823 protein-coding genes, 1 tRNA gene, 20 pseudogenes and 1 riboswitch (2 of these 845 cut by a window edge) are annotated in these 922,746 nt (G+C 61.7%); of the genes and pseudogenes, 407 read left to right on the top strand and 437 right to left on the bottom strand.

Features of this window, described 5'->3' with window-relative positions; translation table 11 throughout:
• On the bottom strand, window positions 1-729 hold the 5' portion of the coding sequence (locus PZN02_RS28445; RefSeq protein ID WP_280662283.1) for a glutathione S-transferase. The gene continues 6 nt to the left of window position 1, outside the view; 729 of the gene's 735 nt are visible here — the first part of the coding sequence; its start codon is at window positions 727-729; its stop codon lies off the left edge, out of view.
• Window positions 730-740: 11 nt separating this feature from the next.
• Window positions 741-1,034, bottom strand: a complete 294-nt coding sequence (locus PZN02_RS28440; protein WP_280662282.1) for a DUF3175 domain-containing protein — start codon at window positions 1,032-1,034, stop codon at window positions 741-743.
• A gap of 65 nt (window positions 1,035-1,099) precedes the next feature.
• Between PZN02_RS28440 and PZN02_RS28435 the strand changes: the two genes are divergently transcribed.
• Window positions 1,100-1,606: a cupin domain-containing protein gene (locus PZN02_RS28435; protein ID WP_280662281.1), complete on the top strand. Its 507-nt coding sequence runs from the start codon at window positions 1,100-1,102 to the stop codon at window positions 1,604-1,606.
• Window positions 1,607-1,612: 6 nt separating this feature from the next.
• Here the strand turns inward: PZN02_RS28435 and PZN02_RS28430 are convergent, their stop codons facing one another.
• Both PZN02_RS28430 and PZN02_RS28425 read right to left on the bottom strand, forming a co-directional pair.
• On the bottom strand, window positions 1,613-2,050 hold the full coding sequence (locus tag PZN02_RS28430; protein WP_280662280.1) for a PPC domain-containing DNA-binding protein: 438 nt from the start codon (window positions 2,048-2,050) through the stop codon (window positions 1,613-1,615).
• A gap of 23 nt (window positions 2,051-2,073) precedes the next feature.
• Entirely contained in the window at window positions 2,074-2,289 is a 216-nt protein-coding gene (locus tag PZN02_RS28425; RefSeq protein ID WP_280662279.1) for a hypothetical protein, read from the bottom strand.
• A 143-nt stretch (window positions 2,290-2,432) separates the two neighbouring features.
• On the opposite strand from PZN02_RS28425, the gene PZN02_RS28420 reads away from it, so the two are divergent.
• Complete coding sequence (locus tag PZN02_RS28420) at window positions 2,433-2,765, top strand: hypothetical protein (protein WP_280662278.1); 333 nt, start codon at window positions 2,433-2,435, stop codon at window positions 2,763-2,765.
• An 86-nt stretch (window positions 2,766-2,851) separates the two neighbouring features.
• Here PZN02_RS28420 and PZN02_RS28415 read toward each other — a convergent pair whose 3' ends face one another.
• The 3 genes from PZN02_RS28415 to PZN02_RS28405 all read right to left on the bottom strand — a co-directional run bounded on the left by PZN02_RS28415 (window position 2,852) and on the right by PZN02_RS28405 (window position 3,971).
• Window positions 2,852-3,034: a hypothetical protein gene (locus tag PZN02_RS28415; RefSeq protein WP_280662277.1), complete on the bottom strand. Its 183-nt coding sequence runs from the start codon at window positions 3,032-3,034 to the stop codon at window positions 2,852-2,854.
• Between the two features lie 108 nt (window positions 3,035-3,142).
• Entirely contained in the window at window positions 3,143-3,406 is a 264-nt protein-coding gene (locus PZN02_RS28410; protein WP_280662276.1) for a hypothetical protein, read from the bottom strand.
• Window positions 3,407-3,509: 103 nt separating this feature from the next.
• Window positions 3,510-3,971 carry a YbhB/YbcL family Raf kinase inhibitor-like protein gene (locus PZN02_RS28405; protein ID WP_280662275.1) on the bottom strand — a complete coding sequence of 154 codons (462 nt, stop codon included), beginning with the start codon at window positions 3,969-3,971 and terminating at the stop codon, window positions 3,510-3,512.
• Window positions 3,972-4,364: 393 nt separating this feature from the next.
• Between PZN02_RS28405 and glgA the strand changes: the two genes are divergently transcribed.
• Together glgA and PZN02_RS28395 are read left to right on the top strand one after the other, a co-directional pair.
• Window positions 4,365-5,819: a glycogen synthase GlgA gene (gene glgA / locus PZN02_RS28400; protein ID WP_280662274.1), complete on the top strand. Its 1,455-nt coding sequence runs from the start codon at window positions 4,365-4,367 to the stop codon at window positions 5,817-5,819.
• Window positions 5,820-5,987: 168 nt separating this feature from the next.
• Window positions 5,988-6,899 carry a DMT family transporter gene (locus PZN02_RS28395; RefSeq protein WP_280662273.1) on the top strand — a complete coding sequence of 304 codons (912 nt, stop codon included), beginning with the start codon at window positions 5,988-5,990 and terminating at the stop codon, window positions 6,897-6,899.
• 428 nt (window positions 6,900-7,327) lie between these two features.
• Here PZN02_RS28395 and PZN02_RS28390 read toward each other — a convergent pair whose 3' ends face one another.
• Window positions 7,328-8,167 (bottom strand): fumarylacetoacetate hydrolase family protein, encoded by an 840-nt coding sequence (locus PZN02_RS28390; RefSeq protein WP_280662272.1) that lies wholly within the window; start codon window positions 8,165-8,167, stop codon window positions 7,328-7,330.
• Window positions 8,168-8,442: 275 nt separating this feature from the next.
• Between PZN02_RS28390 and PZN02_RS28385 the strand changes: the two genes are divergently transcribed.
• Window positions 8,443-9,222 (top strand): ABC transporter substrate-binding protein, encoded by a 780-nt coding sequence (locus PZN02_RS28385; RefSeq protein WP_280662271.1) that lies wholly within the window; start codon window positions 8,443-8,445, stop codon window positions 9,220-9,222.
• Window positions 9,223-9,491: 269 nt separating this feature from the next.
• Window positions 9,492-10,241 carry an SDR family oxidoreductase gene (locus tag PZN02_RS28380; RefSeq protein WP_280662270.1) on the top strand — a complete coding sequence of 250 codons (750 nt, stop codon included), beginning with the start codon at window positions 9,492-9,494 and terminating at the stop codon, window positions 10,239-10,241.
• A 278-nt stretch (window positions 10,242-10,519) separates the two neighbouring features.
• Here PZN02_RS28380 and mmsB read toward each other — a convergent pair whose 3' ends face one another.
• The 4 genes from mmsB to PZN02_RS28360 form a co-directional block, all read right to left on the bottom strand.
• Window positions 10,520-11,416 carry a 3-hydroxyisobutyrate dehydrogenase gene (gene mmsB, locus PZN02_RS28375; RefSeq protein ID WP_280662269.1) on the bottom strand — a complete coding sequence of 299 codons (897 nt, stop codon included), beginning with the start codon at window positions 11,414-11,416 and terminating at the stop codon, window positions 10,520-10,522.
• Window positions 11,417-11,460: 44 nt separating this feature from the next.
• Window positions 11,461-12,513: an enoyl-CoA hydratase/isomerase family protein gene (locus tag PZN02_RS28370; RefSeq protein ID WP_280662268.1), complete on the bottom strand. Its 1,053-nt coding sequence runs from the start codon at window positions 12,511-12,513 to the stop codon at window positions 11,461-11,463.
• 12 nt (window positions 12,514-12,525) lie between these two features.
• Window positions 12,526-13,668, bottom strand: a complete 1,143-nt coding sequence (locus PZN02_RS28365) for an isobutyryl-CoA dehydrogenase (protein WP_280662267.1) — start codon at window positions 13,666-13,668, stop codon at window positions 12,526-12,528.
• Window positions 13,669-13,794: 126 nt separating this feature from the next.
• On the bottom strand, window positions 13,795-15,213 hold the full coding sequence (locus PZN02_RS28360) for a helix-turn-helix domain-containing protein (RefSeq protein ID WP_280662266.1): 1,419 nt from the start codon (window positions 15,211-15,213) through the stop codon (window positions 13,795-13,797).
• Window positions 15,214-15,373: 160 nt separating this feature from the next.
• Here PZN02_RS28360 and PZN02_RS28355 point away from each other — a divergent pair, with 160 nt between their 5' ends.
• The 4 genes from PZN02_RS28355 to scpA all read left to right on the top strand — a co-directional run bounded on the left by PZN02_RS28355 (window position 15,374) and on the right by scpA (window position 21,634).
• Window positions 15,374-16,906, top strand: a complete 1,533-nt coding sequence (locus tag PZN02_RS28355; RefSeq protein ID WP_280662265.1) for an acyl-CoA carboxylase subunit beta — start codon at window positions 15,374-15,376, stop codon at window positions 16,904-16,906.
• Between the two features lie 12 nt (window positions 16,907-16,918).
• Entirely contained in the window at window positions 16,919-17,209 is a 291-nt protein-coding gene (locus PZN02_RS28350; RefSeq protein ID WP_280662264.1) for a hypothetical protein, read from the top strand.
• Window positions 17,210-17,239: 30 nt separating this feature from the next.
• Entirely contained in the window at window positions 17,240-19,243 is a 2,004-nt protein-coding gene (locus PZN02_RS28345) for an acetyl-CoA carboxylase biotin carboxylase subunit (protein ID WP_280662263.1), read from the top strand.
• 252 nt (window positions 19,244-19,495) lie between these two features.
• A complete protein-coding gene (gene scpA, locus PZN02_RS28340) occupies window positions 19,496-21,634 on the top strand; it encodes a methylmalonyl-CoA mutase (protein WP_280662262.1) in 2,139 nt (712 codons plus the stop codon).
• Between the two features lie 59 nt (window positions 21,635-21,693).
• Here scpA and PZN02_RS28335 read toward each other — a convergent pair whose 3' ends face one another.
• On the bottom strand, window positions 21,694-22,320 hold the full coding sequence (locus PZN02_RS28335; protein ID WP_280663309.1) for a hypothetical protein: 627 nt from the start codon (window positions 22,318-22,320) through the stop codon (window positions 21,694-21,696).
• Window positions 22,321-22,350: 30 nt separating this feature from the next.
• On the bottom strand, window positions 22,351-23,745 hold the full coding sequence (locus tag PZN02_RS28330) for a selenium-binding family protein (protein WP_280662261.1): 1,395 nt from the start codon (window positions 23,743-23,745) through the stop codon (window positions 22,351-22,353).
• Between the two features lie 180 nt (window positions 23,746-23,925).
• Between PZN02_RS28330 and PZN02_RS28325 the strand changes: the two genes are divergently transcribed.
• The gene (locus PZN02_RS28325; protein ID WP_280662260.1) at window positions 23,926-24,225 is read left to right on the top strand and encodes a DUF1905 domain-containing protein; all 300 of its coding nucleotides are present in this window, start codon (window positions 23,926-23,928) and stop codon (window positions 24,223-24,225) included.
• A 163-nt stretch (window positions 24,226-24,388) separates the two neighbouring features.
• Here the strand turns inward: PZN02_RS28325 and phnF are convergent, their stop codons facing one another.
• Window positions 24,389-25,126, bottom strand: coding sequence for a phosphonate metabolism transcriptional regulator PhnF (gene phnF, locus PZN02_RS28320; protein WP_280662259.1), 738 nt, complete (start codon window positions 25,124-25,126; stop codon window positions 24,389-24,391).
• Window positions 25,127-25,267: 141 nt separating this feature from the next.
• Here phnF and phnG point away from each other — a divergent pair, with 141 nt between their 5' ends.
• From phnG to PZN02_RS28285, 7 genes and pseudogenes are all read left to right on the top strand, one after another.
• A complete protein-coding gene (phnG, locus tag PZN02_RS28315) occupies window positions 25,268-25,738 on the top strand; it encodes a phosphonate C-P lyase system protein PhnG (RefSeq protein ID WP_280662258.1) in 471 nt (156 codons plus the stop codon).
• Window positions 25,738-26,346 carry a phosphonate C-P lyase system protein PhnH gene (gene phnH / locus PZN02_RS28310; protein WP_280662257.1) on the top strand — a complete coding sequence of 203 codons (609 nt, stop codon included), beginning with the start codon at window positions 25,738-25,740 and terminating at the stop codon, window positions 26,344-26,346. The genes phnG and phnH overlap by 1 nt, the downstream gene beginning before the upstream one ends.
• Before the next feature lie 2 nt (window positions 26,347-26,348).
• Window positions 26,349-27,454 (top strand): annotated as a pseudogene (locus PZN02_RS28305) (carbon-phosphorus lyase complex subunit).
• Window positions 27,451-28,344: an alpha-D-ribose 1-methylphosphonate 5-phosphate C-P-lyase PhnJ gene (locus PZN02_RS28300; RefSeq protein ID WP_280662256.1), complete on the top strand. Its 894-nt coding sequence runs from the start codon at window positions 27,451-27,453 to the stop codon at window positions 28,342-28,344. Before PZN02_RS28305 ends, PZN02_RS28300 begins: the two are co-directional and overlap by 4 nt.
• The gene (gene phnK, locus PZN02_RS28295; protein WP_280662255.1) at window positions 28,341-29,117 is read left to right on the top strand and encodes a phosphonate C-P lyase system protein PhnK; all 777 of its coding nucleotides are present in this window, start codon (window positions 28,341-28,343) and stop codon (window positions 29,115-29,117) included. The genes PZN02_RS28300 and phnK overlap by 4 nt, the downstream gene beginning before the upstream one ends.
• A 65-nt stretch (window positions 29,118-29,182) precedes the next feature.
• Window positions 29,183-29,890, top strand: coding sequence for a phosphonate C-P lyase system protein PhnL (gene phnL, locus PZN02_RS28290; protein WP_280662254.1), 708 nt, complete (start codon window positions 29,183-29,185; stop codon window positions 29,888-29,890).
• Entirely contained in the window at window positions 29,887-30,501 is a 615-nt protein-coding gene (locus PZN02_RS28285) for a DapH/DapD/GlmU-related protein (protein ID WP_280662253.1), read from the top strand. The genes phnL and PZN02_RS28285 overlap by 4 nt, the downstream gene beginning before the upstream one ends.
• A gap of 112 nt (window positions 30,502-30,613) precedes the next feature.
• On the opposite strand, the gene PZN02_RS28280 is transcribed toward PZN02_RS28285, so the two are convergent.
• From PZN02_RS28280 to PZN02_RS28270, 3 genes are all read right to left on the bottom strand, one after another.
• Window positions 30,614-31,210, bottom strand: coding sequence for a DUF922 domain-containing Zn-dependent protease (locus tag PZN02_RS28280; protein WP_280662252.1), 597 nt, complete (start codon window positions 31,208-31,210; stop codon window positions 30,614-30,616).
• Between the two features lie 163 nt (window positions 31,211-31,373).
• Entirely contained in the window at window positions 31,374-31,913 is a 540-nt protein-coding gene (locus PZN02_RS28275; protein ID WP_280662251.1) for a DUF992 domain-containing protein, read from the bottom strand.
• Window positions 31,914-32,170: 257 nt separating this feature from the next.
• Window positions 32,171-32,716 (bottom strand): Pycsar system effector family protein, encoded by a 546-nt coding sequence (locus tag PZN02_RS28270; RefSeq protein ID WP_280662250.1) that lies wholly within the window; start codon window positions 32,714-32,716, stop codon window positions 32,171-32,173.
• 134 nt (window positions 32,717-32,850) lie between these two features.
• On the opposite strand from PZN02_RS28270, the gene PZN02_RS28265 reads away from it, so the two are divergent.
• From PZN02_RS28265 to PZN02_RS28255, 3 genes are all read left to right on the top strand, one after another.
• Window positions 32,851-36,471, top strand: coding sequence for a FecR domain-containing protein (locus PZN02_RS28265; protein WP_280662249.1), 3,621 nt, complete (start codon window positions 32,851-32,853; stop codon window positions 36,469-36,471).
• Window positions 36,471-38,459, top strand: a complete 1,989-nt coding sequence (locus tag PZN02_RS28260; protein ID WP_280662248.1) for a CHASE2 domain-containing protein — start codon at window positions 36,471-36,473, stop codon at window positions 38,457-38,459. Before PZN02_RS28265 ends, PZN02_RS28260 begins: the two co-directional genes overlap by 1 nt.
• A 391-nt stretch (window positions 38,460-38,850) precedes the next feature.
• Window positions 38,851-40,086 carry an MFS transporter gene (locus tag PZN02_RS28255; protein WP_280662247.1) on the top strand — a complete coding sequence of 412 codons (1,236 nt, stop codon included), beginning with the start codon at window positions 38,851-38,853 and terminating at the stop codon, window positions 40,084-40,086.
• A gap of 20 nt (window positions 40,087-40,106) precedes the next feature.
• On the opposite strand, the gene PZN02_RS28250 is transcribed toward PZN02_RS28255, so the two are convergent.
• The 6 genes from PZN02_RS28250 to pcaD form a co-directional block, all read right to left on the bottom strand.
• Entirely contained in the window at window positions 40,107-41,471 is a 1,365-nt protein-coding gene (locus PZN02_RS28250; RefSeq protein WP_280662246.1) for an FAD/NAD(P)-binding protein, read from the bottom strand.
• A 561-nt stretch (window positions 41,472-42,032) separates the two neighbouring features.
• Entirely contained in the window at window positions 42,033-43,088 is a 1,056-nt protein-coding gene (locus tag PZN02_RS28245) for a 3-carboxy-cis,cis-muconate cycloisomerase (protein WP_280662245.1), read from the bottom strand.
• A gap of 90 nt (window positions 43,089-43,178) precedes the next feature.
• Window positions 43,179-43,793: a protocatechuate 3,4-dioxygenase subunit alpha gene (gene pcaG / locus PZN02_RS28240; RefSeq protein ID WP_280662244.1), complete on the bottom strand. Its 615-nt coding sequence runs from the start codon at window positions 43,791-43,793 to the stop codon at window positions 43,179-43,181.
• A gap of 10 nt (window positions 43,794-43,803) precedes the next feature.
• On the bottom strand, window positions 43,804-44,553 hold the full coding sequence (gene pcaH, locus PZN02_RS28235) for a protocatechuate 3,4-dioxygenase subunit beta (protein ID WP_280662243.1): 750 nt from the start codon (window positions 44,551-44,553) through the stop codon (window positions 43,804-43,806).
• Between the two features lie 14 nt (window positions 44,554-44,567).
• The gene (gene pcaC, locus PZN02_RS28230) at window positions 44,568-44,972 is read right to left on the bottom strand and encodes a 4-carboxymuconolactone decarboxylase (protein ID WP_280662242.1); all 405 of its coding nucleotides are present in this window, start codon (window positions 44,970-44,972) and stop codon (window positions 44,568-44,570) included.
• Window positions 44,965-45,774, bottom strand: coding sequence for a 3-oxoadipate enol-lactonase (gene pcaD, locus PZN02_RS28225; protein ID WP_280662241.1), 810 nt, complete (start codon window positions 45,772-45,774; stop codon window positions 44,965-44,967). Before pcaD ends, pcaC begins: the two co-directional genes overlap by 8 nt.
• A 93-nt stretch (window positions 45,775-45,867) precedes the next feature.
• Between pcaD and pcaQ the strand changes: the two genes are divergently transcribed.
• Both pcaQ and PZN02_RS28215 read left to right on the top strand, forming a co-directional pair.
• Entirely contained in the window at window positions 45,868-46,794 is a 927-nt protein-coding gene (pcaQ, locus tag PZN02_RS28220; protein ID WP_280662240.1) for a pca operon transcription factor PcaQ, read from the top strand.
• Window positions 46,795-46,914: 120 nt separating this feature from the next.
• A complete protein-coding gene (locus PZN02_RS28215; RefSeq protein WP_425336326.1) occupies window positions 46,915-47,397 on the top strand; it encodes a GNAT family N-acetyltransferase in 483 nt (160 codons plus the stop codon).
• Window positions 47,398-47,442: 45 nt separating this feature from the next.
• Here the strand turns inward: PZN02_RS28215 and ggt are convergent, their stop codons facing one another.
• Both ggt and PZN02_RS28205 read right to left on the bottom strand, forming a co-directional pair.
• Window positions 47,443-49,188 carry a gamma-glutamyltransferase gene (gene ggt, locus PZN02_RS28210; RefSeq protein ID WP_280662238.1) on the bottom strand — a complete coding sequence of 582 codons (1,746 nt, stop codon included), beginning with the start codon at window positions 49,186-49,188 and terminating at the stop codon, window positions 47,443-47,445.
• 101 nt (window positions 49,189-49,289) lie between these two features.
• Window positions 49,290-49,952: a sulfite oxidase-like oxidoreductase gene (locus PZN02_RS28205; RefSeq protein WP_280662237.1), complete on the bottom strand. Its 663-nt coding sequence runs from the start codon at window positions 49,950-49,952 to the stop codon at window positions 49,290-49,292.
• A 545-nt stretch (window positions 49,953-50,497) separates the two neighbouring features.
• On the opposite strand from PZN02_RS28205, the gene PZN02_RS28200 reads away from it, so the two are divergent.
• The 3 genes from PZN02_RS28200 (at window position 50,498) to PZN02_RS28190 (ending at window position 54,389) form a co-directional block, all read left to right on the top strand.
• Window positions 50,498-51,583, top strand: coding sequence for a glycosyltransferase (locus tag PZN02_RS28200; protein WP_280662236.1), 1,086 nt, complete (start codon window positions 50,498-50,500; stop codon window positions 51,581-51,583).
• An 11-nt stretch (window positions 51,584-51,594) separates the two neighbouring features.
• Window positions 51,595-52,797, top strand: coding sequence for a glycosyltransferase (locus PZN02_RS28195; protein WP_280662235.1), 1,203 nt, complete (start codon window positions 51,595-51,597; stop codon window positions 52,795-52,797).
• Between the two features lie 128 nt (window positions 52,798-52,925).
• Window positions 52,926-54,389 carry a lipopolysaccharide biosynthesis protein gene (locus tag PZN02_RS28190; RefSeq protein WP_280662234.1) on the top strand — a complete coding sequence of 488 codons (1,464 nt, stop codon included), beginning with the start codon at window positions 52,926-52,928 and terminating at the stop codon, window positions 54,387-54,389.
• Here PZN02_RS28190 and PZN02_RS28185 read toward each other — a convergent pair.
• The 8 genes from PZN02_RS28185 to PZN02_RS28150 form a co-directional block, all read right to left on the bottom strand.
• On the bottom strand, window positions 54,324-55,667 hold the full coding sequence (locus tag PZN02_RS28185) for a polysaccharide pyruvyl transferase family protein (RefSeq protein WP_280662233.1): 1,344 nt from the start codon (window positions 55,665-55,667) through the stop codon (window positions 54,324-54,326). The genes PZN02_RS28190 and PZN02_RS28185 overlap by 66 nt on opposite strands.
• Before the next feature lie 310 nt (window positions 55,668-55,977).
• Window positions 55,978-56,670, bottom strand: coding sequence for an SCO family protein (locus PZN02_RS28180; RefSeq protein WP_280662232.1), 693 nt, complete (start codon window positions 56,668-56,670; stop codon window positions 55,978-55,980).
• A gap of 45 nt (window positions 56,671-56,715) precedes the next feature.
• The gene (locus tag PZN02_RS28175) at window positions 56,716-57,189 is read right to left on the bottom strand and encodes a c-type cytochrome (protein ID WP_280662231.1); all 474 of its coding nucleotides are present in this window, start codon (window positions 57,187-57,189) and stop codon (window positions 56,716-56,718) included.
• Window positions 57,186-57,311, bottom strand: coding sequence for a hypothetical protein (locus PZN02_RS28170; protein ID WP_280662230.1), 126 nt, complete (start codon window positions 57,309-57,311; stop codon window positions 57,186-57,188). The genes PZN02_RS28175 and PZN02_RS28170 overlap by 4 nt, the downstream gene beginning before the upstream one ends.
• 10 nt (window positions 57,312-57,321) lie before the next feature.
• Window positions 57,322-57,759, bottom strand: a complete 438-nt coding sequence (locus PZN02_RS28165; protein WP_280662229.1) for a DUF411 domain-containing protein — start codon at window positions 57,757-57,759, stop codon at window positions 57,322-57,324.
• Window positions 57,760-57,776: 17 nt separating this feature from the next.
• Window positions 57,777-59,261, bottom strand: coding sequence for a multicopper oxidase family protein (locus tag PZN02_RS28160; protein WP_280662228.1), 1,485 nt, complete (start codon window positions 59,259-59,261; stop codon window positions 57,777-57,779).
• Between the two features lie 140 nt (window positions 59,262-59,401).
• The gene (locus PZN02_RS28155) at window positions 59,402-59,740 is read right to left on the bottom strand and encodes a hypothetical protein (RefSeq protein WP_280662227.1); all 339 of its coding nucleotides are present in this window, start codon (window positions 59,738-59,740) and stop codon (window positions 59,402-59,404) included.
• Window positions 59,741-59,832: 92 nt separating this feature from the next.
• A complete protein-coding gene (locus tag PZN02_RS28150) occupies window positions 59,833-60,588 on the bottom strand; it encodes an IclR family transcriptional regulator (RefSeq protein ID WP_280662226.1) in 756 nt (251 codons plus the stop codon).
• Window positions 60,589-60,774: 186 nt separating this feature from the next.
• On the opposite strand from PZN02_RS28150, the gene PZN02_RS28145 reads away from it, so the two are divergent.
• Genes PZN02_RS28145 through pcaF form a run of 3 tightly spaced genes read left to right on the top strand, consistent with a single transcriptional unit; the run spans window position 60,775 to window position 63,636 of the window.
• Complete coding sequence (locus PZN02_RS28145; RefSeq protein WP_280662225.1) at window positions 60,775-61,632, top strand: CoA transferase subunit A; 858 nt, start codon at window positions 60,775-60,777, stop codon at window positions 61,630-61,632.
• Window positions 61,633-61,642: 10 nt separating this feature from the next.
• The gene (locus PZN02_RS28140) at window positions 61,643-62,434 is read left to right on the top strand and encodes a CoA-transferase subunit beta (protein WP_280662224.1); all 792 of its coding nucleotides are present in this window, start codon (window positions 61,643-61,645) and stop codon (window positions 62,432-62,434) included.
• A complete protein-coding gene (gene pcaF / locus PZN02_RS28135) occupies window positions 62,434-63,636 on the top strand; it encodes a 3-oxoadipyl-CoA thiolase (RefSeq protein ID WP_280662223.1) in 1,203 nt (400 codons plus the stop codon). The genes PZN02_RS28140 and pcaF overlap by 1 nt, the downstream gene beginning before the upstream one ends.
• Before the next feature lie 23 nt (window positions 63,637-63,659).
• Here pcaF and PZN02_RS28130 read toward each other — a convergent pair whose 3' ends face one another.
• On the bottom strand, window positions 63,660-63,944 hold the full coding sequence (locus PZN02_RS28130; protein WP_280662222.1) for an acylphosphatase: 285 nt from the start codon (window positions 63,942-63,944) through the stop codon (window positions 63,660-63,662).
• Window positions 63,945-64,457: 513 nt separating this feature from the next.
• On the opposite strand from PZN02_RS28130, the gene PZN02_RS28125 reads away from it, so the two are divergent.
• The 3 genes from PZN02_RS28125 (at window position 64,458) to PZN02_RS28115 (ending at window position 66,123) form a co-directional block, all read left to right on the top strand.
• Window positions 64,458-65,135 (top strand): RNA polymerase sigma factor, encoded by a 678-nt coding sequence (locus PZN02_RS28125; RefSeq protein WP_280662221.1) that lies wholly within the window; start codon window positions 64,458-64,460, stop codon window positions 65,133-65,135.
• Between the two features lie 137 nt (window positions 65,136-65,272).
• On the top strand, window positions 65,273-65,797 hold the full coding sequence (locus PZN02_RS28120) for a DUF4142 domain-containing protein (RefSeq protein ID WP_280662220.1): 525 nt from the start codon (window positions 65,273-65,275) through the stop codon (window positions 65,795-65,797).
• Window positions 65,794-66,123 (top strand): cupredoxin domain-containing protein, encoded by a 330-nt coding sequence (locus tag PZN02_RS28115; RefSeq protein WP_425336325.1) that lies wholly within the window; start codon window positions 65,794-65,796, stop codon window positions 66,121-66,123. The genes PZN02_RS28120 and PZN02_RS28115 overlap by 4 nt, the downstream gene beginning before the upstream one ends.
• Before the next feature lie 49 nt (window positions 66,124-66,172).
• Here the strand turns inward: PZN02_RS28115 and PZN02_RS28110 are convergent, their stop codons facing one another.
• The 7 genes from PZN02_RS28110 to PZN02_RS28080 all read right to left on the bottom strand — a co-directional run bounded on the left by PZN02_RS28110 (window position 66,173) and on the right by PZN02_RS28080 (window position 70,910).
• Window positions 66,173-66,898 (bottom strand): amino acid ABC transporter ATP-binding protein, encoded by a 726-nt coding sequence (locus PZN02_RS28110; protein ID WP_280662219.1) that lies wholly within the window; start codon window positions 66,896-66,898, stop codon window positions 66,173-66,175.
• Window positions 66,876-67,535: an amino acid ABC transporter permease gene (locus tag PZN02_RS28105; protein WP_280662218.1), complete on the bottom strand. Its 660-nt coding sequence runs from the start codon at window positions 67,533-67,535 to the stop codon at window positions 66,876-66,878. The genes PZN02_RS28110 and PZN02_RS28105 overlap by 23 nt, the downstream gene beginning before the upstream one ends.
• On the bottom strand, window positions 67,532-68,203 hold the full coding sequence (locus PZN02_RS28100) for an amino acid ABC transporter permease (RefSeq protein ID WP_280662217.1): 672 nt from the start codon (window positions 68,201-68,203) through the stop codon (window positions 67,532-67,534). The genes PZN02_RS28105 and PZN02_RS28100 overlap by 4 nt, the downstream gene beginning before the upstream one ends.
• 75 nt (window positions 68,204-68,278) lie before the next feature.
• Window positions 68,279-69,064, bottom strand: coding sequence for a transporter substrate-binding domain-containing protein (locus tag PZN02_RS28095; RefSeq protein WP_280662216.1), 786 nt, complete (start codon window positions 69,062-69,064; stop codon window positions 68,279-68,281).
• A 19-nt stretch (window positions 69,065-69,083) separates the two neighbouring features.
• Window positions 69,084-69,818: a GntR family transcriptional regulator gene (locus tag PZN02_RS28090; RefSeq protein WP_280662215.1), complete on the bottom strand. Its 735-nt coding sequence runs from the start codon at window positions 69,816-69,818 to the stop codon at window positions 69,084-69,086.
• 73 nt (window positions 69,819-69,891) lie between these two features.
• Window positions 69,892-70,044, bottom strand: coding sequence for a hypothetical protein (locus PZN02_RS28085; RefSeq protein WP_280662214.1), 153 nt, complete (start codon window positions 70,042-70,044; stop codon window positions 69,892-69,894).
• A gap of 110 nt (window positions 70,045-70,154) precedes the next feature.
• A complete protein-coding gene (locus PZN02_RS28080) occupies window positions 70,155-70,910 on the bottom strand; it encodes an SDR family NAD(P)-dependent oxidoreductase (protein ID WP_280662213.1) in 756 nt (251 codons plus the stop codon).
• Window positions 70,911-71,352: 442 nt separating this feature from the next.
• On the opposite strand from PZN02_RS28080, the gene PZN02_RS28075 reads away from it, so the two are divergent.
• The 8 genes from PZN02_RS28075 to PZN02_RS28040 all read left to right on the top strand — a co-directional run bounded on the left by PZN02_RS28075 (window position 71,353) and on the right by PZN02_RS28040 (window position 76,066).
• Entirely contained in the window at window positions 71,353-71,949 is a 597-nt protein-coding gene (locus tag PZN02_RS28075; RefSeq protein ID WP_280662212.1) for a L,D-transpeptidase, read from the top strand.
• A 190-nt stretch (window positions 71,950-72,139) separates the two neighbouring features.
• Window positions 72,140-72,277, top strand: coding sequence for an ABC transporter (locus PZN02_RS28070; RefSeq protein ID WP_280663307.1), 138 nt, complete (start codon window positions 72,140-72,142; stop codon window positions 72,275-72,277).
• 153 nt (window positions 72,278-72,430) lie between these two features.
• Window positions 72,431-73,021, top strand: a complete 591-nt coding sequence (locus PZN02_RS28065) for a hypothetical protein (RefSeq protein WP_280662211.1) — start codon at window positions 72,431-72,433, stop codon at window positions 73,019-73,021.
• 150 nt (window positions 73,022-73,171) lie between these two features.
• On the top strand, window positions 73,172-73,759 hold the full coding sequence (locus PZN02_RS28060) for a protein-S-isoprenylcysteine O-methyltransferase (protein ID WP_280663306.1): 588 nt from the start codon (window positions 73,172-73,174) through the stop codon (window positions 73,757-73,759).
• Window positions 73,760-73,769: 10 nt separating this feature from the next.
• Window positions 73,770-74,555, top strand: coding sequence for a hypothetical protein (locus tag PZN02_RS28055; protein WP_280662210.1), 786 nt, complete (start codon window positions 73,770-73,772; stop codon window positions 74,553-74,555).
• The gene (locus PZN02_RS28050) at window positions 74,552-75,439 is read left to right on the top strand and encodes an SDR family NAD(P)-dependent oxidoreductase (RefSeq protein ID WP_280662209.1); all 888 of its coding nucleotides are present in this window, start codon (window positions 74,552-74,554) and stop codon (window positions 75,437-75,439) included. The genes PZN02_RS28055 and PZN02_RS28050 overlap by 4 nt, the downstream gene beginning before the upstream one ends.
• Window positions 75,440-75,530: 91 nt before the next feature.
• Complete coding sequence (locus PZN02_RS28045; RefSeq protein ID WP_280662208.1) at window positions 75,531-75,791, top strand: CopG family ribbon-helix-helix protein; 261 nt, start codon at window positions 75,531-75,533, stop codon at window positions 75,789-75,791.
• Window positions 75,791-76,066, top strand: a complete 276-nt coding sequence (locus tag PZN02_RS28040) for a type II toxin-antitoxin system RelE/ParE family toxin (RefSeq protein ID WP_280662207.1) — start codon at window positions 75,791-75,793, stop codon at window positions 76,064-76,066. The genes PZN02_RS28045 and PZN02_RS28040 overlap by 1 nt, the downstream gene beginning before the upstream one ends.
• Before the next feature lie 228 nt (window positions 76,067-76,294).
• On the opposite strand, the gene PZN02_RS28035 is transcribed toward PZN02_RS28040, so the two are convergent.
• The 3 genes from PZN02_RS28035 to PZN02_RS28025 form a co-directional block, all read right to left on the bottom strand.
• The gene (locus PZN02_RS28035) at window positions 76,295-76,699 is read right to left on the bottom strand and encodes a type II toxin-antitoxin system VapC family toxin (protein ID WP_280662206.1); all 405 of its coding nucleotides are present in this window, start codon (window positions 76,697-76,699) and stop codon (window positions 76,295-76,297) included.
• The gene (locus PZN02_RS28030) at window positions 76,696-76,929 is read right to left on the bottom strand and encodes an AbrB/MazE/SpoVT family DNA-binding domain-containing protein (protein WP_280662205.1); all 234 of its coding nucleotides are present in this window, start codon (window positions 76,927-76,929) and stop codon (window positions 76,696-76,698) included. The genes PZN02_RS28035 and PZN02_RS28030 overlap by 4 nt, the downstream gene beginning before the upstream one ends.
• Before the next feature lie 154 nt (window positions 76,930-77,083).
• Window positions 77,084-79,921 carry a DNA translocase FtsK gene (locus PZN02_RS28025; RefSeq protein ID WP_280662204.1) on the bottom strand — a complete coding sequence of 946 codons (2,838 nt, stop codon included), beginning with the start codon at window positions 79,919-79,921 and terminating at the stop codon, window positions 77,084-77,086.
• Window positions 79,922-80,341: 420 nt separating this feature from the next.
• Here PZN02_RS28025 and PZN02_RS28020 point away from each other — a divergent pair, with 420 nt between their 5' ends.
• On the top strand, window positions 80,342-80,746 hold the full coding sequence (locus PZN02_RS28020; protein ID WP_280662203.1) for a DoxX family protein: 405 nt from the start codon (window positions 80,342-80,344) through the stop codon (window positions 80,744-80,746).
• A gap of 229 nt (window positions 80,747-80,975) precedes the next feature.
• Window positions 80,976-82,130 carry an acyltransferase family protein gene (locus tag PZN02_RS28015; protein ID WP_280662202.1) on the top strand — a complete coding sequence of 385 codons (1,155 nt, stop codon included), beginning with the start codon at window positions 80,976-80,978 and terminating at the stop codon, window positions 82,128-82,130.
• Window positions 82,131-82,385: 255 nt separating this feature from the next.
• Here the strand turns inward: PZN02_RS28015 and repB (PZN02_RS28010) are convergent, their stop codons facing one another.
• The 13 genes from repB (PZN02_RS28010) to urtA form a co-directional block, all read right to left on the bottom strand.
• On the bottom strand, window positions 82,386-83,438 hold the full coding sequence (gene repB, locus PZN02_RS28010) for a plasmid partitioning protein RepB (RefSeq protein WP_280662201.1): 1,053 nt from the start codon (window positions 83,436-83,438) through the stop codon (window positions 82,386-82,388).
• Window positions 83,439-83,441: 3 nt separating this feature from the next.
• Entirely contained in the window at window positions 83,442-84,713 is a 1,272-nt protein-coding gene (gene repA / locus PZN02_RS28005) for a plasmid partitioning protein RepA (RefSeq protein WP_425336324.1), read from the bottom strand.
• A 203-nt stretch (window positions 84,714-84,916) separates the two neighbouring features.
• Window positions 84,917-85,909, bottom strand: a complete 993-nt coding sequence (locus tag PZN02_RS28000) for an ABC transporter permease (RefSeq protein ID WP_280662200.1) — start codon at window positions 85,907-85,909, stop codon at window positions 84,917-84,919.
• Window positions 85,906-86,886, bottom strand: coding sequence for an ABC transporter permease (locus PZN02_RS27995; protein WP_280662199.1), 981 nt, complete (start codon window positions 86,884-86,886; stop codon window positions 85,906-85,908). The genes PZN02_RS28000 and PZN02_RS27995 overlap by 4 nt, the downstream gene beginning before the upstream one ends.
• Window positions 86,883-88,436, bottom strand: coding sequence for a sugar ABC transporter ATP-binding protein (locus PZN02_RS27990; RefSeq protein ID WP_280662198.1), 1,554 nt, complete (start codon window positions 88,434-88,436; stop codon window positions 86,883-86,885). Before PZN02_RS27990 ends, PZN02_RS27995 begins: the two co-directional genes overlap by 4 nt.
• Before the next feature lie 70 nt (window positions 88,437-88,506).
• Entirely contained in the window at window positions 88,507-89,631 is a 1,125-nt protein-coding gene (locus PZN02_RS27985; RefSeq protein ID WP_280662197.1) for a sugar ABC transporter substrate-binding protein, read from the bottom strand.
• A gap of 296 nt (window positions 89,632-89,927) precedes the next feature.
• Window positions 89,928-90,995, bottom strand: a complete 1,068-nt coding sequence (gene gntR / locus PZN02_RS27980) for an HTH-type transcriptional regulator GntR (protein WP_280662196.1) — start codon at window positions 90,993-90,995, stop codon at window positions 89,928-89,930.
• A 343-nt stretch (window positions 90,996-91,338) separates the two neighbouring features.
• Window positions 91,339-91,722 carry a BRA0787 family protein gene (locus tag PZN02_RS27975; protein ID WP_280662195.1) on the bottom strand — a complete coding sequence of 128 codons (384 nt, stop codon included), beginning with the start codon at window positions 91,720-91,722 and terminating at the stop codon, window positions 91,339-91,341.
• Window positions 91,723-91,957: 235 nt separating this feature from the next.
• The gene (gene urtE, locus PZN02_RS27970; RefSeq protein ID WP_280662194.1) at window positions 91,958-92,653 is read right to left on the bottom strand and encodes an urea ABC transporter ATP-binding subunit UrtE; all 696 of its coding nucleotides are present in this window, start codon (window positions 92,651-92,653) and stop codon (window positions 91,958-91,960) included.
• A 24-nt stretch (window positions 92,654-92,677) separates the two neighbouring features.
• On the bottom strand, window positions 92,678-93,430 hold the full coding sequence (gene urtD, locus PZN02_RS27965) for an urea ABC transporter ATP-binding protein UrtD (protein ID WP_280662193.1): 753 nt from the start codon (window positions 93,428-93,430) through the stop codon (window positions 92,678-92,680).
• Between the two features lie 5 nt (window positions 93,431-93,435).
• Entirely contained in the window at window positions 93,436-94,611 is a 1,176-nt protein-coding gene (gene urtC / locus PZN02_RS27960) for an urea ABC transporter permease subunit UrtC (protein WP_280662192.1), read from the bottom strand.
• Window positions 94,608-96,224 carry an urea ABC transporter permease subunit UrtB gene (gene urtB, locus PZN02_RS27955; RefSeq protein WP_280662191.1) on the bottom strand — a complete coding sequence of 539 codons (1,617 nt, stop codon included), beginning with the start codon at window positions 96,222-96,224 and terminating at the stop codon, window positions 94,608-94,610. The genes urtC and urtB overlap by 4 nt, the downstream gene beginning before the upstream one ends.
• A gap of 175 nt (window positions 96,225-96,399) precedes the next feature.
• Window positions 96,400-97,692: an urea ABC transporter substrate-binding protein gene (gene urtA / locus PZN02_RS27950; protein ID WP_280662190.1), complete on the bottom strand. Its 1,293-nt coding sequence runs from the start codon at window positions 97,690-97,692 to the stop codon at window positions 96,400-96,402.
• A 421-nt stretch (window positions 97,693-98,113) separates the two neighbouring features.
• Between urtA and PZN02_RS27945 the strand changes: the two genes are divergently transcribed.
• Both PZN02_RS27945 and PZN02_RS27940 read left to right on the top strand, forming a co-directional pair.
• The gene (locus tag PZN02_RS27945) at window positions 98,114-99,112 is read left to right on the top strand and encodes a PQQ-dependent sugar dehydrogenase (RefSeq protein ID WP_280662189.1); all 999 of its coding nucleotides are present in this window, start codon (window positions 98,114-98,116) and stop codon (window positions 99,110-99,112) included.
• Window positions 99,113-99,344: 232 nt separating this feature from the next.
• Window positions 99,345-99,779 carry an OsmC family protein gene (locus tag PZN02_RS27940; RefSeq protein ID WP_280662188.1) on the top strand — a complete coding sequence of 145 codons (435 nt, stop codon included), beginning with the start codon at window positions 99,345-99,347 and terminating at the stop codon, window positions 99,777-99,779.
• 55 nt (window positions 99,780-99,834) lie between these two features.
• Here PZN02_RS27940 and PZN02_RS27935 read toward each other — a convergent pair whose 3' ends face one another.
• The gene (locus PZN02_RS27935; RefSeq protein ID WP_280663304.1) at window positions 99,835-100,233 is read right to left on the bottom strand and encodes a RidA family protein; all 399 of its coding nucleotides are present in this window, start codon (window positions 100,231-100,233) and stop codon (window positions 99,835-99,837) included.
• Window positions 100,234-100,365: 132 nt separating this feature from the next.
• Between PZN02_RS27935 and PZN02_RS27930 the strand changes: the two genes are divergently transcribed.
• The 3 genes from PZN02_RS27930 to PZN02_RS27920 all read left to right on the top strand — a co-directional run bounded on the left by PZN02_RS27930 (window position 100,366) and on the right by PZN02_RS27920 (window position 105,539).
• Complete coding sequence (locus PZN02_RS27930) at window positions 100,366-100,959, top strand: TetR/AcrR family transcriptional regulator (protein ID WP_280662187.1); 594 nt, start codon at window positions 100,366-100,368, stop codon at window positions 100,957-100,959.
• A gap of 289 nt (window positions 100,960-101,248) precedes the next feature.
• The gene (locus PZN02_RS27925; RefSeq protein WP_280662186.1) at window positions 101,249-104,626 is read left to right on the top strand and encodes a hybrid sensor histidine kinase/response regulator; all 3,378 of its coding nucleotides are present in this window, start codon (window positions 101,249-101,251) and stop codon (window positions 104,624-104,626) included.
• On the top strand, window positions 104,619-105,539 hold the full coding sequence (locus tag PZN02_RS27920; protein ID WP_280662185.1) for a response regulator: 921 nt from the start codon (window positions 104,619-104,621) through the stop codon (window positions 105,537-105,539). The genes PZN02_RS27925 and PZN02_RS27920 overlap by 8 nt, the downstream gene beginning before the upstream one ends.
• A 158-nt stretch (window positions 105,540-105,697) precedes the next feature.
• Here the strand turns inward: PZN02_RS27920 and PZN02_RS27915 are convergent, their stop codons facing one another.
• Entirely contained in the window at window positions 105,698-107,023 is a 1,326-nt protein-coding gene (locus tag PZN02_RS27915; RefSeq protein WP_280662184.1) for a dicarboxylate/amino acid:cation symporter, read from the bottom strand.
• A 226-nt stretch (window positions 107,024-107,249) separates the two neighbouring features.
• Here PZN02_RS27915 and PZN02_RS27910 point away from each other — a divergent pair, with 226 nt between their 5' ends.
• From PZN02_RS27910 to PZN02_RS27890, 5 genes are all read left to right on the top strand, one after another.
• A complete protein-coding gene (locus tag PZN02_RS27910) occupies window positions 107,250-109,118 on the top strand; it encodes a sensor histidine kinase (RefSeq protein WP_280663303.1) in 1,869 nt (622 codons plus the stop codon).
• Window positions 109,115-110,485 (top strand): sigma-54-dependent transcriptional regulator, encoded by a 1,371-nt coding sequence (locus PZN02_RS27905; protein ID WP_280662183.1) that lies wholly within the window; start codon window positions 109,115-109,117, stop codon window positions 110,483-110,485. Before PZN02_RS27910 ends, PZN02_RS27905 begins: the two co-directional genes overlap by 4 nt.
• A gap of 155 nt (window positions 110,486-110,640) precedes the next feature.
• Entirely contained in the window at window positions 110,641-111,582 is a 942-nt protein-coding gene (locus tag PZN02_RS27900) for an AraC family transcriptional regulator (RefSeq protein ID WP_280662182.1), read from the top strand.
• Between the two features lie 229 nt (window positions 111,583-111,811).
• Complete coding sequence (locus PZN02_RS27895; RefSeq protein WP_280662181.1) at window positions 111,812-112,270, top strand: (2Fe-2S)-binding protein; 459 nt, start codon at window positions 111,812-111,814, stop codon at window positions 112,268-112,270.
• Window positions 112,271-112,273: 3 nt separating this feature from the next.
• On the top strand, window positions 112,274-114,490 hold the full coding sequence (locus PZN02_RS27890) for a xanthine dehydrogenase family protein molybdopterin-binding subunit (RefSeq protein WP_280662180.1): 2,217 nt from the start codon (window positions 112,274-112,276) through the stop codon (window positions 114,488-114,490).
• Between the two features lie 50 nt (window positions 114,491-114,540).
• Here the strand turns inward: PZN02_RS27890 and PZN02_RS27885 are convergent, their stop codons facing one another.
• Entirely contained in the window at window positions 114,541-115,452 is a 912-nt protein-coding gene (locus PZN02_RS27885) for a hydrogen peroxide-inducible genes activator (protein WP_280662179.1), read from the bottom strand.
• Window positions 115,453-115,737: 285 nt separating this feature from the next.
• Here PZN02_RS27885 and katG point away from each other — a divergent pair, with 285 nt between their 5' ends.
• The 3 genes from katG to PZN02_RS27865 all read left to right on the top strand — a co-directional run bounded on the left by katG (window position 115,738) and on the right by PZN02_RS27865 (window position 121,152).
• Entirely contained in the window at window positions 115,738-117,918 is a 2,181-nt protein-coding gene (gene katG, locus PZN02_RS27880) for a catalase/peroxidase HPI (RefSeq protein WP_280662178.1), read from the top strand.
• A 251-nt stretch (window positions 117,919-118,169) separates the two neighbouring features.
• On the top strand, window positions 118,170-118,346 hold the full coding sequence (locus PZN02_RS27875) for a hypothetical protein (protein ID WP_280662177.1): 177 nt from the start codon (window positions 118,170-118,172) through the stop codon (window positions 118,344-118,346).
• Between the two features lie 745 nt (window positions 118,347-119,091).
• Window positions 119,092-121,152 (top strand): ATP-dependent helicase, encoded by a 2,061-nt coding sequence (locus tag PZN02_RS27865; RefSeq protein WP_280662176.1) that lies wholly within the window; start codon window positions 119,092-119,094, stop codon window positions 121,150-121,152.
• 351 nt (window positions 121,153-121,503) lie between these two features.
• Here the strand turns inward: PZN02_RS27865 and PZN02_RS27860 are convergent, their stop codons facing one another.
• On the bottom strand, window positions 121,504-121,920 hold the full coding sequence (locus PZN02_RS27860; RefSeq protein ID WP_280662175.1) for an EF-hand domain-containing protein: 417 nt from the start codon (window positions 121,918-121,920) through the stop codon (window positions 121,504-121,506).
• Between the two features lie 443 nt (window positions 121,921-122,363).
• Between PZN02_RS27860 and nuoH the strand changes: the two genes are divergently transcribed.
• The 3 genes from nuoH (at window position 122,364) to PZN02_RS27845 (ending at window position 124,614) form a co-directional block, all read left to right on the top strand.
• Complete coding sequence (gene nuoH, locus PZN02_RS27855; protein ID WP_280662174.1) at window positions 122,364-123,350, top strand: NADH-quinone oxidoreductase subunit NuoH; 987 nt, start codon at window positions 122,364-122,366, stop codon at window positions 123,348-123,350.
• Between the two features lie 116 nt (window positions 123,351-123,466).
• Window positions 123,467-124,033 carry an NADH-quinone oxidoreductase subunit I gene (locus PZN02_RS27850; RefSeq protein ID WP_280662173.1) on the top strand — a complete coding sequence of 189 codons (567 nt, stop codon included), beginning with the start codon at window positions 123,467-123,469 and terminating at the stop codon, window positions 124,031-124,033.
• Window positions 124,034-124,173: 140 nt separating this feature from the next.
• Window positions 124,174-124,614: a CBS domain-containing protein gene (locus tag PZN02_RS27845; RefSeq protein WP_280662172.1), complete on the top strand. Its 441-nt coding sequence runs from the start codon at window positions 124,174-124,176 to the stop codon at window positions 124,612-124,614.
• A gap of 130 nt (window positions 124,615-124,744) precedes the next feature.
• Here PZN02_RS27845 and nuoG read toward each other — a convergent pair whose 3' ends face one another.
• The 14 genes from nuoG to PZN02_RS27775 form a co-directional block, all read right to left on the bottom strand.
• On the bottom strand, window positions 124,745-127,333 hold the full coding sequence (nuoG, locus tag PZN02_RS27840) for an NADH-quinone oxidoreductase subunit NuoG (RefSeq protein WP_280662171.1): 2,589 nt from the start codon (window positions 127,331-127,333) through the stop codon (window positions 124,745-124,747).
• A 78-nt stretch (window positions 127,334-127,411) separates the two neighbouring features.
• Window positions 127,412-128,677 (bottom strand): NADH-quinone oxidoreductase subunit NuoF, encoded by a 1,266-nt coding sequence (gene nuoF / locus PZN02_RS27835; RefSeq protein WP_280662170.1) that lies wholly within the window; start codon window positions 128,675-128,677, stop codon window positions 127,412-127,414.
• 4 nt (window positions 128,678-128,681) lie between these two features.
• A complete protein-coding gene (nuoE, locus tag PZN02_RS27830) occupies window positions 128,682-129,194 on the bottom strand; it encodes an NADH-quinone oxidoreductase subunit NuoE (protein WP_280662169.1) in 513 nt (170 codons plus the stop codon).
• A 14-nt stretch (window positions 129,195-129,208) separates the two neighbouring features.
• Complete coding sequence (nuoD, locus tag PZN02_RS27825; RefSeq protein WP_280662168.1) at window positions 129,209-130,423, bottom strand: NADH dehydrogenase (quinone) subunit D; 1,215 nt, start codon at window positions 130,421-130,423, stop codon at window positions 129,209-129,211.
• 78 nt (window positions 130,424-130,501) lie between these two features.
• On the bottom strand, window positions 130,502-131,038 hold the full coding sequence (locus tag PZN02_RS27820) for an NADH-quinone oxidoreductase subunit C (protein ID WP_280662167.1): 537 nt from the start codon (window positions 131,036-131,038) through the stop codon (window positions 130,502-130,504).
• On the bottom strand, window positions 131,035-131,538 hold the full coding sequence (locus tag PZN02_RS27815; protein ID WP_280662166.1) for a NuoB/complex I 20 kDa subunit family protein: 504 nt from the start codon (window positions 131,536-131,538) through the stop codon (window positions 131,035-131,037). The genes PZN02_RS27820 and PZN02_RS27815 overlap by 4 nt, the downstream gene beginning before the upstream one ends.
• On the bottom strand, window positions 131,526-131,891 hold the full coding sequence (locus PZN02_RS27810) for an NADH-quinone oxidoreductase subunit A (RefSeq protein ID WP_280662165.1): 366 nt from the start codon (window positions 131,889-131,891) through the stop codon (window positions 131,526-131,528). The genes PZN02_RS27815 and PZN02_RS27810 overlap by 13 nt, the downstream gene beginning before the upstream one ends.
• Before the next feature lie 194 nt (window positions 131,892-132,085).
• A complete protein-coding gene (locus tag PZN02_RS27805; RefSeq protein WP_280662164.1) occupies window positions 132,086-133,525 on the bottom strand; it encodes an NADH-quinone oxidoreductase subunit N in 1,440 nt (479 codons plus the stop codon).
• The gene (locus tag PZN02_RS27800) at window positions 133,522-134,997 is read right to left on the bottom strand and encodes an NADH-quinone oxidoreductase subunit M (RefSeq protein ID WP_280662163.1); all 1,476 of its coding nucleotides are present in this window, start codon (window positions 134,995-134,997) and stop codon (window positions 133,522-133,524) included. Before PZN02_RS27800 ends, PZN02_RS27805 begins: the two co-directional genes overlap by 4 nt.
• A gap of 8 nt (window positions 134,998-135,005) precedes the next feature.
• Entirely contained in the window at window positions 135,006-136,781 is a 1,776-nt protein-coding gene (locus PZN02_RS27795) for a Na(+)/H(+) antiporter subunit D (protein WP_280662162.1), read from the bottom strand.
• Complete coding sequence (locus PZN02_RS27790) at window positions 136,774-137,028, bottom strand: hypothetical protein (RefSeq protein WP_280662161.1); 255 nt, start codon at window positions 137,026-137,028, stop codon at window positions 136,774-136,776. The genes PZN02_RS27795 and PZN02_RS27790 overlap by 8 nt, the downstream gene beginning before the upstream one ends.
• The gene (locus tag PZN02_RS27785) at window positions 137,025-138,488 is read right to left on the bottom strand and encodes a monovalent cation/H+ antiporter subunit D family protein (protein WP_280662160.1); all 1,464 of its coding nucleotides are present in this window, start codon (window positions 138,486-138,488) and stop codon (window positions 137,025-137,027) included. Before PZN02_RS27785 ends, PZN02_RS27790 begins: the two co-directional genes overlap by 4 nt.
• 4 nt (window positions 138,489-138,492) lie before the next feature.
• A complete protein-coding gene (nuoK, locus tag PZN02_RS27780; RefSeq protein WP_136504789.1) occupies window positions 138,493-138,795 on the bottom strand; it encodes an NADH-quinone oxidoreductase subunit NuoK in 303 nt (100 codons plus the stop codon).
• On the bottom strand, window positions 138,795-139,295 hold the full coding sequence (locus tag PZN02_RS27775; RefSeq protein ID WP_280662159.1) for an NADH-quinone oxidoreductase subunit J: 501 nt from the start codon (window positions 139,293-139,295) through the stop codon (window positions 138,795-138,797). The genes nuoK and PZN02_RS27775 overlap by 1 nt, the downstream gene beginning before the upstream one ends.
• Window positions 139,296-139,766: 471 nt before the next feature.
• Between PZN02_RS27775 and PZN02_RS27770 the strand changes: the two genes are divergently transcribed.
• Window positions 139,767-142,022: a PBP1A family penicillin-binding protein gene (locus PZN02_RS27770; RefSeq protein WP_280662158.1), complete on the top strand. Its 2,256-nt coding sequence runs from the start codon at window positions 139,767-139,769 to the stop codon at window positions 142,020-142,022.
• A 194-nt stretch (window positions 142,023-142,216) separates the two neighbouring features.
• On the opposite strand, the gene PZN02_RS27765 is transcribed toward PZN02_RS27770, so the two are convergent.
• The 10 genes from PZN02_RS27765 to PZN02_RS27720 all read right to left on the bottom strand — a co-directional run bounded on the left by PZN02_RS27765 (window position 142,217) and on the right by PZN02_RS27720 (window position 152,423).
• Entirely contained in the window at window positions 142,217-142,432 is a 216-nt protein-coding gene (locus PZN02_RS27765; RefSeq protein WP_280662157.1) for a hypothetical protein, read from the bottom strand.
• A gap of 196 nt (window positions 142,433-142,628) precedes the next feature.
• A complete protein-coding gene (locus tag PZN02_RS27760; protein WP_280662156.1) occupies window positions 142,629-143,396 on the bottom strand; it encodes an SDR family NAD(P)-dependent oxidoreductase in 768 nt (255 codons plus the stop codon).
• A 9-nt stretch (window positions 143,397-143,405) separates the two neighbouring features.
• Window positions 143,406-145,115 (bottom strand): SMP-30/gluconolactonase/LRE family protein, encoded by a 1,710-nt coding sequence (locus PZN02_RS27755; protein WP_280662155.1) that lies wholly within the window; start codon window positions 145,113-145,115, stop codon window positions 143,406-143,408.
• Window positions 145,094-146,074, bottom strand: a complete 981-nt coding sequence (locus tag PZN02_RS27750) for an NAD-dependent epimerase/dehydratase family protein (RefSeq protein WP_280662154.1) — start codon at window positions 146,072-146,074, stop codon at window positions 145,094-145,096. The genes PZN02_RS27755 and PZN02_RS27750 overlap by 22 nt, the downstream gene beginning before the upstream one ends.
• Window position 146,075: 1 nt before the next feature.
• Window positions 146,076-147,164: an ABC transporter ATP-binding protein gene (locus tag PZN02_RS27745; RefSeq protein WP_280662153.1), complete on the bottom strand. Its 1,089-nt coding sequence runs from the start codon at window positions 147,162-147,164 to the stop codon at window positions 146,076-146,078.
• Between the two features lies 1 nt (window position 147,165).
• Window positions 147,166-147,996, bottom strand: a complete 831-nt coding sequence (locus PZN02_RS27740; RefSeq protein WP_280662152.1) for a carbohydrate ABC transporter permease — start codon at window positions 147,994-147,996, stop codon at window positions 147,166-147,168.
• A gap of 12 nt (window positions 147,997-148,008) precedes the next feature.
• On the bottom strand, window positions 148,009-148,914 hold the full coding sequence (locus PZN02_RS27735) for a carbohydrate ABC transporter permease (RefSeq protein ID WP_280662151.1): 906 nt from the start codon (window positions 148,912-148,914) through the stop codon (window positions 148,009-148,011).
• A gap of 108 nt (window positions 148,915-149,022) precedes the next feature.
• Entirely contained in the window at window positions 149,023-150,288 is a 1,266-nt protein-coding gene (locus PZN02_RS27730) for an ABC transporter substrate-binding protein (protein WP_280662150.1), read from the bottom strand.
• Between the two features lie 33 nt (window positions 150,289-150,321).
• Window positions 150,322-151,491, bottom strand: a complete 1,170-nt coding sequence (locus PZN02_RS27725; protein WP_280662149.1) for a mandelate racemase/muconate lactonizing enzyme family protein — start codon at window positions 151,489-151,491, stop codon at window positions 150,322-150,324.
• Window positions 151,488-152,423, bottom strand: coding sequence for a dihydrodipicolinate synthase family protein (locus tag PZN02_RS27720; RefSeq protein ID WP_280662148.1), 936 nt, complete (start codon window positions 152,421-152,423; stop codon window positions 151,488-151,490). The genes PZN02_RS27725 and PZN02_RS27720 overlap by 4 nt, the downstream gene beginning before the upstream one ends.
• 87 nt (window positions 152,424-152,510) lie before the next feature.
• Here PZN02_RS27720 and PZN02_RS27715 point away from each other — a divergent pair, with 87 nt between their 5' ends.
• Together PZN02_RS27715 and PZN02_RS27710 are read left to right on the top strand one after the other, a co-directional pair.
• Complete coding sequence (locus PZN02_RS27715; protein WP_280662147.1) at window positions 152,511-153,443, top strand: 2-dehydro-3-deoxygalactonokinase; 933 nt, start codon at window positions 152,511-152,513, stop codon at window positions 153,441-153,443.
• Window positions 153,444-154,042: 599 nt separating this feature from the next.
• Window positions 154,043-154,450 (top strand): DUF1236 domain-containing protein, encoded by a 408-nt coding sequence (locus PZN02_RS27710; protein WP_280662146.1) that lies wholly within the window; start codon window positions 154,043-154,045, stop codon window positions 154,448-154,450.
• Window positions 154,451-154,624: 174 nt separating this feature from the next.
• On the opposite strand, the gene PZN02_RS27705 is transcribed toward PZN02_RS27710, so the two are convergent.
• Window positions 154,625-156,568 carry a DUF5054 domain-containing protein gene (locus PZN02_RS27705; RefSeq protein ID WP_280662145.1) on the bottom strand — a complete coding sequence of 648 codons (1,944 nt, stop codon included), beginning with the start codon at window positions 156,566-156,568 and terminating at the stop codon, window positions 154,625-154,627.
• A 110-nt stretch (window positions 156,569-156,678) separates the two neighbouring features.
• Window positions 156,679-157,731, bottom strand: coding sequence for a LacI family DNA-binding transcriptional regulator (locus PZN02_RS27700; RefSeq protein WP_280662144.1), 1,053 nt, complete (start codon window positions 157,729-157,731; stop codon window positions 156,679-156,681).
• Window positions 157,732-158,028: 297 nt separating this feature from the next.
• Here PZN02_RS27700 and PZN02_RS27695 point away from each other — a divergent pair, with 297 nt between their 5' ends.
• The 11 genes from PZN02_RS27695 to PZN02_RS27645 all read left to right on the top strand — a co-directional run bounded on the left by PZN02_RS27695 (window position 158,029) and on the right by PZN02_RS27645 (window position 171,474).
• A complete protein-coding gene (locus PZN02_RS27695) occupies window positions 158,029-159,381 on the top strand; it encodes an extracellular solute-binding protein (RefSeq protein WP_280662143.1) in 1,353 nt (450 codons plus the stop codon).
• Window positions 159,382-159,472: 91 nt separating this feature from the next.
• Window positions 159,473-160,384: a carbohydrate ABC transporter permease gene (locus PZN02_RS27690; RefSeq protein ID WP_280662142.1), complete on the top strand. Its 912-nt coding sequence runs from the start codon at window positions 159,473-159,475 to the stop codon at window positions 160,382-160,384.
• Window positions 160,381-161,211, top strand: a complete 831-nt coding sequence (locus PZN02_RS27685; protein ID WP_280662141.1) for a carbohydrate ABC transporter permease — start codon at window positions 160,381-160,383, stop codon at window positions 161,209-161,211. Before PZN02_RS27690 ends, PZN02_RS27685 begins: the two co-directional genes overlap by 4 nt.
• A gap of 6 nt (window positions 161,212-161,217) precedes the next feature.
• Window positions 161,218-162,339 (top strand): ABC transporter ATP-binding protein, encoded by a 1,122-nt coding sequence (locus tag PZN02_RS27680; RefSeq protein ID WP_280662140.1) that lies wholly within the window; start codon window positions 161,218-161,220, stop codon window positions 162,337-162,339.
• Between the two features lies 1 nt (window position 162,340).
• Window positions 162,341-163,738: a CehA/McbA family metallohydrolase gene (locus tag PZN02_RS27675; RefSeq protein WP_280662139.1), complete on the top strand. Its 1,398-nt coding sequence runs from the start codon at window positions 162,341-162,343 to the stop codon at window positions 163,736-163,738.
• Between the two features lie 9 nt (window positions 163,739-163,747).
• Window positions 163,748-164,599 (top strand): sugar phosphate isomerase/epimerase family protein, encoded by an 852-nt coding sequence (locus PZN02_RS27670; protein WP_280662138.1) that lies wholly within the window; start codon window positions 163,748-163,750, stop codon window positions 164,597-164,599.
• Window positions 164,600-164,611: 12 nt separating this feature from the next.
• A complete protein-coding gene (locus PZN02_RS27665; protein ID WP_280662137.1) occupies window positions 164,612-165,670 on the top strand; it encodes a Gfo/Idh/MocA family protein in 1,059 nt (352 codons plus the stop codon).
• 248 nt (window positions 165,671-165,918) lie between these two features.
• A complete protein-coding gene (locus PZN02_RS27660) occupies window positions 165,919-166,677 on the top strand; it encodes a Tll0287-like domain-containing protein (protein ID WP_280662136.1) in 759 nt (252 codons plus the stop codon).
• Complete coding sequence (locus PZN02_RS27655; protein ID WP_280662135.1) at window positions 166,674-169,430, top strand: response regulator; 2,757 nt, start codon at window positions 166,674-166,676, stop codon at window positions 169,428-169,430. Before PZN02_RS27660 ends, PZN02_RS27655 begins: the two co-directional genes overlap by 4 nt.
• 100 nt (window positions 169,431-169,530) lie before the next feature.
• Window positions 169,531-169,896, top strand: coding sequence for a response regulator (locus PZN02_RS27650; RefSeq protein ID WP_280662134.1), 366 nt, complete (start codon window positions 169,531-169,533; stop codon window positions 169,894-169,896).
• Window positions 169,897-169,911: 15 nt separating this feature from the next.
• The gene (locus tag PZN02_RS27645; RefSeq protein ID WP_280662133.1) at window positions 169,912-171,474 is read left to right on the top strand and encodes an adenylate/guanylate cyclase domain-containing protein; all 1,563 of its coding nucleotides are present in this window, start codon (window positions 169,912-169,914) and stop codon (window positions 171,472-171,474) included.
• Between the two features lie 140 nt (window positions 171,475-171,614).
• On the opposite strand, the gene PZN02_RS27640 is transcribed toward PZN02_RS27645, so the two are convergent.
• The 13 genes from PZN02_RS27640 to pobA all read right to left on the bottom strand — a co-directional run bounded on the left by PZN02_RS27640 (window position 171,615) and on the right by pobA (window position 183,147).
• A complete protein-coding gene (locus tag PZN02_RS27640) occupies window positions 171,615-171,953 on the bottom strand; it encodes an EthD family reductase (protein WP_280662132.1) in 339 nt (112 codons plus the stop codon).
• A 16-nt stretch (window positions 171,954-171,969) separates the two neighbouring features.
• Window positions 171,970-172,878 (bottom strand): 2-hydroxyacid dehydrogenase, encoded by a 909-nt coding sequence (locus PZN02_RS27635; RefSeq protein WP_425336368.1) that lies wholly within the window; start codon window positions 172,876-172,878, stop codon window positions 171,970-171,972.
• A gap of 85 nt (window positions 172,879-172,963) precedes the next feature.
• Complete coding sequence (locus tag PZN02_RS27630) at window positions 172,964-173,743, bottom strand: amino acid ABC transporter ATP-binding protein (RefSeq protein WP_280662130.1); 780 nt, start codon at window positions 173,741-173,743, stop codon at window positions 172,964-172,966.
• Between the two features lie 20 nt (window positions 173,744-173,763).
• Entirely contained in the window at window positions 173,764-174,561 is a 798-nt protein-coding gene (locus PZN02_RS27625; RefSeq protein WP_280662129.1) for a transporter substrate-binding domain-containing protein, read from the bottom strand.
• A 45-nt stretch (window positions 174,562-174,606) separates the two neighbouring features.
• Entirely contained in the window at window positions 174,607-175,263 is a 657-nt protein-coding gene (locus tag PZN02_RS27620; RefSeq protein WP_280662128.1) for an amino acid ABC transporter permease, read from the bottom strand.
• A gap of 10 nt (window positions 175,264-175,273) precedes the next feature.
• The gene (locus tag PZN02_RS27615; RefSeq protein ID WP_280662127.1) at window positions 175,274-175,942 is read right to left on the bottom strand and encodes an amino acid ABC transporter permease; all 669 of its coding nucleotides are present in this window, start codon (window positions 175,940-175,942) and stop codon (window positions 175,274-175,276) included.
• Window positions 175,943-176,059: 117 nt separating this feature from the next.
• A complete protein-coding gene (locus tag PZN02_RS27610) occupies window positions 176,060-177,082 on the bottom strand; it encodes a LacI family DNA-binding transcriptional regulator (protein ID WP_280662126.1) in 1,023 nt (340 codons plus the stop codon).
• A 105-nt stretch (window positions 177,083-177,187) separates the two neighbouring features.
• Window positions 177,188-177,904 (bottom strand): ABC transporter ATP-binding protein, encoded by a 717-nt coding sequence (locus PZN02_RS27605; RefSeq protein WP_280662125.1) that lies wholly within the window; start codon window positions 177,902-177,904, stop codon window positions 177,188-177,190.
• Window positions 177,885-178,649 (bottom strand): ABC transporter ATP-binding protein, encoded by a 765-nt coding sequence (locus PZN02_RS27600; RefSeq protein ID WP_280662124.1) that lies wholly within the window; start codon window positions 178,647-178,649, stop codon window positions 177,885-177,887. Before PZN02_RS27600 ends, PZN02_RS27605 begins: the two co-directional genes overlap by 20 nt.
• Window positions 178,646-179,647, bottom strand: a complete 1,002-nt coding sequence (locus PZN02_RS27595) for a branched-chain amino acid ABC transporter permease (RefSeq protein WP_280662123.1) — start codon at window positions 179,645-179,647, stop codon at window positions 178,646-178,648. The genes PZN02_RS27600 and PZN02_RS27595 overlap by 4 nt, the downstream gene beginning before the upstream one ends.
• Window positions 179,648-179,652: 5 nt before the next feature.
• Window positions 179,653-180,516, bottom strand: coding sequence for a branched-chain amino acid ABC transporter permease (locus PZN02_RS27590; RefSeq protein ID WP_280662122.1), 864 nt, complete (start codon window positions 180,514-180,516; stop codon window positions 179,653-179,655).
• Between the two features lie 65 nt (window positions 180,517-180,581).
• On the bottom strand, window positions 180,582-181,754 hold the full coding sequence (locus PZN02_RS27585; protein WP_280662121.1) for an ABC transporter substrate-binding protein: 1,173 nt from the start codon (window positions 181,752-181,754) through the stop codon (window positions 180,582-180,584).
• A gap of 220 nt (window positions 181,755-181,974) precedes the next feature.
• Window positions 181,975-183,147 (bottom strand): 4-hydroxybenzoate 3-monooxygenase, encoded by a 1,173-nt coding sequence (pobA, locus tag PZN02_RS27580; protein WP_280662120.1) that lies wholly within the window; start codon window positions 183,145-183,147, stop codon window positions 181,975-181,977.
• Between the two features lie 139 nt (window positions 183,148-183,286).
• On the opposite strand from pobA, the gene PZN02_RS27575 reads away from it, so the two are divergent.
• On the top strand, window positions 183,287-184,174 hold the full coding sequence (locus tag PZN02_RS27575) for a helix-turn-helix domain-containing protein (protein ID WP_280662119.1): 888 nt from the start codon (window positions 183,287-183,289) through the stop codon (window positions 184,172-184,174).
• A gap of 39 nt (window positions 184,175-184,213) precedes the next feature.
• Here the strand turns inward: PZN02_RS27575 and PZN02_RS27570 are convergent, their stop codons facing one another.
• Entirely contained in the window at window positions 184,214-184,597 is a 384-nt protein-coding gene (locus PZN02_RS27570) for a DUF427 domain-containing protein (protein WP_280662118.1), read from the bottom strand.
• A 144-nt stretch (window positions 184,598-184,741) separates the two neighbouring features.
• A riboswitch (TPP riboswitch) is annotated at window positions 184,742-184,853 on the top strand.
• A 98-nt stretch (window positions 184,854-184,951) separates the two neighbouring features.
• Between PZN02_RS27570 and thiC the strand changes: the two genes are divergently transcribed.
• Genes thiC through PZN02_RS27545 form a run of 5 tightly spaced genes read left to right on the top strand, consistent with a single transcriptional unit; the run spans window position 184,952 to window position 189,339 of the window.
• A complete protein-coding gene (gene thiC, locus PZN02_RS27565) occupies window positions 184,952-186,793 on the top strand; it encodes a phosphomethylpyrimidine synthase ThiC (protein WP_280662117.1) in 1,842 nt (613 codons plus the stop codon).
• A gap of 2 nt (window positions 186,794-186,795) precedes the next feature.
• Entirely contained in the window at window positions 186,796-187,767 is a 972-nt protein-coding gene (gene thiO, locus PZN02_RS27560) for a glycine oxidase ThiO (protein WP_280663301.1), read from the top strand.
• Window positions 187,764-187,961 carry a sulfur carrier protein ThiS gene (gene thiS / locus PZN02_RS27555; protein ID WP_280662116.1) on the top strand — a complete coding sequence of 66 codons (198 nt, stop codon included), beginning with the start codon at window positions 187,764-187,766 and terminating at the stop codon, window positions 187,959-187,961. Before thiO ends, thiS begins: the two co-directional genes overlap by 4 nt.
• Window positions 187,962-187,963: 2 nt before the next feature.
• The gene (locus tag PZN02_RS27550; protein WP_280662115.1) at window positions 187,964-188,737 is read left to right on the top strand and encodes a thiazole synthase; all 774 of its coding nucleotides are present in this window, start codon (window positions 187,964-187,966) and stop codon (window positions 188,735-188,737) included.
• On the top strand, window positions 188,734-189,339 hold the full coding sequence (locus PZN02_RS27545) for a thiamine phosphate synthase (RefSeq protein ID WP_280662114.1): 606 nt from the start codon (window positions 188,734-188,736) through the stop codon (window positions 189,337-189,339). The genes PZN02_RS27550 and PZN02_RS27545 overlap by 4 nt, the downstream gene beginning before the upstream one ends.
• Before the next feature lie 118 nt (window positions 189,340-189,457).
• On the opposite strand, the gene PZN02_RS27540 is transcribed toward PZN02_RS27545, so the two are convergent.
• From PZN02_RS27540 to melA (PZN02_RS27505), 8 genes are all read right to left on the bottom strand, one after another.
• The gene (locus PZN02_RS27540) at window positions 189,458-189,766 is read right to left on the bottom strand and encodes a hypothetical protein (protein ID WP_280662113.1); all 309 of its coding nucleotides are present in this window, start codon (window positions 189,764-189,766) and stop codon (window positions 189,458-189,460) included.
• 344 nt (window positions 189,767-190,110) lie between these two features.
• The gene (locus PZN02_RS27535; protein ID WP_425336318.1) at window positions 190,111-191,367 is read right to left on the bottom strand and encodes an adenylate/guanylate cyclase domain-containing protein; all 1,257 of its coding nucleotides are present in this window, start codon (window positions 191,365-191,367) and stop codon (window positions 190,111-190,113) included.
• 237 nt (window positions 191,368-191,604) lie between these two features.
• Window positions 191,605-192,978 carry an alpha-glucosidase/alpha-galactosidase gene (gene melA, locus PZN02_RS27530; protein ID WP_280662112.1) on the bottom strand — a complete coding sequence of 458 codons (1,374 nt, stop codon included), beginning with the start codon at window positions 192,976-192,978 and terminating at the stop codon, window positions 191,605-191,607.
• Between the two features lie 20 nt (window positions 192,979-192,998).
• Window positions 192,999-194,669 (bottom strand): ABC transporter ATP-binding protein, encoded by a 1,671-nt coding sequence (locus PZN02_RS27525; RefSeq protein ID WP_280662111.1) that lies wholly within the window; start codon window positions 194,667-194,669, stop codon window positions 192,999-193,001.
• An 11-nt stretch (window positions 194,670-194,680) separates the two neighbouring features.
• A complete protein-coding gene (locus PZN02_RS27520) occupies window positions 194,681-195,820 on the bottom strand; it encodes an ABC transporter permease (RefSeq protein ID WP_280662110.1) in 1,140 nt (379 codons plus the stop codon).
• Entirely contained in the window at window positions 195,817-196,830 is a 1,014-nt protein-coding gene (locus tag PZN02_RS27515; protein ID WP_280662109.1) for an ABC transporter permease, read from the bottom strand. Before PZN02_RS27515 ends, PZN02_RS27520 begins: the two co-directional genes overlap by 4 nt.
• Before the next feature lie 117 nt (window positions 196,831-196,947).
• Window positions 196,948-199,029, bottom strand: a complete 2,082-nt coding sequence (locus PZN02_RS27510) for an ABC transporter substrate-binding protein (RefSeq protein WP_280662108.1) — start codon at window positions 199,027-199,029, stop codon at window positions 196,948-196,950.
• Between the two features lie 125 nt (window positions 199,030-199,154).
• Window positions 199,155-200,621 (bottom strand): alpha-glucosidase/alpha-galactosidase, encoded by a 1,467-nt coding sequence (gene melA, locus PZN02_RS27505; protein WP_280662107.1) that lies wholly within the window; start codon window positions 200,619-200,621, stop codon window positions 199,155-199,157.
• Between the two features lie 194 nt (window positions 200,622-200,815).
• Here melA (PZN02_RS27505) and PZN02_RS27500 point away from each other — a divergent pair, with 194 nt between their 5' ends.
• From PZN02_RS27500 to PZN02_RS27470, 7 genes are all read left to right on the top strand, one after another.
• Window positions 200,816-201,745 (top strand): AraC family transcriptional regulator, encoded by a 930-nt coding sequence (locus PZN02_RS27500; protein WP_280662106.1) that lies wholly within the window; start codon window positions 200,816-200,818, stop codon window positions 201,743-201,745.
• Window positions 201,746-201,822: 77 nt separating this feature from the next.
• On the top strand, window positions 201,823-202,857 hold the full coding sequence (locus PZN02_RS27495; protein WP_280662105.1) for a LacI family DNA-binding transcriptional regulator: 1,035 nt from the start codon (window positions 201,823-201,825) through the stop codon (window positions 202,855-202,857).
• 113 nt (window positions 202,858-202,970) lie between these two features.
• Complete coding sequence (locus PZN02_RS27490; RefSeq protein ID WP_280662104.1) at window positions 202,971-204,245, top strand: ABC transporter substrate-binding protein; 1,275 nt, start codon at window positions 202,971-202,973, stop codon at window positions 204,243-204,245.
• A gap of 83 nt (window positions 204,246-204,328) precedes the next feature.
• Entirely contained in the window at window positions 204,329-205,228 is a 900-nt protein-coding gene (locus PZN02_RS27485; RefSeq protein WP_280662103.1) for a carbohydrate ABC transporter permease, read from the top strand.
• Window positions 205,225-206,046 carry a carbohydrate ABC transporter permease gene (locus tag PZN02_RS27480; RefSeq protein WP_280662102.1) on the top strand — a complete coding sequence of 274 codons (822 nt, stop codon included), beginning with the start codon at window positions 205,225-205,227 and terminating at the stop codon, window positions 206,044-206,046. Before PZN02_RS27485 ends, PZN02_RS27480 begins: the two co-directional genes overlap by 4 nt.
• 8 nt (window positions 206,047-206,054) lie before the next feature.
• Complete coding sequence (locus PZN02_RS27475; RefSeq protein ID WP_280663299.1) at window positions 206,055-208,307, top strand: glycoside hydrolase family 2 protein; 2,253 nt, start codon at window positions 206,055-206,057, stop codon at window positions 208,305-208,307.
• Window positions 208,304-209,380 carry an ABC transporter ATP-binding protein gene (locus tag PZN02_RS27470; protein WP_280662101.1) on the top strand — a complete coding sequence of 359 codons (1,077 nt, stop codon included), beginning with the start codon at window positions 208,304-208,306 and terminating at the stop codon, window positions 209,378-209,380. The genes PZN02_RS27475 and PZN02_RS27470 overlap by 4 nt, the downstream gene beginning before the upstream one ends.
• A gap of 216 nt (window positions 209,381-209,596) precedes the next feature.
• On the opposite strand, the gene PZN02_RS27465 is transcribed toward PZN02_RS27470, so the two are convergent.
• Window positions 209,597-209,929: a hypothetical protein gene (locus tag PZN02_RS27465; protein ID WP_280662100.1), complete on the bottom strand. Its 333-nt coding sequence runs from the start codon at window positions 209,927-209,929 to the stop codon at window positions 209,597-209,599.
• A gap of 194 nt (window positions 209,930-210,123) precedes the next feature.
• Here PZN02_RS27465 and PZN02_RS27460 point away from each other — a divergent pair, with 194 nt between their 5' ends.
• The 4 genes and pseudogenes from PZN02_RS27460 to PZN02_RS27445 all read left to right on the top strand — a co-directional run.
• Window positions 210,124-211,269: a CBS domain-containing protein gene (locus PZN02_RS27460; protein ID WP_280662099.1), complete on the top strand. Its 1,146-nt coding sequence runs from the start codon at window positions 210,124-210,126 to the stop codon at window positions 211,267-211,269.
• Window positions 211,270-211,579: 310 nt separating this feature from the next.
• Window positions 211,580-211,834 (top strand): type II toxin-antitoxin system VapB family antitoxin, encoded by a 255-nt coding sequence (locus PZN02_RS27455; protein ID WP_280662098.1) that lies wholly within the window; start codon window positions 211,580-211,582, stop codon window positions 211,832-211,834.
• Window positions 211,834-212,220 (top strand): type II toxin-antitoxin system VapC family toxin, encoded by a 387-nt coding sequence (locus PZN02_RS27450; RefSeq protein WP_280662097.1) that lies wholly within the window; start codon window positions 211,834-211,836, stop codon window positions 212,218-212,220. The genes PZN02_RS27455 and PZN02_RS27450 overlap by 1 nt, the downstream gene beginning before the upstream one ends.
• A gap of 43 nt (window positions 212,221-212,263) precedes the next feature.
• Window positions 212,264-212,475 (top strand): annotated as a pseudogene (locus PZN02_RS27445) (site-specific integrase); the annotation flags it as partial.
• A 127-nt stretch (window positions 212,476-212,602) separates the two neighbouring features.
• Here the strand turns inward: PZN02_RS27445 and PZN02_RS27440 are convergent.
• On the bottom strand, window positions 212,603-212,896 hold the full coding sequence (locus PZN02_RS27440; RefSeq protein WP_280662096.1) for a DUF2934 domain-containing protein: 294 nt from the start codon (window positions 212,894-212,896) through the stop codon (window positions 212,603-212,605).
• Between the two features lie 242 nt (window positions 212,897-213,138).
• Between PZN02_RS27440 and PZN02_RS27435 the strand changes: the two genes are divergently transcribed.
• The gene (locus tag PZN02_RS27435) at window positions 213,139-213,531 is read left to right on the top strand and encodes a GFA family protein (protein WP_280662095.1); all 393 of its coding nucleotides are present in this window, start codon (window positions 213,139-213,141) and stop codon (window positions 213,529-213,531) included.
• A gap of 140 nt (window positions 213,532-213,671) precedes the next feature.
• On the opposite strand, the gene PZN02_RS27430 is transcribed toward PZN02_RS27435, so the two are convergent.
• Window positions 213,672-215,180 carry a winged helix-turn-helix domain-containing tetratricopeptide repeat protein gene (locus tag PZN02_RS27430; protein WP_280662094.1) on the bottom strand — a complete coding sequence of 503 codons (1,509 nt, stop codon included), beginning with the start codon at window positions 215,178-215,180 and terminating at the stop codon, window positions 213,672-213,674.
• Window positions 215,181-215,291: 111 nt separating this feature from the next.
• On the opposite strand from PZN02_RS27430, the gene PZN02_RS27425 reads away from it, so the two are divergent.
• Complete coding sequence (locus tag PZN02_RS27425; protein ID WP_280662093.1) at window positions 215,292-215,549, top strand: DUF1127 domain-containing protein; 258 nt, start codon at window positions 215,292-215,294, stop codon at window positions 215,547-215,549.
• Window positions 215,550-215,641: 92 nt separating this feature from the next.
• On the opposite strand, the gene PZN02_RS27420 is transcribed toward PZN02_RS27425, so the two are convergent.
• The 10 genes from PZN02_RS27420 to uxaC form a co-directional block, all read right to left on the bottom strand.
• Window positions 215,642-216,409: a 3-hydroxyacyl-CoA dehydrogenase gene (locus PZN02_RS27420; protein WP_280662092.1), complete on the bottom strand. Its 768-nt coding sequence runs from the start codon at window positions 216,407-216,409 to the stop codon at window positions 215,642-215,644.
• Window positions 216,410-216,656: 247 nt separating this feature from the next.
• Window positions 216,657-217,901, bottom strand: coding sequence for a Gfo/Idh/MocA family protein (locus tag PZN02_RS27415; RefSeq protein ID WP_280662091.1), 1,245 nt, complete (start codon window positions 217,899-217,901; stop codon window positions 216,657-216,659).
• Window positions 217,902-217,958: 57 nt separating this feature from the next.
• On the bottom strand, window positions 217,959-218,978 hold the full coding sequence (locus PZN02_RS27410) for a LacI family DNA-binding transcriptional regulator (RefSeq protein WP_280662090.1): 1,020 nt from the start codon (window positions 218,976-218,978) through the stop codon (window positions 217,959-217,961).
• Window positions 218,975-219,931, bottom strand: coding sequence for an ABC transporter permease (locus tag PZN02_RS27405; protein WP_280662089.1), 957 nt, complete (start codon window positions 219,929-219,931; stop codon window positions 218,975-218,977). Before PZN02_RS27405 ends, PZN02_RS27410 begins: the two co-directional genes overlap by 4 nt.
• Window positions 219,928-220,917, bottom strand: a complete 990-nt coding sequence (locus PZN02_RS27400; protein ID WP_280662088.1) for an ABC transporter permease — start codon at window positions 220,915-220,917, stop codon at window positions 219,928-219,930. The genes PZN02_RS27405 and PZN02_RS27400 overlap by 4 nt, the downstream gene beginning before the upstream one ends.
• Entirely contained in the window at window positions 220,917-222,422 is a 1,506-nt protein-coding gene (locus PZN02_RS27395; protein ID WP_280662087.1) for a sugar ABC transporter ATP-binding protein, read from the bottom strand. Before PZN02_RS27395 ends, PZN02_RS27400 begins: the two co-directional genes overlap by 1 nt.
• A 70-nt stretch (window positions 222,423-222,492) precedes the next feature.
• Entirely contained in the window at window positions 222,493-223,518 is a 1,026-nt protein-coding gene (locus PZN02_RS27390; protein WP_280662086.1) for an ABC transporter substrate-binding protein, read from the bottom strand.
• A 268-nt stretch (window positions 223,519-223,786) separates the two neighbouring features.
• Window positions 223,787-225,034, bottom strand: a complete 1,248-nt coding sequence (locus tag PZN02_RS27385) for a glycosyltransferase family 2 protein (RefSeq protein ID WP_280662085.1) — start codon at window positions 225,032-225,034, stop codon at window positions 223,787-223,789.
• Window positions 225,035-225,319: 285 nt separating this feature from the next.
• Window positions 225,320-226,780, bottom strand: coding sequence for a mannitol dehydrogenase family protein (locus PZN02_RS27380; RefSeq protein WP_280663298.1), 1,461 nt, complete (start codon window positions 226,778-226,780; stop codon window positions 225,320-225,322).
• Between the two features lie 83 nt (window positions 226,781-226,863).
• Window positions 226,864-228,264, bottom strand: coding sequence for a glucuronate isomerase (gene uxaC / locus PZN02_RS27375; RefSeq protein ID WP_280662084.1), 1,401 nt, complete (start codon window positions 228,262-228,264; stop codon window positions 226,864-226,866).
• Window positions 228,265-228,355: 91 nt separating this feature from the next.
• On the opposite strand from uxaC, the gene PZN02_RS27370 reads away from it, so the two are divergent.
• A complete protein-coding gene (locus tag PZN02_RS27370) occupies window positions 228,356-229,078 on the top strand; it encodes a GntR family transcriptional regulator (protein WP_280662083.1) in 723 nt (240 codons plus the stop codon).
• A gap of 75 nt (window positions 229,079-229,153) precedes the next feature.
• The gene (gene uxuA / locus PZN02_RS27365; RefSeq protein ID WP_280662082.1) at window positions 229,154-230,341 is read left to right on the top strand and encodes a mannonate dehydratase; all 1,188 of its coding nucleotides are present in this window, start codon (window positions 229,154-229,156) and stop codon (window positions 230,339-230,341) included.
• Window positions 230,342-230,420: 79 nt separating this feature from the next.
• On the opposite strand, the gene PZN02_RS27360 is transcribed toward uxuA, so the two are convergent.
• From PZN02_RS27360 to fdnG, 8 genes and pseudogenes are all read right to left on the bottom strand, one after another.
• Window positions 230,421-230,516, bottom strand: a tRNA-Sec gene (locus PZN02_RS27360).
• Between the two features lie 123 nt (window positions 230,517-230,639).
• Window positions 230,640-232,475: pseudogene (selB, locus tag PZN02_RS27355) on the bottom strand (selenocysteine-specific translation elongation factor); the annotation flags it as partial.
• Window positions 232,472-233,236, bottom strand: coding sequence for a tetratricopeptide repeat protein (locus PZN02_RS27350; RefSeq protein WP_280663297.1), 765 nt, complete (start codon window positions 233,234-233,236; stop codon window positions 232,472-232,474). The gene PZN02_RS27350 and the pseudogene selB, both read right to left, overlap by 4 nt.
• Window positions 233,237-233,295: 59 nt before the next feature.
• Entirely contained in the window at window positions 233,296-234,708 is a 1,413-nt protein-coding gene (gene selA / locus PZN02_RS27345) for an L-seryl-tRNA(Sec) selenium transferase (protein ID WP_280662081.1), read from the bottom strand.
• Window positions 234,709-234,728: 20 nt separating this feature from the next.
• Window positions 234,729-235,643, bottom strand: a complete 915-nt coding sequence (fdhE, locus tag PZN02_RS27340; RefSeq protein WP_280662080.1) for a formate dehydrogenase accessory protein FdhE — start codon at window positions 235,641-235,643, stop codon at window positions 234,729-234,731.
• 100 nt (window positions 235,644-235,743) lie between these two features.
• The gene (locus tag PZN02_RS27335; RefSeq protein ID WP_280662079.1) at window positions 235,744-236,454 is read right to left on the bottom strand and encodes a formate dehydrogenase subunit gamma; all 711 of its coding nucleotides are present in this window, start codon (window positions 236,452-236,454) and stop codon (window positions 235,744-235,746) included.
• Window positions 236,451-237,392: a formate dehydrogenase subunit beta gene (fdxH, locus tag PZN02_RS27330; RefSeq protein WP_280662078.1), complete on the bottom strand. Its 942-nt coding sequence runs from the start codon at window positions 237,390-237,392 to the stop codon at window positions 236,451-236,453. Before fdxH ends, PZN02_RS27335 begins: the two co-directional genes overlap by 4 nt.
• Before the next feature lie 12 nt (window positions 237,393-237,404).
• Window positions 237,405-240,491: a formate dehydrogenase-N subunit alpha gene (fdnG, locus tag PZN02_RS27325; RefSeq protein ID WP_280662077.1), complete on the bottom strand. Its 3,087-nt coding sequence runs from the start codon at window positions 240,489-240,491 to the stop codon at window positions 237,405-237,407.
• 610 nt (window positions 240,492-241,101) lie between these two features.
• Here fdnG and selD point away from each other — a divergent pair.
• Window positions 241,102-242,154 (top strand): selenide, water dikinase SelD, encoded by a 1,053-nt coding sequence (gene selD, locus PZN02_RS27320; RefSeq protein WP_280662076.1) that lies wholly within the window; start codon window positions 241,102-241,104, stop codon window positions 242,152-242,154.
• A gap of 71 nt (window positions 242,155-242,225) precedes the next feature.
• On the opposite strand, the gene PZN02_RS27315 is transcribed toward selD, so the two are convergent.
• Both PZN02_RS27315 and PZN02_RS27310 read right to left on the bottom strand, forming a co-directional pair.
• Window positions 242,226-243,173, bottom strand: coding sequence for a pyridoxamine 5'-phosphate oxidase family protein (locus tag PZN02_RS27315; protein WP_280662075.1), 948 nt, complete (start codon window positions 243,171-243,173; stop codon window positions 242,226-242,228).
• 125 nt (window positions 243,174-243,298) lie between these two features.
• Window positions 243,299-243,910 carry a glutathione S-transferase family protein gene (locus PZN02_RS27310; protein ID WP_280662074.1) on the bottom strand — a complete coding sequence of 204 codons (612 nt, stop codon included), beginning with the start codon at window positions 243,908-243,910 and terminating at the stop codon, window positions 243,299-243,301.
• Between the two features lie 120 nt (window positions 243,911-244,030).
• On the opposite strand from PZN02_RS27310, the gene PZN02_RS27305 reads away from it, so the two are divergent.
• Entirely contained in the window at window positions 244,031-244,936 is a 906-nt protein-coding gene (locus PZN02_RS27305) for a LysR family transcriptional regulator (RefSeq protein ID WP_280662073.1), read from the top strand.
• 51 nt (window positions 244,937-244,987) lie between these two features.
• Here the strand turns inward: PZN02_RS27305 and PZN02_RS27300 are convergent, their stop codons facing one another.
• Both PZN02_RS27300 and PZN02_RS27295 read right to left on the bottom strand, forming a co-directional pair.
• Complete coding sequence (locus tag PZN02_RS27300; RefSeq protein WP_280662072.1) at window positions 244,988-248,602, bottom strand: hydantoinase B/oxoprolinase family protein; 3,615 nt, start codon at window positions 248,600-248,602, stop codon at window positions 244,988-244,990.
• A 664-nt stretch (window positions 248,603-249,266) separates the two neighbouring features.
• A pseudogene (locus PZN02_RS27295) lies at window positions 249,267-250,121 on the bottom strand (LysR family transcriptional regulator); the annotation flags it as partial.
• 138 nt (window positions 250,122-250,259) lie between these two features.
• Between PZN02_RS27295 and PZN02_RS32300 the strand changes: the two are divergent.
• A pseudogene (locus PZN02_RS32300) lies at window positions 250,260-250,406 on the top strand (hydrolase); the annotation flags it as partial.
• A 15-nt stretch (window positions 250,407-250,421) separates the two neighbouring features.
• Window positions 250,422-250,583: a helix-turn-helix domain-containing protein gene (locus tag PZN02_RS32295; protein WP_425336367.1), complete on the top strand. Its 162-nt coding sequence runs from the start codon at window positions 250,422-250,424 to the stop codon at window positions 250,581-250,583.
• A 383-nt stretch (window positions 250,584-250,966) separates the two neighbouring features.
• On the opposite strand, the gene PZN02_RS27285 is transcribed toward PZN02_RS32295, so the two are convergent.
• Both PZN02_RS27285 and PZN02_RS27280 read right to left on the bottom strand, forming a co-directional pair.
• A complete protein-coding gene (locus PZN02_RS27285; RefSeq protein ID WP_280663296.1) occupies window positions 250,967-251,455 on the bottom strand; it encodes an SRPBCC family protein in 489 nt (162 codons plus the stop codon).
• Entirely contained in the window at window positions 251,455-251,787 is a 333-nt protein-coding gene (locus PZN02_RS27280; protein ID WP_280662070.1) for an ArsR/SmtB family transcription factor, read from the bottom strand. Before PZN02_RS27280 ends, PZN02_RS27285 begins: the two co-directional genes overlap by 1 nt.
• Window positions 251,788-251,919: 132 nt before the next feature.
• Here PZN02_RS27280 and PZN02_RS27275 point away from each other — a divergent pair, with 132 nt between their 5' ends.
• Window positions 251,920-252,561, top strand: coding sequence for a dihydrofolate reductase family protein (locus tag PZN02_RS27275; RefSeq protein WP_280662069.1), 642 nt, complete (start codon window positions 251,920-251,922; stop codon window positions 252,559-252,561).
• Window positions 252,562-252,653: 92 nt separating this feature from the next.
• On the opposite strand, the gene PZN02_RS27270 is transcribed toward PZN02_RS27275, so the two are convergent.
• A complete protein-coding gene (locus PZN02_RS27270) occupies window positions 252,654-252,872 on the bottom strand; it encodes a hypothetical protein (RefSeq protein ID WP_280662068.1) in 219 nt (72 codons plus the stop codon).
• 277 nt (window positions 252,873-253,149) lie between these two features.
• The gene (locus PZN02_RS27265; protein WP_280662067.1) at window positions 253,150-254,175 is read right to left on the bottom strand and encodes an IS110 family RNA-guided transposase; all 1,026 of its coding nucleotides are present in this window, start codon (window positions 254,173-254,175) and stop codon (window positions 253,150-253,152) included.
• A gap of 196 nt (window positions 254,176-254,371) precedes the next feature.
• On the opposite strand from PZN02_RS27265, the pseudogene PZN02_RS27260 reads away from it, so the two are divergent.
• Window positions 254,372-255,407: pseudogene (locus tag PZN02_RS27260) on the top strand (IS110 family RNA-guided transposase).
• An 83-nt stretch (window positions 255,408-255,490) separates the two neighbouring features.
• Here PZN02_RS27260 and PZN02_RS27255 read toward each other — a convergent pair.
• From PZN02_RS27255 to aztA, 10 genes are all read right to left on the bottom strand, one after another.
• Window positions 255,491-255,913 carry a type II toxin-antitoxin system VapC family toxin gene (locus PZN02_RS27255; RefSeq protein ID WP_280662066.1) on the bottom strand — a complete coding sequence of 141 codons (423 nt, stop codon included), beginning with the start codon at window positions 255,911-255,913 and terminating at the stop codon, window positions 255,491-255,493.
• Window positions 255,910-256,164: a type II toxin-antitoxin system Phd/YefM family antitoxin gene (locus PZN02_RS27250; RefSeq protein ID WP_280662065.1), complete on the bottom strand. Its 255-nt coding sequence runs from the start codon at window positions 256,162-256,164 to the stop codon at window positions 255,910-255,912. Before PZN02_RS27250 ends, PZN02_RS27255 begins: the two co-directional genes overlap by 4 nt.
• A 289-nt stretch (window positions 256,165-256,453) precedes the next feature.
• On the bottom strand, window positions 256,454-256,741 hold the full coding sequence (locus PZN02_RS27245; RefSeq protein WP_280662064.1) for a hypothetical protein: 288 nt from the start codon (window positions 256,739-256,741) through the stop codon (window positions 256,454-256,456).
• Entirely contained in the window at window positions 256,738-257,061 is a 324-nt protein-coding gene (locus PZN02_RS27240) for a sunset domain-containing protein (protein WP_280662063.1), read from the bottom strand. Before PZN02_RS27240 ends, PZN02_RS27245 begins: the two co-directional genes overlap by 4 nt.
• Before the next feature lie 75 nt (window positions 257,062-257,136).
• A complete protein-coding gene (locus PZN02_RS27235; RefSeq protein WP_280662062.1) occupies window positions 257,137-257,346 on the bottom strand; it encodes a hypothetical protein in 210 nt (69 codons plus the stop codon).
• Between the two features lie 38 nt (window positions 257,347-257,384).
• Window positions 257,385-257,672 carry a hypothetical protein gene (locus PZN02_RS27230; protein WP_280662061.1) on the bottom strand — a complete coding sequence of 96 codons (288 nt, stop codon included), beginning with the start codon at window positions 257,670-257,672 and terminating at the stop codon, window positions 257,385-257,387.
• Window positions 257,669-258,739, bottom strand: a complete 1,071-nt coding sequence (locus PZN02_RS27225; protein ID WP_280662060.1) for a CobW family GTP-binding protein — start codon at window positions 258,737-258,739, stop codon at window positions 257,669-257,671. The genes PZN02_RS27230 and PZN02_RS27225 overlap by 4 nt, the downstream gene beginning before the upstream one ends.
• A gap of 139 nt (window positions 258,740-258,878) precedes the next feature.
• Window positions 258,879-259,886 carry a zinc ABC transporter substrate-binding protein AztC gene (gene aztC, locus PZN02_RS27220; protein WP_280662059.1) on the bottom strand — a complete coding sequence of 336 codons (1,008 nt, stop codon included), beginning with the start codon at window positions 259,884-259,886 and terminating at the stop codon, window positions 258,879-258,881.
• Between the two features lie 19 nt (window positions 259,887-259,905).
• Window positions 259,906-260,820, bottom strand: coding sequence for a zinc ABC transporter permease AztB (gene aztB, locus PZN02_RS27215; protein ID WP_425336317.1), 915 nt, complete (start codon window positions 260,818-260,820; stop codon window positions 259,906-259,908).
• On the bottom strand, window positions 260,765-261,571 hold the full coding sequence (aztA, locus tag PZN02_RS27210) for a zinc ABC transporter ATP-binding protein AztA (protein ID WP_280662057.1): 807 nt from the start codon (window positions 261,569-261,571) through the stop codon (window positions 260,765-260,767). The genes aztB and aztA overlap by 56 nt, the downstream gene beginning before the upstream one ends.
• 120 nt (window positions 261,572-261,691) lie before the next feature.
• Between aztA and PZN02_RS27205 the strand changes: the two genes are divergently transcribed.
• The 7 genes from PZN02_RS27205 to PZN02_RS27175 all read left to right on the top strand — a co-directional run bounded on the left by PZN02_RS27205 (window position 261,692) and on the right by PZN02_RS27175 (window position 267,005).
• Window positions 261,692-262,681 (top strand): CobW family GTP-binding protein, encoded by a 990-nt coding sequence (locus PZN02_RS27205; RefSeq protein ID WP_280662056.1) that lies wholly within the window; start codon window positions 261,692-261,694, stop codon window positions 262,679-262,681.
• A gap of 50 nt (window positions 262,682-262,731) precedes the next feature.
• On the top strand, window positions 262,732-263,967 hold the full coding sequence (aztD, locus tag PZN02_RS27200) for a zinc metallochaperone AztD (RefSeq protein WP_280662055.1): 1,236 nt from the start codon (window positions 262,732-262,734) through the stop codon (window positions 263,965-263,967).
• A 608-nt stretch (window positions 263,968-264,575) separates the two neighbouring features.
• Complete coding sequence (locus PZN02_RS27195; RefSeq protein ID WP_280662054.1) at window positions 264,576-265,031, top strand: DUF302 domain-containing protein; 456 nt, start codon at window positions 264,576-264,578, stop codon at window positions 265,029-265,031.
• 432 nt (window positions 265,032-265,463) lie between these two features.
• The gene (locus tag PZN02_RS27190) at window positions 265,464-265,766 is read left to right on the top strand and encodes a hypothetical protein (RefSeq protein ID WP_280662053.1); all 303 of its coding nucleotides are present in this window, start codon (window positions 265,464-265,466) and stop codon (window positions 265,764-265,766) included.
• Window positions 265,767-265,770: 4 nt separating this feature from the next.
• The gene (gene crcB, locus PZN02_RS27185; protein WP_280662052.1) at window positions 265,771-266,172 is read left to right on the top strand and encodes a fluoride efflux transporter CrcB; all 402 of its coding nucleotides are present in this window, start codon (window positions 265,771-265,773) and stop codon (window positions 266,170-266,172) included.
• Entirely contained in the window at window positions 266,169-266,663 is a 495-nt protein-coding gene (crcB, locus tag PZN02_RS27180; protein WP_342394723.1) for a fluoride efflux transporter CrcB, read from the top strand. The genes crcB (PZN02_RS27185) and crcB (PZN02_RS27180) overlap by 4 nt, the downstream gene beginning before the upstream one ends.
• A gap of 3 nt (window positions 266,664-266,666) precedes the next feature.
• Window positions 266,667-267,005: a DUF190 domain-containing protein gene (locus tag PZN02_RS27175; RefSeq protein ID WP_280662051.1), complete on the top strand. Its 339-nt coding sequence runs from the start codon at window positions 266,667-266,669 to the stop codon at window positions 267,003-267,005.
• Window positions 267,006-267,528: 523 nt separating this feature from the next.
• Here PZN02_RS27175 and nhaA read toward each other — a convergent pair.
• Window positions 267,529-268,725 carry a Na+/H+ antiporter NhaA gene (nhaA, locus tag PZN02_RS27170; protein ID WP_280662050.1) on the bottom strand — a complete coding sequence of 399 codons (1,197 nt, stop codon included), beginning with the start codon at window positions 268,723-268,725 and terminating at the stop codon, window positions 267,529-267,531.
• A gap of 44 nt (window positions 268,726-268,769) precedes the next feature.
• On the opposite strand from nhaA, the gene PZN02_RS27165 reads away from it, so the two are divergent.
• A complete protein-coding gene (locus tag PZN02_RS27165) occupies window positions 268,770-268,976 on the top strand; it encodes a hypothetical protein (RefSeq protein ID WP_280662049.1) in 207 nt (68 codons plus the stop codon).
• Between the two features lie 141 nt (window positions 268,977-269,117).
• Here the strand turns inward: PZN02_RS27165 and PZN02_RS27160 are convergent, their stop codons facing one another.
• Window positions 269,118-270,629: an amino acid permease gene (locus tag PZN02_RS27160; protein WP_280662048.1), complete on the bottom strand. Its 1,512-nt coding sequence runs from the start codon at window positions 270,627-270,629 to the stop codon at window positions 269,118-269,120.
• A gap of 757 nt (window positions 270,630-271,386) precedes the next feature.
• Window positions 271,387-272,841 (bottom strand): TrkH family potassium uptake protein, encoded by a 1,455-nt coding sequence (locus tag PZN02_RS27155; protein WP_280662047.1) that lies wholly within the window; start codon window positions 272,839-272,841, stop codon window positions 271,387-271,389.
• 146 nt (window positions 272,842-272,987) lie between these two features.
• Between PZN02_RS27155 and PZN02_RS27150 the strand changes: the two genes are divergently transcribed.
• A complete protein-coding gene (locus tag PZN02_RS27150; protein WP_280662046.1) occupies window positions 272,988-273,143 on the top strand; it encodes a hypothetical protein in 156 nt (51 codons plus the stop codon).
• A 286-nt stretch (window positions 273,144-273,429) separates the two neighbouring features.
• Entirely contained in the window at window positions 273,430-273,900 is a 471-nt protein-coding gene (locus tag PZN02_RS27145) for a hypothetical protein (RefSeq protein WP_280662045.1), read from the top strand.
• A 273-nt stretch (window positions 273,901-274,173) separates the two neighbouring features.
• Here PZN02_RS27145 and PZN02_RS27140 read toward each other — a convergent pair.
• The 4 genes and pseudogenes from PZN02_RS27140 to PZN02_RS27125 all read right to left on the bottom strand — a co-directional run.
• Window positions 274,174-274,300, bottom strand: a pseudogene (locus tag PZN02_RS27140) (IS481 family transposase); the annotation flags it as partial.
• 371 nt (window positions 274,301-274,671) lie between these two features.
• The gene (locus PZN02_RS27135) at window positions 274,672-276,363 is read right to left on the bottom strand and encodes a flotillin family protein (protein ID WP_280662044.1); all 1,692 of its coding nucleotides are present in this window, start codon (window positions 276,361-276,363) and stop codon (window positions 274,672-274,674) included.
• Window positions 276,360-277,007 carry an OB-fold-containig protein gene (locus PZN02_RS27130; RefSeq protein WP_280662043.1) on the bottom strand — a complete coding sequence of 216 codons (648 nt, stop codon included), beginning with the start codon at window positions 277,005-277,007 and terminating at the stop codon, window positions 276,360-276,362. The genes PZN02_RS27135 and PZN02_RS27130 overlap by 4 nt, the downstream gene beginning before the upstream one ends.
• A 5-nt stretch (window positions 277,008-277,012) precedes the next feature.
• On the bottom strand, window positions 277,013-278,149 hold the full coding sequence (locus tag PZN02_RS27125) for a PspA/IM30 family protein (protein WP_280662042.1): 1,137 nt from the start codon (window positions 278,147-278,149) through the stop codon (window positions 277,013-277,015).
• A gap of 440 nt (window positions 278,150-278,589) precedes the next feature.
• On the opposite strand from PZN02_RS27125, the gene PZN02_RS27120 reads away from it, so the two are divergent.
• Complete coding sequence (locus tag PZN02_RS27120; RefSeq protein ID WP_425336316.1) at window positions 278,590-279,021, top strand: GNAT family N-acetyltransferase; 432 nt, start codon at window positions 278,590-278,592, stop codon at window positions 279,019-279,021.
• A gap of 32 nt (window positions 279,022-279,053) precedes the next feature.
• Here PZN02_RS27120 and PZN02_RS27115 read toward each other — a convergent pair whose 3' ends face one another.
• Window positions 279,054-279,956 carry a LysR substrate-binding domain-containing protein gene (locus PZN02_RS27115; RefSeq protein WP_280662040.1) on the bottom strand — a complete coding sequence of 301 codons (903 nt, stop codon included), beginning with the start codon at window positions 279,954-279,956 and terminating at the stop codon, window positions 279,054-279,056.
• Window positions 279,957-280,147: 191 nt separating this feature from the next.
• On the opposite strand from PZN02_RS27115, the gene argH reads away from it, so the two are divergent.
• From argH to PZN02_RS27085, 6 genes are all read left to right on the top strand, one after another.
• Window positions 280,148-281,614, top strand: a complete 1,467-nt coding sequence (gene argH / locus PZN02_RS27110; RefSeq protein ID WP_280662039.1) for an argininosuccinate lyase — start codon at window positions 280,148-280,150, stop codon at window positions 281,612-281,614.
• The gene (locus PZN02_RS27105; protein ID WP_280662038.1) at window positions 281,611-282,492 is read left to right on the top strand and encodes an amino acid ABC transporter permease; all 882 of its coding nucleotides are present in this window, start codon (window positions 281,611-281,613) and stop codon (window positions 282,490-282,492) included. Before argH ends, PZN02_RS27105 begins: the two co-directional genes overlap by 4 nt.
• Before the next feature lie 8 nt (window positions 282,493-282,500).
• On the top strand, window positions 282,501-283,265 hold the full coding sequence (locus PZN02_RS27100) for an amino acid ABC transporter ATP-binding protein (RefSeq protein ID WP_280662037.1): 765 nt from the start codon (window positions 282,501-282,503) through the stop codon (window positions 283,263-283,265).
• Between the two features lie 44 nt (window positions 283,266-283,309).
• Window positions 283,310-284,152 carry an ABC transporter substrate-binding protein gene (locus PZN02_RS27095; protein WP_280662036.1) on the top strand — a complete coding sequence of 281 codons (843 nt, stop codon included), beginning with the start codon at window positions 283,310-283,312 and terminating at the stop codon, window positions 284,150-284,152.
• A gap of 103 nt (window positions 284,153-284,255) precedes the next feature.
• Window positions 284,256-285,647 (top strand): MmgE/PrpD family protein, encoded by a 1,392-nt coding sequence (locus PZN02_RS27090; protein WP_280662035.1) that lies wholly within the window; start codon window positions 284,256-284,258, stop codon window positions 285,645-285,647.
• A gap of 9 nt (window positions 285,648-285,656) precedes the next feature.
• Window positions 285,657-286,535, top strand: a complete 879-nt coding sequence (locus tag PZN02_RS27085) for a polysaccharide deacetylase family protein (protein WP_280662034.1) — start codon at window positions 285,657-285,659, stop codon at window positions 286,533-286,535.
• Between the two features lie 362 nt (window positions 286,536-286,897).
• Here PZN02_RS27085 and PZN02_RS27080 read toward each other — a convergent pair.
• Window positions 286,898-287,938: pseudogene (locus PZN02_RS27080) on the bottom strand (IS110 family RNA-guided transposase).
• Between the two features lie 266 nt (window positions 287,939-288,204).
• On the opposite strand from PZN02_RS27080, the pseudogene PZN02_RS27075 reads away from it, so the two are divergent.
• Window positions 288,205-289,225, top strand: a pseudogene (locus PZN02_RS27075) (IS110 family RNA-guided transposase).
• A 97-nt stretch (window positions 289,226-289,322) separates the two neighbouring features.
• On the top strand, window positions 289,323-289,772 hold the full coding sequence (locus PZN02_RS27070; protein ID WP_280662033.1) for a hypothetical protein: 450 nt from the start codon (window positions 289,323-289,325) through the stop codon (window positions 289,770-289,772).
• A gap of 221 nt (window positions 289,773-289,993) precedes the next feature.
• Here PZN02_RS27070 and PZN02_RS27065 read toward each other — a convergent pair whose 3' ends face one another.
• Genes PZN02_RS27065 through PZN02_RS27050 form a run of 4 tightly spaced genes read right to left on the bottom strand, consistent with a single transcriptional unit; the run spans window position 289,994 to window position 295,242 of the window.
• Window positions 289,994-292,588: an adenylate/guanylate cyclase domain-containing protein gene (locus PZN02_RS27065; protein ID WP_280662032.1), complete on the bottom strand. Its 2,595-nt coding sequence runs from the start codon at window positions 292,586-292,588 to the stop codon at window positions 289,994-289,996.
• Between the two features lie 35 nt (window positions 292,589-292,623).
• On the bottom strand, window positions 292,624-293,796 hold the full coding sequence (locus PZN02_RS27060) for a TfuA-like protein (protein WP_280663294.1): 1,173 nt from the start codon (window positions 293,794-293,796) through the stop codon (window positions 292,624-292,626).
• A 17-nt stretch (window positions 293,797-293,813) separates the two neighbouring features.
• A complete protein-coding gene (locus PZN02_RS27055; protein WP_280662031.1) occupies window positions 293,814-295,034 on the bottom strand; it encodes a YcaO-like family protein in 1,221 nt (406 codons plus the stop codon).
• A 4-nt stretch (window positions 295,035-295,038) separates the two neighbouring features.
• Window positions 295,039-295,242, bottom strand: a complete 204-nt coding sequence (locus PZN02_RS27050; protein WP_280662030.1) for a hypothetical protein — start codon at window positions 295,240-295,242, stop codon at window positions 295,039-295,041.
• 351 nt (window positions 295,243-295,593) lie between these two features.
• On the opposite strand from PZN02_RS27050, the gene PZN02_RS27045 reads away from it, so the two are divergent.
• On the top strand, window positions 295,594-296,181 hold the full coding sequence (locus PZN02_RS27045; protein ID WP_280662029.1) for an iron-containing redox enzyme family protein: 588 nt from the start codon (window positions 295,594-295,596) through the stop codon (window positions 296,179-296,181).
• A gap of 114 nt (window positions 296,182-296,295) precedes the next feature.
• On the opposite strand, the gene PZN02_RS27040 is transcribed toward PZN02_RS27045, so the two are convergent.
• Entirely contained in the window at window positions 296,296-296,832 is a 537-nt protein-coding gene (locus PZN02_RS27040) for a hypothetical protein (protein WP_280662028.1), read from the bottom strand.
• Window positions 296,833-297,031: 199 nt separating this feature from the next.
• Here PZN02_RS27040 and PZN02_RS27035 point away from each other — a divergent pair, with 199 nt between their 5' ends.
• Both PZN02_RS27035 and PZN02_RS27030 read left to right on the top strand, forming a co-directional pair.
• A complete protein-coding gene (locus PZN02_RS27035; protein WP_280662027.1) occupies window positions 297,032-298,795 on the top strand; it encodes an adenylate/guanylate cyclase domain-containing protein in 1,764 nt (587 codons plus the stop codon).
• Between the two features lie 56 nt (window positions 298,796-298,851).
• The gene (locus tag PZN02_RS27030) at window positions 298,852-299,685 is read left to right on the top strand and encodes an SHOCT domain-containing protein (protein ID WP_280662026.1); all 834 of its coding nucleotides are present in this window, start codon (window positions 298,852-298,854) and stop codon (window positions 299,683-299,685) included.
• Between the two features lie 621 nt (window positions 299,686-300,306).
• Here the strand turns inward: PZN02_RS27030 and PZN02_RS27025 are convergent.
• Window positions 300,307-300,564, bottom strand: a pseudogene (locus PZN02_RS27025) (substrate-binding domain-containing protein); the annotation flags it as partial.
• Window positions 300,565-301,101: 537 nt separating this feature from the next.
• On the opposite strand from PZN02_RS27025, the gene PZN02_RS27020 reads away from it, so the two are divergent.
• Window positions 301,102-301,782 (top strand): SDR family NAD(P)-dependent oxidoreductase, encoded by a 681-nt coding sequence (locus PZN02_RS27020; RefSeq protein WP_280663293.1) that lies wholly within the window; start codon window positions 301,102-301,104, stop codon window positions 301,780-301,782.
• Between the two features lie 546 nt (window positions 301,783-302,328).
• On the opposite strand, the gene PZN02_RS27015 is transcribed toward PZN02_RS27020, so the two are convergent.
• From PZN02_RS27015 to PZN02_RS26995, 5 genes are all read right to left on the bottom strand, one after another.
• The gene (locus PZN02_RS27015) at window positions 302,329-303,408 is read right to left on the bottom strand and encodes an ABC transporter ATP-binding protein (RefSeq protein WP_280662025.1); all 1,080 of its coding nucleotides are present in this window, start codon (window positions 303,406-303,408) and stop codon (window positions 302,329-302,331) included.
• A gap of 4 nt (window positions 303,409-303,412) precedes the next feature.
• Complete coding sequence (locus tag PZN02_RS27010; protein ID WP_280662024.1) at window positions 303,413-303,589, bottom strand: hypothetical protein; 177 nt, start codon at window positions 303,587-303,589, stop codon at window positions 303,413-303,415.
• A 4-nt stretch (window positions 303,590-303,593) separates the two neighbouring features.
• Complete coding sequence (locus PZN02_RS27005) at window positions 303,594-304,481, bottom strand: carbohydrate ABC transporter permease (protein WP_280662023.1); 888 nt, start codon at window positions 304,479-304,481, stop codon at window positions 303,594-303,596.
• Window position 304,482: 1 nt separating this feature from the next.
• The gene (locus PZN02_RS27000) at window positions 304,483-305,361 is read right to left on the bottom strand and encodes a carbohydrate ABC transporter permease (RefSeq protein WP_280662022.1); all 879 of its coding nucleotides are present in this window, start codon (window positions 305,359-305,361) and stop codon (window positions 304,483-304,485) included.
• Between the two features lie 80 nt (window positions 305,362-305,441).
• Window positions 305,442-306,719: an extracellular solute-binding protein gene (locus PZN02_RS26995; protein ID WP_280662021.1), complete on the bottom strand. Its 1,278-nt coding sequence runs from the start codon at window positions 306,717-306,719 to the stop codon at window positions 305,442-305,444.
• A gap of 159 nt (window positions 306,720-306,878) precedes the next feature.
• On the opposite strand from PZN02_RS26995, the gene PZN02_RS26990 reads away from it, so the two are divergent.
• From PZN02_RS26990 to PZN02_RS26965, 6 genes are all read left to right on the top strand, one after another.
• Window positions 306,879-308,324 (top strand): aldehyde dehydrogenase family protein, encoded by a 1,446-nt coding sequence (locus PZN02_RS26990; RefSeq protein ID WP_280662020.1) that lies wholly within the window; start codon window positions 306,879-306,881, stop codon window positions 308,322-308,324.
• A gap of 14 nt (window positions 308,325-308,338) precedes the next feature.
• On the top strand, window positions 308,339-309,103 hold the full coding sequence (locus PZN02_RS26985) for a creatininase family protein (RefSeq protein ID WP_280662019.1): 765 nt from the start codon (window positions 308,339-308,341) through the stop codon (window positions 309,101-309,103).
• A complete protein-coding gene (locus PZN02_RS26980) occupies window positions 309,100-309,243 on the top strand; it encodes a hypothetical protein (RefSeq protein WP_280662018.1) in 144 nt (47 codons plus the stop codon). The genes PZN02_RS26985 and PZN02_RS26980 overlap by 4 nt, the downstream gene beginning before the upstream one ends.
• Window positions 309,240-309,491, top strand: coding sequence for a hypothetical protein (locus PZN02_RS26975; RefSeq protein ID WP_280662017.1), 252 nt, complete (start codon window positions 309,240-309,242; stop codon window positions 309,489-309,491). Before PZN02_RS26980 ends, PZN02_RS26975 begins: the two co-directional genes overlap by 4 nt.
• Window positions 309,492-309,570: 79 nt before the next feature.
• A complete protein-coding gene (locus tag PZN02_RS26970; RefSeq protein WP_280662016.1) occupies window positions 309,571-310,308 on the top strand; it encodes a FadR/GntR family transcriptional regulator in 738 nt (245 codons plus the stop codon).
• A 144-nt stretch (window positions 310,309-310,452) separates the two neighbouring features.
• Window positions 310,453-310,587: a hypothetical protein gene (locus PZN02_RS26965; protein WP_280662015.1), complete on the top strand. Its 135-nt coding sequence runs from the start codon at window positions 310,453-310,455 to the stop codon at window positions 310,585-310,587.
• Between the two features lie 23 nt (window positions 310,588-310,610).
• On the opposite strand, the pseudogene PZN02_RS32185 reads toward PZN02_RS26965, so the two are convergent.
• The 5 genes and pseudogenes from PZN02_RS32185 to PZN02_RS26940 all read right to left on the bottom strand — a co-directional run.
• Window positions 310,611-310,664: pseudogene (locus PZN02_RS32185) on the bottom strand (hypothetical protein); the annotation flags it as partial.
• 20 nt (window positions 310,665-310,684) lie between these two features.
• Window positions 310,685-311,677: a substrate-binding domain-containing protein gene (locus tag PZN02_RS26955; RefSeq protein ID WP_280662014.1), complete on the bottom strand. Its 993-nt coding sequence runs from the start codon at window positions 311,675-311,677 to the stop codon at window positions 310,685-310,687.
• 37 nt (window positions 311,678-311,714) lie between these two features.
• A pseudogene (locus PZN02_RS26950) lies at window positions 311,715-312,488 on the bottom strand (ABC transporter permease).
• A 212-nt stretch (window positions 312,489-312,700) separates the two neighbouring features.
• Complete coding sequence (locus PZN02_RS26945; RefSeq protein ID WP_280662013.1) at window positions 312,701-314,212, bottom strand: sugar ABC transporter ATP-binding protein; 1,512 nt, start codon at window positions 314,210-314,212, stop codon at window positions 312,701-312,703.
• Window positions 314,212-314,937: a GntR family transcriptional regulator gene (locus PZN02_RS26940; RefSeq protein ID WP_280662012.1), complete on the bottom strand. Its 726-nt coding sequence runs from the start codon at window positions 314,935-314,937 to the stop codon at window positions 314,212-314,214. Before PZN02_RS26940 ends, PZN02_RS26945 begins: the two co-directional genes overlap by 1 nt.
• Window positions 314,938-315,026: 89 nt before the next feature.
• Between PZN02_RS26940 and PZN02_RS26935 the strand changes: the two genes are divergently transcribed.
• From PZN02_RS26935 to PZN02_RS26895, 9 genes are all read left to right on the top strand, one after another.
• Window positions 315,027-315,899 (top strand): SMP-30/gluconolactonase/LRE family protein, encoded by an 873-nt coding sequence (locus tag PZN02_RS26935; RefSeq protein ID WP_280662011.1) that lies wholly within the window; start codon window positions 315,027-315,029, stop codon window positions 315,897-315,899.
• A gap of 62 nt (window positions 315,900-315,961) precedes the next feature.
• On the top strand, window positions 315,962-316,990 hold the full coding sequence (locus PZN02_RS26930; protein ID WP_280662010.1) for a sugar ABC transporter substrate-binding protein: 1,029 nt from the start codon (window positions 315,962-315,964) through the stop codon (window positions 316,988-316,990).
• Between the two features lie 45 nt (window positions 316,991-317,035).
• Window positions 317,036-318,556, top strand: a complete 1,521-nt coding sequence (locus PZN02_RS26925) for a sugar ABC transporter ATP-binding protein (protein ID WP_280662009.1) — start codon at window positions 317,036-317,038, stop codon at window positions 318,554-318,556.
• Window positions 318,553-319,560: an ABC transporter permease gene (locus tag PZN02_RS26920; RefSeq protein WP_280662008.1), complete on the top strand. Its 1,008-nt coding sequence runs from the start codon at window positions 318,553-318,555 to the stop codon at window positions 319,558-319,560. The genes PZN02_RS26925 and PZN02_RS26920 overlap by 4 nt, the downstream gene beginning before the upstream one ends.
• Window positions 319,557-320,051 carry a lactoylglutathione lyase family protein gene (locus tag PZN02_RS26915; RefSeq protein ID WP_280662007.1) on the top strand — a complete coding sequence of 165 codons (495 nt, stop codon included), beginning with the start codon at window positions 319,557-319,559 and terminating at the stop codon, window positions 320,049-320,051. The genes PZN02_RS26920 and PZN02_RS26915 overlap by 4 nt, the downstream gene beginning before the upstream one ends.
• 12 nt (window positions 320,052-320,063) lie before the next feature.
• Entirely contained in the window at window positions 320,064-321,083 is a 1,020-nt protein-coding gene (locus PZN02_RS26910; RefSeq protein WP_280662006.1) for a C-terminal binding protein, read from the top strand.
• Window positions 321,084-321,094: 11 nt separating this feature from the next.
• Window positions 321,095-321,766 (top strand): RraA family protein, encoded by a 672-nt coding sequence (locus PZN02_RS26905; protein ID WP_280662005.1) that lies wholly within the window; start codon window positions 321,095-321,097, stop codon window positions 321,764-321,766.
• Window positions 321,767-322,219: 453 nt separating this feature from the next.
• Window positions 322,220-322,681 (top strand): mobile mystery protein A, encoded by a 462-nt coding sequence (locus PZN02_RS26900; RefSeq protein WP_280662004.1) that lies wholly within the window; start codon window positions 322,220-322,222, stop codon window positions 322,679-322,681.
• The gene (locus tag PZN02_RS26895; protein WP_280662003.1) at window positions 322,678-323,274 is read left to right on the top strand and encodes a mobile mystery protein B; all 597 of its coding nucleotides are present in this window, start codon (window positions 322,678-322,680) and stop codon (window positions 323,272-323,274) included. The genes PZN02_RS26900 and PZN02_RS26895 overlap by 4 nt, the downstream gene beginning before the upstream one ends.
• A 615-nt stretch (window positions 323,275-323,889) precedes the next feature.
• On the opposite strand, the gene PZN02_RS26890 is transcribed toward PZN02_RS26895, so the two are convergent.
• Window positions 323,890-324,993: a GntR family transcriptional regulator gene (locus PZN02_RS26890; protein WP_280662002.1), complete on the bottom strand. Its 1,104-nt coding sequence runs from the start codon at window positions 324,991-324,993 to the stop codon at window positions 323,890-323,892.
• A gap of 86 nt (window positions 324,994-325,079) precedes the next feature.
• On the opposite strand from PZN02_RS26890, the gene PZN02_RS26885 reads away from it, so the two are divergent.
• From PZN02_RS26885 to PZN02_RS26865, 5 genes are all read left to right on the top strand, one after another.
• The gene (locus PZN02_RS26885) at window positions 325,080-325,823 is read left to right on the top strand and encodes an SDR family oxidoreductase (RefSeq protein WP_280662001.1); all 744 of its coding nucleotides are present in this window, start codon (window positions 325,080-325,082) and stop codon (window positions 325,821-325,823) included.
• Window positions 325,824-325,861: 38 nt separating this feature from the next.
• Window positions 325,862-326,902 carry an Ldh family oxidoreductase gene (locus tag PZN02_RS26880; RefSeq protein WP_280663292.1) on the top strand — a complete coding sequence of 347 codons (1,041 nt, stop codon included), beginning with the start codon at window positions 325,862-325,864 and terminating at the stop codon, window positions 326,900-326,902.
• Window positions 326,903-327,016: 114 nt separating this feature from the next.
• Window positions 327,017-328,009 carry a C4-dicarboxylate TRAP transporter substrate-binding protein gene (locus tag PZN02_RS26875; protein ID WP_280662000.1) on the top strand — a complete coding sequence of 331 codons (993 nt, stop codon included), beginning with the start codon at window positions 327,017-327,019 and terminating at the stop codon, window positions 328,007-328,009.
• Window positions 328,010-328,043: 34 nt separating this feature from the next.
• Window positions 328,044-328,502 (top strand): TRAP transporter small permease, encoded by a 459-nt coding sequence (locus tag PZN02_RS26870; protein ID WP_280661999.1) that lies wholly within the window; start codon window positions 328,044-328,046, stop codon window positions 328,500-328,502.
• A complete protein-coding gene (locus PZN02_RS26865) occupies window positions 328,492-329,814 on the top strand; it encodes a TRAP transporter large permease (RefSeq protein ID WP_280661998.1) in 1,323 nt (440 codons plus the stop codon). Before PZN02_RS26870 ends, PZN02_RS26865 begins: the two co-directional genes overlap by 11 nt.
• 834 nt (window positions 329,815-330,648) lie before the next feature.
• Here the strand turns inward: PZN02_RS26865 and PZN02_RS26860 are convergent.
• From PZN02_RS26860 to PZN02_RS26850, 3 genes are all read right to left on the bottom strand, one after another.
• On the bottom strand, window positions 330,649-330,987 hold the full coding sequence (locus PZN02_RS26860) for a ProQ/FINO family protein (RefSeq protein ID WP_425336315.1): 339 nt from the start codon (window positions 330,985-330,987) through the stop codon (window positions 330,649-330,651).
• A gap of 622 nt (window positions 330,988-331,609) precedes the next feature.
• Window positions 331,610-331,963: a phasin family protein gene (locus PZN02_RS26855; protein ID WP_280661997.1), complete on the bottom strand. Its 354-nt coding sequence runs from the start codon at window positions 331,961-331,963 to the stop codon at window positions 331,610-331,612.
• Between the two features lie 636 nt (window positions 331,964-332,599).
• Window positions 332,600-333,091 carry a DUF2165 family protein gene (locus PZN02_RS26850; protein ID WP_280661996.1) on the bottom strand — a complete coding sequence of 164 codons (492 nt, stop codon included), beginning with the start codon at window positions 333,089-333,091 and terminating at the stop codon, window positions 332,600-332,602.
• An 85-nt stretch (window positions 333,092-333,176) separates the two neighbouring features.
• Between PZN02_RS26850 and PZN02_RS26845 the strand changes: the two genes are divergently transcribed.
• The 6 genes from PZN02_RS26845 (at window position 333,177) to PZN02_RS26825 (ending at window position 336,847) form a co-directional block, all read left to right on the top strand.
• Window positions 333,177-334,097, top strand: a complete 921-nt coding sequence (locus tag PZN02_RS26845) for a LysR family transcriptional regulator (protein ID WP_280661995.1) — start codon at window positions 333,177-333,179, stop codon at window positions 334,095-334,097.
• 144 nt (window positions 334,098-334,241) lie between these two features.
• Window positions 334,242-334,850 (top strand): NAD(P)H:quinone oxidoreductase, encoded by a 609-nt coding sequence (gene wrbA, locus PZN02_RS26840; protein WP_280661994.1) that lies wholly within the window; start codon window positions 334,242-334,244, stop codon window positions 334,848-334,850.
• A 21-nt stretch (window positions 334,851-334,871) separates the two neighbouring features.
• Window positions 334,872-335,432 (top strand): glutathione S-transferase family protein, encoded by a 561-nt coding sequence (locus tag PZN02_RS26835; RefSeq protein ID WP_280661993.1) that lies wholly within the window; start codon window positions 334,872-334,874, stop codon window positions 335,430-335,432.
• Complete coding sequence (locus tag PZN02_RS32290; protein WP_425336314.1) at window positions 335,365-335,757, top strand: glutathione S-transferase family protein; 393 nt, start codon at window positions 335,365-335,367, stop codon at window positions 335,755-335,757. Before PZN02_RS26835 ends, PZN02_RS32290 begins: the two co-directional genes overlap by 68 nt.
• Before the next feature lie 210 nt (window positions 335,758-335,967).
• The gene (locus PZN02_RS26830; protein ID WP_280661992.1) at window positions 335,968-336,618 is read left to right on the top strand and encodes an MBL fold metallo-hydrolase; all 651 of its coding nucleotides are present in this window, start codon (window positions 335,968-335,970) and stop codon (window positions 336,616-336,618) included.
• 70 nt (window positions 336,619-336,688) lie between these two features.
• Entirely contained in the window at window positions 336,689-336,847 is a 159-nt protein-coding gene (locus PZN02_RS26825) for a hypothetical protein (protein WP_280661991.1), read from the top strand.
• Window positions 336,848-337,549: 702 nt separating this feature from the next.
• Here the strand turns inward: PZN02_RS26825 and PZN02_RS26820 are convergent.
• A complete protein-coding gene (locus PZN02_RS26820) occupies window positions 337,550-337,738 on the bottom strand; it encodes a hypothetical protein (RefSeq protein WP_037456582.1) in 189 nt (62 codons plus the stop codon).
• A gap of 445 nt (window positions 337,739-338,183) precedes the next feature.
• Window positions 338,184-339,755, bottom strand: a complete 1,572-nt coding sequence (locus PZN02_RS26815; protein ID WP_280661990.1) for an ABC transporter transmembrane domain-containing protein — start codon at window positions 339,753-339,755, stop codon at window positions 338,184-338,186.
• 256 nt (window positions 339,756-340,011) lie between these two features.
• On the opposite strand from PZN02_RS26815, the gene PZN02_RS32180 reads away from it, so the two are divergent.
• Together PZN02_RS32180 and PZN02_RS26805 are read left to right on the top strand one after the other, a co-directional pair.
• The gene (locus PZN02_RS32180; RefSeq protein ID WP_342394722.1) at window positions 340,012-340,527 is read left to right on the top strand and encodes a hypothetical protein; all 516 of its coding nucleotides are present in this window, start codon (window positions 340,012-340,014) and stop codon (window positions 340,525-340,527) included.
• A gap of 484 nt (window positions 340,528-341,011) precedes the next feature.
• A complete protein-coding gene (locus tag PZN02_RS26805) occupies window positions 341,012-341,428 on the top strand; it encodes a TPR end-of-group domain-containing protein (protein ID WP_280661989.1) in 417 nt (138 codons plus the stop codon).
• 147 nt (window positions 341,429-341,575) lie between these two features.
• Here PZN02_RS26805 and PZN02_RS26800 read toward each other — a convergent pair whose 3' ends face one another.
• Window positions 341,576-341,776, bottom strand: a complete 201-nt coding sequence (locus PZN02_RS26800) for a hypothetical protein (protein WP_280661988.1) — start codon at window positions 341,774-341,776, stop codon at window positions 341,576-341,578.
• Between the two features lie 797 nt (window positions 341,777-342,573).
• Entirely contained in the window at window positions 342,574-343,734 is a 1,161-nt protein-coding gene (locus PZN02_RS26795; RefSeq protein ID WP_280661987.1) for a hypothetical protein, read from the bottom strand.
• A gap of 353 nt (window positions 343,735-344,087) precedes the next feature.
• Between PZN02_RS26795 and PZN02_RS26790 the strand changes: the two genes are divergently transcribed.
• The 7 genes from PZN02_RS26790 to PZN02_RS26760 all read left to right on the top strand — a co-directional run bounded on the left by PZN02_RS26790 (window position 344,088) and on the right by PZN02_RS26760 (window position 351,665).
• On the top strand, window positions 344,088-344,411 hold the full coding sequence (locus PZN02_RS26790) for a hypothetical protein (protein ID WP_280661986.1): 324 nt from the start codon (window positions 344,088-344,090) through the stop codon (window positions 344,409-344,411).
• Window positions 344,412-344,497: 86 nt separating this feature from the next.
• A complete protein-coding gene (locus PZN02_RS26785; RefSeq protein ID WP_280661985.1) occupies window positions 344,498-344,818 on the top strand; it encodes a DUF1476 domain-containing protein in 321 nt (106 codons plus the stop codon).
• Between the two features lie 339 nt (window positions 344,819-345,157).
• Window positions 345,158-347,998 carry an AMP-binding protein gene (locus PZN02_RS26780; protein WP_280661984.1) on the top strand — a complete coding sequence of 947 codons (2,841 nt, stop codon included), beginning with the start codon at window positions 345,158-345,160 and terminating at the stop codon, window positions 347,996-347,998.
• 107 nt (window positions 347,999-348,105) lie between these two features.
• Window positions 348,106-348,441, top strand: a complete 336-nt coding sequence (locus PZN02_RS26775; RefSeq protein WP_280661983.1) for a hypothetical protein — start codon at window positions 348,106-348,108, stop codon at window positions 348,439-348,441.
• A gap of 547 nt (window positions 348,442-348,988) precedes the next feature.
• Window positions 348,989-349,822, top strand: a complete 834-nt coding sequence (locus tag PZN02_RS26770) for a universal stress protein (RefSeq protein ID WP_280661982.1) — start codon at window positions 348,989-348,991, stop codon at window positions 349,820-349,822.
• 439 nt (window positions 349,823-350,261) lie between these two features.
• Window positions 350,262-351,296, top strand: a complete 1,035-nt coding sequence (locus tag PZN02_RS26765) for a TerC family protein (RefSeq protein WP_280661981.1) — start codon at window positions 350,262-350,264, stop codon at window positions 351,294-351,296.
• Window positions 351,297-351,527: 231 nt separating this feature from the next.
• Entirely contained in the window at window positions 351,528-351,665 is a 138-nt protein-coding gene (locus PZN02_RS26760; protein ID WP_280661980.1) for a hypothetical protein, read from the top strand.
• Between the two features lie 326 nt (window positions 351,666-351,991).
• Here PZN02_RS26760 and PZN02_RS26755 read toward each other — a convergent pair whose 3' ends face one another.
• The 3 genes from PZN02_RS26755 to PZN02_RS26745 all read right to left on the bottom strand — a co-directional run bounded on the left by PZN02_RS26755 (window position 351,992) and on the right by PZN02_RS26745 (window position 355,526).
• Window positions 351,992-352,768: a transporter substrate-binding domain-containing protein gene (locus PZN02_RS26755; protein WP_280661979.1), complete on the bottom strand. Its 777-nt coding sequence runs from the start codon at window positions 352,766-352,768 to the stop codon at window positions 351,992-351,994.
• A gap of 410 nt (window positions 352,769-353,178) precedes the next feature.
• A complete protein-coding gene (gene groL, locus PZN02_RS26750) occupies window positions 353,179-354,819 on the bottom strand; it encodes a chaperonin GroEL (protein ID WP_280661978.1) in 1,641 nt (546 codons plus the stop codon).
• Between the two features lie 104 nt (window positions 354,820-354,923).
• Window positions 354,924-355,526: an SCO family protein gene (locus tag PZN02_RS26745; RefSeq protein ID WP_280661977.1), complete on the bottom strand. Its 603-nt coding sequence runs from the start codon at window positions 355,524-355,526 to the stop codon at window positions 354,924-354,926.
• 238 nt (window positions 355,527-355,764) lie between these two features.
• Here PZN02_RS26745 and PZN02_RS26740 point away from each other — a divergent pair, with 238 nt between their 5' ends.
• The 10 genes from PZN02_RS26740 (at window position 355,765) to PZN02_RS26695 (ending at window position 365,083) form a co-directional block, all read left to right on the top strand.
• Entirely contained in the window at window positions 355,765-356,481 is a 717-nt protein-coding gene (locus PZN02_RS26740) for a carboxypeptidase regulatory-like domain-containing protein (protein ID WP_280661976.1), read from the top strand.
• A 99-nt stretch (window positions 356,482-356,580) separates the two neighbouring features.
• On the top strand, window positions 356,581-357,717 hold the full coding sequence (locus tag PZN02_RS26735; RefSeq protein WP_280661975.1) for a metallophosphoesterase family protein: 1,137 nt from the start codon (window positions 356,581-356,583) through the stop codon (window positions 357,715-357,717).
• Between the two features lie 134 nt (window positions 357,718-357,851).
• Complete coding sequence (locus PZN02_RS26730; protein ID WP_280661974.1) at window positions 357,852-358,322, top strand: c-type cytochrome; 471 nt, start codon at window positions 357,852-357,854, stop codon at window positions 358,320-358,322.
• Window positions 358,323-358,457: 135 nt separating this feature from the next.
• Window positions 358,458-359,903, top strand: a complete 1,446-nt coding sequence (locus PZN02_RS26725; RefSeq protein WP_280661973.1) for a cbb3-type cytochrome c oxidase subunit I — start codon at window positions 358,458-358,460, stop codon at window positions 359,901-359,903.
• Window positions 359,900-361,567, top strand: coding sequence for a cbb3-type cytochrome c oxidase subunit II (locus PZN02_RS26720; protein ID WP_280661972.1), 1,668 nt, complete (start codon window positions 359,900-359,902; stop codon window positions 361,565-361,567). Before PZN02_RS26725 ends, PZN02_RS26720 begins: the two co-directional genes overlap by 4 nt.
• A 2-nt stretch (window positions 361,568-361,569) precedes the next feature.
• A complete protein-coding gene (locus tag PZN02_RS26715) occupies window positions 361,570-361,764 on the top strand; it encodes a hypothetical protein (RefSeq protein WP_280661971.1) in 195 nt (64 codons plus the stop codon).
• Window positions 361,718-361,924: a hypothetical protein gene (locus PZN02_RS26710; RefSeq protein WP_280661970.1), complete on the top strand. Its 207-nt coding sequence runs from the start codon at window positions 361,718-361,720 to the stop codon at window positions 361,922-361,924. The genes PZN02_RS26715 and PZN02_RS26710 overlap by 47 nt, the downstream gene beginning before the upstream one ends.
• Before the next feature lie 131 nt (window positions 361,925-362,055).
• Window positions 362,056-362,178 carry a hypothetical protein gene (locus tag PZN02_RS26705; RefSeq protein WP_280661969.1) on the top strand — a complete coding sequence of 41 codons (123 nt, stop codon included), beginning with the start codon at window positions 362,056-362,058 and terminating at the stop codon, window positions 362,176-362,178.
• Window positions 362,179-362,201: 23 nt separating this feature from the next.
• Entirely contained in the window at window positions 362,202-362,912 is a 711-nt protein-coding gene (locus PZN02_RS26700) for a sulfite exporter TauE/SafE family protein (RefSeq protein WP_280661968.1), read from the top strand.
• A complete protein-coding gene (locus PZN02_RS26695) occupies window positions 362,909-365,083 on the top strand; it encodes a heavy metal translocating P-type ATPase (RefSeq protein WP_280661967.1) in 2,175 nt (724 codons plus the stop codon). Before PZN02_RS26700 ends, PZN02_RS26695 begins: the two co-directional genes overlap by 4 nt.
• On the opposite strand, the gene PZN02_RS26690 is transcribed toward PZN02_RS26695, so the two are convergent.
• From PZN02_RS26690 to PZN02_RS26675, 4 genes are read right to left on the bottom strand one after another with little or no spacing between them, the layout of a single operon-like run.
• A complete protein-coding gene (locus PZN02_RS26690) occupies window positions 365,026-366,300 on the bottom strand; it encodes an NAD(P)/FAD-dependent oxidoreductase (protein WP_280661966.1) in 1,275 nt (424 codons plus the stop codon). The two genes, PZN02_RS26695 and PZN02_RS26690, sit on opposite strands and share 58 nt — an antisense overlap.
• Entirely contained in the window at window positions 366,297-366,668 is a 372-nt protein-coding gene (locus tag PZN02_RS26685) for a c-type cytochrome (RefSeq protein ID WP_280661965.1), read from the bottom strand. The genes PZN02_RS26690 and PZN02_RS26685 overlap by 4 nt, the downstream gene beginning before the upstream one ends.
• A 1-nt stretch (window position 366,669) precedes the next feature.
• On the bottom strand, window positions 366,670-366,996 hold the full coding sequence (soxZ, locus tag PZN02_RS26680; protein WP_280661964.1) for a thiosulfate oxidation carrier complex protein SoxZ: 327 nt from the start codon (window positions 366,994-366,996) through the stop codon (window positions 366,670-366,672).
• Window positions 366,997-367,016: 20 nt separating this feature from the next.
• Complete coding sequence (locus tag PZN02_RS26675) at window positions 367,017-367,463, bottom strand: thiosulfate oxidation carrier protein SoxY (protein ID WP_280661963.1); 447 nt, start codon at window positions 367,461-367,463, stop codon at window positions 367,017-367,019.
• A 509-nt stretch (window positions 367,464-367,972) separates the two neighbouring features.
• Between PZN02_RS26675 and PZN02_RS26670 the strand changes: the two genes are divergently transcribed.
• Both PZN02_RS26670 and PZN02_RS26665 read left to right on the top strand, forming a co-directional pair.
• Complete coding sequence (locus PZN02_RS26670; protein WP_280661962.1) at window positions 367,973-368,122, top strand: hypothetical protein; 150 nt, start codon at window positions 367,973-367,975, stop codon at window positions 368,120-368,122.
• A 161-nt stretch (window positions 368,123-368,283) separates the two neighbouring features.
• Window positions 368,284-368,679, top strand: coding sequence for a hypothetical protein (locus tag PZN02_RS26665; RefSeq protein ID WP_280661961.1), 396 nt, complete (start codon window positions 368,284-368,286; stop codon window positions 368,677-368,679).
• A 181-nt stretch (window positions 368,680-368,860) separates the two neighbouring features.
• On the opposite strand, the gene PZN02_RS26660 is transcribed toward PZN02_RS26665, so the two are convergent.
• Window positions 368,861-369,022 (bottom strand): Thivi_2564 family membrane protein, encoded by a 162-nt coding sequence (locus PZN02_RS26660; protein WP_280661960.1) that lies wholly within the window; start codon window positions 369,020-369,022, stop codon window positions 368,861-368,863.
• Window positions 369,023-369,565: 543 nt separating this feature from the next.
• Here PZN02_RS26660 and PZN02_RS32285 point away from each other — a divergent pair.
• The 7 genes and pseudogenes from PZN02_RS32285 to PZN02_RS26630 all read left to right on the top strand — a co-directional run.
• Window positions 369,566-369,676: pseudogene (locus PZN02_RS32285) on the top strand (phage holin family protein); the annotation flags it as partial.
• A 1,478-nt stretch (window positions 369,677-371,154) separates the two neighbouring features.
• Window positions 371,155-371,382: a co-chaperone GroES gene (locus tag PZN02_RS26655; RefSeq protein WP_425336313.1), complete on the top strand. Its 228-nt coding sequence runs from the start codon at window positions 371,155-371,157 to the stop codon at window positions 371,380-371,382.
• A 132-nt stretch (window positions 371,383-371,514) separates the two neighbouring features.
• Complete coding sequence (gene groL, locus PZN02_RS26650) at window positions 371,515-373,149, top strand: chaperonin GroEL (protein ID WP_280661959.1); 1,635 nt, start codon at window positions 371,515-371,517, stop codon at window positions 373,147-373,149.
• Window positions 373,150-373,589: 440 nt separating this feature from the next.
• The gene (locus PZN02_RS26645; RefSeq protein ID WP_280661958.1) at window positions 373,590-373,940 is read left to right on the top strand and encodes a hypothetical protein; all 351 of its coding nucleotides are present in this window, start codon (window positions 373,590-373,592) and stop codon (window positions 373,938-373,940) included.
• 36 nt (window positions 373,941-373,976) lie between these two features.
• Window positions 373,977-374,234, top strand: coding sequence for a hypothetical protein (locus tag PZN02_RS26640; protein ID WP_280661957.1), 258 nt, complete (start codon window positions 373,977-373,979; stop codon window positions 374,232-374,234).
• Window positions 374,235-374,486: 252 nt separating this feature from the next.
• Window positions 374,487-374,762, top strand: coding sequence for a DUF1488 family protein (locus PZN02_RS26635; RefSeq protein WP_280661956.1), 276 nt, complete (start codon window positions 374,487-374,489; stop codon window positions 374,760-374,762).
• 11 nt (window positions 374,763-374,773) lie between these two features.
• The gene (locus PZN02_RS26630) at window positions 374,774-375,586 is read left to right on the top strand and encodes a transglutaminase-like domain-containing protein (RefSeq protein ID WP_280661955.1); all 813 of its coding nucleotides are present in this window, start codon (window positions 374,774-374,776) and stop codon (window positions 375,584-375,586) included.
• 405 nt (window positions 375,587-375,991) lie between these two features.
• On the opposite strand, the gene PZN02_RS26625 is transcribed toward PZN02_RS26630, so the two are convergent.
• From PZN02_RS26625 to PZN02_RS26610, 4 genes are all read right to left on the bottom strand, one after another.
• Complete coding sequence (locus PZN02_RS26625) at window positions 375,992-376,186, bottom strand: SLC13 family permease (protein WP_280661954.1); 195 nt, start codon at window positions 376,184-376,186, stop codon at window positions 375,992-375,994.
• A gap of 40 nt (window positions 376,187-376,226) precedes the next feature.
• On the bottom strand, window positions 376,227-376,415 hold the full coding sequence (locus PZN02_RS26620; protein WP_280661953.1) for an SLC13 family permease: 189 nt from the start codon (window positions 376,413-376,415) through the stop codon (window positions 376,227-376,229).
• A 224-nt stretch (window positions 376,416-376,639) separates the two neighbouring features.
• The gene (locus PZN02_RS26615; protein WP_280661952.1) at window positions 376,640-376,762 is read right to left on the bottom strand and encodes a hypothetical protein; all 123 of its coding nucleotides are present in this window, start codon (window positions 376,760-376,762) and stop codon (window positions 376,640-376,642) included.
• Window positions 376,763-376,820: 58 nt separating this feature from the next.
• Window positions 376,821-377,162 carry a hypothetical protein gene (locus PZN02_RS26610; RefSeq protein ID WP_280661951.1) on the bottom strand — a complete coding sequence of 114 codons (342 nt, stop codon included), beginning with the start codon at window positions 377,160-377,162 and terminating at the stop codon, window positions 376,821-376,823.
• 515 nt (window positions 377,163-377,677) lie between these two features.
• Here PZN02_RS26610 and PZN02_RS26605 point away from each other — a divergent pair.
• From PZN02_RS26605 to PZN02_RS26590, 4 genes are all read left to right on the top strand, one after another.
• On the top strand, window positions 377,678-377,959 hold the full coding sequence (locus tag PZN02_RS26605; protein ID WP_280661950.1) for a hypothetical protein: 282 nt from the start codon (window positions 377,678-377,680) through the stop codon (window positions 377,957-377,959).
• 17 nt (window positions 377,960-377,976) lie between these two features.
• On the top strand, window positions 377,977-378,195 hold the full coding sequence (locus PZN02_RS26600; RefSeq protein ID WP_280661949.1) for a hypothetical protein: 219 nt from the start codon (window positions 377,977-377,979) through the stop codon (window positions 378,193-378,195).
• A 48-nt stretch (window positions 378,196-378,243) separates the two neighbouring features.
• Window positions 378,244-378,504, top strand: a complete 261-nt coding sequence (locus PZN02_RS26595) for a hypothetical protein (protein ID WP_280661948.1) — start codon at window positions 378,244-378,246, stop codon at window positions 378,502-378,504.
• Window positions 378,505-380,140: 1,636 nt separating this feature from the next.
• On the top strand, window positions 380,141-381,127 hold the full coding sequence (locus PZN02_RS26590) for a tetratricopeptide repeat protein (RefSeq protein WP_280661947.1): 987 nt from the start codon (window positions 380,141-380,143) through the stop codon (window positions 381,125-381,127).
• 612 nt (window positions 381,128-381,739) lie between these two features.
• On the opposite strand, the gene PZN02_RS26585 is transcribed toward PZN02_RS26590, so the two are convergent.
• From PZN02_RS26585 to PZN02_RS26535, 11 genes are all read right to left on the bottom strand, one after another.
• Window positions 381,740-382,453 (bottom strand): GntR family transcriptional regulator, encoded by a 714-nt coding sequence (locus PZN02_RS26585; protein ID WP_280663291.1) that lies wholly within the window; start codon window positions 382,451-382,453, stop codon window positions 381,740-381,742.
• A 175-nt stretch (window positions 382,454-382,628) separates the two neighbouring features.
• A complete protein-coding gene (locus tag PZN02_RS26580; RefSeq protein WP_280661946.1) occupies window positions 382,629-383,363 on the bottom strand; it encodes an aspartate/glutamate racemase family protein in 735 nt (244 codons plus the stop codon).
• Between the two features lie 10 nt (window positions 383,364-383,373).
• Window positions 383,374-384,096 (bottom strand): ABC transporter ATP-binding protein, encoded by a 723-nt coding sequence (locus PZN02_RS26575; RefSeq protein WP_280661945.1) that lies wholly within the window; start codon window positions 384,094-384,096, stop codon window positions 383,374-383,376.
• Between the two features lie 3 nt (window positions 384,097-384,099).
• Window positions 384,100-384,879 carry an ABC transporter ATP-binding protein gene (locus PZN02_RS26570; protein WP_280661944.1) on the bottom strand — a complete coding sequence of 260 codons (780 nt, stop codon included), beginning with the start codon at window positions 384,877-384,879 and terminating at the stop codon, window positions 384,100-384,102.
• Between the two features lie 4 nt (window positions 384,880-384,883).
• Window positions 384,884-385,870, bottom strand: a complete 987-nt coding sequence (locus PZN02_RS26565) for a branched-chain amino acid ABC transporter permease (protein WP_280661943.1) — start codon at window positions 385,868-385,870, stop codon at window positions 384,884-384,886.
• A gap of 4 nt (window positions 385,871-385,874) precedes the next feature.
• Entirely contained in the window at window positions 385,875-386,741 is an 867-nt protein-coding gene (locus tag PZN02_RS26560; protein WP_280661942.1) for a branched-chain amino acid ABC transporter permease, read from the bottom strand.
• Between the two features lie 121 nt (window positions 386,742-386,862).
• Window positions 386,863-388,062, bottom strand: a complete 1,200-nt coding sequence (locus tag PZN02_RS26555; protein ID WP_280661941.1) for an ABC transporter substrate-binding protein — start codon at window positions 388,060-388,062, stop codon at window positions 386,863-386,865.
• Window positions 388,063-388,292: 230 nt separating this feature from the next.
• Window positions 388,293-388,652, bottom strand: coding sequence for a low affinity iron permease family protein (locus PZN02_RS26550; protein WP_280661940.1), 360 nt, complete (start codon window positions 388,650-388,652; stop codon window positions 388,293-388,295).
• Between the two features lie 94 nt (window positions 388,653-388,746).
• Entirely contained in the window at window positions 388,747-390,339 is a 1,593-nt protein-coding gene (tnpC, locus tag PZN02_RS26545) for an IS66 family transposase (protein ID WP_280661939.1), read from the bottom strand.
• A gap of 74 nt (window positions 390,340-390,413) precedes the next feature.
• Complete coding sequence (tnpB, locus tag PZN02_RS26540; RefSeq protein WP_280661938.1) at window positions 390,414-390,758, bottom strand: IS66 family insertion sequence element accessory protein TnpB; 345 nt, start codon at window positions 390,756-390,758, stop codon at window positions 390,414-390,416.
• Window positions 390,755-391,102 (bottom strand): transposase, encoded by a 348-nt coding sequence (locus PZN02_RS26535; protein WP_280661937.1) that lies wholly within the window; start codon window positions 391,100-391,102, stop codon window positions 390,755-390,757. The genes tnpB (PZN02_RS26540) and PZN02_RS26535 overlap by 4 nt, the downstream gene beginning before the upstream one ends.
• Before the next feature lie 1,391 nt (window positions 391,103-392,493).
• Here PZN02_RS26535 and PZN02_RS26530 point away from each other — a divergent pair.
• Window positions 392,494-392,700, top strand: a complete 207-nt coding sequence (locus PZN02_RS26530) for a CsbD family protein (protein WP_280661936.1) — start codon at window positions 392,494-392,496, stop codon at window positions 392,698-392,700.
• Between the two features lie 406 nt (window positions 392,701-393,106).
• On the opposite strand, the gene PZN02_RS26525 is transcribed toward PZN02_RS26530, so the two are convergent.
• A complete protein-coding gene (locus PZN02_RS26525) occupies window positions 393,107-393,385 on the bottom strand; it encodes a hypothetical protein (protein WP_280661935.1) in 279 nt (92 codons plus the stop codon).
• A gap of 919 nt (window positions 393,386-394,304) precedes the next feature.
• On the opposite strand from PZN02_RS26525, the gene PZN02_RS26520 reads away from it, so the two are divergent.
• The 6 genes from PZN02_RS26520 to PZN02_RS26490 all read left to right on the top strand — a co-directional run bounded on the left by PZN02_RS26520 (window position 394,305) and on the right by PZN02_RS26490 (window position 401,917).
• Complete coding sequence (locus PZN02_RS26520; RefSeq protein ID WP_280661934.1) at window positions 394,305-395,732, top strand: PAS domain S-box protein; 1,428 nt, start codon at window positions 394,305-394,307, stop codon at window positions 395,730-395,732.
• A 334-nt stretch (window positions 395,733-396,066) separates the two neighbouring features.
• Entirely contained in the window at window positions 396,067-396,360 is a 294-nt protein-coding gene (locus PZN02_RS26515) for a hypothetical protein (protein WP_280661933.1), read from the top strand.
• Window positions 396,327-396,692: a type 2 periplasmic-binding domain-containing protein gene (locus tag PZN02_RS26510; protein ID WP_280661932.1), complete on the top strand. Its 366-nt coding sequence runs from the start codon at window positions 396,327-396,329 to the stop codon at window positions 396,690-396,692. The genes PZN02_RS26515 and PZN02_RS26510 overlap by 34 nt, the downstream gene beginning before the upstream one ends.
• Before the next feature lie 485 nt (window positions 396,693-397,177).
• Window positions 397,178-398,923 (top strand): adenylate/guanylate cyclase domain-containing protein, encoded by a 1,746-nt coding sequence (locus PZN02_RS26505; RefSeq protein WP_280661931.1) that lies wholly within the window; start codon window positions 397,178-397,180, stop codon window positions 398,921-398,923.
• 254 nt (window positions 398,924-399,177) lie between these two features.
• A complete protein-coding gene (locus PZN02_RS26500) occupies window positions 399,178-400,998 on the top strand; it encodes a cation:proton antiporter domain-containing protein (RefSeq protein WP_280661930.1) in 1,821 nt (606 codons plus the stop codon).
• Window positions 400,999-401,596: 598 nt separating this feature from the next.
• On the top strand, window positions 401,597-401,917 hold the full coding sequence (locus tag PZN02_RS26490; protein WP_280661929.1) for a hypothetical protein: 321 nt from the start codon (window positions 401,597-401,599) through the stop codon (window positions 401,915-401,917).
• A gap of 808 nt (window positions 401,918-402,725) precedes the next feature.
• On the opposite strand, the gene PZN02_RS26485 is transcribed toward PZN02_RS26490, so the two are convergent.
• Complete coding sequence (locus PZN02_RS26485; protein ID WP_280661928.1) at window positions 402,726-403,361, bottom strand: response regulator transcription factor; 636 nt, start codon at window positions 403,359-403,361, stop codon at window positions 402,726-402,728.
• Between the two features lie 547 nt (window positions 403,362-403,908).
• On the opposite strand from PZN02_RS26485, the gene PZN02_RS26480 reads away from it, so the two are divergent.
• On the top strand, window positions 403,909-404,304 hold the full coding sequence (locus tag PZN02_RS26480; protein WP_280661927.1) for a response regulator transcription factor: 396 nt from the start codon (window positions 403,909-403,911) through the stop codon (window positions 404,302-404,304).
• Between the two features lie 122 nt (window positions 404,305-404,426).
• Here the strand turns inward: PZN02_RS26480 and PZN02_RS26475 are convergent, their stop codons facing one another.
• Entirely contained in the window at window positions 404,427-407,390 is a 2,964-nt protein-coding gene (locus PZN02_RS26475; protein ID WP_280663290.1) for a PAS domain S-box protein, read from the bottom strand.
• An 869-nt stretch (window positions 407,391-408,259) separates the two neighbouring features.
• Between PZN02_RS26475 and PZN02_RS26470 the strand changes: the two genes are divergently transcribed.
• Together PZN02_RS26470 and PZN02_RS26465 are read left to right on the top strand one after the other, a co-directional pair.
• Window positions 408,260-410,548, top strand: a complete 2,289-nt coding sequence (locus PZN02_RS26470; protein WP_280661926.1) for an ATP-dependent nuclease — start codon at window positions 408,260-408,262, stop codon at window positions 410,546-410,548.
• A 79-nt stretch (window positions 410,549-410,627) separates the two neighbouring features.
• A complete protein-coding gene (locus tag PZN02_RS26465; protein WP_280661925.1) occupies window positions 410,628-412,475 on the top strand; it encodes a UvrD-helicase domain-containing protein in 1,848 nt (615 codons plus the stop codon).
• Window positions 412,476-412,546: 71 nt separating this feature from the next.
• Here PZN02_RS26465 and PZN02_RS26460 read toward each other — a convergent pair whose 3' ends face one another.
• Window positions 412,547-414,142 carry a hypothetical protein gene (locus tag PZN02_RS26460; protein WP_280661924.1) on the bottom strand — a complete coding sequence of 532 codons (1,596 nt, stop codon included), beginning with the start codon at window positions 414,140-414,142 and terminating at the stop codon, window positions 412,547-412,549.
• A gap of 642 nt (window positions 414,143-414,784) precedes the next feature.
• Between PZN02_RS26460 and PZN02_RS26455 the strand changes: the two genes are divergently transcribed.
• From PZN02_RS26455 to PZN02_RS26445, 3 genes are all read left to right on the top strand, one after another.
• Window positions 414,785-416,179, top strand: coding sequence for a nucleotidyl transferase AbiEii/AbiGii toxin family protein (locus tag PZN02_RS26455; RefSeq protein WP_280661923.1), 1,395 nt, complete (start codon window positions 414,785-414,787; stop codon window positions 416,177-416,179).
• 14 nt (window positions 416,180-416,193) lie between these two features.
• On the top strand, window positions 416,194-416,952 hold the full coding sequence (locus PZN02_RS26450; protein WP_280661922.1) for a hypothetical protein: 759 nt from the start codon (window positions 416,194-416,196) through the stop codon (window positions 416,950-416,952).
• Window positions 416,953-417,021: 69 nt separating this feature from the next.
• Window positions 417,022-417,420, top strand: coding sequence for a hypothetical protein (locus tag PZN02_RS26445; RefSeq protein ID WP_280661921.1), 399 nt, complete (start codon window positions 417,022-417,024; stop codon window positions 417,418-417,420).
• Between the two features lie 9 nt (window positions 417,421-417,429).
• Here the strand turns inward: PZN02_RS26445 and tnpC (PZN02_RS26440) are convergent.
• From tnpC (PZN02_RS26440) to PZN02_RS26415, 6 genes and pseudogenes are all read right to left on the bottom strand, one after another.
• Window positions 417,430-419,006 (bottom strand): annotated as a pseudogene (tnpC, locus tag PZN02_RS26440) (IS66 family transposase).
• 71 nt (window positions 419,007-419,077) lie between these two features.
• On the bottom strand, window positions 419,078-419,434 hold the full coding sequence (gene tnpB / locus PZN02_RS26435; protein WP_280661920.1) for an IS66 family insertion sequence element accessory protein TnpB: 357 nt from the start codon (window positions 419,432-419,434) through the stop codon (window positions 419,078-419,080).
• Window positions 419,431-419,913: an IS66-like element accessory protein TnpA gene (gene tnpA, locus PZN02_RS26430; RefSeq protein WP_223843413.1), complete on the bottom strand. Its 483-nt coding sequence runs from the start codon at window positions 419,911-419,913 to the stop codon at window positions 419,431-419,433. The genes tnpB (PZN02_RS26435) and tnpA overlap by 4 nt, the downstream gene beginning before the upstream one ends.
• Before the next feature lie 495 nt (window positions 419,914-420,408).
• Window positions 420,409-420,690, bottom strand: a complete 282-nt coding sequence (locus tag PZN02_RS26425; protein ID WP_280661919.1) for a hypothetical protein — start codon at window positions 420,688-420,690, stop codon at window positions 420,409-420,411.
• Between the two features lie 455 nt (window positions 420,691-421,145).
• Window positions 421,146-422,057, bottom strand: a complete 912-nt coding sequence (locus PZN02_RS26420) for an HNH endonuclease (protein ID WP_280661918.1) — start codon at window positions 422,055-422,057, stop codon at window positions 421,146-421,148.
• 75 nt (window positions 422,058-422,132) lie between these two features.
• The gene (locus PZN02_RS26415; RefSeq protein ID WP_280661917.1) at window positions 422,133-422,444 is read right to left on the bottom strand and encodes a hypothetical protein; all 312 of its coding nucleotides are present in this window, start codon (window positions 422,442-422,444) and stop codon (window positions 422,133-422,135) included.
• 711 nt (window positions 422,445-423,155) lie between these two features.
• Between PZN02_RS26415 and PZN02_RS26410 the strand changes: the two genes are divergently transcribed.
• A complete protein-coding gene (locus PZN02_RS26410; RefSeq protein WP_280661916.1) occupies window positions 423,156-423,344 on the top strand; it encodes a hypothetical protein in 189 nt (62 codons plus the stop codon).
• A 17-nt stretch (window positions 423,345-423,361) separates the two neighbouring features.
• On the opposite strand, the gene PZN02_RS26405 is transcribed toward PZN02_RS26410, so the two are convergent.
• The 5 genes from PZN02_RS26405 to PZN02_RS26385 form a co-directional block, all read right to left on the bottom strand.
• Window positions 423,362-424,789, bottom strand: a complete 1,428-nt coding sequence (locus PZN02_RS26405; protein WP_280661915.1) for a hypothetical protein — start codon at window positions 424,787-424,789, stop codon at window positions 423,362-423,364.
• Window positions 424,790-424,822: 33 nt separating this feature from the next.
• The gene (locus tag PZN02_RS26400; RefSeq protein ID WP_280661914.1) at window positions 424,823-425,353 is read right to left on the bottom strand and encodes a DUF6650 family protein; all 531 of its coding nucleotides are present in this window, start codon (window positions 425,351-425,353) and stop codon (window positions 424,823-424,825) included.
• Complete coding sequence (locus PZN02_RS26395; protein ID WP_280661913.1) at window positions 425,343-425,711, bottom strand: DUF2513 domain-containing protein; 369 nt, start codon at window positions 425,709-425,711, stop codon at window positions 425,343-425,345. The genes PZN02_RS26400 and PZN02_RS26395 overlap by 11 nt, the downstream gene beginning before the upstream one ends.
• 8 nt (window positions 425,712-425,719) lie before the next feature.
• Window positions 425,720-426,010: a hypothetical protein gene (locus tag PZN02_RS26390; protein ID WP_280661912.1), complete on the bottom strand. Its 291-nt coding sequence runs from the start codon at window positions 426,008-426,010 to the stop codon at window positions 425,720-425,722.
• A 126-nt stretch (window positions 426,011-426,136) separates the two neighbouring features.
• Window positions 426,137-426,400 (bottom strand): hypothetical protein, encoded by a 264-nt coding sequence (locus tag PZN02_RS26385; RefSeq protein ID WP_280661911.1) that lies wholly within the window; start codon window positions 426,398-426,400, stop codon window positions 426,137-426,139.
• 500 nt (window positions 426,401-426,900) lie between these two features.
• On the opposite strand from PZN02_RS26385, the gene PZN02_RS26380 reads away from it, so the two are divergent.
• The 3 genes from PZN02_RS26380 to PZN02_RS26370 all read left to right on the top strand — a co-directional run bounded on the left by PZN02_RS26380 (window position 426,901) and on the right by PZN02_RS26370 (window position 428,851).
• The gene (locus PZN02_RS26380) at window positions 426,901-427,149 is read left to right on the top strand and encodes a FitA-like ribbon-helix-helix domain-containing protein (RefSeq protein WP_280661910.1); all 249 of its coding nucleotides are present in this window, start codon (window positions 426,901-426,903) and stop codon (window positions 427,147-427,149) included.
• Window positions 427,146-427,574 (top strand): type II toxin-antitoxin system VapC family toxin, encoded by a 429-nt coding sequence (locus PZN02_RS26375; protein ID WP_280661909.1) that lies wholly within the window; start codon window positions 427,146-427,148, stop codon window positions 427,572-427,574. The genes PZN02_RS26380 and PZN02_RS26375 overlap by 4 nt, the downstream gene beginning before the upstream one ends.
• Before the next feature lie 272 nt (window positions 427,575-427,846).
• Window positions 427,847-428,851, top strand: a complete 1,005-nt coding sequence (locus tag PZN02_RS26370) for a site-specific integrase (protein ID WP_280661908.1) — start codon at window positions 427,847-427,849, stop codon at window positions 428,849-428,851.
• Between the two features lie 6 nt (window positions 428,852-428,857).
• Here PZN02_RS26370 and PZN02_RS26365 read toward each other — a convergent pair whose 3' ends face one another.
• The 3 genes from PZN02_RS26365 to PZN02_RS26355 all read right to left on the bottom strand — a co-directional run bounded on the left by PZN02_RS26365 (window position 428,858) and on the right by PZN02_RS26355 (window position 430,305).
• Window positions 428,858-429,199: a hypothetical protein gene (locus PZN02_RS26365; protein ID WP_280661907.1), complete on the bottom strand. Its 342-nt coding sequence runs from the start codon at window positions 429,197-429,199 to the stop codon at window positions 428,858-428,860.
• 195 nt (window positions 429,200-429,394) lie between these two features.
• On the bottom strand, window positions 429,395-429,877 hold the full coding sequence (locus PZN02_RS26360; protein ID WP_280661906.1) for an RES family NAD+ phosphorylase: 483 nt from the start codon (window positions 429,875-429,877) through the stop codon (window positions 429,395-429,397).
• Window positions 429,874-430,305: an antitoxin Xre-like helix-turn-helix domain-containing protein gene (locus tag PZN02_RS26355; protein WP_102763043.1), complete on the bottom strand. Its 432-nt coding sequence runs from the start codon at window positions 430,303-430,305 to the stop codon at window positions 429,874-429,876. The genes PZN02_RS26360 and PZN02_RS26355 overlap by 4 nt, the downstream gene beginning before the upstream one ends.
• A 223-nt stretch (window positions 430,306-430,528) precedes the next feature.
• Here PZN02_RS26355 and PZN02_RS26350 point away from each other — a divergent pair.
• Window positions 430,529-430,691: pseudogene (locus tag PZN02_RS26350) on the top strand (recombinase family protein); the annotation flags it as partial.
• Window positions 430,642-430,854 (top strand): DUF7673 family protein, encoded by a 213-nt coding sequence (locus PZN02_RS26345; RefSeq protein ID WP_280663333.1) that lies wholly within the window; start codon window positions 430,642-430,644, stop codon window positions 430,852-430,854. The pseudogene PZN02_RS26350 and the gene PZN02_RS26345, both read left to right, overlap by 50 nt.
• Window positions 430,855-430,875: 21 nt before the next feature.
• Here PZN02_RS26345 and PZN02_RS26340 read toward each other — a convergent pair whose 3' ends face one another.
• Entirely contained in the window at window positions 430,876-431,154 is a 279-nt protein-coding gene (locus tag PZN02_RS26340; RefSeq protein WP_280661905.1) for a type II toxin-antitoxin system Phd/YefM family antitoxin, read from the bottom strand.
• A 71-nt stretch (window positions 431,155-431,225) separates the two neighbouring features.
• Here PZN02_RS26340 and PZN02_RS26335 point away from each other — a divergent pair.
• Window positions 431,226-431,588 (top strand): annotated as a pseudogene (locus tag PZN02_RS26335) (integrase); the annotation flags it as partial.
• Window positions 431,589-431,703: 115 nt separating this feature from the next.
• Here the strand turns inward: PZN02_RS26335 and PZN02_RS26330 are convergent.
• The gene (locus PZN02_RS26330; protein WP_280663289.1) at window positions 431,704-432,615 is read right to left on the bottom strand and encodes a nucleotidyltransferase and HEPN domain-containing protein; all 912 of its coding nucleotides are present in this window, start codon (window positions 432,613-432,615) and stop codon (window positions 431,704-431,706) included.
• A gap of 295 nt (window positions 432,616-432,910) precedes the next feature.
• Here PZN02_RS26330 and PZN02_RS26325 point away from each other — a divergent pair, with 295 nt between their 5' ends.
• Window positions 432,911-433,405: a helix-turn-helix domain-containing protein gene (locus PZN02_RS26325; protein ID WP_280661904.1), complete on the top strand. Its 495-nt coding sequence runs from the start codon at window positions 432,911-432,913 to the stop codon at window positions 433,403-433,405.
• Between the two features lie 596 nt (window positions 433,406-434,001).
• Here PZN02_RS26325 and PZN02_RS26320 read toward each other — a convergent pair.
• The 3 genes from PZN02_RS26320 to PZN02_RS26310 all read right to left on the bottom strand — a co-directional run bounded on the left by PZN02_RS26320 (window position 434,002) and on the right by PZN02_RS26310 (window position 438,195).
• Complete coding sequence (locus PZN02_RS26320) at window positions 434,002-435,276, bottom strand: alpha/beta hydrolase (RefSeq protein WP_280661903.1); 1,275 nt, start codon at window positions 435,274-435,276, stop codon at window positions 434,002-434,004.
• Window positions 435,277-435,883: 607 nt separating this feature from the next.
• Entirely contained in the window at window positions 435,884-436,828 is a 945-nt protein-coding gene (locus PZN02_RS26315) for a DUF2950 domain-containing protein (protein ID WP_280661902.1), read from the bottom strand.
• A 20-nt stretch (window positions 436,829-436,848) separates the two neighbouring features.
• Window positions 436,849-438,195: a DUF3300 domain-containing protein gene (locus tag PZN02_RS26310; RefSeq protein WP_280661901.1), complete on the bottom strand. Its 1,347-nt coding sequence runs from the start codon at window positions 438,193-438,195 to the stop codon at window positions 436,849-436,851.
• A 179-nt stretch (window positions 438,196-438,374) separates the two neighbouring features.
• Here PZN02_RS26310 and PZN02_RS26305 point away from each other — a divergent pair, with 179 nt between their 5' ends.
• From PZN02_RS26305 to PZN02_RS26285, 5 genes are all read left to right on the top strand, one after another.
• Complete coding sequence (locus tag PZN02_RS26305; RefSeq protein ID WP_425336312.1) at window positions 438,375-439,199, top strand: pseudouridine synthase; 825 nt, start codon at window positions 438,375-438,377, stop codon at window positions 439,197-439,199.
• A 203-nt stretch (window positions 439,200-439,402) separates the two neighbouring features.
• Window positions 439,403-440,380 carry a tripartite tricarboxylate transporter substrate-binding protein gene (locus PZN02_RS26300; RefSeq protein WP_280661899.1) on the top strand — a complete coding sequence of 326 codons (978 nt, stop codon included), beginning with the start codon at window positions 439,403-439,405 and terminating at the stop codon, window positions 440,378-440,380.
• 388 nt (window positions 440,381-440,768) lie between these two features.
• A complete protein-coding gene (locus PZN02_RS26295; RefSeq protein ID WP_280661898.1) occupies window positions 440,769-441,230 on the top strand; it encodes a tripartite tricarboxylate transporter TctB family protein in 462 nt (153 codons plus the stop codon).
• A gap of 9 nt (window positions 441,231-441,239) precedes the next feature.
• On the top strand, window positions 441,240-442,745 hold the full coding sequence (locus tag PZN02_RS26290; RefSeq protein ID WP_280663288.1) for a tripartite tricarboxylate transporter permease: 1,506 nt from the start codon (window positions 441,240-441,242) through the stop codon (window positions 442,743-442,745).
• Between the two features lie 135 nt (window positions 442,746-442,880).
• Window positions 442,881-443,381 carry a hypothetical protein gene (locus PZN02_RS26285; RefSeq protein ID WP_280661897.1) on the top strand — a complete coding sequence of 167 codons (501 nt, stop codon included), beginning with the start codon at window positions 442,881-442,883 and terminating at the stop codon, window positions 443,379-443,381.
• A gap of 67 nt (window positions 443,382-443,448) precedes the next feature.
• Here the strand turns inward: PZN02_RS26285 and PZN02_RS26280 are convergent, their stop codons facing one another.
• On the bottom strand, window positions 443,449-444,603 hold the full coding sequence (locus PZN02_RS26280; RefSeq protein WP_280661896.1) for an RHE_PE00001 family protein: 1,155 nt from the start codon (window positions 444,601-444,603) through the stop codon (window positions 443,449-443,451).
• Window positions 444,604-445,245: 642 nt separating this feature from the next.
• Here PZN02_RS26280 and PZN02_RS26275 point away from each other — a divergent pair.
• Window positions 445,246-446,082: a glycosyl transferase gene (locus tag PZN02_RS26275; protein WP_280661895.1), complete on the top strand. Its 837-nt coding sequence runs from the start codon at window positions 445,246-445,248 to the stop codon at window positions 446,080-446,082.
• 693 nt (window positions 446,083-446,775) lie between these two features.
• Here the strand turns inward: PZN02_RS26275 and repC are convergent.
• From repC to repA (PZN02_RS26260), 3 genes are all read right to left on the bottom strand, one after another.
• Window positions 446,776-448,083: a plasmid replication protein RepC gene (gene repC / locus PZN02_RS26270; RefSeq protein WP_280661894.1), complete on the bottom strand. Its 1,308-nt coding sequence runs from the start codon at window positions 448,081-448,083 to the stop codon at window positions 446,776-446,778.
• Between the two features lie 156 nt (window positions 448,084-448,239).
• On the bottom strand, window positions 448,240-449,244 hold the full coding sequence (gene repB / locus PZN02_RS26265; RefSeq protein WP_280661893.1) for a plasmid partitioning protein RepB: 1,005 nt from the start codon (window positions 449,242-449,244) through the stop codon (window positions 448,240-448,242).
• A gap of 3 nt (window positions 449,245-449,247) precedes the next feature.
• A complete protein-coding gene (gene repA / locus PZN02_RS26260) occupies window positions 449,248-450,441 on the bottom strand; it encodes a plasmid partitioning protein RepA (protein WP_425336366.1) in 1,194 nt (397 codons plus the stop codon).
• Between the two features lie 913 nt (window positions 450,442-451,354).
• Between repA (PZN02_RS26260) and PZN02_RS26255 the strand changes: the two genes are divergently transcribed.
• The 3 genes from PZN02_RS26255 to PZN02_RS26245 all read left to right on the top strand — a co-directional run bounded on the left by PZN02_RS26255 (window position 451,355) and on the right by PZN02_RS26245 (window position 454,948).
• Complete coding sequence (locus tag PZN02_RS26255; RefSeq protein WP_280661891.1) at window positions 451,355-451,534, top strand: hypothetical protein; 180 nt, start codon at window positions 451,355-451,357, stop codon at window positions 451,532-451,534.
• 326 nt (window positions 451,535-451,860) lie between these two features.
• Window positions 451,861-452,526, top strand: a complete 666-nt coding sequence (gene hutC / locus PZN02_RS26250) for a histidine utilization transcriptional repressor HutC (RefSeq protein ID WP_425336365.1) — start codon at window positions 451,861-451,863, stop codon at window positions 452,524-452,526.
• Window positions 452,527-452,986: 460 nt separating this feature from the next.
• Window positions 452,987-454,948, top strand: coding sequence for an elongation factor G (locus PZN02_RS26245; RefSeq protein WP_280661889.1), 1,962 nt, complete (start codon window positions 452,987-452,989; stop codon window positions 454,946-454,948).
• A gap of 158 nt (window positions 454,949-455,106) precedes the next feature.
• Here the strand turns inward: PZN02_RS26245 and PZN02_RS26240 are convergent, their stop codons facing one another.
• Together PZN02_RS26240 and PZN02_RS26235 are read right to left on the bottom strand one after the other, a co-directional pair.
• A complete protein-coding gene (locus PZN02_RS26240; protein WP_280661888.1) occupies window positions 455,107-455,685 on the bottom strand; it encodes a dioxygenase family protein in 579 nt (192 codons plus the stop codon).
• A gap of 257 nt (window positions 455,686-455,942) precedes the next feature.
• The gene (locus PZN02_RS26235; protein ID WP_280661887.1) at window positions 455,943-457,142 is read right to left on the bottom strand and encodes a multidrug effflux MFS transporter; all 1,200 of its coding nucleotides are present in this window, start codon (window positions 457,140-457,142) and stop codon (window positions 455,943-455,945) included.
• A 217-nt stretch (window positions 457,143-457,359) separates the two neighbouring features.
• Here PZN02_RS26235 and PZN02_RS26230 point away from each other — a divergent pair, with 217 nt between their 5' ends.
• The gene (locus PZN02_RS26230; RefSeq protein WP_280661886.1) at window positions 457,360-458,064 is read left to right on the top strand and encodes a TetR/AcrR family transcriptional regulator; all 705 of its coding nucleotides are present in this window, start codon (window positions 457,360-457,362) and stop codon (window positions 458,062-458,064) included.
• A 10-nt stretch (window positions 458,065-458,074) separates the two neighbouring features.
• Here PZN02_RS26230 and PZN02_RS26225 read toward each other — a convergent pair whose 3' ends face one another.
• Together PZN02_RS26225 and PZN02_RS26220 are read right to left on the bottom strand one after the other, a co-directional pair.
• Entirely contained in the window at window positions 458,075-459,283 is a 1,209-nt protein-coding gene (locus tag PZN02_RS26225) for a TIGR03862 family flavoprotein (protein WP_280661885.1), read from the bottom strand.
• 102 nt (window positions 459,284-459,385) lie between these two features.
• The gene (locus tag PZN02_RS26220; protein ID WP_280661884.1) at window positions 459,386-460,429 is read right to left on the bottom strand and encodes a substrate-binding domain-containing protein; all 1,044 of its coding nucleotides are present in this window, start codon (window positions 460,427-460,429) and stop codon (window positions 459,386-459,388) included.
• 481 nt (window positions 460,430-460,910) lie between these two features.
• Here PZN02_RS26220 and PZN02_RS26215 point away from each other — a divergent pair, with 481 nt between their 5' ends.
• The 6 genes from PZN02_RS26215 (at window position 460,911) to PZN02_RS26190 (ending at window position 467,246) form a co-directional block, all read left to right on the top strand.
• On the top strand, window positions 460,911-462,176 hold the full coding sequence (locus PZN02_RS26215; protein ID WP_280661883.1) for an ABC transporter substrate-binding protein: 1,266 nt from the start codon (window positions 460,911-460,913) through the stop codon (window positions 462,174-462,176).
• 240 nt (window positions 462,177-462,416) lie between these two features.
• Window positions 462,417-463,397 carry a carbohydrate ABC transporter permease gene (locus PZN02_RS26210; protein WP_280661882.1) on the top strand — a complete coding sequence of 327 codons (981 nt, stop codon included), beginning with the start codon at window positions 462,417-462,419 and terminating at the stop codon, window positions 463,395-463,397.
• Window positions 463,397-464,227: a carbohydrate ABC transporter permease gene (locus PZN02_RS26205; protein WP_280661881.1), complete on the top strand. Its 831-nt coding sequence runs from the start codon at window positions 463,397-463,399 to the stop codon at window positions 464,225-464,227. The genes PZN02_RS26210 and PZN02_RS26205 overlap by 1 nt, the downstream gene beginning before the upstream one ends.
• Window positions 464,228-464,265: 38 nt before the next feature.
• Complete coding sequence (locus PZN02_RS26200; RefSeq protein ID WP_280661880.1) at window positions 464,266-465,294, top strand: ABC transporter ATP-binding protein; 1,029 nt, start codon at window positions 464,266-464,268, stop codon at window positions 465,292-465,294.
• Window positions 465,295-465,363: 69 nt separating this feature from the next.
• Window positions 465,364-466,149, top strand: coding sequence for a ThuA domain-containing protein (locus tag PZN02_RS26195; RefSeq protein WP_280661879.1), 786 nt, complete (start codon window positions 465,364-465,366; stop codon window positions 466,147-466,149).
• 8 nt (window positions 466,150-466,157) lie between these two features.
• A complete protein-coding gene (locus PZN02_RS26190; RefSeq protein ID WP_280661878.1) occupies window positions 466,158-467,246 on the top strand; it encodes a Gfo/Idh/MocA family protein in 1,089 nt (362 codons plus the stop codon).
• Window positions 467,247-467,543: 297 nt separating this feature from the next.
• Here PZN02_RS26190 and PZN02_RS26185 read toward each other — a convergent pair whose 3' ends face one another.
• Both PZN02_RS26185 and PZN02_RS26180 read right to left on the bottom strand, forming a co-directional pair.
• Window positions 467,544-467,903 (bottom strand): SPW repeat protein, encoded by a 360-nt coding sequence (locus tag PZN02_RS26185; protein WP_280661877.1) that lies wholly within the window; start codon window positions 467,901-467,903, stop codon window positions 467,544-467,546.
• Between the two features lie 171 nt (window positions 467,904-468,074).
• Window positions 468,075-469,031, bottom strand: coding sequence for a LysR family transcriptional regulator (locus PZN02_RS26180; RefSeq protein ID WP_280661876.1), 957 nt, complete (start codon window positions 469,029-469,031; stop codon window positions 468,075-468,077).
• 97 nt (window positions 469,032-469,128) lie between these two features.
• Between PZN02_RS26180 and PZN02_RS26175 the strand changes: the two genes are divergently transcribed.
• Together PZN02_RS26175 and PZN02_RS26170 are read left to right on the top strand one after the other, a co-directional pair.
• The gene (locus tag PZN02_RS26175) at window positions 469,129-469,680 is read left to right on the top strand and encodes a GNAT family N-acetyltransferase (RefSeq protein ID WP_280661875.1); all 552 of its coding nucleotides are present in this window, start codon (window positions 469,129-469,131) and stop codon (window positions 469,678-469,680) included.
• Window positions 469,677-470,849: an MFS transporter gene (locus PZN02_RS26170; RefSeq protein WP_280661874.1), complete on the top strand. Its 1,173-nt coding sequence runs from the start codon at window positions 469,677-469,679 to the stop codon at window positions 470,847-470,849. Before PZN02_RS26175 ends, PZN02_RS26170 begins: the two co-directional genes overlap by 4 nt.
• A gap of 39 nt (window positions 470,850-470,888) precedes the next feature.
• On the opposite strand, the gene PZN02_RS26165 is transcribed toward PZN02_RS26170, so the two are convergent.
• Entirely contained in the window at window positions 470,889-471,689 is an 801-nt protein-coding gene (locus PZN02_RS26165) for an inositol monophosphatase family protein (protein WP_280661873.1), read from the bottom strand.
• 467 nt (window positions 471,690-472,156) lie between these two features.
• On the opposite strand from PZN02_RS26165, the gene PZN02_RS26160 reads away from it, so the two are divergent.
• Both PZN02_RS26160 and PZN02_RS26155 read left to right on the top strand, forming a co-directional pair.
• Entirely contained in the window at window positions 472,157-472,432 is a 276-nt protein-coding gene (locus PZN02_RS26160) for a DUF5132 domain-containing protein (RefSeq protein ID WP_280661872.1), read from the top strand.
• Window positions 472,433-472,541: 109 nt separating this feature from the next.
• Window positions 472,542-475,703, top strand: a complete 3,162-nt coding sequence (locus PZN02_RS26155) for a cation-translocating P-type ATPase (RefSeq protein WP_280661871.1) — start codon at window positions 472,542-472,544, stop codon at window positions 475,701-475,703.
• 30 nt (window positions 475,704-475,733) lie between these two features.
• Here PZN02_RS26155 and PZN02_RS26150 read toward each other — a convergent pair whose 3' ends face one another.
• Together PZN02_RS26150 and PZN02_RS26145 are read right to left on the bottom strand one after the other, a co-directional pair.
• Complete coding sequence (locus tag PZN02_RS26150) at window positions 475,734-476,255, bottom strand: HMA2 domain-containing protein (protein WP_280661870.1); 522 nt, start codon at window positions 476,253-476,255, stop codon at window positions 475,734-475,736.
• A 231-nt stretch (window positions 476,256-476,486) separates the two neighbouring features.
• Entirely contained in the window at window positions 476,487-477,785 is a 1,299-nt protein-coding gene (locus PZN02_RS26145) for a DUF445 domain-containing protein (RefSeq protein WP_280661869.1), read from the bottom strand.
• A gap of 275 nt (window positions 477,786-478,060) precedes the next feature.
• Here PZN02_RS26145 and PZN02_RS26140 point away from each other — a divergent pair, with 275 nt between their 5' ends.
• The 5 genes from PZN02_RS26140 to PZN02_RS26120 all read left to right on the top strand — a co-directional run bounded on the left by PZN02_RS26140 (window position 478,061) and on the right by PZN02_RS26120 (window position 484,488).
• Complete coding sequence (locus tag PZN02_RS26140; RefSeq protein WP_280661868.1) at window positions 478,061-478,639, top strand: hypothetical protein; 579 nt, start codon at window positions 478,061-478,063, stop codon at window positions 478,637-478,639.
• A gap of 336 nt (window positions 478,640-478,975) precedes the next feature.
• Complete coding sequence (locus tag PZN02_RS26135; protein ID WP_136506368.1) at window positions 478,976-479,185, top strand: dodecin; 210 nt, start codon at window positions 478,976-478,978, stop codon at window positions 479,183-479,185.
• Between the two features lie 296 nt (window positions 479,186-479,481).
• Entirely contained in the window at window positions 479,482-481,368 is a 1,887-nt protein-coding gene (locus tag PZN02_RS26130) for a sigma-54-dependent Fis family transcriptional regulator (RefSeq protein WP_280661867.1), read from the top strand.
• Window positions 481,369-481,541: 173 nt separating this feature from the next.
• Entirely contained in the window at window positions 481,542-482,615 is a 1,074-nt protein-coding gene (locus PZN02_RS26125; protein ID WP_280661866.1) for a 2,3-butanediol dehydrogenase, read from the top strand.
• Window positions 482,616-482,685: 70 nt separating this feature from the next.
• Window positions 482,686-484,488, top strand: a complete 1,803-nt coding sequence (locus PZN02_RS26120; RefSeq protein WP_280661865.1) for an NAD(P)/FAD-dependent oxidoreductase — start codon at window positions 482,686-482,688, stop codon at window positions 484,486-484,488.
• A 67-nt stretch (window positions 484,489-484,555) separates the two neighbouring features.
• Here PZN02_RS26120 and PZN02_RS26115 read toward each other — a convergent pair whose 3' ends face one another.
• The 3 genes from PZN02_RS26115 to PZN02_RS26105 are packed head-to-tail and all read right to left on the bottom strand — an operon-like array spanning window position 484,556 to window position 489,544.
• Window positions 484,556-487,702 carry an efflux RND transporter permease subunit gene (locus PZN02_RS26115; RefSeq protein WP_280661864.1) on the bottom strand — a complete coding sequence of 1,049 codons (3,147 nt, stop codon included), beginning with the start codon at window positions 487,700-487,702 and terminating at the stop codon, window positions 484,556-484,558.
• Window positions 487,703-487,734: 32 nt separating this feature from the next.
• A complete protein-coding gene (locus PZN02_RS26110) occupies window positions 487,735-488,880 on the bottom strand; it encodes an efflux RND transporter periplasmic adaptor subunit (RefSeq protein ID WP_280661863.1) in 1,146 nt (381 codons plus the stop codon).
• A gap of 55 nt (window positions 488,881-488,935) precedes the next feature.
• Entirely contained in the window at window positions 488,936-489,544 is a 609-nt protein-coding gene (locus PZN02_RS26105) for a TetR/AcrR family transcriptional regulator (protein WP_280661862.1), read from the bottom strand.
• Window positions 489,545-489,911: 367 nt separating this feature from the next.
• On the opposite strand from PZN02_RS26105, the pseudogene PZN02_RS26100 reads away from it, so the two are divergent.
• The 7 genes and pseudogenes from PZN02_RS26100 to PZN02_RS26070 all read left to right on the top strand — a co-directional run bounded on the left by PZN02_RS26100 (window position 489,912) and on the right by PZN02_RS26070 (window position 495,299).
• A pseudogene (locus PZN02_RS26100) lies at window positions 489,912-490,336 on the top strand (pseudoazurin).
• A 324-nt stretch (window positions 490,337-490,660) separates the two neighbouring features.
• On the top strand, window positions 490,661-490,855 hold the full coding sequence (gene napE, locus PZN02_RS26095) for a periplasmic nitrate reductase, NapE protein (RefSeq protein WP_280661861.1): 195 nt from the start codon (window positions 490,661-490,663) through the stop codon (window positions 490,853-490,855).
• 8 nt (window positions 490,856-490,863) lie between these two features.
• Entirely contained in the window at window positions 490,864-491,364 is a 501-nt protein-coding gene (locus PZN02_RS26090; RefSeq protein WP_280661860.1) for a ferredoxin-type protein NapF, read from the top strand.
• Complete coding sequence (locus PZN02_RS26085) at window positions 491,357-491,644, top strand: chaperone NapD (protein ID WP_280661859.1); 288 nt, start codon at window positions 491,357-491,359, stop codon at window positions 491,642-491,644. The genes PZN02_RS26090 and PZN02_RS26085 overlap by 8 nt, the downstream gene beginning before the upstream one ends.
• Complete coding sequence (napA, locus tag PZN02_RS26080) at window positions 491,619-494,123, top strand: periplasmic nitrate reductase subunit alpha (protein WP_280661858.1); 2,505 nt, start codon at window positions 491,619-491,621, stop codon at window positions 494,121-494,123. Before PZN02_RS26085 ends, napA begins: the two co-directional genes overlap by 26 nt.
• The gene (locus PZN02_RS26075) at window positions 494,093-494,599 is read left to right on the top strand and encodes a nitrate reductase cytochrome c-type subunit (protein ID WP_280661857.1); all 507 of its coding nucleotides are present in this window, start codon (window positions 494,093-494,095) and stop codon (window positions 494,597-494,599) included. The genes napA and PZN02_RS26075 overlap by 31 nt, the downstream gene beginning before the upstream one ends.
• Before the next feature lie 4 nt (window positions 494,600-494,603).
• Complete coding sequence (locus tag PZN02_RS26070; RefSeq protein ID WP_280661856.1) at window positions 494,604-495,299, top strand: NapC/NirT family cytochrome c; 696 nt, start codon at window positions 494,604-494,606, stop codon at window positions 495,297-495,299.
• A 15-nt stretch (window positions 495,300-495,314) separates the two neighbouring features.
• On the opposite strand, the gene PZN02_RS26065 is transcribed toward PZN02_RS26070, so the two are convergent.
• Window positions 495,315-495,680, bottom strand: a complete 366-nt coding sequence (locus PZN02_RS26065) for a YbaN family protein (RefSeq protein ID WP_280661855.1) — start codon at window positions 495,678-495,680, stop codon at window positions 495,315-495,317.
• A 549-nt stretch (window positions 495,681-496,229) separates the two neighbouring features.
• Here PZN02_RS26065 and PZN02_RS26060 point away from each other — a divergent pair.
• Together PZN02_RS26060 and PZN02_RS26055 are read left to right on the top strand one after the other, a co-directional pair.
• The gene (locus PZN02_RS26060) at window positions 496,230-496,871 is read left to right on the top strand and encodes a VOC family protein (RefSeq protein WP_280661854.1); all 642 of its coding nucleotides are present in this window, start codon (window positions 496,230-496,232) and stop codon (window positions 496,869-496,871) included.
• 354 nt (window positions 496,872-497,225) lie between these two features.
• Complete coding sequence (locus tag PZN02_RS26055; protein ID WP_280661853.1) at window positions 497,226-498,293, top strand: alpha/beta hydrolase family protein; 1,068 nt, start codon at window positions 497,226-497,228, stop codon at window positions 498,291-498,293.
• 55 nt (window positions 498,294-498,348) lie between these two features.
• Here the strand turns inward: PZN02_RS26055 and PZN02_RS26050 are convergent.
• Together PZN02_RS26050 and PZN02_RS26045 are read right to left on the bottom strand one after the other, a co-directional pair.
• Window positions 498,349-498,618, bottom strand: a pseudogene (locus tag PZN02_RS26050) (coproporphyrinogen III oxidase); the annotation flags it as partial.
• Between the two features lie 31 nt (window positions 498,619-498,649).
• Complete coding sequence (locus tag PZN02_RS26045) at window positions 498,650-500,131, bottom strand: M10 family metallopeptidase (protein ID WP_280661851.1); 1,482 nt, start codon at window positions 500,129-500,131, stop codon at window positions 498,650-498,652.
• On the opposite strand from PZN02_RS26045, the gene PZN02_RS26040 reads away from it, so the two are divergent.
• Window positions 500,034-500,504 (top strand): hypothetical protein, encoded by a 471-nt coding sequence (locus PZN02_RS26040; RefSeq protein WP_280663332.1) that lies wholly within the window; start codon window positions 500,034-500,036, stop codon window positions 500,502-500,504. The two genes, PZN02_RS26045 and PZN02_RS26040, sit on opposite strands and share 98 nt — an antisense overlap.
• Before the next feature lie 126 nt (window positions 500,505-500,630).
• Here PZN02_RS26040 and PZN02_RS26035 read toward each other — a convergent pair whose 3' ends face one another.
• Window positions 500,631-501,440, bottom strand: a complete 810-nt coding sequence (locus tag PZN02_RS26035; protein WP_280661850.1) for a class I SAM-dependent methyltransferase — start codon at window positions 501,438-501,440, stop codon at window positions 500,631-500,633.
• 198 nt (window positions 501,441-501,638) lie between these two features.
• On the opposite strand from PZN02_RS26035, the gene PZN02_RS26030 reads away from it, so the two are divergent.
• From PZN02_RS26030 to PZN02_RS26010, 5 genes are all read left to right on the top strand, one after another.
• Complete coding sequence (locus PZN02_RS26030; protein WP_280661849.1) at window positions 501,639-502,772, top strand: ABC transporter substrate-binding protein; 1,134 nt, start codon at window positions 501,639-501,641, stop codon at window positions 502,770-502,772.
• A 64-nt stretch (window positions 502,773-502,836) separates the two neighbouring features.
• On the top strand, window positions 502,837-503,976 hold the full coding sequence (locus tag PZN02_RS26025) for an ABC transporter substrate-binding protein (protein ID WP_280661848.1): 1,140 nt from the start codon (window positions 502,837-502,839) through the stop codon (window positions 503,974-503,976).
• Window positions 503,973-505,043 carry a FecCD family ABC transporter permease gene (locus PZN02_RS26020; protein WP_280661847.1) on the top strand — a complete coding sequence of 357 codons (1,071 nt, stop codon included), beginning with the start codon at window positions 503,973-503,975 and terminating at the stop codon, window positions 505,041-505,043. Before PZN02_RS26025 ends, PZN02_RS26020 begins: the two co-directional genes overlap by 4 nt.
• Window positions 505,037-505,798: an ABC transporter ATP-binding protein gene (locus PZN02_RS26015; protein WP_280661846.1), complete on the top strand. Its 762-nt coding sequence runs from the start codon at window positions 505,037-505,039 to the stop codon at window positions 505,796-505,798. The genes PZN02_RS26020 and PZN02_RS26015 overlap by 7 nt, the downstream gene beginning before the upstream one ends.
• Window positions 505,799-506,364: 566 nt before the next feature.
• Window positions 506,365-506,850 carry an RrF2 family transcriptional regulator gene (locus PZN02_RS26010; protein ID WP_280663287.1) on the top strand — a complete coding sequence of 162 codons (486 nt, stop codon included), beginning with the start codon at window positions 506,365-506,367 and terminating at the stop codon, window positions 506,848-506,850.
• Window positions 506,851-507,003: 153 nt separating this feature from the next.
• On the opposite strand, the gene PZN02_RS26005 is transcribed toward PZN02_RS26010, so the two are convergent.
• Window positions 507,004-508,221 carry an SfnB family sulfur acquisition oxidoreductase gene (locus PZN02_RS26005; protein ID WP_280661845.1) on the bottom strand — a complete coding sequence of 406 codons (1,218 nt, stop codon included), beginning with the start codon at window positions 508,219-508,221 and terminating at the stop codon, window positions 507,004-507,006.
• Window positions 508,222-508,879: 658 nt separating this feature from the next.
• Between PZN02_RS26005 and PZN02_RS26000 the strand changes: the two genes are divergently transcribed.
• The 6 genes from PZN02_RS26000 to PZN02_RS25975 all read left to right on the top strand — a co-directional run bounded on the left by PZN02_RS26000 (window position 508,880) and on the right by PZN02_RS25975 (window position 516,832).
• Window positions 508,880-510,286 (top strand): FAD/NAD(P)-binding protein, encoded by a 1,407-nt coding sequence (locus tag PZN02_RS26000; protein ID WP_280661844.1) that lies wholly within the window; start codon window positions 508,880-508,882, stop codon window positions 510,284-510,286.
• Window positions 510,287-510,476: 190 nt separating this feature from the next.
• Window positions 510,477-511,493 (top strand): aldo/keto reductase, encoded by a 1,017-nt coding sequence (locus PZN02_RS25995; RefSeq protein WP_280661843.1) that lies wholly within the window; start codon window positions 510,477-510,479, stop codon window positions 511,491-511,493.
• Between the two features lie 506 nt (window positions 511,494-511,999).
• Window positions 512,000-512,236, top strand: coding sequence for a YjiS-like domain-containing protein (locus PZN02_RS25990; RefSeq protein ID WP_280661842.1), 237 nt, complete (start codon window positions 512,000-512,002; stop codon window positions 512,234-512,236).
• A gap of 455 nt (window positions 512,237-512,691) precedes the next feature.
• Window positions 512,692-514,080, top strand: a complete 1,389-nt coding sequence (locus PZN02_RS25985) for a cytochrome c (RefSeq protein ID WP_280661841.1) — start codon at window positions 512,692-512,694, stop codon at window positions 514,078-514,080.
• Window positions 514,080-514,580: a (2Fe-2S)-binding protein gene (locus PZN02_RS25980; RefSeq protein ID WP_280663286.1), complete on the top strand. Its 501-nt coding sequence runs from the start codon at window positions 514,080-514,082 to the stop codon at window positions 514,578-514,580. The genes PZN02_RS25985 and PZN02_RS25980 overlap by 1 nt, the downstream gene beginning before the upstream one ends.
• The gene (locus PZN02_RS25975; RefSeq protein ID WP_280661840.1) at window positions 514,580-516,832 is read left to right on the top strand and encodes a xanthine dehydrogenase family protein molybdopterin-binding subunit; all 2,253 of its coding nucleotides are present in this window, start codon (window positions 514,580-514,582) and stop codon (window positions 516,830-516,832) included. Before PZN02_RS25980 ends, PZN02_RS25975 begins: the two co-directional genes overlap by 1 nt.
• 27 nt (window positions 516,833-516,859) lie before the next feature.
• On the opposite strand, the gene gcvA is transcribed toward PZN02_RS25975, so the two are convergent.
• The gene (gcvA, locus tag PZN02_RS25970; RefSeq protein ID WP_280661839.1) at window positions 516,860-517,759 is read right to left on the bottom strand and encodes a transcriptional regulator GcvA; all 900 of its coding nucleotides are present in this window, start codon (window positions 517,757-517,759) and stop codon (window positions 516,860-516,862) included.
• 107 nt (window positions 517,760-517,866) lie between these two features.
• On the opposite strand from gcvA, the gene PZN02_RS25965 reads away from it, so the two are divergent.
• Window positions 517,867-518,571, top strand: a complete 705-nt coding sequence (locus PZN02_RS25965) for an SDR family oxidoreductase (RefSeq protein ID WP_280661838.1) — start codon at window positions 517,867-517,869, stop codon at window positions 518,569-518,571.
• Window positions 518,572-518,946: 375 nt separating this feature from the next.
• On the opposite strand, the gene PZN02_RS25960 is transcribed toward PZN02_RS25965, so the two are convergent.
• The gene (locus PZN02_RS25960; RefSeq protein ID WP_280661837.1) at window positions 518,947-519,111 is read right to left on the bottom strand and encodes a hypothetical protein; all 165 of its coding nucleotides are present in this window, start codon (window positions 519,109-519,111) and stop codon (window positions 518,947-518,949) included.
• Between the two features lie 263 nt (window positions 519,112-519,374).
• Here PZN02_RS25960 and PZN02_RS25955 point away from each other — a divergent pair, with 263 nt between their 5' ends.
• On the top strand, window positions 519,375-520,901 hold the full coding sequence (locus PZN02_RS25955) for an FAD/NAD(P)-binding protein (RefSeq protein ID WP_280661836.1): 1,527 nt from the start codon (window positions 519,375-519,377) through the stop codon (window positions 520,899-520,901).
• Here the strand turns inward: PZN02_RS25955 and PZN02_RS25950 are convergent.
• The 8 genes from PZN02_RS25950 to PZN02_RS25915 all read right to left on the bottom strand — a co-directional run bounded on the left by PZN02_RS25950 (window position 520,875) and on the right by PZN02_RS25915 (window position 530,178).
• A complete protein-coding gene (locus tag PZN02_RS25950; RefSeq protein WP_280661835.1) occupies window positions 520,875-521,921 on the bottom strand; it encodes an ABC transporter ATP-binding protein in 1,047 nt (348 codons plus the stop codon). The genes PZN02_RS25955 and PZN02_RS25950 overlap by 27 nt on opposite strands.
• Before the next feature lie 18 nt (window positions 521,922-521,939).
• Window positions 521,940-523,664, bottom strand: a complete 1,725-nt coding sequence (locus PZN02_RS25945) for a GH32 C-terminal domain-containing protein (RefSeq protein ID WP_280661834.1) — start codon at window positions 523,662-523,664, stop codon at window positions 521,940-521,942.
• A 3-nt stretch (window positions 523,665-523,667) separates the two neighbouring features.
• A complete protein-coding gene (locus tag PZN02_RS25940) occupies window positions 523,668-524,561 on the bottom strand; it encodes a carbohydrate ABC transporter permease (RefSeq protein WP_280661833.1) in 894 nt (297 codons plus the stop codon).
• Window positions 524,554-525,489, bottom strand: coding sequence for a carbohydrate ABC transporter permease (locus PZN02_RS25935; protein ID WP_280661832.1), 936 nt, complete (start codon window positions 525,487-525,489; stop codon window positions 524,554-524,556). The genes PZN02_RS25940 and PZN02_RS25935 overlap by 8 nt, the downstream gene beginning before the upstream one ends.
• Window positions 525,490-525,596: 107 nt before the next feature.
• Window positions 525,597-526,880 carry an ABC transporter substrate-binding protein gene (locus tag PZN02_RS25930; RefSeq protein ID WP_280663285.1) on the bottom strand — a complete coding sequence of 428 codons (1,284 nt, stop codon included), beginning with the start codon at window positions 526,878-526,880 and terminating at the stop codon, window positions 525,597-525,599.
• A gap of 39 nt (window positions 526,881-526,919) precedes the next feature.
• Window positions 526,920-527,924 (bottom strand): LacI family DNA-binding transcriptional regulator, encoded by a 1,005-nt coding sequence (locus tag PZN02_RS25925; protein ID WP_280661831.1) that lies wholly within the window; start codon window positions 527,922-527,924, stop codon window positions 526,920-526,922.
• Window positions 527,925-528,028: 104 nt separating this feature from the next.
• Complete coding sequence (locus PZN02_RS25920; RefSeq protein ID WP_280661830.1) at window positions 528,029-528,973, bottom strand: sugar phosphate isomerase/epimerase family protein; 945 nt, start codon at window positions 528,971-528,973, stop codon at window positions 528,029-528,031.
• 29 nt (window positions 528,974-529,002) lie between these two features.
• The gene (locus PZN02_RS25915) at window positions 529,003-530,178 is read right to left on the bottom strand and encodes a Gfo/Idh/MocA family protein (RefSeq protein ID WP_280661829.1); all 1,176 of its coding nucleotides are present in this window, start codon (window positions 530,176-530,178) and stop codon (window positions 529,003-529,005) included.
• 452 nt (window positions 530,179-530,630) lie between these two features.
• Between PZN02_RS25915 and PZN02_RS25910 the strand changes: the two genes are divergently transcribed.
• The 3 genes from PZN02_RS25910 to PZN02_RS25900 all read left to right on the top strand — a co-directional run bounded on the left by PZN02_RS25910 (window position 530,631) and on the right by PZN02_RS25900 (window position 534,066).
• Window positions 530,631-531,560, top strand: a complete 930-nt coding sequence (locus tag PZN02_RS25910; protein ID WP_280663284.1) for a formylglycine-generating enzyme family protein — start codon at window positions 530,631-530,633, stop codon at window positions 531,558-531,560.
• 288 nt (window positions 531,561-531,848) lie between these two features.
• Window positions 531,849-533,216: an NfeD family protein gene (locus PZN02_RS25905; RefSeq protein WP_280661828.1), complete on the top strand. Its 1,368-nt coding sequence runs from the start codon at window positions 531,849-531,851 to the stop codon at window positions 533,214-533,216.
• Between the two features lie 76 nt (window positions 533,217-533,292).
• A complete protein-coding gene (locus PZN02_RS25900) occupies window positions 533,293-534,066 on the top strand; it encodes a slipin family protein (protein WP_280661827.1) in 774 nt (257 codons plus the stop codon).
• A 77-nt stretch (window positions 534,067-534,143) separates the two neighbouring features.
• Here PZN02_RS25900 and PZN02_RS25895 read toward each other — a convergent pair whose 3' ends face one another.
• From PZN02_RS25895 to PZN02_RS25875, 5 genes are all read right to left on the bottom strand, one after another.
• A complete protein-coding gene (locus tag PZN02_RS25895; protein ID WP_280663283.1) occupies window positions 534,144-536,033 on the bottom strand; it encodes a bifunctional sugar phosphate isomerase/epimerase/4-hydroxyphenylpyruvate dioxygenase family protein in 1,890 nt (629 codons plus the stop codon).
• 94 nt (window positions 536,034-536,127) lie between these two features.
• Window positions 536,128-536,988, bottom strand: coding sequence for a shikimate dehydrogenase (locus PZN02_RS25890; protein WP_280661826.1), 861 nt, complete (start codon window positions 536,986-536,988; stop codon window positions 536,128-536,130).
• Window positions 536,989-537,084: 96 nt separating this feature from the next.
• Complete coding sequence (locus PZN02_RS25885) at window positions 537,085-538,101, bottom strand: TRAP transporter substrate-binding protein (RefSeq protein WP_280661825.1); 1,017 nt, start codon at window positions 538,099-538,101, stop codon at window positions 537,085-537,087.
• Window positions 538,102-538,163: 62 nt separating this feature from the next.
• On the bottom strand, window positions 538,164-539,444 hold the full coding sequence (locus PZN02_RS25880) for a TRAP transporter large permease (RefSeq protein WP_280661824.1): 1,281 nt from the start codon (window positions 539,442-539,444) through the stop codon (window positions 538,164-538,166).
• Between the two features lie 10 nt (window positions 539,445-539,454).
• A complete protein-coding gene (locus PZN02_RS25875; protein ID WP_280661823.1) occupies window positions 539,455-540,018 on the bottom strand; it encodes a TRAP transporter small permease in 564 nt (187 codons plus the stop codon).
• Window positions 540,019-540,402: 384 nt separating this feature from the next.
• Here PZN02_RS25875 and PZN02_RS25870 point away from each other — a divergent pair, with 384 nt between their 5' ends.
• Complete coding sequence (locus PZN02_RS25870; RefSeq protein ID WP_280661822.1) at window positions 540,403-541,065, top strand: TetR/AcrR family transcriptional regulator; 663 nt, start codon at window positions 540,403-540,405, stop codon at window positions 541,063-541,065.
• Window positions 541,066-541,085: 20 nt separating this feature from the next.
• On the opposite strand, the gene PZN02_RS25865 is transcribed toward PZN02_RS25870, so the two are convergent.
• Window positions 541,086-542,069, bottom strand: a complete 984-nt coding sequence (locus tag PZN02_RS25865) for a zinc-dependent alcohol dehydrogenase family protein (RefSeq protein ID WP_280661821.1) — start codon at window positions 542,067-542,069, stop codon at window positions 541,086-541,088.
• Window positions 542,070-542,238: 169 nt separating this feature from the next.
• Between PZN02_RS25865 and PZN02_RS25860 the strand changes: the two genes are divergently transcribed.
• Window positions 542,239-542,718 carry an NUDIX hydrolase gene (locus PZN02_RS25860; RefSeq protein WP_280661820.1) on the top strand — a complete coding sequence of 160 codons (480 nt, stop codon included), beginning with the start codon at window positions 542,239-542,241 and terminating at the stop codon, window positions 542,716-542,718.
• Between the two features lie 32 nt (window positions 542,719-542,750).
• Here the strand turns inward: PZN02_RS25860 and PZN02_RS25855 are convergent, their stop codons facing one another.
• From PZN02_RS25855 to PZN02_RS25815, 9 genes are all read right to left on the bottom strand, one after another.
• Window positions 542,751-543,950 (bottom strand): siroheme synthase family protein, encoded by a 1,200-nt coding sequence (locus PZN02_RS25855; protein WP_280661819.1) that lies wholly within the window; start codon window positions 543,948-543,950, stop codon window positions 542,751-542,753.
• The gene (locus tag PZN02_RS25850; RefSeq protein WP_280661818.1) at window positions 543,922-546,579 is read right to left on the bottom strand and encodes a nitrate reductase; all 2,658 of its coding nucleotides are present in this window, start codon (window positions 546,577-546,579) and stop codon (window positions 543,922-543,924) included. Before PZN02_RS25850 ends, PZN02_RS25855 begins: the two co-directional genes overlap by 29 nt.
• A 2-nt stretch (window positions 546,580-546,581) precedes the next feature.
• Window positions 546,582-546,920 (bottom strand): nitrite reductase small subunit NirD, encoded by a 339-nt coding sequence (gene nirD, locus PZN02_RS25845; RefSeq protein ID WP_280661817.1) that lies wholly within the window; start codon window positions 546,918-546,920, stop codon window positions 546,582-546,584.
• Window positions 546,921-546,924: 4 nt separating this feature from the next.
• Window positions 546,925-549,375, bottom strand: a complete 2,451-nt coding sequence (nirB, locus tag PZN02_RS25840; protein ID WP_280661816.1) for a nitrite reductase large subunit NirB — start codon at window positions 549,373-549,375, stop codon at window positions 546,925-546,927.
• A 4-nt stretch (window positions 549,376-549,379) separates the two neighbouring features.
• Window positions 549,380-551,143 (bottom strand): ABC transporter ATP-binding protein, encoded by a 1,764-nt coding sequence (locus tag PZN02_RS25835; protein ID WP_280661815.1) that lies wholly within the window; start codon window positions 551,141-551,143, stop codon window positions 549,380-549,382.
• A gap of 9 nt (window positions 551,144-551,152) precedes the next feature.
• Complete coding sequence (locus PZN02_RS25830; RefSeq protein ID WP_280661814.1) at window positions 551,153-552,226, bottom strand: ABC transporter permease; 1,074 nt, start codon at window positions 552,224-552,226, stop codon at window positions 551,153-551,155.
• 71 nt (window positions 552,227-552,297) lie between these two features.
• A complete protein-coding gene (locus tag PZN02_RS25825; RefSeq protein ID WP_280661813.1) occupies window positions 552,298-553,698 on the bottom strand; it encodes a CmpA/NrtA family ABC transporter substrate-binding protein in 1,401 nt (466 codons plus the stop codon).
• A 352-nt stretch (window positions 553,699-554,050) separates the two neighbouring features.
• A complete protein-coding gene (locus PZN02_RS25820) occupies window positions 554,051-555,271 on the bottom strand; it encodes a CmpA/NrtA family ABC transporter substrate-binding protein (protein ID WP_280661812.1) in 1,221 nt (406 codons plus the stop codon).
• 1 nt (window position 555,272) lies between these two features.
• On the bottom strand, window positions 555,273-555,866 hold the full coding sequence (locus PZN02_RS25815; RefSeq protein ID WP_280661811.1) for an ANTAR domain-containing response regulator: 594 nt from the start codon (window positions 555,864-555,866) through the stop codon (window positions 555,273-555,275).
• Window positions 555,867-556,194: 328 nt separating this feature from the next.
• Here PZN02_RS25815 and PZN02_RS25810 point away from each other — a divergent pair, with 328 nt between their 5' ends.
• A complete protein-coding gene (locus PZN02_RS25810; protein ID WP_280661810.1) occupies window positions 556,195-557,151 on the top strand; it encodes a S1C family serine protease in 957 nt (318 codons plus the stop codon).
• Between the two features lie 178 nt (window positions 557,152-557,329).
• Here PZN02_RS25810 and PZN02_RS25805 read toward each other — a convergent pair whose 3' ends face one another.
• The 8 genes from PZN02_RS25805 to PZN02_RS25770 all read right to left on the bottom strand — a co-directional run bounded on the left by PZN02_RS25805 (window position 557,330) and on the right by PZN02_RS25770 (window position 563,566).
• Entirely contained in the window at window positions 557,330-557,566 is a 237-nt protein-coding gene (locus PZN02_RS25805; RefSeq protein ID WP_280661809.1) for a hypothetical protein, read from the bottom strand.
• 121 nt (window positions 557,567-557,687) lie between these two features.
• Complete coding sequence (locus PZN02_RS25800; protein ID WP_280661808.1) at window positions 557,688-558,407, bottom strand: TfuA-like protein; 720 nt, start codon at window positions 558,405-558,407, stop codon at window positions 557,688-557,690.
• The gene (locus PZN02_RS25795; protein ID WP_280661807.1) at window positions 558,404-559,630 is read right to left on the bottom strand and encodes a YcaO-like family protein; all 1,227 of its coding nucleotides are present in this window, start codon (window positions 559,628-559,630) and stop codon (window positions 558,404-558,406) included. The genes PZN02_RS25800 and PZN02_RS25795 overlap by 4 nt, the downstream gene beginning before the upstream one ends.
• A 33-nt stretch (window positions 559,631-559,663) precedes the next feature.
• Complete coding sequence (locus tag PZN02_RS25790) at window positions 559,664-559,882, bottom strand: hypothetical protein (protein ID WP_280661806.1); 219 nt, start codon at window positions 559,880-559,882, stop codon at window positions 559,664-559,666.
• 35 nt (window positions 559,883-559,917) lie between these two features.
• Complete coding sequence (locus PZN02_RS25785; protein ID WP_280661805.1) at window positions 559,918-561,786, bottom strand: SARP family transcriptional regulator; 1,869 nt, start codon at window positions 561,784-561,786, stop codon at window positions 559,918-559,920.
• Between the two features lie 111 nt (window positions 561,787-561,897).
• On the bottom strand, window positions 561,898-562,356 hold the full coding sequence (locus PZN02_RS25780) for a helix-turn-helix domain-containing protein (RefSeq protein ID WP_280661804.1): 459 nt from the start codon (window positions 562,354-562,356) through the stop codon (window positions 561,898-561,900).
• A gap of 131 nt (window positions 562,357-562,487) precedes the next feature.
• Entirely contained in the window at window positions 562,488-563,111 is a 624-nt protein-coding gene (locus PZN02_RS25775; protein WP_280661803.1) for a LysE family translocator, read from the bottom strand.
• A gap of 2 nt (window positions 563,112-563,113) precedes the next feature.
• Entirely contained in the window at window positions 563,114-563,566 is a 453-nt protein-coding gene (locus PZN02_RS25770; RefSeq protein WP_280661802.1) for an Lrp/AsnC family transcriptional regulator, read from the bottom strand.
• A gap of 188 nt (window positions 563,567-563,754) precedes the next feature.
• Between PZN02_RS25770 and PZN02_RS25765 the strand changes: the two genes are divergently transcribed.
• The 9 genes from PZN02_RS25765 (at window position 563,755) to PZN02_RS25725 (ending at window position 572,538) form a co-directional block, all read left to right on the top strand.
• Window positions 563,755-564,294, top strand: a complete 540-nt coding sequence (locus PZN02_RS25765) for a gluconokinase (protein WP_280663282.1) — start codon at window positions 563,755-563,757, stop codon at window positions 564,292-564,294.
• Window positions 564,295-564,650: 356 nt separating this feature from the next.
• Window positions 564,651-565,814: an isovaleryl-CoA dehydrogenase gene (locus PZN02_RS25760; RefSeq protein ID WP_280661801.1), complete on the top strand. Its 1,164-nt coding sequence runs from the start codon at window positions 564,651-564,653 to the stop codon at window positions 565,812-565,814.
• A gap of 58 nt (window positions 565,815-565,872) precedes the next feature.
• The gene (locus PZN02_RS25755) at window positions 565,873-567,480 is read left to right on the top strand and encodes a carboxyl transferase domain-containing protein (RefSeq protein ID WP_280661800.1); all 1,608 of its coding nucleotides are present in this window, start codon (window positions 565,873-565,875) and stop codon (window positions 567,478-567,480) included.
• 11 nt (window positions 567,481-567,491) lie between these two features.
• Window positions 567,492-567,875: a RidA family protein gene (locus PZN02_RS25750; protein WP_280661799.1), complete on the top strand. Its 384-nt coding sequence runs from the start codon at window positions 567,492-567,494 to the stop codon at window positions 567,873-567,875.
• A gap of 17 nt (window positions 567,876-567,892) precedes the next feature.
• Window positions 567,893-569,881, top strand: a complete 1,989-nt coding sequence (locus PZN02_RS25745) for an acetyl/propionyl/methylcrotonyl-CoA carboxylase subunit alpha (RefSeq protein WP_280661798.1) — start codon at window positions 567,893-567,895, stop codon at window positions 569,879-569,881.
• A complete protein-coding gene (locus tag PZN02_RS25740) occupies window positions 569,878-570,747 on the top strand; it encodes a hydroxymethylglutaryl-CoA lyase (protein ID WP_280661797.1) in 870 nt (289 codons plus the stop codon). Before PZN02_RS25745 ends, PZN02_RS25740 begins: the two co-directional genes overlap by 4 nt.
• Window positions 570,744-571,526, top strand: coding sequence for a crotonase/enoyl-CoA hydratase family protein (locus tag PZN02_RS25735; protein ID WP_280661796.1), 783 nt, complete (start codon window positions 570,744-570,746; stop codon window positions 571,524-571,526). The genes PZN02_RS25740 and PZN02_RS25735 overlap by 4 nt, the downstream gene beginning before the upstream one ends.
• 81 nt (window positions 571,527-571,607) lie before the next feature.
• Entirely contained in the window at window positions 571,608-571,979 is a 372-nt protein-coding gene (locus PZN02_RS25730) for a DUF2384 domain-containing protein (RefSeq protein ID WP_280661795.1), read from the top strand.
• Window positions 571,980-571,983: 4 nt separating this feature from the next.
• On the top strand, window positions 571,984-572,538 hold the full coding sequence (locus tag PZN02_RS25725; protein WP_425336311.1) for an RES family NAD+ phosphorylase: 555 nt from the start codon (window positions 571,984-571,986) through the stop codon (window positions 572,536-572,538).
• A 29-nt stretch (window positions 572,539-572,567) separates the two neighbouring features.
• Here PZN02_RS25725 and PZN02_RS25720 read toward each other — a convergent pair whose 3' ends face one another.
• The 7 genes from PZN02_RS25720 to PZN02_RS25690 form a co-directional block, all read right to left on the bottom strand.
• Entirely contained in the window at window positions 572,568-572,933 is a 366-nt protein-coding gene (locus PZN02_RS25720; protein ID WP_280661794.1) for an SMI1/KNR4 family protein, read from the bottom strand.
• 54 nt (window positions 572,934-572,987) lie between these two features.
• A complete protein-coding gene (locus tag PZN02_RS25715; protein ID WP_280661793.1) occupies window positions 572,988-574,370 on the bottom strand; it encodes an FAD-binding oxidoreductase in 1,383 nt (460 codons plus the stop codon).
• A gap of 120 nt (window positions 574,371-574,490) precedes the next feature.
• A complete protein-coding gene (locus tag PZN02_RS25710) occupies window positions 574,491-575,600 on the bottom strand; it encodes a sulfate/molybdate ABC transporter ATP-binding protein (RefSeq protein ID WP_280661792.1) in 1,110 nt (369 codons plus the stop codon).
• Between the two features lie 15 nt (window positions 575,601-575,615).
• Entirely contained in the window at window positions 575,616-576,503 is an 888-nt protein-coding gene (gene cysW, locus PZN02_RS25705; RefSeq protein WP_280661791.1) for a sulfate ABC transporter permease subunit CysW, read from the bottom strand.
• A complete protein-coding gene (gene cysT, locus PZN02_RS25700) occupies window positions 576,493-577,353 on the bottom strand; it encodes a sulfate ABC transporter permease subunit CysT (RefSeq protein WP_280661790.1) in 861 nt (286 codons plus the stop codon). The genes cysW and cysT overlap by 11 nt, the downstream gene beginning before the upstream one ends.
• A 6-nt stretch (window positions 577,354-577,359) precedes the next feature.
• Entirely contained in the window at window positions 577,360-578,385 is a 1,026-nt protein-coding gene (locus tag PZN02_RS25695; RefSeq protein ID WP_280661789.1) for a sulfate ABC transporter substrate-binding protein, read from the bottom strand.
• A gap of 229 nt (window positions 578,386-578,614) precedes the next feature.
• Window positions 578,615-579,538, bottom strand: coding sequence for a sugar kinase (locus tag PZN02_RS25690; protein WP_280661788.1), 924 nt, complete (start codon window positions 579,536-579,538; stop codon window positions 578,615-578,617).
• Window positions 579,539-580,103: 565 nt separating this feature from the next.
• On the opposite strand from PZN02_RS25690, the gene PZN02_RS25685 reads away from it, so the two are divergent.
• The 7 genes from PZN02_RS25685 (at window position 580,104) to PZN02_RS25655 (ending at window position 588,493) form a co-directional block, all read left to right on the top strand.
• Entirely contained in the window at window positions 580,104-581,420 is a 1,317-nt protein-coding gene (locus PZN02_RS25685) for a hemolysin family protein (RefSeq protein WP_280661787.1), read from the top strand.
• A gap of 140 nt (window positions 581,421-581,560) precedes the next feature.
• Window positions 581,561-583,081, top strand: a complete 1,521-nt coding sequence (gene arfA, locus PZN02_RS25680; RefSeq protein ID WP_280661786.1) for an arabinosylfuranosidase ArfA — start codon at window positions 581,561-581,563, stop codon at window positions 583,079-583,081.
• A gap of 80 nt (window positions 583,082-583,161) precedes the next feature.
• Window positions 583,162-584,250, top strand: a complete 1,089-nt coding sequence (locus tag PZN02_RS25675) for an ABC transporter ATP-binding protein (protein WP_280661785.1) — start codon at window positions 583,162-583,164, stop codon at window positions 584,248-584,250.
• A 156-nt stretch (window positions 584,251-584,406) separates the two neighbouring features.
• The gene (locus PZN02_RS25670; protein ID WP_280661784.1) at window positions 584,407-585,675 is read left to right on the top strand and encodes an ABC transporter substrate-binding protein; all 1,269 of its coding nucleotides are present in this window, start codon (window positions 584,407-584,409) and stop codon (window positions 585,673-585,675) included.
• Window positions 585,676-585,748: 73 nt separating this feature from the next.
• Window positions 585,749-586,624, top strand: a complete 876-nt coding sequence (locus tag PZN02_RS25665; RefSeq protein WP_280663280.1) for a carbohydrate ABC transporter permease — start codon at window positions 585,749-585,751, stop codon at window positions 586,622-586,624.
• Window positions 586,625-586,627: 3 nt separating this feature from the next.
• A complete protein-coding gene (locus PZN02_RS25660; protein WP_280661783.1) occupies window positions 586,628-587,452 on the top strand; it encodes a carbohydrate ABC transporter permease in 825 nt (274 codons plus the stop codon).
• A gap of 120 nt (window positions 587,453-587,572) precedes the next feature.
• Window positions 587,573-588,493, top strand: a complete 921-nt coding sequence (locus tag PZN02_RS25655; protein WP_280661782.1) for an ArsR/SmtB family transcription factor — start codon at window positions 587,573-587,575, stop codon at window positions 588,491-588,493.
• 55 nt (window positions 588,494-588,548) lie between these two features.
• Here PZN02_RS25655 and PZN02_RS25650 read toward each other — a convergent pair whose 3' ends face one another.
• From PZN02_RS25650 to PZN02_RS25620, 7 genes are all read right to left on the bottom strand, one after another.
• Window positions 588,549-589,607 carry a D-TA family PLP-dependent enzyme gene (locus PZN02_RS25650; protein WP_280661781.1) on the bottom strand — a complete coding sequence of 353 codons (1,059 nt, stop codon included), beginning with the start codon at window positions 589,605-589,607 and terminating at the stop codon, window positions 588,549-588,551.
• Window positions 589,608-589,734: 127 nt separating this feature from the next.
• The gene (locus tag PZN02_RS25645) at window positions 589,735-590,820 is read right to left on the bottom strand and encodes an ABC transporter ATP-binding protein (RefSeq protein WP_280661780.1); all 1,086 of its coding nucleotides are present in this window, start codon (window positions 590,818-590,820) and stop codon (window positions 589,735-589,737) included.
• Window positions 590,817-591,752, bottom strand: coding sequence for a PfkB family carbohydrate kinase (locus tag PZN02_RS25640; RefSeq protein WP_280661779.1), 936 nt, complete (start codon window positions 591,750-591,752; stop codon window positions 590,817-590,819). The genes PZN02_RS25645 and PZN02_RS25640 overlap by 4 nt, the downstream gene beginning before the upstream one ends.
• A 4-nt stretch (window positions 591,753-591,756) precedes the next feature.
• Complete coding sequence (locus PZN02_RS25635) at window positions 591,757-592,782, bottom strand: SIS domain-containing protein (protein WP_280661778.1); 1,026 nt, start codon at window positions 592,780-592,782, stop codon at window positions 591,757-591,759.
• Window positions 592,779-593,624 carry a carbohydrate ABC transporter permease gene (locus PZN02_RS25630; protein WP_280663279.1) on the bottom strand — a complete coding sequence of 282 codons (846 nt, stop codon included), beginning with the start codon at window positions 593,622-593,624 and terminating at the stop codon, window positions 592,779-592,781. The genes PZN02_RS25635 and PZN02_RS25630 overlap by 4 nt, the downstream gene beginning before the upstream one ends.
• Complete coding sequence (locus PZN02_RS25625; RefSeq protein ID WP_280661777.1) at window positions 593,624-594,505, bottom strand: carbohydrate ABC transporter permease; 882 nt, start codon at window positions 594,503-594,505, stop codon at window positions 593,624-593,626. The genes PZN02_RS25630 and PZN02_RS25625 overlap by 1 nt, the downstream gene beginning before the upstream one ends.
• A 136-nt stretch (window positions 594,506-594,641) precedes the next feature.
• Entirely contained in the window at window positions 594,642-595,880 is a 1,239-nt protein-coding gene (locus PZN02_RS25620; protein ID WP_280661776.1) for an extracellular solute-binding protein, read from the bottom strand.
• A gap of 231 nt (window positions 595,881-596,111) precedes the next feature.
• Here PZN02_RS25620 and PZN02_RS25615 point away from each other — a divergent pair, with 231 nt between their 5' ends.
• From PZN02_RS25615 to cysQ, 4 genes are all read left to right on the top strand, one after another.
• Window positions 596,112-597,341, top strand: coding sequence for an ROK family transcriptional regulator (locus PZN02_RS25615; RefSeq protein ID WP_280661775.1), 1,230 nt, complete (start codon window positions 596,112-596,114; stop codon window positions 597,339-597,341).
• Window positions 597,342-597,679: 338 nt separating this feature from the next.
• Window positions 597,680-598,579 (top strand): sulfate adenylyltransferase subunit CysD, encoded by a 900-nt coding sequence (cysD, locus tag PZN02_RS25610; protein ID WP_280661774.1) that lies wholly within the window; start codon window positions 597,680-597,682, stop codon window positions 598,577-598,579.
• A complete protein-coding gene (nodQ, locus tag PZN02_RS25605) occupies window positions 598,579-600,480 on the top strand; it encodes a bifunctional sulfate adenylyltransferase/adenylyl-sulfate kinase NodQ (protein WP_280661773.1) in 1,902 nt (633 codons plus the stop codon). Before cysD ends, nodQ begins: the two co-directional genes overlap by 1 nt.
• Window positions 600,477-601,274 carry a 3'(2'),5'-bisphosphate nucleotidase CysQ gene (cysQ, locus tag PZN02_RS25600; protein WP_280661772.1) on the top strand — a complete coding sequence of 266 codons (798 nt, stop codon included), beginning with the start codon at window positions 600,477-600,479 and terminating at the stop codon, window positions 601,272-601,274. The genes nodQ and cysQ overlap by 4 nt, the downstream gene beginning before the upstream one ends.
• A gap of 223 nt (window positions 601,275-601,497) precedes the next feature.
• Here cysQ and PZN02_RS25595 read toward each other — a convergent pair whose 3' ends face one another.
• On the bottom strand, window positions 601,498-601,884 hold the full coding sequence (locus tag PZN02_RS25595) for a hypothetical protein (protein ID WP_280663331.1): 387 nt from the start codon (window positions 601,882-601,884) through the stop codon (window positions 601,498-601,500).
• On the opposite strand from PZN02_RS25595, the gene asnB reads away from it, so the two are divergent.
• Window positions 601,783-603,693 (top strand): asparagine synthase (glutamine-hydrolyzing), encoded by a 1,911-nt coding sequence (gene asnB / locus PZN02_RS25590; protein ID WP_280663278.1) that lies wholly within the window; start codon window positions 601,783-601,785, stop codon window positions 603,691-603,693. The genes PZN02_RS25595 and asnB overlap by 102 nt on opposite strands.
• A gap of 177 nt (window positions 603,694-603,870) precedes the next feature.
• On the opposite strand, the gene PZN02_RS25585 is transcribed toward asnB, so the two are convergent.
• The 14 genes from PZN02_RS25585 to rfbF all read right to left on the bottom strand — a co-directional run bounded on the left by PZN02_RS25585 (window position 603,871) and on the right by rfbF (window position 620,408).
• Window positions 603,871-605,058, bottom strand: a complete 1,188-nt coding sequence (locus PZN02_RS25585; protein ID WP_280661771.1) for a calcium-binding protein — start codon at window positions 605,056-605,058, stop codon at window positions 603,871-603,873.
• A 246-nt stretch (window positions 605,059-605,304) separates the two neighbouring features.
• Window positions 605,305-606,393, bottom strand: a complete 1,089-nt coding sequence (locus PZN02_RS25580; RefSeq protein ID WP_280661770.1) for a glycosyltransferase — start codon at window positions 606,391-606,393, stop codon at window positions 605,305-605,307.
• Between the two features lie 146 nt (window positions 606,394-606,539).
• Window positions 606,540-607,865 carry a glycosyltransferase family 4 protein gene (locus PZN02_RS25575; protein ID WP_280661769.1) on the bottom strand — a complete coding sequence of 442 codons (1,326 nt, stop codon included), beginning with the start codon at window positions 607,863-607,865 and terminating at the stop codon, window positions 606,540-606,542.
• Window positions 607,866-608,012: 147 nt separating this feature from the next.
• Window positions 608,013-610,118 (bottom strand): polysaccharide biosynthesis protein, encoded by a 2,106-nt coding sequence (locus PZN02_RS25570; protein WP_280663277.1) that lies wholly within the window; start codon window positions 610,116-610,118, stop codon window positions 608,013-608,015.
• A gap of 484 nt (window positions 610,119-610,602) precedes the next feature.
• Window positions 610,603-611,295, bottom strand: coding sequence for an HAD family hydrolase (locus PZN02_RS25565; protein WP_280661768.1), 693 nt, complete (start codon window positions 611,293-611,295; stop codon window positions 610,603-610,605).
• Between the two features lie 4 nt (window positions 611,296-611,299).
• On the bottom strand, window positions 611,300-612,271 hold the full coding sequence (locus tag PZN02_RS25560) for an ATP-grasp domain-containing protein (RefSeq protein ID WP_280661767.1): 972 nt from the start codon (window positions 612,269-612,271) through the stop codon (window positions 611,300-611,302).
• Window positions 612,272-613,183: a formyltransferase family protein gene (locus PZN02_RS25555; protein WP_280661766.1), complete on the bottom strand. Its 912-nt coding sequence runs from the start codon at window positions 613,181-613,183 to the stop codon at window positions 612,272-612,274.
• A gap of 172 nt (window positions 613,184-613,355) precedes the next feature.
• Window positions 613,356-613,676, bottom strand: coding sequence for a GtrA family protein (locus PZN02_RS25550; RefSeq protein ID WP_425336310.1), 321 nt, complete (start codon window positions 613,674-613,676; stop codon window positions 613,356-613,358).
• Between the two features lie 80 nt (window positions 613,677-613,756).
• Complete coding sequence (locus PZN02_RS25545) at window positions 613,757-614,737, bottom strand: glycosyltransferase family 2 protein (RefSeq protein WP_280663276.1); 981 nt, start codon at window positions 614,735-614,737, stop codon at window positions 613,757-613,759.
• Between the two features lie 30 nt (window positions 614,738-614,767).
• On the bottom strand, window positions 614,768-615,745 hold the full coding sequence (locus tag PZN02_RS25540) for an NAD-dependent epimerase/dehydratase family protein (RefSeq protein ID WP_280661764.1): 978 nt from the start codon (window positions 615,743-615,745) through the stop codon (window positions 614,768-614,770).
• A 217-nt stretch (window positions 615,746-615,962) separates the two neighbouring features.
• Window positions 615,963-617,189, bottom strand: coding sequence for a class I SAM-dependent methyltransferase (locus tag PZN02_RS25535; RefSeq protein WP_280661763.1), 1,227 nt, complete (start codon window positions 617,187-617,189; stop codon window positions 615,963-615,965).
• A gap of 2 nt (window positions 617,190-617,191) precedes the next feature.
• On the bottom strand, window positions 617,192-618,445 hold the full coding sequence (locus tag PZN02_RS25530) for a DegT/DnrJ/EryC1/StrS family aminotransferase (RefSeq protein WP_280661762.1): 1,254 nt from the start codon (window positions 618,443-618,445) through the stop codon (window positions 617,192-617,194).
• A 37-nt stretch (window positions 618,446-618,482) separates the two neighbouring features.
• Window positions 618,483-619,571 carry a CDP-glucose 4,6-dehydratase gene (rfbG, locus tag PZN02_RS25525; protein ID WP_280661761.1) on the bottom strand — a complete coding sequence of 363 codons (1,089 nt, stop codon included), beginning with the start codon at window positions 619,569-619,571 and terminating at the stop codon, window positions 618,483-618,485.
• Between the two features lie 15 nt (window positions 619,572-619,586).
• Window positions 619,587-620,408 carry a glucose-1-phosphate cytidylyltransferase gene (gene rfbF / locus PZN02_RS25520; RefSeq protein ID WP_280661760.1) on the bottom strand — a complete coding sequence of 274 codons (822 nt, stop codon included), beginning with the start codon at window positions 620,406-620,408 and terminating at the stop codon, window positions 619,587-619,589.
• Window positions 620,409-620,801: 393 nt separating this feature from the next.
• Here rfbF and PZN02_RS25515 point away from each other — a divergent pair, with 393 nt between their 5' ends.
• Window positions 620,802-622,418 (top strand): ArnT family glycosyltransferase, encoded by a 1,617-nt coding sequence (locus PZN02_RS25515; RefSeq protein ID WP_280661759.1) that lies wholly within the window; start codon window positions 620,802-620,804, stop codon window positions 622,416-622,418.
• Between the two features lie 19 nt (window positions 622,419-622,437).
• On the opposite strand, the gene PZN02_RS25510 is transcribed toward PZN02_RS25515, so the two are convergent.
• The 5 genes from PZN02_RS25510 to PZN02_RS25490 all read right to left on the bottom strand — a co-directional run bounded on the left by PZN02_RS25510 (window position 622,438) and on the right by PZN02_RS25490 (window position 627,763).
• A complete protein-coding gene (locus PZN02_RS25510; protein WP_280661758.1) occupies window positions 622,438-623,580 on the bottom strand; it encodes a glycosyltransferase family 4 protein in 1,143 nt (380 codons plus the stop codon).
• Between the two features lie 260 nt (window positions 623,581-623,840).
• Complete coding sequence (locus PZN02_RS25505; protein WP_280661757.1) at window positions 623,841-624,500, bottom strand: response regulator; 660 nt, start codon at window positions 624,498-624,500, stop codon at window positions 623,841-623,843.
• Window positions 624,497-625,222: a sensor histidine kinase gene (locus PZN02_RS25500; protein ID WP_280661756.1), complete on the bottom strand. Its 726-nt coding sequence runs from the start codon at window positions 625,220-625,222 to the stop codon at window positions 624,497-624,499. Before PZN02_RS25500 ends, PZN02_RS25505 begins: the two co-directional genes overlap by 4 nt.
• Before the next feature lie 284 nt (window positions 625,223-625,506).
• A complete protein-coding gene (locus PZN02_RS25495; RefSeq protein ID WP_280661755.1) occupies window positions 625,507-626,382 on the bottom strand; it encodes a sulfotransferase family protein in 876 nt (291 codons plus the stop codon).
• Between the two features lie 70 nt (window positions 626,383-626,452).
• The gene (locus tag PZN02_RS25490; RefSeq protein WP_280661754.1) at window positions 626,453-627,763 is read right to left on the bottom strand and encodes a glycosyltransferase; all 1,311 of its coding nucleotides are present in this window, start codon (window positions 627,761-627,763) and stop codon (window positions 626,453-626,455) included.
• Between the two features lie 369 nt (window positions 627,764-628,132).
• Between PZN02_RS25490 and PZN02_RS25485 the strand changes: the two genes are divergently transcribed.
• The gene (locus tag PZN02_RS25485; RefSeq protein WP_280661753.1) at window positions 628,133-629,347 is read left to right on the top strand and encodes a hypothetical protein; all 1,215 of its coding nucleotides are present in this window, start codon (window positions 628,133-628,135) and stop codon (window positions 629,345-629,347) included.
• Window positions 629,348-629,396: 49 nt separating this feature from the next.
• Here PZN02_RS25485 and PZN02_RS25480 read toward each other — a convergent pair whose 3' ends face one another.
• The gene (locus PZN02_RS25480; protein WP_280661752.1) at window positions 629,397-630,743 is read right to left on the bottom strand and encodes a lipopolysaccharide biosynthesis protein; all 1,347 of its coding nucleotides are present in this window, start codon (window positions 630,741-630,743) and stop codon (window positions 629,397-629,399) included.
• Between the two features lie 400 nt (window positions 630,744-631,143).
• Between PZN02_RS25480 and PZN02_RS25475 the strand changes: the two genes are divergently transcribed.
• The 4 genes from PZN02_RS25475 (at window position 631,144) to PZN02_RS25460 (ending at window position 635,121) form a co-directional block, all read left to right on the top strand.
• Window positions 631,144-632,310, top strand: coding sequence for a polysaccharide biosynthesis/export family protein (locus PZN02_RS25475; RefSeq protein WP_425336364.1), 1,167 nt, complete (start codon window positions 631,144-631,146; stop codon window positions 632,308-632,310).
• Window positions 632,311-632,426: 116 nt separating this feature from the next.
• The gene (locus PZN02_RS25470; RefSeq protein WP_280663275.1) at window positions 632,427-633,050 is read left to right on the top strand and encodes a sugar transferase; all 624 of its coding nucleotides are present in this window, start codon (window positions 632,427-632,429) and stop codon (window positions 633,048-633,050) included.
• Between the two features lie 101 nt (window positions 633,051-633,151).
• Complete coding sequence (locus PZN02_RS25465; RefSeq protein ID WP_280661750.1) at window positions 633,152-633,838, top strand: PIG-L deacetylase family protein; 687 nt, start codon at window positions 633,152-633,154, stop codon at window positions 633,836-633,838.
• 95 nt (window positions 633,839-633,933) lie between these two features.
• Window positions 633,934-635,121 carry a DegT/DnrJ/EryC1/StrS aminotransferase family protein gene (locus PZN02_RS25460; protein ID WP_280661749.1) on the top strand — a complete coding sequence of 396 codons (1,188 nt, stop codon included), beginning with the start codon at window positions 633,934-633,936 and terminating at the stop codon, window positions 635,119-635,121.
• A 46-nt stretch (window positions 635,122-635,167) separates the two neighbouring features.
• Here the strand turns inward: PZN02_RS25460 and PZN02_RS25455 are convergent, their stop codons facing one another.
• Complete coding sequence (locus tag PZN02_RS25455; RefSeq protein ID WP_280661748.1) at window positions 635,168-636,421, bottom strand: O-antigen ligase family protein; 1,254 nt, start codon at window positions 636,419-636,421, stop codon at window positions 635,168-635,170.
• Between the two features lie 324 nt (window positions 636,422-636,745).
• On the opposite strand from PZN02_RS25455, the gene PZN02_RS25450 reads away from it, so the two are divergent.
• Entirely contained in the window at window positions 636,746-639,055 is a 2,310-nt protein-coding gene (locus PZN02_RS25450) for a GumC family protein (RefSeq protein WP_280661747.1), read from the top strand.
• Window positions 639,056-639,202: 147 nt separating this feature from the next.
• Here PZN02_RS25450 and PZN02_RS25445 read toward each other — a convergent pair whose 3' ends face one another.
• Window positions 639,203-639,895, bottom strand: coding sequence for a hypothetical protein (locus PZN02_RS25445; RefSeq protein ID WP_280661746.1), 693 nt, complete (start codon window positions 639,893-639,895; stop codon window positions 639,203-639,205).
• 387 nt (window positions 639,896-640,282) lie between these two features.
• Between PZN02_RS25445 and PZN02_RS25440 the strand changes: the two genes are divergently transcribed.
• From PZN02_RS25440 to PZN02_RS25430, 3 genes are all read left to right on the top strand, one after another.
• Window positions 640,283-642,394 (top strand): mechanosensitive ion channel family protein, encoded by a 2,112-nt coding sequence (locus PZN02_RS25440; RefSeq protein ID WP_280661745.1) that lies wholly within the window; start codon window positions 640,283-640,285, stop codon window positions 642,392-642,394.
• 127 nt (window positions 642,395-642,521) lie between these two features.
• On the top strand, window positions 642,522-643,619 hold the full coding sequence (locus PZN02_RS25435) for a glycosyltransferase family 4 protein (protein WP_280661744.1): 1,098 nt from the start codon (window positions 642,522-642,524) through the stop codon (window positions 643,617-643,619).
• Window positions 643,616-644,419: a polysaccharide deacetylase family protein gene (locus PZN02_RS25430; protein ID WP_280663274.1), complete on the top strand. Its 804-nt coding sequence runs from the start codon at window positions 643,616-643,618 to the stop codon at window positions 644,417-644,419. The genes PZN02_RS25435 and PZN02_RS25430 overlap by 4 nt, the downstream gene beginning before the upstream one ends.
• On the opposite strand, the gene PZN02_RS25425 is transcribed toward PZN02_RS25430, so the two are convergent.
• Window positions 644,406-645,236 (bottom strand): MBL fold metallo-hydrolase, encoded by an 831-nt coding sequence (locus PZN02_RS25425; protein ID WP_280661743.1) that lies wholly within the window; start codon window positions 645,234-645,236, stop codon window positions 644,406-644,408. The two genes, PZN02_RS25430 and PZN02_RS25425, sit on opposite strands and share 14 nt — an antisense overlap.
• Before the next feature lie 255 nt (window positions 645,237-645,491).
• On the opposite strand from PZN02_RS25425, the gene PZN02_RS25420 reads away from it, so the two are divergent.
• Window positions 645,492-646,655: a DUF3095 domain-containing protein gene (locus PZN02_RS25420; protein ID WP_280661742.1), complete on the top strand. Its 1,164-nt coding sequence runs from the start codon at window positions 645,492-645,494 to the stop codon at window positions 646,653-646,655.
• A gap of 19 nt (window positions 646,656-646,674) precedes the next feature.
• Here PZN02_RS25420 and PZN02_RS25415 read toward each other — a convergent pair whose 3' ends face one another.
• A complete protein-coding gene (locus tag PZN02_RS25415; RefSeq protein WP_280661741.1) occupies window positions 646,675-648,012 on the bottom strand; it encodes a nucleotide sugar dehydrogenase in 1,338 nt (445 codons plus the stop codon).
• 181 nt (window positions 648,013-648,193) lie between these two features.
• Window positions 648,194-648,403, bottom strand: a complete 210-nt coding sequence (locus tag PZN02_RS25410; protein ID WP_280661740.1) for a hypothetical protein — start codon at window positions 648,401-648,403, stop codon at window positions 648,194-648,196.
• Between PZN02_RS25410 and PZN02_RS25405 the strand changes: the two genes are divergently transcribed.
• From PZN02_RS25405 to PZN02_RS25365, 9 genes are all read left to right on the top strand, one after another.
• A complete protein-coding gene (locus tag PZN02_RS25405) occupies window positions 648,402-649,751 on the top strand; it encodes an adenylate/guanylate cyclase domain-containing protein (protein WP_280661739.1) in 1,350 nt (449 codons plus the stop codon). The genes PZN02_RS25410 and PZN02_RS25405 overlap by 2 nt on opposite strands.
• 31 nt (window positions 649,752-649,782) lie before the next feature.
• A complete protein-coding gene (locus tag PZN02_RS25400) occupies window positions 649,783-650,751 on the top strand; it encodes a polysaccharide lyase family 20 protein (RefSeq protein WP_280661738.1) in 969 nt (322 codons plus the stop codon).
• 221 nt (window positions 650,752-650,972) lie between these two features.
• Window positions 650,973-652,865 carry an ABC transporter ATP-binding protein gene (locus tag PZN02_RS25395; RefSeq protein WP_280661737.1) on the top strand — a complete coding sequence of 631 codons (1,893 nt, stop codon included), beginning with the start codon at window positions 650,973-650,975 and terminating at the stop codon, window positions 652,863-652,865.
• On the top strand, window positions 652,862-654,763 hold the full coding sequence (locus tag PZN02_RS25390; protein ID WP_280661736.1) for an ABC transporter substrate-binding protein: 1,902 nt from the start codon (window positions 652,862-652,864) through the stop codon (window positions 654,761-654,763). The genes PZN02_RS25395 and PZN02_RS25390 overlap by 4 nt, the downstream gene beginning before the upstream one ends.
• A gap of 1 nt (window position 654,764) precedes the next feature.
• Window positions 654,765-655,763 (top strand): ABC transporter permease, encoded by a 999-nt coding sequence (locus PZN02_RS25385; RefSeq protein WP_280661735.1) that lies wholly within the window; start codon window positions 654,765-654,767, stop codon window positions 655,761-655,763.
• On the top strand, window positions 655,760-656,935 hold the full coding sequence (locus PZN02_RS25380) for an ABC transporter permease (RefSeq protein ID WP_280661734.1): 1,176 nt from the start codon (window positions 655,760-655,762) through the stop codon (window positions 656,933-656,935). Before PZN02_RS25385 ends, PZN02_RS25380 begins: the two co-directional genes overlap by 4 nt.
• Window positions 656,936-657,013: 78 nt before the next feature.
• On the top strand, window positions 657,014-658,228 hold the full coding sequence (locus PZN02_RS25375) for a glycosyltransferase family protein (protein WP_280661733.1): 1,215 nt from the start codon (window positions 657,014-657,016) through the stop codon (window positions 658,226-658,228).
• 4 nt (window positions 658,229-658,232) lie between these two features.
• Window positions 658,233-659,480: a glycosyltransferase family 4 protein gene (locus PZN02_RS25370; RefSeq protein ID WP_280661732.1), complete on the top strand. Its 1,248-nt coding sequence runs from the start codon at window positions 658,233-658,235 to the stop codon at window positions 659,478-659,480.
• On the top strand, window positions 659,477-660,640 hold the full coding sequence (locus tag PZN02_RS25365) for a glycosyltransferase family protein (RefSeq protein WP_280661731.1): 1,164 nt from the start codon (window positions 659,477-659,479) through the stop codon (window positions 660,638-660,640). The genes PZN02_RS25370 and PZN02_RS25365 overlap by 4 nt, the downstream gene beginning before the upstream one ends.
• Here the strand turns inward: PZN02_RS25365 and PZN02_RS25360 are convergent.
• Complete coding sequence (locus PZN02_RS25360) at window positions 660,618-661,286, bottom strand: class I SAM-dependent methyltransferase (RefSeq protein WP_280661730.1); 669 nt, start codon at window positions 661,284-661,286, stop codon at window positions 660,618-660,620. The two genes, PZN02_RS25365 and PZN02_RS25360, sit on opposite strands and share 23 nt — an antisense overlap.
• Window positions 661,287-661,350: 64 nt before the next feature.
• Here PZN02_RS25360 and PZN02_RS25355 point away from each other — a divergent pair, with 64 nt between their 5' ends.
• The 4 genes from PZN02_RS25355 (at window position 661,351) to PZN02_RS25340 (ending at window position 665,733) form a co-directional block, all read left to right on the top strand.
• On the top strand, window positions 661,351-661,581 hold the full coding sequence (locus PZN02_RS25355; RefSeq protein ID WP_280661729.1) for a hypothetical protein: 231 nt from the start codon (window positions 661,351-661,353) through the stop codon (window positions 661,579-661,581).
• A 16-nt stretch (window positions 661,582-661,597) separates the two neighbouring features.
• On the top strand, window positions 661,598-664,309 hold the full coding sequence (locus PZN02_RS25350; protein WP_280661728.1) for an ABC transporter ATP-binding protein: 2,712 nt from the start codon (window positions 661,598-661,600) through the stop codon (window positions 664,307-664,309).
• 93 nt (window positions 664,310-664,402) lie between these two features.
• Window positions 664,403-664,867 (top strand): cyclic nucleotide-binding domain-containing protein, encoded by a 465-nt coding sequence (locus PZN02_RS25345; protein WP_280661727.1) that lies wholly within the window; start codon window positions 664,403-664,405, stop codon window positions 664,865-664,867.
• 116 nt (window positions 664,868-664,983) lie between these two features.
• Entirely contained in the window at window positions 664,984-665,733 is a 750-nt protein-coding gene (locus PZN02_RS25340; protein ID WP_280661726.1) for an FkbM family methyltransferase, read from the top strand.
• A gap of 74 nt (window positions 665,734-665,807) precedes the next feature.
• Here PZN02_RS25340 and cueR read toward each other — a convergent pair whose 3' ends face one another.
• The 6 genes from cueR to PZN02_RS25310 form a co-directional block, all read right to left on the bottom strand.
• Window positions 665,808-666,275: a Cu(I)-responsive transcriptional regulator gene (cueR, locus tag PZN02_RS25335; RefSeq protein WP_280661725.1), complete on the bottom strand. Its 468-nt coding sequence runs from the start codon at window positions 666,273-666,275 to the stop codon at window positions 665,808-665,810.
• A 77-nt stretch (window positions 666,276-666,352) separates the two neighbouring features.
• Window positions 666,353-668,860 carry a heavy metal translocating P-type ATPase gene (locus PZN02_RS25330; protein WP_280661724.1) on the bottom strand — a complete coding sequence of 836 codons (2,508 nt, stop codon included), beginning with the start codon at window positions 668,858-668,860 and terminating at the stop codon, window positions 666,353-666,355.
• 229 nt (window positions 668,861-669,089) lie between these two features.
• Entirely contained in the window at window positions 669,090-669,287 is a 198-nt protein-coding gene (locus tag PZN02_RS25325; RefSeq protein WP_280661723.1) for a heavy-metal-associated domain-containing protein, read from the bottom strand.
• 311 nt (window positions 669,288-669,598) lie between these two features.
• The gene (locus PZN02_RS25320) at window positions 669,599-671,269 is read right to left on the bottom strand and encodes a GMC oxidoreductase (RefSeq protein ID WP_280661722.1); all 1,671 of its coding nucleotides are present in this window, start codon (window positions 671,267-671,269) and stop codon (window positions 669,599-669,601) included.
• Entirely contained in the window at window positions 671,269-672,366 is a 1,098-nt protein-coding gene (locus PZN02_RS25315; RefSeq protein WP_280661721.1) for a glycosyltransferase family 2 protein, read from the bottom strand. The genes PZN02_RS25320 and PZN02_RS25315 overlap by 1 nt, the downstream gene beginning before the upstream one ends.
• A 117-nt stretch (window positions 672,367-672,483) precedes the next feature.
• Complete coding sequence (locus PZN02_RS25310) at window positions 672,484-673,395, bottom strand: glycosyltransferase family 8 protein (RefSeq protein ID WP_280661720.1); 912 nt, start codon at window positions 673,393-673,395, stop codon at window positions 672,484-672,486.
• A 253-nt stretch (window positions 673,396-673,648) separates the two neighbouring features.
• On the opposite strand from PZN02_RS25310, the gene PZN02_RS25305 reads away from it, so the two are divergent.
• Complete coding sequence (locus PZN02_RS25305) at window positions 673,649-673,939, top strand: hypothetical protein (protein WP_280661719.1); 291 nt, start codon at window positions 673,649-673,651, stop codon at window positions 673,937-673,939.
• 113 nt (window positions 673,940-674,052) lie between these two features.
• On the opposite strand, the gene PZN02_RS25300 is transcribed toward PZN02_RS25305, so the two are convergent.
• The 5 genes from PZN02_RS25300 to PZN02_RS25280 all read right to left on the bottom strand — a co-directional run bounded on the left by PZN02_RS25300 (window position 674,053) and on the right by PZN02_RS25280 (window position 680,425).
• Window positions 674,053-675,525, bottom strand: coding sequence for a hypothetical protein (locus PZN02_RS25300; protein ID WP_280661718.1), 1,473 nt, complete (start codon window positions 675,523-675,525; stop codon window positions 674,053-674,055).
• Window positions 675,522-676,892 (bottom strand): polysaccharide biosynthesis/export family protein, encoded by a 1,371-nt coding sequence (locus PZN02_RS25295; RefSeq protein ID WP_280661717.1) that lies wholly within the window; start codon window positions 676,890-676,892, stop codon window positions 675,522-675,524. Before PZN02_RS25295 ends, PZN02_RS25300 begins: the two co-directional genes overlap by 4 nt.
• Window positions 676,889-677,869 (bottom strand): glycosyltransferase family 2 protein, encoded by a 981-nt coding sequence (locus PZN02_RS25290; RefSeq protein ID WP_280663273.1) that lies wholly within the window; start codon window positions 677,867-677,869, stop codon window positions 676,889-676,891. The genes PZN02_RS25295 and PZN02_RS25290 overlap by 4 nt, the downstream gene beginning before the upstream one ends.
• A gap of 41 nt (window positions 677,870-677,910) precedes the next feature.
• On the bottom strand, window positions 677,911-679,635 hold the full coding sequence (locus PZN02_RS25285; RefSeq protein WP_280661716.1) for a tyrosine-protein kinase domain-containing protein: 1,725 nt from the start codon (window positions 679,633-679,635) through the stop codon (window positions 677,911-677,913).
• Window positions 679,636-679,714: 79 nt separating this feature from the next.
• Window positions 679,715-680,425: a sugar transferase gene (locus PZN02_RS25280; RefSeq protein ID WP_280661715.1), complete on the bottom strand. Its 711-nt coding sequence runs from the start codon at window positions 680,423-680,425 to the stop codon at window positions 679,715-679,717.
• A gap of 391 nt (window positions 680,426-680,816) precedes the next feature.
• On the opposite strand from PZN02_RS25280, the gene PZN02_RS25275 reads away from it, so the two are divergent.
• The 7 genes from PZN02_RS25275 to PZN02_RS25245 all read left to right on the top strand — a co-directional run bounded on the left by PZN02_RS25275 (window position 680,817) and on the right by PZN02_RS25245 (window position 688,958).
• Window positions 680,817-681,539, top strand: a complete 723-nt coding sequence (locus tag PZN02_RS25275; RefSeq protein WP_280661714.1) for a Crp/Fnr family transcriptional regulator — start codon at window positions 680,817-680,819, stop codon at window positions 681,537-681,539.
• Between the two features lie 7 nt (window positions 681,540-681,546).
• Window positions 681,547-682,917, top strand: a complete 1,371-nt coding sequence (locus PZN02_RS25270) for a glycosyltransferase family 4 protein (RefSeq protein ID WP_280661713.1) — start codon at window positions 681,547-681,549, stop codon at window positions 682,915-682,917.
• Window positions 682,914-684,176 carry a glycosyltransferase family 4 protein gene (locus PZN02_RS25265; protein ID WP_425336309.1) on the top strand — a complete coding sequence of 421 codons (1,263 nt, stop codon included), beginning with the start codon at window positions 682,914-682,916 and terminating at the stop codon, window positions 684,174-684,176. Before PZN02_RS25270 ends, PZN02_RS25265 begins: the two co-directional genes overlap by 4 nt.
• A gap of 50 nt (window positions 684,177-684,226) precedes the next feature.
• A complete protein-coding gene (locus tag PZN02_RS25260; protein WP_342394732.1) occupies window positions 684,227-685,051 on the top strand; it encodes a glycoside hydrolase family 16 protein in 825 nt (274 codons plus the stop codon).
• Between the two features lie 155 nt (window positions 685,052-685,206).
• Complete coding sequence (locus tag PZN02_RS25255) at window positions 685,207-685,509, top strand: exopolysaccharide production repressor protein (RefSeq protein ID WP_280661711.1); 303 nt, start codon at window positions 685,207-685,209, stop codon at window positions 685,507-685,509.
• A gap of 563 nt (window positions 685,510-686,072) precedes the next feature.
• A complete protein-coding gene (locus PZN02_RS25250; protein ID WP_280661710.1) occupies window positions 686,073-687,509 on the top strand; it encodes a phosphomannomutase in 1,437 nt (478 codons plus the stop codon).
• A gap of 21 nt (window positions 687,510-687,530) precedes the next feature.
• Window positions 687,531-688,958 (top strand): mannose-1-phosphate guanylyltransferase/mannose-6-phosphate isomerase, encoded by a 1,428-nt coding sequence (locus PZN02_RS25245; RefSeq protein ID WP_280661709.1) that lies wholly within the window; start codon window positions 687,531-687,533, stop codon window positions 688,956-688,958.
• A 38-nt stretch (window positions 688,959-688,996) separates the two neighbouring features.
• Here PZN02_RS25245 and PZN02_RS25240 read toward each other — a convergent pair whose 3' ends face one another.
• Window positions 688,997-690,436 (bottom strand): oligosaccharide flippase family protein, encoded by a 1,440-nt coding sequence (locus PZN02_RS25240; protein WP_280661708.1) that lies wholly within the window; start codon window positions 690,434-690,436, stop codon window positions 688,997-688,999.
• Here PZN02_RS25240 and PZN02_RS25235 point away from each other — a divergent pair.
• The 7 genes from PZN02_RS25235 to galE all read left to right on the top strand — a co-directional run bounded on the left by PZN02_RS25235 (window position 690,414) and on the right by galE (window position 696,784).
• A complete protein-coding gene (locus tag PZN02_RS25235) occupies window positions 690,414-690,728 on the top strand; it encodes a hypothetical protein (RefSeq protein ID WP_280661707.1) in 315 nt (104 codons plus the stop codon). The genes PZN02_RS25240 and PZN02_RS25235 overlap by 23 nt on opposite strands.
• A gap of 234 nt (window positions 690,729-690,962) precedes the next feature.
• Entirely contained in the window at window positions 690,963-691,634 is a 672-nt protein-coding gene (locus PZN02_RS25230; RefSeq protein ID WP_280661706.1) for a PI-PLC domain-containing protein, read from the top strand.
• A complete protein-coding gene (locus tag PZN02_RS25225) occupies window positions 691,631-692,260 on the top strand; it encodes an HAD family hydrolase (RefSeq protein WP_280661705.1) in 630 nt (209 codons plus the stop codon). The genes PZN02_RS25230 and PZN02_RS25225 overlap by 4 nt, the downstream gene beginning before the upstream one ends.
• The gene (locus tag PZN02_RS25220; RefSeq protein ID WP_280661704.1) at window positions 692,257-693,750 is read left to right on the top strand and encodes a glycosyltransferase family 2 protein; all 1,494 of its coding nucleotides are present in this window, start codon (window positions 692,257-692,259) and stop codon (window positions 693,748-693,750) included. The genes PZN02_RS25225 and PZN02_RS25220 overlap by 4 nt, the downstream gene beginning before the upstream one ends.
• The gene (locus PZN02_RS25215; RefSeq protein WP_280661703.1) at window positions 693,743-694,531 is read left to right on the top strand and encodes a glycosyltransferase family protein; all 789 of its coding nucleotides are present in this window, start codon (window positions 693,743-693,745) and stop codon (window positions 694,529-694,531) included. The genes PZN02_RS25220 and PZN02_RS25215 overlap by 8 nt, the downstream gene beginning before the upstream one ends.
• 21 nt (window positions 694,532-694,552) lie before the next feature.
• Entirely contained in the window at window positions 694,553-695,545 is a 993-nt protein-coding gene (locus PZN02_RS25210) for a glycosyltransferase (RefSeq protein ID WP_280661702.1), read from the top strand.
• Window positions 695,546-695,788: 243 nt separating this feature from the next.
• Entirely contained in the window at window positions 695,789-696,784 is a 996-nt protein-coding gene (gene galE / locus PZN02_RS25205; protein ID WP_280661701.1) for a UDP-glucose 4-epimerase GalE, read from the top strand.
• Window positions 696,785-696,994: 210 nt separating this feature from the next.
• On the opposite strand, the gene PZN02_RS25200 is transcribed toward galE, so the two are convergent.
• Genes PZN02_RS25200 through gvpJ form a run of 7 tightly spaced genes read right to left on the bottom strand, consistent with a single transcriptional unit; the run spans window position 696,995 to window position 699,911 of the window.
• A complete protein-coding gene (locus PZN02_RS25200) occupies window positions 696,995-697,300 on the bottom strand; it encodes a gas vesicle protein K (RefSeq protein WP_280661700.1) in 306 nt (101 codons plus the stop codon).
• Complete coding sequence (locus tag PZN02_RS25195) at window positions 697,297-697,494, bottom strand: gas vesicle protein (RefSeq protein WP_280661699.1); 198 nt, start codon at window positions 697,492-697,494, stop codon at window positions 697,297-697,299. Before PZN02_RS25195 ends, PZN02_RS25200 begins: the two co-directional genes overlap by 4 nt.
• Window positions 697,491-698,270 (bottom strand): GvpL/GvpF family gas vesicle protein, encoded by a 780-nt coding sequence (locus tag PZN02_RS25190; protein ID WP_280661698.1) that lies wholly within the window; start codon window positions 698,268-698,270, stop codon window positions 697,491-697,493. The genes PZN02_RS25195 and PZN02_RS25190 overlap by 4 nt, the downstream gene beginning before the upstream one ends.
• A gap of 2 nt (window positions 698,271-698,272) precedes the next feature.
• Window positions 698,273-698,605, bottom strand: a complete 333-nt coding sequence (locus PZN02_RS25185) for a gas vesicle protein (protein ID WP_280661697.1) — start codon at window positions 698,603-698,605, stop codon at window positions 698,273-698,275.
• On the bottom strand, window positions 698,602-698,853 hold the full coding sequence (locus PZN02_RS25180) for a gas vesicle protein GvpG (protein WP_280661696.1): 252 nt from the start codon (window positions 698,851-698,853) through the stop codon (window positions 698,602-698,604). The genes PZN02_RS25185 and PZN02_RS25180 overlap by 4 nt, the downstream gene beginning before the upstream one ends.
• Window positions 698,854-698,858: 5 nt before the next feature.
• The gene (locus tag PZN02_RS25175) at window positions 698,859-699,590 is read right to left on the bottom strand and encodes a GvpL/GvpF family gas vesicle protein (protein WP_280661695.1); all 732 of its coding nucleotides are present in this window, start codon (window positions 699,588-699,590) and stop codon (window positions 698,859-698,861) included.
• A gap of 3 nt (window positions 699,591-699,593) precedes the next feature.
• Entirely contained in the window at window positions 699,594-699,911 is a 318-nt protein-coding gene (gene gvpJ, locus PZN02_RS32280; protein ID WP_425336308.1) for a gas vesicle protein GvpJ, read from the bottom strand.
• Window positions 699,912-700,600: 689 nt separating this feature from the next.
• Between gvpJ and PZN02_RS25165 the strand changes: the two genes are divergently transcribed.
• Together PZN02_RS25165 and PZN02_RS25160 are read left to right on the top strand one after the other, a co-directional pair.
• Window positions 700,601-702,127, top strand: coding sequence for a DUF1800 domain-containing protein (locus tag PZN02_RS25165; protein ID WP_280661694.1), 1,527 nt, complete (start codon window positions 700,601-700,603; stop codon window positions 702,125-702,127).
• 11 nt (window positions 702,128-702,138) lie between these two features.
• Window positions 702,139-703,311, top strand: a complete 1,173-nt coding sequence (locus PZN02_RS25160; protein ID WP_280661693.1) for a DUF1501 domain-containing protein — start codon at window positions 702,139-702,141, stop codon at window positions 703,309-703,311.
• 177 nt (window positions 703,312-703,488) lie between these two features.
• Here the strand turns inward: PZN02_RS25160 and PZN02_RS25155 are convergent, their stop codons facing one another.
• Genes PZN02_RS25155 through PZN02_RS25145 form a run of 3 tightly spaced genes read right to left on the bottom strand, consistent with a single transcriptional unit; the run spans window position 703,489 to window position 705,494 of the window.
• Window positions 703,489-704,715 (bottom strand): RNA polymerase sigma factor, encoded by a 1,227-nt coding sequence (locus tag PZN02_RS25155; RefSeq protein WP_280661692.1) that lies wholly within the window; start codon window positions 704,713-704,715, stop codon window positions 703,489-703,491.
• Between the two features lie 53 nt (window positions 704,716-704,768).
• A complete protein-coding gene (locus PZN02_RS25150) occupies window positions 704,769-705,125 on the bottom strand; it encodes a YciI family protein (RefSeq protein ID WP_280661691.1) in 357 nt (118 codons plus the stop codon).
• Between the two features lie 18 nt (window positions 705,126-705,143).
• On the bottom strand, window positions 705,144-705,494 hold the full coding sequence (locus PZN02_RS25145) for a YciI family protein (RefSeq protein ID WP_280661690.1): 351 nt from the start codon (window positions 705,492-705,494) through the stop codon (window positions 705,144-705,146).
• A gap of 154 nt (window positions 705,495-705,648) precedes the next feature.
• Between PZN02_RS25145 and PZN02_RS25140 the strand changes: the two genes are divergently transcribed.
• The 5 genes from PZN02_RS25140 (at window position 705,649) to PZN02_RS25120 (ending at window position 712,452) form a co-directional block, all read left to right on the top strand.
• On the top strand, window positions 705,649-705,876 hold the full coding sequence (locus PZN02_RS25140; RefSeq protein ID WP_280661689.1) for a hypothetical protein: 228 nt from the start codon (window positions 705,649-705,651) through the stop codon (window positions 705,874-705,876).
• A gap of 163 nt (window positions 705,877-706,039) precedes the next feature.
• On the top strand, window positions 706,040-706,267 hold the full coding sequence (locus PZN02_RS25135; protein WP_280661688.1) for a hypothetical protein: 228 nt from the start codon (window positions 706,040-706,042) through the stop codon (window positions 706,265-706,267).
• Between the two features lie 793 nt (window positions 706,268-707,060).
• Window positions 707,061-708,470, top strand: coding sequence for an acetyl-CoA C-acetyltransferase (locus PZN02_RS25130; protein ID WP_280661687.1), 1,410 nt, complete (start codon window positions 707,061-707,063; stop codon window positions 708,468-708,470).
• On the top strand, window positions 708,467-710,575 hold the full coding sequence (locus PZN02_RS25125) for a 3-hydroxyacyl-CoA dehydrogenase NAD-binding domain-containing protein (RefSeq protein WP_280661686.1): 2,109 nt from the start codon (window positions 708,467-708,469) through the stop codon (window positions 710,573-710,575). The genes PZN02_RS25130 and PZN02_RS25125 overlap by 4 nt, the downstream gene beginning before the upstream one ends.
• Window positions 710,572-712,452 carry an acetyl-CoA hydrolase/transferase C-terminal domain-containing protein gene (locus PZN02_RS25120; RefSeq protein WP_280661685.1) on the top strand — a complete coding sequence of 627 codons (1,881 nt, stop codon included), beginning with the start codon at window positions 710,572-710,574 and terminating at the stop codon, window positions 712,450-712,452. The genes PZN02_RS25125 and PZN02_RS25120 overlap by 4 nt, the downstream gene beginning before the upstream one ends.
• 53 nt (window positions 712,453-712,505) lie before the next feature.
• Here the strand turns inward: PZN02_RS25120 and PZN02_RS25115 are convergent, their stop codons facing one another.
• From PZN02_RS25115 to PZN02_RS25070, 10 genes are all read right to left on the bottom strand, one after another.
• Entirely contained in the window at window positions 712,506-714,791 is a 2,286-nt protein-coding gene (locus PZN02_RS25115) for an acyl-CoA dehydrogenase (protein WP_280661684.1), read from the bottom strand.
• Window positions 714,792-714,936: 145 nt separating this feature from the next.
• Entirely contained in the window at window positions 714,937-715,317 is a 381-nt protein-coding gene (locus PZN02_RS25110) for a hypothetical protein (RefSeq protein WP_280661683.1), read from the bottom strand.
• A gap of 7 nt (window positions 715,318-715,324) precedes the next feature.
• Window positions 715,325-717,847, bottom strand: a complete 2,523-nt coding sequence (gene ctaD, locus PZN02_RS25105; RefSeq protein WP_280663271.1) for a cytochrome c oxidase subunit I — start codon at window positions 717,845-717,847, stop codon at window positions 715,325-715,327.
• Entirely contained in the window at window positions 717,847-718,029 is a 183-nt protein-coding gene (locus tag PZN02_RS25100; protein ID WP_280661682.1) for a hypothetical protein, read from the bottom strand. The genes ctaD and PZN02_RS25100 overlap by 1 nt, the downstream gene beginning before the upstream one ends.
• 6 nt (window positions 718,030-718,035) lie before the next feature.
• Entirely contained in the window at window positions 718,036-719,025 is a 990-nt protein-coding gene (locus tag PZN02_RS25095; RefSeq protein ID WP_280661681.1) for a cytochrome c oxidase subunit II, read from the bottom strand.
• Entirely contained in the window at window positions 719,022-720,152 is a 1,131-nt protein-coding gene (locus tag PZN02_RS25090; RefSeq protein ID WP_280661680.1) for a c-type cytochrome, read from the bottom strand. The genes PZN02_RS25095 and PZN02_RS25090 overlap by 4 nt, the downstream gene beginning before the upstream one ends.
• Complete coding sequence (locus tag PZN02_RS25085) at window positions 720,143-720,700, bottom strand: cytochrome c oxidase assembly protein (protein WP_425336307.1); 558 nt, start codon at window positions 720,698-720,700, stop codon at window positions 720,143-720,145. The genes PZN02_RS25090 and PZN02_RS25085 overlap by 10 nt, the downstream gene beginning before the upstream one ends.
• 337 nt (window positions 720,701-721,037) lie before the next feature.
• Entirely contained in the window at window positions 721,038-721,211 is a 174-nt protein-coding gene (locus tag PZN02_RS25080) for a hypothetical protein (RefSeq protein WP_280661678.1), read from the bottom strand.
• Between the two features lie 50 nt (window positions 721,212-721,261).
• Window positions 721,262-721,549: a hypothetical protein gene (locus PZN02_RS25075; protein WP_280661677.1), complete on the bottom strand. Its 288-nt coding sequence runs from the start codon at window positions 721,547-721,549 to the stop codon at window positions 721,262-721,264.
• A gap of 551 nt (window positions 721,550-722,100) precedes the next feature.
• On the bottom strand, window positions 722,101-723,054 hold the full coding sequence (locus PZN02_RS25070; RefSeq protein WP_280661676.1) for an STAS domain-containing protein: 954 nt from the start codon (window positions 723,052-723,054) through the stop codon (window positions 722,101-722,103).
• Between the two features lie 148 nt (window positions 723,055-723,202).
• Here PZN02_RS25070 and PZN02_RS25065 point away from each other — a divergent pair, with 148 nt between their 5' ends.
• Both PZN02_RS25065 and PZN02_RS25060 read left to right on the top strand, forming a co-directional pair.
• Window positions 723,203-724,570 carry a sulfite exporter TauE/SafE family protein gene (locus PZN02_RS25065; protein WP_280661675.1) on the top strand — a complete coding sequence of 456 codons (1,368 nt, stop codon included), beginning with the start codon at window positions 723,203-723,205 and terminating at the stop codon, window positions 724,568-724,570.
• A 340-nt stretch (window positions 724,571-724,910) separates the two neighbouring features.
• A complete protein-coding gene (locus tag PZN02_RS25060) occupies window positions 724,911-726,191 on the top strand; it encodes a GGDEF domain-containing protein (RefSeq protein WP_280661674.1) in 1,281 nt (426 codons plus the stop codon).
• A gap of 284 nt (window positions 726,192-726,475) precedes the next feature.
• Here the strand turns inward: PZN02_RS25060 and PZN02_RS25055 are convergent, their stop codons facing one another.
• Complete coding sequence (locus tag PZN02_RS25055; protein WP_280661673.1) at window positions 726,476-727,801, bottom strand: NAD(P)/FAD-dependent oxidoreductase; 1,326 nt, start codon at window positions 727,799-727,801, stop codon at window positions 726,476-726,478.
• Window positions 727,802-728,027: 226 nt separating this feature from the next.
• Between PZN02_RS25055 and PZN02_RS25050 the strand changes: the two genes are divergently transcribed.
• Complete coding sequence (locus PZN02_RS25050) at window positions 728,028-728,504, top strand: Lrp/AsnC family transcriptional regulator (protein WP_280661672.1); 477 nt, start codon at window positions 728,028-728,030, stop codon at window positions 728,502-728,504.
• 181 nt (window positions 728,505-728,685) lie between these two features.
• Here the strand turns inward: PZN02_RS25050 and PZN02_RS25045 are convergent, their stop codons facing one another.
• From PZN02_RS25045 to PZN02_RS25015, 7 genes are all read right to left on the bottom strand, one after another.
• Entirely contained in the window at window positions 728,686-730,341 is a 1,656-nt protein-coding gene (locus tag PZN02_RS25045; protein WP_280663270.1) for an ABC transporter ATP-binding protein, read from the bottom strand.
• Complete coding sequence (locus PZN02_RS25040; RefSeq protein ID WP_280661671.1) at window positions 730,341-731,210, bottom strand: ABC transporter permease; 870 nt, start codon at window positions 731,208-731,210, stop codon at window positions 730,341-730,343. Before PZN02_RS25040 ends, PZN02_RS25045 begins: the two co-directional genes overlap by 1 nt.
• On the bottom strand, window positions 731,207-732,157 hold the full coding sequence (locus PZN02_RS25035) for an ABC transporter permease (RefSeq protein ID WP_280661670.1): 951 nt from the start codon (window positions 732,155-732,157) through the stop codon (window positions 731,207-731,209). The genes PZN02_RS25040 and PZN02_RS25035 overlap by 4 nt, the downstream gene beginning before the upstream one ends.
• A gap of 92 nt (window positions 732,158-732,249) precedes the next feature.
• Window positions 732,250-733,860, bottom strand: coding sequence for an ABC transporter substrate-binding protein (locus tag PZN02_RS25030; protein ID WP_280661669.1), 1,611 nt, complete (start codon window positions 733,858-733,860; stop codon window positions 732,250-732,252).
• A 70-nt stretch (window positions 733,861-733,930) separates the two neighbouring features.
• Window positions 733,931-734,644 carry an HAD-IA family hydrolase gene (locus tag PZN02_RS25025; RefSeq protein WP_280661668.1) on the bottom strand — a complete coding sequence of 238 codons (714 nt, stop codon included), beginning with the start codon at window positions 734,642-734,644 and terminating at the stop codon, window positions 733,931-733,933.
• Window positions 734,645-734,886: 242 nt separating this feature from the next.
• Window positions 734,887-736,263, bottom strand: coding sequence for an aspartate aminotransferase family protein (locus PZN02_RS25020; protein WP_280661667.1), 1,377 nt, complete (start codon window positions 736,261-736,263; stop codon window positions 734,887-734,889).
• 13 nt (window positions 736,264-736,276) lie between these two features.
• Window positions 736,277-737,110 (bottom strand): GNAT family N-acetyltransferase, encoded by an 834-nt coding sequence (locus PZN02_RS25015; RefSeq protein WP_280661666.1) that lies wholly within the window; start codon window positions 737,108-737,110, stop codon window positions 736,277-736,279.
• A 317-nt stretch (window positions 737,111-737,427) separates the two neighbouring features.
• Between PZN02_RS25015 and PZN02_RS25010 the strand changes: the two genes are divergently transcribed.
• A complete protein-coding gene (locus PZN02_RS25010; RefSeq protein ID WP_280661665.1) occupies window positions 737,428-738,096 on the top strand; it encodes a haloacid dehalogenase type II in 669 nt (222 codons plus the stop codon).
• Between the two features lie 17 nt (window positions 738,097-738,113).
• Complete coding sequence (locus PZN02_RS25005) at window positions 738,114-739,388, top strand: NAD(P)/FAD-dependent oxidoreductase (RefSeq protein ID WP_280661664.1); 1,275 nt, start codon at window positions 738,114-738,116, stop codon at window positions 739,386-739,388.
• A 180-nt stretch (window positions 739,389-739,568) separates the two neighbouring features.
• Here PZN02_RS25005 and PZN02_RS25000 read toward each other — a convergent pair.
• From PZN02_RS25000 to argE, 7 genes and pseudogenes are all read right to left on the bottom strand, one after another.
• Window positions 739,569-739,673, bottom strand: a pseudogene (locus PZN02_RS25000) (IS5/IS1182 family transposase); the annotation flags it as partial.
• A 582-nt stretch (window positions 739,674-740,255) separates the two neighbouring features.
• Window positions 740,256-741,710, bottom strand: coding sequence for an NAD-dependent succinate-semialdehyde dehydrogenase (locus PZN02_RS24995; RefSeq protein WP_280661663.1), 1,455 nt, complete (start codon window positions 741,708-741,710; stop codon window positions 740,256-740,258).
• Between the two features lie 19 nt (window positions 741,711-741,729).
• Window positions 741,730-742,773, bottom strand: coding sequence for a tartrate dehydrogenase (locus PZN02_RS24990; protein ID WP_280661662.1), 1,044 nt, complete (start codon window positions 742,771-742,773; stop codon window positions 741,730-741,732).
• 8 nt (window positions 742,774-742,781) lie between these two features.
• Window positions 742,782-744,245 (bottom strand): aldehyde dehydrogenase family protein, encoded by a 1,464-nt coding sequence (locus PZN02_RS24985; protein WP_280661661.1) that lies wholly within the window; start codon window positions 744,243-744,245, stop codon window positions 742,782-742,784.
• Window positions 744,246-744,388: 143 nt separating this feature from the next.
• Window positions 744,389-744,745: a cupin domain-containing protein gene (locus tag PZN02_RS24980; protein WP_280661660.1), complete on the bottom strand. Its 357-nt coding sequence runs from the start codon at window positions 744,743-744,745 to the stop codon at window positions 744,389-744,391.
• A 25-nt stretch (window positions 744,746-744,770) separates the two neighbouring features.
• Window positions 744,771-745,694, bottom strand: a complete 924-nt coding sequence (locus PZN02_RS24975; RefSeq protein WP_280661659.1) for a 2-hydroxyacid dehydrogenase — start codon at window positions 745,692-745,694, stop codon at window positions 744,771-744,773.
• A 22-nt stretch (window positions 745,695-745,716) separates the two neighbouring features.
• Entirely contained in the window at window positions 745,717-746,841 is a 1,125-nt protein-coding gene (argE, locus tag PZN02_RS24970) for an acetylornithine deacetylase (protein WP_280661658.1), read from the bottom strand.
• 332 nt (window positions 746,842-747,173) lie between these two features.
• Here argE and PZN02_RS24965 point away from each other — a divergent pair, with 332 nt between their 5' ends.
• Window positions 747,174-748,067, top strand: a complete 894-nt coding sequence (locus PZN02_RS24965) for a GNAT family N-acetyltransferase (protein ID WP_280661657.1) — start codon at window positions 747,174-747,176, stop codon at window positions 748,065-748,067.
• A gap of 251 nt (window positions 748,068-748,318) precedes the next feature.
• On the opposite strand, the gene PZN02_RS24960 is transcribed toward PZN02_RS24965, so the two are convergent.
• The 3 genes from PZN02_RS24960 to PZN02_RS24950 are packed head-to-tail and all read right to left on the bottom strand — an operon-like array spanning window position 748,319 to window position 751,334.
• A complete protein-coding gene (locus tag PZN02_RS24960; protein ID WP_280661656.1) occupies window positions 748,319-748,960 on the bottom strand; it encodes a ThuA domain-containing protein in 642 nt (213 codons plus the stop codon).
• Window positions 748,961-748,982: 22 nt separating this feature from the next.
• On the bottom strand, window positions 748,983-750,083 hold the full coding sequence (locus PZN02_RS24955; protein WP_280661655.1) for a Gfo/Idh/MocA family protein: 1,101 nt from the start codon (window positions 750,081-750,083) through the stop codon (window positions 748,983-748,985).
• 45 nt (window positions 750,084-750,128) lie between these two features.
• Window positions 750,129-751,334: an ROK family transcriptional regulator gene (locus PZN02_RS24950; RefSeq protein ID WP_280661654.1), complete on the bottom strand. Its 1,206-nt coding sequence runs from the start codon at window positions 751,332-751,334 to the stop codon at window positions 750,129-750,131.
• A 218-nt stretch (window positions 751,335-751,552) separates the two neighbouring features.
• Between PZN02_RS24950 and PZN02_RS24945 the strand changes: the two genes are divergently transcribed.
• The 4 genes from PZN02_RS24945 (at window position 751,553) to PZN02_RS24930 (ending at window position 755,813) form a co-directional block, all read left to right on the top strand.
• Window positions 751,553-752,857 carry an ABC transporter substrate-binding protein gene (locus PZN02_RS24945; protein ID WP_280661653.1) on the top strand — a complete coding sequence of 435 codons (1,305 nt, stop codon included), beginning with the start codon at window positions 751,553-751,555 and terminating at the stop codon, window positions 752,855-752,857.
• A gap of 80 nt (window positions 752,858-752,937) precedes the next feature.
• Window positions 752,938-753,876, top strand: coding sequence for a carbohydrate ABC transporter permease (locus tag PZN02_RS24940; protein WP_280661652.1), 939 nt, complete (start codon window positions 752,938-752,940; stop codon window positions 753,874-753,876).
• Window positions 753,869-754,717, top strand: coding sequence for a carbohydrate ABC transporter permease (locus tag PZN02_RS24935; protein WP_280661651.1), 849 nt, complete (start codon window positions 753,869-753,871; stop codon window positions 754,715-754,717). Before PZN02_RS24940 ends, PZN02_RS24935 begins: the two co-directional genes overlap by 8 nt.
• Window positions 754,718-754,742: 25 nt before the next feature.
• Window positions 754,743-755,813 (top strand): ABC transporter ATP-binding protein, encoded by a 1,071-nt coding sequence (locus PZN02_RS24930; protein WP_280661650.1) that lies wholly within the window; start codon window positions 754,743-754,745, stop codon window positions 755,811-755,813.
• Between the two features lie 410 nt (window positions 755,814-756,223).
• On the opposite strand, the gene PZN02_RS24925 is transcribed toward PZN02_RS24930, so the two are convergent.
• From PZN02_RS24925 to denD, 3 genes are read right to left on the bottom strand one after another with little or no spacing between them, the layout of a single operon-like run.
• A complete protein-coding gene (locus tag PZN02_RS24925; protein WP_280661649.1) occupies window positions 756,224-758,008 on the bottom strand; it encodes an IlvD/Edd family dehydratase in 1,785 nt (594 codons plus the stop codon).
• Complete coding sequence (locus PZN02_RS24920; RefSeq protein WP_280661648.1) at window positions 758,005-758,916, bottom strand: NAD(P)-dependent oxidoreductase; 912 nt, start codon at window positions 758,914-758,916, stop codon at window positions 758,005-758,007. Before PZN02_RS24920 ends, PZN02_RS24925 begins: the two co-directional genes overlap by 4 nt.
• On the bottom strand, window positions 758,916-759,899 hold the full coding sequence (gene denD, locus PZN02_RS24915) for a D-erythronate dehydrogenase (protein WP_280661647.1): 984 nt from the start codon (window positions 759,897-759,899) through the stop codon (window positions 758,916-758,918). Before denD ends, PZN02_RS24920 begins: the two co-directional genes overlap by 1 nt.
• Before the next feature lie 165 nt (window positions 759,900-760,064).
• Between denD and PZN02_RS24910 the strand changes: the two genes are divergently transcribed.
• From PZN02_RS24910 to PZN02_RS24885, 6 genes are all read left to right on the top strand, one after another.
• Window positions 760,065-761,492 (top strand): FAD-binding oxidoreductase, encoded by a 1,428-nt coding sequence (locus PZN02_RS24910; RefSeq protein WP_425336306.1) that lies wholly within the window; start codon window positions 760,065-760,067, stop codon window positions 761,490-761,492.
• 45 nt (window positions 761,493-761,537) lie between these two features.
• Window positions 761,538-762,245 carry a FadR/GntR family transcriptional regulator gene (locus PZN02_RS24905; RefSeq protein ID WP_280661646.1) on the top strand — a complete coding sequence of 236 codons (708 nt, stop codon included), beginning with the start codon at window positions 761,538-761,540 and terminating at the stop codon, window positions 762,243-762,245.
• Between the two features lie 163 nt (window positions 762,246-762,408).
• Window positions 762,409-763,569, top strand: coding sequence for a fumarylacetoacetate hydrolase family protein (locus tag PZN02_RS24900; protein ID WP_280661645.1), 1,161 nt, complete (start codon window positions 762,409-762,411; stop codon window positions 763,567-763,569).
• A 22-nt stretch (window positions 763,570-763,591) separates the two neighbouring features.
• Complete coding sequence (locus PZN02_RS24895) at window positions 763,592-764,125, top strand: TRAP transporter small permease (RefSeq protein ID WP_280661644.1); 534 nt, start codon at window positions 763,592-763,594, stop codon at window positions 764,123-764,125.
• Window positions 764,125-765,402, top strand: coding sequence for a TRAP transporter large permease (locus PZN02_RS24890; RefSeq protein ID WP_280661643.1), 1,278 nt, complete (start codon window positions 764,125-764,127; stop codon window positions 765,400-765,402). Before PZN02_RS24895 ends, PZN02_RS24890 begins: the two co-directional genes overlap by 1 nt.
• Window positions 765,403-765,449: 47 nt before the next feature.
• A complete protein-coding gene (locus PZN02_RS24885) occupies window positions 765,450-766,454 on the top strand; it encodes a TRAP transporter substrate-binding protein (RefSeq protein WP_280661642.1) in 1,005 nt (334 codons plus the stop codon).
• A 375-nt stretch (window positions 766,455-766,829) separates the two neighbouring features.
• Here PZN02_RS24885 and PZN02_RS24880 read toward each other — a convergent pair whose 3' ends face one another.
• Window positions 766,830-768,032 (bottom strand): mandelate racemase/muconate lactonizing enzyme family protein, encoded by a 1,203-nt coding sequence (locus PZN02_RS24880; protein ID WP_280661641.1) that lies wholly within the window; start codon window positions 768,030-768,032, stop codon window positions 766,830-766,832.
• Between the two features lie 20 nt (window positions 768,033-768,052).
• On the bottom strand, window positions 768,053-768,769 hold the full coding sequence (locus tag PZN02_RS24875) for a FadR/GntR family transcriptional regulator (RefSeq protein WP_280661640.1): 717 nt from the start codon (window positions 768,767-768,769) through the stop codon (window positions 768,053-768,055).
• A gap of 244 nt (window positions 768,770-769,013) precedes the next feature.
• On the opposite strand from PZN02_RS24875, the gene PZN02_RS24870 reads away from it, so the two are divergent.
• Complete coding sequence (locus PZN02_RS24870) at window positions 769,014-769,364, top strand: hypothetical protein (protein ID WP_280663330.1); 351 nt, start codon at window positions 769,014-769,016, stop codon at window positions 769,362-769,364.
• A gap of 947 nt (window positions 769,365-770,311) precedes the next feature.
• Complete coding sequence (locus PZN02_RS24865; protein WP_280661639.1) at window positions 770,312-770,482, top strand: hypothetical protein; 171 nt, start codon at window positions 770,312-770,314, stop codon at window positions 770,480-770,482.
• Window positions 770,483-770,871: 389 nt separating this feature from the next.
• Here PZN02_RS24865 and PZN02_RS24860 read toward each other — a convergent pair whose 3' ends face one another.
• The 3 genes from PZN02_RS24860 to PZN02_RS24850 form a co-directional block, all read right to left on the bottom strand.
• Window positions 770,872-772,716: a peroxidase family protein gene (locus tag PZN02_RS24860; RefSeq protein WP_280661638.1), complete on the bottom strand. Its 1,845-nt coding sequence runs from the start codon at window positions 772,714-772,716 to the stop codon at window positions 770,872-770,874.
• Between the two features lie 557 nt (window positions 772,717-773,273).
• Complete coding sequence (locus PZN02_RS24855; RefSeq protein ID WP_280661637.1) at window positions 773,274-773,651, bottom strand: hypothetical protein; 378 nt, start codon at window positions 773,649-773,651, stop codon at window positions 773,274-773,276.
• Between the two features lie 65 nt (window positions 773,652-773,716).
• Window positions 773,717-776,848 (bottom strand): ATP-binding protein, encoded by a 3,132-nt coding sequence (locus PZN02_RS24850; protein WP_280661636.1) that lies wholly within the window; start codon window positions 776,846-776,848, stop codon window positions 773,717-773,719.
• A gap of 486 nt (window positions 776,849-777,334) precedes the next feature.
• Here PZN02_RS24850 and PZN02_RS24845 point away from each other — a divergent pair, with 486 nt between their 5' ends.
• The 4 genes from PZN02_RS24845 to PZN02_RS24830 all read left to right on the top strand — a co-directional run bounded on the left by PZN02_RS24845 (window position 777,335) and on the right by PZN02_RS24830 (window position 782,889).
• The gene (locus tag PZN02_RS24845) at window positions 777,335-778,939 is read left to right on the top strand and encodes an ABC transporter substrate-binding protein (protein ID WP_280661635.1); all 1,605 of its coding nucleotides are present in this window, start codon (window positions 777,335-777,337) and stop codon (window positions 778,937-778,939) included.
• A 250-nt stretch (window positions 778,940-779,189) separates the two neighbouring features.
• Complete coding sequence (locus PZN02_RS24840) at window positions 779,190-780,206, top strand: ABC transporter permease (RefSeq protein WP_280661634.1); 1,017 nt, start codon at window positions 779,190-779,192, stop codon at window positions 780,204-780,206.
• Window positions 780,203-781,045, top strand: a complete 843-nt coding sequence (locus PZN02_RS24835) for an ABC transporter permease (RefSeq protein ID WP_280661633.1) — start codon at window positions 780,203-780,205, stop codon at window positions 781,043-781,045. The genes PZN02_RS24840 and PZN02_RS24835 overlap by 4 nt, the downstream gene beginning before the upstream one ends.
• Window positions 781,042-782,889 carry a dipeptide ABC transporter ATP-binding protein gene (locus PZN02_RS24830; protein WP_280661632.1) on the top strand — a complete coding sequence of 616 codons (1,848 nt, stop codon included), beginning with the start codon at window positions 781,042-781,044 and terminating at the stop codon, window positions 782,887-782,889. Before PZN02_RS24835 ends, PZN02_RS24830 begins: the two co-directional genes overlap by 4 nt.
• Before the next feature lie 80 nt (window positions 782,890-782,969).
• Here PZN02_RS24830 and PZN02_RS24825 read toward each other — a convergent pair whose 3' ends face one another.
• The 7 genes from PZN02_RS24825 to PZN02_RS24795 all read right to left on the bottom strand — a co-directional run bounded on the left by PZN02_RS24825 (window position 782,970) and on the right by PZN02_RS24795 (window position 789,712).
• Window positions 782,970-784,028: an L-idonate 5-dehydrogenase gene (locus tag PZN02_RS24825; protein WP_280663268.1), complete on the bottom strand. Its 1,059-nt coding sequence runs from the start codon at window positions 784,026-784,028 to the stop codon at window positions 782,970-782,972.
• Complete coding sequence (locus tag PZN02_RS24820; protein WP_280661631.1) at window positions 784,028-785,434, bottom strand: TRAP transporter large permease; 1,407 nt, start codon at window positions 785,432-785,434, stop codon at window positions 784,028-784,030. Before PZN02_RS24820 ends, PZN02_RS24825 begins: the two co-directional genes overlap by 1 nt.
• Before the next feature lie 3 nt (window positions 785,435-785,437).
• Window positions 785,438-786,013 carry a TRAP transporter small permease gene (locus PZN02_RS24815; protein ID WP_280661630.1) on the bottom strand — a complete coding sequence of 192 codons (576 nt, stop codon included), beginning with the start codon at window positions 786,011-786,013 and terminating at the stop codon, window positions 785,438-785,440.
• A gap of 61 nt (window positions 786,014-786,074) precedes the next feature.
• Window positions 786,075-787,049, bottom strand: a complete 975-nt coding sequence (locus PZN02_RS24810; protein WP_280661629.1) for a sialic acid TRAP transporter substrate-binding protein SiaP — start codon at window positions 787,047-787,049, stop codon at window positions 786,075-786,077.
• 40 nt (window positions 787,050-787,089) lie between these two features.
• Window positions 787,090-787,833 (bottom strand): FadR/GntR family transcriptional regulator, encoded by a 744-nt coding sequence (locus PZN02_RS24805; protein ID WP_280663267.1) that lies wholly within the window; start codon window positions 787,831-787,833, stop codon window positions 787,090-787,092.
• Window positions 787,834-788,252: 419 nt separating this feature from the next.
• On the bottom strand, window positions 788,253-788,627 hold the full coding sequence (locus tag PZN02_RS24800; RefSeq protein WP_280661628.1) for a VOC family protein: 375 nt from the start codon (window positions 788,625-788,627) through the stop codon (window positions 788,253-788,255).
• A gap of 377 nt (window positions 788,628-789,004) precedes the next feature.
• Window positions 789,005-789,712: a response regulator gene (locus PZN02_RS24795; protein ID WP_280663266.1), complete on the bottom strand. Its 708-nt coding sequence runs from the start codon at window positions 789,710-789,712 to the stop codon at window positions 789,005-789,007.
• 182 nt (window positions 789,713-789,894) lie between these two features.
• On the opposite strand from PZN02_RS24795, the gene PZN02_RS24790 reads away from it, so the two are divergent.
• From PZN02_RS24790 to PZN02_RS24740, 11 genes are all read left to right on the top strand, one after another.
• A complete protein-coding gene (locus PZN02_RS24790) occupies window positions 789,895-790,908 on the top strand; it encodes a cytochrome-c peroxidase (RefSeq protein WP_280661627.1) in 1,014 nt (337 codons plus the stop codon).
• Window positions 790,905-793,421 (top strand): two-component system VirA-like sensor kinase, encoded by a 2,517-nt coding sequence (locus tag PZN02_RS24785; RefSeq protein ID WP_280661626.1) that lies wholly within the window; start codon window positions 790,905-790,907, stop codon window positions 793,419-793,421. The genes PZN02_RS24790 and PZN02_RS24785 overlap by 4 nt, the downstream gene beginning before the upstream one ends.
• Window positions 793,422-793,566: 145 nt before the next feature.
• Window positions 793,567-794,064, top strand: a complete 498-nt coding sequence (locus PZN02_RS24780) for a hypothetical protein (protein ID WP_280661625.1) — start codon at window positions 793,567-793,569, stop codon at window positions 794,062-794,064.
• Window positions 794,065-794,404: 340 nt separating this feature from the next.
• Window positions 794,405-794,632, top strand: a complete 228-nt coding sequence (locus tag PZN02_RS24775) for a hypothetical protein (protein WP_280661624.1) — start codon at window positions 794,405-794,407, stop codon at window positions 794,630-794,632.
• A 277-nt stretch (window positions 794,633-794,909) separates the two neighbouring features.
• Complete coding sequence (locus PZN02_RS24770) at window positions 794,910-795,662, top strand: FadR/GntR family transcriptional regulator (protein ID WP_280661623.1); 753 nt, start codon at window positions 794,910-794,912, stop codon at window positions 795,660-795,662.
• 64 nt (window positions 795,663-795,726) lie between these two features.
• On the top strand, window positions 795,727-796,632 hold the full coding sequence (gene kdgD, locus PZN02_RS24765; RefSeq protein ID WP_280661622.1) for a 5-dehydro-4-deoxyglucarate dehydratase: 906 nt from the start codon (window positions 795,727-795,729) through the stop codon (window positions 796,630-796,632).
• Between the two features lie 81 nt (window positions 796,633-796,713).
• The gene (locus PZN02_RS24760) at window positions 796,714-798,222 is read left to right on the top strand and encodes an ABC transporter substrate-binding protein (RefSeq protein WP_280661621.1); all 1,509 of its coding nucleotides are present in this window, start codon (window positions 796,714-796,716) and stop codon (window positions 798,220-798,222) included.
• A gap of 81 nt (window positions 798,223-798,303) precedes the next feature.
• The gene (locus PZN02_RS24755) at window positions 798,304-799,218 is read left to right on the top strand and encodes an ABC transporter permease (RefSeq protein ID WP_280661620.1); all 915 of its coding nucleotides are present in this window, start codon (window positions 798,304-798,306) and stop codon (window positions 799,216-799,218) included.
• A gap of 3 nt (window positions 799,219-799,221) precedes the next feature.
• Window positions 799,222-800,145, top strand: a complete 924-nt coding sequence (locus PZN02_RS24750; RefSeq protein WP_280661619.1) for an ABC transporter permease — start codon at window positions 799,222-799,224, stop codon at window positions 800,143-800,145.
• Window positions 800,142-801,872: an ABC transporter ATP-binding protein gene (locus PZN02_RS24745; RefSeq protein WP_280661618.1), complete on the top strand. Its 1,731-nt coding sequence runs from the start codon at window positions 800,142-800,144 to the stop codon at window positions 801,870-801,872. Before PZN02_RS24750 ends, PZN02_RS24745 begins: the two co-directional genes overlap by 4 nt.
• Window positions 801,869-803,302, top strand: coding sequence for an aldehyde dehydrogenase family protein (locus tag PZN02_RS24740; RefSeq protein WP_280658083.1), 1,434 nt, complete (start codon window positions 801,869-801,871; stop codon window positions 803,300-803,302). The genes PZN02_RS24745 and PZN02_RS24740 overlap by 4 nt, the downstream gene beginning before the upstream one ends.
• A 72-nt stretch (window positions 803,303-803,374) precedes the next feature.
• Here the strand turns inward: PZN02_RS24740 and PZN02_RS24735 are convergent, their stop codons facing one another.
• From PZN02_RS24735 to PZN02_RS24715, 5 genes are all read right to left on the bottom strand, one after another.
• The gene (locus PZN02_RS24735) at window positions 803,375-805,171 is read right to left on the bottom strand and encodes a B12-binding domain-containing radical SAM protein (protein ID WP_280661617.1); all 1,797 of its coding nucleotides are present in this window, start codon (window positions 805,169-805,171) and stop codon (window positions 803,375-803,377) included.
• Between the two features lie 370 nt (window positions 805,172-805,541).
• Window positions 805,542-806,471: an electron transfer flavoprotein subunit alpha/FixB family protein gene (locus PZN02_RS24730; RefSeq protein ID WP_280661616.1), complete on the bottom strand. Its 930-nt coding sequence runs from the start codon at window positions 806,469-806,471 to the stop codon at window positions 805,542-805,544.
• Window positions 806,472-806,495: 24 nt separating this feature from the next.
• Window positions 806,496-807,245 carry an electron transfer flavoprotein subunit beta/FixA family protein gene (locus tag PZN02_RS24725; protein WP_280661615.1) on the bottom strand — a complete coding sequence of 250 codons (750 nt, stop codon included), beginning with the start codon at window positions 807,243-807,245 and terminating at the stop codon, window positions 806,496-806,498.
• Window positions 807,246-807,283: 38 nt separating this feature from the next.
• Complete coding sequence (locus PZN02_RS24720) at window positions 807,284-807,886, bottom strand: dimethylsulfoniopropionate lyase (RefSeq protein ID WP_280661614.1); 603 nt, start codon at window positions 807,884-807,886, stop codon at window positions 807,284-807,286.
• A 48-nt stretch (window positions 807,887-807,934) separates the two neighbouring features.
• Window positions 807,935-809,971, bottom strand: coding sequence for an NADH:flavin oxidoreductase (locus PZN02_RS24715; protein WP_280661613.1), 2,037 nt, complete (start codon window positions 809,969-809,971; stop codon window positions 807,935-807,937).
• A 146-nt stretch (window positions 809,972-810,117) separates the two neighbouring features.
• On the opposite strand from PZN02_RS24715, the gene PZN02_RS24710 reads away from it, so the two are divergent.
• From PZN02_RS24710 to PZN02_RS24680, 7 genes are all read left to right on the top strand, one after another.
• Entirely contained in the window at window positions 810,118-810,756 is a 639-nt protein-coding gene (locus PZN02_RS24710) for a TetR/AcrR family transcriptional regulator (RefSeq protein WP_280661612.1), read from the top strand.
• A gap of 6 nt (window positions 810,757-810,762) precedes the next feature.
• Window positions 810,763-811,557 (top strand): pyrroline-5-carboxylate reductase family protein, encoded by a 795-nt coding sequence (locus PZN02_RS24705; protein WP_280661611.1) that lies wholly within the window; start codon window positions 810,763-810,765, stop codon window positions 811,555-811,557.
• Window positions 811,558-811,629: 72 nt separating this feature from the next.
• Window positions 811,630-812,631 (top strand): ABC transporter substrate-binding protein, encoded by a 1,002-nt coding sequence (locus PZN02_RS24700; protein ID WP_280661610.1) that lies wholly within the window; start codon window positions 811,630-811,632, stop codon window positions 812,629-812,631.
• Between the two features lie 96 nt (window positions 812,632-812,727).
• Entirely contained in the window at window positions 812,728-813,615 is an 888-nt protein-coding gene (locus PZN02_RS24695; protein ID WP_280661609.1) for an ABC transporter permease, read from the top strand.
• Window positions 813,608-814,687, top strand: coding sequence for a quaternary amine ABC transporter ATP-binding protein (locus PZN02_RS24690; protein ID WP_280661608.1), 1,080 nt, complete (start codon window positions 813,608-813,610; stop codon window positions 814,685-814,687). Before PZN02_RS24695 ends, PZN02_RS24690 begins: the two co-directional genes overlap by 8 nt.
• A 66-nt stretch (window positions 814,688-814,753) precedes the next feature.
• A complete protein-coding gene (locus tag PZN02_RS24685) occupies window positions 814,754-816,739 on the top strand; it encodes an oxidoreductase (protein ID WP_280661607.1) in 1,986 nt (661 codons plus the stop codon).
• Window positions 816,739-817,740 carry an Ldh family oxidoreductase gene (locus tag PZN02_RS24680; RefSeq protein ID WP_280661606.1) on the top strand — a complete coding sequence of 334 codons (1,002 nt, stop codon included), beginning with the start codon at window positions 816,739-816,741 and terminating at the stop codon, window positions 817,738-817,740. The genes PZN02_RS24685 and PZN02_RS24680 overlap by 1 nt, the downstream gene beginning before the upstream one ends.
• A gap of 81 nt (window positions 817,741-817,821) precedes the next feature.
• Here PZN02_RS24680 and PZN02_RS24675 read toward each other — a convergent pair whose 3' ends face one another.
• A complete protein-coding gene (locus tag PZN02_RS24675; RefSeq protein ID WP_280661605.1) occupies window positions 817,822-818,883 on the bottom strand; it encodes an FAD-binding oxidoreductase in 1,062 nt (353 codons plus the stop codon).
• Between the two features lie 4 nt (window positions 818,884-818,887).
• Window positions 818,888-820,126, bottom strand: a complete 1,239-nt coding sequence (locus PZN02_RS24670) for an aromatic ring-hydroxylating oxygenase subunit alpha (RefSeq protein ID WP_280661604.1) — start codon at window positions 820,124-820,126, stop codon at window positions 818,888-818,890.
• Window positions 820,127-820,284: 158 nt separating this feature from the next.
• Between PZN02_RS24670 and PZN02_RS24665 the strand changes: the two genes are divergently transcribed.
• On the top strand, window positions 820,285-821,163 hold the full coding sequence (locus PZN02_RS24665) for a LysR substrate-binding domain-containing protein (protein ID WP_280661603.1): 879 nt from the start codon (window positions 820,285-820,287) through the stop codon (window positions 821,161-821,163).
• A gap of 40 nt (window positions 821,164-821,203) precedes the next feature.
• On the opposite strand, the gene PZN02_RS24660 is transcribed toward PZN02_RS24665, so the two are convergent.
• The 8 genes from PZN02_RS24660 to PZN02_RS24625 form a co-directional block, all read right to left on the bottom strand.
• Window positions 821,204-821,542, bottom strand: coding sequence for a cupin domain-containing protein (locus PZN02_RS24660; protein WP_280661602.1), 339 nt, complete (start codon window positions 821,540-821,542; stop codon window positions 821,204-821,206).
• A 7-nt stretch (window positions 821,543-821,549) separates the two neighbouring features.
• Entirely contained in the window at window positions 821,550-822,314 is a 765-nt protein-coding gene (kduD, locus tag PZN02_RS24655) for a 2-dehydro-3-deoxy-D-gluconate 5-dehydrogenase KduD (protein ID WP_280661601.1), read from the bottom strand.
• Entirely contained in the window at window positions 822,311-823,159 is an 849-nt protein-coding gene (kduI, locus tag PZN02_RS24650) for a 5-dehydro-4-deoxy-D-glucuronate isomerase (protein WP_280661600.1), read from the bottom strand. The genes kduD and kduI overlap by 4 nt, the downstream gene beginning before the upstream one ends.
• 28 nt (window positions 823,160-823,187) lie before the next feature.
• Window positions 823,188-823,949: a FadR/GntR family transcriptional regulator gene (locus tag PZN02_RS24645; RefSeq protein WP_280661599.1), complete on the bottom strand. Its 762-nt coding sequence runs from the start codon at window positions 823,947-823,949 to the stop codon at window positions 823,188-823,190.
• Between the two features lie 7 nt (window positions 823,950-823,956).
• Window positions 823,957-825,240: a TRAP transporter large permease gene (locus PZN02_RS24640; RefSeq protein WP_280661598.1), complete on the bottom strand. Its 1,284-nt coding sequence runs from the start codon at window positions 825,238-825,240 to the stop codon at window positions 823,957-823,959.
• 5 nt (window positions 825,241-825,245) lie between these two features.
• Window positions 825,246-825,815, bottom strand: coding sequence for a TRAP transporter small permease (locus tag PZN02_RS24635; protein WP_280663265.1), 570 nt, complete (start codon window positions 825,813-825,815; stop codon window positions 825,246-825,248).
• A 144-nt stretch (window positions 825,816-825,959) separates the two neighbouring features.
• On the bottom strand, window positions 825,960-826,937 hold the full coding sequence (locus PZN02_RS24630) for a TRAP transporter substrate-binding protein (RefSeq protein ID WP_280661597.1): 978 nt from the start codon (window positions 826,935-826,937) through the stop codon (window positions 825,960-825,962).
• Window positions 826,938-826,968: 31 nt separating this feature from the next.
• Entirely contained in the window at window positions 826,969-827,268 is a 300-nt protein-coding gene (locus PZN02_RS24625) for a hypothetical protein (RefSeq protein ID WP_280663329.1), read from the bottom strand.
• A 193-nt stretch (window positions 827,269-827,461) separates the two neighbouring features.
• On the opposite strand from PZN02_RS24625, the gene PZN02_RS24620 reads away from it, so the two are divergent.
• Window positions 827,462-828,481 carry a Gfo/Idh/MocA family protein gene (locus tag PZN02_RS24620; protein WP_280661596.1) on the top strand — a complete coding sequence of 340 codons (1,020 nt, stop codon included), beginning with the start codon at window positions 827,462-827,464 and terminating at the stop codon, window positions 828,479-828,481.
• A gap of 465 nt (window positions 828,482-828,946) precedes the next feature.
• Here the strand turns inward: PZN02_RS24620 and PZN02_RS24615 are convergent, their stop codons facing one another.
• The gene (locus PZN02_RS24615; RefSeq protein WP_425336305.1) at window positions 828,947-829,804 is read right to left on the bottom strand and encodes a complex I NDUFA9 subunit family protein; all 858 of its coding nucleotides are present in this window, start codon (window positions 829,802-829,804) and stop codon (window positions 828,947-828,949) included.
• 412 nt (window positions 829,805-830,216) lie between these two features.
• Between PZN02_RS24615 and PZN02_RS24610 the strand changes: the two genes are divergently transcribed.
• Together PZN02_RS24610 and PZN02_RS24605 are read left to right on the top strand one after the other, a co-directional pair.
• Window positions 830,217-831,185, top strand: coding sequence for a virginiamycin B lyase family protein (locus PZN02_RS24610; RefSeq protein WP_280661595.1), 969 nt, complete (start codon window positions 830,217-830,219; stop codon window positions 831,183-831,185).
• Window positions 831,182-831,562: a c-type cytochrome gene (locus tag PZN02_RS24605; RefSeq protein WP_280661594.1), complete on the top strand. Its 381-nt coding sequence runs from the start codon at window positions 831,182-831,184 to the stop codon at window positions 831,560-831,562. The genes PZN02_RS24610 and PZN02_RS24605 overlap by 4 nt, the downstream gene beginning before the upstream one ends.
• 65 nt (window positions 831,563-831,627) lie before the next feature.
• Here the strand turns inward: PZN02_RS24605 and PZN02_RS24600 are convergent, their stop codons facing one another.
• Complete coding sequence (locus tag PZN02_RS24600) at window positions 831,628-832,020, bottom strand: VOC family protein (protein ID WP_280661593.1); 393 nt, start codon at window positions 832,018-832,020, stop codon at window positions 831,628-831,630.
• A 181-nt stretch (window positions 832,021-832,201) separates the two neighbouring features.
• On the bottom strand, window positions 832,202-833,098 hold the full coding sequence (locus PZN02_RS24595) for a LysR family transcriptional regulator (RefSeq protein ID WP_280661592.1): 897 nt from the start codon (window positions 833,096-833,098) through the stop codon (window positions 832,202-832,204).
• Window positions 833,099-833,265: 167 nt separating this feature from the next.
• On the opposite strand from PZN02_RS24595, the gene PZN02_RS24590 reads away from it, so the two are divergent.
• From PZN02_RS24590 to PZN02_RS24570, 5 genes are all read left to right on the top strand, one after another.
• Window positions 833,266-833,712, top strand: a complete 447-nt coding sequence (locus tag PZN02_RS24590; protein WP_280661591.1) for a (2Fe-2S)-binding protein — start codon at window positions 833,266-833,268, stop codon at window positions 833,710-833,712.
• Between the two features lie 14 nt (window positions 833,713-833,726).
• Window positions 833,727-835,967, top strand: a complete 2,241-nt coding sequence (locus PZN02_RS24585) for a xanthine dehydrogenase family protein molybdopterin-binding subunit (protein ID WP_280661590.1) — start codon at window positions 833,727-833,729, stop codon at window positions 835,965-835,967.
• The gene (locus PZN02_RS24580) at window positions 835,964-836,332 is read left to right on the top strand and encodes a c-type cytochrome (protein WP_280661589.1); all 369 of its coding nucleotides are present in this window, start codon (window positions 835,964-835,966) and stop codon (window positions 836,330-836,332) included. The genes PZN02_RS24585 and PZN02_RS24580 overlap by 4 nt, the downstream gene beginning before the upstream one ends.
• A 217-nt stretch (window positions 836,333-836,549) precedes the next feature.
• Window positions 836,550-837,740 carry an MFS transporter gene (locus PZN02_RS24575; RefSeq protein ID WP_280661588.1) on the top strand — a complete coding sequence of 397 codons (1,191 nt, stop codon included), beginning with the start codon at window positions 836,550-836,552 and terminating at the stop codon, window positions 837,738-837,740.
• Window positions 837,737-838,189: a cyclophilin-like fold protein gene (locus tag PZN02_RS24570; RefSeq protein ID WP_280661587.1), complete on the top strand. Its 453-nt coding sequence runs from the start codon at window positions 837,737-837,739 to the stop codon at window positions 838,187-838,189. The genes PZN02_RS24575 and PZN02_RS24570 overlap by 4 nt, the downstream gene beginning before the upstream one ends.
• Window positions 838,190-838,352: 163 nt before the next feature.
• Here PZN02_RS24570 and PZN02_RS24565 read toward each other — a convergent pair whose 3' ends face one another.
• Together PZN02_RS24565 and PZN02_RS24555 are read right to left on the bottom strand one after the other, a co-directional pair.
• Window positions 838,353-838,481, bottom strand: a complete 129-nt coding sequence (locus tag PZN02_RS24565) for a hypothetical protein (protein WP_280661586.1) — start codon at window positions 838,479-838,481, stop codon at window positions 838,353-838,355.
• A 325-nt stretch (window positions 838,482-838,806) separates the two neighbouring features.
• Window positions 838,807-839,961, bottom strand: a complete 1,155-nt coding sequence (locus PZN02_RS24555) for an ROK family protein (RefSeq protein ID WP_280661585.1) — start codon at window positions 839,959-839,961, stop codon at window positions 838,807-838,809.
• Between the two features lie 202 nt (window positions 839,962-840,163).
• On the opposite strand from PZN02_RS24555, the gene PZN02_RS24550 reads away from it, so the two are divergent.
• The 5 genes from PZN02_RS24550 to PZN02_RS24530 all read left to right on the top strand — a co-directional run bounded on the left by PZN02_RS24550 (window position 840,164) and on the right by PZN02_RS24530 (window position 846,613).
• Window positions 840,164-841,444: an ABC transporter substrate-binding protein gene (locus PZN02_RS24550; protein ID WP_280661584.1), complete on the top strand. Its 1,281-nt coding sequence runs from the start codon at window positions 840,164-840,166 to the stop codon at window positions 841,442-841,444.
• A 126-nt stretch (window positions 841,445-841,570) separates the two neighbouring features.
• Window positions 841,571-842,455 carry a carbohydrate ABC transporter permease gene (locus tag PZN02_RS24545; protein ID WP_280661583.1) on the top strand — a complete coding sequence of 295 codons (885 nt, stop codon included), beginning with the start codon at window positions 841,571-841,573 and terminating at the stop codon, window positions 842,453-842,455.
• Window positions 842,455-843,306, top strand: a complete 852-nt coding sequence (locus tag PZN02_RS24540; protein ID WP_280661582.1) for a carbohydrate ABC transporter permease — start codon at window positions 842,455-842,457, stop codon at window positions 843,304-843,306. Before PZN02_RS24545 ends, PZN02_RS24540 begins: the two co-directional genes overlap by 1 nt.
• 23 nt (window positions 843,307-843,329) lie before the next feature.
• Window positions 843,330-844,466, top strand: a complete 1,137-nt coding sequence (locus PZN02_RS24535) for an ABC transporter ATP-binding protein (RefSeq protein ID WP_280661581.1) — start codon at window positions 843,330-843,332, stop codon at window positions 844,464-844,466.
• 14 nt (window positions 844,467-844,480) lie between these two features.
• Window positions 844,481-846,613 (top strand): beta-galactosidase, encoded by a 2,133-nt coding sequence (locus PZN02_RS24530; RefSeq protein WP_280663228.1) that lies wholly within the window; start codon window positions 844,481-844,483, stop codon window positions 846,611-846,613.
• A gap of 111 nt (window positions 846,614-846,724) precedes the next feature.
• Here PZN02_RS24530 and PZN02_RS32170 read toward each other — a convergent pair.
• From PZN02_RS32170 to PZN02_RS24505, 6 genes and pseudogenes are all read right to left on the bottom strand, one after another.
• Window positions 846,725-847,033: pseudogene (locus PZN02_RS32170) on the bottom strand (SLC13 family permease); the annotation flags it as partial.
• Between the two features lie 485 nt (window positions 847,034-847,518).
• A complete protein-coding gene (locus PZN02_RS24525) occupies window positions 847,519-847,755 on the bottom strand; it encodes an Lrp/AsnC family transcriptional regulator (protein WP_280663227.1) in 237 nt (78 codons plus the stop codon).
• A gap of 182 nt (window positions 847,756-847,937) precedes the next feature.
• Window positions 847,938-848,600: a hypothetical protein gene (locus tag PZN02_RS24520; protein ID WP_280663226.1), complete on the bottom strand. Its 663-nt coding sequence runs from the start codon at window positions 848,598-848,600 to the stop codon at window positions 847,938-847,940.
• A gap of 231 nt (window positions 848,601-848,831) precedes the next feature.
• Entirely contained in the window at window positions 848,832-849,890 is a 1,059-nt protein-coding gene (locus tag PZN02_RS24515; RefSeq protein WP_280663225.1) for an alpha/beta hydrolase family protein, read from the bottom strand.
• Window positions 849,891-850,077: 187 nt separating this feature from the next.
• Window positions 850,078-851,151: a helix-turn-helix domain-containing protein gene (locus PZN02_RS24510; protein WP_280663224.1), complete on the bottom strand. Its 1,074-nt coding sequence runs from the start codon at window positions 851,149-851,151 to the stop codon at window positions 850,078-850,080.
• Between the two features lie 282 nt (window positions 851,152-851,433).
• Window positions 851,434-852,711, bottom strand: a complete 1,278-nt coding sequence (locus tag PZN02_RS24505; protein WP_280663223.1) for an ABC transporter substrate-binding protein — start codon at window positions 852,709-852,711, stop codon at window positions 851,434-851,436.
• 194 nt (window positions 852,712-852,905) lie between these two features.
• On the opposite strand from PZN02_RS24505, the gene PZN02_RS24500 reads away from it, so the two are divergent.
• From PZN02_RS24500 to PZN02_RS24475, 6 genes are read left to right on the top strand one after another with little or no spacing between them, the layout of a single operon-like run.
• Complete coding sequence (locus PZN02_RS24500; RefSeq protein ID WP_280663222.1) at window positions 852,906-855,428, top strand: hypothetical protein; 2,523 nt, start codon at window positions 852,906-852,908, stop codon at window positions 855,426-855,428.
• A gap of 7 nt (window positions 855,429-855,435) precedes the next feature.
• On the top strand, window positions 855,436-856,536 hold the full coding sequence (bglB, locus tag PZN02_RS24495) for a beta-galactosidase BglB (RefSeq protein ID WP_425336354.1): 1,101 nt from the start codon (window positions 855,436-855,438) through the stop codon (window positions 856,534-856,536).
• Entirely contained in the window at window positions 856,533-857,867 is a 1,335-nt protein-coding gene (pglB, locus tag PZN02_RS24490) for a polygalacturonase PglB (RefSeq protein WP_280663220.1), read from the top strand. The genes bglB and pglB overlap by 4 nt, the downstream gene beginning before the upstream one ends.
• A gap of 13 nt (window positions 857,868-857,880) precedes the next feature.
• Window positions 857,881-858,987: an ABC transporter ATP-binding protein gene (locus PZN02_RS24485; protein WP_280663219.1), complete on the top strand. Its 1,107-nt coding sequence runs from the start codon at window positions 857,881-857,883 to the stop codon at window positions 858,985-858,987.
• Entirely contained in the window at window positions 858,984-859,973 is a 990-nt protein-coding gene (locus tag PZN02_RS24480; protein WP_280663218.1) for a carbohydrate ABC transporter permease, read from the top strand. The genes PZN02_RS24485 and PZN02_RS24480 overlap by 4 nt, the downstream gene beginning before the upstream one ends.
• Window positions 859,974-859,975: 2 nt before the next feature.
• Window positions 859,976-861,034, top strand: a complete 1,059-nt coding sequence (locus PZN02_RS24475) for a carbohydrate ABC transporter permease (protein ID WP_280663217.1) — start codon at window positions 859,976-859,978, stop codon at window positions 861,032-861,034.
• 7 nt (window positions 861,035-861,041) lie between these two features.
• On the opposite strand, the gene PZN02_RS24470 is transcribed toward PZN02_RS24475, so the two are convergent.
• Window positions 861,042-862,082 (bottom strand): LacI family DNA-binding transcriptional regulator, encoded by a 1,041-nt coding sequence (locus PZN02_RS24470; RefSeq protein WP_280663216.1) that lies wholly within the window; start codon window positions 862,080-862,082, stop codon window positions 861,042-861,044.
• 590 nt (window positions 862,083-862,672) lie between these two features.
• On the opposite strand from PZN02_RS24470, the gene PZN02_RS24465 reads away from it, so the two are divergent.
• From PZN02_RS24465 to PZN02_RS24455, 3 genes are all read left to right on the top strand, one after another.
• Window positions 862,673-862,906, top strand: a complete 234-nt coding sequence (locus PZN02_RS24465) for a type II toxin-antitoxin system Phd/YefM family antitoxin (protein WP_280663215.1) — start codon at window positions 862,673-862,675, stop codon at window positions 862,904-862,906.
• Window positions 862,903-863,292 (top strand): type II toxin-antitoxin system VapC family toxin, encoded by a 390-nt coding sequence (locus PZN02_RS24460; RefSeq protein WP_342394729.1) that lies wholly within the window; start codon window positions 862,903-862,905, stop codon window positions 863,290-863,292. Before PZN02_RS24465 ends, PZN02_RS24460 begins: the two co-directional genes overlap by 4 nt.
• 480 nt (window positions 863,293-863,772) lie before the next feature.
• Complete coding sequence (locus PZN02_RS24455) at window positions 863,773-865,686, top strand: adenylate/guanylate cyclase domain-containing protein (RefSeq protein ID WP_280663213.1); 1,914 nt, start codon at window positions 863,773-863,775, stop codon at window positions 865,684-865,686.
• 171 nt (window positions 865,687-865,857) lie between these two features.
• Here PZN02_RS24455 and PZN02_RS24450 read toward each other — a convergent pair whose 3' ends face one another.
• From PZN02_RS24450 to PZN02_RS24420, 7 genes are all read right to left on the bottom strand, one after another.
• The gene (locus PZN02_RS24450) at window positions 865,858-867,249 is read right to left on the bottom strand and encodes an HlyD family type I secretion periplasmic adaptor subunit (protein WP_425336353.1); all 1,392 of its coding nucleotides are present in this window, start codon (window positions 867,247-867,249) and stop codon (window positions 865,858-865,860) included.
• Complete coding sequence (locus PZN02_RS24445) at window positions 867,246-869,390, bottom strand: peptidase domain-containing ABC transporter (RefSeq protein WP_280663212.1); 2,145 nt, start codon at window positions 869,388-869,390, stop codon at window positions 867,246-867,248. Before PZN02_RS24445 ends, PZN02_RS24450 begins: the two co-directional genes overlap by 4 nt.
• 30 nt (window positions 869,391-869,420) lie before the next feature.
• The gene (locus PZN02_RS24440) at window positions 869,421-869,726 is read right to left on the bottom strand and encodes a hypothetical protein (protein ID WP_280663211.1); all 306 of its coding nucleotides are present in this window, start codon (window positions 869,724-869,726) and stop codon (window positions 869,421-869,423) included.
• A gap of 25 nt (window positions 869,727-869,751) precedes the next feature.
• The gene (locus PZN02_RS24435; protein ID WP_280663262.1) at window positions 869,752-870,978 is read right to left on the bottom strand and encodes a GTP-binding protein; all 1,227 of its coding nucleotides are present in this window, start codon (window positions 870,976-870,978) and stop codon (window positions 869,752-869,754) included.
• Window positions 870,979-870,984: 6 nt separating this feature from the next.
• Window positions 870,985-876,381 carry a DUF4082 domain-containing protein gene (locus PZN02_RS24430; RefSeq protein WP_280663210.1) on the bottom strand — a complete coding sequence of 1,799 codons (5,397 nt, stop codon included), beginning with the start codon at window positions 876,379-876,381 and terminating at the stop codon, window positions 870,985-870,987.
• Between the two features lie 503 nt (window positions 876,382-876,884).
• The gene (locus tag PZN02_RS24425) at window positions 876,885-877,763 is read right to left on the bottom strand and encodes a glycosyltransferase (protein WP_280663209.1); all 879 of its coding nucleotides are present in this window, start codon (window positions 877,761-877,763) and stop codon (window positions 876,885-876,887) included.
• A gap of 28 nt (window positions 877,764-877,791) precedes the next feature.
• Window positions 877,792-878,667 (bottom strand): hypothetical protein, encoded by an 876-nt coding sequence (locus PZN02_RS24420; RefSeq protein WP_280663208.1) that lies wholly within the window; start codon window positions 878,665-878,667, stop codon window positions 877,792-877,794.
• A 610-nt stretch (window positions 878,668-879,277) separates the two neighbouring features.
• Between PZN02_RS24420 and PZN02_RS24415 the strand changes: the two genes are divergently transcribed.
• The 4 genes from PZN02_RS24415 to PZN02_RS24400 all read left to right on the top strand — a co-directional run bounded on the left by PZN02_RS24415 (window position 879,278) and on the right by PZN02_RS24400 (window position 884,396).
• Window positions 879,278-880,600 (top strand): O-antigen ligase family protein, encoded by a 1,323-nt coding sequence (locus PZN02_RS24415; protein WP_280663206.1) that lies wholly within the window; start codon window positions 879,278-879,280, stop codon window positions 880,598-880,600.
• A 261-nt stretch (window positions 880,601-880,861) separates the two neighbouring features.
• The gene (locus PZN02_RS24410; protein ID WP_280663205.1) at window positions 880,862-882,421 is read left to right on the top strand and encodes a GumC family protein; all 1,560 of its coding nucleotides are present in this window, start codon (window positions 880,862-880,864) and stop codon (window positions 882,419-882,421) included.
• 54 nt (window positions 882,422-882,475) lie between these two features.
• Complete coding sequence (locus PZN02_RS24405; protein WP_280663204.1) at window positions 882,476-883,243, top strand: CpsD/CapB family tyrosine-protein kinase; 768 nt, start codon at window positions 882,476-882,478, stop codon at window positions 883,241-883,243.
• A 52-nt stretch (window positions 883,244-883,295) separates the two neighbouring features.
• Complete coding sequence (locus PZN02_RS24400) at window positions 883,296-884,396, top strand: lipid II:glycine glycyltransferase FemX (protein WP_280663203.1); 1,101 nt, start codon at window positions 883,296-883,298, stop codon at window positions 884,394-884,396.
• Between the two features lie 285 nt (window positions 884,397-884,681).
• Here the strand turns inward: PZN02_RS24400 and PZN02_RS24395 are convergent, their stop codons facing one another.
• Both PZN02_RS24395 and PZN02_RS24390 read right to left on the bottom strand, forming a co-directional pair.
• Entirely contained in the window at window positions 884,682-885,317 is a 636-nt protein-coding gene (locus tag PZN02_RS24395; protein ID WP_280663202.1) for a polysaccharide deacetylase family protein, read from the bottom strand.
• Between the two features lie 71 nt (window positions 885,318-885,388).
• A complete protein-coding gene (locus tag PZN02_RS24390; protein ID WP_280663261.1) occupies window positions 885,389-886,327 on the bottom strand; it encodes a glycosyltransferase family 2 protein in 939 nt (312 codons plus the stop codon).
• 401 nt (window positions 886,328-886,728) lie between these two features.
• Here PZN02_RS24390 and PZN02_RS24385 point away from each other — a divergent pair, with 401 nt between their 5' ends.
• The 3 genes from PZN02_RS24385 (at window position 886,729) to PZN02_RS24375 (ending at window position 890,411) form a co-directional block, all read left to right on the top strand.
• Entirely contained in the window at window positions 886,729-887,958 is a 1,230-nt protein-coding gene (locus tag PZN02_RS24385) for a glycosyltransferase family 4 protein (protein WP_280663201.1), read from the top strand.
• Entirely contained in the window at window positions 887,930-888,862 is a 933-nt protein-coding gene (locus tag PZN02_RS24380; protein WP_280663199.1) for a glycosyltransferase family 2 protein, read from the top strand. Before PZN02_RS24385 ends, PZN02_RS24380 begins: the two co-directional genes overlap by 29 nt.
• Before the next feature lie 994 nt (window positions 888,863-889,856).
• Window positions 889,857-890,411 (top strand): sugar transferase, encoded by a 555-nt coding sequence (locus PZN02_RS24375; RefSeq protein WP_425336352.1) that lies wholly within the window; start codon window positions 889,857-889,859, stop codon window positions 890,409-890,411.
• A gap of 95 nt (window positions 890,412-890,506) precedes the next feature.
• Here the strand turns inward: PZN02_RS24375 and PZN02_RS24370 are convergent, their stop codons facing one another.
• From PZN02_RS24370 to PZN02_RS24360, 3 genes are all read right to left on the bottom strand, one after another.
• Entirely contained in the window at window positions 890,507-891,289 is a 783-nt protein-coding gene (locus tag PZN02_RS24370; protein ID WP_280663197.1) for a LuxR C-terminal-related transcriptional regulator, read from the bottom strand.
• Between the two features lie 824 nt (window positions 891,290-892,113).
• Window positions 892,114-893,208, bottom strand: a complete 1,095-nt coding sequence (locus PZN02_RS24365) for a glycosyltransferase family 2 protein (protein ID WP_280663260.1) — start codon at window positions 893,206-893,208, stop codon at window positions 892,114-892,116.
• A 151-nt stretch (window positions 893,209-893,359) separates the two neighbouring features.
• Window positions 893,360-894,433: a glycosyltransferase gene (locus PZN02_RS24360; protein WP_280663259.1), complete on the bottom strand. Its 1,074-nt coding sequence runs from the start codon at window positions 894,431-894,433 to the stop codon at window positions 893,360-893,362.
• 553 nt (window positions 894,434-894,986) lie between these two features.
• On the opposite strand from PZN02_RS24360, the gene PZN02_RS24355 reads away from it, so the two are divergent.
• From PZN02_RS24355 to PZN02_RS24330, 6 genes are read left to right on the top strand one after another with little or no spacing between them, the layout of a single operon-like run.
• Window positions 894,987-895,481 carry an acyltransferase gene (locus PZN02_RS24355; protein WP_280663196.1) on the top strand — a complete coding sequence of 165 codons (495 nt, stop codon included), beginning with the start codon at window positions 894,987-894,989 and terminating at the stop codon, window positions 895,479-895,481.
• A 1-nt stretch (window position 895,482) separates the two neighbouring features.
• Window positions 895,483-896,520: a Gfo/Idh/MocA family protein gene (locus PZN02_RS24350; RefSeq protein WP_280663195.1), complete on the top strand. Its 1,038-nt coding sequence runs from the start codon at window positions 895,483-895,485 to the stop codon at window positions 896,518-896,520.
• Complete coding sequence (locus PZN02_RS24345; RefSeq protein WP_280663194.1) at window positions 896,517-897,623, top strand: DegT/DnrJ/EryC1/StrS family aminotransferase; 1,107 nt, start codon at window positions 896,517-896,519, stop codon at window positions 897,621-897,623. Before PZN02_RS24350 ends, PZN02_RS24345 begins: the two co-directional genes overlap by 4 nt.
• Window positions 897,613-898,317, top strand: a complete 705-nt coding sequence (locus PZN02_RS24340) for an acyltransferase (RefSeq protein WP_280663193.1) — start codon at window positions 897,613-897,615, stop codon at window positions 898,315-898,317. The genes PZN02_RS24345 and PZN02_RS24340 overlap by 11 nt, the downstream gene beginning before the upstream one ends.
• A gap of 15 nt (window positions 898,318-898,332) precedes the next feature.
• A complete protein-coding gene (locus PZN02_RS24335; protein WP_280663192.1) occupies window positions 898,333-899,307 on the top strand; it encodes an SDR family NAD(P)-dependent oxidoreductase in 975 nt (324 codons plus the stop codon).
• Window positions 899,304-900,497: a DegT/DnrJ/EryC1/StrS family aminotransferase gene (locus PZN02_RS24330; RefSeq protein WP_280663191.1), complete on the top strand. Its 1,194-nt coding sequence runs from the start codon at window positions 899,304-899,306 to the stop codon at window positions 900,495-900,497. Before PZN02_RS24335 ends, PZN02_RS24330 begins: the two co-directional genes overlap by 4 nt.
• Window positions 900,498-900,528: 31 nt before the next feature.
• Here PZN02_RS24330 and PZN02_RS24325 read toward each other — a convergent pair whose 3' ends face one another.
• The 6 genes from PZN02_RS24325 to PZN02_RS24300 form a co-directional block, all read right to left on the bottom strand.
• Entirely contained in the window at window positions 900,529-902,037 is a 1,509-nt protein-coding gene (locus tag PZN02_RS24325) for an O-antigen translocase (protein WP_280663190.1), read from the bottom strand.
• A 5-nt stretch (window positions 902,038-902,042) separates the two neighbouring features.
• Complete coding sequence (rfbD, locus tag PZN02_RS24320; RefSeq protein WP_280663189.1) at window positions 902,043-902,963, bottom strand: dTDP-4-dehydrorhamnose reductase; 921 nt, start codon at window positions 902,961-902,963, stop codon at window positions 902,043-902,045.
• Window positions 902,960-904,027 (bottom strand): dTDP-glucose 4,6-dehydratase, encoded by a 1,068-nt coding sequence (rfbB, locus tag PZN02_RS24315; RefSeq protein ID WP_280663188.1) that lies wholly within the window; start codon window positions 904,025-904,027, stop codon window positions 902,960-902,962. Before rfbB ends, rfbD begins: the two co-directional genes overlap by 4 nt.
• Complete coding sequence (gene rfbC / locus PZN02_RS24310) at window positions 904,024-904,605, bottom strand: dTDP-4-dehydrorhamnose 3,5-epimerase (RefSeq protein ID WP_280663187.1); 582 nt, start codon at window positions 904,603-904,605, stop codon at window positions 904,024-904,026. The genes rfbB and rfbC overlap by 4 nt, the downstream gene beginning before the upstream one ends.
• Entirely contained in the window at window positions 904,602-905,480 is an 879-nt protein-coding gene (rfbA, locus tag PZN02_RS24305) for a glucose-1-phosphate thymidylyltransferase RfbA (RefSeq protein WP_280663186.1), read from the bottom strand. The genes rfbC and rfbA overlap by 4 nt, the downstream gene beginning before the upstream one ends.
• A gap of 88 nt (window positions 905,481-905,568) precedes the next feature.
• Window positions 905,569-906,879, bottom strand: a complete 1,311-nt coding sequence (locus tag PZN02_RS24300) for a polysaccharide biosynthesis/export family protein (RefSeq protein WP_280663185.1) — start codon at window positions 906,877-906,879, stop codon at window positions 905,569-905,571.
• A 503-nt stretch (window positions 906,880-907,382) separates the two neighbouring features.
• Between PZN02_RS24300 and PZN02_RS24295 the strand changes: the two genes are divergently transcribed.
• The 4 genes from PZN02_RS24295 to PZN02_RS24280 all read left to right on the top strand — a co-directional run bounded on the left by PZN02_RS24295 (window position 907,383) and on the right by PZN02_RS24280 (window position 912,009).
• Entirely contained in the window at window positions 907,383-908,129 is a 747-nt protein-coding gene (locus PZN02_RS24295; protein ID WP_280663184.1) for a helix-turn-helix domain-containing protein, read from the top strand.
• A gap of 501 nt (window positions 908,130-908,630) precedes the next feature.
• Complete coding sequence (locus PZN02_RS24290) at window positions 908,631-909,923, top strand: NCS2 family permease (RefSeq protein ID WP_280663183.1); 1,293 nt, start codon at window positions 908,631-908,633, stop codon at window positions 909,921-909,923.
• A 317-nt stretch (window positions 909,924-910,240) separates the two neighbouring features.
• The gene (locus PZN02_RS24285; RefSeq protein ID WP_280663182.1) at window positions 910,241-911,293 is read left to right on the top strand and encodes a four-carbon acid sugar kinase family protein; all 1,053 of its coding nucleotides are present in this window, start codon (window positions 910,241-910,243) and stop codon (window positions 911,291-911,293) included.
• On the top strand, window positions 911,293-912,009 hold the full coding sequence (locus PZN02_RS24280; protein WP_280663181.1) for a FadR/GntR family transcriptional regulator: 717 nt from the start codon (window positions 911,293-911,295) through the stop codon (window positions 912,007-912,009). Before PZN02_RS24285 ends, PZN02_RS24280 begins: the two co-directional genes overlap by 1 nt.
• 245 nt (window positions 912,010-912,254) lie before the next feature.
• On the opposite strand, the gene PZN02_RS24275 is transcribed toward PZN02_RS24280, so the two are convergent.
• The 4 genes from PZN02_RS24275 to PZN02_RS24260 are packed head-to-tail and all read right to left on the bottom strand — an operon-like array spanning window position 912,255 to window position 916,419.
• Window positions 912,255-913,379, bottom strand: a complete 1,125-nt coding sequence (locus PZN02_RS24275; RefSeq protein ID WP_280663180.1) for an iron-containing alcohol dehydrogenase — start codon at window positions 913,377-913,379, stop codon at window positions 912,255-912,257.
• A gap of 10 nt (window positions 913,380-913,389) precedes the next feature.
• Window positions 913,390-914,301 (bottom strand): dihydrodipicolinate synthase family protein, encoded by a 912-nt coding sequence (locus PZN02_RS24270; RefSeq protein ID WP_280663179.1) that lies wholly within the window; start codon window positions 914,299-914,301, stop codon window positions 913,390-913,392.
• Window positions 914,294-915,250 (bottom strand): 4-hydroxythreonine-4-phosphate dehydrogenase PdxA, encoded by a 957-nt coding sequence (gene pdxA / locus PZN02_RS24265; RefSeq protein WP_280663178.1) that lies wholly within the window; start codon window positions 915,248-915,250, stop codon window positions 914,294-914,296. The genes PZN02_RS24270 and pdxA overlap by 8 nt, the downstream gene beginning before the upstream one ends.
• Window positions 915,247-916,419 (bottom strand): sialidase family protein, encoded by a 1,173-nt coding sequence (locus PZN02_RS24260; protein ID WP_425336351.1) that lies wholly within the window; start codon window positions 916,417-916,419, stop codon window positions 915,247-915,249. The genes pdxA and PZN02_RS24260 overlap by 4 nt, the downstream gene beginning before the upstream one ends.
• A gap of 240 nt (window positions 916,420-916,659) precedes the next feature.
• Between PZN02_RS24260 and PZN02_RS24255 the strand changes: the two genes are divergently transcribed.
• The 5 genes from PZN02_RS24255 to PZN02_RS24235 all read left to right on the top strand — a co-directional run.
• On the top strand, window positions 916,660-917,553 hold the full coding sequence (locus PZN02_RS24255) for a DMT family transporter (protein ID WP_280663176.1): 894 nt from the start codon (window positions 916,660-916,662) through the stop codon (window positions 917,551-917,553).
• Between the two features lie 97 nt (window positions 917,554-917,650).
• Window positions 917,651-919,156, top strand: a complete 1,506-nt coding sequence (locus tag PZN02_RS24250) for an ABC transporter substrate-binding protein (protein ID WP_280663175.1) — start codon at window positions 917,651-917,653, stop codon at window positions 919,154-919,156.
• A gap of 180 nt (window positions 919,157-919,336) precedes the next feature.
• Window positions 919,337-920,239 (top strand): ABC transporter permease, encoded by a 903-nt coding sequence (locus PZN02_RS24245; protein ID WP_425336350.1) that lies wholly within the window; start codon window positions 919,337-919,339, stop codon window positions 920,237-920,239.
• 11 nt (window positions 920,240-920,250) lie between these two features.
• Window positions 920,251-921,177: an ABC transporter permease gene (locus tag PZN02_RS24240; protein ID WP_425336349.1), complete on the top strand. Its 927-nt coding sequence runs from the start codon at window positions 920,251-920,253 to the stop codon at window positions 921,175-921,177.
• Window positions 921,170-922,746: the 5' portion of an ABC transporter ATP-binding protein gene (locus PZN02_RS24235; RefSeq protein ID WP_280663173.1), read on the top strand. It continues 52 nt past the right edge of the window; the window shows 1,577 of its 1,629 coding nt (coding positions 1-1,577); the start codon lies at window positions 921,170-921,172; its stop codon lies off the right edge, out of view. Before PZN02_RS24240 ends, PZN02_RS24235 begins: the two co-directional genes overlap by 8 nt.

Genomic DNA, 922,746 nt, shown 5'->3' with positions numbered 1-922,746 from the left:
AGGCTGGTCAAGCTCCGGATAGTGCCGGAATATCCCTGCCTCGTTGAAGGAGAGCCTCCGATCGGAGGCGAGGTATTTGCGGATATTCGGCCGCTTGGCGACCGCATCGTGCAGGGCGATCAAACCGGGGATGTTTTCTTCGTAGCTGTGCATCGCCTTCGGAAAGGCGTAGCGAAGCCCTTCGACGATCTGGAAGAGCGAAAGATCGACATAGCTCAACCGGTCGCCGACGATATGTCCTGCTCCCTTCGGATTCTGGCGCAAGACCCGCTCGAAATAGCTGAGGAACTTCGGCAGGCGCTCCGACAGGAAGTCGGACGATCGCCTCAACGCCTCCGGCTTCTGGTCCTCATAGTAGAGTGATACGCCGATCGGATGGTGCGTGTCGTGGATCTCGGCGACGAAATCGGTGATCGTCAGTTGCAGCCCGTTGGCGACGAAACGGAGGCCTTCCTCCTCTGGCGCCAGGCCGAGCTTAGGGCCGAGATAGAACAGGATATTGGCGACGTGGGAAATGAGAAGGTCGCCGTCTTTCAGAAACGGCGGCGCAAAGGGGATCGTCGCTCCCTCGCCGTCTCTCAGCAGCTTCAACATCGCCTTTGTGCCCCGCCCTTGCCCATCGGGCTCGCGTGCGACATCCACATAATCCGCTCCGGCCTCCTCAAGGGCGAGGCGAACGAATTCGCCGCGCCCGGGGATCCCGTCCCAGTAGTAGAGCATATAAGGCATTGAACGATCCCTTACTTGGGCTGGCGCCCGAAATCTTTCCGCAATTCGACCTTCGCCTCTTCGAGCACGTGCTTCTGCTGTTTGCTCAGGCCCGCACCCGCCCTGTTAATATAGAACGTCAGCATCGACATGGCAGAGCGAAACGGACTCGACTTGCGCCGATCGCTCGCCTCGGCCGACCGCTTCAGCGAATGGGCAATCTTCGCCGGGTTGTCCAACTTGAAGACGCCCTCCTCGAGATCGAGCGCGTCGCTCTTCTCGGTCACGTCCTGCGACCATTTCTTCTTCTTGCTCTTTTTGCTCATAGCCGTTTCTCCTTGGTGACCTATCTCCAACCGAAGCGGACGGAAATCGTTCCGGGAGAGAGCCGATGCACGTCGATGACCTGATGTTTGCCGAAAACGAGGGCATACCGAACAATCCGCACCTGCCGGTCCTCATCTATCACGCCGCAGTCGACGTCAGCGGGGACGGTGCGACGCGCATCGAAGACAGGTTCCACGCCAATGGCTGGAGGGGCGTGTGGCGGGACGGCGTTTTCGACTTCCAGCACTATCATACGCGCGCCCACGAGGTTCTGGCCGTTGCGAGAGGCAAGGCGCGCCTCCTGATCGGAGGACCGGCAGGCAAGGAACTGGAGGTTATGGCGGGAGATGTGCTCCTGCTCCCGGCCGGCACTGGTCACTGTCGGATCGCCGCAAGCGCCGACTTCCTGGTCATTGGCGGCTATCCTCCCGGACAACACGCCGACATTCAGCGCGGGCCGGCCACCAATGCGGATCGCCAGGCGATCGCTTCCGTGCCGCTGCCCCAGTTCGATCCGGTCTTCGGCACAGATGGTCCGGCGGTGACACTCTGGCAGCGCGCGACGCGTTGAACGGGATCAAATATCGATCAAGGCGATACCGAGATCGGGATGGTGCTTGCGCCGGAGATGCGCGGGCGTTTCGGACAATGTGACTTCGAGGGTCGGCTTGACGATCCCTTCAAGAAAATGCCCGCCGCGCGTCGTCCCGTCGCTGAGCCCAAGCACCGCGTGGGCATGCAGGCTGCGTTTGCCGTCCTCGCCGAGCGCGATGTCGCCGATGAGGCTCAACACTTCGCATTGCTCGTCGATCGGGATGCGGCGATAGTCTCGTTTTTCAAGATCGTACCACCCGACCACTGCCTTCTCGAACGCTCCGATCGCCATCAGCGAAGCTGCGGTAACCTTCTGTGCTGCGGCGAACTCAGAAATGGCGGTGAAGGCTTCCTCCCCGGGGTCGAGAACGAGGAGGTATATCTCCTCTGATGTCTCTCTTGAAAGAAGTCTCCACCTCATCGGCTGATCCATATCCAAAGCGTTTAGCGCAGCCAGACCGGCAGATCCGAAGCCTGGGCGCAGTCGCGGGCACGGTCTTTTAGCCCGAGCGTTTCCCATGCGAATTTCTGCGCGGCGATTTGGGCCATTTCCTTGGTCGGATAGCAGTCCGGCAGCACGTAGTCGTGGTCGCCGCACGAGAGCAACGCCCGGTGGCTCACGAGATCGAAATGAAGCTGCAGGTTTTCCTCCGATTGCATCGAACCCTCCCTCATTCGGCTTCAGCAAAAACGGTCATTGCGGGCAGAAGTTCCAGTCACTCAGCGAAAAGTCCACGGTCTCGAAAATCCCTGCGGAACATACGCCGCGATGAGGAGTTTTGTGCCCTACGGGAGATCAGCCAATGACTAAACGCGGAAATCAAGGATCGCGTGCGATCCATGCCCGCCCGCTCGACCATCCCGGCGTCGACGAACCGATCGATGCCTTGGGCGCGGGTTCTCGTAACAATCCCGATCGAAGCGTGCGGCGCCAACTTGATGAGTTGCGCGGGCGCATTGCCAAGCTCGAAACCGAGATCGATGCGATCGTGACAGAGGCCCACACGGCAGTCGGAACAGTTCCGGGTGCCGACAGGCTGGAGACGGCGAAAGACGTGGTGGCGGAGAAAAGGGACGAAATCCAGCGTCTGAAATCGCGTCTGCAGGAAATTGAGCGATTGCTGGCTGTCGAGTAGGGCAAACGGTTGCATGCCGGTGCGGCGCACGGATCACTGACACGATCCGGCGGATCACTGACACGATCCGGCGGGGGCTTACGCGCCTAAAACACGGCCATCCAAATACCACGCCAAAAAAGCGACTCCCGAGCTCGCAGGTTTTCCTCGTCGCGGCGTACCCATTGCGTCTCGCGCGTTTCGTCGGGCTTGTCCTCTCGGTCTGCAATTGGCTTTTGACGCCGCTCGGTCCTCAACTTGTCAGCATCCGTCGCCTTGCTGATAGGCATCGGCAATTCCTTCCTTGCGATCAAGGAGAAACTGTCTGACAGCGCGACGGTTCCATGGTGATGCGCCTGCGGGCTCGGTATCGGCCGGGACCGACTGACGCTGCGGCTTCAATGGCGATGGATGAACTTGCAGAAGCGACTGGTCTGACCGTCTTCGGTCAGATCCTGGTGGAGAAAGGCCAGGTTGTTCTTCTCGAAAATCTCGAAGAACTCATCCCACGAGATTTTCTCCAGCGTGTCTTCCGGTGTGCCGAAATCAATCCGCAGCAGACCACCGTCAGCGCCGCCTTTGACGCGTGCCGGCTGGCCGTTACGGGCCTCGGCCCAGTTGCGGATGGTGTCGTGGTCGATCGTGGTGCTTGAAGCGCTCATTGGAAGTTCTCCCGCTGTGGCTTGTTTGCACCTCTAATCGATCGCGCCCGCGATTGTTCCGAACGGCCGCCGCGCGGGTTGCCGACGCTGGGCCGCGAACGAGCTACTGCCCGAACGTGCCGACGATTGCGGCTTCTTCGATAAGGTGCTTGCGCACCCTCTTCCAGGCTTCCTCTGCCCCGACGTCTTCCGGAATCGAAAGATTGGGGACATCAAGTGCGGCAAGCCTGAACCAGTAGTGGTGAACTCCGGTACCGGCCGGCGGCTGCGGTCCGTCGTAGCGGGCATTGCCGAAGTCGTTCTTGATGAACTTGATGCTGTGTTCCGGTCCGGTATCGACGGCTTGCGGCAGCTCCGTCCAACTGCCAGGAATGTTTATGATCGCGCAGTGACGAAACATTCCTCGCGGCGCGTCCGGATCCTCGACGATGAGGGCGAAGCTCTGCGTTCCCTCGGGCGTGCCTGTCCACTTCAGCGGCGGGAAGAGGTTCTCGCCCAGTCGAGTATATTTCTGCGGGATGAGTTGCCCATCGACGAATGCGGGGCTGATCAAGCTGAAGGTCATCCACGTGTTCCTTTCTTGCTTCGCACCGAAAGGCTATGGCGCCACTCCACCTCTGACACTGTCGAAAAAAGGAGCCTCGTCGAGACGAGGCTCATAAGACGAACCAGCATAGGAGAGACCGCCGAGGAGCCTCCAGAGTTTGGGTCGGAGAACGCGCTCCGTGCGATCCACTTCATCAAACATTATTCCCGAAAAAATGTTCCACGGCAGCGAATATATTTCGCGCCATCCGCCCCGTGCGGTGGCTTCGCCGCACCTCGTTCGGACCCACGCATCGCCACGACGAAAATCTCAACAAGTGAGCGGAACTTTGATGGCCCGATTGTGTTGAAAGGGAGCAGACTGCGGCTGCGCTTCACTCCCGGCAATGACATGATCTCCGGAAAAAACGCGATGAACATTCTGTCCGTCACGGCTGAGATTTTCCCGCTCGTAAAGACCGGCGGCCTAGCCGATGTCGCCGGCTCGCTACCAAAGGCGCTGACGGCCCATGGCATTCATACGCGCTCCCTGATACCCGGATATCCGTGCGTCATGCGGGCACTCACGGGGGCCTCACCGATCACACAATATGATGGCCTGTTCGGCGAGCGCGCGACCCTTGTCGCAGGACAGACCGACGGTCTGGATCTCCTCGTGCTCGACGCGCCCGGCTTCTTTGACCGGCAGGGCGGTCCATACACCGACAATCACGGCAAAGACTACCCGGACAACTGGAAGCGTTTCGCGGCCTTTTCTTTCGTCGCCGCACAAGTCGCCGAGCACGGCGTGGCGGACTGGCGGCCAGACATCATTCACGCCCACGACTGGCATCCGGCGCTGAGTCTGGTCTACCTCAAATTTTCCTCTCACGTCGAGATTCCGCGCGTCTTGACCGTTCACAACCTCGCCTTCCAGGGACAGTTTCCCGCCCGTCGTTTCACCGAACTGGGACTGCCGGACGAAGCCTACTCGATCGAGGGCCTCGAATATTACGGCGACCTCGGCTATCTGAAGGGTGGACTGCAGGCGGCCGACGCTATCACCGTGGTCAGTCCCACATACGCGCGCGAGATCATGTCACCGAAGTTCGGAATGGGCCTCGAGGGCGTGATGAATGCGCGTCACGATGACGTTATCGGCATCGTCAACGGCATCGACATGGAGGTATGGGACCCCTCCTCGGACCCGTATATCGAAAATCACTTCTCCGCCCGCGCGCCGTTACGCCGTCTGCCGAACAGGCATAAGTTGCTCGATCGTTTCGGCCTGCCGGACACAGCCGGACCGGTTTTTGCAACGGTCAACAGGCTGACTTGGCAGAAAGGCATGGATCTCCTGGCGGGTGTGGTCGACGAGATCGTCAAAGGCGGTGGCAAGCTGATCGTGCATGGACAAGGCGATGCCGCGATCGAGGACGCATTCATCGAGGCCGCGCGGCGTTTCCCGCACAGCGTCAGCGTCGAGATCGGCTACGATGAGCCACTCGCCCATCAGATTCACGCCGGAGCGGACGCGATGCTCGTACCCTCGCGCTTCGAGCCTTGCGGTCTCACACAGCTCTACGCTTTGCGCTATGGCTGCGTGCCCATCGTCGCCCGTACGGGTGGATTGTCGGAGACGATCATCGACGCCAACGACGCCGCGCTGCATGCGCAAGTGGCGACCGGCATACAGTTTTCGCCCGTCGACGCGAACGGATTGAGGCTCGCCCTGCGCCGAGCCTTCAGGCTTTTCAGACGCCGGCGCGTCTGGGAAAATCTGCGCAGGCAGGGGATGAGGACGGATTGCTCCTGGCACCGCAGCGCCGCCCAATATGCGGAGCTCTACGGCACGATGCTGACCCCCGACATACGCTTAGCCGGATAGAGCAATTCCAAGAAACCTGCGCAACGGCTTTTCAATCCGGAATTGCAGTAATCGGCCGCCGTGATCCACGGCTCCCATTCGCAATGCTGATGAGTTGATCAGAAAGGGAGCATGGATCGCGCCGCAGGAATGTGCCAATGGCAGAGGCCGAAGACAAAGGCCCAAGCCATGACCGCAGCTGCTACTCCTTCCTCCCTTTCTCACGCCTCCGGCACCGCCCGCGCTGGCGTTCTGTTCATGCTTCTCGGCATGCTGATGTTCTCGCTGAACGACGTCATGGGCAAATGGCTGGTCGCGACCTATTCGGTCGGCCAGGTGGTTCTGATCCGCAGCCTGGCCGCCGCCGTCCTGCTCGCGCCCTTCCTCTGGGTTGGCGGATTGCAGAAGCTTGTCGCGATCGAACGCCCGTGGCTTCAGCTTGCCCGCGTCGTGGCCTCGACGGCGGAGGTCGTCGCCTTCTATTTTGCCGTGGTCTATCTGCCGCTCGCCGACGTCATGACCTACTGGTTGGCGGCGCCGATCTACGTCGCGGCCGTCTCGCCGCTGGTCCTCAAGGAACATGTCGGCTGGCGGCGCTGGACCGCGATCGCCATCGGCTTCGTCGGTGTCATCATCGCGCTCGAGCCATCCTCGCAGGCCTTCACCCTGCCGGCGCTGATCTCGATCCTCGGCAGCATGTTCTTTGCCTTCATGATGATTTCCGGACGCTCGCTGCGCGGGACCCCGGATACGATACTGGCCTTTTGGCAGATCGTCGGGGCGGCGCTCGCCGGCCTCGTCTGGGCACCCCTGGACTGGACACCGCTGAACCCGCTCGACACGGCGCTGCTGGGCCTGCTTGGGGTCGTCGCCATGCTCGCGCACGTACTCGTCAACAGGGCGTTGAAGCTCGCCGAAACCGCGACGGTCGCGCCGTTGCAATACACGCTGCTCTTCTGGGCGATTGTCTTCGGCTGGCTGATCTTCGGCGACGCGCCACGCCTGTCGATGATCCTCGGCGCCGGCCTTATCGTCGCCTCCGGCCTCTTCATCTTCTTCCGCGAGCAGCAACTCAAGCGGCAAGGGCGGCTGAAGGGCTAAAGCCGGTCGGAGCGCCCCCTGCTAGGCTCTACTGCATGTCTCCTTAGATCGACCTCGATTTAAGGACGGAGACATGCAGCAATTCAAAGCACTACAGCGACCTAGAGCCCTTCAGGGTTAAATGGAAACAGTTCTGTTGGCTCAAACGGAGTCGGATGGTCGACCGGCCGGCACGCGGCGTAGCCAAAGCATACGTCCAAGCCGGCCGGCCGATCAGGCGGCCCGTTTCAGCCAACCCGAAGGGCCGGGCATCTTTCCGCCAGGCTCAGAGGCGATCGGCTCGGACGTACATCCGGGTACGCCCCTTCGCCAATCGCCTCTGCCCTGACGAAAACCTGCTCCGGCAGAACTGCTTCCATTTAACCCTGAAGGGCTCTAGCGCGCCTGATGAGACGCGCGGCGCTGTAGGAGGCACTCCGCGATCCGGTTCAGTCGTCCGCGACGACCTTCTGCCTCTGCGTGCCGAGCCCCTCGATGCCGAGCTCGATCACGTCGCCGGCCTTCAGATATTGCGGCGGCTTGAAGCCCATGCCGACGCCGGGAGGGGTGCCGGTCGAGATGACATCGCCCGGATGCAGTGTCATGAACTGCGAGAGGTAGCTCACGAGATAGGCGACGCCGTAGACCATGGTCTCGCTCGTGCCGTTCTGCTTCGTCTCGCCGTTGACGGTCAGCCACATCTTCAGGTTTTGCGGATTGGCAATCTCATCGCGAGTCACCAGCCATGGACCGATGGGGCCGAAGGAATCGCAGGATTTTCCCTTGGTCCACTGGCCGGAGCGCTTCGTCTGGAAATCGCGCTCAGAGACGTCGTTGACGACGCAATAGCCGGCGACGTGATCGAGCGCTTCGGCTTCTGACACGTGTTTCGCCTTCTTGCCGATAACCACGCCGAGCTCGACTTCCCAGTCGGTGGCAACGGAGCCGCGCGGCATGATCACATTGTCGTTTGGCCCGACGATCGCCGAGGTGGCCTTCATAAATACGACCGGCTCCGGCGGAACCTCCAGACCGGATTCTGCGGCATGATCCGCATAGTTGAGGCCGATGCAGATGAACTTGCCGGTTCCGGCGACACAGGCGCCAAGCCGTGGCGCGCCCTCGACGACTGGCAGGCTTTCGAGGTCCAGCCCGCTCGCCCAGCCAAAATCCACGATCGCGGCGCCGCCGATGTCGGCGATGACTCCGGAGAGATCGCGAATCCTGCCCGCGCTATCAAGCACGCCCGGTTTCTCGGCCCCTTCCGGTCCATAACGCAACAGCTTCATCCTGCTCCTCCCAAACCATCGAAAAAATCACTGCGACTGACAAATCAAACAGCGTCGCGGATGTAAAGCCGTTTCCGCCGGCTTGGCACGAAAACCGGCCAACTGCCGGTGGCGGTGGTCAGCCCTTCTGCTGCTCCCTCCGCCGGAACAGTTCGCCGGTCCGATAAATTGAAATGATATCGATTATCGCGCCTATCTATTTCGCTTATGCTGCATATGACCATAGAGTTCGGATGAAGCCCTGACAAAGGGGCAAATTGCAAGGGGAACGAACAATGAAAAACCGGATTGTGGCATTGGCGCTCGTTTGCGCCGGACTGCTCTCGTCGACGGCGCAGGCAGGCGAGAAACTGAAGATTGGCACGGAGGGTGCCTATCCGCCCTTCAATTTTGTCGACTCCACCGGAAAGGTCGGCGGCTTCGACGTCGAGATCGGCCTTGCGCTTTGCGAACGCATGAAGGTCGAATGCGAGGTCGTCGCCCAGGATTGGGATGGCATCATTCCGGGCCTGCTCGCCAAGAAATACGACATGATCATCGCCTCGATGTTCATCACCGAGGAACGCAAGAAGCAGGTGGCGTTCACCAGCCCGTATTATCTTGCTGCAATGACCCATGTGGCCCCGAAGGGCGCGGCGCTCACCGAGTTCAGCAATGAGGCGTTCAAGGGCAAGGTGATCGGCGCCCAGTCCGGCACGACCCAGGCCGACTATATTGCCGCTGTCTATCCGGATGCGGAGATCAAGCTCTATCCGACCCAGGACGAGGCCAATCTCGACATGGTCAACGGCCGTCTCGACCTGCAGGTCGGCGACATGTTGCCCATGCTCGATTGGGTCACCAAGAATGACGATGGCAAAGGCTGCTGCGAGCTTATCGGCGAGCCGATCACCGACAAGAAGTTCGTCGGCGACGGCGTCGGCATCGCTGTCCGGCAGGAAGACAACGACCTGCGCGAGAAGCTCAACAAGGCGCTCGAAGAAATCCGCGCCGACGGCACCTATCAGAAGATCAACGACAAGTACTTCACCGTCGACGTCTATACGATGAAGTGACCAGCCGGCAGGCTGCCCCCAGTTACTAGGCCGGTCGCCGCAGCCGCGGTGGCCGGCTTTCCATTCCGGCGAGGCTGGGAACGGCAGGCGCCGCGATCACCGATCGCTTGCCGATAGCCGACATTGCGGTAAATCTCTGCGAACGGTCTACAGCGCCGCGCGTCTTAAGACGCGCAACGGACGCTGTAGTACTTTGAATTGCTGCATGTTTTTATCCTTAAATCGGCTACGATTTAAGGAAACAGGCAGTAGCGACGAACGAGGAAGCCATGTTTGATCTCAACGGCAAGACCGCGCTGGTGACCGGCGGCGGGCGCGGACTCGGCCTTGAAATGGCGAAGGCTCTCGCACGAGCCGGCGCCTGGACCGTGATCAACGGCCGCAATCTCGACAGCCTCGAGGAGACAAGAGCCCGTCTTGCCGATGACGGCATCACCGTCGCGGTGGCGCCGGGCGATATTACGCGCGACGTAGAAGCTATACTCGTCGATGCCACAGCGAAGACCGGGGCTCTCGATATCCTGATCCACGCCGTCGGCGAGCGGGATCGCCGCAGCACGGAGGCGATGGAACCGTACGAGTTCGCAGCGCTCCTCAATACCGATCTCACCGCAGCTTACGCCATGGCGAAGGCGGCACTTCCCTATCTTCAACAGTCCGCCGCCGGCCGGCTGATTTTCGTCACCTCGATCGCAGCTTTCGCGGCACGTCCCGGCGATCCCGCCTACACGGCCGCCAAAGGCGGGCTTTCAGCGCTGACGCGGTCGCTCGCCGTCGAATTCGGCGCCGACAACCTGACCGTGAACGCCATTGCACCGGGCTGGTTTGCAACCGAGACCAATGCACATCTTGCAGCCGATCCGGCACTCAAGGCATTCGTGGACGTGCGCATACCCTTGAAACGCTGGGGGCGACCGGAAGAGATCGCGCCGGCCGCCGTCTTCCTCGCCTCGCCAGCGGCGAGCTTCGTCAACGGCATCACGCTCACCGTCGATGGCGGCATGACCGTGCAGATGTGAGGCCGGCAAGAGCGCGACTGGATCTGTCTAGAACGTTGCGGCGGCGCATCTTTGAGTGCGGAAGGAGGCACCCCCCTCTGCCCTGCTTGCCAATCTCCCCCACAAGGGGGGAGATTGGCAAGCAGCAACCTTTCGTTCAAGCAATTACCCTTCAATGCGCTGCCAAACTTTGTGACTTCGGCATTCACGAGTTCACTGTCGGCGAAGGCTTTGCTTCTGGCCGATCTCCCCCCTTGTGGGGGAGATGCCCGGCAGGGCAGAGGGGGGTATTAACAACCCTACCCGGCCGTCGTCTCCTCTGTGCCGCGCAGCATGCGGATCAGCCCGGAGAAATCCTCGCCGCCGTGGCCGAGCTTCTCGAACAGGGCGTAGAGCTGTGCAGCCTGCGCGCCCATCGGCGTCGCGGCACCGCTCGCGCTTGCGGCCTGCTGCGACAGCTTCAGGTCTTTCAGCATCAGGCTTGCGGTGAAGCCCGGCTTGTAGTCGTTATTGGCGGGCGAGGTCGGAACCGGGCCAGGGACCGGGCAATAGGTGGTGAGAGACCAGCATTGGCCGGAAGAGGTCGAGGCGACATCGAAGAGCGCCTGATGCGACAGGCCCAGCCGCTCGGCGAGCACGAAAGCCTCGCAAACGCCCGCCATCGAGATGCCAAGAATCATGTTGTTGCAGATCTTCGCCGCCTGGCCGGCGCCGGCATCGCCACAATGGACGATCTTTTTGCCCATCGCCTCGAGCAGATGCTTGCCGCGGGAAAACGCCCCGTCACTGCCGCCGACCATGAAGGTCAGCGTGCCGGCAGCGGCTCCAGCCGTGCCGCCGGAAACCGGCGCGTCGAGCGAGGGGCAGGCAGCCTTTTCGGCGTAGCCGTGCACCTTGCGCGCGCTTTCGACATCGATCGTGGAGCTGTCGATGATGAGCGTGCCCGGATCGACGAAACCGAGCAATTCGTCCCAGACATAAAGAACATGCGCGCTTGCCGGCAGCATGGTGATGACACATTGCGCCTCGCGCACGGCCTGCGCGATCGAGCCGGCGACCGAAACGCCGGTCTTCGCCGCAGCATTGCGAGACGCTTCCGACAGGTCGAAGCCGGTGACGGCGTGCCCCGCCTTCACCAGATTTGCGGCCATCGGGCCGCCCATGTTGCCAAGCCCGATAAAGGCGATCTTCGTCATGTGCCTCTCCTCTGCACCTGCATGTTTTCGTTTGACGGCTGCCTTCACCCGAAAAGCGGCGCGCCGTCGTGCTTCTCAAACCACGCCAGAACCTGTGGCGTCACCTCAGCGAGCCCGACCGACCATTTCGGATTGCGATCCTTGTCGATCACCGCGGCCCGCACGCCTTCGTAGAAATCCGGATTGGAGAGCATGCCGATTGTCGCGGCATATTCCCGCTCCAGGCATTCGTTGAGCGTGGCGCTCGCACGTCCCGCCCGCAACAGCGAGAGCGTCAATTTCAGGCTGATCGCAGAGCGCGTGCGCAGCATTTGCAGTGTCTCGCGAGCAAAATCCGAGCCGTCGCGTTCCAGCGCATCCAAGATTCCTTCAATTTTGTCGAAGGCAAAGCAGCGGTCGATCAGCGAAAACTCGTCGTGTAACGGCGACGCGGGCGGCTCGCCGGAAACACTGCGGATTGCGGCAGAGATATCCTCCGCCGTCGCCGAAGCTGCAAGCGCGGTGATCAGGTCGCCGAGCCTGTCCGTCGGAACAAAGCTGTCGGCAAGTCGCGCGTGGATCGCATTGGCCGCGCCGATATCGCGGCCGGTGAGCCCGATATAGGTGCCGAACTCGCCGGGCGCGCGCGGCAGAAGCCAGGTCGCGCCGACATCAGTGAAATAGCCGATTCCCGTCTCCGGCATGGCGAGCCGCGTCCTCTCCGTGACGATCCGATGACTGCCGTGGGCGGAAACACCGACACCGCCGCCCATGACGATGCCGTCCATGATGGCAATATAGGGTTTGGAATAGGCGGAAATTCGACTGTTGACGATGAATTCCTCGCGCCAGAATTGCGCGCCTTCCTCGGGTCGTTCCCGTCCGCTCTCGTAGATCATGCGTATGTCGCCGCCGGCGCAAAGCCCACGTTCGCCTTCGCCGGTGACAAGCACGGCGGCGACCGCCGGGTCGCGCTCGAAATCGGTCAGCGCCGCATCGATCATCCGGATCATCGGCAGGTTGAGGCTGTTCAGCGCACGCGGCCGGTTGAGCCGGAGCCTGCCGATCGCGCCGTGGCGCTCGACGATGACCTCCGGCAGAGCGGTCTGCATCTCCATGAAATATCCTTCCTATTTCCGTCCCATGATCGCGCGGGAGACGATCAGCCGCATGATCTCGTTGGTGCCCTCGAGTATCTGGTGCACCCGCAAGTCACGGACAATCTTCTCGACGCCGTAGTCGGCGAGATAACCGTAGCCGCCGTGGAGTTGCAGCGCGTCGTTGGCGACCGCGAAGCAGCGGTCGGTGACGAAGCGTTTGGCCATGGCGCAGAGCTTGGTTGCTTCGGGATCCCCCGCGTCGAGCGCGGCGGCCGCCCGCCAGAGGAAGGTGCGGGCAATCTCGAGATCGGTCGCCATGTCGGCCAGGCGAAACTGCAGCGCTTGGAATTCGCCGATCGCCTTTCCGAAGGCGCGTCGTTCCTGGACATAGGCAAGCGCCTTGTCGAAAGCGGCCTGCGCTCCGCCGAGCGAGGCGGCGGCGATGTTCAGCCGCCCGCCGTCAAGGCCGGCCATCGCGATCCGAAAACCCTCGCCTTCCGCGCCCAGCCGGTCTGCAGCCGGAACACGGACATTGTCGAGCATCACCGCGCGGGTCGGCTGGGCATGCCAGCCCATCTTCTTCTCGTTGGCGCCGAAGGTTAGCCCCGGCGCTTCCTTGTCGACGACAAATGCCGAAATGCCCTTCGGCCCCTCGTCGCCGGTGCGAGCCATGACGATATAGAGACCGGACTCGCCGGCACCGGAGATGAACTGCTTCTGACCGGTCAGCACATAGCCGTCGCCGTCGCGCACCGCCTTGGTTTTGAGCGCCGCCGCGTCCGAACCGGAGCCGGGTTCGGTCAGGCAATAGCTCGCCAGCGTTTCCATGGTGAGCAGCGGCGGCAGCAGCCGCTGACGCTGCTCATCCGTGCCATAGCGGTCGATCATGCCGGCGCACATGTTGTGGATCGAGACGAAGGAGGCGACTGCCGGGCAGCCGGTCGCCAGCGCCTCGATGATCATCGCCGCGTCGAGACGGGTGAGCCCCGTGCCACCGACGTCGTCGCGAACATAGATGCCGGCCATGCCGAGTGCCGCCGCAGCGCGCAGCTTGTCGACCGGAAAATGTTTTTGCTGGTCCCAGTCGATGGCGTTGGGCGCGAGTTCATCCCGGGCAAAATCGAGCGCCATCGCGCGGATGGCTTCCTGCTCCTCCGACAGGCGAAAATCCATATGCATGTCCTCCCTGACCCGCATACTGACGATGTGGCGCTGTAGTTACACCAAATTTCGCACAGGCACAGACGCAAATTCTCACAGAGTCTGTTCAAAAACGAACAGGGCCGATGAAACCCACGCTCAACTCTCGCTTAGACGATACGGCAGAGAGCCGCGCATGTCATGGTCAACGATCAACTTGCGTTTCAGCGGTGGCACGGCGCGGCTGGCGCATTTGGTGCGCTCGCAGATGCGGCAGGAGATGCCGATCGGGTCGAAGGCAGCGCGGTTGCCGAGGTCCATGTCGTCGGCATAAACGAAAGCGTCGGCGTAGGAGATTTCGCAGCCGAGCGCCAAGGCGTAGCGCGGATGGTTGGCACGGTAACCACCGCCGCCCTTGGTGATCTGGGTGGCGAGGCAGAGATAGCGCACCCCGTCCGGCGTTTCGGCGAGCTGGCGGATAATCCGCCCCGGCGTCTCGAATGCCTGATGCACGTTCCAGAGCGGACAGGCCGCGCCGAAGCGGGCGAATTGCAGCTTGGCGGCGCTGTGGCGCTTGGTGATGTTGCCGGCCCGGTCGATGCGCGCAAAGAAGATCGGAATCCCCTTCTGCCCGGGGCGCTGCAGGGTCGAGAGCCGATGGCAGACCTGCTCCAGCGAGGCTCCGAAACGGGCAGCGAGCAGTTCGATATCGTGCCGCAATTCGCGCGCCGCCTTGAGGAAAGACTGGTACGGCAGGATCAGGGCGCCGGCGAAATAATTCTGCAAGCCGAGCCGGCAGATTTCGTGGGCCTCCTCGGTGCGGAACCCAGCGCTGCCGACAATCCGGTCGATCTCCTCGCGGGCATGGAACTGGGCGATCTGCAGCGCCAGTTGAAAATCACGCGTGGGCGCCGGCGCGTATGGGTTCAGCGTCAGGATGCGGGCACGCGGATCGAAGCGGCGGATTGCCTCGTCGCCCGCGACGCCGCGCACGACGCGAACGCCATGGCGCTGCTCGAGGTGCGCCGCGAGCGCCGTATGATTGTCCCCCTCGCCAAGGCCGAGATCCGCGGCGAGCGTTTCGGCGAGCGTGTCGATCTCGTGGATGTAGTTGTCGACGAAGTGGAAGAAGTCGCGCACCTCTTCGTAAGGCGTCGTCTCGACGAAGGAGGCGCCGCGGCCGATCGTGTCGTCGATGCTCGCAAGCTGTTCGCTGTTGCGCCTGTAAGCCTGATGACAGGTGATCAGCGCATGCGCGAGGCCCGGCGCGTTCTGGGCGACGAGCTTCAGCTCCTGCAAACTCGGCGAATAGGTTTCGAACAGCGGATCGTTCAACGCCTCCGACAGCGCCGACAGGAGCCGGTCACCCTCGCCTGTCGAGAGTTCCGCAATATCGATCTGGAATTTCTCAGCAAGTGCGAGCAGCACCGCCGCCGAAACCGGCCGCTGGTTGTTTTCGATCTGGTTCAGGTAGCTCGTCGAGATGCCGATGCGCTCGGCGAACTGTCCTTGCGTCGCCCTGTTTGCTTCCCTGAGTTCCCGGACTTTGCGGCCGATATAGAGTTTGCCGATCGCCATGTTCGCAACTTTGCAATTTACGTTTCACATATTTCTATATTCCACATTCGCACATGATCGGCCGTTTTGCCATCCGATCTTCGACGCTATTGCGAAGCTTCAAACGCCTCTGCACAATCGAGAAAAATTCTCGGCGAGAAAGAATTTCGGGAGGAAAACAATGCGCGCCATATTGGAACAGGTGGAGGCCCGCCGCGCGCAGGCACGGGCGGGCGGCGGCGAGCGCCGCGTCGATGCGCAGCACGGTAAGGGCAAGCTGACGGCGCGAGAGCGCATCGAGGTGCTGCTCGACGAAGACTCCTTCGAAGAATACGACATGTATGTCACGCATCGCTGCGTCGACTTCGGCATGGCCGAGCAAAAGATTGCCGGCGATGGTGTCGTCACCGGCTGGGGCACCATCAATGGCCGGCAGGTCTATGTGTTCAGCCAGGACTTCACCGTGCTCGGCGGCTCGCTCTCCGAGACCCATGCGGAAAAGATCTGCAAGATCATGGATATGGCAGCGAAGAACGGCGCGCCGGTGATCGGTCTCAACGATTCCGGCGGTGCCCGTATCCAGGAGGGCGTGGCGTCGCTTGCCGGCTATGCGGAAGTCTTCCGCCGCAATGCGGAAGTCTCGGGCGTCATTCCGCAGATCTCGGTGATCATGGGGCCGTGTGCCGGCGGCGCGGTCTATTCGCCGGCGATGACCGACTTCATCTTCATGGTGCGCGACAGTTCCTACATGTTCGTGACCGGCCCTGATGTGGTGAAGACGGTGACGAACGAGATCGTCACTGCTGAGGAACTCGGCGGCGCTCGCACCCACACGATGAAATCCTCGGTCGCCGACGGCGCCTACGAAAACGACGTCGAGGCGCTGGAACATGTGCGCCTGCTCTTCGACTTCCTGCCGCTCAACAACCGCGAAAAGCCGCCGGTCCGGCCGTTCTACGACGACCCGGCGCGCGTCGAGATGCGTCTCGACAGTCTGATCCCCGACAGCGCCGCCAAGCCCTACGACATGAAGGAACTGATATTGGCGCTTGCCGACGAAGGCGACTTCTTCGAACTCCAGGCGAGCTTTGCCCGCAACATTGTCACCGGCTTCATACGTCTCGAAGGGCAGACCGTCGGCGTTGTCGCCAACCAGCCGATGGTGCTCGCCGGCTGCCTCGACATCGATTCCTCCCGCAAGGCCGCCCGCTTCGTTCGCTTCTGCGACGCATTCTCGATCCCTATCCTGACGCTCGTCGACGTGCCGGGATTTCTGCCGGGCACGAGCCAGGAATATGGCGGCGTCATCAAGCATGGCGCCAAGCTGCTCTTTGCCTATAGCCAGGCGACGGTGCCGATGGTGACCCTTATCACCCGCAAGGCCTATGGCGGTGCCTACGACGTCATGGCTTCGAAGCACATCGGCGCCGACGTCAACTATGCCTGGCCGACGGCCGAGATCGCCGTCATGGGCGCCAAGGGCGCGACCGAAATCCTCTACCGGTCGGAACTCGGCGATCCAGAAAAGATCGCCGCTCGCACGAAGGAATACGAGGAACGCTTCGCCAACCCCTTCGTCGCCGCCGAACGCGGCTTCATCGACGAGGTGATCATGCCGCACTCGTCGCGCCGCCGCGTCGCGCGCGCCTTCGCGTCGCTGCGCAACAAGCAGGTGGAAACGCGCTGGCGCAAGCACGACACGATACCGCTCTAAACGAGGCACGCGATGAAACCGGAGCCGGAACCCGAGATGACGCCCGAAGCCGCGCGCAACGACCACTGGCAGATGCTGCGCCATCTGGCAGTGAACGCGCTTTACGGCGCACTCGTCGGCGCCGCGGTCGCGGGCGCGCTGATCTCGCTCAACATCGGCGCGGTCGGCACCCACATCGCACGCTCGTCGAGCCCCTTCCTTGCAGCGGCGATGGTGGTTGCCCCCTTCGCCTTGCTCTTCGGCGGCGCGGTCGCGGCCTCCTCCATCGCGCTTCTACCCTACCGGCGAAAGTTCAGGCGCTGACGCGAAAGAAAGGATTTGAAAGAGAAACGCATGTTCAAGAAAATCCTCATCGCCAATCGTGGTGAAATCGCCTGCCGCGTCATCCGCACCGCCAAGCGGCTCGGTATTGCTACAGTCGCCGTCTATTCCGATGCCGATCGCGATGCCATGCATGTGCGCATGGCGGACGAAGCGGTGCATATCGGCGCCTCGCCCTCCAGCCAGTCCTATATCGTCATCGACAAGATCCTCGACGCGATCCGCAAGACCGGCGCCGATGCGGTGCATCCCGGCTACGGCTTCCTTTCGGAAAACGCCGCCTTTGCCGAAGCGCTGGAGAAGGAGGGCGTCGTCTTTATCGGGCCGCCGGTCGGCGCGATAAAGGCGATGGGTGACAAGATCACCTCGAAGAAGATCGCCGCCGAAGCGGATGTCTCGACCGTTCCCGGCCATATGGGGCTGATCGAGGACGCCGAGGAAGCTGTCCGGATCGCCTCTGCCATCGGCTATCCGGTGATGATCAAGGCGTCGGCCGGCGGCGGCGGCAAGGGCATGCGCATCGCCTGGAACGACATCGAGGCGCGCGAAGGCTTCCAGTCGTCGAAGAACGAGGCGAAAAGCTCCTTCGGCGACGACCGCATCTTCATCGAAAAATTCGTGACCGAGCCCCGCCACATCGAAATCCAGGTGCTCGGCGACAAGCACGGCAACACGCTTTATCTCGGCGAGCGCGAATGCTCGATCCAGCGGCGCAACCAGAAGGTCATCGAAGAGGCCCCATCTCCGTTCCTTGACAAGAAGACGCGGCGCGCCATGGGCGAGCAGGCGGTCGCGCTCGCCAAAGCCGTCGGCTACCACTCCGCCGGTACGGTCGAATTCATCGTCGACGGCGAGCGCAATTTCTACTTCCTCGAGATGAATACGCGTTTGCAGGTGGAGCACCCGGTGACCGAGCTCATCACCGGGCTCGATCTGGTCGAGCAGATGATCCGCGTCGCGGCCGGCGAAAAGCTGTCCTTCGGCCAGGAGGACGTGAAGCTCGACGGCTGGGCGATCGAAAGCCGGCTCTACGCAGAAGACCCCTTCCGCAACTTCCTGCCCTCGATCGGCCGGCTGACGCGCTACCGCCCGCCCAAGGAAGGCAGGCAGGACGACGGCACCGTCATCCGCAACGACACCGGCGTCTTCGAGGGCGGCGAAATCTCGATGTATTACGATCCGATGATCGCCAAGCTCTGCACCTGGGGGCCGGACCGCGCCACCGCCGTCGAGGCGATGGCGAACGCACTCGACGAATTCGAGGTCGAAGGCATCGGGCACAACCTGCCCTTCCTTTCCGCCGTCATGCAGCAGCAGCGCTTCCGCGAGGGGCGTCTGACCACCGCCTATATCGCCGAGGAGTTCGCCGCCGGCTTCCAGGGCGTCGTGCCGGACGAGGCAGACGCACGCAAGCTCGCGGCCGTCGCGGTCACGATCAACCAGGCGCTGCAGGAGCGCGCGAGCCAGATCTCGGGCACCATCGGCAACCACCGTCGCATCGTCGGCCATGACTGGGTGGCGAGCCTTGGCGATCGCAACTTTCGGGTGACGGCCGGCGCCTCGGCCGATGGCGCCTTTGTTTGCTTTGCCGACGAGAGATCGGTGATCGTGGCCACCGACTGGACACCCGGCCGTACGCTTGCCACCTTCAACATCGACAATCGGCCGATGGCCGTGAAGGTCGATCTCGTCGGCACGGGTATCCGGTTGCGCTGGCGCGGTATCGACGTGATCGCGCGCGTCAGAAGCCCGCGGGTCGCCGAACTCGCGAGGCTGATGCCGAAGAAGCTGCCGCCGGACACGTCGAAGATGCTGCTCTGCCCGATGCCGGGGGTCGTGACCCTGATCGCGGTCAAGGAGGGCGACACGGTCGAGGCCGGACAAGCAATCGCCATCGTCGAGGCGATGAAGATGGAAAACATCCTCAGGGCGGAAAAGCGCGCCACCGTCAAACGTGTGGCGATCGCGGCCGGTGCCAGCCTTGCCGTGGACGAGTTGATCATGGAGTTCGAGTGATGGTGGCGAAACACTCAGACGGGGTGTTGATACCCCCCTCTGCCCTGCCGGGCATCTCCCCCACAAGGAGGGAGATCGGCAAGACGCGGGCTCCGCGCTCCCTCTCTTCGACAACATTAACCTCGTTGCATAAGGTAGGAGTGGCGCAGGACGGCACCCCTGGCGAATCTCCCCCCTTGTGGGGGAGATGCCCGGCAGGGCAGAGGGGGGTGCCCCGCACGACGAGCCGATGCGCTTTGAATGGAGCGGCCGATGACTGACAAAACCATCAAAGACTGGGAAGCCCTCGCCGAGAAGGAGCTGAAAGCCTCGCCTGAAAGCCTCACCTGGCACACGCCGGAAGGCATCGACGTCAAGCCGCTCTATACGCGCGATGACCTCGCCGGCATCGGCCACCTCGATTCGCTGCCCGGCTTCGAGCCCTTCGTGCGCGGTCCCCGCGCCACCATGTATGCCGGCCGGCCTTGGACCATCCGGCAATATGCCGGTTTCTCGACGGCGGAAGCCTCGAACGCCTTCTACCGCAGAAACCTCGCCGCCGGGCAAAAAGGCCTGTCGGTCGCCTTCGATCTCGCCACCCATCGCGGCTATGACAGCGACCATCCGCGCGTCGAGGGCGATGTCGGCAAGGCGGGCGTGGCGATCGACTCGGTCGAGGACATGAAGATCCTGTTCGACGGCATCCCGCTCGATCAGATGTCGGTGTCAATGACCATGAACGGCGCAGTGATCCCGGTTCTCGCCTCTTTCATCGTCGCCGGCGAGGAGCAGGGTGTTGCGCGCGCCGATCTGTCGGGCACGATCCAGAACGACATCCTGAAGGAGTTCATGGTCCGCAACACCTACATCTACCCGCCGGAACCCTCGATGCGGATCGTCGCCGACATCATCGAATATACGGCAAAGGAGATGCCGAACTTCAATTCGATCTCGATCTCTGGCTACCACATGCAGGAGGCGGGCGCGACGCTCGTGCAGGAGCTTGCCTTTACCCTTGCCGACGGCCGCGAATATGTGCGCGCGGCGCTCGCCAAGGGCCTCAATGTGGATGACTTCGCCGGCCGGCTCTCCTTCTTCTTCGCGATCGGCATGAACTTCTTCATGGAAGCGGCGAAGCTCCGCGCGGCGCGGCTCCTGTGGACGCGGATCATGAAGGAGTTCGAGCCGAAGAAGGCGTCCTCGCTGATGCTGAGGACCCATTGCCAGACGTCCGGCGTCTCGCTTGCCGAACAGGATCCCTACAACAACATCATCCGCACGGCCTTCGAGGCGATGTCGGCGGCGCTCGGCGGCACGCAATCGCTGCACACGAATTCCTTCGACGAGGCGATGGCGCTGCCGACGGACATTTCCGCCCGCATCGCGCGCAACACGCAACTGATCCTGCAGCACGAGACCGGGGTCACCAAGGTCGTCGATCCGCTCGCCGGCTCCTACTACGTGGAAAGCCTGACCAACGAGCTTGCGGAAAAGGCCTGGGCGCTGATCGAGGAAGTCGAGGCACTCGGCGGCATGACCAAGGCGGTCAATGCCGGCCTGCCGAAGCGGCAGATCGAGGAGGCGGCGACACGTCGCCAGGCGGCGGTCGACCGCGGTGAGGAAGTGATTGTCGGCGTCAACAAGTACCGGCTCGAAAACGAACACCCGATCGACATCCTCCAGATCGACAATGCCGCCGTTCGCACGGCCCAGATCAAGCGGATCGAGGAGACCAAACGCCGTCGCGATTCGCGGAAGGTCAAGGAAACGCTTGCAGCACTTGCCGAGGTGGCGCGGAGCGGCAAGGGCAATCTGCTTGGCGCCGCGATCGAAGCCGCGCGGGCGCGTGCCACCGTCGGTGAGATCTCCGAGGCAATGCGGCAGGCCTTCGGCGACTACACCGCAGTGCCGGAAGTCGTCACCGACATCTATGGCAAGGCCTATGAAAGCGACCCCGAACTCGGCGTGCTCGCCGGGCGTCTCGGCGATGTCACCAAGCGGCTTGGCCACAAGCCGAAGATCCTGGTGGCAAAGCTCGGCCAGGATGGGCACGACCGCGGCGCCAAGGTGATCGCGTCTGCGTTCGGCGACATCGGCTTCCACGTCGTCGCCGGGCCGCTGTTCCAGACGCCGGAAGAAGCCGCCGACCTGGCGCTCGCTGAAGAAGTCACCGTCGTCGGCGTCTCCTCGCTCGCCGCCGGCCACAAGACCCTGATGCCGCAGTTGGCTGAGGCGCTGAAGAAGCGCGGCGGCGAGGACATCATCGTCGTTTGCGGTGGCGTTATTCCACGACAGGACTATCAATACCTGATGGACAACGGCGTCGCCGCCGTCTTCGGTCCCGGCACACACGTGCTCGACGCCGCACGCGCGGTGCTCGACCTGATCGAGGGCAAGCGACGGAACATATGAGCGGTGACTACAGCGCCGCGCGTCTTATCAGACGCGCAAAGGACGCTGTAGCAGGCGCTTCAAAGCACGACGAGAATGACGCCGGTCGCGACCAGCGCCAGCGTCCAGATGAGATCGAAGTTGATCCACGCCGAACGCAGGACCGCAAGACCGACCCACTCTATGATGACGAAGGCGACCGCGGCGGTAACCGCGAGCGTTGCCGCGGTATGGAGCGCGACGGCCGCCAGCGAAATTGGCAGCGAGCTGCCGAGGGGGATGGTGGCTGATTGGTCCACGAGGCAGAGGCCCAGCACCGCAGGCACCAGCATAAGCCCCGCGCCGTGCCCCGTCGCCATCAGGAAAGACCAGACGGCGAGACCGGCCATTCCGGTCCGCATACCGACCCGGACCCGGTGTCGGTGTCCATAGAAAGCATAGTAGCCGGCAAGGCCGAGAATAAGCGCGGCCGCGAAAAGCTTGAGGCTCCGCAGGTCGACGACCGCGCCGAAGGCCATAAAAGCCACCAGCACGACCGCAATGGCGGCGGCATGGCCGGCTGCGATCGGCAGGAGCGACAGCCAAACGATCCGCGAACTTTGTCGATGAAGCCCCAGCGCCACGGCGAAAAGCCAACCCATCGCCGGGTTGACACCGTGGAAGGCACCGAGGCCAGCGAGCGAGAGCCACGGCCAGAAATCAGTCATCCGCAACGGTGGGGCACGATCCCACACCCCTCAGGGATAGCAATAGGAATCGGAGGAACAGTCGCCGCCTTCGAGCCGAACCTGATGCGGGCGGTGACCCTTCGGCCAATCGACGAAGAAGTTCTCGTCGAAGGAAATTCCGCCATTGTCGCCGACATCCAGTTTCACCATCCATCCGTCAATACCGTCCGGATAGAATTGCGGGTCGATCGCGCCGTAGAGCGAGTTGGTGAAATAAACGCGTTTGCCGTCGCGGCTGATTTCCACCATCTGCGGCCCGCCATTGAGCGCGCCGTTCGACGCCTTCGGATGCGTCGCGCGGGAAACGATCCCGCCGATCCTGACGCGGCCGGTCTCCTTCGGTGCGAGCGGATCGGAAACATCATATTGGATCATGTCGCCGGTGCCCCAGCAAGAGACGTAAAGGAACCGGTCGTCCATCGAGAGGTCGATGTCGGTCACGAGCGGCGCGACTGCGTTGAAGCCCTTGAGCACGGGCGGCAAGAGGTCCGGGTCGGCGGGCTCGGCCGGAATCTCGATGACTTTCTTCACAGCCCATTGATCGCCGTCGCGATACCAGGTCCAGATCGATGCGGAGAGATCCTTGAGACTGATGACGCAGCCGACGAAGCCATAGGCCTTGGTCGGATCATGGGCGGGACGCAATTCGAAGACGAGCTGGTGCTCCTCGCCGAAATCGATCTCCTGCAGGTGTTTGCGCTTGTGGAGATCCCAGAAATGCAGCTTGCGGCCGTATTTCGAGCCGAGCAGCACGTCCGGAACCAGGCCGTTTTCAAACGTATCCGGCGTACCCCACTCGCTGGTGATCATCGTGTCGTGACCGAGATGCCACCAGAAATCATAGGCGAGCTTCTGCGGTCCGCGATCCATCTCCCATTGCCCGAGCACATCGAAGCTGTCGTGGTCGAGCAGGAAGATGCCGCCTGGCGCATTGCCGTCGCGGTCGGCAAGCGCGTTGACATAGATGCCCTCCGGTCCGCAATGGATGGTGTGCAGCCGGGAATAGTTTGCCTTCTCGGCAATTTCCGCCGGATCGATCACGCGGACGATCTGCGGATTTTTGGGATCCGGCTTGGTGTCGATAATATGAAGCCGCGACGACCTTAGCCCCGGCACGACCAGATAGCGGCGCTCGACATGGGGATGCGGCGCATTGGGGCAAAGGCAGGACGAGCAGGCATTCCAGCCGAAATGATGCAGTTCGTCGCCGACATTCGGCATGTCGACCTGCCCGACGATCTGCGAATAGCTCGTGGAGGTCGGATCGACATCGACCACCGCGATCGCATCCGGTCGCTGTCGATCCGGATCGAAGGCCGCCACATAGGCGATGGTTTCCCTGGGCGCCTTTGCGGCCATGCGCGGTGATGGATAGAAGGAAGGATCGGGTCGCCACGTCGCCATTTCGTTTTCTCCCCCAGAGAAGACAATGCGTGGATCCTGATGCAAAGCTTATGCATGTCGCCCAAAAGTGTGCAGCGGTTTTGGGACAATGACATGCATAAAAGCAGTTTAGTAGATGCGGCAAAAACGCGTCGGAAATGCGGCGTCATCGCCTTATTCCGGCGGCAAAGCGAGGGACACGTGACGGCTTTTGAGTTTGAAGCAGAACTATGGCTCTATCCTGGAAAGGGCGGCTGGCATTTCGTCACCCTGCCGGCGGAGGTCGCACAGCAAATCAAGTTCCTGACCGAACCGAAAAAACGCGGATGGGGCAGCGAAGCGGTGATTGCGCGCACCGGCAAGACCGAATGGACGACCTCGATCTTCCCGGACAAGGCCTCGGATTCGTTTCTCCTGCCTGTAAAGGCGGAGGTTCGGCGACGGGAGAAGCTCGCCACCGGGCAAGCGATCCGGATCGCGTTGATGCTGGATCGTGCCTAGATCACGCGATCTTGGGCAGAATATCTGCCCCTCACCCTAACCCCGCGCGCGGGGGGAGGGGACCTGGGCGGCGGAGCATCGCGGCGTGTCCCCTTCGCCCCGCTTGCGGGGAGAAGGCGGCCCGCAGGCCGGATGAGGGGCATTTACGGGCAGGAAGCCGCTCCTAAGTCTCGATCCTGAGCTTCATCCGGTCGGCCGCAAAGCGCGTGCGCGAAAATTCGACCGGCTTGCCATCGAGATCGGCGTTCACCGATTGCGCTTCCATCACGATCGCACCAGGCGACAGCTTCAATAGCGAAAGCTCGTCCGCATCGGCATGCCGCGCGACGAGTTCCGTCGAAACGCGGACATAGTCGTCGAGCCCATGCGCGGCAAAAGCCTTCGTAACGGAGCCGAGACGGGAATATTCCTCGGCCATCCTCAGAAAGCGGTCGGCAGGGTAATAGCTGACCGACGTGGAGAGCGGCCGGCCGTCGCCGCTGCTCACCGTCCTGAGTTCTATGAGCCAGGAGCCAGGCGAAACGGCAAGGGCCGCCGCGATCTCGCCGCTCGCCTGCACTTCCGCATGGCCAAGCAGTCGCGTGCCGATCTCCTTGACCTGCCGGCCAAGCCCTTGCGAAAAGCGGGTGCGTCGCGAGATAGGATAGCTGACCCGATCCTTGCGTTCGATCATGGTGCCTCGCCCCTGGACGGCGCGGACGAGCCCCTCCTCCGCAAGTGCGGCGAGCGCGCTGCGCACCGTGTGTCGGTTGACGCCGAACTCCTGCGCCAGCACCGTTTCCGGCGGCACCATGCCGGTCGCGTCATAATCGCCGTTGCTGATCGAAAGCCGGATGCGGTCGGCGATCTGCCGCCAGAGCGCCACGCCGGTCTGCCGTTCGACGATTTTCTTCAACGCCATCGTCTTCGCCCCATTTTCTCTGCCCCCAATTTTCTCCGGCCCGATTTCCCCGCCCAATGTCACAAGCCTGTCATTTGCGGAGGCTAAGGAAAGGTATAAGCTGTATAGTTGTCTAGATCAATAGACATTTTGGAGTGAACGATGGACGCAATCCAAGAACAGGCGCTGTCGGAGGCCGCCATCCAACGCCGAGAAGGCATGCGGCTTCTCGCCCGCGCCACGCTCGCAGAGCTTGTCAGCGCCTGGGAGGCAATCGCCGACAGGCCGGACGTCGCACCGGTCCGCGGCCCGGAAACGGGTCTCGTCATGGTGCGGGGCCGGATCGGCGGCGGGGGCGACGCCTTCAATCTCGGCGAGGCAACCGTGTCGCGTGCGACGGTCAGGCTCGCCAGCGGTGAGATCGGCCATGGCCAGATGCTCGGCACCGACAGGGAACGCGCCCGCTTCGCCGCGATCTTCGATGCGCTCTTCCAGACCGAGAGGCATCGCCCGGCGGTCGAGGCGCTGCACCGGCTGATCGCCGCGCGCATCAATGCGGAAGACCGCCGCAAGGCGGAAGAGACCGCGGCGACTCGCGTCGACTTCTTCACCATGGTCCGGGGAGACGACTGATGGCCGCACAATCGCAAATCTACGCCGGCGCTTTCGTCGATCCGGTATTCCAGGCGCAATCCGTGTTTCGCGCTCTGATGGATAGCTTCGCTCGTCCAGGCACGGTGACCAGCCTCGCGGCGGTAGCCTCGCCGCCCTCGCCCCTCGGCAAGGCAAGCGGCGCCGTCGCGCTGACGCTCTGCGACCACGATACCCCCGTCTGGCTTTCCCCTGCGCTCATCAAGTCCGCCGTGCCGCGATGGATCGCCTTCCACACCGGTGCGCCGCTGACCGAAACGAAGGATGACGCCCGCTTCGCATTCATCGAGAAAGGCGGCGCCGTGCCGAGTTTCGACCAGTTTGCGCTCGGCACGCAGGAATATCCCGACCGCTCGACGACGCTGGTGATCGAGGTCGAGGCGCTGACCGGAGGCTCGCCGCTTACCGCGAAAGGCCCGGGAATTAAGGACGAAACGATCGTCGCGCCCCAAGGCCTTCCTGATCTCTTCCTCGATTTCTGGACTGACAACAGGGCGATCTTCCCGCGCGGCATCGACCTGATCCTGACGGCGGGCGACGCGGTGCTCTGCCTGCCGCGCACGACCAAACTCTCCGCCAGGGAGGCATAATCATGTACGTAGCCGTCAAGGGCGGGGAAGCCGCCATTGCCAATGCCCACAGCCTGCTGGCCGACCGCCGCCGCGGCGACCGTTCGCTGCCCTCGATCTCCATCGAGCAGGTCGTCGAGCAGCTCGGGCTCGCCGTCGATCGCGTGATGGCCGAGGCCTCGCTTTATGACCGCTCGCTTGCAGCGCTCGCCGTGCGCCAGGCGCGCGGCGACATGATCGAGGCGATCTTCATCCTGCGGGCCTACCGCACGACACTGCCGCGCTTCGGCTATTCCGAGCCGATCGACACGGCGAACATGAAGGTCGAGCGCCGTGTCTCGGCAACCTACAAGGACTTGCCGGGCGGCCAGCTCCTTGGTCCAACCTTCGACTACACCCACCGTCTACTCGACCCTTCGCTGATCGCGGACGAGATGGTCGCTGAGCCGGCGGTCAAGGAGCCAGGCGAGCATGTCATGCGTGTTTCCGACATTCTCGATGGCGAAGGCCTCATCGAGGGCGACGGCCAGATGCCGGAAGGCCACGTGATGGGCGATCTCACGCGGGAGCCGATGGAATTCCCGATGGCGCGGGACCTTCGCCTGCAGGCACTCGCCCGCGGCGACGAAGGCTTTCTGCTGGCGCTCGCCTATTCCACCCAGCGCGGCTACGGCCGCACCCACCCCTTCGTCGGCGAGGTCCGGATCGGCGAGGTCGAGGTCGAGCTTGACCTGCCGGAGCTTGGCTTTGCCGTTTCGCTCGGTGTGATCCGCGTCACCGAATGCCAGATGGTCAACCAGTTCAAGGGCTCGGCCAAGCAACCGCCGCAGTTCACGCGCGGCTATGGCCTCGTCTTCGGACAGAGCGAGCGCAAGGCCATGTCGATGTCGCTCGTCGATCGGGCGCTTCGCACCGACGAGTTCAGCAAGGACATCGTCGCCCCCGCCCAGGATCAGGAATTCGTCATCTCGCACGCCGATAACGTCCAGGCGACCGGCTTCGTCGAACATCTGAAGCTGCCGCACTACGTCGACTTCCAGGCGGAGCTCGACCTCGTGCGGCGCATGCGCCGGGAATACGAGGCCGCCCGCACAGGGGCGAGGACGGCATGAAGGAGGCCGCCGAATGAACGACCTTGCCACCTACAATTTCGCCTATCTCGATGAACAGACGAAGCGGATGATCCGCCGGGCGATCCTGAAAGCCATCGCCATTCCCGGCTACCAGGTGCCTTTCGCCTCGCGCGAAATGCCGATGCCCTATGGCTGGGGCACCGGCGGCGTGCAGGTGACCGCCTCGATCCTTGGCCCCGACGACGTTTTGAAGGTCATCGACCAGGGCGCCGACGATACGACCAATGCCGTTTCGATCCGCGCCTTCTTCCAGAAAGTCGCCAACGTCGCCGTCACCACGACGACGAAGGAAGCGACCATCATCCAGACCCGCCACCGCATTCCGGAGGAGACCCTGAAGGAAGGCCAGACGCTCGTCTATCAGGTGCCGATCCCCGAGCCCTTGCGCTTCCTCGAGCCGCGCGAGACCGAGACGCGCAAGATGCATGCGCTTGAGGAATATGGCCTCATGCATGTGAAGCTCTACGAGGATATCGCCCGCAACGGCCATATCGCCACGACCTATGCCTATCCGGTCAAGGTCGAGGGCCGTTACGTCATGGACCCGTCGCCGACGCCGAAATTCGACAATCCGAAGATGCATATGTCGGGAGCGCTCCAGCTCTTCGGCGCCGGCCGTGAGAAGCGCATCTATGCGGTGCCGCCCTATACCGAAGTGGTCAGCCTCGATTTCGAGGATCACCCCTTCGAGATCCAGAAATTCGACAAGCCCTGCGCGCTCTGCGGCGCCGAGAACGTCTATCTCGACGAAGTGGTGCTCGACGACAAGGGCGGGCGCATGTTCGTCTGCTCCGATACCGACCATTGCGAAGACCGGCGCGCGCACGGCCATGCCGGGCACATGCTGGCCCGCCCAACGCCAGAAAGCCAGGAGGCCGCAGAATGAGCGCCGTTCCGCTTCTAAAAGTCAACGACGTCTCGAAGTTCTACGGCAGCCGCATCGGGTGCCGCAACGTCTCCTTTGAGCTCTATCCGGGTGAAGTGCTGGCGATTGTTGGCGAATCCGGTTCCGGAAAAACGACGCTCCTGTCGTGCCTCTCGACCCGGCTGATGCCGACCTCGGGCATCGTCGAATATCATATGCGCGACGGGCAGTACCGCGATCTCGCCCGCATGGGCGAAGCCGAGCGGCGCTTCCTGATGCGCACCGACTGGGGCTTCGTTCACCAGAACCCGGCCGATGGCCTCAGGATGACGGTGTCGGCCGGCGCCAATGTCGGCGAGCGGCTGATGGCTATCGGCGACCGGCACTACGGCAATATCCGCGCCGCCGCCTGCGACTGGCTCACCCGCGTCGAGATCGACGAGGACCGGATCGACGACCAGCCGCGCGCCTTTTCCGGCGGCATGCGCCAGCGGCTGCAGATCGCCCGCAACCTCGTGACCTCCCCTCGCCTCGTCTTCATGGACGAGCCGACCGGCGGCCTCGACGTCTCGGTGCAGGCCCGCCTGCTCGACCTCGTGCGTGGTCTCGTCCACGACCTCGGGCTTGCGGCGATCATCGTTACCCATGACCTCGCCGTGGCGCGGCTCCTTTCGCACCGGATGATGGTGATGAAGGACGGCGCCGTCATCGAGCAGGGATTGACTGACCGGGTGCTCGACGACCCGCGCGAGCCCTACACCCAGCTTCTCGTTTCCTCGATTTTGCAGGTCTGACGCATGATCCCGAAAAGTGAAACTCGGTCTTCGGACAAGATCATGCGCAAAGGAAAGTAAAAGTCATGGCTACTCCACTCGTTGTTTCAGAAGTCGCCAAAAGCTTCACCATGCACTTGCGCGACGGCGTGCGCCTGTCGGTGGTCGCCAATGTCTCCTTCTCGGTGAAGGCCGGCGAATGCGTCGTGCTCGGCGGCCCCTCGGGCGTCGGCAAGAGCTCGATCCTCAAGATGCTTTACGGTAATTACGGCGTCGACGAAGGCCAGATCCTGATGGAGCATGACGGCCGATTGGTAAATCTTGCGACGGCAGAGCCGCGCATGGTGCTCGAGGTGCGGCGCACGACGCTCGGCTATGTCAGCCAGTTCCTGCGGGTCGTGCCGCGGGTCTCCGCGCTCGACATCATCGCGGAACCGTTGCAGGCGCGCGGTGTCTCAGTCGAAGAGGCACGGGAACGGGCGGCGGATTTGCTCGCGAAACTCAACCTGCCGAAGGAACTCTGGACCTTACCGCCGGCCACCTTCTCCGGCGGCGAGCAGCAGCGGGTCAACATCGCCCGCGGCTTCATCACCGACCACAAGATCCTGCTGCTCGATGAACCGACCGCCTCGCTCGATGCGAAGAACCGCGCCGTGGTCGTCGAGATGATTGCTGCGAAGAAGGCGGAAGGTGCAGCTCTGGTCGGCATTTTCCACGACGAGGAAGTGCGTGACGCGGTCGCCGACCGCATCATCGACGTATCCGAATTCTCGCCAAGGAAGCAGGCGGCATGAGCCAGAAACTCGGGATCGAACCTTTCATTCACCCAACCGCCCGCGTGGTGAATTCGACGCTCGGCCGCTACACCGAAGTTCAGGAGCGCTCGCGTCTCGACGAGGTGGAGTTCGGCGACTACTCCTACGTCATGCAGGATGGCTCGATCTGGTGCGCGACGATCGGCAAGTTCGTCAACATCGCCGCATCGGTGCGCATCAATGCCACCAACCATCCGACCTGGCGCGCGACGCTGCACCATTTCACCTATCGTGCGCCGAACTATTGGGACGATGCCGACCTCGATCACGATCTCTTTGCCTGGCGGCGCCAGAACCGGGTAACGATCGGCCATGATGTCTGGATCGGTCACGGCGCGACGATCCTGCCAGGCGTTACCGTCGGCAACGGCGCGGTAATCGGCGCTGGCGCCGTGGTCTCCAGGGACGTCGCCCCCTATACGATCGTCGGCGGCGTTCCGGCAAAGCTCATCCGCGAGCGGTTTACGGCCGAGATCGGCAGGGGCATGGATCGGCTCGCCTGGTGGGATTGGGAGCATGCCAAGCTGCGGCGCGCGCTCGACGATTTCCGTCATCTGACCGCCGAGGAATTCCTCGTCCGGTACGGTTGAGTTGTGATCCAAAGCGCGTCGCATTCAATCGGACTCATGCGACGCGCTTTAGGTCCTTGTTTTTATGCATGTCGTTGTCCCAAAACCGCTGCACACTTTTGGGCGACATGCATTAATGCCCGTTCACCAGCTTCAGGATAAGCTGGTGAACATTGCCGCCGTCGCTCATCTCGACCCGGTCGTAATCCCGGCTGCGCTGCCGCTGCGCGAGCGAAAGCGCGCCGAGGCGCTTGGTCAGTTCGGTCCTGATTTTGCGGCAGGCCGGATCATCGGGTACCGTCAGACCCACGGACGTGCTTTCGATCTGGCGCACCATGTCCTTGATGAAATCGCCATGCACGCGTTCATGCTTGTGAACGCCGGCGATGAACGTCTCCCAATTCTCGCGCACACCCGCCGGCAATGCTTTTGCCGGCTTGGGCAGCATATAGGTGATCGTAAGCTTTGGACGCGCCGTCGAGAGAACGCAGGCATCACCCTGCGGCTCGTATTTCCGGGTCCAGGTCAGCTTGAAATCCGTATGCGCGATCGCGCGAACCGGGCCCAGCTTCGGCCCCCGCTCGCCGATCGATGCATAGAGCTCGGCACCGGTTTCTCCCGAAATGGCGTAGGATCGCACCTTCTCAACTGCCTGCCATTCGGCGTGCGCAACGGCAGGCAATGCCACGACGCAAGCCGCCAACAGACAAGAACGAACGGCTGCCCCCACGCAATTCCCCCTGCAAACCGATACGACACTTCTATACGTTCGTCGCTGCCGGACGATACCGGCAACAACAAGGTTTGGAGCAATTCCGGGAAAGTGCGTAGCGGTTTCCCCCAGGAATTGCGTAGTTCCAGAGAGTTAGATCATTTCACCGGTTCAATGAAGCCTAGTTGACGGCGTTGAGCGTCATCGACGTGCCGGCAGCAGCGATATTGAGCCCGAGCTGACCGGTTACGCTGATCGCCTGCAGATGGATCGAGCCGGCCGTGCCGCCGATGAGCACATTTGCACCGACGCCGGCGCCGACGGTCGCTTTGGCTGACGCACCCTGGTAGATGCCGCCGAGCGATCCGCGATGATAGCCGGCGGTCGGCGCCAGCACGGCCCAGATCAGCCGGCTGCGGGTGGTGAAACCGACATCGACACCGAGTTTCCTGATCTCGCCCGCATAGTGATCCGAAGCCTCGCCTGCGAGGGTGGACCGGAAGACGCAATCGACTTCCTTGGCAGAACCCAGAACATAGCCGGCGCCGCCGCCGATGTTGCAGTCGAGATAGCCGATCTTCACGCCCCCATGCAGATCCGGCTCGAGCGCCGGCGCCGGTGCCGGAGCCGGGTAGCTTGGGACGTCGGCGGCATTGGCGGCAACAGTCCCCGCGAAAACCAGCGCCGCGACGGACGCCTTCACGGCAAAACTCTTCTTCATTCATGGTCTCCTTTTCGGACGGCAACGGGGGCTGGCGCTCGATCGTTCAGCAAACAAAGCGCAGGAAGGGTTGGCAGACGGTAGGGAGCGCAACGTTAGTTGCCGATTGGGCTTTTCCAAGGCAAGCCGAACCCGGAACGCACTTCTGGGCGGCAGTCACGTCGCGAACAACCGAAAAGACACGATCGACTCAAGCGCGTTTTCCACAACGCGATATGAGCTTAAGAAGCGCTCGCCGCCGCCCATCGGGCCTGATGTCAGCCCGTCGCCAGGATCGCCACGTAGGCAAGCACCGTTACAATCAATCCTCGAAAAGCAAAATTGACGAAGCGGTATTTGCTACACGCGATCGACGCGAGGGCATCGGCATTCTCGATATATTGCTGAAACAGATAGGCCGTTTCGCCGCCTGCTGCCGCTGTGCGAAACGTCTCGCGATGCGACAGCCAGCCACCCCAGAAGAGTGTTGTCGACGTCGCGCTCTTTCGCGGCAGAACGACGAAGATCGCCGAAATGATCGAAAAGATTGAAGCAAGCGCCAGCGATGCCGACAAAATCATCGCCAATGGATCATCGCCTAGATAGCGTTGCCAAGTGAACACGTTTCTTCCCTCAGCCGAACTGATCAGGAAGGCAAACATGAAGGTAAAGATATAGGCCGCCTTCTGGTCGGACATCTTTATTTGGTCATAAAAGACGTCGTTGATCTTCCGGATGTGATCGTAATAGGCGCTTGGCCCGAGCTGCAGCGGCAATACTTCATCCGAAAGGTCAATGCTGTATACGTTTTCGCTAATCCCCATTTAAACCAGCCCCCTCGCACTGTTTCCCTATTAATACACCGTGGCGATAAAAAAAGCCGTCGCACCACAGAGAACTTGACTTTTTTCTCCTAAAAATCCACTGGATTCTCAAGAATGAGGGTGGGGACTCGGCAATGAGGGGACGGTTATCGGGGGTCGTGGTTGCCGCCACGGTGCTGCTTGCGCCGTGGTCGACGTTTGCCGAGCCGACTCCGCGCCAAGCGCCCGCAGCCGGTTCCGTTATCGCCCGCAAATCCGGCGAGGAGGTGCGCTTTGTCGACGTCTCCAACTGGCGGGTCGTTGACCTCGCCCAGGACCTGCTCCCGGGCGACGTCTTGCGCACCAACGCGGTGGGCGCGCTCGCCGTAGTCTTCAGAGACCACACGCAGATCCGGCTCGGACGCAACACCGCCTTGCGCGTCAAACAGATCGGCGCGGGAGATTCCAACCTGGAATTGCAATCTGGCACGATCTGGGCCCGCGCCGAGCGGGGCGGCGAAGGCCTGGTGATCGACACGCCCGCCGCAACAGCGGCCATCCGCGGGACGGACTGGACGCTGACCGTCGGCGGCGACGGCAAGACCTCGCTGGTCGTTCTCGAAGGTGTCGTCGAGCTCAGCAACGCCTATGGCAGCGTGACGGTGAAGCAGGGCGAAGGCGCGGTGGCCTCGATCGGCAGCGCGCCAACCAAGATCGTGATCGTCACGCCAAAAGACCGCGAGCAGATGCTCTTCCATCTGTCGTTGCGCGATGCTTTCGTCTGGATGCCGTCGACGCCGCTCAGGGTTGCCGATATGCGGCGCGAACGGGCGCGGATCGAGTCGCTGCCCGAGGGGGGCCGATCAGCGGAAGACTGGCTGATGCTCGCGGAGATCTACCTTCCGCTCGACGGACGGGAGAAGGCTCAGGCGGCCCTTTCGCAGGCGCGGCGCCGCGGTCTCTCGCCCTCGCAATCGGCGCGCGGGGATCTTATTGAGGGTCTCATTGCCGGTTCAGAAAACCGTTACGAAGACGCCGCAAGGCTCTTCGCACGGGCGGCTCCCGGGCTTGATGCCAAACGACGCTCCATTGCCTCCTATGGTGGCTATTTCGCCCGCGCTCTTGCAAATCCCGAGCGCGTCGAAGAGCCGCCGCATCAGGCCACTGGTTCCTACGGCGCGTTGGCCGAGGCGTGGACTGCCGGGTTCCGCACCGACATCCGCGCCGCGATCGAGACGATCAAGAAGGCGGAAAGTCGGTATCCCGATGATCCCATGCTGCCGGCTGCGCGCGCTTTGTTCGCAACGTTGCTTTACGATCGGGAGGAAATGCGAAGCGGCATTGAGAGGGCACTGTCGATCGATCCGGAAGATCCGACCGCGCTTGAAGCGCGCTCCAATTACCGTTTCTATGTCGAAAATGATAGCGAAGGCGCACGGGCGGACCTCGAACGCGCCCTGGATGTAGCACCAGGCTATGCGCGTATCTGGAATTCGCTCGGTCTTATCCAAGGGAGCCGCGGCGACAATCGTGCGGCAGAGAGTGCCTTCAAAAAGGCTATCGCCCTCGACCCTGGTGACCCGCTCTATCATGCGAACCTCGCGATCCAGTATCTGGACGAATTCCGGATGGAGGAGGCCAAGCGCGAGATCGACGCGGCACTGGCTGCCGATCCGTCCTTCGATCTAACGCTTATCGCGCGCGGCCGTTACCATCTGCAAAACGGCGATCTCGACAAGGCGGTCAACGACCTGCTCGCGGGCTCGACGGCTAATCCTTCCTACTCCAACGCCCAACTCCTGCTCGCCGCTGCACATTATGAGAAGGGTGATCGCATCCCGGCGGCCCAGGCACTCGACAACGCCGACAGGCTCGATCCGAACGATCCGGTCGTGGCCACCGCGCGGACAGCGATCGCCATCGACGCCTATGACGCGGACGCCGCAATCCGCAACGCCCAGGAAGCGATGCGCCGCACCCGCGCGCGCGGCGGCGATACGGCGGCGCTCGGCGCCAACCAGGAGCAAGGTTCGACGCTCAACGACGCCTTCCGCCTGCAGGGGCTCGATGCCTGGGGCCAATATTACGGCGACGCCGTCTTCGATCCCTTCACCGGCGCAAGCTATGTCGACCAGGCGGTCCGCGGCAGCGTCAATCCGCTCTTCAACACGTTCGATTTCGCCGCGAATGCGATCACGAACTCGGTCAACCCCACCAGTTTCTCGGCTCTGATCCAAGGGCTGCTGATCGAGCCGCACATGCTCGCCAGCCGCGAACGGACGGTCAATTTGCTGCATTCGCCGTTCTTTGAAGTGGAGCTTGGTGGCGGGTTCATCGCCAACGAGAATCATACCGGATGGATAGGAGAAGCGGCGGTTCGCGGATTTACGGTCTCCCCGTTCCCGATCAGCGTCTTAGGTACCTTCCAGTGGGAGGAGCTGAAGGACACAATTGATCTAGATGACGGCCTCAAGATGGAGCGTGAGTTGCGCTTGATCGGCGGAAACGGGTACGTCACCGCGACGCCATCGCCCGATGACAGAATCGTCGCGTTTCTGAACATGGCGGAGGCAGACGACAGCCGCGATGTATTCGACATTCCCGATCTCAGCTTGTTCCCGTTCAGCGCTCGTGACTCGCTCGATGATGACAGCTCCTCGAGTCTAATCTCCGGTGTCGCGTGGAGCCACACGTTCGGATATGAAAATGTCGCCAACGCTGCCTTCTTCTTTAGCGACAGGGAGATCGTCAACACCTCCCGCGCGGTTCTCTCCGACATCCCGCTCCCTGATCTTGTACACCTCAGGAGCGAGCAGAATGAAACAAGTTATATCGGAGCTCTGAGCCATCTTTACGGTGACGGCGATCTGACCTGGCGATACGGCATCGAGGCCGGTGCCGTAAGATCCTCAAACGAGATCGATCTCTTCGGCCTACTTGTGCCTTCGACGTCCACGTCTTCTTCATCCACCCAGGCGCTGATGAAGGCCTATGTCGATGGCCTTTATGAAATCACGCCCGATCTGAAGGTCGAAGGTGCGCTGTTTGCCCGCTATATAGAGGACGTGAACAACGACGAGATCCGGCTCGAACCGAAGGTCGGTGTCGCCTGGGCGCCGTTCGAGGGGCATTGGCTGCGCGCAGCCATCCAACGCGAAGGCTACAATTTCGGCACGGCCACGCTGGCGCCCGTCGGAATCGTCGGGCTGCAGCCCAATCAGTTCCTGATCGGCACCGAAGGCTATGCCGACACATTGGCTCTCCGCTGGGACGCCGAGTGGAACGACTGGCTCTTCACCGCAGTCGACTACCAGCATCAGGAAATCCGCGACGGCTCGATCGATCTCCCGTTCTCGATAGCGGACTTCGACTTCGAAAAGGGCAGAGTCGACCGTGTGTCTTTGACCGCTAACCTTGCGCTCAGCCACGGCTTCGGCCTGTCGGCGACCGTCGCCCGCACAGAGAGCGATGACCTCTCGACGGGCGGCGAACTCCCGTTCCTGCCGGAAAACTCGGGCCAGGTGGCGCTGACGTGGGTCAGCACCGCGAACATCAAGACGACGATGGCGGCAAATTATGTCGGCGAACGCGTCGACGGCGCGACGACCTTGGACGATTTCTGGACGCTCGATGCCTCGCTCCTATGGGAGCCCTTCGACAAGCGGTTCGAGGTGGAACTCGCCGGCTTCAACCTGCTCGACGAGGAATTCGAGGTGCGAGACGGCCTTCCGGGCTGGGGGCCCACGGTCAAGGGCACCGTTAAAGTGCGGTTCTGATGAACACGCCTGCTCCAGCGCTCGTCCCGCAACGCTTTTCCGCGGCAATCGGTCGGATTCGCCGCTCCGCGCGGCGGATGAAGCTTGCCGTCTTGACCGCCTTCGTCGCCGCCCTCGTCTCGCTTGTGTCGCTGACGGGCAGCTGGACGCTCGTCGATCTGCGCGCCTATGACTATCTCTCGATCATCGGCCGGCCTCCGCTCCCGGAAAACGGGCCTATCGTTGTCGCCATCGATGAGCCGTCGATGGCGGAGATCGGCAGCCAATGGCCCTGGCCGCGCGCTCTGCACGCCCGCCTGATCGAGTCGCTGAGGCGCGCCGGCGCGCGGGCGATTGCCCTCGATGTCATCTTTGCCGAGCCGGCCGCCGCCGCGGAAAACGATGCGGCACTGGCCGCGGTCCTCGGGCCCGACATCGTGCTTGCCGGCGACCAGTCAGTAATCGAAACGCCACAGGCCGACCAATTCGTCCGCACCGAACCCCTGCCGCTTTTCACGAGCAAGGGAGCGAAAGTGGGCATCGCCTCCGTCAATTTGAGCGGCGATGGCACGCTCAGGCAGATGCCGCCCTATACGGACGGCTTCGCGGTGACGCTCGCAACCGTCGCTGGACGAGACCCAGCGGCGCCGCCGACGAGGTCCCTGATCCAGACCTTCGGCCCGGCGCGCACCTATCCGACCGTTTCCTATTACCAGGCGCTCGATCCGGAAAATTTCTTGCCGGCGGACATCTTTCGTGATCGCGTCGTCATCGTGGGCCTGAGCCTGCAGAATGCACCGTCGCTCGCGGCTGGAGGAGTCGATGCCTTTGCCATCTCCGACACGGTCTTTTCGCGCAACCTCGTCGCCGGCGCCGAAATCCAGGCGACGATCTACGACAATCTCGTGCATCGGCTGTTCGTCAAGCGGGCGGGGACGCCGATCGCCATACCGGCGATCATCCTCGCCGCCTTGGCCGCGGCCCTGGCAGTCTCCGAATCGACGAGCTGGAGGACACTCGGCTACGGCGCTGCTGCCCTCGCGCTGGTCTTCCTGGCAAGCTATGCCTTGATGCGTCTCGGCCACGTCTTCGTCTCGCCGATCGGTCCGGGATTGGCTTTCTTTGGCGTTGCGGTCGGACAGGCGGGTCTCGACTATGCCGAAGAGCGCAAGCAGCGACGCGAGATCACGCGCGCCTTTTCGCAATATCTGTCGCCCGCGCTCGTCGAACGGCTGGCCCAGGATCCTTCGCAACTGAAGCTCGGCGGCGAGAGGCGCGTGCTGTCGATCCTCTTTTGTGACGTTCGCGGCTTTACGACGATTTCGGAGGACATGAAGGACGATCCGGAGGGGCTGACGACGCTTATCAACCGGCTGCTGACGCCGCTTTCGGAGGCCGTGCTCAACCGAGGGGGCACGATCGACAAATATATCGGCGACTGCCTGATGGCCTTCTGGAACGCCCCGCTCGACGATCCAGATCACGCCGTCCACGCCGTTCAGGCGGCGCGCGACATGCTCATCGCCCTTGCAAGCCTCAACGCAGAACTGGAAGCCGAGGCAAGAGCCGCAGGCCGCCCGCCGAAGACATTGCGCATCGGAATCGGCATCAACACCGGCGAATGCATCGTCGGCAACATGGGCTCGGCCCGCCGCTTCGACTATTCGGCGCTTGGCGACGCGGTCAATCTCGCGTCACGCCTCGAGGGAGCGTCGAAGGACTATGGCATCTCGCTGCTTATCGGAGAGCGCACGGCGAAGCTCGCGGCGGCGAGATTTCCGATCGCCGAAGTCGACCGGATCACCGTGAAAGGCCGAAGCGAGGTCTCGCCGGTATTCACGGTCGCTGACGGCGCCAACAGGGCCGCGCTCGAACATCATCACCGCTTTCTCGAAGCGAAGTATCAGGGCGCGGTTACCGCCGATGATGCGTCATTCGATCAGCTCAAGACGGAACTGCCGTCGCTTGAACGCTACTATGAACGCGAGCGGGAACGGCTTTCGCGTTAGCGCAATCCCGCCGACGCCGACCAGGCACGCTTCAGCCACGACGTTCAACGCCCGACGTAAACGGGCTTTCTCTTCTCACGGAACGCGATACGCCCCTCGCGCCGACCCTCGCTGTCCCGAAGTATCACCCAGACCTGTTCCGAGAGCCGGTAGGCCTGGGCCGTCGTAAACGAATACGGCGGCTATGGACGCGAGCAAGGAATCGACGCGCTTTGACACTACACTCAGCTCAAATCCGTGATCATTCGCCTTTGAAACCTACCGCATGTTTCCTAAGTCGTAGCCGATTCAACGATAAAAACATGCAGTAATTCAAAGCACTACAGCGTCCTGCGCGTCTGACAAGACGCGCAGAGCTATGGGCGGCGACAGCCCGGACAGAGTATGAGCAATGGAAAACGATGACCTCATTCTGATCGGAACGGTGGAGTACCGGCGCCTCGCCACCGCGATGGTCATGGCTGGTTTCGCCACCTTCTCGCTTTTGTACAGCGTCCAGCCGCTTCTGCCGGAGTTTTCCACGACGTTCGGGATCTCGCCCGAGAACTCGAGCCTCGCTGTCTCGCTGGCGACCGGCCCGATGGCAGTCGGGATTCTGGCTGCCGGCTGGCTCTCGGACCGGATAGGGCGTCGCACATTGATGATATACTCGCTGATCTCCGCGGCGCTCTTCGGGATCATGGCGGCAATTGCGCCAACGTGGGAGAGCTTGCTCGTGCTGCGCTGTCTGTCCGGCATAGCGCTCGCAGGCGTCCCTGCCGTCGCGATGACCTACATTGCCGAAGAGGTAGAACCGCCCGCTATCGGTCCCGCCATGGGCCTTTACATCGCAGGTTCGGCGTTCGGCGGGATGATCGGGCGGCTTGGCGCCGCGGTGGCCACCGAGTGGCTCGGATGGCGGTGGGCGATTGCCTCGATGGGCCTCTTCAGCGCGGCAGCCGGGATCGTCTTTTGTGCCAGCGCCCCGGCATCGCGCGCATTCCGGCCGCAACGCCATTCCCTTCGGTCCTTCCTCAGCGGTTATGCAAGCGTGCTCCGCGACCGAGTTCTGCTGATGCTCTATGGCACCGGGTTTCTCATGATGGGAGCCTTCGTCACGATCTACAACTACGTGCCGTATCGGCTGGCCGTCGAACCCTACGCCCTTGGTCATGCCGAGATCGGCGCAATCTTCCTGCTCTATATGCTCGGATCGGCAAGCTCGGCCTCGTTCGGGAAGCTGGCGGGTCGGATCGGCGTGCGCCCGACGTTCTGGCGACCTGTCGTCGTTCTCCTGATCGGCCTACTGCTGACTGCGCCCTCTCCACTCTGGGTCATCGTTTCAGCGATAGGGATCGTCACGATGGGTTTTTTCGGCGCACATACCGTCGCCTCGAGTTGGGTCAGCAGAAGAGCCTTCGACAATCGCGGCTATGCGAGCGCTCTTTATCTCTTCGGCTATTACGCCGGCTCGAGTCTGCTTGGTTCTGCCGGTGGGGTGATGTGGAGCAAGTGGGGCTGGGCGGGGGTCACCGCGTTTACCGCCGGGCTTTGCATCGCGGTCCTGGCGATTGCGTTCATCATCGCCCGCGCGCCGCCGCTCGCCAATCCCCGACAGCCTAAGACTGGTCAGCAACTGCCGGGTTAGCGCCGGGCCAATGGCAGATATCAAGCCCGCAAAGCCGAAGCGATCGCGCTTGCCACGTTTTGCGCCTGCACGCGGATATCCGGAACCGCGGTGATTTCCCAGAACTGGCCTGCCGTCAAAGCACCGACCGCGTAAAGTCCTGGCTGCGGCTCTTTCTGCAGATCGAGCACACGGGAGTCCTTGTCGACAGAGAGGCCGAGTCCAAGCTCGTCGGGGCTGATCAGCCCCTGTCGCTGCATTTCCCGAAGCAGCGGCGAATGCGCAACGCCGGCCCGCTCCATGCCGGTGCAGTTGACGATCCAATCCGCATCAAAAGATCGGGGCCGGTGGCTTTGCCTTTCCCGATACGTGACCAATGCGCAGCGGCGCCCTTCTTCGATCGTCTCCAGAAAGCCGGCATGAACCGTGACGATGCCATCTCGTCTCAAGGCCTCGAAACGTGAAGCGATCTCAGGGGCGATCCGATGGCGATGCACGTTCCACCACGCCAGGCCGTGGCGCAGGAACCGCGCACGCTGCTCTTTCGTCAGATCCTGCCACAGCTTTTGCGTCACTGGTCTGAGGCCGTCCATCAGCCCGCGCCAGTCGGCCCCGTTGCGAACCTGCCTGCGAAAGCGCGCGAGCAGCGCGCTGATTTCTCGCGAGCCTCCAAGCTGCGGCTCGACGGCCCGCGCTCGACGGTCGGCCGGCGGATGCGCATGCGGAAGCAGGCCGCGGCGCGACAGAACGCGGAAACGCCCTCGATGGCCGTGCACCCGCAAGGCAAGCACCTGATCGATCATCGTTAATCCGGATCCGAGGATGCAGATCGTGTCGCTCGGGCCGACCTTCCGGAGCCAGCTCAGCCGCCATGGATTGCGCACGATGCGACCTTCGACGCCGGCGTCGATTTTCCCCGCCGCGAGCGGCAGATCGGCGTTGCCGATGCCAAGGCAGAGCACAACGTTTCGCGCGCTAAGTTCAGCGGCGTTGTCGAGATGAAAGACAAGCCCCGCCTCGCTGCAATGAACGCAGTCCGTCGCCTTGGCCTTGACGAAATCAACCTTCGCCCGCCGCTCGTGGTCACGCAACAATGATGCCAGCCGGTCGCGCAAGTAAAGGCCATAGTCTCCCCGTGACGCGAAGCCGTCCGCGGAAACCTGCCGCATGTGCTCTCCAAGCCATTCGACAAAATCGTCGGGCTTCTCGGGAAAGAGGCTCATCCGTCCGGCAGGGACGTTCAAACGATGGACAAAAAACTCCGTGCGATAGGCAGTGCCCCTTCCAAACCCCGGGTCATCGCTGACGATCGCAATCGAAGTGGAGGCTGGCAGCAGCCGGAGCAGGTTGATCGTCACCGCGATCGCTGAAAAGCCCGAGCCAACAACAGCGACATCGTAAAGCAAACGCGTCTCCCTGATCCGTTGTCCCTTGCAAGTACCGGAATGCGTAGGGCGTCCGCCAAGACCGACCTGAAGGCCCTGCACAAAACGTTCATCACGGACAATGGTTGCGCAGATTAACGATTATTTCTACAGAAATTATCAATCTCGAGGAAAGGCTGTTAGCTGATGCTGCCTCTGGCGCACGACTGCGCCAGAGCGACAGGTGCCAAGCCGATGGCCGCTACTATGATCGCTTGAGAGAGGCTCCCCGGCGCGCGAACACGTGCGGTTCGCCGCTGTCCATCCGGTTGCGCCGAAGTTCCATAAATTCAAGCAAATAGATGTCGTCCGAGCCCGGGCCGCGAGGATTAGAGAGGAGTTCGGCAATGGGCGCTGCATCTTCACAGCCCATGCGGCGGTCGCGATCGTTTGTGCCCAATTGACGGTCTCCAGTTCTCTGGCGACCGTGTTATGCCGACGCGTCCAGATCCTCTTTGCGCCGCAGCAAGCACTGCGGCGAGCATCGGCGACTGAACGAAATACGTGATGAGTCTGAAATCGCCGCGTGTGCCGGAATGCGGTTCACGCCCCGCCCAGGCGCCTGATATTGCCCGCCAGTTCCGCCGCAAGCCTGGTGGCGGCCGCCGTCGCGCCGGCCATCTGCGGCAGGATCAACCATTCGAGCGTCCAGGCAGAACCGGAGCGTTCCTGCTCGTGGATGAGCGCCTGATGCACCCCCGCGAGCAGGGTGGCATTGAACCGCGCCAAGGTGACCAGCACTTCCGCCGCAACCGGATTCTGCTTGTGCGGCATGGCGGAGGAGCCGCCGCCGCCGGCAAGCACGATCTCCTCGCTGGTTTGCGCCATCATCGCCACATCCTGGCCGAACTTGCCGAGGCTGCCCGTGATCAGCGACAGCAGATTGGCGAAGTCCGCCACCGCCGAGCGCTGGCTGTGCCATTGCGGACAATCGACCAGCGCTAGCTCCTCGGCGAGCGTCTCGCGAACGGCCTCCGCCATGTCCCCGAGTTTATCGAGCGTGCCGGCGGCGCCGCCGAACTGTACGGCGAACAGGTCCCGGTCCATGGCCTCGAGGCGGTCCTGATGGTCGAGAAGCGGCTCGATCCAGGCACGCAGGCGATCCGAAACCGTGATCGGGATCGCCGCCTGCATGCGCGTACGCCCCATCAGGGGACGAAACCCCCATTGCCGGTCGCATTCTTCAAGCACCGCCACGACATCGCGGAGACGGCAGCCGAAGAGTTCGGCGATCGCCTTCAGCCGCAGCATCAGGCTGGTGTCGATGACGTCCTGGCTGGTGGCTCCGAAATGCACGTGGCTTGCAGCGTCGGCGCCGACTGCCGCGCGCAACTGCCGGACCAGTTCCGGAACGACGACGCCGTCTGCCGCCGTCGCGCGGCGCAGCGCCACGACATCAGGTGAAAAGCCACGACAGGCTTCGTTGATGCGATCGGCCGCAGAACGCGGAATGATCCCGTGCTCCGCTTCGGCCCGCGCGAGCGCTGCCTCGAAAGCAAGCATGGCGCGGATATCGGCCACGGCGGAAAATTCCGCCGCCACGGCCTCGTCGCCAAGAAGACCGGAAAGATAGGGATGATCAAAGGCCGAGTAGGTCATTCCACATCTCCAGGATCCCGCCTTCCCGCGCGAGGCCGGAACGGCGACGTCAAAGACACGAAGCAACGCGGGCAGGCCGCCACGCGATGATCATATATCCAGGAAGACCGTTTCGTTCTCGCCCTGGAGATGAATGTCGAATGTATAACTAGGCGCCGTGCCCGCGGCGACAAGCGTCTCGGCCCGATGACGATGCTCGATCCGGCCAAGCAGCGGATCTTCGGCGTTCGCCGCCGCCTCGTCCGGGAAATACATCCGTGTGTGAAGACCGATATTGATGCCGCGCGCAACGATCCAGAGGGTGATGTGCGGTGCCATCAGGCGACCATCCTTGAACGGCACCCGGCCCGGCTTGACGGTCTCGAAGGTGAAGACGCCGTCCTCGGCGCTCGTCGGGCACCTGCCCCATCCAGTAAAATTCGGGTCAGCCGTTCCGCGCATTTCTGCGGGCGAATTGTAGAGGCCGCTTGCATCCGCCTGCCAGATCTCGACGAGCGCGTCCTTGAGCGGCATTCCCGCCCCGTCGATAACGCGACCCCTGACGGTAATGCGCTGCCCGAGCGTCTTGTCGTTGACCATCGAGGCGCCGAGATCGGTCTTGTAGACGCCCGGAATACCGCAGAAGTTCGGTGTCAGGCCGATATGGACGTAAGGCCCGGCGGTCTGCGAGGCGGTTTCCTTGAGGTAGCCAAGTTCCTGAACCATCGGTTGCCCCTCAGTTGCCTTCCGGCCGGTTTTCGAAGAACGTCGAGCGGCGGCCGCGCAGCACGATGTCGAACTTATAGGCCCTGGCCTCCATCGGGATCGTATTGGCCCAGTCAAGCGGCGCGATCAGTTGCTCGATGGCCCGGCGGTCGGGGATCGTGTTGACAATCGGACATTTGCAGATCATCGGATCGCCCTCGAAATACATCTGGGTTATCAGCCGCTGGGCGAAGCCGTGCCCGAAGATCGAGAAGTGGATATGCGCCGGCCGCCAGTCGTTGACGCCGTTCGGCCAGGGATAGGCTCCGGGCTTGATCGTCCGGAAGAAATAGTAACCCTCGTCGTCGGTGATCGTCCGGCCGCAGCCGCCGAAATTCGGATCCAGCGCCGCGAGATAGGTTTCCTTCTTGTGCCGGTAGCGCCCGCCGGCATTCGCCTGCCAGAATTCGAGCAAAGCACCCCGCACGGGACGGCCGCGCTCGTCGAGCACCCGGCCATGCACGATAATGCGCTCGCCGATCGCGCTCTCGCCGGGTTTGGCGAAGTTGTGGATCAGGTCATTGTCGAGCTCGCCCAGTATCGAATGGCCGAAGACAGGCCCTGTGATCTCGGAGATCGTGTTATCGAGCGAAAGCAGCGCCTTTTGCGGCGAGCGCAGTACGGAGGTCTTGTAGCCGGGGGTGAAGGCCGGCGCGTGCCAGTCACGGTCGCGCTGAAAAAACGCGCCCGTTTCGGGCTTATGGTTCTGGCTGTCCGACATTGTCATTGCTCCCCTCAGGCCGCCTTGCCGGCATCCATGTCAGCCAAGACCTGCCTGGCGATCTTGATCGCGTGGTTCGCCGCCGGCACGCCCGCATAGATCGCCACGTGCAGCAGCGCCTCGCAGATATCCTCGCGGCTCGCCCCGGTGTTGGCCGTGGCGCGGACATGCATCGCCACCTCTTCATCCTGGCCGAGGGCTGCAAGCAACGCGATGGTGACGATCGAGCGCTCCCGTTTCGTCCAGTTCGGGCGCGACCAGACATGGCCCCAGGCGGCTTCGGTGATCAGGTCCTGGAAAGGACGATCGAAATCGGTCGTGGCCGATTGCGCACGGTCGACATGATTGTCGCCGAGAACGGCGCGGCGCGTCGCCATGCCCTGGCGATAGCGCTCGGAGGGCGCAGAGGCGTCACTCATTTTTGTCTCCATGCATGACGAGTTCGAAGAATGGCCGGAGAATCGCGGTCAGGATTTCCGGCTGTTCGACGCAGGGGATATGACCGGCTTCGCGGATCACCTCGTAGCGTGCATCGGGGATAAGCTTGGCCATCGAGAGCACGAGGTCCGGCGGCGTCGAACCGTCGTCCTCCCCGACCACGCACAGCACGGGAACGGCAATTTTCTTGGCCGCCTCCGTGTAATCGGCGTCGCGAACTGCAGCACAGGTGCCGATGTAGCCTGCCACCGGCTGCCGGATCAGCATGTTGCGATAGCCGGTGAAAGCGACATTCTCCGGCCGCCGGAAAGCTGGCGTGAACCAGCGCTCAAGTACAGCGTCGGCGACCGCCTCGATGCCGCCGGCCTCGATCGCGGCGATGCGCGCGTCCCACATCTCCGCCGTGCCGATCTTGGGCGCCGTGTCCGAAAGCACGAGCGCGCGCACCAGATCCGGGCGGCGCTGATAGAGCGACTGCGCGATCAGGCCGCCGACGGAAAGCCCGCAGACGATCGCCTGGCGGACGGCAAGCAGGTCGAGCAGGGCGGCAAGGTCGGTCGCATGATCCTCGATCGAATAGGGAACCTGGCCGACATCGGAAAGGCCGTGGCCCCGCTTGTCGTAAAGAACGATCGCGAACTCGCCGGCAAGGCGGACCACGACATCGCGCCAGATGCGGAAATCCGTGCCGAGCGAATTGGCGAAGACAAGGACAGGCTTTTCCCCCGTCGCACCAATCACCTGATAATGAATCGTGATGTCGTTGATACGGGCGAATTGCACGGCAGATCTCCTCCGTCACCAAATTGGATGTTTGATCTGGTTAGGTAAAATGATATTTCATAGCTTTCCAATAACTCGCAGGTTATGGATTTCATGATCGATACTCGTGTCAAGTTTCGCCATCTACAGACATTTGTCGAGGTCGCGCGCCAGAAGAGCGTGATGAAGGCGGCCGAACTCTTACATGTCAGCCAGCCGGCCGTTACCAAGACGATCCGCGAACTGGAGGAGGTGCTGGGCGTCTCCGTGTTCGAGCGCGAGGGACGCGGCATCAGGATCACCCGCTACGGCGAGGTCTTTCTCCGCCACGCGGGTGCTGCGCTGACGGCGCTCCGGCAAGGGCTCGATTCGGTCTCGCAGGAACGCTCGGGCGATGGTCCGCCGATCCGGATCGGCGCACTTCCGACGGTTTCCACCCGCATCATGCCTCGCGCCATGGCGCTCTTTCTCAAGGAGGAAACCGGCGCCCGCATCAAGATCGTTACCGGCGAAAATGCGGTGCTCCTGGAGCAGTTGCGGGTCGGTGACCTGGATCTCGTCGTCGGCAGGCTGGCCGCGCCTGACAAGATGACCGGGTTTTCCTTCGAGCACCTCTATTCCGAACAGGTGGTGTTTGCCGTGCGCGTCGGCCACCCGCTCATCGCCGGCAGACAATCGATCTTCGCCCATCTCGGCGACTTTCCAGTTCTGATGCCCACCCGCGCCTCGATCATTCGGCCCTTCGTCGAACGCTTCCTGATCGCCAACGGCATAGCCGGCCTGCCGAACCAGATCGAGACCGTCTCCGATTCCTTCGGCCGCGCCTTCGTGCGTTCGAGCGATGCGATCTGGATCATCTCGACAGGCGTCGTCGCGACGGATATCGACGACGGCCTCCTGGCGACGCTGCCGATCGACACCAGCGAGACCAAGGGGCCGGTCGGCCTCACCATGCGCGCCGACGCAATCCCGTCCTTGCCGCTTTCGATCCTGATGCAGACCATCCGCGAGGCGGCCGGGGTGACGATGCCGAAGGCCTGAACGCGGGCCTTTACATTCGCGGCTCGATACCGAGAATGCAGAACCAACATTTTCACGCCGAATGTCATGCCCCAAGCAGCGTTGCAGCTCCAAAATTTTGCCAAGGAACATGCTCGGGAGTTGCCTGCCTGGTTCCCGACGCTGCAATCGCTCATTCAATGGGGCGGTCCGGATGTCCGCTTTCCGCTCGACAACGGTCAGATCGAGGCGATGGTCGCCGAGACGGCCGGGTTGCAGCCGAAGCGCTGGATCTTTTCCGGTCTTGTGCGAGGAGGCGTTGCTGGCCATGCGCAGGTAGCCCTCGACTGGCAAAACGGCGTCGCCCGGCTCAGCCGCGTCGCCGTCAATCCCGTGTTTCGCGGCCAAGGGCTCGCCCGTCCCTTCTTGACGCTTGTCATTCAGCGTGTCTTTGCCGTTCCTGCTTTCGAGCGGCTGGAGCTCAACGTCTACACCTTTAACCGGGCGGCAATCCGCATCTATCTTAGCCTCGGCTTTATCGACGAAGGCGTGCGGCGCTCGTCCGTAAAAGTCGGCGACGAGCGTTGGGACACCGCAATTTACGGCCTGCTGCGGAGCGATCTTCCCAATGGCCACGGTCAGTAACCAGTAAAAAGCCGAGCGGGAAAAGCTCGAGGAATGATGCGAGCGCTAATACCCTCTCGCCGCACCTGCCCCGATACGGCTGTCAACGGCGCCGTTGTAGCGGGCACCGCCGCCGGCCTCGATCTCCTCCAGGTTTTCGCCGCCGACGAGAATGCCGGTGGCCTGTCCCCAGATCTTCCAGCTTTCGTCGATCTCGACGTCATGGCCCATGGCGGCGAGAAGCTTGCGGGTGTCCGGCGACAGCGCATAGGGTTCCATGAACACCTTGTCCGGCAGCCATTGATGGTGAAGGCGCGGCGCGTCGACCGCCTCCTGGATGTTCATGCCGTGGTCGATGACATTGATGATCGCTTCCAGCGTGATCGTGATGATGCGCGCGCCGCCGGGGCTGCCGATCACCATGAAGGGCTTGCCGTCCTTGGAGACGATCGTCGGGCTCATCGACGAAAGCGGCGTCTTGCCGGGCGCGATCGCGTTCGCCTCGCCCTGGACGAGACCGTAGAGATTGGGCGCGCCGGGCTTGGCGGTGAAATCGTCCATCTCGTTGTTGAGCAGGATCCCGGTTCCAGGCGCCACCACGCCCGCGCCGAACGAGCCGTTCAGCGTATAAGTGACGGCGACGGCATTGCCCTCGTCGTCGATGATCGAATAGTGGGTCGTCTCCTTGCTCTCCGTGAAGCCTGCCGGCATCAGCGCCTGCGACACGCCCGCCCTGAACGGTTCGATCTTCGCGCGGATTTCCTTCGCATAGGCCTTGTCGGTGAGTTTGCTGACCGGATTTTCGACGAAGTCCGGATCGCCGAGCGCGGTGTTGCGGTCGACATAGGCGTGCCGCATCGCCTCGATCATCGCGTGCACCGTCTCGGCCGAACCGTAGCCAAGATAGGAAAGCGGATAGCCCTCGAGCACGTTGAGGATCTCGCAGATGATGACACCGCCCGACGATGGCGGCGGCGAGGACACAATGTCATAGCCGCGGTAGTTGCATTTGACCGGTTCCAGCTCGCGAACTGCATATTGCTCGAAATCCTTCTTGGCGAGGATGCCGCCCTTCTCCGCGCTCGCCTTGACGATCGCGTCGGCGATCGCACCCTTGTAGAAGGCGTCCGGCCCCTTCTCCGCGATGCTTGACAGCGAGGCGGCAAGATCGGCCTGGACGAGCTTCTCGCCGACCGCGAAGGGTTTGCCGTCGGGTTTCAGAAAGATCGCAGCCGCCGCAGGATCCTTCGCCAGCCTCTCCGTTTCACCGTCGAAAGACTCGATATCGCCCTGCTCCAGCACAAAGCCTTCCTTGGCGAGCTTGATCGCCGGTGCGATCAAGTCCTTGAGCGGGCGCGTGCCGTAGCGGCTGCGCGCGTACTCGAAACCCATCACCGGCCCTGGCACCCCGACGGCGAGATAGCCATTGGTGCTCAAGCCTTTGACGAGGTTGCCCTTGTCATCGAGATACATCGATTTGGTGGCGGCGAGCGGCGCGCGTTCGCGGAAATCGAGAAAGGTGGTCTTACCGTCCTTGAAGCGGATGGTCATGAAACCGCCGCCGCCGATATTGCCGGCGGTCGGATAGGTGACGGCGAGCGCATAGCCGACGGCGACCGCCGCATCGATGGCGTTGCCGCCCTTCTTCAGAACTTCCACGCCGATATCGGAGGCGAGATGCTGGGCGGTGACGACCATGCCGTGCTCGGCCTTGACCGGCTCCGGCGACGCCGCCTGCGCCGTCGACGGCGATGCCGCCCCAAGCGCGAATATCAAAGCAAAGGACAGGCTCTTCAAGCTCGGACTGCGCATGCTTTCCTCCCGGAACTCAAAATGATTGCCCGCTAGATAACGCCCTCAACCGACGACTGTAGCATCAAAATTCGCCGGTTGCATTTCCGAAGGCGGCCGCTTCAATCGCCGGAATAGCGCTCCTCAAGCCACGGATCGCCGCGCATATGATAGCCGTTCCGCTCCCAGAAGCCGGCCCTGTCGGCGGCACGGAAATCGATCCGCGTCAGCCATTTGGCGCTTTTCCAGAGATAGAGGTGCGGCACGACGAGGCGCATCGGACCGCCGTGGGCACGGCTGATCGGGGCGCCTTCCCAACGCGTCGCGAGGATCGCGTTCTCTGCGGCAAAATCGATGAGCGGAAGATTGGTCGTATAGCCGTCAAAGCTGGTCAGCAGGACATATTCTGCCTCGGGCTTCGGCATCACCTGGTCGATGAGGTCACGCGTCAGCACGCCTTGCCAGCGATTGTCGTAGCGCGACCAGGTCGTGACGCAATGTATGTCGGAGAGACTGTCGCTCTGCGGCAACGACTGGAACGCCTTCCAGTCGAGTGACAACGGCTCCTCGACGAGGCCCGTCACGTCAAGCCGCCAGGTCTCCAGCGCAATATGAGGCTGCTGTCCAAGATCCAGAACCGGCCAGTCTTTGACGAGATGCTGGCCGGGCGGCAGTCGGTCCGTCTCCGGGCGCGCGACGCGCCCCGTCAGGAACTTGCCACCCGCGGCCCATTGCCGCTTGGTGGACGTCAGTTTCGTCTCCGGTACCGGTTCGTCATCGCCCATGCTGCACCGCCGTCGTTCGTCTCAAATTGTGGCACCGATTTGAGGCTCGAAAGGTCGCGGCGTCAAGCGAGTGGTTCGGGCGCGTAGCGATACCCCATTCGAGCTAGATCGAGTGGGTGACTCTCGATTGACTATCTGCGCCCACCGTGACAGTCTCTGCTGCAGTGCAGCAATGCTGCGCGCCTGTCTCGCACGGTCACCCTGCTCGGTGGAGGACTGTTTATCTTGCGGCTGGATCGACACGTTTTCGGAAATTCGCGCATCTCCGCGCCTGCCCCGTGGGTTCTGCCTAGGTGCGTCCTGGTATCGCAGGTTGCGCCGACCAAAGGGCGACCGACCCAACAATTGCCGTCATTCTGGAGTTGATGCCTTTCTCCTCGCCCGTTCGGGTGAGGTGCCAGCCTACTGCATGTTCCTTAAATCGCAGCCGCTTTAAGGACAAAAACATGCAGCAATTCAAAGTGCTACGGCGTCCTTCGCGTGTCTTGTCAGACGCGTCGCGCTGTAGCGGTCACGGCGAAATGCCTGTATGAAGGAGAAGCGGTATGAAGGTTCTGTTTGCCGGCGGAAACGGTTATTATCCGGAGTTCAGCGGCGGCGTTCAGTCGAGCACGCACCACCTCGTCCAGCAGTTGCGTGACCGCGGTCACGAGGCCGGCGTATTGGCCGCATTGTTTGGCGACGGCATGTTCGGCTTCAAGGCGCGCCTCAGGCTTAAGTTGTCCGGCGAGCGTGGCGTCATGGACAGCTTTCCCGGCTATCCCGTCGTTCGGGCCTGGCATCCCTGGGAGGCGGCAAGTTTCGCCGTCAACAAGCTCCGCCCCGACGTTGCCGTTGTGCAGTGCCACAAATCGGTCCCGATCGGAAAGGCGCTGCAGGTGCACAATGTGCCGCTGGTCATCTATCTTAGAAACGTCGAGTTTCACGAACTCGCCGGCGATCTCAGGGAACTGACCGCCGCCCTTTACATCGCGAATTCGGAATTCACCGCCCGGACCTACAAGCAGAAATACGGCATCGACTCGGTGGTGATCCCGCCTACGATCAACCCCGAAACCTACAAGACGCCGACGACGCGGGAATATGTGACCTTCATCAATCCGTATAAGGAGAAGGGATTCGAGCTGGCGGTCCGCATTGCCCAACAATGCCCCGACATTCCCTTCCTGTTCGTCGAAAGCTGGAAGCTCGCCGACGATCACCGGGCGGAAATCGAGAAGATCATCGCGCCGTTGAAGAACGTGCGCCTCGAAAACCGCACCAGCGACATGAAGACCGTTTATGGACGGACAAAAGTCCTCCTTGCGCCGAGCAAATGGGAAGAGGCCTGGGGGCGGGTGGCGTCCGAAGCGCATTGCAGCGGCATTCCGGTGGTCGGATCGACGCGCGGCGGGTTGCCGGAAGCAATCGGCGAAGGCGGCATCCTTCTCGACCATGATGGACCGCTCGAAGAATGGACCGGCGCAATCCGTCGTCTGTGGAGCGACGATGCCGAATATCAACGGCTGTCAACAGCGGCCTCGAAATTTGCCGAGCGCCCACTGATGCGGCCCGACCGCCAGTTTGCGGCATTCCTCGATGTTCTGGATCGCGCTGCCGCGAGCCGCGCCTCTGCGCTCAAGGCCTCTTGAGACCGGCAAGCATGCGCGTCGGTTTCATAGTCGGTCAGTTTCCGTCGCTTTCGGAAACCTTCGTCATCGGCCAGATGGCCGGCCTCTTGCGTCGCGGCTTCGAGGTCGATGTCGTCTGCAACGGGATATCGGATTACAATTTCGCGGATCGGCGGCAGGAGCCGCTCGCCACCCTTCTGGCTCGAACCCGTGACTGGTGGGGCGCGGCGGCGCGCACGCGTCCGGCCATCGAGCGGCTGCCGGCGAAACTTCGCGACAAGGTCTCCACCGCGCTCGACATGTCGTCGGTCGCCCGCCTGAATGAATGCGATGTCCTCGTCGCCCATTTCGGGCACAACGGCGCCCGCGCCGCGCGGCTGAAGAAATGGAAGCGGCTGAAGCCGCCGATCGTCACGATCTTCCACGGCTACGACGTTGGCGTGCCGCTCCATGAGCGGGGGCTCGGCCGTTACAACGACCTGTTCGAATACGGCGCGCTCAACCTCACCGTGAACGACTATTTTCGCCGTGTGTTGATGGAGGCCGGAGCGCCGGAAACCAAGGTCGGCGTCCACCATATGGGGATCGATCTCAAGAAGATTCCCTATGAATGGAAGTCCTGGCGCGGCGTGCCGCTGCAATTGATTTCCGTGTGCCGGCTTGCAGAGAAAAAGGGCGTGGAATACGCGCTCCGCGCGCTCGCCCGACTGCACGCCGACGCGCCGGAACTCGCCTGGCACTACAGGATCATCGGCGACGGTCCGCTGCGGCGAAGCCACGAGGCGCTTGCATCCGAGCTCGGCATCGCCAGGCAGGTCTCCTTCCTCGGCAGCCTCGCCCACCAGGACGTCAAGGAGTGGCTGCGGCGCTCGCACGCCTTCGTGCTGCCGAGCGTTACCGCCAAGAACGGCGATGTCGAAGGCATCCCCGTGGCGCTGATGGAGGCCATGGCCGCCGGTCTGACGGTGGTGAGTTCCAACCATTCCGGCATTCCCGAGCTGATCGAGGATCAGAAGACGGGCTTCCTCGCTGACGAAAGAGACGTCGAGACGCTTGCGAGCCGGCTACGCTTCGTCGCGGAGCATCCCGAGCAATGCGAGGGCGCAGCGCTCCAAGCAAGAAAGAAGGTCGAGGCCGAATTCGACATGGAGGCGCTCGACAACGATTTCGCTGAAATCGTCAGCCGTTTCGCCACGGCGCCGCGCGTCTCATCAGACGCGCAAAGGGCGCTATAGCATTTTGAAAGGCCGCGGGATGGGGAGTGCGCGCGATTTCCACCCGCCTCCCGCTCCAACTCTTTGAAAGACGCAATTCCGGATGGAGGCACACGTTTCCCGGAATTGCCCCAGTCGAGGCAAGTCGCTTGAACGCAGAAAAAATCCAATTCGGTCGGCTCGCACTTCGTGGCGGGCTGGTGACAGGTGGCGCCCAGGCCATTCGCATGGTCATCCAGTTCGTCTCCGTCGTCGTGCTCGCACGTTTGCTGGCCCCGGAGGACTTCGGCCTCGTCGCATCGGTCAGCCCGGTTGTCGCCTTCGTCGGGCTTTTTCAGAACCTTGGGCTTCAACAGGCGGTCATCCAGCGCAAGGAGATCGGCGAGAGAGAGCTTAATAAGGTCTTCTGGATCAGTACCCTCGTTGGCCTTATCTGCACCCTCGTCGTTATCGCGCTTTCGCCCGCCATTGCCATTTTCTATGGCGACCAGCGCATGACGGCCATTGCGATTGCCGCAGCACTGCCGCTGTTGCTCGGCAGCTTGGCGGCGTTGCCGCTCGCTTTGATGAACCGACACCTGAAATTCGGGCAGTTGGCATTGAACGACGTTTATGCCGCGGTCGTGGGCCTTCTCGTCACTGCCGGGGCCGCCTATGTCGGCCTCGGCTATTGGTCGCTTGTCATCGGGCCCGCGGCGTCCGCGGCAGTCGCGCTCATGGCGGCGTGGTGGGCCACGCGCTGGATGCCAGGGCGGCCGGCGTTTGCAATCGACCGCGAGATCATCTCGTTCGGCGCCAATCTCACCGGCTTCAACCTGGTCAACTTCTTCTCGCGCAATCTCGACAACGTCCTGATCGGCAAGTTTTCCGGGCCGATCCAACTCGGCTATTACGACCGCGCCTACAAGCTTCTCCTGTTCCCGCTGCAGAACATCACACAGCCTCTGTCGCGCGTGATGGTCCCCCTGATGAGCCGCATCCAGGAGGACAAGCCCCGGTTTCGCGATATCTACATGCGCACCAACTGGCTGCTTGCCGCGGTCACCATGCCCGGCATTGCGGCGTTGACCTCAGCCGCTGAACCGACCGTCAGCATCCTTTTCGGTGAGCAATGGCTGCCGGTCGCACCGATCTTCGCATGGCTTGGGGTCGCGAGCCTGATGCAGCCGGTTTCGAGCACAACGGGCTGGATCTTCATCTGCCAGGGCGAAACGAAGACGATGTTCCGCTGGGGCATCTATTCGTCGCTGACGACGGTGCTCTCCTTCATCGTCGGCCTGCAATGGGGCGCGATTGGTGTCGCGGCCGCCTATGCGATAAGCGGCTACGTCTTGCGTATCCCGGTGCTCGCCTGGCTTCTGCAGCGGGTGGGACCGGTCTCGGCGATGGATTTCCTTTACGTCCAGGGCCTCTTTCTCGTGTCGGCCCTGGCCGCCTGGATCTGCTACCGGCTGCTGCCGGAAGTCCTGACCGGAAGCTCGGACCTTCTGGCCCTTGCTTCCGCGATCTGCCTCAACTATGGACTGGCGCTCGTCTTTGCCCTTGCGTTACGCCAACCGCGCAAAGTCCTGCTCGAAACCCTTTCGAAGGCCATCAGTGCCATTCGCCGATAAGCCTTCGATTACGGGGCGGAGGAGATCCGCCGCCGACATCGCCGAGGCATGCTCCTCGAGGACCGCCTTGAGGCTGACTTCGCGATAAAGATCGAGATCGCCGACGAAACGGTCGAGCTTGCCGCTCGCCTCTTCCGGCGTCACCGTATCGATATCGAGCAGGACATCTTCAACGCCGACGCGCTTGGCGACTTCCTTGGTCTTGAACTCGTAGGCGATCGGCAGCACCGGCGTGCCGGTGCAAAGCGACATGATCATCATGTGCATGCGCGTCGCCACGACGAAATCGAGGTCTTTGGCGATTGCCATCAATTGCTCCGGCGTGTGGAACGAGGCATCGACGTTCACGTGCTCGGCAATCTCCGGCGCCAGTCCCGAGACGATAAGGGTCGCCGTCTTCGAGTCATCATGCGCATATTCCGGCACACCCTGGCAGGTTGAAATGAACGTGACCTTCTTGCCGTGGTCGCGCACGAGCTTCGTCGCCATCTCGCGAACCGAATCGACGTATCGGCCCATGCCGCCATCGCCGCCCTTGACGTAATGCCAGTGCCGCACGGAGATACCGACGCGGCCGCTCGGTGCCGGGCGGCCGATCATCAGCAGCGCCTTGATCCGCTCCACGTCTGCAAGCGCGAAGACGGAATCGGCGACCACATGGCATTTCGACGGATCGTCGACGAGACCGAGGATATGGTCTCGCGAGCGAACGTCGCGCAGGAGGATCAACGGACTGCGGGCGAAAATCGGTGGCAACATCCGGAGGTTATAAGGTTTCGCGAACGGGCCGAGAGACTGGGTGAAGAAGATCGTCCTCTTGCCAAGCATCTCGCCAAGCTTGAACTGGTTGATGCGCCGCTCAAGCGAATAGTTTTCGACGAGATAGGTGCCGCCGGTGGTGATCACCAGATCGGCGTCCTTGTAGAGTGCAAGGCTATTCCGGTCCTCGTCGCTGAAGAAGCGCCTGTCGAGATAGTTGCCGCTGCCGAGATGGCGGAGCGCCTGGAAGGCTGCCTGGTTGTAGACCTGCTTCAGCGCATTCTTGACGGTGTTGTCGTCGTATTTGTACTTGAAGATCGATTCCGACGGGAGTTTACGAAGCTCGATGTCGGGATACTGCTCCTTTGGATACAGTCGCGCGGCGACTTCCGGCTGGCTGTCGAACACCAGGAATTCGACCTTCTCGCCCAGTATCGATCTCAGGATATGCCTGATCGCGAAAAGAATGGCCGCGTCGCCCGTGTTCAAGCAGACGGTATTTTCGACTACAACTTTCATGTTCCGTCATCCCCGTGTGAAAGTCTCGCCAGACATGGGAGGGCAGTGCCGGCCGACTTGCCGCTTGCGAGCGGTATCCGTGCCCGACGGACAACCCGCAATAGCGTTCTGTCGCGAAGTTTTGGTGAATTCATGGCCGATGGAGCGATTTTTGCCGCGGTGCAGCATAAGGGCGGCATTCCCCTGGCGGGCAACGGAGGTGCGCTACAGCGCCGTGCGTCTTTCAGACGCACAAAGGTCGCTGTATCACTTTGAATTGCTGCATGATTTTCCGATTTAAGGAATCATGCAATAGCGGTGAGACCTTTGCTTACTCGAGAATTGTCTTCAGCCGATCCCACCAACCAGGTTGTTCGCGTCCCGGCTTTTGGACGTTGTTACTGAGGCCGTTGATATAGAGCACCAGGTTGAGCGGATCGAATCTTAGCCCATGGAACTTGGCCGCAAAGCGTCCGCCGCGGTCAATGACGTGCGTGACGGCTCCATGCATCTGCTGGTCGTCTTCCAGCGGTTCGAAGCGGACCTTGTAAGCCTCCGAGAGCTTCCGGGTTGTGTCCTCCGGCTGACCTTGCCGTGTCGTCAGAAACATCCAATTGCTCGGCTCCAATCCGTGCGCAGGACCATAGGCCTTGAGTACTTCAGGCGTGTCCTTTGATGGGTCGGTCGTGATCGCCAGAAACTGCACCATGTCCTTCATCGGCGTAATGTTGATCTTGCGCTGAACGTCGGCGATCACCTCGGAATGAATCGGACACAGATCCGTACAACTCGCAAAGATGAAGTAGAGCACCACGATCTTGTTGGAAAAATCGGAAAGGCGAACCACCTTCCCGTTTGCGTCGGCCAGTTCGAATGGCGGCGCGACCGCCTCATCTATGACCTGGAAGAATTTCTCCGAGCTGCCCATCATCTTGTCGAGATCGGCTCCCGGATGATGCGCCAGCGTGACCGACGCGTTGGCCAGCAACAGCGACAGTGTAGCGATCAGGATTCTCAATTTCATAACCATGCTTTCCAGTTGAGGAGATCTGGCTCGCGGGCGGCACATTTACTGCGCCTCCTCTTGCTCCCGGTGGCTCATCTCCGCCTGATATTGTCTTTCCTGGTCCGGCCAGGTGCTCTTGATGAAGGAAAGGACGGCGCGGATCTCGTCGTCGTCCATCACATGGCCGAAGCCCGGCATATCGCTCCGGTAGCCCCCGCCAACGACCGCCGCCGGCCCATCCCTCGTGATGCGGAGGAGCACGCCGTCCGCGTGATGCCAGGTGTGGCCGGATGCATCGTGGGGTGGCGCCGGCATGCGTCCGGAAGGCAGGGGGCTTTTCCAGTCCCGCTGCCCTTCGAGGTTCCTACCGTGGCAGGCGGCACAGTGTTTGCCATAGAGTGTCTTGCCGAGCGCGATTGTCGCGGCAGGGACATCGCCGCTCGTCATCTTGGCGGCAATCCAAGGCCATGCCCATGCGAGCCCAAAACCCGCCGCGACAAACCCGAGCATCGGGAGGAGAACAAGGGTTCTCCTCATTTACCGCCCCGGAAGAACAAATACTTGAGGAGAGCCGCAGCCCCTAGAACGAGCACGATGACGACGAGCAGCCACACGAGACCCATGCCGTACATCATCATGTCGTTCATGCCTTCCATCATCGGGCTGCTCCTATTCCCTGGCGTAAACGCCGCCGACGCCGCCGGATTTGTTGATCTCCAGCATCTCGAAGGGGCCTTCCTTCGTGCCGCTCATGCCGGGCGAACCCATGGGCATGCCGGGCAATGTCACACCCTTGATGTCCGGCCGCTCGGTCAAGAGCTTTTTGACCGTGCCGATCGGCACGTGACCGCTTACGGCATAGCCGTCGATCATCGAGAGGTGGCAACCCTGGGCCTCGTCCGGAATGCCGGCCTCGCGGCTCATCGCAGCGAGATCATGCGTCGCTTTGACGGTCACGTTGAACCCGTTTTGGCGCAGATAGTCGGCATAGCCCTCGCAGCAGCCGCATTGCGGGTTCTTGTAAAGCATCACGTCCTTTTCGCCGGCGAGCGCGGGGGCACCCGACAGGATGGAGGCAAGGACGACTGCTTTCAGAATCTTGGACATTTGTTTCTCCTTTCGGGTCAGGCGACTCGGAAGACGGCCATCATGCCGCCAGCCTGGTGTTCGAGAACGTGGCAATGGAACATCCAATCGCCGGGATTATCGGCAACGAAGGCGATCTCGACCTTCTCGCGCGGCGAAACCAGCACGGTATCCTGCCATTCCTGATGACGGGTGGGTTGGCCGTTACGGGAAATCACCCGGAACGAATGACCATGCAAGTGGATCGGATGATGCCACGCAGTGGCGTTGGTCATGGCGATGACGTGGCTCCTGTCCTTTGCAAGCGCCAGCATCGGCTTCATGTCGTGGCTGGCCTCGTCGGCGGCGACACCGTTGATGAACCAGGCGGCGCTGGAGGTCATCATCCGCATCATCCCTCCCATCATCGAATTGGTGTGGCCCATCTTGCCGCCCGACGCGCCTCGGCCCATGCTTTCCCCCATATCCCGCGCAACCATCTCGCCCATCATGCCGCCGGTGAAGACGACCTCGTTGCGGGGTGCGCCCTTGACATCCGGTTCCGGCAAAGGATTTGCAGGCAGGGCGAGCGGCCAGTCGGGCGCGCGCTCCCTCAGCGGCGTCGCGTCATAGACAAGATCGACGAGCCGGAACTCCAGACCTTCATAAAACCGATCCGTAACCGCGGCTCGGCTGCCGGCACTGCCGTTCATGTCGATAATCAGGTCGACACGCATCGCCGGCCCAAGCACCACCAGCCCATTGTCCGGCGCATGTGGCGCGACCGGTTGGCCGTCCAGCGCGATCACGACCGGCTCGTGCCCGGCGAAGTCGAGCCCGAAGATGCGGGCGGTGGCGGCGTTGATCAGCCGCAGGCGGATGCGCTCCCCCTTCCTGACGGCAAAACCGTCCGGTACGCGGCCGTTGATAGTCACCGTGTTGCCGACGCGCCCATTGTGGTGGATGTCGTGCCGGTTGCCGAAATCCTCGCTGATCGCCCCCGATTTCGTCAACCGCCAGTCGCCGAGCATCCAGGTCACGTCGCGATCGACGCGCACCGGTTCCAGCTCTTCGATGATCAGCGGGCCGTAAAGCCCGCGCGCGACCTGCTCGAAGCTCTTGTGGTGCGGGTGATACCAGAAGGTGCCGGCGTCAGTCGCGTCGAACTCGTAGACGAAGCTCTCGCCAGCTCCGATGGGCTTCTGGGTTAGGTTCGGCACGCCGTCCATCGCATTTGGTACGCGCACCCCATGCCAGTGGATCGTTGTTTCCTCGGGAAGCGCGTTGTCGACCGCCACGCGCAGCCGCTCGCCCTGGCGGAGGCGGATCTCCGGGCCGGGAACGGTGCCGTTGTACAACCAGGCGGCCATCTCGCCGGGCGGCACGAGGCGAACACGCCCAATGGCGGCCCGCAACGAGATCTCATGCTGGGCGGCAGTGGCCGGCGAGGCCGGCAAAAAAGGAAACATTGCACCGGTCGCGCTTGCGGCCGCCGATGCGATAAAGGCTCGACGCGTCAGCGCCGGCGCAGGGTATCGGGACATGGTTCAACCATCCTGAAGAGCCGATAATGTTTCGCATCGCGCCGGAAGGCGTCTCATGCGAACAGCGATCACAGGCAGCGGAAGGGTCCGCCACGTATGGCCGTTGGCGCCGGCAACCGGGCATGCCCGGCCGATGCCGGCTAAAGGACGATGGTTCGTGGTGGTGGAAGATCGGGCGGGCCGGTGCGGCCGGTTATCTCTTCTGCTGGCAGCGTTGCAAGATCGACCGCCAAAACGGGGAGTTCAAGCTCCGCGGCAGTCGGAACCGCGATGAAGGTTGCAAGACAGAATTGGGCGCAGAGCGAGGTTTTGCCGTCGTCACCTGGCGGACAGCCATCGCAATCGCCCATGTCTCCGTCGGCCATCGCGGCGGGAGACATGGTAAAGGACATGCTGGTCGCATTCGCCGCATGCGCAACGGTGCCCGTGGCAAATACTACGAGCAAGACAATCGCGACGATGCGGGCGAGTCTATCCATAAGCTCATGCTAGCCTGTTTCCGGTTCATGTCCAGTTACAGACTGTCGCAGCCGGCGGTGCCGGCAAAGCTCGTTTTCACCACTTCGACGCATTATTGCACAAGCGGCCGCAGCGCGATTTGCGTCTCCTTGAGCAGGGGCAGGTAGCGTTCCGCGAGTTCGGAGGCCGCGACATGGGCGGCCGGGGCACCGATATTGAGCGCCGCGACCACCTGGCCGCGCGCGTTCATCAACGGCGCCGCGATTGAGCAAAGCCCGAGCTCCAGCTCCTGGTCGATGACCGCATAGCCCTGTTCGCGAACCCGGCGCAGTTCCTGTATCAGTTCTTCCGGATCGGTTTTCGTGCGTGGCGTGTTGGCCTTGAGCTCGGTGCGCTTCAGGATCTCGCGCGCCTCCGCTTCAGGAAGTGCGGCGAGCAGCACGCGGCCCATCGAGGCGCAATAGGCGGGAAGGCGCGATCCTGGCATCAGGTTGATCGACATCACCCGCCGCTGCGAGGCACGCGCCACATAGACGACCTCCGTGCCGTCGAGCACCGAGGCCGAGGCGCTCTGGCCCGCCTTTTCCGAAAGCTGGTCCAGATAGGGCTGGACGAGCGCAGGCAGAGGCGTCGCCGACAGATAGGCATGGCCGAGCCGCAGGATTTTCGGCGTCAGCGTGAAGAACTTGCCGTCGTAGTCGGCATAGCCGAGCTCGGAAAGTGTGAGCAGCGAGCGCCGCACCGTGGCACGGTCGAGATCTGTGATCTTCGCAGCCTCTGCAATCGTCAGGCGGGGCCGCGCCTCCCCGAAGGCCTCGATAACCTTCAGCCCGCGCGCAAAGCCGCTGACGAAATCCGTTTCCCGCATGATTCGCTCATCTCGTTTGTTTGCTCATTTTGTGCGATATATGAACAAATGTCAAATAACGCACAAAAATGTTTGACGAGTGACCCGAAACGAGCGCTTATTTCAGCCATGGCCGATGACGAGAGTCAGGCGGGACCGCGGGTCCCCTGCAGGAAAATTCGGCAACATCAACGGAGGAGGGCCAGGATGGCTCGCATATTGTCGCTCGCCGAGGCGGTCGCCGAAAACGTGAAAGATGGCGACACCGTTGCCATGGAAGGATTCACGCATCTCATTCCCTATGCCGCCGGCCATGAGGTGATCCGCCAGGGCAGGAAGGATCTCTTCCTCGTCCGCATGACGCCCGACATTCTCTATGACCAGCTGATAGGCGTCGGCGCCGCACGGGGCATGAAATTCTCCTGGGGCGGCAATCCCGGCGTAGGCTCGCTGCACCGCTTCCGCGATGCGGTCGAAAATCAATGGCCGCGGCCGCTGGAAATCGAGGAGCACTCCCACGCCGCGATGGCGAATGCTTATGAGGCCGGTGCGGCAAACCTGCCCTTCGCGATGCTCAGGGGCTATATCGGCGCCGACCTGCCGAAGGTGAACCCGAACATCAGACAGGTTACCTGCCCCTTTACCGGCGAAGTGCTCGCTGCCGTGCCGGCGATCCGTCCGGACGTGACGATCATCCACGCCCAGCGCGCCGATCGGAAGGGCAATGTCCTCCTCGAAGGCATCGTCGGGGTGCAGAAGGAGGCCGTGCTTGCTGCCAAGCGCTCGATCGTGACCGTCGAGGAGATCGTCGACGAACTCAACCCGCCCTCCCCCAATTCGGTCGTGCTGCCGACCTGGGCGGTGACGGCAGTCGCCCATGTGCCGGGCGGCGCCTTCCCCTCCTATGCGCATGGTTATTATCCGCGCTCCAACGCCTTCTACATCGCCTGGGACGAGATCGCCCGCAACCGGGAAACGTTCACCGCCTGGATCAAGGAAAACGTGCTCGAGGCGAAGCCCGAGGACTTCGCCAGACATGCAGCAAAGTCGGCAAAGGCCGCGTGAGGAGGCGACGATGACGGATTTCACCCCCACGGAAATGATGACGATTGCCGCATCGCGCGAACTTTCCAGCGACGATGTCTGCTTCGTCGGCATCGGCGCGCCGTCGGCCGCCTGCAACGTCGCCCGGCTGACGCATGCGCCGGACATCACGCTGATCTACGAGAGCGGCACCGTCGGCACCAAGCCGGACGTGCTGCCGCTGTCGATCGGCGACGGCGAGCTTTGCGACACCGCGCTCTTCACTGTCTCGGTCCCGGAAATGTTCCGCTACTGGCTGCAGGGCGGGCGCATCACCACCGGCTTTCTCGGCGGCGCGCAGATCGACCGCTTCGCCAACCTCAACACCACCGTCGTCGGCCCCTATGACCACCCGAAGGTCCGCCTGCCGGGCGGCGGCGGCGCGCCGGAGATCGCCTCCAATTGCGGCCGCATCTTCATCACCATGGCGCTCTCGAAGCGCGGCTTCGTCGAGAAGCTGCCCTTCATCACTTCGATGGGCCATGGCGAAGGCGGAAACCACCGCGAACGGCTCGGCATGAGGACGAAAGGCCCGACCCGCGTCATCACCGATCTTTGCATCCTAGAGCCCGATCCCGAGACGAAGGAACTGACCGTCGTCTCGATCCATCACGGCGTCACCCGCGATGAGATCGTCGGAAACTGCGGCTGGGCGATCAAGTTCGCCGACACCGTCATCGAGACGCCGGTGCCGACGGAAACGGAACTTGCAGTGTTGCGCGACATCAACGCCCGCACCAAGAAGGCCCATCAGGGCGCCGACAAGGGTAAGGAGGCCGCCTGATGCGCGACGTTTTCATTTGCGACTACATCCGCACGCCCATCGGCCGCTTCGGCGGCTCGTTGTCCTCGGTGCGCGCCGACGATCTCGGCGCGATCCCGCTCAAGAGTCTCCTGGAGCGCAACGCCTCGGTCGACTGGGAAGCGGTCGACGACGTGATCTTCGGCTGCGCCAACCAGGCGGGCGAGGACAACCGCAACGTTGCGCGCATGTCGCTGCTGCTCGCCGGATTTCCGCTTTCCGTTCCCGGCACGACTATCAACCGGCTTTGCGGCTCGGGAATGGACGCTGTCATTACCGCCGCGCGCGCGGTCAAGTCGGGCGAAGCCGAACTAATGATCGCCGGGGGCGTCGAGTCGATGTCGCGCGCGCCCTTCGTGCTGCCGAAGGCCGAAAGCGCCTTCTCGCGGCATGCCGAGATCCACGACACCACCATCGGCTGGCGTTTCATCAACCCCTTGATGAAGAGGCAATACGGCGTCGATTCCATGCCGGAGACGGGCGAGAACGTCGCCGAGGACTATCGCGTTTCCCGTGAAGACCAGGATGCCTTTGCCGTGCGCAGCCAGGCCAAAGCCGCGGCGGCACAGGCGAACGGCCGCCTTGCCAAGGAGATCGTCTCGGTCACCATTCCGCAAAAGAAGGGCGAGCCCGTCGTTGTCGACAGGGACGAGCACCCCCGGGCGACGACGATGGAGGCGCTTGCCAAGCTGAAGGCACCGTTCCGCGAAGGCGGCACGGTTACCGCCGGAAACGCCTCGGGCCTCAACGACGGCGCAGCGGCGCTCATCATCGCCTCGGACGAAGCGGCGAGAAAACACGGATTGACCCCGATCGCCCGCATCCTCGGCGGCGCGTCGGCGGCCGTGCCGCCACGCGTGATGGGCATCGGCCCGATCCCCGCCTCCCGCAAGCTGATGACGCGGCTTGGCATGAGGCAGGAGCAGTTCGACGTGATCGAACTCAACGAGGCTTTCGCGAGCCAGGGACTGGCGGTGCTGCGCGAGCTCGGCATCGCCGACGATGACGCCCGTGTCAACCGCAACGGCGGTGCGATCGCGCTTGGCCATCCGCTCGGCATGTCGGGCGCGCGCATCACCGGAACGGCAGCATTGGAACTCGCCGAAACCGGAGGGCGCTATTCGCTCTCGACCATGTGCATCGGCGTCGGCCAGGGTATCGCGGTCGCGTTGGAGCGGGTATGACCCGCGCCAGGTGGGCCGTCGAGTCAATCGGTGATGTGAAACCCCAAGGGGGCATGCACGGACGAGGCATCTTCGCTCTCGACGTTTGACACCCGTGCCGCGGGCGGGCCCTTCCAGAACCGGCTCAGCATCGTCGAAATCGCCGCCTCCGGCCCGGCAATGAGGGCCGTGACGGAGCCATCGCGCTCGTTGCGAACCCAGCCCGCCAGGCCGAGCTGTACCGCTTCGTCGCGGGTCCAGATGCGGAAGGCGACGCCCTGCACCCTTCCAGTGATCCGGACCAGAGCCGCTTTGCGATCCTCCGCCATGACCGCCTCCTTCCTGTTCGGTCCTCTGAATCTGGCGCAGACTGCGCCGAATGCAAGCGCATCGGTCTGGTAAACGGTGGCCCGCATCAGGCCATGCGTACGAGGCACCGCGCCGGCACCGTTTCCGTTCAGAAAATCTGCCTCCCGGCCTTGAAGGCGCTGCATCGCAACACCATTGTATGATTAATCGATAGAGCTTCCTCCTCCCTGCTCTATCGTGGATCGGCAACCCTCCTCCTCCCAGTTGCCGATCAGAATCGAAAGCCCGGCGCCCCTCCTCCCGCGTCGGGCTTTCTCTTTTGAGGGCGCTGCATGTTTCCTCAAATCGTAGCCGATCTATGGATAAAAACATGCAGCAATTCAAAGCGCTACAGCGTCCTTTGCGCATTTGAAAAGACGCGCGGCGCTGTAGGGGTCGAAGCGCGTAGGCGATCGCGATAAAATGACCCAACCTGCACATTTGGGAACGTTTCAGCGGGTCCGGCATCCAATGTGCGACAAGGAGCCTCGACCATGCCCATCGCTGAGAAAATCCCCTCCCGAAAACGCGAGACCTCGCCGCAAGACATCGACGCCTTCCGCGTGATCATGCAGACGCACAATCGCAAGCTCTACCGGCTTGCCCGAAGCATCGTGCAGAACAACAGCGATGCGGAGGATGTCCTCCAGGACGCCTATTTCCGCGCTTTCACGCATTTTTCCGAATTCCGCGGCGACTCGGCAGTCGCCACTTGGCTGTCGCGCATCGTGATCAACGAGGCCTTGGGCCGGCTGCGCCAGGGGCGGCGCAGGAGGCGGCTCACCGAAGATATGTTGCAAACGCACCAGGCGGAGATCATCGCCTTCCCGCGCAGCGCAGACACGGATGATCCGGAAAAAACAATGGCACAGCGACAGATTCTCGACCTTGTCGAAAAGGCGACCGATCAGCTTCCGGACATCTACCGCACCGTCTTCGTCATGCGGGTGATCGAGGGCCTCAGCAACGAAGAGACTGCCGATCTGCTGGCACTTCGCCCCGAGACCGTCCGGACGCGGCTCTTCCGCGCGCGACACCTCATCAAAGAGCAACTAGAGAGACAGATCGGTCCGCTTCTGCTCGACGCCTTTCCCTTCGCGGGAAAACGTTGCGAGCGCCTGACGGAAGCCGTCCTCGCTCGTATCCAAGTGCCAGGAGGCGGCGACAGATAATCGGGAACGTTTCGGCCCGCGAAGCATCCAAAGCACGTCAATTGCACATCACGCTTTGAACTTCTACAGCGCCGCACGTCTTATCAGACGCGCAAAAGGACGCTGTAGCAGTCTGGATTGCTGGAAAGGAACATCCGATGACCATACGCTTAACCACCGCAGCCGCTGCAATCGCCCTGTTGCTCGGGGGCAATTGGGCGCTCGCAGGCGACAAGCCGACGGATCCGCAGATCGCGCATATCGCCTACACCGCAGGTGTGATCGATGTCGAAGCGGCGAAACAGGCCATTGCAACGTCGAAAAACAAGACCGTCGTCGAATTCGCCGAAAGCATGGTGCGCGACCACGAGTCGGTGAACAAGCAGGCGCTCGATCTCGTCAAGAAGCTCAATGTTACGCCCGAGGACAACGACACCAGCAAAGCTCTGTCGCAGGCGGCCGAAACCAAGCGTTCGGAACTGGCGAAGCTGACGGGGGCGGACTTCGACAAGGCCTATGTCGAGAACGAGGTCGCCTACCATAAGCAGGTCAATGGTGCGCTGGAAACCCTACTGATCCCGTCTGCGCAAAATGCCGAGCTCAAGTCTCTGCTCGAGACCGGGCTGAAGCTGTTCCAGGGGCACCAGCAGCACGCCGAACATGTCGCGACGGAACTGAAATGACCGCGGCAGTGAACCCGCTAAGATCGGCCATTCTCGCCCTGTTGTTGGGAACGGCGGCCATCGTCGTTCCCGCCCGGGCAGAAACCATTGAGGTAACGATCGACCGCCTCGCCTACGCGCCCGTGGAGATCGAGGCGAAGGTGGGCGACGAAATCGAGTGGATCAACAAGGATGCGCTCGTTCACACCGCCACGGTGAAGGGAGGGGCGGACGTGCTCCTCCCCGCGAAGAAATCAGCTCGCCTCCTGCTGCAGGAGCCGGGCAGCTTCGACTATATCTGCCGCTACCATCCCAACATGAAAGGCCACATCACCGTGCGCCCTTGACGCCACGGGGAGAGAGCGACCGGCCGGGTGTCCGCCGGCCGGTCGCCTCTCAATGCACGCCTAGAAACTGCCTCAACTCCGGCGTCTGAGGATTGGCGAAGACGTCCTCCGGCCGTCCGATCTCGTGCACGCGGCCCTGATGCATAAAGACGACACGCGAGCAGACGTCGCGGGCAAACTTCATCTCGTGCGTCACCATCAGCAGCGTCATGCCTTCGGCGGCAAGCTCGCGCACGACCGCCAGCACTTCGGCGACCAGTTCCGGATCAAGCGCCGAGGTGATCTCGTCGCAAAGCAGCGCCGTCGGCTGCATCGCAAGCGCCCGAGCGATCGCCACGCGCTGCTGCTGCCCGCCGGAGAGTTCGTCCGGATAGGCGTCGAATTTTTGCTCCAGGCCAACGCGCTCCAGCATCTTGCGGGCCATGGCTTGCGCCTCTGGTTTCGGCGTCTTCTTCACCACCATCTGCGATAGCATGACGTTGCCGCCGACCGTCAGGTGCGGGAAGAGATTGAACTGCTGAAAGATCATGCCGATCTTCAAGCGAAGCGCCTTCAGGTGCACTTCATCGTCGAGAAGCTGGGCGCCTGCGACGGAGATCGAGCCCTTGCTGATTGTCTCGAGCCCATTGATGCAGCGAAGCAGCGTCGACTTGCCCGAACCGCTCTTCCCGATGATCGCGATCACCTCGCCCGGCTCGACATCGAGATTAATGCCCTTCAGGACCTCGTTCTCGCCGTAGCTTTTGCGAACTTCAGTGATTTCGATGAGCGACATTGAGCTTCCTTTCGAGGATCTGGCTGCTTTGGGAGAGCGGCCAGCAAAGCGCGAAATAGATGAGGGCGACGAGGCCGTAGACGGTGAAGGGCTGGAAAGTGGCGTTGGTGACGACAGTGCCGGCCTTCGACAGTTCGACGAAGCCGATGATCGAGGTCAGCGCAGTGCCCTTGACGACCTGAACGGAAAAGCCGACCGTTGGTGGAACAGCGATCTTCATTGCCTGGGGCAGGATGACGTAGCGCATCTGCTGCAAGCGGCCCATGCCGAGGCTGGCGGACGCTTCCCATTGCCCTTTGGCAATCGCCTCGACGCAGCCGCGCCAGATTTCTCCGAGAAAAGCGGCGGACCAGAGGATCAGCGCCAGTCCGGCGGCGAGCCAGGCGGGGACGTCGATGCCGAAAAGGCCAAGCCCAAAAAAGGCAATGAAGAGTTGCATCAGGAGCGGCGTGCCTTGGAAAAGCTCGATATAGTATTTCGCCAGCGACTGCAGCCACGCGCGCTTGCTAATGCGCAGGAAAAGCAGGCCCAACCCGACGATGCCGCCGCCAACAAAAGAGACGAGTGACAGAACGATCGTCCAACGGGTGGCAAGCAGCAGGTTCCGCAAAATGTCCCAGATCGTGAACTCGATCATCGCGCCGCCCTCCTCGGAAAGATGAGCCCGCCAACCATCGCCAGCACCTGGCGAAGCAGCACCGCAAGCGCCAGATAGACGGCGGTCGAGACGATATAGGCTTCGAAGGCGCGGAAGGTCCTCGACTGGATAAAGTTCGCCGCGAAGGTCAGGTCTTCCGCGGCGATCTGGGAAACGACGGCCGAGCCGAGCATGACGATGACGACCTGCGAGGAGAGCGCCGGCCAGATCCGCTGAAGCGACGGCACGAGAACCACGTGGCGAAAAGTTTCGAAACGCGTCATGGCAAGGCTGGCGCCCGCCTCGAACTGCCCCTTCGGCGTCGCCTGGATGCCGGCCCTGATGATTTCGCAGCTATAGGCACCGAGGTTGACGACCATGGCGATATTGGCCGCCTGCAGTTCACTGAGCTTAAGGCCGAGCGACGGGAGCCCGAAGAAGATGAAGAAGAGCTGGATGAGGAACGGGGTGTTGCGGATCAGTTCGACGTAAAGCGCAACGATCGGCTTCAACCAGGCGGGGCCGAGCGCCCTGACCCAGGCGCAGAAGATGCCAAGCGAAATGCCGGCAACGGCGCCGACCGCGATCAGTTCGACCGTGATCCCGATCCCCTTGACGATCTGCGGATAGTATTCGGCGAGCCAGCCGAATTCGAATTGATAATTCAAGGCGCACCCCTGTTTGGCAAACATTCGGCGCCGCCATCCCGTCTGGTAACCCCGCGCGGGATGGCGGCCGGCTGATCAGAGATCGGTGGGCAAATCGCTTCCGAGCCATTTCTGCGAAATGGCGTTCAACGAACCATCGGCCTTGGCGGCGGCAATGATACCGTTGACCTTTTCGAGGAGCGCGGGCTGTTCCTTGCTGAGCCCGATGTAGCAGGGCGAATTCTTGATGAGGAACTTGAGTTCCGGCCGCTTCGGCGGGTTCTTGGCGAGAATGGCCGCGGCGACGACGTTGCCGGTCGCGACCGCTTCCACTTGCCCGGAAAGGAAGGCGGAGATCGTGCCGTTGTTGTCCTCATAGCGCTTAATGACCGTGTCGGTCGGCGCGACCTTCGTCAGTTCCAGATCTTCGACAGCGCCGCGAGTGACGCCGATCACCTTGCCGGCGAGTTCCTCGGGCTTCGCGGCGGCGAATTCGGCAGGTCCGAAAACGCCATTGAAGAACGGCGCGTAGGCGGTCGAGAAATCGATCACCTTCTCGCGCTCGGGGTTCTTGCCGAGGCTTGAAATCACCAGGTCGACCTTGTTGGTCTGGAGGTAGGGAATACGGTTGGCGCTGGTGACCGGTACGAGCTCAACCTTCACGCCCAATTTCTCGGCAATCAGATTGGCCATGTCGATGTCGTAGCCCACCGGCGCCATGTCCGTCCCGACGCTGCCGAATGGCGGAAAGTCCTGGGGAACTGCGACGCGCAGCGCGCCGCGCTCGGTGATGTCGCCGAGAGCATCGGCGTGGGAAACGGAACCGAAGCCGACGGCTGCGGCGAGCGCCGCCATGGCGACGAAAAGTCTTCTTTTCAGCATTGAGGTCATTCTCCTTTGTTTACGGTTTGGTTTTGCGCGACGCCTTTGAAGACGAAACTACGGTCTGGGGAGGAAGCGAAAGCGAACGCCTGAGATCGGCGAGCGGATCCGGGCGCCTTGTGAGGTCCAGCCCCGTCTCGACCTCGTCGAGGTGCTCGACGGAAAGTGCTGCTGCCTTCAGGAAGTCGCCTTCCTCCATTGCCGCGACGATGCGGCAATGGCCGAGATGGGACTGCATGGCGTGAAAATCGGACTGGTAGAGCATCGAAATCAGGATCGTGCGCGCAGTCAAATCGCGCAGGATGTCGACGAGAATGGCATTGCCGGCGAGTTCCGCGATGCGGATGTGGAAATCGCCCATCAGGCAGGTCAGGCGCTGCCGATCACCGGCGGCAATCGCCGACTTCTCCTCGGCGAGATGGGCATTGAGGCTTGTGAGGCCGGTTTCCGTCAGGCGGTCCATGGTGCGCAGTAGCCCGGCCTCGATGACGCGGCGCGCCTCGTAGACCGTCATCGCCTCCTCGGCGGAAGGCTCCACCACGAACCAGCCGCGCCGCGGGCTGACATTGACGATGCCGCGCGCCTCCAGCCGCATCATCGCCTCGCGCACGCGGGTGCGCGAAACCTCGAAAAGCGCGGCGAGCTGGTTTTCGCTCAGCCGCGTGCCGGGACGGATGCGGGCGGAGAGAATGGAAGAGACGATGGCCTCGTCGATGCCATTCTGTGCTGACTGCTGTGGCGACAAATCTTGCATACAAGGCGAGCAAGCAAGCGTCGTGCCAATTTCAGATCGTTATGTTTTCAGCAACTTGCCGGCTAGGCCTTGCCTATTTGGTGATCAGCAATGCTTTCCGGATGATTATTTGTGCGCCTTCTCTGCCGCCGGAAGCTCCGCCGACGTCTTGCCGAAAATCGAAGGCAAAGCAGAGCATTCGGCGGCGTGTAACGCGCAGATCGCCGAAATCGGTGAGGCTTTCCATTCCGGCCCAACCGAGCGCGGTGCCGATCCTTCCGAAGAAAGGCGCCGCGCGCGATGGTCGCGAGCTAGCGCGTTATCGTTGCCGTGAAGGAACCACTTGAAGCGCGCGGCTCAGTGGGCCGTATAGGCGCCATCCACGAGATGGACGCTTCCCGTGATGAAGCTCGCCTGCTCGGATAGGAGGAAGCACACGAGGGACGCCACTTCTTCCGGCTTGCCGCGCCTTCCCATCGGCTGCAGCGACATCATGCGCCGGGTGCTCGCGATGTCGGCATGCTCCGATAAGAGCGGCGTTTCGATCCAACCGGGACCGACGGCATTGATGCGGATGCCCATCCGCGCATATTCGATCGCAGCGACCTTCGTCAGCCCGACAATCCCGTGCTTGGCCGCGGTATAGGCGGCTGCGGTCGGCAGGCCGACCGAGCCGAGAATGGAAGACATGTTGACGATCGCGCCGCCGCCCACAGCCAGCATGGCGGCGATCTCGTGCTTCATGCAGTAAAAGACGCCATTCAGATTGACGTTCATCACCTTGTGCCACTCGTCGAGTGGATAGTCGGCCGTTGCTTTGCGGATGCCGTCGATGCCGGCGTTGTTGACCGCCAGATGAAGGCCGCCGCATCTCTCGACGGCGAACTTCACCAGCTTTTCCACAGCTTCGGCATCGGCCACGTCGACGACGAAGTCATGAGCCTTGCCGCCATGCGAACGAATCTCGGCGGTGATTCGGCGCGCGGCATCAGCGTCCAGGTCGGCAACGATGACCTCGGCCCCCTCGCTACCGAGTTGCAGGGAAACAGCCGCGCCAATTCCGGAACCCGCACCGGTCACGATCGCAACCTTCCCCTCGAAGCCAAGTTTCATTTTGCCTATCCTTGTTGTCGTGCCTCGACCTAATCGAGCGGGCACAGCGCCGCAAGACGTTTCACAAGCCGTGAAGAGCGGCATCCACTTCAACGACCCGAAAAAGCTGGCAAGCTCGCGAGAAACGCCTGTTGATCCCGCTCCTGTTCATTCGCCTGACGACAGCGCCCCGCGTCTTATCAGACGCGCAAAGGACGCTGTAGCACTTTGAATTGCTGCATGTTTATCCTCAAATCGGCCAGGATTTAAGGAAACATGCAGTGGGCGCTGTTACAGATATACCACGCTTGCCCCACATATGCTTTGGCCCGCAAGCAAAGATGTAGTCCAATCCAACTTTCTATGCTCTCCAGTCGTCTTAATCGATGCGCAAGACTTGGCCGCCGCGCGCCGCGGTGTTAAAGACGAATCGGGGGCGCACCGATTTGCTCAGCAGGTAAAGATGGACAATGACCAAATTACGCGCCGGATGCTCGTTTTGAGCGGTCTGGCTCTGTTGACCTCTGGATGCAGTTCAAGCTGGCAAGGAATGGGGGTGCCCGTTCCATCCCTGTTCGGGAACTCTTCCGGCGTCGATCCACGCTACCGTAGGCGGCATGTCCGCTACGAGGGATACGAAGCGCCCGGAACGCTCGTCGTCGACACGAATCAGCGTTACCTCTATGCGGTCGAAGAGGGCGGCTGGGCGACGCGCTACGGGATCGGCGTCGGGGAAGAAGGCCTCACGATGAAAGGCAAGGCGGTCGTCGGCCGCAAGGCGGAATGGCCCTCATGGACGCCGACCGCCAGCATGATCAAGCGCAAGCCGCACCTGGCGCAATACGCAGGCGGCGTCTCCGGCGGACCGCACAATCCACTTGGCGCATCTGCCCTTTATCTCTACCGCGGCGGGCAAGACACCATGTTCCGCGTGCACGGAACGAACGAGCCGTGGACGATAGGCCACGCGGTTTCGAACGGTTGCATCCGCTTGACGAACGAGGATATCGTCGACCTCTACAGCCGCACGCCCGTAGGCACGGAGGTATTGATCATCTGATGGTGTTTCCCCTCAATTTTCGGTATAAATGATGAAGCTGTGTGTTTTTGGGACACCGTTGAAAGTCCGGCAACGACAAACCGGATGGCAACTGTGTCCTTTCTGCACTAGGCCGAGTCGCAATTCGCCACTATTACTTCAAATGTTGCCTTCGATAACCCATTCCGACTATTGAGGAAAGGACTTCTTGATGAGCAGAATTCTAATCGTGATGATTGCGTTGTTTTCGGTCGCCAGCCTGAGCGCTTGCGGGACGATTGGCAAAGGCAAGGGGAAGGCCCCGCCACCGGCTGCGCCGGTTGAACAGGCACCACCAGTCTTTAAGTAAATTATGATCTTTGCGTGGGGAGGGTCTCGCGACCCTTCCCACGTTTTTTAATTCATGGCCAAGCCGGCTTAAGATCTACAGCGCCGAAGCCACAGGTTCACAGGAGTTGGCTTCAACTTGCGCTCATCAGAGCTCGGGAGATAAAGCGTAATAATGACGCTTATACGAGGTCGTATATCGCTTGTGGTTCTGCTCGCAATGGCGACCACAGCATGTCAAACGGAAGACAAGGCTCCCCAACCGCGTTTTGTTTCGAGCATCGACGCTACCGCGGCGCGAACTGCCGGAAAGTCTCAGCGGAGAGACTACGGCTATTTTATCGAATTCCGCTCCCGCTACGCGCTCAGCTATGGTCACTCCTACGTGATTTTCGGGCGCACGAACAAGTCCGGAGCAATGATCAACCCAGAGGTCGCAGGACTTGCACCGGCTACGAACGATACCGCACCGTACGTCATGGGCCATTTCCTGCCGGTTCCGGCCGAGACCGGAGCGAGCGACGGCGACCTGGAAGAAGAATACAGGTCGGCAAGCTGGCGCGTTCTGCTGACGGAAGCCGAGTACCAGGAAGTTGCCGCGAACATTCGCAAGCTCAAAGCGGAGGCCCGCTTCTGGCACGCGTCGCTCTATAACTGCAACGCCTTCGTGGCGGAGATTGCGCGTTCCATGGGGTATAAGACACCCGGCATCTGGCTCAGGCCGCAAGAATTCATTACAAAGCTTCGGGAGATGAACGGCGGGTGAGCGCAATCGGTGCTTGCCCCCGCTTGTCCGACGGTCGGATCGTCCGACCGTCGCACTTTTATTGGTCGGAGCGGAGCGTAATGGCCACATCCTTGACAGCTGTTGCGATGGCCGCGGATCGCAGCGAAGCTTTGGTGAGCTAGCGTGAACATAACAGTCGCTTCCGTCGGCGAAATCATCTGGGTGCTCGGCATCGTCGCCTGGTACTTCATTCGGCGTCCTTATGAACGTCGGGCAAAGCGCGTGCGGGTCGTCAGCAACCGCCGCTCGCGTTCCGAGATCGTCGGGCTCGCAGCGGCCCTGCTGGGTCTTGCGATCATTCCCGGCTTTTACGTCGCGACCGGCATACCAGAGGCCGCCGATTACCCGGCGCATGCATGGGCGGTCGTCCTCGGCGCCTTGATCTTTGCCATGGCGATGTGGGTCTTCCGCAGAACTCACAAGGAACTCGGCCGCAACTGGTCCATTTCGCTGGAGATTCGCGACAAGCACGAGCTGATTTGCCGCGGCCCCTATGCCTTCGTCCGTCACCCGATGTACACTTCCTTCCTGCTGATGGGCGTCGGCCAGGCCTTTCTGCTGTCGAACTGGGTGGCCGGCCTTGCGGGTCTGGCGGGCTTTGCCGTCCTCTTTTTCCTCAGAGTGGACAAGGAGGAGCGCATGATGCTGGAAATATTCGGCCCGCAGTATCGCGCCTATATGGACAGGACCAAGCGTATTATCCCCTATCTTTACTAGAGGTGGCACGATGCGAGGCCGAGCCCTCAAGCTTTCGGCGGCACGACGCCTTGTCGGGGATCTCATGAGATTTTCGATCGGCGTGCCACGGGTCACGGTGCAGCGCCAAATGAACCTTGGCGCCCTGCAAAAAGCCAGATTGGCACAGCCAAGCCGGCCGTCCTGGACAGTGCTCTTCCTGAAAGGATATGCACTCCTCTCCAAGGAGACGCCGGAGTTTCGCCGCGCCTACGTCAAATTCCCAAGACCCCAGCTCTACGAATATCCGGGAAGCGTCGCCTCGATCGCGCACGAGCGCGAACATGAAGGCGAACGGGTCGTGCTCCTGAGCACGATCAAGACCCCCGAGCAGCGATCGATCGCCGAATTGGGGGCGCTGATCCAGTCGGCGCGATCACGTCCGGTACTGGAGATCAAGCAGTTCCGCCGCGCCTTGAAGCTCGCCCGCGCACCCGCGCCGATCCGGTGGCTGCTCATGTGGCTTGGCCTCAATATCGGCCGCCAGCGCGGGCGCCATTTCGGCACCTTCCAGCTGTCGGTCTATTCCGGCCTCGGCGCGGAGTCCCTCAATCCCCTGACACCGCTCACGACGATCTTCAATTACGGTCCGATCAGCGAGGATGGATTGGTGACCGTCCGCATCCACTATGATCACCGGGTTATGGACGGCGCCAATGTCGCGCGCGCGCTGGAGCGATTCGAAAGGATCCTGAACGGCGAAGTCGCCGATGAAGTGGCAGGCCTTTCCGAGAACGGAGCCGCCCGGAATGCTGCGGCATCGGGATCAGCAGCATGACGTCAAGGCAAGAGCTTCGGCCAGCCGTCGTGGTGGTCGGCGCCTCGCGCGGCATCGGCAAGGCGATCGCCGAGGCTGCCGCAAGGGACGGCGCCACCGTCGTCCTGGTCGCGCGTTCGGCAGAAGGCCTGGAGGCGGTCGCGGCCGCCGTGCGGAAGGCGGGCGGCAAGCCGTTCACACTTGCTCTGGATCTCACGGCCGGCGATGCGGCGGCGCACCTCGAAGACTTCCTGTGCAATGAGGGGTTGATGTGCGATGTTCTCGTCAACAGCGCCGGTTACGGCCTGCGCGGCGGGGCCGCGACGCTGCCGCTCGACGAGCAAATCGGGATGGTCGACCTCAATATCCGCGTCTTGACCGAGCTCACGCTGCGTTTCCTGCCGGGGATGGTCGCGCGCGGCAGGGGCGGCGTGATCAATCTCGGCTCCGTCGCGAGCTTCACGCCCGGCCCCTTCATGGCCTTGTACTATGCAAGCAAGGGCTTCGTCCGTTCCTTTTCGGAGGCACTGCATCAGGAGGTGCGCCCGGCCGGCGTGACCGTCACCTGCGTCGCCCCGGGGCCGGTGTCGACGGAGTTCCTCGAAAAATCGGGCGCCAACAGGGCGGCGCTGTTCAAGATCCTGCCCAAAGTGGATTCGGAATACGTGGCCGAACGCGCCTGGCGCGGATTCAAGGCGGGCCGACGTCTCGTGATCCCAGGCATCTCCGCCAGGCTGGCGATCCTTCTCGCCGGTCTCTTGCCGTCCGCGGCCCTCCTGCCCCTGATCGCCCGGTTGCAACTGCGCGGCAATGATCCCTGCCCTTGCGGTTCGGGCAAGACGTTCAAAACCTGTTGCCGCACCGGCCGATCGCAACGGCATTCGCCGTCCGGAACGAAGGCCTGATCTCGTCGCCGCGAGGCGGTTTTGTCAAAAGGCTCTGGATGCAATCAGGTTTAATCACTATGATTAAACCTGATTAAAAAGGAATGGAGCCATGGAAACGAAGGTGCTGACAGCACATGTGCCGCTGCCGCTCGCAGAAAAGGTCGATCAGATTGCGGCACGGCTCGAACGTTCGCGCGGCTGGATCGTCAAGCAGGCGCTGACCGCCTGGATCGATCAGGAAGAGGAGCGCCGGCGCTTGACGCTGGAGGCGCTCGCCAATGTCGACGGGGGCCATGTCGTCAGCCACCAGTCCGTGCAAGCTTGGGCCGACAGCCTCGATAGTGACAAGCCGCTGCCGCTGCCACTTTGATGAAGCTCCATTGGACGACCAAGTCGGTTTCTGACCTCGGACGCCTCTATGATTTTCTAGCACCGGTCAATCGACAAGCAGAAGCCCGCACGGTGCAGGCACTGGCGAGCGCCCCAAGGCGCCTGCTCGAACAGCCACGGATCGGCGAACGGCTGGAAGAGTTCGATCCCCGCGCGGTCCGTCGTATTCTCGTTAGCCATTACGAAATGCGCTATGAGATCACGCAGTCGACAATCTACGTGCTGAGGCTTTGGCACACGCGCGAGGATCGCTAGACCGCGGTGATCAAGAAGTCATTCTCGTGGTCACGCCCGCACATCCGCGATGACACACGAAGCTTCGCATCACTCCATATCATCGCTTTCGGGCGCACCGGAATGGTCGGGCAAGACGTTCAGGAGCTGCTGTCGCGCCGGCCGATCGCAACGGGATGCGCCGTCCCGTACGAAGGCCTGACCGTCACCGGTGCGAGGCCAGTTGCTCTGCGGGTTCCTTGTTCTCGCCTACGCGGGTGGTGTGATCAGCGCGAGCGACGGGAAATAGGTTCGGTACCGGCCGATATCACGTGTCAGCAATGGGATCTGACTGACCGCAGCGTGCGCGCCGATGAAGAAATCGGGCAAAACGCCGATCCTTGATCCTCCCGCCCGTCGATACTGCGTGAAGACCTTGGCTGCGAGAAAAAGAGCCGCTCGAGGCATCGGCGTCATATCGAGCCCAGCCTCGTCGAGAAATGCATCAAGGTCTTCGATCCGACCGTATCGGACCGACAACTCCGCATAAATCGTATCGTTGATCAGCAGTGGTGCTGCGAGGCTTGCCGCTTCAAGCTGCGCAATCGACCAATCTGCCCACTTGGCGTCATCCGTGACAAGGTCCAACAAGACATTGGTGTCGACGAGCGTCATCCCTCACCGCGGGTCAACGCCATGATGGCGTCCGTGTCGAACCCCCTGCCTGCATGACCGCGCAACTTTGCAAAGCGGCTCGCCGGTTGCTTCTTGTCGGCACGCGTCAGAACGATGCTCCCATCGGCGGCGCGGCGAAAGTCGACCTTGCTGCCGGGGCCGATCCCCAACAGGTCGCGGACAGGCTTCGGAATCGTCACTTGGCCTTTTGCTGTAACCGTCGTGGTCATCTGGGCATCTCGGTAATACTCCTTGTCGCAACAGTATTACTCCGGTGAACAGATTTCAAGCAATCGCGTACGCGCCGCTTCGAGGCTATGCGCCGGCGAGACAGCAATTCGGAAACGACTTCAGATCGCCACGTGCTCTAGGCGAGGCTTCCAATCACTCCATGTCGTCGCTTTCGGACGCACCGGAATGGTCGCGTTGGCCGTAGACGATCTCGCGCTTGCCCACATGGTTGGCGGGACCGACAAGGCCCTCCTTCTCCATGCGTTCGACGAGCGACGCGGCACGGTTGTAGCCGATACCGAGGCGGCGCTGGATGTAGGATGTGGAGCATTTCTTGTCGCGCAGCACGACCTTGACCGCCTGGTCGTAGAGCTCGTTGCCGTCCTCGGAAGCGATCGCGCTCTTGTCGAACACGGCGCCCTGATCCTCGTCGGCCTCCTCTTCCTCTTCGTCAGCGGTCACCGTCTCCAGATATTCCGGGCGTCCCTGCGTCTTCAGGTGCGCCACGACGTGCTCCACCTCGAGGTCAGAGACGAACGGCCCGTGCACGCGGGCGATGCGGCCGCCGCCGGCCATGTGCAGCATGTCGCCCTGGCCGAGGAGTTGTTCGGCGCCCTGCTCGCCGAGGATCGTGCGGCTGTCGATCTTGGAGGTGACCTGGAAGGAGATGCGCGTCGGGAAGTTTGCCTTGATCGTGCCGGTGATGACATCGACCGACGGACGCTGCGTTGCCATGATCAGGTGAATGCCGGCGGCGCGCGCCATCTGCGCCAACCGCTGGATCGCGCCTTCGATCTCCTTGCCGGCGACCATCATCAGGTCGGCCATCTCGTCGACGATGACGACGATATAGGGCATCGGCGCCAGGTCCATTTCCTGCTGTTCGAAAAGCGGCTCGCCGGTACCCTTTTCGAAACCGGTCTGGACCGTCGCGAGGATTGGTTCGCCCTTCTCGCGCGCCGCAGCCGCCCGCTGGTTGTAGCCGTCGATATTGCGGACCCCGAGGCGCGACATCTTGCGATAACGGTCCTCCATCTCGCGAACCGCCCATTTGAGCGCCATCACGGCTTTCTTCGGATCGGTGACGACCGGGGTCAGCAGATGCGGGATGCCGTCGTAAACGGAGAGCTCCAGCATCTTCGGATCGACCATGATCAGCCGGCATTCCTCCGGCCTCAGCCGGTAGAGCAGCGACAGGATCATCGTGTTGATCGCCACGGACTTGCCCGAACCGGTGGTGCCGGCGACCAGCAGGTGCGGCATCTTGGCTAGCTCGGCAATCACCGCCTCGCCGCCGATGGTCTTGCCGAGGCAGAGCGCCAGCTTGTAGCCGGTCTTGCGGAAATCGGCGGACTCGATCAGTTCGCGGAAATAGACCGTCTCGCGGGTGGCGTTCGGCAGTTCGATGCCGATGACGTTGCGGCCGGGCACGACCGCGACGCGGGCCGAGAGCGCCGACATCGAGCGGGCGATATCATCGGCGAGGTTGATCACGCGGGACGATTTGACACCCGGTGCCGGCTCGAATTCGTAGAGCGTGACGACGGGACCCGGCCGCACGTGGATGATTTCGCCCTTGACGCCGAAATCTTCGAGCACGCTTTCGAGGAGCCCGGCATTCTGCTCAAGCTGTTCCTGCGTCATGAAGAAGCCCCGGCCTTCCGGCGGCTCCTGTAGGAGTTCCGCGGACGGAAACTCGTATGCGTCGGCGGCCTGGACCCGGTCGATTGCGCCAATCGGCGGCAGCGACGGGGAGGAGCGCTGCACGACCGCTGGCATGGTGACCATCGCCTTCGTCACCGGCGCCTCGGAAACCGGCTCGTTCTCTGGCACCGCGGCCAACATGATCGGCTCGGCCGGCGCTGGGCCAGGCTCTTGCACGGCCACTGTGGCTGCTGCCGCAGCGGGTTCCTCGGCCAACGGCCCGCTGATCACGTCAAGCGCTGGAGCGGAAGCGGGCAGTTCAGCAGCCGGCGCCGGACGCCGGCATTCGACGACCCGGAAAAGCGAGGTGATCGCACTCGTCGGCAGCGCGGGGATTTCCGCCGGCCGGGCGGCCACGGGCTTCGGTTCTACTGCGACCTCACGCGAGGTTGCCACGGCGCGGGCAACGGTCGGGGGCGCGGCGACGGCAGCGGGGGCCACGACCTCGGGCTGCATGAATTCGAAGAAGGCGTGATCGGAAAGATAGGCCAGGCGCGTGTCGGGGTGAACACCGATCTCCGCATCCGCACAGGAGGTGATTGCGGGAGCCTCCGGAACCATGTCCCCGACCTTCACGTCGGCCGCTTCCTGCGTGGATCCCGGTTGCATTGCCACCGGCCCTTGCGCTGCGACCGGCTCCGAAGCCAACGGTGATTCGGCCGTGCCGGTGTCGTTGGCGTGCTGAGCTCCCCAGGAGGGAAGCTGCTGCACCAGTACGCGCAGGAGTTCGGATGGACTGTGCTTGGCCGTCTCTGGCACGGTTGCTGGCACATCATTCGCCGGGGCCGCTTCAACCGCCACCTCCCCGACATCCTCCGCAGCCGCGACATCCGTCTCGGCGACCTCGGCCGCCATCTCTGTTTCCGATTCGCCCTCCTCGATCGCCGGGGCACGGCGCTTCATGAATTCGCGCTCGGGCGTGCGGGTAAAACGGACATTGGGCGACAGGAAGAAATGGCTTTCCCAGGTGGTATCGCCGTCATGGCCGGTGATTTCGGCGAGCGTCGGCAGCGGATCGCGCGTCGAGGCCGTGACCTGCGCCGGAGCATAAGCCGAGCCCTGCCCGTAGAGCCGCGCTGCGCGCCCGGCATAGCCTGTGTCGTGGGCTTCCTGGCCAACTGCGCGCCGCGGCGCTACCGGCGCCTCGAACAGGTGATCGTGTTCGCTGGTGCCTGCTGGATGGCCATGAGTGCTGCCCGGGGCACCCGGATGCGGAGCCTCGAAATCGTCCGCCTGGTTTGCATCATACAAAGCTGCCGTCGAGAAATTTGTCCGGGGAATACGCATGGCCTGAAAACTCGAAATTCATTATCGAAGGGGCTGCCTTAAGCGAATAGGAAATGAAGGTTAACAACTCCCTTCCAGGCACACCGCCGGAAACTCCGCATGCCCCTCCGAAGGGCTTCGCCGAGCCCCTCCCGGCCGACCGCATCCAAGGCTTTTCAGGGCTTCGGCGGCGGTTTTTGCCGCCGTTCAAATTCTGTTTCAGACCGGGAAGATTTTCGAAGCGTGAGCGCTATGTTTGCAAACACAGATTGCTATCGCCATCCCTCCTCGCGGGCACCGGGGGGAAAAGCTCAATAGCGCCGGTGATGCGCGGCAGTTGGAAATCTTCTGACGCCACACCGCCGATAGAGCGGGATGAGGAAAAGTGTGCGCGGTTTTCCGCCCGCATCCCGCTCTCGTGATCTCAGAAAGGCACTCGACATGAGCGAAAACCTTGCACTTCAGAGCGTCCTGGCCTTCATCGGCCGTCTGCTTCTCGTCGCCATTTTCCTCTCGTCCGGCTTCGAAAAGTTAGCCGATCCCGCAGGAACGATCGAGTATATAAGGGCGGCCAATCTGCCCCTGCCCACGGTAGCCTTTGCAGTCGCTCTCGTCGTGGAACTCGCCGGCAGCATCCTTCTCGTCCTTGGCTATCAAGCCCGCTTGGCGGGGCTCGCACTAGCGGTCTTCACCCTGGCATCGGCTCTCGGATTTCACACAGATTTTGCAGACCAAAACCAGATGATCCATTTCATGAAGAATCTCGCCATCACGGGCGGATTCCTCCAGATCGCCGCCTTCGGCGCGGGTACCTTCAGCCTGGATGGACGCGCCGGCCGCGTCTGAGCGGAAGCAGCGCTAGGCGGCTTGCGGCAATCTTTCAAAGCTCGCCGATTACTTACTCTCGCCTTAGTCAGCCTCTAGGCAGTCCCTTGTGCGTCGCAACATAGCACGCAGGCAGTAACCTTTGCTGCATGTTTCCAAAAACATGCAGCGCTTCAAAGTTGCTACAGCGTCCTTTGCGCGTCTCATAAGACGCGCGCGCTGTGGTCGCCAACAAGGACGAAGATTGCTGATGGCTGACTATGATCCCCGCAAAATCCGAATCGATTGCCTGGATGGACTTCGAGGGCTGGCATCTCTCTGGGTGATGATCGGCCATGCGCTGCTGCTGACAGGTTGGCGCTTGCCGGTTCTGTCGGAACCCGATCTCGGTGTTGATCTCTTCATCATGCTTTCCGGCTTTCTGATGGTATTTCACTATCAGCTGCGTGCCGCCAAGGAGCCGTGGGAACTGACCTCGACCTGGGCAAGCTTCTGGATCCGGCGTTTCCTCAGAATCGCGCCGCTCTATTATGTCCTTCTCGCCGTTGCCTTCGCGCTCGGCACCTGGCTGTTCGAATCGAGAATGGTCATCGACGCCTTCCTCGGAAGAACGCCGCAATCGCCGCAACGCTATCTCGACAACGGATTGACCAACGGGCTGATGCACGCGAGCTTTCTCTTCGGCCTCTCTCCCGACTATGCCTACCGCACACCGCTGCCGGACTGGAGCATAGGGCTCGAAATGCAGTTCTACGCGGCCTTTCCCTTCATCATGCTCTTGCTCAAGAAAGGCGGATGGCTGAAGGGCGCGCTCTTTACCGCCATTATTGCCCTCGCGATCGTGTCGACGTCGAGCGTGCTGGGAGTCCACTTTCCAATGCCGGCGTTCCTGCCGCTGAAGATGCATATCTTTCTTTGCGGAATGCTGTTGGCGCTTGGTCTTCACGCGGACGGGTCGAAAGCTGTTCTGCACGGCGGAGCGGCAATCGCGCTCGCTCTTCTGCCGATCGGTGGCGATATGACCGCTACGAAAATGCTGATGCGCGTCGCGCTCGTCGGCTTCTTCTTCGCACTCCTCTATCATCGCCTGATCGGCAACACGGTGGGCCTCAGGCTTCGCGCCCTTTCTTCGTCGCTCGGAAACAGGTTCTTTCATTGGCTCGGTGAACTTTCATTCGGGGCCTATCTCTGGCACCTCATCTTCCTGCAGCCGATCGCCGCCTATTTCATTGCCACTTTCGGCGACACGATCACGCCGCCCGTGCGCTTCGCCGCAGTCACCGCCATTCTCGTGCCTTTGGTCTACGCGGCTGCCTGCATGACTTTCTTCGCGGTCGAAAGACCTGGTCAGAGGCTCGCAAAGCGTTTGATCAACAGGCAAAAACCTCAGCCGGTTCGGGCGTGAGTGAGGTTGGAGCGGAATTCGCTCTGCGAGCAGATTTGCGGCTGGTGCCGTATCTCGACCCCCCTCTGCCCTACCGGGCATCTCCCCCACAAGTGGGGAGATCGGCAAGGCGCGAGCCCCAGTTTCGTCTCCACGACAGGGTCAAACTCACTGTGGCAAGTGAAAGGGACGCAGCGGTGCCTCTTCAAATCTTCCCCCTTGTGGGGGAGACGCCCGGCAGGCAGAGGTGGGTGCCGCCGCAAGCCGAAAGAGAATCTACGACTTCTGGTTCTTCACAAATGTCGCGTGCCATTTTGCCAGCATCGACACCGCTTCCTTGAGGAAGGCCGGGTGGGTGCCGGGCAGGAACTCGATTCTTGGGGCCTTTCCGTCGAGCTTCAGCCGCGCGAAGACACGGCCGGCCTCGTCTCTCAGTTCCTCCGGCTTCTCCGGCTCCGGCTTGTCCCTCTCAGACAGGCGATTGAAGACGAGCTGGAAGCGCTGGTCGGTGTCTGCGGCGCGGAACCGCGGCGAACCGATTTCCTCGTCCGCCAGTTCACGCGCCTCTTCCCTTTCGAGCAGCGTGGCGATCGCCATCCACCGCTCTCGCCCGGCCTTCGGCGCCGGGCCGACCGCCCTGGCGAGATGATGCGGCACGCTGTCGGCCACCTGGAGGAGGCGCGACAGCTCGCTCTTCTGCACGGCGAGCGCGTCACCGATCACCTTGCGATCGAATCCGCGCGCGGCGAGCGCCGCGGCAAAAAGCGCCCGCTCGATGAAGGAAAGGTTGCGCCGTTCTGCATTTTCCTTGCCTTGGGCGAGCACCAGCTCGTCGTCGGAAAGCGGCCGGACGATCGCCTTCACCTGCAGTTCAAGCCGGCGCACCGCCTTCAGCCGGCGATGGCCGTAGGCGGTCTGGTAGTGACCCGGCTTTTCCGGGTGCGGACGCACGAGGATCGGCGATTGCTGGCCGTTCTCGCGAATGCTTTCGACGAGCGCCAGGAAATCGGGATCGTCGACCTCGCCGTCGGTCAGCCGGTCCTCGACGAAGGAGCCCTCGACCAGGACAGGATCGAGTGCCACGACGCGCTCGCCCTGGGTGAGAGCTTCCCGCAACACGCGCGCCTCCTCCGCCTCGCGCGTGATGTTGCCAAGCGAAAGCCCCATCGCCCGGACCGCTCCTGACGCGGCGCGTGGGGCATCCGGGGTGGAGGCGGGCCGCCCGTTGACAGGTGTCAACTCGCTCTCGGCCTTCTGTTCCGCCGGTGCCGTGGGAGCACCGCCCGCAAACAGCGCCCGCAATTCGTTTTTCCGGTTGTTGCCAGCCATGTCTTAACGCCCCCAGGCCGCATGAATGAGAGCCTCGACTTCGCCGTTGACGGCGTTCAGCGACTCGATCGCCCGGTCATAGGTCGCGCGGGTGAAATTCTCCCGGCCGACCTCGTAGAGCGTCTGCTTCGTCAGGCCGGCGTCCGAGATCGCCGTCGATTTCACCATCGCCGAGGTCAGCACGCGATCGCCGAACAGCGAGCGCATGAAGCCGACGATCTGCGCCTGCGGCCCGTCATTGGGCTCGAAGCGGGTGACGAGATAGCGCAGGAAATCGAAATTGAGTTCGCCGCCGGCGTCGCGCACGACGCCAAGCAGGTCCGAAGTCATGAAGAGGAACTGGTTCATCGAGGCGACGTCGAGCATCTGCGGATGCACCGTCACGATGACAGAGGTCGAGGCGCAGAGCGCCGAAAGCGTGAGGTAGCCGAGCTGTGGCGGGCAGTCGATGACGACGACGTCATAGTCGTCGGCGACACTCGCAAGCGCCGTCTGGACGCGGGCGAAGAACAGCGGGCCGGCATCCGCGCCGCTCTGGCGGGCACTTAGCGCCTGCGGCGTAGTATGCTCGAACTCCTGCAGTTCGAGATTGCCCGGCACCAGATCGAGCCCGTCGAAATAGGTCTTGCGGATGATGTCCTTCAGCGGCCGCGCCTCGGCGTCGTAGCGGATGGCGCCGTAAAGCGTGTCATTGCCGGTCAGGTCCAGTTCCGGCTGATAGCCGAACAGAGCCGAAAGCGAGGCCTGCGGATCGAGATCGACCGCGAGCACACGATGGCCGGTCATGGCGAGATATTGGGCCAGATGGACCGACGATGTCGTCTTGCCGGACCCGCCCTTGAAGTTGGTGACGGAGATGACCTGCAGGTGCTCGCCCTTCACGGCATCGCGCCATTTCAGGTAGCTGCGCGCCTTGGCGACATTGCCCTTGGCCAGTGCCTGGTCGGCGAAATGCCGGCGAAGCGCATTGATGTCGGAGAGCGAATAGGAGCGCCGCCCGCCAGACCCGGTGTCGGGCTGCGGACCCTCGCCGGCCAGCGACAGCTGCCGAAGATAACCGTCCGAGACGCCGATCAGTCGGGCCGCTTCGCCCGAGGTGAAGCTTCGGAGAGTCTTCATCGCCGTCGGCGGGAACAGGCGCTCACGCATTGCCTTGAGCTGCTCGGACAGTGCCCGCGCGTCCGCAGCGATCGCCTCGTCCGCGGGGCGCCGATAGCCCGTCCCGCTCAAGCTCCCCGCTTCTCCGACCGCCGCCGTCGATCCCGCCATGTCCATTCCCAAATTCCCTCTCGCGTTTCGCATCGCATTCGCGGCGAGATCAACAGTGTCCGTATCGCGGGCTGCGCAAATGCGCCCGCAACATCTTCTTACAGACCCGTCGCTGAACTACGCTGAAATGCGGAATATGCGATCTATACCGTTAGAGGGTGATTCATCCTCTGATTCGCGTCAAGCCATTTCGGGAGCCGGCGGCAGCTCTATCGGTTCGGCGGCGCGCGGCCGTAGAGAAGCAGCATGACGATGATGACGATGCCGTAGACGATCTGGCGGCCCGCTTCCGGCATCTGCATCACCGAGAGGATCGATTGCAGGAGCGTGATCAGGATGACGCCGGCGACTGTGCCCAGATAAGAGCCTCGACCGCCAAGGATCGAGGTGCCGCCGAGCACGACGGCAGCGATCGCCGGCAGCAGATAGGCGTCGCCCATCGCCTGCGCCGCCTTCGAGGAATAACCGGCGAGCAGCACGCCGCCGAAGGCGCTGAGCGCGCCCGAGATCGCAAAGGCGATCATGACGACGCGCCGCGTGTCTATCCCCGAAAGGTAGGCCGCCCGTTCGCTGTTGCCGATGCCGTAAACCGCCCGGCCGAAGGAGGTGCGCGTAAACAGGAATACCATCATGGCGCTGATCGCGACCCAGACGAGGATGGCGTTCGGCAGACCCGGAATGACGAACCCGGTCGCGAGCCAGCGCACCGCCGGCGGCGCGGAGTCCTGCGGCGAGAAGCCGCCGGTATAGACGACCATCAGGCCCTGGGCGACGACATTGGTCGCAAGCGTCACGATCATCGACGGGATGCGCAGATAGGCGACACCAAAGCCGTTCAGCAGGCCGAAGGCCGTGCCGCAGAGGATCCCGAAAGGAATGGCGATTACCGGTCCCACGCTTCCGAAGCTGGCGGCGGCACAGGCCATCATCGCGCCGGTCGTCATCACCCAAGGGACGGAAAGATCGATGTGGCCGAGAAGAATTACCACCATGACGCCGGCGGCCACGACTCCGAGGAACGAAGCGACCTTGAGCTGTTGCAGCAGGTAGTTGAGCGACAGGAAATTGCTGGAATAGAGACTGCTCAGAAAAAGCAGTAGGAGGATGCAGCCGAAGGCGGTGAGAACGGCCGGATCGGCGCGCCGGAGAAATGCCGGCAGGCGGGCCCTGATCGAGACGCGATTGTCGGACGTCTCACTCATTGGAACCAGTCCAGACGGTTGCGCACCCGCAGCAAGGCCAGAGAACCGATGCTGACCGCGATCATCAGGACGACACCCTGGAGAAGCGGCTGCCACAGCGGATCGACGTCGAAGACGAAGAGCATATCACCGGTCGTGCGCGCGGCGAATGCGCCGAAGATGGCACCGACGGCGCTACCGCGCCCGCCATAGAGCGAGACGCCGCCGAGCACGACCGCCGCGATCGACCAGAGTGTGTAACCGCTGCCGCTGGCATAGGCCGCCTCGCCGGTATAGGTGAAGAAGGTCAGGAACAGTCCGCCCATGGCAGCGAGCAATCCGGCAAGCGTATAGGCTGCAAACTTGCCGCGCCGGATCGGCACGCCAGACATGAAGGCCGCCTGCTCAGACGAGCCGGCCGCATAGGCGGCCCTGCCAAGCCGCGATCGCCGGAAGGGCAGCCAGACCAGCACAACGGCCGCCGCCAGCGCCACCAGGCTCGATGGAATCACGCCGAAGAGGCGGCCGGTCAGCGCATCCGCGAGATCCTCGTTGACGGAGCCGCCGGGAAAGGGTCTCAGCAGCAGCGCCAGGCCGAAATAGACTGCCCCCGTCGCGATCGTCGCGACGATCGGCTGCAGTCGTCCATAGATCACCAGAAGCCCGTTGATGGCGCCGCAGACCATGCCGGCCGCAAGGACGGCAACGACGCCCAATGCGGTCGGCAGCGGCTCACCGACGACGATCCAGGATGCCAGGCAATTGGTCAGGATGAAAATCATGCCGACCGACAGATCGATGCCCGCCGTGATCACCACCAGCGTCTGGGCCATGGCGACGAAGGCGAACAGCACGCCCTTGTTGGCGGCGGTCTGGGCCACGTTGGCCGTCAGCCCGGCCGGGTGGTTGGCGATGTAGACGGCAAACATCAGGAGAAAGATCGCGAGCCCCATGAGCGTCCCGCGTTGCTCGTTCAGCCAGTAGCGCCACTCGCTCATGCCGCCGTTCCCTCCCGGTCGCCGCCGTCGACGTTGAGAGCGCTCGCGATCAGCGCATGCTCGGTGATGTCCCGGCCTTCAAGCTCGCGAACGATGCGGCCGTCATAGAGAACGAGAACGCGGTCGCAGCAGCCGATCAACTCGTCGTAATCGGTCGAATAGAAGAGAATCGCCGCGCCGGCATCGGCCAGCCGGCGCAGAAGCTGGTACATCTCCTGCTTGGTGCCGACGTCGATACCGCGTGTCGGATCATTAAGCAGAACGATCCGCGGCTTGCGCATCAGCCACTTGGCGATGACTACCTTCTGCTGGTTGCCGCCCGACAGCGCGCCCACTGGAATGTCGAGCCCGGCTGTCTTGATCGCGAGCAGCTGCACCATCTCGTCGATCAGTTGTTCTTCCGCGGCGCGGTCGATGATCCCGCCGCGCGCAACATGGTCGAGTGCCGCGAAGGACAGGTTTTCCCGCACGGTCATCGGCAGCATCAGCCCCTCGGTCTTGCGGTCTTCCGGAATGAGCGCCATGGCACTGCGCGAGGCGCGGGCGGCCGCAGGGCTTGCGATCGTCATCGGCGCGCCGTCAATGAGCACCGAGCCCGTGGTTCCGCGCAATACGCCGAAGAGAGCGAGCAGCAGGTCGCGCTGGCCCTGGCCGTCGAGCCCGCCCAGGCCCACCACCTCCCCCTCGGCGACCGAGAGCGAAACGTCGCGGAGCCGGTCGCCCCAGCCGAGGTTCCGGCATTCGATGCGGGGAGGCTTGGCGATGGCCGCACGCTGAGGCTTCGGCGGAAAGACATTGCTGTATTCGCGCCCGATCATCATTTCGACGACTTCGCTGTTGCTGCGGGTGCCGGCGCGGAAGCTTGCGACATTGCGGCCGTTGCGGAACACGGTGCAGGTGTCGGCCAGTTCGGCGATCTCATGCATGCGGTGCGAGATATAGAGCAGGGCCAGACCTTCGGAACGCAGGCGCTTCAGCACCGCAAACACCTTGGCGACATCGCCGGCCGTCAGCGCCGAAGTCGCTTCGTCGAGGATCAGGATGCGTGGCTTTGATGCCAGCGCCTTGGCGATCTCGACCATTTGCCGGCGGGATAGCGGCAGGTCCTTCACCGCCGCACGCGGGTGAATGTCCTCGGCGCCGGCCCGCGCCAGCGCCTCTTCCGCGATCGCGCGCTGGGCCCGCCGGTCGATCAGGCCGAAGCGACGCGGCGGATTGGCAATGGCGATATTGTCGGCGACGCTAAGGTCGGGGATCAGCGACAGTTCCTGGAAGACGCAGGCGATGCCCGCGGCGGAGGCGGCGGCCGGCGAACGGAAGGTGATGTCGTGGCCATCGAGCAGCATACGACCCTCGTCCGCTGCCACCACACCTGCCATGATCTTGATCAGCGTCGACTTGCCGGCGCCGTTCTCGCCGAGGATCGCGTGGATATGGCCGGCTTCGACGTCGAGCTTGGCATTCTCGAGGGCGCGCACGCCGCCATAACGCTTGGACACACCTTCCATCCGGAAGAGCGGGGACGTCGCCTGTATCTCTGCCGTTGTCATCCGTCGCCTCGGCTGCCGCAATTTTCGCGCATGCCGCGCCGTAGCGCGACATGCGGATCGGGAAGACCCCCTACTGGTTTTCCTTCGACTGCCCCATAATTTCCTGGGCGGTGAAGTTGATGCCGCAAGTCGGGAAGGCATTGCCGACGAAGAAGTTGTCGGACTGGTCGGGGTAGTAGTCTTGGCCTTCCTTGAAGTTCGGATCCTCGACGATCGCCAGCGGCAGCTTGATCGACTGCGGTACCACCTGCCCCTCGAGTGCTGCGATCGCCGTCTTGATGGCAACGGCCACCTGAGCCGGGCCGGTGCCGGCGGACGAGCACTTCAGTCCCTCGCTGGCATGTTTGGCGCAGAACTTGCGGAAACCGTTCTCCGTCTCACCGCCGAAGGGCACGAAGGGATGGCCGGCGTCGATCATCGCCTGCACGACGCCGGTGTCGCCGCCCTGTGCGGTGATTCCGTCAAAAGTCTTGTGCACGGCGATTGCATCGGCGGTCGCCTTTTGCGCCGTCGGGTCGTCCCACTTGCCGATCACCTCGACGACGTCCCATTTCTTGCCGGTCGCAGCAAAGGTCTCATGAATGCCGTTGTGGCGATCAGTATCGACCGATGTGCCGGCGACGCCGCGCACCTCAAGGATCTTGCCGCCCTCCGGAAGGTGCTTGGCGAGCCAGTTCGCCCAGAGCACGCCGAGACCTTTCTGGTCGACGTTGACGTTGATCGCGTCCTCGGTGTCGAGAATATTGTCGAAGGCGACCAGGACCACGCCCGCCTCCTTGGCGCGCTTGATGACCGGCCCGAAGGCTGTCGGGTTCTGGGCGTTGACGACGATCGCGTCATAGCCGGAGTCGATGAAGTTGTTGATCGCCGATATCTGCGCCGGCACGTCCTCGCCGGTGGAAACGACCTTGAACTCCTTGAGCTTCGCCGCGACGTCCGGTTGCGCGGCATAGGCCTTGGCCGTCTGGATCATCTGGATGCGCCATGTATTGGCGATGAAGCCGTTGGCGAGCGCGATCCGATACGGACCGTCCTTTTTCGGGAACTTGAAGAATTTGGTTTCAGCCGCCCAGGGCGCGAAGCATTCCGGTTCGGCCGCCGGCCCGCTGACGATTTCGGGTTCGGCATATGCTGTCGTCGATAGAAGCGTGAGCGCAGCGGCCGTGAGAATGCCGCTGACGAATGTTCTGGTCATCGAATTCCCTCCCATTTGTGGTTATGCGGGACAGGGCATCGAAACAGGGGGCCGTTAGAGCATCCCGCTTTGGGTGGAATCACGAAAAGCGTCCTTGTGCGCTCACTCGAACGCACAATGCTCTAGACATCGAGCATTCGCCGCAGACAGCGCCTGCGCTCGTTGCCAGTCCGGCACGACATGTCGATACGCGAGTCCGGTGACGTCAGACAGGTCTCCTCCCGAAACGCCACAGCCAGGGATGGTAGCGCTACCAACCAGCGTTGTAAAGCGGCGCATTCTGGCCGCATTGCGGGTTAGAACGCAGGTACAGCCGCGCGCATAGTGCTCTCGCGAATCTTCAACTCAAAGCCGAGGTCCACGACCGTCCGCTGTGGTCGCTCGCCGGCAATGGCGGCCCGCACCATGGCGATGGCGCGTCGTCCGATCTCGTATCGGGGGGTGCGCACGCTGGTGACAGAAGGTGACGCCACCTCCATCATTTCCAGATCGTTGAAGCCGGCTATGCTGATTTGAGCCGGAACCTTCAAACCTGCGCGATGGCAGGCGAAAAGGACGCCGAGCGCCACGTCGTCATTGTTGCAGATGACCGCGTCGAGATCCGGGGTCCTTTCGAGCGCCTTGTGAAACAGGCTTACGCCCATCGACACGCTCGAGGGCGAAATGGTTGTCGTCACGAGTGCTGCATCGAAGCGGCCGGCTTCGCGCATCACCGCCTCATAACCCGCGAGACGCCGCCGCGAACGCGGGTCCATGCGGGCGCCAAGAAATCCTATGCGCTTGCAGCCGACATCGATCAGGTGCCGCGCCACCGCCTTGCCGGCCTCCAGGTGGGAAAAGCCGATCATCATGTCGACCGGATCCGGCCCGATCTCCATGATCTGCACGACTGGACAGCCTGCCTCTTCCAGCATCTGCCGCGTCGTCGGCCCTTGATCTATGCCGGAAACGATCAGCGCGGAGGGACGCTGGCCGAGGAAGACCCTCAGCAGCCGCTCCTCCTCCTCATCGGAATAATGCGTGTTGGCGAACTGGATCTGCAGCGGGCAATCCCCCAGACCATCGTGGATCCCGCGCAAGACTTCGGCAAAGACATTGTTCGTCAGCGACGGAACGAGCACGCCGATGACATCGGCGCGCGCCGAGGCCAGCGCACGCGCGCTCGGGTTCGGCACGTAACCCAGCTCATTGACAGCCGCGGCGATGCGCTGGCGCAACTCCGGCGATACGCGCTCGGGGTCGCGCAGCGCGCGGGAAACCGTGATGCTGCCGACGCCGGCGAGACCCGCAACATCCGCGAGCGTCGGTCGGCCACTGCCGCGGCGCGATCGGTTCCTGACTTCGCTATCGTTTGACGACGCCACACCCCGCCTCAATCTGGCCCATCGGCTATGCTCGCCGCTGTTTCTTCTCACCGACTGCATGTTTCCTTAAATCTGAACCGGTTTAAGGATAAAAACATGCAGCAATTCAAAGTGCCACAATGTCCTTTGCGCGTCTGATAAGACGCGCGGTGCTGTGGTCGGCGCGGGGAGAATTGCGCATGGCCTGGCGCTCCCCCATCCGACTATCTTACGGCATGGCAGGAAAGGAAAGAACTCTGTCGCGCGGCAACGGCCCTGCGGGTCGGCATGGATCAAATATTGATCGCCAGACAACGAAACAGCGCGGCAGGACGGCCGCGCTGTTTCGCGAGCCTCTACTCTGTTACTCAGCGTGAAGCGGCTGATTGAAGCGGTCGGCAAAAGCTTCGATCGAGCCGCGGCCGAAGCGCCTTAGCCGACGCCGTACCAGAACGGACATGACGCGGGCTGCGGTGGAAAAGGTCATCTCGTCAAGCGGTCCGCGGCCGCTCCATGGTTTGCTCAGCCGATCGGTGACGATACCGATCATGTTGGCGGGCATGATATCGGTGCAAGGTTTCATCCAGTCGAAAACCTCGCTGATCGGCAGCACGTTGCCTTCGTAGGAAACGATCGGTTCAGGCATCCCCTCATCCCAGTCGTCATAGGCCTCGAGTGCGTCTCGAAACAGATTCTGCAGGGTGATCGGGGCGTGCCCTTCGTAAAGGGCGGGCAGGAAATTCGTCATTAGGGTCTCCTCCGATTGGGTAGGCCGGAAACGCGAAATGGCCAATTCCGTCAGCGGTAACGGATTGTGATGCTCCTTCATAAAAAGTGCAGCGGCAGTATGGTTCAAAGCAACGGGCAGCGCAACACAATCGATTAAAACACTGTATTTTTTACCGCGCTCCGAAGGCAAGGCATCCTTCAGTAAGCGGGCAAGCGGCTGAATTTCTGGAATAATTTACCCCTGTGGAAAACAACTACACGGTTAGATGCCGCCGCGCCTCCGGCGTATCGAGCGTCTCGGCCGGCCCCTCATGCACGAAAGCACCGCGGTCCATGATGTAGACGTGATCAGCAAGCTCGCGGCAGAAGTCGAGATATTGCTCGACGAGCAGGATCGCCATGCCGGTCGAATCCCGCAAATATTTGATCGCACGGCCGATGTCCTTGATGATCGATGGCTGGATACCCTCGGTCGGCTCGTCGAGCACCAGGATCTTGGGGCGTGTTACGAGCGCCCGGCCGATGGCAAGCTGCTGTTGCTGGCCACCGGAAAGATCGCCGCCGCGCCGACCGAGCATCGTCTTCAACACCGGAAACAAGCTGAAGATGTCGTCGGGAATGGAGCGGTCGGCCCGTTTCAGCGGCGCATAGCCGGTTTCGAGGTTTTCCCTGACCGTGAGCAAGGGGAAAATCTCGCGGCCCTGCGGCACGTAGCCGACGCCGAGCTTTGCCCGGCGAAAGGGCGCCATGCCGTCGAGCGGGGCGCCGTTGAACGAGATCGCGCCGCTCGTCACCGGATGCTGGCCGGTGATCGCCCTGAGTAGGCTCGACTTGCCGACACCGTTGCGCCCGAGCACGCAGGTGATCTTTCCCATCTCCGCCTTGATCGAGACGTTGCGCAGAGCCTGCGCGGCGCCGTAGTGAAGGCTGACGTTTTCGACGGTCAACATGGGTTCAGAACTCCTTCCGTTCGCTCATCGGCCGAGATAGTTTTCGATCACCTTCGGATCACTGCTGACGAAATCGATCGAGCCCTCCGCCAGAACCGAGCCCTCGGCAAGGCAGGTCACCTTGACGCCGAGATCGCGGATGAAGCCCATGTCGTGTTCGACGACGACGACCGAGCGCGTCCTGGCGATCTCCTTAAGCAGCACAGCCGTCTCGGCCGTCTCCGCATCGGTCATGCCGGCGACCGGCTCGTCGACGAGCAGGAGCTCAGGTTCCTGCGCAAGGAGCATGCCGATCTCCAGCCATTGCTTCTGGCCGTGCGAGAGGTTGGCTGCCAGGTCGTCGCGGCGCGCCGTCAGGCGAACGGTCGAAAGGATTTCCTCGATACGGGCCTTGTCCTCCGTCGTCAGACGATAGAACAGCGTCGCGAAGACGCCGCGGCTGCGGTTCAGCGCCAGCTCCAGATTGTCCCAGACGGTGTGATTTTCGAACACGGTCGGCTTCTGGAACTTGCGCCCGATGCCGAGCTGGGCGATCTCCGCCTCGTCTCTCCGGGTCAGATCGATATCGCCCTTGAAGAAGACTTCGCCCTCGTCGGGTCGGGTCTTGCCGGTGATGATGTCCATCATCGTCGTCTTGCCGGCGCCGTTCGGGCCGATGATCGCCCGCAATTCCCCAGGTTCGACGATAAAGGAGAGCGAATTCAACGCCTTGAAGCCATCGAAGGAGACGGAGACGCCGTCGAGATAGAGCAGGCTCTTGGGTTTCTTCTCTTGCATGACAATCACTCCGCGGCCATCGGTTCGGCAGCCGGCAGGCCTGCCTCTTTGTCGCTCATTCTTTCCTTCCGGGCGGCCTCGCGATAGGAGCGGCGCCGGGCAAGATGGTGCTGTGCCGTGCCGACAATGCCCTTCGGCATGAGCAGCGTGACGAGCACGAAGAGCCCGCCCAGCGCAAAGAGCCAGAATTCCGGGAAGGCGGCGGTAAAGATACTCTTTCCGCCATTGACGAGGATGGCGCCGATGATCGGACCGATCAGCGTGCCGCGGCCGCCGACCGCCGTCCAGATCACCACCTCGATCGAATTGCCGGGCTCGAACTCGCCGGGATTGATGATGCCGACCTGCGGCACGTAGAGGGCACCGGCGACACCGGCCATCATCGCAGAGACGGTGAAGGCGAAGAGCTTCATGTGCTCGACGCGATAACCCAGGAAGCGGGTGCGGCTTTCGGCATCGCGCAGCGCCACCAGCACCTTGCCGAATTTCGAGCGCACGATTCCCGAGGTGATGACGAGCGAAACGGCAAGCGCCAGCGCGGAAGCGGCAAAGAGCGCGGCGCGGGTTCCATCCGCCTGGATGTTGAAGCCGAGAATGTCCTTGAAGTCCGTCAGCCCGTTGTTGCCGCCGAAGCCCATGTCGTTCCTAAAGAAGGCGAGCAGCAGCGCATAGGTCATCGCCTGGGTGATGATCGACAGATAGACGCCGTTGACGCGTGAGCGGAAGGCGAACCAGCCGAAGACGAAGGCGATGAGGCCCGGTACGAGGACGACCATCAGCGCCGCGAACCAGAACATGTCGAAGCCATGCCAGAACCAGGGCAGTTCCCTCCAGTTCAGGAACACCATGAAATCCGGCAGCAGCGGATTGCCGTAGGAGCCGCGGGCGCCGATCTGGCGCATCAGGTACATGCCCATGGCATAGCCGCCGAGCGCAAAGAAGGCGGCGTGGCCGAGCGAGAGAATGCCGCAGAAGCCCCAGACGAGATCGAGCGCCAGCGCCAGCAGCGCATAGGTCAGGTATTTGCCGAAGAGCGAAACGAGATAGGTCGGCACGTGCAGCGGATGGTCGGGCGCCGTCAGGAGATTGAGCGCTGGAATAAGGACGGCGAGTGCTAGCAGGATCGCCACGGGTACGAGAATGGTGCGATCCAGCGACTTGATGAGGAACGAGGTAATCATGCTTCCACCGCCCGGCCCTTGAGTGCGAACAGCCCGCGCGGCCGCTTCTGGATGAAGAGAATGATCAGCACGAGCACGAGGATCTTGCCGAGCACGGCGCCGGCATAGGGCTCGAGGAACTTGTTGAGGATGCCGAGCGAGAAGGCGCCGACGAGCGTGCCCCAGAGATTGCCGACGCCGCCGAAGACCACGACCATGAAGCTGTCGATGATGTAGCCCTGGCCGAGGTTCGGCGAGACGTTGTCGATCTGCGAGAGCGCCACGCCCGCCATGCCGGCAATCCCGGAGCCGAGCGCGAAGGTGAGCGCATCGACCACGGGCGTGCGGATGCCCATGGAGGAGGCCATCCGCCGGTTCTGCGTCACCGCGCGCATCTGCAGGCCCATCGGCGTCTTCTTCAACAGGAAGAGAAGGCCTGCAAAGACGGTGAGCGCGAAAAGAATGATCCAGAGACGGTTCCAGGTGACCGTCAACCCGCCGAGGTCGAAGGCGCCGGACATCCATGACGGATTGCCGACCTCCCGGTTGGTCGGACCGAAGATCGAACGCACCGCCTGCTGCAGGATCAGCGATATGCCCCAGGTGGCAAGCAGCGTTTCAAGCGGCCGGCCATAGAGGAAGCGGATGACGCCGCGCTCGATCGCCAGCCCGACAGCGCCGGTAACCAGGAAGGCGAGCGGCAGTGCGATCGCCAGCGACCAGTCGAAGAGGCCCGGAAAGGACGTGCGGATGATCTCCTGCACGAGAAAGGTGGTATAGGCGCCGAGCATCACCATCTCGCCATGCGCCATGTTGATGATGCCCATGACGCCGAAGGTGATGGCAAGGCCGATTGCGGCAAGCAGCAGCACCGAGCCGAGCGAGAGCCCGTACCAGATATTCTGGCCGGCGGCCCAGAGCGCCTGGCTTTGCTCGATGCTCGCGAGCGCCGCTTCGATGTCCCGCTTCAACGTCTCGTCCGCCGTGCCGAGGGCGGTCGTGAGAATGGAAAGCGCCTCGCGGCTGCCGCCTTGCTTCAGGGTTTGAACGGCCTGTCGCTTCTCCTCGCCGGGACGGTCGGAGGTGAGGATCGCCGTTGCGCGCGCCTGTTCGAGCAATATGCGGATGGCCGCATCTTTCTCGGCGGCGAGCGCGTTTTCGATTGTCGGGAGCGCACCCGCGTTGGGTGCCTGCAGGATGGACTGCGCGGCCCTGAAGCGTTGATTGCGATCGGGGCTCAGCAGCGTCAAGCCGCCGAGCGCGGCGCGCACGGCACGGCGCACGCTGTTGTTGACCTTGATCTTCTGCAGTGCGCTCTTCGGCGCCTCGCCGACGCTCTCGCCGGAAAGCGGATCGGTCAGCGTCAGGTTCGCGCCCTCCTCACGCGTGAGGAACACTTGGCCATCAGCTTTGCGGGCATAGAGGTTGCCGTCGCCGAGCGTTTCGAGGACCGGCACGATCTTGGGATCGCCGCTCTTTGCCAGCGCCGCGATATGTTCGTCCATGTTGGACAGCTTCGCCGTGCCGAGCGCGTTCACGAGGTCGCGCAACGGCTCCTGCGCCCTCAGCCCCGCGGTCGGGATCGCGGTGAAAAGGACCAGGGCCACAAGCACGGTTTGTAAGATGCGATACATTCGCCCCTCGCACGGTTTCCGCGTCGGTTTGCGGCGCGACATCGGTGAAAATGCCCCTCCGTCCGAATGGACGCTTTCGGACGGAGGGTATTTCGATCTATCGGTTCGTCATGAAACGAGATTGTCGAACAAGGCCTAAGCGGTCTTTTTCGAGAACAAGTGCTTCGTCATGAAATCAGGAACCCTTGCCGCCGCATTTTCCCGTGGCGACGTTGAAGTTGCCGCAGGACATAGGGGCCCGCCAGTCGGCGATCAGGTCCTTCGAATCCGGCAGGTAATCCGACCACTCGTCGCCGACCACGAGGCCGGGCGTTTCCCAGACCGTCTCGAACTGGCCGTCCGCCTGGATCTCGCCGATCAATACCGGCTTGGTGATGTGGTGGTTCGGCATCATGGTGGAATAGCCGCCGGAAAGGTTCGGCACGGAGATGCCGACCATGGCGTCGAGCACGGCGTCGGTGTCGGTGGTGCCGGCCTTTTCGACCGCCTTCAGCCACATGTTGAAGCCGATATAGTGGGCTTCCATCGGGTCATTGGACACCCGCTTGTCGTTCTTGGTATAGGCCTTCCAGGTCTTGATGAATTCGGCATTGGCCGGATTGTCGACCGAATGGAAGTAGTTCCAGGCAGCCAGATGCCCGACCAGCGGACCGGTGTCGAGGCCGGCGAGTTCTTCCTCGCCGACGGAGAAGGCGACGACCGGGATGTCCTCGGCCTTGATGCCCTGGTTGGCGAGCTCCTTGTAGAACGGCACGTTGGCGTCGCCGTTGATCGTCGAGACGACGGCGGTCTTCTTGCCGGCCGAGCCGAACTTCTTGATGTCGGAAACGATCGTCTGCCAGTCGGAATGGCCGAAGGGCGTGTAGTTGATCATGATGTCTTCGGGCTTCACGCCCTTGGAGATCAGGTAGGCTTCAAGGATCTTGTTGGTAGTGCGCGGATAGACGTAGTCGGTGCCGGCGAGCACCCAGCGCTCGACCTCTTCGTTTTCCATCAGATAATCGACGGCGGGGATCGCCTGCTGGTTCGGCGCGGCGCCGGTGTAAAAGACGTTACGCTGGCTTTCCTCGCCCTCGTACTGGACAGGATAGAAGAGGATCGAATTCAGTTCCTCGAAGACCGGCAGCACCGATTTGCGCGACACGGAGGTCCAGCAGCCGAAGACGGCCGAAACCTTGTCGACCGAGATCAGCTCGCGCGCCTTTTCGGCAAAGAGCGGCCAGTCGGAAGCCGGGTCGACGACGACTGCCTCCAGCTTCTTGCCGAGAATGCCGCCCTTCTTGTTCTGCTCATCGATCAGCATGAGCATGGCGTCCTTGAGCGTCGTCTCGGAGATCGCCATGGTGCCGGAAAGCGAATGAAGAATGCCGACCTTGATCGTGTCCTCGGCGGCAAACGCGCCGTTGAACGCAGTGGTTGAAAGGGCGGCAGCGAGGAATGCGCCGCAAACGCGTGCCCTGATAGTCATCGGATTGAACCCCTCTAGTTCTGGTCGCCGCAACGGGGCGATGATTATTCTTTGGCCGTTGCTTGACCGATCATCCGACGTTCGTGCTGCGCTGCACATACGTCATTCTACGTAGGTGGCGGGGGGAAGAAGGAAGTTCTCAAGCCGATCGGGACGCGTCATTCGCGATCTCATGCGAGGTCGACCTGGTTACGGGCCTCCGAGGAACCTGTATCGGTCTGAAGATCACTTCGCCGTGAGGCCTACTGGCGCCGCGCGCCTAATCAGATGTGCAAAGGACGCCGTAACCTTTTGAATTACCGCATGTTTCTGTCCTTGGATCGGCTACGATTGAAGGAAAAATGCAGTATGCTCCGGGTTGAAACGAGAGCAAGCCGCTCCAATTCCCTCCAGCAAGTTCAGCTTGCATTCGGAGGCGCCGATGGAGGTCTTTTCCTCAAAAGCCGGGTTCGCTCGAATGGGTTTTCTCGCGCTGGCGGCGATCGCCTCCGGCGTGGCTCTCGGGCCGGCGCGGGCCGACCTGCTCGCTCGCGTTCCTGCCGCGCGCGAAATGGCGGTCTGCGGCGATATAGTGTTCGTCGGAACCAAGGGTTCCTCGGTCTATGCCGTGCCGTTGTCTGGCGGCGGCGCCCGGCGGGCCGCGTCCGGGTTCTCCGCTGCAAATGGAGTCGCATGCTCTGGCGGTCGGTTGTTCGTCGCTTCGAGGGACAGCGTAACCGCGTTCGACATCGGGCGCGGGGGCGCTCTGAGCGGCAGGCGCGATATTCGCCGAGGCCTGCCGAATTCGGGAGCCCATAGCTATCGCTATATCGCCGTCGGCCCCGATTCCCGGCTCTATGTCTCGTTTGGATCGCCTTGCAACATTTGCCGGCCGCGCGGGCTGCAGGGCACGATCGTCAGCATGAACCAGGACGGGTCCGATCTTCGCCGGGTCGCCTGGGGCGTGCGCAACTCGGTCGGCTTCGACTGGCGCGGCGGCACCATGTACTTTACCGACAACGGTGCCGACGGAATGGGCGACGATATCCCGCCCGACGAGCTCAACGCGCTTCGGCCGGGCGGCTTTTACGGCTTTCCGTATTTTGGAGGCCAGACCCGGCTCGAAGGGTTTGAGGACGCGGCGCCGCCCGAGCGGCAGATTCCGCCCGTCCTCGACTTTCAGGCGCATGTTGCGGCCCTCGGCATCCATTTCTTCCGCAGCCTCGGCGGCGACGCTTTGGTCGCCCAGCACGGCAGTTGGGACAGGTCGGTTCCCGTCGGGTATCAGGTCGTGCGGGTGCGCTTCCGGGGCGGCCGACCGGTTTCGGCGACGACGTTCCTCAGAGATGTCGGCCGGCCGGTGGACGTCAAGGAAGCGCCCGACGGTTCTATTCTCGTATCAGACGATGCCGGAGGAGCGGTTTACGTCTTCAGGCGATGACACCGGAGCTGTCAGCCTGCGGACAGATCCGCAGGCAGTCAAGGCGCTCGCCAAGTTCCCGAGAAGCGCAAACGTCTGAACCGCGAGGGCGGCGAGCGCTTCAGCGCGCCGAATGGTGGAAACGCGATCGTCGACGAAATCGAGGTGCCTGTCTGGCCGCAGCATGACGTTTCCGGTTATTGGAAATCTCAGCGCCGTCCGGCTGTTGCACCTGAGCACAAGGGGAAAGGTCATGAAAGCACGAATCAAATGGGTTGAAGAGCGAACGTTTGTCGGCGAGTCCGGGAGCGGTCACAAACTCGTATTCGGAACGGCCTCTGGGCCGGAGGGGCGAACGCCCGGGCCGAGCCCGATGGAACTGGTGCTGATCGGGGCCGGCGGCTGCTCGGCCTATGACGTCGTTCACATCCTCGAAAAGGGCCGCGAGGCGGTCGAGGACTGCACCGTCGAGCTCGACGCTGAGCGAGCCGAACAGGACCCGAGGGTCTTTACCCGCATCCATATGCACTTTGTGGTGAAGGGGCGCGGCCTCGCGGCGAAAAAGGTGGAGCGTGCGATCGCTCTGTCCCTGGAAAAATACTGCTCGGCGTCGGCGATGCTGGCGAAGACCGCCACCATCACCCATGACTTCGCCGTCATCGACACCGCCGTGACGAGTGCGCGCTAATCACCGATTACACCACTGGATGCCGGAGTGCCGGAATCGCTCCGGCCGAGCAGACCTATGCGTTTTCAGGAATGCGCGCGATGACCTTGATCTCGAAATCGAAACCCGCAAGCCAGTTCACCCCGATTGCGGTCCAGTTCGGGTACGGCGGTTTATCGAATATGTGATTCTTGACCGCCATGATGGTTTCAAACTGGTTCTCGGGATCCGTATGGAACGTGGTCACATCGACGATATCGTCGAAAGTGCAGCCTGCCGCGTCTAATGTAGCCCGCAGGTTTTCAAAGGCCAATTGTACCTGGCGTTTGAAGTCAGGCTCGGGAGTTCCATCGGAGCGGCTGCCGACCTGCCCCGAAACAAACAGAAGGCCCCCGGAGCGGATCGCAGCCGAATAGCCGTGGGCTTCGTAGAGGGCATGCCGATTGGCAGGGAATACTGCGTCGCGCTGTGTCATCATTTAATTCCTTCACCTTGAGGGCTTCACACGCCGCTGCATAATTTGATATACGGCGCGTATACAGAACAAACACACATACGCACCGTATGTCAATCCACATACGGTGCGTATATGAATGAGCAGTGACTGATGGCCGCGAAACGAGCTGAGACGATGGAAGCGAACCGCGCAAAGCTGATCGCGGCCGCGCGAAAGGCCTTTGCCGAAAAGGGTTACGCCGCGGCTTCAATGGACGATCTGACCGCTGAGGTGGGGTTGACCCGGGGGGCGCTCTACCACAATTTCGGGGACAAGCGCGGGCTTCTGGCGGCCGTTGTCAATCAGATCGACGCAGAGATGGCAACGCGGGCGCAGGAGATGGGCGCCCACTCAGAAGACGAGTGGGAAGGACTGATGGCCGAAGGGGTGGCCTACATCGAAATGGCGCTCGATCCTGAAGTGCAGCGTATCGTTCTGCTGGACGGGCCGGCGGTCCTTGGTGATCCATCGCAATGGCCCACTCAGAACAGCTGCCTGCAGGCGACAAGGCGGACAGTTGAACGCCTGATGGAACAAGGAATCATGAAGCCGATGGATGCTGAGGCTGCAGCCCGGCTACTGAACGGCGCAGCGCTCAATGCGGCTCTCTGGATCGCTGCGAGCGACGATCCCAAAGATGTCCTGCCGAAAGCTATCGAGGCCTTCCGCTCCCTGGCGACTGGTTTGCTGGCGAAGTCGATGTGAACCTGGGAGAAGGAACCGGACGGTATCGTTTGGCACCGAGCGCGTTGAACTAACTTTCCGCTTCCCACCCTTCCCATCACACTGAACGCCTCCGTCTACGGCGGCCTTACGTCGATGCCATAACGACTTACGAGATTCATCCTGCCGTCGGCGCCACGAAAGACATCGGACCCAGATCAGGCCGGTTTGCCGGAAACATTCCCGCAATGCAGCAATTTCATGCATCGTCCCTCTGTGTTACGAAAGGAAAACTGGCGTCTGCCGGCAGCGCAAGAGATGACGAGGGACCATGGCGGCACGCCAGCGCATCATTCCCGTTCGACGAGAATACAATCGCTGGGTCGCCAACCAGACGCTTGAGGATTATGCGCTGCGGTTTACCGCCAAAAGTGCGCGGCGTTTTTCCTCCGAGCGCATCTCGCAGACGGCGATCGGCGCGATCTCCTTCCTGGCGCTTGAAGCCATCGGCGGCGCCATCACGATGTCCTACGGCACGACGAATGCGATCGTCGCGATCCTCGTCGCCAGCATCATGATCCTGCTCGTCGGCCTGCCGATCAGCCGCTACGCGATCCGCCATGGCGTCGACATCGACCTTCTGACGCGCGGCGCAAGCTTCGGCTATATCGGCTCGACGATCACCTCGCTGATCTATGCAAGCTTCACCTTCATTCTCTTTGCGATCGAGGCGTCGATCATGTCCGGGGCGCTGGAGCTTGCCCTCGGCGTACCGCTCTGGATCGGCTACATCGTCAGCGCAGTCGTGGTGATCCCGCTCGTGACCCACGGCGTCCGGCTGATCAGCAAGTTCCAGCTGATGACGCAACCTTTCTGGATCGTGCTCAACATCCTGCCCTTCGCCTTCATCGCGTTCGCCGATTGGGAAAAGGTAGGGCTTTGGCTTGCTTATTCCGGCATCCACCATGCCTCCGGCCCTTCCGGCACCGTCGCGCCCTTCGATCTCGTCGAGTTCGGCGCCGCCTCGGCGGTGATCTTCGCGCTGATGGCGCAGATCGGCGAACAGGTCGACTTCCTCCGCTTCCTGCCGCCGGACGGCCAGAGGAAGCTGCACCACCGCATCGCGATCTTTCTCGCCGGCTCCGGCTGGGTGATCGTCGGCGCGCCGAAGCTGCTGGCCGGTTCGTTTCTCGTCGTACTGGCGCTCAGCGACGGCGTGCCCTCGACCCGGGCCGCCGACCCGTCGCAGATGTACTACACCGCCTTCGGCTACATCTTCCCATCGGACACTGCAGCGCTTCTTTTGATGGTCGCCTTTGTCGTCGTCTCGCAGCTGAAGATCAATGTGATGAACGCCTATGCCGGCTCGCTTGCCTGGTCGAACTTCTTCTCGCGGCTCACTCACAGCCATCCCGGCCGCGTCATCTGGCTGGTCTTCAACGTGGCGATCGCGCTCCTCCTGATGGAGCTCGGCATCTACCGGCTGCTCGAGGAGACGCTCGGCATCTTCTCGATCATCGCCATGGCCTGGCTCTGCGCCATCTCGGCCGATCTCTTCGTCAACAAACCGCTGGCCTTGTCACCACCCGGCATCGAGTTCAAGCGCGCGCACCTCTACGACATCAATCCCGTCGGGCTCGGTACCATGGGGATCTCGGCGGTCCTTGCGCTCGCGGCGCATTTCGGCGCCTTCGGCGATATCGCCGCCTCGCTCGCCCCCTATATCGCCCTCGTCACGGCCTTCATCGCCTCGCCGCTGATCGCCTGGTGGACCGAGGGTAAATTCTATCTCGCGCGCAAGCCGCGCAAGAGCTGGTTCCGGGAGAGCGAGATCGCCTGCTCGATCTGCGAACATCCCTTCGAGCCGGAAGACATGGCCTGGTGCCCGGCCTATGCCGCACCGATCTGCTCGCTCTGCTGCTCGCTCGACAGCCGCTGCCACGACATGTGCAAGCCGAAAGCGCGGCTGAACACCCAGATCGCGACGGTCGCAAAGGCGATCCTGCCCGAGGCGGTAACCGCAAAGCTCGCCACGAGGCTCGGCCGCTACGCGATCTCCGCCGTCCTCTCGATCAGCGGCATCGGCCTCATTCTCGCGATGATCGCGCATCAGACGACCGCCGCCTCGCCCGAGACTGCGGCCGTCGTCGAGCGTACCGTCGCGATCGTCTTCTTCGTCTTCGCAATCGTCACCGGCGTCGTCTGCTGGTTCTACGTGCTCGCCCATGACAGCCGCGTCGTGGCGGAGGAAGAGTCCTCACGCCAGAACACGCTGCTCCTGAAAGAGATCGCCGCGCACAAGAAGACCGACGCCGCCTTGCAGAACGCCAAGGAAGCTGCGGAAGCGGCGAACCGGGCGAAGAGCCGCTATGTCGTGGGCTTGAGCCACGAGCTGCGCACGCCGCTCAACGCCGTGCTCGGCTATGCGCAAATCCTCGAGCGCGATGAGACCATACCGCCAACAAGGCAGGGGGCGATCAAGGTGATCAAGCGCAGCGCCGATCACCTCTCGGGCCTCATCGACGGCCTGCTCGATATATCCAAGATCGAAGCCGGCAAGCTGCAGGTCTATTCCAACGAAATCAACATTCACGATTTCCTCGATCAAATCGTCGACATGTTCCGCCCGCAAGCCCAGGCCAAGGGCATCGCCTTCGAACACGACCGTGCAGCGTCGCTGCCGCAATATGTACGAACGGACGAGAAGCGGCTGAGACAGATCCTCGTCAATCTGCTGTCGAATGCGCTGAAGTTCACCGAACGCGGCCGCATCCGCTTCGGCGTCGGCTATCGCAACCAGGTTGCCACCTTCACGATCGAGGACAGCGGCCGCGGCATCAGCGACAAGGACCTGCCGCGGATCTTCGATCCGTTCCAGCGCGGCGAGGCGGAACATCGCATGCCCGGGCTCGGGCTTGGCCTGACCATCACGCGCCTCCTCACCCAGACGCTCGGTGGCGAGATTTCCGTCACCAGCGAAAGGGACAAGGGCACGGTCTTCCGCGTCCGCCTGATGCTCTCCGCCGTCGACCGGCCGGCCGCACTCAAGGACCCGGTGCGCCGGATCCGCTCCTACAAGGGCACCCGCCGCACCGTCGTTGTCGTCGACGACAACGAGGATCACCGCGATCTGATGCGCGAGGTGCTGGCCCCGCTCGATTTCACCGTGCTGACGGCGGCGAGCGGACGGGACTGCCTGACGCTCATCGGGGACATCAAGCCCGACCTGTTCCTGATCGACATCTCCATGCCCGGCATGAATGGCTGGGAACTGGTGACGCGACTGCGTGAGAGCGGCCAGACCGCGCCGGCGATCATGCTGTCGGCCAATATCGGCGACGGATCGACGGCCGGCACCGCAGGCGGTCACAACGACACGCTCGCCAAACCCTTCGGGGTTCGCCAGCTCGTCGACAAGCTGGCGATCCATCTCGGCCTCGAATGGATCCATGAGGACGATAATAAGCACGCCAATGGCAAGGCCGATCCTGTGACCAGTCCCGGACACCACCATGTGGAGGAATTGATCCGGCTTGGGGAAATCGGCTACGTCAGGGGCATCGACGCGAAGCTGACGGAGATTGCCCTGAACCCTGAGAACCAGGCTTTTGCGGAGGCGGTGCGCGCCTATGTCCGTGCCTTCGACCTTTCCGGCTACGACGCTTTCCTGAAGCAGTTGACGGCAGGGGAGGCCGAGACACGTGGCTGACCCTGCCAATCCGCGCGACATCGTGCTTCTGGTCGACGATTCGCCAGAGGCGCTGGGCTTCCTGACTGAAGCGCTGGAACAATCCGGCTTTTCGGTGTTGATCGCCACCTCCGGCAACGCCGCCCTGAATATTGCCGACCGCATCACTCCCGACATCATCCTGCTCGACGCCGTGATGCCCGGGATGGACGGTTTCGATACCTGCATCCGACTGAAGGCAAACGCCTCCGTCACCCAGGTTCCAGTGGTTTTCATGACCGGGCTCACCGAGACGGAGCACGTGGTACGCGCGCTGGAAGCCGGCGGCGTCGACTATCTCACGAAGCCTATCAACATCGACGAACTGCGGGCCCGCATTCGCGTCCATCTCTCCAACGCGCGTTCCGCCCAGAGCGCCCGGGTTGCGCTCGATGCGGCCGGGCGGCACCTGCTTGCCGTGCGCGGCGACGGCGGCGTCCGCTGGTCGACGCCGCAGGCGACGCGCCTCGTCAATGCTGCAACGGGAAGCGACGACGGGCTTGCGGTGGTGACCGCCCGCATCGCCGAATGGATGCGGCAGCGTGAAAAGCATGGCTCCGGTCAGGCCAGCTTTACCCTGCAGCAGGCGGGGCAGACGGGCTTGCAGATTTCCTATCTCGGCGCCATCGGCTCCAACGAATACCTCTTCCGCCTGACCGCCGAGAACGGCATGAGCGACGACGAGATGCTGCGCCAGCATTTCCTGCTGACGCAGCGCGAATCCGAGGTACTGCTGTGGATCGCCAAGGGCAAATCCAACCGCGATATCGGCGAGATCCTCGGCTTAAGCGCCCGCACGGTCACCAAGCATCTGGAACAGATCTACGTGAAGCTCGGCGTCGAAAACCGGGCATCGGCCGCCGTCAAGGCGACGCAGGTCCTGCACGGGATTTGACTTGGTCGTGTCGTGGACCCATCGCCACGAACCTTCTCAAGAAGAACGCTCAGGGGATTGCCAATGCTTTACCCCCTCTGAGGCGGCAAAAAAGCGCGGTCTGGAAAACCAGACCGCGCCAAACTGCACTTGCGTGCAGGCTTGCCCTGGGAGGCAAGTTATTCGGCCGGTTGGACGACCGCCGGAATGGTGTCGATCGACGTCTCCCCGCCGAGTGCGGCGGAGAGTTGCGCCTGATCCAGTTCGCCTTCCCATTTCGCCACAACGACCGTCGCGACCGCGTTGCCGACGAAATTGGTGAGCGCGCGGCATTCCGACATGAAGCGGTCGATGCCGAGGATCAGCGCCATACCCGCGACCGGTACGGAGGGGACGACCGAGAGCGTCGCGGCCAGCGTGATGAAGCCCGCGCCGGTGATTCCGGCAGCGCCCTTCGAGCTCAGCATGGCGACGAGCAACAGCAGGATCTGGTCACCGAAGGAGAGCGGGATGTCGGTCGCCTGCGCGATGAAGAGCGCGGCGAGCGTCATGTAGATGTTGGTGCCATCGAGGTTGAAGGAATAGCCGGTCGGGATGACGAGGCCCACCACCGAGCGCTTGCAGCCTGCCTTCTCCATCTTGTTCATCAGGCCCGGCAGCGCCGCCTCCGAGGAGGACGTTCCGAGCACCAGCAGCAGTTCTTCCTTGATGTAGCGGATGAGCGCGACGATCGAGAAGCCGTTATAGCGCGCCACGGCGCCAAGAACGATGAAGACAAAGAGGAGGGAGGTGAGATAGAAGGTGCCGATCAGCATGGCGAGGTTGGCAATCGACGCCACGCCGTACTTGCCGATGGTGAAGGCCATCGCACCGAAGGCGCCGATCGGAGCGGCCTTCATCAGGATCGCCACCAGACGGAAAATCGGCAGCGTCAGCGCATGCAGGAAATCGACCACCGGCTGGCCTTTTTCGCCGACCATCGCAAGTGCGACGCCGAACAGAACCGAGATGAACAGCACCTGCAGGATGTCGCCCTCGGCGAAAGCACTGATCAGCGTCGTCGGAATGATATTCATGAGAAAGCCGGTGACCGACTGCTCATGCGCCTTCTCGGTATAGGTCGTGACCGCCTTCACATCGAGCGAGGCCGGATCGATATGCATGCCGGAGCCAGGCTGGACCACATTCGCGACCACGAGACCGACGATGAGCGCGAGCGTGGAGAAGGTCAGGAAGTAGATCATTGCCTTGCCGGCGACGCGCCCGACCTTGGCGAGATCGGTCATGCCGGCAATACCGGTCGCGACCGTTAGGAAGATGACCGGCGCGATGATCATCTTGACGAGCCTGATGAAGGCGTCGCCCAGCGGCTTGAGCTCGGTGCCGACATCCGGATAGAAATGGCCGAGCAAGATGCCCGCAGCGATCGCCGCGAGGACCTGGACATAGAGATGCCGATAAAGGGGTGTCTTGCCGCGGATCTCCGCGGAATGTTCTGCGATCATGATAATCCTCCACGAGCCTAGTCCGGCAAGGGGCCGGGCCTCCCAGGCCACTTTTCCGAAGAACGACAGCACCCGCTGCCATGCGGAAGGAGTTGCAACGGGCGTGCCAGATTGGACGCGCATGAACAACCTATTGATTCCTAAGCTCTTTAATTTTAAGCGTCCGTGGATCTGCGCTGGAGTGGGCGGAAATCCGCACAGACGAATTGGCATGCTGGGCGAAAAGATGCACAATGCCGCCATGACCATTCCCCTCAAAAATGATCTCGGCGATCTCCAGCGCCGCGCCCGGCGGCTTTGGCTGGTTTTCACCCTGGTCGCACTCGCGCTCATCGCGTTGGGCTTGGTCGTCGCCGGGGAATATGGCCGGACAAATGCGCTCAGCGCGCTCGCTGAACAAAGCCGCATCGACGCCAGCCTCAAGGCGTCGCTGTTGCGCGCCGTCGTCGAAAAACAGCGCGCGCTGCCGCTGGTGCTCGCCGACGACACGGCGATCCGCCAGTCGCTTCTGACGCCGGATGCCCGCTCGCTCGACCAGATCAACCGCAAGCTCGAGGAGCTTGCCGCAAGTGCCGGCGCCGCGGTCGTCTATCTGATCGGAGTGGACGGCGTCGCCATCGCCGCGAGCAATTGGCGAGAGCCGACAAGTTTCGTCGGCAGCAATTATGGTTTTCGCGACTATTTCCGCCTGGCGATCCGTGATGGTCAGGCGGAGCATTTTGCCATGGGGTCGGTCAGCAAACGCCCGGGCCTCTACATTTCCCGGCGGATCGACGGACCTGCGGGGCGGATCGGAGTCATCGTCGCCAAGCTCGAGTTCGACGGCGTCGAAGCCGATTGGGCGAGCACGGGCAAGCCCGTCTATGTCACCGACCGACGAGGCATCGTCCTCATCACCAGCATCCCCTCCTGGCGCTTCATGACGACGAAGCAAATTCCCGAGGACCGTCTGGCGTCGATCCGCGAAAGCCTGCAATTCGGCGACGCGCCCTTATTGCCGCTGCCCTTCAGCCAAATCGAAGCAAAGGCCGATGGCTCCTCCACCCTCAATGGCCTGCTCCCGGGCAGCCGCCCCGAGATGTTCCTGCGCGTCGAAACGATGGTGCCGTCGACGAACTGGCGGTTGGAACAATTGTCGCCGCTGACCGCCGCGCTGTCGGCAGGCGCACGCAATGCAAGGCTGCAGATGCTCGCGATCCTGGTTCCCCTGCTCGCGCTTGCCGCCTTTCTCATGCGCCGGCGCCAGACGGTCGCCTTGCGTTCGGCGGCGGAACGCGCGGCACGCATCGAGCTCGAGGCGCGCGTCGAGGAGCGGACGCGTGACCTCACCATGGCCCGCGACCGCCTCGAAACGGAAATCGCCGACCATCGCCAGACGACCGAAAAACTGCAGGCCGTTCAGCAGGATCTCGTGCAGGCCAACCGGCTGGCGATCCTCGGGCAGGTCGCCGCCGGCGTCGCGCACGAAATAAACCAGCCCGTCGCCACGATCCGCGCCTATGCGGACAACGCCCGCACCTTCCTCGATCGCGGCCAAAGCGCGACCGCAGCGGAAAACCTTACCAGCATCGCCGAGCTTACCGAACGCGTCGGGACAATCACCGACGAATTGCGCCGGTTCGCCCGCAAGGGAAATTTCGTCGCCGAACCGACCGAGATGCGGGACGTGATCGAAGGGGCGATGCTCTTGCTTCGCAGCCGCTTTGCCGGCCGCATGGATACGATCCGGATCTCCCTTCCTCCCAACGGCCTGAAGGTCATGGGCAACCGCATTCGCCTGGAACAGGTGCTGATCAATCTTCTCCAGAACGCACTGGAAGCGCTCGGCGACGCCGAGAACGGCGAGATCAGGGTGCGGTGCGCGGAAACGGAGCGCGGCATTGAGCTGACGGTCGCCGACAATGGTCCCGGCATTCCGGAGGGTGTTCGCGATGAGCTTTTCACGCCCTTCAATACGTCGAAGGACGACGGGCTCGGTCTCGGGCTAGCGATCTCCAAGGAGATCGTCGTCGACTACGGCGGCGACATCGCGGTTGAGACTGGCGCCTCCGGAACCACATTCACAGTCCATTTGAAAAAGGCTCAAACGCAATGAGCGACGCCGCATCCGTTTTCCTGATCGACGACGACCGCGACTTGCGCAAGGCGATGCAGCAGACCCTTGAGCTTGCCGGCTTTACGGTCTCGCCCTTCGCCAGCGCGGTCGAAGCTCTTGGAGCCCTGAGCCCCGAATTCGACGGGGTCGTCATCAGCGACATCCGCATGCCGGGTCTCGATGGGCTTGCTTTCTTCCAGAAGGTGGCCGCCCTCGACCCGGACCTTCCCGTCATTCTGGTCACCGGACATGGCGATATCCCGATGGCGGTCCAGGCCATTCAGGATGGGGTCTATGATTTCATTGCCAAGCCCTTTGCCGCCGATCGGCTCGTCCAGAGCGCGCGGCGCGCCGTGGAGAAGCGTCGCCTGGTGATGGAAAACCGTGCGCTCCGACGCGCCGCGGAAGCCGCCTCCGACAGCCTGCCGCTGATCGGCCAGACGCCGGTGATGGAACGGCTGCGGCAGACGTTGAAACACATCGCTGACACCGACGTCGATGTGCTGGTCGCCGGCGAGACCGGCAGCGGCAAGGAGGTCGTTGCGACCCTCCTGCACCAGTGGAGCCGGCGCAGCAATGGCAATTTCGTGGCGCTCAACTGCGGCGCCCTCCCCGAAACGGTGATCGAGAGCGAGCTCTTCGGCCACGAGCCGGGCGCCTTCACCGGAGCCGTGAAAAAGCGGATCGGCCGGATCGAGCATGCAAGCGGCGGCACGCTGTTTCTCGACGAGATCGAGGCGATGCCGCCGGCAACCCAGGTCAAGATGCTGCGTGTACTTGAAGCGCGCGAGATCACCCCGCTCGGCACCAACGAGACACGGCCGGTCGACATCCGGGTCGTTGCCGCTGCCAAGGTCGACCTCGGCGATCCGGCGGAGCGCGGCGACTTTCGTGAGGACCTCTACTACCGGCTGAATGTCGTGACGCTTTCGATCCCGCCGTTGCGCGAGCGGCGCGAGGACATCCCGCTGCTCTTCTCGCATTTCCTGAGCCGGGCGGCGGAACGTTTCGAGCGTGACGTTCCATCGGTTTCTCCGGCTGTCCAGCAACACCTGATGTCGCATTCCTGGCCCGGCAATGTGCGCGAACTGTCGCATTTTGCCGAGCGTGTGGCGCTTGGCGTTGAAGGAAACCTCGGCAACCCGCTCCCGCCAGCGGCCGACGCCGGGGCATCGCTTCCGGAGCGGCTGGAGCGCTACGAGGCCGAGATCTTGAAGGAAGCCCTGACGGCGCATCGGGGCGACGTCAAGGAAACGCTGGAAGCGCTCGGCATTCCCCGCAAGACCTTTTATGACAAGCTGCAACGTCACGGCATCAACCGGGCGGACTATGTCGAGCGGGCTGCGCCGCCAGACAATCGCGCCTGAAACCTTGAGGAAGCGGGTTGGTCGCCCAGTTTGCTTCCCGGAGCGATGCGGTAGTGTAGATCGTTGGCGGTTGCCTAATCGTGCCGAGATCAAAATATTGTGATAAGCTTAGTGGTTGAAGTCCAATGAAGAGACGGCAATGGAGCGAGGCAAGCATGCAGAAGCGCGACCTGCGCGAAGAAACGGCGCCCCTTCGGGCGCAAATTCTCGACAAGCTCTCGCAACTGCCGTGGGACGGTGTACGCTGCAGCCACCCGATCCCAGGGCTCGTCCTCTACCGCATCATCGAGCCGGCCGGCCCGTTTTCCAGTGTCTCGGAACCGAGCCTGTCGCTGATCGTCAAGGGAAGCAAGCGCATCAAGGTCGGCAACGAAACGCTCGTCTACGACGAGTCCTGCTTCTTCGTGACCGCCATCGGCTTGCCGATGACTGGACAGATCTGCGAGGCGACCAAGAGCGAACCCTATGTGGCCGCGACGCTGCGGCTCGATCTGGAGAAACTGCGCAGGATCATCACCGACTACGACATACAGCCGGGGGATATGCCCGAGCGCGACCTCGGTGTCGTCGTCGGCGCCGCGACACCGGAATTGTATGACGCCCTGTTGCGGCTGATTTTGCTCATAAACTCGCCGGCGGACATCCCTTTCCTCGCCAGTCATATTCACAATGAGATCCTCTACCGGCTGCTTACCGGCGAGCAAGGGGCACGGCTTCGGCGCTTCGCGCTCGTCGGCACCAACAGCAACCGCGTGGCAAAGGCGGTGGCCTGGCTGAAGGAAAATTATGCCCGGCCGCTGCGCATCGAGGAGCTGGCGGAAGTTGCGAACATGGGCGTATCGACGCTCCATCACCATTTTCGCGCCATGACCGCAATGAGTCCGCTGCAGTTCCAGAAGCACCTGCGGCTGCACCACGCGCGGGACCTGATGCTTTCGCAGTCGCTCGATGCAGCGACGGCCGCCGCACGTGTCGGTTATGAGAGCCCGACGCAATTCAGCCGGGAATATCGACGTGCTTTCGGTCATCCGCCGATAAGGGATATCAGGTCAATCCTGAGCTCCAGCGAGCCGAACAGACGCGACTCGATCGACTAGAAAACGGCGCGGTGCGGCGCCTAAATCGATTCGCTGGGCACGACACCGCGGCGTCACCATGATCACAATCGCGTCATGTCGACAGAAATAGGCAATAATGCGACAGGATCGACTCTACCGGGCTGCGGAATGGTCTTCTAAGCTTTGACCGCAGCCTGGCGAATGGCTGCGGCGCATGAAGCGGCATCTCCCAAATGCCGAGAGCTGCGCCTAACGCGAGGAGACCACCATGGCAATTGTGACGATCAACGGCGTCAAGCACTCGGTCGAAGCCGAGGCGGATATGCCGCTTCTTTGGGTGATCCGCGATCTTGTGGGGCTAAAAGGCACGAAGTTCGGGTGCGGCATGGCACAATGCGGCGCCTGCACCGTCTATGTCGACGGCGCGCCGGTCCGGTCCTGTCAGACGCTCATCGGCGACATCGAAGGGGCTGAGGTGACCACCATCGAGGGGCTCAAGGGCAAGGTCGCGGAAACGGTGCAGGCGGTTTGGGCCGACCTCGACGTTCCGCAATGCGGCTACTGTCAGTCGGGACAGATCATGTCGGCGACGGAACTCTTGACCAGCAATCCAAAACCCAGCGACACGGACATCGACGCGGCAATGTCGGGCAATCTCTGTCGTTGCGCCACCTATCACCGGATCCGTGCCGGCATCCACGAAGCCGCAAAGCGTTTGGAGGCTTGAGTCATGATCCCGAAACTGATGCAATCGCTCACCCTCTCCGCCCCGCGGATCGAGACATCTCGGCGGCAGTTCCTCATCGGCGCGCTTGCGGCCGGCACAGGCATCGCCGTCGGTTTTCGCCTGCTCACCGCCTCGCCGGCGGCCGCGGCCGAGACCGCGGCGGACGACGGGGCACATGCCTTTTCCCCCTATGTGACGATCGACGGTGATGGAAAGGTGACCGTCCTTTCGTCGCAGTTCGAGATGGGCCAGGGCTCCTATAACGGCATCGCCACGCTCGTGGCGGAAGAGCTCGATGCCGATTGGTCGACGATCGAAGTCAAGGGCGCCGCCGGCAATGTGCAGGCCTATGGCAATATCGCCTTTGGCGGCGCTATCCAGGGGACGGGCGGTTCGACCTCGATGGCCTCGTCCTGGGAGCGCTACCGCAAGGCGGGTGCTGCCGCCCGGGCGATGCTCGTCGCCGCCGCCGCCGCCGAATGGGGCGTCGACGCGGCGGAGATCACGGTCGACAACGGTCGCCTCGCCCATGCCTCCGGCAAGAGCGGCGGCTTCGGCGAGTTTGCCGCCAAGGCCGCGACCATGCCGGTGCCCGCGGACGTAACGCTGAAACAGCCGGGCGACTGGAAGCTCATCGGCAATGGCAAGCTGAAACGCTTCGACAGCGCCCGCAAGGCGAACGGCACGGAGCAATACACAATCGATGTCAAGCTGCCGGGCATGCTGACCGCGGTGATGATCCATCCGCCGGTTTTCGGGGCGAAGGTGAAGTCCTTCGATGCTTCGGCCGCAAAGGCTATCAAGGGCGTGGTCGACGTCGTCGAAACGCCGCGCGGCATTGCCGTGATCGGCGAGCACATGTGGGTGGCGATCAAGGGCCGTGACGCCGTCACCGTCGAATGGGACGAGACGGCGGCGGAAAAGCGCGGCACGGATGAGCTCATGTCCATGTACCGCGATCTGGCGGAGAACCCGCCAGCGGCGGTCGCCCGCAAGGACGGCGACGCCGAGGCCGCCTTCGCGAGCGCGGCAAAGGTCATCGAGGGAAGCTTCGAATTCCCCTATCTCGCTCATGCGGCGATGGAGCCCTTGAACGCGGTCGCGCGCATGAACGAGGACGGCACGCTCGAGATCTGGGGCGGGCATCAGTTCCCGGACGTCTATCAGCGCCTTTCCGCCGAGATTGCTGGCATTGCTCCGGAAAAGGTGCGCCTCAACGTCATGAAGTCCGGCGGCAGCTTCGGCCGGCGGGCGGTGTTCGACGGCGATGTCGTCGTTGAGTCCGTCTATGCGGCCAAGGCCATCGGGTTCCGCGCGCCTGTAAAGGTGCAATGGACCCGCGAGGACGACATGCACGCCGGCCGCTATCGGCCCGCCTACGTGCACAGCCTCAAAGCCGGGCTAGACGAGAACGGAAAGCTCGTGGCTTGGGACGATCATATCGTCGGCCAGTCCATCGTGGCGAAGACCGCCTTCCAGGGCATGATCCAGAATGGCGTCGACCCGACCTCGGTCGAAGGCGCCCACAACCTGCCCTACGCCATTCCGAACCAGACGGTCGGGCTTACGACTACCGACGTCGGCGTTCCGGTCCTGTGGTGGCGCTCCGTCGGCTCGACCCACACCGCCTTCGCGGCAGAAACGTTCCTCGACGAGGCCGCCGAGGCGGCGGGAAGCGATCCGGTCGAGTTCCGCCTCTCCATGCTCGAACCGGACTCGCGTCACGCGAAGGTCCTGAAGCTCGCGGCGGAAAAGGCGGAATGGCAGAAGCCGCTCGCCGAAGGTCGCTTCCGCGGTGTCGCCCTCGCCGAAAGTTTCGGCTCCGTGGTGGCCGAGATCGCCGAGGTTTCGACCGATGGGAATGGCGGCATCAAGGTCGAGCGCGTGGTCGCTGCCGTCGATTGCGGTCTCGCGATCAACCCCGACCAGGTCCGCGCCCAAGTGGAAGGCGGCATCGGCTTCGGGCTCGGGGCCATATTGGGCGAGGAAATCACGCTGACGGATGGCAAGGTCGATCAGGGCAATTTCGACATGTATACGCCGCTCAGGATCGACGCCATGCCAAAGGTCGAGGTCCACATCGTGCCCTCGGCCAATCCGCCCTCCGGCATCGGCGAACCCGGCGTTCCGCCGATCGGCCCGGCCGTTGCCAACGCCGCCTACAAGGCGCTCGGCAAGCGGATCCGCGTCATGCCGTTCTCAAAAACGCTCAACGCGTAATCTCCTATGCCCGGCCGCTAATTCCGGCCGGGCATTCCGCCGCAAAGAGATCAGATTTCGCTGCTCGCCTGCATCGTGCCCGCGGACTGACGAACGACTTCCGAAATCTGCAGGAGCTGTTTGGCCAAGGGGCTCGTCTTGCGCCAGATCATGCCGATTGTGCGCGAGGGCTGGGGATTCTCGAAGCGGGCAACAGACACGGACGCCGAGCGCGTTTCCACCGGCACGGCCATTTCCGGGATCAGAGTAACACCGATGCCGGCGCTGACCATTTGAACCAGCGTGGATAGAGAGCTACCGTCCAGCAATTCCCGCGGCAGCGCCGAGCGCATATTGCAGAACGACAGGGCCTGATCGCGAAAGCAATGCCCCTCCTCCAGGAGAAGCAGCCGCATTTCACGCAATCTTTCGCGACCGGGCACCGGCTTTCCCTCATCCTCATCCGACCGAACCAGCACGAAATTCTCCTCGAACAGCGCAACCTCGGTCAAGGACGGTTCGGATATCGGCAGCGCCACAATGGCCGTGTCGAGCCGACCCTCCAACAGGTCCTGAACCAGCTTCGACGTCAGCGTCTCGCGCACGTTGATATCGAGCCCTTCATACACGCGGGTGAGATTGCCTATTATCCGAGGCAGCAGGTAGGGTGCGACCGTCGGGATGACGCCGATCCGCAGCCGTCCCGCCAGACGGTCCTGCGAGGCGCGCGCCAGGTCTCCGATTTCATCGACGGAACGCAGGATGTCGCGCACGCGCTGGGCAAGCACTTCTCCGAAGCTGCTGAGCCGCACCTGACGCGCGCCTCTTTCAAACAGCTCCGTGCCCAGCGCTTGCTCCAGTTCCTTGATCTGCACCGACAATGCGGGCTGAGAGATCGCGCAGGCATCCGCCGCGCGCCCGAAATGGCCGTATCGTGCCAATGCCTCGAAATAGCGAAGCTGCTTGAGTGTGAAATTGATCATAACCGCATGTTATCGCAGCGATCAGGAAATCCAACTTAAATTAATGAAACCCATTTGCTAGAGTGATTAAGCTGCAGAGAAGACAGCCAACGTCACCGCCTCGAACTCCGACGGTGGAAAGGTCATCGATGTCCTGGCCACTCAGCGTTGGCACTCAAGGCTGTTTGTTTCAGGGGTCTTTTCCCGGGAGGACCTCAAGCAAAAGGATATCCATGTGCCTGGCGCGCTTGCGCTGGCCATGAAACCGAACCAGCGAAATTCGCGCAATCACAATGGGAGACCGAAATGGACGCAAAAGCCGAAAAAACGGGCCGCTGCCCGGTCGTGCACGGCACGTCGAGCCGCGACTGGTGGCCTAACCAGTTGAACCTGAAAGTTCTTCACCAGAATTCGCCACTCTCCAATCCGATGGGCGAGGCGTTCGATTACGCCGAGGAGTTCAAGAAGCTCGACCTGAATGCCGTCAAGCAGGATCTCTACGCGCTGATGAAGGACAGCCAAGACTGGTGGCCGGCCGACTTCGGCCATTATGGCCCGCTTCTCATCCGCATGGCCTGGCATAGCGCGGGCACCTACCGCACCGGCGATGGCCGCGGCGGCGCATCTTCCGGCACGCAGCGTTTTGCGCCGCTGAACAGCTGGCCGGACAATGCCAACCTCGACAAGGCGCGCCGGCTGCTCTGGCCGATCAAGCAGAAACACGGCAAGAGCATCTCCTGGGCCGACCTGATGATCCTCGCCGGAAACTGTGCGCTGGAGTCGATGGGCTTCAAGACCTTCGGCTTCGGCGGCGGCCGTGCCGACGTCTGGGAGCCGGAGGAAGACATCTATTGGGGCATGGAGACCGAGTGGCTCGGCGACAAGCGCTACACGGGTGACCGGGAGCTCGAGAACCCCCTTGCCGCCGTGCAGATGGGTCTGATCTACGTCAATCCGGAAGGACCGAACGGTAACCCCGATCCGGTCGCGGCCGCCCGCGACATCCGCGAGACGTTCTCCCGCATGGCCATGAACGACGAGGAGACCGTCGCCCTCATCGCCGGCGGCCATACCTTCGGCAAGACCCACGGCGCGGGCGATGCCGCGCTTGTCGGCCCGGAGCCCGAGGGCGCCGGCATCGAGGAGCAGGGCCTCGGCTGGAAGAGCAGTTACGGCAGCGGCAAGGGCGGCGATACCATCACCAGCGGCCTTGAAGTCACATGGACTTCGACGCCGACGAAGTGGAGCAACAACTTCTTCTGGAACCTGTTCGGCTATGAGTGGGAGCTGACCAAGAGCCCGGCCGGCGCGCACCAGTGGAAACCGAAGAATGGTGCGGGCGCCAATTCCATACCGGATGCACACGACCCGTCGAAGCGTCACGCGCCGTCCATGTTGACCACCGACCTCGCGCTCAGGGTCGACCCAGTCTACGAGAAGATCGCAAGGCGCTTCTACGAGAATCCGGATCAGTTCGCGGACGCCTTTGCCCGGGCATGGTTCAAGCTGACGCACCGCGACATGGGTCCGCGCGCGCGCTATCTCGGCCCAGAGGTCCCGGCAGAGGAGCTGATCTGGCAGGATCCGGTCCCGGCCGTCGATCATCCCCTGGTCGACGCAGCTGACATTGCCGACCTCAAGGCCAAGATCCTCGCATCGGGTCTCTCTGTCTCCGATCTGGTCTCGACCGCCTGGGCGTCGGCTTCGACCTTCCGCGGCTCCGACAAGCGTGGCGGGGCGAACGGCGCGCGCATCCGCCTCAGCCCCCAGAAGGATTGGGAAGTCAACCAGCCCGCCCAGCTTGCAAAAGTGCTGGAAACCCTTGAAGGCATCCAGAAGGCCTTCAACGAGGCGCAGTCCGGCGGCAAGAAGGTTTCCCTCGCCGACCTGATCGTGCTTGGCGGCGCCGCCGCGATCGAGGAGGCCGCAAAGGCCGCCGGGCACGATGTGGAGGTTCCCTTCGCGCCGGGCCGCACGGATGCATCGCAGGAGCAGACCGATGCGGAATCCTTTGCCGTCCTCGAGCCGATCGCCGACGGCTTCCGCAACTACCAGAAGGCCCGATATGCCGTTTCGGCAGAGGAGCTGCTGGTCGACAAGGCGCAACTCCTGACGCTGACGGCGCCGGAGATGACCGTCCTCGTCGGCGGCTTGCGCGTGCTGAACGCGAATGTCGGAGAGTCCCAGCACGGCGTCTTCACCAAGCGTCCCGGGGCGCTCACCAACGACTTCTTCGTGAACCTGCTCGACATGGGCACGGAGTGGAAGGCTTCGGCGGAAGCTCAGGATGTGTTCGAGGGACGCGACCGCAAGAGCGGCGAAGTCAAGTGGACCGGCACCCGCGTCGACCTCGTCTTTGGTTCGAACTCCGTGCTCCGTGCGATCGCGGAAGTCTACGCGCAGGAGGATGCGCCCAAGAAGTTCGTGCGCGATTTCGTGGCAGCCTGGAACAAGGTGATGAACGCCGATCGCTTCGATCTCGTCTGATCCTGGCCGAAGCCGCCGTTTCCGCACGTAAGGGGTCGGTACGCAAATACGGGTCCCGGCAATTCGCCGGGACCACGCTTCGGGTTGAGCACGCCACCAACCCAGCTGAGAAAATCCGAACCACAATTCCATTGAATCGGCAACCTGAGGTGCCCGGTTCGCCATCACGAAGCACTCACGAGGCCTTTTAGACGGAGCTTGACAACGCGGTGCCCGAATGAGAACATAACGTGAACATTCGGAGGATTATCATGACCCATACCGAAGAAGTCATAAACCGCGCCATGGCCGTCGTCGCTGCGTCTCGCGTCCGGCGAGAGCGCGAGGAAGAACGGCGGAGACAGATTTTCGGGCGGATTCAACTGACCCCGCCCCTGCCCGCGCTGAAGCGCGGCGGCGTGCAGCTTTCGCTCAATCTGGACAGTTAAGCTCGTGTATCCGGGAAGCCGAAGAAGCAGTTGTCGCGGACAGCAGGTCGAAGCGATCCCGGCAGGCACGATGAGGATGCAAAGGCCGCGGTCGCAACTTTCCTTGCAGATTGCAGACACCTGCGCCGCCGGCGGCTTACTCGCGCAGCAGCCGCGGATTGCCGCGCGGATGGCGGCCAAGCCTTGATGAATGACGATGCGGCATCGGCGGGGAATCGACCTGGCACCGCGCGGGGATACCGCAGAATCCGCCTCCACCTTGGAGACGCTGCCCGAATGGTATGTGCTCGTTGCCAGGTGCGGGAAGTGTCGGCATCAGGCTCCAGTTGACCGTCGTCAGATTGCCAGAACGCGCGGTGGTGGCACATCCTTGATGGCCATTGCAGGCATGCTGAAATGTCGGCGATGCGGAAATGGCGAGGGAAATGAGCTGTTGCTCGGCAGGCTCCCGCGCGATTGAGGTCGGGAGCGGCAACGTGCGTGCGCATCGTTATCCGCCGAATGTGGCCCAATGTGGTGAGGGAGCCGAGCCGGCCGTTCTAACAATGGCCGCTGCATGTTTGCCGCAATTCGGGGTGTGCCCGCGACCTTTGTGCGTCTTAAAAAGCCGCGCACCGCCGTAGAAATGTTCATTTGCTGGGGGCTTTTGCCACGCTTGTCCTTTTTCAGCTTGACGTCACCCACTGCCGACGGCGATCAGCTATGTGCTGAGCCGGACTCATTGCGGAACGAACATGGCAGGCGAATGAGCGCAGCTTACCTTGAAAAACTGAACGACAGGCAGCGCCGCGCCGTCGAACATGGTATCGGACCGGACCACGGCATTGTCGGCGGACCATTGCTGATTATCGCCGGAGCGGGATCGGGGAAGACCAACACGCTGGCTCACCGGGTCGCTCACCTGATCGTCAATGGAGCAGATCCCCGCCGCATCCTTCTCATGACCTTTTCGCGCAGGGCCGCGGCTGAAATGTCGCGCCGTGTCGAGCGCATCTGTGCCCAGGTACTTGGTGCCGGCTCCGGCGTGATGACGGACGCCCTCGCCTGGGCCGGCACATTTCACGGCATCGGGGCGCGCCTGCTGAGAATCTATGCCGAACAGATCGGCCTGAACGTTGATTTCACCGTCCACGACCGGGAGGACAGCGCCGACCTGATGAACCTCGTCCGCCACGAGCTCGGATTCTCGAAGACCGAAAGCAGGTTTCCGACGAAGGGCACGTGCCTGGCGATCTACTCGCGGACGGTGAATTCGCAGCTGCCGCTGAACGACGTGCTCCGGAATTGGTATCCATGGGTTTCCGGCTGGGAGGACCAGTTGAAGGCGCTGTTCGCCGGATACGTCGAAGCCAAGCAGGCGCAGAACGTTCTCGACTACGACGACCTGCTTCTCTATTGGGAGCAGATGGTGACCGACCCATCACTCGCCATCGATATCGGCGGCCGGTTCGACCATGTGCTTGTGGACGAATACCAGGACACCAACAAGCTGCAGTCTTCGGTCCTGATGGCGCTGAAGCCCGGCGGGCGCGGCCTGACGGTCGTCGGCGACGACGCGCAGTCCATCTATTCCTTTCGGGCGGCGACCGTTCGCAACATCCTCGATTTTCCGAAGGAGTTCTCCCCGCCTGCCGACGTCATCACGCTCGATCGGAACTACCGTTCGACGCAAACGATCCTTGCGGCCGCCAATGGCGTCATCGAGCTTGCACGCGAGCGGTTCACCAAGAATCTCTGGACGGACAGACAGTCGGCGGAGCGTCCGAAGCTGCTGACGGTCAAGGATGAGAGCGATCAGGCGAACTATATCGTCGAGCAGGTCCTCGCCAACCGTGAGACTGGAATGCGTTTGAAGCAGCAGGCCGTTCTGTTTCGCGCCTCGAACCACAGCGGTCCTCTCGAGGTGGAGCTCACCCGCCGCAACATCCCCTTCGTGAAGTTCGGTGGTCTCAAATTCCTCGACTCGGCCCATGTGAAGGACATGCTCGCGGTGCTGCGTTTCGCACAGAACCCACGTGACCGCGTCGCCGGATTTCGGCTGCTTCAGATGCTCCCCGGAATCGGGCCACAAACCGCCGGCAAGATCCTGGACGCGATCGCGGCCGACCCCGAGCCGCTGATGGCGCTCGGCGAGGTCCCTTCTCCGCCCAAGAGCGGGGACGACTGGGCGCGTCTCGTAGAACTGCTTCAGGGCCTCCGCCGGTCCGGGTGGCCCGCGGAAATCGCCATGGTGCGCACCTGGTACGAGCCGCATCTCGATCGCATCCACGAGGACGGCGAGACACGGAAGGCCGATCTTCTGCAACTTGAGCAGATCGCTTCCGGCTATCCGAGCCGCGAACGTTTTCTGACGGAACTGACGCTCGATCCACCGGATGCGACCAGCGACCAGGCGGGCGTGCCGCTTCTCGACGAGGACTATCTGATCCTGTCGACCATTCATTCAGCCAAAGGACAGGAATGGCGCGCCGTCTTCATGCTCAACGTGGTCGACGGCTGCATTCCGTCTGACCTCGCAACTGGGACGACGCATGATCTCGAAGAAGAGCGGCGGCTGCTCTATGTCGGGATGACCCGCGCCAAGGACAGCCTGACGCTGGTGGTCCCGCAGCGCTTCTTCACCGGTGGCCAGCACGCCCAGGGCGATCGCCATGTCTATGCGAGCCGGACGCGCTTTATTCCTGCGACGCTCCTGCAATTCTTCGAGACCGCAACATGGCCCCTGGCCAGCCCGACGACCGGTGAGCGCAACGCTCTGCAGATCCGGCTCGACGTCGCCGCGCGCATGCGCGGCATGTGGAAATAGAGGCCAATCGCAATTCCGCCACGCGTAAAAGGAATCGGCGGGCGGAATGCATGCCGCCTTTCAAGCGTCAATTGGCAGCGACGGTCACCAAGGAGGACAAAGCTCCATCCGCAAGAGATGCCTTGCCAAGACCGAACATCCTTCCGGTCCGCGCGCTATGAGGAAAGCGCGAGCGGTTTTCACCCGCGCTAACTCTTCAGACTCGATCACGTTCAGGATTTTGGGTCGCTTCGACCCAAATCATCGTGACCTGCATGTCGCCCAAAAGTGTGCAGCGGTTTTGGGACAACGACATGCATAAAAACAAGGACCTAAAGCGCGTCGCATGAGTCCGATTGAACGCGACGCGCTTTAGGACCGCATGAATGCCTGAATCTCTTCGGTAGAAACCTTGCCGTCCTTGTTGGTATCTACGTTGTCGAAGATTCGTTTGTGGATAGCCGTCACCTCATCGAAAGAGAGGCTGCCGTCTCCATCCGCATCGGCGATGGCGAACATTATCTTCATCATGTGCCCGCGCATGGCCATCATCGGCATGCGCCCCATCATGCCCCTACCCATCATATCCTGGCCCATCATGTCCCGCTCGCGCGGCTGATCGCCTTCCCTCATCCTGCCTTCGGGGCTGGAGGACTGCGCCTCCGCTTCGGGTGACGCCTCGGGCCGACGCTCTTCGCTCTCGGTGGTTTGCGCACTAGCGCCAGCAGTTGCGCCAAGGGCGATGAGACCGGCAACAGCGGCCGAACGCAGTAATCCAGTCGGTATCATGGACTCCTCCTTCCCGTCAGGGCCTTCAGAACCGTTCGAAGCCACCGGCGTTCGTCGCCGATGGCCGATGACCCGCGGTATTATATCCTAGATCGGCGACAGCCTCGCGACCTTGCACCGGATCAAATTGTCGGGAAAAGTCGCCTATGGGATCGTTGACTCTCGCGCGCTGGTGACGCCCGGAGCCGACATGCCGCAGGCCGCCGCGGCAGAACTGTCGTGGCATTGTGTGTCGTGCCCCGCCGTTGTACCCTGCAGCTACAGCGCCGTGCGTCCTTTCAGACGCACAATGGCCGCTGTAGCCCTTTGAATTACTGCATGTTTTTATCCCGAAATCGGCTATGATTTAAGGAAACATGCAATAGACAAGCGCGCAGATTGCCAGTGCATGGCCGGCGCCAAAATCCGGCCACGTGTTTCAACCGTTGGATAAAGCCGCGGACATGGAACTTATCGTCGCCCTTGGCGTGATCGTCTTCAAGATCGCATTGCTGATCGCGATGCTGCTGCTCTTGCCCTTGCCGCTGACCTGGCTGGAACGCAAGATCGCCGGGCACATGCAGCAACGGATGGGGCCGATGCGCGTCGGGTGGCACGGACTGTTGCAACCGTTGGCGGACGGCATCAAGCTCCTGACCAAAGAGGACCACATCCCGGCCGAAGCCGACCGCTTCCTGTTTAAGCTGGCGCCGATCCTCGCGCTCGCCCCGCCCTTTGTGGTGTTCGTCGCGATCCCCTTCGGCGAGACCGTCTCGGTGCTCGGCAACGAGATCTCGCTTTACGTTTCCAATATGAACGTGGCGTTGCTTTTCGTCTTCGCGGTGATCGGGCTCGAGGTTTATGGCGTCATCTTCGGCGGCTGGGCCGCGAACAGCAAATATGCGGTGCTGGGCAGCCTCAGGACCTGCGCGCAGATGATCAGCTACGAGATCCCGATGGGGTTCGCTGTCATCGGCGTGGTGATGCTGGCGCAATCCATGAGCCTTCTGGATATCGTCCGGGCTCAGGCCGATGTTTGGAACATCGTTTACCAACCAGTCGGGTTCTTCGTGTTCTTCGTTGCGGGGCTGGCTGAAGCGCAGCGCATTCCCTTCGACCTGGCGGAAGCGGAAGGCGATCTGGGGGCCGGATTCCACACCGAATACAGCGGCATCCGATTCGCATTCTTCATGATCAGCGAATACGTCATCATGCTGCTCGTGTCGGTCCTTTCGGTCATCCTGTTCTTTGGAGGCTGGAACGGTGTGCTGATCCCATTGCCGCCGCTCCTCTGGTTCATGCTCAAGGTGGCGTTCTTCGTCTATCTGTTCATGTGGTTTCGCTTCACCTTCCCGCGCTATCGCTACGACCAGCTGATGGCGATCGGGTGGAAGGTCTTGCTTCCTCTGTCGATGGCGAACATAATTATTACAGGTATTGTATTCTCCTAGGGGCCGGGAGCGGCTCCCTGCAGCGTCTCCGACGAACCAAGGTCGCTGTAGCACTTTGAAAGGCCGCATATCTTCTCCTCGGTCGGATCCAGGAGACATGCGGCAGCGGGGCGGCGATGTCGCGCGCACGGGACAGAACTGGAACATGGATTGGCTGGGCGTTCTTCTCCGATCTGTCGAGCGCCCTGGCGCTGACACTTGGCTACATGTTCTCCAGAACCGTGACCATGCAGTACCCGGACAAGGAGAAATGGCTGCCCTATTCGCGTTATCGCGGGCATCACTTCCTCAAGCGTGACGAAGAGGGCGAGATCAAGTGCGTGGCCTGCGAACTCTGCGCGCGGATCTGTCCCTGCGACTGCATCGAAGTCGTTCCCTATGAGGACGAGAAGGGCAACCGGCGACCGGCCAAATTCGAGATCGACACGGCCCGATGCCTGTTCTGCGGGTTGTGCGAGGACGCCTGTCCGGCGGATGCGATCGCTCTTGGCCAACAATATGAATTCTCGAGTTTTTCCTCGCGCGACCTGGTGATCGGGCGTGACGACCTGCTCGCCAAGCCCGGCAAGGCGGCGACCGGTGGCGGCGTGGTTGCCGCTCGCCTTGACACGAAGAAGGACGTTCTGGTGGAGTCGAGCGAGGCGCAGGGTTACAACTGGTGGCGAAATATCCGCCGAACGTGAGCACGCCAGCTGTCAACCCCGGGGCGACCGCACGACTCCTTAAATCGCAGGCGATTTAGGAGTAAAATCGTGCGCCAGTTCAAAGTGCTACGGCGACTTTTGTGCGTCTGACGCACCGCGCTGCAGGGCAGGAGGCTTAAATGTTTGTCGGCGATATCGTGAAGAACAAGGGCGTCGGGGTCATTGCGGTCACCCCTTCTCACACTATGGTGGAAGTGCTGCGGCTGTTTCGCGAAAGCAATATCGGCTTCGTAGTCGTCAGCCGCGCCCCCGGAGAATACCTGGGTACGCTTTCGGAACGGGATTGCTGCAACGCATTGGCGGAATACGGGGCCGAGGCGGCGACGATGCGGGCTGTTGACATCATGAACCGCAGTGTCGCGACCTGTTCGACACAGGATTTGCTGCCCTACGTGATGGCGATGATGACCCAACGGCGTACACGCCACGTGCTCGTGCTCGAAGGCGACAGCGTTGTCGGCGTGGTCAGCATCGGCGACGTGGTCAAGCACAGGCTCGACGAAGCGTTGCGCACGGAGCAGGACCTGCAGGATTACATTTGCGGGAACCGCTATCACTGACGAGAGCAGGTGCGGCACGCCTCCTTCGAGAGGAATCACATCGACACTCGGGAGAGCGGGGGGTGCTCTGCTCGGCAACTCCAAGATGCTACCCCACGCGGCGTCCCCGGGTGGTCGCGCAACGATCCGATCAAATCCGATCTTGCTCAATGGCGGAGCCCGTGGAAGCAGCGCTCTCGAAGACCGGTGCGGCCTCGCGCACTTCCACAGGACATGGATATTCATCCCGCCGCATCAGGCTGTTGAGACGCAGCGCGCTGTAGTTCTCGGGCACAAACACGAGGCCGCTCGGAAAGCGCCGGTTGACCTTGAGCTTTGCCGTCAGTTCACCCTGAGCGGAACGCGCCACCACCGGGGCGCCATCCGAAAGGCCAAGCTTAGCGGCATCCTCAGCGCTCATTTCGACATAGGGATCGTCCGCAACGGTATTCAGGATTTCCGAGCGTTCGGAAAGATATCCGTTGTGGAACAGGCAGTTGCCTGTCACCAGCACGAGCCCGTCGGTTGATGTCGGGGCAGGCGGCGGCGGGAAGAATTTGCCAGCCGCTGGCATCGGCACCGCCTTGGTGAAGGCGCCGTCGGCGCCGAGCCCACCCTCAGTCAACCCCTGATAGGCTGGAACCAGCCGGGCAATCTCGTCGAAAATCTCGCCTTGCGTCGAAGGCTGAAGCAGTTCCTTGCGGAGCGCCGCGACGAAATCGAAGATCGCCAGATTGCCTCGCGCCTCGAAGGCTGGTTCGCGGAATTTGCGAACCGTCTGAAGCCGGCCCTCGTTGTTGGTGAACGTGCCGGCTTCCTCGCCGAAACCCGCCGCGGGCAGGACGACCTCCGCCAGGCCCGCAGTCTCCGTCAGGAAGGTGTCCTGCACGATCAGGAGATCGGCGGCGCTAAGCGCACGCGTCACGAAATCCCGGTCGGGAAAGGCGATCAGAGGGTCGGTTCCGGCGACGTAGAGCGCGCCCATCCGCCCGTCGACGCAGAGCTCCAGCATCGCGTCGAGACCGGCGCCCGGTTCGGACGGAAGCTCGGTGCCCCAGGCCCGTTCGAGAGTTGCGCGCGCCGCATCGTCGGTGACCGCGCCCGGCCCCGGCAGCGCCGCCGGCAGAACCCCCATGTCCCAGGCGCCCATCTGGTTGGCGCGGTCGAAGAGAAACTGCATCGCCGGGCCCTTGCCGAGCAGGTGGAGGACCTTGAGCAGGTTGTTGAGCTGTTGCAGTGTCGCGCGTGCTTCGGGTGATCTCAGAAGGTCGATGCTGACAAGAACGCTGACACTGCGGCTCTCCTTGAGTGCGGAGGCCAGACGATCCAGCGCGTCGCTGCCGCTGCTCGCCGCTGGACTACGGATTGTCGCGCCGATATCGGCAGAAACGTCGCCCGGCAATGCCTGACCGTCCGCCGCCACGAGCCCGGCCACCACCGCCGCAAGGCTCGCCGCTTCTTCGCCCGGCCGCACGCGAACCACCGTACGGGCATCGGCGTCGAGACGCGACGGCCGCGCCGAGAGCATGAGCAATCCGGTCTGCCGCTGTCGCGCGGCATCCCTGAGCAGGTATTCGGTAACGGGGTTTTCCTCCGTCACATTGCCGCCGATCACCAGCACACAGTCGTTCGCGATCACCTCTTCCAACGGCGCGCGGCTATGGAACCCCGCCACCAGCGGGCCGAGCGCATCGTAGGGCGTAGACCAGCGCGACGAACAGTCGATGTTGTTTGTGCGGAACACCGTCCGCATCAGCTTCTGGAACTGATAGAGCACCTCGTTGGGCAGGCGCGCGGACGCGAGCCCGCCGGCGGCCTTGCTCTCGACGGCCGAGAGGCGCCGGCGCAGGTAGTCGCCGGCCTCATCCCAGGAAACCGGAGTGAGCACGCCATCGCGACGGATCATCGGTCGCTTGATCCGGTCCCGGCTCTCGATGAAGTCGAGGCCGAAGCGCCCGCGCACGCAGAGCGTTTCTCGATTGACCCCGTGCTCCCAGTCCGAGCGGACCCGCATGAACTCGCCCTTGCGTGCTCCGACAGTCAGTTGGCAGCCGGTGCCGCAATGCGGGCAGATGGTGTCGGTCTCGGCGAGATCCCAGGGCCGTGCCTTGTAGCGATAGGGGAAGCTCATCAGCGCGCCGACGGGGCAGACCTCGACGCAGTTGCCGCACTGGTCGCAACTCGCGAGACTGCCCTCGAAACCGGTTACGGCGGTGTCCATCCCCTTTTCGACCGTCCCCAAAGCGACCGCGCCGACGACCTCTTCACACATCCTGACGCAGCGCTGGCACTGGATGCAGCGGTTGACATTCATGATGATGACCGGGCTCAGGCGGATGTCCTTCGAGTGGAACACACGTTTGGGATCGCGGAACTCGCTTTTGCGGGGACCGTAGGCCATCACCATGTCCTGCAGCTCGCACTCTCCGCCCTTGTCGCAGATCGGGCAGTCGAGCGGGTGGTTGGCGAGCAGCATGTCGAGCATGGACGAGCGCGTTTCCTCGATCAGGGGCGTGTTCGTCCTGACCACCATGCCATCGGTGACCGCGGTCGCGCAGGACGGTTGCAACCGCCTGAGACCCTCGATCTCCACCAGGCACATGCGGCACGAGGCAAGTGCCGGCAACCGCTTCCAGTAGCAGAAGGTCGGGATGTCGATGCCCAAACGCTCGGCCGCATTGAGCACCGTGGAGCCAGACTCAACTTCCACCGTTTGACCGTCGATCGTGATACTAACCATACTTCCTCTCAGCCCTGTCCGCGCAGGTCTTGTTTTCATGCATGTCGTTGTCCCAAAAACACTTTTGGGCGACATGCATTAGTGGAACGGGCACCTCCCCTCCTCGATATGGGCGACAAACTCCTCACGAAAATGCTTCAGTGCTGCCCGCAATCCCATCGCCGCGCCGTCGCCCAAGGCACAGAACGTATTGCCGAAAATGCCCTTGCAGAGCATGTCCAGCTGCTCCAGGTCGCCGGGTGCGCCCTCCCCGGCCTCGATCCGACGCAGCACCTTGACGACCCAGTTCAAGCCCTCCCGGCATGGCGTGCACTTGCCGCAGGACTCATGGTGGAAGAATTCGATGATCCGGGTCGCGACCTTGACCATGCAGGTGGAGTCGTCGACCACGATCACGCCGGCCGAACCGAGCATCGATCCGGCGGCAGAGAGCGAGTCGAAATCCATCCCCACTTCGAGCGCGTGCTCCGGGATCACCGGCGCCGAAACTCCGCCCGGGATCACCGCCTTGATCTTTCGTCCCGGCAGCGGCCCGCCGGCGTGCTCCTCGACCAGTTCCTTGAGCGGGATGCCCATCGGCAGCTCGTAGAGGCCGGGTTTGCGCACCTGCCCGCTCACGCAATAGAGCTTCGGACCGGGGCTCTTGTCCGGGCCGATGCCGCGAAACCAGGCAGCGCCGCGTGTCACGATATGCGGCACGCAGGCGAGCGTCTCGACATTGTTGATCACTGTCGGGCTGGCGTAGAGCCCGGCCACGGCCGGAAACGGCGGTTTCAATCGCGGCTGCGCCCGCTTGCCCTCGAGCGACTCGAGCATCGCGGTCTCCTCGCCGCAGATATAGGCGCCGGCGCCACAGTGGATGTGGACAGTGAAATTGAAATCCGTGCCCAGAACGCTCCTTCCCAGGTATCCCTTTTCGTGAGCCTCGGCGATCGCCTGCTCCAGGCGACGGATCGCCGCCACATATTCTCCGCGGATGTAGACATAGGCGGTTTCCGCCCCGATCGCGTAGCCGCTCACCGCCAGCGCCTCGATGAGCTGGTGGGGGTCGCGCTCCATGATGATCCGGTCCTTGAAGGTGCCGGGCTCCCCCTCGTCCGCGTTGCAGCACAGATATTTCGGCTTGTCGGCCCCTTTCGGCACAAAGCTCCACTTCATTCCCGTCGGGAATCCGGCACCGCCGCGACCGCGCAGGTTGGACTGTTTGACGAGCTCGACGACCTCGTCAGGCGTGTATTCGCTGAGCACTTTCCTAAGCGCCTGATAGCCGCCGCCGGCCTCATAGGTCGAAAGCAGATGGCCGTTCGCGACCTCGACATTTTTGAGAAGAACCGGCTCGAACAAGGCGCTACCCTCCCGGCAATGGCTGAGGAGCGTGCTCGATGCCCGCTGCCCGCCCCGCCGCAGCCCGAAGGCTGTCCAGCAGTGCGTCAAGCCGCGCGACATCAAGGTTGCCATGGTAGTCGTCGCCGACCTGCATTACCGGAGCCATCTCGCAGGCACCAAGGCACTCGACGGTCGAAAGGGTGAACAAGCCGTCCGCCGTGGTGTCGCCCTTCTTGATCTTGAGCACCGTTTCCAGATGCGTCAGCAGGTCTTCGGATCCGCACAGCATGCAGGAGACATTGTCGCAGAGCTGCAAGTGGAACCTGCCCACCGGCTCGGTGTGGAAGAGCGTGTAGAAGGTCGCCAGCTCGTAGACCCAGATCCGCTCGACTCCGAGGATGTCGGCGACCTCCTCCAGCACGGGACCGGGCAGATGGCCGTGTTCCTTCTGTGCGATCACAAGCGCGGGCATGATCGCCGAGCGCTGGTCTGGATACGCCGCCGCTGCCTGTTCGATTTTTTCGCGCATGCTCATCGCGTCCAAATCTCCTACTTGTCCACCTCCGCCATGACAGGGTCGAGACTGCCGAGCACGGCGATCATGTCCGCCAGGTAGCGGGCGTTGGTGACCCCGAAGAGCGCCTGAAGATTGACGAACGAGGGTGCCCGCACCTTCATGCGGAACGGTTTTGGCGACCCGTCGCTGATGATGTAGAAGCCGAGCTCGCCCTTCGGCGCCTCGATCGCCGAATAAACCTCGCCGGCCGGCACGTCGAAGCCATAGGCCGACAGGTCGAAATGCTGGATCAACGCCTCCATCGAGCAGTGCACGCGCTCCTTGTCCACCGGGAAGGCGATCGTCGGCATGTCGATCTGGAACGGTCCATCGGGCATCTGGTCGATGCATTGTTCGATGATCCGCATGCTCTCGCGCATCTCTTCGACCCGGCACCACCAGCGCGCATAGCAATCGCCCTCTTCGCGGGTAATGACGTTGAAATCGAGCCGGTCGTAAATTTCATAAGGTTCGTCGCGGCGGATGTCCCAGTCGACACCGGAAGCACGCAGATTCGGACCGCTTAAGCCCAGGTCGATGGCGTCCTCGGGGGAGATCACGCCGATCCCCCGGGTGCGGTTCAGGAACACCCGGTTGTTCTCGAGCAGCCGCTCGTAGTCGCGGATCCGGCTCGGGAAGATGTCGCAGAACTCCCTGATCTTCGGAAGGAAACCGTCGGGCAGGTCTTCGCGCACCCCGCCAACCCTGCAGAAGGAAGTGTGCATGCGCGCGCCGGTGATCATTTCCAGGAGGTCCATGATCATTTCGCGCTCGCGCATCACGTAGAGAAGCGCCGTCATGGCGCCGAGGTCCATAGGCAGCGCGCCGGTGATCAGGAGATGGCCGGAGATCCGCGCCAGTTCGGCCATCAGCACGCGGATATATTGCGCCCGGATCGGCGCCTCTATGCCGAGGAGCTTCTCCACCGCCAATGCGAAGGCCAGGTTGTTCGAAGGCGGACAGAGATAGTCGAGCCGGTCCGTCAGCGGGAAAATCTGGGTATAGGTGAAGCTCTCCGCCAGTTTTTCGGTGCCGCGGTGGAGATAGCCGATATGGGGATCCACGCGCTCGACATACTCGCCATCGAGCTCAAGCACGAGCCGCAGCACCCCATGGGTGCTGGGGTGCTGTGGACCGAGGTTGAGCAGCACTTCCTTGGTATTGAGCGCTTCGCCTTCCGGTCTCATGAGCTCGGTGACTTCGGTCATCTCATCTCTCCGGCGTCAAACGGCCTCCTTCAAATCAGTTCGAGCGGGTTGCGGGCGGACACACTTTCCCCATCCGGCTCAAGGAATCTCCCTGGTGGCAAGGTCGGGCTGCGTCGGCGGCGGGCCTTCGGCGCCAAACGGGTTCAGCTTGTCCTTGTAGCCCCGGAGCGGAAAATCCTTGCGCTGCGGAAAGCCCTCGAAGCCTTCCCACATGTAGATGCGGCGCAGGTCGGGATGCCCCGTAAACCGGATGCCGTACATGTCCCAGGCCTCGCGCTCGTGCCAGTTGGCGGTGCGCCAGACTCCCGTGACCGAGGGAACCTCAGGGGGATCGCCAAGCCGGCACTTGATGCGGATCCGCCATTTGTTCGGCAGCGAATAGAGGTGGTAGACCGCCTCGTAACGCGGCGTCTCGGGATAATGATCGACCCCGCAAATGTCCGAGAGGAAATTGAACTTGAGCGCCGGATCTTCTTTCAGAAACCGGCAGAACTCGACGATCTTGTCCGGAGGAACAGCAAAGACTTCAATGCCGTGCGCGGTGCCTAGATCCTCGATTGCTTCTCCGAAGCGCTCCATGATCGGAGCGCGGTTGAGAGACGGTTCCACCCTCATGACGCTGCAACCCGATCGAGAGGTGTGCCGGTCAACGCGCGGGACTTCTTGATCTTCTCCTGCAACAGGAGGAAGCCGTGCATCAACGCCTCGGGCCGCGGCGGACAGCCGGGCACATGCACATCGACGGGCACGAAGGTTTCCGACCCCTGCACCACGGCGTAGGTGTTATAGACGCCGCCCGAAATGGCGCAGGTACCCATGGCGATCACCCAGCGCGGCTCCGGCATTTGGTCATAGAGCCGCCTGACGACCGGCGCGAATTTCCGAGTGACCGTACCGGCGATGATCATCACGTCGGACTGGCGTGGCGACGGGCGGAACACCACGCCGAACCGGTCGAGATCATAGCGGGCGCAACCGGCCGAGATCATCTCGATGGCGCAGCAGGCGATGCCGAAGGTCTCCGGCCACAATGCCGACCTCCGGCTCCAGCTGATGACGCTGTCGGCCGTGGTGAACAGGACACTGTCGCGGATCGCGTTGTTTACTCCTCCCATTCAAGCGCTCCCTTCAGCCACGCGTAGGCGAAGCCTACGAGAAGCAGCACGATGAAAACGAACATCTCGACAAAACCGACCAGCCCGATCTCCTTCAGGACGACGGCCCAGGGAAAGAGGAACATCGTCTCGACATCGAAGACGACCAGCAGGATCGCGAGGATATAGAACTGGACCCGGAAGCGGCCCCCCGCGGCCTCGCCCGCAGGGTCCATGCCGCATTCGTAGGGCATGTTCTTTGCCGGATAGGGGTTGGAGGGGCGCAGCAGCGAGGAAACAAACAGCGTTGCCCCCGCCACCAGAACAATTCCGGCGACCATGAAAAGAACCGGCAGGAATTCCATTGCCGTCATATCATTACGCCCCGCTCAACGAGGGCTTTGCTCAGTCGCGATATGGGGCCGGTACTGTCGTCGCCCCGAGAAGCAACCTGGGCAATCCTTCGGAGAGTCTATTCTGTCGGGCGGATCATTGCAAATCCAATCGATTTTAAACATTTAGAGCGGGATGCGAGCGGAAAACCGCGCACACTTTTCCTCATCCCTCTCTACCCCCCAGACGCCGACTGTTGAGCAAGCCCAAGGAACCACGCCGGAAATAGCCCGATGCCGATGGTGCCGAGGGCGGTGAAGGCAAGCGTGGCGCGCACCATGGGCGTCAGCGCGGGCTCGAACGCCCTCTCCGGCTCGCGCATGTAGATCACCATGACGATGCGGATGTAGAAGTAGGCGGCGACGGCGCTCAAGAGTACGGCAATCACCGCAAGCATGACGAAACCTCGCTCGACGAGTGCGACCAGCACGTAGAACTTGGCGAAGAAGCCGGCCGTCGGCGGGATGCCAGCGAGCGAGAAGAGATAGAGCAGCATCAGAAGCGCGAGTCCCGGATGCGACTTGGCGAAACCCGCGTAGTCGTCGATGACCTCGCCCGAGAAATCGCCGTTCCGCATCATGATGACGGCGCCGAAAATGCCGAGGTTCATGAAGGCGTAGATCAGCATGTAGAGCATCACGCTGGCGATCCCGTCCTGACCGCCGGCCACCACGCCGAAAATGGCGAAGCCGGCATGGGCGATGCTGGAGTAGGCGAGCAGCCGCTTGAAATTATCCTGCACCAGCGCCACGAAACTGCCGAGCGCCATGGTCACCACCGCGATGACTGCGACGATGATCCATGCGTCCGAGGCGGCGACCAGGGGATTGAGGAATACCCTGAGGATAACCGCGAAGCCCGCCGCCTTCGGCCCCACCGACATGAAGGCTGTGATCGTCGTCGGCGCGCCTTCGTATACGTCCGGCAGCCACATATGGAACGGCACCGCGCCGACCTTGAAGACCAGCCCCGCAACAATGAAGACCACCGCCAGCAGCAATCCGGGATCGAGCGGAGCCCCAGTCACCGCCTGAGCCATCGCATCGAGTTGCGTCGTGCCGGTCAACCCGTAGACCAGCGAGACGCCGTACAGGAAAATCCCGGTCGAGACCGCGCCAAGGATCACGTATTTCAACGCGGCTTCGTTCGAGCGCTGCTCGCGTCGCATGAAGCCCGTCAGCACATAGGTGCAGAGCACCATCAGTTCGAGGCCCACATAGATCGACAGAAGATCTGTCGCCGAGGCCATGATCATCATTCCGAAAAGCGCGAAGAGCAGCAGGACATAGTATTCGCTGCTCGCGATCCCTTCGATATCGGCATATTTTCGCGACAGGAGGAATGTCAGGACGGTCGCCAGGTAGAACACGAGCTTGAAGAAGACCGCGAAGCGGTCGGCGATGAACATGCCGGAGTAGGCCGGCCGCACCTCGTTCGCCAGCAGGAGCGTCGCCAAGGCGGCGATCAGCACGATCGCGACGGAGGCCGAAACAAAGAAATGCTCCTGCCCCTTGCGCACAAGCTGCCCCAGGATCAACAGGATGCAGGCCCCGGTGACCACCACGATCTCGGGCAGGCTTGCAATGATCGATTGGAGAAGCGCGGCGTCGGTCATTGGCCGCTCTCCCTGCCGTGAACTTCAGTCAGCAGATGTGTCACAGAGGCGTCGATGATGGCGAGAAAGGGTTTTGGATAGAGCCCGACCCAGAGCACGAAGACGGCGAGCGGCAGGATCGCCACCATCTCGCGGGCGTTCACGTCGCGGATCTTGGACCGGGCGCCGACGCTGGCCGGACCGAGCGCGACCCTTCTATACATGCCGAGCAGATAGGCGGCGCCCAGCGTCGCACCCAAAACGGCGGCCGCACCGACGGCGAGGTTGGCCGCAAACCCGCCCGATAGCACCAGCAACTCACCCACGAACGAATTCGTTCCCGGCAGCGCCATCGACGACAGGGTGAAGAGGGCAAGAAAGACGGTATAGACCGGCGCCACCTTCATCAGCCCGCCATAGTCGGCGATGCTGCGGGTATGGGTCCGCTCGTAGATCAGGCCGACGAACAGGAACAGAGCGCCCGTCGTCACGCCGTGATTGAACATCTGCAGGATGCCGCCCTCGAGCCCGCGGATGTTCAGCGCGAAAATTCCCATCGTCACGAAGCCCATGTGGCTGATGCTGGAATAGGCCACCAACTTCTTCAGGTCATCCTGCGCGAGCGCAAGCAACCCGCCATAGACGATGGCGAGAGCCGACAGCGCCAGCATCAGCGGCGAAAAATATACCGAGGCCTCCGGCAGCATCGGCAGCGAGAAGCGCAGGAATCCGTAGGCGCCCATCTTCAGGAGCACGCCGGCAAGGATGATGCTGCCCGCCGTCGGCGCCTGCACATGGGCGTCCGGGAGCCAAGTGTGGACCGGGACCATCGGCACCTTGACGGCGAAGGCGATCAGGAAGGCGAAGAACAGCCAGGACTGGATCCGGAACGGCAAGTCCTGCGCCGTCAAAGCGAGGATGTCGAAGGTCTCGCCGCCCTGGAAATAGAGCACGATGACGCCGACGAGGAACAGGAGGCTGCCCGCCAGCGTGTAAAGGAAGAACTTGAACGCGGCATAGACCCGGCCCTCGCCACCCCAGACGCCGATGATCAGGTACATGGGGATCAGCATCGCCTCCCAGAAGACATAGAAGAGAAACAGGTCCAGGCTTAAGAACACCCCGAGCATCAGGGCCTGCATGGCAAGCAGGCTCGCCATGAACGCCGTGACCTTGCGCTCGATCGCGACCCACGAGGCGAGCACCGAGACCGCGCCCAGCAGCGCGGTCAGGAACACGAAGAGCGCGCTGATCCCGTCGACGCCGAGCGCATAGGTGATCCCGAGCGCGGGCACCCACGGCACCTTCTCGGTGAACTGCATCTCGTGGGTGGTCGTGTCGAACCCGGCCAGCAGCACGATCGAGAGCGCGAGATCGAGGACCGTGACAATGAGCGCTGTCCACCGCACCGCATCGTCGCTGCGGAGAAACATCAGAACCGCCGCCCCGGCGACCGGGGTGAATATGATGAGACTGAGCAGCGGAATTCCCATCGCGCCCCCTACCGCCACACCACGGCGAAAACGACGATAGTCGCGATCACACCGGCGATCATCGCCAGCGCGTAGTGAGTGACGACGCCGGTCTGCAGCCGCCTCAGCACCCCGCCGCCGGTAAGGATCGAACGGGCGACGCCGTTTACGACACCATCCACACCATTGAGGTCGAGCCGCAGCCCGGCCCGCGCCGAACCGTGCAGGAAGGGCAGCACCGCAGTCTCCGAAACGTCGCTCGCCGCCTTCTCGTAGCGCGCCAGCGGTTTTTCGGCGAGCCACATGAAGCCTTGTGCGCCCTTGCGGTAGAACCAGTCCGTGTCGAGGCTGATCGTGTTCTCCGGATCGAGCGCCCGCAAGAAAATGACGAAGCCCAATGCCGTGAACATCAGGATACCGAGGCTCTCGGTGACATGGGCGCCCGTATAGGGCTCGAAGTCGACCGGATAAGGCAGAAGCGTATAAAGCGGCCCCGGAAACACGCCGATCGCAATGCAGAGCGCCGCCGCCATGCCCATCGCAACGAGCATGTTGCGGGGCGGCTCCCGCGCCTCGAGCTTTCGGTCCGTGCCGAAAAACATGTAATAGGGCAGCTTGAGCCCGGTATGCAGGAACGTCCCCGACGATGCCATCGTGAGTGCCAGCATCACCAGCGCGCGGTGATCCTGGCCTGCGGCTGCCACCACCATCGACTTGGTGACGAAGCCCGAGAAGAACGGAAAGGCCGAGATCGCGAAGGCGCCGATCATGTAGAGCGCCACGGTCAACGGCATGGTTTTATAAAGTCCGCCAAGCTCGGTGAGCTTGCGCCGCCCGGTGACGTGGATCACTGCCCCGGCCCCCATGAACAGGAGCGCCTTGTAGAGGATATGGGCGAAGGCATGGCTGGTGGCTCCGTTCACCGCCATCTCGGTCCCGATGCCGACGCCCGCCACCATGTAGCCCACCTGGCTGACGATGTGATAGGCGAGCAGCCGCCGACTATCATTCTCCAAGACCGCGTAGACGACACCGTAAAGCGCCATCACCGCGCCGAGCCAGACCAGAAGCTCTGTCCCGGGAAAGGCTCGCGCCAGCACATAGACGGCGGTTTTGGTGGTAAACGCGCTCATGAACACCGCCCCGGTGACGGTCGCTTCCGGATAGGCGTCGGTGAGCCAGGCGTTGAGCGGCGGCACGGCGGCATTGAGCAGGAACCCGGCAAGGATCAGATAGGCGCCAGCACCCATCCCTGCCTCTATCGAGCCCCCCTCCATCGGCCCGAAGAGCAGCGATCCGGCGGCAGCCCCATGGAGAAGGATGCCGCCGAGCAGGACAATGCCGCCGGTGACATGGACCATGAGGTATCGGAATGCGGCGCGGACCGCCTTCTCGCCACCTTGAGCGAAAACCAAGTAGGCCGAGGCGAACGCCATGCCCTCCCAGAAGAGGTAGAGCGTCAGGTAATCGCCGGCGAAGACCACGCCGAGCGCGCTGCCGACATAGACGAACGCCGCCACATGTTGGCCGGCGCGTGTGAGATGCAGCGCGTAGACCATGCCGATCAGTGCCATGATGGTGAAAACCGTGGCAAAGACGATGCTGAGCCTGTCGACTTTCGCGATCAGGATTTCCTGCCCGATGAACGTCGCCGCGCCGTAACTCCCCGGCTCAATGGTGAGCACGGCGAAGAACGCCAGGAGCGGGACCAGCACCAGATAGGCCTTCCGGATTGTCCCGTTCAGGAACGGGATCGGCACAGCGCCAAGAATGAACAGGAGGGCGGGATGGACAAAGTCAGTCATAATAGTCCTCGCGCCGCATGAGCCCGCCCTGATGGCCGAGAAACTTGGAAACGAAAATCAAAAGCACGCAGGAGCCGAAGCCGTAAACGGCCGACCAGCCCGGCAGGCGCTCCCATAGGTATTCGGCATGTTCGCGGGAGACCAGAAAATCGGCGACGACAATCAGAACGAGCACGAGATAGAACAGCCGGCGGCGGCGACTTGCATAGGTCTCGTCGCCAAAGAAATCGACGATGCTTTCGATCATCTGACCACTCCTTCCGCCAGAGCGAGGAAATAGCCGGGGAAGACTCCCATCAACACCGACAGGATGGCGGTCGCGACCAGCGGGATCGTCACCAGCGGAATCTCGCGAATGGCCGCTGGGCTCTCCTGTGCCTCCGCGCCGAAAAAGGCGACATAGCTGACCGGCAGGAAATAGGCGGCATTCAGCACCGAGCTTGCCAGGAGAACGATCAGGAACGCCACCTCCCCAGCCTGGACCGACCCCAGCGTCAGATACCACTTGCTGACGAAGCCCGCGGTCGGCGGCACCCCGATCATGCTGAGCGAGGCGACGAAGAACGCCCCCATCGTCCAGGGCAGCCTGCGGCCGATACCGGCCATGTCGCTGATGTTGCGCTTGCCGGACGCGCAATAGATCGACCCGGCGCAGAAGAAGAGCGTGATCTTGGAGAAGGCGTGCGCCGCGATATGGATGATCCCGCCGACCATGGCGACCGGCGACAATAGAACCGCGCCCAGCACGACGTATGAGAGCTGGCTGACCGTCGAATAGGCGAGCCGCGCCTTCAGGTCGTCCCGCGTCAGCGCATAGACGGACGCCATCAGGATCGTGAACGAAACGAGATAGGCCGTGGCGATACCCAGTCCCAACCCGCCCACCAGCCCCGCGCCGAAGACATGGAACACCACCCTCAGCACGCAGAAGACACCCATCTTGACCACGGCCACTGCATGCAGGAGCGCGCTGACCGGTGTCGGCGCCACCATCGCGGCGGGCAGCCAGGCGTGCATCGGCATCACCGCGGCCTTGGCGAAGCCGAAGAGATAGCAGAAATAAACGACAGTCAGCAGCGCCGCCGGGGCGTTGGCGCCCGCGAGCAGTCCCCCGGGCACGAAGTCAAGCGACCCCGCAATGGCATAGGTCAGCGCCAGCGCGGCAAGAAGCACGCTTTTCGATGCGCCCATCAGATAGACGAGGTATTTGCGGCTGCCCTTCCACCCCTCTTCGTCCTCGTGGTGGTAAACGAGCGGATAGGTGACGAGGCTGAGTACCTCGTAGAAGATCACCAGCGTGAAGAGATTGGCGGCAAAGGCGCCCCCGACAGCCGCCGCGAGGCTCAACGCGAAGCATGCGAAGAATCGGGTCTGCGCGTGCTCGTGGAGGTGCCGCATGTAGCCGATCGAATAGACCGCCGCCACGATCCACAACAGCGACGAGACGGTGGCAAACACCATGCCGAGCGCATCGACCCGGAAGGCGAAGTCGATGCCCGGCAGGATCTCGAAGAGGCGCAGCTCGACAGTTCCGCCCGAAAGCACCGTGGTTGCCATCGAGGCGACGATCGCGAACATGGCGACCGCGGCCAGCGGCGAGACGAGATCGCGGAGTTTTTCGCGCTTGTGCAACAGGAGAACTGAAAGGGCCGCCAGCCCGGCAATGGCGACGGCAAGCAGCGGCCGGATCGAGATCACCGGTTCCAAGCCGCTATCCTTTCATCACGGTCACATCGTCGACCTTGAGGGTAGCCTTGTTCCTCACGAGGGCGACCAGGATGCCAAGGGCGACGGCTACCTCCGCAGCGGTGGTTGCGATGACGAAGATCGCGAAGATCTGTCCGCGGAAATCAGCGTAGTAACGCCCGAAAGCGATGAAATTGATGTTGACCGAGTTGAGCAACAACTCCAGCGACATCAGCACGACCAGAATATTGCGCCTGAGCAGCACGCCCGCCGCCCCGATCACAAACAGGACCACTCCCAGCAAAATGTACCATGAGAGGGGAACCATCAGCCCGGCTCCTTCCGCGCCAGCACGATCGCACCGACAAGGGCGGCCAGGAGGATGACGGAGGCGATTTCGAACGGCAGGAGATAGTCGGCGAAAAGCGCCGTGCTAAGCGCTCTGACCTCATCGCCGCCACGGATGGCGACGGGCTCCGCGACCGAAAAGCGGTCGCTCCAGAGCACCAGCGCGAGCATCTCGACCCCGAGCAGGACAAGCAACACCAGAGCCGGCAGGTTGCCGCCCGGCAAGAAACGCTGCAACACCGCTTCGCGCACGTCGATCATCATGATCACGAAGAGGAACAGGACCATGATCGCGCCGACATAGACGAAGATCTGGATGACCGCGAGCAATGGCGCCCCGAGCAGGACGAAGATCGCGGAGACCTGCAGGAAACACGCCATCAGTGCCAATGCGCTGTGAACGGGATTACGCGCCAGGACCACAGTCAGGGCCGTGATCACGGACACCGCAGCGAACAGAAGAAAGAACCCCTGATCCATCGACGCCGACCCCTCCCACGCGAACTGTCACTCGGCGCGAGGCGGCCGGACTGCGATAGCTCCGCACTTCGGGTGCATTCACAAATTGTGCCCTAGTATCGGATTTTTCACAAGATTATTGACATCGGCCGAGCAAAACCACGGCAGTCAGGAGGTGTCGCAAGCATCGCTCCTCGAACGGGCGCTGCGAGCCGATGGACGATATCTTCGTTCGAATGCCGCCTCTGGATGCCGGAAAGCATTAGTCGACAGGCGGTCCGCAATTTCTGCCATAGAGCTCCAATAGAGTGCTGTTGTACTCGCCAGCGGCGCAACAGCTGTCATTCTTTGTACCTGTCGTTGGCAACCTCTTGCCCGGCCAATGCGTTCTGCGCAACAAGCAAGGCGATCCGAACCGAAGTAAGATGTCGGGAGGGTCGCGTCGCGCGCTACATGGCGGCGTTGGCGCAGTCGTTGGAAAAGAGTTCACGCATGGCGGACAATAACGCCGCTCCGGCTGGAGGCGCGGAAAAACAGGGGCCATCCGGGCCCAGCATTGAAGGGGCAGAAAGCCCCGATGGCGCAGCATTTGCGCGTACGGGGAGCGCTCTTGCAGAAATAGGCCGGGCATTACTGAGACTTGGACAGGCAGTGCGTCACGATGCGGTTGGAGCGACCTCTCAACTCGCTGAAAAGCTTGATAGGCTCCGGCAGCAACGGCAAGGGACGGAGGCCCCGGACGTAAGGCACAAGCTTACCGGGTTGGCTGGAACCATTTGGACAGGCCTCCGGCGCCGGCGTTCGAGAAACGTGCCTGCTGGCCCAGGGGGTGCACGCAGCGGGCGCACCATCCTCGCGCGGAGCGCGGCCATTGCAGGCGCGGTGTTGCTTGTCTCGCTGATCGCTCTTTTCTCGTGGGCGTTGAAGGATGTGCCGTGGGAAGAGATTGCCGATGGCTCGCTGAAGCCGGTGGTGGTGCTCGAAACGGCTGCCGGCAAGCCGCTGGTAACCCAAGGACCGCTTCAGGGCCCCTATGCGGCCCGAGCAGATTTCCCTCCGCATCTCATCGATGCCGTGCTGACCAGGGAGGACCGGCGCTTCTATGAGCACTTCGGTATCGATCTGAGGGGCATTCTTCGTGCGCTTTACACGAATGTCGGTGCAGGCGAAGTCGTGCAAGGCGGCAGCACGATCACGCAGCAACTGGTCAAGATCCTCTATCTGGAGCGAGACCGCACCTGGAAGCGGAAGATCCAGGAAGCAGTCATCGCCTTCTGGCTGGAGCAGAAGCTTGGCAAGGACGAGATCCTCACGCGATACCTGAACAACATCTATCTTGGTGCCGGCGCAACGGGCGTCCCGGCGGCCGCCCGTATTTTCTTCGACAAGGACATGCACGAACTCAATGTGAGTGAATCGGCGATGCTTGCGGGCATTATCCGCGCGCCCTCGCAGCTCAATCCCATAAGCAACCCGGACGGCGCGCGCCGGCAGGCGGAGTTCGTGCTCGATGCCATGATCAAGAGCGGCAAGGTAACCGCAGAGCAGGCCAAGACCGCGACCGCGGAACTTCGTCCGGTAAAGCCGGCAACACGCTCAGGCAGTTGGTTTGCCGACTGGGTGATGCAGGAGGCGCGTGAGCTTGCGGGTCCTTACCGTGGCACGATCAAGGTCAGAACGACGATGGTGCCGCGGCTGCAAGCGATCGGCGAAAAGGTGGTTGCCGAAGCACTTGAGCAGGAAGGCACAGAAGCGGGAGTACAGCAGGCCGCGTTGGTGGCAATGACGCCAGAGGGCGCTGTGGTCGCCATGGTCGGCGGGCGTGATTACTCGAAAAGCACGTTTAACCGCGCAGTTTCAGCGATGCGCCAACCAGGCTCTGCCTTCAAGCTCTTTGTCTACTATGCCGCATTGAAGGCCGGCCTCACTCCCTTCGACTGGGTTGACGATGCGCCGATGGAGATCGACGGCTGGTCTCCGGGAAACTACGATGGCGGCTATCGCGGACCAGTCAGTATAGCGGAGGCGTTCGCGCGATCGCTGAACGCCGCGACGGTGGCTCTGGCGATGGAGGTTGGCATCGACAAGGTTATCGCCGCCGCTCACGAATTGGGGATCGATGCCAAACTTTCCGAAACGCCGAGTCTCGCCCTCGGCACGTCGGAGGTGAACCTGCTTGATCTTACCGGCGCCTACGCCTCGGTTCGGGCGGGCGCGGCCCCGGTCGAGCCATGGGGCATCGTATCCTTCCGAGCCGATGGCGAGCCCCGCGCGTTCCGCTTGGGCGCTCCAAAGCAACCCACGACCGATCTTCGCCAATACCAGCCGGATCTGGTCGGTTTGTTGCGGCTGGTCGTCGAGCGAGGGACCGGCCGAGAGGCCGATCTTGGGATGTTTGCAGCGGGCAAGACGGGCACCAGCCAGAACCATCGCGATGCCTGGTTCATCGGATTCAACGAACGGCTGGTCGTTGGCGTTTGGGTCGGCAATGACGACGAAAAGCCCATGAACGAGGTAACAGGCGGCAAGCTGCCGGCGCGGATCTGGCGCAACTTCATGACGGCAGCGTTGGCCAACGGTGGCGAAAGTCAACCAAGCGAATCCGATGCGACTATGAGTTCCGCAGGTGACGGCGGGGCGCCTGCTTCCTGCAATGTTCACGCCTGCGCGCGCGCCTATCGTTCGTTCCGTCCGTATGACTGCACGTTTCAGCCATATGCAGGGCCTCGTCGGCTTTGCGAAAAATAGGCCCGCCCCGCAACCTCGCAACAGGCTGCAGGAAATGAGTGGAGGTCTCGAAATCAGCGACCAAGCGACGCTCGCGGCCTTCGCGGGCGGTATGCCGGGGTTCAAGTAATTCCAGGAAAACCGTGTAACGGTTTTCCGTCCGGAATCGCGTCATTTCAAAGAGTTAGATCATTTCACCGTTTCAATGAAATGATCTAGGACTTCCGCCTGGCGATGGCTTGCATGTCTTCCAGTTTGAGGTCATCGATCGCCGATAAAGCCTCCTCGGCGGACCAGCCGGCGCGCATGGCCGCTGCCACGAGCTTGGCCTCTGCTTCCTGCTCAAGGTGCAGATATAGCAGTTCCAAGGCCTCGCGGGCCGTCACGACGTGCCCGTCGGGAGTGGCGACGGAGTGAGTCTGCTGTGACATCGCACTTCTCCCATGGTGGTTCATTGTCCTGGTAATGCAATGCATGCGCGGCTCTTCGGTTCCCTCGCCCGCCGCGGAGCGTCGGATGTTGTCCGAAAGGTCGCCAGCTAAAGCAACTCCAGGAGAGTATGCAGCGGAATTGCCTCGTTTCAAAGAGTTAGTTCATTTCACTGGTTCAACGGTCTAGGCTCAGGGCCTAATAGCCGCCCGACATGATCACTGCCTCGCCGGTCATGAAGCTGCAAGCGTCGGAGGCGAGGAAAAGCGCTGCACCGACCATTTCGTCAGGGCTGCCGGCGCGGCCCATCCAGTTGAGTGTGCGGACATAATGCGCCCAGCCCTCAGGATCACTGTCACGACGGGCGGCGTTGCGGTCGGTGTCGACGAGGCCGGGAGCGAGGGTGTTGAGCAGCACGCCGCGCGGCGCGTAATCGCGCGCAAGGCTCTGGATGAGATTGTGCTGCGCCGCCTTCGTCGCCGCGTAAATCGACACGATCGACTTCGGTCTCAACTGATTGATGCTGCCGATATTGACGACGCGGCCCCAGCCGCGCTCGGCCATGCCGGGCAGAACGGCCTGCAGCATCTCGACCGTCGCGCGGAGATTGACCTCGATCTGCGTGGCGAAGTCTTCGCTGTTAACGTCCTCGAACGCGCCGTTGATCTGCGCCGATGCGTTGACGACCAGTATGTCCAAAGGACCGGCAGCCGTCTCGGCTGCTGCAACGATCTCCCGGCCGGCACCGGCTTGCGAAAGTTCACCGTGGATCGAAACGGCGGCGCCGCCGGCGGCGCGTATCGCCCGCTCGACCTCATCCGTCGCGCCAGGTCTTTGTCCGTGTAACACCACACGCGCGCCATAGGCGGCAAACCCACGCGCGATCGAAGCGCCGATGCCGCGGCTCGAGCCCGTCACCAGAGCCGTACGGCCCTTCAGCGAGAAGATGTCCAGATATTTCGTCACAAGACCTCCTCATCCGGCAAACAGATTGGTGGGCAGGCCGCGCTCGCCGGGTTCGCAGGCGAAAATGCCACCCGAAAGGGGGGCTTCGGCCAAGGTCGAGGCGGGCAGTCGCGTGCGGGCGCTGGTGATGAACAGGGTCGCGAGATCGGCGCCGCCGAAGGCCACGCTGGTCGGGCGCGGGATGGGCAGGTCGATCGCCCGATCGAGCCGGCCGTTGGGCAGATAGCGGTTCACACGCCACCCATCCCAGATGGCGCACCAGACGCCACCATCGGCGTCGACGGCAAGGCCGTCCGGGCGGCCCTCGGCTTCCGGCACCGTCACGAAGACGCGGCGGTTCGAAATGGTGCCCTCGCGTGCATCGAAGTCATAGGCATAGATCCTGCCCGGGACGGTATCGACAAAATAGAACGTGCCGCCGTCGGGACTCCAGGCGAGCCCGTTGGCGACCGTGAAGCCGCTATCGGCGCGGACCGCCTCGCCCGCACCCGTCAGCCGGTAAAGACTGCCGCTCGGGCGGCTCACATCGAGTCGCATCGAACCGACCCAAAGGCGGCCGCCCGGATCGACCTTCGCATCGTTCAGGCGGTTTTCCGGCAGGCCCGGCTCCGGCTCTGCAAACGCGGTGAAGAGACCACGGTCGAAATCGAAGCGCTCGACTCCGTCCTGCGATACCGCGAGCAGTCCAGTTTCACGTGTCGGCAGGACTGCACTGACGAGCTTGGAGACATTGCAGCTCTCGTTCTTGCCGGTGAGCGGGTCGAAGCGATGGATGGCCGGATGCAGGATGTCGACCCAATAGAGCCGCTTTTCGCTCTCGACCCATACCGGCGCTTCGCCGAGCTGCGCACCCCACGGCAATGCACAGTGGACGTCGCTCAGGCCGCTTGCCCGCACGCGCGGCCGCGGACCGGAGCTGATGGCCACAGCGCCGACCGAGCCGGTGATGCGCCGCGCCGCCGCCATCAGCTCGCGGCCAACCGGATGGATGGCGGAATTGTCGAGGCGGGACGCTGGTCCGAGCACCACGAGCACACCAAGTGGAACCCCGTCACGTCCGGCGATCGGCGCCGCGACCGAATTGACACCAGCCAGGTGCTCCTCGTAGGAAACGGCATAGCCACGGGCCCGCGTCAGGAGCAGATCGGCCTCCAGCGCATGCGGGTCGGTGATCGTTTGCGGTGTAAAGCGATCGTAGACGATCTGGCCGGTCAATGCGCGGGCGAAGGACGGTTCCTGAAAGGCGAGCAGAGCCTTGCCGGCGGCGGTGCAGTGTATCGGTACGCGGCGGCCGACGTCGATCAGCACGCCGAGCCCGTCGCTCGACCGCTCTTCCAGATAGACGACACGCTGACCGTCCAGCCGGCAAAGGGCCACTGTCTCGCCGAGTTCGACCGAGAGGCGTTCGAGTTCCGGGATGGCAGCGCTCACAAGATCGAATTTGTCCCAGACCCGATGTGACAGCTCGAGAAAGCGATGCCCAAGCAGATAGGCGCCGCTTGCTTCGTCCTGGCGGACCAGGCGGTAGACCATCAGCGTCTTGAGCATGCGCGCCAGCGTCGGCTTTGGTACGCCGCTCTGCTTCTGTAAGTCAGCGAAGCGCAGCGGCTTCGCCGATTCTGCGATGAGGTCGAGGAGAGCGAGGCCCTTGGCAAGCGCTGCCGCGCCGGCGGGGGCTCCACGATCTTCGAGCCCGCCTACACCTGCCTTCTCTTCCATGCCTCTACTGCCTCGTCTAGCATGCGCATGATCGGCCATTCCGGCTCGAAGCCGAGCGTTTCGCGCATGCGCTGGTTGGACGTGTGATACCACACACCGGCGCCGGGAAGATCTACAGTCACAAGCGGCAGCCCGGTCTTGTCGGCCATTACGGGCAGGACGTCTGCGAAGTCAACAGGATCAGTTGCCCCCAGATTGAAGACGCCGCCAGCCGCCTTCGGATGGGTGAGTGCGATGACCACGCCGCTCGACATGTCGCGAGTGTCGGTGATGTGCATCCGGAGCGGCCGGCCGTTTTCGTTGCGGGCGAGAACCAGCGCCGCCTGCCCGGGATCGGCCGCTCTCAGGAGGTCGGCCGCGGTCTGGTTGCCGAAGCCTTCCTGCTGCGTGATTTTCGGACGCAGGAAGAAGCGCGGACCGGAGAAGAAGCTGTCCGGATCGAGCAACTCGCCGGCATTCTGCGTGTGCGAGAAACGCAGGATCACCGTCTCCATCGGCGATGCACGGCCCTGGAACTTCACCAGTTCCTCGCCGATAAGCTTGGTCACGCCATAGGGCGAAAGCGGCTTCGTCGGGTGGTCCTCGGTGATTGGTTGGAACTGCGGCTTGTTCTCGGGATAGACCTCGCCCGAACTTGCGAAGACGAAGCGCCCGACCTTCGCGACGGCTGCCGCCTCGAGCACGATCCGCGTTCCCTCGACATTGGCGCGGAAGAGCTTGTCACGGTCACCTGCGAGCCACGACATGAAGGCACCGAGATGGAGGACGGCGTCGACGCCCTCGCAGGCGCGGCTTGCTGCCTCGCGATCGTCGAAGGCGCCGACGACCTCCTCGAAGGCTGCGTCTTCCAGATCGGCCGCGCGCAGGTCGAAGCCCCGCACCTGGTGTCCTGAGGCGAGCAGTTGCCGTGCGACAAAGGAGCCGACCCTGCCGGCGGAACCGGTTACAAGCACCTTCATGTCAGTTCATTGCCTTTTCTGTCTCTGCGTCGAAGAGATGGATCTCGGAGGCCTCGAAGGAGAGCGTGAGCTCCTCGCCCTCGCGAATGGGGCCGGAATGCGCGATGCGAGCGATCAGGCCCTTGCCGCGCTCTTCGTCGCGCGAAGCCGCACTGTGGGCATGCTCGCCGGGCTCGAAGTAGACATATTTCTCCGATCCCAGGCTCTCGACTAGCGTCGGCTTTACGGTGAATGTGACCTTGCCCTGACCGAGCGCAAGGTGTTCGGGCCGGATGCCGACGATGACTTCCCCGTCGCCACCGCCCGCGGGCGCATCGAAGGTCTGGCCGAAGAGGGTCAGCCTGCCACCTTCCACCCTGGCACGCAGGAAGTTCATGCCCGGCGAGCCGATGAAACCGGCAACAAAGAGGTTTGTCGGTCTGGCAAACAACGTATCCGGATCAGCGATTTGCTGAATGACGCCGTCGCGCATGATGACGACACGGTCGGCCATGGTCATCGCCTCGATCTGGTCATGGGTGACGTAGACCGTGGTGACGCCGATTCGCTTGTGCAGCGCGCTGATCTCGGCGCGGGTATGGACACGCAGCTTGGCGTCGAGATTGGAGAGCGGCTCGTCCATCAGGAAGGCGCGCGGCTCGCGCACGATGGCGCGGCCAAGCGCGACGCGCTGGCGCTGTCCGCCCGACAGTGCCTTCGGGCGGCGCTCAAGCAGATGGTCGACAGCCAGGATCTTCGCCACCTCGCGAACCCGCTTGTCGATCTCCGCCTTCGGGGTGCCGCGCATCTTCAGGCCAAAGCCGATGTTCTGCCCGACCGTCAGGTGCGGATAAAGCGCATAGTTCTGGAAGACCATGGCAATGTCGCGATCACCCGGGGCGAGGTCGGTGACGTCCCTGTCGCCGATCAGGATCTTGCCGCCGCTTGCCGGTTCAAGCCCGGCAAGGATTTTCAGCATCGTCGATTTCCCGCAGCCCGAGGGGCCGACGAGGACCACGAACTCACCGTCTGCGATCTCGAGTGAAAACTCCTTGAGGACGTTCAGCGCGCCGTAGTTCTTGTAGACGTTTTGAATGCTTATGCCGGCCATTTCACTTCTCCGCGCCGGCTGTGAGGCCGCCGACCAAATAACGTTCGAGGAACAGGTAGATGAGGAGGATCGGAAGCGCGATGAACACGGCAGCGGCCGAGATCTCGTTCCAGTCGGTGACGTACTCGCCCTTCATCGTGGTGATGCCGAGATTGGCCGTCCAACTGCCCTGTGCGTTGGTGAGGAAGGTGCGGGCATAGGCATAGTCCGCCCAGGAGAGCACGAAGGCATAGAGAGCCGTCGCCGCGAGCCCCGGGGTTGCGACCGGCAGTACGACCCGGAACATGGCGCCGAGCGGAGAGCAGCCATCGACCATCGCGGCCTGCTCGAGCTCGCGCGGGATCGTGTCGAAATAGCCCTTCAGCATCCAGGTGGTGAAGGGGATGATCAGCGTCGCATGGGCGAGCACCAGCGACCAGAGGCTGCCGATCAGCCCGATCGAGCGGAAGATGCCGAAGAGTGGGATGACCAGCAGCGTTGCCGGCAGCATCTTGGCCGTGAGGATGAACAGGCCGAGCGATCGCCCGCCTCTGAGGCTGAAGCGCGAGAGGCTGTAGCCGGCGAAGACCGAAACGATCATCGACAGGCCGACCGAACCGATCGCAGCAAGGCTCGAGTTCCACAGCCACAGCAGGATTGGTCGCTCGAAGGCGACCTTGGTAAAGGTGCTCCATTGCGGCTCGGCCGGCCAGAAGGACGGCGGCAGCTGACGGATCTCGGCGAGCGTCGAGAGTGCAGTGACGAACAGCCAATAGATCGGAAAGAGCAGGATGCCGCAGACGACTGCGAGAACGGCATAGAGCGCGAAGGATTGAAAACGAGTGCGTTCCATTGCGTGGACTCCCTAGTACATCGCCTGGGACTTGCGGCCGAGCATCAGAAGGCTGGCGACGACGCACAGGATGAGCGTCACGATGCCGATCGCGGAGGCGTAACCCATGTTGAAGAAGCCGAAAGCCTGATCGTAGGTCATGATGGAGAGCGTCTGGGTCGCCTTCAGCGGGCCGCCGTCGGTCAGCACCTTGATGATCGAGAAATCGCGGAACACCCAAAGAATGACGAGCACCAGTGTCACGCCGAGCACGGGCATCAGCACGGGAATGGTGATGTACCGGAATCGCTGCAACGCACTGGCACCATCGACCTTGGCGGCGTTGTAGAAGTCCTCCGGGATAGACTGCAGACCCGCAAGCGTCATGATCGAAACAAAGGGATAGCCCTTCCAGATCATGGTTATTGCGACCACCCAGAAGGCGGCGGTCGGCTCGGAGAACCAGTTGATCATCTGGCTCGTGACGCCGAGCTTGATGAAGAGCCAGTTCATCAAGCCGAAGGAAGAATCGAAAATCCAGGCGAAAATGACGACCGCAATCACCTCGGGAACGGCCCAGGGCAGGGCGACGAAGAGCCGCGCCAGCGTCCGCCCTTTGAAGCGGTTGTTGACCAGGAGCGCCGTGCCAAGGCCCACGACAAAGCAGGCGGCACTGACGACCACCACGAGTTTGATGGTCACCCAACAGGCGTTCCAGAAATCCGGTGACGTGAAAAGCTTGTGGTAGTTGTCGAGCGTAAACGGCTTGCGCGGCGCGTTGAGCGTGGCCATGCCGATCTTTTGAAACGACAGGTCAAGCGAAACGAAAAGCGGATAGACGATGATCAGCGCCACCAGCGCGACGGCCGGCAGCAGCAGCAGATAGCCCAGCCAGTGCTGTCGGCTTGGGCGTGCCAGATCGAGGAAGCGTAGGCTCATGGCTTTGCCTTCAAATTTGCAAGGGCGGGCGCTCCCATGCGAGCGCCCGGAATTCTTCAGTGGCCAGCGGCGGCCGCCACGGGCGGACAAGACCCCTGGACAAGGCCCCTATTGAAGTGCCGCCGCCTTCTCCTGCATCGTCTTGGCGACGGCGGCGGGATCAAGATCCTCGATTATCATCCGCTGCGCTTCCTCCTGGATCATTTTCGAGAATTCGTTGAACTGAACCTCGAGGCCCACCGGAATGCGGTCGATCTTGTGCTCTGCCGCCGCCTTTTGCGATTCCACCATCAGGTTGAAATGGGGAATCTGCGCCTTCGCTTCGGTCAGGTCCGCGCGCGGGCTCGGAGGCGTGGACGCGGCGAGCGTTGCAAAACTTGTCTGGAATTTGTCCGAGGTTGCGATCGCGATGAAATCCCAGACCAGTTGCTTCTTCTCGTCCGGGATCTCGCTCGGCATCGCCAGAACGTTCGACGAGCCGCCGAGCGGCGGGTCGAAGGGGACGCTTGCCAGCTTCAGTTTGTCCTTGGCTGCCCCCTGCTGCATGATCGAATAGATCCACGGACCGTCGACCTTCAGCGCGATCTTGCCATCGGCGAAGAGCTTGCGCACTTCGCCCGCCGAAAGGTCGCGCGGCGTCAGGTTTTCCTTGACGATCGTCTTCCAGCGCGTCAGGCCTTCGACCATCTCGGGCGTGTCGATCGTTACCTCGCCTTCAGCATTTGTGAAGCGTGCGCCGGCATCGAATAGATAGCTCGCCATTTCCGCGATGTATTGGCCGCCGCCGCCCTTGGTTTCGTGCCCGGTTCCGAACTGGTCGACAATGCCGTCGCCGTTCAGATCCTTCGTGGTCGCTTTGGCGGCTGCGAGGAACTCCGCATAGGTCTTGGGAACGGCGACACCTGCTTGCTTCAGGATCTCTTCGTTGTAGCCGAAGATCGTCCCGTAATAGAGCATCATGATGCAGACGGTCGTGTCCTGGAACTTGCAGATCTCCTGGCCGCTCCAGCCATCGAGATTGAGCCCCGCCTTTTCGACCCAGGGGCCAAGATCCTCCAGCCAGCCGTTATTGGCAAAGGCCTGGAACTCGAACGAGGCAAGATGCACGATGTCCGGCGGCGTGCCGCCGGCAAACAGCGTCGTCATGGTGTCGGCATAGGCGCTGCGTTCGACCTTGGTCCATTCGATGGTGCTGCCGGGATGCTTTGCTTCCCACTCCTTGATCACCGAGGCCCACCAGTCGCCGACGCCCTTCTCGTCCTTCTGCCAGGAGACGAATTTGAGCACTTCCGCGCTGGCCGCGGTGGGCAGGGCGGCCCCGACGAGCATCGCGGCAACCGCAGACGCGGCGATCCGTTTTCCTATGGTTTTCATGTTCTCCTCCACTCCTCCGCAAACTATCCATGTTCAGTGCTTCTTGAGCAGTTCCAGAGCCTCCCTGGACGGCTCGACGCCGAGGCCGGGTCCTGTCGGCAGGACGTACTCGCCCGCGGCGCAATCCATGTCGCCGTCGAGAAGCCGGCGGTTGGGCTCGAAAATTGAATGCTGGAACTCGTGACAGTCGACATTGGCGAGCGCCGCACTCGCCTGCAGGCTTGCCGCCAGGAAAATGCCGGAGCCGATCGTTGCATGCGGGATGATCTTGATGTGGTGCGCCTGGGCATATTCGCCGATGCGCATGAATTGGGTGATGCCCTTGTGTCCCATTTCCGGCTGCACGATCGCAACCGCATTGCGGGCGACGCGGGGCACCATGTCGTAGACCGTGCGCCATTCCTCCCCGACAGCAATCGCGGTCGACACGCCGGCCGCCACCCGCGCCAAGCCGTCGAGATCCTCGGTGCGCACCGGCGCCTCGGCGAACCACAGCCCATGCGGCTCCATCGCCTTGATGAGCGCGATCGCCTCGCTTGCGGTTTGCGTCCAGTGCATGTCGCAGGCGATGCGTGCTTCGGGACCCAGTCTTTGGCGCAGCGCTTCGATCTCCTTCGCGACGCCGTCGTCGGCAACCGGAGAGGCAAATTTGAAGGATGAAAAGCCTTTGGCCTTCCAGTGCGCGGCGAGTTCGGCGCGCTTGGCGCGCGTGTCTTCCGGCAAGCCGGAGACATAGGCGGCTATCTTGTCGCGACGCTGTCCGCCAAGCAGCTTGCAGATGGGCAGACCGGCGAGCTTGCCGGCGAGATCCCACAGCGCAATGTCGATCGCGGCCAGGGCATCGAGGTAGAAACCGCCGGTGTAGCCCCGCACGCGCATCAGGTCGTAGAGATCGTCGTGTATCGCCGAAGCATCGAACGGATCGCGACCGATGGTGAAATCGGCAAGAAGATCGTCGATGATCTCCATCGTGGCCGCGGGAGCAGCCAGTCCGTAGGTCTCGCCCCAGCCAAGCGCGCCGTTCGTTGTCTCGATCCGGACGAGCACGCTGCGATCGAAGGTCGGATAGACCGTGCAATTGCCCTTGCGCACCAGATAACCGCGCGGGCTCGGTTCCTCGCCCGGACGCGGCTTCCCGAGATAGGGCCTGTCGCGCGGCAGGGTCAGCGTGAATGTCTCGATCTTTCTGACGCGGTCACTCATGCGCCAACTCCCCCTGCGATCGGTGCCGATACCAGAGATTGTAGCCCACATTCGGCGAAGCAGCTTTCGATGTCCCGCACCGCCAGTGCATCGAGCTCGGGCGTCGGCGCGCGCACGGCGCGATTGTCCAAGACGCCGCGGAGCCCGAGCACATGCTTGGTGAGGCGCATGCGGTAGACGGCCTGCAAAACCAACAAAGGCAATGATTTAACGTAGAGCGCCCTCGCTTCGCGTCTACGTCCGGCACGGTAATCCCGGTCGAGGGCAACATGCAGATCGGCTATCTCGAGCGCCGGCATCGCGGCACATGCTCCGCGATCGTACTCGTCCAGGATGTAGCGGGCGCCGCCGCCGCCGATCACACCCAGCAGATGTTCCGGCGCATCGGCGAGGATCGCCGTGATCGCCGGGCCTGCGGGCAGCGTCTCCTCTTTCACGTAGCGGACCGCTGCGACCTGACGGACGACCTCCAGCACAGCCTCAGGCGACAGATCGGAGCCGCGCGGCGCAGGCGCATTTTGAAGAATGATTTCGGCGCCCGGCAACTCGGCCGCCACTGCGGCGAGAAAGGAAGCCACCGCACCCGCGCCGGCGCCGATCGACTTCGGCGGCTGCACCATCAGGCGCGTGACCCCCAAGGCAAGCGCCTGCCTGCCGTAATGGACGACCTCTTCCACGCTTGGCGCGCTCGCGCCCGCTACGATCGCCACGCGTCCGTCGACCTCGGCGACAACGAGGTCAAGCAACGCTGCACGCTCGTCGACGCTCAGCGTTTCCACTTCGCTGGCAAATCCAGGGAATACGACTCCGTCGACCCCGGCAGCGAGCGCGAAGCGGACGACCCGACGCATCGCGTCGAGATCGACGCCAGCATCCGCAAACGGCGTCGGAAGCACCGGAAGTATTCCCGTCAGAAGCATCAATAGGTCCATATCATGAGACTTATGTTTTATGTTGTGGACCATAAGCGAGAATGGTAGGTGATGTCAATCACACCCGCGATGTGAAGGAGACCTGACTTGTCCAGCGCTTCCCGAGATTCAGTCACAGTCGTGCTCGATTGGGGCACCACCAGCTTCCGCGCCTTTCTGGTGGATCGAGAGGGTTCGATCGTTGAGGCGAAGGAAAGCGCGCAGGGTATCCAGTCCGTGCCGAAGGGCGAGCATGCGCGCGTGCTTTCGCACGCTCTCGCAGCCTGGCGCAATGAACATGGCCCACTCGCGATCGTCGCGGCAGGAATGATCGGCAGCCGCAATGGCTGGCTGGAGATGCCTTATGTGCCAACGCCGGCGAAGGCCGCCGATTTCGCCGCGGCCAGCCGCATGATCGACCTCCCGGAAGGAGACCGGGTGATGTTCCTACCGGGACTGACCGACCCGACCGCCTTTCCCTTCCCCGACGTGATGCGCGGCGAGGAGACCCAGCTTGTCGGCTTCGGTCTGGAAGAGAACATTGTCGTCGTTCTGCCCGGCACCCATTCGAAATGGGCCGAGATCCGCAACGGCCGCATCGAGCGATTCCGCACCTTCGTCACCGGCGAGATATTCGCCACACTGGCCAACCATTCATTCCTGTCGAAGGTCGCGACGGCGAAGGCCAACCACGCCACCGACGCTTTTGCCGAGGGAGTTGCGCTAGCGCGGGATGACAGTGGGAAGGCCGGCGGCCTGTTGACTCGCCTTTTTGCCGTGCGCACCGGCTGGCTCGCCGGAAAAATTGCGCCCGAGGAAATGAAAAGCCGGCTTTCGGGGCTCATCGTTGGATGGGAATTCGCCGAGGCGCGGGCGGGCGGCTGGTTCAAGGATGGCGACACCATCGCGGTTGTAGGCGACGACGACATGGTCGAGGTCTACGAGGCCGTGGCCAGGGCCTTCGGCGTGAGACTTGCCGCCGCCCCCGCCGACGCAGCGATCCGCGGCGCGCTCGCCATTTCGGGACGAGGCCGCCGGTAGCCTGCGTGGCCCTTGCCGGCCGCAAAGTTGTCGCCGGTCAAAAAAGGAATAGGGCGCTCGACCCTGTGAGGGGAGCGCCCTATTCGACCCGGAGATGCTTTCCGGCCAGACCAAGCGTCGGCTCGAAGCGCCTCGATACGGGCAGTGTGCGATAGATGGGTCTTGACCAACTGGTTTCAAGGCCTGATCGACCAAATTGCTTCCCAATACCCCCAGCCCGCACGTCCTTGAGGGTCGAGACAGTCCCGCTGATTGCCTCTTTCCGGGACCGGCCTTGGGATCCGGTCCACATCAAACGCGATGGGCTCCGCCGATATCCAGGCCAAACACGTCAAGTGCGTAGCCGCAAGAAACGTATCGTCTTGAGGCCTGTTGGTTTCTTGCGCGCCATCGATCGTCAAAACCACGCGATACAGGCGTTGCATTATGTAATACTCGAGGATATTCGCGTTACCATGCGCGACATGGCGAATATATTTCGCGATATTTTTTCAAAATATAGTCTTCACGTTTTATTTTAAACTTTAACATTCCGCAAATATGCGGAACCAATCCACATGCCCCGCGTTTAATCTTCCACAGAAGAAGGAGGATTGATCATGATTGCGAAAATTCTTCTGGTTCCCGCCCTTGCAGCCGGGCTTATGGCAGCGCCTGCAATGGCAAATGACAATAATGACGCCGCCGTGACCGGTGCGGCCGGTGGCGCCGTGACGGGCGCGATTGTCGGAGGCCCTGTAGGCGCTGCTGTCGGCGGCGCGGTTGGTCTCATCGCCGGTGCCGTCATCTCGCCGCCGCCGCAGCAGGTGGTTACCTATGTGCAGCAGCAGCCGATGCCGGCGGATACGGTTGTTGTTCGAGAGCGTATCGCAGTAGGTCGTCCGCTTCCACGGACCATTGCTCTAACGCCGATACCCGAGAATCCGACCTATGCCTACGCTATCGTGAACAATCAGCGCGTCATCGTTGATCCAAGAACCTATACGGTAGTACAGGTCATCCGGTAGGTTACCAGTGCTCCCCGCGCGCTCAGCAGCGGGGAGCACCTTCGTTTCCGTCTTTCCCTGCCATTCCGCCGTGCCTTTTCGGTAAACACTAAACAAAGGCAGCTTGGCTCTCCGAGGGCACGCTTCGCGTCGTGCCGGTCCATCCAGATCAACCGCAACGACGTCGAAGCGGCTTCAGCCGTCAATGTGAATGTGGAAGCGGCTTATGAAGTCGCCCTCCCACCACATCGGGAAATTGGTGCCCCATTTGTTGTTGTGGAGATTGAACGCGAGCCCTGTCTCGTAGGCGGGCGGCCTGTCGGGGAACTGCATGAAGGGCTGTCCGAGCGGTCCCGCGAGCGGCGACTCGAGCGGTTCGATCGTCATTTCCCTACCGCCGGCAAGTGCGGCACGCGCCGCGAAGATCGCCTGCAACGCTCCGCCACCCCGCCGGACGGTCCGCGCCGCCTCTTGCCAGAGCCCGGTCTTCAAAAATTCCCAATCGTGGGCACCCTTCGGCGCAACATCGAGAAAACCGGCCTCCGGCATCCGGTTGGCGGGCTTGCCGCGCAGCACCACGGCGAGTTCCACACCGTCGCCTGTCGGCCGCACGACATAATCCACCCGGGCGGGGGCGCCTAGCTGCTCCTGCGCTGCGCCGGAAAACCGGCAGGCGATCACTAGCCCGCCGTCATCCCTTGCAACGCCAATCAGTTGCGGCCTGAAGGAGGCGGACCGCGCCGTCTGCGCTTCGCCAAGCCCCGGCTTGCCATGATCGAGGATCGCCCATTCCGGCCGGTCGGTGAGATAGCTGTCCATGAACCGGGCCACATCGTCCGCGTCGTAGCTCTCGTAACGGTAGCTGAACAGCCGTCCGTCCCCTTCGAGCCGCCAGTTGCCGACGGCAAGCGCCAGGATGTCGCCGGTCTCGGGATCGAGTTCCACCTCCATGCCGTCGATCGCGACCTTGCCCGTCGGCGCCAACGGCTGGACGTCGACCGCCGCCGGCACCTCCGTCTCCCGAAGTGCCGCCTCCGCTCGCGTGCGGTCCTCCGGCGAAAGCACCTCGACCGCCTGGCCAAGATAGGTGCGCTGCTCGCCCCAGGACGCTTCGGTATAGCGGAAGCGGTAGTCGCCTTTCCGCGCCACCTCGAAGGCCGGCCGGTCCCAGGCCGTTTCGTCGCGCAGGAACGTCTTGATATCGACGCCACAGGTGTGTTCGGCGACCAGCGTCAGCTTGCGCCCGAAGTCGCGCCGCGCCGGCGACAGCCCCTCCGCCTCGAAGGTGTCATAGAGCCGCTGCAAGGCCCGGAACCGCGCAATCTTTACCGGATCGCTGGCGCCGCCGTGGATCCAGCTGTCGCCGAGTTCCATGTCCACCACGGGGAAGCGCTCCCGATGCTCCCACAGGAACGCGCCGTAATCCTCAAGCGTGGCCGCGCGGATCTCTGCATCCGGATGGCGGTGGCCCATTTCCCGCAGGACCTCCACCACCTGATGGATCTGCTGCGGGCCGATATTGTCGTTGGTGTGAGCAAAGCTCAGGCCTTCAGAAAGCCCTTCGGGCAGGTGCGTGGCGCCGTAGCTTTGCTGGTACATGACGACGATCTCCTCGCCGCCGGGGGCCCGCCATCGGAAGATCTCCGGGACGTCGGGAGGAGGACAGGCGGTGTTGACGCCGATATGCAGGAATTTCAGTCCGGCTTCCGCCATCAAAGGCACAATTCCGCGCGTATGGCCGGGCACGTCAGTCATCTTGGCGGCGATCGTCTTCTTTCCAAAGCGGCGGTCTAGCTCGGCCGCATAGGAGAGCCCAGCTCGGAAAAGCGCGGGACTCATCAGTTCCGAGTGGGTCGTGAACGGCAGGCCGTGCCAGCGGATCACCCCTTTCCCGATCGCCTTTTCCAGCCGCGCCACCTCTTGCGGCGAACGCGTGTTGAGATGGTCCCAGATCAGCCAGGCGCCCGTCGTCCAGATGAACTTCGGGTTTTGCGGATCCTCGGCATAAAAATGCTCGCCCGTCGCGATCGCCTGCGGGATGAAACGCTCGTGATAGAGCCGCCGCACGTTTTCCGCATGCTCCGTGAAGCCGATATCGAGGTGGGTCTTGAAGACCACGTGAATGCGTCGAGCGGTCATTCCATGCCTTTTGTTTGGATCAGTTCACTGTGAAGCGGTGAACTGATCCAACTCCTTGAAATTACGCAATTCCGGACGGAAAACCGTTTCACACTTTTCCTGGAATTGCTCTAACCCACCGTGCCGCGCACCACGAGCCGCGTGCGTACGGTTTCAGAAAGGGCTGGCGCTGCCGGATCCTTCAGGCGACGAAGGATCAATCGGACGAGCGCGCGGGTGCGCGCCTCGAGATCCACTTTCACGGTCGTCAGGTTGTAGCTGCGCCAGTGCGACTGGGAGATGTCGTCGAAGCCGACCACCTTCACGTCTTCCGGCACGCGCCGCTTTAATTCGTAGCGCAGTGCGTCGAGCGCGCCGAAGGCGCTCTCGTCGTTGGCGGCGAAGATGGCGTCCGCCCCCTCGCCGACCCGGAAGAGATCGAGCGTGCCGGCATGGCCCGCATCGTAGCTGAAATCACCAGGGATGATGGTCGGCGGGTTCAAGCCTCGCCGCGCCAACAGCGCTTCCAGGGTCCTGCGGCGCGCCTGCTCGGCAAGAGAATCGCGCTTGCCGGAAAGATAGGCGATGCGCCGGCAGCCGTAGCCGGCAAGAAGCGCCACCGCCTGCTCCATGCCCTCCCACTGATCGACATCGATCCGGTCATAGAGCGCCTCCGGCTCGCGTGCGGGCAATCCGTCCGCCGGTTCCTCGTCCATCAGGTAGTTGATGTAGATCGGCACTGCCCGGTCGAGGAAGCGGGTGAGGATGTGTGGACGCACGTTCTCCGTGAAGGCGATCACCGAATCCGGATTGAAGCCGCGCATGTAAGCGAGCAGCGTCTCGTCCATGCTGAAATCCGTGCGTGTCTTGAAGAGCAGCGTGGCGAAGCCCTCGGCCTGGAGGGCCGTGGTGAGCGCATCGATCTCCTGGCTTTCCCAAGGGCTGCAGACATCGGGCACAATCATGCCGACGAGGTGGGTGCGCCGGGTCACGAGCGCGCGCGCCGCACGATCGGGGACATAGCCCAGTTCCTCGGCGATCCTCAGGATGCTTGCCCGCTTTTCCGGCTTCAGCGGCGCGTCCGGATTGAATGCGCGCGAAACGGCGGCTCTGGAGACTTTTGCCACCTCGGCCACCGTCTCCGCCGTGATGCGCTGCGGCGTCTCGTTAGGTTTGTTGGTCAAGCGATCGACCTGATTTTTCTCGCAAACTGAAATCGTGTTCACCATTATCCTTCCGCACAAGGCTCGGACGGTCAAGCCCCGTACGGGGAATTCCGCGAAAGTGCCGTGGTTTTTCAAGTATTTCAGCGGGATACATCTGCCGGGTTCCGCGCCAGCAAATGAATTGCTCCCGCTTCGGGTTGACGCGAAAGTGAAAACGTGTTCACTTTTCGACGTGAGGGGACGACGGCCATTGCCGCGCGGCCCCTCGTGGCCGCGGGAGCCGGCCGAACCAATCGCGAAGGGAGGAAAATCGCGATGCGCATTCACCTGCATGCATTTTGGCTGAGTCTTGCCGCGGCAACGACGTTCGCCTCGCCGACAATCTCCGCCGATCTTTCGATCACCTGCCGCTGCGTCGAGGGTGGCGTGAACTCCGAACTCGCCGCATGGGTCAAGAAAAGCGTCATTCCCGGCTTTACCAAGATGAAGGGTGACGGGGTCAAGGTCACCCTGACCGAATTCGCCGGTTCCGACGAGCAGTTGACCCAGCAGCTCGCGCTCGACTTTTCGACAGGCGCCGGCCCTGATGTCGCCGGCTTCGACGGCTTCCTGATTCCCAGTTTCGTCGAAGGCGGGCTCTTGAAGCCACTCGACGAACTGGCAGGCGATGCCGTGACGAAGTGGGACGGCTGGAGCCATATTACCGAGGGGGCCAAGGCGCTGATGTCCTATCAGGGCAAACCCTACGGCCTTTCACTCGGCACCGATGTGCGCGTGATCTTCGTGCGCGCCGATCTCTTGAAGGAGGCCGGCATCGACCCCGCATCCTGGCAGCCCACCTCCTGGGCGGATCTGCTCGATACGGCCCGCAAGCTCAAGGCGAAGAAGCCCGACTCCTTCCCGCTGCAGATCAACGCCGGCGTGCCGATGGGCGAGGCGACGACCATGCAGGGCTACTGGATGGCGCTACTCGGCACCGGAGAGCAGGTCACCGACGACAAGGGCCGCTACATCGTCTCGAGCCAGGGCATTCTCGATACGCTCAATCTCTACAAGACCATTTACGTGGACGAGAAGCTCGGTGACCAGCGGGCCCAGCTGCTGGGCGACGGGCGCAACCGCACGTTTGCGAACTTCCGCGATGGCAAGACCGCGATGCTTCTCGAGAGCGACTGGTTCTATCGCTCGGTCACCGCACCCGGCTCCGAATTCGCCGTCGAAAATCGCGACCAGGTGGTGACCTGGGCAAAGATGCCTGCCAAGGAGCCCGGCAAGGGCATTCGTGGCCAGGACTTCGTGACGATCTCCGGCGGCACGGGCTTCGTCCTCAATCCTAATACGGATGAAAAGGAACTGGCCTGGGAACTGCTCGCCTTCATGAACAGCAAGGAACAGCTCGCCGAGTTCCAGAAGTACGAGCCGCGCATCCGCATTCGCGACGACGTGGAAATCGCGGACGCCCCCTTCCTTGCGGAAACTTCGCAGGCGCTGATGCCGCTCACCACCGCGCGGCCGAACGACGCCAAATACAATGCCGTTTCGGCCGAGGTCCAGCGCATGACCGAGGCGGTCGTCTCGGGCGAGCTGTCGCCGGAAGACGCGATGAGCCGCTATCGCGACGCCGTGATCCGGATCGTGGGCGAAGAAAACACCGTGAGCCTGCTCTAACGATTACGGTCGCCCGCATCTTACACAGCAGTCATGACAACCCTCCGCGCATATGGGTCGACGCCCCATATGCGCGGAAGCAGGAGGTCGGATGAAATCCTTTTCCCTTCTATCCCGCGGCACCGGGGTCGCCTTCCTCGCCCCGGCGGGGTTGCTGATCGGCGCGTTCGTCATCGCGCCGTTCTTCTGGGTCATCTATGTTTCCTTCACCAACCGCTCGCTGCTGGGCCGCACGGCGCTGGACCCGGATTTCGTGGGGCTCGCCAATTATTTCTCGCTCTTCGACGCGGCGACCTTTTTTACGCGCGCCGAATTCGGCTCCTCACTGATCCTTACCATCCAGTTCGTTCTCCTCTCGGCGGTCGTCGGCCAGGCCGCACTCGGCATGCTGCTGGCGTGGATGCTGCAATCGGTGCCCAAATCGCTGAAGCACGTGACCGAGACGGTGGCGATCGGTGCGTGGATCCTTCCCGAGGTGGTGATCGCCTTCGCATGGTTCGCCTTTCTCGACTACGAGAACGGCACGCTCAACATGATCATGGAAGCGTTGGGCTTCCCGCCGGGTGACTGGCTCCTGTCCTTTCCATTCTGGGCGATCGTCGTCTTCAACACCTGGCGCGGAACCGCCTTCTCGATGATGTTGTTCAACTCCGCCTTCTCCTCGATTCCGCCGAGCTATTTTCAGGCGGCGGACGTCGCCGGTGCTTCGAGCTGGCAGAAATTCCGTGATATCGGCCTGCCGCTTATACGCGGCCATGTGGTGACCGATCTGATCCTCATCACGATGTGGAGCTTCAATGTCTTCACGCCGTTCCTGCTGACGAGCGGCGGGCCGTCCTATCGCACCGAGATCCTGCCGATCTACACCTACCGCATCGCCTTCCGCGATTTCGACTTCGGCAAGGGTGCGGCGGTCGGCGTGGTCGTCATGCTGATCAACCTCGTCTTCGCCCTCTTCTATCTCTGGGTGATGCGCCGTCGCGCGAAGGGAGTCGTCGCATGACACGTTACCTCGGCCTCTACTTCACCCGCATCGGCTTCTCAGTGGCAACGGCGCTGATCGGGGTCTTCTTCGCGCTGCCGCTCGTCTGGTTCATCTTCGCGCCGTTCAACCCGCGCGCGGAGCTCGGCCTTTCCATTCCGGAGCCGTTCTCGCTTGCCAATTTCGAGACCGTCTTCCAAAACAGCTTCGCGATGCGGGGCCTCTGGAACTCCCTCGTCCAGAGCGTCGGCGGCGTCATCCTCGTCGGTGCAGGTGCCACGCTTGCCTCCTATGCGCTGTCGCGCTCACCGATCCCCGGCAAGAGCGTCATCGCCTACATCCTGCTGCTTTTTTCCTCCGTGGTATCGGGATCGGCGGCGATGGTGCCGATCTTTCTCATCATCAATGGCATCGGCCTCATCGACACGCAGGTCGCGGTGATCCTAGTCTTCGCCGGCGGGCTTCTGCCGACCGCCATGTTCATCCTGCGCGATTTCATCGACAGCATCCCGAAGAGCTATGAGGAGAGCGCCATGGTGGCCGGGGCCTCGCCCGTCCAGGCCTTCTTCGACGTGGCGCTGCCGGTCATCCGCCCGGGCATCGTGGTCGTTGTCGTATGGGCATTCGTCAGCATCTGGGGAAGCTTCCTGATCCCCTTCATCCTGCTGCGCTCCAGCGAAAAGATGCCCGCTTCGGTGGCGATCTATTCCTTCTATTCGGAGGCGGGAACCCCGATCGTCACGCTGCTCGCCGCCTATTCCCTGCTCTACTCGCTTCCCGTCGTCATTCTCTACCTGTTCGTGAGCTGGAAGTTCGGTTTCCGGTTCTTCGGCGGTATCAAGGCTTAAGGTTCCATGGCTTCCATACGCTTCAAAGGCATCACCAAGAAGTTCGGCGAGTTTGTCGCCGTGTCGGATCTCAACCTCGAAATGAATGACGGCGAATTTGTATGCCTGCTCGGTCCCTCGGGCTGCGGCAAGACGACGACCTTGCGCATGATCGCCGGCCTGGAGACGCCGACCTCCGGCCAGATGCTGATCGGAGACCGCGATGTCACCTTCCTGCATCCGAAGGACCGCAAGATCTCCATGGTCTTCCAGGATTATGCGCTCTATCCGCACATGAACCTCGCCGACAACATCGCCTACCCGCTGAAGGTGCGCGGAGAAGCGGAAGCCAAGCGCCATGCACGGGCCCGCGAAGTGGCGGATGTGCTGAAGATCGGCCACCTCATGGAACGCATGCCCTCGCAGATTTCCGGCGGGCAGCAGCAGCGTACCTCGCTTGCGCGCGCGCTGGTCTATCCGTCCGAGGTCTACCTCTTCGACGAGCCGCTCTCCAATCTCGACGCAAAGCTCAGGCTGGAGGCGCGCGGCTTCCTGAACCACCTGCAGCGCGACATGGGCATGACGGCGGTCTATGTCACCCACGACCAGGCCGAAGCCATGGCGCTCGCCACCCGGGTTGCAGTGATGGACGCGGGCAAGGTGGTGCAATACGCGCCGCCGATGGAGGTCTACCGCCGGCCCGCCACGACGTTCGTCGCCAGTTTCGTCGGCAGCCCGCCGATGAACCTGCTGCCCGTCGAGGCGATGATCGCCGATGGCGCGCTCCACCTGAAAGCGGAGAGGGTTTCCGTCGCGCCGTTGCCGGTCGCACGCTCAGTCGCCGCGGCATTGAAAGGCAACAGCAAGCTGACCCTCGGCGTTCGCCCCGAGCATCTATCGATCGCGCACGGCGGAGAAGCAAACGCGATCTCAAACACGATCTCGGGCCAGCTCTTCGCCAACGAAAACATGGGTCCGGAGAAGCTGGTCACGCTCGAGCGGGACGATGCCGCGCGCTTTACCGCCCGCATCTTCACCGACGATGTGATCGCGCTCGACGCGACCGTGACGCTCGGCTTTTCCTCCGAACACATCCACCTCTTCGATCCGGCTGGGGCCCGGCTTCCGATGGATGGGGAACCGGTCTGAGATGCTCAAGTATAACCTGCATCTGACATTGGCCGACAAGGCGCGCTCGCCCTATTTCTACGTGCCTTTCGACGTGCCCGTGGGCACGACGCGGCTCGACGTGACGATGCGTTACGAGGGGGCCAGCGACTGCATCATCGATCTCGGTTGCGCCGATCCGCGGCTTGGCGATTTCCCGAGCGAACAGGGCTTTCGCGGCTGGAGCGGCGGCGCGCGCGACCGCTTCTTCGTGGCAACCGACGACGCCACGCCCGGCTATGTCCATGGCGAGATGCCGGCCGGCACCTGGCGCGTGATACTGGGGCTCTACAGGGTTCCCGAGCACGGCGTCGATGTGGAATTGATCTTCACCTTCGATGACGCGCCGCGCCTGCACACGCCGCAGCCGCAACGCCCGCACCCCGTTCGTCAAGGGGCTGGCTGGTACAAGGGCGACCTCCACTGCCACACCTTCCACTCCGATGCGAAGGGCAGCCCGGAACTCTTGCATGCCGCAGCCAGGCAGGCAGGGCTCGATTTTCTCGCCGTGGCCGACCACAACACCACCACCCAGCGGCGCTATTTCCACGCCCATTCCTCGCCGGAGCTCGTCTTCGTGCGTGCCATGGAACTGACCACCGCCGAAGGCCACGCCAACGTCTTCGGCGTCGATGACTGGATCGACTTCCGCATGACCAGGCGCGAGGACGCGCACAGGTTGTCGCAGATCGTGCACGAGAAGGGCGGATTGCTCTCGATAAACCACGACAAGCCGACCATCCCCTGGGATTACGAGTTGCCGCGGATCGACTGTATGGAGGTCTGGCAGCAGGCTTGGTTTGCCCGCAACTGGATATCGCTTCGGCGCTACCAGGAGCGGCTCGTTTCGGGCTGGAAACTGTCGGCGATCGGCGGCAGCGACTATCACCAGCCGGCCCGATTGCCGCCGGAAGGGCCGTTGGTGCTCGCCCGTCCGACGACCGTTCTGTGGCTGCCGGAGCTGTCGGAGGACGCCGTGCTCGCGGCGATGAAGGCAGGGCAAGGCTATGTCACCGAGAGCCCTCGCGGCCCGCATCTCGCGCTGACCGTCGACGGCGCACCGATGGGATCGACCGTTTCTGGCGGGCACGCCGAGGCGCATGTCACGGGCGCGCCCGGCGACCTCCTGGCCTGGTACGACGCCAGCGGCGAGATCGCGCGCATGCCGATCGACGGGGACGACCAGAGGCTCGTTCTCGAAGCCGCCCCGCAAAAGTTCCTGCGTTGCGAAATCTTGGCAAATGCCAGCCACGCCGCGCTCGTCGAGGAGTTTCGCGCGGCGCTTGGTGATGGTCCCCTTCCCTGGGGCCTGACCGAAGCGGAGCTCGAGGCCGAACCGCTGCGCCGCGCAATTTCCAATCCCGTCTATTTCGCGCCATAGGAGAGCCGAATGCTCCTATCCAACGCCCCGTGTTCCTGGGGCATTTTCTATCCCGACAATCCGCGCGCGAGCGCCGAGCAATATCTCGACGAGGTCGCAGCAGCCGGCTACCGGGGTACCGAACTCGGCCCCTACGGTTTCCTGCCCACCGACCCGGCAGCGTTGCAGGATGCACTTGCCGCTCGGGGCCTTGCACTCGTCGGCACGGTGCACGTGCATACCTTCTCGGATCCCCTGAGCGGCCCGCAACTGTTTGCGGATGCCGAGAAGATCGGCCAGCTGCTTCATGCCATCGGCGCCCGCTCCTTTACGCTCATGGACGAGGGCAACGTCTATCCGCCACAGGCGGTCGGCCGGCTCACCGACGCACAGTGGCGGGCGATGACGGCGATGCTGCGGGACGTCCAGGTGATGCTCCTTGAAAGGTTCAACATCACTCTCGCCTTCCATCCACATGTGGCAACGGCGGTGGAGTTCGAAGAGCAGATCGACCGCCTGCTGCAGGATACGGAAATCGACCTCTGCTTCGATACCGGCCATCACGCCTTCTGGGATCAGGACCCGCTCGCCTACATGGAAACGGTCTGGGACCGCATCGGCTGCATGCACCTGAAGAATGTCGACGCAAGCGTGCGCCGGCGCATGCTCGCCGGAGACCTGACCGTGCGCGAAGCCTTCGAGGCGGGCGCCATGTGCCCGCTTCCGGACGGCGTTGTCGATATCGCCGCGGTGCTCCGGATGCTGAAAGACCGCTGCTTCGCCGGCCCCGTGGTTGTCGAGCAGGACTATTTCGAGATCATGAGCGAAGGCCCTGCCCAGCTTGCAAAGCGCAACGCCGAATTCCTGAAACCCCTTATCTAGGAGCAGTCGCCGATGCAGATTTCTGTCGGCCTGATCGGTCTGGGCGAGGTCGCCCAGCTCATGCATCTTCCCCTCCTCGCGGATAACCCCGGCTTCCGGATCGCCGGCGTCTGCGACGTTTCGCCGATGCTGGTCGAGGCGATGGGCGCGCGCTATGGCGCCCGTCTTCGCACCACCCGCGTCGAGGAAATGTTCGCGGCACCGGATATCGATGCGGTGTTCATCCTCGCGCCGGACTACCTGCACTCGGAGCTTCTCGGCAAAGCGATCGAAGCGAACAAGCACGTCTTCATCGAGAAGCCGGTATGCCTCACGCGGCGCGAGCTTCTGCCGCTCGTAGAGCGCAACAGAAACAACCCGAAGACCGTCTTTGTCGGCTACATGCGCCGCTACGCCCGCCCGTTTTTGGAACTCAAAAAGCGGATGCCTCCCGCCGAGGAGATCTGCCATGTCCGCATCCGCGACCTGATCCGCGAATCGCGCTTCTTCGTCGACCAGACACGCCATATCGTTCGTGCGACCGATGTTTCGGCGGCCGTCATCGCCGACGGTCGCGCTCGGACGCAGGCGCTTCTGCGGGAAGTGATGGGCGAGGATCGCCCCGATCATGCGGTGCGCGCCTATCAGGTGCTGACCGGACTGTCCTCGCACAGCTTTTCCGCCATGCGCGAGCTCCTGGGCCAGCCGAAGGGCGTTGCGGCGGCGCGGCAATCGGGCGGGGAATCACTGGTGGTGCTCTTCGACTACGGTCACTTCACCGCGGTCTACGAGGCGGTGATCCACGACGTCGCCCGCTTCGATTCCGGCATCGAAGTGCTGACCCAGAACCGGCAATACAAGATCAATTACGACACACCCTATATCCGCAACCTGCCGACCCGGCTCGAAATCACCAGCTCCACCGACACCGAGACCGGCACCGAGATCATCGGGCCATTCTACGAGGATGCCTTCCGGGTGGAGCTCGGCGCCTTCCATGACTGCGTGACGCAAGGGACACGCCCAAAAACCGATCTCGAGGACTCACTTGCCGACCTCGACCTCTTCGCCGAAGTCGGGCGGCATTTCTGAGGCCGTCGCGCCCGCCCGAGACCATTTCCGTGTTTCTTGAGGCCGCTACTGCATGTTTCCTTAAATCGTATCCGATTTAAGAATAAAAACATGCAGCAATTCAAAGTGCGACAGCGTCCTTTGAGCGTCTGATAAGACGCGCGGCGCTGTAGGGAACGATTGCCAAGCCCTGTTCCAGAGATGACTCCTTCCAACGGTCCTGCTGTGGTATCTTTCCCGCTTGCGCTTTCTCTCGGGGGGGAAAGAAAATGGAAGCCCTTGTAGCTTTGGCGCGAAACCGGGTTTTCACGATTTTGTGCGGGTGTATGCTCCTGTCGTCTTCGGTGGCTGCTGAAGAGGCCGCCGATGTGGCGACCGGGGAGCGGCTCGCCGAAGTGCTGAGGGCCGCCCGAAGCGTCCTTTCGAATTATCAATCGCTCATCAATGATCCGGCCGTCGGCGACAAACATCTCGATGGCGAGCGTTTCACGGCAGAGGCGATTGCTCTTTATACCAAACGCACCGGTCATCCGTTGATCACCGATGATCTGGCAGAGCGCGATCGCAAACTGCTGCAGGCGCAGGTCGAGGCCATGCGCGAGGTCGTTGACGAAGAGCAGGACGATATCAACCGCCCCGGCATCGGGTTCAAGGGCTTTGTGCCGGCCGTTTTCGCGCGCCTGATGAACGAGAAATTCGCCGCCAAAGTGGGAAACGAGGCATTGGTTCGCGTCACCGCGCCGGAAGTCCTGGTGCGTAACCGCAAGTCGCTTCCCGATGCCTGGGAGACCCAGGTCATCACTGAATTCTTGTCAAATCCGCAGAAGCCCAAGGGTGAGGCCCATACGGAAGTGACGAAGGTAAACGGACGCCCTGCCTTCCGGATGCTGCTGCCGGAATACTACACGGAGTCCTGTCTTTCCTGTCACGGTTCGCCCAAGGGCGAGATCGACGTCACCGGCTACCCGAAGGAAGGGGGGAAAGCAGGTGATCTGGGCGGTGCTATCAGCATCGTCTTGTTCAAATGAGCGCGTTAGGGCAGCGGCGGTCGATCGAGGCTGCCCCGGCGCCGGCCAGGAGCCTCGCCAGCCGGCTTGCCAATCTCCCGATCTCCGCCCGCGTGGCGGCGCTGACCGCCGCTGGCCTGATCAGCCTGATTCTCTCTTCGGTTTTCCTCACCCAGGCGCTCTATCGCAGTGCCGAGCGGACGGCGGAGACCAGGGAACTGTTCGATCGCGCGGCTTCGGCGGCCGCGGCGCATGTCGCCTTCGGAGACCTCAGATACTGGCTGACCGATCTCTCCGTCAGCCTGCTGATGAATTCACAGCGCAACGCCGACGAGGCCCGTGAACGCCTGCAGGTTCAACTGCAGCGTCTTGCAGAGCACTCGCCCGACGCGGTCGAGAAAATCCGCACCGAGGTCGACGCCTATGTCGAGACGGCGCTCCAGGCAACGGACAGCTATACTCAGGACAATCGCATCGTCGGCAACGCCTTCCTGGCAAAGGCGCGCACCCACAGCGGCAACGTCGACGCAGACCTCAACAGACTCGTCGAGCAGGTAAGAGCCGATGCGGATGCCGCCCGCAACGAGGTCGTTGCGCAAACACAGAAAACCGCCACAGCGGCCGCCATCCTCGTGGGCGTCTTGGTTCTGGTCGGCTCGTTCCTTACTCTTCTTGTCCTGCGGTCGATCGTCGGCCCACTTCGGCGCCTCAGTCGTGTGGTCGGTGAGCTGACGGAAGGACGCTATGACGTCGAGATACCCCAGGAGGGCGGCGACGATTTTGGAGTGATGGCGAAGGCGCTTTCGCTTTTCCGAGAAAGCGCGATCGAAAAGAAAAGGCTCGAGGACGAGGCAGAGCGGCAGAGGCGGACGATCGCGGCGGCGCTCGAAGTGATCTCCGACGGATTTGTTCTCTACGATCCGGACGACCGAATCCTGATCGCCAACAGCAAATATTGCGAAATCTTCCCCAGCCACAAGCCGTCAACGCTTCGTGGCAAGAGCTTCCGCGAAATCGTGGAGCAGAACCTGGAAAGAGGGCAAGTAGACCTTGAAGGCAAATCGCCGGAGGAGTGGGTCGAGGAACGGCTGCGCCTCCACAGGGATCCCGCTGGCCTGGCCGACGAGAAGCGGTTCGGCGACAAGTGGGTTCGGATCAGTAAGCGCAAGATCCCCGACGGCGGGACCGTCGCCGTCTATACCGACATCACCGAACTCAAGCAGAGGCAAGTCGAGCTCGAGCGCGCAAAGATCCATGCGGAGTCGGCAAGCGAGGCCAAGAGCCGTTTTCTCGCCTCCATGAGCCACGAGCTGCGCACACCGCTGAACGCGATCATCGGCTATAGCGAAATGCTGATCGAAGAGGCACGCGACCACGAGGACAACGAGCTTGTCCCGGACCTCGAGAAAATAGCGTCCGCCGGTCGGCATCTCCTCTCGCTCATCAATGACATCCTCGACCTGTCGAAGATCGAGGCGAACAAGATGGAGGTTTTTCTCGAGGTTTTCGACGTCGCCGAATTGCTCCGCGACGTGGCCGCCACCGTCGCACCGCTGATGGCGAGGAACCGGAACGAATTTATAGAAGACCTCGGGGCCGATCTTGGGCAGATGCACTCCGACCAGACCAAGCTGCGCCAGAATCTTTTCAACCTGCTCAGCAACGCGGCCAAGTTCACCAATGGTGGCCGGGTCACGCTCTCGGCCCGGCGCGAAGGGCGCGCCGACGGCGATTGGCTTGTGTTCAAGGTATCCGATACGGGGATCGGCATGACCCCGGAGCAACGGGAACGACTCTTCCACGCCTTCACGCAGGCGGACGCTTCCACCACTCGCAACTACGGCGGCACGGGACTGGGCCTGAGTATCACTCGCAGCTTCAGCCATATGATCGGCGGCGGCGTCACCGTCGAAAGCGAAGTTGGGAAAGGCTCTGTCTTCACAATGGAAGTGCCGGCGCAGTGCAGGCGAGAAGCCGAGGAGCCTCAAAGCGCCGCGCCGGCGCCGAATTTGCAGCCGGGTCGCACGGCCCTCATCATTGACGACGAACCGGCTGCCCGAACCCTGATCGCCAAGGCACTCGCCGAGGCGGGGCTCGCCTCGATCGAGGCTGCAAGCGGGGCGGAAGGAATAGCCGCCGCCCGGCAGCATCGGCCAGCCGCGATCATCCTCGACATCATCATGCCCCATCAGGACGGCTGGTCGGTGTTGCGCACGCTGAAGAGCGATCCCGAACTCTGCACGATCCCCGTGATCCTGGCGACGATCCTGGCGGACCGCGAACTCGGCCTCTCGCTCGGCGCCGTCGAATATCTGACCAAACCCATCGACACCGACAAGCTGATCCGGACGATAGAGGCTCACGGCGGCGGCAACCGCGACGTACTGGTCATCGACGACGACCAGGCTTCACGCGACTTTCTCCGGCGCATTCTGGTGAAGAGAAATTGGACCGTCCACGAGGCAGGTGACGGTATTCGCGGGCTGGAAATGATGAAGCGGCTTCTGCCGCGCCTCGTCCTGCTCGATCTTCTGATGCCGGAGATGGACGGATTCCAAACGCTCAGCGAGATGCAGAAGAATCCGGAACTGCAGAACATCCCAGTCGTGGTGGTCACGTCGAAGGACCTCTCTTCAAACGAACTGATATGGCTACGCGATCGAGCGGTCGCGGTCGTAAACAAGGGCGCAAATAGCAGGTCCCAATTAGTCAAAGCACTCGAGCGCCAGATAGCAATGCAGGAAACAGTCGGTAAGGCCGTTGCCGATGGCTGAAGCCTACAGCGCTGCGCGTCATTTCCGACGCGCGGCGCTGTCGCACCTAGAATCGCTGCATGTTTTTAAGGAAACATGCGGCAGGCCGGAGGAACCGGAAATGACGAGAATCCTTCTGGTGGAAGACAATGAAATGAACCGCGACATGCTTTCGCGACGATTGTCTCGTCGCGGCTTCGACGTGCTGATCGCCGAAAATGGCAAAGCCGGTGTCGAGCTTGCCGCAGCGGAAAAGCCCGACCTGATTCTCATGGACATGAGCCTACCCGTGATGGACGGCTGGGAGGCGACCCGGCAGATCAAGGCCAATCCAGTGACGTCGGGAATACCGGTCATCGCGCTCACTGCGCACGCAATGGCGAGCGACCGGGACATGGCGCTCGAGGCTGGCTGCGACGACTATGACAGCAAGCCCGTCGATCTGCCGCAGCTCGTCCGGAAGATTGAGCAGTTGCTCGCGACCTAGAAGGGCATCTGCAAGATGAGTATCAGGAACGAATTCCAGCGCCAGGCGATCGCCGCGCATGTGGCCCAGCGGTTGGCCGGCCCCGCTCGCGCGATTTTGGGTTTTCAGGAGCTGCTTATCGAGCAGGCGCGGGATCTCGGCTTGCCCCACATGCAGCCCGACCTGGAGCGGATCGGCACCGCCGCCAGGCAACTGAACGGTCTCATCGATCACCTGCTCGACGGCACGGCCTGCTCCCCGGAGGTCCCGTTGGCGGAGGCGGAGGCAAGGCTCCGCCATGATCTGCGCACACCGCTCAATGCCATCATTGGCTATTCCGAAATGCTCCTTGAAGACGCAAGGGATGCGCACGAGCACCCGCTCAAGGAGGATCTCGGCGTCATACTTGCGGCGGCGGGCGAGCTCTTGAAGCAGGTCGACGCCATTGCGGGCCTTTCGCGCGGGCCAGCGATCGAGATGCTCCAGTCGGGGGAGCAAAGCGAAATCGACGCGGCGGGGCTTGAACGGCTGCTGTTCACGACCAAGCACGATGCATGGCCGGATCAGGGCGGCAGAATTCTCGTCGTCGACGACGTCGCCAGCAATCGTGATCTTCTGTCCCGCCGGCTGCGGCGCGAAGGTCATCGCGTCGTCGCCGCCGAATCCGGACTGTCAGCGCTCGCGAGACTGGCGGAGGACGAGTTCGATCTTATCCTGCTCGATATACTGATGCCCGACATGAACGGCATAGAGATGCTCTCGCGACTGAAGTCGGAGGACCGATGGCGGCATGTCCCGGTGATCATGATATCAGGCTTGAGCGACGTCGCGGCGGTGGCGAAATGCATCGAGGCTGGAGCCGACGACTACCTGACGAAGCCGTTCAATCCGGTCTTGCTGCGCGCGCGCATCAACTCCACGCTCGAGAAGAAGCGCTGGCTCGACCGCGAGCATCGCTATCTTCAGCGAATAGAAACAGAGAAGCGACGTGCCGATACGCTCATTCATGCGATCCTCCCCGACCAGATCGTTAACCGATTGCAGGATGGCGAAGAGATCATCGCAGACCGCTTTGAAGAGGTTTCCATTCTTTTTGCAGATATCGTCGGCTTCTCCGCCATCGCGAAAAGGCTGCCGCCGTCCGATCTCGTCAGCCGGCTGGACGGGATGTTCAGCCGGTTCGACCTCCTGACGGAACAGCACCGGGTGGAAAAGATCAAGACCATCGGCGATGCCTATATGGCCGCTTGCGGGATCCCCGAACCCGCAGCGGACCACGCCGACAGGATCGTGGCTCTCGCGAAATCCATGCTTGAATCTTTACGGGATTTGCCTCCCGAACGGGATCGCTTTCGGGTTCGGATCGGAATCCATTCGGGACCGGTTGTGGCCGGACTGATCGGCCGGCTTCGTTTTGTCTACGACGTGTGGGGAGAAACGGTAAACATTGCAAGCCGCCTCGAGTCTCAGGGAGTTGCCGATGGCATACAGATCTCCGAGGCGACCAGGCGATCACTTCGTGGCCAGTGGACGCTCGAGCCGCGTTGCGCCTTGGATCTGCGCGGCATCGGTCCGATCGAAACCTACCTTGTGCAATAGATTTCCAAAGGCGATCAGCAACTCCTCAGTTCCACCCGCGCCAACTTGCTGTGCCTTACAGCGCCGCGCGTCCATTGGACGCGCAAAGGTCGCTGTCACTTTGAATTGCTGCATGATTTTGTCCTTAAATCGCTTCCGATTTAAGGAATCATGCAGTAGCGACCGTGAAGCTCGAACACGTGATGGTGGATCTGCCCTTCGAACATTTCGAGCAGGCCCTTCGTCAATTCGCGGCTTTCGTAGCGCACGGGTGATTGAAGGGCCTGCGCCAGGGCCTCGCGGTCGTCATAGGCGGTGGAAAGAACCATCGCGAAAGGCGTCGCTCCTTCATCGTGCTCCACAGCATGGAGAACCCGGACTTCCCGGACGCCCGGAAAGGCCTGCCAAAGCGGCATCAGCTTCTCGGCGACATAGGCACGGAATGCTTCTTCCCGCCCGGGATGGATCACGCCCTCGAACAGGGCCTGTCGAACGATCATGCTGTCTTCTCCCGCTTCAGTTGGCGATGTTCGGCGATTTTTGGCCGGCGAAATGGGCGGCGAGATTGGCGAGCACAAGTCTCCCCATGGCCAGCCGCGTCTCGACCGTCGCACTGCCCTGATGCGGCATGAGCACGGTATTCGGCGTCGAATGGAATTCGCTGCGGATCTTGGGCTCGTTGACAAAGACGTCGAGCCCCGCGCCGGCGATCGCTCCGGACCTCAGCGCCTCGATCAAGGCGTCCTCGTCGACGACGCTGCCGCGCGCGACGTTTATGACGATGCCCTTCGGGCCGAGCGCTTCAAGCACGGAGGCGTCGACGATGTTGTGGGTTGCGGCACTCGCCGCCACGCAGACGGCGAGCACATCGCTGTCGCGGGCGAGATCTGCTGGGCTTTCATGGGCAACCCACTTGACGTCGGTCAGCCTGGACCGGTTCCAGTATCGCACCGACATGCCGAAGGCCTCGCCGCGGAGCGCCAATGCACGCCCGATCTGACCGAGGCCGAGCACGCCGATCCTCTTGCCCTTCGGGCTATGGCCGAGCGGCAATTGTTCGCCCGCCGCCCAGCGGCCTTCGCGCACCAGCCTGTCACCCTCGCCGAGCCGGCGCAGGACCGCAAGCATGAGCGCGATACCGAGATCCGCCACGTCGTCCGTGAGCACGCCCGGCGTCGTCGTCACGTCGATGTTGCGGCTACGCGCAAAGGCAAGATCCACCTTGTCCGTGCCGACCCCGTTGATCGCGATAATCCCAAGCGAAGGAAGCTTCTCGATCCAGTCATTGGACAGGCCCGTGCCGCCGCCGGTCGCAACCGCACGGATCGACGGGAGTGCCGCCTCGAGCGCCGGCCGGTCGGCCGCCTCGTAGAGCCTGTGAACTGTGTAGTCCCGGTGAAGCTCCTCCATGACGAGCGGCATCATTGGCTCTACGAGCAACAGATCTGGTTTCACGTCTAAACTCCAATTGCTGAGATGTTGCCCAAAAGTGTGCAGCGATTGCCGGCCATCAGGAAATCTGGCCGAGGAAGAATCGCGTCCGTTCGTGCTGCGGAGCGTCGAAGAAAGTATCGGGCGTCGCGACTTCGAGGATCTCGCCACGGTCCATGAATACGACACGGTCGGCCACACTTCGCGCGAAGCCCATCTCGTGCGTCACGCACAGCATGGTCATGCCTTCATTCGCGAGATCGACCATGGTGTCCAGCACCTCCTTGACCATTTCCGGATCGAGCGCCGAGGTTGGCTCGTCGAAAAGCATGATCTTCGGATTCATGCACAGCGCACGCGCGATCGCCACGCGCTGCTGCTGTCCGCCTGAAAGCTGCGCCGGGTATTTCGCCGCCTGCTCGGGGATACGCACACGCCGAAGAAACTTCATGGCGATCTCCTCGGCTTCGGCTTTCGTGATGCCGCGCACCTTCATCGGAGCGAGCGTGCAGTTCTCGAGCACCGTCATGTGGGGGAACAGGTTGAACTGCTGGAAGACCATGCCGGTCTCCTGACGGATCAGGTCGACATTCTTTCCACCGGCGGTCAGGTCGTGACCATCGACGATGATCCTGCCCGAATGAATGGTCTCGAGCTGATTGATGCAGCGGATCATGGTCGACTTGCCGGAGCCCGAAGGCCCGCAAATGACGATCCGTTCGCCGCGGCCAACGGTCAGGTTGATGTTCTTGAGAGCATGAAAGGACCCATACCACTTGTTGACGTCCTCCATGCGCACGGCCGGATCAGAAGCCCCGCGCGACCCGGGGGCGGAGGCGATTTCGCTTACCATGTTCATCGCGAGGGGCTCCCGTTTTCTTATTTCGCTTTGGTCACGAATTCCGGCAGCGGAGAACCGAGCCATTTCTCGTGGATGGCATTGAGCTGCCCGTCCGCCTTGACCTTGTCGAGGAAGCTGTTGACGAAGGTGAGCATCTCGCTCGATCCCTTGCGGACGGCGATGCCCTGAACCTGCTGGTTCAGCACGAGCTTCTGATTGAACCGCCCGGGAGCGGCCGCCTCGATCTGCTGGGCGACGACGTTGGACACGCCGATCAACTCGACCTGGCCGGAAAGCAACGCCTGCACCGCACTGGCGTCGTCGTCAAAACGCTGGATGTTGGCGTCCGGCGGCGCGATCTTGGTGACCGCCGTGTCCTGCGTGCTGGCGCGCGCCACGCCGATCGTCTTGCCGGCCAGATCTTCCGGTTTTGCGACAGCCAGATCCTGGGCACCGAACACGCCGATCGAGATGCCGGCGTAAGGCTGAGAGAAATCGACGTTCTTGGCGCGCTCTTCGGTGATGCCCAGCGAAGCGACGAGCAGGTCGACCTGGTTGCTCTGCAGATAGGGGATGCGGTTCGGCCCCGTCACAGGCACGATCGCCACCTCGACGCCGAGTTCCTTGGCAAGCAATTTCGCGACGTCCGCGTCATAGCCGTCCGGATTGTTGCTCGCATCCATGATCCCGAACGGCGGAAAATCGACCAGCATTCCAACCTTGACGGTCCCGGCCGATTTGATCGCCTCCACCGTCTGGGCTGCGGCGGGGGACACGAAGCCGGCAAGAAGTGCGGCGCCAAGAACTGACATGGCCATGCGTCTCGATATATTCATTCTTCCTTCCCTTTCAGATGCCGGCCCTCCCGCCGGCGGGGCCCGTCAACGTGCCGTTGCGCGGGAGAAACGGGTTTCCATTCGACGTGCGACCAGCGACAGCGGCCAGCACAGCAGGAAATAGATGGCGGCCACCGTGCCGAAGACGAGGAATGGGCTGAACGTCGCATTGTTGATAATCTGCCCTTGTCGGGTCAGTTCGGTGAAACCGATGATCGACGCAAGCGACGTGCCCTTTATCAGTTGGACCAGGAAGCCGACCGTCGGCGCGACCGCGATGCGGGTCGCCTGGGGCAGGATCACGTGGCGCATGGAATGATAATAGCGCAGGCCAAGCGCGGTGGCGGCCTCGCGCTGCCCCTTCGGCACGGCCTCGATGCAGCCGCGCCAGATCTCGCCGAGAAAGGCGCTGGCGTGGAGCGCAAGCGCAATGGTTGCTGCAACCCACGGGTTGATCGCAAAGCCGAAGATGTTCATGCCAAAGAACACCAGGAAAAGCTGCATCAGCAGTGGCGTTCCCTGGAAGACGCGGATGAAACCGGTGGCGAACAGGCGGAAAGCCCGCACTTGGGACACGCGCATCAAAGCAATCAACAGTCCGCCGATGCTGCCACCGGCAAAGGCGATTGCCGAAAGCGCGATCGTCCACTGCGCCGCCACCACAATGACAAGGAATTCGTTCCAGCCGAAGACTCTGATCATGGACGTGCTCCTAGCGGCTGAGCGGATATTTGAAGGCCATTTTCTCGACCGCGTAGAACAGCGCGGAGAAGCCGACCGACAAAGCGAGATAGATCAGGGTGACGGTGATATAGACCTCGAAGCTCGCAAAGGTCGCGGACTGGAGGTCGTTTCCGGCGGCAGCCAGGTCATCCGCAGAGATCACCGACACGACGCTGGTATTCAGCATCAGGTAGATGAACTGGCTGGTGAGCGCGGGATAGACGGTGCGGAGCGCCGGCTTCATGACGATGTAGCGAAAGATCTGCACCCTCGACAGGCCAAGTGCCCACCCCGCCTCCACCTGGCCCTTATGGATCGACTCGATGCCGGCACGGATGATTTCCGTCCCGTAGGCGCCGAAATTGACAACGAGTGCCAGCAGCGCGGCACTGTTCGGCGAGAGCTTGGGACCAAACGAAGGCATGGCGAAGTAGATGAAGAAGATCTGCACGAGGAAGGGCGTGTTGCGGATGATCTCGATGTAGCCATCGATCACGGCACGCAGCATCGCAGGCCCGGACGTCTTTCCCCAGGCGCAGGTGATGGAGACGACAAGGCCGATCAGCATGGCGGCGCAGGACAGGCGAACGGTCAGCCAGGCGCCGACCAGCAACTGGTCCAAGGACGCCAACACCGGCGTAAAATTGAACTCGTACATGCAGGGACCTCCTCCCAAAACGTCGAGACCGGACGCCGCGCCTCCTCGCGTCCTCCTTACTTAGATCGATCTAAAATGTTTCCCAGCAAGCGTCAACCGCAAAATGACCGTCAAATTTCACAGGGGTCGGCCGCAGGACTGCCGAATGTGCAAGGTGGTGTCGTTCACCACGCGGCGCGGCGGTAGGTCGGGCTTAGCGATGCGTTCGAGGAGAAGCCGCGCCGCCATTTCGCCGATCGTCACCGGCCCGGTCGAGACCGACGTGAGTTTGGGCCGGATGGCTTCTTCATCCGCCACATCGTCGAAGCCGATCAGCGAGAGGTCGCGACCGATCGTCAGTCCGCAGTCGTGAAGCCCTGCGGAGAGCCCGAGGGCCACAAGATGATTGAAGCAGATCGCCGCAGTTGGCCGCGTCGCCTGTTCGAACAGAAGATGCGTCGCGCTGGCGATTTCTCCGAGCGGCGTCGGAAAGTGGATCAGGATCCCGGGATCAAGCCCCTTAGAAAGCATGGCGTCACGGAATCCATCGACGCGCTCCTGATAGGCCGATTGGACCGGGCCATGGGCGGCAAAGGCGATCTTCTCGTGGCCGAGCGAAGCGAGATAGTCCACCGCCTGGCGCATCCCGGCGGCATAATCGGCTCCGACATAGTCGATGTCGAAGGAGATATGGCGCAACACCTGTACGACCGGCATGCCCCAATCCGCGATCTCTTCAGACAGGGCCGGCGCCGTGCCTGCGGCGGGGCAGAGAATGACCCCATCCACACCGTGTTCGCGCATGCGCTGCAGAAGCGTAGCCTGCCGCTCGACCTTGTCCCCGCTATTGGCAAGGAGGACCACCTTGCCGGTCTCACCGATCACCTCCTCGATGCCCGACAGGAGTTCTGCAAAGAAAGGGTTGGTGAGGTTTGGGACAATGGCGCCGATGATCTGGCTGCGTTCGACGCGCAGGCGGGCCGCGCCGATATTGTAGACATAGCCGAGGTCTCGCATCGCCTGCTCGACGCGCGAGCGCGTCTCGCTGCCAACCAGCGGGCTCTTGCGAAGAACAAGGGATGCTGTCGCGCGGGAGACGTTTGCATGTCGCGCAACATCGAGAAGCGTAACGCGGCTCTTTTTTCGTTCGTCAAAGGACATTGAATACCAATGGGAAAAGAATGGGGGTGGGAAGAACTATAGTCAACAACGAGAGTCGGGCAAACGCTGCCGCGTATCTGGCGCCGCCACCCAAAGGTTCCGTTGCTAATGCAGGCTACCAACACCCAGCAGCCGTTCGACCGCCGTATGATCCTGCGAAAGCTTCTCCGGCGTTCCGGTCCAGGCGAGCCGTCCCCGCTCCAACACGATGACGTGGTCGGCAAAATCCAGCGCGCTCTGTATCCGCTGTTCGACGAGCACTATCGTCATGTCGCCGGTTCTGGCAAGCTCGGCAAAGACCTTCATGAGCTCTTCGCAGATGACCGGTGCCAGGCCTTCGAGCGGCTCGTCCAGCAGCAGCACGGACGGCCGTCCGAGGATCGAGCGGGCGGTCGACAGCATCTGTTGCTCTCCGCCGGAAAGTTGCGAGCCCAGATTCCTGCGCCGCTCATGGAGGCGCGGAAACATGTCATAGGCTTCCTGGAGCGCACTCTTCGGCCGGCCCTTGAGCCCAACGAAGAGGTTTTCCTCGACAGTCAGGGTCGGAAAGATGCAGCGCGCCTGCGGCACGAAGCCGAGACCACTCAAGGCCCGCGACGCGCTCGGCAGCGCGGTGACATCGGTCTCGCCGATGCGGATGCGCCCTTCGTAGCGGCGCGTCTGGCCAGCGAGCGTCGCAAGCAGCGTCGTCTTCCCCATGCCGTTGCGTCCGAGCACGGCGAGACGCGCGCCGGCCGGCACCGAAAAAGAAATGCCTTCAAGCACCCGCGTCGGCCCGTAGCCCGCGGACAGGTTCTCGACCTCAAGCGGCGTGGCCGGCATTGGCATAACTCCCGAGATAGGCTTCGCGTACCCGCGGATCTTTGGTCACATCCGACGGCGAACCGTCGAAAATGATCGTGCCGGCGGCCAACACGATCACCCGCCTGGCGAAGCGAAACACAAGGTCCATGTCATGCTCGATCATCAGCACGGCAAGGTCGGGCGGAAGATCGGCCAGCGCCTGCTCGATACGGCCCGTGTCGCTTTGCGGCACGCCGGCGGCCGGTTCGTCAAGGAGCAGCACCCGCGGCTTCAGCGCCAGTGCCACGGCGATCTCCAGAAGCCGCTGCTGGCCATAGGCGATCTCGCGGACACGCCGGTGCATCTGGTCGCGCAGCCCGAGCTTGCCGATGAGATCGCCAACCTCCGCCATGACCTCGGGCATTGCGAGGTAGTTCCCGAAGAAGCGCCCTGCCCGGCCGTCGCGCTGCAGGACCGCAAGCGCTACATGTTCCGCCGGAGTCATGTCCTGGAAGAGACGCGTCACTTGGAACGACCGCACGAGGCCACGCCGAACGCGTCCGATGGCTTTGACTCGGGTGATATCTTCGCCGCCGATCCGGACCTCGCCGGAATCGGGCGTCAGGTTCCCGGTGACGAGGTTGACGAAGGTCGTCTTTCCGGCGCCGTTCGGGCCGATCAGTGCCACGCGGTCGCCCGGCGCCATGGCGAGGCTGACATCGTTGGTGACGGCGAGGCCGCCGAAGGATCGCTTCAGATTCCGAACCTCGAAGATGGCACTCATCGCCGCGCCTCCCGCCACCGGGTCGCAACGGCGGCGATCGTGCCGTAGAGGCCTTTGGGCGCAAACAGCACGACGGCGATCAGCAGGGCACCGACCATCGTCAGCCAATGGAAGGGATTGGCGGCCGAAACGATATCCTCGAAGAACATGAAAACGATCGTGCCGGTAAGCGCGCCGAACAGCGAGCCGGTGCCGCCGAGCACGAGCATGACCAGGCTTTCGGCTGAGAGAGTGAAGGAGAGGCTGTCGAGACCGACCACCTGCGTCGAGATGGCGTTGAGCGCACCGCCGGCCCCGGCCACCGCACCGGAAATCATGTACATCTTGACCAAGGCAACCTTGGGCGAAGCGCCCATCGCACGAATGCGGATCGGATCCTCCTTGATGCCGCGGCAGAGCATGCCGAAGGGCGAGCGCACGACAACGCGCAGAATCGTGAACACGACCGCAAGAAGGACGATGCCGAAGACGTAAGCCGTGCGGCCCCAAAGGTCGAACGCGAAGAGCCCGAGCAGTGGCTCGGGCGCAATGCCAGCGAGCCCGTCGCTGCCGCCCGTCCAGGATGAGGCCTTGTTGGCGAACTCGTGAAACAGATGGATGAGTGCGATCGACAGAACGAGCTGCGGAAGGCCGTGGGCTCTGAGGATGACCACGCCACAGAGAAGCCCCGCAACAACACCGCCGAAAATGCCGCAGACGAGCATGAGCAGCGGATCCGTGATGCCGAAGCGGACGGCGGCGATTCCGGCCGCATAGGCGCCTGTCCCGAACAGAGCCGCATGACCAAGTGTCGCCACCCCGCAATAGCCGGTCACGAGATCGAGAGACAGCACCAGCAGCGCGATCGCCGTCATGCGCGTGAGCAGCGCCAGGTTGTTTGGAAACAAAAGATAGCCGACGACGGCCAGTGCGAGAATCGCGGAAAGGCCGGCAAGGTCGCGGCCGAGTTTTCGCCGATTGCCACGTGCTGCCGCCAGTGTCTCGTTCATCGTCGCCATGGTCACTATCTCGTCCTCCCGGCAAGGCCGCGCGGGAAGACGCAGACGATTGCGATGACGGCGAGATAGAAGAAGAACTCTCCGAATTCTGGCACCAGGTAGCGGCCGGCGGTATCGATACCGCCGAGCAACAGGCAGGCAACAAGGGCGCCCGGTATCGAGCCCGCCCCACCGACAGAAACGACGACCAGGAAGGTCACCATGTACCGCAGGGCGTAGTAGGGTTCGACCGGAAGCAGTTCGGCGCCCACCACGCCACCCAGCGCAGCGAGCCCCACGGCAACGGCAAAGCTCACCGCATAGACGACTTCGGTGCGCACCCCGAGAGCTGCCGCCATGGCCGCGTCGTCGACGGCCGCCCTCAGTTTCACGCCGAAAGCGGTCTTCTCGATCAGGTACCAAAGAGCGGCGGCGACAGCGAGACCGCAAAGGATCGCGAAAATGCGGTGGGTGGCGATCGAACGGAAGCCGAGATCGACGGAGCCCTGGAGCTCCGGCGGCAGGGGGATCGTCTTCAGCGTCGGACCGAAGACATAGTTGGCGATGCCGATGATGCAGAAGGTGATACCGATCGTCATCAAGACCTGCGTCAGCTCCGGCGCCCCGTAGATGCGGCGATAAAGCAGCCGCTCGATTGGGATGGCTATGAGGATCGTGCCGAAGACCGCAATCATCAGGGCGATCCCATAGCCGAGCCCCATGTCGCGTGCCGCGTAGGAGGCTATGTAGCCGCCGATCATGGCGAAGGCGCCATGAGCGAGATTGACCACCCGCATAAGCCCCATGGTGACGGAAAGACCGATCGAGATCACGAACAGCACCATGCCGTAAGCGAGCGCGTCGACCGCTATGCTGAAGACGGTTTGCATGTGTCCATCCTGTTTCCCGATGACGCGGGGCCGATCCGCCACCGCATCCGAGTCGCTGGCCGTTGCTATTTCAGCGCCGCAAGGCCGGGATCGCCCTGCTTCTCGAAAGTCTGGATCTCCTTGTTGTAATAGGATCCGTCATCGGCTTTGGCGACCTCACGCAGATAGATGTTCTGGATGATGTGGCGCGATTCCGGGTCGATCGAAACAGGCCCGCGTGGGCTCGTCCAGGAAAGCCCCTTGACCGCGTCGACTGCCTTTTGCGCGTCCTGCTCGCCGCCGGTCGCCTCGATCATCTTGTAGATGACATGCATGCCGTCATAGGCGCCGACTGCAGGGAAGGAAAGTTCGGCGGGATTGCCGATGGCCTTGCCGGCCGCCTCGACAAAGGCCTTGTTTTCGGGCGAGTCGTGCGAGACGGCATAGTGGAACGTCGTCTGAAGGCCGAGCGCGGCTTCACCCAGCGCCGGAAGGTCGGACTCCTGCGTCAGGTCGCCCGGCGCAAAGAGCTTGATGCCTGCGTCCTTGAGCCTGTTTTCGTTATAGGCCTTGACGAAACCGAGCGTCGTCGGGCCGGACGGCAGGAAGGCGAAGACACCCTCCGCGCCCGAATCCTTGATGCGCTGCATGATCGGCGAGAAATCATTGGTGGCGAGCGGCATGCGGACAGCCTCGACGATCTCGCCGCCCACCGCTTCGTACGCTTTCTTGAAGGCGTTCTCGGCATCGACGCCAGGGCCGTAATCACTGACGACCGAAATGACCTTCGAGACGCCGGCATCCTTCGCGACCTTGGCGATCGGCGTGGAGGTCTGCCAGAGCGTGAACGAAGTGCGCACGGCCAGCGGGCTTTTGGTGACGATCGCCGAGGTCGCGGCATTCATGATCACCAGCGGCACATTCCCCTGCTCGAGCAGCGGCGTCACCGCCATCGCGTCGGGGGTGAAATAGAAGCCGGCGAGATACTGAACACCCTCCTTGACGACGAGCTCCTGCGCCAACGCCTTGGACTGGGCTGGATCCGCCTGCGGCACATCCCGGTAAATGACCTCGACGTCGTCGTCGCCGACCTTGCTGCCGTTCAAAGCCATATAGGCGTCGATGCCCGCCTTGAAATTCTTGCCCTGCAGTGCAAACGGGCCTGAAAAAGGCCCGATCACGCCGACCTTGATCGTGTCGGCCTCGGCTGCCCCGCTCATTGCCAGTGCCGCCAGCGCGGCGAGAATCGTCCGTTTCATTTTTCCTCCCCGCGATACCCGGCTCACTCCCGTCCGGCATCGCCTAGATATCAGCGTCAAACTACATCAGTCTGTCATGTCCAACAGCGATAAATAATGAAATGTCAGCGCGTGTTCCATAACTGATGGGTTATGTTACCGTGACGAAGCTTGCGTGTAGGTTCTCCTGCTAAAGGTCGGGCGTAGGCGCGCAGGCTCCAGCACCATGTCGAAGTCGTGATCAAAACGGCAGACCCACATAGTTTTCCGCGAGCGCTGTGGCGGCCGCTCGAGAATGGGTGAGATAGTCGAGTTCGGCCTCCTGGATCTTCTGGTCGAAGTCGCTGGTATCCGGGAAACGGTGCATCATCGTCGTCATCCACCAGGAGAAACGCACCGCTTTCCAGACGCGCGAAAGCGCTCGCGCCGAATAGGCGTCGAGGCCGGCATTGGAGCGATCCTCGTAATGCTCGATCAGCCCCTCGTAGAGATAATGCACGTCGCTTGCGGCGAGGTTCAGCCCCTTGGCCCCGGTCGGTGGCACGATATGGGCAGCATCGCCGACGAGAAACAGCCGGTGAAACCGCATCGGTTCGGCGACGAAGGATCGAAGCGGTGCGATCGATTTTTCGAAGGACGGCCCGGTCACCACCCGGTCGGCATGGTGGGCCGGCAGGCGGCGGCGCAGTTCGTCCCAGAAGCGTTGGTCGTTCCATTCCTCGAGCTTTTCGTCGAGCGAGCACTGGATGTAGTAGCGGCTGCGGGTCATTGATCGCATCGAACAGAGCGCGAAACCGCGCGGGTGGTTGGCGTAGACCAGTTCGGGACTGACCGGCGGCACATCAGCGAGAATGCCGAGCCAGCCGAAGGGATATACTTTTTCGAAGGTGCGGATGGACTTTTCCGGTACCGACCTGCGACTGACCCCGTGCGACCCATCGCAACCAGCGATGAAATCGCACGCGATGCGGCGGGTGCTCCCGCCCTTCTCGTAGGTGACGTAGGGCGCGTCTCCGTCGAGATCATACGGCGTTACATTCGCCGCCTCGTAGACCGTCGATGCGCCGGTTGCTTCCCGACGATCCATGAGATCGCGGGTAAGTTCCGTCTGGCCGTAGATCAGCACGCGCTTGCCATTGGTCAAGCCGAAAAGATCGATGCGATGATCGCGACCGTCGAAGGCGAGCGAGAACCCGTCATGCGGCAGCCCTTCGGCATGCATGCGGGTGCCGGACCGCGCCTCATCCATCAGCCGCACCGTCCCCTCCTCCAGCACGCCGGCCCGCACCCGCCCGAGGATGTGGTCCTTGCTGGCACGATCGAGGATGACATTGTCGATCCCCGCAAGGGTCAGCAATTGCCCGAGCAGGAGACCGGACGGTCCCGAGCCGATAATGACGACCTGGGTTCGCATGGACCTCCTCCCCTCGAGCACGTCGCGCCCGCACCGAACTTGTCTTTTGTCAGGAAGTTTGCGCGCCGCCCGCGTCTGTCTCAATGGACATTTCAGCCAAGAAATTGCACTTATTGAACATTGACGCCGGGTGAGAACAATGAAGCGGGCGGTGCCGACATATGAGCTTTACGGCGAGGAGTCCGGAGAACGTCCGGATTTCTGGCTGCATTGCGAGACGATCCCCTCGCGCAGCCGCCTGCACCACTGGGAGATCGGCCTCCACCGCCATCAGAGCTTCTTTCAGATCCTGTACATCGCCGGGGGTTCGGGTGACGCCCTGTTCGGCGAGACGTCGCAAGCGATCTCTCCCCCGGCCGTAATCACCATTCCGCCCACCGTCAGCCATGGCTTCCGCTTTTCCCGCGACATCGACGGTTTTGTTTTCACAGTCCTTGCATCACACCTGCCGGCTGCCCCGGGCGGCCGCAGCAGGCTGGGCAAATGGCTGTCAATGGCTTGCCTGACGCCGCTCGGCGAAAGCGAAGACGGTCGCTACATCGCCGAGACCTTGCAGCGCCTGGCAGAGGAATGGCAAGCGCGGCGCAGCCACCGCACGGGCCTGCTCGACGCCTATCTCTCGACGGTACTGACGCTGACGGCGCGTCTCGCAGAAGCGCCGCGCATTGACGCAGCTGCCGCGGAAAGCGAGAACGAGCGCCGGATGGAGCGCTTCGACGCGCTGCTTCGACAGCACGTTCTTGCGCACCGGCCGGCCGCGTTTTACGCGCGAGAGCTCGGTCTGTCGCAAACCCATTTGAACCGCGTGGTCCGGGCGATGACCGGGCAGAGCGTACACGAGGTCATTGCTGAAAGGCTGTTGAACGCCGCGCGGCGCGAGCTCGTCTTCACGCGTGCGAGCGTCCAGGAGATCAGCTTCCGCCTCGGCTTTTCAGACGCGGCGTATTTCTCACGTTTCTTCGTGCGCCACATCGGGACCACGCCGCGGGCGTGGCGCATGGCGGAGCGGCAAAAGCTCGGCGTGTGACGGTACGCGCTGTCTCGTCGGGACGGTTGAGCAGGCAGCCTAAGACGCCGGCAATTCCTCGATCGAATCCACCCGATCCGGATAGAAGGCCATGTGGTCCTTGATTTCACGCACCGCCGCATGCGGGTTTTCATAGGTCCAGATGGCGTTTTTCGAGCGCTCGCCTCCTGGGGTAATGCTGTAATAGGACGCGTCGCCCTTGTAAGGGCAATGCGTCGAATGCTCGGTGCGTGCAAGCAGCGACATGTCGACGTCCTTGCGGGGAATATACTGCACCGGCGGATAGGACGCCTCGCGGAGCGTCAGTGCATCGCGCGTATCGGCAACGACGCGGCCGTCGAGCTTGACGACGACGCGCGCTGGGTTGTGGTCAATGGTGATCGGATGATCGGGCCCGGGAATTTTGAACGGCTTGTCTGACATGAGCGAACACCTTTCGATTTCATCCTTCCTACATAGGGTCAGGCCTCCCGCTTCCCAAGGGCGGCAGTGGGCCGCGCGGGCTTCACCCGGCCAAACGTCGAAAAAACAGGGTTGACGCAGCGGCGATATCGGTGACTATTTGCATCCATTCACCAGGGGGGTCCCGGCAAGGGGCTGAGATACTGCTAAAGCGCGCAGTGACCCGTTGAACCTGATCCAGTTCATACTGGCGTAGGGACGGTGCGGACGTGCGAAGGCCAGGATTCCGATTCTCCGTGATCCATCGGCGTAGCGTCTTTTCATCCTTCCGGCTTCAGAACTGGGTCTCCAACGCGAAAACTTTGGAGCCTCAAGATGAATGTTTTCAAGCCTCTCGCAGCGCCCTCGGTCACGCAGGGCCCTCTTCCGGCCTCGCAGAAAGTCTACAAGCCCGGCGAGATCCATCCAGATATCCGCGTGCCGATGCGCGAGATCGCGCTGCATCCGACCTCGGGCGAGCCGCCGGTCACCGTCTATGATTCCTCCGGCCCCTATACGGTGGAGGGCGCGAACATTCGCATCGAGGCGGGCCTGCCGCCGCTTCGCCGCGACTGGATCCTTGGACGCGGCGACGTCGACGTCTATCAGGGCCGCAGCGTCAAGGCGGAAGACAACGGCTTTGCGACCGGCGAGAAACTGACGCCCGAATTTCCCGTTCGCCATGAGCCGCTGCGCGCCAAGAGCGGACAGGCCGTTACCCAGCTTGCCTATGCCCGCGCGGGCATCATCACGCCGGAAATGGAATTCATCGCCATCCGCGAAAATCTCGGCCGCAAGGCGGCGAGGGAGGCGCTTCAGCGCGACGGTGAAAGCTTCGGTGCATCGGTTCCCGATTTCGTCACGCCGGAATTCGTTCGCCAGGAAGTCGCCGCCGGCAGGGCCATCATTCCGGCCAACATCAACCATCCGGAATCCGAGCCGATGATCATCGGCCGCAATTTCCTGGTAAAGATCAACGCCAACATCGGCAATTCCGCCGTCACCTCGTCGATGGCCGAGGAAGTCGAGAAGATGGTCTGGGCGACCCGCTGGGGCGCCGACACGGTGATGGACCTTTCGACCGGCCGCAACATCCACAACATTCGCGAATGGATCATCCGCAATTCGCCGGTGCCGATCGGCACGGTTCCGCTCTATCAGGCGCTCGAGAAGGTGAACGGCATCGCCGAGGATCTCACCTGGGAGGTCTATCGCGACACGCTGATCGAGCAGGCCGAGCAGGGAGTCGACTATTTCACCATCCATGCCGGCGTGCGGCTGCCCTACATCCCGCTGACGGTCGACCGCGTCACCGGCATCGTCTCGCGCGGCGGCTCGATCATGGCCAAGTGGTGCCTGCATCACCACCGCGAGAGCTTCCTCTACGAGCATTTCGAGGAGATCTGCGACATCTGCCGCGCCTATGACGTCTCCTTCTCGCTCGGCGATGGCCTGCGTCCCGGCTCGATCGCGGATGCCAACGATGCCGCGCAGTTCGCGGAGCTCGAAACGCTCGGGGGGCTCACGAAGATCGCCTGGGCGAAGGATTGCCAGGTGATGATCGAAGGGCCCGGCCACGTGCCGATGCACAAGATCAAGGAGAACATGGACAAACAGCTTTCCGTCTGCGGCGAGGCGCCCTTCTACACGCTCGGGCCGCTGACGACCGACATCGCGCCCGGTTACGACCACATCACGTCGGGCATCGGCGCGGCGATGATCGGCTGGTTCGGCACCGCCATGCTCTGCTACGTGACGCCGAAGGAGCATCTGGGGCTGCCCGACCGCGACGACGTCAAGACCGGTGTCATCACCTACAAGATCGCGGCCCACGCAGCTGACCTCGCCAAAGGGCATCCGGCCGCCCGCGTTCGCGACGATGCACTTTCCCGCGCGCGTTTCGAATTCCGCTGGGAAGACCAGTTCAATCTCTCGCTGGACCCCGAGACCGCCCGTAGCTTCCACGACGAGACCCTGCCGAAGGAAGCGCACAAGGTCGCGCATTTCTGCTCCATGTGCGGCCCGAAATTCTGTTCGATGCGGATCTCCCACGATATCCGCGCCGAGGCGCAGAAGGAGGGGCTCGCGGCCATGGCCGAGAAATATCGCGAGGGCGGCGACCTCTATATACCGGTTGACGAGGCAGAGCGGCTGGCCCGGCGGACACCGGCCGAATGACCATGCGGGTGCTCGTCAAAGGAGCCGGCGTTGCCGGCCTCACCGTCGCGCGCGAACTCGTCGCGCGCGGGGCCGACGTCACGGTCGCGGAGCCAGAGCCGGGCTTCGCGGCAGCCGCATCCTGGTACGCCGGCGGCATGCTCGCCCCCTGGTGCGAGCGGGAAAGCGCCGACGAAGCCGTGCTCACGCGCGGCCGCGGCGCCGTCGACTGGTGGGACCGCGCGCTTCCCGGCGAAGTCCGCCGCAATGGAACGCTGGTGGCCGCCCTGCCGCGCGACGTCGGCGAGTTGAAGCGCTTTGCTTCCAAGACCTCCGGCTTCGAATGGCTCGAAACCGACGGCGTCGCGGCGCTGGAGCCGGCGCTCGCTGGACGGTTCCGGCAGGCGCTGTTCTTTCCCGAGGAAGCGCATCTCGATCCGCGCCGGGCGCTTTCGCTTCTCGGCGAAAATCTGGCGGGACAAGGCGTCGCTTTCGTTCGCGACGAAGACGACGGCCACTTCGACCTCGTCGTCGATTGCACCGGCACGTCGAAGATCGGCAGCCTCGACGGACTGCGCGGCGTTCGCGGCGAAATGCTGTATCTCGAGAGCGATGAACTGGAACTGTCGCGGCCGGTGCGCCTGCTGCATCCGCGCATTCCGCTCTACATCGTGCCGCGAGGCGACGGGCTCTTCATGTGCGGCGCAACGATGATCGAGCGCGACGATGCCGGCCCGATCACCGCCCGCTCGCTCATGGAGCTCCTGAACGCTGCCTACGCTCTTCATCCGGCCTTCGGCGAGGCGCGTGTCGTCGAGACCGGAACCGGCGTGCGCCCCGCCTTCCCCGACAACCTGCCGCGCGTCATCCGCGCGGGAAATACCATCATCGTCAACGGCCTTTACCGCCACGGCTTCCTCCTCTCGCCGGCACTGGCAATCGAAGCGGCTGGATTGGTCCTGGGCGAACAAGACCGAAGGGAGATTTCTCGATGAGACTGATCGTCAATGGCGAAGAACAGGACGTCTTCGCCGCCACACTTTCCGAGCTGCTGGCGCAGCTCGACTTCGAAGGGGACTGGCTCGCAACCGCCGTCAACGGCGAACTCGTTCACCGGACCGATAGGGCAAACCATCGGCTCAATGATCGCGACCGGATCGAAATTCTCTCGCCGATGAAGGGAGGCTGAAGATGCTGACACTGTACGGACAGGAACTTGGCTCGCGCATGCTGCTCGGCACGGCGCGCTACCCCTCCCCCGCCATCCTCGCCGATGCTGTCCGACAGGCGGGCACCGAGGTCGTCACCGTATCGCTCCGCCGTGAGACGGCCGGCGGCCGACAGGGCGGCGCTTTCTTCGAACTCATCCGCGAACTCGGCGCGCGCGTTCTGCCGAACACCGCCGGCTGCTACTCGGTGTCGGAGGCGGTGCTGACGGCGAAGATGGCGCGCGAGGTCTTCGGCACGAGCTGGATCAAGCTCGAGGTCATCGGCCATCACGATACGCTTCAGCCGGACGTCTTCGGGCTTGTCGAGGCGGCGCGCATCCTTGCCGGCGAAGGTTTCGAGGTCTTCCCCTATACGACCGACGATCTGGTCGTCGCCGAACGGCTGGTCGAGGCGGGCTGCAAGGTGCTGATGCCCTGGTGCGCACCGATCGGCAGCGCCATGGGGCCGCAGAACATCGCGGCGCTTCGAAGCATGCGCGCGCATTTTCCCGATGTGCCACTCATCGTCGACGCCGGCATCGGCCGGCCGTCGCATGCGACGACCGTGATGGAGCTCGGATACGACGCGGTGCTTCTCAACACCGCCGTTGCCGGCGCCGGCAATCCGGCGCTGATGGCCGCAGCCTTTGCCAAGGCGATCGAGGCAGGGCGTGCCGCCTTCGAAGCGGGCATGCTCGAACCGCGTGACATGGCCGTCCCCTCGACCCCCGTCATCGGAAAGGCAGTCTTCTCGTGAAGCTCGACCCGTTCTACCTCATCGTCGACAGCGCCGACTGGATCGAGCGCCTCGTGCCGCTCGGTGTGAAGCTGGTGCAGCTTCGGATCAAGGACCGCCCCGACTCGGAGATCAGGAGCGAGATCCGCCGCGCCGGAACAGTCTGCGCCGATCACGACTGCCAGATGATCGTCAACGACTATTGGCAAGTCGCGATCGAGGAAGGCTGCGATTTCGTTCATCTCGGTCAGGAGGATCTTGCCGCGGCCGATGTCGCGGCGATCCGCGCCGCCGGGCTGAAGCTCGGCCTCAGCACCCATGACGAGACGGAGCTCGAGACCGCGCTCGCCGCCAAGCCCGACTACGTGGCGCTCGGACCGATCTTCCCAACGATCCTCAAGAAGATGAAATGGGAGCCGCAGGGGCTTGCCCGCATTTCCGCCTGGCGCGAGCGCGTGCGGCCGCTTCCGCTGGTCGCGATCGGCGGGTTGAACACTGACCGGCTCGAAGGCGTCTTCGCCCACGGCGCAAACAGCGCTGCCGTCGTCACCGACATAACGCTGAATGCCGACCCGGAAGGCCGGACGCGGGAATGGATCGAAAAGACCGCGCGCTGGCGCTGAACCCGACTACTGCATGATCCCTTAGATCGGGATTGATTTAAGGACAAAATCCTGCAGCAATTCAAAGCGCTACAGCGACCTTTGCGCGTCCGATTGGACGCGCGGCGCTGTAAGGAGGTCACGCCGCGCGATCTGCGCCTTCGCTGGAAGTCAGCTGCGGATTCTGAGCGTAAACCAGTCCAGGCTGGACGATCCATTCCCCCGCCTGGAGCGACTGGACATCGAACCGGCCTCTCTCGTCGCGCGGCGCGACACCCACGAACCGATAACGAAGCCCGTCATTGTCGACGACGGTCTCGCGGATCGGGCGGCCGGCGAGATGGCCGATGACTCTTCCTTCGAACTGCACATTCGCCAGGATGAAATACTCGATTGGCAGATTTCGGCTGGTCTTCCAGGTGATCCTGAAGCCATTCTTGATCTTCATCGTCTCTTACTCACTGCTCGGCGGTCACGCCGCCGATACTCGTCTCCAGGTCGGGCCCGCTTGACGCAACAACTATGGAATTCTGAAGGCAACGCTGCGCGAAAACGGTGTCCCGTTCCATGTCACGCTGACCCGAAGTCGCATGGGAAATCGACACGGAACTCATGCCAAAAGACATAAGGAACGCATAAGTTCCCGGCGGGCCCTGTTCTGGTCACCATGCCTTTGCTTGCCTATTGGGTATTCCCAACCGTCGACCACGCCGCCACGCGCCATTCTGGCGCGCTGACAGTCCCCTGTAGCCATGGATCTACCGAGATAATTCTCGTTTAATCGGCCCCCTATTAGGAGCCTGCGGTCAAATCCGCCGACGCGGAATTGCCGGAAAACGCAAAGACATCGATCGGCTCGTCGAGCCCCCTTACCGAATGGGAGCCGAGATTTTCCAACTCGCCCTGGCATTTCGCCATTTCGACGAACGCCCTGGAGAGCAGAACCGGCCGCTTGATCACCTTTGTCAGGCTTTCGAGACGGGAAGCGATGTTCACCGCCGGCCCGATCACCGTGAAGTCGAGGCGCTTGCGCGAGCCGATGTTGCCATACATCACGTCGCCCACATGGACGCCGATGCCGTAGCCGAGCGGTTCATGGCCCTTTTTCAGGTTCTCCTCGTTCAGCCTGGCAAACGCCGCCTGTGCTTCGCCGATTGCGCTGAGAAGATTGTTGCAGGCCATGGGGTCGCTGAGCGGGAAAATCGCCAGAAGGCCATCGCCCATGAACTTGAGTATCTCGCCGCCGTGCCGCTCGATCGGCTCGCACATCGCGTCGAAATAGCCGTTCAACAGCTCGATCACGTCGTCCCGCGGCCACAGGTCGGACAGCTTCGTGAAGTCGCGAAGATCGCAGATCAGGATCGCGGCACCGACCGTCACTCCGCTGCCGCGCGTCGTTGCACCGGCCAGGATCTGTTCGCTCGCATGCGGCCCGACATAGGTCTCCAGCAGCGTCCGGGCGAAGCGGTTCTTCAGCCTGATCTCGCTGACGAGCGCCAGCGCTGGCAGGAGATCGGCGAAGACCGCCATGTCGTCCTCGCTGAAACCGCCCGGCCTGTCGCTTGCGAAGGTCACCGCATGCCGCTTGCCGAGCGTGTGCTCGAGCGGCCAGATGAAATAGTCTGTGAGACCGCTGGCGCTGAGCTCGTCATAAAGGGGGTATTGCGGACCGTCCGCCGCGGGGTCATCGAGGTGCCGCCGAACCTCTGCTGCTCCGTTGTTGAACTCGTGCAGCGGGCTGTTCAGATATTGCTCGGTGTCCTCGATGCCGTATTCATAGGTCTGGAGTTCCGCCTCCGACAGCCCTTTGCGCCAGAGAATGCGCGCGCCGATCCATTGCGGATGGTGAATTCGGAAATGAAGCGTCGCCCGCGCGACCGGCACGCCGGCCGCCACCAGCCGTTCGCACATTTCAACGAAGATGTTGTCGATGAAACGCTCGCCGCGCGTCTCGTTGATCAACCAGTCGAGGATTTTCCGGCTCCGCATCGGCCGGGTTTGGTCTTCGTGGCGTGCCTCGGCAAGGCTCGGATTCAATAGCGACTGCATTGCGACACTCCGTCATCGCCGACAGCGCCCTTGCGTCCTTTCGGACGCACGCAGGCCGCTGTGGCACTTTGAATCACTGCACGTCCTTAGCCTTAATCGACACCGATTTGAGCAAACATGCAGGATATACGTTCAGGTAATGTGGCGCACCGGCGCGCAATTTTTAAGAGGCCGCTCACGGAAAAGCCCCGGAACTGCCGTTCCGGGGCTTTCTTGCCGCCTGACCGGGAGAAAAAATCAGGCGGCCTGAACCTTTTTCGAAACACGCGCCCATTCGGGGATCCAATCGCGATGGGCGGCGAGCAGGTCGTCGACGAGCGACCAGATCTGGTCGAGGTCGAGTTCGGCGGCCGTATGCGGATCCATCATCGCGGCGTGATAGAGATGCTCGCGGTTCTCGGTGATAAGCGCCTGAACCGTCAGTTCCTGGACGTTGATGTTGGTGCGGATCAGCGCGGTGAGCTGCGGCGGCAGCGCACCGATATAAGTCGGCTGGATGCCCGACGCATCGACCAGGCACGGCACTTCCGCAGCGCAGTTCTCCGGCAGCGAGGTGATGCAGCCGCTGTTCCTGACGTTGCCGTAGATGACCGAAGGCTCGCCCGTCCAGACCGAGTTCATGATCGAGGAGGCGTATTCATGGCTTTCCGCCACCTCGATCGTCTCGGCTTCCTTATAGGCGGCCGCCTGCCCCTTCCATCGCTCGATCTGCTCGATGCAGCGCTTCGGATATTCGTCGAGCGGAATGCCGAACTTCTCGATGAGATCCGGACGCCCGTCCTTGATGAAATAGGGCGTGTACTCGGCGAAATGCTCGGAACTTTCGGTGACGAAGTAACCGAGCCGCGTCAGCATCTCATAGCGCACCTTGTTCGGGCAGCGCGGGTTCCAATGGCTGGGCTTCGGGAAACGGCCTTCGCGGTAGCCACGGATCAGATCCGGATAGAGGTCGCGATAGCTTCCGTTGTTCTGACGGTGCTCGAACTTCAGATAAAAGGCCATGTGGTTGATGCCGGCCGCACGGTAGCGGATTTCCTCGACAGGGATGTCGAGGTCGCGGGCAAGCTCGAAGGCCGTGCCCTGAACCGAATGGCAGAGGCCCACCTGCCGGATCGTCGGGTATTTCTCCGCGATCGCCCAGGTGTTGATCGCCATCGGGTTGACGTATTGCAGCAGGATCGCTTCGGGGCAGGCCTCCAGCATATCCTCGCAGATCTTCCAGAGATGCGGCACGGTGCGTAAGCCCCGCATGATGCCGCCGACGCCGAGCGTGTCGGCGATCGTCTGGCGCAGACCGTATTTCTTCGGCACTTCGAAGTCGGTGACCGTGCAGGGCTCGTAACCGCCGATCTGGAAGGCGACGACGACGAAATCCGCCCCTTCCAGCGCCTTCAGCTGATTCGAGTGCGTTTCGATCTTTGCCTTGACGCCGAGCGTGCGCACGAGCTTGCCGGCGACGATCTCGCTTTCGGCGAGACGTTCGGGGTTCACGTCCATCAGCGCGATGGTGGCGGCAGAAAGCGCCGGGCGCTGCAAGACGTCGCCGATGATGTTCTTCATGAAGACGGTGGAGCCGGCGCCGATGAAGGTGATCTTGGGTTGCCTGGTCATGGATACCTCTGTTTTGAAGGTCATGCGGCTACATCGAAGGCGGCCCTGACGAGCCGTTCGGTGTAGGCGGTCTTGGGATTGGAAAGGATTTCGCTCACCGGCCCCTCTTCGACGATCTTGCCGTGCTGCATCACCACCACGCGGTGGCAGAGCGCGCGCACGACCTTAAGATCATGGGAGATGAAGAGGTAGCTCAGGCCCCGCTCGTCCTGGAGCTTGCGCAAGAGCTCGATGATCTGCGCCTGCACCGAAAGGTCGAGCGCCGAGGTCGGCTCGTCGAGCAGGATGAACTCCGGCTCGAGCGCAATGGCGCGGGCGATTGCTATGCGCTGGCGCTGGCCGCCGGAAAACTCGTGCGGAAAGCGCGACAGGATGTTGGCCGGCATGCCGGCGCTGACGAGCGCGTCCTCGACGCGCGCCAACCGGTCCTGGCGGTTCTCGCCGATGCCGTTGACGACCAGGCCTTCCTCAATGATCTGGCCCACCGACATGCGCGGGTTGAGCGAGGCGAACGGGTCCTGGAAGACGACCTGGATCCGCGAGCGAAGCGGCCGCATCGCCTTGCGGTCCTTGCCGTGGATCGGCTGACCGTCGAAGTAGATCTCGCCGCCGTCGGTGTTGATGAGCCGGATCAGCGCCTGGCCGAAAGTGGTCTTGCCGGAGCCGGACTCGCCGACGAGGCCGAGCGTTTCGTGCCGCCGCAGGTGAAGGTTCAAGCTGTCGACGGCGACGAGTTCCTTCAGCTCCGGTTTGAAGAAGCCGCCCTTCTTCAGCATGAAGGAAACCCTGACGTCCCGGCCGTCGAGCATGATCGGCGCATTGTCCGGCAGCGAATTGGCCGCGCCCGAGGGTTCGGAGGCCAGCAGCCGGCGCGTATAGGCGTGAAGCGGGTTGGCGAAGAGTGCAGCCGTCGTGTTGTGTTCCTTCACCTCGCCGTATTGCATCACGTAGACATAGTCCGAGAACTGCCGGACGACCGTCAGGTCGTGGGTGATCAGGATCACGGCCATGCCGAGTTCCTTTTGCAGCTTGCGGATCAGATTCAAAATCTGCGCCTGCACGGTGACGTCGAGCGCCGTCGTCGGTTCGTCGGCGATCAGTACGTCCGGGTCGTTGGCGAGCGCCATGGCGATCATCACCCGCTGCCGCTGGCCGCCGGAAAGCTGATGCGGATACTGGTTGAGCCGCGCCTCCGGATCCGGTATCTGCACGTGGCGCAGGAGTTCCAGCGCCCGTTCGTTCGCCGCGCGACGGCTCATCCGCCGATGGGCGCGGATTGCCTCGACGATCTGGCTGCCGATCGTATAGACGGGATTGAGCGAACTCATCGGCTCCTGGAAGATCATCGAGATCCGATCGCCGCGCAGCGCCCGGCGCTGCTTCTTCGAAAACTTCAAGACGTCGCGGCCGTCATATTCGATGCGCGCCTGCGGAGCGATCGTCGCACGCTTGGACAAAAGCCCCATGACAGTCCGCGCCGTCACCGACTTGCCGGAGCCGGACTCGCCGACGATCGCGACCGTCTCACCGCGGTAGAGCTGGAAGGAAACGTCCTTTACCGCTTCGACGGTTCCATGCTCGACCTTGAAGGTGACCGCCACCTTGCGTGCGTCGATGACCGGCCGCGTATCCTTGGTATGGCGGTCGCGCCTTTCTTCAGGAGCCGGGGCAATAGTTTCTGTCGTCTCCATCGGCGTGCTCCTCAATAGGGGTCGATTGCGTCGCGCAGGCCGTCACCAAGCGCGTTGAAGGCGAAGACGGTGACGAGCACGAAGGCGACGGGCGAGAGAATCCAGGGATAGGACCCGATCGCCGAGTAATTCGCCGTATCCTGCAACATCAGCCCCCAAGAAATGAGCGGCGGTTTCACCGCGAATCCGAGGAAGCCGAGGAAGGATTCGAGCAGCACGACCTGCGGGATCGACAGCGTCACCGCAACGATGACGTGGCTCATCACATTCGGGAAGATGTGCTGGAAAATGATGCGCCGGTCCGTCGCGCCGATCGCGATCGCTGCACGGACATAGTCGATCCGGGCCAGCGCCAGCGTCTTGCCACGGACCTCGCGCGACATCTGCGCCCAGCCGAGCGCCGACATCACGATGATGACGAAGGCGAGGAACACGCTGGTCGGCGCCGTCACCGGGATCAGCGAGGCGAGCGCCAGATAGAGCGGCAGTTGCGGAAAGGCGAGCACGAGCTCGACGAAGCGCTGCACCCAAGCATCGAAGCGGCCGCCGAAATAGCCGGACACCATACCGACGGTCGTGCCGACCACGGTGACGATGAAGACGACGATGAGCGCGATCATCAGCGAGATGCGCGAGCCATGGAGGATGCGGGAGAGCACGTCGCGGCCGAACTTGTCGGTGCCGAGGAAATGGACTGCCGTTCCATCAACAGCGCCGAAAAGGTGCCGCTCCGCTGGGATCAGGCCCAGCAGCCGGTAGGGCGCACCCTTGACGAAGAAGCCGAGGATCTGCGGATTGTCGTAATCCGGGCCGACCACCGGCTGGAAGGTGATCGGGTCGAGTTCCTCCGTTTCGCGCACCGGATAGCTGCGCGGCGGGAAGACGAAATTGCCGTCCTTGTCGTAAAAGCTGACCGCCTGCGGTGGTACGAAGCCGACCCCGGTCGCCTTCGGGTCGACGGGCGACAGGAAATCGGCGAAGAGCGCCATCAGGACCAGCAAGCTGACGAGGATCAGGCCGAGAAGGCCGGTCCAAGACCGTTTGAGACGCCGCCAGACGAGAGCCGAATAGCTTTCATTGTGGTGCTTTTCCTTCGGTTGCTCCTTCGGCTGCGTGGCAACCGGAATGGTGCTTTGCGCTTCCATGGTCATGCGTAAGCCCCCCCTCCCATGCGAACCCTCGGATCGAGGGCGGCAAGCAGCAGGTCGGCGATGATGTTGCCGACGATCAGGGTTGCCGACAGGACGAGCATGAAGGTCGCGGTCACATAGACGTCGCCTACCCACATGGAGCCGACGATCGCCGGGCCGACGGTCGGCAGCGCGAAGATGATCGCCGTTTCGATCTCGCCGGTCAGCATGTAGGGAAGCACGACACCCTGGTACATGATCAGCGGATGCAGCGCGTTGGGGACGGCGTGCCGCATGACCACCGCGCCTTCGCTGAGCCCCTTGGCGCGCGCCGTCTCGACATATTGCGCGTTCAGCGTGTCGAGCAGATTGCCGCGCATGACGCGCATATTGTAGGCGAGGCCGCCGAAGGTGGCGATCGCGACGACCGGCCAGACATGCTTCACCAGATCGACGAACTTGTCCCACGACCAGGGCGCGCCGCCGTAGCGGGCGGAATGGAAGCTGTTGATCTCGCTGACATTGAAATGGAAGACGAGGACATAGACGATGATCAGCGCCATCAGGAAGCGCGGCACCGTCATGCCGAGAAACGACACGGTCGAAAGCAGGCTATCGACCCAGGAATATTGCCGCGTCGCGGCAAGGACGCCGAAGGATATGCCGATGACCGATGCCAGAAGGTGGCACACCAGCGCCAACGCCAGGGTTCGTGGCAGGCGCTCGCCGACGACGTCGGCAACCGGCTTGTTGTAATAGAGGCTGTGGCCGAAATCGCCGCGCGTGATAATCCCGGTCATCCAGTTGACGTATTGGATCGGCAGCGGCTTATCGAGGCCGTGCTCCTTGCTATAGGCCTTTGCCTGCGCGTCGGCTTCCTCGAAGGAGGCTCCGCCCTGATTGATGAGCTGCGAGCGGATGTAGTCGCTGTAGTCGCCGGGCGGCGCCTGGATGATGGCAAAGGTCGCCACGCTGAGCACAAGCAGTACCGGAATGGCAGAGGCGATGCGGACAAGCAGAAACCTGAACATGCCGTTTCCTTCTGTCGTTCTTCGCGCGGGACGCCGGTGTTTCCGGCCTCCCGGGCGCATTGAGAGGACGCTCACCCTTCCGGCTTCACTACGGAAGCCGGAAGGGTGGTTCGGGGCTCAGTTGCTCGGGCCGCTATCGCCGGGCTTGCCGGGAAGCTGCTGCGGATAAAGCTCGTAATCGCCCTGCTTGTCGGCCGCGACGAAGACCCGCTCGCGGATGATCGTATCTTCGGCCCAGTTGAACATGAAGATCGGTGCACCGGTCGGAATGTTCGAGAAGCGCTTGTTGATGATCAGCGCACCCGGGTATTCCGTCAGACCGACCGTATCGACATTGGTCGTCGCGGTCTTCTGATACTGCTTCATCAGCGCCGCCCGCTCGTCATTGTCGTTGCTGGCGATGAACTTGTTGACGAGATCGACGAGTTCCTGCTCGTAGGGCATCAGATCGACGGCGCCGCTTTCAGGAGCCCGGTGGTGCCAGCTGGTGCGAGGACCGGTCGGCGCAAGCTGCGTCGTGTTCTGCACCACCGACGTCAACTCCTGGTCGTTGCGGCGGATGAGCCAGTCGAACTTGCCGGCATATTGCGTCGCGTCGCGCTTGGTGCCGTCGACGGCATTGATAACGACCTTGAGGCCGAGCTGCTCCATCTGGCCGATCAGGCCCTCGGCGAGGTTGCGGTCGGTACCGTAGTCGGAGTTGACGAGCATGACGATTTGCACATCCCCACCGCCGGCGGTTCCTTCGGGGAAGTTGACGAAGCCGTTGCCGTCCGTGTCCTTGAGCCCGGCCTTTTCGAGCAGCGCCTTGGCGCCGTCGAGGTCGAAGGGATAGTAGATCGTCGACTGGCGGTCGTAGAAGCTCGTGCCGGAGGAAAGTCCGCCCGGATAGATCGCCGTGAACGGCCCCTTGACCAGAGCTTCGCCGAGCCTCTTGCGGTCGATCGCCATGGTGACGGCCTTGCGGAAGTCGAGATTGCGGTTGAGCTCGCGCACCGCCTGGGCCCGCGCATCCGGTTCGCCCCAGCCATTGGCCGAGAAGTTCATGCGCAGATTGTAGCCGATGACACGGGGACCGAAGGCGAGCCGCGCAGGCGCCGCTTCATCGGCCGCACGTTTCAGCGACTCGACGAAATTCTCCGGTTGTTCCAGGTTCGAGAAATCGCCCGAACCGGCAATCGCCTGCACGTCGCGGTCGGCCCAGGTCGACAGCTTGTAGTGTAGCTCGTTGAGGTAAGGCAGCTGGTTGCCGGCTTCATCCACCTTCCAGTAGTAGGGATTGCGGCGCAGCACGATGATGTCGTCCGCCCGGTAGGCGACCGGAACCCAGGCGCCCATCACCGGAATATTCAGGTATTCCGCCGGAAAGCCGTTCTTGTACTGGTCATAGGTCGTGCCGGCGTATTTCGGATGCTTGGTCTTCAGGATATGCGACGGACCGGGGCAGAAGGTGCCGTAGGCCATGGCATAGAGATGCTGGCGCGGAAAAGCCTCCTTGAAGGTCCATTCGACCGTGTATTTGTCGATCTGCTTGAGCGTGGTTCCAACACCGAAGGTCTCGGGAGTCGCGCCGTTCAGCGGCGAAACGTTGGGATCGACGACGTTGTCGTTCCAGTAGAACATCACGTCCTCCGCGTCGAAGGGATCGCCATCCGACCACTTCGCGCCCTCGACAAGATGCATGGTGAGCTTGTGGCCGTCCTCGGACCACTCCCAACTTCTCGCAAGGTTCGGCAGGGGCTCCACGTCGGCAGCTTCGACCTGGTAGAGCGGTGCCGTGCGCGTCAGGCACTCGGACATGCCGATGTCGATGCCGCCCCAGCCCTGAGTCTGGCCGGCGCTGTAGTTCCAGCCTTCCGGCCGGCCGCCGATGACGTGGCGGAGTACGTCGCCATAAACGCCGACGCCGTCGGGCATGTTGCCGGTCTTGAAGACCATCGGCTCCTTCGGCAGCCGCTCGGCAACCGGCGGCAGCTTGCCGGCCTTGACGAATTTCTCCGTGACCCAGTCCGGCTCGTGATATTCCGGCAGCGCCTTGAATTCGATAAGCGCGTCGCGCGGCACATAGGTGATCTTGCCCTGCGCCGGAAACGGCGGCTGCTCGGGCACGACAGTCGGCTCGGATGCGACGGCCTGCACGGCAAATGCGGATATGCCGACCAGCAGGGCGGTCGTTGTTTTCAGTCGGTACGTTTTCATTGCCTCTGGTTCTCCCTCCACTGATCGCCACGCCGGGACGGGTGGCGCTCCTCCTAACTCTCACCGGCGGCGAACGCCGGGCGGCTGCCGCGTCTCCTCACGCAGATGCCGGACGCGACCGCCGATCAGCCGGCGGCGCGCATCGCTTCCTTCTCCTGACGGATCTCCTCGATCGAACGCACCTCGCGGCGCGCCGCACCCTTCCAGTCGCGGGTCTTGACGGTCGCGCGGGCGAGTCTTTCCTTCGCCGCATCAATCGCGTGGGCGTATTGCGGCAGCCATTCGGCCTGGGCAACCACCATCTCGTCGACCATCTGCCACACCTCCTCCGGCGTGCAGATGGCGCCGACCAGCGGATCGTGCAGCACCGCGAGCTTCAGAAGCTCAATGTCGCCGGAAATCGCCGCATGGACGGACATGCGCTGGACATTGATCGACGAGATGCAGGTCGCCGCGCAAGCCTCCGGCAGCGTGATGCCCGAAACCATGTTGATGCCGAAGCGATCGACGAAGCCGGGCGATTCGATGATCGCATCCGCCGGCAGGTTGGTGATGACGCCGTTGTTCTTGACGTTGAAGTGACCGCGATAGACCCGGCCCGTCTCGAGCGCTTCGAGGATATGGCTCGCATGCTCGTTCGAACGTTTCGCCGGATCGATCGGCTTGCCGGCAGCCGCCAGGAGCTGCGGATACTCCGTTTCGAACCAGTTGCGGGTCTCGGTCGAATAACGCAGATAACCGCCTGTCTCGCCATGGATCCAGTCCGACATGTCGATCCATTTGGTGATCTCGTCCGGACGCTTGCGGTACCAGGGCAGATATTCGGAGAGATGACCGTTGCTTTCCGTCGAATAGACGCCGAAACGCTTCAGCACGTCGATCCGCAGCTTTTCCTGCTTCGAGAAGACCGGATGGGCCTCGAAAGCGGCGACGAGCTCGTCCTTGCCCACCTTGCGGCCGTTGAGGCGCACGTCGATGAACCAGGTCTGATGGTTGATGCCCGAGCAGATATAGTCGAGCTCGCCCTCCTTGGCACCAAGGATCTCGGCAATCTGTTCGGCCCCGTGCTGGACGCCGTGGCATAGGCCGACCGTGTCGACCTTGCCGTATTCGATCGCGGCCCAGGTGTTCATCGCCATCGGGTTGGCATAGTTCAGGAATTTGGCGCCCGGCTCGGCCACCTCGCGGATATCCTTGCAGAAGTCGAGGATGACAGGAATGTTGCGCTGGCCGTAGAGAATACCGCCGGCGCAGATGGTATCGCCGACGCACTGGTCGACGCCGTATTTCAGCGGAATGCGAATGTCGTCGGCATAGGCGCCGAGCCCGCCCACCCGAACGCAGCTGATGATGTAGCGCGCGCCCTCGAGCGCCTTGCGGCGATCGGTGGTGGCGGTCACCCGCGTCGGCAGGCTGTTCGCCTCGACGATCCGGTCGAGGATCGTCTTGATCATGCCGAGGTTGTGTTCGCTGAGATCGGTCAGCGCGAATTCGACGTCCTGGAGCTCCGGCACGGAAAGAATGTCGGTGAAAAGCTTCTTCGTGAAGCCGATGCTGCCGGCACCGATAATGGCGATCTTGAAGCGGCTCATGGTCGTCTCGTTCCTCCTCGTCCTGCGGCATTCGCGCTATAAGGGTAAAATCAATTCATCGAATTGACGCTGATCGCAAAGCGCGACCCCTCCTCTCGCAGGCCCTTTCCCGCTACAGAAAAGTGGCCGTCTTGCGCGGTCTGCGGTCATTATGTGTATAATCGACCGCGCGACTAGAGAGGTATTGTGCTTTCATGGGTAATTCTGTGCTGCAAGATTTGATCGACCGCGGCCCGGTGATGCGGACCGTTTCGCTGCCGCGGGGAAGACAGAGCCTGCACACCATGCCGACCAGCACCGGCTATGAGATCCGGACCGACGCGACCTACAATTGGGACGGACGCAAGCGCGGCCAGACGCCGTTCACCGTGCTGCAGCACACGATCGGCGGCGCCGGCAACCTGCGCTACGAAAACCGCACCTATCGTTTGCGCGAAGGCGAGACGCTGCTCCTGCTCGTGCCGCACAATCACCGCTACTGGCTGGAGGACGGCGGCCGCTGGGAGTTCTTCTGGATATCGATGAACGGCGAGGAGGCGCTGCGCATCCATCGCGCCATCCTGGCGGTGACGGGCCCGGTGTTGAAGCTGCAGCCCAAAACGATCGAGCATCTCGCCGATTGCAGCCTGCGGCTCATTAGCGGCGGCGAGACGCCGGGCCGCGCCTCGGCGATCGCCTACGAGGCGGCGATGGCGCTCTATGACGACGTTTTCGGGTCGCACCCGGTCTTCAGTCAGGAATACCGGACGATGCATCATGTCATCGATCACATCATGGCGAACCTCGAAAAGCCGCTGCCGGTCGAGGAACTGGCAAGAGTCTCGGGCCTCAGCCGGGCGCATTTCTCGCGCGTCTTCGCGGCGAGCGAGGGCATGCCACCGGCCGAATTCGTACTGCAGAAGCGGCTGCAGCGGGCGGTGAAGCTGCTCACCAAGACCGCGGACCTGCCGGTCAAGGAGGTCGCGATCCTGTCGGGCTTCGAGGACCCCAATTATTTCGCCAAGGTGTTCCGCCGCGTCTTCGGCGCAAGTCCGACTGAGTTCCGCACCACCGGCATGTATGCGAGCGTGCCCGCAAGGAAGGTAAGTGAGTCTGTGACCACGCTCGCTGCTGCTTGCGATTGAAAAAGCAGCGATAAAAATTTACTAAACGGATGAGCAAAGCAAAAGCAGCGCGCGGCTGACAGGCGGGACGTAAGAGAATGGTGACAATCAAGGAAATCGCATCGGCCGTCGGCGTCTCGTCGGCGACCGTCTCGCGCGTCTTGAACTACGATCCGACGCTATCGATCTCCACGAAGAAGCGCCAGGCAATCATCGAGACGGCCGAGGCCCTCAACTATGCTACACCGCGCAACCGCATCCGCGCTGCGGCTCAAGCCGTCGGCGCCGGGCTGAAGATCGCGCTCGTGCATTTCCTCGACCCTGCCCAGGAACTCGCCGATCCCTATTATGTCGGCGTCAGGCTCGGCATCGAAAGCCGCTGTCAGGCGCTGAAAAGCGAGGTCGTCAAGGTCTTCCTGACCGGGAGCGCGCCCGAAGCGGCAATGCTGGAGGGAGCCTCGGGCGTGGTGGCAGTTGGCCACTACTATGGCGACGAGCTCGAATGGCTGCGCCGCCATAGCCGGCACCTGGTGTTCGCCGATTATGCGCCTGCCGGAGACGTGGACGACGCCGTGCTGAGCGACGTTTCCCTCGCCATGAGCCGGCTGCTGGCAGCCATCCACGGCATGGGCTATCGCCGCATCGGCTTTATCGGCTGGATCGACGCCTTCTACGGCCCCGACAACATCCATGCGGAACGTCGCTGCCGCACCTACATCGATTGGATGACCAAGGCCGGGCTCTATGATCCGGAATTGTGCATGGTCGAGCGAATGACACCGGACAGCGGCTATACGCTCGCCAAGGCGATGCTGACGAAGCCCAATCCGCCGACAATCCTGATCACATGCAACGACAACATGGCCCTTGGCGCCTACAGGGCGATCCACGAGATGGGCCTCAGGATCCCGCAGGACATAGCCGTAGCGAGTTTCAACGACATTCCCGTCGCCCAGTTCCTGGGTCCTCCGCTGTCCACCGTGAAGATCCCGGCGGAATTGATCGGCGAGACGGCGGTCGACCTGCTTCTTGAGCGCCTTTCGGGGCGCGAGATCGCCAAAAAGGTGGTTCTCGGAACCGAGATCATCTGGCGCGGCAGCACGCCGGCACCAGCCGCCGCGGCGGCGGAGTGAAAAACCGAAGTAAAAATTTACTGAAAATATTGCGTCGTTCCCGATTTTGAGAAATACTCCGCGCCGAGACAGGGAGGACTGTCTCGGGGAACACAAGATTCCGGGAGGAAACAATGGACAATCTGGCGCGTGCCTATCTGCCACGCATTGCCGGCCTTGCACTGGCGAGCGTGAGCTTCCTGGCGGTGACTGCCGCGGAGGCAAAGGAAATCACCATCTGGTGCTGGGATCCGAACTTCAACGTCGCGATCATGAAGGAGGCCGGCGCCCGCTACACGAAGACTCATCCGGACGTCACTTTCAACGTCGTCGATTTCGCCAAGGCCGACGTCGAGCAGAAGCTTCAGACGGGCCTTGCCTCCGGCACTGCGGACGCCCTGCCCGACATCGTTCTGATCGAGGACTACGGAGCGCAGAAATATCTCCAATCCTTCCCCGGCGCCTTCGCGCCCCTTTCCGGCACCGTCGATTATTCCGGCTTCGCCCCCTACAAGGTCGAAGTGATGACCCTCGACGGCCAGGTCTACGGCATGCCCTTCGATTCCGGCGTCGCCGGGCTCTACTACCGCAAGGATTACCTTGAGCAGTCCGGCTTCAAGCCGGAAGACATGCAGAACCTCACCTGGGACCGCTTCATCGAGATCGGCCAGCAGGTCGAGGCGAAGACCGGCAAGAAGATGATTGGCCTCGACCCGAACGATGGCGGCCTTGTCCGCGTCATCATGCAGTCGGCCGGGCAATGGTATTTCGACAAGGAAGGCAAGCCGAACATCACCGGCAATGCGGCGCTGAAGGCGACGCTCGAGACCGTCGGTAAGATCATGTCCGCCAACATCTACAAGCCGGCCAACGGTTGGTCCGACTGGGTAGGAACCTTCACTTCCGGCGACGTCGCCACCGTCGTCGCCGGCGTCTGGATCACCGGCACCGTCAAGGCCCAACCGGACCAGGCCGGCAAATGGGGCGTCGTCCCGATTCCGGCGCTTTCGATCGAGGGCGCGACTCATGCCTCGAACCTCGGCGGATCGAGCTGGTACGTACTCGAAAGTTCCGCAGAGAAGGCCGAAGCGATCGACTTCCTGAACGAGATCTACGGCAAGGACATCGATTTCTACCAGAAGATCCTGCAGGACCGCGGCGCGGTTGGCTCGCTGCTCGCCGCCCGCCGCGGCGCAGCCTACGAAGCAGCCGACTCGTTCTTCGGCGGCGAGAAGGTCTGGCAGAACTTCTCCGACTGGCTCGCCAAGGTGCCGTCAGTGAACTACGGCGTCTTCACCAACGAGGCGGATCTCGCGGTCACCGCACAATTGCCGGCGCTGACGCAGGGCACGCCGACCGATGAGATCCTGAAAGCGATCGACGCCGAGATCAGCGGACAGATCCAATAAGACGAGGCGGTCAATCCTTCACCGCTCCTGGCCGTGGCGGCTTGAGCCACGGCCAACGCGCCTTCCTGTCCATGAGGTAGACGATGATTCTCGCACGCCGCGGCGGCATCGGCCGATATTATGACATCAATGGCTGGCTCTTCGTCGCGCCGGCGCTCGGGCTGATCGCCCTTTTCATGGTCTATCCGATCCTCTGGTCGCTCTGGATGTCCTTCCAGTCCGGCCGCGGCATGATGATGAAGTTCGCCGGCTTCGCAAATATCGTCCGTCTCTGGAACGATCCGGTCTTCCTCAAGGCGCTCACCAACACGATGACCTATTTCGTCGTGCAGGTGCCAATCATGATCCTGCTGGCGTTGATCCTCGCGTCGCTCCTCAACAATCCGCGGCTCGTCGGCCGGGGCTTCTTCCGCACCGCGATCTTCCTGCCGTGCGTGACTTCGCTTGTCGCCTATTCGGTGCTCTTCAAGGGCATGTTCGCGCCCGACGGCATCGTCAACTCGACGCTCCAGGCGATCGGCATCGTCTCCTCGCCGATTCCGTGGCTGACGCATCCCTTCTGGGCGAAGACGCTCGTCATCATTGCGATCACCTGGCGCTGGACCGGCTACAACATGATCTTCTATCTCGCGGCGCTGCAGAACATCGACAAATCGATCTACGAGGTGGCGCGCATCGACGGCGTTCCGGCCTGGGCGCGCTTCACCCACATCACCATTCCGCTCCTGAAACCGGTCATCCTCTTTACGACTGTGATTTCGACAATCGGCACGCTGCAGCTCTTCGACGAGGTCTACAACTTGACCGAAGGCAAGGGCGGCCCCTCCAACGCAACGCTGACGCTGTCGCTCTACATCTACAACCTCACCTTCCGCTTCATGCCGAATTTCGGCTATGCGGCGACGGTCTCCTACGTCATCGTCGTGCTCGTCGCATTGCTCGCCGTCCTCCAGTTCTACCTGGCAAGGGAGCGCGACCGATGAGAAGGAAACCCACGAACATTCTCCCCGCAGTGCTCACCTATGGTTTCGTCGGGCTGATGGCCTTCCTCTCCGTCTTCCCCTTCGTCTGGATGGTGCTCGGCGCCACCAATTCGTCGATCGACATCATCAAAGGCAAGATGCTGCCGGGTGAAGCGTTGGCGACGAATGTGGCCAACTTCTTCACCCAGGTGAATGCGCCGCTCGTCTTCTGGAATTCAGCCAAGGTCACGATTCTTGCGACGGTGCTGACGCTCGCCGTCTCGTCGCTTGCCGGTTACGGCTTCGAGATATTCCGCTCGCGCCGGCGCGAGGGCCTCTACCGCGCCATGCTGCTGACGCTGATGATCCCCTTTGCGGCGCTGATGATCCCGCTCTTCATCATGATGGGCAAGGCGGGCCTCATCAACACGCATATCGCCGTCGTGCTGCCGACGATCGGCTCGGCCTTCATTGTCTTCTATTTCCGCCAGAGCACCAAGGCGTTCCCGTCCGAATTGCGCGATGCGGCGAAGGTCGACGGCCTCAAGGAATGGCAGATCTTTCTCTACATCTATGTACCGGTGATGCGCTCGACCTATGCGGCGGCCTTCATCATCGTCTTTATGACGGCGTGGAACAATTACCTCTGGCCGCTGATCGTCTTACAATCCAACGAAACCAAGACGATCACGCTGGTCATCTCCTCGCTCGCCTCCGCCTACTACCCCGACTACGGCGTGGTGATGGTCGGCACGATCCTCGCGACACTCCCCACCCTCGCCGTTTTCTTCTTCATGCAACGCCAGTTCGTCCAGGGCATGCTGGGCTCAGTCAAATAGGAACGATGATGCGCTCTGTTACTTCCTTCAACGATTCATGGGTCTTCTCCGAGGGCTTCGCCGATGCCGGCACACTTAGGAACGGCCAGGCCGTCAGCTTGCCGCACAACGCCGTCGAGCTGCCCTTCAATTATTTCGACGAGACGTGCTACCAGCGCGCCTTCACCTACCAAAAGGTTCTTGCCTGGCGTCCGGACTTCGAACGCCGCGAAGTTTCGCTCGTCTTCGATGCGGCGATGGCGGATGCCGTCGTCTACCTGAACGGCGAGGAGATCATCGCCCACAAGGACGGCTACACGCCGTTCGAGGCGCGGCTGACCGGCAAGCTCGGGCAGGGCGACAACCTGATCACGGTCAAGATCGACGGCAGCGAGAACCCGGAGATCCCGCCCTTCGGCGGCCGGATCGATTACCTGACCTATGCCGGCATCTATCGCGATGTCTGGCTGAAGATCACCGACGCGGTCTCGATCGCCAATATCAAGATCGAGACCCAAGACGCACTTGCCGAGACGAAGTCGGTCACCGTCCGCTGCGATCTTTCTAATCCGCAAGGTCTCAGCTTCTCCGGAACGGTGACGGCGCTCTTGAGAGACGCGGAAGGCGAACTCCTGGCTGAGGCGGTCGGCGAGACCCGCGGGGAAAGCATCACGCTCGAGATGAGCGGCCACACAGGCCTTTCGCTCTGGGATATCGACAATCCGGTGCTTTACCAGATCGACGTGCAGCTCAGGACCGATCACGGCCGCGACCTGCTTTCCTCGCATTTCGGCTTCCGCACGGCGGAGTTCACGACGGAAGGCTTCCGGCTGAACGGCCGGCCGCTCAAGATCCGCGGCCTTAACCGCCATCAGTCCTTCCCTTATGTCGGCTATGCCATGGGCCGCAGCGCACAGGAGCGCGACGCGGAAATCCTGAAGCACACGCTTCACTGCAACCTCGCGCGCACCTCGCATTATCCGCAGTCGAAATGGTTCCTCGACCATTGCGACCGGATCGGCCTGCTCGTCTTCGAGGAGATCCCGGGCTGGCAGCACATCGGCGGCGAGGCGTGGAAAGACGAGGCGATCCTGAACGTCCGCCGCATGATCGAGCGCGATTGGAACCACCCGTCAATCATCATGTGGGGCGTACGCATCAACGAGTCGCAGGATTCGCACGACTTCTACGTCGAGACGAACCGGCTGGCACACGCGCTCGACCCGACGCGACAGACCGGCGGCGTGCGCTACATCACCGACAGCGAATTTTTGGAAGACGTCTACACGATGAACGACTTCATCCTCGGCAACGAGGAGCTGCCGGGCGCGAACCGGCCGCGCACGGCGCTCCGCCCGCAGCAGGAATGCACAGGGCTTTCCCGCCAGGTGCCCTATCTCATCACCGAGTTCGGCGGCCACATGTATCCGACGAAGATCTACGATCAGGAACAACGACAGGCGGAGCATGTCCGCCGGCATCTCGAAGTGCTGAACGCCGCCCATGGCGACCCGAGCATCTCCGGCGCGATCGGCTGGTGCATGTTCGATTACAACACCCACAAGGATTTCGGTTCCGGCGACCGCATCTGCTATCACGGCGTCATGGACATGTTCCGCGAGCCGAAGTTCGCGGCTTACGTCTATGCAAGCCAATGCGATCCTTCGGAAGAAGTCGTGATGAAGCCCGTCACTTTCTGGGCGCGCGGCGAGCGCAACATTGGCGGTGTGCTGCCGCTGATCGTGCTGACGAACTGCGACGAGATCGAGCTGAAATACGGCTCGCTCACAAAACGCGTCGGACCCGATCGCCAGAACTTCCCCCATCTGCCGCACCCTCCGGTTGTCATCGACCACCGCCACTTTACCAAGGACGAGCTCGGCGTCTGGGGCATGAAATGGGATGGCGCGGAATTCACCGGCTTCATCGCCGGCAAGCCCGTAGCTAGTCTGCACATGGTCGCCGATCCTGTTCCGACGACCTTGCAGGTCGAGGCCGATAGCAGCACGCTCCATGCCGAAGGCCGCGACAGCGTGCGGGTGATCGTCCGCGCGCTGGACCAGGTCGGCAACGTCCTCCCCTTCCTGAACGACGCCGTCGACATCGCAGTTCAAGGTCCGGTACGGCTCATCGGACCGAGCCGGATTGTCTTCCAGGGAGGTTCGACCGGCTTCTGGCTGGAATCGACTGGGAAGGCGGGCGACGTTGTCGCCACCGTCACTTCGTCGCGGCTCGGCTCGGCAACGCTTGAGCTCTCCGTCGAAGGAGCAGCGAGCGCATGAGCGACCTGCAACTGAGCGACATCTGCAAATCCTATGGCAGCATGGAAGTCATCAAGGGCGTCGATCTCGACATAAAATCCGGCGAGTTCGTCGTCTTTGTCGGACCGTCCGGCTGCGGCAAGTCGACCCTTCTGCGCATGATCGCCGGTCTCGAGGAGATCACCGCCGGCGATCTCCTGATCGACGGCGAGCGAATGAACGATGTCGATCCGTCGAAGCGCGGCATCGCCATGGTGTTCCAGTCCTATGCGCTCTATCCGCATATGACCGTGCGCGAGAACATGGGCTTTGCGCTGCGCTTTGCCGGCGTCGCCAAGGCTGAGATCGAACGCCGCGTCGGCGAGGCGGCGAAGATCCTCGAACTCGATCCATTGCTCGACCGGAAGCCGAAGCAGCTTTCCGGCGGGCAGCGCCAGCGCGTGGCGATCGGGCGTGCCATCGTCAGGCATCCGAAGATCTTCCTTTTCGACGAACCGCTTTCCAATCTCGATGCCGAGCTGCGCGTGCACATGCGCATCGAGATCGCGCGGCTCCACAAGACGCTCGCCGCCACCATCGTCTACGTCACCCACGATCAGGTCGAGGCGATGACGCTTGCCGACAAGATCGTCGTCATGCGCGGCGGCGTTGTCGAGCAGGTCGGCACGCCGCTCGTTCTCTACGACGATCCCGCCAATCTGTTCGTCGCCGGCTTCATCGGTTCGCCGAAGATGAATTTCCTGAAGGGTGCAATCGAGCCCGGCGACGGCGGGCAGCTCTGTGTGCGCCTGCCGGACTACGCAGACACGAAAATCCCGATCACGGTGAAGGAGGCGGCACCGGGAATCCCGGTAACCGTCGGCATCCGCCCGGAGCACTTCAACGAGACCGGGCCGGCGGCGCTCGATCTCAAGATTGACATGCTGGAGCATCTCGGCGGCGAGACCTTTGCCTATGCCCGCCACGGCAATGGCGATCTCGTCGTCATCGAAACGAAAAACGGCCGCGGGCTGAAGTCCGGCGACTGCATCGCCGCCCGCTTCGATCCCGCCTGCGCGCTCCTCTTCGACGTCAATGGCAGGCGGCTGAGGTAGCGCGATTTTCAGGGAGCGAGCGCGATCGACACCCCTTGATTGTCTGCATCGATCCCGCGGCCTTCGGCAGCGGCACCCTCGAACGCTTCGCGGCCATGGCCGACATGGTCTCGGATGCACCAGGCGCACGGCTTCCCGGCCGCTGTCGCCAAGCCCTGAGGCAGACCCTCCTCAGGCAAAGAATTCCCGTCGACGAGCCTGATAGCGGAAATTGAATCAATTGGCCGCTAACTGTGCCACCACATAAGAGGAAGAACCCACATAGAAACCCAGGCAGAGAATCGAGACGGCCAACATAGGCAACCGCTGGCTCTTCCCGCGAAACGTAGCCGCGGCCGCGAGTGCGGCAAGACAAGCAATCGCGGCGGCAAGAATGGCTCCGGCAGAGAGATATAGGCCCAACGCTCCGACAAAAACCGTGGTTCCGACCGTCGTTTCGACGGCGGATTTCCAGTTATAAGGCCTATCGCCAAAAGCCGTCAGAAACGCGGGGCCGCTCAATCCCAGAGCAAGCCAAATCAGCGCGGAGGAGAAGTCGAAGAAGTCCAAGCTGCACCCATACCGACTGTTGTCGTGTAAGGAGGAGCAATTTGCGTGCCAATTTCTAAGCCCGGCGGAATGTATTGCGACAGCGAACGATAATGACGCGGTGCCTACATAGAATTCCGTCCGCGCTATTGCCTCGCCCTTTTTATAGGCACATAAGCCTCGAAAAATAAGCAAACGCAATTTGACGCCCCGAAATGACTATCCAGCCTCCGCCTCACCAAAAATCAGGCTATTCGCCCAAATTTAAGCTGTTCTCGCCGATCCTGGCGGGCGCAACGCTAAAAGAGCGCCTGATCGGCTGCCTCGGGGCGTTGATCGGGATCTGTTTGACCGGCCTGGTCTGCGGGTTTGTATTCGGCGACGATCCCCAGCTGCCGTTGATCGTTGCACCGATCGGCGCCTCGGCTGTCCTGCTCTTTGCCGTTCCGGCCAGTCCGCTTGCGCAGCCCTGGTCAATCGTTGGCGGAAACACGATTTCCGCCCTGATCGGCGTCACTGTGAGCTATTTTGTGAAGGACCAGATGCTCGCCATCGGCCTCGCAGTCGCTCTGGCGATCCTTGCAATGTCGCTCACGCGCTCACTTCATCCGCCAGGCGGCGCCTCGGCCCTAACGGCCGTAATCGGTGGAGCCGCGGTCGCACGCGCAGGCTTTTGGTTCCCATTCATACCGGTCGCTATCAACTCTTTGATCCTCGTCGGATTGGGCATGCTGTTTCATCGGTTGGCTCGCCGCCAATACCCTCATCGACCGGCAGCCGCGCCGGTAAATACGCATAAGACCGCCGATCCTCCTCCTGCGCTTCGCGTCGGCTTCAACTCCGAGGATATAGATGAAGCAATCGCACGCTTGAATGAAACACTTGATATCAGCCGGGAGGACATCGACGCCCTGCTGAGGGAAGTCGAACTGCAGGCGCTTGTCAGGCAGAGGGGAGAGTTGACTTGTGCTGACATCATGTCGCGCGACGTGGTTACAGTCCCAAGCGACACGACGCCGGAGCACGCACGATACCTGTTGTTGCAGCACGACATTCGTACACTTCCGGTGCTTGACGAGAATGAGAAGCTGCAGGGTACAGTGGGGCTGCGAGAGCTCGCCGGCAAAGAAGTCGACAGCAAACTTCCGATAGCGTTGGCAGCTACCGCCAAACCGTGCGAGCCGGCGATTGGCCTGCTTCCCCGCCTGACGGATGGCAAAACACATGCCGTTGTCATAGTTGATGGCGACGGCAAGGTCGTGGGCATCATATCCCAAACCGACCTGCTCGCGACTTTGGCCAAAAGTCTCTCGCAAAATGGTCCGTCCGAAATCATGCACGGCAACGGGCAAGGCATCTGACCCAGGCTAGGGACACCGTCTGCACTGTCGCCACGCCCAGGAAGCGTCGACGGAACCGCCAGCCCGTCAGGGACAACCCGGGCATGCAGGTTCTTGCACCAAATCCAGGAAGAGTGTGCAACGGTTTTCCGTTCAGAATTGCGTAGTTTCAAAGGGTTAGATCATTTGGTGTGTCAACGAAACAGTAAAATGAACTAGTCGTTGAAGAGTCGGCCCTCAAGCGTCACCGAAAACCTCATCCTGTCGTTACCCTTGCGCCTGGTCGCCAAGAAGGTAGAATATAGATAGTTAGGAACCTAGGAACCAGAAAATGGCGCTCAGCATCAAAGATCTAGAGACGGAACGCCTTGCAAAGGCACTGGCCGAGAAAACCGGTGAAACCATTACCATGGCGACGCGGCGCGCACTGGAAGAGCGGCTGCGGCGTCTCGCAAACGCGGGAAATCGCGATGTTCTCCTCGAGGAGCTTGCCGCCAGTCGTGGACGCTGGGGCAAGCTGCCGGTACTGGACAACCGCTCTGCTGACGAGATTTTGGAGTATGACGAAAACGGGGCTCCCAACTGATGGTCATCGATACGTCGGCCATCGTCGCGCTCGCATTCAATGAGCCGGAAGCGGAAACCTACGAACGGAAAGTCGTCGATGCTCCACGGCGCTTCATCTCCGCAGCGACAGTCCTTGAACTCGCAATCGTTATCGAAGCCCGCCTCGGCGAGGCAGGTGCCGCAGAGCTCGACCTATGGCTCTACAAGGCGGGTGTCGAAATCGTCGCCGTCGACGCAGAACAGATCGCCGTAGCAAGGCGGGCCTGGCGCAGCTACGGCAAAGGCCGACATCCGGCAGGTCTGAACTATGGGGACTGTTTCTCCTATGCGCTGGCCAAAACGCGCAACGAACCGCTGCTTTTCAAAGGCGATGATTTTTCGCGCACCGACATAGAGGCTGCATGACAATGCAGCCGGCAGCCGTCGCGCAACATCGACCGACGAGCACCAGTCGGTCAACTTGATCGTGAAACGCCGCTGCCAGCACGGTGGTCTCGATCCCCGGCACTGCGTTCCACACACGGACTCCGCCGCGGCCATCTCACCGAGACCGCAAACCGTGGCATTCCGCTGCCCGAAGCGATGCAGCAGCTTAAGGCGGCGAGCTACTACCCCAACGCCGAGCGCAAGCAGGGACGAGCAGCAAGGCTGCTCATCTGACTGTTCTACAGCGTCGCGCGTCGTTTGAGACGCGCAAAAGGTCGCTGCAGCACTTTGAATCACCGCATGATTTTATCCTCAAATCGATTCCGATTTGAGGAATCATGCAGTGGCGGCTCTCAATCCATTAGCCCTTCTTGGTGCGAGCTTTGGAAGCAGGGCTCCTCTTCGGCTTCGCATCGTCTTGCTTCTTCGTCGTTGCGGATTTCCTCGGTTTGTTCCCTTCGGACGGATCTGCAGATGCAATGGCGTCGCCGGAAAGCGCGGCATTCTCCGGCTCGCCGCCCGGATTGCTCCTCGCGGATTGAATCTCTTCCGCCGCCTCGAGCCAGTGCTTCAGACCGTCGCCCTCCGGCCGTCCTGCTTTCTCCCACAGTTCGTAGGCCCGCTTCCTGACCAGTTCTTCGCCGTCCGTCTTCATGGCAAACGCTCCTTATAAGCTGAGGTGGAAAATGGCCGGTGGGTGGCCGTGAAGCCTGATGATCGAAGGAGAGTTTAGGCAGAATGCTGCATGCTCGCAATCGCAACACGTTTGCACTTGGTCACTTGTTGCAACTCATGAGACGGGACCAGGTGGAAGCTCGCCGGCTGCAGTGCGCAATTTGCGATGATCTTGCTGTTCGTTGTAAACATTCCGCCGCTTGATTTTAAAGGAGACGCAGCATGGACCGATTCACCGGCGGTTGCCTGTGCGGCAACGTCCGAATTGTGGCGTCGGGACGACCATACCGGGTCGGCCTTTGTCACTGTCTCGACTGCCGCAAGCATCATGGGGCCCTTTTTCATGCTTCCGCGATATTCCCTCAGGATGCGGTGACGATCGATGGCGAAACACGCGACTATGCCGGGCGGTTTTTCTGTCCTCGCTGCGGCTCGCCCGTTTTCGCGCGCACCGCAGACGAAATCGAAGTGAACCTGGGATCCCTGGATGCGCCCGACCAACTGACGCCCACCTACGAACTGTGGACCGTCCGTCGCGAGTCCTGGTTGCCGCCATTTCCGCTCACGAGACGATACGAGCGCGATCGTGACCCCACGAGTCGCATTGAGGAGTAGGTCGCACGGTGCGAAAGCGCCGTTACTACAGCGCCGCGCGTCTTATCAGACGCGCAAAAGGACGCTTGTAGCACTTTGAATTGCTGCATGTTTTTATCCTTATATCGGCTACGATTTAAGGAAACATGCAGTAGGTCGCGTCACTCCGGAAGACCGGCCTTGCGAAAGCCTTCAAGGAAATGCTCAAGCGTCGCAGCGTCACGGAATGGCTCCGTCGCGGCCCAGTGGCGGGTTGTGAAATTCGGGTTGCCGACGAGGAACAGTTCGGCCTCTGCGCGCGCCTCGTCGAGCCGGTCCAGTTGGGCAAGGCTTGCCGCTAGGAAACGGCGTGAGCTTGTACGATAAGTCTCGTCCCTGCGCAGTGTCTCGACAGCGGCTTCGTATTCGCCGGCCGCATATTGCGCCTGGCCCAGCGCCAGATAGTACCAACTTGCCGGAAACGGGTTCAGCCGAAACGCCTTGCGAATGTGCTCAAGGCCCTCCTCGACCCGGCCGGCCAGGACCGCGATGTCAGATAACGCCGCCCAAGCGTCGGCCTCGTTCGGGTCGAGCTCGATCGCCTTGGCGAATTCCGCATCCGCCTCGGCGAAACTGCGCTCATAGGCAAGCAGGTATGCCAGCACCCAGTGGCAGCCAGCATCATTGGGATCGAGCGCGACAGCTTTGCGCGCCAGTTCCAAAGCAATGCTCCGGTCAGCTTCGGTTGGTCCGCCCGAATGCACCCATCCCATCCAGTGGTTCATGGCAAGCCAGCGATAGGGCTCGGCATATCCCGGATCGAGCGAAACCGCGCGCGTGAGCATCAGATGCGCTTCCTGCGCCGACTGCGGCGAATCATCCATCAGCTTACGCGCCCGCACGCAGAGATCGTAAGCGTCGAGATTTTTAGGCCGATTGCGCGGCGGCGCTGCGCGCAGCCGGCCGAGTAACGCCTCCACGATCTTGCCGGTGACCTCGTCCTGAACGGCAAAGATGTCTTCCAGGCTGCGATCGAAGCGTTCCGCCCAAAGATGATCGCCACTCACCGCGTCGACCAGCTGAGCGTTGATGCGCACGCGCCCCGCGGCGCGTCTTGCTCCGCCCTCCAGCAGGTAGCGCACGCCAAGGTCCTCAGCGATCGTGCGCACGTCCATCGCCTTTCCCTTGTAGGCAAAGGCCGAGTTGCGTGCAATGACGAACAGGTCGGAGATCCTGGACAGGTCGGTGATCAGGTCTTCGGTCAACCCATCCACGAAGGATTCCTGCTCGGGGTCGTTGCTGACATTCACGAAGGGCAGCACGGCTATCGATGGTTTGCTGGGCAGCGGCAAAGGTTTTCGCTTGGCGCTACCGAGCTGTTCGACGGCCCCGGTGAAGCGATAGCCGACGCGCGGAACCGTCGAGATCCATTCACCGCCGTCGGCGGCCGGACCAAGCAGCTTCCGCAGCTGCGCGATCTGGACGGTGAGGTTGCCTTCCTCGACTGCGGTGCCCGGCCAGGCCGCATCCATCAACTCGGCCTTGCTCAGGATTTCGCCCGGCCGTCCGACGAGCGCCGCAAGCAGCTTTAGCCCGCGGTAGCCAACGGCAACGGGATCGCCGTTCCGAAGGAGCGTTCCCGCACCCGGATCAAGCACGAACGGACCAAAGGCAACGCGCGATCCCTGCATGAGACGCTTCTATAGTCGGTTTGGAAGTTTTTGCGAACTATTTGGGAGGCCTTAATTACGAGGCTGTTCGTATCCTGCAGAGTTCAACCTCCAAACCAGATGGAGGTTGCCATGAACCATACTTCCACCCTTGCGCCGGCCCCGCATCAGACAGCGCGGCCGGGAACGCCCATCGAGCTGGCCCACGTGTCGCGCCGGCACTACAGCCTGGCGACGCTGCGAAGCCTTATCGCGACCTGGAACCAGCGGATACGCTTCCGCTGGGATCTTGAGCAAAAGTCGAAGGACAATCCCCATTTGATCGACGATATCGGCCTGACGAGGCAGCAGGTCGAGGCAGAGATCGCCAAGCCCTTCTGGCAGCAATGAGGCGAATTGCTGCAATGACACCGGATCGCCAGTTTCCGCGTGCCGCAGTGGATCTCCGGCACGTGCCCTTCATCCCTCTCTCATGGGCTTGCCTAACGCGCACCCATCCGCAACGCGCCGTCGAGGCGGATGACCTCGCCGTTCAGCATGTCGTTCTCGCAGATATGCCGGACGAGCGCGGCATATTCCGCCGGGCGGCCGAGGCGAGGTGGGAAGGGCACGCTTTTGCCGAGCGAATCCTGCACCTCCTGCGGCATGCCGGCCATCATCGGCGTCTCGAAGATGCCCGGTGCGATCGAGACGACGCGGATGCCGAAGCGTGCGAGCTCGCGCGCGATCGGCAGTGTCATCGCGACGATCCCGCCCTTCGAGGCCGAATAGGCCGCCTGGCCGATCTGCCCGTCGAAGGCGGCAACCGAAGCGGTGTTGATGATGACGCCGCGGGCGCCGTCGCCATCCGGTTCCTCCTTCGCGATCGCCGCCGCGGCAAGGCGGATCATGTTGAAGGTGCCGACGAGATTGATGCCGATCGCCCGCGTGAAGCTTTCGAGGCGATGCGGTCCGTCGCGCCCCAGCACTTTTTCGCCGGGCGCGATGCCGGCGCAGTTCACCAGCCCATGGAGATGTCCGAAGCTCTCAAGCGCGACGGCGACCGCCGCCTCGCCCTCGGCCTCGCTGGTCACGTCGGTCGGCACGAAGCGCGCCTTTGCGCCGAGCTCGGAGGCGATCGCCGAGCCCGCGTCGGAATTGATATCGGCGATCACGACGGAGGCGCCATCGGCGACCAGTGCGCGTGCAACGGCGGCTCCGAGCCCCGACCCGCCTCCGGTCACCAGAAAGACCTTGTCCCGGATCAGCATGGGAATGCTCCCCTAACGCGGCTGGCCGTGTTCCTCTGCATCATATATTCCTCCCGTCCGTATCTACTGCATGTCTCCTTGAATCGACCTCGATTCAAGGGCAAAGACATGCAGCATTTCAAAATGCTACAGCGACCCTTGCGCGTCTGATAAGACGCGCGGCGCTGTAGGATCACGTCTCAGCCCCACGGCGCGGACTATAGCCAGACGTGCCGTCGGAGGCGATACCGAAAGGACGCGCGATCGGTCACGCGCTGGTGCGCGCGACGACCGGAACGTAGTCTTCGAGCTCCGGCGCCGGAAACGTGAGCGTCGCGCCGATCTCGGCCGACCGATAAAGACCCATCAGAATCTCGACCACGGCGAGGCCGTCCTCGAAGGTTTCGAGCGGCTTCACGCCCTTGCGGAAACACTCGACCATGTGCCGGTTTTCGTCCGTGTAGCCATAGACGGCCGCCTCATCATCTAGAATCGGCATCAGCCCCTGCTCGGCATTCTGCTTTTCGACGAGATCCTCGCCCTCGGACCCTTTGACCTCGCGCGACAGAAAGATCTTCAGGCCCGTCCCGAGCGAGTTGTATTCCAGTGCATATTCCGGTCCCAGGAGTTCGAGCTGGATGCGTAAGCCGGCGCCGACATAGGCCCAGGAGGTCGTCGCCTCGATCATCAGCTCGTTGCCGTCCTCGTCCTCAAGCGTAACGGTCGCGCGGGCGAAATCCTCCGCCGGGCGCCTGCGGTAATCGACCGCCTTTCCGAAACGCTCTGTGAGCTGCTCGGCATAGCCCGGACGGGTCCACTTGAGGTTCGCAACCGTTCCATTGACCGCCTTCACCTTCAGCGAGTTGCGCGGCGCGCCCGGCGCAGTCAGGAGATGACGCGCCACCTCGACGCTATGGCACATCATGTCCGAGAGTACCCCCCCGCCCTGTTTGTCGCCCTGCCAGAACCAGGGTTCGTGCGGGCCGGAATGCTCTTCCGCCGCGCGTGCCAGATAGGGGCGGCCGGTGCTGGACGCTGCGCGGCGCCAGATGATCTCCTTGCCGCGCAACACCGGCGTGCAGAAAACCTGATTCTCGAGATAGCCGTGGTTGAGACCGGCATCCTCGGCAAGCCGCAGCATTTCGCGGGCTTCGGCAACCGTGCGCGCGAGCGGCTTTTCGCAAGCGACGGCGAAGATCTTGCTGCGCCCGGCCTTGATCGCTGCGGTGAGTATCCGCATCACCTCGATCCGCGTATAGTTCGGCGAGAGAATCCAGATCGCGTCGACATCGTCGGCGGTAACGAGCGATTCAAGACTGTCATGCGCCCGGCAGTTCCCGAGATCGAGAGCCACTACCTCTCTGGCAAACCGCGCGCGGTGTTCGGCTGTAGGGCTGAAGGCACCCGTCACCTCGACATTGCGCACGCCGACCAGCGATTTCAGGTGGAAATGGGCGATGAAGCCGGTTCCGACGAATCCGACGCGCAATGTCTGCCTTGGCAGTTCAGTCATTCTCTCCTCCCGAATGTGTGTGCCGATGCGAGCGCACCACAGTCCCGCACGTGTTTGTCATTCCCGCGGCGGAGCCGTACTTCCCCGAATGTGCAAGACAGTCGGAAGGACGATCGGTTCGTCGCAATCGATCTCGGCGCCGGACAGGATCTTGAGAAGCAGTTCCATGGCGACATGTCCGATCTCGGCGCGCGGCTGGCTGACGGTGGTCAGCGGCGGGTAGAAGGCCTTGCTCAGGTAGAGATCGTCGAAACCGACCACCGACACGTCGCCCGGCACATCGTGCCCCATGCGGCGCAGTTCGTATGCGGCGCCATAGGCCATTTCGTCGTTGGCAACGAAAAGCGCGGTCGGCGGCTCCGGCAGGGTGAAAAGCTTGCGGCAGCACTCCTGCCCGCTTTCGAGCAGATAGTCGCCGCGAACTTCATAGGCTTCCGGCACGTCGAGCCCGGCATTGCGCATGGCCTCGCGATAGCCTTCGCGCCTATGAAGGCTCATCAGTTCCGGCAATGGTCCGCTGATATGAGCGATGCGCCGATGGCCGATCGAGATGAGGTGCTCCACCGCTTCCCGCGCGGCGCCGACATTGTCCACCTGCACATGTGGCAGGCCTGCGCCCTCGATGATCTCGAGCGCCACCACCACCGGCAGGCGGCTCGGTGCGCCGGTCCAGTTTCCGCCAGCCGGCGGTAGCTTGCCGGTCATCAGGATCATGCCGTCGGCGTGGCCGTCGCGCAGCATGTTGAAATACTCGATTTCTCGGGCCGGATCGCTTTCGGTGTTGCCCATCAGCACCGAATAGCCGGCCTCCCGCGCCGTCGCCTCCACCCCTTTCAGGATATCGAGATAGAAAGGATTGCCGACATCGCGCACGACGAGCAGCACCGACATGGACTTGCGGGTGCGCAGGCTGCGCGCGCTGACATTGGGGCGGTAGTTGAGCTCGCGCGCCAGATCAAGAATGCGCTGGCGCGTCTCGGCCGTCACCAGCGCCGAGTCGCTGAGCGCGCGCGATACCGTCGCGACCGACACGCCCGCCCGTTTGGCGATATCCTTGATCTTCGGCCGCTCTCTCATGCGCGCATCGCCCGGCCCCGACCATAGAACATCATGAGCAGGAGCAGCGTCGCCCCGAACACCATCTGGCGCCCGGATTCATCGATGTTCACCGTGGTCAGGATGCTCTGGAGAATGACGAGCAGGATCGCGCCGGCCATGGTGCCGGTATAGCCGCCCTTGCCGCCGGCAAGCGACGTGCCGCCGAAGACGACCGCGATGATCGATGCGAGCGTGTACTGCTCGCCGACATTGGCGAAGGACGACCCGGAATAGCCGAGCAAGCAAAGGCCGGCGATCGCGGCGAACATGCCGGAAATCATGAAGAGGGCGATACGCATCAGCCTGACCGGAACACCTGCCATGTAGGCCGCATGCTCGTTCGAGCCAATGGCATAGATGCGGTGGCCGAAAACCGTGCGGTGGAGCATGAAGGCCATGAGCACGCCAATCATGATCCACAGCCAGATGATGCCGGGAATGCCGGCGGCGAGCGGTTGCGTGACGAAGCTCGACAGGCCCGGCGCCGCACGGCCGGAGGGTATCCCCATGCGGATGACGACGAGCAGGCCCTGGAGCACGCCGAGCATGCCGAGGGTCATGACAAGGGGCGGGATGCGCAGGAGCGTCACGCCCAGTCCGTTCAGGAGACCGAAGAAGGCGCCGGCGGCGAGGCAGGCGAGGATCGCCGGCACAATACCGCTGTCTGCGCCGTTCATGACGTTGCCGGCGATGATCGCCGAAAGCGAAACGACGCCGCCGACCGAAAGGTCGATGCCCTCGCGCCCGCCGAGAATGACGACGTTCTGGCCCGCCGCGACGATGCCGAGCAGCGAGGCGACGATCAAGAGCCGCAGAACCTGTCCGCCGGAGGCAAAGCCCGGCGACAGCGTTTGGCCGAGGTAAAGCAACAGCGCGATCAGCACGAGCGCGACGACGAGCGGCTGACGCACGAAAGAGAGGATCCGGCTCATGCGCGCGCCCTCCTGCCCGCCAGTACGCCTGCCATCAGCACGACGAGAATGGCGAAACCCTGGACGAAATTCTGCCATTCTGACGGCGTGCCCATGAAGAAGACGACCGAGTTGATGAGGCCGATCGTCAGCGCCCCGAGCAGCGAGCCGACCACCGTTCCCCAGCCGCCAGAAAGCGCGCTGCCGCCGAGCACCACGGCGGCGACGCTGTAGAGCGTCATCTTGCCGCCGACCAGGGGGTCGCCGCTCGCCGTATCGCCGGTGATGCAGAAGGCGGCGAGCGCGGAGAAAAGCCCGCAGAGCAGATAGCCCTTGATCCGCACGGGCACGACCGGCAGGCCGGTCTGGAAGGCCGCCTGCTGATCGTCGCCGACGGCGAGCAATTGCGTGACGAGGCGCGTGCGGCTCAGCACCAGAAGCAACACGACCAGCACCGCCAGGATATAGAAGACGAAGGGCACGCCGAGCAGCCGGCCGCCATAGGTCCGCCAGAACAGCGCCGGCGCCGGCGTGCCGGCAACGGGAAGGATGTAGAGGGCGAACCCGGTGAAGAAAATGCTCGTCGCGAAGGTCGCAACGATCGCCTGCAGCCGCAGTGCGGCGACGACGATACCGTTCAAGAGCCCGCAGCCGAGCCCTAACAGAAGGCCGAGGGCGAGCGCAAGCAGCACGGCGCCGGCCCCGCCGCCCCACCGCTCCATCAGGACGACGATTGCGACATTGACGAGCGACAGGATCGATCCGGCGGAGAGGTCGATGTCGCCGGCGTAGACGACATAGGTCTGGGCGATCGCGAGCAGGATCAGCGCCATATAGGTGCTGAGCAGCCCCGTCAGCGACCGGTAGCTGAGGCTGTTGGGCGAAAAGATGCCATTGAGCAACAGCAGCGCCACGACGATCACGAGCGCCGGCAGAAAGGGATAGCGCTCCAGAAGCTTGCGGATGCCAACCCCGCGCGCCCTCGGGGTGATTGTGATCTCTGCCATCACGCGGCCTCGTAAGCGGCTTGATAAAGATTGTAGCGCGTGCGGTCGGCCCCCGTCAGTTCGCGGCTGACCGAACCGCCGTTGAAGACGAGGATGCGGTTGGCGTTCCCGAGCAATTCGGCGTCCTCGGATGAATAGAGCAGGATGCCGAGGCCCTCGGCCGCCAGCTGGCGGATCAGAGCGAAGAGGTCGGCCTTCGCCGAAAGGTCGATGCCCTTGGTCGGGTCGTCGAGCAGCAGCACATCGGGGCGGTCGATCAGCCAGCGGGCGATGATCACCTTCTGCTGGTTGCCGCCGGAAAGCGAATTGATCGGGTGGAACAGGCTCTCAAACTTGGTATGCATGCTTTGAAGCGCCGGCGCCACCTTGTCGCGCAGCTTGGAGGGCCGGGCTATCATCAGGCGATCGCGCAGATAATGGATCGGCGTGACGTTCTCGATGATCGGCCTGCCGCTGATGACGCCGTCGCGGCCGCGATCGCCGGAAACATAGGCGCAGCCCCGCCGGATGGCGTCGCGCGGGCTCGACGCGTCAAAGCGGCCATCGCCGATCAACACTTCGCCGGACGAGAAGAAGCCGGCGCCGAAGATCGCCCGGAGCAGCGCCGATTGGCCCTGCCCGTGAAGGCCGCCGAAGCCTAAGATTTCGCCTTTGGCGACTTCGAAACTGACATTGCGGAAACCGCGGCCGGAGAGATTGCGGACGGTCATCGCCGCGCCGTCCTTGCCGTCGACAACGGCGGGGGCCGAGGACTGTGAAGCCGGCATGTCGCCGGAGCCGCCGACCATCAGCCGGATAACCGAGGCCGCGTCCGTCTCGGCAAGATTGAGCGTCGTGATCGTCTCGCCGTCGCGAATGATCGTCACCCGGTCGCCGATCGCCTTGATCTCGTCCATGCGGTGGGAAATGAAGATGATGCCGCGGTCCTGCCACGTCAGATCACGCAGGATCTCGAAGAAGCAATCGACCTGCGCACGGTCGAGCGCGGAGGTCGGTTCGTCGAAGATCAGAATCGGCGCCTCGCTTGCGAGCGCCTTCATGATCTCCACGAGTTGCCGCTGGTCGGGGCGCAGGTTGCCGACGAGGGTGTCGGCGGAAAATCCTTCTCCGGCTACTTTCTCGAAGAGCCTGATGTAGCGGGCAGCGCGCTGCTTGAGCGAGGCCCGGTCGACGAACAGGTGGGACTTGATCGGCAATGCGGCAAGGCAGATGTTTTCCTCGACCGAGCGATGAGCCGCAAGGCTGAGCTCCTGATAGAAGATGCCGATCCCCTGTGCGCGTGCCGAACGCGGCCCGGTGATCGTGACCGGCCTGTTGTCGATAAGGATTCTCCCTGCATCCGGCCGCACGCTGCCAGCGATGATCTTGCAAAGCGTGCTCTTGCCCGATCCGTTCGAGCCCATGAGCACATGGACTTCGCCGGCCAGCACCTCCAGATCGCCGCGACGTAATGCCAATGTGGCGCCGTAAGCCTTGCTTACGCCGCTCAGTTTCAGTTTCGACATCGAACTTCGTCCGTTGCAGTGCGAAGGCAAGCACGGGCCGAGACTCGGCCCGTGCAACCATTGGAAACACTCACTTGAAGAGAGCTTCCGCGTCTTCGATCGAAAGCGAGCTGGTATAGGAATAGTAGCCGGGTTTGCCTTCGAGCTGCTTTGCGGCATCGCCCACGTTCTTGCTGTCGATGAACGGGATCGGCAGGTAGAGAGCGTTACCGTATTGGCCGGCCTTGGCGGGCTCCTTCAACTCCTTGCCCTGCAGCATCAGCACCGCGACATTCAGCGCGCTCGCCATCACGCCCGGCGGGTTGACGGTCGCGCCGGAGTTCAGCTTGTCCTTGACCCAGAGGTCGATGAAGTCCTTGCGGATCTCGCCCGTTGCGGCGATCTGGTCCGTCTTGCCGGCGTCCATGATCGATTTCCAGGCGCCGGCGGCCATGCCGTCCTGCACCACGACGCCGTTCACGTCGGGATAGGTGGCAAGGATGTTCTGCATCGCCTGCTGGCCCTGCGCCTGATCCCAGTTGGCGCTGACTTCGTTGACGATCTGGATGTCCGGATAGTCCTTGAAGACCTGCTTGTAGCCTGCCACGCGCATCTCGTTGGCCGGGTGACCGGCAACGCCGTTTATCGCGACCACCTTGCCCTTGCCGCCCAGCGTTTCGGCAAGCCATTTCGCCCCGGCGGCACCCCAGGCGGTCTGGTCAATGCCGACATAGAGCGCATCCGGAGACGAGACTTCCGCGTCCGTGGCGATCACCAGGATGCCGGCTTCCTTCGCCTGGGCGAAGATCGGGTCGAAGGCGGTGGGGCTGTTCGGGTTAACGATGATGGCGTTCACGCCTTCGGCGATGAAGTTGCGGATATGGGCGATCTGTCCGGGTACGTCGACATTCGCGCTCTGGACCGAGACTTCGACGTCGACGCCCTTTTCCTTCCACTTCTCCGCGGCGGCCTTGGCCTCGTCGATCATCTGGGTGCGCCACTCGCTGCCGACCCAGCCGTTCGAGAGACCGATCTTGAAGGTCTCCGCGTTGACTGCCGATGCCGAGATGACGATGGACGCGACTGTGCTGAGCGCTGCTGCGATAAGCCTTCTCATAAGATCCTCCCAAATCTTGAGGAGGACATGAAGCCAGAAAATGTAATCGATTTCAATGGCGTTCTGGCGGCCGCACCGTCGCGGTGGCGCCGATGGAAGGGCGGCAAAGACGTCCAGAGGACGCCACGCGCGGCGCCAGCGGACCATTCCAGCGCGCGACTTGCGGGAGCCGCGCGCGGGGTCTTGGAGCGGGATGAGGAAAAGCGTGCGCGGTTTTCCGCCCGCATCCCGCGTCTCAATTCATCGTGATCTCGTGCGTGCCGCGAACTCAGACCACGACATTGCCGACGATGTCGCTTTCGCAGAGAACGAGGTTCGGCGAATAGCCTTGCGCGAGGAACTGCTGGCGATCGTTTTCGGCAACGACGAAGACGGCCGTGCGCGCGATTTCCGTTGGCTCAAGCTCCGGCGCTGGGGCAACGACGGCGATGTCCTGGCGCAGGCCCAGTTCGCGCAGCAGACCTTCAAGCGATGACGGACTGTCGACGCCATGCAGGATCACGCGGTTGACCTCGGCAGCCGCATTGACCTGCCAGGCAAGCGTTTGCACGGCCACCATCAGCGGCAGGGAATCCTTCAGTTGCCGCGCCGTCGGATGGTGCTCGAATCCGGCGAGCGCCATGCGGGTATAGATTTCATAGGCCTTGACGTAGTCTTTCTTGGCCGCCCACATGCGCATGGCGACGGCCATGCGCATGGAGGTGAAGTGCCTGATCTGCGCGTCCCGCGCGGTACGACGGTCGGGTGTCATGCGCAAGGCTCCACGCTTGGCTCCGACGTGGAGGAAATATTCCAGGCCGCCCCGGTAGCGGTCCCAGGCGGTCAGCAGTTCGTCATGGCCGGCCTGGGGCCGATCCCGGCCCAACTTCGATTGGATGACCTGCCGGTAGAAGGGTTTCTTCAGAAACGCGACGCCGCCGCTTTCGAGAAAATGCGCGAGGTTGGAAAAAGCCCAGTAGGCAAAATGGCGCGGCAGCCACGACGTGCGCAGCGCCCCGGTCCGATAGATTCCGATTTCGGGAAAGATGTGCCGCTCGACGATAAAAGCGAAAAGCCGCTCGAATTCATCCTTGTCGAATTTGGTGTCGGCATCGATCTGGTAGAAAAGTTCGGTGTCCCGGCCTTCGACCTCGTTGTGGACATGCCACGGCGCATAACAGGCGGAGAGCGCCGGGTTCCTGTCGAGGTAGGCAATGGCCTCGACGAGACCATCGACCGCCAGCATGTCGTCGTCTGCGAGATAGATCGCATACGCGCCCGCCGCATGGCGGAAGGCGCTGCCGAGATTCGCGTCGACGCCACGATTTTCCAGCTGGCGGAAATAGCGGATCGGCAATCCTTTGCCGGCGAACGTCTCGACAATCTCCCGCGTGTTGTCCGTGGACGCGTTGTCGGAGATGACGATCTCGAAGCTGAACGGGATCTGATAGCTTTCGATAAAGCGGCCGAGCGCATTCTCCAGGAACCGCGCTCGGTTGTAGGTCGGGATGCAGATGCTGAGCTTGACGGGATCCACCGCGTAATCCTGCTAGAGCAATTCCAGGAAAAGTGTGTAACGGTTTTCCGTCCGGAATTGCGTAGTTTCAAAGAGTTAAATCATCTCGAATGACGCTTGCTCGTCACCGAGACGCCGCCGCTCCCGCGGGGCAGAGAACCGATGGCAATACTTATTCCGGTGCGATCTTGTGTGAGGCTTGCTGCTGCATGTTTCCCTACAGCGCCGCGCGTCTAATTAGACGCGCAAAGGGCGCTGTAGCACTTTGAATTGTCGTCGCCGATTTGAGGAATCATGCAGCAGGCTTCACGCGTAGGATTTGACCGTCGCGGCAGCGCCTTCCGACATCAACCTGGCGAGCGTGCGGACGAGCGTGTCCCGGAATGCTCCGTCCGACGACAGATCGTCGCCGAACACCTCTGTGATGCGCAGAAGCGCGGCCACGATCTCTTCGGGCCGTTGCAACGGTTGCGCCACGCCGGCGATCCGGCCGGCAAGCGGGTCGCGGACGTCGATGGCGTTGCCTTTTTCGTCGATGCCGCGCGCATATCGCATCCAGGCGGCGACGCCGAGGGCCAGGCGGTCATAGGACGACTTCGCAGCGATGCGGTCCCGGATGGTTCCGAGCAGTCGCTGCGGCAGCTTCTGCGATCCGTCCATGGCGATCTGCCATGTCCGGTGGCGCAGCGCCGGATTGCGGAACCGCTGAAGCAGCGCCAGGCGATAGGCGGAAAGATCGAAACCCGGCAGTGCTGGCAAGGTCGGCGAGACTTCCTCGACCATCAATCCCTCGATCAGCGCCTCCATGCCCGGCAGCGCCATGGCTTCGGCGACCGTTTCCGCCCCGGCGAGGTAGCCGAGATAGGCGAGCGTCGAATGGCTGCCGTTGAGCAACCGCAGTTTCATCATCTCGAAGACGGCGACGTCGTCGACGAACACGACTCCCGCCTTCTCCCAGGCCGGACGGCCAAGCGGAAAATCGTTTTCCACCACCCACTGCCGGAACGGTTCTGTCACGATCGGCCAGGCATCGACGACGCCGATCGCCGTGGAAATGTCCGACCGGTCCTTTTCCGTCGTCGCCGGGACGATCCGGTCCACCATGGTCGACGGCGAGGCAACCTGCTGGACAATGCGGCCAAGGGCCGGATCGCGCAGTTCCGCGAAGCGCGTGACGACGTTTTTCAGCACATGGCCGTTCGACGGAAGATTGTCGCAGGAGAGCAGCGTGAACGCGGGCACCCCGGCGCTCGCCCGCCGCGCAAGCGCTTCCACGATGAAGCCGACCGCCGACTTCGGCCGCGCCGGATTCTGGAGGTCATGGACGACGTCGGGATGAGCTTCATCAAGCTTCCCCGTCGCCGGATTGTGGCAATAGCCCTTCTCGGTGATCGTCAGCGAAACGATCCGCGTCGCCGGGTCGGCCATGCGTGCGAGCACGGCCTCCGGGTCCTCCGGCGCGCAGAGAAGCTCGACGACGCTGCCGATGACCTGTAGCTGCTCGCCCTCGCCATCCTGGACCTTGAGCGTGTAGAGCCCGTCCTGCGGCGCGAGCGCATCGCGCGTCTCTGGGCTGCGCAGCGAGACGCCGCAAATCCCCCAGGCAGGATCCTCAGCGAGCACCGCGTCGGTAAAGACCGCCTGGTGCGCCCGGTGGAACGCGCCGATGCCGAGGTGGACGATGCCGACGGCAAGCCCGGCGGGATCGTATTCCGGCCGTTTGACGGTAGCCGGCAACCGGTCGAGTGTCTGTCGTGAGAGCCGCATCATGAAGCCTGCTGTTGTTTGGCCCGCGCGACGATCTGCGTCGGGCTGACGAATTGTACCGCGAGGACCGACACAGTCGCGACTCACAAGCGATACGCCCGCTTGGCGAGCCCGTAGGCAAGTTCGCGCGCAAGGTCGTGCGCCTCCTCCTCGTCGAGGCGGTGGTCGGCGACGAGGCGGGCGAGATAGGCGCAATCGACCCGGCGTGCCATGTCGTGGCGAGCCGGAATCGACAGATAGGCGCGGGTATCGTCGTTGAAGCCGACGGTGTTGTAGAAGCCGCACGTCTCCGTGGTGGTCTCGCGGAAACGGCGCATGCCTTCCGGGCTGTCGAAGAACCACCAGGCGGGACCGAGCCGCAGCGCCGGATAGTGGCCGGCGAGCGGTGCCAGCTCGCGCGAATAGGCGGTTTCGTCCAGCGTGAAGAGAATGATCGTCAGCGAAGGGTCGTTCCCGACTGCATCGAGCAGCGGCTTCAACGCATGCACATAGTCGGTCGCCTTCGGGATATCGGCGCCTTTGTCCGGTCCGAAGTTCGCAAACAGCGACGGATTGTGGTTGCGGTAAGAGCCGGGATGGATCTGCATGACGAGGCCATCGTCCTGGCTCATGCGCGCCATTTCCGTCAGCATCTGGCCGCGGAAGGCTTCAGCCTCCGCTGGTCCCGCCTTGCCGGACAGGACCTTCTCGAACAGGCTTGCAGCGTCGGCGGGCGAAAGGTTCTCCGTCCGGGCGGTTGCGTGGCCGTGATCAGTCGCCGTCGCGCCGCGTGCCTTGAAGAAGGCGCGGCGGGCACGATGCGCGTTGAGATAGCCGGTCCAGGTCGCGGGTTCGCCGGTCAGTGCAAGGAGCTTCCCGACATTCTCGACAAAGCCCAGCGCCTCGGCATCCACGACAGCGTCCGGCCGATAGGTCGGCACGACCCGGCCATGCCATCCCGAGCTACGGACTGCGTCGTGATGGACGAGGTCGTCGAGCGCACCATCGGTCGTCGCGATCACCTCGATTCCGAATTTGTCGTAGAGAGCACGCGGCCGCAGTTGAGGTGTCGCAATCGCCTCGGCGATGCGATCGTAAAGGGCGTCGGCATTGGCCGGCCCCAGCCGCTCGGTAATGCCGAAGACGGCCTCCAGCGAATGTTCGAACCAGAGCCTCGTCGGCGTGCCGGCAAAGAGATGGAAATGCTGCGCGAAAAGCCGCCAGATCGCGCGGCCTTCCGGGGCAGTACCTGACCCGTCGCGCCTCCTGACCCCAAGGTCCTCCAGCCTAACGCCCTGCGAATAGAGCATGCGCGTCGCATAATGGTCCGGCGTGATGAAGAGCGCCGCCGGATCGGGAAAAGCCCGATCCTCGGCATACCAGGCCGGTTCCGTATGGCCGTGCGGGGAAATGATCTTCAAGCCTGCGACAGCATCGTAAAGGCGCCGGGCGATGGCCCGCGCTTCCGGCTCCACCGGAAACAACCGTTCGGGATGCAATGCCATTTCCGGGCCTCCCTTCCCTATCCATATTGGCAATCTGGTCGAATTGATATACTAGTATCCAAAACCGAGTCAACCGATGGAATTCGCCTCCATGTCGCAACGCCAACGCCCGGATGTGTCGTCGCCCATTTTCCCAATGTCGGGCGGCGCCAGGATTCGCCGGGTCACGACGGCGTCGGCGATCTATCAGCAGCTTCACGCGGCGATCCTCTCGCTGCAGATGAAGCCCGGCGTCGCCTTGCAGGAGAAGCGCATTTCCGAGGAATTTGGCGTCAGCCGCACGCCGGTGCGCGAGGCGCTTCTGCGGCTGGCGGAAGCCGGGCTCGTCGAAATCTTCCCGCAATCGGGGACCTTCGTGTCGCGTATTCCGGTCTCCGCCATTCCCGAAGCCGTCGTCATCCGCAAATCACTGGAGCGCGCGACGGTCGAACACGCCGCCGAAATCGCAACCGCCGACGATATCGCCAGGCTCGACGCAATCATCGCCCGCCAGCGTGTGCACGCCGCGCTCAACGAACCATCGCAGTTCCACGAACAGGATGAGGCCTTCCACGAAGCCATTTCGGCAATCGCCGGCTATCCCGGCATCTGGACGATCCTCAAAACCGTGAAGCTGCAGATCGACCGCGCCCGCCGTCTCACCCTGCCGGTGCTCGGCCGCATGGACAGCGTTATCGAGGAGCACATGACGATCCGCGACGCCATTGCGGCGCATGATGTCGACCGAGCGCGCGGCGCGATGATGCATCACCTGAGCGCCGTCATTCTCGACATCGACGAACTGCGGCTACTCTATCCGGGCTATTTCAGCTGAACGGCGAGCGCCCCCTGGACAATCTCAAGAGACGATCTCAAGAAAAGAATCAGGACTCACAGGAGGAATACCAATATGCGGCAAGGCTGGAGATGGTTTGGACCGGATGCGCCGGTCACGCTGGACGATGTGCGTCAGGCGGGCGCGACCAATGTCGTCTCAGCGCTGCATCAGGTGCCGATCGGCGAGGCCTGGACGGAAAAAGCCGTGCGCGAGCGCCAGTCGCTCATCGAGACCACGCCGGCCGGCCGCACGCCGCTTAAATGGTCGGTAGTCGAGAGCATACCGATCCCCGATCTGGTGAAGCGCAAGGGCGGAAACGCGAAGGCCGAGATCGAAGCTTGGATTGCCAGTCTCGAGGCTGTCGCCGCCTGCGGCATCAAGATCATCTGCTACAATTTCATGCCGGTCGTCGATTGGACCCGTACCGAGCTCGACTTCGTCACGCCGACGGGCGCGACCGCCATGCGCTTCGACCACGAGCGTTTCGCGGCCTTCGAGCTTTTCGTCCTGAAACGGCCCGGCGCGGAAAAAGAATACTCGCAGGAGGATCGCGAGCGGGCCGAGGCGGTTTTCCGCTCGATGTCAGAGGAGGAGATCGCCGAGATCACCCGCATCATCACCTCTGCCCTGCCCGGCTCCACCACCGAACCGCTGACGATCCCCGCCTTTCGCGAGCGGCTTGCGGCCTATCAGGGCATAGACGCCGCACGCCTGCGCCAGCACCTGATCGAATTTCTCGAGGCTGTAACGCCGGCGGCGGAAGCACGGGGCGTCAAGCTGACGCTCCACCCGGATGATCCGCCGCGACCCCTCTTCGGCCTGCCGCGCATCGCCTCGACGGAGGCCGATTACGCCGCGCTGTTCGATGCCGTACCTTCAGAAGCGAACGGCATGTGCTACTGCACCGGAAGCCTCGGCGTCAGGGCCGACAACGACCTGCCGAAGATCGCCCAGCGCTTTGCGTCGCGCATTCATTTCGCCCATCTTCGCGCCACCAGCCGCGAAGGCGACGGCCGGAGCTTCCATGAAAGTGCGCATCTCGAGGGCGACGTCTCGATGGTCGATGTCCTGAAGGAGCTTGTCGCCGAGGATCGGCGCCGGGGAGCTGAAGACACCATCGTGTTCCGCTCGGACCATGGCCACCGGATGCTCGACGATTTGCAGAAGACGGTCACGCCCGGCTATCCGGCGATCGGCCGCCTGCGCGGCCTCGCGGAACTGCGCGGCATCCTGCACGCGCTGGGCGCGCCGCCGACCTGATCGGTCCGCGGCGCGAAAGCGCTGCTGCCACAGCGTCCTTTGCACGTCTGATCACCGACTATTTCCGGATTTCGCGCGATGGCGGAAGAGAGTGGGAGTCGAACCCACCAAAGGCCGTCTCTCGACCCCTCCCGGATTTGAAGTCCGGACGCCCCACCGGGGACGAATCTCCTCCTGAAACACCCGCCCTGTCACTCGCACCATTCGACAAATTGCCGAAAAGGTCCAGACGGTTGCGATTGAGGCGGCGCATGTCGCCGCGCCTGAGCGTCACGCTGTGACGATCGAAGAAGTCGAGGATCTGGATCGCAACCTTGCGGCCGTTTTCGAGACGATCGCGGAACTGCATCGCCGTGAACCAGCCCTTGTCGGCGGCCGCGCTGATCTCGGCGATGACCGCGACCATCTCCGCCACCACCTCGCGCAGGAAGAAATGATCGTGCGCCACCTCATGCACCTTGCCCATGCGGCTGCCGAGCTTCATGAGCCGGCGGACCTGCGCCTCGGGCACCGCCAGCAACCCGGCAATGTCGCGCACGCGCGGCGGGCGGAACCGCTCGGCTCCATCGAGCAGGGGCGCGATATCATGCCAGAGCCGTTCGTCGGCCAAGGTCATCGTCACCCGATGGTCGGCAAGCCGGACCCAGGCTCCGTCGAGTGCGATCTCTCCCGGTCGAGCGAGCGCCTGCAATGCCGCCCGAAAGGCCGGCACCGGCAAGCGAAATTCCGCCTGTGTGCGCAGCCGCTCGACGCCCATTCCCAAGAGGTCCGGGTTGTCGGCATGGAAGGCCTTGAGCCGGGCAAGGATATCGTTGCGGAAATTTTCCCAGCTCGTCTGAGACATGGCGAGCGTCGTCGCCTCCAACGGCAGCTGCACGACGCCCAGCGCTTGCGCCAACGCGGGCACGTCCGTTGTTGCGATCGCCCGATCGCGAGCGAAGGCACCGAGTTCGAGATAAAACGGCGGCGCGGCAAGCAGCGCCTCGATCGCCTGCTTCGGCTCGGTCAGCGCGTGGGCTTCGAGTTGCGCCATCCGCTCCGGGGTGCGGCGCTTGCGTGCCGGCGCGCGCAGGTCCAGGAACCGACCGCCGCCGATCGTGCGACGCGCGGAGGTGTCGCGAACGACGTAGCGGTCTCCCGCCGCCGCCGCGATCGGCCGCTCCAGCACGAGCTGGACCAGCGTGCGGGCTCCCGGCTCAACCGGCTCTTCAGCCAAAAGGACGATCCGGGCTCCGACTTCCACCGAGGCATGATGAAGGCGCACGGGGAACCAATGGCCGATCGGCTTGGGTTCCGAGCCAAGCACACGCAATGTCGCATCGATCCGGCTCGTCGGCGTATGCAGGCCTGAGTCGCAGACCATGTCGCCGCGCCCGACCGCCGTTTTCGTAATGCCGGGACCGGCGAGGTTGAGCGCGCAACGGTCACCCGCGCGGCCGGTTTCGCTCGGTCTGTTTTGCGCATGGATCGATCGTATCCGGACGTTAAGGCCGGAAGGACTGATGATGACATGGTCCTCCACCGAAACCTTGCCCGAAAGCACGGTTCCGGTGACCACCGTGCCGACGCCTTGAATGGTGAAGGAGCGATCGACGGCCAGCCGAAAGCGCCCGCTCGCCTGCCGTCGCGCGAAGCGGCGTGCCGCACCGACGATTTCGTCGCGAAGCGGCGCCACCCCCCTGCCCGACACGGTCGAAACCGGGATCATCGAAATACCGGCAAGCGCCGTGCCGGCAAGCTCGTCTCGCATCTGCCGCTCGACTTCTTGAAGACGTTCTTCCGCCACGAGATCAGCCTTGGTGATGGCGACGATGCCATGTTCGATGCCGAGAAGATCGACGATCGCCAGATGCTCGCGCGTCTGCGGCATGACGCCGTCGTCGGCCGCCACCACCAGGAGCACGAAGTCGATGCCACCGGCGCCCGCCAGCATGGTGTGGATGAATTTCTCGTGGCCCGGGACGTCGACAAAGCCGAGTGTCTCCGCGCCCTCGACGGGCATGTAGGCAAAGCCGAGGTCGATCGAAATGCCGCGATCCTTTTCCTCCTTCAGCCGGTCGGTGTCGACACCGGTCAGCGCGCCAATGAGCGACGTCTTGCCATGATCGATATGACCGGCTGTGCCGACGATCACTTTTCTTCCCTCCCGCTTGCCGGCTGGGACGGATCCGTTGTTTCGGACAGCGGCAGCGCAGCGCGGCGCTCGGCCTCCGTCAACTCCTCCGCATCGAGCGCGTCACGCACGACGTCGAAGAACGGCGTCGCCAGCGCGCTGCCGCCTTCACGCGCCCGCAAGAGCCAGGAGAAGGCTTCGATGGGATCTCGCGCGATGCCACGTCCGAGATGATAGGCTGCGCCAAGCATCGCCTGGCCGTCTGCGTCGCCGGCGCGCGCGCCAAGTCCCCACCAGTAGACCGCCTCGATCGGATCGCGCGCGACGCCGATGGCATTGTGATAGAGCATCCCGAGCCGTGTCATCGACGCAGCGGAACCGTTCTTCGCGGCGGCCAGCGCCCACCGGTGCGCTTCCGCGAAGTCGGGCTCGATGAGATCGCCCTCCAAAAGCATCCAGCTCAGCATGTCCTGAGCCTCGACGTCATCCTGTTCGGCAGCCTTGCGGTAGAGCGCCGCCGCTCTTTGGTAATCCGGTGTGATCCCCTCGCCCTTGAAGAGCAGTGAGGCGAGGTTGCGCTGGCCGACCGGATCGCCGGCCTCGGCGGCGAGACTGAGCCAGCGATAGGCAAGGTCGGCATCGCAGGCGACGCCCAGTCCACCGGCAAAACATGCGCCGATATTGTTCTGCGCCCGCGGATTTCCCGCCCGCGCCAAGGGCATCCAGGTCGCAAGTGCCGTCTCGTAGTCGCCGTTGCGGGCGGCGGCGAGTGCTTTCTCCATCGGCGCCTCGACGGACGCATCGCTCTCGGTCGATCTTCGCAGGAAGCGGCTGAAAAGACTCACGACGACGATCCTTCGCTCGGCGGATCGAGATGCGCCAGATTGGCGAGGAAACCCTCCTCGTCCTCAAGGCAGCGCAAATCGAGGATGAGTGACCCGCGTTCGATGCGGCCGATGACCGGCATCGGCAGACGCCTCATGGCCGCGGCCAGTTCGGCAAGCGTGCGGCCGCCACCCGAATGCGGCGTCAAGGCGAGCCCAACGCTTGGCACCGTGGAAAGCGGCAAGGCGCCGGAGCCGATCTGGCTTTCGCAATCCACGACCGAAATGCGAAATGCGCCCTTCACCGCACGCTCCACCAAGGGTGCCAGCCGCGCCGCCTGATCACCGATGTCCGTCTTCGGACGGGAAAGCAGCCGCATCGTCGGAAGCCGCTCGCCGAGCCGATCCGGGTCGCGATAGAGCCTGAGCGTCGCTTCCAGCGCCGCAAGGCGGATCTTGTCGACCCGCAGCGCGCGTTTCATCGGGTTGCAGTTGATCTTTTCGATGAAGGCGCTGCGTCCGACGATGAAGCCGGCCTGCGGTCCGCCAAGCAGCTTGTCGCCGGAAAAGGTGACGATGTCGGCGCCGTCGGCGACCGCTTCTCCGACGGTCGGCTCATGCGCGAGCCCGAAGCGATCGAGATCGGCAAGTGTGCCCGAACCGAGGTCGTTGACGAGCGGCAATCCGCGCTCGTGCGCGATGCCGGCAAGTTCCCGTGCCCCAACCTCCTTGGTAAAACCTTCGATGCGATAGTTGGAGGTGTGGACCTTCATGATGAGGCCCGTCTCGGGTCCTATCGCGTCGCGATAATCCCTCGCATGGGTGCGGTTCGTGGTGCCGACTTCGACGAGGCGGACGCCGGAGCGCAGCATGATGTCCGGCATGCGGAACGCGCCGCCGATTTCGATCAGTTCGCCGCGCGAGACGATCGCCTCCCTGCCCGCCGCGAGACTGTTCAGCACCAGAAGCACAGCCGCCGCGTTGTTGTTGACGACGGTCGCGTCCTCCGCACCAGTCAGCTCGCATATAAGTGCGCGCAGGTGATCGTCTCTTTCGCCGCGTTTACCGCTCCCAAGGTCGAATTCGAGCGCCACCGCCTCGCGCATCGCCGCCGTCGCGGCATCGATCGCCGCCTCCGCCAGCAAGGCGCGGCCGAGATTGGTGTGGAGCACGGTCCCCGTCAGGTTGAACAGGGGGCGGAGCGTCGACCGATCATTCTCCTCGAGCGCCGCGACAGCGGTCGCGATAATGGCGCCCGGAGGGGGAACCTCTGCACCTTTCAGCACCTCGTCCCGGGTCGTGGCGAGCACGTGCCGCAAGACTTCGGTAACGGCAGGCCGCCCGAAGCATTCGACCGCTTCGAGGACGGTGGCCGATCTCAGAAGCTCGTCGACCGACGGGATGTCACGCAGCCGGACATTGGCATCCATTCCGGTCCCTCCCCGGTGCATCAGAACCCGGCCAGAAGCGGCGCGAATCCGCCCCGGCGATAGGGGCCTTCGCGCATCAGGAGATCGAGGCCGAGGCTTGCAACGTCGTCGGCAACCGGTTCTGCCGCCGGCTCCTTGTTCTGGTAGAAAATCTTCGTCCAGCCATGGCATTCGTCGCAGATTTCGGCCTTGACCGTGCCGCCGTGATTCTCGATCTCCCGGTAGGAGATCCCCTTGGTGGAGCCGCAAAGCACGCATTTGATCCGGACATAGTGCCAGTAGGTGCAGCAAAGCGAGCAGGAACAGAACCGCGCACCGTGCGAACCCGGCCAGCCGACGACCATGGACGATACCGGCCTGCCGCCGCATGATGGGCAGACACCGTCCGCGACCGGCGTAAGCTTCTTCGCGTCGAGAAGCGAGGCGAGGCGGGAGAAATGCACCTGAAGCGCGGCCCAAACGAAAATATGTTCCGCAATCGCATCGGCGGGCAACGAACCGGAGAGCACGGTATCGGCCATGAGAAGACGCGCTTGCCGATCGGCGGCGGCGACACGTGCCAGCGCGGCGGCGGCCGGCGCCGGTTTCTCCATTGCGTCAGCGGCTGCGAACAGACGGTCGAATATCGTGTTGATCGCCTCGTCCTCCATCCCATGGCGATGGAGCGGCGGCATTTCGAACTCTCGTGCGCGCGTGAGCGCGGCGGCGTCCGGGCCTTCAGCCGGCTGAAGGCCGTCCTGGATATCGTGTTGAGCCGCCGAAAGCCCGGCTACGAAGTTGAGGTAGGGCGCCAGGTCGCTCGCTTCGGCCAATTGCCGAAGGCGCAGCGATCGGGCGGAGAAAAGCGAAGCGGGATCAGGCAGGCGCGCAAACGGCGGCGACGAGACATCTCCTATGGCGGTGGGATCCGGCGCTGCGGCGTCTTTGCGTGTCATCACACTCCCTCACGAACCCGACGGGCCACGTGATATAACCCTGAAACTTGGTTTCGAGCGGGACGCGGGCGGAAAACCGCACACACTTTCCTCATCCCGCCTATTCGGCTGCGGTCCTCTTCTCGTCCTTCGCAGGCGGCGGCTTGGCGACCAGTTCGCGCAGCCATTTGCGGTGGTACCGCCACGCCCAGCCGCCGGTGACGGAGCCACGTACCATCCCGCGTATCGTACCCTTTACCCAGATCGCTGCATAGACATGGGTGATCCAGACGCTGATCGCGAGGATGGCGGCGATCGAGTGCACGAGAACGGCCCATCGCTTCTGCTCGATGGTGGTGTACGGCGCAAAATATTCATCCCATATGACGATGCCGGACGTGATCAGCACGATGATCAAAACCGACATCGACCAGAAGACGAGCTTCTGCCCGGCATTGTACTTGCCGATTTCGGGCAGGCGTTCGTCGTGAGCGGTGAGTACATCGCGCACCCGCGCAAGCCAGGTTCCGTCCTCGCGCTTCCAGAGATTGAGCTTCCAGAAACGCAGGAACAGCCCGAGGAAGCTGAAGAACAGGACGACGCCGATCCACGGGTGGATGGCGCGTACCAGCTGGCCCCCGCCGAACAGCGCCGACAGGAAGAAAAGCCGCGGGTGGAACAGAGAGAGGCCCGAAAGCGCGAGCAGCACCAGACTGCCGGCCGTAATCCAGTGATTGATCCGCGCCCCTCCGGTGTAACGATCGACCATGACTGGCTTGCCGGGGTGCACGCTATTGCCCTTGCCGACGTCAGATTCCGTGTTGGTACTCATGAGGAACGATCTCCCGTGAGCCTCTCAGCGGCCTCCTCGTCCTCTTCGGTAACGCGGTTGGGGCCGTTGACCATGTAATGCAGGAAGCCGGTGACCGCCGCGACGCCCATGACGGCGAGGCCGGCATATTTGGTCATCCCCTTCCAGGCCTCGACGATCGGGCTGATCGTCGGGTTGTTGGGAAGGCCGGCGTAAATCTCCGGCTTGTCGGCATGGTGCAGCACATACATGACATGCGTGCCGCCGACGCCCGGCGGATCGTAAAGACCGGCATTGGCAAAGCCGCGGGATTTCAGGTCGGTGATGCGCCCTTCCGCATGCTTCTTCATCTCCTCCTTGGTGCCGTAAACGATCGCTTGCGTCGGGCAGGCCTTGGCGCAGGCCGGGCCCTGGCCGACGGCGATGCGGTCGGAGCAGAGCGTGCATTTGTAAGCGGTGTGGTCGACCTGCGAGATCCGCGGAATATTGAACGGGCATCCCTTGATGCAATAACCGCAGCCGATGCAGTTCTCATGGACAAAATCGACGATGCCATTCGAATACTGCACGATCGCGCCGGGTGCGGGGCACGCCTTGAGACAGCCCGGATCCTCGCAATGCATGCAGCCGTCCTTGCGGATCAGCCATTCGAGATTGTTCGTCTCCGGGTTCTCCCATTCGGTGAACCGCATCAGCGTGAACATGTCCGGCGTCAGGTCGTGCGGGTTTTCGAAGACGCCCACATTCTCCTCGATCTCGGGATGGGTGTCGTTCCACTCGATGCAGGCCGCCTGGCAGGCCTTGCAGCCGATGCATTTGGAGACGTCGATAAGCTTGGCGACTTCGGTCTGGCGCTCGGCGGGCGGCGTCACGTTCGACGCCGAGCGCCGCATCAGGTCCTGTTCGCCGAACTTCGGGCTTTGAGGTCCGGTGCTGGGATTTGGGACGGGCGGGAACATGGCTCTAGCTCCTCAGGCCACCGGCCCTGCAATGGGCTCGATATTGACCAGAAACGCCTTGTATTCCGGCGTCTCGATGTTGGCGTCCCCGACAAACGGCGTCAGCGAGTTCGGGCCGAAGCCCTTCCTGGCCACGCCGGTAAAGCCCCAATGCAACGGTATACCGACGACGTGGATGGGTTTGCCGTCGCAGATCAGAGGCTTGATCCGCTTGGTAACCATGGCCTTGGCCTCGATCGAACCGCGCTTGGACCAGACGTGCACCCAGCCGCCCTTGGTGATGCCCTTCTCCGCCGCCAGTTCCTCCGAGATCTCGACGAAGAACTCCGGCTGCAGCACGGCGTTCGTGTGGACATGCTTCGTCCAGTAGTGGAAGTGCTCCGTCAGGCGATAGGACGTCGCCGCATAGGGGAACTCTTCCGAGGCGGTCTCGGCAAACTGCTCGAAATCCCCTTTGAATACCCGCGCCGCGGGATTGCCGCGCACATTCGGGGCGACGAGATTGCCAAGCGGGGATTCAAACGGCTCGTAGTGCGCCGGGAACGGACCGTCTCGCATCATGCCCCTTGTGAAGAGGCGCGAGACGCCTTCCGGGTTCATGATGAACGGCCCGACTTCGCCGGGCTTCGCCGTCGGCGCGATATCGGGCACGTCGTAACCCGCCCATTTCGCGCCGTCCCATTCGATCACCTTGCGGCTCGGATCCCATGGCTTGCCGTTAAGGTCCGCCGAGGCCCTGTTGTAGAGGATGCGGCGGTTGGCCGGCCAGGAGAAGGTCCATTTCGAATAGGCGCCGGTCTCGTCCGGGTCCGACGTGTCGCGCCGGGCCATGTTGTTGCCGTTCTCGTTGAAGCAGCCGGAATAGACCCAGCAGCCGCACGTGGTCGAGCCGTCGTCGCGCAGCGCCGCGAAGCCGGGCAGGAGCTTGCCGGCTTCCGCCAGCACCTTCGTCGGATCGGCGGTGTCGTAGACGGTTGAAAGCGCCTTGCCGTTGATCTCCTTGGCGAGCTCCTCGGCGGTCGGCTCGTTCGGATCGGCATAGGCCCATTCGAGATTGACGATCGGGTCGGGGAATTTCCCGCCCTCCTTGCGGTAGAGCTCCTTCAGCCGCACATGGATCTGCGCCATGATCCAGTTGTCGGTCTTTGCCTCGCCGGGAGGCGTGCCGCCCGGCCAGTGCCATTGAAGCCAACGGCTGGAATTGGTGAGCGAGCCTTCGTCTTCGGCGAAGCAGGTGGAGGGCAGTTGGATGACCTCCGTCTGGATCTGCGAGGGATCGACATCGTTGTACTCGCCGTGGTTCTCCCAGAAACGCGCCGTCTCGGTGTCGAGCGGATCCATGGTGACGAGGAACTTGAGCTTCGACAGCGAATCCGTCACCTTCTTGCGGTTCGGGGCGGCAAGCAGCGGGTTGAAGCCCTGGCAGAAGTACCCCGTCATCTTGCCCTGGCCCATGAGCTCGAGGGCGCGCAGGATGTCATAGCCCGAGACGTCGAGCTTCGGCAGCCAGTCATAGGCGAAGTCGTTCTGCGGCGTCGCTGCCGTGCCCCACATCGCCTTTTGGAAGCTGACGAAGAACTTCCTGTAGTTCTGCCAGTAGCTCATCTGGTTGGGTCTGAGCGGCTTGAAGCCGCGCGTCGACATGTAGGTCTCGAGATCGACCTCCTTCTCGTTCGGTATCGTCAGATAGCCGGGGAGCAGGTTCGACATCAGCCCGACATCGGTGAGCCCCTGGATGTTCGAGTGGCCGCGCAGGGCATTCATGCCGCCGCCGCGCACCCCGATATTACCGAGGATCAGCTGCAGCATTGCCATGGCGCGGATATTCTGCGAGCCCTTCGAATGCTGCGTCCAGCCGAGCGCATACATCGAGGTCATCGCCTTGGTCGGCGACGAGCATTCGGAGACCATTTCGGCCACTTTCAGGAACTTGTCCTTCGGCGTGCCGCAGATGCGCTCGACCATTTCGGGGGTGTAGACGGAAACGTGCTCCTTGAGCAGGTTCCATACGCAGCGCGGATTCGCCAGCGTGTCGTCCACCATCGCATAGCCGTCGGGGCCGATGACATAGTCCCAGGTCGATTTGTCGTAATCGCGCTTGGCCTCGTCATAGCCGGTGAACAGCCCGTCCTTGTAGGCGAAGCCGTCCTTGACGATGTAGCTGGCATTGGTGAACGCCTTGACATAATCCCACTGCACCTTGTCGTTCTGCATGCAGTAGTTGATCACGCCGAGCAGGAAGGCGATGTCCGTGCCCTGGCGGATCGGCGCATAGAAATCGGCGACCGATGCGGAGCGGGTGAAGCGGGGATCGACGACGATCAGCTTCGCACCGCGATTGGCCTTCGCCTCGGTCACCCATTTGAAGCCGCACGGATGCGCTTCTGCGGCATTGCCGCCCATGATGATCACGAGGTCGGTGTTCTTGATGTCCGTCCAGGAGTTGGTCATTGCGCCGCGGCCGAATGTTGGAGCCAAACTGGCTACCGTAGGGCCGTGTCAGACACGCGCTTGGTTGTCGAAGACCAGCATCCCGGCACTGCGGACGACCTTGTAGGTCTCCCATGCCGTTTCGTTCGTTGTCGCGGAGGCCGCAAGGAAGCCGGTCGTTATCCACCGGTTCACCGGCACGCCCGCCTCGTTTCTCTCGACGAAATTGGCGTCGCGGTCGTCCTTCATCAGCCGGACGATCCGATCGAGAGCCTCATCCCAGCTGACCCGTTCGAACTTGTCCGACCCGGGTTTGCGGATCATCGGATATTTCAGCCGGGTTTCGGACTTGACGAAATCGAGCAGCGCCGCGCCCTTCGGACAGAGCGTGCCGCGATTGGTCGGATGATCGGTGTCACCCTCGATATGGATGATTTCCGCCTGCTCGCCCTTCGTCCGGTCGCCCTTCGAATACATGATCACGCCGCAAGCGACGGAACAATAGGGACAGGTGTTGCGGGTTTCGGTCGTGCCCACGAGCTTGAAGGCGCGGATCGCTTCGGCATGCGCGGCTTCGATTTCACCGAAGCCCAGAGATCCGAGCGCCGTAGCCGCCGCCCCGGCACCGACGGCACCCAGGAATTGGCGCCGCGAGAGTTCCATGTTCATAGCATGACACCTCCCTGAAACCGGCCTTGCCGACGAGGGCATGCCGGAAAAATTGGTCCCGCCTCTGACAAGAAAGACGTAAAACCGGCACTGCAAGTTTAAATCTTAGTCCTCCCTATCCTATTGTCAAATCGATAAGAACTACAAATCACGAGCATGATATTCCACTTACATCTAAATTGACTCGCGCGTGTATAAAGCGCCGAGAACACAATCGGACCGCACCGGTGTTTCAGCGTTTTCTCTCACATCTCCGTGAACCCCACTTGATCGTTGCTGGCGAGTGCTCCCCCGCAAATTGACGCGCTCACCAGGATCAACCATAGTAACATTATGGGCTTGCACGCCGCTCCCGAGGTTCGGGGCATTGCGCACTGGCTGTCACCACAGGACGCCGCCGAAGCGGTGGGCCCTTCCGGCCCGCGCCCGACGCATTTCCGGTTTTCCGCGAAATTTTCATCCGGCCTGCTGCACCGCGCGTCTCATCAGACGCGCAAAGGTCGCCGTAGCACTTTGATTTGCTGCATGATTTCCCCCTGTTCGACTCCGATTCAATTCACGCAATCGCGCGGCGTCACGCGCGGTCCATACGAAACATTGGGAGGCAACCATGGATACCGCGACTTTGCCGCGCCTGACGGCGCTTGCCCATGGCGGCGGCTGCGGCTGCAAGCTGGCGCCATCCGTCCTGCAGCAGCTGCTTGCCGATCAGCCGGCGGGCGGGCCTTTTTCCCGGCTCATCGTCGGCACCGAGACAGGGGACGACGCCGCCGTCTGGCGGCTCGACGATGAGACCTGCGTGATCGCCACCACCGATTTCTTCATGCCGATGGTCGACGATCCCTTCGATTTCGGCCGGATCGCCGCGACCAACGCCATCTCCGACGTCTATGCCATGGGCGGAAAGCCGATCATGGCGCTCGCCATTCTCGGCATGCCGATCGACAAGATGCCGGCAGAAATGGTGCGCGAGATCCTGAGGGGCGGCAGCGCGATCTGCGCCGAGGCCGGCATTCCGGTCGCCGGCGGCCACTCGATCGACTCGCCGGAGCCGATCTACGGTCTCGCGGTGATCGGTACGGGCTCCTCGTCCAGCATTCGGCGCAACAGCGGCGCGCGCGCCGGCGATGCGCTGATTCTAACGAAGGCGCTCGGTGTGGGGATCTATTCGGCGGCGTTCAAGAAGGGCGCGCTGCCAACGGATGCCTATGCCGAACTCCTCCAGTCGACGACGCTCCTGAATCGTGTCGGCGCCGAGCTCGCCAAACATTCTCACGTCCATGCCGTCACCGATGTCACCGGCTTCGGCATTCTCGGCCACGCGCTCGAGATGGCGCGCGGATCGAACAAGCGGATAGCGATCGACGCGGACGCCATTGCGCTCTTTACCCGTTGCGCCGAACTCGCAGAGCAGGGCTTCGTCACCGGCGCATCGCACCGGAACTGGGCAAGCTACGGCGCGGCCGTCGTTCTGCCGGACGATCTCCCGGCATGGCGGCGCCACATCCTCACCGATCCCCAGACCTCCGGCGGTCTTCTCGTATCATGCCGCGCCGATCAGGCGGACGCACTGCTCGAAGAGATCTTGGCCGCAGGCTATCCCGCAGCCCGGACCATCGGGGTCGTCGAGGAAGGCGAGCCGGGCCTGCGCGTCACGGCCTGACCCGCGATTGTCGACAAAAGCGAAAGCGCGTCTGCGAGCTGAGCCGAACGAAAGCCATGCGAAGGCGCACGCTACCACGTGCCGGTGGCGAGCGCGAAGGGTGACCATTCGGCAAAATCGTAGCGGATCGGCAGCGCGTCCGGCCGCCAGACGATACGGCGCGGACGGAAACGCCAGTAGCGCTCTGCCCCTTCGAGAGGCTTGCCGTCGGGGTGATCGAACATGAGCTCGGCCGCGCCGGTCATCTGCAGCAGGCCGCCCGTCGAGAAGTCCGGGAAGACGAGTCCGGCGCGCGGATTAAGAGCGATATTGCCGAGCGTGTTGAAGAAGCGGTTGCCGATAAAATCCGGGATCGTCAGCCAGCCGTCTTCGCCAACATCGACGAACCCCGCGCGGCCGCCGCGATGGGAAACGTCCACCTGCCGACCGCCGGGAAGGTCCGCATAGGTGGCGACGAAGAAGGTGTCCGCTTGCCGGATCAGGGCGCGGGCGGGTGCATCGAGCTCTGAGCTCCAGGTGGGAGCCGCCGCCGGCGGCTCCCACGGATCGCGGACGAACTGCACCTGGCGGAGCTGGATGTATTTCGGGCAGTTGCCGAAGCTCTGGCCGACGCTCAAATCGAACCCTCGCGGATGCCGGCTGAGGATGCCGTTCAGCCGGTTGCGGCGGCGCGTGGCGAGATCGATGCCGAGGAGGGCGAGCGAGGCGCCATCCTCCATGCCTGCCTCGGTCGGGTCCGCCGGCTCTCTGGCGAGATCGACGGTGAGCCGGTGAGCGTCCGGCGCATGGAGGAAGTCGGGGCGCCCCGCCCGGAGCGTCGCCCACACGTCGCCGTCCTGGTCGACCGCCCCCAGCACCACCATTGGCAGGAGGGGATAGAATTCGCGGTGCTGGTCGATCAGATGGTCGCGCAGGACCCGGCGGCCGACCTCGTCCATGCGCGCTTCCACGCCGAACCGCGTCTGCAGCGCAAGCTCGCCCGCATGCCAGGGCGAAGGATCGACGAGGGGACTGTCCATGACTTGTGCCTCCCTAGATCACGATAATTTTCGTCGTATCGACCCAGAATCATAAACGTGATCGATTCTAATAAGTTAGAGCGGGATGCGGGCGGAAAACCGCGCACACTATTCCTCATCCCGCTCTATGCTGCCAGACCGACAGGCGTCTTCTGGAAATCGACAAAGCCCGGCAGCGCCTCGATGCGGCTCAGCCAGGCGCCGATGTTGGGATAGGGCTGAAGATCCACGTCACCTTCCGGCGCGCTTGCCACGTAGCTGTAAAGCGCGACATCGGCGATGGTCGGACGGTCGGCAGCAATCCAGCTCCGGCCCGCAAGCGCCGCCTCGATCAGCGTCAGGATCGCATGGGCGCGGGGAATGACCTCTTCCGGCCGATAGGGCGCCTTGAACACGTTGATGAGGCGCGCCTGCGCCGGGCCGTGGGCGATCTGGCCGGCGGCGACCGAAAGCCAACGCTGAACGGCGGCCGCGCCCTCGGGGTCTTCGGGCAGCCAGTCCGTGCGTCCCGTCTTCTTCGCGAGATAAACGAGGATGGCGTTGGAATCCGAGATGATCGTACCGCTGTCATCAAGAACCGGAACCTGGCCGAAGGGGTTGAGAGCGAGGAACTGCGGCTCCTTGTGCTCCTTCCTGGCGAGATCGACGAGCACGAGTTCGTGTTCGATTCCGATCAGCGAGAGAAAGAGCCGGGCGCGATGCGCATGGCCGGACAGCGGATGATGATAGAGCTTCATGCTTGCCTCCTGGAAAGATAAGAACGACACCACGATGATTGTTAAACGCAAAGTTGATAAGCGCCCAGAAAAACACTAGACCATTTCACTGAACGCAATAATGCGCGACGCGGAAAACTCATGGATCGCTGGCAGGCAATGCGGATCTTCGTGCAGGTGGTGGAAAGCGGCGGGTTTGCGCCCGCCGCCAAGATGCTGCACATAAGCCCGCCATCGGTGACGCGGGCGATTGCGAGACTGGAGGAGATGATCGGCACGCGGCTGCTCGTCCGCACGACCCGTTCGCTGAAGCTGACGGCGGCGGGCGAAGGCTACGCGGCCGATTGCCGGCGTATTCTGGCGGAGATTGCCGAGGCGGAGGCCAATGCGGCGGGCAGCTTCACGCATCCGGCGGGGTTGCTTACGGTGACGGCGCCCGCCCTTTTCGGGCGCATCCACGTGCTCCCCGTCGTTCTCGATTTTCTCGATCGCTACCCCGCCTTGCAGGTGAAAACCATCTTCGTCGACCGGGTGACCAACCTGGTCGAGGAAGGGTTGGATGTCGCCGTGCGCATCGCGGCGCTTCCCGCCTCGGGCCTCATCGCTCGCCGCGTCGGCTCGGTCAGGCAGGTGCTCTGCGGGTCGCCGGATTATTTCGCCCGCTTCGGCGAGCCGTTGGCGCCGCAGGATCTTGTTCATCACCGGATCATCGGCCGGGAAGGTCTTTTCGGCCATTCGGAATGGCTGTTCGGCCGTGACAGCAGCATTCGCGTTCCGATCAGCGCCCGCCTCATCGTCAACACCAATGACGCAGCCATCTCTGCCGCGGTCGCCGGTTGGGGAGTGTCGCGCTTTCAGTCGTACCAGGTGGCGCCGGAGATAGAGGCCGGCCGGCTCAAGGCGGTGCTTGCCGACTACGAGCGCGCGCCGGTGCCGATCCACATCGTGCACGCGGAGGGGCGCATGGTTTCCGCCCGGGTGCGTGCGTTCGTGGATTTCGCGGCCGAGCGCCTTCGGCGCCGCGCGGGCGTGAATGCCGCTCCTTGAAGAAGAGTAGAGGCGGGCAAGGCAAGCCGCGCCTCCGGCCGGCAGTCCGCCTCACGCTTTTCCATAGCCGCCGCCGGTCGGCGTCACGACGGTGAAGGCCTCGCCCGCCTCCAGGACCGTGTGGGCGCAACCCGGCAGTTCCTCGATACGGCCGTCATTGCGCCGAACGCTGTTGCGGCCGAGTTCGCCCGGCTCCCCGCCCTTCAACCCGAAGGGCGCGACACGGCGGTGGCCGGAGAGGATAGCGAAGTCCAGCCGCTCGCGGGCGCGAATAGTGCGCTTGGTGCCATTGCCGGCCGACCATTTTCCGCGGCCGCCGGAACCTTCGCGAATATGGAAATCCTCCAGCACCACTGGGAACCGGGTTTCGAGAATTTCGGGATCCGTGAGCCGCGAATTGGTCATGTGGGTGTGGACCGCGTCGGCGCCGTTATAGCCGGGACCGGCCGGGGCGCCCGAGCAGATCGTTTCGTAATACTGGTAGTTCGCATTGCCGAAGGTCAGGTTGTTCATCGTCCCTTGCGCGGCGGCCTGCGCCTCGACGGCGCCGAACAGGCAATTGGTCACCGCCTGGCTGACCTCGACATTGCCGGCGACGACGGCCGCCGGATAGCGTGGCGTCAGCATCGTGCCTTCCGGGATAATGATACGGATCGGGCGCAAGCAGCCGGCATTCATCGGAATATCGGCTTCGACCAGCACCCGGAAGACATAGAGCACCGCGGCGCGCGTCACCGGCGCCGGCGCGTTGAAATTGTCCGAACGCTGCGCGGAAGTGCCGGTGAAATCGACCGTAGCCTCTCGGCTTTCGCGATCGACGGAGATCTTCACGACGATCCGGCAGCCCTGGTCCATCTCGTAGGAGAATTCGCCGTCGCGCAACTGGTCGAGCACGCGCCGCACGCTTTCGGCGGCGTTGTCTTGAACGTGGCCCATATAGGCCTCGACCACGTCCTCACCGAACTGGGCGATCATCTTCTTCAGTTCCGCCACACCCTTCTCATTGGCAGCGACCTGCGCCTTCAGGTCGTTGACGTTCTGCAGGATGTTGCGCACCGGATAGCGCGCGCCGCTCAGAAGCTTCTCCAGTTCCTCCTCGCAGAAGCGGCCGCGGTCGATGAGCTTGAAGTTGTCGATATAGACGCCCTCCTCCTCGATATTGGTCGCAAGCGGCGACATCGACCCCGGCGAAATGCCGCCGATGTCCGCGTGATGGCCGCGGCTTGCGACCCAGAAGCGGATCTCGCGGCCGGCATCATCGAAGACCGGCGTGCAGACCGTCAGGTCCGGCAGGTGCGTGCCGCCGTTATAGGGCGCGTTGATCAGGAACACGTCGCCCGGATGGATGAGCGGGTTTTCGCGGATCGCGGTCGCAACGGAAGCATCCATGGATCCCAGGTGCACCGGCATATGCGGCGCATTGGCGACGAGGTTGCCGTTGTTGTCGAAAACCGCGCAGGAGAAATCGAGCCGCTCCTTGATGTTGACCGAATAGGCGGTGTTCTGCAGCGTGACGCCCATCTGTTCGGCGATCGACATGAAGAGGTTGTTGAAGATCTCCAGCATCACCGGATCGGCCTTGGTGCCGATGGCTGTGCGTTCCGGCAGCGGCTTGATGCGCGTGAGAACGATGTGGTCCTTTGCCGTGAGCTCCGCCTGCCAGCCATCCTCCACGACGATCGTCTGGTTGGCTTCGATGATGATCGCCGGACCCGCCAGCCTCTGGCCGGGCGAGATTTCCGAGCGCAGCGCCACCGGCGCATCATGGAATTCGCCTTGCGAATAGAAGCGGGTTCGCCGGCTAAGGACGGGCTCGCCAGCCGTCACCGTCAGCCCCTCCGTTTCCATCTGCGCGGCTCCTCCCCCGACGGCCTCGACTTCGACGGCGTCGATTACCAGCGGCTTGTTCTCAGCGATGAAGCCAAAGCGGCGCTTGTGCAGGAGCTCGAATTCGGAGCGCAGCCGCGTCGCATCGTCCTGCTCCGGGAAGCTCGCTTCGACGGCGAGAACCGTGTCCGTGCCGGCATAGCGGATGTGGGCGCGCAGATGAGTGCGCGTGCGCTCGCGGCCGATACCCTGCGCCTGGAGTTCGGCAAGGCACTCGGATTGCAGTTCAGCGCCGAGAGCGGCGAGCGCAGCCGGCGCCGCATCGTCGAGGGCGACGCCAAGCGCTTTCTGCCGGGTGGCGCGGATATCGGCGAGGCCCATGCCGTAGGCAGACAAAAGGCCCGACATCGGATGCAGGAGAATGCTTGTCATGCCGAGCGCGTCCGCCACCAGGCAGGCGTGCTGACCGCCGGCGCCGCCGAAGCAGCTCAGCGCATAGCGGGTCACGTCATAGCCGCGCTGGACGGAAATCTTCTTGATGGCCTCGACCATGTTGGCGACGGCAATACGGATGAAGCCGTCGGCGACCTCTTCCGCGCTCCGCCCGTCGCCGATCTCCTTCGCCAGCGCCGCGAAGCGCGTCCGCACAGTCTCGACGTCGAGGCGCTCGTTCTGCTCCGGTCCGAACAGCGCCGGAAAGAATTCCGGCATCAGCTTGCCGAGCATCACATTGGCATCGGTGACGGCAAGCGGGCCGCCATTGCGGTAGCAGGCCGGGCCCGGATTGGCGCCGGCCGAATCCGGCCCGACGCGAAAACGCTCGCCGTCGAAATGGAGGATCGAGCCGCCGCCGGCGGCGACCGTATGGATCAGCATCATCGGCGCGCGCACGCGCACGCCGGCGACCTCGGTCTCGAAGGCGCGCTCATATTCGCCGTCGAAATGGGCGACGTCGGTCGAGGTTCCACCCATGTCGAAACCGATGATGCGGTCGAATCCCGCCGCCTCTCCGGTCTTCGCAAGGCCGACGACACCGCCGGCCGGTCCGGAAAGGATCGCATCCTTGCCCTGGAACATGCCCGCCGCCGTCAGGCCGCCGGACGACATCATGAACATGATGCGCGCCCCGGAGCGCTTGACGTCGAGTTCGTCGGAGACCTGCGCCACGTAGCGGCCGAGCACCGGCGAAAGATAGGCGTCGATGACGGTGGTGTCGCCGCGGCCCACATATTTGACCAGCGGCGAGACCTCGTGGCTGACCGAGACCTGCTCGAAACCCATCGCGCGAGCCAGCCGCGCTACCAGCGCCTCGTGGTCGGGAAATTTGTAGGCGTGCATGAAGACGATGGCGATCGCCCGATAGCCCTTTGCCTTCAGGTCTTCGAGCGCGCGTCGTGCCGCATCTTCACTCAAAGGCTGCTCGATCGTACCGTCGGCGAGCACGCGCTCGTCGAGTTCAACGATATCCTGGTAGAGCGCCTCCGGCTTGATGATTTCGGTCGCAAAAATCTTCTTGCGCTCCTGGTAGCCGATCCTCAGCGCATCGCGGAACCCGCGCGTAGTAATCAGCGCGAGCCGCTCGCCCTTCCGCTCGAGAAGCGCGTTGGTGGCGACGGTCGTTCCCATCCGCACCTCGTCGATCAGGCCGGCCTGTATAGGTTCGCCCGCCGGAAGCTTGAGAAGCTGCCGGACGCCGTGCACCGCCGCATCGCGGTAAGCCTCGGGATTTTCGGAGAGAACTTTCAGCGCATGGAGCGCGCCCGCAGGGTCGCGGCCGATGACGTCGGTGAAGGTGCCGCCGCGATCGACCCAAAAATCCCAGGTCCCGGTTCCGCTCATCTTCACTCCCTTTATTTGCCGTATCCGCTTCGACAGCGCCGCGCGTCTAGTCAGACGCGCAAAGGACGCTGTCGCACTTTGAATAGCTGCATGTTTCCCTAAATCGGCTACGACTTGAGGAAACATGCAGTGGCCCACTGAAACCGGATAAGATGCTCAAGATCAATCCGAAATCGTCGCGGTCAGAGTCGCGATAACGCGAGGGAGCGCTTTGCATCCGTCATTCAGCGGCGGCGAAGCGGTAAGCGCCGTTCCTACGGTCCCAAGAAGACGAAATTGCTGGTCGCCGCGCCGCCGTCAAGGCAGCGTAGGGCGCTTCGGAGCGAGCAACGCTGGTACATCAAGTTCAAATGTCAGGTCACTTCCGACCTAGAGGCTGTCGCCGCATTCGAATTTTGGCTGGGAGCCTAAATTCCGGCAAACGAATGGGAAATGTACTCGCTACCGACTGGCAGCCGCGCATTCGACTGAGTGATCATAACGTTGAAATTGCCGTTGACCTCAACTTAGTTTGAGCGTCTGTCCAACTAGTCCTGCGATACATTAAGCTGTGTCGCAGTAAGTGGAACGCACCGGCGATGTCGTCGCGTTCAGCGGCCGAGTAGAGCGACCTTCGAACTCCTGCCTTTGGATTAGGCTTCGCGCTGATCGTGTTCAGCGGCGATCCCCAACGGTGTGGATTCAGTTCGAAGCTCTTGATCAGCATCTCGGTGAGAACCCGTACTTTCCGCGCGGGATGCTGACCAGGCGGGCCGATGACATACGCGCCTGCCGAAGGTGGTGGATAGCGTGTCATAATCGGAACGAGCGATCCGGAGGTCACATAGTCATACGTGATGCAATCGGGGAGCCAAGCGATGCCGAGCCCTGCCACTGCGGCGGCGGCAAGCGCTGTAGCGTTGTCGGCCTTGAACCTGCCCTGCGGCTGAACCGTGACGATCTTGTCGCCATCCATGAACTGCCAGGCTTCCGTCCCCTGCATGAGTGCCTGATGGGTGGCGAGCTCATCTGGCGTCTGAGCTGAACCGCGTTTTGATGTAACCCGGACTTGCGACGAGCTTTCCATAGATCGGTCCAATGCGCTTCGCGATCAGGTTTGAATCCTGATGGTATCCGACCCGGATCGCGCAGTCGAAACCCTCTGCGATGAGATCAACGAAGCGATCGCTGTAGGAGGTCTGGATCGGGAGCTGTGGGGGCAGATGCGCCATTTCCGCGAGCACGGGGGCGAAGTGGCAACTCTCAGGCGGCCGCGCAGATCACCGGTGGGGAGGATAGTTTCCCTGGCCGCGTCGATCTCGGCGCTGGCTCGGGCCGCATGATCCCTGAACGTGATCCCCGCTTCAGTAAGCGCGGCCCCGCGGGTCGTTCGCGCAAGAAGCTGAACGCCGAGTTCTGCTTCGATCCGGAAGAGTCGCCGACCGACGATTGACTTGGAGACGCCGAGCCGGCGCGCGGCGGCCGATACGCCCCCTGCATCGGCCACTGCGACGAATGTCTGTAGATCTTCGATGTCCAATTCGGCGTTCCTCTTTTTGCGACACAGCTCGCCTGACTATGGCACTACCCCATCACCTAAAGGAACGGCAAATTGCGTCCAGGCGACCTCGCCCGCTGGCGCATGTCTCCCGTGAACCCATTGAGAAAGGAAGTCTTGATGACCCATCGCAACGGCCTTGATTCGCTTCCTCGTCCCGAAGATTCGGTACTCGTTCTGATCGACCACCAGCCTTACCAACTCGCGAACCTGAATAGCCACGAGCCGCAGATGGTGGTCAATAATGCGACGGCTCTGGCGCCGGCCGACTACGTGGAAAGCATGAGGCTCGAGGCCGGTCGGCGACTGGCTGAGGACACCAGCATACCACTCAAGAAGATCGCCACTGATATCGGCTTCAACGACGATGTAGCCTTTCGGCGGTCCTTTGCTCGCAGGTTCGGCACGTCTCCGGCTGCTTATAGAAAAAGCTTCGGATCGTAGCGGATGCTAGTGAGTGTTCCGCCGGACAGTGGCTAAACTCCACTCGGAACGCGAGGAATCGACCCTTTGCGGCCAAAGGCGATAGAGGCGATGAACGGCTCGCTTGAGCCTTTTGGCGACAGTCGACTAGGGGCCCAGCGGGGGGCATTTCGTAGACGCAGCAACGTGCCAGGCCCTAAGCCGCCAATCGGCCGTTTCCGTATGGATGGCCGCTTCGTGCCTCATGCTGTCGTCCAGATCAAGATAGCGGGCACCCGAAAGCAGCCATCGTATGTGGTCCTCCTCCTTCGTCAAGCTCTGACCTGCGCGATCAAGCGCACGTCGATCGGCACGCCGCCTCGGCCATCGCCAGTCGGCGCGCGCGGCACCGAGCGGTCGAGCGCTCAGCTGTCCAGCCAGGCGGCGAGGCCGTCCAGCGTCTGCAGCCCGTATTCCACAGCGCCGAAGCTGATGACCGCCTGACGCCGCGCGCGACTGGGGTGGAGCTGACGCATGGTCAGCACCGTCTTGCCGACGGCCTGTTCATCGAACGTCACTACCATGTGGAAACGATCGGGATCGTCGGGGTCGGGCGTGCCATAGTCCATCACGATCCGCTCGTTTGGCGCGATCTCCACAAAGCGCATCAGGTTCTCGAAGCGCTGCTCCTGGCCCTCGAACATGCCCACCATGTCGAACCGCCAGACCCCGCCCTCGCGGATGTCGGCTTCGCGGGTCTCGATGCTGAGGCCCGCCGGCCCGTACCACTCGGCCAGCGCTTTGGGGTCCATCCAGGCGGCAAAGACCTTGTCGCGTGGGTGGTTGAACACCTTCACCAGAACGATTTCGCGATCGGGCGACCAGGTCTCAAACAGTTTTGCTGTATCCGTCATCATTTGTCGTCCGCATTGTCCAAATAGACTTCCAACCGATCCAGCCGCTCGGTCCAGCGCCGGCGTTCCGTTTCCATCCAGTCCGCCGCCTCTTCGAAGCGAGCCGGCACCAGCCGACACCAGCGACTGCGCCCGCGCTTCTCGCTTTCGATCAGTCCGCAATCCTCCAGCACTCTCAAATGCTGTGAAAATGAGGGGAGCGCCATATCGAAAGGCTCCGCCAAGGCGCTAACGGGCAATTCCCCCTCCACAAGTCGCGAAACCACAGCTCGGCGAGTCGGGTCGCTGAGAGCATGAAAGGCCAAGTCAAGCGGCGCTGAATGGTAAGGCATGTGGATTAGTAATTCGGTCCGCGATCCTCGTCAAGGATAAAAAGGTACTTGCCTTTGTATCGCCTTCGGAATACAAAGGTACATGCCTTAGTGTTTTATCCTGAGGTTCAACCACAACAAAGGAGGACTTCAGTGGCAATTCGTGTTGATCTTCTCATCTCACTCGATGGCTTCGCGACAGCGACGGACCAGACACCCGATAACCCATTCAGCGAGGACTGGTCGCGTCTCGTTGATGCTTATGTGGCTACAAAGACTTTTCAGGAGCGGGTTTTCAAGGACACCAGTGGCAAAGGCACGACTGGCATCGACAATAAGTATGCGAAGGATTATTTCGAGAATATCGGTGCGGAAATTATGGGTGCTGGCAAATTCGGCTTCCACGACCACCCCGATGACCCGAACTGGCGTGGCTGGTGGGGTGAAGAACCCCCGTTTCATTACCCGGTTTTCGTCCTCACCCATAATCCACGGCCTTCCATGAAAATGGCAGGTGGCACCATATTCCATTTTATCAACACCTCGATTGACGACGCGCTCCAACAAGCCACGGACGTTGCCGGGCAAGAAGATGTGCGGATCGGAGGTGGTCCGACCGTCGTTCGTGAATATCTCAAAGCTGGTCTGGTTGACCGTCTTCATGTGGCCGTTGCGCCGATCCTACTCGGACGAGGGATCAGGCTGTGGGATGACCTGCGCGGCCTTGAAAAAGACTACACCGTGAAGTCGGAAACGGCAGAAAGCGGCACCATCCACCTTACATTCCAACGCTAGCCAATGACGCAGCATAATCACGGACTGTCCGCAGGTGGTCAATGATGTCGGCTTCTCGAGCTACCGGTTAAGTGCTGATCGTCTGCTTTCAGCTAAATCCAACCATGCGGCCACACGGCATATAGCGACCGTTCTCCACCCTCCATGTCGGTCTTGCCGCAATAGTAAACAGAAATTGAGAAGCCGCAGCCAACGGCAGGAAAGTCCGCTTTCTTCGCGTTCAGATCGACGGTGGCGATGAGAACTTTCCACCCACCTGAGACGATCGATGGCAGGCGCTTGCGCTCACCGACTTGGGAGTCGACGTGCATCTGTCGCCTTGAGATCCCCATCAGGGGTGATGGGGATGTCTAATCGCTGCGTTGCGGTCAATAGCCTATTCATCGCTAAGACGACGCTGCCGGTGCATGGTTGTCTTCGCGGTCGACAGCAGTCGCCGCATGATGGAGCTTCGCGGGAAGAGCCTTCAATGTGGACGACGACGCACTCTGCTGGATCAGCGGTGCAACCCCATCAGCGGAATGGCTCGGCCCACGTCCCGGCAGGGACGTTTCAGGCGTTGAGATGCTGTAGGCTATTCGTAAGATCTCACGCTGCGGCTCCTACATTTGGATCAAAGAACTCGCCTGCCTTAAGCATGGCATGCATGATCACCGCCAATTTCCGCGCCAAAGCGACGGCGGCCCGTTTGAAGCCAATCCTGTCCCGGAGCCGGAGGCCCCACGTGCGCAGGCTGCTGCCGGCTGAGCTGCGCGTCAGAATGACTGACGCCGCCTCGTAGAGCAGGCTCCGCAAATGGCCGTCGCCCCGCCGGGATATATGGCCGTCATAGTCGACTTCCCCGGATTGGTAGCGCCGGGTGGTCAGGCCGACCCAAGCGCCAACGGACCGGGACTTCCTGAAGTTGTCGGGGTCCTCAATAGCTGTGGTGAAGGAGGTTGCGGTGATCGCTCCGACACCCGGAATCGACATGAGGATACGGCAGGCCTGGCTCTGGCGCGCCTCTCGGACGAGCTGGCGGCCAAGTTCGGCGGCGCGGATGCGAATACCGCGCCAGGCTTCCAGCATCGGCAGCACGATCGATGCAAGCCCATCCTGATCAACAAGAAGGCGTCGGACGTTCTTCTCGAAGGTGCTTCCCTTTCCGGCCGGAACGACGAGACCGAAGGTCTTCATGATGCCGCGGATCTGGTTGGAAAGCTCGGTGGTGATCCGAACCAGCCGGGTTCGCGTCGCGACCAGCGTGCGGGTCAACATGCTGTCGAATCCTTTCACCCGCACCTCCCGAAAGAACCCGACCTCCGCGAGATGCGCCAAACCATCGGCGTCGTTCGCGTCGGTTTTGTTCGGCGCCATATCGAGCGCAGCTTTGGCATGGCGGGCATCGATGCAAATCGCCGGCACTCCCTCCGCACAGAGCGCGTGATAGAACCACACGGACAGGGGGCCGGTCTCGAACACCACGCGTCTCACCGCCGGTGCCCGCTTGCGGATGAGCTCGGCAATGAGCTTGGGATCCGAGGCGCACTTCCCGCGCCAGATACGTTTGCCGTCGCGGCGGATCGACACCGCCGTCTCTTTCATCGACACGTCGAGACCGATATATTCTTCCATGGCTGTTCTCCATTCGATGCTTGGGCCCGGCGTCCAGTCGTGAGCCCGTATTTCCATCCTATCGGGGAACAGCCACCCTCCAAGGCTATGATTGATTTTCAGGGCGACGCGCTCCCGCGATTACCCCATGTGGACGCCCCCCGACGGCATCGCTGTGCCAGAATGGCGGTGTTGCAACCATTGGAGGGAGGCGTCCGTGCCCGAGGTTACCACGATCGGTCTGGATATCGCGAAGAATGTTTTCCATGCACACGGTGCAGACGAGCGCGGCCGCGCGCTTTTCAGCAAGAAGCTCAGCCGGGGAAAGGTGTTGGAGTTTTTTGCTGCCCAGCCTGCCTGCACCGTCGCCCTGGAAGCTTGCGGCGGTGCCCATCACTGGGGTCGCGAGCTGATGGACATGGGCCATACGGTCCGATTGATCCCGCCGGCCCACGTGAAGCCCTTCGTGAAGCGAAACAAGAACGATGCCGTCGATGCTGAGGCGATCTGCGAGGCGGCGCGGCGCCCAAACATGCGGTTCGTCGCCGTGAAGAGCGAGGAACAGCAAGCAGCGGATGCTGGGTGTTCCGGACTCGCGATCTTCTGGTTCGCCAGCGCACCCAACTGATCAACGCGATCCGCGGCCACCTGACGGAATATGGCTGGGTCGCGCCCAAGGGACCGTCCTATGTGGGGATGCTGGCCGACCTGCTCGATGAGGAGGAGATGGGCTCCTCGTTGCCGCCAGCCGCCCTTGCGATGATCAGGCTAATGTTGGACCTCCTGGCCGACCTGGACGGCAGGATCGCCGAACTCGACGGCGATCGCGCGGCGCGCCCGCGAGGACGCGGTGTCGCGGCGGTTGATGACGATTCCCGGCGTGGGCCCGATCACTGCAACTGCAATCGCGGCCCTCGCTCCGCCGGTCGAGACCTTCGCAAAGGGGCGCGACTTCGCCGCTTGGCTCGGGCTTGCCCCGCTGCAGAAGTCGACGGGCGGCAAGCACAAGCTCGGCGCGATCTCAAAAATGGGCGACCGCACGCTCAGGCGTCTGCTCATCATCGGCGGCATGGCGGTGATAAAACAGGCGGCAAGGCGCGGCGCACCGAAGGTGCTCTTGGCTGGAACAGATGCTGGCGCGCAAACCGCGGATGCTGGTGGCGGTCGCGCTCGCCAACAAGATGGCGCGGATCGTTTGGGCGCTTCTCATGAAGCAGGAGAGTTACAAGGCTCCGGCCGCGGTCACGGCGTAAGCCGGACGGGCCTGAGGCCGTCGGAGACGTGGCGGCCCTGCAAACGAGGTCGCCCGAAGGCACCCGAGTGGAAGTGATGCGGGTCAGCCTTGCCAAGGATCAACAACAACGACGCCAGTGCCCTCGAAGTCTCTAATGTTTCGCGTCACGACGATCATATCGTGGACGAGAGCGGTCGCCGCAATCAGCGCGTCGGCCTCGTTGCGCCGGTCGGGGATGTGCAGGTGCGCGCAACGTGTCGCAACCGCATCGTCAACCGGCAGGATACGGCCGGTGAATTCCGGGCGCACATGACTGTCAAGCCAAGAACGCAGCCGAGCGCCTTGTGCGGCGTCCCGGCGCTGCACCCCGAGTACGCCGCGCTCCAGTTCAAGAATCGTGATCGCTGAAAGGAAGAAGCGCGTCGCATCTTCCGCTCCGACCCACGCTGCCACGTTGCTGTCGGCCTTGCCGTCGCCGACCTTGCGCAGTTCAGAAACGACGTTCGTATCCAGTAGATATCTCAAGACAAGTCCACTTCGCGCGGCCGGATTTCAACGCGGTGCGGCTCGAAATCGATCGCCGAGAGGCCAGGCATGGCGAGAGCTTCGACAAGACTGCGGTGCTTGCCCGTCAAGCGCTCAAATTCGTCATAGGTCATTAGGACATGGGAAGGCTTGCCGCGGTCCGTGATGATGACCGGACCGCCTTTTGCCGCCTTCTTAGCGCTACTCACGTCATGGTTCAGCTCTCGGCTTGAAAGGGTCGTGATGCCCATTGCCACCTCCGTGTAGGTAATTACCTACATATAGCATCAAAGGAAAAAATAACAAGTCAACGGGACCCGAGCGGGTGCACCAGCTCCAATGGAGGTATCCGCCGCATACGACTTGAAGAGCACGGAAGTGATCTGAGCGCTAAGCGCGCTTTGCGCTTTCACGTCAGCGCCGTAGTTCGCTTCGACCGTTCACCGTAGCGTAGCGACCGTTCGCGAGGCCTGATCTCCTTGCGCTTGCAGGACGCTCGATTTGGAATCGGACGGCGCCCGGCTCTGCAGGGCGCGGCGCTCACCACCTGTTGGAATCGCGAGCTCGCTCGTCTACGGCACGATGCATCGCCTCTTCTCGGCCACACTCATGCTTTTCCATGTAGTAGCGGATCAGAGACTGCCGTCGACCTTCATCCATGATGGAAAAGACGTTCCCGAATTGTCGCTCGGTTACCGATTTGTCCTTGGATGGTCTACCGCGCCCAACGAGCTGTGCCAGCGCAACATACGCCAGCAGTCCGACAAAAATTCCAACCAACAGCGCGAGAACTGTTTCCTCATTGAGGAAATCTCCAGCGCCGGTCATCTGTACGCCTTCCGCCAACCTGCGGCCCACGCCTCTTCCTCGGAGCAGAACCAGCGCTCCCCATATTCCGGTCGTATCCGGGTCTGCGAGTAATATTTCTGGCCTGGCACATGAAATATCCGCTCGCCTGAATCGATGCTGACGTTGCCCTTGACGTTGCAGGAGGCCCCGATGCTGCCCAGACTATCCCACTTGGCAATCAGGTCGGTTGCGGTCATGCCGCCGGCCGCACCCACCGCGACGGCCGCAATCACTAGCCCAGGCGCCGTGCGGAGCACCGAACGCTGCTGTGGACTCCTATCCCTTTGACGATAGCTCATGCCCCTTCCCCGGCGAATTCGCGCGAAGATGGTAATTCAAGGCATGAATTAGCAAAAGCTGCACAAATGGATTAGTCACCGCCAACGTGGCCCCGCGGCGCGGCTACGAACGCTGGCTGTCGTTTCGGCGACCTGCAGCCGGCTGAAGACATAGCCGGTCTGCGCAGGCTCGATACCGGTGATCTCCCATGGACCGGCCACTTTGAGGGCCTCGGCGTAGGCGCAGCCGAACGGCATGGACGCTCCGAGCGCCAGCGTGAGGAAAAGCGCCTTCATGATGCGCATCGTGTTCTCCTTGTCTGATTGAATATTCTGTCCAATTGTCACTTCGACCCCGCTTCGGAGGCCGCAAAGGCATATTCGACGTCGTCCTTGGTGACCTCGGACATAGCCTTATGGATCGATACCTGCCTGGTCTCGCCCTGCTGCATCACCAGGATTGCGGTTTCCTTCGGGGGGCAGCCCGGCAAATGGCAGGAGAGCTCGTTCACCGACACGACGCCCTCATCGGTCAGGCTCAGCGCATTCCGGGTCCAGTCCTTGATCTGACGTGCCTTGCGGACCACACCGGGCATGCCGCGCGCCAGGGGATTGACAAAAGCGCCACTCATGCCGATCTCCGCGTCTTTCCGACCGAGCTTGGCACAAGCACCTCGAAGAGATCACGAATCGGCTTTTCCGGCATGTCCTGACCGATCAGGACGACGCGGCTGCGCCGATCGCCGTCCGGCCATGTTTCGAGACGCTGGAGGGGATAGAGCCGGTTCTGCACCGCATGGGCGATCAGCGGCCGCTCCGGATCGTCCGCAAGGGCGAACAGGCCCTTGAGCCGAAGAAGGCCCGAATCGATATTGCTGGTGACGATGTGCAGAAAGGTCTCGACCGACTGCGGCTGGAGCGGCACGTCATGCGTAAGACTGAAAGCCTCGATCTCGTCGCCATGGCGGTTCAGATCGCGCGCATGATCCGGATGCTGGCCGATCCTCTCCATTGCCAGCCAGCCCGACACGTCCTCGGCCTTGCCGGATATGGAATAGGCGCCCTCGCCGAACAGGGCATGGAGATCGAAGCCTGCCCCGTGCCGATCGTGAAATCGGGCCGCAGGGTTGAGTGCTTTGAGCTCCGCAGCCCAATCATGCGAGCCATCTGCAAGATCGGCCTTCGTGACAACCACGTGATCGGCGAAGGCAAGCTGCTTCCAGCCTTCAAGGAAGCCGTCGAGCGTGGCGCGACCGTTCAAGACGTCGAAGGCGGTAACAACGCCGGCGAGACGAAAATGACGTGCGACGACATGGTCGCGCAGGCCCATGGCTGGCGCGCCGCCTGGAATGAGACTGTTAATGATCGGCGCGGGGTCGGCGAGGCCGGTGGTCTCTATGGCCACGCGCGACACCGGAGGAACCTCGCCTCGCATGCGCGCCTCGTGCAGTTCGTAGAGGGAGATGCGGATATCGCTGGTCGCCGTGCAGCAGATGCAGCCCGTCGTCGTCTGGAAATAGGCTTCGGATCCGGTGCGCACGAGGCTGTGATCGATCGCGACCGTGCCGAATTCGTTGACGATGGCCGCAGTGCCCACCATCCGGGGGTCGGCGAGCACATCGTTGAGAAGCGTCGTCTTTCCGGAACCGAGAAAGCCTGTCAGCAGCGTAACAGGCACGGGATCATACAATCCTCTCATGTCATTCTCCGGGGCGCTTCGCATCGCCTGGCGCCGTTTGAACAGACCACCGATCATGTTCCGATCACACCCGCTTTCGCTTTCATGGAATGAGGCAAGCAGGCCTGCCTGCCCGGTGCTCCTCGGGCAGGCGCCGCAATCAGCTGCCGAGAATGGCCGACTTAATCGTCTCCACATTGCTGCGGAACATGTCTAGGTATGTGGATGCTGGACCGTCCGGGCCGGAGAGCGCGTCGGAATAAAGCGTGCCGCCGACTGTAAGCCCGGTCTCGCTGGCAATTTGCTCGACGAGCCGTGGGTTGGTGATGTTCTCGACGAAGATTGCCGATGCCTTGTCTTCCTTCACCTGGTCGACGAGCTTGGCGACATCGGCCGCGGAGGCTTCCGCTTCCGTGGAAACGCCTTCCGGCGCAATAAACTTAAGGCCGTAATCACGCTCGAAATAGCCAAAGGCGTCATGCGAGGTGATGATGGTGCGCTTACCTTCTGGAATGGTGGCGATCACCGCCTTCATTTCGGTCTCCAGCTCGCCGAGTTTTGCCACATAGGCTTCGGAATTGGCCGTGTAGGTGGCGCAGCCAGCCGCGTCCGCCACGCAGAAGGCATCGGCGATGTTCTTCACATAGATTTGGGCATTGTGGATCGACTGCCAGGCATGCGGATCGAACTCGCCGTGATGATCGTGTCCTTCGTGGCCATGATCGTGACCGGTTTCGGCTTTCTCCTCAGCATCGTGATCGTGGTCGTGACCCGCCTCGACCTTTTCTTCACCTTCGTGGTGATGGTGCTCTTCTTCCGCCGACTTCAGCGGCTCGATGCCCTTGCTCACCTCGACGACCGGCGCCTTGGCACCGCTCGTCTCGATCAGGCGCGACATGAAGCCTTCAAATTGCAATCCATTGACGAGAACGACACTCGCCTGCTCAAGGGCCGCGACGTCGGCGGGACGCGGTTCATAGACATGCGCATCACCATCGGCCGGAACCAGCGTCGAGATATCAACCCGGTCGCCACCGACGTTTCTGGCGAAATCGGCGATGATCGAAAAACTGGCGACGACCTTCAACTCGGCGGCCGATGCGGTGGAGGCAAACCCGCCCAGCGTGATGAGGCTGGCATAGGTTGCAAAACGCAAGGTCCTGAACATGGGAATCTCCTTCTGTTGATCAGGCGGTCTTATGGCGGCGAGAGGGAAGCGCGCTGGCGAGCATGCCCCTTCGGCCGAAAAGCGCGGAAAGGATGTAGGCGACGCCGGCGACCATGATGATCGCCGGGCCGGACGGCATGGATGCGTGATAGGAGAGCAGGAGGCCGCATAGCGACGAGACGACGGCAATAGCGATGGCGATCAGGCAGAGTCCGCGCACGTCGTTCGACCAGAAGCGGGCGGCGACCGCAGGAAGCATCATCAGACCGACCGAAAGCAGCGTACCCAACGCCTGGAACCCGCCGACCAGATTGAGCACGACCAGCACGAGGAACAGCAGATGCACTGGGCCGCCCATCCGGCTGACCGAACGCAGGAACAGAGGATCAAGGCACTCGGCCACCAGCGCTCGCCAGAAGACGATGAGGGCGACGAAGGTAAGGACGGCAATGCCGACGATGAGGCCCAGTGCCTCGTTGTTGAGGGCAAGCACGGAACCGAACAGCACGTGCATCAGATCGACGCTGGAACCGCGCCAGGACACGAGCAGCACCCCGACCGCGAGCGAGATCAAGTAGAAGGCCGCCATCGATGCGTCTTCCTTCTGCACCGTGAAGCGGGACACGAAGCCTGAACCGAGCGCGACCAGCAGGCCGACAAGAAGCCCGCCGATCGTCATCGGCAGGATATCGAGCCCGAAAAGCAGGAAGCCGAGCGCAGCACCAGGCAGGATCGCATGCGACATCGCATCGCCCGTCAGGCTCATGCGTCTCAGCATCAGGAACACGCCGACCGGGGCGCAACTCACCGAGAGCACGATCGAACCGAAGAGCGCCCGCTGCATGAAACCGTATTGCAGGAAGGGAGAGATCAGCCAGTCAAACACGCGCGACGGTCCTTTGCGTTTCCCCGTCGTGACCGCCCCCGCGGCCATGGGTGTGATGCAGCGCGACCGGAGATTCTGCGCACCAGCCGGCGGTCTCGTCCCAGGCCTCCTGGAAATTGCGGGCGCGCAAAAGTTTGTCCGGCGTCAGGATCTCCGGCGTCGGCCCCCACCCGACCAGCTTGCGGGCGATCAGCAGCGTCTGCGGAAAATGCGCGCGTACGAGGACATGGTCGTGAAGGACGCAGAGGACCGTCCGGCCTTCGGCGGCCCACTGCCTCACCAGGAGAACAAGATCGCGGATCGTCCGCTCGTCCACCGCAGTGAACGGCTCGTCCAGCAGGATCAGATCCGCATCCTGCAGCATGGTACGGGCGAAGAGGGCCCGCTGCATCTGTCCGCCGGAGAGACTGTCGAGGGAGCGCTTCTCGAAACCCGAGAGCCCAACGGCTTCGAGACACGCCGCGAGTTTCGCCTTGTCGTCTTCCGTGACTCGGCCGAGCAGGCCCCTGTCCTGCAGGAAACCTAACGCTACCAGGTCGACCACCCGCGCCGGAAAGCTACGGTCCAGTTCGGATTGCTGCGGAAGATAGGCGAGCCGCTTGAACTTCGATGCACAGCCGCCGCTGATCGGCTTCAGGATGCCGGCGATTCCCTTCATCAGCGTCGACTTGCCCGAACCGTTGGCACCCACGATCGCCGTCAGCGAACCGCACTCGACAGTGCCGGTAAGGTGATGGACTGCCGCGTGGCCCTGATAGCCGAGCGTCAGATTTTGGAATTCCAGGCAGATGTCGCTCATCGCGTCCTCGGGGATTGACAGCGACTGCATAGGTAATGTTATTACGTTCGTCAAACGAAATGTTACGTAATAACATAATCTATCGTTGCCCCCCGGGCGCGTCACTCCAGGAGATCAATCATGTCGAAGCAGAGCGAACCGACACCCGTGACAGTGCTGACCGGCTACCTTGGCGCCGGTAAAACCACGCTTCTCAACCGCATCCTGACGGAGCCGCACGGCAAGAAGTTCGCGGTGATCGTCAACGAGTTCGGCGAGGTCGGCATCGACAACGATCTCATCGTCGAATCCGACGAGGACGTATTCGAGATGAACAACGGCTGCATCTGCTGCACCGTGCGCGGCGATCTCATCCGTATCATCGAAGGGCTGATGCGCCGCCGCGACCGCTTCGACGGCATCCTGATCGAAACGACCGGCCTTGCCGACCCGGCGCCGGTGGCGCAGACCTTCTTCGTCGATGAAGACGTCCGCTCGAAGACCCGGCTCGATTCGATCATCACCGTCGTGGATGCCAAGCATCTTCTGGGGGAAATCGACCAGGCTCATGAGGCGCAGGAGCAACTGGCGTTTGCCGACACGATCATCCTCAACAAGACCGATCTGGTGAATGAGGACGAACGCGCGGCTGTGGAAGAGCGCATCCGCCGGATCAATCCGACCGCGAGCATCCTGACATCAGAGCGCTGCAACGTGGATATCGCCACCCTCCTGGATCGAAAGGCGTTCGGCCTCGACCGGATCCTCGAGGTCGAGCCCGATTTTCTGGACGAGGAACATGACCATGAGCACGACGATCACGTGACGAGCTTCTCGCTCGTCGAGCGTGAGCCCATGGATCCGGGCAAGTTCCTGAACTGGCTGCAGATGACCGTGCAGGCGTTCGGCATCGATATGTTGCGAATGAAGGGGATTATCGCCTTTGCCGGCGATGATGATCGCTTTGTCGTCCAAGCCGTCCACATGCTGCTGGAAGGCGATCACCAACGGCCGTGGAAGGACAGTGAGGAACGTGTCACACGCCTTGTCTTCATCGGCCGAAACCTCCCGAGGGACATCATCAGCGACGGCTTTGCGAAATGCCGAGCGGTGCGGCAGGCGGCCGAATGATCGCTCCATATCGCTGAGAAAGAACGTTTCAAAACGAAGGAAGGAACATAATGGGACTGTCTCTCACCCGAAACCGGCTCTTGGCTGCTGTGGCGGCTACTGTGCTATTTGTCGCGCCGGGCGCGATGGCAGATGACCACGAGACGATGGAGGCCTGGCGCCTCTTCGTCGCAGATCACACGCAGCCCGTCGTACGGGCCATTGATTTTGCAAGCGGCAAGGAGCTCGGTCGCTACGACCTCAAAGGTTACGCTGCTTTGACGGCAAGCGCCTCGGGTCAGATAGTGTTTGCCGCCCAAACGGAAGCTGATCTCATTCACGCCATCAAGACTGGCATCAATTTTTCAGACCATGGGGAACACCGCGATCTGGACGTTTCCGATCCGGCACTCTTGCCTATCACCCTCAAAGGCAAGCGCCCCGGTCACGTCGTGCCGCACGACGATCATGTGATCCTCTTCTACGATCGGGGCGACAAGGCCGAAATCGTCGATGAAGCGGACATTCTCGAGGGTAAAGCGGAAAAACGTACGGTCGATACGATCAAGCCGCACCATGGAGTGGCCGTCACGATGGGCCGGTACATCCTCGTCTCCGTGCCGAATACGGAGATCGAAACAAAACCGGACGAGCTGCCGCCCCGCGTCGGACTGCGGGTCGTGGATGAAAAGGGCGAGCAGGTCGGCGACCTCGCCAAGTGCACCGACCTCCATGGTGAAGCAACGTCGGCGCGCCTGGTGGCTCTCGGCTGCAAGGAGGGTGTCCTTATCGCACGGCCGGGCGGGGTCGATGGTCCGAAGCTGGAGATGCTGCGCTACCCTGCTGATTTTCCGAAGGCGTACACGGGAACGCTCCTCGGCGGCAAGGCGATGCAGTTCTTCCTGGGTAACTACGGCGAGGACAAGGTCGTCCTCATCGATCCGGATAGCGAGCAGCCATACCGCCTGGTCGAATTGCCGACGCGGCGAGTGGATTTCGTGCTGGATCCGGCAACGCCGCGCAGCGCCTACATCCTGACAGAGGACGGCGACATTCATGTACTCGATGTCATCAAGGGCGAGATTACGCGCAAGGCCAAGGTCACGGAGCCGTACAGCAAGGACGGCCATTGGCGTGACCCACGCCCGCGGCTTGCAGTGGCGGATGGCCAGATTGCGATCACCGATCCGCGCCATTCGCTGGTCCGGGTGATTGATGCCAAAACGCTGAACGAAACGCGCACGATCGCGGTCGAAGGCCAACCCTTCTCGATCGTCGCTGTCGGCGGCTCCGGCGCGTCCCATTGAGCGATGACGCGACAGGCGGGAGTTGCTGGCGCAATTCCCGCCCATCCAACAAAGAGCCATTCCGGAGAGCAACGATACCGCAGGCGGTCCATGTCGACGATCTCAAGTTGACGAAGAACCAGAGCCTGGTGCTCTCCGTGCTGCAATCATCCGATCAGCCGCTCAGTGCCTACAGCATCTTTGGATTGTTGAAGCTTTGCTGGCGGGATTCGGCTGATTTTCAGGAAGGACCGACGGAATGTCTTCCGGTTCTCGCGTGTACTTGGATACGGCGATCCGGAAAGGGCACCGGGTCGTCGCTGCGCTCGGTCGATGCTTCTCATCGGGCACTTGATCGCACGAGGACAGACGATGAGCGGCGTGCCGGATCGGCGACAAACTCCGCCTCGATTCCGTAGACGGCCCGCAGGCTCTGCGGTGTGACGGCCGTCTCGAAGGCACCCAGTCCGGCGACCTTGCCCGCGTTGAGCAGGAGCACCGTGTCGCTATGCGACGGAACCCCGACGATCAGTCAAGCGAGCACTGGCACTCTCGAGGAAAGAAGCTCATCCTGAGGGAATGGGCGGACGGTACCAAGCGCTCTGTATAATGTGACGCAGGAGGAGACGATGTTTCGAATGCTTGTTTTCGCCGCTGCTGTGATTGTTGCGATGGACTCCGCCAGTGCCGAAGACCTGAATTTGATCGTGAAGGAGAGCCCCGCCGAGTTTGCGACGACCGTACAGCGCCTTCAGGCAGAGATCGAAAAGCGGGGCGCGACGATCGTAGCGACCGTCGACCATGCGGCAGCAGCTAAAAAGAACGGTCTCGAACTGCGCCCGACGACGGTGATCATTTTCGGGAACCCGGCGCTTGGCACCCCGCTAATGCAGGGCCAGCAAACCGCCGGGCTCGACCTGCCTCTGCGGGTACTGATCTGGGAAGATGCAAGCGGCAAGGTCCAGATCGGCTATTGGCCGCCGTCGCGGATTACCGATGCGCATCGGATTGCAAAAGCCGATGAGGTGACGAATAAGATGACGGCTGCCCTGAGCGCGATAACGGACGCGGCCGCAACCCGCTGAATATTAGGCGGTGGCCAGGCCCGTCCGGCTGCGGCGAGCGGGTGTCGGGTAGGCCCTTGTCGGGCTCTCGCCATCCTAATCTTTATGGCGCAGCTTCCGGAACTCATCGGCGTGCCGCATGCGACTTATGTGATGATCGCGGCGGGACCCGTGATCATCTATCTCTTCCCATATGCCACAAAGGCCATTGCTATTGGGGAGATAGAGGGCGTTGCTCTCTCCCCCCAAGCAGCAACCGGCGTTCCAAGGTTCGGCCTTTGCCCAGTAACACCGGCCGGGTATCGGCCTCATCGTTCCGTCGTTCTTGCTCAAGGTTACCGTTGATGCGAAGGGCTTTATGATGTCTCGCTAACGATTGGGTCGCCGGCGGCCGGCAATGACCTGACTGACGCAGCGCGATAATGACCGAGACAATAGCCGGAGAGGAAAAGCATGGACGCAGAAACAGACCAGCTCCGCATTATACGGCTGCACAAGCGGTGGGCCGATAGATATACGCTGCTCTCACAGGCGCTTATCCTCATACTCTTCGCTGCCATCTATTTTCTGTTCGACCGAGCGGGGCTCGGAGCGGCTGAGCGAGTTGGGGCGTTTGTCCTATTGGGGACAATAATTCTGGCGACGATCATATGGCAGGCATTGGGCTTGGCGATCGCCCGACTCCACATGCTACATGACGGCTTGGATCTGGAAAGACTGCCGCCGGCACTCGATCCGGCTGACAAGGTCAACTGAAGACATGCAGGACATTCTTCATGCCATCCTCTGGGTGGCGTTGGGCAGCGTGATTGGCGGTCCGACCCGTTATTTCATTTCGGGGCTGATCGGGCGGGTGATCGGCGAGACGTTTCCCTGGGGGACGATGGTCGTTAATGTCACCGGCGCATTTGCGATCGGTCTGGCCGCAGCGGCAAACGTCAGTGGCGTCCTGCCGATGCCCGTGGCGTGGCAGTTCATCGTCACAGGTTTTCTGGGCAGCTACACGACGGTTTCCTCTTTCACCCTGCAGACGATGGCGCTTGCCCGCGATGGTCAACTCCTCCAAGCCGGCGGAAACGCGGCTCTGTCTGTGGCTCTCTGTCTGGTGTCTGTCGCGGTCGGATACGGCATCGGGGCAATTATTTTTGGAGCCAGCCTGTGAAAACCGAGCTTCAGCAATCTGTGAAGCGAAAGATACCTTTGGCACCGCATCTGAAGCCAGATGAGCAGGCGAGATCGCGAAAGGTGCGAGAGACTGCCTTGCTCTACTTGTGCGTCTCCATCGGCTCTGTCATTGGCAGCGTCTTGCGCGCGTTGGCCTCGCTTGCGGCGCTTGCGTGGTTCGGCCCCGCATTTCCTTGGGGCACGCTCCTCGTGAATATAGTCGGCTCATTTGTCATCGGATTCTATGCGACGTTTGCGGGGCCGAACGGCCGGCTCTTCTCGGGAACATATCAGCGCCAGTTCGTAATGACTGGGATTTGCGGCGGCTTCACCACCTTCTCGGCGTTCAGCTTGGAGGCGTTTCAGCTCATGCAGCGCAGCGAGCTGGTCCTGGCCGGACTATATATCGGAGCCTCAGTCGTTACATGGCTCGCCGCGGTCTGGTGCGGTCATGCACTGGCTTCGCGGCTTAATCGTTTGGGAGGGTAGACCATGCAGATACCGAGACAGGCTTTGCTTTTGAGGATATTCATCGGCGAGAATGACCGGGATGACGGCCACCCGCTCTATGAGTCGATTGTGCTCAAGGCGCGCGAAATGCAACTTGCCGGCGCAACGGTGCTACGGGGGGGAATGGGTTTCGGGCACTCTAGCCGGTTGCACACGACAAAGATTCTCCGTCTTTCGGAAGACCTGCCGCTGATTGTCGAGATTGTCGACAGCGAGGAAAAGATTAATGCCTTCCTGCCGGTGCTTGAAGGGATCATGTCGAGCGGGCTGGTCACCTTGGAGAGGGTACAGGTGCTCCAATATGGTTTGAGCGGCAAATAGCACTCTTGTGTCTGTCGTCGCCACGTCACGTGGATCCTGTTTAGCGGATAGCGTCGGATTGAACGTAAGCATTCACCGGTGCTCGTGGCGACAGAATAACGTAACCCGATGGCGAGGCAGATTTGTCTGTGCCGGCTGCGTTAGTTGGTTATGCGGCGTCGATTATGGAAGCCCTGACCCGAAAATGGTCAGGGCTCATTCGTTCTCCTAGGAGTGTTGCACAATATAAAGCACAGACACGGCAATACGACCTCAAGTCGCTCCATGCTAAATCGCTCTAATACTTGTGGCTGTGCCCGCACGCCCAAAAGTATTACACCCAAGCGTGTATGAAGCAATTCATTTTAAGGGACTTTTGGTCAAGATCGACGTAAACCATTGTAAGCCAGTCGAATTAAATACTTCGAATTGGCCATCAAGCTGCTACAGGAAGGGTTTCGCGCTCCATTCACCCTTGGCGCAAGGTTCCGCCCCTCCCGCGATCGCCCTCGTAACCGCCCACAAGGGCGTGCATTCTGCATGACTATGCACGCGCGGCCTTCGACGTTCTAGCACCGAGCTTGAGGACGGCATAGCCAGCCGTTCCGGACACCAGGGATCCTGCAATAATGCCGAACTTGACGCGCTCTTGCATAGCTGGATCGTCGAACGCTAGCAGACCGATAAAGAGACTCATCGTGAAACCGATGCCACAGAGAAATGAAAGGCCAAGCGTCTGTGCCCAGTTGGCCCCGGTGGGAAGGTCGGCCAGTCCGCTTCGCACCATCAGTGCGACCGTACCGAAAACGCCAATCAGTTTCCCCGCGACTAGACCGACGACCACGCCGAGCGTAAGCGGCTCAACAAGCACGGAGAGCGTCACTCCTGCCAGCGAAACGCCCGCATTTGCAAAGCCGAAGAGCGGCACGACGAGAAAAGCAACCGGCTTTTGCAGCATGTGCTCGAGCTTGTGGAGCGGCGAAACGGACGGCGACGCCTCCGGCGCGCCGCGCGTCCGGCGGACCGGGATCGTCAACGCCAAGATCACGCCGGCGATCGTCGCGTGAACGCCCGATTGGAGAAGCAGAATCCACAACGCAGAGCCGATCATAAGATAGAGCCAGAGACGCGTGACGCCAATTCGATTGAAAGCGACGAGGTTTGCAGCGACGATCACGGCGCCGCCCAGTGCGACAAGGTTCAGATCGGTCGCATAAAACAGCGCGATAACGATCACCGCGCCAAGATCATCGATGATGGCGAGCGCGGTGAGAAATATCTTCAGCGACGCCGGCACGCATGGCCCGAGCAGCGACAGCACCCCCAGAGAGAAGGCGATGTCGGTTGCGGAAGGAATCGCCCAGCCTCTCAACGCGTCGGCATTGCCGGCATTGAAGACGACGTAAATCAAGGCGGGAACGAGCATGCCGCCCGCGGCCGCGGTACCCGGAAGCAGCCGGCGGCTCCAGCTTGAGAGCTGGCCGTCCAACAGCTCGCGCTTGATTTCGAGGCCGACCAACAGAAAGAACAACGCCATCAGTGCGTCATTGATCCAGTGTTGGAGGCTGAGCGGCCCGAGATGAATGTGAAGCGCAGCAAAATAGATGGCCGAGACCGGTGAGTTGGCCGTTATGATGGCGAGCACGGCCGCGGCCATAAGAACGAAGCCGCCTGACGCTTCATTGTTGAGAAACTGGCGCAGAGTGGAGCTGATGCGGCCCTCGGGCCGAACTGAAAGCATGCGTCTGCGTCCCTGTAACAACGGGATTTAGTTATCCCCGGGGTTTGGAGGAGCCCAAGACGGACGCGGCAAGTGCCTTTATAGCTCTGCGGATCGAGGATAGCTATGCGCGTGCGGCAAAATCAAAACGCGATCAAGAACAAAGAGAACAGGTGAAGAAGCGAACTGTCATTTTTGCTGCCATCACCATCGCGCTGGCGCTCGCGCAGTTGATTGCCACCAGCGCGATCCCGTTCGGCTGGCGACCATAGTATCCGCACATTCGAAGTTAATGCCACACATGCCAGATCCTCATACGAGAGTGGGACAGTTCCGCCACTAGGCCTGCACAGGTGCCAGTGCGTCGCTCTCCACGGCAACCGCACGAACACGCATAGCAAACTCGTTCCGGCTCAGATGGATGCCGCGCCTTCGCGCTGCCTGACCGCAAAGTCCTCCTCCGGCGAATACACGAGCGTCTTGCGGCCGTAAGCGCCAAAGTAGACGATCGCCAGCGCGTACCAGATCGCCACGCCGATGATGCCTTTCTGATAGAGCGGGTCGGTGAGCTGGAAGAAGATCGTCACCAGCGCAATGATGACGGTGAGCACCGCACCGGGGACGCCGAACGGGCTGCGGTAGGGCCGCTCGATATTCGGAAAAGCGCGCCGCAGCTGGATGAAGGTCAGCCCCTGCAGCAGGTAGGAGAACATCGCGCCGAACACCGCCATGTTCAGAAGCACGCCGCCGATGAAGGAGCCGGCCTCCGCGCGGCCTTGGGTGAACCAGACCACCAGCATGACACCGAAGCCGACGAGTGCGCCGGCAATCAACGCGGTGTTGGGGGTCTTGTGCGCGCCATGGGTCACCGAGAGAAAATGCGGGAAGTAACCGGCCCGCGACAAGGAGTAGATCTGCCGGCCGAAGGCGAAGATGATGGCGTGGAAACTGGCGATCAGTCCGGCGACTGCAAATAGCGAGAGGATCTTTGCCCAGCCTGTTCCATAGATGGCCCGGAAACCGTCGAGGATCGGTTCGCCCGAAGAACCGAGCCTAAAGGCGCCGTTCGGGATGGCCGGATTGATGATAAGCACCAGGAAGCCGGTTGCAATCAGCGTGAACATGCCGAGCATGATGCCCTTCGGCATGTCGCGTTGCGGGTCGACCGATTCCTCGGCAGCGAGCGGCAGCTGCTCGATCGCCAGAAACAGCCAGACGGCGAAGGGCATCGAGGCCAGCACGCCATAGACGCCGAGCGGCAGGAACGGCCCGCCGCCGTCCGGAAGCTCGACTGCCGCACCCGTCGCCGGATCGACGCCGACGTTCATCGCATATTTGCCGAAGTCGATGAACGGAATGGCGCTAACAAAGAAAAAGGCGAGAACCGCCAGGGCGATCAGCGTGACGATCACCGTCACGGTGAACGAGAGTTCGACACCCCGGACGTTGAGGCCGACGAAGACGATATAACCTATCAGCCACCAGACGGGTTGGAAGTACTGTGGTGTCTCGAAGATTCCGGTCAGGTAGGTCCCGATGAAGAACACCACGACCGCGGGGGTGAGCACATATTCGATGTTCTCCGCCACGCCGGTGATGAAGCCGCCCCACGGTCCGAATGCCGTCCGCGCGAAGGAATAGGCGCCGCCCGTATGCGGCAAGGCCGGGCTCATTTCGGCGATCGAATAGGTGAGACCGAGATACATGATGGTGATCAGGATGGTGCCGATGAACATGCCACCCCAGCCGCCGACGGCAAAACCGAGGTTCCAGCCGGAGAAGTCGCCGGAGATGACCGCGCCGACCCCAAGAGCCCAGAGCGAGAAGACGCCGGCGTGGCGTCGCAGTCCGCGTATATCGAAATACTCCTGGCCGGGTATATGGTAGATCACTCCGCCTTCATGCTGCTTGCTATCGTTGGCCATGGCAGTCGCCTTTCGATCACATCTCACTGCGGCATGCGGCCATCGTGCAGGAAGGTCGCGCGGAGGCGCCGCTCACGCCTCGCTCGCCGCGTTGTGAATGAACAGGGCTTCCCATCCCAGACCCTTGGAGGACACTGCGCCCCGATCAAGGGCTTCGCCGGCCACCGCATAATCGACCGGGTGGCGTAGCGGGAGGGTTCCTGGTGTTGCGGCCGCTAGTGCCAGGCCGCACAGTTTCCCTTGCCCCGTCATCCAGTGAGGCACGGCATGCAAAGTTGCGCATTTCGCCGTGCCTCAAGTAATGACTTCACGCTCAATTGCGGACATTGTCAAACGTTCTTTGCACCGGACCAGTGCAAACTTGAAAAACACTCGACGCGATCGGGGCTCTATAGAGAGGGAGGGCCGTAACACTTACTCGGTTCAGTGTTGCTGAAATAATTCCGACAGACTTGACACCGCGCCAACCGGCAGAAGGCGATATCAATGCGAAGGGCAAAAAGTAAATACTGACGGCGATGCGTTGGCCGTTACGATGGCGAGCAAGGCCGAGGCCCCCTGCTGCTTCATTGTCAAGAAACAGACTTAGAGCCGAGTTGATGAGGCCCGCCTTAGACGGAGTTGAAAACCGTCGGCTTACTGTATTGCAAGGGATGTCGTTATCTCCGGAATTGGGGGCGTTTTGCGCGAGAGGGGCGATTTGCTGCCCAAAGCCTGTCCACCGTCGCTGTCCCGTAACGCCTTTTGCGCGTTGCCGTCAGCGCCGCCAGAACCACGGCTGCAGCACGACAAAGAATGTTACCAGTTCCAACCGGCCGAGGATCATGGCCAATGCGATTAGCCACTTGGCCGCATCGGGTATGCCGGAGAAATTCGTTGCCGGGCCGACGAGGGGACCAAGACCGGGCCCCGCATTCGCCATCGCTTGAGCCACCGAGGAAGTGGCCGAGAGGAAATCGAGGCCCGTTGCCGTCACCAGGAGTGAAAGAACAAGCAGGGTCATGATGTAGAGAAAAAAGAAGTTGCGGACATTACCGATGGCCATGTCGTCGACGGACCTTCCTTGAAAGCGCACCGGCACGACAGCGTTCGGATAAAGCATGTGTCTAAGCGCCCTTCCGGTGCCCTCAAACAGAATCTGCCAGCGGAAGATCTTGATGGCGCCTGCGGTCGAGCCGGCACAGCCGCCGACGAGATACAACATGAAGAAAAGCCCGATCGCAAAACTTCCCCATGTGGAAAAATCGGCGGTCGCAAAACCCGTATCTGTGATCACGGAGGTGACATTGAAGGCAGACAGCCTCAGCGCGACAGGTGGCGACATGCCCTGTGCGATGTTCCAGGCCGTGCACACCAGGATCGCCGTTGCGAGGATCAGGAGGAAGGGCTTGATCTGTCCTTCGATTGCACTGCGCTTGCCGCGGCTCATGAGGAATACGGCGTAGAAGGCGAGCGGCAGCGCACCCGAAATCATGAATATTATGGTCACGATCTCGATCGCCAGGGAATTGTAAAAGCCAATCGATGCATCCTTTGTCGAGAGGCCGCCCGTCGCGATGGTGGTCATTGCATGATTGACCGCATCGAAGGTCGACATTCCGGCGATGTCGAGGGCTATGACGCAAGCCAGGGTGAGCGACACATAGACGATCAGGATGTTGCGGGCGATCTGCCGCACCTTGGGAAACGGCTTTTCGGAAATGTCCGAGGACTCGGAGCGAAAGAGCTGCATGCCGCCGACCCGCAATGCTGGGAGCACGCTGAGCGCCATCACGATGATGCCAATTCCTCCGAGCCACTGAAGCAGCGAACGCCACAGGAGCAGCCCTTGCGGCATATCATCCAAGCCTACCAGGATCGTGGAACCAGTCGTCGTCAAGGCCGATGCCGATTCAAAGACCGCATCCGTCCAGCTCAGATCCAGCGCACTGTAGAGTGGCACCGCTCCGATCATGCAGACCGAGAGCCAGGCACTGACGGTGATCAAAAGTCCAGTCCGGCGGTCCTTGAGGTCAACCTCGTCCTGGTTGAAGGCGGTAACGAGCAGTGACCCGAAGGCAGCGGCAACGGCAGCGCAACTCAAGAAGGTGAGTGCGTCCTGGCTGTTATCGACGGCGAAGTCGACGACGGCCGGTAAAAGCATGGCCACCGCCAGGGCCAGGATGAACAAACCGTTGAGGAAGAGGACAAAACGAAGTCGATCGGCGGTCATCTTTTGTCCTACTATTGGATTCGTCCAAGGACGGTACTAGCCCCTCAATGAAAATAAATAAATCACCCAAGTGGTTCTGGTTGACGGCAATGGCAATCACTACGCATCGGCCGGCAACCTGTACCAGTGCCGAGCATGAGAAGGTCATGACCTTCGAAATCCACAATATTTCGCAGGCGGTCGATTTCAACAAGGGATTGGGCTCATTGCTCGATACAGTCGGTGACGACCGGCCTCCGGTGATTACTGTAGTGTCACTATTTTTCTGCGACGAAAACTCGAGCAACCCCCTCCGCCCTTAGGGAGCGCGGCGACGCCGACAACGACCTCGCCGTCGACCAGAAAACCGGTCGGGCGGCATTACGGAAACGCTCCTGCCGATACAGTTCCAAGCTCGTCGCAGAATGCGATTCAAAGCGTGATTGCAAAATCGCAACGAGCAGACCGAACCGTCGTCTCCGGTTAAACTTGAATGCCAGGCTCGTTCCGCCGGGCAGCCGAACTTTCAAGGCCCTCCTATTGCAACACTTGCCGGAGTTCCACAGCGCCATACCTCTTAAAGCAAACTCTAATGGTGAGGAGGCGACGATGAAGTACCAGCCACGCGAACGACTGCAGGCAGTTGCCGGTGTTCATGCAGACATGCAGCGCCGCGCACTGACGCGGGGAGAACGCCTTGCTCGATGGACAGAGCTGTTGGAGCAGACGCCTGACCGATGCCTCAATACACTTTCGGAGACCGAATATCAGCCGGCAGTGGCGCGCGATGCAATGCGGATCGCAGGGTCTCCGATCACAGTCGCATTTGAGGATTCTGTGCTTCGTGCCGACGGCCTTAACGACGACACCTACGGCGAGGCGAAACGGTTCTTCGAATTGAGTGATTGGGATTTGCACCAGCTTGTGTGCAGCTGTCATTCCGGTGCAACGGTGCAAGCCGATGCCGTTGCCCAATGTGTTCGCGAGGTGGCAGAGCCCAGCCCCGGTCTGTTCTCCATGCTATTGAATGCGTTGCACGTCTTTCGATCGTCGCGACCCCGTACCGCGCATTGGATTTGACGCCCTTCTAACCAACCGTTTCTAGTCTTCACACCTAAAGGGCCGCGGTTTTCCGACGGCCCCTACTTTCATCTGAACTCAGGTGCGGCGGCATCTTTGCAGGACATTCCTGACCGAGATGGTCCGTCCGCGCAGCGCGCCACTGGTTGGATGATCGGGGCAAGGCTGGCGCGCCGAATCGAGCTGGACTGTCGCGAAGGCCTTATGGGGCGATCTCGAACGAACGCGGCGGTTCCGACGGCCTACGGCGTATCTTGCGCCGCTGCTTCAGACCTAGATGTTTAGTCCCGGCATCTGGTGGAGCGAATTGAGGGTGAAGCGTTCGGGGTTGCGACACCCATGCCTTGCAGATGAATTTGTAAGGGGTGAGGTCCTTGAGCGTCTTGAACCAACGGCCGAAGCCCATCCTCCGGGACCGACACGAACGTCCGCAGTGGGCTTCGGCTCGCGACGAGCGCTACATCCAGCGCAAATGTCGGGACCTGGCGCGACGCTGCTGTCCGGCACCTCCGCATTGGACTTCCCTTCCCCACCCGTCTTTCGGCGGTGGTGAACGCGAAAAAGACCCATTGCGGTCGCTGGCGGCAGGCCAAATAGCGGTCATCCCTTTGGACGCGGAGCCAGGGGTGAGGACCGGCGCAGTATTGAAGGAAATTGCCTTCAACGGAACCGGCGCCGCCGATCAATGCGCGTCGTCTTTGATTGGCGACGCGCTTCAGAACTTTATTTCGTACATGTCGCCCAAACGCTATGCGCTTTTGGGCGACCGCGTCAGTCTTCTTCCACGGCCGTATTGTTGATCTTGCTGTCGCTGACTTTGCTATTGCCACTGCCCTGCACATTCGCGAGCAGCGATGAGATGGCGTTGTCGCCTTCGAAACCGGCTTCCTTCAGGAGTTGGTCGAGAATCGGCTTGTTTGCCTGGTAGGCGAGAAGCTGCCCGGCCAGGCCGTCGCCGATTCCGATACCGTTCGCGCCGCCGGTGCCGCGGCCGATCATGCCGCCGGTATCGAAGATGCGGATGTCGGAGATCTTTTCGATCGGCTTGACGGCCTCGGCGAGCGCCTGCGGAATGATGCGGATGCGTTCACGGAGGACTTCGAACTCGATGATGGCGGGGCTGAGCTTGTTGCGCGCGTCGTTGAGGAGCGCCTCGCTCTCGGCTTCGGCCTTGCCGGTTTCCAGAATGCCCTTGGCTTTGATGACCGCGGCCTCGGCCTCCGCCGTTGCCAGCGTCTTGATCGCTTCCGCCTGGTCGAGTGCCGCCTGTTTCTCGGCCTCCGCGCTGACGGTTACGGCCGTCGCCTCGGTTTCGGCGTCCTTGCGCGCGTCGATCACCGCGATCTGACGCTCGCGTTCGGCGATTTCGACGGCTCGCGCCGTTTCCACCTTTTCTTCTGCGGCGATTGCCAGCGCTCTTGCGGTCTCGGCCTTCGCCTTGGCCTCGGATTCCTCGCGACTCTTGTTCGCGACGGCAATGGCGCTTTCCTGTGCCACGATCTGAAGGTCGCGGCGCGCCTCGGTGTCGCGCTGCTGGACGGCACGCGTGGCATCGATATTGGCGCTCTCGCGCACCTGCTTCGCCATTGCCTCTCGCTCGGCGATCGCCTGTTGTGAGGCGATGCGGGCCTCTTCCTCAGCGCGCTTGGCAGCCTGTTCCTGCTGGGCGGTTTCTGCACGCGTGGCAGCGGACTTGTTGGCGATATCGCGTTCCTGGCTGAGTTCCGCCTCGCGCTTCGTCCGTTCGATCGTCAGCGATTGCTGGCGTGCCTCGAGGTCCTTCTGGGCAATAGCCACTTCCGTGTCGCGAACGATTTCGTTGCGCTCCTTCTTGCGGCTCTCGGTGATCCGCGTCAGCGCCGCGAGGCCTTGGGCGTCGAAGAAGTTATTGGCGTTGAAGTGCTTGATATCGGTCTGGTCGAGACGGGTCAGGGAGACGGATTCCAGTTCCAGGCCGTTCGATTGCAGGTCGGCGCCGACGGCCTCCTGGACCGCCTTGACGAAGTCCATCCGCTGCTCCTGCAGCGCGTCGAGGTTCATCGTCGCCGCGACGGAACGCAGGCCGTCGACGAATTTGGCTTCGATCAGCACGCGCAACTGCTCCGCGTCATTCGTTCGGTCGCCGAGCGTCTGTGCCGCAAGCGCGATCGAGGACGCGTCCGGTTTCACGCGGACATAGAACTCGGCGCCAATATCGACGCGCATCCTGTCCTTGGTGATCAGGGCGTCGCTTTCGCCGCGCCTGACCTCAAGACGCAGGGTCTTGAGATTGACGCGCGCGATCGAGTGGAAGATCGGCAGCACGATCGAACCGCCATCCAGCACGACCTTCTGCCCGCCGAGGCCGGTGCGCACATAGGCCTCATCGCGGCTCGAGCGGGTGTAGAGCGAGGCGAGAACGAAGCCGATGCCGAATATGAGAATGATGCCGATGCCGACCGGCAGAAGTAGATCAACGATCATGGTGTCTCCATTGAAGAGGACTGTGGCGAAGAGAGAATGTCGGAAGGGGCGGGGATGGCGACGAAGACGTTCGAGATGCGATCGACAATGAGGATCTCGGTCCCGATCGCGATCGGGGCTTCCCCTCTCGCCGCTTTCGCCCGGAGGCTATGCCAATTGCCATGCCGGTCCTTCGCGCGGACGCGTCCAGGCAGGCCCTGGTCGAGCGGACCGACGGTCACTTCGGCGCGCGCGCCGACGAACTCGAAAAGATCAACGGCGTAGGTTTCGTCGCGCGGAACGATGTGGGCGACCAGCCGGCCAGAGCCTCGCACTGCCGGCAAAGAGAGAACGAAGGCGGGTAATGCCGCAGCGGCTGCGGGCAGGTACGCCCAGAGCGCGAATGCGACGCTTTGCAGGACGAATCCGATTATCGCGAAGAAGCCGAGCAGCAGCATCAACAAGACCAGGATCGGCACGCCGCCGACATTGATCCACGACAGGAGGCCCGAAAGCGCGCTATGGTCGTCGAAGCCCGATTTGTCGATGGCTTCGCCCAGCGAAAAGCCAAGCAGCAGGCAGAGCACCTCGATTACGGTCAATGCTGCCAGCAAGGCTGCCGCGATCGCGAAGGGGAAGCATTCCGGAGCGAGGAGGAGGTCCATGGGCGTCAGTTTCTGTCAGCCTTGAACTGCGCGAGCCGCGCGGCGATCGCCTGTTCGCGATGAAGCCGGTCTAGCTCATCCAGTTCCGCGCCTGCCGCCGGGGTGTCGCCCGGCACGCCCGTCACCCTAGAAATCACGGCGGCAGCACGGGCCGCTTCGTTGACGGCCGATGCCTGTGTGCGCCGGGCAGCCGGTTCCTCCGTATGCCGTGCCACACTCTTTTTCAGATCGGCAAGCCGCGCCTCCGCCTCGCGTCGCGCCGCGAGCACCGCATGAAGCGCCTGCTGGCCCTCGCTTAGGCGCTCTCTCGCATCGGCCAGTGCCTTGTCGAGTGCGGCGACCTGCGCCTCGAGGTCGATCTGCCGTCCCACGCCGGCCTTGGCGAGATCGTCGCGCTCAGCGGCAATTGCCGTACGGATCTTCTCGTCCAGTGCGCGCAGGCTCTCAAGGATTTCCTCGCGCCGGCTTTCGATGCGATATTCTTCCGCGCGCGACCGTCCGATATCGGAGCGCGCCTCCTCCGCGGCGGCGTCGATCTCCCTGATCGCCTGCTCGACGATGACGATCTTGTTTGCCCCCTCCGCCTTGTCGACCGCCGCGTTGGCGATCCCGGCAATTAGGCGGCCCATGCGCGAAAGAATGCCTTCGTTCATGATCATGTTCTCCTTGGTTCGATCCGAGTGCACGGTCACCTCTAAGCGGATCTCGTAATTGTCATCTTCGGCGACGAGCTCGGCTGCGAAGACGTCCAGCGCGCCGGGTGAGTAGCCGGCGACGTCAAACGGCACGGCGACCCGGCCACGCACCGTCGCGACCGTCACGTCGGACGGCCCCTTGATCGCGAATAACTTGTTGTCGAGCGGCAGCCGGACCGGGTCGATCTGCTGTCCGCGATTGGCGGCAAAGTCCCGCAGGCCGAGCGTTACCAATCGCGCCGGAAGGCCGGTCCTCTCCCGGATCGTCTCATAGGCCAACTCGTGCAAGGTCACGAGATTCGCGCCGCCACCCTTGCCGGCCGTCAGCTCGCCGAGCAGGGCATGCATTTCAGCATAGGCGGAAAATGTCTCCTCGAGCGCCCGCCGGGCTTTGAGATCCGGTACCAGACGATAGCGCAGTATCGATTTCTGTCCCGCTTGGCTCATGCAAGGAACATAAAGCACCGTATCGGTACTTTCAAGCGGAATCAACAACCATCCCTTGTTAATTTTCCGGGTACACGTCGATCGGCCCGGCCGGCTCTGCGTAAGGTCCGCTTTGCGGAGACGAGGAACACCGGCGGGGCACTTTTCTGCGCATTGAGCTGGCCGCGCCATCCTGGCGCTAGGAATCGCTGACCAACGCCCGCTTCCTGGCGATACCTGCTCATTCGAATAGATCCAACGAAGGGCAAAGTTCCACCCTTTGCGGCCGCCGAGGGTGAGTTTTCGATCCCTCGCCTTGAAGGGAACCGAACTGCTGACGCCAGCGGCGAATATCGACATCGGAATGGGAAAGGTCTTATACACAAGCAATGGTTACATGCGTCAACCTGGAGTGAGCTTTGAGACTCAATATTCGCACGCTGGCAAGGCAAGATGCCGCTATGCCCGCCCTAGCCACTTTGATGCAGGAAATGCAAGCGCACTACCGCGTCCCCTGTCCGCCGCTCAGCGAGATCATCGCGGGCCTGAATAGCATGCCGGCGTGTGCCGAAATCCTGGTCTGCGAGGACGCAGGCTCCGTCCTCGGCTTTGTAGCCTTTTCCGGGATCTACCCCGGGCCGGGTCTGAAACCCGGTATATTTTTGAAGGAACTTTACGTCACTCAATCGCAGCGCGGCCAAGGGCTCGGTCGGGCTCTGATGCAGGCCCTCGCCGCGTTGGCAAAGCAGCGTGGACTCGCACGCATCGACTGGACCGCCGACCCGGAGAACTCAAGGCTTCTCGCCTTCTATGACGGGGTTGGCGGTACACGCAATCCGGACAAACTCTTCTTCAGGCTCGACGGAGACGCCCTGGAAAAACTCGCGACTTGAAACAGTGCAGGCGCTGCCGAGGTGAGCTTCCGTCAGTCGCGCATGCCCTCGGCTTCCGCCATCAACCATCTCTCGAAGGTCTGCATGGAGGCGCTCGGCGCGATATCTTGCGGTTTCGCAAACCAGTAACTGTAATCGCTGCGATATCCGAAGCCGCGAGGATTGACGAGCCTCCCGGCGGCCAAGTCGTCGAGAATTAGACCGCGCGGGATCAATGCCATTCCTTGTCCTGCAAGCGCGGCGCGGATCACCATTGTATAGTATCCGAAACGGGTCGTATGCCGCACAGCGAGTTCCCGCCTGCCGTGGCTATCTGCGAAATAACGCCAATGCAGCGGCGTCTGCGGATGCTCCAACATGACCCCGTCGGCCAAATCTTCAATGGTCTCCGGAAGCCCGCTTTTCTCCCAGTAGGACGGCGCGCTAACAATCAGGACCTCGCGCCCGAAGAGGTACTGCGTTTCCTCTCCCTGAAGCGGTTCGGCGAGAAAGCGGAATATGGCATCGGGCATCTCGGACTGGGTCGGAGACACGAAGGTCGTAAACTGCACGTCTATCTCCGGATGCCGTTCGGTAAATTGCAGAAATCTCGGCAGCAGCCATCGATCGCCAAAGATCGGAGGAACCTGCAGGCGCAAGACACGCGGCCCCGGCCGCAGCCGGGCGACGCGAAGAGCCGCATCCTCCATCGCTTTCAGGGCCGTGCGCGCCTGTTCGATGTAGATCGTGCCGACCTCTGTCGGAATCATGCCCCGCGGCGTCCGGATGAAGGCTGGGCTGCCGATCAGTTCCTCCAGCGCCAGCAACTGCTTGCTTACAGCGCTCTGCGACAGCGACGTGCTTTCAGCGGCGGCACTGGTCGATCCCCGCTCAGCCACGGCCAGCAGAATCTGTAAAGCGGTCGTCGAGGGCAACCGCTGCCGTCCCGATACCATGCAAGCCCCCAGTTGTTGGGCGAGCCCCGGTCAAATGCCGCCGCGCGAGCCCGCCATTTTCACTAGATCCTAAATAAGCGGCCAGGGCGGAGCTAGTCGTTTTTGTCATAGGGCAGTGAAATAACTTCGCTTGCCGCGAAAAGCGGCACATGGGAGCCTCGCCGAAAGATTAAACAAGCAAGGGAACGAAAATGGCTGAACCGACGCAGCTTTGGGGTGGGCGATTCAAATCCGGACCGTCTGAAGCTCTCGCCAACCTGTCACGCTCACCAGGATCCTATTTCCGGTTATATCGTGAGGATATTGCGGGGTCGCGCGCCCATGCTGCCGAGTTGAAACGCGCGGGTGTGCTCGACGAAAACGAATTCACAACGGTCCGATCCGCCCTTGACAGCATCGAAATCGATGTCCGCAGCGGTCGTGAACAACCCATTCCGGCGGACGAAGATGTCCATACCTTCCTCGAGCGTCTGCTGATGGCGCGGCTCGGTGTTCTCGGCGGTAAGCTTCGCGCCGGGCGTTCGCGCAATGATCAGACAGCGAACAACACCCGCCTCTACCTCAGGCGCATGGCACGCGAGCTCTCCATGGGCATCATTGCCATCGAAGAAGCGCTTGTAAGCCAGGCAGCCCGACATACCGAAACCGTGATGCCCGGCTTCACCCATATGCAGCCCGCCCAGCCCATCGTCCTTGGACATCACCTGATGGCGCATGCTCAATCGCTGCTGCGCGACCTGCAGCGCTTCTCGGACTGGGACCGCCGTTTCGACCGTTCGCCGCTCGGCGCCGCCGCCCTGGCCGGCTCGGGCATTGCACGCCGCCCCGACCAGTCCGCCATCGAACTTGGCTATTCCGCCGCCTGCGAGAACTCTATCGATGCCGTGGCGGCACGTGACCACGTCGCAGAATTCCTGTTCATCTGCTCGCTGGTGGCGGTCAATCTTTCTCGGCTGGCGGAAGAAATCTGCATCTGGAGCTCCAAACAGTTCAGCTGGGTGCGGCTGCACGATTCCTATTCCACCGGCTCCTCGATCATGCCGCAGAAGAAGAACCCCGATATCGCCGAATTGACGCGCGGCATGTCCGGCACTCTGATCGGCAACATCGCCGGCTTCCTCGCGACAATGAAGGCGATGCCGCTTGCCTACAACCGGGATCTCGCCGAAGACAAGCGCTGCCTGTTCGAGACGATCGATATTCTCGAACTGGTTCTCCCCGCCTTTGCCGGCATGGTCGCGACCCTTGAATTCGACACCGAAAAGCTGCGTGATGAGGCCCCGAAGGGCTTTACGCTCGCGACCGAGATCGCCGACTGGCTTGTTGCCCAGAACATACCCTTTGCCGAGGCGCACGAAATCACCGGCGCCGTCGTTCGCCATTGCGAGGAGCGGGGTCATGACCTGTCTGGACTGAAGGCGGAGGACCTGCCGAAGATCGATCCTCGCCTGAGCGCGGACATGCTGGAGGCGCTGACGCTCGACAAGGCGCTTGCGAGCCGAACCGGCTACGGGGCGACAGCACCGGCACAGGTCCGTGAGCAGATCGCACGCTTTGAGACGGCGCTTTGGGTGTGTCGCGCTTTTGCCGGCACGCCGCTCGACCAGGCAGCTTCCGCCATGGCGAAGAACGATGCGCAGGAGTTGAAAAGCCAATGACGACCGCAAGCCTCACTTCCTCCGCGTCCTCCAAGGCGGAGACCAAATACGAGATCACCCATCTCAGACTGGTGCCCAAGCGCCATCTCGGCAGGATGGTCGCCGCCGCCGCCGTCCTTGTCCTGCTTGCCGCCCTCGTCCGGGCGTTCAGTGTCGGGCAGATCGAGTGGAGCTATGTGCGCGATTTTCTCTTCGCGCCAGCCATTCTCGATGGTCTTGCCAATACGCTTCTCATGACCGTGGCCGCCATGTGCCTCGGCATCGTTCTCGGCGTCCTCATCGCGATCATGCGTATCTCGGGCAATCCGGTGCTGTCGTCGATCGCCATCGGCTATGTCTGGATTTTTCGTGGCGCCCCGGCGCTTTTGCAACTGATGCTGTGGTTTAATCTGGCACTCATTTTTCCGACGCTCGGCATTCCGGGACTGTTCGAGATGAGGACGGTCGATGTCATGACGCCCTTCGTGGCGGCCGTGCTTGGGCTTGGTATCTCCCAGGGCGCCTATACGTCCGAAGTCGTTCGAAGCGGCCTTCTCTCCGTAGACAGCGGGCAATACGAGGCGGCACGCACCATCGGCATGACGCAGATGATGATGCTGCGCCGGATCGTCCTGCCGCAAGCCATGCGCGTGATGGTGCCGCCGGTGGGCAATGAGGTGATCGGCATGGTGAAGCTGACATCGCTCGCGAGCGTGATCCAGTATTCCGAGATCCTGCACAATGCGCAGATCATCTATTTCGCCAACACCCGCGTTCTCGAACTGCTGCTGGTCGCGAGCTTCTGGTACCTCGCCGTCGTCTCGGTCCTGTCGATCGGCCAGCACTATATCGAGCGCTATTTCGGCCGCGGTTCGAAATCGATCCGCTCGTCCATGTGAGGTCGGTCATGAACGTTCTCGTCAAGGCCATCGACGTTACCAAGAACTACGGCCATTTCCGCGCGCTCGACAAGGTCGGCCTGGAGGTCGCCCGTGGAGAGGTCAGCTGCATCATCGGCCCCTCGGGCTCCGGGAAGAGCACCCTTCTGCGTTGCATCAACCTTCTGGAGCGGATGGATGGCGGCGCCATTTGGGTCAACGATGAGTTGATCGGCTACCGCCGCGACGGCAACAATCTCCACGAGATCAGCGACGCGGAGATTTCGCGCCAGCGCCGAAGGATCGGCATGGTCTTCCAGCGCTTCAATCTGTTCCCGCACAAGACCGCCCTTGAAAACATCATCGAGGGTCCGGTGCAGGTGCTTGGCGAAGCTGTGATTGAAGCGCGCGAGCGAGCAATGGCGCTCCTGGAGCGCGTGGGACTGGCGGACAAGACCAACCACTACCCCTCGGAGCTCTCGGGCGGCCAACAACAGCGGGTCGCAATCGCGCGGGCCATGGGCATGCGGCCCGATCTCATCCTCTTCGACGAACCGACGTCGGCGCTCGATCCGGAACTGGTGTCGGAAGTGCTCGACGTCATGAGGGATCTCGCCGCCTCAGGCATGACGATGATCGTCGTCACCCACGAACTGGGCTTTGCCCGAAACGTGGCCAACACCGTCACCTTCATGGAGGCCGGCAAGGTGGTCGAAACAGGCTTGGCATCGGAGGTCCTCAGCGCCCCGAGAAGTGCCAGAACGGCGGAGTTCATCAAAGCCGTGCACAGCTGAGAACAACGAGGCCGGCGGACCGTCGGCTCAAACCGGGACCACACATGGGGAACAACATGAACAAGCATCTCGCAGCGCTCGCAATCGCATGCCTTGCCGCAACCTCTGCCGGCGCCGAAGGTTTGCCCGAACGGGTCAAGTCGGCCGGCAAGGTCGTCGTCGCTAACCAGCCGAACTATCCGCCAATGGAATACCGCGATCCGGCCACCAATGAACTCAAGGGGGTCGACATCGATCTCGCTGTGGCGCTCGCCAAGCAGCTCGACACCACCGTCGAATGGTCCGACATCGGCTTCGAGCAGATGATCTCGTCGCTGACGACCGGGCGCGTCGACCTCATCCACAGCGGCATGAGCGATCTTCCGAAGCGCCGCGACACGCTTGATTTCCTCGACTACATGAAATCCGGCGCGCAGTTCTACACGTCCTTTGCTCGCAGGGACGAGTTCAAGACGCTTACCGATTTTTGTGGCAAGACCGTCGGCATGAGCCGCCGCACCTCCTTCCCGGACGAGACGGCGAAGTGGAGCGCCGCCAACTGCGAGGCCAAAGGCCTGCCGGCCATCGCGGTCGTCGGGACAGAAGGTTCGGCCGACGCGCGCGCCCAACTCAAGCAGGGTCGCCTCGATGCGGCCGTCCAGGGTTCCGAGACGTTGCCCTATCTGATGAACCTCGAGAAGGACACCTATGCCGTCGTCGGCGAGCCCTTCACGGCCGTTTACCAGGGCATCGGCTTTGCCAAGAAAGATGCCGAACTGCGCGACGCCTATGCAGCAGCGTTGAAGGCGCTGATGGCCTCCGGAGAATACAAGGCGATTTTCGTCAAGCATGGCCTGGAAGGCACCATGCTTGACGGCATCTACGTTAACGGCGCGGCGGTGAAGTAAGCCCGCCCTCGGGTGGCTCCGGCACGGAAATACCGGAGCCGCCACTCAACGTTTCGACCAAGGGCTCCCTGGCCGATCGATCCAAGGCAAATGAGCAAAATCCATGTCCCGCGTTCTTGACGACGCGCCGGTCGATAGGCTGGCGTCCTTCATTTCGAGGCTTCGGTTCGAAGTACTCCCCGTCGATGTCGTCGAAAAGACGAAGATTCACCTCGCCGACACGCTTGCGGCGGCGCTGGCGGGCGTCCGTTCGGTCGAATCCCGCGTCGCCCGCAAGGCAGCTTCCTCCCCGGGCGGCGTCCGGATCTGGGGTACCGGCGATCTCGCCTCCGCCCGCGATGCCGCCCTCGTCAACGGCGTCGCGGCCCACGCCTTCGAACTAGATGACGCCGGAGGCTGCGATCATTCGGGCGCCGTCGTGATCCCCGCGCTTCTCGCGGCGATCGCTGAAGAGAGGCGCCCCATTACAGGCAGGGAACTGATTGCGAGCATCGTCGCCGGCTACGATGTCGGCCGGCGCATTCTGGAGGCGACCGGTGGATACGACAGTCACAACGGGCTCGGATGGCACTCCACCGGCACGTGCGGCACGCTCGCTGCCGCGGCGGCGGTCGCCAATCTGTCGGGTTTCGACGCTCTCGCGACGCGCGATGCGATCACGCTCGCGACCAGCTTTTCCTCCGGCCTCTGGGCCTTCATCCACGACGGTTCGCAGGCGAAAAAGATCCACGCAGGACGCGCCGCCGAAGGCGGCCTGCTCGCTGCACGGCTGGCGGGTGACGGCTTCGCCGGACCTTCCAAGGTCTTCAATGATGTCTGGGGCGGCTTCTTCCGATCCTTCAACAAGGCGACCTGCGAGCCTGAATCGCTTTCCGAGGACCTCGGGAAAGACTGGAAGGTACGGCGCGCCGTCTTGAAACCTTATGCCTCTTGCCGGGGGGCTCATTCGGCTGTGGATGCACTGGGCGACATTCTTGCCGAAACCGGCAGGGGCGCTACCGAGATCGACAGGATCGAATTGCGCCTGAGCGCGATGCTGATGGGCATGTGCGGCGCCAAGGAAAGCGGCGCCATGGCACCCACCCAGATGAGCCTGCCCTATGCGCTTGCCGCCCGCTGCGTCTTCGGCACGGCCGGGCTTCAGGCCTATGCGGTCGAACGCCGCGCCGATCCGCGCGTGCTAAGCATGATGGATGGCATCCATCTTGCCGTAGACGACGCAATGGAGCCGCTGGACGAACCGGTCGTCACGCTTGTCTTCAAGGACGGCATCTCCCTGTCACGGATGGTTCCGCGGGCCACCGGCTCCGCCGAACGGCCGATGCAGCCCGCCGCCGTCGCCGCCAAGTTCCGGGAACTCGCGACGATGAGCACAGCGGCGGGGCAGGCGGATCAGCTCTGGACGATGCTCGCCGGCCTCGACAACCTGGACGACTGCCGCAGTCTGGAGGCGTTGCTGGCCGGCGACGCCGACAGCCGCCCCGTCTTTCGCTGAGGATATGCCATGAACCACGATCTCACGCCGCGACCGCTCAACCCGGCTCCACAAGCGCCGCTGATCACCTGGCCGAACGGCGCCAAGAGCGCCGTTTTCATCGGCTTTGACGTCGACGCGGAGACCGCATGGATCGGCAACAACCCGTCGAATGTCGATCGCATGGTCACCACTTCCCATGGCGGCTACGACGCCCGCGTCGGCATCGCCAAGATCCTCGAGCTGATGGACGAGCTGGCGCTAAAGGCGACGTTCTTCACGCCGGGGTGGACTGCCCTTGCGCACCGAAACGCCTGTGAAAGAATTCTCAGGGCAGGACACGAGATCGGCCACCACGGTTACCTGCACAAGATGCCGGATCGCGATCGCCTCGACGAGACATTCGAGGAAGTCGACCGCGGTTTTGAAGCGCTGCAGCAGGCGCTCGGTGTAAGGCCCGTAGGCTATCGCGCGCCATCGGGCGAGAATTTCCCGGAGCTCCTCGCCTATCTCGCGAAATCCGGGATCCGCTATTCGAGCTCGTTCCGAGACGATATCCGGCCCTACCGCCACGCGTGCAGCAACGGCTCTCCGGGACCGGTGGAGATCCCGGTCAACTTCGCTTTCGACGACTGGAATTTCGGTATGTCCAGTCGTTCCAGCCCGCGTCCGCTCTTCGGACACAATGCCGTTCTTTCGCTCTGGATCGACGAATTCGAGGCGACCCATGCCTGGGGCGGCGTGACGACGCTTGTTCTTCATCCCCAGGTATCCGGCCGCCCCATGCGTTGGCATGTGCTTCGCGACTTCCTGCGCCATGTCCAGGCAAAAGGCGACGTTTGGATCGCCACCGGCCAAGAAATATCGGACCATTTCGAGAAAGTTGAACGACAGCTTATCGCCCAATGAGGTGATAGTAGGCTGCGGAATGGTCCATCGTCGGCTGCAGCGAGCTGCCTTACAAATGCGGCACCCCAACGTTCCCAACGATACATTATGCGATCTTCTGTAACGGGCTTCTGTAACGGGCTTTGCGTCAATCCCTTGTGCGCTTAATCCCTCGCCGAGTGCTTGCTTCTGTCCGCAGGCGGAGCTTTGCCGCTGCTCTATGGGGTCTGCTGAGGACCGGTTGGCCAAGCTTTAGAGGCGCAGTCACCTCGTGCTGCTGATCGCATAGCGGCCTAACCCATCCCTCGTCCCGGCGAAGGGACCTTGCTGCGGAGGGCGGATGGCTGTGCCCGTCCGAAAGCCTGTCTTGTCGTCTCCTCCCATCAAGCCGCCAGGGCTGGCGCTCCCTTATGAGCAATGAAGTCGGTTCCGTCCCTGAGCAGGCAATGCAACACCACCGCCAGCTTGCGGGCCAGCGCGACACGCGCCTTTCTGGGACCGGCACGTCTTGCGACCGCCAACGCCCAGCCCTTCAGATCGGAACCTTTGACCGGTCGCGTCAGGATGACATTGGCCGCCTCGTAGAGCGCGGTGCGCACGCTCCCATCGCCGATCTTCGCGATGCGACCGCTATGATCGGTCTCGCCCGATTGATATTTCTTCGGCGTCAATCCGAAGTGCGGCCCCACCGCGCGTGAGGAGCGGAATCTCTCCGGCGCATATCGACGGCCGCCACAAACGTCAGCGCCACCAGGACGCCAACGCCTGGCGTCGTCATCAACCGCTGTGCGTTGTCGTCCTGACGGGCGATGGCACGCAGCCTGCGCGCAAAACCTGCAAATGCATGCACAAGCGCGTCGCACAGCTTCAGCAGTGCCGTCGCGATCGCTTCCAGGGTCGAATGGCCTGCAATCAGCGCGCGGATGCGCGCCCCACGTAACTGCGCCGCGTCGTCGGCCCGACCTTGAGGCCGAAGCCGCGCAGGATGCCCCGGAGGCTCATCTCGATGTCGTGAAGCTTGCCCTGAATGAGCTTGCGGGCGGTCAGCAGAGCACGCACCTCCTGGGCGGCAAGAGATTTGCAGTGGACCGGTCTGAACCAGCCAAGCCGCATCAACTGCGCAATGCCCCGTGCGTCCTTCTTGTCGGTTTTCACCGGCATCGTCTTAAAGGCTGCACGCACGTGGCGCGTCTCGATCAGCTCGACGCAAAGACCTGCTTTCACCATCCCGGCATGGAGCCATTGCGACAAGGGTCGGCCTCCAGACCAATTCGCTCCATCGCCACGCCGTGCGCGCCGAACCAGGCGATCAGCGCATCGGGTTCGCTGAGGATCTTTGCTTCCCGCACAATGCCGCCATCCGCATCCACCACGCACACACTTGCGTATTCCAGTGATACGTCGATGCCGGCATACTGCTTCATGGTCGTCTCTCCGTGCTGCTATGGAGCAGGCCACTCCTGACTCCGCGACACCATCATTGTGAGGGACGGCCACCAGCCCTTCAAACCTGCCGGGCCGGGTTCCGCCCGTTACATGGGGTAATCGCGGGAGCGAGCCGCCCCGGGCGCCAGATTGGTCACGGTAGTGAATAGCAAGGTGGTTGCTCCCCGATAAGATGGGAATACGGGCTCACGACTGGATGCCGGGCCCAAACATCAATTGGAGAACAACCATGAGCGAATAATATATAGGCCTCGACGTATCATTGAAAGAGACGACGATTTCTGTTCGGCGTCATGGCGAGAGGATTTGGCGCGGCAAATGCCCATCCGATCCGAAGCTGCTCGCAGAGGTGATCCGCCATCGCGCACCGGCAGCAAAGCGGGTGGTGTTCGAGACCGGTGCTTTGTCGGTGTGGTTCTATCATGCTCTGAGTGCAGAAGGGCTTCCGGCAATCTGTATCGACGCCCGCCATGCCAAGGCCGCGCTCGACATGGCCCCGAACAAAACAGACGCCAACGACGCCGACGGCTTGGCACAGTTGGCTGAGGTCGGCTTCTACCGCGAGGTACGCGTGAAGGGCTATGACAGCATGCTTATCCGCACATTGGTGACCGCGCGCACCAAGCTGATCAGGATCATGACGGAGCTATCCAATCAGATCCGTGGGCTTATGAAGACGTTTGGGCTGGTCGTGTCCAAAGGTAGTGGCTTGGTATTTGCCACGAATGTACGCAATCTGTCGGGTAGCAATGCTGGCTTGGAACAGATCATCCTGCCCCTTCTCGAGGCTTGGCGTAGTATCCGAGGCCGCGCTGCGCAACTTCATCGTCAGCTCGTCGCAATGGCACGGCAGAGCGACGCATGTCAGGTACTGAAGTCCATTCCCGGGGTCGGTGCGGTGACTTCCGCCTCCTTTGTTGCGGCGATAGAGGATCCGAAAAACTTCCGAATCTCCCGGTCTGTGGGAGCATGGCTGGGACTGACAACAAGGCGGTATCAGTCCGGGGAAGTTGACTATGACGGCCACATCTCTCGGCGGGGAGATAGTCATCTGCGTGGCCTCCTTTATGAGGCCGCTACGGTGATCCTGACCCGAGCCCATGCTGACAGTTCACTTCGTGCCTGGGGGATGAAGTATGAAGCTCAGAGAGAAGGTCGGCTTCAAACGAGCAGCAGTTGCTGTGGCGCGCAAGCTATCCGTGATAATGCACAGAATGCTGACAACCGGCGAGTTTTTTGACCGATCCGCCGGCATGACTGCCTGAGTTCACCAGGCATTCTGAATTGAGTCCGCCTTATCGGATGCGTTGAAACGTCCCTGCCGGGACGTAGGTCGGGTCATTCCGCAGATGGTGTTGGCAGGTGAACCTGTACCACGTCCATACTGCGTCCGTTACATTGAAAGATCCCTCCGGCGAAAACCCTTCATGCGGCGATCAGGTATCGACCGCGCAGACAACCGTGCTCGCGGCAAACGTCATCAACAACGCAACACGAAACAGCGGTCCGCACATCCACAGTTTGACACTCGTCCGGTCGAACGATGCTCGGCCGGCCGTTGTTGAGCATGTCAAAAAGAGCTTGATCTATGCCGAGCGATTAGACAACACCATCTTTTTACTAGCACAGAACGAGAACGACTTTGGCCTATCGGTGCACGACCTGGGATCGACGGTTTTCTCGTGGTTACGCGGCTTACCATTTGCCAGGCCTGCGGTAAGGCAAATTTACCACGACAGCCAGCGTCTAAATTCCCCCTGCTCGGTGCCGCGTTTTGCGCACATTCACCTCACCAAAATGCGGTATGGATAGAACGGGAATGGCCTTTCTGGCCCTCATTAGCATCCTTATCGCTGTTGTGATGAGCATCCTGGCGTTTAATCCAGCAGATGAGCCGCCACCCACTAGACCGGCAATAGTGCCGACCAACTACTAGGCTGTAAAGCATGCGCCGTCGTCGCCAGCTGGCGCGGTCGTCACGCCCGTCATCTCAGGGCCCTGAACAGGTCCGAAGCCGTGTTTTAATCTATACCCTAACTTGCAACGGCAGCCCGGCATGACGAAAGTATCTCGTCCCAGTGGCGCCTAGCTCCGTTGTCGGTACTGCGGGTGAATCGCTTGTTTCCTAATATCTTGCGGACCGCTGACACGATTTTTTGAAAATCGGCATCGTCTGTGGGCTCAAACCGGACCCCCAGGCGAGCGAGACGGCCGTTGACTGCCCCGATGATCTCTGCAGCACCATCCCAATCCCCTTTGGCTGCGAGCACTCCGCTTATCGCTGCGATCGCGAGGTTCACTACCATTGGATAATCATATCTCTCGCCGATGGCCAAGGCCTGCCCCGCGAGGACTGCAGCGTTCCTCCAGTCACCACTATGCAGTCGGAAATGGGCAAGGTTTTGCAACAGGTGCCCGGGCCAATAGGTGTCACCCAGCTTGTCGAGCAGTTTGAGGGCATCATGGTAGTGGGCTTCGGCTGCAGTCTCGTCCCCTTCAGCGCGTGTCCCTTCGCCAATTGCAATAAGGGCAAGCGCGGTTCCATAGTCATCGCCGATGAGCCTCGACAGTTCTAGTGACTCCCCGATCAGCATGCCACCTGCCTCGGGATCGCCAGCAGTGGCTTTCGCGATGCCGGCAATAATCCCGGCACCTGCGATTCCAGCCTTATTCCCCAGCTCGGAGTAGATTCGGTAACTTTCAACGCCATATTCACGCGCTGTTTCAGGATCACCAGACATGTATTGGATCAAAGCAGCTGAGTTCAAAATCCGCGCCAGCGGCTCCGGCTCGCCCGTAGTCCGCGCATGCTTCAAAGCCTTATCCGACCATGTTCTCGCTTCCGAAAACTGGCCTCTTGATATCCAAAACCACCTCAGCGCCTCGATGAGCTTGACGGATTCCAGTGCGTTGGATTGCTTCATCCGCCATGCAAGTGCCATCCGAATGTTTCCAGATTCCTGCATCAGGTCCTCGACAAAGTCGCGCTGATTGAATCTCATCACATTTGGCGCGGCTGACAGAACAAGCTCGGTAAAATGGTCCGCTTGACGGATACGCATAGTTTCGTAGTCGCCTGACTCTCGCAGCTTATCGAGTGCAAAATCGCGAACCGTATCCAGCATGTTGAGGCGCGGGCGACCTAGCGCCGTCGTCCTGAACAACAAGCTCTTGTCCAGAAGAGCCTCCACTTGGTCAACTACTTCAACATCGCCCTCGAATAAGGATTCGACGGCTCGGAGATCGAACCCACCATTGAAGACAGCCGACGCATAAAAAACCCCGCGCTGGCTTTCCGTCAGGAGATGGTCGCTCCATCCGATCATCAGACGAAGGGTGCGGTGACGGGGATCAATATCCCGCGCCTTGCTCGGAAGGTCCTGCATTCTGGTCTGAAGCCGGTCCTCCAACTCCGCCACACTCAGGAGCCCAACATGCGAGGCTGCCAGTTCAAGTGCCAACGGTAGCCCGTCGAGTCTCCGGCATATTCTGGAGATCAAAGCCAATGTGTCGTTTCCCAATCTGTAGTCTGGCCGTTCGCGGTGCACGAAATTTTCAAAGAGCTGCACAGATGGGTTCTCTCGAATTTGATCGACGTTCGCCCCTTCATCGGGAGGAGTGAGGGGGGGTACAACGAATTCGGTTTCCGAGCGCAACTTGAGGGGTTCACGACTGGTGGCCACAATGGTCACAGCCGGACATCTCCTGAGGATGGTGTTTATAATTGGTGCACCTTGGACGAGGTGCTCGAAGGTGTCGAGTATTAGCAACGCCTCAGCGCCGCCCAGCGAGTTGCATACCGTTTCTACGGCGGAGATTCCGGGTACCTCCTGCAGGCCAACAGCCTTGCAGATCTCCGAAGCGATTAGATCCGGATTGTCGATTTCTTCCAACTGTACGAAGAACACTCCCCGTGAAAAGGAGCTCAGTGCTGATCTACCAGCGTGGATCGCCAAGCTGGTCTTGCCCACACCGCCGGCGCCCGTCAGCGTAACAATTCGGCTCTGCTTATTTGCTATGATTCGATTCAGCCGGGCTAGTTCTGACGTTCGACCGTAGAGAACTGACACATCGGACGGGAGGTTGGTGCGATTGGTGCCGATAGATGAGAGCGGTGCAAAATCGCTTTTCAGTCCCGGGATCACTAGATCGAACAGCGCTTCAGGATATCGAAGGTCCTTGAGGCGGTGGAAACCGAGATCGCGTATTTCTACATTCGGCCCGATAGGGTCTTCTGCTATCTCATCGCGGACAACATTCGAAATGACGATCTGACCTCCATGTGCCACCGATGCGATACGAGCTGCACGATGCACCTCTATTCCGGTTATGGCGGCATCGTATCTTCTCACCTTTCCGGAATGCAGCCCCATCCGAACCAGTGGCTTGCATCCTTGAGCCCATTCCTCCTTCGTCAAAGCAAATTGTGCATCAATCGCTGCCTGAACCCCTTGGGCCGAGGCGGGAAAGAGTGCGAATACAGAGTCTCCAGCAACGTTTATTTCTTCGCCACCATAAGAGTGGATGGCGCTCCGCAAAAGTTCATTGTGCCGAAGGAGCATCTGATCGTAGAGGTCAGGATAAGAATCCACCAGGTTTGTTGACCCCTCAATGTCAGTGAAGAGCATGCAAACGCTGTCGCCTGACAATTGAGGCCGACTTGCTATTTGGGGTGCCATAACAACACCTCTCTCGGCTTTGTCGACTGACCCGGTCCGAACAAAAATGTCCGTCGAAGGCACTTGGTCAGAGCAAGTTGGGTGCGATGTATGCTTAGCCGTTCTGAGTACGACGAGTCGTTTCCTATGCTTATGAGGAGCTCATTCCATGAATCGACACCATGAGCATTCACCAACTGACGTTCGGCCTGCCGGTGGTCCTCGATACTGGGGCGAAGGCCACATCGCCGAGCCTCGGAGATGGCCCTCTTAAAGACGTTGAACCTCATCAGCTCAGTCTCTAGCTCGCCCGAGCCGTCAAGAATATTCCAAACTGATGAGATCGGCGCCACCAATTCTCCGTTGAGCCTGGTAATTTCACTGTGCAACCATCTGTATGCCTTGCCGGAGCAGCAAAGCCATTCGATGAATTCAGGTCCAATTTGTTGGCGACCCGGACCACTCAACGCGTCTGCGGGTCGTTCCCTGCCGTTGCCTAAGAGCCCAAACAGCTGAGATGAGTTGGATCGGCGGAGCGGCGCTTTACTGGCCTCTCGCATTTTCGAGACCCGCTTTGCGGCCAGAATGGCGTCGGCGCGCTTTGTGTCTATGGCCTTCAAAAGGTCGAGCATCTCGCTAGGGAGGTGCCGTCCAGCCTTCTGATACGCGCCGGGCCAGGTCCGCATAGTATAATGAAGCGATTGAGCCGCCGAGATAATTTCCTCGGCTTCGGATGCTCCCACGAGACCCTTCCTGGTAGCCCGTCGCAAAGCGATCCGCATGTTGATCAGTGGTTCTGTAAGCGGCGGAAAAGGCATTTCCTCGCGGTAAAGGACCGCCACTTCGTCCTCGGCGGATATTGCCTGATGCTTGAATAGTCGAAATATGATCCCCACGCCATGCGCACCTGCCGGAAGGCAATCCGCGGCTCGTAGGGCGCCCATGCTGGAGGCGCCAACCACAACCGCCCCGTCCTGGACAACATCAACGACTTCCCGTGGCGAAATGGCAAGGACGTTGCCAAATGCGCCATCCAGGATCAAAAAGAACTCGTGCTTCAGGATGCGATAAGCATAAAGGTCCCCTCGCCTCGCTGGAGGTCTTATGATCGCGTCAGGCAAAATGGACGAGATATCCGAAGCGGGGGCGCTCGGGCCCAAAAATACGACCGGCGGCATCCGCATCGTGGCCGTCATTACAACAGGTGCCTTGCACTTCGCCAGCCAACGCGACAGTGGTCTATCGTAAAGAGCGAAAGACCGGGGACGCGTACCCTTACAACAGGCAGGCCCAAGGATCTCCGGCTCATGTCGATTACTATGGCCTGCGTAAGTCCGGCGGACTTTAGCCTCTCCAAGATAAATTGGAGTTCTGTCTCGAGGTCCGGCAAGTTTGTATCAGGAATAGTGGAAAAGTCATGCTCGGCTCCAGAATCCCAAGACTTGCGTTCGGTATCCCGCCGCGATACTGGAACCTGGTTGTAAGAGTCACGGGCACCGTGAATTACCCCGAGCCGTGATTGGAATGATTCTAGGATAGCATGTGTAACGGCGGCTCCGGCCAGAACGTCGGCGCCCCAACCTACAACGACAAGCGGCATAGGCCCAGCGGCACCACAAAAGAATGGGTCTATCAGCGTGCTCGAGATGACTGGAATCTCAAGGTCAGTCGTCAGATCTTCCAGTATGAGTTTTAGGTTTGCTTTTTTGGCGCGCTCCGCGAGCGCCTTGGGTATGGGAGGAAGTGAATCCAGATCAATCCTGCGTCTACTAGGTCCAGTGTGCCCCTCATATCCATACTGTTGGAAGAAATGATGCTGACTGACAGCGTCCCGTTCGACAACCTCCAGAATTGCGCTGCGCACCGCCCGGCCACGAGTGAACCCGGCAGCCAAGCCATTGGTATCGACCTGATCCAGTATACCTTCCTTTGCAGGGGACCTCGCCAGGTCGGCCAGAACCCAGATCGGAAGCGCGCTGACCAGTTCCCAACCCTCGACCCATTCAAACGGCGAATCTGGACGATAGCTAGTCAGCGGTGGAAGATCGAAGGACAGTGGATCCGCTACCTTGGCACCCGCGGACGTAAGCTCAAGATAAGTGGCATGCCGAGACTCGCTCTCTAGCTCCTCTGCGGACACCCTCTCGACAGCCTCCATAACGGCACTGACGCGAGCCGTTTCCTCGTTCAGCCCCTTGCCTAGATGAGTGGTCAAGTCTGTTGCCAGGGGAGTGACCGCCGCAAACACAGGCGTGCCCAAGACGTCGAGCGATGTGACATCGGCTATGCGCGTTACCGGGACTTGATCGATTGTTGATTTGAGGAACAGCCTGTGTTTGGCCTCTTCTAAGGCGCTACGCCCCTCATTGCGGCGGTCGTACAGCGGCCAGCGGTCCAGCAAGCTGGGCGACGCCACGACTTCAGAATCCACAGATGACCGAGTGGTCCTTGTTGAGATAAATGTGTGACCCGGTTTTTTTACTGATGTTTTCGAGAACCGCGATTTCTTCGTCGGTGAGGTTTTCGATCGCGTCATGTACCGCCTGCGGGAGCATATTCTCCTCCACGTCGGGAATGACATTCGAGTTCTTTAGACGGTCGAAATTTGGCTGGAAGCCCGGCATTGTCACCTCCTCAGGCTCTGAACAGTTTTTCGATGCGTGCTAGATTGCTGTCAGCGATCTTTGAATCGTGAGCCGCTGGCTATCAGTAATAATAGGATGCCGGCTCCATAGTTGTCCAGTACTACCCTCTAATACTAATGGGCTACGTGCGTGCGATCAGGGTCGAACTTGAACCGTATCTGGAATGAGTTAAGATTTCCCGGCTTTGTTTGCTGTTCACCGAATGGTGTCGTTATGGATATGCTTGAAACACGAGCGAATAGTGACTTTGTGAGGGGTAGAATTGAGCTCTGTTTGCCCGCTCTTAAGGCGGCTTTCAGCAACCTTTGGCGGACCGAGCCCCAACGGGAAATGACGATTGCTTTCCTGGTCTTGCTTCATCAAATCATGCGGGCGTCGGTTCCCCTCATGCAGTGGGCAGCGGAACGATGCGACCAATTGGCAGAAACGGATAGGCTTGTCCCTTCGCTAGGAAAATATTACCGACATCATATTTCCGAGGAACTACACCATGACACTTGGGCACTTGAGGACCTGGAGACCGCAGGATGCAATCCTGAGGGGATTCTATCAATCGCCCCTTCTGTCGAAGTAGCACGGCTGGTCGGCACTCAGTATTATTGGGTTCAGCACCATCACCCTCTCATGCTTCTCGGATACATTGCGGTGCTTGAGGCTTTTCCTCCTGCGGACAGTAAAATTGATGAGATTCGAGATCGATCGGGACTGCCGGAGCCAACGTTCAGGACTTTGAGAATTCATGGAGACCTTGATCCAACACATAGCGCTGAGATCGATCAGACGTTTAATACGCTGCCGTTGGATCACAAACACTTGGCAATGGTCGGTTTGAGCGTGCTCCATACCTGCGATGCACTCGCGGCAAGCGTGCGAGCTCTGCGGCCCCTCTACCTGCTTAGCCGATCGACATCCGGCTGACTCCACCATTTGCCATCGTTTCTGACACTCGCTTTCATAGACGTCGCTGTCGTTAAACGTCAGCAGCGACCACTTATTTGCGACGGATCCCCCTCGTATTCCTACCGCAGGGCGTCAATCGGCGGTAGCCGAAACGCCTTTCAAGGTGCCAACCAAAGCTGCGATCCATCTTGCCAGCCTCGTACCTTTAGCGAGCACAGGCCGGCGACGGTTGCGCCGGCTGGCTGTTCTTTCGGTTAGGCATGTCGTATGCTCTTTCTGCCAGGTGGTTGGCGAGCCGGGTTGCCTCTTCCGCAGCTCCAGGTATGGTGCCCGACTTTCGCGTCGATGCGAAATCAAGGCCGGTGAAATAGAGGCGGTGATGATCCCGATCCCGTCTTTTTGGACCGGTTGGCCGACTGCGTCGAGCGCACCGTTGAGATGCACCCATCGAAAATTACCTTTGAAGCCAGTGCACCATATCACCGATCGAATGCCGATCGTCGCCCAGTCGATTGAGCGGATCGGTGGATCAGGTAGTCTTGCGGCAATCGTCTCGGCAGGGTCTTCCTCTGGTGGTGGGGCGTCAAGACCGGCACGCGCGATGTACCGATCAAGAAAGCGCTTGACCTCTGCTGAGCTGTCATCGGCAGAGCGAATGTGCTCGGTCATCCGCTTAGTGGTCCGGAAATGCCGCAAACGCTGGAGAGCGGAAGTTCCCGTCCGTGCCTTCAACGGGGATAGCAGCCGCACAAGTGAACGTTGCGTACTGACGTTGGTTGTCGACCAAGGCCAGCCTCAAGCCAAATAGACATGACAGCGATACGGCAGTAAGATTTGGCCAATGGGTGCTAGGAAGGCGCCATTGCATATGGCCAACGAATCCATCAGACGCCGGCTTGCCGCCATTTTGGCCGCCGACGTGGTCGGTTACAGCCGGCTTATGGAGCGGGACGAGAAAAGTACCCACACGCTGCTGATGGCGCGGTGGAAAGAGGTGCTGGAGCCGCTCGTCGCAATCCATCAGGGCCGCGTCTTCAAGCGGACCGGCGACGGCGTGTTTGTCGAGTTCGGCAGCGCCGTCAACGCCGTCGAGTGCGCCGCGACCCTTCAGCAGGCCATGGCGGCCGCGAACAGAGACATGCCGGAAGACCGGGCTATCGTTCTCCGCGTCGGTGTTAACCTGGGCGACATCATGGTCGAGGACAGCGACCTTTACGGCGATGGGGTCAACGTGGCTGCCCGTCTCGAGACGCTCGCCAATCCCGGCGGCGTCGCGATTTCGGACGGCGTCCACGAATACGTCCATGGCCGCGTCGGCATCGATTTCGTCGACAGCGGCTATCACGAGGTCAAGAACATCGAGCGCCCGGTGCATGTCTGGAGCTGGTCGCCGAACGACCGCACGAACAATCCCATCAAGACTGCTGCCGAAACCCCGCCGCAGCTTCCAAAGAAGCCATCGATAGCCGTCCTGCCATTTGACAACATGTCCGGCGACCCGGAGCAGGGTTATTTCGCCGATGGCATCACCGAGGACATCATCACGGATCTTTCCAAGGTTTCCGGCCTCTTCGTCATCGCCCGGAATTCCTCCTTCGCCTACAAAGGCAAGACGCCGGACATCCGCAAGGTGAGCCGGGAACTCGGCGTCCGCTACATCCTTGAAGGCAGCGTGCGCCGGGCCACCGACCGCATTCGCATCAACGCCCAGATGATCGACGGTATGACCGGCGGTCATCTTTGGGCCGAACGCTACGATCGCGGACTTGAGGATATCTTTGCTGTTCAGGACGAGGTGACCCGCACTATCGTCAACGCGCTCAAGGTGAAGCTGACAGCCGGCGAAGAGGAGCGGCGCGAGAGCCGCGGCAAGGTCGACCCGGAAGCCTATGACCTGCTCGTCCGCGCCCGTCAGTCCATTCTGCACTTCAACTCCGTTTCGTCCTTGGAGGCGCGCAGCATGCTGGAGCGCGCCGTCGCCATCGATCAGGGGCTGGCGGCTGCCTATGCTTCGCTCTCGATCGTCGCCTTGACCGAATTCATCAACCAGTGGAACGGCGCGACGCCTGACAATCTCACACAGGCGTTCGAGCTGGCACAGAAGGCAATCGACACGGACGATAGCGAGCCGCAAGGCCATCACGCACTCGCGCTTGCCCTTGCCTTTATGCGGCGTCTGGATGAGGCGGAGCGCGCTGCAGAGCGGGCGATCGAACTCGACCCCAATTCGGCCAATGCCTATACGGCACTTGGCGGCATAAGGGATTTCCAGGGTCGGCACGAAGACGCCCTGGCGCTCTATACACGGGCTCACCGGCTTGACCCGCAATTCGACCTGTCGCTGCATTTCCTGGGGAGGGCGCTATTGAGCCTCGGGCGCTTTAGCGAGGCCGAGATCGCCTTCAAGCGTCGGCTAACGCTTGCGCCGCGATCAGACATGACGCGCTTTTATCTCGCCTGTCTCTATGGTCGAACCGGACGCCACGAAGAAGCGCGGCGCTATTGGCGTGAGGTACTGGAGGTCAACCCGAACTTTTCTGTCGATCACCTCAAGCGGGCTTTACCCTACCGGGATCCCAATCTGCTCGATCGACTGATGGACGGACTCCGCGATGCTGGAGTCTCCATCTAAATACGAAACGGGACAGGCATGCGTCCTCAGCGGAGAGGAGCAAGAAAGCGATTGCGATGAGACAACTCAATGAAGAGGGCCGACGGACCCTGGGAGGGATTGCAGAGCGGTACGGGGTCAGCTTCGGCGCGGTGGAGCACCTTCTGATGGCGATTATCGCCGGGCACGCGACACAGGCCCAGTTCAACCATCCCGATCTGGGTGGGATGGGACAATGGTCGCAGGGCGGCATGATCATGGTCGGCGACATGTTCAACAACGCGCTTAAGGCGAAGGTGGCCGGGATTTGTTCCGAGCTTGCGGCCTTGGTGCGCGGCATGGATTTGCTAGGCCCGCAGACGTCGCGCCAGTCCCAATATCAGGGTCAGGGCGGCGTCAGCCTGTTCGTGCCTGGCGCGCCGTCGGCTGGGGCCTGGTGGCCCGAGGAGTTAGGGCATCCTGCCTCGACTGGGGCGCAGAATGACCTGCGCTATGCCTTTTTTCCGACAACCCGACGGCTGGCGATCGATATCGGCGGCCGGGTTACGGTCTATGACACGAAGGACCATCGCATTAGCGGGTTCTCGCAGCAACAAAGCGGCGACCAGTCGCTGAGCTTTACTTCTCAGCATGGGCTGGTGAAGATTTCGGAACTGGATGTGGTACGGCAGGGCGGCAAGGAACCGGCGGACACGCCGGGTACCGGAACATCCGCTGCGACGGCTGCGCCGTCGGTACTCGCATCGGAATCCGCCGAGCCACAACAAGGGGCACATCCAGCGCCGGAGGCGGTTCGGTCGGATGAGGACATCTTCGACAAGATCGAACGCCTCGCGGCACTTCATGCGAAAGGCATCCTCACGGATCAGGAATTCGAGGCCAAGAAGTCGGAGTTGCTCAGCCGACTATAGCATCCGATGAACGGGGCTTGCCACACGGAGGCGAATGGAAGGCTTTCCATCGAGCGGCGCCGGGCGATGACGACCCTCAATGACCTCCGACAAAACCACAATCCGATTGAGTTCGCGCTCGCTCATCAAAACCCATCCCATCCTGTTGCCGATCGCCTAACAAGCGGGGCGTGTGACAATCCGGATCCGACCCTTCTGCATAGCGTCCGCATCTGTCCCGTTGCAGTCATTGGTGTCCGGCACGATGAATGGCTCGGGAGCCCCATCCAATCATTCGTTCGACCAACACTCAAAAATGCCGCGCGCGGTCCATTCCGACGCGTTCATGAAGAACCTGTAGGACAGGACTCCCGGTTGACCTTCGGCTTCGACCCGCTTTGCCAGCGCGCCTACCGCACTCTCGAAGTCTTCCGGCGGGCATCAAGCTCCGGGTCGTCGAGGATCGGTCGTGACTGGGTGAAGGCTGTCACGTGCAAGACGCGCTGGGAACGCCCCCTTCGATACGCCGGTCTCGGAGCAGTCGCTTGGACAGATGAGCCATTTGACGATGGAAGCGAGAATGACGACTGCGAGGTCGTGTCGGGCGGACCAGCGAGGTTCAGAGGGCCTTCACACCCGCTATTAGCTTGCCGGCGCCTTTCCCGTCGATGCTCGCTCGACCAAATGACAGGCGAGTTCCACGCGGCGCGGCGGCATGGGCAGACCGGAAAGCTTGTCGCGCAGGAGATCGAGTGCGACCGACCCGATCTCGCGCATCGGAATATGCATCGTCGTCAGCGGAGGATTGAGGAAGGCCGCCTGCGGCAGGTCGTCCATCCCGATCACCGAGACATCGCCAGGTACGGAAAAGCCCATCTGTTGAACGCCGATCATCGCGCCTCGGATGCTTGCGCCAGTAGTAGAGCGCCGTGGCCTCTTCGACTTCAAAGTCGACCGGCGCGGCGGGCGGTTCGCGAAGAGTGCAGGCGTACATGTCGAGTCCCATGATTTTCTCCTTTCGTTGCTCGGTCCCGAAGGACGCGGCGTGAAAGGCCGGGCGGCATCGGCCGCCGTCGTCATGGCCAACACGGGCCTTCGCCGGGGCGTCCGCCCCCGATGGCTGGCGCGGGCAGGGCATTGACGGCAAGGTGCCGTCCGGCAGAAGCGCGAGAACCGAAGGGACGACAACGCGAAGGAGCCTGGGACCGACCTCGTGTTGCGCCGACGGATCCGGTGAGGAGGATAAGCGGCCCAAGCGGTCCCGAGCGACGGTTCCACCCGCCGCCCGAATGGATCCATGCCACGGCCGCGGCGGTTATCATTTCGAGCGACTTACTCAGCCGAAGGTTCGCGATGCCGTCTTGTGAAGCTAAATTCAGAGAGGCGTTCGCATAGCTGTCATCGCTCCGTCACGCGCTTGCGATCGGGGCCTTGGGCATGAAGAGGACGGTGCTAATTACCGGGGCGGGACGCGGAATCGGGCGTGCGGTTGCTGCCTTCGCGTTGGAACAAGGGGCTGACGTCGTCGCGTTGGTGCGCACACACGTCAATGGCGTGTTGCCCTGCGAAGTTATCAACGGCGTCGATGTCACCAACAAAGAGGCGCTTGACCGTGTCGCCGCCATTCTCAGGGACCGGCCGGTCGATCTTCTAGTTAACAATGCTGGGATTATTGGTCCAGAGCGCCAATCCACCCTCGACATGGACTTCGACGGTTTTCGTCGCGCACTCGAAGTGAATACGCTGGCCCCGTTGCGCGTCGTGCAGACCTTTCTTCCCAACCTGCGTGCTGCGCGAGATCGTGCTGGCATCGCCCGGATCGTCACGATCTCCAGCCAGATGGGGCGGATGAACTATGCGAAGTCCGATCGGATCGCCTATCGCGCATCCAAGACGGCGGTAAACAAGGTGATGCAAGGTTTGGCAACTGACCTCGCCGCCGAGTCGATCGCAGTCAGGGTCGTTGATCCCGGATGGGCGCGAACGGAAATGGGCGGACCCGACGCCACGGCCAGGGTCGCGGACGCCGTCGCAGGCATCCATGCACGGGCGTGGGAGACTAACATGGAATTGACCGGGACCTTCGTGGATTATCGCGGCACTGCCGTGTCCTGGTAAGGGATACGCCCGGATCTCGCTCCCCTCACCTGCTTGGCCCCGCGAGCGACCGCGCAATATCGATGATGCCAACTTGGGAGGTGCGATGGTCGCCTTCCACGGGGAAATATGAGGCAGGGATGATCCGGAGAGCGGCGGTGACTATCGGCGAACTGCTGCTGTAGATTCCGCCTCATCGCCCGAGGTGGTCTGGGCCGCCGCGTCTGTTTGGCGCGTGGATATTGGGACAACGCCTTCGATTTGCCGATGCTACGAGAGCGCTGACGCCGATTGTCCATCCAACCGAAAAAGGCAATGGCACCAATCATCAGACCTGCAATGACGGCGCCGGTGTGAGAGTACCGGACGCTCTTCAGACCACCACCTGCGCCACGGCGTCGACGCGCGGCCGACGCTACCGGAGCCAGGAAAAGCAGCGAGGCGAGCAGCAGCACCCGACGACTGGATTGCAAGTTGTCTCGCGCACGCCACGCCCCCAAGAATAATCCGCGCCTACCGAGATCGTTGCCATTCAGAGACTCGTGCGGCTGATCATATCCAACCCCCTCATCCAATCGTCCGGCCGGAGGCGTCGAAGGCGTGGACGCGATCCGCTGCAATGCCGAGCCGCACAGTGCTGCCCGCTTCCGCTTGGTATGTACCCGGCAGTTCCACGGTCAGGAGATCGCGCAGGCCCGGGACGCGCGCGTGCAGCAGGCTCGACCCGCCCAAGCGCTCGACCAAAACGACGCCCGCCGCCAAGCCCCCGCTGTCGACGAGCGAAATGGCGTCGGGCCGGATTCCGAGTTCGACGCGGTCGCCCGCAGCGATGGCCCCCGAGGCCGGCCGGGAGACGATCACCGGTCCGTCCGCACCGAGCCGGAAGTCGATCCATCCATTGCCCGGCGCGGCGATCGCGAGAAGGAAGTTCATCTTGGGCTGCCCAAGGAAGCCGGCGACGAACCGGTTCGCCGGCTTCTCGTAGAGTTCCAGCGGCGGCCCTTCCTGCTCCACCTGCCCATTGTTGAGAATAACGATCCGGTCGGCCAACGTCATCGCCTCGACCTGGTCGTGGGTCACGTAGATCATCGTCGTCCTGAGCTCGTCGTGGAGCCGGGCGATCTCGACGCGCATCTGGGCGCGGAGGTCAGCGTCAAGGTTCGAGAGCGGCTCGTCGAACAGGAAGACGTCCGGCGATCGCGTAATGGCGCGGCCGATGGCGACGCGCTGGCGCTGTCCACCGGACAGTTGACGCGGCTTGCGCTCGAGCAGTTCGCCGATCTGCAGGATGTTCGCCGCAGCACGCACCTTACGCTCGACCTCGGCCTTGCTCACCCCGATCATCTTGAGTGCAAAGCCCATGTTCTCGGCGACGCTCATATGCGGGTAGAGCGCATAGGACTGGAACACCATGGCGATGCCGCGGTCGGCGGCCGCCACCCTGCTCATCGGCCTGCCGCCGATCAGCAATTCTCCCGACGTGATACTCTCGAGCCCGGCGATGACGCGCAGCAGCGTGGACTTGCCGCAGCCGGAGGGGCCGACGAAGACGACGAATTCCTTGTCGGCGATCGAAAGCGAGACATCGCGCACAGCCTCGACCTTGCCGAAGCTCTTGGAGATATTCCTGAGGTCTACGGATGCCACGCGCCTAACCCTTCGCCCTGACGGCCCACATTTCGATCTCGACCAGATACCCCCGCAAGAGGATCGCCTGCATGACGACGAGGCACCGGACCTCGAGCACCGGTGAGCGGGGGCCGGCGGTCACATGCTGGCGCGCGCCCTTGAGGCAGCGATGGATCTCGTCACCGGCGAAGTCGGTCATTGCGCTATTCCTTGACGGCGCCGCTGAGCAGGCCCTCGACGACAAAGCGCCAGACGAGGACGACCAGCACCAGCGTCGGCACGATGGCGATGAAGATACCGGTGTTGAGCAGGCTCCAACTCACATCGGTGTTGCGTGCCAGCGCCGCCATTACGACCGAGACCGGCCGAGTCCGGGTGTCGCCGGAAAGGATCATCGCGAACATGTATTCCGAGTAGGAGAGCATGAAGGCAAACAACCCCGTGGCGCCGACCGACGGCAGCGCCAACGGCAGCGCGACGCGCCAGAAGGTCTGGAAGCGGCTGCAGTGATCGAGAACGGCAGCCTCGAAGATCTCTGCCGGGATCTTGCGGAAGAACACCGACAGGATCAGCACGGTAAACGGCAGCGCTTTGGCGGTGTGGACCAGGATGATGCCGAACTGCGTGCCGACGAGCCCCAAAAACTGCAGCATCATGTAGATCGGTGTCACCAGCGCCACGGCCGGCACCAAAGGCGACAGGATCAGGTACATGAAGCTGATCTTCTTACCGGGGAAGACGTAACGGGCAAAGACGAAGGCCGCCGGCGCGCCGAGGATGAGGTTCAGCGCCATCGCGGCAAGCGCATTGATGGAGGAATTGACCAGCGCCTGTGGCACCTGCCGCGCGGCGTCCGAGATCATCGCACGGTTGGCGCTTTCCTGCTGGTAGCTATCCGGCAACTGCCCGGTAAAGACGTAGCGGTAGGTCTCGAAGTTCGGGCCTTCGGTGAGGATCGTTTTGTCGGGGCTGAGTAGCACGCGATCGGGCACCAGGCTGCCATAGAGGGAGAGCAATACCGGCCCGCCGGTGAACAGCAGGATCAACGCGGCGAAGGCTAAGGTGAGGATGGGGTGCAGCCGACCAGCCATCTCAATCCCCCGCGAACAGGTCTGACGGAAGCGCCCGGGTGATGGCGACGATCAGCGCCGCGGAGATGACGACGACGATGAAAGCGACCGCCGAGCCTGCGCCGAAGTCGTACATCGAAAAACTCTCGCGCCAGATCTGGAAGCTTAAAAGCGTCGTCGCCGTCCCCGGGCCGCCGCCGGTCATGGCGTAGACCAGGTCGTAGCTGGTGAACGCGATCAGCGCGTTATAGACGAGCAGCACCACGATCATCGCCTTGATCTCGGGGAAGATGATGTAGCGGAACCGCTTGAGCGGATTGCGGCAGTCGATGGCCGCCGCTTCGAGCGTCTCGGAATTGATAGTCGAGAGCGCCGCCATCATCAAAACGACGGCGAATGGGATTTGCGTCCATACGTGGGCGAAGGTCACCGCCATCAGCGCGGTACGCGGGTTAGTGAGCCAGAGGATCGAGTCCTCGATCAGGCCGAGATCACGCATGATGCCGTTGAGGATGCCGAAGCTCGGGTGGAACACCCAGACCCACAGCACCGCCGAGATCGCGCCCGGCAGCACCCAGGGCAGCAGTACGATGGAGCGAACCACGTGCGAGCCGAAGAAGCGCCGCTGCAGGAAGAGTGCGATCAGCGTGCCGAGGATCACCACAGACGGCGCGGCGAAGAGCGTAAAGACCAGCGAGTTCCGCAGCGCATCCTGAAAATAATTGCTGGCAACGACGCGCCCGTAATTCCTCAGACCGACGAAGGGCTCGCCGGGGAACAGGATCATCACCTCGTGCAGCGACGTCCAGAGCGCGTGGCCGATCGGGTAGACCGTCATCAGGATGACGGGCAACAACGCCGGCAGCAGCCACAGGCCTGGAAAACGATTGATGGTCCACATGGATCGCCGTCCCGCGAGGCTTCGGGTGACTATGATGGCGGATGGCGACTAGTCGCCATCCGCCAGCTTCGGAAGGAAGCTTACCTGCTCGCGAACTTCTCCTTGAGTTCGGTCCAGCGCCGCGCGCCGTCCTTCATCACCTGATCGACCGGGGCCTCGCCGACCATCGCCTTGGCCAGCAGCGGCCGGAAGTAGGCGGACCAGACCGAGGAGAACTCGGTATAGGTGCCGGCTTTGGCGATCGAAGCCTGCTTACCGAGCGCGCCGACGTCGGCCCATTTGCCCCAGGCGGTGATCACATCCTGGTCTTTGAAGAGCGGCAGCTGCCCGAAGCCGAGACCTTTTTCGACCGCCCAACGCTTAGCGACCGTATAGGGCTTGCCGGCCATGAAGTTGATGAACTTCCACGCCGCCTCGGCGCGGACCGGATCGGCCGCGGCGGTGGAGGTGACAACATAGGACTTGGCAAAGCCGAGGGTCGAATGCGTCTCGCCCGGCATCGGCGCCAGCGCGAACTGGCCGGCGAGCGGCTGCGTCGCGGCGTCGTTGAGGGCGGCGAGCACGTAGGTAAAGACGATCGTGAAGGCGTGCTTGCCCGTGTTCATCGCCGTGATAATCGTCGACTCGTGGTTATCCGACTGCACCAGCCCCTTGGCATAGGCGTCGGCGATCCACTCGAGCTGCTTGTAGGCCCCGTTCTCGGGATCGGCGAACAGCGGGTTCAGCTCGGCGTCGAATAGTTTGGCGCCGCGGCCATAGGACTGTGCGACGAAGGCATCGTAGAAGTTCGGCAGCTCCTGATTGTATTCGTAGATGATCGGCTTATCCATGCCGCCGGCCTTGAGCCGCTCGGCCGCGGCTGTCACCTCTTCCCAGGTCGCGGGCACGGCAATGCCGGCATCCTCGAGGATCTTCCTGTTGTAGATGAAGCTGATAGTGTCCGAGTAGTACGGCAAGCCGTAGACCTTGCCGTCATAGGTCACGTCGGTGAGCGCGAAGCCGGCGATGTCGGCGGAAAGCTCCTCGACCGCCCCGGCGGGCGCGATCGAGTCAAGCGGCGCGATGAATCCGGCGGCGCCCCATGCCGGCAACCAATCCTGACCACCATAGACAACATCGGTCGGCGTATTGCTGCGGATGCGCAGGATTAGGCTGTCATGATAGTCGGGCCAGGCATAGTCGGTGAGGTTGACCTTGATCCCGGGATTGGCCTCCTCAAAAAGACGGATATTGTCCTGGATAGTCTCGAGCGAATAGTTCCAGACGACGAATTCGAGCGTGAGATCCTGCGCCAGCGCGGGCTGCGTGGCGAGGCCTGAAGCCACGGCCGCGGCGGCCATGAGTTTCCTGATTTGCATTTTGGGTCCATCCTCCCTGTCTCTTGGCGGCCGGTGCGTTGACTGACCGTGCCGACCGGGCGGGGGTGTCCCAATTCTCGTTGACACTCCTGCTCGCTAGTTGAATTATACGAACCACTTGAGATCAATTGCAACCAGCATCGTAGAGCAGGTCGCGGGATGGCGCATAACGGCGAAACCAATTTCATCGGTGGGCACTGGCGCGGCGATCCGCAGGGCGAGACCAGGCCGCAGCATTCCCCGATCGACGAAAGTGCCATCGGGCTGCTGTGCTGGAGTTCGCGGCAGGCGGCGATCGATGCCATCGCCGCAGCGCGTGCGGCCCAGCCGGGCTGGCGCAAGGTCTCGACCTGGGATCGCGCCAGGACGATGCGCCGGATCGGCGACGCCATCACAGCAAAGCGCCAGGAACTGGCGCGGCTGCTGACGCTCGAGCAGGGCAAGCCCTATGCCGAGGCATATTTCGAGGTCGGCAAGTCGGCCGACGGCTTCAAACTCGCGGCTGACCTGGTGAAATATCTCGAGGGCACCACCATCCCGACCGAGGATCCGACCAAGAGGGTGATGACCTTCTACCAGCCGCGCGGCGTCTACGCCGTGGTGACGCCGTGGAATTTTCCGGTCAACATTCCGGTCGAATACATCGCCCCCGGACTCGCGGCGGGCAATAGCATCGTTTGGACGCCGGCACCGACCACCTCGCTCGTCGCCATGGCGCTGGTGGAAGCCATCCAGGACGCCGACCTTCCGCCCGGGATCCTCAACCTGGTGACCGGCGCCGGCAATGTCGTCGGCGACGAGATCGTCTCCAATCCCGGCACCGATGCCGTGGGCTTTACCGGCAGCGTGGCGACCGGCAAGATCATCAGTCAGCGCGCCGCAGGCAAGCCGCAGATCATGGAGCTCGGCGGCAACGGCCCGGTGGTGATCCTCGACGATGCCGACCTCGATCGCGCCGCCGCGGCGACCGCATCGGGTTCGTTCGTCAATGCCGGTCAGGTCTGCTCCTCGTCCGAGCGCATCCTGGTCCACCGCAAGGTCTATGATGCCTTTGCCGGGCGCATGGCCGCGGCGGCGCGCGCGGTCGTCCTCGGCGATCCGCGCAAGGAAGGCGTGACCATGGGCCCGCTCAACAATGAGGGCGTCGCACGGAAAGTGGCTGAGCATGTCGGCGATGCCGTCTCCCGCGGCGCCACCGCGATCGCCGGCGGCAAGTTCCCGAAGGGCGCCCTGAGCCCGCTCTACTTCGAGCCCACCGTACTGACCGGCGTCACCCGCGATGCGATCATCAACAGCGAAGAGACTTTTGGACCGGTGGCGCCACTGCTCGTCTTCGACAGCGATGAGGAGGCGTTCGAGATCGCCCGCGACAACCGCTACGGCCTAGTGTCCTCGGTTTTCACCCAGGATATCGACCGCGCCTTCCGCTATGTCGAGGAAATGCCGACCGGGATCGTCAACATCAACGACACCTCGAACTATTGGGAGCTGCACATCCCGTTCGGTGGCGTTTCGGGCAAGGACAGCGGCACTGGGCGCGTCGGCGGCAGACACGCGCTGACCGCCATGTGCGACCTCAAAACCGCAACCTTCACGGTGCGATGATGCGCTGGGAGGAAATGACCTCGCCCGAAATCGGCGCGCTGGACCGCGCCGCGACGGTGGTCATTCTGCCGCTCGGCTCCGTCGAGCAGCACGGCAACCACATGCCGCTCGGCACAGATACCCTGCTGGCCCAGGCGGTGTCTCTGGCGGCGGCGGAAACGGCGGGCGACACAATCGTCATGCCGCCACCCTGGTATGGATTCTCAGCCCACCACATGCGCTTCCCCGGCTCGATAACGCTGCGCCCCGAAACGCTGATCGCCGTGGTCGAGGACGTGGTCGCCTCGGTGGTAACACACGGCTTCCGCCGCATCCTCATCGTCAATGGGCACGGCGGCAATAACGGCGTGATCGACGTGCTGGCCTCAACGCTCGGCCACACCCATTACGGTGCCGCCCGGATCGCTGCGCTCACCTACTTTGCCCTCGCGCGCGAGGCGATCGCAAAACTGCGCAAGTCGGAAAGCGGCGGCATGGGCCACGCCTGCGAGTTCGAGACTTCGATGGTCCAGCACCTCCGGCCCGAGCTGGTGAAGATCGCCCTTGCCGAGACCACCTACCCCGACCCGGGCTCGCGCTACCTCACCACCGACCTGCTTGGAGCACAGGCCATCCGCCTCTACCACGACTTCGGCGACCTTTCGCCCACCGGCACCCTTGGCGACCCGGCGCTCGCCAGTCCAGAAGCGGGAAAGGCCTTCTTCGACGCCGTCACAAGCGAACTCGCCACGTTCATTGCCAACTTCCGCTTCTGGACCATTCCGGAGCGGCGGCCGTGATCGAACCGCTGAGAGTCGGCGTCATCGGCCTCGGCTTTTTCGGCGGCCGGCACGCCCGGGTCCATGCGGATCATCCCGCCGCCGGGCTGATCGGCGTCGCCGACCTCGATCCGGTGCGGGTCGCCGGGTGGCCGGCATGACCGGCGCGCTGGGTTTGCCGAATACCACAAGTTGCTCGCGCATACCGCCGCGGCGAAACCCAACTCTGGTCCGAGATCAACGGCAGGATCGCCGGCGGCTGGCCGACGAAATCGACCATGCCGTCAAGGCGATGCTGGCCGGCACGCCCTATTTGCAGCGCTACCGCGAGGCCTACAACGCCATTCCCGTGCTCGACGTGCTGGCGGAATCGGCGCGTAGCGGCCGGCCTGTTGCGCTGCGACGATGAACGCACCAGATTGGGCGCGAATCGTTGACAATGGTGGGCCGATTCGGCTCATTGCCGACCACCTCGAGGATCTGCATTGATGACCATGACTACTGCATTGCCGCAACTGACCGCCATCAGCACCAAAGACCGGGCGACCCCGTCGCTGGTTTACCGGTCGCTGCTGCGCAGCATCAAGGACGGGCTGATGGTGCCGGGTGCCAAGCTCCCCAACGAGCGCGAGCTCGCCCAGCAGCTCAACGCCAGCCGCACGGCGGTGCGCAGCGCGCTGGCGATGATGGAGCGGCAGGGCCTGGTGCGCCGCCGCGTCGGCAGCGGCACCTTCCTCACTGACGATGCACACGACATATTCGGGCGCATGGACCAAACCAACGCCGCAAGCCACGAGGCCGTGCCGTCCTTCGCCGAGATCGTCGAGGGGCGTCTCTTGTTCGAGCCGGCAATGATGCACCTCGTCGTCAGCCGGGTGCAGGAGCACGAGATCGTCGAAATGCGCCGCATCCTCGAAGTGATCCTTGGCGCCCCCACTTGGGAAGATTTCAAGGAAAGCATCTACGCGCTGCACCGGCAGATGTTCGCCTCGACCAAGAACAAGTTCCTCGAGCAGATCATGGTCTCGATCCTGGACGACCGCCGCGCCGTGCTGTTTGACGGTCACGACACCGACAAGCCAGCGCCTAGCCCGGTGAAACAGCAGTCCTACAAGGACCTCAAGTCGATTGTCGACGCAATTGCCGACCGCAACGGCAAGCGCGCCGAGGAGCTGGTTTCCAACCACCTGATGCGGACGCTTGCGACGATCACCATTTGGCAATAGGTACGCTTGGCCCAGAACTGGCCGACCGAGGGCCCCATTGAATGGCAGCTTCGCTTCTAGGCGAGCCGTGAATTCGAGCATGCCGGTTGGGAAACTGTCAGTAAAGGATACGAGCGGCATTTTGCGCGTCTCACCACGCAGACCGTGCCAGCTATTTTGGCTGCCGCACGTGTTGCCAAGGGAATGCACGTGCTCGACGTCTACACCGGCCGCTCGCGCGAGCCGCCCTGGAGCGAGGGGCGCAAGTCCTTCAGGACCTTCGCCCACGAGGCGATATAAGCGGAGTGATCGTCGCGCGGCTCGATCGCGAGACCGAGGTCGGTGGCAAGAAAAACGCTGCCTAATTCGGCACCCAATTCCAGCCTAGCTTAGCTAGCTAGTGCTTGAACTGCGCCACGTTTGCCTTGGTGAGCTGCATGACGCCAGTCTCCACCTTCTCCGGCAGTGGGTTGATGCCTGCGGCTTTATAGTCCGGCACCACTTTCATGGCGCCTGTGTTGAGCCAGTGCAGCAGATATACACCGAGAAAGGCCTCGACATAGGATTTCTGCACGACCGATCCGACGATCGTCCCATCCTCGATATAGGGCAGCATGTCGTCGTTCCGGTCCATGGCGACGATCTTCACCTTGCCCTGGAGGCCGGCTTCGGTGACCGCAATCGCAGCCCCCTTGCCGCTGTCGCCATCGGTGCCGCCGACGCCGATCACATCGGGATGGGCAAGCAGAGCCTGGCTGTAGGCGGTCGGCGCGTAAGAGGGGTCGGCCTTGTCGTTGACGACATCGACAACCTCGATTCCCGGCGCGTTCTCCTTGAAATAGGTCTTGTAGCCTTCCACACGCTCCAGAACGGAGGGGGCCGGGAACGAGCCGAGCAGCACCTTCCCTTTTCCGCCGATCGCGTCGGCAAGCATCTTGCCGCCGACCTTGCCTGCCGCGAGGTTGGAAATGCCGAGATAGATCTGGCGCTTCGAGCCGGGCGCGTCGCCGATGATCATGGCGACGGGAATGCCAGCCTCCACTGCCCTGTCGATGCCTGGCGTGAGCGCGGCGGCATCGGCGGGGAAGATGAGCAGGCCCGCGGGTTTCTTGGCGATGAGCTCATCGAGCTGGCGCGCCTGCGCGGCGGTGTCGAAATCGAGCGGCCCTGTGAAGGCTGTCTTGACGCCCAGAAGCTTCGCGCAATCTTCGAGCGCCTTGCGATGGTCGACCCAGAACGGAACCTGGGTGACGCAGGATAAGAAGACATATTCCATCCCGGCTCCCTGCGCCAACGCCTCCGCGCTGAAGCCAGGCAGCAGGCTGAGGCCCGCCAGGCCCAGTCCTCCAAACTTGAGAAGATCGCGGCGATCCATGTCGAGTGTGGTCATTTTTTCCTCCCTTGCCTTTAACCGTCGAGACGACGGTTCATTCGTTGCCGCGGCGCACGAGCATGTCGAGTGCGACCGCGGCCACCAGCACGGTACCGGTGACGATCATCTGCCAGTAGATCGATACTGCCAGCATGGTCATGGCGTTGTTGATGAGGGCGACGAAGATCACCCCGAGGAAGGCGCCGAGAACCGTCCCTTCGCCGCCGCGCAGACTGGCGCCGCCGATCACTGCGGCTGCGAGAACCTGCAGCTCAAGCCCGGCGCCAGCGGTAGGGGTGCCGCTCATCAGCCTGGAGGCAAGCAGCACGCCGGCGAGCGCGGCAAGCAGGCCCGAGAGCATATAGGCGACGATGCGGACGCGCTCGACAGGCAGGCCCGACAGGCGCGCCGCCCTTTCATTCGATCCGATGTAATAGATTTGGCGGAAGAAACGTACATGCCGCATGGCCAGATCGAACAGGACGACCAGCCCGAGCGTCGTCTAAACCAGGAAAGGGATGCCAATAAACTGCGCCTTGCCGGCCCAGGCGAAGGCGGCCGGCAGGTTTGACAAAGAAAAACCTTCTGTGAGCACCAGTGCTATCCCTCGCGCGATCGACATCGAGCCTAGGGTTGCGACAAGCGGGTTGACGTTGATCTTGGTGACGACCAGCCCGTTCGCCAATCCGATCGCGGCGCCGAGCGCGAGCGCGGCCAGGACCGCGAGCGGGATCGGCCAGCCGTCGATGATTAGCAGCGCCACGATCGTGCTTGCGAGCGCGAGAACGGAGCCGACGGACAGGTCGAAACCGCCCGAGGCGAGCAGCATTGTCATGCCGATGGCGATGATGGCGGTCGGCGCCATACCGACGGTGATCGCCCGGAAATTAGCCATGGAGAAGAAGAAGGGAGAGGCCAGCCAGGTGGCGATGATGAGTGCCACGATGAGAAGGGCGAGCGTCAATTCGCGCGTCTCGATGATGAGACGCAGGAACTGCCTGCAGACCAGCTGAACTGTAAGGCGGCGCATGTTCTCGGCTCTCATGCCACCGCTCCACTTTTATGGCCTCGTGTTCCCGCAGCGAAGGCCATGACGAGTTCTTCGGTTGCGCTTGCGGTCTCGAGCTCTGCCGCGATCCGGCCCTGCTGCATTACGATGATGCGGTTGGTGAGCGCAAACAGTTCGGGCAGGTCGGATGAGACGAACAGGACCGCCTTGCCTTGGGAGGCGAGGCGGTGGATTTCCTGATGGATGTCCTGTTTGGCGCCGATGTCGACGCCCCTGGTCGGCTCATCGATTATGATGATCTCGGGCCTCCTTTCCAGCCACTTCGCGATCATCAGTTTCTGCTGATTGCCACCGCTGAGCTTGGCGGCCGCCGCGCAAAGCCCGGGGACCCGAATGTGAAAGCGCTCGACGGCTTTTTTCGTCGCCTCGCGGCCCGCGGCCGCGTTGAGCAGTCCGTTCCGGCTGAACCGGCCAAGCGCTGTCACGATGATGTTGTCTACGACCGATTTCGTTACAAAGAGCCCTTCCTCCTTCCGGTCTGCAGGCACATAGGCGACGCCGAGCCGCATCGCGTGACGGGCATCATGGAAGCGCACCGGATGTCCGCGAACTTCAATCGTGCCGCAATGAACCGGAACGATTCCCGCCAAAGTCCGCGCAAGCTCGTCCCGGCGTGCACCCATCAGGCCCGCCAACCCCACCACTTCGCCGAAGCGCAGGGTGAGGTCGACGCCTGAAAACTCGCCCCGTCGTCCCAAGTTTCGCGCCTTCAGCGCGACCCCACCGCCGGCCTGAGCCGAAGGAGCCGTCAGCGCCGCGAAGTGGCGGCCGACCATGTCCTGCACCACCAGATCGGGTGATATTGCGTCCGTATGATTTGTGCTCACCAGCCGCCCATCGCGCAAGACCGTGATCCGGTCGGCAATGCGGAAGACCTCGGGTATGCGATGACTGACATAGACAATGCCGATTCCGCGCTCCTTGAGGCCGCGCAAGACCTGAAAGAGCGCCTCCACCTCGACCGCATCGAGCGCGGAGGTCGGCTCGTCGAGGAGCAGGATCCGCGAGCTGAGCGACAGCGCCTTGGCGATCTCCACCAGTTGACGCATGCCGACCGGCAACCGCTCCATGGGCCGGTCGACGTCCACTTCGACACCGAATTCAGCCAGAATGTCCCGCGTCCTCCGCCGAAGCTCGCGCCATTGAACAAGGCCGAAATGGGTGGGTGCGCGGCCGGCAAAGACATTCTCCGCGACCGTCAGCGAGTGAGCGAGACTGAGCTCCTGAAAAACCGTCCCGATGCCAAGCGCCTGCGCCTTTGCGGGCGTATCGATTGTGACCTGTCGAGCGTCTATCTCGATCGAGCCTGCGTCGGGCGCGACGACCCCTGACAATACGCCGAGCAGTGTAGATTTCCCGGCACCGTTCTCGCCCAAAAGCGCGTGAATTTCGCCGGCTAGCAATTCGAAATGGATGCCTTGGAGCGCCCGGGTCATTCCGAACGAGCGTGAAATGCCGCTTAATCGAAGGAGCGGCTCGGCCATCACATCGCCTCCGGAACCTCCTTGTCGGCAGCCGCTATGTCCTCGATCTCGGCCGAATAGGTTTCCCGCGTCCGCCCGATATGGACATCCAGGATGGCGAGCGTTGCGGCGAGGTCGCGCTGCCGCACCGTCTCCAGCATCTGGCGGTGCTCGCGGAACGACATCTTGGTGTGGAGCGGCTTGGTCGCGAGATGGGTCCTGAGAGCGGCGATCTTGCCGACATTGCGTTCGTAGGCGTCGCGCAGATAGCTGTTGCCGCAATGCTCAAGGAAGGTGGCGTGAAAGCGGGTGTCGAGCTCTAGATAGGCTCGCTGATCACCGCGCTGTTGGGCGGCCGTCATCTCCGTGACGACCGCCCCCAGATCGGCCGCGAAGGTCTCAGGATTGCGCGAGATCGCGAGCTTCAGCGCTGCCGCTTCGACCGCGCTCCGAAACTCGCAGATCTCGTGGACTTCGCGGGCACTGAGCGTGAACACGAATGCGCCGCGCTGAGGATAGATCAGCACCAGGCCTTCATTGCGCAATTGAGCGAGCGCTTCCCGCACCGGGGTCTTCGAGACGCCGAGATCATCTGCGAGCTGCCGCTCCGAGAGCGGCTGCCCGAGTTCGAGGTCGCCGTGAATGATCGACGAACGCAGGTGTGAAAGAACCGTCTGCGCCAGCGATTTGGGGCGCTCAATGCGCCGAACGCCGGAATTGCGGTATATTTTCGGTTTGTCTGCCATCTGGAATGTGATATACCAGACAGCAGCACATGGGACAAGCGGTTTGATGCGGCGCGCCACGCTTTAAGAGCGCTCCGGGATAGGATCGCATGGACAGGGCTGAGCTTCTCCTTGATTGCCACAACCAGCACGGCGAGGGTGTGCTGTGGAACCCTAAGGACGGCCGCGTCTGGTGGACGGATATCCATGGCTGGCATCTCTGGTGGTACGAGCCTGAGTCCGGCAGGTCCGGTTCTGTTACCATGCCCGACCGGGCGTGCTGCTTCGCGCCCCGGCGGAGCGGAGGGTTCATCGTCGCCTTCGCCAAGCAAATTGCGTTCTTCGATCTGGAAAGCGGCGCTGTGTCCTCCATCCATCGCTTCGAGCCCGACAATCCGGACACGCGCCTCAACGACGGCCGCACCGATCGCCAAGGCCGCTTCATAGTCGGCGGCATGAACGAGGGTTCCTCGGAGCCGGTTTCCACCGTCGTGCGTGTCGATCCCGACGGATCGGTGTCCACCATCATCAGCGGGGTCGGGTGCGCCAATAGCACCTGCTTTTCGCCGGACGGGCGGACGATGTATTTCGCCGACTCCTTCGCCGGCACGATCTGGGCCTTTGACTACGATCCTCGCACAGCCCTCCCCTCCAACCGCCGCGTGCTGAAGGATTTTCAAGGCGAAGCCGGCATTCCGGATGGCTCGTGCGTAGATGCCGAGGGTGCTGTGTGGAACGCGGTCTGGGAAGGCCAGCGGATCGTCCGCATCCTTCCCGACGGCAGGGCCGACCGGACGATCGAGGTGCCGGTCTTGAAACCAACATGCTGCGCCTTCGGCGGAGCGGAACTGGATACGCTCTACATCACCACGTCACGGCTGGCCATGACCCCGGAGCAGCTCGCAGCGGAGCCGACGGCCGGGGCGCTTTTTGCATTCCGGCCCGGCGTGCGCGGCCTCGCAGACCAGCCTTTCGCCGGATGAGAAACAACAGGAGGAAGCGCGCAACGCTCGGGGAGAACAGGATGAACGTCATGAGAAGCACAATGAAAATTCTCGCTACCGGCCTGGCGCTTGCCATAGGGGTGGCCGTTGGAGCCGCGTGGGCACAGGACCCTTACCCGGCGCCGAAACCGCTACAGGCGTCGGCCCAGGCTCCCATCAAGAGCTTCAAGGGATCGAAGGAAGCCCATATCGCCTACATGCCGCCGGCGACCGAGTTCAACTACTACATCGCGATCGGCGAAGGCATAAAGAAGGAGGCCGCCAAGCGCGGCATCGACACCTTCCTACTCGCGCCGCAAAGCGGAGCCGACATCAACGGCCAGATGGGCATGCTGCAGGACGTGATCACGCGCGGCGTCGATGCGATCATCCTCTCGACGCATGACGAGCACGCGGCGGCTCCCCTTGTGAAGCGCGCGGTGGATGCCGGAATTGCAGTGGTGATCGTCAATTCCGACATTCCAGACTTTCCTGCCCCTGTCCACGCGGTGGTCGGCTATTCGCAGCGCAAGGGCACGCACAAACTCGGCGAATATGCCCTGAAATTGACTGGCGGAAAGCCGATGATCGTCGGGATTCTGGAGGGGCAGCCCGGCTATCATTCGACCGAGCGGGTGGGCGGATTCCTCGACGCCATCAAGGGCTCGAATTTCAAGGTCGTCGCCAGCCTAGACGGCAAATGGAACGTCGAGGGCGGTAACGCCGCCGCGATGGACATGCTGCAGGCGCATCCCGATATCCAGTTGATCTTCGCTGCCAACGATTACGAGATCATGGGCGCCGCGCAGGCTGCGAAAGCGCTCGGCCGCACCGACCTTCTATTGTTCGGCAATGACGGGGATACCGGCGCCGGCCTGGAGCAGATCGCCGCCGGCAACGTCACCGCAACGGTCGACACAACGCCCTTTGTCATGGGCCAGATCGCGCTCGCCATCACCGCCGACATCCTCGACAACAAATATCCGGGCGGCTGGGTCGAGACCCCGACGCAGATCGTCGACAAGAACAACGTGATCGAGATCCTGCGCCATCCCGAAACGCTCTATCCGATGCCCTCCAAGGCATATTGATGCGCAGGAGCATGGCAGATCGCTGGATCCCGCCGGGAGCAACACGTGACACATGGTGAAGTTATGAGCGTGGACAGCGATACCGTCTGGGAGTTGCGGGGCATCAGCAAGGCATTCGGCGTGGTGCTGGCGAATGACGATGTTTCGCTCGCGCTTCGCCGGCACCAGATCCATGGGCTCGTCGGCGAGAATGGCAGCGGCAAGACCACTCTTATCCGGACGCTTTCAGGCGCGCACCAGCCGGACGGGGGCATGATCCTGCACGAGAGTGCGCCCGTCACGCTCGACAGCACGCTCACGGCCCGCTCGCTCGGCATTGCCACGGTGTTTCAGGAGTTTTCTCTCGTTCCTGAACTGACTGTCGCGGAGAATGTGTTCCTGGGGCGATGGCCCGGCAGCTACTTCAGCATCGATTGGCGCTCCATGCACGAGGCGGCGCACAGAACCCTGATGGAGCTCGAGCTCGACATCCCTCCGGACGCTGTGGTCGGCGAGTTGCCGGTCGCGCAGCAGCAGCTTGTGGAAATCGCCAAGGCGATGGCGGCGAGGGCGAGCCTGATCGTGCTCGACGAGCCGACCACGGCGCTCGGGGTGACGGAGATCGAGCATCTGCACGAGCTCCTGAGGCGGGCACGAAAAAACGGCGCGGCGATCCTCTATATTTCCCATCGGCTCGACGAGGTTGTCGATCTCTGCGACGTGGTCAGCGTCATGCGCAACGGCCGCATTGTCAGCGGAGCCGACCACACGCCGCTCGATGTAGGCGCCATCATCTCGCTTATGATCGGCAAGGAGATGGAGGAGCAGTACCCGAAGATCCATTGCAGGCAGGGCGAGGTGCTTCTGGAAGCGCTCGGCATCTCCGCCGATCCCACGCTCCATGACGTGAGCTTCACTCTCCATCGCGGCGAAGTGCTCGGATTTGGCGGGCCGCTCGGCTCCGGCCGAAGCGCTATCGCGCGCGCCCTGTTCGGCGTGGTGCCGCTGGCCGGCGGAGAAATTCGGCTGCATGGAAAGGCGCAAGTGATTCGCAGCCCGGCGGACGCAATCGCCGCCGGCATCGCGCTCCTCACCGAAAACCGCAATATCGACGGCCTGTTCTTCAACTTCACCGGCCCGCAGAACATCACTGCCGCAAGCCTCGCCGATCTCGACCGTGGTCTCTGGCTCGATCTTGCGCGCGAGCGCAAGGTGGCGGGCGATCTCATCCGCAGCCTGCGAGTAAGCCGTGCCGCCGAAACCGAGCTGGTCGGCCGGCTGTCAGGAGGCAATCAGCAGAAGATCCTGCTCGCGCGATGGCTGAACGCCAATGCGGAGGTCTTCATTCTCGATGAGCCGACCAAAGGCATCGATGTCGGTGCCAAGGTCGCCATCTACCGGCTGATCAACGAGCTGACCGCAGCGGGGGAAGGCGTCATACTGATCAGCTCCGACGACAAGGAGCTGCTCGCCATGTCTGATCGCATCGCGATTGTGCGGCGGGGCCGCATCATGCGCATCGCCGAGGCGAAGACGCTGACCAAGGCCGAGCTCATGGGCGCCGGAGAAAGGCGGGATGCGGCATGAAGCGTCTGTTTTTCCTTCCCGTCACCGGCCCGGCGATCGCCACGATCGTCGTTGCGCTTCTCGTCATGTCCACGACGGACCGTTTCCTTACCCCAGGCAACCTAAACAATCTCGCTCTTCAGGTCAGCATCGTCGCTCTCGTGGCGATCGGTTCCACGGCGGTAATCATCGTCGGCGGCATCGATCTGAGCCCCGGATCCATGATCGCGCTTCTGACAATGCTGCTCGCCATGATGCTGAAATTCTGGGGCTTCGGATTTTGGCCTGCCGTTGTGCTCGCTCTTGCCACCGGCGCTGCGATCGGCGCCCTCAACGGAGCGATCACCGCCTATCTCCGCATTCCGGCCTTCATCACCACTCTCGCCGGCCTGAGCGCCTATCGCGGCCTAGCATTCATGTTCAACAACGGCTCGCCCGTCTTCGAGGCGTCGGATCGTCTCGAGCCGCTGTTCTACGGCAGGCTGGCCGGCATCCCGCTTCCCCTGATCTATATTGTTCTGTTCTTCGCGGTCGCCCATTGGCTTATGCGGCGCACCCGCCTCGGACGCTCGATCTATGCGGTGGGTGGCAATGCCGAGGCGGCGCGGCTATCCGGCATCAAGGTGCGGCGTATCCAGCTTTGCGCGTTCACGTTGGCTGGCCTGATGGCGGCGATCGGGGCGGTTCTGATGGCGGCGCGATTGAATTCGGGCTCGCCCAACTACGGCGCCGGCCTCGAATTACAGGCGATTGCCGCAGCCGTGATCGGTGGCGCTAGCCTCGCGGGCGGGCGCGGTGACATGGTGGCCACTCTCTTCGGTGCGCTGACGGTAACGATCGTTCAGAACGGACTGAACCTCAATGCTGTGGCGACATCCACGCAGAATGTCGTGATCGGCGCGATCATCGTTCTGGCCGTGGCGATCGACATGTGGCGCGGCGAGCTCAGCCGCGGATTCGTCTGGGCCCTCGGTCTGCTGCACTCGGCGCGAGGCGCACGGCGGGAAAGGAGGAAAGCGCAATGACAGCCATCACGTTTTCCCATATCGGCGTCACCGTCCCAGATCTCGAGAAGGCGGTCGCGTTCTACGCGAAGGCCTTCGGCTTCTACGTGATAATGCCGCCGACCGAAATCCGGCACGACGACAGCGCTATTGGACAGATGTGCGACGATGTGTTCGGTCCCGGGTGGGGAAGCTTCCGCATCGCCCATCTCTCGACAGGCGACGGCATCGGTATCGAGCTCTTCGAATTCCCCAGAACGGCGCCGGAGGAAAAGCCATTCGAATATTGGCGGCCTGGCCTTTTCCATTTCTGCCTGCAGGACGAAAATCTCGAGGAGCGGGTCAAGATCATCGAATCGCTCGGCGGCCGGCAGCGGATGAAGCAGGTGCGGTTCTATTATCCGGGGCAAAAGCCCTACCGGATGGTCTATTGCGAGGACCCGTTCGGCAACGTCATCGAGCTCTACAGCCATTCCTACGAGCTCACCTATTCCGCCGGCGCCTACGTCTGAAAGGAAGCGAGCATGGCGCGCAAACCCAAGGTCGTCATCACCGACTACGACTATGGCAATCTCGACATTGAGCTGCCGATCCTTGAAGCGGCGGGAGCCCGGGTTGTCGCCCTGCAGGCCAAGTCGGAGGAGGAGCTGTTCGAAGAAGCGCGCGACTGCGATGCGATCATGAATCAATATGCGCGTGTGGGTTCGGCGACCATCGATCGCATGGAGCGCTGCCGGGTGATTGCGCGCTACGGCGTCGGCGTGGACATTGTCGACGTCGAGGCCGCGACCCGGAAGGGGATCCTCGTCACCAATGTCCGCGATTACTGCACCGACGAGGTGGCCGACCACGCCATCGCGCTCTGGCTGGCGCTCGCCCGCAAGCTCATTCGCTATGACGCGGCGATCCGCAACGGCATCTGGCGTTGGCAGACGGGCAAACCCGTTTGTCGTCTCAAAGGCCGCACCATGGGAATCGTCTCTTTCGGCAAGATCGGCCAGGCGATAGCTGAGCGCGCCAAGGCGTTCGGCGTCACGATCATCGCCTATGATCCCTACCTAGCCGAAGGCATCGCCGAAGCGAAGGGGGTCGCGCTTGTCGGGAAGGACGAGATCCTTGCCCGCTCGGACTATCTGATGATGCAGGTGCCGATGACGGCCGAGTCGCATCATTTTCTGGGCGAGGCCGAGCTTGCGAAGATGAGGAAGGACGCCATCATCGTGAATACCGGCCGCGGCCCGACGATCGACAACTGTGCTCTCGCCAAAGCCCTGGCTGAGGGGCGCATTGCCGGTGCCGGCCTCGACGATCTCGAGGAAGAGCCGGCAAAGCTCAGGAACTGGAACCCCTCCAGCAATCCTTTATTCTCGCTCGAAAATCTGATCGTCACCTCCCATGTCGCTTATTATTCCGAGGAATCGATCCGGCTCGCCCGCGAGACGGCCGCCTCGGAGGTCGCTCGCGTGCTGAAGGGCGAGCGCCCGCTCAATCCGGTGAACGAAGTGTCGCTGGGCGGGCAAGACGGTGACCTCCGGCGGAATTGAAAGAGGTTAAAATGCTGAAGCTGTTCAACGATTTCGAGCGCAATCCTGCGCTCGCCGCGAAATTCGATGCGGTGGCCCAGTGCTACAGCGCCTCCTGCGTTTTTGCAGATTCCCAATACCGCCAGGGGGTGATGGATTCCGAGATCAAGCCGGCCTTCCCGGCCAAGATCGTCGGACAGGCGGTGACGGTCCAGCTCTCGCCCGGCGATCTCGTGGACCCGCTGCGGGCAATCGAGATGAGCGGTGTCGGAGACGTGATCGTGGTCGATGCCGGAGGCGATCGCCAGACTTCGGTTTGCGGCGGGCTGATGGGCGGCCTTGCGCTCAATCGTGGCATCCGGGGCATGATCATCGACGGCGCCGGTCGGGACATTGATGAGCTGCGCGACATAGGATGGCCAATCTGGACCCGCGCCATCACCGCGCGCGGCACCCACACCATGTATTCCGGACGCAAGGAGGAGCTTTCCGTCAATGTGCCGATCCAGTGCGGAGGGGTGACGGTCAATCCGGGTGATTTCGTCGTGGCCGACACGATCGGCGTGACGGTCGTCCCATTGCCGATGGCGGAAGTGGTCCTCGAAGCGGCACGCGAACAGGCCGAACGCGAGCAGAAGACTCGGGAGCGGGTCGCTCAGGGGAAAACGCTCGAGGATCTGCTCGATGAATTCGGCCGGCTTTAGAGACCGATCGAGGGTACCTCTCCCACTCCGCCAACTGAGGGTTGGTCGACCGCATGCATAATCATTGTCGCTAATCTATTGCCGCTGTGGACCGCAGAAGGCATTCGAAGCGGAGGCGCTAGATCGCAGCACGACCGCCTCGACAATCGGATACATCCGCCTTGAGGCGATTCGAACCAGAGAACCTTCAATTTAGTGCGTTGCGAACTCGAGAACGCAGGGCGTGACAATAGCTATGACAGTGTCTCACGGGTCATCTCCATCGGAATTTTTCTCTAGTTTTAGGAACACCCGGAGGCTACAGACTGATTTTATCGCCTGTGTCTCAGGCTGCAGGCTGATTTTATGTCTCGTGTTGCCAGCCTATAGACTGACCAATTGATCTTGTTCGTCAGGCTCTGAGCTGATAAAGTAGCGTCCAAGATCAGCTTGCAGGCTGGTGATAGGAGCACGATGAAGAGCAATACTCGCAAGAGAGCACGGCTCCGCCTCGACGAGCGACTTCAGTCGCTCCAGCCGATTGATCGGTTCAGGGCGCCGCCGAGGGGATGGGTGCGCGCGCTACGCGATGCCCTCGGCATGACGGGCGTGCAGCTCGGCGCGCGCATCGGCATCCGACCCCAGACTGTCGAAACGATCGAGAAGTCGGAAGCGGCAGGAACCATCCAGCTCAACACGCTGCGGCGCGCCGCCGAGGCGCTGGATTGCACGCTCGTCTACGCCCTCGTTCCCAACAGCTCGCTTGAGGCAGTCATTGAGGCTCGGGCACGCAAGATCGCAATACGCGAGCTGCAGCGTGTCGCGCATACGATGCGGCTGGAAGCGCAAGGCACGGACAATGCCGATTTCGAATCTCGCATCCAGGCATATATCCGCGACAAGCTCTCTGAGCGCGATCTCTGGAACGAGATATGACGGATCTCTTCCAGGAGCCTGAGGACGCGACACCGCTTGAACCGCAGGAGCGAGAGGGGCTGCTCCAGACCTGGATCACTCACCGCAACGACCTCAACGAGGCAGAACAGGAAAACATCGTGGAGGGTGCGGCCTGGGCGCGCGCGCGGCGGCGCGTGCCGCTCGAGCGGATGCTCAGCGAAGACTTCATGCGGACACTGCACAAGCAGATGTTTGGGGAAGTCTGGCAGTGGGCCGGTACGTTCCGGACGACCGAGCGCAACATCGGCATTCAAGCCTATCGCATAGGGATGGACCTGGCGAGCCTGATGGACGACATCCGATACTGGATCGAGCATGAGACCTTTCCGCCGGATGAGATCGCGATCAGGTTCCATCATCGCCTCGTCGCGATTCACCCGTTTCCGAACGGAAATGGCCGTCACGCGCGCCTGGCGGCTGACCTTCTGATTGAGCGGCTCGGCGGCGAGCCTTTCAGTTGGAGTGGTGGCAGCTTGGCCAACGTGGGCGAATTGCGCGCGCGTTACGTCGCCGCGCTACGCGCAGCGGACAATCATGATATCGGTCCGCTGCTGGAATTCGCGCGCAGCTGAGTGCAGAGATTGTCGTTCCAGTTTACTTAACCCGGCGCCAGCCCCTCGAACCGGCAACCGATCGCCGGTGCCGGCACGCTTCGTCCGATGACGCGAGGGCTGCCTATCAGGCTGTCGCCGGGCTTCTAGTGGTTGCGCTTGATGGTGAGTGGCCGCCGTTGTTCGATCTTAACCTCGGCGATCATGCGCTAGTCGATCCCTTTGCGCCGCCGCCAAAACTCCGTGGCGAGCCGACGCTTTGGATGGCGATCCCCAAGCTGCCAGGCGAAGAAGAGCTGGAACGGGCGGAGGCGTGCTTGGAAAGCCTAAATCGCTCATGAGAGGGTGTCATTTCGCCCCCAGCCGGAACCGACCCCCGGCACGGCGGCTGGACAGCCCGTCTCGAGTAGAAAATGAAACATCCCGGTTCTCCATTTGAATGACGTGGGAGAAACGGAAGGGAGCGAGTTCTATTCCGCCCGACCGGGCGCAAGGAAGTGGCCGTGAGTGAATACGCCGAATGGAGCTGGCGCTTTTCGTCGCTGCAACTTTTGCCGCGAGCTATGCTGGTCTGCCTTTGCGCCATCGCACTGCTCGCGACAACCAGCCCCCTCTGATAGAGCTCACCGATGCGCCTCACTCGGTCCCGATGCGATGGAGATATGGCAGGTCTTCGGCCGTGAACTCACGGGCAATGACATCGATGCGCGCAATTGCGCGCTCGCGAGAGACACGAAGATGGTGCTCAAGCGCCTTGGCGGCATCTTTGATCTTGCCGCTTTCAAGCCGCCGAACGATTTCAAGGTGCTCAGGCAGGAAGGGCTCGGTCTCGAAAAGCCGCGGCGTCCATCTGTAGAGAAAATGGTGGGCGATCAGCAGCGACTGGTGAAGCGTGATCGCCTGCATAAGCGTGCCGTTGCCACAATAGCCGAGCAGCGCGACATGCATCTCCTCTTCAAGACTGTCGAGGGTATCCCCTCCGATCTGGTGGCCATTGGCGATGGCACTCTCGAGGTGCTCACGCATTCCGGCAAGGAAGCCTGGCGGCAAATTCGGCGCCGCTTTCACCAGTGCCAGCGGCTCCAGCACCCAGCGGAGTTCATAAAGTTCACCCACATGGGCAGGCGTGAGCGCCGGCGCATACCAGCGTGACCGATCATCCTTGCGAATGACGCCGCGCTGTTGCAGCCGTCCGACCACATCGCGGGCAACGGTGCGGCTCACGCCATAGTGACGGGCGAGCACCGCCTCGTTCACGCGCCAGCTGGCAAATGAAATGCGGGCAACGATCTCGCCCTCCACTTCGCCATAGATGCGTTCCCAACTCGACGAAGAGACAAGGCGCATATCTCCTGTAAGAGGGATCCTGGGCTTTCGGTCGGAAGGCCTTCCCGCAAGCATCCCGACGACATAGCCACGGCCGCTCGCTTTCGAGACCAGCCCGCCTCGCTTGAGCTCAATCAGCGCCTGGCGCGCCGGCGTCCGGCTGATACCGAACTGGGCGGCGATATCCGATTCGTGCAAACGCGCGCCCTGCGGCAATATCCCTTCCTCGATCTGCTTTGCCAATATCTCGAAAGCGCGTCGGTAAAGACGGGGAACCGCGCCCGATGCTGCCAAGCCGGCTTGCCTCCTTTCGTGCTCGAACGATCTTTCCGGCACTGTCTTCTCCGTCACCGCAGCCGCCGCGTAGGACCGGCGGAAGCCTTCGGCATAGGCGCCACACATCGTTTCCGACAATTGCGGTTGTTATAGCATCCCGTTTTGTTTAGTGTACACAAAAGACGTTTTGACCGTCTCCTCCATCCGGAGGCTTAGGAAAAAACATGTCCGGGCGGCTTTCGGGCAAGCGCGCATTCGTGACAGGCGCGGGACAGGGCATCGGGCGCGCGATTGCACTTGCTTTCGCCAAGGAGGGTGCCGAGGTCGTCGCGGCAAGCCGGACGCTTTCGAAAATGCTGGACCTTCCTGCCCTCTCGCCCGCGATTGCCCCAATCGCCCTCGATGTCACGGACGCAAAGGCTGTCGAGCAATCGATCGCCGATGCGGGCCGTATCGACATCCTCGTCAACTGTGCCGGATGGGTTCACAACGGCACCTTACTCGATTGCAGCGACGCCGACTGGGCCAGAAGCCTTGATCTTAATGTGACCTCCGCTTTTCGAATCACCCGCGCAGTGCTGCCGCAGATGATCAGCCGAGGCAGCGGCTCTATCGTCAATATCGCCTCCGTCGCCTCCAGCATCTCGGGTGTGCCGGGCCGTGCCGCCTACGGCGCGAGTAAGGCTGCCCTGATCGGCCTCACCAAGGCCGTCGCCCGTGACATCATCAAGAGCGGCGTGCGATGCAACGCCCTATGCCCCGGAACCACGCATACACCATCCCTGGAGGAGAGGATCCAGGCGACGGATGACCCGGAGGAGACGCGCCGCCAGTTCATTGCCCGGCAGCCAATGGGCCGGCTCGGGACAGTGGGGGAGATGGCGGCAGCAGCAGTTTATCTCGCTAGCGACGAATCCGCTTTCATGACCGGTCAGCTTCTCGTGGTCGATGGAGGACAGACATTGTGAATGCGGTGACCGCACATGATGCCACACCCAAGAAAGCCATGATCGCGGCGCTGGAAGACTTCTGCCGAGCCGTGCTGTCGGCGGCCGGCGCCGATGCGGCGACAACCGATGCCGCTACCCGCGCAATGCTGCACGGATCGCGCCTCGGCATCGACAGCCATGGCGTGCGGCTGCTCCATCATTATGTGACCGTCCTGACCAAGGGCCGGGTCAATCCTCGCCCGCAGATGCGATTCGCCTCGGCGTTCGGTGCCGTTGCCTCGCTCGACGCAAATGACGGCCATGGCGCACTTGCCAGCTACCGCGCCATGGAGCACGCCGTGCAACTCGCCGCATGTTTTGGCATTGGTGCTGTCGCAATCCGCAACTCGTCGCATTTCGGACCGGCGGGCGCATACGCCATGGCGGCTGCCGATGCGGGTTATATCGGTCTTGCCGTCTGTAATTCCGACAGCTTCGTGCGGCTGCACGATGGCGCGCGACGCTTTCACGGGACCAATCCGATCGCCTGCGCCGTACCCGTTCCGGAAAACCGCCCCTGGCTTCTCGACATGGCGACGAGTGCGATCCCTTACAACCGCGTTCAACTCTATAAAAGCACCGGGCAGAAGCTGCCCGCCGACGTCGCCTCCGCGGCAGGCGGAGAGGAGACGGACGACCCCCAACGCGTGGAAATGCTCGCGCCCTTGGGTGGCGCCTTCGGTTTCAAGGGCGCGGGGCTTGCCGGTCTCGTCGAAATCCTCAGCGCCGTCCTTACCGGCATGAAGTTGAGCTTCGATCTCGCGCCGATGGCCGGCCCCGATCTCAGCACGCCGCGCGGCTTGGGCGCTTTCATGCTTGCGATCCGCCCCGACGCGTTCATCGACCTACGGACATTCCAGGACGGCATGCGGCGCTATGTCGAAACATTGCGCAACTCGCCCGCGCGGGCGGGCGCAAGGGTGCTTGCGCCCGGCGATCGCGAATGGGTCGCGGCCGATCGCCGCGAGGCCGACGGGATTCCGATCGATCCGGAAACGGAACGGGCCTTCCGTGAACTGGCGCTGCGGTTTGGCGTCAATCTGTGTTTAGCCGGGTAGAAGGCCGGATGACAGCTCACACCGCCGATCATGAGGGGCGGGCATTTCAAGAATGTTGGATAGCGTGTCCCTGAAAGGTTGAGGGAGGTTTCAGGCAAGCACAGAAGGAGGAGCATGATGATAACGAACAAGCGATCGGCCGCGATCTTCACGGCTTTGGGCGCGGTCATTCTTGCCTGCGGGATGGCCCAGGCACAGGATAGCTATACTTTGCGCTTCAACCATGTCCTCGGACCTGGCGAGCCTTATCATCAAGGCTTCCTGAACTGGGCTAAGCGCGTTGAAGAGCGCACCAAGGGTGGGCTCAAAATCGAGGTATTCCACAGCGCCCAGCTCGGCGTCGAGGAAGACATTATCGAGCAGATCCGTCAGGGCGCCAATATCGGGCAGAATACCGATGCGGCACGGCTCGGCAACTACGTCCCGGGCATTGCCGTCGTGAACGGCCCTTATTTCGTCGAGTCGCTCAAGGACGCTTTTGCGCTCGGAAAAGCACCCACAATGGCCGCATGGCAGAACGAGTTGGCCGAGAAGCATGGCCTCAAGGTCGTCTGTTTCGACTGGGTGCAGGGGTTCCGAAACTTCTTCACCAATAAGGAAATCCGCACGCCGGAAGACCTAGCCGGCCAGCGCATCCGCACGCCGCCCGCGCCGATCTGGCAGGAGTCGATCCGCGCACTCGGCGCGGAGCCGGTGGCGATGAATTTCGGCGACATCTATCCCGGCCTGCAGCAGCAGGCGATCGACGGCGCGGAACTGGTCTATCCCAATATCACGGCAGCCAATCTGAACGAGGTGCTGAAGTTCGCGAACGAGACCCGGCACATTCTCCTGGTCAATTTCCAGGTCGTCAGTTCCCAATGGTTCAACAATCTGCCTGAAGAATATCAGACGGCGCTGGTCGAGGAATGCCACAGTGCCGGCCAGGAAACCTCAAAAGCGGTCGAGGCGGCGGAGGCGAAAGCCAAAGCCACCCTTCAGGAGCGGGGCATGACCGTTGTCGAGGACGTCGATCGCGAGGCGTTTCGGCGGGCCGGAGAAAAAGCCTATGAAGCCCTCGGCGTGGTCGAAGCCAAGAACAAGGTGCAAGCAGAGATCGGCAAATAAGCCGATTTGAGGCTGGACATCGGGAGGATCGCTCATGCGCGCGCTCTATTCCTATCTCCTGAAGCTGGAAGCCATCATCGCCGGCACTTTTCTTGTGCTGATGGTCGTCCTGATTTTCGCCGGAGGTGTCGCCCGCCTCCTGCATCACCCGCTGAACTGGACGATCGACCTTGCGACTTGCTTCTTCGCCTGGGCGGCGTTTCTCTGCGCCGATATCGCCTGGCGTAATGATACCCTGATGTCGATTGACGTCGCGGTTGCCCGCGCACCTGAGCGGCTGCGGCGCGCTCTGCTCTATTGCAACTACCTGATCATCTCCGCCTTCCTGATCTATGTCATCTATGCGGGCGTCTGGCTTTCCTGGATCAGCCGGGCACGCAGTTTCCAGGGTATTCCCGGGTTGAGCTATTCCTGGGTGACGATGAGCATGCCTGTCGGCGCGGCGCTTCTATTGCTGACAACGGCCCTGAAATGGCGCGCGGATGAGGGATGACGCAATCCATAACGACACGGTAGGCGCTATGCTGCTCGTAACACTCGCCTTCATCATTCTCCTCCTCATGGGGATGCCGGTCGCTTTCGCAATCGGCATTTCGGGCGCGCTGTTCTTCCTGCAGCATCCGGAGCTACCCTTCACGATTCCGGTCCAGGTGACGGTGTCTCAGACACAGAACTTTGCGCTTCTAGCCATCCCACTCTTCATCCTTGCCGGCAATTTCATGAATAAATCGGGCATTACCGAGCGTCTTCTCGATCTTGCCTCGGTTCTCACCGGCCGCCTGCAAGGAGGATTGGCTCAGATCTCGATCGCACTTTCAGCACTGATGGGCGGTGTCTCGGGCTCTGCTATCGCCGATGCAGCGATGCAGTCGCGCATGCTGGGCGATGAGATGATCAAGCGGGGTTTCACGAAGGGCTTTGCCGCCGGCGTCCTCTCCTTCGGCGCAGTGCTGACGCCGATCATTCCGCCCGGCATTGGAATGATCCTCTATGGTACGATCGGCCAGGTTTCCATCGGCCGGCTCTTCGCTGCCGGTTTCGTGCCGGCCATGCTGCTCTGGATCGGTCTGTCGGCCGCCATCTGGTTAACCGCCAGACGGCGCGGCTACCAGCCGGAGCGACAGACGAGGCCGACCGCACGCGAGTTTGCCACCGCATTGGGCGGCGGCATTTGGGCGCTGCTCTTTCCCGTCATCCTGCTACTCGGCTTGAGGATGGGCGTTTTCACACCGTCCGAAATCGGTTCCTTTGCTGTTCTCTATGCCATCTTCATCGGCGTCCTGGCCTACCGGAAGATGAAGCGGAAGAGCTTTCTGGAGGCGCTTGAAGGAAGCCTCGCCGATGTCGGCTCCATCATGTTCCTGATCGCATTGTCGGCGATTTTCAGTTACGGCATCGTGCTTGAGCGCGTGCCGGAGGTCGTGTCTGGCTGGATTCTCGGTATCACCGACAATCTCTACGGTGTGATGGTGCTCGTGGTGCTCTTCATCCTCGCCATCGGCTTCTTTGTCGATGCAACGGTTCTCATCATCATGCTGACGCCGATCTTCCTGCCGCTGGTACGGCAGCTCGGCGGCGATCCTGTTCATTTCGGCCTTGTCTTCATTATCGCCGCCACCATCGGCAATTTCACGCCACCCGTCGGCGCGGCGATGTATGCCGTCTGCTCGATCCTGCGATGTCCGATCGGAGATTATGCGCGGGAATCAATACCCCTCTTCGGGGCGGTGGCAGCGGTCACGCTGGTGTTGATCTTTGTTCCGCAATTGGTGCTGATCGTGCCCGACATCATATTCGGGGGCTAATGCATGTCGCCCGAAAGCGTGCAGCGGTTTCGGGGCAACGACATGCACGAAAAAGAGATGGAAGGCGCGTCGCGGACATACCAGAATCCAAGGACGAGCCCTCACCGGAATGTTCCGTCGTACATCCGCCAGGTCGTTGATGCCGCTGCCCGGCCCGATCGCGACGATCGGCGCCGCCGATCTCTGAACTTGGCCAGTCTTCGCGGAGGGTCGACGAATATCACCAGCAGGAACCGGACGGACATAAAGATGTATGCCGGGATACCTGTCCTTGCGCTCGCGAGAAAGGCGATCAACATGGCTGCTGCGATCTATATTCCGATCGTGAAGGGGCTGTCGCTTTGCAGCTAATCGTGAGAATCGCATCCCAACGATATCAATTGGTTAGCATTGCAATTAATTTGAGAACGGGCATTTAAGTTGAGAACTGCGCCGAGCCTTTTCCAGTTAAACTGAGATTCGGCTGCGGTGTGCATCATGGTCAAGCATTTTTGGGAGTTGGACTACATCTTCAGAGAAAACAGGACCTTACCCCTTCGCGATTGCATCGAAGCACGGAGATTTGCGTTTACGATTCTCATATTTAAGTGCCAAGCTTTACCGGAACGGCCGCATTCTTACGATTAGCTGCCAAGCGACAGCGGCATTGCTTGCCGGCGCGAATTGCTCTCCCATCTCTCACGGCCTCGCTGGAAAGGGACCACAAGCTTGCCATCGTTTATGACAGTTTTGTGACGTCTGGTCTTGCAATGAAAGAGTGAAAACAAAGTGAGTTCCGGAGGCCCGGGCCCAATTTCTCCGACTCGACAGTAAATTGATCCGCCGGAAAGCCCCTCATCGATGATCGCGGCGGCCGAGCGATCGACGCCGCTTCGTCTCAACGACAAGACCCGCAGGCCGGTCGGCCGAAAGCTTGGCCTTGTTCTCTGCTCGTTTAGGATCTGGCTTCGCTGATGACTCCGGCTCTGGTTTTGGCTCTGGCGATTGCTCGGCTCCTCCCTTCGCAAAACGCGCAAGCAGCCAAGCCTGGGCTGTCGCCGCCTCTGCTTCTGTCACTTCACCGGCGGCTTTGCCGTCGAGATCAATGCGTGTCGCACCGGGGAGCAGTTGCGCCAGGTATTTGCCCGTTCTGGTATAGGCGTGCAGTGCTCTGCTCAAGTCCTCGTCCGACAATTCGCTATCAAGCGTGCGAATGTCTGCACGAATGCCAACCTTAAGCGGCCTCGGCGAAACGCCGCTCGCCGCGGACCAGCGGGCGCGTCGGGCCGGGTGGCTGACGGCAGTCCAGCGCCGTTCTTGCGTTTTCTATCCCCGACAGGCTCTTTGACACACATTCATGTTAACGAGGCGCCCAATTGCGCGACTAACGAAGGTGACAGGGCTTGACCATGCCGACCGAAAAGCAATGGAAATCACCTTCGGTGCTCTTTGCCTATCTATCGGAAAAATGGCCTGACGCTTTCAACGCGAAGGCGGAAGTGACGCACAGTGCTCCGCAGGTGGGGTCCTCATGAGCGCTTGCAGCATCACGCCCCCGGACGATGGCCTCATCCGCAAAGGCGCAGCCCCGAAGGTGCAGATGAACTGATCCGCCCCTTGGGATTCATAAGGAGACAGCCAAAGGGGAGAACCGGGATGTTTCATTTCCTGCACAAAGAGCCGCGTCCGATCCGCTTTCTCTGCCGTCCGGAGGATCGTGACGTGATTACGCCAGCGGCTCCGGCAAAGCGGTGCTACCGGAAGGCCGGCCGCGGCAACCGCGACCGGCCATGAACGATGGTGATGGTCCTGATCGTCAGGCGGCACCGGCGCTCTTCACTGCAGCGGTCGCCTTGGCAACCGGTGCCTCATAGGGCTTGTACGCATCCTTGGCAAGATCCGCGTACATCTCGCCGATCTTCGTTGCTTCGGCGAAGAAACCTTCGTAGCTCGACTTCAGATAGTTGGTCTGAAGCTCGAATGCCGCCTCCAGGCTCTTGGCGTTGGCAAGCTTCTCGAAATGGGCGATGCTCTCCTCAAAGCTCTTCTTCGAGTAGCCTGCCGCTTCAGTCGCAATGGCCTGGAAACCTTTGGTCAGGGCGGAATAGCTCTTCACGGCCACGTCCATGGCTTCCTTGCTCTTCTTGTTCGCATCTTCGAAGTTCAACATCGGGGTGTCTCCTTTTCATCGGAAGGGACCGAATACAACTCTAGGTACGCCGCACAAAACTGCGATTGCACCATGCATCGCAACGGAGCACGTTTTTGCAACGATTTGATGGAACTTCGGTACACTTTCAAAGAAGGACGGAGGCGCGCGTTTGGCGCTGCCAGATCTCGTGGTGGCAATCGCCTTCGTCACATCGTCAGAGGGTTCGCCCTTGCAACTTTTCCACGGCCCAGGCTCGGAAGCGATGCATCACGCACCCTGGTCGTTCGTTCCGACGGTGCTGGTCCCGATCTGGCTGATCGTGCACGCGATTAACGCCCTGCAGCTCCGGAGCGCCAAACTGCGAGCATGGGATATGGTGTGGACGAAACGATCGCACAGGAAATCATGCCCTTGAGAAGGCATTGGTCGCCGATGCTGCCGGCGTCCCACCGCGACAGGAAACGACTTTAGATGTCCGCACAACTCGTTGTTCGCTAGCGTGGCCACAGAGATCGGCCGTCGAGGATTGCGTTCCAATCTGCAGGGCCTTCAACCCGCCGAAAGCTACCCAGCTCAGCAACCGACAATGCGCACCTCAAGGACGGTCCAAGGAGAGATCAGGCACTGCGGAGGGCAGGATGTGGTTGCGAACCGCTACCGCGCCATGTTGAAGACCAGAAAGCTGAGCAGCCCCCAACTTGCAAGGAGAAGCTGGGTAAGCAGAAGCCCCTCCTGCTTGATCCAGAACCCGAACCAAAGTCCAGCGATGAACATGAAGCACCAGCATAGCACGAAGGCGCTCAGGCCCATGTTGAGCACGCCGATAGCCTGCTCCGATGCATATTGGAAAGGTTGGACAGCAATCAGGCCTGTTCCTACCGAAAGAGCAAGCGCACTAGCGACCTGAATCACGAGGACGCCAATCAGAGCCACTCTATGAGCAGCGACGTTATTCACTGCACGATTATGGAACGGCAGCTTATCGAGCGGTGCCTCCTTTAGGAGTGTCATGCTCATCGTGACGCCCACGGCCCCAACTGAAGCCCGGAAGCCTTGAACGTTATTTACGACGGCCACGATCATCCACAGGGCCAAGCAGGCCGCTGCGGTGAGTTGGAAAAGCCAGAACGTCGCTTCAGGTGACATGGACAATACCCTCATTGTGCTGCACATATTCTAGCTGTTGCGTTCGAAGGGGGTACCGGCGGGTGATGACACATGGTGTTGCCGCATGAGCAACAAGATCGATCAGAGCCGACGTCCGGGGCTAGAAGAGCTGGAAGCCTTTCTCCAGGTGGCTGACCTCGGGAGCTTTACGAAGGCGGCCGAGCGCCTAGGTCTCTCCAAGTCAATCGTGAGTCGGCGCGTCAGGGCGCTCGAGCGCCGTCTCGGTGTGCTTCTGGTGAGCCGCACTACGCATGCCGTATCGCTGACAGACCTCGGAATTGACTTTCAGTCACGGGCCAGGAAGGCGATCGAGGATCTGGACGACGCCGTGGACTCAGTCGGCACGAGTGCCGCAGCGGTGCGCGGCCTAGTCCGCGTGAGCGCACCCACGAACCTCGGCGTGCTTCATGTGCTGCCTGCGCTGACAGACCTCATGGCGCAGCACGCGGGGCTGGAGATCGACGTCGACCTGAACGACCGCTACGTCGATGTCGTCGGCGGCGGGTTCGACCTGGCCATCCGGATCGGAGATCTGAAAGACTCCTCCCTGATGTCTCGGCGGCTCGGCACGATCCGTCGCGCTGTGGTGTGCAGTCCGGATTACATCGGCCGCATGGGGCAACCGTCAACCCCAGATGATCTGGCTCACCACGACTGCCTGACGTACACGAACATGAGTGCTGCTGACCAATGGCGCTTCCTGGTCGACGGGAACTGGAAGGCTGTCCGCACGCGCGGACGTCTGCGCACCAACGATGGGAACGCTCTCTTGGCGGCTGCTTTGGCCGGACGAGGGCTCGTCGGGTTACCAACGTTCATCACGGATCGTGACGTGGACCGGGGTCGGTTGGTGCGCGTGCTAGAGAACTTCGCTCTGCCTTCGGTAGGAGTGTTCGCGCTCTTTCCTTCGAGTGCACGGCTGCCAGGGCGTGCGCGCGCTGTGATGGAACACATCAGGCTTCATCTGCAGCAATCAGGCTTCTGATCATTTCTGGTGAGCCGGCCCGCCCCACGGCGAGCATCGTTGTTGCAGTTTGCGTAACAACGATGTTCTTTCGCCGAGGCTACAGAAGATATCAGCAACACAATAGCTAGACCGCAGACGCAACAGCAATTGGAAGGTCTAGCGATGTCAGCAAAAATCCTCGTACTCTACTACTCCTCATACGGCCACATCGAGACAATGGCGGCCGGAGTGGCGGACGGCGCTCGACAGGCCGGCGCCAATGTCACGATCAAGCGCGTCCCTGAACTCGTGCCGCTCTCTGTCGCCCAGGAAGCCGGCTACAAGCTGGAGCAGCCGGCGCCTATCGCCGCCGTCGAGGAACTGCCGGATTACGATGCCATTATCTTCGGTAGCCCCACGCGCTACGGGATGATGGCCGCGCAGATGAAGAACTTCATCGATCAGACCGGCGGGATCTGGTTCGAGAATCGGCTGGTCGGAAAGGTCGGCGCCGTGTTCACCTCGACCGGGTCGCAGCATGGCGGACAGGAATCGACGATCCTGAACTTCCACACCGTCCTGCTGCATCTTGGCATGATCGTCGTGGGTTTGCCGTACAGCTTCCAGGGTCTGAACCAGATGGACGAACCCGGCGGCGGGTCGCCTTATGGTGCGTCCACGCTCTCCGGTGGCGACGACAGCAGGTTCCCGTCCCCGGTCGAGGTCGAAGGGGCCCGGTTCCAGGGCAGACACGTGGCGGAGATCGCCGGACGATTGGTCAGCGCCGGCTGAACCCGGCCTGGAGAATATTCGATGGTTCCTTCGCGCGATGATCTCGACAGCCTTCGCCTCTACGTCTCCTATGCGTGCCCCTTCGCGCACCGCGTGCTGGTCGGCATGGCGTTGCGAGGCGTGATGGGCCGTTTGAGGCTCAGCGTCGTGCAACCCGTGATGGGCCCGGACGGGTGGGTCCTCCACCCGTCCGACACCGAACCGGGCGTCTCGACTCTGCTGGATGTGTACAGGCGGGCGCGTCCGGGCTTCAGCCGGCGCGCCAGCGTGCCGATGCTCTACAGCGTGACGGAGAAACGGATCCTCAGCGACGACTCGCTGGAGATTCTGAGTTGGATCGACCGGTTGCCTGGAAACAGCCGGGAGGGAAGCCTCTTCCCGGCGCAACTGGAGCCTGAGCTCGACCGGCTAGGCAAATTCGTGGCCGACGCGATCAACAGCGGCGTTTACGAGGCGGGCTTCGCCCCTAACCAAGAGGCTTACGATCAAGCTGTCACGAAGTTGTTTTTCCGCATTGGACCAGTTGGAGGAACTTCTCCAATCACGGCTCTGGCTGTGGGGAGACGTCTTGACCGTCGTTGACATCCAGATGTTCACGTCCCTCGTACGGTTCGATGTGGTCTACCACACGCTGTTCAAGTGCAATTGGAAGCGTGCATTCGACTATCGGCAGCTTTGGAGTCTCGTCCGAAGGATCTACTGCCTTCCCGGTGTCGCCGACACCGTCCGCGTCGATGATATCGCGACGCACTACTACAAAAGCCTTCCCGACCTTAATCCACGGGGCATCGTTCCGTGTGGTCCAGATATTCTGGCAATACTCCGGGGAGCCCGACGTTTGTTGGACAGTGCGCAACATTCGGAGTCGACGATGCGAAATCTTGCACGCGGGCTCGGCATTTGGTGATGCAGGTGCGCTGCTGCTCGCTCCATGCAACTTAAGGCATGTCGAAACAAGGGCCGAGGCTGCGCGTTGACAACAATGGCGCACGGCACCGATCGCGATAACCGACGATGTAATTGTGCGAGACGCAGCACCAAACCGAAATCTGCGTGCCATGATCCGAAATGTTGGCACGCGCGCTTTTGCCTCGGAGCAAAACAAGGAGGATATGACATGGACCTAGTAGTTCCCGGCCTTTATGCATCTTCCCCGGAGCCGCTGTCCTTTGCACCCGAAACCACAATTCGCGCTTTCTTGCTTCAGCGGGCAACAGGAAACCTGCTTATCTATAACGTGGGCACGTTGGCCGCTGATCAGGAATCCGTTCGGCGTTTGGGCGGCATATCGCGGCGCTACCTTAACCATTGGCACGAAGCGGGCATGGGTTGCAGCGCGATTGCCGAGACGTTCGGCGCACCGCTTGTGTCCCATGAGCTGGAACGACATCACGTCTCCGAGAAGTGCCGCGTCGATGACACATTTTCCGATCGCCATATGGTGGATCGTGACTTTGAGGTGATCCCAACCCCAGGCCATACGGAAGGCGCCACAGCCTACCTCTGGGACAACGGCAAACACCGATTCCTCTTTACCGGCGATACCGTCTACTTGGACGACGGAAATTGGCGCGCAGCGGTGCTCGAGTCCAACGATCGAGACGCCTACATTGCCACGCTCGAGTCCATCAAACAGCTCGAATTCGACGTGCTTGTTCCATGGGCTGCCTCAATCGACCAGCCTTACATCACCCACACCAACAGCCAAGATACGCGAGCTCGGATCGATGCGATCCTCGAGCGTGTTCGCAGCGGCAGCGATCATTGATCGCCTAGACTTTCGCCGGCGAAGGAGCGGGTCTGACCGCCTCCCAGCCGGCCTTGTGAATGAGGCTGTCATGTCGAAGAGCATCGCGCAGTGTCGCTCCGGCGGGCCGGCGGTTCGCCCGGTTGCGGCGACGATCGCCACCGTGTTTCACGAAGAGGAAATTGAGCCGATACACCGTGCAGATCACGAACGGGACGACAACGGACGAGCAAGGGACGATCGGCTCTGATCGGCCGTTGCGGACCTTCTTTCCACAGGCGTTTCCAGACCCGGAAACCGACCTCCGTGGCGCCGGCTTCGCGTTCTCTTCGATCACGGCCTGGTCGAGATCAACAGCCTGTCACGCTGGGTGGACCGCTTGCAGGAAGTCGAACATCCATCTCGTGGACGAACCAGGGCATGCGGTTCATGGGACAGGCCAGCTCAGACTGAGAGAATCTTCGAAAAATGCGTTATGACCGCGTGAAAAGCGTCTTCGCAGGCAATTTCGATCCGGACAGCGCAATTGAAGCCGCTATAGAGCTCTATGGCGTAGATGCCACAACGGCGGTGGCTCATTGCGCGCTTGAAGCCCACGTCGATCGGCGAGAGGCGGACCACGAATTCTGTTCCGCATTTTCGCTCGTTTGAGGGGCATTCCACTGTCCGATAGCAAGCATTGATGTCCTTGGTTGGGTACGATCATGGCCGTCCCAAGCGACTGATTCCGAAGACAATTGGTTAAGCGATCACGCCCATAGCTTTCAGTTAGGGGCGGCTCTTAGGGCATCGTGCGTTTGCCTTTAGCACTGCCGTTTGGGTCAATCGCAGAGTGTCCGTATGAAAGACGTTGTTATCGACCCGACCACAGAGCCGGGTCTTTTTTCGGTGCGCCGCTTCATTTGCGACCGAGCCAGCGTCAGCGATGAACGCGGGATGCTATCGCCAAACCTCAGTATCTCCACTTCGGAGCGCGTTTGGCATTATGCTGCAGCTCGGAAGCTGTGGCGAACCGGCCGAATAGCCGACGAAGTCGGATCTCTTCTTTTTCACCCAATTGATGTTGTTGGCAAAATTCGCGGACGTTCCAAACCTTGGTAACGGTGTGCTTCGAAAGCTTTTCGGCTTCGACATGCTCCATCTTGCTCCTCCCAGGCAGTGGACGGCCAGACTATGCTACTAAAGTCTAATTAAGCAAGAAATAAACTAAGTATTACTTATTGCCTGCGCTGTCGATTGCCACGCTATTTTGCCTGTTCTGCCACTATGTCGCCTTCAAGAAAGCATGGTTGACCTATCCCGACCAATCGTTCGCTCGGCCAGGGACGCAGAAAGCCGCATCCGGAAGAGAGTCCCTTTTAGCGCTAAAGATTGTGCTCATGCCACTACGGCTCTGGGCCCGCCTGCGGGCGCATTTTCGTGAGGCCAAGCCTGAGGTGTTCGATTCGGAACCGGAAAGACCGACCCGTTGCCGACATCGGGCTTCACGTACCAAATGACAAAAAAGTACGCTCTGAAGACGCTCGAAGATAGCGCCTGAACTCATTCATCCGCTGCCGTCGGTGCTGGAGCTCTGGTGGCCACAGCTAGACCATCACTGCTTCCGCAAGAAACGACAGCATAAGCGCTGAAACTTTCTGCGGGTCTTCCCAATGCGGATTATGTCCATATCCCTCGAGCGTGATGGATCGTACTGAAGGGAATGCCTGGGCAAGCGCCTCGCGATGCGGGCTGCCAAAGAGCGGATCAGCCGAACCACCGATACAGAGCACCGGCGCGGCGACCCGCATAGCGGTGCGCCGGAGATCGGTTTCGGCGAAGCCCTCCAAGATGCCGTGCCAAACGGCCGCCGGCATTGCCGCTGCGTCCCTTTTCATCTTCGAGAGAAAGCCGGGTTCGACAGGTCGGCTGCAGGAATACCAGTCACGGAGAAATTGCCCCGCAGGGTCGATGGGGTCGCGAAGCGCGCGGATCCCGCGCGAAAGCGAGCTCCTGCTGCCGAAATCTGGCCTCACCCCCTGTCCCTGGCGGTATTCAAACTGCACGTTCCTGAACTTGACCTCGCCGGCCGTCACCGTCAGCGACCTGGCGTTCGGCATGTCGATGATCGTCGGCGGCGTGGTCACGACGGGCATGGCGTCGCGGATCGTTCCCACCGCTTGGAAAATCTGCTGGCCCATCTGCAGGAAGGCACGCGAGTTGGCGTTGAGCCGCAGCACGATCGCGATCGAGGCGACGAACTGGCCGATGGTGACGAATCCGCCCACAAGTCCCCAGAAGCCTATGGTGGAAATAGCGAGTGTGAGGACAGTATTGATCAGGATGACGCTCGTGTCGGTCGTCAAGTGGATGCGCCTTTCGCGCTGCTGGGTCTGGATGGCGTTCTCCATGATGTTGCGCATCGCGCCCGCCTCGCTGTCTTCTGCCGCGAACAGCTTCACCATCTGGATGTTGCTATAGAGGTCGGTCATGGCGCCGACGACGAGGCTGCGAGCGCGGGCGGTCTTGCGCGAACGCTCAGAAAAATGCGGCACGGCTGTCGCCGCAAGCGCGATGTTGGCCGCGATCCAGACGAAGACGGGAAGCGCCAGCGGCCAGGACAGCGCGCCGAGCAGAACGAGTGAGCCGACAAACTGCACCGAGAAGAGCGGTACCTGATAAAAGGCCACGACGATCTGCTGCTGCACGGCGGACGCGACCTGGGAAATGCGCGTAGCGACCTGGCCGGCAAACAGGTCGTGGAAGAAGGCGAGGTCCTGGCGCTCCACCGCCTTGTGACCCTGCCATTGCATCGCGGCCGGCATGCATACCGCCACCGTCTGCGAGTTCAGCGTGTTACCGAGGAAGATCAGCAGCGGCAGCACCGGGAAAATCAGCACGCCGAGGACGGCCAGCGTCGGCCAATCCTCTTCGAGGAAAGCGGCCGCGCCCTTGGCGGTCACCCCGTCCACGACAAAGGAAATGCCCCAGATCGTCGCGAGATTGATGCCTTCGATGGCAATCATGAGGATGGCGACGGCCGCGAGCACGCCGCGGAACATCGAGGCGAAATGCACGAGCAGCGCGAAAGGCCCGCGTGACGGCAGCGGCGTGTAAGGAATATCGAGCGGACGAATGAGCGTCTCAAGGGGACGATAGATGCGATCCGAAAACGACATGGCGGCTCCGGCTGAGGGAGTAAAGGGGCGGCGCGAAGGGAATCATTGATCCTTTCTGCCGCGAGAAATCGAGTTCTGAATATATCGGTGCGTCAGCGGCGCCGATCCCGACAGAATGCGAGCGGATCGGGCGCAATGCAACTCCTGATGACAGAAGATCTCAGCCTTTCATCTGAGGGCTGTCCGCTATAGCCTGCGTCACCGAGGGGAGTGGGCAAGCGGCCGAAAATATCTTGCGGATGGACGGAGGGAGGTAATGACCACAAATGGCCGTGCCAGCTTGGATGAGATACGCGCATTTCACGCGAGGATGATGGCGGTTGCCAGTAACTCGGCAGATGAACGGCTTGAGCGGATTTTTGAGCTTGTCCCGCGCGAGGCGTTCTTGGGTCCCGGGCCGTGGCAGATCAAAGTCAATCGACGTTACGTAGAGACGCCCAGCGCCGATCCCTGCTTCGTCTATCAGAATGTCCTTGTCGCACTGGATGTCACGAAAGGCATCAACAACGGCAAACCGTTCCTCCACGCGGCCTTGATTGGCGCGGCTGCCCCAAAGCCCGGTGAGATGGTAATCCATGTCGGCGCGGGAACGGGTTACTATACCGCGCTGCTAGCGATGCTGGTGCTGCCGAGGGGGCATGTTCAAGCTTTGAGATCGACCGGCGCCTGGCCGACCGCGCGCGAGAAAACCTCGAGCCGTTTGAGGGAGTTGCGCTCACCAATGATGACGCAACCGCTTTGCCCATGCGGAGCGCCAATCTCGTCTATGTAAGCGCCGGCTTCGTTGCGCTTCCCGCATACTGGCTCGAAGCACTGCTCCCGGGCGGTCGGATAATCTTTCCTTGGCAGGCAAAGGACCGGTCTTGCAGTCCTGATCACTCGGACAACGGCAGGTTACGCAGCACGGCCACTAAATGCCAGCTTGGTTCATTCCCTGCGTCGGTGCATCGGATAGTGCCGAATGCAGCAAGTTCCCAAGCGCGGCCGATGCCTGGTCGATACGCTCGGTCTGGCTGAGGCGGGATCGCTCACCAGACGAGACGGCCGTTGCAATCTACAAGGACCTTTGGTTCTCAAGTGCTGACTGCCAGAGTTTGCTCGGCAATTTTTGACGAGCCAACCAGCTCGATGTCGGCTGGTTACGCCCCCCTCGGCCCGAAGGCGACCTCCAGACGTCTCCTTGACGCATATAAATCCGTCGGCCTGGTTTGAAGATGCTGCTGTGGGGCGCGTCGGCTTTTCGAGCCGGAGGGGCAATGCCACCCACGACAACGTCAAAATGCGCGCCCGTTTCGACTCTCGAAAACCTCAGAAAGCTACGTTGGCACCGTGAACGATATTTCCCAGTCGCGGCGCAGCCAGATTTTTTGGCTTACCTCGGAGAGTTCGATCGCGCCAAGGAATGGATCTCGCGTGCGCTCATCGTCACGGACCCCGATGACATCCTGGATCGCTACAATCTGGCTTGCGCCGCCGCCAGAATGGGTGAGTCCGATCAGGCTCTCAACCTCTTGGAATCTTGCGTTTCCGACATGCCTCCTGAACTCGTCGATTGGATGAAGAGCGACAGTGACCTCGCGCCGTTGCATCGCGATCCGCGGTTCCAAGCGCTAGTCGAAATTGAAGCGAAGCCTGAGGACGCCATGGCCAATCAAGCGATCAAAGAGGTCTGACATTTCGCTTCGGGGGGCAAGGGAATTAGGCCCGTCGATTTATCTGCTCTTGGCGCGTGTCCGTCGTCGCGAGCAACTTGGGCTTGCTGTGTGAAAGCCATTGTCTTCAACGAAACCAAGACGGGACGGCTGTCGTGAGCGCCCTGGTCAATCCTCGGCGACGGTATGGAACCCTTCCGGCAGGGAGAAGGACATGTCGGGGAAGGGCTCCGGCAAGGCTTTCTCGCGGACTCGCGGGATCATCGCATGCGCAGCCAGCACCGAACGGATCGCCACCGGGCGATAGTGCCTGGCGAGATCCGGTACCTCTTCCGTCTGGGCCTTTGCCTTGTCGGCGTCGCCGGACATTGCATTTCCTCCATCTGCCGTAAGGCTAACGGAGTCCGGCGGCCAATGCCACCGTAAAGCTGCGACTGTCAGGGCGTATCGAACTAAGTCAGAAAAACTCACAGGGGACATCGATGTATACGAGTCGGCGGATGCATCGATGCATCCGAGGCGACCGAGATTGCAAATGCCTTTCCTGCCGAACGTCGAACGTGGAGCGATCCGCAAAGCCATGATGGGGAACCGCCGCTCGCGATCACGCCGTTGCAGGTTCCGAAATCCGCCGCACTCCTGCCGGGCTCGGCTGCGTGTTCCAGTCGATACATTATCCGATCTTTTTGGCCCAGAACGTGAACATCCTCGCTACAAGCCGTGCACAGGGCTCGTGAAGAACGGTTCTCTTCGACCATGCAGAGCCTCAAGGGCGGAGTCATGGTGTCCATTTTGCGCCTTCATCTCGGCCGTAGAGATCAGCTTTGCCACCGCCTGAAAGCAGACATGGCCAGCGACAACGATGGAGGTCGTGGTCGCGCCATTTGCCGACTTTCATGTCGCTTCTCCAAACCTGCCGTTCGCGCTACGACCTGATGCGACCCATTCCGGTCATCGCCTCGTCTGACCTAGACGTCAAAAATGGGGCGGTAAGCAGGCCCTTGATTTGAGCCGCCCCCGCAGGGCGCGCCATACCTCATGGTGGCGTTCCTTCGCGGGAATCCGGTGACATAGCGCCCCCTCTAGACGAATTTGCAGAACCTTCTGCACGCACGACCGTCGCGCGGCGGTTCTGTGGGTTGTGGGCTCGCTAGCCAGCCACTCGGCTACGCCCGATTAGCGACCGGCGGGGGCATTGCGTCGCGCTCGCGCAGCAGCAGATAGCAGGCCCGCGATAGCATCCACAGATCAAGGACGCCGCTGGAGCCAAGCTCAACATGAGCCAAGCTTCGAATGACGAAGAGATGCGTCCTGTCCGCGTCAGCCGTGGCCGCCAACCTGACGCTCTCCGAATAGGGGATCAGCGTGTCATCCTGGCCGTGAATGAGGATGAGAGTGGCCTTGAGATCGGCCATATTCCTTGACCGGAGATCAAGGCGATGGAACTCGGCGAGTACCGACGCCGGCAATTCGGAGACGAGCAGCGGCGTCTTCTCCGGGTCCCTATTGACGAGCAGCCGATGTACCGCTTGGCCCTCTGGCCCGAGCTGCGCAGCCATGCCTCTGACATCAGCGTCGGGGTCCGCGAGCTTTGCCTCTGACATAGCTTTGAGAATCCGCCGATCCGTCGGGTCCTTCAGCCACGCTGCGCTGCTGTGGACAAAGACCCAGGTGGCATAGGAGCTCGGCGTTCGTCTCTGCCAGCGCCGATCGGGCCCCTCGCGAAAATAGCCTGTCGTTAAATAGGTACCGAGGGAAATGATGTCGTAGTAGGTGCCGATGGCATATACGAAACGGACGAGCCTCCGCGTCTGAGGGTTCATCGCCGCCAGGATGGCCGGCCCGGCAGCATAGGAAAAGGCGACGATCCCGACGCTCTTCTCAGCCCCAGCGGTCTCCTTCGAGGCGATGTGCCAAGTGAGCGCGCTGAGCTCATCAACATCCTCAGACCGGATCGACAGTTCACGGAGGCTTTGCAGGTCCGGCACGAACACCAAGAATCGCGATCTCGCCATGGTCTCCGCGAACGCGACGATACGGGGGTCGTCCTTGCCAAGCCGCACGATTCCGGGCACGACGATCACGGTCGCCCGTGCATGCTCGCCTCCGCCGGGACGATAGACATCCGCGGTGTTCGTTTTGCCTGGTACACGATAGCTGATCTCTTCACGACCGGGAGCCGCCCTCCACGCCTTTAAGCGGCTCGCCCCAGGGCCCGCGGCGACATCCTCGATCACCAGAAGGGCCTCGACGGCGCGGAAGAGCACGGGTTTGAAAGCCACCATGGCGAACACTAGGAGCGCAGCGATCCAAAACCATCGTCTCATCAGGGCAGGTGCCTCCAGCGGCATTGCTTACGATGTGAGGTGCAGGGGCTCCGAGTTAGTGAAAATGCTGCTGCAACAAAGACTTCCCCTAAGCGGAGGTGTTCCCGGATGCAAACAGAGTGTAGCGCGGAACGGTTCGGTTTTGCAGCTCTCGAAAAACGCGCGGTGGTGGCCGGTTTGACAACGATCACCTGCCGGCGCGCTGATGTTGGGCTCCCGACCGGCGCTGGCCGGCGAGCTCGTAGTAAATTCGCCTGCCTGCATGAACGTCCATGGCTGAGCAGCGAATTCGGCGGTCGACTTCACGGGTGTCCGGAACTAGGCGCACCAAACGTTAGAGTCGGACGTGTGGAATGGGCATAGAAGCCGCGATCCAAAACGCTGTCGCTCTCATCAAGGATGTCCGCATTAATCATCTATTGCGAAACGAAGCGCTTCTGCTCTTGCTCGACACGTTCTGGTGGATAGCAACCCTTCGCCCAGCTATAGCCAATTGCGGCTCCATGAAACTTTCCTTGGAATTCGTCGAGGGACCACTGGAGCAAGGCTCCTCGCCAAAACATACCCGCCAGCTTCTCACAACCGAACCGAACACATCGGAGTTGAACGGCATCGGAGGGCGTACAAGTAAAGCCAAATGCCTGCAGCTTACAGAGCATCTTATCCGCTTTCAGTGACTTCACTTGAAGCTCGATGCTCTAGCCAGTCATCTGGCGGATGTCGGATGAAGGTCGGAACTCGCACCTTGAACCGAGGGCCAAGCATGAGCAGCATGAGAGACCGGCAAGAAGGCTTCGAAAAGAAATTCGCGATGGACGAGGAATCGAAGTTCAAGGCCATGGCACGCCGCAACAAGCTCTTCGGCCTGTGGGCCGCTGAAAAGCTCGGAAAAACCGGCGCGGACGCCGACGCCTATGCGAAGGAGGTGGTGCGCGCGGATTTCGAGGAAGCAGGGGACAACGATGTGTTCCGCAAGGTGCGCGCCGATTTCGACGCGGCTGGCGTCGCGCTGTCCGATCATCAGATTCGCGGCGTTATGGACGAACTGCTGGCGACCGCCGTCGACCAGGTCAAGAACGCGTGAATGCCGCTCAGTTCTGACAGAGAACTGAGCGAAGGAAAGGACGGTTTTCTGTCGGATCACCTCGGTGGTGTCGACCTCGGGAACCGGAGCCGCTCCGGCTCAGCGGACAAGGCCTGCGCGCTTCTCAGGGTCCATATCCAGCCTACTCACTGCCTACCAGTGGGAAAATCGGTCGTTCTGGGGCATACTGGCCAAGGTCTCAAGGTGGATTGAGCCATCGACCAGCCAGGGGCAGGATTGCCCCCGCCGCAACTGCCCGCGCGAACTGAACTTTAGTTCTCAGCACAGCGGCGGCATAGGCGCCTAACAAGGCGTTGTGGTGCGGAAACGGGTGCGAAGATGATTCGCACGACGACCGATGACAGGAAATCACGCGAGGGCGACCTGATCGCCGTTGTGCGCGAGTTCGTGCGCGAATTTCAGCCGCAACGTGCAAATGCGCTCGGCATCTCACCGGCAAGCCGGATCGAGAGGGATCTCGGCATCGACAGCCTTGGTCGGACGGAGCTTGTTCTGCGGATCGAGCGCGCGTTCCGGGTGCGGCTGCCTACTCAAATCGTCGGCGAGGCGGACACGATCGGCGATCTGATCAATGCTCTCGAACACGCCAGTGCCCGACCAGAGCCGGTCCGCACGGCGCAGCCGACCATTGTCCTTCCTCGCGTTCCGGCTGCCACCGAGGCCGGGACGCTCGTCGAGGTTCTCGAGTGGCACGTGGCGCAGCACCCTGGTCGCCTGCACTTGACGGTCCTGCAGGACGAGACAACTGCATTGGGGGCAATGACTTATGCGGAACTGGCGGAATCAGCTCGCGCCGTCGCGGCCGGTCTGATCCGCCGCAATATCGAGCCGGGCGACCGCATAGCTTTGATGCTGCCCACAGGTCTCGATTTCTTCTCTGCATTCTTCGGCATCCTCTACGCCGGAGCCGTGCCGGTGCCGATCTATCCGCCGATGCGGCTGTCGCAAATCGAGGACCACCTGCATCGTCAGGCCGGCATCATGAGCAATGCCGGCGTCCGCATACTCGTCACCATGCAGGAAGGAATGGGCCCTGCGGCGCTCCTGCGTGGACAAGTCGAAACCCTGGACCGCGTCGAGAGCGTCGCAAGTCTCAGCGCCGAGTCTTCAACTACACGGCTTCCGCCGGTCACGGACGCCAGCTCGACCGCGCTGATACAATACACATCGGGCAGCACCGGAGATCCGAAGGGCGTGGTGCTGAGCCACGCCAATCTGCTTGCCAATGTTCGGGCCATGGGCGCGGTGATGGAGGCGAGCTCGGCCGACGTCTTTGTCAGCTGGCTGCCGCTCTATCACGACATGGGCCTGATCGGCGCTTGGTTGGGATGTCTTCATTTTGGCGCGCCACTCTACGCGATGTCGCCATTGAGCTTTCTCGTGCGCCCGGAGAGCTGGCTCTGGGCGATACACCATTTCCGCGCCACCTTGTCCGCCTCCCCGAACTTCGGATTTGAGTTCTGTCTCAACAAGATCAACGAAGCCGATCTCGAAGGGCTTGATCTGAGCCCGCTCCGCATGGTCGCAAACGGCGCGGAGCCGGTCAGCGTTCAGACGCTGCGCCGGTTCATCGAAAGATTTGAGCATCATGGCTTCAAGCCCGGCGCGATGGCGCCGGTCTACGGGCTCGCTGAGAACACGGTGGGGCTGACCTTTCCGCCACCGGGCCGCTCGCCGATCATCGATCGTGTGGACCGCGCGGCGCTGACCGGGCGTGGCGTTGCCGCGCCCGTCGGGCCAGACGATCCAAAGCCGCTTGAAATCGTCGCCTGCGGACATCCGCTCCCAGATCATGAAGTCCGCATCGTCGACAGTGCCGGCTACGAGCTTGGCGAGCGTCAAGAGGGCCGGCTCGAATTTCGCGGTCCGTCGGCGACCTCCGGCTATTTCGAGGACGACGCCAAGACACGCGCGCTGTACCGCGATGGCTGGCTCGACAGTGGAGATAAGGCATACGTGGCGAGGGGTGATGTCTACATCACGGGCCGGGTCAAGGACATCATCATCCGCGCCGGGCGTCACATCTACCCGCAAGAGATCGAAGAGGCTGTCGCGTGCATCCCGGGCGTGCGCAAGGGAGGCGTCGTCGTATTCGGTACCACCGATCATTCCACGGGAACGGAACGTGTGGTCGTCGTGGCGGAAACGCGGGAGACCGACGAATCCGCCCGCGCAGACTTGCAAAAGCGCGCTCATAAGGTCGCAACGGATATCGCCGGCACACCTCCCGATGATATGGTCCTCGCGCCGCCGCGAGCCGTGCCGAAGACATCCAGCGGGAAGATTCGCCGCGGCGCAGCCAAGGAACTTTACGAGAGCGGGACGATCGGGGCGCCGCAACGCTCGCTCTGGTGGCAAGTCTTGCGACTGTCGCTTGCGGGCGCGGGCCCGCAAATGAGGCGGTTTAGCCGGCTTGTCGCGGACATTCTTTATGCCGGATGGTGGTGGATCGTCGTAGCCTGCAGCTTCCTGCTGGCATGGCTGGCGGGGATGCTTCTGCCGCGACTCGACTGGCGGTGGGCCATGGCGAAGATGATCGCCCGCGCGGCGCTCGCCGCCGTCGGCGTGACAGTCACGACGAGCGGCATTGAGCGCATTCCCCGCCGCAACGCGATGCTGGTGTTCAACCATTCGAGCTACATGGATGCCGTAGTGCTGGCTGCCGTTCTCCCAGGAGAACCAGCTTTCGTTGCCAAGCGGGAATTGGCCGAACAGATGTTCGCCGGACCGTTCTTGCGTAAATTGGGCTCGCTGTTCGTCGAGCGCTATGACGTTGCCGGCAGCCTCATCGACGCCGAGTCTCTGACCAGGGCTGCCCGGCAGGGGCGCATTCTGGTCTTCTTCCCCGAAGGTACGTTCACGCGCAGACCGGGGCTCTCTGCCTTCTATCTCGGAGCTTTCAGGGTCGCGGCTGATTCCGACCTGCCCATTTTGCCCGGCATCATTCGTGGAACGCGGTCCATGTTGCGCGGAAACCAATGGTTTCCACGGTGGACGTCGCTCGCGATCGAAATCGCTGCGGCCGTCGTCCCGTCCGGAACCGATTTTGCATCGGTGCTGCGCCTTCGCGACGCAGCACGCGAGGCGATACTGGCGCGCTGCGGCGAACCGGACCTCGGCGAGATGGTAAAGCCGACACCACGCGGGGCCGGAGCCTGACGGTCCCTCATGCTGCTCATCGCTTGGCTTTCGTTTCAGGTTGTGAGTTTCGACTTTCATCCGACATCGAGAGGATGACCGGCTAGTCGCGGCCGAGAGTGGCGCGAATGGATGTCGTTGGCAAGACTAGGCCATTCACGCAGATGATCGCGTATTTTCTGAAGCCGGACGGCTGGTTGAAAAACGCATCGCCGGCGCCATTATCCCTTTGGGGTACTTGGAACCCAGAGGAGCTGCTCATGAACAGAAACGTGCTCATTGGCATCGGTGTTCTCATAATCGTGGCGGTCGTGCTCCTGATGCCGGGACGCGTGGAACAAACTACTGAAACGCCGCCCGCCTCGACTACTGCGCCGACCGCCCAGCCCGAGCCAGCTTCACCATCGGCTTCTGAGCCACCACCGTCAACGCAGGCACCCGCTACGCCTGCTCCGGCGCAATGATTTATGCTTTCGCCATAACAGAAGCGGCTGGCTCACTCAGTGGAGACCAACGGCCGTCCTTGCGTCCGCCGCCACATAGAGGACGCGACAAGCATCGCCATCCAAAAAACGGCAAGCGCAAGCGAGAGCTCAGACATCGCCGGGACGACCTCCCCTTCCGGACACGCCTCTGGAAGAGGAGATTAGCACGGAATTTGTGCTGCAAACCCGAAGACGTACGGAGCGTAGCTTAGCAGAACGCCTGTGCGAGGCTGGCCGTACGTCGTGCGAGCGTCGTTGGCGAGGTCGGCTTTAGACTCCCATGATGTTCTGTCCTATGCGCGATGGCGCTGCCGACTGCCCCAAGAAAGATGATCCGCACATTGAGCTTGTCCGCATGGCGCTCTTCCGCCCTGCATCTTAGGGCTCCTTCTTTGCGAGCTGCGTGTAGGCCCATCTATCGAGAGATGATCGTGCAGCCAGTGCTTTTACGGCACGACATTCTTGTGCCTCTGGTGACGTGAGCGCAGTATGTCTTCCAGAACGAAAGGTTTCGGAAATAGGACCAATGACCTACAAAACCGTTCTCCTGGCAGTCGGCGTCCCCCAGTTCCAAAGCGATCTCAGGGCAGTCGCGGATCTCTGCGCAACGGGCAATATGCACCTCTCAGTTCTGCCGATCAAAATCGACACGCTGCCTCCGATGAAAGACTTTGCAGCTAATCTCGGGCCATGGGGATACGACAGGACCAGCGAAATCGAGGAGCTTGCCGAGGTGGTGAAGCGAGCTCGGGAAATGCTTAGCGGCCTCGGAATATCCTTCGATGTCGTTGGGCGATACGCTGAGTCGATGTGGCTGGAACACGAAGTCGGCGAGCGGGCATGGTATGCCGACATCACCCTGATCGGCCCGAGCCTGAAATCAGATGAGCGCCTGCGGCGGGGCGTGATAGAAGGCGCTTTGTTTCATTCAGCGCGCCCGATCCTGCTTGCATCCAATCTCCAATCCGTCACCTTGCAGCCGAGGAGAATTCTCCTCGCGTGGAACTCTAGCGTCGAATCCGCACGAGCGGCCCGCGAAGCGCTGGATATGATGAGAAACGCCGAGGGCGTAAACGTTGTTATGGTCGAACCGAAGGCGGCCTCGGCAACAATCGGCGAAGAAACGGGTGATTGTGTTGCTTCCTACCTGGCTCGCCACGGCGTCACGGTGACAATCGATCGGCTTCCTGGTGGCGGACGTACGATCGCGGAGGTTCTCAATCAGCACGCGCTCGAAACCGGGGCCGAGCTCATGGTGATGGGTGCCTATGGGCATTCGCGTGTTCGCGAAAGAGTATTCGGCGGCGTTACCAAGGCGATGATTGACGCGCCAGTCGTGCCAGTGATGATGATTCGATAAGCTCGCCTCCGCATGGCGCAAGCGTGCTGAGGGAGAGGAAGACTCATAGCCGATGCAATCGCAGCAGGAACTTCTGCTCCGCCGGTGGAAATTGGAACTACCGTCCCCCGCATGTGACGATGCCGGGCCGCACGCCGCGTAGGTATTGACTACCTCGACGGCGGTCCTATTTTAGCTGTGCCAGACCGGGCCCCTCTGGCGGTCACGGAAAGATCGCGATGTCGGACTGGAGGATTGTGGGCGTGAGCGCACATTTCCGCCCATTGTGTCCGTTGCGATCATGTCCCGCAGTCCTTTCATAAATGGATAAGGTGAAGTCCAAGACGCGCCACTGCGCGCCAACGCGATCGGCGCGGAATACGGCTGCCGCCCATCCCGACGCAGAAGCGCGAGCGCCTAAGTCGCAGGCCTCGAGTCTCTGCGACGAAAGGAGCCGCCCGTGGATTTCTTTGTTGAGTATGCAGGACAGACGCCTTGGCTCTGGCTCGGCTTCCTGTGCCTTATCGGCCTCTTACTATGGGTCGACCTCGGCATTATCAACCGGAAAGACGAAGTCATCTCGCCTAGCAAAAGTGCGTTAATGTGGGCGAGCTTTGCTGCAATTGCAGTGCTGTTCGGAGCATACCTCGGCCTCTTCTATGAGCCCGATCCGCAGTATTACACGACTCCGACTGATCTCAATCGCCAAGCCGTCGTCCAATACGTCACCGGATATCTTCTCGAAACGGCGCTCGCATTTGACAATATCTTCGTGATATCGTTGATCTTCAACTACTTCTGCGTCCCTCGTGCATATCAACACCGGGTGCTATTCTGGGGCATCATCGGCGCGATCGTATTTCGCGGAATTTTCATCTCACTCGGCGCCGCGGTTGTGAACTCGTGGACGTGGGTGCTCTACTTTTTCGCGATTTTCCTGATCTACACCGGCTGGAAGATGATGACCGGTCACGGTGTGCAGTTCAGGCTTGAGGACAACAAAATCCTCGCCTTCGTCCGCCGCCACATGCGGGTGACAAACGAAATTCGCGGTCGCAATTTCTTCATTCGCCTCTCAGATCCCGCTACCGGACTAACGGTGCTTTACGCTACTCCACTCTTTCTGGCGCTGGTCATGGTGGAGACCGCCGATGTAGTGTTCGCGGTGGATTCCGTGCCGGCTATCTTCGCTGTCACGCGTGATCCCTTCATCGTCTACACGTCCAACGTGTTCGCCATCCTCGGCCTGCGCTCCATGTATTTCATGCTCGCCGCGGCCGCGGCACAATTCAAGTACCTGACGTATGGCCTCTCGATCGTGCTCGTTTTGATCGGGGCAAAGGTTATCTGGAATTTTGCTTTGTCCAAAGAGCTCGGCTGGGTGCCTTACCTTGAGCCCCAATGGGCACTGCTGATGACGGTGGTCGTGATCGGCGGTGCCATCGCCTGTTCCGCTCTCGACGCCCGCAGATCTCGTATGTCGGATGATGTATAGCGGGCGAACGGACCGGCCTCACGGACAGGGTGACAAGGCAGTTGATTTCTGCCAGCGCCACGGAGCGCCCAGACTCCCGATGACCGGTCGTCATATCGTCAGCAATCTTACCATTGCGGGGCCTGCGACGCGAGGACGCTCCGCGACGGCGTCAGACAGCGAGGCCGGCCGCGAGCGCTTCGCGGGCCTTGGCGACAAAGGCAAGATCATCGTCGACTTGGGTGTTCTCGGATGCGTCGAAAAGAAGCCTTCGGTCGGCGGAAGGCCGCGATCATGGATCGCTGTTTCCAGGCGATCAAGATCCTCGGCAGTCAGCTGAAGATTGACGCAATTGAAATTCGCGTCATTGCCGCCCTTCTCGCGGTATAGCCGTTCCATCCAGCCGTGAAGGTTCGGATGCTTCCGCCAGCAGTGGAGCGCCGTGGCCTCCTCGATCTAAGACGCGTCGCGTGAATGCGTTTGAACGCGACGCGCTTTTAGCTGCGGGTCGCCGGGCCTGCCCGGCGGAGAGCAATTCCAATCGATACATTATGCGATTCTCCAAGCACAGATCGAGAACATCCCCCTGGTTGTTCTCCGCTCTCCTGGATCGCCTCTTTGTACCCAGAATACCAGATCGCGACTAAGTTGCTCTCTCGCCGAGAGAGCCCAAGCGAGAGCGCAGTTTTCGTCCGCCGCTACAGCATGGAGACTCCTTACTGCATCGCGGCGTCGAGCTTCTCTTTCCAGCTGCCGCTTTCCAGTTGCTTGCGCATGAAAGCGTCCACCGCCGCCTTCAAGGCGGGATCCTCGCGCAGCAGATAGGCATTCTGGAAATGCGTAAATGGCTCTTTGACCGCGACCGGGCATAAGACGCCGGCATGCAGCTTGGATTGCAGGTCCACCTCCACGCCGTCGGTGACCATCACGTCGGCCTTGTCAGATGCAATTTGGTCAAAAATTGTCTTGTTGTCGGGAAACACCTCGATCGACGCCTCGTCGAAGTGCTCGTGGGCGAATTTGTCGTTGGTCCCGCCCGGATTGACGATTACCCGCACGGAGGGCCGGTCGATCGCCTCAAGCGTAGTGTATTTGTCCTTGTCCTCGCAGCGGGCAATCGGTCGCTTGCCGTCGGTCACATTGGGCACCGAGAAATCGCCCACCTCGTCACGAGCGGCGTTCACGGTAATGCCGCCGAGGGCGATGTCGAATTTGCCGGCCTTGAAATCGTCCAGCATCGTTTTCCAGGTAGTGGTTACGAACTCCGGCCTGACGTCGAGATCGGCAGCAAGATCCTTGGCCATGGCGATGTCGGCGCCCGTGAGGGTGCCATCGGCGGCCTTGTAGCTGAAGGGCTTGTAATCGCCCGTCGTGCCGATCTTGATCACGCCAGCCTTCTTGATCTCCGATAGAGTGCCATCCGCTGCGAAGGCCAGACTAGATGTTAAACTCCACGCCACCACCAGGTTGGCCGCAAAACAGGTTCGCTTCATGGTTCCTCTCTACAGGGTTGTAGCGGCAGGATTGCCCGCTCACCCGCGCCAGATTACTGACGCAGACAGGATCTGTCACACTCCTGGCGGCTTTTAGCGTGCTAGCGCGACTGACACCTGCAGTTTCAAGTGAGAATTGCAGCTGGAAGTCCGCTTTGCGCAAGAGCCGACTGTCAAATCCCTTCCGCCTTGAATGCATTCGAACGGCGGATCTGAAAATCTTGGGCGCGCAGCGGCGACGTAAGGGGCCATCAGCAACATCAGCGATATTAACGTTAGATAACTAAGCGCGCGGAGCCACTTTCAGGTGAAGACAAACCCATCAGAAGTTGCGCTTTATCCCCTCTTTCAACGGGCGAGCGCGAGGAAAGGAGCGAGCGAGAGGATCAGCGCTGGATGTGATCCAGGCTCTAAAACTCGATGTCGAGGTTGTCCTCGTGATCGTGATGGCCCGGGAGTTCCGGCGGCGGGGGACCCGGCACCTCGGCCACCATGGCCTCCGTCATGACCATCAGTCCGGCGACGGACGCCGCGCCCTGGAGCGCCGTGCGCACGATCTTGGCGGGATCGACGATGCCCGCGGCGATGAGATCGCAGAACGTTCCGGTCTGGGCATCGTAACCCGCAGCGTAGTCATCGGTTTGCAGAATTCTCTCAGCAACGAGCGAGCCGTCCTCGCCGGCATTGGCGGCGATGTATTTCGCCGGCCAGGCTATCGCCTCCCTCACGATACCGATACCCGCCTGCTGGTCGGGATTCTCGACCTTGAGCGTCCGAATCGCCTTGCTCGCCCGCAGGAGGGCGACGCCGCCGCCCGGCAGGATGCCCTCTTCAAAGGCGGCGCGGGTCGCATGCATGGCGTTGCGGATACGGTCCTTCTTCTCCCGGACCTCCGACTCGGTCGCGCCGCCGACCTTGATCACGGCGATCCCGGAGGAGAGCCGTGCCAGCCGCTCCTCGAGCTTGTCGCGGTCGAAATCGTCAGTGGAGCGTTCGATCTGAGCCTTGAGGGAGGCGACCCTGGCCGCGATCTCCGCGCTCGAACCGCCCCCTTCCGCGATCGTCGTATTTTCCTTGTCGATCCTGATCTTCCGCGCGCGACCGAGGCTCTCCAGCGGCAGGGTCTCGAGCTTGAGGCCGAGATCGTCCGAGATCACCGTTCCGCCGGTCAATAGCGCGATGTCCTGCAGGACTGCCTTGCGGAGTTCGCCATAGGCCGGCGCCTTGACGGCAACCACCTTCAGACCGGCGCGAAGCCGGTTCACGATCAGCGCCGCCCTGACCTCTGCCTCGACGTTCTCGGCAATGATGAGAAGCGGCCTGTCGGCCTGCATCACCTTTTCCAGAAGCGGCAGAATTTCGTTCAGGCTCGAAAGCTTCCGGTCGCAAAGAAGAACAAACGCGTCCTCCATCTCCACCAGCATCTTCTGCCTGTTGGTGACGAAATGCGGAGAGATGTAGCTGCGGTCGAACTGGATGCCGGTAATGACTTCGCTCTCGGTCTCGAGCGACCGGCCTTCCTCGATCATGATGACGCCTTGGTTGCCCACTTTGGCCATCGCGTCGGCGATGATCCGGCCGATCTCCCGGTCGCCATTTGCAGAGATCGTGGCAACCTGCTCGATCTCGGCATTTGATGCGACCGGCCGCGCATTCTGCCTGAGCTCGGTCACAACCGCCTCGACCGCGCGATCTATGCCGCGCTTGATGTCCATCGGGTTCATGCCAGCGGCAACCGCGCGAACCCCGCCCCTAAGGATCGCATCGGCAAGCACCACCGCCGTCGTCGTGCCGTCGCCTGCGAGATAGGAGGTCTTGATCGCGACCTGGCGGAGCAATTTAATCCCCATCTCCTCGAACCTGTCGCCCAGGTCGACTTCCCGCGCGACCGTCACGCCGTCCTTGGTGATCTTGGTGCCGTGGGCACGGCTGATGGCAACGTTCCGCCCGCGCGGCCCAAGGGTGACGCCCACGGCGTGTGCGAGCGTCTCGATGCCACGCATCATGCTGTCGCGCGCTCCGAAGGCGAATTTGATGTCCTTGACGGTCATGGCTTCCTCCTCCCTGCAGCGCCGCGCATCTGATCAGACGCCCGAAAGGTGCTGCAACACCTCGACTTGCTGCCTCCGCCGCGCAGGTCGCGGCGCCTGTTCCCCTACTCGGCCTGCGCCATCAGACGCCGGAGCGTGTCCGCGATTTGATCGCCCGAAGCATCCGCCTCCAGGCCACGCGCGAACTCACCGCGCGGGTTCATGACGTAGATATACGTGCTGTGATCGAAGAGGTGATCGCCATGCCCCGACGCCCGCGGCTCGCCATAGGCGCCATACTCGCGTGAGACGGCAGCGATCTGCCGCTCGCTGCCGCTCAAGCCCATAATCCGCGGATCGATGGCGCGGGTATATTCCCCCATTGCACTCGGCGTATCGCGTTCAGGATCGACGGTGATGAACACCGGCTGGACCCGCTTCCCCTCAGCACCGAGCCTGTCGAGGGCTATCGCCATTTGGCTCAACGTCGTCGGACAGGTGTCGGGGCAATTCGTATAACCGAAGAAGACGAGCATCCATTTTCCATGGAAGTCCGAATCGGTGACCACCGTCCCATCCGGCGCGACGAGGCTGAACGGTCCGCCGATCGTCACCGGCGACGCGGCGCTGGCAGGCGTGGTCGCAACAAACAGCGCCGCCGAGATGAAGCCGAGAAAGACCGCGCAGTGGAAGACCGAAGCTCGATGTCGACCGTTCAGCCTCTCCATCCCGTGCCTCCTTCCCCGCGAACCGCCATTGCCGTTGCGCGCTTTCGAGGCCAACGGATGCATCGCAAGGCCGGCGGGCTGGAACGAAAACCGGATTTACAACAAATTCAATAGGATTTGCGGCGATCGACCCGCCTGTCCCCACACTGTTGCCAGCCTCACCGAATTCACATTTTCGGCTTGATATTAGAATCATTCTGAACAAGAATTCAACTTTCCTTTGAAGGGAGGGGTTGCTGTGAGAAAGCGCCGCTTCTTCTCTGAGTTTCTCGTTGCCGCAACCGTGACGATCGCATCCCCGGCCCTTGCCTATGAGGTGAGTGCCGTCAGCGGAGGCGGGTCAATTGAAGGCGTCGTCGTCTATCGCGGCAACGTTCCCATGAAAACGGTCATCCCGACCAAGGACGTCCAGGTCTGCGGACAGCCGCGGGAGGAGCCGCTGATCCGCGTCGGCGCCGACCAGGCCGTGGAAAGCGCAGCCGTCTATCTCGTCGATGTGGCATCCGGCAAGGATTGGCCGGAGCCCGGCAAGACACCCGAACTCGACAATGAGAAATGCCGCTTCGTACCGGAAGTGCAGGTGATCGCGCCGGGGGGGCTGGACGTCGTCAACTCGGACCCGATGCTGCACAATACACACGGCTATTACGGCAAGCGCACGGCCTTCAATCTGGCGCTCCCGAACCAGGGCCAGCGCATCCCCGTTGAATTGCCTCGCCCGGGCACGGTTCGCCTCGACTGCGACGCGCATGGCTGGATGGAGGGCTGGATCTACGTCGTCGACAACCCCTACTACGCCGTAACCGGCCCCGACGGAAAATTCTCGATAACGGACGTTCCCCCTGGCGAATACAAGCTCGTCGCCGTGCATCCCTTCACCGGGCCGATGGAAATGTCCGTCAGCGTTGAGGGCGGAAAGGCCGCGACGCTCGATATCGAGCTGAAGAAGCAATAGTACCCGCGTAAAAAAGAGCAATAAAAACCACGACGTGGCCCGCGCCATGTCTGCCTCTGCAGGGCCGAGCTCTTCTTTCGGCCGAGAGGAGGAAACGTCATGTCTGACGAACTTGATCGCATTCGTCGCGAAATGCATTCCGTATTGCAGCCCGAAGGGGTGCGCCCCGACGACACCCTGAAAATCACCCGCCGCACATTCATTCACGGATCGCTCATCTTCGGCGCAGCCACTGTCGGCCAGACCTTCGCATGGTGGCCGCTGCTTAACACGCTCGACATCGCCCATGCTGCGGAAGCGCCGTTCAAATTTGCCTGGATCTCCGATACCCATCTCTATCCGAGGTCGCTGAACACGCGCTTCGTCGACAAGGTCATACGGGCGGCTTCAGAGGTCCAGGCGATGGATCCGCCGGCCGATTTCCTGATCTTCGGCGGTGACCTCGCCCAGCTTGGGAAGATCGAGGAGCTCGAGCTCGGCGTCGACCTCCTGAAGGAGATCACGATCCCGAAGCACTACATCCCGGGCGAGCACGACTGGTACCTCGACATGGGCAAGAAATGGGGCGAGCTCTTTGGCCAGCCCAACTGGACCTTCGATCACAAGGGCGTGCGCTTCATCGGCCTCGACACCGTCAGCCGTGGTCCGGACTACTGGACGGCAAAGAACATGACGCCCGAAGAGCGCATGGGCCATATGGCGACGCTCGACGGTACGGTCGCCGGACCATGGGCCGGTGTCGGTCGCGACCAGCTCGACTGGGTGGAGAAAACGCTGGCCGATTGGGACAAGAACCGGCCTGTGATCATCTTCAGCCACAATCCGCTCTACGAATATTACCCGCCGTGGAATTTCTGGGTGCGCGATTGGCGTGAGGTGCATGAGGTGCTGAAGCCCTACACCAAGGTCACCAATATTCACGGCCATGTCCACCAAGTACTCTACAACGAGATCGGCACCTTGCGGTCGATCGGCATGCTGGCGACCTCCTGGCCATGGCCCTATGCGCCGGAAGGCGTGCCGAAACTGACCAAGCCAATGATCCGTGTCGATCCCGGCGATCCCTTTGACGGGGTCGGCTGGGAAAAGATCGATGTCGCCGCCACCGACGAGGTCAAAACGGAATATATCATGTGGGGCCGCAAGGAGGTCTTCGTGCAATCGGCCGCGGATCACGACAAACATGTCTCGGAAATCATCCGTCCAAGGATCGCCGACAATATGTGGCCGTACTAGTGCCGCCGCATTCCAGGGCGGGACGAATAAGACAGGAAGACCGAGCCCCGCTCTGACTTATGGGAATCGATCGCGCTCATGATTTTGGAGCGATCCGATCCAAGATCGTCGCGGTCTTTAGCGGAGGAATGGTCATGACAACCCGCTCGAAGTTCCGCTTGCCATTGCGGCGTTTCGCCATACTTGGGGGGATCGCCATCGCCGCCGTCGTCCCAGGATCGACAAGCGCCCACAAGGATCCGGTGACGCCGGAGCTGTTGAAGGCCTACGAGGCAGTATTCATGGAACAGGTGAGGAAGGGTGACCTTCTCTTCCATGGTGACCAGAGGACGGCCGAGGAGATGGGCGTCGCCGACGACCTTTCGAAAACCGGCATGGCCTGCGCGATGTGCCATCCGATGGCGTCGGACACGCATCCACAATCCTTCCCGAAATTCCAGGCGCAGATGGCCAAGTTCGCGACCCTGCGCGACATGATCAACTGGTGCATCGAGAAGCCGAACCAGGGCGTGAAGATCGATCCGGAATCGGAGGCGATGAAGGCACTTGAAGCGTACATCACCTGGTCGAACACCGGCTCGGTGCTGCAGCCGGGCAAATTCTAAAGCCGCCCGCGCGCCTGATCGACCCGCGGTGTGAAACGATTTTGACGCAGGGCGGCGTGCCTTGCGCCATGAACTGAAGGTGCGAGCGCCACGCCTGGCCCGAGCAAGGGCCGGCGGAAGCAGGGAGGACATGTCTTGGCGGAAACGGGCACCGTGCTGCGTGGCAAATTCTCGGGCGTCGACCTGGACGCTCTCGTCGAGTGGCAGGCCGTACGCACCTGGCTCTATTGGGGCATGTTCTGGCTGATGGTAACGCCCTCGATCGGCGTCGCGATCTCGGGCCTCTTCACCTTTCCGGACTATCTCGGCACCGAGAATATCGAGCTGACCTTCGGCCGGTTGCGCCCGGTGCATGTCAACGGCGTCATCTTCGGCGCCTTCTCCGCACTCTTCTTCGGCGAATGCTACTATCTGGTTCCCCGGCTTTGCGGTGTTGAAGTCCCCTGGGCGCGGCTGGGTGCGCCGCTGGCCTGGCTCTGGAATCTTGCGCTGGCCGCAGCTCTCATCTCGCTTCCCCTCGGCGAGAATCACGGGCTAGAGGCTGGGGAGCTTCCGCTCTTCGCCGAGATTCCGCTGTTCATTGTCGTGGCGACCACTACGCTGCAGTTCCTCATGGCCATCGCGCGGCGGCTGGAGCCACCGCTCTACGTCGCGCTCTGGTACCTGATCGGCGCCTTCATCTGGACGACGATGAACCTCATCCTCGGCAGCTTCATCCTGCCCTACACCATCAACGGCATCAACAGCGCAGCCTTCCACGGCCTTTACATCCACTATATCGTCGGCCTATGGATCACGCCCGCCGGCTATGTGCTGATCTACTATTTCCTGCCGATCAGCGCCGGAAATCCGCTCTTTTCTCACAAGCTCTCGCTGGTCGGATTCTGGTCGCTCGCGCTCTTCTATCCGTTCGTCGGCATCCATCATTACCTCTTCAGCCCGATCGCCGACTGGGCCGAGACGATCGCCATCACCACCTCGATGCTGCTGATCATTCCCGTGTGGACGGTGCTCGTGAACTTCTTCGGCACGATGATGGGTAAGTGGCACGAATTCGGCCGAAACCTGCCCGCCAAGTTCCTGATCATGGGCTCGATCATGTATCTCATCGGATGCTTCCAGGGTTCGACCGAGGCGCTGCGCAGCATCCAGCAGCCGACCCATTTTACCGATTTCGTCATCTCGCACTCGCACCTCACCGTCTTCGGCACTTTCGTCGTCTGGGCGATGGGCGGCCTGATCTACGTGTGGCCGCGTGTCTGGGGCCGCGAGCTGTGGTCGTTTCGCATGGGGAACTGGTCGTTCTGGCTGATCACCGTCGGCATCTCCACCATGGGGCTGGTGCTAACGGCCGGCGGCCTCCAGCAGGGATTCCAATGGATGGCCGGCGCCGAATGGCTGGACACGGTGGTTCCGATGAAGCCCTACTGGTTCGTCCGCACCCTCTCCGGCATCAGCATGGATGTCGGCATGTCGCTGCTCGTCGTCAACCTGATGCTGACGACGCTCCTTGAGCCCGCCACCGAGAAACGGCCTGCCTTGCGGCCGGGCGCCGAGCCTGCCGGGGAGCCTGCCGAATGACTGCGCGTTTCGTAGCTCTGGTGGCAGGTATCGGGTTTTTCTTTCTCGCCGTGATCACGCAAGGGATCCTCCCCTTCTTCGAGCCATCGGCGCGGACGACGAGGGTGACCTCGGTCGTCAGGACCAGTCTTGGGCAACTCAAGTGGATGGTGACGGAGGCGACCGACTACACGCCGCTGCAAAAGGAAGGCCGCGCCGTCTATCTGCGCGAGGGCTGCTGGTATTGCCACTCGCAGTTCGTTCGCCCCGTTACGGGCGAGACGCGCCGTTGGGGTCCGGTGACCGAAGCCGGCGAATTTGCCTATGACGTCCCGCACCTTTTCGGCACGCGGCGCATCGGGCCGGACCTGATGCGGGTGGGGCTGAAGTTTGGCGACGAGTGGCACATTGCGCATTTCTGGGACCCGCGGATGCTGTCGCCAGATTCCATCATGGCGCCCTATCGCGACCTCTTCGACCGGTCGGCCAGCGGCGTCCGGATCGTCGACGACGGCGCGGGAGGGCGCACCCTGGAAAGGACTCCGGTCACCGAAGCGCTGTTCGACTTCGACAGCAAGACCCCGATCTCCCTGACGCCGAATGCGGACGGTCTGCTCTTTGTGCCGCTGGAGGCGCGTGAGAAGAAACCGGTGATCCTCATCCCCGGCGAGCAGTTCGGTGGCGACGTGGTCAACATCGCGGCCGAAACGCAGGAGCTTCACGCCCTCGTCGCCTACCTCCAGAAACTCGGCACGCAGCGCGGCAAATGGCGCGATCTGTTCGAGCCGCAGCAATTGGAAACGATCGATGTCACGCTGCCGCGTTCGGAGGAGTGGATCGGCTACGGCAAGACTGTCTACGAACGGCGCTGCGTCGGCTGCCACGGCGTCAAAGGCGACGGCAACGGGCCGGCGGCGACCTTCCTCTACAAGCAGCGGCCGCGCGATTTCAGCGCTGCGGTGTTCAAGTTCCGGCTGACGAAGGAACCGCTGCCGACCGATGGCGACCTGCTTCGGACGATCACGCGCGGCGTGCGCGGTACGGCCATGCCGGCCTGGCACGAATTGCCGATCAATGACCGCCTCGCCGTCATTCAGTACATCAAGCACGAGCTCGCCGTCGACCGCTCCGATCCGGCCGCGCCCTATGCCTTCTTCACCGAGGAGCCGCCCGGTCCGCCGCTGATCATCGGCAGGCCGCCGGAGCCTTCGGCCAAATTGCTCACCCGCGGCGCCGAGATCTGGCAGCAGGCGAAATGCTGGGAATGCCACGGCCAGCGCGGCAAGGGCGATGGCCAGAAGGCACCGGGTCTCAAGGACGACCTCGGCTTCCCGATCATCCCGGCCGACCTCACCAGCGGCCAGTTCAAGTCGGGATCGACGGTGGAGGACATATACCGAACAATCTCGACGGGTATGAGCGGCACGCCCATGCCCTCCTATCGAAACGCTTTCCCGGACGAGGATCGCTGGGCGCTTTCATTCTACATCCTCTCGCTTTCCGCCTATCGGGACCCGCTCACGCTCGAACCGCTGAACATAACCGAATCCGACCGTAAAGCGCTCGACGAGCTCACTTTGCAAGCCGCCACCCCGGACAAGGCCTACGTTCCGAGAAGCGGGGCAACGGGCGGCGCTCGCGACGGCGGCGCAGCCGAGACGCGCCATGTCGCTGGGGGAGGCTGACAATGCCTGATTTCGAAATCACCGGTCCCTATGCCGGCGCACTGATGATGAGCCTCGGCGCCCTGTGCCTGTTCATCTGGGGGGTGTTCTCGGGCGCCTTGCGCAATACCGACGAGGCGTCGAGGCATTTCTACGAAAGGGAAATGGAAAATGACGAACGTTCACGCCACCGGTCCAGAGAGCACAAAGCCTCCTGACGAGCCGCACGACGACAAGGAGGAGTATGGCGGCGGGGCCATTGAAGGGCAACACGGCTATATCCCCGCCTGGCTGCTCGTCGTCTATTTCGTGCTCTTCGTCTGGGCACTCTACTACGCCTTTCAGTATTGGGGCGGGCTGGGGCCAGGAAGAATCTAGCAGGAGGGAAGGAACGAAAGATGTTGGCAGCCAGGATCATCCTCGCCGTAGCGGCGCTGAACCTGCTCTTTCTGCTCTCCGAACTGTCGCTCAACGTATATCTGAGCTATTTCGGTTGACGGGAGGGCATTATGCTTCCGGAAACGGCGTTCTCGTTCAGCGATGCCGGCGCGCTTCAGACCTTAGCTTTTGTGGGCGGCGCAGTCTTCCACATCGGCTTCTTCGTCTGGGTGGCCTATCTCGTCTGGAAATAGGCGGGCGGCCCGTGGGTATGGCCATGACTCCTTATCTCGTCTTGTTCATAGCTGGTTTCGCCGGGAGCTTCCACTGCATCGGCATGTGCGGAGGCTTTGCCTGTGCCCTCGGCCACGATCCGCGCGGGCCGACGGCGACGTTTGCGCGACACTTTCTTTATAACAGCGGCCGCCTCACCAGTTACTGTTTCCTGGGTGTCGCCGCGGGCGCCTTGGGGCAGGTCATTTGTACGTCCGCCGGCCCCTCCACGCCAGTTCTGGGCGGCTCCGTGGATCTCGCCCAGCGCCTGCTGGCGATCGTTGCCGGTCTCCTCATGGTCACGATCGGTTTGCAGTTCTTCGGCCTCCTCAAGGGCTTTCATCCTTTCGCCCTCGGCATCGGCGGCAGCTCGTTTGCCAGCGCCCTTCGCCGGGTGCTGAAGGCGCCCGGACGCGGCGCGCCGCTCGCTTTCGGTGTCTTCAACGGACTCCTGCCCTGCCCGCTCGTCTATGCCTTCCTTGCGCAGGCGGCGAGTACAGCGGGCGCGCTGCCCGGTCTCCTCACGATGCTAGCCTTCGGGCTCGGCACCTTTCCGGCCATGTTCATGTTGGGCGGCCTCGGCAGCGCGATCGGCCCCCCATGGCGACTGCGCGGCGTCCGAATCGCCGGCCTGTTCATCCTGCTGCTGGGGCTCGTGACTCTCGGCCGCGGCGTGCTGCCAATTGGCCTGCTGCACGGAGAGCACCTCGTATGAGCGAGCGCGAGACCAGCCTCTGCAGCCATTGCCTGCTACCGGCTGGCCGGCGGCCCGTGCGGCATAGGCTCGATGGCGAGGAGCACACCTTCTGCTGTTACGGCTGCCGGATCGCCTTCGATGTCAGGCACGGCAGAGGTGAAGAATCGGAGGCGGCATGGCTCCTTGTCCGCATCGGCGTCGGCGCCTTCCTCTCCATGAACATCATGCTGCTGAGCCTCCTCGTCTACACGGGCACCTTCGCCGGAGCGGACGCCTATGTCCTTCCCTGGGTCCACGCGCTCATGTGGCTGTTCGCCACGCCGGCGGTGGTGTTCCTCGGCGGACCATTCCTGGGCGAGGCCCTGCGCGGCGCCATGGAAGGGCGGCTGACCTCGGCAGCGCTGATCGTCATCGGGGTTGCGGCGGCCTATCTTTACTCCGCCTTCGCGGTCCTCGAAGGCAGCACCCATGTCTATTTCGACACCTCCTCGATGGTGCTGATGCTGTTCACGCTCGGCCGCTATCTCGAAGCCGAAAGCCGGGCCAAGGCCGCGCGCGACCTTGAACCGCTTCTCGCGGCGGAAAACGCGACCGCGACAATCGTCGCCGATGGCGTCGAGACCCGGCGGCCGGTACGCGACGTCGCTCCGGACATGCTGGTGCGGGTGCGCCCGGGCGAACTGATCCCCGTCGACGGCATCATCGCCGAGGGCGAGGCCAACGTCGATGAGGCCATGATCACTGGCGAAAGCCGGCCGGTTGCAAAAGCGCCCGGCATGCCGGTCATCGCCGGCAGCATCAATTTCGATGGCCCGCTGCTTGTCCGATGCAGTGGCGCGGGTGCCGATACGCGCTGGGGCCATATCTGCCGGTCGGTTCGGGACACCCTATCTCACCGAAGTTCGACCCAGCGCATCGCCGACCGGATCGTCAGCATCTCCGTGCCACTTGTCCTGGCTCTGAGCGGCTTGACGATCGCCTACTGGGCGCAATCAGAACCCTTCGACCGGGCGCTCCTCATCGGGCTTGCCGTTCTCGTCGTCGCCTGCCCCTGCGCCGTCGGGCTTGCTGCTCCGCTTGCAACCACGCTCGGGATCGGTCGGCTCGCACGCCGCGGCTGCCTTCTTCGCGAGCCAGAGCTTTTGGAAACGCTCGCAACGTTGCGAGGCGTTGCCTTCGATAAGACCGGCACCTTGACCACCGGCAGCCCGCATGTGACGGCCATCCATACCGACGGCGCGGGCCTCGATGAAGTGCTGTCCTATTCGAGCGGTCTTGAACGGCATTCCGAACATGCGCTGGCGAAGGCCGTCAGAATAGCCGCAGCTGAGCGCGGTGTTCGTCCACTCGAAGCGCAGGCTGTTCGCGCCATTCCCGGCCGCGGTATCCGCGGCACGGTGGGCGACGCGCCAGCGGCCGTCGGCAGCGCCGCCTTGATGCGCGATCTCGGATGGCCGCTTTCGCTCAAGTTGCGCGAGCGCGCCCGCGGATCCGAGGCCGACGGCCGGTCGCTGGTCCATGTCGGCTGGGATGGGCGCGTCCGTGCCGTGCTCGCGCTTGACGACGTGCCGCGCCCGGAAGCGCGCACGGCAGTCGAGGCGCTGCAGAGCCGCGGCCTTTATGCCGTCCTCCTGACAGGCGACGGGACAGGACCCGCCCGGGACATCGCTACGGCAGTCGGCATAGATGAAATCGAAGCCGGCCTGTCGGCGGAAGCCAAGCGGGAGGTGCTGGCGCATATCCGCGGAAGCCGCGGCCCGGTGGCGATGGTCGGTGACGGCCTCAATGACGGTCCGGTCCTCGCGGATGCCGATGTCGGCATTGCGGTCGGCTCCGCCACGGATCTTGCCCGAGAGGCCGCCGCCCTCACCCTGCCCGATGGCGGGTTCTGGATGCTGCCGTGGGTGATCGACATCGCCCGCGCCGTCCGGCGAACCATTCTCACCAATCTTCTTTGGGCCTTCGGCTACAATCTCGTCGCACTGACGGCCGCAGCGCTCGGCTTGCTGCAACCGATCCTCGCCGCCGTCGTCATGGCGGGCTCGAGTCTTCTTGTCGTTATGAATTCCTTGAGGCTCGCGCGCGTGCCCGATCCCGAACCGGCAGACCTTGCCGGTAGGAGGTCATTCCATCAGGACACGCCGCCGAACACGTCCGCCGTGAAGGCCGAATACCAACCGACCGCCTGATGGGCGAGTCGGCGACGAACCTCCGCGCTCTCGCCTACCTTGCTGATGAACGTCTTGACAGTCTTTATCTTTCCGTCCTTGGGCGCGAAGGTGATGGCATTGGTAAAGGCATCGTCAGGTGCGAGAAACGTGTAGCAAGAGTTGAAGAGATGCGGCGGAAAACGGGGCGACCCGGTGAGCGCTGCCGCGATAGCGAAGGCGCAGGCCTTGGCCTGGCTGTTGGCGGAGAAAGCGGATTTCGGCATGTCACCGCCGATGATCGCGTCCCCAACCACATGGATGCCGCGCTGCAGCGTCGACTCGAACGTCAACGGATCGACCGGACACCAGCCCGTGGCATCGGTAAGGCCGCTCCGTTCGGCGATTAAGCCGGCCTTCTGCGGCGGGATGACATTGGCGACGGCTGCGTTGAAGGTCTCACCTTCCGTCACGACCGAACGGGTCGCCGCATCGACAGCCTTGGTCTTTCCAATGAACTGCACCGGCAACCATTCGATCATGCCCGGATAGTGGCGCGACCAGGCGTCCTGAAACAGTTCCTGCCCCGAAAAGCGGTCCTTCGCATCGAGGATCAGAACCTTCGACCGCGGCTTGAATTGCTTGAAATAGTAAGCAACGAGCGACGCCCGTTCATAAGGGGCCGGCGGACAACGGAATGGATTGGCAGGGGCCGCGATAATGAACAGGCCACCATCCTCCATGCTCTCTAGCTGCCTTCGCAGCAATTCGCTCTGGGGTCCGGCAACCCAGGCATGCGGCATGATTTCAGCCGCCGCCTCGTCATAGCCGCCGATCTCGCCGAGTTTGAAAGCGATACCCGGGGCGACCACAAGCCGGTCAAAGCTGACCCTCGCCCCGTCCTGAAGCACGACAGTCCCCGCCGTCGGGTCAATCGCCACCGCCCTCATGCGGATGAAGGTAATACGGTGACGCTCGGCCAGCGACTGAAGATCGAAGGTCAGCGAGGCGAGCGAGCGAAATCCGGCGAGGTAGAGATTGCTGAAAAAGCACGTTACGTGAGTGGGGTTCGGCTCGATGAGAGTTACATCGATCGTCTCCAGGCCGGCAAGGTAGCGGGCAACCGTCGCACCGCCGATGCCGCCACCGACCACGCCAACCTTCGGCCGGCCCTGGCCCTGCGCAATCTGCGGCGCAGCCGCCGCCACCAGAGCTCCTGCGGCCAGCCCTCCGGTCTGGCGTCGTGTCCAGCCGGTCATCGCTGCCTCCCGGCGTGGGCCCTGTCGGCGAGATAGCGTGCCACGGCCGCCAGTTCGTCGTCTCCGAGCGACAGCGCGACGGCATGCATCACATGGCTCGGGCTTTCGCTTGCCCGAAAGGCATGCATGCGCTTCACGATCGTCTGTTCGTCGAGTGTCGTAAGCGACGGAATGCCCTGCCCCCGCCCGACCGGATCATGGCAGGAGGCGCAGGTGGCGGCGATCTGGGCGCCCTGGCTCGTATCCGCCGCGGCCGAGACTCCCGGAACAAGAAGAAACGCGGAGAGCAAAACACCGGGGAGGTATCGACTTTCGGTTGCGACGCCCCCCGCAAGCAAGACGATGGCGGCCACCGGTTCCGCTGTCATTTCAGGCGACCATCATGTCGTGAGAGAGTGAATAGGTGGCGCCGCCGTCCTCCTCCCAGATGAATTCGAGCCGGGCGCTCTCTGTTGCGCGGAGATGAAACTCGAAGAACGGATTGGCCGAAACGGCCTCGTGCAGGTCGACGCGGAAGACCTCGATGCCGCCATAGCGGCAAACGAAGCGGTTGATGATCTTCCGCGGGATCGTCACGCCGCTGGAATCGGTGCGCAGTCCCGTCTCCATCTGATGCTGGATGATGGCCTTGACCGCGAAGACCTCGTTTCGCGCTACCGAGCCCGGCACCATCACGCGGGGTATGGGGGCGGTCATGCCTACCTCCTTGCGCAATTTCAGAGACAGCCATTGCTGGCGACGGCCACCCAAGCCTTCGCCGTCAGCAGGCTGCCATCACTCATCTCGGCAAGCGCCACGACATGTTGCGGGGCGGCAAGCCGAATGCGGGTCGAGACGCGGGGGAGGCTGCGCCGCGGAACGAAATGAAACTGCACCACTTCGACAAGCGGGTTTTTGGGAGCAAACACGCGCACGGACTTGACGTGGTCGGCCTCCGTCATTGGACTGTCGACCGAGATGTCCATGGGAACCGTGTAGCCGGTCGAGAATTCCGCCGGCATCATCAGCTTCAGCCGGTCCGAAGGCGTCGCCTTTCGCCCGATCCATTGTTCGACGAAGTCGTCGACCTCGTCAGCCGCTCGCGCAGGCCTCGGACACAAGGCCAACACCCACGCGAAGGTTCCGATCGTCCCCGTGAGCATGTGGCGGCGCGTCAAGCTCATGATCCCATCTCCGGCGCCCGGCGGGATAGTGTCCTCGATCCATGGAAGGATCGCCACCATTCCTGGAAAAGAGTACACCCAGTCCCCCTTTCCGTAAATCATTCACGATACGAGCCGGAACGCCCCAGGAGAGGCACGCCCGGAGGTCGTTCCAAACGATAGATTATGCGATCTTTTTAGCACGAAACAGGAACATCCGGCTGGTTCTCGCCGCCCAGAGCCGGCGCGTCCTGGACGCTCTAGGCGCGGTGAGGAAGGTGAAGAATCGACCCTGTGCGGTCATCCGCGATGAACGCAGAGAACGGCTCAGTCGAGCCCATATCCGGACATTCGTCCCCTGAGAGCGGCGGCCGACTTTGCGGCTGTAGCAAGCAGGTGCGCCCGTGAGGCACCTCTAGTTCCACCACACGGGCAGCACGAACGTCGGTCATCGCGCGAGCAGCGACACTTTCCGACCGCAGCGAGTACCGCTCCGGCAGAAAGCCTACGCCTCCTCAGGAATGCGCGCGATGACCTTGATCTCGAAATCGAAACCACCAAAGCAAAAAGAAGAAAAAGAGCAGCAAGAGCGGGCCGGTGCCCAAGCGCGCTGCCATGCATTGACCGATTGGAGGCGTGTCGACGCGACCTTCCTCACTTATTCCTGGGCTGCCACTTGAGCTCATTTCATCCTCGACTTGACATTATATTTGAGAACCGAGGCGCCGCGATTCTCATGATTAAGTGCCCAAGATGACCGAAACGGCGGCATTCTTACAATTTGGTGCCAAGCGAGACCAGGAACATTGAGACGTAGGTAGCGTTAAGATTAAGAGACTTCATGCACTGGGAGGTGATGATGAGAAAGCACTCCCGCAAGATATCGCCTGAGGTGCGCGCGGCGATCAGCGCGTTTCTGAGCGCATGTCAGAAAGAAGCCCGGCCATTTGCGACTTCTGAAGCCCTTGGCGCAGTGCGGCGCGTTTTCCCTGATCTGGATATTTCAGACCCAGACCTCATGGATGCCATAATCAGCGAAGCATCCGTGGCGGGTTTCGATGTAGACACCCCGGATCCTGCTTCCGCGGCGCGGATGAGGGATTCGCTTGAAGAATGGGACAATGAAGGCGGCGCAGTCGATAAACCGCCGCGCAGGGAAACTGGCAGGAGTGGCGATGACACGGATGGCAGGAGGCGGCGGGCAAAAGCGACCAAGGACCGGCACGAGTTGCACTAGCACGGCTCTAGCGAGCCGGCTCAGCAGTTTGACAATGAGCCTTTTGCGAATTTCAAGCCCGGCGGGCGGTATGTTAACGCCTTCGCCCAATCCGCACCGCAAAGACGGGAAAAGCTGGCTGAGAGCAACTCCCGGCCGGTGGCATCGGCTGAGTCAAGTAGTGGTAAGCCCCGCGCACTGATCAGAATACGTCCAGCGAGCTGAGCAACGAGACTATGCCGACGACTACAACGACGATCTGAGCCATCTGCTTCATCGTCGAGTCAATCGGAAGTTTTTGCACGAGGTACAGCATCAGGGCGATTCCAAGGACCGTGATCAGGATGCTGATTATGATGGACATGCCCCAGATCCCTTTGAAGGAGCCGCCTTCCGGCAGTGAAGGTGCAAATATGGCTGAGTTCTATAAAGGGAAGGGCGGCGTGCGACACGCTCGCGCCGGTCCATCGGCGCGGGATAAGCATCCCATCCGCTTCCCCCTATGACCTCATCGCAACCGGACCCGATGCCGACGTGATTGTCGCGCTGAACCGAGGGAATTGCCGCGACATCAGAAGTCGATTTAAGCGACCGGCCGCTCAGCGGCTGGCGCCAAGATCGTCAAGCATTACCCGCCGAGCCGCCTTCCGGTCGCACATGCTCTTCAATGCCCGCACGGGAAGTCAGGCGCGGTAGATGCTGGCGCAGCTCTCGGAGCGTGACCCCGACCGTGGGCGTATAGAAGACCGCGGGAGCGGGGCCTCCGCGGCGTAGACCTTGAAGTCGGATTCATCGCGTGGCCCCCATTCGAGCAGCATTGGTTTCGGCGATATCCCATCGCGCGTAGTGCCGTTGGGGGGACAGGGTCTCGCGGACGCCGAGCAATGAGGGTGCAGGCAACGGTGGGGATGAGCCTGTGTCGACCGGCTTGATCGCAGCGCTTGCCTATCTCGGGCCGAGCGGCTCGGAGGTGCTGTTCATGCGGTGGTTCGGAGCGAAGGTTGAGAGGGAAGGCTGATGGGGGCGAGGCATGATGCGCCGCCCATCGTATGTCACGACTGGCCCTCTCTTAGCCTCTCATGAAGCTGGTGCGAGGAACGAGTCCCGGATTGGTAAAGGTAAAAAGATCCGGCTTGCGAGGTTCTCCGCGCGGTCGCCTCGCCGTGGCCAATCCCTGCGCATGAGTTCGTCGTCAAAGACCGCAGCTGCACCAGTTGAGCAGGATACATGGGTGATCGAGTGTTTGGAAATTTAAGGTCAAGCATCGTGCTCTCCCTCACCGGGGCGAAAGGGCGACCATCTTCCGGCCATCGGCGCCCGTGTCACTAGCCGATGATGAATCTAGTTTACGCTTAACTGGCGGGAGCGCGAGTCATTAGATGAGGCCCGCTGTTCGTGGCAATACGCTCGGAGCGATCAATCGTCGGCGGCGACCCTGAGTGGGAACTGACACAGTGAAGCGGTTGCTGATGCTATCTACAGCGCCGCGCATCTTTTCAGACGCACAAAGATCACTGTAACCTCCTGAAGTGCTGCATATTTTTCTTTAAATCGGATCTCGAATAGAGAAACATGCAGTAGGATGAGAAAAAGACACGAATTGTTTTCAGACACCCCTCAAATAGTACTGGACAGACGCGGAATATTCGTCAATGGTTACTCGCTAATAATACTGATGTCTCGAATTTAAAGATCGATTTAGAGCGGGGCCCGCCAATGAACAGCGGGCTCTCTTTGTGACAAATTGTTTACCAGAAAACGCCGTAGAATGTGACGTACACTATCAGTCCGAGCGCTATTGAAAGCGATGATCGGATCATGAAGTCAATAAACCTGAACTGATATCCGAAGCTTCCGACATATGATTTCATAATTTCTCCCAGTCCTATTTTTATTACGACGAATTATTGGGACGTCGACCCTGCTGCGCGCCTCCCCCAACAATGAAGGCGAAAGGGCTTGATCCGTTCATGTGCGAGCAAGTGCGTCGCACGGGGCAAACATACTGCCTCCTTCCTGGGCGAATGTAGCTAGTGGGATTCCAAAACTGGCCGGCAACCGGTTTGGCGCCAATGCAGCGCGAACAGCTACCCCGGTTCCTTCGTTTTCTCCTCGCAGGCAAGAAGCATATTGCTCCGCATTTGAGAATCTGAAGGGGATCGATGATCAATGGGTTCGGCGGGTGGAAAGCCTCTGCCGAAGCGAAATGCCAAGCTAGCTTAAGAACGATGTCCAATCTCTATCAGGTGATTAAGGCTTTACTAAGATTTTTTGGGGACAAATTCTTAGATAACGAAATAAAAATGCATGAAGTGCAATATAATATCTGTATATGTGTCTTAGAACTCACGACGGCCTTGATCAGAATTATTGACTTATATTTTCCAACAATTTTCCTTGTAAAATAATATTTCTTGGCATTCCTATCAATCGAGTGCCAAAGGTGCTATGTAAGGATTGCAGTCGCCCTATGCGCCGGCCGCAGAAAGAATCTCTATGAAATTCCGTCCACTTCATGACCGCGTCGTCATCCGGCGCGCGGAAGGCGATCTCAAATCCAAGGACGGGATGATCATTCCCGACATTGCCAAGGAAAGCCGCAGGAAGGCGAAGAGATCGCCGTTGGTTCAGGCAACGCGTAATGAAGGCGGCAAGCTGATCCCGCTCGACGTTAAGGCCGGTGATACGATCCTGTTCGGCAAATGGTCCGGCACCGATGTCTAGATCGGCGGCGAGGAACTGATCATGAACGAGGCCGACATCATGGGCATCGCCGAAAAGACCGTCGCGGCCAAGAAAGCTGCCTGACGGTCGATTTCCGACCCCGCAATCTCAAGACTGAACTGGACGAACATAATGTCTGCCAAGGAAATCAAATTCTCCACTGATGCGCGCGAACGCATGCTGCGCGGTGTCGAGTTGCTCAACAACGCCGTCAAGGTGACGCTGGGTCCCAAGGGCCGCAACGTCGTCATCGACAAGGCCTATGGCGCGCCGCGCATCACCAAGGACGGCGTCGCCGTTGCCAAGGAAATCGAGCTGGCCGACAAGTTCGAGAACATGGGCGCGCAGATGGTGCGCGAGGTGGCCTCTAAGACCAACGACCTCGCCGGTGACGGCACCACGACGGCGACCGTGCTCGCTGCCTCCATCCTGCGCGAAGGCGCCAAGCTCGTCGCCGCCGGCATGAACCCGATGGATCTCAAGCGTGGCATCGACCTTGGTGTCGCTGCTGTCGTCAAGGAAATCCAGGCGCGCGCCACGGCGGTCAAGTCCTCGGGCGAGATTGCCCAAGTCGGCACCATCGCCGCCAACGGCGACGCGACAGTCGGCGAGATGATCGCCAAGGCGATGGACAAGGTCGGCAATGAAGGCGCCATCACCGTCGAGGAAGCCAAGACGGCCGAGACCGAACTCGACATTGTCGAGGGCATGCAATTCGACCGCGGCTATCTCTCGCCCTATTTCGTCACCAATGCCGAGAAGATGCGCGTGGAGCTGGAGGACCCCTACATCCTCATCCACGAAAAGAAGCTTGGCAATTTGCAAGCGATGCTGCCGATACTCGAGGCGGTCGTGCAGAGCGGCAAACCGTTGCTGATCCTCTCCGAGGATGTCGAGGGCGAGGTTCTGGCGACGCTGGTCGTAAACAAGTTGCGCGGTGGCCTGAAGGTCGCGGTCGTCAAGGCGCCGGGCTTCGGCGACCGCCGCAGGGCCATACTGGAAGATATTGCCGTCCTCACGGCCGGCCAGATGATCTCCGAGGATCTCGGCATCAAGCTCGAGAACGTCATGCTCGACATGCTCGGCCACGCCAAGCGCGTGCTGATCGAGAAGGACACCACCACGATCATCGACGGCTCCGGCGATAAAGCGACCATCCAGGCGCGCATCCAGCAGATAAAGGCACAGATCGAGGAGACGACCTCCGACTATGACAAGGAAAAGCTGCAGGAACGCCAGGCGAAACTCGCCGGCGGCGTCGCGGTAATCCGCGTCGGCGGTGCGACCGAAATCGAGGTCAAGGAAAAGAAGGACCGTATCGACGATGCGCTGAACGCCACGCGTGCCGCGGCTGAGGAAGGCATTGTTCCTGGCGGTGGTGTTGCCCTGTTGCGCGCCAGGTCGGCCCTGGTCGGACTGACCGGAGCGAATGCGGACGTCACGGCGGGCATCTCGATCGTGCTCAGGGCGCTTGAAGCCCCGATCCGGCAGATCGCCGAGAACGCCGGTGTCGAAGGCACGATCGTCGTGGGAAAACTCACCGACAGCAGGGATTACAACCAGGGCTTTGACGCGCAGACGGAGACCTATGTCGATATGATCAAAGCCGGCATCGTCGATCCGGCAAAGGTCGTGCGGACCGCTTTGCAGGACGCAGGCTCAATCGCGGCACTTCTGATCACTGCCGAAGCGATGATCGCCGACATCCCCTCAAGAGAATCTGTCCGGCCGGCCGGTAACGGCGGCATGGGCGGGATGGGATACTGAGAACAGTGCCTGAACGGCGTTGGTGCATGGATGACCTTGTTTAAAACCAGTGTGAGCCCCACTTATAAGAAGCTCGTTGATTTGGCTGCACTGGCCAATTTGGCTTCGCGGCGTCAGAGGACCCGCCATTCACCACCAACTTTGATGCGAATGCCATACGCCGATCGGACGCCTAGTGTCGCTTCGTTCGAACCTGGCCCGGACACGAGCGCTGATCGCGGATCGTTTCGGTTGGGATGACGGAGGATGCGGGGCCGCCTCGTGTGTTTCTGCGGAGGGCCGCCATGACCCGCCGCACTGCGCAGACGCCTCCGATGTGCCGGGCAACGTCTCGGTGCCTTCATCCATATGCCCGCGGGGCATGCAAGGTCGACGCAATACATGATGCCGATCAATCCGGCTGATCTCGAAGCCGCACTCCAAAAGGACTACAAGCAATCATGACCGCTACAAACATTCTGCAACGCAACGGCCGTCTGACCCGCCGCGACGCAGCAGCAGCAACACATCTCTTTACCATCGGTCAGGCTGTTCGGCTGAAGGGCGGGTATCGTAGATCGGCTTTGCCGGCGGACATCTATCATATCACCGGCACGCTCCCGCCGAGCGGCGGTTCGCCGCAATATCGAAACGACGACGAGCGTCATGAGCGGGTGATGACGCAGGACACGCTCGAACCGGTGCACATGTCGTCCGCCGATGAAGGCGCCACTCTCATCGAAAAGACGTTCGGCAACCAGATCAAGCCCGCTGCGAACGGCAGCGCCTCGCTCGACAAGGGCAAGAACTGACAGTTACGACCCTTCTGTCCAACAGAGAGGATGGCGATGAAAATCGTGATTGCTTTCTACCGTATTCGGGATGCGGACGACGCGCATGCGATCGTCGGGCGCGAAACCGCGGAAGCTGCCGATCTCGACGAGGCGATAGAGATTACGCTGGAGCTTTTGAGGACGCTCGCCATGCCGCAGCGTCCGGACGGCGTGACCATCACCGACGGTGATGGGAGCACGATCCACTCAAGCAGGCTCGACACCATCGAAAATCTTATGAAAGGCCACCACCATGAACGCCCACTGCAATGAAATTGAAGCCCGGCGACATGCACTTGCGATCAGCATCTGGGAAAATGAAGGTGGGACGTCAGCACCCGAGCTAATGGATCATCAATATGGCCGCCACATTGAAACGGATCGCCCCTGGAGGATCTACCACGTGTCCATAGGCGCACCGTCGCGTGTCGACGACAACCTTCGCTATATAGAGCGGCGTATAAAGCGGATCAGCTTATCGGCACGAGCGCAGCTCGTGTCGCGCGAAACAGAGGCTCGCTGAGGATGACGCTGTTATTTCCGAATGCGAGCCGCAGCCTCGATGAAAAGCGAAACGCCGTCCGTTTCATCGGCCATGACGGTATGTTCGAGGTGCGGTTCTTCGTCGAGGCCGAGGCGCTGGTGATAGCGGATCCCGAATTGGGCAGGTCGGAAATCTCGGAATCGAAGCTCCTTTCTGCTTTCGACGCGTTGCGCATGTCCATCTACGATGTCGCACGCAAGGCCTATTCCGGTGGCCGCCGCGATTTCTACACACTGACCGCCGCCGATTTCCGCTAGGATGCATCCAGATGCTGATCCGCTACGGCTATGAGATCACGCTGAACTTCCAGCAACCGGCCGCGTTGGTATGCCTGCTGTCGGTCCACGAGGACCGCGCGGCCGATATCCGGGTTCCTGAAACGATATTCACAGCGCCCGACGTGCCGACATCGACCTATCGCGATCTCTTTGGTAACCGATGCCGGCGGCTTGTCGCACCGGCGGGTGACCTGACGATATGGGGCGATGCCACGATCGAGGACGACGGCAAACCGGACAAAGTGCTGCCAGCCGCCCAGGAAGTCCCGGTGCCGGAGTTGCCGGACGATTGCCTCGCCTACCTCATGGGCAGCCGCTATTGCGAAACCGACCGTCTCAGCCAGAGCGCTTGGGACATGTTCGGCGCGGTCACGCCCGGTTGGGGTCGTGTGCAAGCGATCTGCGATTTCGTCCACGACCATATCCGGTTCGACTACATGCAGGCCCGGTCGACGCGGACGGCTTTCGAAGTCTTTCATGAGCGCGTTGGTGTCTGCCGCGACTTCGCGCATCTTGCGGTCACGCTTTGCCGCTGTCTCAACATTCCCGCACGCTATATCAACGGTCATCTCAGCGACATCGGCGTCCCGGTCGTCGACCCGATGGATTTCAGTGCCTGGATCGAGGTCTTCCTGGACGATGGATGGTATACGTTCGATCCGCGCAACAATACGCCGCGTGTCGGCAGGATCGTGGTTGCGCGCGGCCGTGACGCGGCCGATGTCCCCCTCATCAACTCGTTCGGGCCGCACGTCCTGAAGTCGTTCCGGGTGTGGACTTATGAGGTGCCGGCCTTGCAATAGCGAGCGGTCATGCCCCTCCGGTTCCAGACGCGCGCGCCTGATGCCTCGCTCCCGCGCTTGAGGGTCTCCTTCCAACAGAACGATATCGGCGTGACGAGGAACGACGTCCGGCCGTGGAATCAGGCGCTCGACCCGGTTGCGAACAAGGCCGGTGACAAGGACCTCCTCGTCCAACAAGGTCGACAGGTGACTGATCGACTTGCCGAGAACCGTCGACTTCGCAGTAATGCGTGCCTCTGTCATGTAGTGCTTGATGTTGAGCGCCTTCTCCCTTATCGGGACCGCCTCGCGTCCCCTCGGAAGCAGTCGGTAGCCAAACGCCAGAAAGACTACCCCCGCTGCGGCAAGCCCTATGCCGACAGGAGTGAACATGCTGAAAGGGCGGCCCGTCAGTTCCTTGCGCATTCAGGACACGACAATATTCGGCGACTTCCCAATGAGGGTCATGAGCCCGCCAAGCAATGAACCGAACGCCATTGGCATGAGAAAGGACGAAGGGGAAGCTTTCGACCGGCGCGCCATCTGAAATGCGACAGGGATCATCATCGCCAGCGCGCCGATGCTCTTGATGAAGATGGAGAGAACCGAGACGGTCGTCACGAGAATAGCAACCTGACCGTAACAGAGGTCATGCTAGGCATCACACGATGGAGGAATCCTCTATGACACCACTGCGCTCAATCGTGGCGCTTACGACAAGGGCGCTGGCTACAATGATGACAATGTCGTCCCCGAAGCCGGAGAGCGCTGCCTTGTGCGGCACGATGCCGGAGAAAACTGCGGCAAGCGACGCGAGAACCGCAATGAGGTCGCAGCGGAGCCGTCCCATATGAAAGCGACCATCAGGCCGATCAGAATGGCGAAGGCGAAAGCCTGAGCTTGTGTCATGGGAAAAGTCCCGACCAACTCCTCCGGATGCCAGGTCCATTTCACGCGCTTGGAAGAGCGAGTGGCGGGATGACTTGCCAGGTTCATTCAGCGGCGCGGCACCCCCGAACGTCCGTCCAAGATGCTTTCCAGCTTCGGAGAGCGGATGCGCGCATGGTCAGAAGACTACAGGATGCCTCCGAACAGGACCGAATAGACAATCACGGCAATCGCTAGAATGAAGGCAAGCGATGCGAACAGGCGCGTGAAATCGTAAGTATAGAACCGGGCTGGGAGGAGGTTTTTCATAGCGACCTCCTAATTTTCGTTCTGGTTGATCTGCCCACTGCGCGGCGTCCGCTGCGCTTCAGGATAGTGAGCGACTGCAGCTCGTGCTGACCTTGCCGAGGACGTCCGCTGGAACTTGGATATCGGCCATAATGCCTGCTACGAGTTCGTCGCGCTTTGCACGGTTGTCGTAGCCCTTAAACGTTGCGAGGTCGGTGCTGTTGGCAGTAGCCATTCGCCCTGCCGCAGTTGAACAAATGCCCGCAAGCGCATCCACTCTGGCCGTCTCTGCCGCCAGTGTGCTGGCAGTGGTGGTGGTAATCCATCCAGCATTGAAACCGATGGTCGGCGCGGCGATAAGCCCAACGACTAAACCAATCGCGTAGGGCTTTGTCCGTTCAAGAATTTGATCGAGTGTCATAATTTCATTCCCTCTAATCAGGTTGATTATCGGGATCGTCGCGAGCCCGCGCTCGGACCAGGAGCCAATGGCAATCCAGCTTTTTACAGTGAGCCTTAAGATAATTAATGTAAACTACCAATTCCGATACTTAATCAAATAATATTTTTCAACCGACGATCGCAGAGAAACTTGGCTGTAATTGAAAAATCTCGATTTATCAGCGCTCATATTTTACAGAATCCGAACATTGTTTTTAGCAAAAACGGATTTTACTAAAAAAATCATAGTAAAGCCGCATTCAAGGCACAGAGCGTTATGATCGTTTTTGGAGAACGCTTGGCTTTTTGCTTCATCAGAGGCAGTAGACCAAACTCAACAATCTCGATTCCGCATATCCAAGTGCGGGGGCCGCCGTTACGGGCTTGATCCAATGAGGCCGTAGCGACAGTAGCCGTCCGCGCTGCAATTGGAACGAGACGGCCCCATCCCAGCTGAATCTCGCGCCCCCGTACGCCACAGAAAAGGAGGGCAGCATGTTTGCCCGGACGACACATCGAACAGTCCATTTCGATCAACCATTCTGGATGCCAGACCTCGGTGAGATGGTGGCTCCTGGCGACTACCAAGTCGACGAGGACGAGGAGTTGATCGAAGGCATCTCCTGGCTCGCCTATCGCCGTGTGGCGACCCTTATCAAGCTACCAGCCACGGCCGACAACAATTACCGAATGCGTCTTGTAGCGATCGATCCCGAGGAACTTGAACGCCTGATAGCAGTCGATCGCCACGAAGATGTAATCTCGCCGTCACCCTAACCGTAAGGCAACATACAATGCGTCATCATCGATTTCCGATCGGTCTGTCAGTGCGTCTTAAAAATCGCGCATATATTTCACCCCGTGCGGCGGACACCTATCAGATCACAGCCAAACTCCCTTTAAGGGACAACTCACCCCAGTATCGCATCCGCAATGATGAACTCGGTCAAGAGCGAGTAAGCAACGAAGATAATCTGGAGCCGATTGAACGGGGCCTGACGTCCGATCACTGAGGAGCGTCGCCAGTCGCGGCGCAGCGACCGCCGCAAGGAGGGCTGCAGATGAAAAGCAAACACGAAGAACACGCGCTTGCCATCAGCGTATGGGAATCCGAGGGGCGCGCGCCGAACAGATCCGGACAGCTCGATCAGTATGGCCGCCGTTTCGACGGAGACGGAACCTATACGATCTATCACCTCTCCACGGGAGAGACTGCAGAGATAGGCCCCTGGAAGATGGAAGGGCTCAGTCCTAAAAATGCAGCGCGGGCGCTGCGTATTCTTAATACCCCTAAGCTGGCCGGCGGTCGCCTCCACCTGTGAAGAATCACGCAAGCTTGAGGATACAATCGAGCTCTTGAAGGGTATCGGACCGCGGCCCCCGTAGAAGCGGCAAGCCGTTTCCGTCCAGCGACGCCTCGCTCTAAAGGAGGCGAACTACGCCCAAGCCACCCAATGGCAAACCGGGCAGCCTGGCTTCAGGCATTTTGGTTCTTGGATGCGACACCCCGGCATTGACAGCTACATCAAGGAAACCAGCGGACTGATTGGCGACGGTCTCGGAGAAGAATCCGAGATGGATCGCACTTACATGGCGGATGATAAGCCGATGTGGTTCGCATCGAAGCAGGTCTCACCCGGAAAGTATGAGGTGAAATGGGTTTCGCCTGTCGAATTCACTGGGCCCATCCTGTCCTCAGCGATGTTCAAAGCGGTGACCGTTACCACCGAACAATGCGAGCGACAGATTTCAATCGAGGGTTTCGAAGCAGGCGAACAGATAGATCTTGTCAAGGGCCCACTACCGGCAAGTGCGCCGTCTGTCCAACAGATAGATCTCCCCGATCCCTCGGCCAGAATTCGCCCCATATTGAACAGATTCTCAAACGAACGGAGTGCATTCCTCACATTTAGATGCGTCGGCAGCAAACCGTTCAAATATGGCGCTGACTTTGTCTCCATCAGTGCGCGATATCCGATAGTGAAGTGGTGATCGCCGGCTTGTTTTCTGCCGCCATCATGCCGAGATGGGCGACCGGTACCCGCTCGGGAAGCACGCGCCACCCCTCCGCATAAAGCGATCTCAGAATTGCGCTCGCGGCAAGCAGGGAATCGGCGCGTCGAGTGGTAAGTGAACGTCTGCAGGAAGGCCGCAGCACATTTGCGGACGTCCCCCATATTGCTCCGACGCCAGATTCAGCGGCGAGACCTCATCATCATCTATCATGACTTAGACCGGGCTTCATTTGCAGCAGTCGATGCCGGCCAACTTGTCGGTCCAGGATCTAAGCGCGAGCAGGCTCGCGCCTGCTGAGCAGTTCATGAGCCGCGGCATCACGCGCGGATGGTCACCGCAATATCAGAGGCCAACGACTGCCTCAGCCAAGTCCAGAATCGGAGCCGGCTCGTCATGTTCACACTAAATTAGACGCGGACGGTAAGAATCCGCTTTGAGACGGTCGCCCGATTTCCCGTATCGCCTGCGTCGTTTGGGAAGACGAGAAAAACGCACGTTGTTTTCCGCTCGCATCCCGCGCTCCAGCCTGATAAAATCAATCACGACGCGCGCCGGTACCGGGCGCTTCGTTCTATACTGCATAGACACATTGAATGGCCGTTGAGCCTGAGACTTTTGTTTTAGTTTTACCATATTGGATCAACATTTTTTATTGGTCGGTATCGCGAGTACCGCCTCAGAGAGGCGAAGATGACAATAAATGTTATTGGCTATGCTAAAGAATTTGAGAAAATTCGGAAAAATTGGAACAGAGTATATCGTTCGGATCCAGACTCTCATCCTTTACTCTCCTGGACTTGTCTGAAGGAATACTTTTCCTGCCGGGAACGATGGTTCATTCTGGCCTTCCGGCAGACTGACCATCGCTACGACGCTTTTCTGCCGCTGGAGGTCACGACTCTCCAGGATGACGACACGGGGCTTTTCTCAGACCAGCTTCTGATGATCGGCAATCGCGAGGGCGGCGAGAGTGGCTTCCTCTGCATACCCGGCCTGGAGACCAAGGCGGCAGACGCCTTCGCCGGCTTCCTCATGAGCGAAAGTTGGACGAGCATGCGGATCGAGCTTTGCGAGCCCTCTTCCGCCAGGCTCGAACACTTGCTGCAGGCGTTTCCCGACGGGCCGCTTGCCCGAAGCTGCGAGGATCGAGCGAGAGGCGAGATGGACAAGGATCCGGTTCATAGCGTGATTATCAGAACCCGAACGGGCCGAAACCTGCATGACAGGCTGAACCGCCGCAGCGTCGGCTTTGTGTTCGAGCGGGCGATGGCGCTGCATGTCGAGGGCGAGCTCGACGCGGCGGAAGCGGGATATCGTCAAGTGATCCGCACTATCCCCGGCCATGTGCAAGCCCGCTACGCACTTGCGCAGCTCTGCAGCGACAGGGGCGACCACGCCGAGGCGGAATATCTCTATCGCTGGCTGCTATCGGCGCTTCCCGACGCCGACGAAATCCTTCATCGGCTTGGCGACGCGCAGATGGAGCAGGGCGCCTATGGCGAGGCAAGCAAAACCTTCGAGAAGCTCGTTGGAGGGCATCCCCATCGGGGCATCCTGCGCTACAAGCTCGCGGTCACGCTTCTGGCCGCCGGCCGCAGGGATGCCGCCATCGCAGCCTTTCTCAGTTTCGACGAGGTCGCGTCGGACGACGCGGACCACATCCGCTGCAAGCTGAAGGCACGTGAGATCCTGCGCCGCCTCGAACCCGTCTGCGGCATGGAGAAGCAACCGGAGGTGCAACCGCAGCCGATTTCCTTCGAGCCGACCGGCCAGCTGTTCGGCTACTCGGATCCGGTCCCCGTGCCTTCGGCGCGCTTCCAGACACTTGCGCCGTGGTTGCTCGAGCCATCTCTTCCCAGCGGCGCTTGGGTGCACCTGCACGTCCGATCATGCGAGCACGACTGCAAGGGCTCGAGGCTGAAGCACTAATGCTTGTCGCCCATAAGTGTGCAGCGGTTTTGGGGCAACGACACAACGACATGCACAAAAGCAACGATCTAAAGCGCGTCGCGTGAATACGTTTGCACGCGACGCGCTGTTTGCTGCGGGTCGGTGGGCCTGCCCGGCGGAGAGCAATTCCAATCGATACATTATGCGATTTTTGAAGCACGGCACGGGAACATCGCCATGAATGAGGTCAAGCAGCCGTTCGGGACTGCCACAGCGCAACCAGATCCGCTCCATGAGTTCGATCCGCGCCAGGGGCTGCCCTGTAGATTGCAAAGCGTTTCCCGCCCGTCGCCTTCTGCACTGAGGCGGCGCAGCACGCGGTCTCAGTGCGCGATATCGGCACCCGCATGCTGTCGGACCAGTCGTGCTAAATGAGGCAGGCTACGAAGAACGGCTTTAACGGCCCGATTTGATGGAGGAGCTGGGCGAGCAGGTCTACATCGCGAAGGACGTTCTGATCGACCTCCGCGTATCCCCCAAGCGCGCTCGCGACCTTTCTGCGGAAAGTGATAAGGGGGATGCCCTGATCGATGCCGCTGATGTGATCAGGACTCGCCAAAGCAGCTTGATATTCCGGCGTCCAGCTCGAAGCTATCCGCGCAGGACATCGGCAAGGTTTTCCGGCTTGGGCTCCGCTCGTTGAAGGTCGAGTCCGGAGAGGAGATCGAAAAGATGATCCTTCATCAGTTGCGCCGCTTTGTCAGGATCGTTGGCTTCAATCGCGTCGACCAGGGCGTGGTGTGCGTGGCTTTCACACGTGGTATCCCGGCGCCTCCAATAAAGTGCGATGATCAGCGATGAGTGCGAAACAAGATCGCGGACAAAGCCTGTCAGGACGGACTGATCGGCAATCTCGGCGATGCCGACATGAAACATGGCGGAGAGCATGATGGCATCGCTGTCGCGTCCGGCATGCAATGCCTCATGTTCCCTCTCAAGGTGACTGCGCAGCAGCCGCACATCTTCGGGCTTGGCAATCTTTGCGGCTAGCGCCGCCACTCTCGGCTCGATTAAGGCGCGGGCTTCGAAGACTTCGCGCGCCTCCTTTGTCGAGGGCTGCGCGACAAACGCGCCGCGATTAGGTTCCAGTCGAATTAGCCAGTCATGCGCAAGCGCCTGGAGGGCCGCTCGAATGACCGTGCGGCTCACCGAATAGATAGATGCCAGTTCGTCTTCTGGCAGTTTGGTACCCGGAGTCAGGCGATGGCTGACAATAGCGTCGCGAAGGCCGTGATAGATCGGCGACCAGCGCTGCGCCGGCTTCTTGCGATCGTTTTCGGGCATAAGAGTCTTCAACATATTGATCACTTATGTCGGTTGAGCGCGCACAAAAACCACTTCAAACGCGCTCGTGCACCATTTCCTGCACCTATTATCAGGCCATCGGGCGCTGCGCGCTTTGGACAACACGCATTGGCAGCCCTGGTCTCTGCGAGGGCGCCTTACGGTCAATCGCACTCGCGGAAATCCCCACGCATGCTCACCGCGCCTTCGGAGACCACGGCGCATAGTACCCCACAAAGCGTTTGGCAAGCGGCGCGGCGTAGCCTCCGACCTTCGATGTCCTGAGGCCGAGTGCCGAAAGCGTTTCGGCAAGCCTGACCGCGCAGGCAACGCCGTCAAGCACCGGTACGCCATGTTCAAGCGAGAGCGCGTGGGCGAGATCGGCCATGCCAGCGCAGCCGAGTACGATGGCTTCGGCCCTATCTTCGGCTATCGCGCGGGCGATTTCGGCGGAAACTCGGCTGCGGGCGTCGGAGCCCGGCAGTTCGAGGTCGAGCACAGCGACATCGGAGGCTCGAACCTTGGCACAACGGGAGGCGAGGCCGTATTTTGCAAGGTTATGCTCGATCGCCGGTATCGAGCGCGCAAGTGTCGTAACGACGCTGAACTTACCGGCGATCAGCGTGGCGAGATGGAAGGCCGCTTCGCCGATGCCGATCACCGGCATCTCGGTGGCGCAGCGTGCCGCCTCGAGACCTGTGTCGTCGAAGCAGGCGATCACATAGGCGTCCGCAGCGCCAGCCTTTGCCATCTCCGCGATTATACCCGGAACGACGAAAACCTCATCGTAATAGCCCTCGATGCTCGGCGGCCCGTCTTGCGGGTTGACCGCTACGATCTCCGTAGTCGGCGACGCCGCGATCTGCGCCGCCGTACCGATCTTGTCGGTCATGGAAGCCGTCGTGTTCGGGTTTATGACGAGTATGCGCATAGGGGACCGCCTAAAATTCGCCGCCGAGATAGAGATGCTTGACCCGTTCGTCGGTCCGCAGCTCGGAGGAATTGCCACTGAGCGCCACCTTGCCTGTCGTCAGCGCATAGGCTCGCTGAGAGATGCGCAACGCCATGCGCGAGTTTTGCTCGACAAGCAGGACGCTGACCTTTTCGTCGCGATTGATCGCGACGATCGAGCGGGCGATGTCCTGCACCAGCTTCGGCGCGATGCCGAGCGACGGCTCGTCGAGCAGCAGAAGACGTGGCCGCGCCATCAGCGCGCGGCCGATGACGAGCATCTGCTGCTCGCCGCCGCTCATCGTGCCGGCCTGCTGCGAATAGCGCTCCTTGAGACGAGGAAAACGCGTGAGCACCATCTCCATGCTTCGCTGGATTTCGGCCTTGTCGCTGCGGGTGAAGGCGCCCATGAGAAGGTTGTCGCGGACTGTCATGAAGGGGAAGACGCGACGCGCTTCCGGCACCATCGAGATGCCCATTCGGACGATTTCGTCTGCGGCAACGCCATCAATGCGCTTGCCGCGGTAGTGGATCTCGCCCTTGCGGATCCTCCTGAGGCCGGTGATGGCGCGCAGAATGGACGTCTTGCCCGCGCCGTTGGCGCCGATCAGCGCGACGGTCTCGCCTTCGTGGACCTCGATCGACACGCCCTTAAGCGCGTAGACGTGGTCGTAATAGAGTTCGACGTCATCGAATTTCAGCAGCGGTTCCATGGCCTACAATCCGATCGTTTCGTCTTCGGCACCGAGATAGGCCTCGATGACCTTGGGGTTCTGCTGGATTTCTGCCGGCGTGCCCTCGGCAATCTTCTGACCGAAATTGAGCACCACGATACGGTCGGAAATATTCATGACGGCCGGCATGTCGTGCTCGACCAGAAGCACTGTGATGCCGCGTTCGCGGAGCTTGCGGACGATCTCCAAGGCGCGCCGGGTTTCGTCGTGGTTCATGCCGGCGAAGGGCTCGTCGAGGAGGATGACGGAAGGATTGGTCGCAAGCGCGATCGCGATGCCGAGCGCGCGCAAGTGGCCGTGGGGCAGGTTGCTGGCGACCTCGTCGCGCATTGCCACCAGACCGAGGAAGGCAATGATCTCGTCCGCCGACGTGCCGAAGGCATCGAGGTCGCTCCGCGCTGCGGCGCTGCCGAAATAGAAGCCGGCAAGACTGGCCTTCGAGCGCAGATGATGGGCGGTCACGACATTGTCGCGCACGGTCATGTTCTTGAAGATCGTTGTCTCCTGGAAGGTCCTGACCACGCCCTTGCGGGCGGCGATGTGCGGCGCGAGACCGGAAATGCGTTCACCCCTGAAGCGCACCTCGCCGCGGGTTGGCCGAAGGAAGGAGGAGATCAGCTTGAACAGCGTCGACTTGCCGGCGCCGTTCGGTCCGATCACGGACAGGATCTCGCGCTCGCGCACAGTGAAAGACACGTCATTGACCGCAACGAGGCCACCGAAGCGCTTGGTGAGCCCGACGATTTCGAGGATGTCCGGCATGGCGCTACAGGCTCCTCTTGCGGGGCAGGGCGAGGCTCAGGATGCCGTTCGGCAGCACGAGCATGAGCACGATCAGCACCGTCGAGAAGATCAGGAGCTGGAGTTCGCCCGTCTGGAACAGGAGGTCCCAGCCGAAATAGAGGACGAAGGTGCCAAGCATGGGCCCAAGTACGTAACCGAGCCCGCCAAGGAAGCAGTTGAGCATGAAATTGACGGAATCGGCGACGGTGAAGCTCGACGGATAGATCGACTGGGAGATCGAAGCGAACATCGCGCCGCCGACGCCGCCGAGGAAGGAGGAGAGCGCATAGGCGATGACGCGGAGATAGGCGATGTTGACGCCGATCGACGAGGCAAGTTCCTCGTTCTGCTGCAGCGACTGGCAGAGTTGCCCGATGCGCGAATGGGCGAGCCGGTAGAGGCCGAGGAAGCACAGCGCCATCAAGAGCACGGCGACGATATAGAAGGCGAGGCGGGGATTGGCGACCGTCGCGAAATCCGGAACGAGGGTCAGGCCGAAAAGGCTGATGCCCGTCGGCAGCGGGATGCTGACGATCCCACTGGCGCCGTTCGTAATCGGCAGGGCAAGGGCGAGGAGGCGGGCAACTTCGGTCAGCACCAACGTGACCATGGCGAAATAGACGCCGCGCAGGCGCAGGATGGGCAGGCCGATGAGCACGCTCGCTGCCGCGCAGAAGAAACCTGCCAATGGCAGGGTCAGCCAGAAGGACACGCCGTAATTCATGACCAGGATGGCCGAGACATACCCACCCATCAGCGCATAGGCACCCTGGCCGATATTGATGCGGCCGATATAGAAGGTGATCCAGACGCCCGCACTGATGATGCTGAGCAATGCCACCGATGTCAGCGTGTAATAGAGGTCGCTGCGACCGGTCGCGTTGATCAGCAGCGGCACCGCCACAAGCAGAACGAGGAGGAAGAGGACTGCCGAGACGATTTTGACGGTCGCGGTCTGTGACTTGCGCATCGCATCAGCCCCACGGTTTGCCCATCAGCCCGTGCGGGCGGATGCTCAGGAAGATCATCAGCAGCGCGAAGATGACGAGGTAGGTGACGTCGCCATATTCGCGTAGGGTGGCGAGGCCGACGGACTCCATCATGCCCAGGATGAAGCCGCCCGCGATCGCGCCACCGACAACGCCGGCGCCGCCGATCATCACCATCAGGAAGGCCTTGATGGAGATCGGTCCGCCGATACCGGAATTGACGCCGGTGATGCTGACGAGGAGCCCGCCGACGATGCCCGCGAGCATGGCGCCAAGCGCGAAGCCGATCATCGAATAGCGCTCGACCTTGACGCCCATCAGTTGCGCGGCGACCCGGTCCTGCGCCAATGCGCGCATCGCCCGACCGGGTTTGCTGTACTGCATGAAGAGCATGAAGGCGGCGATCATCAGGATGGCGACGACGCCGACGACGATGCGGTCATAGGGCAGGATCACCCGCTCGGAGACGAAGACACCGCTTATGATCTTCGGCACGCCGCGCTGCTTCTCGCCGAAGAGCAGCAGCATGACGGCGTCGAGAAAGAACGCCGTCGCGGCCGCGAGCAGCATCGTGCTCTCCTCCCGCTTGCTGCGGCGGATAACGGTGCGGAAGAGAAACTTCTCCATGAGCGCGCCGATGATCGCGAGGGTCACCCCCGAGCAGACCAACGCCACGACGAAAGGCAGCTTGAGCTGGCCGTAGACCGTGTAGGTCACGAAGCCGCCCAGCACATACATCTGTCCATGCGCGAAATTGAGCACGTTCATCAGCGCGAAGATCAGCGTCAGTCCCAGTGCGATCAGCGCGTACTGGGCGCCGAGATAAAGTCCGTTGGCAATCACCTGTTCCATGGCGGCGGATCCGGCCGGTGGAGGTTCGGGGTCATTTCCGAACCTCGTTTGATGTGCCGGGCGCGGCCGAAAAACGTGCCCGTTTCCGTCCGCGCCCTTGTCGCTTTCTTATAGGCGAATGTCAGTCGACTTGGCCGACGAACAGAGTCTGGAAAGCACCGTCCTTGAATTCCGTCACCACCATCGGCACGGAGAGCTGCCGTTTCTGGCCGAAGGAGGTCGTGCCGACATATTTCAGCGTGCTGTCCTTGGCGTAGGGATTGGGCGCGGAGAAGCCGTCCATGGTCTTCTTGAACTCCTCCACATTGTCGATCGCCTTGGGGTTCGCCTTCAGCGTTTCGATGATGTATTCGAGCGCATAGACCTTGGTGTTGGACTCGTCGTTGTACTCTCCGAACTTCTTGGTGTAGCGCTCGATGAACTCCTCCATCACCGGCGTACGAATTTCCGGCGTCGAGGCACCTCCGACCGAAATGAAGCCGTTGGCGAGCTCGCCAGCGCCCTCCTGAAGCACGGTCGCGTCCTGCGCCGTTTCGGCCGAGATCAGGCCCTCGTAACCGAGTTCGCGGGCGGCGCGGAGTAGGAGCGGCGCATTGGCAGGGGCCACACCCGAGAGCACGAGCAAATCCGGCTTCAGCTGCACGATCGGCGTCAGCACCGGTGTGAAGTCGCGGGTGTCATTCTGGTAGGTGTCCCTTTCGGCGACCACTTCGAGGCCGAGTTCCTTGGCTGCCGCTACGCCGCTGTCACGCTGGCTGAGCGGGTCGGACTCATTGGCGGCGATGAACGCGACCTTCTTCACGCCCTTGTTTTCCTTGAGGTATTTATAGATGGCCGGTCCAGACTGATAATTTGCGACCATACCGAGGACTGCATTCGAGGCCGGGGGCGTATAGAGCGCCTTCGGGAAGGCGTAGGGGAAATAAATGATCCCCTTGGATTCCGCCACAGGGCGGACGGCTGCCGCGCCGTCGTCCACGTTCGGCCCGACGACATAGTGGATGCCTTCCTGGGCCATCTTTTCCATGCCGGCGATGGCCCGCTTCGGATCCTTTTGATCGTCGAAGGTGACGATCCTGATGTTGTACGTATCGTCGCCGATCTTCACGCCGCCCGTTTCGTTCAGCCAGTCGGCCCGCGTCTGCATCGAGCGGACGTTGGACGTGCCCCAGGCAGCGGCGGGACCGCTGGTCACACCGACGAAACCTATCTTGAGCTCCTTGTTCTCGGCATGCGCGGAAAAGACTCCTCCCGCCGTGATTGCCAGGAATGAAACGGCGCCGAGCGCCAGCGATTTCAATGTCGAGCGTCTGTTGATCATCTCACTCCCCATCCCTTTGATCCGGCGCTTTCGCGATCCGGACAGATAAGGGAAGCCCTAAAAAACACTCTTGTCAACATTACCGCAACTTTTTGTATACAAAACTGGGTACGGCGAGCGCTCTTAGGTCTGGGCCATGCTTCTGGAGATGGACGCGAATAGCCCAGCGATCGAAGCAGTTGTCGCCCCCGTAACCTCCGGCGCGATCACGTGGGGCACACATAAACTCCCTATGGAGTTGTTGCCTCTCGACCTGCTCTTGGCTGCTTGTCAGCTTCCGCTTCGAGCCGCGCGACTGTCGCCTCGATGTGCTCTGGCTGTTCGTGCTCTAGGCCGACCGCGTCGTTCCGGGTCTCACGCATCGACACGATGATTTCGTCAAGCTTGGCGTGGATTGCCGTCGTGTCGCGATAGCCTTGGATCAAAACGATGCTGGTGATCACTATTGCTGCGACTGACAGAGCATAGGTGACGACGCCAGTGAAGCCGAAAGGCACCAAAGCGGTGCTGACCACCATCGCCGCAATTACGAAATAGAAGCCGGGGGGGCGAGAAAGAAAATCGGCCATTCGAAAAAGAATATGATCCACTATCAGTTCTCCGACAAATCCGTGCTCTCATTAACGCGCCAAGGCAGCTCTGGTTCGGGCTCGGGGTTCTTCGTAAGCGGCAAGCTGAGGCCGTTCAGGCCGCGTAATTCCACGCCATGAGTGCGTCGATTTCGCTGCTCGGCCAGCCGTTGGCAATGCGCTCGAGGGTCTGAGTGAGCCAGGCAAGCGGATCGACGTTGTTCATCTTCGCCGTCTGCAGCAGCGTCGCAATGGTCGCCCAGCTCCTTCCGCCGCCGTCGCTGCCAGCAAAGAGCGAGTTCTTGCGTGTGATTGCCTGGGGCCTGATTGCTCGCTCGACGATGTTGGAGTCGAGCTCGATGCGGCCGTCGGTCAGGAAGCGTTCGAAGATGGCGCGACGCGAGATCGCGTAGCGGAGCGCCTCAGCCAGCTTCGATTTGCCGGAGACCCGCGGTAAGGTTTGCTGCCAGAGGGCAAAGAGGTCAGCGACGACCGCCGCGGAGGCCTCCTGGCGCGCCGCGACACGGGCGTCCGGACTTTGGCCGCGGATGGTCTCCTCAACCTGCCAGAGCTTCGCCATCCGCTCGACCGTCGCCGTTGCAACCTCGGAACTTTTGCCGACATGCAGCTCGTAGAACTTGCGCCGACTGTGTGACCAGCAGCCCGCCAATGTGACGCCGTCATTGCCGGCATCGGAGCGGACCAGCTTGTTATAGGCGGCATAGCCGTCGACCTGCAGAATGCCGCGATAGCCGTTCAGATGCCGGGCGACGCACTCGCCGGCCCGACTGTCCTCGAAGCGATAGGCCACCATCGGCGGGCCGCTGCCGCCAAAGGGTCGATCATCTCTGGCATAGGCCCATAAATAGGCCGTCTTGGTCGATCCGGAGCCGGGAGCGAGGGTCGGCAAGGTGGTCTCGTCGGCGAAGATCCGCTCCCCCTTCTTGATCTCATCAAAGAGGTAGTCGGCGAGGATCTCCAGCTCGAACCCGAGCTTGCCCATCCATTGCGCCATCAGCTTGCGATCGAGCTCGACCTTGTCGCGGGCGTAGATCGCCTCCTGCCGATAGAGCGGCAGGCCATCGGCATATTTGGAGACGGCAATCTGCGCCAGAAGCGCTTCCGTCGGAATGCCGCTCTCGATGATGTGTGCCGGCGCCGGCGCCTGGATGACGCCGTCCTCGTTCTTGAAGGCATATTTCGGGCGGCGGGTGACGATGACCCGGAACTTCGCCGGCACCACATCCAGCCGCTCCGACACGTCCTCGCCGATCAGCACCTTCTGCTTGCCGGCATGCGTGGGCAGCTCTTCCGGCTCGATCACCACTTCGATCCGTTCCAGATGGGGCGCAAAGCCCTCGCGCGGTCGCGCCGGACGTTTGCCATCCGGACGCTCTCGGCCCTTGTTGACCTGTGCCCTGATCGCGGCGATGCCGGTCTCGATCTCCTCGAAGACAAAGGCCTGCTGCTCGTCATCGATGGTCGCAGAGCCGAGCTTTTCCGATCGCCGGCCGAAGCGGGCGCGATCGAACGCCTTCAGGATCTGCGTCAGCCGCTCGATGCGCTCATCGGCATCGGCATTGCGCGCCTTGAGATCGGCGACCTCGTTCTCCAGCGCATCGGTCCGTGCCGCCTTCTCGGCCATGGCAAGCACCATGGCTTTCAGCGCTTCTACGTCATCCGGAAGGTTGAGATCGGGCGGCGTCATCGGTTCGACCAGAGCACATTTTGCTCCGGTTTTCCTGTCCTTTCAGGCCGCTGATTCACTTCGCCGCAGGGCATTTACCCGACAATTTCCGGCGGCTTGACCGGCACGGCGCGAACCCGCTTCCAGTCCATGCCATCCACCAGTGCCAGAAGCTGGGCATGGTTGAGCTGGATCCGGTTGTGGCCGATCCGCGGCCAGCAGAACTGCGCCTTCTCCAGCCGCTTGGCATAAAGGCAGACCCCGGAGCCATCCCACCAGACGATCTTGATCCTGTCCGCCCGTTTGGCCCGGAAGACGTAAAGCGCACCGTTGAACGGATCGCTGCCGGCGTCCCGCACCAGCGACAACAAGCTGTCCGGACCCTTGCGAAAGTCGACCGGATGACTGGCCAGGAACACCTTCACGCCGGAGGGGATCATGCCGATCGCACCGCCCGGATCACCCGCTGCAAGTGCGCCTCGTCGACGTCCGCGCGAGCGCGCACGACAATGTCACCGATGACGACCTCGATCACCGCTTCGCCAGCATATGCCGCGACTGCCTCGCAACGCGTCGGTTCGGTGGAAACCTTCCGAGCGTTTAAGGCCGCACGACGCCAGCCAAAGAGCTGCGACGGGTGAATGCCGATCCGATGCGCGATCGCCGAGACGCTCGCGCCTGGCTCCAATGCCTCCGCCACCGCCCGTGCCTTGAACTCATCCGACCAGCGCCGGCGAAGCTGCCGCGGCGCACCCTCAAGGCGGTCGGCAACAGCTTCGATCATATGGAAGGTTCTAGTTCCAGAACTAGGCGCAGACATAGAAGCTCACAGCAGCTCATCGTGTCCGCTACCGATATCTGACTGCTCACCCCCTCCGCCAGACGGGGTCTGCTTGCCGCTTACGGTTCTTCTGACGAATGCTCGCTCCATCGGCGGCCTCCCTCATCCCCTCGAACGACGGGTGACGCACTTTTCCGTCGTTCGTCAGGCGCGAACAGCCCGGTCGATTGCTGAATGAGCCACCTGGGTTGATTGTCGACAAGTCAGAGTGCGTCGGAGGGAGGGCTTCAGGCGGCGACATCTGTTGGATGAAGAGCGGGTGCGGATGTTCTGCAACCGGCCACTGGAGCGTCAGCGAGCTGTGTCGACGTTATGGCGTTGAGCCCGCGGCACCTTTTACGAATGGCGCAAGCGGCACGCGAGCGGCGCGGCGGCTTGGTTCGTCGACCGGTCGCACGCCGATTTTTCTTTCCCGCATCGCACCCCGGCGGTCATCGATACGCAGGTAAGGTCAAGAAAACTCCCGCGGGATTGCGAACAAGCGAATGCACTCGCCCGCAGGCCCACAGATCGTTACAGATCGGGAAACCGACAATCCTGCCAGAAATGATAGGTCCGCCTCCAGCAAAGCAGCCGATCAATGGACATCGCGCTCGGAGCCGGTAGGCCGACCTTTGGGCCATTACGGCCCCAGCAATTTGCGACGAGGTCCTGACTTTTCTCCGATCAGGCCTCTGGTTTCCGCCAGCTTCTTCATGCAGCCCTGCTCATCGCCGGCTTGCGCGGGCGACGGGGGAATGCCATCAGACTTGGCTTTTGCCGCTCCACGAACGCGAGGTCAGCTCAATCCAAAAAAGGAAAGGACGGCGAGCACGATGACGACGGCGCCTACAAGCCAAATAATATTGTTCATTACGGTCTCCTTCAACCTGCAGTAAAAAACCGCGGCTCAACCAAAATGTTCCGCCCGCGAGCACTCGAGTGCGGCCCAGACCAACGCGCGCCCTTCTTCACCGAATGCATGGTTCACTTGTCGCTCAGTCCCCGGACCTGCACGTGAGACCGAGGGCATCTTCGCTGGTTTGGCCTAGGACTTTCACCGGGCGACGTCCTTCGATAAGAACCAGCAATGCTTCCTCAACCCCAAGCGAATGTCGCGCGACTTTTGCCCCGGATGCATTTTCCGTCAGTTCGCGCCTCCAGTATTTTCTGGCTATCGACCGACCAAAATGATTGTTCCCGGATCGAGGTATAGGTAGCGTAGCGACAGGCGGCCCAGTGTATCCGACCGTCGCGCCTCTCCAGCTAAGAATGTCGCTCCGACAGGCCGCAGGAACCAAAGTCCGCCATCGCGAGTTCCAGCATTATGCAAACAAAACGACTAGGAGATAGTCATGGACTGGAATCGTGTTGAAGGTAATTGGAAGCAAGTCAAAGGAAAGATCAAGGAACAATGGGGACGGCTTACCGACGACGATCTCGATGAGATCGCGGGCAGGCGCGAGCAACTGGAGGGCAAGATCCAGCAACGCTACGGCATCGAAAAGGACGTTGTAAGACGGGATATTGACGATTGGTACCGCCATCAGACATGGAACTAACGACGCCCTCAATGCAGATCGTGAGGAACCCCGCCTCGCCGGGGTTTCTTTTTTTGTGATTGGCGTTGTAGCCGGTTGCGCGGGGCGTCCAGTTGAGACGAACGCCGGTGATCACATCGTTCGGTTCGATCTGATCCGGCGTGTAAACCGCCTGCCTCGCCAGCGCGCGTCCATTCCGACTCGGTGTAGGCACGCTGCCGCGACTTCATCATGGAAGATGCCGGTACGAGCGGCGTCGAGGAACCGGCATCGAGCGATGCCTGCGTCCCGCGCATCCGCGCAGGCGTCGGCCTTGATTCCCTCTCGCAATCTGCTGCACGCATTCATCTTCGGGCGTTCTCGGCATTGTCGCCATGGCGACCGTTGCCCTCTGGTCGTTTTGAGGCATCATCGCTCAGAACTGAGCCTATTCAGCTCCATCAGCACCTAAGTCAACGTACCTGCCGATTGAGCGGAGGTACGCAACGATTTCCAGCTTAAGGAAATCTCGATCGCCATAGGTTTCCTCGATCCTGTCCAGCTGCCGCCTCACCTCTTTATAATGGGCCGGCGAGAGGTCGGCATCACCAACAACGTACTTGTCATGGCCGACGGCGCAGATATCGCACCCGGTCTTAACTATTTCGTCTACGAAGGCAGGGATCTCGCTCGCCTTCATCAGTTTTGTCTTAATACTCTCTGCCATGGCGCTTACTCCCGTGCGAGTGGCCCGACACCAAGTGCTCACCGCGATTGCCGTTGGCATCAAGGCAGGCAATAGCAGCCTATCGGGTAAACTCGCGAAAGTGCTAGTTGGCTGCAGCCGCGGTATAAAATCATCGCGCTCGCAGCCCGAGGTGGGGCGCGTCAATCCCCTCGACGGCTGTGCGAAAGGGGCGCTCGACGATGTTTGGCAAGGTTGTGGCCGGGTGACGATGGCGGCGGCCACGGTGGCAGTCCAGCCCCTCAAGACCGCGAAATGTTGCGATAACACAGAGCTGCAGTGGGATTGGCCAAGTCCGCTGCAGCTCCGATTGCGACGTATTCATCATCTAGCTGGCGCACATTCGCCCTGTTCCATCCAAGGGAACCGCTTCGAACGTCGCTTAAAGATAGTAAGGGCGGAACCGGATCAAGGGCCATCTGCCGCCGTAGCTCATTGCCGTCACGCTGGCTCCTCTGCGATATCCCCTCGTCACGCTCGGAAAATGCGTGATCCAGAGATGGCGATAAAAGAGAGCCCGCTGGAGACAGGAGAAAGAGAGCGGGCTCAGTTGTATTGCCGGCATGGCATGCTTACGGTGCCAGAAGCTGTCGATTTGTCGAGTCCACCAATATGGCTAGACCCTCATCTGATCGCAGCCCAGAGCCAAAGGAGATTAACCTCGCCAAACTTGGGGTAGTGCTCCAACCCTCCGATGTCCCTGCAAGCGTGCACCCAGTCGTTACTTGTTGGAGATTGCCCTGCTCGGATTAAAATCATCTAGCTCCATTCTTTTGAGAGCAGCGCTGTCCAATAGTCGTACACTAAGATATTCTTCAAGGTTGGCCGGCTGGCGACGGCGGCTATCTGCCCCGATGGCTTCGGCTCGGGGATATCACCTCCACCTCCCGGGATGATGCTGATGAAAAGCCAGGACGAGCTCACGAACCCTTTGCCGTTGTTGGGCCCCGCTCTCGACCACAGCGGCCAAGACCCCGACGAATTCCTGCAGGCTCTACCTGCGGCGATTTACATGACGGACGCCGCCGGGCGTATCACGTTCTACAATGAAGCGGCAGCGCAGTTGTGGGGTATGCGCCCGGAGCTTGGCAGAAGCGAATTCTGCGGCTCTTGGAAGCTTTATTGGCCGGATGGCACTCCGTTGCCCCATGACCAGTGTCCGATGGCTCTCGCGCTGAGAGAGCGACAACCCATCAGAGACATGGAGATACTTGCTGAGCGGCCGGACGGCACCCGCATCCCGATTGTCCCGTATCCGACGCCGATTTTCGATAGATCGGGTGCCCTGACAGGGGCGATAAACATGTTGGTGGACATTACCGAGCGAAAAGAGGCGGAACGGGCCGCGCAGTTGCTCGCAGCGATCGTGGAAGCCTCAGATGATGCCATCGTCGCCAAGAATCTCGACGGCATCATTATGAGCTGGAACCAGGGTGCTGAGCGGCTCTTCGGCTATGCGCCGGAGGAAGTGATCGGGAAACCGATTACCATCATCATTCCAGTGGACCGTCACCATGAGGAAACGACAATCCTGGGCCGCCTTCGTCGCGGCGAGCGCATTGATCATTACGAGACGATCCGGCGCCGCAAGGACGGGAGCTTTGTAGAAGTCTCTCTGACGGTGTCGCCAGTCAGGAATTCAAAGGGCGAGATCATTGGAGCATCCAAGATCGCCCGCGACATCACCGAGCGCCGGCGAGCAGAGGAGCAGCAGCATCTGCTCCTGCGGGAAATGAGCCACCGCGTTAAGAATCTTTTTGCACTCTGCGGTGGCATCGTCACGCTGAGCGGACGCAAGGCGACTACGCCGGAAGAACTGATTTCGGCGGTCCGAGAACGTTTCGGCGCGCTGGCGCAAGCGCACGAACTGACCCTCCCGAAATCCTCCGAGACGCCCAGTCGGACCGAGCAGTCAACGACCCTGCAGACTTTGATTCAAACAATCGCCTCACCGTTCAACGGCCACAAGGACCAGGATAGGCCGCGCATAACCGTGAGTGGAACCGATACCCCAATTGCAGGAGGCGCCGTGACAAGCTTAGCGCTCCTCTTTCATGAATTTGCGACGAATGCTGCCAAGTACGGCGCCCTCTCGACGCCGGAAGGCTATGTTGACATCCAATGTTTCGAAGGCAAGGAACAGTTCATTCTGACATGGCGCGAGCGCGGCGGCCCGCCGGTCGAGAACCGGGCCGGCGAAGAAGGCTTTGGCAGCCTCCTCAGCCGCGCGACAGTGAAAGGCCAATTGGGCGGAGAGATTTCACGAGAGTGGAAGCCGGAAGGCTTGACGATACGAATGACGGTCGCTTGTGATCGCTTAACTGGTTAATGAACTAATACTGCATGTCCGGTTGAGGAGGTATCGATCCAGGCTGGCGTTGCCGTCGCTTCCTGAACATTGCCGCCCTCAACCGGTCAGCATTTAAGATCTGCTAAGCTGCCTTTGCCTTTGGGTTAGCAACCGCGTCTGCAATCTTGGCGAGATCTTCGTCAGTCCGGAACTCTTCCTTAAGCACCCCAGCCCAAGCCGCAGAATACCTTTCCACAGGACGTCGGGCGCTCTTTCGACCGGGTGCTCGACGAGGGCTGGATCGAGTTCGCCGTCTACGCGGATTTCCCGCCGTGGTCCTAATGAAGAGAACGGCCAAGCACTCGGGATCGATGTGGACATCGGCAAATCGATCGCTGAAGCACTTGGCGTCGAGGCTCGTTTCCGACTGGTCCAGGCGGGGGAGACGCTCGACGCAGACCTGCTCAACTACGTCTGGAAAGGCGCGGCGGTCGGCGGCCACGTCAGCGACGTGATGCTGCACGTGCCCTATGACAGCGAATATGCGTGCCGGATCGAGCAGGTGACCTTCACCGGCCAATACGCGACCGAGACCATCCGACGCCACCCTTCTTCCGCTACGACACGGTGGCCGTGGAAAACGACTCCATTGCCGACTGCTACCTGACCTCTCTACTCGGCCCGGTGGACAAGATTCGCCGCTACCGCAGTACCGCGCTTGCCATAGAAGGTCTGGCATCCGGCGAGACCATGGCCGCGACGCCCCGCGCGGAGCTTGAGGCGGGCATCGCCTCGCATCCCGAGGCGAGCCTCGCGGTGCACGAGCCGGCACTTGTGGGCTTCGCCCGCGGGAAATGGACTGTTGGGGTCGGCCTGAATTTTCAGCACAAGGATCTCGCCTATGCTGTCGACGACGCCATTGCGGCGGCGCTGGCCAACGGAAGGATAGCTGCGATCTTCAAGAACTGGGGCGTGACCTTCGGGCCGCCGACGAGGTGACGCCTGGCACGCAATCCAGGTTTGGCGAAGAGCGGCGGCGAATGGTGGTCGCCGCCGATCAATCATCTGGATGCCACGTGTCAGATTCTACTGATGAGCCGAATATCGTCGGCAAGACAGAATTTGGATTCCAGTCGCAGTGGTCTCCACGTTCGGTGGCCCCGTTCCAATCGATACATTGTGCGATCTTCTTAGCACAGAACTGGAACAACCTAGCGATGAACCGCGCATCAGGCTCATGAAGAACGGCTGCCCTCGACCCGTGGCGGTCGCTCGCAGGCCATTCCGCGAACTGGCCGATTGCGGCGATTTCGCGATGCGCCCCGTACGAGCGGACCTGCCAGACACAGATAAACAGCCTTATAAAAATAGTTGATCGGCATCGTCGGCCAGGCCTGTCCTAAGTGATAGTGGATTGTAGTAGGATCTCGCGTGCAGCCGACTGATCGCGCTGATCTCTAACAAGAGTCACTGGAGGCGTTGCTGTGGAACGCAGACTGGCGACCATTCTTGCAGCCGATGTCGCTGGTTACAGTCGGCTGATGGAGCTCGACGAGGAACGCACATACGGCGCATTCCGCGCCTGCCGGAGCGCCATCGCGAAGGTGATCGAGAAGCGCGGTGGCCGCATTTTCGGCGGTGCAGGCGACAGCCTCGTCGCCGAATTTGCCAGCCCTTTGGAGGCCGTGCGATCTGGGATCGAAATTCAAGACGCCATCGACAAAATCCCGCTCGATCTCCCAGAAGGACACAAGATGCAGTTTCGCATCGGAATCAACCTCGGGGACGTGATGGTTGATTGCAATGACCTGTTCGGGGATGGCGTCAACATTGCGGCGCGTTTAGAGGCCTTGGCTGACCCCGGCGGCGTTTGCATATCAGGAAATGTTCACGAACACGTAGTTGATAAGCTGCGTTTCAGGTTCGATGACCTGGGCTTTCATGAACTCAGGAACATAGCCAAGCCAATTCGAGTATATCGAGCTCGGTTCGCCGGGACCACGGCAGCGATGTCAAAGAACTCGCGCCTCCTTCCTGCGAAACCGTCCATCGCAGTGCTGCCGTTTGACAACATGGGCCGCGATCCCGAGCAGGCGTATTTCAGCGATGGCGTCACCGAAGACATTATTGCGGAGCTCGCTCGTTTTCAGCAGTTGTACGTCATCGCTCGCCATTCCTCATTTCAGTATCGTGACAAGGCCGCCGATATCCTGCGCGTTGGCCGCGAGCTGAATGCGCAGTATATCGTCGAAGGGAGCGTCCGCCGTAACGACGATCAAATTCGCATATCGGCGCAGCTCATCGACGCAACCACTGGCATCCATGTCTGGGCCGACCGCTACGACAGCCACCTGACGGACCTGTTCTCAGTGCAGGATGAGATAACACGACGCATCGTAGGTGCCCTCGCCGTACGCGTCGAGGATGAGGATTGGGCCAAGGCTGGCCGCAAACCGCCGGGCAGCATGCGCGCTTATGACTATTGGCTGCACGGCAAACGCAGCCTCGACCTTTACACGCGCGAGGCCAATTCAGAGGCTCGCCAGCTCTTTGAAAGTGCCTTGGCGCTTGACCCGAACTATGCCCGCGCTCATGCGGGACTGGCCCTCACTTATGATCGTGGTGCGTTCTATTCAGCCTGGGACACCGACCCGATGGTTTCGCTCGAGAAGGCTGAAAGTCATGCGAAGAAAGCTGTCGCCCTGGATGACACCGACCCTCTTCCGCATGTGATTCTGGGATGGGTTCATCTTGGCAGGAGGGAATTCAACCGCGCAAAGGAACAACTTGAGCTGGCCATGGCCATCAATCCTAATGATGCTGATACGCTGGCGAAGTCAGCTTTGATTTTGGCCTGGTCCGGCGAGGGTACGGCCACGATAGAGTTGGCTCAGACAGCAATAAGGCTCAATCCCCACTATCCCGCTTGGTACCAGTGCTTCCTAGCTGGTTGCTATCTTTGTGCTGGAAAATACCCCGAGGCAGTCGCAATCTGGGAGCGTGTGCCAGATGCGACACCAGAAACGCGAGCGTTTTTGGCAGCAGGTTGCGTATTTGTCGGTGAGCTTGAGGACGCTAGGCGCCATATGGCACAGTTTATGCGGGAATATCCACAGCACTTTGCGGGGGAGCCGAACGCCCGCCACGTAAGACGTCTCTTCGAATTTCGACACAGGGCCGACATTGATCGCCTCATCGACGCTATGTGTGTCGCCGGGCTACCGAAATAAGATTCACTAAATTCTGCGTCTACGGCGAGTATGCTCAAGGTCCGCTCACCACCACCCTTTGCGGCCGCCGAGGGTGAGTTGCCCGACCTCTCGCCTTGATGGGATTCGAACGGCTGACCCGATACCTATCATCGCAGCGGAAACACTGTCACCTGAAATGAGAGTAAGATCCGTCAGAGGAGACGAAGTGTGATCCTGCGAGCGGTGGTGCGCATCGCGGGCTTTGCCCTTTGCCTGGAATTTCTGAGCTGTCGATGGAGCCAGGGCCACAAAATTACAAGGAGCTTTTGCTGTTTTTAGCAACAGCCGGCGTAATTGTGCCTCTGTTTGGGCGGTTGAAATTAAGCCCGGTCTTTGGATTTCTGGCCGCCGGCATAACACTTGGCCCCTTCTGTCTCGGAGCTCTCGCGAGAGATTTGCCATGGCTCTCAGCAATATCGATAACAGATGTCGGACAGATCGCGTATCTGGCTGAATTCGGCGTAGCATTCCTTCTCTTCATGATCGCGCTCGAGCTGTCGTGGAGCCGCCTTCTGCTAATGCGCAAACTCGTCTTCGGGCTAGGGGGATTGCAGGTTCTCGTCTCGACAGCCGTCCTCGCGGCCGTCGCAGACTTGCTGGGTCAAACTCCAGCTTCAGCGGTGGTGCTTGGCAGCGCGCTCGCGATGTCCTCGACGGCTATCATTCTGCCATCGCTTGCAGAGCGCAAACTGCTGAACACCACGGTTGGACGCGCAAGTTTCGCCGTGTTGCTCTTCCAGGACCTTGCTGTGGCGCCTCTCCTGTTCATGGTGACGATGTTGGGTACACGTGGAGGGACGGGGCTCGGCGCCGGCTTGTTGTATGCGCTCGCTCCGGCCGCAATTGCGTTATTCGCAATGGCGGGGCTGGGTCGGTTGGTTCTTCGTCCCTTGTTTAAGCTGGTCGCGACAACAAAGAGCAGCGAGTTGTTCGTCGCTGCATGCCTCTTGGTCGTGATTGGCTCTGGCCTTGTCACAGCGCTCAGTGGTCAGTCCATGGCTCTAGGCGCCTTCATCGCAGGCCTGCTGCTGGCTGAAAGCGAGTATCGCCGGCAGATCGAGGTGACGATCCAACCCTTCCAGGGTCTTCTGCTTGGCGTCTTCTTCGTTTCGGTTGGAGCCCGTCTGGATCTTTCGGAGATTATTGCTAACCCGTTCCTTACAGTGGGTGTCGCAATCGGCTTGTTTGCCATAAAGGCAGCTATCCTGTTCCCCATCGCGCGCCTGATGGGCTTGCCGAACCGGGGCGCCGGCGAGCTGGCGGTTGTACTCGGCCCCGGCGGCGAGTTCGCACTGATCCTTATCGGTGCGGCTGTGGCGGGCAACGTCGTCCCTGCTGACGCCAGCGCCACTGCCACGGTCGCGGCTACTTTGACGATGGTTGGTATCCCCCTGCTGATCCGCATACTGCTCCGCGGTGCGGCATATGCCGGTATCGATGAACGTGCATTTGCAGGATTGACGCCCCAGCATGACGACGGTCTGGAGCGCGTGATCGTCGTCGGATATGGGCGCGTCGGACAATTGGTCGCCGAGATGCTCACACGGCACGAACTGAGATTCCTGGCAATCGACGCCGATCCCGTGCTAGTCGCCAAAGAGCGAGCTCGCGCTCATACGATCTATTATGGCGATGCCACCCGCATCGAGTTTCTTCGACGTTGTGGAATCCAGAGCGCCCGCGCGCTTGTCGTGACCTTGGACAATGCCGACGCGGTCGAATCTATCGTCCGCGCTGCGCGATCGGAGCGGCCGGATCTGACCATTGTCGCCCGCGCGCGGGATGCGGTGCACGCGACTGAATTGTACGAGCTAAAGGTCACGGACGCAGTGCCGGAGACCATCGAAGCCAGCCTCCAGCTCTCGCAAGCAGTGCTCGTTGACATCGGCATTCCGATGGGCCTGGTGATTGCATCCATTCACGAGAAACGGGATGAATTTCGTAAGATGCTGCAGCCCACGGACGGATCCGGCAGAGAACGACATGCCATCCGCGCTCCGCAAGCGGACAGTCACCCGACCCGTAGGTCGCGCTCAAGCTCCGATGGAGCATGAGCACACTCAGGATCGTTAATCCGAAGGAAGGCCTGGACCGACAACACGATCTCCCACTGACGCCACGCCAGGCACGAAGACCATACGTCACAAGCGGCATCGCGCCCGACGATCGGCTGCCGTGGGTTAACCGAGACGAGGCGGCCGCCGAGTTGTTGTTACAGGTGTGCGTGGAAATGCCTGCGCTTAAGCCACCTCTTACGGCATGACACCGGAATAATACCGCGAGAAGTGCGATCTTCCCGGCGATTATTCTATGGCCGCTCCCAACTACGCCCAGCAACGGTCATAACTGGCGTGTTCGTCCGGCTAGGCCGGAAACCGGCGGCACCGGCGCCCTCCCCCCGCATAAAAGCATTAGACCCCCGTATAGGTGATCTCCTCCTCGTTGGTACCCTGTCCTTCCTCCCGATCAATAGTCGGGTCCGGGAGGGTGCTGCTATCTTCATCGTACATCCTCCGGTGGGCCGATTCCTCATCCGGCGCTTCGAGAGGCGGAGCCGCCTGAAAGAACGGAGACGCTGTTCACAGCGGCTCAATCTCGATCGAAGGAAGCTTCGAAAGGAAGCTGGCGTAATTCAGCGTCGAGGCGCGGATCATGAGCAAGCCGGCAGTTATTCTCTTTGCAGTCGTGATTGCTGCTCCGGCAGCGGCGCACGATGCGACGCCAACCGCGGCACAGCCGAACGGATGGACATACCCGTTCTCCTGCTGCAGCGGAATGGACTGCCGCGAGATTCGAGATCGAGCGGTTCTCGAAGGCCCACAAGGCTATGTCATCAAGCTCACTGGCGAGCTCATCACGCCACGGGACACTCGCATCAAGAACAGCCCGGACGGGCAGTTTCACCATTGCACGGTGGCCGGCGAGCCTAAAGGGCGCACCATTTGCCTCTTCGTTCCTCCCCGTTCATTCTAGGGATTGTGACCATGACACAGGAACTCAACCGCATAGAAATCGATCTGCTCCCGTTGCAGCTGTTCTCCCAGCGCGTATCGGAGGGCTGGAGCACTCTACCAAGTCATCCATTCTACATGCCGACAAACTATCCAGCACGACCCGATACTCACTCTGAAGCGCATCTAATGACAATCTGCGTCACGCCACGGGATGCAATCGCGCCTCGTGGGAGGCAAGCCTTGCACGCCCGGACAACTGCGTTCACCCTATATGTCACTGACACGCTGTTCAGTCTTTCGCTCTACTCTCTCGAGCTTCTACGCCTTGTAGAGGATGAGGAGCTTTACCCTTCGCAGTATTCCTTGACGATACATTAGGCCCTGGCGACCGGCATCTCCTACTTGCCCGCGCCTGAGCATCGTCGATGCTTGCCCCAAGCCCCCTATTCGGGTCGCGAACGTTTTGATACCCGGTCGCTGCGAACCACTTCCGGTCGCTCGACTTCAAAACGCGATTGATCCCCCTCATTGTTTTCCACAGTCGTTTTGGTGCTCGATGATGCGCAACATCTGAGTGGGGGCCGATCCGAGATCGTGAGCCGGTCACTGCTCTCAGATATGCTTGCGCAGCTTGCTATCGAGACAAAAGACCCCTCCCGAGACCGGGAGGGGTTTGAGGGGGGGCCGATTGAAGGAAAATGGCCCACGGGAAGAAGGTCCCAGACCATAACAGTGCGCTCCCGACAGGACCATTGATCAAGAGGACGGATGGGATACCGACGCGGAGGGGACGACCTATACGCCGGTTTATATGCCTTTACACGAATCTATGAGCCTTGCGGCTTCCCTGGCTCGAGTTTCAGCCTGTCCGCCATGCGGGCGAGCTCGGGCAGGGACTTGGCATGCATCTTCTGCATCACCTGGCTGCGGTGGACCTTCACGGTAATTTCGCTCACGCCCAGATCGGCGGCGATCTGCTTGTTGAGCCGTCCGGTCACCACCAAGGCCATCACCGCGCGCTCCCGCGGGGTCAGGCTCTCGAACCGCGCGCGCAGCGTCGCCAAAGCCGCTTCGTTCTCAAGCCACGCGCGGTCGCGCGCGAGGCCGACATGAACCGCGTCGAGCAGGTCCTGGTCGCGGAACGGTTTCGTCAGGAACTCGATCGCGCCGCCTTTCATTGCCTGGACGGACATGGGAATGTCGCCATGCCCCGTGATGAAGATAATCGGGATATGAATGCTGCCCCGCGATAACTCTCGCTGAAATTCCAGGCCGCTTTGTCCCGGCAGCCGTACATCCAGAACGAGACACGTCGGCCCCTTCGGTCGACCGGACTTGAAGAAGTCGTTCACCGAGGCGAGGAGTTTTACGTCAAAGCCGACGGATCGCAGCAGGCTGCCAAGCGCCTCGCGGACCGCTGGATCATCATCGATGACGATGACGGTTGCAGGCCCCTCGGTCATCGCTGGGGGCCTTCGAGGAAAGCCGGTTCCCGCAAACGGGACCTGCTTGCGCTCGCCGCCGCGGTATTGGGGGGAGGCCAAGCGGCAGAGCGCCGATGATGCAATGGGAACACTCCTCCTCTCTCCTCCGCCAGTGCCAAACGAAGCCTTTTCGCACATCAGAATGCGCCCGAATTCCCTCAGCCACAAGACCACAGGGTGGTCGAGCGGACGCCGAAGCGTCGCGACTCCTGCGGACTGCCACCGACCCCATGCCAATGCGCTCCAAAGCGGCGAATTGCACCTGGAAGGGCGTGCGCGCAGAGCGTGCGAGGCGCGCAAAATCTCAAACGATCTATACCATCGTATAGCTTCCTCTGCCTTTTTGGCCCTCACGTGCTGATGTATGTTGCGAACCACGCCACACCGCTACAGCGAGCGCGTCCCATCAGATGCACAGAGGTCACTGAAGCACTTTGGATCGCCGTATGTTTCCTGAATCGGACCCGACCAAGAAACATGCACGAAATGCCTGCAAGACGCTTGTCGCGAGGTTTTGGAGGCGGCAGTGCCAATCAAGAAGCCTCTGATTGCGATTGTCGACGACGATCAGTCGATGCGCGAGGCTACCAAGGGGCTGATGAGGTCGCTTGGATTTGAAGCCGAGGCCTTTTCATCTGCCGCCGATTTCTTGAAATACCCCCAGCTCCGCCGGACGGCCTGCCTGGTAACTGACATCCATATGCCCGGAATGAGCGGGCTTGACTTGCACCGCCGCCTCGTTGCGTTGGGCGAGAGCATTCCGACCGTTCTGATCACTGCCTATCCGGATGAGAACCTGCGCGCGCGCCGGTTGGGTCCGGACATCGTCGGGTATCTGGCAAAGCCGTTCGGCGAGCAGGATCTATTGAACTGCATCCGTTCTGCGCTGGCGCGCGGAAGCGACGGCGAAAGTGGTCAATGAGGGCTTGAGGGATTCTGCCCTAAAGCGCGTCGCGATTAAACGTGTTCGTGCGACGCGCTTTAGGTCCTTGTTTTTATGCATGTCGTTGTCCCAAAACCGCGCACACTTTTGGGCGACATGCATTAGCCAGCGTCGTCAGGAGCCCCATCGCCGGCGATTGACGGCAGGCAGAATTGAAACACAGCTCCCCAAGGCTCGTTCGCCTCGGCCCATAGCTGCCCCCGGTGCGCTTCGATGATCGAACGGCAGATGGCCAAGCCCATGCCCAGACCTTCGGCTTTGGTCGTGTAAAACGCCTCGAACACCCGCTCCGCATTCTGTGGATCCAGCCCCACGCCGGCGTCCTGTACCGCCACGAGCACGGCTCCGGATGCGTCGCGTCGGGATCTGATCAGCAGCTCCCGCGGCCGGTCCGCCACCTTCTTCATGGACTCGATGCCGTTCATCACCAGGTTCAGGATCACCTGCTGCAATTGAACCCGGTCACCTTCGACGGCCGGGAGATCCTGCGCCAGCTCGGTCCGCAGCAGAATTCGATGGCTGCGCACCTCGCCCTTGAGGAGAGCTACCGAGTCTTCGATGAGGCCGTTCAGGTCGACCTCCGCCGTCACGGTGGCCGTCTTCTTGAGGAGCGCGCGCACGCGGCCGATAACCTCGCCCGCCCGGTGCCCGTCCCGCACGACACGCTCCAGCGTCTCCCGCGCCTCGGCGATATTGGGGGGTTTGCTGGCGAGCCAGCGCAGCGCGGCGTTGGCGTTGGTGACCACGGCGGCCAGCGGCTGGTTGACTTCGTGGGCGATGGAGGAGGTCAGCGCGCCCATCGTTGTCACACGCGTGACATGCGCAAGTTCGGCCTGCGCCTTCTGCAGCGCCTCCTCGGCCCGCTTGCGGTCCTCGATTTCGACGAGAAAACCATACCATTTAAGAATGTTTCCGTGTTCATCCCTGAGCGGGACGGCACTTTCAAACCACCAGCGATATTCGCCGTCAGCGGCACGACGGATCCTGACCTCAGCCTCGAACGGATGGCCCGTGGCCAAGGACGAACGCCACTTGGACATATACTGCTCGACATCGTCCGGGTGAAATCGGGCTTTGGGCTCCCAGCTCCCTCCCAACGTTCCGTCGAGGGACAAGCCCGTGAACTCCTGCACCCGCCGATTGATAAAATCGACGCGGCCGTCGGGCAAGGCGGTCCACACCATTGCCGGCACGGTCTCGATGACCTGGCGAAGCTCTTCTTCACTCCACCGGGCCGCCTCTTCGGCGCGCTTGCGCTCTGTGATATCCTCGCACACGATCAGGATGACGGGTCGCTTCTTGATCATCATCGCCCGGGCCGTCTCGCGGACCCAGAGCATCGAGCCGTCCTTGCGAATCTTGCGCAGCTCCCAGCTCATCGCTTGGCCCAGATGTTCCAGGCATGTGGCGGCATGCCTCTGGACGGCGTCTCGGTCCGCCTCGTAAAAAACGTCCTGTACGGGACGGCCGATCAGTTCGTCAACCGTGTAGCCGAGCTGCTCCGCGCCGAAGGGATTCACCGAAACGATGATACCAGTGGCGTCCACCATGAAATACATGGTCGGATTGTTCTCGAATACGGCTCTCCACTGCTCCTCGCTGTCTCGCAGTGCCTCTTCCGCCCGCTTGCGCTCGGTAATGTCCTGGATCGTACCGAACATGCTGTGCGGCTGGCCCGATGCGTCCCTTGTCAGATCGCCCTGGCTGTGAACGATGCGCAGTTCGCCGGTAGGCCGGAAGATGCGGTATTCCAAGTCGTAGCGGGATTCACCACGCAAGGCCCGCGCCGCGGCCTGGCTCCAGCTCGGCCGATCCTCGGGATGTATCCGCTCAGTTGCTTCGGCCAGACTGACCACCGTACCGGCACGCGGCGTCAGCCCAAAAATGCGGTATGTCTCCTCCGACCAGGTGAGACAGTCCGTGCTGAGATCGCGTTCCCAGTAGCCGACATGGGCGACGCGCTGAGCTTCCGCGAAGTTCGCTTCGCTTCGACGCAGGCCCTCCAACGTCTCTTTGAGGCGGGACGTCATGAGCGTGAACGCCTGCGCGAGCAGGCCGACTTCATCATTTTGACGAACCTTGGGTACCTCGCACCATTCCCCTTTTGCGATCGCATGCGCCGCCTGGGTGAGGTCTGTCAGCGGTCGCAGCGTGCGTCCGACCATCCCCAGTCCGAGGACCACGAAGACGGCGACAATGACCGCGCCGACGACAATCGAGAGATAGGCCGCCTGATACACGGGTCTGAGGAAATCCGAAGCTGGCACTGCCGAGACGATGGTCCACTTGAGTGCGCCGAGTGCGGCATGATCGACCGCCGCATAGATCCTCCCGCGCTCGGGGTCACTGAAGGAAAACACGCGCGACCCCGCTGACGAGGACCCGGCGATGTCCGGGTTTCGATGAAGATAGCGTGCAGTTTCTCGGACGATGGGATCGGTGGCCTCTGACGCCTGCAGGCGCAGATGCCCGCCGTCGGCGCCGATCGTGACGGGGGACACCCCTCCCGACGCGCCAATCAAATGTCCGGTCGCATCGATGATGAAGGCTCGTCCGTTCTCGCCGACCTCAAGCGTCTGCAAGAACCTGGAAAGCTGCGTGAGGATGAGATCGATCCCGCACACCCCGACGAAATTGCCGCCCTTGTCAAAGACCGGCGCGGAGAGCGAGATGCCCAGGACCGGCTCGACCAAGCCGAGATAGGGCTCGGTCCAGTACCGCTTGCCCGTCTCCTTCGCCTGTGTGTACCAGACCCTCTCGCGCGAATCGAAGGCGCCTTCTGACTTCCGCAGGCGGCCAACCCGGCCATCTGGTAATGCGTCGAATTCGCGCACGGCGCCGGCGCGAAAGTCATCGCTCATCAGAAACACGCTGCTCGAGTCTGCCAATCGCCCGACCGAAACGAGCCCGCCGGCCTCGTTGCCGAAGAACATCCAGTCGACATCGGGTTCCTCGGCCAGCAAAGCATAGAGCTCACGTGCGATGGCATGCGGATCGCCGAGCGGCACGTCGTGACGAACAAGACCGTTGGCCAAGCGGGATACCGCCTTGTCGGCGCCGCGCACCAATTGACCGACGTCGCGATGCACGGCCTGCGTCACCTCTCGGATCAGGCGTTCGGACGTGAACGAAACGATGACGTTTCCCGTCCAGATCCATAAGCCGGCCAGGACGAGACTTAGAACGAGGACGATGCCGGCAACGGGGAAGATCAAACGGTGCCGTAACATGATCGCCGAGTTCCCCCAGACAACCCGATGAATATTCTGTCTCGCTTATATTGCTCCCATGGATGGGCTCCGGCAATCCGAAGCGCGCTGATCCGGCCGAATGGCGCGAGGGCGGGATGGGTTCGGCCGCTGCATATGGATTCCGAGCGGGTCGAATGAACAAATCGTGCTCAAGCTTTCGAGACACGGGAGGCGAACGGGAACGTGGTCTGCCAAGGCATCGCCTCCCATAATTAAGGCAAAGGCGATCTCGCTTTCTTTTAGGCACGTATCAGATATACGATATACGAGCACTGTTCGATTCGAATTCTTCTCAGCGCATCGCGTGACAGCGCTCACAGTCGCCAAGTTCCCGACGATAGATTATGCGATCTTTTTGGCCCAGAACGTGAACATCCTCGCAACAAGCCATTGCACAGGGCTCGTGAAGAACGGCTCCCTTGGCTCATCTCTGCCTTTCCGCCGCAAAGCCTGAACCGGCGTCCTGACCGTTGTTGACCTTCGCCGGCGGCATATCGGATGGCCGCTTTGCGCCCCATCTCGGACATTAAGTCGCGGCCGTTCGAGTCCTGAAAGCGGACGCTCATGAGCTGTATTAGAAACCGGCGACAGCCCGACCTCTCAGATTCAACCGCCGGAACGGTGTGTGTTTACGATTCACAAACGGGTTGTCAGCCAGAAGTCTCCATCCTGGGGGGAACACGATGCACCTACATTCCTATCGGCTTCGGAATTTCCGCCGACTTCGGGACGTGCATGTCGAGCTTGCATCCGACATCTCCATTTTCGTTGGGGCGAACAACAGCGGAAAAACATCTGCCACGCAGGCGATGCAGATGTTTCTCTCCGGTGGCAAAGATGCCTTCTCGCTGTATGATTTCAGCTCGCATGTCTGGCCGTTGCTGGATGAGATCGGCGAACGAGAGGGCGAGATCGCCGAGGCAGAGTTTCCTACCGTCTCACTCGACCTTTGGTTCGAGGTAGGAGCGGAAGACCTCTATCTTGTTATACCCATTCTGCCTTCGACCGCTTGGGCTGGAACGCTGGTTGGCATCCGCGTAGAACTGGCGCCGAAAAACATCGCCGAAATGATCCAGCGTTACCGCGCCGCCCGTGATGATGGCCGGGCGAAGGCGGCGGCGCTGGTCGGTGGCGCGGGCGATTATGTGCCTTGGCCGAAATCGCTATCGGCTTACCTTCTTGAGGAGCTGAGACGCGAATACGAGCTGCGCTACTTCGTCCTCGATCACACGCAGTTTGATCCGAAGTTTCGGGCGGTGGAAGGATATCAGCCGCTGCCTCTGGGCCACGAATCGGGCGGCGCTGCCGTGCTGAGATCGCTCATCAAGGTCGATTTTCTGAACGCGCAGAGGCACCTCGCGGACCCATCAACGGTGTCCGGCGGTGGCGGCCGTTCGGAGGATTTGTCTAAGCGCCTAAGTCGCTTCTATCAGCGCAATCTCGATCAGCGTCAGGACGACCATCAGGCGCTCAAAGCATTGTTCGAGTCTGAGGTGGGCCTCGACAATCATCTCGCGGAAGTTTTCAAGGACACGTTGGAACGATTGGGACGCTTGGGTTATCCCGGCATCAATAACCCACGGCTCGAAATCAAGTCGGCCCTGAACCCCGCGTCCATCATGGCGCAGGACGCACGCGTCCACTACATCGTGGGCGAAGGCGCGCATACGATCATGCTGCCCGATACCTACAACGGGCTTGGCTTCAAAAACCTGATTTATATGGTGGTCGAAGTGCTCGACCTTCAGGAGCGCTGGAAGGCCGAAGAGGAGAAGCGCGCCCCCCTCCATCTCATTTTCATCGAGGAGCCCGAGGCGCACCTACATGCGCAACTCCAGCAGGTGTTCATTCGCAACATTCTCGATTTGCTGGTCATACCGGGTGAGGCCGGGGGATCATTCGCCAGCCAAGCGGTCATTACAACGCACTCGCCGCACGTCCTGTACGAGCGCGGCTTTCAGCCGATCCGTTACTTCCGGCGCGACCTGGTCGGAAACGATCAGGTCACCGAAGTGCTCAACCTCTCCGCGTTCTACGCGCAGGAAACAGAGCATCGCGATTTTCTGCAACGGTATCTGAAGCTCACCCACTGCGATTTATTTTTCTCGGATGCCGCCGTGCTCGTGGAGGGCAACGTCGAGCGATTGCTGCTTCCCATCATGATTTCGAAAGCCGCGACATCGCTAAGATCCTCCTGCATCTGCATTCTTGAGGTTGGCGGCGCCTTCGGTCACAAATTCAAATCGCTGATTGAATTCCTTGGGATCGTCACGTTGATTATCACCGACGTGGACAGCGTTACCCTGTTGCCTGCCGACCATGATGGCGATGATGATGACGATGACGAACTTGAGGTCGAAGTAGAAGCGGAAGCCGTTGATAACCAAGAGGCGTTGTTGGGCGGTGTTGCTCTGCCCGCACCGGCTGGCGAAGGCGCCGACCCTGTGCCCGCCCGACGCTACGGTAAGAAATGCCTGCCCGGTGTGGTCGGGGCGGTCACTTCCAACCAGACTCTCGTGAAATGGCTTCCCGCAAAGCAGTCGATCGACGATCTATTCGCGGCGACGGAGCAGGAAAAAGAAACCCCGGCGGACGGGACGACCCGCGTCCGGGTTGCTTATCAGACGCCCGTGCCGGTCGTATGGAATGGTCATAACGCCGAACTGGCCGGGCGGACTTTGGAAGAAGCCTTCGGGCTCGAGAACGCCGACTGGTGCCAGAGCGCAGAACAAAGGAAATTGGGTCTCCGCTTACGCGGTGCACTGGCTGATCCTGCGGCGCTGGCGGTGGGGCTTCACAAGCGGGTCAGCGGCGACAAGTTCGACAAGACCAAGTTCGCCCTTGGGGTGCTTACGGCCCGACCGGAAGAGTGGCAGGTTCCGGCGTACATTCGCGACGGTCTCATTTGGCTCAAGGCACAGGTTGATCTGGAAGTAGAGGCCGAAATGGAAGGAGCCGGGGTCGGTGAGTAGCCGCGCGCAACAGCCCGATACGCAGGCCGACGTAGATCTTCGGCACTGCCTGGAAACGCAGCCGCCGACCAGCTTCAACATGGTCGCCGGGGCGGGTTCGGGCAAAACCACGTCGCTGATCAAGGGGCTCGCCTCGATCCTCGCCATCCACGGCGAGCGTTTGCGGCTACGCAGGCAGCGCGTGGCTTGCATCACCTATACTGAGATCGCCGCCGCGGAGATTTGGGCGGACGTGGGGAATAACCCCCTCGTTCACGTCTCCACGATCCATAGTTTCCTTTGGTCGATCGCGCGCGGCTTCCAGCAAGATATCGCCGCTTGGGTCGCGACCAGGATCGATGAGCGGATCGGTGAATTGCAGCGCGCCGCCGCCAATTTTGGCCCTCGCGTTCAGCAGAAAACGCGGGACAAGAACGCCCGCGATATCGTGCGTTACGAGCAGCAGCGCGAGGCTATCACTCGGGTTCGTACCTTCACTTATGGAACCGGAAGTGATTACGCGAAGGGCATCCTCGGCCACGACGACATCATCAAGATGGCTTCGCAGTTGATGATCCATCGCCCGCTTTTCCGAACTCTCGTCGCGCAGCAATTTCCGTTCGTTTTCGTGGATGAGAGCCAGGATACCTTTCCCGTCGTCGTCGAAGCCTTGATGGCGGTCCAGCAGCAGGAGCAGGCCCGCTTTTGCCTGGGGTTCTTCGGCGACCCGATGCAGCGCATTTATCCCACCGGCATCGGCACGGTTCCGAAACCTGACGGTTGGCGGGCGATCCCCAAGCCGGAAAACTTCCGTTCGCCGACCACGGTATTGAATCTCGCGAACGCTATCCGGCGTGACGGCGACGATCTGGTTCAGGTCGGCGGCCGGAAGAAGAAAGAAGGCGAGCAGGAGGTGCCGTTCGTAGGCACGGCGCGACTGTTCGTCCTGCCGACCGACGCTCATCGCGACGAACGCGTGGCGCAAGTTCGGACGTGGGTTGCCAAGGCAAACAATGACGAGATGTGGCAGCCCGTAGCCGAGAACGATCCGGTGAAAATGCTGGTGATCGTGCATCGCATGGCGGCGAAGCGATTGGGTTTCGGAGACCTCTACGCAGCGTTCAACGATAGGGCGCCGGACGCTTTCAAAAATGGATTTCTGGACGCGACGGCTTGGCCGTTGCGACCCTTGGTTTCGTTTCTCCTGCCGCTTGCGGAGGCTGTCCGCGACGGGCGAGACTTCGATACGATGCGACTGCTTCGCCTCCATTCACCGCTGCTCGTGAAGGCCAACCTGCAAGGAGTGAACGTCGCCGAGCGCCTCAATCAACTTCAGGCTGTGAGTAATCAGATCGGTGAGCTGATGGGGCCGGAATCGCAGGCGACCATCCGTGACGTGTTGATGCTTGCCAAAGAAAGCTGTTTGGTGGCGTTTGACCCCCGCCTGTCCGCTTACCTTGAAGATGTCGCGGCGAACGAACCCGAAGCCGAAGAGAACGAAGACGGTGAAGCGGAGGGGGAGGAAGATCCTTCAAACGAGATCAATTCGATGGCCGCGTTCCTCGCGTGCCCGGCCAATCAGCTCCGTCCTTATCAGGCTTACGTCAACGAGGAGTCGCCTTTCTCTACCCAGCAAGGCGTGAAGGGCGCTGAGTTTGATCGCGTGCTTGTTGTCCTCGACGACGACGAAGGCACGCACTTTCAATTCTCCTATGAAAAATACTTTGGGCTTAAGGAGCTTTCCGCGCGGGACAAAAAGACGCTGGAGGAAGGCGGTGAAAGCAGCGTCGAGCGAACGAGGCGGCTCTTCTACGTTTGCTGCACACGTGCTCGGCAAGACCTGGCGGTCGTTCTTTTCGTGGCCGATCCCGCAGCGGCGATAGCGCATATTCGCGGGCTCGGGCTCTTCTCGGAAGCGGATATCCTCTCGCAGGACGCGCTCGCTTAGCTGCCGTCGCGGCTCGATCGGCCGCTTCCCTATTCCCACCGTCCGAAAGCAACCTGTCCGCTGTCGGCCCGCTAACGGTCGGATTCGGCGGCGAGCTTCCACGCGCCATCGTCCGCCATCTGTTCGGACAGCCGCTGAACCACGCAGATCACTTCGACGAGGCGCACGCCATCGATCCGGCGCATGTGCATTGTCGGACGCCGGACCGCGATCAGCTTCTGCATATCATGGTCGAACTCGGTCTTCTCGACGAACACATCGCCGAACACGTCATCCCAGTTCTTTGTGCTCTGGATGATTCCCGACAGCTCACCCAGTTCGGTGAAATGGACGAGGGGGACAAAGGCTTCACCGCGCGCCATCGCCGCCTTGCGGATCTCCTTTGCCTTGCCGATCAGGTTCGACGCGCGCAGCTTGAACCAGTCGGGACCGAAGCGCTCTTCGAGCTTGCGCTCGACATAGGCGCGCAGCTCCTGCTCGAACCGCCCGACCAGCGCATAGGCATCCTTGCTGGTGCCGCGCGACCGCACGGTCATCGATACTTCGCCAAGCGTCACCACCGCCACGGCGTTGGCCTCGGAGCGAAGCCCGGCTGTCAGCCCGCTCTCGATCATGATCTCGAGCGCCATGCCGGGCTGGGCGACGATCAGCCCTTCATCGACCTCGGCCTCGCGGTACATGCGCTTGCGCACGCGCCCGTCGCGCCAGAAATTTTCCGGCAGATCGACGCGCGTGCGCCATTCGCCGAACAGCGAATGATAGGCGTCGAGCTGGAAATGGCTGCGCCGGTCGAACGCTTCGCCGATCCCCGCGAGCGCCGACATTTTGAGCTGGGTCGCCGCGAAATGTGCTTCGAACCGGGCGGTCAGCCCAAGCATCGCGCTCATCTTGGCCTGATCGAGCGCGGCCGAGCCGATGAAGTTCTTGGCGATTGCGCCGCGCATGTCGTCGATCGCCGTGCCAAGTCCCCCGCCGAGCAGTTTGGTGATATCGGGGGTGTCGATCCGGCCGAGCGTGTTCGCCCATTGCGAGGTCTTGGCGATGTCACCGAACGGCCCGGCAAGTGAGGCGAGCAGCGATTTCTGGACGGCACGGTGCTGCTGTTCGAACTGCTTGATCGCCGATCCGATGCCGCCGAGCGGCGCCATTGCCTCTTCGAGCGTCCGCTGCACCTGGCTGACGGCGCTCGCCAACGACGAATCGATCTTGAGCGGCTGCACGCCTTGGATCGCCGAAATCACCTTGGGTTCAATCGACGGCATGATCGCGCCGATCGAGGCGAGCCTGGCATGGTCGATTGCCAATGGCTGGATCGCATTTAGCTTCGCCGCCAGTGCCATAGACGGTTCCAGCACCTTGCGCATCGCTTCCATGCGCGCGGTCTCGGCCGCTCCAAAGGCCGGATTAAGCCCGAGTGCGACCCGCTTGCCGAGTTGCTGCGCAGGGGAGTTGGCGTAATCGCGGGCAAGCTTTGCCGCCGGGGAATCGCAAAGCTCCCGCGCCATTTTGACCGACGGTGACTCCAGATACTCGCGGGCGAGGCGCTCGGTCGTGAGCTCGCGCCCGCCGCGTGCGATCTCTTCGGCAGCCGTCAGCGGTTCGCCGCGCGCGAGTTTCCAGAGCTTGTCGCCGGAGAACTTGCCGCTCGCACTTTCGTCGTCATCCATCGCTACCGCCTGTTCGCTCGCACTTTGATCGGCGGTTGCGCGCCGCCTTATCTATATACAGTCTCGCGCGCCCATTCACACGTCACCGCTACCAAAAAGGTCGCGCCCCTAATCTACGAAACTAGATGGGATTTGGCTCGACCGCGCGGCTGCGGCTTTGCCGCGCCCGTGGCGATCAGGCCCATCGCCAGATCGCTACCTCCAACCATAACCGCGGCCACGATCTCTAATTTCAACTCGGGCCCACCCCTCATCGCCTCCCTAAGCGGTCGTTACCCTAAACGCTATTTAGTAGAGGCTGCCAGTCGGCTAGCGGTCTGGGCCGATCATTCGATCAACAGTCAACTGCTCGATGTGAATGGACGGCAGCTTTCGGCGATCCGGTCCTAACAGCCGCCGGTCCGCCGGTCCGCTGTCGGCCCTGTACTGCCCAACGGCAACGCGCCCCATATCGGTCATTGAGCTTAGCCGAGCCGCCTCTCAGAAACGGCCATCGGTGATGTCTCTCAAATAGTGTTCACCGGGGGGGCCTTGACCATCTTATGGCAGTCTCAAGAGTCCGAACCTTAAAAGCCGCACATTGCTGGTGATTACTGACCATCATCCTCGACATATTTGCCCAAAAATAAGTATGTTGGCGCAATGATCGATCAGGATGAAATAAAAGCCAAAGCATTGGAATTCGACATTCATCATCCGAATGTCGAGCGGGATTACGTCTTCGGTTGGCTGCTGAAGTCGATATACGAGAATGATTTTCTTCGCGCGCGCGTCGTGTTCAAAGGCGGCAACTGCCTACGCAAGGCGTATTATCCCGATACGCGGTTCTCTGCCGATTTGGACTTTTCCGTCAGTGATGCCGTCGACGTGGAGCGGACTGCTAAAGAGATTAATAATGCTTGCCGCGAAGCACAGGCGGCATGTGGCGTCGAGTTTCTGATAAACCGGAATACATTTGAGCCTGGTCCGATGGTGGACAAGACACGACGTTCCTACAAGGGGCGCGTGTATTTCACGGACTTCTTCGGCAAGCAAGACGATCTGACCATCAGTATCAAAGTCGATATGACAGGCTTAGACCGACTTTATTTACCCGCCACCACACGCAAGCTCATCCATCCGTACTCCGATGCAGGCGCTTGTACTGCCGACATTACCTGCATGGCTCTGGAGGAGGTGGTTGCTAGCAAATTGAAATGCCTTATCCAACGTCGCCATTCCCACGATCTATTTGATCTGGTCTACGCCACGTTCATTGACCGCTCGATCGAACTGGACCGTGCGTTGGTTCTTCGCACATTCCTGGGCAAGACAATTTTCAGCGCCAGTCCAGCGGCAGCCAAAAGCATACTGCTAGGCATTCCCATGAGCTTTTTCAGCGGTGTTTGGGAAAGGTACATAAAATGTCCGAAAGCGACGCGCTTCAGCTTCGAACGCGCGACCGAGGGATTCAAAGATACTATCGAGCAGTTGTTCGGTGGGGTTCGCGGCGGAGGCTGGGGAGAGCAGCTCTATTACGGCCCCGAACACCGTAACCTCATCATGGAGGCCGGGGCGTCAAGAAAACTTATGAAGATCGGCTATCATGGCGTTGAGCGGGTGATCGAGCCGTATTCCCTCTCGTACAAAAAGGCGCAAGGCAGACGTGCGCGTGAGTACTTCTATGCTTGGGACCGGACGCGCGGTCCCAGCATAAAGACCTTTTTCAACACTGACGTTGAATCGCTTGCCATCCTTGATGAAACCTTCGAGCCCCAGTTCGAAATCGAGCTGTCGAAGGCAGGAGAAGAAGCCCGCAAAGCCTACTTCGGTAAACCCTTCAGCGAAGGAACTCGTCGGGTGGGAAGCTCGACGCTGGTTCGGACCCGGCGAACCAAGGCATTTCGCGGGATCGGTGGCTTTGAACAGACCTACAAGGTGCAATGTCCGTACTGTCAAAAAATCTTTACGAGGAAAACCCAGTCTCTCACGCTGAATGAACACAAGTCGCCGGACGGCTACCGTTGCGGTGGTCGCGCGGGCTATAAGGTATTTTGAGCGCCGACAGCACGATGGATACCGTCCTGGAGGTCTTCGTAGACGAGAGCATTCACGTTCGCGGAGACTTCATCGTCGTGGCGGCAGTGTGTTCCGATTCTGACGTTCAGCAAGAAGTTGTTCAGGCCTTACTGGATTGCGGTTTCGATCCCGCCCGCGACGAGTTTAAGAGCAGCATGAAGATGAATGGGAACCCGGCGGCACAGGAATTGCGCCAACGTCTCCAGATCATCTTAAACGACTGTAAGATCGGGGTGGCCGTTTGCCCAACCTCCGAGCGTGCCAAAATCGTGACCCATGTCGCCGCGCTACTCTCAAACCTTGATGTCCCGCCGGGAACGCACATTGCAACAGTTCATCTCGATGAGGGCATGAGGCGTACCAACGCAAAAATGCCAGCCGACGCGACGGTAAGACTCGGCTGCGATTCCAAGTTGGTGGCAGGCATCCAGTTAGCGGACTGCGCCGCGCATTTGATTTCCACCATGCTTCTTGAAGAATTAGGTCTCATCTCGAAGACCGTTGCGGCAAGCACTGTTTACGAGGAGCAGGAGGGCGAGATCGCACTGGCCTGGACCCTCTGGGCGACCGTACGTTACGCACTCTCAGGTAGGAAATCGATCGGAGAAAGTGACGAGTACGGCCTACCAGAGCCGATGTTGAATCCTTTTGGCCTGGTCGTGTCGGATGCCTGCTCAGATGCTGTAAAAGCGGCGGTTGAGAGTAAGCGGTGTTCTTGGACCACGGCCCATGGTGATCAGGCTCATGACTAGCTGTGTTGACAAAGTGGCTAAATGATCGGAACGGTGCCTTGATCAACCGAAGCAGGCAGCGATCAAATCATGCAAGTCTTAAGGCCCCGAGAGGCATTTCCAGAGTTAGGGACAGTCGCCAACCCCTCAGTGCTCTACGATGGTAAGGACGCCTACGTCTGCTATGAAGCCTCTCCCCAGTCGGGAAGTGGCAACGTGGTGCTCAAATTTCGGGACGTTATCGATTTTCGAATAACGCCGATGAACGTTGAAGGGCTGAAAGGGTGCAGGTATCCGGTCCATCCATGGGTGTTCAATGAAGTTATAGGCGGGGAGGAAACAACCGAGTGGAAGGTCCTAAATCCACGACTTTGGCTGATATCCTTCAATGACGTCATGATCGAAGTTCTCTTCGAGACGGTTTCCCTCGTAATCCATGATGCAGAAGGCGGGTCGCCCCGTGAGACCCTGCTGGGCGTTTTGCGATGATCGGCCGGACTAGCCGGTCAGAAAATCATCTGCATCAGCCGTCAAGGCGGGATGCCGCACGGCTGCGGGCCTTTTGCTTGCGGCGTAGGCCCATGGCAGTAGGTCATCAAGCTGGCTGTTCGGATGACCATTCACAATCTTGGTTAGCGCACCGGTAAGGTAGCTCAGCGGCTCAACATCATTGAGCTTGGCGGTTTCGATCAGGGAAGCGATGATCGCCCAATGCTCAGCGCGCCGGCATCGGAGCCCGCGAACAATGCATTCTTCCGATTGAGGGCGATCGGCCTGATAGAGCGTTCGACGGTGTTGGAATCGATCTCGGTGCGGCCGTCGTCGATGAAGCGGGTGAGGCCGTCCCAGCGCGAGAGCGTGTACCGGATGGCTTCGGCGAGCTTTGTCTTCTGGCTGATGAGAGCGAGCTGTTCGGTCAGCCATGGTGCGAGGCTGTCGATGATCGGACGGCTCTTGTCCTGCCGAACGGCGCGACGTTCCTCGTGGGTGAGACCGCGGATATCGTCCTCGATCTTGTAGAGTTCGGCGATGCGCCTGAGCGCTTCGCTGGCAATGGGCGCGGGACCGGCCGCCGCCAGTTCATAGAAGCGCCGACGCACGTGGCTCCAGCAGAATGCCAAAGACACACTGTTGCCGGCGGCGAGCGCTCGATAGCCAACGTATCCGTCGACCTGCAGAATGCCGACGAAGCCATTGAGATGCGCCATCGGCCGTTCGCTCTTGCGATCGGGCGCATAGACATAGACGACACCGGGCGGGTCGGCTCCCTGCCATGGCCTGTCGTCGCGAGCGTATGCCCAAAGCTGCCCGGTCTTTGTCTTTCCCCGACCCGGATCGAGCACCGGGGCGGTCGTCTCGTCGGCGAAGAGCTTGGACGAGGCCTTCAGGTGCTCGAGAAGCTTCTGGTGAACCGGGCGCAGATGCCAGGCGGCTCGACCGACCCAGTCGGCGAGCGTCGAGCGGTCCAGGTCGATCCCCTGGCGCTTGTAGATTTGCGCCTGCCTGTAAAGAGGCAGGTGATCGGCGTATTTGGAAACGAGCACCTGGGCAACGGTCGCTTCGGTCGGAATGCCGCCCTCGATCAGCCGCGCGGGAGCCGGAGCCTGGACGATGACTTCCTCACAAGCACGGCAGGCATATTTGGGACGGCGCACCACGAGAACACGGAACTGCGCCGGCACGATGTCGAGTTTCTCGCTGACGTCTTCGCCGATCCGGTGTAGGTCATTGCCGCAGCAGGGACAGTCATGGCTCTCGATATCGATGACCACATCGATGCGCGGCAGATGGGCGGGAAGAGCGCCGCGGTTTGTCCGCCGTTTGGCAGTCCGCTCCCGGCGCAGATCGCTCGATGCCTGCTCCTCACCTTCCAGACCGTCTGCCTCGACCTGTTCAGCTTCTTCGAGCCCCAGGAGAAGCTGATCTTCTGGAAGCGTCTCTGCGCGACGGCCGAAGCGATGGCGCTGCAATTCCTTGATGATCTGGCGCAGCCGAGCGTTCTCCGCCTCGCGCGAAAGCACCATGGCTTTGAGCGCGTTCAGGTCGTCGGGAAGCTCATCGGCGGTCATCGTCATGGAGCGACAACAGCATATTCCGGCGACCAAAACGAGGGCGTGGGTGAGCCTGATTCAATTGGTCGCGGCGGCTATCCCGCCTTCTCTGGAACCCGCGCCTCGACCAGCGCATGAACGCGCTTCCAATCCAGCCCCTCGAACAATGCCGAGAACTGGGCGGCCGTCAGGCGCATCGCACCGCCCTGCATTTTGGGCCAGTGGAACTCGCCATCCTCAAGCCGCTTGGACACCAGGCACATCCCGCTGCCGTCCCAGAAGACCAGCTTGATCCGGTCGGTCCGCTTGGCTCGGAACACGTAGATCGTGCCGGAGAACGGGTCAGCACCCATCTCTGCCTTGACCAACGCCGCCAGGCCCTCCGCACCTTTGCGAAAGTCGACAGGCCGGGTGGCGACCATGACCTTTACCGCTCCCGACGGCCCAATCACGACTGTGCCTTTACCGCCTGAATGACGGCGGCAATCGTAGCGGCGTCCGCGCCGGATGCGATCCTGACGATCGCGCCGCCGATCTCCAATTCGATTACGCCGCTGCTCGACTTCTTTCTCGATGCACGCGCCGGCTCTTTCGCCACAGGCTTCGTAGGCACATCCAGGACCGCTGGCGCAAACATCGGAACGTCCTCGACGACCGGCACAGCTTCGAGCGGCTTGCGGGCGAGCCGACGCCAGGTGAACAATTGCTGCGGGGTCAATCCATGACGCCGAGCCACGGCACAGACCTTCACACCCGGCTCATAACTCTCGGCGACGATCTGCGCCTTGCGCTCGTCGCTCCACTCGCGCCGTCGGCCGCTGCCCGTGAAAACCTCGAACCGGCGCGCCGGCTCTTCATCGCTAGATTTAAGCGTAAGCTGTGAAATCGACATATGTCCAAGCCCTCGTTCGGGCTCAACATCGTCAATCACGACGTGATCCGGAAGGTGGGCGCAAAACACCGCTTACGGTTGAGAAGCGGCTCTCGGCTGTGTGGGTGGGCTGCATTCATTGAAAGCAACAGGGCTTACCGCCGACTGCGACTGCCTTTGATAATACCGGAAACGAGTCCTGGCGCTTCAAGAACCGCTCGCAAGGCTAAAGCCGAATTCCCCCATCACCCGCACTTGGCCCGCCCTCTGCAACCCCGGCCAGGGCCGGGCGGGCCAAGTGCTGATCCTCGATGCGTATAGGGGGGGTCAATATTGGATGCCGATAGGGGGTCAAAGTTCAGTGCCGATTGACAGCAAACCGACTGCGAATCCCTCGCCCTTGAAAGGATACGAACGCTAGTACCTGTTGCTATCGGGCCACGAGTGGCTCCTCTGGACGAAAACCATCGCACGGGTGACCAAGGAATGGGTCCACAATCTTTCAAACAGAGGGCCCGCCACCGGATTGTGGCGGGCCTTCTTGTGACAAGGCGTTCATTGAGCCGCAATCGAAATTCCGATCGCGACAAGCGCGGCCACGAGCGTTTCGGACTTCCAACCAATGATCCGGATCGGACCGGTCACTGGCATCGAGGTACCGAGAGACTGGCTGTCACCAACGGGGCCGATGATTTCGGCATCGCAGGTACAATCCATCTCCGCATCAACTCGTGCCTCCACCTCCTCGGCAAACCAACCGAGGAAGTGCAGAGAACTCCGGATCTCCTTTTCCGTTTTCGGGAGGGGATTTCCAGTGTGGTCGTCGAACTTCAGCATGCACTCTCCAATGTGCGGTCGACGGCCCGCCACTGGTTAGATCGTTCCAGCCTACCAAAGGCGCCGCCGGCAGCCACCGCAAGCTCGGCAAACCGATGCTTGCGTGCAAGCTGGAACCATCTCCAGCGAGAATGAATGCGATCAATAATTGCTCCTCTGTCACGGATGAGAACATCCATTTCAGGGATTGTGGTATGAGTCCAGCGCATCAAGTGTCTGTAATTAAATAGTTATATAGCAACACAGGAAATGGTCTCATTATGATACAGCTCGCTGTTGGGCGTCACCCAAATGACGTCCGATGCGGCATCCTGGGGTTGCCTGTTACATGTCAGGTCTTTGCACCCTCCTTGCCGGCATGGGTCCTTTTCCAACTCACTGCCTCGCGACGAGGTTCGGGTCGGGTGCTTAGCGCCATTCCAACTCCCTGACCATCGCTGGTGCATTGCCGATAATTACTGCTTGAAGCAATTCTCCCGATGCCAGCGCAAAAAATGCGGATGCGGCCGTTCAAACGCACGGTTTGGCACGATCGCTCGACCAGTCTTGTTGATCAGCCCCTGAATGCTGTCGGGATCGTTGGCGTGCCTCGAAACCAGGATGTCGAGATCATCGGAAAGACTTACTAGACCGCGGTCGAACATCCAATGCGCGGTGCCTGACAGTGCAATGCCGTTGGTCAGGATATCGGGTCCATTCGCCTCGACGGGCCGTATGTGGGCGGCATCGACTTCGGCGCGTCCCCTGCCGTTGATGAGCTTTAGGCCAGTGATTGCGCACCGTTTGCCATAAGCCTGAACGACGAGACGGCGGAACAACCGGTCACGGACAATCCGTGAGGAGAGCTGTATAGTGCGATCACGTTCCTGTTCGAAGAGGAAGGGCGCTTGGCCACTCTCACCCAACCCGGCAACAGCGAACGTTGTGTCCAGCTCACCAGTCCTCGGCAGTTCAGGTTCATGCTCATCCAGGCCGATCGCCACGATGCGATTGAAATCGGCCGTCGAGATGGGGCGAACCGCAGACTGCGCCCTGCCCGAAATACGACCCTCGTCGTTCAGTACGCCGCGCTCAACGACACCCTCTGATCCACTGAATGGAACCGGATTGATGAAATCGAGATAGCTGTTTGGCGCAATGAGCGCAAGATACATGCCAGGTGCCTTTGGATCCGGGACGACCTCGGCCACCTTGGCAACAGCAAAGTAGCCCCGTGTCGCCGCGACTTTGCGCGGCTCGTAATAAATGATCCAGTCACCTACACAAGCGCGCACCCGACCTAAATACTGGCTCGGAAACTGGTACTGTTCCACCGGGCTGTCGTCGTAGATCGAATCTGAGCGATGAATGAAAACCCCGAATCCCATTCCTGATGCTTAGCACAGCCTGAGCGTTTGCCGATACGACGTCACACGCACCTCTGGGTCGAATTTAGAGTTCGTTTACCACATCGTCTTAGCAGGCCACGCCCCGGCACTCGTGCCGATCAGCGATACGAACTCTGGATCCCATGAAAACCCAATCTGCTTCATCTCTTCATTTTCAGCGCGAGATTTCTTGATTTCTGCGATGTGCGCATCGCACCGCTTGTCTCCAACCGGACCCTGGAGAACATAAAGCCCTACTCTCCAGCTTGATCCTTTATCGGAAACACCCGCCAACGCGGATGGGCCCGTTTCCGACGCCTGTGGGTTGGAAGACGAGGTGACGCCAGCGCTTAAGAAAAGTCTGCAATCCGGGCTGGAAATGATCATCCGCTGGATCGACCAAGAGCGACCGATCGAGGATGACCGCCCGTTGCAGGCGCACAAAACTTCAGGGGCCCCGTGAACAGTAACACAGCAACATCGACACAGCGTAGGGCAAAGCCCGGGGTCGAGCCAAAGGCGATCGAAGAATTCCCGGCACCTCTATTTTGCCTGGGCCGAGGACCCCTCTGACTTCCAAGAAGCGGTGGATTACCACATACGCCGACATGGTGACACCTGCTGGCATCTTCACCGCGTAGTAGCCGGCGACCATGAGTCCTTCGATCACAAGACTTTGCTCAGTTGGACGAAAGGCACTCGGGTCCTGCGGTCGCTGGACAGCTTCGAGATTCTCGCGCTCATTGAGTGACGCTATGGGCTCCCTGCCGGATATTTCAAAGAACGGCTGCCGCATCAATCGCGATCGGCGTCCGGATATGACATCGGAAGTGACGTAAGCCCGGCAGAGCGACGGTGACTCGCTTGGCACTTGCCTGACGATTTCAATAGCTTGCCCTTCAGCAAGCGCGAAGAGATCCTAGATTGGGTGCGCCGGTCATCATCTCCGGCTCGACAGATTATCGATGATTCCAGGCTGCGGCGACCAGGCTTTCCCGCGATCTCCTACGGCGGTTCGCTCTCGCCGCAGGCCGCCTCCAACAATCTCGATTGGGATGATGAGACTGACAATTCGGCGATCGAAAATCCGGATTTGCTTTGACGACGCTCGGGTTTCAGCGCAATGGCGTCTGGGGCGAAGAAACGGCCGCGCAGAAGATTGAGCCCCTCGGCCCCATGTTCGGCGCTCTGGCGGCATCTCCGAAGAACGCGGTCAAAGGTTACGGCGTGCCGCTCAATCAATTGACCTCCGGCCTGCTCGTATTCCCCGGGATCTGGGATTGGTAGAAGAGCCAATCCCTACGTCAAACAATAAGGCGTGGTCTAATATCGACCCGAAGCGGCTCATCCCCCGCCACACGAACCGCCTGCGCTGCCGTCGCCTCAATCATGTCCACGACAGCCTTCTCATCTAGGAGCCCGTGTTGAACCAGGCGTTCAAAATAGTCGAAATTGGCTACCTCAAACCTCTTCTTACCAATCGGCCGGTAGATGCGCGTCACCTGCGATCGATCGTTCGGCACAACGATAAAACCCCGCTCTCGTAGTAGAGCCCATAGATGAGCTGGATTAAAGAGGGTGACCACGATCACATAATCAAAGATCAGGTCGCGCAATGCCCCTTCGTTAAGGGGCCACCACACCATAGGTACACCACCAACAAGCATTGGCGGGAACCCACTTCCATGGCCGCCGACACTGCCCACAAACATGCAATTGTCTGAGAAGGCCGGGTTTACTACCTCCAGAGCTGCTTCTCGCGCCGGATCGAGTATACCATCTACATTCCCCCCTTTCCGGAAGAGCCTCTGCCCCAGGCTTTCAGACCGGCGAGGTCTCCATGCCCCAAGCACTAGACCCGCACCTCCTTTACGAAACTCAAATGCATTAAGTCGGCTTCGCCGTACGACATCCTCAAGAATGTCAAAATGGAAATTCGCTTGGGTCTTTAGCTTTGTGTTCTCTGCGATCTTCTTCTGCTTTGTGAGTGCATTGGCGATTTGATCAATCTGGCGCTTCAGCTTCTTTTGGGTCAAATCGTCAAGCACCTCGTGAGAAGGCGGACCTGAGTTCTTTTGGTTTATAGCCTTGTCCGGTTGCCGAACGAGCGGATTGTCTTTACTTCCGGCAACAAAACCTAGGGTGATATTATATGTATCGCCCCCCATATGGCGCGTCTTAATTTCACCTATGGTCGTGATACGACCGGCTCGGGGATCAAAAAAACTGACGTCTCCAAGCCGCAGGTAAGAGGTAATAGCATGGTACAGCACAAACATGCCGCCAAGCCCTTGCATCTTTTCAAGGAACGCCAGCTCACCGATGCCACCAACATTCGGGGGTAGCAAGAGCTGTCGCTGCTCGCGCGCGTGCTCCTCAAGCAAGGTTGCTTCGTCCCGGTAAAATATCCAGGCAAAGCCATCACCCAAACTGCGTCCGATCCCGAGCGCTTCCTTAATGGTACCCAGATACCGTTCGAGTCTTTTCATTCGGGCACTAAACCAGCGCGGCCGGTAGCGACTTTTCCGTTCAATCAGGTAAGCTTGCTCGGACTTGACCGCCCTGTAGATGCGGTCAAGCTTCGCAAATGCCTTGGTAAGTCGCAGTTGGAAATCAACAAGGTCTTGAGTTTCAACTTCTTGGCGCCTTAATTTTTGGAAACACTCCCAACACCATGAAAAATGCACATCAGCTGCATCAATTGCTTTGATCACGTCCTGCTGGGAAATCATTTCCACCTCAATAATCGAGGGCCGCGCCCATCGCTAATCGTCCATCTGTGGTGGCAGGATGCGAACCAAGTCGCCATGGATATCGACCTCATAGAGGCCGAATAACATCGCAATCTGCGCATCGACAAAGGCCCGGAACTCCCCAAGAGCGGTAAAGAACGCCGCAGGATGCGTCCTGTGACGCAACTGCCCGTGAGACTCGTCGCGATCAAAGTAGGGATCGCGACGACATTCCATGATGTCATCGAACGTTGGGTACGGCTCATCCAAGAACCGGCGGCAAGCTGCGCCAATGGCCCGAACATGCGCCACGCCTGGCGCCTTCTCGCCAAGCGCACCGACAGCCGTCACGCACTCACGGCGGATAGCATGAATGGAGGCGATAACGTGATCTTCAACCTCAGCCGAAAGGGGATTGAATAATGCGCGGCTGTCCTCGAGAAATGCGAGAAACTTGCGAACAGCGTCCCGATCAGATGCAGGAGGATTCCAAGACACGCCAAAGACCGGCGTCGAGAATCCTGTGATCCGCTTGAGCACGTCCTTGGCTTTGCTAGAGACCAATTTCCACCCCCGACAGGTCTGCTATTTTCTTTTTGATAATGCCTTTCGCAATGGCGCTGAAAACATCGAGGCTGAACGCTCCAACCTTCTTTGCCCCATCCTTGGTCTCGGCCCAAATTTTAGGGTCCCTTACGCCGTCGAGGAATTCATGCCCATTCCAGGTCATGCGTAACACGAGGAAGTCTCGGCCCTGCAAATGCGAAGCATCCCGCCCCTCGATGAGCCCCGCCTCCGCCAGCATGAAAAGATGCTCCGTCACTTCCTCGCGCGGCCGCCCATCGACTTTCACGTTCACCGGGCGTCCCGTTCCGTCGTGCTTCTCCTCAATCTCAAGTAAGAGGAGGCGGACAAGGTCCATATCCCGCTTCATTGTTGAGGCCTTGCTGTGTTGGGAAACAGATTATCGGGGTCGTTGATCCAAACCGCCTTCGCCCCATGACGCTCAGCGAGTCCAAGGACATCAGAAAAGGCCTTCAACACCGGTACGCCGAAAGGTGTTGATATCCAGGTCACGGCGCGTGCGTCGGAATGGACGACACCAAAAGGCTCCATGTAGCCAAGAACGCTCTCGCCATCCTTTGGGCTCCTATAGACCTTGAATACAAAGGCTTCGTCTTTCGTCAGAGGCGGCACCAGCTCATCCACAACCCGAACCACAGCTTCTCCTTCAATCTCGTTCCATACTTACAGAGATAATACCACCTGTAATAGCATGTGCACCTCCCCTCGCCTCTTTATGCGTCACCGTACCCACCTAAATTTCGTGATGTGTTGCCTCGCCGATCAATCCCCTACGACCGTCGACTTTTCACCTCCGCTATCCACGAAGCTTGGTCGTGGTCGAGAACTGGCGCGAAGCCGCTGCTGTTCCTTCATGATCAACAGCAATTCCTCAGTGCTGCGGGCATCAATTTGCAGGCCACGCAAGCGGAAGGACGCGCGCCGGGTTGCCAGCCACGCCCTGTAACAATGGGACAGTGTAAGGATGCCGGTAGCGGCGACACCGGGCCAGGATACCGTGCTGAGAAAACTGAGAAGTTCGGTCATACCGCATCCTTCGTCGGAAATGGTTGACCCGAAAAATACCCTCACCCAAGAAGGGTTAAATGCGAAGCCGCACTTTACGGGATTTCCCAATGGAATCGGTGAGGGAGCACGATTTTGGCGGCGTTAAATGCGCCGTTCGGCAGGCGCGGGTCCAGCAATACGCCAAGGACTTCCTGCTGTTACTCGGCCATACTCCTCCGGGTTGACCTTCGAGCAGCACCAGGCGACCGAATTCAAAAACAATTAACTATATGTATTAACCCCCATAAAATTCAGAAATGGAAGCTAAACAGCCTTATGCTTCCGTCACCCGGACGCTTATTTCCGCGCCCTATCACTATCGATAGGTTTCCAGTATCGATAGTGATGGATTCCTCGGCGCTGCGGCGACAAAAGCGGATCTAAACACGGCGTCTGCAATGGCCTTTGTCGCGGGCAACTCCGCTTGTAACGGCAGCAATCAATGATTAAATTGAAATCAGTGATGAAAGGAGGCAGCCGTGGCCAGCATGACGATCCGCAATCTCGACGACCGCCTGAAGCAGCGGCTGCGACTGCGCGCCGCCGCGCACGGACGCTCGATGGAGGACGAGGCGCGCGACATCCTGCGCACGGCGCTGTCGACCGCTGAACGGCCGACCGGCAATCTCGCCGCCGCCATTCGCGCCCGCATCGCGCCGACCGGTGGCATCAAGCTCGAAGCACCCCCACGGGAGGCGATCCGCGAAGCGCCGGACTTTTCCGCGTGATCATCCTCGACACCAATGTCCTGTCGGAATTGCTGACCCCGGCGCCGTCCGCCGCCGTCGAGGCATGGCTCGCCGAGCAGCCGCCGACCGCGGTGTTCACCACGACGGTCACCGAAGCCGAGATCCTTTACGGACTGCGGCTTCTACCGGATGGGCGGCGCCGACGCGACCTCGAGGCGGCGATCGTCCCGATCTTCCGTGAGGATCTTGCCGGGCGCATTCTGCCATTCGACAGCGAGGCTGCAGACGCCTATGCCAACCTCGCCGTGGATCGGCGCAAAGCCGGCCGCCCTATCAGCCAGTTCGACGCACAGATTGCCGCGATCGCGCGCTCCCGCGGTGCGGCATTGGCCACCCGCAATGTCGCAGACTTCGAAGGTACCGGCATTGCCATCATCAATCCTTGGGACCACCAGCTCTCGTGATTTCGAGATGCCGATCGAAGGGCGCGCCGTTGCCGGTAGGCTCAGTCGCGAGAAGCCGAACGCAGCAGTTCGAGGTTGAAATGATCGAGGTCCGGCTCCATGTCGGATTTCTCGATCGCAGCGATTTCATCGTCGCTCAACGTCACGGTTGCTTCTGCGCAACGGTGACACTCAGCCTGCCGGCGGTCGTTCCGCGTCATTGCAACACACCCTTTCAGGGAAGACATGAGGGATAGTTTTCTCAAATCCGCCGGAAAACGTTGGAGTCGAATTTGGGCAATCGTAAAGCACCGGGTGCCAACAGCCAAGCCGTGCTCCGCCGCGCCGAGGAACTCGACGCGCTCGATGCGATCCTGCCGTTCGACCGGCGCGACCAGCTCGCCGCGCTGCTGACGGATGACGACGTCGCGACGCTGAAACACCTTGCCAGTGAGGGCATGGGCGAGAACACCCTCCGCGCGTTGGCCTCCGACCTCGGCTACCTCGAGGCCTGGTGCCAGTTGGCGACCGGCGTCCCCCTCCCCTGGCCGGCGCCGGAATCGCTGCTGTTAAAATTTGTCGCCCATCACCTCTGGGATCCAGTCAAGCGCGCCGAGGATCCCGCTCATGGCATGCCGGCCGATGTCGAGGCTGGTTTGCGTGTCGAGCGCCTGCTCAGGGCCTCCGGCCCGCATGCGCCGGGAACGGTGCGGCGGCGGCTGACCACCTGGTCGATCCTCACCCGATGGCGCGGCCTGACCGGCGATTTTGGCGCGCCGTCGCTGAAATCCGCGCTGAGGCTGGCGGTCAAGGCGAGCAGCCGGCCGCGCCAGCGCAAGAGCAAGAAGGCGGTGACCGGTGATGTGCTGGCAACGCTGCTGCAGGCTTGCGCCGGCCAGCGCCTGGTTGATCGCCGCGATCGGGCGCTGCTGCTCACGGCGTTTGCCTCCGGCGGCCGCCGCTCGGAGGTGGCGGCGTTGCGGGTCGAGGATCTGACCGACGAGGAACCGGTGCGCGCCGATCCGAACGACAAGAACTCGCCTCCCCTGCCCTGCCTGTCGATCCGCCTCGGCCGCACGAAGACGACGACCGCCGACGACAACGAACATGTGCTGCTCGATCCGGCGCTGTTTTCGGCGCATGGCTTGAGATCCGGCTATCTGACCGAGGCGGCAAACCGCGACATTCCGCTGCCCGAGGCGATGCAGCAGTCGCTGCACAAGTCGGTGGCGCAGGCGGCGAGCTATTACAACAACGCGGAACGAACGAATGGACGAGCGGCGCGGCTGATCGTCTAAGCGGCACTACGCGCCGAACAATGCATCGGCTCGCCTCTCGAACGACTGCCATTCTTCCGGTTCCGCTTCCGCCTCCGATCTATCGTGCCGGTCAGCACCCGATGCTGCCCTGCCCCAGGCTTCAGCACGCTGCATCAGCGACGCCATCTCGCCCCTCAAACGATGCGCGCGTTGCAGGTCGGCGGCGTGCTCGGCGTTCTGGCGGGGATCGTAGAACACGCCGATCGCCTCGCCGGCTGCCTGTCGTGCCGCCTCCAATTGTGTTCTCAAGCTCTCCAGCTCTGCTTTCGCCGCAAAATACTGTCTCATCACCGCGATGAGTTCGCGGTCACTGGCGCTGACTTCCACGATCCCTTCTCCTTGGAACTCCTCATTGCGGGAATTGATCGATAAGAATGGCAAAATCGGGATCGAGTTCCTGCGGAAACGGCAAAAGCAAAGTCGGTCACGCAGGCGGCGAGCTGTTACAATAACGCTGCACGTAAACAGGGCCGAGCGGCGAAGCTGATTATCTGAACCGAGCAGGCAAGACGCACTGCGCAGTTACGGTCCGAAGAGCCGTCGATCCCAGTAAACCGGCTGATGAAGGCTGACCTGAATTTCAGGGAACTCGGGATGAGTTGGATTTATCAAGACATTGCGGTCGAGCCGGGCGACAACACTGGGGACCAGCAGGATTGCGCTCCTCCTTTCGAGACACCATTGCTCGCCAAATCCCTTGCTCACTGTTGGCGGCATCGTATCCCATCCTGGGAGGCCCGGCGGCGAAAAGACCTCATAGGTCAAGCCGCGCGGTATTGTGATTTCCACGTAGTGCTGGTTTGGCGGCAATCGACCGCTGCCATGCACCAGCTTTTCGAACACCGCCGTTGAATAGTGCTCGCTGCTGTAGATGATCGGGCTTGCCGGCGTGTTCCAGCGCCCCGGGGCTATGGTTGAGCCGGTTGCGTCGAATATGGGATAGGTCCCTTTCGGGTCGCCTATTCGAAATGCCGACAGCGTGCGATCAAGAATCTGGGCACTCACGCAGCACTGCCGTATTTCAGGCTTGCGAGGGTTTCCAGCACGAGTTCGGCGCCGATCTCACTCTGAATGACCACATCAATCGGACGTTTGTCCTCGAGCATGGGGTGCGGCCGAAACAGGAAGTCACGGGCCTCCTCCTCGCTTTGCCAAACATCCAGGGCCAGATTCCAGACCCTGGCGACACGCGCGACGCGCATCCCCTCGTCCGGTGAGAGCCGAAGCGTCGTCTTTCGGCGTTCATAGGTCGCCTTCGGCACCAAGCGATACTTGAACTGGCTGTCATTTGGAGCCAGAAGGTGGACCACGCGCTCCAATGCCGCAACGGGCAACCCTCCCTCTATGCGCGTAATCAGCCCGAGCGGAGAACGCGCGGCCGCTTCCTTCGCCGGCAAACCCAAGACATCGGCAACATTCTCAAAAGCTAGCATTGTTCATCTCCGTTCACCTGAGGCGAAATATAGTCGCACATGAGGCATCTTGCAAGACTGACACCATTTGCGCGCTACCGGCAAACCGAGCCTTCTCGGTGCTAGAAACGTCCGGCGTAATCGCGGCATCAATTCGTCTTATTAGGCCCCTGTATCGATAGTGCCAGGAGCGCTCACCCTCGTTGGCCAACAGCCGCGGAAACGCGGACTTGTGTCCGTCGCCGCCAGGATGAAGGCCGCCAAGGCGCGCGGCAGGCTTGCCGGCAATCCCGGGCTTCGGGAACGCCGCCCGGAAGCCATCCGCGCGGTCTCAGTAGCGCGAGCGGGCCCGCCTCGATGAACTTATTGCGTCGGCGCAGACATGGCTGCCGACCATCCGGCGGCTTTGACCTTGCCGACCTGTTTACCGTCGACAGGGAGATTGCGAGCGATATGGCGACGGTGTTTGCCTACCTCGCCCGCCGTGAAATCGCGGAATACCCGACTGACTATCGCGGCGAAATCGAGCAGATCATCGAGCGCTGGCGGCCGGGCGCCTCGGCCGAATGAGTGCCGTGGTCGACCCGGCTTTCAGCCGGCAGCGTTTTTCTCCTTCAGCCGTTCGGCATTGAGATGATCGAGGCCCGGCTCCATTTCGGACTTCTCGACCGCGGCGAGATCGGTGTCGCTCAGGTTCGCCGTCGCCTCGACACGACAGTCGCGCCGCGTCAGCCGCAGGTAGTCCTCGTAGGCGAGGAGCACGGCCCGCGGTCGGCCGTTCTTGGTGATGATCACCGGCTCGCACACGGCGGCATCCTGATAGGCCTCGAAATTCCTGGAAACCGCCGCGGCGGTCACGGTCGATGTCATTTCAACACTCCCCTTTTCGGGAATACACGGATTTTCCCGGAATGCCCACAAGAGCGCCAAAGGCTGAATCCATGATCAACAAACATAGAGCGGCGGGTTCAGACAGCCAAGCGGTGCATCGCCGCGCCGAGGAGCTCGACGCCCTCAACGCCGTCCTGCCGTTCGACCGGTGCGACCAGCTCGCCGAACTGCTGACGGACGATGACGTCGCGACGCTGGAACACCTTGTCAGTGAGGGCATGGGCGATAACACCCTACGGGCGCTCGCCTCCGACCTCGGCTATATCGAGGCCTGGTGCCAGTTGGCGACGGGAGCCTCCCTCCCCTGGCGGCGCCGGAGGCGCGCTACTCTTAACGTTCGTCGCCCATCACCTCTGGGATCCGCTGATGCGCAAACAGGATCCAGCCCAGGCATGCCGGCGGAGGTCGAGGCTGCACCAACGCCATTAGCATCTGGCCGAGCGAAAACTCGCCCCGTTCGACCGGCGCCATCAGCTGGTGCGGAGATCCCTGCTTGGCGGGTTCCGACAAATCCGGCCACCGGACGGCTTAGTTGGCGCCAGTAGATTGCGCCAAGACGGCCAAGCGCTCCTTGCAGATCGCCTCGACCAGGTGGTGAAGGCGCTCCGTCTGCTCAATGAGCCATGCAAGAGCTTCCTCTGTGATTTCGAAGTGTTGCGAATAGCGTGCCTTCACATAAGCCTCGTTGAGGATGTTGTACCAGGCTGTGAAGCGGTGCTGATCACGTGGCCAGGCTTCGACAAGCCGGCGATCCCGGTCTTCGGCGAGGCCGCGCAGGAACTTGATATTGTGCGATGGGGGACTGTAGTTCGTCAGCGTTAATAGGAGGCAGGAATAGGCGGTCTCAACCGCCTGATGAAGCAGGAACGCCGCATGATTTCCCCAGTCACTCGAGACTGCAACGCGTGCGAGTTCAAGAAAACGTTCGGCACTCTCCGATTGTCTCTCAAAATGCTCCTTCGCCACTCTGAATGCATCGGCGGGCGAAAGCTGCTTGGGATTCGCCAGCGGCCGGTCGTCGAGCTCATAGAGCACGATGCCGTCACGTACGATGTCGACGAAGAAATATTGCCCATCGGCCAGGAAGTTATTCACCTCGCGAGCGCCATGGACGATCAGTCCAACTGGGGTCGAGACGCCGTTGTCCCACATCAGCCGGTCGGTCGCCTTATCCCAGTATTGCGGTTCGGCAAGCTTCTTCGAATTGACGATGACGAGGATATCGTAGTCCGAGCGATAGCCTTTCATCGTATGCGGCTCGTCGACGAACGTGCCGCGGGCATAGGAGCCGAACAGGATGATCTTCAGGATCCGCCCGCGCTTCTTGAAGCCCGCTGAGCTTCCCTCGAGCGCATCGGCGAACTCCTCGTGAATGATCTCCACGACGCGGGCAAGCTCGCGCTGCTTTTTCTCCGGCAGATGTTCGAGGCTCGATCTCATGCCCAACCGATAGGGCAAAGACGATTCGCCGTCTACTGCCGGAATTATGAGTGGGGACCGCCCCGCGGAGCTCATTTTCTTGCTGAATTCGCCACCTATCCGCCCGCCACGTGCGCACATGAACAGCTACGGAAGCATTGCTTCGCCAGACGCTAGCAGGATCCAGCCTCGCTTCCGACCGCACGATCACGACCCACCGGTAACACCGGGACCTGATCGCCAATCGCTACCGCGACGTGCGTATCGATACGGACAGGTTCGTCATCGACGAGGGCGATATCATTACCGCGGCGGCATGGTGGCCTGGATCAATCTCTGCCTGAAGCTGGTCGACCGGCTGCCCGGCACCGCCGTCATGCTTGCGAAAGCGCGCTTCATGCTGGTCGACCCGGCGTGGCGAACAGAGCTACTACAGCGTCTTTGCCCCCAAGCTCGATCGCGGCGACCCGGCCATCCTGAAGGTCCAACATTGGCCGCACGGGAGCAGCACCAAGGGCGTGGCGCTGTAGATGATGGCCGATCGCGCCGGCCTTGGAGAACGCACTTCCTCCGGCGCTTCCAGAAGGCGACGGGGCTCAATCCGGCGGAATATTGCCAAAGGCTGAGGATCGCCAAGTCGCGCGAGCTTCTGGAGCGCTCCTGTCTTTCCATCGCGCAGGTCCCCTGGCAGAGCGGATACGAGGATACCAAAACCTACCGGAAGATCTTCCGCAAGATCCTCGGCGTGTCGCCGAAGGAATATCGCCCACGCTTTTCGGTGGTCGATACGACCCGCCACGCGACGGCATGATCCTCAATCGGAAGACTTCGGCGACGCCGCCGCAGGCCGTCCCTGCCGGTCTTTCCGGCGGCACATTTGATGTGCGACGACGTTAAGACGGGAACTACGAAGAAAAGAAAGAATATAAATTTTTAATAATTAACAACAGAATTCCTCACACCACGCGATAAACTGAAGAAGCTCCAACAAAAAGTCGGAGCTTCTTCAGTTCAACGGAGATCATGGAAGCGACACAATAAAGCACCGGCACCGCAATACGTCTTCAAATCATCACCAAGGCAGGGGAACTACAAGGAAATGCTTGAAGATGCGCCCGCGCAATTAGGAGATTACACAATTGCCCGGGCAAGGCAATCAAAAATAAGCGACGACTAATAAGTCATACTAAAGTCGAATGTCCTCGTACGGGCGGGCACTGGCAATCGCCGGACGGCGCGACCCGCCATTGTATGTTGCGCCCTACAGCGCCGCGCGTCCAATCGGACGCATAAGGTCGCCTTAGCACTTTGAATTGCTGCATGATTCCTCAAATCGATCTGTTCCAAGGAATCATGCAGTAGCGTCCTCTTGGCTGAGATGCAGCCGCTTCCCCGTCGTGCCCCGAACTAGTTGGTCGCCGCTCCGGCATGCGCTCCGCTTCCGAGCGTTTCGTCCAGCTTGGGCCGCTTCCTGGGCGGCAGCGTCGGCTGCTCGAGCACCTTGACGGGCGCGCTGATCGTCGCGGCCGCGACCGTGCCGACATTCTTGGCGGTACCGGCAACAACGGCGGTGATGCTGTCGCCCAAGGTGACCTTGGAATCCGTCAGCGTCTGGCCATTGACGATACGCTGGCCGATCAGTTGCACGATTTGTGGACTTTCGGCGAATTTGCCGTGGTGCAATCTGTCGTCGGATTGGACCTTGGTGAGGTCGATTGCGGTGATGCCTGCTTTTTCAAGCTGCGTGCGATAGGGCTCGGCCGTTGGATCGATCGCGCCCAGCCGTGAGACGTCGCCCGATATGAAGCTCGATACAGCGAGCGCCCGGTCGTCCTGCGAAACGAAGATCGTGAATTTAGGCCGCTGCTTACCCAATTCCACGAATTGCTTCGCGAAGACATCGAGGTCGATGTCGGGCGATGCGAGGATCACGTTCTTGATCTTGGGCGCGATCCCGCCATCGCGAATGCCCATCTGACGCAGCGACTCCATCGTCAGCCATGTCCCCATCGAATGGGCAAGAATGGTGACGTCATTGACATCTGGCGCGTTCGCCAGCGACCGCAGCGCATCTTCGAGCGCAGTTCTCGAATAGTTGGTGCTCTCCTTGTCGTAGTTGTAGTCGAACACACGGGCGCGAGATGGCCAGGTGAACAGCATCGGCGTCGCCTGGGCGCCGGAATCATGCACGATCTGCGCCAACCGGAAGACCGAATCCTCGTAAGTGTTGTTGAAACCGTGCACGAACAAGAGAATGTTTCCGCCGACGCTATGCTCGCGGAACCAGGCGCGCGCTTCGTCGCGCGATGGCAGCTCGCGCACGCGCGTCACGGCGAAATCGGTTTCCGGATTGGGAGGCAGGCGGCGCGGCCACTGCACGGTGCCGGGCTTGCGTTTCGAATCCGGCGGGATCGATACCGCGACGTCCGTCAGGGAAAGCGTTGCGTTCCGTTCGCCGGAAAAGAGGGTCGCGGGATTCCCGGAAGGCTGGCGCGTCGTCGCGACCAGCATGTCGACCTGCGATGTCTGGGTCGGCGCCGTCAGCGCCACCGGCGTCATCACGCCCTTTGGATGCCCCCCGCATCCGACCAATACACCGAGCGCCACCACCGCACCGGCGGCTCTTCGTCCAGCTTTCCCAAGGCTGCGGCGACGCGCGCGGAGACCGCTCACTTCAGGCATCGGTATTCCCCTCTGACACCACGACTGAAGCGCAATGCGTTCAAACGAACTCACGCAAGGCGCTTTACATCTTTGTTTTTTGCATGTCGTTGTCCCAAAACCGCTGCGCACTTTTGGGCGACATGCTTCAGACCCCGCGCCGCTTGACCGCGGCTACGCAAAAAATTGATAACGTCGCACGATATATCCGCACTTCAACGTCTTTCGGAAGTCGGAATCGACTTCCGACGCCGAACGAGTTCTTCCGGGCTCCTGTATGTTTCCTTAAATCCTAGCCGATTTAAGGATAAAAACATGCAGCAAATCAAAGTGCTACAGTGTCCTTTGTGCGTCTAATAAGACGCGCGGCGCTCCTGCATGTTCCCTTAAATCGTTGCCGATTTAAGGATAAGAACATGCAGCATTTCAAAGTACTACAGCGTCCTTTGCGCGTCTGATAAGACGCGCGGCGCTGTAGGCAATCACTCGATCGGATCGTTGGGTACGGCAGCAAACCGCCGTCGTTTCGTTGTCGTCGAGCACCGGGCGCCAGGGCTTCGCGCAGGCTGCTGCCGCAGCACCAGCAGGCAGCCCGCCCGAACGATCGATATGTTTTGTCGTGAAAGAATTAGTCGGCAATCACGGTCCATTTGTCATCCGGATTGAACCGATCGATGAACGGCACGATCGCTTCGGTGCTCGGACCGAGATCTGCTTCGTAAACGATACCCTGCTGGTTGACGACGAAGGTCTTGACGCCGCTCTCGGCATATTTGACCGGCCAGGCGATCAGCCCGAAGCCGGCGATCATGTTGTCGTTGATGACATAGTCGTATTTGCCGCCAGCGATATTGTCGCCCTGAGACGTCAGAATGCGGAAGCGATAGCCGAAATAGCCCTCGCCTGCCTTGGCCTTTTCCAGCGCCGCTTCGCTGATCGCGTCGCCGACGGGGCTTGTCTCCTCGCCCTCATCGGCCGGCCAATAGAGCCCGTCGGTCTGGCCCGGGCTGCTGATCAGCTTCTGGGCATATTCCAGCACGCCGTCCCCATCGCGGTCCTCGGACGCATAGTCCTTCTGCGCCTCGACATAGGCGCGCGCCGCATCGATCGCCTCGAGCTCGTTCTGGCCGACGCGGCGGTTGACGATCTCCTCCAGGCCGACATAGGTGTCGAAGGACCATTTGCCGTCCTCACCCTTGGTGATCGGGAATGGCAACGGCCAGAGCCGGTCGCCGATTTCGACGATCTTCTGGTTGCCGCGATCGCGTAGGAAGACCTGGCGTGCCGCGCCCTCGCGAATGAGAGCAAACGTGTCCATGACCCCTTCGCTCGCTTTCAGCTTCGTCGCATCGAGGCCAAGCAGGCCGGCAACGCCGTTGAAGTCGTCAGCCGCGAGCGCCTTCTTGAATGTCTCGACGGCTGCGGACGGATCGTCGAACAGCGGCGAGTCGTTCGCCGACGCATAGTCGCTGATGTCGCTGGCTTCCTGGGCATGAACCGGTTCGACGGAAGCGAGCGAGAGCGCGACGGTAACGGCAGATCCGAGGAGAATGGATTGAAAGAGCTTGATCATGGTCGTGCCCCTGTTGACCGTCAGCGCCTGCCGCCGCCGCGTTTGATTACCTTGTGCGGCCTGCCGCCGCCGCTGTGACCGCCGCCCATGCTATGCCCGCCGCGCTGGGAGGCGACCACTTCCCGCTTTCCATGGGAGACATTGCCAAGTCCGGACGGTTTGCGCGGCCGGCTGTCGAGCTTCGCCGCCGCCTTGGGTTTGCCGACAGGCCGGTCGATCGTCGCGGGCCTTTTGCCGGCCGCCCGGTTGATGCTTGGCTTGGCGACATCGCGTTGCGCCGCCGCAGGCCTTTCGACGTTCGGTCTCGGCTTTGCTTCCGGCCTCGGTCTTGCCTGCAAACCCTCGAGCGTGCTCTTGCGCACGTCCTTTAGCTGGCCGCTGCCCCCACCGGGACGCTGTGTGGGGCGATCTCTCTCGAGTTCAGCGGCGCGGGTGCGAATGCTGTTGTCGGTATTGGCCTTGATATTGTTGCGGATGTTCGTCCTGTCGAACTTCTGGAGCTGATCCCGGTCGAAGCTCAGTTTGCTGCGATCGACATTCTTCCAATCGATGTCGTTCCACTTGATCTTGCCGTTGATGTCGATGTTGTTGAAGCACTTGTTGCAGTCGACATTGATGTCGCCGTCCCAGCGCCCGCCCCAGACGCCCCAGTTGTCCCAGTCGACGACCGCTGCCCATACCGCGCCGGTCACGGCACCAGCGAAAAACGCCGCACCCGGATAATAATAGGACGGATAGGGCTGCGGATAATAGGCGATCGGCACCGGCGCATAATCCGCCTCGTAGAGCATCGCCGGCGGATATTGCGGCACATAGATCTTTTCCGGGCTCGCCGCCTGGATGACGATGTTGTCGCCCTCTTCGACCACCTTGACCTTGTCGTCGGACTTGATGACGCCATTGGCGACCGCTTCCTCGCGCAGTTGCTGAATGGCGATCAGCACGTCTTTCTGCTGATAGGCGAGCGCCTGGCCGAGCTGTTGCGTCCACTCGAGGTCGTCGCTCATCATCTTGACAATCTGCGGATAGTTCAAAAGCGAGATCACGCTGCCGTCCCAGCTTTCCTTCGGCTTCAGATCGGGATTTTTTGCGCGCGCCTCGAGAAAGCGCTCGGCCTCGACGATCTGCAGGGGATAGAGCGATGCCGCGGAGATCAGCGCCACCAGCTCATCGGGATAAAGCGCGATGCGGGCGACGAGAATCTCAAGCTCTTCGTCCGTAAATGGTTCGGGCGCCGGCTGTTCCTCGGCAGGAGCGGCGGCCGTCTGCTGGGCAAAAGCATTCGTTACGAGAAAGCGGTCGCCGCCGATGTGCAGCAGCGAGATTGCCGCCAGGGCGGCGACACCCCGCAGGATTGACTTGATCATGACAACGCCTCCCAAATCGCCCGTCGGAGAATGCGCCGCTTTCTCGACGAAGCGGTTGACCGTTCCGAGACGGGCCCTGTCGTACAAGTCGCAGGCGAGACTACCACTCTTGATGTTCGCATCAAAGCCACAGCAATCAATAGGTTTCAACTCTGGCCGAGCGGCGCCGATTGTGCCAGATGGACCATGTCCAACACCCTTGGAGACTGGAAGTCGTGAAACAGCCGCGCCACTCACCGAAGAGACATGGCAGCGAAACGAAAGCCGAGGCCGGCAAGCGCGTGACGCTCGCGCGTGCGCTGTCCAAACTCGGCTATTGCTCCCGTACGCAGGCCGAGAAGCTGATCGCCGACGGCCGCGTCAGCGTCGGCGGTCGAACGACGACGGATCTTTCGCGCTGGGTCGATGTCGGGGCCGACAGAATTGCCGTTGACGGCGTCACGGTCGCGGCGGAAGCCAAGATCTACCTGATGCTGAACAAGCCGCGCGGGCTTGTCACCACGCGCGACGATCCGGAGGGGCGGCCGACAGTCTATAGTTGCCTCGGCGACGCCGATGCGCGGTTTCTCTCGCCGGTCGGCAGGCTCGACAAGGCGAGCGAGGGACTCCTGCTCTTCACCAACGACACGGTGCTGGCGCAGCGCCTGCTCGACCCGGAGACGCATCTCGGCAAGGTCTACCATGTGCAGGTGAACGGCATCTTCGGCGACGACGCGGTTGCGGGAATGATGGAGGGCGTCGTGGAAGGCGGTGAACGGCTGCAGGCCATCGGCGTCAGGCGGCTGAGAAGCGGCGACCGCAACAGCTGGATCGAGGTCGAGTTGCAGGAGGGGCGCAACCGGCAGATCCGCCGCATGCTGGAGGTGCTCGGCTTCGAGTGCCTGCGGCTCGTGCGCGTCTCGATCGGCGAGATAAAGCTTGGCGACCTGGCGAAAGGTGAAGTCCGGCCGCTGACCGAAGCCGAGATCCGATATCTCCGGCGGCGCACCGGCCTTGAGATTTGAGCAAGGCGATGGGTGAAAATCCACCCATCTTCCGGCGGCTTTGTTTCCAAATCCACCCATATCGCGCGCATCAGGCGCGGAAATCGGCAAAGTGACCGCGGGTGGCAGTTGTCTGTGCTAAAATCCCGTCTGCAAATAGGCGATCCAGTATCGGCACGGGAGGAACCATGCCGGCTGGTCCATAATTTCATCGGGAGGAAAAGATGAAAATTCTGCAAGCGCTTCTGGGCGCTGTCGCCGCCGTTTCCCTTTTTGCCGCCTCGGCCAGCGCCCAAAACTATCCGGAGCGCTCGATCACGATGGTCGTGCCGTTCTCGGCCGGTGGCCCGACCGACACGGTCGCCCGTCTCGTCGCCGAATCGATGTCGAAGGATCTCGGCCAGCAGATCATCGTCGAGAATGTCGGCGGCGCCGGCGGAACGCTTGGCGCGGGCCGGGTCGCCCAGGCCGATCCGGATGGCTATACGGTCCTGCTCCACCATATCGGCATGGCGACCAGCGCCACGCTCTATCGCAAGCTCGCCTACGACACGCTGAACGCCTTCGAATATGTCGGCCTCGTCACCGAAGTGCCGATGACGATCGTCGCCCGCAAGGACTTCGAACCGACTGATCTCAAGGGGCTGATCGACTACGTCAAGGCCAACAAGGACACGGTGACGGTCGCCAATGCCGGCATCGGCGCCGCTTCGCATCTCTGCGGCATGATGTTCATGAGCGCGATCGACACCCAGCTCACCACCGTGCCGTACAAGGGCACCGGCCCGGCAATGACCGATCTGCTCGGCGGCCAGGTCGACATCATGTGCGACCAGACGACCAATACGACCAAGCAGATCCAGGGCGGCACGATTAAGGCCTATGCCGTCACCTCTCCCGCCCGTCTCAAGATCTTCCCCGATCTGCCGACGGCCGTCGAGAGCGGCCTCGCCGATTTCCAGGTCGGCATCTGGCACGGCATCTATACGCCGAAGGGCACGCCGGCCGAAGTGAACGAGCGCCTGTCGAAGTCGCTGCAGCTGGCGCTCAAGGACGAGAATGTCGTCGCGCGCTTTGCCGAGCTCGGCACCGAACCGTCGAGCGACGCGGACGCGACGCCGGCGGCGCTGAAGGCCAAGCTCGAAAGCGAGATCGCCCGCTGGAAGCCGGTGATCGAGGCCGCCGGTCAGTACGCCGACTAACCGAGTGACAAATCTGCCGCCGCCACCGCCTGTCGCAAGACAGAACGGCGGCGGCAACCTGTCTCCGTTCGGTGATGAACGCATTCAAACCGAAGGACGTGATCGGTTCGAAGAAAGTGGCGCGGGATGCACCGATTGCTTCCGCGTCCCGCGTCAGCGCCGAGGTGGAACGTTGACAGCTGTCAACTCGATGAAGGTCCGGTCCCTCGCCCGGACAATGAGACGCGAGCACATTCGCCTACAGCACCGCGCGTTTTGTTGGACGCGCAAAGGACGCTGTAGCGGTTTGAATTGCTGCATGTTTTTATCCTTAAATCGGGTAGGATTTGAGGAAACACGCCGCAGAAGGGAGCGCGGCTCAACGGCTCCCGAACCAAGTGGGGACACGATGAAATCCATCTCCTTCGACACGACCAATGCCCTATGCGGCAGCATCCTGACGGCCGTCGGGTTGTTCTTCGTCTGGCAGTCGCTCAGCCTCGAGCTCGGCACCGCCTTCCGCATGGGCCCCGGCTACTTCCCGCTCCTGCTCTCCTGCGTGTTGACGCTGCTCGGCGCCGTCATCCTTGTGCAGTCCGCGCGCGTCCAAGGCGAACCGATGGGGGCGATCGCGGTGCGCGGTATGTTCCTCATCCTGCCCGCACCGATCTTTTTCGGGCTGACCGTGCGAGGATTGGGGTTTGTTCCCTCAATCTTCTTCACCGCGCTCATTGCCTGTTTCGCCTCGCACCGCATGAAGCCGCATTGGGCGCTCGCCATCTCGCTTGCGTTGACAGTCTTTTCGGTCGCCGTGTTCAGCTACGGACTCAACCTCCCGTTCGAGCGCTTCGGCCCCTGGGTCCGGTTCTAGGAGGCGATGATGGATCTTTTCAGCAATCTCGCCCTCGGCTTCGCCACCGCCGCCTCGCCGGCCAACCTTCTCTTCTGCCTGATCGGCGTCCTCCTCGGCACGCTCATCGGCGTCCTGCCCGGCATCGGCGCAACGGCAACGATCGCCATGCTGCTGCCGATCACCTTCCAACTTGAGCCGGTTTCCTCGCTGATCATGCTCGCCGGCATCTATTACGGCGCGCAATACGGCGGCTCGACCACCGCAATCCTGATCAACATGCCAGGCGAATCCTCCTCCGCAGTGACCGCGATCGACGGCTACCAGATGGCGCGCAATGGCCGCGCCGGTGCAGCACTCGCAATTGCGGCGCTCGGCTCGTTCTTTGCCGGAACCGTCTCGACCTTTCTGGTCGCGATCTTCGCGCCACCGCTCACCGAGATCGCGCTGGAGTTCGGCGCGGCCGAATATTTCTCGCTGATGATCGTCGGCCTCGTTTCCTCCGTCGCACTTGCCCATGGCTCGATCGTCAAGGCGCTGGCGATGGTCGCGCTCGGTCTGCTGCTCGGCCTCGTCGGCACCGACATCTATACCGGCACGCCGCGCTTCACGCTCGGCATTCGCGAATATGCAGACGGTCTCAATTTCGTGGCGGTTGCCGTCGGCGTCTTCGGCATCGCCGAGATCCTGCGCAATCTTGAAAGCGAGAAGACCCGCGAAGTGCTGATGGCGAAGGTCAGTGACCTGATGCCGACACGCGACGATTTCAAGCGGATGTTCGCGCCGGTGTTGCGCGGCACCGTGATCGGCTCGGCATTGGGCATTCTGCCGGGCGGCGGTGCGATCCTCGCCGCCTTCGCCTCCTATACGGTGGAAAAGCGCATGTCGGATCGGCCCGAGGAATTCGGCCGCGGCGCCATCGCCGGTGTCGCAGGGCCGGAAAGCGCCAACAATGCCGGAGCGCAGACGTCCTTCATTCCGCTCCTGACGCTTGGTATTCCGGCAAACCCTGTCATGGCGCTGATGATCGGCGCGATGATCATCCAGGGCATCGTGCCCGGCCCGAATGTGGCGGTGGAGCAGCCGGCGCTCTTCTGGGGCATCATCGCCTCGATGTGGATCGGCAACCTGATGCTGGTGGTCTTGAACCTGCCGCTGATCGGGCTCTGGGTGAAGCTGCTGAAGATCCCCTATTTCGTGCTGTTTCCGATCATCATGGCCTTCTGCTCAATCGGGGTCTACAGCGTCAATTCCAACGTCTACGACCTTTACGCCGTCGCCTTCTTCGGCCTCGTCGGTTACTTGCTCCTGAAGCTGCGCTGCGAACCGGCACCACTGCTGCTTGGCTTCGTGCTCGGGCCGCTGCTGGAAGAGAACTTGAGGCGCGCCATGATCCTGTCGCGCGGTGACCCGACCACCTTCGTCACCCGGCCGATCAGCGCCGTGCTGCTGCTGATCGCGGCAATCGTGCTCGTCGTCGTCTTCCTGCCGGCCGTCAAGGCCAAGCGCGAGGAGGTCTTCGTCGAGGAGGATTGAGAGGCGCCAATGCCGCTGTCAGCCGCTTCACGGTTGACAGCGGCGCCGGAAAGGAACCTCATGCGGGGTGGGGCGTTCAACAAGCGATCGGCGAGCGTCCCGTCTTCGCCGAATCCGATCACGAGGAGGGGTTCCATGATCCAGCGTCTGCTGGCCGCAGGCAGCCTGTTCTTTGTCGTTGGAGCAGCACAGGCCGACGAAACGGCATTTCTCGGATCACTCGAAGGAAAATGGACCGGCAGCGGCATGGTGAAGATCCGGATCAACCGGTCGCCGATGAACGTGTCCTGTGTCTTCAATTCTGACGCCAGCGGTCAGGCCCTGTCTATGAAGGGAACCTGTCGCAGCCTGATTGTCGTGTCGCGCGCGGTTGGCGCCGACTTGCAGTTCAACGGGGCAAACTACAGCGGCACCTATGTCGGGCCGAGCGGAAGACCGGCCGGCTTGACCGGAAGCCGACGGGGCAATGCGATCAACCTCACGATCCGCTGGCCGAGGCTGGTGAACGGCGACCGCAGCGCAAACCTGACCGTACAGAAGGTCGGAGAGAACGGCATGAGATTGGTGACGACCGATGTCGACCCGACCTCCGGCGACAGCGTCGTCACCAGCGATATCAACCTGCGCCGGCAATAGTGGTCGCCGGCCCGCAAAAGCGCTAACTCTTTGAAAAAACAGGTTGGAACTAAAGCCCTGAAGGGCTCTAAAGCACGCCCCAGCCGCGATAACGTCCCCTGCCCGTCATTTCGCGCACGCCGAGCTCGCGCACCAGATTGAGCGCACTGCGCGGCGTGATGCCGACATGGCGGGCGATCAGCGCCGTCGAGACGATCGGCCGCGACAGAACGAGATCGATCAACCCAGGGAGATTGCTGCTCGAACGGCGATCTCTCACTCGCATCTCCATTTGCGTCTTTGCCAGGGAAAGCCGGTCGAGTTCCTTCATGCCGAGATCGGCCGTCACCGTCATCGCCTCGAGGAAGGCAACGAGCCGCGTCAGCCTGTCCTTCGACCGGCGGCGCTCGTAGCGGATCGTCTTAAGGCCGGTGTTGAACGCAAGCACGTGCGAGGACACTTTACCGCGAGAACGCAGGTAGACCCCGACGAGCAGCGAGCCGAGCCAGTGTTGCCGCCTGAGCGGCTCGATGCGGTCCCAGGCGTCGAAGAGAATTGCCGCTCCAAGAGAGGCCGGCAACTGATCGGCCGTCGAAAGCACGGCGCGCCAGGCATCGAGCCGCTGCTCTTCGTCCCAATCCTCCTCGAACAGCAATCCGAGTTGCCCCATGGGCTCCACGCTCGCCTTCGCGGCTGGCGACAACCCGGAAACCGTTTCCTCGATACCGCCCGAGTGAGTTTCCAAAAGCCGTTGCGACCGAGCGATCGCTGCGTCGAGTTCGGCAAATTCAGCGGCGAGCGGATTTTCGCCCGCTTCGTCTTCCGTGTCCGAAAACGCCGTATCCCGATTGGCTTCGGCCGACAGCTCCTGGCGATGGTTGTGCTCCGCGACCGCCCCGCCCTCGCCTCTCAGCACGTTCAATCCGGCGCTCGTCAGCGCCCAGCCCGGCTCGGCAAGATCCAGCCGGCGGCGGGCGCGCAGCACCGCATGGGCGATGGTCAGCTCATGGGAGGGTGCGCGCGCATCCATATGCGCATCGTGCAGCACGAGATCCTCGACATGCACCAGTTCACCGGCGACCCAGAGCGCCGCGGCCGCATCGAAAAACTGCCCGCGCTCGCGAAACCCCTCCGACACCGGGTGCCGGCCGGCCCGTTCGTCGAGACGCGCAAGGTTGTCTTCCGCCGCAATCAGGGCCGGCAGCAGCGTTGGATGGAGCGGATCCGGGGTCTCGTATCTCATTTTAAAGACGAAGCCTTATCGACGAAACGGAAGGTAACACGCGATTTCTTTCCGTCACAGGCTTCCCGGGCGTTCTCCCCTGCTAATATCCCGATCGACGCGCCCTCGTATGGAAAGGCGGCTGCCCGCCCTGCCCGCGCGCATATCGCGCCGTTGCCTCGACTTCAACGTGCTCGAACCGCAGTTGACAGCTGTCAACACGTGCACCAAAGGCACGCGTCATTCTTCTGGTCGGGTCGGCGTCCGATCGGCACAGGCTTACCGAGCGCTATGCCGAAAGAAGGGTGAGGCGATCGTGCCACCGCCTCGCCGTTGACAGCTGTCAACTGACATCGATATGAAGTCGGCCACGATCGAAAATGCCGGCTGCACTTCGAAATGAAGACGCCGGAGAGTCAGGAATGATGAGTAGCTTGCGACGTTGCTGCGGTTCTCACTCGAGGCGGCGTTTATGTCACGCAGGCAAGCGTCAATCGGCATTTCGTGACCGTGCCTTACTGAATGCGTGAGAGCGCACCAGCAGGATGGGAAGTCGAAAGCAATTCCCCGACTGTCGAGGTTCGAGGCCGCAGCTTTGAGACCGATGGATAAGATCGGCTGTTGCGGAAGGAGCTCACGGCAGGCGGCAAGAATGGAGAGCCCATGGCAAGCGTTCTGGCGGCAAGTGGCGGCGTCAAGCAGGTGATATGCATCAACTGGGGCACGAAGTACGGCCCGCCCTTCATCAACCGGCTTTACGCCATGGTGGCGCGCAACATCACGCCGCCTTTCACGTTCACCTGTTTCACCGATAACCGCAGCGGCCTGCGGCCCGAGATTCTCTGCGAAGATCTGCCGCCGCTCGACGTGGCGATGCCGGTCAACACCAAAGGCATCTGGCCGAAAGCGCGGCTCTGGGGTCCGAAGCTCGGCAATCTCACTGGTCCGGTGCTGTTCCTCGACCTCGATCTGGTGATCGTCGGATCGCTCGATTCCTTCTTCGAGTTTGGCGGGCCGGACGACGTGGTGCTGGCGCGAAATCAAACGACGCCCTTTGAACGTCTCGGACAGACGTCGTTGTTCCGGTTTCCGGTCGGCAAGCTCGTTCCGCTGCAGGAGAGGTTCCGCGCCGATCCGCAGGGCGTGGCTAATGAATACAGCTTCGAACAGCGCTTCGTAACGCGCAATGCGCCGGGCGGCGTCAAACTCTTTCCGCGGCGCTGGGTTCTGCATTTCCGGCAGGATTGCCGCTGGCCCTTTCCGCTCAACTATTTCCTGGCACCGCGGCTGCCTGCCGATGGCCGCGTGGTGCTCTTCCCCCGCAGCCTGCTGCCGCAACATGCGATCGATGGACAATTCGGCTACAAGGGTCGTCCGGCGACGCCGCTCGGACATATCCGCGGCCTGTTTGCACGTGACCGACGGCAGAAAGGCGTGTTCAGCTATCTGCGCCACTACATCCGCCCGACGCCATGGGTGGCAGAACACTGGCAAGAGTGAGCGGCTTCGTCGGTGACTTTAGAGTACTTTCATTGAAACGGGGAAGCGCTCCGGTTCTTTAAAAGACGCAATGCCGGACGAAAAGCCATCACGCGCATTTCCTGGAACTGCTTTGCTGCATATTTTGCGCTTAGTAACATGCAGCAGTTCAAAGTGCGCCCTTGCGTGCGTCTAAGACGACGCGGCGCTGTAGAAGCCTCCCGTTAGAGGCGTGGAGATCCGGCCAACGAGGCGAGGGGCTCAGAACTTGGGCTGTGCCCGCTGATTTTCGCGTAGCCAAACACATGGAGCGCCGAGCCGCCACGACTGTTGACAGCTGTCAACATCGAAAATTTGTCGGCTTGTGGAGGGTCCCCGGCCTCGCTCGCAGCCACTTGCTGACGAGGCGGGATGTCGCCTGTTTCTGGTCGTCCGAGGTGTCGGAAATTAAGAGCGAGATAGCTTCCGCAACGTGCAATTAAAGTCTTTTTTGCCAATACGTTACGATAACCGCAGAATTGTTAAGAAAGCGCCACCAGACGCTGCCAAAACGCATATCGAGGCGAATCCGTCACGCAGCCTGAGTTTCGGATATTTTACGCCTCAACGCAATGGTTCGACACGACGCGGCCTTACAGTAGGTGACATTGCCCTGCCCGTCTCTTCACTGCAGGGGGCCGAAGAAGGTCGCTCTCTCCCGACGGGTCTGCCTATCTAGCTTGCAAGGGCAACTCCTCCACTTCCCTTTGCACGGCTCAACGCCAGGACCATTGGGGCAATCGAAAATTCCTGCCGTCGCGCCCGTCTCGTGAGTTCACGCAGGTAGCCGCCCGGCGATGTGATCTGCTCGGCTCTTTCCAGGATGCAGGCGACGATGGTTGCCGCGTTCTCGCAACCAAGGACGGAGCAGGCGTCGTCATAAGCATCGGCGCTGACATTGAGCATGGAGCGGACGACGATTGCCGCCGTCATCAAATCCTTCCAACTCAAAATCTGGCCAGAAGGCCCATAGTCGGCGATCTGTGGGCAGGCTTGCAGGACGGCCGGCAGCGGGATTTCGCGGCACGGCCGTTGAGGCAGCGTACTCGAGCGATCGGTGGCGGCCGGCGACGTTGTGTGGCGTGACGCCGGTTTCGGTCGATGTTCAGTCAAAGCCTGTACAGCGTTTGTTTCGGCTGCTTTTCGCAAAAACGGTTCAGGCCCTTTTCCCAAGCATTGTTCAGATTCAGAAAGAGAGTCTGGATGTGAATTCTGTATGTGGCGTCCATTCTGGTGATCATTGGTGTCCAGTTTTTGGGAATTCAGCAGATTTTCCAATTGGTTGGTAAGATCGCGGCGAAGACTGTCCATCGCTGCGAGAACGGCTTCGATGTCAGAGGCTGAAGGCTTGCGGGGAATCTGCGCGATCAGCAGTGCGAACATCCGCTCGCAGTCCTGCCGATCGCTCTGTGGAGCGCTTTCGCGGATGAGATCCAGCAACTTGGCAACGTCGCGCCGGCAGAGGCTCAATCTTTCACGCATGATGCGCAGATGCTGGCGTTCGGCGGCGAGCTCCGCGGCGGTGGTTTCGAACTCGGCCGCACGTGCGATCAGCGGAGAGAGATCGAAACCGAAGGCTTCTCCGACGGTACCGCTGTGGCTTCGCCGGACGTAGCGCTTGCCGTTCGGGCTGTCGCGCCGAAGGATCAAGCCTGCTTCGACGAGAGCGGCGAGGTGGCGCCGCAAGGTTGTTCCGGCCATGCCATGCGCTCGAAGCGAAAGCTGGGTGTTGGACGGAAAAACGACAAGGCCGGTTTCCCCGGACAGTTCGGTGCCGGGATAAAAGCTCAGCAGCGCATTCAGCACCGCCAGCGAGCGATCGGAGACGCCGACCACGGTCTTCGCTTCGCAAAGCCAGCGAAACAATTTCCATTTGTCGACCGATCGTTCCGCCCGGGTACGGCCGGCAGTGATTTGGCTTGAGAGCATGCCAAGCGTCATCGGCCGCCGCCCAAAGGGCGTCGTCACACTTCCACGTTCCATTTTTCTTCACCTTATCCAAGGCAAAAGAAAACCGTTCGCCGAAACGACGTCAAAAACTCTTGACACTGATTCGCGGAAATGGGATTCTCTGGTCGCTACACGAGAGAAGGGTTTCCGCAGCGCTAGTCGTTCGGAAGCCTTTTTCTTTTGCTCTGTTTAATCTCCTGTTTCCTGTTGGTATTCGAGGTACAGAGATTGAAGCCTCTGCCTCACGAAATCGGCAAAACCCGGCGCAACCTTCCTACTGAAAGCAAGAGTCGTTTCTGACTCCGTCTCGCGGATGCGTACGGGACGTGTGCGGTCGGGCGCGATCCACGCCTCGACCTTTGCGCGCTCTTTGGCCGTGCTGAGGAAGCTCAGCAGCTTTTCGAAGCGCTGATCGCTTTCGCCGGACGGAAACTCGGTCTCTTCGACAAATTCGAGCGCTCGCGACCGGTTGCCATCGAGATCGATAAGATCGGCCAGTTCCATCCACCGTCGGCGTCCAAAAGCGGGGGCGGCACCGACCGCCTCGATTACTTCGACCGGCAGCCGACGCACCACAGTGATCATCTTGGACAGGGCGGCCTTGTCGACGCCGAGCGACGACATGATGATCTCGCGCGAGAAACCACGGTCTTCGAGACGCGTCGCAAAAAGGGCGCGCTCGATAAAGGAGAGGTCCGTGCGGGCGTTGTTCTCCTGCCCCTGGGAGACGACGAGCTGTTCGTCGCTGAGATTGCGAATGACCGCCTTGACCTTGCCGCCAATTTCGCGGAGCGCCGCAAGCCGCCGGTGACCATAGGCGACTTGGTAGCGCTCCTTCGCCGTCGGATGTGGTCTGACGAGGATCGGCACCTGTTGTCCGTGGTCGCGGATCTGTTGCACCAGCGCCGCTTGCGCCTCGGCGGTAACACCCAGCCGGTCGACAACGAAGGAAGCATCGATCAGCGAAGGGTCTAGATCGACGATCGATTGCCCTTCGGCAAGCTGGCGCTCCAATTCCTCGGCGCGCTCCACCTTCTGTGTGATATTCGAAAGCGACCTGGTAATCCCGCCGACGAGGCCGTTTGGCCGGTGGCCCTGCGCGAGGCCGGCGATCGGGCGCTCGACGGCCGGCCGCTCTCCGTCTACCGGAGCCGTCGGGCTGTCGGAAATGCCGATCAGGTTCTTGCGCGCCATCGCTTACTTCCTTCCCCAGACCTTGCGGATTATCTCTTCAATCTCTGAATTGACGAGCGAGAGCGAATCCATCGCCCGGTCGTAGGTGCCGCGGATGAATTGCGAGCGTTCCACCTCGTAGAGCGTCTGCTTGGTGACGCCTGCGTCCGAGATGGCGGTCGACTTCACCATGGCATTCTGGAGCATGCGATTGCCGAAGATCGCCCGCATGAAGCCGGTCATCTGGCTTTGCGGCCCGTCATTCGGCTCGAAACGGGTGACCAGATAGCGCATCCAGTCGTAGCTCGTGCGCCCGCCCGCCTTTTCCACCACGGTCATCAGGTCGCTCGTCATCGACAGGAACTGCGACATCGACATCACGTCGAGCATCTGCGGATGCACGGTGATGAGCACCGAAGTTGCGGCGCAGAGCGCCGACATGGTCAGAAAGCCAAGCTGCGGCGGGCAGTCGATGACGGCGATATCGTAGAAACTCTCGATCTCGGAAAGCGCCTCGCCGATCCGGGCGAAGAACAAGGTTTCGGCCGACCCGCCGATCATTGCCTTCGGCGTCTCATGTTCGAACTCCATCAGTTCGAGATTGCCCGGTATCAGGTGGAGATTGGCGGTGTAGGTCGAGCGGACAATGTCGCCGATGGGGCGGGGGTTCTCGTAGCGGATGGCGCCATAAAGGGTTTCGGCCTCGCCGACGTCGAGCTCCGGCTGGTGGCCGAAGAGGGCGGAAAGCGAGGCCTGCGGATCGAGATCGATCGCCAGCACGCGATAGCCGCGGAGCGCGAGATATTGGGAGAGATGGGCCGACGTCGTCGTCTTGCCCGAGCCGCCCTTGAAATTCATGACCGAAACGACCTGGAGCTTTTCGCCCGGTCGGCGGTGAGGGATGTATTTTCCGGTCTTAGCGCCCTCGTCGAGCACGCGGCGGATGCGGTCGATATCCTCGACGGCATACATGCGCCGGCCGTTTGACAGCGGCTGCGGCCCGTGGCCTTCTGACGCGATCTGACGCAGGTATCCTTCACCGATTCCGATGAAGGCCGCCGCCTCGGCCGGAGTAAACAGCCGCATCGTTTTTTGTGCCGTCGGGGAGAAGATCTTTTTCTGATGTTCCTGCAACTGATGAGCAAGCTCCTGAGCGTCGGCGGACAGCAGGGATGGCAAATGCTCCTGCTCCTCAAGACTCTGGATTCTCTGCTGCAACATCGCCCTCTCCGAAAAACTGCGCAAAATTCGAGAATAAACCCCTATCTGCGCAGATATACTATGCGCCGATTCGTTGCCAATTTACAAACGCTTAACAAAAAGCCCGTTTATCCCGCCGGGACGTCGCAGTTTTATGAATTTGTCTGTTAAACAGTTGTCCGCGGACAACTTTTGTGGGCGACCCTCGATTCGGTTGTCCGCGGACAACCGGCGCGCTGCTGTCGCGGCGGCGACGTTGCTTTGAGTCTACGTTGAGCGTCAAGTTACGCGGACAATGGGATCGAGCACCGGGCGCGCAAGTCATGACACGGCGAGGTGCCGTGACGCACGGCCGTCCCGCCACGTCACCCTTCCTCATTCCTGTGCTTGTCACAGGAATTCAGCAGCGCTCGAGTGCTTGGGCGCAGAGAATTTGCGTTGGAACCGAAGCGGACCAGACGGATTCAGCCACGGCGCGGACGCGCCGTGGCTGGATCCCTGTGATGACCACACAAAGAGCATCTGCGGCCGAAAGTTCCTCGGTTGGTCCGATTTCACTCAGACATCGTCAGGAATTCCTCACCAAGCCGTTTGAATTGGGACGCACCGACAGGCCAGCAGTACGCTGCTGTCCTATGGCCGTCGCCGCCAGAGTCAGTTTAACACTTTGAATTTGTTCGGTTCCTGTTTGGACGATCGCGGCCGGCGACGGATGCGTTCGATCGGAAAGCGCGAAGCTCGATCGTGTGTCGTTCCTGCTCCATGAGCCTGCGAACTCAACCGTGTTTCGCGCGACATCGAGCTTGATGCGAGCGAGTCGATCAGCTGCTAGAGAGTACGCGTGTTAGAATATAAATTTAGTAGACTATTGACAGACTGCTCGATCGTGGCACGATTGTGTCTGAAGAACGCGAACAGGGAAGGGCGCTGCATGTTCTATCTCGGTGGAATGACGCTTGGCTATTTCGAGCCGCCGGTGTCGAAGGCAGTGATGCGCAAAGAAAAGGCCGCTTGCAATGTCCTCCGTGGCGATGTTTCAGCGGAGTGCGAACGGGAGCAGGAACAGGAATGGGGCCGTGCGTTCCTGACGCCTTGGCATCTCTTCTACTAAAAAGGGGTTTGGGCGAGGGCGTGACGCGGCGCCCCGTCCGCATCTCGGCTTGCGAAGACGATATCGCATCTGTGCCAGCGGCCATCCCGGCGAGGATTCTCCACTCAGCCGGGCCATCGTGATACGTTGATAGTGCAGCATCCGGCGTGGAAAACCGGCGGGCGTATTCACCGGGACTGTTGCCGCGGCGGGAAATGTTTAAGGTACGGGGTCAGTCATCAGCCGAGGATCCCGCCATTCCCACCGATCGTTCTTCCCACGAGGAAAAGCGTCCAGAGCAGCCGCTCTCCCTGCACCAGCGGATTCTCGGTGACGTCGAGGGGCATATTCTGTCCGGCGACTGGCCGCCGGGACATCGCATTCCTTTCGAGCACGAGCTGACCGAGCAATATGGTTGCTCGCGCATGACCGTGAACAAGGCGCTGACCGAACTCGTCAAGAAAGGCTTGATCGAGCGGCGGCGCAAGTCCGGCAGCTATGTCACCTTCCCCCACGTCCAGTCCGCGGTGATGGAAATCCACGACGTCAAACTCGAGGTGCAATCGCGCGGCCTCGAATACGGCTATCGTCTCGACGAGCGGCATGTCCGCAAGGCCGGTGCCGATGACACGGGACGCATAGACCTGCCGGCCTCGGCGCGGCTGCTCGATATCACCTGCCGGCATCTGGCGAGCGGCCGGCCCTTTTGCCTTGAGGAACGGCTGATCAATCTTTCGGCAGTGCCCGAGGCTGAAGCCGAACCGTTCGATGCTGTCGCACCCGGTTCCTGGCTGCTCGGCAAGGTGCCGTGGAGCACCGCCGAGCATCGCATCCGGGCCGTGGCAGCGAGCCGTCAGGCCGCGCAGGCGCTCGGCGTCGCGGTCGGTTCGCCCTGTCTCGTCATCGAACGACGGACATGGAGCGGCGGTGCGCCGGTCACCAGCGTTCGGCTGACCTATCCGGGCGACCGCCACGAACTGGTCGCGGAGTTTGCGCCGAGCGCGATCGGGTAGAGGCTCGACAGCGAGTGAATACGGGTGCAGCGGACCCGTCTGCCGTGCACTCGGCGCGGCTTTCGCCGTTCGGGCCGCGACCTTTTCCCAAGATCGTCAATCTCAGCCTTGCGCAGCGACGGGCGCGGGTGCACCCTTGGTCAAGCCTTGACCTCGCGGGGGGAGGACGCAAGCCCCGAGGAGCCATCGATCTCCCGGCACTGAGGCATCTTGGCCCGCTGCATGTTTCCTTAAGTCGCAGGCGAATTAAGGAGACCCACGGCGCTTTAGATCACGAGCGGGATGCGGGCGGAAAACCGCGCACACTTTTCCTCATCCCGCTCTACTGCATGTTTCCTTAAATCGGAGCCGATTTAAGGGTAAAAACATGCAGCGATTCAAAGTGCTACAGCGACCTTTGCGCGTCTGAAAAGACGCGCGGCGCTGTAGAAAACGTGTCATCGTGGTAGGAGGATCGCCGATGCGCTGCTTCACGGTACTTGGGCCTTCGCAGACCGGAAAATCCACGCTCGTGGAAAAGCTCAGTCTGCTCGAAGGCCAAGCAAGAAAATCCGCCTCTCCCTATGGCTTGAGCCTGACGGAGTTCGAATTCGGAAACGAAGAGTGGTGTGCGCTGGACACACCCGGAACCAACGAGGCGCTGGCGCATGCGCAAGATGCGTTGCTCGCCAGCGATGCCTGTGTGCTCTGCGTCTCGCCGGCTCCGGAGGACGCCGTGCTCGCGGCGCCTTACCTCAGGGCGATCGAGGCATCGGGAACGCCCTGCATCCTTTTCGTCAACCGCATGGACGAGCCGAGGGGACGGTTGAGAGACGTCGTCGCTGCTCTCCAGGACTATTCCAACCACCCTTTTGTCCTCCGGCAGATCCCGATCCGCGAGGGTGACAAGATCATCGGCAGTTGCGACCTGATTTCCGAGCGCGCCTGGCGCTACCGGGAAGGCCAGACGTCAGCGCTTTTCGAGCTGCCCGAAAGCGTCGTCGAGCGCGAACACGAGGCGCGCACCGAACTGCTGGAGCATCTTTCCGAATTCGATGACTGGCTGCTGGAAGAGCTCATCGAGGACCGCGAGCCGGCGAGCGATACCATCTATGCCATCTCGACGCGGGTCCTGAGCGAAAACAAGATCATCCCGGTGCTGGTCGGTTCGGCAAGCCACAGCAATGGCATTCTGCGGCTGATGAAGGCACTCCGTCACGACGCCCCGCGGGTGGAGGCGCTTAGAAAACGCCTTGCCGCGGACGGTGGCATCGCCGATGCGACACTCGCCGCCGTCAGTTTTCACGCCCATCATCGCCCGAGTGTCGGCAAGATCGTCTTTGTTCGCGCGCTCGACAGTGGCGTGAAGCAGGGAACCATGCTCGGCGGCGCCGGGCTCGGCGCTTTGCAGGATCCGGCGAACGGCCGCCCCCTGGCATCGGTCACACCGGCGCCCGGTCAAGTCTTCGCCGCTGTGAAATCCGATCACCTCGTCGTGCCGTCGCTGTTGACTGCCAATGCGACCGTGGCGCCGCCGGAATGGACGACTCCGCCGACGCCGATGATGGAGCGGATCCTGGTGCCGGAAAGCGAGCGCGACGAGACCAAGCTTTCCGAAACGCTTGCCAAGCTTTCCGAAACAGATCACGGCCTGAAGGTCATGCAGGAGGAGGGGACGGGCGCGCAATTGGTCTGCACCCAAGGGCCGGTGCACTTGCGCGACCTGTGCCGGACGCTCTCCGATGTCTTTCATGTCGAGGTCAGCGAGCAACCGCCGAGCCCGATCTATCGCGAAACCATCTCGAAGTCGTCCGACGTGCATTATCGTCACCGCAAGCAGACCGGCGGCGCTGGCCAGTTTGCGGACGTGAAGCTCAGCGTGCACCCCAATGAACGCGGCGGCGGATTCACCTTTGCCGAAACCGTCAAGGGCGGGGCCGTTCCGAGAAACTTCATACCGGCGGTTGAAGCGGGCGCGCGCGAGGCGATGGACAAGGGCCCGCTCGGCTTCAAGGTCATCGACGTCGGCGTGATGCTGACCGACGGCCAGCATCACTCGGTCGACAGTTCGGAATACGCGTTCCGCACGGCGGGAAAGATGGGCGTTCGCCAGGCTCTCTCACAGGCCTCGTCTGTGCTGATGCAGCCGATCTTCCGGGTGGAGATCCATATCCCCTCGATCTATTCCGGCAGTCTCGTGCCGGTTGTTTCGACGCTGAAAGGTCAGGTTCTCGGCTTCGACCGGGACGAAGGGGCGAAGGGATGGGATGTCTTCCGCGCCCTTATTCCAGGCGCCGCGCTTGACGACTTGGCGCGCTCGCTCAGATCCGCCACACAGGGGATCGGCTACTTTTCCAAGGGCTTCGATCATTTCGAGGAGCTTTACGGCAAGGAAGCCCAGAGTGTGATTACGGCGCATGGAGCGCATGCGAACGAACATTGAGTGAAGCCTTGGGCCTCTTTACTGTTTGTGCCCTTAAATCGGAGCCGATTTAGGGGCACAAACATGCAGCGATTCAAAGTGCTCCAGCGTCCTTTGTGCGTCTGAAAGGACGCACGGCGCTGTAGGACCGCTGCCGAAAGCGGCGGCCTCGCACCGCCTCAGACGACGAAATCAAAGCGGCCGAATTTGCCGTCGGCAGTGTCGCGGATGTCGAGCAGCAGCGCATCCGAATAGAGGCCGTCGGTCGCATTGGCCGGTTCGTTCGGGAAGAAGAGCTGCGTCGTGAGCAGGCTGCCACCGCGCCGCTGCACGCGGAGGTGATAGTGCCGGGTCCTGCCGCCGTAACGCGCGGGCACGATCGTGCCGAACCACCAGCGGCCGTTTGCATCGGTGAACTGGTGCGCGCGCAGCCTGAAGCCGCTCGTGTCGTAAGCGCCGGTTTCGTCGGCGTGCCAGATCTCGACGAGGCTGTTGGCGAGAGGCCGGCAGTTTGCGTCGAGGACATAACCGGCAAGCGTGATGCGCTCACCATCGGGGGAGTCGGCAAAGAGTTCGTGACGCATGGGCGCGTCGGGTTTGTAGAAGGGACCGGCTGTGCGCGCGAGGGTCAGGTCGCGATCATTGCCGCAGGCGGGCGTCAGCGGCACGCGGGGCCGTTGCGCGGCGGCCTCTTGGATGATGGGCAAGACCGGAATCGCCAGAAAAGTGGTCAGCAGAGAACGTCGCGTTGGAAGCATGGCAGGCTCCTTTCACGCCTCTACAGCGCCGCGCGTCCTATCGGACGCGCAAAGGACGCTGTAGCACTTTGCTTTGCTGCATGTTTTTATCCTTAAATCGGCTAGGCTTTAAGGAAACATGCAGTGTTCGGCGCGGCCTCTTTTGGACGTTAGCACGTAATAGAGGGGAGCAGCTTCACAAAACGGTCATCGACCTGTTTGCGAACACCGGCGGGCCGGCCCGCCCGCGCATCCTTTTCGGACGCGCGGGGGATTGTCTATTCCGCAGCAACGACGCGACGGCGACGGCCGATCGTTGCCTGGGTAACGAGGAAGGCTCCAAGGGCGCAGAGCGCGATGCCGGCCGCCATCGGCAGCGCGGTGCCGTCGAAGAAGATACTGGTGATGACCATCGCCACGGCGGAGGTTACGAAATGCAGCGTTCCCATCAGCGCCGAAGCGGTGCCGGCAATCTCTCCGTGATCCTCGAGCGCCAGCACCGACGACGTCGGAATGACGAGACCGAGGACGCCGTAGCCGACGAAGAGGAAGGCCGCCATGACCGGCAGCTGATTGAAGCCGAGGCTCATGACGACGAACATGCTGACCATGGTCAACGCGAACATGGTCACCGCCATCCGCATCAGCCGGACGAGGCCGAAGCGTTCGCCGAGCCAGCCGGTCGCCTGCGATACGGCGAAGAACGAGACCGCGTTGATCGAGAAGGCGAAGCTGTATTGCGTCGGCGTCAGGCCGTAATGGTCGATCAGGACGAACGGCGAGTTCGCGAGATAGACGAGGAAGCTCGAGATGCCGAGGCCGCCGATGAAGGTCAGCGTCAGGAAGTTGCGGTCGCTGAGAAGCAGCCGATAGGCGGCGATCGCGCTGCCGATGGTGCTGTCCGAGCGGTGTTCCTTCGGCCGCGTCTCCGTGAGCTGCGTCGAAAGCAGAATCAGCCCGATCACGGCGGCAATCATCACCGCATAGAAGACGCCGCGCCAACCGTAGAATTCGATCACGGCGCTGCCCGTCAGCGGGGCAAGGATCGGTGAAATGCTGAAGACGAGCATGAGCAGCGACATCAGCCGCGCCGCCTGGACGCCGGTGTGCATGTCGCGCACGACCGCGCGCGGAATGACCATGCCGGCGGCACCGCCGATGCCCTGAAGGAAGCGGAAAACGATGAGGGTCTCGATGTCGCTTGCCATCGCGCAACCGATACTGGCGAGCGCAAAAAGCCCGATGCCGAGATAGAGCGGCGCCTTGCGGCCCCAGATATCCGAGAGCGGGCCGTAGACCAGCTGGGACAACGCGAAGGAGATGAAGAAGGAGAGCAGGCTCAGTTGCACGATGTTGTTTTCAGCGCCGAGATCCTTGCCGATCGAGGGCAGGGCCGGGAGGTACATATCGATCGCAAACGGCCCTATGGCCGATAAAAGTCCAAGAATAATGGCAGTGCGTAGAAATGAAGCCGTCATGATGATGCTCTTTCAGAAACCGCGAAGGCAGAGCCGGATGCACCTGCCGGCCCATCGCTGTCGCTAAAGGTTGAAACGGAAAAGCGGCCGCCGGATAGGCATGGATGCGGCTTGGGAGGATCGCATCTGCCCGCGACTGCTCGTGTCTAACAAATTGGACACGCGTGTAAAATTAGACACTATTGTCTAATTCGTCAACACGTCTTATTTTCATGGCATGAAAAAACCAAAAGCGCCGCAACCGAAGCAGGGCGGCCCCACTCAAAAAGGCCAATGCGCCAAACGCGTCTCGATTTTGGACGCCGCTGCCCAAGTATTTTGCCGTGAAGGTTTTGCCGGCGCCAGCATCGACGAAATCGCGATGGAAGCCTGCGTCTCGCGGCAGACCGTCTACAACCACTACCGCGAAAAGGAGACGCTGTTCATGGCGGTCGTCCAGGATATCCTGGACCGCGCCAATGCCGCCCTGTTTTCGATTCTCGCGACCTTTCCCGACAACGGCGACAATCTCGAAGACGAGCTCACAGCCTTTGCCGTCCGCCTCAACAAGAACTGCGTGTGCAATCACGACGGAAAGTTCATCCGTAAGCTGGTGCAGACGGAAGGCGAGCGTTATCCGCATCTCTTCGAGATCTGGCGCGAGCAGGGACCGGGCAAGATCGGAACCGCCTTGGCGGCGCTCTTTGCCCGGCTTTCCCATGTCGCGCGGCTGGACATCGACGACTTCGACCTGGCCGCCAAGCAGTTCCTCGCTTTGGTCAATGCCGATCTGCAGATGATCAGCGCCCTTGGTGGAACGCCGAAGGACGAGGAACTCGAGAAGTCTGCGCGGGCGGCCGTGCGCACCTTCCTGCGCGCCTACGGCAGACCGCCGGCTCGAGTGGCTGGCGACGTCGAAGAACTCAGCGAAGAGACGGCCTGAGCGAATTCTATCACCGCTTCAGCCAGGCCTCGATCCCGCGCGCCGCAGCGCGTCCCGTGGCAAGGCAGGCCGTCAGCAGATAGCCGCCGGTCGGCGCCTCCCAATCGAGCATTTCGCCGGCGACGAATACCCCCGGAAGCGCCTTCAGCATATAGTCGTCGTTGATACTGCTGAAGCTGACGCCGCCCGCCGAGGAAATCGCCTCTGCGATCGGCCGGGGTCTTAGAACCGGAATCGGCAAGGCTTTGATCAGGCTCGCGAGATCATGCGGATCGGCCTGAAGGGCTGCAGGTGCCACCTCCCGCACCAATGCGGCCTTGACGCCGGCAAGGCCTGCGGCTTTGCGAAGACGGTTGGAGAAACTTGCCTTGCCGTGCTGCCGCTTGAAGTCGCGGGCAAGGCGCTCCACTGTTCGTCCGGGCACGAGGTCGAGCACGAGTGTGGCTTCGCTGTCGTGCTCAAGCCGGTCGCGCAAGCTTGACGCATGGGCATAGACGAGACTGCCCTCGATGCCGTGCCGTGTCACCACGAATTCGCCCGGAAAGACGCCGGCATCAGACGAAGCCGTCACCGATTTCAGCGGTTCGCCGGCGAAACGGTCGCGAAAGCTCTCGCTCCAGGCGACATCGAAGCCGCAATTGGCGGGTCGAAAATCGCTGACCGCGACGCCCTTTTCGCGCAGCAAGGCCAGCCAGCCGGCATCGGAGCCGAGCCGCGGCCAGCTCGCCCCGCCAAGCGCCAGCAAGGCGGCGTCGCAATGGACGACCGTGCGTCCCTCCGGCGTCTCGAAGGCATAGCCGCCGTCATCGAAACCCGACCAGCGATGACGGGTGCGAAGCTCGGCGCCCTGCGCTTCCAGCCTGCGCAGCCAGGCGCGCAGGAGCGGGGAGGCCTTCATGACCGTCGGAAAGACGCGCCCCGAGGAGCCGACGAAGGTTTCCGTGCCAAGCCCGGCAGCCCAGTCTCGCAGGTCGTTCGGCATGAAGGCGTCAAGCGCAGGGCGCAGCCGGTCCGACGCGGTGCCGAAGCGCGTCGCGAAGAGCGCATAATCCTCGGCGTGCGTGATGTTGAGGCCGGATTTGCCAGCCAGCAGGAACTTGCGCCCGACCGTCGGCATGCTGTCGTAGATCGTCACCGAATGGCCAAGGCGAGACAACACCTCCGCCGCCATGAGGCCCGCCGGCCCGCCGCCGATGATCGCGATCTCTCTTGTCTTCATCTGTCTGTCTGACGTGCGAATCTTTGCCCGCAGTCTTGGCCTGCCAAAGGGCAGGGCGCAAGGGCGTGTCGACCGGCGCGGTCGACGTCTGCCGGCCGATGTTCAGCCTGTTTTGTCCGGAATTGCGTCTGAGTGCGGCACCGGGCCGGTGGACTCGCGAAGAATGAGCTCGACCGACCAGAGCTCGTGAATCTCGGTCGCCGGCTTACCCGACAGGAGCTGCAGGACGAGGTCGGCCGAGCGCGCGCCGGCGGCGCGCAGCGACGAGCGGGTGGTCGAGAGCGAGGGCACCATGTTGTCGGCGGTGAGGTAGGGGAAGACGTCGTCATGGGCGATGACGGAAACGTCCCGGCCGACCACAAGCCCGAAGGAGCGCACGGCGCGGTAGACGCCGAGCACAGTCATCATCGAACCCGCAACGAATGCCGTCGGCTGCGGCGATTGTTCGAGGAAGGAGCGGGCGAAGCGGAAGCCCAATTCGTCGGTGAAATGGCCATGGGCGATGAGGCGCGGATCGAACGGGATGCCGCGCTGCTCAAGAGCTTTGCGATAGCCCTGGTCGCGATGAAGTGAAAAGGTCAGGCCGGCGCGACCGTTGATCATCGCGATGCGCCTGTGGCCGAGATCAATGAGATGCGAGGTTGCGCGCCGGATGGCGCCCTCGTTGTCGATGTCGAGCCAGGCGTGGGGAACCTCGGTCTCGGAGCGGCCATGGACAAGGAACGGCATTCCCAGCCTGTGCAGGAGCGCGATGCGCTCGTCGTTGGGCATCGGCGAATGGATGATCACGGCATCGACCCGACCGCTGGTCGCAAGCCGGCTATAGAGCTGGCTCTCGTCCTTGCCTCCCTGCTCGGCGATCGGGCTTACGAGGATGTCGATGTCTTGGCTATCCAGCCGCTCGGCCATGCCGCTCATATATTCCGAGAACTGGAACTCGCCGTTGCGGCCCATCACCACGCCGATCGCGCCGGCGCGTCCCGTGACGAGGCGCACGGCGTTGACGTTCGGTCGGTAGCCGAGACGCACCGCTTCTTCCGCCACGCGTTTGCGGGTTTTCTCGCTGACCTCGGGATAGCCGCTCAAAGCGCGGCTGACCGTCGTCGGGGACAGCCCCAACTGCTTGGCGAACTCCTTGAGCTTCATGTGATCGATCGTATTCCCTGCACGCCCCCACTGCATGGTTCTCAAATCGGAGCCGATTCGAAATCATGCAGACACCGAACTGCCATGGCGACTTTGCACGTCGGATAAGTACGCGGCGCCGTGGCATTTGCGCAGGACTATACGCTGTTTGCCGGTGGTAACAACCGTTCGTGAGGGAAACGGGGTCGCACACCAACCAAATGGCGTGGAGTAGCAGACAGCCAAATCGTTTTAAATTTCCGGTAAATTCACGCCCAATCAGTATCCCGGCGGACTCCCGCGGTCGCAACGATCCACAGGCTAAAACAGTATATTTCTCGTTGAAAAACAACGATATAAGTCATGCTCGCTTTCGTTGTGACGCCGGTCTGGAGCACATCTTGACAGAGATTTGGGCTTCTGCCAGCTTGCTCGCCAGCCAAACCGCTTTCGAATTTAGGGGATGTTACGAAACCGGGGGAGCTTGGAGGAGCTAGAAAAAATGAAGCCTATCGTAAGGACGCTGATTTTTTGCGCTGCCATCGCGGGTGCTGCCGATCTTGCCGCCGCCGCCGAGATATCCATGGCGGCCAATTCGACGGGCAAGAACCTGAGCTTTCTGCGTGAGCAGATCACCAAGTTCGAAAAGGACACCGGTCACAAGGTCAACCTCGTGACGATGCCGCCCTCGAGCAGCGAGCAGTTCAGCCAGTACCGTCTCTGGCTCGCGGCTGGAAACAAGGATGTCGACGTCTATCAGACCGACGTCATCTGGGCGCCGCAGCTTGCCGATCAATTCGTCGACCTGACCGAGGCCACCAAGGACGTGGCCGGCGCGCACTTCCCCTCGATCATTCAATCGCAGACCGTTAACGGCAAGCTGGTCGCGCTGCCGTTCTACACCGATGCGCCAGCGCTCTACTACCGCAAGGATCTGCTGGACAAATACGGCAAGAAGCCGCCAGAGACCTGGGATGAGCTCGCCGCCACGGCGAAGGAAATCCAGGACAAGGAGCGCGCGGCCGGCAATCCCGACATCTGGGGCTTTGTCTTCCAGGGCAACGCCTATGAGGGCCTGACCTGCAACGCGCTCGAATGGATCAAGTCCTCCGGCGGCGGCCAGATCGTCGAAGCCGACGGCACGATCTCCGTCAACAACGAAAAGGCAGCAGCGGCCCTCGACCGGGTCAAGGGTTGGATCGGCACGATCTCTCCGAGTGGCGTGCTCGCCTATCAGGAGGAGGAGTCGCGCGGCGTCTGGCAGACGGGCAATGCCGTCTTCATGCGCAACTGGCCCTACGCCTATGCGCTCGGAAACGGCGACGACAGCGCGGTCAAGGGCAAGTTCGAGGTGAAACCGCTGCCGACGGCGACAGACGGTGATCAGCCCTCTTCGACACTCGGCGGATGGAACCTCGCGGTTTCGAAATATTCCGACGAGCAGGAAGCGTCGATTGCCTTCGTCAAGTTCCTGGGCTCGCCGGAAGTCCAGAAGGCGCGCGCCATCCAGCTGTCGAACCTGCCGACGATCGCCGCACTCTATGACGACAAGGAGGTCGCCGCCGCACAGCCCTTCATGCCGAACTGGAAACCGATCTTCCAGGATGCCGTGCCGCGCCCCTCGGCCGTGGCGAAGGTGAAGTACAACGAGGTTTCCTCCAAGTTCTGGAGCGCCGTACACAACACGCTTTCGGGCAACGGCACGGCCGCCGAAAACCTTGAACTGCTCGAAGTCGACCTGACCGAGCTCCAGGGAGACGGCTGGTAAGGCCCACGATGCATGACCCAAAAGTGCGCAGCGGTTTTGGGATAACGACATGCACAAAAGAGTACGGCAGCCGGCCGCCGGCTGTCGTCGAAAGTAGCATCGCAGGCTCTTCGGGACCCCGAAGAGTATTTCAAGCCTTTGAATACAAAGCGGTTTCCCCGGATCCCCTGAGATCCAGGGAACCATGCAGCAGGTCGAACGTTCCGCCCAGAGCTGGACGCCAACCAGTGAGCTCGTGTCATGACCGAAGTTTCTCTCGCGGGGCCGCAGTCTGCGATTGCGGGCAAAAGGATAGGCTCTGACCTTCAGGCGCAGCGTCTGCGTTCGGCCTGGATTTTCCTGGCGCCGACTTTGCTGGTGTTGGCCATGGTCGCCGGCTGGCCGCTCGTCCGCACCATCTATTTCAGCTTCACCAACGCCTCGCTGACCAATCTTTCGGCTGCCGAGTTCGTCGGCCTGCAGAACTATCTCTCCTGGGTGACGCTTAAGAGCGGGCGCACGATCTATAGGGGCCTGCTCGCCGACGCCGCCTGGTGGAACGCGGTGTGGAACACGCTGAGGTTCACGGTGATCTCGGTCAGCATCGAAACGGCGCTGGGCCTGATCGTGGCGCTGGTGCTCAATGCACGGTTTCCCGGGCGCGGCCTCGTGCGCGCCGCGATCCTCATCCCCTGGGCGATCCCGACCATCGTCTCCGCGAAAATGTGGGCATGGATGCTCAACGACCAGTTCGGCATCCTCAACGACATCCTGCTCAGCCTCGGCCTGATCAGCCAGAAGATCGCCTGGACCGCGAGCCCCGATACCGCGATGATCGCGGTGCTGATCGTCGATGTCTGGAAGACGACGCCGTTCATGGCGCTCCTGATCCTCGCCGGCCTGCAGATGGTGCCGGGCGATATCTACGAGGCCACGAAAATCGACGGCGTTCATCCGGTCAAGGTTTTCTGGCGCATCACCCTGCCGCTGATACGGCCTGCGCTGATGGTCGCGGTCATTTTCCGCATGCTGGATGCGCTGCGCATCTTCGACCTGATCTACGTGCTGACGCCGAACAACGCGCAAACGAAGACGATGTCGGTGCTCGCCCGCGAGAACCTTTTCGATTTCGACAAGTTTGCCTACGGCGCCGCCGCCTCGACCATGCTGTTCCTCATCATCGCGGCGATCACCGTGCTCTACATGTGGTTCGGGCGCGTCAACCTGGAGGGGGAACGCTGATGCTCATGACAGTCGCAAAACGAACCGCGTTCTATGCCCTCGTCGCCGTCATTGTCGTCGTCGCGGTGTTCCCGTTCTACTACGCGATCCTGACGAGCTTCAAATCCGGCACGGCGCTCTTCCGCGTCGACCATTGGCCGTCGGCGCCTTCGCTTGCCAATTACCAGGAGATCCTGACGCATGGCAGCTTCCTGAGGAATCTCGGCAATTCGCTGCTCGTCGCGACCCTGGTCGTCGCCGCGTCGCTGCTACTGGCGATCACCGCGGCCTTCGCGCTCGCACGTGTCCGCTTCCGGGGGCGCGGGCTGCTTCTCCTCGCCATCCTGTCGGTATCGATGTTCCCGCAGATCGCCGTGCTCGCCGGCCTGTTCGAGCTCGTGCGCTTGATCGGCGTCTTTAACACGCCGCTGGCGCTGATTTTTTCCTACATGATTTTCATGCTGCCGTTCACGGTGTGGGTGCTCACCACCTTCATGCGCGATCTGCCGGTCGAAATCGAGGAGGCGGCGATCGTCGACGGTGCATCGCCCTGGGTGATCATCACCCGCGTGTTCATGCCGCTGATGTGGCCAGCTCTGGTGACGACAGGACTGCTTGCATTCATCGCGTCCTGGAACGAGTTCCTGTTCGCGCTGACATTCACATCCTCGGACACGCAGCGCACGGTGCCGGTTGCGATCGCGCTGCTCTCGGGCGGCAGCCAGTTCGAAGTACCCTGGGGCAACATCATGGCCGCGTCCGTGATCGTCACGGCGCCGCTCGTCATCCTCGTCCTGATCTTTCAGCGGCGGATCATTTCCGGCCTCACGGCCGGCGGCGTCAAAGGCTAGGGCAGACGACTCGCATCCCCTTGATTTAGGAGAAGGAAATGGCAGAGCTACAATTGCGGGACATTCGCAAGTCCTTTGGCGCCTTCGAGGTCATCAAGGGCGTCAGCATGGACATCCGGACGGGGGAATTCATGGTCTTCGTCGGGCCGTCCGGCTGCGGCAAATCCACGCTGCTGCGGCTAATTGCGGGCCTGGAGGAAATCACCTCCGGAACGCTGGCCTTCGACGGACAAATCGTCAATCAGCTCGCCCCGTCCCGCCGCGGTATCGCCATGGTGTTTCAGTCTTATGCGCTTTATCCGCATATGACAGTCTACGACAATATGGCCTTCGGCATGCAGCTCGCCGGCAAGGATAAGGAACAATGCAGGAAAAGGGTCGAAGCGGCGGCCGAGATGCTGCAGCTCACACCCTATCTCAAGCGCCTGCCCCGCCAGCTCTCCGGCGGGCAGCGGCAGCGCGTGGCGATCGGCCGTGCGATCGTGCGCGACCCGAAGGTCTTCCTCTTCGACGAACCGCTTTCCAATCTCGATGCGGCGCTGCGAGTGGCGACCCGCATCGAGATCGCAAAACTTCATCGCAGCATGCACAACACGACGATGATCTATGTGACGCACGACCAGGTGGAGGCGATGACGCTCGCCGACCGGATCTGCGTCTTGAGGGACGGGCTGGTGGAACAGATCGGCACGCCCCTCGAACTCTATGAAAACCCGAACTCGATCTTTGTCGCCGGCTTCATCGGCTCGCCGAAAATGAACTTTCTGGCCGGCGCCTTCGCGGAGCCCTACAAGGCGCAAACGATCGGCATCAGGGCGGAACACCTGGAGATCGTCGAGGGCGCCGGTCAATGGAACGGAACGATCGTCCACGCCGAGATGCTCGGTTCCGACAGCTATGTTTATATCGATATCGACGCAGGCGAGCCGGTGATCGTCCGCGAAAGCGGGATCTCCAGGCATCTGCCCGGGCAAACCGTGCAGATCTCCCCGGCCGCCGGCCACCTTCATCGCTTTGATGCAGCAGGACGCGCGATCGGCCGCACGGAATTACGCGGCGCGGCGTAACCTCGCCGCAAATTAACCACCAGACAAGGGCATCCGGCAGCGGATGCAGTAACCACGAGGAGAATGACCTTGGCTATCAACACCATCGTGTGGGGTGAGAACATCCACGAGCAGACGAATGCGGTGGTTCGGGAGATTTACCCGAATGGCATGCACAACACGATCGCGGCAACGCTGAACGAAGACCCGGCGGTTGCCGCGACGACGGCGACCTTGCAGGAGCCGGAGCACGGTTTGAGCGAAGAGCGACTGGCTTCGACCGACGTGCTCGTCTGGTGGGGCCACAAGGATCACGGTGCCGTCGACGACCGGGTCGTCGAGCGGGTGGCCAAGCGGGTGTGGGAAGGCATGGGGCTGATCGTGCTTCATTCCGGTCATTTCTCCAAGGTGTTCAAGCGGCTGATGGGTACACCCTGCGCGCTCAAATGGCGCGAGGCGGGCGAGCGCGAGCGCGTCTGGGTCGTCAATCCGCGCCATCCGATCGCCGCCGGTCTCGGCGAGAATTTCGTGCTGGAAAACGAGGAGATGTATGGCGAGCAGTTTTCCGTGCCGGAGCCGCTGGAAACGGTGTTCATCTCCTGGTTCGCGGGTGGCGAGGTGTTCCGTTCGGGGCTGACCTGGCGGCGCGGCGCCGGCAACATCTTCTATTTCCGTCCCGGCCACGAAACCTATCCGACCTATCACGATGCGACGGTGCAGACGGTGCTGCGCAACGCGGTAAAATGGGCGCACAATCCACAGGGCACGTACAAGGCGATCCACGAGGCGCCGAACGTGCCGGTGGAGAAGGCGCTGGAGCCGATCGTCGAGCGGGGGCCGAAGCTCCACCAGGCCGGCGAAGCAGGATATCGATGAGGTCCATCATGCGTTTGCTTATTCTCGGAACCGGCGGCATGGCCAACAGCCATGCACTAGCCTTTGCCAAGATCGACGGCGTCGAGCTTGTCGCCGCAGTCGACGTCGACCCGTCGCGGGCGCGCGCCTTTGCCGACACGCACGGCATCGCCCGCGTCTTCACCTCGCTTGAAGACGCGATCGACTGGGGCGAATTCGACGCGGCGACCAACGTCACGCCGGACTACGCCCATCATGCCACGACGCTGGCCCTGATCGCCGCCGGCAAGCATGTGCTGTGCGAAAAGCCGCTGGCGGAAAATTACCACAAGGCCGCCGAAATGGCCGAAGCCGCGGAGCGCGCCGGTGTCGTCAATATGGTGAACCTCACCTACCGCAATGTCGCGCCGCTTCAGCGGGCACGCGAGCTGGTGCTTGCGGACGAAATCGGCAGGGTGCGCCATCTCGAAGCCTCCTATTTGCAGAGCTGGCTGGTGTCGAAGGCGTGGGGCGACTGGGCGAGCGAATCGAAATGGCTGTGGCGGCTGTCGACCAAGCACGGCTCCAACGGCGTGCTTGGTGATGTCGGGATCCATATTCTCGACTTCGCCGGCTATGGCGCCGGCACCGCGGTCGAGCGGGTCTTTGCCCGGCTGAAGGCGTTCGACAAGGCACCCGACAACCGCATCGGCGAATACGACCTTGATGCGAACGACAGCTTCGCGATGACAGCGGAGTTCGAAAACGGCGCGATGGGCGTGATCCATGCCAGCCGCTGGGCGACGGGGCATCTCAACGAGTTGAGGCTGAGGCTGCACGGCGACAAGGGCGCGCTGGAGGTGATGCATACGCCGGACGGCTCGCTCCTCAAGGCCTGCCTCGGCCCCGATGTCGAAAAGGCGATCTGGCGCGAGCTCGACGCCGGGACGGTGCCGACCAATTACCAGCGCTTCGCCGAGGCGGTCGCAGCCCGTCAGACCGTCGAACCCACATTCCGCCATGCCACCAATCTGCAGAAGGTGCTCGATGTTGCCATCGAAACCGAAAGAGAGCGGCGCGAACTGGATGTGGAAGACGCGTTTTCGGACGAGGAACAACGCGCGGTCGTCGGAGGTTGACGACAAACAATCCCGCTTCTGCAGCGCCACGCGTCTCTTCAGGCGCGCAAAGGACGCTGTAGCACTTTGAATTGCTGCATGTTTTATCCCGACGACTTAAGGAAACATGCAATGGCCGGATTCGCTGGAAGCGGGAAGGATAGTCCCGATTGAAAAGCCGATCGCTTCTGCGCGTTCCTCTGAGCGCGCAGCGCTCTTACGCAATTCCGGGAAAAGTGTGTAGCGGCTTTCGGTCCGGAATTGCGCAAGTTGAAAGTGTCAGATCATTTCACTGTTTCAATGAAACAGTGAATTGATCTAGGCGTGCGACTGCGGGTGGCGATAGTCCCAGACAGCCCAGGCCGACAATGCCGCGACGAGCACGCCAAGAATGACGTGTGTCCACATCGCGTTCATGTTTGCCATGAAGCCGAGCAGCCAGGGAGACACGATCAGCCAGAGGCCGATCACCATGTTCACCCATTCCTCCCATTCTGCGAAGGCCGAGAGCGCCGCGATCGCCAGCGCACCAAGCACGATGCCAGCGATCCAGGCGTTCCAGGTCGGCACGGGCTCAGCCGCAAAACCGATAACCCAGGGGGAGAGGAACAAGCACACCGCAAGGACCAGGTTCGCCCAGTCCTGGGCCCTTTTTCCCGCAATGAGAGTGTTTGGCATGACAACCTCCACGTATGAAGCTTGACCAAAGCGTCACCCTCGCGTGCGCCTTACGTTTCAGCTCCGCTGCCTCAGTCCGCACGGTCGCTGTAACGCTTTGAATTGCTGGAGTAATTTTACGCTCAAATCGAACCCAATTCAAGAAATCCCGCAACACACGGATTTTATGGATTATTTGCCCCGAATTTCGCGCATCATTTCCCTGAGGCCACGATTGAGGTGTTTGTCCCGGCGGACAACCATCGCCAGCGAGCGATTGAGTCTCGGGGCAAGAGGGCAGGACGCCAGCGAATCTTGCCCGAGCGAGGAACATTCGTCGCGATCTTCGCCTAACCCGTTGGAATCGGCCGGGTTTGTCGTTTTGGAACGGTTCGATGCAAAGCTGCCGTCCAGCGCCAGTCTCGGCAGAATGGCCCAGCCAAGCCCGGCGCCGACAAGGCGCTTGATCGCTTCGACGCTCCCGAATTCCATTGCCGGCTTCACCTGAACGCCTGCCTCGGCAAACCACTGGTCCACGACGCGGCGCGTATTGCCGCCTTCGTAGAGCAGCAAGGTCCTGGTGCCGAGGATGGCGGCGTCGACCCCGCCCGGGGGCAACCTCTCCTGCGAAGGGGCGACCGCCACCATCTCGTCCCGGTAGATCTCTTCGACTTCGAACGAACGGCCGGGAGCCGGCAGCGTAACGATGGCAAGGTCGAGCCTGTTTGCTTCCAAGTCGTGGAGAATGTCGGGCGTGTTGCCTGTATGCACGGTGATCTCCAGCCCCGGCATCCTTGCCTTTACCCGAGCAATGACGGCTGGCAACAGATGGATGCACGCGGTCGCGCCGGTTCCGATGCGGATGCGGCCCGCCGCTTCGCTGCGATAGGGCGTCATCGCCTCCAAGGCGTCGGAGGCCTCCTTCTCGATGCGCCGGGCATGGATCAGCAGATCGCGACCGGCCGCTGTCGGTTGCGCGCGCCGTCCGACACGCTCGATCAGCCTGACGCCGAGATAGCGCTCGAGCTGCTTGATCTGCAGGCTGACGGCCGGCTGGCTGATGTCGGCGCGTTCCGCCGCCGCCGAGAAGCTTCCGAGTTCGACCACGGCGGCGAAAGTGTCCAACTGTTCGAGGCTGAGCTTCTTCACCAAAGTTTTCCTTATGCTTTGCATGAGAAGCATAAGCTTTATTGGAGGCAGCTTCCAGGGCATTCTCGTTGTCATTCGAAAATGCAGGGACCAAGAAATGACAGCCGTATTCTCGCCCGAAGCCATTTCATTCGAGCCATGCGAATTGCGCGACATTCCGGCGATCACCGCGATCTACGCAAAGGCTGTGCGCTTTGGCACGGCGAGTTTCGAACTTGAGCCGCCGACGGAAGCGGAGATGGCCGCCCGGCGCGAAGCGCTGGTCGCAGCGGGCTATCCCTACCTGGTGGCCAGGCTGCAAGGAGAGGTCGCGGGCTATGCCTATGCCGGTGCCTATCGCGCCCGTCCCGCCTATCGTGGAACCGTCGAAAGCTCGGTCTATGTCCGCGACGATGCGCAAGGCCGCGGCGTCGGCTCCGGTTTGCTGGCCGGGCTCATCCATGAAGCGGAGATCCGCGGATTTCGGCAGATGGTGGCAGTCATCGGCGACTCGGCCAATCTCACCTCCCGACGACTTCATGAAAAGCTCGGCTTCGAACTCGTCGGTATCCTCAAGGCCGTCGGCTGGAGACATCAGCGCTGGCTGGATACTGTGCTGATGCAGCGTGCGATTGGCCCTGGCGACACGATTGCCGGTGAGCGCAGATGATCGGCGACAGGACGATCGTCCTGCTCAGCCTCTCGCAATTTCTTTGCTGGGGCATCTCCTACTACATGATCGGTGTCTTCGGTCCCGCAATCGCGGCGGACACCGGCTGGGCGCTAACGCTCGTCTATAGCGGCTTTTCCGGCGCGCTTGTTGTCATGGGCCTGGTCTCGGGTATCGTCGGAGACATGATCGACAAGCATGGCGGTCGCGCGGTCATGACGACCGGCTCGGGCCTGATGGCGGTGGCCTTCGTCGGCCTTGGTCTTTCCGAGAGCCTTCTCCTCTACGACGTTTCCTGGGCGCTGCTCGGTATCGCCATGCGTATGACGCTTTACGAGGCTGCCTTCGCGACGCTCGCGAGAGCCGGCGGCGCTGGGGCGCGGCGATCGATCTCGAAGGTTACCCTGCTTGGCGGGTTATCTTCCGCCGCGTTCTGGCCGGTCGGGGACGCGCTCGTGGCGTCAGTCGGGTGGCGGCACGCGCTTTTCGTCTATGCCCTTCTGGCGCTGGTCGGCATGGCTCTCCATTGGATGCTTCCAAGCGGCAATCAGCGAGACGTGGCGGCGCAAGCAGAGATCGGCGCGGAGCGCGCTTGCCGCCCGCGGATCTGGCCTGCTGCATTCCTCTTCACGGTGATGAGCACCCTGTCGGCCTTCATCAATTCCGGGCTGTCCGCCCATATGCTTGGCATCTTCAGCGGTCTCGGCCTTGCTGCCGGGACTGTGGTGATCGTGTCCTCCCTCAGAGGCATCGGCCAGTCGCTCGCAAGGCTCTGGGAGGTAGCCTTCGGCGGCAAGATGAGTTCCTTCCGCCTTGGCGTGATTGCCGCTGCCGGGCTGCCGCTCGCCTTCGCCATAGGATTGGCGTGGGGCGGGCACTCGCTCGGTGCGGCCGCCTTTGCCTTGACCTACGGCCTCAGCATCGGGCTTTTTACCATCGTGCGCGGCGTCCAGCCGCTGCAACTCTTCGATCCAAGTGCCTATGGCAGGCTTTCGGGCTGGATGCTGGCGCCGGCGTTCTTCGCTTCAGCACTCGCGCCGTTGCTCTATGCGGGCATCATCGAAAGCCAGGGGAGCGGTGCCGCGTTGCGCTTCTCGCTCATCCTGGCATTCGGCACCTTTATCTCCGCGGTCCTGATATCGCAGCTCTATGGTCAAGAGGCGCAATAGGCATCCGCAGGTTCATCACACTCGAAGCGGCCGCGCCGTTCAGAGACCCGCCACCTTCTTCAGGTCATCGACCGCGCCCGGTGCCGCCGCGAGAACGGCAGCGCCCTTGGTCAGGCGCTCGCCCTCGACGGGGAAGGGCAGGTACCAGCCGCCCGCTTCCTTGACGAGGCAGTAGCCGGCGAGGCAGTCCCAGGCGTGCATATAGGGCTCGTAATAGCCGACGAGGCGGCCGGCGGCGACATAGGCGAGCATCAGCGCGCCGGAGCCGTTGCGAACGAAATTGCCGCCGGCTTCAAGCAGCCTCTCGACCATCTTGCCGACGAACGCCGGCGTCACGTGATTGTTGGCGCCGATGCCGGTGACGGCGTTGCGAATACTGCGTGAGGTGTCGAGCGACAACAGCTTGCCGTTGAGCCGCGCTCCGCGGCCAAGTGCTGCTGCATAAAGTTCGTCGTGGCAGGGCGCCGAGATCACGCCGACCACCGGTACGCCGTCATTAAGAAGGGCGATCGAAACGCACCAGTTCGGCATGCCATTGAGGAAGGGGCTGGTGCCGTCGATCGGATCGATGACCCAGGTGAAGCCGGAACTTCCCTGCTCCAGGCCGTATTCCTCGCCGAGCACGCCATCGTCGGGATAGGCGGCGGCGAAACGGGTTCGGACGAGATTCTCCACCTCGCGATCGGCGATCGAGACGACATCCTGCGGATCCCGCTTGGTCTCGACGACCAGCGTCTCGCGCCGGTTGAAATAGTCGAGCGCGACGGCGCCTGCCTCGCGTGCAACCGCCTCTGCGAGAGCCAGTCGGGCTTCGAGCCCGGAGGGATCGTGTGACGTCATGAAGTTTTCCTTGGTTTGCTTTAAAAATGCGGTTTCTCGAACAATGTGCGCTCAAGCCGATCGCGACATCCGTTGCCGGTTCCAGCGCTCTTTCGACGGCGGGATCGACAACGAATAGCATACCGACGGCCGTCTTCACCTCGTATTCGACATGATCGCCGAAGGTTGGGCCTGAACCCGCGCTCTTCTTCCCGCCACACGCCGACCCGCCGAATAAAGGTCACCCATTTGGCCCAAGAATGCCCCGATTTCGGCTGGGGTTTGGATTTTCAGTTGAACATGACAGAGCGAATTGTGATACTTTGATGACATGCAGCGCATGCACTTGAGGGCGCTGTGGCTGAGAAGGTCCCGTTGGGGGGCAAGATTATTGAGCTGATGCTGGCTCGGCAGAAATGCCGACAGAGACGCTCTTTTCATCAGCGATTTCACCGACGCGTTAGAGGGGGCAGAAAGGGAGACCTAACATGGCTTTACTCGAAGACGCATTTAAAGGTAACGTCCTTACCAGCGTTGCCGTCGGCGTTGGCGCACTCATGCTCGCGCCGATCATTGTTCCCATAGCAAGGCCGATGATCAAAGCCGTCATCAAGGCCGGCCTTGTTGCCTACGATCAGGGCCGAATTGCTGCGGCTGAACTCGGCGAAGGCTACGAAGATCTCGTGGCTGAAGCGCGCGCCGAAATGGCAGGCCCCAACGGTGGGACCGAGCCCGCTAAACGTCCGGCGGCGAAATCATCGTAACGGCGAAAATCAGAAACAGACACGTATTCATCACATCGCCGGCACAGCGTCGTTTGCGCGTCTGAAAGGACGCGCAACGCTGTAGGAGTTGCTGGCGAGGGATAGTCGTATGCCCCAAATGGCAACAGGTGGTCTGCGCGGGCAAGAAGGGCCTGGGCCGAGCAGCGACAACCACTCATCCCGTCGGCAAGGCGACCTTCAGGATCAGTCGCAAGGTGTGGCCGGTGCCGACGGCGTTGCGCCGACGTCTGTCCCGGTCAGGCTGGTGCACGCCGTGCCTGGGCGGGTCCGTCTTCATATCGACGCGCTCTTGCAAAGCAACCATGTTCAGAGATTTCTGGAGCGTACTCTCCCCGCGATTGCCGGCGTTTCCGGTGCCACGGCGAACCCGCTAACCGGCAATCTGCTCGTTCATTACGATCCCGCCACGCCACTCGAGGCGATCATCGGGCGGATCATCGAACTCCTGCAGACCGGCATCGAGCTGTCCGACGACGATTCACGTGACGAAAAGGGCTGGCACCATCTGGACGCAGGAGCGGTAGCGACTGACCTTGTGACGTCTCGTACACGTGGATTATCCGAAGACGAGGCTCGCGAGCGCTTGGCGCGTGCGGGAAGCAACGCTCTACCGGAGCTTCCAACACGCTCCAACTTCAGCATCTTTCTCGCCCAGTTTGACAGCGTACCCGTCGCGCTCCTTGCTGGCGCAGCGGTCGTCTCTCTCGTCACTGGAGCCTTGCTCGAGGTAGGGGCGATTTTGGCGGTGATGGGAGTGAACGCCGCGATTGGCTACCGGACCGAGACCGGGACGGAGCGGATCATCCAGAGCCTGAACCTGCCGGCGCCGCAGGCCGCGAGAGTGATCCGCGATGGCAATCCGCACGAGGTGGCAGCGGAGACGCTTGTGCCGGGCGATGTTCTGATGCTGGAGCGCGGCATGGTGGTGCCGGCCGACGCGCGGCTTTCCGCCGTACGCGGATTGACTATCAGCGAGGCCGGATTGACCGGTGAGAGCATGCCGGTCCGCAAAACCGATGCGCCCGTAGCCGCGACGCTTCCGCTCGCAGAGCGGACCAGCATGGTCTACCGCGGCACGGTCGTGACCGGCGGGAGCGGCACGGCCATTGTCGTGGCGACCGGCGCGCGGACCGAGATCGGCAGCGTTCAACAGCTCGTCGGTGCAACCTTGGCGCCGCAAACACCCATGCAGCGGCAGCTTGGGGACCTGGGGCGACAGCTCGGATGGCTGACGCTCTATGCAGGCGGCCTCATTGTCGGCATCGGCTGGTTGCGCGGGTTCGCGCTCTACCAGGCGGCCCGATCGGCCTTGTCCGTTGTCGTGGCCGCGGTTCCAGAGGGGCTGCCCGTGCTCGCCGCTACCACGCTCGCGCTCGGTGTCGAGGACCTCAGGCGACGGAATATTCTCGTGCGCCGGCTCGATGCGGTGGAACCGATGGCAGCCGTGCAAGTCGTCTGCTTTGACAAGACCGGCACACTGACCTTCGGGCGCATGTCGCTGGAAGTGGCCGCCTGTGGAGATCAGATTTACCAGGCTCGAGAGGGCAGCCGGCTCGACGGCCAGGGATATGCCGCGACGCATCCAAACGGAGACGATCGCTTGAGAAGGCTGCTCACGATCGGCTGTCTCTGCAGCGAGGCGGAGGTCGAGGCACATGAAGGCGACAGCATCCCAAACGGTTCAGCGACCGAGAAGGCGCTCGTCCAAGCGGCGATCGACAGTGACATGGATGTTGCTGCATTGCGTCGAGGGTTCCCGAAGGTGTCCCTGCAGCAACGCACCGAAACGTACCGTTTTATGGCGAGCGCGCATGCCAAGGACGGTCGCCTGCTTCTCGCCGTGAAAGGCAGCCCTCTCGAAGTGCTCGATCGCTGCCGGTGGGAGGGGTTGGCCGGCGGTGGGCGCAGGCCTCTGACGCCAGAGCGTCGCGACCGGATCAAGGAAATCAACGCAGAACTGGCAGACCAAGCGCTGCGGGTGCTCGGTTTCGCCTATCGCGATGTTGACGACGAAGCGCAAGGTTCAGAGGAACCCGCGGTTGCGGAACTGACATGGGTTGGCCTCGCCGGCCTGGCCGATCCCGTCCGCCCCGGTCTGAAATCGCTGATGGCGGAGCTTCATCGGGCCGGACTCCAGACGATCATTCTGACCGGCGATCAGCGGGCGACGGCCCGAGCCGTCGCCCAAAAGGTCGGCCTGAACGGGACGGGAGACATTGAAATTGTCGACGCCGTCGAGGTTGACCGCATGACGGAGGCCGAGCTGGCGGTTGCGGCGCGCCGGGCGCAGGCCTTCTCCCGCGTCAGCCCCGCGCAGAAGCTCAAGATCATTCGCGCCCTGCAGCAATCGGGAGCTACGGTGGCGATGATCGGCGATGGCATCAACGACAGTCCGGCGCTCCGCGCTGCCGATGTCGGCATCGCTTTGGGTCGGGACCCGTACGCAGCGGCACGCGAGACTGCGGACGTCTATCTCGCCACGGATGATCTGGGCGGGCTCGTTCCGGCAATCGAGAGAGGCCGCACCACCTTCACGAATATCCGCAAGGCGATACACTATCTCTTCAGCACGAATTTCAGCGAGGTCCTCGTCATGCTGTGTGGCATGGCCGTGGGCCTTGGCGAGGTCCTCTCGCCGATGCAACTCCTGTGGATCAATTTGATCTCCGACGTGCTGCCGGGACTCGGTCTCGCCATGGAGCCTCCGGAAGCCGCCGGAATGCAGGACGGGCCCCTGGTCGCGGACAAGGCCCTGCCTGGAGTCCAGAATCTCGGCTCGCTCACCAGCGAGGCGGCGCTCCTTGGCTCAGGCGCCATGGCGGCAGGACTCTACGGCGCGATGCGCTATGGGACTGCTTCGCCGATCGTGCGGACCATGACCTTCGGCAGTCTGGTGATGGCCCAACTGCTCCATGCGATCACCTGCCGCTCGTCTACTCGCAGTGTTTTCGATCGCGGATCCAGCCCCGCCAATCCGGCACTCACAGGCATTCTGGCCGGTTCGGTGGCGGCGCAGTCGGCCGCCTTGTTCGTGCCCGGCATACGCAGACTGCTCGGCCTGGCCCCGCTCGGGATCCTTGATGCAGGCATCATGCTCGCCGGCGGAACACTCCCATTTGCGATCGCCGAGGCGCGCAAATCGGCCCTCAGGGCCAGCACAAGCCATGCAAGTGCGCCGCTCACCTTCGCGCGGTCATCGATGGAACCTACAGCGCAGCGCGTCTTACCAGACGCGCAAAGGACGCTGTAGGCGGCACTATTGATGTGGTGGATCGAACAATTACGCCGCTGCGGGAAGGGCGTGCCGTTGCTCCGCAATTTCGGGGCCAGCCGGAGCGACCGGCCGGGCTGCAGGGGTGGCGAGCCAAAGGGCAGAGCGCGTTGCAGCCTCGACACCCAGCTCAACGATCAGACCGCCCGGTTGGCGCGAGATTAACGCGAGCGCGACTTTCACGATCAGCGAGCCGAGATCCATCTCGCCTCCCGACAGCGTGCGAACGTGGGCATCGATCCGCGCGACAGGCGGCAGCGGCTGGCGCTCGCAGAGGGGTTCACGTCGGGCGTTTGCGCGATCGAGCCCGGAAAGCAGGTGGTCCAGGCTAGTCAGGTCACACGATTCGTCGTGCTCGATCAGAACAGTTGCGGTGAGTGGATTGACCTGGACGGCAACAATGCCTTCGCAGGCCAGGAGATTGGTCCGAAGTTCGTCGAAATACGATGCGTGATGTCGCCGTGCCGGGATCCTGATGCGCACTCGCCCACGTGCGCGATGGATGATCTGGGCATAATTTCTGCTTGGCATTGGTCGTCTGCTCTTCGTGTCTCGGGTATTTCCGGCCCACATGGGCTCGCCTTGCGGTCATATAGTCCGAGAGCATGACAGTATAACTACAGTCGAAGGGGCATACAGCGCCGCGCGTCCAATCGGACGCGCAAAGGTCGCTGTAGCACTTTGATTTGCTGCATGATTTTGTCCTTAAATCGATTCCGATTTAAGGAATCATGCAGTAGCCGCTCCGCACGAAGAACGCGGCTACCCGATCAATTGAGAGGTGAGAAAGATAAGGCTGCCGGCCAGGGCGCCGACGATGGTGCCGTTCATCCGGATGTACTGGAGATCGCTGCCGACGACGAGTTCCAGGCGCTCAACGAGCGTCGGACTGTCCCAGCTTCTGACCACTTCCGTCACAAACTTGCCGATCTCGTGACGCCATGAGACCAGGTACACGGCAAGTTCCTCCAGAAACTCGTCCATATGTTTCAGCATCGCCTCGTCAGTCGCAAGCGCCCGGCCGATGAGCATGCAGATCTTCTCAACCGCCGCGCGCGCTTTCGACGTCGGCTGCGACAGGTCTTCGAGCATGACCCGCGAGGTCTCTTGCCACACGGCCGCGACCCAGGCCTGAACATCCGGATGTTCGAGGATGCGATTCTTGGACGCGTTGATCTGCTTGCGCTGCTCCGGAGAATTGATGAGCTCATTTATCAGATGCGCGAGTGCCTCACGAAACTTCAATCGCACCTCGCTCTCCGGCTCTCTGAGGTCATTGAGGAGATCGGCACAGCCGGTGATGATTGCGTCGGCAATTTTCCGGTTTATGGTCTTCGGGATCCACCAGCGACTGCGTTGCTGGACCAGCCCGTAGATCTGGTCCCGGTTGTCTTCGAGCCATTCTGCGGCGACACCCAGAACGCGCTCGAACAGGACATCCGCCTCGCCGCTCGCGGTAACCATGTGGATCACGCGGCCCATGACGGGCGCGATATCGGTTTGGCGGAGCTGCTTGCCGAGCGTGCGTCGGACGAACTCGCGCAGGTCGTGACTATCAAGAGAGCGAACGAGGTAGGGCATCGCTGCGACGACGGCGTTTGCGATGACCGGTGCAGTCTCCGGGGTCGACAGCCATGTCGCAAAGCGCTGCGCCGCGTTGGCGCTCCTGAGCTTCTTCAGCAGCACATCCTGAGTCAGGAAGTGGCGTTCGATGAAACGGCCAAGGGTCTGCCCGATGCGCTCCTTGCTGTTCGGGATGATGGCCGTGTGCGGGATGGGAATGCCCAACGGGTGCCGAAAAAGCGCCGTCACCGCGAACCAGTCGGCAAGCCCGCCGACAATTCCTGCCTCGGCTGTCGCGCGCAGCAGCCTTGTGGCGAGGCCGGGATCGGGTACGAAGTGTGTTCCGACAAAGACGGCGCCCATGGTGACGAGAAGCGATGTTGCCAGGGTGCGATTGCGCTTGAGGCGCCGCCGCAGGACATCTTCGGAACGAACCGGCGGTAGGGTGCCCGAAGCTGGGAATGGGGCGTCAGGTGATCGAATGCGATCCGGTGCCATGGCATAACCTCTTTGATCGACGCGCTGCCGGGGCCTCGCGGCTGCTGCAGATCCCTTAAATCGGAATCGATTTAGGGACGAAATCACTACGCGTCCGATTGGACGCGCGGCTCTGTAGAAATCTTTCAACGCCCGATAACCACCGAATCAACAAGCATGGCAAGAGCTGCTATGATGGGCGTTCGGGCGTGGATCGCTGCCCGTTGGTCTGGCGTGGATATCTAACGATACCCTGATACATCCGTGTTGGTCACCCTTTGGGGGAGATGGACGACATGCTGCCGATCGCCTTTCTTGAACATGAGTCACCCGGGCGCGTGCGCCTGAAAGTCCCTTCCAAGCGTGGCGATGCGTCGTTCTTCCAAGGCGTCGAGCGGGATCTTGCCGACAACGGCGTTATCGGGGTGCTGAAGACGAACCACCAGACAGGCAGCATCACCATCTGGCACACGGGTGATATCGACGCGCTCCGTGACGACGCTGCGGCCCGCCGCATCTTCGAACTTCGTGCCGAGCGACCCGGCACCAGTGCTCGCGCCGTCGTGCGCGCACTGAAACCGGGCGGTGACACCGGCCTTCTCAAGGCGACCGGCGCGGGGCTCATCGGATTCGGCCTTTTGCAGGTTTTGCGAGGGCAAACATTAGGAACTGCGAGCGAATTCTTCTGGCATTCCTACGCAGCGCAACGTCTCCTGGGGAGCCCTCTGCTGGCTTCCGCTCTGGGAGGAATCGGCCTTTTGCAGCTCATGCGAGGGCGCGTGCTCGGATCGGCATCGGGATTGTTGTTCTATGCCGTAATAGTTCACTCTCTGGCCCATGCCATCGAGAAGGAGCGCGAGCGCGCCGAGCGATAGACTAGGAGCCACCAAAGAAGCAGCCAAGCGACGCTTCGGAGCATGAATGCGTCCAAGCATTCCGGCCACACTTCGTGCCCGCAAATTCCGAACGCGCCGGCTGGCAATCGCGATCCAACGGGAGCATGCTGGCTCTATCGTCCTCGATAATCGGCGGTGCGAGCGCGCGCCGCCCTTGGCTGCCCGAGGGCGATGTTCGGACTACTGCATGTGTCCTTAAATCGGAGGCGATTTAGGGACAAAAACATGCAGTAATTCAGAGTGCTACAGCGACCCTTTGTGCGTCTGAAAAGACGCACGGCGCTGCAGGATCAATCAGAACCCGAGGAGGTTACTGTGAGCGGGCACGTCTACAAGAAGATAGAGTTGATCGGAAGTTCAACGGCCTCGGTTACCGACGCCATCGAAGCGGCGATTTCGCGCGCCTCGAAAACCATGCGCAATCTCGACTGGTTCGAGGTCGACCAGATCCGCGGGCAGATCGTCAACGGGGAGGTGGCCCATTATCAGGTCGTCATGAAGGTGGGCTTCCGCCTCGACGATTGATGCGCGGCCGATCCGGCCGATCAAGGATGCATTAAGTGACGTCGGCCCGGATGATAGCCCGGGTCGTCGCGTGCCGGCGTTCCGAGCACAAGGACGCGGATTATCGCGCGCCCGCTCCTCGGTTTGTCCTTCCTTTACATTTTGGCTTCCCATGCGCACACTCGCCCCCTCCGGCGCGGTCACGCCTTTTCCGGCTCAATCGTGCCGCTGTAGCGCGTCGAATGGCATGTCTCCTTGAATCGGTTCGGATTCAGGAAACATGCAGCAGGAGGAAGGCGGTCCGTTGGGAGGCGGTCATGTTTTCACATTCCGACCACATCCGCGAAATCGAGCGCGTCGGCCGTGGCCTTCCGAGCAGTCGCGACGCTATGGTCGTCAAATCCTGGCGGCGCTGCCTGGAACATCACCACCTCGATCCGGCGCAGGCTTGCGAGGCCTATATCGTACCGGAGACGCGGCTCAAGGAGCATCGCCAGCAGTCGGAAGACCTGATCACCATCGCCCGCTCCGGGCTCGAGCATCTGTTCCGGCAGGTGGCGGGGCAGAACTATGTGCTGCTGCTCTCCGACCGGCAGGGCGTGACCGTCGAGTTCCTTGGCGATCCGCTTTTCAACAACAGCCTTCGCAAGGCGGGCCTCTATCTCGGTTCCGAATGGTCCGAATGGCGCGCCGGAACCTGCGCCGTCGGCGCCTGCATCGAGACAGGCGAGGCGCTGACGATCCACCAGACCGACCACTTCGACAACACGCACACGCCGCTCTCCTGCACGGCGGCGCCGATCTACGACGTTCACGGCCAACTTTCGGCCGTCCTCGACATCTCGCTCTTGAGTTCACCGATCCTGAAGGCAAGCCAGAACCTGGCGCTTCATCTGGTCACCGCCAGCGCAAGGCGGATCGAACTCGCCAATCTCATGGCCCAGGCGCGGCATCAATGGGTGCTGCGTTTCTCGCGTTCGCCGGAATTCCTCGACGTCGACCCGGAGGCGGCGATCTCGATCGACGACCTCGGGCGGATCGCCGGCATGACCCACGGCGGGGCCAAGATCCTGGCGCGCTCGACCGGGCTTGACTGGCGTGATCCGCGCCTGCTCATCGGCGAGCCGGTATCGCGCTTCCTCGACCTGGAAGTTGACGACCTTCCCGATCTCACGCGCCGCCGGCCGACGCAGGAACGGCTCGTCTTCGCCCGCGACGGCAATGCGCTCTTCGCCCATGCCATCGAGCCGCATTCCGGCATCCGCGCGCCGGGCGTCTTACGCGCGCAGATCCCGCCGCCGCTGCGCCGGCTCGGCGGCGACGCGCCTGAAATCGTCGCGTTGCAGGCAAAGGCCGCCAAACTCGCCCGCACCGGACTGCCGATTCTCATCCAAGGCGAGACCGGTACGGGCAAGGAACACCTGGCGCGCGCCATCCACGAGGGCAGCGGCCTTACGGGCCGCTTCGTCGCCATCAATTGCGCGGCGATCCCCGAGCAACTGATCGAGAGCGAACTCTTTGGCTATCTGCCGGGCGCGTTCACCGGCGCGTCGGCCAAAGGCCGCAAGGGCCTGATCGAACAGGCGGACGGCGGCACGCTCTTTCTCGACGAGATCGGTGACATGCCTCTTGCGCTGCAGAGCCGTCTGCTCCGGGTGCTGGCCGAGCGCGAGGTGCTTCCGGTTGGAGGCACGGTGCCGCGCGCGGTGCAGATCCGGATCGTTTCAGCCTCGCATCGGCCTTTGCAGACACTGGTCTCGCAAGGCGCCTTTCGCGAAGATCTCTATTACCGGCTCAATGCCGCGACGCTCTCACTGCCGGCGCTGAGAGACAGGCCGGACTTCGATTGGGTGCTGGAGCAGATCCTGAAGCGGCATTCCGATGCCGCCGGAGAACTCACGCTCTCTCCGGCCGCGCGCGTGGCGTTGAAGGCGCATGATTGGCCGGGAAACATTCGCGAACTCGACAACGCCATCGCGGTTGCGACCGCGCTCGCCGAAGGCTCTGTCATCGACGTTTGCGATCTGCCGGACTATCTCATCGCACAGGCCGAGCCGGACGATGCGGGCGACGCTGGCGCAGCGTTGAGCCTGATGCTCGATGCCTGCAACTGGAATGTCTCCGAGGCAGCGCGAAGGCTGGGCCTCGATCGCTCGACGGTGCATCGGCAGATCAGGCGCTACCACCTCAAGCAGAAGCACTGAGCATCTTCGCGTGCAACGGATCGGCTGCCACACCTGTGGCGGATGCATTGTTTGGCGCAATATGCCCGGTTCACCATTGTCCTTGAAATCATTGCATTTTCCTCGTCCGCGCCGGCTTGGCACGGCCATTGCAGATCGCTGCTCGACCACAACGGCAACGATCAGGAGGAGACATGCGAGCGCTCAGATTTCATGCGGCCAAGGATCTCAGGATCGAGGACATCCCGGCGCCGGGCAAAGCCGCGGCCGGGCAGGTGCTGATCCGCAACCGCTTCGTCGGCATATGCGGCACCGATCTGCATGAATATGCCTACGGCCCAATTTTCATTCCCAAGGAGCCGCATCCCTTCACCGGCGCCCATGGACCTCAAGTCCTGGGCCACGAGTTCGGCGGCGTGGTCGAAGCGGTCGGCGACGGAGTGACATCGCTTTGCGCCGGCGACCGGGTTTCCGTGCAGCCGCTGATCATGCCGCGCGCTGGCGACTATTTTGCCGATCGCGGCCTCTTCCACCTGAGCACGCAGTTGGCGCTGGCGGGCTTGAGCTGGGCGTCGGGCGGCATGGCCGAATACGCTCTGCTCAACGAATACAACGTCGAGACGATTCCCGATGAAATGACGGACGAGGAGGCAGCGCTCGTCGAGCCGAGCGCCGTTGCGGTCTATGCCTGCGATCGCGGCGGGGTGACGGCCGGGAGCAGCGTGCTCGTCACCGGCGCTGGACCGATCGGCGTGCTGACACTGCTTGCCGCGCGTGCAGCCGGTGCGGCGCAGCTCTTCGTCTCCGACATCAACGACGCCCGCCTCGAATTCGCGGCATCGATCGTGCCAGATCTCGTCACGATCAACCCTGAGCGAAGAAGACCGGGTGAGGTCGTGCGCGCTTTGACCGAAGGCAAGGTCGGCTGCGACGTCGCGATCGAATGCGTCGGGAACGAGCATGCGCTCAAGGCCAGTGTCGATGCGGTGCGCAAACAGGGGGTCGTCGTGCAGACGGGGCTGCATCCGCACGAGAACCCGCTCGAGTGGTTCCAGGTCACCTTCAAGGACATCGAACTGCGCGGCTCCTGGGCCTATCCAACCCACTATTGGCCGCGCGTCATACGTCTGATCGCGTCCGGCCTGCTGCCGGCGAAGCGGATCGTCACGAGACGCATCGCCCTCGATGAAGCGGTGGCCGACGGCTTCGACGCGCTTCTCGATCCGTCCGGCAAGCACCTGAAGATCCTGATCGATCTCATGAAGTGAAGCCGATGTTCCCGTGCCGGCGGATGAGGAGCCGCCCGTGTCTCAATCAAGCGAAAAAGGAGGAGATCTCATGCTTGAAGAAAGTCCCAACACCCGCATCGACAACGCGCTTGCCAAACTCGGCAGGGCGCTCGAACAGGGCGATATCGAGGCCGCCGTCAATCTGTTCCAGGCGGATTGCTACTGGCGCGACCTCGTCGCGTTTACCTGGAACATCAGGACGATGGAGGGCCGGGACCAGATCCGCGACATGCTGACGAGCCAGCTCGCGGTAGTGAAGCCGGCGCAGTTCCGGCAGGACGCGAAGGAACAGGCGAGCGGCGGGGACGGGGTGACCGACGGGTGGTTCGAATTCGAGACGAAGGTGGCGCGCGGCTACGGACATGTCCGGTTGAAGAACGGCCTGATCTGGACGCTTCTCACCACGATGACGGAACTCAAGGGGCACGAGGAGCCGAAAGGCTTCAGGCGGCCACTCGGCGCCGAGCACGGTCACGACCCCAATCGCCGGACGTGGAAGGAAAAGCGAGAAGGGGAGGCGGCCGAACTCGGCTTTGCGACGCAGCCCTACGTCGTCATCATCGGCGGCGGGCAGGGCGGCATTGCGCTCGGCGCGCGCCTGCGCCAGCTGAACGTGCAGACGATCATCATCGAGAAGAATGAACGCCCGGGCGATAGCTGGCGCAAGCGTTACAAGTCGCTCTGCCTGCACGACCCGGTCTGGTACGACCATCTGCCCTATATCCCCTTCCCGGAGAACTGGCCGGTCTTTGCGCCGAAGGACAAGATCGGCGACTGGCTGGAGATGTATACCAAGGTGATGGAGCTCAACTACTGGGGCTCGACCGCCTGCAAGTCGGCCACGTACGACGAGGAGGCGAAGGAGTGGACGGTCGTCGTCGAGCGCAACGGCGAGCAAGTCGTGCTTCGGCCGAAGCAGCTTGTCCTGGCGACCGGCATGTCGGGCAAGCCGAACATTCCGAAACTTCACGGCCAGGACGTCTTCAAGGGCGAACAGCAGCATTCGTCGCAACATCCGGGTCCGGACGCCTATCGCGGCAAGAAAGTGGTCGTCATCGGCTCCAACAATTCCGCCCATGATATCTGCGCGGCGCTTTGGGAAGGCGGTGCCGGCGTGACGATGGTGCAGCGTTCGTCGACGCACATCGTACGCTCCGACACGCTGATGGAGATCGGCCTCGGGGATCTCTATTCCGAGCGGGCGGTTGCCGCCGGGATGACGACGCGCAAGGCGGACCTGATCTTCGCCTCGCTGCCCTATCGGATCATGCACGAGTTCCAGATTCCGCTTTACGAGAAGATGCGCGAACGCGACGCCAAGTTCTATGCGGATCTGGAAAAGGCCGGCTTCATGCTCGACTGGGGTGCCGACGGTTCCGGCCTGTTCATGAAATATCTGCGCCGCGGTTCCGGCTATTACATCGACGTCGGCGCCTGCGATCTCGTCATCGACGGCAGCATCAAGCTGAAATCAGGCTCCGACGTCAGCCACCTGACGGAGGATGCCGTCGTCTTGAAGGACGGCACCGAGCTTCCGGCCGATCTCGTCGTCTACGCCACCGGCTATGGCTCGATGAACGGCTGGGCGGCCGATCTCATCTCGAAGGAGGTCGCCGACAAGGTCGGCAAGGTATGGGGCCTCGGCTCCGACACGCCGAAAGATCCCGGTCCGTGGGAGGGCGAGCAGCGCAACATGTGGAAGCCGACGCAGCAGCAGGCACTCTGGTTCCACGGCGGCAACCTGCATCAATCGCGGCACTATTCGCAGTATCTTTCATTGCAGCTGAAGGCCCGCTGCGAAGGCATTGCGACGCCGGTCTACGGCCTCCAGGAGCGTCACCACCTCGGCTGAGCGGCGACTATAAAACGCCAGCCGGCTCATGTTCCGGCTGGCGCATCAAGGATTGTGGAGGCAGAGCTTACTCCGCCGCAATCGGCGCGGGATAGCGCTCTTCCTCGTCCTCGGGGGGCTGCTCGGTAGCTTCCGGCTCGCTCTCCTGCGCCTTCGGCTCCCGGCCGAAGAACAGCGCGTAGCCGGCCGGCAGCACCAGGATCGTGAGCACCGTCGCGACCAGGATGCCGCCCATCATGGCGTAGGCGAGTGGACCCCAGAACACGCCGCGGGAGATCGGGATCAGCGCCAGCACGGCGGTGAGCGCCGTCAGCATGATTGGCCGGAAGCGGCGAACCGCCGCGCCGATGATCGCCTCCGAGCGCTCCATGCCCGCCGCGATGTCCTGATCGATCTGGTCGACAAGGATGATCGAGTTGCGGATGATGATGCCGAGCAGTGCGATGACGCCGAGGATCGCGACGAAGCCGAAGGGCGCGCCGCTGATGAGCAGCGCGGCGGCGGCGCCAATGATGCCGAGCGGCCCGGTTGCCAAGACCAGCATCGCCTTGCCGAAATGCTGGAGTTGCGCCATCAGCAGGATGACGATCACGAGCAGCATGATCGGCGCCTTGGCGGCTATCGAGGCCTGGCTTTCGGCACTGTCTTCGGCGCCGCCCTGGATCTCGACCTTGTAGCCAGGGGCGAGGCCATCCCTCAGGCCCTGAAGCTCGTCGTAGAGCTTCATCGTAACGTCGTTCGACTGCACACCATCAGGAAGCGTGCCGCGGACCGTAATCGTCGGCAGGCGATCGCGCCGCCATTCGATGCCCTGTTCCATGACCGGCACGACCTTGGCGACCTGCGAGACGGGCACGAAGCCGCCGAAATCGGTCGGGACATAGACCGAGTTGACGGCCGAAAGCAGTTGGCGATTGCCGTCCGGCTCCCTCGCGACGATCGAGACGGTTTCCTCGCCGTCGCGGAAATTATCGAGCGGCACGCCGGACATCGATGCCTGCAGCATCTGGCGGATGCGCTGCGAGGTGACGCCCAGCGCCCGGGCGCGGTCCTGGTCGATCACCAGCTTCATCGCAGTCACCGGCTCCAGCCAGTCGTCGTGAACGGCGCCGAGCAGCGGGTTTTCGTTGAACTTCGCCTTCACCTCATCGGCGATGCGGCGCACTTCGGCGCGGTCCGGGCCCATCACGCGCAACTGCACGGGCCAGCCGGTCGGCGGACCGAGGAACAGCCGGTCGACCTTGGCGCGGATCGACGGGAAATCTTCGGCAATGACCGTCCGCAGCTTTGTGATCAGCCGCTCGCGGGCCGGCTCGTCCTTGGCCATGACGAGGAGCTGGGCGAAGTTCGGGTTGCGGAGCTGCTGGTCGAGCGGCAGGAAGAAGCGCGGTGCGCCCTCACCGATATAGGTGGCGATGAAGCGCTTGTCCTCGTCGTCCATCATCCGGGCTTCGAGAGCCTTGGCCTGCTTCTCGACCTCCTTGATGCTGCTTCCTTCCGGCAGCCACAGATCGACCAGGATTTCCGGCCGCGACGACTGCGGGAAGAAGTTCTTCGGGATGAACTGGAACGCCCAGAGGCTGCCGACGAAGGTCGCAAGCGTCATGACGAGCACGATGACCCTATGGCGCACGGCCCAGCCGACCGTCGCGCGCAAGCGCCGGTAAAAGCGTGTGTCGAAGACGTCGTGATGGCTGCCTGCATGATGGCGCTGCTTGAGGATCATGTAGCCGAGCCAGGGCGTGAAATAGACGGCGACGAACCAGGAGACCACCAGCGCGATGCCGACGACATAAAAGAGCGAGCGCACATACTCGCCAGCAGTCGATTCCGCGAAGCCGACTGGGATGAAGCCCGCGGTCGTGATCAGCGTGCCGGTCAGCATCGGAAAGGCGGTGGAGGAATAGGCGAAGCTCGCCGCCTCGATTTTCACCAGGCCTTCCTCGAGCTTGCGCTCCATCATCTCGACGACGATCATCGCGTCGTCGACGAGGAGGCCGAGCGCGATGATCAGCGCCCCGAGAGAGATGCGCTGCAGGTCGATGCCGAGTTCGTACATGATCGCGAATGTGGCGGCGAGCACCAGCGGTATGGCGATCGCGATCACCAGGCCGGAGCGCCAGCCGATCGACAGGAAGGAGACGATGAGCACGATGATCAGCGCCTCGATCAGCGCATGGCTGAATTCGCTGATCGCTTCGGTGACGACCTCCGGCTGATTGGAAATCTGGTCGACCGACACACCGTAAGGAAGCGAGGATTCGAAGCGTTCATAGGTCGCTTCCACCGCCTTACCGACGTCCGTGACGTTGAATCCTTTCGCCATGACCACGCCGATCTGGACGCCGTCGTGACCGTTGAAGCGGAACTTGCGCTGGAAGGGGTCTTCCAGTCCCGAGGTGACGCTGGCGATATCGCCGAGCCGGATCACCTGGTCTCCCGCGCGCAATCTCAGCTGACGGATATCCTCGGCCCGGTCGACGCCGCCTTCGACGGAAATGCGGACGGAGCGCGTGCCGGTATCGACGGAGCCGGCGAGATCAACATTGTTCTGGCCGACAATCGCGCTGCGCAGATCGTTGAGCGTCAGCCCGCGTTCCGCGAGCGCCTTGGAGGATACGTCGATATAGATCTTCTCCGGCTGGTCGCCGATGATCGACACCTTTTCGACGCCGGGCGTCGTCAGGAGCATGTCGCGACCCTGGATCGCGAACTTCTTGAGCTCGGGATAGCTGTAGCCGTCGCCGCTGATCGAATGGAGCGTGATGAAGGTGTCACCGAACTCGTCGTTGAAATAGGGGCCGAGCAGGCCTTCCGGCAGTTCGTTGTCGATGTCGCCGACCTTCTTGCGCACCTGGTAGAAGGCGTCGGCCACCTCTTCGGCATTGGTGTCGCCTTCGACCTGCAGCGTGATGATGGCGGTGCCGGCGCGCGTATAGGAGCGGACGAAATCGAGATGCGGCGTTTCCTGCAGCTTGCGCTCGATCTTGTTGACGACCTGGTCCTGCATCTCCTCGATCGATGCACCCGGCCAGACGGCCTGGATAACCATGACGCGGAACGTGAATTCCGGATCTTCGCGCTGGCCCATGCGTACGAGGCCGAGCGCGCCGGTGATGATGATCAACGCGAAGAGGAAACGCGCGATGCTCGGATGGCCTATCGCCCAGCGCGAGAGGTTGAACGGTTTCCTGTCCTCAGTGGAGGCATGCATGGCGTCGTTCCGTTCTATCGATAAATGGGGGGTTAGCGAAGCACTTCGCCCGTTTCGGCAAGCGCTGACTGTTGGTCGGCTGCCGGCAGCTTCACCTTCAGGTCTTCCGTCATGAATTGCGTGCCGGCGGCAACGACGAGATCACCCTGCTCAAGCCCTTCGGCGATGCGTACGCCGTCGCCGGTGAATTCGGCGAGCGTGACGTCGCGCGCATGCACCGTCGAGCTGTCACGATCAACCACCCAGACGAGCTTCCGGCCGTCCCTTTCGGCAAGCGCGCTCAACGGGATGGAAACCGACGGCTGCGAGCTGTCCGCGGCCGCCTCGATCGTGGCTGTCATGCCGAGCAGCACGCGCGGGTCGGTCGGCAGGCTGACGCGCACGGAAAAAGTCCGCGACTGCTGGTCCGCGCTGCCGGAAACCTCGCGCACGTGGCCGTCGAGCACGAGTGCTTCGTCCGACCAGAAGCGCGCCTTGACCGTCTTGCCCGGCTTGAATTCGGATACATCCATCTCGGGCACGGCGATCTGCACTTCTTTCTCACCATCGACGGCGACGGTCACCACCGGCGTGCCGGTGCCGACAACCTGGCCGATATCGGCATTGATCGCGGTGACGATGCCGTTCTGGTCGGATTTCAGATCCGTGTAGGTGACCTGGTTCCTGGCCTGGTCGAGCGACGAGGCGGCGGCATCCCGTGTGGAGACGGCCTGATCGTAAAGGAGCGCCGCCTGATCAAGCTCAGCCTTGGACGAGAATTCGCGGGTGAAGAGCTGCTCCGCCCGCATCTTCGTCAGCGCCGTCGTTTCCACCTGCTTTTCAGCGGCGGCGAGGTTTGCCTCGGCGCTTTTCACGGCAAGCTCATAATCGGTCGGATCGATGCGGGCGAGCAGGTCGCCCGGCTTCACCCGGTCGCCGATATTGACAAGCCTTTCGGTGATCTTGCCGGCGACGCGGAAGCCGAGATTCATCTCCGTGCGCGCCTTCACCGAACCGGAATAGTCGAGTTCACGCACATTGCCGGCCGCGGCGATCTCGACGACCTTGACCGGCCGGATGATCTCCTTGGTCTCCACCTTCTCTTCCGAGCAGGCGGAGAGGGCGACGGTGATAGCAAGCGCGGCCGCAAGCTTGGCGACGACCCGGGTTCTCTTTTCGAGGGCCTTTGGTGAAAACATCTCTGGCACTCCTGATCCTGTCTGCCGCCGTGCGGCTCGAATATTTCTGGCTCGATTATTTCTTCAGTGCTCTGATCGCGAATTCGATCAGCTCGTCGGGTGTCGCGCGATTTTGCTTCGCGAGACACTGGGCCACGATCTGCGGGTGACAGAGGGTTATCAGGCTGGCGTCGAAGCATCGGGCGGCGACCTCCGGATCCTGCTCGGCGAATTCGCCGGCCGCGATGCCCTCGCGGATGATCTGGGCCAGGAGCTGGTCGATTCGATCGATGTGCTTTTCTATGACGTGCCATTCCCGCTCGATGGCCACGACGACCATCTCGTGGACCTTCTCTTGGTCGAGCATGGTCTCGACCGTCATCTTGTGCTGCGCATGCGCATAGCGGCGGAGGCGCTCCGAGGCGCTTAACGGGAGGCGGGCAATCTCCTGGGCCTGTTGGTAGCTCGCGGCCAGCATGCGCGCGCAAAGCGCCTGGTGGATCTCCGTCTTCGAAGCGAAGAAGCGATAGATATTGGCGGGCGACATTTCGAGGTCGCGGGCGATGTCGGCCACATTCGTCTTGCTGTAGCCGTAATGCCGGAACAGCCGCTCGGCGGAATCGAGGATCCGCGTCACGTTTTCCTGCCTGGTTGCGTCGACGCCGGTGTCTGCGAGTTCGCTCATTTCATTCCACGAATTACGAGTGACGATTTTTGAATTTCGTCAGTCTTAAGCCGATAGACGTAATCTGTCAATGATCCGCGACGACGGAACTGCCGTCGAATCGCATTGGCGGCTCAAATGTCGCGGAGGGCGGAAGGGCTGCGATGACGTCGACGATCGCGGCGTCGCGGTTCGCGTGCACACGGGAAGCAGGACGTCAGCGGCAATCGGCTGTCATCCTGCGTGTTATTTGACGCGCGTCAAAGTCGGCAGGTCGGCATCGGCCTATTTCCGGGGCGACAACCACGGCAGGGCCCGATGGTTCAACGGAGAAGATGAAATGCTGACAATGATGAAGAACGGCCTTGGGATGAAGAAGGACCTTGGGATGAAGAAGGGCCTTGGCCTCGCAGCAGCGGCAATGCTGATCACCACCCCTGCACTCGCGGCAGACTTTGAAGTACACATGCTCAACAAGGGCAAGGACGGCGTGATGGTCTTTGAGCCGGCTTCGCTGAAGATCGCCGCCGGCGACACCGTAACCTTCATCCCGACCGACAAGGGCCACAATGTCGAGACGATCAAGGGCATGGTGCCGAAGCGCTGAAGAGCAAGGTCAACGAGAACTACACGGTCACGTTCACGACTCCGGGCGTCTACGGCGTGAAGTGCACGCCGCATTACGGCATGGGCATGGTGGGCGTCGTGCAGGTCGGCGACGGCCCGGCCAATCTCGACGCGGCGAAAGGGGCAAAAAACCCAAAGAAGGCGCAGGAGCGTCTCAACGCCGCCTTCACGGCGCTGGCACTGTAAACGGCGGCGTTCGTCGATAGCGGGCGACATCCAACCAACAGAGATAAAGGCCGGTGCGGCGCGAACACCGCACCGGCCCTTCTTTCTTCGGCGCCGCCGCCGACGTCTCCACGCGCTGGCGTTGTAGAATGTCGCTTTTTCGAAAATGCGAAATGATGCGGGCGCTCACTCCGAAGAAAACCCCACATTTGCCCGGGTAATAATATCCCATTGAATTGACAGATGTTATTTCTATTCTTGAAAACAACAGTTTAGTTTATTTTCCTTTCTTTCCCGTCAAGGATTGTTACTATGCTGACGAGTGCACCAACGGGGGACGTTAGCGTGTCCGACTTATCTCCGCAGCAGGTGACGGCGCCACCGCCGCAATCCCGACGACGCGAACTTCTGACATTTCTGGTGCTGGCCTTCGGCATCTGGCCGCTGCTCGCCGTCGCTGTCGTTGGCGGCTATGGATTCCTCGTCTGGATGTTTCAGCTTGTCTTCGGACCGCCCGGTCCGCCGCCGGCGCCACATTGAGGTGCGTCATGGCGGTTGCGACGATTTCCAGACGAGACCTGCTGTTCGGACGTGGCGCGCCTGAGCCCGAACGGATCTTTCCGCCGGGTGTGACGCTCGAGAGCCTCGCCGCCTGCACCGGTTGCGGCCGCTGCGTGGACGCGTGTCCGACGCAGATCATCAGCCTTGCCGGCAATCGGCCATCGCTCGATTTTTCAGTCGGCGAGTGCACCTTCTGCGGTGAATGCCGGAGTGCCTGTCCAGAGCCGGTCTTCCAGTTTGCCGACGTAACGCGCTATCAGCATGTGGCGGCGATCGCCGATCATTGCCTGGCGAAGAACAACGTCGCCTGCCAGTCCTGCCGCGACAGCTGTCCGGAGTTGGCGATCCGCTTCCAGCCGCGGATCGGCGGGCCTTTCCTGCCGGTCGTCGACGAAGATGCCTGCAGCGGTTGCGGCGCCTGCGTCGGCATCTGTCCGGTCGGCGCCGTTCACGTCTCTGCACGGCATCAGGAGAGCGCCAATGCCTGACAAACCGAGCGAATATCATATCTCGAGCGCCGTCGTCGTCGCCGTTCCGGCGATGGAGGACAAGGTTCTGGCGGCGCTTTCCCGAATGAGCAATGTCGAGGTTTACGGCCACCAGGGCGGCAAGATCGTGGTGGTCATCGAAGGAACGAGCACGGGCATGCTCGGCGAGTGCCTGTCGCAGATTTCCGCGCTCGAAGGCGTGGTCGCGGCCAACATGGTGTTCGAGCATGTTGAGAAAGAGGAGACGATCGGCAATGACCGGCGAACTGACGCGGCGTGACATCCTCAAGGCCCATGCGGCGGGCATAGCAGCGGCGACCGCGGGCATCGCGCTTCCCGCCGCCGCACAGCCCGTACCCGGTGGCGTCGGCGCGCTGGAGATCAAATGGTCGAAGGCGCCCTGCCGCTTCTGCGGCACCGGCTGCGGCGTGATGGTGGGCGTGAAGGAAGGCCAGGTGGTTGCCACCCATGGCGATATGCAGGCGGAGGTCAATCGCGGCCTCAACTGCATCAAGGGCTATTTCCTGTCGAAGATCATGTACGGCGCCGACCGGCTGAAGACGCCGCTTATGCGCAAGCGCAACGGCGCCTTTGCCAAGGACGGCGAATTCGAGCCGGTAAGCTGGGACGAAGCCTTCGACGTGATGGCGGAGCAGGTGAAGAAAGTCCTGAAGGAGAAGGGGCCGACGGCCGTCGGCATGTTCGGCTCCGGGCAGTGGACGATCTTCGAGGGCTATGCGGCGACGAAACTGATGCGGGCCGGCTTCCGCTCCAACAATCTCGACCCCAATGCTCGCCATTGCATGGCCTCGGCAGCCTACGCCTTCATGCGCACCTTCGGCATGGACGAGCCGATGGGATGCTACGACGACTTCGAGCACGCCGACGCCTTCGTGCTTTGGGGCTCGAACATGGCGGAGATGCACCCGATCCTCTGGACGCGGCTCGCCGACCGGCGGCTCGGCCAGCCGCATGTGCGCGTCGCGGTGCTCTCGACCTTCACCCACCGCAGCATGGACCTCGCCGACATCCCGATCGTCTTCACGCCGGGAACGGACCTCGCGATCCTCAATTACATCGCCAATCACATCATTCAGACGGGGCGCGTCAATCAGGAGTTCGTCGACAAGCACACCACCTTCATGGTTGGCGCGACCGACATCGGCTACGGCTTGAGGCCGGACAATCCGCTCGAGGTCAAGGCGGTGAACGCCAAGGACGCCGCCAAGATGACGCCGAGCACTTTCGACGACTTCAAGACGTTCGTCTCGGACTATACGCTGGAAAAGACCGCCGAACTGACGGGCGTCGACGTCGGCTTCCTGGAACAACTGGCCGAGCTCTACGCGAACCCCAACCGCAAGGTGATGTCGCTCTGGACCATGGGGTTCAACCAGCATGTGCGCGGCGTCTGGGTCAACCAGATGGTCTACAATCTCCATCTCTTGACGGGAAAGATTTCGGAGCCGGGCAACAGCCCGTTCTCGCTGACCGGGCAGCCTTCTGCCTGCGGCACGGCGCGCGAGGTCGGCACTTTTGCCCATCGCCTGCCGGCCGACATGACGGTGACCAACCCGGAACATCGCGAGCACGCCGAGGAGATCTGGCGTGTGCCGCACGGCCTCATTCCGGAAAAGCCGGGTTATCATGCTGTCGAACAGGACCGCATGCTGAAAGACGGCAAGCTCAATTTCTATTGGGTGCAGGTCAACAACAACGTCCAGGCGGCGCCCAACACCAGCAACGAAACTTACCAGGGCTACCGCAACCCCGACAACTTCATCGTCGTTTCCGACGTCTATCCGACGATCACGGCCATGAGCGCGGACCTTATCCTGCCGGCTGCCATGTGGGTGGAGAAGGAAGGCGCCTATGGCAACGCCGAACGCCGCACCCATGTCTGGCACCAGCTCGTGCAGGCGCCGGGCGAGGCGCGGTCGGACCTGTGGCAGATGGTCGAGTTTTCCAAGCGGTTCACGACCGACGAGGTCTGGCCGGCGGAAATCCTTGATGCCAATCCGTCCTATCGCGGCAAGACGCTGCACGACGTGCTGTTCAAGAACGGCGAGGTGGATCGCTTCCCCTTGAACGAGGTCAACGGCGACTACGCCAACAACGAGGCCGAGGCCTTCGGCTTCTACATCCAGAAGGGCCTCTTCGAGGAATATGCCTCCTTCGGCCGCGGTCACGGGCACGATCTCGCCCCCTATGACCGCTACCATGAGGAGCGTGGGCTGCGCTGGCCGGTGGTCGATGGGAAAGAGACGCGCTGGCGCTACCGCGAAGGTTACGACCCCTATGTGAAGCCGGGCGAGGGCGTGAAGTTCTACGGACGCCCGGACGGCAGGGCGGTGATCCTTGCCGTTCCCTACGAGCCCCCGGCCGAGCCGCCTGATGACGAATACGATGTCTGGCTGGTCACGGGCCGCGTGCTCGAACATTGGCATTCCGGCTCGATGACGATGCGGGTGCCGGAGCTATACCGGGCCTTCCCCGGGGCGGTTTGTTTCGTGAACGCGGACGATGCCCGCAAGCGCGGCCTCAATCAGGGTGCCGAAGTCAGGATCGTTTCCCGGCGCGGCGAAATCCTCGCCCGCGTCGAGACACGCGGCCGCAACCGCATGCCTCCCGGCGTCATCTTCGTTCCGTGGTTCGACGCCAGCAAGCTCATCAACAAGGTAACGCTCGACGCTACCGATCCCATCTCCAAACAGACGGATTTCAAAAAATGCGCGGTCAAGCTCGTTTCTGTCGCATGATGAGAAGCCCAGGATGGATGCTCGGAGCGCTGCTCACGCTCCTGTTCGTCAGCAGCGCGGCGATCGCCCAGATGACGCCCGGAGAAAGGGTGCCGGAACTTTCCGGCCCGCCGCAGGAGATGACCGAGCCGGGGGCGCCCCCGATACCGAAATGGGTGGTCGACGACGTCCGCAAGGAGCGCAACTATCCCGACCAGCCGCCAGTGATCCCGCATTCGATCGAGGGATATCAGCTCTCCGTCAACACCAACCGCTGCCTTTCCTGCCACAGGCGCGAGTTCACCGAGGAGTCGGGCGCGCCGATGATCAGCGTCACTCACTATATGACGCGCGACGGCCAGATGCTCGCGGACGTGTCGCCGCGGCGCTATTTCTGCACCGCCTGCCACGTGCCGCAGGCGAACGTCAAGCCGCTGGTCGGCAACACGTTCAAGGATATGAGCGAGCTGGGCGTCAAGCCGGCGGGAAGCGAGTGACGCCATGGAATCGACTAGGAAACTCGTCCTTTGGGCGTGGCGCATCGTCAGCACGCCGGCGGGAACGCTGAGCCTCGGCTTCCTGACGCTCGGCGGCTTCGTCGGCGGCGTGATGTTCTGGGGTGCCTTCAACACCGCGCTCGAGCTCACCAACACAGAGACCTTCTGCACCTCCTGCCATGAGATGCGCGACAACGTCTATCAGGAGCTGACGCGGACGATCCATTTCTCCAACCGCTCCGGCGTCAGGGCCACCTGTCCCGACTGCCACGTGCCCCATGACTGGACGGACAAGATCGCCCGCAAGATGCAGGCGTCGAAGGAGGTCTGGGGCAAGATCTTCGGGACGATCAATACCCGCCCGAAATTCCTCGAGCACCGGCTGGAACTCGCCCAGCATGAATGGGCGCGGCTAAAGGCAAACGACAGTCTCGAATGCCGCAATTGCCATTCGTCTGTGGCTATGGATCTGCAGAAGCAGACGGAACGGGCGGCGACGATCCACACCCGCTATCTGCTTCCCGGCCGGGCGACGTGTATCGATTGCCATAAGGGCATCGCGCACGAGCTGCCGAACATGGAGGGCATCGATCCGGGCTGGAAGGTGCCGCCGGAACTCGAAGGCGAAACCACCACGAGTTCAACCCCGATCGACGAGCTCCGGCAGGCGATGAAGGAGCTGCACGCGAGCAACTTCTGACGCCTTTTGCCAGGGTCAATTGCTCGGGCGCGTCAGGATGAAGGCGACGGGGAGTGCCATCACGACCGCGACGATGGCCGCAAGCATCGCGTCCGGCTTGCTGAAAAGAAAGAGGCCGAAGCTTGCGGCGATCAAGGCGACGGAGGCGAACTTCGCCCTTACAGCGATCGCACCCTTTTCCCGCCAGAGGCGCAGCGAAGCGCCGAATACGGGATGCTCGACGAGCCAGCGCTCAAGCCGGGGGGACGCCCGGGCGAACAGGCCCGCCGCCAAGAGCAGGAAAGGTGTGGTGGGCAGGATCGGCAGGAAAACGCCTGCGATGGCGAACCCGACCATCAGCCAGCCAAGGCACAAACAAAGGATACGCAACGGAAGGTTCATTCGCCGTCTCCAGATCGCGCGCGACGGGGCCTGGAAGCCTGTGCCTGCTCATCGCGCACCCTCCTTGGAACGGCAAGAGGGCGCCGGCATTGAGCAGGCGCGCGCCCTCCTGCGCGGCGTAGGCGGTCTTCGAAAAGCAGCCGCGCTTCTACCAGCACGCTTCGGTCGGCGTCGTGATAGCCGATCTCGTCAAGCTCGTGAAGCAGTTCCATGATCGTGGTGATGCGGCGCCGTTGGCGCCGGGCCTGGTCGCGCATGCGTTTTTGTTCGGCCAGAACGGCTATGCCATCGTCGGCAACATTGCCCGGCTACCGGCCGCACCCCGCCTTCTATCGCGGGCTTGCCGGATAAGGGTAGCCCGGAGCTTGGGAGAAGCCCAGCATTCAAGCACGCTCGGCGGTGCCGTTGATCATCGAGGCCCAGCGGCTCACTCCCCTTGAAGCAGTTGCTGCACTGGGCTAGCATCAATCATGCTGCTGTAGGGCGCGTCGGCTTACGAGCCGGAGGGGCCTTGCCCGCCTACAACAAAGTCAAACGTAGCGCGCGCCCATGCCAAATAGCGAAAACCTCAGAAAGCAAGCCAAACTATACCTGCGATGGCACCGTGAACGGTACTATCCTGTCGCGGAGCAGATCAGGTCAGCGCTGGCCAAATTCCGAGACTTAAGCGATGGGGAAGTGCTGGAGGCCGAGTTCAGGCTCAGTGACGCGCAGGAGCTTATCGCCAGAAAACACGGTTTCGAGAACTGGGCCGCGATGATCAAAGGGATCGATACCATGACAGGATCGGCAGTCTCCTCCGATAACACGTCTGTCATCACGGCAGCAGAGCCGCAGCTCTTCGTTTCCGACATCGAGATAGCGTGCCGATTTTATGTTCACAAACTCGGCTTCAAGATCGCGTTCTCTTACGGAGAGCCGCCATTCTATGCACAGGTCTTTCGCGATGGCGGCCGCTTGAACTTGCGAAAAGTCGGCGGCCCTGTTTTTGACAGCGGCTTTCGGGAGAGGGAACGTGATGCTCTTTCCGCAACACTCACCCTCGGCGACCCCAAGCCGCTATTCCTGGAGTATCAGAGCGAAGGCGTCGCGTTCCACCAGAGCTTGAGGACAGAGCCGTGGGGAGCTCGCACCTTCATCGTGCGAGATCCCGATGGCAACCTTATCGCGTTTGCCGGTGGCAAAGGCTAGCCGCGTCGGCAACATCGCCCGGCTACCCGTCCTCACACTTCCCGCCATCTGTCACGGGCTTGCCGGATAGGGCAGCAGAATCAGAGTGGCCGGCATTCGGGCCTAGCCCCATATATTTATTGCTTCACACGCAGGCTCAGGCCGTGGCTGCTCGGAACAGGGCATAGCGCGGCTTTGCTTGTCGAAGGCAATTCTTCGGAGCGGCCAACCGAGTGTGATTACTGCAAAATTCTAGTTTGCGACCGTGCAACGTTGGAAGCAAACTGACATCTATGGGGAAGTTTGCGTCTGGTCTCTCCTAAGAATCCTAAGATATTCTCTCGCATCAAGGCCTTCTCAATCAGCGGGATAGACATGAAGACGTTCAAAGTCGGGTTTCGAGAAGGTGTGATAATTGATCCTCAACGACGCACCTGGTCGGGTGACGGACCTCGGCCCATTGCATGGGCAGCATGGTATCCAGCAGATGATGCCGCCAGCGAACTACTAACTCTGATACCCGCGGTCTCGCCGCTGTTTATCATGGGCACGGTCGCGCGGGACGCCGCCCTCAGCGAAGATCAGGAGCGCTTTCCAATCGTTCTGCTCTCGCACGGCACAGGGGGCACAGCGTCGAGCCTTGGCTGGTTGGCCCAACGCATCGCGGCCGCAGGACTGATTGCGGTTGGTGTGGATCACCACGGGAATACGGCGTCCGAACCTTACCGGCCAGAAGGCTTCCTATGTTGGTGGGAAAGGCCGCGCGACCTCTCGGTGGTATTGGATGCACTTGCTGAGAAAGGCCCGTTCGTCGGCAGAATAGATATGGGCCGCGTGTCGGCCGCTGGCTTTTCCCTCGGCGGCTACACGGTTATCTCGCTGTCGGGCGCGGTTACGAACATGACTTTGTTTGCCGAGTGGGCAAGAGAGATGCCCTTTGGAAGAGGCCCTAGAGAATATCCTGATCTCGCTGACCACATTGAACCGCTTCTTCAGGAAAGTTCGGTGTTTCGTGCGTCCTGGGAACGCCAATCCGCATCCTACCTAGATACACGTGTCAACACCGCGATTGCCCTTGCTCCGGCTCCAACAGTGCGCGCCTTTACACTGGACAGTCTTCGCACCATCAAAGCTCCTGTAACTATCATGGTTGGTGACGCAGACAGCGAGGCCCCAGCCGATTCATGTTCAGCCTGGTTGCACGGCAACTTACCGCAAAGCACGCTCACGCTTCTTGGTCGAGATGTTGGGCATTACACGCTGCTGTGCGAGGGCACCGAACGAGGCAAAGAAACGGAACCCGCTATCTGGGTTGATCGACCCGGCGTAGATCGCTTCTCTATTCATAACAGGGCGGCGAGCATCGCATTGTCCGCGTTGCTGCAAGACTCCTTTCGCGACGGACGTCGGCAGGCGGACCTTCCGGGTCATTCACGGCAGTAGTATCCATGTTTCGGCCAAGGACCGGCACTCGAGCCGGGCTCTTTGTTTGCAGCTCTCAAGCAGCCTTGCTGTGCGTCCTTTGCGACTGCTCGAGATAGGCGTCGAAGGCGGCGGCGACGGCGCGAATGACGAAGCGATGGTCCTGCCGTACCTGAATGACGCCGCCGGGGATGTCCAGCACGCCGTCTTCGGCGAGCGTCGCGAGCTTTGCGTTCCGGTCGATCAGCCGATGAGCGTGGTAATCGTGGGCCGCGGCGATCGCAGCAATGTCGGCGCTGAAGTCGCACATCAGCCTTTCGATGATCTCGGCCCGCATGCGGTCCTCGCCAGCGCTTCATCGAAGCGGCCAAACCGGCTCAAAGAACAAAGTAACCCTTCTGCATGGCGACGGCATCATCGAGGTGAATGGCAAAATCCGCCTTCCTGTCACCATTGACGTCGCCATAAATGTAGGTGTCGGACGCCGCGCGGTCGTAGCGCAGCTCGCCTTTGCCGCCGGAAAAAGCGGCTGTTCCGACGAAGACAAATGCCTGGTTCCCCGTCGCCGCCGTGTTGGCGTCGATCGCTGAAAGATCGATCCTGTCCGATTGCGAGGCGACGAAATCGTAGATCGTGTCACGGCCGGTGGTGGTGACGGTCGTTTCCGCGAGCGACTTGAAGAGAAACCTATCGGCTCCCGCCCCGCCGACGAGCCTGTCCGCTCCGGCGCCGCCATACAGGCTGTCATTGCCGAGGCCGCCGTCGAGCAAGTCGTTGCCGCGGTCGCCGTTCAGCGCGTCGTTACCAGCGTAGCCGCGCAGCGTATTGGCGGCCTGGTTGCCGACAATCGAATCGCTACCGGCCCCGCCAAACACGTTTTCGATCAGCGAGCGCGTGTCGCCATGGTAAAGCAGGGCATTGAAGATATTGCCGCGCGCAAAGCCGTCGTTCGGGCCGCCGCCGAGATAGGCAAGCTGATCGGCACTGAAGGTCGAGGCGTGGCCGGGGCGCAAGTCGATCTTGAGCCCGGTTTTGTAGGCCGAGAGATCGTAAGTATCATTGCCGCCGCCATCCCAGACGGTCGCGAAGATCCGGTTGGCGCCCGGGGCGATGGCTGTCGCGCCGTTGACCAGCGTGGCGCCACTGCCCGGTGTCCATTTGTAGACCGTGTTGCCGCTGTTGGTCGTGAAGTCGGCGCCGTACATCTCCTGCAGCGCGGCGATGTCCGCCATCATGAAGGTTTGCGGAGCGCCGAAGCGCTCGTACGCATAGGTATTGCCGGAGCCAATGAAGCCGCTGTAGGTCATGACCGAAAATTCGATCGAATTGTATTGCGCAGGCAGCGCCCCGAAATCGTCGGCGTCATGCCCGTGCGACAGGCCGAGTGCATGCCCAAACTCGTGCAGCAGCGTATGCCAGGCGTAGTTTCCGGCGACGGGCGTCCGGTAGTCGTGGACGGTGCCGGCATAGGCGGTGCCGAACCAGACGTCGCCGGCCTCGGCATAGGTACCCGGGTAATAGGCGTAGGCCGTGTCCGGCAGGCTCGACTGCGCGAATCGGACTGTCGCGGTGTTGGCGCTGCCGAGCGCGAAGCTGGCGTTGGTGAAACCTTCGACCGAGAAGCCGTCATTGGCGGCGGAACCGAAGGATTGCTCCATGGCGAAGAGCGCGGCGTTTCGCTGGGCGGCCGATACGGCGCCGAAGCCGCTGTTCTTTTCCCCGCTGTAGCTATAGCTGCCGGCGGCTGTGGGAAAGGCATAGGTGATCACGCCGTTCCAGACCACACTCGAGAGCACCCCATCAATCAGGCTGTTCCCGGTTGGCTTCACAATTTTGATGGATTTGCCCGTTCCGCTCATGCAAATTTCCGATCTTGACGTGACGGCGTTTAGCGCCTGGAAGCTCGCGTCCGGGACAATAGCCGCCGCGAGATACGATTCTCATAAGCGGATCGTTAAAATTGGAGACATTTTTGTGGCCATGCGCGGATTATTGAAATCGATGGGCTTCGCCATGCTGGTGATGGGCCTTTCGACCACTGTTCAAGGCGCGACAAAAACAGACGGGGTAGAGATGCAGGAACCTCCGGATCCTGAGGTGGCCGTCAGGTCCGAGTTCGAGCGGGTGAAGGCGAAGAACACGGTCGAGGCCTATGAACGCTTCATTCGCCGCCACCCGGACCACGCCCTGGCTGAGGAGGCGCGGAAGGCCCTCTTGCGACTCAAGCAGTAGGGGTCTGGCCGAGTGGTCCGTCGGCCAGGCTTCAGATAGCGGCGTGGAGCGGATCTCAGGCCGCGCCGCGCGTTAAATCGATTCCGATTTAAGGAATCAGGCAGCAGCCAGAAAGGCACTCCTCCTTCAGCTCGACGGCTTGCGCGCCCGGATCGCGTAGCGGTGCTGGCTTTTGCGCGCGAGCGCCTTGAAGACATTCCAGTTCTTCGCCTGCGTCCGATGGATTTCGTCGAGATCGGTATCGATCTCGACGTCGACGAATCCCGCCTTGTGCAAGAGTTCGGCCACCTCCTCGGCGCGCGCACCTTGCGAGAAGTGGACGCGGGAGAGGATACTCCTGTGGGTCTCCATCATCTCGCGCGAGCCGGATGGTATGTCCGCCTTGAGCAGCCCGGCGCGCTGGCCCCAGCCGCTAAGCTTTGAGAACAGCCGCTCCAGCGCATTCGTGTTGACGAAGTCGCCGTCGACGATCAGCAGCCTGCCGCCTGGTTTCAGAACCCGCAGCCATTCCGCAAAGGCGGCGGTCGGGTTGACCAGCGTCCAGACCAGATGCCGGGTGACGACCGCGTCGTAGTGCTCGTCCGGCTCCATCGTATTTTCGGCGTCGCCCATGCGGAACGAAATCTTGCGCCGACGATCGCGTGCCTTGTTGCGTGCCCGCTCGAGCATGGGTTCGGCCCAGTCGAGGCCGGTCACCCGGAAGCCGAGATCGTCGAGCAGGTGCGAGACGACGCCGGTGCCGCTCGCGAGATCCAGCGCCATGCGGCCTTCGCTCTCGCCGAGATGGTGTCGGATCAGCCGGTGCCACGCCGCGCGCTCTTCCTCGGAGAAAATTTCGTGCCCGGGTGAAAGGTCGAAGGTTGCCGCGCGCTCCGACCAGTAGGTCTTGATTTCGTCGCGAAGATTATAGTTCCGCTGCTCTGCCACATCGCTCATATCGACCTCGTCCGCTAAAGCGCGTCACAAGCATGCGACGCGCCTTATCTACTTGTTCTCGTGCATGTCGTTGTCCCTAAACCGCTGCACACTTTCGGGCGACATGCATCGTGTTTGGAAGCGTTCTAAAAGATATATGTTGACTGATAAAGTCATGAAATATTAGATCGCCCAAATTTTATAGCGGAGCGAAGAACAATGAGGCTTTTCAACAGGCTGGCCACCGCCGCCATGGGTTTTTGCGTGCTTTTTTCAGCACCGGCGTTGGCTGAGACGGTCAAGATCAAAGACGTCACGGGCCGTGACGTCGACGTCGAGGTGCCGGTCGAGCACGTGATTCTCGGCGAAGGGCGCCAGATCTATTTCCTCGCCGCGCTCGACCGGGAAGAGCCTTTCAAGCGCGTCGTCGGCTGGCGCGACGACCTGGCCAAGGCCGACCCGGAAAGCTATGCCGCCTATCTCGCCAAATATCCCGACATTGCCAAGCTGCCGGCTTTCGGCGGCATGAAGGACGGAACCTTCGACATCGAGCAGGCCGTGGCGCTGAAGCCGGATGTCATCCTGATGAATGTCGACGCCAAGACGGCGACGGAGGAAGCCGGTTACATCGAAAAGCTCGGCAAGGTCGGCATTCCGCTCGTCTACGTCGATTTCCGCGAGAAGCCGATGGAAAACACCGAACCGAGCATGCGCATCATGGGCAAGCTCATCGGCAAGGAGGAGAAGGCCGAGGAGTTCATCAAGTTCCGCGCCGACAACATCGCCAAGGTGACCGACGTCCTCGCCAAGGCTGACGCGAAAAAGCCGCTCGTCTTCGTCGAACGCGCCGGCGGTTATTCCGACGATTGCTGCATGTCCTTCGGCAATGAGAACTTCGGCAAGATGGTCGAACTCGCCGGCGGCTTGAACATCGCGAAGGACATCATCCCCGGCACGTTCGGTACGGTCAATCCGGAGCAGGTCATCGCCGCGAACCCGGATCAGATTATCATCACCGGCGGCAACTGGCAGGGTTACGTGCCCGGCGGCGCCTGGGTCGGTGTCGGCTACGGTGCCGACGAGACGGAAGCACGCCGAAAGCTTGAGAACCTGACCAAGCGTCCGGCCTTCACCGGCGTCAAAGCCGTCAACGACGGCAACGTCCATGCCATCTGGCACCAGTTCTACAACAACCCCTATCAGTTCGTCGCCATCCAGCAGATCGCCAAGTGGCTGCATCCGGACCTGTTCCAGGATCTCGATCCCGAGGCGACGTTCAAGGAGCTGCATGAGCGCTTCCTGCCGCTTCCCTACAAGAGTGGCTACTTCGTCTCGCTGAATGTCGGTCAATAACGGTTCGGGCGCCGGAGGAAAGGGAGACTCCCCGGCGCTGCCATCAAGAGGTTTGCATTTGCATATGTCGCTGTTCAAGAGACTTTTCCCGGCGCTGGTCGCCGTGGCGGCGCTCATCGCTGCACCGGCCATGGCCGCCGAAATCACCGATGTCACCGGTCGCCGGGTCGAGCTCGACCTCCCGGCCAAGCGGGTGCTGCTTGGCGAGGCGCGGCAGATTCATGTGGCGGCGGCGCTGAAGGGCGAGCACGTCTTCGACACGATCGTCGGCTGGCGCGATGACCTGATCAAAAAGGATCCGGATTCCTACACGGCCTATCGGGAGCGCTTTCCAGCGATCGCGGACCTGCCGCTGTTTGGCTACATCCCGAGCGGCGATTTCAGCCTGGAAGCGGCGATCGCGCTGAAGCCGGATGTGCTGACGCTGAATCTCGAGGCGCAGCAGGCGGTCGAGGAATCCGGCTTCATCGAAAAGGCGGCCGCCGCCGGCATCGCCGTCGTCTTTCTCGACTTCCGCGTCGATCCGGCGAAGAACAGCGTAAAATCCGTCGAAATTCTCGGCGAGCTTTTTGGCGCGAAGGAACGCGCGAAGGAATTCATCGCGTGGCGTCAGGCCCAGATCGCGCTGGTGACCGACCGCCTGGCGGCAGCCGGCGCGATTGAGCGCCCGAAGGTCTTCATCGAACGCTCGCCCGGTATCACCGGTGAAACCGCCTGCTGCAGGACCTTCGGGCCTGCCAATTTCGGCGAGATGGTGGAAAAGGCGGGGGGCCACAATATCGGCTCGGATGTCACCACGACAACCTTCGTTGATCTCTACCCCGAACAACTCGTCATCGCCGATCCGGACCATGTGATCGTGACCGGCAGCAACTGGGCGGCCGAGTCCGACATCAACCAGTTCGTCAATGTCGGCCGCGGCGCGGATCCGGCCGCGGCCCGGGAACGGCTGACAGCGCTGATGCAGCGCCCGGGCTTTACCACCCTCAAGGCGGTGAAAGAGGGCAGGGTGCATGCCGTCTGGCACCAGTTCTACGGTGCACCTTACGAGTTCGTGCCGATCCAGCAATTTGCCAAGTGGTTCCATCCGGAGCTCTTCGCCGACATCGATCCGGACCGGACGTTCCGCGAGTTCCACGAGAAATTCCTGCCGGTCGCCTATCGGCCGGGCTATTTCGTGTCGCTTCCGCAAGGGGGTGAATGATGGTTGCGGCGGTGGGGGAATTCTCCGGTGTCGAGGGGCGCGGGCGTTACCGCGCCCTCGTGCTACGCCGGTTGCTGCTGATCTCCGGTCTCGTCACGGCGCTCTTTGTATCGGTCGCGGTCGACATGGCGCTCGGGCCTGCCAACTATCCGCTCACCGACGTGCTCGCGGCCCTGTTCTCGCCGGAGACGGTCGGCGACCAGCTCCGCGTCGTGATCTGGGACATCCGCATGCCGATCGCGCTGATGGCTGTCACCGTCGGTGCGTCGCTCTCGGTGGCGGGCGCGCAGATGCAGACGATCCTGGCCAACCCGCTGGCGAGCCCCTTCACGCTCGGCATTTCCGCTGCCGCCGGTTTCGGCGCGGCGCTTGGCCTCGTCGCCGGCGTGACGATCTTTCCCGTCGCGGTTCACTACATGGTGCCGATCAATGCCTTCCTGATGGCGATGGTGGCGGCACTCTTCATCCATTTTGCCTCGACCATGCGCGGCGTGACCGTCGAGACGATCGTGCTCATCGGCATCGCCCTCGTCTTCACCTTCAACGCGGCTCTGTCGCTGCTTGAATATCTGGCGTCAGAGCAGGCGCTCGCCGCCGTCGTGTTCTGGACCATGGGGAGCCTCACCAAGGCGACCTGGCCGAAGGTCTGGATCACCGGCGCCGTGCTTGTCGTCGCCGTGCCGCTCTTCGCGCGCCACGCCTGGGCGCTGACGGCGCTGAGACTTGGCGATGACAAGGCGGCAAGCTTCGGCATCAATGTCCGCCGCCTGCGGCTCGAAACCATGCTGACGGTCAGCCTGCTTGCGGCAATCCCCGTCTCCTTCGTCGGCACCATCGGCTTCGTCGGTCTCGTGGGGCCGCATATTGCCCGCATGCTGGTCGGCGAGGACCAGCGTTTCTTCCTGCCGGCTTCCGTTCTTTGCGGTGCGCTTCTGCTCTCGGTGACGTCCGTCGTCAGCAAGATGCTCATCCCCGGTGCGGTGCTGCCGATCGGCATCATCACGGCACTTGTCGGCGTTCCTTTCTTCTTCGTGCTGATTTTCACCAACAGGAGACGGTCATGGTAGCCCTGACGCTGGAAAAGGTTGGCGCGACCTACGGTCGGCGCGTGGTGCTGTCCGACGTCAATACGGGCATGTTGCGAGGTGGCGGACTGACCGCCGTGATCGGTCCGAATGCCGCCGGTAAGTCGACGCTCTTCAAGCGCATCGCCGGGCTCGCAGCCGGCCCTGGCCTCGTCCAGCTCTCCGACACCGCCAAGGGGCCGGAAGCGATCTGTTACATGCCGCAGGATACCGGAGCGAATGCGGTGCTGACCGTCTACGAGTCGGTGCTGCTCTCGGCCAAGCAGGGCTCCGGCTGGAAGGTCAAGGATGAAGAGCTTGCGGAAATCGACCGGGTGCTCGCGGCGCTCAGGATCGATGACCTGGCGTTCCGCGGTCTAGGCGAGCTTTCCGGCGGTCAGCGCCAGCTCGTCTCGATCGCGCAGGCGCTGGTCCGCAAGCCGGAAGTCCTGCTGATGGACGAGCCGACGTCGGCGCTCGATCTCTTCCGCCAGATCGAGGTGCTCGGCTTCATGAAGCGGTTGTCGGCGCAATCCGGGATGGCGGTGCTGATCGCCTTGCACGACCTCAATCACGCGCTTCGCTATTGCGAAGACACCATCGTGATCAGCAACGGATCGGTGGTCGCCAGCGGCCCGACGCCGGACGTGATCACGACCGAGATGCTGAAATCCGTCTATCGCGTCGAAGCCCGCGTCGAGGCATGTTCTCTGGGCCGCCCGGTCGTTATCGTCGACGATTCCATCCAGGCCGCCTGACGCAACCGAAAAGCCGCAAGGATGCGCCCGTCCGGCTTCCCGGAGGATGACGCATTGCTGCCGCAGCAGCGATTGAGTTTCGTCGCTGCGGGGACGAGTTCACATTTGCTCAATGACCCATGGCGAGCAGTATCTTGCCTGAAGGAGCGGATCCGCTCGTCGATGGCCTTGGCCGGGGCTAGAACGATCTCCCCTCAAGCGCGGGACGGGGCGCGCCTGCCTCCTGTTCCGCCCCGACGAGTTGTGGTCGCCGGTGTTATTCGAAGGCGCATCCGGCCGGAATTCCATCTCCGGCGGCACGGCCGAAGGCCCGCTTCCCAGTAAATCTATCTGGGAACTGAATTGATTTCTTGCCGCCGCAATGTGGTTGATCTATATAACATATATCTAAGATGCCCAGTGAACGTATGAGCCGGCGCGACGCGCGGCGCGCTGGGCGGCCGCTACGGCGCCGCGCGTCTTTTCAGACGCGCAAAGGACGCTTGCAGTACTTTGAATTGCAGCATGTTTCCTTAATCGGTTACGAAACATGCAGCAGCAAAAGTCTTTCTCGAAGGCGATGCCTCATGCTGACAAAAAAAGGAAAATACGGTCTGAAGGCAATGGTTGACCTTGCCCAGCTTCAGCCGGGGGAAACGGCGTTTATCACCGATATCGCCGTTCGTAACAATTTGCCGAAGAAATTCCTCGACACAATCATGCTGGAACTCCGGAACGCCGGGTTCCTTCGCTCCAAGAAGGGTCCCGGGGGCGGTTATTCGCTGGCGCGTCCAGCGACCGAAATCCGCGTCGGCCAGGTGATCCGTACCCTCGACGGCCCGCTCGCGCCGATCCGCTGCGCCAGCCGCACGGCCTTCGAAGCCTGCGACGACTGTCGTGATCCGGAAACCTGTCATGTGCGGCGTTCGATGGTCGTCGTGCGCGATGCAATGGCGGGCATCCTCGACAACATGACGCTCGAACAGTTCGCCGCCGCTGAGAAGAAAGAGGCTGAGAAGGAAGAGCGTGAGAAGGAAGAGACGCTGGCGCCGCTTCGCAGCGAAGCCAGCTAGCGCATCGGCCCGAAAATCGGACCCGATTTTCGGAAAGCACGATACGTAGATTCAAAGAGTTACAGCGTCCTTCGTGCGTCCTTAAGGACGCACGGCGCTGTAAGGCCATTTGCGGGTCACCGCTCTATAGGATTTTTTCCTTACCGATCAATATCAAAGCGAGCCACTTCGCGGCGGCTTGACGTCGTTGAGGTGGTAGTTGCCGACGACGTGATATTTCCACCGCACCGGATCGTGCAGCGTGTGGGTGCGCGCATTGCGCCAATAGCGGTCGAGATTGAGCGCGACCTTCGTCGAGGCGGTACCGGCAAGCTCGAAGAGCGTGTTGCTGGCGTCAAGCGCGACCTCGGTCGTCAGTACCTTGGCGGTAGCGACGGCGAGGCTCGCTTCGGTCGCGTGTTGCTCGGTCGGATCGACTTGGGCGACGTCGACCTTTTTCCCCGCATGTTCGACGACCGCCGTGGCCGCTTCCAGGCGCACGGCGATCTCGCCGATACGGGCGATCGTCAGCGGATCCTCCGACGCCTTTTCAACGCCGCTATCGATCCAGGGCTGCGCCCTGTTGCGGACGAAGTCGACGGTCTCCCGGAAGGCCGCGCGTGCGATGCCGAGGTCAACGCCGGCATGTATGACCTGGCCGACGGAATCGATGGTGTCGGGTCGTTCGAAGCCGCGATGGTTCCTGACGACGGATCCGGCGTTCACATAGACGTCCTGCAAAACGATTGTGCCACTGCCGGTGACGCGTTGCCCAAAACTGTCCCAGTCGTCGATGATCTCAACACCTTCGGTGCCGCGCGGGACGAAGGACATTGTGAGCTGGTCGGCGGGATCGAGCGCGAAAATTGCGATCCAATCGGCAAAGAGAACACCGGTCGAATAATATTTGCGGCCGTTTATGCGATAACCGGCACCATCTTCGCTAAGGCGCGTGTTGTAATGACCGACGGTCTCCGTCCCGATTTCGGCACGCGCGTTGCCGAACCGGTCGCCGGCAAGCGCGCGGCCGAAAAAGAACTTCTTCTGCTCCTCGGTCCCATCGTGACGGAGCGCCTCCAGGACATAAAAATGGTTCTGGGGGATCTGGCCGATCGAACTGTCGGCCTCGGAAAGGATCGCTGCAACCTCGGCAAGCACGGCGTTCGAAACATCGATCCCATCATGGTCGGATGGAACGCTGATCGCCAGCAGGCCGGATTGCGCAAGCTGATCGACTTCCTCATAGGGAAGAACGCGCTCCAGGTCGCGTTCGCTGGCACGTTCGGCAAACCGGCTTGCCAGCTCTCTTGCAACCGACAAGGCCTCTTCCTCGCTCTCGATGCGCTGCGCGGGCGGTCTCGTCTTCTCGGCGAACTGCGAGATGGTTCCCATATCGATCCTCCGTGGATCGCAAATAGGCCCTGGATCGCATCAATCCAGGACCATCGCGATCGATCCCAAGAACTTCGCTGACGGCGGAAGCCTCGTCTCACTTTCCGCGACCCTCTCACACATCGACCGGTATCACTGAACGACCATCTTATATCTGGTAAGGAAGCTTGTTCTATAGAATTTGTGGATATTGGATTTTCTTTGCTTCGCGCGGCGTCGATCCCTTTTCATAGTATGAAGCATGAACCGTATTCTTTCATTAGTCGAATATCGGCCCGGTTGCATGAAAGGACGTATGATCGCGTGGTGGCTGGCGTCGAGTGGTGCACCGCTGACGTGGGGAATCGTGGTTTGATTTCAATCGGAAAGAGCGCGCCGCGTCCTCCGGCGGCAGCCGCCGGAGACGAGCGGTTGAACAAAATGCTTGATGATCGGCCCCTTTGTCATAAAATACTAACTTGATAGACTATGCCGTATAACGATTGCCAAGAGCCAAAAGTGCCAGGCCAGCCAAGGAGCGGAGATTCCCCGGCAGGCGTGCGGCATCTAGTCGAGACATCCCTGAAAATTCAAACGGCAGCTATTTGTGTGTCTCAAGGTCCTGCGTAGGGGTTGCCCATGACTGGTCCGGCTGCGGCCGGGGCGCAAAGGAGCTCACATGACTGTGCACGGATTGTTTGCAGCGAAGCCGTCCGCGGCGGCCGACCAGTCGTCGAAGCCCGAGATTGCCATCATCGGGCGTGGATTTTCGGGCATCATGATGGCGATCGCCCTCATGAAGTCGATCCGGGTCACCTTCCACTTGACCATGTACGATCCTCACCCGTCGATCAGCGGTGGCCAGGCCCTGTCTTCGGCGCAGAGCATGGAGATCCTCAACAGCCGCGTGCGCGATCTGTCGGTTGCCGCCGGGCAGCCGGACGACTTCAACGACTGGCTTTGCACCAACGGCGAATTCCGTGCGGCGGTGCCGGCGGCGATCCCCGGTTTCCAGCAGATTTTCGTGCCCAAGGGCATTTTCAGCGATTATGTCCATCAGCGTTTCTCCGAGGCGCTTGCCCGCCGTTCCGATATCACGGTAAAGTTTTCCCATGAGCCGGTCCGCGCGCTGCGCAAGCTCGCCACAGGCCGCTTCACCCTCGTTCACGATGGCGGAACCGACGAAAGCGATGTCGTCGTGCTCGCGACGGGCTTCGGCGTCAGGGCGCGCAACGTCGAGGTTCCCGATGAGGAGCGGCCGGTCGTCAGAGCCCGCCGGCTCGTCGATCCGCGCCACGCGGTCCTGCTCGGCAGCGGCATTCGCGTCGTGGACCAGTTGTTCCAGATGCGCGACAGCGGTTATGCAGGCACGGTCACGCTGCTGTCGCGACATGGTTTCCTGCCGCAGACGCATACGCGCCTGTCGGCGGCGCCGAGCTTCCCGGTCGACCCGATGCCGTCGTCCCTCCGGGAGATCGTCCGGTTCGTCCGCAAGGCCTGCGCGGATGCCGAGGCCAAGGGGCAGAGCTGGCAATCGGCAATGAACGGGCTTCGCCGCCGCGCCCGTTCGCTCTGGCAGGCACTTCCCGCGCGGGAGAAGCGCCAGTTCAACCGGCATCTGCGCGCCATTTACGACAGCCACAGAAACCGCCTGCCGGCGGCCGTGCACGCGCGTCTCCAGCAGGAGCTTGCCGAACGGCGGACCGTGCTTCGCCGCGGATGGGCCGGGCGGCGCGTGCCGGAGGGACTGATGGTCCGCTGGTCCGGTCAGCCGGCGGAGGAAGTGCTGCGGGCCGATCAGGTGATCGACTGCCGCTGCTCGGCGCCGGACCTGCAGGCCCCGCTGTTTCAAAGCCTATTTGCCGGCGGGTTGGCCATGCCGGACGAGCTCGAACTCGGCATTGCCGTCAGCCCCACTGGAGAGGTGCTCGGCAACGGCGGCCGCACGCCGAACCTCTTTGCGATCGGGCCGCTCGGCGTGGGTAGCCTCCCCGACATCGACCTCGTTCCGGAGATCGTCACCCAGACCTATGCGGCGGCACGCCTGATCGCGACCGGCAAACGCCTGGCACTGAAGGCGGGATAGATCGAACCGGCGGTTCCGCGCCGCGATACTCCCAGCTGCTTCGAGCGGCCGCGCCGTGAGTGATCACCTTGGCCGCGTTGCGGCGCCGTTTTTCATTGCTGAAAAACCTCCTGCGGAATCGAAGCTTCTGATCGCCGCGCGACCAGTGGCATAGTCGCCAGCATTGCTCCACGATTGGAAAGGAAATGCCATGCTCGCCAGCGACATCTCTGCCGTCAGCCGCAGGCCATTGGGCCGCTCCAGCCTGTCGGCCGCACCCATCGGGTTAGGCTGCTGGGCGATCGGGGGCCATTTCACCCTCAACGGCAAGCCGGACGGCTGGGGAGAGATTGACGACGAACAGTCGATCCGCGCCATTCATCTCGGGCTCGAGATGGGCGCGTCGCTGATCGACACGGCCGATGCCTATGGAACCGGGCACAGCGAGGAGGTCATCGGCCGAGCGCTGATGGGGCGACGGGGTGACGCAATCATCGCGACCAAGTTCGGATACACCTATGATCGCGCCGCACGCGCGCTCGTCAGCACGGATGTCAGCCCCGCCTACATCGAACGTGCCTGCCCGGCTTCGCTTGCGCGTTTGGCGACCGACTATATCGATCTTTATCAAATCCATGTCGGCGAGATTCCGGACGATCAGGCGGATGCGGCCGGCGAGACGCTTGAAAAGCTGGCGGAGAAAGGTGCCATCCGTTTCTGGGGCTGGAGCACGGACAACGCCGCCGCGGCGAAGCGCATGCTGAAATTCCCGCATTTCGTCGCGGTTCAGCAGGAACTGAACGTCTTCACGGATGGGCCGGCGATGCTGACGATGTGCGAGGGCAACAATCTCGCCAGCCTCAATCGATCGCCGCTCGCGATGGGGTTCCTGACCGGCAAGTTTGGTCCGCAAACGCAGCTGCCCTCAAGCGACGTGCGCGCCGCCGGCCATAGCTGGGTGCGGTTCTTCGAGGACGGCCGGCCGCGTGCCGACTATCTTCTCCGCCTCGCGCGGGTGCGGGAATTGCTCCAGAGCGGAGGCAGGACCCTGGCGCAAGGCGCGCTCGGCTGGATCCTTGCCCGTTCGCCCAACACCTTTCCGATACCCGGCTTCAAAACGGAGGCGCAGGTGCGTGAAAATCTGGGGGCGCTGGAGAAGGGACCGCTACCGGAAGCGACCGTAGGGGAAATCGACGCGCTTCTTGCGAAGGACGCTGATCACGGATGATTTCTCTGCGGATCGGCAGCGCTCCGGCAATGAGAATCGGCTGGGCGGCCGACGTCGCGTGATCGAGACAAGCGATCGCGCCGGACCCGGAAGATTGGCTCGCCGGCGCGGCGAAGAAGATGCTCTTGAAAAGTGTTGCATTCCTGCAACGGCATCGAGGTGATTTCTGCAATCCGAAATTGTGCCTTTGCAGATCGGTCGGTCTCGTGTATGGTTACTTCATCTCGCAATTCAAATCAGAGGAGGCGTGAAATGAATCCTGTTCTCGTGATTATGCGCCTCTCTGGCGGGACGGCTGGCAGCACGACGATGCATCGCACATCTTGCTCGAGCCGATTTTGCTTCCAGGGTCTCTAAGCCCCGGATTCCTGCCGTTTGGCGCTTTCCCATTTGACCTGACGTGACCGGCTGACGGAGCGATTGTTCGCATTTCCGCGTCCGCATCCGCACGTCCATTTGACCTTCGAGAGGACCTGGCCGCGTTGTCGTGCCGGGACGGAAAAATCATGCGTGAAGCACAATTTTTAGTTGTTGATACCCTCGCCGCAACGACCGATGACCTGTACCGGAAATTCGGCGTCTGGAAGACCGCGCGTGCGTTGATCCTGGCTGCCTGGAGACATCGTCAGACGGCGAACCAGGTCTCCCATCTGTCGGATCGCATGCGCCGCGATATCGGCCTTCCGGACGGTGAGCCCGGGCTCCTGGAAGCCAGATTTTCCCTTTGGGATCTTCGGCTTTGAGGTGCCCTCTTAAGCAGGACGGCGATCGTGATCGCGCGTGGAGGGGCGTCCCAGGCGCCCCTCCACTGAATCTCCGCGCGTTCAGTCGCGGGTTGGCATTTGTGGCCCCGCAGCGCCGCGACTAACCAGGCGCCAGCACACGGCGTAGTGGTTCGGCAGATAGTTTTTCGTCCTCATCAAGTCAGTTGGGCCGTGCACGGCTACCCCACGCTCCTCATGTGAAGAGCGAAGGAGAGTCTTGCCTACCGCAACCGACGAGCCGCAGTATGCTGCCGTCGTGTACTATGAGTCAGACGCGCAAAGGACGCTGTAGTACTTTGAATTGCTGCATTTTTTGTCCTCAATTCGTCTACGATTTAAAGAGAAACATCCAGTAGAGTTCACGCAGACGTCATTTCACCATCGGGGAACTGATCGGCAGGTGCAGCGTTTCCAACCGTCGGCGGAGATCTGCGATGTGGGCCTTGCGGGTGGTGATCGTTTGCGTGGCGGCCATAGTTCTGGCCGCAGGTGCGTTCTTTTTTCTGGCGTGGCGTTCCGAAATTCCCGAGGACGCCGCGGCGGCAGAGGCGACGTTTGCTCCGGAACTTGTCGCGAAGGGAGCGCAACTGGCGGCGCTTGGCAATTGCATTGCCTGCCACACCGTCCCTGGAAAGCCGGCATTCTCCGGCGGCCTTGCCCTACCGACGCCATTTGGGACGATTTACTCCACCAACATCACGCCCGATCGTGAGACCGGCATTGGCGGCTGGAGTGAAGAGGCGTTCCAGCGTGCCATGAACGAAGGCGTCGATCGGAAGGGCAGCCATCTCTATCCGGCATTCCCCTACGACCATTTCACGCATGTCTCGGCAGAGGACAATCGCGCCCTCTATGCCTTCCTGATTACGCGGCCCGCGGTAAAGGCTGAAGCGCCTCCGAACGATCTCCAGTTTCCACTCACCTACCGGCCCCTGCTTGCGGCCTGGAAGCTCGCCTTCTTCGACAGGGGTGAGATGGAACCGGATACCAGCCAGAGCGAGGCATGGACGCGCGGGCGCTATCTTGCCGAGGGTCTCGGTCACTGCGGCGCCTGTCACACACCCCGAAACGCTTTCGGCGCCGAGGATCGCGACCAATATTTCGGCGGCGGCGAGGCGGAGGGCTGGCAGGCCTACGCGATCAACAAGGATTCCAAGGCGCCGATACCGTGGAACGAGCAAAGCCTTGCCTTCTACCTTCGTAACGGCTGGCATGAATTCCACGGCGTTTCGCGTGGGCCCATGGCCGAGGTCACTGGCAATCTCTCTGGCCTTCCGGATAGCGACATCATGGCGATCGCCACCTATGTCGCGTCGATCATGGGCGATCCCACACCCGAACGCGGGCAAAGAGCGGCTGAACTGCGCGAGCAGTTCGACGGGGACTACCTGGAACAGGCGGCCGATAGCCAGAGTCCTCCCGCGAGTGCTTCCGGCGGCAGTCCCGGCGAGGCGATCTATGTTGCCGCCTGTGCGAGTTGTCACGAAGGTCAGCGACGCCAGCCCTTCGGGGGCCTGAACTTCGATCTGAGTACCGCCGTCAATGCGCCGAACCCGCAAAATATCGTCAACGTCGTGCTGTTCGGCCTTCCGCCGGCCGACGGCGAGGCGAGCGCGGTGATGCCGGCCTACCGGCATCTGCTCAGCGACCAGCAGGTGGCCGACGTGCTGGCCTACATGCGCGAGCGGTTCTCCGAGGAGCAGCCCTGGGCCGGGCTCGTAGGGCTGATCGCCAATACCCGTTCCGGCGCGCACAAGGTCACCATCCGGCCGTCGGACGGCATTGAAAGGGCGCCGCACAATGTCGGTGCCGAGGAGGGATGATGAGCATTTCGCTGACAGTCAATGGCAGCCCGCATCAGGTCGACGTCGATCCGGCGACGCCTCTGCTCTACGTTCTTCGCGACGACCTGGCCTTGAACGGCGCCAAATACGGCTGCGGGCTCGGCCAGTGTGGTTCCTGCACCGTGGTGGTGGATGGCGAGGCGGTGCTTTCCTGCATGGTGCCGGTCATGCTGCTGGAGGGCCGCGAAATCACCACCATCGAGGGGCTGGGCACGATCGACGAGCCGGGACCGTTGCAGCAGGCGTTCATCGAGCTGCAGGCGGCGCAATGCGGTTATTGCATTCCAGGCATGATGATGAGCGGGCATGCGCTCTTGCGCCGCAACGCGCGGCCCAGCGACGCGGAGATCCGCGAGGCGCTGGCGACGAATCTCTGTCGTTGCGGCACGCATATGCGGATTCTGGCAGCGATCAGGCGGGCAGGCGAATTGATGCAGGCTGCGTCGTTGCCTGAGCCTGACAAGGGGAGGGCAGGTTGATGCGCATTCTCCAGCACGAAATCACCCGCCGCAGTGTGATCGCCGGCACCGGCGGGCTCGTTGTCAGTTTTTCGCTCGGCCGCGCATTCGCCCAGGCGCCCGCGCCGCCAACACCGCCGGTGGTGCCACCGGCACCGCCCGCGTCCTTGCCCGGCAGCCTCGACGACGACCGCTTCCTCGATTCCTGGATCCGGATCGACCCTGACAATTCCGTCACCGTCTTCACTGGCAAGGCGGAGCTCGGCCAAGGCATCCGCACCGCCCTTCTGCAGGTTGCTGCCGAAGAGCTGGAGGTGGACCCCGCAGAGATCGAGTTCGTTACGGCGGATACGGGCCGCACGCCAAACGAGGGATTCACCGCCGGCAGCCAGTCGATGCAAAACAGCGGCACTGCCATCAGGAACGCCGCAGCACAGGTGCGCGCGCTGCTTCTGGCGGAAGCCGCCAAGCGCTTCGGGGTAGCGGCGGCGGAACTCAGGGCCGAAAACAAATCCGTGCTGGCAAAGGATGGGAGAAGCGTGAGCTACGGCGAGCTTGTTTCCGGCCAGATGCTGCATGTGGAGGCGCAGCCGCAATCGGCCTTGAAGCAGCCTGGGACCTTCCGCGTGATGGGCAAGCCGCTCCCGCGCGTCGATATCCCGGCGAAGGTGACGGGCCAGCCCGCCTATGTGCACGATCTGCGCCTGGACGGCATGCTGCACGCGCGAGTCGTGCGTCCCCCGAGCCCGGCAGCTACGCTGACGGAACTCGATCAGGGCGCGGCCGAGGCGATGCCCGGCGTCGTTTCCGTCGTGCGCGATGGCAACTTCCTCGCCGTCGTCGCCGAAAAAGAGTTCCAGGCGGTGAGCGCCATGCGGACGCTGGCAGCGGCAGCGCGATGGCAGGAACGCGATACCCTTCCTGACCAGACCACCCTGCCGGCAGTCCTTCAAGGGCTCGAACGCGAGGTAGGTACCGTGGCGGAGGCGGGGGCGCTGTCGTCCGACGGCAAGGTGTTCGAGGCGACCTACACGCGGCCCTATCAGATCCACGGCTCGATCGGCCCGTCCTGTGCCGTGGCGCAGATGAAGGCGGATGGGACATTGGACGTCTGGTCGCACACCCAAGGGGTCTTTCCCGACCGCGAGGCGATCGCCGAGATGCTGGCGATGCCGGAGGAAAAGGTCCATGTCATCCACATGGAAGGATCGGGGTGTTACGGGCACAACGGTGCCGACGACGCGGCTGCCGATGCCGCGCTCATCGCCAGCAAAATTCCCGGCAAGCCGGTGCGCGTTCAGTGGACGCGCGAGCAGGAGCACAGCTGGGAGCCTTATGGCCCCGCGATGCTGATGAAAGTCGGTGCAACGCTCGACGATCAAGGCAGGATCGCGAGCTGGGCCTATGATCTTTGGAGCAATACGCACTCCACGCGTCCCGGCGGTGCCGGTGCGCTGCTCGCAGCACGTCATAGGGCTCAAGCTTTCCAGCCGGAGCCGGCCGAGCTCAGGATCAGCCCCTCCGGCAACGGCGACCGAAACGCCAATCCGCTCTACACCATTCCAAACAAGCGTGTGCTATGGCACTTCCTGCCCGACATGCCGCTGCGCGTCTCGGCGCTCCGGGCGTTGGGCGGCTATGCCAATGTCTTCGCGATCGAAAGCACGATCGACGAGCTGGCACTGATGGCCGAAGCCGATCCGGTCGAATTCCGGCTCAGCCACATGGAGGATCCGCGGGCGCGTGCTGTCATCGAACTGGCTGCGGAGCGCTTCGGCTGGGACAAGGCGCAAATGCCGAGGAATCGCGGACGCGGCTTCGCCTTCGCCCGCTACAAAAACCTTGCCGCCTATCTGGCGGTTGCGATGGAAGCGGAAGTCGAGCCGGAAACCGGCCGCGTGCGCGTGGCGCGCGTCGTGTCCGCCATCGACAGCGGCGAGATCGTCAACCCGGATGGCATCCGCAACCAGACGGAGGGCGGCATCCTGCAATCGATCAGCTGGACGCTCTACGAGGCCGTTGCATTCGACCGGACGAGGATCACCAGCACCGATTGGTCGAGCTATCCGATCCTTCGCTTTGCAAGCGTCCCGGACAGTGTCGAAGTCCATATCATCGAGCGCCCCGGCGAACCCTTCCTCGGAACAGGCGAGGCGGCCCAGGGACCTGCGGCGGCGGCTGTGGCCAATGCGATCAGAAACGCCACCGGCAAGCGTCTCTATGATTTGCCCTTTACCAGAGATCGAATACGAAACGCCGTCGGACGCGCCTGATTGATCAGGCGCGCAGGTCTCGCCCGGTCACCGTCGCCTTGCGGCGTGGCCGAGTAACCAGTCTCGGAGCCTCCTTACCTGATCCGGCTTCCGGGATGCTCTGGGATACACGATGTAGAAGCCGAGATCGTCGCGCAGCTTTATGTCGAGCGGACTGCAGAGCCGTCCGGCGGCGATGTCATCCTGGACCAGGGCATCGCTGGCAAGGGCCACGCCCTGGCCGGCTATCGCCGCGTCGATGGCGAGCGACGTATGGGAGAATTTGAGTGATCTGATACTCTTCGCATCAGCGTGTACGCCGGCGCGCTCCAGGAAAACCGGCCACATCCCATGTGCATCATGAAGCAAGACGTGGCGGGTCAAGTCTGCTGCAGTCCGGATTGGAATGTCGTCCACGAGAGCGGGCTTGCATACGGCAATAAGCGTGGTCGGAAAGAGCAGTTCACCACGAAGTCCCGGTCCCAGAGGCGGCTTCGTGTGGCGCACGGCGATGTCCACGCCGTCGCTTTGGAAGTTCGCGAAGGCATTTGCCGCCAGGACCTGGACTTCCAGGTCTGCGTTGGTTTTCGAGAATCCGTTCAGGCGCGGGATCAGCCACTTAGTGGCGAAAGACGGCGTCACGCTTACGGTAAGCGTCGTCTTCGAGGGACGCAACTCTTCGGTCGCATCGGAGATCAGGGACAATGCCCGCTGAACCGGCTTCAGGTAGCGCCGGCCAGATTCAGTAAGGTCAAGTCCCCGCGGCAGCCGGTCAAAGAGCTTGACTTCCAGATGCTCCTCCAGCGCCCGGACCTGTTGCGCAACGGCACCCTGGGTGACGCCGAGTTCTTCCGCAGCGAGCCGGAAGTTCAGATAACGCGCAGAGCTTTCGAACATTCTGAGCGCGTTGAGCGGCGCAAACTTGTAGGGGCTCTTTCCACCGGTCATCCAATAGTTTTCCTACAGGTTCGTGCGTGTATTTCTGTTTAGTCGCCGCCAGGCCTTTATGTCAAAATTCGCCGGACTCTTGAACGAACTCCCTGAAAGGAAAAGACATGGCTACACAGAAGGTCGCGTTGGTTGCGGCAGGCGGAAGCGGCATGGGAGCGGAGGCTGCACGCCGGCTCGCGGCCGATGGCTACAAAGTTGCTATCCTCTCTTCGTCGGGGAAGGGCGAAGCGCTGGCAAAGGAGCTCGGCGGGCTGGGGGTCACTGGCTCGAACCAATCGAATGAAGACCTGAAGCAACTCGTCGATCTCGCCGTTGCAACGTGGGGCCGCATCGACGTGCTGGTCAACAGCGCCGGCCATGGCCCGCGTGCTCCGATCCTCGAAATCACCGACGAAGACTGGCACCGCGGGATGGACACGTACCTGATGAACGTGATCCGACCGACACGTCTCGTCACTCCCGTGATGCAGAAGCAGAAGTCCGGCGCGATCATCAATATTTCCACGGCATGGGCGTTCGAACCGAGCGCCATGTTCCCGACGTCAGCCGTTTTCCGCGCGGGGCTTGCCGCATACACCAAGATTTTCGCCGACACCTATGCGGGCGAGAACATCCGGATGAACAACGTTCTGCCCGGCTGGATCGACAGCCTGCCCGCGACCGAGGAGCGTCGTGATAGCGTGCCCATGAAGCGCTATGGAACGAGCGCGGAGATTGCCGCCACCGTTGCGTTCCTCGCCTCGGAGGGCGCGGCCTATATCACCGGCCAGAATATCCGGGTCGACGGCGGCCTCATGCGCTCCGTTTAGAGTGGGATCGGATCGTGTAGCCGTGGCGAGGACTGGAGAGTGTCGACACCCCCTCTGCGGCTCAGGAGGCGCCCGCAGCGCCGCGCTCCCCATCGGATCCCAAAGGACGCTGTAGCACTTTGAAATGCTGAACGTTGAGCACTGAGCCGCCAGTCTCGCGCAGCTTCTTTTCATGGGGCGTGGGACGCCATACCGAGGGCGTTTCGCGGTTCCAACGAACTGAGAAACGCATCCCTCAAGGCGACAGACTTCGCCGCGCCTGCGGCGCCACTGACACTCGGTGGCGCTGCGTTCATGAATGGTGATAGTCGGCGTACGATCCCTCCCGAGACTAAGCCACTCAGGACGGATGTAAGCCATTTGAACATGACCCGCCTAATAGGAAATTCGAATGCTACCCGTTTCGTTCGCGGCGAAGTCAGGCTCCGGATAGGGGCCCTGCCATTGCGCATAGGTCGTGTTGACATCACTTGTACCGGTGCTTGCGCATCCCGAAAGTGCCAGAAGCGCTAGCGCAGCAATCAGAAATTTAAGAGGCATGGTATTCTCCTATCACCGGAGATCGCCCAGGCCTCAAGGGCCAGCTCTAAATTTTCCCTCAAATCATCCCCGATGGCAAGCGGGTCTGTGCACGTTCAGGCAGTCGTCCTGATTGCTTTTCAGCTTTTCCGAGCGGTTGGGCGCAACGACGATATGGCCACCCGTAAAGGGGCCATAGGCCTCTCTGCAACGGCGGTGGAGCTGGCCCCTTGCGCGGTGCTGCGGGCGCGCGGCGAGCAGGTGGCGGCGCGCACCATTGACAAATGCTTGAGACGGGTCGAGCCTCCGCGGGACGCGGCGGAGAAGATCGCCGAGGTGCCGAAGCGGAGGGACGCGAGGTGACTATCGTGAGCGGGGGGTGCCCCACGGTCGTTATCATTGGCGGCGGTTTTACCGGGGCGGTTGTCGCAGCAAACCTCGCACGCGACAAAAGCATGGAAGGATGGCAGATCGCGGTCTTCGAGCCGCGCGAATGTCTCGGCTGCGGCCTTGCCTATGACACCGACGATCCGGCGCATCGGGTCAATGTGCCGGCTGGGCGCATGAGCCTCGATCCTGATGACGCCGACCATTTCGTCCGCTGGATGGAGCTTCGGGGAGAGCCGCGCGACGACAGGGATGCACGGGCGCCGGACGGCCATCTCTATCCGCGCCGCGGCCTTTTCGGCCGCTATGTCGCTGACGTCGTGGCGCCGCACCTCGGCAACGGCCGCATCGTCCACCACCGGCAGCGGGTGATCAGCGTGGAGCGGCGTGGCGGAGATTGGGAAATCCGGGGTGACGCCGGCTCGACGTTGCGCGCCGACGTGTTGGTCATGGCGACCACCCATCCGGCCCCGGCCGCGCCCGCCGGCATCGACAGCGTGTTGCGGGGGCACCCGCGTTATGTATCGGATACCACCGTGCCCGGTGCTCTCGCGGCCATCCGCCCCAACGACCACATCCTGATCATTGGCACCGGCCTCACCGCGGCGGACGTCATCGCTTCCTTGCGCACGACCGGGCGGACAGGGCCGATCACCGCCTATTCCCGGCGCGGCCTCCGCTCGCGCGGGCACCCGAGCCGGACCCAAGACCCGTACGGAGACTTCACGGCGCCGTCGCGAACCGCGACAGAACTGCTCGTGCGCGTGCGGCGGGCGGTCGCCGACGCCGAAGCGGACGGTTTTTCCTGGCATGCGGTGTTCGATGCGCTGCGCGGCCAAGGCGGAGAGATCTGGCGCAGCCTGCCGGTCGCGGAACGGCGGCGGCTGATACGCCATCTGCGCCCCTTCTGGGACGTTCACCGCTTTCGCATCGCGCCGCAGATCGATGCCATCGTCAGAGCCGGACTGCAGTCGGGCGACATCCGCATTCAGGCGGGTCGGATCGATCGGCTCGAGAGAAACGGCGACGAGATCGCCGCGACGTTCCGGCGGCGCCACGGAGCCGGGATCGAGCACTGGAATGTTGATGCCGTGGTGGTCACCACCGGACCGGCACACAAAGCCGTCTTGAAAAGCCAGCCTTGGCTCGAAACGCTTTCAGCCGACGGCTACCTGCAGCCCGATGCCGTCGGGCTTGGCCTTGCCTGCAGCGAGACAAGCCGGGCGCTCGACAGGCAGGGCCGGGAGACGGAGACGCTTTTCATCGCCGGACCGCTCGCCCGCGGAACCTTCGGGGAGTTGATGGGCCTGCCGCAGGTCAACGATCACGCAATCTTCGTGGCGGAGCAGGTGGCCGCGTTCGCCCGAGGGCGAGGAGCGGCAGAGGCCGCTCTGGCATCAGTTGACGCGCGCTCCGTGCGCTGAAAACAGATGAAGCTTCGACAAATCCGGAGCGACGGCGATCTGTTGACCGGGTTCGAGATCGATCCGGTCGCGCAGCACCAGGCTGGTGTCGGCCGATCCGATTTTCACAACGACATGCGTCTCCGAACCGGTCGGCTCCACCACGACAACGGTAGCGGGCACACCGCTTTCGCTTAACGCCAGATGCTCCGGCCGGACGCCATAGGTCCTGACAGCATCGCGCGAATAGCCGGCCGGCAACGGCAACCGGGCGCCGCCATCGGTGACGAACTGCCCGTCCACGATCGACCCTTCGAAAAGGTTCATCGCCGGCGAGCCGATGAAGGTGGCGACGAAGGTATTGGCGGGGCGATCGTAGAGTTCGAGCGGCTTGCCGATCTGCTCGACGGCGCCGCCACGCATCACGACAATCCGGTCCGCCATCGTCATCGCCTCGATCTGGTCATGCGTGACATAGACCGTGGTGGTCTTCAGGCGCTGGTGCAGGTCCTTGATTTCGGCGCGCATGGTGACGCGCAGCTTGGCGTCGAGATTCGACAGCGGCTCATCGAAAAGGAACACCTGCGGATGCCGGACGATTGCGCGCCCCATGGCGACGCGCTGGCGCTGGCCGCCGGAAAGCTGCTTCGGCAGGCGGTCGAGCAGAGGCCCGAGCGCCAGGATGTCGGCCGCCTCCTTGACGCGCTTGCCGATCGCTGCCTTGTTCTCACCCTTGAGCTTCAGCGCGAAGCCCATATTTTCCGCGACGGTCATGTGTGGGTAGAGCGCGTAGCTCTGGAAGACCATGGCGATGTCGCGTTCCTTCGGCGCCACGTCGTTCACCAGGCGGCCGCCGATGCGGATCTCGCCACCGCTGATGTCCTCAAGCCCGGCGAGCATGCGCAGCAATGTCGACTTGCCGCAGCCGGAGGGGCCGACGAGGGTGACGAACTCGCCATCCTCGATATCCATGGAAACGCCGTGGATCACCGGCACGGCGCCATATTGCTTGCGAACCTGTTCGATCGTAACGGATGCCATGAATTCCTCCCTGTTCTCTCAGAGCCCGAGCTGCCAGATGCTGGCAGCGGCGACATTGCCTTGCGGGGCGGTAAGGCGGGCCGAGCGGACGCCCTCGAAGCCCGGCAGGCGCTTCGTTCCCGTCCAGCGGCCGTTGTCGGCAAAGACCTCGATCGAGCCCCTGTCCAGGAAGATGCGCAGCGTCGAGGGGCGCGCGCCGCTGGCGATGTAGCGGGGCAGCCATTTGCCATCCGGAACATCGTAGAGGATGCTTAAGCCCTCCTGATCCAGCCTCAACCCGAGGTCGGCTACCGGATGATCGAATTCGAGGTCGAAAGCAGCGCCGGGCGCGGTGAGATCAATGACGATTTCGGCCGCTCCGTTGCCGAGTTCGACGATATCGCCGGAAAGCAGTCGCTCGTCGTCTATGAGCTGCTGGCGCAGGCTTTCCACTGTGTCGACCGGTGGCGTCAGCAACGCACCGTCTTTGAGCACGACGCGGCGGGGGAGCGTCATGGCCGTTGGAAAATCGGTTTTCTTGGAGATCTCCGTCCAGTTGGCGAGCCAGGCGATGCCGACCGGGCCGCCGGACTGATCCACGAAGGCCTGGAAGGCATAGGCGTCGGTGCCGAAGTCGAGCTCCTGCTCGAATTCTTTGACGAAGCTTCGGCCATCGAAGCGACCGACGGTCGCGACCGTGATATTCCGCCGGCCGGTCGCCGGATCGCGGCTCGTCAACAGGCCGAAAATCAGCGCCCAGCGCGTCGCCGGATCGTCGGCCGGCCCGTCGACGGGCACGAGGCACGGGCATTCGGCGGCGGTCATGCCGAAGCGGTCCTCGCGATGCAGGATACCGACGAACGTCCAGCCCGAGGCGGCTTCGGGATCGGCGGTCTCGTAAAGCAGGATCACACCGCCGGCCCGGTCGCGACTGCCGACAAGCATCTTCCAGCGTCCGTCGGGACCTTTGACGACATAGGGGTCGCGAAAGTCGAGCGTCAGATCGAGGCCGGCCGGTCGCTCCGGCAGGATGACCTCGGCGGGACCGGCCGCGATCTGGTCGCGCGAGACGGCGGTCAATTGGATCTGTTCTTCGGGCTGCCGGTCTTTCACCTGCTCGGTAAAGAAGACGCGGATGCCGGGCTCCTTTCCTGGGAGGGGGATGGCAGACCCCGAGAAGACGCCGCCCTGGCCGTCGGCGCGTGCCGAAAGATCGGCCGAGGGGAAGAGGAAGACCGGCAGGTGCCGCCAGCGCACGTAGTCATCGGAGACTGCGTGGCCCCAATGCATGGTGTTCCAGCGCAGACTGTGGGGATAGTGCTGGTAGAAGAGATGCACCCTGTCGCCGAAGCGGCCGAAGCCGTTCGGATCGTTCATCCAGCCGAAGGGAGGGCGGAAGTGGTAGCTGCCGGGCACCGTCGGCGGCGCGTTCGCTTCGCCGGCATAGAGAACGAGGATGCCCTTTTCGAGAACGTCGCTTTCCGAGAAAGCGTAGACGACCGAGACAACCGTCGTGGTCGGGTCATAGCGAAACGCCGTCTGGCCGCCGTTTTCCAGGTGGAGCGTCCGCAGCTGGTATTCCTCGGCATTGTCGACCGTCAAAAGGCCGACCTCGATGCCGGCGACGGAGACCGTCATTTCCGCTGCCGCTTTCCCTTGCGCAGCCTTCAGCCAGAGGTGGATCGTCGTTCCGGCCGGTAGGGATGCGCTCAACCTCTCGAGGTCGCCGTCGAGAAGCGGGGCGGGATTTGCATTGCTTGTCATTGATCAACCTTTCACGGCGGAGCCAACAAAGGAACTTACGAACCAGCGCTGGAAGGCGAGATAGAGGGCGAGGATCGGGATCATCATCAGGACGGAGGCGGCCATCGCGCGATCCCAATAGATGCTATCCTGACCGAAGAACGTGGCGATGGCGACGGCGATCGGCCGGGCATAGTCGGTCTGCGTCACCAGGATCGGCCAGAGATACTGGTTCCAGCTCTCGATCCCCATCAGGATCGAGACGGTCGCGAGCGCCGGCAGGCTCAAGGGCAGGAAGATCGAGCGATAGATGCGGAACACCGAGGCGCCGTCGATCTCAGCCGCTTCGAAGAGCTCCTTCGGGAGCTGGGCGAAGAACTGGTAGAACAGGAAGATGTAGAGAGGGCTCGCGACCCAGGGCACGATCTGCACGGCGAAGGTGTCGGTCATGCCGGCCCGCGACACCATGATGACGAGCGGCATGATGATGCTCTCCTGCGGGATCACGTAGAGCGCGATGACCAGCGAAAGGATCAGTGCCCGTCCGCGCAGCGAACCCCAGGCCAGCACGAAGCCGGCCATGGAGTTGACGATCAGGCCGGCGCCGACCGTGAGTGCGAGGATGACCAGCGAGTTCACGAGATAGCGGCCGAAGGCGAGTTCGCCGGAGAGGTTGCCGATTTCCGCGAAATTCGAAAGCGTCGGGCTCGAAACCCAGAAGGCCCTGAAACTTCCCATGTCGGCCAGAATCTGGAAGCGGTCGTCTTTGAGACTGGCGATCAGGAGCATGAACAGCGGCGACACGATAAGGAGCGCGATGACGAGGATCGAGGCCGTCTGGACCATGCGCAGCGAACCGAGCGCGGAACGCTCGCTCTTGACCTTCGCCTGCAGGGTGGGGATTGCGAGATCAGACATCGAAACGCCTCAGGAGTTGACGCTGCAGGAGCGCGATGACGAGAACGATCAGGAAGAGGATGACCGAAACGGCCGAAGCGTAGCCGAGCTTCTGCTCCTCGAAACCGGAGCGCACCATGTAGTGGACCACGGTCTCTGTGCTGCTTTTCGGGCCGCCTTGGGTCAGGATCGCGACCTGGGTGTAGAGCTTGAAGGCCTGGATGGTGGTGATGACCAGCACGAAGACATGGGTCGGCCTCAAACCCGGCATGGTCACGTGCCAGAAGCGCTGGAACGCGTTGGCGCCGTCGATCCTCGCTGCATCATAGAGCTCGTCCGGAATGCCCTGGAGACCGGCAAGATAGACGATCATCTGGAAGCCGTAGGCCTGCCAGGCCGACAGAAGCACGATCGAGAACATCGCCCAGTTCGGATCGCCGAGCCAGTCGATCGGCTGGATGCGGCCGCCCGAGAGAAAACCGATCACCTGGTTGAATGGACCGGTCGGATATTGAAAGAGCGTTCCCCAGATCACGCAGACGACGACCATCGAGGTGATCGCGGGCAGGAAGAAGAGACCGCGAAAAAGATTGCGGAACGGCAGCTTCTGGTGAAGCAGCAATGCAGTCGCAAAGGCGAGGCCGCATTGCACCGGCAGGATCCAGAAGGTGAAGCGCGAGACGTTCCAGAGCGAGGTCCAGAAGAGCTCGTCCCGGAAGATGCGCAGGAAGTTGTTGAAGCCGACAAAGCGGATCGGCGTCGGCCGTGGCACCAGCGGCTGGTTGGTCATCGCCGTCCAGAACGACAAGAGGAACGGCACGACAAGGAAGATTGTCAGCAGGATGACCGCTGGCGCGAGCATGCCGATTTCCTGGAATAGCCGGCCTTTGTCCCGGCGCGAAACCGGACGCGCCAACACGGCCGGCGGGGCCGTTTGTTGCAAGGTCATGATCTCCTCCTCATCAGGTCGCCATGCCTGCTGTCCAAGGCGGCAGGCGAGCGGGGCAGGCAGCCCCGCGGCGTTGCCGCCGCGGGGCAAATGTTGACCGTGTGAGACTATTGCTGCTCGTCAAAGGGCGGGTAACCGTCGTTTTCTTCGATATCCTCGTCGATCTTCTCGGCCGCCTTGGAGAGTGCGGCCTTGGCGTCGCCACCATTGAAGATTTCGTCCACGGCTCCCATGAAGGCCGAGGTGATCGCCGGATAGGCCGGATGCGGCGGCCGCGCGATGGCGGTCTTCGACGCCTGCTCGAAGGCGACCGCCATCGGACCACCGGCGGCGTAGAGCGGAGAGTCTGCGGCGAAACTCTTGAGGCCCGGATAGCCGGAATCCTCCCTCGCATAGTCGCGGTAGAGTTTGTCCTTCAGCATGAAACTGACGAACTTGCCGGCGATGTCCGGATGCTCGGAGGCAGTGGTGATCCCCCAGATCCAGGTGCCGTTCGGGCTGGCGCCCCTCGGCCCGAACTTCGGCAGCGGCATGACGACGATATCGTCCTTCATCGAGGCTGCGGCCTCGGCATAGAACCAGTGGCCGCCGAGCGCGAGCGCGGCCGGGTGCCCTTCGGCGAAGAACTGGTTGGTGCCCGAGGATTGCGGCACCACCCATCGATTCGTCACCCATTTCTGCATCATCGTCAGCGCCTCGACGCAAGGATCGCTGTCGAGCGTTCCGACAGACTTCCAGGTTTTTCGGTCAATCAGGTCGCAGCCTGCCGATTGCAGGATTGGGCCATAGGCATAGGTGATCCATTCGGTTTTGATGCCGTAGCCGCGGAAGGTATCGATCGGCCATTTGACGCCGTCAAGCTTCGAGAGCTTTTCGAGATAGCCCTCGAACTCTTCGCGGGTCCACGCATCGTCGACCGATTTCGGGATGCGGGCGCCGATCGCTTCGAGGTATTTCTTGTTGCCGTAAAGGACGACCGAGGAGTCGGTCAGGCCGACGGCGTAGAGGTCCTTGTCGATCGGATAGGTGCCCTGCGCGATGTTGGATTCGGTCATGTCGCCGATGACGTCCTTGTCGACCAGCGGCCTGATCGGCTGCAGGTAACCGGACCAGACGTAGTTGGCGAGGAAGGGCGCGTCGAGCTCCATGACGTCCGGCAGTTGCTTGGACATGACGGCGGCGCTGAACTTCTCGTTATAGGCGTCGTGCGGCGCATAGATCAGCTCGACGTCCACATCCGGATTGGCGGCCTCGAAACGCTTGGCGATCTCGCCATAGGTCGCGACCCAACCAGGATCGCCCTGGTGCATCACGTGGATGACGGTCTTTGCTTCGGCAACGCCGCCGAGCGCGGCGGACGCCATCAGTATGGAAAGTAAACGTTTACCCATCATAGTCACTCCTCCTCAACGGGTTTTCATGCTTGTTTTTCAAACGGATGACCGCTCCACCAGCTGGAATGGAAGTCTTCGCACCTCCCCTGGCACGGCATCGGCGGTAAGCAGGATGTCTGCGGCGAGTCGCCCCATGGCACGATGCGGCAGGGCCATGGTGGTCAGGGGCGGATCAAGGCGGGAGGCGATATCGATCTGATTGTCGAAACTTGCGACGGCGACATCGTCCGGGATTTGCGCGCCGACACGTCGGAGCGCCGCATAGACCTCCATTGCGACACGGTCGTTGCCGCAGAGAATGGCATCGGGCGGCTCGGATCCCGCCATCAGTTCCGTCACATGCGAAAGGACGAGGCTGTGGGCCCTGTCGCTGTAGATCGCCCGGCGGACCGCCGGCAGCATCCGGGCGCCGTCGCCGTCGAGCCCGGCTTCGGTCATTGCCTGGCGGAAGCCCGCCTCGCGCAATTCCCCGGCGAGCAGGCCCGGCAGATTGATAAAGGCGATATTCAGGCGCCCGGCCTCGATCAGGTAGCTCGTGATCTCGTGCGCTGCGCCGAATTCGTCGGGCACCAGCGATGTCACCCGGTCGTTCACCTCGCGGCAATTGATCATCACGCCGACGGTGCCGGCGAGTTCGGCGGGAAGCGAAACGGTCTTGTGATACATGGCCGCGTAGGCGATCGCCCGCGGGCGGAAGCGGCGCACCTCCTCGATGACCGACGCGACATCGCGGCCGCCGCCAAGCGTCATCGCAAAGACGGCCATGTCCGAGGCGCGCGCCGCACCATCGAGGCCGCGGATGATTTCGGTCGCAAAGGGCGAGGTGATTAGTTCGTCGGCGACAACGCCGATCAATGGCATCCAGCCCTGCCGCATGCTGCGGGCGGCGAGGTTGGTGACGTAACCCAGTTCCTCGGCAATCTCCTTGATGCGCTGGCGCGTCTCGTCCGACATCCGCGCCGAGCCGCCGTGGAGCGCGCCGGAAACCGTCTTGACGGAAACGCCCGCGCGCTCGGCAATGTCGTTCAACGAGATCGTCACGGAAATTTCCTTGGGTTAACGATTACTCAGATTTACCATCCGCCTGCGGCTGGAGTCAATCGGCGGCCTTTCTTCTGGAGAAATCGAAGCGCGAGACGTCCCGGTCAGGTTTCGTCGGCAAGCTGCTCGATGCAGAAGCGCAGCGTCGTCGCGGCGATGGCGACGGCCCTGTCGGCATCGAGGGCATAGTCCTCGTTCTCGATGCTGATCACATCGTCATAGCCAACCTCCCTGAGGGCCATGAGAATCTCCAGCCACCCCCGAACCGGCGTGCCGTGGCCGAGCGAGACGAAATTCCACGATCGTCCGCGAACCGGCACCACGTGCTTCGGGTCGAGCAGGCCGTCGATGCGGGCCCGCGGCTCGATGCGCGTATCCTTGCCGTGAACATGGTAGATGCAGTCGCCGAGCGCGTGGATCGCCGAAACCGGATCGCCGCCCATCCAGATCAGGTGGCTCGGGTCGAAATTGACGCCGACGGTCGGGCCGACGGCGTCGCGCAACCGAAAGAAGCTCTCGACATTGTAGACGGCCTGGCGCCCATGTTGCTCGACGCAGAGGCGGAGCCCCTTTTTCTCTGCGGCGGCCGCATAATCCTTCCAGAAGGGGATGACGCGTTCAGACCATTGCCATTCGAGCATCGCCATCGCTTCCGGCGGCCAGGAGGAGGTAATCCAGTTGGGGCAGGCATCGCCCGGGCCGCCGGCCGGCAGGCCGGACATCATGACGATGCGTTTGACGCCGAGCAGCGTCGCGAGTTCCAGCGTGTCATAGGCGAGCTTTGTGTCCTTCGCCCCGCTTTCGCCCGGATGCAGCGGATTTCCGGAACAGTTGAGCGCGGAGATTTCGAGATTGCGGTCACGCAGCATGCCGAGAAGCCGGTCGCGGGCCGTGCCGCTCGCAAGCAATTCGGCAATGTCGACATGCGGGGCGCTCGACCAGCCGCCGAGGCAGAATTCGACGCAGGCGAACCCGAGTTCGGCGACGCGGTCCAAGCACGCTTCCAGCGAGAGCGCCGCGAGGCTGTCGGTGTTCAGGCCGATTTTCATCTGTTCCTCCCGATCGACGCGATCGCCGTTCAAGCGGCGCGCGAGACCTTCACCGGCACACCAGTATCCGCAGCCAACTGGATCGCGTCGAGGATCTGTGCGGCGCGCAGGCCGTCGAGCGTCGATCCGTTCCGCATGGGACGGTTCGTGGCGATCGCTTCGAGAAACTCGTTGATCATGAATCCGAACACTTCCGCGTAGCCGATCGCCACGCCGTCATGGGGAACGGGGAGCAACTCGGCATAGGGAAGGGCCGGGTTGTTCGCGACCAGCGCAAAGGGCGATTGTCCGCTGCCGTCGAAACGCGCGATTTCGTAATGGGCCGGCAGGCGGGAATTATAGCGCAGCGCACCCTTCGTCCCGGTGATCGAGAAGGAAAGCGTATTGCCCATACCAACCGCCACCCGGCTCGCGAGAAACATGCCCTGGCAGCCGGTTTCGAAGCGAAGCAGGGCGGACATGACATCGTCGTTGTCGACCGGCCTCTTTTCGGGGCTGAGCGCAACCTTGTCGTGGCCGATGCCGGCGGCGGCCGGCAGAAAGCGCTCCTTGACGGAAATCGTGCCGACGGCGCCGGCGACCTCGGAGACTTCTCCGCAAAGAAAGCGAGCCGTGTCGATGGCATGGGTGCCGAGATCGAGCAGCGCACCAGCGCCGGCGCGGCTGCGCTCGTACCGCCAGCTGTGCGGCAGGTTGGGATCGGCGGCATACTCGCTTTCGTACTGGACCAGAAGGTTGACGAGGTCGCCGATTTCTCCCGCGGCGATGATGTCGCGTATCGCCGCAACGGCCGGAATGCGCCGGTAGTTGAAGACCGTTGCGGAGACGACCGGCGATGCCGTCGCGGCGCGATGGATGCGCAGCGCCTCCTCGGCATTCAGCGCGAGCGGCTTCTCGCAGAGAACGTGCTTTCCGGCGGCGATCGCCGCCAGCGTCACCTCCGCATGAAGCGCGTTCGGCAAGCAGACACTGACAATGCCGATTTCAGGATCGGCGAGAACCGCGTTGAGGTCGGTTTCCGTCTTTTCGAAGCCCCAGGTCGCAGCGAGGCGGCCGGCGAGCGTCTCGTTGCCGTCGCAGGCGGTTGCAAGACGAAGACCGGGGATGCGGTTCTCGAAGCGCGGCAGATTCGTTCGGTAGCCAAACGCGTGCGCGGCACCGATCATGCCGGCACCAATGACGGCGATGGCGTTCCGTTCCATCATTCTCTCCTGAGGAGGCTTAGAAGTCAGCGTATGAGCGCGCCACGATCACGTCAATCAACGTCGTTGCAAGAATGCTTTCGGCGCAAACCCTGTCAGGAATCTCTCTGCTGCGACCCTGCGACGAACCAGAGATAGCAAGGGTTGTTCGGCTCGCTCGATGTCGTCGCGCGCACCCACCAGACTATGCCCCTTCGTCCAATTGCGACCGGTTTTGCTTTCATTATCATAGAGCTTAGCGAGCCGAGAACGGATCGCAACAGCAATGAAGGCCGCGCGAATTTTCAATTTTCGGGCGTTCTGTCAGTCATGGCATACACATTCTTAACCCTGACGTACTTGCACACGGGGCGATCGCCCCAGAGTATAGTGGCGAGGTCGGACTGTGTGCCGCAAGGTCGATGAGGTGACGCATGAACATTCCGCTCAATCGATCCGCGGGCGATAAAACGCCGATGGCGATCTCTGCCCGCGAACAGGTCTGGATCGAAGGCGGCACCTTCGTCATGGGATCGGACCGTCACTATCCCGAAGAAGCTCCGGCGCATCCGGTGAAAGTGGATGGATTCTGGATCGACGTCGCGCCGGTTACCAACCGGCAGTTCGCGGAATTCGTCGAGGCGACCGGCTACGTGACGCTTGCCGAAAGGCCTTCCGACCCGAAGGACTATCCGGGCGCCCCGGCGCACATGCTGAGGGCCGGATCGGTCGTTTTCGATCCGCCGAAGCGGATAACCAGCCGCGACCCCTCGCAATGGTGGAGTTTCAAGTTCGGGGCGAACTGGCGCCGGCCCTACGGAGGCTTGAGCAATCTGCGCGGAAAACTCGACCACCCGGTTGTCCAGGTCGCCCATGCCGATGCCAAGGCCTATGCGGCCTGGGTGGGCCAGGATCTGCCGACCGAGGCCGAATGGGAGTTCGCCGCGAAGGGCGGCTTCGAAGGCGCGGAGTTTGCCTGGGGCGATGAACTTGTTCCGGACGGCCGGTTCATGGCCAATACCTGGCACGGCGTGTTTCCGACCGAAAATCTCAAGCCCGATGGCTTCGAGCGGACGTCGCCGGTCGCCAGCTTCCCGCCGAACGGCTACGGGCTCTACGACATGATCGGCAATGTCTGGGAATGGACGAGCGACTACTGGTCCTCCGCTCATCCGGCACCGGCGCAAAAGGCCTGCTGCATCCCCGCCAATCCGCGCGGAAGCGGTGCGGAAGAAAGCTTCGACCCCGCACAACCGCAGATCCGCATCGCCAGACGGGTGGTCAAGGGCGGATCGCATCTCTGCGCGCCGAACTATTGTCGGCGTTACCGGCCGGCGGCGCGCCACGCTCAGGAAGAGAACTCGGCGACGACCCATATCGGATTCCGTTGCGTCCGACGGCCGTAACGCTCCGGCTGCCGCCAGCGCGATGGGCAATTCCTCGGCCGTCTCCGAGAGGGCATTGAAGCTGGCCGGCAGGGCAACGGCACTCGCGTCGCAGGCCAGTCAGAGCTATGCCGCGCAGATGATGGCGCGCGCCGCTGTAAGCGACCGCACGGGCCGAACTCTTCCGCACGATTTCGACGGCAGGTTGCGGCACGCCTTACCCTTTCGGCAGTTCTGGCCTATATTAGAGTGGATCGATTGGGCGCAAAATCATCGCGATCCAAAGAAACTCTGAGGTTGTGGCGGCGAATGTCCCGAATCCTCATCCTGCTCATGACATTGATATCGGCGTTCGCGTTTTCTGCCCCGTCCGCTTCCGGAGCCGAGCGCCGGGCGATGGTCTTGCATGTGAACGGGGCGATCAGTCCGGCGACCGCAGAATATGTAACGCGCGGCCTTGAGCGGGCCAAGGCGCGTGGCGCCTCCCTCGTCATACTACAGATGGACACGCCCGGCGGCCTCGACACGTCGATGCGTGACATCATCCGCGCCATCCTTGATTCTCCTGTACCGGTCGCAAGTTTCGTGTCGCCGAGCGGGGCGAGGGCGGCGAGCGCCGGTACCTATATCCTCTATGCGAGCCATATCGCGGCGATGGCCCCGGGCACCAATCTCGGCGCCGCGACACCGATCGCCATTGGCGGCGGTCTGTTCGGCGGCGATGAGGAGGGCGACAAGGATGGTTCCGGCGAGGCCGACCGGCCGAGCGGCGCAAAGCAGCCGACCAATGCTGGCGAAGCAAAAATGATCAACGACGCGGTCGCCTATATCCGCGGCCTTGCCGAGCTACGCAACCGCAACGCCGACTGGGCGGAGCGCGCCGTGCGCGAGGCCGCGAGCCTTTCGTCGAGCGCTGCCGTTCGCGAAAAGGTTATCGATTTCACGGCCGCCACGATCGGCGATCTCCTGAAGCAGGCACATGGCCGCACGGTCCGTGTCGGCCAGGCCGATGTCCGCCTCGACACGGCGGGGCTCGCCGTCGAGGACGTTCTGCCGGATTGGCGGACCCGCCTCCTGTCTGTGATCACCGATCCGAATGTCGCCCTGCTTCTGATGATCGTCGGCATCTACGGGCTGATCTTCGAGTTTCTGACGCCGGGAACGGTCCTGCCCGGCACGATCGGCGGCATAAGCCTCCTCCTCGGTCTCTACGCACTCGCCGTGCTGCCGGTGAGCTACGCCGGCATCGGACTGATCATCCTTGGTGTGGGGCTGCTGGTGGCCGAGGCGCATGCGCCGTCGTTCGGGGCGCTTGGACTCGGCGGCGCGGTCGCGCTTGTGCTCGGCGCAGCGATCCTGTTCGACACGGATGTCCCGGGCCTGCAGGTCTCCTGGCCGGTGCTCGGCGGCGTCGCCATCGCAAGCCTTGCCTTCAGCGCTCTCGTTGCCCGGCTTGCCTTCATCTCGCGCAGGCACAAGGTCGTCACCGGTGGGGAGCAGATGATCGGCATGTCTGGCACAGTCGATAGCTGGACGGGCGGCACAGGCTACGTCATCGCCCACGGCGAACGCTGGAGAGCCGTCAGCGGCGATCCGCTCGCCGCGGGGGAAGACGTAACTGTCATAGGCCGCAACGGACTGACGCTGAAAGTCGCGCGCAGCGCGCCGCAAACCTAAAGCAGTTCCAGGAAAAGTGCGTAGCGGTTTTCCGTCCGAAATTGCGTAACGGGCTCGACAGGAGCAGGAGCAGGTCATGGACATAGTCGGAAGTCTCGCCCCCTTCATCGCGGCGCTTGTGGTGCTGCTCATTGTCATCGCCTACGCGATCAGGATTTTGCGCGAATACGAGCGCGGCGTCGTCTTCACACTGGGCCGGTTCACCGGCGTCAAGGGACCGGGGCTGATCCTGCTCGTACCCATGGTTCAGCAAATGGTGCGGGTCGATCTCAGAACGCGAGTGCTCGATGTTCCGAGCCAGGACGTCATCTCCCACGACAACGTTTCGGTCCGCGTCAGCGCGGTCATTTATTTCCGGGTGATCGACGCGGAAAAATCGACGATCCAGGTCGAGGACTTCATGGCGGCGACGAGCCAGCTCGCCCAGACGACGTTGCGCTCGGTGCTCGGCAAGCACGACCTCGACGAGATGCTGGCCGAGCGCGACAGGCTCAACGAAGATATCCAGAAAATACTGGACGTTCAGACGGATGCCTGGGGGATCAAGGTCGCAACCGTCGAGATCAAGCATGTCGACATCAATGAATCGATGATCCGGGCAATCGCGCGCCAGGCGGAAGCGGAACGCGAGCGGCGGGCGAAGGTCATCAACGCCGAGGGCGAACAGCAGGCGGCGGCGAAATTGCTCGAAGCGGCGGAAATTCTCGCCCGGCAGCCGCAGGCCATGCAATTGCGCTATCTCAGCACGCTGAACGTGATCGCCGCTGAAAAGAGCTCGACGATCGTCTTTCCGTTCCCGATGGATCTGGCGAACATCCTCGCGACCAAGGCGGGCGGTTCTTCGCAATAAGGCAGGACCCTGCTCTGGTCCTCGATTACGACGCGGGATGCAGGCGGAAAACCGCGCACAGTTTTCCTCATCCCGCTCTAATCTCGCGGCAGCCCCGCCGGCCGCAACTGTTTCTTCAAAGCGGCGATGCGGAAAATGGCATTGGCGGCGCCGTAGCCGCGGTAGCCGCGTCGCTCCACGATCTCGAAGAAAAATCCTTCGCCATAGGTCGGACTGTAGAGCTGGAAGTACTCTCCGTGCTCGTCGCGATCGTAGAGAATATTGGCCTCTTTCAAGCGCTCGATCAGCTCCGGCTCGAGTGCGAAGCGCGCCTCGATGTCGTCATAGTAGTTCGGCGAGATCGGCAGCGCGCGAAAGCCGTTTGCCCGCAACGCCTCAGCCGCTGCAAAGATGTCGTTCGTGGCAAAGGCGAGATGCTGGACGCCGGAGCCGAAGGTCTCGGCGATGAAATGCCCTGCAAGCGTGTTGCGGTTTTCGGCGCCGTTCAACGTGATGCGCAGCGAGCCTGCGTCATTCTCCACCACCTGGCTGCGAACCAACCCGGCCGGGTCGATGATGTCGACCATCGGCGTCTTATGCACGTCGAGCAGCGAGTTGTAGAAGAGGAGCCAGGTCAGCATTTCCTCGTATTTGACGGTCTGGGCGACATGGTCGACGGAGACGAGGCCGGCCGGCACCGTCGGCAGGTCATCTTCCACCGGCTCGAATTCGATCTCCCAAATACGCGCCAGCTCGGACTTTTCGTCGAGAAAATAGATGACCCCGCCGCCAACGCCACGGATCGCCGGTACCGAAAGCTCGCCGGGGCCGGCGGCCTGTGCGAAGGGTTCAGCGCCGAGCGCCTTTGCGCGCTCGACGGTCGCCGCGGCGTCGTCGACCATCAGCCCGAAGGCATAAGCCGACGTGCCGTGCACCAGGTAGGAGGCATTGGCGAAACCCTCGCGCTCCGTATTGATGACGAGATTGATTGCGCCCTGGCGGTAAAGCGCGACGCGTTTGCTCTTGTGCGTCGCGGTCTTCTGAAAGCCGAGCGTTCTGACCAGCGCCTCCAGTTCGGCCACCTGCTCCTCGTCGGCGGCGAATTCGATGAAGGCGACGCCCTTGACCTCGGCGGGCGCCGGCATCGCCGGTACCGACAAGGGTGTGTCCGGTTCGGCGCGCTTGACCTGGTCGCCGAGATAGATCAGCGAGCGGCGCCCGTCGACCGCGATGGCCCCGGCATTGCCGCCGCGGAACTGGTCGTTGAAAATTTCCAGCGACAGATAGCCGTCGTACCCGGTGGCAGCGACGGCGCGCATGAAGTCGGTGACCGGAAGATCCCCTTCGCCGGGCATGTTGCGGAAATGCCGGCTCCAGTAGAGCAGGTCCATGTCGATCAGCGGCGCGTCGGCGAGCTGGATGATGAAGATTTTTTCTTTCGGGATCGACCGGATCGAATTGACTTCGATCTTGCGGGAAAGCGTGTGGAAACTGTCGAGGATAAGGCCGACATTGGGGTGGTCGGCGCGCCGGACGATCTCCCAGGCGTCGCGGTGATCGTTGATGTGGCGGCCCCAGGCGAGCGCCTCATAGCCGACCCTGAGGTTTCGCTTCGCCGCCCGTTCGCCAAGCTCGCGGAAATCGGCGGCCGCACGGTCGATGCCGCCCTGGGCGGCAGGCGATACGTTGGAGCAGACGAGCACGAGATCCGTGCCAAGCTCCTGCATCACGTCGAACTTGCGTTCGGCACGGTCGAAGGTTCGCGTGCGAAGCGGTTCCGGCATGCCCTCGAAATCCCGGAACGGTTGGAACAAGGTGATCTCGAGGCCGAAGTCGCGCGCCATGCGGCCGACCTCCCGCGGCCCTTCATCGAAAGCGAGGAAATCGTTCTCGAAGATTTCCACGCCGTCGAAGCCGGCTTTGGCGATCGCCTCCAGCTTGTCCTTGAGATCGCCGCTAAGCGAAACGGTGGCTATCGAGGTCTTCATCATCCTGTCCTCGCTTCTGTATTGCAGTGGCGGGAAGTGGGTGTTGGTACACCCCTCTGCCCTGCTGGGGTCGTCAAGCCGAGCAATGACATCGTCAGCCGGTCAGCGCCCTGAAATGGCCGAGCATCCGCGCCGCGTCCGGCTCGAGCCCGGTAAACAGTCGAAAGGCGCCGACCGCCTGGAACACGGCCATGCCGCCGCCGTCGAGCGTGCGGCAGCCGCGCCTTCTCGCTTCCCGGAGCAGCGCCGTTTCCAGCGGGAAATAGACGATCTCGGCGACCCAGTGCCGCGCGTCGAGGAGCTCGGCGTCGAGCGGCAGCCCCGGATATTTCGTCATTCCGGTCGGGGTGGCGTGGATGAGCCCCGATGCGTCCCGCATCGCGGCGGCGAGATCCGTACCGGCCACAATGTCGGCCTCGGGAAAAATCGGCGAAAGCATCTCGGCAAGCGATTGCGCGCGCTCCAGCTGGCGGTCGAGGACGGTAAGCCGCCGCAGACCGAGCGAAAGCGCGGCGTAGGCCGTCGCGACACCTGCGCCGCCGGCGCCGAGTTGCACGGCCGAGGCGAGATCGGCATCCGGCAGACCACGCCGGAAGCCTTCCGCGAAACCCCACCAGTCCGTGTTGTGGCCGTAGCGCCGGCCGCCCTTGAGCACGACGGTATTGACGGCGCCGAGCCGCCGGGCGTCAGGGGCGAGCTCATCGAGAAAGGAAATGACCGCCTGCTTGCAGGGATGGGTGATGTTGAGCCCGGCAAGGCCGCGTCGCTCGGCGTCGGCGATAATATGCGGCAAGTCATTCTCCGTTGCACCGAGCACATTGAGATCGATCAGCTCGTATTCGTAGCGGAGCCCCTGCGCGGCGCCCTCCGCCATATGCATCGCCGGTGTCAGCGAGGCCTGGATGCCAGAGCCGATCAGGCCGGCCCTCAAAGATCTTACGAGCGTTTCTGTCATGGTTTCCCGTTCCATGTGTTTTCCGCGCCGACGGCATCCGCAGCGCCGCTGAAGCCGGCCCACCTTTCGCAGCTGGCGGGCCGGCGGCTTTTTTCGTTACTGGCCGCGCACGGCGCTGATCTCCTTGAAGAGCGCCTGCACCGTCTCCTGGCCGATGTCGGCACTGAACTTGTCGATCATCGGCTTGACCGCATCGCGCAGCTTCTGCGTTTCTTCCGGGCTGAGTTCGCTGACCTCCATGCCGGTCTTGCGAATTTCCTCGAGCGCTGCTGCATCCTGCTCGCGCGATACCTTGCGCTGGAAGTCGCGTGCTTCGACCGCAGCCTGCTGCAGGACCGCCTTCTCCTCGTCGTTGAGGCCGTCCCAGAACTTCTTCGAGATCAGCACGATCTGCGGGTTGTACTGGTGACGGGTCAGCGTCATGTATTTCTGCACCTCGTAGAACTTCGCATTGAGGATGTTTGCGGCCGGGTTTTCCTGGCCGTCGACGGTTCCCGTTTCAAGCGCGGTGTAGAGCTCCGTATAGGGCAGCGGCACGGCGTTGGCGCCGAGCGAGTTGAAGAGCTCGACCGGGATCGGCGACTGGATCGTGCGGATCTTCAGGCCCTTGATGTCTTCCAGCTTGGTAACCGCATGACGGTTGTTGGTGAGATTGCGGAAGCCGAGTTCCCAATAGGCGAGGCCCACGAGGCCGGTGTCGGGCAGGCGCTCGATCAGGCCGGTGCCGAACGGGCCGTCCATGACCTTGTCGGCCTCTTCGCCGCTGTTGAACAGGAACGGAAGGTCGACGGCGCCAAACTCCTTGACGTTGCTTGCGAGAATGCCGGCATTGAGCACCGTCATCTCGATGACGCCGCCCTGCAGCGCCGAGACGGTCTGGACGTCGCCGCCCAGCGTGCCGCCGGGGAACAGTTTCACCGCGATCTTGCCGCCGCTCTTCTCGTTGACGAGTTCGGCGAACTTCTCCATGCCGGTGACCTGCGGGTGACCCTTGTTGTTCGCCGAGGCGAATTTGATGGTCTGGTCGCGGATCTCCGCAAATGCCGGCCCGGCCGTCAGCAGTACAAGTGGCAGGGCGAGGCCCAATGCCAGTTTCGTCAGTCTGTTCAACATGTTTTCCTCCCAGGTTGGACCGGTGTCACGCCGGCCGTGTTGACAGTCAGAAGTCACGCCCGTCAGCGCCCGAACCAGGAGACCGGAACGGTCACCAGCTGAGGGAAGAGGACGAGCAGGAAAAGAACGATCAGTTCGGCGATCAGGAACGGCACGACGCCCTTCATCAAGTCTTCCATCGACAGTTTCGAGACGCCGCAGATGACGTTCAGAACCGTGCCGACGGGCGGGGTGATGAGGCCGATCGAATTGTTGATGATGAAAAGCACGCCGAAATAGACCGGGTCGATGCCCGCCTGCTTGATGACCGGCATCAGCACCGGCGTCATGATCAGGATGGTCGGCGTCATGTCCATGGCGGTGCCGACGACGACGATCAGAACCATGATCGCGACGAGGAGCGCGGTCTGATTGTCCATCAGCGGTTCGACGAGGGCGGCGAGCGCGCCGGGCACGTCGGCGACCGTGATCAGCCAGGCCGAGACCGCCGCGCAGGCGACCAGGAACATGACGACCGCGGTGATCTTGGCGGCCGCGACGAAGACGTGGAAGAGCTGCGCCGGCGGCAGTTCGCGGTAGATGACCATCGAGACGAACAGCGAGTAGACGGCCGCGACCACGCCCGCTTCCGTCGGCGTGAAGACGCCGAACTTCAGTCCGACGATGATGATCACCGGCAGCATCAGCGCCCAGAAGCTGTCGACGAAGGCCTTGAGGCGCACCGCGCCGCTCTCCCTCGGCGGCAGTTCGGACTGCTCCTTGCGGGCAACGATGAGCCAGGTGATGCAAAGGGCAGCGGCGATCATCAGCCCGGGGAAGATGCCGGCGAGGAAAAGCTTGGTGATCGAGACGCCACCAACCACGCCGTAGAGGATGAAGCCGATCGACGGCGGGATGATCGGTCCGATGATCGAGGCAGACGCCAGCAGCCCGCCGGCGCGCGCCGGGTCGTGGCCCGACTTCAGCATCATCGGCAGGAGGAGGGCGCCAAGCGCGGCCGCGTCGGCGACGGCCGAGCCGGAGAGGCTCGAAAGGATGCAGGCTGCGAAGATCGCGACGAAACCGAGGCCGCCGCGGATATGGCCGACCATCGCCAGCGCCAGCGCGACGATGCGGCGGGAAAGGCCGCCGGTGTTCATGACCTCGCCGGCGAGCAGGAAGAAGGGAACTGCCATCAGCGGGAAGCTGTCGGCGCCGTTCAAGACGTTCTGGGCGACGATCTGGGCGTCGAACAGCCCGAGATAGAGCATCAGCGCGACGCCGCTCAGGATCAGGGCGAAGGCGATCGGCACGCCGAGTGCCATGGGTCCGAGAAGCGCGCCGAGAAAGATGGTGACCGTCATCGTCGCCTCCTCAATGCTTCGGCGAGAGCTGGCCGAGCATGGGCTCGGGCAGATCGTCGAGGGCGGCCTCATCCTCGCTCTCGCGCACGAGGTCGACCGTCGTCACGTCGATGCGGCCGGTCGCGATCGCGAAGGCGTCGGAAAGAAGGATCAGGAAGGCCGGGATGCCGAAGGCGAGACCGGCGCCATAGAAGAAGGCCATCGGGATGCCGGTCGCCGGCGCGCCGACATGAAGGTTGATCAGCGTCTGCGTCCAGCTGCCGCTGATCACCAGCCATGTGGCATAGAGCATCAGCGCATGGCCACAAAGCACGGCCACCTTTGCGGCAGAAGGCGGCAGGCGCTTGATGAGGGAGTCCACGCCGAGATGGCCGTGTTCGCGCATGGCGACGACGGCGCCGAGAAAGGTGAGCCAGACGAAGAACATCCGCGACAGTTCCTCGGAAACCGTGATCCCCTGGTTGAAGGCGTAGCGCAGGACGACATTGCCGAAGACGAGCACGACCATGCCGGCGAGCAGCAGCGCGATCGTCACCTTCAGCGCGAAGAAATAGAAATCGATGATGCGGGCCATCCGCTCCTCCCAAAGCGATAGGCGTGCCGGCAGCACGTCGCGACGACGCGCCGGTGGCAGACCTCCTCCTTCCAACGCGCGGCGGTTCGCCGGCGGCCTTCCCGCGCTCCTCGGCACGGTTCCGGCATCTGATTTTTAAAATGTACTAACTAGTTCGAATGTCAAGTGTCGTGCTATTGAAAGAGGATGATAACGTGAATATGACTTGAGGAATTGCTCCTGCGGGGCACAGCTAGGGGTCGAAAATCGGCAGTCATTTTCGACGAAGTTGGCAGTCTCGGATCGCGAGACGAGGCGTTTCGGGCATTCATCGAGGCGCGTGCGACCCGCAGGAAATAGGCGTGACGATTCAATGGCCTGTCTGGGCCGGGAAGCAGTGCGGAAATGGCGGAGCGGCAGGGGAACGGCAGAAAGAACGATCCGCAAAGGACGCAGGAGGATATTCTTGCGGTAGCGACGGAAGAGTTTTCGACGCACGGGCTGGCCGGCGCGAGGGTGGATGCGATTGCCGAGCGCACGCGCACCTCGAAGCGGATGATCTATTACTATTTCGGCAGCAAGGAGGGGCTCTATCTCGCCGTGCTCGAGCGCTCCTATCGCAGGATCCGCACGCTCGAAGCCGATCTCGAACTCGCCAACCTGCCGCCGGAAAAGGCGCTGAGGACCTTGATCGAAACCACCTTCGATCACGATGAGAGCAATCCGGATTTCGTCCGTCTGGTCAGTATCGAGAATATTCACCACGCGGCGCATATGCTTCGTTCGGAAGCGATCCGCGAGCTCAACGTCTCGGTCATTCAGATGATCGAGGCCATCATCGCACGCGGTCTCGCCGACGGCACCTTTCGGCGCAAGGCTGACCCGATCGATGTTCACATGCTGATCAGCGCCTTCTGCTTCTTCCGCGTCTCGAACCGCTATACATTCGGCACGATCTTCCGCCGTGACCTTTCGGAAAAGGCGACGATCGAACGGCATCGCTCGATGATCGCCGACGCAGTGATCAGCTACCTGAAATCGCCGGAAGGTGGGCCTGCTTCCACCTAGCCCATCAGGGAACTAGCCCATCAGGGAACGAGTACGGCCGCGCCGCTCAGCCTGCCGGCGCGGAGATCGGCAAGGGCAAGGTTGGCTTCATCAAGCGGATAGACGATGGTGTGCGTCTTGACGCCCGCTTCTGCCGCGATCGCGAAAAACTCACGGCCATCCCGGCGCGTGAGGTTGGCGACCGAAACCAGTTCACGTTCGCCCCAAAGCACAGCATAGGGCATGGCGGGAATATCGCTCATGTGGATGCCGCCGCAGACCACACGACCGCCCTTGCGCACTGCTTTCAGTGCCGCCGGCACGAGGTTTCCGATCGGCGCAAAGATGATCGCAGCGTCGAGCGGCTCCGGCGGTGGCTCGTCCGAACCGCCGGCCCAGAGCACGCCGAGGTCGAGGGCGAAGCGCCGCGCCGTGGCATCGTCCGGGCGGGTGAAGGCGTAGACGTGCCGGCCCTGCCAGACGCAGATCTGGGTAATGATATGCGCGGCGGCGCCGAAGCCGTAGATGCCGATCCTCCGGCCGTCGCCAGCCCGTTTCAGCGAGCGCCAGCCAATGAGACCCGCGCAGAGGAGGGGCGCAAGCGCGACAGGATCGCCGTCGGGATCGAGATCGAAGGCATAGTCTGCATCCGCGATGACATTGGTGGCGAAGCCTCCGTCGCGGGTATAGCCCGTGAACAGCGGATCGTCACAAAGGTTCTCTGCGTTCGACCGGCAATAGAAGCAGTGCTGGCAGGTATGGCCGAGCCATGGGACGCCGGCGCGCCGACCGATGCGGGCCGGATCGACGCCGCGCCCGACCGCTTCGATGATGCCGACGATCTCGTGGCCCGGAACGAGCGGCAGCTTCGGCCGCGGCAGGTCGCCGTCGACCACGTGCAGATCGGTCCGGCAGACAGCGCAGGCCTCGACGCGCAGCCGGATCTCACCGGCGAGCGGTTCGGGAAGCGGCCGCTCCACCGCCTTCAGCGGTTTTCCGATCCTCTCAAGGACCATCGCCCGCATCGGCTTTAGCCTCCTTGAAGTTGCACCGGTCGCCATCGCAGCTCGCTCTGTTCGAAATGCGGCTCGGCAATGATATCCTCTTGCCAGGGACGCCGGATAGCCCCTGTTCCCTCCACATCGAAGACCACCATTTTCATCAAGACTGCCATCGACCTCGGAAGGATCGCAAATGCCGAAAAGAAGCGCAGGCATCCTGCTCTACAAATACGACGGCGAGGCGTTGCGTGTCCTGCTTGTCCACCCCGGCGGTCCCTTCTGGAGCAACAGGGACGCTGGGGCATGGTCTATCCCGAAGGGGGAATATGACTCGGACGAACAGCCGGAGGCGGCTGCACGGCGCGAGTTCCTGGAGGAAACCGGCATCGCGATGAGCGGGGCGTTGGAGCTCCTTGGCGAGCTGCGCCAGAAAGGCGGCAAGCTCGTCACCGCCTTCGCCAGCGAGAGCGATGTCGACATCACCGATATCCGCAGCAATATGTTCGAAATGGAATGGCCGCCACACAGCGGCCAGACACAGGCCTTTCCGGAAGTCGATCGCGCCGGATGGTTCAGCCTGCCGGAAGCGCGGGAGAAGATAAACGCGTCCCAGCGACCATTTCTCGATCGCCTTGAAGCATTGCGCAGCGAGGCGCCGCCGTCGCCCGAATGACTTTCAGCAGGTGTAGGGGCATGCTGCAGGTGTCAGTGATTGGCGATGTGCACGCTCTGGCCCGCGGCTACAGTCGTCAAGCCGGCAGCAATGCCGAGATTGGGAAGCCCGTCGATCTTGCTCGGCCCCTGAGCGTTGGGTTGACGGCGTTCGGCCCGTACCCCCGGCACGATCTCGACGGGAATGCCTTCGCTTTCCAGCAGTCGGATTTCTTTGCGCAATCCGAGCGAAGCGGTGGGGTCACCGGATTTGAGGCGCACCACGCGCTTGCCTGAAAGGACCAGCTCAACCATGGCATCATGGATATCGCCCAGGTCATCTGAGACCCGGCTGTCCGGCCGGCGCACGAACTGGCGCTTTGCCTCCCGGCGGGAAAGTTCGAGCACATCGTTCGAGATCGGTTCGTCGAAGAGAATGACATCGGCGGCCTGCAAGGCACGAACGGCCTTCAACGTCAGGAGTTCGGCATCGCCCGGACCCGCGCCGACGATCGTGACGCGGCCGATGGCGGAGCGGGTCGCGGAAACGCAATCCAGCTCGTCCATCAGCCGCGTCACGACACCCTCCTCCGGTGTCTCCAGAAAGGCGCGATCGACGAACCGCTCCCAGAAGCTGCGGCGCGCCGCGCCCGGATTCAGTCGTGCGTTGACCCTTTCGCGGACGGCTCGCGCGATCGTTGCCCAGCCCTTGATTGCCGGCGGCAGCAGGGCCTCGATCCGACGGCGGATCGCTTGTGCGAGGATCGGCGCGGCGCCGTCGGTCGAAATCGACACGACGACTGGCGAGCGATTGACGATCGAGCCGAACTGGAACTGGCAAAAGGCCGGCTTGTCGATGACATTGACGGGAACGCCGGCCGCGCGCGCCGCATTGAAGAATGCCTCGGCTTCGGCGTCGTCGCCGCAATCGGCGATCGCGATCGCGGCCCCGGAAAAGATGCCGGGGTGCCAGAACTCGTCGTGATGGACGAGGCGGCCGTCTTCGTGGGCGGCGCCGCGCTGCATGAGACCGAGAAAGACGTCACTCAGCTCCGCGCGTGGCGCATGAAGATGAACCTCCGCGCCGCAGGCCGCCAGCAATTCCGCCTTCCAGGCGGCGGCGTCGCTGCCGCCGGCGACGACGACGCGCTTGTTCTTCAAGGTCCAGAACAGCGGCAGGGTAGCAAGCGGAGCGACGCGTTGCGGCGACGGTTTTGCGGCCCGATCATTCAGCGGCAGCGGCAAGGCATCCATCGATGATCCCCCTGATCTCTGCGCGGCAGGAGCCGCAATTGGTGCCGGCGCTAAGCCTCTCGCCGATCGCCTGGACACTGTGGCAGCCATCCCGAATGGCGGCGGTGATCTGATTGACGCCGACGCTGAAGCAGGAGCAGACCGTGGCGCCCGGGTCCTCTCTGCCCGCGCCGGGGCGACCCGCGGCGACGGCGAAGCGCGTGCCGAGGTCTTTATGCGAGGCACGAAGCTGCGAGACCGCCCAGTTGCGGGCTGCCGCCACGGGCCGGGACGCGAGGAAAAGGGCGGCAAGCAGCCTGTCGCCGTCGAAAAAGGCGAGGCGGAGTTCGCCGGACTGACGATCGGTGTAGCCGATCGGCTCGATTCCGGCCGGGATCGAAAAAGCCCGCCGGCACCAGCCGATCCAGTCCGCTTGCGGCTCGGCGAAGGCAAGTTCCAGGCGCCAGCCGCCGTCGGCCTTGGCGAGTGCCCAGTAAGCGGCATCGACGCCTTGAGGTTTTCCGGCGGAGACCGCGAAACCATAGGCCCGGGCGGCGAAACGGGCAGCCTTGATGGCGATGTTTTTCGACGCCGGCTGCCCGGAAACAGGGTCCGTGATCGGCGGCACCAGCGCGTCGATGCGGCCCTTCGAGGCGAACTGGTCGTTCCAGTGCATCGGCACGAAGAGACTTCCCTCCGCCTGGCGTTCGGTAAGGAGCGCGCGGACGATCGCCTGTCCGTAGGGGCTCTCGATTTTCACCAGATCGGCATCCGCGACGGCAAGCCTCTCGGCATCGCGCGGATGAATCTCTGCGAACGGTTCGGCGATATGGGCGGAGAGCCGCGCGCTCTTCCCCGTCCGGGTCATCGTGTGCCAGTGGTCGCGCACCCGGCCGGTGTTGAGCGTGTAAGGATAGGCGCCGTTTGCCCGTTTGGAGGGAGACGCGTCGACGGCGATGAAACTGGCGCGCCCGTCCGCATGGTAGAACCCGCCGTCGGCGAAAAACCGCTTCTCCCGGGGCTGCGTGCCCTGCGGCTGCGGCCACTGGAACGGCTTCAGATCGTCGTAGGCCGCCTTGTCGATCGTCGCGTGGGCGCCGATGTCGAAATCGCGGCGGCCGTCGTTTTCGAAGCTGGAGAGTGCGGCATGTTCGGCGAAGATTTCAGCGGCGGAAGCATGGGCGAAGGCTTGCGAAAAACCCATGCGCCGCCCGACCTCGGCCAGTTGCCACCAGTCGGGGCGCGCCTCGCCGGGCGCGTCGAGGAAGGCGCGCTGGCGGGAAATGCGCCGTTCGGAATTGGTGACCGTGCCGTCTTTCTCGCCCCAGCCGAGCGATGGCAGAGCCACGTGAGCATGACGCGCGGTATCGGTCTCACTAAGGATGTCGGAGACGACGACGAAGGGACAGGCCCTGATCGCGGCCTCGACCGCGTCCGCGTCGGGCATCGAGACGACCGGGTTCGTTGCCATGATCCAGAGTGCCTTGATCCGCCCGTCGGCGACGGCGCGAAACATGTCCACGGCCTTGAGTCCCGGCTTGCGTGCGAGCGCGGGCGCGCCCCAAAAGCGCCGGACGAGATCACGGTGAATGGATTTCTCGATGTCGAGATGGGCGGCGAGCATATTGGCCAACCCGCCGACCTCGCGTCCGCCCATAGCGTTGGGCTGGCCTGTCAGCGAGAAGGGACCCATGCCTGGCCGGCCGATCCGGCCGGTCGCGAGATGGCAGTTGATGATGGCGTTGACCTTGTCCGTGCCGCAAGACGACTGGTTGACGCCCTGGCTGTAACAGGTGACGACCTTCTCGGTCGTCTCGAACAGGCGGAAGAAATCGCGCAATTGCGCCTGCGAGAGGCCGGTCAGGGCCGCGAGTTCCGCGAGATCCAGCGCGGAAGCGGCTGCAAAGGCCTCGGCGAAGCCCTTTGTGTGCGCAGAAATATAGTTCTGATCGACGGCGCCGCTCGCCGCCAGATGGGCAAACAGACCGTTGAAAAGCGCGACGTCGCTGTCTGGGGCGAGCGCCAGATGCATATCGGCGATGTCGGCGGTCATGGTGCGCCGTGGATCGATGACGACAACCTTCATCTCGGGGCGGCTCGCCTTGGCCGCGGCAAGGCGCTGGTAAAGGACCGGGTGGCACCAGGCGAGATTGGAACCGGTAAGCACGACGAGATCGGCAAGCTCAAGATCTTCGTAGGTGCCAGGAACCGTGTCGGACCCGAATGCGCGGCGGTGACCGGCAACCGAGGACGACATGCACAGGCGTGAGTTCGTGTCGATGTTGGCCGAACCGATAAAACCCTTCATCAGCTTGTTGGCGACGTAATAGTCCTCGGTCAGCAATTGGCCGGAGACATAGAAGGCGACCGAATCCGGGCCGTGCTCGGCAATGGTTTGCGTGAAGCGGTCGGCGACGAGATTGAGCGCTTCGTCCCAGCCTGCGCGGCGGCCGCCGATCTTCGGATGGAGAAGGCGACCGTCAAGATCGAGGGTTTCGGCAAGTGCCGAGCCTTTGGAACAGAGCCGGCTGAAATTGGCCGGATGCTCGGGATCGCCCTTGACGCTGACGGCGGCGTCATCGTCCACGCGGGCGATGACGCCGCAGCCGACGCCGCAATAGGGGCAGGTGGTTTTGACCTCGCACGCCATGCCTACTCCGCCGCTGCCAGTGCCAGGTTTTCGAGCGCGATGAAGAGCGCGCCGTTGTCGTTTTTCACGGGGATCGTGCGGACCTCGCCCTCGTCGGCGCCGAGCGCCTTGCCGGTTTCGAGCGAGATCACCCAATTGTGCAGCGGGCAGGTCACGGCAGTGCCGTGGACGATCCCTTGGGAAAGCGGCCCGCCCTTGTGGGGGCAGTGGTCCTCGATCGCGAAGACGTCGTTCTCCGCGGTCCGGAAGACGGCGATCTTGCCCTGCGGCGTCCTCACGCAGCGCGCGCCTCGCAGAGGGATATCGGAAATATTGCCGATTGCGATCCAGTTCATTTCCATCACCTCACTCCGCTGCCTGATTGAACCCGACCGTCGCCATCGGCCGGAACTCATGCTTGTCCTTGCCGGAGACGCGCTCCGACCAGGGGTCGACCTGGGCGAATTTCTGGCTGAAGACGAAGCGGTCGAAATAGGCCCTGCGCTTCTCCGCATCGTCCATGATCTGGCGGCGGATCTCGTCGAGGCCGATGCGTTTTGCCCATTTGTAGATGCGCTCGAGATAGCGGGCCTGCTCGCGATACATCTGCGTCAGGGCAACGATGTGCTCCAGCGCCTCGTCCTCGGTCTTGACGAGCCCCAGGACCTCGGTGCCCTTGATGTCGAGTCCGGCCGCACCGGCGAAATGGATCTCGAAACCGGAGTCGACGCAGATGACGCCGACGTCCTTGCAGGTCGCTTCGGCGCAATTGCGTGGACAGCCGGAGACGGCCATCTTCACCTTGGCGGGAGTCCACGAGCCCCACATGAACTTCTCGATGCGGATGCCGAGCCCGGTCGAATCCTGCGTGCCGAAGCGGCACCAATCGGAGCCGACGCAGGTCTTCACCGTCCTCAAGCCCTTGGCATAGGCCTGGCCCGAGACGAAGCCGGCCTTGCCGAGATCGGCCCAGACGGCCGGCAGGTCTTCCTTCTGGATGCCGAGCAGGTCGATGCGCTGGCCGCCGGTGACCTTGACGAGCGGGACATCGAACTTGTCGACGACATCGGCGATGGCGCGCAGTTCCTTCGAATTGGTCACGCCGCCCCACATGCGCGGCACCACAGAATAGGTGCCATCCTTCTGGATGTTGGCGTGGACGCGTTCGTTGATGAAGCGCGACTGGTAGTCGTCGGCATATTCGTCCGGCCAGTCGCAGACGAGGTAATAATTGAGCGCCGGCCGGCATTTCGCGCAGCCGCAGGAGGTCTTCCACTCCAACTCCTGCATGACGGCGGGAATGGTCTTCAGCTTCTTCGCCTTGATGAGGCGGCGCACGTCGTCATGCCCGAGTTCCGTGCAGCCGCACATCGGCTGCACGGCGGTCGGATTGTAGGCGTCGCCGAGGGTGAGCGACATCAGTTGCTCGACCAGCCCGGTGCAGGAGCCGCAGGAGGCCGAAGCCTTGGTGTGGGCACGCACGTCGTCCAGCGACGTCAGGCCCTTTCCGGTGATCGCCCCGACGATCTTGCCCTTGCAGACGCCGTTGCAGCCGCAGATTTCCGCATCATCCGGCAAGGCTGCAACGGCCGCCATAGGGTCCAGCGGGGACCCTCCCTGATAGGCCTGGCCGAAGATCAACGTGTCGCGCATTTCGGTTATGTCGGTGCCGCGCTTCAATAGGTCGTTGAACCAGGCTCCGTCGGCGGTGTCTCCATAGAGCACTGTGCCGATGATGCGGTTGTCCTTGAGCACCAGCCGCTTGTAGATGCCGGCGGTGGCATCGCGCAGCACGATCTCCTCGCGGCCGTCGCCATCGGCGAAATCGCCGACCGAATAGAGGTTGATGCCGGTCACCTTCAGCTTTGTCGGCGTATCGGAATGGACGAAGGCGGCGCTGCGATCACCGACAAGGTGGCGGGCGGCAACCCGCGCCATCTCGTAGAGCGGGGCCACCAGGCCGTAGACCATGCCGTCGACTTCGGCGCATTCGCCGAGTGCCATGATATCCCCGTCGGAGGTCTGCATGCCGGCGTCGACGACGATACCACGGTTGACGGCGAGCCCCGCTTCCTTGGCGAGGCTGGCATTCGGCCTGATGCCGACCGCCATCACGACCAGTGTCGCCGGGATGATGCGGCCGTCGTCGAGCTCGATGCCCTCGACCTTGTCCTCGCCAAGGATCCGTTTGGTATTTGCCTTGGTGATGACCTTGATGCCGCGTTCCTCGACCGCCTTCTGCAAGAGGTAACCGGCGGCCGGGTCGAGCTGGCGCTCCATCAGCGTCGGCATGACGTGCAGTACGGTGACGTCCATGCCACGGGCTTTCAGGCCCGCTGCCGCTTCGAGGCCAAGCAGACCACCACCGATAACGATCGCCGTCTCGCGCGACTGCGCCGCGAGCAGCATCGCCTGCACGTCGTCGAGATCGCGGTAGGTGATGACGCCGCGCAGATCCTTGCCCGGCACGGGAATGATGAAGGGCACGGAGCCGGTGGCGATCACCAGCTTGTCATAGCTTTCCGTCACGCCATGGTCGGAGGTGACCGTCTTGGCGTTGCGATCTATCGCAACGATCTTGTGACCCTTGTAAAGCGTGATGCCGTGCTGGATGTACCAGCCGTCGCCATGGATGACGATCTGCTCGTAGGTCTTTTCGCCGGAAAGCACCGGAGAAAGCATGATGCGGTCGTAATTGACGCGCGGTTCGGCGTTGAAAATCGTCACCTGATAACGCCCGGGGGCGCTCTCGAAGAGTTCTTCCAGCATGCGGCCAGGCGCCATGCCGTTGCCAACAATAACCAGCTTCTCGGTCATTCCATTACTCCGCGGCTTGTTTCTTGAGGGTTTGGGCGGACAACATCGTTCGGGCGGCGCGCTTCGCCCGGATCGCTTCGAGATGTTCGGGAGCGGGGCTGGCGCCGCCTTCGTAGGCCTCGAGGAAGTCCAGAAGCTCCTCGCGGTAGGCGTAGTAGTCGGGGTGCGACAGGAGCTCCTTGCGCGAGCGAGGCCGCGGCAGGTTCACTTCCATGATATTGCCGATCCGCGCGTTCGGGCCGTTCGACATCATCACCACCCGGTCCGCGAGCAGGATCGCCTCGTCGACGTCATGCGTGACGCAGATTGCCGTCACCTGGGTCCGCTTCCACACGTCCATCAGCACTTCCTGCAGCTCCCAGCGGGTGAGGCTGTCGAGCATGCCGAAGGGTTCGTCGAGGAGGAGCAGTTTCGGCGACAGCGCGAACGCCCGGGCGATGCCGACGCGCTGCTTCATGCCGTTCGACAGGTCCGCCGCAAGCCGGTGCATCGCATCGCCGAGACCGACGCGCTGCAGGTAATATTCGACGACGTCGCGGCGCTCGGCCGGCGTCGCGTCGGGATAGACCCGGTCGACGCCGAGCGCGACGTTTTCGCGGGCGGTCAGCCAGGGAAGCAGCGAGGGGGCCTGGAAAACCACCGCTCGATCCGGACCGGCCCCGGAAATTTCCCGTCCGTCGAGGATGATGCCGCCGGACGAGATCGGGTTGAGGCCGGCCATCATCGACAGGACGGTCGACTTGCCGCATCCCGAGTGGCCGATGATCGAGACGAATTCGCCTCTGTTCATCTTGAGGTTGAAGCCGTCGACCACCGTCAGCGGACCTTTCGGCGTCGGATAGACCTTTCGGACCTCGAAAAATTCGACGTAGCTCTTCTCGATCGCGGAGCGCGCCTTTCGAGTATAGGCGTCCGGCAGCTTGGTGCCGGTAAGCTTCTGCGTGATCGGCACGACGTTGGGCAAGGCGACCGCGCCGCTTTCGGCAGTATTTCGTCCCGCGCCCAGATCCATCAGATATTCGGTGACGGCGCCACGAAGGCGGATGAACTCGGCGTTCGAGTTCATTTCCGCGCGGTCGCGCGGGCGCGGCAGGTTCACCTCGAAGCTTGGGCCCAGCGAGGCATTCGGGCCGGGCGTCAAGGGAACGATCCTGTCGGCAAGCAGGATCGCCTCATCGACGTCGTTGGTGATGAGGATGATGGTCTTCTTTTCCTTCGACGAGATTTCGGCGAATTCGTCCTGCAGCTTCGAGCGGGTGAGCGCGTCGAGTGCCGAGAGCGGTTCGTCGAGCAGGAGCACGTCGGGCCGCATCGCGAGCGCTCTTGCCACGGCCACGCGCTGGCGCATGCCACCCGAGAGCTCCGCAGGCCGGCGCTCCGTTGCATGGGCGAGACCCACCATCTCGATATAGTACTGAACGATGCTCGCTCTTTCCGCTTTGCTCTTGGCGGAATGCACCGCATCGACGGCAAGGGCGACATTGGCGCGGACCGACAGCCAGGGCATCAGCGAATAGGACTGGAAGACGACCCCGCGCTCCGGTCCGGGACCCGACACTTCCTTGTCGCGGAAGAGCACTGCGCCCCGATCCGGCATCGTCAGGCCGGCGAGGAGGGAAATCAGCGTCGATTTGCCCGAGCCGGAAAAGCCGACGATGGCAATGAATTCGCCTTCCTCGACCTTGAGGTTTACGCCCGAAAGGATGTCGTTGCGCGATTTGCCCTCACCGAAGGACTTCGAGACATCGCTCAATTGGAGAATTGTCACGCGCGCCTCCTACCGGTTCGACGAGAAGGTGAAGGCCGACTGGAGGGCATACATGACCCGGTCCAGAATGAAGCCGATGATGCCGATCGACAGAACTGCGACCATGATGCGGGCGAGCGAGTCGGAGGAGCCGTTCTGGAATTCGTCCCAAACGAACTTTCCAAGGCCGGGGTTCTGGGCGAGCATCTCAGCCGCAATCAGCACCATCCAGCCCACGCCGAGCGAGAGTCTCAGCCCGGTGAAGATCAACGGAAGGGCGGAAGGCAGAACGAGCTTACGGATCGTCGTCGCAGTCGAAAGCTGCAGGACCTTGCCGACGTTCACCAGGTCCTTGTCGATCGAGGCGACGCCGAGCGCCGTATTGATCAGTGTCGGCCACAGCGAACAGAGGGTCACGGTCACCGCCGAGATCACCAGAGACTTCGGCAGCAGGCTCGACGGGTCTGCATAAAGCGCCGAGACGATCATGGTCACGATCGGCAGCCATGCCAGCGGCGAGACGGGCTTGAAGATCTGGATCAGCGGGTTGATGGCGCCGCTGATCGTCTTGGAGAGACCCGAGGCGATCCCGAGCGGTACGGCGACCAGCGTTGCAATCACGAAGCCGAGCCCGACCGTCATTAGCGACGTCGTGATCTGGTCGATATAGGTCGGCTTGCCGGTGAACACACGATGCTTCACCTGGTCGGGCTTGCCCTCGGCGACGAGCTTGGCATTGCGCTCGTCCTGCCGGGCGTAGAAGGCGGCGGCCTTGCGCCGCTCCGCGAAGTGGTCCTCAAGGAGCACGCTCGCCTGGTCGAAGACGGCCGCAGGCCCCGGAATGGCGCCGAGCGAGGTTTGAACCTTCGGTGCAAGAACGCCCCAGAGCGCGAGGAAGCACAGGATGCCAGCAAGGGGCACCAGCAGCGCCTTGCGAATTTCGGCCATCTGCTCGGCAACATTGTCGCCGGCCGCCATGCGCAGGATCGGGGTCACCCAGCCGAGGCCAAGCACATTGAGCCAGCCGGCGGCTTTGTTGATCCGCTGAAACAGACGCTCTCGTCGCGCGAGTTTCGGGTCAGCCACGGTGATCGCTTGAGTCATGGATTTGTCTCATCTGTTGAAATTTTGGTAGAGAACAGGCGGCCTCGGGTTTCGCGCCGCCAGCCCGATGTTCAGCCGCCAACGACATCCGACCCGGATATCGTCTGTTCGTTCTTCAGCCCGATCTTGAGGGAGTCGATGTAGGCGTTCGGCGCCTTGGCATCGAAGGTGACGCCGTCGATGAAGTCGGAGGTCGGCGCCCTGTAGCCGTCTGTACCGAAGGGGAAGTCGCTCTTGTCGGCCTTGCTCTCTTCGACCAGCATCTCTGCCGCTTTCGTGTAGATGTCAGGCAGGTAGACGGACTTTGCCGTTTCCGCGTACCAGGCATCGTCCTTGTGCTCGGCGATCTGCCCCCAGCGGCGCATCTGCGTCAGGTACCAGATGGCGTCGGAGTAGAACGGATAGGTCGCGTTGTGGCGGAAGAACACGTTGAAGTCGGGAACCTCGCGCTTGTCGCCCCGCTCGTATTCGAAGGTGCCGGTCATCGAGTTCGCGATCACGTCCGCATCGGCGCCGACATATTCGCTGCGCGACAGGATTTCGACGGCCTCGGCCCTGTTGGCGTTGTTGTTTTCGTCCAGCCATTTGGCGGCGCGAATGAGCGCCTTTGTCAGCGCAAGCGTCGTGTTCGGATATTTCTCGGTGAATTCCTTGGTCAGCCCGAAGACCTTCTCCGGATTGTTCTTCCAGATTTCATAGTCGGTCACGACCGGAACGCCGATGCCCTTGAAGACCGCGGCCTGGTTCCAGGGTTCGCCGACGCTGTAGCCGACGATCGTGCCTGCTTCGAGTGTGGAGGGCATCTGCGGCGGGGGCGTCACGGAAAGCAGCGCGTCCGCCCTGATCTGCCCCGTGACGTTTTCTGGTGAATAGAATCCCGGATGGATGCCTCCGGAAGCGAGCCAATAGCGAAGCTCGTAGTTGTGGGTGGAAACCGGAAACACCATGCCGAGATTGAACGGCTTTCCCTCGGCCTTGAACGCATCGACGACGGGCTTCAGCGCATCGGCCTTGATGGGGTGGACGGGTTTGCCGTCCTCGCCGAGCGGAATGTTTTCCTTCATCATCGCCCAGACTTCATTCGAGACGGTGATGCCGTTGCCGTTCAGGTCCATGGAGAAGGGCGTGACGATATGCGCCTTCGTGCCGAAGCCGATGGTGGCGGCGAGCGGCTGGCCGGCAAGCATATGCGCTCCATCCAGTTCGCCGGTGATCACGCGATCGAGCAGCACCTTCCAGTTGGCCTGCGGTTCGAGCGTGACGAACAGCCCCTCTTCCTCGAAGAAGCCCTTCTCATAGGCGATCGCGAGAGGCGCCATGTCGGTGAGCTTGATGAAGCCGAGCTTGAGCTCGTCCTTTTCGACCTCGAGCATCTCGGCGGCCGCGAAAGAGCCGGCGCCGACATAGAGTGCGGCCGCCCACGCGGCGGTGAGCGAACACTTCGCGAATTTTCCGGTAGAAGGCCTGTTCATGCTTTTCTCCTGTGTGCCGGCGATGGGAGGCTCGCCTGCGGTTGCGACGTTCGGGACAAAAAAGAAAAGGCCGCCAAACCGCAGTTCAACGCTCTGCCTCGTTCAGAGCGCGTTCCCGGTTTGGCAGCCTTGCCTTCTGCGCCCGTCATTGGACGCCGATTATTTCGAGCGGACCCCCAAAGGGTCCTACGCTCTCCTCAATGCAGGAACCGTGCCAGTTTCGTGGGCGGGCCGATTCTCATGATTTTTCAGGATTAAAACCAAATGGCCGGTCAGCTGATGAGAGGCGAATAAGCTGTTGCTTGAATAAATTTTGCGCAGTGCACAATAATCGAGCAGTGCACCGGAGGGGTCAGCGCTGGCTCGCCAGATAGGCGTCGAGGCGATCCGGGTCGAAGATCCGGCCGTCGAAAAAGCCGTCGGGGCCTAGAACGAGCCCTTTTTCCGAAGCGCCGACTGGAGCCGCGACAGTCAGGGCGCCTTCGACCTTCATATTGGCGCCGGGCATCGGCGCGGCGATCGGCTTCAGCGCCTGCCGGTAGATGTCGGGCCGGTAGGTGTCACGCGCGCGCTCAGCAAGTGCTGCCGAGTGCGGTGTGTGTCCCCAGCGCACCATCTGGCTGTAGAACCAGAGGGCGTGGCTCTGCCAGGGAAAAGTCGCTCCCTTGGCATGCGGGACAAAGAACTCGGGAATGTCGCCGGTCGCGCCGTCGCCGAGCATCAGTCGGCCCGTGAGGATCGGCATCAGCGCTTTACGCGGCAGGTCGAGATAGGCAGGGGTGCTCATCAGTGCCGCGAGTTCTTCGTGATTTGTGCCTTCGCCGCACCACATCGAGCTTCGGTAGAGCGCGCGCAGCAGCGCGTCCAGCGCGGGGCGATTTTCGGAGGCGAACCGGGCCGAAACACCGAGCACCTTTTCCGGGCTCAGCCGCCAGATCGACGCCTTTGTGGTGGCAATGCGTCCGGCATGGCGTGCGACCGCGACGCTGTTCCACGGTTCGCCGACGCAGAAGCCGTCGATCGCGCCGGTCGACAGCGCATCGGCCATCAGCGGCGGGGGAACGACGACAATCTCGACGTGGCTTTCCGGATCGATGCCGCAGCCGGCGAGCCAATAGCGCAACTCGTAGTTATGGCCGGAGAAGGGGTGGACGACGGCAAAGCGCAGTGGCGGCTCGCCCGCTTCGCGGCGGTGTTCGACGACGCGCCTCAGCGCCGCGCCGTTGGCGCTCGGGTCGGTGCCGGGTCCGGCATCGTCTTTGACCATGCGGTCCCAAAGACTGCGTGAGACTGTCACCGCATTGCCGCCAAGTCCGAGCGCAAAGGGCGCCACGAGGTCCAGCGACAGCGGCGTGAGACCGAGATTGGATGCAATCGGCATTGGCGCCAGCATGTGGGCCGCCTGGAAATGGCCGACGGCGATCCGATCGCGGATATTGGCCCAGGAGGTTTCTCGGACGAGTTGCACCGACAGGCCCTCGTCGGCGATGAAGCCCTTTTCGCTGGCGGCGATCAGCACGGCGCTGTCGAAGAGCGGCATGAAGCCGAGGGTGATGTCGGCGGTGGCAGCCATATTACGGGTCCTCCAGCAATCCCGCCGCCAGCACAAGGCTTTGTGCGATTTCGGCTATCTTGCGGTTCTGGTTCATCGCGGTCGTGCGCAGGAGCTTGTAGGCCTCTTCTTCGCTGATGCCGCGCGACTTCATCAGGATGCCCTTGGCGCGATCGATCACTTTGCGGTCCGCAAGCTCGCTGCGCGCTTCCGCCAACTCGCGCTCCATGCGTGAAAAGGCATTGAAACGGCCGATCGCCATATCGAGGATCGACTTCACGCGCTCCTGCCGCAGTCCGTCGACGACATAGGCCGAGACGCCGGCGTCGATCGCCGCTTCGATCATGCTGCTGTCGGATCGATCGACGAACATGGCGATCGGGCGCTTTACCGAGCGGGAGAGCTGGAACATGCTCTCCAACAAATCGCGATTGGGATTTTCGAGATCGATGACGATCACATCCGGCTGCAACCGTTCGATCACCCGTCCGACGCCATGGACATCGTGCACGATGCTCACGCGGTTGTGGCCGGCATCGCGCAAGCCTTCCTCGATGATCGAGGCGCGGATGGCGTTCTCGTCAATCACAAGAATGGTCAGGTCGCGGCGGGTCATGCGGCGATCATGATGCAGTGCAACAAATTTCGCAATATGTTTGCCTAAAAATTTTGCGCATGGATGAAATGCATGAATTTAAGGCAAGGTGGTGCGCGGAGTGCCTCGATTCAGCCGACTGCATGTAACCTTAAATCGTAGCCGATTTAAGGTTAAGAACATGCACCAATTCAAAGTGCTACAGCGTCCTTTGCACGTCTGATGAGACGCGCGGCGCTGTAGGCTTGAACCGATCCGCGGGCCCATCCATCTATTTTGAACAACAGTACCAAATTGCTTCGGTCCGTTGGTTCGGCGGCGATGGTCGCCGCCGCTTGAGGATCAGATCATGGGTTTCATCAAAAAGGAAATGGCGCCCGCCGACGACGGCGCGCTGACGGACGCCTATTCGCACGCAATTGCCGGCGCGGTCGATGTGGTCGGCCCGGCGGTCAGCCGCATCGAGCGGTTTGGCGGCAGGGCTGGTCATGGCTCGGGCTTCGCGGTTTCTTCCGACGGGTTGATCGTGACGAACAATCACGTCGTCGGGGATTCTAAGGCTGTGCGAATCACGACGCCGGACGGCTATGTGACGGAAGGTCGTGTGCTTGGTCGCGACGTCGACACCGACATCGCGCTCATACGAGCGAACTCGAGCGTCGGCGCCTGGGCGCGACTGGGCGATTCGAAGCGGTTGCGACGAGGGCACATCGCCATCGCCATCGGCAATCCGCTGGGTTTCGAATGGACCGTCACGGCGGGCATCGTCTCGGCGCTTGGTCGCACCATGCGGGCGGCGAACGGGCGCCTGATGGACGACGTGATCCAGACGGACGCCGCCCTCAATCCCGGAAACTCGGGAGGGCCGCTCGTCTCGTCGGGCGGCGAAGTGATCGGGGTCAACACGGCCGGGATCCAGGGAGCGCAGAGCATCGCCTTTGCGGTCGCCTCGAACACGGCGAATTTCGTGATTTCCGAGATTCTCCGATACGGCCATGTCAGGCGGGCGTATATCGGCATTGCCGCCGACACGATTGAGTTGCCGCGCAGGATCGCGCTGGCGGCGGGAACCGACCGGACGACGTCGGTCCGGCTGAGACGGCTGGAACCCGGCGGCCCGGCCGAGCGCGGTGGTCTTCGGGAAGGCGACTATATCCTGTCGATCGACGGCAAGCCCGTCGGCGGCGTGGACGATGTCGTCAGGCTGATGGACGGGGAGAGGATCGGTCAGGCGACCGAATTCCTGATCTTTTCGGTGACGGGCAAGATCGAAAAGAGGACATTGGTGCCCATCGCTCGATCGTGAGCGGGCCACGCCGACGCCAACGAGTCCGAGGAGCTGGAGCGCGATCCCAGTCGAAACCGCTCCAGCTCCTCGCCCCTCTCTCCCAGTTCATTTCATCTAACCCTTTGAAACGACGTATCTTCGTCTCTATGCTGCCGTTGCCCATGAGCGCTGCACGCTCTCGAGCGACATGCGTTGGTTAGCAGCGGCCCAGGCTGCCCAGCGCCATCAGGTCGACTGTCGGAAGAACGTTCTTGTCGGTGATGTATTCGACTTCCTGGAGCAGGGAGGCCAAAGCCAGTTCCAGGCAATATTGTGCGCCTTCGACGTTTAGTGTCTTGGCGGAGTCTCGCGCGTAGCTGACGAGGCGGGCAAGGGCCAGAAGTTCTTTCTCCTTGTCTTCCGCGTCGATAGGTAACTTAATGGATTGCTGCATGATATTCCCCAGTGCCACTCGGGGGTCACTGCGACCCGCTTTCGTCAGCAATATAGCGTGACTTCCGGGCCGTGGGCGTGACACGAGCGTGACACACGCTGAATGGGAAATGCAACCGAACCTACGTCTCAGGTTGATTTAGCAAAACCTTCCACATACTTGTCGAATTGAACGCCCAGCCGGGTCTTTCGCGGCGTCGTTCGTCCGGCTGAGCCCGGACCGCGTCGAAGAGCGCGAGGGCGTCGGCGCGCTTCTGGTCGACGATCTCCTGCTGCAGCCTTGCCGCCAAGGCGGCGCGATCGCCATCCGCTCGAAGGTCTGCCTCGGCAACGATTGCTGCCCAGGTACGCCGCTTGTAGAATATCCGTCCGGCTGCCGCCTCGATCCGGGCCGCGTCTGCGGATTTGATCGAGCCGGCATGCCTGAGGCGTGCAAGCGTCGCGCGCACATTGACCAGCGGGACCGTGAGCGGCGCATAGCCGAGCTCGGTGGGAGCGTGAAGCAGGGCCACATCCGAGTCGTCCGCCAGCTCGCCTGCGGCATACTGGCGATATATTTCTCCGATCCCGACCATTCCGAAGGCCGCGCATTCGGCGGCGCGCAAGGCACCCATGCTCGCCGCCCCAAAGACGCGTACGCCTTGCGACAGGGCGAACAGTATTTCCTTGTGCCAGACCGGCGCCACATGTTCGAAATTGCCGTCGACAAGGCCGATGATCGTCGCGCCGGCGCGTACGGCGCGCAAGATGTCTCCCTGCATCGCCGGCGGCCGGACCGCGAAAGCCACACCGGCGCGTTCGCGCGCATCGGGGACGGTCGGACCGACGAAGACGATCTTCACGCCACCTCCAGTGCCCAGGAGAGCGCTCGCGTGCCGAAGCGGCGCTTGCGCTCGCCCTCCGGGTTTTCCAGCTCCGGAACGAACACTTTGACAACCGCGAAGGGGAGATCATCACCAAGCAACGGCACGGAGATGACCAGACCGATGCCTGCGTCGCGCAGCCGCTGCAGGACGTAAGACAAGAGCGCGTCCGGCCCTCCCACCTCTGTGGCGTGGACACGTGTCAGCTCTTGCGGCACAGCCCCGAACAGTTTTTGCGTCTGCTGCGGCAATGGGCGAACGAAGGTCTCCGGATAGACGTCGTCGCGCGCGCCGCTGATATATGTGAGTCTCGATTGGGCCGCCTCGGTCACGGCGCGGATTGCCGCTCTGGCTGCATTCGGATGTGCCCCATGCCCGACCGTGACATGGTGAAAAAGCGGCGCCTTGGCCGTGAGGATGTCGTTCCCGGCTACAACTGCGGTGAAGCACGGTACGCCGACATCGCTGGTGATGTCGAAAAGGCGGAGCTCGAGATCGGCCGCGGCAATTTTCCCGGCCATCGCAGCAAGCACCGGATCGCCGAGCGCTTGCGCTGCAACGCAGCTTCTGAGCCTCGAGGCTAATGGCGTGAGGCGCCAGAGCACCTCGGCGTCGCGTTCGATCCGTTCCAAGAGTCCATGCAGCACCGCTTCGGTTTCAATATTGCCGGATGCGAGGCCATCGGATGATTGCCAGTACCGACAGTTCTCCACCGTCCTGTCGAGGAGGGCGGCCTCCAGCGGAACCCATGTCGGCGCGCCTCCGTCGAGGTTGCGGCCGAGAACCCACCGGATCGGCTCGTCGTCGGCAAGGTCCGGCTGGCCGCTCGCGATCAGCCCCGGCAGAGACAGGGCCTGATTGTCTTCGGCCAACAGGTCGTTGCGGCTCGCAACTCTCGTCGGCACGCGTGGCGCGCACGCGACGGTGCGCTCGAGCGCCTCCATCGCCGCCGAGACTTTCGCGTCGATGTCCGTTATGCCCTTGCCTTGATTGATCACCAGCGACTTCGAATTCGGAGAAACGGCATTCCAGACGGGTATGCCGATGCAATCCAGTCCGGTCAGGCGCGCAAGTCGCGTGATGCCGAACGCCCGCAAAAAAGGCTCGATCCGGCCGAAGGTCGTTTCGGCGGTGCAGATGCGATCGGAATAGCGAATTGAGCCAGACATGACTTTGAAGAGACGCGCGGACAGCAGCCCCATTTGGTCGGCCGCCCCCGCGCCTATGGCCAGCGGCTAGCCGTCCATGTAGCCACCGAAGACGGCGTCGGCGGAAGTTGCCGCAGCTGCAAGATTGACGGTCTTGACGACCGTGGAGCCGGACTTACGCAATGCGTCGGCGTCGGCCAGCGCGCCCTGCTTGGGCGGATCGATCCTGGTGACCGTCCCCGCCTTGAGATCCGCAAGCCACAAATGATCCTCTCCGGCAATGCCGAAAACAACAACTTCAGCCATTACTTACCCCTCTTGCTGTCGCGCGGAATTGCGCCTCAAAAACCGGCCTTCTTTAAGCCCTCGCGGTAATGCTCCCTCTGCCACTCCTCCCGGAACGGCACGATCGCCATCCACCGGTCGAGATCGAAATCCGGGTGGACGTCGAATGTCTTGCGCACGAACTGGCGGGCCTTTCTGCGGTCGCCGAGCATGCCCCAGCTTGCCGCCGATAGCCGGTCGGCGGGCGTTCTGTCCCGCATCCGATCAATGTAGCCGAGGGCCTCTTCGTATTGGCCAAGAGAATAGCTGGCACCAGCCGCCGCCCAAAAATAGTTGTCGGGTGAGATCGGATTGAGATCGATCGCCGTCTTGATCTTTTGAAGTCCCTCCATTGGGCGTGACGCCTGCACGAGGGTGTCGCCGTAGCTGGCGAGGACATTCGCGTAATGCGGGCTCAATGCTTCCGCCCTGTCGAGGAACTCAACGCTCTCGTCGAATTGGCGCAGGTAGAGCTTGACCACGCCGAGTTCCAGATAGCCGGAGGCGAGTGTTTCGTCGGCGGCCACGGCCTCCCGGGCATGCCGCTCGGCCAGCCTCAGCAGTTCACGATCATTGCGTGCCGTCAGCAGCCATTCGAAGAAATAGGTCCGGGCCAGTCCGCCCATCGCGGGTGCGAAACCCGCCTGTTGGCCCAGTGCCTCCCTGAAGCTCTTGCGGGCGCGGCGGATCTCGGGAAGGTTGAGGTCCTTCAGGTGTCGCTGGCCGAGAAGATAGCTTCGATAGGAATCCGCGTGGTCCTCATAGGAACCACGAACGGCCTCGTTCTGTTCAACCTGACTGGCAATAGCCGCCGCGATCCGGTGTGCAATGCCCCTGCGCGACTGCATCAGCCCGTCGCCGACGAGATTGAACCGGTCGGCCCAGATGACCTCGTCATTTGCGAAGAAGATCAGTTGGGCAAACAGGCTCTGGCGGTCACCCTCGTCGGTCAACCGCGTGTCGAGGATATAGCTGATGGTGTGCCGTTCGTAGGTGTTGGCCTTATCGGCCTGAAGGCCGATCTGCGCCGCGGTATAGGGCGCTATCACGCTGACGGACCGAAGCGCGCAAAGGCCGATTGTTACGTCCTCGATGAGGGAACTCGCAAAAATCGCTGCGGGGCTATGCGCGCGTTCTGCGTTCGGCGGCAGCAGGACGAGCCGCGGCGGCTTTCTCTGGTGAGCGTCGTCTCTGACGAGGATCTCGACGGGCGCGGACGGCTGGTTGCCGATGATCGGAACCGACCGGCTGACGCTGTCGAAGATGACCTGCGCGTCGTGGTGTCGTCCTTCCGACTCCAGTGCGTTCTTCAAGACTTTGCGGACTTCCTCGTCCGAGGGGCTGCGCTCAAGCAAGCGCATTGCCGCCGACTTGAGAAGTTCGCGATGTTGGCCCGCGGCGGCGGGCGCCGCGGCAAGCAGACTTTCCCGCAGCAGGGACATATGCGTCTCCCGCTGGCGGCCGATCCAGGCATCGAGCGCCTTGCCGTGCGATTTCGTGTCCTTCAGGAAATCGTCGCGCAGCACGGTGGCAATGCGGCAGAAGCGAGCCACGGCATCGCCGCCATCGTCGGTCACGGCATCCAGGTCGCTCGTCAAGGTTCCGGGATTAAGCAGGATTGACGACTGCGAAAAGGTCAGAAAGGTTCGGCCGAGCTCCATCTGTTGCGCGGTGATGCGGGAAATTGTCTTGCGCAGGTTAACATAGGCTTGGCTGGGCTCGACCCCGTCCCAGAGCAGCCTGGCAGCTTCCGCCCGGGATTGCTCGCGATAGCCGTTGGCAATCGCAAAACACAGGATGAGCAGACCCTTCTCGGGGAAGGCGACTTCGCGGCCCGCTTCGTTGAGCAGGCGCAATCGTCCCAGAGTCTGCAACCTATAGGTCATGCGGCCCCCTCGCTGACAGTAAGGCTATCTCTGCTGCATGTTTCCTTAAATCGCAGTCGATTTAAGGAAACATGCAGCAAATTACAGTGCTACAGCGTCGTTTGCGCGTCTCTAGCCGTGCAGAGGCTCTGGGCGACGCGCTTCAGAGGCGACGCTCGTCGACTCCGCATCCGGTGCCTGGGCCATGGCGGCAACGAGCGAGATGATCTTCTTCCGCAGCACGGGATCGGCAATCTTCAGGAAGGCCCTGTTGAGTGCGATGCCTTCCTTCGAGGCCACGAAGGAGGAAATCTCGTTCGATTCGTGCATGTCGCCGGCGCTGTCTCGTCCCAGCGGCTTGTCGTCTTCACGTTGGAAGAAAAAGCTCGGGTGGACGCCCAGGATATCGGCAATCGCCTGTAGGCGGCTCGCGCCGATGCGGTTTGTGCCCTTTTCGTACTTCTGTACCTGCTGGAACGTGATGCCCAGGCCATCGGCCAGCTTTTCCTGGCTCAGCCCGACCATCAGTCTGCGCATTCTGACACGAGAACCGACGAAGGTATCTATCGGGTTTGGATCCTTCTTATTCATTGCAGTGATTCTCCTCGGAACGGTTCGACCTCATCCATATAAGTTTGCTCGAATAAATGATGCGATGCAATCAGTGCGCGCCAGAATCCGAGGCACGAAGCACATTTTGTGATTGTGTTGTGCACAAGGCGTCAGACAAACCGGGTTGCGGTCGAGGCGAGCGCGGTTACGCCAAATCCGATGAGCAGCAGTCCGGAAAGGCGCGACACCCAGGTGGCGAATCGGTCCGGAAGTCGTGTCCTGGCAAGCGCGACGCCGCCGCTCAGGAAGAACCACCAGGCGAGCGAACCGAGAAAGACGCCCGAGACGACAATTGCGCCTTTTGCTCCTTCGCCGACCGTCGAAAGCCCGAGCCCCGCGAAGATCGCGGCGAAGGACAGGATGGTCGTGGGGTTGGCGATCGTCAGGAAGAAGGTCGCGGTCGTGGTGTGAATGAGATCGCGCGCGTCGATCTCGGCGGCCGTCGCAACGGGCTTCGGGGCCAGTCCGCGCCAGCCGAGCCAGATCATGAACAGGCCTCCCACCAGGCTGAGAGGTGTCGCGATCGCGGAAAGCACGGCAGCGAATGCCGCGAAGCCGACGGCCGCGAGCATCGCGTAGGTCGCGTCGGCGAGCGCGGTTCCGAGACCGCCGGCGACGCCGGCCCAAAAACCGCGCGTCAGCGTGCGGCTGATGCAAAGCGCGCCGATCGGCCCGACTGGCGCGGCAATGGCGAGGCCGAGCAGGAGGCCTTTGCCGAAAAGCAATATCGACATGTCTATCGGACCTCCGGTCCTGTGAAGAGGTTATCGGCAACCGTCGAAAGCGCGATGACGGTCTCGCTGCGGGCGAGATATCGCCGTGCTTTCAGCTCCGAGAGAAACGGCTCGATGTCGCCAAGCGTCGGCATGCGGATCTTGACGCAATAGGACCATGCGCCAGTCACGTGATGGCATTCGGCGACGACCGGGTGCGCCGCCATGAATGCACGGAATTCGGCTTCATCGGCATCGGCCGAAAGGGCGATCCAGACAAAGGCGAGAACGTCGAGGCCAAGGGCGCGATGATCCACATCGAGCGTAAAGCGGCGGATCGTACTACTGGCGACGAGGCGGCGGATGCGTTCGTTGACCGCAGACGGTGAGAGGTCGACCGCCGCACCGATGTCGGTCAATGACGTGCGGGCGTCATCCGCGAGGATCCCAATGATTTTTCTGTCTGTAGCGTCCATCGCAGAAAAATACGCTGTAATTCATAAAAATTCAACGGTTTTTTTGGCGATCGCTCTTTCGGGCAGGTGGGGCCAGTGACGGCATGTGCTTCGTCGACCCCGCCACGCCGCTTGCCGACGGGCGGTGCGGAAGCTATGAGCGGAAGCGTATTCGCTCGCCAGCAGACAGGGATGCCAGGTACAGGATGATGATCGAGAAGAGACACAGACCCGCGACGCCGGCGCACCGATTTCCAGGCTCGATCATCGTGATGGGCGTGTCGGGAAGCGGAAAATCGTCCGTCGGCGAACGTATCGCGAAGGCCTATGGCTATCCCTTCGTCGAAGGGGACGCCCTGCATCCGCCCGAGAACATCAAGAAGATGTCCGAGGGCATTCCGCTGACGGATGATGACCGCTGGCCATGGCTCGCGGCGATCGGCCGTAAGCTCGCGGAAAGCTCCAGCCCGGCCATCGTTGCCTGCTCGGCGCTCAAACTGAGTTATCGGCAGAAGCTGCGGGAAAGCGCGCCGGAGGGGTTGGCCTTCGTCCATCTCCATGGAAGCGAGGCGGTGTTGGCGGAACGGATGCATCACCGCACCGGCCACTTCATGCCTCAGTCCTTGTTGAAGACCCAGCTCGCGACCCTGGAAAATCCGACCGGCGAGGCGAACACCGTGGCGATCGACATCGACCAACCGCTGGACGCAATCGTGGACGAGGCGCTTGCCGCCCTCGGCAAGATGTAGCCGCGTGCGCCCATTGCTTAGGATTTGACGCCAGTCCTTTGTGTCGAATCGCGGTCGCCGAATGAACGAGGCCCACGCCGAGTGCTAAGCATCGATCTGCCGTGTGTGAGCCTTACCCTTTCCAAATCGTGCTTGGCTGCCCAGCTCTTTGGAAGGAAATTAGCCAAGCGCGATGTTATCGTTCGCGGCAACGGCCGTGCGGCGCTACGATGCAGTGTTCGTGAATTAGGGCGACCTTTGCGTCCGGGAAGGCGCGCGGCGCTGTCACCGATCGTGCATCGAGGAGGATGCCGCGGGGCCTGTTTCTGCTGGCGATGAGGAGATCGCCGCCGGAGACATGCGGAGGAGAAAAAGACATGTATCAAGGTGGACTGAGTTTCGCCCTTGGCGATGACATCGACGCGTTGCGCGACAGCGTGCGCCGGTTTGCGAGCGAACGGATCGCGCCGCTTGCGGAAGAGATGGACCGGAGCAACGCCTTTCCCGCGCCCCTTTGGCGGGAGATGGGAGAGCTCGGCGTACTCGGCATCACCGCCGACGAGGCCTATGGCGGTGCCGGCATGGGATACCTCGCCCATTGCGTCGCGATGGAGGAAATCAGCCGCGCGTCCGCCTCCGTAGGCCTAAGCTACGGCGCCCATTCCAACCTCTGCGTCAACCAGATCAACCGCAACGGCAGCTCCGCGCAGAAGGCCAAATATCTGCCGAAGCTGATTTCCGGCGAACATGTCGGCGCGCTCGCCATGTCCGAACCGGGCGCCGGCTCCGACGTGGTCTCGATGACGCTCAAGGCCGACAAGCGTGGCGACCGCTACGTGCTGAACGGCAACAAGATGTGGATCACCAATGGTCCGGACGCCGATGTGCTGGTGGTCTATGCCAAGACCGATCCGGCCGCCGGGCCGCGCGGCATCACCGCCTTCCTCGTCGAAAAGGGGTTCGCCGGCTTCTCGACCGGCCAGAAGCTCGATAAGCTCGGCATGCGCGGCTCCAACACCTGCGAGCTCGTCTTCAGGGACTGCGAGGTGCCGGAAGAAAACGTGCTCGGCGCGGAAGGCCGCGGCGTCAACGTCCTGATGTCCGGCCTCGATTACGAGCGCGTGGTGCTTTCGGCCGGGCCGCTCGGCATCATGGCGGCTTGCCTCGATGTCGTCGTCCCCTATCTCCATGAGCGCAAGCAGTTCGGTCAACCGATCGGCGAGTTCCAGTTGATGCAGGGAAAGCTTGCCGACATGTATGTGACGATGAATGCGGCGCGCGCCTATGTCTATGCGGTGGCGGCGGCATGCGACCGTGGCGAAACCGCGCGCAAGGACGCCGCCGGCTGCATTCTTTATGCGGCGGAAAAGGCGACCGCATTGGCGCTCGAGGCGATCCAGGCGCTGGGCGGCAACGGCTACACCAACGACTACCCGGCCGGCCGCCTGTTGCGTGACGCCAAGCTCTACGAGATCGGTGCCGGCACGAGCGAGATCCGCCGGATGCTGATCGGGCGCGAGCTGTTCGAAGAAACGAAATAGACGAACGGCGGCGGCCGTTCTTCGCGCATCTTGGTCAAATCGCTTGCCTGAGGGCTTCATGACAATCTTGAGATCGCATATCTCGGCATCCTCCGACGTCTACAAGACCAACCGCGCGGCGATGACGGATGCCATCGCGGCGGTCGAGGAGGCGGTGCGGCTCGCCGTCAACGGCGGCGGCGAGACGGCGCGGGAACGCCATGTCAGCCGCGGCAAGCTGCTGCCGCGAGACCGGGTCGCTTCCCTGATCGATCCCGGCACGCCCTTTCTGGAAGTCGGCGCCACGGCCGCGCACGGCATGTACAACGGCGATGCGCCGGGTGCCGGGCTCATTACCGGCATCGGCCGGATCGCCGGGCGCGAATGCATGATCGTCTGCAACGATCCGACCGTCAAAGGCGGCACCTATTACCCGATGACCGTCAAGAAGCATCTCAGGGCACAGGAAATTGCCGCCGAAAACCAGCTTCCCTGCGTCTACCTTGTCGATTCCGGCGGTGCCAACCTGCCGAACCAGGACGAGGTTTTTCCCGATCGCGACCATTTCGGCCGGATCTTCTACAACCAGGCGAACATGTCGGCGGCCGGCATCCCGCAGATCGCCGTCGTGATGGGGTCTTGCACGGCCGGCGGCGCCTACGTGCCCGCGATGTCCGACGAGGCGATCATCGTCGAGGGGCAGGGCACGATCTTCCTGGCCGGCCCCCCGCTGGTGCGGGCGGCGACCGGCGAAGTGGTCTCGGCCGAAGATCTCGGCGGCGCCGACGTCCACACGCGACTGTCGGGCGTTGCCGATCACATGGCGCGTGACGATGCGCATGCGCTGGCTTTGGCGCGCCGCGCCGTGTCGGGCTTGAACCGAGAAAAACCATCGTCGGTGGAGCTTCGCGCGCCGGAGCCACCGCTCTACGATCCGGAGGAAATCGCCGGGATCGTGCCCGCCGACCTCAGAACGCCCTATGAAATTCGCGAGGTGATCGCCCGGATCGTCGACGGCTCCCGTTTCGACGAATTCAAGGCCCGTTTCGGAACCACGCTCGTCTGCGGCTTCGCCCATATTCATGGAATACCGGTCGGCATCGTCGCCAACAACGGCGTGTTGTTTTCGGAGTCCGCACTGAAGGGGAGCCATTTCGTCGAGCTCTGCGCCCAGCGCAAGATCCCGCTCGTTTTCCTGCAGAACATCACCGGCTTCATGGTCGGCCGCAAATATGAAACGGAAGGCATCGCCAAGCATGGCGCCAAGCTCGTGACGGCAGTGGCCACGGTGAAGGTGCCGAAGGTCACCATGCTGGTCGGCGGATCGTTCGGGGCCGGCAACTACGGCATGTGCGGGCGGGCCTTTTCACCGCGCTTCCTTTGGACCTGGCCGAACAGCCGCATTTCGGTCATGGGCGGCGAACAGGCGGCCGGCGTGCTGTCGACGGTGCGCGGCGAAGCCTTGAGGCGCGCCGGCACGCCGTGGAACGAGGACGAGGAGGCGCGCTTCCGCCAGCCGGTGCTCGATCTTTTCGAGCGGCAAAGTCATCCGCTCTATGCCTCGGCGCGTCTTTGGGACGACGGCGTCGTCGATCCGCGCAAAAGCCGGGACGTGCTCGCACTGTCGCTGTCGGCCGCGCTGAACGCCCCGATTGAGGATACACGTTTCGGTTTGTTCAGGATGTAGGGAGGTGGGCCATGAAACGCGACAATATCAACGCGATCAACGCACCGCAGCCGCGAGGCGGCTACTCGCAGGCCGTCAGCGTCGAAAATCTTCAACGCCTGGTCTTCGTCAGCGGCCAGATTCCCATGACCTCCGATGACGTCGTGCCTGATGGTTTCGAGGCGCAGGCACGCCAGGTCTGGCTGAATGTCGACGCTCAGCTCAAGGCCGCCGGCATGACCAAGGCCAATATCGTCAAGGTGACGACCTACCTCGCCGACAGGAACCATGTCCTTGCGAACCGTGAGATCCGCAACGACTATCTCGGTGCGCTGGCACCGGCGATAACGGTCGTGATTGCCGGAATCTTCGATTCCGGCTGGCTCCTGGAAGTCGAAGTGGTGGCGGCACAATAGAAGCGGAACCGAGGGGCATGTTTTCCAAACTCCTGATTGCCAATCGCGGCGAGATCGCCTGCCGCATCATTCGCACCGCCCGGCGGCTCGGTATCCGCACCGTTGCCGTCTATTCCGATGCGGATGGTGACGCGCTTCATGTGACGCTCGCCGACGAGGCCGTGCGGATCGGCCCCGCGAATGCCGCCGAAAGCTATCTCGCGATCGACCGCGTCATAGAGGCCGCACGGGCCGTCGGCGCTGACGCCATCCATCCTGGCTATGGCTTCCTGTCCGAAAATGCCGATTTTGCCGAGGCCGTCGAGGCCGCAGGCATCGTTTTCGTGGGGCCGCCACCGGAAGCGATCCGGGCCATGGGGCTCAAGGATGCGGCCAAGGCGCTGATGGAGCAGTCCGGCGTGCCCGTCGTGCCGGGTTATCACGGTGAGCAGCAGGACCCTGAGTTCCTGGCGGCCCAGGCCGCGGAAATCGGCTATCCGGTGCTGATCAAGGCGCGCGCCGGTGGCGGCGGAAAGGGCATGCGACGCGTCGAGCGGCGAGAGGATTTCGGTTCGGCGCTGGAAGCCGCGCAGCGGGAAGCGCAGGCCTCCTTCGGCGACGGCGGGGTTCTGATCGAGAAATATCTGAGCCGCCCCCGCCACATCGAGGTCCAGATCTTCGGGGACCGGCACGGCAACATCGTTCATCTTTTCGAGCGTGACTGCTCGTTGCAGCGGCGGCACCAGAAGGTGATCGAGGAGGCGCCGGCGCCGGGCATGACCGCGGAAGTGCGCCGCGCGATGGGAGACGCCGCCGTCAGGGCCGCGCATGCGATCGGCTATGTCGGTGCCGGCACGGTCGAGTTCATCGCCGACGTGACAAACGGCCTCTGGCCGGATCAGTTCTATTTCATGGAAATGAACACGCGGCTGCAGGTGGAGCATCCGGTCACCGAGGCGGTCACCGGGCTCGATCTCGTCGAATGGCAGTTGCGCGTCGCAGACGGTGAGCCGCTGCCGAAAAAGCAGGGCGAGATCGGCATAAACGGTTGGTCCTTCGAGGCACGCATCTACGCCGAGGATCCGGCCCGCGGCTTCCTACCGTCGACCGGCCGGCTGGCACATTTGAGCTTTCCGGACAGCAACGCGCGGATCGACTCCGGTGTACAGCAGGGGGACTCGATAACGCCCTTTTACGATCCGCTGATCGCCAAGCTGATCGTGCATGCGGGGACACGGTCGGCAGCGCTCACCCGGCTGCAGGCCGCCTTGAAGGAGGTCCGGATCGGCGGAACGGTCACCAATCTCGATTTTCTCATCAGGCTCACGGACGAACAGGATTTCCGCGGCGGCAGGCCGGACACGGGACTGATCGACCGGACGGTCGAGCGGCTGGCGGCGCCGAGCGACCCGGACGACGAAGCATTGGCGCTGGCAGCAATCGTCTCCACCGGCGTCCTCCAGCCAATGACATCCTCCGATCCCTGGGCTTCTCTCGGCTATTGGCAGATCTGGGGCGATGCCCACCGGACGGTTTCCATCGACCACGCGAACGGGCGCGCGGCCGTCACACTCGCGTCGCGCGGACGCGATCAGTTTGCGGTTCGTGCCGGAACGCGCACCTTGCCGGTGCTCGTGCTTGAACGCTTCGAAAATGGTGCGAGGCTGGAAGTGGCCGGGCAGAGGCAAACGCTTCGCTTCCTTCGGCAGGGCGAAACGCTGACCTTGTTTCTCAATGGCCGAAACCTGGTGTTTCACCTGCCGGACGCGTTGTCCGGCGGACATAGCGGGGAGATAGCCGATGACGAACTCATTGCGCCGATGCCGGGCCTCGTCAAGATGGTCCGTGTCGGCGCCGGCGAGGCCGTCGCCAAAGGCCAGCCGCTGGTGGTGATGGAGGCCATGAAGATGGAGCTTACGCTTTCGGCCTCGCGGCAGGGGACGGTCGCGAGCGTGCACGTGGCCGAGGGCACGCAGGTCAGCGAAGGCACCGTGCTTGTAACCCTCAGTGAGGAGGCCGCACAGTGACATCGTCGGCAAGCGAGCACGTCACGATCGTCGAGATGGCGCCGCGCGACGGCCTGCAGAACGAATCCCGGCTTGTCGATACCGATGATAAGATCCGGCTCGTCGACCTGCTTTCGGACTGTGGTTTCGAGCGCATCGAGGTGACGAGCTTCGTCAGCCCGAGATGGGTCCCGCAGATGGCCGATGCTCCCGCGGTCATGGCAGGCATCGCGCGGCGCCCGGGCACTCGCTACGCGGCGTTGACGCCGAACATCAGGGGCTTCGAGGCTGCGCGCGCCGCCCGCGCCGACGAGGTGGCGGTTTTTGCGTCCGCCTCCGAAACCTTCTCGCAGAAGAACATCAACTGCTCGATTGCCGAGAGCATCAAGCGCTTCCGCCCGGTCGCGGAGGCAAGCCGGCAGCATGGAATTCCGATGCGCGGCTACGTCAGCTGCGTTGTCGAGTGCCCTTACGAGGGACCGATCGCGCCGGAGGCCGCTGCCCGCGTCGCGCGCCTTCTTTCCGAGCTCGGCTGCTACGAGATCAGTCTCGGCGACACGATCGGGCGAGGCACGCCGGAAGCCGTTGACACCATGCTGGCGACGGTGCTCGGAGACATTGACGCGGCGAAGCTTGCAGGTCATTTCCATGACACGTCCGGCCGGGCGCTGGAAAATATCGCGGTCGGCCTTGATCGGGGCCTGCGGGTGTTCGACGCCTCGACCGGAGGGCTCGGAGGTTGCCCCTACGCCCCCGGCGCCGCCGGTAATGTCGATACGCTTGCGGTGAATGCCTTCCTGCAGAAGAGGGGATTTTCGACCGGGCTCGACGCCGAAAAGCTCGATCGCGCGGCAACCTTCGCCCGATCGCTGAGGAGTGCGGCATGACTGAGCAAACGATCCGGTGCACTGTCGACAAAGGGGGCATCGCCCGCCTGACGCTCGCCCGTCCGCAAAAGCACAACGCGCTTTCCGCCGCGATGATCGGCGAGCTCACAGATGCGGCGGTCCGGCTTGGCGATGACAATGCGGTCCGTGTCGTTATCCTCGACGGCGAGGGGAAGAGTTTTTGTGCGGGCGGCGATCTCGACTGGATGCGCCAGCAGTTTGATGCCGACCGGCAGGCGCGGATCGCCGAGGCGACGCGGCTGGCGATGATGTTCAAGGCGCTGAACGAGATGCCGAAACCGCTGATCGCGCGGGTGCATGGCAATGCCTTTGGCGGCGGGGTCGGGCTGATGAGCGTTTGCGACACCGTCGTCGCGGCGGCGGGCGCAAAGTTCGGCCTGACGGAGGCGAGGCTCGGGCTGATCCCGGCGACGATCAGTCCCTATGTCGTCGCGAGGATTGGCGAAGGAAGGGCGCGGCCGCTGTTCATGTCGGCGCGGCTTTTCGGCGCCGAAGAGGCGCTTGCCGCCGGTCTTGCGACGATCGTGGTCGACGATGGGCAGCTGGACGCCGCTGTCGATGCAGAAATCGCACCCTATCTTGCCGCCGCGCCGCAAGCGGCCGGAAGGGCCAAACGGCTGGCGCGATCGCTTGGCATGCCGATCACGGATGCAGTCATCGCAGCGACCATCGAGCAGCTTGCCGACACCTGGGAAACGGAGGAAGCACGGGAAGGAGTCTCGGCCTTCTTCGACCGGCGGACGCCCTCCTGGCAGTGATGAACAACGACTGCGCTTGAAATGATCATGGATTGAGCTTATTTTATCCATCTGTTGATCAAAACAAGATCGAGTTCTGCCATGGTCGCCCTCAATCTGGACATTCCCGCCGCCCGCTTCGGGGAGGATCATTCCCCGTTCCTGTCGGCGCGCCTTGTTGCCGACCGTCTGGGCATAACGCTTGCCGAACTCGCCAAGCTGATCGGCGTCGCGCGGAACACGCTGACAGCCAAGACCGGCGCCCGCAAGGTCGATAGCGCCCTGAGCAATGTCGTCCGCATCCTCTCCATGGCGTCCGAAATGGCGGGCGACGAGGCCCGCGCCGTCATCTGGTTCAAGCACCAGCCGATCCCCGGCTGGGCCGGAAAGACGGCGTTCGATCTCGTCGGCGAAGGCAAGGCCGACAAGGTTCTCGCTTATCTGGAAGCTGTTCGCGCCGGCGTCTACGCCTAAACGGATGAGGAGCGGTTCTCGGCCCGCAATCGGCTCTGACTTGGAGCAACCACTGCCTGCCGAGCCGATGCCGCTCTGGCGCGCCTTCGTGCCGCGCTGGGCTCATGCCCCGCTTTCCGGCGAAGGTGCGGCGCGTTTCGGCGGCCGATGGAACCCGGTGGGCGTGCCGACGATCTATGCCGCGCGCGAACTTTCGACCGCCTGGGCCGAATACAATCAGGGTTTCGTGCAGCATCCGGCGCTGATCGTACGGCTCGAGCTTTACGATGCGCGGCTGGCCGATCTCACGGACGCCAATGTTCTTGCGGAGCTTGGCCTGACGGATGCCATCCACCGATGCGAGTGGCGAGACGACCTCGACAAGGGCGTGGTGCCGCAGACCCATGAGGTGCAGGCCGATCTCCTGGCCCAGGAATTTCACGGCGTGATCTACCCGTCATTCATGTCGCCCGGCGGCACCTGCGTCGCACTCTGGCGCTGGAACGGCGCGGGTGCGCCACGCCTCGAGGTCATCGATCCCGAAGGCAGGCTGCCGAAGTCGCCGGCCTCCTGGGTTTAGAGCCTTTTATGCACGCCCAGAAGTTTGCGTCAGCTCCATTCAACGATCACGGAAGACAGGGTGACGGTTTCATGGTTCCAAAGGAAGACATTATCTGACTCAGGGACCAATACCAGCCGGTCTCCAGTCCCGTTAGACGCTATCGCAATGCCATCAGCCGGAAAGCCTCGCCACTCACGGGCCGCCTTGGTTTCTAGGATGACGTCGTTGGCTGTCCTCGATATTCGTTTCTGGTCTGAGTTATCCCGGACAGGATGAAGGATCCAATCGTCACCCGCTGCGACAAGAGCGCCGCCGTTCAAGTTCTGCAGGCGAGTTCTAAGCTCACGGGGCAGCCGTCGTCCCAATGCAGTTTCAGCGGCGATGATCTTGTCTTCGGAAACGGGAAAAGTCATTCCGCACCTTAGTGTTATCGATGGTCGCCGCTCAATATTGCACATCGCCTATTGTCAACACGACCCAGATCCGCCGAGCACCTTGCCGGGATTGAGGATGCCGTTCGGGTCGAGGGCATCTTTGATGCGGCGCATGACCTCGAACTCCGCCTGGCTGCGGGAGCGATCGAGGAAGTCACGCTTCAGCGTGCCGATGCCGTGTTCGGCGGAAATGGAGCCATGATGCGCCGCGACAAGCGGGTAGACGACGGCATCGACCTGATGCGCGGTTTCTTGATCGGCGTCCGGAACGGAAAAGGCGATATGCAGGTTGCTGTCGCCGACATGGCCGAAGAAGGAGACATGTGCCGACGGAAACAGCGTGGAGAGCGCCCTGCCACATTCCTCGGCAAAGCGACCGATATCGCCGATCGGCAGGCTGACATCGAGATTGACGAGGGAAGGCAGCAACCTGTCCATGGCATGGCCTTCGCGCACGCGCCAGAAGGCCTGGGCCTCCTTCTCCGACTGGGCAATCAGCGCATCGCCGATCAATCCGTCTTCGAGGACCTGTCCGAGGAAGGCTTCGAATTGCTCCCGCTCGCCGTCCAGCCCGTGGACATCCTGCTCGACGATCGCGGCGAAGACGGGAGAAGTCTCGAAGAATTGCCGTCCTTCCGCCTCACAATTGAAGCGGAAATAGCTTTCCCACATCGCTTCGAACGCGGAGAGACCGGAAAGCTCCCGCTGAGCGCGCTTCAGCAGGGCGATGACGTCCGCGTAGCCGTCGAGCGCGCAGAGCGCCGTCAGCCGTCCGGCCGGCAACGGGCGCAGGCGCAGCACGGCGCGGGTGATGATCCCGAGCGTGCCTTCCGAACCGATGAAGAATTGCCTGAGGTCGTAGCCGGTATTGTTCTTGATCATCTTGTTGAGCGAAGAGACCACCGTGCCGTCGGCAAGCACGACCTCGATGCCGAGGACGTTGTCACGCGCGACCCCGTTGCGGATGACGCGGATGCCGCCGGCGTTGGTGGCGAGGTTGCCGCCGATCTGGCACGAGCCGCGCGCGCCGAGGTCGATCGGCAGCAGGAAGCCCGCTTCCTCCGCCGCGCGTTGTGCGACTTCAAGCGGCGTGCCCGCGAGCACGGTCATCGTCGCGGCCGCCGCGTCGATCTCCTCAATGCCGGAAAGCCGCTCCATCGAAATGACGACGTCGCCGGTGTTGGGGTTGGCGCCGCCGGCGAGCCCCGTCATGCCGCCCTGCGGCACCACGCTTTGACGATGCGCATTGCAGATGCTGAGCGCGGTAGCGACCTCAGCCGTGCTCGCCGGGCGGACCACCGCGCTCGGGAGATTTCGCCCGGTGAGGCTCGCGTCGCTCCGATGGCGTTCGGCGATCCGGTCGCCAGTCAGTACCGCCTCGCCGAGGGATCGGATGAGGTCTTCGATTACGGACATGAGGGGGTTCCCTGCTGCAGCATTCCTTACCGCGCCGCGCGTCTTATCATGCGCGCGGCGCTGTAGGTGAGGGATAATCTCAATCTATCGGTCCCGAGAGCCACAAATGCTCGGCCTCATTCAGGTACCGGTGCGTGCGAGTTCGCGTGCCCGCGTCTCCACTTCTTGTGGTGCTTGTTGCTGCTTTTCCTCCTTGCGGAAGAGCTTCCACTTCGTCGGCCTGAAGGCGATGCGAGTGTGGTCGGCGGCGGTCGCGCGCTCTGGCGGCAGCTCAATCTCGACGGAGGGGTGCCCGCGGCCAAGATCGAGTTCGAGATGGCGCGTTCCGGCTACCCGGCGGCTGCCCGTCACGAGGCCAGCCAGACAGCCGCCGCAGCCATCGATGAGTTCGATGTCATGTGGGCGGAAGTAGAGGGTCGCCGAGCCGTCGGGCTCGTGTGCTGCGCGCAACCCGATCGGTCGGTCCTCGAACCAGATTTCGCCACTCGACAGCGTCACCTTGAGGCAATTGGACTGGCCGATGAAGCCGTAGACGAAAGGCGATACCGGATAGTCATAGATTTCGTCGGGGGTGCCGACTTGTTCGATCGCGCCATTGCTCATCACGACAACGCGGTCGGCAAGTTCAAGCGCTTCCTCCTGGTCGTGGGTGACGAAGATGGTCGTGTGGCCGGTTCGGTCGTGGATTTCCCTGAGCCAGCGCCTGAGTTCCTTGCGCACCTGCGCGTCGAGCGCTCCGAAGGGCTCGTCGAGCAGCAGCACGTTGGGCTCGACCGCCATGGCGCGCGCGAGCGCCACGCGCTGGCGCTGGCCGCCGGAGAGCTGGGCCGGATAGCGTTTTTCGAGGCCGGAGAGTTGCACGAGATCGAGCAGATCAAGGGCCCGGCGGCGGATTTCGGCGGCTGGCGGCCGCCTGTTGGCCGGCCGCACCTTCAGCCCGAAGGCGACGTTGTCGAGCACGGTCATGTGTCGGAAGAGGGCATAGTGCTGGAAGACGAAACCGATGTTTCGTTCCTGCACGCTCTTCTTCGATGCATCCTCGTCGCCGAAGAAGATCATGCCTCCCGTCGGGCTCTCGAGCCCGGCGACGAGCCGCAGCAACGTCGTCTTTCCCGAGCCGGAAGGACCGAGGAGCGCGATCAATTCGCCGGAGCGGATGTCGAGCGAGACATCGTCGAGCGCCGGGAAGCGGCCGAATTCCTTGCGTATTTTCTGGACGCGGACTTCCATGGATGTCTGGACCTTTCAATGCCTGCGGCTGGCAGCGATTTCGTCGCTGTAGCGAAGTTCAAGTGCCGTCTTCAGGACGAGCGTTACCAGCGCCAGGAGCGCAAGGAGTGCCGCCACCGCAAAGGCGGCGACGAAGTTGTATTCATTATAGAGGATTTCCACCTGCAACGGCATGGTGTTCGTCTGGCCGCGAATGTGGCCGGAAACGACCGAGACCGCACCGAACTCTCCCATGGCGCGCGCGTTGCAGAGAAGCACGCCGTAAAGCAGGCCCCATTTGATGTTGGGCAGCGTCACATGCCAGAAGGTTTGCCAGCCGGTGGCGCCGAGCGACAATGCCGCTTCCTCGTCGCTGCTGCCCTGTTCCTGCATCAGCGGGATCAGCTCGCGCGCGACGAAAGGAAAGGTGACGAAGACGGTGGCAAGCACCAGCCCCGGCACGGCAAAGAGGATCTGGATGCCATAGCTTTGCAGGACAGGGCCTAGCAGGCTGTTGGATCCGAAGAGCAGCACGAAGACAAGGCCCGAAATCACCGGCGACACGGAGAAGGGCAGGTCGATCAGGGTCGTCAGGAATGCCTTGCCCTTGAACTCGAACTTGGCGATCGCCCACGCGGCCGCCACCCCGAAGACGAGGTTGAGCGGTACGGCGATCGCGGCAACCAGCAACGTCAGGCGAATGGCGGAAAAGGTCTCCGCGTCACGCAGCGCCGAGACGAACTCTGCCGGTCCCTTGCGGAACGCCTCGATAAACACCGTGGCAAGCGGCAGCAGCAGGAACAGCGCTACGAAACCGAGGGCAACCACGATCAGGGTCGTGCGTGCGAGCCGGGTCTCCGAGGTTGCCGCCCTGACCAGCTGCGACGGCGCTGCAATCGCCGTCGAACCGACATCATGCGCCATAGCCGTACCTCCGTCTGCTCCAGGACTGGATCGTGTTAATGACGAGCAGCATCATGAAGGAAATGAGCAGCATGACCGCGGCTATCGCGGTGGCCGCCGGATAGTTGAACTCCTCGAGGCGAATGATGATCAAGAGCGGTGCGATCTCCGAGACATAAGGCAGGTTGCCGGCGATGAAGATGACGGAGCCGTATTCACCGACGCCACGCGCAAAGGCGAGCGCGAAGCCCGTCAGCCCGGCCGGAAGAAGGCCCGGCAGCAGGACGCGGCTGATCGTCTGGTAGCGGCTGGCGCCAAGCGTTGCGGCCGCTTCCTCCACCTCCTTATCGATTTCCTCCATGACCGGCTGAACCGTTCTGACGACGAAGGGCAGTCCGACGAAGACGAGGGCCACGACGATGCCGGCAGGCGTGAAAGCGATCTTGATGCCGAGGGGCTCGAGAAGCGATCCGATCCAGCCGTTCGGCGCATAGAGCGTCGTCAGCGCAATGCCGGCAACCGCGGTCGGCAGCGCAAACGGCAGATCGACCATGGCGTCGATGACGCGCTTTCCGGGAAATCGGTAGCGAACGAGCACCCAGGCAAGCACGACGCCGAAAACCAGATTGATGACGGCCGCCACGAAAGCGGTGCCGAAGCTGATCGTCAAAGCGTTGACCGTCCGCTCGTCAGAGGCGAGCGCGAAAAACTTCGACCAGCCGAGGCCGCTCGAGCGCCAGATGAGGCCGGAAAGCGGAATGAGTACGATGAGGGTGAGCCATGTCAGGGTGACGCCGAGCGCCAATCCGAACCCCGGAATGACGCTCGGCTGCCGAAACTGCCATCGCGTGCTGCTGCTGCGAAAGGCCATGAAGTATCATTGTCCCGGCTTGTAGATCTGGTCGAACATTCCGCCGTCGGCGAAGAACTTCGGCTGAGCTTCCTTCCAACCGCCGAATTCGTCAATAGTGACCAGCTTCACATCGGCAAAGCGCGCGGTATCCTGCGGGTCCGCAAGCTCCGGCTTGAAGGGCCGGTAATAGTGCTTGGCCGCGATTTTCTGACCGACATCGCTGTAGAGATAATTCAGATAGGCTTCCGCCACCTTTCGCGTGCCCTTGCTGTCGACATTGCCGTCCACAAGCGCCACCGGCGGCTCGGCCTTGATCGAGATTGATGGCGTCACGATCTCGAAATTGTCAGGCCCGAGTTCTTCCAGCGAGAGGTAGGCTTCGTTTTCCCAGGCAAGCAGCACGTCGCCGAGGCCCCGCTGGACGAAGGTTGTGGTTGCGCCGCGCGCCCCGGTGTCGAGAACCGGCACGTGTTTGAATAGCTGCGCCACATATTCCTGTGCCTTCGCATCGTCGCCGCCATTGGCGGCCCGTGCCCAGGCCCAGGCAGCGAGGAAGTTCCAGCGCGCACCGCCCGAGGTCTTCGGGTTCGGCGTGATCACCTGAATATCTTCCCTGACGAGATCACCCCAGTCCTTGACGCCTTTCGGGTTGCCCTTGCGGACGAGGAAGACGATCGTCGAGGTGTAGGGTGAGCTGTTGTTTTCGAAGCGCGTTTTCCAGTCGGGCGGTATCTTGCTGGTCGCCGCGGCGATCGCATCGATATCGGCCTCAAGCGCCAGCGTCACGACGTCCGCCTCGAGACCGTCGATCACCGACCGAGCCTGCTTGCCGGAGCCGCCGTGGGAGGTCTGGATCGTCACGGTCTCGCCGGTATCGGCCTGCCATTTTTCGGCAAAGGCCGCATTGAATTCCTTGTAAAGCTCCCGAGTAGGATCATAGGACACGTTCAGGATCGTTGTGTCCGCTTGAGCGAGGCCAATGGAGCCAAGCTGCAGACTGCCGACCACAAGCGCTAGTTTTACTATTCCGGTAAGTCTATTCGAGCCCATATTGCCCTCCATCCTTTGCCAGATAAAACTATCAATTTAATCGACTATCACAACGCAAACTTATGACGCTTTGTGCCCCTTTCGTGAAATGTCCTGTCGTCGACGCGCCATTTGCGGAAATTCTTTGCTCGATTCGGTGGGGCGCGACCGCGAAAATAGCACGGTATCTCACGGCGGGCGCCATATATCCGGAGCCGCCGAATTCGCCTCTGCCGTCGGCTATCGCGGCTCAGGCAACGTTCGGTTGCGGCAGGTGGTCCGATCCGATGAGGGCGCCGGGCTGTTCGATAACGCGTGCAGCGACTTTTGCGGCGAACGCCGCCGCGTCACGAGGGGGCTCGCCCCGCAGCTGCATCGCCAGAAAGGCCCCGTTGAAGCTGTCGCCGGCGCTGGTTGTGTCCCTGACCGGGTCGGCAGGATGGGCGGGAACATGCATGACCTGTCCGGCGCTGCTGATCGTAATCCCGTTCGCGCCGTCCTTGACCGCGACAAGCTCCGCACCGAGATCGCGGTAACGTTTCGCCGTTGCTTCGGGGGTGGCATCTCCGAAATGACTGTGCTCGTCGTCGAAGCTCGGGAAGACCATCGTCGCCACGCGAGCGCCGTCTGAAACCGCGGCACGCATGGTCTCGCTGTTTTCCCAAAGCCGTGGCCGCAGATTCGGATCGAACGCGACGGTCTTTCCCGCTTCGCGCGCCCGGCGGATCTCGTCCAGCAGCCGGCCGCGATCGTCGGGCGAGAGGATCGCAAGCGTGATGCCGGAGAAATAGACGAGTTCGGCGTCATCGATCGCCGCGCGCAGTTGGTCGCGGTCTTCGGCCAGAAGCTTTGCCGCAGATGTTTCCCGCCAGTATTGGAAGCTGCGCTCGCCGTCCTTCAGGTGGATCATGTACATGCCGGGATTGCGCCCCTCGATGCGGCGCACATGATCGCTGGCGATGCCGGCGCGGTTCATGAAGGCGAGCATCTCGTCGGAAAGCCTGTCCGTTCCGAGTGCCGTGAAGTAGCTGACCTGCCAGTCGTTGCCGAGAAAGGCGCGGGCATACCACGCCGTATTGAAGCTATCCCCCGCGAAACCCTTCTTGAGATGGCCGTCGCTGGCCTGTGAAAGTTCGATCATGCATTCGCCGATCGAGAGAAATGTCTTTGGCATCGGGTAATCCCACGAGTGGAGGGGAGGCAGGCGCCGGTGATGAGAAGACGCGAAGCGGCCTTCTGTCCACGTATCCTAGAAAAGTTCCTGGGTGCAAATCTAGGCTCAGGACCTACTAAATTCGTCCAATCTGTTCAGATCCATGGGATTGAATGGAAGAAAACAAGCGCAAGGCAAGACCTGAAGGTCTTGTCGAGCATTGTTTTCGATCAGGCGGCCCATGGACCTGAACCCGAAGGGCGAGGCGGATTTCGCGCCTGACCGCGTCGGAAAGATTTGAAAATGTCGACGCATTTCCTGCATCTTTCCTCCTTCTCAGGCACGAAATCCGCCACGCAGAATGGACGAATTTAGTAGGTCCTGAGCCTAGATGTGAAATCGAAAGAGATTGCCCAATCGCAGCCCGGGTGCGCGCGCTCGTCCACCCGTGATGAAATCGACGACCGAGGTGGGGATCCGCCCAAAGCCGCCACGCGAATATCTCTCGTCTGCCTCCGGCGGCAAGTGCGTGATACGCTGGTTGTGGCTTCAACAGTCCGAGGCGTCACCCGCCCGAAGGGAGATCATGTCTGGTTCCGATGGCAGTATTCTCGATTTTCTCGGGGTATTGGCGGTGTTTCTGCTTGTCGGTGCGAACGGTTTCTTTGTCGCTGCCGAGTTTTCGCTCGTTTCGGTCCGCCGCAGCCGCGTGGCGGAACTGGTTGCGCAACAACGCATGAACGCGAGCGCCCTGCAGCACGCCGTCGAAAATCTCGATGCCAACCTGGCAGCCACCCAGCTTGGGATCACGATATCGTCCCTGGCGCTGGGATGGGTCGGTGAACCCGCGCTCGCCCATCTGATCGAGCCGTTGTTGACGGTCTTGCCTGCGGCCTGGGCATCGGTCGGATCACACGCGATCGCGGTCGCGGTTGCGTTCATCATTATCACCGCCCTGCATATCGTGCTCGGCGAACTGGCACCGAAGAGCCTGGCGCTGCAGCGCAGCGAGGGCACGGCGCTTGCCGTCGTCCGCCCGCTCGCGCTGTTTCTCTTTCTGCTGCGCCCCGCGATCCTCGCCCTCAACGGCCTCGGCAATCTCGTGCTTCGTTCGATCGGCCTGCGCCCCGGCGCAGGCGAGGCGTCGCTGCATTCTCCGACCGAGCTGAAGCTTCTTGTCGCCGAAAGCCAGGAAGCTGGGCTTCTCGATGCCGCCCAGCAGGAACTGGTGGAGCGGATATTCAGCATCGGCGACCGAAGGATTTCCGACATCATGACACCGCGGATCGAGATCGACTGGATCGACGCCGACGACAGCCAGGAGGAGATCCTGAGGACGATCAGGGAATCTCGCCACGAGCAGCTTCTGATCGGCAGGGGCAACATCGACTATCCGCTCGGGATGGTGCTCAAGAAGGACCTGCTTGACCAGTTGCTCGATCGTCAAGCCCTCGACGTCCTTAGCGTCATTCGGGAGCCGTTGATCCTGCACGAGTCGACGGCCGTCTTCCGAGTGCTGGAGAAGTTCAAGAGCGCGCCCGTTCGGCTCGCTGCGATCATCGACGAATACGGGAGCCTAGAGGGGATTGTCACCCAGACCGACCTGTTGGAGGCGATTGCCGGCGACCTGCCGGATACGGAAACCGTCGAGCCGGATATCGTGGTGCGCGAGGATGGCAGCATGCTGATCGAGGGCATGATGGCCGCGCACGACGCCTTCGAAAGGCTGGGGTTCCACGACCGTCCGGAGGGTGACTTCCACACGATCGCCGGCTTCGCACTGCAAATGCTCGGCCATATCCCGCATGTGGGCGAGAGCTTCGATTTCGAGGGCTGGCGTTTCGAGATCGTCGACATGGACGGTATGCGCATCGACAAGCTTCTGGCTTCGCGGATTGGCTGACATCCCCGTTTTTACCGCGGTGATAGAGGCAGAGTGTTATCGATGTGTATCTGATTTTTTGATACAAAACAAAATAGTTGATTTGAAAAGTCATACAGATTAGCCTCGGGCAAAATCGAATTCAACAAACGAGGAAGCCCATGCGAGCGAAAGCCACCCTCAACCGGGAATACACGATCTCGACTGTCGACAAGCGCGTCTATGGTTCCTTTCTGGAACACATGGGCCGGGCGGTTTACACGGGCATCTATGAACCCGGTCACGAGAAGGCTGATGCGGATGGCTTTCGCAGTGATGTCCTCGAAATGGTGCGCGATCTCGACATGCCGATCGTGCGGTATCCCGGCGGCAATTTCGTTTCCGCCTACCGGTGGGAGGATGGCATCGGCCCGCGCGAGGAGCGCCCGGTTCGTCTGGATCTCGCATGGCGTACGCGCGAAACCAATCAGGTCGGCGTCAATGAATTCGCCGACTGGGCGAAGCGCGCCGGGACAGAAATGATGCTGGCGATGAACCTCGGCTCGCGCGGCCTGGACGATGCCCGCAACTTCCTTGAATATTGCAACCATCCCGGCGGGACCTATTGGAGCGATCTGCGCGCCAAGCACGGATACAAGGATCCGCACAATGTCCGGATCTGGTGCCTCGGCAACGAGATGGACGGGCCGTGGCAGGTCGGCCACAAGAGCGCAGCCGAGTATGGCCATCTCGCCAATGAAGTGAGCAAGGCCTTCAAGTATTTCGACAAGACGCTGGAGACGGTGGTCTGCGGCTCGTCGAATGACAAGATGAAGACCTATCCGGAGTGGGAGGCAACGGTCCTCGACGCCAGCTATGACAGCGTCGATTATATCTCGCTCCACAAATATTTCGGAAACGAAGAGCAGGACACGCTCAACTACTACGCCAAGGCGATCGATCTCGACCGTTACATTGTCACCATCGGCGGCGTCATCGACTATATCAAAGCGAAGAAGCGCTCGAAGCGCGATGTGAAGATCTGCTTTGATGAGTGGAACGTCTGGTACCACGACCGCAAGCAGGATGGCGAGCGCATCGCGAGTTGGGATTGGCCGGAGGCGCCGCCGCTTCTCGAAGAATTGTATAACCTCGAAGATGCGATCTTCGTCGGCTCGCTGCTCAACGTCTTCATTCGCCGGTCCGACCGGGTGAAGATCGCCTGCATGGCGCAGCTCGTCAACGTGATCGCGCCGATCCTGACGAAGGCCGGCGGGCCGGCCTGGCGCCAATCGATCTATTATCCGCTCCAGTACGCCTCGAAATACGGGCGTGGGACGGCGCTGAACGTTGTCGCGTCCAGCCCGACCTATGACTGCGAGGTGGCGCAGGACGTTCCCTATCTCGACCTATCGGCGGTTCTTCAGGAGGACGGCAAGTCGCTTGCGATCTTCGCCATAAACCGCAGTATCGACGAGCCGCTCGATCTGACGATCGATCTGCAGGGCTTCAAGCGAGCCAAGGTCGTTCAGCATCAGATGCTGGAGGGCGAGGACCTCAAGGCGCGCAACTCGGTTGACGATCAAAGCCGCATCGTACCCAAGGCGGGGAAGGCACTCGCAGTCGACGATGCCGGCACGCTCGTCGGTACGCTCCCGCCGAGATCCTATCACTTCGTGCTGCTTTCCGTTGAGTCGGCGTGAATCGGCCGCTGGTTCGGGCGGCTGAGGAGATCGCCCGTATCATAAACGTGATCGATTCTAATGCGTTAGCGGGAGGCACAATGTCCGGAATCAAGTTGACGGGCGTCAGCAAGTCGTTCGGCGCCATGAAGGTGATCCACGATGTCGACATCGAGATCGAGCAGGGGGAGTTCGCCGTTTTCGTCGGCCCTTCCGGATGCGGGAAATCGACGCTTCTGCGCATGATCGCCGGGTTGGAGGAAACGACCGGCGGCGAGATCAGGATCGAAGCCGAGGACGTGACACGCAAGGAAGCGTCGAAGCGCGGTGTGGCGATGGTCTTCCAATCCTACGCCCTCTATCCGCATTTGTCCGTCTTCGACAACATGGCCTTCAGCCTTTCCATCGCGCGCCGACCGAAGGCCGAAATCGAGACGAAGGTGAAGGCGGCGGCAGAAATCCTGCGGCTGACCGACTATCTGAGCCACAAGCCGAGCCAACTCTCGGGCGGGCAGCGCCAGCGCGTGGCGATCGGCCGGGCCATCGTCCGCGAGCCGCGCGTCTTTCTCTTCGATGAACCACTTTCGAACCTCGACGCGGAACTGCGGGTGAAAATGCGCATGGAGATCGCCCGCCTGCACCGCCAGATCGGTGCGACGATGATTTACGTCACCCACGATCAGGTCGAAGCGATGACGCTCGCCGACAAGATCGTCGTCCTGAAGAGCGGCGTGGTCCAACAGGTCGGCGCTCCCCTCGAGCTTTACCGCAACCCGGACAACATGTTCGTCGCAGGCTTTATCGGCTCGCCGGCTATGAACTTCCTGAGGGGCCGCGTCATGGCGAGCGATGCGAGCAGGTTGACTGTCGACCTCGATGACGCACCGGGAGCCACCTTCGACATCGACGTGAAAGCGAGGCTTTCCGTCGGGAGCCAGATCTTTGTCGGCGCCCGGCCGGAACACATCACGCTTGGCGGTCGCGAGGGTGGGCTGCCGCTCCAAGCAAGGGCCGAGTTCATCGAGGAACTGGGAGGAACCGGCTACCTGCATATGCTGACGGCAACAGGCGGAGAAATGACGGTCGAATGCCGCGGTGGGGACCGGCCGCATCCCAAGCAGGAGGTTCGGCTCAGTCTGGATATCGGCAGCATGCTGGCCTTCGACGAGCAAGGCGCGCGGCTGCGTTGATATCTGAAATACGGATATGGAGCGAAAAACGCAGGTTGCTGGGCTGAAATGCCCGCAAGCCGGATAGGAAAATCATCCGGCAGAGAGGGGAGTGCGGCGCGATCCTGATCCGCCGATTCAATGAAGCATCATGCTTGTATCGAGGAGGAGACAGACGTGAAGAAGCTTTTGAAACTTGTCTTTGCGGGTGCGCTGGCGGTCCTGCCGTCGGCAACCGCCTATGCGCAGACCGATATTACCTGGTGGGATTTCCTGAGCGGCGGCGACGGTGTCCGCATGAAGGCGCTGATCAAGGAATTCAACGAGACCCACCCGGACATCAAGATCAACGCGACCACGCTTGAGTGGGGTGTGCCCTTCTACACCAAGGTGCAGACCTCGACGGCCGTCGGCCAGCAGCCGGACATCATGACGTATCACCTGTCACGCTTCCCGCTGGCGATACCGTCGGGAATTCTTCGGCCGCTGACGACCGAGGAACTCACGGAAGCGGGTGTCAAGAAGGAAAATTATGTCGAGGCGAGCTGGAACTCGGCGTCTTCCGACGGCAAGGTCTACGGCATTCCCTTCGACGTTCACGCCATCGTGCTCTACTACAACAAGAATATCCTCAAGGAGGCGGGCCTGCTCGGCGATGACGGCCTGCCGAAAGGCCTTGACGGATTGGACAACTTTAATGCCGCCCTCGACAAGATCAAGGCGACCGGCAAGGTCCAATATCCGCTCTCGCTGCACACCGATGAAGGCGGCTCCATGTGGCGTGTGTTCTACTCCCTGCTTTCGCAGCAGGGTGGAAAATTCATCGACGGCGAGGAAATCCTGCCCGGCGACGCCGGCGTCAAGGCGCTGACGGCGATGGCAAATTGGGTCTCATCCGGCTACTCGCCGCAGCTGATCTCCTACGAAGCCTCGATTGCGCTCTTCACGTCGGGCAAGGCGGCGATGCACATCAACGGCGTCTGGGAAGTGCCGACCATGACGGACCTCGCGAAGAACGGCAATCTCGGCTTTGAATGGGGCGCTATCCAGATTCCGGTGCTGATGGGCCAGCCGGCCACCTGGGCGGACTCCCATGCCTTCGCCGTGCCGAACAGCGACGCCAAGCCGATCACGCCGGAGAAGCTCAAAGCCGTGCTCCAGATCATCGCATGGATGAACGAACACAGCCTCTCATGGGCCGACGCAGGCCATATCCCGGCCTTTAGGCCCGTGACCGAAAGTGCCGAGTTCAAGGCGATGCAGCCGAACGCCACCTATGCGAAGCTCGCTGACACAGCCGTCTTCGATCCCGTTTCGCCACTCGCCGGCGTCGCGGGGCCGATCTACGAAGCAACGCAGAACTTCATCGTGCCGGCCTTGAACGGCCAGCTCGATCCCGAGGAAGCGATCGAGCAAATGCGCGAGGAACTGAAGGGCCAGATGTAGCACGACAACGGACCAGCTGGCCTGTTGCCGGCTGGTCCCGCCCCGAAAATGGGAACGGAGGACAGTTGCGGTGTTGACGAGCAAGGGACGGAGCAAGAGGCTGACCGTCATTCTGATGATCGCGCCTTTCGTGATCACCTACCTGACGGTTTTCGCCTATCCCGTCTACAACATGTTCGCCTTGAGCTTCACGAACGCGCCGCTGATCGGCGACGGTCAGTGGGTCGGCTTCGACAACTACATCAGGTTGCTCAATCAGAAGCTTTTTTACACGTCAGTCTGGAATACTGGCTATTTCGTCGTGCTCACGGTCGCGCCGAACACGCTGATCGGGCTTGGCCTTGCGCTGATGGTCGTGCGTCTCAGAGGTTGGTTGCAAAGCCTCGTGCTGGTCCTGTTCTTCCTGCCCTACATCCTGCCGGTATCCGTCGTGACGCAGATCTGGCAATGGGTGCTGGATCAGCAGTTCGGGATCGCCCAGTACGCGATCGAATTTTTCACCGGCAAGCGCATCAGCGTTTTTCGCGATCCGCTATGGGCGATGCCCATGGTGGCGCTCGTTACCGTCTGGTGGACCAACGGCTTCAATCTTCTGCTTTTCATTGCCGGCCTACGCAACATTCCGGCCGATTACTACGAGGCAGCGACGCTTGACGGTGCGACGCGCTGGCAATGCTTTCGCCGGATCACCTGGCCGCTGATCTGGCCCGTCACCGCCCTTGTGCTGACGCTTCAACTGATCCTGCAGCTCAAGATCTTCGACCAGGTGTATCTGATGACGGAGGGCGGACCATTTAATTCGACCTATGTGCTGCTCCAGCTTGTCTACCGCGAGGCGTTCCGCCTCAATCACGGCGGGCTCGGCTCTGCAGTCGCGGTCTTCCTCTTCCTGATCATCGTCAGCGTTTCGGTGCTGCAGTACCAGCTTTTGCGCGTAAGGGAGCGCTGATCCATGCAACGGAAATCCATCGGCAACATCCTGCTCTTGGTGCTCACGCTCTGCGTTGCCTGCATGTGGGCCTTCCCGATCTATTGGGCGGTCATCACTTCGGTGAAACCGGAACAGGAGGTTGTCACCAAGACGACGTTCTTTCCCGACGTCTTCAATTTCTCGGCCTACTATTTTGCGCTGTTCGAGACCAAACTCGCCACCTGGTATGTGAACTCGATCGTTACCTCCATCGCGGTCACCGTGGTGGTGATCCTCATCAGCGTGATGTGCGCCTATGCTCTGTCGCAGATTGTCTTTGCAGGGCGCAAACTGCTCTATGGCATAATTCTCGCGAGCTTCATGGTCCCATCGCAGGCGCTCGTCGTCTCGCAATTCGTGCTGATGCACCGGTTCGGCCTGATCAACACCTGGGGCGGCATCATCCTGCCGCAGCTCATCATCCCGGTCGTCGTCATCGTCTACAAACAGTTCTTCGACTCCGTGCCGAAGGAGCTCCGGGAAGCAGCCAAACTCGACGGCTGCGGCGATTTCCAGATCCTTTTCCGTCTCTATCTGCCACTGAACTGGGGGATCACCACGGCGCTTGCCATCATCACCTACATCATGGCCTGGAACGCCTTCCTCTGGCCCTTCCTCGTGACGAGTTCGGAGGAAATGATGACGGTTACGGTCGGGATCACCCAGGTCGGCGATGCCTTCGGGGTAAAATACGCCCGCGACATGGCGGTTGCGATCCTCGCGGCAATGCCGGTGGCGGTCGCCTACCTTCTGTTCCAGAAGCGTGTGACACAGGCGCTGATGCTTTCCTCCGGGATAAAAGGATAATTGCGCGATCGAGAGCGGCTGGATCGCCGCTCTCGTCAAGGAAAACAATGCGACAAGTGGTTGAAATGCATGATATTAGCAGTTCAGCCAGCGCCGGAGCCGGAGTTTCAGTAACACAGAATGGAGACAAAGCTTTTAACCGTGGATCCGATCAAGGATGTCGAGGTCGTGCAGGCGCTCGGCTCCGCCACGCGCATCGAAATTCTCAATCTCTTGCGCCTCCAGGGACCATTGAACGTCAACGACATCGCCGGCCACATGGGCATGCCGCAATCGACTGTCGCGACAAACCTCAAGTCGCTCGAAAAGGCCGGGCTGATCCAGACGCACACGATGAAAGCGTCGAAGGGCAATCAGAAGATCTGCTCCAGCATCTATGGCGAAATCCTGATCCGGTTCGACAACCGCACCGATCTTTCGCCCGATATCGTCACCGTCAGCATGCCGATCGGCCTCTTCACCGAATTCGAGGTTGAGGCACCGTGCGGGCTTTGCTCCGTCAACAATGTCATTGGCATGCTCGACGTCCAGGAAGTCTTCCTCGATCCGCAGCGCATGCAGGCAGCGCTTCTCTGGTTCACGCGGGGTTATGTCGAATACAAATTCCCCAACAATGCCAAGGTCAGCGGCCGGCCGATCCGCAAGATCGAGTTTTCGGCCGAGCTGAGTTCCGAAACGCCAGCCACCAACGCCAATTGGCCGTCCGATATCTCCATATGGATCAACGGCATCAAAGCCGGTTACTGGACATCGCCGGGGGACTTCGGCGATCGCCGGGGAATTTATTCGCCGGCCTGGTGGAAGCTCAGCGGCTCGCAATACGGCAAGCTCAAGACCTGGACCATCGACGACCGCGGGACCTGGATCGACGGTGCCATGGTGTCTACCCAGACGATCGCATCGCTTGGAATTCCCGATCATCACTCGATCCGATTTCGCATCGGCATCGACGAGAAGGCCGAAAATCCCGGCGGCCTGAACATCTTCGGCAAAGGCTTTGGCGACTTCGACCAGGATCTCGTCATGACCATTCACTTCTGAGGCGGCGGCCGCGAAGCTCAAACCACTCGAACGTCCCTGGCATTCGCTCGAAGACTTAGAGAACTCGGCCACGCGCGATGATGGGCCAGGTCGCCTTCGTCTCATTGCCTTCCACAATATGAACCGCATCGACCATATTGGTCACCACGCAGGCGTGGTTCGGGACGATGCGCAACCTGTCGCCGACTTTCAGCTTGATCGGACCGTCCGAGACGAGCCTGCCGTGCTCTTCCGAAAGCTGGTCGATCCTGATGTCGTCGCGTCCCAGCACATGGCCGTAGCCCGAAAGACCGAGAAGGTCGGAGGTCAGGACCTTGCTGCCGGCGTCGATGATCGCCCTGTTTTCGGCCGGAACCGAGACGACCGTCGCAAGCACGGTCAGCGCACAATCGTCCCACGTCGCCACGCCGCGGGCGACGAGCGAGCGATCGTTGTAGATATAGGTTCCTGGACGGTGTTCGGTCGCGACGGACGCGCCGGCCGCCTCCATCATGTTCGGCGTGCCGCCGGAGGTGATGGTCGGAACGTCGATGCCGTCCGCTTCGATCAGCCGCTTCGCCTCGCTCATGAAGGCCTGGACGCGCTCGGTTCCTCCGACGGGCGGATAGGTCATCAGTCCGCCGAAGTGCAATCCGGGTGCATCGGCTATGCGTCGAGCGAGGCTCGCGGCCTCGGCCGGCGTCGCCACGCCGCAACGATCGGCGCCGGTGTTGCATTCGACGAGCACGGTCAGCGGGTCGTCTTCGCGGGCGAAACGGGTCGACAGGCCGTCGATAACGGTCGGGTTGTCGGCGACCACGCTGAGTGTGACGCGTTTGTTGAGTGCCGCGAGGCGCGCGAGCTTTTCCGCGCCGAGGATGTTGTAGGTGATCAGCACGTCCTTGATTTGCGCGCTCCCCTCGACCATCGCCTCCGCCTCGGTGACCTTCTGGCAGGTTATGCCGATCGCTCCGGCCTCGAGCTGCAATTCGGCCATCTGCGGGAGCTTGTGCGTTTTGATGTGCGGCCGCACCCGAATGCCGTGGCGATCCGCGTAGTCCTGGAACGCGCGGATGTTGCGGCGGGCGATCTCGATATCGACCAGCACCGCGGGCGTTTCGATCGGCAGGGTCATGCGGCGGACTTCCTTTAGAGCAGTTCCAGGAAAAGTGTGTAACGGTTTTCCGTCCGGAATTGCGTGATTTCAGATGAACTACGGCAAATCATGGGTTGTGGGGAACTTAGCTGATCCGGGTCGGCTTTCATACCGCCCGCAACGACTGGCCGCTCTCCGGATCGAAGAGATGCAGCGCCGCCTCATCGAAGGAGAGGAGCTGCTCCGATCCGGCACTGAGACGCGTGCGCGGCGGGAGGCAGGCGGTGATCGTCTGTTCGCCGAGCTTTGCCGTCGTGACCAACTCCGGTCCCGTCAGTTCCATGACTTCCACGTGCGCCTTGACACGGACGCCCGGTGCATCGGCGCTTGCAAGCCGCAGCGCCTCCGGCCGTATGCCGATCTTGACGCGCCCGCCCGTCGCCGCGGTACTCCTGAAATCCGCCGGCAGGGGAAGCGCCTCCCCAGAGCCGACAAGCCTGAGAGTGCTGCCGACCACTTCCGCGTCGAGAATGTTCATCGGCGGCGAACCAACGAAACCGGCGACATAAAGGGTTGCCGGCCGGTCGTAGATATCCTCGGGGGTGCCGAGTTGTTCGATGCGGCCGTCGCGCATGACGGCAATGCGGGTTGCAAGAGTCATCGCCTCGATCTGGTCGTGGGTCACGTAGACGACGGTCGTCTTCAGCATCTGATGCAGGCGTTTGAGCTCAGTGCGCATCTCCATGCGCAGCTTGGCGTCGAGGTTCGACAGCGGCTCGTCGAAAAGAAAGACCTGCGGATTGCGCACCAGCGCCCGGCCGATCGCAACCCGCTGGCGCTGGCCGCCGGAAAGCTGGCTCGGCTTGCGGTCGAGAAGATTTTCGATCTGGAGAAGCCGAGCCGTCTCGCGCACCGCCGTCTCGCGTTCGACCGCTGGCACCTTGCGCATCTCCAGGCCGAAGCCGATGTTGCGGGCGACGCTCATGTTCGGATAGAGCGCGTAGGACTGGAACACCATGGCGATGTCCCTGTCCTTGGGATGCAAGCCCAGGATCGAGCGTTCGCCGATCTTGACGTCGCCGCGGCTTGGCTCCGCAAGTCCGGCGATGATGTTCAGGAGGGTGGATTTGCCGCAGCCGGACGAGCCGAGCAGCACCAGGAACTCGCCGCTTTCAAGCGCGATGTCGATGCCCTTCAGCGTTTCCACCTCGCCGTAGCGCTTGTGGATGTCGCGGATTTCGAGTGCGCTCATTTCCTGGTCTCCTGGAGGAAGGCCGAAAGCGGTTTGCCATAGCTGCGCGGCAACGTGGAGATGGCTTCGGATGCGACGGTGGCGCCGACCCTGAGACAGTGTTCGACCGGCAAATCGGCAGCCAGTGCGGCCAGGAAACCGGCGTTGAAGACGTCGCCGGCGCCGATCGTATCGACAACGTCAACGCGGGGCGCCGGAGCCGAAAATTGCGCGCCGGTCTTTTCGAGGGCAAGCGCACCATGGGGCCCACGCTTGACGACGACGATCGCTTCGGAAGGCATCTGTGCCTTCAGGTGGCGGGCGGCCTCGCGGGGGTCTGTCTCGCCGGTCAACGTCGTCGTCTCGACTTCGTTGAACAAAGCGCAATGGCAGCGCTTCAGCCAGTCGAGAGTCCTGCGCTTGTTCGTCTCCGTCCAACCATCGAGGGGCCAGCCGGTATCGAGCGCAACAGCGATATCGTGCGCGTCTGCCCAATCGAAAAACTCGTCATAGGCAAGCGTCAGCGCGTCGGTCAGGAACGAGCCCGCGAGCAACGCAAAGCCGCCGCGAAGGCGCTCGCCGTCAAGCATCGTGCGAACTTCGTCCAAGCTGAAGAGCGGCAGGTGGCCGCGCGTGGTGAAGAACGTGCGCTCGCCGTCCGGGTGGGTGATCCCGACCGAGAGCGTCGTGCCCACGGCTTCCACCGGCCATTCCCGCGCGCGCTCGCCGAAGGCTTCCTTCAGCCAGATGCCGAACTGGTCGTTGCCGACATTGGCGGCAATGGCGTAGTCCACACCGAGCGAGTCCCAGGCGAGCGCGCTGTTGCCGGCGCAACCGCCGACGCGCAACTCGTCGTGGTCGACGATGATTTCCGTGCCGGCCTTCGGCCACGGCTCGGCCGGACCGAGGATCAGGTCGATGTTGACGTTGCCGATGACTGCAAGCGGGCGCATGGCGTCACTCGCTCCGTGTGATCTTGGTCGAGCGCACCGGCGTTCCGGCATTGTCGACGCGGGCATCGGCGAAGGCGAGCATGAGCGACTGCGCGATGGGCAGCATGGCGAAAACGGCCGCTAGGCCTGCGGCGCGCCGGAAGCGGATGGTCGTGACCCCTTCGACCGGCGGTTCACCGGAAGCATCGAAGACGATCACGGGGGAGCCCGCTTCGGTTGCGGAGGTCGCCATCGCGGCCACGAGACCCGCCGTTGGGTCGGCGGCGCGGAAGAGCACAACGCCGACATTCGGGCCGAGCATTTCCATGGGGCCATGGCGAAGTTGCCCGCCTTCGAGCGAGAAGCAGGGAAGACGCGACAGCTCGGTAAGCCCGAGCCCGATCGCCTCGGCCAGACCCTGCAGCCTACGGCCGGACGTGACCACGGCGCGCACCCCGGCGAGTGCGGTAAGCGCTTCGTCGATCGCCGGGGACTCGGGGTCGCGCAGGGCATGAAGCGCGCCGGCCGGATCATCGCCGAGGGCGGCAAGGACTGAAAGATGCAGCGCGAAACTGATTGTCAGGCTGCGGGTCGCGGCAAAAGCCTGCTCCGTGCCGCCGGCACCAATGAGCGACGGCGCCGTCCGCGCCAGAAAGGAATTGCCTTCGAGCGTCAGGCCGAAGGTGTTCGGCGTGCCGCCATTGGTCTCCTTGAACCAACGCAGCACTTCTGCGCTTTCGCCCGATTGGGAGGTGATCAGAACGGTCTTTCCCGCGATCGGCAACGGCTGGCCGAGCTGCTCGGAAAGCGGCAGTGCCACGGCTTCGATGCCGAGTGCCCGATAGAGCGGCTCGACGGCGCGGCCGACCGCGTGCGAGCCGCCCATTCCCAACAGGAGGAGCCGGCCTGTCTGTCTCAGCGAAGCGGCAATATTCTGCGCCAGCGTCGCCGACTGTTCATAGGAGGCGATGGCGTCGGCATGCTGGCGCCCCATTTCCTTGTCGATTGCGATGAGCCCGGCGGGCCTTTGCTTGGAAGCCTTCATGATCATCCCTTGACGCCGCCGCTTGTGAGCCCGGAAATCAGGGCCCGTTGCATGACAAGACCGATCAGCACCGGGGGCAGGGCGGCAAGCACACCGGCGGTGGCGATCAATCCGTAATCGGAGACGCGACCGCCGGCGAGATCCGCTATGGCGACGGTCAGCGTCTTGGCGCGCAGGTCGGACGTGAAGAGCAGCGCGTAGAAGAATTCGTCCCAGGCAAGCAGAAAGGCAAAGAGCGCCGAGGTCGCCATGACAGGGGCGGCAAGCGGCAGGGTCAGCAGCCGCAGGATCTGGTCGAGCCGCGCGCCGTCGATCATCGCAGCGCTTTCGATCTCCCTGGGTATGGAATCGAAGCCCGATTTCAGCAGCCATGTCGTGAAGGGTGCGAGGATGGTGAGATAAACGAGCGCCAGGCCGAAGACGGAGTTGAGCAGGCCGAGATAGGCAAGCCCCATATAGAGCGGCACCGCGAGCGCCACGGGCGGCAGCATATAGGTGGCGATCACCGCATAGAGCGACCAGGAGACCGTCGGTGTGCGCGAGACCGCCCAGGCGGAGGGAATGGCGACGGCGATTGCCGCCAGTGTCGCCATGCCGGCGACCTTCAGGCTGTTGAGCAGCGAGGCGACGAAGGCGGCGCCGGCTGTGTTCTCGATCGTCGAAAGCAGGGCGCGGTAGCGCGAAAGGTCGATCTCGTCTGGCCACCAGTTGAGAGGTCTGGCGGAAAGGTCAGCGGCGGAAGAGATGCTCATGACGAAGAGCCAGGCAAGCGGCGCCAGGATGACGATCGCAAGCAGCAGCGCGCTCAAATAGACGAAGGCGGTGAAGAGCGGGTTCTGGCGTTCCATCATGATGCTCCCGCGGCCTTGCGAAGCAGCGCCGCATAGGCGACCGCGAGAATGGTCACGAGCAGCGTGACGATGAGCGCGAGCGACGCGCCGGAGCCCGCCCGCTGAAAGGAGAAGGCCTCCTGATAAACCAGGATCGAGAGCGTGCGCGTGCTGTTTGCCGGTCCGCCTCGCGTCATCACCCAGATGATGTCGAAGACCTTGAAGGCCTCGATCGTGCGCAGCACCAGCGCCACCAACAGCGGCCCCGCGAGATAGGGCATGATCACGTAACGGAAGCGATTGAACGGGCCGGCGCCGTCGACAAGTGCTGCCGCGGTGATGTCGCGGGGAACGGCCTGAAGCGCGGCCAGCGCGATCAGCGCCACCAGCGGAAAATTCTTCCAGCAATCGGCGACGATCAGCGCGATTAAGGCGGACCCCGGCTCGCCGAGCCAGGAGCGGTAACTGTCGAGAAGGCCGAGCTGGGTAAGCGCGGCGTTGAGGGCGCCGTATTGCGGATTGTAGATCAGCCGCCAGAGCGTGGCGTTGACCACCGTCGGCAAGGCCCACGGCAGGATCATCAAGGCCCTCAATGCCGTGCGTCCGCGAAATTGCTGGTTGAGAAGGAGCGCGGCGAGCACGCCCAGCACCATTTCGGCGGCGACGGACACGACCGCAAACCAGGTGGTGGTGATCAGCGCCCGCTGGAAGTTCGACCCGCCGAGCATTTTTGCGTAGTTGTCGAGGCCGACGAAACCGCCCGCGGTGCCGACGAGTTTCGCATCGGTGAAGGAGAGCCGCACAGTATCGACTAATGGCCAGCCGATGACAGCGATCATGACCACGAGTAGCGGCAGCATCAAGAGCCACGCACGGGTTGTTATCCAGGTACCGGGCATCGGATGAAGACCCTTGCGGCCGTCAGGGCCGTTTCATGCGATTCATTGTGGCTCGGCCATGCCGAGGATACGAAGAAGCCGCGGGCTTCATTCACGTCCCGAGCGGCCCGGCCCCCCGGAACGTGATCTGGCGTTCTCAGAGGCCGCTGTTCTCGGCAGCCGTCTTCAAGGCGTCTTCGGCGGAGGTCTGGCCGAGCAGCGCTTCCTGGATAGCCTGCTGCAGGGCGGTCGAAAGCTCCTGATATTTCGGCGTCGTCGGGCGCGGATACATCGCCGCGAGGCCGCGTTTCGCCGCCGCGATCAGCTCTTCCTGGCCCTTCGTCACGCTGGCGTCTTCGTAGGACGAGGCCCAGATCGGCAGGCTGAGTTTCGCATAGGCGTTCTGCGTCGGCTGCGAGGTCATGTGGACGATGTATTTCCATGCCTCTTCCGGATGCTGGCTGGTCGAGGTGATGCCAAGGCCCATCGAACCGTTGACGGCCGAAACCTCGCTCTTGCCGGCGACGCCCGGAGCGGGCACGACGCCGACCTTGCCGGCCACCTTGCTTTCCTTCGGGTCATTGGCAAGGTTGTACATATACGTCCAGTTGAGCGCGAAGGCCGCCTCGCCGTTCTGGAACACCTTGCGGACATCCTCCTCCAGGAATTCCTTGGAGTTCGGATTGGTGATGCCGGAGGTGTAGCTCGAAACCATGTAGTTCAGCGCGTCGAGACCGCCGCCGGTGGTAAAGGCCGGCTTGCCGCCCTCGATGAATTTGCCACCATAGGCGCTTACCAGCGTGGTGTAGTCGCAGATCGCGGCCTCCGCCTGCGACCAACTCCAGGCGATCGGGTTCTGAAGCAGTCCCTTGTCCTTGATCGTCTTTGCCTGTTCGGCAAGCTCGTCCCAGGTCTTCGGCGGTGCGGTGATGCCGGCCTTTTCCAGGATCTCCTTGTTGTAGAAGAGGTATTTGGTGTCGAGGATCCACGGCATGCCGTAGCGCTTGCCGTCATATTCGACCGTGGTCCAGGCGCCCGGCAGGACGCCCTTCTTCATCTCGTCGGTGATGCGGTCGGTGACATCGACCAGCACCTTGTTGGTGGCGTATTCGGCCGGCCAGATGACGTCGAAGAGAACGACGTCATAGCCGCCGCCGGAGCCCTGCGCCAGCACGGTCTTGTCGTGAAGGCCCTCATAGGGGACGAATTCGAGGTTGACCTTTATATCGGGATTGGCCTTGGTGAAGGCCTCCGTCATAGCGCGAACATCGGCCTCGCTATAGGCGGCCTGAGCCATGAACAGCGCGTTCAGCGTCGTTTCCGCGTAAGCCTGGCCGCTGAAGGATATTCCGACAAGGGCAGCGCCGAAGAGTGCGTTGCGCGTGGATTTCAACATTGTTGCCTCCAATAACCGATCGTTTCAGTTCTGGGCGCGGACCTATCGGCGCGCCCAATGCGAAGAACCCGCCGCGAGCGCGCGGCGGCCGTCGACAAATCAATCGGAGCGTTTGCGACAGCATAGCACCGCCGCCTTCGTTCCCCCGAGGTTCTTGCGACCTCTCATTAAGTCAATTGTCTTGACTTATTTCTTCGCCAATATTCTAACAGTGTCAAGCGGGATTTGTGGATGAATGAGATGCGCCCCATCCGGGCCAAGAGCGGGACCAATCAGGAGGGGACCAGTGCGCACAACCGCCGCGTCATGATCGACGCCCTGCGGCTGAACGGGCAATTGTCGCGCGCCGATCTCGCGCGGGCGACGGCGCTTACCAAGCAGACCGTATCGAACATTATCGAGGAACTCGAAAGCGATGGCTTGGTCACGTCTCTTGCCGCCGTGCGCAAGGGCCGGGGGCAGCCTTCGACACCCTATCGGCTGGTTCCCGAAGGCGCCTTCGCGATCGGCCTGCAGATCGATCGGCATGTCACGCGCACGATCGCGGTCGATCTGGTCGGCACCGTGCTCGCGCGCGGCGAGGCGAACCTGCCCGCTGGTGGTCCGGAGACAGGCGTCGGGACCATTTTGGGTCTGATCGCCAGGACGCGTCGCGACCTGGCGGCGATCGCGCCGCAATCCGAGAATCGCCTCGTCGGCCTCGGCGTTGCGATGCCCGGGCCGTTCGGCGTCGAGGCGGACGCCGACGATCCCTGGATGATGGCGGCGTGGCAGAACTTTCCTCTCCTGCAAACGCTGTCGACCGGCACAGGTCTCGACGTGCGTTTGCAGAACGATGCAGCCGCGGCCGCGACTGCCGAGAAGATGGTCGGCGCGGCGCACGGGGTCGACCAGGCGATCTGCATCTATCTTGGTTATGGCCTCGGGGCCGGGCTGATCCTCAATGGCGAGCTCTATCGCGGCGCCAACGGTAATGCCGGCGAGATCGGCATGATCTTGAGCCAGCCGCGCGCGGCCTCCGGCATCCAGCGTGCCCCGCTCGAACACCGGGCTTCCATTGCATCGCTCAGCAAGATCCTCGGTCTCGATCCGGCCGATCCGGATCTATATCACCGGATCGACGAGATCGCGGGCGGCGCGGACGCACGCGTCACCGCGTGGGTCGAGGACGTGTCATTCGAGCTGCAGGCTGCCATTCAGGCGCTGGAGAGCATTTTCGATCCGCAAACGATCATCCTGTGTGGCGGCATGCCGCCGGGTCTCGCCCGCCTGCTGATCGAGGCGATCCATCCGTTGCTGCCTTCGATCGCCGAGCATCGCGCACGCAGCATGCCGCGCCTGCAGCTAGGCCTCACGGACCCTTGGGCGGTGGCCATCGGTGCTGCCGCGGAGCCGATCAGCCGGACTTTCGATCCTCGATTTTCCGCAATCCTGAAGACGCGCACGGCGGGGGCGCTCTAAACTGGCAAGCAAGTTGCTGGCCGGGGTCGCCGGAGCGGCGCCGTACGTTTCGGGATATCACCGCACCGGTCGCTTCCTTTCAAGGGTGTCAAGCAGTGGAAATCCTCGCGGGGTCAAGCGCGCAGGGAAAAGGTTGCCAGTCTGTCGTAGCTGACGAGAATCGTTTTCCTGATGCTTGAAATATTAGCGATATAGCGTTTAAATACATGCCCGTAACGATCCGGCCTTATTTTTGCCGGCTACGACTAATTAATACTTTAAACCGCGATGCTTTCGAGCGCGGGCGAATTAGTAATTGCACGTATAAAGATTCTAAATTTTGATAGAGGGATTGCGATATGTCTCTTTCCCATCTTCGGCGACTTGAAGCTGAAGCAATTCATGCCATTCGCGAAGTTGTTGCGACGTTCTCAAATCCGGTTGTACTTTACTCCATTGGAAAAGACTCTTCCGTCTTGTTGCATCTGGCGATGAAGGCGTTTTTTCCATCGAAGCCACCTTTCCCTTTCCTCCATGTGGACACCACATGGAAGTTTCGCGAAATGATCGAATTTCGCGACAGGATGGCGAAGGAGCGTGGCTTCGATCTGCTGGTTCATATCAACCAGGACGGTCTGGACCAGGGCATCGGACCATTTTCACATGGATCGAATGTTCACACCCACATCATGAAGACGGTTGCCTTGCGGCAGGCGCTCGACAAATACGGATTTGATGCGGCGCTTGCAGGCGCCCGGCGCGACGAAGAGAAGTCGCGCGCCAAGGAACGCATATTCTCGATCCGCAATACCGAGCACGGCTGGGATCCGAAACACCAACGTCCCGAGCTTTGGAAAACCTACAATACCCGCATTCGTCCGGGCGAGACGATGCGGGTGTTTCCGCTTTCGAATTGGACCGAATTCGACATCTGGCAGTACATCATGACGGAGAACATACCGATCGTGCCGCTTTATTTTGCGGCGAGGCGCCCGGTCGTAGAGCGCGATGGCATGCTGATCATGGTCGACGACGACCGCATGCCCCTTCAACCGGACGAAAGCGTGACCGAACGTCTTGTGCGCTTCCGCACGCTCGGCTGCTATCCGCTGACCGGCGCGATCGCGTCGGAAGCCGCGACCGTCCCCGACATTTTGCGCGAGATGCTGACGGTGCGCACCTCCGAGCGACATAGCCGGCTCATCGACCAGGACGAGGCCGGTGCGATGGAGAAAAAGAAGCGGGAGGGCTACTTCTGATGTCCTATCTTCCCTCTCTTGCGCCGCTCGATATCCAGGCGCACCTGGCCGATCAGGACAACAAGTCGATCCTCAGGTTCATCACCTGCGGTTCGGTGGATGACGGCAAGTCGACACTGATCGGCAGGCTGCTTTTCGATGCGAAGCTGGTCTACGAGGACCAGCTTGCCAATCTAGGGCGTGTCGGTGCGCAGCGCAGCGCGAACGGTGATGACATCGATCTCGCCCTTCTCTTGGACGGCCTCGAGGCCGAACGCGAGCAGGGCATCACCATCGATGTCGCCTATCGTTATTTCTCCACCTCGAAGCGCAAGTTCATCGTCGCGGACACTCCCGGGCACGAGGAATATACGCGCAACATGGTCACCGGGGCCTCGACGGCAGCTCTTGCGGTGATCCTCATCGACAGCCGCCATGGGGTTCTTCCGCAAACACGGCGCCACTCCTACATCGCGTCGCTGCTCGGCATCCGCCATGTCGTGCTGGCGGTGAACAAGATCGACCTCGTCGGCTACAGCCAGGCGGTCTTCGAGAGGATAGCGGAAGACTATCTGCGCTTTTCGCGCGAGCTTGGCTTTCAGAGCATCAAGCCGATACCCATCTCGGCACGCTTTGGCGATAACGTCATCGCGAACTCGGAGAAGACGCCCTGGTATCAGGGTGCCGCACTTCTCGAATACCTCGAAACGATCGACTTCGATCGCCAGGAGGCGCAGAAGCCGTTCCGCTTTCCCGTTCAATTGGTCATGCGGCCCGATGCGAACTTCCGGGGATATGCGGGGCAGATTGCGTCCGGCAAGATTTCGGTCGGCGACCCGGTGATCGTCGCCAAATCTGGGCAGCGTACATCGATCAAGAGCATCGTCACCTATGACGGCGAAGTGCAGAAGGCGGTGGAAGGTGAGGCCGTCACGCTGGTGCTTGCGGATGAGGTCGAGGTTTCCCGCGGCAACATGTTGGCCGCGCCGGGCGCCAGACCCTTCGTCGCCGACCAGTTCCAGGCCCACATGATCTGGTTTGATCCGAGCCCGATGATGCCGGGCCGAAGCTATATCCTGCGCACGGAGACGGACAGCGTGAATGCGACGGTTACCGCGCTCAAGCACCAGGTCAATATCAACAGCTTCGTGCGCGAGGCGGCGAAGTCCCTGCAGATGAACGAAATCGGCGTCTGCAATATCTCGACCCAGGCGCCGATCGTGTTTGACGCCTACAAGGACGACAGGACGACGGGCAACTTCATAATCGTCGACCGGATTTCCAATGCGACGGTCGGCGCAGGGATGATCGATTTCCCGCTGCGTCGCGCCGACAACGTCCATTGGCAGGCGACTGACGTCAATAAGGGCGCGCGCAGCGCGACGAAGAACCAGCGGCCCGCTGTCCTTTGGTTCACCGGGCTTTCCGGTTCGGGAAAATCGACGATCGCTAATGCCCTCGACAAGGTTCTGCATGCGCGGGGCAAACATACCTACCTGCTCGACGGCGACAATGTGCGTCACGGCCTCAACCGGGACCTTGGATTCACAGACGAGGATCGGGTGGAAAACATCCGACGCGTGGCGGAAGTGGCGAAGCTCATGGCCGACGCCGGCCTGATCGTGCTCGTATCTTTCATTTCTCCGTTCCGCGACGAACGGCGCATGGCGCGCGAACTGATGGAAAAGGGCGAGTTCATCGAGATATTCGTTGACACGCCCCTGGAAGAATGTGCGCGCCGCGATCCGAAAGGCCTCTATGAAAAGGCGCTCGCCGGCAAGATTGCGAATTTCACCGGCATCTCTTCACCCTATGAGGCACCCGAACATCCCGAACTGCATCTTCACACGGTCGGCCACGAGCCAATCTCGCTGGCGCTCAAGATCGAGGAATATCTCGACCAGATGATGGAGGAGAAATGACGTCCTTGTGTGAGGTGCTTGAACGCATCGCGGTCGATGCCGGCGAGGCGATCCTTGGCGTCTACGACGCCGGTCCCAATGTTTGCTACAAGGACGATCAGTCGCCCGTCACAGAGGCGGACGAAAGAGCCGAAGCCATCATTCTCGAACGGCTCGCACGATTGTTTCCTCACGTCCCGGTGATCGCGGAAGAGGCGGTAGCCTGCGGCAACGTTCCCGACATCAGCGGCGGTTCCTTCTTTCTGGTCGACCCTCTGGATGGCACGAAGGAATTCATCAACCGGCGAAACGACTTTACCGTCAACATCGCGCTGATCGAGCGAGACGTCCCGGTTGCGGGCGTCGTCTATGCGCCGGCCCAGCATTGTGCCTACGTGGCGGCCGATGGCAGGGCCGAGAAATTGCTTTTCGGTCACGGCGGCGCGATCGAGAAAAGGGAAACGATCCGGGTCAGGCCGAGGGGCGCGGTGCTGACGGCCGTTGCCAGTCGCTCGCACAACAGCTCCGAAACCAACGCGTTTCTGGTTGGGCACGGCGTCAAGGACTGCATGTCCATCGGGTCTTCGCTGAAGTTCTGCCTGGTTGCCGAAGGCAAGGCCGACGTCTATCCACGCTTTGGCCGCACAATGGAGTGGGATACCGCTGCCGGCGACGCGGTCCTAAGGGCCGCGGGCGGTTCGGTCGTTCGCCTGAACGGGTCACAGCTGGCCTATGGCAAGAGGATGCAGGCGGACGACTGCGATTTCGCAAATCCGCATTTCATCGCCTGGGCGGCAAATCCGTCGGTACCGTGAAGTTCAGCCCTACGACGAAACATTGTGCTCCGTGACGGCTGCGCGATGCCGGCCGTTTGCAGCGTCCTTTTCCAAGGCGCGTCGCGGCATATTTTGGTTGCCACGTCAATGGCGATGCGCGCAATTGGCAGTAGTGCTCCGGTAACTTTTACGTTGACGAGATGAATGGCTTCGTTCAGTCTCGGGCTTCGAGATCTCGACGCCTCGAAGAACTTTCGCATTATTATTTTGGTGCCGACACGAATTTCGAAGAGCACCGACATTTGGATGAGTGCCAACCCCTTCGCTCAAAGGCTATTTTCATTGATGCGAGAGTTGGCGGCGCTTTCGGTTTTCTTTCAACGCGAAGTGTTTTTCTGGCCAGGGGGACGAGCCCGCTCGGTGAGAGCCCAACTCCTGCCACACGAGATCCCAACTTGATTGGCGCATTGATGGCCACGTTTTTGAAGTACTTGTGATGTGCGGACTTGCCGGGCTGATAAATTACAAGCGCGGTCAGCGCGATGAATTGGTCGCGATCTTGCGGCAGATGGCGTTTGCCCTGGCGCATCGCGGCCCTGATGATACCGGCATTTGGCTCGATGACGAAAGCCGTGTTGGGCTTTGTCACCGCCGATTATCGATCATCGATCTCTCCCCGTCAGGGGCTCAGCCGATGCAATCCGCCAGCGGTCGATACTCCATCGTCTACAACGGCGAGGTCTACGGATTTCTCGAACTGCGTGATGAGTTGGAGGCACGCGGCTCGCGTTTTCGCGGACACTCCGACACCGAAATCCTGTTGGAGGCCATCGAAGTCTATGGCTTAGAAGCTGCATTGCGCCGCTGCAACGGCATGTTCGCCTTCGCTCTCTATGACAGGGTGGAGCGGAAGGTCCTGTTTGCGCGCGATCGAATGGGAGAAAAGCCGCTCTATATCGGCGTGCACAACGGCGTTGTCGCCTTCGGCTCTGAACTGAAGAGTCTGAGAAAGCATCCCTCCTTTGCCTCTCCGGAATTGGATCGCGATGCCCTGGCGCTCTATCTCCGGCACAATTATGTGCCGACGCCTTATACGATATATCAGGGTATCTTCAAACTGCCGCACGGCTGCTGGCTGAGCATATCCGTTGATGAACCCCCGGCCTCGATGGCTGCAGCCCTGGGGTCGGTCCGGCCCTATTGGGATGCCTTCGAGGTCGTGGAGCGAGGCTACGCCGATCCGATCGAGTCCGCGGAAGAGGCCTTGCGCCTTCTCGACAACATGCTGAAAGCAGCGGTTCGCGAACGTATCGTCTCCGACGTCCCTGTCGGCGTGTTGCTCTCCAGCGGCATTGATTCATCCCTGGTGTCGGCGGTCATGCAGGAAGTGTCGCCCACGCCCGTAAAGACCTACACCGTGCGTTTCCTGGAAGAGGACTACAACGAGGCGGATGCGGCTGCCGAGGTGGCGGGTTATCTGAAAACGGACCACACGGAAATCACGGCCGAACCCGAAACCGCTTTCGGGATCATTTCCAGTTTGCCGGATATCTATGACGAGCCTTTTGCCGATCCGTCGCAAATTCCGACGTTGATGGTCGCGAAGCTCGCGCGGAAAACGGTGACGGTTGCACTTTCCGGCGATGGCGGCGATGAATTTTTCGGTGGTTACAAACGCTACCAGCAGATGATGGCATTCGATCGTCTGGCCAAGGCAATGCCCGCAGTCGCTGTTCACGCGGCAAAAGGTGCACCGGACTGGTTGCTCGATATGGCATCAAGCCTTAGTCGATCCATGATCGCCGCACCGCTGGGAGACGAGGTGACCGGCGGTCGCCTTCGAAGGCTCGCGGAACTGCTGCAGATCCAGGACCCGGACGACCGCTATTTGAACTTCGTGTCCCAATGGACCAATCCAGCCGATGTGGTGCTGGGCGGCGGAAAGGAACCGAGCACGACGTTCTCCTCGAAGAGAATTCCCGGCGGTCTCGGGTCGGTCGACAGAATGATGTTTCGCGACATGGTCGCGTATCTTCCTGACAATATCCTCGTCAAGATCGATCGTGCCTCCATGGCCGTCGGCCTCGAGATGCGGACACCGCTGCTTGATTATCGGTTCATCGAATTGGCGTGGCGCTCGCCGCGGACACTGTGCTTCGCAGACAACCATAGCAAGCCGGCGCTGCGCCAACTGCTGTCGCGACGGCTGCCCGACAAGCTCATCAGTGCCAACAAGCGGGGCTTCGGAGTGCCTTTGAACGCCTGGCTTCGTGGTCCATTGCGTGAATGGGCCAGCGACATGCTATCGCCATCCCGTATGCGCCGCGACGGGATGTTCCAGGTGGAGCCGATACTGGACCGTTGGAAGGCGCATCTTTCAGGAAACCGCGACTGGGGGCCGCAGCTCTGGACCGTGCTGATGTTCAATTCCTGGCATGAACGGTGGGCGAGTCCTTAGAGAAATGCACTTGCCACAGGGTGCCTAACGGTTTCCACGCATCGTGAGATTTGGAGAGCCGTGCGTTCATTTGAACACACGGCTCTCTAATACTCTGATTCTAGATGATTTTTACGGCTTTCAGCGATGCCACTTGAAAGCGGGATGCTCTAGAATAGCTGCCTGCGGGGCGCCAGCTTATGCGAAAATGAAGTCCGCGCTGCTGAAGCTCGACACGCTGAGGTTATTGGCCGGATCATCGATAAGCACCGAAACGGTGCCGCCCGAACCGTGTCCCTTGATCAGGATGTCGCCGCCGGAGGTTTCGTAGGCGTATACGGTACCCGCCGCCCCTGAATTCGAATACTTCGATATACCGAGGTTTTCGAGCACGAGAAGATCGCTCCCGTTCTGGAAGTCCATGACGGTGTCCTGCCCGGCATAGGCGCCCGCTCCCTTGAAGGCGAAGCGATCGGCATCAGCGCCGCCCCAAAGGACGTCGGCGCCGGCTTCGCCGATGAGGGTGTCCTGTCCAGCGTCACCGCGCACCGTGTCATTACCGTCGCCGCCGTAGAAGCGGTCGTTACCGATGCCGCCCCACAAGATGTCGGCGCCGGCTTCGCCGCTGATGCTGTCGTCGCCGGCATCGCCGTACGCGACATCGTTGCCCCCGCCGACTTCGATCTTGTCGTTGCCGTTTCCGCCATGGGCTTCGTCGATGCCGATCTCGGAATCGAGCACGTCATTGCCGTCGCCGCCGTCGAGGTAGTTGTTGCCATCGCCGCCGTCGACCTTGTCGTGGCCGATGCCGCCGTAGACCCGGTCGTTGCCCGACTGGCCCTTCAGGGCGTCATCGCCGCCTTCGCCATAAATCGTGTCGCTGCCGGCTCCGCCGCTGACGGCCTGCTGGGTCAACTTGCCGGTCGCGGGGTCGATACGGTTGTTGAAGCCGTCATTGCCTTCACCGGCATAAATGATGTCGTCGCCGATGCCGGCATCGATCCATTCCTCACCAGCGCCACCGTAGATCTTGTCGTTGCCGGCATCGCCCTGGAAATGATCGTGGCCATCACCGCCCTCGAGGATGTCGTGGCCGTCACCGCCCTCGACGATGTCGTTTCCGAGGCCGCCGAGAAATCTGTCGTCGCCGGCGCCGCCGTCAAAGCTGTCATTGCCGTCGCCGCCATCGGCGTAATCGTTGCCGATCGAGGCTTTGAAGAAGTCGTTACCGAGCCCACCGTAAAAAGTGTCGTTGCCGGCACCACCGTCGAGGTAATCGTTTCCGGCATAACCCCAGATGAAGTCGTCACCATCGTATCCGTTGATGATGTCTACGGCATTCGTGCCATAGAGCCGGTTAGCCGCGCTGGTTCCGTTGATAGCCATAATAACTCCTCTAGCTGTTAGCGGAGGGAGCGGGTAAAGTCGGAATGAGGCACAAAGGTGTCCCGCAGCCGATCAAGATAGTATGGCGTTGATCTGATTAAGGAAAAATTTGAATATCCGTTCGGATGCAAAATTTATCGCACGGTTTCAAACGTTTATCGGATTCTCGCCGCAGGGAAGTTGCCTTTGTCGTGGTGCGTTAGTGTGTTTTCCGCTGCGGATTTATTGTCGGATTCTGCATCGGGACTATTTGTAAGCCCCTAGGAAATTTGAATATTTTCGTTCGATCGCGGCCAGCGTGTATTCGCTCTCGATGCGTTCGCGAGCTTTGCGAGCATAGCGAGCATATTCGCTCGGCGCGAGATCAAGGATTGCGCACATGGCCTCGGCGAGGGCCTCGGGATTGCGAGCCGGTACGGCGATTCCCGCGTTCCCCGCGACGACGGCGGCATCACCGACATTCGTGGTAACGATCGGTTTGGAATAGCTCATCGCCTCGGCGATGACATTCGGGAAGCCCTCTGTCCTGGATGATAGGACCAAGAGATCGATGCTGCGGTAAAAGCCGGCCATATCGGAGACCTCGCCCTTGAGGTCCACCGACTGGGGCGGGAGCCCCGCTTCCGCCAGGAGCTTCATTACCTCTGGATTGTCTCGGGATAGCCCGAGGCCCGCAGCCGCGAACGTCGCCTGCGGGCGCGTCTCAAGCACACGGGCGGCCGCGCGGAAGAATGTGGCGTGGTCCTTTTGCGGATGAAAGCGGCCCGCGATGCCGATCCGCGTGGCAGACGTCGCCTCGCCGGCAACGAGCGGCGGCAGTTCGAAGCCGTTTGGAATGACCGCGACGTGACGATTGTGATAGCCGTATGCCTCATGCAGGTCACGAGCGCGCGAACTGTTGTAGATTACGCCGGATGCCTTGGCCGACAGCAGCCGGCCCGCGGCAATCGCGACGCGCGAACTGCGCGACAGGCAAGCGGGATCGTCGAGCGACTGCCGGATATTCCAGAACACCGGGGCCTGGGCGCGCGCAATTCCCGCCGCGATCGTGCCGGCGATCATCGCGTGATACATCCAACACAGAATGACGTCGGGTTCTTCCTTGCGGATCAATTTCGCGAGCTTAACCAAGGCCCCGGGCAGGCCGGCAGGAGACGCGGCCCCCAGCGGCGCGTAAACGACCCTGGGATTGTCGGCCAGACTGCGGTTCCTTTCCGATATGCCACGCAAAGAGGCAACGATGATGCGTTCATCGCTGGAGATCTTGAGCAGGCGCGCCAGCATCGTCTCGGCGCCGGCGCTGGCGGTGAAATTGGTGATGACGTGCATGATCATTGCGGCGACCCTGGTGGCGCAGCGTGTTCGCTTCGCGGAAACTGGCTTGTTCGGCTTGGCGGACCGGACCTTCCTCCCGAGAGGTGCAGTCGGGCTTTGGTCCAGCGGGGGCGAGGGAGCAGCGGTGACACTGACGCAGTCCAGGTTCAGGCCAGGTGCATGCGATCGAGCAGCATCTGGTTGACCATATGGACGTCAAACCGAGCTTGCGCGATGTAGCGCGCTTGCCGACCCATTTCCGCGGCCAGTCTCGTGTTGCGGGCAAAGACCGACATGGCTTCGGCGAGGCTGAGCGGATCCCGAGGTTTGACGACGAAACCGTTTACGCCGGGTTGCACCGTGTCGCGGCAGCCCGGCAGGTCAGTCGTGACGATCGGCCGGCCCGTTGCGAGGGCCTCGAGTATGCTTCGTGGAATGCCCTCCCGATAATAGGAGGGCAGAACGAAAACGCTGCACGCGGCGAGGTAAGGACGCACGTCCTGCGTATATCCGAGATAGTCCAAGATGCCTTCGCGGACCCATCCGTCGATCTCGTCACGCGAGATCGCGGTCGGATTGCTGTCGAAGCTGCCAAGCAGCTGAAATTTCGCGTCCGGAAAGCTGCGACGCACGATCCGGGCCGCCTCCACATACTCCACGATCCCCTTGTCGCGCAAAAGCCGAGCGACGAGCAGAAACACCGGCCCGCGCCGAGGTGGCGGCGAAAAAGCGAAATGCTCGAGATCGACCCCAGATCCCGGGATCAGACTGAGCACGGCAGTGCTGTCGAGCATCTGGTATTTGCAGATGTCTGCACGATCGGCCTCGTTGTAGACGAATACGGCTTTTGCGCCGCGGAAGGCAATGCGATACAGGCGGACGCACAAATGCCTGACCAGACTCGACTTAAACGAGGCGGGCGTTTCGTTCGAAAAGACATGCCCGAGGCCGGTGACGAGGAAGCAGCGGTCCTTGATCCCGAGCATCCGGGCGGCAATCCCGGCATAGATGATCGGCTTCATCGTATAGGGCAGGATCACGTCCGGCTTCAGCCGCTTGAAGTGTCGCCTCAGCGACCAAAGCGTCCGCAGGTCATCGAGGGGATTGTGCCCGGTGCGCGCCATGGGGATCTGCACGAAGCGGACGCCGATCTCGGCCAATTGCTGTTCGACTCGGTCGTCGTTTTCCGGCGCAAAGGCAACGACCTCGTGCCCGGCTTCGACCAGTTTCTTCAGCAGCTCCAGCCGGAAATTCGTCAGCGATATCGTCAGGCTAGCAACGACCGCGATCACGCGCCTCTGCCTTTGCGCAAGTTGCGTCTGGCATGGGTCGGCGGGGATGGAGAGTTGGACGTCGCCGCGTTCGACGTAGGGGCGCGAAGTTGACATGGTCGGGTTCAAGGCCCCCCGCAGGAGCTTTGCCGCGATGCCGCGGGAAAACGGCATGGAGCGACGTGTGTCGCCGACCTGGGGTGATGGAGTTCGGTTGTGCATCCCAGTCTCCGCGCTCGGCCTGCTATGAGACCACAAACACTGTTGCAGCTTTGCGCCCCTTACGACCGCTCATCCTGAATGTCTTGCCGTCCGACGCGAGCCGCGCATCGTGCGCGAGGCGCGGCCAGCCTTCGCGGTCTATCAAGTTCAAGTTCCCGGCAGGCCAAGGTCCTTGCGCGCGCCCTTGTCATAGCCGTTACGCTGCGCACCTCCCTTCGCAAGTTTTCGTCGCCGGATCGGCGTACGATCCTTGGGGTAGGCGTTCCCGTTCACCGCCGCCGGCTCATAGCGGGGAAGCAACTCGCGCATGACCATCTTCAGGGCCTTCTCATTGCCTCGCTCGGCGTGGCGCTGCAGCCGCGTAAACGCGTCGCTGAGAGTCGGAAGGGATATCGGATCTGGAACCGCCCCAAGGACGCCCGGCACTGGCGACTCGATGCGCTTGTCCGTTTCGTCGAACAGCTCTTCGAAGAGCTTCTCACCCGGCCGGCATCCGATGATCTTGATCTCGATGTCACGATCGGGCGTGAACCCTGCCAGCTGAATCATGCGGCGGGCGATATCGATGATCTTGATAGGCTCGCCCATGTCCAGAACGAAGATTTCCCCCTGGCCGAGCTGTTTCTCGAAGCCGTATGCAGAGGCCTGCAACGTCAATTCCACCGCCTCGCGAATGGTCATGAAGAAGCGTGTCATGCAGGGGTCGGTGACCGTAAGCGGGCCACCGCGTGCAAGCTGGCGTTCGAAAAGGGGGATCAGCGAACCGCTCGATCCGAGCACGTTTCCAAATCGCACCGTCATGAAACGCGGACCTTTGCCGGTCTTAACGCCGTCCAGGTCGAGCGCCTGGCAATAAAGTTCCGCCAGGCGCTTGGTAGCACCCATGACGCTTGTCGAGTTCACAACCTTGTCGGTCGAGATCTGGACCATTGCAAGCGTGCCGTATTTCTTCGCCGCATTGGCAACGTTCATCGTTCCGATGACGTTGGTCAGCACGCCTTCGCATGGGTTCATCTGCACCATAGGCACATGTTTCAACGCAGCCGCATGGAACACCAGTTCCGGCCTGTGCCTGTCGAAGATTTCATCGACGCGCTGGCTCCGTCTGACGCTGCAAAGATAGCTGAAACGCGGGACGGTCGCGAAATTCTCGCTGAGCGTCATGTCGATCGCGTAGAGATTGTATTCGGTGTTGTCGATCAGCACGATCTCGGCCGGCGCGCAGGCGGCTATCTGGGAGGTCAGCTCACTGCCGATCGAGCCGCCGGCTCCCGTTATCAACACACGCCGTCCGCTAACGAGACGCCGAATGGCATCCTTGTCGAGCGCCGCCTGTGGGCGCTCCAGAAGGTCGGTCAATTCGATCGATCGAAGTTCGTAAGGATTTTCGGATTTCGCACGCTTGAGCTCGGTCATTTGAGACAGGCGCGACACCGCGATCCCCAGCCTCTCGGCCGATTTCAGCAGTTCATCGGACGCCGCGTCCCCGAACGTCGAAGGCGCTTCGGTGAAGACGACGTGGCGCGGCTGCCGGTTCATCCGTTGCAACTCACACACGACCTTCTCGAAATCCTCGATCCGGCCGGCAATCGGCACGCCGCGAAGCGTCATGCCGATGTGATCGGCAGTCTTGTCGAGGCAAGCGACCGGCGAGTATGTGGAGTTCGGATCCCGAGCGAGCGCGCGCAGATAGAGGTCAGCCGCATCACCCGCCCCAACGATCAGCAGCGGTATGCGGTGGTGCGTTTTTGCGGCGCCATTGCGCGCAATCCCGAAAGCCGGCCGCGCCAGTGAAATCTCATCCGCGCGGAAGCTCAGGCGAGAGGCGGCCAGGCAGGCGATCAAGAGCAGCGATTGGAGCGGGACGACGGTTCTCGGAATCTCGCTGAGCCGCGTCGAAAAGAACAGCAGCGAGACGAGCAACAAGGACGTCAGCAGGGCTGCGCGAAGGATGGTGAACAGGTCTGAAATGGAACCATATTTCCAGTTTCGGCTGTACAAGCCGGACAACGGGAAGACGAAGGCGCAGATTGCCACATATTGCAGGCCCGACCATATGAGCACGGAGGCGGTTTCCGGCCGGGCGTTGAGGCCGGTGATGCCATAGCGCAACAGCAGCGCCACAGCGAGCGCGATCGCCGCTGACCCAAGGTCCACAAGATAGAGCGCCGAGCATTTTTGGGCGCTGCGGGCCGCTGTCGTGAGGCGCCGCAGACCGATGTCGCGAGCGGCATCTGCGATCGCCCAAACCATTTTTCCGAAGGATTTTGCTGCTGGGTCCTTCCGCGACAGCGGCGGCCATTCTAGGAAATTGTCACGAAACGCCTTTGCGGCGGCGTATAAACGCAGCATGACGGCCCCTTCCTAACAAGAGCAAGCCTTACCGCCCAGCCGTGCGACGACGACACTTACCCTCGCGCCCCAATATTGTGAGAGGGCCGTCGTCTAGGAGTTAGATTTGGTCGACAGGGTCGAAAGGCTAATATTCATTTTCAAAAAAATCATCGCCCCGGGACGGCTAAATCTCGGCGCAAAACAATACAGTCAAATTTGTATTCGGTAATAAAAAAGCACGTAATTAACCGGTTGTAAATAGCTTTCGAGTACCGCGCCAAATATAGTTTCCCATTTGATTGCTAGAGTTTAGCCGCTGTCGCCGGTGCATGGATAGGTTGTTGTCCTGGCAAGATGTGCCTAAAAGGTTGATATGAGAGCGAATTCCGACTTGGGCCTTCCTTCAGCCGGATTGAAGTTCCGCCAGACGGGTTTCCAGTGCGTCGAGATCGGACAAAACGATGTGCGGCCGGTAGGCCTCCTCGGCGGCTTCGCCGCGGTGAACTCTATCGGCTCGAGCGACTTGAACCGTCCACCATCCACGCGCACGTGGAGTCACGAAATCCTTGCGAGGATTGTCCGCCACGTAGACGATGCGTGAAGGGGGCACTTCAGCCCACGCCTCGATTGCCGCAAACGCGCGCGGGTGCGGTTTCCAAAATTCGGCTCCCCAGACATCGGTGTAAATGATGTAGTCGATCATCCGGTCGAGGCCGAGCGCCTTCACTTTCGCCCGTTGTGTTGCCGACGGGCCATCCGTGATCATGGCGAGCCACCGCCCGAGGTGGCGTCCACGAAAGAAGCGCTCGGCATCGGGTGCGAGCGTGATCGTGGGTTTGTGCCCGCGATAGACGGCAACGAGTTCGCCAACGAGAGCCTCGTCGGCGGCCACGCCGAGCGCGCAGAGCGCCTCGTCGAAGATCTTCGTTCTGCGGCCCTCGTTGAAAAGCGCCTCGCAGCGTTCTGCCAGCCCCTGCAGACCGCTCCGACCGGCGTACCAATCGCCGGCGGCTCTGAAGCCGCTGAAGGCGAAGTCCCGCTCAAGATAGAGCGTGTCGTCCAGGTCGAATACCAGAACACCTTCGTGGCCGGACACTGCTTTATTCCCCATAGACGGCTGCATCGTAGCGCAGCATCAAGACGCCCTCGCGCCATTCGTCATGCGCACTGCTTGGCAGGCCGGCGACTTCTTCGAGAAGCCAGCGCGCAAAAGTTGCACCGGCGCGATCGACCAGGGGGTAGCCGCCGCCGAACCGTGCATTAATCTCGATGACCTTCGGTCCCCTCTGGCGGTCGACGATAATCTGAAAGCACAGAACGCCGCGCGCTTCCGGCAGGGACCTGGCAAGCTGGTGGGCGATTTCGGTGAAACGCGGATCGCGGACGGTCCTTCCCTTTTCTACCTCGCCTGCCCGCACGCTGAGGCGATGATGCGCGACGGCGGTTTTCAACCGGCCCGTCGCATCGATGAAGGCATTGATCGTGTATTCCGGCCCGTCCAGAAACTCTTGCACGATCATCGGTTCCTCGACGTCCCGGGGCAACTCGTCGGGTGTCCGCACGAGCCGGATCAGCCGGCTCGCGCTTCCGTTGCGCGGTTTCATGAACAACGGCCATGGCCATTCGCCGGGTCGCTCGCGCACGTCCTCAAATGTGGTCGTGGCGGGAACCGGCACACCGGCGGCGGCGAGCACGCGCATGGTCTCCGCCTTGTCGCGCGCGATATTGATGACTGAGGGCGGACTGACGTGGACACGGGCGCCGATGGCCTCGAATTCCCCGGCGGCGATCGCGAGCGGCAGCAGTTCCGGATCGATCGTTGGCACCACGAGCCTCACTTCATGGCGAGCCGCGATGTCGCGGAGGGTGGGGGCGAAGTCCGGATGATCGATCCTGGGTACTTTGAAGGCCTTGTCGGCGATCTGGCAGGCGGCACTTAAGTCGGGGTCGGCGTCGCAGGCCAGTACCTTGAGGTCGAGATTTGTATCGAGAGCCGCCCGGCGGAAGCACTCGATCAAGCCGACCCGTCTGCCGGCGGAGGAAACCAGTATCGCTAGCGATGTGCCCCTCATCTATGCGCCTCCGCTGAACTTGCTGTGAACCGGCGGGCGTTTGCCGGACGGTGACGTCCAGGCCGACACCTCGATGCATTGGTCGTCGCCACAAAGAACCACGAATCCATGTTCGGTGTGGGTCTGGACCTGACCGGGCAGACCGATATACCGCCCGCGGTTATCGAACGCCGTGGCCGCGTCGATGCGGACTTTCTCGCCGCTCTGAAAGGTGAAGGCTCCGGGATAAGGTTCGCCGACGGCGCGGATCAGGCGCAACACGGACGCGGCCGGGCTGCGCCAGTCGATGAGGCCGTCTTCGGCCGTGCGTTTGGCGCAGTAGCTTGCCTGCGTGTGGTCCTGCACGGCCCTGGGCGCGTCTCCGGTCTCGACAAGTCCCACGGCCTGCACCACCATTTCGGCGAGGTTCGCCGTGTGCTTGGCGTAGAGACTGCGCGCGGTTTCGTCGGGCGCCACGGCGAACAGGCGCTGCAACGCGATCGGTCCGGAATCCACCCCGTCGTCCAACCAGAACAGGGTCGAGCCGGTGGTGTCTTCCTGGCGCAGGATCGTCCAGGGAATGACTGCGCGGCCCCGAAGCCGCGGCAGCGCGGCCGGATGGAAGCCGATGGTACCTTTTGCCGCAATATCGCGAAATGGCTGCTTGCAGATCTGCGACCAGCCGATGACAAGCGTCAGGTCGGGCGCGACAGCCGCCATCGCCTCGAGGGTCTGAGCCGCGTTGATGTTGGTCGTGTAATGAACCGCACTGCCGGCGGCACGCGCCGGGCCGGAAATGTCGACGAAATCGGAATGCCTTGCCGCCGCTTCGGGCGGCAGGGTTATCGTCAATGACGGCGCGCGACCGGCCCGGATGAGGGCATCAAGAGCAATACTGGAGCCTTCGACGGCGCCAACGAAAACAATACGCATGTTCTCTGCACCAAAAGTAATGATAAGCGACTATTCGCGGCGGCCATCGGGACGGCAAGACCACAACAGTGGCCGAGAAGCGGATGCCCGCGATAGAGCGTAAGTAGAGCGTTGCATTGTGCTAATGCTTTGTCATCAAACTAGAAAAGCAGTGATTTATCCATATTGCTCCTCAAGTGCGAAAGACCCATAGACGGGCCATTAGATAATTCCAGATGAAGACCAGCGGAACGCTCAGGATCTTGGCGACCACCGCCGGCATGATCGTCACGAACAGCGCGACAAGGCAGGTCGAGATCATGAGCCCCGCCAATGTCGAAGCCACGAATTTCAGCGCCAGAACGGGGCTCCCGCGCGCGCCGAATGTCCAGGACCGGTTGAGAAGGTAGCTCACCAGTATGCCGCATGAATAGGAGAAGAGGTTGGCAAGCGCGGGCATCGCACCGATCGCCACAAGGGCGGTGAAGAGGACGAAGTCCAAGGCGGTCGTCACCGCTCCAACGACGGCAAACCGCGTAACCGTTCCGAGGCTCCTCCGTGCTCCGGCGCTGTGGCTGGTCGGCGCGTACCGCATCAAGGCGAACCCAATTTCGTCGCGACCAAATCACGATTGAAGCGAACCTCGCCATTCAGGGTTGCCTCGATGATCGGCGTTGGCCGCCGCTTCGACTGCATGAAGATACGGCCGAGATATTCTCCGATAATGCCGAGAAAGACCGCATTCAGCGTGATCGAGAGCAGGATCAGGATGGTGGTCGTGGCGAAACCGGCTGGCCAATCCTGTCCGAGCACCAGTTTGCCGATCACATAGCCCATGAGCAGCAGAAAGGTCGCGGTCCCCATGATGAGGCTTGCCATCGACGCGATCCTAAGCGGTGTCAGCGAATGGTTGAGAATGCCGTCGACGGCCAGCGACAACATGGCTTTGACCGGGAATTTGCTCTCGCCTGCAATCCGCGCCTGCCGGTCGTATTCGAAACCGATCTGGGAAAAGCCCATCGCGCTGATAAGACCGCGCAGATAGGGGGACGTGTCGTCGACCTGGCGCAATTCATCCAGAATGCGGCGGTCGACAAGGCGGAATTCGCCGGCATTGAGAGGAAGATCGTCCTCGCTCAACGCATTGATGCACCAGTAGAAGGCGCGCCGCATGAAGGCGGTCACCGCGTCATCCTTCAGCGAGCGCCGGATGCCGTAGACCACCTGGTGGCCTTGCCGCCAGAGCGCGAGCATGTCGGGAATGAGGTGCGGCGGGTCCTGCAGGTCGCAGTCGATCTGCACCGAGCAATCGCCAGTCGCCGCCTTGTAAGCGACCAGGAGCGACCGCTGGTAGCCGATATTGCGGCTAAACCGGATGACGCGAACGCGGGGATCATCGCGCGCGATTTCCTGGAGGAGCTCGAAGGTGCGGTCGGTCGAATGATTGTCCGTGAAGATGATCTCGTAGTCGTAGCCCGGGAGCTCGCGAAACGCGTCGACGATGGCCGCATAGGCGCGACCCACGTTCGTCTCTTCGTTGTATGCCGGCACCAGCACCGAAACCCTTGTTTTCATGTCGCTCACTGTCGCACTCCAGTCCTGTTTTCACGCGCGGTGCTCGACCTTGCGGGGCGAGACGCCAGTGCAAGTGTGTTCTCGGTACCATGCAACGGTTCGCGCGACGCCTTCCGCGAGCGGAACGCGCGCCCGCCATCCGATGAGTTCGCGTGCCTTATCCGCCGAGCCCCTGAGGTCTACGATGCCCGACGAATGATCGTCGGCGCCATATTCGATCAGGCGAGGGTCGGCACCTGTCTGTTCGACGACCATCTGCGCCACTTCGCGCATCGTGGGGGCGATAGTGCTCGCGATGTTGACGATCGTTGGCCCCGGCAGCCGGGCGTCTCCCAGCCGCAGCAGCGCATCGATGACGTCGTCAATGTAGAGCAGATCACGCCGATCCCGCGGGTGGCGTACGATCGAAGGCTCCCCGGCGAGGCATCGCCGGATGAGCGACGGCATCAGATAGTCGGTGGCTTGCGATGGACCGTAGACAAGCGCAAGGCGCGCGGTAACCACGGGAAACGGCAGCCGCGCCTGCAGTCCGCCGATCATGTGCGTCGCTGCCGCCAGTTCGGCGCCGTAAGTCGTGACAGGCGCCTCGCGGTTTGTTTCCACGTAAGGCGCAGGCGCCAGTCCGTATTCGGCAAGCGAGCCGGAGCGGATAAGAACTGCAGGCGGACGGTCTGTCGTCGCAGCAGCGCCGAGCAGGCTGACGAGCGTCTGCAGATGCTCACGCACACCCTCGGCAGCATCGGCAAAATCGGGACTTTCGCGCCGGCGCGGACGTGCCGCCAGATGGAAAATGCGGTCCGGTTGAACCTCCGACAGGCAATGCTTCAGAGCGGCTTCGGACTGAAGATCGAAGCCGTGGCGGACGACATCGTCGGCAAGCGGCCGCAGCCGCTCGACGTCCGAGCCCGGACGCAGGATCACATGCACCTCGTGGCCGGCCGCAAGGCAGGTCTTGGCGAGGTGCGCACCAATGAACCCTGCGCCACCGGTAATCAGAATACGCGACATCTTGTCAGCCCACTCATGCCTGGATCATTTCAGGGCTTCATTGAAACCCTGAAATGATCCACCGCTTTGAAATGACGCAATTCCGCACGAAAAACCGTTACATACTTTTCCTGGAATTGCTCTAGCTCTCCGCCGGCTGTCTTTGCGGCGGCGGAGAGGGGTTCGTGTTATTCGTCGCCGCCAAACCGGCTTGCGGTGTAGAAGGCGACGCCTTGGCTCAGTTGACGAGCACCGGCCGTGGCAGCGGAACGAGGAACCGCCCCCCGCGGGCCGCGAAGTCGCTCTGCTGCGAACGGATTTCATCGAAGAAATTCCATGCCAGCACGAGCAGCACCGCGGGCTTGTCCTCTTGCTCCAGCGCCTCCGGCGACCGAATGGGAATCTTCATGCCGGGCGAATAGAGACCCTGTTTCAAGGTGTTGCGATCCACGAGGTAATCGAGCAACTCGGGACCGATCTTGAAGTAGTTCAGGAGCGTGTTGCCCTTCGCCGGGGCGCCGTAGCCAGCGACCGCGACGCCGTCAGCCTTCAGTTGCTCCAGCATCGCGATCAGGTCGCGCCGGATTTCTTCCACACGTGTGGAAAAGGCCTCGTAGGTTTCGGCCGACTGCATGCCGGCGTCACGTTCTTCGGCGAGCATCTCCTTGACGATGGAGGCTACCGCAGGAGCGCCTGCCGCCCGCTTGAGAAAGACGCGCATGGAGCCGCCGTGGACGCCAAGCCGCTGCACGTCCGTCACCGTGAGCCCGAAGAACTCACCGAGCCGGACCAGCGACAGCAGGCTGAACTCCGAAACGTGCTCGTGATAGATCGTGTCGAATTCATTGTTGTCGAGAAGGTTCTTCGCCCAGGGTACTTCGATCACGAAAACGCCGTCGTCGGCGAGCCAACGCACCACGCCCGCCATGAAGTCATGCAGGTTGCCGATGTGGTTGAAGGTATTGGTGGTTACGATGGCCTTGGCAGGCCCGCGTTTCTCGGCAAGCGTTGGAGCCGCCGCCGCAGTGAAATATCCGACCTCGACGTCGACGCCGCGGGAACGGGCGATCTCCGCAAGATTGGCAGCCGGATCGACGCCGACGGTTCGGCAGCCGATCTTGTTGCAGGCCGAGAGCAAAAGGCCGTCGTTGCAGCCGATGTCCACGATCATTCCGTCGCCGGCTTCGTTCTTGAGCACTTCGGCCAGCCCGGCGAAATGGCTGTGCATCGAAGTCGCTGCGGAGGGCACATACAGGTAGTGCTCGAAGAAGCCCTCCGGAACCTGGTCGGAGACCTGGATCAGGCCGCATTCGAGGCAGACCTGCGTGTCCAGGGGATATACGGGTTGCTGCTCCTTGATGTCCTCGGGCCGCACGAAACTGTTGGCCGGCGGATGGTCCCCCATGCGGAGGAACGTGTAGGGGGTGGCAGCTAGGCATGCGCGGCACTGGGTGAGAAGGGCCATCGTCAAACTCCCGTGGCTTTTGCTGCGATAGGGGACTCAAAGACTTGTCGTGCCGTGGGTCGCGTGGCTGGGAGGCCCTTGACGAACTCTCGGAACGAATTGTGTATGTGGTCGAGTTGCTCTTGCGTGAGGCCGTGATGGCACGCGAGCAATATGCCGCCGCGCGTGACATCATCAGCAACAGGGTATCCGCCATCGGCGGTGCGGCATTTGACGCCTTTCATCGCTGGCTGGCGCAGAATGTTGCCGGTAAAGACCGGGCGCGTCTGAATGTCCCGACGTTCCAGGAAAATCTGCATATCGCGCCTTGTGAACGGCGCATCGGGCCGGATCGTCAGCGGAAATGCAAGCCAGCCCGTCTTCGAGCCCGGCAGTTGCCGCGGCAGCCGGAACCAGTCCTCGTACTCCCCAAAGAAAGCATACTGCGCGGCGAAGTTGCGTTCCCGCGCGGCGATATTCTCCTTGAGCCTGTTGAGCTGGACGAGGCCGAAGGCCGCGCCCAGTTCGGACGGTTCCAGATTGAAGCCGAGCATCTCGAACACGAATTTCGCATCGTAGGAGATGCCATCAAGATCGATGTTGAAACGGTTTTCGATGAGTTCGGAATCGACGAAAAGCGAGGAGGTGCGCCCCCACGAGCGCAGCAGCCGCGCACGGCGCGCCAGTTCGTCGTCGTTCACGCAGAGCATGCCGCCGTTTCCGGCCGCGGTGATCACATGCGAGCCGTAAAAGCTGGTCGTGCTCACTTCCGAGCGTTTGCCGGTGCTCGTGCCATGAAGCGTGGCGCCGAGCGTGTCGCAACTGTCCTCGATCACGACCAGGCCGTGCGCATCGGCAATCGAGCGGATGCGATCCCAATCCGGAAGGTTACCGATCAGGGAGGGGATCATCAGCGCGCACGTTTGCGGCGAGATCATCCGCTCGATGAGGTCGACATCGATATTGTAGGTGGCTTCCGCCGCATCAACGAGGACCGGTACCAGACCCGCCCTTACGATCGGCGCGATGGTCGTCGCGAAGGTCAGCGCAGGCGTAATGACCTCAGCGCCCTTCGGAAGATTCAGCATTTCGATCGCGATGTAGTTGGCGGAGGATCCGGAGTTGACCATGATGCCATGCCGCTTGCCGAAGTGCGCCGCGACGCGCTCCTCCATTTCCCTCACCGCCTGACCCATCTGGGTCGATCTGCGCATGGTGTCGGCGACGGCTGCGATCTCTTCCTCGCCGTAAACGGCCTGCCCATAGTTAACACGCATTTCACGCTCCCCATCTACGGTTCGTCGGGCGCCAAACTCAGACTGTGTGGCCCCAGGCTGCTGCGTATTCGTCAAGCTGCTGTTGTGAAAACCGGCGTATCTCGGCCGGTTCTTCCAGATATTTCCGATACCAGGCGACGGTCATGGCGACCGCGTCGTCCAGGCGAAGCAGGGGCCTCCAGCCGAGTTCGACGTGCGATTTCGTGCTGTCGAGCCTGAGGACGACGGATTCCTTCGGTTCGTCGGCACGGCGCTCGATGACATATTCGGGCGCGGCCTCGCCCCAGTGGGCGACGACCAGTTCGGCAAGCGTGCCGACGTTGACTGTTGCCTCCTTTTCGGGGCCGAAGTTCCATCCGCCGGCAAAGCGTTGACCGGCGTCGATCAAGCCGGCGGCAAGCATGAGATAGCCGCGGATCGGCTCCAGCACGTGTTGCCAGGGCCGGATGTTCTTTGGGTTTCGCAGCCGCGCCGGCGTGCCGGTTTCGACGGCGCGCACCAGATCCGGGATCAGCCGATCCGCGCCCCAATCGCCACCGCCGATGACATTACCGGCACGCACCGTCGCAAGCTGCGGCCCTTCGGGATCGCTGAAGAAGGAAGCGCGATAGGCGGCAGCGACGAGCTCGGCGCAGCCCTTCGACGAACTGTAGGGATCGCGCCCGCCCATCGGGTCGCTTTCCCTGTAGCCCCAGACCCATTCGCGGTTGTCGTAACACTTGTCGCTGGTGACGACGACGACACCTCGAAGCGAAGGCATGCGGCGAGCCGCGTCCAGCACGACGGCGGTCCCGACCACATTGGTGAGATAAGTGTCGACCGGCGTCTCGTAGGACGCGCGGACGACGGCTTGGGCGGCCATATGGATGACGAGGTCGAAATCCTGGCCGCCAATGCTTTGGCTGAACCCGGTTTCCGTACGAATGTCGCCGATGCGCCCATCGACGAGGCCATCGAGATCCACGGCTTTGTAGAAGGAGGGCACCGTCGCAGGCAGCGCGACGCCAACCACGTTCGCGCCGAGACGCCGGAGCCAGAGCGATAGCCATCCGCCCTTGAAACCGGTGTGCCCGGTAACCAGCACGCGGCGGTTGCGCAGCACCTGTGAAAGGTAGGACTCGTCCACGGCGACCTCCGTGCTCTAGGCCGTTGCCTGTGGCCGCTGGGGCGAAGCGGTCGCAGAAACGGCGCTTCGTTCAAACTGCAGCCACGGTGGGTCGTCCGTTTCGGCGAGGCCGTTGAGGTAGTCGCGGTCGCGCACCGTGTCCATCGGATGCCAGAAACCCTTGTGCTTGTAAGCAAAGAGCTGGCCGTCCCTGGCAAGGTTTGTCAGAGGCGACATTTCAAGCGGCTCCGCTGCACCGGGAATATAGTCCAGGATACCGGGTTCGAAGACGAAGAAGCCGCCGTTGATCCAGGTTTCGTGCTTGCGCACCTTTTCGGTGAACTCCACGACCTGGTCGCCTTCGAGTTCCAGGTTGCCGAAACGCGCCGGCGGTTGCACGGCGGTAACAGTTGCGAGCCGACCGTGCGAGCGGTGGAAGGCGAGGAGTGCCTCGATGTCGATATTGCCGACACCGTCCGAATAGGTGACCATGAACGTATCGCCGTCCAGCCAGTCGCGCAGACGCAGCAACCGTCCGCCGGTCATGGTCGACAGCCCGGTGTCGACAACCGAGACGTTCCAATCCAATGGATGAACGGGGCGAAGAACCATCGAACCACTTCCAAGCGCAACCGTGAAGTCCGCGGTCGACAAATGGAAATTGTGGAAGAAGTTCTTGATGGACATGCATTTGTAGCCGCCCGCCACGACGAAATCGTGGTAGCCCCAGTGGCTGTAGATGTCCATGACGTGGAGAATGATGGGCTTTCCGCCGACCTCCACCATGGGTTTCGGAATGCGGGTGGTCTCCTCCGCGAGGCGCGATCCAAAGCCCCCGGCGAAAAGAACGACTTTCATGACGGCCTCCAACAGGTCAGTAGTGGAATTCCGGTTGGGTCATCCAATCGGTGCCGTGCGCGTGTTTCTTCAACACGCACGCAAAGACGCCTTTATCGGCAAGTAAATCAAAAGCAGCTGAAAGCCGGAAAGGCGCGCAGATTTTTGTATAAATACGACTGTACTTAAGGTAAATTTCGCTGAATAATACTCGGTAATTTGATATATGATGATTATGCTATCTGACCTTCCGTAATTCCGCAAGCCATTGAGGTGTCAGGATAAACCTTGCGCCCTTGTCAGGATTACTCCGGAAGGCTTAGAAAACAGCCATTTTCGATAATTGAAAACGCGAGCCGTGTTCGCTTGTAACAACATGAGTTCGCCACATATTTTTCTGTTCGGAGTATCTTTATGACAAATGTTGAAGAGATTTCCGTTTCAAAGATCATCGGGCAATCAGTAAAGCCGAGAGCGCTATTGTTCAGCGCCGGGATGGTTGTCCTCTCCGCGCTGCTTTTATTCTGCCTGCTGCTTCGCATCATGAACTACGAGGCGCGCAAGGACGAGCAACTGTACGTCCCGCCAATCCGGCTGCTCGATCAGTATCAGCTTTACACCGACTTCTTTTACAATCATCCGCCCGGTTCCGCCTGGTTATTCTACGGGATCGGCAAGATCGTCGGTTCGGATCACCTTTTGCTCACGGGCCGAGTTTCGATGTTCTTGGCCTGGCTTTTGCTTGTGGCCGTCATCGGCTGGATCACCTATGCGCTCACCCGCTCGGCGCTCGTCGCCTGGTGCGCCGCCGTTCTGACGGTCACGAATGAGCTCTTCCTGTCGCAGACGGGTATGACGGCGACCAACAATTTGCTGCCGCTGCCTTTCTCGCTTCTCGGCATCGGGCTCTTCGTGCTCGCGATCAAGGATGGGCGCGCCCTGCCGCTGGCAGTCGGTGCGGCGGGCTTCTGTTTGTCGATCGCGGCGAGTTTCAAGATCAGTGCCGTCGCCTTCATCCCTCCTGTCGCGATCGCAGCCTTTTTCCTGCCGCATGGATACGATTTTCGCCAACGCCTCCTGCGCGTCGTCCTTCCGCTTGCGCTTGGGGGATTGCTAGGCGGACTTCCGATCCTCGTCCCGCTGGTCTCCGACCCGCAAGTGTTTCTCACCCATGTGCTCGGCTACCACACCGGCCCGCATCTGCAATACTGGCAAGACCCGGCGGTCGAGTCGGAGGGTGCGTCTGTCTCGTGGGCCGCCAAGTTGCTGCTCGCGCAAAGCGTCTGGCTGTCCGCCACGGTCGCCGTCGCGATTTCCGCCGTTCTCATGCTTTTTCTTGCCTGGCTTCTGGCGCCGGCCGGAAATGCGCGGCTGCCGGTGGCCCCGCTGCTCGTGGTCGCGGGAGCCCTTGTTTGCAGTGTCGCGCTGAGCCTGATACCGACGCCCAGCTTCCCGCAATATTTCGGACCGCCGCTGATATGCTTACCGCTGGCACTCGCTCTGCTTTATGCCGGCCTCGGTCACGAAACGCGTCGCCACATGCAACCGGGCCTCGTTGCCGCAACGATCGTCGTGCTCGCGGTCGCGGCGCCTCGCCTCGCGCAATATCTCCCGACGGTTGCGCATCCGGAGCGATGGACAGCGCTGCGGGTACATGAGGCGGGCGAGACCGTTGCCGAGCGCCTTGCGGCCTCAGGCGTCAGCGGCAAGGTCGCGACCCTGTCGCCCATCTATCCGCTCGAAGGCGGGCTTGCGGTCTACCAGGAGCTTGCGACCGGGCCTTTTGCCTATCGGATAGCCGATATTGCCGACCCGAAACTTGCCGCTTTCTACAAGATGACGTCTCCCACGACGATAGGCGCGCTGTTCGAGGCCGATCCGCCTGCAGCCTTGCTGCTCGGCTTCGACGAAGTTCTGGAGCGGCCGATGCTCGCCTATGCGCAACGCAACGGCTACGTGGTTTCGTCCGACCTGGGGATCAAGGATCGATATGGGTCGCCGGTCCTGTACGTCAGGCCGCAGGCGGATTGAGGTGCTGTCGTTTTCGCGTTCACGATTGCGCGGGCGCGCGCGCGTCTTCGATCGTTGCCCGGGCGCTTCGTGATCGATGTCGTGCGGCCGATGCGGCGATGGTGTCGTCCCAGAGTTGCAGCACCGACGACGTTGCATAGCGGGTCTTGGCGGCGGCGGACCCAGCGCTTGCGAGCTTTTCTCTGAGTGTTCGATCCGTGATCAAGCGGCGGATTGCATCGCCGAGCCGTTCCACATCTGCCGCGGGCACGAGCAAGCCGGTATCGGGGTCGCTCAAGATTTCCGATGGTCCCCAGGGGCAGTCGAACGCGATGACGGCGAGCCCGGCCGTCATCGCTTCGAGAAGCACGTTGGGGAAACCCTCGAAGCGGGAACTGAGAACGAAGATATCGCCAGTCCTGATCCAATCAGCAGGGGACTTGGTGACGCCGGGCATCCGGACGCGGTCACCGAGGGCGAGATCCCGCACCTGCTGCTCCAGGGCGCCGCGCTGCGGCCCCTCGCCGAAGATTGTAAGCGTTGCCGCCGGCGCGGCCGCGGCGACGCTTCGAAAGGCCTGCAGAAGGAGATCAAAGCCCTTCTGCTTGTCCAATCGGCCGACGGCAATGATCCTCGTGCCGTCGCCGGGGCCACGCGCGCATGCCGATGGCAAGGCGACAGGATTTGGGATGATGATCGCCCTGGCTCTCAGCGTTTGAGGCAGGCAGCGGCGGGCTTCGTTCGTCTGCATGACGAGGCTCGTTGCAAGACGCGCCGCGAGCGGGCGTGCCACTCGCCAGAACACATGCATCTCCTGCGACCGGAAATTGTTGCGCTCCGACATGATGACCGTCGTGTCGAGGCCCCACGTCGCCAGTCCGACCAATACATTGACTTTGGTCAGGAACGAGATGACGACATCGGGCTGAAGGGCCTGCAAATGGCGGCGAAGTGCCAACAGCCGCCATCCCTTTCCGGAAGCCGGCAAGGCCTGGCGTTTCCCTTTTCCGAAGGGTTCGACGCTGATCGCATGGTCGTATGGAAAATAGGACTCCGGGCTGGTCGCGTTGAGCGCGATCACGTGGACGGTGTCCCCGCGAGCGAGCCGGTGATGCGCCAGGAGATTGACGATTTTCTCGGCGCCGCCGGCACCCAGCCCGGACAGGACGAACACTATTCTCACAGGATCCCCCTCGTTTCGGCGACAGCGGGCGAAAGAGCCTGCTACAGCGACCTTTGCGCGTCCGCAAAGGTCGCTGTAGCACTTTGAATTGCTGCATGATTTTGTCCTTAAATCGATTCCGATTTAAGGAATCATGCAGTAGCGTACGTGAGCGCGGGATAGCCCTCCGACGTTGCTGCTGCCTCGCGTTGACGGGCGGTGCGCCATCGCCCAGTTCAGGTGAGGTCCGCCGGGCGGTGCAGCGCGCGCCAATCGCGTGCTCAGTTGACGCTCATCCAGCCATGAGTCAGAGCAAAGTGAACGATCTGCGCACGCGAGTGCAGATTCAGTTTTTCGGTGGCCCGTGCCTTGTATGTTTCGATCGACTTGACGCTGATATTGGCGCGGGCGCCTATTTCCTTGTTGGAGTAGCCGAGGGCGACCAGCCGCAGCACATCCCGCTCCCGTGCGGTCAGCCCCGAAGCGTCCGCGGAAGTCGAACGGGTGGCATGTGGTTCGGTTGGCGGCGCGGTCATCTCCCGCGCCGTCGGCGGATCGAAAAACAGACCGCCCAGCATGACCGAGCGAATGGCCAGAAGCAGGTTCTGTCCGGCCGAGCATTTCTGAACGAAGCCCTTTGCTCCGGCCTGCAGTGCTTGCTGCACATAGGAGCGATCGTGGTACTGGGTCATGATTACGATGCGACCCGAATATCCGCTCGCTATGATCTTCTCGGCAAGCGCAAGGCCATTCATGTCCGGCAGCGAGACGTCCAGGACGGAGACGTCCGGAGCTTGCTCACTGATTACCGTCAGCGCGTCGGCGCCGGTATTCGCTTCGCCGACGCAAACGATGTCATCGCACGTGTCGATCAAGGCGCGCACGCCTGCTACGATAATTGGATGGTCATCAACGATGACTGTTCGAATTGGCGAGGTCATGCCAGCCCCCTCTCGCACTGCTGAACGTTCGAACGCTCCGTCGGAACTGCGACTGTGAGACGCGTGCCTTTTGCGGTCCGCTCGAGCGTCAGCGTGCCGCCGAGCTCCGCAACACGCTCCCGCATGCCCGCGATCCCGGAGGGCCGGTGGAAGCCCCGATCCTGCGGCATTGGCGGTCGTCCCTTGCCCGTCCCATCATCCTCGATTGTCAGAACCAGGCAGGCCGCTATCTGCCGCAGACGAATTGTCACGAGTGAGGCAGTTGCAGCGTGCTTTGCAACATTGGTCAGCCCCTCCTGGGTGATCCGGAAGAGCGTCTCCGCAGTCGCGTCGTCGATCCGGAAATCTTTGGCCGCCTCGTGCAGGAAGCGCGTGGCTATCCCTATGTGATTTTCCCATCGCCCGATTAGGTCTGAAAGCGCCGTGATCAGATCGGATCCGTCCGGCGTCGTGCTGTCTGAACCGGACGTCACCTTCTCCAGTTCCCGGCTGAGTTGCACCAGCATCTCCCGAACATCGTTGCAATGGCGCGAAAGGCCTCCGTCCGCGCTCGTCCGTTCCAACGCGTCCAGGCGAAACAGGGCTGCAACGATGTACTGGCCGGAAAGATCATGGATGTCGCGTGCCAACCGCCGTCGCTCCCGTTCCGCGGCGCTTAGCGTCGGACGGTAGTCATCGAGCTCGGGTACCGTGGAAACGTCGCGTCTACCGGAGATTTCCATATGAGCTTGCCTCGGGCGGACGTTATTTTCCAACGCAACAACCGGAAGGCGAACAGCAACACGGCTTGAAAAATCTTTTCGTGACTTAGTCATGCAAGAGACCTCGCCAGGATATAAACAAGTGGAAATCGCCCGGCAGGAGCGGGTCGGCTAAAATATTCAGGTCCTGATAATCAGGATCATTAAAAAATCAAAGTAATGCCAGTTCTTTTCAGAAGCCTAAAATAACAGATAGCGCCTAGGCGTCAACTTGGCCGTTCCGCGCGCTTATCTTGCCATCATCATCATGAAGGATGCAGCGCTCCCGTATTGCCGTGGCGCGCGCCTTCTTGGGGATGGCCCCTCAACCAGCCTGTGAGATCTCTGCCGACCAAGGCACCGAGCTTTTCCGTTTCGGCGGCATAGTAGTCGGCCATTCTGTCCCGAAGCTCTGTACTCAAAGGTGCGTAACGGACCTCACTGACAAACAGAGATCTGGCGTTTTTAAATCCGGTATTGTCTCTGAACCGGGCAACGACCGGCTTCAACGGACGCAGGAGGCGACGCAGGGTCGGATTGACCACCGGCTCGGCCTTGTCCTTGACCTTCGTGGACAAGGGGGCCGGCGCCACATCGCCGTCGAGCTTCAGGAAGTCGCGCACACGGGAAAGCTGCATGTGAGCATCGACCTTCAGGTCCTCATAGAGCAGCACGAGAAGCTGGTCGCTCGGAAAGCGGTCCAGGTATCGCTGCAGTTGTTGGAAATACAGGCCGCCATTCAGGAAGCGCCCGCCCGCTCCCTGCCGGGGGTCGAGGTAGCGCGCGATGTCGCGACCGGCCTCGCCCCGGCGATAGAGCATGCAGTAGTCCGAATAGGCGCGGTCGACGGGATTGCGCAACTGCGCGATCAGCCGTGCCTTGGGTAGCTTTCCGCCTATACGGCTGCAGGCTTCCGGCGTGTCCATGTAGGAGTTCGATTTTTCGCCCACGAGCCCGCCGTTCTTTTCGCCCTGGAAATTCGACAGATACCAGGGGTCGCCGCGATCGTAGTAACGGCTGAAATAGTGGAGCTCAGGACTGGGCATGTATATCTTCGGATCCTGCACCAGAGACTTCTGGAGCCAGGTTGTTGCGCTCTTGGCCGCGCCGATGATCAGGAAGTCAATCTCATGCATTTCCATTGTCGACCTCTTTGCTTCAAGCTCGTAGCGAAACGAATATCCAGAGCGCCGCTCCGGAAAGCGGAATGCACTAGTGTCGAGAAACCAATTGCCCGTGCATGGCCGGTGATTGCCGGGGTACGAGCGTCTCGTATAGCCGGCTGATCCCCTCTATATGCGCCTTGTTGCCGTATCTGGCGCGCGCATTCTCCAAGGCGGTCGAGCTTATCGTCTCCCACTGATGGCGATCGAACAGTAGTCGTTCCAGCGGTCCCACGAAGGCTTCCGGACATTCGGCCTTCACGAGATAGCCTGTCAGTCCATCGTCGATTGCCTCCGGATTTCCTCCGTGATTTGTCGCGACGACCGGCGTTTGCAGGAGCATGGCTTCGATGAGCGTACGCCCGAACGGCTCATTGACAGCGGTAACAAGCAAGGCATCGAGCGCACCCATGCAAGGGGCAATGGGCGTGCGAAAGCCCATCAGGTGAATCCGGTCGGAAATACCGAGCTCCTTGGCTCGGCACTTCACCGCGCCGTCGAGGTCCGGCCCGTTGGCGGCATTCGAACCGAACAGCAGACCCGCCAAGGGAAACTCCGGATGATGTTGCAGAAAGGCGTGCACCGCTTCGACAAATTTCACCGGGCGCTTTCGCTCTATCAATCCGCCGACATAGCCGACAAACCGCGTGTCCGGCCGAAGGCCCAACTCCTCGACGAACTTTCGTCGGCATGCGTCGCGGTCCGGGAGGCCGCTCGGATGATCGAACGGGCTGTGCAACACGGTGATCTTGTGGGTCACCGGCACGATCGGCTTCGCCGGTCGCACGAAGTGCGACACCGTAACGATGTGATTGGCCAGTAATGGCGCCACGATGTTCACGCCCCTTGCCATCGGGTCGCCCCGGTGATGCCAGAGAAGCTTTGCGCCCGATAGCCTGGCGGCCAACGCCCAGGTCGCATGCATGCGGCCGTCATTGGTATGAACGATGTCCACCCGATGGCGCCTCAAGAAAGGGGCGAGTGTTGCTGTCGTCCGTACCAGGCTCAACCCGTTCGCTACACTGGCCGCGAACCCGAGGTCGGAATCCGCCGAAAGAATACTGACGTCGGGAGCAAGCATAAAGGGCAACCCGACTTTCCTCAGGTATTCCTCTAGTATTAGGCCCTTCTTATGAAGAATAATTATCGGTTTGAATTTATCACGGTCGAGCCCGCAGATTAGTCCTGTTGCAGAAATGTGGCTGCCGCCCAGTTCTCCACCGGTGAATGGAAAAGCGATAACAATCTTTTGGGAATCCATTGCATTATTCCCTGCCTTTGTTATAAATTTAATTTGTCTTTCAGTGTCGAAAATATAAAATATATTGAATTTAAAAACGCGGACGTTCCGTTTGCTCAATTGCTGTGATTGCTACAGGACAGTCCCTGGTAGCGGAATTGCGGTATTAGCGCTAAAAATCCCCGCGCGGAACCGCTCTCCAAATGTCTGGCCAAGCAAAAATCGGATGCCGAGCTTTCTAGGAGATTTCACATGAAAAAGTGGTCGGAGGCAAGATGTTCTGTTTCTCAACACGGCTTCTTGAAATGGAGAGGCGCATCGACGGGGCGAGACTGCCTTGCAAAAACCTTCCCCGCCTTGCTTTTACTTGCTTTTTCTCCGATTGCTGTTGACGGGGGCCGGGTTCACGCCGACGAGTCTGCTCAGACGGCGTTCCCGGGCGCGCAGGGCTACGGCAGATACGCGGCCGGCGGCCGGAACGGCGCGGTCGTGCCGGTTACAAATCTTGATGACTCCGGGCCCGGCAGTCTGCGGGCCTGCGCGGAAATGCGGGGGCCGCGCACATGCATCTTTCGCGTTTCCGGCGTCATCCGGCTGAAGAAGTCACTGGTCATCGGCAAGGGAAGCGGACAAGTCTCGATTCTCGGCCAGACCGCGCCGGGTGGGGGAGTTCTTCTGACGATCGATGAGCGCAACGAGGAAAAAAAGCACACGCCGCTCGTCGTGAAGAGAGCCGGCGACGTCATCATTCGCCACCTGCGCGTCCGTCCCCGCCTGCCCAACACGATCTCCAACATCGATGGCGTGACGGTCGAGGATAGCAAGAAGGTCTACATCGACCAGGTGTCCACGTCGTGGTCGACAGACGAAAACTTCAATTCGCATTCCAATACCAGTGACCTGACCGTGGCGAACTCGATCTTTGGCGAGGGGCTCAACAAGCACAGCAAATGCGCGCTCATCGGCTCCGACCCGCGGGTGCCTCAGAACATCACCTTCATGCGGAATGCCTGCATTTCCAACCGGGACCGCAATCCCGACAACAACCACTACGCCAAATCGTGCGTCGAGATCGTCAATAACCTGTTTTTTAACGCCTTGTCCGAGTGGGGCGAAATCTTCTCGCAGTATCCCGGCGGCACGCCGATCGCGTTTGTCGGCAACTATTTCAAGGCGGGAGCAAGCACCACCGACCTCACCTATGCGATGGCCTGGGACCAGGCTGCCAGTGTCGACAAGCCGCACATCTATCAGACGGGCAATGTGACGTGGAGCCCGAGCAACAAGTCTATCGTTCTCCTCTCCCCCGAGACGGAAAAGGTTCTCGTCGACAAGCCGCCCTGTGCCCTGGCCGTTTCGGAGATCCTGACGGCCGAGCAGGCTTACGAAGAGATAACCCGGAGCGCCGGCGCCTTTCCGCGTGATGCCGTCGATCAAAGGCTCATCAGTGAAGTGGGACAAATGGGCGTCGAAGGTGGCGGCGAAATGGTGAAGGAGCCCGGCCCCTTGCCCGACATCGCTTCCGCGGAGCCCTATATCGACGCCGATGGCGACGGGCTGGCCGACAGCGTCGAGCCCCGCTTCGGAGCAAATCCCGCAAAGAGCGACGCGTGGGAAGATTCGGACGAGAACGGCTGGTCCAATTTCGACGATTTCATGCAATGGCTGTCGGAGGAACGCATCGCCGGGCGCTATCCGCAGTAAGCCGCTGATCCGCGCCGTGGGCGCTGCTGATGAGACCGTGCTGTAGGCGCTATTGTTTCGGCTGGCGACGATAGACGACCATCATAGCCGAAAGCCAAATCGTCGACATGACGATATGAGCCACGTTCGCGCCCATGGCGCCCATGACGGGGACGAGCAGCAGAGCGGTTGCATGGAATGCCGCGGTGGCGATCAGCACGCTGCGAAGAACTTGATCCTCGCGCCCCATGGCAAGAAGCGCCGATCGGATGACCGTTCCGCAAAGCGCCATCGTCACCGCAATGGACTGGACGATGACCAGGGGGGCGGCGGCGACAAACTCCGGACCTGCCGCCAATCTCAGGAGCGGCTCGATCGCAATGTAAAGTCCACCGGTGAGGAGCAGTCCGAAGCCCAGGAGAAGGGTTTGCGTCTGCACGATCGCGTGGCGGAATTCGTCCATCGCCTTGGACGCCCAGGCTCTGGCGAGCTCCGGATAAACGACGGTCTGGAGTTGGTCTCCAGCCTGCTGCGCTATTCGCCCGATGCGTTTGGCGATGTGGTAAAGGCCCGCTGCAGCGGGATCGGCGAGATAACCGACCAGAAGGGTATCGACCTGGTTGGCGCTCGAGCGGATGGTGAGCGAGATGTTCGTCGAGATCGCGAATCTCCAGATGCCTGGAAATTTCGATGTTACGCCCTTGAGCGGAGCGGAAAGCAGTCCGGCGAGAAGTCCCTGTCTGTGTAGCTCCACGCAGGCGAGCCCGAGCACGGTCAGGGGGCCGATGATTTGCGATGTCATCCAGATCAGCATGAACTCAAGAAAGCCACCACCGGCCATGATCCCGATCGCACAAAGGATGACGCGCAAGATGCTCGTCGCAACATGACCGTAAGCAATTGTCCTGAACCGGCCGAACAAGCGCAGCACCGCCGTTGGCATTCCCGAGATCTGGAACGGCAGGACGGCGCAATAGAGCATGACGAGGCCGGACATCTCGGGCGATACCCCGAACCAAGGGGCGCCGATCCATAGGAGAGCGACCGCGATCGGCCAGCCGGCCGTGGCCGCGCAAATATCGAGCAGAAGGCCGAATTTGAGCAAGGACTGGAATTGCTCGGTATCGCCCGCGTTTTGCGCTTCCGCCCCATACTTGATCAGCGGGAGCCACGACTGGAAACTGACGAGCCTTTCGATGACACCGACATAGGTGAAGCAAAGGGCGAGGGCCCCGTAGTCCGATGCGCCAAGTGCCCTTGCCGTCAGCGCGAAGCCGACGAGCCCAAGCACGGAGGTCAGAACATTCCCGGTCAGCAGATGCGCGACATTCTCGAGACGCGTCTTGAGATTCTTTTCGCGGTCGAGGAGTTGGTGCAGGATACCGAGTTTTTTGCCAAGTCTTTTTCTAATCGTCAAAGGAACCTTCCTACATCTCAATGGTGGGAGCAGGACTATGAATTCGTTTGAGAAAAAGCTGTTGCCGGGTTACCGGCGATTTCTTATCGATAACAAATAAAATTCATTTGGGCGCCGCCCTGAAAAACTTTGAATGCCACGCACCTTCGGTGGCGAGCCCGAACGAGACTGGCGCCAGACAGTATCAATCGCCGATTGCCCCCAGCGTTGAAGAGTACTGCCAATTTCCTTTGACGCGGCAGTGGCAGGAAGAATATAGTTGGCCAATATTTTTTGGTAGCGTTTTCTTAATTTGTTTTTTGGGGGACTGTTTGAGATGGGTACCCTCCGTGCATCAAAAATCATGAGTTCGTCGCTGCCCGAGTGGGGAGCGCGCTTGGCGGTCGCACTTTTGGCGATCATGTTCGCGGTAATCGTCCAGCCGCGCCTGGAGGCGGCAGAGTACCGGCTTGCCATCGGCGATGTGCTGACTTTCGACTTTCTCGATGACGCCGAACTGCCGGTCACCGCCACGATTTCCAACGATGGCGAGGCACCGTTCCCGCTGATCGGCGCCGTCGACGTGGTCGGCCTCACGGTGACGGAGGCCATGCAAAAGCTGAAAGACGAATACCGTCAACGCGAGATACTGGTCGACCCGAAGCTGTCGTTGAACATCGCGAGTTTCAGGCCGATCTTTGTGCTCGGGGAGGTGAAAACGCCTGGTTCATTTCCCTACTACAGCGGCTTGACCGTCGAGCAAGCCATCGGTTTGGCGGGCGGCATGCAGGTCATCACTTCGAACCCGTCGGATCGGATCATAGCGCGCGCGCGCCTTCGCGCAGAGATCGAGGGTGCCGACGCAGAGATCATCCATGAGGGCATCTATGCGGCCCGGCTCGTGGCTCAACTGAAATCCAAGCCCAAGGTCGACCTGAACGATGTGCCCGAAGTCGCTCGAGATTATATCAAGGACGCTTCGGTGGCAGGCGTTATCGAGCTTCAGGAGAAAATTCTGACGGCGGACCTGGCCGCCAGAAAGTCTCAACTTCAGATCCTGTCGGATGGAATCGTGCAGGCCGAAGGCGGTGTCGAGATTCTGAACGAACTCGTGGTGCAGCAGAAGGAGGTTGTCTCGAACAACGAGAAGGATCTGGAACGCATCAGCTCCCTGCGCAAGCGAGAACTGAACACGGAAAGCGATCTTTCTCGCGCAAAGAACAATGCCCTCGCGGAGAAGGCGCAGCTTCTTCAGACGTTTGCAACGCTTGCGCGGTCGCGCCAGGAGTTGAGCGAGATGAAGCTGCAACTGTCGAAACTCAGCGCCGACAGGGAGAAGGAAGTCCTGACCCTGCTGCAAGAGCGCGAAATTGCCATCAAGAAACTCATTGCAGAACGGCAGTCGGCAGAAGAGCAAATGCTGCTCATGGCTGCCGTGGAGGCCGATGCGTCGAAACAAAAAAAGATTTCATATGCATATGAGATACGACGCATTCCGGTGGCAGGAACGCCGACCAGCATAAAGGCGTCGACTTTGACCGAAATGCTGCCTGGCGACGTCCTCGTCGTCGCCATTGCCGGAATTTAGCGACGCCGCATTTGGCGTCGCCACATCACTTTTCAGTTGGACTCTCATCCTTCCAAGGGAATTTTGCGTTGAAGGCGAACCTTGATCGCGTGGTTTCTGTTCCTGCCTGGCCGCTGTTGCGACGGTCGGCAGCTTTCAGGCGCGCCATCGAGTCTCTGTTTGCGGCTGTCGCTCTCGTCCTGTGCCTGCCCTTGATGGGTCTGACAGCGATCGTCGTCTGGATCAACCTTGGCCGGCCACTGTTTTTCACGCAGGTGCGTGCCGGCGTCGGGATGCGGGCCTTCACGATATTGAAGTTCCGCACCATGACGCAGGCGCGAGGACCGGACGGCGAACTGTTGGCCGACGAATTGCGGCAAACGAAGCTGACAGCCCTTTTGCGACGGTTGCGCTTCGATGAACTGCCGCAACTGCTCTCGATTCTGCGCGGCGACATGTCGTTGGTAGGGCCGCGGCCGCTGCCGTTGGGAACCGTTGCCGCCTTCGGCGAGCTTGGCCGTCTTCGTTGCCTCGTCCCGCCGGGGCTGACAGGCTGGGCGCAGGTCAATGGCAACACGCGTCTGTCGGCAGACCAGAAGATCGCTCTCGATCTCTGGTACGTCGGACATGCCAGCTTGCGTCTCGATGGACTTATTCTCCTCATGACATTGAAAACGATCGTCCTTGGCGAAAAAGTGCACCGCGAGCATCTGAAAATGGCGGAGGAGTATTTGGCAAGGCGCGCCAATTTGCCGGGCTGACCGGAGATGGCAGCCGCGGCCCGATAGGGCAGTTCGAGTGAAATTATTGAATGCAGCGGAATATTTCTGATGAAGATCACCGGCTTTGCCAAGGAGGCGCGATGCAGGGGCTAAGATTGGCGTTTGGGAGGACGCTCGTGATCGCGCCACATCCGGACGATGAGGTGCTCGGTGCCGGCGGGACGATCGCAAGGCTTGCCGCGGAAGGCGAGGATGTGTTTGTTGCGATTGTCACCGAGGGCAAGCCGCCGGCATTTGCGGCCGATGCGGTGGCCAGGGTCCAGGCAGAGGCAAGGACGGCTCACGCTGTTCTCGGCGTCAAGGATACGTTCTGGCTTGGACTTCCGGCGGCCGGGCTGTCGGAAACGCCGCATACCAGCTTGAACGGCACGCTTTCCGAACTCGTGCGCCGCCTCGCGCCCCAGACGGTTCTCGTGCCGTTCGTGGGCGACATGCATATCGACCACCAGCTCACCTTCGCCTCTTCGCTGGTGGCCTGCAGGCCGCATCAGGCCGAGTTTCCCACGCGCATTCTCGCCTATGAGACCCTGTCCGAGACGAATTGGAACGCCCCCTACCTGTCGCCGACCTTCGTACCGAATGTCTTCATCGATATCGCCGCGCATATCGAAACGAAACTGGAGGCGATGCAGGCCTTTGCTTCTCAGTTGCGTCAACCGCCGCATGAGCGATCGCTGACCGCATTGCGGGCGCTCGCCACCCTGCGCGGCGCGACGATCCTGCGGCAGGCGGCGGAGGCATTCGTTTTGGTCCGCCACGTCGCTTGAGGTTCCCGCGACGCGACCTTGAAAACGGGCGGTAGGATGTGTCGGCATTGGCGGCACGCGATGTAATGGACCCGAAAGCGGTTTGGAGAGACAGAATGGGACGCTGGCCAGTTTACGACGAAGAACAGATCGAAGATGTCGTGTCGGTCTTGAGGTCGGGCGAGGTGAACGCCTGGACGGGGCCACATGTGCGCAACTTTGAGGCCGCCTATGAGCGATTCCTGGGGGTGAAACACGCCATTGCGCTGGCGAATGGAACGGTCGCGCTGGATCTTGCGCTCTACGCGCTGGATCTTCAGCCGGGCGACGAGGTCGTCGTGACGCCACGCAGCTTCATAGCATCGGCCTCCACCGTGCCGATGGCAGGTGGCGTCGCCGTGTTCGCCGACGTGGATCGCGACAGCCAGAACATCACCGCCGAAACCATAAGGGCGAAACTGACGCCGCGGACCAAGGGCGTCATCGTCGTCCATCTTGCCGGTTGGCCATGCGACATGCCGGCAATCATGGCGCTGGCGCGGAAAAAGGGCCTATGGGTCATCGAGGATTGTGCGCAAGCGCATGGCGCCGAGATCGATGGCCGGCCCGTCGGCAGTTTTGCCGATATCGCGGCATTCTCCTTCTGCCAGGATAAGATCATCACCACCGGCGGGGAGGGCGGCCTTGTAGCCATGAACGACGAAGGCCTCTGGAAGCGTGCGTGGAGCCGCAAGGACCATGGGAAGTCCTACGACGCGGTCTTCAACAAAGAGCATCCTCCCGGTTTTCGCTGGCTGCACGAATCCATAGGAACGAACTGGCGAATGACGTCCATCCAGGCAGTTCTGGGCCTGCGCCAACTGCAGCGCCTTTTAAAGTGGCGCGACATACGCGCCCATAACGCGGCAATTCTTGCAAGGGCGACCGAGGGCATCGAGGCGTTGCGGACGCCATCGCCGCCGAGCCACCTCCAGCATGCCTGGTACCGCTTCTACACCTTCGTACGGCCCGAATATCTCAAGTCCGGGTGGAGCCGGGATAGGATTATCAGTGAGATCAACGCCGCCGGCGTCGCCTGTTTCAGCGGAAGTTGTTCTGAAATCTATTTGGAGAAGGCGTTCACCGATATCGGCATGGGCCCGACCGAGAGGCTGCCCAATGCACGGGAACTCGGTGAGACAAGCCTCGCTTTTCTCGTCGACCCTGCCCTCGATACCGTCGCCATGGAGAGAAGCGCGCATGCGATACGTAGCGCGCTTGCAAGCGCCAGCGCGGAGAAGACGAGGCAGGTGGCGCAGCGATAGCTGCGCAACACAAACGGGGCCGTGCCTGAAAAAGGCCTCTTAATCGTTATCTACGCTCCGGCCCGAAAACGCGTGGCTGTGAGAACTGGCGATGCCAGTTATGGCAGAAGGCCTGCGCCAATGCGACCGAGAGGATGATCGGTACGGACCAGAACCTGCCATAGACGTGTGTGAACGCATTGACCGCCAACAGGAACATGCTCACGCAGACGAAGCCGCAGGCTGCGAAGGGAAGCCCTCCCGGCAATTTGAACGCTCGAGCAACCGGTCCGAGCCCCGCAAGGAGCATGATCAGAAAGCCGCTCACGGCCACGATCCCCCCTTCGTTCCACATGAGCAGATACACGTTGTGCACCGGCCGTCCGATGTAGCTGACGACCATGTATTGATCGGCGCCGAGTCCGACCCAGAAATTGGACTCGACCAGACCCATGGCTTCGTGAATAAGCTCAAGACGGTGGTCGAAGGTCCCTGCCTGGCTCAAGTCGCCCGATTCCAGCGCGCCGAGCACCCGTTTCTGAAAGATTGCAGGCAGATATGCGCGACCCGCGTCTGCCATGACCGCCGCTGCCGCAAGGGCGACGCCGGCGCCGGCCAACAGGCGCTTCCAACTGGCCGTAACCAACAGAAAGATAATCAGTCCATAGGCGAGGCAGGCAAGGCCGCTGTTGGACCCGGTCAACATGATGCCGTAGCCCATGACCGGGACCGCGATGACGACGTAGATCTTCCTCAGTTTTCCCGTCGAGGCGACGAGCAGCAATATCGGCACAGCCAAAGCAATCAGTGCCGCGCATTCGTTTTCTCGTTCGACAAAACCCGTAAATCGGCCGCTGCCGCTGACGAAGGTCGTGTTCTTCTGCCCATCCCAGTGGATGAGATAGATCGCATGGACGCACATCAGAAACACGGAGAGAATATAAAATTTCGCCAGCTTGATCGTTTCATCCAAGGGGCGCCCGGCAACGATAAGGAGGACGATGAAATACGCAAATATGTACTGACCCGGAACGACCAGGCCTCTTATCGGATCTGGGCTGACGAGGCTGCTGACAATGAGACCGAACGCGATACAGCAAAGCCCCGACAACCAGACGACGGTACTGACGCGCCCGAGCGGTCGCAATGGGATGCGTCCGTTGATCAGGCCGAGGATCAACGCCAGGCTGAACAATGCATCGCTAAGCGTGAAGTAGAACTGATTGAGGCGCAAGACATTGACGGGCGAGAAGAAGATCGCGGCACCCACAGTCAGGAGTTCGATGTGCTGCCAGACGTCTCTCTTGGATTTGGCCGGCACTGCGAATCTGGATTCAACCGCGCTCATCATTGTCGGCCCGCGTAAACTCTTGCTTTTGCCCCTGGACGTCCGCTAACATCCGCCAAAAAATAATCGCGCGAAGAAAGCCAATATGGCAAAATCGCGCGAGCCGCGATTTTACGAGATATAAAAATTTACTTGCTCACCCAGCGGATGAGATGTGTGTTAAGTACTTCAAGTTTTCTAACTTTGCACGCATTTGGCCGTTGAGTAAATATTGCATAGCAGCAACCTTTTCACATTAGAAATTTAACCCCAATTTTCAGTCTGGGCTTCGATGTCCGATGGGGTTGGAAGAGGGGCATGATGCTTACTTTTGATCGGGATTTCGAAGTTCGCGAAGAAGCCAGGAGGCTTGCAAACCTGGGCGGCGCGGGCCAACGAGAGGCATCTATTCAGAGCCTCCATGACGTTTTGGATCTCTTGCGGCGCTACGCCAGGCTGATCGCTTGTGTGGTCGTCTTCGGCACGCTGCTTGCTACTATAGTTACCTATTCGCTCGACAAGGTTTATACGGCGTCGTCGACGCTGGTGTTCGACCGCAACGACACGCGTCCTTACGAGTCGGTGCTCGAGTTGCAGAAACTCGAGCGTGACAAATCCGCGATGGATACGGAGATGGATCTGGTCAGATCGCGCGAATTTCTAGGATTTGTCGTCGACGATCTGAACCTTCAAGAAGACCCTTATTTCAACCCGCGTCTCGCTGAAAAACAGGCTGCCTCCGAATCGACCTGGACCTCTCTGAAGGCACTCTTCGGAGCCACTCCCGATACCATCGGTTCGCGTGGTCGAGAGGACCGGCGGTCAAATGTCGTTGCTGGAGGACGGTCGAGAGACCGTGCGATTACGAGGCTGCAGGCTTCCGTCGCCGCTGACCGCAGGGGCGACAGCCTGGCGATGACCATCTCCGTCCATCACGAGTTCCCGGCCCGGGCGGCCGAGGTCGCCAACGGCGTAGCGTCAAATTACGTGGCCTGGACATCGCGTCTGAAGGAGGCCGCAGCACAAAACACCGTGAGTTACCTGCGCCTGCAAGCCAGCGGCCTGGCGACATCGATCGCGAAAAAAGAGCGCGAGATGGCGGAATTTGCCGCCAGGAGCGATCTGGCATTCGATCCACGGGACGATGTGCTGCGTGCCCGTACCGAGCAGCTGAATACCCAGTTTACCGTCGCGCGCGTCGATGAGGCGGGCGCATGGGCAAAATTTAACGAAGCCAAGCAGCTGCTCGCTTCGATGGGTATCGATTCTGCCGGAAAGGTCCTGGCCTCGGAATTGCTCACTACCCTGAGAAACGAAGAGGGCCGCCTTCTGCGCGAAAGGGCGCAGCTCACCGCGAAGTTCGGGCGAAACCACCCCCTCGTCGTGGAATCGGACGCGCAGATCGTCTCCAACCGTCGTCTGATCAATGATGAGGCGGGGCGAATTCTGCGGGAGCTGGAGAATGACGCCAAGGTTGCGACCATAAGGGTGAAGAAGTTCCGGGAGGAGGTCAGCGAACTGCAAAAGGAGATGCAGGTCCGCAATCTTGATGAAATTCGCCGTCGTGAGTTGGAGCGAGACTTGCTCTCGGAACAAAAGCGCTATGACGAGGTGGTGCTGCGGCTGGGCTCCTTCGATCCAGAGCAGGAGGAGGTCAAGGCCACGGCGCGGATCGCCTCTTTTGCAGAAATTCCGCGCGCGCCGTCCTTTCCGCGGCCCGCACTCATGATTCCGATCGCCGCGGTGGCTTCTCTCCTGTTGGCCGTCGTCGCGATGTTCATCATGGATGGGCTGGACACGCGCATTCGCACGACGCGAAAGGTGGAGAGCATCATCAAACGCCCGAACATCATCTCGATCCCGGATGTGGAAGGGATTCTGGAGCCGGGACAGACCCCGTATCAGCATATGCTCGCCAGTCCCCATTCGCCTTTCGCGCGCTCCATGCGTTCCCTGTGCTTGGCCTGGCGCGCGCTGGAGTTTGGCGCTGACGTGAAGGTCGTCATGTTCTTTTCCGCCGGCGCGGCCGAGGGCAAGACGACCTGCGCCCTTGGAATGGCGGCAACGGCCACTCTCAGCGGTCTGAGGGCCGTCATTCTCGATATCGATCCCAAGCCGAACGGCGCGGCTGGCATGCTCGGCATCACCAACAGAAGTCCAACGCTCGGCATGTATCTGGACGGTACGACCGACCTCGAGTCCATCATAAGCGTCGCGCCTGAATATCCGTTCTTGCGTGTCATCAACTCACGCCTCGGCCTGCATGACCATGAACGGCTTTTCCAGGAACTGCGCCGCCGCTTCGACCTTGTCATAATCGATCCGCCGGCGATCGCACACGACGACGATTCCGTGTGGCTGTCATCCCAGGTGGACGCGGTTCTGGTGATGGTCGCTGCCGGAAGGACGCAGGAGACCGAACTGCTTGAATCGGTCGAGCGTCTGAACATTGGTCGCGCGCCCGTCGTAGGCAGCATCTTGAACTTCGCCGGACGCCGCCGTGCAGGCCTGAAAACCTGGCGGCCCCAATCCTTGAAGTCCCTGTGGCCACAAATTCGCGGCAAGTTCCGGCATCTGCCTGCGGGTGGCCTGCCGGCCCTCAAGAGGCGAGATCGCGCAAGGGTGTGAGAGCCCCCCTGCGCCTACCGCGCCGGGCAGCCTATCAGACGCGCCAAGGACGCTGCAGCACTTTGAGTTGCTGCACTTTTTCATCCTTATGTCGGCTACGATCTAAGGACACATGCGGTCGTCAGATCGCACCGCGGCTGATCGCAACTATTTCGATTTGATCTGCGTGAAGGCGACAGCATCGATCTTTCCGTCCTTCAAGCGATAGACCAGCGACTGCGATATTTGCGCGTCTGCTCCGGCTCCTTGATGGGCGTAGCGGACCAGGCCGCTCTCCGGAGCGTTGCCGAAGCGTTGTTGTAGGGATGCCTTGTCGTCGCCGAGCGTCGGTACCGGAATCGTCCATTTCGCAAGATCGAACTGCCCTTTGTCGCAATCGGGTTGATCCTCGGACGTCTCCTCGACCGCAATCATATTGACGGCTTCTCCCGCCCCGGATGCTGCCTGCATGTCGTTGGCAATGAACCAGACATCGCGCTGAACAGATTGCGAGACAAAGGTGTAGCACAGCCAGCCGACAGCAATATCCCCGGCCGAGCGTATCCGGATTTCACCGCCGAATGCAGCTTTGATGTCGTCGAGCGTCGTCTTGTCGAGGACGATATTGATGGTCGGCGTCTTGACCTCCTCGACGACTGGTTGCTGGAAATTATACGTCGGCGCCTCGGCGGTCTGGCCGCCGAGGATCAGGGAAGGCAGGCCTGAAAGCCTGCCCTCCTTGGCCGACATAGTGCCGGCAGAGAAAAGGAGGAGGGTCATTGCCAGGGCGCCCGTCAGCAACCACGTCGAGGCGACGTGGCCCCCATGGATGGCGGCTATCTTCGCAATCTTCTTCGGCATCGCGGCTTACCCTCTTTGATCGCCAAATTCTCTTCCGGAAAACTATGCGTGCAACGGTCGGTTTCAAGTCCCCAACGCCCACATCGCTTGCGGGGAAGGCCGATATCGCAGGGAAGGCGGACGAAAGGCAGAACCGACGGCATGTCTCAGCATTGATCAATGATAAACCAGATCAAGCAGGATGGGGTTGCGCCGTGACACTTTTATTAGGCATCTGCTATTTAGGATAAGATGCAGGCCAAGCGCCTGCTGCATGTTTCCTTAAATCGCAGTCGATTTAAGGATAAAAACATGCAGCGTTTCAAAGTGCTACAGCGTCCTTCGCGCGTCTGACAAGACGCGCGGCGCTGGAGCGGGTCATCGTCGCATGGGAAAGGCCGGGTCTTCATGCTTGCAGCTTCAAGTCATTGCAGGAAAGGCGTGGTTCTCGCCTTCGTTGTCCTGTTTCTCCAGCTGATTTTTGCGGTCATCGGCCCGCTGGCCGCACAGGAACCGATGGCCGCGCCGCCGGCCAAGGTGCAGCAACTGATCGAGTTGCTCGACGATCCAGAGGTTCGCCAATGGCTGGCGTCCAAGCAGACGGCTGCGCCGGCGGCACCAGCGCCGCCGACCGGCCTAGCGTCGCAATTGGTTGCGAAAATAAAGCAGCACCTTGGTGGCATGCGGGACGCGGTTCCACGGATGGCTCCCGAATGGCGGGCCGCGAAGGACCGCATCGCCAGCGACATGCAGAGCCAGGGAACGATGCCCATTCTGCGGGGGTTCGCCTTTATATTGCTCGGTGGCTACGGGGCCGAATTGTTGCTGCGCTATTTCCTGCGGCGCAGCGCGGACCGGAGTGCCGCGGATTACGGATGGGGCCTCAGCGCCTTCATGAACATCGCGCCTCTCGTGGCTTTCGCAATCGGTGGCATTGCGGTCTTCGTGCTATCCGGCTGGCCATACCGACTGGAGGCCGCGATCGCGCCGCTGCTCATTGCCTGGATCGTCGCCCGCCTGCTGATTGCTGTCGTGTCCGCTGTGTTCAAGCCGACAGCCGAGTTGGCCGTGACGCCGCAGGCGGGGGAGCATGCCACGCTTGCCCCGGACGACGCCAAGTTCTGGTTCAATCGATCCGTGTTGTTCATCTGTGCATTCGCCGTTGTGTGGGCCGTTGGCGATCTGATGCAGGCACTTTCGTTTCCGGTCGACGTTCATGACCTCGTCACGGCCGTTCTCGGGCTTGTCATTCTCGGTCTGGCGATCGACACGGTGCTTCGCCGGCCTGACCAGTCGGTGACGGCCGCGCGCCGGATGCTCCGCAATGCGATGATTATCGCCTTCCTGGTCCTGCTGTGGCTCCTTTGGGTTGCGGGCATGAAGGTGCTGTTCTGGATCGGTATCTATGTTCTCGGCTTGCCGCCGCTCTTGCGCTTTACCAGCGCGACGACGAGGACGATGCTCGACACCTCGGCGACCGACGGCATACGCGTGCTGCGCCATGTGGTGATCGAACGGGGTGCCCGGCTGGTGATCATTGGGCTCGCGGCTGCCTGGCTCGCTGTTGTCTTCCGCTTCAACGGCAGTTCGATGATGCAGGACGATGCCTTCAACCGCATCTTCCGCGGCGTGCTTGCGGGCATCGTCATACTGCTCGCGGCAGATCTCATCTGGCAACTGGCAAAGGAGCTCATCAATCAGCGTCTGAAGCAGGCGAGCGTTGACGTCGCGGACCCGGCGCAGCTCGCGCGTGATATGCGCCTGCGTACGCTGCTGCCGATCCTGCGCAACTTCCTGGCCGCCTTCATTGCCATAGTCGCGGTGCTGATGGTTCTTTCCGGCCTTGGTATCGCGATCGGTCCGCTGATCGCCGGTGCGGGGGTCTTCGGCGTCGCAATCGGCTTCGGCTCGCAGACGCTGGTCAAGGATATCATCAGCGGCATCTTCTATATGATGGACGATGCCTTCCGCGTCGGCGAATATATCCAGAGCGGCAGCTATATGGGGACCGTCGAATCCTTCAGCATCCGTTCCGTCAAGCTGCGCCATCACCGCGGACCGGTGTTCACCGTACCGTTCGGCTCACTCGGCGCCGTTCAGAACATGAGCCGCGATTGGGTGATCGACAAGTTCAAGATCAACGTTTCCTACGACACCGATGTCGCCAAGGTGAAGAAGGTGGTGAAGGGCGTCGGGGCGGCGCTGCTCGAGGATCCAGAGCTGCAGCCTATGATCATCGAGACGGTGAAGATGAAGGGCGTCGAGCAATTCGGCGATTACGGCGTCACGCTCAGCTTCGCGATGAAGACGAAGCCCGGACACCAGACCCAGGTGCGGCGGCGGGCGCAGGCCTTGATCAAGGACGCCTTCAAGGCAAACGGCATCTCGTTTGCTTCGCCGACGGTGCAGGTCGCGGGCGATGAAGCGCAGTCCACGACGGCCGCGGCCGCCGCGACCCACGACGCAATCGCAAAGAAGAAGGCTGCCTTGGCGCAAGCGGAAGGAGCGCCGACCGAATAAACCGCCACAACCCGGGAGCCACTATACGTGCATAGGCCTGCCTGCGCGTAGATGGTGCCAGCCGCCGCGCTGCCTTCGTTCGGCCTATGTTGACATCCGATTGGTAAGGCGGGATAGCTCGCGTCGAATGAAGATCGCCTTTTACGCGCCTTTGAAATCGCCCGATCATCCCGTCCCCTCCGGCGACAGGCAGATGGCGCGCCTGCTGATCGATGCGCTTCGGCTGGGCGGCCATGACATCGGCATCGCGTCGCAACTGCGCAGCTTTTCACGCGAGGCGTCCGACGAACAACTTTCGTCGCTTAGAACCGAAGCCGATCTGGAGGTTCGCCGTCTTCGGCGCCTCTGGCGCGCCGAGGGATCGCCCGACGCATGGTTCTGCTACCATCCTTACTACAAGGCGCCGGACCTCATCGGCCCCCGCATTTCGGCTGAATTTTCCATTCCCTACATTACCGCCGAAAGTTCCTACTCGTACCGCCGCAACGTTGGCGCCAGGAAGCCAGCCCAGGATGAAGTTGCGGCTGGCGCCAGGCATGCTGCCGTCAACATCTGCTTTACGCAACGCGACCGCGAAGGCTTGGAAGAGGCCATACCGGGCGTCCGCTATGCCATGCTTGCACCGTTTATAGACGTGGCGCCGTTCCACGAGCCGCGACAAGCCGAGGTCGACGTGTGCCGGCTGCTGGCAGTGGCGATGATGCGGCCGGGTGACAAGATGGATAGCTATCGGATGCTCGCCAGGGCTCTGGTGCTCGTGGTCGACCTGCCCTGGATAATGTCCATCGTCGGCGACGGCCCCGCCCGGGCGGAAGTGCAGGAAGTTTTCTCCGCGCTTCCACCCGAGAGGCTGGATTGGCTCGGCGAGAGAGAGCCCGAGGCGATTGCCGGGATTCTCGCGCGGGGCGACGTCTATGTCTGGCCGGGCTGCGGCGAGGCCTATGGCCTCTCCTATCTGGAGGCGCAGGCGGCCGGCCTGCCGGTCGTCGCGCAACGAACGGCCGGCGTTCCGGAAGTGGTCAGGGATGAGCAAACGGGCTTGCTGACGAAGGCGGGCGATATCGACCTGTTCGCCGCCGCGATCCGGCGGCTGATCAGCGACAGGCTCCTTCGCGCCGAGTTCGGGGCAAACGCGCGCCGGTTCGTTGTCGAGCAACGGTCGTTGCAGGCGGCAGCAACGCGGCTCGGCGAGATTTTCAAGGACTTTGTGGAGAAGGCGGCATAATGGAGACGTCGATCTGGCAGCCAATGGTCGACAGACTGGATCGTTTGCGGGCGGCCGGGCGGCGCGTCGATTTCTGGTTGCGCGACGACGATGCGGTCGAGCCGACGGCGGCGCTCGACCGGCTGGTGGATCTGGCGGGCCGGTTTTCCGTGCCGATTACCTTGGCCGTTATCCCGGCGCACACGAGCGGCGAGCTCTCGCGTTACCTTGCCCACCGTGACGATATCAGCGTTGCCGTTCATGGCTGGACGCATCGAAACCATGCACCGCCGGCGGAAAAGCGGCAGGAGCTTGGTGGTCATCGGCCGCGCGAGGTTGTTCTCGATGAGCTGAAGAGGGGACACTCCCATCTCAAGGCGCTCCATTCGTCCTCTTACGTCCCGCTGCTCGTTCCGCCATGGAACCGGATCGATCCGGGGTTCCTTGATGGGCTGCCAGACATCGGCTTCACAGCCCTTTCGGTTTTCGGTCCCGAAAGAAAGAGCCCGAGCAAGCCGGCAAAGATGAAGAACGGGTCGATCGCCTCCGCTTTTCCCCGGCCTGGCCTGAGCCTCATCAACACGCATGTGGACGTGATGGATTGGCATGGAACGCGCGGCTGTCGAAATCACCGGGAAATCATTCAAGACATCGTACGGCGGATGGACGAGTTGGACGTCGATGAGGAGGCGGTCGGCATCCTCACGCACCATTTGGTCCATGACGAAAGCGTATGGGAATTTCTGTCGCGATTGTTCGAGCTTACCTCCGTGCACCCCGCCTGCCGCTGGCGCAGGGTAAGCGACCTCATAGCTCGATGATCTGGCGGTCGCGGGCCGCGAAGGCCCCTTCGAAAAAGGCCTGTACTTCCTGTTCCATCGCCGCGAGCTCAACATCCGTCCGCGACGGATCGTGGTGGAACATTGCTAGGCGCCGCACGCCGGCCGCCTGCGCCAGCTTGGCGCCGTGCATGCCGGTCGAGTGCCCATAGCCTCGATAGGTCGCCATCTCCGACTCGAGATAGGTGCAGTCGTAGACCATAAGGTCGGCGCCGGCGATGAACTCAAGGATTGCTGGATCGAGAATACCGGCCTCGTGTTCGGTGTCATAGATCAAGGCGACGGCACGGTCGCCCCAATCGATCCGGTAGCCTACGCACCCGCCGGGATGATTGAGACTCGTCGTGCGGATGGTAACCCCTTTGCGGGGCGCGAGCACGTCTCCCGGGCGGAAGTCGACACAGTCCATGCTCGACTGACAAATGTCGGTATCGACGGGGAACCATGGCGGCCGCATGAACTCGCCGACCATTCTCTTGGTGCTCATCCTGCCGTAAAGATGGCCGGACCAGAAACGCACAGCGGTGCTGCAATTGTAGATCGGCTTGAAATAGGGGAGGCCGATGATGTGATCATAGTGGCTGTGCGTGAAGAACAGGTCGAACGCCGAGATGCCCTCCGACGTGAGCGCCACCCCAGCTTCGCGCAGCCCCGAGCCGGCGTCGAAGATCAGGACTTCGCTGCCGCAACGGACTTCGATGCAGGGTGTATTTCCCCCATAGCGTAGAAATTGTTCGCCGGATACCGGCAAACTGCCTCGCACTCCCCAGAACCGCACTCGAAAGGTGTTTTCCTGCATTCCCGTTTTGGCTTCGTCTTGCCCGCCTCGGCGCCTTTGCCTGCGTGCATTTCCTTAGACAAGCACAGATCATAAGGGTCCTGCAACGGCATAAGTTCCAATTAGATTGTACGGGTTGCTTTATTTCTAAGTCCTGCTCTCCAAAGCCTGTTTTGAAACTTTATCTTCGGATCTAACGTAATTTAGAACGAAGCGAAGAAGAATAAAGCGATTCTCGAGCGCATTGGGCTAAAGTCGAAGAGGTTGGACGCAGTCATGACGCAGGCAGCTGATATGCAGTTCTACGACGACCTTCCCCTTTTCGAGGCATTCGAGGGGGTTGCCGACGAGGGCAACTACCGGCCCTTGCCGGATGGATGGGTGCTCGCGGTTGCCGACATCGTCGACTCGACCAGCGCCATTGCGGAGGGTCGTTACAAGGCCGTCAACATGGCGGGCGCAAGCGTCATATCGGCGTTGATGAATGCACTCGACGAAAGAAACCTGCCCTTCGTCTTCGGAGGCGACGGGGCGCTTGCCGCAATCCCGGCCGCAATGGCATCAAAGGCGCGTGCTGCGTTGGCGGCCGCGAAGACCTGGGTCGCGGAAGAGCTTGGCCTCGAACTGCGGGCAGCACTTGTTCCGGTCGCCGACATCCGTGCCAGCGGGCTCGACATGCGCGTCGCGCGTTTCAAGGCTAGCGAGGAGGTGTCCTACGCCATGTTTTCCGGTGGCGGTGCCAGTTGGGCAGAGGCGGAAATGAAGGCCGGGCGCTACCAAATCGAGGCCGCGGCGGCCGGAAGCAGGCCAGATCTGACCGGGCTATCCTGCCGCTGGAATCCGATTGTCTCCCGCCATGGGGCAATCGTCTCGATCATTGCCATTCCGGGTCTGCGCGGCAATGGTCCGGAGTTCCAGGCACTTGTCGGCGACATCGTGGCATTGGCCGAAGGCGAGGAACGCGGCGGGCATCCGGTGCCGGAAAACGGTCCCGAGCCGCGGCTTTCCATGCAAGGGGTCGCGGTCGAATCGCGCGCCGTGGCGCCCAGAGGTCGACGTTTCCTCGCCTGGTCGTGGATAACCCTGCAGAGCCTGGTGCTGTTCTTGTGCTTCAAGCTCGGCTGGAACCTCGGCAAGTTCGATACCACGCAATACAAGCGCGATCTGGTCCGCAACTCCGACTTTCGCAAGTTCGACGACGGGCTGAAGATGACGATCGATATCGGCATCGAGCGGCTCAGCCAGATCGAAGAAAGGCTGAAGCGGGCGGCCGAGTCCGGCGTCTCCAGCTACGGGCTGCATCAGCAGGATTCCGCGCTGATGACCTGCATCGTACCGGCGGCCATGAGCCGCGATCACGTGCATTTCATCGACGGCGCGGCCGGCGGCTACGCCATGGCGGCAAAGAATCTCAAGGCAGCGCTCGCTCCAGCTAGCTGAAGGGTGGTCGCAAGCGACTTCATGCCTTCACCACGTGGTCCGCTACAATGCCGAGACGTGCAAAAACGTTGCGCGTATCGACGATCAGCGGCGCCCAATCCGCCAGCGCCTTATAGTCGATGCCGTCATGGTCCGTTGCGATAAGCACGGCGTCGAACCGGCGCACGCTTTCCTCGTTAAAGGGGATCGATCGACGGCCCTTCAAGGGGAGATGCTCGCGGGTCGAGGGAATCTCTTCGACATGCGGATCGTAGAAGGCAGCGCTGCCGCCGCGCTCCTCGATGAGCTCGATCAGCCTGAGCGAGGGGCTTTCGCGAATGTCCGGCACGTTCTTCTTATAGGCGAGACCGATGACGAGGACGTTTGAACGGCTGAGCGCCTTGCCCTGCCGCCTGTCGAGCGCCTCGGCGAGCCGGCTGACGACATGGCGCGGCATCGCCGAATTGATTTCCCCCGCGAGTTCGATGAAACGCGTCGGCAGTTCGTATTCGCGGGATTTCCAGGTCAGGTAAAAAGGGTCGATCGGGATGCAATGCCCGCCGAGTCCCGGCCCCGGGTAAAAGGGCATATAGCCGAACGGCTTCGTCTTGGCGGCTTCGATGACTTCCCAGATGTCGATCCCCATTGCCTCGTAGACGACCTTGAGCTCGTTGACGAGGGCAATGTTGACAGCGCGGAAGATGTTCTCGGTAAGCTTCACTGCTTCGGCCGTGGCATTCGAGGAGACCGGGACGACGGTCTTGACCACGGCGCCGTAGAAATGCTGCATCAGCGCCGCCGCGCGCGGCCCGTCACCGGCCACGATCTTCGGGATGCTCGCAGTTTCAAAGACGCGGTTGCCCGGGTCTTCGCGCTCGGGCGAGAAGCCGATGAAGAAGTCCTCGCCGGACTTCAGTCCCGTTTCTTCGAGGATCGAGCGGACGATGCCGTCGGTGGTGCCGGGATAGGTGGTCGACTCGAGAACCACGAGCTGGCCCGACCGCAGCGTGGCGGCGGTCGAGCGTGCCGTTCCTTCGACGAAGGAGAGGTCCGGATCGCGGTGCCTGGTCAATGGCGTTGGCACGCAGATGACGATCACGTCGCATTGGCCAAGATCAGAGAAATCGGTCGTCGAACGGAACCGGCCCGCGGCAATCTCACGGCCAAGCGCCTCATCCGTAACGGCCTCGATATAGGATCGGCCATCGTCCAGAGCGACGATCTTCGCTGGATCGATGTCGAAACCGGTTACCGGAAAACCGGAGCGTGCCACCGCGACGGCGAGCGGCAGGCCGACATAGCCGAGGCCGATGACGCCGACGCGGGCCTGGCGCGCTGAGATCGATTCAAGCAGCCTGTCGTGATGAAGGGAGGTCAAGATAGGGTTCCATCTGTCAGGGGCAGGGCGGGCGATTGCGACGATCCCGACTGCCGGAAAAGGTCGCCGTTTTGTTGGCGAGAAAGGTGTCGCAAGTCAAGCGCGGGGGCGGAGGTCGCCGACCACCCCAACAATTACAGGGTGCAATTATACGATCAATCCCGTGTACGATCACGCATGATCAAAAATTTCGAACGTCTCTGGAAATCGGGCTCGCCGGTAAATATCTGCAAGCAAGAAGATGTTGCGATTCAATCGCCGCAACTCCTGCCGCCAAGCACGGCAGACGCCGTTCGTTACAACGGGCATCACAGGTGGACGCGGCCTTGATTGCAAGGCCCGCGCGATAGCCGTCGGTGTTGACCGTCATGCCAATGATGAGGAATGCCATGAGCCCGATCAACAACAGCGTTTCCGAAATTCTTCTGGACAAGGTCGCAGACTGGCTCATGCGAGCATCGTTGAGCGACGAGACGCTCGAAACCCTCGTGCGGGGTTTCTGCGAACGGCTGGCGGCGGCGGGCCTGCCGCTCATGCGCGTCCATCTGTCCTTCTCGATGCTGCATCCGCTCTATGACGCGCTCGGTTTTACCTGGTGGCGCGGCAAGGGCGTCGAGGTGAGCGGTTTGCGCCATGAGGAGCTGGCGCTCAATCCCGAGCGGTTTCTGCGCAGCCCCTATTATTATCTGCTCAACAACAATCTCGATCACGTGAGGCGGCGCATCGATCCGGCGGAGGTGTCGGAGTTTCCGATTTTCGATGAGCTGAAAGAGGCTGGGGCCACCGATTATCTGGCGTTCATGCAACCGCTCGGGACCGATTCCGACCATGGCATGGTGGGGTCCTGGACGACGGACCGGCACGGCGGCTTCAGCGACGATGTGATCGCGGCGCTGCTCAAGCTGCAGAATCATCTGGCGGTTGCTGCCAAGGTCGCCGTCCTCGGCAAGCTCGCCGACAACATGCTGACGACGTATCTCGGCGCCAACGCCGGACGGCGCGTGATGAGCGGCCAGGTGCGGCGCGGCGACGGCGAGACCGTGCGCGCCGTCCTGGTGATGGCCGACATGCGGGAATCGACCATGCTCGCGGAGAAGGAAGGTCGCCAGGCCTATATCGAGACGCTGAACGGTTTCTTCGATGCGATCGCGACGCCGTTCAATCGAAACGGCGGCCAGATCCTGAGCTTCGTTGGAGACGGATTCATCGCCGTCTATCCTTGCGGCCGCCACAAGGAGCCGTCGGAAATGGCGAGCCGTGAGGCGTTCGCCGCGGTGAGCGCGGCGACCGCGCGCGTGGCGGCCCTGAACGCCGAAAGAAAGAGACAGGGCCGCGATCCGATCGGCTATGGAATTGGCCTCCATGTGGGCAACGTCATGTTCGGCAATGTCGGGCTTCGCGACCGGCTGACCTTTTCCGTCTTCGGCTCGGCGGTCAACGAGGTGCAGCGCCTGCAGAACCTGACGAAAAAATACGCCCATAACGTCGTCGCCAGCGAAGCCTTCGTCAATTATTGCGGCGGCGACTGGGCGGCGCTCGGACAGGAAAAACTGCGCGGCGTGCGGCAGAAATTCACCATCCTCTATCCCAAGGACACAGCGCTTGCAGCGATCGCGGAGGAGCGTCCCGACGATGCAACTCAGGATGGACTTTCCGAGGCAGAGCATGTCATGTTGCTCTATCGCAATACGAAGCTGTCGCCGGGGCCACGCGGCCTCATCGACAAGATGTTGCAATAGATCGGCAAGACGCTCGCTTTAAGGAGGTTCGATGTTCCGTGTCGTTTTTCTGGCCGCAGCACTCGTTGCGACAAGCGTTGCGCCTGCACAATCGACGGAACAGCAACCGACCTTGGCGCAGAAGCTGGTCGACGGGTTCGAGGGTACGGGCTTTGCCCCTGAGGGCGGGCTCTACTATCGCGACAACGTCGAACAGAGCGCCGGTTCCTATGTGTTTCAGAGTGACGTCAAGCGCACCGGAAATGGCGGGTTGAAACTGTCCATCGTGCCGAAATGCCGACAGTCGGACGACGGGTGCAGCGAGCGGGCGGAAATCTGGGAGAAGACCGCATTGCGCGTGCCTTACGACAAGGGAGTCTGGTACGGCTTTTCGGTCAAGTTCGCCGATCCCGTTCCGAGTGGAGACCATCGTTACCTCATTGCGCAATGGAAACGTGAAATCGATCACGGCGCCAACGGAGACTTCAGTCCCTTTCTGGCGTTCCGCATGAGCTTGGGTAAGCTCTTCGTTACCGTCGAGACCAATTATCTGCCACCAGTGTCCACCGGGCCGGAGAATACGCCGGCGAGCTGCGCGCCGGGAGAGGTTCCCGTCTGGGTGCGCCCCGAACTCAACCAGATGCGCATGCTGGTCGCGGCCGATCCGAACTGGAAGCCCGAAGACGGCCGCCTTTTCAATTCATGCACAACCGGGATCACAGTCACCAATCATGGCAATCCGCTGCCGGATCCGAAGTCCGGCTGGATCGACTTCGCTGTCTTCACCAAGCCCGGGCCGGACGGTTCCGGACATATCGAGCTGTTTGCCAATGGTCAGGCGGTCATTACAGTGAAGGGGCATATCGGCCATGCGGATAAGGGGCTCGGCCAGAATCAGTATTTCAAGTTTGGGCCATACCGGGCGGCAGACACGACCAACTGGACGCTTTATTACGACGATTTCCGCCGGTCGGCGCGGTGTGCCGACGTTCTGACGAACGGTATTTGCCCGTTCTCATAAGCCGCTTGGCCGCTGAACTGCAGCCCTTCTGACGCCTCGGGGGGCGTGCTGGACAGCCCGTTTAAGCTAGGCTACTCTTTTTTTGGTGTCGGACGCTATAGCATCGCCAACGAGGTGAAAACGCCTTCGGTGGAAAGATGCGTAGAACCAAAAAGGAGAGCGTCCATGTGCGTTTTGGGACAACGTACGGCGCTCTGGGGTAGTGAGGGAAGCGTGCTGCAATGACATCAGGGGCGGACCTGCTACGGGTTGAGGGTCTGCGGATCACATTCTCGGTGCTCGGCGGCGAAGTCGAAGCCGTCAGGGGGGCGAATTTCAGGATTCTGCCGGGGAAGGTAACCGCGCTGGTCGGCGAGTCCGGATCCGGCAAGTCGGCGATCAGCCAGGCGATCATGGGCATTTTGCCAAGCGTTGCGAGGGTCAGCGGGCGAGTCTTGTTCAATGACCCGGCCGTCGCGGGCAAGCCTGAGGATCTGCTCTCGCTCGAGCCTAACGGGCGCGATATCCAGGCCATTCGCGGGGCGCGCATCAGCAAGATCTTCCAGGAGCCGATGACCTCGCTGTCGCCGCTCCACACCATCGGGAACCAGATTTCCGAGGTAATGACGATACACACCGACGCGGACAAGGAGGAACGCAGAGCGAGGACCGAGCAGCTTCTGGGCTATGTCGGGTTTTCCAACCCGCCGCGCGCTTACGACATGTACCCGTTCGAGCTTTCCGGCGGGATGCGCCAGCGTGCGATGATCGCCATGGCGTTGATCTGCAGCCCGGCGCTCCTGATTGCCGATGAGCCGACAACCGCGCTCGATGTGACGGTGCAGGCGCAAATTCTCCAGCTCCTGCGCGAGCTTCAAGCCAAGCTCAACATGGCCATGCTGTTGATCACGCACGACCTCGGCGTCGTCGCCAATATGGCCGACGAAGTCGTCGTCATCTATCACGGCGAGATCGTCGAAGCGGGGCCGGTCGACGCGATCTTCCGCAATCCCCAGCATCCCTATCTGAAGGGCCTGATGGCCGCCGTGCCGCACTTCGACATGAAGCCCGGCGAGCGCCTGAAGGCACTGCGCGAGGTGCCGGTCAAGGCCGAAAACCTTCTCGGAAATCGACCGGCGCGCCAGACTTCCAACTCCGATGTTTTCATCTCCGTCCGTAACCTGTCGAAAACCTTTACCTCCCGAAGCTCGGGTTGGTTCGGCGGGAAACATTCGTCCGAGCATCGTGCCGTCGACAATGTCAGCTTCGACATTCGCCGCGGCGAATGCCTCGGCCTGGTTGGCGAAAGCGGCTGCGGCAAGACGACGGTGAGCAAGATCCTGATGCGTGCGGTGACGCCGGACTCGGGATCGATAACCTACGATGACGGCGGCAGGGCGGTCGACGTCCTGAAACTCGAGGGCGCGGCGTTGAAAGAGCTGCGCGCGAAAATCCAGATGGTCTTCCAGGACCCGGTCTCGTCGCTGTCGCCGCGCATGACGGTCAAGAACATTCTCAGTGAGCCGCTTGAGATCCACGGGCGTGGAACGCCGAAGTCGCGGATCGAAACCGTTCGCTCTCTGCTTCAGGCCGTTGGCCTCGATCAGCGTTTCATCAACCGCTATCCGCACAGCTTCTCCGGCGGTCAGAGGCAGCGCATCGGTATCGCCCGCGCGCTTGCGCTCGTTCCGGAACTCTTGATCTGCGACGAGCCCGTTTCAGCGCTTGATGTCTCGGTGCAGGCTCAGATTCTCAACCTTCTCAAGGATTTGCAGAAGGAATTGGGCCTGACGTCGCTCTTCATTTCGCACAATCTGGCGGTCGTAGACTACATGGCGGATCGGATTGCGGTGATGTGTGCCGGCCGGATCGTCGAGCTCGCGCCGCGTGAAGTGCTGATGCGCAATCCCGTACATCCCTATACGAAGTCCTTGCTGGCGGCCGTGCCTTACCCCGATCTCGACCGGAAGCTCGATTTCGACGCCCTCCAGGCAAGCGGAGGCTCGGACAAGCGGCGGTGGGGAGCACAGTTCTCGGACGATGGTGAGGAAGACGCCCTCTTTCCCGCGAATCTCGGCGGCGATCATTTCGTCCTTGCCCGAAAGTCGGTGGATGCAAGGGAGCTACGCCCATGATCACCCGGAGAACCGCGCTGGCGATGCTGGCTTCCACCGTTCTGCCGCCGCGCCTGCTTGCGGCGGGAACGGAGGCCGAGGCGCTCGCGCCGCTGGTTGCGGAAGGCAAACTTCCTCCGCTCAATGAGCGACTGCCGAAAACGCCGCGCGTGATCAATGTCGCGGCCAGAGGGCGCACGCCCGGTAAGCATGGCGGCACGATCCGAAGCATCATCGGCAGTGCCAAGGATATCCGCCTGATGACGGTCTACGGCTATTGCCGGCTGGTCGGCTTCGACGAGCAACTGAACCTTCAGGCCGACGTTCTCGAAAGCTACGAAACGGTCGAGGACCGCATCTTCACCCTGCGCCTGCGCGAGGGCCACAGGTGGTCGGATGGCACGCCGCTTACGACGGAAGACTTCCGCTACTGCTGGGAAGATGTGCTGCTCAACGAGGACCTCTCTCCGGCGGGTCTTCCGACGGCGCTGGTCATGGATGGCGAAGCGGGTAAGTTCGAGATCGTCGACGAGCGCACGGTGCGTTACTCCTGGACGAGGCCGAACCCGGATTTTCTGCAGAAGCTCGCCGCTCCGCAGCCGTTGGTCATCGTCATGCCGTCGGCCTATCTCAAGCAGTTCCACAAGAAGTATCAGGACGAGGACAAGCTCAAGGCAACGATGAAGGAAGAGCGGGTCAAGAAGTGGAGCCAGCTGCACATGCGCATGGCACGCTCCTATCGCCCGGAAAACCCTGATTTGCCGACGCTCGATCCCTGGCGGAACACCACACCGCTTCCCGCCGAGCAGTTCATTTTCGAGCGCAATCCCTATTTCCACCGGGTCGACGAAAACGGCCTGCAACTGCCCTACATCGACAAGTTCGTGCTCAACGTCAGCTCCTCCTCGCTCATCCCGGCGAAAACCGGCACGGGCGAAAGCGATCTCCAGGCGGCGGGCATCGATTTCGTCGACTACACTTTCCTGAAGGATGCGGAGAAACGCTATCCGATAAAGGTCAAGCTGTGGAAGAAGACGCAGGGATCGCGTCTGGCGCTGCTTCCCAATCTCAATGCTTCCGATCCGGTCTGGCGTCCCCTTCTGCAGGATGTCCGTGTCCGGCGAGCGCTGTCGCTGGCGATCGACCGGCGCGAAATCAACATGGCGGTCTTCTATGGTTTGACCAAGGAGAGCGCCGATACGGTGCTGCCGGAAAGTCCGCTGTTCCGTCCCGAATTCGCAAGCGCCTGGGTGGCCCACGATCCGGACCAGGCCAACAGCCTGCTCGACGCGGCGGGTCTGGCGAAGCGCGGCAGCGATGGGATCCGTATCCTGCCGGATGGACGGGCGGCGCAGATCGTCGTCGAGACGGCGGGCGAAAGCACGCTTGAGACCGACGTTCTGCAGCTGATAACCGACTACTGGCGGAATGTCGGCATTTCGCTCTTCATCCGCACTTCCCAGCGCGACACCTTCCGCAGCCGGGCGGTCGGCGGCGAGATCATCATGTCCATGTGGTTCGGCATCGACAACGGCGTTCCGACCGCGAAGATGAACCCGGGTCAACTGGCACCGACGGCCGACGATCAGTTGCAGTGGCCTGTCTGGGGATTGAATTACCTGTCGCACGGGGAAATGGGAGAGGCACCGCAGCTGCCGCCTGTGGTCGAGCTTCTTGACTTGCTCAAGCGCTGGCGGCATTCGAGCACCGACGCGGAGCGGACGGAAATCTGGAAATCGATGCTGTCGATCTACACCGATCAGGTCTTCTCGATCGGCCTCGTCAATGCATCGCTGCAGCCGATCGTCGTCTCCTCCAAGCTCCGCAATGTACCGGAAGAGGCGCTCTACGGCTTCGAACCGACGAGCTATTTCGGCGTTTACAACCCCGACACCTTCTGGCTTGAACAGGATACCTGAGATGCTGCGATACATTCTCTGGCGTATTGCGGCGATGGTCCCGACCCTCCTGATTATCTCGGCCCTGGTGTTCGCCATCATCGAACTGCCGCCGGGAGACTATTTCGAGAGCTACGTCGCCGAGCTCAGGGCGCAGGGCGAAGGCGTCAACATGGAGCAGATCGAAGCCCTGCGCAAAGATTACGGTTTCGATCAACCGCCGCTGCTGCGCTACATCTACTGGGTCGCCGGCATGCTGCAGGGCGACTTCGGCTATTCGTTCGAATATGAGCTGCCGGTGAGCGAGGTCGTCGGAGACCGGCTCTGGCTAACGATCCTTGTCTCCTTCTTCACCATTATGCTGACTTGGATAATCGCCTTTCCGATCGGCATCTATGCCGCGACCCACCAATACAGCTGGGGCGATTACGGCCTGTCGCTGATCGGTCTCATCGGCATTGCGGTGCCCAACTTCATGCTGGCGCTGATTCTCATGTATTTCGCCAATATCTGGTTCGGCACCTCGATCGGCCATCTCATGGACCAGCAATATCTCTCCCAGCCGATGAGCTGGGCGAAGGCCAGGTCCATGCTCGAGCACATGTGGATACCGGTGATCATCATAGGCGCGGCGGGAACGGCTGGCATGATCCGGCGGCTCAGGGCCAACCTGCTCGACGAGCTTCAAAAGCAATATGTCGTCACCGCCCGGGCAAAGGGGCTCCCGCCCACACGGACCCTGCTCAAATATCCGTTGCGCATGGCGCTCAACTTCTTCATCTCGGATATCGGCTCGATCCTGCCGGCGATCATCTCCGGCGCGGAAATCACGGCGATCGTCCTTTCGCTTGAAACGACGGGACCGATGTTGATCAAGGCGCTGCAGAGCCAGGACATGTACCTCGCCGGCTCGTTCCTTATGTTTCTCGCATTTCTCACGGTCATCGGCGTGCTGATATCCGATCTCGCGCTCGCCGTTCTCGATCCCAGAATCCGTCTGCAAGGCAGGAGTACGAAGTGACGTCACCGATTCCGGCGCCCGGCGAACCCCTGTCGCATTATGTATCGACCGCCCCGTTCGATCCCTATTCCGTCGAGGTGATGACGGAGGAGCAGGTGCGCGTGAACCAGGCGTCGCAGCTGCGCCTGATGTGGTGGAAGTTCAAGCGCCACAAGCTGGCGCTCGCCTCCGGCGTTTTCCTGGCAGCCCTCTACGTCATGATCCTCTTTTGCGAGTTTCTGGCGCCGTACAATCTGCATACGCGCAACGTCGATTTCATCTACGCGCCGCCGCAGACAGTCCGTCTTTTTCATGACGGCGCATTTGTCGGCCCCTTCGTCTATGGCCGGACAATGACGCTGGACATGGCAACGCTGAAGCGGAACTATGCCGACAACCCATCGGACATCCAGCGGATCCGCTTCTTCTGCCGCGGTGACAGCTATCGATTCTGGGGACTTTTCGAGAGCAACCTGCATGTCGTCTGTCCTGCGGAGGGCGGTCAGCTCTTCCTCCTGGGGACCGACAGGCTCGGACGCGATGTGCTATCGCGCATCATCTACGGTGCGCGGATTTCACTAACGATCGGCCTTCTCGGCATTACCGTGAGCTTCGTGCTCGGCATCGTCATCGGGGGGCTTGCCGGCTATCACGGCGGGGTTTTCGATCTCCTGGTCCAGAGATTGATCGAGGTGCTGCAGTCGATTCCGAGCATTCCGCTGTGGCTGTCGCTTGCGGCCATCATGCCGGCCACATGGAGCCCGATCCTCATCTATCTCGGGATCACCGTGATTCTGGGGCTTCTCGACTGGACTGGGCTTGCACGGGCCGTTCGCTCGAAGCTGCTTGCGCTGCGCGAGGAGGACTATGTGCTTGCGGCCCAACTGATGGGCGCGAAAAGCAGCCGCATCATCGGGCGCCATCTCGTGCCGGGGTTCATGTCCCATCTTATTGCAACAGCGACGATCTCCATTCCCGGCATGATCCTCGGCGAGACTGCGCTGAGCTTCCTCGGGTTGGGACTGCGCCCGCCGATAACGAGCTGGGGCATCCTGCTGACGGAGGCAAAGAGCGTCAGCGTCATCGCTTTCTATCCCTGGCTGCTGTTTCCGACTATACCAGTCATTCTTGTGATTTTGGCGTTCAACTTCCTGGGAGATGGGTTGCGCGACGCCGCCGATCCCTACAAATAAGGCCGGCACTTCCTTTGACTGCCCGCGAGCGCTGCATCCTGTTGCAGCCCTCATGGTAATGAGCGAAAGGTTCTTCGCATGGTACGGCGTTTCGAGGATGCCCGGATCCTCATGTACAGCCACGACACTTTCGGCCTGGGTCACCTGCGGCGTTGTCGGACGATCGCGCATGCGCTCGTGGAAGACTATAGCGGGCTGCAGGTCTTGATCATCTCCGGTGCAACGATCGCCGGGGCTTTCGATTATCGTGCGCGCGTCGATTTCGTGAAGATACCGAGCGTCATCAAGCTCAGAAACGGTGAGTACACCTCGCTCGACCGGCATATCGAATTGCACGAGACGCTGAAGATGCGGCAGTCGATCATCCGCTCGGCCGCCGAGACGTTCAAGCCGGACATCTTCATCGTCGACAAGGAGCCCATGGGCCTGCGTGGCGAGGTCGAGGATACGCTCACCTATCTTAAGACCCACGGGACGAAGTTGGTGCTTGGTCTTCGGGAGATCATGGACGCACCGCACCTGCTCGAAGTCGAATGGAAGCGGCGCGACACCATGCGCAAGATCGAGCAGTTCTACGATACGATCTGGGTCTATGGTCCGCCGGATTTTTACGATCCGCTGGTGGGCCTCGAGGTGCCCACAGCCGTCCGCGACCGCATGAACTTCGTCGGTTTCCTGCAGCGGAGCGTTCCGCATGACGGATTGCCCGACCATAGGCCCGAGGGCGATTATATCCTCGTCACCACCGGTGGCGGCGGCGACGGCGCCGAACTCATCCATGACGTGATCCACGCCTATCAACAGGATCCCGAACTGACGCACAACGCCCTCGTGGTGCTCGGGCCGTACATGCCGGCCAAGCAGCGCAACAAGCTGATCAAGAAGGGCGGTCGCATTCCTTTCATCAAGATAATCGAGTTCGACAATCGCATGGAGGAACTTATCGCCGGCGCGAGAGGGGTTGTCTCGATGGGCGGCTACAACACCTATTGCGAGATTCTCTCCTTCGACAAGCCGGCCTTGATCGTGCCGCGGCTCGAGCCGCGCGAGGAACAGTTGATTCGGGCTCGACGCGCGTCCGACCTTGGCCTCGTCGAGATGCTGCTTCCCCATGAGGCCGAGGATCCGTTGCGGTTTGCGGCTGCGCTGAAGGCTTTGCCGGGGCGCGCGCCGCCATCGCGCGCTGCCAATGGCCTGAGGCTGGAAGGCCTTGTCCACATCTCCGAGCTTGTCGGCAACTGGCTCGATCACAGATCGAAAGAGCACTTGAGCATCGTAAAGCAGACGAGCTGAGCCAGTGTCGCCAAATCGCAAGATTGCCGTCATCCTGAAAGGCTACCCGCGGCTGTCGGAAACCTTCATTGCGCAGGAACTGCTCGGCCTCGAAAAGGCCGGGCACGAACTCGTTCTCGTTGCGCTCCGTCGTCCGACCGATGACAAGCGTCATCCCGTGCACGACGAAATCCGGGCCGACGTCCACTATTTGCCGGAATATCTGCATGAGGAACCGTGGCGCGTGCTTCGCGCCGCGCTCCGATTGATGCCGAAAGCCGGTTTCTGGCGCGCGCTTGGCCCATTCCTTTGGGATCTCGTGCGCGACCCGTCGCGCAACCGCTTCCGGCGGTTTGGTCAGGCGCTGGTGCTGGTTGCCGAATGGCCGGGCGCGGCGACTTGGCTTCACGCACATTTCATTCACACACCCGCTTCAGTGACCGGCTATGCCAGTATCATCGCAGGCATCCCCTGGACCTGCTCCGCTCATGCCAAGGACATCTGGACGTCGTCCAACTGGGAGCTTTCCGGAAAGCTCGACCGCGCCCGCTGGACCGTTACCTGCACGCGGAGCGGTTTTGAGCATCTGCAAAGCCTGACGCCCGAGAAATCCCGGGTGCATCTGAGCTACCACGGCCTCGATCTCGACCGTTTCCCGGCCTTTGGCGGTGACCATTCCCGCCGCGACGGCTCCGACCCGGCCGATCCGGTACGAATCGTCAGCGTCGGACGCGCCGTCGCCAAGAAGGGCTATGACATCCTGCTGAAGGCCCTGTCGCTGCTGCCAGCCGATCTCAACTGGCGCTTCGATCACATCGGCTCAGGCGAACTGGCTGGCGACCTCAAGAAGCTTGCCGCCGAGCTCGGTGTTGCCGAGCGGGTGCGCTGGAAGGGGGCGCTCGACCAGACCGACGTGCTTCAGCATTACCGCGACAGCGACATCTTCGCGCTGGCGTGCCGGGTTGCGGCCAATGGCGATCGTGACGGCCTGCCGAACGTCTTGGTGGAAGCGTCGAGCCAACGGCTGCCTTGCGTCTCGACATCCGTCTCGGGCGTTCCGGAGTTGCTGACGGACTATCAGAACGGTCTCCTCGTGCCGCCCGAGGACCCGCGGGCGCTTGCCCTGGCGCTTGAACGGCTGGTTCGCGACCCGGATCTCAGGCGACAACTCGGCACTGCTGCCGAACAGCGCGTTCGCGCCGAGTTCGACCATCATTCCAGCGTCACCCAACTGATCGGGCTCTTTCAAAGCGAGTGGAGCAAAGCCTCTTGAGCAAGCGTCGCGTCTTCTTCTACGTGCAGCATCTGCTCGGCATCGGGCATTTGGCGCGAGCGAGCCGTATCGCTAAAGCGTTGTCCGCCGACGGGTTCGACGTCACGATGGTCACGGGCGGCGCACCGGTTCCCGGGTTCCCGGGCGAGGGTCTGGCGACGATCGCGCTGCCGCCGGTAACGGCTGGCGACAAGGGCTTTTCCGGCCTGAGCGATGCCGACGGCAATCCGGTCACGGATGCTTTTCAGCAGCACCGCAAGAACCTGTTGATCGAAGCGCTGCACGCCTCGAAGCCTGATGTCGTCATCATCGAGGCCTTTCCGTTCGGTCGCAGACAGATGCGCTTTGAATTGCTGCCGCTGCTCGATGCCATCGCGGCCATGGAGCCGCGGCCGCTGGTGGCGACTTCGCTGCGTGACATACTGCAGGAACGGGTCAAACCCGGCCGTGCCGAGGAGACCGTGGATCTGGTCAAGGCGCATTTCGATCTCGTGCTCGTTCACGGCGACCCGGCCTTTGCGCGTCTCGAGGAAACCTTTCCGCTCGCCGGCGAGATCGCGGAAAAGGTTGCCTACACGGGTCTCGTCGCACCGCCGCCGCCAGCCGAAGCGAATGAGATATTCGACATCGTGGTTTCGGCCGGCGGTGGTGCTGTCGGGAAGGAGCTGATCAGCGCGGCACTTGGTGCAGCAATGATGCTGCCGAAGGCGCTTCGCTGGTGCATCGTAACCGGGCCTAACCTGCCGCAGAGCGATTTCGATGATCTCGCCGCCGCAGCTCCCAACGGGGTCAGCCTCTTCCGCTTTCGCCAGGATTTTGCAGGCCTGCTCGCGGGCGCGCGGCTCTCTGTCTCGCAGGCAGGATACAACACCGTGTGCGACATTCTTCGCGCCGGCTGCGGCTCGTTGCTCATTCCCTTCACTGCGGGCGGCGAAACCGAGCAGAGCACGCGCGCAGAACGGCTCGAAAGGCTCGGCCTTGCGGGCGTCCTGCCGGAAGAAGGCATCACTTCCGACCGGCTCGCACGGGACATAGAGGCGATGCTTGCGCGACCAAAGCCAAAGATTCCGCCGCTCGATCTCACCGGCGCTGCCAGCACCGCAACGATCCTCAGGGAGGAGCTGCAACAGCGGAAGGTCAGACCGTCCCGATCAGCATGAAGCGATTGTATTTCTTCATTGGCAACGTGCCTGCGAAATCGAGCTTCGCTAGACCGGCGCGCGTTTGGAATTCCTCAAGCGAGGATACGCAGCTTATATGCGTCGGCTCGCTGAAGTAGTCGTTTGACTGCAGCAGCACACGAGTGCCCGGAGGAAGGAGCTCGAGCCAGAGCTTGAGATCGGCAATGTGTTCGCAACTCGTGTTGACAATCAGGTCGGCCCCGATCGTTCGATAGTCGAGAGCATACATATCCGCCGTGATCGCACGGAAACGGTCACCATGCGCTGAATTGAGCGTGCGCGCGACCTCCTCCACCGCAGGATCGATGTCGTAACTGTCGATGGCGCCGATGTTGAAGCGCGTGTCTTCGAAAAGCATCGCGGGCAGAATGCCGTACCAGCCGCCAAGCACTGCTACACGGTTGAAGACCGAGCCGGTGTTTTCGAAGAGCTTGTCGCGCGCCCAGATCTTGCAGCCGACCTGCTTGTAGTTGAACGCGTTGGCGATGTCCGCATCCCGGTGCTTGGCGATCACCCTGCCTATGCCAGCCACCACGGCGCTGCCGGAATAGGCGGCGATCCCGCGCACGAGATCATAGGCGTTCTCGTGCCAATCTTCGGGAGGAGTATGGGTGGCATGCATCATGAGGCTGTTGTAAGCTGACGGGTAGGCGAGTGCAAGCCACGCGCGAGTATACCTCGAGCCGCAGATGCTCGCCGCATCTGCAAGGAACCGTCCGGGCCTTGCAGAAGGGGCGATCTGTTCGACGGATGTTACTCGTGGTTCGCGTCCGCTTGACATGGGGCAAGGCTCTGCTCTCATGCCGGCAGTCACGATTCCGTGGATGAAGCGCGAGTCCATTGACGATTTGATGGACTGGAACCATTTGCGACAGGAGTCGGCCGGTTCGATCGGCCCGGCGATCCTGTATTTAAGTTAGGTCACATTGCCAGCACATGGAAACACGTCTTTCCCGCTACATCTGGACTCACACGCGCAAGCAGCAGCTTTGGATCCTGCTGGTCGTCGCGCTGTCGATGATACCCTATTTCCTGTCCTTCGATCTGCCCAAGCAGATCGTCAACGGACCGATTCAGGGTGAGGGGTTCGAAGGCCCCGAGGCGACCCAGGCCTTCCTGCCGGTTTCCTTCAGCTTGCCCGGTTTCGGCGAGGTCAATCTGTTTTCGGGCTTTCAACTTGAGCGAGAGGGAATGCTGCTTGCCCTCAGCCTTGTTTTCCTGCTGCTCGTCATCATCAACGGGCTCTTCAAGTTCTACATCAATACCTATAAGGGCCGGCTCGGCGAGCGCCTCCTGCGGCGCATCCGCTTCGAACTCGTGGACCGCGTGCTGCGCTTCCCGCCGAGCCACTTCAAGCGCGTGAAGCCCGCCGAAATCTCGACAATGATCAAGGACGAGGTAGAGCCGCTTGGCGGGTTCACCGGCGATGCCTTCGTGCAACCGGCGCTCCTCGGCGGCCAGGCTTTGACGGCGCTGATCTTCATTCTGCTCCAGAGCCTGTGGCTGGGTCTCATCGCCGCCTTTATCGTTGCGATTCAGGCGGTAATCATTCCACGCATGCGGCGGCGGTTGATCGTGCTCGGGCGCGAGCGCCAGTTGACGGCGCGCGAATTGTCGGGCCGGGTCAGCGAGATCGTCGACGGCATCGGCACCATTCGCGGGCACGACACGTCCAACTATGAAAGGGCCGACATTGCTGCCCGCCTCGGCCGGATATTCAAGATCCGCTACGACCTCTATCAGTGGAAGTTCCTGGTCAAGTTCCTGAACAACTTCTTGGCGCAAGTCACCCCATTCCTGTTCTACTCGATCGGCGGCTACTTCGCCCTGCAGGGCCGGCTCGATATCGGCCAGCTCGTTGCGGTGATCGGTGCCTACAAGGACCTGCCCGGTCCGTTGAAAGAACTCATCGATTGGGATCAGGCGCGCCAGGACGTACAGGTCAAATACGCCCAGGTCGTCGAGCAGTTCAGCGTCGAGCCGCTGATCGATCCCAGTGTCCAGGCGATCTCGGTAACCTCCGTGGCGCCGATCACCGGGGCTCTTGCAGCCGTCAACCTTTCCGTGTCCGATGACGGCGGTTCGAAGGTGGTGGAACACGTGTCGCTGCAGGTGCGGCCGGGCGAGACCATCGCGATCACAGGCGGCTCCACCGGCGGCGGAGACGCACTCGCCGAGGCGTTCGGGCGTCTGACGTGGCCCGAAAGCGGCAGGATCGTCGTCGGCGACGACGATATCCATGACCTACCGGAATCGGTCGTCGGGCGGCGCATCTCCTACGCCTCGTCGGAGGTCTACACCTTCCAGGGCAGCTTGGGCGACAATCTGCTTTACGGTCTCAAGCACGCGCCGCTGACAGAGGTGGTCTACGAGGGCGACAAGGCTGCCCACCGTCGGTGGGAACTGCTGGAAGCAAAACTTGCCGGCAATCCCTCGCTCGACCTTAACAGCGACTGGATCGATTATGGAGCCGCGGGTGCAACCGGCCCGGATGATCTCTTCGCGAAGGTGAGAGCGGTGCTCGACACGGTGCTTCTCACAAACGACATCATGGCGCTTGCCGTCCGCTCGACCATCAATCCCGAGCGGCACGAAGCTTTTGCCGATGAGATCGTGGCGATGCGCGGGGCCCTTCGCAGGCGTCTCGAGGCCGAGAAGCTCAGTGACTTGGTCGTGTTCTTCGAGCCTGGTTCCTACAATGTCGAAGCGACGATCGGCGAAAACCTGCTCTTCGGGACGGTGACCGATCAGGCGCGGTGGGAAAAGGCGCTCGAAGCCCACCCGTTCTTCAAGACGGTCCTGAGGAGGGCCGGCCTGCACGAGACCTTCTACGAGATGGGGCTGGAAATCGCCGGCAACGTCGTCGAACTGTTCCGCGACCTGCCTCCTGACCACCCGTTCTTCCAGCAACTCACCTTCATGACGGCGGAAGAAATCCCGGCCTATGAAGCGCTTCTCCAGAAGGTGAGGGGACGAGCGATCGACGAGGTTTCCGAGGATGATGCCATCAAGATCATCCGCTTGTGCTTCGGTTACATCGAGCCACGCCACCGCTTCGGCCTGCTGTCCGAAGAACTGATGTCTCAGATCGTCAAGGCGCGTCGGGAGTTCAGCGAAGGTCTGCCCGAGGATCTCGTCGGTATCATCGAGCACTATCAGCCGAACCGTTATATGGCATCGGCCAGCATCATCGATAATGTGCTTTTCGGTCGTATCGGCCACAGGCACACCGACGGCTCCGAAAGAATCCGCGCGATCGTGCGCGACCTCTTCGAAACGCTCGGACTTTACAACAACGTGCTTGCCTTCGGACTTGACTTCGACGTCGGCGCCGGCGGCAAGCGGTTGACGACCGGCCAGCGGCAGAAGCTCAACCTTGCGCGCGCATTGATCCGCATGTCGGATTTCTACATCTTCAATCAACCGTTGCTCGCCCTCGACCAGCGAGCACAGGAGCAGATCACCCGCAACGTCTTTGCCTTCCTGAGGCAGGACGACCGCAAACCGGCGATCGTCTGGGTTCTCGCCAATCCGGCTCTTTCCGAATTGTTCGACCGCCAGGCGCACTTCGAAAACGGCCATCTCGTAAGGGATGAAGCTGTGGAAACACCGGCGAAAGACAGCGACTATAAGGAACTGGCATCTTGATGTAATATAAACGTGAGGGCGCAAGCATATTTTCCCGATTGCAAGGGAAGGGAGGTGCTTATGCTCGCGACACACTCGGAGAAACGAACTGTTATGCTCCTAAAAGACGAAGTGGAAATGCTGCGCCGGATCACGCTGTTTTCCGGCTTGCCGCCAGCCAAGCTCAAACTTCTGGCATTCACCTCCGACAGGGTAATGTACAGCGCGGGAGAAAGTCTGTTTCATCAGGGCGATATCGGCGATGCGGCCTATGTGATCCTCTCCGGCAAAGCCGATGTTTTGGTTGCGACGTCAACCGGGCAATTGAAGGTCGCCGAGGTGGAGCAGAATTCGATCGTTGGCGAGATCGCCATTCTCTGCAACACGCCGCGCACGGCGACCGTCCAGACCAGCACGGCCCTCGAGGCGCTGCGCATTCGCAAGGACGATTTCCTGAAATTGCTGGCGGACTTCCCGGAGATGGCTGTCGAGATCATGCGCGTGCTTGCCGACCGCCTCAGCCAGACAACCTCCGAACTCACCGAAGCGCGCAGCCGCGCTCAGCGGGCAGAGGCGTAAGCGTCATTCGGCCGTTAAATCTCGCGCCCGAAGCAGTGTCGCCCTGACTCCTTTTCCACCCGCGTCCCAGCGGGAGCCGCTTCACACGTTGCCCCGAAATGCATTAAAGAGGCGCGATGCGCGCGATAACCTATTTTCAGAAGACCGTTTATTTCCCTGACAAGCCGGAGAAGGCGCGCTTCTTTGCGCGGCTGCAAGGCGGGCAATGGGAGCCCGGCACATTCCGAAACATCGAGCGGCTCGTCGACGGTACGACCACCTTCATCGATATCGGCGGCTGGATCGGCGTGACACCCTACTGGGCGGCGCAGATCGCCGACAATGTCATTACCGTCGAGCCCGATCCGGTGTGCTTCGAGATCCTCTCGGAGATGCAGCGCGAGAATGCGGGCGAAGTGAAGCTCGTCAACGCGGCGCTCTCTCAGGATGAATGCCTGGTATTGCACTCGGTCGGCGGCGGCTTCGGCAGTTCCGAAACCTCTGCGTTGATTGCCGACGACACCGGCTTGGCCGTCACGGCACAAACGGTCACCATTCCGGAGCTTCAGGAAATGGCGAGGACGGAGCGGCTCTGCTTCAAGATCGACATCGAAGGCTACGAATACAAGGCGCTCGACCAGTTTCGGGCGATCGACCGCAAGAGAACAGCGGGCGTGCTGATCGCGGTGCATCCGCAGATTCTCGCCGCCTCGCTCTCCGGTCCGCGTTTTGTCCGCGCGCTTAGAACGATCGCCGCCACTGTTCGCCTTATCCGGAGCTTCCGCGGGTTCAGGCTCGAGAATCCGTCCGCCATCTGGGCGGCGATCCGCAAATCGGTATCCCGGCGCGAGTTCACGGGCTTCGATCTGCTTTTCGTCGCGAAGTGATCCTTACCTCTCCATTACAGCGACGCGTGCCTAATCAGACGCCACAGTATAAACATGCAGTGGGCAGCGGCCCATCATCCTGACTTGACCCGCACGGGGTCGATGCCGTTTCGGCCGAAGCGGGCGGGTTCCCGGACCTTGTCGGAATTCACTTTCGCTTCGGCAAGATCGTCGAGGATCGGGCAATCTGGCCGCTCGTCGCCGTGGCAATGGGCGGCAAGATGCTGGAGCGTCCGACTCATGGCCTTCAGTTCCTCGGCTTTGCGCTCCAGGATTTCCACTTGGTCGAGCGCGATCTTCTTGACCTCGCTGCTGGCGCGCGAGCGGTCGCGCCAAAGCGCCAGAAGGTCCACCATTTGCTCGACCGTGAAGCCGAGATCGCGGGCACGGCGGATGAAGCGCAGCGTATGGACGTCCTTGTCGCCATAGTTGCGGTAACCGGATTCGCTGCGACTGGCCGGGGGGATAAGGCCGATCGTCTCGTAGTAGCGGATCATTTTCGTCGAGACGCCGGAGGCGCGCGCGACATCGCCGATATTCATGAGATCACCCTCTTTTCTGGCGGTACCCTGTGCCGCTGATATAGGAATTTCGCTTGCGAGGCGCCAATGGCGCCGCGCTATTGTACGGCGGCAGCCTCACGCGACATGCTCCTGAACCGCTTGAGACGCAGCGCATTACCGACGACGAAGACGCTGGAAAGCGCCATAGCACCGGCCGCAAAGATGGGCGAAAGCAACACGCCATAGACCGGATAGAGCACGCCGGCGGCGACCGGTATCAGCACCACATTATAGGAGAAGGCCCAGAACAGGTTCTCCTTGATGTTGCGGATCGTCGCCTTCGAAAGCGCGATGGCATTCGGCACGCCCAAGAGATCGCCGGACATCAGCACGACGTCGGCGCTCTCGATCGCCACATCCGTTCCCGTGCCGATCGCCAGCCCGACATCGGCTGCCGCGAGCGCCGGCGCATCGTTGATGCCGTCGCCGACGAAGGCGACTTTGCGCCCTTCCGATTTCAGCCGCATCAGAGCGGCGACCTTTCCGTCCGGCAAGACCTCGGCGACGACCTCGTCGATCCCGAGCTTGCGGGCGATCGCCTCCGCCGTGCGGCGGTTGTCGCCGGTGACCATCGCGATCTTCAGGCCAAGCTGATGCAGCATGCGGATCGCCTGCGGCGTCGTCTCCTTGATCGGATCGGCGACGGCAATAATCGCCGCCAGCTTGCCGTCGATCGCCGCGTAAAGCGGGCTCCTGCCTTCGTCACCGAGGCGGCGGGCGTGATCGGCGAAGACGGTGATATCGATACCCTCGCGCGCCATCAGCCGGTCAGCCCCGACATGCACGGTGCGTCCGGAAACGTTGGCGCGGGTCCCGAAACCGGGGATCGCCTCGAATTGCTCCGCTTCACCGATCGTCAAACCCGCGTTCCTTGCCGCGGAAACTATGGCTTCCGCGATCGGATGTTCAGAGCGTGCTTCGACGCTGGCAATGAGGGCCAGGACGGAATTGCTGTCAAAGCCCGCAGCGGTTTCGAGATCGGTCAGTTCGGGCCGGCCCCGGGTCAAAGTACCGGTCTTGTCGATCGCGATGATTTCGGCGTTGCGCAGCGTCTGCAGGGCTTCCCCCTTGCGGAAGAGCACGCCTATTTCGGCAGCACGACCGGTTCCGACCATGATGGAGGTGGGCGTTGCGAGCCCCATCGCGCAAGGACAGGCGATGATCAGGACGGCAACGCCATTGACGAGCGCGAAGGTCAATGCAGGATCCGGGCCGAAGACGAGCCAGACGAGGAACGTTGCAAAGGCGATGGCCATGACCGCGGGTACGAACCAGGCGGTGACGCGATCGACGAGCGACTGGATAGGCAGCTTCGCCCCCTGGGCCTGCTCGACCATGCGGATGATCTGCGCCAGCACCGTATCCGCTCCGACCTTGGTGGCGCGGAAGCTGAAGGCCCCGGTTTTGTTGATCGTACCGCCGACGACTTCCGCTCCGCCCGCCTTTTGAACGGGGACGGGCTCGCCGGTGATCATCGATTCGTCGACATAGGAGTTGCCCTCGACGACCACGCCATCGACGGCGATCTTTTCGCCGGGCCGCACGACAACCACGTCGCCCGCACGCACATCGGCAATCTCAACCTCCACCGTTTCGCCATTGCGGATGACGCGAGCCGTCTTCGGTTGCAGCCCCATCAGGTGCCGGATTGCTTCCGACGTGCGACCTTTGGCGCGTGCTTCGAGGAAGCGGCCAAGCAGGATCAGCGTGACGATCACGGCCGCTGCCTCGTAATAGACATTGGCGGTGTCGGCCGGCAGCAGGTCCGGCGCAAAGGTTGCAACCACGGAGTAACCCCAGGCGGCGAACGCGCCGATCGCGACCAGCGAGTTCATGTCCGGGGCCGCTCTGGCGAGCGCCGGAACGCCCTTCTGGAAAAAGCGGAGACCCGGTCCGAGGAGAGTGAGCGATGCGAGCACAAACTGCAGGTACCAGCTTTCCTGCATGCCGATGCGGGTCATGACGAAATCGTGGATCGCCGGAATGAAATGCGATCCCATCTCGAGCAAGAAAATAGGCAGTGTCAGAAGGGCGGCGATCGCGAGCGACAGCTTCAGGCGACGGCTTTCCCGTTCGCGTTTCTCCGTTTCCTGATCAACGTCCTGCTTGTCGGCGATGCGCCTGGCGTCGTAGCCGGCGCCGCGCACGGCTTCGACCAGCATGTCCGCGGAGGCAAGCCCTTTGACGACGCGAATGGTGGCATTCTCGGTGGCAAGATTGACGCTCGCTTCCACAGTTCCGGGCACGGTCTTGAGCGCCTTCTCGATGCGGGCGACGCAGGAGGCGCAAGTCATGCCGTCAATGGCGAGCTCGACCAGCTCATCGGATGCGCCATAGCCCGTATTCTCGATCGCCTTGACGATATCGGCGGGGCTCACCGCTGCGTCGAAGCGTATATCGGCCCGCTCCGTCGCCAGGTTGACGGAGGCCGACATGACGCCCGGCACCGCGCGTATGGCTTTTTCCACTCTCGCGACGCAGGAGGCACAGGTCATGCCCTCCACGGCGATGCTGGCCGTTCGCCCCGCCCCGGCAATCGGTTCGGCATTTCTCGTTTGGATCATCGTCGCGGATCCCATGATCGCGCTCCCTGCAATGCGATTGCGAACTAAGATGAGGCTTCCGAGGATCGGAGGTCCGGTTAGCACCTGGCGATGGCTGGGCGCTACAGCGCCGCGCGTCTAGTTAGACGCGCAAAGGTCGCTGTAGCACTTTGAATCTCTGCATGATTTGTCCCTAAATCGGTTCCGATTAGGGAATCATGCAGTAGGCGACCGGCCGATCCACCGAACGCTACAGTGGCAGACTGTCGTAACCGGCCGTCTTCAACGCCTCTACGATGACACCGCTGTCCGCGGTCGTTTCGACACGCACTTCCTTCGTCCCGAGATTCGCTTCGACCTTGGCCACCGGATCGATGGCCCGGATTGCCTTTTCGATCGTGCCGACACAGTGGCCGCAGCTCATCTCGTCGATCTTGTAGCGTTGCATGCTTGTCTCCTTGGTTTCCTGATGGGAAGAACATGGGGCTTCCCATCGTTGGAAGGTCAAGGGCTAATCGTATTTCCTCGGTGTCGGGATGGTGATGCGATGGGGCAAAACGATTTTGAGGCAGAACCAGGGGCGACCTTAGCGTGTTTGGGGGACAGTCTTGTTCTCATCCCTAATCTCAAACCGAAAGCAGCGCTTCCATTACGCCTCGTCGCTGTCCCGCGCCGCCACGGTGCATAGCTAAACTCTTTGGGGGAGGAGGCTCTGATGCTGGATCGCTAGCTCGCGTGGCAGAACTGGTTCCACTGGATCTAGTCGTGTCGTCGCTGAGCAATCTCAGAGGGTGGAGGCAAAATTCTGGTGGCGGGCCGCGCCCTAAAGATCGTCGCAGGCACCATAGAGCCTAACGACCGGTGTATGTGATGGGCGAGCCGGACCGCCATTGCGACGGCCGGCAGGGTAGGGTTGGCCTGGCCCGACGTCACGAACACCGAGCTACCCGCCACGAAGAGGTTGGCGATGTCATGCACCCGACAATCTGCATTAACGACCCCGTCGCGACGGTTCGCAGACATTCTCGTAACGCCAATCTGGTGGTAGCCGTCCTTGGCCTGCATCGCGACCAGTCGTTCAAGGTCCTCGGTCTTGCCCAAGAAGACGAGCCTGCCGATACCTTGCCGTAAGAGCCACAGATCGAGCGCCTGATGAGCAAGGACCGTCGACTGGTAGTCCTGCGTCAAATATTTGAACGATACGTCCAGCTTAAGGGAGCCGTCGCGGTCGCGCGCCTCACTGAGGGACACCTTGCTCTCACGGTTCGGTATTTGCTCTGCATGGTAACGCAGACGGTAGAGGTGGTGCGGGTCGGGCACGAACAAATGCGGCTCATGAAGAAACACCCTCTTGTGGAACAGGTTCGCGGCCGAGCCGATGGATTTCAACGGATTGCGCGCCAGGTTCCACAGATGAGGCGCAATGCTTTGCTCCCTTCGCCCTCGGTTCCCGGAATTGGCCTTCATGTTCTTGAGCACATATCCGAGGGAACTGGTCGTGTCCCCGGGAACAGCAGTGGCCATGTCCCGATTTTGCGGCCACATCGCGATGTTCGAGACACAAAGCTTCGACTGCAGTTGAGCATCCGGCTGAAATCGCCTGCGCACGAAGGTGCCATTGGCAGACTTGTAGAACCGATAGCGGAGCGCGTGCTCGGAACTCGAGAACTGAACCTGTGCGATCTCGCCGGCCAGATGTCCCATGTAGAAGCGGCCAAGCGGGCCTTCCTTGCCCGAAAATAGCTCAGGAAACTCCGCTTGCAGGTTGAGCAGGAGGCGAGCGTTTCCACGACCGCCGCAGGCCAGTACGAAATATTGCGCGGATATGAAGTGAAAATGAGCCCTGTAGGAGACGCCGAGCTTCCTAACCGTGCCTGCGACGGGATCGAACTCTATGGAGTGTACCCGCGTGTTCAAGACAACGGTCAGATGCGGCGAGGAATGAAGTTCCTTTCCGTTCGCCGCGGCTGTGTCGCGCACACGCGTCCAGCGTTCGAGCGACCGGAAAAATCCTGGCGGTTCAATGGCAGAGGGCTCGTCGATATCTGCGTCGCAGCTGAGGATTACGCGCGCGCGCTCGTAAAACGGCGAAAGCTCCCCGTGGGTTATGGGCCAAGTTCCGTCGCCGATGTGGTTTCGCTTCGCAAAGTCGATATCGTCGAACTCGACGCATTTGCCTCCCCACCGCCGTGAGGTGCCGCCGAGCCCTGTTCCGAGCGTTTCGCGGTCTCCACGGTGATTTTGGTCTTCGCACACGTCAAAGGGGGCCTCGTTCGGGCGTGGGCGTCTCGCGCGCCTCGCTCCTGCGTCGATCAGCAATGTGCGAATATTCAAACGGCTCAATTCGAGAGCCACGGCTAACCCGACCGGCCCGGCGCCAACGATGCAGACCTGAAACGGTCCAGAAAAGGCATGCGCGTCCGCAAACATTATGCTCTCCCATTCCCGAGCGAATTCCGTGGAGGGACACGCTGGCCGGGATGGCTCTGGCTGAACTGCGATGACATTGCATGCTGTTCGATCGCATTTCTCCAGTATATCCATCCGGCGCCTTGAATAAGTCCGGCCACTGACAGATCGTCCCAGGTTTTGTATTCAGTTGTATTGCTGCTGAGGAAGTTATTGTTGTCGATGTTTGAGGTATACGCCGTGTATTCGTCGGTATGCTCGGCCCGGTTAAGCGGATCGATTGCCTTTTTGACGAAGGTCGACAAGAACTTGAAATGTAAAAGCGCCCCCGAGATTCTGACGGCGCCACGCATTTCGCCGAGATTGAGGGAAAGCGGCCAGACCTGATGCGACGATTTCAGGAACATGCGTTCTCCGCCCATATAGATGAGGGGTACCTTGTTGAGCGCAGGCCCATCCCAGATCCGGTTTTGAAAGTACATCCGTCCGCGAACGCCGCCTTTGATCCAGATTGTTTGATTGCGTTTGTCGAAATGTGACGCGTAGCCTGTGCGATCGAACAGGTTGCAAATCTCAAGAGGGTCCCGCCCTGCCTCGCAGATATTTTCAAGAATTGGCTTCCGACTATACATGTCGACCATGACCGTCTGCAGAGACTGATTGCCGTTTGATTCAAGATAGGCAGTCAGTCTACTGACCGGTTGTGTATCGCAGTGCGGGTAGACGAAAAATTCATCTGCATCGACGTAGAGAATCCATTTGCCCTTGCAGTGCCGATTGATGATCGCGTTGATCCAGTCGTTGCCGAAGCGCGCACCTTTGTAGGAGCCTCCGCTTGAAACAACGGACACGTCACTGCAGCCCGACAATTGCTCGCGTGTGCCGTCGACCGATCCGTTGTCGATGCAGATGAAGTGCTCGAAGCCGAGATTGCGATAATATTGAAGAAAGAAGGGAAGCCGGCGCCCCTCGTCACGAACGACGAACACAACGACGTGACGGGCGTGCTCGAGTCCACTCAGCAGCCGCTCGTACGTCACCTCCCTGGCCTTCCAGGTCCGACGCAGGCGAGCCTTGACGTAGTGGGATATGCTGGCGGTGGTTGTGATCGGGTCCATCGGTCTTTCTCAACCTTTCGCGGCGTATTCTCTCGCCTTCGATGCACGGGTTAGATGGATCGCCGCTACAGCGCCGCGCTTTGAGCGGCGGTGCGACATCGCATGCGGAGATGACGGTCAGACGGCGTAATCTCCGACAAACAGGCCCTGCAGCTGCGGACCGAATTTGTTTTGCCGAATGGTGTGCGTGAGACGCTCCTTCAGCGAGCGATACTTGTATAAGGCCTTGCGATCGAAGCTTATTCCCCGGTAGAGGGATCGAAACAAAGGATGGGCCTTGCGCAAATCCACATAGACTTGGCTTTCCTTGTCCGTCCAGGGAAAGAACGTTCCATGCCAAGGCTTTGGATTCGCCATGTAGTGCACGACGGCCAAGGAGGACGGATTGACGAGGTGAAGGAACTGCTTGGGAAAGTTCCAGCGGCTTGAAACGAGTATGAGCGAGGAGCCGCCGACACAGTTCAGGGCACCCTGGTCGTGCATCCCATCGCAGGCAGCCGGATTCTTGACGAAAAACTCCAGTGCTTCCGGGCCGATCCAGCCATTGCGGTGAAACTTGAGGAAGCCCGCATTGAAGTAGAGGCTGTCCTTGCCATAGTGCAGAAAGTCACGAATGGACGTGTAGTCTCGAGCCGCAAAGAATTTCCCTTCAGGGACATAGGCATTTTGAAGCTCGCTCAAGCTGCTGACGACTTGGGTATCGCCATCGAGATAGATAATCTGCGTATAGTGCGGTGGCAGGACGTCGCAGAGCACGAGCTTCGCCATGGTGCTGACGCTGATGCGCCCTTGGAAGTGGGAACCGTCGAGTCTACCGAGGGCCTGCTGCAGGGCTTCGGTGGCATCCACCAGCTGAACCCCGCGCAATGCAAGCAGGCTTCTTAGCTCGTCAAAATTTTCCAGATGCTCCGACATGAGGATACAGACATCGCTGGTCGGACTTGAGAGTTCTCGTGCCTGGAGCGCTGACAGGATCGTCGGAAACGAATATGCGACGTCTGCCACGTAAACAACGCATTGAGTGTTCATGTCATCACCCTCTTTTCATGCCGCCTCGCCGGGACGGCGATGGTGAAATCTGTCTCGGAAAGCTGTCGCCTGGAAAAAACCTGCGGGACGTTGAGCGGCGGGCGGCGCGTTGGAAGCGGTCGACGCCTCTGCGTTTGATTATCGCAATCTTAAATGCCAGCGTGTATAAACGACTGATACCCCGAGGCTGCGCGCCAGACGGCTCAAACCGGAGGGTAATGGGCGGTATTCTGGAAGGGGTGCAAAGCGAGGGATGACGATACTTTACGGAGTCATCGTAGCGGCCGTATCGATCGCAGCCGCGGCCCGCATCCGCGTAGCGGCCTTCGCCGTGTTTGCGCTTTTTGTAGCACTCGGCTTCGGAATTTTGACCTTTATGAAGGGGTCGCCCATCCTCGATGCGAACATCTCCGGCATCGCTTTTCTCCTGGTGATGGAGATTTCCTACATAGGCGGCGTGTTTTTCTGGGGACTCCTGCGCCGTGCACGCCGGCCTTCCGCAAGGGAAGCGATCGCCGATCCCTCGCGTACCCAGGGTAAGTAGCTTCCAGGCTTTCGGACGGGTGAGTCCTACGAAGCCGATGCGTGCCGCTCGAAAGCGAGGCGCGCGCGTCGCCGACGGCCATGTTTTTTCCGGTCTGGTATGCGACCGGGCAATCATCTTGAGACCAGCACCGGCAAGGTCGTCAACGATGCCGATGTCCACGATAGATGCGGCTGGGCGAACCATTCCCGGGATGCGCCGGGGCGTGTCAGGCAACCAGCAGCCAGGCCTGCGGTAATGCTGAACAAAAGGCCGAGGTCGGTGCCGCTTGCCGACACCGTTGCGGAGGCGATCTGGGCCATCGATGCGAAGATCGCGGCAAGTCCAATCGTTCTGTCTTCAATCGTCCTGTCTGGCCGCTCAGGCAGCTTTTTCGAGCGAGCCGCGTTTAAGAGGCTATGCAGGAAGACGAGGAAAAGGACCGTGCCGGCCACCCCGATATTGGACAGCAATGCGGCTGGAAAGCTTGATGCCCGCACGGTTCCGAGTCCGCCGCCGAAGGTCGCCGTCTCGACAAAAGCCGTCAGAGCCAAGGTGTTCCAAGCCGTGCGTTCCTCTCCGGACTGCGACTCGAGCTTGTCAATGAGCGTCAAACTTGCGAGATCGTTCACCGCGTTCCAGGCGTCCGGGATCAGCATGAGGCCGATGACCGCGGCGGGGACGACGAAGAGCGTGACGCTCAGGAATGCTGCGTGGCGCGTCGTCGTCCGGCCGGCGACAAGCTGATTCAGGCTGAACGCGATCACGGCCAAGAGAACAAGCGCACCGGCGATATACGCGGTCGTCGATGTGCACAGGAGGATTGTCACACCGATCGACAGGGCGGCAAAACCGGCCAGCCGACTTGGAAAACACTCCAGCCAAAGCATGAGCGTGAATGCGAAGTACGCCAATGCCGCCGAACCGTATGCGCTTGCTTCAGGGTACGAGCCGACGATACGTTTGAAGCCGCTCATGGTTTCGGCCGTATGCATCGTGTAGTTGGCGTTCCGGATAAAATCGAGCCATTCGGGCTGACCGGCCATGAACGTCCCCACATCAAGGCTCGCCAGAGCAAAACAAGTTACGGCGGTCATCACCAATGTTTGGGCCAGGAAGCGTGCGTGCCCCAGTTGCGCGAGGCCACAGACCACGGCAAAGCAGGCGAGATCACTGAGCAGGTAGACGGCCTGGGTCAGGTTCGACGAGCCCGGCGAAAGCGGGGAGGCTATCGTCGACATCACCCCTGACGCGCCGCGCGCCGAGGAGTAGACCAGCGTCGCGCCCTGGAAGATTCGCGGCAGGAAAAAAGCCGAAAGCACAGAAAAGAGTATGTATCCGGCGAACCAGAAGCCGGGGCCTGGATAAGCGGCGCTCGCCAGTGCCTGCTGGATCAGGCGGGGGCGAAGCATGCAACATGCGATCAGCGAAAATAGAAGAAGATGGCTAGGCTGGATGCTGCTGCCGCCAAGCGAGGGGAGCTGAATGGCGGCGGCGGCGCCGAACAACACCGACAAGCAAAGGACGGCGATCGCGAAGCGTGCTCCGAGAACGATGCCGAACGCACCAAGCAGGAAGACGATATAGCCGATCACTTCTATCGTCATGGCCGTCTCTTGGTCGGTTCAAGCGGCTCGGAGACAGGCGGACCCTCCTGCGCCATGTTTGCGAGCATTGCGGGGGAAGGTTGCGCGTGCTGCGGCAAGGATGATGTTTGCGAGGCCACGCCGACGCCGACCTCGATCAGGTCGTGCGGAAGCAAGGGCGTCGTTTCATCGGCATCGATATGGCTATAGCTGCCGTCGCCGTTGCGGCGCATGATCCTGAAGGTTTTGCCGATGTCGCCAAGCGCGACGGCCTCCTCCTGTGTGCTCCCTGCAACCTGCGCGCTGTAGTCGGCTTGTTCGCCAAGCAATCGCGCGACCTGGATGTCGATTGCCGACTTGCGGATTGCCAAGTCGATCGTATTCACCTCCTGCTGGTTCTCGGCATTTTGCTTGTTGACGATATTGAGCTTTTCCTGCTCGCTTTCGCTCAGCGACTGGCGAGCCTTGGTGAGGGCGATTTCCAGGTCGAGCAACCGGCCCTGGGCCTCCGCCAATCCTCGATCGACGGACAAATGCCGCGCATTGTCGGTCAGGCCTCTGCTGGCGAGGTTGTTGACGCTGTCGAATTCCCGCTGTGCGAGGTCGATCTGCCGCTTCTGCGACGTGATCTTTGCCTCAAGCGTCTTTATTTCCCGGCTGTAAAGACGGCTAAGGTCATCGGCCGCGTCGATCCGACTTTTGAGCTCGATGCGCCTCAGTCGCATCAGGTTGGTCTCTTCCTCCTTCAACTTGTCGATGTCTGGCGTGCCGGAAAGTTCTGCGGGGATCTCGAAGCTCGTTTCGCCGGCGATTTCGGCGCTGAGCCGGGCCCTCCGAACAAGGAGATCGCGTTGAACGAGGGCGGCCGTGCGATAGGCGCCGGCGGCTTCGATCCGGTTGCGCTCGAGGGTGTAGGTTTCCCCGCGGCGGAGAAAGCCGCCGGCAACGCTGACCGCTTTCATCACTGTCATGTTCGTTTGGAAGGAATAGCGCCCGGGCGTCTCAACGGCGCCGGTGATGAAGATCGGCGCATGCTCGGCGATTTCCACGGCGATAAAGGGTTTGCCCGGCAGCGCCGCCTTCTCGGTCAAGGCGGTCGCAACGGCGTCGGAGACCTGCTCGGTCGTCTTGCCGATGGCCGTGATCTGGCCCGCGATGGGGATCGACAGGTTGCCCGCATGATCGACCGCATAGGTCCCTTCGAGCGCCTGCCAACTGGCATATTGTTCCTCAGACGAACGCCACTCGACAATGCGCAACTTTATCCTGTCCTCCGGGACAAGCGTATAGGGTTCGGCATGGGCTGCCTCAAAACGCGCCGTCCAGGCGACGGCAAGTATGGCGAGGCCACTGGAAAGGCGAAGAGCGGACAAGGAAAGTCGTTTCATGACGGCTGCTCGCTCCGGTTCGCTGGGGTCGATGGCAACGTTTTATTTGAGCTACTGCTGAATTCCAGGACGCGCGAAGGAGATGCGTTGCCTGCGAGAAGATCTCTCATGGCGACGATATTGCCGCGCAGGCGGCCAAGCCGATCGACGGAGCGGTCAGCGATCAGCGCGCCGCGAAGGTTTGCCAGCATATTGCGACTGATCTGCGCGATCGCGCGCGCGCTCGTCATCGTGCCCTTGCGCATCAGGTAGGCAGGATTGGCGACCTGCGAGTAACCAAGCCGTAGACCAGGCTGACGACCCGACTTGACCCCGAGGTGAACGCCGAGGGCTCCCGCGACCTTAACGGATCGCCCGTGACGTGCGATGGTCCTGCTGAAGTCGACATCTTCCAGCCAGCCATAGAGCGGAAGTTCTTCGTCAAATGTCAGTGCCTGTTCCAGGACGGGCGCCAGGCGCACCACCATATTGCAGCCGTAAGCATTGTAGACGTCCGTCACCAGTTCCGGCCGTTCGGCCGCCCTTTCAATGATGCTGAGCGCCTCGGCCATGCTTAGGCCCTTGCCAAGGATACCGTCAGCCAGGACTTCGCCGGTAGCGATGACGACATCGTCCTGCCGCGCAAAAACGGCTGCCATTCGCGCTATAAAGTCGGGTGCGGGAACGAAGTCGTCGTCGAGGAAGACAATAATATCCGTATCCGGCGCCGCGGCGCGGATGATCGCGTTGCGCTGGCACGTGAGGCCGCGCCGGCCGACGATGAGTTCGACGCCGGGCGAGCTCGAAAGCGAGCCCGCATCGTCCATGTCCGGCACGCATACGATCGTCCGCACGGGAGGAGCTTGCATCGTAGCCAGATAGCGGATCGTCTGTTGAAGCGTCGCGGGGCGGCCAGCCGAAGCGATGCCGACGGTGGCGCGCAACGGCAGCGGCGCGCACTCCGCGCGACGGGGCAAGTGGTCAAAACGCTCTCGCATGGCTTGCCTGTCTCGCTTTCTCGTCCAGTCGGAGTCCGCTGTCATCGCAGCATCCTGGCTGGGGCGTTGTTGATGACGGCGCCGAGGATCTCGCCGTCGACGTTGCGCATACTGTCGATCGCCCTGACTGCGTCGTCGACAGAGGTGCGCCCGTAGGCCGTCACCACCAGGACTCCGTCCAGTTCCGGCGTTATCGCATTCGCATCCGGGGAAGCGGAGAATGCGGGGAGGTCGACGAGGATCGTGTCGTATTTCTTCTTCAGGGCATCAAAGCTCCATTGGGTCCGGCCCGAGCTGATGCGAATGGCTGGGGTGACCCTGCCGACTTTACCGAGCGGGAGAAACTGCAGAGTCGGCGCAAGCGAGATCACCGCCCTCTCCATCAGCTCGTCTTCATCGAGCACATCGACGAGGCCGATCGGGGCTTGGGGCGCAATTGCCGCACTCAGCGAGGAATTTGGGGCCGCGGCGTCAATAAGAAGAGTTTGCGAGCCCGACAGCGCGGTGAGGATTGCAAGGTCGCGGGCGATAGTCGACGCCCCGTTGCCCGGATTGACCGCGACTATTCCGATGACGATGCGTTGTCTGCGTCGCAAGCCTGCGACGATCGCGGCCAATTCGCCCATGCCGTCCAGCGTCCTAAGAGTGGCCGCGCCATTGCCTGTGTCAGCGGCAGGGGGCGAGGAGGCAGAGCGACGTCCCAGCAACGTGACCGATTTCAGGCCTGCTGCTTGCGTGAGCTGCCGGGCGCGGATGATCCGGCGATCGCCGACGTGCCGTATCATTGCCAACATCAAACCGGCGCCTGTCCCGACGGCGATGGAAAAGGCGAGGACCAGGCTGCTGCGCGGACGCTCCTTGGAGAGTGGCGGGGTCGCCACGGAAACGATTGTAGCGTCGGAGACCGGATAGGAGATGCGCTGCTTCGCTTCCATAAATCGCGTCAGGGTACTTTCGAAGAGTGCGCGGCGGGCGTCTGCGGCGCTCCGCAATTCGGCAAGCTTGAACTGGTCACGTGGATTGGCCCTGAACGTGCTCAAGGCGTTGGCTGCCTCACTCAATTCGCGCTGTTGCTCAATGACGAACTTCGCCAGCCATTCGCTGTATTGTTGCGCCGCCTGAGCGTTCATTTGGATGTTTTTGCGGATATATTCCTGTGCGACGGTGTTGGCGATTTTCGCTGCCTTTTCAGGGCTGGATGCTGCCGCCGATATTTGCAGGATGGTGGATCGCCCGCTCCGACGCAAAGTCACCATGCTGCGCAACCGCACGATAATCCGATCGAGCCGTTTCTGCTCTTCTGTCCGCGCTTGCGGCTGGGCTTCGCCCGCCTCGCTGTCTGGTTCTGCGCGTCCGAGAAGAAGGCCCATCAACCATTCTTTTGCGATTTCCTTGGACGACGGTGGCTGGTCGGCGAAATCCGGGTCGCTGGCGAGATCGAGCGCGGATGCTGTTGCGGCGAGCACGTCGCTGGAACCGGCAATCTGCAGCTGCACTTCGATGAACGCATCTTCGGCCGAGGCTCTTTGCGTCTCGGAGCTGTTGGCCGGCAGCATGACGAGAAGCTGGGTATCCGCCACGAAAGTCGGCTTGGCTGTCGCGAGGTGAACAATCGCTATGGCGAGGAAGGCTGTGATCGTAGAGACGATCCATGGCCAGCGCACGCGAAGAAAAAAGAACACATCCTGCAAGGCCAACGGCGAATTGGCGCTGCTGTTCGAGACGGGGAGGGCTATCGGGGAAACACCGCCATAGACGTAATTCATATTGCCTCATCCGTCTCCACAGCAATCACTGGAATTTTCGAAGCTTTGGCGCGCTCGTTTTGCTGTCTTGAGAGGCGCGCTAGTATGACCCGCGCTGCGAAAACAGGCTCGGAACGGTCTTGAGCATGATGGCGAAGTCCCTCCAGAGCGACCAGGTCCGGACATAGTGGACGTCGAGCGATACGCGGCTCTGATAGCTGACATCGTTGCGACCGCTCGTCTGCCAATGGCCGGTCAGGCCGGGACGGGCGGCAAAATAGGTGAGAACGTGCTCTCCGTAGCGTGGCAGTTCCTCGGTCGTGACCGGTCGTGGTCCCACCAGGCTCATTTCCCCGCGCACGACGTTGATAAGCTGCGGCAGCTCATCAAGGCTCGATCGCCTTAGGATTTCGCCGACAACCGTAATCCTCGGATCATTCTTCAGCTTCCGGGTCGCTTCCCATTCCATCCGGGCGGTAGGGTCGGTCTTCAGCAGTTCTGCGAGTTGAGCGCTCGCATTCGTCTTCATCGTGCGGAATTTGAGGCACCCGAAAGGGGCGCCGCCAAATCCCACCCGCGTATGCGAGTAAAGGACCGGACCGCCGTCACCAAGTTTCACGACCATCGCCACGATAAGAAGAAGCGGAGCGAGAACGACCAGGGCGACTATTGCGACCACAAGGTCGACTGCGCGTTTGGAGGTTCGTCCGAGGGGATGAGGTCTGGATCCACTGGAATTCTGAGTATGCGCGGAAACGTCAACACCGCGCCATGCCCGTTCTGCCTCTCGGCTCTGCGCTCTGCTCGCCATCGTTCACGTCCCTCTCGCGGTCTAAATCGAGGCAAGTTTGCTGCACTGCGAAGAGGCTGTATGTGACCAAGGTCATACTGCTTAACAAAATATTCTGATAGGGAAATTGCCAGAAGTTCGGCGATATTATGGCTATTGTTCCTGGTTCAGTTCGATAAGTCTTTGCTTTGAATGAAGTAATGACCGTTATTTCATAAAGTAGTCAAATAATTCATCCGCATTCTGCTTATATTATTCGCTTTTTGCCTGAAAAAACATCATGTAATTCGTTTGATACTCAAAAAACTAATCCCAATGGGTGATTTGACCAGCGCTAGTAGAGTAATGATATGTATTAACGCATATTGCGCTGCAGCATTCGCCCTGGGATCTTGCTCGAGGAGTGAAGCGTATGGACGGCCCCATACCCATCCGCGATTACAGTGTCAGTCGGGCGCTTGTGCCGCCTCTTGGTGGTGGGCGCCGCGCGGCCACGGACGATGAATTTGCCTTCTGTCGCTCGAGTGTGAGGACCTTTCGCCGCGGCGAGGTTATCGCCATGGCAGGCGTCCGCATCGACAAGTTTGCTCGCGTGCAGCACGGCCTGGTCATTGCGAGCACTGTGTTGCCTGATGGCAGGGAGTTCATCGTCGAAATCATACCCAAAGCGGGGATTATTGGTGAGCTCGAAGTCTTGCGGAAGCAGACGTTGAGTCTTGAATATCGCGCTGCTACGGACTGCGAACTTCACTTCTTCGAAGGACGGCTGCTGCGCGAGAAATACGCCAGCGATCCTGATTTTCAGGAAACGGTCCTGTTCAAGGCATTGGCGCGTGTTTCGGAGCTTGAGCTTCGCATCATTTCGAACGCCGGGTCGAGCCTGCAATCAAGACTGGCAAGCACACTGTTGCGGCTTTCGAAAGTCTACGCCAACGACACGCCAAACTCCCGGGACGAATTGATCATTTCTCAGCACGAGCTTGCGGCGACGCTTCCGGCCTCTCGCGAGAAGGTCAACAGGTGCCTGCGGCGATTGCGGGAGAGCAAGATCATCGACGGAGCGCAGGGCCGGATCCGCATCCTTAATCGTAAGGCTTTGCAAGATTACGCCGACAGCACGTTCTCGGTGAAATGAGGTTCTCGTGTCCAAAGCTCAAGCACATAGTCGCGATCAACGAGGAACCCCGGGCGCAAACGCCGTTGCGGAACGCTCCTTCGGCGATCGCTCGGCCGCGGTGGGCCTCGACCGAGTGGTCATAATCGACGACTACTCTGCGGCGCGCGGCGGGGCAACGACCCTTTCCCTGTTGTCCGCAAGGCTCTTGCGCGACCTGGGTATTCCCGTGACCTACATTTGCGGCGACGATGGCGCGAACGCGGAACTGCGGGCTCTTGATGTTACCATCGTTGCCTTGGGCGGCCGCGATTTGCTGAACGCCAAGCGAATGACGGCGGTTTTTACCGGAATCCATAATGTCCATGCCGCTCGAATGTTATCTGCTTGGGTCAGGGCAAACGACACCCCGAACACGGCCTATCATGTGCATGGCTGGTCAAAGATCCTGTCGCCGGCAATTTTCGGCTCCCTGGTCCCGGTTGCGAGTCGGTGTGTTGTTCACGCGCATGATTTCTTCACGGCCTGTCCGAACGGCGCCTACTTCGATTATCAGGCCCAAAGGATCTGCCCCCATCGTCCGCTCGGAGTGGCTTGCCTTGCAACCGCGTGTGACAAGCGAAGCTATCCGCAAAAGCTTTGGCGCGTTGTCCGGGGTGCCAATGTCCAGCGGCTTTTGCGAGACCAGGAGAAGTTTGGAAGAATCCTTCTTCTTCACGAGAGGATGCAGAGCTACTTCCTGCGTGCCGGCTACCCGGCGAGCCGGACCAAAACAATTCGTAATCCTGTCGCTTTGCTTTCTTCCGAACGCGTTAAGGCGGAAGACAATGACGAGTTCTTCTTCATCGGTCGACTGGACGAGGAGAAGGGCATCGAAGATGCGGTAGCAGCCACGAAGCGAGCCAGAGCACGGCTTTGTGTGATTGGCGATGGCCCGCTGATGGGAAGGGTTTCGGAATCCGGCTCCCATGTGAGGACTCTCGGGTGGTTGTCGCACGCGGAAATCAGCCGCGCCATCCGCAAGGCGCGCGCACTTGTTATGCCTTCGCGCTATCCGGAACCGTTCGGTCTGGTCGCGATCGAAGCGGCGCGTAGCGGCGTTCCGGTTATCCTGTCGAAAGACGCATTTCTCGCAGAAGAGATGACCGGTGCCGGCATCGCGTTCTCCTGCGATACGGGCGACGAAAAGGCCTTTTCCGATGTGCTGGTGCGCTTCCAGGAAATGCCAAAGGAAGAGATTCGCCAAATGAGCGAGCGTGCCTTCCGATCGTCATCACGCCTGGCGTTGACGAACGATGAATGGCGCGATGCCCTCCTGGCCGAGTATCAGGGGCTCATTTCGCAAAGCACCCCAGCCGACTCAATTTGGACAACACCGCTCGAAGGAGTTTTCGCGTGATGCTCGACCTAGCGCCCTCGCTTCCGGAGGTTTTAGCCTTCAGGGCCGACGAACCGACGATCGTGAAAGCCCGCACGGCCGATACTCCCAGCGGAAGCGGTGGCAAGAAGCTTCGCGTCGCCATTGTACATTATTGGCTCGTATCGATGCGCGGCGGCGAAAAGGTGGTCGAGGAACTGTGTAGGATGTTCCCCGACGCCGATATTTTCACGCTGGTCTGCAATCGGAAGCGTCTCAGCGCATTTCTGCAGGGACGCACCATACACACGTCCTTTTTGCAGAAGATACCCGGTGCGCAAAAGCACTATACCAAGATGCTACCGCTGATGCCCTTCGCGCTCGAACATTTCGACCTGCAGGACTACGATCTGGTGTTATCGAGTGAATCGGGGCCTGCCAAAGGGGTCATAACCCGGGCGGACGCGCTTCATATATGCTATTGCCACTCCCCGATGCGTTACATCTGGGATCAGTTTCATGTCTATCGGCATGGGCTTTCCTGGCCGGGGCGGTTGTTGATGACGGCGACCGCACCGATATTGCGGGCCTGGGATGTGACGACTGCGACGCGGGTCGATGCTTTCGTGGCCAACTCCGCCTATGTCGCCAACCGCATCCGACGCTTTTATGACCGGGAAGCCACCGTCATTTATCCGCCCGTCGCCGTTGACGATTTCACGATCGGCAGTGGACGGGGCGACTTCTATCTCTATGCCGGGCAACTGACCGCCTACAAGCGGCCGGATATCGCGGTGCGCGCCTGCAGTGAGACTGGCCGGAAGTTGGTGGTGATCGGGGAGGGCGAACAGGCAGCCTTCCTCAAATCCATCGCCGGTCCCAGTGTCAAATTTCTTGGACATCAGCCCTTCCCCGTCCTGCGCGATCACCTGTCGCGGTGCCGCGCACTCTTGTTTCCCGGAGTCGAGGATTTTGGCATCCTCCCGGTGGAGGCGATGGCATCAGGGCGGCCAGTCCTGGCCTTTGATGCCGGCGGGGCGCGCGAGACTGTTTCGTCCTCCGCTGTCGGATTTCGCTTTGCGCGCCAGACGCCGGAGGCAATTCTCGAGGCCATCGAGGCCTTTGAGCGGGTCGAGGACGATATGGACGCGACCCTCATCCGGGACCATGCCGCACAATTCTCGTCGGCGACCTTCCGCAATCGTCTGACTGGATTCATCGAGCAGCAATTGTCGGCACATTTCGGCCGCTCGGACGCCTCGATCGCGGCGTTCGCGGGGCAGCGGGCCGGCGCCAATTGATCTCACCGGCCGACAGGATGCTTGCCACCATTGTCGTGAAGGAAAACCAAATGCGCTTCACAGAATCTGCCAAGACGCTCTCATTGACCTGCATATTCGCCATAGGATTGGCGGGCAGACCGGGCATCGCCCAGGAACAGATCCAACTGGATGACTTTGAGATCACGTTCACGGAAGATTTCGACCGGCTGGACGTCTCCGCCTGGGGGGAGAACCGCTCACGCTGGATTGCGCACACGCCGTGGAACGGCGATTTCGGCGATGCTCGCTTCCACGATCCGGAGGACGGCTTTCCGTTTACCGTCAATGCAGGCATCTTGCGCATTGAGGCGCGCAAGGGCACCGACGGGCAATGGCGCTCCGGACTCCTGGCTTCTACGAACCCAAAGGGCGAGGGCTTTTCTCAGCAGTTCGGATATTTCGAAGCACGGATGAAGCTGCCGCCGGGCAAGGGAGTGTGGCCGGCTTTCTGGCTCATCGGTATTGATCGATCAAAGTTCACGGCCGAGATAGACGTCATCGAGTATTACGGACGAGCGCCCGGGGAGTTCAGCAGTGGCTATCATGTCTGGAGGCAGGGCGAGGGAGCGCAGCACACTACGGACGGCCACCTGACCACCGTCGAGGATGGTGTGCTGAGCAAGGAATACCACACCTATGGCGTGGAGATCACGCCAGGCAGGTCGACGTTCTATTTGGACCGCAAGTCCATATGGAGTTTTGAAACGCCGCCGGAATTTCATATGGCCTTCTTCCCGCTGGTGAATCTTGCCCTCGGCCCAGGCTGGCCGATCGATGAAACGCCGAACCCGTCATATCTCCTGGTGGATTACATCCACGTTTATAAGCGCAAAGCCCAAAGTGCAGAAAATTGAACTGCTTGATGGCGCGTCCTTCGAGGCGCGGGGGAAGGCAATCGTGTCGATGCAGGACTGGTACCGTGACGATGGTCCGGAGATTGGCAGTCCGCGCCGAAGCGCCACGCACCTCCGCTTCCCTTGGAATCGTCCGCAACACGTGAGGAGAAGTCTTGAAAAGCTTTATCCAGTTGATGGCGGCTCCGGCTGTCTTCGTTCAGATCCCTCTCACCTCGTTCGTAACCGGTCTGATCACTTATTTCTCCGAGGGCTCGATATGGCCTGCGCTCAAATATGCCGGCGGCTGCTTTGTTTTGATGCAGCTCGGATACTTCTTTGGGGTGCTTTACCTCGTTTATCACGAGTGCAGAAACGGCCGTGAAGATCGAAGCGCATTGGGTACATCGACGACGCCAATCGCTCATGCAAGGCTTGGCCGGGCTCACCCTCGTACCCCGGCGGCGCGCTCGTTTTAGCTCATTGTTTTGACACCTGCCCTTGCGCGTCTGATCAGGCGCGCGGCGTTGTAGTTCTGCGTTTTCTTCCAAGAATAGATTCCAAGTTGAAGAATAATATTTGAAATAAATGAAGAAGAATATTCGAGCGATAGGGTGACCGAGGTCACATATTTTCTCTTACGAGATGTGTATATTGCTATTTATTCGATGCGAATTGTCCGGCATTCCGTCGAATACTGTTGTCTGAATCTGCGTGAAATATTGTCCCCAGGGTTTCACATGGTTCTATTCGATCCCGTCGGTCTCCTCGTCAAACTCGAACGCGAATGGAGAATGCTTGATCCGGAGCGAGTGAGTTCAAAGTCCCCGGCAAAGACCGGTGACGAGACCCTTAACTCAAGACGGCTGTCCCGGTGGCTGCGTACCGACCGGGCCAAACGGTTTGCAGCGAACGATGCCTGAGCGTGTCCCGGCTGCTGCCACGGGTTCGCTCGTCTGTAAAGAACTGAATTTACTGCGCTTTTCTCTATCGCTTCCGACGATTGAACGTCGATGCGGCGCGGATTTTTTGCGAGAACCTAATGAAATTCGGAACCAGCGGTCTTCGCGGGCTTGTCGTTGATCTCGAAGGTCGGACGGCATCGCTCTATACGACGGCATTCGTCCGGCATCTATTGGCGGCGGGCGATATCAGGGCGGGCGATCCGGTGCTCGTCGGCCATGATTTCCGCGCTTCAAGCCCGGGAATTGCCGCGACCTGCATCGGCGCCCTGAAGCGTGAAGGCCTGCGGCCGCTTGCATGCGGTCCGGTCGCGACGCCGGCCCTGGCGCTCTACGGGCTGAACATTGGTGCAGCTTCGCTGATGGTTACGGGCTCGCACATCCCTGCCGACCGCAACGGCATCAAGTTCTACCGGCCCGACGGCGAGATCGGCAAGCAGGACGAGATGCACATCACGGCGATTGCCGCGGAGCTGAACAAGGGAGAGGTCGGCAGTTCTCCCGGAGAAGCGCCGGACCACTCAACCGAAATCGAGACGCTCTTCCTGAAACGCAACGTGATCGTGCTTCCGCCGGGCGCCCTCAGCGGCCTCACGGTGGGGCTCTACCAGCATTCGACGGTCGCCCGGGACTTATTAGGGAAGGTCCTGAAGATCTACGGCGCCGAGGTCGTTGCGCTCGGTCGTTCCGACCGCTTCATCCCAGTAGACACCGAAGCTGTTTCGCCCGAGACCATAGGTCTTCTCAGATCCTGGGCGAGGGCGAACAAGCTCGACGCCATTGTCTCGGCCGACGGTGACGGTGACCGGCCGCTTGTCGCTGACGAGACGGGCGCGCCGCTACGCGGCGATCTGCTCGGGCTGATGACCGCCAGGTTTCTGGACGCGAAGGTTGTCGTTACGCCAGTCACATCGAATTCCGGGATCGAGAAAGCGGGGGATTTCCGCGTCGTCCGAACGAAGGTTGGTTCGCCCTTCGTGATCGCCGCCATGCTCTCGGCGCTCGAGGGAAAAGCTGATGCCGTGATGGGCTTTGAGGCAAATGGCGGCGTCCTCACCGGTTCCGAATTTCCCGTGGCGGCCGGCAGGCTTCGCCCGTTGCCGACCCGTGACAGCTTCCTGCCGGTGCTCGCGGCGCTCTTCAATGCCATCCAGGAGAAGCGGCCGCTTTCCGAGGTGGCCGCCGGCTATCGGTTGCCCTTCGCGGCGGCCGGCAGGCACGAGAACGTTCCGGGGGAGGCGAGCGCGGCACTGATGGCACATCTGAGGACCTCTGACGTCAATCTCGCCGGGTTTCTCAAGGCGCGTTCTCCAGTCGCGGCCAAGAGCGAGATCGACGGACTGCGCATTACGCTGTCCGATGGCCGGATCGTGCACTTCCGGCCATCGGGCAATGCGCCGGAGATGCGCTGCTACGTCGAAGCCGAAACGGAAGAGGCCGCGAACACCCTGCTCGATCAGGGTCTTGGACTGATCCGTGAATGGGCGGGAAGCGAGAACGGTAGCCTGTGCCTTTGAACATGAGTTGGAAATATTCGGATGAGCAAAAAGATAGTTCCGGTGATCATGGCAGGGGGAAAGGGGACACGTCTTTGGCCACTGTCGCGCGCAAGCGCTCCGAAGCAGTTCATCCAGTTCGTGGGCGACAGGACCCTTTTCCAAGCCACTCTTTCTCGCGTTTCGGACCCGGCGCTCTATGAAGCGCCGGTCGTCATCACGAATGAGGATTTCCGTTTCCTGGTCGCCGAACAGGCTCGCGAGATTGGTATCGCGCTTTCCGCCATCCTGCTGGAACCCGTTGCGCGCAATACAGCGCCCGCCGTCGCCGCAGCTGCAACCCTGGTAAGCCGACGTTTCGGTGGTGACGCGGTCCTGCAGGTGCTGGCCTCCGACCACGACATCGTGGCCGATGCCGCCTATTTCAATGCGATACGCGTGGCGCAGCAGACCGCGGCCGATGGCAAACTGGTGACCTTCGGCATCACCCCAACAGAACCGGCGACCGGATACGGCTATATAGAAATTGGCGCTGCGCTGCCGGGTGGAGCGCATATCGTCAGGCAGTTTGTCGAAAAGCCTGCCCTCCCGGAGGCGCAAAGGATGGTGGAGACGGGCGGATTCGTCTGGAATTCCGGGATCTTCATGTTTTCTGCGGGCCAGGTATTGGACGAAATCCACGGTTTAACGCCAGCGGTCGGAAGGGCAGCAAGAGAGGCGGTGGAAAAAGGCTCAAGCGACCTCGACTTCACGCGCCTCGATGCCGAGGCCTTCATGCTGTGCCCGGATATTTCTCTCGACTACGCGATCATGGAAAAGACATCCAATGCTGCAGTCGTGCCATCGTCCTTCACCTGGTCGGACTTGGGGAGCTGGGATGCGGTCTGGAAGCTTGGAGACCGCGATGACAACGGCAACGTCAGGTCCGGCAATGCAACGCTCGTCAACACCAAGAACTCACTCGTCATGTCGCGCACCAGCCACCTTGCCGTTCAGGGGCTGGAGGGTGTTGCCGTCATTGCCAGTGAAGACGCAGTCTATGTTGGCCGGCTCTGTGAAAGCCAGGATGTCGGCAAGCTCGTCAAGCAATTGGCGTCGGCCAAGACGACCGCCTGCCTAACAGAAAGCCATCCGACATCCTACCGCCCCTGGGGCGGCTATACCTCGGTGCTCAATGGCGACCGCTTCCAGGTGAAGCGGCTGTTCGTGACGCCCGGCAAGAAGCTCTCCCTGCAGAAACACCATCATCGCTCCGAGCATTGGATCTGTGTCAAAGGGACGGCAGAAGTCACCGTTGGCAGCGACGTCAAGATCGTTCGCGAAAACGAGTCCGTGTATATCCCGCAGGGTGAGGTCCATCGTCTCGCCAATCCGGGAAAGATCATGCTCGAAATGATTGAGGTGCAAACAGGCTCCTACCTCGGGGAGGATGACATCATCCGCATCGTAGACGAATTTGGGCGGGCATAGATGTGACCCACGCTTTGCTACGGCAGCAATTCAAAGTGCTACTGCATCCTTTGCGCGTCTGACAAGACGCGCGGCGCTGTAGTCGCTTCCGTCACATCGCTGAGCTCCGCCATCAAGGCGCGGCCGCTGGACCAGGCGATGACGCCATAGACGAGACCGCCCGCCACCACCCCGACCAGCAGTTCCATCACAGGAAGCAGGCGGAAGCCGCCGGTTGTGTGGAAAAACACCGCGACCGTGGCGGCCATGAGGCACGCGCCCAGGCCGGCCGGCAGGATCCTGCGCAGCAGCGGCTGCCAGCGGAACCCCGTGCCACGCTGCAGGACATGGAGCGATGCAGCCGTGGTCAGCACCGCCGCCGCCACCTGCGCAATGGCGATGTCGAGCAGTTCCGGCCTGATCCAACCTGCGACTCCAAGGCAGGCAAGGCTCGCCGCAGTGAACAGCATGTTCAGGCGCGGCAACAGGGCGACGCGGCCCATGATGCTGAGCACAGGCTCGTTCAGCATCTGGACGACAGCGATGCCCCGCGCGGCGGCCAAAAGGACCAGAACCGGAGCAGCCGCGAGCCACTGCTCGCCGAGCAGCACATGCACGAGCCTCTGCGAGACCACAGCGAGACCCAGGAAGACCGGAAGTGCGGCGAAAGCCGTGGCAGCCAACATCAGCCCGGTGAGGCGGCCCAATCCCTCAAAGTCGCCTGCCTCGCCCTGCCGGCGGGAAAAGTAGCTCCAGGCCAGCATTCGCACCGGCTCGGAGATGAGCTCGGTCACCGCGCCCACCATGCGGCTGGCGATTCGATAGAGGCCGACCTCGGTCACGCCGATGAAGAACACGATCAGGAACTCCGCCCCATAGCTCTGCGCGAATTGTATCAGGCGGGACACCAGCAGGCGCGCCGAATAGGCCAAGGCCTCCCGGGCCACGCTCAGCCTGAATTCAAAGCGAGGCAGCCAGCGCGCAAAGTTCGTAGATATTACCAGAGCGATGAGCACGACGCAGCAGCGCCCAGCCGCCAGTGCGACGATATCCCACCCCAGCAGCAATCCTCCCGCAGTCACGAGCAGGCCGCACAGCTCGGACACCGCCTGATAGCACGCAAGGTCACGCAACCGCCGTGCCCGCACCAGCACACCGCTCTGGCAGATGATGAACGTGCCGGGAACGATAGTGGCCATCAGCAAGAGCAGGGTGAGGAAGATGGCGCCTTCGGGTTCCAGCCAGACAGCCCAGACGGCGAGCCCGCAGAGGCCGATGAGGGTGAAGACGACGCCGCTCGCGAGGGCGCAATAGAGCAGGGTCGCGGGCAACTCCCTGCCGCGCGGCGCAGCGATAAGGTATTCGCTCCACCCCGCCTCGGCGACCTTCGATTGCAGCAGCACTATTGCCGAAATCATGGCGAAAACGCCGACCTCAGCCGGCGACAGGATGCGCGCGGCGATCAGCAGGGCGCCGATGCCGCAGAGCTGGCTGACCAAGCGGGCGCCGGACACCCAGAGCGCATCGCGTGAGGTGGATGAGCGGCCTGCCGCCTGGCCTACCTCTGGGCCGGTCACGGTGTCTGACGAACTCATCGGCGGCGCATCCAAGGCACACCGAGACTGGGGACAGCACGACTTTCCTCAGTTACGTCTCTGCCGCCAAATAAAAAGCGCAACGGGCATCTCCAGCACTACAGCAAAGAACATCGGCAAGTCAGCAAGTCAGAAAGGGTTTATTTCCTTGGAGAATCACTTCTACAAAAGACGTTTCGATCCAAAACAAGGCTAGATAATCAATCACTTGCGCTATACTCAGTGCGATTCCTATCAGAATATTTTGTTAATTATTATGACCTTGGTCACATACAGCCTCATCGCAGTGCAGCAAAGTCGCACTGGTCTTCGCCGCGAGAGGGAAGTGAAAGATGGTGACCAGAGCACGACGCGAAAACATGACGCGGGCAGGCGCTGAGCACGGGGCTGGCGCAGGCGTTGCGGCCCGTCTGGCCGGGGCGCGCAACCGATGATGATCCTAGCGCATCGTGGTTGGTGGCATGCGCCCCATGAGCGAAACACTCTGGCGGCCTTCGATAAGGCCTTTGCCGCCGGCTACGGCGTCGAGCTGGACGTTCGCGATCTAAACGGCGTCCTCGTCATTTCGCACGATCCCCCCGCAACCGGAGCGCTGCCTTTCGAGCGCGTGCTCGAGTGCTATGCGGCGCATGGCGCGCCGGGGCGACTGGCCATCAACATCAAGGCAGACGGTCTCTGCCCCGCGCTCGTCCCGCTGCTCGCACGCTACGGCGTCATGAACCGCGCCTTCGTCTTTGACGCATCGGTCCCGGATCTCAGGCCTTATCTCGAAACCGCCCTTCCGGTCTTCACCCGCTTCAGCGAGGTTGAGCGCTACCCAGCCTTCTATGAACGCTGTCAGGGTGTGTGGGTGGACTCCTTCACCGAGGCGCCCGCTTCGATCGCGCGCGCCATCGATGATCTTGCGCGCGGCAAGTTTGTTGCGATGGTGTCGCCGGAATTGCACAAGCGTCCGCAGGAAGCGGCCTGGGCCGAGTGGTCGACCGCGCTTCGGCGTGCTGCGATGGGCGGTCTGCCGCTTGAGCGATTGATGCTGTGCACCGACCTGCCGGATGCAGCGCAGCAGCGCTTCGCCTGGATGCATCAGGAGGAAGTCCAATGATCCGCGGTGTTTTCTTCGACATGGACGGCGTGCTGATCGATGCCAAGGAATGGCATTACGAGGCACTGAACCGGGCACTTGAGCTCTTCGGCATGCCGATCGACCGTCAGGCGCACCTTGCAACCTTCGACGGCCTGCCGACCCGCCGCAAGCTGGAGATACTGTCGCGCTCCAACGGCCTGCCGCATGGCCTCAGCGAGCTGATCCACGCGCTGAAGCAGGACTATACGATGGAGCTGATCTACACGCGTTGCCGGCCCGTCTTCGCGCATCAATACGCCCTCAGCCGCCTCAAGCATGAGGGCTACCAGGTTGCAGTCTGCTCGAACTCGATACGCGACACCGTTGAATCGATGATGCGGCGCGCTGGGCTGATCGGCTACATCGACCTGATCGTCTCGAACGAGGACGTCACCCGCTCCAAGCCGGATCCGGAGATGTACCTTACCACGATGGAGCGCTTTGGCCTGCAGCCAGAGGAGTGTCTGATCCTGGAAGACAACGAATACGGGCTGAAGGCGGCGCGCGATAGCGGCGCGCATGTCCTGCAGGTCGGCTCGCCGGCCGATGTCGTGTACGCCAGGATCGTTTCCGAGATCAACCTTGTATCGGAGGTGGCGGCATGATCGTCCTGTTCCCGGCCAATGGCCCGAGCCCTCACTTCAGCCCGGAAGACTACGCTTATCCGCGCCCGCTCATCGAGGTGGCGGGAAAGCCGATGATTCAATGGGCCATCGAGAACTTGAAGTCGCTCGGCGCCGAGACACGCTTCCTGTTCGTCGTCGATCAGCAAGAGGCCGTCCGATATTCCTACGAGCGGATCTTCGACCTCAGCACGGGCGGTCGCTCGCAGATGTTGATGTTGAAGGGGCCGACCGCCGGAGCGCTCTGCACCTGCCTCATGGCGATCGACGTCATCGACCCGACTGAGCCGCTGGTCATCGCTAACAGCGATCAGATCATCGACATCCGTCTCTCCTCCGTGATTGCGGAGTTTGAGGCGGCCGGCGCGGATGCCGGCGTCATCACTTTCGAGACCATCCATCCGCGCTGGTCCTACGCGACCCTTGGGGACGACGGCCTGGTGAACCGCACCTCCGAGAAGGAGGTAATCAGCAACCGGGCGATCGCCGGGTTCTACTATTTCCGTGAGGCACAGCTGTTCTTCCAGGCGGCCGCCGCTGCGCTGCGGCACGGGGTCACCGTCGAAGGGCGCTACTATGTCAGCTCCTCGTTGAACGAGGTGATCCTCGATGGTGGCCGCGTCGTCTCGGCCACCATCAGCGCGGACCAGTACCACAGTTTCTACAACCCGAAGATGATCGAGAATTTCGAAGTGAATGGCGTGCAGCGTCTGTCCTCCACGCATGCCAATCGGCCGGTGCAGTTGGTGGTGCCAGCGGCCGGGCGGGGCAGTCGCTTCGCCAAGGTCGGCTTCCAACATCCAAAGCCCTTCATCGACGTCCTTGGCCGGCCAATGATTCAACATGTGCTGGACAACACATTGCCGCCGGGTGGCCGCCCCACCGTACTTTTGCTGCGCGACCACCTGCACAGCCAGGCGGATGCGGTGGCTGCGCTTCGCTCGCAGGGCGTAGGCATCGTCCCGGTCAACCAGCTCACCGAGGGCACCGCCTGCACCGTCCTGCTGGCTCGCCAGCAACTCGACGAGGAGGCACCGCTGTTGATCGCCAACTCCGACCAAGTGGTGGACATGCGTATCGGTGACTTCATTGATGACTGCATCTCGCGCGGTCTGGACGGGTCAATCCTCGTTTTCCGCGACCGGAAACGCGATCCGAAATGGTCCTTCGCGGAAACCGATGCGGCGGGCTTGGTGCTGCGGGTCGCCGAAAAGCAGCCAATCTCCGATCTCGCGACGGTAGGCATCTATTTCTTTCGCCGTGCGGGCGACTACATGAAGGCGGCGCTCGATATGATGGTGCACAACGACCGCACCAATGGCGAGTTCTACGTCTGCCCCGCCTACAACTACGCCATCCGCAACGGGGCGCGCATCGGCGTCTATGAGATCGACAAGAGCAGCATGCATGGCCTGGGAACGCCAGAGGATTTAGCCGAGTACCTGCAGGACCGTGAGCCAGCCTATGCGTGATGCTAGAGCGCGACTTGGTCATTCGACGCCACTGAACGTTATCATACCGCTAGCGGGGCAGGATTTTGAGCGGCCCGATGGCTCGGTGAAGGCCGAGATGGCCGTTGGAGGCGCCACGCTGCTCAGCGCCACCCTCAAGGCACGTCCCTGGTGGAGCGCGGCCGCGACACCCGTCTTCGTGCTGCGAAACACCGCCGCGTCGCAGCGCTTTGCCCGCGAGACGCTCCGTGCGGAATACCCTGCGGCGAGGATCGTGTGGTTGTCGCATGCCAGCGGCGGCGCCGCCTGGAGCGCCGCGGCGGGCGCAGCGCTGATCGCCTGGCCGGAGGCACCGATTATTGTCGATCTCTGCGACATCGTGTTCGAGAGCGATGCGGATGTGGCCGCAGCCTTCGCAGCCGATCCCGCTCTGGGCGGCCTTGCGCTGACATTCGCCTCCCGCCATCCGCAATACAGCTATTTGCAGCTTGCGCCTGATGGGCGGATGCAGGAGGCGAGGGAGAAGGTGGTCATCTCCGGGAACGCGTCAGCCGGCGTTTATGCTTTTCGCGATGTCGCTGTCTTCCATGCGGCCTTTGCGCACAGCCTGCACCATCGCGCGACGCTGTCGCACCGGGGTGCGCTCTTTGTCTGCCCGATGCTGAACGGCGTTGTGGCGCAGGGGCTCGACGTGCGGTGCTTACCAGCGCGCAGCGTATGGGATGTCAAATTGGCGGGGGGTCAGCCTGGGCCACCGGACCGGTCGGTTGCGCGCTCGCCAGCGATCAGCGACACGCCGTAGAAAGACGGAGGGGAGTTAGCCATGACAGCCATGAGAGCCCAGCCATCCACAGAAGTGCCCTCTCTCGCCATCATCATTCCCTGCTTCAACAATGCCGAGACCCTTGCCGAGGCGCTCGCAAGCGCACTCTCGCAGGACTACCCGGCCTTCGAAGTGCATGTCTGCGACAACGGCTCCTCGGACGGCAGCCGGGAGATCATCGAGGCCCATGCGTCACCGCGGCTGAGGCCGGCGCTGCACCAGGACACGGTCTGTCGCACCGACAACTGGAACCGCGCCTACGCCGCCGGGTCGCATGCGGATTACCTCGTCACCCTGCATGCGGATGATCGTCTGGCGCCGGGGGCGCTGCAGGCGATTGGGCGCGCGGCAAGGCGCCGCCCGGCCTTGGTCCACGGCCGCTTCCGGCAGATTACCTATGACGGCGCGCCCATACCCGGTCACCGTTTCCCGTGGAGCTACAGCAACAATGGCGAAGCGTTCCGGGAGCTGCTGCTGCTCAACAACATGATTGCGATGCCGGGCGCGACCATCCGAACCGATGTCTTCTTTGAGGCGGGTTGCTGGGACCCTGCCTGGCAGTACCTACAGGACATGGAGTTGTGGTGGCGCTGCGGCGAGCTTGGCGAGGTGGCTTATGTCGCTGGGCTCCTCGGCGACCACCGGGCCTACAAGCAGCCACAGGCGCTGCACCGGCATGCCGAGGAGCACCTGCGCTGGGCGGCGGACAAGCTTTACGCCGCCCCTACCGCCCGCCTGCGCCAGGCTGCGGCGGACGGGCTCGGCGCCTATCTCGACCGGCTTGAGACAGAGGTGGTGGCGCTGCCGGAGGTGAGCGCCAACTTGGCCGAGCCGATACGGACTGCCCGCGCGGCGCTCGCGAACGGACCCAGCGCTCGTGCGCATGCCCTTCATCGGCAACGCCTGCTGCGTGCGCTCGCTGCTTCCCGCTCTGCCGCCGCAAACGTCTTCGAGCGCCTGGCGCACCGCCAGGCTCCCCTGCGTTTATCCTGAATTGCTCCCTGATGACTTCAACGGGGGCCGCAACGTTTACCTGGTGTGGATGCGGAAACTGGGCGGTATGACGAGTCTTACTGTGACCGGTGCCTAACTGTGACCGGTGCCCGTTGCCGAGATGGCGGCGGGACAGGGAGAAAATGCCGCTTCTCCGCAGGACGTTCACAATGTGTTGGAAATTCGCCGCTGCGGAGCCTACGCGCGTATCGCAGTCTTCCCAAATATCCCCTGAGGTTGCCTGTGCAGAACAACAACATTCTTGTCGTCGGCGGCGCCGGTTATATCGGCTCCCATACCTGTCTCCAGCTGGCCGCCAAGGGCTACCAGCCGATCGTCTACGACAACCTCTCGAACGGCCATGAAGAATTCGTCCAATGGGGCGTTCTCGAAAAAGGGGACATCCGCGATCGCAAGCGTCTCGATGACGTTCTCGCCCGGTATCGGCCGCGCGCCATCCTGCATTTTGCGGCGATGATCGAGGTCGGCGAGTCGGTGAAGGATCCGGCGGCATTCTACGACAACAATGTCATCGGCACGCTCACCTTGCTGTCGGCGGCGCTGGCGGCCGGGATCGACGCCTTCGTGTTCTCGTCCACCTGCGCCACCTACGGGCTGCCCGATCGCGTGCCGATGGACGAAACCCACAAACAGGCGCCGATCAACCCCTATGGCCGCACGAAATGGGTCTGCGAGCAGGCGCTGAAGGACTACGACCTGTACAAGGGCCTGCGCTCGGTGATCCTGCGCTACTTCAACGCCGCCGGTGCCGACTTTGACGGACGGATCGGCGAGTGGCACGAGCCGGAAACCCACGCGATCCCGCTCGCGATCGACGCGGCGCTGGGCCGGCGGGAAAGTTTCAGCGTGTTCGGCACCGACTACGATACCCGCGACGGGACCTGCGTGCGCGACTACATCCACGTCCTCGACCTCGCGGATGCGCATGTGCGGGCGGTCGACTACCTGCTCGACGGCGGCAACAGCGTCGAGCTCAATCTCGGTACCGGCACCGGCACGACGGTCAAGGAGCTGCTGAGCGCAATCGCAACGGTTGCGAAGCGGCCGTTCAATATCCGTTATACCGCGCGGCGCGAAGGCGACTCGACGACGCTGGTCGCCAACAACGACAAGGCACGCGCGGTGCTCGGCTGGGAGCCGCAATACGACCTTGCGGCGATCACAGAATCCGCCTGGAATTGGCACTCACGCCGGCCCTGGGAGGTGAGGCGGGCATAATCCTTGTCGAAGTAATATAATGCGGGTTCAGTAAGTTCACGGTTTCAGTCAGGCCATTCGCCTCCATGGCCGCAAGCAGGAACGCGGCAGTTTTCTCCGGCCTTTTTGAAGCGCCGTGCCGCTCTACCAGCGTCCAGGCAACTGTGTCAGCGATGAAGGCATCAGCCGACCGCGCTTCGAGATTCAGCCGGAGCCGCGGCGCCAACTGCATCAACGCGGTAGTAGCGGACCGAGAGGTCCCAGGTCGATATTCAGGTCCTCGGCCGCGAGCCCGAAGTGCTCCCGCAGGCGCGACATCCGGTTGTCTAGATGCATCAGTGTCATGCCGACGCGCTCCTCCTCCGCTTCGGTCAAGCCGCCCTCGTCGAGACGACGAAGTGCCTGCCGCTCCATGAGCTGGCGCAGCAACTCCACGACGGTGAGCACGAGGCGGGCCAGATCTCGTTCGACCGTGTCGGGCGCCATCGAAATGCGCTGGCGCAACCCCGGCCCATGTCCAGCGACGCCGGCGCTCACTCGTCTTGCTCCGCTGCGCCGGATTGCGCGGTTCGGCCGAGCGACGTGATCAGGGCGCGAAGCGAGATCTGCACCATGTCGATGTCGGCGATCGCCAGCGTGACGTCTCCGGTCAGCACGATGCCGCCCGCCAGGAGCCGGTCGAGCAGGTCGACGAGCGCGATCTCTTGGGCCGGGAGCGCGGCGGGGCTCATGTGCGCTCCTCGCTGCCGGCGAACGAATAGGCCGGCCAGGGGCCTGTGACCTCGAGCGTCACGTCCGGGTTTTCCGCACCCAGCCGCCGTGCACGGGCGGCGAGCTCTTCGGCGCGCCCGGCATCCACCAGGTAGGCTGCGTTGAATACATTTTCGCCTGGAGCAGCGGACAGCGCGGCGCTCTGCGTTCGGTGTTGGCGGCGATCGACCGCAAGCCCGGCGAGAACGGCGTCAATCTGCTCGGCCGCGGTGGTTGCGCACCGCCACGCGTACTGGCGCCGATCGCGCTGCTCGCGGCGGTAGCGCATGTAGTCCCTGCCCACGCGCGCCGATCCGGACCCGCCGGTTTTCTCAGCCACGGACATCGCGCCGGCAGACGCGCCCTCGTGCTGCACGTAGATCTTCACCCCCACCTCAACGCGGCCTGCGAGTCGTTCCAGCGTCTCGCGGAAGCGCCGATACTCCCGGCGCAGCAACCGCGCAACGCGGTCGTCGGTGCGGTGAACGGTCGCGAGGCGGAACGGCAGCGTTGGTGTGCACGCGGCTACCGCCGCCACGACCCTGTGGTGCGCACGTGCGATCGCCTCTAGCTCCGCCAGCGTCTGCAGCCTGGCTCGCAGCGCGGCCTCGTCGGCGTCGGCAGGCGCAAGTGGACTGACCACGGCGACCAGGTCTTGGTGGCGGACCAGGTGGATCGCGGCGCCGTCGACGCCGACGAGGCCGGCCGCCTGGTTTGGATCGAACGGGCGCGCGACCGCATATGTATAGCTCGCCATCCTCATCGCCGTGACTCCGGAGCGGCAGTTTCCAGCGCCTCGACCCGCTTGCGCAACCGCGCGTTCTCGGCCGCGAGCTGCCGCGCCCGCGGCTGGGAAAGCGCCGGGTCGTGCTCCCACCAGTCGATCCCCATCGCCTTGGCCTTGTCCACCGACGCGACCAACAGCCGGAGCTTGACGGTCAGAAGCTCGATGTCGAGCAGGTTGATCTTGATGTCGCCGGCGATGATCAACCCCTTGTCCAGAACCCGCTCCAGAACGTCAGCCAGGTTCGGAGAGGCACCCTGGCGCCCGTGCCACAAACCTTGTTCCATCATGCGATCAGATTCCATCATGCGATCAGCCCTCGCTTTCGTCCCTCGTCCAGCCGGTCGAGGATCTCGTCCTCGCGTCGATCGAATTCCTCGGCATCGATCAACCCTTCATCCAGTTGCCGCGCAAGCTCGGCCAGCTCGCGCCGGATGGCTGCCGGGCCGCAATGCTGTTCGGCAGCGGCGTCGACCACCCGGTCGATGGTCCACAGTGCGAAGCGGGCCGGCGCGAGCGGCAGCAACAAGACATGTGACAGGAGTCCCACCGCCACGGCCCTCACACGTCCGCTTCGTCGCCGACGAAGCTGTAAGGCGGCAAGGGTCCGTACAACTCGACGCTTGCGTAGCCGGGCAGCTCGCCGCGCAACTGCGACAAGGCGCCATCGAAGTCGGCCCGGGCGCCGGACGCCACCAGGAACGATACGTTGACGAAGCAGCCGTCGACCGGCGGACCCCGACGTACCTGCGCGGCATGTGGTTGCAGGCGGGCGATGACCTGGCCCGCGTCACGCGCGCGCCGCTCCACGACGGCGGCGGCCACGGACTCGCCGAACGCCACCTTGTCCTGGTGGCCGCCGCCTGCGGTGCGCAGTGCGTGATTCCGCGCGCGTAGCTCGTCGTTCTGAAGCAGGAGGTCGCGGAGAAGCGCTTCCTCCGCATGAACGCCTTTGACGTTGAGCTCGACGTGGCCATCGATCCGCGACAGTAGTTCGCCATAGCGACGCGCCCCCGATCGAAGCTCCGTCTGCACGGCCTCGTCGTCGGGCGCGACCATCCCGAACCGCATCGGCAGCACGGTGTCGGCTGCGTAGATTCGTCCGATGACCGCATTGTGCTTCACCAGATCGCGTCGCTTCGCGCGCAAGTTCTCCGGCGCGTCGCTAACAACCGCGACGAGATCCTGCTCGCGCACCAGCCGGAGGGCGGGGGCATGCTCCCCCACCCCCACCGCCCCTTCGAGCGGTAGTGGGTGGGAGGCACGCGTGACACAGTAGACGTAGCTGCTCATCAGTCATCCTTTCCATTGCGTGGCGCCGATTTCCGTGCGCGCCCCGCCGGGTAGCTCGAGCGGCAGCGCGCTGTCGGGCAGCGAGCGGCCGATCCGGGGGCTGCTGCCGGCGAGATCGAGGCGGCCGCACACCTCGGCGAAGCGCAGGTAAGCATCGACGCCGGCAACGACGACCCGCGCATCGATGGTGACCACCTCGAGACCGATCACCGACACACGCACGAACACGTCGATGACCAGCCCGCGGTCCAGGATCAATTCGACGACCTTGTAGAGCTCGCCCGACAATCTGCTGCCGTTTGCTTGAGGCGTTTGAGTCATTGCCATTCCAGTCATACGGTTTGCTCCTTCCGGAAAACACAATTCGTCCCTCGGGAAACTGATACGCGCGTAGCTTCGCGTTAGTTTCAAAACGAGGACGTAAGCCGCGTCGCGCTGGCGCGTCATCGGCCGGAACAACGGCCTGATGGGCACCGAACCGAACGAAGGATTTTTCGGAATAACCGGCACCGTGGTGTGGGAAATCGGTGCTTGAACACCCGCTCTCCGGAGCACTGAACGAGCCGGGCAGCGTGAGTGTGCGGGGTTGCCCGGCTCGGCCAAATTCCTCGGGGAGACAGCTCTTACGACAAGACCTCTCAGTCGTGCATTGACCCGGACCGGTCAGTCCGAATCTCTCCGATACCCGTAGAAGCACGCCTCAAGCGCGATCGCGTCAAGGCCGATGTGCCCTGGACCGCATTTCGGGGCAAAGCGGTTATCCGAATGTGTGTCGCGAATGTCGTCTAGGGTCACGAGCGCTGGTTGCGCTTGGTCGTTGCCTATCGTGAAGCCAAAGCACCAATTCTTCCCGTTTGCTTGGAGGTTACGGGGGGCTCTGATGATGTTTGGCCCAGCAAATTACAAGGCGTTCCCAACGGATTACAAATTGTTCATTTTGGGAAATAGCCGAATTGCGGACGCATTTGGCCCGGAGGCTGTCACCATTCAGTGATCAGGAGGTGACCGCCATGAGCCTCTCCTTTCCGACGATGGCGGCGATCCGGTTCGGCTATGGTTTCCGGCCGGGCGAGGTGCCGCCGCAGAGCAAGGACCAACTGCTTGGTCAGGTGGCGAGCGGTGCTCGCAGTGCGCCGTCCTTTCTTTCCGACGGCATCGATGGACGGCATCAGCAGATTGCCGACCTGCAGGAGGAACTGAGGGAGTTGCGCCAGAGCGGCGACGAGCAGGCGCGCCGAGACAAGCGCAAGGCAATCCAGAAGCGCGTACTGCACGGCTTCCAGCGCGACGCCAATGCGCGGATGATGCAGGCCGTGCTTTCGCCGAACGGCTTCTACGAGCGGCTTGCAGCCTTCTGGACCGACCATTTCTCGACCAGCGCCAACAAGAGCCTGCCGATGCGGATGATCGTGCCGCTTTACGAGGCGGAAGCGATCCGGCCGCATCTCGGCGGTTCATTCCGTGACTTGCTGCGCAACGCGACGCAGCATCCGGCGATGCTCATCTATCTGGATCAGGCGCAGTCGCAGGGGCCAGATTCGCCGGGCGGCATGAAACAGAAGAAGGGGCTGAACGAGAACCTCGGCCGCGAACTCCTGGAACTGCATACGCTGGGGGCGGGCAGCGGCTATACACAGGCCGACGTCCGCGCCGCGGCGATGGTGCTGACCGGATTGACGATCGACCGCCGAGATATGGACGCCACTTTCCGTCCGGGCATTTCGGAGCCGGGCGAGCACAGGGTACTCGGCGTGAGCTATGGCGGCGCGAAACGGTCTCCGAAGGACTATCTGGCGCTGCTCGACGATCTCGCGGTCCATCCGAAGACCGCGGAGCACATCAGCCGCAAGCTTGCCGTCCATTTCGTCTCCGACCAGCCGTCGAGCGAGATGGTGGTGGCGATGGCGGATGCCTGGAAGAAGACGGACGGCGACCTGATGGCCGTCTACGGAGCGATGCTCGACCATCCGGCGGCGTGGCGCGACGAGGGGGCGAAGGCGCGTCAGCCGTTCGACTATGTCGTAGCCGGGTTGAGGGCGCTGAATGCCGGTAGCGGCGATGGCGCAGTGGGCGAGTTCATGCGGGCCCACCAGGATGGCGGCGACGGCGGCGATGCGACGATGGCGCCGAAGGCAATGGCGGGGCAGGGCAGCGCCATGGGCGGCGATGCCGGCGCGATGGCACCCGATCCCGAGGACGCGGCGGCATCGAAACGGCGCAAGGCCCTCCAGACGGCGCGGGCGCTGGGGCAGGGCGCGTTGCGGCGCATGGGCCAGCCGACATGGCTGCCGCCGAGCCCGGCGGGCTTCGAAGAGAATTTCTCCACCTGGATCACCGGGAGCCAGCTTGCCGAGAGGCTTGCCTGGGCGCGGCGCGCCTCCGCTCAGTTCGGCAAGGACGAGGATCCGCGCGAATTCCTGAAGGCGACGCTTGCCGATGCGGCGCGCGACGAGACGATCCGCATCGTCGCCCAAGCGCCGAACAAGATCAGCGGCCTGACGCTGGTGCTGGCCTCGCCCGAATTCAACCGCCGATAAGGAGCACGATCATGACCGAGGTTACGCTTTCCCGCCGCGGCTTCCTGAGATCGGCCTGCTGCCTCGCGGCGGCGCCGATCTTCACGCCGGTCACCTTCGCTGCGATGCCGGGCGACAACCGCTTTGTCACGATCGTGCTGCGCGGCGCGATGGATGGGCTCGACCTGGTGCAGCCTTACGACGAGGCGGGTTTCGCGCGCCTGAGGCCGACGCTGGCGCTGACACCGGACAAGGGGCTTCTCGATCTCGACGGGCATTTCGGCCTGAATCCCGCGGCGGCCGGCCTGATGCCGCTCTGGAAGAGTCGTGAGCTTGCCTTCGTGCATGCGGTCTCGACGCCCTATCGCGACCAGCGTAGCCATTTCGACGGGCAGGACATGCTGGAATCGGGCGGCGAGCACGTGGCCGAGGAGAAGACCGGCTGGCTCAATCGGGCGCTTTCGGTAATCCCGCGTTCGGACGACCGCAAGGCGATCGACGTCAACACCTCGACGGAACTGATCCTTTCCGGCCCGAACGACGTCGATGTCTGGGCATCCGATTCCAACCTCCGCACGGCAAAGGACGAGATGCAGCTCCTGATGCGGCTCTATGCCGGCGATCCGATTTTCGCCAACGCGATGGACGAGGCGACGCGGGCGAACGGGGCGGCGATGGCCGCCGAGCCGGACGGCAAGCGTGCCGAGAGGATCGTCGACGTTGCGAGCCTCACCGGCACTATGTTGAAGGGCGAGTATCGGATCGCGAGCTTCTCGATCACCGGCTGGGATACGCATGTGGGGCAAGCCGGGCAATTCAGGCGACCAGCGCAGGATCTGGCGCAGGCGATCAGCACGCTGAAGGCGACGCTCGGCCCGACCGTCTGGTCGAAGACCGTAGTGCTGGCGATGACGGAGTTCGGGCGTACAGTGCGGCAGAACGGCTCGGGCGGCACCGACCACGGCACCGGCGGATGCGCCGTACTCGCGGGCGGGGCAATCGATGGCGGACGCGTCCTCGGGCGCTGGCCGGGCATCGGCGATGGTAAGCTGCTCGACGACCGCGACCTGATGCCGACCGCAGACGTGCGCGAACTCGCCGCGGCGATGCTCTATCGGCAGTTCGAGGTGACGGCCAGAGACCTGACGACGAAGATTTTTCCGGGGTTAAGCTTCGACAAGGCCTCGCAGTTCCTGAGGGCTTGACAGACCCATGGACAGTCGAATTGCTTCCGCATGAGATGTGAGGTGCTGCAAGCCCGGCCCGATCGACCGATCAAATTCTAACAGGCTAAAGTTCGGTAGGGTGTCAGACGCCGGATCGAATCCGAAAGCTGCGAGCGGAGGTGAGGGGCATCGGGCGCGATCATCGGCGGCGCCGTGTCACTCGGGAAGCTCGGCGATCCTCTTGCGGATGAATGCTTTTTCCGGTTGCTGGCGGCAAAGTTCAAGTGCCTTTTCATAGGCCAGGCGGGCGTCGGGGAAGCGCTTGAGCTGGCGCAGGAAATCGGCGCGTGCCGCATGCGCCAGATGATAATCCCGCAGTTCTCCCCTGGAGAGGATGGCCTCTACGATCGCGAGACCGGCCGCAGGTCCCTCGCACATGGCAAGAGCCACCGCCCTGTTCAGTTCGATGATGGGAGAGGGGCGGGCGATGAGAAGCAAGCCGTAGAGTCCGACGATGCGGTGCCAGTCGGTTTCCTCCGCCTTTCGCTTCCGGGCATGTTCGGCGGCGATCGCTGCCTGCAGGCCATAGTAGCCGACCGCGCCACACCCCGTCGCGGCATCGATCAGGGCCAATCCCTCCCTTATCATCTCACGGTCCCACAGAGAGCGGTCCTGATCGGCAAGCAAGATGATCTCGCCCGTGGCGCTCCGCCTCGCCGCGCGCCGCGAGTCCTGCAGCAGCATCAACGCAAGCAGCCCTGAAACTTCGAGGTCCGGCAGAAGGGCGAGCAGTGTCCGGCAGAGCCGGATGGCCTCCGCCGTCAAATCCGTCCTGACAATATCCGCTCCCGAGGTAGCCGAGTAGCCCTCATTAAAGACCAGATAGATAACGTGCAGTACGCGCTGCAGGCGATCCGGCAACTGGTCCTTGTCCGGCACCTCGTAGGGAATTCCGGCAGAGCGGATACGGTTCTTGGCGCGCACGATCCGCTGCGCGACCGTTGGTGCGGGAACGAGGAAAGCGTGAGCGATCTCCTCTGTCGTCAGCCCGCATATTTCCCTGAGCGACATGGCGATCTGCGCATCCGCCGGAATAATGGGATGGCAGCAGGTGAAGATCAGGCGGAGTACATCGTCTTCTATGAGATCCATATCGCCGATCTCCGCTTCCTGGGCCGGATAGAGGCTGTCTTCGATATCCTTCATCGACGCGTCGAAGCGCGACCGCCTTCTTAGCTGGTCGATGGTACGGAAGCGGCCCGTCGACACCAGCCAGGCCATGGGGTTGTCCGGAACCCCATCCCTTGGCCACTTCCGCGCAGCTTCGGCGAAGGCCTCGTGCAGCGCCTCCTCCGCCCGGTCAAAATCGCCGAGCAGACGGATGAGTGTTGCAAGCACCCTGCGCGAATGAGAGCGGTAGATGTCGTCGATCAGCTTCTGCAAGACGTCACCTCAGCCATGTCGGCATGCCTTCGGCCTCCGATGACACGCGGATATCACTGCTCGTTGATCGAATAGGCCGGGCGCACTTCTATGGCGGCGAGCCTGGCGAGCGGCGAACGACTTGCAATGCGAAGCGCCTCGTTCATGTCCGCGGCTTCGATGAGTATGATACTGCCGAGATGTTCCTTGATCTCGGCGAAGGGCCCGTCGGTAACCGAAATCTTGCCGTCGCTCACGCGGACTGTCTTTGCCGTTGCCGGCGGCCGAAGGGCCTGAGCGAGCAGCAAATGGCCGCTTTTGGTGAGGCCTTCGTCATAGGCAATGCAGTCTTTCGTGAGCTTTTCCCCTTCTTCCTTCGACAGTTCCTTCGCGCCCGAGGTTTCAAACCAGAATTGGCAGAGATAGTGCATCTGTTCTCTCCTTGAGCCTTAACCGAAATCGTGAACCGGCCGCACCTCTATGCTGCCGAGCTTGGCGAGCGGAATCCCCGCCGCAACGCGGATCGCGTCGTTCAAGTCCCTTGCCTCGATCAGGATGAAGCCGCCGATCTGTTCCTTGGCTTCGGCGAAGGGGCCATCCGTTACGGAGGTCTCGGCGTGGCGCACGCGCACGACCACGGAGTTCCCAGGCGACTGCAGCGCTTCCGCAGCAATCATGTGTCCGCTTCTGACCAGTTCCTGGTCATAACTCAACGAGTCGCGATCGAGTTGTTTCCCCTCCTCATTGGACAATGCCTCGAACTTCCCTTCCTCGCACCAGACCAGACAGAGATACTTCATGATGAGTGCTCCTGTGTTTCGATGCTCGGTTGACGAACAGAAGAAGCACATTTCGACAGCTGCGAGAAATTTTTTCGGAATCTTCGTGCCGCCTGTCGAACTTGGTTAGCCGTGTTCGACCAAAGGCCGTCATTACAGATACGGAGTGACGGTCATGAATATTGTTGATGTCATCCTGGCAAAACAGGCTTTTGCCCGAGGCCATGAGAAATGGCAAAACTTCGATCCCATGGAAATGCGCCGGCTGCTCCTGCGGCTTTGCATCATCCTGCCTGTCCTGGCGGCGGCCATCGGCTCCCTTGAGATCGGCGGCTCCAGGGGTTTCGCGGTCGCCCGCTCGGGCCTGGTGTTGCCTGGAACAGGAGGATCCGACCTCCGCTAGAGACGCCATCATCGACATTGCCCGGTCGCCGGCGCGGAGAGACATGAGGCCGACGAGCCGGTTGCGGTTTCATGGCCATCGTCGGTGGTGCAGCGTCGGGTAAATCCCTGTCATCCGGAACCATCGCGCTCGCCAGCTATTGTTGCGCGAAAGGAGAGCGCCGATGACCACTGATATCCGAAACGCCAGGTTTTACGTATTGGAACAGGACGATCCCTCCACCGCCACCGATGCAATTCCCGTGAGTTTCGAAGAAGCCTTTAAGGAGGCTGAAAAGCTCACCGCCAGCGGTCGCGCTGTTCACGTTCTTTATACCGAGGAGGCAACTCAGACACAGTTAACCCGCTTTGCCGACGCTGGGATCCGAACAAGCCTCGCTCCGCAAGGTTAGGGGAAATTGCCGAGGACCAGCGCTATCTTGCTAGCCCACCTTCTGGGATATCATCGCTGAGCGGCGCGAGTTCTCCACGAGACCATGAGTCCGCTACCGCGGGCTCGGGGTCGAACCCAGCAACTAGTAGCGGACCGAGATTGCGTCGGGGCCAGCTGAGATGCTCGCACACTCTAATTGGAACCCTGCTTCTGCCGAGCGGTTATTCCTGTGGCAAACGCGAGCAACGAACCATGACTGAGAAAGCTTCTGTTCCGCCCAAGAAGGGCGATCCCAAAGCGCGGCCCGTCCGGGATCGCGACCCTCAGGTATCGGCGCCAAAGTCCGATAAACGCAAAAATCCGCCTCGGGACACAAGAGAGGCGCCGGCGCCAAACCCGAATGGCGAACACGCCCCTCAGCGTCGAGGGCACGGCGCGCTGCCGTGCGTCTAGGATAGCTGACCTCCGTAAGGTCATTGGTGGGCGTGATCGGGATGACTCTGCCGCCCTTGGACCGTCGCAGTCGGCGGAGGTCGACAGGCACACACGCATCGTCACCGCTGTCGACGTGCAGTGTTTCCGGCAGACCGGCAACGGGCCACGCTTCGGTGATCTCGCGTTCCCGCAACGAGGCCGATTTGTCGACGACGGAGTGCAGCAGGCGCAGATTGATCGAAATGACAGCTGCGGAACCGATTACTGGCTTTGAACGTTTGATCTTGACTCGAAACCGTGCGGCTGACGCGTGATCTTCTTATACTTCCAGGAGAAAATCCGGTTTCGACGTCCCGCCGCCTATTGGGAGTTAAGCGATGGCCCTGCCGCCGAACTCCGCTGCAGCGACGAAGGCGGAGAACCCGCGTCGCACGGCGAAGGCGGGTGCTGCCGGGGGACCGATCGCCGGCGGATCGCTATCCCCCAATCGGACCGTCGCGAGTTCTGGTCGCCCCGTTTACCTGGTGGATGGGGCGCGTACACCTTTTCTCCGGGCGCGCAACAAGCCGGGACCGTTCACGCCGGTCGATCTCGCCATCCAATGTGGACGGCCGCTTCTCATGCGTCAGCCTTTCTCTCGGGATGAATTCGACACCGTCATTCTCGGCTGTGTCAATGTGATCGCCGACGAGATGAACCCGGCGCGCGTGGCCTCCCTCAGGCTCGGCATGGGGGCGGCGATGACGGCCTTTACCGTCCAGATCAATTGCGGCTCGGGCATGCAGTCGATCGACATAGCCTTCCGTGCGATCGAAGCTGGCAGGGCCGATCTCATTCTCGCCGGCGGAACGGAGGCGCTGTCCCATGCACCTCTGGTGCTTCGCCAGCAAGCGGTCGAATGGTTCGGCGGCTTTGCAACGACAAAGACACCTTGGGAAAAGGCCACTGCCTTGGCGGGTTTGAGACCCGAGATGGCGAAGCCTGTAGTCGGCCTCGAACGCGGACTTACTGATCCGATCACCGATCTCAATATGGGTCAGACGGCGGAGGTGATCGGCCATCTGTTCGGCATCACGCGCGAAGCTGCTGACGCCTATGCCTTGGAAAGCCATCAACGGCTGGCGCGCGCGCAGAATGAAGGCTTCCTCGCGGGCGAGGTCATCCCGGCGGTCTCCCGCCACGGCATGCTCTACGATCATGACGACGGCCTGCGGCCGGACACGTCGATGGACAAGCTCGCGAAGCTGGAGGCGGTGTTCGAAAAACCCTACGGCAACGTCACCGCCGGCAATTCCTCCCAGATCACCGACGGCGCCTGCTGGGTTGTCCTCGCATCGGAAGAGGCGATGAACAGGCACAAGCTCGCGCCGCTCGCCCGCATCGTCGACAGTGAATGGTCGGCGCTCGACCCCTCGATCATGGGGCTTGCCCCGACATTGTGTTCGACCGAACTCATGAGACGCAGAAGGCTCTCCCGCGAGGACATCGATCTCTGGGAACTCAACGAGGCCTTCGCCGCGCAGGTGCTCGCCTGTCTTGCCGCATGGGAGGACGAGGAATATTGCCGCGACGTGCTCGGTCTCGACGGCGTCTTCGGGCCTATCGAACGCGACCGGCTCAACGTGGACGGAGGGGCGATTAGCCTCGGGCATCCGGTCGGCACGAGCGGAAACCGCCTCGTGCTTCATCTCGTCAACGCGATGCGCCGGCTCGGGCTGAAGCGGGGCATAGCCACCGAGTGCATCGGCGGTGGACAAGGCGGCGCCATGCTTCTGGAGGCTGCATGATGCCGACAGAGAAAGCCTCCGTCTGGGAAACGCTCTCCCCCCGCAACACGGTGCTTGGGCCGGGGACCTTCCTGAAGGCTTTCACGCATTGGCGGCTGAGCAAGGGGCCGGCTGATATCGCCTGGCTGGTGCTCGACCGGGCTAACGAAAGCGCGAACACCTTGTCGGAAGCCGTCATCGCTGAACTCGACACGGCGCTTGCCGAGATAGAGGGCATGGGTGCCAAGGCCCTCGTCATCCGCTCGGCCAAGAAGGGCGGCTTTATTGCGGGCGCTGACATCCGCGACTTCAAAGGCGCGGCCGAGGTGCGCGAGGTAGAGAAGCGTATGAGGTGGGCGCACGGGCTCATCGACCGGTTGGCGGCGCTCTCGATACCGACCGTAGCAGTGATCCATGGCTATTGCCTCGGCGGCGGTCTGGAAATCGCACTCGCCTGCAAATACCGCATTGCCTTGAGTGACGCGAGACTGGGCTTTCCCGAGATAAGACTCGGCCTGCATCCCGGGCTCGGCGGCACGTTTCGGCTGACGGCGCTGATCGATCCCGTCGAGGCGATGACGATGATGCTGACGGGAAGGACCGTGCACGCGAAGAAAGCCAAGGCGCTGGGCCTTGTCGACGCGGTTGTCGAGGAACGCCATGTCGACAATGCCGTGCGCGCCGCCGTCGCGGGCCAGATGAAGACGGATCGCGGCAGCTGGAAATCGGGTGTGTTCGGGCTCGCGGCGGCGCGCCAGCTCGCCGCTCGCCGGTTTCGGGCCGAGGCGGAGAAACGAGCGCCGAAGCAGCACTATCCGGCGCCGTACCGGCTCATCGATCTCTGGGAAAAGCATGGCGGCGATGCCAAGGCCATGCAAAGAGACGAGATCACCTCATTCTCGGAACTGCTTGTCAGCGAGACGGCGCAGAACCTCATGCGGGTCTTCTTCCTGCGCGAAAAGCTGAAGGACTCCGCCAAGGGCGAAAGCGGCATTCGGCACGTCCACGTTATCGGCGCAGGCACGATGGGTGGCGATATCGCGGCCTGGTGCGCAGCGCGAGGGCTGCGTGTCACGCTCGCCGACCTCGACCACGAGGTCATCGCCAGGGCGATCGGTCGCGCCGCCGAGTTCTACGACAAGAAGCTTCATTCGAGCATCGAACGGCGCGACGCTCTCGACCGTCTGATCCCCGATTTCGAGGGGATAGGCGTCGCCAAGGCGGATCTCGTCATAGAGGCGGTCGTGGAGAAGACGGACGTCAAACGCAAGGTGTTTGAAGGGATCGCGCCGAAAATGAAAGAGGGCGCTATCCTCGCCACCAACACGTCGAGCATTCCGCTCGAGGTGCTGCGTGAGGGCCTGGCCTTTCCGGATCGCCTGGTCGGCCTGCATTTCTTCAACCCGGTCGCCAAGATGGAACTCGTGGAGGTTGTCGCTCACGACCAGGCGAGCCAGGCGACGCTCGACAAGGTGCACGGCTTCTGCGGCGCGATCGACCGGTTGCCCGCCGCCGTGAAGAGCGCGCCCGGCTTCCTCGTCAACCGTGCCCTGACGGCGTATCTCACAGAGGCTTTCGTCATGGTCGACGAGGGAACGCCCAAAGAGACCATCGACAGGGCGGCGGAGGATTTCGGAATGCCGATGGGGCCGATAGAACTCGCCGACCGCGTCGGGCTCGACATCGGTCTCGAGGTCGTCCGTATGCTCAAGGACAAGCTCGACGATCCCATTCCCGAGATTCCGGCCTGGCTCGAGGAGAAGGTCAAAAACGGCGAAACCGGCCGAAAAGCGGGCAAGGGACTCTATGCCTATGACGACAAGGGCAAGCCGAAAAAGGCGTCCGCGACATCGCCACCTGGTCCGGAGATGACGGATCGCCTCCTTCTGCCCATGCTCAACGCCTGCGTGCGCTGCCTGCGCGAGGGCATCGTCAAGGATGAAGAGACGCTCGACGGCGCGATGATCTTCGCGACCGGTTTCGCGCCGTTCCGCGGCGGACCGGTACACTATGCGCGTAGCCGCGGTACGGCGGACATCGTTGAGACGCTCAAGCGGCTGGAACAGCGGCACGGGCGCCGGTTTGCCCCCGACAAGGGCTGGGGGGCATTGAGCGGAGGGCCGTGACGGGCAAGCCAGAACAGCATCAACGGGCCGAAAGCATCGCCGACCGCATCATCGAGCGTCTCGACGGACGCATCGTTCTCGGGCTTCCACTCGGACTTGGCAAAGCCAATCTCGTCGCCAATGCCCTGTTCGAAAGGGCGGTCGAGGACAAGGCGATCGATCTTGAGATATTCACGGCGCTGACGCTGGAAAAACCTTCCTGGTCGAGCGACATGGAACGCCGCTTCGTCGAGCCGTTGGTTGAACGGCTATATTCGGGCTGTCCGGATATCGCTTACGCCGAGGCGCTGCGCGAAGGCAAGTTGCCGGAAAACGTCCGCGTCAGTGAGTTCTTTTTCGTCGCCGGTCGCTGGCTCGCGGTCGAGATCGCCCAGCAGAACTACATCTCGGCCAATTACACCCATGTCGGCCGCTACGTCATCGACCGTGGCATCAACGTGCTCGCGCAACTTGTGGCAAAGCGCGGCGACGGCGCGGACGCCGAGTATAGCCTGTCCTGCAATACCGACATCACGCTCGATATTCTGCCGAAGATGAGGGCGCGGCGGGAGCCGTTCCTGCTTGTGGGCGAAGTCAGCTCGCAATTGCCCTTCATGCCGGGCGAGGCGGCGCTGCCGGCTGGCGAATTCGATCTCGTTCTCGACGGACCCGATCGCGATCGGCCGCTCTTCGTCGTGCCGAGGGAGGCGGTATCGACGGCCGACCACGCCATCGGCATTCATGCGGCAAGCCTGGTGAAGGATGGCGGAACGCTGCAGATCGGCATCGGCTCGCTCGGCGACGCGCTAACGGCCGGTCTGATCCTGCGGCAGCGGCGGCCCGAGCTTTTCGCCGACGCGCTGCATCGCCTCTCCGCGCACGACGAGGCTGCAAAGCGGGAGACCGGAGCCTTCGAGACCGGTCTCTACGCCGCCAGCGAAATGTTCGTCGACGGCTTCATGGATCTGTACCGGGAACGCATCCTCAAGCGCCGTGCCTCCGATGGGGCAATCCTGCATTCCGGCTTCTTTGTCGGCAGCACCGCGTTCCACCGATTTCTCCGGGACCTGCCGGAGGAGGAACGTGCCCTTTTCCAGATGCGGGGCATTTCCTTCGTCAATGAACTTTACGGCGACGAGGAGCAAAAACGGGCCGATCGGGTAAATGCGTGTTTCGTCAACAACGCGATGATGGTGACGCTCATGGGTGCAACCGTTTCGGACGCGCTCGCGGACGGCCGCGTCGTCTCAGGTGTCGGCGGGCAGTACAATTTCGCCGCCCAGGCCTTCGCGCTTGAAGGCGGGCGCTCCATTATCACAATCAACGCCGCACGCCAGGCGCGCGGGCGCCGTGAATCGCACCTAGTCTGGTCCTACGGCCACACGACGCTGCCGCGGCACCTGCGCGACATGGTCGTGACCGAATACGGCGTTGCTGATCTGCGCGGCAAATCCGATCGTGACTGCATCGCCGCTATGCTGGCAATCACCGATTCGGCCTTTCAGGACGAACTGCTCGATACGGCGAAATCCGCCGGCAAGATCGAGAAGGATTTTACCATTCCATCAGCGTCCCGCCGCAATACTCCGGCGCGCATAGCCGAAGCGCTTCTCCCAGTGCGTAAGCAAGGCTGGTGCGCCACGTTTCCATTCGGCACCGAGTTTACTGCAGAAGAGCAGCACCTGGTTCGGGCGCTCCGGCATCTGAAGCATACAAGTGCCTCCATGCGATTGCTTGCGCGAGCGGTCCTTGCATCTTTGACCCAAGGTCAGCCCGACCAGGAGGAGCGCGCGGCACTCGAAAGGATGCAGCTTGCAGCCCCAGCGACTCTGCGCGAAAGGTTCTATGCAAAGCTCCTTCTCTTGGCGCTCAGGCGCGGCCGCTGCATGTCGCCTTAATCGATCTCGATTTAAGGACAAAGACATGCGGCAACTCAAAGTGTTACAGCGTATCACTGCGCGGCATCGGAGCGTGCCGAGCGCCTGTCGCGCATCGTCTTCTTTCTTCGATGCTGCGCGGCGATCGGCGATATCTCTTCCATGGGAAATGCGTCGACTGCTATCACGCGGTCCACCGCCGCCTTGGCTTCGGCGAGCTGCGTAAATTCCGCTTCACTGATCACACCCTTGCCGCGTGCCTCTTCCAGGTCACGGACATGCATGTCGCGCATCTTTTTTTCGATGGGTTCGGCCGCAGTGACGTACCTGAAAGCCCGCTCGAGATCCTTCAGCGGATGCTCCTCGCGACCTTCACCCAGGTAGATGTCAGGCGTCAGCCGGTCTCGCTGGGGCGAATCCTTCATCAGTGTTTCGGCCACCGTGCTCGTCAGTTCGTCGGACGGCGCCGGAGCGGATATGCCAGCGGGAAAAGCGACCAGCCTGACAAGGAATGCCACCCAGCGCGAGGGCAGATTGTCGAGCACGCCGGCAAAGGCGCCCGCGATGCGGCCCTGCCCCCCGCGCATCACATAGTCGACGATCGGTCGATCTTCCTCATGCTGCCCCTCTGCCTCGAAGCGCTTCAGGACTGCGCCGAGCAGGTAGACTTCCGAAAGTATGTCGCCCAGTCTGGCTGAGATCATTTCCTTGCGCCTGAGCGCGCCGCCCAACGTCAGCAGCGAGAGATCCGCAAGCAGCGCGAAGGCTGCGGCATGCCGCGAGAGCTGTTTCCAGTAGCCGGGCATCGCCGCCTCGGCTGGCGCCGGACCGATCCGCCCACCCGACCAGCCGCGGACGAAGGCTCGCCAAAGCACAGCGAATAAATGCCCGACATGGCCCCAGACCACCTTGTCGAATGCGTCCAGACCTTTCGCCTCATCCTCATCCGACAGCGCCAGCATTTCCTTCAGCATATAGGGATGCGAGCGCACTGCGCCCTGACCGAAGATCATAAGATTGCGCGTGAGAATATTCGCGCCCTCGACCGTGACGCCGATCGGCGCCGACCTGAATTGGCTGCCAAGATAATTCCTCGGGCCATCGATGATCGCCTTGCCGCCGTGGATGTCCATCGCCTTCCCGACGGAATCGCGCATCCGCTCGGTGGCATGGAGTTTCATGATGGCCGAGATCACCGACGGCCTGTGTCCCTCGTCGAGAGCGGCGATGGTGAGCCGTCGCGCGGCATCGATCTGGTAAATGTTTGCGGCAATATCGGCAAGCGGCTTCCGGATACCCTCGAACATGCCGATCGGCACGTCGAACTGGTTCCTGACCCGCGCATAGGCGCCGGCGGAGCGTGCACAGATGGCCGCCGCCGCTGCCGACTGCGCTGGCAACGAAATGCCGCGACCGGCGGCGAGCGCCGTCATCAGCATCTTCCAGCCTTCTCCTATCTGCTTCTCGCCGCCCAAGATCAGATCGAGTGGCAAGAACACGTCCTCGCCGTAAAGCGGACCGTTCTGGAAATGGGTGAATTGCGGAATGTGCCGCTCGCCATGCCTAACGCCTGGCGTCGACATCGGCAACAACGCAACCGTGATGCCGAGCTCCTCGCCGCGGCCGAGATGATTTTCCGGGTCGTACATCTTGAAGGCGAGACCCGCCACCGTGGCGATGGGGCCGAGCGTGATGTAGCGCTTGTGGAAGTTGAGCCTGACACCCAGAACCCTTTTGCCCTCCCGTTCGCCATATTCGACGACGCCGGTGTCGGCCATTGCCGCCGCATCCGAGCCAGCCTCAGGTGAAGTCAGCGCGAAGCAGGGGATCTCACGCCCGTCGGCGAGTCTGGGTAACCAGTAATCGCGCTGCTCGTCGGTGCCGAAATGCATCAGCAGTTCGCTGGGGCCGAGCGAATTCGGCACCATTACCGTCACGCCGGCTACGACACTGCAGGAGGAGACAGTGCGAACGACCTCCGAATGCGCGGTATTTGAAAAGCCGAGACCGCCATATTGCTTCGGGATGATCATGCCGAAGAACTTCTTCTCGCGCAGGAAATCCCAGACCTCACGCGGCAGGTCACATTGCTCCCAGTTTATTTTCCAGTCATCGACCATCGCACAGAGTTCGCGCACCGGCCCATGCATGAAGTCCTGCTCCTCTGCGGACAGTTTCGCGGCCGGCATAGCGAGAAGCTTTTCCCAGTCGGGATCGCCGGTGAAAAGCTCGCGATCCCACCACACCGTGCCGGCCTCGATTGCGTCCCGTTCGGTTTCCGAGATCTCCGGCATGATGCGCGAGGCCCATTTGAACACTGGCTTGGTAATGGTGTCGCGTCGGAAAGTGCGCAGGCTCATGGGAAATCGCCTCCCGTCCTTATTCCATTCTACTGGAATGCCGCGCATTGGGATGAGTTCCAGCCTCGTCGTTCGCGGGCATGCACGAGCGGTAAGCAGAACCGCGCGAGTAGGCGGGCGGCAAGCTGCTCTGTCGCGTTGGTCGTCACCTCAAGAGCCCGCACACGTCGATCAGGAAGACCGATGTGCCGCTCCAGATGACGCCGATCAGTGAGAGGAGGCTCAAGAGCCGTTCGACTCGGATCGAAAAGATACGATTATGCGGGTCAGCCGTCTCGTAGCGCAGCACATGTGCGAGGCGGCCAGGAAAGAAGAGAGCAAAACATAGCAACAATATTGCCCCAAGCGTTACCACAACGATTGACGTCTGGATGAGATCCGGCGGCGCGCCAGCGCCGCTTCCGACGACGCAGACTACGGACTGTACACCATAGACGAGGAGGAAATGCCCCGCCCACAGGATCGGCCCGGTCAGCAGGAAGAAGATTGCGCTGGCGATGGGTGCTTCCTTTGTGGACTCTTTCATCGCGAACCTACCCGATCAGCCGCGGGAAGCCGTGCACCAGCCCGAGCCCGAGCAGTGATTGGACAACGGTGTAGTGGTAAAGCAGCATATAATTGTCGAAGTTCACGCGGCGTATCGCGTCGAGCTTGCCAGCCAGATGCCGCGCCAGGGTATACAGCCCCAGGATCACGAGCGCGAAAGCAAGCTGTGCGAAGAGGACCACACCGAGATAGACCATGGCGCCGTAGGCGTTGTCGCCGGGACGCAAGCCGGTTAGCAGATGCCCCGAGAGTTCGAGTGCAAGCGCGCCGACCAGGCAGGCGAGCGACAGCAGCAGAGCCGCCGGCATCGCGACGCGCGATGCCGCGATCTTTTTGAGCCCGCGGCTGACCAGCCACACGATGCCAGAGCCCGCGAGCAGCAGCGCCCCGGTCGAAATTGGCCACCGGCCGGGTGGCGGTGCCGGAGATCCGGCTGGTGCCCAGACCTCGGGCGAGACGACCCAGAGAAACAGGTAGGAGAAGACATAGGCGAGGTAAAGGGATGACGCCACCAACATCAGAACCACCATGGCCCACCAGGAATGTGACGTCGGTCCCGTCATGTAAGTCGGCAGGCGAATGTCCTTGGCGACGTCCACCATGCCCTTCGATGGTCCGGGATCAAGCCCCCAGGCCCAGAAGAGGCAAAAGGTAATGGCCAGCCCGCCGCAGATGATGGCGATCGTCACCAGCTTGATCGTTAGCAATAGGAAACATGCGGCCGTGAAGATGGCAGCGAGGAAGGGTGGCCAGCCGGGTCCCGGTATCTGGACGACGTATTGTGGACGGGCATGGATTGGTGACGTGACGAGGGCCTCTCGCCCGCCCGTCGGCGCATTGGGCAGATAGTGATGGCCGTCACGCACCTCCTGCGGAAGGCTCGGCCTGTCCCACAGGGGCTCGCGACTCGTGACGTGGGGAACGCTGCGGGTGGAGTAGACGTCGTTCGGCAGCCATTCCAGCGTGCCGGCGTCCCATGGGTTCTCTACATCGCCTTGTCCGACGCGAAAGTTTGCGATGAGGTCAATCACGAAGAGCAGAACTCCGGCGGTCAGCACGTAGGTTCCAACGGTAGAGATGGTGTTCAGCATGTCCCAACCGATGTCGCCGGGATAGGTCCAGACGCGTCGGGGCATGCCCTTGAGGCCCGTCACGTGCATCGGCAGGAAGGCGACGTTGAAGCCGAAGAACATCAGCCAGAACACCCAGCGGCCGAGCCGCTCGGAGAGCGGCCGTCGGCTGAACAGTGGCGCCCAGTAATAGAAGGTGGCAAACAGCGGGAATACGAACCCGCCGACCAGCACGTAATGGAAATGGGCGACGACGAAATAGGTGTCGTGCACCTGATAGTCGAACGGCGCCATCGCCACCATCACGCCGGTGAGCCCGCCGAGGATGAAGATGAATAGGAAGCCGAGGATGAACAGCGATGCGGTCGTGATGCGGAAACGCTGCCTCCCGGCGGCGATCGTCGCGATCCAGGCGAAGACCTGGATACCCGAGGGAACGGCGACCGCCATGCTGGCGGCCGAGAAGAAGGCCATGCTCAGCGCTGGGATACCGGTGGTGAACATGTGGTGCACCCATAGGCCGAAGCTGAAAAAGCCGGTGCCGATCAGGGCTACCACGATCAGGCGGTAGCCGACGAGCGGCGTGCGCGCCATTGTCGGAACGATCATCGAGACCAGGCCTGCGGCCGGCAGGAAGATGATGTAGACGTCTGGATGACCGAAGAACCAGAAGAGATGCTGCCACAGCAGCGGATCGCCCCCGAGTGCGGCCGTGAAGAATGGCCAGCCGAACGCCCGCTCGATCTCGAGCATCATCGTCGCGAGGATCACCGCGGGAAAGGCGAACATGATCATGCCCGCGAAGATCAGCATCGACCAGGCGAAGATAGGCATCTTCGCGAGCGACATGCCCGGTGGCCGGGTCCTGAGCGCGCCGACGACGATCTCGACCGCGCCGGCAATCGCCGAGATCTCGATGAAGCCGATGCCTAGCAGCCAGAAATCGGCGTTGTCACCCGGAGAATATTCGGTGAGCGTCATCGGCGGGTACATGAACCAGCCGCCTTTCGGCGCCAGATCGTAGAAGATCGTCGAGAAGAAAACCAACCCGCCGACCACATAGGCCCAGATGGCGAAGGCACTGAGGCGCGGGAACGGCAGATCCCGCGCGGCAAGTACCTGCGGCAGCAGCATGACGCCGAGTGCCTCCATCGCCGGCACGGCGAACAGGAACATCATCGTCGTGCCGTGAACGGTGAACATCTGATTGTAGAGATCCTGACCAATGAGGTGATTGTCGCCGACGGCCAATTGTGTACGCATGATGAGCGCCAGGACGCCGGCCATCAGGAAGAAGAGAAACGCGACGCCGATATAGATGAGGCCGATAACCGTATTGTTCACCTCGATGAGGAGGCGATAGCCGCCCGGTATCGCCCATATGCGCTCAAGTTCGCGAACTTCCCCCTCTGGCCGGGGATCGGGATTGGGCAGTTCCATCATCCGCCTCCGCTGTTAACGTCGCGCAGGAAGTAGAGTAGGACCAATCCGGAAGGATTAACCGCCAGGACAGCGAAGGCATCGTAGCCGATCCTGAAGACCGTCCGGTCTCGCCGCTCCAATCCGATGACGAAGATCGCCGTGACAGTGATCGCAATCCGCGTGGCGGTGAAATCGGGCATCGGTCGTCACCTCAGTTGATCCATATAAGCGGCAAGCTGCCGGAGCTCGCTCGCGGTGAAGATTTCGAAAGAAGGCATGAGATTTTCCGGCTTCACATGCTGGCTGTCGCGAATCCATCGGGCGAAGGCCGCGGGGTCGTTTTCGAGCGTTGCCGCGGCGATCGAATGCCGGCTCCCGACATGGGTCAGATCCGGGCCGATCGTTCCCTGGGCAACAGTCCCCCGTATCCTGTGGCATGCAACGCAGCCGGATGACTGGAACAGCGCCTGTCCGTTCACCGCCTCTGCGTCGGTGGGTGGTAGAGCGGCATCGGCGGCTTCACGCTCGAGCCAGGCGGCAAATTCACGTTCGGGCATGGCGATCACGAAGAAGGCCATCAGGGCATGCGGTCCGCCGCAATATTCGGCGCATTGTCCGCGACTGATGCCCGCCTGCGTCACGTGAAGCGTCATCCTGTTGGTGCGGCCCGGGATCATGTCGAGCTTGCCGGCGAGCTTCGGAACCCAGAAGCTATGGATGACGTCCGCCGACGTCAGTTCGATCTCTACCGGCTGGCCGACGGGCAGGCGGATCTCATTGGCGCTCTCGATCCGTCGGCCGTTTTCGTCGACATAGGTCACCCGCCACCACCAGCGCTTGCCCTCGACTTCGATACGCAGCCGGCTGTCCGAGTGTGCGACCGGCGAGCCCGCTCCCATCAGATAAAAACCGTAGCTCAGCAGAAGACTGAGGACCAGGATCGGGAATAGGAGGCCGCCTCCGATCACCAGCCGTTCTCCGGATATCCGCTCACGGAGGGCGTCGCCGCCGAAGAGCGCTGCAGCCGTGATCGCGCAAACTCCAAGGAAGACGGCAGCAGAGAAAAAGATCAGCAGCCAGGTGAGGACGTTGATACGCTCCGCCTCGGCACCCGTTGGTTCGAGGGCCGACTGAATGCCGGCACAGCCTTGGAGCGCGAGGAGGGTGAGCGGCGCGATCAACCTGGCGATGCTCATTGGCGCGCCTCCGCCATCGGGGGCCGAGATGCCACTCCGTTGGGCTGCGACTCGAGATAGGCGGCAACGTCTTCGATCTGTGCCGGGTCGAGGGCCTCGGCGACTGCAGCCATGATCCGCCCATAGGCCGACCCTCTGCGTCCGCCTTGCTGCCAGAGACGTAACTGTCCCGTAATATAGGCCGCATGTTGCCCGGCGAGCAGCGGGAAGTGGGGCGACTGCCGCCCGGAGTGACAGCTCATGCAGGCCGGCACCTGCTGTTGTGGAATGCCGCGGAGCGCGATGGATTCGCCACGTCGAAGCTGCGCCGGGTCGGGCGCGGCGGCCTTCTCCATCGCGGCAGGTCGCAGGGCGGAGTAGTAGGATGCCTGCCTCCGTCTCTCGTTGTCGTCCAGCGGACCGACCACCGGTTCCATAGCACCGCTCGCGCGGCGTCGTTCGGCATATTCTTGGAGGCTGCGCAGCAAATAGGCTTCGTTCTGCCCCGCAAGCCGAGGTATGCGGTCGCCGTTCGTTCCGTTACCTTCATTTTCATGGCAGCGCGCACATTGTGTTAGCGCACGGCCATGCGTCAGGTCTCCAGGCGGATTGTCCGGTGCATCGCGCGTGAGGCCCGCAAGGTCCGCATAATCGTCAGTGGCGCCCGGAAGGCGGGCGAGGAACGCGGTCACGGCCCAGACCTCGTCGTCTCGCTGCGAGCTCGACCATGCGGGCATACCGGTATATTTCATGCCGTGTTTGACGATCCAGAAGATTTCCTCCACCGGGCGCCGCTCACCGACGGTCCTTAGATCGGGAGGCGCAGGCAGCATGCCTCTGGCGATCGCGTTTATCTCTTCCCCGGGCCGGCTGTGGCAGGGAGCGCAGCCGCCCTCGTAATGGCCGGCGCCGAGGCGAACCATACCTTCGTCGTCGAGCGGCGGCGCCTTGACCGGGTAGCTGTGGGTGGTGATCGAACGTTCGCGGATCACTTCGAACAGCCATGTTGTGATCCGCAGATGATCCCGCGAGGCTGCGACATTGTAGACACCGGACCAGACGACAACCGCGCCCACCGCTATCACACCGGCGGCTGCCACCGCGAGCACCTTTGCAATGGTCGTCCAGTGCAGATCCTTCAGGTCCACGCTTCTTCACCCGCATTTTGCCGGTCGATTTTGTCCGGTTCCATGGCGAACAGCCATCGTGCGCCGAGGACGATACCGCCGAGGACATAGATGGCCGGGCAGGCGACCAGCATGAGGAGTCCCGCGAGTTGCTGATCGGCCAGTGCAGCATCCAGGCTCGGGGGAGGGGTGCCGGGGTTATGCCTGGCTATGCCGGCAAAAAGCGTCCTTGGCGCAAACACGAAGAGCACTCCCAGCATGCAGTAGAGCTTGCTGGTGACGAGGAGGGAGAGGATCGGTTTCCATCTGCGATTTCCCCGGAAGCGAAGGGCCACCCACCAGAACAGAAAGGCGGTCAGCAAAAGACTTCCGTACATCAGCAGATGAATTGAAACGGAGGCAAAGGCACGCGCGAGCAGAGGCGGTGCGTGCCACATCCAAAGGCCGAGGATTTGCGCTGCCGTCGCGAACGCCAATGCGCCGCCCGGAGGCTCTCGTACTTGGGGCCAGACAAGACATGCGCAGGCGCCCATCAACGGGGCGAGGACGTTCATGAGCAGGATATGCATGACCATATGGCTTGACAGCGGTCCCATCGGTTCCAGCCTCCACCTTTGGAACGAGGCGCAATACGTGTTGCGAATGTTGGTCGAACCGCCGCCTGATGCGTTTCGCGCCCTCGCGGCCGCGCCGTTGCAGTATCTTTAACCGGTCTGAACGACTATGGTTCCCAGAGGACGTGGGAGCGCCATAATGGGCGACGCATCCTGATTCATCGATCATCCAGGCGATCTGGGAGCCTGCAATGGGCAAACTGGAAGCATTCGGCATGTGCAAGCCGAGTGTAAGCCCGCGGTCAGACGCAAACCTGCTCCGTGCAAAGTGTTTCCAATTGACCATGAAGGGCTAGCGCGACTTTCCTTCGGGCGAGCGATCGTAAAGCTCCCTGACTTTTTGCTTCTGCGCTTCCTTAGCGGCAGGCGGGAGCGGCTTCTGCCTCATGATCGCATAGGCCAAGGCCGCGCCGAGTGCAAAGGCCCCGCCTGCGGTCACCAGTAGCCACAGGTAATCCATCACCATAATCTTCTGCCCTCCTCAACTAATCCTGCGCGGAAGTTGCGGACTCCATTTCAGTCCTTGCGCGGCATCTTCACGTTGCCAAAGCGCACCTCTTCGCGCTCGGGGTTTTCGGCGATCGTCTCCTCTTCTTCGTCGCTCGGAAGGGCTTCATCCGTGTCGATGTTTGCCTCATCGCGACTCCGGCGCGGAGGAACACGGCCTTGGTCCACGGGCCGCGCTTCCTCGGGATTCCTCGCGCTTTCGGGCAGTTTCTCTTCCCACTGAGGAAAGGTCGCAGCGTCGTCGTCGGCGGGGCCGGGCTTCGTGCGCCCGAACTGTTTGGGGCTGTTTCTCGCCATCAGCTTTCTCCCTTTTGAGAGGGGAAAGCGAAGGTCGGCCGTTTGTTCCGACTTCAAACGCGGCGATGCCACAAGGAGACCCATCCAGTTCTAGATTTGCGACGCTCCAGGCGCTTTCGCCTCGTGGTCGAGATTCGTTCCATGCGGACGCAAGCATTCGCTCGATGAGCCGCGAGAGCGTTAAGGCACAAACCTGTCGAGCTGGTCGTTGACGCGTTGCTGCTTGCCGAACCGGACGATCGCCTGCTCGTCCTAGCCGCCGATGCGAAGCTTGGCCCATTGTTCCGGAAGCGATGTCGTCGCTGCGGCGACGACGATCCCGACTGTAGGTGAGAACGTGAGAGCCTTCAGGATGGACAAGCTCCGGACGACTTCGTCTCGCCATTTGCCGTTGTAGCTGTAGCGGCTGGCCAAGTCCTGCCAGAACGCATCGGTCCTCTCGACGAGATCTCGTCAGTCGGATGGAGAATGCTCGCATCGCGGGTCCGCAAGGACTCCTAGAATCGGCCCACGATCAACTCCAATCCACGGAGCGCGAAATTTGCTGTCACTCAGGTCGGGCTGGATTGAAGCGATCCAGGTAGCCTGGTATCGCTCTCGCCCCGGCGAGTGCCGAGGAGCCGCTCGGCATCCTCGAGACCGCCTTGGAGATCGCCGACCGTCTTCATCGGGAAGAGGCTGACATCCAGGTTGACGATGGTCTGTGCGATCTCCGACGAGAGTCCGGTGATGATCGTCTCGGCACCCATGAGCCGAGCCGCCTCGACCGTCTGGAGGAGATGGTTGGCAACTTTGCGATCGATCCCGGCGACGCCGGTGATGTCGACCACGACTACTTGAGCGCGATGCGCTTGGATTGCCTCAAGCAGCTGCCCCGTCAGCTGCTGCATGCGTTGTGTGTCGAGCGCGCCGATGATGGGGAGGAGCAAGAGCCGCTCGCGAAGCTTCATCACCGGGGTCGACAGCGTCCGGATCGCTTCCTGCTGCTCGCGGATAACACGCTCGCGCTGCTCGACGAAGCTGACGCCGACGGTGACCATGATGCTGTTCGCGGCGGGCTCGTAGGCGTTGAGTACCTGGTTCAGGACCCCGGCGTCTTGGCCATAATTGGCGAACAGCGCGCGCGCGAGGACGTCGCGCAGGCGCAGGACGATGGAGAGCACTTCGTGGGTCTCGACGCCCCGTTCGACGATCCGCTCAGAAAGGTCGCGCGTGTAAGCCTGTAGCGCCGCCATGCTACCGGTCTCGAGCGCGTCGACGTAGTTGTCGTAGACGGCGGACGCCTCGGAGATAATTTCCTCACGGCTCATGGTCTCAAGAAGCTGCGCGTCCGTGATGTGACGGACCCACTCTTCGCGCAGGGTCTCCCGGTTCTGCCGGAGGTACCCGACGAGTTCCTTTAAGAGATCCTCGTCTTTCGCCGAGGTGCGCGTTCGTGCCTCGCCGGCCTCCGTCCCATCCTCTTTCATCTCATCCTCCTCGACGTCTGGGTCAGCACTCGTCATCGTTCTAGCCCCTTCGCGGCGAGTGCGCCCATGCGGTATTGCGAACATATCACGGGGTACGAGGGTTAGCACTCGTCATCGTTCCGGCCCGTTCGCGGTGAGTGCTCCAATGCGGTATGGTGAGCATATCACGGGGCATGAGGACGCGATGTTAACCTTCGATCTGCAGAGAGTCCGCGAGAAGGCCCTCTCCACCGACGTCGTCGGCTACGAAGTGGAGGACCTCCAGGGGACGATCGGCAAGGTCGACGGGACGACGGAAGGGCTTGTCCCGAGCTTCATCTCGGTCGACCTGGTCTGGTCGCTGCCCGGGAAGCGGGCGACGAGGCGGGTGATCTTGCCGGCGGCCGTGATCGAGCGAATCGATCACGGCGCCAGAAAGGTCTACGTTGATCGCCGACACAAGGAGATCATGAACGCCCCGCGATCCTTGAAGTCCCAAACGGACACGGACGACGGCTATCTCAACGAACTCCGTCGCCACTACGGGCCGGGGGGCGCAGGTTATCGCGCGCCTCGCGACGCTTGGACTGAGGAGTTTGGGCGCGTGTTCGTCGGCGACCGGATCGACGCGGCCGCGCTGCGCGACAAAGAGAGGCCGGTCAGCGAGCGTGCACGGCTGTCCGAGCACAGCGTGCGAACCTTGCTCGTCGCGGCCGGCATCTGGGCCGGCGGGTTCGTCGTTCTGACTTTCTTGGTCGGCGGTTTCTCCTCGAATGTCGACGTCGCCGTCTGGAAAATCGTCGCTGTGATTGCCTTCGCGTTCCTGTTCGAGACCATGGACTCGTCTTCGGGCATGGGATTCGGCACGGCGCTGTCTCCGCTCCTTCTCGTGCTGGGCTTCGCGCCTTTGCAAGTCGTGCCTGGTCTGCTGGCGGCGGAAGCAGCTACCGGCCTTGCTGCGGGGCTGATGCACAACGAGTTCCGCAATATCGAGCTCTCCTGGCGTCCACTCAACCAGGCGACGAAGACCGTGCTAGCCATCGCCGCGATCGGTGGACTAGGCGCGATCGTCGCCCAAGTGCTCACCTACTACGCCTTCACGCTCTCCGAGACCTTCGTCAGGACCTACATCGGGATCGTCGTCGTCGTGATGGCCGCCATCATCCTGACGATCTCCTCGCGGGGGGAACGCATGCCGTATCGTCCGCGGCGCGTGCTGGTATTCGCGGCGGTCGCGGGCGCGAACAAGGGCATCGGCGCCGGCGGTTACGGACCTGTCATCACGCTCGGAGGCGTGCTCTCCGGTGTCTTCGAGAAGACCTCGGTCGCGTTGGCAACGATGGCGGAGGGCGTCGCCTCCGCGCTCGGCACGATCACCTTCCTCGTTCTCGTCGCGCTCGGTACCGAGGTCGACTGGCGGCTTCTCCCCTGGCTCTGGGCCGGAGCGTTGCCGGCTGCCGTGATCTCACCCTACGTGGTCCGCGTGATGCCCTCACGGGTCTGGAGATATGTCGTTCCGGTATACGCCGTTGCCGTCGCGGCCATCTTGTTCGTCGACACATTCGGCGGCTGACCCGTCGGATGCGACGTTTGCGAGACGAACTCCCAAGTTTCGACATGACCGAAGCGATCAATCGTCCGACCGTCCTGATCACGGGTTCGAGCGACTTTCTTGGACAGGAGATCGCTCGTAGTCTGCGCGACCGATACGAGGTGATTGGGCTCGACGTCGCCGTGCCCCAGCGGTCGTCGGAAACGGTCGAGACGATCAGGATCGATCTGACCTCGACGTTTACTTTAGCGTTTCCCTGCGCCTGCAGAAAGGAAGTGCCCGGGTGGCATGAAGAGTGCAACTCCCGAGTTCATGCACCGATGATCTTGCCAGCAGGAGGTGCTCCCCTAGATGGGCAGGGATGGAGCTTCAGGAAAGCGCAGTTGCTGCCAGTCGCGCGAGCGCCTCCCCGGAGGTGCGATTTCAGCCGCCCAACCCGGCGGTTATGGCCGAAGTCGAGCGCCTTCTCACGGGCCGTACGCGTGACATCCGCCTCAGAGGTGAGCTTGGTCGACTGTTCCAAGAGCGTTCGTGGTCCCGGACGGCCAAAATCATTCGCGCGTGGATGACATGGGTCGCCCTGCTGGACGTACTGACGCTGGGTCTCAACGCGATCCTGCTTCCGAAGGCAGTCGTGCTGTCGATGCTTCCGCCAGCCTGCATTCTTCCGCCCGCAGCATTGGCCACCGCCTTTGTCTGGCGAAAACCACGCGGCGTCTGGCTTCTAAAGGTGTCTTTGCTCGCAGGCTTGTTCCTCATTCTCCTGTCGGTCGCGCTGGTGGGAGTGAGCGCGGGTGGCGAGTTCCATGAACGGCACTTGAACATTATGCTGTTCGTCGCCATCACGGCGATCATCATCTTCGCGGTTCCCCTGACCTGGACGGTGACGGTCGCCTCTTTCGCGCTTGCCCTCTACCTTATTTTTCAGTTGCGGAATCCGTCCCTCGACGAGGGCAGCGCCGTGGCTGGGACGTTGTTTTTTGCCAGCGGCATTATCGCTACTGTCGTTGCCCGACGCACGATGACGATCCTGGCCCAGAAGACTTTCCTTCTCGAACTTCGCGACAAGCGGCGCGTGGTGGAGCTTGCCGACGCCAATGCCCGCCTTGAGCGCCTTGCAAAAACCGACCCCCTGACCGGGATCGCCAACAGGCGCTGGATGATGGAAACCCTCAATCGCCTCTGGAGTGCAGACGCAGACCGCCCTCCGGGCAACGCCATGCTGATGTGCGACATAGACGACTTCAAGAACCTGAACGATCGTCTTGGCCACGCCGAAGGCGATCGCTGCCTCGTGAAAGTTGCCGGCATTATTCAGAGCAGCGTCAGGCGAAACCGCGACCATGTTGCCCGCTACGGCGGTGAGGAGTTTCTCGTCGTACTGCCGGGCGCAGATGAACGAGCGGCGCTGGCTACGGCTGAACGAATTAGGGCGAGCGTCGAAGCCGCCTCGCTTCCGAACCCCGCGTCCCGCGTATCGCCTTACGTCACCCTCAGCGTTGGCGTGGCGGCGCAGGCGCCAGGTGAGGAGATCATCGCGCCGGAGAAGCTTCAGAACCAGGCTGACGTGGCACTCTACCTGGCCAAACAAGCCGGCCGCAATCGCGTGATACTCTATCAACCCGATTTGCCGACCACATAGCTCTGAGATTTAATCCTGTTGAGCGTTGCAGGTTCTGACTTCATCCAGAACACCAATCTTGTGTCCCTTTCAGATCGATGGATCTACTTTAGTTGACCTTGCAGGACCTCGGGTTTAAGGCCGAGACGGTCGACCGAACGGTGCGACCCTCAATTGGCTTGGTCCCCGAGCAGGGCTGCGCGCGACCATTGCGATCATCTTTGATAGCGGGCGGATCACACCGAATGGCGCGGATCATTTTCCTCGTGGATGTGTGGGGAGCCCTCGCTCAAGGCTAACGTCATCTAAAAATCAGCGACTTTTCCCCAGGCAGATTTTCGGAAACGGTCCGGATCGTATGGTCGGGGGTCGACGATTGGCTCATCGCCGGTGACGATGTCGGCGATCAGGTGACCGGCGCCTGGGCCGATGCCGAAGCCGTGCCCGCTGAAGCCGGCGGCGAGGATAAATCCCGGTATGGCGGCGATTTCGCCGATGCCCGGCACACCGTCCGGCGTGCTGTCGATGTAGCCCGCCCATGCGGCGGTGATGCAGGTGTTCTTCAGGTCGGGTAGGAGCTCGAGTGCGCGGGAATGGGTAAGCCGAATGGTCGCCTTGTCGACTGCCGGGTCGAGGATGCGCATGCGCTCCATTGGCGTCGGAGCGTCGAGATGCCAGCGAGCGAGGGTTTCGTGACCGGAGCGGCAGCCTTCGAGGCCGCCCGGGGCCAGGCTGCGCCAGCGGCGGACGAACATCGGTAGAAACTGCGGCGAGAACCTGAGTTGCTGCGGCGTCGGATCGACACGGCCGCGGCCGCTGATGGCGAGCGTATAGCCGCCATCACCACGACGCGTCACGGAAACGGCGGCCGTATGCAGAGCGTCCGGCAGGCCAATTGCCCCCGGCGAAACGGAAAGGATCGACGAGCGGACTGAAGCCTGGGGAAAACGGATGCCGAGCTGCCGGCAGAAGGAGGAGGCCCAAGCGCCGCCGGCGAGGATCGCCGTCTTCGTGCGGATGGTGCCGTGTTCGGTGACGACGCCGGAGAGCCGGCCGCCTTCCGTTTCGATGCCGCGGGCGGCGCAGGACTGATGCACCGTGCCGCCGAGCTTCAGGATTGCGCGCGCAACAGCGGGCGCCGCGCGTGCCGGATCGGCAGTGCCGTCGGTGGGAGAAAACACGCCGCCCTTCCATGGCTTGCCCGTTGCTCGGCCGCGCTCCGTTGCTTGCGCGCTGTCGAGCATATGCGTCGTGACGCCGGCGGTAAGGGCAAATTCGCGCCAACGTGCCCAGCCGGCCAGCTCCTCGTCGCTGTTGCTGAGATAGAAGAGCCCGCATCGGCGGAAGCCGGTGTCCTCGCTGCTATCGGCGGCGAACCGCTCCCACAGGTCGAGGCTCTTCGTCGCCATCGGCAATTCGCGGGCGTCGCGGTTCTGCTGGCGGCACCAACCCCAGTTGCGGCTGGATTGCTCTGCACCAATCCGGCCCTTCTCGACAAGCGCGACCTTCCATCCGCGGCGGGCAAGATGGTAGGCCGCAAACACGCCGACAATGCCGCCGCCGATGACCACGGCATCGGCGGCGTCGGGCAGCTGCGGCGTGGCTTCGACGAGTTGCAGCGGTGCGGGCATGGTGTGACCTCCGTTTCGAGCGCAGTCTAGCGGTTTTGGCGCAACGGCGTTGCCGGAGTGCGCCCGGCGCGCAGCAGAAGATTCCGTCTTGCAACGGCGATGCCGCCCATTCTGCTTCGGCTCATTGTGCCAAACGAAATCGACACGTCTCTCCAGTGTGTTAAGGTCATCGTCGGAAAATCGCAGCAGAATCTGCTGCGCCGTTGGTCAAAGGGGGAGGCGCGCCATGAAACTCGACCGGATCGACATCAAGATTCTGTACGAACTGCAGAAGAATGGCCGCATCACCAATGTCGAACTGGCCGAACTGGTCAACCTCTCGCCGAGCCCCTGTCTGATGCGGGTGAAGAAGCTGCAGTCGGAAGGTTACATCGAGGGCTATTCGGCGCAGATCAACGTCAGCAAGCTCGGGCAGACACTGACGGTCTTCACCGAAATCACGCTGAAGAACCACCGGCAGATCGACTTTGCCCGGTTCCTCGCGGCGATAGACAAGGTCGACCAGGTGATCGAATGCCACCTGGTGTCCGGCGGTTATGACTATCTTCTGAAATTCGTCACGACCGGGATCGGCGAATACCAGACGATCATGGAGCGCCTCACCGACATGGACGTCGGCATCGACAAATATTTCAGCTTCGTCGTGCTGAAGTCGCCGATCGTCAAGGCGCACATGCCGCTGACCAGCCTGTTTCGGATGTAGGATCTTCAGATCGACTCGCTACGGCTGACGCACGCTGGCACTTGCGATTGGGCCCGCCCTCTCCCTCGGGAAGTTGCACGCAGAGAAAGCCGGGTGTCGCCGCCCTCGGTCAGCCTGGTGATGGAGACGATGGCCGCCAGGGGTGTGATGAGGCGGCATGTCTCGCGAGCGTGCCGGCGCGTCAGCGCCGGCAATAGGCACGTACGAGCTCCGGATCCTGTTCGAGCCCATCGAGCCACGTGGGATCGAGCTTCGGCACCGACGAGAAGAGCAACTGCGAATAGGGGTGCTGCGGTTCCTCGACCTTGGCCGGAGTGATTTCCTCCACCTTCCTGCCGTCATACATCACAATGATCTCGTCGCAAATCGCCTCCACCACGGAGAGATCGTGGCTGATGAAGATATAGGAGAGGCCGAGCTCGCGCTGCAGCTCCTTGAGCAGGTCGATGACGGCGGCCGCGACCACCGTGTCGAGCGCCGAGGTGATCTCGTCGCACAGGATCAGCTTCGGCTCGGCGGCGAGTGCGCGGGCGAAGTTGACGCGCTGTTTCTGGCCGCCCGAGAGCTCCCCCGGGCGGCGATGACGCAGGTTGCGCGGCAGGCGCACCATGTCGAGCAGCTCGTCGATGCGTGCGCTGCGCGCCTTTGCATTCATGCCGTGATAGAAGGTAAGGGGCCGGGCTAAGATGTCCTCGACGGATTTCGCCGGATTAAGCGCCGTATCGGCATATTGGAAGACGATCTGCATTTCGCGCAGTTCATCGCGCGAGCGCGCGCGGGCGCTGCGACCGAGTTCCTTGCCGTCGAAGACGATCTTGCCGATAGCGGCCGGCAATATCCCGGCGATGGTCCGCGCGAGCGTCGACTTGCCGCAACCGGACTCGCCGATGATACCGAGGTTGCGCCCCTTCTCCACCTTGAGACTGACATGCTCGACGGCGCGCACGAGCGGCAGGCCGTCGGCCTGGGCCTGGCCGTAGCCTGCGACGAGATTTTCGATTTCGAGCAACGGGGCAGGACCACTCTCTGCCGCGCCCGCAGCGCCACGGGGTTTCGGCTCGAAGGCGGCGAGCAGCTCCCGCGTGTAGGGGTGCTTCGCGTCGTTGAGGATCTCTTCGGTGGTGCCGGTCTCCTTGGTCTCGCCGCCATTCAAGACGACGATTCGGTCGGCGATCTGAGCGACCACGGCGAGGTCGTGCGAGACGTAAACGCCGGCGATGCCGCCCTTCTTCATCACAGACTTGAAGGCGCGCAGCACCTCGATCTGCGTCGTCACGTCGAGCGCTGTGGTCGGCTCGTCGAATATGACGAGCTTCGGGTCGCCGATGAGGGCCATGGCGGCCGAAAGACGTTGCAGTTGCCCGCCGGAAACCTGGTGCGGATAGCGGCTGCCGATCGTTTCCGGCTCGGGCAGCGACAACGCCCTGAAGAGCTCGACGGCGCGGAGGCGCGCCTCGTCGGCTGACATGAGCCCATGAATTCGGGTGACCTCGATTACCTGGTCCATGATCGTGGCGGCCGGGTTGAATGCGGCGGCGGCTGATTGCGGGACATAGGTGACCTCGGTGCCGCGCACCCTGGCGCGCTGCTTTTCGCTCAGCGTCACCATGTCCTTTCCGGCGACTAAGACGCTGCCGCCGCAGATGCGACAGCCGGGGCGGGCATGGCCCATCAGCGTCAGTGCGATCGTCGTCTTGCCGGAGCCGCTTTCGCCGATCAGCGCCACGATCTCGCCTTCGGCGATGTCGAAGCTGACGCCGTTGATGATCTCGACGCGGCGGCCGGAATCGGTGGTGGCTTCGACTTTAAGGTCACGGATTTCTACGAGATTGCCCATCATTCGCTCCGATCCCGGATCTTCTGCGGCAGGTTGTCGATCAAGAGGTTCACGCTGATCGTCAGGCTGGCGATCGCAAAGGAGGGAGCCATCACCGCCGGTGCGCCAAAGGGCAGGCCGCCGATGTTCTCGCGCACCAGTGCACCCCAGTCGGCATAGGGCGGCTGGACGCCGAGGCCGAGGAAGGAGAGGCTGGAGAGCAGGAGAACGATGAAGACGAAGCGGATGCCGAGATCGGCGAGCACCGGCCCTGCGATGTTCGGCAGGATTTCCGAACGGACGAGATAAAGCGTGCTCTCGCCACGGATACGAGCCACGGTGATGAAGTCCATCGCATTGATGTTTACGGCGAGAGCTCGGGCGAAACGGTAGGCGCCCGGAATGTAGATTACCGAGAGCGTCAAGATCAGCACCGGAATGGAGGAACCGACGGCGGCGACCACCACCAGTCCGAAGAGCTTGCTTGGAATTGAGTGGAGGGCGTCGAGGAAACGGCTCAACAGCGTGTCGAGCCACCCGCCGGCCACAGCCGCGATCATGCCGAGGACCACGCCCGAGAAACACGCGATCGTCACCGCCGCAAGCGAGATGCCGACGGTGTAGCGGGCACCCATCAGAATGCGCGAAAGCATGTCGCGGCCGAGATAATCGGATCCGAGCCAGAAGTCGCTGCTCATCGGACCGAAGTAGTCGAGGTCGACGATCTCTCCAACCGGGTAGGGGATGATCAGCGGCGCGAAGATCGCGACGAGCGCCCAGAAAAGGATGATCGAAAGACCGATCATGCCGATGATATTGAAGCGATAGCCGAACCGGATTCCGGACGTCCGGCCGGAAGTGCTCGATGTGCTCGAAGTGGTCATGGTCATCGAAGCCTCGGATTGGAGAGAATGGCGATGATGTCGGCCGTCGTGATCAGCAGCAGGTAGCCGAGGCAGAAGATCATCGCGCAGCTCTGGATTAGCGGCAGATCGCGGGTGGCAACGGCATCGACCATCAGCTTGGCGATGCCTGGGTAGTTGAAGATCGTCTCAATGATGATGACGCCGCCCAGCAGGTAGGAGAGTGAAAGCGCCACGGCATTGACGATCGGACCCAGCGCGTTCGGCAGCGCGTGGCGAAACACCATGCGCGGCCGCGAGGCGCCCTTGAGGAGCGCCATTTCCACATAGGGCGTGTTGAGGGTCTCGATCACTGCCGCCCGTGTCATGCGAATCATCTGTGCCGAGATGACGAAGGTGAGCGTGATCACCGGCATGGCATAGATGCGCAGGAGATCGGCGAGAGACGTGACTTCGTTGGCAAAGGAGAGCGCGGGCAGCCATTTCAGATAGACGGCGAAGACGAGCACGGCGGAGGTCGCGATCATGAACTCCGGCACGGAAATGACGCCGATCGTCAGTACCGTGACGATGCGGTCGTAGAGCGAGCCGCGCAGCATCGCCGCGGTGATGCCGAGCGTGAGTGCGATCGGCACTGAGAAGAGCGCGGTAACGCCTGCGAGCTGCAGCGTGTTGACGAAGCGTCCGCCGATCAGATCCGCGACCGGCATCTCGTTGGCATAGGACGTACCGAGATCGCCCTGCACCAGACCGACGATCCAGCGCAGGAAACGCAGGATGGCCGGCTCGTCGAGATGCATGGCCTTGCGCAGACCTTCGACGGCCTCCGGTGTCGCGGCCTGGCCGAGCAGGATGGTCGCCGTATCTCCAGGCAAGAGCGTCGTCGCGAAGAACACGGCGAAGGAGACGATCACCAGGGTGATGAGGGCAATGAGCAATCTGCTCAGCACAAGGGATAAGACCCGGTTGTTCACGCGCGCTCCTTTCGACGTTCGAGACAAGAAGTTTAAGTTAAAAAGCGGTCGGGGCTGCGGCGGAGCGGCTGCAGCCCCATCCGGTTTCCTCATCAGGCTTCGAGCCAGACATATTCAGCGAAAGCATAGCCCATCTGGCCGCCAAGCGGATTGGCTTCCAGGCCTTTGAGCTTGGCGGTGATCGCGTCGACATTGGAGATATAGGCTGGAATGATGGTGCCGGCTTCGTTGGCGACCATCACCTGCATCTCGTTGTAGATCGCCTTGCGCTTCTCCTGATCGAGCGAGCCGCGCGCCTCGATCAGCATCTTATCGAATTTCTCCGACTTGTATTGGCTCTCGTTCCACGGAGCCTCCGAGGAGTAGAGCAGCGAGAACAGGATATCCGGCGTCGGACGCGGGTTGATATTGCCGAAGTGGACCGGCGCCTTCAGCCAGTAATTATCCCAGTAACCGTCTGCGGGAACGCGCTGGACATCGAGCTTCAAGCCGATCTCGGCAGCGGAGGCCTGGATGATCATCGCCATATCGATCGCGGAGTTCGCCGCATCGGAGGCAACCACCGGTATCGACTGGCCTAACACGCCGGCCTTCTCGAAGAGGAACTTGGCCTTCTCGGGATCAAAGGCGCGCGGCTTCAGCTCGGCATTATGGTAGAAGTTGGCGGGGGAAACCGGCTGGTCGTTGCCGACTTCACCCAAGCCCCGCAGCGCCGACTTGACGATCTGCTCGCGGTTTACGAGGTACTTCATGCCTTCGACGAAGTCCCGCTTGCTGCCGGGTTCCATATCCAGCCGCATGTTGAGGTTGGTGTAGTTGCCGGAGGTGGTCTTCGATAGGACGAAGCCGTCGCCTTGGCTCTCGACCAGGCGCATGGAGCGCGGATTGATCGTGGCGGCGAGGTGGATGTCGCCGGATAATAGTGCATTCACCCGGGAACTGTCGTCGCTGATCGCGAAGTACTCGAAGGAGTCGACGTTCGGTCCGGACTTCCAGTAGTTCTTGTTCTTGATGCCGACGGAGCGCACGCCAGGCTCGAAGACTTCTCTCACGAAAGCGCCGGTGCCGTTCCCTTTTGAGAAGTCGGTGGTGCCGTCGGCGACGATCATGAAGTGGTGCATCGAGAGGATCGTCGGCAGGTCGGCATTCGGGCTGGCGAGCGTGACCTCGACCGTCTGCTTGTCGACCGCCTTGAAGCCCGTCATCTGCGCGGCGATCTTGGCGACCTTCGAACCGACAGACGGGTCGAGATGGCGCTTCAGCGAGAAGATCACGTCGTCGGCGGTCAACGGCTTGCCATCATGGAAGGTGACGCCCTTCCTCAGTTTGACGGTCCAGGTCTTCGCATCCTTGGACTCGATCGCCTCCGCCAGCTCCATCTGCGGCGTGCCGCTCTTATCGAGGAAGGTGAGGCGGTTATAGAAGGAGCAGCAGCGGACGTAGTCCGTCGAGAGGGACGCCTTTGCCGGGTCGAGCGTATCAGCGGTCGAGGACGACCAGCCGGCTGCCTTCAGCGTGCCGCCTGCGACCGGCGTCGCTGCTACGGCATTGCCGGCTCGGCCGAGCACAAAGCTACCGGCAGAAAGGGCAACGCCGCCGGCCAGCATCATCTGCAAGAGCTCGCGGCGAGTGGCGCCACGGCGGATGGCGTTTTCGACCATCGCGTCGTCGGATCTGGTCCAATTGGTGATCTTGTCGTTCATGTCATTCCCCTTTTTGTCTGTTGGCGGGCTGCCCGTCTTGCGTAGGCTTGGACCCGATCCGGTGAACTGGTCAGTTGCGTGCGACGGCCACGGCATCGGCAAGGCCGGCCATAGAAGTGAAGTGGTAGTCGGGCTTGGTGAATTCGGCCGGCTCGATGGTGCCGCCGTAACCTTTCTGCGCGTGCCGCCGCTCGATCCAGCAGTTGGTCAGCCCAAGCTTCCGCGAGATGCCGATGTCGTGGTACTGGCTCTGGGCGACATGCAGGATGTCGTCCTTCGAATTTCCTTCCGAAGCTATGAAGTCGAAGACCCTCTCGAAGAAGACAGGATCCGGTTTTTCGGTGCCAGTGTCGTCTGCCGTGAAGGCGGCGTGAAAGGGGTTGCCAAGCTCGCTTGCGAAGAAATCGAAGGCCCAGCGGCGGGCATTGGTCATTGCGATGAGCCGGTAGTCCTTGGCAAGGCGCGCCAGCGCTTCAGCGCTGTCTGCAAAGGCCTTCCAGTTCCTGGCGGAATCCCTGAGGCGCTCGCCGTATCTGCGGTCCGCCGGCAGGCCGAGCTTTGGCGCGATTTCAAGATAGACGCGCACGAGATCGTCTGGGAAGAGGTCGGCGTCCTTGGAGTAGCGCGCCGCGCGGTAAAGGCTCAGCGCCTTCTCGCCGTCGATTGTCACACCTGCCTCGGCGGCGATGCCGGCGAGACATTCCTTGAGGCCGCCTTCGAAGTCGATCAGCGTGCCGACGACGTCGAACGTCATGTATTTGAATTCCGGAAGGCTCTTGCGCACATCAGTTCCCCAGTTTTTGGCGCCCGGGTCGGAGCGCCAACTTCATGAAGAGAAGAATATTCTGTTCCCGATGGCGGGATGTTTTCCCCGCTCTTGCTGGAAAGGCCGCCTATGCTGGGCTCCGGCCGCTTTCCTTGCATTTGAGTTTGGCATCTATGCCGCGCCGGAGTCTCCGAAAAGTCGCCATAGCGCGGCACAAAATTTCGAATATGACCGTTCCGCGATATATCGCGGCCGATCCCTCAGGCGTTCAAAACCTTGCGGACATCTGGATCTTCCAATGTCTCGTCGAGCGTCGCGCGCGTGCGCTCGACGATCGCGTCGATCTCTGCTTCGGTGCAGCAGAGTGGCGGCGCGTAGCCGAGCACGCCATTGGCGAAGGCGCGGATAACGAGACCGTTTTCCCAGGCGCGGTCGAAAATGCGGCGCGCCGGCTCCGCGGCTGCCGGCAAGGGGGTCTTCCTCGCCTTGTCGACGACGAGCTCGATGGCAGCCAGCATGCCGCGGCCGCGCACATCGCCGACAAGCGGGTGGTCCCTCAGGCTTTCGAGACCTTCCATCAGCCGGGCACCGGCCTTGACGCCGTTCTCCAAGAGGCCGTTCTCGTAGAGCTTCAGCACCTCTAGGCCGACAGCGGCGCTGACCGGATGCGCCGAATAGGTGTAGCCGTGGCCGACGGCGGAAGCGCCGGCGCCTTCGGCGATCGTCTGGTAAACATGGTCGGCCATGAAGACGGCCCCCATCGGCACATAGCCGGACGTGAGGCCTTTAGCCGCGGTGATGAAATCCGGGACGATCTCGTCCTCGGTTGAGGCAAAGAGCGGCCCGGTGCGCCCGAAGCCGGTGATCACCTCGTCGGCAACGAAGAGAATGCCGAGTTCGCGGCAGAGTTCGCGCATCGCTTTCATCCAGCCCTTGGGCGGGACCAGCACGCCGCCCGAGCCCTGAATCGGTTCGGCATAGAAGGCGGCGACGCGCTCGGAACCGATTTCCTCGACCTTGCGCCTGAGCGCGGCCAGCGAGGCCGCGATGATCGCCTGCGGATCCTCGCCCACCGGATTGCGGTACACATAGTGAGACGGAATTTTGTGCTGCCAGTCGAAGGGAATGCCGAAGCCGGCATGGAAGGCCGGTAACGCGGTCAGGCCGGCGCCGACGGTCGATGAGCCGTGATAGCCCTGTTCGACCGAGATGAACTGGTCGCGTTGCGGCTCGCCGCGGGCAATCCAATAGTAGCGGATGAAGCGGATCGTGCTGTCTACGGCGTCGGAGCCGCCGAGCGTGAAATAGATGTGGTTGAGATCGCCCGGCGCGCGCTCGGCCAGTTCCGAGGCAAGGCGGATCGCGGGCTCGGAGCCGAGGCCGAAATAGGCCGTGGCATAGGGAAGCTCGCGCATCTGACGAGCCGCCGCTTCGACGATCGCTTCATGGCCATAGCCGGCATTGACGCACCAGAGGCCGGCAAAGCCGTCGATCAGTTGCTTGCCCGAGGCGTCGGTGACCGTCGCACCCCTGGCGGCGGCGAGCACGCGCACGCCGAGTTTTTCATGGCCGCGATAGGAGGCGACCGGGTGGATAAGGTGGGCACGATCGAGTTCGATGAGGGAATTGCTGTACATGACGATCTCCGGATCAGCCGAGCGCCTGGTTGGCGAGGGCGAAGGTTGTGGCGACATCGGCGGCACGGGGTATCTGCGGCTTCATCATGGCGATGCCGCCGCCGACATGGGCCAGCCCCTGTTCGGCAAGCCAGGGCGAAATGGCCGTGTCGCCAGTGGTATCGACCCGGAGAAAGCGGCCTGGTCTGCGGGCGATGAAATGTGCGATGAGCGCCTTGGCGTCATCGAGACTGCCGGCAACGACGGGTCCGACGACCTCACCGCGACCGAAGGTGCGGATGGCGCCGAAGCCGGAAACGCGGCCGTTTCGGCGGATCACCGCGAAGTCGCCGACCTTGGCGAGGTAGGCAATCAGCTCTTCACGGTCGGCGCCGAAGGCGAGGCGGTCGAGTGCGGCGATCGCTTCAATGTCTGCCGCTGCCGCCTGCTCCGTTTGCCCAGGCGTGGCGATTTCTCTGACGAGACCCTGATGCTGCAATACGCGACCCGTCTCGCAGAAGCCGAGCTTTTCGTATAGCGGCATGCCCTCAGTCGTTGCCACAAGCCTGAGCGGACGATCGGCCGCGAGCCGCAACGCCGCGTCCATCAGCTTGCGACCGAGGCCGCGGCCGCGCATCGTCTCGTCGACGATCACCATGTTGATGGTCGCGCAATCCGCCTTGTATTGGGTGACGAGCACAGTGCCGACGACCCGGTCGCCCTCAATCGCGACGACGCCTTCGCTCAGGCTCAGCGCCATGTGCCAATCTTCAAGGCGATGTGGCCAGCCGGCCTGCCGGGAGAGCTTGACGGCGGCTTCCAGATGCTCAGACCCGAAGGCGGCAATATCGATCTGACTTGTCTGCATGGCATTTCCTTCATTTTCTGCCCGCAAGTCTGCAGGAGTGCCGGCCGGCAGATCGTCTGAAGGCCGCGGCCCGCGCGGTATCTTATAGCTTTGCTCTCATGCGTCGCCGCATCTTATGCTGGCAGGGAAGAGCGCTGGGCGCGCGCCCAGGCGGAAGACGGAGCCGACCACCAGCAGGCCACACAACCTTCTGCCAAAGCCGGCTCTCGATACGATAGATTCTGCTTCGAACGCCGCCAAATCAGGCGAGGCGATGGAAGGCGCAGCGTCTATGATCCTTACAGAATACCTGGCCCCGTTCTTTCAAGGATATGCATATGACGACCTTCCGTCCGAAATACATCACCTTCGACTGCTATGGCACGCTGACGAATTTCCAGATGGCGGAAGCGGCCCGCGACCTCTATGGAGAGCAGCTCGACGAGGCGCACATGGCTGAATTCATCAGGAATTTCGCGGCCTATCGCCTCGACGAGGTCCTGGGAGACTGGAAGCCCTATGCCGAGGTCGTCCGCAATTCGCTCGAACGGACCTGCAAGCGCAACGGCATCAAATTCCGCGATGAAGCCGCGCGGATGGTCTATGAGCGCGTGCCGACCTGGGGTCCGCATGCAGACGTGCCGGCGGGGCTTGCCAAGGTCGCCAAGGAGATCCCGCTGGTGATCCTGTCGAACGCGATGAATTCGCAGATCATGTCGAATGTCGAAAAGCTTGGCGCGCCCTTCCATGCGGTCTATACCGCCGAACAGGCGCAGGCCTACAAGCCCCGCTTCAAGGCGTTCGAATACATGTTCGACATGCTGGGTTGCGGCCCGGAGGACATTCTCCACTGCTCGTCCTCCTTCCGCTACGACCTGATGTCGGCACATGACCTCGGCATCAAGAATAAGGTGTGGGTCAATCGTGGCCACGAGCCGGCCAATCCCTATTACGGTTATGTCGAGATCGCCGATATCTCCGGTCTGCCGGGCGTCGTCGGGCTTTAGAGAGAAGGCGGTCCGCCATGAAATTCGTCTCCTACTGGCACGACACTGCCCCGGCCTTTGCCGGGGCTGCTCAGGGCCCGGTCGATGGCCACTACGACGTCGCCGTAATCGGCGGTGGCTTCACCGGCCTCAGTGCGGCGCGGCAGCTCGCCAAGGCGGGCGCCAAGGTCGTCGTGCTGGAGGCGGAGAAGGTCGGCTGGGGCGCCTCCGGCCGAAATGGCGGACACCTCAACAACGGGCTGGCGCACAGCTATCTCGCGGCCAAGGCGGAGCTTGGTAAGGAGCGGGCGATTGCGCTTTACAGGGCGTTTGACCATTCGGTCGATTCAATCGAAGCGCTGATTGCCGAAGAAGGTATCGACTGCAATTTCCGCCGCGCCGGCAAGCTGAAGCTCGCCTCCAAGCCGCAGCATTTCGATGCGATCGCCCGTAACTTCGAGGCTGTGCATGCGGAGGTGGATCCCGATACCGCTCTTCTCAGCGCAGAGGATCTGAAGCAGGAAGTCGGCTCGCCCTTCTTCGGGGCGATGCTCTCGAAGAAGAGCGCGATGATGCATATGGGGCGCTATGTCGTCGGCCTCGCCGAAGCGGCAGCGCGCCACGGCGCCATGGTTTTCGAGAACGCAGCGGTCACCGAGCATCGGCAGGCGGGCAGCCGTCATCATCTGAAAACATCGCGCGGCAGCGTCACCGCGGATGCGGTGATTGTCGCCACCGGCGCCTACACGCCTTCGACCTTCGGCTATTTTCGTCGCCGCATCATCGCCGTCGGCAGCTTCATCATCGCCACCCGGCCGCTGACAGCGGCGGAGATCGCGGCGAGCATGCCGGGTAACCGCACCTGCGTCACGTCGATGAACATCGGCAATTATTTCAGGCTTTCACCCGACAACCGACTGATCTTCGGCGGCCGCGCCCGCTTCTCGGCGACGTCCGACCAGCGCTCGGACGCGAAAAGCGGCGCGATCCTCAAAGCGAGCCTTGCCGAGATCTTTCCGCAGCTTGCCAATGTCGAGATCGACTATTGCTGGGGCGGACTCGTCGACATGACCAAGGACCGCTTCCCCCGCGCCGGCTATCATGACGGGGTTTGGTACGCCATGGGCTATTCCGGCCATGGGGCGCAGCTTTCGACGCATCTCGGCATGATCATGGCGGACGCGATCCTCGACCGGCCGGACCGCAACCCGCTGAAGGGTCTCGAATGGCCGGCGGTGCCCGGACATTTCGGGAAGCCCTGGTTCCTGCCGCTCGTCGGCATGTATTACAAGATGCTGGACAGGTTCCAGTAGACAGCAAGGGCGTATGAAAAAGTGGCGCGGACCGGGCAGGTTCGCGCCATTTTTGTTTGGAAGATTTAGCCTGGCGTGCGCCCAAAGTGTGCAGCGGTCTTGCCGAAAGAGCTGAAGCGCCTCGCGCGCTTAAGCGCGGGATGAGGAAAGGACGGCGGCCTTCCGCACGCATCCCGCTCTACTCCTTACACGGCGGTCGTCGACGCGTGGCACACCGTGGGGCCGCGGGAAGTGCGGCTTGATGCGCTCGAGCGGGGCCTCGCTGAGCCAATAATGATCTCGCATGGGCAGGTCCTCCTGCCAGTCTTGAATCACGATTTGCGCCAGCACGGAATCGTCAAGCGACGTAAACCGAGATGCGCTACTCCGGACATTGCAACTGACGTCGATCAATTGCATAACCGAGCAGTCGCAACTGACTTGTAGTGATGCAAGCAAGTCTTGGAGAGATCCCGTGAAATGGCGTGAACCTTGGGAACCAGTCCGGACCTCCATGGACGAAGCATACTTGCTAGCCTGGGAGTCAGAACTTGCACGGGAAACCGGGCCCGGACATCCTCTCTACCGGACCAGCGCGAAGCTATTCGCCCGCCGGTTTGACTGCGACGACGCTCTCTATCAGCTTGAAGACGGAAGGGTAGCAATGGTCCACTTAACCTGGATCCAAAGTCAAGAACGCGACGCGCGCTGGCCAGAAACGCGCGTTTACGGCTCTCTTCAAGCTTGGGAACAAGAGGGGCTTGCAGCCGACCACGCCGACTGGCTCCTTGACCAAAGGTGAAGACAGTTCCTTGGCGAGAAGATCGTCAGGCTGTAATTCGGTTTCACCTCAAATGCAGTCGTGACGCTACGACCAATTCATAGGTCCTAGTCCAGCCCGCCGATGTGGAAGCTCTTCATCTCGAGATATTCCTCGATGCCGACTTGGGCGCCTTCTCGGCCAAGGCCGGATTGCTTGACGCCGCCGAAGGGGGCGACTTCGGTGGAGATGGCGCCGGTGTTGAGGCCGACCATGCCGAATTCGAGCGCTTCCGCCACGCGCCAGGAGCGTCTCAGGCTCTCGGTATAGAAATAGGCAGCCAAGCCGAAGGGCGTTCCGTTGGCGGTGGCGATTGCCTCGTCCTCCGTCTCGAAGCGGAAGAGCGGTGCGACGGGACCGAAGGTCTCTTCGCTGGCAAGCAACATGTCGGCGGTGGCGCCGGTGAGTACGATTGGGGCCGTATATTGTCTCCCCTCCGGGACCGACCTGCCGCGCGCCGCAACCTTGGCTCCCTTGGCAATCGCGTCCTCGACATGACGGTTGATCTTGTCGATCGCCGCATCATTGATCATCGGTCCAATGGCGATGCCGGGTTCCGTACCTGGGCCGACCTTCATCGCACTGACGCGGGCGCCGAGCTTCTCGGCGAAGGCGTCATAGACGCCGGCCTGCACCAGGATGCGGTTGGCACAGACGCAGGTCTGGCCGCCATTGCGGAATTTGGACGCGATCGCGCCCTCGACCGCCAGATCAAGATCGGCGTCGTCGAAGACGATGAAGGGGGCGTTGCCGCCGAGTTCGAGCGATAGCCGCTTGACGCTGTCAGCCGCACCTCGCATCAAGAGCGACCCGACACGCGTCGAGCCCGTAAAGGAGATCTTGCGCACTGTTTCGTTCGCCATGAACTCGTTGCCGATTGCGGTCGGCATGCCGGTGACGATGTTGATCACGCCGGCGGGAATGCCGGCGCGCTCTGCCAGAACTCCGAGGGCGAGCGCTGAAAACGGCGTGAACTCCGAGGGCTTGATCACCACCGTGCAGCCGGCCGCCAGGGCGGGTGCCACTTTGCGTGTAATCATTGCGTTGGGGAAGTTCCACGGCGTCACGATGGCGCAGACGCCGACCGCCTCCTTCAAAACGACGATGCGGCGATCTGCCGTCGGCGAGGGGATGGTGTGGCCGCCGATGCGGCGGGCTTCTTCGGCGAACCATTTGACGAAGGAAGCGCCGTAACGGATCTCGACGCGCGCTTCGTCGAGCGGCTTGCCCTGTTCCATCGTCAGGAGCAGCGCCAGATCCTCGAGGTTCTCGATCATCAGCGCATACCAGCGCTCAAGTAATGCGGCGCGCTCGGCATGCGTCTTCTTCTTCCACGGTCTGAACGCGGCATTGGCGGCGTCGATGGCGGCTCGCGTTTCCTCTTCGCCCATGTCCGGAATGGTGCCGAGGCGCGTCCCACTGGCGGGGTCGAATACGTCGACGGTCCTACCGGAGGCTGCGGCCAGCCAGGCTCCGTCGATGAGGCCCTCTTGCCGAAAAAGTTCCCTGTCGTTCAACTTCATTATCCTGCTCCTCTAAAGATCAGTCGAGCGCGGCAAGCACCGCCGCGGTGATGGTTTCCGTCTTGTCCCTGCCGGGCGCGGTGCCGATGCCCCGGGCAGTGGTCCTTTCAAGCGCACTCATGACCGTTCGCGCCGCGTCCTTTTCTCCGAGATGCTCCAGCATCATCGCGCCGGACCATATGGCGGCGATGGGGTTGGCGATCCCGAGATGAGCGATGTCGGGTGCGGAGCCGTGTACCGGCTCGAACATCGACGGGGCGCTTCGATCGGGGTTGATGTTGGCGGAAGCCGCAAATCCGAGCCCGCCCTGGATCGCGGCACCGAGATCGGTCAGGATGTCGCCGAAGAGGTTCGAGGCGACCACGACATCGAGGCTCTCAGGCGCCATCACCATGCGTGCGGCCATGGCGTCGATGTGATAGCTCGTCACCTCGACATCCGCGTATTCGGCGGCGAGCTCTCGCGTAATCTCGTCCCAGAACACCATGGAGTATTTCTGGGCATTGGATTTGGTCACCGAAGCAAGTTTGCGCCGGCGCGCACGTGCCTGCTCGAAGCCGAAGCGCAGGATCCGTTCGATGCCCGTGCGGGTGAAAATCGAGGTCTCGATCGCGACCTCATCGGCCGTTCCCTGATGCACGCGGCCGCCGGCACCGGAGTATTCACCCTCGGTATTCTCGCGGATGCAGAGGATGTCGAAGTTTTGCGTCTTCAACGGACCTTGGACGCCCGGCAGCAGCCGGTGGGGGCGGATATTGGCATATTGCACGAAGGCCTTGCGGATCGGCAGGAGCAGGCCATGCAGCGAAACGGAGTCCGGCACCTCGGCCGGCCAGCCGACGGCGCCGAGCAGGATCGCATCGAAGCGGCGCAAGATCTCTATGCCGTCCGTCGGCATCATCGCGCCCGTTTCTTTGTAAAAGGCGCAGGACCAGGGAAAGGGCGTGCCGGTGAGCGAGAAGCCGGAATGACTGGCAACGGTCGAAAGAACCTGCCAGGCCGCATCCGTTACGTCCGGGCCAATGCCGTCGCCGGGGATGAGTGCGATCGAATAGGATTTCATGGAGACTCCTAGAGGCTGATGAGAACGCTCTTGCTCTTGCGGTTGGCCTGGTACGCCTCGCGTCCGAGGTCCTTGCCGACGCCGGAGCGCTTGTAGCCGCCGGTCGGCAGGATATGGTCGCGCGAGCGGCTATAGCGGTTGACCCAAACCGTGCCGGCCTGCAGCAGTCGCGTCAGCCGTAGCGCGCGAGACAGGTCGCGGGTGAAGAGGCCAGCGGCCAGGCCGTAGGTCGGGTGGTCGGCGAGAGCCAATGCCTCCTCTTCGTCGGCGAAGGTCTGCATCGTAAGGACCGGACCGAAGATTTCTTCGGCAACGGCTGGCGAGGAGCTGTCGCGCACCGCCAGCAGCGTCGGATGATAGAAATAGCCCGGCGCATCCATCGGGCCGCCTCCGAACAGGCATTCGCCGCCCGCCGAAACGGCCGCTTCGACGATGCCGTGGATGCGGTTCAATTGGCGCTTGGAGATAATGGGCGAGTAGTCGCTCGCCTCGTCCCAGGTCGGACCCGCCTTCGCCACCCTCATGCGTCTGACGATCGCCTCGACGAGAGGCGCGGCAACGCTTTCCTCGACGATCAGGCGAGAGCCGGCGACGCAGGCCTGGCCGGCATTGGAGAGGATGCTCTGTGCGATCGCAGCGGCAGCCTTGTCGAGATCCGCGTCGGCGAAGACCAATTGAGGACTCTTTCCGCCGAGCTCCAGCGTCATCGGTTTGACCCCGGTGGCGGCGATATTGGCCATGATGGCCGAGCCGGCGCCGGTCGAGCCGGTGAAACTGACCTTCGCAATATCGGGATGACCGGTGATGGCATTGCCGGTCACCGGACCGTCGCCCAGCACGACATTGACGAGACCTGCCGGGAGGCCCGCGCGGACCGCGAGCTCGGCGAGGTAGACCGTCGAGAATGGTGTGATTTCCGATGGCTTCAGGACTACGGCATTGCCGGCGGCAAGCGCAGGGCCGAGCTTCCAGGCGGCCATCGAAACGGGAAAATTCCACGGAGTGATGGCGCCGACGACGCCATAAGGTTCGGTCATGACCATGCCGAAGTTACCGTCGTCGGTCGGCACGAGATCACTTCCTTCCTTATCGGCGAATTCGGCGAAAAAGCGGATCTGCTCGGCGCTGACGGCGATATCGCCGGCGACCAGATGACCGACAGGCCGTGTCGACGAAAGCGCTTCGAGCTTGGCGAGGGTTTCGGCCTCGCTTTCGATCAGGTCCGCCCAGCGCTGCAGCGCGACCGTGCGCTCGCGCGGCCGCACTCCGCCCCAGTTGCTCACTTTGAGCGCTTGCTTGGCGGTCTCGACCGCGCGATCGACGAGCGCTTCGTCTGCGAGTGGACAGCCCGCATAGGCCTTGCCGTCGGACGGGCGATGCATATCGATGACACCTTCGGCCGCCACCAACCGGCCACCGATGAAGTGGCCAATCGGAAGATGGATGGTGTCAGGGTTGAAGCTCAGTGCCATGCGGATACCTCGGATCATTGCAAGTCGAAGCTAGCAAAATGGAGGTAGTCGCTTGATTTGTTGGCGGAGGTGGCGCGGCGGAAAACACCGTTTTTCATTCGCCGCGCAGTGTATTGTTCGGCGGGGTCGGATGACCCCACCGCTCAACCCATCACGGTCACGTAGATCTTGCGCACTGTCTCGATCGTCTTCCAAGCGCCGACGAAGCCCGGCTTCATGACGAAGCTATCGCCCGCCTTGTAGGTGACCGGCTCGCCGCCTTCCGGCGTGAGTTCGATGACGCCTGAAAGGATATGGCAGAACTCGAAGGTATCTCCCTTGATAGAGCGTGTCTCGCCGGGGGTCGCCTCCCAGACGCCGGTGTGGATCATCTCCCCGCGGGCGACGTCCTGGGCCCAGGTCCTGAAGGAGGGGTTGCCGGAGATCAGGCGCTCCGGGAGGGGGCCTGACTCACGCGGCGCGAAGGAGGGGTTGGTGTCGATGGTCTTTAGGAGCGACATGGCTGTCCTTTCGTCGGTTTGGAACTCAGTAGCCGCGGCCGCGATCGACGAGCCCGATCGGATCGAGACCCGAGCGGTGGCGTTTGATGTTCTCGATCACGGCTTGGGCGGCGGTTTCGGGTTGCGTCACGCTCGCAATGTGCGGCGTCAGCAGGATTCTCGGATGGCTCCAAAAGGCATGTCCCGCCGGCAACGGTTCGGGATCGGTGACGTCGATGACGGCGCCGGAGAGACGGCGACTATCCAGTGCCTCAAGAAGTGCCTGATGATCGAGTTGCGGGCCCCGGCCGACATGGACCAGCGCCGCACCGGTCGGGAGTTTGGCGAAAAGCGTGGCATCGAGGAAGCCACGCGTCTCGTCGGTCAAAGGCAGGAGACAGATGAGAATGTCGGTGGAGCCCAACAGACGGTCGAGACCGTCAGGACCGTGCAGGCATCTGACGCCCTCGAGCTCGTGCGCGCTGCGGCTCCAGCCGGATAGCGGAAAACCGAAAGGTTTCAATCGTTCGAGCACCGCGGTGCCGAGCATGCCCAGGCCGAGCACGCCGATGCGGCGTTCCGAGGCCTGAACCGGCGAAATAGCCTGCCAATGCTGGCTGCGTTGCTGGGCGAGATAGGCCGGCAGGTCACGATGGAGCGTGAGCACGGCAAGTGTCACATATTCCTGCATCATCCGGACAATGCCGTCCTCGACCATGCGCACGACCTTCACATGCGGCGGCACGGCGTCGATGCTGAACTGGTCCACGCCGGCGCCGATCGAGAAGAGGATTTCAAGGTTACGGAACCGCGTGAGGTCCTTGGGAAGCGTCCATGTGATCAGGTAGCGCACCGCATCCGGGTCGACCGTCGCCGGATCAGTGGCGAAAGGAATGTCCGGCAGTTCACGCGAAAAAGCTTTAGCGAAAATCGCGCCGCGCTTTGCATCGGAATTGAAGAGGAAGGTCATCGCGCGTCTCCTTCTTGATGCCTCAGGCGAGGCAACGCTCGCCGAGCCGCTCGATCATCGCCTGGCAGGCCAGGAGTTCATCGACGAGGATGAATTCATCGGGCTTGTGGGCGCGGCCGATCTCGCCGGGGCCACAGATGATCGCGTCGACGCCGGCCCGTTGGAAAAGTCCCGCCTCGGTGCCGTAGCTGACGGCCGGGAGAGGCTCGAGACCGGTCAATTCTTCAAGCAGCCGCGCGAGCGGTGCATCGGGACCGAGCGAAAGCGGCGGATAGGAGCTTAGTTCCTGCCATTCCACTTCGAAGCCTCGTTCCGACAGCGCCTCGGCGGCCGCTCGCACCGGCGCGAGCAGTTCTCCCGGATCGACGCCGGAAATCGCCCGTGCTTCGAACTCCGCCTCGCAAGCGTCCGGAATGATGTTGACCGCCTGACCACCCTTCATCGTGCCGATTTGCAGGGAAGAGTAGGGCGGCTGGAAGAGATGATCGAAAGGACCACGGGCCAGCCGGTCGGCTTCTCCGACCGCGCAGGTAAGAACGCCCGTGATGGCGTGGACGGCATTCAGCCCCTGGTCGGGGCGCGAAGAATGGCCGGAGCGACCCTTGACCGTCAGTCTGGCGGCAGCCTTGCCCTTGTGGGCGCGGATCGCACGCAAGCCGCTTGGCTCGCCGATGATCGCGCCGAGCGGCGTCGCACAGAGTTCCGGGAGGCGCGCGATCATATGCGGCACGCCACGGCAGCCCGCCTCCTCGTCATAGGAGAAGGCGAGGTGCAGCGGCCGGAGTAGCGGCTTGTTAACAAGCCTGGGGACGGCCGCGAGAGCGGCGGCGAGAAAGCCCTTCATGTCGGTGGTGCCGCGGCCATGGAGCCGGCCTGCTTCAGCGCGCAGGCGGAAGGGATCGCTTGTCCAGCCGAGTTCGGCCGCCGGAACGACGTCCATGTGACCCGAGAGAATATAGCCATGCGCCTCTTTCGGCCCGATGGTGGCGAAGATGTTCGACCGATCGCTCTCCGGACCGGGAAGGACAACCACTGCGACGCCGTTGTTTTCCAGATAGCCGCGGATCCAAGCCACTATGTCTTCATTGGGTAGGCCCACGACGGAGCGAAAGCCAACGAGCTTTTCCAGGATTTCCGCTGCCTGCATTGGTGTCCTCTCAACACTCTCGGCCTGTCGAGATCGATGCCGCCGATCATGCGTTCACAACGAAAGGGTTTGGTTTCCACGCGTCACCGCGCATAAGATGACTGGCAAGCGACCGCCGGCTCGCTTCTCTCAAAATACCTTAGAAGCCTGCGCACGATTTACATGCCGAAAGCGCGTCGAATTCGGACGATTGTTGTGCGCGCAATGCACTCTCAAGCGAATCGTATCGAGCGTCAGGTCCTATTGTGAGCAAGAAAAGCTCTCGCCGCGGCTTGGCTAGACTGTATTGGCGAAGGCGAGGCGCAAGCAAAAACAATGGCGGGGAGGCAGGAGTGGACGCACCGGCAGCCGAATCCAAAGTGATCGACAGCTTCGAAATGCATGTGGCCGGCATCGAGAGCGCCGATCTCGAGCAGTTGCATGCCTTGTCAGTTTCCGTCGGGTGGCCTCTGCGTTCCGAGGATTTGCAGTTTCTGCGTGAGTGCGGCCACGGCTATGTCGCACGCGATGAAATTGGCAGGCTAACGGGTTCGGCCATGTGGTTTCCGCACGGTGACGATTTTGCGACCATAGGCATGGTGATCACTTCCCCCAGGCTGCAGACAAACGGCACCGCACGGTGGCTTATGGACCACGTGCTTTCGGATTGCCGGGGACGCAATCTCAGGCTCAATGCGACGAGGGCCGCCCGCCGTCTTTATCATTCGCTCGGCTTCCAGCCCGTGCGGACCATATACCAATGCCAGGGCACTGTCCGCCGCCCGGCCGACTTGACTACGCCAACGGAGCAGTCCGCGGTCCGGCGCCTGGAAGGGGAGGACCTTGCCGCTGTCGTCGACTTGGATGCAGGGGCATTCGGCGTTTCGAGGGCGGCGCTGATCGGGAAGCTCTTCGCACAATCCATAGCTTACGGCTTGTTTCGCGGCGGTCGGCTGTGCGCTTTCGCGCTTTGCCGTCCTTTTGGCAGGGGTCATGTCATTGGCCCGGTCGTGGCAGAATCTGATGCTGACGCAATCACAGTTATCCGGCAGCATGTCGCCGCCCACGAAAACCAGTTTCTGAGGCTCGACACGCCGGTCGAGACCGGCACTTTCGCGACATTCCTTTCGCAATCCGGCCTGACCGTCTTCGACACGGTGCTCGCAATGTCCCGTCGGGGCAAAGGTCGCCCGGAGGTAGTACCAGGGCAAAACCTCTACGGTCTGGCAAGCCACGCCCTAGGCTGAGGCTTTACGGCCTCTGTACTGGCAAGATCACACCCTTGCGAGCGCCGCAGCAACGTTGGTCCTCTGATTGATGTCCCCGTTTCTCAGGGGGCGCCGGCGACCGCTCAAGCACCGCGGGACTCGGCACGGACCGCGCCGCGATCGCCCGACGAGCAAATCTGCGCCTTGCGGACCCCGCCCTGACTGCCTTTGGTCTTCACGGCGTCCTGTAGCGCCACGGCCATGCGCCTTGAGCGTCTCGCCGACGCGTGTCAGCGCGCCGCCCAGTTGGCACCGCGGCCGAAGATCGTGCGCATCTCGGGAACCTCGAACTCCTTCGATACATGGCCGAGCGAGGAATAGAAGACCCGGCCCTTGCCGTATTTCCGCTTCCAGACGACCGGCATCACCACGCCTTCGATCCACCAGGCATGCTCTCCGGAAAAAGTCGTCGTTGCCAGCACCTCGTTCGAGGGATCGACGTGCATGTAATATTGCTCCGAGGTGTAGGGGAAATCGGAGATGCCTTCCATCAGCGGGTCGTCCGGGCGTGTGATGTTCACCCGATAGTCAATGATATTGCCGGGATGGGCCACCCATTGCCCGCCGATGATAAACTGGTATTCGACGCATTCGCGGAAAGCGTCGCCTGCGCCGCCGTGATAGCCGGCAATGCCCACGCCTCCTTCGACAGCGGCGGCCAGATTCTTCACCTCCTCCTTCTCGATCTTCGACATCGTCATGATCGGCACGATCAGCGACAGGTCGTGGATCGCGGGATCGGCGAAGGCCTCGGTCGTGTGCTCCAGATAGACCTTGAAGCCGTCCTCCTGCAGCATATCGCGGATGATATGGGCGCATTCCTGCGGCTCGTGGCCGCTCCAGCCTCCCCAGACGATCAGTGCCTCGCGCATGTAGAAGTCCTCCTGTAAGAAACTAGCGGCCGATGCGGCCATCGACGAGCGATTCCGACAGCGGTGCCGGACGCTCGGTCTTCGTGGTGATGCTGATCGTGGTGCCGGTTTCCGCCGCCTTGTGGAAGGCCTCCATGACCTCCAGCACGTGCAGCGCCAGATCCCCGCTTGCCCGATGCGGCCGCCCCGAGCGAATGGCGTGCGCCATGTCGGCGACGCCCAGCGAGCGGTAGTTGCCGTCCGCATAGGGCTCGGTCGTGGCAGCCGGCTCAAAGGCGCACCCCTTCCTCAGAAGCTCGATCTGGCCACCGAAATGGTTCGGATCCGGCACGATCAGCGTGCCCTCCGTTCCGTAGAGTTCGAGCGGCACGTGCTTGTGGCCAGCGACGTCGAAGCTCATGCCGATCTGCACGACAGCGCCGTTCGCGAAGGCCATCAAGCCGGCGACATGGGTCGGCACGTGGACGGGAATGCGCTCGCCTTTGCGCGCTTCGCTGGTGATCGTCCGTTCCTTCCGCGGCGCCGCGGCGAAGCCGGCAACCCTTTCGACCGGGCCAAGCAGGTTGACGAGATCGGTGATGTAGTAGGGGCCCATGTCGAGCATCGGCCCGCCGCCGACCTCGTAATAGAAGTCGGGGTTGGGATGCCAGCGCTCGTGGCCCGGGCACATGAAGGTGGCGGTGCCACCGACGGGAATACCGAGCGTGCCCGAATCGACGATCGCGCGCGCCGTCTGATGCGCGCCGCCGAGGAACGTGTCGGGGGCGGCGCCGATGCGCAGGCCTTTTGCCCGCGCCGCCGCGGCAAGCTTTTGCCCTTCCGCGAAATTGATGCCAAGCGGCTTTTCCGAATAGGTATGCTTGCCGGCCTCGAGCGCCTGCATGGCAACAGTGACGTGCGCTTTCGGTACGGTCAGGTTGACAATGAGCTCGATCGAAGGATCGGCGAGGAGGGCGGCGACGTCGCGGGCCTCGACGTTGAACTCGGCGGCGCGCTGTTCGGCAAGGTTGCCGTTCAGATCGGCGACGCCGCGGATGTCGAGGATCGGAAAGGACGCCATTGCCTTCAGGTAGGCCGACGAAATGTTTCCGCAGCCGATGATGCCGATACCGAGTTTTTCCATCAGTCTCCTCCCGAAATGGAAATCGCAGAAGACCGGCGCAACGCATCAAAGCGCCGGCGCCGGCCCGGTTGTCCCCCAGGGGGACTCGTAGAGTTCGCAGAGCGCCACGACGGCGGCTCCCTGTGCCCAGGTCTCGTCGGCCGACTCGTCGAAGACGAGTTCCGCGACAGTGCGGATCGAGGGCGGGATCGCGTTCTGATAGGCCTGGCGAATGCTGTCCACGAAAACGGGGCCAAGCGACAGGCTCGAGCCGACGATGACGACGCGAGGCGGCCCGAACAGCGTGACGATGTTGGCGACCGCATGCCCGATCGCTTCTCCGGCCCGCACCGCAGCCGCGATCAGCATGTTGTCCTCCGCCGCGATCAGCGTCTGCGCGTGCGCCATGCCGCGTCCGAGGCGCACCGCCTCGGCGAAGCGGCCGTCCATCGGGTGTTCGCCGAGGATCGCGCTCTCGCCGGCAAGGGTCGAGAGCCGAACGGTCTGTTGCTGGCCGACGCCGAGCACGAGGTCACCGAGATTGTGGCTCAGGCCGCCGGCGCCACGGAAAAGCTGGCCGCCGTGCAGGACGCCGAGGCCCAGCGTCTGCTCCAGCGAGACGAGCACCATGTCGTTAAGATCGCGGGCCCGGCCGAACCAGTGATGGGCAAGCGTGATCGCGTGCGCGTCGCTTTCGACGATCGTCGCGACGTTGAGCCGGCTCGTCATTTCGCTCGCGAAGTCGACGTCCGTTTCTCGGAAGATCGGGCTTGAGCGTACATGGCCGGTGCGGTGCTCGATCACGCCGGGAAGGCCGATGCAGACTGAATCGATATCGTCGAGCGAAAGGTCGGCGTCGACCACGCAACGGCGTACGCCGTCCTCTATCAGATCGGCGATGACGGCGATGGGCTGGCGGTCGACCCGGATGGGCAGGGTAAGATCAGAGAGAACCTCCCCGAGGAAGTTGGTGACGACGAAGACCATGCGATTGGCCGCGATCTTGGCGCCGACGACACGGGCGGCATCAGGATTGAGCTCCAGCATGACGCGCGGCCGGCCGCGTACTGCGGAATTGCGGATATCACCCTCGTGCCGCGTCAGGATGAGGCCGTCGTCGAGCAACGAGGCGGTGATCGCCGAAACGGTCGTCGTCGACAATTCGGAGCGCTCGCTGATCTCCACGCGAGAAATCGGCCCGTGCCGGCGGATCGTGTCCAGCACGTTGAAGCGGTTAATCGCGCGCATCAATTCGGGGTCGGCTGTCTTCATGGTTCTGGGGGATGCTCGCGTGTGCTGGACGATCTGCCTGAGAGAAAACGGTTATTTCGCCGGAATGCAAATTAAATAACCGGCAAGCAGCGCCTCCTGTCAAGCCAAATGATGGATTTTTCTGGCATCCGCAGTTGACATTTGCGCTTATGTCGTCTGAATTAATCCGCATAGGGGAAAAATTGGTGAGGATATTTCGCCCCTGGGAGGAGATTTCGATGATGCATGACCGTGGGAAGACCCCTCTTCGCGCCACACGACTGGCCGTATTTGCCGCAGCGAGCAGCATGGCGCTTCTCTTGAGCACGGGCCTATCATTCGCCCAGACGGCGGTGAAGTGGCTTCACCTCGAAACCGTTCCGGCTCAAGTGAAGATGTGGGAAGACATCGCCGCCAAGTACGAATCCGAGCATCCCGGCGTCGATGTGCAGATGCAGTTCCTCGAAAACGAGGCATTCAAGGCCAAGCTGCCGACGCTCCTACAATCGGACGACGCGCCGCACTTCTTCTATTCCTGGGGTGGCGGCGTACTGAAGCAGCAGTCCGAGACCGGCGCCCTGATGGATCTGACCGAGGCGATGCGTGCCGACGGCGGCGGCTGGGAGAAGAGCTACAATCCCGCCGCGCTCAAGGGTCTTACCTTCGATGACCGAATTTATGCGGTTCCCTTCAAAATGGGAACAATCAGCTTCTTCTACAACAAGGAACTCTTCAAGAAGGCGGGCCTGAAGGCCGAGGACATCAAGACCTGGGACAGCTTTCTGGCGGCGGTGAATACGCTGAAAGAGGCCGGGATCACGCCAATCGCCGGCGGAGGCGGCGACAAGTGGCCGCTGCACTTCTACTGGAGCTACCTCGTCATGCGCAACGGCGGCCAGGCGGTCTTCGAGGCGGCCAAGAACAACGAGGGCGAGGGCTTCCAGCATCCGGCGATCATCAAGGCCGGCGAGCAGCTTGCAGAACTCGGCAAGCTCGAACCGTTCCAGGGGGGCTATCTCGGTGCCACCTGGCCGCAGACCCTCGGCGTCTTCGGCGACGGCAAGGCGGCGATGGTCCTGAGCTTCGAGGATACCGAGACGAACCAGCGCGAAAACGCCGGCGACGGCAAGGGCCTCGCGCCCGAGAACATCGGCCGCTTCGCCTTCCCGATCGTGGAGGGCGGCGCGGGCGCGGTCACCGATACGCTGGGTGGCCTCAATGGCTGGGCCGTGACGAAGAACGCACCGCCCGAGGCACTCGACTTCCTGCGCTACCTGACCAATGCGGAGAACGAACGGATGATGGCGGGCATCGGCATGCTCATCCCTGTCGCTGTTGGCGCCCAGGACGGCGTCACCGACCCGCTCATGCGCGGCGCTGCCGACCAGCTCGCCGCCTCTACCTGGCACCAGAACTACTTCGACCAGGATCTCGGTCCTTCGGTCGGCCGCGTCGTCAACGACATCTCCGTCGAGATCATCGCCGGACAGATGTCCTCCGAGGAGGGCGTGCAGGCGATCCAAGAGGCGCTCGAGCTCGAGTGATCTCCCGAAACCGCCGGGCGATGGCCGCTGCCCTCGCCCGGCCCTCAGATCGATGAGACCTGCGCGAGAATGAGGACGACATGACCGACATGACTGCGACGATAACCGCGATGCCGGCCACGGCTAGCGCCAAGAAGGTGCGCTACAAGAGTCCAACGGTGCGGGGGCGGCTCCCCGTCCTCATCCTCTTCCTGCCGCCGGCTTTGCTGCTCTTCACGGTCTTCGTCATTCTGCCGATGGGCGAGGCGGCCTGGTACAGCCTCTATCGCTGGAACGGCTACGGGCTGCCGCAGCAGTTCGTCGGGTTCCGCAATTTCGAGGTGCTGTTCAACAATGCGGCTTTCTCCCGGGCGCTGATCAACAACGGCCTCATCATTCTCGTCTCGGTGCTCCTGCAGATCCCGCTTGCGATCTGGCTCGCGATGATGCTCGCCCACAGGATTGCCGGCGTTGTCGCCTTCAGGCTGATCTTCTTTCTTCCCTATGTACTGGCAGACGTCGCCGCCGGCCTCATCTGGCGCTTCGTTTATGACGGCGACTACGGCCTCTTCGCGGCTGTCGCCGGCTTCTTCGGCGTCGCAACCCCCTATGTCCTCGCCGACCGTGACCTCGCGATCTACGCTGTGCTCGCGGTCATCATCTGGAAGTATTTCGGCTTCCATATGATGCTCTTCATCGCCGGCCTGCAGGCGGTGGACAGGAGCGTGCTGGAGTCCGCCGAGATTGACGGGGCGACCGGCTGGCAGAAATTCCGTTACGTGACGCTGCCGCTGCTCGGCTCGACGGTCAGGCTCTCGATCTTCTTTGCAGTCATCGGCTCGCTGCAGCTCTTCGATCTCATCATGCCGCTCACCGGCGGCGGACCGTCCAATTCGACGCAAACGATGGTGACCTTCCTCTATACCTACGGCGTCACGCGCATGCAGGTGGGTCTCGGCAGCGCCGTCGGCGTCGTGCTCTTCGTCATCTGCGTGACGCTCGCCTTCGGCTACAAACGGATATTCATGCGCCATGACTGACACGACCTCCTCAGTCCGCACAACCACGGCAACCCGCATCTATCTCTACTTGTCGCTGTCGCTGGTGGCAGCGCTGGTGCTCGTGCCGCTGCTGACCACCGCTGTCGGTGGCTTCAAGTCGCTCGGCGAGCTGCGCGTCAATCCGTTCGGCCTGCCCTCCAAATGGCTCTGGTCGAACTATGTCGATATCCTTTTCGGCGACCGCTACTGGCGGCAGATGCTGAACTCACTGTTCATCGCAACCGTGACGGTGGTCCTGACGGTGATCGTCTCGGCTATGGCCGCCTTCACCTTCGCCCATGTGAAGTTCTTCGGCGTGAACCAGTTGCTGAACTACTTCCTGATCGGGCTCATGTTCCCGGCGGCGACCGCCATCCTGCCGCTCTTCATCCGCATCCGCGATCTCGGCCTGCTCGACACCTACTGGGGCGTGATCCTGCCCCAGGTCGCCTTCGGCCTCGGCATGAGCATCCTGCTTTTCCGCAACTATTTCCGGAACCTGCCGGATGAACTCTTCCAGGCCGCCTTCGTCGACGGCTGCGGCTACATCCGCTTCTTCTGGTACATTTCCCTGCCGCTTTCGCGGCCGATCGTCTCGACGGTCAGCATCATCACCTTCGTGCACAGCTGGAACAGCTACATCCTGCCGTTGATCATGCTGAACACGGAGGAGAAATATCCGTGGCCGCTCGGCATCATGGTCTATCGCGGGGAATTCGGCACCGATTGGCAACTCGTGCTCGCCTTCATCACGCTGACAATCCTGCCGACGGTCATCGTCTTCTTCCTCGCCCAAAAGCACATCATCGCGGGTCTCACGGCCGGCGCAGTAAAATCCTGAGCCCTCGTTTCAAGGAGCAAGCATCATGGCATCGGTCGAACTCAGGGACATACGCAAGAGCTACGGTGTGCTCGAGGTGATCCACGGCGTGTCGCTTTCGATCGTGGAGGGCGAGTTCATCGCGCTCGTCGGCCCCTCCGGCTGCGGCAAGTCCACGCTGTTGCGCATGATCGCGGGACTGGAAGAGATTAGCGACGGCGAGGTGCTGATCGGCGGCAAGGTCGTCAATCCGCTGACGCCGCGCGAGCGCAACATTGCGATGGTCTTCCAGTCCTACGCGCTCTATCCTCACATGACCGTGGCCGAGAACATGGGCTTCAACCTCAAGCTTTCCGGGCTTCGCAAGCCGGAGATCGACAAGCGAGTGGGCGAGGCGGCGCGCATGCTGGCGCTGACGGAGCTTCTCGATCGCAAGCCGAGCCAGCTTTCCGGCGGCCAGCGCCAACGCGTCGCCATGGGCCGGGCGATCGTGCGCGATCCGGCCGTCTTCCTGTTCGACGAACCGCTTTCCAACCTCGATGCCAAGCTCCGGGTGCAGATGCGCACCGAGATCAAGGCGTTGCACCAGAAGGTCGCCACCACCTCGATCTACGTTACCCACGACCAGATCGAGGCGATGACGCTCGCCGACCGCATCGTCGTCTTGAACGGTGGCAAGATCGAGCAGGTAGGCACGCCGCTGGAACTTTATCGCACACCCGCCAACCTCTTCGTCGCAGGCTTCATCGGCTCGCCGGCCATGAACGTGCTCGACGGGACGGTCGACGCCGCTGACGGCGAACCCGCGGTACGGCTCAGCGACGGATCGGCGATCCGGATTGCGCCGGAACGCAGGGTCCGGCCCGGGCAGGCGGTCCGGATCGGGCTGCGTCCGGAGCATTTTGTCGCCGGCGGAGAGGGCAACGCCATTGTCGGCCCGACGCTGCTCGTCGAGCCGACCGGTGCGCAGACGCATGTCCTCTTCGAGTTCGCGGGAAAACAGATAACCGCCGTCGTCGACGGCGACCATCCGGCCCGCCACGGAACCCTCTTCAAGGCGGCTATGGAGCGCAGCCAAGTGTACGTCTTCGATCGCGCCACTGGCGCCGCGTTATGATGTTCTGGCTTCTTCGAGGTCTGGTTCCGATCCCATCTTCCAAAGCCCCGAAGCCCGAAACGCCGGAATCTGCGGCGGAATGATTGTGAGCGGAGGTTCCGTACCATGAGGACCGCCCTGTCGCGGATTGCTCGAAGCTCGGCAAGAAAAGCAGTTGCAATCTCGGTCGCCTCAGATGCATCCGCGAACGCAGCGTCAAACCCGTGTGCCGCGGGGTCTGTAGCATGAAGGACGCTTCACGTCGCTGCAGTTTCTCGGTAGCCCTGAGCCCGGCGTCGAGATGAATTGCCCCAATCGGAGCCGATTGCACCGCGTCTCGCGGTGTCCACCGGCAATTCAAACAAGGAGAAGGCTCTCGATTGGAAGTGGCGATCGCACGGGGTGGTTTGCCCCGTGCAATCGCCAGATCGTCAGTGGTTGTGGCGCGGCGGCGTCTTGGAAATCTGACGGAACTTGTCCGCCTCCCTGATCGTCGCGCCGTCGGCGAGCTGGGTCACGGTCTTGCGGTAGATCATCTGCCAGGGAGTGGCGTCATCCGGTACCTTCGGAATTCCCCCGGCCTTGCGGCGCTCGATCTCGGCATCGTCGACCAACATGTCGCAGAGGCCTTCGTTGAAGTCGATGCGGATGGTGTCGCCGGTGCGTACCCAGGCAAGGCCGCCGCCGGCCGCGCTTTCGGGAGAGGCGTTCAGGATCGACGGGCTGTCGGCCGTGCCGGACTGGCGGCCGTCGCCGATCGTCGGAAGGCTCATGATGCCGCGCTTCAGCAGGTGATCCGGCGGCTGCATGTTGACCACTTCGGCCGAGCCCGGCCAACCCTTGGGACCGGCGCCGCGGATCACGAGGATGCAGTTCTCGTCGATGTCGAGCGAGGGATCGTTGATCCGCTTGTGGTAGTCCTCAGAGCCGTCGAAGACGATGGCGCGACCCTCGAACACGCCCTCGCGTCCCGACTCCTCCAGGTAGCGCTTGCGGAAGCTGTCGGAAACGACGCTCATCTTCATGATGGCGAAGTCGAAGAGATTGCCCTTGAGGACGAGGAAGCCCGCGCGCTCGCGTAGCGGTTCGGCAAAAGGCCTGATCACTTCGCGGTCGTCGGATTCGCGGCCTTCGAGGTTTTCTGCCATGGTCTTTCCGGTCACCGTCGGCAAGCCGCCGTCGATCTTGCCGGCCTTGAGCAGTTCCCACATGATGGCGGGCACACCGCCGGCACGGTGGAAACGTTCGCCGAGATAGGCACCCGCCGGCTGGACATTGGCGAGCAGGGGTATGTCGTAGCCATGAACCTGCCAATCGTCCGGGTTGAGCGTCACTCCGGCGTGCTTGGCCATTGCCATCAGATGCGGCTGGGCATTGGTCGAGCCGCCGATGGCGGAGTTGACCTTGATCGCGTTCAGGAACGCCTCGCGCGTCAGGATGTCGGACGGCTTGATGTCTTCGAGTACCAGCTCAACGGCGCGGCGGCCGGTGCGATAGGCCATCTGGCCGCGTTCCCGGTAGGCTGCCGGAATCGCCGCACAGCCGGTCAGCGACATGCCGAGCGCTTCGGCCATGGCGTTCATCGTGGACGCCGTGCCCATGGTGTTGCAATGGCCGACCGAGGGAGCGGAATCGAGGGCCGCTTCGAGGAACTGCTCGCGACTTATTTCGCCGGCGGCATACTTGCGGCGCGAACGCCAGATCACGGTGCCGGAGCCGACGAGGTCTCCGTCGTTCCAGCCGTCGAGCATCGGTCCGCCGGAGAAGACGATGGCCGGAATGTCGACAGTCGACGCGGCCATCAGTGCCGACGGGGTGGTCTTGTCGCAGCCGGTGGTCAGGATCACGCCGTCGAGCGGATAGCCGTAAAGGATCTCGACCAGTCCGAGATAGGCGAGGTTGCGGTCGAGCGCCGCCGTCGGCCTCTTGCAGTTCTCGAACAGCGGATGGGTCGGGAACTCGATCGGAATGCCGCCCGCATCGCGGATGCCGTCGCGTAGGCGCTTCGCCAGCTCCAGATGGTGGCGGTTGCAGGGGTTGAGGTCGCTGCCGGACTGGGCGACGCCGATGATCGGTTTGCCGGACCGCAGCTCTTCCGGTGTGGTGCCATAGTTCATGAACCGTTCCAGATAGAGCGCGGTCAGGTCCAGGTGCTCGGGGTTATCGAACCAGTCCTGCGAGCGCAGCCGCCGGGTGGACTTCTTGTTGTCGGTCATCGATCCTCCTCCCGTTCGCTCCCGTTGACCTTCTCCAGATGCAACAGAAGCGCGCTGTGATCCTTTTCGCCGCCGCCATCGGAGACGAAGTCACGGAATTCGCTCCGCACCATGGCCGTCAACGGCAATTCCAGATCCAGGAGATCGGCCATGGCGGCAACCGCATCCAGGTCCTTCAGTTGTAGCCGAGAGGGACCGCCGGGGGCAAAGGTGCGGTTCACCATGCGGGCGCCGTGCAGGTCAAGAATCCGGCTCTCGGCGAAGCCGCCGCGAATGGCGTCGCGGAACCTGCCGCGATCCGCGCCGCCGGCTTCCACGAGGATCATCGCCTCGGCAACCGCGCCGATCGTGATGGCGACGATCTGCTGGTTGGCCAGCTTGCAGATCTGGCCGGCGCCAGCGGGGCCGACATGGGTGACGCGGCCAAGCGCGGCGAAGACGTCCCTAAGGTCAGCAATAACCTCGGCCGTGCCGCCGGCCATAATGGCGAGTGTCCCGGCTTCGGCGCCGGCGACGCCACCGGAAACCGGGGCATCGACGTGGGCGACGCCGAGCTCAGCGAGGCGGGCTGCGTGATCGCGGGCGATCGGCGGGGCGATCGACGAGGAATCGACGACGATCGCGCCGACCTTCAGGACTTCGGCGACGCCGCCTTCGAACAGAACCTCGCCGACCGCGTTTCCGTCGCTCAGCATGGTGAAGACGATGTCGGCATCACGTGCAGCGTCCGCGGCCGTGGCGGCGAGGCGTGCGCCGTCGACCGCCAGGGCTGCGGCTTTGGCGGCGTCACGGTTCCAGACCGTGACGGGAAAACCTGCCTTCAGCAGGCGGCGCGCCATCGGCGCGCCCATGAGCCCGGTGCCGAGAAAGGCAATGCACCGGGACGCATTCTTTTTGTCAGCGGTCATCAGAGCTTGCCTCCCAGTTCGTCCTCGATGTGGACCTTAATGATCTCGTCGAAGGATTTTTCCGCGGTGAAACCGAGTTCGGTGGCGCGTTTGGCTTCGAAACCGGGCGCCCAGCCGGCGCACATGCGCATGATCATCTCGTCGGGCTCGCGACGGATGAGCGACACGGCCTTCTCGCCGGCGACGCGGCGCAGAGCCTCGATCTGTTCGCCGACGGTGGCGCTGAGGCCCGGCATGGAAAGGTTGCGGCGCGGGCCGACCTTTTCGACGTCGATGGTCGCGCCGTGGATCAGGAAGCCGACGGCCGAGCGCGGCGAGGCGTGCCAGTGGCGGACGTCCTCGGAGACCGGAAGTACGGCTTCCTGGCCGACCAGCGGCTCGCGCAGGATGTTGGAAAAGAAGCCGGAGGCAGCCTTGTTCGGCTTACCCGGACGGATGCAGATGGTCGGAAGGCGGATGCCGATGCCGTCGAAGAAGCCGCGACGCGAATAGTCCGACAGCAAGAGTTCGCAAATGGCCTTCTGGGTGCCGTAGCTGGTCAGCGGCGTGGTGTGGAACTCGTCCGGAATCGGATAGGGCAGGGGAGCGCCGAAGACGGCGATCGACGAGGTGAAGACGACACGCGGCTTGTAGCCGTCCTGGCCGTGGGCGATGCGGATCGCGTCGAGCAGGTAACGGGTGCCGTCGAGGTTGATGCGGTAGCCCTTGTCGAAGTCGAGTTCGGCTTCGCCCGATACGATGGCGGCGAGGTGGAAGATCACGTCCGGCCGTTTGGCGACGAGGCGCTCGGCTTCGCCGGCAGACGAAAGGTCGACGGTTTCAATGACGGCCTTGCCGGTGAAACCCGCCGGCGCTTCCGGGGTGACGACGTCGACCAGCGTCATCGCGTCAATGGCGCGACCGTCCAGGGTTCCATCATTCGCAAGACGTGCCGCGAGCTTGCGACCGACCATGCCGGCGGCACCGATGATCAGAATGTGCATGTGATTACCTCCTCCATGCTTTCGTTCCCACCGTCCGACGAAGGTGCGAACCACACAGCCGAAAAAAGACATTGTAAGGTTGTCTGATAACCTTATATGATCCGTTTGAAAACAGAATAATTGGCATCCCGCACAGGCCGCCAAAGCCGGTGCCGGGAGGGACACGTGAACGTGAGTATCCAGTCATATCATCAGAAATTCGTGGACGCCCTCGGGGCGGACCTGGTTCTCCTCGGTGAAGAAGTGGAGCGCTATTGTCGTGACTGGCACGGCGACGTGACCACCGGAGCGATTGCGGTCCTTCGTCCGCGCTCCACCGAGGATGTCTCGAAGGCGGTGCGCGTCTGCGCCGAACTGGGTGTCGCGATCGTGCCGCAGGGCGGCAACACCGGCCTCGTGCTGGGTGCTACGCCGGATGCGCCGGAAAGTCAGGTCGTGCTCAGCCTCGAGCGCATGAATGCCATCCGCCGGATTGACGCCGACGACTTTTCGGCCGTCGTTGAGGCGGGCGCTATCCTGTCCGAATTCAAGGACAAGGTCGAGGAAGCTGGAATGTTCTTCCCGCTCGCGCTCGGCGCGCAGGGGTCCTGCCGAATCGGCGGCAATGTCTCCACCAATGCCGGCGGCATCAATGTCCTGCGCTACGGCATGACGCGCGAACTGGTGCTGGGGCTGGAGGTCGTTTTGCCCGACGGTTCGGTTTTCGAAGGGTTGTCGACGCTGCGCAAGGACAATCGCGGCATTGATCTAAAGCAGTTGTTCATCGGAGCCGAAGGTACGCTCGGAATTATCACGGCGGTCGCGGTGAAGCTGATGCCGATGCCGGATCAGGTGGCCACCGCCCTTCTGGGATTGAATGCGCTCGACGACGTGATCGCGCTCTACCGCCGTGCCCGTCGCGATTGCTGCGACCTTCTGTCAGCCTTCGAGTTCATGCCGCCGCTCGCCTTCACCCTGGCGCGCGAGGCGATGCCGGACCTCGCCATGCCGATGTCGGACGACCACCCGGCCTATGCGCTGCTCGAAATCTCGGGCTCGGGGCTGGTCAACGTTTCGGATCTGATGGAACGGTTCCTCGAAGGTGTCATGGGCGACGGTCTCGTGGTCGATGGGGTGGTCGCCACGTCCAAGGCGCAGTCGCGCAATCTCTGGCTTTTCCGCGAGGGCATGAACGAGGGGCAGGCCAAGCGCGGTCCGCACTTGCGCACCGACGTTTCTGTTCCGCTGTCGCGGGTCGCCGATTTCGTGCGCGATGCGCAGAAGGCCGTCTACGACGCACTTCCGGACTGCGTTTGCGTCTCCTACGGCCATGTCGGCGACGGCAACGTGCACCTGAACGTGCTGCCACCGGGCGACCTGCCGCGCAGTGAAATCGATGCGCGAATCTACAAGGCGAAGAAGATCATCAATGAAGTGCTCGACAGCTATCACGGCTCGATCAGCGCCGAGCATGGCATCGGTCGCTTGAAGAGGTCAGACTTCGACACGCGTCTGTCCGAGGTTCGACGCAAGCTGCTGGCCGCAGTGAAGACGGCGATCGATCCGGATCTTTGGATGAACCCCGGTTGCCAATTGAGTTTCGCGAGGGATTGATAGAAAACCCCTCACGTGACGCGGAGGAGGCGGGACGTAAAGACGATGGAATTCGGACATATCAGGCGAAGTGAACATCTGCCGGCACGCATTGCCAGTCAGATTGCGCGCGACATCACCGAAGGCCGGATGCGTCCGGGCGAAAAGCTGCCGACCGAACACTTTCTGGCCAAGGCGCTGGGCGTGAGCCGGACCGTGGTGCGCGAGGCGATTGCCCAGCTGCGCAACGAGGGACTGGTCGAGACGCGCCAGGGTGTCGGTGCCTTCGTCACCGAGTCCCACGCACGGCAAATCCGCATCGAGCAGGATGACCTGGCCGACCGCCAAAGTTTCCGCGATCTCTTTCAGTTGCGTGTGCCGCTGGAGATCGAGGCCGCGGGCTTGGCCGCGCTGCACCATACGGCCGACGATCTTGCGCGTATCGACGAGGCGCTCGCCAGTATGAGCGGCGGGGAAAAGTGGACGGCGGAAGGCATAGTCGCCGACCTTGCGTTTCACCGCGCGATCGCTGCCGCCACCGGAAACGAGTACTTCTCGGTCTTCATCGGGTTCATCGCGGAGCGCATCAGCCTGGCGATCAGTGCGGCGCGGTCGACCGCGGTTCTTGAGGAGATCGTCGAGGTGACGATAGAGGAGCATGTCGTCTTGCGCGATGCCATTGCCAGCCGGGATCCGAAGCGGGCGAGGGAGGCGATGAAGATGCACCTGTTGGGGGCGGCGAGGCGGCTCGACCTGACGCTCGAGGCCTATTGAGGTCGCATATGGTGGTGGCTTTTTGAACAAGCCGTCATTTGGACGCTGGACAGGGTGACGAAGTCCGACTAAAACGATCGAGGAGTATTGTCAGACATCCTGACAATAAGGCAACGCGGCAGGAGGCCGCTGCCTGGGAGGCATAAGAAAAAGGGAGGATGGCTTGGTTTCCAAGCGTTCACTATCCGCAGCCGCAATTCTGCCGGAAGACGCAGCGCAGGCCATTCTGGTCGGGCGTGTGTGGTCGAAGGCCGTCGATGGCCCTTGCCCGGTACTGCTGCGCGACGGTCGCTTGCTTGACCTGACAACCATCGCCGCCACTGTTTCGTTTCTGTTCGAGCAGGATGGGTTGGTCGACAGGCTGAAATCCGCGACCGATCTCGTCGATCTCGGCTCTCTCGACGATTTCCTCTCCGGCAAGGCGGGCGAACTTCTGGCGCCGATCGACCTTCAGGCGATCAAGGCGGCCGGCGTCACCTTCGCCGACAGCATGCTCGAGCGGGTGATCGAGGAGCAGGCCAAGGGCGACCCCTCCCGGGCACGCGAAATCCGCGAACGGCTGGCGCCGGTGCTCGGCGACAGCTTGCGCGGTCTCGTGGCCGGTTCGCAGCAGGCGGCGAAGGTCAAGGCGCTGCTGCAGGACATGAATCTCTGGTCGCAGTACCTCGAAGTCGGAATCGGCCCCGACGCCGAGATCTTCACCAAGTCGCAGCCCATGTCGTCCGTCGGCTGTGGCGACACGGTCGGCATTCATCCGATCTCGCAGTGGAACAATCCCGAGCCCGAAGTCGTGCTTGCAGTTCGTTCTGACGGCACCATCCTCGGCGCCACTCTCGGCAACGACGTAAACCTTCGTGATGTCGAAGGCCGTTCCGCCTTGTTGCTCGGCAAGGCGAAGGACAACAATGCGTCCTGCTCGATCGGCCCGTTCATTCGCCTGTTTGACGCGAACTTCACCATCGACGACCTGCGCAGGGTTCGCGTCACGCTGCTGGTCAAGGGCGAGGACGGTTTCGAGATGACCGGCGAAAGCCCGATGGAAGCGATCAGCCGCAGCCCGGAAAACCTGGTGTCGCAACTGCGCAACCGCAATCACCAGTATCCCGATGGCGCGGTGCTGTTCCTCGGCACCATGTTCGCACCGGTGAAAGATCGCCGGGGCGTCGGACAGGGCTTCACGCATGAAGTGGGCGACCGGGTGGAAATATCGACGCCGAAGCTCGGACGTCTGGTGAACTGGGTTGATCGCTGTGACGCTTGCCCGGAATGGACCTTCGGGGTCGGCGCCCTCATGCGAAACCTCGCCAAGCGCGGCCTCTTGTAATTTTTCGAACGGGGAGGGCCGAGTGCAAAAGGCAATCGATCGATTCTACAAAGTCCTCGAATTCCTGCTGATCATCCTTCTTTCGGGGATGGCGGTCATGGTTTTCGTCAACGTCGTCATGCGCTACGCCATGAATTCCGGTCTGACCGTGTCGGATGAATTGGCGCGTTACTTCTTCGTCTGGGTGACCTTCATCGGCGCCGTGGTGTCGTTCCGAGAACACGGGCACATGGGCGTGGAGACCCTCGTGGCACTGTTTGGTCGCAAGGGTCGCGTTATCTGCATGGCCGTCAGCAACGTCGTGATCATCGGCGTTTCCGCCATCTTTTTCTGGGGCACCTGGAAGCAGTTCCCGATCAACTGGAGCATGAGTGCACCGGTGACGGGCCTGTCCATGGGCTTCGTTTACGGCATCGGCTTCTTCACGGGCGCCGGCTGCGTGATCATCGCCCTGGAACGCCTCATTCGCCTCCTGACCGGTCGCGTGACCGAGGAAGAACTTGCCGCCTTCGCCGGCGAAAACATGTCCCTCGAACATCTGGCCGAGCGTAGCTGATGACTCTTCTCGTATTTATTGCCTCCCTCGTCGGAGCCATGGCGATCGGCGTGCCGGTTGCGTTCGCCCTGATGTTCTGTGGCGTCGTCCTCATGTGGTTCATGGGGATGTTCAACAGCCAGATCATCGCGCAGAACATGATCATCGGTGCCGACACCTTCACGCTGCTGGCCATCCCGTTCTTCGTTCTGGCCGGCGAGTTGATGAACTCGGGCGGCCTGTCCAAGCGCATCATCGAGTTCGCGATCGCCTGCGTCGGTCACATTCGTGGCGGTCTCGGCATCGTGGCGATCATGGCTGCCGTCATCATGGCGAGTATTTCGGGTTCGGCCGCTGCCGACACCGCTGCCCTTGCCGCGATCCTGATCCCCATGATGGCGAGGGCCGGCTACAACGTGCCACGTTCCGCAGGGCTGATCGCGTCCGGCGGCATCATCGCCCCGGTCATCCCGCCATCCATGGCGTTCATCGTGTTCGGCGTGTCGGCCAACGTATCTATCACCCAGCTCTTCATGGCGGGCATCGTGCCTGGCCTGCTGATGGGCCTGTCGTTGATCCTTACCTGGCAGTTCGTCGTGCGCAAGGACAACATCCAGCCGCTGCCGAAGGCTCCGATGTCCGCGCGCCTCAACGCGACCGGGCGCGCCGCCTGGGCACTCGGCATGCCGGTGATCATTCTCGGCGGCATCAAGGCCGGGGTCGTGACGCCGACCGAAGCTGCCGTGATCGCTGCCTTCTATGCCCTTTTCGTCGGCATGTTCATCTACCGCGAGCTGAAGCCGCGCGACTTGCCGCGGGTCATCCTGCAGGCTGCCAAGACGACTGCGGTCATCATGTTCCTGGTCTGCGCGGCGCTCGTCTCCGCATGGCTTATCACGGCCGCGAACATTCCGACCGAGATCACGGGCTATATCGAACCGCTGATCGACCGCCCGAAGCTCCTGATGTTCGCGATCATGATCCTGGTCCTGATCGTCGGCACCGCTCTCGACCTGACGCCGTCGATCCTGATCCTCACGCCCGTCCTCATGCCGATCATCAAGCAGGCGGGCATCGATCCGATCTACTTCGGCGTGATGTTCGTTATGAACTGCTGCATCGGCCTGATCACCCCGCCGGTGGGCGTCGTTCTGAACGTCGTGAGCGGCGTCGGTCGGGTCCCGCTCGGAAAAGTCACGGTCGGCATCCTGCCCTTCCTGCTCGCCCAGACGGCTCTACTGATGCTGCTCGTGCTGTTCCCTGAACTCATCACCGTGCCCGCCCAGTGGCTGCGGTGATGGACAACCCTCAATCTTCTCAAACAACCATCCTCGGGAGGGATATCATGAGAAAACTTCTACTCGCCACGACCGCCATTGCATTCGCCTGCACGGCTTCGGCTCCGGCGTTCGCCGAATTCAACGACCGCAACATCCGCGTGTCGAACGGCATCAACGCCGACCACCCGGTCGGCAACGGTATCGAAGCGATGCAGAAGTGCCTGGACGAAAAGTCCGGCGGCAAGCTCAAGCTGACCGCGTTCTGGGGCGGTGCTCTCGGCGGCGACTTGCAGGCCACCCAGGCGCTCCGTTCGGGCGTTCAGGAAGCTGTCGTGACCTCGTCGTCGCCGCTCGTCGGCATCGAGCCGGCTCTCGGCGTCTTCGACCTGCCGTTCCTCTTCGCCAATGCCGAGGAAGCCTACAAGGTTCTCGACGGCAAGTTCGGCGAGATGATGAACGAGAAGCTGGCAGCCGTCGGCTTGGTCAACCTCGCTTACTGGGAAAACGGTTTCCGTAACCTGTCGAACTCCGTTCGTCCGGTCGCGAAGTGGGAAGACTTCGAGGGCCTGAAGGTCCGCGTCATGCAGAACAATATCTTCCTCGACACCTTCCAGAACCTCGGTGCGAACGCCACGCCGATGGCCTTCGGCGAGGTGTTCTCGGCTCTCGAAACCAAAACGATCGACGCCCAGGAAAACCCGTATGTGACGATCGACACCTCGAAGTTCTTCGAAGTGCAGAAGTACATCACCGAGACCAACCACGCCTACACGCCGTTCCTCTTCCTGTTCTCGAAGGCGATCTTCGACACTTACACCCCGGAAGAGCAGGCAGCCCTTCGTGAATGCGCCGTCGTCGGCCGCGACGTCGAGCGTCAGGTCATCGCTGAGCTGAACAAGAAGTCGCTGGAGAAGATCAAGGCTGCCGGTCTCGAAGTGAACGTCCTGTCTCCGGAAGAACAGACCCGCATCCGCGAGAAGTCGATGGTTGTTTACCAAAAGCACATGGACGAGATCGGTGCTGAGATCGTGGACGCAGTCCTTGCCGAACTCGCCGAGATCCGCAAGTAATCTCCCTACTGCATGTATCCTTAAATCGTAGTCGATTTAAGGATACAAACATGCAGCAATTCAAAGTGCTACAGCGTCTTTGCGCGTCTGATAAGACGCGCGGCGCTGTAGTGGCGGTCCTTCGGGGCCGCGCCAACAAAGAAGCCCGCAGCGGTCGCCGCTGCGGGCTTCTTCTATGTTGTGCGTCTCAGGAAGGCTCGTCCCGCATGAATGCGGGCGCCGGCTTTGGCATGCCCAACGCGCGTCGTTCAGCGCGAACAGCACCTGCCGAGCAGCGTTACCGCGGGCCGGCGACGGCGGCGAGCCCAAGGGCCGCCGACGCCCTATTGGCTTGTCGTCGTTTTTTCCTCAAGGGATCTCTGGCCGTCACGTCAGTCAGATGCCCGAGGCGTCGGACATGCGGCGGCTGACTGTGAAGGTCTTCTCTATGTCGGGATGAAGCTCCATACCAAGCCCCGGACCGGGGGGAACCGTGATCATCCCGTTCCTCACCTCCGGCAGCGCGGTCACAAGATCGCGATACCAGGTGTTGTAGAAGGCGCGCACGCTTTCCTGGACCAGCGCATTGGGCGCATTGAGCGACAGATGGGTCGAGGCGCAGAGCACCACCGGTCCGGTGCAGTCATGGGGAGCGACTGGCAGGTGCCAGGCTTCGGCCATCGACGCGATCTTGCGGGCTTCCGAGAGCCCGCCGCACCAGGAGATGTCGAGCATGACGATGCCGGCTGCCCCGGTTTCGAGATAGTCGCGGAAACCCCACCGGGTGGCGAGCGTCTCAGAGGCCGAGATCGGGGCCGGGGAGACTTCGGCATAGCGCTTCAGGCTCGAAAGGCTGTCCATCTTGATCGGATCTTCATGCCAGAAGGTGTTGAAGGGCGCGAGCGCCTTGGCGATCTGCATCGCCGGCAGCAACTGCCACATGGAGTGGAACTCGACCATGATGTCCATCTTGTCGCCGACGGCCGCACGGATCTTTTCGAAGGGAACGAGTGCCTGCTTGAGGTCGGGAACCGAGATGTACTGGCCGCGCGTCTTTTCGGCGGCCGCGTCGAACGGCCAAATCTTCATGGCGGTGATGCCGTCTTCGAGCAGCGAGAGTGCCAGTTCGTCGGCGCGGTTGAGGAAGCCGTTCAGGTCGTCATAGTCCTTTCCGGTCGAAAGTCCGTAGTTGGACGTCGTCTGGCCGGTCGCCTTCTTGATGTATTCGGTGCCGGCGCAGGTGTTATAGGTGCGGATCTCGCGGCGCGTGAAGCCGCCGAGAAGCTGGGCGATCGGCTGCCCAGTCGCTTTTCCGAAAATGTCCCAGAGGGCGATGTCGAAGGCGGAGTTGCCGCGCACTTCGGCGCCGGAGGAACGGAAGCCGACATAGCCGACGAGGTCGGCCGCGAGACGGTCGATCTCCAGCGGATCACGGCCGATCACGCGGGGCGCGATATATTCGTGTATGTAGGCTTCGACGGTCTCCGCGCCGAAGAAGGTTTCGCCGAGACCGGACAAGCCTTCGTCAGTGTGCACGAGCAGCCAGAGGAGATTGGCGCGCTCGGCGACGCGCACGGTTTCGAGACCTGTAATTTTCATGGGAACTCCAGTTTCTTGGTTCAGGTCAGGCCGGCACGGGCGAGAGCCCTGAGGCTCTCATCGAAATGCCGGTCCATGATGGTCGAGGCCGCCTGAGGATCGGCGGCGGCGATCGCCTCGGCGAGGTCGAGGTGCAGGCGGTTCATGGCTTCGCGTTCGTCATCGGTGGCGCGGGCCCTCCAGCCGATTGGCCAGCTCTCGACGATCACGCCCTGAAAGGCGCCGATCATGAGGGCGAAGACGGGGTTCTTCGAGGCGCGCGCGATTGCCAGATGAAGGGCGAGGTCGTTTTCCATGACGACGCCCGGTTGGTCGAGGCGGTTCTGCATGGCGCGGGCGAAGCCGAGGATCTCGTCTGCTTCCTGCTCGGTGCGCAGCAGGGCAGCGAGCGTTGCCGTACGCCCCTCGATGGTGCGGCGCGCGTCATAGATCTGGCGGATGTCAATCTGATCGGTGAACAGGCCGTGTCGGAACGTCATGGCGATGGAACTGTCGTCGAGTTCGGCGACGGTCGGCCGCTTGCCGGCGCCGAGATCGATCAGTCGCATCGCGGCGAGCGAACGCAGAGCCTCGCGAACCACGGTGCGGGACACGTTGAGGCTTTCCGTGAGGGCTGCTTCGGAGGGCAGGCGATCCCCGGGCTTGAGCTGGCTTTCACGGATGAAGGCGGAAATCTGCGAGACCGCGCCTGCGACGAGGTCGCCGGAGGATGGAATGATCGGTGCCGTTTCGCTCATTTGCTATCCTATAGCTTTAAAAAAGCTATAGGATAGGTTTCTGCAAATGCCAAGAGCGAAAGGATAAGGGCAAACGTAAAGGGGGGGTGGGTGGTTGACGCGCTGCAGCTTGTTCGGGCCAGCTAGGTCGTCGTAGCTGCCATCCTCGGTTGCCTCCGGTAACCGGTTTGCCGAACTACGCTGCATTCCGGTCCAAACTGGAGCATCGTTTGCGCAAGCGATATCTCGCCCGACCACAGTTTTGATGTTGATAGAACTCGGCGCTTTGAATGCAGTCGCGACGGAACTGGGGCGACATGCGGCGGAGCACATCCTCCGACGCTTCTGCCAGATCGACAAAAACGCCCCTTACGATGATGTTGTTTATTCTCTGGGTTGTTCCTTTCCGCGTGCGCAAACAGAAGTGTATCCACTGCCGCTGCTCGCTAAATGGAGACGTGCCGAGAAAATGACCAAAGACAGTGCGTTGCCTTTTTCGGTCATGCACCAGCAACCCTCCGCCCCTGATGACGTTCCGATACGGGATCCGGCGACCGGCCATGTCGTTCGCCAGTGCTTGCTGCGGCACTTTGCCTGGAACCACGGACGGCACTAACGATCAGGCAGGCGAGAATGATCGACGCCCTGAAGCAGGACTCGCCTGAATTCGCTTTGATGAGCAGCCTTGGCACGCGCTCCAGTGGAATTTGTGCGTGCATGATCCAGGGAGCGCAGCTGGCTTGGCGTGTATTTATCTTTACTAAATTACCTCTTGGCGTATCATCGTTGCGGCGTGGTTGCTGGGGGGATCAGATGACGCGCAGCTCGCTTGTTGCAGGTTACTCCTGTTGCTTCTCAGCCCAGACCAATTTCATTCTGACAGCAACAACATTTCTCTGGCCTACTTACTTTTAGTGCAGAATTCGGCTCATCTGGCGCGAGTGACATTGTCGACGAGCCGTTTGATCTCTTGCTCATGAACCCCGGGGGAGTCGCCCGGCAGCGATTGGAGGCATGTCATGCCAGGCAGTTGGGATCTTAATCAGAATATCAACTTCGGCACACATCGGGTCGAGTGGCCGACGGGTCCGTTGGGACTCGAATCAGGCGAGACACCCAAGTGGGTCGAGGCGTGGGCTATGCAGAGCAGCACGGGCGCCAGTCAAAGGACCGCCCAGTGGACCGGTTGGGCGCCGAATTACGTGGTCTGGACTGCAGACGGTATCCCGCCGGGGTGGATAAACGGACAGTTCCAGCCAGGACCGGCATTGGGGATCTCCCTCCTGGCTTACGACGACTCCAGTGGTACTGATAAATTCTACTGGTGGCTTGAGGTAGTCAATTTGTATTAGCACCTCGCGGTAATTGGCGAGCGCGGCACGGCCTATGCTGCAAAGCAGTTCTGCAACGCCGAGTGATCCGGCATAGCAGGCTGCGGACGTGCATGACTCCCGGTTTGCGATCTCGTCGCATTCCTCTCGGAACGTGACGTTTCGCAAGGACATACGCATAGAAGTGACGTGGCCGTTCTACTTGGGTTTGATGATCAGATGGAGGGATGAAATGGCCGTTGACTATGAGTTTATTGAGCGTTTCGAGAAGGAGATCAAAGTCCTTAGGGACTTGCAGAAGGCGGCCGAAGACGCGATCGAGAGAGCCGAGAACCGGATCGCGAGAATCCGACATGGGGAGTCTAAGGAGGATGTCTTTGGTCCTATCCCGCCAAAAAAATAAGTCCGGCGGCTCAGGGCAGTGGTGGCTAGCATCGCTCGGTGAAAGGGAACCAAGGGCAGTCGCAGTTGGGTTCGGAATGACCAACACAGGTCAAAAAGCGGCTGTTCATCGAACAGAGGCGAACGACCGATGCCGTGGAAAAACTCGACCTATTCGTCGGCAGAATGGCGTTTGAGAAGCACACCTATCCATCTTTGCCCAATTGGCGCGAATCTGCGGGTTGGCCACGTTTTGCTGGTGCCTGCACCGTGGGCGTTGCGAGCCGCACCAGGCGTCGCAGGTTTTGTGATGGCAGCCATGAGGAACTCGTCACGGGCTCCGCTCAGGCCGCGTAACCTCACGTGTTCGAAGCGAGCGTGGTCTTCAGGTCCGCGTTCGCAAGGCGATCTCTATGGTTGCGTTACCCCGGCGAAGGCGACCAGATCGGCCACAGTGAAGTTTCCAGGCGTGGACGAAGGAAGAATAGGTATGAACCCGCCGACGACGTTCAGATAGGATGACGCATCCCGCTTCAAAATCCTGACAAACGTCTCCGCCACGATCCTCCCGCCGACCGGGCCCAACTGATTTCCCCCGGCAAGGACTGCAGCCTCGCGAAGGACGTAATACCAGAGAGGCGTCTTGTTCAGCAGTAAACCGCCGCTGGAATTCAGCACAGCCACTTCGGCCGCCGCCAACCCAGATGTCAACTGCGCCGCGGTCATGGGTGCGATACCGAATGAGTTGGCCATGCCCTGTCCGCTAGGCAGACCGAGAGCCAGAGCGCGCCGTAGGTTTCGCGTCGCCAGAAGCGCCATAATCCCTGAGAATCCGGGCAATGATTCCAGTCCGTTGGCCATAAAGCTATCGATTTTCCGGGCCTTGTTGTGAACTGGTACTGGGACTCCTGTGTCAAAGAACGCGTTGAAGTCAACGACCCAGTTGGAAAAGACCGGCAGCCGCGGATTGCGATTGAACTCAAACACCTGCCGGAGTGTGGCGTTCGGGAAGTTGAAATTCACCCAGTACGTATCACGGACCATACTGTGGCCGAACCGATATGCTGCCACGGCGAACTCGACGGGCATTCGGAACGAGCTCCCGATGGGAGCAGAAACACTCGCCATCGCGTTGTTCACGGCAGCCGCTCCGCAGATTCTTTCCAGAAAGTCATGCACCACGGCCCATTGGTAGTGATGGGTCACGATTCGTTTGGCCTCTGCGAAGATGTCGCCCGCAAATCCTACTGCCACCAGCAGATCAACGACGGCATTGTGGAAACGTAGCATAGCGTGCTGAAACTGCACGATGATCAGATTTTCGTCGTTGCGCGGATCACCGATCGCGGCAGTATTCGTACCCTGCATGCGGGGCACATCCCAGTTCGTCTGCTGGACCATGCCCGATGGGTTACCGCTGTTACTGGGGCCGCCTGGGCCAACTGGAGTGTTCGTACCCCTATGCAGCTTGATTGCAGTCGCTGGACTAGATGGAGGAAAAAGGTAGAGAAACGGATCTAAGCCAGGTCCGCGGCCGTAAACGGAATCCAGATCGAGCGCCGGGCTTCGCATGTTATTGATCGTATTCGCATCGGTATCGGCGTCGAGAGTCGACGAGACGTCGAATGTGATGTCATGGTCCACAAATTGACCAAAATAAGTGAAGCCTGCTGGTATCGAAGAGACGCCCGCGTCAGCCGGATTGTGGGATGCAGGATTGGGATCGCGACCGGCGTCTCCCATCATGTTACCGAGTTGGCCGAGGAGTGCTTGCGTCGCGACATTGAATGGCAACTTCGTTGCCGCGCGGGTGGCCGCTGACGACATGTATCCGAAACGATCTGCATAGGCAGAACTCAGCCAGGGAAACGGGAACCAGTTGAGCGGAATTTTAACGCCGTGAAAACGTCGAATCGCCGGCTTTAGTGCGGGGATAGACTCTTTGACGTCTTCCGGTGACTTCTCCACGGGAAGTACCGCCGGCTTAATTCGATTCGCGCTGGCCAACAGTTGCTCCAGCGAAACGGTGGGCCCCAGATTCATTTCGATCACGCGCTTCCGCAGTTCCGAGAGCGTGATCGGGTTTGCCTTAACGTATCTTTTAGGAATTGATGTCTTCTCGAGAAATTCGCGAACTGGCTCGGGAATTTCGGAAGTTGCGGCGAGGTTCGCTGTCTCAGCTTTTCGCTTAGTAGCCTTCGTCGCACCGAGTCGCTTGGGTGTCTGTTTCGCGGGGGCTTTGCTTTTCGTGACCATGCTTGACCTCTTCGAAAATGATTTCAAGAAGTTGCATCCTCACCCGATGGGAAAGGGGCCTCAACAAGTTGGGATTATCGGTTCCTGCTAGATATGAGAAACGGAAATGAAACGGCCGGAGAGTTGCTGGTGCGTCAGGTTAGTGACCTTCCAGCTTAGACTCGAGGGCGACGACGATACGCACTTCAGCGGACACCTTTCCGGCGGTACCCCCCGCCGCCGCCCTCTTGCCGCCTTCCAACAATGTGACATATCGACGATTTTTCCTAGGCGGGCCGGGGTTGCGGCCGCTCCGCGCGAGCTTGCGGCGCCAACGGACCTGCGTCATCAGTTCGCCGCCCGCAGCCAGCTGGGAGTTGAGCCTAGCAAAAGTCCTCGGCCTCTTAGGAGACGTGCCGACGCGACCGGCATCGACCTTTACCAGCGATCCAATCCAGATTCATCTCCGAAGTCTAAAATGACTGCAGTCGCGGCGATTGCAGAGCCACCGCATAGTGCTGCTCCGATGCAGTATCGTCGAATGTCCTCCACTCGACGATGCTGCATACTGCGATTGCCTATCCGCGCTCTTCGGCCGGCGAGTGGTGGCCTGCGCCCGAGCCCCTTTCTTCGGCGCTCTTCAAGAGGATAGCCTCCGCCCAATGAAACGCGGTTGTCTCTCCGTTCGCCTTTTTCGAGACCATCAGCCCCTTCGCGAGTGCCGGGCCGGGCCGGAACCCGTCTCCAAAGTGATCGCCGTGGGGGTCCGGGTTCATCGTCCACCTTTTCCCCCCGAAGGGACCAGGTAGGAAAGCCATGCAGGCGCCACCCGGCTGGAAGACCCAAACATCGAGCCTCAGCACCGTCTCGCCCGGATCGAGCTCCAGGGGGCCGGCAGGTCTAACACATCCATGACCATCGATCGCCAGTTCATCATCGAAGCTCCCGGGCGGCATCGCGTCCCCTCCGTTCCGAGTGGTTCACAGGATATGCGGCTGAACCCGCCGCTTACTATACGATCTCATATTCTTACGATTTTGGCTAGGCGGAGGCGGGTCGCGGCCGCGGCGACCACGTTTCCCTTCAGCTCGTAGAGATGTACTGCTTCGGACGCAGCAGCGACCGCCTCGTCGCATCGGCCGGATGCCTCGAGCACGTGCGACAGGTCGACCAGTGCATCCGCCCGCTCGTTAATGAAGTCGGTCGCTTCGGCGATCGTCAATGCTTCGCGCGCGAGCGCCTCCGCCGCCCTAATCTCAGCCCGCCGCGCGAGCACGCGTGCGCGCACGCGACGCCAACGGATCTGCGTCAGGAGGTCGCCACTCGCGCCCAGCCGGGCGCTAACCTCAGCAAGGGCCTCGGCCTCCACGTCGCGTCCCTGTTCGAGGACCACCAAGGCGAGGGTCGCTGCCATCGTCGAGCGGAACGCGCGCTCGCCCATCTCCTCGAGCGCGCGATACGCCGCGCGCGCGCTCTCCTCGGCCGCAGCCGGGTTCCCGGCGAGCAGTTCGACGACGGCCTCGTGTTCAGAGCCCGCCAGGAAGAGCGTGAGGCCGAGGTCGGCATAGGTGGCCTTGGTCGTCGCGATCAGCTCGCGGGCAAGCGCGAAGCGGCCGACAATCGCGTTGAGGCATGCGAGCTGCCGGAGGATTACCGCCTCGGACTCGGGGCTCTCGCGCACCTCCGCGCGCATCGCCTCGCAACGGCGGATGCCCTCGGCGGCCGGCGTCGGCCCGAACCAGAGCATGGACGCAATCCACCGGAGGGACTCGTAGAGCTCATGCCGGTCCCCCGCCCGCCGCGCATGTACGGCCGCGCGCTCCCACGCCGCCGCCGCCGCTTCGCCGCGAGCCTCGTTAAAAAAACACCACGCCTCAAGCCGCCGTGCGCGACACAGGCCGAGGTCATCCCCGAGACGCTCGAAAACCGGTGTCACCGTGGCCGCCGCCCGCGCAGCCTCCTCCAGCCCGCCTTCCTCGCCGTGCAGCGACCGGAGGAACTGCCGCTGAATGAGCACATGCGACGCCAGGCGCTCATCCTTCGCGGCAGCAGCCAGGCGCTCCGCGTCGTCGAGCACGCGCCCGGCTTCTGCCAGCCGCCCGCTTTCGATCAGCGCGCCACCCAGTTCGACGATCAGCGCCGCCCGCCGCGGATCGGCGGTTGGAAGTAGGTGGGAAACCCGCTCGAGCAGGTTGATCGCCGCGGGCAGGTCGCTGCGGACGAGCGCCCGCCGCCCGGCTGCCTCGAGCCGTTCGCACGCCCGGGCGGCAAGCGAGGCCGCGTGCGCGTCGCGCGGGCCGAGCGCGACATGGTACAGAAAGGCCTGTTCGAGGTGATAGCCGACAATCTCCTCGAACTCGCGTAGCCGGTCCTTGGCCGTTAGCTCGAGCCAGGCGGCGAAGCGCTCGTGCAGGTCGGCGCGCGCGTTCTTCGGCAGGGAGCGATATGCGGCGTCGCGGATCAGGAGGTGACGGAAGCGATAGGCCTTGTCGCCGACGAACGACGGCGCCTCCGGGCGGATGAGATCCCGGCGGACGAGTGCGAGCAAGCCGTCCTCGAGTGCGTCGAGCACGGGGCAGGCGAGCGCGTTGACAGCGCTCTGATGGAATACTGCGCCCTCGACCGCTGCAGCCGTCAGGATGACGCGCTCGAGGGACGGGAGGCCCTCAAGGCGGGCAGCCAGAAGCGCGTTAATTGTCAAGGGGACCGGCAGCTCGGAAAGATCCGAGCGAACGACCCAGCAGTCCTCGTTGCGCCTAAGCAGCTCTTCATCAACGAGCATTGCCACGAGCTCTTCCGCAAACAGCGGGTTACCGCCGACGGCGCGTGTGATCATCGACTCGACCGCGGGTGATAGCGGGAGCCGGTCGAGCAGATTCAATATCATGTCGCGGGATTCCGCTTCACTCAGCGGTTCAAGCGCGATCGTCGTCGCATTCGGCTTCCCGCCTCCCCAATCGGGCCGCGTGTCGAGCAATTCTGGTCGTGCAGTGCCGACAATCACTATGGGGAAACCGTGGGAGAAATCGACAAGGTGCTCGATGAGGTCTAGGAATGTCGGCTCGGCCCAGTGGAGGTCTTCCACCACGATCACCAGCGGTCGTTCTTGTGCGAACACCTCGAAAAGTCGCCGGACGGCCCAGAAAGTCTCTTCGCGGGTGCCTGGGTCTCCCTCGCCGAACCCGAGCAATGCAGCTATGCGATCGGCGATGAGTTTGGCCTTGTCGACTCCGGCGAGGATTTCTGCAATCGCCGCCACGGACTGCTTGGCGGGGTCGTCGCCCCCAGCCCGCGTGATCTCCCGGACAATGTCCGCAAGCGGCCAATAGGTAATGCCGTCGCCGTAGTGCAGGCACCGGCCGTGCGCGACAATCATCTCGCTCGGAAGGTTTCCGGCGACTTCCGAAACAAGCCGCGATTTTCCCACGCCGGCCTCGCCCAGCACAGTCAACAGGTGGCAGGCTCTATTGCTGACCAAGTCGCCAAATATGGTGCTGATCATCGCACGCTGACGCTTGCGTCCGACGAACGGCGTCTCGAAGCGGCGTTGAAAGCCGGTGGCTCTGTTGATGACGCTTACCAAGATGATGGCAGGGAACGTCTCGCCGTGCTTGACCGCGCGCGGGCTGCTGGACTCGACAACAACGGCGTGGCGAACCAGCTTGAAGGTTGCTTCTCCAATCAGGATCTCGTTGGCCGCCGCGGCCTCCTGGAGACGCTTGGCAACACGCAGAGCTTCGCCAGTGAGAAATCGACGTCCCTGTCTGTCGATGCCAGTAAAGACCTCCCCGGTGTTGAGGCCAATCCGATGAGCCAGCTGAACGCCCCAATCCGTCTCAAACTCATGGTTGAGCGTCGCAAGTGTGTCACGCATCTCGACAGCGGCGGATACGGCCCGTAGGGCGTCATCCTCGTGAAGCATTGGCACGCCAAACACGGCCATGATCTCGTCACCGACGTATCGCTCCACGACTCCACCGTGCCGCTGGATAATGGAGGTCATCTCGTCAAAGTAGCGGGCGAGTAGGTCCCGGAGTGCCTCGGGATCGAGGGTGAGGCTAAGGCGTGACGAATCTACGATGTCGGCGACGAGAATTGTTATCGTCTTCCGAACGCCTTCAGCCGGCTTTCGCTCCCGCTCAGGCCCGGCCATCGCAATGCCCTCGGCTCCGGTAAGACTTTGGGCTCGGTCGTCTGATCACCGCCATGCCTCCAACTCGCGCCGCTTGGGCTTCGGCCGAATTTTCAAGCTTGCCATGGGTTCCGGGATGTTGAACTCCATGTGAGCCTTCGATCTGTTCTGGGCTTTGGTATGCTAGCACCTGTTCCCTCAGCGCTCCAGCGACCTGCGAGAGAAGCGCCCACCGCGTCCGATAGACCAGAAGCCTCCTCCCTACTGCCAGTGGGGAGGCGATTATCGCCTCATCAGATTGTTCCTGATAACCATGCAGCATCTACCTCGATGCTCTGTTTCAGAGCGCGAGAATCCGCTAGTTCGCCCTCGCCAAAATCGTTCACGGCCTAGCTGGGCTGTGGTCGCCGTGGCGAACGGCTACCCTCTTTGCACAAGCGACATTGATTGCGGATTGCGTAAAATTCAGTCAGCCTGTGGGTCACGATTTCACCAAGGGAGGGACAAATGGCAATCGGGTTGACACGGCGTCGCATTTTAGTCGCTGGAATGACGCATGCCGCCTTCGTCTCCATAGCGGGAACCTTCGCGATAGCGCCTTCGGCAAAGGCAGACGAGCAGATTGAATCGATCACGTGGGCGCTGCCTAGCATCCCCGAAACGCTTTTCATTCCGCGTGCTTGGATGACCTATACTGGCGCGGTCATGTCGCTTGTCCAGGAAGGACCGCTATCCTTCGGCGACGATCTCGCTCTTGGACCCGCATTGGCCGACAGATGGGAGGAGGTCAATCCGACGACGATCAAATATCACCTGCGAGGCGGCGTCAAATTCGGCGACGGAAGTCCACTCACCGCTGACGATATTGTTGCCACGTTCAAATATCACATGAGCCCGGATTCCGGCTCACAGCTAGCTTCGTTCTACAATTCGGTGGCGACTGTCGAGGCGACGGCTCCCGATGAGGTGACCGTCAAATTGAAGGCACCGAACGTGCAGTTCGCCTTTACGCCCGCCCATATGGCGGGTTTCGTGTTCAAGAAGGAACAACTCGCGGACAAGAACATCGGAACGCCCGAGGTTCTCCCCCTTGGGACTGGCGCCTACAAGCTTGTTGAATTCGTTCCGGCAGATCATGTTCTCCTCGAGGCGCGCGACGACTACTGGGGACCGAAGCCAGTCGTCAAACGGATCAACTTCCAGGCGATCCCAGACCGCCCGGCTCGGCTCCTCGCCATGCAGCAAGGCGAGATCGACGGTACCTTCGATCTCGCCATCTCCGATATCGACCAGTGGAAAGCGCTAGGTAACGTCGACGTCGTCACCGCGCCGTCGCTCGGCGTATATTTACTGACTCTAGATCATTCGGCGCCGCCGTTCGACGATATCCATGTGCGTCGTGCCGTCGCCTATTCTGTGGATCGGAAAGGCCTGATCAAGGCACTCCTCAAGGGCAACGGCGAGGCGGCGACGGCATTGAACCCGCCCGAAATCTGGTCGGGAGTGCTTTCTCCTGACGAGGTTCGCGCCTTTTACGCTGCGTTGTTGCCGAACTATGCGTTCGACTTAAAAAAGGCGAAGGCAGAGCTGGCACAATCCAGTCATCCAGACGGCTTTGACGTCACCATCCCAGCATCGACCGCCGATCCTTACATGGTCAACATCTTGCAGTCGGTGACGGAGAACCTGAAGCAGATTGGTATCCGCGCACACATCCGGGAGACCGACAACAACACCTGGTTCACGAACTACATCAACCACGACAAACTAGGCATGCAGATCATGGCGTACTATCCGGACTTCGCCGACGCAGCCAACTACCCCTCCCTCTTCTTCTCAAGTGCGAATGCTAAGAAGGATGGCATGAACGGCTCGAACTTCAACAACCCCGAAGTCGATGCGGAACTGAAGATCGCCAACGAGAACGCCGACCCGAAGGCGCGTGCCGAGGCGTTAAAGAAAGTGTTCAAGATCGCCAACGAAGAAGTCGCCGTCGTGCCGATCTTCTGGCCCGCCTCGGCAATGGCGATCAACAATAAGTACAAGCTCACCGGCTACACCGCCTTCTGGTACAATATTCCGTGGGCGATGCGAGGTTTCGGCCTAAGATAAAGAGATCGCGGGGCCACTTGGCGACGGCAATTTTTCATCGTTTTTGCCGGAGCGACTGCTTGGCGTTCGGCAACTACTCGGCTCGACAAGCCGACGACACCGACATATAGTTCACGGAGACAGAAACCGATGCACCCCGCTCGGCCGGGCTGGAATTGTGTGCGGCGCTCCTCGAACCCGGTGTCGAGTCGGAGCGAGTCGTGTTTCCGCGCGAAGGCCATGGCGTGCGCGAAGGGGGAGCACCAGCTCGATGCAGGGCGCCGCACCATCGACTGGTTCGACCGCTATCCCGGGTCGCCCCGGTGAGGACTCGAGTCTCGTCGTCTTCATCACGCGACGGCTCGCCGTCACGATCCCACTCCTCCTTATAATCTCCTTCAGCGTCTTCGCCCTGGTTCACATCGCACCCGGCGACCCGGTGCGCTCCCTGCTTGGTGCACGCGCAGCAGACCCGGCAACGCTCGTAGCCATCCGCGCGCGTTTCCATTTGGACGATCCGTTCCTCGTCCAATACGGCAAGTGGCTGTTGCAGGTGATCCGAGGCGACCTCGGCGTCTCCATCCAGGGCAACCGGGCGGTGACGAGCATCATTGCGGACCGGCTCGGCGTCACCATCTTCCTTAGCTTGATGAGCACTGCTCTTGTTCTCGGCCTCGGTATCCTGCTCGGTGCGGTCGCCGCCTTCCGCCGTGGCACGCGGTTCGACCGTGCGGTCGTCATGTTCGGTGTTTTCGGCATCAGCTCTCCGGCCTTCGTCACTGGCATTTTCCTTCTCTATCTCTTCGGCGTTCTGCTGCACTGGTTCCCGATCTTCGGTCCGGGAAGGGGATTCCTCGACCGCGCCTGGCACCTGACGCTTCCGGCACTTGCGCTTGCGATCTCGGTCATGGCGATCGTCATCAAAATCACGCGCGCGGCGATGATCGAGGAGCTGGCCCGAGACTACGTCACGTTTGCGCGGGCGCGCGGACTGAGCTCGCGTCGCATTTTGTTTGCCTACGTGCTCAGGAACTCCCTCATTCCCGTGGTCACGGCCGCAGGGCTCATTGTCGTCGGCATCGTGGCCGGTGCGATCTATGTCGAGGTCACCTTTTCTTTGCCAGGTCTCGGCGCCTTGATGGTCGATGCGATCCAGAAGCGCGACATTCCGACGATCCAAGGGACCACCCTGCTTTTCTCTGCCTTCGTCTTGCTGGTCAACCTTGCGGTCGACGTGATTTATACGCTGATCGACCCGCGCATCCGTTTCGGCAGAGTCGAGTCATGAGCGCCCCAGCCATTGGCGAGACGCGACGGTCGAAGCAGCCGTTGCGCGTTCCAATCGTCATTCTCATTGCTGCGCTGATTATCACGACGGTGGTGATCTGCGCCGTCCTTGGGGAGAGGATTGCCCCCGATTCGCCCTTCCTCCAGCGTCTCGACGTCGGCGATACGCCGCCTTCCCCAGCCCACATAGCCGGAACGGATCTACTCGGCCGCGATGTGCTGTCGCGCGTGATCTACGGTGCGAGAACGGCCTTGGTCGGCCCAGTTGTTGTCGCCGCCGGAGCTTTCGCGATCGCGACCCTGCTTGGCCTTCTTTCAGGCTATCTCGGCGGTCTGGTCGATTCGGCGATCATGCGCTGGGTGGATTTCATGTTCGCGTTGCCGGGGCCGCTCGTGGCGATCGTCGTCGTCGGCGTGGTGGGAGGCGGATACTGGACCGCCGTCCTCGTCCTGGTCGTCCTTTTCACCGCCCCCGATACGCGCATCGTGCGGAGCGCGGTCCTGGCGCAGCGACCGCTTCCTTATATCGACGCCGCGCGCACTCTCGGCATCTCGAAGACGCGTATTCTGTTCGTGCACATCCTGCCAAACATCGCGCCGATCATCCTCGCGTATGTCGTCCTCGACTTTGCGTTCGCGCTGGTCAATCTCGCCGGGCTGTCGTTCCTCGGCCTCGGCGTTGAGCCCGGGACCCCTGACTGGGGTCGGATGCTATTCGAGAACCGCAATATCCTCTTCTCCAATCCGGTTGCGCTGCTCCTGCCCGCAGGAATGATCATCCTTACCGCCGTCAGCATGAACCTCATCGGCGACTGGCTTTTCGAGCGGTTTGCAAAGTGAACACGGCCGTGGCGCGCGCAGGTCAGGAAGGTCCGCTCCTCGAGGTCGAGGGGCTAGCGATCTCACACGGTGACGAGCCCATTACGACGCCCTTGGACATCGTAGTGGAGCGGGGCGAGACCATTGCGATCGTCGGCGAATCCGGGTCCGGAAAATCGCTCACGGCACGGGCAATCGCCGGCATATTGCCGCCAGGCATAAATGCCACAGGCGCCGTCACGCTCGACGGCGTCCCCCTAATGCGGCTTGCCGAGAGCGAACTCCGCAAGATCCGCGGGTCTCGCGTGTCTATGCTTATGCAGGATCCGTTCACGATGCTGAATCCGCTCATGCGAAGCGGCGACCACATTGACGAGATGCTGCGCGACCGGCCCGAATTCGCCTCGCGCGCCGCAAGAGCGGATGAGGTGAAAAGACGCCTCGCAGAAGTCGGCATAGTCGACGAGGATGTAGCCCGCCGCCTGCCATTCCAGCTGTCTGGGGGCATGTGCCAGCGCGTCGCACTTGCCGCCGCTCTTGCTCGCGACCCGGAACTGCTCATTGCCGATGAGCCCTCGACGGCGCTTGACGTAACGACTCAGGCGGAGATCATCAAGCTCCTGCGTCGTGTCCAGCGCGAGCGACACATGAGCCTCATTCTCATTACCCACAACCTGCGGCTCGCGTTCTCGACCTGCCAGCGCATCTATGTGCTCTACGCCGGCTCAATGCTCGAAGTCGGCGATGCCGCAGCTGTCGAGCGTCAGCCGTTCCATCCTTACACCTTGAGACTTCTGCTCTCGGAACCGCCGGTCGATATTCGCGTGCCTCGGCTCGTCGCGATCCGGGGCTCCGTGCCGCGCGCGGCCGATGTTGTCGACAGCTGTAGTTTCGCCGACCGTTGCGACTGGGCGAAGGAGATTTGCCGCGCCGGCAAGCCGTCGCTGGCCGCTCGCGATGCGAGCCGGTTCACTGCGTGCATCCGTCAGGACGAGATCCAGGGCGAACTCGACGCTCTGCGCAGGGCTGCGCTCTCGGCGGCGCCAATAACGCCGCGCAGGGGAGACGTCGCAAGGGCGCTCGTTCGCGTCGACGCGCTCGTCAAGACATTCGTGGGCGGCCGGGGCCGTCCGATCTGCGCCGTAAAGGACGTATCGCTACACATTATGCCCGGGGAAAGCGTCGGCCTCGTCGGCGAATCTGGCTCGGGCAAGACCACGCTCGGGCGCTGTCTCGTCGGCCTCGAAACCCCGACTGCTGGCGACATCCATATCAACGGCATCGCGGCAGCGGATTTCGGCGCCATGGCGAAGGCGGACCGCGTCCGCGTTCGGCGGACGATTCAGATGGTCTTCCAGGATCCGTATTCAACACTAAATCCCAGGCATAGCGTCGGACAGGCCTTGGGCGAGGCGCTCGGGGCGTCGGCGGGCGCTACCGGACCAGCCACGGCGGAACGGATCGCGTCGCTGCTGGCGGAAGTCGGCTTGTCTGCCGCGTACGCCACGCGCCGTCCGGTGTCGCTCTCGGGCGGCGAGCGCCAGCGAGTCGCTATCGCACGCGCGCTTGCTGTCAAACCGGCAATCCTCGTTTGCGACGAACCAGTATCTGCCCTCGACGTCTCGGTGCAGGCGCAGGTGCTCAACCTGTTCAGGCGCCTGCAACTTGAGCACGGGCTCTCATTTCTCTTCATCACGCACGACCTCGCTGTCGTCCGCCAGATCGTCGAGCGCATTTATGTCCTCTATCTTGGCGAGATCGTCGAGGAGGGGCCGACGGAGAGGGTCATCGGCAGCCCGCAGCACCCGTATACACGTCGCCTCGTTGAATCAATACCGCGCTCGGCCTTCCAACGTACCCCCTGACGCACGTCACCAGCATGGCATGCGATGCATCCCTGCGCGCGCCCGCGCCGCATCGCCATGTATGTCGCATGTGAGTTCCCTCAGGAAAGAAATGTCAGTTGCACCTTGCAGGCGACGGAGCGGTCGCCGGCCTGTTCGAAGGCCGCGACCGCCTGCTCGACCGGGAAGCTATGTGAAATGATCGGCCGGACGTCGATCCGGCGGTGGGCGATGAGGTCGACGGCCAGCACGAACTCGCGGTCGAAACGCTGCGACCCGACGAGGCGCAATTCCTTGCCGACGAGCGCGTTGAGCGGAAGGGCGATGTCGCCCGTGACCCCGACCTGCACGATCAGGCCGCGCGGACTGACGGCGGCGATCGCGCCGCGCAGGGCCGGTTCGGCCGCGGAACACTCGAAGGCAACGTCGAACTGGCCCTTGTCCACCTCGTAGGCGGCAAGGCCCGCCGGCTCGCGTCGGACGTTGACGGCCCGGGTCGCGCCCATTGCCATTGCGCGCTCGAGCGCCGCATCGGCAATGTCCGTCACAATGATCATCGCGGCTCCCGCGTGGCGGGCGGCCGCGACCACGAGCGCGCCGATCGGCCCGGCGCCAGTGACGAGCACCTTTTTGCCGTTGAGGTCCCCGGCCTGCGCCACAGCGTGAAGGCAGACCGCGAGCGGCTCGGCACAGGCCGCCTCGCCGGCGCTGATGAGTCCGCCCACCGGAAAACATTGGCTTGCTGGAACGACGAGCCAATCGCGGAACATGCCCTGCGTGTGCGGGAAACGCATGGCGCTGCCCATGAACCGCATGTTCAGGCAATGAACGGCGAGCCCTTCCTGGCAAAAGCGGCAGACGCCGCAGGGCTGGCTCGGATTGACCGCCACCAGCTCGCCGATTGCAAGGCCTGACACCTTGGCCCCGAGCACCGCGACGTGACCGGCAGCCTCATGGCCGGGGATGATCGGCTCGCACACTCGGATGGGGCCGAAGCCGCCATCCTGATAGTAGTGAAGATCGGAACCGCAAATGCCGCCGGCCGCCATCTTCAAGAGCACCTCGCCTTCGCCGGGCTCTGCGACGTCCTGAGCCTCCAGCCGAAGATCACGCTGGCCGTAGAGCCGCGCGAGACGGGTGCGCGTGGGTGCTCCTGCCATCATCGGATCAGCCCGACGACGCCCGGCAGCCACAATGTGATCGCCGGCACGAAGGTGATCAGGATCAGCGCGAGGAAAAGCGGCAGGAGCCAGGGCAGGATCGCCATGGTCGTCTTCTCGACCGAAAGCTTGGCCACGCGCGAGAGCACGAAGAGCACCATGCCAAGCGGCGGATGCAGGAGGCCGATCATCAGGTTGAGCGTCATGATCAGGCCGAAATGCACCGGATCGATGCCGAACTGGGCCGACAGCGGCAGGAGAATCGGCACCAGGATGGTAATTGCGGCGATCGTATCCAGGAAGCAGCCGACGAACAGCATCAGGAGGTTGACCAGGATCAGGAAGACCCATTTGTTCTCGGTGATCGTCAGGATCGCGCCGGAGAGCATCTGGGCCGCCTGGCTCACTGTCAGGAGCCAGGCGAAGATCGAGGCGGCCGTGACGATGAAGAGCACCGACGCGGTCGTCTCGATCGTGTCGAAGGTCGCCCGGGTGAGCGTCGACAGCGTCATCGTGCGATAGCGCACCAGCCCCAGGAACAGCGACCAGAGGACGGCGGCGACCGCCGCTTCCGTCGGCGTGAACCAGCCCATCGTCATGCCGCCGATGAGGATCACCGGGGTCATCAGCGCCATGACTGCGGAGAAGTCGAAATACCAGTCGAGCGCAAGGAGCACGACGAGGGCGATACCGACGGCGGCGTTCATCGACAGCCCCACCGCCATCAGGAGATAGACGACGACCGGCACGGCGAGGACGACGACGACCTCGAGCGAGGCCGAGAGCAGCCGCTTCATCTCGAAGGGCGTATCCGACCCCCAGCCGCGCTTGTAGGCGAAGATCGCCACCGTCAGCATCATCAGCACTGTCATCACGACGCCGGGAACGATGCCGGCCATGAACAGCGCGCCGATCGAGACGTTCGCCATCATGCCGTAGATGACGAAGGGCAGCGACGGCGGAAAGATCGGTCCAAGCGTCGCCGATGCAGCGGTCACGCCGACGGCCGCCTCGACCGGATAGCCGTGATCCTTCATCGCCTTGATCTCGATCGTGCCGATGCCGGCGGCGTCCGCAAGCGCCGTGCCCGACATGCCGGAGAAGATCACCGAGCCGATGATGTTGACCTGCGCGAGGCCGCCCTTCATCCAGCCGACGAGGGCGACGGCGAAGGAATAGATGCGGCCGGTGACGCCGGCGGAGTTCATCAGGTTCCCGGCCAGAATGAAGAACGGCACCGCCAGCAGCGGGAAGCTCTCCACGCCGGCGATCATCCGCTGCGCCGCGATGATATCGGGCGCGACATTGTAAAAGACGAGATAGAGAACCGAGGCCGCGGCCATCGAGATGGCGACCGGAACGCCGACCACCATCAGTACGAGAAACGAACCGACGAGCAGAAGCATGGATCAGTCCTCAACCTTGTGGAATTCTTCGGGCCTTTCGAGAACCGAATAGCCGCGGCGTTGATTGGCGATGAAGACCTGGATCGACCGGACGAGCATCAGCACAAAGCCGGCCATCACGCTGTAGAAGACGATGTTGCGCGGCAGATCGACCGTCACCATGCGCTCGTTGGCGACGACCGCCACATAACGCCACATCAGCCAGCAGGCATAGGCGAAGAAGCTGATCCGGACGACATCGACGAAAATCGCCATGCCGCGGGCCACGGACCGGGGGAAATAGTGGTAAAGAACGTCGACCTGGATGTGCCGCGACAGGCGCACGCACATGACGGAGCCCAGGAACACGACTCCGATCAGGCAATTGGTGGCGATCTCCTCCGTCCAGGCGTAGGAGTTGTTGAGCACGTAGCGTGTGAAGAACTGCAGGAACACACATCCGGTCATCAGCCAAAAGAAGATGAGCGTGACCCAATCCTCGACGGCATAGTTGGAAACATCCGTGGCCGGTACTGCGGCATCCTCGAAGGAATGCGCAAGCTCCTCCGGCGTTGACGGCAAATGGACTTCTTGGGACATGGCGATCATCCGGCGGTTGGGGCAGGATGCCGGCGACCCTGGCGGCCGCCGGCAAGGGCTCTCACTTGACGGCGCGGATAGCCTCCCAGTCTTCCTTGTTGTAGCCGAAGTCCTCGAACGCCACCTTGTCCATCACGGTCGACTCGAAATCGGCCTTGTCGACTTCGGTTACTTCGATGCCGCGTTCCTTGAAGGTCTCGACGAGCTTCTTCTCACGCTCTTCGATGATCTTGGTGGCACGCTCGGCCGCCTCCTGCATCACCTCGGTGAAGATCTGCTTGTCGGCGTCGGAGAGCTGCGACCACAGGTTCTTCGACACGACCGTGTTCAGATGATCGACGATATGTCCGGTCAGCACGATGTGCTTCTGCACCTCGTAGAACTTCTTCGCCTCGATCGTCGTCAGCGGATTTTCCTGCGCCTCGACCGTGCCGTTCTGAAGCGCGAGATAGACTTCCGCAAAGGCGATCGGTGTCGTATTGGCGCCGCAGGCCCGCGGCATGGCGAGATAGGCCGGAACGTCCGGCACGCGCATCTTCAGCCCCTGCATGTCGGCGCATTTGGCAATCGGCCGGTTCGCTGTGGTCTGGCGCGTGCCGTAATAGGTGACGGCAGTGATGTGGTTGCCCGATGCCTCCTCGTAGCCCGTAGCGAGCCGCTTGAAGACATCGCTCTTCGTATAGGCGATCAGATGGGCCGGATCACGGAAGGTGTAGGGAAAATAGGTGACGCCGATCGGCGCATATTCCCGCGCGGCGAAGCTCGATCCGGAAATGATGATGTCGACCGTGCCGAGCTTCAGGCCCTGGTTGATATCGGCCTCCTTGCCGAGCTGTGAGGCCGGGAAGACGTCGATTTTGTAACGCCCCTCGGTGCGCTTGCCGATCTCTTCCGCCGCCCAGACGGATTCCGTATGGAACGGCTCCGACGTCTCGTAGACATGCGCCCATTTGAGCGCGGTCTGGGCCTCGGCGGTCAGCGCCGAAGCCAGAATCGCCGCGGTTGCACCCAGCAGCGTCAACAGTTTGAATTTCATCCTCTTCCTCCTCCCAAGGTGAAGTGATTGAACAAAAGCGCTAATTGCCCCCGGCGCGCCTCCAGGCGGCGGGTATCGTGCTGTCGGACGGCTCCTCCCCGAAGCTCGCCGACAGGCGAATCTGAGACTGATCGAGATGCGCGCGCATCGCGGCACGCGCGGCGGCCGGATCGCCGGCGGCGATCGCGTCGCGGATCACGCGATGCTCCTCCATCGCGGCCCGCCACGTGTCGGTGTTTTCGAAATAGCTGGCGAGCTTCTCGAAATAAGGTGTCATGCGCATGTCGTGGATGCTGCCGACAAAACGGTTCAACGTCTGATTGGCGATGATGCCCGATACGAGGACGTGGAACTCGCGGTCGAGCGCGAGCGCCTGACGGCGATCCTCGAGTGCTGCGGCCATGCGCGTAATATTGTCGTCGAGAATGGCGATATGTTCGGGACGCGCCAGCCGGGCCGCCTCTTCGGCGATCGCGCATTCGACCACCGCCCGCGCTCTCAGCAATTCGAACGGACCTTCGAAATCCTCCGGCGGCACATCCAGCGCCGGCACCCTGCGCGCCGTGACATAGATACCCGAACCCATGCGGATGTCGATGAAGCCTTCGACCTCCAGAACGATCAATGCTTCCCGGATGGTCGGGCGGGAGACGCCCAGTTTCTGCGCCAGCTCCCGCTCTGCCGGAAGCCGCGAACCGGGCGCCAGTTCACCCCGCTCGATCAGGCTTCGCATCTGGTCCGCCACCTGCCGATACAGGCGGCGCGATTCCACGGCAGAGAACATCATATCCTCGCAGTATCGGCCTAGTGGCCAAGTGGTCATACCAATTTGCGTTACAATACGCTTCGTTCGAACGATGTCAATCAATGATCTGTCCAAGGCAATGGGGAACCTAATCGAAGTGCAACATTGACGTGTGAAGGGTAGGGCATCACTCGCATTCGCGCAAATGCGCCATGAAGACCTCGGCGACGGGTAGACGCAGCGACGCTGCAATTTCCGAGGTCTGCGGTTCGGGTCCCAAAGAGCTTTGACTTGGGGAGCTCATTCGAGACTCGATTTGACCGAGCAATTGGGGTTGAACCCAGTCAAGGCGTTGATCCGGTGTGTCGGCTTTTGGGGCCGGTAGCAGACGTTCTAGGTTTGGCATGAGGGGCGGCCGCAAGTGGGCGAAGCCCCGCTTGTGGGCCTCAAGGGAAGGGTTAGGCTTTAGGTTCGTTACAAACCGCTTCGATGTTGTGCCCGTCCGGACCAATGACGAAAGCGGCATAGTAGTTCGCGTGGTAGTGCGGGCGCAGACCAGGCGCACCATTGTCTTTGCCACCCGCCGCCAGAGCTGCACGATAGAACGCTTCGACTTGCTGGCGATTTTCGGCCGTGAACGCCAAGTGAAGATGGGCCGGCTTCTCCTCGGTTTGGTACAGGCACAATGAAGCCTTACCCTTTGAGCTAAGCTCGACACCGTACGTCGGCGGCCCCTCCGAGACAACAGCTACGCCGAGCGGTTCGAGTGCCTTGAGGAAGAACGCTTTGCTCGCTGCATAGTCGCTGACTCCGAATTTGACGTGGTCAAACATGGGTTCTCCTGAAGTGTGTGGGCCTGCCTGACGGAGAGGCAACCGAAACATGCTCACTGCTGCACGTTGCAATGTGTGCTTGCACTGCAAAGCGGCCGCTTTGCGTCTCAGACTTTAATGTGTCTCAGCCATTAATGGCAAGAAACAGAGGGCGGGAGTCCAGAGGGCCGCGCCCCTTTCGGTAAGCCCGCAGGGCACGCAGCCTGAGCGGCCATGGTGACGAGAATCCGCCCTAGAGCACCTGCGGCTGTTGCCAAAGGGGGGCGATTTATCGCTTCCACAGAGGAACTCGACCGCTTATCCAAGCCCGCGATCTACAGCGCCGCGCGTCTGACCAGACGCATAAAGGTCGCTGTAGAACTTTGAGTTTCTGCTTCTCAGAACGTGTCTACCGGCGTTGCCAACATGTAGCCGGTGCCCCGCTCCGTCACGATCAGCTTGGGCTCGCTCGGGTTGGCCTCCAGTTTGCGTCGCAAGCGCAGAATCTGCACGTCGATGCTGCGGTCGAAGACCTCCTCGCCGTGTAGGCGACTTGCGGCGAGGAGTTGCTCGCGGCTTAGGACCTGCTGCGGGGAGCGCAGGAAGGCGACCAACAGGTTGAACTCCCCCGCTGTCAGCGGCAGGGTCTCGCCGGTGGGCGACGTGAGCCTGCGGGTGCGCATGTCGAGTTGCCAACCCGAGAAACGGTAGTTCCGGACCTTGCCGCGCGGGCGGCCCTCCGCTTCCGACCGACGCAAGATGGCGCGGATGCGCGCCAGAAGCTCGCGCAGGCTGAAGGGCTTTGTCACATAGTCGTCGGCGCCGAGTTCCAGGCCGACGACCCGGTCCGCCTCGTCTCGCCGGTGACCGGTGACGATGATGATCGGCGCCTCTGGCGGACTGCCGAGCCGGCGCATGAGTTCGAGCCCGTCCTCATGGGCAAGCTTCATGTCGAGGATGATCAGGTCAACAGCGCCCCCGCGAAGCACACGTGACATGCCCGCGCCGTCGGCCACCGCGCTGACCCTGAAGTTCTGGCTTCTGAGGTAGTCGGCGATCATGGCGCGCATGGCCGGATCATCGTCAACCACGAGGATATGCCTCATCGCCGCAGCGTCGGGCGTCCCGTGCTTTTGCGCTTCCGGATCGTGGGTGTTTTCGTCGGCCTGCATTTGGACCACCTGCAAGCGGTCTGCCTGCCCTCGTCCACCCCATTGTTCATCAAAGCGCCAAATTTGGGCGGTTTGTTGAACCGCGGCTCGGAGGCCGAAGCACCGAGGCTGATCCGATGCGCCGAGCGCAGATTCACATCCTCCGTGCCAGGCTCCCGCGTTGCCTGGCAATATTGCTATCCTCCGCGATCGTGCTGGCCGGCGCGTTCGCCGCTCCCGAAGAGGAGCCGATCGCTCCGATTCCGGCAGGGCGGCCCATCGACTCGCCAAAAGCAGCGCTTGGTGAGCGGCTGTTCCACGACCCTCGGCTGTCGCACGGCGATGTCGTCGCCTGTGCCTCGTGCCATACCCTCGCAGAGGGCGGCGACGACGGCCGCACCCGCTCCGTCGCCGCCAACGGCGCTTTGCTCGATTTCAACGCCCCCACCGTCTTCAACGTCGCGCTCAACTTCCGGCTCAACTGGCGCGGCAATTTCCGCACGCTCGAGGAGCAGAACGCGGCGGTGCTACTCGATGCGCAACTCATGGGCACGAACTGGGAGGAGCTCCTGTCGAAACTCGGCACCGACGCTGACTACTTGAAGGCCTTCGCGGAGGCCTATCGCGCCCAGCCGGACAGGGAAAACGTGCTTGACGCGCTCGCCGTCTACCAGCGCTCGCTCGTCACCCCCGATGCGCGCTTCGACCGCTATCTTCGTGGCGAGGCCGGTGCGATCTCCTCTGAGGAGGAAGAGGGCTACCGGCTATTCAAGGATTTCGGCTGCACCGCCTGCCATCAGGGCGTCAACGTGGGCGGCAACCTGTTCCAGAAGTTCGGTGTCTTCGCAAACCCGTTTGACGACACGCCCCCATCGGACGGCGATCTCGGCCGCTTCACGGTGACCGGTGTCGAGAGCGACCGCCACGTGTTTCGCGTTCCGAGCCTGCGTAACGTCGCTGTCACCGCGCCCTATTTCCATGACGGGCGCACGGCGTCGCTGGCAGAAGCGGTCGAGATCATGGGGCGCAGCCAGCTTAGCCGCGAGATTGCCGCGCGCGATGTCGACTTGATCGTCAAGTTCCTCGGCACGCTGACGGGCGAACATGAAGACCGTCCGCTGGCCGGTAAGGCCGAGCGGGCGCCGCAATGAGGCGGATTCGCGCCCTGGCACTGGTTGTCGCCGGCCTTTTCATCGCCCTGACCTATTTCCTGTTTCAGGGCCTGACGCCCGAGGCGCCGCACCGCCAGCGCGCGGATGCCCTGCAGGCCGTCATTCTGCACGACGCGGCACTCCAGCGCGACGTGTTGTGGGCGCGAGCCGGGCTCCTGCGCAGCTATGACCCGCTCGTCCGGTCGATGGAAAACCTCCTGGCGGCGACAGCCGCGCTGCCTGCCATCGCAGAGGTCGCGCGCGGAGAGGCGAAGGCTGAGATCGATCGGAGGCTTTTGGAGGTCACGGCCGCAGTGCGCGATCAGGAGGCGCTCGTCGAGACCTTCAAGTCGCAAAATGCAGTGTTGCAGAACTCGCTCGCCTACTTCAATCATCTGAGCGGTCTGCTGGCGGCCGCCAGCGACGGACGGCGAACGGAGCTGAATACCGAAATCGGCGCGTTGACGGCGGGGATGCTCCGCTTCGCGAACGCACCGCAATCCGGTGCGGCTGCAGAGGTCGAGCATTCGCTCGATCGGTTCGCCGTTCTGCCCGTCGATGCGGCGCTTGCCGAGGACGTCCGGACACTGGTCTCCCACGGGCGGCTCATCGTCACTACCCTTCCGGCGGTCGACGATCTCGTTGCGCGCGTTCAATCCGCACCGACGAGCGAACGGGCGCGGGGGCTGCAGAATGTCTATTTCGCGGCCTATGAGCGCGCGGCAGCTCGTGCCGACATCTTTCTGAGGCTGCTCTATGTCGCCGCGCTCGCCTTGGTCGCTTATGTGGCCTACCTCTTCGTCCGCTTGAGGGCCAATGCGCACACCCTCAAACAGCGGCTCGGCTTCGAGGCCCTGATCGCCTCCATCTCAACGCACTTCATCAACCTGCCGCGGGAAGAAATCCGTGCCGCGATCGGCGAATCGCTTTCCCGGCTGGTTGAATTTGCCGGCCTCGACAGCGCACAGATCATCGTCGCCGGCGACGGCGGGCCTGACCTCTCCGGCAGCTATTGGCACCGGCGAAAGGCTGCGGGCACAGCGGGAACTCCGCCCGCCGAAGTGGCCGATCTCGTCCTGAGCTGGAGACCGGAGGGGTACGAACGTCAGGGCTGCATCTGCGTGCCCGACGTCGAGGCCCTGCCGGGCAGCCGGCAAAAGGCTTCGCTCAGGGCGCGGCATGTCCGATCATGGCTGTCCATCCCGATGCGTGTGGCCGGCGAACGTCTGGGTGTGCTTGCCCTCGAAGCCACGGCCAGGAAGAAGCATTGGCGGGACGATGACATCGCGCTCCTTAGAACCGCCGTGGAGATCTTCGCCAACGCTATCGCGCGTGAGCGGGGAGAGGCCGAGCGCGAGGCGCTTCAGGCCCGTCTCTACCAGTCGCAGCGGCTTGAGGCGATCGGCACCCTTGCCGGCGGCATCGCGCACGAGTTCAACAACATTCTGGGCGCCATCCGCGGCTATAGCGAGATGGCGCTCGCGGTGCTCCTGAAGGAGTCGCGCGCGCGGCGCTATGTGGAGCAGATCATGAAGGCCGGCGAGCGGGCACAGGACGTCGTCGAGCAGGTGCTTGCCTTCGGGCGGCGCCGAGAACGGCGGCTTCGGGCGATCGCTGTTGAGCCCGTCATAGCCGAGGCGATCGACCTCGTCCGGGCCTCTCTTCCGGCGACGCTCACGATGCGCACGCGCCTCGAGGCTGAGGGCGTCGCCGTGATGGGCGACGCAACCGAGTTGCAGCAGGTGGTCATGAACCTCTGCAGCAATGCCGCGCAGGCCATGGAGGAGCGGGGCATGCTGACGCTCGTTGTCGATACCGTTGATGCCAGGCACTTCATGAGGCTTTCCCACGGCAGTTTGCCCGCCGGCCGCTATGCGCGTATCACCGTCAGGGATACCGGACGCGGCATCGACCGGGCGACCCTGGAGCGCATCTTCGAGCCCTTCTTTACCACCAAGCCGGCGGGGCAAGGCACGGGGCTGGGGCTTTCCACCGTCCACGGGATCGTCGGCGGTCATGGCGGCGCCCTCAACGTGAAGAGTCGGCTGGGGAAAGGTGCTACCTTCGAGGTCTATCTGCCTCGGATAGAAGATGCCGCGGCGAAGGCGGATCACTCCCCTGAGCCGCCGTTGCGGACCGGCCAGGGCGAAACGGTCCTCATCGTCGATGACGAGAAGCCGCTCGTGCTTCTCGGCGAGGAGATGCTCGCTGCCCTCGGTTACGAGCCGATCGGCTTCGACGGCGGCCTTGCCGCTCTCGCCGCATTCCGCACCAAGCCGACGCGTTTCGACCTGGTGCTGGTGGACGAGGTCATGCCGGAAATGACGGGCACCGAGCTTGCGTGCGCGATCCGAGAGCTGCGCTCGGACGTCCCGATCGTGCTGATGACCGGCTACGCCCATGCGCTTCGGCCGGATCGACTTCAGGCAGCCGGCATCGGCGAGGTCCTCAAGAAGCCCCTCCTGTCGCGAGCCCTGGCAGACTGTCTGGCTCGGCAGCTCGCATCAGGCTGAACACATCATTTTATGGCAGGGCGGCGGCCCCGCCGCCCTTGTTTCATCTGTAATCGGATCCTCCTTTCCTGAAATCACCTCGTAACGCCGCCCGCCGAGATTCGGTCGCGTCTTCTCAATGGTCATGAATGAGAAGGAGCCTGCGATGAGACCTATTGTGATTGGGGCCGCCACGCTCGGCATGACCGCCGCCGCCGTAGCGGCGCTCGTTGGCACTGGCTCAGGCGGCACGGCGTCGGCGAATATCGAACGTGGCCGTTACCTTGTGACGATCGGCGGCTGCAACGACTGTCATACACCCGGCTATACGGCAAACGCCGGCAAGGTGCCGGAAGATCGCTGGCTGATTGGCGACTCGCTCGGCCACCGCGGACCATGGGGCACGACCTATCCTTCGAATCTGCGCAGCCTGCTCGCCACGATGAGTGAGGACGACTGGGTTCGTTACGCGCGCACGCTCGAGACGCGGCCGCCCATGCCGTGGTTCAATCTGCGTGCCTTCGCCGAGGATGACCTGCGCGCCATGCACCGCTTCGTTCGCTCGCTGCCGCCGAACGACGCCCCAGTCCCGGACTATGTGCCGCCGGACCGCCGGCCGACGACGCCGTATCTCGTCTGGGTGCCACAGCCGCCAAAACCCTAACGGGGTACGACCGCCAACGCCAACCCAGTTCCAACCTGCTGCGATCAAGTCTTCGCCTCGGGCTGGGCGACCGCCTGCCTCGCACCGGCTCTGTTTCATCCGTAACCGGATTCTCCGTCCCTGAAATCATCCTGTAGCGCCGTTGACAGATCGTGACCCCCGAAAGGAGGACGGCAGCACGGCTGCCTTTCGGCACGAAACCATGGAGGAAGGTTATGCAGAAGACCCTTGTCGCTCGGGCGTCGAAGATCAATCACGATCAATGCCACATGGACTCCCGCCCCTATGCGCTAGGCGAGTTGAGGCGACTGATTTTGGCGTACCGAGATAGAGAAACATCATGATGAGCAGTTCAGCAATCAGCTTCGGAATGCGGGCAATCGCCGCGCTCCCGCGGAATTCACTCAAGCGTCGGTTCATCCGGGTTCGCGAAGAGGTCCGCATGCGCCGCGAACTTGAAAGCTTGATGAAGCTCGATGACCGCACGCTCGCCGATATCGGCCTCAGCCGTGACAAGCTCCGCTGCCTCGCCATGCTGTCGGCGATCAGGGCGCAGCGCGCTCGCTGACAGTTGCGGGGATTGGGAGCGGGAAACCCGCCTAAATTGCTACAGGCAAGGTTCGTACTCCTATCGAGAGGTATTGCCGCTGCGCATGCAGTCGCCGCCGCCGTCGGCCTCCATCTCTGTGCCGATAGTAGGCGGCTTAATCCGCTGGGCCTTCGCACTCTTGAAGCGAAGTCATCGTATGACTTTGAGGAAACATAGCGGATTTCATACGATGCTATCGCTTTTGGCGCCCACAGGGAGTATGCATGATCCCAAGAACACCAATTCTGGAGGATCCATGCAGCGGGCCGAACGTCCAACGTCGCGCAGATCATTCGCGTCACAGGTCGCAGATGCTCTGCGCGAGCAGATCGAAGCAGGTTTCTACGCGCCCGGTGACAAGCTGCCGACCGAACCCGCCCTCATCGACCGCTTCGGCTTCAGCCGCACCGTTATTCGGGAGGCAATCGCGGCGCTCCGTGCCGACGGGCTGGTCGAGTCGCGCCAAGGCGCGGGCGTCTTCGTGATCGGCCCGAAACCCGCCGACGAAGGCCTGAAGCTGTTCACGGACGAGACCGACAAGATTTCCGACATCATCGAGGAGTTGGAACTCCGCATCGGCATAGAGGTGGAAGCCGCAGGCCTTGCCGCTGCGCGCAGTTCGCCTGCGCAAGAAGCCGAAATCCAGGCGCAGGTCGACAAATTCGCCGACCTCGTCGCCGAAGGCAGACCCACCGACGAGGCGGATTTCCAGTTCCACATGGCAATCGCCACGGCGACCAACAATGCGAGATTCAAGGCCTTCCTCGAACATGTCGGCCGTCGGATGATCCCGCGGGTGAAGTTCAAGACCGTTATGGGCGGCGTCGATCCCTTGCCCAGCCGCGATCAGCCGATCCTCGAGGAACATCGAGAAATCGCCGAAGCGATTATCGCTCGTGACCCGGATAAGGCGCGCGAGGCGATGCGCCGGCACCTCGTCACCGGGATCAAGCGCTATCGCTCGTTGATGATCCGTCGCTCGACCGCGAATCACGAGAAAGGTGATTGACTCATCTCTAAAGTCATCATATGACTGACCCACGACATCATACTAATTCGTGGGAGGAATTCCTTTGTCGCCAGATGAAATCAAGTCGCGCATCGGCTCGGGCCTGCTGTCGTTCCCGGTTACGCACTTCAACGACGACTTCAGCCTCAACCTCAAGAGCTATCGCGAGCATGTCGCATGGCTTTCCGGCTTCGGGGCGGCTGCCCTTTTCGCCGCCGGAGGGACCGGCGAATTTTTCTCCCTCTCGCCAGAGGAGGTTGGGAAAGTGACGCGCGCGGCCAAGGAAGCTTCCGGCGACGTGCCGATCATCGCCGGCTGCGGCTATGGTACGGTGCTCGCCAAGGAAACCGCCCGCCACGCCGAAGCCGCCGGCGCTGATGGTCTTCTGCTTCTGCCGCATTACCTGATGGAAGCGTCGCAGGAGGGCATCTACCGGCATGTCAAGGCCGTATGTGAAGCCACCGGCCTTGGCGTCATCATCTACAACCGCGCCAACTCGGTCGCCAATGCCGAGACCGTTGCTCGCCTCGCGGAAGTCTGCCCGAATCTCATCGGCTTCAAGGACGGCACCGGAAAAGTCGATCTCGTCCGTCAGGTGACGGCGAAGCTCGGCGACCGGCTCACCTATATCGGCGGCATGCCGACGCACGAGCTTTTTGCCGAGGGCTTCAACGGTGTCGGTGTCACGACCTATTCCTCCGCCGTCTTCAACTTCGTGCCGAAACTGGCGCAGCGCTTCTATAAGGCGATGCGTGCGAGCGACCGGGCGACGATGGAAGAGATCCTGCACCGCTTCTTCTTCCCCTTCGCGGCACTGCGCGATCGCGAGCAGGGTTACGCAGTTTCGATCATCAAGGCCGGTGTCGACCTCATCGGGCGCACGCCAGGTCCGGTGCGGCCGCCGCTGACGGACCTCAAGCCGCAGGAAAAGGAAATGCTGCGAGAACTAATCGAGAAGGCCGCAGCCTAAATCACTAGGTTCGGCCGGCGGGCGAATGGGACGAGGATGCCCGCCGGACGTGGCCGAGATGCAAACACCAGGGAGGAAAACATGAAGAGGTCAAGTGTTCTTGCGATAGCGTCCGCCGTCCTGATGACGGCCGCCGCATCGTCGGCAATGGCGCAGGCGGGGCAGGAAATCCGCATCGTCCTGCCAGAGCAGCCGGCAAATCTGGAGCCCTGCGGCACGATCATCACCAATGTCGGGCAGATCCTCAGTCAAAACGTGGTCGAGCCGCTGACGGTGATCGACCCGAAGACCGGACAGGCCCAACCGAAGCTTGCGACCGAATGGACACAGGTCGATCCGGTAACCTGGCGGCTCAAGCTACGCGACGGTGTGAAATTCCAGGACGGCTCGGACTTCAACGCGGAAGCGGTCGTCTTCTCGATCAATCGAATGCTCGGCGGCAAGGTCACCTGCAGCAACATCGCCAAATTCGGCGATGCGAAGCTGGAGGTCACCGCCGTCGACGATCTCACCGTCGAGATCAAGTCGGACAAACCCCAACCGATCCTGCCGACGCTCTTGAGTGTCGTCATGGTCGTCTCGCCGAAGACGCCGGTCGATCAGGCGGTCAACGATCCGGTCGGGACCGGCCCGTTCAAGCTCTCGACCTTCTCGCCGCAGACCGTTGTGCTCGATGCCTTCGACGGCTATTGGGGTCAGAAGCCGGAGTTTACCAAGGCGACCTATGTCTGGCGCCCGGAATCCTCGATCCGCGCCGCCATGGTCGACACTGGCGAAGCGGACCTCACGCCGTCGATCGCCATTCAGGACGCGAGCAATCCGGAGACGGACTTCGCCTATCTGAACTCCGAAACCACTGCAATCCGCATCGATACCGCCCAGCCGCCGCTTGACGACCTGCGCGTCCGCAAGGCGCTGAATCTTGCGATCGATTGGGAGGGGCTCGCTCAGCTCTTCGGCGACGACGTCAAGCGTGCGTCGCAGATGGTCGTTCCGGGCATCAACGGCCACGACGACGCGCTTGAAGCGTGGCCTTACGATCCTGAAGAGGCGACGAAGTTGCTCGAGGAGGCGGCTGCCGACGGCGTTGCCGTCGATACCGAGATCAAGCTCATCGGCCGCAACGGCATCTATCCGAACGGTGCGGAAGCAATGGAAGCCATGATGACGATGTGGCAGGCCGTGGGTCTGAACGTCAAGCTCACCATGCTCGATGTCGCCGACTGGCTCAGATACCTGCAAAAGCCCTTCCCGGAAGAGCGCGGCGCCAACCTCTTGCAGATGATGCACGACAACAACAAGGGCGATGCGGCCTTCACGATCCCGATCTTCTACCGCTCGAGCGGCAACTACGCGACGCTTGCCGATCCCGCCCTCGACAAGGAGATCGATGCAGCGCTCGCCGCCACGGGCGAGGCCCGCACGAAGAGCTTCAAGGCGCTGTTCGACAAGGCGCGCAAGGAGGTGGTCGCGGACATCCCGATGTTCCACATGATCGGCTACACGCGTGTCGGCACCAGACTTGATTGGAAGCCGGATATTACGACCAACAGCGAAATCCCCTTGGCCAATATTCGCCTTAAAGACTGACCAGGGAGGTGCAGGGCGGCAAACACCGTCCTGCACCAGCTTCCCATCATCGCGTGCGATATCCTTCGAAGGGCATCGGAAATGTTCAGCTATATAGGACGCCGTGCGTCCCACAGCATCCTGTCGGTCATCGGTCTGTTGACGCTCGTCTTCTTTTTGACGCGGCTCACCGGCGACCCGTCCGCCTTGTACCTCCCGCTCGATGCAACGGCCCAGGCGCGGGCCGCATTCGCAAAATTGAACGGTCTCGACCAGCCGATCCCCTGGCAGTTTGCGGAATATCTTAAGGACTTGCTGCATCTCGATTTCGGCCAGTCGCTGCGACAGAACCGTTCGGCGATGGAGGTGGCGCTCCAGGCTTTTCCGGAGACGCTGAAACTTGCCTTCGTCGCGATCACGCTTTCGACCGGGCTGGCAATCCTCGTCGGATCGCTTGCCGCCGCACGTCCCGGCAGCCTCTTCGACCGTGTCGCCAGCGTCGCTTCCCTTGCCGGGGCCAGCGCTCCGGATTTCTGGGTGGCAATCGTCGGTATCCTGGTCTTTGCCGTCGGCCTGGAGATCCTGCCGACATCAGGCACCGGCACCTGGGCCCACTGGATCATGCCGATCTTCGTGCTGATGCTGCGGCCCTTCGGGCTGCTCGTGCAGGTCGTGCGTGGCACCATGCTCTCCGCGCTTGCCTCGCCCTACATCAAGACCGCACGCGCCAAAGGGCTTCGCCGCCAGAAGATCGTCTTCGGCCACGCGCTTCGCAATTCGCTGTTGCCGGTGGTCACCGTCGCAGGCGACCTCGCCACCAGCCTCGTCAACGGCGCCGTTGTAGTCGAGTCGATCTTCGGATGGCCCGGCATCGGCAAGTTGATGATCGACTCGATCATCCAGCGCGATTTTGCCGTCGTTCAATCGACAATCTTGGTGACAGCGACCGCCATATTCATCCTGAACATCGCGATCGATCTGCTCTATGCGTTTATCGATCCGCGCATCCGGTATTGAGCCATGACGATCATAACTCCCGATACCAATCAGACGGCAGGCCCTGGCACCGGTGGTGTCCTGCTCATCTATTTGCGACGCGACAGGCTGGCGCTTGCCGCAGCAATTTTCCTCGCGCTCTTCGTATTGGCGGCGATCCTCGGACCATGGCTCGTCGGCGACGCCGCGTCTCGGTTGGGGCTGCGCCAGCGCAACCTTGCGCCGTTCTCCCTCGAACATTCGTGGATCTACTTTCTCGGTGCCGACACGCTCGGGCGACCGCTTCTCGCGCGCCTGATCGTCGGAGCCCAGAGCACGCTCGGCATCGCCGCGGCGGCGGTTTTCTCTTCCATGCTCATCGGCGGGACCCTCGGCCTCATCGCCGGTTACTCCGAACGATGGTACAGCCATCTGATCCTGCGCCTTGCAGACGTGGTGATGAGCTTTCCGTCGCTGCTTCTGGCGCTGATCGTGCTCTATACGTTGGGCCCGAGCATCACCAATCTCGTTATCGTTCTCGCCATCACGCGCATGCCGATCTATCTCAGGACCGCGCGTGCCGAGGTGCTGGAACTGCGCGAGCGCATGTTCGTCAGCGCGGCGCGCTCGATGGGGGCCGGACCCGCCCGCATCCTTTTGAGGCATATCGCGCCACTTGTCCTGCCGACCTTGGTCACGATCGCCGCCATCGACTTCGCGACGGTCATTCTGTCGGAATCGGCGTTGAGCTTCCTCGGCCTCGGTATTCAGCCTCCCGATTTTACCTGGGGCGCAATGGTGGCGAACGGGCGCGGCTATCTCTCTACCGCCTGGTGGATCGCCTTCTGGCCGGGCCTTGCCATCATGCTGACGACGCTGTCCCTCAACATCCTTTCGAACTGGGCCCGAACCGTCGCCGATCCGCAACAACGTTGGCGTCTGCAGACTTTGCGAAAGGCAGCCCGATGAAGAGTGCACACGAGTCTATTCTCAAGAGCGAAGGGCCGATCCTGAAGATCGAAGGGCTCACGGTCGATTTCCTTTCGAACGACGAGCCGGTTCGCGCCGTCGACAATGTCTCCTTCCATGTCAACCGGGGCGAGACGCTCGTCATCCTCGGCGAAAGCGGCTCGGGCAAAAGCGTCAGCACGAGCACGGTGATGGACCTCGTCGACTGCCCGCCCGGCGATATCGTCGGCGGATCGTGCCTCTTCGAGGGTACTGAACTGTCGCGCCTGGACGCGGAGGGCCGCCGAAACATCAACGGTCGCCGGATCGCGATGATCTTTCAGGATCCGCTCGCCTATCTCAATCCGGTCTACACCATTGGACGGCAGATCGCGGAGGTGTTCGAGAGCCATGACGCGGCACATGGCAAGGAAGCACGTGCCAACGCAATAGAACTGCTTCGGCGCGTCGGTATCCCAGAGCCGGAAAGTCGGGTGGATTTCTATCCGCATCAGTTCTCCGGAGGCCAGCGCCAGCGGGTGATGATCGCCATGGCGATCGCGCTGAAGCCCGATATTCTGATTGCCGACGAGCCGACGACGGCACTCGACGTCAGCGTCCAGGCGCAGATTCTCGATCTCTTGCGCGACCTCCAGCGCGAGACCGGGATGGCGCTCGTCATGATCACCCACGATCTCGAGGTCGCCGCATCCATGGCCGACCGGATCATCGTCATGAATGGCGGAAAGATCGTGGAATCCGGTCTCGCCCAGGAAGTGTTCAGCAACCCGCAACACCCCTACACGCGACGCCTCATCGCCGCACTCCCGCACGGCGAAGCGGCGGAAACGTCGCACAGACGGTCGACGGACCTTACCGGCGCGACGCTTCTCAAGGTGGAGCACCTGACGAAGGAATATGTGCTTGCATCCGGCGCCTTCGCCGGCAAGCGCACGTTCAAGGCAGTCGACGACGTCAGTTTCGAAGTGAGGAAAGGCGAGACGCTCGGCATCGTCGGGGAGTCTGGTTCAGGTAAGTCGAGCGTTGCACGCATTCTGCTGCGGCTGAACGATCCAAGCTCCGGTCAGGCGATCTTTGCGGGCGAAAACATCTTCGAGATGAGCGGGAAGCACCTCGTTGCGTTTCGACGAAAGGTCCAGATGGTGTTTCAGGATCCCTATGGCTCCATGAACCCACGCATGAACGTCCGCTCCATTATCTCAGAGCCTTGGGCGATCCACCGCGATCTCCTGCCCAGGAGCAAGTGGAAGGACCGCGTGGCGGAGCTTCTGGATCTGGTCGGTCTGAGGCCGGAACATGCCGAGCGCTACCCGCATCAGTTCTCCGGCGGCCAGCGGCAGCGTATCGCTATCGCCCGGGCGCTGGCGAGCGAACCGGAATTGATCGTTTGCGACGAGGCGGTCTCCGCTCTCGATGTCTCGATCCAGGCACAGGTGATCGATCTGCTGGCCGATCTTCGCACAAGGCTCGGCCTCTCCTATATCTTCATCACCCATGACCTGCCGATCGTGCGCCATTTCGCCGATCGGATCCTGGTGATGAAACAGGGAAAGATCGTCGAGGAGGGTCCGACCTCGGCATTGTTCAGCGCGCCGCAACACGAATACACGCAGAGCCTTCTCAAGGCGGTGCCGAAGCCGAAATGGCTCATGTCTACTGAAGCGCCGTCGGCAGTGCCAGGCGCGCCTCGACGTGGGTGGACGAGAAACGGGAGCATGGCAGGATGACACTTCATCAGAACCTGATCGCCGGCGAATGGGTCGGCACGGATGGCGTTGCCAACATCAATCCGTCGAACACCAACGATGTCATCGGCGACTATGCCCGCGCCAGCGCCGACGACGCGTTAGCCGCGATCGCGGCGGCCAAGGCGGCGTTTCCGGCCTGGTCGCGCTCCGGCATCCTCGAGCGCCACGCGATCTTAAAGAAGACCGCCGACGAGATCCTGGCGCGCAAGGACGAACTCGGGCGGCTGTTGTCGCGCGAGGAGGGCAAGACGCTGGCCGAGGGCATCGGCGAGACGGTGCGGGCCGGCCAGATCTTCGACTTCTTCGCCGGCGAAGCTCTGCGGCTGGCCGGCGAGGTCATCCCGTCGGTGCGGCCCAATATCGGTGTCGAGATCACCCGCGAGCCAGTCGGCGTCGTCGGCATCATCACCCCGTGGAACTTTCCGATCGCCATTCCCGCCTGGAAGATTGCCCCGGCGCTTTGCTACGGCAACACCGTCGTCTTCAAGCCGGCCGAACTGGTGCCCGGCTGCTCGTGGGCGATCGTCGATATTCTCCACCGCGCCGGTCTGCCCAAGGGGGTGTTGAACCTCGTCATGGGCAAGGGCTCGGTCGTCGGCCAGGCGATGCTCGACAGCCCCGACCTGCAGGCGATCACCTTCACCGGCTCGGTCGGCACCGGCAAACGTGTCGCCGCCGCCTCGGTCGAGCACAACCGCAAATTCCAGCTGGAGATGGGCGGCAAGAACCCGTTCGTCGTGCTCGATGACGCCGACCTTGCGGTCGCCGTCGAGGCGGCGGTCAATTCCGCCTTCTTCTCGACCGGCCAGCGCTGCACCGCCTCGTCGCGGCTGATCGTCACCGAAGGCATCCACGATAAGTTCGTCGCGGCGATGGCCGAGCGGATGCACGGTCTTGTCGTCGACGACGCCTTGAAGGCCGGCACCCATATCGGTCCGGTCGTCGATCAGGGCCAGTTGAACCAGGACACCGACTATATCGCCATCGGCCAGCAGGAAGGCGCCAGGCTCGCCTTCGGCGGCGAACTGATTGCCCGCGACACGCCCGGCTTCTATCTGCAGCCGGCGCTGTTCACCGAGGCGACCAATCAGATGCGCATATCCCGCGAGGAAATCTTTGGCCCGGTGGCGGCGGTGATCCGGGTGAAGGACTACGACGAGGCGCTTGCCGTTGCCAACGACACGCCGTTCGGGCTGTCCTCCGGCATCGCCACCACCAGCCTCAAGCATGCGACGCATTTCAAGCGCAATGCCGAGGCCGGCATGGTGATGGTCAACCTGCCGACCGCCGGCGTCGATTTCCACGTGCCGTTCGGCGGCCGCAAGGGCTCGTCCTACGGCTCGCGCGAACAGGGCAAATACGCCGCCGAATTCTACACAACCGTCAAGACTGCCTACACGCTGGCGTAAAGCGTGTTCGTCGCTGGACGCCTTGTGTTTCCGCGGAACACGGGGTCGCGCTTCGACTCCCTCCTCAGCCAGTCAACCGCGGAGCTCTGATGACGCCGAAGTGGCATGGGTGAGCGCGTTGACCTTCTTCACATGCGCCACCGCTGCCGTGCCGCCGGCAGTCTTGGTGAACAGTTCAAGCGCCTCCTCTTCGTCGGCTCCGACCGGCGTCAACGCCTGATCCATGTAGACCCTCGAAGCCGGATCGCGGAAGATCCTGTAGGCGGCGGCAGTCAACCGGATGATCGTACCCGCGAGCGCCACATGCTTGCGCACCGTTTCCCATAGAAACTGCGGCCAGAAGATCAGCGGATGGACCCGCTTCATGCCCGGCCGCCGCTCCGACGGCCGCTTCAGGCGCAGAAGGCCGCTCTGCAGCGGATGGACGTTTTCAAGCGGTACCATCGTCGCAAAGGAAACGAGCAGCTTGACAAGACTTGGAAGCGGCACGCCCGTCGCGGCCGCGCGGCGTAGCAGAGTCTTCATGTGCTCCGGCGTGTAATAGAGCCGCCATGCCTCGCGGTAGATGTCTTCCCACGCCTCCCGGCTCATCCTCGGATGCGCCGCGCACACATGCTCGACATCATAGACGTTGAGATCGGCCTCCATCTCGGCACCGTTCTTCCAGAGCTTCTGGTGATCCTCCGAGCCCGGCAGCGGCGTGAGAATGAAGAATTCGATGATATCGACCGGCAGTTCGTGTTGGATGATGGCGATGTCGCGCCGGATGGTCTCGGGCGTATCCGCCGGAAAGCCGAGGATATAGCCCGCGAGCGTCATGATGCCCTGCGCCTTCCAGGCGAGCAGCATCTTGCGGTATTCGGTGATCTTGTTCTGGTTCTTCTTTGCAGCGGTCAGGTTGTCCGGATTGATGTTCTCGAGGCCGATGAAAACACGGGTAACGCCGGCCCGCTTTGCCTTCTCGATGAAATTCGGGATCTTATGGCAGAGCACATCGACCTGGATCATCAGGCCGAGCGGAATACCGTCCTTCTCCCGCAGTTCGATCAGCCGGTCGAAGGTGGCCTCCCAATCCTTGTTGCGGGCAAAATTATCGTCGGTGATGAAGAATTTGTGGACGCCCTGCGCCCAGTTCATCCGCACGAGTTTCTCGATGTCGTCGGCCGAGCGGAACCGCGACCTGCGCCCCTGCACGTTGATGATCGTGCAGAACGAACACTGATAGGGACAGCCGCGCCCGGCATCAAAGCTCGTGCTGAGGCCGAGCGTATGAGCGACATTTTCCTTCGGCAGGAACGGCACCGGCGTGCCGCCAAGACCCGGCAAGTCGCTCATAAAGTTATAAATCGGCTCCAGCTTGCCGGTTGCCGCATCGCGCAGCACCGTTTCAAGACGGCCCTCTGCCTCACCGGCAAACATGGAAATGCCCATCTCCCGGCAGGCGTCGAGTTCCACTGCCTTGCCATCGAGCATGGCAAGACAGCCCGACACATGAAAGCCGCCGATGGCAACGGGTATACCAGCCTCGCGGAACGGCCGTGCAATATCGAGTGCGCGCGGATACTGGTTGGATTGCACCCCGACAAGCGCCACCATGCCGAAATCACCATGTCGGCTAAACACACGCATAAGGGCAGGGAAATCGATCCGCGTATTCGTCTCGTCGAGCACTGTGATATCGATGGAAACGTCTGGACCAAGCACTTTGCGCTCGGCGCAGTCCGCGGCGATGCCATAAAGCGCCGCGAGCGAGTTCGACGGGATCATCGCGCGCCACCAGCGGATCACGTAGCCATCGTCATCATAGTGAGATGGCTTGATCAGGATGAGCTGGAAACGCTTTCCCCTAGCTTCCGAAGGATGCGCCACGTTATTTCTTTCGTGTTGGAAGCAATGGACGCAGCCTAGCAGAGCCAGGCATCATGGCAAGCCGGCGCAAACTCTTCTGCTTTCAAAAGTAAATCTGCAGATCCGAGCACAGCTCTTCTGGAGTTTAGACGTACCTACGGCCAGACGCCCGCGGAAATCAGAGACTCTGCTGCGCGCATTCGAGAAGCATCCCGAGAAGCCGCTCCTCCAAGATGAATTTGCTGCGGTGGATTGCGGACGGGCCCTGACAGGATACCTCCATCGACGGCTGCTTTCTTGGCGTTTTCTGGACCCGGGCGCCCGCTGTTCAGGACGTTAGTCCAGCTAGACGGCCTGGCCCGGGAGTTGCGTCGCCTCGGTTATCGCGGTGTCAAATTTGTCTTTCAAGTTCCGGCAGGACGTCGAAGAGGTCGGCGACGAGGCCGTAGTCGGCGACCTGGAAGATCGGCGCCTCCTCGTCCTTGTTGATGGCGACGATCACCTTGGAATCCTTCATGCCGGCCAGGTGCTGGATGGCGCCGGAGATGCCGCAGGCGATGTAGAGGTCGGGGGCGACCACCTTGCCGGTCTGGCCGACCTGCCAATCGTTCGGGGCGTAACCGGCATCGACGGCGGCACGCGAGGCACCGACGGCGGCACCGAGCTTGTCGGCGACCGGCAGGATCACTTCCTTGAACTTTTCCGACGAGCCGAGCGCCCGGCCGCCAGAGATGATGATCCTCGCCGAGGTCAGTTCCGGCCGGTCGGACGACGACAGCGCATCGGCAACATGGCTCGAAACGCCGGGATTGGCGGCGGCCGAGACCGTCTCGATCGCGGCCGAGCCGCCATCCTGAGCCGCGGCAAAGGCGGCGGTGCGCACGGTGATCACCCGCTTGGCTTCGCTCGTCTGCACCGTCTGGATGGCGTTGCCGGCATAGATCGGCCGCCGATAGGTGTCGGCCGCAACCACCTCGATGATTTCCGAGACCTGGGCGACGTCGAGCAGGGCGGCAACCCGCGGCATGACGTTCTTGCCGACCGAGGTGGCGGCGGCGATGAGCGTGTCGTAGCCGCCGGCAAGCGAGACGATCGTGGCGGCCAGCGGCTCGGCGAGATTGTGGGCGAGCGAGGCGTCGTCGGCGACGAGCACCTTGGCGACACCGGCAAGCTTCGCCGCCTGTTCGGCGACGGCCTTGGCGCCCGAACCGGCGACGAGAATGTGGACGTCACCGCCGATCTTGGTAGCCGCCGTCAGCGCTTTGGCCGTCTGGTCGGAAAGGTTGGTATTGTCGTGGTCAGCCAGAAGCAGAATGGCCATTATGAGATCTCCCTTTCCTAACCTTTACAGAACGCCGGCTTCGCTCTTGAGCTTCTCGACGAGCTCGGCGGCCGACTTGACCTTGATGCCGGCCTTGCGGCCCGACGGCTCTTCGGTCTTCAACACCTTCAGCCGCGGGCTCGTGTCGACGCCGAAATCGGCCGGGGTCTTCTTGTCGAGCGGCTTCTTCTTCGCCTTCATGATGTTCGGCAGCGAGGCATAACGCGGCTCGTTCAGACGCAGATCGGTGGTGACCACCGCCGGCAGCTTTAGTTCGACCGTCTGCAGGCCGCCGTCGACCTCGCGGGTGACATTGACCTTGCCGTCACCGATCTCGACCTTGGAGGCAAAGGTGCCCTGGGCCCAGCCCAAGAGCGCCGGCAGCATCTGGCCGGTCTGATTGCTATCGTCGTCGATCGCCTGCTTGCCGACGATGATCAGCCCCGGCGCTTCGGCCTCGGCCACGCCCTTGACGATCTTGGCAACGGCGAGCGGCTCGACCTGGTCTTCGGTTTCGACCAGGATCGCCCGGTCGGCCCCCATGGCGAGCGCGGTCCTGAGCGTCTCCTCGGCCTTGGCCGGGCCGACCGACACCACCACCACTTCGCTCGCCTTGCCGGCTTCCTTCAAGCGCAGTGCCTCTTCGACCGAGATCTCGTCGAACGGGTTCATCGACATCTTGACATTGGCAAGCTCGACGCCGGTGCCATCCGCCTTCACCCGGATCTTGACGTTAAAGTCGACGACCCGCTTCACCGTTACTAGGATTTTCATGGCTGCTCCCATCTATTTCTTGATTGGCCCGAGGACTCTCACGCCGGGCGGTCTGCAAGCAGCGCCCAGAAAGCCAGGAATGGCTTCTCGAAGGAGCGCATCGCATGTTTGATACCGGGCTCGTTGTAAAATGAGCCGCCAAAACCCGGCCTGAACCATGGCCCGTCGCCCTGACGAAACGCTCCATCCGAAAGGACGAGGTAGACTTCCTCTGGTGGATGATTGTGGTCTGGGTAGCGGACGTGAGGTGCCATCAGCGTTATGCCGATCCACACATCCGTGCGCTCTTCGAGGCCACGAGGTCCGATGATCATCGCATTCGCATGGCCGTCGTGGAAATTATCACTCGCCGAACCGTCATAATTCGAGCGCCGGCGCCATTCGAGCAGCGGCTCGATCGCCTTGAAGCGATCGACCAGACTTTGGAGCGAATCGTGTTCCGTATCGATCGCCAGCACCGTGTCGAGGTGGGAACAGACGGGCAGCCGGCTTCCGGGGCCAGACCTTTGCGCGCCCGGAACCTCAAGCGCAGAAAAGATCTGCCGAATCGAGCGGCGCGATTGCGGAGCCTGTGCGAATTGGTCAAGGGCCACGAAAGCGGCATTGACGAACAACTGAAGGGCTTCACTTCGACGTGTCATGGATGGGTCCTCGGACGCACGGCGGGGGCCGAGGCCTCCCGCCTGGTGTCAGATATCCTTGAGAAGCCGAAGGGCGTCGTAGATCGCTGCGTGCGTGTTGCGCGCCGCGACCGCATCGCCGATGCGGAAGAGCTGGAATTTGCCTTGCGGGTTACGCGCGACAGACTGCTGCTCCCCGGCGATCAGCTGATCGTGCGACATCTCTCCGAGATTGCTTGAGGCGGGCTTCAGCTCGAAGTACAGGTCATCAAGCGGAATGGTGCCGTGGTTGATCACCACCTGATCCACCATGCGCTGCTTGGCAACGCCGCCATAGTCACTGCCGACATGGGCGATCAGCTGGTTGCCTTCGCGTTCAACCGCATCCAGCCTATAGGTGACGGTGAAGGTAACGTCCCGTTTTTGCAAGGAGCGCATATAGGGCACGAGGTTCATGGCCATGACTTCCGGCGCGAAGGAGCGGTCGGGGGTCATAATCTCGACCTTGGCGCCGGCATTGGCGAGGAATTCCGCGGCCTGCAGGCCGGCATGGTCGCCGGCGTCGTCGAAGACGAGGACGTTGGTTCCCGGCTTGACGTCGCCCGAAATGATGTCCCAGGCGGAGACGACGAGTTCGTTTCCCTTTGAGAGGACGTCCGTGTGCGGAAGTCCGCCTGTCGCGATGATGACGACGTCCGGCCTTTCGGCCTCTACGGTCTCAGCCTCCGCCCAAGTGTTGAAATGGAAGGCGACGCCTAGCTTCTCGCACTGGCTCATGCGCCAGTCGATGATGCTGATCATCTCCCGGCGGCGCTCGCTTTGAGCGGTGAGCCGGATCTGCCCTCCCGGATCGTTAGCCGCTTCGAAGACCACGACCTCGTGACCGCGCTCGCCGGCCACACGCGCCGCCTCGAGACCGGCGGGCCCGGCGCCGACGATGACGATCTTCTTGCGACGGTCCGCCTTCGCGATGGTGTGCGGCATCGTCAGCTCGCGTCCGGTCGCGGCATTGTGGATGCAGTAGGCGGCGCCGCCCTGGTAGATGCGGTCGAGACAGTAGTTCGCGCCGACGCAGGGCCGAATGTCGTCCTCGCGCTTCTCGATGATCTTCCGGACGATATGCGGATCGGTCATATGGGCGCGGGTCATCCCCACCATGTCGACCTTGCCGGACGCGATCGCATGGCGCGCGGTGGCGACATCCGGAATCTTCGCAGCATGAAAGGTCGGGAAATTGGTGGCAGCGCGGATCTCGCCGGCGAAATCGAGGTGAGGGGAGTTTGCCATGCCCTGGATCGGGATCACGTCGGTGAGACCGGCGTCCGTATCGATATGCCCGCGGATAACGTTCAGGTAATCGATAAGCCCGCTTTCCTTGAGGCGCTTCGAGATTTCTAAGCCTTCCGCCTTGCCGGTCCCGCCGGGAAGACATTCGTCGGCCGTGTAGCGCACGCCGAGGATGAATTTATCTCCGACACGCGTCCGGATCGCCTTCAGGACATCGAAACAGAAACGCATGCGGTTGTCGAGCGAGCCCCCGTAAGGTCCATCAAGCTCGTTCGTGAGGGGCGAGGTGAACTGATCGAGCAGGTGACCGTAGGCCTCCAGTTCAACGCCATCCATGCCGCCCGCCTTCATGCGCTCGGCCGCATCGGCGAAATCCTTGATGATCCTCTCGATGTCCCAGTCTTCGATCTTCTTGGGGAAGGCGCGGTGCGACGCTTCGCGGTGATGGGAGGGAGCGACAACCGGGAGCCAGTCACCCTTGTCCCACCGCGTGCGCCGACCGAGATGGGTAAGCTGGATCATGATCGCCGCACCCTCCTCGTGCACAGCGTCGGTCATCTGCCTGATCCACGGCACGATCTCATCCTTGTAGGCGAGCAGGTTGTTGAACACGGGCGGGCTGTCCTTCGAAACAGCGGCAGAGCCCGCGGTCATCGTCAGAGCTACACCGCCCTTTGCCCTTTCCACCGTATAGCCGCGGTAGCGCTCCTTCGGCATGCCGTCCTCAGGATAGGCCGGTTCGTGCGCCGTCACGATGATGCGATTGCGCAGCGTCAAGTGCTTGAGCTGATAGGGCTGGAGGAGGGGGTCGTTCGACATATGTCGGGCTCCGGTCTAGAAACGTCAGCTCGAACGCTACGCAAAAATGTACATAAGTGTCAAGAAAGAAAACATCAAAGTCATGCACGTAGACATATGTGTACATTTTTCTTGTATGTCCTTTCACAATTTGTTAGGAGGTCTTTATGGAGCACGTTGCAAACGATAGCGGCTGGCGCGGATCGCAGGAGGGATGGCTGGAGGCGGCCTACGAGTCCCTGCTGGAAGGCGGGGTGGACTCGGTAAAGATTCTGCCATTGGCAAAGAGGCTCAATCTGTCGCGAACGAGCTTCTATTGGTTCTTCAAGGACCGGGAAGAACTGTTGGCAGCGCTCATCGGTCGGTGGCGGGAAAAGAATACCGGCAACATCGTGAAGCAGTCCGAGGCGTACGCGGAATCCCTGGCTGAAGCGATGCTCAACGTATTCGATTGCTGGCTGAACAAGGACCTATTCGACTCGAAGTTTGAATTTGCCGTGCGCAGCTGGGCACTCCAGTCCGAAGACATCTTGGCGGAAGTTCAGCGCGCCGATCAGGTCCGATTGGAAGCCCTCAAACGTATGTTCATCCGTTTCGGTCATTCGGAGATCACTGCCGATGTCCGCGCCCGCACGACCTACCTCGTTCAGATCGGCTACATCTCGATGCAGACTCAGGAGGATATCGCAACCCGCATGAAGCGGATCCCCGAGTACATCGCGATCTATACGGGCCAAGTGCCTGTGCAAAGGGAGCTTGATCGCTTTTTTTCGCGGCACGGCTACAAACCCGAGGCGAAAGGCTAACCGACGATGAGCGGCTCATTGAGGATCGGCATCGTTGGTGGAGGCGGCTGGCTCGGCGGATCAATTGCCGCTTCACTCCTCAATGCCGGTTTGGTGCAGCCGCATGCTCTTTCCCTCTCTTATCGTACGGAGCAGCCCAACCGCTTAAACGGTTCCTTCTGGACCACCGATAACCAACAGCTAGCCGACCGTTCGGACGTGATGATTGTGTCGGTCCGGCCTGCTGATTGGCCGCCGCTCGTGATCGATGCCGACGGAAAGCTCGTGATATCCGTCGTGGCCGGCGTCCGTTTGGGCCGGTTGGCTGAACACCACAATACGAAGAGGGTCATCCGCAGCTTGCCCAACGCGGCCGCTGAGGTCGGCAAGTCCTATACGCCCTGGATCGGCTCGGCAGATGTGACCGATGAGGACCGCGCCATCGTCCGCGCAATCTTCGATGCCTGCGGCACGCAGGACGAGGTCGCAAGCGAAAGCGACATCGATTACCTGACGGGCCTTTCCGGGTCTGGCCCGGCATTTCCCGCATTGTTGGCTACCGCAATGATGAACGATGCCGTGGCGCGCGGACTTAGTCCGGAGATCGCTCAGCGCGCGGTGACCGCGGTCCTCATCGGCGCGGGCCGCCTGCTTGAACGTCGCGACGAATGTCCCACCGATACGGTCGAAGCATTTGTCAGCTATCGCGGCACCACCGCGGCCGCCATCGAGGCAATGCGCGCTGCCGGTTTCGAGACCGCGGTCACGGCCGGGCTCGTCGCCGCGCTCAAGAAATCGGTGAGTATGGGACAGGGTTCCTGAGCTTATCGAAGCGGGTAAACGCGGCGCGCCCCGCTCTTCAATAAAGCGCCGCTAAGAAAAGGGAACGTTGTAATGAAGAAGCTGCTTGCGTCTACATGCCTGGTGTTCGGGCTGCTCGGAGGAGCGTCGCTGTCCAATGCCGCTGAGTGCGGGAACGTCACCATCGCCAGCATGAACTGGCAGAGTGCCGAGGTGCTCTCGAACCTGGATAAGTTCATCCTCAACGAAGGTTATGGTTGCAGCGCCGAAATCACGATCGGCGACACCGTGCCGACGATCACCTCCATGGCGGAAAAGGGTCAGCCCGACATTGCGCCGGAAGCGTGGATCGACCTCCTGCCCGACGTCGTCAAGAAGGGTACGGACGAAGGCCGTATTATTAAGGTCGGCTCTCCCTTGCCGGATGGCGGCGTGCAGGGCTGGTGGATTCCGAAGTACGTTGCTGACGCGCACCCGGACATCAAGACGATTGGCGACGCCCTGAAGCATCCCGAGCTCTTCCCCGATCAGGAGGACGCCAAGAAGGGTGCTGTTTTCAATGGCCCGCAGGGCTGGGGCGGCACGGTCGTCACCTCGCAACTCTACAAGGCGTTCGACGCTCAGAAGGCAGGTTTCACGCTGCTCGACACCGGTTCGGCGGCTGGCCTCGACGGTTCCATCGCGAAGGCCTACGAACGCAAGGAAGGATGGCTTGGTTACTACTGGGCGCCGACTGCGCTCCTCGGAAAGTATGAAATGGTCAAGCTCGACCCAGGCGTGCCGAACGATCCTGCCGAATGGAAGCGATGCGTTACCGTTGCCGACTGCCCCGATCCCAAGCCGAGTGCGTGGCCGGTCGACACAATCGTGACGCTGGTGGCCAAGCCCTTCTCCGAGCAGGTCGGTCCCGAGGTCATGGACTACCTGAAGAAGCGCTCCTGGAGCAACGACACGGTCAGCAAGCTGATGGCCTGGATGACGGACAACCAGGCGAGCGGCGAAGAAGGCGCCAAGCACTTCCTCGAGGAGAACGAGGACGTCTGGTCCAAGTGGGTCTCACCGGAGGCGGCCGAGAAGATCAAGGCGGCGCTCTGATAGGCGTCAAGGTGCGGCGCGCAATGACGCGCCGCACTCATCCAGCCGAAAAAACAGAAAAAGACGTGTGCCGGCTTCTTCAAAAAGGGGAACCGAATGGAATGGTTTTATGAATTCCCGAGCATGAACGACGACTCCCTGCGCACCCTGAAGAAGGCGATCGACGAGGGATTCCGTACATTCACGCGCGCATACGGCGATGCGATCGAGGGCTTCTTCTCGCCCTTGCAGCACTTTCTGATCGCTGCCGAACGCTTCATGACGCAGACGCCCTGGCCGATCATCACCCTGATCATTCTGGTGATCGCCTGGGGGGCAAGCAGAAGCTGGAAGATCGTGCTGGGCTGTCTGGTCACTCTGCTGGCCATCGGCTACTTCGACATGTGGGACGACACGATGCGGACGATCTCGATGATCTTCGTCTGCACCATTCTGTCTATCGCGATCGGTATTCCGACGGGCATCCTGATGTCCCGTTCCGACCGACTGCAGTGGCTGGTGAACCCGGTGCTCGACGTGATGCAGACCATGCCGAGCTTCGTGTATCTGATCCCGGTCGTGATGCTACTTGGCATCGGCAAGGTTCCGGGGCTGATCGCAGTGGTCATCTACGCCATCCCGCCGATGATCCGGCTCACCGATCTGGGCATCCGCCTGGTCGACAAGGACGTTCTCGAGGCAGCCGACGCCTTCGGCTCGTCGAGCTGGCAGAAGCTCAAGAACGTGCAGTTGCCGCTGGCGCTACCGACGATCATGGCCGGCATCAACCAGACCATCATGATGGCGTTGGCCATGGTCGTCATCGCCTCGATGATCGGCGTGCAGGGGCTCGGCCAACCGGTCCTGAAGGCCATCGCCAATCAATATTTCACACTGGGCATTTTCAACGGCCTTGCCATCGTCGGTATCGCCATCATCTTCGATCGGGTCAGCCAGGCGTACGGGCAGAGACTCCAGAAGCACCGGGAGGTCGTCCATGGCTGATCAGCACTTCGACGGCATCAAGATCCGCAACCTTTACAAAATTTTCGGATCGAACGCTGCAGCGCATGTCGAGGCTGTCAGAAACGGCCTCTCGAAAGCCGAGTTGAACGAGACGTTCGGCCATGTCCTGGGCCTCAAGGACATCAACATCGAGATGCCCTCAGGCTGTATTCAAGTCATCATGGGCCTGTCCGGTTCGGGAAAGTCGACGCTTATCCGCCACATCAACCGCCTGATCGATCCGACCGCTGGCGAAGTGCTGGTGAATGGGGTCGATGTCGTGAAAATGAACGAGCTCGAATTACGGGAGTTTCGCAGGCACCAGACCGCGATGGTGTTCCAGAAGTTCGCGCTTCTCCCCCATCGCAACGTCCTCGACAACACGCTCTACGGTCTCGAGGTCCAGGGTATCGAGCGCGCGAAGGCCGTCGATGTCGCGATGTGCTGGATCGAGCGGGTCGGACTGAAAGGCTTCGAGAGCAAGTACCCCAACCAGCTTTCGGGCGGCATGCAGCAGCGCGTCGGTCTGGCCCGCGCGCTTGCCAATGATGCGCCGGTACTGCTGATGGACGAGGCCTATTCGGCTCTCGATCCACTGATCCGCACGGATATGCAGACGGTCCTTCTCGACCTGCAGAAGGAGATCAGGAAGACCATCGTCTTCATCACTCACGATCTCGACGAGGCACTGCGTCTGGGCGACCAGATCGCCATCCTGCGCGATGGAGAAGTCATCCAGCAGGGCACCAGCCAGGACATCGTCCTGCGGCCCGCCGATGATTACGTCGCGAACTTCGTCAAGGAGGTCAACCGCGGGCGCGTCGTCCAGGTCGAGGCTGTCATGGTGCCCCCGCGGGCGGACTTTTCACCGAACGGCACGACAATCCCGGCCGGAACCACCATCGAGGATGCCATGCGCGTGATTGCCAAGGGCCCCGATGGCGATGTCGCCGTCGTCGGTCGGGGCGGAAAGCTCATCGGGGTGGTCAACCTGCGTCAGCTTGCCGGTGCGATGGTCAACTCCCATGGCGCCGTGTCCCAGCACGACGCCTCCCTGGCGAGGGCATTGTAGGCCGGCTCACAAGACCTGGCGCGAAGACCAGCGCGTGCCTCCTAGTCGCATTGCCGGAGAATCCTGATGTCCAAGCTGTTCCCACACCTGCTCTCACCCGTTGACTTGCGTGGGCGCACCTTAAGAAACCGAATCGTGTTCGGAGCCCATACGGCGAACATGGCCGAAGGCGGCCTTCCGACCGAGCGGCATGCGGCGTACTACGCCGAGCGGGCGATCGGCGGGGCAGCCATGATCGTTGTGGAACCCATGCCGGTCCATCCGGCAGCAGTGCTTACTCGAGGGAACTTTCGCCCCTCAGATGACAGTGTGGTCCCGCATTTCAGAAAGGTTGCCGCCGCCATCAAGGACAATGGCGCTGTCGCCATCCAGCAGCTCTATCATGTCGGCGCTCACGGCGATTCGGACAATTCCTTTCACCCGCATTGGTCGCCGTCAGGTCTTCCAAGCTATCATGACAGCGATGGCTCGCATCCGATGAGCGAGGCGGAGATCTGGGAAACGATCGACGGCTTCGTCCAGGCGGCACGCCGGTGCCAAGAGGCGGGTTTCGATGGCGTCGAAGTCTGGGCCGCCTATCTCGGCATGGTCGATCAATTCTGGACGCCATGGTCGAACCGCCGGGATGATGATTGGGGCGGCTCCCTGGAAAACCGCACGCGGATGTCACGAGAGATCCTCACCCGGATCCGGGCAATATGCGGTCCCGATTTCATCGTCGGCCTCGCGGTGAGCGACGAGCCGGATTACAGCGTCGCGCTCTCCAGAAGCGAGCTTGCCGAGATCGTCGGCATGCATGACGAACTGGGATTGATCGACTACGTCACTTGCGGGTCCGGCGGCTATCTGGACTTCCATAAGCTGATGCCCACCTTCCTCTATCCGGAAAAACTCGGGGCGGACCTCTCGGCGGCGCTCAAGCGAACCGTGAAGAAGGCGCTGGTCATTACCGAAAGCCATATCAGGACGCCGGCCAATGCAGAGACGGTGCTCGGCGAAGGTGCGGCGGACCTGGTGTCCATCGTGCGCGGCCAGATCGCTGATCCGCATCTCGCTCGAAAGGCAAGCGAAAATCGCCCGGACGACATCAGGGGCTGCATTTCCTGCAACCAGATGTGCTGGGGTCGGCGGTCGCGTGACTACTGGATAAGCTGTCTTATCAACCCGTCTGCCGGACGGGAATTCGAATGGGGCGGCGATCGCTTCACGCCCGCGGTAGAGCCCAAGAACGTTCTGGTCGTCGGTGGAGGGCCGGCAGGTTTGGAGGCGGCGCGGGTCGCGGCCGAACGAGGTCACGAGGTTGTCCTCGTGGAGGCCTCCAGCCGTCTGGGCGGCAACTTTCTGCTGGCCGGAATGCAGCCGCGCCGGGCGCAGATCCTCGATCTCCTCGAATGGTATGAGCGGCAACTGGCGAAGCTCAAGGTCGATGTACGCCTCAACTGCTATGTGGAGGCGTCAGAGATCGGGGACTACGGCGCCGACGTCGTGATCGCCGCAACCGGCTCAGACTCTCCTGAAACAGGATTTCAAAAGGCACTGCCGGCAGTCGAGACGCTGCCTGGAATCGAAAAGGGCAATGTCTTCAGCGTCGAGGCCGTCATGGCGCGCCAGGCGAGACCCGGCAAGCGCGTCCTCCTCCTGGACGAAGGCGGCGGCTGGCGAGGCTGCGGTACGGCCTGGAAACTCGCCGAAGACGGCCATACGGTTACGATCCTGTCTCCGGATCCTCTGATCGGAAAGGAACTCCAGCGCACGACCGCGGATGTACCCCTTCGGCGTATCCTGAGGAGGCTTGGCGTCAACTGGCAGCTCGAGGTGAGCATACTCGAATGGCACGGCAACGGCGCCACGCTGGTCGACCACAACACGGGAGATCAGATTTTCGTAGAGGGCGACTGTCTTGTGCTCGCGACGACAAACATGCCGGCAAACTGGCTGGCGGAAGCATTGCTGGCAGCCGGTCGACGGGTCGTGCAGATCGGCGATTGCGCAGCTCCGCGGCAGGCTCCCTATGCGTTCTATGAGGGCAGGAAGGCCGCATTGGAGCTGTGATGGCAGACGAACCTGAAACATTATCCGTCGCCGAAATCCGGCGCATTGCCACTGACGCCTGTCTGGCGTGCGGAGGAACCGCCGCGATGGCAAAGTCGCTTGTTGATGCGACCCTGTCTGCCGCCTGGCATGGCCGCCCGGAGGTGGGATTTCCCCATTTCCTCGACTATCTCCAAAGCCTACGCGATGGCCGCATCGACGGAAGCGCGAAACCACACATCGATCATCCGCTGCCGGCGTTCATTCATGCCGATGCGAGGGGCGGCATAGCGCAGCTCGGTTTCGATCTTGTCTTCGAGGACCTGGTCAAGCGGGCGCAGACTTTCGGCATCGCCATCTTCACGCAGAGGAATAGCTATACCGCCGGTGAGCTCGGCTATTATGTACGACGTCTTGCAGGGTACGGCCTGCTGTCGATCGCCTTCGCGAACGCTCACGCGATGATGGCGGCCGCCGGGGGCGGAAAACCCGTGTTTGGTACGAATCCGCTTGCGTTCGGGGCGCCCTTGCCGGCGCCGCAGGCGCCTCTCGTCATCGATCAGGCCGCCAGCGCGACGGCCTTCGTCAACATCGTGCGGGCGGCGGCGGAAAAAGCCTCCATTCCTGAGGGATGGGCCATCGATAATGACGGTGCGCCAACGATCGATCCGACAAAAGCGATGCTCGGCGCATTGCTGCCGTTCGGCGGTTATAAGGGGGCGAATATCGGCCTCATGGTCGAAATCCTGTCGGCGGGTCTTTCCGGGGCTGCGTGGTCGCTCGAGGCGGGAAGCTTTCGCTCCGGCGACCGGTGCCCCAATACGGGGCTGACTGTCATTGCGATTTCGCCGATGGCGACGGATCCTGATTTTGCTGAGCATACGGGGGATCATCTTCGCCGGCTGACGGAGTTCGGGGTGCATCTTCCCGGCGGCGCACAACGGCGGAATCCCCCGGAGGAACGGGAGAACATCGAGATCGAAGCCGCAGTCCTGGCTTCGATCCGTGAATTCCTTCGGTGATTTTCCGTTTTTTCAACCGGATGATACGCCGAGCTCGCCGCTCCGCACGGACTTGATCCGGGAGGCGGCGGATCGTACGCACTATATCTCGACGCTTACGCGGCCCAAGGGCTTCGAGCAGCAGGCGAGGATATAGCCGTCCTCGACATCCTCGTCGGTGATGCCGCCATTGTGCACCATATGGACCTGGCCTTCGGTCTTGCGGACCTTGCAGGTGCCGCAGATCCCCATTGAACAACCCGAGGGGATCACCAGTCCCGCGGCCTTGGCGGACGCCAGGATTGTGTCCGTCTCGTTGCATTTGGTGGTAACGCCGGAAAGGGCGAACTCGATCTCGGCTTGGTTCTGCGCATCGGGAACCAAATCTTCGGGAACGTCCTCGGCATGCTCGGGCTCTGCCGTGAAGCTCTCCTGATGGTATCGGTTCATGTCGAAACCGAGACCGGCAAGCGCCTCGCGCACCGCCCGCATGAAGGGTTCAGGGCCGCAGCAAAACACCTCGCGTTCGAGATAATCCTGCGCCATCAGACCCAGCATGATCTGGTTGAACATTCCCCGATAGCCGGTCCAGGGCCGGAAGGGATCGGGCTCTTCGACAACCCATTTCAGGTCGATGCCGACTATGCGCGACGCCATAAGTTCCATCCTGTCGCGCAGGATGATCTCGGAGGGGCGGCGCGCGCAGTTGATGAAAACAATATCCGGTTCGCGCCCGGAATCGTAAAGCCAGGTGGTCATCGCCACCATCGGCGTGATGCCGGAGCCGGCAGAGATGAAGAGGTATTTCGCGGCAGGATGATGGACGATCGAGAACTTCCCCGCCGGCCCTATCGCCTTGAGGCGCATGCCCTTGTGCAGATTGTCGAGCATCCAGCGCGTGCCGACAGACCCTTCCTGCGCCTTGACAGTGATCGTCAGCGCCGTCGGACGCGAGGGGGCGGAGGAGATCGTATAGGTGCGATAGAGCGGCCCGCCGGGAACGGGCAGTCGCAGTGTGACGAACTGACCCGGATCATGGTTGAACAGCGCGCAGGAAGGGCTCTGGAAGCTGAAGGTTACGACATTCGGCGCTTCCGGCGTACGGGTGACGCATTCAAGCTCTTCCGTGTCATTCCAGAAGGCAAGATTTTTGAATGCGCTCATTCGCTTACTCCGCGGCCTGCCGCATCGGCGTCAGCGAACGTTCGAGCCAGGTGGCGTACCATTCGACGAACTGGACCACGCCGCTTTCCTGAATAGGCGAATAGGGCCCGGGAACATAGGCGGGCGACAGAATCCCTTGCTGGTTGGTTTCAATGATCTCACGGTCTTCGTCATTGGTGGCAATCCAGACCTCAGTCAGCCGCTTGAGATCGTAATCCACACCTTCGACAGCATCCTTGTGCACGAGCCAGGTGGTGGTGACTTCGGTTTCCATCGGGCTGATCGGCGTCACCCGAAAGGTCAGCGAATGATCCGGCAGGAAATGGTTCCAGGTCGACGGATAATGGAACTTTAAGAGCGTGCCTGCGTCGGGCAGGGCAACCCGGCCGAGGTTCTTGTTAACGGCGGCCTTGCCGTCGAGCGTGTAGCTCATGGCCTTTTCCTGCAGCGGCATGCGCGCCAGGCGATACTGGCCGTCCCCGGCGATGCGAAATTGCGCCGGCGCGCCGGCAGCTTCGCAACGGTCGAAATGCGCCTGGAGGACGTCCGAGATCGACCCGTCAGGAGACACACCCGCGACATTCGGGTCAAGGGGAAACGAACGACAAAGGGCGGGATGGTTGCTGCTGCAGTGGTAACATTCGCGGTTGTTTTCCCAGACGAGCTTCCAGTTCCCCTTTTCGACGATGGTCGAGGTATAGGCGACCTTGGCGTCTTTCAGGTCGTGGATCGCGAGATAGGGCCGAGCCAGCTCGGCAAAGGTTTCGAAATCCGGCGGCGTCTCAGACAGGCAGATGTAGATCAGGTCCTCGAGATTGCGCAGGCTTACCGGTTTCAGGCCATGTTTCGACGCGTCGAAGTCCGGGCCCATGTCATTCGCCCAGATCAACTTTCCGTCCAATTCGTAAGTCCATTGATGATAGGGACAGACGAGCTTGGCCACCTGTCCTTGCCGCGCCTTGCAGATCAGCGAGCCGCGGTGACGGCAGGAATTGTGAAAGGCGCGGATTTCGCCGTCGCGGCCGCGAACGATGACCACCTCATAGGCGCCGACACGCATCGTGACGTAGCTGCCCGTCTTTGCAAGCTGGCAGGCCGGGACCGCGTAGAGCCATTCCTTGTAGAAGATATGCTCAAGGTCGAGCTCGTAGATTGCTGGCGATGTGTAGAACGGCTGTTCGAGAGAATGGCCGGGAACGCGGCGCGCAAGCAGATCATATATGGAATGCGTGGGGACTGTCATAGGAGGATTCCATGCTCGACATATTCAACTGTGATGGAACCTTCACGCCAGCAAGCCTTTTTGACAATAGCACTTTTTTTCACGATGCATTAGTTTAACTAATCTCACGAAGCGCTGTCGGTCGGCGTCCCGGCAGATTCGGTTTTGAAAGATACCCTATGCCAAGGCCCTACGATCTCTCCTCCATGACCGCTCTCATCTGCTTCGAGGCGGCCGCCCGCAATGCGAGCTTCAAGAAGGCTGCTCAGGAAATGAACGTGACGCCTGCGGCAGTCAGTCACCAGATCAAAGCGCTTGAGACCGATCTCGGATGCAACCTATTCCTGCGCCGCAGTCGCGGTGTCGAACTGACGGAGAAAGGTGCGTTTTTGTTCATTGCGATCCAGCGTGGATTCGAGACGATTTCAGAGGCCGTCACGCAGATACGCGATCGCCCGGAAACAGTTGACGTGACGATCCGGACGACCACGGCGATCAGTTCACTGTGGCTCACGCCGAAGATCTCGGCTTTCTGGAAAATCCATCCCGCCATTACCGTCTCGCAGATCGTCAGCGACGTTCCGGCAATGGCCGGTCGCTGCGATCTGAGTATCCACTACGGCGATCCGCAGGAGAATGGCGTCGAATACCGCACGCTCTTTCAGGATCGCATCGTCGCGCTCGGCACACCGGCCTTCGCCGCCGAGCATGGCATCACCCGCGTCGAGGATCTGCTCAAGGCGCCCCTGATCCATATGAGTAACGAGGAAACAAACTGGACGACCTGGGCCGACTGGTTTCTCGCGCTCGGGCGCCCGCTGCCGAAGGGGCGCAACTTCTACGTCAACAACTACATGATCGCGCTTCAAGCCGCTCAGGACGACGTCGGGGCAGTGCTGGGCTGGGACGGGCTCGTTGAAAGCCTCATGCAAGGAGGGCGACTTGTCCAGTTGGTCGCCGATACCATTCCTTCACCCGTGCCCTTCCATCTGAAGATCCATCCTAAGGCGACATCCAAGGCTCGCCTGTTTGCGGATTGGCTCGTCAAAGCGGTCTAGCGTCCCGCTTTCGGTTCCATCCCGTTTTCGGCTCAGTGTCCTATTTCAGGAAATCGGCGCGATGCGGCGTGAAGCTGTCGATGAGGCGGCCTGCCTCCAGCGCTACGACGCCATGGACCACGCCCGACGGTGCGATGAAGCTGTCGCCGACGGAAAGAACCGCGCTATGCCCGCCGACGGTGACTTCGAACTTGCCTTCCGCGACATAGCTCGCCTGAACGTGCGGGTGCGAGTGCGGCGCGCCGACACCGCCCTTTTCGAAAGCGAATTCGACCATCATCAGCTCGTCCGTGTGCAGGATCACCCGGCGTCGGTTGCCCTGTCCGAGGTCGATCCATTCACCTTCGTTGCCGCGGGCGAAAAGTTTGGTATCCATCATCGTCTCCTCATCGCGCGAGCCAACCGCCGTCGACCGGGATAACGGCGCCATGCATATAGTCCGAGGCCGGGGCGAGCAGGAACACCGTTGCATCGCCGATGTCATCCGGCGTGCCCCAACGCCCGGCCGGAATGCGCTCCAAGATGGCAGCACTGCGCTTGGCGTCGGCGCGGAGCGCCTCGGTATTGTTGGTAACGATATAGCCGGGCGCGACCGCATTCACATTGATGCCCTTGGCAGCCCATTCGCAGGCGAGAATCCTGGTGATGCCCAGCGCGCCATGCTTGGACGCGGTATAGGAAGCGACGCGTATGCCGCCCTGGAAGGAAAGCAGTGAAGCGATATTGACGATCTTGCCTCGTCTTTCCTCGGCAAGCAGGCGGCGGCCATAGGCCTGGCACAGGAAAAACAGCGATCCGAGATTGATGTCGATCACGTCGTCCCAGTCGACCTCGGAGAGATCCACCGCGTCGGCGCGGCGGATGATCCCGGCGTTGTTGACCAGGCCGTCCAGCGGACCATGCTCGTTCCACAATCCGTCGATCAGCGAGCGGGTCGCTTCCCGGTCCGATAGGTCGGCATTGGCAGGAACGAAGCTTCCGCCAGCTTCAGCGACCTTTCCCGCGGTCTCGTCCATGGCGGAACGACCCACGCCGATCACTGTGCCGCCGGCGCGGGCGATCGCAACCGCAATTCCCTGCCCGATGCCGGTATTGGCACCGGTGACGACGATGCGGCGCCCGGAAAGGCTGAACGCAGATGGCACGCTCATCTGAGTGCCTCCATTGGCACCATTTCCACATCGGTGTAATCGACATTGTCGCCCGCCATCGCCCAGATGAAGGCGTAGCTCGACGTTCCGCAGCCGGAATGAATGGACCAGGGCGGCGAAAGCACCGCCTCCTCCTTCGCCATCACGATATGGCGGGTTTCCGCCGGCTCGCCCATCAGATGCAGGACACGGGCGCCGTCAGCGAGATCGAAATAGAGATAGGCTTCCATGCGCCGGTCATGCACGTGGCAGGGCATTGTGTTCCAGACCGACCCTGGAGCGAGCTGCGTCATGCCGACAACAAGCTGGCAGGTCTTCACGCCTTCCGGGTGGATGAACTGGAAGATCGAGCGCTCGTTCGAGGTGGCGGCGCTGCCTAGATCGAGCCGCTTGGCATCGCCGATGCGGATATGGCGGCTCGGCAGCGCCTGGTGAGCAGGCGCACTAAGCAGGTAGAATTTTGCAGGCGCCGCCGGGTCTTCGGACGAAAAGGTCACCTCTTCGCCCATCCCCGCATAGACCATGTCGCGCGGCTCCAATCGGAAGCTTTGCCCGCTCACGTCGATGCGGCCGGTGCCGCCGATGTTGACGGCAATGAGCTCGCGCCGGTCGAGAAAGCGGGGCGTGCCGGTGGGACGGATGGCCTCTAGCGCCAGAGGCTCGTCCACCGGCATCGCGCCGCCGACAATCATGCGGTCGTAGTGGGTATAGGTGAGCGATATACGGCCCTGGCGGAAGAGATCGCCAATGTGAAAGTTCGCGCGCAGTGCATCGGTATCCATGCGTGCGGCGGTGGCCGGGTCGATGGCGTAACGGATGGTGTAGTCGATATGGCTTGCGGTCATCGGCTCGCTCTCGGTTGGGGAAAGGAAATCAGACCCGGCGTTTGGCGGCGCCCCATTCGGCCTGCTGACCGCTCAGCCGGACGCGATACCGCTCCTGGCTGGCGGTCAGATGGGCGCGCATGGCGGCGCGGGCAGCTTCCGGGTCACTGGCGGAAATGGCTTTCAGGATTGCCAGATGCTCGCGCTGCAGGCTTTCCTGATATTCACGCGACAGCACGCTGTCGGTACCCCAGGGCGAGGCGACGTCGCAGGGAATGGCCCGCATGCCGAGCGCGTCGAGCACCTCGACATAATAGGGATTGTTGGTGGCGGCCGCGATCGCCCGGTGGAAGGCGAAGTCGCTCTTGCCCGTCGCCTCGCCGCGCTCGAGCAGGCGGTCGAATTCGAAGAAGGCCTCCTGGATCTGCGCCTCCTGGGCGGCGTTGCGCCGGAGTGCTGCGAGACCCGCGCTTTCAATCTCAAGCCCCATGCGCACTTCGATCACATTTAGCGCATGGGAGATCTTGTTGCCGACGTCGAGGCTGATCGAACCGAAGGCAAGGGTCGGGTGGTCCTTGACGAAGACGCCGGCGCCCTGCCGCGCCTCGACGAGGCCATCGGCGGCAAGGGTCGCAATCGCCTCGCGGACCACGGTGCGGCTGACGCCGAAGATCTCGCTCATCCGGCTTTCCGTCGGCAGCTTCTGGCCTGGCGGGATTTCGCCTTTCAGCACCTGCTGCCGGAGCGCGCTCGCGACGCGCTCGGAAAGCTTCGGTTTGCGCTCGATCTTGAGTTCGGCCAGGTGGTCCATGACGCGATTACCCTTTGAACACGCTCGGCAGCCAGAGCGAAAGGGCCGGAACATAGGTGACGAGCCCGAGGACGATCAACCCCGCTAAGTAGAAAGGCCAGATGCTGCGCATCGCCTCCCAGACGGAGATTCTTCCGACCGCACAGGCCACGAACTGCACAGCGCCAACGGGCGGCGTGTTAAGGCCGATGCCGAAGTTCAGGATCATGATCACTCCGAAATGAACCGGATCGACGCCATAGGCCATCGCCACCGGCAGGAAGATCGGCGTGCAGATGATGATGGTCGGCCCCATGTCCATAAAGGTGCCAAGGAAAAGCATCAGGACATTGATCAGGAGGAGCACGATGATCGGATTGTCCGAGATCGTGTTCATCCAGTCGATCAGCGCGGCGGGCACTCTTAGGAACGCCATCAGCCAGGAGAAGGCGGCCGCCATGCCGATGATGAGCAGGACCATGGCCGTGGTGCGCACGGCGCCGAAGGTAGCGTGGACGAAATCCTGCCAGGTCATCTGTCGATAGACGAAGACAGTTACTGCAAGCGCGTAGAGAACGGCGATGCAGGAACTCTCGGTTGCCGTGAATACGCCCGAGCGGACGCCGCCAAAGATGATGCCGATGAGCAAGAGGCCGGGAATCGAGACCAGCAGGTAGCGGCCGACCCTGCCAAACCCGGGAAAAGTCTCGGTGGGGTAGCCGCGCCGGCGCGCCACGAAATAGGCGGTGACCATCAGGGCAGCCGCATAGAGGAGGCCGGGAAGGATGCCGGCGGTGAAAAGGTCTGCGATCGAGATCTTTCCGCCCGCCGAGATCGAATAGATGATCATGTTGTGCGACGGAGGCAACATCAGTGCAATCAATGCCGCCATGGAGGTGACGTTGACGGCATAGTCAGCGCCGTAGCCGCGCTCCTTCATCTGCGGGATCATCAGCCCGCCAACCGCCGCAGCTTCTGCGACCGCCGAGCCGGAAATCCCCCCGAACAGAGTGGCGGTGACGATATTGACCTGGCCAAGCCCGCCGCGGATATGCCCGACCAGCGAGGCAGCGAAGGCGACGATCTTCTGGGCGATGCCGCCGCGCACCATCAGGTCGCCGGCATAGATAAAGAAGGGGATGGCGAGCAGGGAAAACACGCTCATGCCGGAATTCAACCGCTGGAAGATCACCAGCGGCGGCAGCCCCATGTAAAGCACGGTTGCGAACGACGCGACCCCAAGGCAGAAGGCGATCGGCGTCCCGATCAGCATCAGAGCCGTGAATACGCCGAACAGGATCATCATATCCATCTGGATCACGCCTTTACATTCGCGGTGTCGAGTTCGGCGGCAACTTCCGCCGGTGGCATTTCGTCGAGAAGATCATCGATCGGCTCGCCGGCAAGGCGCAGGACGATGCGCTCCAGGGCAAACAGGCTGATGAGGACTCCCCCCGCAACCAGGGGCACATAGCTCCAGCCGCCGGAGATTTGCAGCGACGGCAGAATGGTGTCCCAGGTGAGGCGGACGAGCTCGACCCCGTACCAGATCATGCCGACGCCGAAGGCGAGGGCGACGAGATCCGAGATCATGCGCAGCCACTTTTTGCCGCCTTTCGGCACCACGTAGAGCAGCACGTCGAAGCCGAGATGATAGTTTTCGCGCACGCCAACCGCCGCGCCCAGAAAGATGAACCAGCTCATCAGCATGACCGCGCCGGGCTCGGTCCAGCTCGGCGAGTCGTTCAACACGTAGCGGCAGAACACCTGCCAGGCGACGATAGCCGTCATCACGACAAGGCCGATACCCGCGAGCCATAGCGAGAGCGTGCTCAGCCAGGACAGCGCGCGGCCAGTTTTCACCAGTGTGGTAGGCACAGTCTTCATTCCCTCGAAGGGACGGGCAGGCTGCTGCATGTTTCCCTAATCGGAGCCGATTTCAGGATAAAACATGCAGCATTTCAAAGCACTACAGCGACCTTTGCGCGTCTGATGAGACGCCCGGCGCTGTAGGCTTGCCCGTCGGATTCGTTACTGAACCGCCTGCACGTCCTCGACCATCTTCTTCAGAACCGGATCGGTGACGTGCTTTTCGTAGACCGGCTTCATGGCATCGATGAAACCCTGCTTTTCGGGGGTGGTGATCTTCGCGCCGGCCGCCTCGATCTTCGCGCGCGACTCGCTGACCTTGGCTGCCCAGAGCTCGCGCTGCTTGGCGACACTATCCTTGGCGGCCTGTTTGAAGATCTCCTGATCTTCCGGGGTCAGCTTGTCGAAGGCGGCCTTGTTCATCACGAACACCTCTGGAAGAATTGTGTGCTCGTCGAGCGAGTAGTTCTTCGCCACCTCAAAATGCTTGGCGGTGTCATAGCTCGGGAAATTGTTCTCCGCGCCGTCGATAACGCCGGTTTCGATGGCGGAGTAGACTTCGCCGTAGGGCATTGGCGTGGCGTTTGCCCCGAGCGCTGCTACCATGTCGACGAAGATGTCGGACTGGATGACGCGGAACTTAAGACCCTTCATATCGGCTACCGAAGTGATCGGCTTCTGCTTGTTGTAGAAGGAGCGCGAGCCGGCATCGTAATAGGCAAGTACCACCAGTCCGGCTCCTTCGAAGGCCTTCTTGATCTGGTCGCCGATCGCGCCGTCCATGACCTTGTGCATGTGTTCTTCCGAACGGAAGAGATAGGGCAGCGCCGGAACGATCGATTCCTTCACCGTGCCGTTGAAGGGCGCCATCGAAACGCGGTTCAGCTCGATCACGCCGGAGCGCACCTGCTCGATCGTGTCCTTTTCCTCGCCGAGCTGCGCGGAATGATAGACCTCGACGGCGTAGCGGCCGCCGGTGCGCTCCTTGACCAGTTCGCCGAAATATTTGACCCCCTCGACCGTCGGATAGCCGTCCGGATGCGTGTCGGACGAGCGAAGCACTGTCTGGGCGCTGGCCGCGCTAGCCATGAATGAAGCGGCAAGCAACAGACCCGCCGCAAGTTTAACTAAGATTTTCATGCTTTCCTCCCGTTTCGCATGATTTGATGTCTCAGAGCGGTACGCCTGCTTTGCGAGCCCTCAGGCAACTCCCGCTCAAGCTCTTACGCCTCTTCCTCCCCGAGGAGGTGTTGCACGACGACAACACGCGCGAGAAGCGCGCAGTCCACCCGGCGCGCAATATCGTAGTGCGCAGGGATGGCAGCAACGCTCGGGTGTCGTCATTGAAGCAGCGCATGCCTTCCAGATTATTGCGGAACTGCAGGCCGTTGACCTCGGCACAGAGGTTGTGGGCAAGGGCGCGCGCGCGCTCCCCCGGAAACAGAAGATCTGGATTGATCAGCCCCTGCATTTTGACCCGCTCCTCCAACAGGCTCTTTATGGCTAGAGCCTGTAAGGCATAATGTCAACATACGAAATTTATCAAGTTGTATGACGAATTTCTTGCGCTGAAGCGATCTCTCGTCGTAAACAGAGCGCGGAAGAAAGCGTGTGGGGAGGGATCATGTGCACGCTTCGGATTCTTGGCTGAAGGACAGACCGAAATGGCAAAGCTGCGCATTGGTCTCATAGGGCTCGGCATGGCGGCGGCGCCGCATGCCAAAAGCCTGCTCGACCTCAAGGATCGGGTTGAGGTCGCTGCCGCTTTCAGCCCGACTCCTGCGAGGCGAAAGACATTTTCCGAGACCTATGGTTTCGCGACCTGTGATAACGCCGAAACGATATTCCGTGATCCGTCGATAGCCGCGGTCATGGTGCTGACGCCACCCAATACGCACCTCGAGCTCGTGCGGCGGGCCGCTAGAGCGGGCAAGCATGTGCTGCTCGAAAAACCTCTCGAGATCACGCAGGAGCGGGCGGAGGCCCTAGTCGAGACGGCGGAGCGCGCAAGGATAAAGCTCGGCATCGTGCTCCAGCACCGCTTCCGCCCTGTCAGCGAGGCGCTTGTGAAGCTGATCAACGAGGGGCGCCTCGGCGAGATCGTCAGTGCTTCGGCGCGTCTCCACAACTGGCGGCCACAAAGCTATTACGATCAGCCGGGACGTGGCACGCGCGCTCGCGATGGCGGTGGTGTGCTTCTCACCCAGGCCATCCACACGCTTGATCTTTTGGTCTCGCTCGCCGGCCTTCCGGAGGAGGTCAGAGCCTATGCGGCGACCAGCAAGGTGCACCGCATGGAGACCGAGGACCTGGCAATGGCGGCCATCCGTTTCGCAAACGGAGCGATCGGGACGGTGAGTGCTACCACCTGCGCCTATCCCGGCTATCCGGACGAGATCGACATCATCGGCACACGTGGCATGGCCCGTCTCGGCGGGCGAAGTCTTGTCGCTTCCTTCCACGATGGAACGGAATTATCACTGGAAGACGAAGCTGCCGGCGGTGCCGGCGCCGATCCCATGGCATTTCCGCACCACCATCATCGTGCGGTGCTCGCCGATTTCCTCGATGCCGTCGATGCTGCACGAGAGCCACGTGTGAACGGGCGCGAGGCGCTGAAGGTTCACCGCCTTATCAATGCAATTCTCGCCGCCGCCGAAAGCGGCCAGCCGCAACGTCTCTGAAACAGCTTCCACGCTTCAAGATTCAACCGCCAGAGAAATGCTCCGGGAAATCGCTCAGATTATCGGTCGCGATGAAAGCGGCCGACATCTTTGTCGTGCCAGGCGAGGGCAGCTTCCGCTGTGGATTCCGATCGTCGGGGTTGGCGCCTCAAAGAGGTCCTTTGCGAATTCGGTCAAGGCGCGCGATCGGTAAGGGCGTCGGCTCCCTCCTGGGACGCGCAATGCGCACAGCAATAGATAGTGTCGCCCTGCTCGACTCCATGCCCGACGATTCGCACGCCGCAATGCGGGCATGTCGGAGCAAGTTTCTGGATAGCGCATTCGAAACTGTCGAAAGTGTAGGTTTGATCCCCCAGATTCACCTGGAAAGCCTTATCATAGTCGTTGCCGCACTGGTCGCATCTGGCCATGGTTGTATCCTCCTTTTCAGTCGGACCAACCTCGCAGGCAGCGTAAGGTTCCGGCTCAAGCCGCATGCTCGATCATGCGGATGACGTCCTCGATGCCACGGGGTTGGATATCCAGTTCTTTGAGGCCCGGCAGATCCTTTGCCGCGACGTTGTCAAGACGCATGAGATCGACCTGATTGCGCGTCAGGGACGCGGCGGGGAGAAATTCCGTGGCAGTCGCCAATATGCTCCATACCGCGAACGGCACGGGCACCGTCCTTACCCGCACGTTGAGTTGGGTGGCGATCTCCCGGACGAGTTCCCGATAGGAATAAATGCGCGGTCCCGCGCACTCGAAAATCGAAGCATCCGTGGAATTCTGCCCCAGGGCCAAGCGGCACACGGCTTCCGCCACGTCCTCCACATAGACCGGTTGCAGCAGCGTGCTGCCTTCGCCGAACAGCGGATAGATCGGGAGGAGGCGTACCAGCCTCGCGATCGTTGTGATGAACGCGTCATCGGGTCCAGTCATGACAGAGGGACGGACCATCACCGCACCCGGAAACGCCGCCTTCACCGCCTCCTCGCCGCGGCCCCGGGCCTGAATGTAAGGCGAACGGGACTTTGCATCCGATCCAATGCCAGAAATCTGGATGAATCTCTCGACGCCTGCATCCCGTGAAGCGGCCGCCAGAGCGGCCGCGGCTTCTACATGGACACGCTCGAAGGTCTGCTCACCGCGCTCGACATAAAGGCTGACGGCGTTCACAACCGCGCGAGATCCACCCACGGCAGCGGCCATCGAGGATGGATCCAATATGTCCGCCTCGACCTGCTGAGATGGCCTCTTGTCGGACGCTTCATCCAACTTGTCCTTGGGCGGATGACGCGAGACGGCGCGTGCAACGACAGCCTTGTCCACAAGGCTGCTCACGACCCGCCGCCCAAGGAAGCCCGTTCCGCCGAACACCGTCACAAGGTTCCCATCGACTGGATCATTTGGTCGGTTGATCATCGTAGCTGTCCAAGGCTTGGCGACACGTCGTCGGTCGCATTCTGCACGTTCGGGACATGCTTTTTCCAACTCAACACCTGTCAGGAGACGATGTTCCACGTATTGCCGCTCTTCGAATGCCCCCTAGCTTTTATCGCTAATCAAGGAGGAAACGGGCGCCTCTGAACGCTCCCTGGCTCCTCCTGAAATGCGGCATGTCACGAGCTCAAGCCCGCCGATGACCATCGCGAGCAGTCGCGCGATCGTGAATACGCGATTCTCATTCTCGTCATTGCCGCGAAGTACTCAGTGTAACGTAATGGTTGCGACCTCAGCCGCAGGGAGGGTGATTATGCGCAGCCTCATTCGTGTCGTCGTTATCGCCGCCGCCGGCCTTGCCGCTATCTCGGCTTTCGCGCAGGAACGCCAGGTCTACGACCTGCCGCAGGGCGCGCACCCTCACGATGTCGCACCCGCGCCAGACGGGAGCGTCTGGTACACGGCCCAGCACCAGGGCGCGCTTGGCATCCTTGATCCTGAGACGGGCAAGGTTCGCCATGTGCCCCTCGGCGAAGGCTCCAGCCCGCATGGTGTCATCCAGGGACCGGATGGCGCGGCATGGATCACCGACGGCGGCCTCAATGCCATCGTGCGCTTCGACCCGAAGACCGAGAAGACCACGGTCTGGGCGCTGCCGCAGGACGTGGCCTATGCCAATCTCAATACGGGCGCTTTCGATCACGACGGCATCTTCTGGTTCACGGGACAGAACGGAATATACGGGAGGCTCGATCCCGCGACGGGCGACATGAAAGTCTTTGAGGCTCCGGAGGGACGCGGTCCCTATGGCATTGCTGCGACCCCGGGCGGAGACGTCTATTTCGTGTCGCTGGCCGGCAGTTACTTGGCAAAGATCGACCGTGAGGGCGGTGGAGCGGAGGTGATCGAACCCCCGACCAAGAACCAGGGCGCGCGCCGCGTCTGGTCGGACAGCCAGGGGCGGCTCTGGATCTCCGAATGGAACTCGGGACAGGTGTCAATGTATGATCCGCGCGATAGGAGCTGGAATGCCTGGAGCGTGCCCGGCGACGATCCGCGCGTCTACGCGGTCTATGTGGACGAGCGCGATGTCGCCTGGCTCTCCGATTTTGGCGGGAATGCGATCCACGCCTTCGATCCACGCACAGAGAAATTCACTACCTTTCCCAAGTCTCAGGAAGGCGCCAATGTCCGTCAGATAAACGGCCGGAAGGGAGAGGTTTGGCTGCCCGAGTCCGGCGCCGACCGATTGGTCGTGATCCGCACCGATCAGACCGAATGAGGTTTGCGATCACAGCTGCAGCATTTCTTGTCTCGGCTGTCGCTGACGGCTCCGCGCAGGAGGCGCGCGATCCAGGCGAGCGGGCGTTTCTACAGTGTTATTCCTGTCACTCCGTTGAGGCCGGCGAGACCGAGGGCCTGCAAGGTCCCAATCTCGCCGGCATCGTGGGCCGACCCATCGCGGCCCAGCCGGGATTCGAGTATTCGCCGGCCATGCGCGCTTTCGCCAGAGAGTATGGATCCTGGAGTGCAGCCTTACTCGACCGTTTCATCGCCGACCCCGAACAAGTCATCCCCGGCACGGCGATGTCGGGTTATCCTGGACTTGCAGACAACCAGGCCCGCAGGGCGCTCATGGAATTCCTAAAATCGCACTGAGGGCGTTGTTTCACACCTGTGTGTGCCGGGGTCAGCGCGACGCCGCGCTGTTCTTCGCGCCAGGCTCACGGATTCCAGCCGCCACTGCCATAGGGACGCGTGATGATTTCGAGCAGATGGCCATTCGGGTCTTCGAAATAGAGACCGCGTCCACCGTCGTGGTTATTGGTTTCGCCTGGCTTTCTCTGACCGGGGTCAGCCCAGTAGCGCAGGTCCCGCTCGCGAATTCGATTGAGAATCGCGCTGAATTCAGCGTCGCCGACGAGAAAGGCGTAGTGTTGGCGCACGATCTCACCCTCGGCATCCATATAGTCGAGATTGGCGTCGTTGTCAGTCGTGACCATGTGGAACGGCCCCCAGCGCCGTGGCGTTGGCAATCCCAGCATGTCGGCCAGGAAGTCTGCCGAGGCTTTACTGTCTCGGGCCCACACGATTGTATGATTGAAGTGGATGGCCATCTTGGTCTCGCGGAAACGAGGCGGAGCTCACGATAGTTTCGTCCGGTTAACACCCCCGCCCGCCTCTTGTTCCGGACCTGGCGACACTTTGACCAAAGCGGGGAGGCCCGCGCTCCTGCACATACGACATCCACGACAAAATCGCTCCCTTGCTGGCGCGGGCGGGCAGGTGAGGGAAATATCAGAGGGCGTGATGCCGCAACGCATCGACCACGACCTTGAATGCCGGGGAGTTCTGATGTCGGCTTGGATAATAGATGTAGTACCCGGCGAAAGGAGGCGACCAGGACTCGAGCAGGGGTACCAAGCGCCCCGCTCTGATGTGTTCGGTGACAAGGTCGTCCGGCACATAACCTATGCCGTGACCTCTCAGGGCGGCGTCGACTATGGAGTAGGAGCTATTGAAGGTTAATTGTCCGTCGACCCTGACGCGGAGCTCTTGCCCGTCTTTCTCAAACTCCCAGACATAAAGCCCACCGCTCGTTGTCTGGCGCTGGTTGATGCAGTTGTGCTGGATCAGTTCCTGCGGATGCTGCGGTAGCGGGCGATTTGCCAGATATTCAGGCGACGCGACGGCCAGAAGGCGCCAGTCCGGCCCGATCCGGACCGCGATCATATCCTTTTCGATGCTCTCGCCGAGGCGAATGCCTGCGTCAAACCCATCTTCCACGATATTCCGCAAGCCATTGTCCCTGCTCAATTCAAGCTTGATGTCGGGATACTGCGAGAGGATCGGCTCGAGTTTGGGCCAGACCAGGCCCTCCAAAGCGTGATCAGACAGCGTAATCCTAATCGTGCCGGACGGCTTGTCGCGAAGGGCCGTGAGCGCCGCCAGATCATCGCGTATGGCGGATACCCGCGGCGCCAGCGAATGCAGCAAGCGCTCGCCAGCTTCCGTCAATGCAACGCTCCGGGTGGTTCGGGCCAGCAGCCTGAGGCCCATGCGCGTTTCCAGGCGCTTGATCGTGTGGCTGAGCGTCGACTGGGTTATGCCGAGCTTGGCAGCCGCCCTCGTGAAACTGCGTTCCTCTGCCACGGCTAGGAACCATAGCAGGTCGTTGAAGTCTTCCTTGGCCATCACTCTAAGTCCAGATGCTCGTTCTCGATTTATGGCTCTTATCGATAAATCTAAGAGAACCGGGGCCACTAATCCATAGGAATCGCTTTTGCTACTGTCTCCCTCTGAAACAGTCCGCGCTCTGTTTCGACACCCGCTCTTGCGCAATCTGCATTGGGGACACCGCCATGGAACTCACCATCAACGGCACGAAACACCAGGTCAATATCGAGCCGGATACGCCGTTGCTCTGGGTTCTTCGTGACGAACTCGGCATGACTGGGACCAAGTATGGTTGCGGTCTCGCGCAGTGTGGCGCCTGCACGGTGCTCGTCGACGGCCAGGCGACGCGCTCCTGTGTCACGCCGCTCGAGAGCGTTGCGGGTTCCGAGATCATGACCATCGAAGCCATCACGGAAGACACCGTGGGCCAGAAGGTCGTCGAGGCATGGGTCTCCAATCAAGTTCCGCAATGTGGCTACTGCCAGTCGGGCCAGGTCATGGCGGCAACGGCGCTCCTGAAACAGAGCCCTCAACCGACGGATGAGGACATCGCCGCTGCGATGGTCAATCTTTGTCGCTGTGGCACCTACAACGCAATCGCGGCTGCCGTCCGGCAGGCTGCTCAGGCTTGAGTGAGGGGTACGCCATGAACGACATGACACCCATTGCCTCTGAAGTCGTGACCAGCGAGAACGGCAAGCCGTTCAAGCTGTCGCGGCGCGGCTTTCTCGGCGCCTCCCTCGGTGCACTCGTCCTTGGCGTAACTTTGCCGGTCGGCCGCGCCAGAGCACAGGCAGCCGCTGCAGCCATCACGCCCGGTTCCCGTGTTGCTGCGTTTCTGGAGATCCGCCCCGACAGCACCGTGCTGTTCCGCAGCGCCTTCATCGAGGGAGGGCAGGGTATTTTCACGGCCATGGCCCAGATCGTCGGTGAGGAGCTGGATGTCGATCCGGCCAATTTTGTCGTCGAGGGCGCGCCTCCCGGTCCCGATTATCTCCTGACTGGCGGCGGGCGGTTTACCGGCGGCAGCATGTCCGTCCGCATGAGTTACGACGCCATGCGCAAGCTCGGCGCTTCCGCGCGCCACATGCTGCTTCAGGCCGCCGCGGCACGGCTGAGCGTGCCGGTAGCAGAGCTGTCGACCGAACCGGGGCGCGTTGTGCACAGTGCCTCGGGACGGGCAATTCCATACGGAGAGATTGCGGATGCGGCCGCCGGGTTGCCTCTCCCGACCGACGTCGTGCTGCGTGATCGTGCCGACTTCCGCTGGATCGGCAAGCCGGTCGCGCGGCTTGATGTGCGCGACAAGTCGACAGGGAAGGCCAAATATTCGATCGACCTGAAGGTTGACGGCATGCTCTATGCCGCCGTGCAGCACAGCCCCCGTCTCGGTGGCGAACCAGACGCGCTGCAGAACGAAGCCGACGTTCGCGGAATGCCCGGCGTCCATTCCATCCACAGCCTGCCGGGGGTCGTTGCCGTGGTCGCCGATAGTTGGTGGCGTGCTCGCATGGCGGTCGAAGCTCTGCAGGTGACCTGGACCGATGCTGTCGGAACAGCGCATGCGATGCCGGCCGATTTCTCTACCGAGGCACATATGGCGAAGTTGAAGGCGACGACCGGCGACGGGGTTGCCTTTGAATCGGAGGGCGATGCCGAGAGCGCGCTCGCAAGCGCCGCGCGCGTGGTGGAGGCGACCTATGACGCGCCCTATCTGGCTCATGGACAACTCGAGCCGCCATCCGCGCTTGCGCGTTGGAACGACGATGGTTCGCTTGAGCTCTGGATTCCCAACCAGGCACCCGAAATGTTTCAGGCCGAGGCCGCGAAGCTGGCAGACATCGCGCCTGAGAAGGTCATCATCCATTCGCCTATGCTCGGCGGCTTCTTCGGACGGCATTTCCTTTATCAAACGGCTAACCCGTTCCCGCAGGCCATCCAACTCGCAAAGGCTGTCGGTCGCCCCGTCAAGCTTATCTGGAGCCGCGAGGAGGAGTTCCTACGGGACACTCTGCGGCCCATGGCAGCGGTGCGTTTCCGCGCCGGACTGGATGCCAGCGGAATGCCGGTAGCGCTCTCCGCCGTTGCGGTGGGAGAAGGACCGACGGGCCGCTGGTTCGGGCGTCAGCCCGACAAGGTCGACGGCTCGGCGGTCGAGGGCATTGCCGGCAAGGTCTATACGATCCCCAACCGGCGTGTCGGCCAGATTCACGTAGACGATCCGGCCATCATCGGCTTCTGGCGCTCCGTCGGCCACTCGATGAACGACTTCTTCTACGAGACGTTTTTTGACGAGATGGCCGATGCGGGCCAGCAGGATCCTTATGAACTGCGACATCGCCTGCTTGCCGACAATCCACGCCACAGGACGCTGCTCGAAGCCGTCGCGGAACTATCGGGAGGCTGGCGGCGTGGGCCGTTCACGGCCGAGGACGGCACGCGGCGCGCCCGCGGAGTGGCCATGGCCTCACCCTTTGGCAGCGAGGTCGCGACGATCGCCGAAGTGTCGCTCAAGCAAAGCGAGATCATTGTCCACGACGTCTGGGTGGCGATCGATCCGGGCAGCATCGTCAATCCCGCGATCATCGACGCCCAGGTGAACTCGGCCGTAGCGCTCGGCCTTTCCTCCGCTCTCCTCGAGGAAGTCGTCTACGTCGACGGCATGCCGCAGGCCCGCAACTACGACGGCTATCCGATCCTGACGCCGGATCGCATGCCGCGGGTCCATGTTCGGATCGTGGAAAGCGGCGCTCCCATGGGCGGCATTGGCGAACCTGGTTTGCCGGGCGTACCCCCGGCCATCGCAAACGCCGTCTCCGTTCTGGCAGGTAAGCGCGTTCGAAGCCTGCCGCTCTCCAAACTCGATCTCAAGGGAGTCGACGGTTGAAATACGTAGTTATAGCGCTTCTGAGCTCTCTCCTTTCGGCAGGCGTTGCGGCGCCTGCCTTCTCTCAGGACGCCGCGCCGGGTCAACGGTTGTTTCAGCAACGCTGCGGTGCGTGCCATCAGATCGCAACACCACGAAACGGTGTTGGCCCGCATCTGCAGGGGGTGGTCGGTCGAGCAGCCGGCACCGTTGAGGGCTTCCGGTACTCTGCTGCGCTTCGGGATTCCGGCGTCAACTGGACACCCGAAACCTTGGAGACCTTTCTCGGCAATCCGGCCGCCATGGTGCGCGGCACACGGATGACGCAGCGGTTCAACAACGCTGAAGAGCGGCGGGCAATTATCGAGTTCCTTGGATCGCAGTAGGTTCTGTTGGACCACCTGCATGCTGTGGCGGCGTGGGCTTCTGTCGGCGCCGTGACACTTGATTCAAGACCCAGGCGCCCCAGTCCCACCCCTCAACTTATGTTCCATATCGATAAATCCATTCGAATTATGACGGCTAATTCTATCGATGTGCGGCTGCTACATGAAAGTGAGAGGCAAATTCCTGCCGGCCTCGCTCTTCAAGGACGATAGATACATGGCACAGACAACATTCGATGAGGCTTTGGCCAGACCCGTTGCGGCTTGGGGCGCAGTTGCGTCGATGGCGCTTTGCGTCGCGGTGCTGATCGCTTCGGAATTCATGCCGGTCAGTCTCCTGACGCCGATTGCCAGTGATCTCGGGATGAGCGAGGGGCAGGCGGGCCAGGCGATTTCGATCTCAGGTCTGTTCGCAGTGATGACCAGTCTCTCCATTGCGGGGCTCACGCGGAACATCGATCGCAAGATCGTTCTGTCTTCCTTTTCGCTCCTGCTCATCGTCTCCGGTCTGATCGTGACTTTCGCGCCCACTTACACGGCACTGATGACGGGGCGCGCGCTGCTCGGCGTCGCGATCGGCGGATTCTGGTCGATGTCCACCGCGATCGTCATGCGCCTCCTGCCGGACAGCGCAGTACCGAACGGGCTTGCCATGCTGAATGCCGGCAACGCTATCGCCGCCACGATCGCGGCTCCGCTTGGCAGCTTTGTCGGCGACTACGTTGGATGGCGGGGCGCATTTTTCTTAGTGGTGCCTTTGGCGCTGCTTGCGCTCATCTGGCAATGGCTGAGCATGCCGTCGCTACCGCCGCGCCGGCGCAGGGCGACAGGGAACGTGTTTCGACTTCTGGGCCGCCGCCAGGTCGCTCTTGGCATGACAGCAATCCTGTTGCTGTTCATGGGACAGTTTGCATTGTTCACCTATCTCCGGCCGTTCCTCGAGTCTGTTGCGGGCTATTCGGTTTCCGCACTGTCCCTCGTTCTTTTGTCGATGGGGCTCGCGGGCGTTGCGGGGACCTGGAGCATCAGCCGGCTGCTCTCCACGCGGCTTTACTCGATCGTGATCTTCATTCCGCTCGTGATGGCCGCGATCGCCCTTCTGCTGATCGCGCTCGGTTCCATGAAGCTATCGGTCGCTGGTTTGCTCATTGCATGGGGCTTCTTCGGGACAGCGGCGCCGGTCGGCTGGGGAACCTGGCTAAGCCGGGTGCTGCGCGACGATGCGGAGACCGGTGGGGGCCTTCAGGTTGCCGTCATCCAGTTTGCCATCACGATCGGTGCGGCAGCCGGTGGCCTTCTGTTCGATTGGGCTGGATGGTGGAGTTCGTTCGCCGTCGCCGCCGCGCTATTATTTGGATCCGCCGTGGCCGCCCTGGCCGCCTGGTTTGACTGGGAGCGTACAAGATGACGCCGCAACCGCCCGCGTTCACACGCCGAGCCCTCATCGCGACAGCCGCCACCGGCGCCCTCATGCCGCGTCTGGCATGGGCTGAGAAGGACACGAACATGAAGATACGCATAACCTTTGCCGGTCACGATTTTACCGCGACGCTCTACGACAATCCGTCGGCCCGCGACTTTGCGTCCATGCTTCCGCTCGATCTCACGATCGACAACTATGCCAACAACGAGAAGATCGCCTATCTGCCGCGAAAGCTCACCGAGGAAGGCAGCGGGCCGTTTTCCAACGAAGCTCCGGGCGACCTCTGCTATTATTCTCCGTGGGGCAATCTGGCATTCTTTTACGCCGGCTATCGCTACTCGAGCGGTCTGATCCGGCTCGGCCGCCTGGACGGCGGCGTCGAACCCTTGCTCACACGCGGCAAGTTTCCGTTGCGCATCGAGCACCTCACCTGAAATCCCATTGCACTTACGGTAAGGGGTGTAGCGGCGGTGCCTGAAACATACCGCTGCTATTCCCGCTGAATCAGGCAGTGAGCGCGTCTCCTGATATATCCGGCATCCGTGTTTTCGTGGATTTGCTCTCGTATTGGGATTTGATGTTCATTGCCGGGGAGGCTCAGCCCTGCGACTGGGTTTCCCGCCAGATGGCATCGAGGGACGCTTGGGTTCTGGTGGTCGCCTCAAGCCATGCCTCGCGCTCGGCGGCATTGCCGGCGAGGATCGAACGGGCGAAGTTTTCGATCATCAGGCCGTGCTGCTATTTCCTTGTTGGCGTCTCGATAAAGGTGAAGTCCTTGCGAGTGGCCATGCCCGAGCGGTGTACGAAACCCGTCGGAATATGGGATTGTCGAAGCCGAAGCCGCGCTGCCAGTCGAGAACGAATTCGTCCTAAGCAGCGGTTGCACTCTCGACAACGCCCTCGGTCCTTAGCAGGGCGATAGCCCGCTTGGAGACGCGTCTCGGCGCCCAGCTAATGCGTCGGACCACCCGAGCCTGGCGAGGGCCGCAGGAAGGTGGCCGAGTGACTCTTTTGCTCGCTGGACGCAAAGCAACCATGCGAGATGAACACGTCACCCGCTGGGCATGCGCTCGAAATCGAATATGCCTTGTGTTGCCAAGGCTGCGGCGCCTCTCGCCCAGGAACGGGGCACCCAGTCCGTCTGTATCTCGGGTTTGGAGAAGAACAGGAACTGGTCCATTGATCGCTTGAGCGGGTCGAGGAGGGCGTCGCCGAACTGGACGGCTTCGCCTCCGACGACGATCACCTCGGGATCGAACAGGTTGATCAGGTCCGCCAGGTGTCTGCCGATGCGTGATCCCGCGTTCTCCAGGATCTCCAAGGCGTCTTCGTCGCCGGCGGCGGCGGAGGCGACGAAGTCGTCTCTTGTTGGTTCGACGCCTCTCCTGCGTCCCCATTCGGCAATCATGTAGGGCTCGGCGGCATGCGCCATGAGACATCCGCGCCGGCCGCACTCGCAGAGTTCCCCGCCGGGCACGGAGGTGATGTGCCCGAGCTTGCCTGCCGCGCTGTTGCTTCCGTGGTAGATATCGCCATTCAGAACCAGAGAGCAGCCGATCCCCGCACCGATGGCAAGAGCAGCGAAATTGCGATGGTTCCGGCCGGCGCCGAACAGCTTTTGCGCAATCGCGAAGGCGTTGACGTCGTCGTCTATCCAGACGGGGGCGTGCACTCGCTCCGCCAACATTTCCGCGAAGGGAAGGTCACGCCAGCCGAAGCGCGGGCTCTGGAGGCAGACGCCGTTCCTCGGGTCGACTTCGCCGGGGATGGATACGCCGATCCCCATGATGTCCTTCTCGTCACGCATGGCCTGCGCCAGGAGGCGCGGGATGGCATCCCGGATTGCCTCGATCATGCCCTCCGGGGTGATGTCGGTAACGGTTGCCTGCAGCGTGGCAAGCGGAGAGGTGGCCAGGTCGGTGAGCACACAGTCGATGCTGTTGCGATTGAGCTTGAAGCCCAATGCCAGGTGGGCCTCGTAGTTGATATCCACCGGTATGGGCCGGCGACCGTTCGAGCTCGCGACAGCCTCCCGTTCCACCACCAACGCCTCGTCCATCAGTTCTGTGACGACGAACGTTACAGCTGCAGGGCTGAGACCCGTCACCGAGGCGAGTTCGGCTCTTGATACGGGTCCGCGGTTGCGCAGCAGATTCAAGATCAGGCGCCTGTTCAGCGCGCGCGACGTGCTCGCATTGCCTCTCAACGCTGCATCTCCCAGTTAGTTTATTTCTTAAATTAACTATTGTGCCTGTTCCGAAGTTAGGCTAGCTTTTCTCCATTGGCAATGAGGAGGAGTGTGCGGAGCGCCAATTTCCCGAACTCCGCATGATCGCAAAATTTCTTTCTACGAGGCCTGGGCGCCGCTCGCCCGGGCGTGGCGGAGCTTTGTCCTGGGAGGATATGGAATGGCATCCAACGATTTCATCAAGCTGGTCAGTCGCGCCCCGGCGTCGCGTCGGCAGTTCCTCATCGGCGCGGGAACAGCGCTCGCGGGAATGACGCTCGGCGCTCCGGCCATCGCGCAGAGCAAGGAGATGACGATCATCTCCAATATCGGCAACGCCTCGCAGCGCGAGGTGCTCCAGCGGATTGCGAGCGCGTACGAGAAGGAGAGCGGTGTCAAGGTGGCCATCAACAACATGGATCACGAGGCGCACAAGACGGCCATCCGCAGCTACCTCGTCGTGGGAGCGCCGGACATTTGCTTTTGGTTCTCGGGCAACCGCATGAAGGCATTCGTCAAGCGCGAGCTTTTCGACGACATCTCCGATCTGTTTGAGCGCGAGAACTACAAGAGTGTGCTTGGCCCGGCAGCGGGCGCCGTGACGGTTGATGGAAGGCAATACGGCCTTCCGCTCGGCGGCCTGCTCTGGGGGCTCTTCTACCGCAAGGATGTCTTCGAGGAGAAGGGGTGGACACCCCCGAAGACGCTTGAGGATCTGCTCGCCCTCGGTGAAAAGGCCAAATCCGCGGGCATGATCCCCGTGAGCATGGGAACCAAGGAGATGTGGCCAGCGGCCGGCTGGTTTGACCACATGAACCTGCGCATCAATGGCCTCGATAAGCATGTCGCGCTGATGGATGGTAAAATGTCCTACACCGACCCCGCAATGCTTCCGGTCTTCGACAAGTGGGCGGAATTGATCAATGCCGGGCTGTTCAGCCCAAACGGAACGTCCTTCGGCTGGGAGCAGGCGGCGGCCGCGCTCGCCCAGAAGAGGGCCGCCATGATGGATCTCGCGGGCTTCATCAAGTACGGCTTCCCGGAAGACCAGCAGGACCAGATCGCATTCGCCCCGTTCCCCGAGATCGTTCAGGGCATGGCGCGCTACGAGGATTTCGCGCTGAACTCCATCCATGTTCCGAAGAACGCCAAGAACAAGGAAAACGCGCGCGATTTCCTGGCCTACTTCTACAAGCCGGACAACCTCTCGGCTTTCCTCGAGGCGGAGAGTGCGGTTCCGCCGCGCAATGACTGCCCGCCGAGCAAGGACCCGCTCGTCAATGCGGCGGTCGAGTCGCTGAAGACCGTCGAAGGCTCCGCGCAATACTACGACCGCGACACCGACCCCGACATGGCGCAAGAAGGCCTGAAGGGCTTCCAGGAGTTCATGGTCAAGCCTGATCGGCGCGACCAGATCCTCGAACGCCTCGAAACGACGCGCAAGCGCATCTTCAAGGCTTGAGCCTAACGCGGCCGCTCTCGTCTCCCAAGAGCAGACCGCAACAGGGCAGGGCCGCAGCACAGACCTGTGGTCCTGCCTGCCTCCGGTCAATGAGGCCGGCTTTCGAAGCCTCGCGAGTGATCTTAAATGTCTACCTTCTGGCGAAACCATCGGCATTGCATAGCCCCGACCCTGTTCATCATGCCCGGAGCCTTGCTGTTCGGGGTCGTGATCATCCTGGCGTCCGCGGAGACCATCTGGGTTTCCTTCTTCGACTGGGACGGCGTCGGAGCAAAACAATGGGTGGGGTTGGCGAACTATGCGCAGTTGTTGGACGACCCGCAGTTCCGCGTGTCGCTGAAGAACAACCTGATCTGGCTTGCCATGTTCATGCTTGCGCCGCCGCTGGGTCTGGCGCTGGCACTGCTGCTCAATCAACCCATCCGCGGCATGCGGGTGATGAAGTCGCTGTTCTTCGTGCCCCTGGTGCTGGCGTCTGTCACCGTCGGCGTCGTCTTCACTTGGGTCTATGATCCCACCTTCGGCCTGCTGTCGCTCATCTTCGGCTACTTCGGATCAACGGCCCCGGCGCTGCTATCGGACGAGCATCTCGTCACCTTCGCGGTCGTCGTGGCGGCGCTCTGGCCGCAGGTCGCCTTTTGCCTCGTGCTCTTCCTGGCGGGCCTCAACAATCTGAGCGAAGACCTCATCGGAGCGGGACGCGTCGATGGCGCGCGCGGATGGCCCATGCTGATCCACGTGATCCTGCCGCAATTGCGCGAAGTCAGCTTCATTGCACTCGCGGTAACGATCATTGGCGCATTGCGGTCCTTCGACATGGTGGCGGTAATGACGTCCGGCGGCCCCTTCGGCTCCTCGACGGTCCTCGCCTATCAAATGTACGAGCAATCGATCTTCTCCTACAGGTTCGGTTACGGGGCCGCGATCGCCACCGTGCTCTTCGTGATCATGGCGGTCTTCATCGCCTGGTATCTGCGCACCCTTCTCAAGCCCGAACGGGAGGGCGTCTGATGTATCCAAGGCCCATAGCCGAAGACGCGCCCGTCCGGCGGTTCGTATATGCGTCGATGGTCGTGGTCATTCTCGCCCTGTGGCTCGTGCCGCTGATGGCCGTCATGGCAACGTCGCTCCGGTCGTTCGAGGAGGTGATGGCGGGCAATTACTGGGGTTGGCCAAAGAGCTTCAACTTCATCGAAAACTACATGGCAGTCTTCACGCAGACCGCCATGGCGCGATACTTTCTCAACAGCCTGATCGTGACGCTGCCCTCCGTGCTCGGCGTGCTCGTTCTATCGACGCTCACCGGCTACGTCCTCTCGCGGTACCGTTTCCGCGGCGCCAATCTGATGTTCGCGCTGTTCGTCGGCGGCAACTTTCTACCGGCCCAGATCATGATGATCCCGGTCCGCGACCTCATGGTCTCGATCGGCCTCTACGACACTTATTATGCGCTGATCGTCTTCCACGTGGCCTTCCAGACCGGTTTCGCCACGCTTTTCATGCGCAATTTCATTGCCGCGCTTCCCGACGAACTTTTCCAGGCGGCCCGCGCGGAAGGCGCCTCGCCCTGGCAGACGCTGTGGCACGTCGTGCTTCCGCTGGTCCGGCCGGCGCTTGCGGCGCTTGCGATCCTGACCTTCACCTTCGTCTGGAATGATTATTTCTGGGCGATCGTGCTGACCCAGAGCGACGCGGTGAAACCGGTGACCGCCGGGCTCAACAATCTTCGCGGCGAATGGGTGTCCGCATGGAACCTGGTGGCCGCGGCAACGATCCTGGTCGCGATCCCGCCGGTCGTAATGTTCTTCCTCATGCAGCGCCACTTCATCTCTGGCCTCACGGTCGGTGCGGTCAAGGGCTGAGCAGAATTCAAGGAATCCTTCACATGACGAGCGTTGAACTGATCAGCATCGAGAAACACTATGGCGGCTTTCATGCCCTGAAGGATGTCAACCTGACCATCGAGGAGGGCGAGTTCGTGGTCATGGTCGGCCCGTCCGGCTGCGGAAAGTCGACGCTGCTGAAGACGATCGCGGGTCTTGAGACCACGAGCGCTGGAACGCTCCTCATCAAGGGGCGGGACGTCACCAGGCGCGAACCCGGCGACCGCGGGATCGCGATGGTGTTCCAGTCCTATGCGCTCTATCCGCACATGACCGTCGCCGAAAACATGGGATTCGGCCTCAGGATGGCTAAGCGGCCAAAGGCAGAGATCGACGCGGCTGTCACGAGGGCCGCGAAGATTCTCAGGCTTGAGGAGCAGCTCGAAAAGAAGCCGAAGCAGCTCTCAGGCGGGCAGCGGCAGCGCGTCGCCATCGGGCGGGCGATCACGCGGTCGCCCGACGTCTTCCTCTTCGACGAACCGCTGTCCAACCTGGATGCGGCGCTTCGGACGCAGATGCGGGTCGAGCTTTCGACACTCCACGCCAAGCTCGGATCGACCATGATTTACGTCACGCACGACCAGGTCGAGGCCATGACCATGGCGAGCCGGATCGTCGTCTTGAACCGGGGCAGGATCGAACAGGTCGGAGCGCCGCTCGATCTCTATTCCAATCCCGACAACGTGTTCGTCGCCGGCTTTCTTGGCGCCCCGCGCATGAACTTCGTGGCCGGCCAGGTGACCGAAGTCAGCGGATCCTCTGCCCGGGTCGTCTGCGCCGGCGGGCTCGACGTGGGGTTTGAGGCTCTCGTCGACAAGGTGAGCGTAGGTGAGATCGTCACCCTGGGCATCCGGCCGGAGAGGCTCCGGCTCGATGATGCGGCCGCGCAGATCCGCTTCGCGGGAAGCGTCAGGCTGACGGAATACCTTGGCCGCGAGACGATCGTCTATGTCGATGCGGGACCGCTGGTCACCACCGGATCTGACAGCGGCACCAACGTGTTCACCGTGCAGATCGCCGATATCAAGCCCTTCAACAACGGCAGCGCGGTGTCCCTCGGCTTCGATCCCGCCGACGCCTACCTCTTCGCCGCTGACGGCAGAACCATCACGCCTCCCAAGGCCGTCGCGAAAATCTAAGCAAGGACAAATTCATGAAGCGTACCCCTCCGGCGCCGCTCTCGGTCTGGCGCACCCTCAATCTCGACGATTTCCTCCTCGGCGTGCCGCATTATCCGGAGCATGTCGACGAGAGCTACTGGCTGCGCGATGCAGAGCGCATTGCGGCCGCCGGATTCAACGTGGTCCGGCTTGGCGAATTCGCCTGGCATCTGATGGAGCCGAGGGAAGGGGTGTTCGATTTTTCGCTGTTCGATCGGGCCATCGCCGTGCTCGCCTCGGAAGGCGTGAAGACCATCTTCTGTACGCCGACGGCAACCCCGCCGCGCTGGCTGACCGCAAACTATCCGGAAGTGCTGCGCGTCGATGAAAGAGGCCGAACTGCCACTCATGGCTCCCGCCAGCATGCGGACACCAACAGCCCCGTCTACCGCATGCATAGCCGGCGCATCACCGAGGCCCTGGCGCGCCACTACGCGGATAATCCGAACGTCATCGGCTGGCAGACCGACAATGAGTTGAACACGACCGCTTCGACCTCCTATTCCGAAGCGAGCGAGCGCGAGTTCCGCCGTTATCTCAACGATCGATATGAGACGATCGACAAGCTCAACTTCGCCTGGGGCGGAAACTTCTGGGCGCTTGCCTATCACAGTTTCGACCAGATCACCATTCCGAGGAAGGACAATCCGGGATTTGTCGCGCCCGGGCACATGCAGGACTACCATCGCTTCCTCGCCCATGCGACGGCCGCCTTCCAGCATGACCAGGTTGAGATCCTGCGCAGAGCCAAGCCCGAATGGTTCATCTTCCACAATCTCGGACGGCTCGAAGACATCGACTTCCGCGGCCAGTTCGGTCGGGACCTCGACTTCCTCGGCTTCGACATCTACCCGATGCTCTATGACGAGATGCGCCGGGCGGGCGGCCATCCCGCCACCCAGGCCCTGCATCTCGACGTCTGCCGCGCCTATTCCGGCAACTTCATTGTGCCTGAGCAGGCATCCGGTTTCGGCAGTCAGCCGGGTTTCTCGACCATGACGCCCGAACCGGGCGAGATGCGCCGGATGGCGCTGAGTTCCGTCGCGCGTGGCGCCGATGGCCTCCTCTTCTTCCGTTGGCGTCCGGCGCATTTCGGCGCGGAAATCTACTGGATGGGTATCATCGACCACGACGATGTGCCTCGCCGCCGCTATCAGGAAGCAAAGCAGTTCGCCGAGGACATAGGCAGGATCAAGAAGGACCTCCTCGGCACCACCGTGCGCATGGACGTCGCGATCGCGGGAGCCGACTTCGACAACCAGGAAGCCTACAGGACCTATCCGATGGGCATGCCGAGCCCTCTTGAGGACGGTATGTTGCTCCATCGGTACTGCTATTCGAAAGGGATCGCCTGCGGTTTCATCCATCCCGAGGACGATCTCTCCCATATCAAGGTCCTCTACGTGCCGCACTGGGTGATGTGGAAGCCGGAGTGGAACGAGAACGTCGAGGCCTTCGTCCGCAATGGCGGAACCCTGATCGTCGGCGCCATGACCGGCACCCGCGATGAAAACAACCACATACCGACGGACCTCGCGCCTGGCCCGGGGCTTTCGAAGCTCTGCGGCGTGCGCGTCGAGGAGTTCGGCCGGGTGGCAGAACCGGGTGCCGACGGTCTGTTCGTGCTTCATGGAACCGAGTTCGGCTTTCACAATCCGGCGAAGCGCCTGCCGTCCAGTTCGGCGTCGAGGCCCCACTGTTTCATCCTGGGTAACCGGGAGTACAAGGCGGCACACCTTTACGAGCTTCTCGCGCTCGACGACGACGTCGAGGTTCTGGGGCACTGGTCGAACCGCTTCGCGAGCGGCAGGGCAGCGGTGACGAGCCGGAAGGTCGGCAAAGGCCGGGCCTGCTATGTCGGAACTTATCTGACGGGCTCCCTCGTCGAAGGATTGGTGGATCATGTCGTCGGCGCGGATGTCCAGCCTCTGGTCCCGGACTTGCCGCCTGCCGTGGAGGTCGTCCTACGGGAGGCGGAAGACAGAAAGATGCTTTTCCTGCTGAATTGCGGCGCAGAACCGGTAGAGTTGAGCTCTGTCCCCGCTGGCACGGACCTCCTTTCGGGCAATCCGGTGGACGGCGGACTTGCTCTCGGATCTTATGGTTGTGCGGTTCTGCGCGTGTGAAGAGACACCCAGGCTTGTGTCGACCTGTGGCGGTGCGTCATGCAAACGGGCCGAAAGCAAGATGACGGAGGGAAACAGAAGGGCGAGCCCCTTGCTCACGGAGGGTCTGTCGATCGCGCCCGAAAGCCCGACGAACAGCGGCATCAGGATCGCCGCGCGCGCCGACGTGGAGGGGATGACGAATGCGCTCAACCCAATCACAAGCGTTGCGCCCCAGAAGACCCCTGAGACCGTTCCGCAGCGCGACAGTACGATGCCCACCATGCGCTCGGCCGTACCATTGCTGCGCAGGACCGGTGCGATGATAAAGGCGGCGATCAGAAGCCAGACGATTTCGTTGCCAAGCGTCGCGAAGAGCGCATCCTCATCGACGGCGCCGAAAACAACGAGGGCGAGCGCGCCGGCAAGCGCGACCGGCATGTCGGGCAGCCTCAGCACGACCCAGGCGATCAATGCGCCGACGAAAACCGAAAGGGACAGGCGCGCTTCCAGCGCCAGGCCGTCCATGCAGTAAACGATTGCTAGGACGCAGCCTTCAAGCAGCAGCAGCCCGGCAAGCGAGCGAGCCGACACCGATCTGAGCGGCCATGCCGGTCGTTCGCGGACGGTCGCGGTGATCGGAACGGCAGCCTGTGAAGTCGAAGGCACGCTGTGCAACATCGGTTTGCCCTCCATCGTCGGTTCAGACGGGGGGCAAACGGGCAACCGCGCGGCCTATTCCAGCCGATGTGACACTTTTTTGACAGTTTACGGGTCGTTTCGGTCAGGGCGAAACGACACCCCAAGCGACCATGACAACTTTCACACGAGGAGATTTTGGCCGGTTTGGCCACACAACAGCCGTTGCAAGGAACGGATCATCCCCGGTGATCTTGTCGCATTCGATAACTCGCGGCGCTCTTGGGTCAGTCTCGACCAGGTGCAGCTTGCCCGGCAGTGGCCAGATCCGCAACCATGGCACGGATCTGATAACCGATCGTGCCCGTGTCCACGTCAAGCGTGAAACCGCGGATCACGCCGGCCGCTTCCAGCCGGAGCACCCGCTTCGAGACGCTCGGCGCCATGAATGGCTCGATTGAGCCCGATCCGGCCATTCCCGCATCTTCACCAGTGACGAAGAGGTGGGTGGATGGAAAGTTCACGGTGCCGCCTTCGGTCTGAACGTGAAGAAAGCGCCATATGAGCAGTCGTTTCCGTCCTGCGACTAAATGGCGACTTTGGCTGGTTCAACGGTCGTCTGTGGCTGTGGAACTGCCTCGACGCAGATGTTCGAATCCCACCCGGCCTCGGCAACTCGCCAAGGTGGTGGGCATCCCATAGCCGCTCAACCTTCCAGCAAGTAATCCGCCAAGCTGTAGCAGTGGCTTGCCTGGTAGGCGTTCCGACCCCGGTTCATGTGCGTCAGATTGAATCTCCGAATGGCGCGCAACACGTGGCGGGTCGCGAGGAATTTGTGGATCGAGGCGGAGCCCCGTACATTTATGCCAAAAATGTCCTCGCCGCGCGGGAAGAAATAGCCGACGTCTTCTGGCGTCGTGACGCAGTGCTCGAGAAAAGGTTCGTCCAAATGGCCCCGCGCGGGTGAATGGTCCGTGGTGAAATCCGAAAGATGCACCAGGAATCTTGCACGGATGCCCTCGCCGTCCGCATAGAGCGTGAAAAGCTCCATCCAGCTCGCATTAACGCGGACAAGCGGCTTGTCGGAAGTCGACGGCAGACAAGAAACCGACCAGTAGTGACGCTCGGATTTGCGCGGGATGGGGATGCAGTTTTGGCCGTAGAGCCTGAGAATCTCCAGAACTTCTTGTGCTTGCGGGCGACGAAGCAGCTTCTGAAATCGCGCGACGTACTTGAACCGCAGTTCCATGGACTCCGAGCGCTCGTCGGCATCACGCAAGTTCGTCTTGCCTTCTATCCAATTGCGCTGCTGCTCAAGATTCAGAAATTGGCGCAGACCAGTGCTGCTGCGGCGAGGAGTCGTGCTCATGTCAGGTGCCCTTATCACCTCGGTCTCGACGTACGTGATGGCTCAGCTCAGGCCGCTCGCGCCGAGACCTCCGGCGTAATAGGCATTCGGATCGGTCACCATGCGAAGTCCTCGGTCCGGGTACAGTTTGCGGTTGTGCCAGCAATTTGAGGCCCGCCGCAGAGCCTGTAAAGGGGGCAAACACTTCGGGCGTTCGCGTCGGCTTCGGCTTTCCTTCGGTCCTCGTACAGCTCAGGGGAGCGGTTTCAATGCTCTACTGAAAGCATCAATGACCATATGGATCATTTGTGCATGGATTTCGCTGCGAGAACGTCCACCGCCGTCCGTGCAGATCGGATCGCCTACCTTTTCAGATTCAGCGATCTCGGCCGCACCGGGTTTGCATTCGGCAAACATACTATAATGGCTCGCGTCTTCGATCGTGAAATATCTTGCATTTGGGATGGCTTCAGCAATTTTGGCAGCCTGCGCAGTTAGAGGAATTTTTCCGGGTTGACCCAGGTTTACGAGATCGACAGGAATTGAGGTTCGGGAAAAGGTACCGAATTCGAAGACGTCGACGGGCGCAGGATCAATTGCCATCGCAAATTTGATGCGCGTATCTTCATTGTCGCGGTCAGCCGACGTTAAATCCATAGTGTGCAAATCGACGCCGCTCTGCCTGACCCACTCACAAAGAGAATGGTTGAGCGCGTTCGTATCGCAATAGCTCGCTAATCGTTTGGGGTCGATGCGGGCGCCAGCTATTGCCAACGCCGTGCTGCCGCCCATTGAAAGCCCCAGCATCCCTACCTTGTTCAGTTCAACGTGCTCTTTGAACAAAGCGTCCTCGCCCATCGCGTTCAAGGTCTCGGTGATATCCATCGGTCGCAACCAAAGCTTCATCGTTTCCGCTGCGGACTTGGTTGAACCTGTGTTTCCGGGATGGGTAGGGGCAGCAACGATGAATCCCTGTTTCGCCAGAGGCACAGCAATCCAGCTTAAGGCTTGTGGGTTTCCTGCCAGACCAGCGCCATGGGAAAGCAATACCAGGGGGAGTTTTCGATCTGAGAGGGGGGCGTCGAGCATGGCGGGCGTCCCCACAAAAAAGACGCTCTCACCAAGCGTGACAGCTTTACCACCTGACTCCGCCGGGTACCAAACCGTCACGGCGACATCGCTGCCCCGCTCTTTAGACGGAGCCGCGATCTCACGCACACCGACGTCGTTGGCAAAGGCTGACTGTTGCGCCATCAACATCGACGAAACGGTTGTGCAAAGCATAGCCGCGATTTTCATCGAGAGTTTCATTGGTTTCCTCTTGTGCTCTTCATCCTGATCACGCGTGCTGCATACGGACTGATGCCGCTCGGATAGACGTGACCTTCAGGCTCAAGATCGACCGGAATCCAGGCTGACTCGACCTAGATCGCGATCTCGGGCGTCCGAGGTCGCGATCTAGGTCGTTTCTCGCAATGACCTTTGCCCGAGGTGGGGACTAGGAGGAGGCAGGGACTTCAGTCTGCGCCTTGGATGCAGCAGGTGTTTCGCCATCGGCGCGGCGATAGGCGCTCGGGGTCATGCCCGTTATGCGCAGGAACTCGCGGTTGAAATTCGACTTCGTGCCAAAGCCCGATTCCAGCATAATAACTGTCACCGGATCAGGTGTTGCAATCAGCCGTCGCTTCGCATCGCCGACCCGGTACTCGTTCACGACCTGGGAGACGTTGCGGCCGTGAACGCGGTTCAGAGCACCAGAAATCTGTCTTGCCGGTATACCTGCACGCCGGGCAAGGCGTTCAAGGGTCAGGTCCGCATCGCGATAGAGATGCTGCTCCCTCATCAGGGTATCAATCCGGTCTATTATCGCCGCATCCTCTTCGGTGCTTGAAGCGGAAGGAAGGGATCGAGGTCCGGAGGTGGCAACGGCGAAGATCTCTTCCGTAGCGTTGGAGCCCATGTGGGGGCGAGCATCGTCTGCGACCGTAGCGGCGTACCCGGCGACTGCGAGCCATAGGACACTGGCAACGGTCAGCAGCGTTTGGGCCCGCTGACCCTCACCCAGGAAGAAATCCAGCGATATTGTTGCGTCGATAAACGCCGTCAGAACCAACAAAGCCGCCATTGCGACCAGCGCTTTATGCGCGGTCCACTCATCGCTGATACGTGCCGCGGCAAGTGCACCTGGCCCCTGCCGCGCCACTCGTAACAGGGCAAGGCCGTATCCGAGGCACGTCGCAAAAAGAACGAGATCGATTGGCGCGCGCCAAAAGGCCACAAGACCTGCTACGACGCTCGCCGGTATCAGGTGCAGCCATAGGCCTGAGAATTTCGCGACGTTATTGCGACGAAGTTGATCGAAGGCCGCAAAGGAGAGCGCAGGCAGGAGCGCCGCCAGGATCGGCTGGATAAAGCGTGCCGGATACCAACCGATATTCCAGTTCAGTCCCGACAGAACCGCTTGAATGGCGAAGGTCGCGACGAGCAGCGGAAACAGCCCGAGCTTCCATCCTTCCTGTCGGATCATCCGCACGAGGATAAGGCAGAGAACGAGGGAAACGACGAATGGCAACGGTATCCAAGGCATACACGACCATTATCACGTCAAGGTCTCGTAGTCGCAGCCCATGCGTCATCTAGGAGTCGCAAAATTCCCGAGTCTTGAACTGGTTTTGCGTCGGACTTTCGCAACGACGCAGAATAGGGAGTTCAGCGACCGCTGCAATGACCGGTGTTGAGACCGCCAATGTTGATCAGCCCATTCGCGCCGTTCCTGCTCTGAGCGCGGGACGACGTGCCCGCCGATCGGGCACGTCGTCCAAGCCTGGGAGGGGCTTTGTAAGAGTGGGCCGCTTTACTGCGACGCCCGGGCTTCGTTGATCTTGCGGACGTCGTCCTCCAGGACCTTGTAGGTTTCCTCCAGCGACAGTTCACCGACGATCAACTGGCTCATGCGCTGCACGATTTGCTGGTACAGCGCCGAGCCACCCTTCTGCCGCTCGAAGTCGAGCGCCGCCTGCGGCGCATTCTTCCTGTTGGCCAGGAAGACCGCCATGGACTCCTTGGCGTCATCGCTTGAAAGCTTGTACTGCAGGTCCTTGATCTCGGCGCCGGTCAGGATGACAAAGTTCTCCGCAATCTCACGCTGGATCTTTTCGGAGCCGAGGAACTCGATGAACTCGGCAACCGCCTCGGGATGCTTCGTGCGCTTGAAGCCGACGATCGCGGTTGCGCCCGGCATGGCGAAGCAGCCGGCATCACCGCAAGGCGCATTGATCGCCGTCCAGTCGAAGGCGTCGCCGATCTTGGTCTGGAACGGATTGACCATCCAGTTGCCGGCAATATACGTCACGACATTGCCGTTGACGAACTCGTCGCCCATGTTCTTGTACTGCGATCCGCCGGCCGCACCCCACATCTCCTTGGGGAAGCTGCCGTCCTCGGTCCAGGCATGGAGATCGGCGATGTATTTCTTTGCCGCCTCGTCCGGGAAGCTGAACTTGCCGTCCTTCACATAGGTCGCGCCATAGGAGAAGGCCGCGCCCGAGAAGCGGTGGCCGGAGCGGTCCATGGTGAACGGGATTTGCACGCCCGTCGCCTTCGCCACCCGGGCCGAGGCCTCGACGATCTCCTTCAACGTCGCGGTCGGGCCGGGAAGCGGCTCACCCGCCTGCTCGAACAGCGTCTTGTTGACGAAGGGCAGATTGAACGTCTGGGATGCCACGTAGCCGCTGATGGAATTCGGATCATTGATGCCCGGCAGGCGCAGTTGCTCGAGGCTTGCGCCGTGCAGCTTGGCGAAGGCATCCGGATCCTTCATGTGGGGGCGCATGTCGAGGTAGTAGGGCGCGAGCTGCCAGTCGGTGATCTTGGCGAGGTCCGGCCCCTCGCCGACGGCCAGTTGCACCGGCAGCTGCTTGGCGACGGCATCATAGCCTGACGAGACGAAATTGACCTTCACATCCGGATGAGCGGCCTCGAACTCCTTGCTGAGCTCAGCCATGCGCTGGACATAGCCCTGGTCGTCATCCGTGAACAGGAATGTGATCGTCTTGGTTTCGGCCTGGGCCGAAGCCGCTCCGACCAGGCCGACGAATACAAGCGCGCTCACGCCCGAAAAAAGCTTCGACATGTGTATCCTCCGAATGAAAATATTTTCATAACTCGAACCGGAGCTCCTCTCCCAAATTCGATCTCTATTTTTTGCGGCTTGACAGCTAAAACGTCAAGCTGTTTGTTGTGCTGGAATTCAGAGGGGGCGTGCCATTTGGTATGACTTCGCAACGGATATGAAAATATTTTCATGCGATCGACGGGAGGCGATCTATGAAGCGCAACTCTGCGATGGCTGCGGCCTCTTCCGATCCAACCCACGAAGTTTCGAAGGGCGAGACGATCACCGCGTGGATCGTGTCCGGGCTAATCAGTTCCGACTTTCCCGGCGTCGCCGCACCGGCGGAGGACCGCGTCAATTACCGCTTCATCAACGGCTTCGTCGATGTCGGCGACCTGCCTTGCCGCAAGGCCTTCTGGGCCGAGATGGTCGGCCGCGCGATCGCACCCGAAAGCGCTTGGCCGGCGGCGCATCTGAACCTTCCGGGCTCCAACCGTCGCGTCGAGTTCACCAGCTTCTGGCATGTGCCAACCCATGTCCGGCGGTGGCTCAAGGGTACGTTCCGAAGCGAGGCCCCGCGCAGGCTGAAGCTCAGGCTCAGGACCTGCGGCGGCGTGCGCATCTGGGTGAACGGCGTCGAGCAGGTGCGCTTCGAGCCGTTCCGGCGCAACGTCGAGAGTGTGTCCGACGTGACACTCGACTTGAGGGCCGGCGACAACCACATCCTGCTCCACTCGGAAGACCTCGCCGAAAGGGACACGATCTGGTTCTTCGAGCTCGAGCTTCTGGACGAGGCGCCGCTGACCGTCGTGCTGCCGGTGCCGCTCGACCGCCATGAGGTCGCCCGGCTCGCAGCACTCGCCCGCGACGTCCGGCCGAGCCGCGACGTCTTCATCATGGAAGCGCTCGAAATCGTCTTCGATGCCGCACCGGGCAACGAGCTGCCGGTCGCCGTCGAAGTCTATAGCCACGGCCACGACCGGGCCGTGCTGGCGCGGGCCGAAGCGACGCTCGGCGCAGCCGAGACCCGCCTCGTCATCCCAGAAACGCTCGGCATTCCGGACGGCTACCACGGCGTGCGGTTGATGATCGGCTCCGGGGCGGGCACGGTCACCCGTGTGATCGACGCGGCATTCCTGAGCACGCTGTCGCCGGGCGTGACGGCTGCGACGATCGCTGAGCGGAAGCGGGCGGCGCTCGCCTTCAGCGCGCGTCATGGCGCAGAGCGCATCGGTCGCGTGCTCGCCATGGTCGCCTCGGGCAGCGATGATTGCGCGACGATCGAGCGTATCATTGCGGCGACCCTCAATTCGATTGACCGGCGCGAGGACTGCTCGGACTTCGTCATGGTACCGCTTCTCTGGCTCGCCCGTGCCTATGGCCGGGACCTGCCGCAGGAGACCATCGAGAGGATCCGGACATCGGTTCTCAACTATCGCTATTGGGTGGACGAGCCCGGCAATGACGTCATGTGGTTCTGGAGCGAGAACCACGTTCTCTGCTTCCACGTGAGCCAGTTGCTTGCCGGCGAGTTGCTGCCGGATGCGGTCTTCGAAGCCTCGGGCAGGACCGGCAGGGAGCAGGCAACGCTGGCGACGGCACGCCTTGCCCGCTGGTTTGACGCCGTCGAGGCGCATGGACTGGCGGAATGGAACTCGGCCGCCTATTACCCGATCGATTTCATCGGCCTGCTCGCGCTCGAACACTGGGCCGAACCCGAACTCGCGGAGCGCGCCCGGGGCCAGCTCGACCTGATCTTCGAAATGATGGCGCTGCATACGCTCGGCGGCGTGCCGGCGGGCTCGCAGGGCAGGGCATACGACAAGGAATTGCGCGCCGGCCCACTGACCGAGCTTGCCCCCTTTGCTGCCGTCGCCTTCGGCGAGGGCTGGCTGAATGGCGGCGTGGCCTCGCTGCCGATGTTCTGCTGTTCGGACTACATCCCGCCCGCCCAACTCGCTCGCCTCGCGAGGCTGGAGCCCGGCCGCGCCGTCGAGGCCCGTTATGCGCAGGGGCTCGATGCCGCCAAGCTCATCCTTTTCAAGAACGAAGCAGCCCAGCTTTCGACCGTCGTCGATCACAAGACTGGTTCGAAGGGACACCAGCAGCATGTGATGGACATGCGCCTCTCCGGACATCCAATGGCACGGCTATGGGTGAACCACCCCGGCGAGGACGATCCCTGGGGCACGCAGCGGCCGTCCTATTGGGCCGGCAGCGGCATCCTCCCGCGGGTCGCCCAGCACCGGGATCTCGCGCTGATGATCCTCGATACCAAAGATCATCGCAACGGCTGGACCCACGCCTATCTCGGGCGCGACGGCTTCGACGAGATCGTGCTCGATGAGGGGTGGCTGATCGTCCGTTCGGGCGCCGGCTTTGCAGCACTTCACGCCACCAACGGCCTCACCATGGTCACGCAGGGTGCCACCGCGGGGCGGGAAATCCGTTCCGAAGGCCAGCGCTGCGGCTGGATCGCCGCCGTCGGCTGCGGTGACGGCGACGCTTTCGACGGCTTCCGCAAGCGGATCCTCGCCGCCAAGGTCGCCTTCGACACCGGTCGGCTCCTGCTCTCGATCGCGCCGCCGGATCGGCCGGAAGTGCGGCTCGCCCATGACGGCGTCTTCTCGATCGGTGGCCGGCCGCTCGCCTTCGACCACAGGCAGCCGAAACCGGAAATCACCTTCGACAGCGCCGGTCCCGCCAGTGGCGCGGATCCTCTCTTCTATTCATGAGTGGAACATGCAGATGAACCAGATCACCATCGAGCGATCTTCGCTTAAGACCACGATCGACAAGGTCGCAGCCGCCTTCAGCCGCTTGAAGGGCATCAAGGAAGGCCTGGTCGGGGCGAATGATGCCGGCGGCATCCAGTTCGACGAATGGGACTGGGAGGTCGGTGTCGGTCTCTACGGCTTCCTGCGCCGGGCGCTCGCCACGAATGACCGCAAGGCGCTCGACGAACTCGTCGCCTGGTATGCCTGGCAGATCGAACGCGGCCTGCCGCCGCGCCAGATCAACAGCACCGCGCCGATGCTGCCGCTCGCCATCCTGACGGAGCATGTCGACCGCTCCGATTTCCGCGCGCTCATCGAGGACTGGGCCGACTGGCTCGTGCATCACCTGCCGAAAACCGAGGACGGCGGCTTCCAGCACGTGGTGAAGGAGCGCCTGAACGAAGGCGAACTCTGGGACGACACGCTGTTCATGGCCGGTCTCTTCCTCGCCCGCGCCGGCGTCATCTGCGGTCGAAAGGACTGGATAGACGAGGCGGTCTACCAGTTCATGATCCATGCCCGCTATCTCTGCGACCCGGTCACCGGCCTCTGGTACCACGGCTGGACCTTCAATGGCCGCCACAACTTCGCCAATGCCTTCTGGGCACGCGGCAACGCCTGGATCACCGTCGCGATCCCCGAGCTTTTTGAACTGGTGCCGTCGCTTTCCCCCAACGACAAGCGTTTCCTGGCGAACGTGCTCAAAAGCCAGGTTCGCTCGCTGAAGCGCCACCAGCGCGACGACGGCATATTCCATACGCTGGTCGACGACCCGACGTCGCCTCTGGAGACTTCCGCCACCGCCGGGATCGCCTACGGAATCCTGCGCGGCATCGAAGCCGGCATCTTGGGCGAGGAGGATCGCGTTCACGCCGACCGGGCGCTGATGGCGGTGCTCAGTCGGATCGACGAGGAAGGTGTCGTCCAGGGTGTCTCCGACGGTACGCCGATGGGCCATGATCTCGATTTCTATCGGCGGATCCCCAACCTGCCGACGCCCTACGGCCAGGCGCTGACCATGCTCCTGCTGATCGACGTCTTGCTCAAGGGAGATGTCAGGTCGTGACCGTACCACAACAGTTCAGCATCGCAGCGACCGGCCACGACGCGACCGCCGCAATCCAGTCGGCGATCGACGCGGCGGCCGCCCGCGGCGGCGGTCGCGTGTCGCTTGCCGCCGGCGAGCACGTGGCCGGCGGACTGCGATTGAAGAGCGGCGTCGAATTCCATCTCGCCGAAGGCGCGCTGCTCCGCCCCATTCCAGACTACGAGGCTTATCGCGACACGACCGTTGGCGTCATCGCCGAAAAATCAAACCGGGGCATGATCGTCGCGCACGACGCCGACAATGTGCGGATTACCGGTCCGGGTCGGATCGAGGCAGGGGGCGAGCATTTCATCACCGGCGACGATGCGGCGGTCGGCACCTTCATCCCGGCGGAGTTCCGCCCGCGTGTGGTCGTGCTCGAACGATGCCGCAACGTCGCCTTCGACGGCTTTCATGTCGCCGGTTCGCCGATGTGGACGCTGCACCTCGCCGATTGCGAGGACATCGCCATCCGCAATGTCACGATCGCCAATGACAGGCGCCTGCCGAACACCGACGGCATGGTGCTCGATGCCTGCCGGCGCGTGCTGATCGAGGACTGCGAGATCTCGACCGCCGACGACGGCATCTGCCTGAAGACGAGTGCCGGCCCGGACGGCAAGGCGATCGGGACCTGCGAGAATGTCATGGTCCGGCGCTCTACCGTATCGAGCCTGAGCTGCGCGCTCAAACTGGGGACGGAGTCCTACGGCGATTTCAACACTATCGTCTTCGAGGATTGCAAGGTCGTGCGGTCCAATCGGGGGCTAGGCCTCTTCTCGCGCGACGGCGGCCATATGAGAAATATCCGCTTCTCCAGGATCGCGGTCGATTGCCGCGAAACGCCCGACGGCTTCTGGGGCTCGGGCGAGGCGCTGACCGTGACGGTCGTCGATCGGCGCCCGGAGTGGAGGGCAGGTGCCGTCGAGAACCTGGTGGTGGAGGACATCACCGGTCGCATGGAGGGTGCGATCAACCTCGTATCCGTCTCGGAGGCTGGCATCCACGATATCGCACTTCGCCGGATCACACTCGCGCAGGAGCCCGGTTCGCTTGGCACCGGCCTGCACTACGATTTGCGGCCGACCTTTGCGGACTTGGCCCCGAGTGCCGATGCTGCGGGGCGGGCGAACGCCTGGACGCGCGGTGCCGACGGAAGGATCGTCGGGCTTGTCGACTATCCGGACGGCATGCCCGCGGTCTATCTCAAGGGCGTGCGAGGATTGTCCACGCGGGAGGTGGCGGTGAAGCGTCCGGCACGATTGCCGGAAGGCTGGAATGCGACGAATATCATCGAAGAATTGACCTGACGGGAGCAGGGCGATGGGAGATCTCAAGCTTACGAAGCTCAACAAGTCGTTCGGCGCGGTGGCCGCGCTCAACGACGTGAACCTTGAAATCGACAATGGCGAATTCGTCGTCTTCGTCGGTCCGTCCGGCTGCGGCAAGTCGACGCTTCTGCGCATCATCGCCGGTCTCGAGGACATCACCTCGGGGGCGATCGCGATCGGCGGGCGGGATGTCGGCGGGCTGTCGCCCGCCGAGCGGAAGATCGCCATGGTTTTCCAGTCCTACGCCCTCTACCCGCATATGAGCGTCAGAAAGAACCTCGCCTTCGGGCTCGAGAACCTGAAGTTCAAGCGCGCCGAGATCGAGGCGCGGATCACCGAGGCCGCCCGCATGCTGGCGATCGAACCCTATCTCGACCGCAAGCCGCGGCAGCTTTCCGGCGGCCAGCGCCAGCGCGTTGCGATTGGCCGGGCAATCGTGCGCGAGCCTGCCATCTTCCTCTTCGACGAGCCGCTATCGAACCTCGACGCGGCGCTCCGCGTCCAGACGCGCGCTGAGATCACGAAGCTGCATCGCCAGATGAAGACGACGATGATCTATGTCACGCACGACCAGGTCGAGGCCATGACCATGGCCGACAAGATCGTCGTGCTTCGGGCGGGCCGCATCGAGCAGGTGGGAACGCCGCTCGAACTCTTCGACCATCCGCGCAATCTCTTCGTCGCCGGCTTTCTCGGCTCGCCGCGGATGAACATCCTCAAGTGCAAGGTCGTGATCGGCGACGATCGCAGCGTGCGGGTGGACGTCGGCTACCCGACCCTGCTGCGCACCGAGGCCGATCTTGCCAGCGTCTCCGCCGGACAGGAGGTTCTCGCCGGCATCCGCCCGGCGCATTTCGCGCTCACTGATGGCGAAGGCCTGCCTTTCGAGGTGCAATACCACGAAAGCCTCGGCACCGAGACCTATGTCTACGGCAACCTTCAGGGGAAGGCGGAGCAGGTCATCGTCCACCAGCCCGGCCATTTCGCGCCCGCACCCGGCGCCGTTCTCAGGATCATGCCGGAGGAGGGTCGCCTGCATGTCTTCGATCCTGCAAGCGAGCTGGCGCTTGCCCGCCGCAGCCGGGAGGAGCTGAGATGATCCGGTCGACAGGACTCGCGGACCGTGCGCTCGACCTCGCCATGGCGTTCGTCGAGGCGCCGATCAACGCCGTCGAGCGGCTGATCGGCAAGCGGCGGATGCCCTATCTATTCCTCGCGCCGAACCTTGTCCTCTTCGGCATCTTCACCTTCCTGCCGATCGCGATCGCCATTGGCTACGCCTTCACTGGCGGCACCGAGCTCCTGATCTCGAACCGCCCCTTCGTCGGCCTCGACAATTTCCGCAAGCTTCTCTCCTGTACCGACTATCTTACGCCGGGAAGTTGCGGGGAATCGCTCTTCTGGACGGCGATCTGGAACACGCTCTGGTTCGTCGGCTTCAATGTGGTTGCCACGCTTCTGGTCGCCCTCATCACCGCGCTGATCCTCAATCGCGCGATCGCCGCTCGCGGCTTCTTCCGGGCGATGTTCTTCTACCCGGTTCTTCTGTCGCCCGTCGTCATCGGCCTCATCTGGAAATGGTTCCTCGACCGCAATGGACTGCTCAATGCGTTCTTGCAGATGCTCGGCGTGCCGCCGGAAATCTTCCTTCTCGACGTCGGCTGGTCGCGCTTCTTCGTCGTCGTGGTCTCGGTCTGGTTCCACATGGGCTTCTACACGCTGATCCTGCTCGCCGGGCTGCAGGCAATCCCCAAGGATCTTTACGAGGCGGCCGCGATCGACGCCGCCACGCCGTCGCGCACCTTGTTCCGGATAACCTTGCCGCTCCTCGGCCCGAACCTGCTCGTCGTTCTGATCCTGTTGATGATCCGCTCGGTCCAGATCTTCGACGAGGCCTGGGTGCTGACCAATGGCGGCGGCCCGGGCACGGCCAATACCTTTCTCGTCCAGTACATCTACCAGACGGCCTTTGCCGGCGACTTGAGACTGTTCGGCCTTGCCGCGGCCGCATCCGTCCTCATGGGACTGGTGCTTCTGGTGCTCACCCTCGCGCAATTGCGCCTGGGGAAAAAGGTGGAGTCCTGATCATGCACGGCACGTTCAACGCCATCGGCTTTCTCACCCGCACCCGGCGCCCCGGCCGGATCGACGTCACCGACATCCTCTCCTGGCTGTGGCTGATCGGCGGCACGCTCGCCGTCCTCGTGCCCGTCGTCTGGGCCGGCTTGTCTTCGCTGAAACCCGAGGCGGAGATCACCCGCTTTCCGCCGACGCTGCTGCCGCGCGCGGCGGTGCAGGTGGAGGTCCAGGGCTTCGACAAGCCCCTAAGTCTCTGGAACGTGTCGGTCGACGGCGAAACGCGGGAAATGGCGATGGTCCGCCGCATCGGCCTCAAGGCGCAAATGGTCGATCCGGAAAATCCCGGCAAGCCCATCAGCGTCGACACGAAGAGCATTTCTCCGGTCCAGCGCCTGACGGTCGCGACGGAGAACTACACCGATCCGCTGACGCGCTTCAACTTCCTGACCTTCCTCAAGAATTCGGTCTTCGTCACCGTCGTCGCGACGCTGCTGACCCTCATCGTCAACGCGCTGGCGGCCTTCGCGCTCTCCAAATACCGCTTCCGCGGCGACAAGGCGATTTTCGTGCTCATCATCTCGACGCTGATGATCCCGCTCACCGTCGTGATGGTGCCGGCCTATCTCGTCATCGTCGGCGTCGGTCTCGTAGACAATCTTTGGGGCGTGATCATCCCCACGGTCGCTTCGCCCACGGGCGTCTTCCTGCTGAGACAATACATGCTCACCATTCCCGAAGAACTGATCGAGGCGGCGCGCGTCGATGCAGCGAGCGAGTTCCGCATCTTCTGGCGCATCGTCCTGCCGCTGACGGCCCCCGCGCTCGCCGTTCTGGCGATCTTCTCGGTCCTCTGGCGCTGGAACGACTTTCTGTGGCCCTTGATCGTGCTCAGCAGCCGCGAGAACTTCACGCTGCAGGTCGGCCTCAATGCCTTCCAGGGCGAGTTCTCGGTGCAATGGCACTATATCCTGGCCATGACTTTCCTTAGCCTCGTGCCCGTGACGCTCGTGTTCCTCTTCCTCCAGCGCTACATCACGACCGGGATTGCCGGAACGGGAATGAAGTAGCGGGAAGTCACCTCCGGGGCGGCGCGATGCTGCCCCTGAGGATCAGCCGGCAACCGAGCTCCAGCCGGTGCGCCGGGCGGAGCAGATCGTTGGCGATCAGCCTTTGCTCAAGCAACGACAGCGCCGCAGCGCCGAGCCGATCGGCCGGCATCTGAATCGTGCTCAAGGGCGGGGAGCTGAACTCGCCCGGAACAATATCGTCGAAGCCGAGGACCGAAACGTCCTGTGGCACGCGGATGCCGGCCTCAACGAGCGCCTTCAGGCAGCCGAGCGCGAGATTGTCGGCCGCACAGAAGATCGCGGTGGCTCCACGCAGCTTACGGTCTGTTTCCAGAAGGGAGCGGATCACCTGCTCGCCGTGGCGTGGCTCGTAGCTTTCGGCGACCACGACCATGTTCTCGGGCGCGGGCAGGCCCGCAACCAGATGGGCATCGACATAGCCGTCGTAGCGCCGGCGGATGGTGGTGCGTCCCTGCCATGTCAGATGCAGGATGCGGCGGTGGCCGAGCGAAAGAAGATGCTCGGTGCCGAGCCGCGCCCCGAAGCGGTTCTCGACCGTTACGGTATCGACCAGCATGGAGGGATCTTCGCCGTTGAGGATCACCATCGACTTGCCGGCGCCGGAAAGCGCCCGGATGAGCTCCGGCCGGTCGTCGTTCAGGACGATGATGCCGTCGACGTTTTCGCCCTGCGCCTGATCCCGCACCTCGGCAGGATCAAGCCGCGTGCTGGCGCTGACGAAAGGCACGATGCGGATGCCTCGCCTTTCGCATTCGCGCCGCAGGCCATTGAGGATCGTCCAGCTCACCATGTTGAGGTCGCTCTGCGGCGCCGCATCGCTGGTCAAAGCGAGGAGGACGACGCGCAGCGCGGCGATGGTCGCCTTCTTCCGCCGGCTTTCAAGATAGCCGAGCCGGCGCGCGGACTCGAGCACCCGCTCGCGCACTTCGACCGTCAGTGGCGCGGTTCCGTTCAGCGCATGCGATGCGGTGCTAAGCGAAACCCCCGCCTCGCGCGCCACCTCCTTGAGATTCGTCTTTCGCTCCACGATCCGACCCGTTCGCGCTGCGCATGAGTAACCTATGCATAGTCTCAAACCATACCAGCACAATGATCCGCAAGCACAAAGCCGCGCCGACCGCGGAAGGACGCGGTGGATTTCACGATCGCCGCAAGGCCGGCGATCCGCTGCTAACTTAACGCCGGAGCGAGAATAGACTGTCACGCACCGCGATGGCCGCGTTCGATGCGGCAGATGTCGCTTGGCAGATGGGGTGGTTGCCGTATTCATCGCGATGTGGTGTAGGCCACAGAACAGAGAGGACGGCGGTGAACCCCGGATGCGGGTTCTCAAATTTGCTGCAGTCGCGTTTGATTTCTCTGACATTTATATGCCGTCGTCGGAAAAATCTTGGCCTATACGCGCACCGAGCCCAATCTCAATTTAATTGGTAACGGCCAGAAATTCGCCAGGGGTCAAAGCAACGATGCCGTCAGAAGGTTGCCTTGCCTCTCGTGATGCTGGTTAACGTCAAAGGTGGAAGAAGGATGGCGACGTGAGGCGTTGCAAGGCCACGAGTGGCTAGATTTTCGGAGTAAAGGCACTAAATATAGCCAAGTTAGCTAATTAGGGTTGCCATGCAGGTTACAATCCATAACGCCAAAACGAACCTGTCCAAACTTATTGAGGCGGCGAAGGCTGGCGAAGAAGTTGTCATCGCCAAGGGCAAGACTCCTGTTGCCCGGATCGTTGCCATCCCGCAAAACAAGTTCACGATCGGGCTGCTGAAAGGCAAGGTTGCAGGAGACGGGCCGGATTTCTTCGAGCCTATGAGTGAGGATGAACTGGCGCTTTGGGAAGGCAAAGCGTGAAGGTTGTGCTTCTCGACACCCATACATGGGCATGGTCGCTGACCGGCGACGCGCGCCTATCTGCCAAGGCAACCGCTCTCATCACGGAGGCCGACAGCGTTTTCGTCAGCCCGATCAGTTTTTTGGAGATCGGGCAGAAGGTTCGCATCGGCAAGTGGCCGGAGATGGAGCCATTCGTCAATGATTTGCCCAGTTTTCTGGAGCAGCAAGGCGGCAGAGTTGCCGCCCTGGCGCCGGAAATTTGTTTGAAAGGGGCAACTCTTGCGTGGGAGCATCGCGACCCGTTCGACCGTCTGCTGGCAGCAAGTGCGCTGGATCTTGGGATGCCGCTGATTTCAGCGGACGAGGTTTTCGACACGCTCCCTGCCGTTAGCCGTATGTGGTGAGCTTTAAGCTGAGTGCCCTTTCTGGATACAGGGTCTCGCGGCAGCAACCGCATGCGGCCCAAAGGAAAACGCGTCTTTCGAGCTATGCTTGGCGATGACGAGAAGGCCCTCTCTTCGCAAGCGTCCTTGGGACCGTCAAGCCGAAGGCCGGAAGCTGAGCGCGAGCGGCCACCGCCGGACAGACCCGTGGCCGTTCTGAGGGGGCCACTGCTGCCTCACCGCTCTTTCATCGCCCCGTCGTTTGTACTGAGCTTCCTGCGAGCATTGTTCATGTAGAAGCTCACATTCGCGCAGGTCATGTTCTCGACGGTGGCGATTGCCCTCATGGATTTGCGGCGGGTAATTCCGCCGCGTAAGCCGTTGATCGAGGGGCAAGTGTCGTGAATGCGTCCGCAAGACAGGCCCCCACACACAGAGTTTTGAGTGGACGGGCAGGGGCGGTCCCGGGAAGATGCTTGCGAAAACAGCCGAGGCCTCGTGATGGAACGCAAACTCGCAGCAATCGTAGCGGGCGATATCGTCGGCTATACGCGACTGATGTCCGAGGACGAATCCTCGACCTACGCGGCCTTGCGCGCGGCCCTCAGCGAACTGATCATCCCGGCCGTCGAGAAGCACGGCGGCCGCACCTTCAAGACCACCGGCGACGGCTTCCTGGCGACCTTCCCGAGCGTCAACGAGGCGCTCGATGCGGCGATCGAAATCCAGAACGGCTTCGTCGAGCGGCCGTTCAACCTGCGTGTCGGCATTAACCTCGGCGACGTCATAGAAGACAATGGCGACATGTTCGGTGACGGTGTCAACGTCGCGTCCAGGCTGGAAGCCATGGCAGCGCCGGCCAGCATTTTCGTGAGCGAGGCCGTGGTCCGCAGCGCCGACCGGAGCCGCAGCAAGCTCTTCTACAGTATCGGGCGAAGGCAGGCCAAGAACATAACCGAGCCACTCGCCGTCTACGCCGTCCGGCTCGAGCCAGAGCCAGCGCGCGGCCGGGGCTGGATAGGGCGGATGGCGCTCCGCCGGCGTGCCGCTCTGCCTGTTGCGGTCGTGGCCGCGGGGCTCGTCGCCGTCGCCGCTTTCACCCAACTGCCCGCATTGCGGACGATCGGCGCGGATCTGACCGACGGCCTCGTGCGTCTCGCGGGCGGTGAACCTGTCGACGCCCGGCCGACCGTGGCGGTGCTGCCCTTTGACAATATGAGTGGCGAAGCCGGTCAGGCCTATTTCGCCGACGGACTGACCGAGGACATCATCGCCAACCTGGCGCGAAACCCCGAGCTTCAGGTGATCGCGCGTAACTCAACCTTTGCGCTCCGCGGCCAGGCGGAGGACATCCGCAGGATCGGCGAAAGGCTGGGCGCCGGCTATGTGGTCGAAGGCAGCGCTAGGCGCGCCGGCGATAAGCTTCGCGTGGTGGCGCAGCTCATCGATGCACGCAGCGGCGCCCATCTCTGGTCGCGCACCTATGACCGGCGCGTCGAAGACGTCTTCGCGGTCCAGACCGATCTGACCGCCGAGATCGTCTCACATCTGGTGTCCTATGTGCGCCAGTCGGAAGTATCGAACGTCGCCGAACGCCCGACCGAAAACCTTCAGGCCTACGACCTCGTCCTCAAGGCGCGTGACCGCTACAAGCACGGCTCGAAGGATGCCGAAGCGCTGATGGCCGCGCGTGCGCTGCTTCATCGTGCCCTCGAGCTCGATCCCGGCTACGCCGCGGCGCGCGCCAATCTCGGCATGACCTATATCGTCGACTTCATGCAGAACCTCAGCGGCAGGGCGACCCGGACTGATGTGGAAACCGGTCTCAGCGAGGCGCGCCAGGCCGTTCGGCTCGATCCCAATCTCGCGGTCGGCTATCAGGTCCTGAGCTTCGGGCTTTCGGTCGCCGGCGATTACGCCGGCGCCATGCAGGCCGCGCAACGGGCGGTCGAACTCAATCCGAACGACCCGGACAGCCTGATGGCGCTGGCAAAAGCGCAGGTCCGTTTCGGGAGCTACGACGAGGCGGTGCGCAACGCCGGGCGGGCGCGGCGGCTGCATCCGATGGCACCGGAATACTACACCTATGTCTACGGCCAGGCGCTCTACGCCGCCGGGCGGCTCGATGAAGCCGACCAGGTCTTGCGGGAGTGCCTGATCCGCGCACCGCGCGAGGCGGATTGCCTGCTGATCCACACGGCAGTCCTCACCCGGCGTGGAGACGTGCAGGGCGCGCGGCGCGCGATGGCACAGCTCACCGAGGTGGACCCTCAGTTCTCACTCGCCGCGGAGCGTGCCAATCGTCGCTTTGGCAATTCTCCGCTCATGGATGAATTCCTCTGGCAGCTTGCGGAAGCCAGGGCTCCGGACGTCACAAGCGGCGTCCGGCGCCCGCCGGCCGGGCCAAATCTGTAGCGGGCCAAACCATTCGCCCGCGCGTTGAGATGCCGCGGCGTTGGGATAACGGCATGCTCCAAGCTTCAGGCGGCAATTACCGGCAAGATTCCTTCTACAGTGCGGCGCGTCCAATCAGACGCGCAAGGGACGCTGTAGCAGCTGTATTCAGCGGCGGTGTCGGGGTTGCGCTCAAGGCTCGCGGATTGCGTCGTCGAGGCCTCGCAGCAGCGGATAGAGGAAGTAGGAAATAACGGTTCGACGGCCGACCTTGATCTCTGCAGATACCGTCATGCCGGGCAGAAGGCGGACGGTCCCGGGCGGCGCACGGAGCTCGCTGTCGCCAAGCGAAACGCGCGCTTTGAAGAACGGAGCCCCTGCCTGACCCGCTGAAGCGTCCTGCTGATTTGGCGTGAAGGCGTCGCGGCTGATTGTCCGGATGGAGCCGGACGCGGTGCCGTATTTCTGGAACGGATACGCGTCGAATTTGACGCGGACCTCCTCGTCGACGGTAACGCGACCGATATCGCGGGCATTGATCTCGACCTCGGCTTCGAGCGGCACATTGAGAGGTACCAGCGTGACGATCGGCTCCGCCTCGCGCACGACCGAGCCGACCGAGCGTTGGGCAAGATCGAGCACGACGGCGTCGGCGGGTGCGGTCAGTGCCACCATCTCGCGGCGCAACTCCATCTTCTTCAATTCCGTGCTCGCCGTATCACGCTGTCCGCGCAACTCCACGAGTTGCTCCGTCGTTGTGCGACGGAAATCCTCGATGAACGCCTGTCGATCCGCCCTAAGCCTTGCCAGGGCATGTCCGGCTTCGGCTGACTTGCCGCGCAGTTGCGACAGATTGGCATCGACGTCGAGGCGCGCATCGCGCGAACTGAGGAAATTGATGAGCGAACCTTTCTCTTTCTTGTAGAGCGTCTCGCGCGCGTTCTCGATCCGCGTGAGGCTCTCCCGGCGGTCGAGCAGGATGACTTCCTGATTCTTGCCAGCCTCGATTGCGGCAAGCTGTCCCGCGATCTGCTGATCAAAATTCTGGAGTTGAGCGACATAAAATGCGCGCCGCTGACCAAAGAGCTGCACCTGCAGCCGTTCCTCGGGCGAATTGCCCGCGATCAAGGAATAATCGGCGTTGGCGAGTTCCGCTTCGATGCGCTTTATCTGCGCATCGAATGCCGCAAGCTTTACCCGTTGCTGGTCGAAATCCGACTGGCTGAATGTCGCATCCAGCATCACGAGCGCCTGGCCCGCGCGCACCACCTCTCCGGTCGTCACATCGATCGAACGAACGATGGAGGTTTCGAGTGGCTGCAGGATAATGGTCGGCCGCGTTGTCACCAGCTTGCCGGGCGCAACGACGACTTCGTCGATCAATGAGACCGAAGCCCACAGTACCGCGGCGGCGATGAGTGCCGCGATACCGTAGAGCGTCAGCCGAGCGATCTTCGGCGGTACGCGTTCCTCCAGTTCCACCGCGTCGGATTGAAACTCCGCAATCACGGGCGGGAGCGGGCGTCGTCTCATGAGGTCGTCGTGGGGGGTGGTGTTTGCGGGTTGCGGGCCGTGCGCGGTCATGCGGACTGCCTTGTCTGCTGTGACCACAGGTGGCGATAGGTCATGCAGCGTGAAACGAGCTGGTCGTGGCGACCGATATCGGCGATCTTGCCGCGCTCGATGACCAGGATCGCATCGGCATCGACAAGTGTGGACAGGCGGTGCGAGACGATGATGACAGTGCGTCCCTCGGCGATCTTGGAGAGGTTCTGTCTGACGATTGCCTCGCTGTCGGGGTCGAGAGCACTCGTCGCCTCGTCGAGAATGAGCAATTTGGGATCGGTGATCAGCGCGCGGGCAATTGCAAGACGCTGCTTCTGGCCGCCGGAGAGATTGGAGGCGTTTTCCTCGAGCAGGGTTTCGAAGCCGCGAGGCAGCCGCTCGATGAATTCCTCCGCCCCGGCGATGCGTGCGGCCGCGGCGATCTCCTCGATGCTCGCATCCGTCCTTGCCGCCGCGATGTTTTCGCGAACCGTACCCCGGAACAGGAAATTGTCCTGCAGCACGACGCCGATGCTCTTTCTCAAATGAACGAGATCGATCTCGCGGCTGTCATGGCCGTCTATGCGCACGATTCCCTGCTGGTTCTGATAGAGGCCCTGGATAAGCCGCGTGACGGTTGTCTTTCCCGAGCCGCTCTTGCCGACGATGCCGAAGACGGAGCCCGCGGGAACCGTGAAGGAGACATCGTCGAGTGCAGGGGCGCCGTCGGGCCCGTATCGGAAAGTCACCCTGTCGAACTCGATCAGCCCTTTGAGATCTGGCCTGAGCCCGCGTCCACGCCCGAATTGTTCCGGGCGCTGGTTCATGATCTCACCGAGCATGCGCACGGATAGCGCCACTTCCTGATATTCGTGGATCATGGTGACGATCTGGACAAGGGGCCCGGAAACCCGGCCGGCCAGCATGTTGAATGCGACGAGCGCGCCGATTGTCATCGACCCGCTGAACACATCGAGCGCGCCCAACCCGACGATCGCCACGCTCATCAGCTTTTCCAGGAGCCCCGTTATGGCCTGCGCGAACGTCGAAATCTTCTCGACGCGGAAGCGCACGGAGATCGAGCGGGCCGAATGGTCGTCCCACACCCGGCGTTGGCGCGGCTCGAGCGCCAGCGACTTGACCGTGCGCATGCCGTGGACCGTTTCCACGAGCATGGCCTGTCGATCGCCTTCAACCTGATAGAGAGCTTGGAGCCGTTGCTGGAACGGCCCCACCAGCGTCATTACGACGAGACCAACCAGCGCGGCAAAGCCGAGCACCACGAAGGTGAGTTTGACGCTGTAGAGGGCGAGGATCGGCACGAACACGAGGAGCGAGAGGCCGTCGAGCAGGGTGAGGAAGAGCCTGCCGGTCAGAAATTCGCGAATGCGCCCTGTCTGCTGCATATGCTTGACGAGGACACCGGCCGACGCCTGTTCGAAGAGCGCGATCGGCAGGTTCAGGAGATGCCCGAAGGTGCGTGTCGCTATCCTGATATCGATCTTGTTGGTTGCATAGAGCAGGAGATAGCGCCGCAGGAAGGTAAAGGCGGCATCGAAGACCAGGGCGACTGCGATGCCGATGGTGAGAACCGTCAGCGTTGCGTAGCTCTGATGCACCAGCACCTTGTCGATGACGAGCTGGAAAAAGATCGGCGTGGTGAGGCCGAGGCCGTAAAGGGCGACGGCCGCAAGCGCCACGTCCCGGAAAAGCCCGCGTTGGCGTATGATCTCCGGCAAGAACCAGCGAAAGCCGAAGGGCTGGTCATCGTCGCCGAGACGGTAATTGCGCTTCAGGAGGACCGCGGAGCCGTGCCAGGCCTTGGAAAATTGGCTCTCATTCAAGAGGATGAATTCGGGGCGCGCCGCAAGCGGATCGAGAATCCGGATCGCCTCCTCCTCGCTGTCGCTCGCAACGCCGGCGATGACGACCCAGTTGCCGTTCTCGAGTTCGGCAAGCACGGGGTAGGCGCCGCCCATCTGAAAGAGCGACCGCCAGGTGAGATGTACGTGCCGGGCACGCAAGCCGGCATCTTTCGCCATGCGGAGGAGCTGCCGGGTCGCGACCGGCTGGTCCCCCAGTGCGTAGTCATGCAGCAGCCGTTCGGGCGAAAGGTCGATGCCATGGTGACGGGCGACAAGGACCAGACACTGAAGACTGGTATGCGGATTGGTACTCATCACCCGCCCCAGAAGTAGCTGCGTTTCGGATCAATTGAAGTTCGGTGACGCGTTGGACGTCATCTGCCCCTGTTGGGCGTCGCCCGCCGGAAGTTTCTGGATTTCGCCGATCCGTCGAACCGCGCCTGCTTCGACGAGGCCGGCAAGCGCCTTCTGCATGAGATCCACCGCATTGGCGAACGCATCGACCGGCATGATGATCCGCTGCCGGAACGCCGGCTTCGGGTTGTTCTTCTCATCCCGTTCGGTGGCGGAGAGCGACATCAAGTCGATCCTGACGATCGTTCCGGTGACGGTGATTTCGCCTATGCCGTCTGAATAAAGTTCCGTGCTCATCTTGTACTCCCTACCTTTGAGCGGATCATGCGGCAGGCGCGTGCTGCCATGTTGGAAACGGATCACGCAGACCGCGCGCAAGCTGCGGATCGAAGCCGGTCTCTTCACCGATCAGGCAATCGTCGAGCGCGGAACGGATCGCTGCCTCGGCAAGACCCGCCCCGATAAAGACGAGTTCCTGCCGGCGATCGCCCCAGACGGCGCTCCAATGCCGATCGAGTAAATCGCGGAATTGCGGATAACGCGGCCAGTGCGCTTTCGGCACCGACGCCCACCAAAGGCCCTTTGCCTCGGTGCGGCGCTGCGTCCCCGCGATCGAAAGCTGGCCGATCCAGTCCGGGCGCGTCGCCAGCCAGAAGTGCCCCTTGGCTCGAATGAGGCCCGTCCATTCTTTCGCGAGGAAATCCTCAAACTTCGCGGGATCGAAGGGACGTCGCGCCCGGTAGACGAAACTGGTGATCCCGTATTCTACGGTTTCGGGGACATGGTCGCCCCAGCCATAGAGTTCCTTGTGCCACAGAGGATGTCGCGCCGACTTCGCCTCGCTGAACAGGCCGGTATCGAGGACCGTGGCGAGCGGCAGGCGGCCGAAATCGGTTTCTATGACACGTGCATCGGGATTAAGCGCCGCGATGATCCGGCGCACCGTCGTTCGCGTTTCGATGCCCACGTCCGAGATCTTGTTGATTACCACGACATCGGCGAATTCGATCTGCTCGACGAGAAGATCGACCAGAGTGCGCTTGTCGTCCTCGTCGCGGGCCTCGCCGCGGTCGGCGAGAAAATCCGTGCTCGAGTAGTCGGAGAGCAGGTTCACCGCATCGACCACCGAGACCATAGTATCGAGCCGGGCGACGTCACAAAGTGCTGCGCCGGTTTCATCCCTGAAGGAGAACGTCGCGGCGATCGGCAAAGGCTCGGCAATCCCCGTGCCCTCGATCAGCAGATAGTCGAAGCGTCCTTCCGCCGCCAGGCGGCGAACCTCGGCAAGGAGGTCCGCGCGAAGCGTGCAGCAGATGCATCCATTGGTCAGTTCGACCAGCGTCTCGTCGGTGCGCGAAAGGTCGGCCCCCCCGTCGCGAACAAGGTCAGCATCGACGCTGATCTCGCTCATGTCGTTGACGATCACTGCGACGCGATAGCCCTCGCGGTTGTGCAGAATATGGTTCAAGAGCGTCGTCTTGCCTGCACCGAGGAAACCCGCCAGCACGGTCACCGGCAGTCGATCGTCGCGTATCCTGTGAGCCTCCATGCCCATCTACGCCGCCAGTTGCGGCCTGAAAGCCACATCCACGTAGTAGTTGGTGCTGTTGTACGAATTCGTCGGGAACACCCCGCTCGAACCATAGGCATAGACGCCATTGCCGCCGCTTAGCGCCGACGAGAGAGCGTGCAGGTTGTTGTTGGTAACCTCGGAAGTGAAGAAGTTGCTCGTCGCCGAATAGAAACCATTCGTGCTGTACGAGACGACGTAGGTCGTATTCGGCTGGATCGCGACCTGCTCGGCGAGATTGACCGACTGCCAGCCGCTGGCGGTTTCATTCGTGAACGTCGCACTGGCGAGCAGCGTGCCGGTCGATGTCCACAGATAGCCGGTATGCGGGCCTGTGTTGTTGGCGCCCTTGTAGAAACGGAATCCGGTGATCCAGCCGGCCACGTCCGCCTGGAACTTCATGCCGAGATTGACGGCACTCGGATCGTTCACCGAAGCAATCGCGGGCGCACTGTTTGCAGCGAATACGTTCTGGTCGGCACCTTGCTGAATGACATCGAGTGAGACCTGGGCGGAAGCGGTCTGGCCCAGCCCGTCTGCAATGGTGTAGGAGAAGCTTGCCGGGCCGGAATAGCCGGTTATCGGAGTGAAAGTGACGACGTTCGACTGATTGTCGAAAGTCACGGATCCGTTGACCGCATTGCCAACCCCCGTGATCGAAATCGGATCGCCGTCCGGATCGTTGTCATTGGCAAGCAAGGCCGATGCCTGGATCGAGTAGGGGCTGTTGGCGGTTGCTGAGAAGCCGGAGTCATTGCTGGCGACAGGAGACGCGTTCTGTGTTGGCTGGTCGTAGAGGACGTCGACCCAGTAGTTGGTCGCGCTGAAGCTTGACGATGGAAACAGACTGCCCGTTCCATAGGCGTAGACGCCGTTCCCGCCGCTTGTCGCGCTCGATGGCGCTGTCAGAGCGCCGTTCGAATGACTGCTGGTAAAGTAGTTCGGGCTCGCCGCGTAGAAACCATTGGAATGATAGCTCGCGACGTATGTCGTGCCAGCCGAGATATTGACCGGCTGGGCGAAGGTCACCGTCTGCCAACCGCTGGGGGATTCGTTGGTGAAGGTTGCGGAGGCAAGCAGCGTGCCTGTGCTCGTCCAAAGCGAGCCGACATGCGTGCCCGTATCCTGTGCACTCTTGTAGTAGCGCAAGCCGACAATGGTGCCGCGAGAGGAAGCCGTGAATTTGACACCTAGTTCGATCGAGTTCGGGTCATTGACTGCAGCGTTGCTCGGCGTGTCCGACAAGGCAAACAGAGTGGTCGCCGTGGAAGGAGGCTTCACCGTCAGGTTCACAGTGGCCGATGATGTCCCGCCGCGGCCATCCGATACGCCGTAGGAGAAGCTGGCCGGCCCGCTATAGCCGGCCGTTGGCGTGAAGATGAGCGCGTTGGCCTGGCTGTCAAAGGTGACGGTGCCATTCGTCGCTCCGATCGCACCCGTGATCGCGAGGATGTCGCCGTTCGCATCCGTATCATTTGCGAGCACCGTGGATGCAGCGATCCACAACGGTGTGTCGTGATAGACGGTAATTCCGTTATCGTTGGCGGCGATCGGCGCGACGTTGCTAGTCGAATTATCGAAAACGACATCGACCCAATAGTTCGAGGCTTGATAACTGGACGTCGGAAAGGCAGTGCTTGCTCCATAGGCGTAGACGCCGTTTCCACTCGTTGTCGTCGATGCCAGGGCCGTCAGGGGGCCATTGCTGTGCGCGGTCGTAAAATAGTTCGAACTCGCCACATAGGCCCCGGTCGTATGATAGGAGGCGACATAGGTCGTGCCCGCCGAGATCTGGATTGGACTGGAAAATTTGGCTGTTTGCCAGCCGCTCAACGATTCATTGGTGAAGGTCACCGTGCCCAAGAGCGTGCCGCTCGCCGTCCAGATGGAACCAGTGTGAGAACCGGTGTCGCCAGCCGCTTTGTAAAAACGGATGCCGGTGATCTCCCCGGTACTGGAGGCCACGAATTTCATCCCGAGCTCGAGGCCGCTATTGTCGCGGAAGCTGCCACCCGTCGGCCCATCATTCGGCCCGAACAGCGATACCCCGGCAGGACCATCTTCGATCGTGAGGCTGACAGTGCCCACGTCCGTGCCGCCACGGCCATCGGATATCGTATAAGTGAAACTCGCTGGGCCGACGTAGTCAGTCGTCGGCGTGAAGATGACGTTGCCGGTCTGGGCATCGAGCGCGACTGTACCGTTGATGGCGTTGCCGACAGCAGTGATCGTCATGGCATCGCCATTGGCATCTGTGTCATTCGCCAGCAACGCGGCAAAGGAGAGCGTCACGGTTGCGTTGCGCAAGCCGGCGAAGCCGCTGTCGTCGGTCGCCACTGGCAAAGTATTCGGGCCGGGGTTGAAGACCACGTCCACCCAATAGTTGATGCCGTTAGAGCTGTTCCCCGGGAAAGTCCTGGCGTTGCTATAGGCGTAGACGCCGCCGTTATCGACGATCTTCAAAGGGCCGTTGGCGTAGGCGCCGTTGAAATACCCCGGAGTCCAAGAATAAAAGCCGCCGGAGTGGTAGGAAGCGGTGTAGGTCGTGCCCGCCGTTATCTGAATCGGGCTCGCGAAGGTTACCGTCTGCCATCCCGAAATCGGTTCCGCGGTTGAAACGCCGGTGCCGAGGAGAGTCCCGTTCGCGCTCCAAAGGCTGACGACGTGCTCGCCGACATTGTAGAACCCCTTGTAAAAGCGGATACCCTCCACGGCGCCATTGGTGGTGGCTTGAAAACGAACGCCGAGCTCCACGCCATCGCGATCGAGCACAGTTTCGACAGTCGGTTTGGATGCCAATGTCCACAGGCTCGACGTCTGGGGCAGCGATACCGTAACCTGCTTGCCGCCCGACGGCGTCTCGAGATTGAGGCTGTCGTCGACGGCGCGCGACATGATCGTATAGGTACCGCTTGCCTGTACGACCCAGTTATAGGTCCAGTTCTCCCTGCCGGTCGCCTTGAACCAGTGCTGGCCGCCGTCCGTGGAGACTTCGATGCCGGCGATGATGCCACCGCCGAAATCCTGCGCCGTGCCAGTGACTGTAACCCGCTGCCCCTCCACGAAGGTCGCGCCGACACTGGGGGACGTGATCGTCGAGGTCGGCTTGATCGTATCCGTCGATTGTGTCGACAGAATCAGGCTCGCATCCAACGTCTGCGGCTGGATGCCCATGTCGGCGAACATGTTGACCATCGCCTGCTGGACATTCGGATCGGTCGGCGTCGACGCCCCCTCATGATTGGAGTCAAGGCCCCAGGACCAGAAAACCGTCCCGGCTCCGAAGACGAGTGCCCCGCTTTCGGCCCGGTACATGGTCAGGCTGTGGGTCACATCGGCGGTCCCGATGGAGGTGCCGTAGTCGCGCAGATAGGTGTCCACCGAGACCGTCGATAGCGACAGGTTCACCAATCCAGCCGGTCTGAAGCCGTTTTCGACATCGGAGTCCCATTCATATCCGAGCAGGTTCTGCACCAGGGAATAGGTTTCGCCGGGCTGAAGGTTCGCTACATCCGTGTTGCGCCAGAAACGCAGGTTGGAATAGTCGTAAGGAATGGTGATCGCGTCCTGGCGGTAGCTGTCCACCGTGAACATGGTGCCGGTCAGCGAGTTTTCCGGTTCCTGTCCCGGGTCGGCAAAACGCGGGTCACGCCATGTGCCTGTGCCGACATTGCTCGGATCGGTGCTGTTGCCCCAGGTCTCCTTGTAACAGACCATCGTCCGGTAGGGCGTGCCGTTGCCGTCGATGCTCGTTTCCCAGCGAACCTTCCAGTAGCATTCGTTGCCGCTCCAGAAGGCGAGATTGACGCCCGCGTCTCGCGCGGCTTCGACGTTGGCCCGCTGTTCAGCCGACCAGTACTCGTCATGCCCGACCGAAAGGAAAGCGTCATGATTGAGCAGCAGGGTGCCGTTTCGTGTCGCATCGACGCCGGAGATGTAGGAAACATCGTAGCCGTTCTGCTCGAGCCAGCGGATCGCCGAGTGCTCGGCCCCGAAAATGAAGTCGTGCGTACCGCCAACGGGGCTCGTGTTGGTGATGATCGGCCGATTGTAGCTGACCGCGGACGCCCTACCGATCGCGGTCAAGCCGCAACTGCAATTTGGCGGCATGTAGCCGATCATATCCGCGGGATCGACGGGTACCTCCCCAAAATACAGACTGGCGCCGCCCCAGGCGTTGTAGGCCTGCCAGGTCGTATCGGACGTCTGGAAGACGATATCGCTCGTGGAGCTGTCGTCGCGGACGATGAACGGGATGTGGCTTGAGCCCGCAGTTCCATCCTCGCGGACGAGCTTGGCGATGTAGACGCCCGACACCATGTCGTCGGGGATCGTCCAGCTTGCCGAAACCGACCAGTTGCCGCAGTCGATCAGCCCGCGCGCCATGTCCACGATCGGATGCGGCTGCACCTGCGCCTGTGCAAGATCCACGTCGATCGTCGCCACTCTGCGGGCGCCGTCGCCGCCGTAATAGCCGAGCCGGTAGATTTCGATCCGGTAATCGGCCGAATCGGTTGCGATCTTGAAATCGACCGTCTGACCGATATTGGTGCTGATCTGCGTGGCAAAGCCTTGGATATTGCTGTCGCCATCGCCGTCGATACCCCATTCGCTGATGGGATTTCCCTGCTTCATGTTTTCAAGGACGACCTTGTTCGGCGTCGCGGCGAGAGCGGTCGTCACCGCTGTGGTCGTCGTCGCGGCCTGCTGGGAAGTCGCACTCAACAACGCACTTGGCGAGAGGCTGGATCCGCCTCCGGCCAGCCACGTCCCCGCTGCAAGATTGGATAGGGCCCCCACAGTCCATGACGGGTAGAGGGCCGTGGATGTTTGCGTGCCGCCGTCAGTCTCGGAAACCGCCCTCTCCACTGAAATGCCGGTCGCGACACTGTCGCCAAGCAGCTTGCCGAGTCCGCCAGTGTCTTCAGGGGTCTTGCCGAGGCCGGTTTCGCGTCGGTCTCTGCGGAGCCTGTCGCCGTCGTGGCGAGGCTCGTTCGGATCTTGGTCTTCCCTCGGGAAGTCACCCAGTCCGCCGGTGTCCTGCGGGAATTCGCTCGCACCGCCAGTGTCCTGCGGGGCTTCCCCTCCCTCGTGGTCCTCATGAGGCTCGTCGGGCCCGGTGTCCTGCAGCGCATTGATTTGTGCATCCCGAGGATGGGTGTCGGTCCCGCCTGCGTCCTGTGCGGAATCCGTATCGCGCCTTTTCCGTCGGCGCGTCGGGCCGTCGCGCTCAATCTCGAGCCCGGTGCCGGGCACCACAGTCACGGAGATTTCGGGCGCAACATCCAGGTTCGCATGATAGGCAGCGGGGGTCGTGTAGACCCTGCTCGCACCACTGAAAACGCTCAAGTATTCATGGTTCTTGAGATGCATCCTGAGCATAGCGCACCGCCCCCGATTACCCTTTGCGATCGAATGGACCTAAGTTTCTGCAAAGGCTGATTTTGCCAGCTTTTGGCCTTCAGTGAACGACACCAATCGGTGTGCATCCTTCTGCCAAAGTCGGTAGCCGCGGACGCGTCCCTCCACCGATGTGATTACCGTTCCGTGATGCAGCTTGCGGCAGCCGGTCAACTCGGACAGTAGCCTGCGCCACACGCTGTCAGGCCGTCACCGGATCAGGTCTCCAGCGTGTCGTCAGGTGTACGATGCGAGGGCCTGGCGCAAGGCTGTTTGGTTTCCAAGCCGACACGACGCCGACGCGAAATAGAGCGGGACGAGAAAGAGCATGGGTGGCCATCCGCCCCCCATTCAGCAATTCAAAGTGCTACAGCGACCTTTGTGCGTCTTAAAAGACGCACGGCGCTGTAACGGCCCATAATCGTCATGATTTTTTGGTTGGCGCGATCCCGTGATGAGGGCGGCCCGACCGACAGGTCGTATCGTCAAGATTTCGGTAACAGCCCGAATCTCGATTTCCACAGAAGCTTGACACTGCCGAGACCGTCGCGGCCGAGTGTCCTCAACACTATACGCTTTGCCACGGCCCTGCCGCACTCCCGGATGAAGCGTGCCGGGAGCGATATCAAACGGTCACGCCCTAGATCCAATCTACCAGGCTCGCCTACGCCATCGAGCAGCCTGCCAAACAGTTTTCGGACAGGAAGAGGGGAAACGAGGCGACCCCTTACACGATTGCTGACATTCGAACCGTGGACGACTTGCAGCCATCCGGGATAGCCGTCGATCTCGACAACGGGCATGAGATCGCCCAACTCCGTGTGCCACGCGGACCAACTGGTCACTGGCGAAGACCACGTCTCTCTCACCGAGTTGAAGGCGTTGCGGGTGTCTCGGCGCAGGTACACTCGGTCGCCCCGCCTAATCAGTCCGTTCACAACGTAGATGGCGACGCGTTCACAAGGGGGGACGACCGACTGCACCCTGTCCACGAAATCGATCGCGATGCCGTCGTCGTTGTCCAGGTTGGTTGTGATGAGTACCTCGTGTTGGCGATCGATCACGCCTCGAATGTCACCGATCATCTCCTCGCGCGAGACCGACTCGCGGTAGATCGGCGTGAACATTCCGGACTCGACATGACGGACGATCCGGTTTTTCAGCCATTCGGGGCTTGCCGGGTCGAAATAAACAATCCACCTGAAGTTCTGGTTCGTCTGGGCTGCGACCGACGGCAAACAGTACTGCTCGAAGAGATCGATGCGTTCGCGCAGCCACCCCTCCTTCGCCCGGATCAGGCTCTCGATACCTGGCGAGGGTAGGTTGAACCGAGTGAGCAGGATGTGATCAAGACCGATGCGCATGGTGTTGCTCCAGGTGGATGCCCATTGGTCAGCCTCCGTCTTCCGTGTTGCAGGGTTGCATGCGCAGGTCTATGGGTTGGCCTTGAGCGTCAAGGACCACGATTTTGGCGTCCCAAGTGGTCACGACAGCGCACTTGACGTCGATCGGTCCGTATCCCCAGGAGTTGTCGACAATCTTCAGATTTCTGACAGATCCCCGCATGCCGAGCCGGAATGGGTAACCCCCGCCATCGACGAGCAGACGATCGATCTCGACGGAGGAGTTGCCCTGGCTGTGGGGGTAGAAGAAGGGAGCGGTACCCCCGCAGTCGTGGACTTCAACGAGCTTGAGTGCAACGTTGCGGACGGTTAGCGGGGGGCCGTCATACCCCTGGATACCGTCACCGTGCCAGTCTCGGCACACGTCCGGCGGTACGATACGTACATAAGTGTCCTCGATGATGACCGGTCCGCACCCGTCATCACTGCCGCCGCCGACGCGGAATCCCTCGGGCACGTTGTCGATCTTCACATTGCGCGCAGTATAACCTCCTGTGCCGATTACCGGCTGGTTGGAATCCCTGGTCTCCCGCGCGGACCGCGTAACCGTCGTATCCTCGATGACCAGGCCATTGCGGCACCGCGTACCGGGCAGATTATCGATGCGGCCGCCGCGAAGCTCCACCCGACGCACCGTGACGTTGGGTGCGTCGATTATCAGATCCCCATCGGTGATCTGCAGATCCTCAATCACCGTCCCAGGTGTGCGAACCCAATAGTCGCCGACAATCGACTTTGTGGGTATCCAACCCGGTGGGGTCCCGGCCGACGCCTGCGTCGGGAATGTGTCCCGACCGGAGGCAGTGGCCTCAAGCATGAATAGAAGGGTGATGCCGACCGCGGCCACCGTCGATGCCCGCGCCAAAGGGCGAGCGCCCCCGCGCGATCGCACCCGACTCGAGTGCGTCGCGTAGTTGCCCGACCATGCGGAGTTTGCGATCGTCGCACTGGATGATTTCGGTTCTTCGCCACTGACTGCAAGGGCAGGCAAGCTTCCACGTAACAACGTCATCAGGTGCGCTCCTACCGTCGAACATGTGAAAGAAAGTCGTCGCCAAACAAATCCCTGACGTGGCGATCGCCAAGGCCGAGCAACCGCGTCTCATCGTACCGGCCGAAGTGGGGGCAAGAAAAGGTCAGACAGGCTTCTCCGTTCGGATGAGCCGGTATGCTCAAGATGGTTCAATCGCGCCGCTGATCAACTTGCGTATAATCTCGGCGGCAGTAGAGGCGACGCACCGGCCATCCCAAAGGGGCCGGATGGGTAAGCGCTGCTCGGGAAGGGCTGGGGCGTTCCATTTGGTGCTTCGGAAGGTGCGAGAATGGCAGAACCGTATCAGCCCAGGACAGGTCGTCTGGCAAGCACCTTGCCCCTGCTGCCTTTCACAAACGCTGAGCGAAAGACACTAAGGGTCCGCAAAGCGGCAACTCGGTCGCAGGGTGCGAGACTGCCATGGCCGGTCACGGTTTTCCTTGTGAGCCTGATTATTCCCTGGATCATACCGATGGGTCCATTGAGCATGGCGCCCTACCGCATCGTTCTCTTGGTCTTAGTGGCCCCGTGCTTGGTCATGTGGCTACTTGGCCAGGCGGGCCGCATCAATGTCGCTGACATCGGCGTGATCCTGTTTTGCCTTTGGGCATGGATCAGCGTGGCGGTCAATCATGGCTTCGCGGCGGCGATCGAACCCGGTGGCATCATGTTCGTCGAGACCGTAGGCGCCTATCTCCTGGCGCGATGCTACGTTCGCGACGCCGAGAGCTTCAGGAACATGACCCATCTGATGGCGAAGCTCATATTCCTCCTCTTTCCATTCGCGGTCTATGAATGGATTACGGGCAGCAAGCTGATCCTGTCCGCATTCGGCATGTTCTTCCCCACAGTTGAGGTTACGATGAATGAGCCGCGGATGGGATTCTGGCGGGTCCAGGGGCCGTTCGCGCATTCCATAACCTTTGGTCTTTTTTGTGGGAGCATGGTTGCGTTGACGCTTTTCGCCGCGGGCGAAGACCGAGGGGGCGGCTTGCGGAGATGGCTTACAGCCGTTGTCGTCGGAACGACAGTCCTCTCAATGTCGTCAGCACCCATAGCCGGACTCGTCCTGCAGGGCGCGCTGATCTGTTGGAACTGGCTGCTGAGGCAGTACAAGAACAGATGGAAGATCCTTTGGGGTCTCTTGCTCGCGGGCTATCTTGCCGTTGAACTTGGGTCCAACCAGACGCCCATCCAGTTCTACATCCACTACTTCACCTTCGATAAGGAGACGGGTTGGTTCCGTCTTTGGATATGGGAGTACGGATCCGCTTCGGTGCTCAATCACCCGCTCTTCGGGATTGGATTCGGTGATTGGGTGCGACCGGCATGGATGGCTCCTGACAGCGTCGACAATTTCTGGCTTCTGACCGCGATGAGGTATGGGCTGCCGGCTTTGACTTTCATTCTCGGATCGTTTTTCTGGATTACTCTCAAAGTCGCGTACGAGAGAACCGGCGACGAAATTTCGCGCGAGTACCGTGTTGCATATCTCATCTGCATGACGACCTTCTTCGTCGGTGGAACCACAGTTCATTTATGGGCTGCCCCGTATGCATGGTTCCTATACCTGATGGGCAGCGGCGTCTGGTTTTTCGGCAACAGGAATCGTGACAGCATCGCAGCGACGCAGTCAGATGAGCCGGAGCGGCGTGCCCTTGAGAAACCGCCGTGGAGGCGAGGGTCTGCTGCGGCGGGTGCTCGGCGCCAAGCGGCGCAACCCAGCCGCCGCGCGCGCCGTCGTCATCTGGCTCCCCGAAACTGACCGTGCCTAATGAGACGACGATGACAGTGGCTTGACGTCATCACGTCGACGGGCCGAGGCCGCCGTGTGCTCGCCGCCGAGATCAGCCAGACCCCGCCTTTTTCAGGCGAGCTGGCCTCGAATGCAAATGAACATACCCTAGACAAAAGAACTAGCTCTGCAGGTGGCTGGGTACAGGTCATGCACCATTGACGATCTATCGCCTCAGCCATAACCGCCTGACAATGACACCGGCGTCTGGTTTCAGATTCAGGTGTTCGAATGAGTGACGTGGATGCACGCTTTTATATTTCGATCCTTTTGAGAAGATTGCCTTATCTCGTGGCGATCGTCAGTTCTGCGCTGGCGCTTGCCGTCATTGTAGCCAGCATCCTGCCGCCGCTTTATCGCGCCAGCGCCAAGATCCTTGTAGAGGCTCCGCAGATCCCCGCGGAACTGGCGCGATCGACAGTCCCGATACAGGCCACCCAACAATTGCAGATCATTCGGCAGCAGATCACCGCGCGCGACGATCTTCTCGCGCTTGCCAGGAAGCTTGAGGTCTACGGCACGGAGAAAGCCGAACTTTCGGATCAAGACATCGTTGACGACATGCGGTTCCGCATCGCCTTCGAAGAAATCGGACTGCGCTCGCCCTATGGCGACCCCGGGCCGTCGGTGGCAAGCGTCAGCTTCACCGCAGACGATCCTGATCTGGCAGCAAGGGTCGTCAACGAATTTGTCGACCTGATCCTGCTCAAACAGCAGCAACAACGAACCGGCCGTGCTGCCGACACCGTGAAATTCTTCGACCGGGAGGTCGGAAGGCTTGGCTCGGATTTGAATCGGCTCGAAGCCGAGATTCTGAGATACAAGAACGAGAACGCGGACACGCTTCCTGAAAGTCTTGAATTTCGGCGCAGCCTGCAAACGAGCCAACAGGAGAGATTGATCGCGCTCGAGCGCGAAGAGTCCGATCTCCGCGCCAGGCGCAGCAATCTTGTCGAGAGTTATGCCCTTACAGGACAAACCGTCGATGGTAGCGTAGCGACACCGGAACAGCAGATGCTTCTGGAACTGAACCGCGCCCTTGCGGAGCAGCTCGCGATCTTTTCGGAAAACAGCCAGAACATCGTGGCCCTTCGTGCGCGCATCGCCTCGTTGCAGGCTGCGCTGCGCTCACGGCCAGCCACGGAAAGTCCTTCTTCGGCCAGCGATAGGGGAGAGCGTTCCGGGCTCGACCTGCAACTGTCATTTATCGACGAGCGTTTGCGGGTGATCGGCCGGGAGAAGGCTGCGATCACGCAGCGCATTGCCGAGCTGACGAAATCGATTGGCGCGACGCCCAACAGCGAAACCGTTTTGTATTCGCTCGAGCGGAACCGCACAAATCTGCAGACGCAATACAATACCGCAATCGCCAGACGCGCCGAGGCGATGATCGGTGAACAGATCGAGCGGCGAGCCGACGGAGGTCGCTTCTCCGTGCTCGAGCGGGCGACTCCTCCGCAGTATCCGGAGAGTCCGAAGCGCCGCCGGATCGTGCTCCTAGGTGCGATGGGCGGATTGGGCTTGGCCGTGGCGCTCATCGGGCTGCTTGAGTTTTTCAACGGGACGATACGCAGGCCCGTCGAGCTCGTGCGGATGCTCGACCACCAGCCGCTCGCTACCATTCCGTATATCTCGACCGCAGACGAGATCCGAATCCGCATCAGGCGAACCGTGGCAGCGGTGTTCTCCGCCGCCGCCGCTCCGGTGGCGCTGGTGGCCGCGCACTACTTCTACATGCCGCTACCGCTCGTATTTCAGAATGTCTATCAGTGGCTTACCGCGTTGGTCTAGCGAAGGAAAGCCGGCAACAGCTGAGCCGTTTATGCAAAATTCGGGGCGTGAGACATGGAACACCGTAAAGTATCCCTGCAGGAGCGATGCGCGTCAGAACGACCGGGCCGGGCGGGAAGCGACGCGCTTTGGGAGACGTTGCCGCCATTGCGAACCGATGCACGTGTCGCTGCCGGCAACCGGATTGTCACAACGAGCCGATTGAACCCGGCACACGCCGTATTCGATATGATGCGAACCAAACTGCTGCAGCAGTTACAGCAGCACAGCTGGACGACGGTTGCCATCACGTCGCCAACACCCGGATGCGGCAAGACCTTTGTCGCATTGAATCTGGCGTTCAGCCTGGCGAACCAGAGGGAATGTCGCACGGTTCTGGTCGATCTGGATCTGAAACGGCCGCAGGTTGCCAAGATGCTTGGTGTCAGCGCCCCGTCAACGATCGAGAGTTTTCTGAAGGGGGAGCGCGAGATCGCCGACGCTTTTCTGCGCCACAACGACAATCTCGCAATCGGCGCCAACAGCCAGGCCATGTCGTTTTCGGCGGAGCTATTGCAAAGCCGCGAGACGGTGAGAGTGCTTCAGGAGATGCGGCAAAGGATGTGCCCGGACGTCGTCCTGTTCGATATGCCGCCCATGCTCTCCAATGATGACGTCATGGCATTCCTGCCGAATGTCGACTGCGTCATCCTTGTCGCTGCAGCCGAGCAGAGCACCCTTGGCGAGGTCGATGTCTGCGAGCAGGAATTGTCCGAGAGGACCAACGTGCTCGGTGTCGTTTTGAACAAGTGCCGATTTGCTCCCGAAAAATACGGTTACTGAAGCGCCTTCGCCGCTTTCCCGAAGTTCAACACTGTCATTTTGGATGGATCAGGTGGATCAAACAGTAGCGATGAACGCGTTGCTCGGCGAAAGTTCGGTGTCAGGCGCGCGCGCCAGCATCAAGCATCTTGATCGCTCACAATGGGAGTATGTAGTCCGGAATTTCTTGGACTTCAACTACCGTCAAACGTGGCCGTACAGCGAGGCGTTGGCGAAAAAGCGTGGCGCGGCCAGCGAACACGTGGCCGTCCAAAGTGGCGGTGATGTCCTTGCGCTGGCAAACGTTCGCATCAAAGCGCTGCCGGTCATAGGCGGAGGACTGGCTTATATTAGTGGCGGCCCCCTTGTTAGGAAGAGCCATGGCCCTGACAACGACCTCGAACGCCTTGAAATATGCCTTGAGGCGCTGGATCGAGAGTACGTTCAGCGTCGTGGTCTCGCGCTTCGCATTGCGGTGCCAATCGATCTGTCTGAGCGAAACCACGCTATCGCGCAGCGATTCGAGCGCGCCGGGTTCCGTGCATGTGATGGAAGTGGACAATACCGAACAGTGCTGATCGACCTTGATCGGCCTTTAGAACGTATGCGGTCGTCCTTTCACAGTCATTGGCGGCGGAACCTCAATACTGCGGAGCGCAACGGCCTTGACGTGAGCTTTGGTACGGAACTGTGTCGTTTCGAGCAAGTTGGCCATATGCTTGAGGCTCTTCAAGTGAGAAAGGGCTTCACTGCCGATCTCAACGCCAATTTCTTTGCAGATATTCAGGAGAAGCTGTCGGCTCAGGACAGGTTGATTGTTGGGCTGGCTCAGCAGAACAATGCACCGCTTGCCGGAAGCATTATTGCTGTTCATGGCGATGTGGCGGTATATCTTGCGGGGGCAAGCACCGACCTTGGGCGTGAACTAAGGGCTTCCTACATCCTGCATTGGCGAACGATTGAAGTGTTACAAACGCGCGGCTCACGTTGGTACGACTTGGGGGGAATAGACCTCTCTGCCAACCCCGGGGTGAGCTCTTTCAAACTGCGGACCAACGGCCTTGACGTCACAGCCGCGGGTCCCTTCCTAAAATCGCCGGAAGGCGCTCGCGCGCGCATCGCTTCTTGGGCGGAGCGCGCCTACCTATGGGCTCGGCGGATGCAAAGCAGATGAATGACGACGTCATGGCATTCCTCCGATGAGGACCTTCCGCCGCTTCCTCCAGCCTCCTTTGCGAACCATACGAACCCCTTCCGCGTGGAAGGCGTTGGTGCAGCGATACAGCGCCGTGGTCTTTGGGCGCGCAAAGGTTGCCGTAACACTTTACAGCGTCGAGCGTCGGACGCGCTAATGTCGCTGTAGCACTTTGAGTGCTGCATGATTTTGTCCTTAAATCGATCCCGATTTAAGGAGTCACGCAGTAAATTACTGCAGGGCTTTCCTTGAATCCTTTCCAAGTTAACGAGACCTGCCGCAGGTTCGTGCTTTGATTGTCATACGGACGGCTCTACGCAGGCGGCGCCAGATCGGTAGTTCACCGGACAAGATCTGCACGATTGCGCTGTCGGTCGCATCCCGGCGAACCGAGGTCCTCGGCCTGAGAAAAGGCGAATTGACAAAATGGCCTCCGTCGCTTGAATAGGCGGTCGCATAACCGGCCCTCCGCAACTCCAGCAATACCGCACCATTGTACCGCCCGAACGGGATCGACGCGGACCGAATGGGAACGAGGCAAATTTCCTCCAGGGTCCTTTTCGACGCCTCCAGCTCATGGTTCAGCTCTATCGCCGAAAGCTTGGACCAATCGCAATGAGCGACGCCATGGCTACCGATGCGCATGCCCATCTTCATCAGTGAGCGGATGTCGTCGGGCCCCAGGGATCCTGGCTGGCCAATACGACCCGTCAGTACGAAAAACTCCGCCTTTAGACCCCGCCGGTCCAATTCGGGCGCGGCAACCAGCAGGTCGGATATGTTGCCATCATCGAAGGTGATGGATAGCCGTTCGCGGTGTGGATGGTTAGCGATGCGGTCGAGCACCTTGCGGAAACGGTCCACGTCGATCCAGTAATCGGCTTCGTTTGCGTCGAGCACACGTGACGGCTCCCCTATGCCATGAAAATTTACGATCCGGCATTTTTCTGCAGCCGCTGTTCCCACCTCGACTATCTCGCCGATGAATCGGATGCCGGCTTCAACGGCATCACGGCACTACGCAGCCCCGCCCGGTGTATCGATCCCCGGCAGGATCGGACTGCTTCTCCAACGGCAACCCCCAACCTGAACAACGACGTCTGCAAAAGCCCGTGATGTCGTTGGTAGTAGCGTATCCTGTTGGCCGTCATCAGCGCGAACAGCCGCGGATCCGTTCCGCATTCTCCACCGGAATGGATGACCTGCGACCTCGGCTCGTAGACGATCTCGAAACCCGCCTCGCGGACACGCCTCTGATAATCCACTTCTTCACTGTAGAGAAAAAACGACTCGTCCCATCTGCCGACGGCACGGCGCGCCCGCGCTGAAAGCAACAGGGCCGCCCCGCTCGCCCACTCCACCGGTCCCGCGCATTCATATCGGGTCGGCTCGCTGATTACCTCCCCCCAACCAAGTCGCGCGGCCAGCTTTCCTCCTAAAATGGCCTCGGCCCAAGCGGTGAGGATCGAGGGTTCTCTTCGATGTGTCGGATCGGTCTTGCCGTCCTTCCCGTAGTTTCGGGGAACGGCGATTCCCACCGATGGCATTGCAGCGCATTCGACGAGTGGTGCAACGGCTCCGGGGCAGAGTTGAAGATCAGGATTCAGGACGAGGATGTTCGAGCCCTGATGCACCGTCGTCGCTGCGACATTGATGGCTGCCGCGTAACCGGCGTTGCGGCCCATGCGTATCACTCTAGGCTCGAGGGGATGGGCTTCTGCCAATTCGGCCGATCCATCGCGGGAATCGTTGTCGACGACAATGACTTCGAACCGTTCGACGCCCGTCAGGCCCTCTGGAAGCGAGTCCAACAAGGAAATCAGCACAGAAGCGCTGTTGTATGTGACAATGACGACTGACACTGAGGCGGCCGGCAGACCCTCGTGATCCGGCCGCTTCCCTGATTCCACGGGGCCGTCCGCAACCCTGCCTGCAGCCTCAATGCCAAGCGTCTGAGGGATGACGTCCTTCAAATCTTCAAGCGTCGATGATGTCATGTCATTCACCGTCATGAAACATTTCTGCAGGAAGGCGTCTTCAGCGCTAGATTAGCACCTCCAACGGAAGCGGATGCCCGAGAAATGCGGTCGGGCTGGCAGCAGGTCCGAGTGACGCACTGCCATCCAGTTTCCCGTACGTTCCAGAAGCGCCCGCGCGCAAAGAATTCCTTAGATTATTAACCCCGCTGCCCGAGCGAGTGTACCTCAACAAAAGGCGCAAGGAGCTATCCGGTTTGCCGACTGGAGGCTTATGGGCGACCAAACATATTGTGAGCTTTGACGCAGTTCTCGAAATTTCTCGCGGGGCTAGCATGTCACAAAGTCGCCACGTCCTGATCCTCGTCGAAAACCTTCCCGTTCCCTTCGATCGACGGGTCTGGCAGGAGGCGCAGGCGCTGCACGGAGCGGGCTACGACGTGTCCGTAATCTGTCCGGCGGGGAAGGGCTACGACGAAGCTTACGAGGTCATCGGCGGCGTACACATCTATCGGTATCCGTTACATGAAGCAGCTTCTATCGCAGGATATCTGCGGGAGTATTTCTCCGCCCTTGTTCATCACGGCCTGCTTTCGTTCCGGGCGAGGCGACGCAGGCGGATCGACGTCATACAGGCGTGCAACCCGCCGGACCTGATGTTCCTCATCGCGCTGCTGCACAAGCTCCTCTTTGGTACCTTCTTCGTCTTCGACCACCATGATCTCGGACCGGAGCTCTACTACACAAAGTTCGGCCGGAAAGACCTGCTCTATCGGTTGCTCTGCTTCTTCGAGAGGCAGACTTTCCGCGTCGCGGATGCCAGCATTGCCACAAATGAGAGCTTTCGCGATATCGCCGTTGCGCGCGGCGGCATGCCCCCCGACCGGGTGGTCGTTGTGAAGAGCTATCCCGAAGCTTCGAAGTTTCAGCGCACGGAAGCCGAGCCGTCGCTTGTGGTCCCCGGAAAGCATCTCGTGGGCTACATAGGCATCATGGGTGCACAGGACGGTGTTGAAACCCTTGTGCGCGCCATGAATGAGGTCGTCCGCGTTCGAAGGCGTGATGATATCCATTGCGTCATCATCGGCGACGGACCCGAACTCAACGGGCTGAAGGCGCTTTCCGCCAAGCTCAAGCTGGACAGCTCATTGCACTTTACCGGCTATCTCAGCGGCCCGCGGCTCATGGCGCATCTGTCGGCCCTTAGCCTGGGGATCATCCCTGATCCGCCGAACGAGTGTAACGACAAACTCTCCATGAACAAGGTATTTGAATACATGATGCTGGGTTTGCCGATCGTCCAGTTCAATCTGGGCCAGGCGACGCGCGAAGCCGAAGGCGCGGCGCTTGTCGTGCCGGAGCACTCGCCGCACGCGCTCGCGGACGGCATCGTCCGCCTTATCGACGACCCGGAGAGGCGTAAGAGCATGGGTGTCTTCGGTCGCGCGGTCGCCGAACGCCGATTTCAATGGTCGGTCGAGGCCCGCCAGTATCTCGACATGTATAGTACCCTGTTGCGGCCGGGATTGAGCGTCAATGATCAGCGTCATTATCCCGCATCTTAATCAGTCGGAGGCACTGAGCTTTTGCCTGAAGTCCCTTTGTTGTCAGGAGGGCCTTCGACAGCCGGTCGAGGTCATCGTCGTAGACAACGGCTCGAAGGCGAAGCCAACTGCGATCTGCTCGAGCTTCCCTGCGGTCCGGCTCTTGTCTCAGCCTACGCCCGGGCCGGGACCGGCACGCAACCTCGGGGCATCGCAGGCGATCGGGGAAATCCTGGCGTTCATTGATGCCGATTGCATTGCCGACGCCGACTGGTTGGGCGAGATTGAGCGCCGCTTTTCGGAAAACCCCGAGATTGCAGTCTTAGGCGGCGATGTGCGGATCGCATATCAGGATCCGCGCCGGCTCACCCTCCTGGAAGCCTATGAGAGCGTATTTGCCTATCGCATGAAGGAATATATCGCCAAGCAAGGGTTCACCGGCACCGGTAATCTTGCTGTTCGCGCGGAGATCTTTTTCGCAGTTGGTCCGTTTGGTGGGTTAGAGATCGCAGAGGACCGCGATTGGGGTCAGCGGGCTTTGGGACAGGGGTATCGCACACACTATTGCCCCAGCATGATCGTCTACCATCCGGCACGGAAAACGTTTGGCGACATCGCAAGGAAATGGAGGCGCCATACAATACATGATTTCGCCCGCATTCAGTCCAAATCTGGCTGGCGACTGCGTTGGGTCCTTCGCAGCGTTGCCGTCGCACTCTCTCCGGTGGCCGAGTTGGTTCGGATTGGCTTCTCCGAGCGATTGAAAGGGTGGCGGCCGCGCGCACTTGCCTTTGTTGGCGTCGTTCTCATTCGCCTCTATCGCTCCGGGATCATGCTGGCCCTTGCCTTCGGTGCGCATGCGTCTGAGTTGAATGGAGAATGGAACCCAGCATCGCCATCTGCCCCGCCTCCTGACCGGTCGTAGCAACAAATGTACCAACCTCTCCCGGCGCCAACTGGAATTGGCGTTCGACTGCCTTTAGGAGCGGCTCTTCATCGCTGTGCCTTACTCGGGTCAGAGCGGACGACATCGATTCCGCCGGCGGTTGCCTTGCGCCGTCATCAAGACCGTGCAGCCAGCCGATGTGGCAAAACCCGTTCTTCCGTCGATTGGGCAGTTCGGCCAGGCATCGCTTCCCAGATGCCTCCTCCGAAAGAGGGAATTCGATACCTCCACGATTGCGCTGCAGCCTGGCATTCGTCTGACAGTTCTCACTCAATCTGCTGCTAGTGTTAGCGGGTCGGACGTCTTCCAAAGACCGGGCAAATGCGGTCATGCTGTCTTCGATCGGCAGTTGCATCGAGCAGAGAACTCCCTGCGGCATGCTTCCTTAGATCGGAATCGATTTGAGGACAAAATCATGCAGCCATTCAAAGGGTTACAGCGGCCTTGGCGCGTCCGATTGGACGCGCGCGCTGTAGTGCAAATCGTCACGCTGGCGCGGCTGTAGCGCCACCAAGGCGCAGGCTCGCTCGTCGAGGACAGGAGTAGAAGGGAAGAATCCTGTATTGCCAACAAAATCACTGCCGCAGAGATCTTCTGCGGCAGCTTTTGATGCGTGAATTAATAGAGTAATATTTTGACAACAAGCATACTAGACCAAATTATCTAAAGAAGATCTATTGATGAAAGGATCGAATATTCATTAAAATACTTTTACCGCAAGCGATTTGTACGAAATTTTTGAACAAAAATATCTTATATGGATCCACCCATCTCATTTCTTTTTGAGATCAGGGCATAAAAGGTCTGTGCTTGCGGCGGGGTTCCACTATTAATCGTGGAGAGCGCAATGCCGAAAAGTCCTAGGCTATATCCTCACTGGCTTATCACGCGACCCGTGTCGCATGGCTCAGCGCTTCGCTCGCGGCCATTCTATCTTACCGCCAAACGCGGTTTTGACGTTCTGGCAACGCTGATGATCGGGCCATTTGCCTTGGCCATTGTCGGCGTCCTGGCCTTGCTCATCCGCCTGGATGGCGAGAGGGCATTTTTTTGCCAGCAGCGCCTCGGCGAGGGAGGAAGGGTTTTCAACCTCTGGAAGCTTCGCACGATGGTTCCGGACGCAGAACGAAGGCTGGAGGAGTATCTGGAGGCCAACCCCCTGGCTCGCATCGAGTGGGATCAGACGCAGAAGCTTCAAGATGATCCTCGCGTCACGCCGCTCGGCAAATATCTGCGCAAATTTTCGCTCGATGAGTTGCCGCAGTTGTTGAATGTACTTCTTGGTGACATGAGCCTTGTCGGCCCGCGGCCGATGCTGCCGGAACAGCGACCATATTATCCGGGCAGCGCGTACTTCACCTTGCGGCCGGGGATCACCGGGCTCTGGCAGATCAGCGAGCGCAACATGTCTACGTTCGCCCAGCGCGCAACCTACGACACACGCTATGCTGGCATCGTGTCCTTCGGCACTGATCTGTCGATCCTGTCGAGGACCATCTTTGTCGTCTTGCGCGGGACGGGGTTTTGACTACCATTCTCGCACGCGATGCAATTCGCATCTGACGCCTAGCGTTAGGGCGTCAAGGGAGGTGGAGGACGATTGTTTACGTGCCGCCGGCCTGTTCAGTGATCTGGCCAGCTCGTCCCATCGGTGGAGGGATCGCTGGGAAAAAGATCGTTTATCTTATAGGCAACTTCAGTCCTGTTTGTCGCCTTGACCTTCTTCATGATGTTGCGGATGTGGACCTTGACGGTGCTTTCTCGAAGGTTGAGCTCGTAGGCAATGATCTTGTTCGCCTTTCCGCGTCGCAGAGCCTCCACCACTTCGGCCTGGCGCGCCGTGAACATGCCAGCCAAAGGACGTGTCACTGCGTTGCCGGCCGACTCGAGCAGCCGGCGCATCGCAAATACGCTGCTTGCAGGAACGAAGGTTCCGCCTGCCATCGCAAGGTCGATTGCCTCGATGCACACATCTATGCTGACCGAGGAAGGGATATAGCCTTTGGCACCGTATTCGAGTGCCTTCATTATCTGAGCGAGATCGTCCGTATCAGCCAGAACGATCACGGGCATCGGTTCGAACTCGGATGAGAGCCTCCTGATTTCCTCGGCGACGGCCGGGTCAACGATCTTTCTTCCTCCGACATTCAGGAGGATTGAGGACAGTGGCGGGTGCTGGTGCTGCTGCTGCCTCCATTCCTCGATCGAACCAATTGCAAGGACGCGCATATCCACCTTGTGAGCAACGATGCTCTGCGCCAAGCATTGGCGATCAAGTGCCCGGCTGTCGATTATCACAAGCAAACGCTCTGAGGCAGGAGGTAGTTCTGTGCGTGAATTAATATTGTCGTCAATGTCTTCGGGAGTTTCATCCTTTATATCTTTTCCATTTGTTATAAGTTTCATAGGTATCTTCCCCCAATAGCAATCTCTCTCTTGCAATCGTGTTCGGGAAACTTGCGCGAGATTATGCCTTCAGTTTCTAATTTAAAACGTGACCAATATACGCTGTTACTAAAACAAACATCACTAAGGTTTTTCGTCTAATAAATGCCGGCGTGGATCCACCAAAGCCTCAAGCTTCGCGTCTAATCAGATCCAAATACGGCGACCCAGTCTGCCCTATTCCAAGGTAGGTTAAGGACCCCCAAAATCTTATAGTAGACATACCTCTTTGGCGGTACAGGGTGCATTATCCACCCGCACGCGACTGGAGCCAGGAAGTCGCTTCCGCTCATCGAGATCTTGGCGTTCATAGCTGCGGCCCCTTTGGCACGTCGTGCATAGCCCGCTTCATTCAAGGTGTAGACGGGACATGGCGTGCCGACGTCATCACGAACTTGGTGAGTATATATTCAAGTAAAGTTTAATAAATAAGAGACTACTATAATCACCCTCGGAACGAAACAACCAAATTGGGGCATCAGGACTAAAAAAGGAGTATACTTGTGCGTTTGGTGGTGATGGATACCCTTGGAGTCATGCATTTGTAGTATATGGTGTTAGTGTATCTAACACCTTTTGAATGGTGTGGCGGCGATATCTTCCCCCGCTACCGATTCACGGCGTCATCTTCTCGATCCGAAAAAGGGAAATAATCGGGCGATACTATGTTTCGCCGAGAAGCGTGCGAGGCGGGACGTGGACCGCCGCGAGGAGGTGATGGCAAGCGGTCAGCACCCCAGCCCCGGTCAGCCTACCTTAGCCGAGATCCTACAAGGGTCCTAGCTTCACATCCCGATTCGGGAGCGTCGCCATCGCCGGCACAATTCCTCCAGGCGCCAACGGCATGCGGATGCGGCCCACAGCGGATGCAGCGGCAGCGCGGTCATTCCTAGCCGTTTGCGCCTGGCAAGCGCTCGACCTGTTTTCGTGTTCCTCATATCCCAGTGGATCTCGTTTGCAAGGGCCTCGAACTCGCCAACCGGAAAGTCGCGGAAGCCCCTGGCATACGCATAGTTGACGTTCTCAAGCGCTTGGCGTGCCATGGTGCGGCGAGCAAGTTCCAAAAGCTGTGGTCCGTCCATCAGGCCGCGTCCGACCCCGGCGAACACAGCTTCGAAGGACTGCCAGCGCTGTTTGAGATCGATCAACTGACCGAACGCGGTGCCCGAACTGAAGTCCTGTTTGTTCATGTTGGTTGCGTGGTGCCGGTAATAGGCTTGATCCACGCCGGCCACAAAGCCAATGTCCGAGACCGCAGAGGTCCGTAGCCACATCTCGAAGTCACCCGCATGCGGCAGGTCCGCGCGATATCCGCCGATTTCGCGCAGCACAGCAGTTCGCATGACGGCTTCCGGCGACGCGATGACGTTGTATCCCGAGCGACAACGGGCCTGCAGCCAGGTCGTGCCGGACCAAATGATCCAGTCCGTTCCTTCGCTGCGACTCTCCGGCAAGTCCTTGCTGAAGTGAATGGCGTTGCCGTAGACCATCCCTACGGACGGCTCGGCAATCAAAAGCGCGGCAGCTCTGGGAAGCGCGCCAGGCGTCACGAGGTCGTCGGCCGATAAGAGCAGTACGAACTCCCCGGTCGCCGCATTCAGGCCCTCATTGTAAGTCGCGATATGGCCCTTGTTTTGCTGGTGCCGGATCACACGTATGCGTGTGTCGCAGTCCTGGAGCGATAACGCGACAGCGAGGCTGTCATCAGTCGACTTGTCGTCGACTATGATCACCTCGACTTCGATGCCCGGCTGGTTTTGCGTGACACTTTCGACGCATTGTCGCAGATAACGGCCATAATTGTAGCAGGGGATTACAACGCTGACGCGAGGGACGCGATGCAGTGGAACAGCCTTCCTGCGTCGACCCTTTGTCAGCATCACCAGCAGAGTGTTGAAAACACCCAGCGTCGATCGTGTCATAAGGTAGGCCTCCAGTGCCCGCGGACGTCGATTGGCATTATTCGGTGTCTTGAGAGCCGGCAGCAGGGCAACCGAAGGCCCGGCACGATCGGACGTAAGGAGCAACGGATCATGTCGCCTTCAGGAAATCCGCGTAAATCTGCGTCACCTCTTCCTGCTCCCGTTCAAGCGAATACTCTGACAAAATAAACTCGGATGCCTTGGCGCCTTGCGCCTGGCACCAGCCGGGATGCGCATTTTCCATCGTCATCGCGTGCTCGATCGCTTGCGCGAAGCCGAGAAGGTCACCAGTTTCGATGGGGGCACTGAAGTCCGAGCGGAAGAATTCTCGCCCGCCAAAACCGTGGTAACCGATCACATAGTTTCCGCAGGCCATCGCTTCGGCGGGCGGAAGACCTAGACCTTCCTGGTGGGAGAAGGCCAGAAACATTTTCGTCGTCTGCAATTGCGTGGCAACTTCTGATTGGGGGATACGGTCTAGCGGCACGACGTCCCAGCCATCGAGAAGGCCGCGCCCGCGCAGAAGTTCTAGCACCTTGAATGCGTCGCCGGGCATCCTCCGCGGCATATAGGCGATGCGGTTTGTTCGAGGGCTTTCTGCCGGATGAAACATCCCGAAATCTATGCCGACGTGGACTCTGCGAACATCAAGGTGCTCGAAAATATAGCGGAGCGTCTCCTGGTTGTGCTTGGAAACGGCGATGACGCCCTTCAAGCCGCTCCCGGGTGCGTAGTGCTTTGCGGTGTAACGCGTCCTTCCTTCCCAGGTATGGTGCACATTCTGGTTGAATATTATGTATTCAGTGCCGGGAGGAAGACGGTCCAGGATGTCAACGCACACTTCCGGGATCACGAGGATATCTCCCCGCAGGACCGTCGTATCCCCGACATAGGCGATACGGCTCCGATTTTCGAACCACGTGCAGCGGAATCCCCGTCGTTGATGCAGCACAAACGCGTCCATACCGGCAGAATTCAGCATGTCCACATGCCGGTATATTACTCTGATCCCGCCGGAGGGCGGCTGGTGGTCCGGGGTCAGGAAATAAATGGTCGGCCTTACTGAGCGTTGCCGCCCGGTGACAACGCGCATCCGATATTGCCAAGCTCTTTTCAGCGCCGCGATTTGCCGAAACGCGCTGATGGCGAGTTCTGCGGAAAAGTCTACTGCCGTACGATGCATCGTCAGCAACTCGCGTCCTGTTCATCCATTTGCGACAACGAGTTTATTCGCTGAGATACGACCGGGCCACATACCCAAATGTAGGACGTGTTGCATCGAACGGGCGAGCAACAGGCGATATTCTACATCCGACATGCTCCTCGGCCGGTTACCGAGCGCCGAGCGCGGACATTGCCGCGCCACATGGCCTGCTGGTTCAGGCCGGAGCCCGCGGATGCTGCCCTTCATTGAGCGACATGTTCTCCCGCCGCCGGCGGGACCGTCAGCTCGACTGGTAGCCCGCATAATGACTATTTTGGGCTAGAGCCAAGATGCAATTCGGCTCCACCAGTGAGAGTTGCAGCGCGCAATCATCAATGTTGTGCAGGCGAATACCTCTTTCGACGGCTTAAATACTTAATATTGTTTTCTTTACTGCCTGGGTGAAAAGGAATTCCTTTGAGTTTCGAAGGCTTGGCTCTTTGCCCCCAAGAAGAAGCAGGAAAGGGAGCTACCCGGCCAAGTTCACACGAGTTCAGCAGCCACTAGGAAGAACATAGGGGCTTGTGCCGGCATGATTGCGTCCGATGTCACGCTGCAAGGCGGTGTTGTTATCCATCATCCGGATCTCGTCAATCTCTATGGTTGTGCTATCGGCGCCGGCACGCGGATCGGCACGTTCGTGGAAATTCAGAAGAACGCGGCGATCGGCCGGAACTGCAAGATTTCCAGCCATTCCTTCATCTGCGAAGGCGTGACGCTAGAGGACGGCGTCTTCGTCGGCCATGGCGTCATGTTCACCAACGATATCCATCCACGGGCCGTCAATGTCGACGGGGGGCTTCAGTCGGAGGCCGACTGGACCGTCGTGCCGACACGGGTCAAGCGCCGCGCCTCCATCGGCAGCAATGCCACCATTCTGGCCGGCGTCACGATCGGAGAGGCAGCCCAGGTGGGCGCCGGCGCCGTGGTGACCAAGGATGTACCAAGCTTCGCGATCGTTGCCGGCGTGCCCGCCCGGATCATCGGACGCGTCAAGGATGCCACGATCGAGACTGCGGAGGCATGAGATGATCGGCGTTGCTGTCGTCGGATACGGTTACTGGGGACCAAACCTCGTGCGCAACTTCTGGGAAACGCCCGGGGCGCGCCTCGTCTCCGTGTGCGATCTGCGCAAGGAGCGATTGGCGACCGTCCAGACCCGTTACCCAGCTGTCGACATCACGGACGATTTTGAAGAGGTCCTTCGCGACCCGCGCGTCGATGCCGTTGCGATCGCCACCCCGGCTGCCGCACATTTCAAGCTCGCCATGAAGGCGCTGATGGCCGGCAAGCACGTGCTCGTCGAAAAGCCGATGGCGGCGACCTCGGATGAGGCGCGCCGCATGGTCGAGGAGGCGGCGCGGCGCCGCCTCGTGCTCGCGGTCGACCACACCTTCGTGCACACGGGCGCCGTCCGCAAGATGCGGGAACTCGTCGAGGACGGGCTCGGCGACGTTTATTACTACGACTCGGTCAGGGTCAATCTCGGCCTCTTCCAACACGACGTCAGCGTCATCTGGGACCTTGCCGTGCACGATCTGTCGATCATGGACTACGTGCTGCCGGAGCGGCCTGTGGCGGTGTCGGCCACGGGCATGAGCCATATTGCCGGCGAGCCGGCAAATATCGCCTATCTCAACCTCTTCTTCGAAAGCAAGCTGATCGCTCACATCCACGTCAACTGGCTCGCGCCCGTCAAGGTGCGCCGGACGCTGATCGGCGGCAGCAGCAAGATGATCCTCTACGACGACCTGGAGCCCAGTGAGAAGATCAAGGTTTACGACAAGGGGATAACGCTGAACGGCAACCCGCAGAAGAACGGCGAGAAGGTCTACCAGATGCTGGTCGGCTATCGCACCGGCGATATGTATGCCCCCCACCTCGACGTCGCCGAGGCGCTCGGCATCGAACTGCGCCAGTTCATCGATTGCATCGAGCGAAATGAAAATCCGGTCGCCGACGGAAATGCCGGGCTGCGCGTGGTGAGAATCCTCGAGGCCGCCACACAGTCGCTCGCCGAGCGCGGCCGGGTCGTCGAACTCGAGCACATGAGGCGCATCGCATGATCCCCTTCCTTGATCTCAGGGCGCAGTATGCATCGATCAAGGACGAGATAGATGCCGCAGCGCTGCGCGTGCTCGCGTCGGCGCAATATGTTCTGGGCGACGAGGTCGCTGAGTTCGAACAAGAATTCGCGGCCTTTTGCGGCACACGTCACGCAATCGCCGTCAACACAGGCACGAGTGCCCTCCATCTTGCGTTGCTTGCGCTTGGCGCAGGTCCCGGCGACGAAGTCATCACCGTCCCCTTCACTTTCGTCGCGACGGTCTCGGCGATTTGCTATACCGGCGCGCTGCCGGTCTTCGTTGATGTCGAGCCGGTGACGCTGACGATGGACGCGACGAAGCTCGAGGCTGCAATCACGCCTCGTACCAGGGCGATCGTGCCGGTCCATCTTTACGGACAAATGGCCGACATGAACGCCATCAAGGCCATCGCCGACCGGCATGGCGTACCCATCATTGAGGATGCCTGCCAGGCCCACGGCGCCGAATACAAGGGCCGCCGCGCCGGAAGCATCGGGGTATCGGGCTGCTTCAGCTTCTATCCGGGAAAGAACCTGGGCGCCTGCGGCGAGGGCGGCATTGTCGTTACCGGCAATGACAGCCACGCGCGCACGATGCGCATGCTCAGGGACTGGGGTCAGGAAAGCCGGTATCACCACGTGCTCAAGGGCTTCAATTACCGGATGGACGGTATCCAGGGGGCTATCCTGCGCGTAAAGCTCAGACATCTCGACGCTTGGACGCAATCGCGCCGTGCCCATGCGGCGCGCTACTCTGCGCTGCTTGCCGGGTCCGGCCATGTGAAGGCCCCTCTTGAGGTCGCCGACCGGCGTCATGTCTACCACATCTATGCCGTCCGGTGCCGGGATCGTGAGGCGCTACAGCATGCCCTCAGCACCGAGGGCATACAGTTCGGCCTGCACTATCCCATTCCGGTGCATCTGCAGAAGGCCCATGCAGATCTCGGTTACGCGCCGGGCGATTTCCCGAGATCGGAGGCGGCCGCCCGGTCGGTTCTGTCGCTCCCCATCTATCCGGAAATGACGGTCCGGCAGGTCGAGCAGGTGGTGTCTGCGGTGGAGCAGGAGGCCCATGTCCACTGAGCGCTCTGCGGGTATCCGAATTGTCCAGGCGGTGCATGGCCGCCGTGAAGCCGTTGCCGATCCGAGCTATCAGGCGGCGCTGGCCGAAGAGCTGAAACAATTCTACGGCACGGCGGGGCTGGTCGAGCTCTACGGCCGCTTCATGGCTGGCGACGGCTTCGTCGACCTGCTGATGCGCAAGGCGATCTGGCAAAGCGTTGCGAAGCGTTGCGGCTTCGGCTTGCAGGTCGGTAGCGGTGCCAGCTTCAGGCATCCCGAAACATTCGAGATAGGCAACAGCGTCTTCATCGGTGCACAGGCCTACATCCAGGGTCGCCACGACGGCAGATGCGTGATTGGCGACAATGTCTGGATCGGCCCGCAGACCTTCCTCGACGCGCGCGATCTCGTCATCGAGGAGTTCGTCGGATGGGGGCCGGGAGCCAAGATTCTCGGATCGAGCCACACCGGCATTCCCGTCGACGTGCCGATCATTCGCACCGACCTCGAAATCAAGCCGGTTCGCATCGGCGCCTGGGCCGATATCGGGACCAATGCGACCATCCTGCCCGGCGTGACGATCGGCAAAGGCGCGCTCGTCGGCGCAGGCGCGGTGGTCGTCTCCGACGTCGAGCCCTTTGCGGTCGTGGCGGGAGTGCCCGCGAAATTCCTGCACTGGCGAACGGATTGCTCACCGGCGCCGGCGAAACCATGAAGGATGAGGCAGGCGATGAAAGACAAGCGGATTCTGATCACGGGCGGCGCCGGCCTCATAGGCTCGCACATTGCCGATCTCGTCGCGCGCGAAGGGCCACGGGAAATCCTGATCCTCGACAATTTCGTGCGCGGCCGCCGCGAAAATCTCCGTGAGGCGGCGAGCACTGGCACGCTCAGAATCATCGAAGGCGACATCAGGGACCGCGCGCTTCTGGCGACCTCGCTCGACGGAGTCGACATCGTCTTCCATCAGGCGGCCATCCGCATCACCCAATGCGCCGAGGAGCCGAGGCTCGCCTTCGATGTCCTCGCGCAAGGCACATTCGATGTGCTCGAGGCGGCGGTTGCAGCCGGTGTGTCGAAGGTGATCGCAGCCTCCTCGGCCTCGGTGCTCGGACTTGCAGAAAGCTTCCCGACCACCGAGGAGCACCATCCCTACAACAACCGCACGATCTACGGCGCGGCCAAGGCATTCAACGAAGGGCTCCTGCGCAGTTTCGCCGAGATGTACGGGCTCAACTATGTCGCGCTCCGATACTTCAACGTCTACGGCCCCCGCATGGATGTCTACGGCGCCTATACGGAGGTGTTGATCCGCTGGATGGAGCGCATTGCGACGGGGCGACCGCCGATCATCTTCGGCGATGGCACACAGACGATGGATTTCGTCCATGTGCGCGATATAGCGCGGGCCAATCTCCTGGCTGCGAAGTCCGATGTAACGGACGAGGTGTTCAACGTCGCAAGCGGTGTGGAAACAAGTCTGCGGGAGCTCGCGCAACTGCTCACCCGTGTCATGGGCCCCTCGCTCGAACCGCAGCTTGAACCGGCGCGCAAAGTGAACGCAGTCACGCGCCGGCTTGCGGATACAAGCAAGGCCGAGCAGCTGCTGGGGTTCAAGACAGAAATCTCGCTTGAGGAGGGACTGCGCGATCTCGTCGCCTGGTGGCGGCGCGAGCGGGTGTCGACAGGGGGAGAAGCGGCATGAGCGAGGCCCCTCGCCAGATCCCGGTCGCCAGACCCGTTCTCGATGAGCGGGAAGTCGAGGCGGTTCGCCGGGTCATACTTTCAGGATGGGTGACGCAAGGCCCGGAGGTTGCAGCGTTCGAACGCGAGTTCGCCGACTTCGTTGGGTCGGCCCATGCCTGTGCTGTCTCGAACTGCACGACGGCGCTTCATCTGGCCCTGCGTTGCGTCGGCGTCGGTGCCGGCGATGAAGTGATCACGGTTAGCCATTCGTTCATCGCGACGGCGAACGCCATCCGGTATTGCGGCGCGCTACCGGTCTTCGTCGACATCGAGGCCGGCGGCTACAACATAGATCCCGATCTGGTCGAGGCCGCGATCACGCCGCGCACAAGGGCGATCCTCTGCGTGCACCAGCTCGGCATGCCCTGTGATCTTCGGCGCATCGCGGATATCGGCAAACGACACGCCATTCCGGTTATCGAGGATGCCGCCTGTGCTGCCGGAAGCGAGATGCTGTGGGATGGGCAATGGCAAAGAATCGGTAAGCCGCACGGGGATATCGCTTGCTTCTCCTTCCACCCGCGCAAGGTCGTTACCACCGGCGATGGCGGCATGCTGACCACGGCAAGTGATGAATACGACAGAAAGTTCCGGTTGTGGCGCCAGCACAGCATGAGTGTTCCGGATACCGTTCGGCACGGCGCGAAGCAGGTGATCTCAGAGGACTATCCGGAAATCGGTTACAACTACCGCATGACCGACGTCCAGGCGGCGATCGGCCGGGAACAGCTGAAGCGGCTTCCCGCACTCGTCAAGCGGCGAAGGGCACTAGCCAGGCAGTATACCAGGCGCCTTTCCGGAGTTGCGGGCCTGCAGACGCCGATTGAGCCCCATTGGGCGCGGAGCAATTGGCAGAGCTATTGTTTGACATTGCCCGGCTGGATCGACCAGCGGCAGACGATGCAGGCCCTGCTCAATCGCGGCATCTCGACCCGCCGTGGCGTCATGAACATCCATCTGGAGGAGGCCTACGCCGGATGCGACACGCACAGGGCCGCCGCGAGTCTGGAGCGAAGCGTCGCCGCACAACAGCGATCGGTGATATTGCCGTTCTTCGCGCAGATGACCGACGCCGATGTGGCGCTGGTCGTCGAGGAGCTTCTTTCCATTCCGGCGATCGCCGAACCCGCAGCACTGCGGGCGGTATGACGTTCTCGTTCTTCGCGTCATTTTGACGAGGTCACGCGGATCTCGAGCGCCAGGCTCGCATTGCCGCGGGCAGTGAGGCGCGCGGCACGAGTTCCATGAGTATCCGCAGGGAATAGGCTCCGCTGATCATCGTTGTCGCGAGGCCGAGGACGGCTGCCGGCCAGGGCGGCAGCACGAAGATGGCGCCGAAGACGAGCCCTGACGCGGGCAGGAAGATCAGGGCGAGTTTGCGATTGGCCGCGGACCAGCGGAAACCTGAGAGGTGCCGAACGATCGCGTAGATCAGCAGGCCGTGCCAAACATAAAGACCGAAAAACGCTGCACCTGCGCCGACTGAACCGAACGAGCCGACCAGCAACCATGCGAGACCGACATGGACCAGGGTCGCTGCGACCTCAGTCCAGAAAAAGGCTCTTTTCGCGCCCTTGGCGAGCACGATGAACCCCATGGGCCATGCAATGACACGCAGCATCATGCCGAGACAGATCCAGCGAAGCAGGTCCACTGCGGCGTAGAACTCGGGCGAATAAAGCAGCCATATCACCAGTGGGGCGGCGGTTAGCGTAGCGATGAGGCCGGGGCCGGCGAGAAGCATGCTGATCTGCGCCTGCTCGTTGACGAGGCGGTTGCATTCGGCATCGTCTTCCGCGACCGCCGTCAGGCGCGGATAGAAGTCGGTGCCCATCGCCTGCAGGACGAAGCTGGCATAGAAGCCGCCGAGCGTCCAGGCTGCCTGGTACAGCCCCGCTGCCGCGATGCCTTCCGCCCTCAGCACGATGAGGCGGATCGCATAGGCCGCGCCGAGTGTCAGGAACCCACTGGCCATGAAGACGACGCCGAGTTTCAGGAGGGCGGCGGTTTCCTCGGAGATCCTCCGGGTGGATACCGGCTGTGGAGCGATGCGCATCTGCCTGCGGTACCACCAGCAGGTCGCGAGCGTGGCCGCGGCGGCGGCGACGAGCGAAGGCACGATCCCCGACGTGCCGAACAGATAGATCAGCGGGATGCTGATCGCGGTGCTGAAGAACGCTGCAAGGACATTGATGCGGGCGAGGCTGGCAATGTCTCGCATGCCTTGGATCAAGGCAGTCTGGCCGTCTGCGAGCAGGCGGAAGAGGATTGCCGCGGAAAGCAGTGCGACGCCACCGGCATAGCCGGGACCGCCGAAGGTGAAATCTGCGACCGGATAGGCGAGTGCTGCGAGGAGAAGGGCGCCGAGAAGCCCCAGCACCAACGATGTCCGCTTGAGCACGGTCGCCGTTCGGGCAATCCTGTCCGTATCGCCGCTGCCGACCGCTTCCGCGATCTGGCGCACGCCGCTTGCCTGGATTCCGAGCCCGGCGAGCGCGGAGGCGATATCGGCGATGGAACTGTAGAGGCCGATCAACCCTATGCCTGCCGGACCGAGGAGTAGAGCCATTGCCTTGTTGCGGATGATGGAAAATAGCACGGTAACGACGGATGAGCCGCCGATCAGGGCGGTCGACTTGAGGATCTGCCTGTAGCTCGGTCCACGCTCGGGACTCGCGCGCGCTTCCATCGACGTCACTCGCTTCGCACGGCCGGTCGGCTCTCCGGGATTTTCGGCCATTGGCCAGCATAGAGGAGCCGCCGGACGACTGTTTCCGCGCTCGTTTGCCAGGCGGGCAAGCGCCGGCCGAAAGTTTTCTCGAACTTGTCGGTGCAAAGGCGCGAGTCCTGTGGGCGCCGGGCTCTTGTCGGGTAGTCCGCGCTGGCAATGTCCCGCACCGTCGCGGACGGGCCGCCGTTCGCGCGGCTGACGGCGAGAATGTGCCTCGCGAAGCCCGCCCAGTTGGTCTCGCCTGTTCCCGCAAGGTGATAGAGGCCGAAGCGATCGCTCTGCGGCTGCGTGGCAATCTCCAGTATGGCCGTCGCCAAATCCAGTGCTGATGTCGGATTGCCGAATTGGTCGGAGACGACCGTCAGCGTGTCCCGGCTTTCGGCAAGCCTCAGCATCGTTTTGACGAAGTTGTTGCCGAAAGGACTGTAGACCCAGCTTGTGCGCAGGATAATGTGGCGAGGCGTTATGCTTGCCACCGCCCGTTCGCCTTCGAGCTTGGTGGCGCCGTAGAAAGTGCGAGGTCTTGTCTCGTCGTCTTCCCTGCGCGGACGGCGGTCATCGCCGGAAAAGACGTAGTCGGTCGACAGGTGGATGATCGGTACGCCGAGCTTTGCCGCTGCCTCGGCAACGCACGCGGCGCCCACCACGTTGACGGCATGAGCGAGCGCAGGCTCGTCCTCTGCACGATCGACGGCCGTGTAGGCGGCCGCCGAGATGACGACGTCAGGTCTTGCTGCAACAATCGCCTCTCGCATCGGGATCGGCTGCGTGAGATCGAATTCGGGGCGGCCGATGGAGACCAGTTCGACGTCGCGCAGTGGTGCCGCACGCTCGATCAGGCTGCTTACGAGCTGGCCGGTCGTACCAGTGACAAGCACTTTCATCGCGCCACCACCGACTTGCCGAGGCGCTCGCCCCGATAGCGGCGCTCGCGGATCGGCTGCCACCACCAGCCGTTATCCAGATACCAGTCGATCGTCCGCGCCAGTCCAGTTTCGAAGCTTTCCCTGGGTCGCCAGCCGAGTTCACGCTCGATCTTGGTCGTGTCCATCGCGTAACGCCGGTCGTGACCCGGCCGATCGTCCACGAATGCGATGAGGTCGCGATAGCTCTTCAGGTTTCGGCGTGGTCTCTTGCGGTCGAGGACATCGCATACCGTCTCTACGACGGCGAGATTGGTGCGTTCGGAGCCTCCGCCGATATTGTAGCTTTCGCCGGTCGCACCTTTGGCAGCAACGAGCTCCAGCGCTCGTGCGTGGTCGTCGACATACAACCAGTCGCGGACATTGGCGCCGGTGCCGTAGACCGGGAGGGACTTTTCTTCCAATGCGTTGAGGATGATGAGGGGCACCAGCTTCTCCGGGAAGTGAAACGGACCATAGTTGTTCGAGCAGTTGGTGATCACGACAGGCAGGCCAAAGGTGTGGTGCCAGGCGCGGACAAGGTGATCGGATGCTGCCTTCGAGGCGGAATAGGGCGAGGATGGAGCATAAGGCGTATCTTCGTCAAATGCGCTGTCATCAAAGGGAAGATCGCCGAACACCTCGTCAGTGGACACATGGTGAAACCGGAACCGTTCGGCCGCCGTTTCCGGAAGGCTGCGCCAGAATTTCAGCGCGGCCTGCAGCAGCCTGAAGGTGCCGAGGATGTTGGTCTCGATGAATGAGCCAGGTCCGTCGATCGACCGGTCGACATGTGTCTCTGCGGCAAGATGCATGATGCGGCCGATCTTTTCGGCACGCAGGACACCTGCCACGGTCTCCTCATTGCAGATGTCGCCCTGGATGAAGCGGTAGTTGGGGACGTTCTCGATTTGCCGGAGCGAGGCCGGATTGCCGGCATAGGTGAGCTTGTCGAGATTGATCACGCGGTTGTTTGGGTCTGCCACAAGATGCCGGCAAAGCGCGGAACCGATGAACCCGGCACCGCCGGTGACGAGGATGTTCATGACCGCGCTCCCCCCTCAACGAAGTCGAACACCTCGGCCTGTTGCAGCTGCGGAGCCGTCCGATCCTTGTCTGACAGTTGAAGTTCCGCGACGGGCAGCGGCCAAGCAATGGCGATGTCGGGGTCGTCGAAACGGATCGCGCGATCATGGGCGGGCGAATAGGGATTTGTGACCTTGTAGATCACCTCCGTATCCGGCTCGAGTGTCAGAAAGCCGTGCGCGAAGCCCTTGGGAACCAGGAGCTGATTCCATCGGCGGGCGGAAATCTCGACGGCGACCCATTTCACGAAGGTGGGCGAGCCCCGACGAATGTCGACTGCGACGTCGAAAACGGCACCTTTCACCACCCTCACCAGCTTGTCCTGCGCGTAGGGGGGCAGCTGGTAGTGAAGGCCCCGCAGCACGCCTCGCGAGGCGGAATAGGAGTGGTTGTCCTGGACAAACTTCAGTGCGATGCCGTGTTCGGCGAATTGCCGAGCGTTCCAGGTTTCGGAAAAGAAGCCGCGTTCGTCTCCTATCCTGCGCGGCACGATCTCCAGGACTCCGTCAAGGTCGAGCGATCTGACCTCCAGGCTCATGCGACGTGTTCCTCCACGAGGCGGCGGAGATAGGAGGCGTAAGCGGTCCTCCCGAGCATGCTGGCGCGCCTCAGGACGTCCTCGGGCCCAAGCCAGCCCATATCGAGCGCGATCTCCTCCGGACAGGCTATCTGGACGCCCTGTCTGCGTTCGACCGTTCGCACGAAGGACGAGGCGTCATGCAGGCTGTCATAGGTTCCGGTGTCGAGCCAGGCATAGCCGCGTCCGAGCTGAAAGACATGCAACTGGTCCTGTGCGAGATAGATGTTGTTGACCGTCGTGATCTCGAGTTCGCCTCGCGCCGACGGCTCGATCGAAGCGGCAATGTCGACAACGTCGTTGTCGTAGAAATAGAGGCCGGTCACCGCCCAATTGGATCTCGGCCGCGCCGGTTTCTCCTCGATCGTCTTGGCCTTACCGGTCCTCCGGTCGAAGGTGACGACGCCGTAGCGTTCCGGATCGTCGACGCGATAGGCAAACACGGAGGCGCCCGTCTCTCGGGATGCGGCCTCCCGGCAGACATTCGGCAGGCCGTTGCCGAAGAAGATATTGTCGCCGAGGATCATCGCCACATTGCCGTTGCCGATAAATTCGCGGCCGATGATGAAGGCCTCGGCGAGCCCATTGGGATGCGGCTGTTCGGCATAGGAGAGGCTGACCCCGAAGGTGGAACCGTCGCCAAGCAGCGCTTCAAAGCAGGGCAGGTCGCGCGGCGTCGAGATGATGAGAATCTCGCGGATTCCGGTGAGCATCAGCACGCTCAGCGGATAATAGACCATCGGTTTGTCATAGATCGGCAGGATCTGCTTCGAGACCGCAATGGTGAGCGGGTAGAGCCGGGTGCCGCTTCCTCCCGCCAATATGATCCCCTTCATTTTGCCTTTCCCTTCAATCTGCGTCGATTACGCGGAACTGCGGCCGGCCGTGACCGAAGCGAACCAAGGGAAGCCTTGTCGACGCTCGTCATTGGCTGGCCTGACCGAATTGCGGGTTGGTCGAAAGGGACGACCCCGGAGGTGGCTTGGACATGGTGGGGGCCCGTCGTGCGCTGGTGACGACCTTGACGACATCCCCCGGCATCAGCGCCGTCGTCTCGGACGCCGGAAATTCGCCGATTTTGCCGCCGCCGCGCCGGACAATCACGAAAGTGATCGCCTCTTCACCGCGCTGCGCCGAACCTTCGGCGGCGGAAAGCTTGTCGAGCAACTGCTTTTCCGTGGTGGTGCGTTTCAGCTTCAGCTGTTCGAGCGCCGCTTGCTCCGATTGCAATTCGCTGGCGATCTCCGCCTGACGATTGTCGTAGAGCCCCGCGAGATTACGCGTCGTTTCGCTGATGCTTTGCCGCGCCCGCATGATGGCAGTCAGGAAATCCAGGCGACCGGCGCGATCGTTCGTAAGGTCACGCTCCAGTTCGGACTGTCGCGATGCGACCGCGACACCGCGTTCGACTAGGGTCCTCACACCTTTGAGTTCCCGCTCGGCCGCTTCTATGCTGGCGTCGGCACCCTTCACCTTTTCTTCGAGGACCCGGATTTCCTCGTTGAGGAGATCGCGCAGTTCGGAGAGCGACTTCGATTGCCGGGCAAGCAGGTTCGCACGTGTCGAAAAGATGATCCGCTCCCGGTCCTGGATTGCCGCGACGAGCGCGCCATCAGCGGCCAGCGGTTGGGCAAAGGGTATTTCCTTTGCGCCCGACATTTCTGCTTGCAGCCGCGCTATCCGCGCGGTGCTTCGCAGCAGCGCGTTGTCGATTCCCTGCAGTTCACCGACGAGCGATATCTTGTCCTGCGACTGCTCGGGAGTCGTCTCGCGAAACGGGCCGCCGCCCATAGCCAGAGCCTGCAGAGCGGTCAGCCCGGGGCGGAACCCGTATTCCCCCGGTGTCGTCACATCGCCCACGACATAGACGGGCGGGTATGCGACGATCTCGACGGTTGTCTCCGGCGCTTCCACCAGCCCGATCTTGGCTTTGAGACGCTCGGCGATCTCGGCCGAAAGCTGCGCCTTGTCGAGATTGCCGACGACAACGGTTCCGATCACGGGCACGGAGATGGAACCCGTTGCGGAAACAACGAATTCGCCGCCGAGCGCCCATGGTACATATTCGCCTTTGGTGGGCATCCACTGCATGATCGACAGGCGAATTTTCGTTTGAGGCGCAAGTTCCGGCGCATCGGCCCGGGCTGGCGCCGATACCGCGCCGACGATGGCGAGCGCAGCCGCGAAGCGGGCGCTTCGAAGGAAATTGCGGCTAGTGCGGCGGGATACATTCATGTATTTCTCCAACCTGCAAAGTCGTGTCTTCTCCGCACCGTCAAACGGAGAAGAACAAGTCCCGATGGACAAGCTTATCTTCGCCTCAATCGCGTAAAGCGCATGTCCGCAGAATTCGACGCTGCAATAGCGAGTGTGCAAATTTTCCAAATATTTAAAAGAGGAAGCGCCGCGGCTCGGCTTCATCAATATTGGTGAAAGAGGGGAGGGGATGATTCATCCGAATTCGAGCGTCGTTGCTGTCCAACACGCTTGTCCGACATTTGGATGAGACGGGCAATGTAAGGGCAGAAGAGTATTGTTGATCGTATCAATAGTTGGAAGGTGATCGTCACATCGAACTAGTTCGTTCGGATAGGGGCAGGCGGAAAGACATTTTGTTGCGGGACGTCCTTCTGGGCATGGCTCAACCCTTTTGCGCCGTCGCGGCCGCGCGCGGCGTGGGCTAAGGTCGACAAGGAACCCTGCCGATCAAGGCAATTCCGCGGAGGAGACATGCTTTAATGAGCGGTACTAACCACGACGATGTCGGCATTGGGAACGTCGCGGGCGCCGACGGCCGGCGAGAGCCGCAACGCGTCGTTCTGATCATAGCCAGTTCCGGGACAATTTCGGAGAGATTGATCCATGCTCTCGAAAGAGAGTTCCCATGGGTCGTTATCGAACAGGTTGAGCAAGTCAGCTCGGCCTGCAGTGTTTTTTCCCATCCGGTCTCGCTCATCCTTGTCGATGTCGCACTGATAACGGAAGCCGAGGAGAAGTCGGACGAACTCCTGCATTTTCATCCGCAGGCTCTTACGGCCGTCATCGAACCCTATGATCAGCACTTGGACGCGTCCTTCATCAGAGTCCCAGAATCGCCGCTGGTTCGCAGTGTCCTTCCGATGAACCTCAGACTCGATGTATGGCTGTCGGTGATCAGACTGATGCTCTCTGGCGGCGAGTATCTTCCGCCGGGATTGATCCTGCGTGCAAGGACGAACGGTCATAGCCCGGCCCGACCATCAGGCAATGGCGGCCTCTTGCCCCGGCCCCGAAGCGATGAGGCGCGTTTCGCGGAGTTGACCGCTCGCGAAATGCAGATACTTGAAATGGTCTCCCGCGGTCTGCAAAACAAACTGATTGCCGCGGAGTTTCGCCTGTCCGAACACACGGTGAAGATTCACCTGCACAACATCATAACAAAACTGGGCGCTCACAACAGAACGGAAGCGGCTGCGCGGTTCCGGAGTTTGAAAGAGCGCCACTGATCTCTGACCAGTCCGCTGACTGGCAGTGATGCGGCCGACCCGACGGCGCCGCCAACCACGGCCCGCGAATTCAGAGCCAGCCCTTACCGACTTACAGCATCGCTTTCGGTCCCGGGTTGAGTTTCCGCGTCCATCCGGACTCGAGGATCAGCTTCTGTCTGGCGTCCGCGAGCGGGCCAGCTCGAGGCGGCTTCAGCGCGTAACCTTCCATCACGGGAGCGTCGAGCGCCGGTCCCACTGCGCTGGAAAAATTTGAAAGTCTTTCTCCTGTAGCGTCGGAATGGGTGGCTAGCGATCATTCGCGCGAAGACGCACAATCATGTCGCTCCGAATGAGGCAAGCGCTACGTTCATCCGGTGCGGGCCGAAGGGCCGAGATGATCGCCCGACGTCTTGAATTCCGGGACTGGTCAAAAATCAAAGTGGTCGGGACGTTGGAGGAGCATCTGCCCGGTCTCTGTCGTTCGGCTGCGTCGTGACGGCGTCTGCCAAGGGAGGAAAAATGTTTGAACGACTTTTCAAGCTGAAAGAGCATGGGACGACTGCCCGCACGGAGGTGGTTGCCGGCCTCACGACATTCCTGACGATGTCGTACATCATCTTTGTGAACCCCGACATTCTGTCGACGACCGGAATGGATCGCGATGCGATCTTCGTCGCGACCTGTCTTGCCGCCGCACTCGGCTCGGCCGTCATGGCCCTCGTCGCCAATTGGCCGATCGGCATGGCGCCGGGCATGGGGCTCAACGCCTTCTTCGCCTTCACGGTCGTCGCCGCCCTCGGCTTCACCTGGCAGCAGGCGCTCGGGGCCGTGTTCATCTCCGGTCTCATCTTCCTGCTGCTGACGGTTACGGGCGTGCGAAGCTGGCTGATCGCCGGCATCCCTCATTCGCTGCGCAGCGCCATTGCGACAGGTATCGGCCTGTTCCTCGGCATCATCGCGCTGAAGAATGCCGGCATCGTGGTCGACAATCCGGCGACGCTCGTCGGTCTCGGCGACCTCAAGCAGACCGGGCCATTGCTCGCGATCCTCGGCTTCTTCGTCATCGCCGTACTTGATTCACTTAGGATCCGCGGCGCGATCCTGATCGGCATCCTGGTCGTCACGATCCTGTCGATGCTGCTTGGCGTCAGCGAGTTCAAGGGTATCGTTTCGGCGCCGCCGAGCATCGCCCCCACCTTCCTGCAACTCGACATCATGGGCGCGCTGCATGGCGGCCTGCTCCATGTCATCCTCGTCTTCGTGCTCGTCGAAGTGTTCGACGCGACCGGCACGCTGATCGGTGTCGCCAAGCGCGCGAAACTGGTAGAGGAAGGCAAGCCCAGCCGCCTTGGCCGCGCTCTGCTTGCCGACAGTTCGGCGATCATCGCCGGCTCGGTGATGGGCACGAGCAGCACCACGGCTTATGTGGAGAGCGCTTCCGGGGTCCAGGCCGGCGGTCGCACCGGCCTCACAGCGCTGACCATTGCGGTGCTTTTCCTGGCGGCCCTGTTCATCTCGCCACTCGCCGCCGCGGTTCCATCCTATGCAACAGCGCCGGCGCTGCTCTATGTGGCTGGCCTGATGATGCGCGAGCTCACCGAAATCGAGTGGGACGACCTGACCGAAGCGGCACCGGCGGCGCTCACCGCGATCGCCATGCCCTTCACGTATTCGATCGCCAACGGCCTTGCCTTCGGTTTCGTGAGTTACGTCGTGCTCAAGGTGTTCACCGGCAAGTGGAGCGTCATCCACCCGGCGACACAGATCGTGGCGGCGCTGTTCGTCGTTCGCTTCGCGTTCTTCGGCAGCTGATCGGTTGACGTCGGGGAGTTTCCGCCCCGACGTCCGTTTCCGATTTGCGAACACTGCCATCAGCCGGATCTGCTTCGTGCAGGTCCGGCTTTTCCTTTGCTCAACGACGTGGTGCCAAGCTGGTCATGGGTGATATCGCTTCGCGCCCCTCTCGTATCAACCCTACGTTCCTGAGGTGTGGTGGCCGGGGAAGTTTCGACTTGTCCGATAGTTGTAAAAATATGTTGCCTTCGTTGCAGGTTCTGCCATGATTTGAAAAGAAAAAATGGACGCGATTCCGCGTTCCTCTCTTGAGAATTTGTAAAACTGGATGCCGCATGGATGTTGTGCAGAACAGGCTCCTGATCGTCGCCGATGATCTCACCGGCGCGCTCGATACGGCGGCGCCTTTCGCTGTCCATCGCTTTTCGGTCGACGTCGTCGCTGACCAGAGCGCGCTCGGCGAAGCGATCGAGGGCGGCTCTGACGTGGTCGCGGTGACGACGCGCAGCCGCGAAATCGCGCCGGCCGAGGCGGCGCGACGCGTCCTCCTTGCGCAACAGGCGATGACGCCAGGCATGCGGCTTTTCAAGAAGGTCGACTCGCGCTTGAAAGGGAACGTTGAGGCGGAGCTTTCCGTCCTAGATTTTGCACGGGCCGTCGTCTTGCCCGCGATCCCGGAATTCGGTCGGGTCGTCCGTAATGGCCAGATCCGTGGCTTCGGGGTCGATCGACCGATCTCCATTGCCGCGCGTCTGGGTGCCATCGCCGATCGCGCTGTCATTCCGGACACGGAGACTGTCGAGGAGATGCGGGCCGCAGTCGATGCCATTGCGCCTGGCGACCTTCTTGTCGGAGCCCTGTCGCTCGCCAACGCGTTGGTAAGCAGGGCGGGCAGGCCGCGTGTCGAGCCTTTTGCTGCGCGGGAAGGGCGGTTGCTGATGGCAATCGGTTCCCGGGATCCAATAACGGTATCGCAGGTCGAGGAACTGCGACGAGCCGTTCCGGATCTCCTCTATCTCGCAGCACCTGCAGGACAAGTGCAGCAGGCTCGTTTCGGATCCGAACGCGCTGACGACGTGACCTTAATGCAGGCGGTGGATGGCGTATCGCCAGCCAGCGCGTCGGACGTGGCCGCGGCGCTTGCAGAATCCGCAATCGCGTTTGCCGGCGAATGCCGGACTATGCTGCTCTCCGGTGGCGCAACGGCGGAAGCTTACTTCGACCGCCAGAACATTCGTATTCTCCGCCTGGTCGGAGAGGTGCTGCCGGGCCTGCCGGTTGCCGAGTATGGCGGCCAATTCTACATTACCAAATCGGGCGGCTTTGGGGATTCCGACACACTTTGCAGGGTCGTCCGCGCCATGACGAGGAAAGAGGTGTTGGCCTGATGCGCGCCGGAGAGCAGCTTTCACACCGTAAGAGCCTGAGCGAGGTCGTCTTCGAACGGCTGCAGCACGCAATCAAATCAGGGGCCTATCAGAGCGACGAGCGTCTGCCGACCGAGCACGAGTTGGCGGCGGAGTTCCAGGTCTCCCGTCCGGTTGTTCGTGACGCCTTGAAAAGGCTTCGCGATCAAGGCCTTGTCTATTCGCGGCAAGGTGCCGGCAGTTTCGTTCGAATTCAGGGTTTGCGGCAACCGCTCGGTTTCGGGCCGCTCGAAAACTTCGCCGACCTACAGAACTGTTACGAGTTCCGCATGACGATGGAACCTGAGGCGGCGGCACTCGCGGCCGAGCGGCACAGCGAAACGCAGATCCGGGTGATCAGGCTTGCGCTTGAAACCTTGCAGGATGCAACCAATCGGCAGCGCCACCGCGAGGACGCCGATTTCATGTTCCATCTCGCGATCGCGCAGGCGTCCGGAAACAGCTACTTCTCGACGGCGATGGAAGCGCTCAAGGATCACATCGCCATCGGCATGCAGTTCCATGGCCTGTCGTTGAAGAACTCCGTCGCGGGCCTGCGCCATGTCTATGACGAGCACGCAGCGATCTACGAAGCCATTCGCGACCGAAAGCCGAACCAGGCACGCGAGCTCATGCGTCAGCACCTCCATGGCTCCCGCGATCGGCTTTTCGAGGGCCGACGGCCGGAACTCACTTAGAGCAGTTGACCTTCCACCCCTCGGAACATGCAGATGCGGTGGCCCTCTGGATGTTTCCTTGGCGCGTCTGAAGAGACGCGCGGCGCTGCAACGCGAACTCGAGTCGCTTTCGCGACGAGCCGCAAACACGCACTGACAGGTCAGGCATAGCATGCGCGCCTGCCAGCGTCTGTCGCTGGCAGATGGCTGAGGATAAGTGCGCCGTCATGCCATCGATAGCGCCAATGCATGTGAACTGCCCGCCTTCAGAACGTCGCCCGATAGATGTCGAGCACATCGCTCGCGGACATGTCGCGCGGATTGTTGTCCATCAATCTGCGAATGGCGTGGGCTTCGCCTGCCCACCCCTCCAGAGCAGCAGGATCGGCCCCGTGAGCCGACAGCCGCATTTCGACGCCGAGATCCTTGCAGAAGCGGTAGGAGGCGTTCAGAACCTGCGTCTCGTCGTCGAAGATCGGAAGGCCGAGCGCATTCAGGATTTCCGCCGTCTTCTCCCTACGCACCGGCGCGTTATAGGCGAGCACATGCGGGAAGATGATGGCGTTCGCCAGTCCGTGCGGCAGTCCAAGACGCGTGCCGAGCGGGTAGGCGAGTGCGTGGCCGGCTGCCGTGTTGACCGGGCCAAGGCAAATGCCGCCATAGTAGGAGGCGAGCATCATGCCGGCGCGGGCTTCCGTGTCGCGGCCGTTCTCCACGGCCCGCGCGAGATACTTGCCGACGAGGCGAATGCCCATGCGGGCATAGCCGTCGATGAGGTCATGGGCGCGGATATTGGTGAAGGCCTCCACGCAGTGCGCCATTGCGTCGATGCCTGTGGCCGCAGTTACCGCCGGGGGCACGGACCAGGTCAATTCCGGATCGAGGATGGCGATATCCGCAAGCAGGTGCGGGCTTTCGACTGCCTTTTTGGAATGCGTGGCACTGTCCGTGATCAGCGCCCGGATGCCGGCTTCGGATCCCGTGCCGGCCGTTGTCGGAACCTGCGCCAGCCAGGTGCGGCGCCCCGCTACCTTGTCCGGTCCGGCAACGTCGTCGAGCGATTGTGGGCCATCCCACAAGGCGGCGACGAGCTTGGCGACGTCCAGCACCGAGCCGCCGCCAAGCCCGACGACGAGGTCCGGCCGCAAGGCACGGGCCGCCTCTAGGGCGGCGGTGAGCGCCCGGTCATCCGGTTCGGCCGAAACGTCGGAAAAGATCGACGCCTTGTTGCCGAGACCGAGCCTTTCCGCAAAGCCGATCGTGTGTTCCGACGCGATGATCAGGACGCGCTGGGCGCTCTCGGCCAAGGCACCGAGCCTAACAGAGGCGCCCGCGCCGATCTCGAGGCGCTTGGGTTGGTGGAGCGTAATCGGTCTCGCCATTCCGTCCATGATCGCCCCCTCACGCCTGTTCCAGCTCAGCCATGCGCGCCCAGACGGCCTCGCATTCCGCGTCGGTCAGTTCCACAAGCGGGGGATTGACGCGAAGCCAGCCATTGTCGCCGCGCCGCCTCGCAACCATTGCCTTGACGGTCGGAAGCTGGACATAGGCGTTGGTGAGTTCGCGCCAGGCGACGATCTTCTCCTGGATGGCCTTCACCTCCGCCCCTCTGCCGGCGACGTTCCAGTTGTCGAAGACGAAGCGCAGATCGCCAGCCACGAGGTTCGAACTCGCCGTGATGCAGCCGGCGCCACCCGCCTCGAGCAACGGCAGCAGCAACGGGTCGGCCCCTGCGAGCACGCCGAAGCCCGGGAAGGCCTTGACCATGGCCTTCATGTTTTCGAGATCGCCCGAACTGTCCTTGATGCCGACGACGATACCCGGGAAATTCTCGCGAAGACGGCCGATGACCTCATGCGGGATCGCCACGCCGGAAACCTGGGGGATGTGATAGAGCACCATCCTCAGCCGATCGTCGCCGACACCGTCGATGATGCGCGCATAGGCGCGATAGATGCCCTCGGCGCTGACACCCTTGTAGTAGAAGGGCGGCAGCATCACGACGCCGCGTACACCAGCCCGGACGGCGTGGCGGGTGAGTTCGATCGTGTCGGCGACGGCCGATTGGGCCGTTCCCGGCAGGAGCTGTTCCGGACGGATGCCGCCGGCAGTCGCCCGGTCAAGAATTTCCATACGGTCCTTCAGTCCGAAGGAATTCGCTTCTCCTGTCGTGCCCAAGAGGGCGATGCCGTGGCAGCCTTCGTCCAGCAGCTGCCGGCAATGATCTATGAACAGGCGGAAATCCGGCCTGCCATCGGTCGTTACGGCTGTGGTTGCGGCGCAAAATACGCCGCCAATCTCGAAATCAGACATTTGCGTTCTTCCCAGCGATGAGCTTGCGCGCATAGGCGATAGCGGCGTTCATGTTGACATGCTTGGCTTTGCCCGTACCGGCGATATCGAAGGCTGTTCCGTGATCAACCGACGTCCGATCGATCGGTAAGCCCACCGACACGTTGACCGCCGTATCGAAGGCGACCAGCTTGATCGGGATGTGCCCCTGATCGTGATACTGCGCGATGACGAGGTCGAAGCCGCCCTGGTAGGCGCGATGGAAAACCGTGTCCGCCGAGATCGGGCCCTGCACGTCGATGCCTTCCGCGCGCGCCTCGGCCACTGCCGGCGCGATGTGTTCGTCGTCTTCCGTTCCGAAGAGGCCGTTTTCGCCGCAATGGGGGTTGATGCCGGCGACCGCGATTCTGGGGTTCTCATAGCCGATGCGTTTCAAATGCTCATTGCCCGCCCGGATCGTCGCCAGAATGCGCTCGGGCTTGGCGCGACCGATCGCATCCTTGAGTGAAACATGGGTCGAGACATGGATGACCTTGAGCCGCTCTGACGCCAGCAGCATGAAGGCGGATTTCGAGCCGGTCAGCGCGGTCAGCATGCCGGTGTGACCGTCGTAGTGGTGCCCGGCCGAGTTCAGCGCCTCCTTGTTGATCGGCGCGGTGACGATGCAGCCGATCTTCCCGGCCATCGCCGACTTGACGGCGAGGTCGATGAAACGAAAGGACGCGTCGCCGGAGACCGCGCTGAGCTTACCCCATGGTAGGGGAGCTCCATCGACCGGAACGTCCTCGACGATGTCGCGGAGGTCGAGTTCGATGCCAAGGATCGCCCTGGCCGCCTCCAACTGCGCCAGGTTACCGAACACACGCGTTGCGGCCCGGTCGGCGGCACTCATCTCGGAGAGAGACTTGACGATAATCTCCGGTCCCACGCCTGCCGGGTCGCCCATGGTTATGCCGACGATATTGCTCATTTCGGGTCTCCGTCGATCCAGCCCTTGGCAAGGCGGACGTATTTGATCGCGCGTCGATGGAAGGTGAAGGCGATGTGAAGGTTGCCGTCACCGTCTTCGAGAAGCGCCGGATAGGAAAGCTCGTGATTCCGCCCATCGAGCGAATTGTTCGAAAGGCACGTGCCCGGGCCATCTTCGACCAAGCGCCGAAGCGGAAATGTCCGGCCGCCGTCCGTCGAAACGCAAAGCGTCAGCGGCGCCCGGGGAACGCCCCAGATCGGCGTTATACCGCCCTCGGCGTTCGGACGATTATCCTCCACGCCAAGTTCGTCATAGAGCGAATCGCGCCGGTCGCTCGAGGTTGCCGATGAGACGGGATTGCAGAGCAGCGCCACCCGCCCGTCGGCGAGACGGACCGCCGCGATCGAGGAGTTGTTGTTGGGCACGTCCGTCGCCTCCGGCGGCGTCCAGCTCTGCCCGCCATCGCTGCTCGTCGAACGGTAGACGAAGTCCGCCTGACGGCGGCGGTAGAACGCGACCATCTCATTGCCGTCGAGCGGCACGATCGTCATGTGGACGCAGCCATAGGACTGTGGGACGTCGATGACCGACCAGTTCGCGCCCTCATCGTTGCTGACCGCCACGGCCGCGGTGTCGTGGGTGCCGGTCCAGCGTGCGCCGGGGCGAGGGTTGCACAGGAACAGAGGCAGCATCCAGGCGCCATCGTCACGCCGGACAATCGTCGCACGGATGAACGTCCCGGCCGCCAGTCCAAGGTCACGCGCCGGTCCGGAAACGGGCGTTCCGTTCTCAAGGATGAAGGACCGCTCGCGCACGCGGCTTTCGTCCTGGTTTCCCGAGGGTTGTGCCGTGTGAAACAGGCTCACGCCGCCGTCGGGGCGAACAAAGATCATCGGGTTTTGTTCGGAGCGCTCCGGATCGTCGCTGACCTGGACTGTCTTCGACCAGATGTTGCTACCGCGCGCGAGGGTGGAAAGGTGAATGGAGATGTCCGATTTGCCCTCGAGCGTCCCGGCAAACCAGGCGCAGGCGAGCGAGCCATCGGGCAGGAAAGCCAGGAACGACGCGTGATTGTGAATCCTGGGGGAGGGCAGAAAGGCCTCTTCGCGGTCCACCTCCGTGCGAACAATGCGCCCGTCCATGCGACTTCCGATCTCTTCTGGGGTCACTTCTCCCCTCCCTTTTCCCGTCGATGTGCAAAAAGAATTCAAAGAAATCAGATGTTGTCAAGTTGAATATAATCAATCGGGGCGCCTGCATTTTTGCTGTACATCAAAAATATGTCGATAATACAATATGATATCGTAACGCAAAAAATGCGTCTGCGAAATCAACTTAACACGAGTTGACAAATTATTGGCATTGCTCCACTCTGGCTTCAGTGAGCGAGAGGAGCGTCGCGGGAGAGGATGGTCGCAATCGTCAATCATCAAAGTGAGCATCTGACGGCCAAGGCGCTGTGTTGCGTTGCAGCGGCCGCCGCGCTTGCTGCGGCGGATGCGGCAGTTGTGCGTCTCCTTGCGGGTGAAGTGCACGCGTTCGTCATCGGCTTCTTTCGCTGCCTCTTCGGCCTTGCAACCATAGCCCCATTGATCGTGGCGCGCCCACGCGTCCTGAAATCCGGCTATCGGCTCCAGCATGTCACTCGCGCGGCACTGAAGCTTGCCGCGCTCGTTTGTTTTTTTATGGCCTTCGCCGCCGCGCCGCTTGCCGATGCGATGGCGATCATGTTCACGACTCCGATTTTTCTGATGCTGGGCGCCTGGCTGTGGCTCGGCGAAAAGCTGACGCCCGGCCTCGTTTTCGCGCTCGTGGCAGGCTTCGCCGGTGCGTTGATCATCATCGATCCCGCTGGCCAGGGCGGCATGGAGACGGCCTTGCTTCTGGCGGTAGCCGGGGCCGCGCTTCAGGCGCTCGTTCAACTCATGCTGAAGCGCATGTCGGATCTCGATTCGACCGAGACGCTGGTCGTATGGAACCTCATTGTTACGGTGCCATTGGCGGCTGTGCCTGCGGCACTCTACTGGACGACGCCCGACCTCCGCGAATTCGCCTTGCTCGCGCTGCAAGGCGCGATGGGCGCCGCCAATATGGCGCTGATGACCAAGGCGTTCAGCATCGCCGATGCGTCGCAGATTGCGCCCATGGATTTTCTGCGGCTGCCGTTTGTTGCGGTCATGGCCTGGATCCTGTTCGGCGAGGTCGCGGGGCTCTCCACCTGGCTCGGTGCCGCGATCATTTTCGCCGCGACGATGATCGTCGTCGGAGGAGGGCGACTGAAGCGGCGGGTGGCGGAAGATTGAAACAACCTGCTGCCGGTGGGCGGCAACCGATAGCGACGGCTCCGCAGCGCGGCCGGACACGGAACATTGAAAGCGCTGGCTCATCAGGGAGGAACAGATGAAGGGTAAGAGACTGTTGTTGGGCTTGATGATGACCGCGTCGGCGGCAGCCTCGGCCTGGGCCCAGGAGGCAAAGGACATCACGGTCGTTCTCGACGAAGAGGTCGACCTTGTGGAGCCTTGCATGGCGACGCGTTCGAACATCGGCCGTATCATCCTGCAGAATGTTTCCGAGACACTGACGGAACTCGACGTTCGCAACAACAAAGGGCTGATGCCGCGCCTGGCCGAGAGCTGGGAGGAGGCGAGCCCCGGCACCTGGCGGTTCCATCTGCGCAAGGATGCGAAGTTTTCAGACGGTTCCAGCTTTGATGCCGGTGACGTCAAGCACTCGATCGAACGGGCGATGAGCGACAAGATCTCGTGCGAAAGCCCGCGCTATTTCGGTGATACCAAGCTGGAAACGAAGGTCGTCGACGACAATACCGTCGATATCACCGCAACGCCGGCACAACCAATCCTGCCGCTCCTGATGACGCTGGTGACGATCGTGCCTGCCGAAACGCCGATCGAATTCACGCGCGAGCCAGTCGGCACAGGTCCTTACAAGCTCACGGAGTGGAAGGCGGGTCAGAGCATCACGCTTACGCGGCGCGACGACTACTGGGGAAGTGCGCCGGAGGTGACGAAGGCGACCTACGTGTTCCGTGCCGATCCTTCCGTGCGGGCGGCCATGGTCGCAGCCGGCGAGGCCGATATTGCGCCGCTGATTTCGGAACTCGATGCCAATGACGCGGAGATGGACTTCAGCTATCCCAACTCAGAAACCTTCTACATGCGGCTCGACCACTCCATCCCGCCGCTCAACGACAAGCGCGTGCGCCAGGCGCTCAACATGGCGCTCGATCGTGATGCCTTCATCGGCACGCTGTTGCCGAAGGGCGCGATCAAGGCGACGGCAATCGTGCCGCCGACGACACTCGGCTGGAACCCCGACGTGAAGGTAGCGCCCTACGATCCGGAAGGCGCCAAGAAGCTGCTTGCCGAGGCGAAGGCCGATGGCGTTCCCGTCGAGACGCCCATTGCCATCGTCGGGCGCACCAACAACTTCCCGAACGTGGTGGAAGTGCTCGAAGCCGCCCAGCAGATGTTCGAAGAGGTAGGCTTCAAGACGAAGCTGCAGATGTACGAGGTTGCGGAATTCGAAAAGCAGTATTCCAAGCCTTATCCGGAAAACCGGGGGCCGCTGCTTGTCGCCGCCCAGCACGACAATGCGCGTGGCGATCCGGTCTTCTCGATGTACTTCAAGTACGACAGCAACGGCCGTCAATCGGGCATCGCCAATCCGGATGTCGACAAGATGATCGCCGAAGCGACCGCGGCAACGGGCGAGAAACGCGCGGCCGATTGGAAGAAACTCATCGCCTACCTTCATGACGACGTGGTCGCCGATGTGCTGCTGTTCCACATGGTGGGCTACGCACGCGTCAATCCACGCATCGACTTCACGCCGACGATCGCAACCAATTCGCAGCTGCAACTGTCGGAAATCCGCATCAAGTAAAGCGGACTTTGGAACGGGAAAGGCGGGCGGCAACTTCCGCCTTTCCCTACAGCGCGCGTGTCTTCCAGATGCACCAAAGCTCGCTGTAGCACTTTGAATTACCGCAGGTTTTTCTTGAGTCGGCTCCGGTTCAAGGCAACATGCGGTAAACAATCGGGAGTAGGACCGATGGGAAAAAAGATGATGAGGCGCATCGTGTCGAGTTTCTTCTCGCTCGTCGCGCTCGTGGTGATGGTGTTCTTCCTGTCGCGGCTGACGGGCGATCCGGCAGCCTTGTTCCTGCCGATCGATGCGACGCAGGAAATGCTCGACCAGTTCCGCGAACTGCATGGGCTGAACGATCCTCTTATCCAGCAGTTCGGACGCTATGTCTTGGACGTCCTGCAGCTCGACTTCGGCGACTCGATCCGCAAGGCGCGTCCTGCGATCGACGTGGTTCTCGAGTCCTTCACCTGGACGCTGCAGCTGGCGCTGATCACCATCGCGCTGGTGACCGCGCTCGCCATCACCATCGGCTCGGTCGCAGCCTTCCGCCCGGGCGGCCTGTTCGATCGTTTCGTCTCTCTTGTTTCGCTCATCGGTGCATCGGCGCCGGATTTCTGGATCGCGATCGTCGGCATCGTCGTCTTTTCCATCACGCTCGGCTGGGTCCCGACGTCAGGTACCGGCACGGTCTGGCACTGGATCCTGCCGGTAGCGGTGCTGTTCATCCGGCCATTCGGCTTGATTCTTCAGGTGGTGCGCGGTTCGATGATGACGGCTTTCGGATCCGCCTATGTGAAAACCGCGCGCGCCAAGGGCGTCGGAAATCGCTCGATCATATTCGTCCACACGCTGCGCAACGCCATGCTGCCGGTGATCACGGTCATCGGCGACCAGGCGGCCGCGATGTTGAACGGCGCGGTTGTCGTCGAGACGATCTTCGGCTTTCCCGGCGTCGGCAAGCTGATGATCGACTCCATCCTGCAGCGCGATTTCAACGTGATCCTTGCGGCGATCATGGTCACCGCGCTTGCGATCTTCGTCATGAACCTGCTGATCGACATTGCCTACACATTGCTCGATCCACGCCTCAGGACCTGAAGGCCATGTCCATGTCCAGTACTTTGCCATCCACGCAGATCTCGATAAAGCAGCGCGGCAAGGCGCATGTGCTCCTCGGCATGCTGTGGCGCGACAAGTTTGCGTTCTTTGCGACGGTCTTCCTCATTCTTGCGATATTGTGCGCGCTCTTCGGACCGATGCTGCTCCGCGAGGCCGCCGTCGCCCAAAACCTGCGCGCGCGCAACCTGGCGCCGTTTACGTTGGATCGGGGCTGGCTTTTCTTGCTCGGGGCCGATGCGCTCGGTCGGCCGCTGCTCGCCCGCATCGTCGTCGCCGCGCAAAACACCTTGATGATCGCCGCCGGCGCTGTCGTCTGTTCCGGCGTCGTCGGTGCGCTGCTTGGCCTCGTTGCGGGTTACGCGTCGGAGCGGGTGTCGAACGTGATCATGCGCCTTGCGGATGTGATCATGTCCTTCCCGTCGCTGCTTCTCGCGGTGATCGTGCTCTACATGCTGGCGCCGTCGGTCGGCAATATCGTGATCGTTCTCGCCATCACGCGGATCCCTGTCTATCTGCGTACGACGCGGGCCGAGGTCTTAGAAATCCGCCAGCGCATGTTCGTGCAGGCGGCAAAGGTCATGGGGGCGTCGTCCTTGCGGATTGTCTTCCGCCATATCCTGCCGATGGTCGTCCCGACGCTCGTCACCATAGCGACGCTCGACTTCGCCTTCGTCATGCTGGCCGAGTCCTCGCTTTCCTTCCTCGGCATCGGCATTCAGCCGCCCGAAGTGACCTGGGGCCTGATGGTTGCGCAAGGCAAGCAATACCTCACCAACGCCTGGTGGTTGGCCTTCTGGCCGGGTCTGGCGATCATTCTGACGACGCTGTCGCTCAACCTGCTATCCAACTGGATGCGCGTCGCCCTCGATCCGGCACAGCGCTGGAGACTGGAAATCGGAGGCCGCAAGAATGGCTGAGCATCTGCTTGAAGTTCGCAACCTGTCCGTTCAGTTCCATACGGCTGGCGGAACGGTGCATGCGGTGCGCAACATAAGCTGGCATCTCGATCGCGGCGAGACGCTGGCGATCCTGGGCGAAAGCGGCTCCGGCAAATCCGTCTCCGCCTCCGCGATCATGAACCTGATCGACATGCCGCCAGGCGAGATCACCAGCGGCGAGGTCATTTTCGCCGGCAGGAACCTGCTCGCCATGTCCGATGACCAGCGTCGTGCGATCAACGGCAAGCGGATCGCCATGATCTTCCAGGACCCGTTAAGTCATCTGAACCCGGTTTTCACCGTCGGCTGGCAGATCATCGAGGTCATGCGCATTCATGGGATCGGGCCCGACGCAGCACGCGCGCGGGCGCTCGATCTTCTGAAGCGTGTCGGCATTCCCGCACCGGAAATGGCGATGCGCAAATACCCGCATCAGTTCTCCGGCGGCCAGCGGCAGCGTCTGATGATCGCGACGGCGCTTGCGCTCAAACCCGACATCGTCATTGCTGACGAGCCGACGACTGCGCTCGATGTGACCGTACAGGCCGAGGTGCTTGCCCTCCTCGGCGAATTGCAGGAGGAAACCGGCCTCGGACTGCTGTTGATCACCCACGATCTCGGTGTCGTCGCCGACATCGCCGACCGGGTGGTCGTGATGAACGCAGGCGAGATTGTGGAGACCGGGACGCCGGACGAGGTCTATCACAATCCCAAGCATCCCTACACGCGCAAGCTGATTTCGGCCGCTCCCGGTCGGGGCGAGATGCACGAACCTGATGCCCGCGGCGAGCCGCTTCTGAAGGTCGAAAATCTCTGCAAATCCTATGGCTCCTTCAGGGCCTTGAAAGGGGTGTCCTTCACGCTGCAGCCGGGGGAGACGATGGCCGTTGTCGGTGAAAGCGGATCGGGAAAGTCGACGCTGGCGCGCGCGCTCCTGCGCCTCGATGAAAGCGACTCGGGCCATGCCTATTGGAAGGGCCGGGACCTTCTGAAAATGCCGGCCAAGGAGCTCTATCAGCTCCGCCGCCAGATGCAGATGGTGTTTCAGGATCCGACGCAGTCGCTCAACCCGCGCATGACGGTCTATCAACTGATATCCGAGGCCTGGGTCATTCATCCCGAGATCCTACCGAAGGCGCAGTGGCGCGCACGCGTGGAGGAACTGCTGACGCAGGTTGGCCTCTCGCCCGCCCACGCCGAACGCTATCCGCACCAGTTCTCCGGCGGCCAGCGCCAAAGGATCGCGATCGCCCGCGCGCTGGCTCTCCGGCCCGAACTCATCGTTTGCGACGAGGCGGTCTCCGCGCTCGACGTATCCATCCAGGCGCAGGTGATCGCACTGCTCGACAAGCTCCGGCGTGAGCTCGGAATTGCCTTTATCTTCATCGCCCACGACCTGCCGGTGGTGCGCGATTTCGCCGATCATGTGATGGTGATGCAGGCGGGCGAATGCGTCGAACTCGGCACGGTCAGGCAGATCTTCGAAAACCCGCAGCGCGACTATACGCGCCGTCTGCTCGACGCCGGTCTCGACCCGGATCCACGGGT

It is taken from the genome of Sinorhizobium garamanticum (assembly GCF_029892065.1).
In the GTDB taxonomy this organism is placed as follows: Bacteria; Pseudomonadota; Alphaproteobacteria; order Rhizobiales; family Rhizobiaceae; genus Sinorhizobium; species Sinorhizobium garamanticum.
This window is presented reverse-complemented; position numbering and strand designations above follow the sequence as displayed.

Coding starts and splice junctions, on each gene's coding strand:
- PZN02_RS26775 (WP_280661983.1), top strand. CDS start 348,106: ATGGATGTCGTTGGCAAGACTAGGCCATTCACGCAGATGATCGCGTAT.
- PZN02_RS27430 (WP_280662094.1), bottom strand. CDS start 215,180: ATGCAGGGATCGCGCGTTGCCTTTGGTCCGTTCGTGCTTGATCCGGGT.
- PZN02_RS24940 (WP_280661652.1), top strand. CDS start 752,938: ATGACCGACATGACTGCGACGATAACCGCGATGCCGGCCACGGCTAGC.
- PZN02_RS26315 (WP_280661902.1), bottom strand. CDS start 436,828: ATGATCAAGCTCTTTCAATCCATTCTCCTCGGATCTGCCGTTACCGTC.
- PZN02_RS26190 (WP_280661878.1), top strand. CDS start 466,158: ATGCGTTTGCTTATTCTCGGAACCGGCGGCATGGCCAACAGCCATGCA.
- PZN02_RS28085 (WP_280662214.1), bottom strand. CDS start 70,044: ATGGAAAGCCTCACCGATTTCGGCGATCTGCGCGTTACACGCCGCCGA.
- PZN02_RS24250 (WP_280663175.1), top strand. CDS start 917,651: ATGAAGGGTAAGAGACTGTTGTTGGGCTTGATGATGACCGCGTCGGCG.
- PZN02_RS24435 (WP_280663262.1), bottom strand. CDS start 870,978: ATGGAGGCTCACAGGATACGCGACGATCGACTGCCGGTGACCGTGCTG.
- PZN02_RS24570 (WP_280661587.1), top strand. CDS start 837,737: ATGACGCCGCAACCGCCCGCGTTCACACGCCGAGCCCTCATCGCGACA.
- PZN02_RS27485 (WP_280662103.1), top strand. CDS start 204,329: ATGATTCTCGCACGCCGCGGCGGCATCGGCCGATATTATGACATCAAT.
- PZN02_RS28055 (WP_280662210.1), top strand. CDS start 73,770: ATGCGAGGCCGAGCCCTCAAGCTTTCGGCGGCACGACGCCTTGTCGGG.
- wrbA (WP_280661994.1), top strand. CDS start 334,242: ATGTCAGCAAAAATCCTCGTACTCTACTACTCCTCATACGGCCACATC.
- PZN02_RS27675 (WP_280662139.1), top strand. CDS start 162,341: ATGCTCAAGTATAACCTGCATCTGACATTGGCCGACAAGGCGCGCTCG.
- PZN02_RS32180 (WP_342394722.1), top strand. CDS start 340,012: ATGACCACAAATGGCCGTGCCAGCTTGGATGAGATACGCGCATTTCAC.
- PZN02_RS26345 (WP_280663333.1), top strand. CDS start 430,642: ATGAACTTATTGCGTCGGCGCAGACATGGCTGCCGACCATCCGGCGGC.
- PZN02_RS26555 (WP_280661941.1), bottom strand. CDS start 388,062: ATGATCAACAGACGCTCGACATTGAAATCGCTGGCGCTCGGCGCCGTT.
- PZN02_RS28020 (WP_280662203.1), top strand. CDS start 80,342: ATGAGCGAAAACCTTGCACTTCAGAGCGTCCTGGCCTTCATCGGCCGT.
- PZN02_RS24380 (WP_280663199.1), top strand. CDS start 887,930: ATGATCAGCGTCATTATCCCGCATCTTAATCAGTCGGAGGCACTGAGC.
- PZN02_RS24880 (WP_280661641.1), bottom strand. CDS start 768,032: ATGAAAATTACAGGTCTCGAAACCGTGCGCGTCGCCGAGCGCGCCAAT.
- PZN02_RS26730 (WP_280661974.1), top strand. CDS start 357,852: ATGACAACCCGCTCGAAGTTCCGCTTGCCATTGCGGCGTTTCGCCATA.
- PZN02_RS27420 (WP_280662092.1), bottom strand. CDS start 216,409: ATGCTGATCCGGGACAAGGTCTTTCTGGTGACCGGAGGCGGGTCGGGG.
- PZN02_RS24700 (WP_280661610.1), top strand. CDS start 811,630: ATGAAGAAGCTGCTTGCGTCTACATGCCTGGTGTTCGGGCTGCTCGGA.
- PZN02_RS26905 (WP_280662005.1), top strand. CDS start 321,095: ATGCTGAAGCTGTTCAACGATTTCGAGCGCAATCCTGCGCTCGCCGCG.
- PZN02_RS27610 (WP_280662126.1), bottom strand. CDS start 177,082: ATGTCCTTTGACGAACGAAAAAAGAGCCGCGTTACGCTTCTCGATGTT.
- PZN02_RS32295 (WP_425336367.1), top strand. CDS start 250,422: ATGAGGCTCGAGGCCGGTCGGCGACTGGCTGAGGACACCAGCATACCA.
- PZN02_RS25815 (WP_280661811.1), bottom strand. CDS start 555,866: ATGACCCGCCGCGACCTGACCATTCTTGTGATTGACGAGAACGCCATC.
- PZN02_RS28015 (WP_280662202.1), top strand. CDS start 80,976: ATGGCTGACTATGATCCCCGCAAAATCCGAATCGATTGCCTGGATGGA.
- PZN02_RS26340 (WP_280661905.1), bottom strand. CDS start 431,154: ATGACATCGACCGTGACCGCCGCGGCGGTTTCCAGGAATTTCGAGGCC.
- PZN02_RS25110 (WP_280661683.1), bottom strand. CDS start 715,317: ATGAAAGAGTCCACAAAGGAAGCACCCATCGCCAGCGCAATCTTCTTC.
- PZN02_RS25340 (WP_280661726.1), top strand. CDS start 664,984: ATGCGCGCGATAACCTATTTTCAGAAGACCGTTTATTTCCCTGACAAG.
- PZN02_RS24695 (WP_280661609.1), top strand. CDS start 812,728: ATGGAATGGTTTTATGAATTCCCGAGCATGAACGACGACTCCCTGCGC.
- PZN02_RS26415 (WP_280661917.1), bottom strand. CDS start 422,444: ATGATCATTTCCAGCCCGGATTGCAGACTTTTCTTAAGCGCTGGCGTC.
- PZN02_RS25125 (WP_280661686.1), top strand. CDS start 708,467: ATGATGCCGACAGAGAAAGCCTCCGTCTGGGAAACGCTCTCCCCCCGC.
- PZN02_RS27240 (WP_280662063.1), bottom strand. CDS start 257,061: ATGAGCTATCGTCAAAGGGATAGGAGTCCACAGCAGCGTTCGGTGCTC.
- PZN02_RS28195 (WP_280662235.1), top strand. CDS start 51,595: ATGCGCGTCGGTTTCATAGTCGGTCAGTTTCCGTCGCTTTCGGAAACC.
- PZN02_RS28255 (WP_280662247.1), top strand. CDS start 38,851: ATGGAAAACGATGACCTCATTCTGATCGGAACGGTGGAGTACCGGCGC.
- nirB (WP_280661816.1), bottom strand. CDS start 549,375: ATGACCGAGAAGCTGGTTATTGTTGGCAACGGCATGGCGCCTGGCCGC.
- PZN02_RS24285 (WP_280663182.1), top strand. CDS start 910,241: ATGGATGTTGTGCAGAACAGGCTCCTGATCGTCGCCGATGATCTCACC.
- PZN02_RS25655 (WP_280661782.1), top strand. CDS start 587,573: ATGGAGACAAAGCTTTTAACCGTGGATCCGATCAAGGATGTCGAGGTC.
- PZN02_RS24725 (WP_280661615.1), bottom strand. CDS start 807,245: ATGAAAATCCTAGTAACGGTGAAGCGGGTCGTCGACTTTAACGTCAAG.
- PZN02_RS25540 (WP_280661764.1), bottom strand. CDS start 615,745: ATGTCGCGTATTCTGATTACCGGTGGCGCAGGGTTCATTGGTGCGCAC.
- PZN02_RS28425 (WP_280662279.1), bottom strand. CDS start 2,289: ATGCAATCGGAGGAAAACCTGCAGCTTCATTTCGATCTCGTGAGCCAC.
- PZN02_RS27175 (WP_280662051.1), top strand. CDS start 266,667: ATGCAGATACCGAGACAGGCTTTGCTTTTGAGGATATTCATCGGCGAG.
- gvpJ (WP_425336308.1), bottom strand. CDS start 699,911: ATGACTCAAACGCCTCAAGCAAACGGCAGCAGATTGTCGGGCGAGCTC.
- PZN02_RS25980 (WP_280663286.1), top strand. CDS start 514,080: ATGAGCATTTCGCTGACAGTCAATGGCAGCCCGCATCAGGTCGACGTC.
- PZN02_RS27890 (WP_280662180.1), top strand. CDS start 112,274: ATGATCCCGAAACTGATGCAATCGCTCACCCTCTCCGCCCCGCGGATC.
- PZN02_RS27630 (WP_280662130.1), bottom strand. CDS start 173,743: ATGAACATGGTAAGCGAAATCGCCTCCGCCCCCGGGTCGCGCGGGGCT.
- PZN02_RS26215 (WP_280661883.1), top strand. CDS start 460,911: ATGAAGCCTATCGTAAGGACGCTGATTTTTTGCGCTGCCATCGCGGGT.
- PZN02_RS28045 (WP_280662208.1), top strand. CDS start 75,531: ATGGAAACGAAGGTGCTGACAGCACATGTGCCGCTGCCGCTCGCAGAA.
- PZN02_RS26385 (WP_280661911.1), bottom strand. CDS start 426,400: ATGACCGAACTTCTCAGTTTTCTCAGCACGGTATCCTGGCCCGGTGTC.
- PZN02_RS25410 (WP_280661740.1), bottom strand. CDS start 648,403: ATGGCATTCCTCATCATTGGCATGACGGTCAACACCGACGGCTATCGC.
- PZN02_RS27305 (WP_280662073.1), top strand. CDS start 244,031: ATGGATCGCTGGCAGGCAATGCGGATCTTCGTGCAGGTGGTGGAAAGC.
- PZN02_RS25355 (WP_280661729.1), top strand. CDS start 661,351: ATGCTCGCCGCATCTGCAAGGAACCGTCCGGGCCTTGCAGAAGGGGCG.
- PZN02_RS24760 (WP_280661621.1), top strand. CDS start 796,714: ATGAAGAGGTCAAGTGTTCTTGCGATAGCGTCCGCCGTCCTGATGACG.
- PZN02_RS25160 (WP_280661693.1), top strand. CDS start 702,139: ATGACCGAGGTTACGCTTTCCCGCCGCGGCTTCCTGAGATCGGCCTGC.
- PZN02_RS27150 (WP_280662046.1), top strand. CDS start 272,988: ATGACCTTCGAAATCCACAATATTTCGCAGGCGGTCGATTTCAACAAG.
- PZN02_RS24710 (WP_280661612.1), top strand. CDS start 810,118: ATGGAGCACGTTGCAAACGATAGCGGCTGGCGCGGATCGCAGGAGGGA.
- PZN02_RS26160 (WP_280661872.1), top strand. CDS start 472,157: ATGGCTTTACTCGAAGACGCATTTAAAGGTAACGTCCTTACCAGCGTT.
- PZN02_RS25890 (WP_280661826.1), bottom strand. CDS start 536,988: ATGACAGAAACGCTCGTAAGATCTTTGAGGGCCGGCCTGATCGGCTCT.
- pcaF (WP_280662223.1), top strand. CDS start 62,434: ATGCGCGACGTTTTCATTTGCGACTACATCCGCACGCCCATCGGCCGC.
- PZN02_RS24960 (WP_280661656.1), bottom strand. CDS start 748,960: ATGCGCGAGGCACTGATCGTCTGGGGAGGCTGGAGCGGCCACGAGCCG.
- PZN02_RS25360 (WP_280661730.1), bottom strand. CDS start 661,286: ATGATGCATGCCACCCATACTCCTCCCGAAGATTGGCACGAGAACGCC.
- PZN02_RS26645 (WP_280661958.1), top strand. CDS start 373,590: ATGACCGCTACAAACATTCTGCAACGCAACGGCCGTCTGACCCGCCGC.
- PZN02_RS25445 (WP_280661746.1), bottom strand. CDS start 639,895: ATGCCGAAGAAGATTGCGAAGATAGCCGCCATCCATGGGGGCCACGTC.
- PZN02_RS27765 (WP_280662157.1), bottom strand. CDS start 142,432: ATGTCACAGCAGACTCACTCCGTCGCCACTCCCGACGGGCACGTCGTG.
- aztB (WP_425336317.1), bottom strand. CDS start 260,820: ATGGCCGCGGGGGCGGTCACGACGGGGAAACGCAAAGGACCGTCGCGC.
- PZN02_RS26320 (WP_280661903.1), bottom strand. CDS start 435,276: ATGCCTGAAGTGAGCGGTCTCCGCGCGCGTCGCCGCAGCCTTGGGAAA.
- PZN02_RS26690 (WP_280661966.1), bottom strand. CDS start 366,300: ATGACCGGCTGGACACGACGCCAGACCGGAGGGCTGGCCGCAGGAGCT.
- PZN02_RS26770 (WP_280661982.1), top strand. CDS start 348,989: ATGACCTACAAAACCGTTCTCCTGGCAGTCGGCGTCCCCCAGTTCCAA.
- PZN02_RS28155 (WP_280662227.1), bottom strand. CDS start 59,740: ATGGATAGACTCGCCCGCATCGTCGCGATTGTCTTGCTCGTAGTATTT.
- PZN02_RS24335 (WP_280663192.1), top strand. CDS start 898,333: ATGAAAGACAAGCGGATTCTGATCACGGGCGGCGCCGGCCTCATAGGC.
- repB (WP_280661893.1), bottom strand. CDS start 449,244: ATGGCGCGCAAGAACCTGATCGGCATTTCCGACAGCCCGACGGCTCCG.
- PZN02_RS26655 (WP_425336313.1), top strand. CDS start 371,155: ATGAAATTCCGTCCACTTCATGACCGCGTCGTCATCCGGCGCGCGGAA.
- PZN02_RS26880 (WP_280663292.1), top strand. CDS start 325,862: ATGATCGCGGCGCTGGAAGACTTCTGCCGAGCCGTGCTGTCGGCGGCC.
- PZN02_RS27035 (WP_280662027.1), top strand. CDS start 297,032: ATGGCCAACGAATCCATCAGACGCCGGCTTGCCGCCATTTTGGCCGCC.
- PZN02_RS26970 (WP_280662016.1), top strand. CDS start 309,571: ATGACCATGACTACTGCATTGCCGCAACTGACCGCCATCAGCACCAAA.
- PZN02_RS26995 (WP_280662021.1), bottom strand. CDS start 306,719: ATGCAAATCAGGAAACTCATGGCCGCCGCGGCCGTGGCTTCAGGCCTC.
- PZN02_RS28355 (WP_280662265.1), top strand. CDS start 15,374: ATGCGCGCCATATTGGAACAGGTGGAGGCCCGCCGCGCGCAGGCACGG.
- PZN02_RS25235 (WP_280661707.1), top strand. CDS start 690,414: ATGCCGCAGAGCTGGCTGACCAAGCGGGCGCCGGACACCCAGAGCGCA.
- mmsB (WP_280662269.1), bottom strand. CDS start 11,416: ATGACGAAGATCGCCTTTATCGGGCTTGGCAACATGGGCGGCCCGATG.
- PZN02_RS26850 (WP_280661996.1), bottom strand. CDS start 333,091: ATGTCACCTGAAGCGACGTTCTGGCTTTTCCAACTCACCGCAGCGGCC.
- PZN02_RS24935 (WP_280661651.1), top strand. CDS start 753,869: ATGACTGACACGACCTCCTCAGTCCGCACAACCACGGCAACCCGCATC.
- PZN02_RS27695 (WP_280662143.1), top strand. CDS start 158,029: ATGCGCATTCACCTGCATGCATTTTGGCTGAGTCTTGCCGCGGCAACG.
- PZN02_RS24440 (WP_280663211.1), bottom strand. CDS start 869,726: ATGAGCACGGAACTTTATTCAGACGGCATAGGCGAAATCACCGTCACC.
- PZN02_RS28180 (WP_280662232.1), bottom strand. CDS start 56,670: ATGAAATTGAGAATCCTGATCGCTACACTGTCGCTGTTGCTGGCCAAC.
- PZN02_RS27500 (WP_280662106.1), top strand. CDS start 200,816: ATGGGTAATTCTGTGCTGCAAGATTTGATCGACCGCGGCCCGGTGATG.
- PZN02_RS25770 (WP_280661802.1), bottom strand. CDS start 563,566: ATGGACGCTACAGACAGAAAAATCATTGGGATCCTCGCGGATGACGCC.
- PZN02_RS24790 (WP_280661627.1), top strand. CDS start 789,895: ATGCGCCGAGCGCAGATTCACATCCTCCGTGCCAGGCTCCCGCGTTGC.
- soxZ (WP_280661964.1), bottom strand. CDS start 366,996: ATGACCGCCCCCATACCCCGCGTGATGGTGCCGGGCTCGGTAGCGCGA.
- PZN02_RS27605 (WP_280662125.1), bottom strand. CDS start 177,904: ATGCCGGCCACGCCGCTTGAGGTCGAGAACCTGTCCGCGGGCTACGGG.
- PZN02_RS25225 (WP_280661705.1), top strand. CDS start 691,631: ATGATCCGCGGTGTTTTCTTCGACATGGACGGCGTGCTGATCGATGCC.
- PZN02_RS27575 (WP_280662119.1), top strand. CDS start 183,287: ATGAAGCGGGCGGTGCCGACATATGAGCTTTACGGCGAGGAGTCCGGA.
- PZN02_RS26605 (WP_280661950.1), top strand. CDS start 377,678: ATGTTTGCCCGGACGACACATCGAACAGTCCATTTCGATCAACCATTC.
- PZN02_RS27915 (WP_280662184.1), bottom strand. CDS start 107,023: ATGATCGCAGAACATTCCGCGGAGATCCGCGGCAAGACACCCCTTTAT.
- PZN02_RS24275 (WP_280663180.1), bottom strand. CDS start 913,379: ATGGACGGAATGGCGAGACCGATTACGCTCCACCAACCCAAGCGCCTC.
- PZN02_RS25130 (WP_280661687.1), top strand. CDS start 707,061: ATGGCCCTGCCGCCGAACTCCGCTGCAGCGACGAAGGCGGAGAACCCG.
- fdxH (WP_280662078.1), bottom strand. CDS start 237,392: ATGTTCCCGCCCGTCCCAAATCCCAGCACCGGACCTCAAAGCCCGAAG.
- PZN02_RS27615 (WP_280662127.1), bottom strand. CDS start 175,942: ATGTACGAGTTCAATTTTACGCCGGTGTTGGCGTCCTTGGACCAGTTG.
- PZN02_RS26940 (WP_280662012.1), bottom strand. CDS start 314,937: ATGGCAGACAAACCGAAAATATACCGCAATTCCGGCGTTCGGCGCATT.
- PZN02_RS25785 (WP_280661805.1), bottom strand. CDS start 561,786: ATGACCTATAGGTTGCAGACTCTGGGACGATTGCGCCTGCTCAACGAA.
- PZN02_RS25935 (WP_280661832.1), bottom strand. CDS start 525,489: ATGACCTTGCAACAAACGGCCCCGCCGGCCGTGTTGGCGCGTCCGGTT.
- PZN02_RS25545 (WP_280663276.1), bottom strand. CDS start 614,737: ATGAAAACAAGGGTTTCGGTGCTGGTGCCGGCATACAACGAAGAGACG.
- PZN02_RS27905 (WP_280662183.1), top strand. CDS start 109,115: ATGAGCGACGCCGCATCCGTTTTCCTGATCGACGACGACCGCGACTTG.
- PZN02_RS25075 (WP_280661677.1), bottom strand. CDS start 721,549: ATGGCGAGAAACAGCCCCAAACAGTTCGGGCGCACGAAGCCCGGCCCC.
- PZN02_RS25005 (WP_280661664.1), top strand. CDS start 738,114: ATGAAATTCGTCTCCTACTGGCACGACACTGCCCCGGCCTTTGCCGGG.
- PZN02_RS24665 (WP_280661603.1), top strand. CDS start 820,285: ATGCCAAGGCCCTACGATCTCTCCTCCATGACCGCTCTCATCTGCTTC.
- PZN02_RS27405 (WP_280662089.1), bottom strand. CDS start 219,931: ATGAGCCGGATCCTCTCTTTCGTGCGTCAGCCGCTCGTCGTCGCGCTC.
- PZN02_RS27590 (WP_280662122.1), bottom strand. CDS start 180,516: ATGCAAACCGTCTTCAGCATAGCGGTCGACGCGCTCGCTTACGGCATG.
- PZN02_RS27925 (WP_280662186.1), top strand. CDS start 101,249: ATGGCGGCACGCCAGCGCATCATTCCCGTTCGACGAGAATACAATCGC.
- PZN02_RS25650 (WP_280661781.1), bottom strand. CDS start 589,607: ATGACCCTGCCGATCGAAACGCCCGCGGTGCTGGTCGATATCGAGATC.
- urtC (WP_280662192.1), bottom strand. CDS start 94,611: ATGATTACCTCGTTCCTCATCAAGTCGCTGGATCGCACCATTCTCGTA.
- PZN02_RS25250 (WP_280661710.1), top strand. CDS start 686,073: ATGAAATTCGGAACCAGCGGTCTTCGCGGGCTTGTCGTTGATCTCGAA.
- kduI (WP_280661600.1), bottom strand. CDS start 823,159: ATGACCGCAAGCCATATCGACTACACCATCCGTTACGCCATCGACCCG.
- PZN02_RS26565 (WP_280661943.1), bottom strand. CDS start 385,870: ATGCGCAAGTCACAGACCGCGACCGTCAAAATCGTCTCGGCAGTCCTC.
- PZN02_RS24675 (WP_280661605.1), bottom strand. CDS start 818,883: ATGAGCGCATTCAAAAATCTTGCCTTCTGGAATGACACGGAAGAGCTT.
- PZN02_RS28330 (WP_280662261.1), bottom strand. CDS start 23,745: ATGGCGACGTGGCGACCCGATCCTTCCTTCTATCCATCACCGCGCATG.
- PZN02_RS25050 (WP_280661672.1), top strand. CDS start 728,028: ATGAAACTCGACCGGATCGACATCAAGATTCTGTACGAACTGCAGAAG.
- PZN02_RS26275 (WP_280661895.1), top strand. CDS start 445,246: ATGGCAAGCGTTCTGGCGGCAAGTGGCGGCGTCAAGCAGGTGATATGC.
- PZN02_RS28090 (WP_280662215.1), bottom strand. CDS start 69,818: ATGCAAGATTTGTCGCCACAGCAGTCAGCACAGAATGGCATCGACGAG.
- PZN02_RS25215 (WP_280661703.1), top strand. CDS start 693,743: ATGCGTGATGCTAGAGCGCGACTTGGTCATTCGACGCCACTGAACGTT.
- PZN02_RS24505 (WP_280663223.1), bottom strand. CDS start 852,711: ATGTCGAAGCTTTTTTCGGGCGTGAGCGCGCTTGTATTCGTCGGCCTG.
- ggt (WP_280662238.1), bottom strand. CDS start 49,188: ATGCGCAGTCCGAGCTTGAAGAGCCTGTCCTTTGCTTTGATATTCGCG.
- PZN02_RS24875 (WP_280661640.1), bottom strand. CDS start 768,769: ATGAGCGAAACGGCACCGATCATTCCATCCTCCGGCGACCTCGTCGCA.
- PZN02_RS25995 (WP_280661843.1), top strand. CDS start 510,477: ATGCTCGCCAGCGACATCTCTGCCGTCAGCCGCAGGCCATTGGGCCGC.
- PZN02_RS24385 (WP_280663201.1), top strand. CDS start 886,729: ATGTCACAAAGTCGCCACGTCCTGATCCTCGTCGAAAACCTTCCCGTT.
- PZN02_RS27800 (WP_280662163.1), bottom strand. CDS start 134,997: ATGGGAATTCCGCTGCTCAGTCTCATCATATTCACCCCGGTCGCCGGG.
- PZN02_RS25135 (WP_280661688.1), top strand. CDS start 706,040: ATGACCACTGATATCCGAAACGCCAGGTTTTACGTATTGGAACAGGAC.
- PZN02_RS28130 (WP_280662222.1), bottom strand. CDS start 63,944: ATGGCGGAGGATCGCAAAGCGGCTCTGGTCCGGATCACTGGAAGGGTG.
- PZN02_RS28245 (WP_280662245.1), bottom strand. CDS start 43,088: ATGACCTACTCGGCCTTTGATCATCCCTATCTTTCCGGTCTTCTTGGC.
- PZN02_RS28040 (WP_280662207.1), top strand. CDS start 75,791: ATGAAGCTCCATTGGACGACCAAGTCGGTTTCTGACCTCGGACGCCTC.
- PZN02_RS27945 (WP_280662189.1), top strand. CDS start 98,114: ATGGAGGTCTTTTCCTCAAAAGCCGGGTTCGCTCGAATGGGTTTTCTC.
- PZN02_RS24885 (WP_280661642.1), top strand. CDS start 765,450: ATGAGAAAACTTCTACTCGCCACGACCGCCATTGCATTCGCCTGCACG.
- PZN02_RS26110 (WP_280661863.1), bottom strand. CDS start 488,880: ATGTTTTCACCAAAGGCCCTCGAAAAGAGAACCCGGGTCGTCGCCAAG.
- PZN02_RS28050 (WP_280662209.1), top strand. CDS start 74,552: ATGACGTCAAGGCAAGAGCTTCGGCCAGCCGTCGTGGTGGTCGGCGCC.
- PZN02_RS27770 (WP_280662158.1), top strand. CDS start 139,767: ATGGCGGACAATAACGCCGCTCCGGCTGGAGGCGCGGAAAAACAGGGG.
- PZN02_RS27270 (WP_280662068.1), bottom strand. CDS start 252,872: ATGCACGTCGACTCCCAAGTCGGTGAGCGCAAGCGCCTGCCATCGATC.
- rfbA (WP_280663186.1), bottom strand. CDS start 905,480: ATGAAGGGGATCATATTGGCGGGAGGAAGCGGCACCCGGCTCTACCCG.
- PZN02_RS25185 (WP_280661697.1), bottom strand. CDS start 698,605: ATGATGGAATCTGATCGCATGATGGAACAAGGTTTGTGGCACGGGCGC.
- PZN02_RS25285 (WP_280661716.1), bottom strand. CDS start 679,635: ATGAATTACGTCTATGGCGGTGTTTCCCCGATAGCCCTCCCCGTCTCG.
- PZN02_RS27050 (WP_280662030.1), bottom strand. CDS start 295,242: ATGCCGGGCTTCCAGCCAAATTTCGACCGTCTAAAGAACTCGAATGTC.
- PZN02_RS26660 (WP_280661960.1), bottom strand. CDS start 369,022: ATGTCCATCATAATCAGCATCCTGATCACGGTCCTTGGAATCGCCCTG.
- PZN02_RS26955 (WP_280662014.1), bottom strand. CDS start 311,677: ATGACCACACTCGACATGGATCGCCGCGATCTTCTCAAGTTTGGAGGA.
- PZN02_RS27515 (WP_280662109.1), bottom strand. CDS start 196,830: ATGTTCAGGTTTCTGCTTGTCCGCATCGCCTCTGCCATTCCGGTACTG.
- PZN02_RS24945 (WP_280661653.1), top strand. CDS start 751,553: ATGATGCATGACCGTGGGAAGACCCCTCTTCGCGCCACACGACTGGCC.
- PZN02_RS27755 (WP_280662155.1), bottom strand. CDS start 145,115: ATGGAAGAGAAGGCAGGTGTAGGCGGGCTCGAAGATCGTGGAGCCCCC.
- PZN02_RS26140 (WP_280661868.1), top strand. CDS start 478,061: ATGCTGCCGATCGCCTTTCTTGAACATGAGTCACCCGGGCGCGTGCGC.
- PZN02_RS26530 (WP_280661936.1), top strand. CDS start 392,494: ATGGACTGGAATCGTGTTGAAGGTAATTGGAAGCAAGTCAAAGGAAAG.
- crcB (WP_280662052.1), top strand. CDS start 265,771: ATGCAGGACATTCTTCATGCCATCCTCTGGGTGGCGTTGGGCAGCGTG.
- PZN02_RS25990 (WP_280661842.1), top strand. CDS start 512,000: ATGCGTGAAGCACAATTTTTAGTTGTTGATACCCTCGCCGCAACGACC.
- PZN02_RS27885 (WP_280662179.1), bottom strand. CDS start 115,452: ATGATCAATTTCACACTCAAGCAGCTTCGCTATTTCGAGGCATTGGCA.
- PZN02_RS25745 (WP_280661798.1), top strand. CDS start 567,893: ATGTTTTCCAAACTCCTGATTGCCAATCGCGGCGAGATCGCCTGCCGC.
- PZN02_RS26010 (WP_280663287.1), top strand. CDS start 506,365: ATGCTGACAAAAAAAGGAAAATACGGTCTGAAGGCAATGGTTGACCTT.
- PZN02_RS25295 (WP_280661717.1), bottom strand. CDS start 676,892: ATGAAACGACTTTCCTTGTCCGCTCTTCGCCTTTCCAGTGGCCTCGCC.
- PZN02_RS24545 (WP_280661583.1), top strand. CDS start 841,571: ATGTCTACCTTCTGGCGAAACCATCGGCATTGCATAGCCCCGACCCTG.
- PZN02_RS27120 (WP_425336316.1), top strand. CDS start 278,590: ATGCCCGCCCTAGCCACTTTGATGCAGGAAATGCAAGCGCACTACCGC.
- PZN02_RS28115 (WP_425336325.1), top strand. CDS start 65,794: ATGACCGCGGCAGTGAACCCGCTAAGATCGGCCATTCTCGCCCTGTTG.
- PZN02_RS25930 (WP_280663285.1), bottom strand. CDS start 526,880: ATGGGTAAACGTTTACTTTCCATACTGATGGCGTCCGCCGCGCTCGGC.
- PZN02_RS28150 (WP_280662226.1), bottom strand. CDS start 60,588: ATGCGGGAAACGGATTTCGTCAGCGGCTTTGCGCGCGGGCTGAAGGTT.
- PZN02_RS25190 (WP_280661698.1), bottom strand. CDS start 698,270: ATGGCGAGCTATACATATGCGGTCGCGCGCCCGTTCGATCCAAACCAG.
- PZN02_RS27775 (WP_280662159.1), bottom strand. CDS start 139,295: ATGGATCAGGGGTTCTTTCTTCTGTTCGCTGCGGTGTCCGTGATCACG.
- PZN02_RS24805 (WP_280663267.1), bottom strand. CDS start 787,833: ATGTTCTCTGCCGTGGAATCGCGCCGCCTGTATCGGCAGGTGGCGGAC.
- uxuA (WP_280662082.1), top strand. CDS start 229,154: ATGCGGCAAGGCTGGAGATGGTTTGGACCGGATGCGCCGGTCACGCTG.
- PZN02_RS26255 (WP_280661891.1), top strand. CDS start 451,355: ATGTTCTATCTCGGTGGAATGACGCTTGGCTATTTCGAGCCGCCGGTG.
- PZN02_RS26865 (WP_280661998.1), top strand. CDS start 328,492: ATGAGGGATGACGCAATCCATAACGACACGGTAGGCGCTATGCTGCTC.
- PZN02_RS27350 (WP_280663297.1), bottom strand. CDS start 233,236: ATGGAGAAAGCACTCGCCGCCGCCCGCAACGGCGACTACGAGACGGCA.
- PZN02_RS26020 (WP_280661847.1), top strand. CDS start 503,973: ATGATGGTTGCGGCGGTGGGGGAATTCTCCGGTGTCGAGGGGCGCGGG.
- PZN02_RS27135 (WP_280662044.1), bottom strand. CDS start 276,363: ATGATCGTTGATCTACTTCTGCCGGTCGGCATCGGCATCATTCTCATA.
- PZN02_RS26700 (WP_280661968.1), top strand. CDS start 362,202: ATGACTCCTTATCTCGTCTTGTTCATAGCTGGTTTCGCCGGGAGCTTC.
- PZN02_RS24485 (WP_280663219.1), top strand. CDS start 857,881: ATGGGAGATCTCAAGCTTACGAAGCTCAACAAGTCGTTCGGCGCGGTG.
- PZN02_RS24430 (WP_280663210.1), bottom strand. CDS start 876,381: ATGCTCAGGATGCATCTCAAGAACCATGAATACTTGAGCGTTTTCAGT.
- PZN02_RS26425 (WP_280661919.1), bottom strand. CDS start 420,690: ATGCTGAAGTTCGACGACCACACTGGAAATCCCCTCCCGAAAACGGAA.
- PZN02_RS26745 (WP_280661977.1), bottom strand. CDS start 355,526: ATGGAGAGGCTGAACGGTCGACATCGAGCTTCGGTCTTCCACTGCGCG.
- PZN02_RS25310 (WP_280661720.1), bottom strand. CDS start 673,395: ATGAACACTCAATGCGTTGTTTACGTGGCAGACGTCGCATATTCGTTT.
- nodQ (WP_280661773.1), top strand. CDS start 598,579: ATGTCCTATCTTCCCTCTCTTGCGCCGCTCGATATCCAGGCGCACCTG.
- PZN02_RS25775 (WP_280661803.1), bottom strand. CDS start 563,111: ATGTCGATATTGCTTTTCGGCAAAGGCCTCCTGCTCGGCCTCGCCATT.
- PZN02_RS27020 (WP_280663293.1), top strand. CDS start 301,102: ATGAAGAGGACGGTGCTAATTACCGGGGCGGGACGCGGAATCGGGCGT.
- PZN02_RS24540 (WP_280661582.1), top strand. CDS start 842,455: ATGTATCCAAGGCCCATAGCCGAAGACGCGCCCGTCCGGCGGTTCGTA.
- PZN02_RS25040 (WP_280661671.1), bottom strand. CDS start 731,210: ATGACCATGACCACTTCGAGCACATCGAGCACTTCCGGCCGGACGTCC.
- PZN02_RS25320 (WP_280661722.1), bottom strand. CDS start 671,269: ATGTTTGCGGACGCGCATGCCTTTTCTGGACCGTTTCAGGTCTGCATC.
- PZN02_RS28350 (WP_280662264.1), top strand. CDS start 16,919: ATGAAACCGGAGCCGGAACCCGAGATGACGCCCGAAGCCGCGCGCAAC.
- PZN02_RS26070 (WP_280661856.1), top strand. CDS start 494,604: ATGGAATCGACTAGGAAACTCGTCCTTTGGGCGTGGCGCATCGTCAGC.
- PZN02_RS27315 (WP_280662075.1), bottom strand. CDS start 243,173: ATGGACAGTCCCCTCGTCGATCCTTCGCCCTGGCATGCGGGCGAGCTT.
- PZN02_RS25860 (WP_280661820.1), top strand. CDS start 542,239: ATGCCGAAAAGAAGCGCAGGCATCCTGCTCTACAAATACGACGGCGAG.
- PZN02_RS24740 (WP_280658083.1), top strand. CDS start 801,869: ATGACACTTCATCAGAACCTGATCGCCGGCGAATGGGTCGGCACGGAT.
- phnG (WP_280662258.1), top strand. CDS start 25,268: ATGGACGCAATCCAAGAACAGGCGCTGTCGGAGGCCGCCATCCAACGC.
- PZN02_RS25865 (WP_280661821.1), bottom strand. CDS start 542,069: ATGCGGGCGATGGTCCTTGAGAGGATCGGAAAACCGCTGAAGGCGGTG.
- PZN02_RS25150 (WP_280661691.1), bottom strand. CDS start 705,125: ATGCACTATCTCTGCCAATTCTGGTTTGAAACCTCGGGCGCGAAGGAA.
- PZN02_RS24290 (WP_280663183.1), top strand. CDS start 908,631: ATGTTTGAACGACTTTTCAAGCTGAAAGAGCATGGGACGACTGCCCGC.
- cysQ (WP_280661772.1), top strand. CDS start 600,477: ATGACGTCCTTGTGTGAGGTGCTTGAACGCATCGCGGTCGATGCCGGC.
- PZN02_RS24745 (WP_280661618.1), top strand. CDS start 800,142: ATGAAGAGTGCACACGAGTCTATTCTCAAGAGCGAAGGGCCGATCCTG.
- PZN02_RS26395 (WP_280661913.1), bottom strand. CDS start 425,711: ATGGACCTTGTCCGCCTCCTCTTACTTGAGATTGAGGAGAAGCACGAC.
- PZN02_RS24680 (WP_280661606.1), top strand. CDS start 816,739: ATGGCAGACGAACCTGAAACATTATCCGTCGCCGAAATCCGGCGCATT.
- PZN02_RS26920 (WP_280662008.1), top strand. CDS start 318,553: ATGAAGCGTCTGTTTTTCCTTCCCGTCACCGGCCCGGCGATCGCCACG.
- nuoH (WP_280662174.1), top strand. CDS start 122,364: ATGGAACTTATCGTCGCCCTTGGCGTGATCGTCTTCAAGATCGCATTG.
- PZN02_RS26185 (WP_280661877.1), bottom strand. CDS start 467,903: ATGCCAAACACTCTCATTGCGGGAAAAAGGGCCCAGGACTGGGCGAAC.
- PZN02_RS26520 (WP_280661934.1), top strand. CDS start 394,305: ATGAAAAGCCAGGACGAGCTCACGAACCCTTTGCCGTTGTTGGGCCCC.
- PZN02_RS24825 (WP_280663268.1), bottom strand. CDS start 784,028: ATGGCAGGAGCACCCACGCGCACCCGTCTCGCGCGGCTCTACGGCCAG.
- PZN02_RS25140 (WP_280661689.1), top strand. CDS start 705,649: ATGAATATTGTTGATGTCATCCTGGCAAAACAGGCTTTTGCCCGAGGC.
- PZN02_RS26780 (WP_280661984.1), top strand. CDS start 345,158: ATGATTCGCACGACGACCGATGACAGGAAATCACGCGAGGGCGACCTG.
- PZN02_RS26830 (WP_280661992.1), top strand. CDS start 335,968: ATGGACCTAGTAGTTCCCGGCCTTTATGCATCTTCCCCGGAGCCGCTG.
- PZN02_RS27475 (WP_280663299.1), top strand. CDS start 206,055: ATGCGCTCTGTTACTTCCTTCAACGATTCATGGGTCTTCTCCGAGGGC.
- PZN02_RS26490 (WP_280661929.1), top strand. CDS start 401,597: ATGAGCAAGCCGGCAGTTATTCTCTTTGCAGTCGTGATTGCTGCTCCG.
- PZN02_RS26985 (WP_280662019.1), top strand. CDS start 308,339: ATGACCTCGCCCGAAATCGGCGCGCTGGACCGCGCCGCGACGGTGGTC.
- cysD (WP_280661774.1), top strand. CDS start 597,680: ATGTCTCTTTCCCATCTTCGGCGACTTGAAGCTGAAGCAATTCATGCC.
- PZN02_RS26130 (WP_280661867.1), top strand. CDS start 479,482: ATGTTTTCACATTCCGACCACATCCGCGAAATCGAGCGCGTCGGCCGT.
- PZN02_RS24245 (WP_425336350.1), top strand. CDS start 919,337: ATGATGAGGCGCATCGTGTCGAGTTTCTTCTCGCTCGTCGCGCTCGTG.
- PZN02_RS25420 (WP_280661742.1), top strand. CDS start 645,492: ATGACGCAGGCAGCTGATATGCAGTTCTACGACGACCTTCCCCTTTTC.
- PZN02_RS24685 (WP_280661607.1), top strand. CDS start 814,754: ATGTCCAAGCTGTTCCCACACCTGCTCTCACCCGTTGACTTGCGTGGG.
- nuoE (WP_280662169.1), bottom strand. CDS start 129,194: ATGAGCATGCGCGAAAAAATCGAACAGGCAGCGGCGGCGTATCCAGAC.
- PZN02_RS25625 (WP_280661777.1), bottom strand. CDS start 594,505: ATGCCCGGTACCTGGATAACAACCCGTGCGTGGCTCTTGATGCTGCCG.
- PZN02_RS27990 (WP_280662198.1), bottom strand. CDS start 88,436: ATGACAACGGCAGAGATACAGGCGACGTCCCCGCTCTTCCGGATGGAA.
- PZN02_RS26855 (WP_280661997.1), bottom strand. CDS start 331,963: ATGTTGAACTTCGAAGATGCGAACAAGAAGAGCAAGGAAGCCATGGAC.
- PZN02_RS26760 (WP_280661980.1), top strand. CDS start 351,528: ATGCGTCGAAAAGAAGCCTTCGGTCGGCGGAAGGCCGCGATCATGGAT.
- rfbF (WP_280661760.1), bottom strand. CDS start 620,408: ATGAAAGTCGTTCTTTTCGCCGGGGGCTTTGGATCGCGCCTCGCGGAG.
- PZN02_RS26910 (WP_280662006.1), top strand. CDS start 320,064: ATGGCGCGCAAACCCAAGGTCGTCATCACCGACTACGACTATGGCAAT.
- PZN02_RS25395 (WP_280661737.1), top strand. CDS start 650,973: ATGACATCAGGGGCGGACCTGCTACGGGTTGAGGGTCTGCGGATCACA.
- argE (WP_280661658.1), bottom strand. CDS start 746,841: ATGCAGGCAGCGGAAATCCTGGAAAAGCTCGTTGGCTTTCGCTCCGTC.
- PZN02_RS26030 (WP_280661849.1), top strand. CDS start 501,639: ATGAGGCTTTTCAACAGGCTGGCCACCGCCGCCATGGGTTTTTGCGTG.
- PZN02_RS25145 (WP_280661690.1), bottom strand. CDS start 705,494: ATGAAGTATCTCTGTCTGGTCTGGTGCGAGGAAGGGAAGTTCGAGGCA.
- PZN02_RS25400 (WP_280661738.1), top strand. CDS start 649,783: ATGTTCCGTGTCGTTTTTCTGGCCGCAGCACTCGTTGCGACAAGCGTT.
- PZN02_RS25630 (WP_280663279.1), bottom strand. CDS start 593,624: ATGGAACGCCAGAACCCGCTCTTCACCGCCTTCGTCTATTTGAGCGCG.
- PZN02_RS26570 (WP_280661944.1), bottom strand. CDS start 384,879: ATGCCGGACATCCTCGAAATCGTCGGGCTCACCAAGCGCTTCGGTGGC.
- PZN02_RS25955 (WP_280661836.1), top strand. CDS start 519,375: ATGCTTGAGACGGGTCGAGCCTCCGCGGGACGCGGCGGAGAAGATCGC.
- PZN02_RS27680 (WP_280662140.1), top strand. CDS start 161,218: ATGGCTTCCATACGCTTCAAAGGCATCACCAAGAAGTTCGGCGAGTTT.
- repA (WP_425336324.1), bottom strand. CDS start 84,713: ATGGACATGGCGGGATCGACGGCGGCGGTCGGAGAAGCGGGGAGCTTG.
- PZN02_RS25015 (WP_280661666.1), bottom strand. CDS start 737,110: ATGCAGACAAGTCAGATCGATATTGCCGCCTTCGGGTCTGAGCATCTG.
- PZN02_RS27585 (WP_280662121.1), bottom strand. CDS start 181,754: ATGAAACGGACGATTCTCGCCGCGCTGGCGGCACTGGCAATGAGCGGG.
- PZN02_RS25060 (WP_280661674.1), top strand. CDS start 724,911: ATGGAGCTTCAGGAAAGCGCAGTTGCTGCCAGTCGCGCGAGCGCCTCC.
- PZN02_RS25450 (WP_280661747.1), top strand. CDS start 636,746: ATGATGCTTACTTTTGATCGGGATTTCGAAGTTCGCGAAGAAGCCAGG.
- PZN02_RS26675 (WP_280661963.1), bottom strand. CDS start 367,463: ATGAGCTTGACGCGCCGCCACATGCTCACGGGGACGATCGGAACCTTC.
- PZN02_RS25280 (WP_280661715.1), bottom strand. CDS start 680,425: ATGGCGAGCAGAGCGCAGAGCCGAGAGGCAGAACGGGCATGGCGCGGT.
- PZN02_RS26795 (WP_280661987.1), bottom strand. CDS start 343,734: ATGAGACGATGGTTTTGGATCGCTGCGCTCCTAGTGTTCGCCATGGTG.
- PZN02_RS25425 (WP_280661743.1), bottom strand. CDS start 645,236: ATGCAGGAAAACACCTTTCGAGTGCGGTTCTGGGGAGTGCGAGGCAGT.
- PZN02_RS24240 (WP_425336349.1), top strand. CDS start 920,251: ATGTCCAGTACTTTGCCATCCACGCAGATCTCGATAAAGCAGCGCGGC.
- PZN02_RS24600 (WP_280661593.1), bottom strand. CDS start 832,020: ATGGCCATCCACTTCAATCATACAATCGTGTGGGCCCGAGACAGTAAA.
- PZN02_RS26465 (WP_280661925.1), top strand. CDS start 410,628: ATGGTCGCCGGGGCGGGTTCGGGCAAAACCACGTCGCTGATCAAGGGG.
- PZN02_RS26900 (WP_280662004.1), top strand. CDS start 322,220: ATGAAGAGCAATACTCGCAAGAGAGCACGGCTCCGCCTCGACGAGCGA.
- PZN02_RS26695 (WP_280661967.1), top strand. CDS start 362,909: ATGAGCGAGCGCGAGACCAGCCTCTGCAGCCATTGCCTGCTACCGGCT.
- pcaG (WP_280662244.1), bottom strand. CDS start 43,793: ATGGTTCAGGAACTTGGCTACCTCAAGGAAACCGCCTCGCAGACCGCC.
- cysT (WP_280661790.1), bottom strand. CDS start 577,353: ATGGCCTTTCGCAGCAGCAGCACGCGATGGCAGTTTCGGCAGCCGAGC.
- PZN02_RS27285 (WP_280663296.1), bottom strand. CDS start 251,455: ATGACGGATACAGCAAAACTGTTTGAGACCTGGTCGCCCGATCGCGAA.
- PZN02_RS25950 (WP_280661835.1), bottom strand. CDS start 521,921: ATGGCATCCGTTACGATCGAACAGGTTCGCAAGCAATATGGCGCCGTG.
- PZN02_RS27735 (WP_280662151.1), bottom strand. CDS start 148,914: ATGAGCCTACGCTTCCTCGATCTGGCACGCCCAAGCCGACAGCACTGG.
- rfbD (WP_280663189.1), bottom strand. CDS start 902,963: ATGAAAGTGCTTGTCACTGGTACGACCGGCCAGCTCGTAAGCAGCCTG.
- PZN02_RS26165 (WP_280661873.1), bottom strand. CDS start 471,689: ATGACGTCACACGATCCCTCCGGGCTCGAAGCCCGACTGGCTCTCGCA.
- PZN02_RS25715 (WP_280661793.1), bottom strand. CDS start 574,370: ATGTCCGTAATCGAAGACCTCATCCGATCCCTCGGCGAGGCGGTACTG.
- PZN02_RS26455 (WP_280661923.1), top strand. CDS start 414,785: ATGATCGATCAGGATGAAATAAAAGCCAAAGCATTGGAATTCGACATT.
- PZN02_RS27400 (WP_280662088.1), bottom strand. CDS start 220,917: ATGGCAGAGATCACAATCACCCCGAGGGCGCGCGGGGTTGGCATCCGC.
- PZN02_RS26885 (WP_280662001.1), top strand. CDS start 325,080: ATGTCCGGGCGGCTTTCGGGCAAGCGCGCATTCGTGACAGGCGCGGGA.
- PZN02_RS25985 (WP_280661841.1), top strand. CDS start 512,692: ATGTGGGCCTTGCGGGTGGTGATCGTTTGCGTGGCGGCCATAGTTCTG.
- PZN02_RS27105 (WP_280662038.1), top strand. CDS start 281,611: ATGACGACCGCAAGCCTCACTTCCTCCGCGTCCTCCAAGGCGGAGACC.
- PZN02_RS28120 (WP_280662220.1), top strand. CDS start 65,273: ATGACCATACGCTTAACCACCGCAGCCGCTGCAATCGCCCTGTTGCTC.
- PZN02_RS26975 (WP_280662017.1), top strand. CDS start 309,240: ATGACCGGCGCGCTGGGTTTGCCGAATACCACAAGTTGCTCGCGCATA.
- PZN02_RS28335 (WP_280663309.1), bottom strand. CDS start 22,320: ATGACTGATTTCTGGCCGTGGCTCTCGCTCGCTGGCCTCGGTGCCTTC.
- PZN02_RS26330 (WP_280663289.1), bottom strand. CDS start 432,615: ATGAGATCGAGCCTCGAACATCTGCCGGAGAAAAAGCAGCGCGAGCTT.
- PZN02_RS24860 (WP_280661638.1), bottom strand. CDS start 772,716: ATGGTCACGAAAAGCAAAGCCCCCGCGAAACAGACACCCAAGCGACTC.
- PZN02_RS27455 (WP_280662098.1), top strand. CDS start 211,580: ATGGCGCTCAGCATCAAAGATCTAGAGACGGAACGCCTTGCAAAGGCA.
- PZN02_RS25560 (WP_280661767.1), bottom strand. CDS start 612,271: ATGAGGGGCACATCGCTAGCGATACTGGTTTCCTCCGCCGGCAGACGG.
- PZN02_RS28435 (WP_280662281.1), top strand. CDS start 1,100: ATGCACGTCGATGACCTGATGTTTGCCGAAAACGAGGGCATACCGAAC.
- PZN02_RS28170 (WP_280662230.1), bottom strand. CDS start 57,311: ATGATGGAAGGCATGAACGACATGATGATGTACGGCATGGGTCTCGTG.
- PZN02_RS28405 (WP_280662275.1), bottom strand. CDS start 3,971: ATGACCTTCAGCTTGATCAGCCCCGCATTCGTCGATGGGCAACTCATC.
- PZN02_RS26445 (WP_280661921.1), top strand. CDS start 417,022: ATGCAAGTCTTAAGGCCCCGAGAGGCATTTCCAGAGTTAGGGACAGTC.
- scpA (WP_280662262.1), top strand. CDS start 19,496: ATGACTGACAAAACCATCAAAGACTGGGAAGCCCTCGCCGAGAAGGAG.
- PZN02_RS25915 (WP_280661829.1), bottom strand. CDS start 530,178: ATGATGGAACGGAACGCCATCGCCGTCATTGGTGCCGGCATGATCGGT.
- PZN02_RS25830 (WP_280661814.1), bottom strand. CDS start 552,226: ATGACTCAAGCGATCACCGTGGCTGACCCGAAACTCGCGCGACGAGAG.
- PZN02_RS28390 (WP_280662272.1), bottom strand. CDS start 8,167: ATGAAGCTGTTGCGTTATGGACCGGAAGGGGCCGAGAAACCGGGCGTG.
- PZN02_RS24590 (WP_280661591.1), top strand. CDS start 833,266: ATGGAACTCACCATCAACGGCACGAAACACCAGGTCAATATCGAGCCG.
- PZN02_RS25905 (WP_280661828.1), top strand. CDS start 531,849: ATGTCCCGAATCCTCATCCTGCTCATGACATTGATATCGGCGTTCGCG.
- PZN02_RS24330 (WP_280663191.1), top strand. CDS start 899,304: ATGAGCGAGGCCCCTCGCCAGATCCCGGTCGCCAGACCCGTTCTCGAT.
- PZN02_RS27460 (WP_280662099.1), top strand. CDS start 210,124: ATGACTATCCAGCCTCCGCCTCACCAAAAATCAGGCTATTCGCCCAAA.
- PZN02_RS27665 (WP_280662137.1), top strand. CDS start 164,612: ATGCAGATTTCTGTCGGCCTGATCGGTCTGGGCGAGGTCGCCCAGCTC.
- PZN02_RS25095 (WP_280661681.1), bottom strand. CDS start 719,025: ATGAGCATCGCCAGGTTGATCGCGCCGCTCACCCTCCTCGCGCTCCAA.
- PZN02_RS26710 (WP_280661970.1), top strand. CDS start 361,718: ATGACGAACGTTCACGCCACCGGTCCAGAGAGCACAAAGCCTCCTGAC.
- PZN02_RS24445 (WP_280663212.1), bottom strand. CDS start 869,390: ATGAGTACCAATCCGCATACCAGTCTTCAGTGTCTGGTCCTTGTCGCC.
- PZN02_RS26620 (WP_280661953.1), bottom strand. CDS start 376,415: ATGGGACGGCTCCGCTGCGACCTCATTGCGGTTCTCGCGTCGCTTGCC.
- PZN02_RS25575 (WP_280661769.1), bottom strand. CDS start 607,865: ATGCACAACCGAACTCCATCACCCCAGGTCGGCGACACACGTCGCTCC.
- rfbB (WP_280663188.1), bottom strand. CDS start 904,027: ATGAACATCCTCGTCACCGGCGGTGCCGGGTTCATCGGTTCCGCGCTT.
- PZN02_RS27145 (WP_280662045.1), top strand. CDS start 273,430: ATGAAGTACCAGCCACGCGAACGACTGCAGGCAGTTGCCGGTGTTCAT.
- PZN02_RS27995 (WP_280662199.1), bottom strand. CDS start 86,886: ATGAGCGAGTGGCGCTACTGGCTGAACGAGCAACGCGGGACGCTCATG.
- PZN02_RS25870 (WP_280661822.1), top strand. CDS start 540,403: ATGGCGGAGCGGCAGGGGAACGGCAGAAAGAACGATCCGCAAAGGACG.
- PZN02_RS27090 (WP_280662035.1), top strand. CDS start 284,256: ATGTCCCGCGTTCTTGACGACGCGCCGGTCGATAGGCTGGCGTCCTTC.
- PZN02_RS26155 (WP_280661871.1), top strand. CDS start 472,542: ATGCCCCAAATGGCAACAGGTGGTCTGCGCGGGCAAGAAGGGCCTGGG.
- PZN02_RS27410 (WP_280662090.1), bottom strand. CDS start 218,978: ATGAGAGAGCGGCCGAAGATCAAGGATATCGCCAAACGGGCGGGCGTG.
- PZN02_RS24300 (WP_280663185.1), bottom strand. CDS start 906,879: ATGAATGTATCCCGCCGCACTAGCCGCAATTTCCTTCGAAGCGCCCGC.
- PZN02_RS28140 (WP_280662224.1), top strand. CDS start 61,643: ATGACGGATTTCACCCCCACGGAAATGATGACGATTGCCGCATCGCGC.
- PZN02_RS27815 (WP_280662166.1), bottom strand. CDS start 131,538: ATGGGAGGAGTAAACAACGCGATCCGCGACAGTGTCCTGTTCACCACG.
- PZN02_RS26575 (WP_280661945.1), bottom strand. CDS start 384,096: ATGGAACCGCTGCTGAAATTCGATGACGTCGAACTCTATTACGACCAC.
- PZN02_RS26535 (WP_280661937.1), bottom strand. CDS start 391,102: ATGATCGAAGCTGTTGCCGACCGCCTTGAGGGTGCGCCGCGGCAGCTT.
- PZN02_RS25895 (WP_280663283.1), bottom strand. CDS start 536,033: ATGAAGACCTCGATAGCCACCGTTTCGCTTAGCGGCGATCTCAAGGAC.
- PZN02_RS26600 (WP_280661949.1), top strand. CDS start 377,977: ATGCGTCATCATCGATTTCCGATCGGTCTGTCAGTGCGTCTTAAAAAT.
- PZN02_RS25375 (WP_280661733.1), top strand. CDS start 657,014: ATGGTACGGCGTTTCGAGGATGCCCGGATCCTCATGTACAGCCACGAC.
- PZN02_RS25795 (WP_280661807.1), bottom strand. CDS start 559,630: ATGGGGCTGCTGTCCGCGCGTCTCTTCAAAGTCATGTCTGGCTCAATT.
- aztA (WP_280662057.1), bottom strand. CDS start 261,571: ATGAGCGACATCTGCCTGGAATTCCAAAATCTGACGCTCGGCTATCAG.
- PZN02_RS24610 (WP_280661595.1), top strand. CDS start 830,217: ATGCGCAGCCTCATTCGTGTCGTCGTTATCGCCGCCGCCGGCCTTGCC.
- PZN02_RS26990 (WP_280662020.1), top strand. CDS start 306,879: ATGGCGCATAACGGCGAAACCAATTTCATCGGTGGGCACTGGCGCGGC.
- PZN02_RS28065 (WP_280662211.1), top strand. CDS start 72,431: ATGACGCTTATACGAGGTCGTATATCGCTTGTGGTTCTGCTCGCAATG.
- PZN02_RS24325 (WP_280663190.1), bottom strand. CDS start 902,037: ATGGAAGCGCGCGCGAGTCCCGAGCGTGGACCGAGCTACAGGCAGATC.
- PZN02_RS28095 (WP_280662216.1), bottom strand. CDS start 69,064: ATGCTGAAAAGAAGACTTTTCGTCGCCATGGCGGCGCTCGCCGCAGCC.
- PZN02_RS27425 (WP_280662093.1), top strand. CDS start 215,292: ATGAACCATACTTCCACCCTTGCGCCGGCCCCGCATCAGACAGCGCGG.
- pobA (WP_280662120.1), bottom strand. CDS start 183,147: ATGCGAACCCAGGTCGTCATTATCGGCTCGGGACCGTCCGGTCTCCTG.
- PZN02_RS27645 (WP_280662133.1), top strand. CDS start 169,912: ATGAGTATCAGGAACGAATTCCAGCGCCAGGCGATCGCCGCGCATGTG.
- PZN02_RS24410 (WP_280663205.1), top strand. CDS start 880,862: ATGAGTGACGTGGATGCACGCTTTTATATTTCGATCCTTTTGAGAAGA.
- PZN02_RS27435 (WP_280662095.1), top strand. CDS start 213,139: ATGGACCGATTCACCGGCGGTTGCCTGTGCGGCAACGTCCGAATTGTG.
- PZN02_RS24750 (WP_280661619.1), top strand. CDS start 799,222: ATGACGATCATAACTCCCGATACCAATCAGACGGCAGGCCCTGGCACC.
- PZN02_RS24780 (WP_280661625.1), top strand. CDS start 793,567: ATGAGACCTATTGTGATTGGGGCCGCCACGCTCGGCATGACCGCCGCC.
- PZN02_RS28395 (WP_280662273.1), top strand. CDS start 5,988: ATGACCGCAGCTGCTACTCCTTCCTCCCTTTCTCACGCCTCCGGCACC.
- PZN02_RS24950 (WP_280661654.1), bottom strand. CDS start 751,334: ATGAAGACAGCCGACCCCGAATTGATGCGCGCGATTAACCGCTTCAAC.
- PZN02_RS25260 (WP_342394732.1), top strand. CDS start 684,227: ATGCGCTTCACAGAATCTGCCAAGACGCTCTCATTGACCTGCATATTC.
- PZN02_RS25965 (WP_280661838.1), top strand. CDS start 517,867: ATGGCTACACAGAAGGTCGCGTTGGTTGCGGCAGGCGGAAGCGGCATG.
- PZN02_RS24845 (WP_280661635.1), top strand. CDS start 777,335: ATGGCAATCGGGTTGACACGGCGTCGCATTTTAGTCGCTGGAATGACG.
- PZN02_RS24720 (WP_280661614.1), bottom strand. CDS start 807,886: ATGACACGTCGAAGTGAAGCCCTTCAGTTGTTCGTCAATGCCGCTTTC.
- PZN02_RS25725 (WP_425336311.1), top strand. CDS start 571,984: ATGAGGAGCGGTTCTCGGCCCGCAATCGGCTCTGACTTGGAGCAACCA.
- PZN02_RS26090 (WP_280661860.1), top strand. CDS start 490,864: ATGGCGGTTGCGACGATTTCCAGACGAGACCTGCTGTTCGGACGTGGC.
- PZN02_RS28365 (WP_280662267.1), bottom strand. CDS start 13,668: ATGGATTTTCGCCTGTCGGAGGAGCAGGAAGCCATCCGCGCGATGGCG.
- glgA (WP_280662274.1), top strand. CDS start 4,365: ATGAACATTCTGTCCGTCACGGCTGAGATTTTCCCGCTCGTAAAGACC.
- PZN02_RS26800 (WP_280661988.1), bottom strand. CDS start 341,776: ATGTCCGGCGACGCCGACAAGGCAAAGGCCCAGACGGAAGAGGTACCG.
- phnL (WP_280662254.1), top strand. CDS start 29,183: ATGGCTACTCCACTCGTTGTTTCAGAAGTCGCCAAAAGCTTCACCATG.
- PZN02_RS24575 (WP_280661588.1), top strand. CDS start 836,550: ATGGCACAGACAACATTCGATGAGGCTTTGGCCAGACCCGTTGCGGCT.
- pcaH (WP_280662243.1), bottom strand. CDS start 44,553: ATGTCGGACAGCCAGAACCATAAGCCCGAAACGGGCGCGTTTTTTCAG.
- PZN02_RS28145 (WP_280662225.1), top strand. CDS start 60,775: ATGGCTCGCATATTGTCGCTCGCCGAGGCGGTCGCCGAAAACGTGAAA.
- PZN02_RS26300 (WP_280661899.1), top strand. CDS start 439,403: ATGAAAATTCTGCAAGCGCTTCTGGGCGCTGTCGCCGCCGTTTCCCTT.
- PZN02_RS25660 (WP_280661783.1), top strand. CDS start 586,628: ATGCAACGGAAATCCATCGGCAACATCCTGCTCTTGGTGCTCACGCTC.
- PZN02_RS24480 (WP_280663218.1), top strand. CDS start 858,984: ATGATCCGGTCGACAGGACTCGCGGACCGTGCGCTCGACCTCGCCATG.
- PZN02_RS25940 (WP_280661833.1), bottom strand. CDS start 524,561: ATGTCTGATCTCGCAATCCCCACCCTGCAGGCGAAGGTCAAGAGCGAG.
- PZN02_RS26525 (WP_280661935.1), bottom strand. CDS start 393,385: ATGGCAGAGAGTATTAAGACAAAACTGATGAAGGCGAGCGAGATCCCT.
- PZN02_RS27195 (WP_280662054.1), top strand. CDS start 264,576: ATGTTTCGAATGCTTGTTTTCGCCGCTGCTGTGATTGTTGCGATGGAC.
- PZN02_RS25290 (WP_280663273.1), bottom strand. CDS start 677,869: ATGCGAGAGCGTTTTGACCACTTGCCCCGTCGCGCGGAGTGCGCGCCG.
- PZN02_RS26805 (WP_280661989.1), top strand. CDS start 341,012: ATGCCACCCACGACAACGTCAAAATGCGCGCCCGTTTCGACTCTCGAA.
- PZN02_RS28110 (WP_280662219.1), bottom strand. CDS start 66,898: ATGTCGCTCATCGAAATCACTGAAGTTCGCAAAAGCTACGGCGAGAAC.
- PZN02_RS28165 (WP_280662229.1), bottom strand. CDS start 57,759: ATGTCCAAGATTCTGAAAGCAGTCGTCCTTGCCTCCATCCTGTCGGGT.
- PZN02_RS25780 (WP_280661804.1), bottom strand. CDS start 562,356: ATGAATAAGAAGGATCCAAACCCGATAGATACCTTCGTCGGTTCTCGT.
- PZN02_RS24465 (WP_280663215.1), top strand. CDS start 862,673: ATGCAGGTTACAATCCATAACGCCAAAACGAACCTGTCCAAACTTATT.
- PZN02_RS25960 (WP_280661837.1), bottom strand. CDS start 519,111: ATGCCTCTTAAATTTCTGATTGCTGCGCTAGCGCTTCTGGCACTTTCG.
- PZN02_RS26305 (WP_425336312.1), top strand. CDS start 438,375: ATGGACCATGTCCAACACCCTTGGAGACTGGAAGTCGTGAAACAGCCG.
- PZN02_RS27570 (WP_280662118.1), bottom strand. CDS start 184,597: ATGTCAGACAAGCCGTTCAAAATTCCCGGGCCCGATCATCCGATCACC.
- PZN02_RS25405 (WP_280661739.1), top strand. CDS start 648,402: ATGAGCCCGATCAACAACAGCGTTTCCGAAATTCTTCTGGACAAGGTC.
- PZN02_RS24360 (WP_280663259.1), bottom strand. CDS start 894,433: ATGCATCGTACGGCAGTAGACTTTTCCGCAGAACTCGCCATCAGCGCG.
- PZN02_RS26640 (WP_280661957.1), top strand. CDS start 373,977: ATGAAAATCGTGATTGCTTTCTACCGTATTCGGGATGCGGACGACGCG.
- rfbC (WP_280663187.1), bottom strand. CDS start 904,605: ATGAGCCTGGAGGTCAGATCGCTCGACCTTGACGGAGTCCTGGAGATC.
- PZN02_RS25045 (WP_280663270.1), bottom strand. CDS start 730,341: ATGGGCAATCTCGTAGAAATCCGTGACCTTAAAGTCGAAGCCACCACC.
- PZN02_RS26875 (WP_280662000.1), top strand. CDS start 327,017: ATGATGATAACGAACAAGCGATCGGCCGCGATCTTCACGGCTTTGGGC.
- PZN02_RS25750 (WP_280661799.1), top strand. CDS start 567,492: ATGAAACGCGACAATATCAACGCGATCAACGCACCGCAGCCGCGAGGC.
- PZN02_RS27480 (WP_280662102.1), top strand. CDS start 205,225: ATGAGAAGGAAACCCACGAACATTCTCCCCGCAGTGCTCACCTATGGT.
- argH (WP_280662039.1), top strand. CDS start 280,148: ATGGCTGAACCGACGCAGCTTTGGGGTGGGCGATTCAAATCCGGACCG.
- PZN02_RS24585 (WP_280661590.1), top strand. CDS start 833,727: ATGAACGACATGACACCCATTGCCTCTGAAGTCGTGACCAGCGAGAAC.
- PZN02_RS27685 (WP_280662141.1), top strand. CDS start 160,381: ATGACACGTTACCTCGGCCTCTACTTCACCCGCATCGGCTTCTCAGTG.
- PZN02_RS27540 (WP_280662113.1), bottom strand. CDS start 189,766: ATGAAGATCAAGAATGGCTTCAGGATCACCTGGAAGACCAGCCGAAAT.
- urtB (WP_280662191.1), bottom strand. CDS start 96,224: ATGTATCGCATCTTACAAACCGTGCTTGTGGCCCTGGTCCTTTTCACC.
- PZN02_RS26240 (WP_280661888.1), bottom strand. CDS start 455,685: ATGCTTCCAACGCGACGTTCTCTGCTGACCACTTTTCTGGCGATTCCG.
- PZN02_RS26610 (WP_280661951.1), bottom strand. CDS start 377,162: ATGACACTCGATCAAATTCTTGAACGGACAAAGCCCTACGCGATTGGT.
- PZN02_RS27795 (WP_280662162.1), bottom strand. CDS start 136,781: ATGACTGACTTTGTCCATCCCGCCCTCCTGTTCATTCTTGGCGCTGTG.
- PZN02_RS26285 (WP_280661897.1), top strand. CDS start 442,881: ATGATCCAGCGTCTGCTGGCCGCAGGCAGCCTGTTCTTTGTCGTTGGA.
- aztD (WP_280662055.1), top strand. CDS start 262,732: ATGGGACTGTCTCTCACCCGAAACCGGCTCTTGGCTGCTGTGGCGGCT.
- PZN02_RS24835 (WP_280661633.1), top strand. CDS start 780,203: ATGAGCGCCCCAGCCATTGGCGAGACGCGACGGTCGAAGCAGCCGTTG.
- PZN02_RS26915 (WP_280662007.1), top strand. CDS start 319,557: ATGACAGCCATCACGTTTTCCCATATCGGCGTCACCGTCCCAGATCTC.
- PZN02_RS28025 (WP_280662204.1), bottom strand. CDS start 79,921: ATGCGTATTCCCCGGACAAATTTCTCGACGGCAGCTTTGTATGATGCA.
- PZN02_RS27065 (WP_280662032.1), bottom strand. CDS start 292,588: ATGCTCTTCACTGACATTGAGGGGTCAACAAACCTGGTGGATTCTTAT.
- PZN02_RS27595 (WP_280662123.1), bottom strand. CDS start 179,647: ATGGCGACGATGAACGAGACACTGGCGGCAGCACGTGGCAATCGGCGA.
- PZN02_RS28380 (WP_280662270.1), top strand. CDS start 9,492: ATGTTTGATCTCAACGGCAAGACCGCGCTGGTGACCGGCGGCGGGCGC.
- PZN02_RS27710 (WP_280662146.1), top strand. CDS start 154,043: ATGATTGCGAAAATTCTTCTGGTTCCCGCCCTTGCAGCCGGGCTTATG.
- PZN02_RS26145 (WP_280661869.1), bottom strand. CDS start 477,785: ATGGCACCGGATCGCATTCGATCACCTGACGCCCCATTCCCAGCTTCG.
- PZN02_RS26310 (WP_280661901.1), bottom strand. CDS start 438,195: ATGATCAAGTCAATCCTGCGGGGTGTCGCCGCCCTGGCGGCAATCTCG.
- PZN02_RS24715 (WP_280661613.1), bottom strand. CDS start 809,971: ATGTCGAACGACCCCCTCCTCCAGCCCTATCAGCTCAAGCACTTGACG.
- PZN02_RS24690 (WP_280661608.1), top strand. CDS start 813,608: ATGGCTGATCAGCACTTCGACGGCATCAAGATCCGCAACCTTTACAAA.
- PZN02_RS24450 (WP_425336353.1), bottom strand. CDS start 867,249: ATGACCGCGCACGGCCCGCAACCCGCAAACACCACCCCCCACGACGAC.
- PZN02_RS26000 (WP_280661844.1), top strand. CDS start 508,880: ATGACTGTGCACGGATTGTTTGCAGCGAAGCCGTCCGCGGCGGCCGAC.
- PZN02_RS26225 (WP_280661885.1), bottom strand. CDS start 459,283: ATGAAGACAAGAGAGATCGCGATCATCGGCGGCGGGCCGGCGGGCCTC.
- PZN02_RS27640 (WP_280662132.1), bottom strand. CDS start 171,953: ATGATCGTTCGACAGGCCCTGTTCGAGGGCGTGATCCATCCCGGGCGG.
- PZN02_RS24925 (WP_280661649.1), bottom strand. CDS start 758,008: ATGACCGACAACAAGAAGTCCACCCGGCGGCTGCGCTCGCAGGACTGG.
- PZN02_RS26120 (WP_280661865.1), top strand. CDS start 482,686: ATGCTTGAAGAAAGTCCCAACACCCGCATCGACAACGCGCTTGCCAAA.
- PZN02_RS25640 (WP_280661779.1), bottom strand. CDS start 591,752: ATGCGCCCGCTTGCAGTCATCGGCAACGTCAACATCGACCTGATCCTC.
- PZN02_RS25435 (WP_280661744.1), top strand. CDS start 642,522: ATGAAGATCGCCTTTTACGCGCCTTTGAAATCGCCCGATCATCCCGTC.
- ctaD (WP_280663271.1), bottom strand. CDS start 717,847: ATGGAACTGCCCAATCCCGATCCCCGGCCAGAGGGGGAAGTTCGCGAA.
- PZN02_RS26615 (WP_280661952.1), bottom strand. CDS start 376,762: ATGAAAAACCTCCTCCCAGCCCGGTTCTATACTTACGATTTCACGCGC.
- PZN02_RS28175 (WP_280662231.1), bottom strand. CDS start 57,189: ATGAGGAGAACCCTTGTTCTCCTCCCGATGCTCGGGTTTGTCGCGGCG.
- PZN02_RS25920 (WP_280661830.1), bottom strand. CDS start 528,973: ATGAAAATCGGCCTGAACACCGACAGCCTCGCGGCGCTCTCGCTGGAA.
- cueR (WP_280661725.1), bottom strand. CDS start 666,275: ATGAATATCGGCGATGTCGCGCGCGCCTCCGGCGTCTCGACGAAAATG.
- PZN02_RS25555 (WP_280661766.1), bottom strand. CDS start 613,183: ATGCGTATTGTTTTCGTTGGCGCCGTCGAAGGCTCCAGTATTGCTCTT.
- PZN02_RS28415 (WP_280662277.1), bottom strand. CDS start 3,034: ATGCCTATCAGCAAGGCGACGGATGCTGACAAGTTGAGGACCGAGCGG.
- PZN02_RS28125 (WP_280662221.1), top strand. CDS start 64,458: ATGCCCATCGCTGAGAAAATCCCCTCCCGAAAACGCGAGACCTCGCCG.
- PZN02_RS24660 (WP_280661602.1), bottom strand. CDS start 821,542: ATGATGGATACCAAACTTTTCGCCCGCGGCAACGAAGGTGAATGGATC.
- repC (WP_280661894.1), bottom strand. CDS start 448,083: ATGGAACGTGGAAGTGTGACGACGCCCTTTGGGCGGCGGCCGATGACG.
- PZN02_RS26150 (WP_280661870.1), bottom strand. CDS start 476,255: ATGCCAAGCAGAAATTATGCCCAGATCATCCATCGCGCACGTGGGCGA.
- tnpB (WP_280661938.1), bottom strand. CDS start 390,758: ATGATCCCCTCCGGCGTGAAGGTGTTCCTGGCCAGTCATCCGGTCGAC.
- PZN02_RS28430 (WP_280662280.1), bottom strand. CDS start 2,050: ATGAGGTGGAGACTTCTTTCAAGAGAGACATCAGAGGAGATATACCTC.
- PZN02_RS26005 (WP_280661845.1), bottom strand. CDS start 508,221: ATGGGAACCATCTCGCAGTTCGCCGAGAAGACGAGACCGCCCGCGCAG.
- PZN02_RS26785 (WP_280661985.1), top strand. CDS start 344,498: ATGAGCAGCATGAGAGACCGGCAAGAAGGCTTCGAAAAGAAATTCGCG.
- PZN02_RS25390 (WP_280661736.1), top strand. CDS start 652,862: ATGATCACCCGGAGAACCGCGCTGGCGATGCTGGCTTCCACCGTTCTG.
- PZN02_RS27725 (WP_280662149.1), bottom strand. CDS start 151,491: ATGAGTGACCGCGTCAGAAAGATCGAGACATTCACGCTGACCCTGCCG.
- PZN02_RS25030 (WP_280661669.1), bottom strand. CDS start 733,860: ATGAACGACAAGATCACCAATTGGACCAGATCCGACGACGCGATGGTC.
- PZN02_RS26685 (WP_280661965.1), bottom strand. CDS start 366,668: ATGACAGCGGAACCGGTGGCCGCCATCGTCTTGCTTGCGGGGGGCGTC.
- PZN02_RS26115 (WP_280661864.1), bottom strand. CDS start 487,702: ATGCATGCCTCCACTGAGGACAGGAAACCGTTCAACCTCTCGCGCTGG.
- PZN02_RS25080 (WP_280661678.1), bottom strand. CDS start 721,211: ATGGTGATGGATTACCTGTGGCTACTGGTGACCGCAGGCGGGGCCTTT.
- PZN02_RS27490 (WP_280662104.1), top strand. CDS start 202,971: ATGGACAATCTGGCGCGTGCCTATCTGCCACGCATTGCCGGCCTTGCA.
- PZN02_RS25085 (WP_425336307.1), bottom strand. CDS start 720,700: ATGCATATCCTGCTCATGAACGTCCTCGCCCCGTTGATGGGCGCCTGC.
- PZN02_RS24980 (WP_280661660.1), bottom strand. CDS start 744,745: ATGTCGCTCCTAAAGACCATCGACACCAACCCCTCCTTCGCGCCGCGT.
- arfA (WP_280661786.1), top strand. CDS start 581,561: ATGCGAGCGAAAGCCACCCTCAACCGGGAATACACGATCTCGACTGTC.
- PZN02_RS25065 (WP_280661675.1), top strand. CDS start 723,203: ATGTTAACCTTCGATCTGCAGAGAGTCCGCGAGAAGGCCCTCTCCACC.
- melA (WP_280662112.1), bottom strand. CDS start 192,978: ATGACCAGGCAACCCAAGATCACCTTCATCGGCGCCGGCTCCACCGTC.
- PZN02_RS26595 (WP_280661948.1), top strand. CDS start 378,244: ATGAAAAGCAAACACGAAGAACACGCGCTTGCCATCAGCGTATGGGAA.
- phnH (WP_280662257.1), top strand. CDS start 25,738: ATGGCCGCACAATCGCAAATCTACGCCGGCGCTTTCGTCGATCCGGTA.
- pcaQ (WP_280662240.1), top strand. CDS start 45,868: ATGATCGATACTCGTGTCAAGTTTCGCCATCTACAGACATTTGTCGAG.
- PZN02_RS25805 (WP_280661809.1), bottom strand. CDS start 557,566: ATGCAGCAATCCATTAAGTTACCTATCGACGCGGAAGACAAGGAGAAA.
- PZN02_RS25695 (WP_280661789.1), bottom strand. CDS start 578,385: ATGGGCTCGAATAGACTTACCGGAATAGTAAAACTAGCGCTTGTGGTC.
- PZN02_RS27495 (WP_280662105.1), top strand. CDS start 201,823: ATGGTGACAATCAAGGAAATCGCATCGGCCGTCGGCGTCTCGTCGGCG.
- PZN02_RS26705 (WP_280661969.1), top strand. CDS start 362,056: ATGCTTCCGGAAACGGCGTTCTCGTTCAGCGATGCCGGCGCGCTTCAG.
- PZN02_RS28300 (WP_280662256.1), top strand. CDS start 27,451: ATGAACGACCTTGCCACCTACAATTTCGCCTATCTCGATGAACAGACG.
- nuoD (WP_280662168.1), bottom strand. CDS start 130,423: ATGACCGAAGTCACCGAGCTCATGAGACCGGAAGGCGAAGCGCTCAAT.
- thiC (WP_280662117.1), top strand. CDS start 184,952: ATGAATGTTTTCAAGCCTCTCGCAGCGCCCTCGGTCACGCAGGGCCCT.
- PZN02_RS24905 (WP_280661646.1), top strand. CDS start 761,538: ATGGAATTCGGACATATCAGGCGAAGTGAACATCTGCCGGCACGCATT.
- PZN02_RS27280 (WP_280662070.1), bottom strand. CDS start 251,787: ATGCCTTACCATTCAGCGCCGCTTGACTTGGCCTTTCATGCTCTCAGC.
- PZN02_RS26715 (WP_280661971.1), top strand. CDS start 361,570: ATGCCTGATTTCGAAATCACCGGTCCCTATGCCGGCGCACTGATGATG.
- PZN02_RS24850 (WP_280661636.1), bottom strand. CDS start 776,848: ATGGCCGGGCCTGAGCGGGAGCGAAAGCCGGCTGAAGGCGTTCGGAAG.
- PZN02_RS26895 (WP_280662003.1), top strand. CDS start 322,678: ATGACGGATCTCTTCCAGGAGCCTGAGGACGCGACACCGCTTGAACCG.
- PZN02_RS24620 (WP_280661596.1), top strand. CDS start 827,462: ATGGCAAAGCTGCGCATTGGTCTCATAGGGCTCGGCATGGCGGCGGCG.
- PZN02_RS25910 (WP_280663284.1), top strand. CDS start 530,631: ATGGCGATCTCTGCCCGCGAACAGGTCTGGATCGAAGGCGGCACCTTC.
- nuoK (WP_136504789.1), bottom strand. CDS start 138,795: ATGGTTCCCCTCTCATGGTACATTTTGCTGGGAGTGGTCCTGTTTGTG.
- PZN02_RS26470 (WP_280661926.1), top strand. CDS start 408,260: ATGCACCTACATTCCTATCGGCTTCGGAATTTCCGCCGACTTCGGGAC.
- PZN02_RS27155 (WP_280662047.1), bottom strand. CDS start 272,841: ATGACCGCCGATCGACTTCGTTTTGTCCTCTTCCTCAACGGTTTGTTC.
- PZN02_RS26720 (WP_280661972.1), top strand. CDS start 359,900: ATGACTGCGCGTTTCGTAGCTCTGGTGGCAGGTATCGGGTTTTTCTTT.
- PZN02_RS25020 (WP_280661667.1), bottom strand. CDS start 736,263: ATGTACAGCAATTCCCTCATCGAACTCGATCGTGCCCACCTTATCCAC.
- PZN02_RS27265 (WP_280662067.1), bottom strand. CDS start 254,175: ATGGAAGAATATATCGGTCTCGACGTGTCGATGAAAGAGACGGCGGTG.
- PZN02_RS26450 (WP_280661922.1), top strand. CDS start 416,194: ATGGATACCGTCCTGGAGGTCTTCGTAGACGAGAGCATTCACGTTCGC.
- PZN02_RS25735 (WP_280661796.1), top strand. CDS start 570,744: ATGACTGAGCAAACGATCCGGTGCACTGTCGACAAAGGGGGCATCGCC.
- PZN02_RS25175 (WP_280661695.1), bottom strand. CDS start 699,590: ATGAGCAGCTACGTCTACTGTGTCACGCGTGCCTCCCACCCACTACCG.
- PZN02_RS24670 (WP_280661604.1), bottom strand. CDS start 820,126: ATGACAGTCCCCACGCATTCCATATATGATCTGCTTGCGCGCCGCGTT.
- PZN02_RS27005 (WP_280662023.1), bottom strand. CDS start 304,481: ATGGCTGGTCGGCTGCACCCCATCCTCACCTTAGCCTTCGCCGCGTTG.
- PZN02_RS28275 (WP_280662251.1), bottom strand. CDS start 31,913: ATGAAGAAGAGTTTTGCCGTGAAGGCGTCCGTCGCGGCGCTGGTTTTC.
- PZN02_RS25220 (WP_280661704.1), top strand. CDS start 692,257: ATGATCGTCCTGTTCCCGGCCAATGGCCCGAGCCCTCACTTCAGCCCG.
- PZN02_RS27900 (WP_280662182.1), top strand. CDS start 110,641: ATGCAGAAGCGCGACCTGCGCGAAGAAACGGCGCCCCTTCGGGCGCAA.
- PZN02_RS27655 (WP_280662135.1), top strand. CDS start 166,674: ATGAGCGCGTTAGGGCAGCGGCGGTCGATCGAGGCTGCCCCGGCGCCG.
- PZN02_RS27380 (WP_280663298.1), bottom strand. CDS start 226,780: ATGCGGCTCTCACGACAGACACTCGACCGGTTGCCGGCTACCGTCAAA.
- katG (WP_280662178.1), top strand. CDS start 115,738: ATGGACGCAAAAGCCGAAAAAACGGGCCGCTGCCCGGTCGTGCACGGC.
- PZN02_RS28105 (WP_280662218.1), bottom strand. CDS start 67,535: ATGATCGAGTTCACGATCTGGGACATTTTGCGGAACCTGCTGCTTGCC.
- PZN02_RS27510 (WP_280662108.1), bottom strand. CDS start 199,029: ATGAAAACGTACCGACTGAAAACAACGACCGCCCTGCTGGTCGGCATA.
- PZN02_RS25055 (WP_280661673.1), bottom strand. CDS start 727,801: ATGCCCGCACCGCTGCAACTCGTCGAAGCCACGCCGCAGCTGCCCGAC.
- PZN02_RS26355 (WP_102763043.1), bottom strand. CDS start 430,305: ATGCTAGCTTTTGAGAATGTTGCCGATGTCTTGGGTTTGCCGGCGAAG.
- PZN02_RS28370 (WP_280662268.1), bottom strand. CDS start 12,513: ATGGAGATGCAGACCGCTCTGCCGGAGGTCATCGTCGAGCGCCACGGC.
- PZN02_RS25820 (WP_280661812.1), bottom strand. CDS start 555,271: ATGGCTGCCACCGCCGACATCACCCTCGGCTTCATGCCGCTCTTCGAC.
- repB (WP_280662201.1), bottom strand. CDS start 83,438: ATGGCTGGCAACAACCGGAAAAACGAATTGCGGGCGCTGTTTGCGGGC.
- PZN02_RS24405 (WP_280663204.1), top strand. CDS start 882,476: ATGGAACACCGTAAAGTATCCCTGCAGGAGCGATGCGCGTCAGAACGA.
- PZN02_RS27390 (WP_280662086.1), bottom strand. CDS start 223,518: ATGAGAAGGCTTATCGCAGCAGCGCTCAGCACAGTCGCGTCCATCGTC.
- PZN02_RS24425 (WP_280663209.1), bottom strand. CDS start 877,763: ATGCGCATCGGTCTTGATCACATCCTGCTCACTCGGTTCAACCTACCC.
- urtD (WP_280662193.1), bottom strand. CDS start 93,430: ATGCAAGAGAAGAAACCCAAGAGCCTGCTCTATCTCGACGGCGTCTCC.
- bglB (WP_425336354.1), top strand. CDS start 855,436: ATGCAGATGAACCAGATCACCATCGAGCGATCTTCGCTTAAGACCACG.
- PZN02_RS26560 (WP_280661942.1), bottom strand. CDS start 386,741: ATGGAACAGGTGATTGCCAACGGACTTTATCTCGGCGCCCAGTACGCG.
- PZN02_RS27095 (WP_280662036.1), top strand. CDS start 283,310: ATGGGGAACAACATGAACAAGCATCTCGCAGCGCTCGCAATCGCATGC.
- PZN02_RS24630 (WP_280661597.1), bottom strand. CDS start 826,937: ATGAAAATCTTAGTTAAACTTGCGGCGGGTCTGTTGCTTGCCGCTTCA.
- pdxA (WP_280663178.1), bottom strand. CDS start 915,250: ATGAGCAATATCGTCGGCATAACCATGGGCGACCCGGCAGGCGTGGGA.
- PZN02_RS28185 (WP_280662233.1), bottom strand. CDS start 55,667: ATGAAAGTTGTAGTCGAAAATACCGTCTGCTTGAACACGGGCGACGCG.
- PZN02_RS27250 (WP_280662065.1), bottom strand. CDS start 256,164: ATGGGCATCACGACCCTTTCAAGCCGAGAGCTGAACCATGACGTGAGT.
- PZN02_RS28200 (WP_280662236.1), top strand. CDS start 50,498: ATGAAGGTTCTGTTTGCCGGCGGAAACGGTTATTATCCGGAGTTCAGC.
- selA (WP_280662081.1), bottom strand. CDS start 234,708: ATGGATGCCAATGTCCGGCTGCGTGACATCCCGTCGGTCGACGAGCTT.
- PZN02_RS24890 (WP_280661643.1), top strand. CDS start 764,125: ATGACTCTTCTCGTATTTATTGCCTCCCTCGTCGGAGCCATGGCGATC.
- PZN02_RS24640 (WP_280661598.1), bottom strand. CDS start 825,240: ATGGATATGATGATCCTGTTCGGCGTATTCACGGCTCTGATGCTGATC.
- PZN02_RS24530 (WP_280663228.1), top strand. CDS start 844,481: ATGAAGCGTACCCCTCCGGCGCCGCTCTCGGTCTGGCGCACCCTCAAT.
- cysW (WP_280661791.1), bottom strand. CDS start 576,503: ATGGCGCATGATGTCGGTTCGACGGCGATTGCAGCGCCGTCGCAGCTG.
- PZN02_RS24855 (WP_280661637.1), bottom strand. CDS start 773,651: ATGCCGCCCGGGAGCTTCGATGATGAACTGGCGATCGATGGTCATGGA.
- nuoG (WP_280662171.1), bottom strand. CDS start 127,333: ATGGTTAGTATCACGATCGACGGTCAAACGGTGGAAGTTGAGTCTGGC.
- PZN02_RS24295 (WP_280663184.1), top strand. CDS start 907,383: ATGAGCGGTACTAACCACGACGATGTCGGCATTGGGAACGTCGCGGGC.
- PZN02_RS24920 (WP_280661648.1), bottom strand. CDS start 758,916: ATGACCGCTGACAAAAAGAATGCGTCCCGGTGCATTGCCTTTCTCGGC.
- PZN02_RS27205 (WP_280662056.1), top strand. CDS start 261,692: ATGTCGAAGCAGAGCGAACCGACACCCGTGACAGTGCTGACCGGCTAC.
- PZN02_RS24375 (WP_425336352.1), top strand. CDS start 889,857: ATGATCGGGCCATTTGCCTTGGCCATTGTCGGCGTCCTGGCCTTGCTC.
- PZN02_RS27740 (WP_280662152.1), bottom strand. CDS start 147,996: ATGGAACGCACTCGTTTTCAATCCTTCGCGCTCTATGCCGTTCTCGCA.
- PZN02_RS26790 (WP_280661986.1), top strand. CDS start 344,088: ATGGGCATAGAAGCCGCGATCCAAAACGCTGTCGCTCTCATCAAGGAT.
- PZN02_RS26230 (WP_280661886.1), top strand. CDS start 457,360: ATGAAAAAACCAAAAGCGCCGCAACCGAAGCAGGGCGGCCCCACTCAA.
- PZN02_RS26290 (WP_280663288.1), top strand. CDS start 441,240: ATGGATCTTTTCAGCAATCTCGCCCTCGGCTTCGCCACCGCCGCCTCG.
- PZN02_RS24990 (WP_280661662.1), bottom strand. CDS start 742,773: ATGAAATCCTATTCGATCGCACTCATCCCCGGCGACGGCATTGGCCCG.
- PZN02_RS26055 (WP_280661853.1), top strand. CDS start 497,226: ATGAAGACGTTCAAAGTCGGGTTTCGAGAAGGTGTGATAATTGATCCT.
- PZN02_RS24270 (WP_280663179.1), bottom strand. CDS start 914,301: ATGTCTGATTTCGAGATTGGCGGCGTATTTTGCGCCGCAACCACAGCC.
- PZN02_RS25100 (WP_280661682.1), bottom strand. CDS start 718,029: ATGCCCGATTTCACCGCCACGCGGATTGCGATCACTGTCACGGCGATC.
- PZN02_RS26735 (WP_280661975.1), top strand. CDS start 356,581: ATGTCTGACGAACTTGATCGCATTCGTCGCGAAATGCATTCCGTATTG.
- PZN02_RS26845 (WP_280661995.1), top strand. CDS start 333,177: ATGAGCAACAAGATCGATCAGAGCCGACGTCCGGGGCTAGAAGAGCTG.
- PZN02_RS25580 (WP_280661770.1), bottom strand. CDS start 606,393: ATGATCATGCACGTCATCACCAATTTCACCGCCAGCGCCGGCGCCGAG.
- PZN02_RS27525 (WP_280662111.1), bottom strand. CDS start 194,669: ATGGAGACGACAGAAACTATTGCCCCGGCTCCTGAAGAAAGGCGCGAC.
- urtE (WP_280662194.1), bottom strand. CDS start 92,653: ATGTTGACCGTCGAAAACGTCAGCCTTCACTACGGCGCCGCGCAGGCT.
- PZN02_RS27060 (WP_280663294.1), bottom strand. CDS start 293,796: ATGCCGCCGGTCGTATTTTTGGGCCCGAGCGCCCCCGCTTCGGATATC.
- PZN02_RS26630 (WP_280661955.1), top strand. CDS start 374,774: ATGCTGATCCGCTACGGCTATGAGATCACGCTGAACTTCCAGCAACCG.
- PZN02_RS24730 (WP_280661616.1), bottom strand. CDS start 806,471: ATGGCCATTCTGCTTCTGGCTGACCACGACAATACCAACCTTTCCGAC.
- PZN02_RS28260 (WP_280662248.1), top strand. CDS start 36,471: ATGAACACGCCTGCTCCAGCGCTCGTCCCGCAACGCTTTTCCGCGGCA.
- PZN02_RS24810 (WP_280661629.1), bottom strand. CDS start 787,049: ATGAAATTCAAACTGTTGACGCTGCTGGGTGCAACCGCGGCGATTCTG.
- groL (WP_280661978.1), bottom strand. CDS start 354,819: ATGACCGTCAAGGACATCAAATTCGCCTTCGGAGCGCGCGACAGCATG.
- PZN02_RS24535 (WP_280661581.1), top strand. CDS start 843,330: ATGACGAGCGTTGAACTGATCAGCATCGAGAAACACTATGGCGGCTTT.
- PZN02_RS26105 (WP_280661862.1), bottom strand. CDS start 489,544: ATGAGCGAACTCGCAGACACCGGCGTCGACGCAACCAGGCAGGAAAAC.
- PZN02_RS26665 (WP_280661961.1), top strand. CDS start 368,284: ATGCACTGGGAGGTGATGATGAGAAAGCACTCCCGCAAGATATCGCCT.
- PZN02_RS25635 (WP_280661778.1), bottom strand. CDS start 592,782: ATGATCATGAAGGCTTCCAAGCAAAGGCCCGCCGGGCTCATCGCAATC.
- PZN02_RS27910 (WP_280663303.1), top strand. CDS start 107,250: ATGCACAATGCCGCCATGACCATTCCCCTCAAAAATGATCTCGGCGAT.
- PZN02_RS25350 (WP_280661728.1), top strand. CDS start 661,598: ATGGAAACACGTCTTTCCCGCTACATCTGGACTCACACGCGCAAGCAG.
- PZN02_RS27875 (WP_280662177.1), top strand. CDS start 118,170: ATGACCCATACCGAAGAAGTCATAAACCGCGCCATGGCCGTCGTCGCT.
- tnpC (WP_280661939.1), bottom strand. CDS start 390,339: ATGACGCCGCCCGATCTCAACCTTCCGGATGACGTAGAAGCGCTGAAA.
- gcvA (WP_280661839.1), bottom strand. CDS start 517,759: ATGACCGGTGGAAAGAGCCCCTACAAGTTTGCGCCGCTCAACGCGCTC.
- PZN02_RS27100 (WP_280662037.1), top strand. CDS start 282,501: ATGAACGTTCTCGTCAAGGCCATCGACGTTACCAAGAACTACGGCCAT.
- fdhE (WP_280662080.1), bottom strand. CDS start 235,643: ATGACACGCAAAGACGCCGCAGCGCCGGATCCCACCGCCATAGGAGAT.
- PZN02_RS27985 (WP_280662197.1), bottom strand. CDS start 89,631: ATGACCAGAACATTCGTCAGCGGCATTCTCACGGCCGCTGCGCTCACG.
- PZN02_RS25535 (WP_280661763.1), bottom strand. CDS start 617,189: ATGGCCCTTCTCACCCAGTGCCGCGCATGCCTAGCTGCCACCCCCTAC.
- PZN02_RS24255 (WP_280663176.1), top strand. CDS start 916,660: ATGGTCGCAATCGTCAATCATCAAAGTGAGCATCTGACGGCCAAGGCG.
- PZN02_RS24500 (WP_280663222.1), top strand. CDS start 852,906: ATGAAGCGCAACTCTGCGATGGCTGCGGCCTCTTCCGATCCAACCCAC.
- PZN02_RS26460 (WP_280661924.1), bottom strand. CDS start 414,142: ATGGATGACGACGAAAGTGCGAGCGGCAAGTTCTCCGGCGACAAGCTC.
- PZN02_RS24785 (WP_280661626.1), top strand. CDS start 790,905: ATGAGGCGGATTCGCGCCCTGGCACTGGTTGTCGCCGGCCTTTTCATC.
- selD (WP_280662076.1), top strand. CDS start 241,102: ATGGATACCGCGACTTTGCCGCGCCTGACGGCGCTTGCCCATGGCGGC.
- PZN02_RS26485 (WP_280661928.1), bottom strand. CDS start 403,361: ATGACCGAGGGGCCTGCAACCGTCATCGTCATCGATGATGATCCAGCG.
- PZN02_RS27470 (WP_280662101.1), top strand. CDS start 208,304: ATGAGCGACCTGCAACTGAGCGACATCTGCAAATCCTATGGCAGCATG.
- PZN02_RS25685 (WP_280661787.1), top strand. CDS start 580,104: ATGTCTGGTTCCGATGGCAGTATTCTCGATTTTCTCGGGGTATTGGCG.
- PZN02_RS26580 (WP_280661946.1), bottom strand. CDS start 383,363: ATGCGCATACTCGTCATAAACCCGAACACGACGGCTTCCATGACCGAC.
- PZN02_RS26125 (WP_280661866.1), top strand. CDS start 481,542: ATGCGAGCGCTCAGATTTCATGCGGCCAAGGATCTCAGGATCGAGGAC.
- PZN02_RS24455 (WP_280663213.1), top strand. CDS start 863,773: ATGGAACGCAAACTCGCAGCAATCGTAGCGGGCGATATCGTCGGCTAT.
- PZN02_RS26815 (WP_280661990.1), bottom strand. CDS start 339,755: ATGTCGTTTTCGGATCGCATCTATCGTCCCCTTGAGACGCTCATTCGT.
- PZN02_RS25645 (WP_280661780.1), bottom strand. CDS start 590,820: ATGAGCGCACTCGAAATCCGCGACATCCACAAGCGCTACGGCGAGGTG.
- PZN02_RS26200 (WP_280661880.1), top strand. CDS start 464,266: ATGGCAGAGCTACAATTGCGGGACATTCGCAAGTCCTTTGGCGCCTTC.
- PZN02_RS25855 (WP_280661819.1), bottom strand. CDS start 543,950: ATGGATGCCTTGCCGCTGCCGCTGAATGATCGGGCCGCAAAACCGTCG.
- PZN02_RS28420 (WP_280662278.1), top strand. CDS start 2,433: ATGACTAAACGCGGAAATCAAGGATCGCGTGCGATCCATGCCCGCCCG.
- nhaA (WP_280662050.1), bottom strand. CDS start 268,725: ATGCTTTCAGTTCGGCCCGAGGGCCGCATCAGCTCCACTCTGCGCCAG.
- PZN02_RS25825 (WP_280661813.1), bottom strand. CDS start 553,698: ATGAACAGGCCTTCTACCGGAAAATTCGCGAAGTGTTCGCTCACCGCC.
- PZN02_RS27030 (WP_280662026.1), top strand. CDS start 298,852: ATGAGACAACTCAATGAAGAGGGCCGACGGACCCTGGGAGGGATTGCA.
- PZN02_RS24565 (WP_280661586.1), bottom strand. CDS start 838,481: ATGATCGAAAACTTCGCCCGTTCGATCCTCGCCGGCAATGCCGCCGAG.
- PZN02_RS24515 (WP_280663225.1), bottom strand. CDS start 849,890: ATGAAACTCTCGATGAAAATCGCGGCTATGCTTTGCACAACCGTTTCG.
- PZN02_RS27300 (WP_280662072.1), bottom strand. CDS start 248,602: ATGAGCGGAACCGGGACCTGGGATTTTTGGGTCGATCGCGGCGGCACC.
- PZN02_RS26205 (WP_280661881.1), top strand. CDS start 463,397: ATGCTCATGACAGTCGCAAAACGAACCGCGTTCTATGCCCTCGTCGCC.
- PZN02_RS25690 (WP_280661788.1), bottom strand. CDS start 579,538: ATGCCAAAGACATTTCTCTCGATCGGCGAATGCATGATCGAACTTTCA.
- PZN02_RS24280 (WP_280663181.1), top strand. CDS start 911,293: ATGCGCGCCGGAGAGCAGCTTTCACACCGTAAGAGCCTGAGCGAGGTC.
- PZN02_RS24365 (WP_280663260.1), bottom strand. CDS start 893,208: ATGCTGACAAAGGGTCGACGCAGGAAGGCTGTTCCACTGCATCGCGTC.
- thiS (WP_280662116.1), top strand. CDS start 187,764: ATGAGACTGATCGTCAATGGCGAAGAACAGGACGTCTTCGCCGCCACA.
- PZN02_RS27395 (WP_280662087.1), bottom strand. CDS start 222,422: ATGTCGAAACTGAAACTGAGCGGCGTAAGCAAGGCTTACGGCGCCACA.
- PZN02_RS26945 (WP_280662013.1), bottom strand. CDS start 314,212: ATGGCCGAGCCGCTCCTTCGATTAAGCGGCATTTCACGCTCGTTCGGA.
- PZN02_RS27820 (WP_280662167.1), bottom strand. CDS start 131,038: ATGAGGGTGGAACCGTCTCTCAACCGCGCTCCGATCATGGAGCGCTTC.
- PZN02_RS27115 (WP_280662040.1), bottom strand. CDS start 279,956: ATGGTATCGGGACGGCAGCGGTTGCCCTCGACGACCGCTTTACAGATT.
- PZN02_RS26870 (WP_280661999.1), top strand. CDS start 328,044: ATGCGCGCGCTCTATTCCTATCTCCTGAAGCTGGAAGCCATCATCGCC.
- PZN02_RS27660 (WP_280662136.1), top strand. CDS start 165,919: ATGGAAGCCCTTGTAGCTTTGGCGCGAAACCGGGTTTTCACGATTTTG.
- PZN02_RS25165 (WP_280661694.1), top strand. CDS start 700,601: ATGAGCCTCTCCTTTCCGACGATGGCGGCGATCCGGTTCGGCTATGGT.
- uxaC (WP_280662084.1), bottom strand. CDS start 228,264: ATGGCATTGCATCCCGAACGGTTGTTTCCGGTGGAGCCGGAAGCGCGG.
- PZN02_RS27535 (WP_425336318.1), bottom strand. CDS start 191,367: ATGCAGTCGCTATTGAATCCGAGCCTTGCCGAGGCACGCCACGAAGAC.
- PZN02_RS28080 (WP_280662213.1), bottom strand. CDS start 70,910: ATGAAACTTGGCTTCGAGGGGAAGGTTGCGATCGTGACCGGTGCGGGT.
- PZN02_RS26170 (WP_280661874.1), top strand. CDS start 469,677: ATGATCGGCGACAGGACGATCGTCCTGCTCAGCCTCTCGCAATTTCTT.
- PZN02_RS27895 (WP_280662181.1), top strand. CDS start 111,812: ATGGCAATTGTGACGATCAACGGCGTCAAGCACTCGGTCGAAGCCGAG.
- PZN02_RS25440 (WP_280661745.1), top strand. CDS start 640,283: ATGCTTGCAGCTTCAAGTCATTGCAGGAAAGGCGTGGTTCTCGCCTTC.
- PZN02_RS27745 (WP_280662153.1), bottom strand. CDS start 147,164: ATGGCCGGCATAAGCATTCAAAACGTCTACAAGAACTACGGCGCGCTG.
- PZN02_RS27805 (WP_280662164.1), bottom strand. CDS start 133,525: ATGACCGACGCCGCGCTTCTCCAATCGATCATTGCAAGCCTGCCCGAG.
- PZN02_RS27845 (WP_280662172.1), top strand. CDS start 124,174: ATGTTTGTCGGCGATATCGTGAAGAACAAGGGCGTCGGGGTCATTGCG.
- PZN02_RS27940 (WP_280662188.1), top strand. CDS start 99,345: ATGAAAGCACGAATCAAATGGGTTGAAGAGCGAACGTTTGTCGGCGAG.
- nirD (WP_280661817.1), bottom strand. CDS start 546,920: ATGGAAATGAACTGGATCGCAATCGGCAATATTTCCGATATCCCTCTG.
- PZN02_RS26590 (WP_280661947.1), top strand. CDS start 380,141: ATGATCGGCAATCGCGAGGGCGGCGAGAGTGGCTTCCTCTGCATACCC.
- PZN02_RS25115 (WP_280661684.1), bottom strand. CDS start 714,791: ATGAGCCTGCGCACTTTCCGACGCGACACCATTACCAAGCCAGTGTTC.
- PZN02_RS26015 (WP_280661846.1), top strand. CDS start 505,037: ATGGTAGCCCTGACGCTGGAAAAGGTTGGCGCGACCTACGGTCGGCGC.
- PZN02_RS25570 (WP_280663277.1), bottom strand. CDS start 610,118: ATGGTTTGGGCGATCGCAGATGCCGCTCGCGACATCGGTCTGCGGCGC.
- PZN02_RS26825 (WP_280661991.1), top strand. CDS start 336,689: ATGTCGAAGAGCATCGCGCAGTGTCGCTCCGGCGGGCCGGCGGTTCGC.
- PZN02_RS25475 (WP_425336364.1), top strand. CDS start 631,144: ATGTTCGCGGTAATCGTCCAGCCGCGCCTGGAGGCGGCAGAGTACCGG.
- PZN02_RS25315 (WP_280661721.1), bottom strand. CDS start 672,366: ATGGACCCGATCACAACCACCGCCAGCATATCCCACTACGTCAAGGCT.
- urtA (WP_280662190.1), bottom strand. CDS start 97,692: ATGACTATCAGGGCACGCGTTTGCGGCGCATTCCTCGCTGCCGCCCTT.
- PZN02_RS25275 (WP_280661714.1), top strand. CDS start 680,817: ATGGACGGCCCCATACCCATCCGCGATTACAGTGTCAGTCGGGCGCTT.
- PZN02_RS27130 (WP_280662043.1), bottom strand. CDS start 277,007: ATGGACCTCCTCCTCGCTCCGGAATGCTTCCCCTTCGCGATCGCGGCA.
- PZN02_RS25385 (WP_280661735.1), top strand. CDS start 654,765: ATGCTGCGATACATTCTCTGGCGTATTGCGGCGATGGTCCCGACCCTC.
- PZN02_RS27450 (WP_280662097.1), top strand. CDS start 211,834: ATGGTCATCGATACGTCGGCCATCGTCGCGCTCGCATTCAATGAGCCG.
- PZN02_RS25330 (WP_280661724.1), bottom strand. CDS start 668,860: ATGATCCAAACGAGAAATGCCGAACCGATTGCCGGGGCGGGGCGAACG.
- PZN02_RS28410 (WP_280662276.1), bottom strand. CDS start 3,406: ATGAGCGCTTCAAGCACCACGATCGACCACGACACCATCCGCAACTGG.
- PZN02_RS28265 (WP_280662249.1), top strand. CDS start 32,851: ATGAGGGGACGGTTATCGGGGGTCGTGGTTGCCGCCACGGTGCTGCTT.
- PZN02_RS25885 (WP_280661825.1), bottom strand. CDS start 538,101: ATGTTGAACAGACTGACGAAACTGGCATTGGGCCTCGCCCTGCCACTT.
- PZN02_RS24475 (WP_280663217.1), top strand. CDS start 859,976: ATGCACGGCACGTTCAACGCCATCGGCTTTCTCACCCGCACCCGGCGC.
- PZN02_RS27930 (WP_280662187.1), top strand. CDS start 100,366: ATGGCCGCGAAACGAGCTGAGACGATGGAAGCGAACCGCGCAAAGCTG.
- PZN02_RS24635 (WP_280663265.1), bottom strand. CDS start 825,815: ATGAAGACTGTGCCTACCACACTGGTGAAAACTGGCCGCGCGCTGTCC.
- PZN02_RS26045 (WP_280661851.1), bottom strand. CDS start 500,131: ATGAGCGGAACGGGCAAATCCATCAAAATTGTGAAGCCAACCGGGAAC.
- PZN02_RS25850 (WP_280661818.1), bottom strand. CDS start 546,579: ATGGCGTGCGAGGTCAAAACCACCTGCCCCTATTGCGGCGTCGGCTGC.
- PZN02_RS24550 (WP_280661584.1), top strand. CDS start 840,164: ATGGCATCCAACGATTTCATCAAGCTGGTCAGTCGCGCCCCGGCGTCG.
- PZN02_RS25710 (WP_280661792.1), bottom strand. CDS start 575,600: ATGGAAGTCCGCGTCCAGAAAATACGCAAGGAATTCGGCCGCTTCCCG.
- PZN02_RS27000 (WP_280662022.1), bottom strand. CDS start 305,361: ATGTGGACCATCAATCGTTTTCCAGGCCTGTGGCTGCTGCCGGCGTTG.
- PZN02_RS26075 (WP_280661857.1), top strand. CDS start 494,093: ATGCGCGGTCAAGCTCGTTTCTGTCGCATGATGAGAAGCCCAGGATGG.
- PZN02_RS28205 (WP_280662237.1), bottom strand. CDS start 49,952: ATGGGCGATGACGAACCGGTACCGGAGACGAAACTGACGTCCACCAAG.
- PZN02_RS24840 (WP_280661634.1), top strand. CDS start 779,190: ATGCAGGGCGCCGCACCATCGACTGGTTCGACCGCTATCCCGGGTCGC.
- PZN02_RS24865 (WP_280661639.1), top strand. CDS start 770,312: ATGGCCGTTGACTATGAGTTTATTGAGCGTTTCGAGAAGGAGATCAAA.
- PZN02_RS26035 (WP_280661850.1), bottom strand. CDS start 501,440: ATGAGCGATGTGGCAGAGCAGCGGAACTATAATCTTCGCGACGAAATC.
- PZN02_RS24800 (WP_280661628.1), bottom strand. CDS start 788,627: ATGTTTGACCACGTCAAATTCGGAGTCAGCGACTATGCAGCGAGCAAA.
- PZN02_RS26930 (WP_280662010.1), top strand. CDS start 315,962: ATGAAAATTCTCGCTACCGGCCTGGCGCTTGCCATAGGGGTGGCCGTT.
- PZN02_RS28030 (WP_280662205.1), bottom strand. CDS start 76,929: ATGACCACGACGGTTACAGCAAAAGGCCAAGTGACGATTCCGAAGCCT.
- PZN02_RS26235 (WP_280661887.1), bottom strand. CDS start 457,142: ATGACGGCTTCATTTCTACGCACTGCCATTATTCTTGGACTTTTATCG.
- PZN02_RS28075 (WP_280662212.1), top strand. CDS start 71,353: ATGGACAATGACCAAATTACGCGCCGGATGCTCGTTTTGAGCGGTCTG.
- PZN02_RS28440 (WP_280662282.1), bottom strand. CDS start 1,034: ATGAGCAAAAAGAGCAAGAAGAAGAAATGGTCGCAGGACGTGACCGAG.
- PZN02_RS26060 (WP_280661854.1), top strand. CDS start 496,230: ATGCCAAATAGCGAAAACCTCAGAAAGCAAGCCAAACTATACCTGCGA.
- phnF (WP_280662259.1), bottom strand. CDS start 25,126: ATGGCGTTGAAGAAAATCGTCGAACGGCAGACCGGCGTGGCGCTCTGG.
- PZN02_RS24755 (WP_280661620.1), top strand. CDS start 798,304: ATGTTCAGCTATATAGGACGCCGTGCGTCCCACAGCATCCTGTCGGTC.
- PZN02_RS24370 (WP_280663197.1), bottom strand. CDS start 891,289: ATGAAACTTATAACAAATGGAAAAGATATAAAGGATGAAACTCCCGAA.
- PZN02_RS27235 (WP_280662062.1), bottom strand. CDS start 257,346: ATGCGCATCATGAAGGCGCTTTTCCTCACGCTGGCGCTCGGAGCGTCC.
- PZN02_RS27310 (WP_280662074.1), bottom strand. CDS start 243,910: ATGAAGCTCTATCATCATCCGCTGTCCGGCCATGCGCATCGCGCCCGG.
- PZN02_RS27440 (WP_280662096.1), bottom strand. CDS start 212,896: ATGAAGACGGACGGCGAAGAACTGGTCAGGAAGCGGGCCTACGAACTG.
- groL (WP_280661959.1), top strand. CDS start 371,515: ATGTCTGCCAAGGAAATCAAATTCTCCACTGATGCGCGCGAACGCATG.
- PZN02_RS25875 (WP_280661823.1), bottom strand. CDS start 540,018: ATGGCCCGCATCATCGATTTCTATTTCTTCGCGCTGAAGGTGACGATC.
- PZN02_RS24870 (WP_280663330.1), top strand. CDS start 769,014: ATGTTGATAGAACTCGGCGCTTTGAATGCAGTCGCGACGGAACTGGGG.
- PZN02_RS25500 (WP_280661756.1), bottom strand. CDS start 625,222: ATGGAAATCTCCGGTAGACGCGACGTTTCCACGGTACCCGAGCTCGAT.
- pcaC (WP_280662242.1), bottom strand. CDS start 44,972: ATGAGTGACGCCTCTGCGCCCTCCGAGCGCTATCGCCAGGGCATGGCG.
- PZN02_RS27085 (WP_280662034.1), top strand. CDS start 285,657: ATGAACCACGATCTCACGCCGCGACCGCTCAACCCGGCTCCACAAGCG.
- PZN02_RS25245 (WP_280661709.1), top strand. CDS start 687,531: ATGAGCAAAAAGATAGTTCCGGTGATCATGGCAGGGGGAAAGGGGACA.
- PZN02_RS25810 (WP_280661810.1), top strand. CDS start 556,195: ATGGGTTTCATCAAAAAGGAAATGGCGCCCGCCGACGACGGCGCGCTG.
- PZN02_RS25465 (WP_280661750.1), top strand. CDS start 633,152: ATGCAGGGGCTAAGATTGGCGTTTGGGAGGACGCTCGTGATCGCGCCA.
- PZN02_RS25530 (WP_280661762.1), bottom strand. CDS start 618,445: ATGCGTGTTAACTATGGGCAGGCCGTTTACGGCGAGGAAGAGATCGCA.
- PZN02_RS24820 (WP_280661631.1), bottom strand. CDS start 785,434: ATGCTTCTGCTCGTCGGTTCGTTTCTCGTACTGATGGTGGTCGGCGTT.
- PZN02_RS27520 (WP_280662110.1), bottom strand. CDS start 195,820: ATGACCATGGAAGCGCAAAGCACCATTCCGGTTGCCACGCAGCCGAAG.
- PZN02_RS26025 (WP_280661848.1), top strand. CDS start 502,837: ATGTCGCTGTTCAAGAGACTTTTCCCGGCGCTGGTCGCCGTGGCGGCG.
- PZN02_RS26500 (WP_280661930.1), top strand. CDS start 399,178: ATGGAGCCAGGGCCACAAAATTACAAGGAGCTTTTGCTGTTTTTAGCA.
- PZN02_RS24975 (WP_280661659.1), bottom strand. CDS start 745,694: ATGACCTTCCTCTTCAATTCCGATGCAAAGCGCGGCGCGATTTTCGCT.
- PZN02_RS25505 (WP_280661757.1), bottom strand. CDS start 624,500: ATGACCTCGCCAATTCGAACAGTCATCGTTGATGACCATCCAATTATC.
- PZN02_RS25345 (WP_280661727.1), top strand. CDS start 664,403: ATGCTCCTAAAAGACGAAGTGGAAATGCTGCGCCGGATCACGCTGTTT.
- PZN02_RS24770 (WP_280661623.1), top strand. CDS start 794,910: ATGCAGCGGGCCGAACGTCCAACGTCGCGCAGATCATTCGCGTCACAG.
- PZN02_RS24645 (WP_280661599.1), bottom strand. CDS start 823,949: ATGGACCACCTGGCCGAACTCAAGATCGAGCGCAAACCGAAGCTTTCC.
- PZN02_RS26420 (WP_280661918.1), bottom strand. CDS start 422,057: ATGGGATTCGGGGTTTTCATTCATCGCTCAGATTCGATCTACGACGAC.
- PZN02_RS28070 (WP_280663307.1), top strand. CDS start 72,140: ATGAGCAGAATTCTAATCGTGATGATTGCGTTGTTTTCGGTCGCCAGC.
- PZN02_RS25880 (WP_280661824.1), bottom strand. CDS start 539,444: ATGACGGTCACCATCTTTCTCGGCGCGCTTCTCGGACCCATGGCACTC.
- PZN02_RS24955 (WP_280661655.1), bottom strand. CDS start 750,083: ATGGAAAAACTCGGTATCGGCATCATCGGCTGCGGAAACATTTCGTCG.
- PZN02_RS24775 (WP_280661624.1), top strand. CDS start 794,405: ATGATGAGCAGTTCAGCAATCAGCTTCGGAATGCGGGCAATCGCCGCG.
- PZN02_RS25765 (WP_280663282.1), top strand. CDS start 563,755: ATGATCGAGAAGAGACACAGACCCGCGACGCCGGCGCACCGATTTCCA.
- PZN02_RS26245 (WP_280661889.1), top strand. CDS start 452,987: ATGCGCTGCTTCACGGTACTTGGGCCTTCGCAGACCGGAAAATCCACG.
- PZN02_RS27705 (WP_280662145.1), bottom strand. CDS start 156,568: ATGACCGCTCGACGCATTCACGTGGTCTTCAAGACCCACCTCGATATC.
- PZN02_RS27750 (WP_280662154.1), bottom strand. CDS start 146,074: ATGAAGGTGCTTGTAACCGGTTCCGCCGGCAGGGTCGGCTCCTTTGTC.
- PZN02_RS25760 (WP_280661801.1), top strand. CDS start 564,651: ATGTATCAAGGTGGACTGAGTTTCGCCCTTGGCGATGACATCGACGCG.
- PZN02_RS25900 (WP_280661827.1), top strand. CDS start 533,293: ATGGACATAGTCGGAAGTCTCGCCCCCTTCATCGCGGCGCTTGTGGTG.
- PZN02_RS25325 (WP_280661723.1), bottom strand. CDS start 669,287: ATGCAACGCTACAAGATCGACGAGATGAGCTGCGGCCACTGTGTCGGC.
- aztC (WP_280662059.1), bottom strand. CDS start 259,886: ATGTTCAGGACCTTGCGTTTTGCAACCTATGCCAGCCTCATCACGCTG.
- PZN02_RS26085 (WP_280661859.1), top strand. CDS start 491,357: ATGCCTGACAAACCGAGCGAATATCATATCTCGAGCGCCGTCGTCGTC.
- PZN02_RS26325 (WP_280661904.1), top strand. CDS start 432,911: ATGGTGGCCTGGATCAATCTCTGCCTGAAGCTGGTCGACCGGCTGCCC.
- PZN02_RS27620 (WP_280662128.1), bottom strand. CDS start 175,263: ATGATCAGAGTCTTCGGCTGGAACGAATTCCTTGTCATTGTGGTGGCG.
- PZN02_RS25010 (WP_280661665.1), top strand. CDS start 737,428: ATGACGACCTTCCGTCCGAAATACATCACCTTCGACTGCTATGGCACG.
- PZN02_RS24985 (WP_280661661.1), bottom strand. CDS start 744,245: ATGGCACTGAGCTTCAACCCTGACACCATCCATCTTCCGATTGGCCAC.
- PZN02_RS24625 (WP_280663329.1), bottom strand. CDS start 827,268: ATGCAGGGGCTGATCAATCCAGATCTTCTGTTTCCGGGGGAGCGCGCG.
- PZN02_RS27790 (WP_280662161.1), bottom strand. CDS start 137,028: ATGATCGAAAGCATCGTCGATTTCTTTGGCGACGAGACCTATGCAAGT.
- PZN02_RS28000 (WP_280662200.1), bottom strand. CDS start 85,909: ATGAGTGAGACGTCCGACAATCGCGTCTCGATCAGGGCCCGCCTGCCG.
- PZN02_RS25975 (WP_280661840.1), top strand. CDS start 514,580: ATGCGCATTCTCCAGCACGAAATCACCCGCCGCAGTGTGATCGCCGGC.
- PZN02_RS27225 (WP_280662060.1), bottom strand. CDS start 258,739: ATGAGAGGATTGTATGATCCCGTGCCTGTTACGCTGCTGACAGGCTTT.
- PZN02_RS27600 (WP_280662124.1), bottom strand. CDS start 178,649: ATGAGTGCCATCTTCGAGGTTCGGAATCTGAAGCGATCCTTCGGCGGC.
- PZN02_RS28035 (WP_280662206.1), bottom strand. CDS start 76,699: ATGACGCTCGTCGACACCAATGTCTTGTTGGACCTTGTCACGGATGAC.
- PZN02_RS26175 (WP_280661875.1), top strand. CDS start 469,129: ATGACAGCCGTATTCTCGCCCGAAGCCATTTCATTCGAGCCATGCGAA.
- PZN02_RS26835 (WP_280661993.1), top strand. CDS start 334,872: ATGGTTCCTTCGCGCGATGATCTCGACAGCCTTCGCCTCTACGTCTCC.
- PZN02_RS25755 (WP_280661800.1), top strand. CDS start 565,873: ATGACAATCTTGAGATCGCATATCTCGGCATCCTCCGACGTCTACAAG.
- PZN02_RS28360 (WP_280662266.1), bottom strand. CDS start 15,213: ATGGCGATCGGCAAACTCTATATCGGCCGCAAAGTCCGGGAACTCAGG.
- PZN02_RS25585 (WP_280661771.1), bottom strand. CDS start 605,058: ATGGCTATCAACGGAACCAGCGCGGCTAACCGGCTCTATGGCACGAAT.
- thiO (WP_280663301.1), top strand. CDS start 186,796: ATGCGGGTGCTCGTCAAAGGAGCCGGCGTTGCCGGCCTCACCGTCGCG.
- PZN02_RS26210 (WP_280661882.1), top strand. CDS start 462,417: ATGACCGAAGTTTCTCTCGCGGGGCCGCAGTCTGCGATTGCGGGCAAA.
- PZN02_RS26935 (WP_280662011.1), top strand. CDS start 315,027: ATGGACAGGGCTGAGCTTCTCCTTGATTGCCACAACCAGCACGGCGAG.
- PZN02_RS25460 (WP_280661749.1), top strand. CDS start 633,934: ATGGGACGCTGGCCAGTTTACGACGAAGAACAGATCGAAGATGTCGTG.
- PZN02_RS28385 (WP_280662271.1), top strand. CDS start 8,443: ATGAAAAACCGGATTGTGGCATTGGCGCTCGTTTGCGCCGGACTGCTC.
- PZN02_RS25615 (WP_280661775.1), top strand. CDS start 596,112: ATGAATGAGATGCGCCCCATCCGGGCCAAGAGCGGGACCAATCAGGAG.
- PZN02_RS27190 (WP_280662053.1), top strand. CDS start 265,464: ATGGACGCAGAAACAGACCAGCTCCGCATTATACGGCTGCACAAGCGG.
- PZN02_RS24355 (WP_280663196.1), top strand. CDS start 894,987: ATGATTGCGTCCGATGTCACGCTGCAAGGCGGTGTTGTTATCCATCAT.
- PZN02_RS27370 (WP_280662083.1), top strand. CDS start 228,356: ATGTCGCAACGCCAACGCCCGGATGTGTCGTCGCCCATTTTCCCAATG.
- PZN02_RS24595 (WP_280661592.1), bottom strand. CDS start 833,098: ATGGCCAAGGAAGACTTCAACGACCTGCTATGGTTCCTAGCCGTGGCA.
- PZN02_RS26755 (WP_280661979.1), bottom strand. CDS start 352,768: ATGAAGCGAACCTGTTTTGCGGCCAACCTGGTGGTGGCGTGGAGTTTA.
- PZN02_RS26405 (WP_280661915.1), bottom strand. CDS start 424,789: ATGATTTCCCAGCAGGACGTGATCAAAGCAATTGATGCAGCTGATGTG.
- PZN02_RS27125 (WP_280662042.1), bottom strand. CDS start 278,149: ATGAGCCAAGCGGGACAGAAATCGATACTGCGCTATCGTCTGGTACCG.
- PZN02_RS27550 (WP_280662115.1), top strand. CDS start 187,964: ATGCTGACACTGTACGGACAGGAACTTGGCTCGCGCATGCTGCTCGGC.
- PZN02_RS24605 (WP_280661594.1), top strand. CDS start 831,182: ATGAGGTTTGCGATCACAGCTGCAGCATTTCTTGTCTCGGCTGTCGCT.
- PZN02_RS26635 (WP_280661956.1), top strand. CDS start 374,487: ATGACGCTGTTATTTCCGAATGCGAGCCGCAGCCTCGATGAAAAGCGA.
- PZN02_RS28160 (WP_280662228.1), bottom strand. CDS start 59,261: ATGTCCCGATACCCTGCGCCGGCGCTGACGCGTCGAGCCTTTATCGCA.
- PZN02_RS27690 (WP_280662142.1), top strand. CDS start 159,473: ATGAAATCCTTTTCCCTTCTATCCCGCGGCACCGGGGTCGCCTTCCTC.
- phnK (WP_280662255.1), top strand. CDS start 28,341: ATGAGCGCCGTTCCGCTTCTAAAAGTCAACGACGTCTCGAAGTTCTAC.
- PZN02_RS26280 (WP_280661896.1), bottom strand. CDS start 444,603: ATGAGATACGAGACCCCGGATCCGCTCCATCCAACGCTGCTGCCGGCC.
- PZN02_RS25675 (WP_280661785.1), top strand. CDS start 583,162: ATGTCCGGAATCAAGTTGACGGGCGTCAGCAAGTCGTTCGGCGCCATG.
- PZN02_RS27415 (WP_280662091.1), bottom strand. CDS start 217,901: ATGACTGAACTGCCAAGGCAGACATTGCGCGTCGGATTCGTCGGAACC.
- PZN02_RS26670 (WP_280661962.1), top strand. CDS start 367,973: ATGACCTTGATCTCGAAATCGAAACCACCAAAGCAAAAAGAAGAAAAA.
- PZN02_RS25730 (WP_280661795.1), top strand. CDS start 571,608: ATGGTCGCCCTCAATCTGGACATTCCCGCCGCCCGCTTCGGGGAGGAT.
- PZN02_RS27850 (WP_280662173.1), top strand. CDS start 123,467: ATGTCGCGCGCACGGGACAGAACTGGAACATGGATTGGCTGGGCGTTC.
- PZN02_RS27635 (WP_425336368.1), bottom strand. CDS start 172,878: ATGATGCCGCTCGTCATGGAGGAGCTTCACCGGGACTACACAGTTCAC.
- PZN02_RS25305 (WP_280661719.1), top strand. CDS start 673,649: ATGACGATACTTTACGGAGTCATCGTAGCGGCCGTATCGATCGCAGCC.
- PZN02_RS28285 (WP_280662253.1), top strand. CDS start 29,887: ATGAGCCAGAAACTCGGGATCGAACCTTTCATTCACCCAACCGCCCGC.
- PZN02_RS27730 (WP_280662150.1), bottom strand. CDS start 150,288: ATGAAAACCATAGGAAAACGGATCGCCGCGTCTGCGGTTGCCGCGATG.
- kduD (WP_280661601.1), bottom strand. CDS start 822,314: ATGAGCGTGCCATCTGCGTTCAGCCTTTCCGGGCGCCGCATCGTCGTC.
- denD (WP_280661647.1), bottom strand. CDS start 759,899: ATGCACATTCTGATCATCGGTGCCGCCGGCATGGTCGGTCGCAAGCTC.
- PZN02_RS27975 (WP_280662195.1), bottom strand. CDS start 91,722: ATGACGAATTTCCTGCCCGCCCTTTACGAAGGGCACGCCCCGATCACC.
- PZN02_RS24520 (WP_280663226.1), bottom strand. CDS start 848,600: ATGAGCACGACTCCTCGCCGCAGCAGCACTGGTCTGCGCCAATTTCTG.
- PZN02_RS25210 (WP_280661702.1), top strand. CDS start 694,553: ATGACAGCCATGAGAGCCCAGCCATCCACAGAAGTGCCCTCTCTCGCC.
- PZN02_RS27650 (WP_280662134.1), top strand. CDS start 169,531: ATGACGAGAATCCTTCTGGTGGAAGACAATGAAATGAACCGCGACATG.
- PZN02_RS27625 (WP_280662129.1), bottom strand. CDS start 174,561: ATGAATATATCGAGACGCATGGCCATGTCAGTTCTTGGCGCCGCACTT.
- PZN02_RS24815 (WP_280661630.1), bottom strand. CDS start 786,013: ATGTCCCAAGAAGTCCATTTGCCGTCAACGCCGGAGGAGCTTGCGCAT.
- PZN02_RS24340 (WP_280663193.1), top strand. CDS start 897,613: ATGTCCACTGAGCGCTCTGCGGGTATCCGAATTGTCCAGGCGGTGCAT.
- PZN02_RS26220 (WP_280661884.1), bottom strand. CDS start 460,429: ATGAAGCTCAAGGAGTTCGCCAAGCAGTTGGGGCTGTCCCCGACGACG.
- PZN02_RS26820 (WP_037456582.1), bottom strand. CDS start 337,738: ATGGAGCATGTCGAAGCCGAAAAGCTTTCGAAGCACACCGTTACCAAG.
- PZN02_RS27720 (WP_280662148.1), bottom strand. CDS start 152,423: ATGGACCTATTGATGCTTCTGACGGGAATACTTCCGGTGCTTCCGACG.
- PZN02_RS27335 (WP_280662079.1), bottom strand. CDS start 236,454: ATGAGTACCAACACGGAATCTGACGTCGGCAAGGGCAATAGCGTGCAC.
- PZN02_RS27810 (WP_280662165.1), bottom strand. CDS start 131,891: ATGACGGCAATGGAATTCCTGCCGGTTCTTTTCATGGTCGCCGGAATT.
- PZN02_RS26295 (WP_280661898.1), top strand. CDS start 440,769: ATGAAATCCATCTCCTTCGACACGACCAATGCCCTATGCGGCAGCATC.
- PZN02_RS26065 (WP_280661855.1), bottom strand. CDS start 495,680: ATGAACCTTCCGTTGCGTATCCTTTGTTTGTGCCTTGGCTGGCTGATG.
- PZN02_RS25945 (WP_280661834.1), bottom strand. CDS start 523,664: ATGACAAGCAATGCAAATCCCGCCCCGCTTCTCGACGGCGACCTCGAG.
- napA (WP_280661858.1), top strand. CDS start 491,619: ATGACCGGCGAACTGACGCGGCGTGACATCCTCAAGGCCCATGCGGCG.
- PZN02_RS24705 (WP_280661611.1), top strand. CDS start 810,763: ATGAGCGGCTCATTGAGGATCGGCATCGTTGGTGGAGGCGGCTGGCTC.
- PZN02_RS27010 (WP_280662024.1), bottom strand. CDS start 303,589: ATGACCGACTTCGCCGGTGACGAGATCCATCGCTGCCTCAAGGGCGCG.
- PZN02_RS27160 (WP_280662048.1), bottom strand. CDS start 270,629: ATGGCCAACGATAGCAAGCAGCATGAAGGCGGAGTGATCTACCATATA.
- PZN02_RS27860 (WP_280662175.1), bottom strand. CDS start 121,920: ATGATACCGACTGGATTACTGCGTTCGGCCGCTGTTGCCGGTCTCATC.
- PZN02_RS24795 (WP_280663266.1), bottom strand. CDS start 789,712: ATGAGGCATATCCTCGTGGTTGACGATGATCCGGCCATGCGCGCCATG.
- PZN02_RS27245 (WP_280662064.1), bottom strand. CDS start 256,741: ATGACCGGCGCTGGAGATTTCCTCAATGAGGAAACAGTTCTCGCGCTG.
- PZN02_RS27935 (WP_280663304.1), bottom strand. CDS start 100,233: ATGACACAGCGCGACGCAGTATTCCCTGCCAATCGGCATGCCCTCTAC.
- PZN02_RS25495 (WP_280661755.1), bottom strand. CDS start 626,382: ATGGAAATGCATGAGATTGACTTCCTGATCATCGGCGCGGCCAAGAGC.
- PZN02_RS27040 (WP_280662028.1), bottom strand. CDS start 296,832: ATGACCGAGCACATTCGCTCTGCCGATGACAGCTCAGCAGAGGTCAAG.
- PZN02_RS25515 (WP_280661759.1), top strand. CDS start 620,802: ATGACAAATGTTGAAGAGATTTCCGTTTCAAAGATCATCGGGCAATCA.
- PZN02_RS24350 (WP_280663195.1), top strand. CDS start 895,483: ATGATCGGCGTTGCTGTCGTCGGATACGGTTACTGGGGACCAAACCTC.
- PZN02_RS25300 (WP_280661718.1), bottom strand. CDS start 675,525: ATGACGATAGAAGTGATCGGCTATATCGTCTTCCTGCTTGGTGCGTTC.
- PZN02_RS24345 (WP_280663194.1), top strand. CDS start 896,517: ATGATCCCCTTCCTTGATCTCAGGGCGCAGTATGCATCGATCAAGGAC.
- PZN02_RS25230 (WP_280661706.1), top strand. CDS start 690,963: ATGATGATCCTAGCGCATCGTGGTTGGTGGCATGCGCCCCATGAGCGA.
- PZN02_RS28270 (WP_280662250.1), bottom strand. CDS start 32,716: ATGGGGATTAGCGAAAACGTATACAGCATTGACCTTTCGGATGAAGTA.
- PZN02_RS28345 (WP_280662263.1), top strand. CDS start 17,240: ATGTTCAAGAAAATCCTCATCGCCAATCGTGGTGAAATCGCCTGCCGC.
- PZN02_RS27045 (WP_280662029.1), top strand. CDS start 295,594: ATGACGATTGCTTTCCTGGTCTTGCTTCATCAAATCATGCGGGCGTCG.
- PZN02_RS27230 (WP_280662061.1), bottom strand. CDS start 257,672: ATGAGTGGCGCTTTTGTCAATCCCCTGGCGCGCGGCATGCCCGGTGTG.
- PZN02_RS25195 (WP_280661699.1), bottom strand. CDS start 697,494: ATGAGCCCCGCCGCGCTCCCGGCCCAAGAGATCGCGCTCGTCGACCTG.
- PZN02_RS27865 (WP_280662176.1), top strand. CDS start 119,092: ATGAGCGCAGCTTACCTTGAAAAACTGAACGACAGGCAGCGCCGCGCC.
- PZN02_RS25790 (WP_280661806.1), bottom strand. CDS start 559,882: ATGGCTGAAGTTGTTGTTTTCGGCATTGCCGGAGAGGATCATTTGTGG.
- PZN02_RS24995 (WP_280661663.1), bottom strand. CDS start 741,710: ATGAAGTTGAACGACAGGGAACTTTTTCGGCAAGAGGGCCTCATCGAC.
- PZN02_RS25620 (WP_280661776.1), bottom strand. CDS start 595,880: ATGTTGAAATCCACGCGCAACGCACTCTTCGGCGCTGCCCTTGTCGGA.
- PZN02_RS27670 (WP_280662138.1), top strand. CDS start 163,748: ATGCTCCTATCCAACGCCCCGTGTTCCTGGGGCATTTTCTATCCCGAC.
- PZN02_RS24930 (WP_280661650.1), top strand. CDS start 754,743: ATGGCATCGGTCGAACTCAGGGACATACGCAAGAGCTACGGTGTGCTC.
- PZN02_RS25070 (WP_280661676.1), bottom strand. CDS start 723,054: ATGACGAGTGCTGACCCAGACGTCGAGGAGGATGAGATGAAAGAGGAT.
- melA (WP_280662107.1), bottom strand. CDS start 200,621: ATGAGCCGCTTCAAGATCGCCATTATCGGTGCCGGCAGCATCGGCTTC.
- PZN02_RS25720 (WP_280661794.1), bottom strand. CDS start 572,933: ATGACTTTTCCCGTTTCCGAAGACAAGATCATCGCCGCTGAAACTGCA.